Source organism: Rhizobium sophoriradicis (assembly GCF_025200795.1).
In the GTDB taxonomy this organism is placed as follows: domain Bacteria; phylum Pseudomonadota; class Alphaproteobacteria; order Rhizobiales; family Rhizobiaceae; genus Rhizobium; species Rhizobium sophoriradicis.
Window position 1 is genome coordinate 2429164 of sequence record NZ_CP104152.1, and the last position, 855837, is coordinate 3285000.

The window sequence follows — 855837 nt, forward strand, 5'->3', positions numbered from 1 at the left end:
CCGGCGCCCGGCTGCGGATCAGGCGCGCCTGCGGGAAAAGCCGGGTCAGGATGACGCTCGACAGCAGTTCGTCGGCATGGAAACCACCGGAATGGGTGACGAGAAAATCGGGGATCATGGGAGCTATGCGCCTTGTCGTTCGCGGCCGGTCCGCTTGCGGGTCGGAACCAGATAGCCGTTGCCGACCATGATCTCAACCCATCTTCGCGCATTGCTGAGGGCGCCGGCCCGTTGCGGAAGGCGCGCAGCAGTTTTGGACCGACGACAAGTGTGGAGACGAAGACCTAAAGCAGTGCCCGTGCCGGCTGTGCCGCGACAAGCGCGCGGCTAGCCGCCGCGCCGGCATGCAGGCAGATGAGTCCGACCGCAGCCAGAGAATTGATCAAAAGAACCTCGGCCACAACAGCTGCCGAAAACGCCCCGTCGCCGGACGGAAGCACCGCCGTTGCGGCAAAAAGCACGCCCTCATAGGCGATGAAGCCGGCAAGGAAGGCGCCCGACATCGTGACGGTGAGACCGGCCGCAAGGCGCAGCACGAAAAGCGCTGCTGTAAGTGATGCGAAAGCCGCAATCCCGATCGCAAGCCCCCAGGCGTAGCTTTCCCAGGTCTCGGGATAATCGAGCACGAGATACCCGACCATCTGGTTGGCGAGCCAAGCAAGCAGCACCGCCGCCACCGCCATCCGCCGCGGCAGCACAACCGCCGAAACCGCCGAAAGCGCCACGAAGGGTGTGACGCAGGCAAAAAACAGGCTGAGAACCACGCTCGCACCGGCAATGACGACAACCCAGGCGACCGCCAAACCAGGCACGGCAGGGCGCAGGGGAAGCTGATTTCGTTCGAGCATCGTAGACTCCCTTCAACCACTGGGAATAATAGCCGAACTGCGCGAAAAGACTAGCGAGGCCGGGATCGCGACGAGATTAATATGTAAGGCACGGACTGTAAGGCACGGACGTCGCCGGAGGAAGCACGAGGCCGCCGCGGGATATCGGAACAATCCCCGCCTCCAATGCCCGGCGCCGACGCCGGCAATACCTGGGGGCACCACCTGCACCATATCAGTACAGCGCCTCGCAACCCGGCATCCCTCCTGAGAAGGCGCGCAGAACCACGGCAGCGATTTGAGAACCATTCATATCGAAAATGAAACACGTTATGGTATTATATTTTGAAGACACCTGCGATGGCTGTAGGCTCCTCACCGTGAAGAATTGTAAGATCTCACCGTTTCGGAGGCCATCATGACCAGTTGGTATTTCATCCAGACCGCCTCCGGCACGGACGGCGTCAGCTATGGTCTCAACGTCCAGGGCGCCGGCAGCGCACCCGGAACGCCGATCATAACTTGGGGCTGGCAGGGCGGGGCCGATAACGAGCTCTGGGCGATCGGCGACGACGGCTCGGTGGTGAGCGCGCTCGGTTCCGGCCTATATCTCGCTCCGTCGCCGGAGGGAAGCGGCCTCGTCATCTCGACGACGCCCGCCTACTGGTCATTCACCGCGCAGGGCACCATCGCCGCCGAGGACGGGTCCGTAATAACGGCAGCCTCGGCCGAGCCGCTCCAGGGAGCGCTGGTCCAGCTTTCGCCGGCCGAGGACGGTCCGCCGGCGACGCAATCCTGGTGGACGGCCCCGAACATGCAGGCGATCCAGCAGCAATTCAGCGCCTGGCGCTACATCGTCAGCAATCTTACCGACGGTGACGGCACGACCTTCGTGCTGAATGTCAAGGGCGCCGACGAAAGCCCAGGCACGGATGTTATCGTCTGGCAGCTCGAGGCGGATTCGAGCAATTCGATGTGGCAGATCACCAGCGACGGCCGCATTCTCAGCGCCATGAACCGGTCGCTGCTGCTCGGAGCGGCGGAAAGCGACGGCGGCCCCGTCGTCATTCAGTCGGCGCTCAGCCCTGAGAGCGGCCAGACCTGGAACTTCGGCCCTTCCGGCGTGATCGGCAATCCGGACACCGGCCTTTCCCTCGGCATTGATGGCCAGCCGGATTCGCTGCAGCCGGGAACGGGGCCGTTGGCTGTCATCGGTGCGGCCGGGGGCTCCGATCCGCCGGCGAGTTTCCAATGGCAACTGGCGCCGGACAATCCGCTGAACACGATCGTGATGCAGAGCCCGCAGCCGTTCCCGGCTTTCTTGGATGAGGAGGCCTCGGTCTATGCCTATATCATGAACGCCCTCGGCATCGCCGACATCCGCAGCGAATATGCCAACCTCACCATCTCACTTTCGGATTTGCACACGACGATCAGTACCATGCCCTGCCCGCCGGAGCTGGACCAGACCGCCTGGAATGCCGTGGTGGCCGAGCTGGGAGACGAGATCACCCGGGCCGACAGCGTACGCCAGTTCTTCGACGAATTCCGCGCCTACCAGACAAGCCTTCAGACGAGCTGCACCGATCGTGGGCTCGCCATCGGCACACTTGCCGGGTTGGAGGAGGGCAGCAGCATGAGCATCGGCGGCCTGATCCTGTCGGTTTTCGAAGGCATCCTCTATACCGTGCTGGAAGCGGTTCCGGGCGGAGAAGAGGCCGTATCGACGGCATCGATCATCGGCAATGTGATGGAGGGATGCATTAACGTCGCCACCAACGCCGCCAACGTCAGCACCACGATTTCGGCGGACCCGTTCCAAGTGGCATACGCCAAATTGTGGGACGACATTGGGACGGCCTTCCAATCGACGACGGACGCCGCCGGCCTGATGGAAACCATCATCCTCTCCGACTGGGGCAAGATGCAGGCCTTCTATGCCGCGTCGATGGCGACCGGGCCGAACACGCTGAGCTGGCCTTCCGGACAGACCGCAACGCTGGTCGACAATTCACTTCCCGGTTTCGAGATCTCCGCCTTGCAGATGCTGCTGCCGGCCAAGTTCCAGATCTATTTCTACTACCAGAACGACGACAGCCCCGTGAACGGCGTACCGAGCGAAGCGCAGTGGGTCACGCCGGGCGGCGGCGGTACCTGGGTGAAATACTGGATCGCGGGGCAGGATAGTTGGGAGGCCTATCCCGACAGCGATTTGATGCAACAACATGTATGGGGCAACGGCGTTGCTCGGTCCGACTTCTTCCAGTCCTGCAACGGTTGGGGCTTTGCCACCTCCTATTGGGAAGGCACGCACAATGTCGTCCTGACGATCTGCAACCAGACGCCCAATGTGCTGACAGTCGGCTATGAAGTCATCGACGGGAGCGGCGCTTTTCTTCGGCCGAGCCTGCTGCCTGGAGTGAGCACGGCGCCCTTGCCGCCCTACGGCTCGGATACGCTGCTAGCCACGTCGCGCATGTATCTGGATGCGCCGATATGGGTCAAGGATCAGTCCGGCAACTTGATCGCGGAACTGGTCGTCAATCGCGATCCGAACGGCTTCCAGGCCGGCGATGTCTGGATATCGAACCAGGCGACCAGCGGCGGCTACAGCCTTTCCTCCCCGATCTGCAACAGTGGCGACATCATCGACAAATGTAGCGGTGCGGCCCAGATCACGATCTTCTGGTCCGGATCGTGAGATAATGCCTGCGCATTCCCGTGCCCTCAGGCTTCGCCCTAGGGATGCCGCAGGAACCTAGCGTGCCCCAGTCCTTGGACACGGGGAACTCCTTTCTCAAAGTGTCTCTCGACCGTCAACCCTACAACGCATCCAGCGGTATCTTCAGATATCGCCGCCCGTTCCCCTCCGGCTCCGGCAGCCGCCCGCCGCGGAGATTGACCTGCAGCGCGTGCAGCATCAGCTTCGGTTTCGGCAGTGTGCGGTCGCGCGCCTGCCTGAGTGCCACGTAGGCGGCTTCGTCCTTGCCTGCTATGTGGGGATTGTCGCGTTTCTGGGCTGCGACCGTGCTCTCCCAGCGCGGGTGACGCCCGTTAGGCTGGTAGTCGTGACCGGAAAAGAGGCGGGTCTCGTCTGGCAGCGACAGGATCGCCTGGATCGAACTCCACAGAGCGGCCGCGCTGCCGCCGGGGAAATCCGTGCGCGCCGTGCCGGAATCCGGCATGAACACCGTGTCGTGCACGAATGCGGCGTCGCCGACCAGATAGGTGACGGAAGCGAGCGTGTGGCCGGGCGAAAACATAACGCGAGCTTCAAGCCCGCCGATCTCGAACCTGTCGCCATCGGCAAACAGCCGGTCCCATTGCGAGCCGTCTGTTGCGAGAGCCGGCCAGTTATAGATCTCCTTCCAGAGCCTCTGCACCTCGGTGACCTGGGCACCGATGGCTATCGGCGCGCCGGTCTTTCCCTTGATGTAATGGGCGGCGGAAAAATGGTCGGCATGCGGATGCGTGTCGAGGATCCACGCGACCGCCAGCCCCCGGCTTTCGATGTCGGCAAGGATGGCATCGGCGCTTGACGTGCCCGTCGCCCCCGAGGTCTCGTCGAAGTCGAGCACAGGGTCGATGATGGCGCAGCGTCCCATGGCGGCATCGGCAACGACATATTGCACGCTCCATGTGGCGGGATGGAAGAAGGCCTTCACATCCGCCGTCTGCGCCGCTCGCCTCTCCAGCCAGCGGCGCGCGCCGGCAAGATCGAAACCGAGGCTTTGGCCGAAGAGCTCGACATCGCCGGGCTCCATGCGCCCGTCGAGCACCTCACCCAGCGTATAAAGTGTCAGCGCCCGTATGCCGCTCTTGCAATGGGCGACGACAGGCCCCTTCGCCTCGGCCATCGCCGCCTGAAAGGCGCGTATATCTGCCTCGGTGATCTCGCTCCCCTTCACCGGCACGAAGCTATAGGAAAGCCCAGCGGCGGTGGCGGCAGCCTTTTCCGCCAAATTGCCCGGCTGCCCCGGCTCCTCGCCATCTGGCCGGGCATTGATGACGGCGGCAAAACCTTCGGCCGCGAAAGCGGCAAGGCCGGCGGCATCGGGCTGCCCCGCCACCGATATCAGCTCATTGACCCTCACGGATGTCATTGAAGCCTCCGCACCGCCCTCATCACGCTTCATCACATGTATAAGTGTACAATCTCACGAGTATATTGCCGAATGCAAGAATAGTGCTGGCATATGCTCCCACCCGGTCTGACTGATCAAAACGACAGCGTCGCGGCACCTTGCCTGATCTCGGCATGCATGGCGCTGGCGCCGACGATGACGACGCCATCGAGCAGGTCCTCCTGCGTATAGCCGCGCGAAGCCACACAGGGCGGGCATGCCCAGATTGAGCCGCCGCGCTGCTGGAAATTCTCAATCAATGTCGAGAGCGGATCGAGCGGCGGCACATGCGTCATCCGCTGGCCGCTCTTGCGCACCAGGTCGATCCCGGTACTGGTGAGGAACACCGAAACCTTGAGCCCGGCGGTAATCCCGCCATTGGCTATGGTGAAGGCGACGGAGGAAAGTTCGGATTCGATGCCCTTGGTGACGAGCACGACCAGTTTATCGCTTTGGCTTTGCATAGTATTCTCCCAGTTGAATTCAAGATTGCTTGGACTGAACGCGACCATGATAGGAGGGTGCGCCGCGCGCGTATTTGGCCGGAATGCGTGAAGCCTTGTCCGAAAATCCAGGTACTGAGGGCGGCGTCACCCGTGATGACGTGCTGTCGGCGCTGCTTTCGACGATCCGTCTTTCGGGATCACTGCAGTTCTGCTTCATGCCGACTGGCGATTGGCAGACCGATGCCGCGCCGTCGCTTGCAGGCCTCTCGGCAAGGGCTACGGGCACCATGCCGTTCCATATCGTCGTGGCGGGCAGTTGCTGGTTGAAAGCGGAAGACGAAGAGACCGATCTGGAAGCCGGCGACGTCCTAGTCTTTCCCTTCGGCACCGGACATCAGCTGGGTGTGGGAAAAAATGGCACGCTGGTGCTGCCGACCCGCGACTTGCCGCAGAAGCCGTGGCGGGAGATTCCGGTGCTGCGCTATGGCGAGGCGGCGCAAAGCGTGCGGCTGCTCTGCGGCTATCTGCAATGGGATGGGCTGAGCTTTGCGCCGCTGCGCCAGGCGCTGCCGAAAATGATCCATGTCAGGACGCGGGCGGCCAATGATCGCGACTGGCTGCGCGCCACTATCCGCCAGATGGTCGAGGAGGTCGATAGCCCGCGCGCCGGCGGCATCTCGATGCTGCCGCGGTTGACCGAAATCATCTTCATCGAGATCCTGCGCCATCAGATCATGATGGCCAAACCTCACGCGATTGGCTTGCTGGCAGCGCTGGCCGACCCTGCGCTCTCGCGCTGCCTCTCCCTGATCCACGACGATCCCAGGCGTGACTGGTCGCTGGAGCTGCTGGCCGCAGCATCGGGATCGTCGCGCAGCGCGCTCGCCGAACGCTTTCAAACGATGCTTGCGACATCGCCGATCCGCTATATCAGAGACTGGCGGCTCTATCTGGCAAGCGTGGCACTGGCCACGACAAGCCAGCCGATTGCAGCGATCGCCTATGACGCCGGCTACGCCACCGAAGCTGCCTTCAACCGCGCCTTCTCCCGCGCCTTCGCTCAGCCACCGGCCGCTTGGCGGGCGGCGCACTGCTGAACACGGATCCAGTCGACGCATCCCGCATCTCACCCTCGCCCTCTGACAAGAAACCGAAGCTGGCGCGACGCTTGGGCGGTCAATGCTTTCAACCACGCGGCAACGTCCGCTGCATCGAGTTCGAGCAGTAGCGATCAGTTGCCTTCGCCGGTCGGCAAACGCGACTGCCGAAAAAGGCTAGTTCTGGCCCTGCAGGCGATCAATCACCTCCAGCAGCAGGTCGGAACAGGCTTTCATCGGTTCGTCCTCGGCGCATTTCAGATCGATCCGTGTGTTTCCGTCCTCAATCTGGAAATGGGCGGCCTTCGACGGCCGCGGCATGCGATGGCCGCGGAAATCTCGGAAACCCATGTCGCCCTTCGAACCGTGCCACCGGTAGTCCGGGCGATCTCCGGACCGTGCATTCGGGCTGCCCATCATCCGCTCGTCATCATCGGGAGCGGGCTGAGCCGGCGGGGCTGGCGGCGGCGGAGGCGAGCTAGGCTCGGTCGCGGTGGGTGGCGTTGCGGCGGAAGGTGGAGGTGGCGATTGTTGTGCGAAGGTGGAGCCGGTAAGCGCGGCAAGGACAATGCCTGATAGGAGAACTCTTTGCATCGGTCGGTCCTTTCGGAGAAGTGAGGCATGTCTGTAAACACCGAGGCAGGCCTTTGGTTCACACTCTCTCGAAGCTTCTGATCGAAATCCGCAAGAGCGTGGTGGCAATCTCCATCAGGGCAACAATCACAGGTGTGTCGCCGCCCCGGACGTCTTTCGCCTCGCCTCCGCCTTGTTGCGCGTTTATCCTCACTGTCGATTCGCTGTCCGCGACGAGGGCGCGGCGCAAGATTGCATCATTAAGGAGAGTGCGATGACGGACGCCAAGAGCGGCATTTCGGGACTACGGCCGCATATTACGGTTATCGGCGTCGGCGGGGGCGGCGGCAACGCCATCAATAACATGATTGCGGAAAAGCTGGCGGGCGTCGAGTTCGTCGCCGCAAATACGGACGCCCAGGTTCTCGCCACCTCAAAGGCGTCGCGCCGGATTCAGCTCGGCGCGAATGTGACGGAGGGCTTGGGTGCCGGTTCGCTGCCTGAGGTTGGTCATGCAGCCGCCGAGGAGTCGATCGACGAGATCATGGATCACCTGGCCGGCTCGCATATGTGTTTCGTCACCGCCGGCATGGGCGGCGGTACGGGCACCGGCGCAGCCCCCGTCATCGCGCGTGCGGCACGCGCGGCCGGGATCCTGACGGTCGGCGTCGTCACCAAGCCCTTCACGTTCGAGGGCAATCGCCGCATGCGGACGGCGGAAGTCGGCATCGAGGCGCTTCGGCAGGCCGCCGATACCGTCATCGTCATCCCCAATCAAAACCTCTTCCGCATCGCGGACGCAAAAACCACCTTCGCCGATGCCTTCATGACGGCCGACCGCGTGCTCTTTGCCGGCGTCGGCTGCATCACCGATCTCATCGTCAAGGAAGGCCTGATCAACCTCGATTTTGCCGACGTGAAGTCGGTCATGCAAGGCATGGGCCGCGCCATGATGGGCACCGGCGAAGCCGCCGGCGAAAGCCGGGCGATGAAGGCGGCGGAAGCGGCAATCGCCAACCCGCTTCTCGACGATATCTCGATGAAGGGCGCCAGGGGCGTGCTGATCTCGATCTCCGGCGGGTCTGATATGACGCTGTTCGAGGTCGACGAGGCGGCAAGCCGCATTCGCGACGAAGTACAGGACGATGCCGATATCGTCGTCGGCGCGATCTTCGACCGCAGCCTGGACGGCAGGTTCCGCGTCTCGGTCGTGGCGACCGGCCTGGAAGCCAGCGCTTCCCCCATATCCCCGAGCAACCACCCGACCGAGCAGGTCCAGACGCGCACGCTGCAATAACTGGGCCGCTTTGTCGTGGCTTGTTCACGGCGGCTCCGGCCGGACAAACGTCGCTCCGCCGTATAACGGGACGGGGCGACGTCACCATCAGACGAACAATACCTCCGAGATGTTGTGCACCACGGAGATCGTCGGTCATGCTCCTCATCTATGAGCCCGGATGGCAGACGATGAAGGATGCCCGGGCCTAAGCTCGAGAGAGCCTCCCTGAGTAGCGGAAGTTCGAAGGCTGGACCTCGAAGGGCGAGGCGGATGCGCCTCCCGTCAGGCCCTCAGTTCAATTGACACAATGAAGAAATCAAATATTCCTTCAAGCCAAAGTTGAGGATTTGAAGTGAACGCATTTGTATATTTGATATTAGCAGCTACGGTGATTCCGCTTTCGAGCTGCACGACGACGCCCGAAAGCTCCCGCCGGCAGTCGCTGTCGATCACGGCGCAAAGCGGCGTCAGAACGCTGGTGGCCAAGAACTGGCACATAGACGACGACTGCCGCCATATCGACTACCCCGCCATCAATATCGTCGAACGGCCCAAACACGGGCGTCTCGAAATCGTCCACGAACCGCTCTTCCCCAAGCTCGACGGAAAAGCGTCGAAATGCGAAACGATCAAGGTCAACGGCGTCGTCGGCTACTACACATCCGATCCCGGCTACACCGGCAGCGACCGACTCGTCATCCGCTCGCCCTATGAAGAGGGAAAGACCGAAGAAGGCGTGTTGAGCGTGAAAGTAGTCAAGTAGAATCCCTCGTCGAATAGCTTCGGCGCCACCTGGCGGTCGCCGAAGAAGGCATTCCCTTTCGTGAGATCGCCGCGCTCATCAGCCGTCGGCTTTGACGCGCCCGCCGTCTCGCTGTCACGGGAAGAGGCGGCGGAGCATTCCGGCTTCGATGTGCCCAGCTCCAGCGCGCATACCCGAGCACTTCTGGGATCCCACCGAGCCTGGCCTCCTAGCGCATGCGGCCCTCATTCATATCGGCGGGATCATAGTTGATGTCCCAATCCTTCTCCGGCTTTTTCTTGCCCGGCGGGTTTCGGTTGACCGTGGCATCCTCCGAGCCGGTAATGACGGTCGGCTTGGCGCTCGTAACACCGGTGGCCTTTCGGTCGGCCCGGGATTTGGCGAATTGGCCGGCTGCGTCTTTTTCGGGATTGCCCATCTCATTCGCCTTTCTGCTTCATCGCGTCGCTGAAATCCTTCATTTCAGGGTCGCGGTTGTTTTCGTCGTTGGCGTCGCGGTTCTTGTCCGGATCGTCCTTGGCCTTCAGGTAGCCACGCGGCCTATTGCCCTTCGGTCCTTCCCATCGGGGGGATTGATCGGTGGTGCCGGGGGCGCCGTCCTTGGGTGTCGTCATGCCCATTGTCGTTTCTCCTTGGTTGAATAGGGAAAACCGCAAAAAGCCTGAACAGTTCCAGCCATTCATGAGGTCGCGGCGAGGAGGGTCGGCGCAGAAAATTTGGAACAGTGTCGCCGCGCATCGGTTGGTAAGAGGTCGCAACCTGAAACATGGAGCCGAAAATGAGCAAGACCAACGCTCGTGAACTTCAGAACCGCGCCGAACAACAGGTCAGGAACACCAGCGCCGGCGGCCACCTTGGCGGCAGCTATTTCGGCCAGCAACCCGACGGCAAAACCGCCTCGGACAGCAGCAACGACAGCGCCAAGGCCCGCCCCAACGATGGGAGCAATTGAGGGCTATGCCCGCTACAAGGCTTTGCACGCAATGTACCATTCACCGCGCATCCGCGCGGTGAATGGCTTCCTTCAGCGTCTCAGAAGAGTCTGCGTCTTAACATAATCAAAGTTGACGGATCGGCGGACGCATGCGGAAATCGCAGGCGTTAGGCGAACCAACCGCACGGTCCATACATACTCCACCCCGCCCTTATCTCGCCTGTCATTGAACGGCAACGCCTCTGCCCTAGCCTATGCTCGCGGCCGACCGGCCGCAGCGGGGCATCATCCGACAGCGGAAGGGGCGACGTGGCATCTATTCGATTGACGATGCAATTCGGGAGCTCGTCCCGGTTCTCTCCAAGGCGCCGGCGGCCGCCGTCAGCGGTGAATGGGCCGCCACCACCATGCAGGCCGGGCATTCCTCAAGCACGGGCGGCTACCGCGATGCGACCGGAAAGCCCGTGTCGGACGCTTCGCGCGATCCGCTGCGCGTCATCGGCGATGTCGTCGAAAGATTGGATGAGGCGACGACCGAGCGCTTCAACCGGGTGGTCGTCCGCTGGAAGAAGCCGGCCCTTCCCTTCATGCGGGCGCAGGTCACGATCGAAACCAGTTTCGACCAGACGATCGTGCCGCGCGGCCCCGACGACCCGATCTACGAGCGCGCCGCAAGTGCCCGCCGTGCCTTCTGGCAGAGCCGTGGCACCGTGCGCGAGGGCTTTGCCGCCGAGCGCGCCGCGGCCAATGTCTGTGCCCAGACCAAGTGGTTCGGCCCGCACCGCCGGATCCTGGCGATCGATGCGCCGGGAAAAATGATCCTTGCCACCGACGGTCTCTCCACACCCTGGGCCGGCATCTCCGAACCCGAGAACGGCGTCGAATGCGAACTCTTCATGGAATTCGGCGCCGCCACGCTGGATGCGGCGACCATCGCCGACTGGGGAACCCTTTTGATCAACCTCGGCGATCTCGTGGCCGACGGCTACCGCGTCGCACGCGATGTCGAAAACCATGGCGCCATCCTGTTCTGCCGGCTGTCGGAGGATTACCACCCCCTGACCCGCATCATCCTCAGCCGTGATCCTCGCCGGATCGACGGCATGCCCTTCGGCTCCGTACCGCTGATCCGGGCAACGGCAATCGCCGCAACCGAGATCGAGGGCCGCGATCCCGACGAGGACTGGGGCGCATCGGCGGCGCGCCAGGCGCTGGCGAAACGCGGCATTGAGCTTTAGAAGACAAGCTCAAGGCGCCTAGCGTGTGAAAACCTAGTCGCGGTCTTTCACGTTGCCGATATGACAGGAAAGACAGGTTTCGCGCTGGGCGACGTCACCGGCTCGCCATTGAACCTTCCCCGCCGTATTCGCACCGGCTGCGTCGCGCCGACCATTTCATTGAGATGTCATGAAGCTTCTTGTCCCGGACAGGCTTTCTACAGCGGAAGCAAAACAAGGAGCTCCAAATGTCCGGCGAAGCCGAAAACCACGTTAAAACTGCCATCGTTCCAGTTCAGAACCCCTCATTGGCCGAGCAAGCCGCCACCACGGCGGTGCTCGAAGACATGCAAAGGACAGGCCTCGAGCCCCTTCATACCGCGCCGGCGCCGACAGCGGCGCCATTTTCCTGGGACCTCGATCCGCACGAAATGGCCAAGCTGATGTCCGCGGTGATGACACTGCCGATGGTCTTCTGGTCGACGGGCCTATCCCTGGCCTATTCCCTCTGGCTCTCCTCGCTGCCTCCTGCACCCGGAACGATAGATCCGATCGGTCAACGCGCGGCTTAGCAGCGATAGATCGCCGGTCGGCCGTGACCCGGACCTCTATGGAAACCCACCTTTCCGCTCTCATTCCAGGGATATTTGCCGGATGAGGGCGGAGAGGCAAAGCGCGGCGCCAGAAAGCAGGCGCAGCTGGGTGGCCGCTTTCAAGGCTGGCGCAGCCGCTTTATTCGTTGATATCCGGCTCGACGACCTTGGCAAGATTGCGCAGCGATTCCTGCCAGCCGAGGTAGCAGGCCTCGGGCGGGATGACGTCGGGCACGCCAGCCTGGGTGATGTTCACTTCGGTGCCGACCGAGACTTTTTTCAGCGTCACGGTGACATCCATTTCGCCCGGCAGGTTGGGGTCTTCGAACTTGTCGGTGTAGCGGACCCTTTCGCCCGGGACGAGCTCGAGGAATTCGCCGCCGAAGGCGTGGCTGTTGCCGGTGGTGAAATTGCGGAAGGACATTCTGAAGGTGCCGCCGACGGCCGGTTCCAGATGATGCACAGTGCAGAGAAAACCGTTCGGCGGAAGCCATTTGGCAAGCGCGTCTGCCTCGATGAAGGCGCGATAGACCTTTTCCGGGCTGGTCGCGAAAACGCGGTGCAGGCGTATGGTGTTCGGCATGGTGGTGTTCCTTCTGGTGGACGGGATGAACGGGCTAAGGACGGACAAGCCTTTGCCGATCCGACATGGGATCGATCTTTTCTTCAAGAAAAATCGCTCGGAGCTGTGCGGGTGTCAGCTCGGCATGCTTTGGAACTGTGGAAGATGGCGGCCCGCATCTGGGTTGCAAGCTTGCCGCGCCTTGCGCCGCCGCTGCCTTCAGGCCGCTGCCTGCTCGCCCAGCGCATTGAGCAGCAGACGAGCGGCCTGCTTCGAAGAAGCCGGGTTCTGTCCGGTGATCAGCTGATCGTCCTGGACTACATGCACGGCCCAGTCTTCCGCCGCCGAAAACTTTGCCCCCTGCTCTCTCAGCACGTCTTCGAGCAAATAGGGCACGACCTCGACGAGCTGCACGGCGGCCTCCTCGGAATTGGTAAAGCCGGTGACAGTCCGCCCCTTGGCGATCGGCCCGCCATCGGGTGCCTTGACCTTCGTCAGTATCCCCGGCGCGTGGCAGACGAGCGCCAGCGGTTTTCCGGCCGCAAGCGTCTCCTCGATCACGGCGTGGGCATTGCTGTCGTTGGTCAGATCCCAGAGCGGGCCATGGCCGCCGGGAAAGAACACGGTGTCATAATCCGCCTGGTCGACGTCGGACAGTTTCAGCGTATTGGCGAGCGCCGCCGTGGCCGCCGGGTCCCGTTCAAAGCGTCGCGTGTCTTCCGTCTGAAAGGCCGGCTCGTTGCTCTTCGGATCGAGCGGAGGCTGACCTCCTTTGGGCGAAGCGAGCGCCACCTCGGCTCCGAAGTCGCGGAAGACGAAATAAGGGGCGGCGAGCTCCTCGAGCCAGAAGCCCGTTTTCTTCCCGGTATTTCCCAGCTGATCATGTGATGTGAGAACCATGAGAATTTTCATTGCCAGCTCCTTCGGCCCGGCCGGCGGACAAAGCCTTCGCGTCCGGTTTAACGGTGAAATACTGCCTGCAATCTCATGCTGAATGCCGAAATCATAGATCGGCCGCCCCCGCGACACAAGCCTCCTGGGCTCGCCTGGATCCGCCCGAATACCGCTGTGGGTTTTGAGGCTGAGGTGTATGAAGAAGGACAGCTTGCGCATACGATCGCCGACGTCACGCGAGCGTCCGGGGACGTTGGAAATGAGCAAGCCGAATTATCGGGATATCGCCCGCCACGCCGGCGTCGGAACCGCCACGGTCGAGCGGGTCCTGAACGGGCGCGGCGGTGTGCGCTCGGAGCTGGTCGAGAAGGTGATATCCGCCGCGCGCAGCCTGGATTACCCGCGCAAGCTTCCCGACGCCCATCGCGGCCTTCTCCGGATAGAAGTGCTGATGGTGCGTCCGGAAACGAGCTTCTATCGCCGCCTTTCCCTCGCCTTCGAAAGAATTGCCGCGACCCTTGATCCATTGGTCGTCGTGCACCGCAGTTTCACCGACGAGATGAATGCCGAGGCGATCGCGCGGCGTATCCTGTCCACCGACCTTCCCCGCGCCGGCTTGATCCTCGCCGTGCCGAGCAGCCCCTTGATCGGCGCGGCGGTGGAGAAGGTAGATTCGCAAGGCCTGCCCGTCGTCCACGTCGTCACCCGCGCTTCCGAGCGCGTCGGCGAATTTATCGGCATCGACAATGAGGCCGTCGGCCGGACGGCCGCGCTCTACATCTGCCGAATGGCGCGTCGGACCGGACCTGTCGTTGCCATCTGCCATCCGATCTATCAGGTGCACCGCGATCGGATCCGCGGCTTTTCGGAGTATTTTCGCGATCATCCCGGCGCCTCCAGCTTCCAGTGGCTGGGATTTGGTGGCGACGAGGAGCGCGCCAGCGCCGATCGGCTGTGGTCGGCATTGGAGATGTATCCCGACCTTGCCGGCCTCTATAATGCCGGCGGCGCCAATTCCGCCCTGATCGAGGTGCTGCGCCGGCATCCTGGCGGTCGCGACGTGTTTTTCGTCGGCCACGAATTGACCGACTATACGCGCGCAGCCTTGCTGGACGGCGTCATGGACGTGGTGCTGGACCAGGCGCCGGAGGCGCAGGCGCGCCGCGCGCTCGATCTCGTTCTGCACCGCATCGGCCTGACCGAGATCAAACCGGACCAGGCACCGATCCGTTTCATCACCATCACCAAGGAAGGGCTTTGATCTAATTAGATCAAAGAAGGCTTCGCCGTTCGGAGCTCCCGCTGCTAGTTTCGCATCGGGGAGGCGATCCGGCGCGGCGAGGACCCGGCGGATCGAGGCGCAAGTGGCGCTCTCCTCTAGCAAAACATGTGCGGGCCCGGAGACGTCCGGCGCTTCGGAGGAGATGCGAATGGATGATCTGAAATTCGGCAAGCGCAACAAGCGCGGCGATTGGGCGCCGGACCGGCCGGTCGAGACCGCGCCGCTTTTCGCCTTCCCGCCGCAGCTGACGGCGGTCCTGAAATGGCTGCCGCACTATTTCCTGCCCTGGAACCTGATCTTTGCCATCTCCGCGCTCGCCTACTGGGCCTGGATCATCCCCCCTGTTGAAACGATGCGGACGCTGAGTCTCGGCTGGATCGCCTGGCTTTACGCGGTCAACGCCGTCGCGGTCTTGCTGTTCTACGGCGCCTTCGAACTGCATCTCTACGTGCTGAAGCGGCAGGAAAACCGCTTCAAGTACAATGGCAAGTTCCCGGCCGAGCAAAAAAACAGCGCCTTCTGGTTCCAGCGCCAGAACCTCGACAATATGCTACGCACCTTCCTGTCGGGCGTGGTGATCTGGACCGCCGTCGAGGTCGGCATGCTCTGGGCCTATGCCAACGGCTATGCGCCCTGGCTCGGCTTCGCCGAAAATCCCTGTACACTGGCGCTCGTCGCGCTCGTGGTTCCGATCATTCACGAGTTCCACTTCTTCTGCATCCACCGGCTCATCCACACGCCCTTCCTCTACAAATGGGTGCATTCGGTCCACCACAATTCGGTCAACCCCTCACCCTGGTCGTCGCTGTCGATGCATCCGGTGGAGCATCTGCTCTATTTCGGAACGGCCTTCTACCATCTGCTCCTGCCCTCCAACCCGATCATCATGCTCTACCAGCTGCATTATGCCGGCTTCGGGGCAATTCCCGGCCATGTCGGCTTCGACAAGGTCGAGATCGGCAAGGATGGGCTGGTCGACAGCCACGCCTATGCGCATTACCTCCACCACAAATATTTCGAGGTGAATTACGGCGACGCGCTGATCCCGCTCGATAAGTGGTTCGGCACCTGGCACGACGGCTCCCCCGAAGGCGAGGCGCAGATGCAGGAGCGCTACCGCAGGCGCAAGGAAAAACTCGCCGCCCGCAAGGCGCGCCTGGAAGTCGAAGGAGCCGCCGAATGACCTGGGTCACAGCTGGCAAACTCGACGACATCGAACAGGAAGGCGCCATCCGCTTCGACCATGGCGGACGCACCTACGCGATCTACCGCGGCCCCGACGACAGCGTCTACTGCACCGCCGGGCTCTGCACCCACGAGGCGATCCATCTCGCCGACGGATTGGTCATGGATTTCGAGGTGGAATGTCCGAAACATTCCGGCGCCTTCGACTATCGCACCGGCGAGGCCCTGCGGCTGCCGGCCTGCGAGAACCTGAAAACCTATCCGGCGGAGGTGATCGACGGAGAGGTTCGCGTGGCTCTGATCTGAGCCCGCGACATCAGCAGGCCTGAACAGCCTCCGGAACGGATCGGGCGGCCCGGCGCCCCTTGGGAGGATAAGATGAAATCAATCTGTGTGGCGGCCGTCCTGGCCGCCCTGACGACGACTGCTGCCTCGGCCGAGACGATCGGCGTCTCGATGCAGAGTTTCGACAATAATTTCCAGACCCTGCTGCGCGAAGGCTTGCAGGCAAGGGCATCCAAGCTCACCGGCGTCAGCCTGCAGATCGAGGATGCCCAGACCGACGTTTCCAAACAGCGCAGCCAGGTCGACAACTTCATCGCATCGGGGGTCGATGCGATCATCATGACGCTCGCCGACACCTCGGCCGCCACCGGCATCAGCGAGGCGGCCCGAAAAGCCGGCATTCCGCTCGTCTACCTCAATCTCGAGCCGGAAAATATCGACAAGCTTCCGGAAAAGCAGGCCTATGTCGGCTCGAAGGAAACCGATTCCGGAAGGCTCGGCGCCGAGGCCGCCTGTGAATTGCTGAAGAAGAAGGGATATTGATGGGCGATCTCGCGCATCAGGCCTCGCGCGACCGCACCTCGTCGGTCAAGGAAACGCTGGCGACAGGCGATTGCAAGGGCGTGACCATCGCCGACGAGCAGACCGCCGCCTGGACCCGTACTAACGGCATGGATCTGACCACGAACTGGCTCACGGCAGGCCGTCCGATCGACGCGATCTTCGCCAATAATGACGAGATGGCGCTAGGCGCCATTCAGGCGCTCAAGGCATCCGGCGTGTCGATGGACGACGTCATCGTCGTAGGCATCGATGCGACGCAGGACGCACTGGCTGCGATGGCGGCGGGCGATCTTGACGTGACCGTCTTCCAGAACGCCAAACAACAGGCGGCAAGCGCCGTCGACGCAGCCGTCGCGCTTGCCCACGGCAACAGCGTCGACAAGGAAGTCTGGGTGCCTTTCGAACTGGTCACGCCCCAGAACATGACCGAATACGCCAAGAAGAACTGATCCTCCCCGGCCGGCGTCTCCTCCTCACGAGCGCCGGCCGCTCTTTTCAGGAGAACAGCATGGACGGTATCGTCATTATCGGTGCGGGCGAGTCCGGGACCCGGGCGGCCTTTGCACTGCGCGAAGCAGGCTATCGCGGATCCGTCACGCTGGTCGGCGCCGAACCCCATCTGCCCTATGAACGGCCGCCCCTGTCGAAAACTGTCGACGGTGCGGTGCAGATGAAGCTGATCTGCGCGCCAGATGCGCTTGATGCAGCAGGCATCACCTATCTCAAGGGTATGTCGGCCACCAGGCTGGATGCCGACGCCGCGACCGTGACGGTAAGCGACGGTCGGATATTGCGTTACGAAAAGCTGCTTCTGACCACCGGCGCACGGCCGAGACGGCTTGCCTGCCCCGGCGCCGAGCGTGCACTCGACTTCCGCACCCACGCCGACGCCGAAGCGATCTTCTCCAACATCACCCCCGGCCGGAGCGTCGCGATCATCGGCGCGGGTCTGATCGGGATGGAGCTCGCATCGGTGCTTCGCAGCAGAAACGTTGCGGTCAGCGTGATCGAAGCCGCGCCCAAGCCCTTGGGCCGCGCAGTCCCTGCCCGCTTTGCCGACAAGCTGCACATCAGACATGCCGCCGAAGGCGTGCGTTTTCATTTCGATCGGGCTGTGGCGGCAATCGGCGACGATGGCGTCACCTTGACCGACGGCAGCGTGGTGCCCGCCGATCTCGTCGTCAGCGCGATCGGGGTCCTGCCTGACATCGCCCTGGCGGAAGCGGCTGGACTGGCCACCGGCAATGGCATTCTGACGGATGCCTATCTTCGCACCGGCGCGCCGAACATCTATGCGGCAGGCGATTGCGCGGCGGTCGCCCAACCGGCCGGAGGACATATCCGCTATGAAAGCTGGCGCAACGCCAGAACGCAGGCCGAGACCGCGGCGCGCAACATGGCCGGCACCGCCGAGGCGTTTGCCGCCATTCCCTGGTTCTGGTCCGACCAGTACGATCTGGGCCTGCAGGTGGCGGGGCAGCCGCAGCCCGCCCATCAGACTGTCCGGCGCTTGATACCGGCGGGCGAGCTCGAATTCTATCTCGACGATGGCCGCCTCGTGGCGGCCGCCGGCCTTGGTATCGGCAATGGCCTGGCCAAGGATATCAAGCTTGCCGAACTGCTGATTGCCGCAGGTGTCAGTCCCTCGCCCGCGGCGCTGGCAGACCCGAGCGTCAACCTCAAGATGCTTCTGAAAAGCGCGCGGGCCGCATGACGCAGAAGCTGCTCATCTTCCAGTCGCTCTGGGCCATGGAGCGCCGGCACACGGACGGATTCGAGCGCACACTTGACGAGAACATCGCGATGATTCGCCAGGCGGGCTTCGACGGCATCAGCGCGCATTACACCAACCGCCGGGATGTCGTTTTGCTGAACGAGACGCTCCGAGGCAGCGGGCTGAAGATCGAGGCGGTCTGCTTTCCCCGCTCAGTCGAGGATCTGCGGCTGCCGCTGGAGCTTGCCGCGGCCTTTCCCGTCAGCCACGTCAACCTGCAGCCCGATATCCGCCTCCGCCGCGTCGAGGCTTGCCTGCCGCTCCTCGACGGTTGGATGCGGCTCGCCGAAGATGCCGGCATTCCGGTCTTCATCGAAACCCATCGCGACCGGATGACGACGGACCTGTTCTTCACATTGGATCTGCTCGACCGGCGTCCCGAACTGCCGCTGTTGGCCGATCTGTCGCATTTCCTGGTCGGCCGCGAATTCGCCTTTCCGGTCGATGAGGAAAACCACGCCCATGTCAGGCGCGTCCTGCAGAATGCCCATGCATTTCATGGTCGCGTCGCCTCACGCGAACAGGTACAGATCGAAATCGCCTTTCCGCACCACCGGCCCTGGGTCGATCTCTTCCTGCAATGGTGGGACTATGGTTTTCGCCATTGGCGATCCCGTGCCGCCGATGACGCCGAGCTGGTTTTTACCTGCGAGCTAGGTCCCAAACCCTATGCGATCACCGGCAGAGACGGCAACGATTCGACAGACAGATGGGCCGAGGCTCTGGCGCTGCGCCAGATGGTGCGTGAATTGTGGGATGCCTTTGGCTGAGCCGGATTGAACGAATATCGCACGGTAATTCCTTCTCTCGCGCCCCCCGCGGCGGCTCTCTCAATGGCCGCCATCAACCTCGTCGCATCAGTTGCGGGCGTCCACAGCGGCGAACACGCCGGGCGGAGGTTTGGGGATTGTTAATCAGAAATGCCTAATGTAAATCTTGACGAGCACAAGTTGTGCAGGAGTAGAGTTGCTATAATATCTGGTAGGATATTCGATAGGGAGAGCCTCCTACATGCGGAAAATTCCTGCTGCCCGTTTAGCCCTCGGAAAGCCGGAGGCAGAAGCTTCGAGCTTGATGGACCGGCTTTTGTTCTTTGACCGCGATTTCAATCCCATCGAGGATCTGCTCGGCAATGCGCTGCCCTCATACGTCAAACCAGCCGCCTCCTTCTGGGAGCATTTTCCTGAGCTGGACAAATCAGCCATTACGCGTGCTTTCCATTCACTGGATGATAATGCCCAGCCTTTGCGAATATCGGGCGAGCTCGGCGCCCCCGGCTCACCCGGCCTGACGATCTACCGGATCGGCGACCTGTTTGCCGTGGTCCGATCCGAGGAACGGGCCGATGATGAGCGCGCAACACTTTTGCATCTCGCAACCCATGATCCGCTGACCGGACTGCCGAACCGGCGCCAGTTCAGCGAAGACCTGACCGCCCTGTTGCAGGAAACCGCAGGCGCGAGCGAGACACTGTCGCTGATGCAACTTGACCTCGACGATTTTAAACCCGTCAACGACACGCTCGGCCATGCCGCCGGCGACAAGCTTCTTCAATCGGCGGCAAGGCGTATCCTAGCCTGCCTTTCCAGCGATGACAGAGCCTATCGGCTGGCCGGTGACGAATTCACGGTGATATCGGTGGGCTCGGGACATCCGGCCAGAGCCCATCGTTTGGCGGACGATCTGGTTGCTGCGTTCAAAAAACCATTCACGATCAACGGCATCGCAGTCTTTGTCGGCACCAGCATCGGCATATCCACGGCTCCATCGGACGGTACAACTCCGGAGGAGCTTATGAAGGCGTCCGACCTCGCACTCTACACCGCCAAGAAAGATGGGCGCGGTCGGGCAAAAGCCTTTGACCCGGCAATGCTTGAACTGCTGGAGCAGCGGGAACTGCTGCGCCGCAGCCTGCGCATGGCCCTGGTGCAACAGCAATTTTATGTCGAATACCAGCCCATCGCCGAGGGCGGCAGCATCGTCGGCTTCGAAGCATTGCTGAGATGGCACCATCCCCTGCTCGGAAAGATTCCGCCAGCGTCGTTCATTCCGATGGCCGAAGCGGATGGAATGATGCCCGAGATCGGCGCGTGGGTCTTGGAGCAGGCATGCCTTGAGGCGATGAAGTGGCCCGAGAACTACATCGTCGCCGTCAACCTGTCCGCGGCTGAATTCCTGACAAGCGGCCTCACCGACCGGATTTCCCAGACGCTGGATCTTGTCGGACTTCCGCCCGAACGTCTGGAGCTCGAAATAACCGAAAGCGTGCTGCTCGAGCGCACCGTCAACAACATCGACACCCTGAACACTCTCAATGTGCTGGGCATCCGAATTTCTCTTGATGATTTCGGGACGGAATATTCGTCCCTGAGCTATCTGAAAACATTTCCTTTCGATACGATCAAAATCGACAAATACTTTATCACCGATCTCGAAACCGATCTGAAAAGCCAGGCAATCGTCCGATGCATCGTCAACCTTGCACATGACCTCGACATGCAGGTTACAGCCGAGGGGGTCGAGACGCGAGGTCAGGCGGCATGGTTGCACAGCGTCGGCTGCGACAGGCTGCAGGGCTATCTGGTGAGCAGGCCGCTTCCCGTGGAGGCAATTGACGAATTCATTACCCGCGCGGACGCATCCAAGATCCACGCTCGACAATAGTGCTTTAACGACTTTTCGCCATGCTCCTAGATCGCATGCGAATCTGACGCTCCAGACAGACGAAAGGAGGGTGCATTGGAAGAGGAAGCATCCCGCTTCGACGACCACGCATTTGTGCCGATGGTATCGCTGGAAATGAACGTTGCGGTGTTCAAATCTCAATGGCAGTTTTGCGACGAGATTACCGAATATCTCTCCGACATTCTCGGCCAGGGTCACAGCGATCCCGCGCGGTACGCCAACTTTCTTTCAGTCGCGGCAAACGAACTCATCGAACTCGCTTTCCGCGCGACGAACGGACGGGGCAAGATCAGTTTCAGCCTCGCGCGCAGCGCGACCTACAATCGGCTGCGAATTGCGTTTCCCTGCGATGAGGAGTTTCGCCGCAAACACATGGAGGCAGGGGCAGGTGAAATCCAGCCTGGCCTCGACGACGGGTCCGGTCGCCTGGTCACGAAGTCCGATGGGGCTTTGCTCAGCAATTTGGCGACAATATTCGGCGCCGCCATCCACATCGAGAAAGACGGCGCGGACGGGATCGGCATCATTGCCGATTTCCCCTCGGCCGAGGATTTTCAATGAACCTGCTGTCCCTGCCCTTCACCGTGCGGTTTGATCCGACAAATCAGGAGGTCGTGCTGTCCGGCAAGATGCGGCCCCAAAGTGCCGCTGAGATTGCCGATGCGCTCGAGCTGGTGCGGCAGAGTTTGGAAAAATACAGCGGCATCGTTTACCTGAACGTCAAACGCCTGACGCACATCAACATGACGGCCTTCACCGCTCTGTGCGATATCCTCGCGGCCGGCTGCCGAACGAGGCCGGAACGGAACATCAAGATCATTACCTCGAGCGTGATGGCATGGTCTGCTTCGCTATTCGAGATGCTGGCGGCATCGCTGCCGAACCTGTCGGTCGAGGTCTATGATTCGGCGTTTTATCCCGGACAGAGCTTTGTCGAGGACGAGTCGTTCATTCCCATCCTGCGCACGCAGACGAAAATGACCTGGAGGCATGAGCGCGAACTCTTGCCGCGCCACGGTCTGCGCAGCGGTGTTGCTGCCATGGCGGATATCTGCTGCGGCATCGGTGATTTCGCGACCTTGGTTCAGCGGGAATTCAAACCGGCCCGCCTTGTCGCGCTGGATCACTCCGTGCGCAGTCTCGACTATGCCCGCAGGGTCGCTGCCGACTTCGATCTGCGAGGCATCGAATACACTTATGGCGACGCCTCCCAGATGCTGCTTCGAGACGATCAGTTCGACTTTGTCACCTGCCGGCACTCGCTGCAGATTTTCGACCGCCCCGAGATGCTGCTGCGGGAGCTTTATCGCATCTGCAAGCCAGGCGGCCGTGTCTACATCACCAACGAAAAGAATTCGCATTGCCTTGGCGAGCCGCACGCCGAATCGATAAAATGGACTTACGAGGAAGTCGCCAAGCTGTTCAGCCACTTCGACATGGATGTCGAGATGGGACCGAAAAGCCGGCATCTTCTCCTCAACGCCGGCTTCGATGACATCAAGGTCGACTGCTTCATGGTGACCAATCTCGACGGCGATCCGCAGGACTTCGCAGACATGATCGAAGCCTGGGAAAGCGTCTATGCCGGCGAGATGGCGGTGCGCCGCGGCGACTCACCAGATTTCATTCGCAGGTTCCGGCAGGGATTCAAGGATCACGTCTTTGCCGCTCTTCACCCCAAAGGTTATGCAGGCTGGCCGATCTGGGCAGCCTCTGGTCGAAAGCCGCTATGATGGATGGTCAAGCATCGAAGAGACCGATCGGACTGCGCTCGTTTCGAGCAAAGTTCATCCTGGTCGTCGGTGGCGCCGTCCTTTTCGACCTGCTGGTCAGCGGCGGCCTGGCACTTTGGAACGTTCAGAGGCTCTCGCGCGACGCGACGCTCGAAGTCGGCCAGGGCCTGGAAGCCGCGAGCCAGGAATACATCCGCACCTATGCCGATTCGACCGCAGCCCAGGTGAGCCTGCTCCTGCGGCAGGTTCACAACGACGTCGACACTCTGGCAGGCGTGCTCCAGGCGCAGATCGACAATCCCACCCGCAATTCCGACGTCGGCACAGCGATCGCCCGCACATCTCCCGGCAGCGTCAAGCTGTCTTACGACGAGAAGGGGAAATGGTCTCAGAACGCGCCCGGCTCCGCTTCGGTCGTCAGCGTCTGGGGCTATCTGCTCGGTCAGGACCATCAGCCAAGGCCCGACGTTGAGCGCGACATAGAGACAAGCGCAGTTCTCGATCTGGTTGCCCCGAGCCTCCTGCAGCACGGCGCTTCAAAGCTGCAGATGTACTACATCGGACCGAAGGCACGACCGATCTTCAGGACGGCGCCCTACACCGACCAGGCCCAGACTTTCGATCGCCTCTACCCCGGGCACAACGAGGCCGATTTCTGGGACTTCTTTTTCCCCGGCCTCTATGAGTCCTGGCAAAGCTGGGCCAGGGACGCGAAAACGCGGCCCGTCGGTGACGACATCACCCAGACGGCGCCCTATACCGATGCCATTACCGGCAAGCTGATCGTCAGTTTCTTTCATCCGCTCTGGACCGCCGACAGGAAGGATGTCGCCGGGACGGCCGGCGCCGATATTACGCTCGACCAGCTCGCCCAGACGGTGGAAAATGTGAAAGTCGCCCAGTCCGGCTTCGGATTCCTGGCAATGTCCGACGGCAACGTTGTCGCAATCAACAGTACAGGCGAAAAGACGCTCGGCTTGGTTTCGGCGAGCGGTGCGAGCGGAACCGGCGTGACCGGGCTGGAGCGTTCGCTGAAAGGAAGCTCACAGCCGGCGATCGCGAAACTGGCGCTCGACCGCGAACAGGGCATCCAGCACCTGCTGTTGCAGCGGGACGGCAACGAAGTTCCCTATATCGTCATCGTCAAGAAGCTGCCTGCGACCAATCTCTGGTCCAGCGGCCCGGTTCGGCAAGAGGCGATGCTGCTTGGGGTGGTTGTGCCGGAACGGGAAATCGACGCTTCCCTCTATGCCGCCCAGGCCAAGATATCCGAGGCCACCAACCGGATCGTGATCTACCAGATCCTCGCAATCCTGATGTCGCTGCTGATCGTGGCGATCGCCGTGTTTGCGGCTTCGAAACGCATAACGAGCGGCATCCGGGCCCTTGCGGGTGCCGCCAAACGAATTGAGGCGCAAGACTATTCGGTTCGGGTGGCGATATCGAGCAAGGATGAGGTTGGTGTTGCCGGCGAAGCCTTCAACCGGATGGCCGAACGGATCAGCTATCACACCGAAAATCTCGAGCAGCTGGTCGAGGAACGAACGGCCCAGATCGAAGATGCGAAGGAAGAGATCTCGGCGCTGAACGCCCAGCTCCAGCGGGAAAATCGCCGTCTCGGAACGGAGCTCGCCGTCGCCGAGAGAATCCAGATGATGGTTCTTCCGCTGCAACAGGAGCTCGAAGAATTCCAGGACATCGAGATTGCAGCCTATATGCGGCCTGCCGAAGAAGTCGGCGGCGATTATTACGACGTCCTGAAGAACGGCAAGCGGTTGAAGATCGGCATTGGCGACGTCACCGGCCATGGGCTCGAAAGCGGCGTGCTGATGTTGATGGTCCAATCCGTCGCCCGCGCTCTGCAGGAAGCAGGAAATACCGACGCCGTCGAGTTTCTGGCCAATTTGAACAGCGCCCTGTTCAAGAACATCGTCAGGACCAAAATCGACAAGCATCTCACGCTCGCCTTTCTCGACTATGACGGCAAAGAGATGATCCTGTCGGGCCAGCACGAGGAAGTCGTCATCGTGCGGGCAAACGGCGAGATTCAACGGATCGACACGATGGAACTCGGCATACCGATCGGGTTGGAAGCCGATATTTCCGCCTTCATCAAAACCCGTGAAATAGCCTTCGAGAAAGGCGACCTGATCCTCCTGCATACCGACGGGGTGACGGAAGCCGAAAACGATGCGGGAGAACTGTTCGGCATGGAGCGCCTGTGCAGGGAAGCGCTCCGCTTGAAGGATCAGAGCGCTGAGAAAGTCGTTTCGGAAATTGTCGCGACATTAATGCTCTTCATCGGATCCCAGAAGATTTACGACGACATCACGCTTCTCGCAGTGCGACATAGGTGAGACATGACGGCCAAAATATACGGTCTCGAATCTCTGGTGGACATCAGCCTGGATTCCGGCGCTCGCCTCACGTTGAGCGACGGGCCACTTCAGCTTGGATGGAGGCACTCGGGAATGACGTCGGACTTCATCGCCGAGATCATGGCCCTGCCCTATTCCCGTTCGAAGAAGGATTACCTGCAGGCGCATCATGACATCGGATATCTCAGCAACGAGCTGATCGAAAATGCCGTGAAATTTCGACAGCCCGGCGAGATCCTGATCGAAGCCGGCATGGTCAAGGGAAGCTTTTTGATCAGAGTCCGGAACGCCATCGACCGCGCGACATCATCTCGCTTTCAGCAGCTCCTGCAACGCCTGCAATCCAAGGAGCCCGGCGTACTGCTTCTTGAGCAAATCGAAACCAACGCCATATCGTCAGCAGGCGGTTCCGGCCTGGGTTTGCTCACCCTTCTGAGTGATTACGATGCAAGAATGGCATGGACATTCGAAGAGAATAACGACGAGCAGATCATACTGACGACTACGGCAGCTGTAGCGATGCCACCCTCCTCCAATTTGTGAGCAAAGAATGGAAATCAGCGACGAGAACTTCCGCGTATGGGCGGAGAAAAATGAAGTCTTCTTCGATGGCGTCTTCCGCCTGGCGGGACCCGATGCCTATGCACCGATTTATTCATTGATAACAACCCTCCTGCACGAAGGGCACAAACAGGTGACCTTCGACCTGACCGGTCTCGAATTCCTCAATTCGTCGGGCATCAATCTCCTGGCGAAATTGACGATCGAAGCCAGAAAAATGGGCGACCTCCTGCTCATTGTGAAGGGTACCAACCAACATCCCTGGCAAGCGAAATCGCTCCCGAATCTGAAGAAGCTGCACCCGCTGCTCGATTTGCGCCTGGCGTGAACTGGGGCGAGGAACCTCTCCGTCCTCAATCCCGCGCCTGTCACAGGAACGTCGTTCATTCGCGGCGCAGACGCGCCGTGGCTGGATTCATGTGATAGGCACAGAAACGAGGATGAGGATTTTGGCGCAGCGAGGGGCCTGCGGCAATGCCCCAGCACAGCGCCTCCTGACTCGCCGATATGCCCACCCCACCCTCCGTCATGTTCGGCCTTGCGCCGAGCATTCACACGGCGGCCGCCAACGCCTGCGGCATGGGTCCTCGGGCCAAGCCCTGGGATGACGGCGATTGGGGTTGGCGTCTCGCCAAACTCAGCCGACTTACGAAGCGCACCGCCTCGCGGAGCTACATCATGCGGCTACCACCACGCTCATCTTATCCTCGCGTCCTGTCCCTGGGAATGCCGGAGTGTGGGTGACGCTTCCCACTACCTCCGTCATGCTCAGCCTTGAGCCGAGCATCCACACACGGCCCACGCCAGCGGCACGGGTCCTAGGTTCAACCCCTGGGATGACGGAGATTGGGGTGGCGTCTCGCCAAACTCGGCAGCCTCACAAGGCATGCCGCATCTCGGATGGAAACGGGTGCGCCGCTACCGGTTGTCTCGCCGCCCTAATCTGCGGCCGCGGTTCCATGAACGAGCAACGGGGTATCTCCATGGTACTGCATGCTGCATAGCAGGCACGATCTCTCACCCAACCGGATGATTGCAATCACTGGTTCGGACTATAGTTTAGAGCAGGTTTCCGGCGACTCAATGCGAGATGTCGTCGATTGGGCTTCGATCTTCGCGACGAACTCTTTTTTAAGAGCATGCCCGAGCAAGCAGATGTGGCTGGTTTAAAGGAACCTTCACGGCTCGAGCAGCTTTGACGGGTCCGTAGACCCATCGGGATGTTGCAAAGGGAACGACATGCGCAAAACAATAGCAATAGGCTTGGCCGCCTTGATCGCCATCTACTTTGTCGGCGGCATGAGCGCGAGACATGAGATTTTTCCTTGGCCGCAACTTTCCGCGCTGACGAAAATGGTTGGCGGCGAGAAGCCGGCGGCTCCAAGCCGTTATACTTTCGACGACAAGGAACGGCTCATCGGGGATGAATCAAAAACCGCTGTGACCTGCCCGACTCAAACCGATCGAACTGCTGTCTTACTCATTCTTGGCCAATCGAACGCTGCCAACTACGGTGGACAACGGCACCGGTCAGATTATGGCGCGCGTGTTGTAAACGCCTTTGACAAACGGTGCTTCATCGCGGCGTCGCCACTTCTTGGATCGACCAACACCAAGGGAGAGTACTGGACGCTTCTCGCCAACAAATTGATCGCATCGGGACAAAACGACAACGTCATCCTCGCACCTCTCGCATATGGCGGATCAGAGGTCGCACGATGGGCGGTAGGCGGTGACTTCAATCCTCTGCTGGTCGATACAGTGAAACAGCTTCAGGATTCCGGATATCGGATAACGAGCGTCCTCTGGGTGCAAGGAGAGGCAGATCTCGTTTTTGGCACCACTGCGGAGGCCTATCAGGAACGTTTCATGTCGATGGTTGGCACATTGCGTCAGCACGGCGTCGAAGCACCCGTTTACATTTCGATTGCATCGAAATGCCTCGAACCGAGCAACGGCGGTTTCAAGGAGCATATTCCAGACAATGTGATAGTACAGGCGCAACTGGCCCTGTCGAAAAGCGGCCACGGCATCCGCGAAGGCGTAAATTCTGACGCGTTACTCGATGGAGACGACCGCTACGACGATTGTCATTTCGGGGGCTCAGCCGAAGAGAAAGTGTCGCAGGCCTGGCTGAACCTTTTGCGTGGCGATGGCCGCCTTGAAAGCTCCCGATAGTCTTGTCAGCAATTTCCCCCATATCTGCGTAACCGCTGTTCTGGCCACGACAGCAGGATGCATCTTCCCCCTTTGTTGACGCGATGCAGGTGGCCGATCATGATAGCCGAGGGCGATCGACGAGCGAGTTCAGGGGAGTCTTGAATCAGCTGCGGCAGTACCGGCGTCCTGATAAGCGAAATGCCCCGCCAGGACGGGGCATTTCGTACTAGCTGATACCGCCTTAATCAGCGATGCCGCACGAAGGGGAGCGGCAGGTTGAAGGATGACATAGTTCGGAAAATCGTCAATTTACCTGAATTTGCTAATCCTGCTGCGGAAGCTGTTTTGCGTTGAGACCAACTCGACTTAAGACCTCAGCTCCAAACTTTCTGACATTGTTTATGCGGCGCGCAATTCGGATATTCCGATCGTCAATGTCAAGGTGACTGCGCGGCGATCGCCGCCTGGAAACCTCGCGGTAGTCTTCCCGGAACCGGTTTTTGCGCCTTCGCGAGCTTCGGCCATGACCGCCGGCACATCGTGTCGCGGACGCTTGCTCTAAGACCATAGCCGCTCCCCTGAACAGGACCTCAGTCCGATGTGCAGCGCGCGAGAGCGATCTATCTTTCGAGTCAGCCCACGTCGTGCAGTTGCACGGTCTCATTCGGAGGAAACCATGCGGATACCAACCTTAGCGTCCTTGGCCGTGCTTTCGCTGGCGATTGCGGCAAGCCCGGCAACGATTGTCGGCCTCGACATGGGTGCACTTGCAAAAGACGGCGGCAATGGTGGCGGAGGTGGCAACGGCGGCGGTCATGGCGGCGGCAACGGCAATGGCGGCGGCCACAACAGCGGTTCCGATCATGGCAGCTCCAAATCACAATCCGTGAGAGGCAAATCGTCAGAGGCACAGGGCAAGTCGAAGTCCGGCAAGACAGACACCGCAGCAAAAAGCACGAAAGAGAAGAATCTGTCGGCGCAGCTTAAGGGCCTGAATTCCTTGAAACGGAATTACCGGGCGCTGATGAACACATCGGATCCACGCATGGCTGCCATTTCGGCCTACGCCGTGGCCTACGCACAGTATGAGCTCGACAACGGGGTAGAGCCCGCGGCCGACGACCCTGTGCTGGGCGATGCGGCGCTGGAGGATGCGTTGGCCTCCGCAACGAAAACCGGCGAGGTCAGCCCGGCGGTTCTGGACGAAGCCAAGACCATTCTCGGGGTTGGCGACGCCGACGGCAAGATTGATCAAATCCGCAGCTCGCTCGAGAACGCCGCGTCGACGACGTCAGATGAATAGCCACGAGTGAGTTGCGAGCGGTGCGAAGCTACCGGAATAGCTTCGCACGAACTATAAGAGCATTTTCGATTCTGTTTGAGTTCGAAAATGCTCTTTTTTTGCCCGCAATTCCGCTGCCCGTCCGCAGCTGAACTTTGGTGACAAAGTTCCGTCCGTCCGCCATGCTTTTGGGGACGCCGCTCGCTTCGGGATTGAGGCCAACAGGTTCCAATGGAAGCGTGCGTGAACGATCCGCGCAGCAAGGAAAGCGTCTTAGCGCGACCAAGGCAAAGGCAAGAAGCAACATGCGGCGTGCTTCGAGGCTCCGCCCGGCGGGCTGCGCACCTCAGCATGAGGCGCGTCGGAGCGTGCCGCGCCGACCTCGGCAGCGAGGTTGAAAATCATCCCCCGGTCCATCGATACCCTGAAGGAAGGGTGATGGGACCTTTTGCAGCGAGATTTTCGCCGAAGTGGCCGGCGGGCGGCCGCCGTTGCGATCTTGGCGTTCTCTCGTCCGCCTACGGCTGCGTCCTGGCGCCGATCGCAGCCGTCATCTCCTGTCGCAGATCTTCGACGGAAAAAGGTTTGGAAACCACCGGACAGCCGGCATATTCCTCCGGCAAGCCGCCTCTTCCGTAACCCGTGCTGAACATGAAGGGTATTCCCCGTTCGCGCAGGATCTCGGCAACAGGGAAACTCGGCTGGCCGGCCAGGTTGACATCGAGCACAGCCAGATCGATCTCGCTGCCTGCGGCGGCCGCGCATGCTTCGGGCAGTCGCGCGACGGATGCCGCAACGCTGCAGCCGAGGTCCTCGAGCATGTCTTCGATCAGCAGCGCCACGACGCCTTCATCTTCGACGACAAGAACCTTGAGTTCGAAAAATTCAGTCATTGGCTGATCCGTGCAGGGGGATGGAGATGCGGCAGGTCACTCCCGCAGGTTCGAAGGCGACGTCAATTGCACCGCCGAGATCCCGTTCGATGCAGCGCTCCATCAGGCGGCTGCCGACGCCGCGTCGTATCGGTGTTTCCACCCTTGGGCCGCCGTGCTCCTGCCAGTCGAGGTTCAACCTCGGTGCAGACCCGGTTTCGTAAATGAGGTGCCAGTTCAGCGAAAGCGTGCCTGAATTCGATGACAGGGCGCCGTGTCTGATCGCGTTCGTCGCGAGTTCGTTGAGAACCACCGTCAGGCTGAGAGCCGTGCGAGGATCGAGATCTGCCGCAGGGCCGGCGATCGTCACCCGGCTTGCCGCCCCTTCCATGAGCGGCATCAGCACCTCGCCGGCAAGTCCATCCAGCGGCGTGTCCTTCCAATAGCGCTTCGTCAGCAAATCATGCGCCCGCGAAAGGGCGAGCACACGCGCTTCGAAGCGTTGCAGAAAATCACCAAGATCACTCGCGTGCCTCGCGGTTTGCCCCGCCAGCGACTGCACGGTGACGAGCGTGTTTTTAACTCGGTGATTGAGCTCGTCGATCAGCAGCCTCTGCCGGCCCTCGGCATGCTTGCGCTCGGTAATGTCGACAAGCATGTTTATCGCCCCGATCAGCTTCCCGTCGGCATCGTGGAGCGGTGTCGGGTAGGGAATGAACGGAACCCGGCTGCCGTCGGGCCTTTCAGCGATGGCCTCGGCGCCGCGAACCGGGCGGTCTTCCTTGAGGGCGACCGCCATCGGGCACTGGTCATGCGGCAGCGGCGTTCCGTCCGGATTGTACAGTCGCCAGGTGACGCACCACATGTCACCGGGTTGAGGCACACGGCCGGACATCTCTGTGGCCGCTTTGTTGTAAAAGGTGATGCGGCCCGCGGCGTCGGTCGTATAGACGGCCGCCGGCAGAGCTTCCAAAAGGTCGCGCATGCGCTGTTCGCTTGCACGGATCTGGTCTTCCATCTGCTTTGCGGCGGTGACGTCCTGGATCACGCGCACGCCATAGCGAAAAAGACCGGACTCGTCGCGCACCGACGAACTATGAATATCAAGGTAGAGCGTCTGTCCATCCGGCGTCGTCGAGCGTTTGCGAAAGGCATAGCTGTCCAGCTCGCCCCGCACCTGGCGCTGGTAAAGCGCCCCATCCTCGGTCCGATCACCTTCATGCGTGTAGTCGAAGAAGGTCATATTGAGCAGTTCCTCGCGAGACCGCTTCAACATCTCGCACAGCGCATCGTTCACCCGCAAAAGCCGGCCGTTGACATCGGCTTCCGCGATCCCGATCGTGGCTGCATTATAGGTCGCCGCCAGGCGTTCCTCACTTTCGCGTCGTGCGCTTTCGGACTCGTATAGGTCGGTCACATCGGTCATGAAGCAGCGGGTACTGACGAATTTGCCGTCCTGGAAGCGGCCGTTCGATGTCAGCAGCACATGCTTGATGGAACCATCCTTTGCCCGCAGCCGTGCCGGATAGCGGTCCAACTTCTCGCCGCTCGACAGCCTTTGAAGGATGTCTCCGATAACAGGCGCATCGACATGAAATTCGGCAACATGGCGGCCGACATATTCGTCGGCACTATAGCCGAGCAAAGCGAGCTCGGCCTTGTTGGCGCGGCGAATAATCCCGTCACTGCTGACGATATGGAGGCCAATCGCACTGTTTTCGAAAAAATCCTCAAGCTCGGCGATCTTGCGGCGAACCTGATCTTCGGCGGCCTTATGCGCCGAGATATCCTGGAAGCAATTTATGGCGCCCTGGATTTCGCCGTCGTGGCCTGTGAGGGCGCGAATGTTCACCAGTGCCGGGAAACGCAAGCCATCCGGCCGCTCGACGATGACTTCGGCATTGTTGGCCGGAGTTCCTTGCCAAATGGCTGTTGCCATGGGGCAATCGCCATGGAGCAAGGGTGTGCCGTCGGGCAGAAAAAGACGGTGAGATCCGCAGAAGCGGTCATGTTTGCCATCAAGCGCAGGCGCGCGCCCCCAGAGCTCCGCAGCTTCGGAATTATAGCGCACCAGCCAACCTTCGTGGTCGCAGATGCAGACCGCCCCAGGCATGGCATCAAGGACGCTCGGCGCCAGACTGAGAAGGGCCTCGAATTCGCTCAGCTTTCGTGAGGCGGCTGCAGGGAATTCCTCAACATTCGACATCAGGCGTCCTAACTCATTGCCTTCGCCAGCGCTCAGCTGTCGCAGACAGGATCAGCAGCGGGATATGAGTGTCCGCCCTGCGTCACTCCACAATGGAGTTAACTGCCCCCAACGCCTCAGATTGGGATTGGTTTCACCTTTCGACGAAGATTTCACCGAAGCGCATGTTTTGCCTCGTTTTTTCACCGCATCGCGAGGCGCAGGGGAGATAGCATCCGCTCGTGCTTTCTTCGCCGATTGCAGCTTCTGTTCGTCAAACAGATCACATGAGAGCGTTCATCTCCGCAAATATGTCGAAAACTTGTTCTGTTATGCTGTCCAAGGAGGACGGCAAAAAACATCGTCCCCAACCCTTGCTTCAAGACGATCGTGTCGGCGTGTTTTTCGACATCAATCCGAACGCCATACATATGTTTTCGCAGCGCAATGTCCTCGCCGGCACGACGCCTCTCTGCTTCGGCGGAGCGGATGGGACGGCTTGAGCAAGATGGAGCAATTCATTCAAGCATGGTAGCAAATTAGGGATGAGGGGAATCTGAAATGTCGACCTTGCTAAGAAGTTTACTGCTACTGGTCGAAATAACTTCAGCGGTGCCAGCCTTCGGCAATTGCCTGACCGCCAACGAGACCAAACAGGGCGTGCTGCTGACAAGAGAAGTGCCTTTCTTTTCCGTATTCTACAAGCCGGACGGTCCGGGTCTCACCGAACAAAAGCTGGTGGAGCGTAACCGCTCACTGCAGCCGGTGTCGGCTGTCTATTTGCACCCCTTGCTCGTCGAAAGGAGAGTTGGTCCCAACGGGACGCATGAGCTGAAATACGCGAATGCGATTGCGTTGGACGATCTGCCACAGAAGAAGACCTGGCAATCCGACACTACGCTTTTCATCAATGGCAAAAAATCCGTTTCGGGCACTACTTTTATTCGGTTCGACGGCCTGGGAGAGGAAACGATCGCATCTTGTTCCTACAAAGTCTGGGCCATCAACAGCCGCCTGGAACTGACGGAATTGCCTCCGATTATTTTTGAACAATATTATTCACCCGAGCTTCGTCTCGTCCTTCGTTCGGTAAGGCTAGGCCCCTCCGGCCAACCGATCGACGAGGTTCGATTTGATCGGTTCCAAATTGGCTGGGGCAACTAGGAGACATTGTGTCCCCTCTATCATCCCAGAAAGCCCACTGGGCGCTCCCTCCCTGCCTACCACTCAGTCGTCACGATTTGATAGCGACCATCTGGTTGAGCTTGGCCGTGTTAGCTTCCTTCCCAGACTCCGATGGCCTTTCCACCCTACCGGGCTCAATCCGCTAGCCATTTCGAGACGATCTTGGCCGCCGCCCGCCTGCGTCCGACGCGGATATCGGACGCCTCGATATCGAAATCAATGCCGCACTTCTCGCGCACCTGTCTGAGCCAATCCGGAAAGGCATGGAGATTCCCTCGGCCCAGAGTTGGAAATCCAAGGTCGTTTCGGTAGCTCTTCTTATCGCTTTCGGAAAACTCGCCGCGGTCCGCGATGCGGGAGGTCAGCTCCCACTGCCAGTCGGGGTCGGGGCGGATATGCAGCCGCACGACGTTTTTGGCGATCAGGGGATGGTCCTTCGTGCCTCGCAGCGGGATGGCGATATGGATATCCCAATCTTCATCCGCTTCGAAAGGAAGACCAAGCTTGAAGCCTGTATTGGCCCCGTCCCTCCCCGTCCTGTCACTATCTGCCCCAAGGGTCGATGATCGCGCAGCCGTAACCTCCGGGCCGACAGGCACCCTCGGCCGCAACACACCAGGAGCCCTGGACGATCTTTTCTGCGCGTGGCAGTGATACCGCATGGACGATGTTCTAATTCAAGCGCACAAGCATTCTGCCAGACATCGGCAGGATATCGAAACGAGTGGACGTTGCGGCTGCTTCTACTGCTGCGCGGTTTTCGAACCATCTGAAATTGAGGAATGGGTTGACGCCGATACGACGGCGCTCTGCCCCCGGTGTGGCATTGATGCTGTGCTAGGCGACGCCTCTGGCTTGCCGGTGACGGCAAAAGACTTCCTTACTCGAATGAAAAGTCGTTGGTTCTAACGGAGCGGTTCGTCCGCTTAGGGCCGCGAGCTGCCATTTCCCAAACCAGAGATAGCGGCGCCAACGCTTTATTTTGGGCGGGCCGAGCGTAAGCTGGCGGTCCTCTACCCGCAAGAGGCGCCCATGCCCCGTTTTTTAGCCGTTTACACGATGAAGCCCGAAGACCTTGCCTCCTTTCGCGGCCTGCCCAAGGCCGAGCAGGACGCGATCGATGCCGTCGGCCTTCAACAGTGGACGGCGTGGGAAAACAGGATTGCCAAATTCATCCGCGATCGCGGCGGCATGGGGGGCAAAACGACTCGTGTGACCAAAGACGGCATCTCGAAAGCCGTGAACCCCTTCTGTGGATATCTTGTAGTCGAGGCAGAGACCGCCCGAGGAAGCCGCGAGGCTGTTCGAGGACCACCCGCATATTACAGTCTTTCCGGGGGACGGCGTCGATATCATGCCCTTCCTAAGCTGAACGGCATCGTGGGTCAGAAGCCGCGGCATTTAAGCCAACGGCCGTTTTGCACCAAAAGCAGCTATAACGCGTCAGGGATTTATCTCTCGAAGCGCATCCGCAATGACTGAAATGCCGGCAGGTTCCGGCGCGTTTCTACTAACGAGGACCAATGACATTTCGGAACGTTTGGACAGACGCAGATTTTGCTGAGATGGGTTGGCATGACGCGGTTGTCTATTCGATGACCTTCCCGCAAGCAGATTTCGTCATCCGCTTCGATGTCGACTACATTTTCCAATGGCACTGGACCGACAAGAACATTCGAGGCTGGGACGTGGCTCCCTGCACCTTAGAGTTTCTGAACGTGTCAAACTTGCAGGTTGCACTAGATTGGCAAATGCAAGGTGATACTTCGATCCAAGACATCACCCGGCAAAACAGTCGTCCATCGCCCAATGGGAAATTCACCCTGTGGGACTATCGGGTCGAACTTGATGTGGGGAACATTGGCTTTAGCGCCACCGGTTTCACCCAGACCGCTCGTACTCCACCCACGTTCTCAACGTCTCGGTCTCTGGGGCGGAGGTTGATTGTGAAATAGCCGCTTACGCAGCGTCCGTCTGACTGCGGCGATCAAGTTGACAATCGGTCATATCCGGCATCACGATACTTATCTGCTTTTGGGATACTGCTCGGCGAATGCAAGAAGCGGCGTTGCGGCGTGCTTCGAGGCTCCGCCCGGTCGGGCTGCGCACCTCAGCATGAGGGAGGTTAGAGGATGCCGCACTTGTGATCGCGAGCACAGTAGGATGCGCTCGGCTTCCAAGAGAGCCTCATCCTGAGGTGCCCCACAGGGCCTCCAGGGACGGGCTGGCGCCTAAAGTGCATTGTCCGCTGTTTGATGGCCGGAGGCAGGTGCTATATCGGTCGGACTTATGTAAGCGCCGGCGCGCCGTGTGGCCCCCTCATCCGACCCTACGGGCCACCTTCTCCCCGCTGGGGAGAAGAGGGAGGAAGGCGCGCCGAAACTGCCCAAATGAACCGGCCTGCCAAGGACACTCCGTTTATAGGATCGATGGCGAAGCTGCATTCTCCCCTCTTCTCCCCAGCGGGGAGAAGGTGGCCCGAAGGGTCGGATGAGCGACTATCTGGATTGTCAAGTTGCATATTCGAATTCTCTTCGCGCGTCTCGTGCTTTTGCATTGAGAATAACCAGGAGTTTTCGGGCGAGTGCGATGCGGATGACCATTTTGGGTTTGCCGGCGCTTTGCAACCTTTGCTGGAAGGCGGCCAGGTGCGGATCGTGTCGGGCTGCGATGGCGCCGACCAGGAACAGAATGGCGCGTGGTCCGGAGCGCCCGCCGCGCACCGGCCGGTGTCCGCTGCGTTTGCCGCTGTCGTTGGCAATCGGCGCCAGGCCGGCCAGCTTGGCGATCGCCTTATTGGAGATCTGGCCGATCTCAGGCAGTTGGGCCATCAACCGGGCAACTGTACGGTTGGCCACGCCCTTGATTGATCGAAAGGCCTGGTTGAGACAGGCCCAGAGCGGATCGTCGTCTATCATCGAGGCAATCTCGCCTTCGAGGGTGCGGCTCTGGCGCACCAAAAGTGCGATCACCTCGTTGAGGCTTGCCTCGCACTGCTGATCGCGGGCTGCACTGCGGCGCTGCATCTGGATGGTCAGATCACTCGTGACCTGGGACAGCCGCGCCATCAGCGCCGACAGCCGCATCTGCGCGGCTTTCGGCGGCGGCAGGGCAGCCAGCCGCCTGGTTTCGGCATAATGGGCGATCATCGCTGCATCGATGCGGTCGGTCTTTTCCAGAAAGCCCATGGATTCGGCAAAGCGGCGCACATGGCGCGGATTGGCAAGCGCGCAGGCGATGCCCAATTCCCACAACAGCAGGAAGGCCGTCCGCTCATAACCGCCGGAAGCCTCCATGACGAGGAGCTCGACATTCTCGGCCCGGCAAAGATCGGCCAGCGCGCCAATGCCGGTGGCGTCATTGCTGAACCGTTCAAACGTCCCGGACGGGCGGATGAACGCATCCAGCCAGTCTTTCGAAACATCCACTCCACATATAATTCTGTTCACGGTAACCTGCCTTGTGCGTGCGATTGGAGCCAAGCGACTATTCGGTCGTACGTGACGATGACGAAGATCCCAGGCTCATCCACGGTTGTAACCGGAGGGGGGACGGGCGACTTCGTCAAGCCTCTGGCCGGGTGGCCACCCGGCCAGAGGCTCAATCGCTTCCATCGCACGAAATTACTAACGTGCAGATACAAGGGGGCTACACGGCACAGCCTACATCATCATCGTTCTACGCCCTCACCCCTCCAATTCCACAATCGCACAGCCATAGCCGCCAAGCTCGAGCGTCCCCCTCACCGCCTTCTCCCCATCCAGCAGATCCCGCCCGGCCGGCACACCGCTCACCGTCACAGCCTGATCCGTATAATTCTGCACGAAGAGCAGCCGCCGCTTGTCATTCATCCGCATCGTCACCTCCACGCCCTCCGGCAATCCACCCACCAGCGGTTCCACGCCGGCCTGGGGGAAGAGGCGCTCGGTCAGCGCGTCGGTCAGCTCCGGCGTGAGGTAAGTGCCGAGATAGACCACCTGGCCCTTGCCGACCTTGCGGGCGGTCGCCATCGGCTGGCCCTCGGCGTAGCGGTTGGACCAGGCGGCGATGACCTCGACATCGGGCTCGATGGTAAGATTTTCGTAGAAGTGGCCGGCGGTCAGTTCGCGGTTGCCGATCTTGAAGCGGCGCTGGCGGCGGTGGCTTTCGGCCGGTTTGTTCGGCGGGATGACGAGGCCGCCGGAGCGTTCCATGACGTCGAACAGGCCGTTGGCGCCGGGGGCGGCCAAGCGGCCGAAATCCTCGACGCGCACGCCGGTCAGCTTGGAGAGCGCGGTGCCCGGCGCGGTCTCGCGGATGACGTGGTTGTCTTGCGTGCGGGTGCCGGTGCGGGCGCCGATGACGACGGTGCCGCCGGAGGCGGCGAAGGCTTCGAGCCTGGTCGTCCACTCGTCCTTCCACATCACCCAGTGGGGGACATAGAATAGCTTCAGCCTGGAAAGATCGTCCTCGGGGTGGATGAAGCCGCAGGCGATGCCGCGGTCGTAGCAGTACTGGTGCATGAGGATCGCGTCGTCCTGCGGGCTCGGCAGGCCGATCGGATAGGTCTTGTGGGCTTCCTGATTGTCGAAATCGGAGCCGGCGATGCCGACATCCATGCGCACATAGGTGCCGAGGATCTTGGGCTGCAGCGCTGTCATCTCGGTGGCGAAGCGCTTGGCCTCCTCATAGCGGTGGCGGCCGATATCGTCATGGTCGATGATGCCCATCCAGTAAATCTCGGCGCCGAAATGAGCCGGGCGCCAGCGGAAGAACATCAGGCCGTCGGCGCCGTGCGCGACCGAGGAGAGCGCCATGCGACGCAGCTCCCCCGGCTCCGGCGTCAGCGTGCAGAAACCCGGCTGGCTGCCGAAGCCCGACTGCTGCTCGGGCACGATGTAATTGCCGGAAAAGCCGCGGCAGATATCGAGATGCAGCGCCTGCACCTTGGCGTGGTTGCCGAGCCGCATGAACTCGTCATAGAGCATCGGATAGATGTCGTAGCCGACGAAATCGAGATCCTTGCTGAACTGGCCGCGGAAATCGATGTCCCGCAAGCCGCCGAGATTGTGGAAGACGAACCAGGAGGATTTGACCGCGCGCAAAATCTCCACCTGGTCGTGCTGGAAGCGCGCCGTCGAGAAGGCGAGGAAGCGGTGGTAATCCTGCAGGTGGCCGGGGCTCGGGAAGGTCGGGCCGAATTCGATCGGCAGCACCACCTGATCGAAGCTGTCATAGGCCGTCGCCCAGAAATCGCCGCCCCAGGCGCGGTTGAGCTCGGCGATCTCACTGTATTTGTCGGCGAGGAACAGCTGGAACTCGCTGAGCGTCGCCTTGGAAAAGCTCTCCGGCATGCTGGTGTTGAGCTCATTGTCGGTCTGCCAGCCGACAACGAAAGGGTTGTCGCGATAGTGCTCGGCCATCGCCCTGGTGATGCGCTTGCTGTGCTCGCGGAAGACCGGGCTTGCCGTGTCGCAATGCTGGCGCGAGCCGTGGCTCATCGGCCGGCCCTTGCCGTCGACCCTTAAAATTTCAGGGTGGGCCGCCGTCAGCCAGCGCGGCGGGGTGGCGGTCGGCGTGCACATGATCGTATCGATGCCGTGGCGGCCGAGGATTGCTATGGCGCGGTCGAAGAGATCGAAATTGTAGGCGCCGAGCTTCGGCTCGAGAATGTGCCAGGCGAATTCGGCCATGCGCACGACGTTGAAGCCGGCTTTCGCCATGCGTTCGGCATCGCGCTCCCAATAGCTTTCGTCGACATGCTCGGGATAATGCGGAGCGCCGACGAGAAAGCGGTCGGTCTTGACGGTGTTCCATACGGAGAGGGTCTTGTCGGACACGGGGCTGGTCTTTCCTATTTGTCGAGAATGGTCTTGCGGGCGCTGATCGTACGGCCGCCGTCGGGAGAGAAGAGATAGAGCTCGCCGGCATCGAGCTTCAGCGCCACCTTCTGGCCGGCGGCAAAGGGCGCGACGTAGCTGAGCTGCGCGGTGATGTTGCCGGTGCCGCTTTCCGACGCGATGGTTCGGAGACTGCCGGCATCGACATAGAGAATGGTCTCGCGGCCCAGATGCTCGACGAGGCACACTTCGCCATGCACCGCCCCGCTCTCACTGCCCTCGGCCACCACCGAGATCGCTTCGGGTCGCACGCCGAGCGTCAGGCCCGCGCCTTTGGCGAGCGCTGCGGGCTGTGAAAACTCCACCGTCAGCGGCGACAGGCCGGGCGCGGAGACGGTCACGCTGCGGCCGGAGACGGCATCGACGGTGACGCCGAGGAAATTCATGCGCGGCGCGCCGAGGAAGCCGGCGACGAAGAGATTGTCGGGGTTGCGGTAAAGCTCCAGGGGCGAGCCGACCTGCTCGATGATGCCCTGATTGAGCACGACGATGCGGCTTGCCATGGTCATCGCCTCCACCTGGTCGTGGGTGACATAGACCATGGTGGCACCGAGCTCGGCATGCAGGCTGCTCAATTCGACGCGCATCTGGGTTCGGAGCGCCGCATCGAGGTTCGACAGCGGCTCGTCGAACAGGAAAACCTCGGGCGAGCGGGTGATCGCCCGGCCGATCGCCACGCGCTGCCGCTGGCCGCCTGATAATTGCTTCGGCCGCTTGTCGAGCTGGTCGCTGATCCGGAGGATCTTGGCGGCGCGGGCGACGGCCGCATCGATCTCGGCCTTCGGGCGCTTCGCCATGCGGAGGCCAAAGCCCATATTCTCGGCCACCGTCATATGCGGATAAAGCGCATAGGACTGGAAGACCATGGCGATGCCGCGATCGCCCGGCTCCTGCCGCGTCACATCGCGGCCGTTGATCACGATCCGGCCCGATGAGATCGTCTCCAGGCCGGCGATGGATTTCAGCAGCGTGGACTTGCCGCAGCCGGAGGGGCCGACCATGACGATGAACTCGCCTTGCGCGACCGAAAGATCGATGCCGCGCAGCGCATGATAGGCGCCGTAATTCTTGTTGATCTCTCGGAGTTCGAGACTGGTCATATCCTGGCCCTCTCTTGTTGAAACGGAAGACGCCGGCTCATCCCTTCACCGCGCCCATAGTGAGGCCGGCGATGAAGTGCCGCTGCATCAGGAAGAACATGATGACGGGCGGCACGGCGACGATGATCGTGCCTGCCGAAACCAGGTTCCAGGCCGAAACCCATTCGCCGCGCAGATTGGCAAGGCCGGCGGTGACGGGCTTGACGCTGTCGCTAACGGTCAGCACCACGGCCCAGAAATAATCGTTCCAGACGAAGGTGAAGATCAGGATGGCGAGTGCCGCAAGCGCCGGGCGCACTAGCGGGATTACCACATGGATGAGCGTCTGGAACGGCGAGGCGCCTTCGGCGCGGGCCGCCTGGAACAGCTCGTCCGGCAGTGCCGCGATAAAATTGCGCATGAAGAGCGTCGCAAACCCGGTCTGGAAGGCAACGTGGAAGATGATCAGCGCCACCGTGGTATCGATGAGGTCGAGGCGCACCATCAGGTCGCGCACCGGGATCATCATGATCTGGTGAGGCAGGAAATTGCCGCCGACGAAGAGCGCGAAGATCAGCATGTTGCCGGGAAAGCGGTAGCGCGACAGCACGAAGCCCGCGAGTGTCGACAGCACCAGCACGCCGATCACCGAGGGAATGGTGATGATCAGGCTGTTCAGGAAATAACGCGCCATCGGCGTGTCGGTGAAGACGGCCCGGTAATTGTCGATGAGGCCGATCTCGGTCGGCCAGCCCCAGAGATTGCCGCCCATCACGTCCGCCGTCGAGCGGAAGGAGGTGAGGATGATCGCAAAGAGCGGGCAGAGCCAGAGGATCAGCACGAGGACGACGGCCGAGACATAAAAGCGGCGCTGCCAGGTCGCGCTTTCGGGAATGGGACGAGGATACATCAGCCTCCCCTCTCTTCGCTGCGGATGATGTGGGTGAGATACCAGGCGATGAAGACGGCCATGATCACGAAGAGCACCGAGGCGATCGCCGCGCCGTAGCCGAAGCGGTAGGAGAAGATCGACTGCTCGTACATCTGATAGGCGAGCACCGAGGAGGATCCGAACGGTCCGCCCGACGTCATCACCGAGATCATGTCGAAGGAGCGCAGCGCGCCGACGACGGTCACGGCGATGGCGATGAAGGTGACCTGCGTCAGCTGCGGCAGCACGATGTGGCGCAGCATGTTCCAGCCCCTCGCCCCATCGACGCGCCCTGCCCCGATCAGCTCTTCGCTCAGATTGTTGAGGCCGGCGAGATAGAGCACCATGCAGAAGGTGATCTGCGGCCAGAGTGCGGCGATGACGATCGCGAAAGTGACGAAATGTTCGTCCGACAGCACCGCCGGCGCCACCGCCCCGAAGGCCCGGAAGATCAGCGCCAGCAGCCCGAACTCAGGCGTATAGACCCAGGTGAAGACGACGCCGACGGTAACCGACGCCAGCACCAGCGGAATGAAGAACAGCGACTTCAGGAAGCGCATGCCCGCGATCTTCTGGTTGACCAAGAGCGCAATCGCGAGCCCGATCGGCGGTGCGGCCATGAACATGACGAGCCAGATCAGATTGTTCTTCAGCGACACGTAGAATTGCGGATCGCTGTAAAGCTCGACGTAATTGCCGAGGCCGATCCACACCATCGGCCCGAACCCGTCCCACTCGTGAAAACTGATCCAGACGCTACGGACCGCCGACAGCAGGATGACGGTGAAGAACAGCGCGATCGCAGGCGCGATAAGCAAAGTCGGGGTAAGCCACCAACGCTGGCGGCGCCATAATGTCTGCATTTCGAGAACCTTGTTTAAGGATAAGAGCGAGCGGCCCTCGTGGGGCAGCCCCTCATCCGGCTGCCCCCACCTTCTCCCCGTAAACGGGGCGAAGGGAACAAGCCGCAACCTCTCGGTCCCCCGCTCAACTCTCGCAGGGCACGTCCCCTCTCCCCGTCAGAACGGGGAGAGGGTTAGGGTGAGGGGCAACATAACGCGCTTGCGGCTCAAATCTTATAAATCCGCTTCCGCGTCCCCTCGAGGCGCGTCAAGATCGCCTTGCGCCGGTCCGGCTTGGCCATGAACTCCTGGAAGCCGACGAGCCCGGCCTGGGCCATGTCGGGGTCGCTGTCGCGGTCGTAATATTGCGAGGCGCCCTGAACCGTCTTCATCGTCTCGACGGCGACGTTGACGAGCGGATCCTTGCTCGGCGGCAGGTCGTGGCGCGGCGGCACGTTGCCGCCCGGCTCGAGATAGGCGGCGAGGTTTTCCGGCTTGTAGAAATAGGCGAGGAAATCGCGCGCGCCCTGCTTGTTCTTGGCCTTGGCGGGAATATGGACAGAGTTGACCGAGAATTCCTCGAAATGGCCGACCTTGGGATCGAGAACCGGGAAGGTCGCGTAGGCGAGCTGCGGCAGGTCGGCTTCGGTGAAGGCCGAGCGCAGGAAGGCGCCGAGGTTCATCATGCCGGCCTTCTTCTGCGCCAGCAGCGCTGCGGCCTCCTGCCAGCCGAAGGAGGTGTGGTTGGGGGTGAAGAAGCCCTTTCCGATCATCGCCTCCCACTGGTCGAAGACCGGGGTCAGCGCCGGATCGAGATAGCTCATCTCGCCGTTCATCAGCGCCATGTGCTTATCGAGCCCGTTGATGCGCAGGTTCATCTGGTCGAACCAGCCGGCCGCCGGCCACAATTCCTTGGTGCCGATCGCGATCGGCGTAATGCCGGCCGCCTTGCACTTGTCGCCATAGGCCATGAAGTCCTCGGCGGTCTTCGGCACCGTCAAGCCGTATTGCTCGAACACATCCTTGCGGTAGAACATGCCCCAGAGCGTGCCGCCGGTGGGAAGGCCGTATTGCTTACCGTCCTCGGTGACGGCGCCGGCCGTCGCACCGAGCACGTCGTTGTATTTTTCCTTCTCGAACAGGTCGGAAATATCGTCGAACAGGCCGCGCTTGACGAAGGCGCGCATGCGGTTGCCGGAGAACCAGAAGCAGATATCCGGCGCGCCGGCGACGAGATAATTGCGGATCGCCGTCTTGTGCGCCTCGTGGTCCATATTGTTGACGACGACGTTGACGCCGGCTTCCTTGCTGAAGCCCGCAGCGATCGACTTCAGCGCATCGAGCGCCGCACCGTTGTTTTCCGACGAGATGATCGTCACTTCCTGCGCCTGCGCGATCGCAGGCATCGGAAAGCTGCCGGTGACGGCCGCCGCGGAGACGAGGCCCGCCCCCTTGAGAAAGGTTCTGCGCGTGGCTGCAGGAAATTGCTTCGAATATGCCATTGAATTCCTCCCGGTGATCGATCAACACCGCCCGCGTCCAGCGACCTCCTCCTTGAAGCCCGCCCGATCAGGCGCTCGACATGCCGACCTCCACGATGCACGCCCCTAATCCGTTTGGCTCGTTCTGTTGATCGGCGGGCAGACTTATGCATAAATTAACTCGACCCGCAATGATTAATTTACAAAATTAAGGAATGAAAAGTGAAGCTCAAAGGCGACCAGACCACGGCAAGAGCCATGAACCGACGCCTCATCCTCAACCTTCTCCGGCGCGAAGGGCCGAGGAGCCGCGCCGATATTGCCACGGTGATCGGCCTCTCCCCGGCCGCCGTCACCTTCGTCGTCGCCGATCTGCTGGAGGAAGGCATCGTCGTAGAGGGACAGGCGGTGCCGGGGCCAGCCGGCCGCAGGCCGATCCCGGTCGAGATCAATTACCAGCATGCGCTCGCCGTCGGCTTCAAGCTGATGGTGGATTCGGTGGAATGCGTGGCGACCGACCTTGCCACCAACCCCGTTGCCGCCATGCGCGTCGGCCTTGCCGGCCATGATCCCGACGATGTCGCCGATCTCCTGGCGGGCACCGTGCCCGAGCTGGTCAAGCTCGCCGGCCGGCCGAAGGCCAAGCTCGCCGGCATCGGCATCTCCATGCCCGGCGTCATCAACCACGAGCAGACCGCCTGCGTGCGAAGCCACCGCTTCAAATGGGACAACGTTCCGCTGGCCTCGCTGGTCGCCGCCCGCGTCCACGTGCCGGTCTGGCTGGAGGACGATACCAACGCCTATGCCATCGCCCAGCAGCTCTTCGGCCTCGGCCGCCAGCACCGCAACATGGCGGTTCTCGCCGTCGGTGTCGGCATCAGCTGCGCGCTTGTCATCGACGGCAAGCTCTATCGCGGCGCCAATGGCGCGGCCGGCAAATTCGGCCACACACTGTTCGAGGAAGGCGGCCGGCTCTGCGAATGCGGCAAACGCGGCTGCCTGATGGCCTACCACTCGGAACTGTCGATGCTGCGCCGCTGGCGCGAGGCGACCGGCCGCGAGGACCTCGGCCTGGCCGAACTGCGCACCGCCCTCGCCTCCGGTGATGCCGCCGCCACCGACCTCGTCGCCCATTCCGGCCGCAGCATCGGCACCGCCCTTGCCAACCTCGTCAACATCACCGACCCCGAAGTCATCGTCGCCGGCGGCGAAGCCGTCTCCCTCGGCGACCATTTCCTCATTCCTCTGCGCGAGGCACTCGCCGCCCGCACCTTCCGCACCGCCCCGCCGCTTTTGCCCGACTGGGAAGACAATTCCTGGGCCCGGGGTGCCGCGGCGCTGGTGACGCAAAAGATCTTCGACTTCGAGTCCTCCGGCGGGGTGACGGATATTGCGACGCTGGGTGTGAGAAGCTCGACGTCGGCGGCTTGAGGTGCGGGAGAACGGCGGATCGATCCATCGGACGGAGCGTGTTCGCACCCCCCTCTGCCCTGCCGGGCATCACCCCCACAAGGGCAGAGATCGGCTGGGCGCGATGGCTTCCCCCAACAACGAGCGTCACAGGCTGAGGAAACGGTAGAAAGCGCAAAGTTAAGGCCCCTTGCCAATCTCCCCACCTGTGGGGGAGATGGCCGGCAGGCCAGAGGGGGGCTTGCACGGCACGACAGAGGATAAAATCCTCCCAACACCCGGAGCCACCCGCCGCAGCCAGAGATACACGCGCTTACAAAAATGGGGGGTTCCCGACACATCCCTGGTTCAATCATCGACTGAAATGCCGGTGCGGCCGAATGGGCCGAGAAACGTCAATTCAGGAAGGATGACAACATGAAAATGATCCAGGCTATCGCACTCGCCTTTGTTCTCGGCGCCGCGGCGACCGCGCATGCGGAACAGCCGGTGCAGCGCACCGATCTCATCAAGAACGATATCGACGTGCCCGGTCACGAGGTCGTTCAGGTGCGCGTCGATCTGGCTCCGGGCGTTCTCGCCCCCAATCACTCGCATCCCGGCGAGGAGGTCGCCTTCGTGCTTGAGGGAACACTGGAATACCAGCTCGAAGGCAGGCAACCGGTTACCCTCAAAGCCGGCCAATCCCTGTTCATTCCATCAGGCGTCGTCCATTCGGCGAAGAACGTCGGCAGCGGCAAGGCATCGGAGCTGGCAACCTACATCGTGCGCAAGGGCGAGGCACTGGTCGTGCCCGCCAAGTGAGGCCGTGTCGGGATCGGGGCGGGCGCAGGAAGCGCTCGCCGCGTGGACTTCCAGCCCGACCGCCCCTCACCCGACTTTAAGGATGATGCAGGAGCGGGCTGTCTATTGCTGCTGCTGCGACTGTCCCGGCGGCGGTGTGCCGATCTTTTCCAGAACCTTCTTGGCCAAAGCCGGATCGCTCTGCGCCGCCGTCAGGATAGAGGAATATTCCTCGACCGAGATATCGTTGGAGGCTTCGACGGTATCGACCATCTGCTTCTTGGCCTCTTCCTGCAGCTTTTGCTTTCCGGCCTCATCCTTCGTCGCGTCGATCTTGGCCGAATATTCCTGCCTGACCTTATCGACCTGCAGGTAGGCAACGGCAAAGGCCTCGAGTTTCTGATCGCTGACGGGGGCCGTCGCAGCCGTACCGCCGCTCTGGCCCTGCATCGGCGCCTGGCCCTGCGCGGCAGGCTGCTGTTGCGCTTGGGCCATTTCCACGGCGGAAGCCGGGCTGAACGCCAGCAGGCTGAAAACCGCAGCGGTCATCGTTGCGACAGGTGTGTAACGAGTGATCATATTCGTTCCTTTTTCACGTGCGTTTTTGACGGCAGCAAGACCGCCTCGGTCGATCGCTCAGCCGCTGAAAGGCCGGCGAGGTCGCGACGATGAAGCCTGAAATGGGCACGATGCGGCGGTAACGGGGCCATTTGCTGACGATTGAGCGGCAGCTTTGTGACCGGTGGAGGCCGGCGCACGCCCTACCGCGCAAACCTTCTGGCCGCCGCCACGCAGAGAATAACCGCGACCGTCACCCCAAGCATTGCCCACGTCACCGGCTCGTGCAGCAGGGTGGCGGCGAGCGCCAGGCCGAAGAAGGGCTGGAGCAGCTGCAGCTGGCCGACGGCGGCGATGCCGCCCTGCGAAAGGCCCCGATACCAGAAGATGAAGCCGATCAGCATGGAAAACAGCGAGACATAGGCAAGGCCGAGAAGCGCCGGTGTTTCGATGCCGGCAAAATTCGCCGGTCGGTATAGAAACGCGACCGTCACCATCAGCGGCAGCGACAGCACCAGCGCCCAGGAAATCACCTGCCAGCCGCCAAGTGTGCGCGACAGCCTGCCGCCTTCGGCATAGCCGAGGCCACAGACGAGGACGGCCGCCAGCATCAGGAGGTCACCGAGCGGTGACGCGCTCAGGCCCTGCGTCAGGGCAAAGCCCGCCACCAGCGCACTGCCGAGAATGGAAAAGAGCCAGAAGGCCGGCCTTGGCCGTTCGCCGCCGCGGATGACGCCGAAGGTCGCCGTGGCCAGCGGCAGGAGGCCGATGAAGACGATGGAATGAGCCGAGGTGACATGCTGCAGCGCCAGCGCCGTCAGCAGCGGAAAGCCCACCACGACGCCGAGCGCGACGACGACAAGCGAGACGATATCGCGCCCTGACGGCCGCTTTTCACGAAAGACGATCAGCAGGCAGAGCGCCAATACCCCGGCGATCGCCGCGCGCGCGACGGTCAGGAACAAGGGATCGAACTGCGCCACCGCGACACGCGTCGCCGGCAGCGAGCCGCTGAAGATCACCACGCCGACCAAGCCGTTGATCCATCCTGCCGTCATGCGTTCCATCATGCACTCTTCCTACCGGACCCTGCCGTTCAATCCCTGCTCGGGCCTTGGACGGCGGGCATGAAAACAATGACTTGAGGCGGCCAATTGAATCAAATTCGAAGGCCGCGCGCTGCCGCCTTTATCGCTCAGCACGGATGGCCAGAACAGTGACAGTCTGATACGATTTAGACAAACTGTTATGGTGCGGAAAGCAATACAGATGAACGAAGAACTGGCAGGGCGCACACGCGTGGAGATGGTGGTCGCCACGATCCGCCAACGCATTGCCGGCCGCAGCCTGGCGCCCGGCGCAAGGCTGCCCTCGGTCCGCGGCTTGGCGGCGACGTTGAAGCTGTCGACATCGACCGTGGTCGATGCCTATGAGCGCCTGGTCGCCGAAGGCGCGATCCTGGCGAGACCAGGCTCCGGCTTCTATGTCGCCAACCAGGCAGCACCCTTTGCGCTTGCCGAGGCCGGGCCGAAACTCGACCGCGCCGTCGATCCGTTCTGGATATCGCGGCAATCGCTGGAGGCCGGCGAGAGTGACCTGAAGCCCGGATGCGGCTGGCTGCCGCCTGCCTGGCTGCCCGGCGAAGCCATGCGCCGCGGGCTCAGAACGCTTTCCCGCGCCGACGGACCGGCGCTCGCCGACTACGGCTCGCCGCTCGGCCTGCCGCCACTGCGCCAGCTGATTTCGCGGCGCATGGGCGAACGCGGCATCGAGGCCTCTCCGGATCAGATCATGCTGGTCGAATCCGGCACCCAGGCCATCGATCTGCTCTGCCGTTTCCTGCTGGAACCGGGCGACACGGTGCTGGTCGACGACCCCTGCTACTTCAACTTCCATGCGCTGCTGCGCGCCCATCGGGCGAAGATCGTCGGCGTGCCCTACACCCCGTCCGGCCCCGATATCGACCAGTTTGCCCAGGTCGTCGCCCATGAGCGGCCGCGGCTCTACATTACCAATTCCGCCATCCACAACCCCACCGGCGCGGTTCTTTCCCCGGTGACGGCCCATAGGCTCCTGAAACTCGCCGATCAGTTCGATCTCACCATCATCGAGGACGATATCTTTGCCGATTTCGAATACACGCCGGCGCCTCGTCTGGCTGCTTTCGACGGGCTCGAGCGGGTCATCCACATCGGCAGCTTTTCGAAGACGCTGTCGGCCTCGGCCCGCTGCGGCTTCCTCGCCGCAAAACCGGAATGGATCGACGGCCTGACCGACCTCAAGATCGCCACCTCCTTCGGCGGCGGCCGCCTGACGGCGGAACTGGTGCTGAACGTCTTGAGCGACGGCAGCTATCGCAAACACATGGAGACGCTCAGAAACCGGCTTTCCCGGGCGATGGGCGAGGTCTCGGCCCAGCTGAAAGGCTTGGGGATAACGCCCTGGCTGGAGCCGCCGGCCGGGATGTTCCTCTGGTGCCGGCTGCCCGACGGCAACGATGCGGCCGACGTGGCGCGGGCCGCGTTGGAAAGAGGGATCGTGCTCGCTCCGGGCAATGCCTTCAGCCTGTCGCAGACTGCAACGGATTTCATGCGGTTCAATGTGTCGCAGACGCTGGATGCGCGGGTGTTCGAGGTGTTGGAGGAGGTATTGGGGAGGCAGAGGAAGTGAGAATGAATACGTTCGCCGTTGGCCCTCGCTCACGCTCCGGGCATTCGCTCCTATCGTCGCTCACCCCCTCATCTGCCTGCCGGCATCTTCTCCCCGCTGGGGAGAAGGGGTGTGCGGCAGCGTCTCGCCTTCCTCAAAAAGCGCGGTCGGAAACACGGACGTGGCCGCGCGCTCCCCTCTTCTCCACATCGGGGAGAAGGTGGCCCACAGGGTCGGATGAGGCGGCTGCACGGCACGCCCTTCATCCTCATCTCGTTCAACGCCACCCCTCAAAACGACCGATTGACCGCCTTGTCGTTCTCCAGCCGCGTCACGCAGCCCTCCAGCTTGGCGAGCAGCAGGTCGAAGTCGAGCGGCTTGGTTAGATAGTCCGCCGCACCGGCCCGCAGGCCGGCAAGCGTGTTTTCACGGTCGGTCAGCGCCGTCAGCAGGATGAAGGGAATGTTGGAGAGCTCCGGGTGATTGATCTGGATTTCCGCCAGAAGCTGGTGCCCGTCCATAACAGGCATGGAAATATCGCTGATGACGATGTCGGGCCATTTCGACAGGATCACTTCCAGTCCTTCGGCGCCGTTGGAGGCCTGGAGCGTCCTGTACCCGGCTTCGTTCAACTCTTCGACGAGGAGATTCCGGATCTCGACTTCGTCTTCTATGCACAGGACTGTAACCATGATCTTTTCCTTAAGCTGCGACTTGTTGATCCGACAATAGAACCTCTATTGGCAGACGAATGGTAAATGTTGTGCCCTTGCCAAGCTCGCTCGTCACCTCGACGCTGCCGCCATGCAGTTCGACGACCTGCTTGACGAGGTTGAGTCCGATGCCGGTCCCGGCAATGCCCGTGGCGCTGCGGGCCCGGTAATAGGGTTGGAACAGTTTCGGCAGATCATCCGCATCGATGCCGATGCCACTGTCGGCAATGGCGATTTCCACCGTTTTTTCGTCAACCCAAGCGCGAGCATAAATGTCAGACGCATCGGGCGAATATTTGACGGCATTCGAAATCAGGTTGGTGAAGACCTGTTCCATCGCAATGCGATCGAAGGTCAAGAGGTCAGGTATCTCGAGATCGAGATGGACGACATGCGAGCGGCTGAGCTCGCGCTGTCTGTCGCAGCAGGCGACGAGCAGGGCTTTCAGATCGCCTTCGCTCCGCTTCAGTGTGATCTGTCCGGTTTCCAGCCGGCCGCTGGCGAGAATGCTCTCCATCAGATCGACCATGCGCACGACCGCGCTGCGGATCACCCCGGCTTTTTCGTGAACGTAATCGCCGCTGACATTGGTCGTCGAGCGGCAAAGCCGCTGGGCGGCGGCGTCGATGATCGCAAGCGGCGTTCGAAATTCGTGCGAGGCCATGGCGACGAACTGGCGCTGGAGCGCATTCACCTGGCGTTCGTGTGCCAGAAGCCGGTCCAGCTCCGCCCTTTGCCTTTCGATTTCGGCCGTCCGATCGGCCACCATCTCTTCCAGATGGTTGCGGTGGTGGGTGAGCTCGGCCTGGCTGTCGAGCAGGGTCATCGACGTCCGGTGCAGGCCGCGTCCGAGCCAGAACACGGCGGCGATCAGCAGCGCCAGGCAGCCGAGCCCTGCCGGCGCGATCTGCTGAAGCAACATGAAGCCCGGCCGGATCGGCTGCCATACGAGATAACCGATCGTGCCCCCATCGTGGGACGATACGGGCACATGCGCCCGCTCGTCCGGGCCTTGCGAAAGCGTAAAACGCAGGCCTTCGAGCCTGGCATAATGGGCGATGTCTTCGGCGACCTTTACGTCGATGAACTTGATCGAGACGGCGATGAATTCCTGGCCTGCCTGGATCTGCATCCGCGTCGAACTGGGCAGCATGGGGCGCGCGCTTGCGATCGCCGGCCTGTCGCCGATCATGATCGTGCGGACGCTAGCCAACTGGCCAAGCGGTTCGGCTCCAGGCTTCGCAGCCCCCTCGACGAGCGCGGCCCGCATCTCGCTGGCCAGTGCATCCACCTGCTCGCCGTCGTCGCTGCCAAGCCGCGGCGGCATCGCATCCACGCCATCGCGGAAGGCAAACATCAGCCGGCTGGTATCATCGAAAATATAAGTCCTGTCGTGCCCGAAATACCGGCTCGTCCATTTGCCAATATTCTCCAGCAGCCATTCATGGTTCCGCTGCTTGGCGTAAAGGAAAGCGTCGTCCCATTTGGTAACGCTTTCCTGCTCGCGCGGAAGCGCGTGGATTCGTTCTTCCAGCCCCTGGCCGACGAAATCCGCCTGCCGACGCAAGTAGAAATCATCGACTTTCACGGAGGCAAGCCAGGCAAAGCCGCAAAACAGCACCGCCGCCGCTGAGGTGAGCACCACCAGGACGAGTGTGATGTGCGATGTGAGCCGGACCTTCAATTACCGCAACCTTTTGACAGCTTTCGCTACTAGAGAAATTGACACGCAAAAGTTGACGGACGATGAATTGCTCCCCGGAGAGGGGTTGTAACCCGCCCTGGACCAGAAGATCGCAAGAAGCAGCGCCGAGCGCGTGCTTCGAGGCATCAGCCCTGCGGGCTGCGCACCTCAGCATGAGGGAAGGTTGGAGATCGCCGCTCGCCGTGCCCACGAGAGCCTCATCCTGAAGGTGCCCCGGAGGGGACTCGAAGGACAAGGCGGGTGTGCTGAAGGAAATTCGACCAATCTCTTCAGCACATGCATGAATTTAGCTACAGATCAGTACCGCCAGTCGCCGTGAAAGGAGAAAATATGGACGCAGTCACCTTGCCCGATACATCTGGCATCAGGATCGACCCAATCGCCGCCGCCCATATCGACAGCTTTCACCGCGCCCTCGACACCGTCGCACGCGAGAAAAAGTTTTTGAGCATGTTCGAGGCGCCGCCGCTGCCGCAAACGCGTGATTTCGTCATGGACATGATCGCGAAGGGCAATCCGCAATTCGTCGCCGCCATTGGAGACGAGGTGGTCGGCTGGTGTGACATCCGCCGGCATGCCTACCCCTCGCACGCTCATCGCGGCAGCCTCGGAATGGGCATTCTTCCCACCTATCGCGGCAAGGGTCTCGGTCGGCGGATCATCGAGACGACGCTGAAGGGAGCGCAGGAAGCCGGTCTCTTGCGGGTCGAGCTCGATGTCCATGAAGACAATAGCCGCGCCATTGCTCTTTATGAGAAAGTGGGCTTCACACGCGAAGGCATAGCCCGGCGCGCCGTACGCATCGACGGCCGGTTCATCGATGCGATCAGCATGGCTCTGTTATTCGACGAGGGCAGCGCATGAGCGACATGTCGAGAATGGAATTCGAGCAGGCAGTGGGCGAAGAACTCGGCAGCGCGGTCTGCCCGCCAGTGCCGTTCGAGGATGCCTCGGCGCATGAGTGTTACGAGGTGATCCTCGATGTTCTCGGGGATCGGGTGACGCCGGAGGTGCTGTCCGCAATTCCGGACGATCGGATAACCACCTTGGCGGCGCGGTTCGGCAGCTATTTCGAAGTCGATCCCCCGTCCGAGGAACAGGTCAGGTCTGCCATCCGGGGGATCTTGTACAGGTGGCCGGCCGGCTCGCTCTGATGCCGCAGCCTCACCCCGGCCGGCGCACCGCGCGGATCTTGCCGCTGCCGCCGCCGCCACAGAAAAAGCAGTCGCGCCCGTCGGATTCGAGGCCGGAGACACCGGCGCCTTCCGGCATCTCCAGCCGTTCCAGCACCTCTCCGGTATCAGGATCGATGCGCCTGACGTCGCTGTCGTCGCCTTCCCAGGTGCCGTGCCAGAGCTGGCCGTCGACCCAGGTGACGCCGGTTACGACGCGGTTGGATTCGATGGTGCGCAGGATTTTGCCGGTTTCGGGATCGATCTGGTGGATCCTGCGGCCGCGATGCTGGCCGACCCAGAGCGTGCCCTCGGCCCAGGCAAGGCCGGAATCGCCGCCATTGCCGGGCGCCGGTATGGTGGTCAGGATCTGGCCGGTCTTCGGGTCGATCTTGTGGATGACATCCTCGGCGATCTGATAGAGGAATTCGCCATCGAAGGCCGTTCCGGCATGGGAGGCGACCTCGATCGAACGCACCACCTCACCGCTGTCGGGATCGAGCGCGTTCAGCCTGTCGCCCGAGGCGAACCAGACGTGCCGGCCGTCAAAGGTGACGCCGTTGACTCGGTCAGCGCCGGGAAAAGGCCCATATTCACGCAGGATCGTTGCAGCCGATTTCTTCATCTCTTCCTCCTGATGGATTTACCCCACCTTAGTCGCTCGGCAGCGGCCCGGGGAGTAACAAGATCGTCGGGAAAGTTGCGAGCGGCGGGCTCAGCCAGCGGCGCGCCCGCCCGCGCCCGAGCGATTGCGCCTTGCCCTCCCCGGCCAGCACGTCCAGAGCCCGCTGCACGGTGCGGGAGCTCGCGCCGAGCGCAATCGACAGCGCCGAAGTCGACCAGGCCTCGCCATCGGCCAGAAAGGCGAGCACCGCCGCATGCGGTCCTTCGACGAGCGGCGCAATCACGGCGAACTCGCCACCGCCGCGCGGCGAGAGGCGAAAGCCGCGTTTCGTCGCCGAAATCTCCGCAAGACTTTTCAGGGCGCCGCGCAGCCGGCCGATCTCGACGCGCAACCGGGCGCGATGCGATTCATCGGCATGCTTGCCGCGGAAGGCGCGCGCGATGAGCGCGCCGCGCGCGACATCGCCCGGCCAGGCCTCGGCAAGCGCGCGGGCAAGGGCGAAAAGCACCGGCCGCGTCGCCAGCGACAAAACGGTATCGCCGTTGCGCACGACATGGCGGCAGGCATCGACGACCAGCGTCTCCCCGGAAAACAGCGCCTCCACCTCTTGAAGCAGCAGCGGGCGCTCGCCGCCATGGGAAATCAGCCGCGCAGCCGGCATGTCGAGCACACGGGTGGCGGCTTCGACCTCCGCCGTCAGCGCCGGGATATCGGCTTCGCGCGACGAAATCCTTGCCCGCTCGAGCGCCGCGCGCGCCGCCTCGGTCCGGAGTCGGCGCACGGCGATGCCTGATGCCACCAGCTCATGGGCGGTCCGCAAGGCCGGCGGCAGCGGCGTCGGGTCGAGCGCGCCAAGCGCCTGCTCTGCCTCGTCGAGCCGACCGATCAGCACCAGCCGGCGAATAGCGATATTGCCGGCATGGGCGGCGTTGACCCGGTCGCCGCGGGCCTGAAGCGTTGCCCGCGCCACCTCCAGCGCCTTGACCGGCCGGGTAAGGTCGCGAGAGGCGAGTGCGATCTCGGCCTCGGCGACGACGCAGCGGGCGCGGGCAACCGCCTCGCGCGGGCCGAAGGCGCGCGCCGCACTCTTCAACAGCGCCTTGGCGCGGACGAGGTCGCCGAGCTGCGCCATGGCAATGCCGCGCAGCGCCAGCGCCGGCGCATCGTCGCGCAGCGCCACCCGCTTCAGAGCGCCGAGCGCATCCCCCGATGCCAGTGCCCGCGCGGCGGCGGTGATCAGCGAGTCCATTCAAATCCCGTCATACTTGTCACTCCCGCCATTTGCCTGACCGGCGGTAATCTTCTCGCAAGCGGCCGGCAAAGCCGCCGGATGCTACGACAATTTGCAAGCAAAGGAGAAGACCCCATGACCGGTGAACTGAACGCAACGCGCGAGCGCTGGCTGGCGGCGAGACTCGATCTGCTCGAAGAGGAGAAGGAACTGACGCGGCGTAGCGACGCGCTGGCCCTCAAGCGCCAGCAATTGCCGCGGGTAAGGATCGACAAGCAATATCGCTTCGACACCGAAAGCGGCGATGCCTCGCTGCAGGACCTCTTCGGTGGACGCTCGCAGCTGCTCGTCTATCACTTCATGTTCGGCCCGGATTACAGCGCCGGATGCCCCTCCTGCTCCTCGATCGCCGACGGCTTCAACGGCTACTTCATCCATCTCGAAAATCACGACGTCGCCTTCTGGGCGGTCTCGCGCGCACCGCTTGCAAAGCTTCAGGCCTTCAAGCGGCGCATGGACTGGAGTTTTCCCTGGGCCTCCTCCGCTGGCAGCGATTTCAACGGCGATTTCAGCGTCTGGTTCAGCGCCGAAGAGCAGCGCTCGGGCGGCATCGAATACAACTACCGCCGCGAGCCGCCCGCCCCCGAACCCGCGCCCGGCGCCGCCGTCCAGGAATGGCAGCTGCGCGGCAGCGAAGCGCCGATCGTCCAGATCGCGTCGATGACCGGCACCGACGTCGCCACCTACACCCGCGACCGCCCCGGCGTCAGCGCTTTCGAGCTGATCGACGGCGCCGTCTACCACAGCTATTCCAGCTATGCGCGCGGGCTGGACGGGCTCTGGGGCGTATACCAATGGCTCGACCGCGCGCCGAAGGGTCGCAACGAAACCGGCATCTGGTGGCGCCACCACGACCGCTACGGCAAGGAGTGACGCCGATGCCGCTCGCCGCCGCCGATTACCTGTCGCTCGCCGCCGCCCCGACCTTCGCGATCATGGCCCTGCTGACGGCCGCAACCGGAAGTCACGACATGATCTGCATGACGACGCCGGATGCCTTCCCGATCGGCGGAATGGCGCCGATGTACCTGCTGATGAGCGGCTTTCATCTGGCTCCTTGGCTGAGGCTTGCTGGCGGGCGAGGTGTGGGCCGGCAGTGATTTCTTCCGCCAACTCGGCTTGAGTGCCGCGCACCGTACAGAAATCCAGCACACCACGCAGCCGCCTACCAAAACCGATGCCGGCTGCCGAGAGCCAGCCGCCGGCGCGGCGGCGTTCTCGCCGCGGCACCGAATGCCAGCACGGCAACCGCGGCAAGGCCGAGGAGCAGCGGCGCCGAAAATCGGTGCGGCGATCGGAGCCCGCCGTCGATGTGAGCAGCGTCCGTGGAGGGCCGGTAGAGATTGCCGTCGCTTTCGACGGCGCGCGGCGCCCGTTTGAAATAGCCGGCCATCAGCCGGGCGAGCGTTCTGGCGGCGAGATTGGGCGCCAGCAGATGGGCGAGTCTCGTCGCACTGGTGACCACGCCAACCGTTGTGGTGGCACGCGGCGATCTGGCGACGCTGACGATCGCCTCGGCCACACGGCGCGCATCGAGGACCGGCGGCGGCGCGGAAACCTGCCGCCCGACGAAATTCGCTCCGTGCCGAAGGCCCGGGGTATCGGCAAAGGCAGGATAGACGTCGCAGATGTGGATGCGGGGCTTGTCGGCGAGCTCCGCCCTCAGCGCCTCGGAGAAGCCGCGAAGGCCGAACTTGCTGGCGCTGTAGGCGGTCGCAAACGGCGCCGCCGCAAAGCCGCCGAGCGAGATCATGTTGATGAAGACGCCCCTGCCCTGCTCCAGGAAGATCGGCACGGCCGCATGGGCATCGTTGATGTGGCCGATCAGATTGGTGCGGATAACCTGCTCATGAGCCTCGATCGGAGTTTCCTCGAACCGGCCGACCGCGCCGACGCCGACATTGCTGACCCAGACATCGATCCCGCCGAGGTCCTTCGCCTTGTCGGCAAGCGCCTTGACGGCGGTAGGCTCGGTCACGTCGGTCACGACGGAGATCGCCTCCGCCCCGAGCCCTCTGCACGTCTCAGCAACCTTTTCCAGCGCCTCGCCGTTGCGCGCCGCCAGCACCAGCCTGCTGCCGCGCCGGGCGAAAGCCTCGGCAGCGGCCTGGCCAATGCCGCTCGATGCTCCCGTGATAACCACGACTGCATTTTCGAGGTTGATAGACATCGTTGATCCCTTCTGTCCGACTTGGGAATGCACCCGCCTACACGGGCACAGGGACCGAACACATCCGCGCAACCGGAGTTCCCGGTTCTATCGGCGCGACGTTCGTGCGGCCGCGCGGGCGGCGTCCCGCCTCCCGCACGGCAAGCCGGCTCGCCGGTCGCTATCCCTCCGACAACACCCGGCGGATCGCTTCCCAGCTTTCCGCGTCCGGCGCCAGCAGGAGGCGCCCGACGGACATGGCCGGCCGGTAGACTTCGCCGGTGAGGAGTGCGCCGTAGCCGCCGGCCTCCCGGTGAATGAGGACGCCGGCGGCGTGGTCCCACGGTTTGAGTTCGGCATTGAGCGAGAAGCTCATCGCGCCTGTCGCCACCATCCGGTATTCATGCGCCGAGCAGCGCCATGTGGTGGTGCGGGCAAAGCGCAGCAGGCGCTGCGCATAGACCGGCTGATCCTCGGCGGGGAACATCTGCAGCGGCACGAAGCCATGCATCTCGCCGAGCGGCGATGGCGGCGCGACGGAAAGCCGGGTCTCTATGCCGTTGCGGGCGATGTGCCATGCGCCCTCGCCCTGCCGGGCGGCAAGAAAATCGCCCGTGACGGGATAGTGGATCAGCCCGGCCACCGTTTGCCCGCCGGAGGCGATCGCGACGATCATGCCGAAGAGCGGCACGCCATGAGCGAAATTCCAGGTGCCGTCGACGGGATCGATGATGACGGCGAGATCGGCATCGGCGAGCCGCGAAAGGATTGAAGGGTCGGCCGACACCGCCTCTTCGCGGACGAGCAGCGCCTTGGGAAAGCGCGCCGAAAACGCCTCGGTGAGCCGCCGCTCGGCGCCGATATCCGCATCGGTCACCAGATCGTCCGGGGCCGTCTTGGTACGGATGCCCTCGGCGGTGACGCCGAGGAAGCGGGGCAGGATTTCCGCCTCCGCCGCCTCACGCATATCCTGCATCAGCGCAGCGAAAAGGCTGTCGGAAATTCCGCTGAAGCCTCGTGCCGGCTCGGCGGCCTTGAATGCTCCCATCATGCCCGGCGCGCCTCGATGTAGGCCTTCAGCGCTGCCGGCTGGTCGGTCTGGATGACGCTGATGCCCGATGCCATCATCCGGCCCCAGACCGCATCGGGATCGGCAAGGGCTGCGCTGTCGGTCAGGCCGCAGCAGGAGACCGGATCGAGCGTATTGACCCAGAGCGAGATGCCGGCCTCGCGCAGGCGCGGATGCTGGCCGGCGAGCGTTTCCAGCCGGTCGAACTTGGCTTCGCACATGAAGGGCTTGATCGAGAGGATGGTTTCTGCCGTCCGCTCGGCGGTTCCCTCCTTGAAGAAGGCCTGGCCCATGAAAGGTATGCCGTCGATCCCGCTCCGTCCGGAAAGCCAGGCGAGCGCTTCCGGCGTGCCGGCCGGCGCTTTGAGGTCGACCTGGTCGGCCATGCCCATTTCCTTGACCTTGGCTGCCACGACTTCCATCATTTCGAGATGCTTTATGTCGAGATCGACGAAGATGCGGCCGCGCACGGTTTCGAGCACCTGTTCGAGCGTCGGAACGGTTTCGGTCGTGAAGGGCTGGCCGGGGCCGCCATCGGCCATGCGCAGCCTGAGGCTGGTGATTTCGGCAATCGTCATTTCCTCGGGAATGCGGTCGACGCCCGCCATGCGCATCAGCGTATCGTCATGAAGGATGAACAGCACGCCGTCGGCGCTCTGGCGGATATCCAGTTCGACGATGTCGTAGCCGCCGGCAATGGCGGCCTCGATCGCCGCCAGGCTGTTTTCGGGCGCATGGAGCCAGGCGCCGCGATGGGCGACGATGGCGCAGGGACGCGACGGATCGGCAATATAATCGATATATTTCATGGGGCTTCCTTCAATGGGCGGCGAATGCGCCGGGTATGGCCCTGCCGCTCTCCGCATCGAAGAGATGCAGGCGGGAGGCAGGGATAGTGAGAGAGAGCTCGCCGCGGTCCAGAACCTCCGCGCCGAAAGGTGTCGCAATCCGGACGACCGAGCCGCCGAGCTCGGCCGCCAGGATCGCGTGCGAGCCGAGATCCTCGCGAAAACGCAGCGCGGCGGTGACGGCGCGGCCGTCGGCCTTGCTGTCGAGAAGAATATCCTCCGGCCGGATGCCGAGCTGGTAGCTGCCGGTCAGCGGCGCTTGCACCGCAACCTGCCCGTCGGCGAGCCTCAGCACCGTGCCGTCGCCGGTGACCGGCAGGATGTTCATCGGCGGTGCGCCGATGAATTTTGCCACGAAGACTGAGGCCGGATGGTGATAGATCGCCTTCGGCGTGTCGAACTGTTCGATGCGCCCCTTGTTCAGGATCAGGATGCGGTCGGCGAGCGTCATCGCCTCCACCTGATCGTGGGTGACGAAGACGGTGGTGGCACCGATGCGCCGGTGGAGCTCAGCGAGTTCGACGCGCATGTCGTGACGCAGCTGCGCATCGAGGTTGGACAGCGGCTCGTCGAAGAGCAGCACGCCGGGTTCGCGCACGATGGCCCGGCCGATCGCCACGCGAGCAAGGCATTTACCGGCGAAAACACGTTCGACGCCACCTGATAGGTGGTGATGACGCGGATCTCGATCGGCAGCATGATGGTCGCGAGGATCAGCGCAAACACCACGCCCGCCCAGCGGACACGAAAATAGACGATGGCATAGGCCGACAGGAACGACAGCACGCAGGTGGCGATCGCATCGCCGAGGGCGACCGCCAGGCTGTTGAGCATCTGGATCGGGATGTGCGTTTCGGAAAAAACCCGCGCCATGTTGGAGAACAGCTGGTCGCCCGGGATCCACGCCAGCCCGTTGCGCAGCATATATTCATGGGATTGCGAGGCCGTGACGAGCGTCAGGTAGAGCGGCCCGAGAATATAGAGGATGCCGACGACGAGGATGAGGCTGGCGGCGATGTTGAGGGAACGCGCGTTTTCGATCATGGGTCACCGCTCGTAGTTGATGCGCCGGCCGAGGAAGAGGAACTGGGCGGCGGTGAGGAGAACGACGAAGACCATCAGGATCGCCGTCTGCGTCGAGGCGCCGGACAGGTCGTAGCCGGAAAAGCCGTCGGTATAGATCTTGTAGACGAGCAGCGTCGTCGAGCCGCCCGGCCCGCCCTTGGTGATCGTGTCGATCAGGGCGAAGGCCGAGGTAACCCTTTCGGTGAATTCCAGCACCAGCGTCAGGAAGAGCTGCGGCGCGATCAGCGGCAGCTGCACGTCGAGGATGCGCCGCCACGGCCCTGCCCCATCCATGGCGGCCGCCTGGTGCATGGTGCGCGGGATCGATTGCAGCCCGGCGAGCAGGATGACGAAATTGAACGGAATGCCGCCCCAGACATGGGCTGCTATCAGCGTGATGAAGGCGTCCGTGCCATCGATGCCAGGCGCCCAGATGCCGGGAACGATGGAATTGAGCGGCGCAAGCACGCCGACGAACGGATTGAAAAGGAAGGCGAAGACGACGCCGATCGAGGCGCCCGCCACGCCCTTCGGCCAGACGAGAACGTTGCGGGCCGGCAGCGAGAGGCGGATCTTGCGATCGGCCGCGACTGCCAGGATCAGCGGGATCAGCACCGCCAGCGAGGAGCCGGTGATCATGAAGACGATGGTGCGCCAGCCGGCCTCCCAGGTTTCCGGATCGGAGAGCACACGGACGAAATTCTCTGATCCGACGAACATCGAGCCGCCGCCGAAGGGGCGTTCGAGAAAGAACGACCAGTAGAAGGCCTGGAAGATCGGCGCATAGAAGAACAAGACGATCAGCAGCATGAACGGCGCCACCAGAAAAAGCGGCAGCCAGCGATGGCTGAAAAGCGAAGATTCCGACGTCATGGGAGGAGGCCCTGCATGGAAAGAACCGTGCGGGGCGCGCGGCTCCGCGCGTCCGTACGGGGGAGTGTCCGGTCAGTGCAGCTTTGCGCCCTTGTAGGTCTGCCCGAAGCGGCGCAGCAGTTCGTCGCCGCGCTTCTTGCCGCTGTCGAGTGCTGCCTGCATGGTCTTCTCCCCAGCAAAGGCCTTCTGGGTCTCCTCCATGAAGATCTGTCGGAACTGGACATAGAAACCGAGGCGGATGCCGCGCGTATCCGGCGTGCGCGGCTCGTTCATCGAACCGATGCCGAGGGCCGCGGTGGCATATTTCGGCGAACTGGCCTCGCCGCTCTTTTCGATCGCCTCCATCACATCATTGGTGACGGGCACGTAGCCGGTGGCCGCGGTAAAGGCCATCTGCTGCTCGGGACGGCGCAGGAAATCGAGAAAAGCCTTGGCGCCTTCGATTTCGGCCTTCTCATGACCCTTAGATCGAGGCGCCGCCGACGAACGTGTTGTGACGCTCGTGGCCCTGATACATCGGCGCCAGGGAGACGGTCAGTTCATACTTGCCTTTGAAGGCCTTGGCGGAGGCCCTATAGGAGCCCGAGGAATTTTCCATCATGGCGCATTCGCCGGCATTGAAGGCGGCGGTGAAATTGCCGGCCTTGGTATCGCTTCCGAGCTTCACCAGGCCTTCCTTGCGCCAGTCCACCAGGTTCTGCAGATGCTTGGCGGCGAAGGTGGTGTTGAAGACATATTCGGCGTCGAGGCCATCATAGCCGTTGTGCTTCGAGGCGATCGGCAGACCGTGGCGGGCCGAGAACTGTTCGAGCACACGCCAGGTGTCGCCATCGGTCGTGAAGGGGCAGGCATGGCCCGCGGCCTTCAGCTTGCGGGCGGCCTCGATGATCTCCTCCCACGTCTCAGGCGTCTTGGTGATGCCGGCTTTCTCCAGCTCGGTTCTGTTGGTGTAGAAGAGCAGCGTCGAGGCATTGTAGGGCTGGGCAAACAGCTTGCCGCCGGAGGTTTCGTAATAGGCGCGGGCGCCGGTTATGTAATTGTCCCATTTGACGTCGGGCAGTTCGTCCTGGACCGGCACGACGGCGTCCGACAGCATTAGGTCGAGCGTACCGGCGTCGAAGAACTGGATGAGGACGGGATGGTTCTTGGCGCGGAAGGCGGCAATCGCCTTCTGCATCGACACCTCGTAGCTGCCCTGCCCGACGCAGGTGATGTGATGCTCGGACTGCGCTGCATTGAAAGCAGCGCACTGATCCTGAATCGCCGTTTCGACGACACCGGTATTGCCGTACCAGAATTCGATATTGGCGGCCTGCGCAGAACATGCGCCCGCCGTCAGCGCGGCCGCAGCCGCCAGAATGGAAATCTTCATCTTGCCCTCGCCTGTTTGATCGGCCGGCTCACTGCCCGCCTTCGGTGATGGCGCATTACTACACACAGTGTGTAACAATTTGGTGACGGATCCTGGCTTGCGGCGACAACAGGCTGTTGCTATAGGCTCAAAGCACGAAATCACCGCTGGAGACGGGCCTGATTACTACACGCATATGGTAATTATCGACGACCGAGGTGTTGGATATGACCTATTTCCCGGAGCCGCTGATCGCCCCGCACTTCCTGCGCGAAGGCGGTGGAGTCGTTTCTCCCAACGAACGCGATCTCCTGAGGCTGATCTGGCGCAATCCCGGCCTCTCCCGCTCCGAAGTCACCGGCCACACCGACCTCACCCAGCAATCGGTCTATCGCATCATCGACCAACTGGAGGAACGCGGCATAGTCTCCTTCGGCTCGCCGAAGCCGGGCGCCGGCCGCGGCCAGCCGAGCCCGACGCTGCGGCTGGACGGCCGTTACGCCTACTCCTGCGGCATCTCGGTCAATACTGACGTGATCGGCATCTGCCTGATGGATCTGTCGGGCAAAGTGCTCGCCGAAAGCAGCATCACCCTGCGCGAGCGCTCGATGGCCCAGTCGCTCGATCTCGTGCTTGAGCAGATGACAGAGCACCAGAGGCAGAACGGGCTCTCCGACGAGGCATTCTTCGGCATCGGCTTCGGCATTGCCGGCTTCCACGTCAGCGGCACCCGCTACAACGCGCCCCTGCCGCTGCACGAATGGTCGCTGATCGAGCTCGGGCCGCTGCTGACGGACTTCTTCAAGAAGCCCGTCTGGGTCCATAATGGCGGAAAGGCGGGCACGGTCGCCGAATCCATGTTCGGCGCCGGCCGCTACATCAGGCACTTTGCCTATCTCAGCTTCAATTACGGCTTCGGCGGCGGCCTCGTCAGCAATGGCGAACTGCTGCATAGCGGCGTCGGCAATGCCGGCGAATTCTCCGGCATCTACGATGCCGAGGAAAGCAAGCGCCGGCCGGCCCTGCAATACCTGATCGAAAATCTCAACCGCAACGGCCTCGATATTCCGTCGATCACCTACATGCGCAAGCATTTCGACACAAAATGGCCGGGTGTTGCGGAATGGGTGGACAAGGTGACGCCGGCCTACAACCGCCTCATTAACGCGATCTGGGCCATCTTCGATCCGCAGGGAATCGTCTTCGGCGGGCAGATCCCGCCGGCGCTCGCGCAAATGCTGATCGATCGCACCGAGATCTTCGATCGCCCCCGCTACGGCGTCGGACGCCGCCACCCTAAGCTGATCATCTCCGAGATCGCAAGCGACGCCTCCGCCATGGGCGCCGCCATCGCGCCGTTCAAATCGGCGTTTTATTGATTCCGGCGGCTTATCAACGCGAGCGGAGACCGACTCCGGTAATTTCCTCCGTTTCCGCCTGGCGGCGTTACAGATTTTTTGCTCCGAGGCGGCGCAGGCAATTTTCGGCCGAATGGACCTGCGCTATGATCTGATTCCGGCGCAGCCCACGCCTCCCCCCTCCATCGGGAAAGCAGACGTCATGCGGGGCTACCTGACACCGAACCGACTGTTCGAGCACCTGGCATAAGGAGGGATTGCGAAAGCCGCTCGCAATAGGAGGTTTATGCATGAAGACGACTCAGCCCATTTATCACCTTAAGCGTAAGGCCAAGGCGCTGTCGCGCGCCGAGGATATACCGCTGCATCAGGCGCTCGACCGCGTAGCCAAGGACGAGGGTTATAGCCGCTGGAGCCTGCTCGCAGCAAAGGCATTGGAGACCTTGCCCGCCAGCGAGCTGTTTGCACACTTGCGGCCCGGCGACCTCCTGCTCGTCGGCGCCCGGCCCGGCCACGGCAAGACCCTGATGGGGCTTAAACTCGCGGTCGAGGCGATGAAATCAGGCCATCCCGGAGTGTTCTTCTCGCTGGAGTACACACGAGAGAATGTGGATGATCGCTTTCGCGCTATTGGTATCGACCGGGTCCAGTTCGATCACCTGTTTGAATTCGACGGCTCCGACGCTATCAGCGCCGACTACATAACCGCGAGACTGGCCTCCGCCCCGCGTGGCACTCTTGTGGTCGTCGATTACCTCCAGCTGCTCGACCAGAAGCGGGAAAACCCGGAACTCTCGGCCCAGGTCGGCACTCTGAAGGTCTTCGCGCGCCGACACGGCATGATCATGGTCTTCATCGCTCAGATCGACCGATCCTTCGAGGTGGCGCGAAAGCCCCTGCCCGACATAGGCGACATTAGGCTGCCAAACCCGCTTGACCTGCAGCTGTTTGACAAGGCGTGCTTTCTGAACAACGGAAAGATGGTCTTCGGCGCGGCGGTTTAGGGCACTGCGCTGCCCCGGTCGCAGGTCTCACGCCTGACCCGCGACCGGTTTTTGCGAGCGGACCAATTTGCGCATCTGGCGTGAGCGCCAGAGACGGACCTTGCTCCGCTGCACCCGTTTAACTTAGGGCAGGCATGAGCGGACACGATAACCCTTTCGAGTATTGTGGTCGATGTCGGCCAGCCGTAGCGCTTCCGCCGGGCGACGCCCCGACGATGAACCGGAGCGACCGAGGGAAAGGCTCGGAAACGGGCAGACGACAGCACCGATGCGCCGAGACTATCCGGTTCCGATTGTCTTCCCGCCTAAAACTGTGCCATGACCTGTCAACCCTAGACGCAACAGATCAAGGTGCGGCATCGACATGAAGAAGATCGGTTTCCTCTCGTTCGGGCACTGGACGCCCTTGCCGCAATCGCAGACGCGCTCGGCCGGAGATGCGCTGCTGCAGTCGATCGACCTTGCGGTTGCGGCCGAGGAGCTCGGCGCCGACGGGGCGTATTTTCGCGTGCACCACTTCGCCCGGCAGCTGGCTTCGCCCTTCCCGCTGCTGGCCGCCGTTGGTGCCAAGACCAACCGGATCGAGATCGGCACCGCCGTCATCGACATGCGCTACGAGAACCCGCTCTATATGGCCGAGGATGCCGGCGCCGCCGACCTCATCGCCGGCGGCCGGCTGCAGCTCGGCATCAGCCGCGGCTCGCCCGAGCAGGTGATCGATGGCTGGCGCCATTTCGGCTATGCGCCGCCGGAAGGCCAGGACGAGACCGAGATGGCGCGGCGCCACGCGGAAGTCTTTCTTGAAGTGCTGCGCGGTGAAGGTTTTGCCAAGCCGAACCCGCGGCCGATGTTTCCGAACCCGCCCGGTCTTTTGCGTCTCGAGCCGCATTCGGAGGGCCTTCGCGAGCGGATCTGGTGGGGCGCAAGCTCAAACGCCACCGCCGTCTGGGCCGCCAAGCTCGGCATGAACCTGCAGAGCTCGACGCTGAAGGACGATGAAACGGGAGAGCCCTTCCATGTTCAGCAAGCCGATCAGATCCGCGCCTATCGCGAGGCCTGGAAGGCAGCCGGCCATACGCGCCAGCCGCGCGTCTCCGTCAGCCGCAGCATCTTCGCGCTGGTGGATGAGCGCGACCGCGCCTATTTCGGCTATGGCGGTGACGAAGGCGACAAGATTGGCTTCATCGACGAGAAGACCCGGGCAATCTTCGGCCGCAGCTACGCCGCCGAACCAGACGTCCTGATCAAGCAGCTCGCCGAAGACGAGGCGATCGCCGAGGCCGACACGCTGCTGCTCACCGTGCCCAACCAGCTCGGCGTCGAATATAATGCCCATGTCATCGAAGCGATCCTGACCCACGTCGCACCGGCGCTCGGCTGGCGGTGAGGTTACGGTTGCTGTGATAGTGGCTTGGTGGACATGAGCAGCGAAGATGAGAGGGTGTGCAACCCGGCACACCCTCTCCTCGTCGCCTATGCACGATGATCCGGCCCAGCAACGCACATCTCCCATCCGCCCCATAAACCAAGCCTCGGGACCTTACTGCCGCTATAGGCGTTGATGGTGCAAACCTTGAATCGGCCGCAGGACTGACCGAATTAAGGCCTTAGCCCGAACCGGTCGAGTTGCCTCATGCCGCGCACGAACCTGAACGACATCCTGATCTTCATGGCCGTCGTCGATGCCGGGAGCTTCGTCGGCGGGGGGCAGACGATGGGGCTGTCGCGCTCGGCGGCGGGAAAGGCCGTTATTCGTCTGGAAGACCGGCTCGGCGCGCGCCTGCTCAATCGCACGACGAGAAGCCTGAGCCTGACCGAGGAAGGACGGCTGTTCTACGAGCGCGGGCTGCAGATCCTCGCCTCGGTCGACGAGGCCGAAGCGAGTGTCTCGGGCAAGAGCGGCGCGCCGCGCGGCGTGCTCCGCCTCACCGCTCCCGATGCCTTCGGCCGCCTCGTCGTGCTGCCGCTGCTCGAAAAATATCTCCGGGCCTGGCCGGACCTGCAGGCGGAAGTGAGCTTCACCGACCGCCTTGCCGACATCGTCGAGGAAGGCTTCGACCTGGCGATCCGGATCGGCGCGATCCCCTCGGCGTCAGACAGCCGGCTGGCTTCACGCGTGATCGCCAGCGAAACGGCGCGGCTCTGCGCCTCTCCCGCCTATCTCGCCGAGCACAGCGAACCGCATGATCTCGACGATCTCGCCGTCCATGACTGCCTGTTCTTTGCGAGCCGCAATCAAAGGCAGGGCTGGCGCTTTCGCGGCGAAGGCGGCGCCTGGGTCAAGGCGCAGGGCCGCAGCCGCCTGAGGCTCGACAGCGGCGAGGCGATCCGCGACGCGGCTCTCGCCGGCCTCGGCATCGCCCTCCTCCCCGACTTCCTCATCGCCGACGACCTCACCGCCGGCCGCCTCCGCCACATCCTGCCCCAACTCGAAACCGACGACGCCAGGATCGTGGCGCTCTATCCCGACAAGCGCCTGCTCGAACCCCGCGTGCGCGGCTTCATCGACCTGATGGTTGAGGAGCTCGGCCGCGGCTAGGAACTCCTTCAGGCAAGGTCCTGTCAAAGCCGCGAAAACTCTTCAGCGCCAGCGGCGCAAGCGTTGTCGCGAAATAGCCAACCCCCATCAGGAACAGTGCGGCGGCAAGGCCGAGCGTGCTGATCAGCGCACCGCCGGCGAGGCCGCCGAAGGGGATGAGGGCGAAGCAGAGGGCGGTGTTCAATGCGGTGACGCGGCCGGTCAGCGGCTTGGGGATGCGCTCGAAGATGACCGCCGACAGGATCGGGTTGAGGAAGCCCGACGCGAAGCCTGCGATGGCGAGCGTCGCAAAGACGAGGCCGATGGGCGCATCCAGCGCCGGAACGAGGAAGCGCGGAAAGCCGGTTAGGAGGAAGGCCACCGTATAGACCGTCAGGCGCGGCATGCGCTCGCCGATCGCCGCGGCAATCGCAGCACCTGCGATCGAGGCGCCGGCGAAGGCGGCAAACATCGCCCCGAGCAGTTCCGGACCATGGCCGGCATCCCGTGTCCAGACCGGCAGCAGCACGGCATGATAGGCCTGGTCGAAGAGATTAGTGACCGCCACCATGGCGACAATGCTGACGAGCACGGCATCGCCCCGCAGAAATCGCCAGCCCTCGCGGAGATCGTCGAAATAGGAGGCCGGTTCGGCCGGTGGAGTTTCAAGCGCGGGCGCGCGGCGCGTTCCGGGTATGCCCACAGCAACGATTAGTGCTGCGGCGGCGAAGGTGGCGGCATTAACGAGCAGCGGCTGGCCCGGGCCGATCAGCCCGATCAAAGCGCCGGCGCCGGCCGCGCCCGCCGTCGAGGCCAGCCGCTCGATGGCGCTTGCGACGCCGGTCACCCTTTCGAGCGGCACGCCGGCGAGCGTGGCGATATCGGGAACCATTGCCTGCTTGGCCGCATCGGAGGGTCCGCGCAGCACGCCCATGGCAAAGACGAGCGGTAGCAGCACCGGCATGGCGAGCAGGCCGAAGATATCCAGAAGCGGCACCAGAGCGACCACGAGCACCGAAGCGGTGTCTGAGATGATGGCGATGCGCTTGGCGCCGGCGCGGTCGATCAGCGGTCCGCCGAGCGCCTTGGCGACGACATAGGGCAGCATTTCCATCATCGCCGTCAGCCCCGTCAGCACGGGGCTGCCCGTCGTGCTCAGCACCAGCCAGGGAATGGCGATGGTCGAAAGCCGCGTGCCGGAGAGCGAGAATGTCTCGGCAGCCGCGAGCGCCAGGAACGGCCGGCCCGGTCTCACGGCTCGCCCTCGCCTTCACGATGCGGCAAGCCGCCGGGGTAGGGAAAGGCGTGCAGCATGACATAGAAGGGAACCATGCCGGCTTCCTGCGACGCCGCCTCCCCCAGCCGTGGGGCCGCCTGCATCGCTTCCAGGATGACATCCCTCAGCCGTTTCGTCAGAGCCTCGGCCTGTGCCGCCGTCATCGGGATGATGATGTCGTCGGCAGCCGTCGCCTTGCGCCATTCGGGCGGCAGCTCGGCATATTCCTCCAGCGCCTGTTGCATCTGGCCGACTTGCAGCGAGAGTGCGGCCTGATTGAAGGCGATGTCGAGATCGAGCGCCTCCCCTTCGGATTCGCTCGCCGGCACCGAGGTCAGCTCGTGGCTGGCGCGCCACCAGCGGTCGCGCCGCGAGGCATGCGGCGCCTCCTCGATGAAGTTGTATTGGGCGAGCTGGCGCAGATGATAGCTCGTCGCGCCGCTGTTCAGGCCGAGCCGCGCGGCAAGCTGCGTCGCCGTGGCGGGACCATCGATCCGGAGCATGCCGAGCATGCGCAGCCGCACAGGATGCGCCAGCGCCTTCAGCGCGGTGGGCTCGGGCACGACCCGGCTGACGGTGCGGGCATCTGCGGCAGGTTTAGGGTGCGGATGTTTCATCCCCAAAGCATACAATCGCAAACATATCTTTGCAAAGTTTTCTTTGCAAAATACCTGACGGCTGTGGAAGGCGCTCGAAAACCGCCTTCCGATCTAGCCAAGCATGACAACGCATCCTAAGACCATCACCGTGATCGGCATGATGCGAGGCGCAAGAGGATGGCTGAGGAAGCGCAGAAAAACATCGGCACGTGGTATATCGATCCAGATGCCGAAGACAGGATGGCCGATGGACATGCGCCCATCTGGCGCCACCTGATCGACCTCATCCTCGAGCGGGACCTGACCGACAAGAGCGTGCTCGATTTCGGCTGCAATCAGGGCGGCCTGCTGCGCCATCTCTATGCGATCCGCCCCTTCCGCAAGGCGCTCGGCATCGACATCGCCGAAACCTCAATCGCCAAGGCCGAGACGCTGAAGGGCAATCTGCCGATCCAGCATCAGGTCGGCGGCAGGCTCGACGGCTGGAGCGAAGAATTCGATCTGGCCCTCAGCCATGAGGTCATCTATCTCGTTCCCGATATCGACGCACACGCCGCCGACATCTGGCGGGCGCTGAAGTCCGGCGGCGTCTATTATGCGGTGACAGGATGCCATACGGATAACCCGCTCTGGCCCAAATGGCGCGAACTCGTCGCCAACCGCACCAACACCGTCGTCCAGGACCGGTCGATCACTGATTACGGCCGCGCCTTCGAAAGGGCGGGCTTCGACGTCTCCGCCCGCAAGCTCGAATATGACGGCTTCATTCCCTTCGTCGCCGACGGCTGGACGCCTGATTTCGCCGATGCGCTGAATTATTACACCCAGACGAAGATCGTCTTCAGGCTGGTGAAGCGCTAGGTCGTGTCGGCTCGCTGAAGTTTCATCAGCTCGACATCGAAATGCGGCGGACTGTCGGGCGCGACCTGGACGAAGCGGCCCCTGACGCGGAAAATTTCCTGGATCAGCCCGCGTTCGGCAAGCTCGCGTGGGGCGCCGTCGAATCTGAGCTCGCCTTTTTCAAGCAGCGAGATGCGGTCGCTGACGGCGACGGCCTGGTTGATGTCGTGGATCGCCATGACGACGGCCACGCCCTTTTCCCGGCTCAGCCGATGCACGAGGTCGAGCACCTCGACCTGGTAGCCGATATCGAGGAAGGAGGTGGGCTCGTCGAGCAGCAGGATCTCCGCCTCCTGGGCGAGAGCGGCCGATATCCAGGCCCTTTGCCGCTCGCCGCCGGACAATTCCCGGAGGCTGCGGTCGGCGAGCCCGGACAGGCCGGTGCTTTCAAGCGCCCATTCGATCGCGTCTTCGTCACGGCTGTCATAGGAGCGGAACAGGCCGACATGCGGATAGCGGCCCTGGCGCACGAGCTGGGCGACGGTCATTTCGTCGGGCGCGGTCGGCTGCTGCGGCAGGAAGGCGAGCCTCTTCGCCAACATGCGGCGCGACATGGAGGCGACGGCAACGCCGCCGAGCGACGCTCGGCCCCCGGCCGGCCGGATCAGCCCGGCCAGCGCATGCAGCGCCGTGCTCTTGCCCGAGCCGTTCGGGCCGATCAGCGCGCGGATCTCGCCTTTCTCAAGCGAAAGACTGAAGCCGTTAAGGGCCTTTCGCTGGCCGTACATTACCGAGAGGTCGGAACAGGACAATGGCATTTCGGCCTCACATGGTTTTGCGCAGCAGCGCGAGCAGGAACGGAACGCCGAAGACGGCCGTGACCACGCCGATCGGGATTTCCTCGGCTTGGCCCAGCAGCCGGCCGATGAGATCGCCGAGCGTGACGATGACGGCGCCGAGCACGATCGTCAGAACAAGCGACAACATGAAATTCCGGCCCGCCAGGAAACGGGCGAGATGCGGCACGACGAGACCGATGAAAACAACAGGGCCGACCGCGCCGACCGCACTCGCCGCAAGCGCAGAAGATACGATCAGCACGATTGAGAACTGTCTCTTATAGCCGAGCCCGAAAGAGCGGGCGACGGATGCATCGAACTGCAGCAGCGTCAAGGGGCGGTAGATGACCGGCAGCATGGCGAGCCCGGCGATGGTGAAGGGCAGCAGGAAGAGTGCATGATCCCAGCTGCGGGCGTAAAGGCTGCCCGACAGCCATTCGAGAATGATCTCGATGCGGGCCGATCCCCAACCGGCGATGAGGCCGATCGCCACCGCATGCAGAACCGCCCCGACCGCCACGCCGCAGAGCGTGATGCGCAGCGCGCTGAGGCCGAGGCGGAAGGCCAGGAGATAGATGACGCCGCCGGCCAGCAGACCGCCGGCAAGCCCGGCCGCCGGCAGCCAGGCGACCGGCAGTTCGGCCAGCGTGTTCGAGCCGGGCTCGAAGATATAGACGGTGAAAAGCAGGAAGATCGTCACCGACAGCGTCGCACCCTGCGAAACGCCCATCAGCGACGGATCGGCCAGCGGATTGCGGGTGATGGTCTGCAGCAGATATCCTGCCAGCGAAAAATGGATGCCAGCCAAAATGCCGGTGGCGATGCGCGGCAGCCGGATATCGAGAATGATCAGCCGTGCTTCAGCCGAGCCGCCGCCGGTCAAGACGGCCGCGACATCGGCCATCGGAATATCGGCAACGCCGAGGAAGATCGCCGCCGCCAGCGACAGGACCGTCAGGATGGCCAGTGCGGCGGACATGCCGAGGCCTGGCGAAGCAGCCGTCGTCGATGCCGGGGCGCTCATCGTGCTTCACCTGCTAGGCTCAGCCGCCCGCGCTGGACGAGATAGATGAAGACAGGCCCGCCAAGCAGCGCGGTCACGATGCCGACCGGCAGTTCGCGCGGGATGGCGATGCTGCGCGCCAAAACGTCGGCGACGGTGACGATCAGCGCGCCGAGGGCAGCGCTGAGCCCGATCTCCCACCCCGTGCCGCGCGGCTTGAGCAGCCGGGCGATGTGAGGAGCGGCCAGCCCCACGAAGGCGACCGGTCCCGCGACCGGCGCGACGCCCGCAACCGGAAGGACGGCGAGAATGAGGATGAGCGGCTTCCACAGCCCTAGCTGCAAGCCCATGCCGGCCGCGGCATGATCGCTCAGCATGAACATGGCGATGACGCGCCGCAGCAGCAGCGCGCCGGCGACGCCGGCGATCGTCCAGGGCAGCATGTAGAGGAGATGCGACCAGGTGCGCCCCTGGAAGCCGCCGGCAAGCCAGAAGAGCAGCGATGCCGATTGCGGCCCGGTCAAAAGCAGCACGTAGGTGGTGATCGCACCCAGGAAGAGCGAGACGCTGACACCGCCGAGCGCCAGCTGCAGCGGCCGCCCCTGCCCGCCATGCGACACCCAGAACGTCACTGAAGCTGCCGCAAGCCCGCCGGCAAGGCCGATGAAGGGATAATAGGCGGGCGAAAGCCAAGGCAGGAAGACGAAACAGCAGACGATCGGCGCGACCGCCCCGGATGTGACACCGGTGATGCCGGGATCGGCCAGCGGATTGCGGGTCAGCGTCTGCAGCACATAGCCGGAAACGGCAAGACCCGCGCCGCCGGCAGCCGCGGTCAGGCTGCGCGGCAGCCGCAGCGTCCAGACGAGGATGGATTCGATCTTGCCATCGGGCGCCAACAGCACGCGGATGGCGGTCTCAGCCGACAGCGTCTTGGCGCCGATCAGCAAGCCAAACATCGCCGCCAGGATGGCGGCGATGACGATGAGCCCGATGGCCAGGAATGATTGCCGGGGGCTCATCGCCGGTCTTGTCCCTGGCTTAGTTCTGCAGTTCGGCCGGGATCAGCTTGGCGGCTTCCGCCTTGACGTCGACGGCCGGGAACGTGTCGGGATAGAGGTAGTGCGCGGCCTCGCGCAGCACGATTTCGCGGGCGATCGGACCGTTGGTCTCGACCCACTGGTCGCCGACATAGAAGACCCGGTTGTTCTTGACCGCCGACAGCTGCGACCAGATCGGATTGCTCTCATGCGGACGATCCGGGCCGGAATCGTAGACGAAGATCACTTCCGGGTCCTTCTCCAGCATGGTCTCCAGGCTGAGATCGATGCCGAACTCGCCGCCCGGGGTCTTCGGGCCGGGAACATTGTCGCCGCCGATCGCAGCGACGATAGAGGCCGAGGTGTTTTCCGTGTGGAAGGCGAAAGGTGTCGCGCCGCCCCACATGATCAGGAAGCGCGGATGCTTGTCCTTCGGCGCTTTGGCGGCGAACTCCGCCAGATGCTTGCGGAAATCGGCGTTCAGCTGCTCGCCGCGCTCGGGCTTGCCGAGCAGCTTGGAAAGTGCTGCGGTCTCGCTGTAGCTCTCTTCGAGCAGTTCCATATTATAGGCAACGTAAGGCGCGATGTTCTGCAGCTGCGCTGCATTGCCGACCGTATAGCGGCGGATCGCAATGATCAGATCCGGCTTGGCTTCGGAAAGAAGCTCGAGATTGGGCTTGGCGCGCTGGCCGATCTGCTTCATCCCTGAGGTCAGGCCGAGCAGGAAAGCGGGCTCGCGGCCAGCCGTCATATAGGTGCTGGCGACCGGCTTGATGCCGAGCGCGAGCGCAACGTCATCGGCGAAATAAGAAATCGAGGCAATACGTTTCGGCTGCGCCGGGACTTCGACAGTCACGCCGCGATCATCGACGATCGAGACTTTCTTGCCGTCTTCGGCCTGAGCGCCACCGGCCATCAGCATTGCTGACAGTCCCAGGACGGAGAAAAATTTGCGTGCGTATTGATCCATGTTTGAACCCCCTCATTCGATGTGCGGACAGGCTTTAGCCAAAAAAGATGAGCTTCACAATCATGATTCTTGTCTGCGCTTCGCGAACGATAAAAGTCGCGGTCGGAAGCCCCGCGTCTGCGGCGCCTTCTGGCAGCACCGCCCTCGGGCTCAATCCTCCGGCAGGGTGAAGACCGCACAAGGATCGGCGATCCCGCGCAAGGCGTGCTCTCCGAGGGGCACGAGCGGCGCCGACGTATTCGCCGCCACCGCGCCCGAGATCAGCACGCTGCGGCCGAGCGGCTTGCAGAGCCCTTCGAGCCGGCTGACAAGATTGACGGCGGGGCCGATGGCGGTGAAATCCAGCCGGTCCGCCGCGCCGATATTACCCCACAGGATTTCGCCGAAATGCAGCGCGGCCCCGAAGGGCAGCGGCGCTAGGCCCTGCGCCCGGCGTACCTGGTCGAGATGGGCCATGCCGGCGCGGCTGGCGGCGATCGCCCTCAGCGCCGCCTCGCAGGCGTCACGGTCTCCCTGGGCCTTGCCTGGCGCAGCCGCGACCGGGAAGATCGCCAGCACGCTGTCGCCGATGAATTTCAGCACCTCGCCGCCGAAGGCGTGTACGGCGCCGGCGACGCGGTCGAACCAGGCATCGAGCGTCGCGATCATCGCGTGCGGCTCCGTCACCTCCGAGAGTGCGGTGAAGTCGCGCAGGTCGGCGCAGAGAAGCGCCGCGCGAATGGTCTCCCCGGTGCCCCGGGCAAGCGCCCCGGCCTGCACCCGCGCGGCACTGCGCCGGCCGAGATAGGCTTCGAGCAGAGCAGCCCGCGCCTCCCGCGCCGCGAGTGCCGCAAGCGGCGCAGCGGCAAAGCGCGCCACCTCGCGCAGACGATCCGCCCCGGCCGGGTCAAAGGCGTCCCTCCCGGCCCCATTGGCGATACCCGCCCAGCCGAGCACCGGGCTCTCCGGCGAGGCTCCGATCCCTTCCTCCCATACCGGCCCGAGCCCGGCCAGCCACTCGCGCCCGGCCTCGACCGGCGGGGCCGCCGCGAAGGCCAGCGCCTCGATAACGGCCCCGCTCTCCGCCCGCCAGAGCCAGGTGCGCCGCGCGATGATCGGATGCGGCACTGAAAGTGTCAGCGCGCCGCCGGCAAGCGGCAGACCGTCGCAAAGCAGCCGGCGCCCGAGTTCGGCGAGGAACCGTTCGGGACCGGGCGAGGCAGCGGCCTCGTCAACCAGCCAGGCAAGGGAGGAAGGCAGATCCATGACTTAGGATGACATCGCCGGCAGACCTCCGCAAGCCGACGCTTCCGCGCCCGCTCTCCCCTCGGGCTTCAGGCAACAACAACACTGTCAAACATCACACCGGTGGAAAACAGAAAAATAACACTTTAAACTTGCGCGGCTCCGATTCCATTGTAATGTCGGGTCATCCGCGATTGAGGGGTTGCGATGGGCACGACATTCTGGCCGAAAGATCCGCTGGACGGAAACGACATGACGTTGTTGACGTCGATCCTGCGGCGCTGGTGCGCGCGCTATGGAATCGACTTTACGGCGGACGAAAGCCGGCTGAAGGCGAAGGAACTCGTCGAATGGTTTGAGTTCGGCGTCAAGGATCCAGCCGAACTCGAAGAGCTGATCGACGGCAAGTACTGGCTCGTCAGCCGGATCTGACCTGAGCGCAATGACAGTTTCCAAAAGAAAAGGCCGGGCGAAACATCGCGCCGGCCTCGTCCGTCAGCCTCATGCCGAGACCTTTAGTAGTCGTCCCGCCAGCGGCGTTCGCGATCCCAGCGGCGTTCATGGCGCCACCGCGGGCCATCCCAGTCGCGGTGGCGGCGCTCCCAACCCCAGCGAGGTGGACCACCATAGAAAGCCACCGGCGGCGGGCGTCGCCAGTTGCGGCGGCATTCGCCCCAGCGGGTCAGGTGCCAGCCGCGGCCGCAGGCGTAGTCGACCTTGGTGACGTCGCTTGTGACCTTGCTCTCGACATTGATTGTCCCCATCGGCATCGCCTGCGCAGAGCCGATCGAAAGGCTGCCAGCGAGCAAGGCAGCCGCGATAGATAGTGCCTTCATCGAAAACTCCATTTCATCCAGCCGTACCCACCTTAGGGCCGCCAAATTGAACTGGAGATGAACCGGGCATTCATGTTTGCAGGTGAAAAAACCTTGTTTTTTGACGGCCGGTCGGAGCGCCGGCCGGGCGTTTTTCCCGCAGCGGCAAGCGCTTGAGAAGCGCCTCACGCCCACGAAAATCGTTCATGTCCTGCCGTAAAAAGGATCCGGCCCCGGATCGCCCCCGGCGGCGACCGCGGTGAGCCGCCCCAGATAATGCTCCCACCCCTCGGCATGGCCGGCGCACTGCTCCTCGCTCGGCAGGCCGCTATGGGTGAGTCGCAGTAACGTCCCATCCGGCTGCTCGATCAGGTCGATCTCGACCAGGCTGGAGCCCGGCGGCACGACCTCGCTGCCATCCCATCCGAAGCTATAGGCAAGCCGATGCACCGGCACGACCTCGCGAAACGAGCCTCGCGCAAAGCGGGCGCCGGTGACGTTGACGAGATAAAGACCGCCCGGCTCAGGCTCGATCTCGGCCTCCGTTCCCATCCAGCGCAAAATCTTCTCCGGATCCGTCATCAGCGCAAACACCGCAGCCGGCGGCGCCGCTATATGCGCCTCACGGCGCACGACAAAAGACTCTGGCATGCCTCCCTCCCATGATGGTCACGGCCTGCCCCGCCTCATGCGGGACGGCGCGTCATGCTGCTTCGGCGGAATGTGCTCCGGAGGGATGTAGGCGCGAGTGCACGCACAGCAAGGGCGATGGAAGCCGCTCCTCGCATCGTCGGCACCGCTGCCGCTACTAAACCGTTGCAACGCCACTCGTCATGGTGCCCTTCGCTTCCGCTCCGTGCATTCGCGGCTCAGCCGCTCACCCCCTCATCTGCCTGCCGGCAACTTCTCCCCGCCGGGGAGAAGCGGAATCGCCGCAGCGTCTCGCTCCCTTTGACGTTCGCTATGGGAATGACGACCCGTGCAGCTTGCTCCCCCTTCGCCCCAGCGGGGAGAAGATGCCCGTTAGGGCAGATGAGGGGGGCGAGGAGCGAAAGCGACGAACGCCTTGAGCGGCAAGCGAAAGGCAAGTGGCTTCCATCACGGCTGTGGATAGGTTGGTGGAGGACGATCAGCCGAAGCATGACGCCCCTTGAGATTGCGGCCTACCACCAAACCAATCCCCTATTGCCAGCCCCTCGCCTTGCCCCTATTGTCCGCGCCGTTCTCAGGGCGGGGTGAAAGTCCCTACCGGCGGTATGCAGTTTCGATTGCGAGCCCGCGAGCGCCTTCTTAACGAAGGGTCAGCAGATCAGGTGAGATGCCTGAGCCGACGGTCATAGTCCGGATGAAAGAGAACGCGCGTTCCTGCTGCCCTCGCCGGCAGCCGGTCAACGTTCGTGATCGCCTTGGGTGACGTGTCTGTACGCCAAAGGAGATCACCATGACACCCACCCGTTATGCCTTCGTCAAAGCCGGCTGGCACGCCGATATCGTCGACCGTGCGCTTGAAGGTTTCCAGCAGCTGATACCGGCTGAGCAGATCGATGTTTTCGACGTTCCCGGCGCATTCGAAATGCCGCTGCTGTCGCGCGATCTTGCGGCGACCGGGCGCTATGCCGCCGTCATCGCCGCCGCCTTCGTCGTCGATGGCGGAATCTATCGTCACGAATTCGTCGCCCAGGCCGTCGTCGACGGGCTGATGCGCGCCGGCATGGACACCGGCGTGCCGGTGCTGTCGGTTTCGCTGACGCCGCATCAGTATCAGGAAACCGAGCACCACACGCAGATCTACCGCGCGCACTTCGTCGAGAAGGGCCGCGAGGCGGCCCGCGCCGCCCTGATGATCGGCAAGACGCGCGCCGCTCTTGCGGCGTAGGAGACTAGGCAACTGACGGCGGGGCTGGCCCGCCGTCTTCTCCTTGCCGACAGAAGAATTGATTCGACGCCCTGCCTGCGCTGTGGTCCACTCGCGCACGACATGTATCGCCATTCTTAATGCGTCCAAACGTCGAGGAGCTGAAGATGAGCAATGCAATGCGCAGTGAAACCCCCACAGAATCCATCAGAACACGGCCCGCCGACACCAAACTCGAAGTGGTGGTCATCCCCGTGTCCGACGTCGACCGCGCCAAACGCTTTTATGACGGCCTCGGCTGGCGGCTCGATGCCGATTTCGCCAATGATGCCGATTTCCGCGTGATCCAGTTCACCCCGCCCGGCTCCGGCTGCGCCATCATCTTCGGCAGGAACGTGACCGCCGCCGCGCCCGGCTCCGCTCAAGGCCTCTACCTCATCGTCTCCGACATCGAGGCCGCCCGCCGCGATCTCATCGCCCGCGGCGTCGAGGTGAGCGAGGTCTTCCACGACGCATCGGGCGTCTATGCCGGCAAGGACGAACCCTATCTCTTCGGGCGCCTGCGCATCGCCGGCCGCGATCCCGAGCACCGCAGCTACCGCTCCTTCGCCTCCTTCAAGGATCCTGACGGCAACGGCTGGCTGTTCCAGGAAGTCACCACCCGCCTGCCCGGCCGCATCGACGCCGACGAGACCGTCTTCTCCACCTCGAGCGACCTGGCCTCCGCGCTCCGCCGCGCTGCCGCCGCCCACGGCGAACACGAGAAACGCAACGGCGGCAAATACGACGAGAACTGGCCGGACTGGTACGCCAAATATATGGTCAGCGAACAAGCCGGCAGAGAGCTGCCGCTATAGGCAGTGAAGAGCCCCATCCCGAGGCGCGAGACGGGTGCTCCGAACAGCAATAAATGCAGGGAACACCGTTGCAGCGCGTCCTTCGGGCTTCCGGCCGTTAGGCTGCGCCTCGAAGGACGCGCTTCAGCATCGCTCTCGCGGGGCTCACCGCCTGGCTGCCTTCGCTGCCGCCACCATGCCGTCGAGCCAGTCCCGATAGCCATTGATCATCGGGTTGGGCCAGCAGCCCTCTCACCGGTCAAACATATCCCGCCACTGCTTCTCCCCGATCAAGCAGTCCGTTGCCGGCTCCGCGCCGGCGATCGGCTGCACCGTCGCCGGAAGAGACAGGCCGCTGATCTCCATCACCAGCTTGCGGCGCACGGCGACGGCGAAGTCCTCGATCTTGCGGACCGGCAGCACGAAGGCGCCGGGGCCGCCGATGACGCAGTCGGCATAATATTTGTCGAGCCCGTCAGGCGCATCGGAAGGCCGCAGCATGAGGGCGAGGCCGTTGATGACCATGCCTGATGCCACCGCCTTGTCGCGGACGGGCGTGACGGGATTGCCGGAATTGTTCGGGCCGTCGCCGGAGACATCGATCACCTCCCGCCTGCCCCGGAAGGGGCTGGCGATGATCATGCTGACGCCCTGGGCAATCGCGGTGGAGATCGAGGTGCGCCGCTGCGTGCCGATCGGCCGGGCGTCGAGTTTGTCGGCAAAGGCAATCGCATCCTGCTCCGTCTCGATCACCTGCCAGTCGATCACCGAACCCTGGACGACATAGCCCGCCCATTCGAAATAACTGATGGCGATGCGACCGGTAAGCCCGCCCTTCACCGCGTCGATAAATTCCTTGTGTTTCAGCGCCGCGACATAACCGTCGCGCTGGATGCCGATCTCTTCGAAATCCATCGAGCGCGAGGTGTCGACGGCAAGCACCAGCGTCACGTCGACATCGTTTGCCGCAGCCTGCGCCGTCGGCACGACACCGGAAAGCCCCATGAGCACCGCAAGTGACGTCAGCATCGGCAGATCCCCGCGCCATTCCCAAAGCCGGGCGACTCTAGCACAGCTTCGCCTGGGAAGAACGCACCGCCACGCGCACGGCTTCAATTTTCGGTGATGGCACCCCTCAATGCAACGGCAGCCACAAAGGACTTTTCCATGCCTTCAGCGCGTCGAGGAAGACCTGCAGGCGCAGGGGCAGGAAGCGGCGCGTGGGATAGACGGCGTGCACGAAGATTTCCGGCGACGACCAGTCCGGCAGCAGGCGGATGAGCGCGCCTCTTCGGATCTGCTCGTCGCAATAGGTCGAAGGCAGGAGCCCAATGCCGTGGCCACGATAGGTGAAGGCGCTGACCGCATCGAAATCGCGGCTCGATGCCGGCCCCGACACGCGCACGTCGGCCGATTTGCGGCCGCTGACGAGATGCCATTCCGCTTCGCCGTTGCGCCCGTTCAGGAGCACGCACCGATGGTCCTTGAGATCTTCGGGCTTTGCGGGAAGAGCCTTCTCCTTCAGATAATCCGGGGCGGCGACCAGATAACGCACGCTCTTGCCGAGCCGCTGCGCGACGATGGTGGAATCCTTGAGTTCGCCGAAGCGGATGCCGAGATCGATATTCTCCGCGACCAGATCAAGGAACAGGTTAGTGACGAAAAGATCGACTTGGATCTCGGGATAGGCCTTCAGGAAATCGGAGATGAATTCGTAAAAGACCTCTTGGCCCAAGATGACCGGCACCGAGATCTTCAGCAGGCCTTCCGGCTTTCTCTGCGTTTCAGTCAGCGCCTGCTCGGCGTCGATGAGATGAGCAAGCGGCTCGCTGCATCTGTCGTAATAGGCCCGGCCCTGCGCGGTGAGGCTGAGCTTGCGGGTCGTGCGCTGGATCAGCATCACGCCGAGCTGCTCTTCGAGCGACGTCACCTTCCGACTGACGGTCGAGACAGGCATGCCGAGCGAATGGGCGGCGCGGCTGAAGCTGCCATATTGCGCCACCTTCACGAAGACGGCGATGTCGTTGAGATCGGCCATGCCGGCACTTTTGCACTGATGCAAAAGAGAATCCAGATATTTCCATCTAATCGAGCAATGACGTTTTCGCCATATTCACCTTGCGAAAACAAACCAACAACCCGATGGCGGCGCGATCGCAGCGGCCCCATCTCGAGCGACCCACCTAGCCAGGCCCGCGTTGCCCGAACCAGATTATGGAGTTCAACATGACCAAGCAAAGGACTGTCATCGTCACGGGCGCCTCCCAGGGCATCGGAGCGGGGCTCGTTAACGCCTTCGTCGAGCGCGGCTACAACGTTGTTGCCACCTCGCGTCAGGTCAGCGCTTCGGATGCCTTCCAGGCTTCCGACAGGCTGGCGCTGGTCGACGGCGACATCGGCGATCCCGAAACAGCGGCCCGCGTCGCCAAAACCTCAATCGACCGGTTCGGTTCGATCGACGCGCTCGTCAACAATGCCGGCATCTTCTTCACCAAGCCGTTCGTCGATTACACGATGACCGACTTCCGTAAGCTCTCGTCGACCAATCTCGAAGGTTTCCTGCACCTGACGCAGCGGGTCATCAGGCAGATGCTCGCCCAGAAGACGGGCGGCAGCGTCGTCAGCATCACCACGCCGCTGATCGATCATCCGATCGCCGGCATGCCCGCTTCCGTGGCAATGATGACCAAGGGCGGCATCGACGCGATTTCGAAGAACCTTGCGATGGAGTATGCAAGCGAGGGAATTCGCGTCAACACGGTCGCCCCCGGCGTCGTCGACACGCCCCTTCACAAAGACAATCCGAAGGAGTTCCTGAGGACGCTGTCGCCGATGACAGGCATTTCGAATGTCGCTGAAATCGTCGACGCGGTGGTCTTCCTCACTGAAGCTCCGCGCGTCACCGGGGAGGTGCTGCACGTCGATGGCGGCGCACATCTGGGCAAATGGTAAACCATGAGAAAGCGCAGGCAGCCGGCGCGGAACGGCGGCTGCAGGAACTCGGCATCACCCTTCCCCCGCCGCCGACACCCTTTGGCGCCTATGTCGAGGCGACGAGAACAGGCAATCTGGTCTTCTTCAGCGGCATGCTGCCGGTTGTCGGCCATGAGCCCCGCTATATCGGCCGTGTCGGCGGCGCGCTGACATCGGAAGACGGCCGCAAGGCAGCCGAGACGGCGACGCTGAGCGCGCTCTCCGCCGCCAGGGATTATCTCGGCTCGCTGGATAGCGTCGTGAGGGTCGTGAAGCTCGGCGTCTATATCGCCACCGAAGGCGATTTCCGCGACCACCCCAGGGTCGCCGACGGCGCGTCCGAATTGCTGTTTGCGGTCTTCGGCGAGGAAAAGCTCTCCGGCCGCGTCGTCCTCGGCGTCGCCAGCCTGCCCCTCGGCATGCCGGTCGAGATCGAGCTCGTTATCGAAGTCGAGGATTGAATGAGCGGGGCGCGCGCGTCTCAGCGCGCCCTGCATTCTTGCCTTCGCTTGCGCTCAGCCTGCCGCCAACAGCAGCACATAGGCAATGACGCTCACCATCAACCCGCGAAAGGCGAATGTGACGCAGCGATATTTGCTGCGGGCGATGCAGGAAAGAATTTCGGCGTTTTCGAGATATTGATCGAAAAGGTAGCGCGCATCGCGCCGCAGCGCCGCCTCGAAGAACAGGTCGCGGTGCTTGGGCCAGGCGCCCCAGAAGAGCGACGTCGAGGTGCCCAGACGTCGAGGCAGAACGACCAGGATCGCCGAGAGAATGGAGAAGACCGAGGCTGCGGCAAGCAAGCCGGAGAACAGAATGCTGCCCGGCGCACCGCTGACATAACGCGTCGGGCTGAAGACTGCCCTCACCTCACTGGAGCTCACCAGAAAGGCGAGCATAAAAGTAAAGATATAGGCGGCCTTCTGATCGGATATCTTGATCTGATCGTAGAATATGTCATTGATTTTCTTGATGTGGTCGAAATACTCGGAACCGACATCGCCGCTCGACGGACTGCTCAGCATAACCTCCGTGGCACTTTCGAATTCGCTCACCTGAATACTCCATCCCCTAAAGTGTTTCCCTGATATTACACTTTGGAACGAAAGCAAGAACACGTGTGCAACATGCTTGACTTTTCCACTCTACACGGACAAAGGGGAAGACGGGGATGGGGTCGAGATCATGCGGGGTTATTCCAATAACATCTGTCGCATCGGCATGGCGCTGGCGTTTGCCGTGCCCGGTTTCGGGCTGCCTGTCATGGCCGATCCCGTGCCGCGTGCAACCCCGGTCGCCGGCTCCGTCATCGCCCGCAAGACCGGCGAAGAGGTCCGCTTCATAGACGTATCGGACTGGCGCGTCGTCGACATCAACCAGGATCTTCTGACCGGCGACGTGCTGCGCACCAATGCCAACGGCCAGCTCGCCATCGTCTTTTCCGATCACACCCAGGTCCGCCTCGGCCGCAATTCCTCGCTGCAGGTCAAGAAGATGGCCGCGAGCGGCGATACGGTGCTCGAGCTTCAGGCCGGCACCATCTGGGCCCGCGCCCAGCGCGGCGGCCAGGGCCTGACGGTCGAAACCCCGGCCGCCGCGGCCGCGATCCGCGGCACCGACTGGACGATGACCGTCGAGGGCGCCAAGACCTCGATGATCGTGCTCGAAGGCCGCGTCGCGCTCAGCAATCCGCAGGGCAGTGTCGAGGTGAGCGAGGGCGAAGGTGCGGTCGCCACCATCGGCCAGGCGCCGCACAAGATCATCAGCGTCAATCCCGATGACCGGGAACAGATGCTGTTCTATCTCGACCTGCGCGACGGCTTCGATCTGATGCCGACGTCGCCGCTGCGGGCCGACCTTATGGCCACCGAGCGCCGCCGTCTGCTGGCGCTGCCGCCGGAGCGGCGCACGACCGAGGACTGGTTGGAACTTGCCGAAGTGCAGAGCGCCTTCGATGGCCGCCAGGCCGCGGCCGCAACCTTGCAGAAGATCCGCGGCCGCAAGCTGACGGCGGCCCAGCAGGCCCGCGTCGACCTGATCGACGCCACCATCGCCGGCTCGGAGAAGCGCTACGGCGATGCCGCCAGGCTCTTCCACAAGGCTTTGCCGCATCTCGACCCGACGCGTCGCAACATGGCGCAATTCGGCGGCTATTTTGCCCGCTCGCTCGCCGATCCCGCCCATGCCGAACAGCCCCCGGCCGATACGACCGGCCCCTATGGCGCGATCATGCAGGCCTATACGACGGGCTTCTTGAAGGACCCGCGCGCGGCAATCGAGATCATCAAGAAAGCCGAGCAGCGCTATCCCGACGATCCGACCCTGCCGGCAGTCCGCGCAGAGCTGGCAGAACTCACTGATAACCGCGAGCAGATGAAGGAAGCGATAGAGCGCTCGCTGGCGCTCGATCCAGATCATCCGATGGCGCTCTCCGCCCGGGCGAGCTACAAGGCGGTGTATGAGAGCGACATCAACGGCGCGCTTGCCGACCTGAATCGCGCGATCGAGCTTGCCCCCGGTGGGTCAAGCACGCTGAATTCGCTCGGCCTGCTGCAAAGCTCGCGCGATGCCAATGGCGAAGCGGAAAAGGCCTTCAAGAAAGCGATCGAGCTCGATCCGCAGGATCCGCTGCTCCACGCCAACCTGGCAATCCTCTATCTCGATCAGGCGCGCATGAAGGAAGCCAAACGCGAGATCGACACGGCAATCGCACTCGATCCCTCGTTCGACATCGCCCTTCTCGCACGGGGCCGCTATTACCTGCAAACCGGCGAACGCGACAAGGCGCTGCAAGACCTGCTTGCCGCCAGCACCGCCAACCCGGCGCATTCGCAATCCCAGCTGATGCTCGCCGCCGCCCATTATGAAAAAGGCGACCGCATTCCTTCGCAGCAGGCGCTCGACAATGCCGACCGGCTCGATAAGAACGATCCCGTCATTTCCGCCTTCCGCACCGCTGTCGATATCGACGATTACGACGCCGACGGCGCGATCCGCAACGCGCAGGAATACCTGCGCCGCTCGCGCGCTCGCGGCGGCGATTACAGCGGCCTCGGCGCCAATGCGAGCGCCGGTTCGACGCTCAACAACGCCTTCCGCCTGCAGGGCCTCGATGCCTGGGGCCGTTATTACGGCGATGCCGCCTTCGACCCCTTCAAAGGCACCGGTTATATCGACCAGTCGATCAAGGGCAGCATCTTTCCCTTCGTCAACGCGACGAGCTTCAGCGACGACAATATCATCCAGAACCGTGGCAACGCGTCGAGCTACTCATCCTTCATCCAGGGCCTGCTGCTTTCTCCGCACATGCTGTCGGGCCGTTCGCGCTCGGCTACGCTGTTCGACGTACCCTTCATCGAAGGCTCGCTCGGCGGCGGCATCAACAGCGTCGACGGCCATACCAGACGCATCGGCGAAGCCGATATCCAGGGCTATTCCAACGAGACGATCCCGATCAGCTTCTATGCCAACCTCAACTGGGAGGAGATTGCCCACGACGGCAACTATACGGATTTCGGAGGCTTCTCCACCGACAACAAAATCCTTGGCGGCAACGGCTATCTCACCGCGACGATCACGCCGGACGATCGCGTCGTCGCTTATGTCAACAGCGGCCGACGCGACTATAACCTCGATACTTTGAGCGAGAACTCTCAGCTGTCGACTTTTTTGAACGACGGGTTGTTCCGACCCATTTTCGGCCCCGGCGGTCTCGCGGCACCTGACGAATTGCCGCTCTACCTGAACCGGCGCGATATCAGTACGACAACCAATGCCGGCATCGGCTGGAGCCACACATTCGGCTACGAAAACGTAATGAACGCCGCACTGCTCTATTCCGCGGCAAGGACGAAGACGACGACAGACCTGCAATTCGACTGGGAGAGGGTGCCGATCCTCGGTGGTCCAGGCACCGACATTCGCCCCTTCGGCCAAACCATCGAGGATCTGAATTCTAAGACCTATGTCGCAGCCCTCAACCACAACATCGGCACCGGGCCGTTGACCTTCCGATACGGCATCGAGGGCGGCTGGATCGACGCCCGCAACAGCAGCTACTTCAATCTCGAAGAAATCTTTCCCGTTCTCCTGCCGGGGGTTACTCTCGGCCCGACTGAAGCCGAAAATCGTGTTGACATCGCCCGCGCCTACATCGACGTGCTGCACGAGATCACGCCTGATCTGAAGGCCGAATATGCGCTGTTCGGCACGCAGATGAGCGGTGGCAGCATCGATGTCAACCGGCTCGAGCCGCGCGTCGGCCTTGCCTGGTCGCCCGTCGAGAACCACTGGCTGCGCGCCGCTTTCATGCGCCAGGGCGTCGATACCGGCGTTCCCACCCTCGCCCCGATCGGCATTCTCGGCCTGCAGCCGAACCAGCTCGCGGTCGGCATCGATGGCTATACTGATACTGTCGCGTTGCAATGGGATGCCGAATGGACCGACCGCTTCTTCACCTCGGTCGAATATCAGCACCAGGACTTGCATGATTTCTCGATCGACCTGCCGCTGATCTCGCTGCCCTCTTCGGATAGTCTGCCGCTGTCGCGCGGCAGCCTCGATCGCGCCGCCATCACCGCCAACGTCGTGCTCGGTCATGGTTTCGGCCTTTCCGCCACCTATGCTTATATGGAATCCGAGAACAAGGATCCGCTGGAGCCGAATTACGGCGGCTCGCTCCCCTATATCCCGAGGAATTCCGGCCAGATTGCGCTGACCTGGGTCAACGAGGCCAAGGTCAAGGCGACAGTGGCGGCCAATTACATCGGTGAGCGCGACGGCGATGATTTCGGCACCAAGCTCGACGATTACTGGAGCCTCGACGCCCACTTGGTCTGGGAGCCGTTCGACAAGCGCATCGAGCTGGAGGCGGCCGCCTATAACCTGCTCGACGAGGACTTCGAGATCACGCCCGGCGTGCCCGGCTGGGGCCGCGCCTTCAAGGGCACGCTCAAAGTCCGCTTCTGATGCGGGCGGAGCACAAGCCGCGGCAGGCCGGACTGGACGGCGGCCAGGCCGGAAGCCGCCGCCTCCGGCTGCTGGTGCTGTCGCTCACCGTATTGATCGCCATATCGTTGCTGTCGCGCCTGCCCGCCTGGTCGCTGCTGGAGCTTAGAAGCTTCGACTACCTCTCGACGTTCGACGATCCGCGTCCGCCGCCGGGCGGGCCTGTCATCGTCGCGATCGACGAGCCCTCACTCGCCGATATTAACGCGCAATGGCCCTGGCCGCGCAGCCTGCATGCCGAGCTCGTCACCCAGCTGCGTGCAGCCGGCGCCCGCGTGATCGGCCTCGATATCATCATGGCGGAGCCCTCCACTCCCGGCAACGACGCGGCAATCGCCAAGGCGGTTGGTCCCGATGTCGTGCTTGCCGGCGACGAAACGCTGATCGAGACGCCGCAGGCCTCGCAGCTGATCCGCGCCACGCCGCTGCCGGCGTTGACCGACGCAGGTGCGGTGACCGGGATTGCCTCCGTCGATCTCAGCGGCGACGGCATCTTCCGCCGCATTCCCGGCTATGAGGACGGCTTTGCCGCCATGCTGGCCAAGGCCTCGGGCGCGGGGGCGGAGATCCTGCCGGCCGGCCAACTGATCCAGTCCTTCGGCCCGGCCCGCAGCTACCCCACAGTCTCCTATTACCAGGCGCTCGACCCTGAGAACCTGCTGCCGCCGGGTTATTTCAAGGACCGCGTCGTCCTCGTCGGGCTCAGCCTGCAGAATGCGCCTGAAATCGACAAGGGCGGCGTCGACGCCTTCGCCACGCCTTACACGGTTCACACCGGCAAGCTCGTCCCCGGCGTTGAAATCCAGGCGACGATTTACGACAATATCCGCTACGGCCTGTCGATCGCGGAAGCGCGCCTGCCAACCGTCGCCGCCTGCATCCTGATCTCGGTGCTGCTTGCGGCGCTCACCGTCTGGCGCTCGACGGGATGGCTGACGATCGTCACCAGCGCTGCCGCCCTCCTCGCCTTCGTGGCCATCAGCTTCGCCGGCATCCGGCTTGGCCATGTCTTCGTTTCGCCGCTCGGGCCAACGGTCGCCTATATCGCGGTCGCCTTCGGCCAGGCCGCCTTCGACTATGCCGAGGAGCGCCGCAACAAGCGTCAGATCATCCGCGCCTTCGCCCAATATATTTCGCCCGATCTCGTCCGCCGCCTGTCGAGCGACCCGTCGCAGCTGAAGCTCGGCGGCGATCGGCGCACGCTTTCGGTGCTGTTTTCTGACGTGCGGGGCTTCACCACCATCGCCGAGACGCTGAAGGACGATCCGGAACAGCTGACCGGCCTGATCAACCGGCTGCTGACGCCACTCTCCGACGTGGTGATGGATCACGGCGGTACGATCGACAAATATATGGGCGACTGCATCATGGCCTTCTGGAATGCACCGCTCGACGATCCCGATCATGCGTTGCACGCCGTGCGCGCCTCGCTCGCCATGCAGGCGGCGATCTCGCGGCTGAATAGCCAGCTGGAGCGGGAAGCGGCCGCAATCGGCCGCAAGCCGCACGTACTGAAGATGGGTGTCGGCATCAACACCGGCGAATGCATCGTCGGCAATATGGGCTCGACCCGCCGCTTCGATTATTCCTGCCTCGGCGACAGCGTCAATCTGGCCTCGCGCCTGGAAGGCGCCTCGAAGAATTACGGCGTGGCGCTGCTGCTCGGCGAGGAAACCGCACGGCTGATCGCCGCCAATTACACGGTGATCGAACTCGACCGCATCATCGTCAAGGGCCGCACCGTGCCCTCGCCGATCTATACCGTCGTGCATAAGACCGATGCCGAAGCGCTGGTCGCGCATGAGGGTTTTATCGAGGCGAAGTATGCCGGCACGCTTGCGCCGTCCGACTCGGTCTTCGACACGCTGGCCGCTGATATCCCCGAGCTTTCCGCCTATTACGCGATCGTGCGGGATGGACTGACAGAAGGCGGGGAATGACGGCGCAGCATTTCTGGCCACATGAGTTGGGCGCGGCACCCTCCAACGCTTCTCATCCTGATGAGGCGCGCAGGCCAAAGGCCGGAGCCTCGAAGGACACGCCGCAGCGCTGCTCCTTGCAGCCATCAACCGACAGCGCACCCGCCTCGTCCTTCGAGGCCCCTGCGGGCACCTCAGGATGAGGCTCTCTTGAGCGCTGGGGCGGCATCCGCCAACGCCCGTTGCCATCGGCGCGGCACACCTCCAACCTCCCTCATCCTGAGGCGCGCAAGGCCAAAGGCCCGGAGCCTCGAAGGACACGCCTCAACGCTGCTCCTTGCAGCCATTAACCGACAGCGCACCCGCCTCGTCCTTCGAGGCCCCTGCGGGGCGCCTCAGGATGAGGCTCTCTTGGGCCTCGGCGCGGCATCCGATTGGGAAGAGGAGATCGTTATGCTGTCCGCAGCCTCGCGATCTCAGGTCCAACCACCGCGATGAACAATCCAGGATCGCTAAGAGCCCTCGCCGAAAGCATCGCCCCATGGACCGATGCCATCAGCATCTGGGCCTGCTCTTCCGGCCGCCTGTCCAACTGGAACAGGCCCTGCTCGAAGCCGGCCTGCAACACCGAGGTCAGCCATGCCGCAAGATTTCGGAAATGGGTGCGAACGCGTGATGCGACCTCATCGGGCAGCATCTGCATTTCGCTGGCAAGCATGGCGCAGATGCAGAAGGGCTGCGAAGCGTTCTCGATGCAGGAACGCCAGTAGTCGATGTAGAACTGCAGCTGATCGGCAGGGCTTGCGGCCTGCTCGCGCAGCGACTGCAATCCTGCAGCCGCCTGCTTGGTGTAGCGATCCACCAACACCGCGACCAGCTCGGCCTTCGCAGGAAAATGGTGGTGGATGCTCGCCTTGCGGATGCCGATCGCGGCCGAGATGTCGGCGTAGCTGAAGCCGTTATATCCGCCCGCCACGATGAGCGACTGGGCTACGCCGAGAATTTTATCCGAGGTGGAAGCCATTGATTTCATGATGTCGCCTACCTTCTGGTAGGCAGATTGTCAAGGCCGTTCGGCATTCCTTTACTCACAATGAGGTGTTCGGGCGACGCATTGACTCAGGGCTTTCATCTTCCTACTAGTAGGTAGGCTAGCAAACCAGGAAGGACCTGCCGATGCAAAACAATTCCTCTCCCCAGCCCAACTGGCTGAGATCCTATTATTTCACGCGCGCCGCATTCTCTCTGACCTGGATTGCCGCGGCCATTCTCTCGGGCGGGCAATCCGGCCCTGCCGCCTTTCTGCTGGTGATCTATCCCCTGTGGGATGCCGCCGCCAACCTGGTCGACGCCCGCGTCAATGGCGGCCTCAAGGCCAACCCTTCGCAGGCATTGAATGTCGTCGTCAGCACCATCACCACGCTCGCCGTCGTCATCGCACTCGGCAAAAACAGCTATGCCGTTCTCGCCGTCTTCGGGGCATGGGCGATCCTTTCCGGGCTCTTGCAGCTCTCTACCGGCGTCAGGCGCTGGCGCCTCTACGGCGCCCAATGGGTGATGATCCTCAGCGGCGCGCAATCGGCGCTCGCCGGTGCCTTCATGATCAGCCGGTCTCTCGGCACCGCTTCGCCGACGATTCTTGACATCGTTCCCTATGCAGGCTTTGGCGCGTTCTATTTCCTGCTTTCCTCGCTCTGGCTTGTCGCCGCAGCCTACCGCAAGGCACAGGCATAAGCGCGGCGTGCCATGACGGCGGCAAGTTCTATCTCATTTGCCGCCGCCGCAAGGACGACCATCGCGATGAACGCTTTTGTCGGTACGATCGCGAGGGTGTGGCGGCATCGCTAGGGGGGCAAATTCCCGATTGCATACAAGTTGGTCGGCGCACCGTGCAGCATGACCTCGCATTCGAACTGGAATCCACATTTTTCAAGGATGCGTGTCGATGCGGCGTTGACTGGGCGAACCAACCCGATCACGCGGAAAGCATTGAGATCGCCAAAGGCAAAGGCTAACGTATCCAGAACCAACTCGATGGCATATCCCTTCCCCCAGCTTTCCGGCTGCAGGTGATAGGAAAGATTGAGGCCACCGAATTCTTTCGAAACGGTCACGCCGCCGAAACCGATCAGCGCGCCATTCGCCTCGACCGCCCAACGCCCGAAGCCATGATCTTTCCAGTGCGCAATATCACGCGCGAGCCGCGCCGCACTTTCTTCCGGCGTATCCGGCCGCGGCACCGGTCGATGCGCGACCACTTCCGGTCGTAAAAAGAGTTCCGTCAGGAAATGAATATCCGCAGCCGCGGGGATTCTCAGCCGCATCCTCGCAGTGTGCCGGATTGCCTGCGGCGCGTCATTGAGCTGTTTCTCGACCATCTTCTACCTTTTCAACCCCGCCCCGCCGCTCAAGGCCCTTACGGAGCGCCTCGGGGTAAGGCCTTTGTGTGGCGCTGCCATTCTCAGTTGGCGAGATTTCAGCGAGACGGCCATATTCTTTCACGCTATGAAGGGTCATACAGATCCCGCCCATCAGACACTAAGGCCGCTCATATGACTTTGAAAGTTCTCTTCACTGGCGGCACCGGCCAGATTTCCTACCCTTGTGTCGAACGCGCCGTCGCCGCGGGCCACCATGTCAGCGTCTTCAATCGCGGCTTGAGAGACGCCGCCCTACCCGCCGGTGTCACCTCGATCGTCGGCGAATTGGGGTCGAGCGCTTACGCCGATCTCGCCAAGGCCGGATATGACGTCGTCTGCCAGTTCATCGCCTTCACGCCCGATCAGGTCGCCCGCGACATCGAGGTCTTCTCGGGCAATTGCGGCCAGTACATCTTCATTTCCTCAGCTTCCGTCTATGAAAAGCCGCCGCGTCACTACGTGATCACAGAGGAGACGCCGGCGATCAATCCTTACTGGCCCTATAGCCAGGCCAAGATCGCCTGCGAGGAGCTGCTGAAGACGTCCGCCAACCTCGCCTGGACGATCGTCCGCCCTAGCCACACGGTCCGCACCGGCCTGCCGATCATGATGGGCGACAGCGACATCATGGCAAGGCGCATGCTGGACGGCGAGCCCATCATCGTGGCGGGCGACGGCCACACGCCCTGGACGCTGACCCGCTCGGTCGATTTCGCCGTGCCTTTCGTCGGCCTGTTCGGCAAGCAGGCGGCGCTGAAGGAGATTTTCCACATCACCTCCGACCGCGCGCATATCTGGGACGACATCCAGAAGACGATCGCGAGGCTGCTCGGCGTCGAGGCGAAGATCGTCCACGTGCCGACGGACACGCTTATCCGCTACAATGCGGAATGGATCGGCCCGCTGCTCGGCGACAAGGCCTGGACTGCCATCTTCGACAATTCCAAGGTCAAACGTGTGGCGGGCGACTTCACCTGCGCCGAAAGCCTCGACGAAATCCTCGCCGACTCGATCATGCACCTGAAGCAGCGCCTGGCCAAAAGCCGGCCGCCAAGGGGTGAGCTTGATGCTCTGATCGACAGGATTTGCGCCGAGCAAGGCGCTTTAAGCTAAGATATTCCGCGGGCGTGAACAGATGGCGCCAACGCGCCGCGGGAGGCGCCACCGCCTCGTCTGTCGATGAGGAACGGCCCTGCTCTATTTCTTTCTGACATTGATATTGACCGTCACGTCCTTGATGGTCCCTTCGCCGTAGGAGACCCTCACTTTATACATATCCTTTCCGGAATATCCGCTGTTGGAAGTATAATATTCGGACACGCCAGGAGATTTCCTGGAATTGCACCTGATCTGGGGGGCGCCTGTCGAATAATGTGAGAAAATCTTTTCGCTGACAAATTCTACCGATCCATGCGCGGGGGGCTGCACCAGCTTTATGCTCGGCATTGTCGCAGCGGTGCAGTTTGCATTCAGATTATAAGATTGGCCCATTTTTGTCCGCTCTCCACTCACGGCGCGGCTATGATCGGTGGAGACTTGAACACCATCCTTATTGGTAACGCATCCGGACAGACCCAAAGTTACGGAAAATATAGGAATTAGATTATGGTGTGCCCTGAACAGTCGCCCCGACATTCTTCTTTCATCCTCTGTTTTAATAATATTACAATTAACCTTATCCAACTGGCCGGTCATTGCAATGGCACGGGTCCACCTCGCGGGGCTGATCCTGCTGCAGATGCCCTCTTTGCTCAGATGCGAGGTCTTGTCCGTGCGCCGAAGGTAAAGCGGCGTTCTCCGACACCTCTCGTCGGGCGGCATCCTCCAATGCTCCTTATCCTGAGGTGCGCAGGCCAAGGGCCGGAGCCTCGAAGGACACGCGCCGACGCTGCTCCTTGCATCCATTAACCGCCAGCACACCCGCCTCGCCCTTCAAGATCCGTGCGGGGCATCTCAGGATAAGGCTCTCGTGGACGCCAGCGCCTTGGCAATGCCGGCGGACGAAAACAATGCCGCGGCTTCCCCGTATCTATTCCGGCCGCCGCGCCTCCGGCGGAGCCTCCTGCCTGAAGCCGTCGAAACAGCGGCCGCCGTGCAAAGCGAGCTCGCGGTTAGCCAATGCGAGTAACCGGCTGCCGTCACCCTGCGCCGCCAGCCTGAACGCAGCGTCGAACTCGGCTGCGACCTGCACATCGAGCCTCCTGATGAGACGCGGCGCCCATTTGCCGCGGCCGGTCCACGCGCCGCGCCCGAGCAGGATCAGATCGGCGAGCTTCTGGTAGAGAGCCGCGGCGATGGCGGCGATTTCATCCGGCGGGCGGTCGCCGCGCAGGTCATCGGCGTAATCGGTGACCTGATAGCGCAACATGTCGTAGCTTGCGCCGGCAAGCGGTTTTGGCCCCGCTTCCAGCACACCCACCGCCTTTGCCTGGACCAGGCGCGCACGCTCGATATCCGGCCCCGCGATGCTGCCGGTTGCGACCATGTTGACCATGATGGGACAGCCGCTCTCGGCATCGGCATGGAGATAATGCGCCAGCGTCTCTTCGTCGTGGACGAAGGACTCGACAGGAAAATCCCCTTCGGTGAAGGATTCCCGCCAGGCTCTTTCCAGCGACGGAAACACCACGACTAGGTCGATATCCGAAAATGCGGTCCCCTCGCCGCGCATGATGGAGCCGGAGACATAGGCGAAGGCCGCCCCGGCATAGCGCATGGCAAGGGCGCGACGGGCGGCAGCAAGCGCCCGCTCGGCAACTATCTGTTTCTGGATATCCATGATCTCGTCCTCGAATGCGGGAGGCGAGCGGGCAAACAAAAACCCGCTCGTTTCCGGCGGGTTGGGCCTCGGCAGCAATGAACGGAATTCAGTCCACGCGTCCGCCACCCACCGCCGAGGCGGTGGTCGTAGACGTCGAAACTGCAAACATCCTGTTCATCGCGGCGAGGATATCGCCGGGCGGCAACAGCGTCAATGCGAGTACAATGCTTCCCCGCCCCGCCGTTTTCCGTCTAAGATGCGGGAAAGACTCGTTGAACAGGAAGAGCCCGCCCATGTCCGATTCCGCCACCGTCATCCCGCTTCCCGCACCTGTTCTGCTGCCGGTGAACGGCAGCGACGAGCGCTTTCCGGTGCGCCGCGTCTATTGCGTCGGGCGCAATTATGCCGACCATGCGATAGAGATGGGCCATGACCCCAGCCGCGAGGCGCCCTTCTTCTTCCAGAAGAATGCCGAGAACCTGCTGCCGCCGGGCAGCGCCTTTCCTTATCCGCCGCTGTCGAACGACGTGCATTACGAGGTCGAATGCGTGCTGGCGCTGAAATCGGGCGGCGCAAACATTGAAGCCCGCCAAGCGCTTGACTGCATCTACGGCTATGCCGTCGGCATCGATTTCACCCGCCGAGATCTTCAGAGTGAGGCCAAGAAGCTCGGCCGCCCTTGGGAAGTGGCCAAGGCCTTCGAACATTCCGCGCCCGTCTCGGCGATCGTGCCGGCCGGTCGCATCGGCCATCCCGGCGAAGGCCGGATCTGGCTGGAGCAGAACGGCAAGCGCGTCCAGGACGGCAATCTCAACCAGATGATCTGGAAGGTGCCGGAGATCATCGCCGAACTCTCGAAACTCTTCGTGCTGGCGCCCGGCGATGTCATCATGACCGGCACGCCAGCCGGCGTCGGCGCAGTCGCAAAGGGCGACCGCATCACCTGCGGCATCGACGGCGTTGCGACGCTGTCGGTCGAGGTCATCTGAGAGGAGCTTTCCATGCCCGTCTACGCGCTTGGCGGACTGACGCCGAAACTGCCGCCGGCCGGCCTTCACTGGATCGCCCCGGACGCCCATGTCATCGGCGATATCGAGATGGGCGAGAATGTCGGCATCTGGTTCGGCTCGGTGCTGCGCGGCGACAACGAGAAGATCACCATCGGCGCCGGCACCAACATCCAGGAAGGCGTGATGGCCCATACCGACATGGGCTTTCCGCTGACGACGGGAGAGAACTGCACCATCGGACACCACGCCATCCTGCACGGCTGCACGCTCTGCGACAACGTGCTGATCGGCATGGGCGCGACCATCCTGAACGGCGCCAAGATCGGCAATAACTGCCTGGTCGGCGCCAATGCGCTGGTGACCGAAGGCAAGGAGTTTCCCGATAATTCGCTGATCGTCGGGGCTCCGGCGCGTGTCGTGCGGGTGCTCGATGAAGCGGCGGTGGAAGGCATCCGCCGCTCGGCGGAGAATTATGTGAAGAATTGGCAGCGTTTTGCGCGGGATCTGAAGCAGATCGGGTGATCGGCGGAAGGGCGGCAGGGCCATATTTTACCCTTCGCTTACGCGCCGTGCAGTCGCGGCGTGCCGTGAGGCCCCCTCATCCCACCCTTCGGGCCACCAACCGGGGTCGAGCCACAGGTCTCGACCCGTCCTTCGGACCCCCGCTGGTGAGAAGGGGGAGGAAGACGCGCTAACCTCATTCTCACATAAGTCTCAAGTGAAGCGAGACGCTGCCGCGATTCCGCTTCTCCCCGGCGGGGAGAAGATGCCGGCAGATGAGGGGCTGAGTGGCAGCGACACCTCTGCAGTCAACAGCGACGTTAGCTGCGGTGGCGGCAATGGGGAATATCGCTGAAAAACTGCCTTATTCGGCCGCTTCCATGAACTGGCTTGCTCCAGACGAGGCGGCGAGCGCCCGAACCCTGGCTTCCGTCTTGGCGATCAACTGATAGAATTCGTCCTGCGCTTCGACATCCAGCTGTATGACGGCATTGACATCATCGGGCGTATCGCAAACACAGGCGACCGCCGAAATCGGACAGATGCCGCCGGGGTAACGCTTGCCTGTCCCCGTATAGGCGCGACGGCCCCAACGCTCGGAATAGACCGTTTCCTCTCGATCGAGGTGGAGGATCGTTCCCTTGCAGGCGGTCACAATGGCCGCCTTGCCGTAAGCGAACCAGTGATAGTTCAGCTTGCGGAGAATATATTTGCCAGTGATGTCTTCGCCAGCCAGTTCGGCAGGGTCTTCTATCATTCTGATCATGACGGCGTCCTCAACGTCTGGGCAATATCCTTCAAGTCCTCTTGCGCAGCAAGACAAAAAACGCTGCTTTTGGAGGCACTTAGTCACAAAGTGTTTCCGATTCTTACATCATCCGCGTTTTTGGCAGCCTTTCGGATGCACAATTCTTCGTCGAATTTGCCGCGACCTGCACCCGCATCGCCTTCTCGCGCACGCAGTGATGTTATTGCGCTTCTCTACTCAGGCTTGATATGCACCGATAACGGCCTGAAAACTGCACCGATCTCCGCCAATCGGAAGCATCGAAGAGACCGCAGGGACGGTGCGGGAGACTTTCTGCTAGATCGGATGGCCAGGCGAGCGGGCCGACCGCGCCAGGCATCTTGGCGTTTGGACGACGCGTCGGGTTCAGGAGAATTCGCCGGCGCGGGGACCGGCAAGCGTCACCCGCCAGCCGGTTCGCGATTGAAAATCCTGAGTGGCCAAAAACGTATAGCCCGTCGTGCGCCAGAGTCTGACGGCGCTTGTGAGATTGTCGAGCACGTAATCGCCACCGTCTGTGCGGGCAATAAGAACGACGTGATTTTGATCATGCGGGCCGATGACCACGGAAAGCGCCAGCCTGTTTGACGGAAAACCAGCGTCGATCAGGTCCTTCATCTTCTGGAGGGCGTAGTCCTCACAGTCGCCCCGGCCGGCAACCGGCAGAGACCAGGCATCCCCGTGGGAAGACGGACGATCTTCCGCGGGGATGATGCGTCCATTGACCGCCCGATTGACCTTTTGAAGCAGCGTTATGCCTGCCGCGTCGTGCAGCTGTTGAGCCGCCACCCTGCCGCACAGCCACTTATACTTGGCGCAGGCCGCCGCGAATCCCACGGGCGCGCCGATACTTCTCGTCACAGGCAAGGAGGATCCGGCAACAGCCTGAAAAGGCACAAGAAAGGACAAAATGGCAGCGAGAGAAAAGAGACGCTTCATAGCCGATTCCCCATATTTACGCCTCAACAATAACACGGTCGAGATAAAAATTTATTAAAATTTTATACTTGCGAATTTAACCGTAATATCTAATGAGAACAGATTAACTATCGTTTATTCTTCCGATTAATAGACTGTTAGTATAAAAACTCTCCCAATTAACATTCGGTTAACCTTGGGAGACGATTGAAATGAGCAGCAGAGCATCGAAATTCAGCGTGGCCGTTGCTTTCCTTATGGCAAGCAGCAGCTTGACCGTGGCAGCCCCGACAGTCGTTAATTGCAATACCGCCGTGCGCGGCACGCTCGAATACCGGCTGTGCATGCCGACCAGATCAATATCCCCAGGCAATCCGAACGACAGCGAGCGCAGCAGCAATGGCATCGGCGGCAAGAAGACGTCGAGCAGCAGCTCGACTGCGCAGACCGGCGGCAAGAGTGGCGGCGGCAGTCAGGTTCCGAACGACGGCGGAAAGAACACCGACGAGGGCGAGGGCAATGATGACCCCGGAAAGGACGACAATGACGGCCCTGGCACGGGTGACAATGACGGCCCCGGAAAGGGCGACAATGACCACCATGGTAAGGGTGGCAAAGACCACCACGGCAAGGGTGGCAAAGACCACCACGGTAAGGATGGTAAAGACCACCACGGCAAGGACGGTAAAGACCACCACGGCAAGGATGGCAAAGACCACCATGGTAAGGATGGCAAAGACCACCACGGCAAAGATGGCCACGGGAAAGACAACCATGGTGGCAAGGACCGCGATCATCACGGCAACGACAAAGGCGACAAAGGCGGTACCGATAAGAGCGACAACGGCGGCTCTGGCAAGAACGACAATGGCAGTTCCGGCAAGAGCGATAACGGCGGTTCCGGCAAGAGCGACAATGGCGGCTCCGACAAGAGCGACAATGGCGGTTCCGGCAAGAGCGACACTGGCGGTTCCGGCAAGAGCGACAACGGCGGTTCCGACAAGAGCGACAATGGTGGTTCCGGCAAGAACGACAATGGTGGTTCCGACAAGAGCGACAATGGTGGTTCCGGCAAGAGCGACAATGGTGGTTCCGGCAAGAGCGACAATGGCGGTTCCGACACGAGCGACAATGGCGGTTCCGACAAGAGCGATAACGGCGGTTCCGACAAGAGCGGCAATGGTGGCTCAGACAAAAGCGACAATGGTGGTTCCGACAAGAGCGACAATGGCGGCTCCGGCAAAGGCGGTTCCGGCAAGGGCGGACCGAACTGAGCTTGTCATTGCAGAACCGCTCGAGGTGAGGCCGGTCTCCGGCCCCACCTTTCTTAGGTCATCGCTTGAAGCTAAGCAGGTAAGTCATTCACCGCGCGGACGCGCGGTGGCTGGATTCCTGTGAGGAGCACAGGAATGAGGCTGGAGAGGCGGGCGCTTCCCCACAAATTTTCGGTCAGCGCAATGGGATAACATGCCAAGAATACCTTGGAACAAGTCACTTACGCCGCGCAGGTCTCGCAAAGGCCGCGGATCTCGATCGTCGTCTTCTCCGGCTTGAACTTCTGCCCGCGCACCCAGGCCATCAGCCGGTGGTCGACCTCATGGTCGTGGAACTCCATCACCTGGCCGCAGCTTTCGCAGATGGCGAAGGCGACGATGCCGTGGCTGTGGCAATTCTCGCCGGGATGGGCGCAGGCGACGAAGGAATTGATGCTTTCCAGCCGATGCACGACGCCGTATTCGAGCAGCTTCTCCAACGCCCGGTAGACCTGCAGCGGCGCGCGAAAACCGTGATCGCGCAGCTTGTCGAGGATGGTATAGGCGCTGAGCGGCCCTTCGGCCTTTTCGAGCACGTCGAAGACCAGCGACTGGTTCTTGGTCAATTGCGGTGTCGTCATGAGCCTTGTCCTTGCATGACCGCGCGATGGCGCCTGACGGGAAGCAGGCTGAGAATGAAGAGAATGAGCGCCGTAACCACGATCGAAGGCCCCGACGGCGTGTCATAGGTGAGCGAACCGAACAGCCCGCCGACGACGGCCGCCGCGCCGATCAGCGAGGCTAACACTGCCATGATCTCCGGCGTAAGCGAGAAACGTCGCGCCGCAGCCGCCGGAATGATCAGCAGCGAAGTGATCAGCATGATACCGACGATCTTCATGGCGATGGCAATGACGACGGCCATCAGTAGCATGAAGAGCAGCCGCGCCCGCTCGGGTCTCAGCCCCTCGGCTTCGGCAAGCTCGGCATTGACGGTTGCCGCCAGCAGCGGCCGCCAGAGCCAGGCGAGCGCCGCGAGCACGAACAAGCCGCCGCCCCAGATCAGCGCGATGTCGGTCCTGGAAACGGCGAGGATATCGCCGAACAGAAAGGCGATAAGATCGATCCTGACCCAGCTCATGAAGGCGACCATGACCAGGCCGATCGCCAGCGTTGCATGCGAGAGGATGCCGAGCAGCGCATCGGCCGACAGCGCCTGACGCTTCTGCAGGAAGAGCAGCAGCACCGAAACGAGAGCTGCGACCGCGAAGACGGCGAGCGTCAGGTTGAGTTCGAAGAGCAGCGACAGCGCCACGCCGAGCAACGCCGAATGAGCGATCGTATCGCCAAAATAGGCCATCCGCCGCCAGATGATGAAGCAGCCGAGCGGTCCCGTCGTCAGCGCCAGCCCGACACCGGCAAGGATGGCGCGCACGAAGAAATCGTCAAGCATGGCGGCCCTCCCCGCTGCGGGAATGGGCGTGTTCATGCGCATGATCGTGTGCGTGATGACCATCGCGAGCATGAGCATGCGCGTGCTCATGCCCATCATGTGCGTGATGGCCGTCCTCGGGATGGCAATGATCCGTCACGGAACCATCGGCATGGCGCACGCGACCGTCCGGCAGATGCGTGTGATCGTGGTGATGGCTGTAGACGGCAAGCGTCTGGGCAGCACGGCTGCCGAACAGGCGGACATATTCCGGGCTGCGGCTGACGGCCTCCGGCGTGCCGCGGCAGCAGACGTGACCGTTGAGGCAGATCACCGTGTCGGTCTCCGCCATGACCACGTGCAGATCGTGCGAGATCAGCAGGATGCCGCAGCCGCTGGCGTTGCGGATCGATTTGATCAGGTCGTAAAGCGCGATTTCGCCGGAGAAATCCACGCCCTGCACCGGCTCGTCGAGCACCAGCAAATCGGGCTTGCGGGCGATCGCCCGCGCCATCAGCGCCCTTTGGAACTCGCCGCCGGAGAGATGCTGCACCTCCGCATCGATCATATGGGCGATGCCGGCAGCTTCGAGGGCTGCCTGCATGTCGCCCTGCGGCAGCGGGCCGGTCAGCGTCATCAGTCGGCGCACCGACAGCGGCAGCGTCCAGTCGATCGAAAGCTTCTGCGGGACATAGCCGACCTTGAGGCCGGCCAGCCGCTCCACCCTGCCCTCGTCAGGCTTCAACACGCCGATCGCTGCCTTGGCGCTCGTCGATTTGCCCGAGCCGTTCGGCCCGATCAGCGTGACGATTTCGCCGCGTGACACGGAAAACTCGACGCCGCGCACCAGCCAGCGGCCGCCGCGCAGGACGCCGACATTCTCGAGCGAGACCAGCGGTTCGCCCTTCTTGTTTGCGGGAGAGAGCATCAAATTTTCCGACAGCGCTGTTGCATCCTGCTATTGCACACGTTATAGCATAACGCAATTGATGTAATAACATAACACTTGCAATTCAAGCGGAGCACCTGATGAAACGCGCCCTGAGGCCTCTGAAAACGTGGGCCTTCAATGTCCCGGCAGTCCTCTCCATTTCGGCTTTGGCGATCCCCGCTTTGCTCTTTGCCGGCACGATGCGGGCGGCCGACGCGCCGGTCGTCGTCACCTCGATCAAGCCAATCCATTCGCTCGTTTCGGCGATCATGCAGGGTGTGGGCGAACCGGAGCTGATCGTCGATGGCAGCGCTTCCCCGCACACCTACAGCCTGAAGCCGTCGAATGCTCGCGCGCTGCAGGAGGCCAAGGTCGTCTTCTGGGTCGGGCCGAACCTGGAAGCATTCCTGGAAAAGCCGCTCGAAGCGCTGGGCTCGAACGCCAGCGTCGTCGAGCTGGAGAATGCGCCGGGGCTGACCAAGCTGCCCTTCCGCGAAGGCGGCGCCTTCGAGGCGCATGATGACGGCGACCATGAAACCGCCGCGGCTGATGACCACGGACATGAAGCCGCCGGCACCGGCCATGACGGTGGCCACGGACATGAGGAAAACCACGCCCATCACGACGATCACGAAGAGCACGAACACGGGCATGGCGCCTTCGATACGCATCTCTGGCTAGACCCGATGAATGCGAAGGCGATGGCCGCCGTGATCACCACGACGCTGGTCGCCGCCGATCCCGCCAATGCCCTGACCTATCAGGCCAATGCCAAGGCACTGGATGACAGGTTGATGGCGCTGGACAAGGAGATTGCTGCGACGGTCGCCCCGGTCAAGGACAAGCCCTTCGTCGTCTTCCATGATGCCTACCAATATTTCGAGCATCGCTACGGCATCCGCGTCGCCGGCTCGATCACCGTCAGCCCGGAAACCATTCCCGGCGCCGAGCGCGTCTCGGAAATCCACCGCAAGGTCGGCGAACTCGGCGCAACCTGCGTCTTTGCCGAACCGCAATTCGAGCCGCGCCTCGTCAATGTCGTCATCGAGGGCACCAGCGCCAGATCCGGCGTGCTCGACCCCGAAGCGGCGACGCTGGAGGCCGGCCCCGATCTCTACTTCACCCTCATGCGCGGCATCGCCGAGAGCATGAAGGCCTGCCTCTCCAGCGCATGATTGCCGTGCAATCTCCTGGAGAGAGCTGAGGCGGAAAGAGGCGGATGACCCCGTTCCGCCTTTTTTCGGCACGATCGGTGTTATGATATAACATTTATCAAAATGAGGTTCCGATGGACGACAGACTTCCGGTCACGGTGCTTTCCGGCTTTCTCGGCGCCGGCAAGACGACGCTGCTCAACCACGTGCTCGCCAATCGCGAGGGCCTGCGCGTCGCCGTCATCGTCAACGACATGAGCGAGGTGAATATCGACGCCGCCCTCGTGCGCGACGGCGGCGCCAATCTCTCGCGCACCGAGGAGCAGCTGGTCGAGATGACCAATGGCTGCATCTGCTGCACGCTGCGCGACGACCTTCTGAAGGAGGTTCGCGACCTCGCCAACCAGGACCGCTTCGATTACCTGCTGATCGAATCGACCGGCATTGCCGAACCGCTGCCCGTCGCCACCACCTTCGAGTTCCGCGACGAGAACGGAGAAAGCCTTTCGGATGTCGCGAGGCTCGACACGATGGTAACGGTGGTCGACGCCGCCAATCTGCTCGCCGACTATGCCTCCGCCGATTTCCTCGCCGATCGCGGCGAAACCGCAGGTGACGGCGACAACAGGACCCTCGTCGACCTGCTGGTCGAGCAGATCGAATTCGCCGATGTCGTGGTGTTGAACAAGATCGGCACGGCAAGCGAGGATGAGCGCGACGCCGCGCGCAAGATCATCATCGGCCTGAACCCCGATGCGACGCTGATCGAGACGGATTTCGCCAAGGTGGCGCTGACGGACGTGCTCGGCACCGGCCGCTTCGATATCGACAGGGCCGAGACCCATCCGCTGTGGTACAAGGAGCTGCACGGCTTCAAGGACCATGTGCCGGAGACCGAGGAATACGGCATCCGCTCCTTCGTCTATCGCGAGAAGCGGCCGTTCCATCCGGCCAAGCTCCAGGCCTTTCTCGACAAGACCTGGCACGGCGTGGTGCGCGCCAAAGGCTTCTTCTGGCTGGCGACCCGCCCGCACCATGTCGGCGAGATCAGCCAAGCGGGCGCGATCGTGCGCACCGGCAAGATGGGCCTCTGGTGGGCAGCTGTCCCCCGCCAACAATGGCCGCAGGAGCCAAGCTTCCTCAACGCCCTCGGCCCCCATCTCGATCCGGTTTGGGGCGACCGCCGCCAGGAAATCGTCTTTATCGGCGCCGACCCTATGGACGAAGCCTGGATCAGGAGAGAACTCGACGCCTGCCTTGTCGAAGGCGATGCCTTCACGCCGGAGCGCTGGCGCAACCTGACCGATCCTTTCGCCAGCTGGAACCGGCAGGCCGCATGAAGGCGACGGCGATCAACCGTTACCGCTGCGTCTGCGAGGAATGCGAGCCCTTGCCGCCGGTCGACGGGCTGCATCCGCTGACCTATGAGCGGGAGGCTGAGGTTGCGGCAGAAAGGCCGAAGAGATTGCTCGGGATCATTGCCGAGCGGGTGAAACGCGCATGAATTTGCGCAATTCGCGTACTTCTCTCCTTCTCGCGTCGGCGTTCTGTGGCACCCCCCTCTGCCCTGCCGGGCATCTCCCCCACAGGTGGGAGATCGGCAAAGGGTTGGCTCGCCAATCCCTCTCCACCGTCATGCGGAACACAGGTTCGTCAATGTTTGGGGAATCCATCGCGCCCAGCCGATCTCCCCCCTTGTGGGGGAGATGCCCGGCAGGGCAGCGGGGGGTGCCACACGGCATTCCTTCCCTCTCAGAATCTAGGAAAGTCGGCCGAAGCCGCCCCCTCACTGCCGATCAACGGCCGACGATGACATTCGAAATGACACCGTTGGTGATGCCGATCAGCAGGAAATCGCGATCGGCGCGAACCCAGCGATAACCGCGCGGCGGAGGGGCGAGCCGATAGCGGCGGTAGTCGTTGATGTTGGAGAAGCGGCGGCGCTCGCTGGCGTTGACGCGGTATCCTTTCTTCCAATGGGGCCGGACGACCGTTCTTTCAACGATCACCCTCTTCTGCACGACCACGGGCGGGCGGCGGAAATCGTCCGCGCTGGCCTGTGAGACGGCCATCGGCGTGAGAAGGAAGGAAGCGGAAAGAAGAGCTGCAAAGATCTTTTTCATGTGTGGTTCCTCGTGTTGGGCACGGGAGGAAACTAGGGCCGAAAAGATGAACCGAAACTGAAATTTAAATTAAACTTTCGTAATGGAATCCGTTACTTGCGAGGCGAATATTACATTTTAGATAAAGATTATACATTGACATTCGTGGCCGCCTTCGCCCTTCGAGGCCCAGGCCAAAGGCCGGAGCCTCAAGGACGGGGCGGTTGACAAGACAAAGGCCAACCACCCCCAACGTTAGAATACCGTCTGCGCCTTGCCGCTCGCGCGGGAGCGTGTAGTTTCGGTCGCGCGTCAATTCAGAGGTAAGCAAGACATGTCCCCTTCCCGGCGGAGGCAACAATGAGCGCTCACAACGATGCCCTCCCCATGGCCGGGCCTGCCGACAGCTCGCCGCTCGAGGTTTTCCGCGTCTTCCTCAAGCTCGGCCTCACCTCCTTCGGCGGGCCGATTGCCCATCTCGGCTATTTCAGGGACGAGTTGGTGGTGCGGCGCAAATGGATCGACGAGGCTGCATACGCCGATCTGGTGGCGCTCTGCCAGTTTCTGCCGGGGCCCGCCTCCAGCCAGGTCGGCTTTTCCCTCGGCGTCCTCAGGGGCAACGGCCTTGTCGGCGGGCTTGCGGCCTGGTGCGCCTTCACGCTGCCGTCGGCAATCATGCTCTTTGCCTTTGCGCTCGGCGCCGCCGCCTTCACCGGCCCGCTCGCCGAAGGCCTTCTCCACGGGCTGAAGCTCGTTGCCGTCGCCGTCGTCGCGCAGGCGATCTGGGGCATGGCGAAGAGCCTGACGCCGGACCGCGAGCGCGCCGGCATTGCGCTGGCGGCGATCGCCATCGTCGTCTTCGTCGGCGGATCATTCGGCCAGATCGGCGCGATCGCGCTTGGCGCGGCGGCGGGGCTGATTCTCTGTCGCGCCGATGCGCCCGCACTTGCCGGCCGTCTCGGCTTTCCCGTATCGCGCCGTGCCGGCGCGATCGCGCTTGTCCTCTTTGCCGCCTTCTTCCTCGTCCCGCCGCTTCTCGCCAATGCGACCGGCCATCAGGGGATCGCGCTCTTCGATGCCTTCTACCGCTCGGGTGCGCTGGTGTTCGGCGGCGGCCATGTCGTGCTGCCGCTGCTGCAGGCGGAAGTCGTCGCCCCCGGCTGGGTGACGAACGAATCCTTCCTCGCCGGTTACGGCCTGACGCAGGCCGTGCCGGGCCCGCTCTTCACCTTCGCGGCCTATCTCGGCACCGTCATGGCGCCGGCGCCGAACGGATGGGCGGGCGCAGTCATCGCGCTTGTCGCCACCTTCCTGCCGGGCCTGCTCCTCGCCTACGGCATGCTGCCCTTCTGGGATGGCTTGCGCACCCGCCCGGCGATGCAGGCGGCCATGCGCGGCGCCAACGCCGCCGTCGTCGGCATTCTGGGCGCTGCGCTTTACAGCCCGGTCTGGACGAGCGCCGTGCTTTCGCCGCGGGATTTCGCATTGGCGCTCACCGGCTTTCTGCTGCTCACCGTCTGGAAGGCGCCGCCCTGGATTATCGTCCTGCTGCTGGCGGCAGGTTCGGTCTCCCTCGCCGCGGCCGGCGCATAGCGCCACGATCGGATTCGATTTTCGGAACGATTGGGCGCAGATTTAAAACAGGAGCGTCCGCCGCGCGTCCCGTCGGGCCGCCGCGTGCAGCGCTCCGCGACAGTGGAAACACCATGGAGGAAACCATGCCCGGCATCAGCATGCGTTATATCGTCGACGACGTCGACGCCGCGGTGGAATTCTACACCAGACATCTCGGCTTCTCCGTCGCGCTTCACCCGGCGCCAAGCTTCGCCATCCTCACCAGGGACGGCTTTCGGCTGCTCGTCAGCGGCACGACGGGTCCGGGCGGAGCCTCCCAGACAATGCCGGACGGACGGAAGCCGGAACCCGGCGGATGGAACCGCATCCAAATCGAAGTCGCCGACCTAGAGGCGGAGGTCACGGCACTGCGCCAGGCCGGCGCGCGTTTTCGCAATGAGATCGTGCAGGGCATGGGCGGCAAGCAGATCCTGCTCGATGACCCCGCGGGAAACCCGATCGAGCTGTTCGAAGCGCCGAAAAGATGAGCATAGCGGCATCGCAAGAACGACGGCTGCGCCTTGCCAGCCGTCCCCGAGCGTGTAGTTTCGGACTCGCGTCAATTCAGAGGTAGGCAAAATATGTCCGAATCCGCCGGCGGGCTCTTCGACTATGTCGGGATACTAGCGGTGTTCTTTCTCGTCGCCGCCAACGGCTTCTTCGTGGCTGCCGAATTCGCGCTTGTGTCGGTCAGGCGCAGCCGTGTCGCCGAGCTTGTCGCGGCAGGCCGCATGAACGCCTCCGCCCTCCAGCGCGCCGTCGACAATCTCGACGCCAATCTCGCCGCCACCCAGCTCGGCATCACCATCTCGTCGCTGGCGCTCGGCTGGGTCGGCGAACCGGCGCTCGCCCATCTGATCGAGCCCCTGCTCTCCTGGCTGCCCGAACCATGGGCAGCAACCGGCGCCCATACGGTCGCGATCGTCGTCGCCTTCGTGATCATCACGGCGCTGCATATCGTGCTCGGCGAGCTCGCGCCCAAAAGCCTGGCGCTGCAGCGCAGCGAGGCCACATCGCTGGCCGTCGTGCGTCCGCTCGAGCTCTTCCTTGTATTGTTCAAGCCGGCGATCTTCACCCTCAACGGCATGGGCAACCTCGTGTTGCGGGCCGTCGGCCTTCGCGCCGGAACCGGAGAATCCTCGTTCCACTCGCCGCAGGAATTGAAATTGCTGGTCGCCGAAAGCCAGGAGGCCGGGCTTCTGAACCCGGTGCAGCAGCAATTGGTCGAGCGGGTATTCAACATCGGCGAGAGACCGGTCTCCGACATCATGACCCCACGTCTCGACATCGAATGGTTCGATGCCGACGACAGCGAGGCGGAGATCCTGAAGACGATCCGCGAATGCAGCCACGAGCAGCTGCTGGTGGCCCGCGGCTCGATCGACGAGCCGATCGGCATGGTGTTGAAGAAGGATCTTCTCGATCAGGTCCTCGACGGCGGCAAGGTCCGGCCGCTGGAGGTGATCAAGCAACCCCTGGTGCTGCACGAGGGCACCAAGGTCGTGCGCGTTATCGACAGCTTCAAGGCGTCGCCCGTGCGCCTCGCCATCGTCATCGACGAATATGGCAGCCTCGAGGGCATCGTCACCCAGACAGACCTGCTGGAAGCTATCGCCGGCGATCTGCCCGGCGCCGACGAGGAACCCGACATCGTCGTTCGGGAGGACGGCTCGCTGCTGATCGACGCGATGATGCCGGCCTTCGACGCCTTCGAACGCCTGGGTCTCAAGGATCGCCCCGACGCGGATTTCCATACGCTCGCCGGCTTCGCGCTGCATCAGCTTCAGCACATCCCCGAAGCCGGCGAGATCTTCCTCTTCGACGGCTGGCGCTTCGAGGTGATCGACATGGACGGCATGCGCATCGACAAGATGCTGGCGACGCGTGTTGCCGCCGAGGGGGCAGAGGGGTGATCAGTTCATCGCCAGCGTCCAGACCATTCCGGCGGCGGCGCAGCTGAGCAGTGTCGCGATGACGGAAGCCTTGAACCGGAAGAGCGCGATCGCGGCGGCGGCAGACAGCGCCATTGCCGCCGGCACGGCCGATTGCAGCACGGGGATATCGAGCCGCAGGCCGCCAAGACTGACGACGGCAACCTCGGCAAACAGCGTGTGCAGGCCAAACCAGATGGCGAGGTTGAGAATGACCCCGACCACCGCCGCCGTGATGGCCGACATTGCCGCTGCCAGCGCGATATTGCCGCGCAGTTTTTCGATGAACGGCGCCCCCAGGAAGATCCAGAGAAAGCAGGGCACGAAGGTCACCCATGTCGTCAGAATCGCTGCAAGCGTGGCAGCCAGCATAGGATCCAGCGATCCCGGATCGCGGTAGGCGCCCATGAAGCCGACGAACTGGACCACCATGATCAGCGGTCCCGGCGTCGTTTCGGCCATGCCGAGGCCATCGAGCATTTCGCCCGGCTTCAGCCAGCCGAAGTGCTGCACGGCTTCCTGCGCGACATAGGCAAGGACGGCATAGGCCCCGCCGAAGGTGACGACAGCCATCTTGCTGAAGAACAGGCCGATCTCGGCAAAGACACTGTCCGCCCCGAAGACCGCGTAGACGGCGGCGACCGGAATGAGCCACAGGGCAAGCAGCACCGTCGACATGCGTAAGGACCAGGCGGGATTCGGGCGCGCATGCGCCGGTATGTCCTCGCCCAGCATTGAATCGGCATCCGACAGGACCGGCCCGCTGCCCGCCTTGTGCCCGCCGCCGGTCTTGAAGGCGGCAAGCCCGGCCCGGCCGCCGAAAAAGCCGATGATGCCGGCTGCGAGCACGATCAGCGGGAACGGCACATGAAGAAAGAAGATGGCGACGAAGGCCACTGCCGCGATCGCGATCATGACCTTATTCCTCAAGGCCCTTCCGCCGATACGAATGACGGCCTGCACGACGACGGCGAGCACGGCCGCCTTCAGGCCGAAAAACAGGCCGGCAACGATGCCGACGTTGCCATAGGCGGCATAGATGTAGCTGAGACCGAGGATCGACAGAAACCCCGGCAGCACGAACAATATTCCGGCAACGAGGCCGCCCAGGGTCCGGTGCATCAGCCAGCCGATATAGATGGCGAGCTGCTGTGCCTCGGGGCCGGGAAGCAGCATGCAATAGTTGAGCGCATGCAGGAAACGGTGCTCGCCGATCCATCGCTTCTCGTCGACGATGATCCGGTGCATGACGGCGATCTGACCGGCGGGGCCGCCGAAGCTCAGGGCCGCGACCCGGAGCCAGACCTTGAAGGCTTCGCCGAACGAAACGCCGTGATGACGCTCCTCGCCCGCGTCGTTCTCCGCCATTTTGCCGGCCAACGCATTTCCTGTCATCTCGACCATCTCATGCCCGCTTCTTCGAAGCGGGCCAATTGTGGGTCTCATCGGTCGCATCGCGGCACCAGCGGAAGAAGGCGTCATAGAGAAGCATGCCGGCCTCGAGCTGCTCCAGATCGTCGGCGTACATCCTGGAGAGGCCGAGCGACGCGGCAAGCAGGCCGGGCGCCTCGGGTGCAAGATCGAGCCTTGCAGTATCGGCGGCCCGGATGATCCGCGCCAGGCGCAGCAGCGGTTCCGACCCCAACCCGAACTCCTCGACCATCACGTCGAATGTGCAGAGCTCACCGCGATGGCTCCAAAACACCTCTTCGATATCGAAGGGTGTTGCCCCGAAGCGCGCGCCGACCTCCAGAACCTCGGTCGTCGGCACGAACAGGAACAAGGCGTTCGGATCGACGAAACGCCGGATCAGCCATGGACAGGCGATGCGGTCGATCTTCGGCCGCGCCCGCGTCACCCAGACCGTGCGTCCCTCGAGGTCGCGGCGCGGCAGCTTTTCCTCCGGTACCGCCAACCCCTCAGCGATCCAGGATTCGAAACCGCCTTGAAGGCTCTCTGCGTTGATCCCGGCATGGCGAAGATAAGCGGCGACGCCATGGCTGAGCTTGCCGCCTCTCTGACAGACGACGACGACAGCATCGGCTTCGACGCTGCCGGCCCAGGAGGCGACATCGGCATGGCTGCGCCGGATCGAGCCCGGCACCAGCCGCGGATCGAGCGCAAAGTCCTCTTCAGTGCGGACATCGATGATACAAGGCGCAGCCGGGGTTCCGATGAGCCGGCTGAGTTTGTCGGGAGAAATTTCGAGCAATGACGGCATGACGCGTCCTCCGTTAATCGGCTTGCTGGACGCGATTCTTCAGCATGGCGCCTCGTGGGGTGATCGCGACCCCATGACAAAATCATGCGCAAAGAGACCCACCCATGTCAAGCGCTCGGCCCGCCAGGCGGCGGTGCGCTGGCAGCGCCCACCGACCGCGCCGCAGATTTGAGCGCCGATTCTGGCAGGCTGCAGGCGGAAATCCCTGATATTGCTCGCCTCGCGGCCCCAGAATGGAACAAAATGCTCTTTGCTCCATTTCTTTGTCACCGCAAGAGGAGAAAGTACCATGACGTACGACCCCAATAATGCCAACGACCCGAACCGCCCGCTGAATCCGAATCCGAATCCGAATCTGGATCTGCGCACGACCCCGACCGCGCGCACCAGCAATACGTGGGTTGTCTGGGTTGCTGCATTGGCCGTGATCGCTGTTGCTGCATTCGCCTATTCGCAGTGGAGCAGCACACCCGGCACCTCCCCGGACACGACAGCCTCCACGACCCAATCCGAGCCAGCGCCGGCCACGCCGATCGCTCCGACCGACAACAGCGCAACGCCCGCACCGGCACCAGCCCCGGCCACGCCGCCGGCTGCCCCTGCCCAGCAGTAAGCGCAGCGTCGCAGAAAGAAGCCGGCCCAATGCCGGCTTCTTTCCGCGGCGTGGCCTTGAACGTCGCCACGCAAGTCCTATCTAAGGACCATAGAGTTTGTCTCTGACGGTTGACCACGGATGTACTGGCAGCCGTTGTCGAGACAGATCGAGAAGGTCGGTGCGAGTTTCGCCCGGCCTTTTTTCTTGCCCTATCGGTCGGCGCGCAACGCATACCTTCTGGTGCCCGCATTCCGATCTTATTTGGGGATCCTGTTGTAGAAGGATTGGGGATCGTACACGCACTCATAGTCGAGAAGGCACATTTTGCCGTCCGCATCCCTGACCGCTGCCGTGTCGTATTTGTCACCCAGATTGCACCTGGCCGGCGGATAACGGAAGCTGCGACCGCCGATCCCCATGCGCACGAAGACCTTCTTGTTCTGACGGATGATCTGCGCGAGCTCGCGGCAGCTGTGATCACCCGCTCTGACCTCCATTGCACCTGCGGCAAAGGCCGGCAGCGGCAACGATAGAGCGACGGCAAAAACGACGATTCTCATGACCCCTCCGCTTGGTAAAGAAAGATAAGGCGCGCGTAACCCGCCGCTGCCAGTCCTAAGCATGCGGCCCGCTTCGGCGCAAGACCCCGCCCTGGCCTCTAATATGTCAATCTTATCAAGAGATTTGGTGGGTGATGTAGGGCTCGAACCTACGACCCGCTGATTAAGAGTCAGCTGCTCTACCAACTGAGCTAATCACCCGTTCGCGCTTGGCTGCGCGGTGTGACGGGGCGTATAAACAGGATCGGCAGGCTTGTCCAGCGCATCGACGAAAATTCTTTGGTTAATCTCAAAGATTTTTCCGCATGGCCGAAATGCAGCGCATAATCTGAAAGCCGGCGCCGATCTTCGGAAAGGATTATGCGCAGATTCAAAGTGATAAAGCCTCCGCAGAGCGTCCTGCCGGACGCAGCGGCGCTCTCATGAAATCAAAGGTCGAGGGTGCCGCTGGCCAGCCGCACCGCCTGACCGCCGATCCGCGCGTTGGAAATCGCCCCGCCGTCGACATCGATATGCAGGTGGATGAAAGAGGGGCGGCCCATCTCGACGCCCTGCTCGATCATGATCGGGTGGTGCCCATCCGTCAGCCGATCGAAATGGCGGATGGCGCCGGAGAGTGCGGCTGCCGCCGCGCCGGTGGCCGGGTCTTCGACAATGCCCATGCCGCTGGCGAACATGCGTGCATGGAACTTCGCCACGTGGTTGACGCCGCCGCGACAATAGACATAGGCCGAGGCCAGCGCGCCATCGACGAAGGGCACGATCTTTTCCCAGAGCTGCGGATCGAATTCCACCCGTTGCGCCGTGCCGACATCGTGCACCGGAATGAGCAGGAACGGAACCCCGGCGCTCCAGAGCGAAGGAACGTGGTTTTCAAAGCCGATCTCGGTGACCTTCAACGATAAAGCGTCGGCGATGCCGAGCTTGTCGAGCGGCATGACGGCCTGCTGCGATTTGCGCGGCAGGTCGAATTCGGCAAAGCTCGCCTCGCCCTCCCTCAGCCGCACGGCGCAACGCACCGGCCCGACATTTTCCTCGAGCACGGTAACGAGATCGACCGCCGCGGCACCATGTGCCCGTTCGGCCAGCGCGATCGCCGTGCCGACCGTCGGATGGCCGGCAAAGGGCAGTTCGCGGCCAGGCGTGAAGATCCGGAGCTTCGCCGCATAGGCTGGATTGGTCGAAGGCTGCACGAAAACCGTCTCCGAGAGATTGATCTCCCGGGTGATCGCCTGCATCGCCTCGTCGCTGAGATCGTCTCCGTCGAAGACCACCGCCAGCGGATTACCGGCAAGTTTTCGATCGGTGAACACGTCATAGACGCTGTAGCTTCGCGCCACATCGGCCTCCCTGAATCGTCATCGCGCCGTCAACCTGCCCGACCAAACGGTCGAGTGCAAGGCGCTAACGCCGGTTACCCTTTCCGAAATACCAGTCGATGACGGGCAGCATGGCGACGTTATAGGGATGGGCGGCGGGATCGGCCGAACGGATCGCCGCCGCACCTGCGATTTCCTTGTCCTCGGCGACCAGCATGTGGGCCTCGATCCGCTTCACCATCTCGTCGCCGTCAGGGTCGAAGCGGAAGAGCCTGAGCAGCGTCACCGTGCGCCTGGCATGGCTGGCAAAGAGCCCTTCCCCCGCGACCGCGTCGGCCAGGTCCAGTCCGGTCTCCTCGTGAACTTCGCGGCGCATATTGGCCTCGACGTCGCAGCGCCCATCGACGACATCCTCCGGTTCCAGCGAGCCGGCCGCGAAATAGACCTGGCCGGGATTGGCGGTATGCGCGCCCATGCGGATCGCCACGAGCGCGCCGTCCGAGCTTTCGAGCACCGGATAGGCGAAGATGTGCAGGCCGCCCTGGCGCTGCGGCTGCCGGCGCCACCACATGAAGGCGGAAAATGGAGTGACGTAGCCCTCGCCCGCAATCCCCTCTTGGCTGAATGACAGCCGCTGTTGGAACACCAGGCGGCCGTCGAACAGCGCCGGGTTGGCGGCGGTTTCCTTCGCCCAGTTTTCACGGATCGCCGCTTCCTCGGCGGTGACGAAGGGATGGGTGCCGGGCAGCACACGCAGGTCGACGCCGGCGATCGGGAAAACCGTCGCTTCCGGCGGCCAGCCCGCGAAATCATCGGAAATATCGCCGGTCGGAAATTTCATATTCAAATTCGTTTTCATGGGAGATCCAGTGTCATGACGACGGGGCAGTGATCGGATGCTTTCGGCCGATCCCAGCCGGTGCGTGGATATCGCTCCACCTCCTGGCCTGGCGGAAAGACCGTGCGGTAGGGTTGGCCGTTGCGGATGATATCAGGCAGGCGGCCGCTATTATGGGCGGCAAGTGCCGGCGAAAGCCAGATATAATCGAGCTGGCAAAGGTGCTGCTCCTGCGGTCCGCGCGTGTGATAGAGCGTCCAGCGGTCAAGCGGCTGGCGGCGGCGCACGACGTTTTCGGCGAAGCCGTCATGACTGAACACGTCGAGCGCGCTTTCGGCCTCCGTCTGATGCTCGAAACGATAACCGGCGCCGCGCCGGCCGACAACGTCGACGCGCTCCTGATAGTCGTTCATATCACCGCAGATGGCGAAGCTCTTCTTGGCGGTGCGGCCGGCGCCGAACCTGTTCTCGATGATGCGGCGCACGGCGCGCGCCTCGGCGCGACGGACCGGCAGTGTCGATTGCCGCCCGTCCAACCCGTCGCGAGGATTGCCCATCGATTTGAAATGCACGACATAAAACGAGAGCGGCCGGCCGCCGATCAGAAGATCGAGCTCCAGGCAATCGCGCTTGAAGATCTTGTCGTCGATGCGATTAGTGAGCGCCAGGTCCTCATCGAAGAGATCGAAGTCGCGATAGGTCGTCATCGCATGACTTCTGATATCCTTGACTTCGATCTTCTGGCCGTCGCGCGTTTCCTCGCGCATCAGCACGGCCACGTCGATGCCGCGGCTGTCATTGCCCTCGACCAGGAATTTCTGTCTGTAGCCGTTTCCGACCATGCGAAAGAGATAGCCGTATTCGAAGGCCTGCAGGGCGGCCATATTGTCGATTTCCTGCAGGCAGAGAATATCGGCATCCGCATCGGCGATGGCGAGCGCCGTCATCTGCCTGGTGTCATCGGTGGCGGCAATCACCCGGGCCTGCTCGAGCTGCTGGTAGACGCCCTCGCTGTTCACCTCGAAAAGCTTGATGACGCGGTCCTGTCGCAGCTGGTTGCGGAAGCCGGTGAAATCGAACCGGGTCATCAGGTTTTCGACGTTGAAGGTGGCGAGACGAAGCGACATGGCAAGGGTCCGGTTGCGGGCAGTACCTTAACCAGCAATTGCCACAGGGAAAGTGGCGGTGCCAAGAAAGTTGCGAATAACCGCCCGCTTGCAGCCCGGACGCAGCGAGCTGTGGCACCAGTTAGAGCAGTCATGTAATGTCTTCTATATTGTTTATGAATTTCTGGATGTTCTGGATCCGCGAAAATCATGACCCACAAACAGAAAGAGATCCTGGAAGCGCTGGCGTGGATGTGCGAGCAATACCTCAGCCGAGGCAATGGCCTTCTAGACCACGAGGCGATGCATGCCGACGAGCTAGCGATCGAAGTCCCTGCCTCCTGCGGCTTCGTTGAATCGGATATTCAAGGTGACAGGTGGACTGAAAAAGGATTGCTTCTTCTTGAAGGTTCGTAAGGCTTTCAACTCCTAGCTCATCAAAGCCGCCAGCCCGCACGGATGACGGCGCGCACGGTCTCGCCGGCCTCGACGGCCACGCGGCTGTAGGCGCGCAATATCTGGCCGTTGCCGAGGGTGAGCTTCACGGCGTAACGCTCGCCCTCGAACAGCACGGATTCGACGATTGCCGGAGCCCCCTCGCCGCCGATGATCACATCCTCCGACCGAACAAGGATATCGGCGCCATCGGTGTTGGCCGCCTGGAGCGCATCCTGCAGTTCATCCCATTCCAGATGGCGTTCGCCGCCCATGACAGGCAGTGTCAGGATCGCGCCGCGTCCGATCAGGCCGCCGACGATGCGGCCCTCCGGCCGGGCATAGATCTCGGCCGGCGGCGCCACCTGCAGCAGGCGGCCTTCCGACATCACGGCGACGTCGGTCGCGAGCGCCATCGCCTCACTCTGGTCGTGGGTCACGTAGATCATCGTCGCGCCCGAGCGCTGGTGAAACTCGCGGAAGGTTTCTTCCATCTCCTGTTTCAGGTGCCGGTCGAGATTGGCGAGCGGCTCGTCGAGGAGGACGACGTCGGGCGATGTCACCAGGCAGCGGGCGAGCGCCACGCGCTGGCGCTGGCCGCCGGAGAGATCGGCTGGCCGCCGGCCGGCATAATCGGCAAGCCGGACGGTGGAAAGCGCCTCGCCGACCTTCGCCCGATACGCCTTGCCGGAGACGCCGCGCACCTTCAGGGGATAGCCGACATTGTCGGCGACGCTCATATGCGGCCAGAGCGCATAGGACTGGAAGACCATCGCCATGTTCCGCTTCTCGGGCGGCAGCGATTGCGCTGCATCGGCAAGCAGCCGTTCGCCGAGATGGATCGAGCCGTCGGAGGGCGTCTCGAAACCGGCGATCATCCGCAGAACCGTGGTCTTGCCGCAGCCGGAAGGCCCGAGCAGCGCCAGGAAGCCGCCCTCGCGCACATCGAGCGAGAAATCGCTGACGGCCGCGCGCCCGGTGCCGAAATCCTTGGCCACCCGGTTGAGGATCAGTTTCGCCATGGGACCACCCCTTTCGGCAGGTGTTTCGCCAGGAGTTCCAAAAGCAGCATCATGACGACGACCATCAGGACGACGAGCACCGACAGTGCCGAGGCAAGGTCGGAGCTGCCGCTGTCGTCGAGATTATAGATGGCGACGCCGAGCGTCTGGGTGCCGGCCGACCAGAGCAGCGCGGAAATCGTCAGCTCGTTGCAGGCGATCAGGAAGACGAGGATGACGGAAGCGCCGGCGGCGGGCGCAATCAGCGGCACGATGATATCGGAAAGCCGCCGAAAGAAACCGGCGCCGGAAAGACGTGCTGCCTCCTCCAGCGCCGGATCGAGCTGGTGGAAAGCGCTGACCACCGGCTTCAGGCTAACGGCGAAGAAGGAGGAGAAATAGGCGATGAGAATGATCCAGATCGTGCCGTAGAGCGAGATGTGGAGGAAGGGGATGGGCGCGGCGAAGACCAGGATGAAGGCGACCGCCATGACGATGCCGGGCAGCGAATAAGGTATCTCGATCAGGCTGGCGACGAGGCGGGACGCCGCATCCTTGCGCCGCGTCAGCATATAGGCCGCAAGCACGGTCACCACCAGGAGACACATGGCGGTGGCGCCGGCAAGCGAGATCGAGTTGACGAAAGCCGTGCGCGTCACCGCCTGCCGGAAGAGGATCTCCTCAAAGGCATGCAGCGACATGGTCTTGAAGGTGAGAGGCACGCCGTAGGCGGGAACCAGCGCGCCGGCGACGAGCGCGAAGAAGGGGGCGGCGAGCATGAAGAACAGGATCGCCCAGAGGAGCGGCGTGAAGGCGAACCGCCAGGCGCCGAGCTCGAAGGCCGCACTCGCCCCGGACAGGCCGATGACGCGGTAATCGCGGCCTCTGAGCGCCCTATCCTGGATCATCAGCCCGGCGACCGAGATCATCGCGATGATCGCCGAGAGCACGGCGACATCGCCGAAGGTGCGGCTGGTGAAGGCGGAAAACTTGGTGAAGATCAGTGTCGGCAGCGTGAAGATCGAGGCGGGAATGCCGAGAATGGCGGGAATGCCGAAATTTCCGGTGCAGGAGACGAAGGAGATCGCAGCACCTGCGATAATGCCGGGCAGCGACAGAGGCAGGATGATGTCGCGGAAGACTCGAAAGCTGGAGGCGCCGGAAAGCCGTGCGGCCTCGACGCCGTCACGCGGCAGCGTCATCAGCCCGGCCCTGAGCGCGAGATAGACGAGCGGCGCATGCTGGACGCCATAGAGCAGCGCGATGCCGCCGACCGAATAGAGCGGCTGCGGCGAGCCGAGCGGCGGAGCGATGGCGAGCGCCGTCAGCAGCGGGCTCGACGGCCCCGACATCTGCACCCAGGCAAGGGCCGTCACCTGCGGCGGGATCATCATCGGAAGCACGAAGAAGAAGCTGAGCAGCCCTTTGCAGCGGATGTCGGTCAGCGTCAGCAGGAAGGCGAAAAGGCAGCCGATGAGAAGTGAGAGGATCGTGCCGAGAACGGAGGTGACGACGGTGTAATAGGTGGCCTGCCAGAGCGCCGGGTCGGCGAGCACATCGGTGACACCGCCGCTGGCGAAGCCCGCGATCCCTGCTATGGCAAGGCGGGCGAGCGGCAGCACGCTAAGGATGAGCACGGTAATGACGATAAAGGGAAACAGCCAGGCGGGCTGGCTGTTTCCTGCTCTGACATAGCCTGGCATGAAGAGATCAGTTCGAGCCGTAGATGCCCGAGAAGGTCTTCAGATCCTGATCGGTATTCTTCAGGGCTTCTGCGGCATTGACCGGCAGGACCTTGATGGTCTCGCGCGCCGGGAAGCCTTCCGGCACCTTCATGCCGTTGCGTGCCGGGATGTAGCCGAGCTTGAGGAAGCCTTCCTGGCCCTTTTCGGAGAGCACGTAATCAACGAACTTCTTGGCGGCCTCGGCATTCTTGCTGCTGGCGAGGATGCCGACCGGCTCGGTGACGGCAGAAACGCCTTCGCTCGGGAAGACGAATTCGACCGGAGCACCCTTGGCCTTCTCGCGGATCGGCAGGTAGTCGACGACCACGCCGTAAGCCTTCTCGCCCGAGGCGACCGACTTCAGCACGGCGCCATTGCCGCCGGCGGCGATCGCGCCGTTCGCCTGAAGCGACTTGTAGAAGTCCCAGCCGAGGCCGGGAACGGCGGCAAGCGTCTGGGCATGGATGAGGGCCGCACCCGAAGCAAGCGGGCTCGGCATGGTGACGAGACCCTTGGCTTCCGGCTTGGTCAGATCCTTCAGCTCGCCGGCTTCATGCCGGCCGAGGTGTTGTACATGATGCCCGTGGTGATCAGCTTGGTCGAGTAATAGTAGCCGTCGGCGTCATAAAGCGTGGCGTCGTATTGGGCGGCTTCCGGCGACTTGTAGGCGAGCAGCTTGCCCTCTTCCTTCAGGCGCTCCAGCGTCACCATGTCGGCGATCAGGAGAAGGTCGGCGACCGGGTTGCCGGCCTGAATCTCGGCCTGCAGCTTGGCGATGATCTTCGGCGTGCCGTCGCGCACCCAGTCGACCTTGATATCGGGATTGGCGGCCATGAAGCCATCGACCGTCGCCTGCGCGTCTTCGTTCGGCTGGCTGGTGTAGAGAACGAGGTTTGCGGCCGAAGCCGGAATGGCAAAGAGGCTCGCGGCGAGAAGGGCTGCGGCGGAAACGATTGTTTTCATAGGGAGGGGTCCTCGGAATTGCGTCACCCCTCCCTTATTAGGGGTCGTTGACAGAGATGTGACAGGCCATCGCAGGTCAAAAATCGCCGCCTTGCCGCCGGTGCAGCAAGGCCACGGCGCTTGCGCGCCATGGCCCTTTGAACGAACTCTACTTCGCCGCTTCCTCGATGAGTTCTGCCACCTTCTGCGGTTGCGACACCATCACGACGTGGGAGGCGCCATCGACGACGACGGTTCGCTTGGACCCTGCCCGCTCGGCCATGAAGCCAAGGGCTGCAGCCGGGATATTCTTGTCGCCGGTGCCGTAGACGAACCACGACGGCAGCTTCTTCCAGGCCGGCTCACCGGATTTGTCAGTCAGCGCGGTCTCGGTGACCGGGCGTTGGCCAGCCGCCATCAGGGCCGCTTGTTCGGCCGGCACGTCGCTGGCGAACTGATCATGGAACTTCGCCTGGTCGATATAGAGATCGACACCGCCGCCGCTGAGTTTCACCGGCGCCGCCAGCGCCCCGCTCAGCGTGCCGCCCGGAAACTTGCCGGCGAGATCGGCAACTGATTCCCCGGCCTCCGGCGCGAAGGCCGCGACATAGACCAGCGACTTGACGTTGTCGTGGCCGTTGGCCGCGGTCGAAATGACCTGGCCGCCATAGGAATGGCCGACGAGAACCACGGGGCCGGCGATGCTGCCGACGACGTCGGAGACATAGGCAGCATCATTGGCAACGCTGCGCAGCGGATTGGCGGCCGCCACGACCGGGAAGCCGTCCTTGCGCAAGATTTCGACGACACCGTTCCAGCTGGACGAATCGGCAAAGGCGCCATGGACGAGAACGACGGTTGGCTTGGCCGGCTGCGCAACGGCAGCACCGGAGAAGAGAGCGCCCGCCAGGGCGACGGCAGCAGCAAACTTGAACATTGGTCATTTCCTTTCGTCGGTTGGAAGTCACAGGAGCCGAAGCGGGGTTGCCGTGCTTTTCGGCTCTTAAGTTCGTTATTTTATTTGTAAGCGATTTCTTTGTACACGATTTATTTAGATCATCCGTTCCACCGCGTCAATAGCTTGCAAACAGATCGCGCACAAATTATATTGAAATCAGAGGAGAGCGTGATGAAAAACACCACATCGAATGATCTCGCCGACGTGCCCAAGATCGATGAAATGCTTTGCTTTTCGATCTATTCAGCCGGCCACGCCTTCAACCAGCTTTACCGCCCGCTGCTCGACGAATTGGATCTAACCTATCCGCAGTTCCTCGTCATGACCGCCTTATGGGCGCGTGACGACCGCACGGTGAAGGATCTCGGCGAGACGCTTTTCCTCGATTCCAGCACCCTCACCCCGCTGCTGAAGCGGCTGGAAAATGTCGGTCTCGTCACCCGCAACCGAAATCCTGCCGACGAACGCCAGGTGCTCTTGCGCCTGACGAGAGAGGGACAGGCCCTGAAAAGCCGCGCCACCCACGTGTACGACTGCATCGGCAAAGCCGTCGGCCTCGATGCCGAGACCGTCGGCAAGATTCGGGACACGGTCGCTTCGATCCGCGACACCATTCACAACAGGGATAAGGACGAGGCCTGACCCTGGCAGGCACACTGCGTCACTGGCGAACGATTTTCTTCGACAAGCCGTTGGCATGTTGTACGATCCGTCAGCTGCCGCCACCTGCGATCGGCCATGGCCGCTACGCGGCGCGAAGATGCCGGCACCCGCTATCTTGCCTGAGCCTCACGCAGGCGTGAACGCGCCGCCATTGCCATTCGGCCATGCTGAGGTACGTCAATCCTGTTTTGATGAAGGAGGAGTTTCAATGGAATATCGTCTGCTCGGCCGCTCCGGCCTGAAAATTTCGACATTGACCATGGGCACGATGACCTTCGGCGGCGTCGGCTGGGCGAAGATGGTTGGCGATCTCGGCGTCTCCGAGGCGAAGAAGATGATCGATATGTGCATTGATGCCGGCATCAATCTGATCGACACCGCCAACGTCTATTCATCAGGCGAATGCGAAAACATCATCGGCAAGGCGCTCGCCGGCAAGCGGCCGCAGGGCGTGCTGCTCGCCACCAAGGCCCGCTTCGGCATGGGCGACGGCCCGAACGACCGCGGCCTGTCGCGCTACCACCTGATCCGCGAATGCGAGGCGAGCCTGAAGCGCCTGAAGACCGATGTCATCGACCTCTATCAGGTGCATGAATGGGACGGCCAGACGCCGCTCGAAGAGACGATGGAAGCGCTCGACACCCTCATCAAGCAGGGCAAGGTGCGCTATGTCGGCTGCTCGAACTATTCCGGCTGGCACATCATGAAGGCGCTTGGGCTCGCCAACGAGCACCGCTACCAGCGCTTCGTCAGCCAGCAGATCCACTATACGCTCGAATCCCGCGACGCCGAATACGAGCTGCTGCCGATCTCGATCGACCAGGGCCTCGGCGTCTTGGTCTGGAGCCCGCTCGCCGGCGGCCTTCTCTCCGGCAAGCACCGCCGCAACCAGGCTGCCCCCGAGGGGACCCGCCAGTTCGCGGGCTGGACCGAGCCGCCGATCCGCGATGAAAACCGTCTCTGGAACATCGTCGAGACGCTGGTGGCGATTGGTGAAGAGCGCGGCGTCTCGGCCGCACAAGTGGCGCTCGCCTGGCTGATCGGCCGCAAGGCGGTCACCTCGGTCATCATCGGCGGGCGCACCGAAGCCCAGTTCCGCGACAACATCGCCGCTGCCGAGCTGAAGCTCACCGATGACGAGCGCAAACGCCTGGACGCCGTCAGCCTGCCGCCGGTCCTCTACCCCTATTGGCACCAGCTCAACACAGCAAGCGACCGGTTGAGCGAAGCCGATCTCGAACTCTTCGGCCCGCACCTAAACTAAAGGGTTAGAGCATGATGTCGTCCGAAAACCGCTCACACTTTTCGGCATCATGCTCTGGCAATAGCGCCGGCGTATTGCACGGCGGAGGAGACTCGTCACAAAAGATGCACTTTATCAGTGCTAGCATGAGATCCCGCCACCGCAGCGAGGTTCTCATGCTGAAGAATTACACGGTCCTGAAGGGTACTGCGAGCGCGCTCGCCCTCGATGACGACAACGACCCCCATATCGAGATTCGCATCGAGGCGGACGGCGTCAGCTACCGCATCGCGCTCAACGTCCGCTCGAAGATGTCGCCCCACGACCTGCTCTACGCCAATATCGTCGATTTCAAGCACGCGGCGCTGACGGAGGCGCTCGAAGCCCTGCCGATGGGCCTGACCGACATTCGCAAGGATCGCCCGGAGCTTGCGATCGACTATGTCCGCGGCGGCCTGATCGAGCGCGAGGACATGGATGTCGCGCCCTTCCAGCTCTCCGGCCCGAAGAACGATCTCAGGGAATTCATCGAGCCGATCGTCGAGGAAGGCATCGCCGATCCCGACATCCATTTCTATGCCTTCGGCGAAGCCTGGGGACCAGAGCACAACAAGCCCGACCAATATTTCGATTTCGAGCCGGGCAACGGCATCCACGATATCCACATGAACCAGGGTGACAGCGGCAGCTTCAAGGCCACCAACGGCCCGAACCAGGATGGGGCGCTGCTCGTCCATTTCACCGATACCGACGAATGGGCGGCGATCTTCCTCTGCTTCCAGTCGCAGAACTGGAACACCGATGCCGAGACCGGTCACCCCGTCTCCGAGAACCGCGGCGGCCAGGGCCGCGGCGAAGGCACGCGCCGGCCGCAGCCGGTCGTCGCCTCGTCGCTGCGCATCATCGCCGCCTTGATCAACCCGGTGAATGGCGAAGGCGGCACCGAGGCCGAAACGGTGACGCTGATCAACCGCTCCGACATGTCGGTGTCGCTCGACGGCTGGAAGCTGGAGGACGAAAACGGCCGGACGCAGACGCTATCGGGAACGCTTGCGGCGGGCGAGATCCGCACCATCGCGCTCGACGCCGCAGCCGGCGGCCCGCAGCTCGCCAACCGCGGCGGCGATATCATCCTGCGCAACACCGACGGAGCGGTGGCCGACCGGGTCGGCTACGGCAAGAGCGAGACCGCCAACGAGGGCTGGACGACGATTTTTTGATTTGGCGCTCTGGTCAGCTGTTTTGCTAAAAGCATGGCAATGGAAGGATAAACTGCTTACCCCTTCCCTCTGAGAGAAGAGGGCGGAAGCACTTCCCTCTCCTCCCTTGTATCTGCACGTTAGTAATTTCGTGCGACGGAAGCGATTGAGCCTCTGGCCGGGTGGCCACCCGGCCAGAGGCTTGACGAAGTAGCCCGTCCCCCCTCCGGTTACAACCGTGGATGAGCCTGGGATCTTCGTCATCGTCACGTACGACCGAATAGTCGCTTGGCTCCAATCGCACGCACAAGGCAGGTTACCGTGAACAGAATTATATGTGGAGTGGATGTTTCGAAAGACTGGCTGGATGCGTTCATCCGCCCGTCCGGGACGTTTGAACGGTTCAGCAATGACGCCACCGGCATTGGCGCGCTGGCCGATCTTTGCCGGGCCGAGAATGTCGAGCTCCTCGTCATGGAGGCTTCCGGCGGTTATGAGCGGACGGCCTTCCTGCTGTTGTGGGAATTGGGCATCGCCTGCGCGCTTGCCAATCCGCGCCATGTGCGCCGCTTTGCCGAATCCATGGGCTTTCTGGAAAAGACCGACCGCATCGATGCAGCGATGATCGCCCATTATGCCGAAACCAGGCGGCTGGCTGCCCTGCCGCCGCCGAAAGCCGCGCAGATGCGGCTGTCGGCGCTGATGGCGCGGCTGTCCCAGGTCACGAGTGATCTGACCATCCAGATGCAGCGCCGCAGTGCAGCCCGCGATCAGCAGTGCGAGGCAAGCCTCAACGAGGTGATCGCACTTTTGGTGCGCCAGAGCCGCACCCTCGAAGGCGAGATTGCCTCGATGATAGACGACGATCCGCTCTGGGCCTGTCTCAACCAGGCCTTTCGATCAATCAAGGGCGTGGCCAACCGTACAGTTGCCCGGTTGATGGCCCAACTGCCTGAGATCGGCCAGATCTCCAATAAGGCGATCGCCAAGCTGGCCGGCCTGGCGCCGATTGCCAACGACAGCGGCAAACGCAGCGGACACCGGCCGGTGCGCGGCGGGCGCTCCGGACCACGCGCCATTCTGTTCCTGGTCGGCGCCATCGCAGCCCGACACGATCCGCACCTGGCCGCCTTCCAGCAAAGGTTGCAAAGCGCCGGCAAACCCAAAATGGTCATCCGCATCGCACTCGCCCGAAAACTCCTGGTTATTCTCAATGCAAAAGCACGAGACGCGCGAAGAGAATTCGAATATGCAACTTGACAATCCAGATAGTCGCTCATTCCTGTGCTCGTCACAGGAATCCAGCGTGCCCAAGTCCTTGGGCACGAGAGAAGCCTTCACGCGTAAGAGTCAATCACGACGCGGCCGCGCCGTGGCTGGATTCCTGTGACGAGCACAGGAATGAGGGACGGTGGTGAATGCCGCTGCGTGACACATCCCTCCTGGCGGAGAAGTGATATCGATAGAGCGTATCTGGATTTAGTTGAATCGGAAGGGATTCCGTTTTTGGCTGTTTTGTGATTCAAGATGCTGGCTGGAGTGGAGGCCAGCATCGGATGACTCGACCTCTTTCAAATGATCTTCGCAAGCGTGTTGTTGATGCAATCGAAGCCGGCGAGAGCTGCCGGTCGGTGGCGGTGCGGTTCGGTATTGCCGTGTCTTCAGCGGTGAAGTGGTCTCAGCGCTACCGTTCGAGCGGATCTGTCGCGCCTGGGAAGATGGGCGGCCACCGCAAGCGGGTTCTTGAGCCGTACCGAGCGTTTATCGCCGAGCGGATCAACCAGACGCCGCATGTGTCACTGAACAGGTTGAAGGAAGAACTGGCCGCGCGAGGGGTGAAGGTATCCCACGACACCGTATGGCAGTTTCTGCGGCGCGAGGGACTACGGTTCAAAAAAAACACTGTTCGCCCTTGAGCAGGCGCGCGCTGACGTCGCGCGACGGCGACAGCGCTGGCGATCCTGGCAGGCTGGCCTTGATCCAAGCCGGCTGGTCTTCATCGATGAAACCTGGATCAAGACCAACATGGCGCCGCTTCGAGGCTGGGGGCCGAAGGGCAAACGGCTGCGCAGCTTCGCCCCGCACGGACATTGGCGCACCCTGACTTTCCTCGGCGCGTTGCGCTGCGATCGGCTCACCGCGCCTTGTGTCTTCGATGGACCGATCAACGGTGAGTGCTTTCGTGCTTATGTCGAACAGCAACTCGTACCGGTGCTCAAACCCGGCGATATCGTCGTGATGGATAATCTCGGCTCCCACAAGTCGGTCGCCATCCGTCAGATGATCCGCAACGCTGGTGCTCGGCTCTGGTACCTGCCGCCATACTCCCCCGACCTTAACCCGATCGAACAGGCTTTCGCCAAAATCAAGCACTGGATGCGCCTGGCTCAGAAGCGAACCATCGATGACACCTGGCGCCACATCGGACACCTCGTCACAACCATCGAGCCCAGCGAATGCAGCAACTACTTCGCCAATGCCGGATATGCTTCCGTGAAAACCTGAAACGCTCTAGAAGCGGCGCGCTCCTTCTCTCCTCCCCGGCGGGGAGAAGGGACTCGTGGCAGCGTCTCGCCCTGCCCGCAGCAATCACCCGCCAATCTCATCGGCGATCAGCTTGCCCAACCGGCCAATGCCATCCTCGATCATCTGCTCGTTGGCGCAGGAGAAGCTGAGGCGGAAGGTGTTGGCGCCGGAGCCGTCGGCGAAGAAGGCCTTGCCGGGTACGAAGGCGACCTTGGCGGTTTCGAGCGATTTCGCCAAGAGCTTGGCGCCATCCATGCCATCCGGCAGCGTGATCCAGATGAACATGCCGCCTTCCGGCTTCGTCCAGCTGGTCCCCTCGGGCATATATTTCTCAAGCGCCGCCAGCATGCAGTTGCGCCGATGGCTGTAGGCGGCCTTGATCTTGCCGACCTGCGCATCGAAGCCACGTTCGGCGACATGGCTGATCGCCATCTGGTTTATCGTCGAGGAATGCAGGTCGGCCGCCTGCTTCATCAGCACCAGTTTGCGGATGACCGGCGCATTGGCGACGATGAAGCCGACGCGAAGACCGGGCGCCAGCGTTTTGGAGAAGCTGCCGCAATAGATCGTGCGCGTGTCGTTGATATGGCCCTTCTCGGCAATCTCCAGCGCCAGGATCGGCGGGATCGGCTCACCGTCATAGCGCAGCGACTGATAGGCCGCGTCTTCGATGACGGCGACGTCGAGTTCTTCGGCAAGCGCCAGCACCTGCTTGCGGCCGGCGAGATCGACCGTTTCACCGGTCGGATTGGAGAAATCGGCCGAGAGATAGGCAAACTTCACCTTGCCGCCGGCGGTGGCTGCCGCCGCGCGATAAGATTCCGGCGTCCGGTTGCCGCCTGGCGTCAGCTGGTCATAGGCCGGCTCATAGGCGTTGAAGGCCTGCAGCGCGCCGAGATAGGTCGGCCATGTCACCAGCGCGGTATCACCAGGCGACAGGAACAGCTTGCCGAGATAATCGAGCCCCTGCTGCGAACCGGAGACGATGAAGATGTTGTCGAGTTCGCAGGGAATGCCGAGGGCCGCCATCTGCTTGGCCAGCCATTCGCGCAGCGGCTTGTAGCCTTCGCTGACCGAATATTGCAGCGCCGAATTGACGGCAGGACCGGCGAAGATATCGGCGTAGGCCTGCTTGAATTCTTGATCCGGAAACAGCGCCGGATCGGGAATGCCGCCGGCAAAGGAGATGATGTCGGGCCGGTCGAGAAGCTTCAGGAGCTCGCGGATTTCGGATGCGCGCATGCGCGACGAGCGCGATGCAAACATGGTGTCCCAGTTCAGCATGGGGTTTCCTCGTATTTTCTATAATACGGCCGACAAACCATGCGGCGGAAATTATGTCAATAATACTGACCTATTTTCTTGTCATGGTGACATGTTGGAGATCTCATATTCCAAAGCGTTGGATGTTCCGGATCTCGCTTGATATTGACCCCATCCGATATCGAAGGCGCTCGGTCCCGGATTTGCTGCTCGACGCCAGCCACATCGAGTGATTATTCCTCTGATCAAAGCCGAAACCGGCTGATTCAGACCTTTCCAAGACCGGCTCGGCGGCGGTAGTGTCGCCGCCACTCTTCAATTTACTATCAAGGTGCAGCAATGACCGTGACGTCGGCCTCTCCGGAAATCAAAATCGAACTCCACAATTCTCCCGTCTCGGACGCCGAACGCATCCAGGCACTGGAGACGCCCGGCTTCGGCAAGCTCTTCACGGATCACATGGTCCTGGCACGATGGACGGCCGAGAAGGGCTGGCACGATGCAAAGGTTACGCCGAGGCGGCCCCTGGAACTCGATCCTGCGAGCGCCGTGCTGCACTACGCGCAGGAGATCTTCGAGGGCATGAAGGCCTACAAGGCGGACGATGGCCGAATTCTGCTCTTTCGGCCTGAAGAGAATGCACGCCGCTTCGCACAGTCGGCAAACCGCATGGCCATGCCTCCCGTGCCCGAAGAACTCTTCCTGAAGGCGGTCGAAGAACTGGTCCGCGTCGACAGGGCCTGGATACCGTCCGGCGATGCCAGCCTGTACCTCCGCCCCTTCATGTTCGCCAACGAGGCGTTTCTCGGCGTTCGTCCGGCTCAGGAATATGTCTTCTGCATCATCGCCTCTCCGGTCGGCGCCTACTTCAAGGGCGGCGCCAAGGCCGTCTCCCTTTGGGTCGAGACCGAATACACCCGCGCGGCCGCCGGCGGCACTGGTGCCGCGAAATGCGGCGGCAACTACGCAGCCAGCCTTGTGGCGCAATCCGAGGCGACGAAGAAGGGTTGCGATCAGGTCGTCTTCCTCGACGCCGCAGAGCATCGCTGGGTCGAAGAACTCGGCGGCATGAACGTCTTCTTCGTGATGAACGATGGATCGGTGGTGACCCCGCCCTTGGGCGGCACGATCCTGCCGGGCATCACCCGCGCCTCCGTGATCGTGCTCGCCGAAGAGCGGGGCTTGCGCGTCGAGCAGCGCCCCTACTCGTTTACCGAATGGCAAGACGACGCTGCCAGCGGCAGGCTCGTCGAAGCCTTCGCTTGCGGCACCGCCGCAGTCCTGGCGGGAATCGGCCTGGTTCGACATGCCGGCGGCGAGTTTCTGATCGGCGACGGACAGACCGGCAAGTTGACCAGCGAACTGCGCCAGCAGCTCGTCAGTCTGCAGAAGGGCGTAACGAACGATGAGCATGGCTGGACGCGCCTCATCGCGACCTGAACTCGCCCGTTCACGCGAACGGCGGCGTCAGCACCGATATGCGGGGCGCCGCTCCAACCAAGATCCCCGAGCGGCCGACCCACATGCCTCCTGACCGTACCTCAGCCTTTTACGAGGAAAACGCCGAGACATACGCCAACCGGGCACGCAGCCTACCAAAACGGCAGCTCGATGCCTTCCTCGCGCGTCTCGCACCGGGTGCGGCAATCCTCGAACTCGGCTGCGGCGGCGGGCAGGACAGCGCCTACATGCTGTCGCGGGGTTTCGACGTGACACCGACCGACGGCTCGGCCGAGCTTGCAAGACAGGCGGAAATGCTGATCGGCAGGCCGGTCAGGGTCATGCTGTTCCAGCAGCTCGACGCCGACAGCGCCTACGACGGCGTCTGGGCGCATGCGAGCCTGCTCCATGTTCCAAGATCCGAGCTCGCCAACGTTTTCGCCCGTGTCCGCCGTGCGCTCAGAACCGACGGCATCCTCCATGCAAGCTTCAAGGCGGGAGAAGCCGAAGGTCATGACGGCTTCGGGCGCTACTACAACTATCCCTCCGTCGATTGGCAGTCGGCGCTTTTGACGGCGAGCGGCTGGCGCAACATCGCCGTCGAGGAAAGCGACGGCGGCGGATATGACGGAAAGCCAACACGCTGGCTGACGGTGAGTGCGCAACGATAGCGGTGAGCCCCAAGTTCGGCCGTTAGCCTGTCAAATGCCGACGTGCTCGTCGTCCGGTCCCGCGGACCGACTTCGCGAAGGGTTTTCGTCCACCGCGGCAAGGGCGTTCCGGATTTTTCTTCTTCAGCGGGAACCGAAAACCATCAAGAGGGTTCGATCACAATCTGACGAACCCGGCTAAAGCTGAACATGCCGCAGGTATCTCAAAAGCGGACGAAGATTGGTGGGAGAGATACCGAAGATCTCTTATTGACCACCTGTCTCCCTGGATGGATCGCCCGTTCCCTCGCCAGAAGTGGAATTCACCGGATGAGCCAACTGGCAGACATGAAGAACGCCGAACTCCTCCAGCTACCGGGGATTGGCCCTCGATCCGTCGAGCAAATACGGTCGGCGATTAGAAGATTCAAACGTAGCCGAACACACGTCTCGGCGAGGCAGTCGAAAGAATAACCGACGCTTACGGATTGGAGCAGGGAATGAACGAGAAGGCTCGACTGGAAAGCGACATCGCAGCCCTGGGCCCATGGTTTCACAATCTGCGAATTAACGGCGTTCAGACCGCGCCCGATCATTTCCTTGGCGACTACCCGTCTTTCAAATGGGCCCACTTTCAGCAGGTTGTGCCTGAAGATCTCCGCGGGTGCAGCGTTCTGGACATCGGCTGCAACGCCGGGTTCTACTCACTTGAAATGAAGAGAAGGAATGCCGGGCGTGTCGTCGGAATCGATTCCGACCCCCGTTATCTCAAGCAAGCCGAGTTCGCTGCCAGACAGATAGGTGAAGATATCGAATTCAAGCTGATGTCGGTCTACGAGGTTCAAAAACTAAAGGAGAGATTCGACCTGGTCCTTTTCATGGGTGTTCTTTATCACCTGCGGCATCCGCTACTGGCGCTCGACCTACTGCATGAGCATGTCGTCGGCGGAAAGATGCTGTTTCAATGCATGCAGCGGGGCGAAGAGGACGTCGCGGCACTCAGCGAAAATTACGACTTCTTCGACACGACGATATTTGAGCAGCGCGGCTTTCCGAAGCTCTATTTTGTGGAAGAACGTTACGCTGGCGATCCCACCAACTGGTTCATTCCGAACAAGGCGGCGGTCGAAGCGATGCTGAGAAGCGCCGGGTTTGTCATTCGTGCCAATCCGGAACGGGAAGTTTATCTGGTGGAACATGGAACCCGCCACCCGATGGCGGAACCGCCTCCGTCGCTTTGCTGACAAAACTCACTCCAAACCACGTCCGCAGTCAGGGTCCAACCAATTCCGACAAGCGGTCTAGGTAACGTTTGATGGTGCTTTCGATGCGCTCCATCTCAGCGCCGTCGACGCTGGCTTTCGCCTGCGACCACAGACCTATCTGGAAACCGAGATAACATGCCTCGAAAAACCTCAGTACATCGTCGCACAAATCGCAGTCCGCTTCCCGACCGACGAGATCGGCAAGATGATTGCGTTCCTTGCTCGAGAGTTGAAATTCCACGCAGGCACCCGCGACGTCCCAGGCAATATCCTGGCAGCCAACCAGATCATGGGCCGCATTGTGGTCGAGCGCATCCGTCTTCATGATGCGCCCGGTCGCGGTGGTCAGCCACTCCCATGGGTGAAGCCGGTTGTCCGTATCGACGCGTCGCAATCGTCCGGATAGCCGCTCGGGCGTGCCGATCACGCGCCTCAATTTTTCGGCGGTGTCCGGTCCTGCCGCTTCCCCAACATTGAAAACAGCCATTTCGCGAAGTTTCTGGATCGAGGCGCCGCCGTTTCGTGCCGGGAGATGACGGGCGCGAAAACCGAGGTAACGTCCAAGGTGATCCACGATTCGGCGCCTTCTCGGACCGCTGGTTTCGAGGGCTGTTCCATCCAGCCATTCGTCGACGATAAATCCGTAACAGGTGCCGGCAATCTTCGGAATAAAGCCGGCTTCGCTCAGCAAAGAGCCTCTTCTTGCCTTGTCCACGTCGCTCCCGCAGAGCCCGGCGAACTTGACATGCCAGGCCCCTCCTTCGGCTTCCATCAGGAATTTGCGCTTTTCCATCTGCATATAGCTCGGCGGCCAAAGTGACGGATCGCGATAACGCGCAGCGCGCCATGCGCCGCCTGACAGGTCCCGCCACGACGATCCCGAAACACCGACAACATCGGCCGCCCATGTGTGCAGACGATGTTCTGGGTGTTGGGCCTCGACGAAAAGATCGTCGAAGCTGACGACGTGGCGCGGCCGATCTCGCCAACGGGTCCGATGCGGCGCGCTTGCATGCGGGCCTGGTTCACCTGCGTGGCTCGGGAAAAAATGAAGCCGACCAGATGCCACACCGTTAGCCTGCAGCCAGTCCCCGACGCAGCCGAACGAACTCCCCGACAGCCCCGGCCCTTCATCGACGATGGCAAAATCAGTTTCAGGCTCCGCAAGAATGCGCTTGGAAAGAGCCGGTGTGACGTGCAGGTGCCGCTCGAAGGGGTGGCCAGTTGGCCGCAGCGAATAGGCAGGCTTGGCACCCAAGGCTGCGGAAACCAGGGCCGCGAGCCCGGTCCCGATGCTGCGTATCCCTATGACGACTGTTTTTGGCGTCAGATTTGAGATCGAACCCGCCTCGATATAGCTCTCGGGATACAAGGCATAAAAGGCGTAGCCCTCTGCGCGCTTCATCCGCACCGGCTCGGCGCTGTCTAGAGACTCAAGTTCGGCTGCCCAATCCTCCGGAAAGGACAAAATGCCGGCAAACCCGTTTCGCCATGATTGCATGATCGCGCGTGCTTGCATGAGCAGAAGTTTCGCGCCTGCTTCCTGAAGCTCGGACAGGTCGTCGGCGCCTTTGCTTGCGAATTCCTGATCGGCCAATCCCTGGACCAGTTCTCCAGTCAGGATGAAGGTTCGAACCAGGGTTTCGTGGCGCTGGCGGCTTGGCTGCATTTCGATGCACGCCATCATCAGGCTTGAGATCGATGCGCGTACTGCTGCCGCGCTTTCGATGTGCTCGACATCACCATAGACGAGCATCCGCTCCTTCCTCCTTGCCGCGATGCCTGCCAGAACTGATTGCAGATCGTCAGTCTGAAAAAATCGGAAAGTCCGGGAACCGCTGCGGTTCCCGCTTGTTAGCTTTGTAGATGCCGCAGCAAGCAGCCCCTGGAGGGAGCCATGCGTTCAAAATCCATTCGCGTTGGATTGGTGGGAGTTGGCAATTGCGCCTCGTCATTGGTTCAAGGACTTACCTACTATGATAACGCCCGGGAAAACGAGCCGGTTCCAGGCCTCATGCACATTGATCTCGGTGGATATCACGTGCACGACATTGCGATATCCTCCGCCTTCGATGTCGCGGCTTCAAAGGTTGGGCGTGACGTCGCCGAAGCGATCTACGCCGAGCCAAACAACACCCAACGTTTCGCAGATGTCGCTCCGATTGGGGTCGAGGTGAAACGCGGCAGGACGTTGGATGGGATAGGCAAGTATCTTCAAGATCGGATCGAGGAATCGACCGAGCCTTCAGCGGATGTGGCGGAAATCCTTAGGCAAACCCGGACGGAAGTGCTGGTTTCCTATCTTCCTGTCGGCTCGGAACAGGCGACGAAATGGTACGCCGAACAAGCGCTGGCGGCCGGTTGCGCCTTTATCAATTGCATTCCGGTATTCATAGCCTCCAAACCGGAATGGCAGCAGAAGTTTGCTGCCCGCAAGCTGCCGCTCATCGGCGACGATATCAAAAGCCAGGTTGGCGCCACGATCGTCCACAGAATGCTCGTCAATCTCTTCCGCGAACGGGGCGTCCGTGTGGATCGCACCTATCAGCTCAATTTTGGCGGAAACACCGATTTTCTCAATATGCTAGAGCGCGAGCGGCTGGAATCGAAGAAAATCTCCAAGACCCAGTCGGTCACCAGCCAATTGGATATTCCGCTTCCTGATGACGATATCCATGTCGGGCCAAGTGACCACGTCCCATGGCTCACCGATCGGAAATGGGCCTATATTCGTCTCGAGGGTACGACTTTCGGAGGCGTGCCGCTCAATGCGGAGCTCAAGCTCGAGGTGTGGGACTCCCCCAATTCCGCCGGCGTGGTCATCGATGCAATACGCTGCGCGAAACTGGCCCTCGACAGAGGTCTGGGCGGAGCCCTGACAGGACCGTCGAGCTATTTCATGAAATCGCCGCCGCAACAGTTCACCGATCACGAGGCCCGCCGCCGAACGCAGGATTTCATCGATGACCAGGAGGATGTTCTGCGCGGAGCCGCGGAATGACCTCAACGTTTTTCCTGGTACGTCACGCCGCGCACGACAGTGTCGGGAATTTCCTGGCGGGGCGTACAGCTGGTATTGCGCTTGGCGAAGCCGGCCGCGCGCAAGTTCAGCGTCTCGGGCAGAGGCTGAGTCATGGGGACATCGATGAGATCTACACCAGCCCGCGCGAACGAACACGGGAGACGGCAGAAGGTATAGCATCAGCCTGTGGTCTGGCTCTGCCGCAAATAGACGCGGCTTTGGACGAGGTAGACTTTGGCAGCTGGTCCGGCAAGACGTTCGAAGTTCTCAATGACGATCCCCAGTGGCGCCGCTGGAACACCACACGCAGCCTCACCCGCACGCCAGGAGGCGAGACGATGCTGGACGTCCAAACTCGGATTTTCGACCTGATCGAGACTCTGGTCAGCGGCGGTAACGATCGGCGAATAGCCCTGGTGTCCCATGCCGATGTCATCAAGGCGGCTGTCAGTCATGTGCTGGGACTACCGATCGATGCTTGGCCCAGATTCGATATTGCGCCCGCCTCCGTCACGACGGTTGTGATCGGCGACTGGGGTGCAAAAGTGATGACGCTCAACGAAGTGACCTTGTAACCCGTCCGTTAAATCCTGCCACGGGGAAGCCAAATGATCGAAGCTGCAATGATCTGGAACGAGCCGAACAACAAATCGCACTGGGATCCTGAGATCGATCCTGAATGGAGCCTGTTTGCGCAAATGGCAATCCTCGCGGCCGACGCCATCGCAGCCAAAAATCCGGAATTGACGAAGGTGCTCGGCGGAATATCGCCAATCGACCCCTTCTTCATCAGCCGCATGCAAAATTACGGCGTGCTCGATCACCTCGATGCGGTCGCGCTGCATGGTTTCCCCCTCGACTGGAACCTTTGGCAGATTCATGAGTGGCCGGAGAAAATCAACGAAATCCGCGCTGTCACCGATCTGCCGATCTGGGTCAGCGAAGTGGGTGTCTCGACCTTCGGTGCGGAGGAAGTGCAGTTGTGGGGTCTGCAACGAACGGCGGAGTTGCTCAAGGGTAAAGTCGAGCGCTGCCAATGGTACAGCCTCTACGACCTCCCCCGGTCATGGGAGGCAACAACGCGTCATCGCGAAGCCGAAGGCTCCTCCTACTATCGGCATTATTATATGGGCCTTCTGCGCGAAGACGGAACGCCCAAAGCGGCGCTGGAGGAGTTTGCCAAACACACGCCGGATTTCGGGCTGGTGCAGTGGTTCCACTTCGAAGACCCGCGGCTGGATGAGGCCGCTGCCTGGATGAGCCGGTTGGGCGTGAAATCCGTCCGCACCGGGCTTTCCTGGGCGGACCGGTTCCGGCCCAATGCCCTCGATTGGTTCGACCGCCAGATGCGGGCCCTCGAAGACTTCGACGTAACGGTGACATTCTGCTTCACGCCGGAGCATAAAGGTATCGCGCCGCACCATACGAGTGCGCCCCTGGTGCCGGAAGAATTCGCCATGTTCTGCGAGGAAATGGTCGAGCGTTATGCACCGCGCAGGGATAGCGGATATGTGTCACGCGTTGCCAAGTCAGCCGCCCGATTGCTGGGGTTTGAATCACGATCGTCCCTCGGAGCCGGATAAACCCAAGCTCTGGGCTATCCTGCCAATCGGCCCCCGGGAATAAGCCACTCCCTGATAGCAAGCCAGGGCTGCCCGCGCCCACAGCATGTAAAGTCTGGGGCAATGCAGGAGATTGGCGACTGAAAAGACGCGATGACTCCAAAAGCTGATCCCATAGCGCATGATGTACACCGCCATGCGCTGCCGAGACAGGCCGTGGCTGCCGGCACGGAGGCGTTTGCGCGGGCGCATACCCATACGAGGCCAGCTCAACCGGAATGAGAGACCCTCGCGGCGCTGGCGGAATCCGGCGGCTTGAGTGGCGACAACAAAGTCGGAATCGACGTAAGACAGCGCGATCCTCTTCTCATCGATCCCCGCTTGGACCGCATCTAGAAGTACTTTCGAGCGGACGATCACCACGTTCGTTCCTCTTCCATCAGAGGAGTAGGGCTCCTTCCAAGCATCCCCGAAAGCGATATCGGCCGTTTCTGCAACGACGTCGTCGCAAAAATTGCAGGCGGGATTCTGAAAAAAGCCGGCGCCCCAGTCCCCATCGACCAGATGCCACCAGTCCCGCGCACGCGTCTCTCCGTTTTCGAGGGTCAGTTCGGCCCGATACCAATTCGCCGGACGATCCGGGGCCTTCTTCCTGTAGTCGAGCCGTTTAACCTGCCTGATGTCCTGACCCATCTGCCACGCAAAGCTCTCGGCCATGCGCGCGCTTTTCATATGGCCGCAAAACAGCCCCAGCGTGAAGGCAATTCGCTCCTTCAATATCGGGTCACCGGCGCAGGCCAGTCGCACCGCCTTGATGAAACAGGGAATACCTACCACGGCATACCGCCCGGGCGCCTCGCGAATAGACTGAAGCGCGCCGGAAAGCTCGACGGGATAATATCGAGATTTGGCGCCCGCCTGAAGTTCCTGCAGATTACGTGACAGCGAATAATGAAACAGGCGTCCTTCCGATTGCGGATCATCGCTCTCCTTGACGTGAGCGACACAGTCGACAAGTCCCTGGCGCAGCAATTCAGCCGCCACCCAGGTGACCATGCCCCCGGAGCTGCCGTTCGAACGGTATTCCCCTTCCTCGACATGGCCGACAAAGGCAGCCTCGAAACGACCCAGCAGAGGGTGTCGGTTTTTCGCGCGGAAAAAATATTGGGCCGCCAATTCGTCCTCGTCCCGAGCCTCCGGGGAAAACGGGCAAATTCGGGCAAACTCTTCATCGCGGCCCTGCAACCAAGTCCTGGGGGCCGTGGGCTTCATCTGGCCGTACCGGTCGAGTTCCATCCGCACATCAGGCCGCGCTGACTTGGCAACGCAGGAGCCGCAGCCGATGCAGAGGCCGGAGCCTGTAATATCCTTGGGGGCGATGCCCGGCGTCAGCCGCTTCTGTTGACCGGAGCTATTGCAAGGCATGGCTGAGATAGGCGTTGGACGTATCACGCAAGAAAGATATTCGTCGCGCAATGTCCATAGGAAGTGGGTTGCCGAGGATAGCTTCCACCTGCGACGGGGTCGTATCTTCGGTCAAAACATGATGCTCGGCTCCGACAAGCTGCGTTAGATCGCGAATCTTGTTGGAGCGGTAATCGGAAAGGACACATGCAAACGGCTTCTCGTTGACAAGCGAGAACACGCATCCGTGAAAGAAGTTCGTCACGACGGCCTTCGCTTCGGAAATGAACCTGGCGAAGTCCTCCGGCCCGGCATCAATCCATTGCTCGTTGGCCCATTCGTTCCGATAGCCGATGCTGACAAGCGGATAGCCCCGGTCTTCTGCCCATCGGCGCACCGCATCCTGGAGCCACGTTGGAAAACTGTGCCCGTAGACGGCAATATAGGATGCCGCCTCCCCATCACCTCTGCTCGCGGTCACCATCTGCGGAAATTGCAGACACGGGTCCAGAACGAGTTCTGGCTCCAGCCCCAACCTCTCGCGGATGATCCGCTCCGAATGCAGGTCCCGGACCGAAATGTGGGAAAACTTTCGCAGCTTCTCCGCCCACCCCTGCAACCGCTCCGACGATGTCAGACTTCCAAACGTCGCGGCATAGGAGACAATGCGCCCGCATCGCAGGCCCTCTCCATAGAACACCGGATAGCCGCCATACCAGGGATGACGCAGGTTCCACACCTCGTCGCTGCCGACGACGATCAGCGAATAGTCACCCATTGCGGCTGGATTCTCCAAGGGAAAAGGCGATGAAAGAGGCAAGCTAGCAAAGGAGCGAAAGAATTTTCGGATCTTCGCTTTATAGAGCGGGTAATCTTCCATCGGCGTTGCCGCAGGAAGCAGCGGTTGCAGCGCGCAGCGCCATTCCGCACGGTTCACGCGACTGGACATGTGTTCCAGAAGGACGGCTTCTACTCCCATCGACGCGAGGCCTTCGGCCAGACACCGTGCCTGCCAGTAGGAACCGTAATTTATGCAGCGATGAAAGGTTAGAATTCCGACCTTAGGCATTTGGTCCCTGAAGTGATCGAATGAGGTCCCCTAACCGATCAACTCCAGTTACGTTCCCAACAAACCGAAGGGCACCTCCTGGTTCGAAATCAGATGTCTTCCTGCGCGACAATTCGCATAGAACCGGCAGCGCGACAGTCGCAAAATGATGTGACCACCACCAGCCGGTGTTCGATTGTCGGCCAGACGGCCTCCTCGCAGCCCCTCCAGCGTGCCCCGCCAAACCTTACCAATCGGTATGTTGTGGCCAGGGCATGCCGTCGACTAGGTTTTAGCCTCCACAGTTGCGGGAACGATCAGGCTGATGAAGATCCTGCTTATCGAAGACGACGCCAAGACGTCGGACTATGTCTCCAAGGGCTTTTTCGAGGCGGGCCATGTCTGCGACGTGTTCGCCGATGGGCGCGACAGCCTCTTTCAGGCGCAGCGGGAAGCCTATGACGTCATCGTCGTCGATCGCATGCTGCCGGGTCTCGATGGTCTTGCGATCGTCCGCTCGTTGCGAGCCGCCAAGGTCGGCGCGCCGGCGCTGTTTCTGACCTCGATCGGCGGCGTGGACGATCGCGTCGAGGGGCTGGAAGCGGGCGGCGACGACTATTTGGTCAAGCCCTTCGCCTTCTCCGAGCTTCTCGCCCGCGTCAACGCCCTCGGCCGTCGGCCGCCGGTGCAGGAGCAGAAGACCGTCCTGAAGGTCGCCGATCTCGAGCTCGATCTCATCCGGCGCGAGGCCCGCCGCGCCGGGCAGATCATCGAGCTGCAGCCGCGGGAATTCACCCTGCTCGAAGTGCTGATGCGCGGTGAAGGCCGGGTCATCACCAAGACGATGCTGCTGGAGCGGGTCTGGGACTTTCACTTCGACCCGAAGACAAGCGTCGTCGAGACCCATATCAGCCGGCTGAGGGCGAAGGTCGACAAGCCCTTCGAAACGCAGCTTCTGCACACCGTCCGCAACACCGGATACAGCCTGCATGCGCCTCGCTAAGCTGCGCAGGAGCACGCCGTTCCGGCTTGCCGTCACCTTCGGCGTCCTCTTCGTCGCCACCTTCATCTTCAGCGGTACGATCATGTACCACATGCTGCGCGCCGGCCTCGAGCGCGACCTGGAACAATCGCTTCACGAGATGAATTCGCTGATCGCCTCGGCCTACCAGCCGCATGATACCGAAGATCTGATCAACACGCTCAATAACTATGCGAGCTTCCAATCGACCTCCGACGGGCTCTACTCGCTGATGGATGCAGGCGGGCGCAAACTTGCCGGCAATTTCGCCGCGCCCCGCATCCCGAACGGAGTCTATACCGTCACGTCGCGAGACGTCGGGCTGAAGGGGCACGAACGTTACCGTATGCAGGTCTCGGCGATCGGTTCCTATACGCTGGTGGTCGCCGAAAATTTCAACGATGTCGACGAAATGCTGAGGATCGTTCTAATCAGCTTCGAATGGGCTGCCGCGGTCGCGGTGGCGACTGCCATCGGCGGCGGCGTCTTCCTGGCATTCCGCGCTCAGGCGAGACTGGACCGGGTTACCAACACCATGAACGACGTCGCCCACGGCGCCCTGCAGGCTCGCATTCCGATCACCGGAAACGGCGACGATCTCGATACGGTGGCAATCCAGATCAATGCGGCCCTCGAAAGGCTCCAGACATTGGTCGAGAGCATGCGGCAGGTGAGCGCCGATATCGCCCACGATCTCAAGACGCCTCTCAACCGGCTGCGCCTGACGCTCGATGCTGCCGTGACGCTCAACGACCGGCAACTGGATGTTTCGGCTCTCCTCGACGAGGCGAGAAGCGAGAGCGACCGGATCAACGCGACCTTCGCAGCACTTCTGCGCATTTCCCAGATCGAGGCCGGCGCCCGCAAGGAGCGTTTCCAGACGACCAACGTCGACGATGTGCTCGCCGTCATTTCCGAGGTCTATGCCGATGTCGCTGAAGACGCCGGCCAGTCTCTCGCAATCGCTGAGCGCTGCTCCGCGCTCATCTGGGGTGATCGCGATCTGCTGACGCAGATGATCGCCAATCTGGTGGAGAACGCCATCAACCACTGCCCCGGCGGAACGGTCATCACGCTGTCCCTTCGCCGGCATGCCGATCGCGCCATATTGTCGGTCGTCGACAGCGGACCGGGCATTCCCGCCGAGGAGCGGGACAAGGTGTTCCGGCGTCTCTACCGCCTCGACAAGAGCCGCACGACGGAAGGCAGCGGCCTCGGCCTCAGCCTGGTCAAGGCGGTCGCCGACCTGCACTCGGCGGAGATCGCCATGGGCGACAACCATCCCGGCCTCACCGTTTCGATAGGCTTCCCGCTGCTGCCGTATCATCTTTCCAGCCCCGCATCCGCAGCGCCGCAAGCCTGACGAAGCGCACCGAGAACCGGCGCACTTCCGCCGCCGCGCGATACGGCAGGACGCTCCATGGCCGGCGGCGGCCAAGGCGGTAGCTCGAGAGCCCTGCCTGTATCTGGGAATGCGGATCTGCCCGCTGGCTAACCGGAACCGGATCGACGAAACAGGCCCGCAGCCCCTCGTCGAATTCGAGATCGAGCGCGAGATCATAGGGCAGCCGCATGGGAACGAGCACATCGGCGATCCAGCCGGCCGCCTTACGATTGATCAAATAAGCGCCCGAGCCCTTCTCGCGGGTGAGCGCGATCGCCAGCGAGCGCGATGCTGTGAGCGGCTCCACCCTATGCTTGCGCCCTGAGTTCACGGTCGAAAGCCGTAAAATATCCCAGGATGCGTGTTGCTCGAGTGCGGCGGCGAGCACCTCGGCGAAATCGTCATCGAAATCGAGATCGTCTTCGAGAATAAGAGCAAATTCGCCGTTGCCGGCAAGAAACCTTCTCGCGCACTCGACATGGCTGAGATAGCAGCCGATCTCGAAAGGATTCGGCGTACGGCCATGCCGGCGCAGATAGGATTGCCCGTCGAAATCGCGGCGCGGCAGGGATATGCCGACCCCGTCGACGGCCGCCACCCGCTCGAAGCTTATGCCGATCTCGGACAGCAGGCGCTCCATGCGAAATCGGCGAAGCTCTGCCCGGTCGAGGTTGATGAGGTAGGTATTGATCCGCAGGCTGACCGGCTGGACTGGCGAAACGATGGTGGCGGCTAGGGTGGCGCGCATATTCATGAGAGCTGGCCTCGACTTGGTGGCTATGATGGCACCAAGCCTGCGCCCGAAAACTCACGGGGACTTCTCGCGAATTATACAATTCCGTAAGGCGTGCCGGCCTCTTGAGGAAGCATGCCGCGGGGGGCCTGATGTGCGAATGAGGGTTCGAGATGGCGGCCGGCCACCGCAAGGCCGAGGATGACGCCGAGTTGAGAATGAGGCCTGTCAAAACAAGAAAGGCCGGAGCTTTCACCCCGGCCTCCCGTTTAATATCAGCGCATCGCTTAGTTCACGCTCTTGTCGACCAGCTTGTTCTTGCCGATCCAGGGCATCATGCCGCGCAGCTTGGCGCCGACTTCCTCGATCTGGTGGCTGTCGTTGTTGCGGCGGATGCCCTTGAAGCGGGCAGCGCCCGAGCGGTATTCCTGCATCCACTCGGAGGTGAATTTGCCGGTCTGGATGTCCTTGAGGACGCGCTTCATTTCGGCCTTGGTTTCTTCGGTGATGATGCGCGGGCCCGTGACATATTCGCCCCACTCGGCCGTGTTGGAGATCGAGTAGTTCATGTTGGCGATGCCGCCTTCATAGATCAGGTCCACGATCAGCTTCACTTCGTGCAGGCATTCGAAATAGGCCATTTCAGGCGCGTAGCCTGCTTCTGTGAGCGTTTCGAAGCCGGCGCGGATGAGCTCGACGAGGCCGCCGCAGAGGACGACCTGTTCGCCGAAGAGGTCGGTTTCGCACTCTTCGCGGAAGTTGGTTTCGATGATGCCGGAACGGCCGCCGCCAACGCCGCAGGCATAGGAGAGAGCGAGCTCAAGCGCATTGCCGGAAGCGTTCTGGTGAACGGCAACGAGGCAGGGAACGCCGCCACCCTTCTGGTATTCGCCGCGAACGGTATGACCGGGGCCCTTCGGCGCGATCATGACGACGTCGACCGAGGCCTTCGGCTCGATCAGGCCGAAATGGACGTTGAGGCCGTGAGCGAAGGCGATGGCAGCGCCGTCGCGGATATTGGGCGCGATATCGGCCTTGTAGATGTCGGCCTGCAATTCGTCCGGCGTCGCCATCATCATCAGGTCGGCCCAGCCGGCGGCTTCGGCAACCGTCATGACCTTGAAGCCGTCGGCTTCAGCCTTCTTGACTGTGGGCGAACCGGCCTTGAGAGCGATGACGAGGTTCTGGGCGCCGCTGTCCTTCAGGTTCAGCGCATGGGCGCGGCCCTGCGAGCCGTAGCCGATGACGGCGACCTTCTTGGCCTTGATGAGGTTGAGATCGGCATCACGATCGTAATAGACGCGCATTTGAAGTTCCTTCCCTTGTGCTTGTCCTGTTGACTGTCTTTAAGGCGAAATCAGCCGAGAGCCGGCATCTCCGCCAGTACCTTTTCCGTGCCGTAAAGCCGGAGGAAGGCGGTCACCGCCTTCTCCGCCTGGCGCGCGGTATCCTTGAGGCCGGGCTCCCCGAGCAGCATGCGCACATGCAGGTCGGAGACCACAAGGCCGTAAAGCGTATGATAGGCCTCGTCGGCATCGGCAAAGCGCAGGAGCCCTGCCCTCTTGCCGGTATCGATCAGCGCCATGGCGCGCCGGTCGATCTGGCGGCGGCCGCGCTCTAGCAGCAGCTTACCGAGCTTCGAGCCGTCGCGATGGGACTGGCCGATGGCGAGCCGGTTCAGTGCCAGCGAGACATCACCGGCCAGCACCTCCAGCAGGTCACGGGCGAAGATCACGACATGATCGTGCAGGCTCGCCGCCGTCAGCCGCTCGCCGTTGCGCTCGAAGGTGCGCACCTTGCTCGCCTGATAGGCGATCATCGCCGAGAGCAGACCATCACGGTCGCCGAACCACTTGTAGAGGCTTTCCTTGGAGCAATTGGCGGCACGCGCGACACCAGAGGTCGTCAGCGCCTTCTCGCCGCCATCGACGAGCAACCGCAGCGCCTGCTCCAAAACGGCGTTCTGGCGCGGCGAAAATTCGCTCGGCTCTGCGGTATCGACAGACACGGTCGCGGCTCCCATATACGTACCGTACGGTACGGTTCGTGAGCTTTATGCGGCAAACCGATCGGGCCGTCAAGCAGGCCCGGCAAATATTTTAGTTGGGAAATCTGATTGGCCGAATTGCGGGGCGCATCAGGCGTAGCGCGCCGGGTGTTCAAAAGCTTCCACAAGCATTGGGAGCGGAACGCCGAGCACTCTATTGCTTCCGCTCATTCTCCCTTGATGGATGGGCTCAATATCTGCTGACCAGTAGTGCGAGGCAATGTTCTGGCAGTTGCGGATCACGGCATAGGCGATGTCAGGATCGCCTCCTTCGAAGGTGTCCGAGTCCGCACCACACATCAGGCAATACATTGGCTGATGAGACGACGGCTGCAATGTTTTACACGGCTCGCGCCAGCTGAAGTAGTCGAGGCGGGGCCATTTGTTGCTCATTTCGTATGTCCAAATTTTTCGAATCCCACTATGGCGCCCGGACGTTCGGGAAGCACACGCTCGCGCCCCTCGCGAGAGAGGTATCCTCCATCAATCCGGCAGTGGGATATGCTCATCCCGGTCATCAATCGGAAGGTCGAAGCGTCCTTCGCCCCAATTCTGTGCTCGCCATTCAGCCTTAGCGTCTTCGATGCGGTCCTTCGACGAGGCGACGAAATTCCACCAGATGTATCTGGGTCCCGAGAGGGTCGCGCCACCAAGGATCATAATCCTCGCCCCTCCGCCACCGGCCGCTACAGTAATCCTGTCTCCGGGGCGGAACACCATCATTTGCGGCGCGCTGAACTCTTGGCCGGCGATCGAGATTGAACCTTCGACGATGTAAATGCCCCGGTCCTCATGATTGTCCGGCATCGGCAGAAGGGCGGCTGCTTCCAGCTTCACATCAGCGTAGAAGGTTTCCGAGAACATCGTCGCAGGCGCCTGTTTTCCGTAGGCGCTTCCCAGGATCAGTCGTACTGAAACGCCCCCATCCTCGATCATCGGCAACGCAGCTTCGCCGTGATGCTCGAACGTGGGCGCCATCTCCTCATGACTTTCTGGCAGAGCCAGCCAAGTCTGAATTCCAAACAAGCTGTTCGGGCCGGTTCGAGCCGCCGCACTGGTACGCTCCGAATGGGATACGCCGCGGCCCGCAACCATCCAGTTCAACTCCCCCGGCCTTATAATCTGGTCGGCTCCGGTGCTATCACGGTGGTGGAAGTCGCCGCGATAGAGATACGTGACGGTGCCAAGACCGATATGCGGGTGCGGCCGAACATCGATCCCCTGACCGGTCAACAATTCGGCTGGCCCGGCCTGATCGAAGAAGATGAACGGTCCGACCATCTGCCGCTTCGGCGCCGGCAAAGCGCGCCGGACCTCGAAACCGCCGAGATCGCGAGCTCGGGGAACGATTAGCGTTTCGATTGCATCAACACTGATCTGATCAGGGCATCCTGGTTCAATGCCGGGGTTCCAACTCATGCACATCGTCCTTTTCTGTTGGCGTTCATGAAACCGATGAGTCAAGGCGAAGCCAGCCTGTGCCCGAATTGGACTTCACACGAGCCGCACGAAGCCTTTTTTCGGCACCTTTTCAAACTGCGTCACCACTGGCGCCTGGGAAGACTTACGGTTTTCGTCCTGAGGCCCTGACGACGGGGGCAACTTCAGTCCCCAGCAGTTCAATTGAACGCTTCATCGCTGCCGGTTCAAGGGAGGCGGTGCTCATCTGGAACGTGATGCGGGAAATGCCGCCAAGTTCCTCGCTGGCGCGGAGCATCTTGGCAGATACGGTTGCTGGATCACCGACAAGAAAAGCACCGTCAGGACCGGCCATGGCTTCGAACTGCTGACGCGTTGGCCGCGACCAGCCGCGCTCGCGACCTATCTTCGCTGTGAGATGCGCCCAGCCAGGAAAGAAGGCTTCCTTAGCTGCAGCGTTCGTCTCGCCAACGAAGCCCATTGCGTGTATGCCGACCCTGAGCATCTCGGGGCCATGTCCTGCACGCCTGCCCGCGTCGCGATAGAGATCGATCAGTGGACGGAAGCGGTCGAAGCTGCCACCGATGATGGCGACCATCAGCGGCAGGCCGAGTGCACCGGCCCGCACGAATGACTCCGGAGTGCCGCCTACACCGATCCACACCGGCATTTGCGGCTGATGAGGACGGGGGAACACGCCCTGCCCTCTGAGTGCCGGACGAAACCGGCCCTCCCATGTGACGCTCGTTGCTTCCCCTAGCTTGAGAAACAGGTCGAGCTTTTCGGCGAAGAGGTCGTCGTAGTCTCGTGTATCAAGACCAAATAGCGGGTAGGCCTCAACAAATGATCCACGGCCGACGACCACTTCCGCACGGCCTCGCGAAATCAGATCAAGAGTCGCAAATTCCTGAAAGACCCGCACTGGATCTGCGGCGCTCAGGACTGTCACGGCGCTTGTCAGTCTGATTTGTTCAGTGCGGGCTGCTGCTGCGGCCAGTATGACTGTTGGCGCAGAATCGAGAAATTCACCTCGATGATGCTCTCCAATGCCGAAGACGTCGAGGCCGACACGGTCAGCGGCGACAACCTCCTCGATAAGTTCGGCCATGCGATCCGTAGGAGACGGAAGCTGACCTGTCGCCGGATCCGGGAGGATGGCTGCAAAACTATCGATACCAATTTCCATGAGACGTCTTTGCAATCCGTTTAGCTATGGGCGGCCAGTGTTGAGAGTTTCGCGATGGCGGGTACGGCCGCCCTCAATCAACCGGCCGCGCCCCATGATTGGAATACTCCGGCGACATCAACCCTAGGGGCAAAATGTCGATCACGGTCGACTGGCTGGGATGACGAGCTAAACCTGAGGCGAGATCCTCGCTCCGCTTGATTCTCGTCATCCCTGGCGGTTAAACCCCCACGGAGGCGGTTGGCACAGGGGTATTTAGCAACTGCTGCTCCCACAAATAGGCGATGCCGCTACCGCCGACATGTTGCACGATGACGTCGGTCACCTTTGCGGCCTGATCCGCACGAGCCCAGTCGCGTTGCCATTCAGCCGCAAGGGCCAGCCAGGTCATTATGTTCACGCCGGCGGCAATCATGCGTTGAATCGCGACCTGATGCGCTTCGACTGAAACAGCGCCGGATGCATCGGTGATGACCGTGACATCCCACCCCTCGCCTGCAGCTTGAATTGCCGGCATTGCAACGCATACCTCGGTCCAGAGTCCGGCGATGATCAGCTGCTTGCGGCCGGTCACCTTGACTGCATCTACGACCTTCTGATCCTGCCAAGTGTTGATGAATGTCCGATCGATGATTTCCTGGCCAGGGAACACCTCGGCGATTTGGGGGAACAATTTGCCACCCCGCTCGGCGATCACCGTCGTCAGAATCGTGGGCACGCCAAAAGCCTTTGCTGCTTTTGCCAAACCCACCGTGTTGTTGACCACCATCGTGGGCTCGTGACTGTTGACGTTAGCCAACTGGTAAGGTTGGTGGTCAATCAGGACAAGCACCGAATCTTCGGGACGAAGGAGTGAATTGAGGCCGTTACGAAAGGTCATGGAATATCCTAAGTTGGCGGTTCGTTGGCACAATTTGGACGCTCCTCTTCGGGAACAATCCGCGGCAAACTTGTCATTCCCTCATTCGATGCGGTAGTCCTCGATGTTGCTGAACTGTGTCGCAAGAAGAGGAACGCAGAGTGGAAATCGAAGACCTCAGGACATTTGTCGAAGTCGCTGATGCGGGTGGAGTGACGTCCGCTGCGCAGCGGCTTGGCATCTCCAAGTCGATGGTCAGCAGGCGTATCGCGCGGCTTGAAACCGATCTTGGTGCACAGCTTCTTGCCAGGACGACCCGTGGCATCGCGCTCACCGAAGCAGGCGCCACTTTCCGGGACTACGCTGCAAGAATCTCTGCGGAGATGGACGCGGCGCGAGAGACCATCCTGCCGGCTGGTGAGCTTTGCGGTCGCCTGAGGGTTGCTGCGCCCCTGTCCTTCGGTCCGACACATTTCGCTCCCGTACTCTCTCAAATGGCGCGCCAGCACCCGCAATTGCACATTTACTCTTGCTATACGGACCGCTTCGTCGACCTTGTCACAGAAGGTTTCGACTGCGCCATACGCGTGGGCTATCTGCAGGACTCGAATCTCGTCGCCAGACGTGTCGGCCCGCTTTACGGAAAGTTCGTCGCTAGCCCGGAATATATTGCTGCGAACGGCTCACCCGAGACGCCAGACGAACTTGTCGATCATCAGGCTCTGATGCAAGGAACGGAAGCGTGGCAGGTCACCGATGGGGATAAGGTTCTGACTGTTCGTCCACAAGGTCGCTTCAAGGCCGATAATGGCGTGGCTCTCTTGGCAGCCGCATTGGCGGGAATCGGTGTCGCCAGGCTTCCGGATGGCCTTACCGATGAACATATAGCCTCGGGAGCCCTCGTTCAGGTGATGTCTCGCCACCCGCCGCCTCCCGCAGGGATATTCGTCGTCAGGCCGCCGGGACAACATCCCTCCAGGAAAGTCCGTGTGTTGACTGAGATGTTGATCCAGTGCTTCGATGGCGGCGCCTAGAAGCAAAGAGCGAGTTTCCCAAGCTCTACGCGAACAGACGTTCCGCTTGCATTCCTTGACCTGCTCCAGTCCTGACCGATCTGGCGAAGCGTGTCATCCAGGCCGATCCCGACGTGACGATGAAAGTTCCCCTGACGTCGATGTCAACAACGGCAGCGGCTCAAATTACTGACGAGTGGATGCGGATTATGGTGCAGATCAAACCCGGCCTGGTCACACCCGCGCCGCCCTGGAGCAAACGGCCTACCTGACACGCCGGAGCTAGCATCGCCTCAAGCAAAGGCAGCCGAGCCCTCTGGCTCGAGACATGTCGGCCGACGTTCCTCTTTCCGCAACACAGTTAAGCATTTCTCATCACTACGAGGTGCCTACCGCGCACACCAGATTGGCGGAGCAAACCGACGAGCGCGTTCGCGGCGTCCGCGGTTAGCCTGAATGCTTGAGGCGACCAACTGGAAAGGACAACATATGATTGATCTCAAAGGAAAGCGTGCATTGGTAACCGGCGGATCGCGGGGTATCGGCGCCGCTATAGCGCTGGCGCTGGCGGAGAATGGCGCCGACGTAGCTTTCACATATCAACGCTCGGTCGAAAAGGCCGAAGCGGTGGCTAAATCCATCGAAAGCAAGGGGCACCGAGCAGTCGCTATTCAAGCCGATAGCTCCGACCCGGACGCCATCACACGCGCAGTAAGGGAAGCGGTATCCGCACTTGGTGGACTCGAAATCCTCGTAAACAGTGCAGCCATTGGGCACACCGGGACAATCGCTGACCTCAACGTCGACGACTTTCAGGCTGTAATGGACGTCAATGTGCGAGCGCCAGTCCTGTTCGCCAAGGCTGTTATCCCCCATCTTCAAAAAGGGGGACGGATCATCACCATCGGTTCGGCTTTGGGAGAGCGGGTGCCGTTTCCGGGCATAACGCCCTATGCGATGTCTAAGGCGGCACTTACATCCTTCACTCGCGGCCTTTCGCGCGAACTCGGTCCGAGCGGAATCACCGTTAATCTTGTGCAGCCCGGGGCGACTGATACGGATGCCAACCCGGCGGACGGCGCGGCTGCCGATTTCCAGCGAAGCCTGACCTCTTTGGGACGCTATGGCGAACCGCGTGAAATCGCGAACGCTGTTGTCTTTCTGGCAAGTCCAGCCGCAAGCGTGATCACGGGCGCTACCCTGACCGCCGACGGCGGCGCGATCGCCTGACCGGTATGTGAGCAGTACAGCACCGGCTCTGTCCTGCATAAGGACAGCGCCGGATGAGGCTGCATGCGGCGGGGCCGTTATGCCTCGCACGCTAAAGCCCGGCCCTTCTCAGGACCGGGCCGGCGCCATACTCCTCTCAACGCATCGGTCAAGAGTAGCCTCAATGCCAGTGGCTTCACTGAGCGTGGAACTCGGGCTGTTGTTGGAAATCGAACGATAAACTCTACTGCGCTGTACGTTGTCTCAATTCCATAACAAGACCAAGTTCCAAAGGCGGGCCTCTGTCATGCCAACATATCAGCCATCGCTGCGAAGCTTGCGCGCCAGCGTCTGAAGCTCCTTGAACGCTTCGTAACGCTTGCGGTGGAGCTCCGAAATCTCGCCCTCGGATGGCTGAAGGCGTGTTTCCACCCTGGTGAGCTCACTCATCGCCACGCGCACATCGGCAAATTGGCGGCCGGCGACGGCGCCGAGGATGGCTGCGCCGAGCAGCACCGGCTCCTCGGCCTTCGTGGCGACCACCGGCTTGCCGCTCGCATCGGCGAGCACCTGGCGGACGAAATCATGCTGGCCGGCACCGCCGCTGATGACGATGTTCTCGACGGTGACGCCCGCCTCGGCCTGCGTCTCGATGATCTGCCTGAGGCCGTAGCCGATGCCGCAAAGCCCAGCGACGTAGAGCGAGACGAGGCTGTCGACATCCCGCTCCATGCCAAGACCGGCGATAACAGCCCGGGCATGCGGATCGGCAAAGGGCGCGCGGTTGCCGAGGAATTCGGGAACGACATGCAGCCCGGCCGCCAACCTGACGGCATCGGAGGCACGGCCCGCCTTGCCGGCGGCCATGTCGGCAAGCAGGACCGGCAGTGCAGTGCCCGCGCTCGTCGCAAGCTCCATCGCCTCGCCGGCGGCTGGATGGAAGGAGAGGAGCTGGTCGATCGCCGCGCCGGCGGCACTCTGACCGCCCTCGTTCAGCCAGAGGCCCGGCACCATCGCCGAATAGTAGGGTCCCCAGACGCCGGATACGAAAGACGGTTCTGCCGTCGATGTCATCGTGCACGAGGAAGTCCCGAAGACATAGGCAAGATTGGCCTGCGGATCGGCGCCGACGGTTCCGACACCGCCGGCATGTGCATCGATCAGCCCGGCCGCGACGGCCGTGCCCGGCACCAGGCCGAGCTCTTCGGCCGCTGCAGCGGTCAGTCCCTCACCAAGCGTCGAACCGGGCTCGACGATGGAAGTGCCGATGCGGGCAAAACCTTCATCTGCCAGCACGCCGAGGCCGATCTGATGGAAATAGCTGCTGTCCCAGCGCTTCTCATGGGCGAGATAGGTCCACTTGCAAGTGACGGTGCAGGTCGAACGCGAGAGATCGCCGGTGGCCCGCCAGGTGAGGAAATCCGCAAGGTCGAAGAATTGCCAGGCGGCATCGAACACGTGGGGGCGGTTTTCCCTCAGCCAGAGAAGCTTGGGAGTCTCCATCTCGGGCGAGATTCGGCCGCCGACATAGCGCAGCACGTCATGTCCGAAGGCGTTGATGCGCTCCGCCTGCGGGACCGCGCGGTGGTCCATCCACACGATGATGTCCCGGTCCGGATCTTCCGAAGGTCCGACGGCCAGCGATCTGCCGCCTTCGCCGAGGACGACGAGCGAGCAGGTGGCGTCGAAGCCGAGCCCGACCACCGAAGCCGGATCGACGCCGGCTGCGGCAACCACCTCCCGCACGGCCGCGCACACCGCGCGCCAAATTTCGCTGCTCGATTGCTCGACGATGGAACCGGCTTCATGAAACAGGCTGATATTGCGCTTGGCGGAAGCAAGCATGCTGCCGGCCATATCGAACAGGCCTGCCCGGGCGCTGCCGGTGCCGACATCGACGCCGATGACATATTTGGCGCCGGCTTCCGTGGTGTGGGATGTGTCGCTCATGGTCTCTCGCTTCAATTCGCCTGGGATCGGCTTGATGGGCAGCCGCGGCCGGATGTCAATCCATGTCTGGAAAGATCGCCGCGTCCGGGGACGCTGACATTACGCGGTCGCGGCGCCATGGCAAGGACGTGCTCCGGAGATCCATTTCGCCGAGGCGATTGAGAAGTCACTGCCTGGTGTTGGCTCGATCTCCGGGAGGCATCGGTTCATAGATCCGTCGGGCAACCGGCGGGAACCGAAAGAGGTTCTGCCGGCGCCGCCTTGTCGATCCCGTAGAGCTTGGCGAAACCGGCATCCTCGACCAGCGTCAGACCGGCCGGCATCAAGGTGCCGACATAGCGGTCGGAGGTATCCGCATTGACGACGAGGATGAAATCGAAACGTCCGCGCCAGTCTGACAGATAGGGTGTGAAGTTTTCATAGACCTGCATCATTGCCGGGCACAGCAGCACGCCGATCGACAGCAGATTGCCTTCGGGGACCGCGATCTCAGACCATGGCGTCAGAACCGATAGGGGCTGCTTGCCTTTCGCGGTGAAGAGAGTCGGCACGAACGCATGCGCGAAAGGCGTGGCAAGCGTCGGCAGGTGCCAGAAAGTCTCTTCTCTAAAGAAAAAATACCGGCTGGAGTGCGCAAGGCCGCTCACCGTCTTGGGATCATGCTCGAGAGGCAGAACGGCCGCGCCGACTGGCACCTTTTTGAGGACGGTCTCGACGGCAGCAACGTCCTTTTGTGCAAGCCACCAGTTCCAACCGATCCAGCCCGTCCGGCCGAAAACCGCGAGATTGACGACGAGCGCCAGCAACAGCGCTTGGCGGCGCGTCAGATTGGCGAAAGGACACACCATCGCCATGGCGACGAGCGCCGTCATGATCGGAAAGCGCCAACTGATCCATCCGGTTCCGAGCATATGGCGAGGCGAAACACAAGAGAGCAGCAGCAGTCCGCTGGCCGCCACGGCAAGCCCCGCATGCACGCGGATATCGCCCGCGCGTGCGGCACGTGTGCAGATGAGGATCAACGGCAGAACCATCACCACGTCTACCACCGGAATGTATGTGGTAATCGCGGAGAGCAAATTCATGACAATCAGGACGACGCCGTCATTCCAGGCCAGGGCAAGGCCGTTATCACCGGCGTTGGGCAAAGCTGGCGAACGGAGATAGAGTGCGAACGGCGGCAGAACGCATGCGCCCAGCGCCAGCGTTAACCGGCTGACGAGCCTCACCAGGCGGGACTTCGATCGCAAGACGTCGAAACGCCAGGAAAATTCGAGGCCGCAGATGATCGCCATATAGAAGCCGAGCGAGAAGATGTGCATCACCGTCAGCAGCAGCGCGGCGGCAAGCCGCCAGGCAAACAGCAGGGCAAAATTTCGGCGCTGTAACCGCAGGTCGGCGCAGGTGAAGAACAAGGCCATGCCGAGGCCGATCTGGAAGTTGATGAAGCCGCCGATCATCGTGGCGCACCAGCCAAGCGACAGCATTGCAATCTGCCAATAGGACCGGCTGCCGAAAAGCGTCCGATGCAGCGCGATCGCGCCAAGCGGCGGCAGCACGATCGCCAGGAAAAGCAAAGCCCGCGCCAGCCTGTCGGCTCCGACAAGCGGCCCTATCCGGGCCGCCAGAAGATCGATCCCGACATTGGTGAAGGTGCGGTTCCAATCGACCGCATAGACCTCCGGAAACGGCTGCTCGCGGATGCCCCCGGATAGAAGCCAGATACGAGCGTAGTGATTGGCGTAATCAAGAATGGGCGGAAAGCGGAACAACAGGAGCAGGATGGCGACAAACGCCACGAAAACGGCGATCGCAATGGTGGAATCCTGCCGGGCCGCCAATTCATCAGACCCGGCTGCGGCTACAGCAGGCGTGGAAATCTGGTCCATTATCCGATCCGATTATTCTTTTGCGACGATGTCGACTCTTCGAATCCGAAGGCCGCATCCAGCGCGGCAAGCTTGTCGCCGGCGCCCATCTCCGAAAAAGCAGCCGGCAGTTCCGCACGGTCGTTGCCGCGCAGGATCGCCTCGATCATGAACATCGGCCGCTTCTTGCTCTCCTGCACGAGACGGCCGAGATATTCGCCGATGATGCCGATGCAGATCAGCTGGATGGCGCTGAAGGCGCTGACGGCGGCCATGATCGACGACCAGCCGGTGACCGTCTCGCCTTGCAGCCAGCGAATGAAGGTATAGACGAGCAGCGCCATCGCGATGCCGGCGCTGATCATGCCGAGCCATGTGGCGATGCGCAGCGGCGTCGTCGAAAAGCTGGTGATCGCATCGAGCGCGAAATTGATCATCTTGCGCAGCGGATATTTCGTCGTGCCGGCAAAACGGGCGTCGCGCTCATAGGGCAGCGCCACCTGCCTGCCGCCGATCCAGCTGACCATGCCGCGGATGAAGCGGTCGCGTTCCGGCATCGCCAGCAGAATATCGACGACGCGCCGGCGCATCAGCCGGAAATCGCCGGTATCGCGCGGAATGGTCACGGAAGCGAGCCTGGAGAGGGTGCGGTAGAACAGCGAAGCGGTGGCGAGCTTGAACCAGGTTTCACCCTCGCGAAGTGTGCGCTGGCCATAGACGACGTCGGCGCCACGCTCCATGATCGGCATCATCATCAAAAGCAGTTCGGGCGGATCCTGAAGATCGGCGTCGATCAGAAGGATGCGCTCGCCCCGCGAGGCGGAAAGTCCCGCCGTCGACGCCAGCTGGTGGCCGTGATTGCGCAACAGACGAACACCGAGCACCTGCGGCACTTTTGCCGCCAGTTCCGAAATGATCTCCCAGGTGCCGTCGGAGGAACCATCATCGACGAGAATGAGCTCGAAGGCATCGCCGGCAACGCTCTGCGCGGCAGCAGAGGCACGGCGGCAGAATTCGCGCAGGCCCTCTTCCTCGTTGTGACAAGGCGCGACGATGGAAAGAAACGGTGCTTGCGTCATGCGGACGGCGGTGCCTGCTTGATTGATGGCGCCAGCCTAGCCGGGAAACGTCAAGCATCCTTTAATACCGCATTTTGGCCGGAACCGCCGGCGTCTATTCCGCCGCCATCATCTCGCGCACGCCGTCGATGTCGCGGGCCGGCGACGCGCCATAGAGGCGGCTGTATTCGCGGCTGAACTGCGACGGGCTCTGATAGCCGACGCGGTGACCGGCGGTGCCCGCATCGAGCCGCTCGACCAGCATCAGCCGGCGCGCCTCGTGCAGGCGCAGCTGCTTCTGGTATTGCACCGGCGTCATTGCCGTCACCGACTTGAAGTGGTGATGGAAGGACGACACGCTCATATTGACGCGCTCGGCGAGGTCCTCGATGCGCAGCGGCCGGGCGAAATTCTCCTTCAGCCAGGCGACGGCCCGCGCGATCCTGTTGCTGTGGCTGTCTGATGTGGCGATGTTGATCAGGCGCGCGCCGTGCGGCCCGGTCAGCACGCGGTAGAGGATCTCCTGCTCGATCAGCGGCGCCATGGCGGGAATGTCGCCTGGACGATCGAGCAAACGCAGCAGCCGGACGGCCGCATCCATCAGCTCCGGCGGCGCGACGTTCACCACCATGCCGCGCTGCCCGTCCGTATCGGCGGCCGGTCGCGGAATATCGATGCGGCTGAGCAGTTCCAGCAGCTTTTCCGAATCGATCGCCAGCCCCAGGCAGAGATGCGGAACCTCGGGGCTTGCCTCCGTGACGCGCCAGGCGACCGGCAGATCGAGCGAGGTCAAAAGATAATCCCCGGTCCCGTAGCTGATGCGTTCCGTGCCGAGCTGCAGGCTCTTGGCCCCCTGTAGCACGAAAGCAAAACAGGGCCGGTAGCTGCTGTGGAACGGATCGCTGGGCTTGGAGCGGCGGCTGACATGAAGATTGGCGATCGCAGTCGAGAACTCGCCGTCGCCAGGCGCGAAGCGCATCACGATGTCGACGATTTCCTGGTAGGGGCTGAAAGGCAAAGTCATGCGGCAACTCTTTCTGTCTGAGGCCTGCTGAACGGCTCATATCCGAAGCGGCTTCTATCTAGGTTCGCCCGGGCATTTCGAAAACGGGCCGTCCGTCCATTTTTGCAGGATCGTGCAAGAAGCTTGGAGGATCACTCTACCTCCCTTGCCGCGATCGGGGCAATAGTGCGTCATCCCGCTCAACCCCACCTCAAAAATCGAAAAAGGAAGGTTCCCATGCCTATCGCAAGAGGCTATGCCGCCACCGACGCTTCCAAGCCGCTGACCCCTTTCACCTTCGAACGCCGCGAACCGAACGCCGACGACGTAGTCATTGACATCAAGTTTGCCGGCATCTGCCATTCCGACATCCACACCGTCCGCAACGAGTGGAAGAACGCGGTCTACCCGATCGTCCCCGGCCATGAGATCGCTGGCATCGTCTCCGCGGTCGGCTCCGCCGTGACCAAGTTCAAGGTCGGCGACCGCGTCGGCGTCGGCTGCTTCGTCGATTCCTGCGTCGGCTGCGCCGAGCGCGATCTCGACCGCGAGCAGTATATGCCGGGTCTCAGCGGCACCTACAACGACTTCGAAGCCGACGGCAAGACGCGGACCCAGGGCGGCTATTCCGACTCGATTGTCGTCAAAGAGGGCTACGTCATGTCCATCCCTGACAATCTGCCGCTCGATGCCTCGGCGCCGCTGCTCTGCGCCGGCATCACGCTCTATTCGCCGCTGCGCCACTGGAATGCCGGCCCCGGCAAGAAGGTCGCGATCGTCGGCATGGGCGGCCTCGGCCACATGGGCGTCAAGCTGGGTTCGGCGATGGGCGCCGATATCACGGTTCTCTCCCAGACCCTTTCCAAGAAGGAAGACGGCCTAAAGCTCGGCGCCAAGGAATATTACGCCACCAACGATCCCGAGACCTTCACGAAGCTCGCCGGCACCTTCGATCTCATCATCTGCACCGTCAGCGCCGAGATCGACTGGAACGCCTATCTCGGCCTGCTGAAGGTGGACGGTTCCTTCGTGGTCGTCGGCGCGCCGGAGAATCCGATCCCCGTTCATGCCTTCTCGGTCATCCCCGGCCGCAAGAGCATTTCGGGCTCGATGATCGGCTCGATCAAGGAAACCCAGGAAATGCTGGATTTCTGCGGCAAGCACAACATCGTCTCCGAGATCGAGAAGATCAACATCCAGCAAGTCAACGAAGCCTATGAACGCGTCCTGAAGAGCGACGTCCGCTACCGCTTCGTCATCGACATCGCCTCGCTGGCGGCTTGAGGAACAAGAGCGGCTCCTTCGGGAGCCGCATTTTTTATAACGGGACACTCAAGCTCCCTCATGCTCAGGTGGGTAGCCCGCAGGGCGGAGCCTCGAAGCATCCCCCGCAAGCGCCGCTCCAATCCGCCCATCGGAGCGCCCGCCCCCCCCGTGCTTCGAGGCTCCGGCCTTCGGCCTGCGCACCTCAGCATGAGGCTCTCTTTGTACGGGAAACTCTGTTACACGTATCTAAGAGTCATTCACGGCGCGGACGCGCCGTGCTGGATTCCTGTGACAGGCGCAGGAATGACGGAGGAGAGGTTGCGCAGTGTGGCACCCCCCTCTGCCCTGCCGGGCATCTCCCCCACAATCCACAAGGGGGAGATTGGCAAGTGGGCAAACCTGCCCGTCTCTCTACCGTTTCGTCGAACTGCAAGGCCAATTGTTTGGGGAAGACGTCGCGCCCAGCCAATCTCCCACCTGTGGGGGAGATGTCCGGCAGGACAGAGGGGGTGTCACACGGAACCCCTCTCCCACTTCTTCCAACTTGGGCCTACCCCTCCTCCCGCATCGTCTCCCGCTGCGTGATCAGCCGGGCGCTGTGCTGGCCGCTCAGATAGATCCACAACCAGTTCCAGGCGACGGCAAAGCGCGAGCGGGTGCCGATCAGGAAGTAGATATGGGCGATGCCCCAGATCCACCAGGCGATCCAGCCCTTGAGCTTGATCCGGCCGAAATCGATGATCGCCGCACTCTGGCCGATCGTTGCCAGGCTCCCCTGATGCCAATATTTGAAAGGTGCAGGCGCCGGATTGCCGGACAGGCGGGCGCGGATAACTTTTGCCACATAGCCGCCCTGCTGCTTGGCGGCGGGCGCTATGCCAGGCACGGGCTTGCCATCCTCCCGCATGACAGAGGCCGTATCACCGATAATGAAGACATAAGGCAGGCCCGGCGCGCTCAAATCCTTCTCGACGATGGCACGCCCTGCACGGTCAGCCGGAATATCGAGCCACCGCGCCGCCGGTGAGGCGGTGACGCCGGCCGCCCAGACGATCGTGCGGCTGGGCGTGAAAGTCTCGCCGATTCCGACACCGTCGGCGCTGCACTCGGTGACCGGCTTGCCTAGAAGCACCTCAACCCCCAGTTTCTCCAGCGCCTTTTGCGCATAGGCCGAAAGCTCCTCCGCAAAGGTAGGCAGCACCCGCGGGCCGGCCTCGACGAGCACCACACGGGTCTTGCGCGTATCGATATTGCGGAATTCCTTCGGCAGGGTGAAATGCGCGAGCTCGGCGATGATGCCGGCGAGCTCGACCCCGGTCGGCCCGGCGCCGACAATGGTGAAGGTCAGAAGCGCGTCACGTACGGCTGGATCGGCCTCCATCTCCGCCTTCTCGAAAGCGAGCAGCACGCGGCGGCGGATCGTCGTTGCATCCTCCAGCGTCTTCAGACCCGGCGCCACCGGCTCCCATTCGTCACGGCCGAAATAGGCATGCGTTGCCCCGGTCGCCAACACCAGCGTGTCATAACCGAGAGTCATGCCGTTGCGTAACGAAACGGTCTTGGCGCCGCTATCGACACCGGTGACCTCGCCGAGCAGCACCGTCACGTCGGGCCGGTCGGCATAGAGGCGGCGGATCGGCCAGGCGATCTCCGAAGTGGAGAGAATGGTCGTCGCCACCTGATAGAGCAGCGGCTGGAAGAGATGATGATTGCGCCGGTCGACGAGCGTGATCTTCACGCCTGCACCTTTCAACCCGTTGACCAGCTGCAGCCCGCCGAAACCGCCGCCGACAACGACGACATGGTGATCACTCATGCCCTGCCCCTTTGCGCCATCTTGCTGAAGTCAAATGTGGTCTTCGCCGCAAAGGATGCAACCGCCGTTTCGGAATGGCTCCCCTGCGCCGATCGCAGTCGACAGAGCGTGTCGCGCAAAATACGCTGCGATTTTCGGGCGAGCAGCGTATGTCGGAAATTAAAGATTTAATGCACGAGGTGCGCATCTGCGCCGCGCCGTAAAGGCGAGATTATCACACATGCCTGCACTCCCAGCCAGCAAAGCTGGCCGAGCGGCAGTCACGCGTAGTGATCGCTGTCCGACCTCATCTCTGCAAGCCGACATTGGTCGGCTTGCAAGTTCCAAGCGCCGATGCGCAAGCGCCAATCAATAAGGACTGATGCACTGGCGACGGGGTCCATAATAGGGCTGGAAGGTGTTATCGAAAGCCCTGTACGAACGATAACGCGCGTAGCACCAGCTCACATGGCTGCCCCGCCCATAATAGACGGTCGAAGCATAGTTCCGATAGGGCGGGGCATAATACCGTCCATAGTAGCGGTAGGGCGGGCCATAGTAGCGGTAGGGCGAGCCATAGTAGCGGTAGGGTGAGCCATAGTAGCGGTAGGGTGGGTCGTAATACCGGTAGGGCGAGCCGTAAGAGGGCTGTGACAATGCGCTGCCAATGATGGTGCCGACGGCTAGACCACCCAAGGCCCAGCCCCAATTATCCCGCCGATGATGCCCGCCTCGGCCACGCCACCGTACCTGCTCTATCTGTTGCTGCTGCGCCTCGATCTTGGGTGGGGTGATAGCGGGAAACGCCTGAGCCGGCGTGATCCCAGGGGCACCTATGATCAAGCATAACGCGGCGACGGTTAGCTTTCTCATGACTGTTCTCCTCTGTCCTCCAACTGGAAGAAATATCCTCCCCTCATCCTGAACCAAAGGTGAACGCAATATGTCGAAAACCGTTCCATAAAGAGACGAAATTAGTCGTGATCGATGGGCGGGGTGATCGGCTTTTCAGGCAATCGAGCCTAGCTTTTCCAAGGAAATGATAGACTTGCCTTACGCTGTGCGGGACGCCCGGACCAGAGCAGTTTTTCTCCTGGCTGGAAACAGCTATGAATATCGCTGTTGCGCATAATATCGCAGCCCTCAAAATACCGGCTTACAGCGCGTAGCCCACGGGTATCGCCATTCCATGTTTCAATTCTTCCATCGAGATCGACGCTGAAACGTCGAAGAGTTCCAGCTTGCGCACGATCTGCTTATAAATTACGTCGTAATGCTCGACGCGCGGCAGCACGATCTTCAGGATGTAATCGTGGTTTCCGGTCAGCCGGTGCGCCTCGACGATCTCGGGGATGTCGCTGATGATCCGGCGGAAGGCTTCCGTCCATTCGTCGGAATGGTGGGCCGTCTTGACGAGGGCGAAGACCGTCGTCGGCACGCCCATGCGTTCGCGGTCGAGCACGATGATGCGCCGGGCGATATGGCCGCTTTCTTCCAGCCGCTGAATGCGCCGCGAGCAGGCCGAGACCGACAGCGCCACGCGCTCGGCAAGATCGGTCACGGATATGCCGGCATTCTTCTGCAGCATGTCGAGAATGCGTCTGTCACGATCATCAAGCATGGTGTGAAATGAACCTTGCGCTCTCAATTTGCGTCATTTGGCCAATCGATGCAAAATAATAGCACGTCTTCCTCATAAAGGACAAACAATGCAAACCCGCCGCGCGACCATTGCGGCATCATTTTCGAAATTCGAAGCATGGGAGCACGAAGAGATGAAAACGATCGGCCTGATCGGCGGCATGAGTTTCGAAAGTTCGGCGGTTTACTATCGCCTAGTCAACGAGATGGTGCGCGCGCGCCGCGGCGGCCTCGCCTCGGCCGAACTCATTCTGCATTCGGTCAATTTCGAGGAGATCGTCGCGCTTCAGAAGGCCGGCGACTGGGCTGGAGCGTCCCGCCGTCTCGGCGAGGTGGCCGAGCGCCTGCAGGCTGCCGGCGCCGGCTGCATCCTGATCTGCACCAACACCATGCATCTGATCGCCGATAAGGTCGCGGCAAAAATCTCCGTGCCGCTGATCCATATCATCGACGAGACGGCGAAGTCGCTGCATGCCGCTGGCCGCAAGCGGCCGCTGCTGCTTGCAACCCGCTACACGATGGAGCACGGCTTTTATACCGACCGCATGAAAAGCCTCGGCCTCGACGTCATGGTGCCCGATGCCACCGACCGCACCACCGTGCACGATATCATCTTCAACGAACTCTGCGCCGGCAGGGTGCACGACAGCTCGCGCGAAAAACTGATCGATATCATTGACCGCGCCGCGGAGCGCGGCGCCGACAGCATCATCCTCGGCTGCACCGAGATCTGCCTGATCCTCGATCCCCACCGCCTGCCGCTGCCGGGCTTCGACACCACCGCGATCCACGCAAGGGCGGCGGTGGATTTCGCCCTTGGCACGGAGGACGCGGAGGCGGAAGAGGCTGCGTGAGGCCAATAATTTAGTTGACTCGGTCAACTAAATTATTGACAAGTGTCTTCATGCGGAGATCTTTTGTCAGTTTGTTGGCACGTCGGCCACCCCTCCTTCCATCATGCTCGGGCTCGTCCCAAGCATCTGCCTCCGTTCGATAGGACAGCAGATCCTCGGGACAAGGCCGAGGATGACGAGCGAGAAGCGGGCTTGTCAACAATCTGGCGAGGTCTCCCCCTGGAGATCACCATGTCCGATACCGCCCTCATCGAAACCGCCCGCGATTTCAACCGCTTCTATACGAATTTCCTCGGCCTGCTGAACAAGGCCTATCTCGACTCGCCCTACACGCTGACGGACGCCCGCATTCTCTTCGAGATCGGCTCGCATGAGGGCGTCAGTGCCGTGGCGCTTGTCCGCGACCTGCATCTCGACCCGGCCTATCTCAGCCGCATCCTCAAGCGTTTCCGCGCCGAGGGACTGATCGAAACCAACCCCGATCCGGCCGATCTGCGCAGCCAGATCATCACTGTCACCGAGCAGGGACATGTGCAATTCGAGGAACTCGGCCGGCGCGCCAATGCGCAGATCGCCGCCCGGTTCGAAACTCTCGCGACCGGCGAGCCGCAGGCGGTCGTTTCCGCCATGGACAGGATCCGCGCCCTCCTCGACCCCGCGGCCAAACCCGCCCCCGCCGTCATCCGCCCCCACCGCGCCGGCGATATCGGCTGGATGGTGCAGAGCCAGGGGCGCTTCTATGCCGAGGAATATGGCTGGGACCTGCGCTTCGAGGCGCTGGTCGCCGAGGTCGCCGGCAAATTCCTCGCCAACTTCGACCCCGCCATGGAATATTGCTGGATCGCCGAACGCGGCGGCGTCAATGTCGGCTCGGTCCTCGTCACCAATGGCGGCGACGGTATCGCCAAGCTGCGGCTGCTCTATGTCGACAAGGCGGCCCGCGGCCTCGGGCTCGGCAAGCTGTTGGTCGACGAATGCATCCGCTTCTGCAGGCAGAAGGGTTACCGCGAGCTTTCGCTCTGGACCAACGACATGCTGGAGACAGCTCGCGCGATCTACATCAAATCAGGCTTCCGACTTGTCTCCGAGGAGAGACATCGTATGTTCGGCCCTGAAGCGAACGGCCAGAACTGGGTCCTCGCCCTCTGAATTTGCTGCGCACAAAAGTTTCGCTTGATTTGGAAGCGATCATTTCCTAATTAGGTGGACATGACCGACGCCAGCCTCACACCAAATGAAACAACCCGCAGCCGTGGCCGGCCGCGCGAGTTCGATATGGACGCAGCGCTGGATTCGGCCCTGCGGGTGTTTTCAGAACGCGGCTACCACGCCACCTCGATCAGCGATCTGACCGAGGCAATGAGCCTCGCCTCCGGCAGCATCTACAAGGCGTTCAAGGACAAGCGCGGCGTCTTCCTCGCCGCTTTTGGTCGTTATCGTCAACTCGGTCGGCGGCGTCTGGAAGCGATGATTGCGCCCGCGGCGACCGGTCGCGAAAAAGTCTTCCAGATGGTGATGTATTATACGGAACTTTCCTATGGCGATGCCGGCCGCAAAGGCTGCCTCGTCGTCGGCGGCGCCAATGACTTCGCCCTGTTGGATGAGGAAACCGCCGCCCATGTCGCGACCGCCTTTGCCGCGGACGAGAGGCTGATGGCCGATCTCATCCGCATCGGCCAGGCCGATGGCACCATCCCGCAAACGGTGGATGCGGATGCCGCCGCCCTCGCCTTCCTCTGCCTGACCAAGGGCCTGCGCGTCATCGGCAAGACGGGACGCAGCCGACAGGAAATGATTTCAGCGGCCGAAGCCGCGATGAAGCTCGTGAGCTGAAAACAGACGAGCGAATACCGGCACCCGGTCAAGGATCGGGTGGCTGCAGCCAGCATTCTTGCATTCAATCTTCCCGATCTTCGAATAATACCGGAGTTTCTAATGAGCATTTCAGCCACTACGCCCGATAATGCCATTCCACGAGCGCTATCCCCCTGGCTCACCTTCCTTTTCGCCGCTGCTTGCGGGCTGGTGGCCGCCAATCTCTATTATGGCCAGCCGCTTGCCGGGCCGATCAGCGCCGATCTCGGCTTCACGCCGGCCGCGACTGGGCTGATCGTCACGCTGACGCAGATCGGCTACGGCCTCGGCCTGCTGCTGATCGTGCCGCTCGGCGACCTCACCGAAAACCGCCGGCTGGTGCTGGCGCTGGTCGCCGTCTCCGCCGTCGCCCTGATCGGCGCCGCGCTGTCTTCGACACCGGCCATGTTCCTCACCGCCTCACTGTCGATCGGCCTCGCCTCGGTCGCCGTTCAGGTGCTCGTGCCCTTCGCCGCGAACATGGCGCCGGATGCGACGCGTGGCCAGGTCGTCGGCAATGTCATGAGCGGCCTGCTCTGCGGCATCATGCTGGCCCGCCCCTTCGCAAGCTTCGTCGCCGAGGCCTCCTCCTGGCACATGGTCTATTACGTCACCGCGGCGCTGATGCTCATGCTCGCCATCATCCTGCGCGTCAACCTGCCGGTCCGTGTGCCGAAGACCAAACTCGGCTATGGCGAACTGCTTGCCTCCATGGCGCATCTGGCGCTGACCTCGCGGGTGCTGCAGCGCCGCGCCCTCTATCAGGCCGGCATGTTCGGCGCCTTCAGCCTGTTCTGGACGACGACGCCGCTGCTGCTTGCAAGCCCGACCTTTGGCCTGACACAGAACGGCATCGCCCTCTTCGCGCTTGCGGGTGCGGCCGGCGCCGTCGCCTCGCCGATTGCCGGCCGGCTCGCCGATCGCGGCATGACGAAGGTCGCCTCGGCCATCGCCATGCTGCTCGGCATGGCGTCCTTCCTGATCAGCCATTTCGCCGCCGACGGCTCGCTGACCGCCCTGATCTTGCTGACGGTGGCGGCGATCACACTCGATTTCGGCGTGACCACCAACCTCGTCTGCGGCCAGCGCGCCATCTATGGGCTGAACCCGGAACATCGCAGCCGGCTGAACGGCCTCTTCATGGCCACCTTCTTTGCCGGCGGCGCGCTCGGCTCGGCGCTCGGCGGTTGGGCCTACGCCACCGGCGGCTGGACGATGACCGCCTGGATCGGCTTCGCCTTTCCGGCGCTCGCCTTCATGCTGTTCCTGACGGAAGGGCGCGGGAAGTAAATTACCTGACACACAGTCTTGAAAATCGGAGTCGATCTCGGAGTCACACGTGAGTTAAAGTGAGCGGACGACAGGGTTTCTCATTTTTGCAGGGATGCTTCCGGCATGGAAATGGATGAAGAAAAGATCGACGATGCCGTTCTCGCTTTGCTCTGGCTGACGCTGCATGACGGCGATCGGGCCTGGAAAGGCTTCGACTGGGACGCGATGGATCGCTTGTACAAGAAGGGTCTGATTGCCAATCCCGCGGGCAAGGCCAAATCGGTTGTTCTGAGCGACGAAGGGTTGCAGCGTTCGGAGGAATTGTTCCGCGCTCTGTTTACGCGATCGACGTAAAAGAGGCCCTACCCCTTAACCATCGGCGGAATCGAAATGTGAGCGGGCGGCTCGCACCGCATCATGGTTCGCTTCCGCCCAGTTCAACAGTTGCGACAGCGGCTGGTAGAGCGAGCGGCCGAGATCGGTCATCGAATATTCGACGCTCGGCGGCTTCGTCGGGAAGACCTCGCGGGCGATATAGCCGTCCCTCTGCAGATCACGCAGCGTCTGCGTCAGCATGCGCTGCGAAATATCGGGAAGCATCCGCCTGAGTTCACCGAAGCGGCGTGGCTCGGCCGCCAGCACTTCGAGCAGCAGCGTCGACCACTTGCCGCCGATCTGCTGCATCATGTCTCGGACCGGACAATTGGAAAAATCGAGCCCGGCGAGATCGATCTCGCGCCGCGCCCCCGGCATCCTGTTCTTCAGACTGAGGACTGCGCCGCTCATCTGCTGGTTCCCTTTTAGTAACTTACAGCCGAAAAGCTGCCTCCTTTACACGGTGAAGTCAATTCCTATTCTAGCGTTAGTCTCTTTTTGAGACCAACGACCAACGCAGAAGGAAACGACCTCATGAGCGAAACCATCCTGGTCACCGGTGCTGCCGGACAGCTCGGCCAGCGCGTCATCCACCATCTCCTCGAGACCTATAAGGTCGCCCCCGGCGCGATCGTCGCTGCCACCCGCAACCCGGAAAAGCTCGCCGAACTCGCCAACAAGGGCGTTCTCAGCCGCAAGGCCGATTTCGATGACGCGGCCGGCCTGAAACAGGCCTTCGCCGGCATCGACCGGCTGCTGATCATCAGCACCGATGCGCTCGACACCCCCGGCAAGCGCCTCGCCCAGCACAAGGCCGCCGTTGCCGCCGCCGTCAAGGCGGGCGTCAAGCACATAGCCTATACCTCGATGCCGGCGCCTGACAATTCGCTCGTCACCTTCGCGCCCGATCATCTCGGCACCGAAAACGCCATCAAGGCAAGCGGCATCGCCTACACGATCTTCCGCAATGCCTGGTATCACGACAATTACATGCACAGCATGCCGCACAACCTGCAGGGCGGCAAATGGTACAGCGCCACGGGCGACGGCAAGGTCTCGAACATCTCGCGCGACGATTGCGCGCTGGCGATCGCCGCAGCCCTTGCCTCCGCCACCTCGGAAAGCACCGCCTACACGCTGACCGGCGCGGTGTCGCTCGCCAACCGGCAGATCGCCGCCATTGTCTCCGAAGCCGCTGGCAAGCCGCTCGAAGTGGTCGACGTCAATGACGAACAGCTCGGCCAGGGCATGCGCGGCGCCGGCCTCCCCGGCTTCATCGCCGACATGCTGGTCTCCGCAGACGCCAACATCCGCGCCGGCAATTTCGACATCGTCACCGGCGATTTCACCAAGCTGACCGGCAGACAGCCGCAATCGCTGAAGGACTTCTTCGTGGCGCACAAGGCCACGCTGACGGCGGCTGGCAGCGCCGAAGGCCATTGAGCTTTCCGCTCATCCCTGCGCTCGCCGCAGGGATGAGCGGACACCGATTCTGAATCGTGAATCCCCTGATCACACCAAGATGTGTCACTCCCGGCGCCGACGCGCCGGAGGGGCGCCCTTCAGAATTGCGAAACGAAGCCAGGCGGCTTGTCTCTGAGGTCAAGGCCGTATTCAAGCTCCGCCCGCATCCAGAGCACACCGCTTTCATAGGGATCGTCGGACATTGTCTCAGTTCGCGCGTCGGCGGTAGTGCTGTCAGTCCAGTTCTTGACGCACGCGGCGCTCTCGCGTTTCCGCTCATTCCGATCGATTGCACACCATTCTCGTCGTCCGTCGAACGGAACCCATGCGAGACCATCCCGGAAACAAGTGATGGCCCGATATTTCGGCTCTACGACGATGTTCCCCGCAACATCTTCAATGCCCCAAAGCAAGGTTCCGTTCGAATTCCTCGCGACGAGCTGTCCGCCGTCAGGTCCGCAGCGCAACTTTGATCGCCGATCCTCCAGGCGGCGCGGCTCAGAGACTTCGCGTCCGGATGCATCGACCCAAAACGTCCGCCCATCCTTCGATACCGCATAGGCGTCGGAATCGGGCCGCATCTCATCGAACTGCGGAGCGAGCGCCATCACACCATTGCTATTCAGTATTCCCCATTTACCCTCAACCTTGACGACGGCATAGCCACCGCTGAAATGAAATTGACCCTGAAATGAAGGCGGATCGACAAGCAGTTTGCCGTCCTGCTTCAGAAACCCCCATTTTCCATTGTACCGAACCGATACAGGGAAATCGCAAGTCATGTACGTGTTGTCAAAGTACGAAACCGTCGGCTTTCCGTCCGCTCCGACGACCTGAATACGATCGCCGCGGTGGATGAATTTGATACCCGAAGGACATGCCGCCCACGCCTTCCCGTCCTCCGGGTCGGGCACCAGATCGCCGGCCCGGTTGAGCCCGATCCACTGGCCGTCGACCAATATCCTGGCCGCCTCGCCGGAATAATCCGGCAAGCTTGCATCGTCAAACAGACGCCCACCAAGCAACCGTCCCGCATCGTCAAGGATGCCCACTTTCTGGTCTTTAGTCCCACGGTAAAAACCGTTTCGATAATCCTGGATCCAAAATGGCCGTGGGGCGAAAATAAATTGGCCGTCCCGGGCGATCACGCCGCATTGGGTGGCGTCGGTCCGGTCACGTTGGTTGGACTGGCCTTTATGTCCAGCCAACCCGCCATAACAGGCAATTGCTCTTCCTCCACTAAATTTACCGGCTGTTTCGAAGCGAGGTTCGATCTTCCAGCTTCCGTTGGGAGCAAGTAATCCATATCGTTTATCTCCCGGTTGAGCGGCCCAAGCAAAAGTGCCGAATTCGAATTCTTTGATGGTCAGCTCGTCCTTCAGGATCTTTCCTGAAGGCAGATCGATGAGCAGATAGGGGTGATCGATCCTCTCAAAAAACAGTTCGTCGAACATGAAACGCGGGAAACCAATTGAATCCGGCGCGACCGCTTTGCCGGGACGAACGAGCGCTGCCCCGGCCCCGAATGGAATGGCGCGCGCATAGTTCGGCGACAGCAGAAACTTTCCCGTTCTATCGATAATTCCTGCCTTGCCACCGACCACCACTTCGGCATGGCCCTGGCGAAATTTGCGGGCAAGGTCGAATGCAGGCGCGATCACCATCTCGCCACTCGAATTGATATAGCCGAATTTCCCCTCGGAACGCACGGCAGCCAGCCCCTGCGAGAAAGGCAGCGCAACTTCGAACTTGCGATCGATCCGCGGTTCTAACGTCGCTCTGTCGATATAGCCGCAAAGAGCGTAGACGCCGCCGCACCTTTCCACCCATCTTTCCGGCCGGGGATCCGCAACGCCGGTTCCAACGGAGCAGAGAAAATACGCCCACGTCGCCGCGACAAGCATATATAGACGTGTAACCACTCGCACCCCATCCCCTCCGGTTGAAAGAACTAGGAGATGCGCATGTGTTGGAAATATGGCCGCTCCACAGGTCCGATTTCGAGCACAGGTACCCTGCGCCCTCACTCGTTGGGCACGAGAAGCACTTGAAGGGCACCAAGCCAATACGCAAGAAGGAAACGACTTTTCTCAACCCGCCTGCCCGCAAGCCCGGCAGAACCGTCGCACCGTCTCGGCCATGCCATACTCCAGCGCATCGGCAGTCAGCCCGTGGCCGATCGAGACTTCGGCAAGATCGGGGATCCGCTTAACCAACGCCGGCAGGTTTGCGACCGTCAGATCATGGCCGGCATTGACGGCAAGGCCGATGGCGAGTGCGGCGTCCGCCGTCTTCCCGAGCGCTTCGAGGATCGGCGCTGCTCGTTCCGGCGCGTCGTAGCAGCCGCCATAGGGGCCGGTATAGAGTTCGATCCGGTCTGCGCCCGTCGCTTTTGCCAGCTTCACCGCTTCCGCATCCCCGTCGCCGTCGGCAAAGAGCGAGACGCGACATCCCATCGTCTTCAGCCGTGCGACGACATCGGTGAGGAACGCCTGGTGCTTGCGGAAATCCCAGCCGTGATCGGAAGTCGCCTGCGCGGGGTCGTCGGGCACCAGCGTCACCTGCTCGGGCGCAGCACCGGCGCAGAGTTCGAGGAATTCCTCCGTCGGATAACCCTCGATGTTGAACTCGGCCCCGGGAAATTCGTCGTCGATCAGGTTGCGGATGACCGGCAGATCGGAAAAGCGGATGTGGCGCTGGTCGGGACGCGGATGCACGGTCAGGCCGCTGGCGCCTGCGGCAAGGGCGATTCGCCCGAGCGCTTCGACGCTCGGCCAGGGCAGGTCGCGCCGGTTGCGCAGCATGGCGACGGCATTGAGGTTCACGGAGAGCTTGGCGGGCATGGCTGGCATCCATCGGTCACGGAAACGAGAGGCCCTGCTTTTAAGCCAACTGCCCGGCGATGGCCAACGAGATTCGCAGATGGATGCGATGTCGATCGCTGATGAAACCCCAGCATTTCCAACGAGCATCGGCCGGGTGCGTACCACAACAGTATTTACCATCGCCTTTCGAGGCGACTGGCTGATGCGGCGGCGCAATACATGTTTTGCGGCAGCACACACGAAATCACGCCGTCACGTTGCTATCCCATTTAAAAGAGATTATTTTTAGCACTTATAAAAATAATCGTTCACGCATAACGTGGACATTGTATCGCGTAATCGTAAGCCGCGTACTGCTTCTTCCCACCGACAAGACCGCCCAGAGGAAACCCCACTCGCCCCGCCCGGGAAGCAACTGGCAAATTGCATGAGGTGCAACAAGATGCCCTAGGAGGGTTCATGCCAGACGGTTCCAAGCGCCTGTTTGCTGCCGCCGGTTTCGCTTCGGAGGCCCGGTCGAAATACCGGTTCCTGCCTTCGGCCGCGCTGCCGCCGGATCTACCGGAAGGTCCGGTGCCGATTGCCGATATGGCCAACGCATTCGGCGTTACGCACAGGACGCTGCATTTCTACGAAGAGAAGGGACTGATTTCGGCCAATCGCATCGGCCTGATGCGGGTCTACGGCCAGGACGACGTGATGCGCATGGCCGTCATCACCGTCTGCCGCGAGACGGGCATGCCGATTGCCGTGATACAGGAATTGATGGACGAGCTTCGCAAAGCCGATTCGCAGGAAGGGGCCGAGGCAATGTTCCGCGAGGCCTTGCAGGTGCGCCGGCGCGAACTGACGGCGGAGATGTCGACGCTTCACCGCCAGCTCCAGCAGGTCGGCGACCTCCTTGATTACGACGGCAGCAGCGAGACGCAGCCGCTCAATGACAATCAGGACAGTTCCAGCCTGACCCCGCAGGAAAAGCGCTGCCTGGAATTGATGGCGGAAGGCTATTCCACCCAGCGCATCGCCCGGGCGCTCGACCTGAAACACGACGAGACGAGGGATCTCGAAGCAGGAATCATCTTGAAATTCCGCGCCAACAACCGCTTCCAGGCCATCGCCAAGGCCGTCCTGCTCGGCATCGTGCAGGCCTGACGCCTGCAGCCGCCCGACCGCCGCCACCGTCGCCTTACCGGCTGAAACCGGGTTCAGCGCACGATTGTCAGCGTCTCCGCCGCACGTGTGATCGCGGTATAGAGCCAGCGTTCGCGGGTGTCGCGAAAGGCCCAGCTCTCGTCGAACAGCACGACGTGGTTCCATTGCGAGCCCTGCGCCTTGTGAACGGTCAGCGCATAGCCGTAGTCGAACTCGTCGTAGCGCTTGCGGGTGTTCCAGGGAATCTCGCCTTCGACATCCTCGAAGGCCTGTTTCAGAAGCTTGATCTTGGCCGCACCCCGATCCATGTCGTCGTCCTCGGGGCGGACGAGCAGATTGATGCCGGGTTTCGTCGTTTCCTTCGACGAGGTCATGACCTGCCACAGCGAGCCGTTGAGCAGGCCCTTGGCCGGATCGTTTCGGAGGCAGACGAGCTTGTCGCCGGTCTGCGGATAATCGGCGTTAAAACCTTTCAGCTCGCGCAGGCGCTGATTGTAGCGCCGCCGGGTGCGGTTGGTGCCGACGAGCACCTGGTCGGCGTCAAGCACCAGCTGCTGTGTCACCTCGTTCTTCGAGATCACCTTGGCCGTACCATAGTCGCCATACATCACCTCGTTGCCCTCGCGCACCTGCATGGCGAGCTTGATGATCGGATTGTCGCGCGCCTGGCGGTGAATATCGGTCAGGAGGTAATCCGGTTCCTGATTGGTGAAGTAACCGCCGCCTGACACCGGCGGCAACTGGCCGGGATCGCCGAGCACCAGGATCGGCGTGCCGAAGCTCATTAGATCCTTGCCGAGCGCCTCGTCCACCATCGAGCATTCGTCGACGATGATCAGCGCCGCTTTCGCGACCGGGCTCTGCCGGTTGATCGAAAACATCGGCGCGATCGAGGTCTTTCCGGTTTCCTCGTCCTCCACCGCCTCCTCGCCGCGCGGCCGGTAGATCAGCGAATGGATCGTCTTGGCATTGGAGGCGCCACGCGAGCGCAGCACCTGCGCGGCCTTACCAGTGAAGGCGGCAAACAGCACATCGCCGTCGACATTCTCGGCGAAATGCCTGGCAAGCGTCGTCTTGCCCGTCCCGGCATAGCCGAACAGGCGAAAGAGCGGCGAGCGCCCCTCGTTCAGCCATTTCGAAACTGCCTTCAGGGCTTCATCTTGTTGCGGCGCAAATTGCATGATCGCAGGACTTGGCAGGATTCGCCTGATTTAGGCAAGGCGGAAAACGCCGACAGATCATCCATCCCACGGCCGGTCCGCGCCGCTCGCGCACATGGACGGGTCCTGCGCCATGGCGCCGATGAGAAAATCCAGAACCGTTTTGACGCGCAGCGGCATGTTGCGCCGCGAGGGATAGACGACGGTGACCGGAAGCCGGCTCGGCTGGTAGTTCTCCATCACCGGGATCAGCCGCCCAGCGGCGATATCGGGATTCGCGATGATGTGCGAAAGCACTGCAAGACCCGCCCCGGCAAGGGCCGCCCGGTGAATGGCCACCGCATTGCAAGCGGTCAGCCGCGGCGAAATCCGGACCGATATGTCTTCCGAGCCATTCGAGAAGGACCAGCTATTGGCCTCGCCTGCCCTGTTGTAACACAGGCATTCATGGTCCTTGATATCCCGAGGTGCGCGCGGGGCGGCCTTGCGCGCGAGATAGGCGGGAGATGCGACGAGGAAGGCGGTCGTCCAGCCGATCCGCCGGCAGACGAGGCTGCTGTCGGCGACCGGGCCTAGGCGCACTTCGAGATCCAATCGTTCCTCGATCATATCCGAGCCCTCCTCTCTGAAGAGTAGCTCGACCGAGAGTTTCGGATGGGCGGCGAGAAGATCCCCGAGCCGTTCGCTGAGATAGAGGCCGAGCGGCGCCGGAACGCTGAGCCTGACCTTGCCGGAAGCCATGGCGCCGTCGGAGCCGGCCGCATCGCCGAGCTCCTCCACAGCTTCGAGAATCCGGAGCGCCATCGGCAGCATCCGCTCTCCCTCCGCCGTCAGCGACAGGCCGCTCGTCGTGCGATGCAGCAGTCGGGTGTTGAAGTGACCTTCGAGGGCTGCGACCTGGCGCGAAACCGCCGGCTGCGTCACGTCGAGATCGTGCGCCGCCGCCGAGAAGGACCCAGTCTCCACGACGCGCTGGAAGGTCCGCAATGCCGAAACGATATCCATCCCTGCCCCCTCATACTTTTGCGCATAGGCTTTATGCAGGCAGACTAAGCGAGAATAGCTTTACAGTCCAGCAATTACGGATATCTTTTATCCATAAGGATACATAATATCCTTAATTGAAGGAGAAAGACATGACTCAGCGATTGAACTATGCCCAGCAGTCCCCCGAGCTTTTCAAGAAATTCATGGATTTCAGCATGGCGCTGAGAAGCAGCGTCATCGATGAGAAGCTTCAGGCCCTTATCGAGATCCGCGCCTCGCAGCTCAACGGATGCGGCTTCTGCCTCGACATGCATGTGAAGCAGGCAAAGATCCACGGCGAGACGGAGCTGCGGCTTCACCACGTCGCCATCTGGCGCGAGTCGAACCTGTTCGTTCCCCGCGAGCGCGCGGCCCTTGCCTGGACCGAGGCGCTGACGAGGCTTCCCGAAGGCGGCGTATCTGATGAAATCTACGAGCGGGTGCGCGGCCAGCTTTCGGAGAAGGAAATCTCCGACCTGACTTTCGTCGTCATGGCCATCAATGCCTGGAACCGCGTCAATGTCGGCTTCAAGACCGTGCCCGGCACGGCCGACAAGGCCTACGGCCTCGATAAAGCTGGCCTGAACTAAACCCCGAAATGCATTGAAAAGATTCAACTTTGACGCCGTCGGCATCCCGGCGGCGAAAGGAGATCCGTATGAAAATCGTTGTCATCGGCGGAACCGGCCTCATAGGTTCGAAGACTGTCGAACGCCTGCGCAAGCGCGGGCATGAGGTGATCGCCGCCTCACCGAACTCCGGCGTCAATACGATCACCGGAGAAGGACTGGCCGAAGCGCTCGCCGGTGCCGAAGTCGTGCTCGACCTCGCCAACTCACCCTCCTTCGAGGACAAGGCCGTGCTCGAATTCTTCGAGACCTCGGGGCGCAATCTTCTCGCCGCCGAAAAGGCTGCCGGCGTGAGGCACCATATCGCGCTTTCCGTGGTCGGCACCGAACGGCTGCAGGAAAGCGGCTATTTCCGCGGCAAGCTCGCCCAGGAACAACTGATCAGGGCATCGGGCATTCCCTATACTATCGTGCATTCGACGCAGTTCATGGAATTCCTGAGTGGCATCGCCCAGTCGGGCACGGTCGGCCAGACGGTTCGTCTATCGCCCGCCTATGTGCAGCCGATCGCTGCCGACGACGTGGCCGACGCCATGGCCGACGTGGCGCTCTCCGCCCCGGCTAACAAGACGATCGAAATATCCGGCCCGGAAAGGGTCCGGCTCAGCGAGCTCGTCGCCCGGTATCTCAAGGCGATGAAGGATCCGCGGATCGTCGAGGCCGACGCAGAGGCGAAATATTTCGGCGCCAGGCTAAACGACCAGTCCCTCGTTTCCGACGACGACCCGCGCCTCGGCTCGATCACCTTAGAACAGTGGTTCGCCACATCTGCCCGGCCGAGGTGATCGGCCTCTTCACCCCAGGCAATAAGGAGATTCCCATGATCAAGTCATCATTCCTCGCCGCCGCCCTCGCCCTTCTGGCAACGACCGGCGCTTCCGCCCACGACAGCAGCAAGTCCGCCAAGGTAACGCTCGTCTATGAGCACGAACTGCCGAACGTGCCGGGCAAAAGCATCAAGGGCGTGCTGGTCGAATACGGGCCCGGCGGCTTCTCCGAAGGCCACACCCATCCGGACTCGGCTTTCATCTACGCCACCGTTCTGGAAGGATCGATCCGCAGCCAGGTCAATGACGGTCCGGTCAAGACCTATCAGGCCGGCGAGAGCTTCTCGGAAATGCCGGGCGACCGCCATGGCGTCAGCGCCAATGGCAGCGAAACGCAGCCCGCCCGCCTGCTCGCCGTTTTCGTCGTCGACACCGACCAGAAAGAACTGACGTTCCCGCTGCAGAACTGACGATCCGCTAAAGGCCATCCGCGCAAGGCCCCATGCTTGCGCGGCTGGCCGACATGCTCAATCATGTGCCGCCCGCCCCTCCCGGAGAAAGAGTGAGATGATCTACGACGCGCTCTTCGGCAAGCCTCTGATATCGCTCATAACGGTCGGCTTCGCCGGCATCGTCGTCTGGTACTTCCTCTCCAGCCAGCGGCCGACGACGCGGCTGGTGGTGCAGATCCTCTTCTTTGCCGTCATGACGCTGATCCTTGTCGGCAGTGGCATCGAACCCCACCGCTTCCAGGGATATGAGACGCAGGACCCGCAAGCTCTACTCGTTATTCTCGCCAAATCGCTCTGGTGGCTTCACCTGGCATGGGCCGTCATCGGTTTCATCAGGCTCTATCTGGTGCTGGAGGGCAGCCCGCGTGAGGCCCGTCTGCTCCAGGATCTCGTCATCGGCGTCGTCTATATCGGCATGGTGCTTTCGATCCTCGCCTTCGTCTTCGGCGTGCCGATCGGAACCCTCGTTGCGACCTCGGGCGTCGTCGCCATCATCCTTGGTCTCGCGCTGCAGAACACGCTCGCCGATGTCTTCTCCGGCATCGCGCTAACCCTCGGCCGGCCCTATGTCATCGGCGACTGGATTCTTCTGAGCGACGGCACGGAGGGGCGCGTCGTCGAGAGCAACTGGCGCGCGACGCATATCCTGACGCCCGGCAACAATATCGTCGTGCTGCCGAACAGCTTTCTCGCCAAGCTCGGCCTGACCAATGTCAGCCGGCCGGACGAGGCCCATCTCCTGATCCTTACCATCCGCATCGCCCCGACGCGCATGCCGGCATCGATCCGCCAGATGATGCTGACGGCGCTCACCAGCTGCAATTCCATCGTGCGCGATCCGCCGCCGGTCGTCGCCCTGAAGGGGCTCGATGCTACGTCGCTCGAAGTCGAGCTGCAGTTTCGCGTGACGAGCCCCAGCCAGCGCGTGCCGGCGCGAAACGAGGTGCTCGATCTCGTCTATCGCCATTGCAAATCCGCCGGGCTGCTGCTGGCCATTCCGCCGTCGGCCACGGTGTTGACGGCCAACCTGCCGACCGAGGAAAACGCCCAGCCGCCGAGCGTGACGCCGCTTGCGCTGATCGACGCCATTCCGGTCTTTGCGACGCTGACATCAGATGAAAAGGCAAAGCTCGCCGAGACCACCGCGGTCCGGCAGTTCCGCAAGGGCGACGTCATCGTGCGGGAGGGCGAAATGCTGCCCTCGTTGATGATGGTGCGCGCCGGCATCATCGCCGCCCGGCATGCGGACGAGGAGCGCGGACGGCTGGCGCCCGGCGATTTCTTCGGCGAGACCGGCCTGCTCGCCGGCATGCAGGAAGTCTGCACCCTGGAGGCGCTAACGCCGGTAACGGCCTATGAAATCGATCAGGAGGCCTTCGCGCCGCTGCTCGCCGAACGCCCGGCCCTGGCCGAAGAAATCGCCGAACAGCTTGCCGGCCGCGCCGAGCGCTTCCGCGACGGCGCCGCCCTGCCCCCGGAACAGGTGCGCAGCGCCCATGCCATCCTGAAGACCATCAGGACCATTTTCAGGGCGTAGAGCATGTCGCGCAAAAGTGTGCAGCGGTTTTGCGGCAACGACATGGGTAAAAGCAAAGAGCTAAAGCGTAAGGAGCGAATCTGAAAGATCGCGACGCGCTTTAGGGGTTTCGCACGACCCTCAGCCGGCGCGCTTCAGCACCCACTCGAACGTATCCCGCCAGATATCCGGCGGAACCTCTTCGGATAAGGTGCCGACGAGATCGGAAAGGCGGACACGTCGCAGCGTGTCGCGCCAGGCCTCGTCGGCTTCCCACATGACGCGGGCGACCGCGCAGGGCTTGCTGTCGCAATAGCCGGCCGGCCGGCAGGGATTGTTCTCGCGGATATTGGTGCAGGTGAAGCTGCGCGCCTTGCCCTCGACCGCCTCGACGATGTCGAGGAAATTGATCTCCGACGAGGGTCTGGCAAGCCTGTAGCCGCCGCTCGGGCCGAGCGTGGTATCAACGAGGGAAGCCTGCGAAAGGCTCTGCAGCGCCTTGGAGAGATATTCCTTCGGCAGGCCATGAAGCTCGGCGAGCGCCTTGGTGGAGAGGTACCGGCCCTCGGGCAGGCCCGCGAGAATGGCACAGCAGTGTAGCGCCCACTCGACCTGGCTTTTCAGGATCATTCAACTACTCATCATGCTGGCTCTGCGAGCGGAATTAAGGATATATGCTATCCGCAAATATCCATGATGTAAATGACCCGTAAAAGCAGGGTATCGCATCGCGAATGAACGTCCGCCCGCATAAAACTTTCTCCACATGGGAATAAAACCGCCTCGCCCGGTGTCTCATCTCAGGTAGCGCGAAATCGCGTGCCCAACCCGAGGAGAAACATCATGAAGTCCGTGAAATTCCTGTCCGTCGTAGCGGCTGGCGCCTTTGCCGCGACCGCTGCTTTCGCCGCCGCTCCCGTCAAGGAAGTCGATTCCGCCAAGGGCAAGGTTCTGGCCGGCGAAAACGGAATGACCCTCTACACCTTTAAGAAGGACGCCAAGGGCGTTTCCAACTGCTACGACGATTGCGCCAAGAACTGGCCACCGCTGATGGCCGCTTCCGATGCAAAGGCCGATGGTGCATATTCGATCATCGAACGGAAGGATGGCACGAAGCAATGGGCCAAGGACGGCATGCCGCTCTATTACTGGGTCAAGGACACGAAGGCCGGCGACATCACCGGCGACGGCGTCGGCGGCAACTGGGATCTCGCCAAGCCTTGACCCTGAGGGCCCAGATACCACGAGAGCCGGCGTGAAGACACCCGCACCCGAAAGTTTCGAGGGCCAGATCCTGGCCCTCCTCCCCTCGCTCAGGCGCTATTCGCGCAGCCTGACGCGCTCGGATGCCGATGGCGAGGACCTGCTCCAGGACTGTGTCGAGAAGATATTGACGCGCCGCAGCCAATGGCGCGGTCTCAACCTGCGCGGCTGGGTCCTGACGATCATGACCAATCTCTACCGCAACGGCCGGCGCGGCAAGCCGCGCGGCGATCTGGTCGAGCTCGATGCCGCCGAGGATATGGCCGCCCCCGAACCGGCCGCCGATCCGCTGGAGCGCGCCCGGCTCAACGATGCGCTGAACAGCCTTTCGGAGGAACACCGCGCCGTGCTGATGCTCGTAGTCATCGAAGGATATAGCTACAGCGAGGTCGCCGCCGCGCTCGATATCCCGATCGGCACGGTCATGTCCCGCCTGTCGCGCGCCCGCCAACGCGTCGCCGAACATCTGAAGGCCGACAACATCGTTACGCTTCGGAGACCGAAATGAACGAGACCAACCCGATCGTCACCGAAGCCGATCTCCACGCCTATGCCGACGGCCAGGTGCCCGAAACCTCACGGGCCCGTATCGAGGCCTACCTTGCCGACAATCCCGAGGAGGCGGCGATGGTCGCCGAATGGCAGACCCAGAATGCAGGCATCCGCTCGCTCTTTGCCGGATATGAAAGGGCCAGGGATAGTGATCCCCTGCTCGTATCCCCGCCGCGCACCGCCTCGCCGGCGGCGAAGCGCTTCGCGATCGCCGGGGCCGCCGTCCTCGTCTTCGCGCTCGGCGCCCTCACCGGCCATTATGGCCCGGCCCTTGTTCAAAAGCCGGACTTGCAGCTTGCCGGCTCCGAGACCCTGCCGAAGCAGGCCGAGACCGCCTTCACCGTCTATGCCGCCGAAGTCCGTCATCCCGTCGAAGTCTTCGCCGACGAGGAGGCCCATCTCGCCACTTGGCTCGGCAAGCGACTGGCGATCGAAAACCTCAAGATCCCCAACCTGCAGCCGCTCGGCTTCAAGCTGGTCGGCGGCCGCCTGCTGCCGGTCGACGGCAGGCCGGGCGCCATGTTCATGTATGAGAACCAAGCCGGCGAGCGCCTGACCGTCATGGTCGGCCGCAACACGGAAAACCGCACGACGAGCTTCCGCTTCGCCTCGTCGGGCAATCTCGAAACCTTCTACTGGATCGACGGCGAACTTGGTTATGCCGTCACCGGCGAAATCTCGCGTGAGACGCTGCGCGCGGTGGCCGAGGAATGTTACAGGCAGTTTCCGTCGTGAGAATCAGCGCAGGGGATCGTTGGCGAGCTCGATCGGGTGGCCATGCGGCGTCGCCTCGGCCGCCCGCTGCCAGCTCTGCTGCAGCTCGAGGATGGCGGATGCGTCGGCCACGCCGCGGCTGACCAACAGCTCCGAAAGCGCCGCCACCCAGCAGTCGAAATAATCGCTGCCGTCTTCAACCCGTCCGGGCTGGTGCAATTGCCGCGAAAGCGTTTCCGCCCACTCGCTCCAGGAAAACAGCCCCTTCTCATGCAGATGCACGGTCATGGCGAAAGCCTCGGCCGCCCAGGGTTCGGGAAAGACCGGCTCGCCCTCGGCAGATTTGGGCAGCCCCGGCGATTGGCTGAGCTCGGAGGGCATCTCACACACGCTCAAGATAGCTCTCCCATGCGTCGATCGAGACCGTCAGCGAGGGGTCCGCGCCTTGGCCCCAGATCTCGCCGCCGTCGAAAACGACAGTATAGAGCCATTGCGGGTTCTCGCCCTTGCCGTGGGCATTATCATCGGGAAAGACGAAGGAGCCCTGCACCGCTTCGACGATACCGGCCTTGGCGCGGGCATAACGCGGCAATCGCGTATGGGTCGCCGGATTGAAATTCTTCGTTTTCACCCGCTCGCCGACCGCAAAGCGTGGCTCGCCATCCACCGGCCGGTCGCAAGGCCCACCCTTGGCAAGCACGGCAGGCACCATCTCCGCCTTCAGCACCCGTTTCGGCGCCTTGCCATCCTGCAGCTTGTGGCCGGACAGCAACTCCTCGCGCGTCGCAAAGCCGTGCCGTTCCAGCAGCATCTCGAGGCCGCGGATCCAGATCTCGTAATAGCTCGCCGAGAGGTAGTCGGCCGGCCGGATATTCTCGCGCGCATGCCGGCTTTCGTCGATCGTCCATGCGCCGAAAGCCCCGCAGGAAAGCGTGATGCCGAGCGCGCGCTTTTCCCATTCGGCATGGAAATAGGGCTCGTCCTTCTCAGGCGCGACAGGGCCGAAGCCCATCTGCCCGCCGAGATCGTGCGGTCCGTTCATGACAGTGTCTCCGGGCTGGCGGCCACGGCCGTGCCGATCATCGCATCGCGGCTGACAAGGCCGGCAAGCGTTGCCTCATCCATTCCCTCCGTGCCTTCGGGGCGCACGGGGATCACCAGATAACGCAGCTCCGCTGTCGAATCCCAGACGCGGATCTGCTTGCCCGACGGCAGCGTCAACCCGAATTCGGCGAGCACGCCGCGCGGATCGATCACCGCCCGCGATCGATAGGCCGGCGCCTTGTACCAGACCGGAGGCAGGCCAAGCACAGACCAGGGATAACAGGAGCAGAGTGTGCAGACGACGAGGTTATGGGTCTCAGCCGTATTGAAGACGGCGCGCATATGCTCGCCTTGCCGGCCGGTGTAACCGAGACTCGCAATCGCCGCCGTCGCATCGTGCCTCAGCCAGTCGGCGAAATCAGGATCGCTCCAGGCCTTGGCGACGACATGCGCGCCATGCCTCGGTCCGATCTTGGTTTCGTAAGTCTCGACGATCGCATCGATCGCATCAGGATCAATCAAACCCTTCTCCGTCAGCAGCGTTTCCAGCGCCTTCACGCGGGCCTGCATGTCGGAATAGTGGTTGTCGTGATCGTGGTTATGGTCGTGGTCGTCACTGTGGTCGTCGTGCAACGCAATATCCTCCCGGAAACGGCGATCGGCGCCCTGTTTCCTCAACGCGCACGGCACGCTCCTCCTCTTCTCCCCAGCGGGGGTCCGAAGGACGGGTTGAGACCCGTGGCGCAACCCCGGGCGGTGGCCCGAAGGGTCGGATGAGGGGGGCCACACGGCACACCCGTCATCGTTGCCCTTCGCTTACGCTCCGTGCATTAGCGGCCTGCGCCGCTCACCCCCTCATCTGCCTGCCGGCATCTTCTCCACGCTGGGGAGAAGGGGAATAAGCAACGGTCTGCCCCAAAGCATCCACCTTCCTTCTACCATACACCACAACCCCGCCAAGCCCTCCTATCCCACGCAAACTTTTCCGCTAATCTCCCGCCATGAACATCCTGATTCTCGGCGCAACAGGCTTCATAGGCTCGGTCGTCGCGGCCCGACTCGCTGCGGACGGCCATGCCGTGACCGGGCTCGGCCGCAATCCCGCGCGAGCCCGCCTGAAGCAGCCGGCAATCGACTGGCGGCGCGCCGATCTCTCGCGCATGACAAAGCCCGAGGACTGGGAGAACCTCCTGAAAGACCGGCACGCCGTCGTCAATTGCGCCGGCGCCCTGCAGGACGGACTCTCGGACGATCTCGCGGCGACCCAGGCGGATGCGATGCTGGCGCTCTATGCCGCGGCGAAGCGCTCCCGTCCTTTGATCGTGCAGATATCGGCAAGGACCGCCGGCGCGGCAGGCGCGCTGCCCTTCCTCGCCACCAAACGGCGGGCCGATGAGGCGCTGGCGGCAAGCGGCCTGCCTCATCTCATCCTGCGCCCTGCCCTTGTTCTCGGCCGCAATGCCCATGGCGGCTCGTCATTGCTGCGAGCGCTCGCAGCCTTTCCGCTGGCGCTGCCGCTCGTCCATGCGGAAAGCCCGGTCGAAACGCTTTCGGTGGATGATGTGGCGGAAGCGGTGTCGCGGGCGGTCGCAGGCGACCTTCGCGGCGATATCGATCTCGCCGCCGGCGAGGTGCTGACGCTCGCCGAACTCGTCGGCCTTCACCGGCAATGGTTGGGCCTGCCGCCCGCCCGCGTCTTTTCGCTTGCTCCCTGGCTTACGCGACCAGTCACCTGGCTTGCCGCTATGGCGGGCCTTCTCGGCTGGCGTTCGCCGCTGCGCTCGACGGCGATGAGAGTCATGTCCGAGGGCATACGGAGCGCAAAGAGGGAGAGCGGCCTTGGCGCGACATCGGCGGCAGCCACGCTAGCAGCTAATCCCTCCGGCGTGCAGGATCTCTGGTTTGCCTGGCTCTATCTCCTGAAGCCCCTCATCATATCGGGCCTGTCGGCCTTCTGGCTGCTCTCTGGCCTGATCCCACTGCTTTCGATGGAAAGGGCCTCGACGCACTTCCTGCCCTTCATGCCGGAAGCGGCGGCAACGGCGCTGACGTTTGCGACCTGCCTTATCGACGTAGCACTCGGCGCCGCCGTGCTTGTTCGCCCGCTCGCCAAACGCGCCCTTCTCGGCATGCTCGCCGTCTCATTGGCCTATCTCGCCGGTGGCAGCCTGCTCGAACCCGCGCTCTGGCTCGATCCGCTCGGTCCACTCGTCAAGGTGCTGCCGTCGGTCCTGCTGACGCTGACGGCGCTTGCCACCCTGGATGAACGCTGATGCTTGAGGAATGGCTGCTGCTCACGAAACCGTCGATTGCTCTATTTTAGCATCGGCCAGAGGCTCGCCACGAGAAGCACGGCCATGGTGATGTTGAACCACTTCAGCCGCATGGGATCGGAAAGCCAATCACTGAGCGCCGAGCCGAAGCCCGCCCAGGTCGAGACGCTCGGCACGTTGACCACTGCGAAAGCCAGGCCGACGATCAGCACGCTGGCAAGGTAGAGTTCTGGATTGGTGTAGGTCGCCATCGCCGTGACCGCCATCACCCAGGCTTTCGGGTTGACCCACTGGAAGGCCGCCGCCGAAAAAAAGGACATTGGCGCAGCACTGTCCCTGCCTTCGCTCAGCGAACGCGAGGAGGCGATCTTCCAGGCGATCCAGACAAGATAGGCGCCGCCGGCGAACTTCAGCACCGTATAGACCAGGGGCATCGTGTGCAGCAGCGCCCCGAGCCCGAGGCCGACGCCGATCAGCAGCGAGAAGAAACCCGTGCCGATGCCGAACATATGCGGGATCGTCCTGCGGAAGCCGAAATTCACGCCCGAGGCAAAGAGCATCATATTGTTCGGCCCCGGCGTGATCGACGTCGTGAAGGCGAAGAGAACGAGGGCGAGAAACGTATCCAGCGGCATGCGACCTCCCAAAGCCGGCTCTTTCCGCGGCCTGCTTTATTTAGGTCAGCATAACTGCCCTAAACTCTTGACGCCGTTACATCATTGTCATGGTGACAGGATTAGTTGAAAGATAAGAACGCTGCGCAATCTCCTGAAAAATGGAAAAAATCATGCAGGACGACCCCATCCCCTCCGTCAAATTCCCGAACGGCACGGAAGTGCCGGCGCTCGGCCAGGGAACATGGGCCATGGGCGAGGATGCCGGCCATGCCAGGATCGAGATTGAAAGCCTCAAGGCAGGCATCGATCTCGGCATGACGCTGATCGACACTGCCGAAATGTATGGCGACGGCGGCGCCGAGGAGATCGTCGGCCAGGCGATCAGGGGACGGCGCGACGATGTCTTTCTCGTCAGCAAGGTCTATCCCTGGAACGCCAGCCTGAAAGGCACGGTCGAGGCCTGCGAGCACAGCCTGGAACGGCTCGGCACCGACCGGATCGATCTCTACCTCCTGCACTGGCGCGGCAATCATCCGCTCGCCGAGACTGTCGCCGCCTTCGAAATGCTGAAAGCATCAGGCAAGATCGGCGCCTGGGGCGTCTCCAACTTCGACACCGACGACATGGAGGAACTGCTCTCCGTGCCCGACGGCGCCAATGTCGCCGCCAACCAGGTGCTCTACAATCTCTCCCGCCGCGGCATCGAATACGATCTCCTGCCCTGGTGCCAGAGCCGCGGCATTCCCATCATGGCCTATTCGCCGATCGAGCAGGGACACATCATTCACCATCCCGAACTGATCCGCATCGCCAAAGCCTATCAGGCGACGCCCGCTCAGCTGGCGCTCGCCTTCCTGCTCGAACGCGACGGCGTCATTGTCATCCCGAAGACCTCGAATGCCGAACGCGTGGCTGAGAACCGCGACTGCGTCTCGCTCGACATCACCGACGACGACTGGCAGGCGCTGGACGCCGCCTTCCCGCCGCCGGCAAAGAAGAAGCCGCTGGAGATGCTTTGATCTCCAGCGGCCCGAACTGCTCCACGCCTATCCGTTTTATACGCCCCTACTTCGCGATTCCACCTTCTCCCCAGCGGGGAGAAGGTGCCTGAAGGGCGGATGAGGGGGCCGGTGACGCCGGTCTTTCAACTGATCGTCGTACGAGCATAGACCACATTGGGGCGCTACGTTGCGCTGGCGGGAATAGACTATCACGGAAAGGATGTTCCGTGCGGCCCCCTCATCCGCCTGCCGGCACCTTCTCCCCGAGGGGAGAAGAGATTCGCCGCGCCGTCTCCGTCCCTTGCCTAGTAAGCACAGCTGAGGATGACGCCTAGGGAAGTAGGAAGCTCGTGCCTCACATCCCCTGCGCGCCGCGGTTCATCGCCGCGATGCCGGTGCGGCAGACCTCGATCAGGCCGAGCGGCTTCATGATCGCGACGAACTGGTCGATCTTCGACGACTTGCCGGTGATCTCCAGGATGAAGTGATCAATTGTTGCATCCACGACCTTGGCATGGAAGGCATCTGCAAGGCGTAGCGTCTCGGCGCGGGTTTCGCCCTCGCCGATCACCTTGACCAGCGCCACTTCACGCTCGATCGGCCGTTCCTGGCCGAGTTCGCGGGCGCGCACGGTCAGATCGACGACGCGATGGACCGGCACGATGCGATCGAGCTGCGCCTTGATCTGCTCCAGAACATGCGGCGTGCCGCGGGTGACGATGGTGATGCGGGAAAGATGCGCCTGATGCTCGGTCTCCGAAACCGTGAGGCTTTCGATATTGTAGCCGCGGCCCGAGAACAGGCCGATGACGCGGGCAAGGACGCCCGGCTCGTTGTCGACGAGGACCGAAAGCGTATGGCTCTCGATTGCCGTGGTTTCCGGCGAGATGAAGTAGGCAGAGCCGGTGGGCTGAAGATGTGCGTTCATGGTCCTGGGTTCCTACCTTATCATTATACGAGCTGACGGCCTTTGGCGTCGATCGCGTTGGCGACCGCTTCATCGGTGGCTTCGTCGGGCAGCAGCATTTCGTTATGGGCCTTGCCCGAGGGGATCATCGGGAAGCAGTTGGCGAGATTGGCGACGCGGCAATCGAAGATGACGGGCTTCTTGACCTCGATCATCTCGACGATGGCGTCGTCGAGCTCATCCGGCTTTTCGCAGCGCAGGCCCACCGCGCCATAGGCTTCCGCCAGCTTGACGAAATCAGGCATCGCCTCGGTATAGGAGTGCGACAGGCGATTGCCGTGCAGCAGCTGCTGCCACTGGCGCACCATGCCCATGTACTGGTTGTTCATGATGAAGATCTTGATCGGCGCATCATACTGGATCGCCGTCGACATTTCCTGAATGCACATCTGGATCGAGGCGTCGCCGGCAATGTCGATGACGAGGCTTTCGGGATGGGCGATCTGGACGCCGAGGGCGGCCGGCAAGCCATAACCCATCGTGCCCAAGCCGCCCGAGGTCATCCAACGGTTCGGCTGTTCGAAGCCGAAGAACTGCGCTGCCCACATCTGATGCTGGCCGACTTCGGTCGTGATGTAGGTGTCACGGTCCCTGGTATGCGCATAGAGACGCTCCAGCGCATATTGCGGCATGATCACGTCGTTGTTCTTCGTATAAGCGAAGGAGTTGCGCCCCCGCCAGCGGGCGATATCGCTCCACCAATCCTCAAGGCGGTTCTTCTCCGGCTTCTTCGGCAGCGCCCGCCACAGGCGAACCATGTCTTCCAAGACATGTCCGACATCGCCGCGGATGCCGATATCGACGCGGACATTCTTGTTGATCGAGGACGGATCGATATCGATGTGGATCTTCTTCGAGTTCGGCGAGAAGGCATTGAGACGTCCGGTGATGCGGTCGTCGAAGCGGGCGCCGATGCAGACCATGACGTCGCAGTCATGCATCGCCATATTGGCCTCGTAGGAGCCGTGCATGCCGAGCATCTTCAGCCAGTTCTTGCCCGAAGCCGGATAGGCGCCGAGACCCATCAGCGTCGAAGTGATCGGGAAATCGGTGAGCTCGACCAGCTCGCGCAGCAGCTTGGAAGCCTCGGGACCAGAATTGATGACGCCGCCGCCGGAATAGATGATCGGACGGCGCGCATTCGCCATCAGCTCGATTGCCGCATGGATCTGGTTGAGGTCGCCCTGGATCTTCGGCTGGTAGCTCTTCTGGATCGGATAATCGGCCGGCGGCGTATAGGTGCCGGTCGCAAACTGCACGTCCTTCGGAATATCGACGACGACGGGACCCGGACGGCCTGACTGGGCGATGCGGAAGGCCTCATGAATGATGGCGGCGAGTTCGTTGACGTCCTTGACCAGCCAGTTGTGCTTGGTGCAGGGCCGGGTAATGCCGACCGTATCGCATTCCTGGAAGGCATCCGAGCCGATCAGCGAGGTCGGGACCTGGCCGGTCAGGCAGACGAGCGGGATCGAATCCATCAGCGCGTCCTGCAGCGGCGTGACCGCATTGGTGGCGCCGGGACCCGAGGTGACGAGCATGACGCCGACCTTGCCGGTGGAGCGGGCATAACCTTCGGCCGCATGGCCTGCCCCCTGCTCGTGGCGCACGAGGATGTGCTTGACCTCGTCCTGCTGGAAGATCTCGTCATAGATCGGCAGAACCGCGCCGCCGGGATAGCCGAAGATATGTTCGACGCCGTTGTCCTTCAGCGCCTTGAGAACGATCTCCGCTCCCGTCATCCGATTGCCTGCCGCCTGATTGTCCGTGCTCATCTGTCTGTTCCGTTTGATGCTGGGATTTGCGTTTGTGGCCGGAAGCCCGAAATTCGGGCATAAAAAAAGGCCCCGGAGGAGCCTGTCATCTAGCGCATGGGTGGCTGTCGCCGGATGGTTACACCATCCTGCCCATGCGCCTTCCCACCACGATAAGAGCCGTTGCCATTTTCATGGCGGGAAGTGATAGACAGAAAATTTCGCAGCGTCAACGCATGCCGCGATAAAAAACTACCCCGCGCCTTCGGCCCTGAAAATCGATAGGATGAAGGATTTGTTAAAGGATCAACTTTATCCTTTAACGCTACCGCAGGGAGTAGCCTTTGCTCAACAACGACTTGCGCATGTCTGGCAAGGCAGGCGAGCACGATAGACGCGACGGCCATGCGCCGGGAAATCGCTTTCTCGGCCGCGTCGTTGCATGCAGTGGATCGAGAGCCACGATTGCCGCCGTCGCCGTCGAGGGCAACACCGATCTCACCGAACTCTGGTCCGTCGGCCGGCTGATCTCCATCAGCGTCGGCCGCAACCGCGTCGTTGCCCTCGTCTATCAGATGAACACCGGCAGCCATGCCTGGGGCGAAGGCGAGGACAATACTTTCAAGATCGAGACCGAGCTTCTCGGCGAAGTCCGCGTCGACGAGGACGGGCGCGAGGAATTCTCGACCGGTATTTCGCGTTATCCCTATCTCGGCGCCATCGCCCACCGCATTCGTTCTGCCGACCTGATGCGCATCTACGATGCCGGAACGGGCACGACCGCCGTCATCGGCAAGCTTACGCAGGACGAAAGCATCGATGCGGCGATCCACATCCCCTCGATGCTCTCCAAGCATTTCGCCGTCGTCGGCTCGACCGGCGTCGGCAAATCGACGGCCGTCTCTCTGCTGCTGCATAAGGCGATTGCGGCCGACCCGAAGCTGCGCGTGCTGATCCTCGATCCGCACAACGAATTTGCCGCCGCCTTTCCTAAGCACGCTGTCACCATCGATACAGATACGCTCGACCTGCCCTTCTGGCTGATGCGGCTCGAGGAGTTCGCCGAAGTCGTCTTCCGCGGCCGCCCGCCGGTGCCTGAAGAACTGGATATGCTGCGCGACATCATGCCCGAGGCCAAGCGCGCCTTCCGCGGCAGCGATAACTCACTGGTGCGCCGGACGACGGAAAAGAGCTCGATTACCGCCGATACGCCGGTTCCCTATCGCATGGCCGATCTCCTGGCCCTGATCGACGAGCGCATCGGCCGCCTCGAGGGCCGCGCCGAAAAACCCTCCCTGCGTTCGCTGAAGATGCGACTGATCGCTGCAATCAACGATCCACGCTATCACTTCATGTTTTCCAACAACACAATCAGCGACACGATCACCGACACCATCGCGCAGATATTCCGCATTCCCGGAGACAGCAGGCCCATCTGCACCTTCCAGCTTGCCGGCATTCCTTCCGAAGTGGTCAATTCGGTCGCCTCCGTGCTCTGCCGCATGGCCTTCGAGGTGGCACTCTGGAGTGACGGCGCCATCCACATGCTCGTCGTCTGCGAGGAGGCCCACCGCTATATCCCCTCCGATCCAAGCCTCGGCTTCGTGCCGACGCGCCAGGCAATCGCCCGCATCGCCAAGGAAGGCCGAAAATACGGCGTCTCGCTTGGGATCATCACCCAGCGGCCGGGCGAGCTCGACCAGACGATCCTGTCGCAGTGCTCGACGCTGTTTGCCATGCGCCTTGCCAATGACCGCGACCAGGAAATCATCCGCTCGGCCATCCCGAATTCATCGATCTCGACGACGAGCTTCATCTCCTCGATCGGCAATGGCGAGGCGATCGCCTTCGGCGAGGCGATCAGCGTGCCAATGCGCATGCGCTTTTCGCGCGTCGACGAAAACCTGCTGCCGAAGGCTGCCAGCGCCAACAGCAAGCATAGCGAGGAAGATCCGGATACGGTCGATCTGCGCAAGATCGTCACCCGCATGCGGGCGGTGACGGTCGGACCCGATATTTCGAATTTCCAGCAGAGCTTCGGCGCATCGACGGCACCTTCCGACGAGGCGGATGACGCCGACGAGGTTCTCGAGGCCAAGCCCTACGCACCGCCTCCACCGGCCTCGCCACCACCGGTTTCGGCGCCTCTCGAATCCTACCGGCGCGAACTGCTGCCGCAGACGCCGGGGCTGGACCCGGCCGCACCTCCACCCGTCGATCCACGGCTCGATGCGTTGCGCCGCGAGATGCGCCGCGAGGAACCGATCTTTCCGCGACCTGCGCCGCCGACCGACCAGCCAGCCATCACCCGCCGGGAACCCGGCTCGTCGCTGCGCGAAAGCATTCTGAAAAAGCCGCTGAGCAGCCTTTACAACAAGGACTAAAGCGCGTCGCAGCAAATTTGATTCACGCAACGCGCTTTAGCTCTTTGTTTTTATGCATGTCGTTGTCCCGGAACCGCTGCACACGTCCGGGCGACATGCATTAAGACTTCCGCCCGCCCTCCAGAGCGATCAGCGGCTCGACGATCTCGAGCACACGCTGGCGATCCGCTGATTTCAGCGGCAGGAGCGGTCGCGGAAGCTCCGCCCTGGCGAGTGAGAGATGCTCGAGCAGCATATAGACCACGCGGATGCTTCCGAATGCCTTGAAGGTTTGCCATAGCGGCGCGAAGAGCTTATCGAGCCGGCGTGCCCCATCGACGTCGCCGGCCATGGCGGCCTTGGCCAGGCCGAGAGTCGTGCGCGGCAGCAAACCGCCGACGACGCTGTACCAGGCGTCCGCGCCGGAAAGCAGCGCATCGGCCGCGCCCCAATCGCCACTGTAACCGATCGCGAGATCGGTCTTTTCCCGCAGGGCCGCAAGTTCCCCTGGCAAATCGCCGTCAACCGGCAGCGGCATCTTCACCGCCCTGATCGTTTCGATATCGGAGAGGCGCTGGAGAAGCTCGCGGCTGAAGGTGAAATGGGTCGTGCCGGGATTGTTGTAGATGCAGACCGGCAGCTTCGTTGCCTTCGCGACCGCCAGGAAATGCTCATAGGCTTCTTCCTGCGTCAGCGGCGTGTAGGAGACCGGCGCCAGCAGAAGAGCATCCGCACCGGCCGCCTCGGCATCCCGGGCAAGACCCACGGCGTGGTCCGTTCTGAGAGCCCCGGCCCCGACGATGAGAGGAATACGGCCGGCGACGCATTCGACTGCGGCCTTGACGGCGCGCAACCGCTCCTCGCGCGTGAGGTAAGCATAGATCCCGGTGCTGCCGAGTAGCCCGACAGAGGCGACGCCCGCTTCGCACAAGCGTTCCAGAAGGCGGCCGAGGGCTTCGGTGTCGACGCGGCCATCGATATTCGCGGGCGTTGCCGGAAAGGCCGAAAGGCCGTGAAAGGGAGAAGCCGAAGACACGATGTGATCCTGCAGAACCGTCAGTTTGAGAACAGCAGGCGCGATCCGGCGCCCGCGAAGAACACGGCAAGGCTTGCCTCGATCCAGCGGCGCGCCCTGGCATAGCCGCGCACCATCGGCGCCGTCGAGAACAGCAGGGCATAACCGGCGAATATCGATATCCCGAGCAGCACACAGCCGCCGAAAGCCGTGACCGCCATCTCGGGCGAAGCGCCCGGTTTGAGGCCAAGCGACATGATCGCGACCCAGGCCAGAACCGCTTTGGGGTTTCCGAGATGCATCAGTATGCCACGGCGATAGAGCACGCCGAAGTCCGTCGACGGTCGGGCTGGCTCGCCTGCCGGCGAATCCGTGGCAGCGGCCGAGCGAGCCGCCCTCCAGGCGAGCCAGAGGAGGTAAAGCCCGCCCGCGATCTTGAGGAATAACAGGGCATGAGCATAGCGTACGAGCAGTGTCGAAATGCCGGTGACGGCAATCAGACCCCAGCATGTCGACATCGTTATCACGCCGGCGGCAAGCGCCAGGGCCGGTCGGCGCCCTTGGCTCATCGCGACATTCATGATCGCCATGTTGCTTGGCCCCGGGCTTCCTGCTGCGATGACATAGGCGATATAGACGACGAGAAGATCCTGCATTTTCGCTTTCCAGAAGTCGCTGAGGCCTTCCTTCTCTTCTAAAATTGGTTCACCATGAAGCGCCATTTTCAAGAATCTTCATGGACCATTTTGCAATGTCGAAGCGACGGGCCACCATCGAAATTCCGTCTCTCCACGGGATCGACCGAACGGCCCATGTCGGCCGCCGGCTTGCACAGGCCCTGCGGCACGCCATTGCCTGCGGCGAACTGAGGCCGGGCGAGCGCCTTCCTTCGACGCGTAGCCTTGCCGCCTCTTTGAAGATTGCCCGCGGCACCGTCGTCGAAGCCTTCGACCAGTTGACAGCCGAAGGTTATCTCGAGGCGAGAGTGGGCGCGGGAACTCGTGTTGCCACCGCCCTGACGGACATGGCGCCGGCACTTCCGCCGCCACCGCCCGCGCCGGCGTCCGCAGAGGCGGTGGATCTGCCTGCCCCGGCTGCCCGGCTGATATCGATCGCCCGTGCGCTGACCCCTCACCCGCCCGTTCCCTTCGCCATCGCCGTGCCCGCTTCCGGCATTGCGCCCGACGACAATTGGCGCCGTCTCGGCAATCGAATGCGCGCCTCAAGACAGGCCGCACCCTCGGGCTACCACGATCCGATGGGTGTGCTCGAACTGCGCATCGCCATCGCCGACCACGTCCGCCGCGCACGGGCCGTTCATTGCGAACCCGTGCAGGTCATCGTTACGTCAGGCACCCAGCAAGGCCTCTACATGGCTGGCCGGGTTCTTCTGTCGCATGACGACCCGGTATGGGCCGAGGATCCCGCTTATCCCGGCCTGACGGCTGTGCTCGACGATCTCGGCGTTCGGACGCATCGAATCCCGGTCGACGCACAAGGAATGAATGTGGAACGCGGCCTCGAACTCTGCCCGGAAGCGCGCGCCGCATTCGTCACGCCTTCGCACCAATATCCGGTCGGCATGCCGCTCAGCATGGCACGGCGCAACGCTTTGATCGCCTGGGCCGACCAGAACCGAGCCTGGATCGTCGAGGACGACTACGACAGCGAACTGCGTTATGCCGGCCACCCTTTTCCCTCCATGCAGGGGCTGCGTCCGTCGCGCGTCATTTATCTCGGCACCTTCAGCAAGGTGCTCTTTCCGTCGTTGCGTCTGGGTTACGTCATCGCCCCGGCGCCGCTCGCAGAAGCCTTCGCCGGCGCACGCGCCATTCTTGATCGGCATTCGCCGATATCAGAACAGCACGTTCTCGCCGCCTATATCAGGGAAGGCTATTTCGAGGCGCATATCAGGCGCATTCGGGGTCTTTATGCCGAGCGCCGCGCTGTTCTGCTCGCGGCGCTCGAGCGGGTTCTGCCGGAAGGGTGCCATGTTCAGCCGAGCGATCAGGGCATGCACATCGTTCTATGGCTGCCCGAGGAAGCCGACGACGTGCGGCTGGCGGCGCGCGCCCTTTCGGCCGGCCTCGCGGTGCGGGCGATCTCCCCCATGTATGGCGCGCAGCCGGCACGCCCCGGCTTGATGCTGGGTTTCGGCGGTTTTCCGCGGGAGCAACTGCAGGCGGCGGCGGGTGAACTCGCCAAACTGCTGAAGATGCGCAGCGCGTAACCGCAACTGAAGGGGCAGGCTACGCACTATAGGGCCAGCCGCTCCCAGCTCTCGTCCATCTGATTGCGGAACCAGGTCATCTGCCGCTTGGCGTACTGCCGTGTCGCCGCAGCCCCCTTCTCCAGCACCTCCTCGCGCGTCATCTCACCCTTCAGCATCGCCGCGATCTGCGAAACCCCGATCGCCTTCATGACAGGCGCCTCCGCCCGCAAGCCGAGGCCAAGCAGCGTCCTCACCTCGTCTTCGGCGCCCTGCTGCAGCATTTTTTCGAAACGGCCATTGATGCGCTGATGCAGCACCGCCCGGTCCGGCAGAACGACGATCTTTCGTGCCTTCTCGGCGTCGATCAGAACTGGTCCGGACCGCCCCTGAAAATCGGCGATCGACCGTCCCGTCACCTTGATCACCTCCAGCGCCCGGACGATGCGCTGCCCGTCCTGCCGGTTGAGGTTTGCCGACATGGCAGGGTCGATTGCATCAAGCTCGGCATAGAGCTTATCCGGCCCCTCCTCCAGCAGCCGCGTCCTGAGTTCCTCCCGAAGCGCCTCGGGTATCGTGGGCATGTCGGAGAGACCGCCGGTCAATGCCTTGAAATAGAGCCCGGTGCCGCCAACGAAGACCGGCAGTTGCCCGGCGGCTTTCAATGCCGGCAGCAGCGCCGAAACATCGCGCAGCCAGGCGCCAGTGGAATAGGCCGCACCTGCCGGCACGTGGCCGTAGAGATGATGCGGCACGCCTTGCATCTCCTCTTCCGACGGGCGCGCGGTCAGCACCCGCAAAGTGTCGTAAACCTGCATGCTGTCGGCATTGACGACCGCGCCGCCATGGCGCTTTGCCAATTCGATGGCGAGCGCGGACTTGCCGCTGGCGGTCGGCCCGGTTATCAGGATCGCGTTCTCTACGCTCAGAAGGTTTTCCATCATGGCCCTCGTTGCCACGCTTGTTGCCAATCCGTCAAATCCTGTTCTGACCCCTGGTATCGCCGAACAGGCGGCCGAGGCGGTGGAAGCCTCCGGTCTCTACTGGCTAGCCGACGGCGTCGCCTGCGACATCGCGCTTCGTGACGGTACGGATGCGCAGGCGGCCGAAGCCAATATCCTCGCCGTCATCGCCAGCGCGCCGATCGACCTCGTCATCCAGGAGCAGGAGACCCGCCGCAAGAAGCTGCTGATCGCCGACATGGATTCGACGATGATCGGCCAGGAATGCATCGACGAACTTGCTGCCGAAGTCGGCCTGAAGGAGAAGGTCGCCGCCATCACCGCACGCGCCATGAACGGCGAAATCGCCTTCGAGCCCGCTTTGCGTGAGCGTGTCGCTCTGCTGAAAGGCCTGCCGATCTCGGTCGTCGACGAGGTCATCGCCAAGCGTATCACGCTCACCCCGGGCGGCCCGAAGCTGATCGCCACCATGAAGTCGAAAGGCCACTACACCGCCCTCGTCTCCGGCGGCTTCACCGTCTTTACTGGCCCCATCGCCGCCACTCTCGGCTTCGACGAGAACCGCGCCAACACCTTGCTGGAAGATGGCGGCATTCTCTCCGGCTTCGTTGCCGAACCGATCCTCGGCAAGCAGGCGAAAGTCGATGCGCTGAACGAAATATCGGCACGCCTCGGCATTTCGCCGAAGGAGGCGATCGCCGTCGGCGATGGCGCCAACGATCTCGGCATGCTGCAGCTCGCCGGCTCCGGCGTCGCCCTCCACGCCAAACCCACGGTCGCCGCCCAGGCGCAGATGCGCATCAACCACGCTGACCTGACGGCGCTGCTCTATATCCAGGGTTATCGGAAGACGGATTTTGCGACGGGTTGAATGCTCAACTCACCATCACTGGCCGGGTTACCAAATAAAAACCGGTCGATCACAGGCCATTCAGCACTGTCGCATGCGTCGGCATGAGATTTGGCGCGCCGCTTACCCCACTCTCCCTCATCCCTGTGCTCGTCACAGGGATCCAGCGCGCCCAAGTCCTTGGGCGCGGGTGACTCTCTTACCTCTATGAGACTCATTCACCGCGCAGACGCGCGGTGGCTGGATTCCTGTGACAAGCACAGGAATGACGGAGGAGAGGTTGAGCGAGAACAGGAAGGCGCCGCTAGGCGCCGTAGCTCCCCTACTCCATCGGCACCGCCACGAACCGCAGATCCCCATTCGCCGATGCGATCATCAGCTGGGCGTTGCGGCGGCCCTCCTGTTTCAGCGATTTCACCTTGTCGGCGACCGCGCCCGGCGACTTCATGAATTCCTGCGCCACCTCGACGATCACGTCCCCTGGCTTCAACCCCTTTTCGGCCGAGGCGGAGCCGGGCGCCACCTCCGTCACGACGACGCCGTCGACGCTCTCGGCAATGCCGAAAGCCTTGCGTGTCTCGGGGCTCAATAGCGACAGCGACAATCCGAGCACCTCCTTGGGTGTTGCCGCATCCGGCGACACCTGGCCCTGGTGCTGGTCGGGCGCCGGTGCGCCCGGTACGGGCTGCATCTGATCGCCGGTATCCGGCTGGTCCAGGTCGTTGTTCTCGTCCGGATCAGGGGTGATCACGCCGTCCTGCGAGCCATCGGGCGCTGCATCACCGGATGCAGCCTGATCGCTGTCCTCGAGGCGGCCAAGCTTCACCTTGACGGTCTGCTCCTTGCCGTCGCGCAGCACTACGACGTCGACTTCCTTGCCGACCGTGCTTTCCGCCACGACACGCGGCAGATCGCGCATTTCATTGACCGTCTTGCCGTCGAATTTCAAAATCACGTCGCCCGCCTTGATGGAGCCGTCGTCGACGGGGCCGCCCTTGATGACGCCGGCGACCAATGCACCCTTGGCCGTGTCGAGCCCTAGGCTGTCGGCGATATCGTCGGTCACCGGCTGAATGCGAACGCCGAGCCAGCCGCGCCGCGTCTCGCCATATTCGCGCAGCTGCGCGACGACGCCGGAGGCGAGCTCCGACGGCACCGAGAAGCCGATGCCGATCGAGCCGCCGCTCGGCGAAATGATCGCCGTATTGATGCCGATGACTTCACCTTTCATGTTGAAGAGCGGGCCGCCGGAATTGCCCTTGTTGATCGCCGCATCCGTCTGGATGAAATTGTCATAGGGGCCGGCATTGATGTTGCGGCCACGCCCGGAAATGATGCCGACCGTCACCGAGCCGCCGAAGCCGAAGGGATTGCCGATCGCCATCACCCAGTCGCCGATGCGCATCTCGCTGGAATCGCCGAATTTGACCGCTTTCAGCGGCGCCTTCGGCTCGACCTTCAGCACCGAAAGATCGGTCTTCGTATCCGTGCCGATCAGCTTCGCCTTGAGCTTCGAGCCATTGGCGAAATTGACTTCGATGTCGTCAGCGCCCTCGATCACGTGGTTGTTGGTGACGATATAACCGGTCGGGTCGATGACGAAGCCGGAGCCGAGCGAGCTGACATTGTGGTTGGGGCCTCTGCCGTCCTGCTTCTTGTTGAAGAAGTCGTTGAAGAATTCCTGGAATGGCGATCCATCGGGCGCGCGCGGCGCCGGACCGACCCCTTCGTCATCCTTCACATTCTGAGAGGTCGATATGTTGACCACGGCATCGAGCAACCCCTCGGCGAGATCGGCGACGGAAGCCGGTCCGTTGTTTGGCACGACGCCCTGAAGCGGCGGGACCTGCTGCGGTGCCGCGGGTGCGGGTGGTGTCGGCGCCGGAGCAGCCGGAACAGGCGCCGCAACCCCGGGTGCTGCTTTTTCAGGCGTGGTTTGCGCAAAAGCAATCCCGCTCATGCCGGCTTGCGCCAGAATTGCGGCGCTCGCCATAAGCGCGAGCGTTCGTCTGAAGGGCGAGCCAATCGTGGGGGCCATCAAGCTTCCTCATAAGCGGTAAATGCGCACATTGAGCATCAGCATAAGGCGGAATGATGGAGGGCGAAATCACCTTTTCGCGAAATCCCCGTGCAATCTGACGCCTCCTCGCAAAAGCCGGATTGTCTCAATCTGCGCATGCAAAAAGGGCCGGCGCAGGCCGGCCCTTTCAGTGTGCGGACAGCGCGCGGCGTCAGTTCGCCGGCTGGGCGGGGGCTGCGGGCGCAGCCGCGCCGGGAACGGCCGCAGCCGGCGCTCCGGAATTTGCCGGCGGCGTCTGCAGAGCGCCGGCGGCATTGTCGAAATAACGGAAGAATTCCGAATTCGGCGACAGCACCAGCGTCGTGTCCTGCGATGAAAGCGCCGAGGAATAGGCCGCCATCGAACGATAGAATTCGAAGAAGGCGGGGTTCCTGGAAAAGGCGTCGGCGAACACGCGGTTGCGTTCGGCATCGCCCTGACCGCGCAGGATTTCTGCATCGCGCTGGGCATCCGCGGTGATCTCCACCACCTGGCGGTCGGCAATCGCCCGGCGGCGCAGGCCGTCTTCCGTGCCCTGGGCGCGCAAGAGTTCGGCTTCGGCCAGACGCTCGGAGCGCATGCGGTTATAGGTGTTCGGCGCAACATCGGCCGTCAGATCGGTGCGGCGGATGCGCACGTCCTCGATGTTGAGGCCGAGCAGTTCAGCGTCCGGACGCAGATCGTCGCGCACTTCAAGCATCATCGACACGCGCTCGTCGGACAGTGCGGCATCGAATTCCCGCAGACCGTAGACGCGGCGCAATGCCGAATCGAGACGGGTGCGCAACCGTGCTTCGGCCGCGTCGCGGTCACCGGAGACGGTTTCGCGGAAGCGCCGGGCATCGTTGATCGAATAGATCACGAAGGCGTCGACGTCGAAGGTCGCGCCGCCCTTGACCTGCACCTGGATATTGTCGAGGTCGAGGCGCAGCTTCTGCTTTTCGACGAGCTGAACGCGGTCGGCATCCATGAAGCTGAACGGCAGCTTGAAGTAGATGCCGGGCTCGGTCTTGACCGACTGGATTTCGCCGAAGCGCACGACGATCGCCTGTTCGCGGGCGTTGACCACGTAGACCGAGGAATAAAGCCCGACCAGCACGACGGCGAAGATGATGAGAATGACGGGAAGCCTGTTCGAAGTCATGGCTCAACCTCCCTGCTGCGACGGTCTGGAGATCTCGTTGAGCGGCAGATAGGGCACGACCCCCTGCTTCTCCTCGATGATGACCTTCTTGGAATTCTTCAGCACCTGTTCCATCGTTTCCAGGAACAGCCGCTTGCGGGTGACGTCGGGCGCCTTCGAATATTGTTCGTCGATGGCGATGAAGCGCTGCGCCTCGCCCTCCGCTTCCTTGACGACGCGGTCCTTGTAGGCGGCGGCATCTTCGCGGATACGGGCGCCGTCACCGCGTGCCTGACCGAGTTTCTGGTTGGCGTACTGGTTGGCTTCTTCCACCAGGCGCTGCTTGTCCTGATCGGCGCGCTGCACTTCCTGGAAGGCGTCGGCCACTTCACGCGGCGGCGCCACGTCTTCGATCGTCACCTTATTGATCGAAATGCCGGAATTGTAGCGCGACATCGTATCCTGAATGATATTGGCGACCTCGCTGGCGATCTCCAGGCGCCGGTCGCGGAACGCGTCCTGCGCCGGGCGCCGGCCGACCACTTCGCGCATCGCGCTTTCGGAAACCTGTTGCAGCGTCTGCGCCGGGCTTTCGACGTTGAAGAGATAGGCGCGCGCATCGCTGATTTGGTAGAGCACGTTGAAGCGGACGTTGAGGATGTTCTGGTCGCCCGACAGCATCAGCCCGCCGGCCGTATTGCTGCTGCCCTGCGTGCCGCCGACATTCAGCAGTTGCTCGGTGACCTTGACGATCTCGACCGTATCCATCGGCCAGAAATGGAAATGCAGACCCGGCATCGACACCGTTTCCCGCGGCTTGCCGAAGCGCAGCTCGACGCCGCGTTCGTCCGGCTGGACGGTGTAGACGCATTGGATCAGCCAGAAGACGGCGACGATCGCCAAAACAATCACCGCCACGCCGCCGTTGAAACCGCCGGGAACGATGTTGCGCAGCTGGTCCTGGCCGCGCCGGATAATATCTTCCAGATCGGGCGGTCCGCCCTTGCCGCCGCTGCCGCGCGGCCGGTTCGGCCCCTGACCCCATGGTCCCTGATTGTTACCGCCGCCGCCCCAAGGGCCGCCGCCGCCATTCTGATTGCTCCAGGGCATCAAAACCTCGTTGTTCGTTAAGTCTTCCCCGCATCCGGGACCGTGGGGGCTGACCGGCGGATGCGTTGGTGACCGTTATAGGTATCACCGCACCGGCTTTCAACGCAGCGTGAGAAACTTGGTCAATTTAATTGGAAAATAGTTCGTTTTCAGGCGTGACGGCGCTCATAGACGACATAGCGGGTGGGATAGTTGTCCCTTTCGCCGGCCGGCACCGCGATCGTCTCTCCCGCCTGCCAGAGATCGGGATCGATCTCAGGAAACGACGCATCGCCATCGAGATCGGCCTCGACATGGGTGATGCAGAGCCGGTCGGCGAGATTGATCGCCTGGGCGTAGATCTGGCCGCCGCCGATGATGCAGATCTCGTCGGCGGCGGTTTCGCGCGCCAGCCTGTCAGCCGCGTCCATCGCCTCGGGCAGCGAATGCGCCATATTGACATCGGGATGATCGATCGCCGTTTGCCGCGAAATCACCACGTTCGGCCGTCCCGGCAGCGGCTTGCCGATCGAATCATAGGTCTTGCGGCCCATCACGACAGGCTTGCCCAGCGTCAACGCCCTGAAGCGCTTGAGATCGCTCGACAGCCGCCACGGCATGTCGCCGTCGCGGCCGATGGTGCCGTTGCGGGCAACGGCGGCGATGATGGTCCTGCGGATATCGGCCATGAAATGTCCCGGATCAGACGGCGATCGGCGCCTTGATGCTGGCATCGGCCTCGTAGCCGATCAGCTCGAAATCATCGAAGGTGAAGCCGAAAATGTCCTTCACCTCAGGATTGATGCGCATGAAGGGCAGCGGCTTCGGCCGGCGCGTCAGCTGCAGCTTCGCCTGGTCGAAATGGTTGTGGTAGAGATGGGCGTCGCCGAGCGTGTGGACGAAATCGCCGGGTTTGAGCCCGGTCACCTCAGCCACCATCATCGTCAAAAGCGCATAGGAAGCGATATTGAAGGGCACGCCGAGGAAAATGTCGGCCGAGCGCTGGTAGAGCTGGCAGGAGAGCCTGCCGTCGGCCACATAGAACTGGAACAGGCAATGGCAGGGCGGCAGCGCCATGTTGTCGACTTCGGCCGGATTCCAGGCCGAGACGATGTGGCGGCGCGAATTCGGATTGTTGACAATGCCTTTGACCAGATTGGCGATCTGGTCGATATGGCCGCCGTCCGGTGACGGCCAGGAGCGCCATTGGGCACCATAGACCGGGCCGAGGTCGCCGTTCTCATCGGCCCACTCATCCCAGATCGAGACGCCGTTCTCCTTGAGATAGCGGATATTCGTCTCGCCCTTCAGGAACCACAAAAGCTCGTGGATGATCGAGCGCAGATGCAGCTTTTTCGTGGTCAGCACGGGAAAGCCTTCTTCGAGATCGAAGCGCATCTGGTAGCCGAAAACCGAGCGGGTGCCGGTGCCGGTACGGTCACCCCGGTCGGAGCCATTTTCAATCACATGCTTCAGGAGATCGAGATATTGCTGCATGGCGCGCTGATTCCGTTTTCTCCAATTTAAGCCTTCGCTTTCAGGAAACCAATCGCCGGCAGGCATTTTCCAGTCCTTTCTGCCGCCGGAGGTAAAGCTTTTATGACGTTTGCCCTTTCCTTGGGCGAAGGAAATCACTATATCAACCCTGCCGGCTTTCGGGCCGGCTATGGCAATAAATGAGCGGTGTAATAAACCTATTGGACCCGGGGGCGGTACCCGGCGCCTCCACCAAAAACCGGCGGCATTGAAGGCCGGCTTTTGATGGGGGCGAAACAGGATCGACAAGGGTGTAAAGATCGACTTTTTGCTCGGCATTGTACCGCCGTTATCGGGCTAAAATTGTAGTTGCAAACGACAACTATGCGGAAGCTCGTCTCGCTGCTTAATCGCGGTGTGACACTTCAATCAAAGTCCTAGTGGTTCGCACCTCTAGGCGGGGTCCGAAGGCACCTGGCAACAGAAGCCTTCACCTTCTCCCTGCTGACGAAATCATGTATGCTGCGAAAAAACGTGACTCGGCTCCGGTCTTTCCCAAGGCGCCCGGACGTGGCATATAACCTTGTGAAAAGACTTCCGAACCGACGAAAGACAGGAAAAGCATGGGGCAGGATCATATCCGCTACGACATTCTGGCGCAGGATGCACTTCGCGGCGTCATCCGCAAGGTTTTGGCGGAAGTCGCAACAACGGGCCGTCTGCCCGGCGACCATCACTTCTTCATCACCTTCCTGACGGGTGCGGCCGGCGTCCGCATTTCCCAGCACCTGAAGTCGAAATATCCAGAGCAGATGACCATCGTCATCCAGCACCAGTTCTGGGACCTGAAGATCACCGAGACGCATTTCGAAATAGGCCTTTCCTTCTCCGACGTTCCGGAAAAGCTGGTCATTCCGTTCAATGCGATCCGCGGCTTCTACGATCCCTCCGTCAATTTCGAGCTCGAATTCGATGTGCCGCTCGCCGATGGCGAGGAGCTGCCGTCCGGCGAGATCACCGCCTATCCGGTCGATGCCGCAGGAAAGCCTGAGGAAACCGCCGGCGCAAAACCGGCCGACGGCGAAGAGAAGAAACCCGGCTCCGTCGTCTCGCTCGACTCCTTCCGCAAGAAGCAGTGATTTCAAAGGGAGGTTCAGCCTCCCTTTTTTCATAGGGATTCAGCCACACGCATGAGCGCCGAAATCATCAATCTGCGCCAGTTCCGCAAGAAGCAGCTCCGCTCCGAGAAAGAGAAGCAGGCCGAGCAGAACCGCATTTCCTTCGGACGCACCAAGGCCGAAAAGCAGCTCACTCGCAGCCTGAACGAAAAGGCCGACAAGGCTCACAGTGATGGCCGGATCGAGACGGACGATGACGGCGCATGAGGCTTCACGCAAAGCTTGAAAAGCCGAAAACGAATCTGCGATCAGCCACTTGCACGATTTTCTTGAATCGACCTTCGAAGCCGGTTGCGATGTGAACGTCCTTCATGATTCGCAAGCACTCGGCAACACTGCATGGCCATCGCACCAGTTTTTCGCTGGAAGATGAATTCTGGGCCGAACTGAAGACGATCGCGGCTGGCCGCTCGATGTCGCTGGCCGCGCTGATTTCCGAGATCGACGACCACCGCCAGCCAGACAGCAACCTGTCGTCGGCGCTGCGGCTCCATGTGCTTTCCTGGGCGAAGGCCGGCGGTAGCCGCCAGCCATGATGCCGCGATTGCCCATCAAAATCTGCGTCGATTTCCGATAAGACCCACGGACCTTCCAAGCGCCTTCATTGCGCCTGAACGTCCGGCAGCTGATCGAAGTTGAGCTGACCGGGCTGCACCTGCCCGCTGCGCCGCGCCGCTTCCGCGGCCGCCCTCGCCTGCGCATCGGCCTTGTCCCTGGCTTCCGCCGCGCGCGCAGCCTCCGCCTCGGCGGCCGCCTGCTGCGCCGCCGCTGCCTGTGCCAGCGCGCGCAGCCGCTCTTCCTCCGCCTGCCGCTGCCGCTCGATCTCGGCGGCCCTGACGCGCTCGGCGGCATTGAAGCGGTAGAGCGCGGTCTCGCGACGCAGCCGCTGCTTTTCGAGCACGATCGCCTGCAGCCGCTCGACGCGCCGCCGTTCGCGCTCGAAGGCGCGCAGCGAGAGGTAGCTAGTGATATCGGTCACATCCATCGTCTTGCCGGGAGACGGCAGCATGCCGGAGAAATTTAGCCTCAGCGCCGGTTCTGCGCCGGGAAGCGCCTCCGTGCCCGGATTGAGACCGATGCCGACCGTTGCGCTGATGCGCTCTTCCGGCAACGCGATCTGTGCGTCGGCGGTGACGCGGGCCAGATCATTGGCGACGGTGACATTCTGTACCCTCAGCGTCCCGTCGGTAATGTTGAAGGGAACTCCAAGCGGCGGCAGCTTCGCTTCGCCGTTGTTAAGCAGCGTCTCGACGATCGGATGTACCTTGCCGGCATTGATCTGTTCCTGCATCGTGTCGGTCGCGGCAAGCAGCGGCGGAAGGATGGCAAGGTTCAACCCGCGTATGCTGGTATCGCCGAGCCTCAGCTCCCCCGAACCATTGAGCGAGCTGGCAATCTCACCGATCGTCTTGCCCGAGGCCTCCATCGACAGCGACAGGTCGAACTTGCCATTGGCGATCGGCGCACCGTCACGCAGCCAGACGACGCCGGCAAGATCGGAATCGGCAAGCGCAAGCTTCGTCTGCAGGAAGCCGGTGCCGTCGGCATTGGTGAAGAGCAGGTTGCCGGAGAGCTTGCCGCCGTCCCAGTTGCCGGCCATGTCGTTGAGCTGCAGTTCGTCGCCCTTATAGGCGACGTTGCTGGTAAAATCGGACACCGCCGTTTCCGGCAGGCCCGGCCAGAACTGCTTGGCCGAAAGCTTCACCTTGACGTCGACATCCTTGAAGACGGGCAGGCCGAGCGGGGCCTTCGTCAAAGCGCCATTGGCGGGATCGACGATCTGGCCGAACACTGCCTCGCCAAGCCAGCCGGCGTCGGCTTTGGAGATCGTCAGCGCGCCGCTCGCCGTCGGCTTCGCAGCCTTCCGGTCGAAGCTCAGCGCTCCTGAAAACTCGTTGTCGGCCGCATGCCCCTTTATATCGGATAAGGCGATCTTGTCGCTGTCGACGGCGGCATTGACCTGCAGGCCGAACGGCAATCCCGTCCCGGTCTGCGGTAGGGCGATGCCGTTCATGATGAGATAGGGGTCGATATCGGCGCTATCGAGCGAAATCGCGATCTGACCATTCATGAAACTCTCCGGCCGGACATCGACCTTGCCGTTGGCGGTAAACGAAGTCCGGTCGGTGGCAAAGGTCAGCGCCGCATCGGCGGGATCATTGCCCGATGCCTTCACCTTGAGCGTCAGGCGGCCGTTGGCACCGACTTCGACCGGCAGCGGGTCGAGCCCGGCCTGGCCGAAGAGGATCGACGGCACGGCGTTTTCGAGCGTCGCCTCGAGGCTCGTCGTGCCGTTGCCGGTCAGCGCCAGCAGATCGGACATGCGATAGTCGAGATTGACACGGCTGCCGTTCGCCACACCGGCCAATGTCACCGTCAGCGCATCGCCTTCGTCGCCGCCGAGCGTCAGCGCTCCGCGCAATGCCGTATTGCCGTACCAGCCGGCATTGCGCACCAGCCGGTCGAGCACCGGGTGGTGCGGCAGATGCTCGCGCAGCATGGTGAAGAAGCCGCCGGGATCGGCCGATTTGAAGGTGATCTCACCCGCACCCTTGTAGTCGAGCAGCGAGCCTTCCGCCCGGCCCGTCGCCGTCAGCTCGGCGCCCGCGAGGTTCTTGACCGACAACCGGTCGACCGCAAGCGCCCCGTCAGCGATCGTGAAGGTGGTCTCGACATTCTCGGCGTCGACGCCGAAAGCGGTGAACTTGTCGGCCTTGAGCTGGGCGGCGATCTTGTGATCGAGGACATTGTCGCCGGCGTCCTGCCCGGTCGCGAGGCCGGCCAGCGCCTGCAGCGCGTCGAGATCAAGCGTGTCGCCATTCAACGCCACAGACAGGGTCGGCGTCTGGCCGGAAACCGCCTGCCGCTCCAGCCGGCCTTTCAGCGTCGCCGATCCCATGGCGATTTCGAGGTTTTCGAAACGCTGCAATTCATGGGTGAGGCTGACATTGGCGGAAAAACCCGCCTGCCGCAATTGCCGGATGGCCGGGTCGACCGAGCCGGCAAGCCAGGAGGCAAGCCCTGTTGGCTGGTTCGAGGCCACCACGATCTGACCGTTGAACGAGGGCTCGCCCTGAAGCAGGAGCTTGCCCTTGCCTTCCACCTGGGTGCGTCCCGGCAGCGTGCCGATGGCGCTGTTGATCATCCAGCCCGTTCCGGCCGGCTCCAGCTCCAGTTGCACATCGCGCAATGTCGTGTCGCCGGCGACGATCGCCGGCAACTTGACGCTTGCCTTGCCCGGCACTTGCGGGATCGGCACCTGTGCGACGATATCAATCAGCGAATTCAATCGCTGCCGCGCCGAAACCGCAGGATCCCGCGTCGTCTTGCCGGCCGCGCCTTCATTGCCGATGCGGTTGACATCGATTTGCTGGCCGTCAGCGGTCAGCAGGAATTCCGGCGCGTTGCCGGTGTCGAGCGTCGCCTCGCCTGTTATGACATAGGGGTCGTCGGTCGGGCCGATCTCCATCCGGTATTCAGGGATGCGGATGCGTTCGTTGGTGAGTTCGAAGCGACCCTTGACCCGCGGCGGCTGCTCATTCTTGTTGGCCGACTTGGCGCTGTTGCGGTTTTCGATCGCTGCTGAAAGCTGGCCCTGGTAATTCGGCTTGCGATCGACGAGCTTCAGCTCGCCATCGAGATCGACGCTGACCGGCTGCTTGTCCGGGGAAAGTTTCGTGCGCATGCGCAGCACGCCTTTCTCGTCCGGCTGGCTGCTCGAGATCGAGAAATTCCCGTGTTCGCCGTCGAGCGCCGCATCGCCCTCGATGCGCCAGGGGCCGGCGAGCGACTTGGCCGACATCTCCGCATTCAGGCCGGTGATGCGGCGGCCCCGGCCCGACTGGTCGTCGATGAACTCGACCTCGCCGCCGCTGACATGCACATTTTCAAGGACGACCGTCTTTGCCGGAATTTCGGCGCGGCTGCCGCGCATCCAATCGAGTGTGCCGTCCTTGAGCAATCTCAGACGCACCTTCGGATTGACGACCCGCATATCGAAGATCAGCGCCTCGCCCGACAGGAAAGGCGCGAGCTCCGCATCCATGGAGAACTGCTCGACCCTGACGATCGGCGTGCCGTCGGCTTCCTGGCCGACGCGCACGTCATGCAGCGTGACCGACGGAAACGGCAACAGGCGGGCATCCACCGTGCCGTGGACGGTAACTTTCTTGCCGATGATGCGGCTTGCCTGATCCTCAAAGTTCTTGCGGAAATCCGTCCAGTCGATGAACAGCGGCGCAAGCAGCGCCACAAACAGCGCTACGACGATCACTCCCCCCAGAAAGACGAGGAACCGGCCTAACAATGCAAGGATTCTCCATTCGGGATTCTGTTGCCGACACTAGCGCTATTCATGCCGGGGGCAAGGCCCAAGTTCATGAGAATATTCCGTTTTCAGCCATGGTGGAAAATCTTGCCGGGATTGAAGATGCCGTCCGGATCGAGCGCCTGCTTCACCTGTCGCATCAGATCCACCGTTCCTCCGAGCTCCTGCTCCAGAAAGGCCATCTTGCCTTGGCCGATCCCGTGTTCGCCGGTGCATGTCCCGTCCATGTCGAGCGCCCGCCGGTTGAGCCGTTGCACGAAGCTTTCGGCGACGGCGATGTCTTCGGCGCTCTTGTCGTCGAACAGCAGGAGCACGTGGAAGTTCCCGTCGCCGGCATGGCCGACGATCGGACCGAGCAAGCCATGCGCCTCGATATCCGCCTGCGTCTGCGAAACGCAATCGGCAAGCCGCGATATCGGAACACAAACATCGGTCGAAAGTGCGGCAAGCCCTGGAGCCAGCGCCCTGGCCGACCAATAGGCGTCGTGGCGCGCCTTCCAAAGCTTGGTCCGCTCCTCGGCATTGGCAGTCCACAGGAACTCGCCGCCGCCGCATTCGGCGGCGATCTCTGCGAAAGCTGCCGATTGCAGCGGCACCGTTTCGTCGGTGCCGTGGAACTCGAGAAACAGCGTCGGGCTTTCGGCATAGGAAAGTCCGGAATAAGCGTTGCACGCCCGCATCTGCACAGCGTCGAGCAGTTCGATACGCGCCACCGGAATGCCCATCTGGATCGTCATGATGACGGCATCGCAGGCCGCCTTGATGCTCGGAAAGGCGCAGACGCCGCCGGCAATCTTCTGCGGGATCGCCTGCAGGCGCAGCGTCACCGAGGTCAGGATACCGAGCGTGCCTTCCGCGCCCACGAAAAGCCGCGTCAGGTCGTAGCCGGCCGAAGATTTGCGGGCGCGCCGGGCGGTGCGGATTTCCTCGCCATTGGCGGTGACCGCCGTGACGGCGAGCACATTGTCCTTCATTGTTCCGTAGCGCACGGCATTGGTGCCCGACGCCCGTGTCGACGCCATGCCGCCGATCGAAGCATTGGCACCGGGATCGATCGGGAAGAACAGGCCGGTATCGCGCAGGTGGATATTCAGAGCCTCGCGGGTGATCCCCGGCTCGACCGTGCAGTCGAGATCCTCGGGATTGACCTCGAGCACGCGGTTCATGCGGCTGAAATCGATCGAAATACCGCCATTGGCGGCATTGACCTGTCCCTCCAGCGAGGAGCCGGCACCGAAGCCGATCACCGGCACCTTGTGGGTCGCGCAGACCCTGACCGCCATCTTCACATCCTCGGCGCTCTCGGCAAAGAGCACGCCGTCTGGCAGCTGCGACGGAATATAGCTGGTCGTGTGCGCATGCTGTTCGCGGAAGGATTGGCCGGTCTGGAAGCGCTCGCCGAAGCTCTGCTTGAGAATGCCGAGCACAGCGGCAATGCCCGCCTCGTTGCGTGTGCCGGCCTTTGCGTCCTTCAGCGCCATCTCTTTGATCTCCCTGCCATTCCAAGAAACCACGTCGTGTTTCGTGGGACCAGGCAGGGTATGCGGCAAGTCAAAGCGGCTGTCCAGTTAAGAATGGGAGAAGATTTCATTCCCCTTTTGTGATAGGACGGTCCGCTTTGCCCGAGACCTCAGACGATCGGCGGATTGAGCCGGGCGAAGCCCTCCTGCCGTCGATAGGGGAAATAGGGATAGGGCGCCGTTGTGGCGCTGACTGCGTCGAGCCTTTCGATCTGCTCCTTCGACAGGCTCCAGCCGACAGCGCCGAGGTTCTGCCTGAGTTGCTCTTCGTTGCGGGCGCCGATAATGACGCTCGACACCGTCGGCCGGCCGAGCAGCCAGTTGATGGCGATCTGCGGCACCGTCTTGCCGGTCTCCGTTGCGACGGCGTCCAGCACCTCGACAATGTCGTAGAGCTGCTCGTCGTCAACAGGCGGGCCGTATTGCGCCGTCTCGTGCAGGCGGCTTGCCGCGGGCAGCGGCTCACCGCGGCGGATCTTGCCGGTCAGCCGCCCCCAGGCGAGCGGGCTCCAGACGAGAGCGCCGACGCCCTGGTCGGCGCCGAGCGGCATCAGCTCCCATTCGTAATCCCGCCCCGCCAGAGAATAATAGACCTGATGGGCGACATAACGCGGATGGCCGTGCCGATCGGCGGTCGCGAGCGACTTCATCAGTTCCCAGCCGGCAAAATTGGAAACGCCGACATAGCGGATCTTGCCGGAGGCGATGAGCCCGTCGAGTGTCGCCAGCACCTCTTCGACCGGCGTCGAGGCGTCGAAGGCGTGAAGCTGCAGAAGATCGATATAGTCGGTCCCAAGCCGCCGCAGCGCCTCCTCGGTCGCGCGGATCAGCCGCGCCCGCGACGTTCCCCAGTCCTGCGGCCCCTCGCCCGTCGGCAACGCCGTCTTCGTCGAGATCAGCACGGCATCGCGCTGACCGCGAATCGCCTGGCCGAGCACTTCCTCGGAGGCGCCGGCCGAATAGACGTCCGCCGTGTCAAAAAGATTGACGCCGGCTTCGAGACAGATGTCGACGAGCCGTCGCGCCTCCTCGGCATCGGTATTGCCCCATGCGCCAAACAGCGGCCCGCTGCCGCCGAAAGTGCCGGCGCCGAAGCTCAAGACCGGCACCCTGAGGCCGGATGCACCGAGATTTCTATATTCCATGGCTCTGTCTCCTGTGTTTCTCGTGAGATAGACCCGGCCCCTGTGGTGATATAGATTGCCTTTCAGCAAAGCATTTGTGATTTGAATTCATCATGGGCCACCAGGACATCAACCGCTCCGGCGAGATGGAAGTCTTCGTCAGCGTCGTCGAGCGCGGTGGCTTTTCCGCGGCCGCCGCGGTGCGGCGGATGACGCCCTCCGCCGTCAGCAAGCTCGTCGCCCGGTTGGAGGCACGCCTCGGCGTCCGCCTCGTCAACCGCTCCACCCGCAGACTGCAGCTGACGCCGGAGGGCTGTGCCTTCTACGAGCGCAGCATCGCCATCCTTGCCGATATCGCCGAGGCCGAACGCCAGGCCTCATCCGGCGAGGAAGCGGCAGGCCGCATCCGCATCAACACCAGCGGCTCCTTCGGCAATCATGTACTGGCGCCGCTCCTGCCCGCCTTCATGGCGCTTCATCCCGCTGTGACGCTGGATATTGCCCATACCGACAAGGTGATCGACCTGATGGAGGAGCGCGCCGACGTCGCGATCCGCGCCGGGCCCTTGAAGAGCTCCAGGCTGATCGCCCGCAAGCTCGGCGCCACCGGCAAGATCATCGTTGCCTCGCCTGAATACCTCCGCCGTCATGGCGAACCGCGCACGCTCGCCGATCTCCGTCGCCATTGCCGCATCGGCTTTTCCTATGCCCGCGCCATCGAGGGCTGGCCGATGCGGGAGAGCGGTGAGACGGTGACGATCCCGATCACTCCGGGCATTCAGGTCGGAGACGGCGAAGCCATGCGGCATCTCGCTCTATCCGGCGCCGGCCTTGCCCGACTGGCCGCCTTCACTGTGCGCGCCGATATAGAAGCAGGTCGCCTCGTGCCGGTGCTCGAAGAGGCAAACCCCGGCGATCTCGAGGAGTTCTACGCCCTCTATATGGGCCAGGGCGGCCCACTGCCGGCGCGGGTACGCGCCTTGCTCGATTTTCTCGCCAGCCATGTGCGGCTCTGAGGCATCGGACAAGGCGACTCCATGAAAACAGCGACTTAAGCCGATTACTTGAATCAAACTCGCATCAAATGGCACCGAGAAGCCAGATTTCGCAATTGACCGCGTCCGAGCCACCCCTCTATACCGGGGCCTGCGCCAGCCGGCCGTTGCTGCCGGCCTCTCTTCGTCACGCCGGAGCTTCCTCCCTCCTTCAGCCTCAGGGCTTGGCCCCGGCTATGAAAGATACGGGACACATGCCATCCAGCCGCCTGCTGCGCGAATCCGGCCTGCCGAAATGGGCGCTGTTGCTGGCGCTCTCGACCGCCTTCACTGTCTTCCTCGAGCTCTTCGGGCTGCCCGCCTCGCTGTTGATCGGACCGATGGTCGCCGCCATCGTGCTGGCACTGACCGTCGGCAAGGGAAAGCTTCGCGTGCCGGCCTGGCCGCTGCAATTCGGCCAGGTCCTCGTCGGCCTGATGATGGCCCGCACCATCACCCCCGACATTCTCGGCACCATGGCGAAGGATGCGCCGCTCTTCCTGCTGTTCATCTTCTCGGTCATTGCTATTGCCACCGGCCTCGGCTGGCTGCTGACGCGCTGGCAGGTGCTGCCCGGAACGACCGCCGTCTGGGGCTCCTCGCCGGGCGGCGCCTCGGCCATGGTCATCATGTCGGAAGCCTATGGCGCCGATGCCCGGCTCGTCGCCTTCATGCAATATCTGCGAGTCGTCTTCGTCGCCGTTGGCGCCTCGGTGATTTCACGCCTGTGGGTGGCCGCCGACGGCGCCGAACCGCCGCCGCTTATCCTCTTTCCCGAAGTCGACTGGCCTGCCCTCGCAACGACGGTCGCCTTCGCCGCCCTCTGCGCCTATACGGTGCGGCGCCTGCGCATCCAGGGCGGGATGATCATCGTGCCGCTCTTTCTCGGCGCCTTCCTGCAAGGCATCGGTCTCTTGAAGATCGAGCTGCCGATGTGGCTGCTCGCCCTCGCCTATGCGCTCGTCGGCTGGAGCATCGGCCTGCGCTTCACCCGTTCGATCCTTTCGCATGTGGCGCGCGCCCTGCCAAGGGTATCGGCCTGCATCGTGCTGCTGATGGCGCTCTGCGGCTGCATGGCCGTTGCGCTCCATGTCTTCGCCGGCATCGACCCGCTGACGGCCTATCTCGCCACCAGCCCCGGCGGCGCCGATTCCGTCGCCATCATCGCCGCCTCCAGCAATGTCGACGTACCCTTCGTGATGGCGATGCAAACCGGCCGTTTCCTCGTCATCCTGCTGATCGGCCCGACCCTCGCCCGCTTCATCGCCCGCCGCTCAGGGCTCGCGGAAAATCCCGTATAGGGCGCACGCCTGTCCTATAGCCGGGCCGGCGACACTTTCCGATTTTCGGAATTATGCGCCAGCGCCGCCCACTGCCCGGGCGTCATGCCGTAGGCCTTCTTGAAGTGGCGGTTGAGATGGCTCTGGTCGGCAAAGCCCGTTGCCGCCGCCGTGTCCGAAATGCCCTCACCGGCACCGATCATGGCGCGAGCCTGCTGCAGCCGCCGCATCAGGAGGTAGCGATGCGGGCTCGTGGCGAAGGCCGCCCGGAAGTGCCGCGACAGTGCAAAACGATCGAGCCCAGTGACCGCTTCCAGTTCGCCGGAATGAACCGGCCGTGTGGCATGCGCTTCAAGATAATCGCGCGCCGCCCGTGTCTGCCGCCAGGCGATGGCCCCGAGCGGCCGGCGCGGCAACCGCGCGTGCCGTGACAAGCCGCCCGTCACCCGCGACACGAAATCGTCGACGAAGAGCTCGTCCAGCTCGCGGTCGAGTTCGCCGAGCGCGGCAAGTAGCACGCCGGCCAGCGCCGGATCGCCGATGACCGGTTCATCGACGAACGGCAGGCCAAGGCCCTCCGCCTCCAGGCATTCGAGCAGCAGCGCCGGCTCCAAATAAAGCATGCGGTATTGCAGCCCGTCCTCCGTTCCCGCCCCGCCGTCGTGTTCCTCGTCGGGGTGCAGCACGATCACCTGCCCCGGCAGGCTGAAGCGCCGCTCTCCGCGATAGCGAAAGGTCTGCACGCCTTTCACGGTGACGCCGAGTGCATAGGTGTCGTGCCGGTGCGGCTCGAACGCATTGCCGGAGAATTGCGCGCCGATGCGCTCGATGCCGGGAAAGGCGGGTGCGGTCAGAATGCCGTTGCCGGATGGTCCCGTGCACAAACGTTCAAGACCTTCGAAGATCTGCGGCTGTAGAAGCTGGCTCAACGCCCTAGACACCCCGTATTCCATGCATAGGTGAAAGACTGTCCAATGTTTGATACCAAAATTGCCGTCGTCCTGCGAAACAATCTTGCCGGCTGGCAGAAGCTGAACGTCACCGCGTTCCTGATGACCGGCATCGCCGGCAGGCATCCCGAGATTATCGGCGAGGCTTACGAGGACCGCGTCGGCAATCTCTACAACCCGCTGTCCATCCAGCCGATCATCGTGCTATCGGCCGACGAGGCGACGATGTCGGCAATCCACCGCCGCGCGCTGGAACGCGATGTCACCGCCTCGCTGTTTATCGAGGAGATGTTCGCGACCGGTCACGACGCCGCCAATCGCGCCGTCTTCGCCGAATATGCGCCCGACGATGCCAAGGTCGTCGGCATCGCGCTACGCGCCGACAAGAAGATCGTCGACAAGGTCACCAAGGGCGCGACGATGCAGCATTGAACACATGTCAGCGGGCCCGGCACAAGATGCGAAGCACGTTGACGCTTTAAAAGAAAAGGCCGGGAGCGACCCGGCCTTTCGTACACTCTGTCGGCACAGGCTCAGCCCTGGGTGATCGGCGCGATCTGGATTTCGACGCGGCGGTTCTGGGCGCGGCCCGCCTCGCTTGCATTGGAGGCGACCGGCTGGGACGGGCCGAAGCCGACGGCGGAGACGCGGCGCTGGTCGATGCCCTGGCCGCCGAGATAATCGGCAACCGAAAGCGCACGGCGCTGCGACAGATCCTGGTTGTGTTGCAGGCTGCCGGTCGAATCCGTATGGCCGTTGACGTCGATCAGCGTCCGGTTGAACTTGCGCAGCACGATCGCCACCGAATTCAGCGTCGGATAGAAGCCAGGCTTCACCGCATCCTGGTCGACGTCGAAGGTGATGTTCGAGGGCATGTTGAGGATGATGTTATCGCCGTTGCGGGTCACCGAAATGCCGGTGCCTTCGAGCTGGGCGCGAAGTTCGGCTTCCTGCTGGTCCATATAGTTGCCGATCGCACCGCCGGCGAGCGCGCCGATGCCGGCGCCGATCAGCGCCGCATTGCGCTTGCCGTGCCCGCCGCCGCCGACGGCGACACCGACGAGAGCGCCGCCAAGCGCACCGAGCGCCGCGCCCCCCGCCGTATTGGAAACCTTCTGTTCACCGGTATAGGGATCGGTCGTCGTGCAGGCGCTGAGATAGCTTGCTGCGACAGCCAGAAGTATGAATTTCTTGATCATGGACAGGACGGTCTCCGTTCAAAGCTGATGCGAGCAAATGGCAAGGATTACGGCAAGAAAATGAAGAGGTTCCCTTGATAGGAGAATTTCAGGCGCCGAAATAGCAGCCATGTTGCTTGAATGCGCGGATATCACCAGTTTTAGCAACTCGATCAGGATGACGGGCAGCAGTCGCAACGATCAGCCCTCATGGTAAGGAAGCTCGGGGCGTCTCGAACCACGAGGGCGGGTAGCTGGGTGATCTCACCTCTTAGAAGTTCTGGAACAGCTGCCGCACCGTATCGTAGGTCGCGTTGGCGATGTTCAGCGACTGCAAGCCGAGCTGCTGCTGCGTCTGTAGTGCCTTGAGCTTGCTGGCCTCCTCCTCCATGTCGGCATCGACCAGCCGGCCGATGCCGGCGGTGATGTTGTCGTGCAGTTTGGCGGCGAAGTCGTTTTGCAGCTCGATGCGTTTTTCCAGCGCGCCGAAGGCCGAGCCAACCGTCGTCAGCTGCGTCAGCGCCGCATCGACGACACTGATCATCTCGCCGATCTGCCCTTGCGTCGTCGCGGCCGATAGCGAAATGACGACCTGGCCGGCGGTGGTGCCGTTCTTGCTGGTCATCAGCACGTAATTCTGCGAGGTCCCGAGTTCGCTAGCGAAATGGGCCGAGGTCAGGACGCCGTATTCGCCGGAGCCGGTCGCCCGGTCATCGATCAGATAGCGCGCATCCTTGGAGCTCGTGGCTCCAACCGGCGTATTGTCGATATGGTAGCTCAGCATGCCGACTGAAACCGTGCCGTCGGCATTGCGGATAAAGGAGGCCGGAATTTGCCGCGGTTGCGTCGGCGTGGCGTCGTTGTTGAGGACGACCCAGTTGTCGCTGTTGAAGGTCGCCGATTCAGAGACGCTACGCAGCTGCTCCTGCAGTTGCTTGAGCTCTTCGTTGATTTTCGTCTTGTCGACCCCATCCTCGGTCGCGGCGACTAGCTTTGCTTTGATCTCTGAGACAACGTCGACGACGTTCTGGACGCCGGTATAGGCGGTACCCATCGTCGCCGCCGCCATGCCGAGCGCATCCTGAATTGCCGAGACCGCCTTGTTGTCGGTCCGTGCGGTGGTGGCGATCGACCAGTAAACCGCATTGTCGGCCGCTTTCGCCACACGCATGCCCGTCGTGATGTGGTTCTGCGTGACGGTCATATTGCGGTTGATATCGCGCAGCACATGGAGCGCCGCATCGATGGAGACGCGCTGATAAATACTCACGGGAACTAAACTCCAAAAACACAACAGAACGCAACTGAACCAGGAATGAACCATCCGCGCGGACACTCATGTCCGGGGTCGCTGAATCCAGCGCGTTGCGGCCTTCGAGAAACGGAGAAGACCAGTTGGTTCCTGGTCACGATCATTGCCGCTTATGCTTAACAAACGGCTAATCTTCAGACGAAATTTATCTTATTTGGCAAGGCTTGATATACCATAACAAACCCCGCCGAATGGGAAATCCGGCGGGGGATTCAGTCTGATGCAAGCCTCATTCTGCGGCTTGCAGCTGCTCTTCGTCTGGTGCGGCGCGAGGCCGGGTGGCGACCGCCATCTCCTCGTGCAAGCGCGCTTCCTCATGGGCGTGCGGCTTGGCGAAGCGGGCAAGCAGCAGATAGGCGACCGGCGTGATGAACAGCGTCACCAGAGTCGCGAAACCGAGACCGCCGACGATCACCCAGCCGAGCGCCACGCGCGCTTCCGCACCTGCGCCATGGGCGAAGACCAACGGCACGCCACCGAGAATGGTGGCAATCATCGTCATCATCACAGGGCGCAGGCGCAGCGCGCAGGCTTTCTCGATCGACGAGCGCACGTCCTCGCCTCGATCGCGCAACTGATTGGCGAATTCGACGATCAGGATGCCGTTCTTCGCCATGACGCCGACGAGCAGGACGAGGCCAATCTGGCTGTAGATGTTCAGGCTGGAGCCGGTGATTACGAGCGCGAAGACGGCGCAGGCAAGGCCGAGCGGCACCGTCGACATGATGATCAGCGACGACAACACGCTTTCGAACTGCGCCGCCAGAACCAGGAAGATGATGACGATGGCGAAGCCGAAGGTCAGCGCCATGCCGTTTGAGTTCTCTTCCAGCGTCGCAGCTTCGGCGAGCGGCAGCAGGCGCGCGCCCGGCGGCAGCAGCGGCTCGGCGAGCTCGGTCACTTGGCTGACGGCATCGCCGAGCGACATGCTGTTCTTGAGCCCGGCGGTGATCGCGACGGAGGCGAGCTGCTGCTCGCGGTTCAGCTGCGGCGCGACCGAGCCCTCCTTCATCGTGGCGATGACGGACATCGGCACGATCTTGCCGTCGCCGGTCTTCAGGAAGACGTTTTCGAGATCTGTGGGATCATCGATCGGCCGTGTCGTCGAGGTCAGAAGCACTGGATAGGATTCGCCATCGACGAAGACATCGACCACCGATCGCCCTTCGAGCAGCGACTGGATCGCCGTCGAAAGCCCGGTAATGTCGATGCCGAGGTCCGAGGCGCGCTCGCGATCGATCGCCACCGACACCTGCGCCTGGCTCGGTTCGTTGGTCAGGCGCGGCGTGTCATATTGGCCGGTGGCCTCGAGCGCCTGCACCAGCTTGGCTGCAGCCGCCGTCAGCGCCTCATGATCGTTGCCGACCAGCGCCATCTGCACGCCGCTGCCGGCGCCGCGAATACGCAGGCTGTTGGAGGAGATTGCATTGCCGCGCAGCGCCGGCACCTTCGCCGCCGCCTGGTTGATGTCCGCCACGATCTCCGCCTGCGTCCTGTCACGTTCGCCCCAGGGAGCGAGCGTCAGCACCATGAAGCCGCTGTTCAGCGAACCGCCCTGGCCGGAGATCGAAAAGACGTTGCGAATGTCGCCGCTGTCGACCAGCGGCTGCAGAGATTCCTCGACGAGCTGCATCTTGTCGCGGGTATATTCGAGGCTCGATCCCTGTGGCGTCGTCAGCCGCATCATCACCAGCGATCGGTCTTCCTCGGGCGTCAGCTCGCTTTTGACTGTGGAGAAGGCAATGAGGGCGGCGCCGGCGAAGATCACCGAAAACAGGATGACAACGAAGGGCGCGTTCAGACAGCCGTGCAGCGCCCATTTGTAGAGACGGGCAAGCGCGCCGCCGAAGCGGCCAAGCACGCCGTGATCCTCGATCATCGGCTTCGTCAGCATGCGCGAGGCGAGCATCGGACACAGCGTCAGCGCCACGATCGATGACAGCCCGACCGAGAAGGCGAGCACGAAGCCGAATTCGCGGAACAGGCCGCCGACCTGTCCCGGCAGGAAGGAGAGCGGGATGAACACAGCAGCCAGCGTCGCGGTCGTGGCGACGACGGCGAAGAACACCTCGCGCGTGCCGAGCACGGCTGCCGCCCGCGGCCCCATGCCCTCGGCGCGGCGGCGCACGATGTTTTCGAGCACAACGATCGCGTCGTCGACGACGAGGCCGGTCGCCAGCACGATGGCGAGCAGCGTCAGGATGTTGATCGAGAAGCCGACCATGTAGATTGCCGCCAGCGTGCCGATCAGCGCCACCGGCATGCTGACCGCCGGGATCAGCGTCGCCCGCCAGTCGCGCAGGAAGAGATAGATGACGGCGGTGACGATGACGGCGGCGAGCACCAGCGCCAGCACCACCTCATGGATCGCGCCCTGGATGAAGACGGCGTCGTCGCTGGTGATCGCGATCGTCGTTCCCTCCGGCAGCGTCTTCGATAATTGCTCGACGGCGGCCTTGATGCCGGTCGAGATGTTCAGCGTATTCGACTGCGCCTGGCGGATGATGCCGAGGCCGATGCCGGGCTTGCCGTTGGAGCGCAGCGTCGTGTCGCCGTCGCGCGGCCCAAGCGTCACCGTCGCGACGTCGCCCAGCCGGACGCGGTCCTGCAGCATGACGTTGGAAAAATCCGCCGGCGTCTGCAGGTTGGCGGTGGCGCGCACGACGATATCCTGCGTCGCACTCTTCAGCGAACCGGCCGGCACATCGAGCGCGGCATTGTCGAGCGCCTTCGTCAGGTCGCCGATGGTGAGCCCGCGGCTCGCCAGCGCGCCCTGATCGACATCGACGCGGAAGACCTTCTCCTGGTCGCCATATTCCTCGACGTCGGCCACGCCGTCGACGGAGGCCAGCCGATCGATCACCTCATTCTCGACGAGCTGCGTCAGGTCGTCCATGTTGAGGTTGGTGGAGGTGACGGCAAGGCGCATGATCGCCGAGGAGTCCGAATCCGCCTTGACGATCTGCGGCGCATCCGCCTCGTCGGGCAGGTTCTGGGTGATGCGGCCGATCGCATCGCGCACATCGTTGGCGGCGACTGCGAGATCGATCGCATCGGAAAATTCGAGCGTCACCCGGCTCTGGCCGAAGGAAGAGGTGGACGAGATCGATTTCAGGCCGCTGACGCGGGCGACCGCACCCTCGATCACCTTGGTCAATTCCTGGTCGATCGTCTGCGGCGATGCACCGTCAAAAGTGGTGCGCACGGTGACGACGGGACGGTCGACATCCGGCAGCTCGCGCACCTCGACGCCGACATAGGCCGCGAGGCCGGCAACGACCATCAGCGTGTTGAATACCAGCGCCAGGATAGGCCGGCGAACGAAAAGCGCGGTGAAGCTCTGCTTGCCCGACGATCCGCCCTGATAAATCTCGGTCACGCTCATTGGGTCGCGACCTCCCCGTTCGACGCGACATCGGCGGAAACGCGCACCGCTCCGCCCTCACGCACGCGCTGCAGGCCCTGCGTTACGATCTTGTCGCCGTCCTTGAGATCGCCGTTGACGAGAATGAAGTCGGGATTGCGCTGCACAACGCTGACCCGCACCTTATGCGACTTGTCGTCAGTCACCTGCCAGACGAAGGAGCCTTGCGCATCCCACTGCACGGACTGCGGATCGACCGCCGGATATTTGTCGCCGGGGAATTTCATGCTGACGCTGAAGGACATGCCGGCGCGCAGCTCGTCCGACGAATTGTCGATCCGGGCGCGCAGGCGCAGCGTGCGGCTCGCTGCATCGATGCGGTTATCGACGGCCTCGATCACGCCCGAGAACATCTGCCCCGGCTTTGCGACCGACATCGCCTCGACCGGCTGGCCGACCGCCACCGTATTGGCAAAGCGCTCCGGCACCCAGAAATCGACAAGGATTTCCGAACGGTCGTCGAGGGTGACGATCGGCGTCGTCGTCGTGACGTTGTCGCCAATATTGACCGGCACGATGCCGACGATGCCGTCGATCGGCGCCACGATATTGCGCCGGGCGAGATTGAGCTCGGCCGCCTGCAGCTGCAGGCGGGCGCCCTGCTCGGCAATCTCGGAATCGAAGACGTCCATGCGCGACACGCTGGACTTGATGTTGTGATAGAGATTGGATTTTTCGACGGCGGCCCTAACCGCCACATCCGCCTGGCCGCGGGCGATTACCTGCTCCTCGCTGTCGAGCTTGGCCAGCACCTGGCCGGCCTTCACCCTGTCGCCCGACTTGATGAGAATCTCGCGAATCGTCCCGGCTGCCTGCGGCGTCACGGCAACCGAGCGGATCGCGTCACCTGTGCCGATGGCGTTCAGCCGATCGTTGACGACACCCTGGACGACAGCCTCGGTCGCGACGAGAATCGCGCTGTTGCGCCCGCCGCCACTGCGGCGGTTCTGCCCCTGGCCCTCGCCCTGGCTACGCCGCTGGCCCTGCGCCCCAGCATCTGCTGTCTCTTCAGCCTTCGGTGCGATCTTGGAAACGAGGCTCTCTGGAATGCCGGCATCGCGCATCATATCGCCGGCACCCGGCACAAAGAAAACCCATGCGGCAAAGCCGGCAATAATGACGATGAGCGAAAGTACGAACTGCTTCCAAAAGGCCATTCACGTCTCCGGAGGGACTCGAGGTTGGACCAGGGTCGGTCGAAAGAGGCGCTGTGGGGTCGAAGTCCCCCAGGGATCAAGAACCCTGTTGATGCGACAATATCGCGCGTTTACAGCTTAACGGCAAGCATAAGCACCCGGCATTACCGATTTGTAATATCAGCAAAGAATGGAAGTCGCCGCGTCGCTCACTTTTGCTTGAACAAGCTTGCAAACGTCTTGACGAAGCCGGGTTCCAGGCAAGATTGCTCAGCGCAACCAGTGCCGGTGAATGTCTACCGACGCATTGACCACCGCAGGCCGAGCACCGCCGCCAGCCCCAGCACAGGCCACACCGCCCAGAAGCGTCCTTCCCAGGTGAAGAGGTTGATGCCGATGATGCCGAGCGCCACGATCACCAGCGCCGCGAGCTTACGATCGAAGAGGGTCTGGCCACGGTTCCAGGCCAGCGCAGCAACGACGGCGAGCGCGAGGACAGGAAAGCGCGCCCAGAAAACGCCCTGCCACGACAAAAGATTGATACCGATCAGCACGGCGGCGATGACGCCGAGCACGGCATACAGTCTTCGTCCGCCCGGAGCCGGACTTGTCTCCGCCGTGACCGCGGCCGCCGGCAATGGCCGGGCAGCGGCAGGCCGCTCGGCAGACGGCGCCTCGTCACTGCCGTCGCCGATCCTCACCGCATAGCTCGGCACGCCTTCCTCGACATTTTTGACCATCAGCGGCCCGAGAAATTCGAAACCGACGGCCACCTTGTTGCGAACCTGGTCGTACACCGTACTCGATATAACGATTCCGCCCGGCGCCGCCGAGGCCTGCAGCCGCGCGGCGATGTTGACGCCGTCGCCATAGATGTCGTCGCCCTCGACGATCACATCGCCGAGATTGAGGCCGATACGGAACAGCATGCGCCCGTCGTCCGGGCGGCGGGCGTTGAAGCCGGCAAGTTCGTTCTGCGTGTCGACGGCTGCACGCACGGCCTCAACCACGCTCGGGAAATCGGCGATCAGCCCATCGCCCCAGGTGTTGACGACACGGCCGCCATGGCTTTCGATCAGCCGCCCCATCGCCTCCCGGCAGTGCTTCAGCGTTGCAAGCGTCCCCTCCTCGTCGGCTCCCATCAGCCGCGTATAGTCCTGCACGTCAGCACAGAAGATCGTCGTCAGCTTGCGCCGCGTTTCACCCATGGTCCTTCGTCTCCGCGCTGTCCGACCCGGAGGGATCGCAACGACAGCAGATTACGAAGGCTTTGCCTTTGTTGCCACCGGTAATTGCTGATCGATCATCCATCATTCCTGATGTAAGCGGTTCAGCTTCTTCCGCCCGACCAGTCATCGACCTTTAAAGGCTCAGAAATGCGAGCGAAAGCCTTGTCACGCGTGACGAGGGTTGCCGCGGTCGCGACGGCATGAGCGGCAATCATCATGTCCAGGGGCGCCAGAATCGTGCCTTTGGCTTCACAGGCGGCGCGCAGGTCACCATAGGTTCGCGTGACGTCGTGATCCCAGGGGAGAACATCGACCCTGAGAAGGAATTGCCTTACCCGCTCGGATAGCGCCTTCGGATAGCCTCGCTTGGCAAGACCGTGGAGCAATTCCCCTTCCGTGATCGATGAGATGACGATCTCGTCCATTGGAAGCGTCGCCAGTCTTTTAAGTATCTCCGGCCGATCGCCTTTGATGACATGACTGGCGATATTGGTGTCGAGCATCCATGCCGTCATTCCTTCCAACCTTCGAACGGATCACGATCTTGCGAAGGTTGGCGACGATCGGCCGGTCCAAGGAAATCGTCCGGAATCGGATCCTTCCGATGGAGTTCGAAAAGGCCATCCCATGAATCCGGCTTGCGCGATAATATGACATCACCGGTCTTCGGATCACGACGAACGAACACTTCGCTCTCCTCAAAGCGAAACTCCGCAGGGAGCCTCACCGCCTGGCTGCGGCCGGTCGTAAAAATCTTAGCCGTTTTCGTTGCCATGACAGCCTCTCCATTGCGATAGCTATCATGATATATATCATCGACTAGCAACAGACAAGCATGCCACCGGTGCCGCGATTATTGAACGATCTTACGCGGGCTCGCCGTGTGCTCCCTCGCCACTGTACTGGAACCGTCGATTTCCTGGAGCAAGACGTCGTAGCCCCAGAGATCGGCGAGATGCTGCAGGACAAGCTTCGTGTCGTTTTCCTGAAGATAGCAGCCGTTCATGACGATATGCTGCAGCAGCAGCCGGCGATCGCCGGCGAGGTCGACATCGACGATATCGATTGCCGGATCGGTCCAGCCGATATCATATTCGCGGGAGAGCTGGCGGCGGATGCGCAGGTAGCCCCGCTCATTGTGGATCGCCGAAACCAGCACACCCTCGGCCTGTTCCGGATCGTCGTAGAGATGGAAGAGCCGCAATTGCCGGATGAGGTTCGGGCTCAGGAACTGGCTGATGAAACTCTCGTCGCGGTAATTGGCCCAGATGTCGCGCAGGACCGCCATCGCATCGCCGCGGCCGGCGATGTCAGGGAACCACGTGCGATCCTCTTCCGTCGGCTTCGTGACGATCCTCTCGATATCCTGCATCATCGCAAAACCAAGCGCATAGGGATTAAATCCCGAGAACCGTCGATCGTCATAGCTTGGCTGGAAGACGACATTGGCATGCGACTTCAGAAATTCGAGGAAGTTCCCGTCGCTGATCTGCCCCCGCTCGTGAAGCCGGTTCATGATCTGGTAGTGGACGAAGGTTGCGGTTCCCTCATTCATGACCTTCGTCTGCCGCTGGGGATGGAAGTATTGCGCGACATGGCGGACGATGCGAAGAATCTCGCGCTGCCAGGGCTGCAGTCGCGGTGCAGATTTCTCAAGAAAATACAGTATATTATCCTGAGGCAGGCCGAGCGCGGCGCGACGCTTCTCCAAGCCGATGTCACCGGCCTTTTTCGCCTTGCCGACGGGAACCGTGCGCCACAGGTCGTTGAACATCTGCTCTTCGTGGGCGCGGCGCTCCTGCTGCCGCTTCTCCTCCTGACGAAGATCGATGGCGGTTTTGCCCGCGTACCGATGCACCCCGTGCGACATCAGCGCATGCGCTGCATCAAGCGTCCGTTCGACTGCCGTCTCGCCGTAACGTTCCTCACAACGCGTGATATAACCCTTTGCGAAGTCGAGGTAATCGAGAATACCCTCGGCATCGGTCCAAAGCTTGAAGAGATAATTGTTCTTAAAGAAGTGATTATGACCGAAGGCGGCATGGGCGGTGACAAGAGTCTGCATCGTCGCCGTGTTCTCCTCCATCAGATAGGAGATGCAAGGGGAGCTGTTGATGACGATCTCGTAAGCGAGATCGCGCATACCGCGACGGTAGAAGGTCTCATGATGCGCGAAGTGTTTACCGAACGACCAGTGCCGGTAAAAGAGCGGCATGCCGGTTGAGGAATAGGCATCCAGCATCTGCTCCGACGTGATGACTTCGATCTGGTTCGGATAGACGTCGAGGCCGAGTTCGCCGAGGGCGATCTCCTCGCAGGCATCGTGAATGCGCTGCAGTGTTGCGAAGTCCCAGTCGGCCCCCTCGAACAAGAGCCGGTCTCTCGGCCTCACCGTCATGGTCATGGCGTCACCTTTGACTGTGCGTCACGTTTCTGGAACAGATCGTGGAAAACAGGGAATATCTCGCCTCGCCGGCAGACTTTCCGCATCGACAGCGGCAGCGGCTCGGAACGGATCCCGTCATAGAGCATCCACAGCGGTGACCGGGATATGGATGAATCCCCGCCTTCCTCACCGACTTCGATATAGGCGAAATACTGGCACAGCGGCAGAATTTCGCGCAACAACTGCCCGGTCAGGTTTCCGTCCGAATGGGCGTTATCGCCGTCCGAAGCCTGGGCGCCGTAGATGTTCCACTCGGCCGGATCGAAGCGCGCCGCGATGATTGCCCGCATCGCCGCAAGGGCGCTGGAAACAAGCGTGCCGCCCGTCGCTGGACCGTAGAAGAAGGTTTCCTCGTCGACCTCTTCGGCCCTGTCGGTATGACGGATGAAGACGATTTCCACTTTCTTGTAGCGTTTCGACAGGAAAAGATAGAGCAGCAGATAAAACCGCTTGGCCAGGTCTTTCATGTGCTCCGACATGGAGCCCGAGACGTCCATCAGGCAGAACATCACTGCCTTCGCCACAGGCTTCGGCTCGTTTTCGAAGCGGCGATACCGAACGTCGAGCGGATCGATATAGGGAATGCGCCGGCTTTTCTCCGTCAGCGATTTTAGCTTTGCCTCAAGCGCCAGACGGCTCTCGTCGTCCTCGCATTCCTCGATCTGCCGCTGCAGCGCTTCGATTTCCTCGCGGCGCGGACGGCCAAGCGCGACACGGCGCATCATCGCAAGCTTCGTCGTGCGGCCGACGGCGATGTTGGAGGGCGATCCCGAAACCGAATAGCCGGCCCGGAACGGCGTTTCCTCCTCAGTTTCGGCTAGACGCCGCTTGGCGAGATCGGGCAGTTCAAGATCGTCGAGGAACACATCGAGGAATTCCTCCCGCGTCAGGACGAAACGGAAGCCGTCCTCACCATCGCCTTCGCCCGCATCCTTTGGTTTTCCACCCCTCCCGCTCGGCGGCCGCGGAATGATGTCGCCTTCGACGAAGGCCCGGTTTCCGGGCAGGATGTGATCGGCAATACCGCCCTCACCCCTGCGCAGGCTCGGTTCGGCCATCCCATCGATCGGCAGGCTGATCTCCCCGCCGTCGAGCACGTCTCGAATGTTTCGGTTTTGCAGCGAACGTTTCACCGCCTGCTGCACGGCTCCCTTCATGCGTCGAAGGAACCGCTGACGATTTTCCAGACTTTTACCGCGCGGATTTAGCCGCCGGTCGACAATGTGCATAATGGCTCCGCATTAACTTGCCTGTTTGACGCGCATGTACCATTCGACAAGGCGCCGAACCTGCCGCTCCGTGTAACCTCGCGCGGCCATGCGCGAGACGAATTCGCTATGCTTCTTTTCGGTTTCCGAATCCTTCTTCGATCCGAAGGAAATGACCGGCAAAAGATCCTCGACCTGAGAGAACATACGCTTCTCGATGACTTCCCGGATCTTCTCGTAGCTCGTCCACGACGGATTTTTTCCGCCGTTGGCTGCCCGCGATCGCAACGAGAACTTGACGATCTCGTTGCGGAAGTCCTTCGGATTGGCGATTCCAGCCGGCTTTTCGATTTTCGTCAGTTCCTGATTGAGGAGCTCGCGGTCGAGAAGCTGGCCGGTATCGGGATCCTTGAAGTCGACATCTTCGATCCAGGCATCGGCATAGTCTACGTAGCGGTCGAACAGGTTCTGTCCGTAGTCCGCATAGGATTCAAGATAGGCCTTCTGGATCTCATTGCCAATGAACTCTGCATAACGCGGCGCAAGATCGGCCTTGATGAATTCCAGATAACGCTTCTCGACATCGTCGGGAAACTGCTCGCGACGGATCGCCTGTTCCAGCACATACATCAGATGGACGGGATCAGCGCCGATATCCGTGGTGTCGTGATTGAAGGTGGAGGCGAGCACCTTGAAGGCGAAGCGGGTCGATATCCCGTCCATGCCTTCGTCTATGCCGGCAGCATCCCGGTATTCCTGAACGCTGCGGGCACGCGGATCGCTTTCCTTCAGGCTTTCGCCGTCATAGGTGCGCATCTTCGAGAAGAAGGTCGAGTTCTCATGCTTGCGCAGGCGAGAAAGCACGGAGAAACGCGCCAGCATTTCGAGCGTTGCCGGTGCGCATGGTGCATCCGCCAGTTCGGATCCCTCGATCAGTTTCTCGTAGATTTTCTGTTCCTCCGTCACCCGGAGGCAATAGGGCACCTTGATCACGCAGATACGGTCGATGAAGGCCTCGTTGTTCTTGTTGGCCTTGAAGGTCTGCCATTCCGCCTCGTTCGAATGCGCGAGGACGATGCCGGAGAAGGGTATGGCACCGATATTTTCGGAGCCGATATAGTTGCCCTCCTGCGTTGCCGTCAGCAGTGGATGCAGCATCTTGATCGGCGCCTTGAACATTTCGACGAATTCGAGAATGCCCTGGTTGGCGCGGTTGAGCCCGCCGGAATAGCTGTAGGCGTCGGGATCGTTCTGCGAGTAGGTTTCCAGCTTGCGAATATCGACCTTACCGACCAGCGAGGAAATGTCCTGGTTGTTCTCGTCGCCGGGCTCGGTCTTGGCGATCGCAATCTGGCGCAGCCGCGAAGGTTGTATCCTGACCACGCGGAATCGGGAAATATCGCCGCCGAAATCGTCAAGCCGCTTCAGGCACCAAGGGCTCATCAGCCCGTTCAGGCGCCGCAGCGGGATGCCATACTGCTCCTGGAGGAGCGAGCCCATCGTCTCAGGATCGAAGAGGTTGAGCGGGCTCTCGAACACGGGACTGATCTCGTCGCCCGCTTTCAGCACGTAGATCGGATGGACCTCCATCAACTGCTTCAGCCGCTCCGCCAGCGATGACTTGCCGCCGCCGACCGGGCCGAGCAGATAGAGAATCTGCTTGCGCTCCTCGAGTCCTTGCGCCGCGTGCCGGAAGAACGAAACAATGCGTTCGATGGTCTCTTCCATGCCGTGAAAGCCGGCAAACGCTGGATAGACCCTTATAGTCCGGTTCATGAAGATCCGGCCGAGGCGCGCATCCCTGGCGGTGTCGACCATCTGCGGCTCGCCTATGGCAGCGAGCAGGCGCTCCGTCGCATTCGCATAGGCAATCGGTTCTTTTTTACAGAGGTCGAGATATTCCGAAACCGAGATGTCGGTCTCGCGGCGCGCTTCATAACTGCGCGTGAACGCATCGAATACGGATTCACTCAGCATGGGACCTCCATTAAGGTTATGCCGCAGGCTCTAAGCCGTATAACCATCGAGATGGCCACGGCGTTCCTAAGAATCAATAGTTTCGTAGGTATATTCGACGCTCACCGGCTGTTTGTGGCAATGCACAAAAAATTGCATGCACCGGTATTTTTTTACTCTACGAAACTGTTTCATATTGTAGTTGAGAAAAGGCCCATCGCGATATCAGCACATTTAGCGACGTGACATGACTGTCAAAAAGGTGTGCAATGGCGCCGGTGATTCGAGCTGCGGGAAATCGGCGGCCGACAAGCCCGGTCGGTACGGGTGGCGAATCGCGCTCTCTTCCTCCGACAGAATAGAACGGGCGCATCGTGACCACGCGCCCGCCCGCGCCGTCAGCCGTTGAACGCCTTTTCCAGCGCGGCGATATCGATCTTGACCATGCCGAGCATCACCTCGGTCACCCGCCTCGCCCGCTCGCGATCGCTGTCAGCGACCATTTCCGAAAGCACCCGCGGCACAATCTGCCAGGAAAGACCCCAGCGATCCTTCAGCCAGCCGCAAGCCTCAGGCGTGCCGCCATTGGCGAGAAAAGCATCCCAGACCCGATCGATCTCGGCTTGGCTTTCCAGCAAAACCGCGATCGAGAAGGAGTGATTGAAGCTGTCGAGCGGGCCGGCCTTCATCGCCAGGAAAGCCTGGTCGCCGAGGGTGAACTCGATCAGCTCGACGCTGCCGGGAGGACCGCTCGGCGTTTCCGCCGGCAATATAGTCGTGCGGCCGATCCTGGAATCGGGGATGATGGATATGTAGAATTCGACAGCTTCGCGCGCTTGCTCCGCGAACCAGAGATTTGAGATGACCTTCGGCATGAAACTTCCTCCTGATGGCTTGTCGGCGGGATGATCCGGATCGTTGTTCGATGATCCAAGGACGTCGATCCGGCGCCGGCGCCGACAGCTGCCGCAGAAATTTTTCGGCAGTCGCCGCGGTCCCAGCCGCCACATTCCGATCCGTTGCCGCAGTGCCGTGGCGGCGAACCGCCTGGGATCGCGGCAGTCCGGGAATGAAAGCAGAACATCTTTTCTGGTCTTTCCCTCCCGAATCACTACATTACGCGCCATGAGCAATAGTTTCGACGACATCCCCTTCTTCGACGAAGAGCCGGGCGAAATGGCGCGCAAGCCGCAGCCGCCTGCCGCACCCGCCGGAAGGGCGCCCGCTGCCGGCGGCGGTATCGCCGCCCGCGCCATGGCGGCGCGAGACGGCGGCAAGCGACCGGATTACCTCGCGGGCCTCAATCCCGAACAGACGGAAGCCGTGGAAACCTTGGAAGGTCCGGTTCTCGTCCTCGCTGGCGCCGGCACCGGCAAGACACGAGTACTGACCACGCGCATCGCCCACATCCTCAATACCGGCCGCGCCTTCCCATCGCAGATTCTCGCCGTCACCTTCACCAACAAGGCCGCCCGCGAGATGAAGGAGCGCATCGCGCTCCTCGTCGGCGGCGCCGTCGAGGGCATGCCCTGGCTCGGCACCTTCCATTCGATCGGCGTCAAGCTTCTGCGCCGTCACGCCGAACTCGTCGGCCTCAGCTCCGATTTCACCATTCTCGACACCGACGACGTCGTCCGCCTGATCAAGCAGCTGATCCAGGCCGAAGGTCTTGACGACAAGCGCTGGCCGGCCAAGCAGTTCGCCGGCATGATCGACACCTGGAAGAACAAGGGTCTCGGCCCGGCCGATATTCCCGAAGGCGACGCGCGTGCCTTCGCCAATGGCCGCGGCCGTGATCTCTATTTCGCCTATCAGGCGCGCCTGTCGACGCTCAACGCCTGCGATTTCGGCGATCTGCTGATGCATCCGATCGCGATCTTCCGCAAGAACCCGGATCTCCTCAAGGAATATCACGGCCGCTTCCGTTATATCCTCGTCGACGAGTATCAGGACACCAATACCGCACAATATATGTGGCTGAGGCTACTTGCCCAGCGCAGCAAGGGCGAGCCCCAGAATGTCTGCTGCGTCGGCGACGATGACCAGTCCATCTACGGCTGGCGCGGCGCCGAGGTCGACAATATCCTGCGCTTCGAGAAGGATTTCCCCGGCGCCAAGGTGATCAAGCTCGAGCGCAATTATCGCTCGACCGAACATATCCTCGGTGCGGCCGCCCATCTGATCGCCCATAATGAAGGCCGCCTGGGCAAGACGCTGTTCACCGACCGCGCCGATCCCGACGACGTCAAGGTGCAGGTCCACGCCTCCTGGGATTCGGAGGAGGAAGCCCGCGCCATCGGCGAAGAGATCGAGCAGCTCCAGCGGGGCAAGCATCTGCTGAACGACATGGCGATCCTCGTGCGCGCCTCCTTCCAGATGCGCGAGTTCGAAGACCGCTTCGTCACCCTCGGCCTCAATTACCGGGTCATCGGCGGCCCGCGCTTCTACGAGCGCTTGGAAATCCGCGATGCCATGGCCTATTTCCGCCTGGTCGCCCAACCGGCCGACGACTTGGCTTTCGAGCGCATCATCAACACGCCGAAGCGCGGCCTCGGCGATACGACGGTGCGCGCCCTGCATGATTATGCGCGTGCCCGCGATATCCCGATGCTGGCGGCGGCCGCCGACATGATCGAGACCGACGAACTGAAGCCGAAGGCACGCAAGGCTCTCTTCGACGTGATTCAATCTTTCCGCCGATGGCAGGAACTGCTTGAAAACACGCCGCATACCGAACTTGCCGAGCAGATCCTCGAAGAGTCCGGCTATACCGACATGTGGAAGAACGACAAGAGCGCCGAAGCGCCCGGCCGCCTCGAAAACCTGAAGGAACTGATCCGCTCGATGGAGAGCTTCGAGTCGATGCGCGGTTTCCTCGAGCACGTCTCCCTCGTCATGGATGCAGAGACCAACGAGAACCTCGACGCCGTTTCGATCATGACGCTGCATTCGGCCAAGGGCCTGGAATTCGATACCGTCTTCCTGCCCGGCTGGGAGGAAGGCCTGTTCCCGCACCAGCGCTCGCTGGATGAAAGCGGCCGCGCCGGCCTGGAGGAGGAACGCCGGCTGGCCTATGTCGGCATCACCCGCGCCAAGCGCCGCTGCCACATCTGGTTCGTCTCCAACCGCCGCATCCACGGCCTCTGGCAATCGACGCTGCCCTCGCGTTTCCTTGACGAGCTGCCGGAAACCCATGTCGAGGTCGCCGAGATGGAGCAGAGCTACGGCGGTTACGGCCGCGGCGGCTACGGCCAGTCCCGCTTCGACAAGGCCGAACCTTTCGCCAACTCCTATTCCACGCCCGGCTGGAAACGTGCCCAGGCCAACAAGACCGATGCCACGCGCGACAACTGGGGTACCCGCTCCGGCCACGCCGTCGAACGCATCGGCTATGGCGAAAGCGGCCCGAAGGGACGCACGATCGATGGCGAGCTGGTGGCGAAGTCGACCTCGTCGGAGCCGTCGCGCTTCACCCTTGGCGATCGCGTATTCCACATGAAATTCGGCAATGGCAACATTACCGGCATCGAAGGCAACAAGCTGACGATCGACTTCGACCGTGCGGGGCAGAAGCGGGTGCTGGACGGTTTCGTTGAGCGCGTCTGACCGCGCGACGAACCGCAGGAACAGTCACCCGAACATCCGCATACTGCTGAGCCCTAGGATATCGTTCAGCAGAGCGATCCCCATTCCGAGGGCGACGATCGACAATCCGATCAGGAACAGCCGGCGCGCCCGGTCGTATTTGACGGCGAGCAGCGAGTCTCGCGCCAAAAGATCGGCAAACACCTTCACCTGAATGGCGATGCCGACGGTCAGGAATGCCATCGGCAGCAGATCGACACGGCTCCAGTCATTCGGGTTGGAAACCCACAGACTGATGAAGTTGAGCGAGAAACCAAGAATGATTCCGGTTGCCGTTAACGATCCGTTGCGGAAGGTTGCATCGATCTTTTCATCTGTCTGGGGTTCGGACATGGGTCTCGGTCTCGGCTTGCTGCTCGGGCAAGAAAGGCAGAAATCGGGGCGGCCGGCAAGGCCGCCCTCTTTGCCGGACGCAACCGACACCTATCGCATTGGTTGAATTAGCAAATTCTTTTCCGCCGACTGCTACCAACAGTGACAGAATTAACGCTTGCATGCGGGCTTCCGGGAATTCACTAGTTGATGCATTCGGTGCATTTGGCATTTGCATTGCCATAACGCGAAGGGATTGGCCTTGATGAAAGCGCTGCTGCTCGTCGATATCCAGAACGGCTTCTGTCCGGGAGGAAACCTGCCGGTGCCGGACGGCGACAAGGTCGTTCCCGTCGCAAACAGGCTGATCGACAGCGGCAAATACGATCTGATCGTCGCTTCGCAAGACTGGCACCCGCCCGGCCACGGCAGCTTCGCCTCCGCCCATCCGGGTGCCGCCCCCTTCGAGATGGGGGAATTGTCCGGCAAGCCGCAGATGATGTGGCCCGACCACTGCATCCAGGGCACGCTTGACGCCGAACTGCATCCGGAGCTCAAATCCGAAGAAATCGACCTCATCCAGCAGAAGGGCGAGGATCCCGGGATCGACAGCTATTCGGCCTTCCGCGACAATGACCGCGACGCTTCGACCGGCCTTTCCGATTTCCTTGAAGATCAGGGTGTGACCGACCTCGACGTCTGCGGGCTGGCGACCGATTACTGCGTCAAATTCTCCGCCCTCGACGCGCTGGAGATGATGCCGGGCTTGCGCGTGCGCTTCATCGAGGACGCCAGCCGCGGCATCACGCCTGAAGGCGTCGCCGCCGCCATCGATGAGATGCGGGCGCACGGCATTGCCGTGATCAACAGTGCGGATGCCTTGCGCGAATGAACCGCCGATCTCCTATTTCAACAGATAGGCATCGAATGTCTCATCGCTGCCGGCAACGGGGCCGAAACGCCTGACGAGGGTCGTCTCGCTCCGGAATGCGGAAATCTCCTCCGGCGTCAGAGACAGCAGCCAACTGTAACTTTCGCGCAATGAGACGGGCGCGGCAATCCGGTCAAGCCGCTGTGAGAGAAGAATGACGATGGGCGCATCCTCGCTCTGCTGCAGTTGCCGCGCCGTCTGCAGTATATCGGCAAGGCTGAGCGAAAGCCGCGCATGGCGGGTATACCGCACGATCGCGCCGAACCGCTGCTCCCGTAGAAGATAGGTGCGATTGGGGATGTAATAGGGCAAGGGTTCCACGAGATAATCGGGATCCGCCATGATGATCGCATCCTTGAGGTCCGGGCGCGATTGAATGAACGACCCGAGGTCCCGGGCTCGGCTCAGCGGAATGTCGGTGAAGAGGAACTGATGGACCTTTTCGATACCGGAGGCGACCTGCAGCGCCAGCAATATCATGAAGCACAGACGCCCGATCTTGACGACGCCACCGGCTGCCTCGACACCGGCTATGCCCGCGGAGCCGGGCCGAGGCGACGTGGTCAAAGCAGTGATGCCGATCATGAAGACCAGCCATAAGGCTTGATGTCTGTAGTTGCCTGGGTAGACAAGCGTAAAAAGCAGCGAAAGCCCGAAGAGAACCGATGCGGCCGCGAACATCGCCGGCGGCCGGTTGGCCAGCCTAAGCAGACTGCCATAGATGAGCACCGCCATCAGCGAGGCGAAAACCCGAGCAAGCAATGGATCGGCCAAGACCAGTCGAAGGATCCTGTCGGGGTAGAACTCCATGAAATAGGAAGGCGCCCCGACAAAGGCATAAAGGACTAGGGGAGCGAAATTCTTGCCTGCGAGATCGTTCTGCCCGGCATCGTTGAAGGTCGGATAGACTGTCATGACACACAGAAGAACGCCGACCGCGGCAAAGGCTGCGGCTGTCGCAAAGGCGCGATATGCCGACAGAAAAGGTCTTGGACGCGCCAGGATCAGATCGAAAAACCAATAGGCAAGAAAGCCGCCGACCAGCACGACCGAGTGGACGTTGGTATTTGCCAGCAAGGCAAACAACAGGCCGAGCACCATGCCGTTGCGCATTCCCCTCTCCCAGCTCAGGACGATAAGGAAGACCAAAAGCATGCTGATGCCGTAATTTCGCGACATCGCGGCGTAGTCGAAAACCGAAAAGCTGCTGAACAACGACAGCAGCATAATCGAGCGCGGCAGTTCAAGCCTGAAAACAAGAAGGTAGGCCGAGGCGGCCGCGATCGTCAGTGCGACAATTTTCAGGACGACCGGTGAGCCGATGACAAGATAAGCGGCGCGCAACAGGATATACCAGAGAGCCGGATGACCTTCGCCCTGCATCTGACGAAGCATGTCGACGAAATTCTCTCCCTGAAGGGCCAGCGACAAGGCGCGAACCTCATCGCGCCACACGGTTTCTGACCAACAAAGCGCGGATGTCAGCGCAAACCACACCACAAAGATCAACGTCTTGCAGAGCGTTGTTGATCGAGGTTCATCGATTTTAGAGACAATAACAGCCAACGGAAGCAATCCGGTCATCGAAAATGCCGTGACCATAGCGGCGCCCCGATAATTTGACGTTAAGGTGAAATATACTCGCCGGATTGATGCGTCCGGTGTCGGTTCGGCTTATATCGATCCGTCCTTGCTTCTGAACGAACCAAACATGGGAGTTGAGAGATGAGAAAGCTTGTGACTGCGGCCTTCGTGAGCCTGGACGGCGTTATGCAGGCGCCCGGCGCGCCCGAGGAAGATCCGACCGGCGGCTTCAAACTTGGCGGCTGGACCGTCAATTACTGGGACGAGCCGATGGGGGAGTTCATGGACGGGATCTTTACCGATCCCTTCGCTCTGCTGCTCGGCCGCAAGACCTACGAGATCTTCGCCGCGCACTGGCCCTTTGTCGGGCAAGACGACCCCATCGGAAAGGTCTTCAATGTCGCGACCAAATATGTCGCGACGACATCGCAAGGGCCGCTCACCTGGGAAAATTCCGTTCCGCTGCGCGGCGATGCCGCCGCCGAAATCGCCCGGCTGAAGCAGGAGGACGGCCCCGACCTGCTGACGCAGGGCAGCAGCGGCCTGTTGCAAACGCTGCTGGCGCACGACTTGATCGACGAACTCCGGCTCCTGACCTTCCCGCTCATCCTCGGCCCCGGGAAGCGCCTGTTCGGCACGGGCGCCGCACCGGCAGCGCTGAAGCTCACCGCCAGCTCGGTATCGACGACGGGCGTCATCATGAGCGTCTATCAGCGCGCCGGCGAGGTCAAGCCCGGCAGCTTCGCGATACAGGATCCCTCGCAGGCCGAACTGGCGCGTCGGGAGCGGATGAAGCGCGAGGGGTGAAGCGGGCCGCTCAGGCGCCCGCGGCCTTGTTCTTCTCGTCACGCTCGAGCAGATAGATGTCCTCGGCAAGGTCCTCCATCTTCTTCGAAAGGGCGGCGTGCGCATCGCGAAGACCCTGATTATAATAGTGAGCGCCGATCTCCTCGGCGAAGAAGTCGAGCAGGAACTCCGCCGGCAGCGCGCCGATCGGCTGGTCGAGTTCCGTCTCGAAATAGCGGCGGATGCGCGAGACGATCGCCGCTTTCGCTTCCTTGGTAAATTCGATCTTCTTCATTGGCACCTCTCCGCCGGTTGCGATCAGTAGGTTGATGCTTCAGCGAAATCGATTGATCAATCAACGAAATTCAATTGCCGTGGCAATCCGCAGACCATAAGGGAAAGCTGAATTTCCAATAGGATCACCCAGATGAATCGCGCCGACTTTGTTGAAGGTTTGCGGGGCGGCTCCGCCGTTGCGCTGGCGTCGGCGCCCTTCGGCGCGCTGTTCGGAGCGCTCGCGGTCGAAAACGGCATGTCGCTTTCCGAAGCCGCCTTCATGAGCGCCACCGTCTATGCCGGCGCCAGCCAGATGGTCGGCATCGAACTCTTCGGCCACAATGTCCACGCCTGGCTGATCGTGCTGTCAATCCTCGCCGTCAATTTTCGCCACGTGCTCTACTCCGCGGCGCTCGCGCGCTATATCGGCCATTTCACGCCGGTGCAGAAATTCTTCACCTTCTTCCTGCTCGTCGATCCGCAATTTGCCGAAGCGGTGAAGCGCAGCGAGGCCGGAAAACCGCTGACCTTCGCCTGGTATTTCGGCTTCGGCATCATCATCTACATTCCCTGGGTGCTGATCAGTGTCGCCGGCGGCATGCTCGGCGGCTTCATCGGCGACCCCAAGGCGATCGGCCTCGACATCCTGCTGCCGGCCTATTTCCTCGGCATCGTCCTCGGTTTCCGCAAGCGCGACAATTTCCTGCCCGTGGCGCTCGTCAGCGCGGTGGCTTCCGTCCTCGCCTATCGTTATGTCGGCTCGCCCTGGCATGTGAGCCTCGGCGCGGCTGCCGGTATCGTGCTCGCCGCCCTGCTGCCATTGCCCCGGCAGGAGCCGGATCTGGAAGCCGATGCCCTGCAATCCGAAGTGCATGAGGTCTGAGCCATGGAATTCGATCTTCACATGGCGCTCGTCATCCTCGCCGCCGCTGCCGCCACCTTCGCCACCCGCATCGGCGGCTATGTCCTTATCACCCGGATGAAGAGCATTCCGCCGCGCATGGAGGCGGCGCTGAATGCCGTCCCGGCGGCCGTGCTGACGACGCTGGTGGCTCCCGCCTTCTTCATCGGCGGCTGGGAGGCGAAGCTGGCGCTGATCGTCGCCCTCTTCGTCGGCCTGCGCGTCTCCCATAGCTGGATGCTGGTCGCCGCCTGGGTCGTCGTGATGATCTGGCGCCATGCCGGCGTTTAGCGCCGCCGGCATGGCCCCCTAATATTCCAGCGGCAGCGTCGCGTTTTCGAGCCACGCCCTGACGTCGTGATCGTGGATCAGCGGCATCAGCGCCTCGCGCGTGCGGCGGTGATAGTCGTTGAACCAGTGCAGCTCGTCATGGGTCAGCAGCTCGGGGATGACGAGGCTGCGGTCGATCGGGCAGAAGGTCAGCGTTTCGAAGCCGAGCATGGCCATATCGCCGCCCTCGATCTCCTCGGCCCCGCGCACATAGATCAGGTTTTCGATGCGGATGCCGAAGCTGCCGGGCCGGTAATAACCCGGTTCGTTCGAAAGGATCATGCCGGGCAGCAGCTCCTGCGTCGAAAGCCTGGAGATGCGCTGCGGCCCCTCATGCACCGAGAGATAGGAGCCGACGCCGTGGCCCGTACCATGGGCGAAATCGGCCCCCGCCCGCCACAGCGCGATACGGGCCAGCGGATCGAGGTCGCAGCCGCGCGTACCCCTAGGAAAACGCGCCGTGCTGATCTGGATCATGCCCTTCAGCACCAGCGTGAAGAAGCGGCGATGCTCCTCCGAAACCGCGCCTATGCCGACGGTGCGGGTGATGTCGGTTGTGCCGTTGATATATTGCGCGCCGGAATCGATCAGGAAGAGTTCGCCGGCCTCGATCATCCGGTCGGTCTCGGTCGTCACGCGGTAATGCATGATCGCCGCATGTTCGCCGGCGCCCGATATCGTATCGAAGGAAATGTCCTTCAGCGGGTTCTGCATGTTCTGGCCGACGCGGGCACGCGCCGCTTCGAGCCGTTCGGCAGCGGCGATCTCGCTGACCGTGCCGGGTTTTTCCTGCGACAGCCAGTAGAGGAATTCCACCATTGCCGCCCCATCCTGCAGATGCGCGGCGGCCGAGCCGTTGATTTCGACGTCGTTCTTTACCGCCCGCGGCAGCTTGGCGGGATCGGCCCCTTCCACCGCCTCGCCGCCCGCCTTGCGGATGATCTCGGCGAGGGCATAGGAAGCGATATCGGGATCGATCAGCACGCGGCCGCCATCCCTCGAAACAGCGACAAGCCGCTCTTCCAGCGCCAAAGGCGGCAGCTGGGTGCAGATCTGCCCAAGATAGGCCTCCGGTTCGATGCCGGTCTTGCGCTTGTCAAGGAAGAGCTCGGCCCGCCCGTCGGCAAGGATGATGGCGCGCGCCAGCGGATGCGGCGTGTGCGGCACGTCGGCGCCACGGATGTTGAAGATCCAGGCGACCGACGAGGGATCGGCAATCAGCACCGCAGCGAGGTTCTTCTTCGTAAGATTGGCGGCGATCGTCGCGATCTTGTCGCTCGCCAGCACGCCGGCCTGGGCGACATTCTGGATGGTCACGGCGCCGAGCGGCTCGGCCGGCCGGTCGTTCCAGAGCCTGTCGAGCGGGTTGTGCGGCAGGAAGGTGAGTGTGCCGCCGATCTCCGCAAGCGCCTTTTCCAGACGGCGAACCTCGGCGCCGGAATGCAGCCAGGGATCGATGCCGAGTTTGAGACCCTTGGCGCCATTTGCGGCAAGCCAGACATGCGGCGGCTCGTTGACCAGATCGCCGCCTGAAAACACCGTGCGGTCGACCTGTTCGGCAAGCTGCGTCACATAGCGCCCGTCGACGAAGACGATCGCCTGCGCACGCAGGATGAGCGCAACGCCCGCCGAACCGGTAAAGCCCGTCAGCCATGCCAGCCGCTCCGAGCATGCTGGAACATATTCGCCGTTGAATTCATCGGCGCGCGGCACGAGGAAGGCGTCGATGCCCAGCGAATCGAAAGTCGCGCGCAGTGCCGATACCCGTTCCCTGCCGAAATGCGGCGTGGAGGTGACGTCGAAGGACTGAAACATGCTGAAAACCCGAATGTTTGAGACGAATCCGGTTAATGGGATGGCGGCCATGTTAGCGAAATTTCAATCGATGGGGAGAAAAAGCGACGAAACGAGTCGAAAGCGTCGAGCCCGCTCAGCATTTTGACAGAACTGTGACGACAAAAGTCAATTTGGCACGCGCATTGCATTGGCCGCATGGCTCCCATGAGCAAAACCCTCTGCCTCCGCATTTCAGAATAGCTATATAGACGCCATCGAACGGTTCGGACGAACCAGCAAACAAAGGATTTTTTGAAATGACCGCCTCTCTCTCGCGCTTCGCATACAGCAGCCCGGTGCAGGCTGGCGAACGCCAGACCGTGCGTCACGTGATCGGCGCCCGCCGCCCGCAGAACGAGGATAGCCTCAAGCTGCTCGGTGCCGGCCAGCGCGTCACGCGCCACCAGGGCGCCACAAGCTACGCGTTCTGAACCTGAAAGCCGTCGTCTCCTCCCCGGACCGGCCTATTGGAATGCAGTAGAGCCCGCTCGAGCGCTCCTCCTCCTTCGAGCTCGCGGGCATTGACCGGATAGACCGGTCCAAGGCGGTGCCACTGGCGCCGCCTTTTTTGTTGTGCTGGGCAAGTTCTGCTATTTTCGGGGTAGCGCAGAGCGGTTTCGCATCGGCGAGATGCACAACCTCTCCTCCCTCATCCCTGTGCTCGTCACAGGGATCCAGCGCGCCCAAGTCCTTGGGCGCAGGAGACTCTTCAAGGTCTGATGGAGTCTTTCACGGCGCGGACGCGCCGTGGCTGGATTCCTGTGACGAGCACAGGAATGAGGGTGGGGAGAAGACGCCGCGCCTCAACAAGCGGACTGCAGACCCAGCCCAAAAACTCACGGCCGGTCTAAATGGATCGTCACCCAGCCGTTCCGCCAGATCGTCCTGACGTGCCGGAGCCTCGCGCCGCTATAGGCGGCAATCACCTTCCATCGCTGCGCAGCCAAAATCCCCGAAAGAATCACCGAACCGCCCGGCGCAAGATGGGCGGCAAGCTGCGGCGCCATGCGGATCAGCGGCCGGGCGAGGATGTTGGCGATGATGAGATCGAACGGACCATGCTCGGAAAAGGCCGTGGAATGAAAACCCGGCGCGGTTCTGGTGACGATGCCCGAGGCGATGCCGTTGCGGCGAACGTTTTCGGCCGCCACCCGCGTTGCAATTGGGTCGATGTCGGTGGCCAGTACCGGTATGTTCTTGAGCTTACGCACCGCAATCGCCAGCACACCGCTGCCGGTGCCGAGATCGAGCGCGTTGCGGACGCGGCGGGATCGCACCACACGATCGATCACTTCGAGGCAGCCGGCCGTCGTGCCGTGATGGCCGGTGCCGAAGGCCTGGCCGGCATCGATCTCGATGGCGATGTCGCCGGGGCGGACCTTGTCGCGGTCATGCGAGCCATGCACTAGAAAACGCCCTGCCCTGACCGGCTTCAGTCCTTCCAGCGATCTCACCACCCAATCAACGTCGGGGATGACCTCCCGCAGCAGCTGAGCATCGGGAAAGGCGCTTTGCAGCGCCGCTTCGATGCGAGAGCGCACGTCCGCCTCGTCCTCGGTCATCATGTAGACCGAGGCCTCCCAAATATCCTTCTTCTCATCGATTTCAGTGGTGCCGATGGCAAAGTCTTCTTCGCCGAAGACTTCGCTCAGGAGGTCGAGGATCGATTCGGCCTGGCTTTCGGTCGTCGACACGTAGAGGCGGATTTCACTCACGTTAGGCGGTCTTTCCCGTTTCCGTTGCCCGCCACCGGTCGAGCCAGCGCCCTATCACGCTGAAGCTGTCACCCTTTGCTGACGAGATTCTCCAGCTTCTTTACCGCCGTGTCCGGGTTTTCGCCATAGGCGATCGTCCCCGCAAATCGTCCAGCCGAATCAAGAAGGAAAACCGAGGCATAATGATCCATCGTATAGTCGCCGTTCGGATCCTTATCGTCGACAGGCACCTTCTTGGCGTAAATGCGGAAACCTTTGATGACCTCGGTGACCTTATCCGGCGGACCGGAAATGCCGATGATGCGCTTGGAAACATTGGAGACATATTGATTGATAACTTCGGGCGTGTCGCGCTCGGGATCGACGGTCACGAAATAGGCCTGCAGCTTGGTTCCGTCCGGATCGACCTTCTCCATCCAGCCGTTCAACTCGTACAGCGTCGTCGGGCAAACTTCGGGGCAATGGGTGAAGCCGAAGAACAGCGCCGTCGGCTTGCCGCGCAGCGCCTGCTCGGTGATCGGCTGTCCGCTTTGGGAGACGAGCGTGAAAGGCACGCCATAGGGAGCTTCCGCCACCACGTCTTTCGATGTGTCGAGATTGAGTGTGACCCAACCGAGAATCCCGGCCAGTATCAGGACGCCGACCCAGATGGCGATGCGGAATGTCTTCATTGGCACTGTCCTCGTCCGGGCCGAATATGTCCGGCTGCTCTTGCCCGCTGATATAGTCCCGACCAGACGGGCGCAATTCAACATTATGTTTTCTGACCCGTGATGAATTGTCTCACCGACCAAGCCCGCCGGCAACGGGCTATCCATCGATCAGTCCCGGAGATGGAGCAAAAAATCACATGCTTTTAATGGCTTGCCGCGGAGGCCTATCAGCGATCTCAAGATAAACATCGTTAGGAAAGACTTAAGCCGTCCTATCTATATTTAACATTGCGTGCGGCCCCATCGAGCCGTTCTGACATGAAGTCTGCCGCGTGGCGAAAACCCCGGACATCCGCATGAGGGTAGAAAAGCATAAACCCGAGCGGTTTGTGGAAGGGTCTTTTCATGACGAATTCAGCAGTGCGCAAGAGCCTGTCGGTCAGCCAGCGGCTCTGGACGCTCGGCGGCGCCGCTTTTGTGGGTTTCGGAACGATGCTCGCCGTCGGCTGGTACGAAAACACGCGCATCGACGCCGGCCTGCGCCGCGCCACCGAGATCCAGGCGAGTGTCGACCGTATCAACGACATGCGGCTTGCCAACCTGACGATGGTGCTGGCCGCCATGGACATCATCGTCGACAAGGATGACAAGGCGGTAGCGCCGGAGCGTATCAAGCTGATTGCCGATTCTCTGGCCGTCCTATCCAACGGCTCGAAAGACATACGTCTGCTGGCCGACGAGATAAATGCCGGCGCCCTGCTGAAGAACTACGACGCCGACGTCGCCGAGATGGACAAGGCGATCCAGACCGATCTCGTCGCGCTGGTCCAGCAAGGTGCGCCCGACGCGGCGTTCGACAAGATCGACGACACGATCGACGGCGCCGGCGAGGAGCTGACGAAGACGCTCGACAAGCTTGCCGCCGATGGTGCCGTATTTGCCCATCAGCATGTCCAGGCCGCCAATGCCATATCGCAACGTGCCCTCTTCCTGCAGATCGGACTCGGCATCCTCGCCATCCTCACCATGAGCGTCCTGCAATATATCCATGGCGGATCGATCCGCCGCGGCATCACAGCCGTGAGCGAAAGCATGCGGCGCATCATAGGCGGCGATCTCACCAGCAACGTTGCGGAAAAGGCCCGCGGCGACGAGATCGGCGACATGGCCCGCGCCGCCGACGCCTTCCGCCTTGCCGCCATCGAAAAGCGCGACCTCGAAGCGCAGAGCCAGAACGACAGGCAGCGCAGCGACGCCGAGCACCGCGCCCGCGAAGCCGCCAAGCTTGCCGACGCCGAGGCCCTGAACGCCGCCGTCGCCGCGCTCGGCGCCGGCCTCACCCGTCTGTCGGGCGGCGACGTTACCGTTACGATCGACCAGCCGTTCCGCGAGGAGCTGGAGCGTCTGCGCCTGGATTTCAATCAGACGACGGCGACGCTGCGCAAGGCGATGAGCGACATTGCCCTCAACAGCAGCTCGATCGAAGCCAACAGCCGTCAGATGCGCGCCGCAGCCGACGATCTTGCCAAGCGCACCGAGCAGCAGGCCGCTTCGCTGGAAGAGACCTCGGCCGCCCTCGACCAGATCACCGCCACCGTCCGCAATGCGACCAACCGCGCCGAGGAAGTCGGCCACATGGTCTCGCATACCCGTCAGAACACGGCGAAATCGGACATCGTCGTCGGCGATGCGATGGCCGCGATGGAACGGATAGAAGGTGCTTCCCGTGAGATCGGCAAGATCATCAACGTCATCGACGAAATCGCTTTCCAGACGAACCTGCTGGCGCTCAACGCCGGCGTCGAGGCGGCGCGTGCCGGTGAGGCCGGCAAGGGCTTCGCCGTCGTTGCCCAGGAAGTGCGCGAACTCGCCGGCCGCGCCGCGGGTGCTGCCAAGGATATCAAGGCCTTGATCGGAAAATCCGGCGAGGAAGTGAAGATCGGCGGCGAACTGGTAACAGCCGCCGGTGAAGCGCTTCGCCAGATCGGCGAAGATGTTCTGCGCATCGACGAACATGTTAAATCAATCGTAACCTCTGCGCGCGAACAATCGGTCGGACTGAACGAGATCAACACATCGATCAGCCAGATGGATCAGGTCACGCAGAAGAACGCGGCCATGGTGGAAGAGACGAACGCCGCAAGCCATACGCTCGCCATCGACGCGGAAAACCTGACGCAGCTGATCAAGCAGTTCAAAACCGGCGAGGGCATGAGCGCCCGGCAAACGCCGCGAGAGGCAACCGCCGCCTCGCATTCGAGACCTTCTCCCGCGCGCAGCCTGATCGGCAAGGTCGCGGGCGCATTCAACGGCGGCTCTGCTGCCAAAGTCATCGCCTCACCCGCCGGGGACAACTGGGAAGAATTCTGACCATGAACAACAACGCCATCAAACAGTCGGGCGCTTATCTCGAAATCGTTTCGTTCCATCTGGGCGACCAGGAATTCTGCATCGACATCATGGCCATCCGCGAAATCCGCGGCTGGGCACCGGTGACGCCGATGCCGCATACTCCGCCTTACGTGCTGGGCCTCATCAACCTGCGCGGCGCGGTGATCCCGGTCATCGACATGGCCTGCCGCCTTGGCATGAAGATGACCGAACCTTCGGAGCGCTCGGCAATCATCGTCACCGACATCGCCGGCAAGCTGGTGGGGCTGCTGGTCGAGCAGGTTTCCGACATGATGACCATCAAGAGCGAAGACCTGCAGCCGCCGCCGGAAATCATCCCGGAAGCCCAGCGCGCCTTCTGCCGCGGCATCGTCGCGCTTGAGAAGACCATGGTCTGCTTCCTCAACCTCGATACCGTGATTGCCGACGAGCTGAATCAGGCGGCTTGAAATTTATCGCTGAACGGAATGCGAAGGCCCGGCTCGTCCGGGCCTTTTTGTTTGAAAAGACCGACTTGCCACCAATCTCTTCAGAGCCATGGCACGGCCCATCCTCCCTCATCTCTGTGCTCGTCACAGAGATCCAGCCACCGCGCGTCCGCGCGGTGAATGACCTCACTTGCAGCAGATAGAAGAGTCTCTTGCGCCCAAGGACTTGGGCGCGCTGGATTCCTGTGACAGGCACAGGAATGAGGGCGAGGAGGAAGCAATGCACTGCCCCGAAATCGAACGCTACCCTCGCCTTATTGCGGCTTCCCATTCTTCCAGGTGACGTTCTGCCCGTAGAGCGGAATCGTCGAAATCGACATCTTCGCCGAGCCATCCGTCAGCTCCCTGGAATGGGCGAGGTAGATCAGCGTGTCGTTCGCCTTGTCATAGATGCGGTTGACGACCAGCGTCTTCCAGATCAGCGACATGCCTTGGCGGAACACTTCGCTGCCGTCTTTGGACACGTCGATATTGCCGACCTCGATCGGTCCGGTCTGCCGGCAGGCAATGGAATTGTTAGACGGATCTTCGAACCAGTTGCCTTTCTTGAACCTGTCGATCAGGCTGCGGTCGAAATACGTGACATGGCAGGTGACCCCCTTGACCTCGGGATCGGAGACTGCCTCGACGATGATGTCGTTGCCGATCCAGTCAACCCCGACCTTACCGACTACTTCGGCCGAGACGGCGCCCGCTGAAAGCGCGAAAAGAGAGAGGGCAGCAAAGAAAAGGTTGCGCGGCTTGGACATGGCAGCTCCCTGGAGCGCCGCGCGTCCGACGGGACGCGCCAAAGGCGCTCTATCGCTTGATCGGCGCCTTCTAGATAAGCACGCGCCCCTGCTTTGCAAGAAACCGCTCAGGCCTTTCGGCAAGTGCAGGGGGCATAGCCGCGCGCCATCAGCCGCCCCGGCGTCATGCCGATCAGTGCCGGGATCGCCTCGACGGCTTTCGCCTTGACTGCCTTGGCCATCTCGATCGCCGCTGCCGCGCAGACCGCGGCATCCTCGGCGGCGTTGTGGTGCATGAAGCGCAGGCCGAGATGCTCGGCAATCAGGTTCAGCCGGTGCGAGAGAAAATGCGGCCAGATCCGCTGCGCCATCTTCAGGCTGCAGAGGTAGGTCAGTTCGGGATAGGACTGCCGGTAGAGATCGAGGCTCGCCCGCCAGACGCTGAAATCGAAGGCGGCATTATGCGCAATCATCGTCGCGCCCCTGAAATCGTCATGGAACTCATCCATCACCTCGGGAAACTCCGGCGCATCCTCGACATCTTCCGGCCGGATGCCGTGAATGGCGATGTTCATCCCGGAAAAGCGCATCTCCCGCGGCCGGATCAGCCGTTCCTCGACGCGCGTCACCCTGCCCTCTTCGATCCAGGCAAGGCCGACGGAACAGGCGCTGCCGCGCTGCTCGTTCGCCGTCTCGAAATCAATCGCAATGGTCTTCAATGCCGCGTCCGAATCGTTTCACCTGCCACAGGAATAGCGTCCGGCTTGCGGCCGCGCAAATTGCCCACGCGCGCCGGTTGACATTTCGCGACAGATATCCAAAATTGCTACTCATGATCGGTTCCGTGACCATGGCAGCGCTTATCCATCACACCACGACCCTTGAAGGGTATGCGGGAGCAATGGCGCGTTAACAGCGATCCGATCACCCCGAAACCCTGCCGAGGCGAGCAGGGTTTTCGGAAACCGGCTCTCCTCTTGAACCCCAAGGAGAGCATCCAATGTCCGAAAATGAAGAGAATGGACCGAGCCGCCGAGCGCGCTTGCCGGAGGGCATCCTGGTGCGTTCAGTCCGCCTTTCCGATGCGGAAGAACTCACCGATCTCATGAATTTGCCGGGCTACCGCGCCGGCACGTTGCGGCCGCCCTACCAAAGGGTCGAAGAGGTTCGCAAGCGCATGGAAAATCCCTCGCCGGGCGCGCTCAATCTCGTCGTCACGCTGAACGGCAAGATCGTCGGCAATTGCGGCCTCAACCGTCTCGGCGGCCGCCGGCAGCACGTCGCCAGCGTCGGCATGGGCGTGCATGACGATTTCACCGGCCGCGGCTTCGGACGCATCCTGCTCGGTGCGATGGTCGAGGCCGCCGACGACTGGCTTGACGTCAAGCGGCTGGAACTGACCGTCTATACCGACAACGACGCCGCGATCAGCCTCTATGAGAAATTCGGCTTCGAACGGGAAGGCCTGCTGAAGGCCTTCGGCTTTCGATCGGGAGAGTATGTCGACGCCTATACAATGGCGCGGTTGAGACCTTGAACGGACGAGGCTGACGGCCCGCCGTCAGCCTCTCACCCGCTGATCAGCGCCAGCCATTCGTCCTCGTCCATCGTCTGCACGCCGAGTTCGCGCGCCTTGTCGAGCTTGGAGCCGGCGCCGGGGCCGGCGACGACGATGTCGGTCTTCTTCGACACCGATCCCGCCACCTTGGCGCCGAGGCTTTCCGCCCTCGCCTTCGCCTCGTCACGCGTGAATTTTTCCAGCGAACCGGTAAAGACTACCGTTTTGCCGGCGACCGGACTTCCCGCCGTCACCGGCTGTTCGGCCTCCTGTGGCGTCACCTCATCAAGCAGGCGGGTAATCACCTCGATATTGAGCGGCTCCTTGTAGAACTCGACCATGGCGCGCGCCACGACCTCGCCGATGCCCTCGATGGCGTTGAGATCGTTCCAGGCGTCGCCGGACAGCGGTGCTGCTTCCCTCATCGCCGTGGCAAATGCTTCATAGGTGCCGTAGGAGCGCGCCAGCAGCTTCGCCGTGGTCTCGCCGACATGACGGATGCCGAGCGCATAGATGAAGCGGTGAAGCGCGATGCTGCGCCGTTCGTTGATCGCGGCATAGAGCTTGCCGACGCTGACCTTGCCGAAGCCGTCGATATTCTCCAGCTTGGTCAGCGATTGCTGCTGGCGCTTCTCCAGCGTGAAGATCTCGGGCGCGGTGCGGATCTGCAGCGACGCGTCCTCGTGTTCGAAGAAGAAGTCGATCTGCTTCGACCCGAGCCCCTCGATATCGAAGGCGTTACGGGAGACGAAGTGCTTCAGATGTTCCGTCGCCTGCGCCCGGCAGATGAAGCCGCCGGTGCAGCGGCGCACCGAATCCATCTTGCCGGTCTTCTCGTTGACCTCGCGCACGGCATGCGAGCCGCAGACCGGGCAGGTCTTCGGAAACTCGTATGAGCGGGCGTCGGCCGCGCGTTTTTCCATCACCACGTCGAGGATCTGCGGAATGACGTCGCCGGCACGCTGGACGATCACCGTATCGCCCTCGCGAATATCGTGCTCCTCCGGCCGGATACGCTCGCCGCTATTGCCGATGCCCTTGATGTAATCCTCATTGTGCAGCGTCGCATTGGTGACGACGACGCCGCCGACCGTGATCGGCTTCAGCCGCGCCACCGGCGTCAGCGCGCCGGTGCGGCCGACCTGGATCTCGATCTTCTCGACCTCGGTGAAGGCCTGCTCGGCCGGAAACTTGTGCGCCGTTGCCCAGCGCGGCGACCGCGAGCGGAAGCCGAGGCGCCGCTGTAATTCGAGGCTGTCGACTTTATAGACGACGCCGTCGATGTCGTAGTCGAGATCCGGGCGCTCAAGGCCGATCTCGTCATAATGTGCCAGAATGTCGGCGACCGAATTCAGCCGCTTCATCAGCGGATTGACAGGAAAGCCCCAGTCCTTGAAGGTCTGCACCATGCCGAACTGCGTATCTTCAGGCATCTCCGACATCTCGCCCCAGGCATAGGCAAAAAATTTCAGCTTGCGGCTCGCCGTCACCTTGGCGTCGAGCTGGCGGAGCGATCCGGCGGCCGTATTGCGCGGATTGACGTAGGTCTGCTTACCCTCCGCCTCCATCTGCCGGTTCAGCGCCAGGAAGTCGCTCTTGGCCATGTAGACCTCGCCACGGATTTCGACCACGGCGGGAACGCCCTTCGGCAGCTCGTTGGGGATCTCGGCGATCGTCCGGATGTTGGCGGTGACGTTCTCCCCCGTCGTGCCGTCGCCGCGCGTGGCGGCGGTTACCAGCCTGCCGTTCTCGTAGCGAATCGACATCGACAGACCATCGATCTTCGGTTCGGCGGTAAAGGCGATCGACTGGTCCGGCAGCCGGCCGAGGAAGCGATAGACGCCGGCGACGAAATCCTGCACGTCCTCCTGCGAAAACGTGTTGTCGAGCGACAGCATCGGCCGCGCGTGAGTGACCGGCGAGAAGGTGACGGAAGGAGCGGCACCGACATGCCGCGACGGGCTGTCCTCGCGGATCAGCTCGGGAAACCGCGCCTCCAGCGCATCGTTGCGGCGCTTCAGCGCGTCGTAATCGGCATCCGATATCTCCGGCTGGTCCTTGCCGTGGTAGAGCGCATCATGATGCGCGATCTCCTTGGCCAGCCGCTCGAGCTCGGCGGCAGCCTCTTCGATCGTCAACGTGTCGACGGCGGAACCTTCGGTGGACATCGGACATCACTCCAGGGAATCTGGCCAGAAAATCTGGATTGTTTTTAGAGCAAAATTTCCGGATGAAAAGAGAGACCGAATAGGCTGCATGCCGGATGGCCCGCTATCGGACAGGGCCGCCCACCACTCCGCCCTCATCCCAGTGCTCGTCACAGGGATCCAGCCACGGCGCGTCTGCGCCGTGAATGACTCTCACACAGGTAAGAAGTCTCTCGCGCCCAACGACTTGGGCGCTCTGGATCCCTGTGACGAGCACAGGGATGAGGGCGATCGGGTCAGCGTTCGCGCCAAATTCATACCTCTGGGACGCTTGTCACGGCCTTCAGCGCCAGCAGGAAACACAACAGCTCGCCGCCTCGCCGGCCTATTCCCAGTCTCTCGCATTGCGCAGTCGAATGCCGCTGACATGCAGGCCGGTGTTCCAGAGGTCTTTCAACGGCCGCAGGCTATCGACTGCCCGGAGATCCACCTTGCGTGGCGCAAACTCCTGGTCGAGCCGAGACATGGCGGTCCGCTTGACGGGAACGACGCGTCTGCTGGACACCCACATGCCTGCATCCTTAAGCTCTTCGAAGCCGTCGGACGTCATTTCATAGCGGTGGATCGTCTCCGCCTCGAGCCTGTCCAACCAACGACGCTCGACGAAGGCGACGGCGCGCCAATCACCGAGCCAGCGCCGCCGTTCGGCCTCCGGCGTATCCGGCGTCCCCCACAGTAGGATACGCGGGCAGTCTCGCGGAAAGAGATACATGAAAGCATGATCATCATCGATCGCCCAGACGAGCGGGCCGTTCAGCCATTCCCGGCCAACCGGGCGAACCGAGGGAATGAGAACAGGGCGCGGCTCGAACACCGCGATATCGGGATCATCGCTGAAATGGAAAAGGCGCATGGAAAACGGATCGCGTCTGATCGGGAAGATGCGCATAGCGTGAAGCGCCGTGCTTGTCACGCTACGGCCTTAAATCGGGTTAGGCAATCAGCCGTTGCCGGCCAGCAGCCGCTTGGCGGCCGCCCTCGCCTCTTCGGTTACCGAAGCGCCGGCCAGCATGCGGGCGATCTCCTCGGTGCGGTCCGTCTGAGCCATCGTCGCCACGCGCGTGGCGATCTTTTCCGAACCGTCGTTGGTCGGCCCCTTGGAGATCAGCAGATGAGTCGCCGCCCGCGCCGCAACCTGCGGCGCATGCGTTACCGACAGCACCTGCACCCGATCGGAAAGGCGCTTCAGACGCTGGCCGATCGCATCGGCCACGGCGCCGCCCACACCGGTATCGATTTCGTCGAAGACGAGCGTCGGCGCCGACCCACGATCGGCGAGCGCCACCTTCAGCGCCAGCAGGAAACGCGACAGCTCGCCCCCGGAAGCGACCTTCATGATTGAGCCCGGCCGCGTGCCCGGATTGGTCTGCACATGGAACTCGACGACATCGATACCTTCGGCCAGCGCCTCCTGCGCATCGGTGGTGATCTCGACCATGAAACGGGCGCGTTCGAGCTTCAGTGCCGGCAGCTCGGCCATCACGGCCGCGGCCAGCGCCGTGCCGGCATGATGGCGCTTGTCGGAGAGTGCGCGTGCGGCGGTATCGTAGTTCTCCCGCGCTAGGCCGACCTCGGCTTCGAGGCGCGCGAGCTTCTCCTCGCCCGCGTCGAGATCGGCAAGATCGGCGATCATGCGAACGGCAAGCGCCGGCAGCTCGGTGACCGGCACGGAATATTTGCGCGAAGCGGCTCGCAGCGCGAAAAGCCGTTCCTCTACCCGCTCCAGCTCCCGCGGATCATATTCGGTCTTGCGCAGCGCCGCCTCGACCTCCATCTGGGCATTGGAGAGCTGATCGAGGGCGGCATCGAGCAGCGTCACCGTGTCTTCAAGCAGTCCCGGCGCCTCATGGCTCTTGCGCTCCAGCCGGCGCACCAGCGAGGCGATATGGGGCACCGGTGAGGCGTTGCCGTTCAGGAATTCGGAGGCTTCGGCGATATCGCCGGCGATCCGCTCGGCCTTCATCATCTTCTGCCTGCTATCGGCGAGTTCCTCCTCTTCGCCGTCCTGCGGCGACAGCTTCTCAAGCTCCTCGACGGAAGAACGCAGATAGTCGGCTTCACGCGCCGCACTTTCCACCTTCTCGCGATGTTTCTTCAGCGTTCGCTCGCTGTCGCGCCACAGGCGATAGAGCCGGGCGACCTCGGCAACCTCGTCGGTCAAGCCGGCGAAGGCATCGAGCAGGGTGCGGTGGGCATTGGTGTCGACAAGGGCGCGGTCGTCGTGCTGGCCATGGATCTCGACCAGCATCTGGCCGGCCTGGCGCATCAGCTGCACGCTGACCGGCTGGTCGTTGACATAGGCCTTGGTGCGCCCGTCCGCCGATTGCTGGCGGCGGAAGATCAGGTCGCCCTCGTCGTCGATGCCGTTTTCTCTGAGCAGCGCGCGAGCGCCGTGGTCCATGCCGACGTCGAACACCGCCGTCACCTGGCCCTTGTCCTCCCCATGGCGCACCAGACCACCGTCGCCGCGCCCGCCGAGCGCCAGCGAAAGACTGTCGAGCAGAATGGATTTGCCCGCCCCGGTCTCGCCCGTCAGCACGGAAAGGCCGGTCTCAAAGGCAAGATCCAGCCGCTCGATCAGGACGATATCGCGGATCGAAAGCTGGATCAGCATTGGACTTATGAACCAAGCAGGAGTTTCTTGCCTGCCGCAGCGATCCACGAGCCCTTGTTTTCACGCGGCTCGGCGCCACCGGTCTGCAGCAGCTTGTAGGAATCGGCGTACCACTGGCTGTCGGGGTAGTTGTGACCAAGAACGGCTGCCGCGGTCTGCGCCTCGTCGACGATGCCCATCGCGTAATAGGCCTCGACGAGACGGGCGAGCGCCTCTTCGATCTGGTTCGTATTCGGATATTTCTCGACGACGATGCGGAAGCGCGAAATCGCGGCGAGATATTCCTTCCGCTCCATATAATAGCGGCCGATCTGCATTTCCTTGCCGGCCAGCTGGTCGCGCGCATAGCGGATTTTCGCCTGCGCATCGTCGACATATTCGGAGTTCGGGTAATTGTCGACGACGGCCTGCATCGCTTCGATCGTCTTGGCGGAGGCGCGCTGGTCCTGCGTCACGTCGACGATCTGCTTGGAATAGGTGAGGCCGACGAGATACTGTACGTAAGCGGCATCCTGGGACTTCGGATATTGCGCCATGTAACGGTTGCCCGACGCGAGCGCATCATCGAACTTGCCCTGGCGGTATTTGACGAAGGTGCTCATCACAAGCGCCTTGCGCGCCCATTCGGAGAATGGGTTCTCGCGGTCGATGGCGTCGAACTTGCGCGCCGCTTCCGCCATGTTGCCGGCCTTCATGTTGGCAAGGCCCTGGGTGTAGAGCACATCAGGCGGATCTGTTTCCAGGCCGAGCTTGGTGATGTCGATATCGGGGTCCGACTGGCAACCAGATATAGAGGCGCCTGCGCTGAGCACCAGAAGCGATGCGAACAAAGCGCGCGCTGTCTTCATCATACCTTCAGATCCTGCATAAGCCATTCGAAAGAACCCCACTGCCGCCGCTCGCTCCACGGCAGCTACGCCTCGCTGGCGTTTCTAGCCACAAATGTGCATCGAGAGCAACGCAATGATAAGGCATTAACGCATTTTTGTGGCAGCCGCGGCCGGAAATGCCGGCTTTTCACCTTCTTGCCGACCTGTTGCAGCTAAGCACCTGCCGTAAAATGCCTATCGCCGCAAACTCGGGCGACATAAAAAAACCGCCTCCGGGAAAGAGGCGGCCTGGTCTTTGAGAATAGGCTGGAGGTCATGCCGACCAGGGAGCGAATTCCGCAGCGCTGACGGCAATCAATTCCCGAGCAGCGACGCGCTGGCGCGGCGTCGAGGTCTCGACCACTTCGTAAGCGGAGGGATCGGCGAGCAGCGCCTTCAGCGCATTGGCGTTCATCTTGTGGCCGCCACGGTAGGAGCGGTAGCAACCGATAAACTGGACGCCAGCGAGCGACAGGTCGCCAACGGCATCGAGCGTCTTGTGACGGACGAACTCGTCCTTGGCGTAACGCAGCCCTTCGACGTTGATGACGGTGTTGTCATCCGAGATGACGACGGAATTTTCGAGCGACGAGCCGAGCGCATGGCCCGAAGCCCAGAGCCGCTCGACATCGCGCATGAAGCCGAAGGTGCGGGCGCGGGAAAGCTCGGTCTTGAAGACCGCGGCGCTCATGTCGCCGGCCCATTTCTGCCGGCCGATCAGCGGGCAGTCGAAATCGATTTCCACTTCGAAGCGTGTGCCGTCATAGGGACGGAATTCGCTCCAGGAACCGCCATGCTCAATTCGCACCGGCTTGGTGATGCGGATATAGCGGCGCTTGACGCCGAGCGAGACGAGACCGACCTGCTCGATCGCCTCGACAAAAGGCAGCGAACTGCCGTCCATGATCGGCATTTCGGCGCCCTGCACTTCGATCACCACATTGTCGAGGCCGAGCGCATAGATGGCGGCCATGACATGTTCGATCGTCGCAACCGAATGCGTCGGTGAAAAGCCGAGCACGGTGCAGAGGTCGGTATTGCCGACCTGCGAAGAGACGGCCTTCAGTTCGGTGATGTCGCCATTGTCGTGCAGGCGCTGGAAAACGACGCCGGTGTCCGATTCGGCCGGGTTCAGCGTGATCGAGACATTAGCACCCGAATGGACCCCAATGCCCGAGAGCGTCACGGGACGCGATACCGTCGTTTGAAAACCCAGCAAGCCAATTGCCATAAAATCTGCCTTTATTCTTCCGCTCCAGTGATCTGACCCACGGCGCGGTTATCATTCATTCTGCAGAAGGAGCCTCGTTGAGGAGTCTCCTAGGGCAGTTTCCTTGCACCATACTTACGTGCGCCGGCCCCCCAATCCAAATCACTGTTTCTTTCGCATTGTTACGAAGTCACGCAATTGAAATCGCTGGAGAATCCGAAGCCGAAAAACAGCAATGCCCGGGACCTGGATCCCGGGCATGAACGGTGCCGAAGCCCCGATCTCAGTTCGACTGGCGGCGCAGGAATGCCGGGATTTCCAGCTGGTCGTCTTCCTGCATCATCCGGGCCTGCGGAACCGCGCGACCCTGATCGTCGAGATTGCCGCGGCGCGGCGCGTAGAGGCTTGCCTCCGGCGACAGCGGACGGCGCTGCTGCGAAGCAGCCGGCGGTGCGGCAGTCATGTCGGCTGCAACCGCGTCATCGTCGCGGCGTCCCAGCGAATTGGTGATTCGCTTGAGCAGACCCATTGGGCCGCGCTCTTCCTGGCCATGCGCGGAAGCCGCCTGCGTGCGGTGGTCGAGCTCGGCCTGGACGACCGGCGGGAAGTCTTCGACCTTCGGCATGCGCATCGGCTCGGGCGCCTGACGAATGACAGGCTCCTGCCGGACCGGCTGCGGCTGGATGGGCTGCTGCTGGATGGGCTGGCTCATCACCGGCTGGCTCATCACCGGCGCCGGAGCCTGCTGCGGCACCTGAGGACGCATGGCCGGAGCCTCCGGTGCAGGCGCGAAGATCTTGCTCTGCGGACGGAAGACTTCCTGCTGCGCAGCAGGCTGCTGAAGCGGTGCGGCGGCACGCGGGGCCGGGATTTCGAGCTCGCGTTCCATCTCGGCTTCGCGGATGGTCTGCGCGATCGGATCAATGGCCTTTGGTGCCTGCATCACCGGCGCAGGCTGAACTGCGGCCGCTGCCGGAGCAACAGCCGCGGAGGGACGGATAGCGGGCTTGGCAGCCGGCTGGAAGTTGCGCTCGGCGGCTTCGCTGATCGCCCGGTCGATACCGGTCGCGACGACCGAGACGCGGATGATGCCCTCGAGCGATTCGTCGAAGGTGGCGCCGAGGATGATGTTGGCGTCCGGATCGACTTCCTCGCGGATACGGGTCGCGGCTTCATCGACTTCGAAGAGCGTAAGGTCGCGACCGCCGGTGATCGAGATCAGCAGGCCCTGAGCGCCCTTCATCGAGGTTTCGTCGAGCAGCGGGTTGGCGATCGCCGCTTCGGCGGCCTGCAGTGCGCGGCCGGCGCCGGAGGCTTCGCCGGTGCCCATCATCGCGCGGCCCATTTCGCGCATGACCGAGCGGACGTCGGCGAAGTCGAGGTTGATGAGACCTTCCTTCACCATCAGGTCGGTGATGCAGGCAACGCCCGAATAGAGAACCTGGTCGGCCATGGCGAACGCGTCGGCGAAGGTCGTCTTGTCGTTGGCAATGCGGAAGAGGTTCTGGTTCGGAATGACGATCAGCGTGTCGACAGACTTCTGCAGTTCCTGGATGCCCATCTCAGCGAGACGCATGCGGCGGCCGCCTTCGAAATGGAACGGCTTGGTGACGACGCCGACTGTCAGGATACCCTTGTTACGGGCGGCCTGCGCGACAACAGGAGCAGCACCGGTACCGGTACCGCCGCCCATGCCGGCGGTGACGAAGCACATATGCGTGCCGTTCAGGTGATCGACGATTTCGTCGATGCACTCTTCCGCAGCCGCGCGGCCGACTTCCGGCTGCGAACCGGCGCCGAGGCCTTCGGTGACGTTGACGCCGAGCTGGATGATACGCTCGGCCTTCGTCATCGTCAGCGCCTGCGCATCCGTGTTGGCAACGACGAAGTCGACGCCCTGGAGGCCGGCGGTGATCATGTTGTTGACGGCGTTGCCGCCACCGCCGCCGACGCCGAACACGGTGATGCGCGGCTTCAGCTCTGTGATGTCAGGCTTTTGCAGCTTGATTGTCATGGTACCTGTTCCTTCTCTCTCTGGCCGCATCGCCACGCCGGCCAATTACTCAAATTTCAGAAGCTTTCCTTCAGCCACTGGCCCATCCGGGCTATGCGGCTGTTATTTCCCCCAAGCGACATGAGCAGACCGCTCTGTGACGCATGTGTCTCCATGTCCGCGACCTGCGGATAGATCATCAGGCCGACGGCCGTCGAAAAGGCCGGACCCTTGGCCGCCGTCGGCAATCCCGAAACGCCCATCGGACGGCCGATGCGGACATTGCGGGCAAGGATGCGCCGCGCCACTTCGGCGAGGCCGGTCAGCTGGCTTGCACCGCCGGTCAAGACGACGCGCTTGCCGACGATCGGGCTGAAGCCGGAGCGCTGGATCCGGTCGCGGATCAGTTCCATCGTCTCTTCAATTCGCGCCGACACGATTCGCGAAACCAGCGCCCGCGGCACCTGCGACGGCTGGTCGCGATCATCCTCGCCGATCGGCGGGATCGAGATCAGCTCGCGCTCGTCGGAGGAGTTCGAAAGTGCCGAGGCGTGCACGACCTTCAGCCGCTCCGCATCCTCGATGCGAGTCGAAAGGCCGCGCGCCAGGTCTGTGGTGACGTGATGGCCGCCGAGGCCGACGGCATCCGTATGTACGAGCTTGCCTTCGGCAAAGACCGAAATGGTCGTCGTGCCGCCGCCCATGTCGATCGCCGCGCAGCCGAGCTCGACCTCGTCATCGACGAGAGCGGCAAGGCCGGATGCATAGGGCGTCGCGACAATGCCCTCGACCGAAAGATGCGCGCGGTTGACGCTGAGCTCGAGGTTCTTCAGCGCCGAGCGCTCTGCCGTCACCACATGCATGTCGACGCCGAGCGCATCGCCATACATCGCCAGCGGATCGCGGATACCGCGCTCGCCGTCGAGCGAGAAGCCCGTCGCCAGCGAATGCAGCACCGAACGGTCCTGGCGCAGCGATTGCTGGCAGGCGGCCGACAGTACCTTCTTCAAATCGTTGGGCTCGACTTCCTGGCCGCCGAGATCGATCGTCGCCGTGTAGATGTCGCTGCCAAGGCGGCCGGCCGTCAGGTTGACGATCAGGCTCTCGACGGTCAGCCCCGCCATGCGCTCGGCCGCATCGACGGCGAGGCGGATGACGCCTTCCAGCGCGTCGAGGTCGGCGATAACGCCGGTCTTGATGCCGCGGGAGCGCTGGTGGCCGATGCCGATGATCTCGATATTGTGCGTGCGGCCCGGCAGGATCTGGCTTTCCTCGCGCGGCGTCAGCCGGCCGATCATGCAGACGACCTTGGTCGAGCCGATGTCCAGCACCGAAACGATATGAGACCGCTTCGACGAGAGCGGCTTCAGGCGCGGCAGTCCGAAATGGGATGAACCGAACAAGCTCATATATTCTGCCCCGACTTCTTCAATTCCTTCGTACGCTCCGTTACCGCCGCCTGCCGGCGGACCGCCGCTTCCGGCGTCAGCTGGATCGCGGTCCTGTCCGGCAATCTCAGATCGACCGCAGCGATGTCGCGCTCCAGCAGCTGGTGCTGCTCATCGAACTTCGAAAGTGTGGCCAGCGCCTGATCGATGCCGTCTTCCGGCAGCTTGACGATGACGCCGTTATCCATGTGCAGGTCCCAGCGACGTCCCGATATCCAGACATAGGCCTTCACGCGGGCCTTCACGTCGGGCCACTTCGAGAAGGCCTCGTCGAGCGAAGCCGCAGCCGTTTCCGCATCGCGGCCGACGACGAGCGGCAGCGACGAAAACTTGTTGTCGCGCAGCGGCGCGATGACGCTGCCGTTCTTTTCGATCAGCGAAAGCTCCTGCCCGTGCTGCCAGATCGCATAGGCTTGGCGCTCCTTGAGCTTCACCTCGATCGTCTTCGGATAGACCTTGCGGACCTCGACGCTTTCGACCCAGGGAAGATGGGCGATCTTCCGGCGAGCGGCATCGACGTCGAGCGCGACCAGCGAGGTCGTGCCGTCGAGGCCGATCAGCTGCAGGATTTCGATTTCGGAAGTTTCTGAATTGCCGGAGACCTTGACGTCCTCGATCGCAAAACCGGCGGCCGTCGTCGTCGCCTGGGCTACCGCTTCCGTGTGACCGCCGAGCGACATGCCGTAAAGCCCGGTCGCGCCTAAGAAAGCCAGCGCCGAAACCGTGCCCGTATGGGCCGGGATATAGATGCGGCCGCCGCCGAGGCTAATCAGGAAACGAGTGACGCGACGCAGTGGACGCGGCAGGACGAATCGCTCCTCGGCCTCCACGGTCGGAAGCACAGCATGATGGCTGGGACGCCCTATCCTCTTGACCGTCAACGCAAACAAGACGCGTCCTCCACCATCCACCGGAGAAATTCACCAAAGGAATAACCGGCATGACCGGCCATTTCGGGCACGAGCGAGGTTGGAGTCATGCCAGGCTGGGTATTGACCTCCAGCCAGATGATTTCGCCGTCTTCGGAGAAACGATCGTCGTAACGAAAGTCGGACCGACTGACGCCGCGACAACCGATTGCCTGATGCGCCCTTAGGGCCAATGTTTGTATTTTTTGGTAAATATTCGGTGAAATTTTCGCCGGGATGACGTGTTTTGAACCGCCCACCGCATACTTGGAATCGTAATCATAGAAATTGTGTCCCAGCGGCACCACCTCGGTGACGCCAAGCGCAGTCTCGCCCATGACCCCGCAGGTCAGTTCGCGGCCGTAGACATAGCGCTCGACAAGAACGTCCTCGCCATAGCGCCACTCGGGCGAGCTGACGACCTGCGGCGGATGCGCCTGATCTTCCGTGACGATGACGACGCCGAAGCTCGACCCTTCGCGCACCGGCTTCACCACATAGGGCGGCCTCATCGGATGCACTGAAGGAAAGGCGAAACGGTTGACGACCTGTGATTCGGCAACCGGAATGCCGGCAGCGGCAGCGACAAGCTTTGCCTTGTCCTTGTCCATCGCCAACGCCGAGGCGAGCACGCCCGAATGCGTATAGGGAATTTCCAGATATTCGAGGATGCCCTGGATGGTGCCATCCTCGCCAAAGGGCCCATGAAGCGCGTTGAAGACGACATCGGGCTTCAGCGCCGCAAGCTTCTCGGAAACGTCGCGGGCGACATCGATGCACGTCACCTTGAAGCCTTCGGCTTCGAGGGCTGCTGCGCAAGCCTTTCCCGAGGAAAGGCTGACGGGCCGTTCCGAGGAAAATCCGCCCATCAGGACAGCGACATGCTTGCGACTCATCAACACCCCCAAAAATAACTTTCACTTTTGAAAACGACGCTTGCGCGAAGCTGTCTGCGCCGTTCCGGGCCTTTGTCCGATCTGCATGCATTAGAGCATCATTATGGTTAATGAAGTGTTTACTTTCGTTAACTTCCATCTCGGAAATTGGCGATCTTTTACCTTTTGCTCATTTCGCCACCATTCCGACGCAAGCGGGGGGTGGACCGGAGCGGAGGCGAAAAATCCTGTGTCTTCAACAAGATATGGTGCCGCGCCGACCCGCGATGGCTCAGTCGAAGGACCGAGATGTCATCCCTTAACGGCCGCCGCCCGCAGGATTGATTAATGCGGAGAGCCGCAGCATGCGGTCCGCCCTGCTTTTTTATTGATGCGGGTCTGACTTCCGGTTAGCCAAGGCCGATGGATGAGCAGGGAGAAGATCATGCGATGCCTCGTCACCGGCGCTGCCGGCTTCGTCGGTAGTCCACTTGTCAAACGGCTGCACGCAGAGAAGATTTGTGATCTGGTGGTCACCACCAGATCCCAAACGTCTGCCTTTCCTGATGATGTCAGGCATTTTCCGATAGACATAACCGACAGGACCGACTGGGCGGCGGCACTTGCAGGTGTCGACGTCATCCTCCATCTTGCCGCCCGCGTTCACATCATGAACGACCGCGCAGCCGATCCGCTGGCGGAATTCCGCCGGACCAACACCGCCGCCACACTCAACCTTGCCGAACAGGCGGCCCGCGCCGGCGTGAAGAGATTCGTCTTCGTCAGCACCATCAAGGTCAATGGCGAAGAGAACGATCGGCCGTTCCGGCATAACGACACGCCGAAGCCGATCGATCCTTACGGCATTTCGAAGCTTGAAAGCGAAATCGGTCTGCGCGAAATCGCCGCCCGCACCGGTATGGAAATCGTCGTCATCCGCCCGCCGCTGGTCTATGGGCCTGGCGCAAGAGGTAACTTCGCCCTTCTTGTCGGCCTCGTCCGCAAGCGGATACCGCTCCCCTTCGCTTCACTGAAGAACCGCCGCACATTGGTGGCTGTGCAAAATCTCGTCGATCTGATCATCACCTGCGCGGCGCATCCGGCCGCCGACGGCGGGATTTTCCTCGCTGGAGATGGTGAGGACCTGTCGACTCCGGAGCTCATCCGGGGAATCGCGGCGGGGCTCGGCGTCAAGCCGATGCTGGTCCCCTTCCCGTCTGCATTGCTGCACATGGCGGCGAAGGCTGTCGGGAAGGAGGCCGTCTATCAACGCCTTTGCGGTTCGCTGCAGGTCGACATATCCGAGGCACGCAAGGTTCTCGGCTGGACGCCGGTCGTCACGCCGCGCCAAGGCCTGAAACTGGCGGTGAAGTAGCCGTTATTCGCTAGTGACGCCCTGGAACGGACGCACTTCGCGGCCGGGCATGAAGACACCGAGGCGCTTGATTTCCCATTCGAGCTTGATGCCATCTTTCTCGAAGACCTCGCGGCGCACCTGCTCGCCAAGATATTCGAGATCGTAGCCGGTCGCCTGCCCCATATTGATCATGAAGTTGCAGTGAAGCGACGACATCTGCGCGCCACCGATGACGAGGCCGCGGCAGCCCGCCTCGTCGATCAGCTTCCAAGCCGAGTGGCCGGGCGGGTTCTTGAAGGTCGAGCCGCCGGTCTTCTCGCGCACCGGCTGCACCGTCTCGCGATGATTGCGCACGGCATCCATCTCGGCGCGGATCTGGGCGCGATCCTCTGGATAGCCCTCGAACAGCACCGAGGTGAAGATAAGGTCGGCAGGGGCTGCGGAATGCCGGTAGGAATAGCCCATCTCGGCATTGGAAAGCACATGCTTGTTGCCCTTGCGGTCGACCGCGTTGACCTCGATCAGCCGCTCGCGCGTCTCCACCCCGTTGGCGCCGGCATTCATGCGCGCCGCGCCGCCGATGGCGCCGGGAATGCCGTAGTAGAAATGGAAGCCGCCGATGCCGTTGTCCATCGCCATCGCCGCGACATGCTTGTCCGGGCAGATGGCGCCGGCAAGGATGCGGTTTTCACCGGCCAGCTCGACGAAGCCGAAGCCCTTGGCGGACAGGCGCAGCACGACGCCGGGAATGCCGCCGTCGCGCACCAGGATATTGGAGCCGACGCCGATCACCGTCAGCGGCACCTCTTCCGGCAGGATCTTCAGGAAGGCGATGAGATCGTCGACATCATGCGGCTGGAACATCAGCTCGGCGAGCCCGCCGGCCCTGAACCAGGTGACGCGGTCCATGGGGGCATCCGGCGTGATGCGACCGCGGATATCCTTTACACCGTCTCCGAGAGACGCGAGAAGCTTTTCCCCATTCACCTGTTTCATGCGGACTTTCCCGATAGGCCTTCCAGTTGTCTGGGCAGTGCCGCTGCCCAGGATGTGATGCTCCCAGCCCCCAACAGAACCACGAAATCACCAGGCTTTGCAACCTCTGCAACCATCTCAGGCAGAAGCTCGGCCGAAGACAGGAAGCGGGCGTCGCGATGGCCGCCGGATTTGATGCGGGAGACGAGCGACGTGGAGTCGACGCCTTCGATCGCATCCTCGCCCGCAGCATAGACGGGCGCCAGCAAAATGCTGTCGGCATCGTTGAAGCAGGCAGCGAATTCCTCGAACAGGCTTGCGAGGCGGCTGTAGCGGTGCGGCTGGTGAACGGCGATGATGCGGCCCTTACAGGCTTCGCGGGCGGCGCGCAGCACCGCCTTGATCTCCACCGGATGGTGGCCGTAATCGTCGAAGATCTGCACCCCGTTCCATTCGCCCGTCAAGGTGAAGCGGCGCTTGACGCCGCCGAAGGAGGCAAGCCCCTTGGCAATGTCGGCGCTCGATATGCCGAGCCGGTTGGCAACGGCGATCGCCGCGGTCGCGTTGGAAATATTGTGCCGCCCAGGCATCGGCATGACCAGCCCCTTGAGCTCGGTCACCTGGCCGGTGCGGCGGCGGCGGATCTCGACATCGAAAATCGAGCGCGTACCGTCGATGCGCACATTCTTGAAGCGCACGTCGGCCTGTGGGTTCTCGCCATAGGTGATGATCTTGCGGTCCTCGATGCGGCCGACCAGCGACTGCACCTCGGGATGGTCGAGGCACATGACGCCAAAACCGTAAAACGGCACGTTCTCGACGAACTGCCGGAAGGCGGCGCGCACGGCATCGAAATTGCCGTAATGATCAAGATGTTCGGGATCGATATTGGTGATGACGGCGACATCTGCCGGAAGCTTCAGGAAGGTGCCGTCCGATTCGTCGGCCTCGACCACCATCCACTCGCCCTCGCCCATGCGGGCATTGGTGCCGTAGGCGTTGATGATGCCGCCGTTGATGACGGTCGGGTCGAGCCCGCCGGCCTCGAGCAGGGTCGCCACCAGCGAGGTCGTCGTCGTCTTGCCGTGGGTGCCGCCGATGGCAATCGCATTGCGGAAGCGCATCAGCTCGGCAAGCATTTCGGCGCGGCGCACCACCGGCAGCAGCTTTTCACGGGCGGCGATAAGTTCCGGATTGCTCTTCTTGATCGCCGTCGAGACGACGACGACTTCGGCATCACCCAGATTTTCAGCCCGATGGCCGACGAAGACTTCGATGCCCTTGTCGCGCAGGCGCTGGACATTGGCGCTGTCGGCCTGGTCCGATCCCTGCACCTTATGGCCGAGATTGTGCAGCACCTCGGCAATGCCGCTCATCCCGATGCCGCCAATGCCGATGAAATGGACGAGACCGATCGCCTTCGGCAGTTTCATGCGCGTGTCCTCTTGAATTCTGAGACTGTCTTGCCGGCGGCAATAGCCTCAACCATGTCGGCAAGCAAGTTCGCCGCATCCGGTTTCCCGGCAAGCTTCGCAGCCGCCGCCATGTGCGACAGCTTTTCCGGATCGTTCATCACATGGCTCAGTATAGAGGCGATGCGTTCAGGCGAAAGCTCGGACTGAGCGATCACCTTGGCGCCGCCGGTCGCAGCCAGTGCGGCGGCGTTCGCCGCCTGATCATGATCGAGCGCATGCGGATAGGGCACCAGGATGGCCGGACGGCCGATGACGGAGATTTCCGAAACCGTGGAAGCGCCGGAGCGGCAGATTACCAGATGCGCTTTGGCAAGACGCTCAGCCATGTCGTTGAAAAACGGCGCGATATCCGCACCCATCTGCAGCTGCGCCACACAGCCGCGAACCATCTCCATGTCCTCCGGCCGAACCTGCTGGGTCACCCTGAGCCGCGCCCGCAGCCCGTCGTCGAGCAGGCTGATTGCCGTTGGCATGGCCTTGGAGAAATACTGCGCGCCCTGGCTGCCGCCGAAGACGACGAGATTGAACGGCTCGCCGGGCTGGGAAGGCTGATACGGCTGTTCGGCCGCGGCAAGGATCGCAGGACGCACCGGATTGCCGGTCGCAACCGTCTTGTCGGAAATAACATCGCCGCTTTCCTGCAGAAAGCCGCCGGCAATCGCCTTGACGCGTGGGGCCAGCGCCTTGTTGGCGCGCCCCATGACGGCATTCTGCTCATGCAGCATCGAGGCAATACCGAGCCGCGTGGCGGCCAGCAGCGGCGGCACGGTGGGGTAACCGCCGAAACCGACCACGATAACGGGCTTTAGCCGCTGGATCAGCTTCTTGGCCGCCCGCATGCCGCTCCAGAGGGTCCACAGCGAGCGGGCGACGGCGACAGGGTTCTTCGAACCGATCGTCGCCGACGGTACAACGTGGATCTCCTCGGCGGGGAACTTGCCGGCATAACGCTCGGCCCGGCTGTCGGTGACGAGATGCACCGAATAGCCGCGCTCCTTCAGCTTGAAGGCCAGCGCCTCCGCCGGGAACACATGGCCGCCGGTTCCCCCGGCGGCAAGCAGCACGATGCCTTTGCTCATACGCTTACTCCGCCGGCATGCCGTGCGGGACGCGGAAAAGGCTCCGCTCCTGCGCACGTTTTTCCGGACGATGGCGCGTCAGCGCCAGAATGAAACCGGCGGTGACGCAGATCGCCACCATGGACGAGCCGCCGTAGGAAATCAGCGGCAGCGTCATGCCTTTTGCCGGCAGCAGCTCGAGGTTGACGCCTATGTTGATGATCGACTGGATCCCAAGCTGCAATACCAGGCCGGCGACGGCAAAACGGTTGAAATCATTGCGTTCGCGATATGCATGCGACAAGCCGCGCAGCACCAGCACGGTAAACAGGGCGACGAGCGCAATGCAGAAGACGATACCGAATTCTTCGGCCGCGACCGAAAAGATGAAGTCGGTATGAGCGTCGGGGATGATGCGCTTGACGATGCCTTCGCCCGGCCCCTGGCCGAACCAGCTGCCGCGGATGATCGCCTCACGCGCTGTGTCGATCTGGAAGGTGTCGCCCTCGCCGGTCATGAACTTGTCTATTCGGCCGGCAACGTGCGGAAAGACGTAATAGGCGCTGAGCAGGCCTCCGGCGCCGCCGATACCGAGTAGCACGATCCAGATCCAGGGCATGCCGGCCATGAAGAACATCCCGCCCCAGACGGCCGTCGTCAGGATGGTCTGGCCGAGGTCCGGCTGTGCGACGAGAAGTGCCGCGACGATGCCGAACAGAATGATAGCGAAGAGATTGCCGGGAATTTCAGGCTGGCGCGCATGTTCGGCAAACAGCCAGGCGCAAACGACGACGAAGGCAGGCTTCATGAATTCCGAGGGCTGGATGGATAGGCCGGCGATCCAGATCCAGCGCCTGCCGCCCTTGACCTCCTGCCCGACGAACAGCACCAGCACCATCATGGCGAGCGAAATGATCAGCAGCAGGATCGCGGTTCGCCGCACCTGGCGCGGCGTCAGGAACGATAGGCCCAGCATGACGGCGATCGAAGGGATCATGAAGGCCGCGTGGCGCTTGACGAAGTGGAAAGGCTCGAGCCCGATGCGCTCGGCGACCGCGGGAGATGCCGCGAAGGACAGCATGAAGCCGATGCCCATCAGGAAGATGAACATCGCCAGGAAGAAGCGGTCGATGGTCCAGAACCAATCGGCCAGAGGCCCACGTTCCGCGCGGCTTACCATGTCATTTCTCTCCTGCTACAGGACCGATCAGCATCGTCATTCCGTCAAGTGCCGCCACGTGGCTGACGAAGGCATCGCCCCTGACTTCGAAGTTCTTATACTGGTCGAAGCTTGCGCAAGCCGGGGATAACATCACGGCCGAAGCAGCCGCCTCGTCGCGATCCGCGTCGGCTGCGGCATGCGCGACTGCGCGCTCCAGCGTTCCCGAAATTTCGTAGGGAACGGCCTCGCCGAGTGTGGCGGCGAATTCCGCCGCCGCCTCGCCGATCAGATAGGCCTTGGCGATGCGCGGGAAATAGGGAGCGAGCGTCGTGATGCCGCCAGATTTCGGCAGGCCGCCGGCGATCCAGTAGATGCGATCATAGCTCGAAAGCGCCGGCGCCGCTGCATCGGCATTGGTGGCCTTGGAATCGTTGACGAAGACGACACGGCCGCGTCTGCCGACCGGCTGCATGCGATGTTTGAGACCGGGGAACGAAGCAAGGCCGACGCGGATGTCGTCGGCGGAAACCCCGACGGCAAGGCAGGCGGCGACCGCAGCCGCGGCGTTTTGCGCATTGTGGCTGCCGCGCAGCGTCTGAATACCGTCGAGATCGACGAAGGGCAACATGGTGCCGCCGGCGGCCTGAATGAGTTTCGTGCCCTCGGCATAGATGCCCTCGGCCACCACGTTGCGGCGCGAGATGCGGACCACCTTGACACCTGCCCGCTCGATACGGTCTGCAATCACCGCCGAATGGCTGTCGTCGACGCCGACGACCGCGACATCGCTGCCGGCGACCAGCCGTTCCTTGACGTCAGCATAGTGCTGCATCGTGCCGTGACGGTCGAGGTGGTCGGGCGTCAGGTTGAGCAGAATGCCGGCCGAGGGGTTCAGCGTCGGCGCCAGATCGATCTGGTAGGACGAGCATTCGACGACGAAATAACGCCCCGCCTTCGGCGGGTCGAGCGTCAGCACCGCCGTGCCGATATTGCCGCCGAGCTGCGTGTCGTAGCCTGATGATTTCAGGATGTGGGCAATCAGCGCCGTCGTCGTCGACTTGCCGTTGGTGCCTGTGATGGCGATGAACGGGCAGTCCGGTGCATGGGCGCGACGCTCGCGCACGAAGAGCTCGACGTCGCCCACGATGTCGACGCCGGCGCCGCGCGCCAGATCGACCGTCCAGTGCGGCTTCGGATGGGTGAGCGGCACGCCGGGCGAAAGCACGAAGAGCGCCTGCTGGCTCCACTCGATCGTATGCAGATCCTCGGTGCGGATGCCTTCTGCCGCGGCCTTGGCGACGCTGTCAGGGTTGTCGTCCCAGGCGGTCACATGGGCGCCGCCCAAGATCAGCGCGCGCGCGGTAGCAAAACCGGAGCCGCCGAGCCCGAAAAGCGCGACCTTCCTGTCTTTCAGCGTCGTGACCGGGATCATCGCCGCCTCACCGGAGCTTCAGCGTCGAGAGGCCGAGCATGGCAAGGCCGACCGCGATGATCCAGAAGCGGATCACCACCTGGCTCTCGGTCCAGCCCTTCTTCTCGAAGTGATGGTGGATCGGCGCCATCAGGAAGACGCGCCGGCCGGTCATCTTGAAGAAGCCGACCTGGATGATGACCGAGAGCGTCTCCATGACGAAGAGGCCGCCGATGATCGCCATGACGATCTCGTGTTTGGTGGCGACGGCGACGGTGCCGATCGTGCCGCCGAGCGCCAGCGACCCGGTGTCGCCCATGAAGATGGCGGCCGGCGGCGCATTGAACCAGAGGAAGCCGAGGCCCGCCCCGATGACGGCGCCGAGCACGACGGCAAGCTCGCCGGTGCCGGGCACGAAATTGATCTGCAGGTAGTTCGCAAACACGACGTTGCCGGCGAGATAGGCGATGACGCCGAAGGAGGCGGCGGCGATCATCACAGGCACGATGGCGAGCCCATCCAGGCCGTCGGTCAGGTTAACGGCATTGCCGGCGCCGACGATGACGAAGCCGCCGAACACCACGAACATGATGCCGAGATTGATCAGGAAGTCCTTGAAGAAGGGAAAGGCGATCGAGGAGCCGAAGGTCGAGCCGGCGCTCCCCGAGGCAAGGGCGGTGCGCATCATGAAGTAGACGGCGATGCCGGCGATGATGAACTCGATGCCGAGACGGGCCTTGCCGGAAAAGCCCATGTGGCTCTGCTTCGTCACCTTGAGATAATCGTCATAGAAGCCGATGGCGCCGAAGCCGAGCGTCACCAGCAGCGTGGCAACGACATAGACGTTGGAAAGATCGGCCCAGAGCAGCGACGCGCCGACAATGCCGGCCAGGATCATCAGCCCGCCCATGGTCGGCGTGCCAGCCTTCTTGAAATGCGTCTGCGGCCCGTCTGCGCGGATCGGCTGACCCTTGCCCTGCCGGATGCGCAGCGAATTGATGATGGTCGGCCCAAACAGGAACACGATCAATGCGGAGGTGAAGAGAGCGGCGCCCGTGCGGAAGGTAATATATCTGAACAGGTTCAGAAATTTGAAATATTCCGACAGTTCGACAAGCCAGATCAGCATTCAGGGCCCCTTGTTACCCGGTCAACGTTCGCGTTGCGTGTCGGAAAATGCCGGGAACTTGTCAAGAAGCGCGGCGACGATCTTGCCGAAACCGATGCCCAGAGACGATTTCACCATCAACACGTCGCCTGGCGCGACCGAGTTCAGTACATAATCCGTCAATTCGCTGGTCTTTTCGCGATACTCGACATGGACGCTTTCCGGCAATGATTCCTTCAGCGCGGCCATGTCGGCGCCTGCGAGCCAGACATGTTCGATGCCGGCCGCAAGCAGCGGCCCGGCGAGATCGGTGTGAACCTTCTCGGCATACTCGCCCATTTCGAGCATGTCGCCGAGCACGGCGATGCGGCGGCCGCGGCCGGTCGGCTCGGCAGCCGCCAGCAGCGCGATCGCCGCGCGCATTGAGGCCGGGTTGGCGTTGTAGCTCTCGTCGATCAGCGTAAAGCTGCCGTTGCCGCCGCCAATCGAGAGCCGGTGGCGCTTGCCCCTGCCCTTTTCCGGCTTCAGCGTCGCAAGCGCTGCGATTGCCTTCTCGATGTCGGCGCCGACAATCCTGACGACACCGAGTGCGGCAAGTGCATTTTCGGCGATGTGCCGGCCCGGCGCGCCGAGCGCCACCTCGAGCGTCTCGCCGCCGATCGTCAGCCACAGAGTCGAATTCTCGTCCGAGCCGTTGAACTCCGCGAGCCGGAATTCGGCTTTCGCATGCTGGCCGAAGGAATGGATATGCTCGATGCCGAGCGACTGCGCCGTGCGGTCGAGGAAATTGAACTGGTCGTTGTCGCGGTTGAGCACGACATGACCGCCGGATTCGAGCCCTTCGAAGATCTCGGCCTTGGCGGCGGCGATCTCCTTGATGTTCTTGAAATTGCCGAGATGAGCCGGCGCGATTGTCGTGATGACGGCGACGTCGGGGCGGATCATCGACACCAGCGGCCGGATCTCGCCCGGATGATTCATGCCGACTTCGAAGACACCATAATCCGTGTCGCCAGGCATGCGCGCCAGCGTCAGAGGAACGCCCCAATGATTGTTGAAGGAAGCAACAGACGCGTGCACCTTGCCGGAAGGCGACAGCACCTGCCGCAGCATTTCCTTGGTGGTGGTCTTGCCGACCGATCCCGTCACCGCGATGATCCGGGCCCGCGAGCGCTCGCGCGAGGCAAGGCCAAGCTTGCCAAGAGCCGCGAGCACGTCTTCCACGACGATCATCGGCACCGTCAAGCGGCCCATGGCCGGAAGCCTCGCCTCACTGACGACAAGCAGGGAGGCGCCGTTCGCCATCGCCATTGACGCGTAGTCGTGACCGTCGACGCGGTCACCCTTGATCGCGAAGAAGGCTTCGCCCGGGCTGATCGAGCGGCTGTCGATGGAAATGCCGGTGATGCCTTCGGGCAGCGTGCCGAAAGGGCGCCCCGCCATCGCTGCGATCATGTCTTCGGTGGTCCAGAGCCAGCTCAAGATTTCAGTTCCTCCAACGCCTTGCGCACCTCCGCATGATCGGAGAACGGCAGTGTGACGCTCCCGATCGTCTGCCCTTCCTCATGCCCCTTGCCGGCGACGATCAGCGTATCGCCCGATGTCAGCATGGCGACCGCCTCGCGGATGGCGATGGCGCGATCGGCGATTTCCGCGGCGCAAGGCGCGGCTGCCATGATCTCCGCCCGGATTGAGGCCGGCTCTTCCGAGCGCGGATTGTCGTCGGTGACGATGACCACATCGGCAAGCCGGCAGGCGATTTCGCCCATGATCGGCCGCTTGCCGCGGTCGCGGTCGCCGCCGCAGCCGAACACGACGACGACGCGGCCCGTGGTGAAGGGTCGGACCGAGCTCAGCACATTTTCCAGCGCATCCGGCTTATGGGCATAATCGACATAGGCGAGCGCGCCATCTTTCGTATGGCCGACGAGCTCGAGACGGCCGGAGGCGCCGACGAGTTTTTCGAGCGCAGCCATCGCAACTTTCGGCTCGACGCCGGTCGACATGGCAAGCCCCGCCGCGACTAGTGCGTTGGCGACCTGGAAATCGCCGGCCAGCGGAATATCCACCTCGAAGATCTCGTCGCCGATATGGATCTCCGCCATCTGTTTGTGGCGGAAATGCTCGACGCGTTTGAGCGTGAGGTAATCGCCCTTGCGCCCGACGGTACGGACATCATGTCCGGCATCGGCCGCAGCCTTGATCGCTTGGGCCGACCAGGGGTCGTCGGCAAAGATCACCGCCGGCGCACCCTTCGGCAGCAGCGTGTCGAACAGCCGCATCTTGGCGGCCATATAGGCCTCGACGGTCGGATGATAGTCCATGTGGTCGCGGCCGAGATTGGTGAAGGCGGCGGCGGCGAGCTTGACGCCGTCAAGCCGGCACTGGTCGAGACCGTGGCTGGAAGCCTCCATCGACGCATGCGTGACGCCTTCGTCGGCAAGTTCAGCCAGAAGCTTGTGCAACGACACCGGATCGGGCGTCGTCAATGCGCCATATTCGTTGCGCGTCGGCGAAACCACGCCCGTTGTGCCGATCATCGCGGCCGCATGGCCTGCATGCGCCCAGATCTGACGGGTGAACGAGGCGACGGAGGTCTTGCCCGCCGTGCCGGTGACGGCGACCATGGTCTCGGGCTGCCTGCCGTAGAACCGCGCGGCGGCGATCGAAAGGAAGCGACGCGGCTCCTTGACCGCAAGCACCGGAATGGAAGCATCGACCGGCTGGGAGGCGATCGCGACGGCAGCGCCTCGGCCGGCGGCATCGACGATGAAGCCCGCGCCGTCCGCCTTTGTGCCGGCGACCGCGACGAAGGCGTTGCCCGGCGCCACATGACGGCTGTCCGAAGACAGGCCTGAAATATTAAGCAGGCCTGCTGGGCCTTCGAGCTGTGCTTCAAGTTCCGGAAACTGATCTCCGGCCAGGTCTCGCAATTTCATCGAATGCACTTTTCTCTCTTGAAGCCGGTTCACCCCTCGCGAATCGGCGCCGATATTCATTCACGCTCAATAAGACACCAGCAAGGCCGATCCGCCCTCCCCAAATTTCGGCTCGATGCCGAGAATGGGGGCGGCGCGACGGATGATATCACGGGCGATGGGACCGGCCGTACCGGCGGAGAGCGTTCCGCCATATTGCTTTTCGCCTGTCTTCGGCTCGTCGCAGAAGGTGATCACGGCATATCGGGGATTGTCGATCGGGAAGGCGGCAATGAAGGAATTGAAGTTCAGCGACGAGGAATACCGACCGTTCACCACCTTGTCGGCCGTACCCGTCTTGCTGCCGACGCCGAAGCCGGGTACGCGGGCCACGCGCCCGGAACCCTTGTAGCCGTTGAAATCGAGGAGATAGCGGACGGCGTCGCTGGTCGACTTCTTGAGGACCTGCGTGGCGATCTGGTCGGCTTGTTCGCGCGTGCGCGGCAGGAATGTCGGCTCGATTAGCTTGCCGCCGTTGACGAGGGCGGCGGCCGCCACGCCGGTCTGCAGCGCCGTCGTCGAGACGCCGTGGCCGAAGGAAATCGTGATCGAATTGATCTTCTTCCAGACGCGCGGCTGGCTCGGCATCTTCACTTCCGGAAGCTCGGTCTGCATTTTCGTCAGCAGGCCGAGCTTGGTCAGATAATCCTTCTGCGAATCGATGCCGACGATGTCGATGACGCGCGCCGTGCCGATGTTCGACGAATACTGGAAAATCTCAGGCACGGTCAGCCAGCGGCGCTGCCCGTGAAAGTCATGGATGGTGAAGCCACCGATATAGATCGACTTGCTGGCATCGAATGTGTCGGTCATCTTCACCTTGCCGCTGTCGAGCGCCATCGCCAGCGAAAAGGTCTTGAAGGTCGATCCCATTTCGAAGGTGCCGTTGGTCATTCGGTTGAGCCAGCCTTCCTTGGCGCCCTCCTGCGGATTGTTCGGATCGAAGTCCGGCGCCGATGCCATGCCGAGCACTTCCCCGGTATGGACGTCGATGACGGCAGCGCCTGCGCCCTTGGACTGGAAATTGTTGACGGCGTTGATGACCGCATCGCGAACGATGTTCTGCACGCGCAGATCGATCGAAAGCCGCACCGGCTCCAGCGGCTGGTCGCTGGTCATACCGACCGAGGCGAGATCGGCAAGCCCCTGGTCGTCGATATATTTCTCCATGCCGGCGACACCGCGGTTGTCGATGTTGACGTAGCCGAGAATGTGCGCGGCGGTCGGTCCGCCGGGATAGAAGCGGCGCTTCTCCGGCCGGAAGCCGATGCCGGGAATGCCGAGCGCCAGGATCTGGCTCTGCTGCTTCGGCGTCAGCTGCCGGCGCAGCCAGGCGAAATGCGAGGTCTTGACCGAGAGCTTCTTATAGGTGTCCCTGACGTCGAGTTCGGGCAGGACGCTCGAAAGCTTCTCCACAGCCTCGTCGACGTCGACGATCTTGTTCGGCTCGGCAAACAGCGAGACGGTGCGGATATCGGTCGCCAGCACCTCGCCGTTGCGGTCGAGGATATCGGGGCGCGAAGCCATCAGCCGGTCGGGCGGCAGGATGCTGGAGACGACCTCCTGATCCTTCATCGCATATTCGACGAGGCGGCCACCGATGACGGCGTAGACGCCCATGAAACCCAAGATCAGCAGACCGACGCGGCTTTTCGCCTGCCCGGATTTTTTCTTGCGCGACCCCTCGATCGCCAGACCGGCGGAGGGGCCGCCGAAACGGTTATAGACGCCGGCGGAGAAATGCGCCTGGCTCTTCAGGACCATGATGCGGGAAAGAAACGACATTATTCCACCGACCCCGTTTCGATCTCGTCTGCCTCATCCTCAACGACACCGTGCTGCTCGACGCCGCCGCGCGGGGCGGGCGTCGGAACGGGCTGCGCTTTGGCAGCACCGCCGGCACCCTTGGCGCTGGCTACGGTCGCGCCCTTGGCGCTGGCCTCGGTCGCGCCCTTAGCGCTGGCCCCGGTCGCGCCTTTGGCGCTGGCCTTGGCCTCCGTCACATCAGGTACGGGAACCTCCGATTTCAGCATCGGCAACTCCTTGGCATGCACGAGCGCCGTCGATTCCGTCGGCTGCAGCTGCAGCTCGGCATTATAGGCATTGACCAGCCGCTCCAGCCGGTTCGGCTGCGATTGCAGTGCCCAGTCGGCCTTGAGAAGGTCGATCGTATCCTTCTCGAGCTTGATCTCGGCTTCGAGGCGGTGAACCTCATCGAGCTTCAATTCGGCGCGATGCTTGATCGTGTAGGTGACGGCGGCAGCTGCCGTCATGAAGCCGATGAGCACGAGATCGAACGTCTTCAGCATATCAACCTCCAAGCTTTCCAAGAGTGGCAAGATTGGGAAACCCGAAAAGCGACATATCCGCTGGCTCCGCGGCGGCATCTGTCCGGAGGCCGGCGCGCAGCTTGGCAGAGCGGGCGCGCGGATTGGCCTCGGCCTCCGCCTCGCTCGCTGAAACCATCGGCTTGCCGATCGCCGTGAAAGTCGCTGCCCGCTCCTGCGCTGCCGGCAGGTGTCGCGATCCCGTCGCCTTGCCGGCGCGGTCGGAGAAGAATTTCTTGACGATGCGGTCTTCGAGCGAATGAAAGGTGACGACGACGAGCCGCCCGCCGGGCTTCAGCACCGTTTCCGCCGCAAACAACGCCTGCGCCAGTTCGCCGAGTTCATCATTGACGAAGATGCGCAGCGCCTGGAAGACGCGCGTCGCCGGATGGATCTTGTCCTTCATCTTGCGTGGAGTGACCAGCTCGATGAGGCCGGCAAGATCGCGCGTTGTCTCGAATGGTTTTTCGGCACGGTGCTTCTCGATCGCATGCGCGATACGCGGCGCTTGGCTTTCCTCGCCGAGAAAATGAAAGATGCGAATGAGATCGGCGACCTTGGCGCGGTTGACGACGTCGGCTGCCGAAACGCCTTCGGCCGACATGCGCATGTCGAGCGGCCCGTTCTTCTGGAAGGAGAAGCCACGCTCGGCCTCATCGAGCTGCATGGAGGAAACGCCGATGTCGAGAACGACGCCATCGAGCCCGCCCTGCGGCGCATGATCGGCCAGATGCGAGAATTGCGAATGAACGAGCCTGAGACGGCCGCCATGGGCGGCGACCATCGCCTGCCCCGCCGCTATTGCCGTCGGATCGCGATCGAGCGCGATCACCTCGGCGCCGGCGGCAAGAATGGCCGAGGTGTAGCCACCTGCACCGAAAGTACCGTCGAGGATGAGTTTGCCGGGCGCGGGCGCCAGCGCCGCGAGGACCTCTTCGAGAAGAACAGGAATGTGACGAACCGGTCCGCCACCGGCATCAGTTGAACCTCCGCCAGGATTCGCCACCATTCCGTTCCCTCGTCCTTTCAGGAACGCTTGCCCGCCAGCTTGCGCTCCCCACGTGCCTGCGCCTGCGCCGCCAGAAATTCCTGCGGCTGCCAGAGCTGAAAATGATCCGCCCGACCGACGAAGGTCACTTCGTCCGAGATACCGGTAAAGCCGCGGATGAAATCCGTGACCATCAGCCGCCCCTCGGCGTCGAGCTTCATGAAAACCCCGCCTCCATGAATGAGAAGCGACATCTCGTTCGCATCCGGCGAAAACGGATCCTCCGCAGCAATCTGCCGTTCGAATCTTTCGAGAAGATCCGGACCGCCGACGCTGACCGCCGGAAACACAAAGTCCTGGAAGCAATAGAGCTCCTGGACATTGCGCTGCGCCAGCACGGAACGGAACGCCGACGGCACGGAAACCCTGCCCTTGGCGTCGATCCTGTTGGTCGCATTCGAAAGGAAGCGGCTCATCACTCGAAACATCCGTTCCCGCAGGGATCCGGACCAAAAGACGCCCGAAACTCCCGATATCAGGCACAGCTTCGCAAGCCGGATGAGCGAAAACCCCTCCGACGCTCCCAGAGAGGAAGACGCCTTTGCTTTGCGATGAATGGGCAGGTGATTGCCCTGGTGCAGTGCGAGTTTGGGATAGCATGGGACCATATGGGCGTCAATGGGATGCGCCTGCTTTGCAACAGACGCATGATCAAAAATTTATAAGCCGTTAAGTTTAACAAAGGGTTAGGATCACCCTCCCGGAAGGGACGCGCGACGATGCTTTCGCAAAAACGATTTTCGCGCAGCGGATTGTATGAGCATCCGCTTGAAAACTGTCGATTTCAGCGGCTTACACGGAGGTGATTCGTCGAATCGGAGATTTTCGCGCCACGAAAGTTAATCGCCAGTTGGCCTGTAAGCCGGGTTCTGTATGGCTCCGGCGTGAACCGGAACGTGGCAGCCATTCCTCTGGGACAGCGTTCGCACGCTGCCTCGCGCAACCCACCCGGATGACTGGCCTGGAAACCGGCCGGAAGGCCCTTCGGCCCGCCGCGTCATCCCTATTCGGTCTTGCTCCCGGTGGGGTTTACCGTGCCATATCCGTTGCCGGAAATGCGGTGGGCTCTTACCCCACCCTTTCACCCTTACCTGTCATGACAGGCGGTTTGCTTTCTGTGGCACTTTCCCTGAGGTCGCCCTCGCCGGACGTTATCCGGCACCGTGTCTCCGTGGAGCCCGGACTTTCCTCACTCTACCGCCTTTCGGCATTGGTAAAGCGCGGCTGCCCGGCCAACTGGCAGGGCTCCCATAAACGAGAGTGCGCACAATTGCCACCAAAAACGATAGTCTTAGCGAAATTGCGGTGTGAAATCCGTGGAGTAGCCCTGTTGACTGATGCCGCCTGATAAAAGCAGCTCGGCCCCGAGCCTGCCGATTTCGTCCGAACTCTTGGCCGACGTGCCGGCGCAGCCTGTCAGCACTGCGATGGCAGGCGAAGCCGTATAGCCGATCATCGGATAGCCGCTTTGCGTCTGGGAAACGACACAGGCGGCCGTCGAGATCGAAAGCGGCGTCAGATCGGGCGCAAGATCGGCGACGATGCGTTGAAGATGCGTCCGCACGCTCTCCCGCCCCTCGGTCCTGAACCAGGCACGCATCTCCGCCTCGTTGCCGAGCGCCAGATCGTCGGGGTCGCCGCCGATCTTCAGATAGAATTTACCGTCGGGATAACGGATCGGCGGCAGTAGGTAAATATGGATGCCGGGCACATCGACAATAAGCGACGGCATGGCGGCGAGGTGGATGGCATCGGCTTCGCTCACTTCGAAAAGCGTTACCGTCCGGCCATAAACCGTCATCTCAATCGGACGCGGCAACAGATTCTCCGCAATGGAAAATCCTCCAGCAGCCAGCAGTACCTTTTCAGCACGATAGGCCAAGCCGCCGGCGGTCCTGACGACCGCCGAACCACCCTCCTCGCGGATTGAGACAACATTGTCGCGGATGACGGCGGCGCCGGCTTTTTCCGCCAGCAGCGACTGTGCCTTGACCAGCTTGCGCGGGCTGATATGCCCGGCCCCCTTCGCCTCGAAGACGCCGGCGCAGCCATCAGCAAAGGCGAAGAAGGGAAAGGCGTCTTTCAATCCTCCTTCGTCTAGAAGGCTGGTTTCGACACCCAGCGAAACGGCGGCCTGCCTGGTTCTGCCGAGATAATCGCTTCCATCGGGCGCGACGACGACGCAGCCGACCTCCCGATAGAAATCGATGCCGCTGTCGCGAGCGATCTCGCCGTAGCGTCCGATCGAGCGATTGGCGAGCAGCGCCCAGTTGCGGTCGGGATCGATGGTGCGGGTGATGCGCCCCTCATCATAGTGGCTGGCAAACACGCCCTGATGCGTCTTGCGATCGGCCGGCTCGTCCGGCCCGATCACCGCCACGCCGTCCGTCTGCCGGGCCAGATGCCGCGCAGCTGCCGCCCCCATCAATCCGCGGCCGACGATGATATATTTGAATTCGACTGCCATGATGCTCCCTTTCAGGCAAAAACCGGCGTCAGCTCGCCGCCGAAATCCGCTTCACTGAGCACGCCTTCCATCAGCAGTACGGCGCCCAGCCGCCCAAGTTCGTCGGAGGATTTGGCGGCGACGAAATTGCCGCCGGTCAGCACCGCGATGCGCGGCGACTGCGTAAACCCGGCATAGGGATAACCGGTCGGCGTGAAATTCGCCACGCACGGCCCTGATGTGACCGGGCAGCCGGCAAGCGCCGGCATCAGTTGCAGGGCGATGCGGCAGAGATGGTCGCGCTCGGCAGCGCTGCCGTCGGAACGGAACCACGCGCCGGCATCCTCCAGCCGATTGATCGAAAGCGTCTCGGTATCGCCGCCGAGTTTAAGATACATCTTGCCGTCGGGATAACGCACCGGCGGCAGAATATAAATGTGATCCTCTTCCCGGTCCCCGAGAACGATCGTCGACGGCATGTCGCCGAAGACCGCCATCTCGCGCTCACCGATTTCATAGAAGACAACAGTGCGTGCCATCACCCTGGTGTCGACGGGACGCGGCAGCAGCGCGTGGAAATTGCTGAAGCCGCCAGCCGCCACCAGTACCCTCTCGGCGCTGTAGCGCCTTCCGTCGACCTTCACCTCGACATGGGCACCGGCGTCGCGCACGGATGTCGCGGTTGCCTCGATCAGCGTAACGCCACCCTGTTCCGCCAGCCTTGCCTGGGCGCGCACCAGCGCCCGCGGATTGATATAGCCGGCGCGTTTGCGTTCAAAATAGCCGCTGAAATCGGCATCGACGGCAAGATAGGGAAAGCGCCGCGAAAGGTCCGACGATGCGATGGTCTCGATGTCGCTGCCGAGCGTCCGGCTGACGGTCAACGCCCGGTCGATATAGTCCTGCTCGCTCTTGTCAGGCGCTGCAAAGAGGCAGCCGACTTCCGAGAAGAAGGAAATGCCGCTCCTTGCCTCGATCTCACGGTAGCGGTCGAGCGCGCGGGCGGCGAAGGTTCCCCAGGCCAGATTGCCATCGAACGTCCGTGTAATACGCGCCTCGTCGTAGTGGCTGGCGAAGACGCCCTCATGCGATTTGCGCTCAGCCGGCTCGCGCGGGCCGATCAGCGCGATGCCGTCGGCCATCGCAGAGAGATGCCGGGCGGCCGCGGCACCCATCATGCCGCGTCCGATGATGATGAACCTGAAATCGACTGCCATATCCCACCTCGCTAAATTCCAGCGATACCATGGCAATCATCTTGAATCATCCAGCTCTTGTCAGGGATAAGCGCTTCAGGCTCAGAGCATTGCGAGAACCTTGCCGCAATAGGACTTGGACACCGGGTTCATGCGCGTGGCGCCATGACCGGCATTGTATTTGAGGATGGTGTTGCAGGTCTCGCCACCACCGAGATCATGGGCGGCAGCCAGATATTTCATGCCGTACTTGATGTTGGTTTCCGGATCGAACAGGCCCTTGGCGCTGCCGGAATAGCCCATCATGCGGGCAGTTGCAGGCTTTATCTGCATCAGGCCGATTTCACCGTGGCTGCCGCGCGCATTCGGATTGAAATTGCTTTCGATACGGATGACAGCGGTCGCAAGCGCAACCGGTACATTATATTGGTTCGCATATTTGCTGATCAGTGCGGAATAGGAATTGTCGGAAACATTGGCGACGGGATAACCGCTCTGGCGCTCGACCGTCTTCAGTGTGCGTTCCGCCGTCTTGAGCGGACGCTTCGCCGGCTTGACCGCACGCTCCGCTTTCTTCAACGGACGCTCTGTCTTCTTCGCAGGACGCTCGACTTTCTTCACCGGCGCATCAGCTCGCACACCCCAATCATTTGCAAAGGCAAAGCTATTTCCGGCCAGCACCATGCCAACGCATGTTGCAGCAACAACAATCAGTTTTCTCATGTAGTCTTGAACACTCCGACCCAAAGAATTCCAGACGGCGCGCCTCGCTGTCATAATGAATACCAGATCAATTACCGATCTGTATTCGTGGCAATTCTTATCGTTTCACATAGCGCCCGCGGTTTAACTCGAAAACAACCCCGAGTACCGCTTGGCGGAGGTTCTTAGACCATCGCAATGAGGAGATAATAGGGAAATGATGTGGCAGGCCGAATTTCGCGTTGCAGTGCGAAATTCGGCGTGTCAGTAATTGTCGAGGAATCAGGAATAACGCGGCAAAGCCGACAGGAGCCGGTGCAACGTGTCGATCGTCGAAAAATCGGCGATGCCATCTATCCGTTCGGGCCGAAAATGCCGCTGGAAAGCTTCCACGTCGCCTGCCGTTTTTTCTGAAAAATGCGCCGTGATTTCAGTGCCATAACCATAGAGCGACAGCATCGACTGCAGTGCTTCGACGGGTTGGCCGCTATCGCCGCGCTGGAAGAAGCGTCCGCCGGTGATCGTTGCCGGCTCGACCCAGTGCCCGATGCCCGCCCGGTGGAGCTCCGCCCAGGGGAACTTTTCACCCGGATCGACCTTGCGAATCGGGGCGACATCTGAATGCCCAAGCACACGTTCCGGCGCGATCGACCAACGTTTGACACAGTCCCGACACAATTCGATCACCGCCGCGATCTGCTCTTTCGGATAGTCGGGAAGGCCGCCGGGATGGCCGGCATTAGCGATCTCGATGCCGATCGACAGCGAATTGATGTCGCTCTCGCCATGCCAACTGCTCTTCCCGGCATGCCACGCCCGCCTGCCCTCCGGCACCAGTTGGATGACCTCGCCATTCTCATGCACGAAATAATGGCTGGAAACCTGGCTTTCGGCGCTGCAGAGCCAGTCGAGCGCGCCATCCGGGGTCGGCATGCCGGTATAGTGCAGCAGGATCATATCCGGGCGACGCCCGTCCGCCCGCTCCCCGTGATTGGGCGAGGGCCGGACACAAGCTCCCGCGTAATCCGCCTCGAAGGAGATCATGCGGCGCGGCGTTCCTTCTCGATTGCCGCATAGGCTGCGTTGAGCGCGGCCATGCGCTCATTGGCAATCACGTGGAATTCCTTCGGCACGCCGCGCGAAATCAGTCGATCGGGATGATGTTCGCTGACGAGGCCGCGGTAACGGCGGCGGATCGTCGGAAAATCGTCGGAAGGCGACACGCCGAGCACCTTATAGGGATCGCCGCCGGCCGAGGCATGGCGAGCGGCAATCTGCTCGAAGCGGGTCTCGCTCATCTGGAAGATCTCGCCGATGTGACTGAGGAAATTCAACTCGTTCTCATGAATCAGCCCGTCGGCCTTGGCGATATGGAAGAGACCGTCGAGCACATCTTCCAGCACGGTGCAATTGGCCGCACAGGTAATGCAGAGCGTCGAGAGCCGCTCGGCATAGGCCTCATAACCGGCGACATCCTGACGCGCGAGATTATAAAGTCTGGCGACGTTCTTCGCTTGATCCTGCGGAAACTCGAAGATTTCGCGGAAAGCCTCGACCTCCTTCTCGCTGACGATGCCGTCGGCCTTGGCCATCTTCGCCGAAAGCGCGATGATGGCCACAGAGAAAGCGACCTTCCGCCGTGTTTCCGGATCGCCTTCGAAAACCGTGCGGATGGCCTCGACCACCGCGGACAGCGCATTGCCCGCAGTATTGCCAATGGCATTCACCAGTTTTTCCCAGAAGGACATCGAAAATCTCGCGCGCTTGTCAACCTCAAACAGCTTGACCAAAGAATCGTAGCCTTTGCAAGGCGACGATTGGTCCTAGGGGCGAACACAGTTTTCACGATTTGGTAATTGTCGCACCGCAGCAAACGATTCACCCCTTGGATTGAGGGAATGGCGCGCCCCTGCCATACCGGCCTCACCTGTCCCTCGACGCCGCAATTTCCACAACAGTTGTCGGTCGGCGTCTCCGGGTTGAAACGATTATATCAGCTCTTCCGGCCACAAAGCGTGAAAAGGCGGCGTTTTTCGTAAATTCTTTACTTTACAGGCCCCTTTCCCTGCCGCATCCATGCGCTGATGCATGTCGCTCGGAACTCTACGGCGGCACCGGGACACGGCATGCACAATCAATGGGCAAACGCATCGCATAAACGAAGGTCGATGCGATCCGCCTTAGCCAGCGCCGCCGCATCGAAACGCCATAGGAGGAATCATGGCCAAGCAGAAAGTTGCAATGCTGACCGCCGGAGGCCTCGCACCCTGTCTTTCCTCCGCCGTCGGCGGCCTCATCGAACGCTACAGCGACGTTGCGCCTGAGCTCGATATCGTCGCCTATAAGTCCGGCTACCAGGGCGTACTGCTCGGCGACAGCATCGAGATCACCCGTCAGATACGTGAAAAGGCGCCGCTGCTGCACCGCTATGGCGGCTCGCCGATCGGGAACAGCCGTGTCAAGCTCACCAACGCCGCCGACTGCGTCAAGCGCGGCCTCGTCAAGGAAGGCGACAACCCGCTGAGGGTCGCCGCCGAACGCCTTGCGGATGACGGCATCACCATTCTCCACACGATCGGCGGCGACGACACCAACACCACAGCCGCCGACCTTGCTGCCTACCTCGCCGCCAACGGCTACGATCTGACCGTCGTCGGCTTGCCGAAGACGGTCGACAACGACGTCGTGCCGATCCGCCAGTCGCTGGGCGCCTGGACGGCCGCCGAAGTCGGCGCCCATTTCTTCGACAATGTCGGCAACGAGCAGACCGCCGCCCCCCGCACCCTCGTCATCCATGAGGTCATGGGACGCCATTGCGGTTGGCTGACGGCCGCCACTGCCCGCGCCTATCTCCAGCGCACCAGCCGCAATCAATATGTCGACGGCCTGATGATGGATGCGCAACTGAAGGGTATCGACGCCGTCTATCTGCCCGAAATGGCGTTCGATCTCGATGCCGAGGCCGCCCGGCTGAAGGAAGTCATGGATCGCACCGGCCATGCCACCGTCTTCGTGTCGGAAGGCGCTTGCCTCGACGCCATCGTCGCCGAGCGCGAAGCCGCCGGCGAGACCGTTAAACGTGATGCCTTCGGCCATGTGAAGATCGACACGATCAACGTCGGTGCATGGTTCCAGAAGCAGTTCGCCAGCCTCCTGAACGCCGAGCGTTCCCTGGTGCAGAAATCGGGCTATTTCGCCCGCTCGGCGCCGGCGAACGGCGACGACCTGAGGCTGATCCAGAGCATGGTCGACCTCGCCGTCGAAAGCGCACTCAATAAAGTGTCCGGCGTCACCGGCCACGATGAAGCGCAGAATGGTAAATTGCGCACTATAGAATTCCCGCGCATCAAGGGCGGAAAGGCTTTTGACCTTTCGACGGGATGGTTTGCGGAAGTCATGGACAATATAGGCCAGAAATACAAAGAAGCATGATTGACGGATGGTTAATAAGGTGTCTTTGCTTGTTCCTGAGGAATGGGAGGAGACACCATGTCGTTTGAAGCCTGGCTCGCTTTTGCGGCCGCATCCGCCATTATGCTGGCCATACCGGGACCGACGATACTGCTCGTCGTCTCATACGCGCTTGGCCATGGACGCAGGACGGCGTTTGCGACGGTGAGCGGCGTGGCGCTAGGCGACTTCACCGCGATGACGGCTTCACTCTTCGGTCTCGGCGCCGTCCTCGCCGCCTCAGCCGGTCTTTTCACCGTCCTCAAGTGGATCGGCGGCGCCTACCTGATATGGCTCGGAATCAAGCTCTGGCGGGCTCCCGTCATCGGCGAGCCGGTTGCCGACAACGACAATCTTCCGGAGGAAAAATCGCTCAGGATTTTCCTCCACGCCTACCTCGTTACCGCCCTCAATCCGAAGAGCATCATCTTCTTTGTCGCCTTCGTGCCGCAGTTTCTCAACCCGGCTCTTCCCTTCTTCGGGCAGATGGCGATCATGGAAGCGACCTTCCTCGTGCTGGCGATTCTCAACGCTTCCACCTACGCATTTCTCGCTCATAGCGCGCGCGGACTGATTCGCAAGGCGAGCGTCCAGCGCGCCGTAAACCGCACCGGCGGCACGCTGCTGATCGCTGCAGGCGCCGTAACGGCCGGCTATCGCCGTATTGCAGCGTAGAAACATTCCGTGGTTGCCGGAATGCAACGAATAGGTTAATGGGGTCATCGGATTTAAGCTTTTTAGTAACTTTTATAACGCTGCCGGGGCGGCGCGATTTCACGAAAGTGACGGAATGGTAGCGATCGGATTGTCCGGCCTGAAACGCAGTCTTGTCGTTTCTACGGTGCTCTGCTGCGGCGTGATGACCGGCTGCACCAGCGTCGAATACACCTCTCAGGCCGAATTGACAGCCGCTCAGATAGTGGTGCCGACACCCAAGCCCGGCGAAGAGGCAACGCTGGCCGCGATCCCGACGGCCGAGGGCGCAGCTGGCCAGGCGGTCGCCGGCGCCATGCTTCCGCAAACGCAGACATCCCCCGCGCTGACCGCAACGGCGATGCCGACGGTTACGGCGTCTCAGACCGCTGATCTCACCATGCAGGCAGGCATACAGCCGGCAGCCTATGCGCAGATCCCGCTGACGCCCGAGATGACGGCGATCCAATCCGTCGTGCCGACGCCGCGTCCGGTGACCCCGGCACAGCCGGCGACGCAGCTTGCCTTTGCCGCGACGCCGCAGAACAATGCGCTTGCAGCACTCGCGGCAGTCGACACAACCCCGCGTTCCAGCATGGATTACGGCTTCGACGAATCCGGGCCGATCGATCCGCCGACGGCTCCGCCAATGTTCAGCGACGACGACAAGGACGATGCGCCGACTGTCGAAAAGAGCTTCGTCACCAAGCTCATCCAGAAATATTCGAAAGTCTACGAAATTCCCGAGACGCTGCTCCACCGCATCGTCCATCGCGAGAGCCGCTATAATCCGAAGGCTTACAACAAGCGCGGCTATTTCGGTCTCATGCAGATCAAATACAACACTGCCAAATCGATGGGCTATGACGGCGCGCCGGGCGGTCTCTTCGATGCCGAGACCAATATCAAATATGCCGCGAAATATCTGCGTGGCGCGTGGCTCGTCTCCGACAACAAGGAAGATGATGCCGTCCGCCTCTATGCGCGAGGCTATTATTATGACGCCAAGCGCAAGGGCATGAACGACATCGCCCAAGGCAATTACTGACCACCACCACAACAGAAACGGCTTCGATGCTACCGCCTATGGCTGCGTCTGGACCTGCCGCTCTGATCCGGCCTGCTGTTGCGGCACTCCCGATTGCGGCGACGCCGCCAGGACTGCCTTGAGAAGCGTCTGCGGCTGATAACCGAGCCAGCTAGGCGTCAGGCCGAGCCGGACGACGACGAGATTGGCGGACGGCACGATCGCCATGCTCTGCCCATCATGCCCCGTCAGCCAGAACGTATCCTCCGGCAGCCCGAATGCAGCGCTGCGGCCACTGGGGGCGAGCCACGCCTGGCCCTGCGTATACCGGCCGTTCGACGCTGCCGTCGGCGTGCGCATGGCGCCAACGAACCCCTCCGGCAACAGCCGCCGGCCGTTCCACACGCCATCCTGCAGCAGGAACTGTCCGAAACGCGCCCAGTCATGCGCAGTCGCATAGAGGTAGGAGCTTCCGGTAAAGGTGCCGCGCGCGTCGAGCTCGAAGACGGCGCTGGTCATGCCGAGGGGCGAGAAGAGCGCGTCATGCGGATAGGAAAAAGCTGCCTGCGCATTGCCGACCCTGTCCATCCAGATGCGTGACAAGAGCACAGCCGTGCCGCTCGAATAGCGGAAGCGCTGGCCGGGTGCCGCCTCCATCGGCGCATTGGCCGGCAGCGATACCATGTCGGGATCGAGATAGAGCATGCGCGTCACATCGGCGACGCTGCCATAATCCTCATTGAAGGCAAGGCCGCTCTCCATTCCGAGCAGGTCGGAAACCTTGATCCTGGCACGCTGATCGTCCTTCCACTGCGCCATCAGGTGATCGTCGTCGAAGGAGATCTTGCCGTCGAGCATCAGCCGGCCGAGGATGGCCGCGTTCACCGTCTTCGTCATCGACCAGCCGATCAGCGGCGCCCTCGACGAAAATCCGGGACCATAGGCCTCGGCGACGATACGGCCGTCGCGCACCACCACGATCGCCCGCATGGCCGGGCCGGCAAGTCGGGCATCGGCCAGCACCGCGGCGATCTTCGCGTCCGCATGGCCGACGCTCTCTCCCTGCGGCCATAACGCATCGCTCGTCTCCATCTTGGCAGGCGGACCGAAGGGCGCGGCATTCGCCGCCGCCTCGAAATCGCCGTCCGGCACGCTGGTGCAGCCGAGCCCGCCGCGATAGAGCGCATAACTTGATGCAAAGAGCCCCATGAAGCGCGCCGTTACCCGGCCGTTGTCGCGGTCGACGCTAACGCGCACCAGCCGCAGCAGCGGGTTTCCCGGCGCCTGCACGTCGTCCTCCAGCACGTCTTCGGCGTTGCGGCCGGCAATGAAGACATTGGAGCAGACGATCTTGGCGGCATAGCCGTCGCCGACGCGCAAAAGCTCCGGCGGCCAAGCAAAGAGCCAGGCGGCGCCGGCAACGACGATGAGAACGAGAAGGAGAGCAAGCGCCTTAAGGGCACGCAGGACAAATCGCATGGCATTCCTCCGAATGCGCGGAGAGAAGCAGGAATTGCGTGCGGCGGAAAGGGGGCGGCGCGAAGAAGATCCGTCGCCTTGATCACTTTCCCAGGAGGATGAGAACATTTTGCGCGGCGCCGGCCCACAGTCCACGTCATCAAACTGTAGCAGTGGCGCGCTACACGCCCTGAACGCTAAAAAGGTGACAGACTCATGTCAGAATTTGCACCGGATGCCGGCTTCCGCAAGAACCGGAAACTCAAGGACGCCCTTCTCCGCCACAAGGCTTTTTCGAAGGAAGGTTTTTCCGAGCGTCTCTTCGGCCTTCTCTTCTCCGGCCTCGTCTACCCGCAGATCTGGGAAGATCCGGATCTCGACATGCAGGCGATGGAGCTGAAGCCCAACCACCGCATCGTCACCATCGGCTCCGGCGGCTGTAACATGCTCGCCTATCTCTCCAAGGCGCCGGCATCGATCGACGTCGTCGATCTCAACCCGCACCACATCGCGCTGAACCGCCTGAAGCTTGCCGCCTTCAAGCACCTGCCCGGTCACGCCGATCTCGTCCGCTTCCTGGCGATGCCGAACGAGAAGTCGAACAGCCGCGCCTACGACCGGCATCTTGCCGCCAGGCTCGACGAGGCGACCCGCAGCTACTGGAACGGCCGCAAGTTCGGCCGCCGCCGCGTCACCGTCTTCGACCGCAACATCTATGAAACCGGCCTGCTCGGCCGCTTCATCGGTGCAGCTCACCTTCTTGCCCGCCTGCATGGCGTCAAGCTGCGCGAAATGACCAAGACCCGCTCGGTCCGCGAACAGCGCCAGTTCTTCGACGAGCAGATCGCGCCGCTTTTCGAAAAGCCGGTTGTTCGCTGGATCACCGGCCGCAAGAGCTCGCTCTTCGGCCTCGGCATTCCGCCGCAGCAATATGACGAGCTCGCAAGCCTTGCTGCCGATCATTCGATCGCGCCGGTGCTGAAGCACCGCCTGGAAAAGCTCGCCTGTCATTTCCCGATGCGCGACAACTATTTCGCCTGGCAGGCCTTCGGCCGCCGCTACGGCACTGAAGAGGAAGGTCCGCTGCCGACCTATCTGAAGCCCGAGCACTATGAGGTGATCCGCGCCAATGTCGACCGCGTCAACGTCCACCACGCGAGCTTCACCGAGCTTCTGGCCCGCGAGCCCGCCGCCTCGCGCGACCGCTACATCCTGCTCGACGCGCAGGACTGGATGACGGATGAACAGCTGAACGACGTTTGGCGGGAAATCACCCGCACGGCGCGCGACGGCGCCCGCGTGATCTTCCGCACCGCCGCCGAAAAGAGCATCATCGAAGGCCGCCTGTCTTCGTCGATCCGCGACCAGTGGGACTATTTCGAAGACAAGTCGCGGGAGCTGACGGCGCTCGATCGCTCGGCGATCTATGGCGGTTTCCACATCTACGGGAAGAAGGCGTGAGCAAGGTCCGCACCGAGACGGCGGGAATGAGCGAGGAACATGCCAGCCTGATGGATGGCATGTACCGTTACCAGCGCCATATCTACGACCTGACGCGCAAATATTACCTTCTCGGCCGCGACAGCACCATCCGCAATCTCGACGTGCCCGAGGGTGGCACCCTGCTTGAAGTCGGCTGCGGCACCGGTCGCAACATGGCCTTCGCCCACAGGCATTTCCCGACCGCCAAGCTCTTCGGCCTAGACATTTCCCAGGAAATGCTGATTTCAGCCCGTAAGACCTTCGCCACCAAGGCGACGATCCCGGAATTCCGCGTCGCCGACGCCACCGCCTTTACGCCGCGAGAATTCGGCGTCGGCGGTTTTGACCGCATCCTGATCTCCTATGCCCTGTCGATGATCCCGGACTGGGAGCGCGCCGTCGACGCATCGATAGCAGCGCTCAATCCAGGCGGCCAGCTGCACATCGTCGATTTCGGCCAGCAGGAAGGCCTGCCGCGCTGGTTCCGCAGCATGCTGCAGGCCTGGCTTGCGAAGTTCCATGTCACGCCGCGGCCGGATCTTCGCGAGGTTCTTGAGGCGCAGGCACAGGAGCACAATGCGCGATTGTCTTTCGAAACAGTCGGCGGCGGTTATGCCTGGCGGGCGGCTATTATCAGCAAGCGCACATAATTCGCTTGAAACTAACCGATTTTTTACGTTGATATGGTGAAAAGAGGGTTATTCCTCTGCTGGGCTCGTCATTCTCGAAGGTCAGGCTGTGGGGCAAAGAGATCATTCGGTTCACGACGGGATACCCATGCGCCGGCTTTTGTTTTGCGTTCTGCCTCTGGCCATCATGCTCGCCGGCTGTTCTTCCTCCGGTTATGACTACCTCGAAACGGCATCGATCAAGCCCAAAACGCGCTTCAAGGACACCGATCCGCAGAATTTTGGCGAAAAGCACCCGCATCGGAACGATGTGCACGGTATCGACATCTCCAAATGGCAGGGCGATATCGACTGGGCGAGCGTGAAGAATTCCGGCGTTGCCTTCGCATTCATCAAGGCGACGGAAGGCAAGGACAGACTCGATCCCCGCTTCGACGAATATTGGCGCGAAGCCCGCGCCGCCGGCATCCCGCACGCTCCCTATCATTTTTATTATTTCTGTTCCTCGGCTGACCAGCAGGCAGATTGGTTCATCAGCAACGTGCCCAAGGACGCCATGCGCCTGCCGCCGGTGCTCGACGTCGAATGGAACGGCGAATCGAAGACCTGCCGCTATCGCCCCGATCCGGCAACCGTGCGCGCCGAAATGCAGCGCTTCATGGACCGGCTGGAGGCCTATTACGGCAAACGCCCGATCATCTACACCTCAGTCGATTTCCACCGCGAGAACCTCGCCGGCTACTTCCAGGATTATCATTTCTGGGTGCGCTCCGTGGCAAAACACCCGGAAGTGACGTATTCCGACCGCCGCTGGGCCTTCTGGCAATATACTTCGACCGGCGTTGTTCCCGGCATCAAGGGGCCGACCGATATCAACGTCTTTGCCGGCAGCGCGAAGAACTGGAACAACTGGGTCGCGACCGTTTCCAAGGACAGAAATTCTTAGTAACGTCCTTCAATCTTTCTTGCTTCCGTCACATTCCTCTGTGAAAGCGACGGACATCCATTTGCTATTTTGCTATAAGGACCGCATTCATGCACCGCTCGCTCACAAGCCGCTCTGCACTCGCCCTCCTATTTGCCCTGACCTTTGCCGGCGGCGCCGCGGCCCAGCAGGCGCCTGCCGCCTCCGCCCCCTCGACAGCGCCCTGCGGCGGCGATCTGTCCGCCTTTCTTGACGGCGTCAAGGCCGATGCGATTGCCGCTGGCGCCAGTGCCGCGGCCGCCGACGAGGCGCTTGCCGGCGCCGAGATCGATCCGAAGGTGCTGAGCCGGGATCGCGCCCAGGGCGTCTTCAAGCAGACCTTCCTCGAATTCTCCCAGCGCACCGTCAGCCAAGCCCGCCTAGACATCGGCCGCCAGAAGATGAAGCAATATGCCGACGTCTTCGCCCGAGCCGAGCAGGAATTCGGCGTTCCCGCCGGCGTCATCACTGCCTTCTGGGCGATGGAGACCGATTTCGGCGCCGTCCAGGGTGATTTCAACACCCGCAACGCGCTGGTGACGCTGTCGCATGACTGCCGCCGGCCCGAGCTCTTCCGTCCGCAGCTGATCTCCCTCATCGAGATGGTCCAGCACGGCGACCTCGATCCCGCCACCAACACCGGCGCCTGGGCCGGCGAGATCGGCCAGGTGCAGATGCTGCCGCGCGACATCATCGCCTACGGCATGGACGGCGACGGCGACGGCCATGTCCGCCTGAAGCAGAGCAGCCCTGACGCCATCCTGACGGCGGCGAAATTCATCCAGCACCTCGGCTTCGAGCGCGGCCAGCCCTGGCTGCAGGAAGTCACCCTGCCCGACAATCTGCCTTTCGAGAAATCGGGCCTTGGCGGCACGATGAAGGCGAGCGAGTGGTTCGCGCTCGGCGTCAAGCCGCGCGACGGCAACACCGCTTTCGGCGATCTCGAGGGCGACCTTGTGCTGCCGCAGGGTCGCATGGGACCGGCTTTCATCGCCTACCCGAATTTCAAGATCTATCTCGAATGGAACAAGTCCTTCATCTACACGACGTCGGCCGCCTATTTCGCCACCCGGCTTTCCGGCGCCCCGACCTATCTCAAAGGCACGCCTGAACAAGGCCTCGCCAACGACCAGATGAAGACGCTGCAGACCAAGCTTCAGTCGCTCGGCCACGATGTCGGCGAGATCGACGGCATCCTCGGCTCCGGCACGCGTATCGCCATCCAAAAGGAACAGCAGCGCCTCGGCATACCGGCCGACGGCTGGGCGACGCCTGCCCTTCTCAACGCTCTCTGATCGCCTGACAATTTACCGCCACCCGCTTCGCAAGAAACGGGTGGCGCCGTTCTCCGCCTGCGCTAAGCCTGTACGAGATTTTGGAGCAAATCCAGCAAAAGCGTGCAGCGGTTTTGCGTCCGGAATTGCGTGGAAACAAAGAGCTGGAACATTTTCGTATTCGAAGAAAAACGAAAATGCTCTAGCTGGAGGACGCGGCGTGGACAGCAGAATGAATGCCTGGACGTGGGGGCTGCTGGTCCTGCTCGGCTTGATCTGGGGCGGCTCCTTCTTCTTTGCCCGCATTGCCGTCCAGCATGTGCCGCCGCTGACCCTCGTCTTCCTGAGACTGCTGCTCGCAGCGCTCGCGCTGCATGTCTATATCGCCGGCCGTCTCGACATGTATCCGATCCTCAAGGCCCGCTGGCGGGAATTCCTCATCCTCGGCATCATCAACAATGTCCTGCCGCATGCCCTGATCTTCTTCGGCCAGACCCGGATCGGCGCCGGCCTTGCGGCGATCCTCAACGCGACGACGCCGATCTGGACCGTGCTCATCGCCAATTACCTCACCTCGGACGAGAAACTCTCCTCAGCAAAGATCGCCGGCTGCCTTGTCGGCCTCGCCGGCACCATCGTGCTGATCGGCCCCAGCATCTCCACCGGCAGCGAAGCGCCGCTCTGGGCGCTGCTGCTTCCGGTGCTTGCCGCCGTCTCCTACGGCTTCGCCGCCACCTACGGCAAGCGTTTCAAGGGCGTGCCCTCCCCCGTCACCGCCGCCGGCCAGTTGACCGCCTCCTCGCTGATTGCCTTGCCTCTCTCGCTGCGCGCTGATCGCCCCTGGGAGCTTGCCGCGCCGCCGCTCGATGCGCTGCTTGCCATCCTGGCGCTGGCGCTGCTTTCGACGGCCTTCGCTTACATTCTCTATTTCAGGATCATGGCAATGGCAGGCGCCACGAACGCCTCGCTCGTCACTCTGCTGGTGCCGCCGAGCGCCATCGTCCTTGGCGTGCTCTTCCTCGGCGAGAGGCTGAGCCTTGCCGAACTCGCCGGCATGGCGCTGATCGGTTTTGGCCTCGTCATCCTCGATGGTCGCGCCTATCGCCTGCTGACGAAACCCGCCTAAAAACAGTTGCATATTCTCTATGTTTTCAACCGTTTGCGCAGCCGCCATGTTTTGGGCGCATAGGTGAATCCGAAATCGCCTGATTTAACGCCTCGTTAAAATCTGTGAACAAAATTAGGGTTACATTATCGTTTTATCTCAATGACTTGACAAAACGATCTTCGACTTATCCACCGACCGCTTCGGCAGCGCAGCATAAAATCCGCTTTTCAACCGACATATTTCAGACATAATATCAGCCAGTTAACGCGAGGAGACAGACATGGGACTCACGCAATCCTTGAATGTTCTGTTGGTCAGTGCAGCGTTCGCTTTCGTCTTATCCATGCTCTTCATCTGAGCCTGGATGACGGACGCGTAACGTTGATAGTGCCTAAACTCCCCTGATCAATCCGCCAATGAAAAAGCGCATGTCCCGCCCGACATGCGCTTTTTCACTTTTGAGCGGAGACCAAAGATCAGGCAGCGGCGCCGGCGCTCTTTGCCGGGCGGCGGGAGAAGCCGAGATTGTCGAGCACGGCGGAGACCAGCGGCGCGCGGTTCATCGTATAGAGATGGAACTCATCGATGCCGCGCCGGACGAGATCCTCGATCTGCTCGGCCGCGACTTCGGCAGCAACCTTCGCCCGCTCCTCGGGCCTATCGTCGTAGCCCGCGAAACGCTCATCTAGGAAAGCGGGAATGATCGTGCCGCAAGCGCCGGCGAAGCGCTTCAGCTGCGTCAGGTTCTGGATCGGCATAATGCCCGGCACAACAGGGATAGAGATGCCGGCAGCACGCACCCGCTCCAGATAACGCTCGAAATTGTCATTGTCGAAGAAGAACTGCGTCAGCGCCCGGTCGGCGCCGTTATCGGCCTTGCGCTTCAGCATCTCGATGTCAGCGGCCGTATCGCGGCTTTCCGGATGCTTTTCCGGATAGGCGGAGACCGAGATCTCGAAATCGCCGATCTCCTTGAGGCCGGCCACCAGTTCGGCTGCATTGGCGTAGCCGCCGGGATGCGGCTGGTACGGAGCGCCCGCACCGCCGGGAGCGTCGCCGCGCAACGCCACGAAATGCGTCACGCCGGCGTTGCGGAACGTGTCGATCACCTGATGCGTCTCGTCCTTCGTCGCGCCGACGCAGGTCAGATGCGAAGCCGTGGCAAGCGGCGTCTGCCCCAGGAAACGCGTGACGGTCGACAGCGTCGGCGCCTTGGTGGTGCCGCCGGCGCCGTAGGTCACCGAGACGAAATCCGGGTCCCAGTCCTGCAGCTTGCTGACGGTTTCCCAGAGCTGGCCTTCCATCTCCTCCGATTTCGGCGGGAAGAATTCGAAGGAGATCCCGATGTTGCGCCCGCGTGCTTGGTTTTTCAAAGCCATGTCATACTCTCCCGGCAAATGTAGGTTCGGCGCCTTCGCTTAGTTGCGAAGCCATGAGGCGCCTCGGATCACGCGCGAGCCAGACGGTGACCGTCAGCTCCTGCCCGCTCTGCTGACCCGGATGAAGATCGACGACCTGCTCGACATCGAGCCCGGCCTTGCGCAGCCAGTCGGACATCGCCTGGTGCGAAAAGCCGAGACGGACATGCGCATGCTCGTCGCGGAGATATTCGAGCGTGTGCGGCGCAAGGTCGATGACAACGAGCCGGCCGCCCGGCCGCAGCATGCGCGCCGCTTCCGCGATGGCAATCTCCGGCTGGTCGAAGAAATGCAGCACCTGATGGATCGTCACCAGATCGAAATCCTGTCCCTCGAACGGCAGGTTCAGAATATCGGCGTGGCGCACGGTGGCCTTGGTGATGCGGGACTTGTCGAGATTGGCGCGAGCCACACTCAGCATGTCGCGGCTGGCATCGACACCGATGGCGCGGCGGTAGAGCCCGGCCAGGAGTTCGAGGATACGGCCGGTGCCGGTGCCGAGATCGAGTAATGAATCGATCGGCTGGTTGCCAAGCAGTCGGATGACGGCGGCATCGACTTCCTCATCGGCCGCATGCAGGCGGCGAAGTTCGTCCCATTCCGCGGCGTTGCGGCTGAAATAGGCCTGCGCCCGCTCGGCCCGTTGTCGTTTGACCCCCGACAGCCGCTCGCCGTCACGAAGAACGGTCGGATCGTTTTCGGAGACATGTTTCAGCAAGGCCCGCACCAGCATTGCCGCCTTGCCCTCCTGCTTGAGGCGGAAATAGGCCCAGGCGCCTTCCTGGTAGCGCTCTATCAGTTCCGCCTCACCGAGCAGCTTCAGGTGGCGGGAGATGCGAGGCTGAGATTGCCCGAGAATTTCGGTCAGATCGGTCACCGTCAGGTCGCCGGCGTCGAGAAGCGCCAGAAGACGCAGACGCGTCGGCTCGCCGGCCGCCTTCAAGACGTCCACCAGCCCATCCAGTCCAAGCTTCAAAGGTTCGCTCATCATCGGCCCAATCAAGATATAAAGATATCTTTATGTGATTTGAAAAGCGGTGGCAAGCGGCAATTCGCACTCTCCGCGAAATTGCCTGCTCAAATTGCGACAGGGCCAGATACGAAAAAGCCCCGGCCGAACCGGGGCTTTCTCAATCGAAAAGAGAGACGATCAGCGCGTCAGACGCTTATGGGCCTGGCTCCCCGGGTTGAGGGCATCGGGGCCGAGGCGGCGGACCTTGTCCTCTTCATAATCCTCGAAGTTGCCTTCGAACCATTCGACATGGCCCTCGCCTTCGAAGGCGAGAATGTGCGTCGCCAGACGGTCGAGGAACATGCGATCGTGGCTGATGATGATGGCGCAGCCGGCGAAGTTCTCCAGTGCGTTTTCCAGCGCGCCCAGCGTTTCAGTGTCGAGGTCGTTGGTCGGTTCGTCGAGCAGCAAAACGTTGCCGCCGGCCTTCAGCATCTTGGCGAGGTGAACGCGGTTGCGCTGGCCGCCGGAGAGATTGCCGACCTTCTGCTGCTGATCGCCGCCCTTGAAGTTGAAGGCGCCGCAATAGGCGCGCGAGTTCATGTCGAACTTGCCGAGCTTGATGATTTCGGCGCCGCCGGAGATTTCCTCCCAGACCGTTTTGTCGCCGGCAAGCGCATCACGGCTCTGGTCGACATAACCGAGATGCACGGTCTCACCGATGCGGATCGAACCGCTGTCAGGCTTTTCCTGGCCGGTAATCATCTTGAACAGCGTCGTCTTGCCGGCGCCGTTCGGGCCGATGACCCCGACGATGCCGCCCGGCGGCAGCTTGATCGACAGGTCGTTGATCAGCGTGCGGCCCTCGAAGCCCTTGGTGATGCCCTCCATCTCGATGACCACCTGGCCGAGCCGTTCGCTGACCGGGATGATGATCTGCGCGTCGCCGGGACGCTGCTTTTCGGCGGCATCCACCAGCTGCTCATAGGACTTGATGCGGGCTTTGGACTTGGCCTGGCGGGCCTTCGGGCTGGAGGCGATCCATTCTCGTTCGCGGCTGATCGCCTTTTGGCGCGAGGCCTCCTCGCGACCTTCCTGCTCCATGCGCTTGGCCTTCGCCAGCAGATAGGCCGAATAATTGCCTTCGTAAGGGATGCCGCGGCCGCGGTCGAGTTCGAGGATCCATCCGGTGACGTTGTCGAGGAAGTAGCGATCGTGGGTAATCATCATCACCGCGCCTGGATAGTCGCGCAGATGCTTTTCGAGCCAGGCGATGGTTTCGGCGTCGAGATGGTTGGTCGGTTCGTCGAGCAACAGCAGATCCGGCTGCGACAGCAGCAGGCGGCAGAGCGCGATACGGCGGCGTTCACCGCCGGACAGGCTGGTGACATCGGCGTCGCGCGGCGGGCAGCGCAGGGCTTCCATCGCCATCTCGACCCGGCTTTCCAGATCCCAGAGGTTCTGGCTGTCGATGATGTCCTGCAGCTTGGCGCCCTCTTCCGCGGTCTCGTCGGAATAGTTCATCATCAATTCGTTGTAACGATCGAGGATCGCCGTCTTCGAGGCAACACCTTCCATGACGTTTTCGAACACCGTCTTGTTCGCGTCGAGACGCGGTTCCTGCTCGAGATAGCCGACCGTGGCACCCTCGGCCAGCCAAGCTTCGCCGGTATACTCCTTGTCCTGGCCGGCAATGATGCGCAGCACAGTGGATTTACCGGCGCCGTTCGGCCCGAGGATGCCGATCTTGGCATCCGGGTAGAAGGAAAGGTGGATGTTCTCCAGGATCTTCTTGTTGCCATAGGCCTTGTTGAGGCCGGACATATGATAGATGAATTGACGTGCCATGCTGCGCTGCTCCGGGCGGGAAACTTCGTTTCGTGCCGCTATGTAGGCGAAACAGCGCCTGTGGGCAACGCCGAAACCCGGTTTAGGCAGGATTCCGGTCAGAAGCCCGCCGCATCCACGACACCTTCATCGCAGCCGAAAGAGGTCTTTCCCGCCCCCTGGATCAGATCGGCAAGGCCGGCGCTTTTCGCCGACGCCGATCCGGCAGCCTCCGAAAGCCCGATCGTCAGGCCGCTGATCATCTTGACATTGCCGGCCCGCCGGCAGCTCATCTTGACGCGGTCGCCGGCGCCCGGCCCGAAGCTCTTGTCGAAAGCCGCCTTGATCGCCTCGGCCTTGACCGGTTTGCCGATATTGGCAGCGAAAAGCTCGCGCACCGCCGACGCGTTGAGCCCACCCAAGAGATGCACGCCGACGCCAAAATAATCCTCGGCGCTCATTTTCGTGCAGGTGCCGTGCTTCGTCCATTCATGCCGTTCCAGGCCGGACTGCGTGCCGGGCATCGCCTTTACCAGCGCCGCCTGCGTCTCGGCGGAAAGCGTGACCTGAGGCAAGCTAGCCCATTTGCCATCCTTGTCAGCGGCCTTCTGATCGTCGCTGACGCCGCAATAATTCTGCCGCATCGGCCAAAGCCCGTGCAGCGAGAAGTTCGTCGCGTCATGGCGTTCGCCGGTCTGGCTTGCGCATTCAGCCTTCTTCTGGTTCGTCTGGCAGAAGGCGGGCTGCCAGCTCGCCGCAAGAATGAAACGGGTGCGCCCGTCGGCCTGCTGCGCCATGGCGGCGCCGGCAAGGGCCATCGATACGGCGAATGTCAAGGTACGCAACTGCATGCTGCTCATTTCAGCCCCCATAGAAGAACAATGCAGGAACAGATAAGCACAAAGAGTAAACGTCAGCAACCCTGAATCGCAATATTCCTGTAATTTGTTATCAATTGCGTCAAACGATTTAAAGTCACACCAAGGACGCTTTGTCACTTTGAGTTGAAGCATAATTGCTCAAATCGATTTCGCTTTGCGGAATTATGCGCTAGCGATCTGCTCTGCGGCTGGAAGGATCCGAATGTTTTCTGAAACGCAATGGCTCTCCGTGCCGGGAGCATCGCTGGCCTATCACCATGCCGAGGCCAGCGGCCCCGCATGCGGCATTCTGTTGATATCGCATGGCCTGGCGGAGCACTCGAAGCGGTATCGCCGCTTTGCCGAGGCGATGGCGGCGCGCGGCTATCACGCCTATGCCCATGATCACCGCGGCCACGGTGAGACGACGGCGCCGGATGCCCCGATCGGCCGCTTCGCACGACGCGATGGCGTCGAACGGGTGATCGGCGACATCATTGCCATGCGCGCTCACGCGGCCTCGCGCCATCCCGGCCTGAAGGTCATCCTCTTCGGCCATTCGATGGGCGGTCTCATCGCGCTCAATACCGCCGTCACCGCTCCGGCCGACTTCGACGCTGTCGCCGTGTGGAATTCCAATTTCGCCGTCGGCCTTGCCGGCCGCGCGGCCCAGGCGATCCTCACCGCCGAGCGCATGCTGAAAGGCTCGGACGTGCCGAGCGGCCTCCTCCCGAAACTCACTTTCGCCGCCTGGGGCCGGTCCATCGCCGACCGCCGCACGGAATTCGACTGGCTTTCGCATATTCCCGAGGAAGTCGACAAATATGTCGCCGACCCTCTTTGCGGCTTCGACGCCTCGGTTTCGCTCTGGCTCGATGTCTTCGAACTAACCTTTCGCGCACCGCAAAGGATCCATCTCGACCGGCTGCGGCGCGACTTGCCGATCCATCTGGTCGGCGGCGCAGAAGATCCGGCGACCGAGCGTGGAAAAGCCGTAGCCTGGCTGTCAAACCATTTGAAAGGCCAGGGCTTCTCCCGTATCAGCACTGAGATATATCAGGACATGCGGCACGAAACGCTGAATGACACCGGCGCAGATGCAGCCATTGCCGCCTTCGCCGACTGGTGTGACGGCGCGGTCGGCAAGAGCCGGAACGGCCAAAATCCCGGATAACGAGAACCCCATCATGAGTAGCACCTCCGCCCGGCCCGTTTCATCCCCCTCCGACGTGACGATGGGGCTTGCTCTGATGTTTCTTTCGGTAATGTTCTCGCCGCTCATCGATATCTTCGCCAAACTTGCCGTCGTCACCATCCCCTCCGCCGAGATCACCGCCGGCCGCTTCGCGGTGCAGGCGCTTTGCATGCTGCCGATCGTGATATGGCGGCGCAGCTTTGCCGATTTCTCATGGCGCCAGAGCCTGTTCCATGCCATCCGCGGCGCGATCATCACTATCTCGATGATTTCCTTCGTTACCACGCTGAAATACATGGCGGTCGCCGATGCGATCGCGATCTTCTTCGTCGAGCCGATCATCGTGACGATCCTCGGCGGCATTTTCCTGAAGGAAACGATCGGCTGGCGGCGCTACACCGCCTGCGGCGTCGGCTTTTTCGGGGCGATGCTGATCATCCAGCCGAGTTTCAACGAAGTCGGCTACATTGCGCTCCTGCCCGTCCTCAGCGCTCTCTGCATCGCCATTTTCGTATTGATGACCCGCGTCCTGTCGCACAAGGAAGATCCCTGGGCCATGCAGTTCCAGATGGGCATCTGGGGCCTGATCTTCTGCGCCATCCTGCTTCTTGCCGGCGAAGGAAGCGGCTCCGACATCTTCGATCCCGTCATGCCGGCAGGCAGCGCCTGGTTCTATGTCACCGGCGTCGGCGCCATGGCCGCGATAGCGGGCATCTTCGGCGTCTACGCCTATCGCGCCGCACCGGCTTCGACGCTGGCGCCGCTGCAATATTTCGAGATCGTCTCGGCGACGATCTTCGCATGGCTTGTTTTCGGCGACTTTCCGGATGCGATAAAATGGCTCGGCATCATGATCATCATCGCCTCCGGCATCTACATCCTTTGGCGCGAGCGCCGCTTTGCTTCCAAACCCGTATCCGATACATCTGAGGTGACGCTGGCGCCGTAGATTGCCCGGGAGGACCATGACCGAGAGCCTGACGAAAAAGCCGCCGCTTGCCGGCATCCGGGTGATCGAGCTCGCCCGCGTGCTGGCCGGCCCTTGGGCGGGACAGATGCTCGCCGATCTCGGCGCCGATGTCATCAAGGTCGAAAATCCCGACGGCGGCGACGATACGCGCCAATGGGGCCCGCCCTTCGTCGAAGGTGCCGACGGCGAAAACCTCTCAGCCGCCTATTACCACGCCGCCAATCGCGGCAAACGCTCCATTGCCGCCGACCTGAAAAGCCCAGAAGGCCGGGATCTCGTCCGCCGCCTGGTCGCCACAGCTGACGTGGTGATCGAGAACTTCAAGCTCGGCGGGCTCGCCAAATACGGGCTCGATTACCAGAGCCTGCGCAGACTGAACCCGAAGCTCGTCTATTGCTCGATCACCGGCTTCGGCCAGACCGGCCCCTATGCCAGCCTCGCCGGCTACGATTACATCGTTCAGGGCATGTCCGGCTTCATGTCGATCACCGGCGAGCCGGACGGCCAGCCGATGAAGGCGGGTGTGGCGATCGCCGATATCTTCACCGGCATCTATGCCGTTTCGGCGATCGAGGCGGCCCTGATCCATGCCTTGAAAACCGGCGAAGGTCAGCTCGTCGACATGGCGCTGCTCGATGTGCAATCGGCCGTGCTCGCCAATCAGAACATGAACTACCTCGTCTCCGGCGCCGCACCGACCCGGCTTGGCAACGCCCATCCGAATATCTCGCCCTATGAGGTCGTGCCGGCGGCCGACGGCTACCTCATTCTTGCGGTCGGCAATGACGGCCAGTTTCGCCGCCTCTGCACCATACTCGGCCTCGAGACGATCGCCGACGACGAACGTTTCGCCACCAATAGGGCGCGGGTCGGCAATCGGGCCGAGCTGCGCCGGCTCGTTTCGACCGAAACGCTAAAATGGCAGAAGGCGGATCTGTTGAGGGCCTGCGAAGAGAATAGTGTCCCTGCCGGCGCGATCAATACGATCGAGGAGATGTTCGCCGATCCGCAGGTGCGCGCCCGCGGTCTGCGCATCGACCTTGCGGATGCCGCCGGCACGCTCATCCCGGGGGTCAGGACGCCGGTGGTGCTGTCCGAGACGCCGCTGCATTATGTCAGGCCGAGCCCCCGCCTCGACGAACACAGGGAAGACATACTGGCGGAGCTCGCCGAGCGTGAGAGAAAGGCATCGTCATGAAGAAGACCGGTGGGGAACTGATCGTCGAGGCGCTGAAGGCCAATGGCGTCAAACGCCTCTCCTGCGTACCCGGCGAGAGCTTTCTTGCCGTTCTCGACGCCCTGCGCGACAGCGATATCGATGTCCTCGTCTGCCGCCAGGAGGGCGGAGCGGCGATGATGGCGGATTGCTGGGGCAGGCTAACCGGCGAACCCGGCATCTGCATGGTCACCCGCGGCCCCGGCGCCACCAATGCGTCTGCCGGCCTGCATATATCAAGACAGGATTCGATCCCGATGATCCTCTTCATCGGTCAGGTGCAGCGCGAAGCCCGCGAGCGCGAGGCGTTCCAGGAGGTCGAGTTCCGCCGCGCTTTCACCGAATTCGCCAAATGGGTGGGCGAGATCGACGATGCCGCCCGCATTCCCGAGTTCGTCACCCGCGCCTTTGCGATCGCAACCTCCGGCCGCCCCGGTCCCGTGGTGCTGACGCTGCCGGAGGATATGCTGCGCGACGAAGTCGAGGCGCCCCGCGCCAAGCGTTACACGAGCATCGAGGCGCATCCCGGCCGCAGGCAGGTCGACGATTTCTATATAAGACTGCTGAAGGCCGAGCGGCCGATGGTAATCCTCGGCGGCACGCGCTGGGACGCCGATGCCGTCGCCGATTTCGCAGGCTTCGCCGAGCGTTTCCAATTGCCGGTCGGCTGCTCCTTCCGCCGGCAGATGCTCTTCGATCATCTCCATCCCTGTTACGCCGGCGATGTCGGCATCGGCATCAATCCTGTCCTCGCCAAGGAGATAAAGGAAAGCGACCTGCTGATCCTTCTGGGCGGCCGCATGTCGGAAATGCCGTCCTCGTCCTATACGCTGATCGATATCCCCTACCCCCAGCAATCGCTGGTGCATGTCTATCCCGATCCTTCCGAACTGGGACGCGTCTACCGCCCGGATCTCGCCATCTGCGCCACTCCTTCCGATTTCGTCGCCGCACTCGCCGATCTCGAAGCACCGGCCGAGCCGCACTGGGCGGAGCGCACACAGCGCATGCACCAGGCCTATCTTTCCTGGTCGAAGCCGCCGGCAACCGGCCCGGGCGCGGTTCACATGGGCCCGATCATGGAGTGGCTGGAAGCCAACACCGGGCCGGAGGCGATTTTCACCAATGGCGCCGGCAACTATGCCACCTGGCTGCACCGCTTCCATCGTTTCCGTCGCTTCAACACCCAGGCCGCCCCCACCTCCGGCTCGATGGGCTACGGCCTGCCGGCGGCGGTAGCCGCCAAGCGGCTCTTTCCCGAGCGCGAGGTCATCTGCTTTGCCGGCGACGGCTGTTTCCTGATGCACGGTCAGGAATTCGCCACCGCCATCCGCTACGGCCTGCCGATCATCGCAATCGTCGTCAACAACGGCATCTACGGCACGATCCGCATGCATCAGGAGCGCGAATATCCCGGCCGCGTCAGCAGCACCGATCTCACCAATCCCGATTTCGCCGCCCTTGCCCGCGCCTATGGTGGTCACGGCGAGACGGTGGAGCGGACGGAGGAATTCGCCGCAGCCTTCGAGCGGGCGCGCGACAGTGGCAAGCCGGCGATCATCGAAGTCAAACTCGATCCTGAGGCGATCACGCCGACACGCACGCTCTCGGAAATCGCGCAAACAAAAAGCCGGTAGGCCCGTGACCGGCCCCCATTCGGGTTGGTCACGCACCTACCGGCTTTCATACAATCCTGCGGCGATCTCAGTCGATCGCGGCCGTGACGATGAACTCGACCTTGTATTTCGGCGCAGCGAGCTTGGCTTCGCTGGTGGCGCGGGCCGGCGGGTTGGCCGGATCGATCCAGGCTTCCCAGGCGGCGTTCATCTCGGCGAAATAAGCGATGTCGGAGAGATAGACGAGGGTCTGCAGGATCTTCGACTTGTTGCTGCCAGCCGCGGCCAGCAGGCGGTCGACTTCGGCAAGCGAGGAGTTGCACTGATCGGTGACGCTTTCGCCCTCGCCGACCTGGCCTGCGAGATAAACCGTGTTGCCGTGAATGACGGCGCCGCTCATGCGCGCGCCGACGTCGATACGCTTAATGCTCATCATAGTCTCCTGAGTGAATGGAAGGTGACGGCGCTGCGGTTCAGCGCCGGAAAATCGGCAGCCGGACCGGAACCTAGCTGCGGATATGGTGGGTCTTCTGGTAGATCGCCGTCGAGCGGGCGCCGGAGCGGCAATAGCCGAGCATCGGCCGCGGGAATTCGTCGAGTGCATCGACCATGCCCTGCACCGCCTCCTCGGTCACGCCCATCGGCCCAACCGGCACATGAGTGATCTCGAGGCCGAGTTCCCGCGCGCGCGCCTCGATGACCGAGAATGAGGTCTGATCGGGGCTCTCATGGTCGGGGCGGTGGCAGACGATCGATTTGAACCCCAGCGCCTTGATCTCGTCGAGGTCCTCGAGCGTGATCTGGCCCGAAACCGAATATTCATCGTCGATCTGGCGAATATCCATCGTCCTGTCTCCTCATAAATCCTGGGCTGAAGGTCTACGACGGAGGCTGGCGAGCGTCAACAACACTTCACTCACAGGAAGGCAAAGCTCAGCAAGTAGCTGCGGCTTTCGCCGGGCGCCAGCATATTGAATTCGCCGGCCGCCTCGAGCTCGTCACGCAACACCCAGCGATGCGAGACCGGCTCGATTCCAATAATCTGGGCCGGCGCCTTCTGGTTCCGCCAGACCTGCAGATAGGGCAGCGTGTCGGCGCCAAAGCGCACACTGAGCGTCCTGCCGCCGATCGCGGCGATCGGTCCGAGGCGAACCTCCGCCAAGCCCGCCTCCGTCGCCGGCGCCGGCACGCAGAAGATGCCGCCCGGCTCCTCGCCGAATGCCCAGGGGAAACCGCCATTCTCTAGCATCCGCCCTTCGAGCCGCGTGCCCGCGTCGAGCCATTTGCCGCCGGTGTTGATGTGATACATCAGGAAGGTCGGCACCGTTCGGTCGCTGATATTGACGACCCGGTCCTCCAGCCGCACTTCGCCGGTGGCCCCGTCGATCCGCCATAACCGCTCGATGCGCTGCGGCAGTCCCTCGACGGTTACAATGTCGATATCGGCGCGGCATTCGGCATTGCCGTTTTCGTATTTCGTCCACAGCACCTTGGCCGCATGGCCGGAGGCCGATCCGTGCAGCGGATAGACCTTGCCGTCGGCCCGGCCGGCAATCGGCTGGCGATGGCGGATATGATCCGGCCCGCAAGTGAAGAGGAAGCCTTCGAGCGAGTGATCGATTCGCGGATCGCCGTCATCGGGAATGGCGCGCTTCGGGGCGATGTCGACGCCTTCGACGATGCATCCTGCGATATCCAGAACCGAAGTTTCATCGAGCATCAGGCGCGGCCCGCTTGCGGCGGCAAATTCGATCATTCGGGTCTCCTCAGGGATTTATCGGCCGCCGTAGGGTTAGGTTTCGCACCGCCATTCGTCAATCCGCGCCGTTTCCATCTTGTGTTTTTGCCGCAACCATGGATTTTGCGGAACTGACGCAGAGACGCAAACGTTTATGAGTAAAAGGAAATCTTAGGGATTTTCATATTTTGTTCAGCACGGTTTCAGAAATTCCACACTAGCGTCAAAATTCGCGCGTGTGTGTCGGCCCAGTCACTGTTCGAGGTGTGAGACGTGAATCGCTTTTTGAAGTCGGCATTTTCGCTTGCGGCCCTGCTGGCAGCCGTTGCCGTTGCAGCGCCGCAAGCCGGCGCGCAGCAGTTTCGTGACCGCCGGCAGAGCGACGTCGTCCTGGTCACGCCAACCGGCGAAATCCTCGACTATGTCCCGCGCGGCTATATCTATGCCCGCGACCGCAGCGGCAATCGCGTGCTGATCGACGACTACGGCAATGTCGTCGCCACCGAGATGCGCGCCCGCGGCTACTACCCGCCGCGCCCCGGCCCGAGCGAGGTCTATCCCGACCAGAACGGCAACGATCCCTATTATGCCGACGACAATTCCTATGGCGATACGCGTTATTCCGAACGCGGAGCCGTCACCGGCGGTATTCCGCGAGACGCTGCGATCGAACGCCTGCCGCTCGGCGAGGAGCCCTATCCAGACGACAACAGCATCGGCAATCCGCAATCGGGCGACGATTACGCCTCGATCGATCCCGACCAGCAGATTCCGCCTGCCGACGCGCCCACGACCGCACCCGACGAACCCGTGATCACGCTGAAGAACAAGTCGAAGCCAGAGATCGTCGCGCTGCAGGTCTTCCTTGATCGCGCCGGCATCTCGCCCGGCGTCATCGACGGCCATATGGGCTCGAACGTCACCAAGTCGATCTATGCCTATGACCAGATGACCGGCTCGAAGCTCGACCCGAACGACACCGACGCCATCCTCGAAGAACTGCGCATGAACGGCGGTCTGCCGGTCGTCAGCTACACGATCACGCCGGCCGATGCCGCCGGTCCCTTCGTCGCGGAGATCCCGGAAGACTATTCGCACAAGGCTCTGCTGCCGTCGCTGGCCTATACATCGACCACCGAGATGCTGGCCGAGCGCTTCCACATGGACGAGGCCTTCCTCAAAGAGATGAACCCCGGCGCCGATTTCAGCGTCCCCGGCACGGTCATCAAGGTCGTCAATCCGGGCGAGCCGAAGAGCGGCGAGGTTGCCCGCATCATCGCCGACAAGGGCCGCAAGCAGGTCTTCGCCTATGACGGCGCCGGCAATCTCATTGCCGCCTATCCGGCATCGATCGGCTCCACCGACACGCCCTCCCCGTCGGGCACCGTGACTGTCGAACGCGTCGCGTTCAATCCCGGCTATACCTATAATCCGAAGATCAATTTCCAGCAGGGTGCCAACGATAAGATCCTCAACATTCCGCCCGGCCCGAACGGCCCCGTCGGCACCGTCTGGATGGCGCTTTCCAAGCCGACCTACGGCATCCACGGCACGCCCGAGCCCTCGAAGATCGGCCGCACCCAGAGCCACGGCTGCATCCGCCTGACCAACTGGGATGCGACCGAGCTTGCCAAGATGGTCAAGCCGGGCGTGACAGTCGAATTCGTCGACTGAACCATTCCGACAATAACGCGACAAGGCCGCCGGATCGCTCCGGCGGCCTTGTCGTTTCATGTGGGAGATTTCAGGCGGCCGAGCGGACCATGGGGCTCGTTGCGGAGGCGGATGCCGTCAGCCGGACCGGCAGCTTGCTCATCATCTCCTCGGCGAAACAGATGGCGTTTTCGCGGGCCTTGTCCAGATTGCTGACGCGCGAGGGGTCAATCGTGTGCAGCGTGCCGCCGCAGTCGAAGATGTCCCGGAAGGCGGAGCGCTCAACGATCGCTGTGTCGAGCACCGGCACATGGCGTTCGCTGAGCAGCGACTTGACGAGCTGCAGCGCCCGGGTCGTCACCATCGAATTGACGCGGGTCAGCACCACCGAATGGCCGATCTTGATGCCCGCTTTCTCGTCCAGATACTGCAGCAGTTCGAGCACCTGGGCGCCACCGCGCGCATCCATCGCACAGCCCTGGATCGGGATCAGCACATGGTCGGAAAGGCCGATGGCGGTGGCAAGCAGCGGGTTGCGCGCACCCGGCAGGTCGACGATGAAATAATCGGTATTGTGCTTATTCTCGCTGATATGCTGCGGCAGCGAAGCGGTGGTCACGAAATCGATCACCGAAATATTCGGCACGTGACCTGATATTTCGTGCCAGCGCGAGATCCAATGCTGCGGGTCGGCATCGAGAATGGTGATGCGGAAACCCTTGCGGGCAAGCTCGGTCGCGAGCAGCAGAACAGCGGTCGTCTTGCCGGCGCCGCCCTTGGTGTTTGCGAATGTGATGACGGGCATGTTCGGTCCTCGGAAGGAAATGGTGCGAGCCGGAATTGCTCTTTTACGCACCATCGGAGAGCATTGTGCGGTTAATCCATCCTTTCTAATCATGGTTAACAAATTCTAAACACGCGCGGCAAAATTGCAGCTGGTATTTTTCACATCCCTAAAATTCAGAATGTCCCCGAGATTGACAAAGCCCGGAAAGCTAAAGCATGTCGCGCAAAAGTGTGCAGCGGTTTTGCGGCAACGACATGCGCAAAAACAAAGAACTAAAGCGCGAGAGGCGATCTGAAAGATTGCGACGCGCGCTTTAAGCTCTCCGGGCTAATCTGCGGGATAGCTACTCTGATCTCAGAAGCAGTCCCTAAACAGCGTCTTGGTATTTTCGAGCGTCATGGCAACCGGGTTGCCGCCGGCACTCGGATCCTCGATCGCCATGGCCGACAATTCGTCGATGCGGTCGGAGGCGATTCCCATTGCCGTCAGCGTTTCCGGCACGCCGAGATCGGAGCGAAGCTTCAGCACATAATCGTAGAAGCCGTCGAAACCGCCCGAAATGCCGAGGTAGGCGGCGGCCCGGCCGATCTTCTCCTCGATCGCCTTGCGGTTGAAGCGCAGCACCGCCGGCATGACAACCGCATTGGTCATGCCGTGATGAGTGTTGTAAACGGCGCCGATCGGGTGCGACAGCGCATGGATGGCGCCGAGCCCCTTCTGGAAGGCGACCGCGCCCATGGCGGCGGCGGCCATCATGTTGGCGCGGGCTTCAAGATCGGTGCCTTCCCTGTAAGCGCGCGGCAGGAATTCCTTGACGAGCCGCATGCCTTCGAGCGCGATGCCAGCCGACATCGGATGATAGAAGGGCGAGGAATAAGCCTCCAGGCAATGGGCGAAGGCGTCCATGCCGGTGCCGGCCGTGATGATTTTCGGCATGCCGACCGTCAGTTCCGGATCGGAGATGACGACTCCAGGGAGGAACTTTGGATGGAAGATGATCTTCTTCACATGCGTGACGGAGTTGGTGATGACGCTGGCGCGGCCGACTTCCGAGCCGGTGCCCGCCGTCGTCGGCACCGCGACGATCGGAGCAATGCCCTCGAGGTTGGCGCGCGTCCACCAGTCGCCAATATCTTCGAAGTCCCAGACCGGCCGGGTCTGGCCGGCCATGAAGGCGACGCACTTGCCGAGGTCGAGGCCGGAGCCGCCGCCGAAGGCGACGACGCCGTCATGGCCGCCGTCCTTGAAAGCCCTGACGCCGGCCTCGAGATTCTTCTCGTTCGGGTTCGGATCGACATCGGCAAAGATCGCCCGGCCGAGGCCGGCATCTTCGAGGATATCGAGCGCGTTCTTGGTGATCGCCATCGAGGCGAGGCCGCGATCGGTGATCAGCAGCGGCTTTTTGATGCCGAGGCTCTTGCAGGCGCCGGCCAATTCCTTGATGCGGCCCCGGCCGAGCTTGACCGATGTCGGATAGCTCCAGTTTGCGGTGATGTTGCTGCTGCTCATGCTGTGACTTTCTTCAGGTGGAAGGATTTCGGACGGGTCAGATTCTGGAAGCCGATGATCGACAGCGAGCCGCCACGGCCGGTCTCCTTGACGCCGGTCCAGCAGAGCGCCGGATCGAGATAATCCGCGCGATTCATGAAAACGGTGCCGGTTTCGATTTCGCGGCCGAGCCGCGATGCCCGCTCGGCATCCCTCGTCCACAGTGAAGCCGTCAGCCCGTACTGGCTGTCGTTCATCAAAGCGAGCGCCTCCTCGTCACTCTTCACCTTCATGATGCCGACCGCCGGGCCGAAGGTCTCCTCGCGCATGAAGGCCATGGAATGATCGACATCGACGAGGACCTGCGGCGCGAGGTAGGCGCCGCCGTCATCCTGTGGGAAGAGCTTCGGATCGACCAGCGCCTTGGCGCCCTTGGAAACCGCGTCGGCGATTTGCTCGCGCACCACCTTGGCGAAGCGCTTGTTGGCCATCGGCCCGAGCGACGTTTCGGGATCTAGCGGATTGCCGAGCTTGTAATTCGATACCCAGGCAACCGATTTCTCGACGAAGGCGTCGTACAGAGACTCGTGCACATAGACGCGTTCGATGCCGCAGCAGCACTGGCCTGAATTGTAGGTGGCGCCATCCATCAGCGTATCGACGGCCGCCTCGAGATCGGCATCTTCCATGACGTAGCCCGGATCCTTGCCGCCGAGTTCGAGGCCGAGACCGGTGAAGGTGCCGGCAGCCGCTCGCTCCATCGACCGCCCGCCTTCCACCGATCCGGTGAAATTGACGAAATTGAAGCTGCCGGCGGCAATCAGCGCCGAGGTCGTTTCGTGATCGAGGAAGACGTTCTGGAACACGTCCTCAGGCACACCTGCTTCGATAAAGGCCTGCACCAGCCTCTCGCCGACCAGCAGCGTCTGCGAGGCATGTTTCAGCACCACCGTATTGCCGGCCATCAGCGCCGGCGCGATCGTGTTGATCGCCGTCATATAGGGGTAGTTCCAGGGCGCGACGACGAAGACAACGCCATGTGGTTCACGCTCGATACGCCGTTCGAACCGCTCGCTTTCCTCGACGACGAGGGGCGCCAACGCATCGGCCGCAATCGAAGCGACATAGTTGGAGCGCTCGTTGAAGCCCTTATATTCACCGCCATACTTGATCGGCCGGCCCATCTGCCAGGCTAGCTCCGGCACGACGGTGTCGGACATCTCGTTCAGCCGCGCGGCACCCTTCAGCACGAGTTGCACGCGCTCTTCGAGCGGCCGTTTCGCCCACGCCTTCTGCGCCTTGCGGGCGCGCAAGACAACTTCCTTGGCGGCGTCGAGCGAAAGTGCCTGACGCTCCGCGTAAACCGATCCGTCGACCGGTGAAATGCATTGGATCATTGCCATGATCGATTTCCGTCCTCGTATTGTTCAAAAATTTCGTCGAGGCCCATAGCCCCTCATCCGCCTGCCGGCACCTTCTCCCCGCTCGCGGGGAGAAGGGGGATAGCAGCTGCCTCTCTGTCCCCATCGACCTCTCGTGTGGCAAGTCCCCTCTCCCCCTATTACGGGGGTCCGAAGGACGGGTCGAGACCCGCGGCTCGACCCCGGTCGGTTAGGGTGAGGGGCAGACAATCCGCAATCCCGTACTAAGCTCTTTCGAACCCGCGCGCCACTTCCCAATCGGTGATGCGGCGGTCGTATTCTTCCTGCTCCCATTCGGCAGCGCGGGTGTAATGGTCGATCACCTCGTCGCCGAAAGCTTTGCGCAGCATTGCCGATTCCGTCATCGCTGTCGTCGCCGCCCGCAGCGTGCGCGGGATTTCGCGAATGTCCTTGCCGCCATAGGCGTCGCCGACGAAGGGAGCCTCGAGCTCCAGCTTGTTCTCGATCCCGTCGATGCCGGCGGCAAGAAGCGCGGCGAAGGCGAGGTAAGGATTGAGATCGGAGCCGCCGACGCGGCATTCGATGCGGATGCCTTTGGTCTCCTCGCCGCAGAGGCGGTAGCCGGCGGTGCGGTTGTCCTTGCTCCAGATCGCCTTCGTCGGTGCGAAAGTGCCGGCCATGAAGCGCTTGTACGAATTGATGTAAGGCGCCAGGAAATAGGTGATCTCGCTCGCATGGGCGAGAAGCCCGGCAACGTAATTATGCATCAGCGGCGACATGCCGTATTTGCCAGCATGGTCGAAGAACAGCGGTTTTTCCTCAAGGCTCCAGAGCGACTGGTGGATATGCGAGGAACTGCCGGCGGCATTGTAGTTCCACTTGGCAAGGAAGGTGATGGCCTTGCCCTTCGACCAGGCGATCTCCTTGCAGCCGTTCTTGATGATCGCGTGGCGGTCGGCCATGGCGAGTGCGTCGGCATAGCGCACATTGATCTCCTCCTGGCCGGCCGAGGCCTCGCCCTTGGAGTTCTCGACCGGAATGCCGGCCCCCTGCAGCCCGGTGCGGATCGCCCGCATCACCTCCTCTTCCTTGGTGGTCTGGAAGATGTGGTAGTCCTCGTTATAGGCGCTGGCGAGCTTGAGGTTGCGGTAGCCGGAGGCATGCGCCGCCTCATAGCTCTGGTCGAACAGGAAGAATTCGAGCTCGGAAGCCATGTAGGCCTTCATGCCCATGTCCTCGAGGCGTTTCACCTGCTTCTTCAGGATCGCCCGCGGCGAATGGGCGACCTCCTCATGTGTGTGATGGTCGAGCACGTCGCAGAGCACCAGCGCCGTGCCCTCAAGCCAGGGGATGCGGCGCAGCGTCGCCAGATCCGGCTTCATCGTATAATCGCCGTAACCCTTTTCCCAGCTCGTCGCCTTGTAGCCGGAGACGGTCTCCATCTCCATGTCGGTGGCAATCAGATAGTTGCAGCTGTGCGTTTCCTTCCAGGCGCTCTCGACGAAATATTCCGCCTGGAACCGCTTGCCCATCAGCCGGCCCTGCATGTCCACCTGGCAGGCCAGAACCGTATCGATGCGCCCTTCGGCAACATCCTTCCTGAGATCGTCGATTGTGTAGCTGCTCATGATTGATCCGCCTGAAACTGGGATTGAGAAAATCGGGCAACGAAATCGCATGCGCTCGACCGGACACTGCGGCCCGATGCCATTTCGTTGCCCGGTGGCTGGGCCGCCGAGGCGGCCCAGCCATTCAGAGGGAAGCTTCGATGCTTAGCGTTCGCCGCTTTCGCCGACGGCCGCTTCGGCCGCAGCTATTTCGGCCTGGCGCTTTGCCACTTCGGCGCCGATCGGCGGCCCCTTGAAGCGGCGGCTCTCGAAGCCGAACCAGACGATCCCGGTGACCACGAGGAAGCCGACGGTGATATAGAGCGCCCATTCGTTCGGCGGCTGAATGCCGAGAATGAAGATCAGGATCATCGCGATGATCGTCAGCACCGCAAACAACTTGAAGACGCCCTCGCCGAGGTTCCACGGGCCCATCTTGTCCCATTTCGACGTACCCCAGGCGAATAGGCCGAGTGTGATCGGAATCGCGAAGGAGAAGAACAGGAAGATGACCGTGCACGAGACGACGATCGTATAGACCGGCGTTTCACCGATCGTGACGAGCGAAGAGCCCCAGACGAACAGCACCGACAGGATCGAGCCGGTCCAAATCGCAGCAACCGGCGTGCGGTACTGCGGGCTGACCTTCGACAGCGCCTTAGACGCCGGCAGGCCGCCGTCACGCGAGAAGGCGAAGATCATGCGGGAGACCGAAGTGACGGTGGCAAGGCCGCACAGCCACTGGCTGATGAAGATCGCGAGATAGAGGAGGTCCTTGACAACAGGGTTGACCTGGCTGTCCATCGCCCAGAAGAACACGTTCCAGCCCTGTTTTGCCGCGTCGTCCATGTTCGGCAGCATCAGCACGAAGGCGCACAGCATGATGTAGCCGAAAAGCGCCGACCAGAGCACCGAGGCGACCATGCCGCGCGGCACCGACTCGGCGGCCTTGACCGTCTCTTCCGACGTATGTGCCGAAGCGTCGTAACCGGTGATGGTGTAGATCGGCAGCAGCAGGCCGAGAAGGAAGACCCAGGCGCCCGAATTGGAGGGCCAGACGTTGCCGCCGGCTTCACCGGAATAGTTGGCGAAGGTGAAGAGACGGCTGATCTCGTAGGAGGGCGCCGCGATGAGGCAGACGGCCGCCAGAGCGATCGACGTCGCGAAGATGAGATAACCCGAAAAGTCGGTCAGCTTCGCGGTCAATCCGATGCCCATATGGTTCACCAGCGCCTGCGCGCCGGTGATGATCACCAGGAAGATGATGCGCACCGTCGTCGAATCGGTCAGCCCGAGATAGCTGGTGCCGAACGACCCCATGAAGAAATAATAGGTGCCGACATTGATGGCGCCGAGCACGGTGACGAGGCCGAGCAGGTTGAACCATGCGGTCAGCCAGCCGGTGAAGCGGTTGCCGAGGATCGAGCCCCAGTGATAGAGGCCGCCGGCCGTCGGATAGGCCGAGCTGATCTGCGCCATGGCGACGGCGAAGACGAGCGAGATGAAGCATCCCACTGGCCAGCCGATGCCGATGGCCGCTCCGCCGGCACCGGAGGTCGCCTGCGCCAGCGAATTGATGCCGCCGGAGAGAATGCAGATGATGGAAAATGAGACGGCGAAGTTCGAGAACGAGCTCATGCGTCGTTCGAGTTCCTGGGCATAGCCCATGGAATGCAGGATGTGCACATCCTGCTTCTTGTCCAGTTCGGAATAATCCGACATGACTTCCCCCTGTTCACGATCGGCCGCGGGATTGCGGCCCGGTTCAGTGCCAATTGCCCGCGGCATTTGCGCCGTGCGGACGTTCGCAGTTAGACTGCTCCCTCGGGTCTTCTTTTTTATCAGGCATCCAGGCTTTGCTGGAGCAGCCCTTTTAGATAGTCGGCCATGACCCCTTGGCCGACATCGTCTGCGATGAGGTCGTTGCGGACCTCGATCATTACATTGCGCAAGCCGTTCGAAAGCCCGTGCAGGATCAGCGTGTGGGTCACGCCATCCTCGGGTCCGTAAGGCTGGTTGCGTTCCGTCCTGTAAAGCGGCGCCTCGGCCGCAGTCTTCAGCATCAGGTCAGCAAGGCGGCTGTCCTCATCGTGCAATATGCCGAGCTCGACCGCGCGATCGCGACCGTGATAGACCGGTGTGAAGCTGTGGATCGTCACGATGACGCTGTCCTGCCCCCTCGCCCGCCGATCGCGGATCAGCCCGCGAACGGCGTCGTGAAAGGGCACGTAGAGCGCGTCGGTGCGCGCAAGCCGTTCTTCGGCAGTCAGATCCTTGTTGCCGGGAATGGCATAGATCTCGCTTCTCTCAGGCATAGCCCCAGGCGAGTTCGGCGGCCGGTTGCAATCGTAGATGAGCCGGGAGAAACGCTGGTAGACGAGCGTCGCATCGAGCCCCTGCGATATGCCGCGGGCGACTGAAAGCGCCCCTGGATCCCAGGCAATATGGCTCGCGAGTGCTTCGCCTGGCAGGCCAAGATCGCCGAAATGGACGGGAAGCGTGTTCGAAGCATGCTCACAGACGAGCAGCACCGGGCTCCGGCCGCCGGCGCGTTCGATCCCGACGCAATCGCCGTCGGCTTCACTGAGGATTTTCGGCCGGGCCAGCACCAAAGGCACCACTCCTTAACAAATTCCTTATAGAAAAGAATTCTTCAGGTTCCGACGAGTGTCAAGCATTCCCTGAAAATTTCTTTTCATGACAGTAGTTGACATGGATTGTGACAGCGTTGTTAACTTCGATTGGGAAAATGGCGCCAGACCATCCCGGGGAGCAATCAAGTGACAGTTGCGTCGAAGACGGTTTCGGACGTCATACACTCGCATTTCGGGCTGTTGACGCGTGCTGAAAAGCAATTGGCCGAAAGCCTTCTCGACAATTATCCGGTTTCCGGCCTCGGCAGCATCACCACGATCGCCGAGAATGCCGGGGTCTCGACGCCGACCGTCGTGCGCATGGTGCAGAAGCTCGGTTTCAAGGGCTATCCGGACTTTCAGGCGCATCTGCATCTGGAGGTCGAGGCGACAATATCGAACCCGATCGCCAAGCACGATCGCTGGGCGCAGAACGCGCCGGGCACCCATATTCTCAACCGTTTCGCCGATGCCATCATGGGCAATCTGCGACAGACGCTGACCGATCTCGACACTGCGACCTTCGACAGCGTCGCTTCGCTGCTTTCCGACCGCAAGCGCGGCCTCTATTTCGTCGGCGGCCGCATCACCGGTGCGCTTGCCGAATATTTCTTCACCCATATGCAGGTCATCCGGCCGGCGACGACGCTGCTGTCAGCGAATTCCAGCAGTTGGCCGCAATATGTCCTCAACATGAACGCCGGCGACATTCTGATCATCTTCGACATCCGCCGCTACGAGCAGGAGATGGTGAGCCTCGCCACCGCCGCCCGAAAACGTGGCGCCGAAATCGTCGTCTTCACCGATCAATGGGGTTCACCCGCCGCCAAACTTGCCCGCCACGCCTTCCGCGTCCGGATCGAAGCGCCCTCGGCCTGGGATTCCTCCGTCGTCACTCTTTTCATCGTCGAGGCGCTGATCGAGGCCGTTCAGAACTCCACCTGGGATGAGACGAAGGAACGCATGAAGACACTGGAGGGCTTGTTCGAGCAGAGCAAACTCTTCCGCAAACCGGGCTAGGAGGACAAGACCAAGGGAGGAAAAACAATGGCGGATTTTGCGGAAACAGACCGCGCTGTCGCAAATGAAACATCTGTCACAAGCGCCTGCTATTCATGCAAAACCACCGTCATGCAGCCGTCACACAAGCTTCATGTAAGCTCATTAACAGCATCGCCAGACACTGAAAACCCGAAGGAGAACAACAGTGATCTCTAACATTTCTCGACTGCTGTCGCTTTCTACTGCGATCATCGTGGCTTCGACCGCGATTGCCGCAGCTGAACCGAGCGCAGAACTTATCGCCGCTGCCAAGAAGGAAGGCACGCTGACCACGATCGCTCTTCCGCACAGCTGGTGCGGCTATGGCGACGTTATCGCCGGCTTCAAGGCCAAGTACGGTATCGAAGTCAACGAGTTGAATCCGGACGCAAGCTCGGGCGACGAAATCGAAGCTATCAAGGCCAATAAGGGCAACACCGGCCCGCAGGCCCCCGATGTCATCGACGTCGGCCTCTCCTTCGGCCCGTCCGCCAAAAAAGACGGCCTGATCCAGCCTTACAAGGTTTCTACCTGGGATTCGATCCCGGATAGTGCCAAGGATGCCGAAGGCTACTGGTACGGCGACTATTACGGCGTTCTCGCGTTCCTTGTGAACAAGGACCTCGTCAAGGAATCGCCGGCCGACTGGCCAGATCTGAAGAAGAGCGATTATGCAAACAGCGTCGCGCTCGCAGGCGATCCGCGCAGCGCCAACCAGGCTGTTCAGGGCGTTTATGCAGCTGGTCTCTCCGCATCCGGCGGTGACGCGGCCAAGGCGGGCGAAGAGGGTCTGAAGTTCTTCGCCGAGCTCAACAAGAACGGCAATTTCGTACCTGTCGTCGGCAAGGCTGCGCCCTTCGCACAGGGCTCCACGCCGATCATCATCGCCTGGGACTACAATGCGATGTCCTGGGGTGAAAGCCTGAAGGGCAATCCTCCGTTCGAAGTCGTCGTTCCGAAGACGGGCGTCGTCGCCGGCGTTTACGTCCAGGCAATCTCCGCCTTCGCTCCGCACCCGAATGCTGCCAAGCTCTGGATGGAATATCTCTATTCCGACGAAGGTCAGCTCGGTTGGCTGAAGGGCTATTGCCACCCGATCCGCTTCAACGATCTTGCCAAGAATAACAAGATCCCGAAGGAACTGCTCGACAAGCTGCCGCCGGCAGCAGCCTATGAAAAGGCTGTCTTCCCGACGCTCGAAGAGCAGGCCGCCGGCAAGGAAACCATCACCAAGAACTGGGATAGCGTCGTCGGCGCCAACGTTAAGTAAAATCCGATCCGGCCTCCCCGCCCTTAAAGGCGGGGAGGTTTTCTCACTCCGATGCCCAGGATGAGCTTTTCATGAGTACCGTTTCAACGCCGATGGTGAGCAGCGCCCCCTTGATCAACAAAGACCGCGTGATCGACTGGCTGGGCATTACACCCTTCATCATTTTTTCTCTGCTGTTCCTGATCATCCCCACGCTCTATCTCGTGGTGGGCGCATTCCTGACGCCCGAGGGCGATTTCACGCTGAAGAATATCGGCGATCTTTTTACTCCATCGATCATGAGCGCCTACTGGATCAGCATCAAGGTCTCGGTGGCGTCCGCTCTCGGCGGCGCGCTGATCGGCTTCTTCCTCGCCTGGGCCGTCGTGCTCGGCGGCCTGCCCGCCTCGGTGCGCTCGACGCTGCTGACCTTTTCCGGCGTCGCCTCGAATTTCGCCGGCGTGCCGCTCGCCTTCGCCTTCCTGGCAACGCTCGGCCGCACCGGCCTCGTGACGGTGTTCCTCAGAGAATGGTTCGGCTTCAACCTCTACGGCACCGGCTTCAACCTGCTGTCCTTCTTCGGCCTCACCCTCACTTATATGTATTTCCAGATCCCGTTGATGGTGCTGATCCTGACGCCCGCGCTCGACGGCATGAAGAAGGAATGGCGCGAAGCCTCTGAGATTCTCGGCGCCACCAACCGCCAATATTGGACGATGGTTGCCCTCCCGATCCTCTGGCCGAGCCTGCTCGGCACGACGTTGCTGCTCTTTGCCAATGCTTTCGGCGCCATCGCCACCGCCTTTGCGCTGACCGGCAGCTCGCTGAACATCGTGCCGATCCTGCTCTACGCGCAGATCCGCGGCGATGTTCTGCACAATGCCAATCTTGGTTACGCTATCGCGCTCGGCATGATCGTCATAACAGGCGTCTCCAACGTCCTTTACCTCATGCTGCGCATGCGCGCCGAACGGTGGCAGAAATGAAAGCTCAACGGTTCGGCGCCTGGATCGCCATCATTCTCGGCGCTTCCTATTTCATCATTCCGCTGATCGGCACGATCGAGTTTTCGCTGCGCATGCGCCGCGGCGAATACAGCTTAGATGCCTATCAGTCGGTCTTTTCGGACGCTCAGTTCCGCGAAACCTTCGGCTACTCCATGCTGATGGCGCTGCTGACCATCATCTTCGGCATGCTGCTCGTCGTGCCGACGGCCTATTGGGTGCGGCTGCGGCTGCCGCAGATGCGCCCGGTCGTCGAATTCATCACGCTGCTGCCGCTGGTCATTCCCGCGATCGTCATCGTGTTCGGCTACCTCAGAATGTACAACTCGTCGTCCTACCTGCCCTTGACGGGTTCGACGACCGGCACCAACGCCCTGCTGGTCTTCTCCTATATCACTCTGTCGCTGCCCTACATGTACCGCGCCGTCGATACCGCCATGCGCGCCATCGACGTCCGCACGCTGACGGAGGCGGCCGAAAGCCTCGGCGCCCGCTGGACGACGATCATGTTCCGCTGCATCTTCCCTAATGTCATGAGCGGCGTGCTCTCCGGCGCCTTCATCACGCTGGCGATCGTCATGGGCGAGTTCACCTTCGCCGCCCTGCTCAACCGCCCGGCCTTCGGCCCTTACCTGCAGCTTGTCGGCGCCAACAAGGCCTATGAGCCTTCGGCGCTCGCCGTCATCGCCTTCTCGATCACCTGGCTCAGCATGGGCCTGCTCAATCTCGTTTCCCGTTTCGGCAAAGCCCGCCCGGCAAAGGCTTAAGGTATCCGGCTCATGTCTTTTCTCACACTGAACAACCTCCAGAAATCCTTCGGCCCGGTCCAGGTGGTCAAGAATTTCAACATGAACATTGAGAAGGGCGAATTCATCTCCTTCCTCGGGCCGTCGGGCTGCGGCAAGACGACCGTGCTGCGCATGATCGCCGGCTTCGAAACGCCGACCGGCGGCACGCTGACTATCAACGGCAAGGACCAGAGTGCGCTGAAGCCGAACCAGCGCAATATCGGCATGGTCTTCCAGGCCTATGCGCTATTCCCCAACATGTCCGTACGCGACAACGTCGCCTTCGGCCTCAAGGTCGCTGGCGCCCCGAAGCCGGAAATCGACGCCCGCGTCAAGGAAATGCTCGGCCTGATCAAGCTTGATCACCTGGCCGACCGCTATCCCTACCAGCTGTCGGGCGGCCAGCAGCAGCGCGTCGCACTTGCTCGCGCGCTCGCTGTCAAGCCGCAGGTGCTGCTGCTCGACGAGCCGCTGTCGGCCCTCGATGCCAAGATCCGCGTGTCGCTGCGCGAGGAAATCCGCCAGATCCAGCAGCAGCTCGGCATCACCACCGTTTTCGTCACCCACGATCAGGAAGAAGCCTTGTCGATCTCCGATCGCATCGTGGTGATGAATGCCGGCAAGGCCGACCAGATCGGATCGCCCTTCGAGATCTACAACAAGCCGGCAACGCGCTTCGTCGCCTCTTTCGTCGGCACGCTGAACCTTATCGAGGCCCAGGTCGTTGATCCCGACGCTAACCTCATCCAGATCGGCGATCAGAAGATCACACTGAAGCAGTCGGTCGCAGCCCACAAGGCCGGCGAAACCATCTCGCTGGCGCTGCGCCCGGAAGCGGGCTCGCTCTCCGACACCGCCAGAAGCGATACGGCGCTGACTGGCCAGGTCGTCTCGGCCCACTTCCTCGGCTCGGTCATCCGCACCCGCATGAATGTCGGCGGCAACGTCATCTCCTTCGACATGTTCAACAGCCCCGGCGTCACCCCGCCGCAGGCCGGCGAAACGGTGACGCTGCGCTTCATGGCGGCTGATCTGCTGGTCATCCGCGACTGAGTTCACCGATCCCGTTCATGCAAAAGGCGCCTCGAAAGGGGCGCCTTTTTATCAGGGCGACACGGCAAACGGCAACCGTCCACTCATTTGATCCGACCGTGGAAAAGGGAGACCACGGCGCTGCCACACGTCTGTTCTCCCCGGCGGGGAGAAGGTGCCGGCAGGCGGTTGAGGGGGAGAGCGGCGAAGCCGCGAATGCACGGAGCGTGAGCGAAGGGCAATGAATGGTGTGCCGTCCGGCCCCCTCATCTGACCCTTCGGGCCACTGACCGGGGTTGAGCCACGGGTCTCAACCCGTCCTTCGGACCCCCACTGGGGAGAAGAAGAAGAAACTCAGCGGATCGCCCGATCGTCCGCATCGAAACGATGCACGCGCGCTTGGTCCGGTGTGGCATAGACGATTTCGTCGGGCTCGTACTGGTGCTCGCCGAAGAGGCGCGCCGTCAGCAGGCCGCACTGGTCGGATTCCAGATAGATGATCGTGTCGGCGCCGAGATGCTCGACATGCACGACCTTCGCCGCCCAGGTCCCCTGCTCGCGTGACAGCGTCATGTGTTCGGGACGCACGCCGATCGTCTTGGCGCTGTGGTCGCCGACCTTCTCGCCCGCGATGAAATTCATCTGCGGCGAGCCGATAAATCCGGCGACGAAGACGTTGGCCGGCCGGTTGTAAAGCTCCATCGGCGAACCGATCTGCTCGATCGTGCCGGCGTTCAACACCACGATCTTGTCGGCCAGCGTCATCGCCTCGACCTGGTCGTGGGTGACGTAGATCATCGTCGCCTTCAGGCTGCGGTGCAGCCGGGCGATTTCGAGGCGGGTCTGGACGCGCAACGCGGCGTCGAGGTTCGACAACGGCTCGTCGAACAGGAAGAGTTCCGGCTCGCGCACGATGGCGCGGCCGATCGCAACGCGCTGGCGCTGGCCGCCGGAGAGTTCCGCCGGCCGGCGCGCCAGATAGGGCGCCAGCGACAGCATGCCGGAGGCCTTGCTGACGCGCTTGTCGATCTCGCCCTTGGCCGTACCGGCCTGCTTGAGGCCGAGGCCCATATTGTCCTTGACCGTCAGATGCGGATAGAGGGCATAGGACTGGAACACCATGGCGATGCCGCGCTTGGCCGGCGGCGTCAGCGTCTCGTCGCGGCCGTTGATGACGACGGCGCCCGAGGTGACGTCCTCCAGACCCGCAATGCTGCGGAGAAGTGTCGACTTCCCGCAGCCCGACGGGCCAACGAAGATGACGAATTCGCCGTCCTTGACCTCGAGGTCGATGCCCTTCAGCACCTCATGCGTGCCATAGGTCTTGCGGATGGATTTGAGTTGAAGCGATCCCACTGGTTTTCCCTTATAATCTGACCGGCTGACCGGTGCGCACGCTCTCGTCGGCGGCAAGGCAGATGCGCAGCGACGCCACCGCATCCGCCATATGGCGATCGAGGTTCAGATCCTCGCGGATCGCCCTCAGCATGAAGGCCTGTTCCAGGTCGCAGAGCGCCTGATGATCGGGCTCGCCCGTCATCCTCATGTCCTGGTCGGGGCGGATGAATTTGCCGTCCGGACCGGTCTCGGCCGTATGCAGACGGATCACCGAAGTCTTGGTGTGCGTGTCGATATCGTCGGACTTGGCGTTCGGATCCATGACGATCGACACCGCCCCCTTCGGCGACATCACGTCCTTCACGAAGAAGGCCGTCTCCGAAATCATCGGCCCCCAACCGGCCTCGTACCAGCCGACAGAACCGTCCTCGAAGAGCACCTGCAGCTGACCGTAATTGTACATGTCGGCGGCGATCTCATCGGAGAGGCGCAGCCCCATGCCGCGCACCTCGACCGCCCTGGCATCGGTGATCTGGCACATGACATCGACATAATGCACGCCGCAATCGACGATCGGCGAGGTCGTCTGCATCAGCGACTTGTGCGTCGCCCAGGTCGGGCCGCTGGACTGCTGGTTAAGGTTCATGCGGAAAACGTAAGGTGGGCCAAGCTTGCGGGCTTCCTCGATCAGCTTCATCCAGGACGGATGATGGCGGAGGATGTAGCCGATCACCAGCTTGCGCCCTGCCTTGGTCGCCGCAGCCACGACACGCTCGGCGTCGGCGACGGTGGTCGCCAGCGGCTTCTCGACGAAGACGTGACAGCCGGCCTCGAAGGCGGCGACGGCATAATCGGCATGGCTGTCGGAATAGGTATTGATGGAGCAGAGGTCCGGCTTCAGCGCGGCGAGCGCCGTCGTGAGGTCGGGATGGATCGTATAGGCCTGCAGCTCCGGCTCCAGCTTCGGCGTCGAGCGGTTGACGAGACCGACGATCTCAAAACCTGGATTGTTGTGATAGGCGAGCGCATGGCTGCGGCCCATATTGCCGAGGCCGGCAACGACGACACGGATCGGTTTTTCGGTCACTTGACGGCTCCCGAGGTGATGCCGCGGATCAGCTGCCGCGAGAAGATGACGTAGAGGATCAGGATCGGCAGGATCGCCAGGGACAGCGCCGCCAGCACCGCATTCCAGTTGGTGACGAACTGGCCGATGAAGATCTGCGAGCCGAGCGTTACCGTCTTGGTGGCCTCGGAGGGTGCGAGAATCAGCGGGAACCAGAGGTCGTTCCAGATCGGGATCATCGTGAAGACTGCGACCGTCGCCATGGCAGGGCGCACCAGCGGCAGCACCAGGCGGAAGAAGATCGCGTATTCGGAAAGCCCGTCGATGCGACCGGCATTCTTCAGATCGTCCGAAACCGTGCGCATGAATTCCGACAGGATGAAGATCGCCAGCGGTATGCCCTGCGCGGTATAGACGAGGATCAGCGCCGTCAGCGTATTGACGAGGCCGGCCGCCACCATGCCCTGCAGGATTGCCACCGTACCGAGGCGGATCGGGATCATGATGCCAATCGCCATATAGAGCCCGAGCAGCGCATTGCCGCGGAAACGGTATTCCGACAGCGCGAAGGCCGCCATGGCGCCGAACAGCAGCACCAGCAGGATCGAGATAATGGTCACGATGAAGCTGTTCTGAAAATAGGTGGCAAAATCGCCCTGCCCCAGCACCGTCTGGTAGCCGACGAGGCTGAAGGTCGACGGCGTCGGGATCATCAGCGGCGCGCGGAAGATCGAGGCGCGATCCTTGAACGAGTTGACGATCGTCAGGAACACCGGAAACAGCGCGACCAGCGTATAGGCGCCGAGCGCCAGATGCACGAGGCCGGTGCGGATGGGAGATGTGCGTGCCGTGGACATGCGCGCTCCTCAGAACTGGTAGCGACGCATGCGCCGCTGGATGACGAAGAGATAAAGCGAGACGCCGGCGAGGATGATAAGGAACATCACGGTCGCGATCGTCGCGCCCATCGATCGGTCGCCGAGCTGCAGCTGGAAACCGAAGAAGGTGCGGTAGAGCAGCGTGCCGAGAATATCGGTCGACATGTCGGGCCCGGCGAGCGCCCCCTGCACGGTGTAGATCAGATCGAAGGCATTGAAATTGCCGACGAAGGTGAGGATCGAGATGATGCCGATCGCCGGCAGGATCAGCGGCAGTTTGATTTTCCAGAACTGCGCCCAGCCGGTGATGCCGTCGCATTCGGCCGCCTCGATCACCTCTTCGGGGATGCTCAGAAGCGCGGCATAGATCAGCATCATTGGAATGCCGATATACTGCCAGTTCGAGATCAGCGACACGGCGATCAGCGCCGAGCCGGGCTTGCCGAGCCAGGGCGCGAACAGGAATTTCAGCCCGACGAGATCGAGCATCCAGGGCGCCACGCCCCAGATCGGCGACAGGATCAGCTTCCAGATGAAGCCGACGATGACGAAGGAAAGCAGTGTCGGCAGGAATATCGCCGTGCGGTAGAAGGCGACGCCGCGCAGCTTCGGCACCGAAAGCAGGGCAGCAAGCGCAATGCCGATCGGGTTCTGCACGCACATATGGATGGCGAAGAAGATTAGGTTGTTGACGAGCGCATTCCAGAAATCACGCGCCCAGCGCGGATCTCCGAACAGCACCTTGAAATTCGCGAGCCCGACGAAGGCAGGCTGACCGTCGACCGTATTGTAGAGCGAAAGCCTGAGGGTTTCGATCAGCGGCAGCACCATGACGGCGGAATAAACGATCACCGCCGGCAGCATGAAGACGAAAATATGCCAGCGCACCGGGCGCTTGATCGGGACGATATCGATCGCGTTGTCGGTTTTGCTCATGGCTCTTGCCTGTTCTTGTCGACTGGCCGCAATCGTGCGGACGCAGATGGAAAATCTTGCGCCTCACCTGAACTCTCTTCCAACTGGGAAGAGAGGCAACGCCCTGCTGGGGATGCTATATCGGGCTGAGAGGTCGCTGCGAGTCTCCTTCTCCCCGCAAGCGGGGAGAAGGTGGCCGGCAGGCCGGATGAGGGGCCGCAGACGCCGCCCCTGATCAGATCACTTGGCCGGCTTGTACCAGCTGTCGAGGCCCTTCTGAAGCTTTTCGGCAGCAACCTGTGGCGTATCGGTGCCGTTGATCACGTTGGCCGATTCGACCCAGGTCTCGTTTTCGAGGTTCGGCGTGCCGCGCGACAGGATCTGATAAGTCGAGCGCACGGTCGACTTGTACGGGCCGCGCCAGGAAACGAATTCCTGAGCAAGCGGATCGGACATCTTGACCGGGTTGGAGTTCAGGCTGAAGAAGCCCGGCAGCGCGTTGGCGTAGATATCGGCGAATTCGGGCGAAGCGACCCAGCTGAGGAATTTCTTGGCTTCCTCGGCATGCGTGCTCTTCGCGTTCAAGGCAACGCCGATGTCAGGATGATCGGAGATGTAGCCCTGGTCGCCGGCCTTCGGAACCGGGGGCGGGAAAGCGCCCATCTTGAACTGGGCCTGCGTGTTGAACAGCGCGATTTCCCACGAGCCGGCCGGATAGATCGCGGCCCGGCCGAGCGTGAAGAGGTTCTGGCTGTCCGAGTAGGTCTGGGCTTCGAAGCCGTCGCCTAGATAGGGCTTCCACTTGGCAAGCTCCTCATAGGGCTTGACCCATTCCGGATCGGTCAGCTTCTGCTTACCGGCAATCAGGGCTTGGCGGCCCTCTTCACCCTTCCAGTAGTTCGGACCGATGTTCTGGTAGCCCATGGTCGCAGCTTCCCAGAGGTCCTTCGTGCCCATGGCGAGCGGGATGTATGTGCCATCGGCCTTGATCTTGTCGAGTGCTGCGTAGAACTCGTCCTGGGTCTTCGGCACGGAGATGCCGAGCTTGTCGAAGGCATCCTTGTTGTAGATGAAGCCATGGATGACCGATGCCATCGGTACGCAGAAGGTCGACTTGCCGTCGTCGGTCGTCCAGGCGGCCTTGGCGACTGGAGAGAAGTTCTCCATACCGGGCAGGCTGGTGATGTCGGCGAGCTGCTTCTTGTTGAAGAGTTCGAGCGAGGCGTCGAACGGACGGCAGGTGATGATGTCGCCTGCGGAGCCGGCATCGAGCTTGGCGTTCAGCGAGGCGTTGTATTCGGTCGGCGCGGTCGGCGAGAAGACGATCTTGATGCCCGGGTTCTTCGCTTCGAAGGCCGGAATGATCTTCTCCTGCCAGATCTGCAGGTCGTCATTGCGCCAGCTTTCGACTGTCAGCGTAACGTCGGCGGCATGCACGAGACCGGCCGACGTCAGCAGGCTGGAGGCAAGCAGCAGGCTTTTCAGAGCAGTGTTTTTCATTTCCCTCTCCTGTGTTTTGAGCGCCGCAAGGCGCTGTTTTCGATCTGAAACAAGCAGTTGGCGTGCTTGAGGAAACACCCAACGCCTCTTGGAGGGCCGCCAGCACCTGCCGGCCCCGAAAGCTCGACGGACGCAAAGGCGGATCGCTTGCGGCCGGACTGTGCGCTGCCCCATCACCTGCATCGGGCGCGGCAAAATCGATCGGGAAAGCCGATGGATGCTGAACTTCGCCACCAGCCTGTCAGGCGGCGGATCGTTCTCGATCATCTTCGAAGCGGTGCCGGCTTGGCTTTGCTGCCGGTTTTCGTTGGCTTCGATGTGCTGTTCCCTTTTACCGAATTAAGGCCAAAAAAATACCAATTGTCCAGTCGATTTTAACTTTTCGCCCTCCAAAAATTCATTAAAAAATTTTAGTCAATAAAATCAACATGATAAAAAGACGAATTTTCTCCATCTTTCCTACTTGGTAAATGGTATTTTTTTGGTATTGTATGAAAAAACACGGGGAACGGCATAATCGGAGGCCCGATGACGGAGCTTGCAATCGGCATAGACGGCGGCGGAACGAGTTGCCGGGCCGCGGTCGCAGACAGAAACGGCAACATCATCGGCCGCGGCAAAGCAGGCCCGGCTAACATCCTGTCCGACCTGGAAAACTCTCTTCTCAACATCGTCGAATCCGCTCGGCAGGCGTTGCGCGACGCCGGGCTTGCCGATGAAACGATCTCGTCGGTTGCCTCAGTCGTTGGCGTCGCCGGCGCCAATGTCACGGATTACGGCGAGCGAATCGAAAAGGCCCTGCCCTTTGCCGAAGGCCGCGTCGTCACGGATGCGCTGATCGCCCTGCAGGGCGCGCTCGGCAACTCCGACGGCATCGTCGGCGCCTTCGGCACCGGCTCGGTCTACAATGCCCGTAGGAATGGCCGGCTGAACGGCATCGGCGGTTGGGGCTTCGTCGTCGGCGACCAGGCGAGCGGCGCCCGCCTCGGCCGCGATCTCATGGAACGATCACTGCTCGCCCATGACGGCGTGCGCCCGGCTTCTGCGATCACCGAAGCGCTGATGAGCGAATACGGCAACGATCCGGAACGCATCGTCGAATTCGCGCATTCGGCAAGACCGACGGATTTTGCTCGCTATGCGCCTGTTATCTTCGACCATGCGGCTAAGGGCGATACCGTCGCGGTTGGCATCGTCACGGATGCCGCAACGGCGATCGGCGAAAGCCTTGACGCACTGCTCTGGCCCGAATGTCCGTCGATCTGCCTGCTCGGCGGCCTTGCCGGAGCCTATGAGCCGTGGCTTTCCGAACGTTACAGATCGCGGCTTGCCAGCCCCAAGGGCGATGCCCTGCAGGGTGCGGTGGAACTTGCCGTCAAGCTTTTGAACGACCGGCAGAGAGGGGCGGCATGACCGACGACCTCGCTACCCTCCTGTCCCTGCAGCGCCTGCAGGCCGCCGGGACCGGCCCGCTCTACGTCAAACTCCGCCGCACCCTCGAAGAGGCCGTACGCTCCGGCACGCTTGGTCACGGCGATGCGCTGCCGCCGGAACGCGATATCGCCGAATTTGCCGCCGTCAGCCGTGTTACTGTGCGCAAGGCGATCGACGAACTCGTCGCCGACGGCCTTTTGGTGCGCCGCCACGGCTCCGGCACCTTCGTCGCCAAACCGGTTTCAAAGGTCGAGCAGCGCCTGTCGCAGCTCACGTCCTTCACCGAGGACATGGCGCGCCGCGGCATGACCTCCCGCTCCGAATGGCTGCACAAGGGTGTCCATACCCCCTCGCCCGACGAGATGATGATTCTCGGTCTCGGCACCGACGTGAAGGTGTCGCGCCTGTCGCGCCTGCGCATCGCCGACGACCAGCCGCTGGCGATCGAGAATGCCAGTGTCTCCGGCGAATTCCTGCCCGATCCGTCCGTCGTCACCAATTCGCTCTACGCCGAGCTCGAACGCCTCCAGGTCCGCCCGGTGCGCGCCGTGCAGCGCATTTCGGCAACCAACATGAAGGAAGCCGACGCCCAGCTTCTCGGCGTCCCCGTCGGCGCCGCCGGCCTGTCGATCGAGCGCATTTCCTATCTCGGCTCCGGCCGCGCCGTGGAATTCACCCGCTCGCTCTATCGTGGCGACGCCTATGATTTTGTTGCCGAGCTAACGATCGGAGTGACGTAGGCCCTACCAGAAGCGGGCGATCCAAAACTGGTTTCCGGCGAGTTCGTCGAAGACCGTATCGGCGGAGATAATCGGTATCCCATTCTGCATGGCGGTCGCAGCAAGAAGTCGGTCGAACGGATCGCGATGCGTCCAGTCCATCATGGCTGCAGCCAGACAGATTTCCGGTGTCAGGCCCGCGGTAATGCCACCCTGCTCCTGCAACAGTTCCGGCAGCCGGCCGATGAAAGGCTCCATGTCTGGCCATTTGCCGAGACGGACCTTCTGCCCGATTTCAAAAAGGGATATCGCGCTGACGAGAATAGTCTCCGCCTTTTCGATCAGAGCGACCGCCTTGGCCGAGAGCCGCTCGTCGCCGGTCAGCGACCATGCCCAGGCATGGGTGTCGAGCAGAAGCGAATTCACTCGACCCCTTCCCAGGCAGCAAGATCGCTTTCATCCATGGGCTCGAAAAACTCCGGCCCATTTCCAGCAACCTGTCCCTTGAGCAGACCGATCTTGAAGGAAGATTGCGCAATCGGAATGATCTTCACCACGGGCTTGTGCCCTTTGGCGATCACCACTTCCTCACCGGAAAGAGCGGCGTCGATCAACTTCGACAGATTGGTCTTCGCGGCATGAATGGTAACCTGCATCGCAGCCCTCATTAGCTAACTTAGCTAATCATATCATCTCACCATGAATTCCGCCACCGAATTCGAAAACCCCAAAGGCGGATGACTATTGAACCATATCAAAATAATAAAGCCGGAAAGTGAATCACTTCCCGGCTTTCATTCATTAAATCAGTTCCTCAGCGCGCCGCCTCAAGCGGCTGCGAAGACTCGCCACTCAGGCCGCGTCCTCGATGTCCTCGTCCGCCTTGCGCGGCACGTAGTTCAGCACCGGTCCGAGCCAGCGCTCGACTTCGGAAACTTCCATACCCTTGCGCTTGGCATAGTCTTCCACCTGATCGCGCTCCACCTTGGCGACGCCGAAATAATAGGAGTCGGGGTGGCCGATATAGAGACCGGAGACGGAGGAGCCCGGCCACATCGCATAGCTTTCCGTCAGCTTCACGCCTGCGGTATGTTCCGCATCGAGCAGCTTGAACAGCGTCTTCTTCTCGGTGTGGTCGGGCTGAGCGGGATAGCCTGGCGCCGGACGGATGCCGGCATAGGCCTCGCCGATGAGATCCTCGTTGCTGAGGTGCTCATCCCTGGCATAGCCCCAATATTCGCGCCGCACCTGCTCGTGCATGCGCTCGGCGAAGGCTTCGGCAAAACGGTCGGCCAGCGCCTTGACCAGGATCGAGGAATAGTCGTCGTTCGCACGTTCGAAGCGTTCGGCGATGGCGATCTCCTCGATGCCCGCCGTCACCACGAAGCCGCCGACATAGTCCTCGACGCCGCTTGTGACAGGCGCGACAAAATCGGAGAGCGCCACATTCGCCCGTCCGTCCCGCTTCGAAAGCTGCTGGCGCAAGGTGTAGAAAGTCGCAAGTTCCTTGCTGCGGCTTTCATCGGTGAACAGGCGAATGTCGTCGCCGACGGCGCCGGCCGGCCAGAAGCCGATGACGGCGCGCGGCCGGAACCATTTCTCGTCGATGATCTTCTTCAGCATCGCCTGCGCATCGGCCCAAAGCGCCCGCGCTGCCTCGCCCTGCTTCTCGTCTTCGAGAATGGCGGGATAGCGGCCGCGCAGCTCCCAGGTCTGAAAGAACGGTGTCCAGTCGATATATCGCGCAAGTTCGGCCAGATCGTAATCCTCGAACACTCGCGTGCCGAAGAATTGCGGCTTCGTCGGCTGGTAGGCCGACCAGTCGATCTTATGGGCATTCTCACGCGCCCGCGGCAATGGCAGCCGCACCTTCTCGGCTTCGCTGCGCGCATGCGCGGCCGCCACCTTGGCATATTCGGCTCTTGTATCGTCGACATAGCCCTGGCGCGTCTCCGGCGACAGCAGCGCCGAGACGACACCGACGGCGCGGCTCGCGTCGGTGACGTAGATCGCCTGGCCTTTGTTGTAGCCTGGGTGGATCTTCACCGCCGTATGCACGCGGCTGGTGGTCGCGCCGCCGATCAGCAGCGGGATCTCGAAACCCTGCCGCTCCATCTCGGCCGCGACATGCACCATCTCGTCGAGCGACGGCGTGATCAGGCCGGAAAGGCCGATGACATCGACCTTTTCGGCGATCGCCGTTTCGAGGATCTTCGTCGCCGGCACCATGACACCGAGGTCGACGATTTCGTAATTGTTGCAGGCGAGCACGACGCCGACGATATTCTTGCCGATATCGTGCACGTCGCCCTTGACCGTCGCCATCAGGATCTTGCCCGCCGATTTCCGGTCGTCACCACCATTGAGGCGCTTTTCCTCTTCCATGTAAGGAAGCAGCACGGCGACAGCCTGTTTCATCACGCGCGCCGACTTGACCACCTGCGGCAGGAACATCTTACCCGAGCCGAAGAGGTCGCCGACGACATTCATGCCGCCCATCAGCGGCCCTTCGATGACGTGCAGCGGCCGCGCCGCCTGCTGGCGGGCCTCCTCGGTATCGGCTTCGATATATTCGGTGATGCCATTGACTAGCGCGTGTTCGAGGCGCTTCTCGACACTCCATTCGCGCCAGGAGAGATCCTGCACCCGGCCTTCCCTTGCACCAGCGCCACGGAAGCGCTCGGCCACTTCGAGCAGCCGCTCGGTGCCGTCGGGCCGGCGGTTCAGCACCACGTCCTCGCAGGCCTCGCGCAGTTCCGGATCGATATTGTCGTAGACGGCAAGCTGGCCGGCATTGACGATGCCCATGTCCATGCCCGCCTGGATGGCGTGGTAGAGGAACACGGCGTGCATCGCCTCGCGCACCGGCTCATTGCCGCGGAACGAGAAGGACAGATTGGAGACGCCGCCGGAAATATGCACGAGCGGCATGCGCTCGCGGATCGTCCGCGTCGCCTCGATGAAATCGACGCCGTAATTATTGTGCTCTTCGATGCCGGTCGCCACCGCGAAGATGTTCGGGTCGAAGATGATATCCTCGGGCGGGAAGCCGATCTTTTCGGTCAGCAGCTTGTAGGCGCGCGTGCAGATCTCGACCTTGCGCTCGTAATTGTCCGCCTGCCCCGTCTCATCGAAGGCCATGACAACGACGGCGGCGCCGTAATTGTGCAGCAGCCGCGCCTGGGCGAGGAAATTCTCCTCGCCTTCCTTCAGCGAGATCGAGTTGACGATCGCCTTGCCCTGGACGCGCTTCAGGCCGGCTTCGATGATCGAGAATTTCGAGCTGTCGATCATCACGGGCACGCGGGCGATGTCGGGCTCGGCGGCGATCAGGTTCAAGAACTCGACCATCGCCTTTTCGGAATCGATCAGGCCCTCGTCCATGTTGATGTCGATCACCTGGGCGCCGTTCTCGACCTGGTCGCGGGCGACATCGAGCGCTGCCGTGTAATCGGCATTGGTGATCAGCTTGCGGAACTTCGCCGAACCGGTGACGTTGGTGCGCTCGCCGACGTTCACGAAAGGGATGTCCTTGGTGAGCTCGAAGGGCTCGAGACCGGACAGCGACATGAAGGGGCGGTGCGCCGGAATCGGCCGCGGCTTGTACTTGGCAACGGTCTCGGCGATCGCCCGGATATGTTCCGGCGTCGAGCCGCAGCAGCCGCCGACGATATTGACCAGGCCTTCGCGGGCGAAGCTGTCGATCTGCGCCGCCATCAGCTCCGGCGTCTCGTCATATTGGCCGAATTCGTTCGGCAGGCCGGCGTTCGGATAGGCGCAGATGAAGGTGTCGGCGACACCCGAAAGCTCCTGCAGATGCGGGCGCATCGCATTGGCGCCGAGTGCGCAGTTGAGCCCGATCGTGAAGGGATTGGCGTGGCGCACCGAGTTCCAGAAGGCCGACGGCGTCTGGCCGGAGAGCGTGCGGCCGGAAAGGTCGGTGATCGTGCCGGAGATCATCACAGGCAGGCGCACGCCCTTGGCTTCGAAGCGCTCTTCGCACGCAAAGATCGCCGCCTTGGCGTTCAGCGTGTCGAAGATCGTTTCAATGAGGATAATGTCGGCGCCGCCGTCGATCAGACCGTCGATCTGCTCGCCATAAGCTTCCCTGAGATCGTCGAAGGTGACGGCCCGGAAACCGGGATTGTTGACATCGGGCGAGATCGAGGCGGTGCGGTTGGTTGGACCGATGGCGCCGGCGACGAAACGGCGGCGGCCGTCCTCGCGCTCGGCGCGCAGAGCCGCGCGGCGGACGATCTCGGCGCCCTCCTTGTTGAGGTCGTAGACCGCATTTTCCATCGCGTAATCGGCCTGGGCGATGCGGGTCGAGGAGAAGGTGTTGGTCTCGAGAATATCGGCGCCGGCCTTGGCGTAGCGGTAATGGATCTCTTCGATCGCATCCGGCTGGGTCAGGATCAGAAGGTCGTTATTGCCTTTCTGATGGCAGGCGCAGCCGATGAAGCGGGTGCCGCGGAACTGGTCTTCGTCATAGCCGAGCCCCTGGATCTGCGTGCCCATGGCGCCGTCGAGGACGAGGATGCGCTCGCTGGCGGCTTTGCGCAGCGCTGCGAAAACTTCATTGCCGTCACGCTTGCCCGTTTCCGGACCAAAGAGGTTGTCAAACACGGGAGGCTCCTTGACGTCGTAAGACCAGACAGTCCAAATCACATAAAGATATCTTTATGTCAATATATGCCTGTCGATTTCGTGCTTTGCAAGCCTCGCCAGATGACAGGCTTGAACGGCCTCTATATAGGCAATTGATACGCATTGCCCACCAAATCGGAGGAGTATCATGGCACCCGCAACCGGCAACGCCGCGCTTGGAAACTGGACGAGCCGCGCCTATCATCGCGCCTGGCTGCTCGACCAGGCAAACGGCCTCTTCGATTTCTTCCAGCACAATTCGGTCAATCCCAAGGGCGGCTTCTACGACCTCGACGATAGCGGCAAGCCGCTCGACGCCGAGGGTCAGGTCCGCAGCATCCATATTGCGGCGCGCGCCGTGCATTGTTTTGCCATCGGCGCGCTGCTCGGCCGTCCGGGTGCTGCCGACCTCGTCGACCACGGCATGGACTATCTCTGGAACCATCACCGCGACCTAGAGGATGGCGGCTATTTCTGGTCGCTCGACAATAATGGTCCGGTCGACAGCAACAAGCAGGGCTACGGCCACGCCTTCGTGCTGCTCGCCGCCTCATCCGCCAAGACGATCGGCCATCCGCTGGCCGACGGCATGCTGGCCGACATCACCGAGATCCTCAACACCAGGTTCTGGGAACCGCGCCATGGGGCGATCGCCGAGGAATTCACCGCCGACTGGCAGCCGCTCGACGGCGGCACCTATCGCGGCCAGAATTCCAACATGCACCTGACCGAAGCACTGATGGCCGCCTTCGAAGCCACCGGCGACAAGGAATACCTCACCAAGGCCGAAAGCATCGCCGATCTCGTCATCCGCCGAGCGGCTGGATCGGTCGACTGGCGCGTCGCCGAACATTTCGATGCCGAGTGGAAGCTCGACAAGCAATATTATCATCCGAACGAAATGTTCCGCCCGGCCGGCACGACGCCCGGCCACTGGCTGGAATGGACCCGCCTCATCCTGCAGCTCTGGGCGCTCGGCGGCAAACGCATCGAATGGATGCCGGATGCGGCCAAGGCCCTGTTCGAGCAGTCGATGGCGCTCGGCTGGGACAGTGACAAGGGCGGCTTCTTCTATACGCTCGACTGGGACGACAAGCCTGCCAAGCGCAACAAGCTCTGGTGGCCGGCCTGCGAGGGCGCTGCCGCGGCGCACTTCCTCAACGAGCACCTGCCGAGCGACTACCACGAGGAATGCTACCGCAAGATCTGGAACGTCATCGAGCGCGCCTTCATCGACCACCGGAACGGCGGCTGGCACGAGGAACTGACGGAAGACCTCGTTCCCTCGCATTCGCTCTTCCCCGGCAAGGGCGATATCTACCACGCCCTGCAGGCCTGCCTAATCCCGCTCTTCCCGGCAACCGGCAGCCTGACGAAGGGCATTGCCGAGGCCGGCGGCAGGCTCTGACGGCTGTTTCAGTAGCGATTGCCGGCAGGCCGGCGCTCGGATTGTTCAGCCAGATTCGGCCGCGTTACAGTGGAGCGAGCCGCAGCGTGTCCAGGTCCTTCGCCAGCATCAACGCCAAGGCTTCGACCACGAGATTGTGGTCGTCGCGCTGCGGCAGGCCGGAGACGGTGACGGCGCCGATGCAGCCGGTGCCCTTGACGTTGATCGGGAAGCTGCCGCCATGCGGCGCGTAATCGTCACCGGAAAGCCCGTTATCCTCGACGGTCTTGCCGTCCTTTCTGAGCTTCAGGCCGGAGGCATAGCTGCTGCGGAAATAGCGCAGCACCATGTTGCGCTTGCGCCTGATCCAGTTGACGTTGTCGGGCGTGACACCGGGCAGCGCGGCATAGAAGACCGGCATCGAATGCAAGGTCACATCAATTGCGACCCCGAGGCCGCGCTCGGTGGCGAGTTCCTGCAGGAGTTTGCCGAGCTGCCATGCCGTCGTCAGGTCGAAGGCATCGAAGCTCAGCGCTTTTTCCTGCTCCGCGATCCGGTTGAGATCGTCGTCGAGTGTCATGATAAGGCGCTCCTCTGCCGCAATGATCCGTGCAGACCATTCTCGCCGGAGGCGAAAATGTAAAGCAAAACTTGGACCTGCCCTGATGTCAGAGCTTCGGCGTCAGCATCTCAAAACGGTCGCGTGTTGTGGCGCAAGTATCGCCGCCGAGCCGCGCAATGGCGTCGATCGCGGCCGGATCGACATGCAGCCTTTGCGGATCGACAACGCCGTCGCGGTAATGCGCATAGACGATCTCGCCCATGATGATCTGCCTGGAGCGGCCGAGCTCCAGCGTCACATGCCGCCGGCATTCGAAGGCGGCCGGCGCCTCGGCGATATAGGGTGACGCCACCCTCTCGCCCGGCATCGCCGTCAATCCGGCTTGCTTCAGTTCGTCGACGCCGCGCGGATAGCGGGCGCCGCAGACATGCATCGCCTCGGCGATGGCGAAGGAGACGATGTTGACCGTAAAAACCTCGGTCATGCGGATATTGTGGCCGGTGTCCTTGAACGACATATCGGCATTGTTCTCGACGCCGATCGCCAGAATCGGCGGATCGGCCGAAAGGCAATTGAAAAAGCTGAAGGGGGCGGCGTTGATCCGACCGTGCTCGTCGACCGTCGTCACCAGCGCGATCGGCCGCGGAATGATCGTGCCGATCATCAGCTTGTAGCGCTCGCGCTCGGATAGCTCTTTGAAGTCGAAGGAAACGGCCATGGCTCAGCCGAGCTTGCCGGCCGGCGAAAAGCCGCTCATCGCGCCGGTGAAGGGTTTCGGCAGCGGCGAGGCGTAGGAGCCGCGCTTGCTGGTGGAAAGCCCGAGCGAGACCAGCGCCTCGGCCTGCTTGACGGCGGCCGAGACACCATCGACAACGGGCACGCCGTAACTCTCCTGCAGTTGATGCGCCAGATCGGTCATGCCGGCGCAACCGAGCACGATCGCCTCGGCGCCGTCTTCTTCAAGCGCCCGCTCGATCTCCGCCCGGAGCTTGCCGATCGCGCCCGAGGCCGCGTTCTCCAACTCCAGCACCGGAATGTCGGAGGCGCGCACCTTGGCGCGCTCGCCCATGCCGTAGCGTCGAACCAGATTGTCGATCAGCACCCGCGAGCGTTCCAGCGTCGTCACCACGGTGAAACGCTGGGCGAGGAAGCCCGCCGTCACCACGGCGGATTCGCAAAGCCCGAGGATCGGGACATCGGCGAAACTCCGCGCCGCTTCGAGCCCGGTATCGTCGAAGCAGGCGATGACAGCCGCGTCGTAGCCGGCCGACTGCCGCTCCTTCAGTTCGGAAAGCAGGCCTGGGATCGCCAACGCGCCGTCATAATGGCCCTCGATGGAAACCGGCCCCATGCGCGAAGTGGCGGCGATGATTTCCGTGCCGGACGCGGCCACCGCACGCGCCGCGGTCGCCGCCTTCTCGGTCATGGAAGCGGTGGTATTCGGATTAACGATGAGAATGCGCATGTCAGTTGATCTTTGCCTGCCGCCGGCTGAGCATGGTCATGATGCCGAGCGCGATGAGAATGATGGTGAAGGAAAATAGCGTCGTCACGGTGCCCAGCGCATAGAGCACCGGCGTCGTGACATTGGTCGTCATGCCGTAGATTTCGAGCGGCAGCGTATTGTAGCTGCCCGACGTCATCAACGTGCGGGCGAATTCGTCATAGGAGAGTGTGAAACCGAACAGGCCGACGCCGATCAGGCTCGGCGCGATCATCGGCAGCACGACATGGCGGAACGTCTGCCAGGAGCTGGCGCCGAGATCGCGCGCCGCCTCTTCATAGGCCGGCGAGAAGCGGTTGAAGACGGCAAACATGATCAGCACGCCGAAGGGCAGCGTCCAGGTGAGATGCGCGCCGAAGGCCGAGGAATACCAGGCAGGCTTCAGCCCGCCCTGCTGGAAGACGACGCCAATGCCGAGCGAGACGATGATCGACGGCACGACGAGACTGGCGACGGTGGCGTAGAACAGCACGGTCGAGCCGCGGAAGCGGCGGCGGAAGGCAAGGCCCGCAAGCAGCGACACGGTGACGGTCACGACCATCACCATCAGCCCCAGCGAGAAGGAGCGCCGGAAGGAGGCACCGAAATCGCCGACCGCCTGCTTCTCGAACAGGTTGAAGAACCAGTGGGTGGAAACGCCGTTCAACGGGAAGGTCAGGCCACCGTCCGGCCCCTGGAAGGAGAGGATGAGGATCGCCGAGAGCGGGCCGTAGAGGAACAGTACGAAGATGATGAAGAAGATCGCCAGCAGATAGAATTCGAGGCCGCGTTTTTCGTGGTTCATCTCAAAGCTCCTTGCGGATATCGACGACGCGCAGGATGGCCGCGACCATCAGCAAAACGACGGCAAGCAGCACGACCGCGTTGGCGGCAGCGGCCGGATATTGCAGCAGCGACATCTGGTTCTTCATCATCAGCGCCACCGAGGCGCTCTGGCCACCGGACATTACCTGCACCGTCGAGAAATCGGCCATGACGAGGGTGACGACGAAGATCGTGCCGATCGCCATGCCGGGTTTGGCGAGCGGAATGACGACGTTCCACAGCACCTGCCAGCCGGAGGCGCCGGCATCACGGGCCGCCTCGAACAGCGATCGGTCGATGCGCATCAGCGTGTTGAAGATCGGCGTCACCATGAACAGCGTGTAGAGGTGCACCATGGCGAGCACGACGGCGAAATCGGAATAGAGCAGCCATTCGATCGGCTGCGGGATGACGCCCATTTCGATCAGCGTCGAATTGACAAGACCGTTGCGCCCGAGCACCGGGATCCACGAGATCATTCGGATGATGTTCGACGTCATGAACGGCACGGTGCAGACGAGGAAGAGGATCATCTGCGTCGAGGTCATGCGTATGTGGAAGGCCAGGAAATAGGCGACCCAGAACCCGATAACGAGCGTCAGCGTCCAGACGATGGCGGTGAATTTCAGCGTGTTGAGATAGGTCTTCCATGTGACCCACGAACCGAGCGTATCGGTGTAGTTCATGGTGAGGAAATCGGGATAGAGGCCGGCGAAATCATAATCCCAGAAGCTGACGACCGCGATCATCGCGATCGGCAGCAGGAAGAAGAAACCGAGAATGGCGATCAGCGGCGTGGCCTGTAGATAGGAGATGGCGGAGGGGGAGAGACTCAGTCTGCGCTCGGCCTGCCGTCCTTCCTCCGTTTCAGCTGCGATGGTCGCCATGATCCGATTCTCCGTTTTCATTACCTCAGATTGAACGAGAGCGCATGCCGCCCCCTCATCCGCCTGCCGGCACCTTTACCTGGGTCGAGCCACTGGTCTCGACCCGTCCTTCGGCCCCCCTAGGGGAGAAGAGAAACGCGGCAGCGCCTCGGCCACCGCGAAGCATGTTTTTGAAGAGGGGTTTCAAAAAGACCCCTCCCCAACCCTCCCCACAAGGGGGAGGGAGTTTTTTGCCGCGCCCTCGCCGGACTCCCTCCCCCTTGTGGGGAGGGTTGGGGAGGGGAAAACGGCAATCGCCTTACGCCGCGATGAACTCGTTCCAGCGGCGGACCATGTAGCGGTCTTCGTCCATGACGGAGTTCCAGCAGGCGACCGCGCCCATGCGGGCTTCGAAGGCGCCGCCGTCGCGGACGGCTCCGGCCTTTTCCATGACCTTGCCCTCGGGTGAGAGGATGTCGCCCTGCGCCGGCTTGCCTTCGATCCAGTAACCCCATTCGTCTGCGGTCATGAAGTTCTTGGCAGTCTCCATGCAGGCCGAATAATAGCCCTGGCGGTTGAGGTAGCCGCCGACCCAGCCCGACGTGTACCAGTTGATATATTCATAGGCCGCATCGAGTTCGGCGCCCTTCAGGTGCGAGGCAAGGCCGAGGCCGCCGCCCCAGGCGCGGTAGCCTTCCTTCAGCGGCTGATACTTGCAGGCGATGCCCTTGGAGCGGACAGCGGCGACGGCCGGCGACCACATCGACTGGATGACGACTTCGCCCGAAGCCATCAGGTTGACCGACTCGTCGAAGCTCTTCCAGAAGGCGCGGAACTGGCCGTCGCCCTTGGCCTTGATCAGGAATTCGATCGTCTTGTCGATCTCTTCCTTGGTCATGTTGCCCTTGTCGGCATATTTGATGTTGCCCATGGCCTCCATGATCATCGCCGCATCCATGATGCCAATCGAGGGGATGTTGAGGATCGAGGTCTTACCCTTGAACTTCGGGTCCATGATATCGGCCCAGCTGGTGATGTCGCGGCCGACGAGATCCGGGCGGATACCGAGCGTATCGGCGTTGTAGATTGTCGGAACCATCGTCATCCACTGCGTCGGTTCCTTGGCGAACTTCTTGGCGCCCTGCGCCTCGACGAAGCCGACCGTGTGCGGCGCCGTGCCCTGGGCGATGACGCTGTCCGGCTTCATCTTGCCGTTGATGAAGAGCGGCACGATCTTGTCGTAATATTTGAGCTTCTTGACGTCCATCGGCTGCAGCACGCCTGTCGGGAATACCTTCTTGGCGATCCAGTATTCGATGTCGGCGATATCGTAGCTGTCGGGCTGGGTGACGGCGCGCTGTGCGGCGGCGTCGGAATCGGTTGCCGTCATCTCCAGCGTGATGCCGAGATCGGCTTTGCACTTCTCGGCGATGGCATTGATGTTCGAAACACCGGTGCCGAACTGGCGAAGCGTGATGTTCGTCTTCGCCCAGATGGTGGGAAAGCCTGTGATGGCGCCGGAGCCGGCGATGGCGCCGACTGCGGCAGCGCCCGTCTTCAGGAGCGTGCGGCGGGACAGGCCCTTCACAGCCTTCGTCGGTGTGGTTTCAGTCGTCATGTCAGTTCCCCTTTTTGTTGATGCGGAAGGTTGGTTGATGTTGGTTCATGCGGAAGAGCGTCCGAGAAGCACGGCATCCTCGAGCGCCCAGCTGAGCGCTACGGTGTCGCCGACGGCGACCGGCCGGGCGAAATAATCGCTGTCGTCTGATATGACCGTGAAGTCGTCGCTGCCGGCGCCGAGCACGGTGACCTTCACGGAGGAGCCGCGATATTCGACATTGGAGACGATGCCGTTGAAGCCGAGCGTCCACTCGGTCGCCACCTGCAGGCGCACGCGGTCGGTTCGGATGCCGATATCGACCGGTTCCCCGACCGCCCGGCCCGCCCCGCGCACGGCAAAACTCTGCCCCTCCGGCACGGTCATGACGAGCACGCCGTTGTCGCTCGATGTCACCCGGCCGCTGAGCACATTGTGATCGCCCATGAAGCGGGCGACGAAGGCGGTCGCCGGCTTCTCGAAAACCTCGCGTGGGACGGCCGCCTGCTCGATCCGGCCGTCATTCATGATGACCATGATATCGGCGAGCGCCATCGCCTCTTCCTGGCTATGGGTGACGTGCACGAAGGTGATGCCGAGCGACTTCTGCAGTTTCTTCAGTTCGGCCCGCATGCGGATCTTCAGGAACGGGTCGAGCGCTGACAGCGGCTCGTCGAGCAGCAGCGCCTCCGGATCGGTGATAAGTGCACGCGCCAGCGCCACACGCTGCTGCTGGCCGCCGGAAAGCTGGGCCGGACGCCTGGAGGCATAGGACTCCATCTGCATCAGCTTCAGCATGTCGAGGGCCTTGGCGCGTCGCTCGGCCTTATCGACACCCTTCATCTTCAGGCTGAAGGCGACATTGTCGACGAGATCGAGATGCGGAAACAGCGCATAGGATTGGAACATCATCGCCGTGCCGCGTCTGGCCGGCGGAAAATCGGTGACAACAGTATTGCCGAGCCGGATATCGCCGGAGGAAATGCTCTCATGGCCGGCGATCATGCGCAGCGTCGAGGTCTTGCCGCAGCCCGACGGACCGAGGAAGCAGCAATAGGAGCCGGCCGGAATTTTAAGGCTGATCCCATGGACGGCGGTTGTCGCCCCATAGACCTTCGAAACGGATATTATATCGATCTCTGCCGCTTTCGACATCATGCCTTCCCCTGTTCGGAGAAGGTGATGCATCTGCCGTGCCAACCCGTTTTCAGCAGGACAAGGTATTGTAAATACATACCTTTGGCAAAAACGAGCCCGCAAGAGCGAATTATGAGCATGGCATCGTCTGCACATGATTTAGGCTATTGTCCGCAATTTACGCAAACAATCGTATGCAATTTAGCTACTGCTTCGGCTACAAATACCGTTTAACTTTTGCCGCGAAGCCGGATATGGTTTGCCCGTCATCAGGGAACCAGAATTTCATGAAATCCGTCGTCAAGGCTCAACAGGCCGAAGACTCCGCCGAAACCGGCGCGCAGCAGATCCGCGACGCCATTCGCGAGGCGATCGTCGAGCGCAGGCTTTCCCCCGGCACCAAGCTTTCCGAAAGCGATGTCGGCAATCTCTTCAACGTCAGCCGCACGCTTGCCCGCGCTGCGCTGCAGGCGCTCTCCTATGAAGGCCTCGTCAGCGTCGAGAAGAACCGCGGCGCCTTCGTCGCCTATCCTTCGCCGGATGAAGCGCGCCAGATCTTTGCCGCCCGCCGCCTTGTGGAGCCCGGCATATTGCGCGAGGCGGCGGCGCGCATCACGCCCGGCGACATCACCCAGCTGAGACAGCTTCTGCTGGAGGAAGGCCGGCTGATGAGCGAGCGCGGCCAGACGGCGCGCCGCGCCGAGATCAAAGCGTCAGGCGATTTCCATTTGATGCTGGCGGAAATCTCCGGCAATGCGATCATGCAGCGCTTCATGGAGGAACTCGTCGCCCGCTCGTCGCTGGTGATTGCGCTTTACGGCCAGTCGACGGCCTCAAGCTGCGGCCATTCCGAACACGGCGATATCATCGCGGCGATCGAAAACGACGATCTCGACCGCGCCTGCCAGCTGATGCTGCATCACATCGCCCATATCGAGGCCGATCTCGACCTGCGCGAGCGCAAAAGCCTCGGCCTCAAGGAGGCCTTCGAACTCTGACGGAAGCGCCCGCGCCGCTGCATTCAGCCACGCCGCGCGGCAGTTACCAGGGCGTCGTCTTCGGCAGGCTGTCCAGGGCCTCGAGAATCTCCTCGGCCGTGCGCGGTTCGCTGGAGCGCAGCTTCACCGTTCCGTCGCGCCCGATCAGGATCAGTCCGAACTCGCCGGACGGCGGCCCCTGCAGCCGCTCTCTCACATCGTCGGCATCAAGCTCCCATGCATCGTCGAACAGCGAGAAGGCGCCGCCGCCGGCGATGATGAACACTTCGACGTCTTCCTCGATGAGACGCATATGGGCATTGCGCAACCACTCGTCTTGGATGACCGCGCGATCGTCCTGCGCATCAGCGAAGATGATCAGCACCCGCTTGCTGTCGCGAAACTGTTCGAGCGATTGCGGAAGTTCCGGCTCACGCCGCGGTGTGCCGATGATTTCTTGAACGATGGATTTCAGCATGATGGCATTCCTCGCCCGTCATCTTGCTACGGGCTGTGTCTGTCGCATTCCAGCGCCGGCGCACAAAGGCGCAGAGAATGCTGGAACGCGCTGAATGACTGAATAATTCCCAACCCTGTGCGAATTGGGATCACGGAAATAAACGGCTGGGAATAAGGGAGGTTCCGCCGAAACAGAAGAGGATCGCAGTCCTAAAGCGTGTCGCGATCTTTCAGATTCGCGTGCCACGCTTTAGGTCCTCGATTCCAGCATGTCCTAACCGCAAAACCGTCGCACAGTTTGCGCGGGCATGCTTGAGCTGCGATCCTTTTCCTGTCAGTCGCGGCTTTGGTCTTCGGCCGCATGCGCCGAAACGGCGACGAGATCCGCCGTGCCGTTGGCGAGAAGACGTTTGCGCACCAGCACGCGCATGACGCGTGCCGCCGTCGAGAAGGTCATCTGGTCGAGCGGACCTTCGCCTTCCCACGGCTTGGTCAGACGTTCGGTGACGGCGCCGACGATATTCATCGGCACGATGTCGGTGCATTCGCGCATGGCTTCGAAAACGAAGCTGATCGGGATGACCCGTCCTTCGTGGGTCACGATCGGTTCGGTCAATTCACTGTCCCATTCCTCGAAGGCGTAAAGTGCTTCGCGAAACAGCTGCTGGAGGGTAAACGGCGCGTGGCCGTTATGAAGTGGCGGCAGGGCATTCATCATGTCTGTCTCCTCTTGAGGGATTGAAGCCAAAGTCCTCCTGGATCGGTCGGCATCGACGCGGGGAACGCAGCTTTTTGCCCCTCGCAGACCGATTAACACGATTGATTCTATAGAGTAACACGCCACGGATAAAGCCCATTTCTCCGCCGAAACGGAAGCCATTTGCTTAAAGGCATGAAATTATTGCATGTTTTAGGCGAAATTTTCTCGCCATGCAGCCTTCCTGGAATTCCATGCCAGTTGCCCCGCAACGGTGTAAACGGCCGAAAAAACGGGGAAAAATCACGGAACTTTTGCGGCTGTAATCTGTTTTGTTCTCACTTTGCAAAAAGCAGATGGGGTTACCACCAATGACGCAAATCCGTGAACCGGAGCGGCGGACCAGGGTTCTGCGCGGCCGCCCGTATAGTCTTGACGAATTCGCCGCCAAATATGGCCTGCGCAACGAGCAGGCCGAAAGCCTGTTCACCCGTTTCGGACCCTCCTCGATCGAACTCGATTTGCTGATGGCAGCCAAGCGCCGCGCGCCTGTTCAGCCGGACAGAATTGCCGAATAACGCCTTTCACCAACGGATAGGATCGATGAGCGACAGTCGCCAAGAATGGATCAGCAAGCGGGCCTACGCGATCTGGGAACAACAGGGCCGCCCGGACGGCCGGGACGACGAACATTGGCGCCAGGCGGTTGCCGAGCGCGACGCGCTGGAACGCACGCAGGCATCGGTGGATGGCCGCGAGGTGCTGGTGAAATTCCGCCCGAAGCCGCCGCGGCCGGAACTGCCGAGCCAGGAATGGATCAATCCGTCGACGAAGGTCGGTTGAGCCGGCCATACGATTTAATAATCAGCCCAGCCACACAGCACCATGACCAGCGCGTGGCTGGGCGCTTCAACCCACATTTATTGCCGGAGCAGACGCCGGAGCCGACTCTCGCCCTTTGAGGCCCCTGCGGGGCACCTCAGGATGAGGTCGGCCACCCGCAGCCCGAAAACGTAGTCTCGAAGGACGGGGCGGTGGCTGGCCGACCCAGCGCTGCCCGATTGCTGCCCAATCACCCCCCATGCTAGCCTGCCGTCATGGAAGTCACCGTCTACATCCTCCGCTGCAGCGACGGCTCATACTATACCGGCCTCACCAAGCAGGAGATCGAGGCGCGTGCCTGGGAGCACAATGCCGGAACCTATGACGGCTACACCGCCAAGCGCCTCCCCGTCGAACTCGTCTTTACCGAAACCTATGACCGCATCATCGACGTCATCGCCCGCGAGCGGCAGGTCAAGGGCTGGTCGCGCCGCAAGAAGGAGGCGTTGATTGCCCTGGACTACGAGGCCTTGCCGGAACTGTCGAAACGCGGACCGGTCAGGGCTGAGTGAGCGGGTGGCCTGGGGTGGCCGACCCTCGTCCTTCGAGGCCCCCGCGGGGCACCTCAGGATCAGGGCGGAAGGAGGGACGGCGCAGGAGCAATGCTTTCCAGGCTGACCCATGGAAATTTCGTCCTTTAGCGAGGAAGTGTCAGCAATGGCACAGTGCAGCCGCTTGCGGGAATGCCGACTGTTCCCGCTCGAAACGTTTCGTCAAGCATATTGGCACAAAGACAGGGGATAAGGGCGATCCCCCTCCCCGCCGGCGACATTGCCGCTCGACACCCTCTTTGCAAAATCGGAAACGGGAGGCATGAACCCTGCTCATGGGCGGAGCGCGGGTTTCATCTCGCCGGGGGGCCGGTTTCGATGCGCAACCGATGCTGTTGATATCGGGGAAAAGACTGAAATCGGCAGCCGGGGCAGACCTGTCAGAAAGCCTTGTGTTCCTGGCAAAGCGCCCGATGGACCTCGGTCCAGAACAGCGCCAGCGGGCTGTCGCCGTTGCGTTCGGCAACCAGGGCGCGGATCAACGCTTCGGACCCTGCCATGTCCTGCCAGCTGGATTTCAGGCCCTTGGCGGCCTGTTGGCATTCGGCAATCTCGAACGGTCTGTTGCTGTCCATATGAGGCCTCCTCATGAAGGCGCTAACAGTTGGTGCCCGAATTGTCATTCCCCGCATATGTGGGGATGCCTTGTATTTTAGATGGTCCTCACGGTAGGATTGAGGGAATTGGGACAATGGAAATGATCGAGAATACCTATAGCGACAAGTTCGAACCCGCCTTCGAACAGATCAAGGCTGCGCCCCATGTGGATGCCGCCATCCGTATTCTCCAGGCAGGATATGGCCTCGATTTCGTCACCTATCATCTCGCCCAGACGATCGCGAGCAAGATCGATTCCCCCTTCGTGCGCACCACCTATCCCGATGCCTGGGTCTCCCGCTATCTCCTGAACAGCTATGTGAAGGTCGATCCGATCGTCAAGCAAGGCTTCGAACGCCAGCTGCCCTTCGACTGGAGCGAAGTCGAGCCGACGCCGGAGGCCTATGCCATGCTGGTCGATGCCCAGAAGCACGGCATCGGCGGCAACGGCTATTCCATTCCCGTTGCCGACAAGGCGCAACGGCGTGCGCTGCTGTCGATGAACGCCCGCATTCCGGCCGAGGAATGGGCCGAACTCGTGCGCCGCTGCCGCAACGAATGGATCGAGATCGCCCATCTGATCCATCGCAAGGCCGTCTATGAGCTGCATGGCGAGAATGATCCGGTGCCGGCCCTGTCGCCGCGCGAGATCGAGTGCCTGCACTGGACCGCACTCGGCAAGGATTACAAGGATATCTCGGTAATATTGGGCATTTCAGAGCACACCACCCGCGACTACCTGAAGACCGCCCGCTTCAAGCTCGGCTGCGCCACGATTTCGGCCGCCGCCTCGCGGGCGGTGCAGCTGCGCATCATCAATCCCTGATGCATGTCGCCCGGAGTGTGCAGCGGTTCCGGGATAACGACATGTATAAAAACAAAGGGTTAAGCGCGGCGTGTGAATCAAATTTGACGCCGACGCGCTTCAGAGAATTTCCGTTTTCTCCGATCCACCCACCTGTTTTCGCAAGCTAGGTTCAAGACGTTGAAGCGTTGCCGCGCTTCAGCGCCTTGCTGTGCGGCATCATCCCCATCCTCATACTTTTGGGCTAATCCCCCCATCTGGGGGGCCTATCTGTGGGAATTTCCGATGCGGCCCGTCTGAACCATTCTGCTCTCCACGGACTGCAAACGCTGGAGGGCAAAATGTTCGTTATCATTCAGGCACATGAGTATCAGAAATACGCTGCCGTACTCGACCAGATGTTCCGCCTGCGCAAGAAGGTCTTCGCCGACACGCTCGGCTGGGACGTTCCCGTCATCGGCCCATACGAGCGCGACAGCTATGACGCGCTCGCCCCGGCCTATCTCGTCTGGTGCAACGACAGCCGCACCCGCCTTTATGGCGGCATGCGCCTGATGCCGACGACCGGCCCGACCCTTCTCTACGACGTCTTTCGCGAGACGTTTCCTGAAGCCGCCGATCTCGTCGCCCCCGGCATCTGGGAGGGCACGCGCATGTGCATCGATGAAGAGGCGATCGCCGGGGACTTCCCGAATATCGATGCCGGTCGCGCCTTCTCGATGATGCTGCTCGCACTGTGCGAATGCGCGCTCGACCACGGTATCCATACAATGATTTCCAACTACGAACCCTATCTCAAGCGCGTCTACAAACGCGCAGGCGCCGAAGTGGAAGAACTCGGCCGCGCAGACGGCTACGGCAAGTACCCCGTCTGCTGCGGCGCCTTCGAAGTGTCGGATCGCGTGCTGCGCAAGATGCGCGCCGCCCTCGGCCTGACCCTACCCCTTTATGTCAGACATGTTCCGGCCCGATCGGTCGTGACGCAATTCCTGGAGATGGCAGCATGAACCGCCTCGCTGAAACCGCAATACAGAAAGATATCAGCGCCCTGGAGCGCCACGTGCTCGCATCCCGCGACATCGCCACGCAGATAGGAGATCCCTTCCTCTCTTACCTGCTCTCGATGGCGCTGTTTACGATCTACGAGAAGAAGGCCCAACACGAGAACGAGGCGCTGAAGAGCAGCTTCAGCTGAGGGTGCGGTTCCCTCCGCCCCGCCTGAAGAGGAGCATGGCTCCCGGCGCCTCGCGCGCAGCCGCAAAACCTGTCCCCGTTTTGCGGCTGCGCGAATTACCTCATCAGGGAATCGATCGTCGAGATCAGCGCATCGTGCATATAGGGTTTCGGCAGGAAGGCCGTATTGGCGGGCAGCGCCATCGGATCGAGCCGCACCATGCCCGAGGTGATGATGATGCCGATATTCGGCCGCATCGCCCTCACCCGCTTGGCAAGCTGGATGCCGTCCATCGACCCGGCCATGTTGACGTCTGTGAACAGGATATCGACATCCTGCCGGCCCTTCAGCACCACCATCGCCTCATCGGCATTCGCCGCCTCCAGCGCCACGTGTCCGACATCCTCCAGCACATCGAGGATGTTGAACCGGATCAGCGGCTCATCCTCCACGATGAGCACCACGGCACTGTTCGAAGCCACCATCTGCAAACGCCCTTTTCATGCGGAATATGATTCGAATAAGTGTATTCCGCGCCGCAAGGTTCCAGTGCTTTTGCCCGTGAATTATGCATCATCCACAGATGTTGCCCTGCCCGCTTGTGGCTCCCTGCAATTTGGGCTAGAGCGAACCGATGCTGCGGGAACCATTGCCCCGGCATCGCGGTGCCGACCTTCGGCACCGCGGCGCTCACCACGGCGTCAGGGCCTGTAGCTCAATGGTTAGAGCCGGCGGCTCATAACCGCTTGGTTGGGGGTTCGAGTCCCTCCGGGCCCACCATTTTCTTGTTTAAAGGGACTTGAATAGTGATTCGCCCTTGACTCGGCCTGTAGTCAATTTGGCGGCAGTTTCATCATCGCCTGGCGAGCGAGTTTGCTCTGCTCGGGGAAGGCCTTCACTCTCACTTAATCCCTAACTCCACGCCTTTGGTCGCCTTAGGCCGACCGATCGTGTCCTTGAGCCAGCACTCTGACTTTTTGCGAACATAGGAAAACGCCTTGCAAGCGTTGTCGCCGATACAGGCGGTGAAACACTGCAAGTAGTCGCTGCCTCTTAAGCGCTTGTAGTCACCACCGGGAAGATCGATGCCCGAATAGCTCGCAAAGTCAGACACGATCACATCGGCTGCTTTTGACGATGCATAGGCGGCAACCGCGTCCGAATTCCGTATCAAAGCGACAACATTATCCTTCAGGAAGCAAACGCTGTGCTTCGTGTTGTAGGTAATCGCCTTACACTGGCTGTCGCCTTCGCAAATCTCGCGGCACCCGGAATAAGTGACATCCTTAACAGCTCGGTAGTCGAAGCCGATCGCGTCGTAGCCGCGAGCATCAATAAGTGAAGCGGCGGGCTGTGCAGGCAGATTAGTAGTGGTGCCCGGCGCCTGGGTCGACATCTGTTCCTGCTCCTCGCCGTAGCAGAGAATTTGGAACACCGAGGGTGTGATTTTGTCCGCCAGGTCAGCTGTCGAGACAGTCTGCTGGTCTCCCGCCCTGTCGCCGGATTGCCCCGTGATGCTCTGAGACTGCAGGAAAAGCTCGGCAACGGAAGCGCGGATTGCGAAGTTCACGTTCTGCGCTGTGATGCCGATCTCGTCCGCGATGCCTTTCGCCAGCGTCGCGCTGGTAATGCCAACAAGAAAACCATCGCGGTCAACAACCGGGCCGCCCGAATTTCCGGGCTGGATTGGTGTCGAAATCTGGATATACCGGGTGTCGTTTCGAAGTCCCGCAAGCGCATTGACGTTGCCTGTGGTGACCTTGACCGAATCCGACAGCAACGTCGCCAGCGGGAAGCCTATGGCCAGGATGTCCTCGCCGAGACGCGTTGACGCGTGCCGGAAGACCAGCGGCTTTAACGGCTCCGCAGAGTTGATCTTGACCAAAGCCAGATCGTTCGTCGCATCGATGCGGGGATCGGTGGCGTCGCCCCTGCCTTTCACCTCGACGCGCTTGCAAGCCTGGACGACGTGCGCGTTCGTCAGGAGCCATCCATCAGCGGTTACAACAAACCCAGTTCCCGATGATGTAGGACTTTCCGCAAGGGATGTTGAAGCCAGAACAGCGAAAAAGAAAGCGCTCCAAAAAACGCGAAACAAGGTTGCCATCTAAATATCCCCAGCCAACTGGAGAATAAAACTTCTGGCGGTTGCTTTTCAACCGCCTCTTGTGGTCAGGATTAATGGAGTTGCAGTTAGACAATTTCCACTTCCTTTCGGCACTCAAGGATGGCCACGGCGGTGCAGATGAATTGGCTGTCAATCCCACGAGTTTCACTTGCGGCGGGAGTGGTCCAATACGGCGCTTAGCTAAGCCGCCGCACGACCTCTCTGACCGGCGCTGCCGGACGGCGTGCAGGCCGAAATGACCGTGGGCGATAGGACTAGCAGATCAAATCGGCCGACCGCGCCGATCGGCGCTCGCGACCGTCTATTTCGAACCTTGCATCGAAGGTTTGAGCTTGATCACCATGCTGATCTGGCCACGGACAGAAATGAAACCGTCGCGGTTGTTGCCGCGTTGCATGTCGACGTTGTTGGTGATCCCGGTGATTTTGCAGTCATCCGCGATTGTCTCCACGACGACTGAGCAGTTCCTCGACGCAATGTCGTATAGCGCCTTCTGGGCTTTTTGGACCTGCTCGTCCACCGGAGCGCTCTGATCAAAGGGCAGCGACAGCGCGATGCTCGACTGAACCGTGATATACCCCTCGGGTATCGCCCCATTTCGTGGGAGTGCGGTTTGGGCAAACGCGCCGGTTACGGCGAAGGTAAAGACGGTAGCGGCAGCACAAAAACGGGTAGCGATCATCAAATCCTCCATGATCCACTACGCATCGCATGAGGCGATCAAATCTGGCTGATACATTTACCTAAAATTGCACTCGTCGTTACCAATCACCCTTGAAACGGTACGGCCATGCGACGGGTCGCCGTTCGATTCCCATGTTGAATGCGTGGTCCGCCAAGGCCGTCGCAGGCAGAGCCATCCTAATAACTGCAGGACCGCCCATCGCTCGGCCTGAACCCATCCGTGCAAGCGGGATTAAGCGGGCGACTTTCCTGATAGTAACCGCCGTTGATCGACGACGTCTGATCGAGGTCAGGGGACGAAGTGCAGGCCGAAGTGATCGTGGCAAGGCTGATCAGCGTTCCGGTCGCGACAAGTGCGAAAAAGCGGTTCATCTGAGCTTCTCCTTCGGAGGGCTTGGCTGTAGCCAAGTGCCCAATCTACCACGCCACGGCGGCAGCCGCCGAGGATTTATGGCGACGGATTGCCCCGATGGGCTCTTCTAACGCCAATGTGATCATCCGCCGTCACATAACTGTCATGCAAAATTGCCCATTGCGACGGCAGCTTGGGCAAAATATATGCTGCCGGCTAACAAAAAAAAGAATGAGTGAAATGCCATGAGTGCCATACAGAAACTTTTCAACCGCAATCTCCTGTCGCGTTTCGTGACTGGTCTCGGTGCGGTTCCCCAGCGTTTTCGCGAAGCCCGCGAAGAGCGCAAGCCTGCCATCCATCCCTCTTTCATGGATGATTTCGGCGCTTAATTCGCCGCTGCATCCTTCGGCGTCACGGCGAATCCGGTTCCGGATGATGTAAGGCTTTCCGCCAAGGGATAGCGAACCGCAGGAACGAATGCGTTCACCACGCAGTTGCGGTCCTAGCCACACAAGCTCCGCACCCTCCGTCGTCCTCGGGCTTGACCCGAGGACCCATAGCCCCAAGCACTGCGTTGGCGTTCGCACTGACAATGGCGACCGCAGCCCAGTAGCTCGAGCGAGGCGCGTGCGGCATGGATACTCGGGTCAAGCCCGAGTATGACGGAGGGGGAGACGCGATTGGCAGGAAGCGGGACGTCCGGAGGAATTCCAGCAAATGCGCGAGCTGTTTTGGACGAGAATCGCGTAAAAGGGCGGCAATTCCTAAAACCAGCACGCACTTGCGATCCTTGCAGCAGACTCCCCCTCCGTGGGTCTCAGGGCTTGACCGGAGGAACCACGGAGCGCGTGCTCAGTTTACCGCGGGCGCTGCCGGTTCGCCCCAGCTCGACATCGGTTGGCCGGCCTTGATCGCTACACGCATATCGTAGAGCGCGAGCGAAGCCTGCAGCTGGCGCATGTCGTTGCAGCGGTTGATGATGCGGCCGATATATTGCACGCAGTCGCTGGCGCTGCCCTGCACCGAGCCCGTCGCCCAATCCTTGACGAGGCCGTCGGCTCCCACCAGGAAATAGGACAGCCGGTTGTTTTGCGACACGGTCGAGCTGCCGACCAGGCCGGCGAAATTCGTGCCGGTCTCGGTTTTGGCGGCAGGCGCCATATGCCGGTAGACCGTCATGCCGTTTTTCAGTGGCGTCGCGCCGATCATCGGGCCGTAGGTGGCGGCAGAGCCGGAAAGTTGCGCCATCGGGGACTGGCCGAGATTGGCGATGTCAGTATAGGGTTTGCCGAGCGCATAGCTGGTGTAGGAGCGGTTGGCGGCGTTCTCCGCCTTTTCGGCCACCTGAGTGCAGCCCGCCAGGCCGATGACGAGGCCGATTGATAGAATTGTTATGAAGCGCATATTGTCCCCCTTGCCGGGCACAGCGTGTCCGGAAGCCCCTGTTTCTTAACCCGCCGTATTTGTTATCAGCTTTGAGGGAATTGGGAAGCTGGTGCGCCTTTGACGAACCCGCAGGAATGGAGAGGCTGTGCCGTGGCTGCCCCCCTCTGCCCTGCCGGGCATCTCCCCCACAGGTGGGGAGATCACAAGAGGCCAAACCTTCGCACCCCTCTACCGCTTCGTCGGGCTGTGACCTTAGCTGTTAAAATGGACATCGCGCCCAGCCAATCTCCCCACCTGTGGGGGAGATGCCCGGCAGGGCAGAGGGGGGCTCACACGGCACACCCTCCCTGTAACCTACACCCCACATATTTTTCTCTCACCACACACGCACCCTTCCCTTCCGCCGCAATAGCTTCACAATCAACCGACAGAACGTTCATCCGGGAAACGACAACTAGGGAATGAAACATGGCGCCGAACCTGTCCAAGACTGTTCTGATGACTGCCCTTCTGGCCCTGCCGCTGGCGGCGGCAGCGCCTGTATTGGCGCAGGAGGCGAAGCCGCGCGAGGCGGTGATTTCGGTGACGGGGGATGGCGAATCGTCCATGGCGCCCGACATGGCCGTCGTCACGCTTTCCGTCGTCAAGCAGGCGAAAACCGCCCGCGAAGCGCTCGACGACAACAACAAGGCGATGAAAGACGTGCTCGACGCGCTGAAGAGCGGCGGCATTGCCGAGCGCGATCTGCAGACCTCCGGCTTTTCCATCCAGCCGCAATATAATTATCCGCAGCCGGTCGACGGCCAGCAGCAGCAGCCGCAGCTGATCGGCTACCAGACCATCAATGCGGTCACCGTCAGGCTGCGCGATCTCGCCAAGCTCGGCCAGGTGATCGACCAGTCCGTCACCCTCGGCATCAACCAGGGTGGCGACATCCAGTTCACCAACGACAAGCCGGAAGCAGCGCTCGAAGAGGCGCGCAAAAACGCCGTCGCGGAGGCGGTCAAGAAGGCGAAGACGCTGAGTGAAGCAGCCGGCGTCAAGCTCGGCCGCATCATCGAGATCAACGAGAACGAGCCGCGGCCGCTGCCGCAGCCGGCCTATCGCGCCACGATGATGAAGGAAGCCGACGCCGCCGTTCCCGTGCAGGGCGGCGAGACCACCTACCATGTCAGCGTCACGGTGACGTTTGCGATCGAGCCGTGAAATGAAGGCGTCTCGCGTCTGCCCCTCATCCGCCTGCCGGGACCGACCGGGGTCGAGCCACGGGTCTCGACCCGTCCTTCGGACCCCCGTTCTGACGGGGAGAAGGGGATATGCCGCGACCTCTCCGTCCCCCGCGAACCTCTAGCATGGCACGTCCCCTCGCCCCGTTTACGGGGAGAGGGTTAGGGTGAGGGGCAGCCTTTGGGTCCAAACCCGAGGAAAGAGCGCAGCTGCCATCAAACAAGCTCACAAAAGAAAACCGCCCTTGCCGATCGGGGAGACTGGCAAAGGCGGTTCTGGCCCGCATCGGAGACGAGGCGGTATGCCTAATATCAGCGGCGGCGCAGTGCCGGGCAGCCGCGGACGTTGCCGAAGCTCATTTCGTCGGGGCCGCGGCGGGTCCAGCCCTGGACGATGACGCGGCGCGGGGTGATGTCGACGACGCGCGCGCGGCGGAGGCCGTAATCGCGGGCGAGATCTTCGGCGAGCCTGGGATCACAGCCGCGCGGCCGGCGATCGAAGCCCGGAGGCGGACGGCGGTAATCGCGCGGCGGCTCACGCTCCGGATCGCCGATAATGATACTGAACTGCGCAGCGGCCGGGGCGGCCGTGCTGGCAAGGGTGCCTGTTATCAGCATGGCGGCAAGACCCGCCTTTGCCAGAAACTGCATCATCGAAAAACCTTTCGTTTTCAAAGTCGGTGCGGCCAAGCCGCCGTCCCCCCATCACGCCGAAGCGCTACCGGGAATCACTTATACAAATCAGAGAAGAGACGGCGGAAAGTGGCGCCGTCAAGGCAAAACGGCCGGCAAGCGTCGCATCGGCGCTTGCCGGCCCGGTCCCTCCGGCGCCGCGTGGCTTTTTGAGACACGCAAACAACGCTGCAGGCCTTCAGGTCCAGACCTTAGCGCCGGATCAGCGGGCAGCCGCGGACATTGGCGAAGACCATCCTGTCCCAGCCGCGGCGGTCACGCCCGGAAACGACCACGACGCGCGGCGACATACGGGTGATATGGGCTCGGCGCAGGCCGAAGTCGCGGGCCTTGCGCACCGCATGCATCGGCGAGCAGCCGCGGATCGGGCGATGATATTGCGCCTCGACGATGAAGTTCGTCTGCGGCCCGGCGGCAGCGGCCGTGGAGGTCGTGGCCGGAATGGAGCAGAGGGCGAGCACTGCGGCAAAGCAAGCCTTGGTGAGGAAATGCGTCATCAGGTGTCTCCGTCGATTGGTCTTTGTTTTCTTAATCTCTCCCCTGAGGGGATTGTGTCGACAATAGACGCGGCAAACTGAACGGCGTTCGAACCGGCCATTCAGTTTGCATTCACAAGAAGATGAGCAGTTTTCTCGCCCGATCGGATTTGCGCGATCATTTGGGTCTGGCGCCGCTTTCTCTCAGGAACCGAGATGCAGCACGATCTCGCGCCGGTGCGGCCGGTCGCGGTGTTCGAAGAGGTAGATGCCCTGCCAGGTGCCGAGCATCAGCCGGCCGCGTGCGACGGGAATGCCGATCGACACCTGCGTCAGCGCCGCCTTGATATGGGCCGGCATATCGTCAGGCCCTTCGGCCCTGTGCACGACCCAGCCCATCGACGGATCGGAGGCCGGCGGCACGAGGCGGCGGAAGAAGGAAAGAAGGTCGCTGCGCACATCGGGATCGGCATTTTCCTGGATCAGCAGCGAACAGGAGGTGTGGCGCACGAAGACGGTGAGAAGCCCCTCCTCCTGCCCGGCGGCATCGACGAAGGCCTCCGCCTGGTTGGTGAATTCGTAAAGGCCCTGGCCACGCGTGGCCAAGGTGAGGATTGTCTGGGGCACGGGCGCTCTCCGTCTCGCAATGTTCCCTCGCGAGTTGGCGCGCCATGACGGGCGAGTCAATGCTTTCTCGTTCAAAGCTTGAGCAGTGTCTCGAAACCGCCATAGATCATCCGCTTGCCGTCGAACGGCATCTGCCATTGGTCGCCCTTGAGCCGCGGATCGGCCATCACCTTGGCATTGATATCGTCGCGTTCCTGGCGCGATCGATAGGTGATCCAGGAGAAAACCACCACCTCGTCCTCCCTCGCCTGGACGGCGCGGGGAAAGGAGGTGAGCTCGCCATAGGGCACGTCGTCGCCGATGCATTCGACATATTCGAGCGCGCCATATTCCTTCCACAGCGAGCCGGCGAAGGTCGAAAACTTTTTATAGGCCTCGATATTTTGCCTCGGCACCGCCACGATGAAACCATCGACATAGGACATCGCATGTCTCCTCCATCTCTCCGTTAGCGAGAGAAATAGGAGGTCAGCGGGGCTGGTCCAGGGATGCAGCGGCAGGCAAGCCCTCTCAGGCAATCACGGCCCGTTCACCAGCTTGAGGATGAGCTGCTGGATATTGCCGCCGTCGCCCATTTCGACCTTGTCGAAGTCGCGGCCGCGCTGGCGCTGTCTTGCGGAGATCTCGCCGAGGCGCCGCGTCAGTTCGACCCTGATCTTCTTGCAGTCGGGATCGTCGGCAGCAGTCAGGCCGACGCTCGTCGCCTCGATTTCCCTGACCATCTCCTTGATGGTCTCGCCATGCACGCGCTCATGTGCGGCAACACCCGATATGAAACCGTCCCAGCTGCTCCTGACGGCCGGCGGCAGCGCGGCCGAGGGCTTGGGCAGCGTATAGGTGATGATGAGCTTCGGCCGGTTGGTCGTGATCACGCAGGCATTGCCCTGCGGTTCATATTTGCGGGTCCAGGTGAGTTTGAACGTCGTATGCGCGATCACCCGGCCGGTGACCCCGGCCTTCGGCCCGTGCTCGCCGATCGATTCGTAGAGTGCCGCACCCGACATGCCCGAGATCGCATAGGGCCGCACCTCTTCCACCGCCTGCCATCCCTCCGCCAGTGCCACGGCCGGCAGCAAGGCGACAACCGCCGCCAACATCCAAGATACGAATTCTGCCCTCACGCGCGCCCTCGCCGAACAATGTTTTGGCGCGACCCTAACGGCAGCGGTCGAAGCTTTCAACGCATCATCGGCAGGCATCGTTACAAGGGTCAGCAGCAGCTGCCGGAACTATGTCGATCCGGCCAGTATTTTCGATGGGAATCAACGGCGAGCGACGGGAACAATTGTCTTCATCGGTAATTTCCCCTGTGACGCGCAGGAAAGAACATGGCTCGCTACTATTTCGATCTGCACAACGGGGAAGGTCCAACGCGCGACGAGCACGGCACCGAGCTCAAATCTCGTGAAGACATTCCCAAAGAAGTGACCCGCATTCTGCTGGATGTGGCCCGCGACGAGCTGCCGGCAAGTGATCGCACGACGATCGCCGTCACCGTCCGCAACGAAAGCGGCGAACCTGTCACGGTTGCCAGCCTCGTCTTCAGCAACGAGTGGCTCGACGTCATCCGATGACGGCCTTCATCGGGGCTGCCGCCGCGTCACACCTGCGCATCAATCCACACTCGCTTGAACCGGCGACGCGAAGACCCGCTTTCATAGGCGGCAACCGAATTTGACATCGTTCGCAATCCGGGCAGCGATCAGGCCGGCGGCTGTTTCGCGATCTCTTCGAGGATCAGCCGGATTTCCGCCAGCGGCCGCCGGCTTTCATCGAAGAGCTCCACCGAGAGCATATTCAAGGGCGCAGCCGGAAGGCCCTCGGCGGCCATCTCCGCAAGCACGCGCCGCGCCTCCGCTTTGGCGGCCTCGACCGTTTCGAACTCATATCCGGTTTCGGTCGCCCCGGCGCCATCGCGATCGAACAGTTGAAAATAGAATTTCGGCACGACACATCCTCGCTAGATGGCGCTCAAACGATTCCGCGTGCGACATGTTCCCGCATCGATGCCGGGCCTGCCGTCAGAAGCTGCCGGCTTCCGGGGAGGCCATTTCCTCGATGCTGTCGACGCGGTCGGGATAGAAGGCGAGATGGTCCTTGATGTTGCTGACGGCGGCGTGCGGCGTCTCATAGGTCCAGACGGCATTCTCGCCGCGTTCGCCGCCGGGAATGATGCTGTAATAGGCGGCGTCGCCCTTATAGGGGCAATGCGTGCTGTGGTCGGTGCGCTGCAGCAGCGACATGTCGACGTCCTTGCGCGGAATATATTGCACCGGCGGATAGGATGCTTCGCGCAGCGTCAGCGCGTCGCGGCTGTCGGCGATCGTCCTGCCGCCGAGCGTGACGACGACGCCGCAGGGATTGTGCTCGACGGTGATCGGATGGTCCGGCCCCGGGATCCTGATCGATTTATCGGACATGCGGTTCGTCTCCAGAAGCGATCGATCCCGGGAAGATAGGGCGTGCATGGTGCCGGCCCAAGGTGCGAACGCCCCTTCCCAAGCGTCCGCTTCAGAATTCGAAACCCGGCGATGCTGCGCTGAGCAGCGCCGCTTTCGGCGCCGGCGGCCAGGCCTTCGCCAGATGATCCGCGAGCGTCGCCACCAGCCTGGCGATATCCGCCTCGGCCGAGGCATGCAGCGCCTCGGCAACGATCAGCACCGACCGCGTCGTCGGCCGTACCGCCGAAAGCCCGCTCTGCCGGTTCGTCCAGCGCCGCGCATGCGCCCTTCCCTCGCCGTCGGCGAAGATCACCTCGTTCGGCTCGGGATGTTCGATGTCGCCGCCGAAGGTCAGATAGGTCTCGTCGCCCGTTGCCGGCCGGACCTCGAGATCGCCGGCGATCTTTTCGACGTCAAAGACGGCAATGGGAATGGCGAAGGCGAGCGAGACCGCATTGCAGAGATCGACGAGCGGATGCAGGCGCGGCAGCGCGTGCTCCTGGCGGAAGCGCCGCAGCAGCGCTTCGGAAGCCGAGCGATATTGCGTCGGCTTCAGCCCCATGCGGGAAAAGCCGCGCCGCCAGGCCTGGATCTCCGGAAATTCACTTTCCTGGGCGCCGGCAAGCCTGGCCTCGGCGATCGCCCCGAAGCTTGTTATCGCCGCTTCGACGTCGGCACCGGCATCGATGCCGGTGGCATGGAGCGCGCCGGCGCGAAGCTCGGGAAAGGTCTGCCACATGGCGGCGGCATGGTTGAAACGCATGGCCTATCTCCCCTCGGTCGGTTGGGTTGCGATGCGGTTTCCAGCCAGGCCGAGCCCGAGCACCGCCGTAAGCACGCAGGTTATGCCGACAAGCTGGCCGAAGCCGACCGGCTCGCCGAGGGTGACGAAGGCGAGCAGGACGGCGGACACCGGCGCGAGTGCGGTAAAGAGCGAGGCTTCCGTGCCGCTTACCCTTTCGGCCCCGGCATACCAGAGCAGGAAGCCGGCGACGGTCGGCACCAGCGCATAATAGACGACGGCCGCCGCAGCGCTTGCGGAAAAGCCGTGGGCGGAAGGCCCCTCGAAGACGGCCGGAATGACGGCGACGGCAAAGCCGATGCCGCTCATCAGCGTCGATTGGGCAAGCGGCGGAATATCGGCGGTCAGCCGCTTGTTCAACAGGATGAACAGCCCTTCGCAGACGACCGCCAGCAGGATCAGCGCATTGCCGGCCAGCGACCCGCCGGCCGCCTCCGGCGTGAAGGCGATCGAAAACACTCCGGCGGTCGCCAGCGCCACGGCGAGAAGCAGGGCGGGCTGCGGCCGCTCGCCGAGCAGCAGAATGGAAATTGCCGCCGAGACCACCGGCAGCGTGCCGATGATGACGCCGGCATCGGCCGCCGATGTCAGGCTGAGACCGGTGATCAGCAGCGTCGTATAGCCGACGCTGCCGGCGCCCGCCTGGATGACGAGGATCAGGCGGTCCCGGCGGGAGAGCTTCGGCAGTCGCACGCCGGTCATCCGCATCAGCACGAGAAAGACGGGAAAGGCGAGCGCGAAGCGCAAGGCGGTGGCGATAAATGGCGGCAGTCCGGCGGCGATGAGTTTGCTCGCAATGACGGTGCTGCCAACCGTCAGCATCGCCAGCGTCAGATAGACATAACCTTGAACCTGTCTCGACATTCCTGCCTCCTGTTGGATGCGCCGAGGAAACAGCAGGGGCTGCCTGAGGTCTTGAACGAAATTGCAGGGCGGTGCCTCGGCCAGCCCCGTCCTTCGAGGCCCCTTGCGGGGCGCCTCAAGATGAGCCTGGAGACAGGGCGAGGCCTGCGGCACGGCTCAGAGAAAGGCGCCGGCGTAGAGCCGCGGCGACAGGCCGTATTTGCGCACGAAGACGCGCGTCATGTGGCTCTGGTCGGCAAAGCCGCTGGCAAAGGCGGCTTCCGCAAGCGGCATGCCCCGAGCGATCAGCCGGCGGGCGCGATGGATGCGGGCCTGGAGGAGATAGGCATGTGGCGTCAGCCCCGTCGCCTTGGCGAAGCCGCGCAGCACCTGGAAGCGGCTGAGGCCGCTTTCCCGGGCGAGATCGGCAAGCGAGACGGCGGCGAGCGGATCGTCGTCGATCAGATCCTGCGCCGCGCGGATGGAGGGCGGCACCGGCGGCCGCTCCTCGCGATCGCCGTCTTCCCGGATGACATCGGCGACAAGCTGCAGCAGCAATTCCTCCAGGAGCAGCCCGTCCGCTCCGCCATCGGTCACCGCCCCAAACAGGCTTTCGAAGCGGGCGGCGATCGCGCCATTGCGGATGACCGGATGGGGGATTTCCTGCCGCCCTGCCCCGCCGCCGATCTCACGCGACAGATGAGTGACGATCTCGGGATCGAAATAGAGGATGCGCCATGAGCGCGCCGCGCCGATCGGCGCGCCGTCATGCACCTCGTTCGGATTGACGGTGATGACATCGCCGGCCGCAGCCTCGACCATGCCGCGCCCGCTGAGCGACGTCTGCGCGCCTGATAAAACGAGGCCGATGCCGAACTGCTCATGCGTGTGTCTGCTGAAGCTGTGATGCGTTTGCGCCTCCACCGCTTCGACCCCGGCCAGCGCCGAGCGCAGCATCCTGAACTGGTTTTTCGCCATTATCCGTCCGCAGATCCGATCGCCGGCCACTCTGCCAGCCCGGCGGGAATGGCGCAATGCTCAGAAGAACTCGTCGAGCAGCTGGAAATAATGGAGCTTTTCCGGATCCGGAGCCGGCAGCCCGTAGCGATCGAGGAAGGGCTGGATCAGCGCCACGCCGAAATTAGAAGCGATGCTGCGGCAGGCGAGCGCGAGATCCTGATGGCGGTCGGCGACGCCGAGACGGCTGCAATCGATATAGCCGGAGAATTGCCCATCGGAAGCAACGAAGTTCGGCAGGCAGGCGTCGCCATGGGTGACGACGAGATCCTCGTTGCCGGGCCGCAGGCGCATGAGGTCGGCAAAGAGTGCCGCAGCGCTTTTTCCAAGCCGCGCCGCATCGAAATCCTCTTCATCGACAATCCCCGCCTGCATGCGCGCCTTGGCGACGGATAAGCGTTTTTCCAGCCGGTGATCGAAGGGGCAGGAGGCAATCGGCAGGTCATGGAGAGCGGAGAGCGCTGCCGCCAGCAGTTCGACGCGCGTAAGCGGCGTCAACGCCGATGCGCTGGCAAGATCGGTCCCCGGCAGCGCGCCGATCAGCAGCCAGTTGCGCTTGCCGTCGCTTTCCCGAGCGATCACATCGGGACACGGCAGGCCGGCGGCCTTAAGCCAGGACAGCCGGGCGGCTTCATCGGCAAGCTCGCCGAACGGCCCGGCCGCCTCGACCTTCAGATAGAGCGCCGGCAGGCCCTCGCCCTCCAGCCGGAAGACGCTTGCCGCGGAACGGCCGAGCGCATCGCGTTCGAACCGATAGCCGGTGAGCCGCTCGCCAAGCGCTGCCGGCAATGTTTTGGGAAATGTCAATGCAGCGTTTCGGCGGGCGCTGCTTCGAGCAGGATCTCGAACGCCTCTTCGAGCGCCGCCACCAGAATATCGGTCAGCTCATCGCCCTTGTTTTCCAGGAACAGCGCACTGACGGCTTCATCCTGACGCTCCAGAAAACGCTCGATCTCGTTCGACATATCATTATCCCTTCTTCACCGTACCATCACGGCCATAGGGAGAGGCTAGATGCGGTTGCTTGCGTGTGGCTGGTTGCGGGCGGGAAAGATCACCGCGCGCTTTAGTCATCAATATCATACTTCGAATACTGGCTGCGGGGGATCGGCCCACCAACCTGGTGGGCAAAGGACATCACTTTGGTAGCTCCCTCATCCACCTCGCAGCGGAAACGAACTTGGAACCAGCCGTTGTCTGTGCCAAAGGCTGCATCCTTGACATCGAGAATGGTACCGGCTCGCAAGCCAAAACTCGGCAATGCGAGCGGATAATAAGCCGGCGAACCGTGAATAAGCTGGCCCTGAAGCTCGGTGGTGCAGAGCGTGGCCACTCGCTGTTTGCGTGAAAGCCCATCCATCGCGGTTTGCGCAAACACATTGCCATCTGCAGCCCGTGAAAAAAGCGTTTTTGCCTCGAGCAGATCGTTGGTGTCGGACAGGTTTTTCGGCTTCTCAGCGCTCTTCTGCTCAGGCGGATTCGCCTGCTCGAAGGTGGTATTGGCTTCGCCGGACGCTTCTGCTGGCGGTCCGTTACGCTCCGGAGAAACGTCCGTCACTGCCACTTCCGGAAGCTTCACATCATCCGGTACGGGTCTTGATGGAGGCGCCTCAGTTTTTGGCTCTTCCGCAACAGCCTTCGGCAGCACCCGCCCTGATGTGCGCTGCGGCGAAGTTCTCGCCGGTTTTCTTTCACCCTCGGAAGAATTTCCCGCCAGGAATTTGTCAGGGCCGCTATTTTTGCCCCCGAACTCGGTGACAGGGTTGAGAGTCGGCATTGGCCTTGGTTTAGCTTGCTCGGAAGCCTTTTTTGCCGGCGGCGGAGGAGGTGGTGGTGGCGGTTGCTTGTTCGCCTGTTCCGGCGGCTTCGGCTCCGGTGGTTTTTCCTCGGGCTTTTTCTCTTCCGGCTTCTTCTCCTCCGGCGGCGGAACGAGTTCCACCTTCACACTCTCGTCCTCGGCGGGCTTCGGCTCGATCTTCGGCAGGCCGAAAATGAGAAGGGCGACGATGGGCACGTGCAGAAGCACGGACGCGCCGACTCCCCAGCGGATTTCAGGCCGCTGTTTTGGCGCTTCATGCGCTTCTGCCGGTTCGACGTCTTCTTCTGTCACAGCAGCGATGTGGCCTTTAAAGCCGGCAGCATCAAGCCACAAATGCAAAAAACCGCGTGATCGCTGCCGCAACTATTGGTCGGCAGGCCCATCATCATTCAGTGCCGCGCAGCCTCCGGAGCCGTGCCTTGGAATCCGAACTGACTTGAACAGTAGTCAGCCGAGCGAACCGATGAGATCCCGATAGGCAGCCTCCGGGAAGGCCTTCAGCGTCTCGGTGCGGACATTACCCGCCATGGCGAGCGACAGCGTAAAATGCGCCATCACCGCGTCATCGGGCGCCTCGCAGACGGCGACCATGTCGTGTCCGCCCATCGTCAGATAGAACTGGTTGATGGAGCCGCCGACGCCGGCGAGCAGTTTTTTCGCCGCGTCGAGCCGTTTTGTCGAGTCGCGAACGGTACGGATGCCTTGGTCCGTCCAATCGATCAAAAGAATATAAGTGGTCATGTCGCACCTCCTAACGGAGGGCTAGCCTACGCAAGGATACGTCGACCTCGCTCGCGCCTCGCGATCGATCCTTCCCCCGTGGGCCGGGATTATAGGCCTGTCACCACGCAGGGACAAGAAAGCCGCCGCTATCATTGGTGTTAATCATGAAAAGCAAAAGCCGGGCGTGGAGCCCGGCTTTTCAAATCAGAACGACCTTGTCGAAATCTCAGCTGTCGAGGAACGAGCGCAGCTTGCGCGAACGGCTCGGATGCTTCAGCTTGCGCAACGCCTTCGCCTCGATCTGGCGAATACGTTCGCGGGTGACCGAGAACTGCTGGCCTACTTCTTCGAGCGTATGGTCGGTGTTCATGCCGATGCCGAAGCGCATGCGCAGCACGCGTTCCTCGCGCGGCGTCAGCGAGGCGAGAACGCGGGTCGTCGTTTCGCGCAGGTTCGCCTGGATAGCGGCGTCGATCGGCAGCAGCGCGTTCTTGTCCTCGATGAAATCGCCGAGATGCGAATCTTCTTCGTCACCGACCGGGGTTTCGAGCGAGATCGGCTCCTTGGCGATCTTCAGGACCTTGCGGACCTTTTCGAGCGGCATGGCGAGCTTTTCGGCCAGTTCTTCCGGCGTCGGCTCGCGGCCGATCTCGTGCAGCATCTGGCGCGAGGTGCGGACGATCTTGTTGATCGTCTCGATCATGTGCACCGGAATGCGGATCGTGCGGGCCTGGTCGGCGATCGAACGGGTGATCGCCTGACGGATCCACCAGGTCGCATAGGTCGAGAACTTGTAGCCGCGGCGGTATTCGAACTTGTCGACCGCCTTCATCAGGCCGATATTGCCTTCCTGAATGAGGTCGAGGAACTGCAGGCCGCGGTTCGTGTACTTCTTGGCGATTGATATGACGAGGCGAAGGTTCGCTTCGACCATTTCCTTTTTGGCGATGCGCGCTTCGCGCTCGCCCTTCTGCACCATATGGACGATGCGGCGGAATTCCGAGATCGAAATGCCGGTCTCGGTCGCCAGATTCTGGATCTCCTGGCGGATGTCGCGGATCGTCGTGTTCTCGCCCTTGGCGAATTCCTTCCAGCCGCGGGCAGCCAGATTGCCGATCGACTTCATCCAGTTCGGATCGAGCTCGGCGCCCTGGTACTGTTCCAGGAAGCTATCGCGCTTGACGCCGTAGGATTCGGCCAGACGCAGCAGGCGGCCTTCGTTGGAGACGAGGCGCTTGTTGATGTCGTAGAGCTGCTCGACCAGCGCATCGATGCGGTTCTGGTTGAGCGACAGCGACTTGACGGCCTTGATGAGTTCGTCCTTGAGCTCCTTGTAGCGGCGCTCCTGGGCGGAAGAAAGCGTGCCTGAGGCCGACAGGCGCTGCTCGACCTGCTGGTCCTGCAGCTTGCGCAGCTTCTTGTAGGTCTCGGCGATCGTATCGAGCGTCTCCATCACCTGCGGGCGAAGCTCGGCTTCCATCGCCGCCAGCGAGAGGTTGGATTCGTCCTCGTCCTCTTCCTCCTCCTCGGGAGGCAGGCCTTCGCCGCCGACATCGGTGATATCGTCGTCGCCGGAGCGGGCGCGGCGGGTCTTTTCCTTCTCCTCGGCCGCCTTGCGGTCGGCCTCGATCTTCTCGGGGCTTTGGAACTGCGGCGCAGCCTTGGCTTCAGGACCGGAATAGGTCGTTTCGAGATCGATGATCTCGCGCAGCAGCGTCGTGCCTTCGTTGAGTTCGTCGCGCCAGATGATCAGCGCCTGGAAGGTCAGCGGGCTCTCACAGAGGCCGGCGATCATCGTCTCACGGCCGGCTTCGATGCGCTTGGCGATGGCGATTTCGCCCTCGCGCGACAGAAGCTCCACCGAGCCCATTTCGCGCAGATACATGCGCACCGGATCGTCGGTACGGTCGGTCGGTTCTTTCTTCTTGGCGGTCGCAAGCGCGGTGCCGCCGGAAGGCGCGAGTTCGCCGCCTTCGCTGTCCTCGTCGCCGCCGGCATCATCGTCATCGCCGCCGCCGGAAGCGCCGGCTTCCTCGGCTTCTTCGTCCTCGATGACGTTGATGCCCATGTCCGAAAGCATCGACATCGTGTCTTCGATCTGCTCGGACGTCACTTCCTCGGACGGCAGAACGGCATTGAGCTCATCCATCGTCACGTAGCCGCGCTTCTTGGCGGCCTTGATCATCTTCTTGACCGCGTCGTCGGAAAGATCGAGAAGAGGGCCGTCGCTTGCGCCGTCGCGTTCGACTTCCGCGTCTTCGTTCTCTTTGACCTTGGTTGCCATTTATATCGTCGCCTTCCTGACGCTATCCAATCTCGCTACGGTGAATGGGCCGTCTCAGGGCCTGACGCGCCGCACGCGCCGCCCTAGAATCACCTATGCCCACCTAACGGGATGACATTTAAAGCCTGATTAACCACGATCGCCGGCACCGGACAGCAAAGCTTTTTTGCTTTTGGATTTCCGGCCATGGTTGCGCGATCCGCCTTGACCCAGTTCACCGTTTCAACAAGTCGAACGGTGATTCCCACATTTTTTGTTCTCGTCAAGCTTTTCCATAAAAAAAGCTCACGAATCATCGGAAAAAGCCTTATCCACAGGCTTTGAACCGCGGCTGCGATTGCGAACCTTATTTAAGAAGCGCCGAACAAAAGACAAGGGCAGCATGGATTTTGCCCGGCGCAGCGGTTGTTTCCGCTGTTTTTACAGTTTTGACGGCAGTCTATTCGCCGGCTCCGGGCGGGCACTCTGTTTCTAATGCGCGGCACCGTCATAGGCCGTAACCTTCAGCGCGCCGAGGTCGATCGCGGGAATGCAGCGCAGATTGATCGACGCCATGGCAGCGCCGTTCGGGCCTACCGCCTCACCGAAGGGCGCAATACCGCAATTGGCGCAGAAGTGATGGCGGATGACATGCCTGTTGAAGTATAGGTCGAGATATTCTCGTCCTGCGTCTTGAGAACCAGCTTGTCGCGCGGCACGAAGGCCAGAAGCCCGCCGCGCCGGCGGCAGAGCGAACAGTTGCAGTCGAGCGCCTCGCTGAACTCGCCTTCGATCTCGAAAGCAACATTGCCGCAATGGCAGCTTCCTTGATAAATCATCCCGTCCTCCTCACATCCAATCCATGACGACCTTGCCGGAGTTGCCCGACCGCATCGCCTCGAAGCCGTCGCGGAAATCGTCGATCTTGATCCGGTGGGTGATGATGGGCGAAAGATCGAGGCCGCCCTGGACGAAGGCAATCATCTTGTACCAGGTCTCAAACATCTCACGACCGTAAATGCCCTTGAGATTGAGCATCTTGAAGATCACCTTGTTCCAGTCGATTTCGAAGCCCGCCGGCGCAATGCCGAGAATGGCGATCTTGCCGCCATTGTTCATCTTATCGATCATGTCGCGGAAGGCGGGTGCAGCGCCCGACATTTCGAGCCCGACGTCGAAGCCCTCGGTCATGCCGATCGCCTTCATCACGTCGGCGAGATTTTCCTTCGACGCATCGACGACGTGGTCGATGCCGAGATTGCGCGCCAGATCCAGCCGATGCGGATTGATATCGGTGATGACGACTTTGCGGGCGCCGGATCGTTTGGCGACCAGCGCCCCCATGATGCCGATCGGCCCGGCGCCGGTAACAAGCACGTCCTCGCCGACGAGATCGAAGGAAAGCGCCGTATGCACCGCATTGCCGAACGGATCAAAGATCGCGGCGATCTCGTCGGAAATATCATCGGGGATCGGCACGACATTGCTTTCTGGAATGCACACGAACTCGCCGAAGGAGCCAGGCCGGTTGACGCCGACACCGAGCGTGTTGCGGCAGAGATGCCCCCTGCCCGCCCGGCAGTTGCGGCACTTGCCGCAGACGATATGGCCTTCGCCGGAAACCCGCTCGCCGACATGATAGCGGGTGACCGCCGAGCCGATCTCGGCGATCTCGCCGGAAAATTCATGGCCGACGACCATCGGCACCGGAATGGTCTTCTGCGCCCACTGGTCCCAGTTCCAGATATGGACGTCGGTGCCACAGATCGCCGATTTCTTCACCCGGATCAGCACATCGTTCGGCCCGACCTCCGGCACCGGCACATTCTCCATCCAGAGCCCGACCTCCGGCTTCGATTTGACCAGCGCCTTCATCATGTTCGACATATCTGTATCCCTTGGTCAGTGCCTGTTTCGGCCCCTCATCCGCCTGCCGGCACCTTCTCCCCGCCAGCGGGGCGAAGGAAATATGCCGCACCGGCTTCGTCAATCCTCGACGCTGCGTTTGGCACGTCCCCTCGCCCCGTTTACGGGGAGAGGGTTAGGGTGAGGGGCAATCCCCCATCCTCAAATCACACCCAATTCCCGCCCTGCCTCGGCAAAGGCTGCAATCGCCCGCTCGACATCCTGCCTCGAATGCGCTGCCGACATCTGCGTGCGGATGCGCGCCTGGCCCTTCGGCACCACCGGGAACGAAAAGCCGATCACATAGATGCCCTTCTTCAGCATCAAAGCCGCCATATCCTGGGCAAGCTTGGCATCGCCGAGCATGACCGGGATGATCGGATGGCCTTCGCCGGCGAGTGTGAAGCCGAGCTTGGTCATCTCGGTGCGGAAGAGATCAGCATTGTCGGAAATGCGCTTGCGCAAGGCGTCGCCATTTTCGATCAGATCGAACACTTTCAGCGAGGCAGCGGCAATAACCGGCGCCAGCGTATTCGAGAACAGATAGGGCCGCGAGCGCTGCCGCAGCCATTTGACGATCTCTGATTTCGCCGAGATATAACCGCCCGAGGCGCCGCCGAGCGCCTTGCCGAGTGTGCCGGTGATGATGTCGATCCGGCCCTCGACGCCGCAATGTTCGGGCGAGCCGCGGCCGTGCCTGCCGACGAAACCAACGGCATGGCTGTCATCAACCATGACCATGGCGCCGTATTTCTCGGCGAGATCGCAGACTCCGCCCAAATTGGCGATGATGCCGTCCATCGAGAAAACGCCATCGGTGGCGATCAGTTTGAAGCGGCTGCCCTCGGCCTTCTTCAATTCCTCTTCGAGTGCCGCCATGTCGTTGTTGGCATAGCGGAAGCGCTTGGCCTTCGAAAGCCTGACGCCGTCGATGATCGAGGCGTGGTTCAGCGCATCCGAAATGATCGCGTCCTCCTCGGAAAGCAGCGTCTCGAACAGGCCGCCATTGGCGTCGAAGCAGGAGGAATAGAGGATCGTGTCTTCCATGCCGAGGAAAGAGGAAATCCGCGCCTCGAGCTGCTTATGCTCCTCCTGCGTGCCGCATATGAAACGCACCGAGGCCATGCCGTAGCCGTAACGGTCGAGCGCCTTTTTGCCGGCCTCAGCCAATTCCTCGTTATCGGCGAGGCCGAGATAGTTGTTGGCGCAGAAATTCAGCACCCGCTCGCCGGTGGAAATCGCAATTTCGCCGCCCTGTTTCGACGTGATGACGCGTTCGGACTTGTAGAGACCGGCATCCTTCAGCGCAGCCAGTTCGCTGCGCAGGTGCGAGAGGAAATTCGAGGTCATTGAGGGCCCTTCTCTTGATGTTTCCCGTCTGAGCGTCGGTTAGCATATCGCCGCTGGCTTGTCTTGCTCAACGCTTGACCGAAACAAGCAGAAAGGTCGGCCGGTCGAGCTCTTCGGCCCATTCGTTAGCCGATCAGATCCTGCTCGCTCGGCGCCCATTCCTCGACATGACGATGGGAAAGCCCGAAGCCATCAGCGTGTTGATGGTCTTGCCGAGGCGGCGATGCTGCTTGACGTCTTAGGGGTCAGGACCGTCGCCGATCTCCACGAGGCCGAACCTATGCTGGATCGGCAAGATCGCTTCCGGGGTCACCGCACCAGACCGTTCGAGCTCAACGAAGAAATGCTCGAAACCGCCTGGCGTGACGAAGCCCATCATTCGTCCCATGCCATCGCTGACATTACGCCAATGATGCGGAACATTCGGCGGCAGCACAACCACGGAGCCGACCGGCGCCTCGATCATCTCGTTTCCGCACCAGAAACGGTAATGGCCCTCGATGACGCGAAAGACCTCGGTCTCGCGGGTATGCATGTGCCGCGACGGGCCGGTGCCGGGTGCCGAGAAGGTTTCCCATATGCCGTAAGCGCCGGCCGTTTCTTCCGCCGTTGCGTGAATGAAAACCTGCCCGCCGTGCGGATGCTTGGCAATCCGCTCGCGTCCGGGCAGTGATGCGACTGCTCTGTTGAATTGTGCCATTGAAGCTCCCCCAAACTCTGGCGGGAACCCTAGCAGAAATCTGCGCCGATTGCAGCGGATAGCACGTGCAACCGCATTATTCGTCATGCGCCAGGATGATCTCCAGAAACGCGTCGCCATAACGTTCGAGCTTCGCCTGACCGACGCCGGATATGGCGAGCAGCTCCTGGCGGCTGCGCGGCCGTTCGGTGGCGAAGGCAATCAGCGTCGTATCGGGAAAGACGACATAGGGCGGCACGCCGAGCGATTTGGCGATCGCCATGCGCTCGGCCCGCAGCGCCTCGAAGAGGCTGCCGTCGGCGCCCGACAGGTCCGATTTGCGCTCGCTGCGCTCCGCCTTCTTCGTGCGCCGTTCCGAGGCAGGCCGGTCCTTGCGGAAGAATACCTGTCGCTCGTGCTTGAAGACGGCGCGCGCTTCCGGCTCCAATTTAAGCGCCCCATAGGCCTCGTGATCAACCCGGATCAGCCCCATGGCGAGCAGCTGCCGGCAAACCGATTGCCAGGTCCGCGCCGGAATGTCCTTGCCGGCGCCGAAGACGGGCATGTCGACATGGCCGAAACGCTCGGTCTTTTCGTTGACATTGCCGACGAGCACGTCGATGACGTGGCCGGCGCCGAAACGCTCGCCGGTGCGATAGATGGCGGCCAGCGCCTTGATCGCCGCTTCGGTGCCTTCCCAGGTCTCGACCGGCTTCAGGCAGGTGTCGCAATTGCCGCACTGACCGGCATGGGCTTCCCCGAAATGAGCCAGGATCGCCTGCCGGCGGCAGGAGGCGGTCTCGCAGATCGCCAGCAAGGCATTGAGCTTGGCGCGTTCGACCCGCTTGATCTCCGCGGCGGCATTGCCCTCGTCGATCATCCGGCGGCGCTGGATGACATCGGCCATGCCATAGGCCATCCAGACCTCCGACGGCAGGCCGTCGCGGCCGGCGCGCCCGGTCTCCTGGTAATAGGCTTCCACCGAACCCGGCAGGTCGAGATGGGCGACGTAACGCACATTCGGTTTGTCTATGCCCATGCCGAAGGCGACAGTGGCAACCAGGCAGAGGTTCTCTTCCTTCAGGAAAGCATCCTGATTGGCGTCACGAAGCGCCCGGTCCATGCCGGCATGATAAGGCAGCGCGCGAACCCCCTGCCCGTTCAGCCAGTCGGCCGTGTCCTCGACTTTGGCGCGCGACAGGCAATAGACGATGCCGCTGTCGCCCTTATGGTCGGAGAGGAAGCGCAGAAGCTGCTGGCGCGGCTGATCGCGCTCGACGATCTCATAGCTGATATTGGGTCGGTCGAAGCTGGTGGTGAAGATCTCGGCAGCGTCGAGCCCCAGCCGCTCGACAATATCGTCGCGGGTATGCGGATCGGCCGTTGCCGTCAGCGCTATTCTGGGAACACCGGGATATTGCTCGCCGAGCCGGCCGAGCCCGCGATATTCCGGCCGGAAATCATGGCCCCACTGCGAGACGCAATGGGCCTCGTCAATGGCGAACAGCGCAATCTTGTCGTTGGCGATCAGCTCGCGGAAGCCGTCGGTCAGGATGCGCTCCGGCGTCACATAGAGAAGATCGAGCTTGCCGGCAGAAAGCGCACGGCGGACCTCGACGAACTCTTCGCGCGACAGCGACGAATTGAGTGCGGCAGCACGGATGCCAAGCTGCTTCATCGCCTCCACCTGATCGCGCATCAGCGCAATCAACGGCGAAACGACGATGCCGACGCCCTCGCGGCAGAGCGCCGGGATCTGGAAGCACAGCGATTTGCCCGCACCTGTCGGAAAGAGCACCACCGCGTCGCCGCCTGACACGACGTGCTCGACCACCTGCTGCTGCTTGCCGCGGAAGGAGGAGTAGCCGTAGACCTGCTTCAACACCTCGAGCGGCGAGCAGGGCGCGGAAAACGGCGCATCGGAGGCGGAAAAGCCAGCTTCGTTGCCTTCGGTCAGCGACATCAGTGGTTCGCCGCCCCTTTGACGCGGCCGGAAAGCACGCCGAAGCCGTCGATGATCGCCTCCTGGTTCTCAAGGCGCACGCCTTCCAGATGCACTTCCTGCTGGGCCCGTATCAGCTGAACGATCGCCTCGCCGTCGCCGGCTTCCGTTGCCAGCGCAATCTCGCGTTCGAGCTCCATCTTCTGCCGGCGCAGCGCCTTCGCCCTTTTGTGGAAGGCGAGCGCCTGGCGGTAACCCTCACGCGCATCCTCCATCGCCGCCTCCTCGGTCGCCGTCCAGAGCCGGGCGTTGCGCACCTGCTGGTCGAGGCTCTTGATCAGCGGGCCGAAGCCCTCGAATTCCAGCCGTTCGGTCAGATAGTCACGCGTCAGATGCGGGCCGGCAACGGCGGCTGCTGCGCCAAGCACCGCCGACCAGAGCCGTTGCAGCTCGCGGCTGTCATACTCGATCGCGGCGATCTCGTCATAATCGTCGATCATCAGCGCGGGATGATTGACGATGGTCAGCGCCAGCACGCTTTCGCGCAGCGCCGTATTGTCCCGGTGGCCGCGCACGGGGCCCGAGCGGGCAAGCCGGTCGGAAATAAGGCTCGGGCTTTTCGGCCCTGCCTTAGCGGCATTGTCGCGGCCAGCCCGGGAGTTGCCGCCGAAACCGCGCCGCTCGCCACTATTGCGGTTCTGGAACTGCGGCTGGAAGAAGGCGTTCAGGCGGTCGCGAATATCCTGCTGGTAATGGCGGCGCACATTCTCGTCGGCGATGACGGCCACAAGCTGCTTCAGCCGCGCCTCGAGCTCGGCGCGCGCCTCGGGCGTGTCGAACTTGCCGGTGTTGATCTCCCGGCTCCACAGCATCTCCGAAAGCGGCTTTGCCTGGCTCATTACCTTGTCGAAAGGCGCGCGGCCCTCGTCGCGCACGAGATCATCAGGATCCTTGCCGTCGGGCAGAAGCGCAAAGCGGACGGAGCGGCCGGGCTTCAGATGCGGCAGCGCCAGTTCGGCGGCGCGATTGGCGGCGCGGATGCCGGCGCCGTCGCCATCGAAGCAGAGCACCGGCTGCGGCACCATCTTCCAGAGCAGCTCGAGCTGGTTTTCGGTCAGTGCGGTGCCGAGCGGCGCAACGGCGTTCTCGACGCCGGCCTGATGGAGCGCGATCACGTCCATATAGCCTTCGACGGCAATGATCGTGCCGCTCGCATTGTCGTCCTGCTGATCGCGGCCCGATCCCTGGATCGCGCGGCGGGCGCGGGCGAAATTGTAGAGCACATTGCCCTTGTGGAAGAGCTCCGTCTCGTTCGAATTCAGATATTTCGCCGGCGCGTCTGATGACATGGCGCGGCCGCCGAAGGCGATCACCTTTTCCCGCGACGAGAGGATCGGGAACATGATGCGGTCGCGGAAGCGATCGTAGGAAACCGGCACGTTCTCATGGACAACGAGGCCGCAGGCCTCGATCTGCTCCTTGGTGACGCCCTTGCCTGCGAGGAATTCCTTGAGCGCATTGCGGCTGTCGGGCGCATAGCCGAGGCGGAAGGTCTCGATGGTGCGCCCCGTCAGCCCGCGGTCGCGCAGATAGGCGCGCGCCTTCGCACCATTGGCCGTCTGCAGCTGGTCCTGGAAGAAGGCCGTCGCCATTTCCATGACGTCGATCAGCGAGCCGCGCTCCTTCTCGCGCTTCTCCATGACAGCATCGGCAAGCGGCATCGGCATGCCGGCCATATCGGCGATCTGCTGTACCGCCTCCGGAAAACTCAGGCCCTCCAGCTCGGTGAGGAAGCGGAAATGGTCACCGGTTACGCCACAGCCGAAGCAGTGATAGCGCCCCTTCCGGTCCTCACAGTGGAAGCTCGGTGATTTCTCGCCGTGGAACGGGCAGCAGGCCCAATAATCGCCGCGCGATACATTGGTCTTGCGCTTGTCCCAGCTCACACGGCGCGCGATCACGTTCGAAATCGGAACGCGGTCACGAATCTCATCGAGAAAGGTGTTGGAAAAGCGCATCTATACCTCTTGGCCAGCCTCCATATAAGCTGCTTTGCCGCGCCGTGCCACGAAACTTGTCACGAAAACCCGCTATTCACAGGCAAGTGCACCGGTCAGCGATTGCGTCGGTTTTCCAATCAACAACGCGTTACCGCCCCTGCGACAGGGGTGCGACATTATTGTCCTCGCGAGGCGGAATTCGGTCGATGCGAAAGCTCCAGTAAAGTTACGGGTCTTTCATGTGCCCTGAATAAATTCGTTTTAAACCAATCCATTAACTCCCGCTGCAATCACAGGCTCTCATCCTCGCGCCGCCTGTCGAGCCTCCGCTTCGGCCCTCCAGAACCGCCGTTTCCGACAATCATTATTTTTTTGTAATTTGAACAGGCTGCCGCCCCGCAATAAGTTCGATCTCAACAAAGCGATCCCCGAGCGAAGCACCATCCCTACCCCCGGCGCCGCTTCGCAAGGGTGCCTTTGCAAATACCCTCCGGCTTGGGCTTCGCCCTGCGTGCCGGCGGAAGCAAAGTGCAAGAAGGCAGGAGCGCCCCCAGTTCCTGCCTTCTTAATTTTTTTGGCTTCCCCTGATGCAAATTCCCTTTTGAAATTAGCCGATTATTGACAAAACCGTTGACACCAGGCGCTTGCGTGAAGGAAGTATGCGCGGAATTTCCTGGACCCTTCCCATGGCCTTTACCGCTGAAACTCTTGCGGCCGACGATCGCTTTCTCGCTGCGATCCTCCACTGCGCCGATCAGATGCTCGCGATTTATCGTGAGAGCCCGCGCATTGCTTCGATTTTCGCCGCACAGCAGCGCTGGCTGATGGCCCATGCCGGCTTTGCGCTTCATTATGGCCACCCCGACCATGAAAGGAGTGGCCTCTATTCCGGCCGCTTCATCGATTTCGCGGTTAAGAACGACATCGCCAGCCGCAACACGGCCGCGGCCTTCATGCAGGAAATGCTGGCCTATCGCTTTCTGCGCCAGGCTCCTGGTCCCGACAAGCGCACACGCTATCTGGAACCCACCGAAATCGCCGAGCAGCATTTCACCCGATGGCTCGTCACCCATATGATGATCCTCGACAGCCTCGACGGCGGTCAACGCGCCGAGAAGATCGCCGCCGATCCCGCGGCCATGATGGCAGCGATCCAGCCGCGCATCGCCAAAGCGATCATCGGAAGCCAGGCGGTGCGCAGTCCTGGCCCCACCTTCAATCTCTTCAACTGGGCAAACTCCGGCGGGCTGGTGATGGACTACCTGATCTCGCGCCTTCCGGAATTTCCCCGGACGGCCGAGCGCGTCGCGATCGGACCCCTGTCGCTCAGGGAGCTCCGCGAACAGTTCATGATATCGAACACGCACCTGAAGCGGCTTCTGACACAGGCCGCGGCCATGGAAAGCGTCGGCTGGACCGAACCGTCCCGCAAGGGCGAGTTCTGGCTGTCGCGCCGCTTCATCCTTGAATACTGGAATTATCAGGCTGCGAAATTCGCCATCGTCGATGCCGCAGCCGAAGCGGTGCTCAGGCCCGCGGTTCTCTACGAACCGCAGGCGCGACGGGTGGTCTAGACTAAATTAGTTCAGCAGTTCCTTGACGGTCGCCGAGGCCTTGGCGAAATCCATCTGGCCGGCATAACGCTCCTTGAGCGCGGCCATCACCTTGCCCATGTCCTTGGCGCCGACGGCACCGGTCTCGGCGATGATCGCCGAAACGTTGGCGCGCACTTCGCTCTCCGAAAGCTGCTTCGGCATGAAATCCTGGATGACGGTGATTTCGGCGCGCTCCTTGGCGGCGAGTTCCGGCCGGGAATTCTCCTCGTAGATCTTTGCCGATTCGTCGCGCTGCTTCACCATCTTGGCGAGAATCTGCAGGATCTCGTCGTCGCTCGCCTGCTCCTTGCCGGCGCCACGATTGGCGATATCGCGATCCTTGATCGCGGCCTGAATCAGCCGGACGGTGGAAAGCCGCTCCGAATCCTTGGCCTTCATCGCCTCTTTCAGCTGGGTGGCGAGTTGATCGCGCAGCATGGTCTTTTCTCCTGATTTGATGCCGCTTCATAAACCACGCTGATGCGGGGGATCAAATAAATTGCGCGATCGGCGCGATAAAGCGCAGGAAAACGGCCGCAATCCCGGTTACAAAGATTGACGCTCAGCGATTGCGTGGCTATCTACCGCCACCTGCACCAAAATTCGTGATCAGGCCTGAAGCGCGCGGCATTGCCGCGTCCACACGCCTGCGAGATCAAATGGCAGCGAGCGCGGCAACGCGCATCGGCCGCCGGAAACGGGATGAAGATGACCGCGACAGCACCCTGGACAATCGAAAAGCCGACCGCCCTGCTCGTTCTTGCCGACGGCACGGTGATCGAAGGCAAGGGCATCGGCGCCACGGGCAAGGTCCAGGCCGAGGTCGTCTTCAACACGGCGCTGACCGGCTATGAAGAGATCATGACCGACCCTTCCTATCTCGGCCAGATCGTCACCTTCACTTTTCCCCATATCGGCAATATCGGCACCAATGATGAAGACATCGAAGATCTGACGCCTGCCGCCCGCCACGGCGCCGTCGGCGTCATCTTCAAGGCCGACATCACCGAACCGTCGAACTACCGGGCCGCCAAACATCTCGACCAGTGGCTGAAGGCGCGCGGCATCATCGGTCTCTGCGGCATCGACACCCGCGCCCTGACCGCCTGGATCCGCGAGAACGGCGCTCCGAACGCAGTGATCGCCCACGATCCGAACGGCGTCTTCGACATCGAGACGCTGAAGGCCGAAGCCAAGGCCTGGAGCGGGCTGGAAGGCCTCGACCTCGCCAAGATCGCCACGTCGGGCCAATCCTCGCAATGGACCCAGACGCCGTGGATCTGGAATGAAGGTTACGGCGAGCTCGGTGCGGCCGATGCCAAGTATCATGTCGTCTGCCTCGACTACGGCGTCAAGCGCAACATTCTGCGCCTGTTTGCCGGCCTCGACTGCAAGGTGACCGTCGTGCCGGCGACAACGAGCGCCGAAGACGTGCTCGCCATGCAGCCGGACGGTATCTTCCTGTCGAACGGCCCGGGCGATCCGGCGGCAACAGGCGAATATGCCGTGCCCGTGATCAAGACGCTTGTTAAGACCGATATCCCGGTCTTCGGCATCTGCCTCGGCCATCAGATGCTTGGCCTCGCCCTCGGCGCCAAGACCGAGAAGATGCACCAGGGCCATCATGGCGCCAACCATCCCGTCAAGGATCACACGACCGGCAAGGTCGAAATCGTCTCGATGAACCATGGCTTCGCGCTCGACTCGAAGTCGCTGCCCGATGGCGTTGAAGAGACTCATATATCGCTTTTCGACGGCACCAATTGCGGCCTGCGAGTCCTCGGCAAGCAGGTCTTCTCCGTCCAGCACCATCCGGAAGCCTCCCCCGGCCCGCAGGACAGCCACTATCTCTTCCGCCGCTTCATCAACATGGTGCGCGAGAAGAAGGGCGAACCGGCGCTCGCCGAGCGCTGATTTCAAGAACTGCCGATTTTCGCAAAGGCCCGCGAAACCGGCAGCCACCAACGTGATGTGGATTGCTTGCGGCGACGTCACATCGCCTGTGAGCGTAACGGTCTTGGCAGGGCATCTTTCGATCCTGACATGACCTAGCCTCGCGGCGGATCGCACAGGCCCAGAAGAAAACAGTTCTAGGCAACCTGCTGCGATGTCCTAGACAAGCAGGAACAGAAAGAATGCGCGGTTTGGGGCGTGATCTTTCGTCGAGAACGACTGGGAGCGCCTTCCGCGCCACGCTTAGCCTCCAACCTCCCGCTATGTCATTGCCCTATTTACAACCCGTCCTATCTCTTGCGCGGGACGGTCAGCGAGAGAGGACGCGCATGCCGATAGACAATGCGAGATTGGCGCCGATGCAGCCGGGTGTATCCGTGGAGGAGCTGAAGGCGGCTTTGGGGACGAGCTGGCAGGAGCCGGGCGTTCAGGCGGAAGGCTATTTGCATATCGAGGAGTTCGGCACGCGCATTACCGCCGATGGCAGGCTTGGCGAAGTTCATTTCCGTGCCCCCTTCGAACTTCCGCCTATCCATGGCGTCAGGATGGGAATGCCGGCCGAAGAGCTGCATCGGCTTTATCCCGTCGCCGAGCGCATCTCTGACGAGAGAGAGAAATACGGTTGGACCATGCTGAAGATGAACCTGTCGGATACGCTCATGCTCGGGGTAGGCATCAGAGAGGAAGTCGTCAGGATCATCAGCCTCACGGATCCGACAGCGGTCTATCCAGAGCGGCCCTATAAATATGCCGATCCCAACCTCACCGAGGCTTACGATCTGACGATGACCGATCCTGTCGACCTCGCCCGCCGTCCCGAAAGCGGCTGGTGCTACGGCGGTCCGCCCGGCATCGATGCCAGGATATGGCCAGTCAGCACCACAAACGGTCTGCCGCTTCGCCACGCCTTCACGGTGAAACTGCCGCCGCAATATCGAACACTTGGCGATAATTACGTGGCGATCTCGCTCTTCGTCGACGAACAATGGGAGACGCTGCCGGCAAGGGAAAACGTGGCCGGAGGCGCGCGCCACGCCGATCCGCGCCGCTTCGACATCAAATACATGGACAACGAATACGTTCTCTTCTGGCTGACGGAAGAGGAGTTCGCTGCACCGCTTGGTGTGCCACCCACAATCGAGGGCGCCCCCGTCCCCGGCTGGCTCTCGAAATCGCCGCTTGAATATTTTGGAGAATTCAATCTGCCTAGAACTGTGGCCGAACAGCAGGCAAAGAACGTCTTTTCGCCCGGTGGACTTGCCGTCAACGAGCTTCTAGCGGCGACCCGGCCCCAAGACGGATGGAAAAACCTGCCGGGCCGCGAGGCGCTGGATTACGGCTGGCCGATCGAGATCACGCTGCGCGAAGGCGATCCGAATATTGGCAAGCCGGCGCGCGAATTCAGGCACCAAAACGAGCTCAGCGGCATATCGTCGCATATTCGGAGGAAGGCCAGGAACAAGGACTGGAGCGCTTTCTGGACTGGCAAGCCCACCTTGGCGGCACGATGTTTCCGATGCAGGGGTATCCCGATTTCTCACCTTACTACATCGAGATCTCGGAAATCTTCGGCGGCTTCAATTTCGGCAACGGGGTCGCCCAGATCGATCTCAAGGAGATGAAGCTCGAATGGGCCTGCTGACGCTGGAGGGATGGGAAAACGGGAATGCCAAATTCATCCGCGATCGCGGCGGCATGGTGGGCAAAGCGACTCGTGTGGCCAAAGACAGCATCTCGAAAGCCGTGAACCCCTTTTGTGGATATCTTGTAGTCGAGGCAGAGACCGCCGAGGAAGTGGCGAGGCTGTTCGAGAACCACCCGCACATTACAGTCTTTCCGGGGGACGGCGTAGATATCTTCCTAAGCTGAACGGCATCGTGGTCAGAAGCTGCGGCATCTAAGCTAACGGCTGTTTTGCGCCGAAAGCCGCCATTCCGCCCCATGCGGGTGATTAGATCACGAATTCCTCCTCGTACGTCTGTGGCTCGGGAACGACCGTAACCTCCACCGGTACGATCCAATTGGCCGCGTAGCTCTCGCAGTCGGAACGCTGGAGGTCGGGCTGCACGCACCCCGCACCATCGATCGCGCGACATCGCAGTATGTATCGCCCCGCTTCTTCAGGGGTCCACATGTACTCCCACAAGCGCCATGCGAAGGGACGTTCTGTTTCGAGGAGCCTTCCCTCGCGCCAGCCCCTGCCATCTCCGGTGCAGACCTGCACCTGCCGGATAGGAGCCTCTCCGCTCCAGGCGGCTCCGAAAATCCGATACGGTTGGCCGGCGACGAGACGCGCGCCCTGCACGGGACGCGCGATCTGCGCTTTGACCTCCATCTCCGCAAGCGGGACCAGCCTGGGTTCCCCGAGGCTGCGCTCCCAACGGAAATAGTCGCGCGCCTGCCAGTAGCCAAGGAACGGTTGCTCCACAACCGTGATATGTGTGATCCACTTGACCCAAGCCATGCCGAACCAGCCACCCACGACCGCGCGTAGCGGGTAGCCGTGATCGCGCGTCAACGGCTCCTCGTTCATCGAATAGGCAAGGATCGTGCTGTCAGCGATGGCCTTCTCAAGCGGTAAGCTGCGCGCAAAAGCGATGGGGCCTGGAGAAGCCGTTTTCTTGTTCGTGTCGACGACGCCGCTGTCTGCGCCTACGAGCAGAACCTCACATGCGGTTCGCTTAACGCCCGCCATTTCTAAAATCTCGCGGAGAGGAACACCTGTCCACGCGGCATTGCCGACGGCTCCGTTCTGCCACTGCAACCCCTCCTTCAGCGGCACATAGTAGACGCGCCCGTTGCCTGCGCACTCGACGACGGCAGTGAAACTCGTGCTCCGCATCGCCTTGATGCTGTCGAGGTCAAGTTCGATCGGCCGCTCCACCGCCCCGCCAACGTGCAATCTCCAGTCTCGCGCATCGAGGTCCGGCGACGGGAAATGGTTTCGCACGAAGAACAGCTCGGTTGGGATCAGCCAATCGGAGAGTGATGCAAACGGAAACTCGATATTCTCAGGGGATTTCTGTCGAACTATTAGACTGGGTTGCTCTGGTGTCGGCATCGTCCTCGTTTCCCCTTTCAAGAGTACAACGTTGGCACTCGGTCGCGCGAATTCCGGTTTGATCACACCGCCCCTCGCAATGCGTCTCTCGCGTTCCGTCCCCACTCTAGCACATACCGCAGGTTCCTCGGATCGACCTCGAACGGCAGCAAAGGGCCGGAATGCTGCTATGGGCCTCACGTCTCTTTCGCGCCCCCATAATGGTCATCGAGCCAGCGGTCGCTATTGCTGCAAAGCGGACATAGTGCAGCGACAACATGGGTCGGTGTTGCGCCAACAGCAGTCCCTCGTCCGGATTCGCACAATGACCGCGCGCCATTTCATGGGCCGAGCCAGCGTTGCAGGAAGGTCGAGTTGCGACGCTGGCCCGAGGGCTGGTCGACGAGTTTGGTGCCTGTGGAGGCGACAACCCGCGCGAACGGATCCTACGATCCAGGCTTGTGACAAAGTCGATCGAGCGTGTCTCGAAGTGCGGCGGCGGCCTGATCGCGCTCATCGGTAGACATAAGCTCGGGCTCGGCTTCCAATCTCAGGTGCGGCAGTTCGGTCCGGACAGTACGACGGCTGCGGACCAGATTTTCCTTCAGATCGACCACGCGATAGGTGGCGACCGGATAGGCTATTCCCTTTACGTGGACATGCCCCAGTTCCTCGCACTCGATCGTGTCCTTCACTTGCGCAAACGTCTCATAAGAAATGAGCACGGTGCCCGGCGACGCTTCCTGCTCAAGACGCGAGGCGAGATTCACGGCGCCGCCGATTATCGTGTAGTCCATCCGGTCCTCGCTGCCGAAGTTTCCCACAGTGCAGTAGTCTGTGTGAATGCCAATGCGGCAGCGCAGCGGTGTTTCAATTCCGATATCGCGCCAGATTTCGCCAAGCTCCCTCATTCGCTTTTGCATGGCGAGTGCCATCTGCACGCAGGCGAGCGCGTCATCCTTGACGCCGCGGGTTTCCGGATCGCCAAAAAACATCAGGATGGCGTCTCCGACATACTTGTCGATCGTCGCGCCGTGATCCGAAGCAATCTTCGACATTTCCGTCAGATAGTGATTGAGGAGCTGTGTGAGATCCTCGGATTCCATTTTGTCCGTGGTTTCGGTGAAGCCGGCGATATCGGAGAAGCATATCGTCAGCTTCTTCCGCTGGCTGGCGATCCTGACGTCCTGGCGGCCGGTGAATATGGAGTTATACACTTGCGGCGCCAGGTATTTCGCCAGCTTGCTGGAAAGCGCCTCGAGAGCTGCGGATTTCTCGGCGAGGTTTTCCTCCCGTTGCTTCAGCTCGGTGATGTCCGAGTAGACGGCCACCGTGCCACCAGCCGTGATCCGCCGCTCGCTGATCATGATCCATCGTCCGTCGCGACGCCGCTGCACCGACGTTTCACCAGGGTTGCGATGCCGCGAAAGCCGCTCGGCAACCCACTCCTCGACTCGCCCCTCAGCATCCTTGATGTAGCCGCCTTCAGCGGACCGGCGCACAATCTGCTCGAATGTCGTGCCGGGTGTCATTTCCTCCAGACCGGCGTACAACAGCTCGCGGTAGCGGCTATTGCTCAGCACGAGCCTGTCCTCGCCATCGTAAAGAGCGAATCCTTCGGAGATGCTCTCGATGGCATCCACAAGCCGCTGGCGCGCCTCCGCAACTTCGCGCAGGCTGTTTTCCTCCACCTCGACCGCAGTGTCCCGGAACAGCCTGAGCGCCCCGGCCATGCGGCCGATTTCGTCGCCGCCGCCGGCGGGCATCTGCACATGCAGATTGCCGCCCGCGATGGCCAGCATGCTTTGGCTTACCTCTCCCAGACGGGCGAGAAGGCTGCGGTCGACATAGAGCCAGACAACTAGAACCGAACTCAGCAGGCTTAGAAGGGCGGAGCCAAGGACAATGCCGGTGCCGTAGCGCTGGACGACCGAGGCTTCGAGGGCGGACGCGGCGATCTCATGGTTTGCCTTTGCAACCAGGCGATCGACGGCCGCGGTAAGGTCGCGCGACAGTCGGCTGTTTTCAGCCAGAAGCTTTTCGCCCTGCGCAAGGACAGCAAACTCGTCCTGTCGTACCTTCGGGATCCCGTTCTCACCGTCGGTCAGCGACTTCAACTCGTCCAGCCGTTGTTGGAAGCGGGTCCGCAACTTTTCGTCGATCTCGGTGGAGACCGTTTCGAGTGCGGCGAGCGACCGGCGCAGCGGAAACAGGATCAGCTTCAGATCTCCCGGCGTCGGCGCGTTGGCAGTTTTGACCAGCGCGTCGTTGACTGCCGAGATCTCCTGTTGCGCCCTCTGCTGGGGGATGTAGGCCGCGATTGCCTTGACCAGGTCGCTCGTCGCCGCAGCACGCGTATCTGGTGGTGCGGCGGGATCAGCCACCGCTGCGCGCCATTGGGGAACCTTGGAGTTCATCACGACGATGCCGGGCGCGAGGAGACGCTGACTTGCATTTGACGTGTCCGACAAGCGGCGCAGCAACTCCTCCTTGCGCTGAACCATGGTAAGGCGAACGGCCACAACATAGTCGAGAGCATCGAGGTTTCGTCGCAGACCAATCACGGCGTCTTCGATTTCCGTCACCGCCGTCGCGCTGAATGCGGTGCCTTTAAGTGCGGCGAGCAACTCTTCGAGACGCCGCATCTCGACTCCGATTGCAGCCGAGACCTGGTTGTGCTGAACCGTGCTGGTCGCCGCCAGAACTGACGGCGCGGTGGAGGCGACCCTCTCAGCCTGGCGCGACAATTGGAGAGAGGCGAGCGCCGTCGGCACCCGTTCCTTGGTGATGCGATCGACCACGTCGCCGACCTGAAGGAAGGCATAGAGAGCTGCGGCGGTCGCGAGCACCGCGAAGGTGCTGATGCCGAAGAAAGCGAGCAACAAGCGCCCGCGTATGCCGACGCGTTCAAACATGGCGGCAACCGCGAGGTCTGGCTTGCGCAGCCACCAAAGTCTGCACAGATTGGTCTAAAGCGATCCACCCGGCCGGCGGTTGACTATTCCAGCGGCACGTATTCGCCACCCTTCCAGACATACCATATCCAGCTTTGAACGGTGAGGTCGCCCTTGTCGTCGAAATCGACCCGGCCCATTGCCGTTTCGAATTGATTACCTTGCATTGAGGCGATCACCTCTTGCGGCCCTAGAGAACCGGCCTTCTTCACCGCCTGCGACCAGACCTGGACGGCGGAGTAACTGAGCAGTGTGTAGCCTGCGGGCTCGAAATTCTCGGCACGGAAACGCTCGACGACTTGAGCCGCCTGAGGGACGCGCCGTGGGTCCGCGCTAAACGTGAAGAGCGTACCCTCGGCGGCAGATCCGGCGATCAGTGCAAAGTCCTCGCTCGCCATGCCATCGCCTGAGACGAGTTGAAGTGCGTAGGCGCGGTCTCGTGCAGCGCGAACCATAAGCGCGACCTCGGGCAAATATCCACCAACATACAACACGGCGATGCCGGCGCCCTGTAACGCCGAGATCTCGGCCGTATAGTCGTTCTTCCCAGGGGTGAAGGCCTCGTAGATCGCTTCGGTGACACCCCGCTTATTCAACTGCTTTCTGGTCTCGTCGGCGAGCCCCTTCCCATAGGTAGTGTTGTCGTGAAGGATCGCTATTTTCTTGTCACCCCAGCGATCGGCCAAATAGTTGCCGGCGACCACCCCCTGCGCGTCGTCGCGACCAATGACGCGGAAAACATTGGCACGACCTTGTTCGGTCAGCAGCGGATTGGTCGAACCCGGTGAAATCTGTAGAATTCCCGCGGCCTCGTACACCTTGGATGCCGGGATCGAGGCCTGGGAACAGTAATGCCCGACGACGAGCACCACACCGTCGGCCACCAGTTTCTGGGCGGCCGCCACAGCCTGCTCGGGATCGCAAAAGTCGTCGACCGTGATGAGTTGCACCTGCTGCCCGAGCACGCCGCCAGTCGCATTGATGTCGGCCACCGCCATCTCTGTGCCGCGCTGCATCTGCTCCCCAATCCAGGCGAGCGGTCCTGTGACCGGGCCCGCCGCTCCGATCAGGATCTCCGCCCGCGCCAGACTGCCAAGCGAAACGACGAGCGCGACGATAGCTGCAGTAATGCTGCTGCGCATGGTGTACCTCCTTCACAGCTTACGCCAATTTAGTCCCCGCCGACAGCCCCCGCGCAGGCGCAGATCTCTCCGCCTTTCTGCAGCGCACTTGCCTCTTATACAGTCACGGTGGAACGCGACGGCTTCAGGAAGCGGTCGCCCCGAAATTCCACTGACCGGACGTCTTCGCTTCCGTATTGACCTCAACCACACTTGAGGAATTACAAACGCCCGCAGACATCCGATGTAGGACAAAAGGGATGAGCGGAGCTTTCTATCGTGTCGATAAATTCGTCGTGCCGGCTGCGGCGCGCGAGGAATTTCTCGTCAAGGTGATGATGACCCACAAGCTGCTGGAGGCACAGGAGGGTTTCATCGATCACAGGGTACTGGAGCAGGTCGCCGGTCCCGGTGAATTCAATTTCGTCACCATTGCCGAATGGGAAAATACCGAGGTCGTCGAGCGTGCGCGGGCAGCCGTCGCCGCCGCCCACAAGGCCGCCAATTTCGATCCGCAGGAAATGTTTGCCCGTCTCGGCATTCGCGCCGATATCGCCGGCTACAAACCTGTCGCCGCTTAAGGCCGGACGGCTGGCTCAGGCGCCAGCCGGCGCGCCTTCCCGGCGAAGGAGAAGATAGAAGCGTGCGCAGAGCATGACGGCGGCAGCCGCCAGTCCGACGAGGAAGCCGAACCAGATGCCGATGCCGCCGAAGCCGAGCGGGAAGGCAAAGGCCCAGGCGAGGAGGAAGCCGATCGGCCAATAGGCTATCAGCGCCATGATCATCGGCACGCGCGCATCTTTCAGGCCGCGCAGCAATCCGTTAGCGATCACCTGCAGCCCGTCGACGAGCTGGAAAAGCCCGGCAACGACGATCAACGGCCCGGCATAGGCCAGCACTTGCGGCGCCTCCGGCGAGTTGACGTCGAGGAACCAGCTGCCTAGGAATTGCGGCATGGTGGCAAAGATCACCGAACCCACCGCCGAGATCGCGCAGGCAATGACAACAACCATGATCGAAGCGCGCACCAGCCCGTCATAATCGCCCTGCCCGTGCGCCACGCCGATGCGTACCGTCGCCGCCTGGCTGAGACCGAGCGGGATCATGAAGGCGATTGAAGCCCATTGCAGGGCGATGCCATGCGCGGCGAGTTCGATGGTGCCGATATAACCCATCAGAAGCGACGCGACCGTAAACAGACTGACCTCGGCAAGCACGGTGACGCTGATCGGGAAACCGAGGCGCAGGACCTCCAGCAGTGCGTGCCAGTCCGGCTTCCAAAACCGCACAAAGATCTCGTAGCGCCGCGTCTCTTCCCGCCGCTGGACAAAGACGAGGATGAAGAGGAAGCCCGCCGTCTGTACGACCACAGAGACGATCGCCGCACCCTCGAGCCCCATTGCTGGAAAGCCGAAATGGCCGAGCACGAGGGCGTAGGCGAAGATCGCATTCATCACCAGCGTGACGATGGTGACGTTGAGGATGATGCCCGCCTTGCCGATGGCGCTGACGAGGGCCCGCATCACGTTGAAGAGAAGGGCCGGCAGCACGCCGAATTGGCCAATCATGATATAGCCGTGGGCGAGCTTGGCCACCTCCGGCTTCTGCTGTGCAAAAAGCAGGATCTGTTCCGCATTGAAAAAGGCCGGTTGCGCGATGATCCAGAATCCGATCACCACCCAGAGCCCCATGCGCAGCGATCGGCGCACCGAGACGACGTCGCCGCGGCCATAGGCCTGCGCCACCATCGGAATGACGGCAATGGAAAAGCCCGAGCCGAAGATGAGGATCGTGAACAGGAACTGGGCCGACAGCACCATGGCCGCCAGTTGCTCGGCGCCAAGGCGGCCGATGATCATCACATCGGTGGTGTGGATGCCCAGCTGGGCGAGCTGGGCGCCGATCAGCGGAATGCCGAGCGCCAGCGTCGCACGGAAATGTGCGCCCCAACGGTTATCGTTTGTCGGCGCAAGGCTGCGCGCGTCGATCGACGTGTCCATGACACCAGTCCTGTGATTGAAATATGTGGTCGTCGCAACTTGCTGCGAAATATCATTCGGACTTAGATCAAAGCCCGGGCAAGAACCACCCCAAAACAAGCAGATGATGAAAAATTCATCATCGCATCACCATTTCTGATCAATCAGCCAGTGGCTTCCAGCGCGTCGACCGGCTCCCTCGCCCGAACCCGTGTGAGGAATACCCCGGCGGCCAGAAGGATGAGCACGGCGGCCGTGAGGTAAGGCGCGCCGGCAAAAGTGACGGGCGCCTCGGGCCTTGTGAAATAACCGAACATCTGCGTGAAGATCAGCGGGCCGACTATGGTGGTGATGCTGCTGAGGCTGGTCAGCGCACCCTGCAGCTCGCCCTGCGCCGACGGCGGCACCATGCCGGCGGCAATGCTGCGCAGCGGCGGATCGGCGACATTTTCGATGACGGTCGCGACGATAACGACGTAAACCACCCAGCCCTCCCAAGCGAAGGCATAGCCGGTCAGTCCTGCGGCGGAGAAGCAGAGGCCGAGAAGCGCCGTCTTCCATTCGCCGAGCAGAGGCACGACACGCGGCAGGACCAAGCCCATAACGAGCGCCGCACCGATGCCGTAAATGCCGAGCGACAGGCCGATCTGCCCCTCGCTCCAGCCATAGCGGTAGGTCGATACGAACGACCAGACGGAGGGATAGACGGCATGCGCCAGGAAAAACAGGAACATCACGAGGCTGACCCAGCCGATGCCGGGGTGATGGCGCATCTGGCGCAGCGCGCCGAGCGGATTGGCACGTTTCCACTCGAAGCGGCGGCGGTTCTTCGCTTCCAGCGTTTCCGGCAGCAGGAAGCAGGCGGCGATAAAATTGAGAAGCGACAAAGCGGCTGCGCCGAGGAACGGCACGCGCGGACCGAATTCCCCGAGGAAACCGCCGATGACGGGGCCGATGGTGAAGCCGACGCCGAAGGCGATGCCGATCAGCCCGAAATTCTTCGCCCGATCCTCCTCGGTGCTGATATCGGCGATATAGGCCGAGCATGTGGCGAAGCTGCCGCCGCTGATGCCTGCAAGCACGCGGCCGACGAACAGCATCCAGAAGCTGGTGGCGATGCCGCAGATGAAATTGTCGATCGCAAAGGTCAGCACCGACAATAAAAGGATCGGCCGGCGGCCGAAACGGTCGGACAGGTTACCGAGCAGCGGTGCGAACAGAAACTGCATGCCGGCATAGACGAGCATCAGCCAGCCGCCGTCGATTGCCGCATCGCTGACGCTGCCGCCGGTCAGCTGTTCCAGATAGGCCGGCAGCACCGGCATGATGATGGCGATGCCGATAATGTCGAGAAAGAGGATGATGAAGACCAGGAAAAGGCCGCGGCGAACGAATTTCGGGTCAAGCATGAGGCATCTCTACAGCGATTGTTTCTGAAAAGACGATCTCGTCGCCGCCCAAGTGACATAACTCAGAAAGGAAAACGAAACAATCCGTGAACATTTCAAAGTTTTTGATGAGCTGTACGGGAAATTTATGAAACCCCTCAACCGTCAGGCGCGGCGGGGTGGTCGGCAACCACCTGGCGGGGACGGCGTCCTTGCGCATCCCCACGCTCAGCCCGAAGGGCCCGAAGCGAAGGTCCTGCCGTGGGCCCTCTCATCCGACCCTTCGGGCCATCGACCGGGGGGTCGAGCCGCGGGTCTCAACCCCGTCCTTGAGACCCCCGCTGGGGAGAAGAGGGGATCGAGACGTTGCGGCAAGTCCCCTTCGCCCCAGCGGCGAGAAGGTGCTGGCAGGCGGATGAGGGGGCGACGCTCGCAAACCTTGGCTAAGCAACCTCAAACCGGCCCCGAGAACGTATCGCAGGCCGACAATTGCCCGCTGTCGAAGCCGCGCTTGAACCATCTGACGCGTTGTTGCGAGGTGCCGTGGTTAAAACTCTCGGGCACGACGTAACCTTGCGACCGCTTCTGCATCGTATCGTCACCGATCTGCTGGGCGGCATTCAGCGCCTCCTCGAGGTCGCCGGCCTCCAGAATGCCCTTCTGCTGGGTATATTTGCCCCAGATGCCGGCGAAGCAATCGGCCTGCAGCTCGACGCGCACCGACATCTCATTGGCCTGCTCCTCGCTCATGCGCCGGCGGGCCTCGTTGAACTTCGGCAGGATGCCGAGGAGGTTCTGCACGTGGTGGCCGACCTCGTGGGCGACGACATAGGCTTCGGCGAAATCGCCCGAAGCGCCGAACCGGTCGGAGAGTTCCTGGAAGAAATCCGTGTCGAGATAGACCTTGTGATCACCTGGGCAGTAGAACGGCCCGGTCGCGGCTGAGGCGAAGCCGCAGCCCGATTGCGTTTGTCCCGAGAAGAGCACAAGGCGCGGCTCCTCGTAATTCTGGCCCTGTGCCTGGAAGATGCCGTTCCATGTATCCTCGGTCTCTGCCAGAACGGTGCGCATAAAAGCGGTCATCTCGTCGTTGGCCGGCGTGCGTGTTCCTTCTGACTGGCTCTGTTCGTAGCCGGGGCCGCTCGATATGCCGCCGGTTTCGAGCACCTGCAGCAGGTCGACGCCCATCAGCTTGAAGATGAAATAGATCACGACGAGAAAGATGATCGTTCCGATGCTCAAGCCGCCGCCGGCGCGGCGAACGCCGCCACCGGAAGGAAAGTTGAAGCCGCCGCCGCGGCCGAACCCGCCGCTCCTCGGATTGCCGCGGCGATCTTCGATATTGTCGGACTGACGCCGGCCTCTCCATTCCATTTTCGTTCTCCCCGGCAATGCCCGTGCTTGCACTCAAGGAATTTATATAACCGCAGGCGGGAGGAATTCCAGCGGCTTCATCCGCATGCAAAACAAGCGGTTGAATGGCTCACTTTTTGCTCGAGCCGGGTTGCGCCGGTCCCTTTTGTCCGCCACTTCTGCCGGCACTGCCACGCGATTTGCCTACCCCCTGACGTGCCAGCTCCTTATCCACGGTCTCCCGCGAGCCTTCCGCCGGTTCCTTGTCTTTTGGATCTACCATCACAGCCTCCAGCTTCTCGACCGCAAACCTGAAGCACAGGATATTGTTCCCTGACGGAGCAAACGCAGTCGGCAGGCGTCTTCTGATCGTGACAGCCAGCAAACCCTGGTCGGCCGCAGCTATGCCCTGCGTCCCGTCACGAAAAGGAGATGCGTCAACCGCTTGACGCGGCTCCTGCTTTCGCTCTTCCTGAAGCAAGGGAGAACACGGGAGGAACTGCGAATGAAGGCCGTGCGTCTGCAAGCAATTGGACAGTTGCAACTCTGCGAAGTCGAAAAGCCAGCACCCGGCCCCGGCGAATTGCTGGTCCGCGTCGAAGCCTGCGGCATTTGCGGCACCGACCGCCATATCTTTCACGGCGAATTCCCATCGAAGGCGCCGGTGACGCTCGGACATGAATTCGCCGGGATCATCGAGACGATCGGGCCAGGCGTGACTGGTTTCCGCCCCGGCATGCGCGTGACCGGCGATCCGAACATATCTTGCGGCGGCTGCGAGGAATGCCGGCGCGGCCGCGTCAATCTCTGCCGGAACTTGCGGGCGATCGGCATTCACCGCGACGGCGGCTTCGCCGAATATGTCTGCATGCCTGAAAGCCAGGCCTTCGCTCTGCCGGCCGATCTCGATCCGCTCCACGGCGCCTTCTGCGAGCCGATTGCCTGCTGCATTCACGGCGTCGATCTCGCCGGGCTGAAAACCGGCTCGTCGGCCATCGTGCTCGGCGGTGGCGTCATCGGCCTGCTCACGCTTCAACTGGCGCGGCTTGCCGGTGCGACCCGTATCTTGCTGGTGACCCGCAGCGCCGAAAAGCGGCGGCTGGCCGAAAGCCTCGGCGCCACTACCACAGTCGATCCCGGGGATGGCGATCTCATTGCCCGCATCACCGCTGAGAACGGGCTGCTGCCCGGTGGCGCCGATGTCGTCTTCGAATGCGCCGGCGTGGCAGAGACCATGCAGCAGGCGCCTCGGCTTGCCCGGCGCGGCGGCACCGCCGTCATTCTCGGCGTCATGCCGCAGGGTGCCACGATCGAGATCGAGCCCTTCGACCTGCTGTTTCGCGAAGTCGCGCTGATAAGCTCCTTCGTCAACCCCTTCACCCATGCCCGCGCCGCCGATCTCGTCGCCTCTGGCAGGATCAAGGTCGAGCCGTTGATATCCAGGCGGATCGGGCTCGAGGAGGCCCCGGAAGCGATCACCAATCCGGCGCGCGGCGGCGAAATCCGCGTCCTTGTCGTACCCGGCGGTAAATAGGCTTTCGCGCGATCTCGGATTCCTGTCGATTCCGCGATTTATGGGGTTCCGTTTGCAAATACATTTGCCTATAAGCCGCTTCTAGCCTGAAAAGACCTCAATGCGCGACCCGACCCGGTGATCTCCCACCCTGGCCGGCTTTTTGCGCAGCCAGACAATGGATATCGCCCATGCCGAAGCGCCAAGACATCAAATCGATCCTCATCATCGGCGCGGGACCGATCGTCATTGGCCAGGCTTGCGAATTCGACTATTCCGGCACCCAGGCCTGCAAGGCGCTGAAGGAGGAAGGCTACCGCGTCATCCTCGTCAACTCCAACCCGGCGACGATCATGACCGATCCGGGCCTGGCCGACGCCACTTACGTCGAACCGATCACCCCCGAGGTCGTTGCCAAGATCATCGCCAAGGAGCGCCCGGACGCATTGCTGCCGACCATGGGCGGCCAGACGGCGCTGAATACCGCGCTGTCGCTGAAGCGCATGGGCGTGCTCGACCGCTATAATGTCGAGATGATCGGCGCCAAGCCGGCCGCCATCGACATGGCCGAGGACCGCGCGCTGTTTCGCGAGGCGATGGCCCGCATCGGCCTGGAAACGCCGCGCTCGATGCTGGCGAACGCCACCGACATCAAGGACCTCGACCGCAAGACGCATGAGGCCGAACGTAGCAAGCTGCGCGAGAGCCTCTCGGGCTCCGACCTCGACAAGGGGCTGGACGAGCTGGAAAACCAGTGGAACCTTGGCGAAAGCGACCGCAAGCAGCGTTACATGAACCATGCCATGGCGATCGCCGCCCAGGCGCTCGACCATGTCGGCCTGCCCGCCATCATCCGTCCGTCCTTCACGCTCGGCGGCACCGGCGGCGGCATCGCCTATAATCGTTCGGAATTCTTCGAGATCGTCGGCGGCGGCCTCGACGCCTCGCCGACCACCGAGGTGCTGATCGAAGAATCGGTGCTCGGCTGGAAGGAGTATGAGATGGAGGTCGTCCGCGACAAGGCGGACAACTGCATCATCATCTGCTCGATCGAGAATATCGATCCGATGGGCGTCCATACCGGCGATTCGATCACCGTCGCTCCGGCGCTGACGCTCACCGACAAGGAATACCAGATCATGCGCAACGCCTCGATCGCGGTGCTGCGCGAGATCGGGGTCGAGACCGGCGGCTCGAACGTCCAGTTCGCCGTCAACCCGAAAGACGGCCGCCTCGTCGTCATCGAAATGAACCCGCGTGTGTCGCGCTCTTCGGCGCTGGCCTCCAAGGCCACCGGCTTCCCGATCGCCAAGGTCGCTGCCAAGCTCGCCATCGGTTACACGCTCGACGAACTGGAAAACGACATCACCGGCGGCGCCACACCCGCCTCCTTCGAACCGTCGATCGATTATGTCGTCACCAAGATCCCGCGCTTCGCCTTCGAGAAATTCCCCGGCGCCTCGCCGGTGCTCACCACCGCGATGAAATCGGTCGGCGAAGTCATGGCGATCGGCCGCACCTTTGCCGAATCGCTGCAGAAGGCGCTGCGCGGCCTTGAGACCGGCCTGACCGGCCTCGACGAAATCGAAATCCCGGATTTCGAGGAAGGCGAATCCAGCCAGAACGCCATCCGCGCCGCCATCGGCACGCCGACGCCCGATCGCCTGCGCATGGTCGCCCAGGCGCTGCGCCAGGGTCTCAGCATCGAAGAGGTGCACGAGGGCTGCAAGATCGACCCCTGGTTCATCGCCGAGCTCAAGAACATCGTCGACATGGAGGCCCGCATCCGCGAGCACGGCCTGCCCGGCGATGCCGACAACCTGCGCATGCTGAAGGCGATGGGCTTCTCCGACGCGCGCCTGGCGACGCTGACCGGCAAGCGCCCGAAGGAAGTTGCCGAACTGCGCAACGGCCTGAACGTCCGCCCCGTTTTCAAGCGCATCGACACTTGCGCCGCCGAATTCGCTTCGCCGACCGCCTATATGTACTCGACCTATGAGACGCCCTTCGTCGGCGCCGCCCGCTCGGAAGCCCAAGTCTCCGACCGCAAGAAGGTCGTCATTCTCGGCGGCGGGCCGAACCGCATCGGCCAGGGCATCGAGTTCGACTATTGCTGCTGCCATGCCGCCTTCGCGCTGAAGGATGCAGGCTATGAAGCGATCATGATCAACTGCAACCCGGAAACCGTCTCGACCGACTACGACACGTCCGACCGTCTCTATTTCGAGCCGCTGACGGCGGAAGACGTGATCGAGATCCTGCGCGCCGAGCAGGAAAAGGGCGAAGTCGTCGGCGTCATCGTCCAGTTCGGCGGCCAGACGCCCCTGAAGCTTGCCGAGGCGCTGGAGAAGAACGGCATCCCGATCCTCGGCACCGCGCCCGATGCGATCGATCTCGCCGAAGACCGCGACCGCTTCCAGAAGCTGCTGATGAAGCTCGACCTCAACCAGCCGAACAACGGCATCGCCTATTCGGTCGAGCAGGCCCGCCTGGTCGCCGCCGAAATCGGCTTCCCGCTGGTCGTGCGCCCGTCCTACGTGCTCGGCGGCCGCGCCATGCAGATCCTGCATTCGGAAGGCCAGCTGCAGACCTACCTACTCGACACGGTTCCGGAACTGGTGCCCGAAGACATCAAGCAGCGTTATCCCAACGATAAGACCGGCCAGATCAACACCCTGCTCGGCAAGAACCCGCTGCTCTTCGACAGCTATCTCACCCACGCCATCGAAGTCGACGTCGACTGCCTCTCTGATGGTACCGACGTCTATGTCGCCGGCATCATGGAGCATATCGAGGAGGCCGGCATCCATTCCGGCGACAGCGCCTGCTCGCTGCCGCCGCGCTCGCTGCCCGTCGAACTGCTCGACGAGCTGGAGCGCCAGGCGAAAGCCATGGCGAAAGCGCTCAATGTCGGCGGACTGATGAACGTCCAGTTCGCCATCAAGGACGGCACCGTCTACGTGCTCGAAGTCAATCCCCGCGCCTCGCGCACCGTGCCCTTCGTCGCCAAGACGATCGGCGCGCCGATCGCCAAGATCGCCGCCCGCGTCATGGCCGGCGAGAAGCTCGATGCGACCTTCGCCGCCTACGGCACGAAGCCCGATCCGCGCAAGCTGACGCATATCGCCGTCAAGGAAGCCGTCTTCCCCTTCGCCCGTTTCCCCGGCGTCGACACGCTGCTTGGGCCCGAAATGCGCTCGACCGGTGAAGTCATCGGCCTCGACACCGATTTTGCGCTGGCCTTCGCCAAATCGCAGCTCGGCGCCGGCGTCGAACTGCCGCGTGACGGCACGGTCTTCGTCTCAGTGCGCGACGAGGACAAGCCGCGCGTGCTGTCGGCGATCCGCATTCTCGTCGAACAGGGCTTCAAGGTTTTGGCGACCGGCGGCACCGCCCGCTTCCTCGGCGAAAACGGCATCACCGCCACCAAGATCAACAAGGTTCTGGAAGGCCGCCCGCACATCGAGGACGCAATCCGCAACCGCCAGGTCCAGCTCGTCATCAACACCACCGACGGCAACAAGGCGATCTCGGACTCCAAGTCGCTGCGCCGCGCGACGCTGATGCAAAAGGTGCCCTATTACACGACGATGGCCGGCGCCGAAGCCGCCGCCCAGGCGATCAAGGCGCTGAAGGCCGGCAATCTCGAAGTCCGGCCGCTGCAGAGCTACTTCGGCTGAGATCAGAGCAATTCCAGCAAACCCGTGCCGCGGTTTTGCGTCCGGAATTGCGTAAAAGCAAAAGACAGAGTCACCGCTCGATGAGCGGTGACTTCATGCAGAATCCATATGTTTGGCTGACGTCATAAGCCGCTGAATTTCCAACATGTCCTCGCGAAAGCGCGCCATCTCCTCCGCCTTCAACCGCTCGTCGGGAATGCGCAGCAGATAGGACGGATGCACCGTCACGAAGAGCGTGCGTCCTCCCGCAATCGCCACTGCCTTTCCTCTGACGTCCTGCAGGCGGCCTTTCACATCAGTCAGCGCCGCAAGCGCCGTCGCCCCCATGGCGACGATCAGCTTCGGCTTGACGAGCGTTAGTTCCAGATCGAGCCACCAGCGGCAATGCTTCACCTCACCCATAGTGGGCTTCTGGTGGATGCGCCGCTTGCCGCGCGGCTCGTATTTGAAATGCTTGACGGCATTGGTGACGTAGAGCGTCGATCGGTCGATGCCCGCCTCCGCAATCACCTGATCGAAAAGCCTGCCCGCAGGGCCGACAAAAGGGCGCCCTGCAATATCCTCCTGATCGCCCGGCTGCTCGCCGACGAACATGACATCCGCATCGCGTGGCCCCTCCCCGAAGACCGTCTGCGTCGCATTGGCGTGAAGCGGACAGCGGGTGCAGACGGCAGCCTCGGCGCGCAGTGCTTCCAGTGTGCCTGCCGGAAGCTCGGGCTCGGCGGAAAGATTGCGCGCAGCCTGCTGCAGCCGGTCGTGAAAAGGCAAAGATTGTGTTGCCTCCCTTGCCGCCATCTCCCGCACCTTGCTTTCGGCCGATGCAATCAAGCCGGGAATAAGATCGGCCTCCGGCAGGTTCTTCCAGTATTTCTTCGGCATTTCCGCCTGCATCGCCTTTACCTTCAACCGGGCCGGATTGAAGATGTTGGTGTAATAGGTGCGCCAGAGCTCATCGGTTACGTCGGTAAGGTTGGGCTTCTCGCAGGCTTCGTCGCTAATCGTCAGCCGCTCGCCGTCCCAGGCGGCCGACCCCTTGGGCGTGGCGATCAACCAGTCCATGTCGGTGAAACGCCGTTGGAAGAAGGGTGCCGTGCGCCGGACGATGTGGTGGTCCGGCTCGAACCAGGCGATGAATTTCCGGCGGCCTGCCGATACCGCGCCGACCTCCTTGAAGCGGACGAAGGCCGTCATCTTGTGCGCATCGCGATGCACGTTTTTCGCCATCAGCCTGGCGCGTACGACATCTTCGTCGGAGGTCACCTCGAGCAGCTGCCGGTCCAGCTGCAGCCGCCAGAGCAGGCGGTAAAGCAGCGAGAAGCGCGCTGGATCGGAGTGACAGAGAACTGTTTCTGCAAGCTCGATGAAGGCGGGCGGCACCGTCATCGGCTTGCGTGATGCTGCTGGCGCCGGCGGCATGGCGTCGCGTTGGAACGAAAGATCCGCCTCCGCGCTTCTTTCGCGCCAGTCGATCTCCTCAGGCACTATGCCGGCCGCCGCCAAGGCACGTGCGGCATCGCGCCATTCGCCAAGCTCACCTCGTCCTGCAAGCACGACCCGGCGCATCACAGCAACGACAATTGTTGAGGCTGCGGCTCGAACATGGCGCGAAGGTCCGGCCTATCGATCAGCCGGCGGGGCGACCAACCTTCCGCCGAGATGAAGGATCGGACCTTCTTGATCGAAACGCCGAGCCGAGAGAGATCGTCGAGCCGCAGGCGGCGAAAGCGGCGCGCCGAAACGATCGCCTTGACGGTCTTGGTGCCGAGACCGGGCACGCGCAGCAACCGTTCACGCTCGGCCTTGTTGATATCGACCGGAAATTCGCCTCGGTTGGCAAGCGCCCAGGCAAGTTTGGGGTCGAGGTTGAGATCGAGCATGCCGCCCGCCTGATTGGCGGTGATCTCGTCGATGCCGAAACCGTAGAAGCGGTAAAGCCAGTCTGCCTGGTAGAGCCGGTGCTCGCGCATCAGCGGCGGCTTGATCAGAGGCAGGTTTTTCGACGAATCCGGGATCGGGCTGAAGGCGGAATAATAGACGCGCTTGAGGCCGTAGCTGCTGTAAAGCCGGCCGCTGGTCGCAAGGATGGTCGCGTCACTCGCGCCGTCGGCGCCGACGATCATCTGCGTGCTCTGGCCGGCCGGGACGAAACGCTGGCGTTTCTTGCTTTTCAGCGTAGGTTCGCCGGCGGCCTCGATCTTCAGCCTGAGGTCAGCCATCGATCGCCGGATATTGGCGGGCTTCTTATCCGGCGCGAAGCGGCTGATGCCGTTATCCGTCGGCAGCTCGATATTGAGCGACAGCCTGTCGGCATAAAGCCCCGCCTCCTCGATCAGCCGCGGCGACGCCTCGGGGATCGACTTCAGATGGATGTAGCCACGAAAATTATGGGTCACCCGCAATTCGCGGACGATGCGGACCATTTGTTCCATCGTGTAATCGGACGAACGAATGATGCCGGAGGAAAGGAAGAGGCCTTCGATATAGTTACGGCGATAGAATTCCAGCGTCAGCCAGATTACCTCTTCGGGTGTAAAACGCGCCCGTTCGACATTGCTCGACGAACGATTGACGCAATAGGCGCAGTCGTAGATGCAGAAATTGGTCAGCAGGATCTTCAGGAGCGAAATGCATCGACCATCCGGCGCATAGGCATGGCAGATTCCGGATCCCTCGGTTGAGCCGAGCCCGCCGCTTGTGCTCGAATCGCGTTTCACCGTGCCGCTGGAGGCGCAGGAAGCGTCATATTTCGCGGCATCGGACAGGATGGCCAAACGTTCGGCAAGCGACTTCTTCATCCCGATGTTCACTATATGTTCTAATATAAGAAGTCAATCCGGGGCCATCCCATCACTGCCCGATTTTCGGGCGCATCAGCTCATATCGCGGGGGTTGCGTTGCGTTTATGCGAATTTTCTGGAAATCGGCCTTGGCGATCTGCTATAAGCGCTTAACTAGGATTGTGGCACGGTTCCGAAGCTCCCCTTCGGGACCTGTTTTCTTTTGTGTTTGCGCCTGACGTGCCGATACAAGGAGTGAAGGACAGAAAAATGGTTGAAAAGGTACCGATGACACAGGGTGGTTTCGTCAAGCTGCAGGAAGAACTGCGCTGGCGTCAGCAGGAGGAGCGCCCGCGAATCATCGAGGCGATCGCCGAAGCCCGTGCCCATGGCGACCTTTCCGAAAACGCCGAATATCACGCTGCCAAGGAAGCCCAGAGCCACAATGAAGGCCGCATCAGCGAGCTTGAAGACCTGACGGCGCGCGCCGAGGTCATCGACCTCACGAAGATGTCGGGCGACAAGATCAAGTTCGGCGCCAAGGTGAAGCTCGTCGACGAGGACACCGAGGAAGAAAAGACCTACCAGATCGTCGGCGACCAGGAAGCCGACGTCAAGGCCGGCCGCATCTCCATCTCCTCCCCGATCGCCCGTGCGCTGATCGGCAAGGAAGTCGGCGATTCCATCGAGGTCAACGCGCCCGGTGGCTCCAAGGCCTACGAAATCCTCCAGGTTTCCTGGGGCTGATCGCCCGCCGCAGACGAGACCCATCCCTTGCCTGATATGCGTGACGTCGAGATCATCGCGCCCAATTTCAAGCGCCGCCTCTCCGGCGTCACGTCGACCATCGTCCAGCTGATTCCATGCCAGATCCGGCTCGGTACCAGGATCGCGACCCTCGGCCCCGGTCTGCCGGAAGGCCTGCCGAAACTGAAATGGTCACAGCTCCCTAATCTGTGGCGCAGGCCGGCGCGCCGGCGCCAGCGCGTCTGGCACGCCCGCCGCAACAATGAGATGGCCGTCGGCATCCTGCTTCGCCATCTCCTGCGCATGCCGCTGAAGCTCATCTTCACCTCCGCCGCGCAGCGTCGCCACACCGCCTACACGAAATGGCTGATCCGCCGCATGGATGCGGTGATCGCAACCAGCGATCGCTCCGGCTCCTTTCTCGAGGTGCCGCATACGGTCATCCAGCACGGCGTCGATCTGTCCCTGTTCCACCCGCCGGAAACAGCGGAGGACGCCATTGCCGCGACCGGTCTGCCCGGCCGCTACCTTGTCGGCTGCTTCGGTCGTGTGCGCCATCAGAAGGGCACCGATCTCTTCGTCAAGGCGATGATCGAACTCTTGCCGCAGCACCCCGAATGGACGGCCGTCGTCTCCGGCCGGGTGACGGCGGAGCACGTGGGCTTCGGCGACAAGCTCAAGGCCGATGTCGCTGCCGCCGGGCTCGCCGATCGCATCCTCTTCCTCGGCGAAGTGCCCGATATCAAGGTCTGGTATCGCCGCCTGACGCTCTATGTCGCCCCCTCCCGCAACGAGGGCTTCGGCCTGACGCCGCTCGAAGCCATGGCTTCGCGAACGGCGGTGGTGGCATCGAATGCCGGCGCTTATGCCGAACTCATCGTCAATGGCGAGACCGGCTCGGTCGTTGCCGCCGGCGACGGTGAGGCGCTGACGCGGGCAATCGCTCCCTATATCGCAGATCCGGCGCTGGCGATCGCCCATGGCGAGAATGCGCTGCGCCATGTCCGGGAAAATTTTGCGCTGGAGAAGGAAGCAACCGCGATCGGCGCCCTTTACGACCGCCTTCTCGGCGGCAATCGCGGCTGACGCGGAACGGGAAACGGTCCGCTGAAGCATGCTGCATCTGGTTATCAGACGTTTCTCAGCAAGCAGTCTAAAATCGTCGCCCTAAGAGATCGCCGCCTGCGCCTCATCCGGCTGCCGCCCCTTCTCCCCGTAATACGGGGCGAAGGGGGATAGATGCGACCTCGCCGTCCCTCTCCACCTCTCGCAGGGCACGTCCCCTCGCCCCGTTTTACGGGGAGAGGGCTATGGTGAGGGGCAACCATTCGCGGCAACCGAACAGGCGTGGCACAAGGCCGAGGATGACGATGAGTAGAGAACGAGCTTAATCAATAAGCAAACGACCCGTTGGATCACGGGCCGCTGCAAGATTATCGACGATCGGGCGGGTTTATTCGGCCGGCTGAAGTCCGCCTGCAGGAGCGCCCTCTTCTGTCTGGCCGCCGAGCGCTGCGGCAAGCTGCACCGTATCCAGCTCATTTTCCCAGCGCGCCACGACGATCGTCGCCACCGCATTGCCGACGAGGTTGGTCAGCGCCCGGCATTCCGACATGAAGCGGTCGATGCCGAGGATGAGCGCCATGCCGGCGACCGGCACGGAAGGCACGACGGAAAGCGTGGCGGCAAGGGTGATGAAGCCGGCGCCGGTGATACCTGCGGCACCCTTGGAGCTCAGCATCGCCACCAGCAGCAGCAGGATCTGGTCGCCCCAGGAGAGCTGGATGCCGGTTGCCTGGGCGATGAAAAGCGCCGCCAGCGTCATGTAGATGTTGGTGCCGTCGAGATTGAAGGAATAGCCTGTGGGGATGACGAGGCCGACGACCGAGCGCTTGCAGCCGGCCTTTTCCATCTTGTTCATCAGGCCCGGAAGCGCGGCCTCAGAAGACGAGGTTCCGAGCACCAGCAGCAGCTCTTCCTTGATGTAACGCAGCAGCGCCAGGATCGAGAAGCCGTTATAGCGGGCGACGGCGCCGAGCACGACGAGAACGAAGAGCAGCGAGGTGATGTAGAAGGTGCCGATCAGCATGGCGAGATTGGCGATCGAACCGATGCCGTACTTGCCGATGGTGAAGGCCATGGCGCCGAAGGCGCCGATCGGGGCGGCCTTCATCAGGATGGCGACCAGCTTGAAGATCGGAGCCGTCAGGGCGTTGAGGATGTTGATGACCGGTTCGCCCTTTTCGCCGACCATGGCGAGCGCGATGCCGAAGAGCACCGAGAAGAACAGCACCTGCAGGATGTCGCCGTCGGCAAAGGCGCCGACGATCGTCGTCGGGATGATATTCGTGAGGAAGCCGACAACGCTCTGCTCATGCGCCTTCGTGGCAAAGGTGGCGACGGCGGCGGGATCCAGCGAAGCCGGATCGATGTTCATGCCGGCGCCTGGCTGGACGACATTGGCGACGACCATGCCGATGACGAGCGCCAGCGTCGAGAAGGTCAGGAAGTACAGCATCGCCTTGCCGGCAACGCGGCCGACCTTCTTCAGGTCGCTCATGCCGGCAATGCCGGTCGCCACCGTCAGGAAGATGACCGGAGCGATCACCATCTTCACGAGCTTGATGAAGGCATCGCCGAGCGGCTTCAGCTGGGTGCCGAGTTCGGGATAGAAATGGCCGAGCAGGATGCCTGCGGCGATAGCCGCGAGAACCTGCACGTAGAGATGGGAGTAGAAGGGCTTCTTGCCCTTGCTGTCGGCGACTGCATCGAGTGGTGCTGCGATCATGATGTCCTCCTAAAGGCTCGTCCGGAACGAACTCCGGCCTCCCGAGCCGTTCGCTTCAATCCAACAGCTCAGCCGTTGTTGCGCTGTTCTTCGCAATCGCCGTGCCAGTTTCGCGCCATCCGCCTAAATCATTGTATTTATGGCAATAAATTTCCTGGCGGGCCAGCCGCCTAACCCGCCAATGCGAAAACCCACACAAATCCATTTGCGTCTCGTGCGGAAAAATGCACAAATCCGCCATGTCCTTGTCAGTCTCGCAAAGGCTTTGGCCCTCTCTGCCCTTGCACCACCGCATTCGCCGGATGTGGTGGGCCTATGCGGTACTCGCTCTCTCAGCCGTCGCCGCAAGTCTCTTGGTGAGCGGCGAGGTCGGCCGGCGCCGGGCGGAAGCGGCCCTGGAGGAACAGGCCCGCACCGATGCGAGGATGAACGTGGCGCTGCTGCGCACCGTCCTCGAAAAATACCGGGCGCTGCCCTTCGTGCTGTCGCAAGATACCGCGCTCGCCGCGGCCCTGGCGGGACGCGACGCCGGCACGTTCGAGCAGTTGAGCCGGAAGCTTGAGACACTGGCCGCCGGTACGAAGGCTGCCGTCATCTATGTCATCGACAAGGATGGCATCGCGGTTTCGGCCAGCAACTGGCGCGAACCGACGAGCTTCGTCGGCAGCAACTATCGCTTCCGCGAGTATTTTCAGGGCGCCGTCGCTCAAGGGCAGGCCGAGCATTTCGCGCTCGGCACCGTCAGCAAGAAGCCCGGTCTTTATATTTCCGAGCGGATATCAGGCAGCGACGGTCTCCTGGGCGTCGTCGTCGTCAAGGTCGAATTCGACGATGTCGAGGCGGATTGGAATGCCTCGGGCGCCCCGTCCTACGTCATCGACGATCGCGGCATCGTCCTCATCACCAGCATTCCCTCCTGGCGGTTCATGACGATCGGCCGCATTGCCGAGGATCGGCTGACCGCGATCCGCGAGAGCCTTCAATTCGGTGACGCGCCGCTTCAGCCGTTGCCGCTCGATATCATCAGGCACCTTGGCGACGGGCTTGCTGTCGTTGAGATCGTCACGCCCGGCGGCGCCGGTAAGACCAGCTTTCTCAATGTCGGGATGCCTATCCCTGCGACCGGCTGGCACCTGCAGCATCTTGTTGCATTGGGACCGTCCGTCGATGCGGCGGTCCGCGAAACGCGCATGCTGGCGCTGCTCTTGCTTTTGCCGCTCCTGGCGGGCGCAGCCTTCCTCTTGCGCCGTCGCCAGACGATCACGCTGAGGATTTTCAGGGAGCAGCAGGCGCGCGAAGAACTGGAACAACGCGTGGCTGAGCGGACGCTGGATCTCAGCCAGGCGCGGGATCGGCTGCAGGCCGAGATCGCCGGTCATCGCAGCACCGAGCAGAAGCTCCAGGCGGTGCAGCAGGACCTGGTGCAGGCAAACCGGCTGGCGATCCTCGGCCAGGTTGCCGCCGGCGTCGCCCATGAGATCAACCAGCCGGTGGCGACCATCCGCGCCTATGCGGACAATGCCCGCACCTTCCTCGACCGCGGCCAGACGGCACCCGCCGGTGAAAATCTTCAGAACATCGCCGCACTGACGGAACGCATCGGCTCGATCACCGAGGAGCTGAAGACCTTCGCCCGCAAGGGCCGCGGCAGCGCCGAGCCGACAGGCTTGAAGGACGTCATCGAGGGGGCGGTGATGCTGTTGCGCAGCCGCTTTGCCGGCCGCATGGATACGCTCGACATCGCGCTGCCGCCGGCCGAGCTGCAGGTCATGGGCAGCAGGATCCGCCTCGAGCAGGTGCTGATCAACCTGCTTCAGAACGCGCTGGAGGCCGTAGCGCCGAAGGCCGAAGAGGGGCGCGTCGAGGTCAGGACATCGGCCGATGCGGAGACGGTGACGCTGACGGTTGCCGACAACGGCCCCGGCATTTCGCCCGAAATCCGCAAAGGCCTGTTCACGCCGTTCAACACCTCGAAGGAAAAAGGTCTCGGTCTCGGGCTCGTCATCTCCAAGGACATCGTCGGCGATTACGGCGGCCGGATGGAAGTTGAGAGCGATGGCGAGGGAAGCCGGTTCATCGTTCATCTGAGGAAGGCTTGAGATCATGGACATGGCCATACCCGTTGCTTTGATCGACGATGACGGCGATCTGCGCCGCGCCACGGCCCAGACGCTGGAGCTCGCCGGCTTCTTCGTTTCCGCCTATGACGGTGCCAAAGCAGCGCTGGCCGACCTGCCGGCCGACTTCGCCGGCCCCGTCGTCACCGATATCCGCATGCCCGAGATCGACGGGCTGCAGCTGTTCGCCACGCTCAAAGACCTGGATGCCGACCTGCCCGTCATCCTGATGACTGGCCACGGCGATATCCCGATGGCCGTCCAGGCCATCCAGGACGGCGCCTATGATTTCATCGCCAAACCCTTCCCGGCCAACCGGCTCGTCCAGAGCGTGCGCCGCGCCAGCGAAAAACGTCGGCTCGTTCTGGAAAACCGCATGCTGCGCAAGGCTGCCGACGACGCGCAGGAGACTTTGCCGCTGATCGGCCAGACGCCCGTCATGGACAATCTCAGGAAGATCCTTCGCCACATCGCCGATACCGATGTCGACGTGCTGGTCGCCGGCGAAACCGGCAGCGGCAAGGAAGTGGTCGCCCAGATCCTGCATCAGTGGAGCCATCGCCGGAAGGGCAATTTCGTGGCGCTGAACTGCGGGGCGCTGCCCGAAACCGTCATCGAAAGCGAGCTGTTCGGTCACGAGGCCGGCGCCTTTACCGGCGCCCAGAAGCGCCGCACCGGCCGCATCGAACATGCAAGCGGCGGCACGCTTTTCCTCGACGAGATCGAGAGCATGCCTGTCGCCACGCAGGTCAAGATGCTGAGGGTGCTGGAGATGCGCGAAATCACCCCGCTCGGCACCAACGAGGTGCGCCCGGTCGACCTGCGCGTCGTCGCGGCCGCCAAGATCGATCTCGGAGATCCCGAGGTGCGGGGCGATTTTCGCGAGGACCTCTATTACAGGCTGAATGTCGTGACGATCTCCATTCCGCCGCTCAGAGAGCGCCGTGAGGATATTCCGCTGCTGTTCTCCCATTTCGCCGCGCGCGCCGCCGAGCGCTTCCGCCGCGACGTGCCGGAACTTTCAGAGAATGTCCGCCATCATCTTGCCACCCATGTATGGCCGGGCAATGTCCGCGAGCTCTCCCATTATGCCGAACGCGTGGTGCTGGGCGTCGAAGGCGGCGCAGCAGCGCCCCTTCCCCCGCAGCCGGCGGGCGGCACGCTGCCCGAGCGGCTGGAACGCTACGAGGCCGAGATCATCCGCGATGCGCTCGCGAGCAATGACGGCGACGTGCGCCGCACCATCGAGGCGCTCGGCATCCCGAGAAAGACGTTTTACGACAAGCTCCAGCGGCACGGCATCAACCGCGGCGGCTATGCCTCGCGTAAATAAGCTTTTCAGACTTCTACCAGTCCGAGTTTCTTCACCTGGCGGATCGTCAGCATGGTGCGCACGGTATCTACATGTTCGTTCGCCGTCAGAACTTCGATGACGAAGTCCTGGAAGTGGGTGAGGTTCTCCGCCACGCAATGCAGCAGGAAATCGCTGTCGCCCGAGACCATCCAGGCCTGCCGCACCAGCGGCCATTCGGTGGTGGCGGCGGCAAAGGCCTTGAGATTGCCTTCCGACTGATGCTTGAGCCCAACCATGCAGAAAGCGACCAGGTCGAAGCCGAGCTTCGGGCTGTTCAGCATGGCGTGATAGCCTTCGATGATGCCGGCTTCCTCGAGCTTGCGCACCCGGCGCAGGCAGGGCGGCGCCGAAATACCGACGCGATCGGCGAGCTCGACATTGGTCATGCGGCCGTCGGCCTGCAGCTCCCGGAGGATCTTTATGTCGATGACGTCGAGTTCCGTGCGACCCACTTCGCGGCCTTTCTTTAATTCTGCGCGGCGAGCTTCTATATAAAGCCGCGGAATACGCAAGAAAGTTTCAAGCCGATGACGGATTCTTGCACATCAAGGCGATTTGCCTTGTTGGTAATGCAAGGCTGCCCTTGAATAATAGCATTGGACGTTCATAAATGGCGCATGGACCGCGAAACGGCCGTAATCGCTATTTAGCCGCCGCCCTCCTGCCAGTCGAAAGGAAATGACATGCCCGCCCGCCACACGAAGGTGCTCATCATCGGTTCCGGACCCGCCGGCTATACGGCCGCGGTCTATGCCGCGCGCGCCATGCTGAAGCCGGTCTTGATCGCCGGTCTCGAACAGGGCGGTCAGCTGATGATCACCACCGATGTCGAGAACTATCCGGGCTTTGCCGATCCGATCCAGGGCCCCTGGCTGATGGAGCAGATGCTGCAGCAGGCAAAACATGTCGGCGCCGAGATCGTCAACGACCTCGTGACCGAGGTCGACATGAACCAGCGGCCCTTCGTCGCTCGCACCGACAGCGGCCAGGTATGGACCGCCGATACGCTGATCATCGCCACCGGCGCCAAGGCCAAGTGGCTCGGCATCGAAAGCGAACAGCATTTCCAGGGCTTCGGTGTTTCGGCCTGCGCCACCTGCGACGGCTTCTTCTATCGCAACAAGGATGTGATCGTCGTCGGCGGCGGCAACAGCGCCGTCGAAGAGGCACTCTATCTCTCCAACATCGCCAAGTCGGTAACGGTCGTCCACCGTCGCGACTCGTTCCGCGCCGAGAAGATCCTGCAGGAACGCCTGTTCGCCAAGGAAAACGTCAAGGTGCTGTGGAACTCGGAAGTGGCCGAAATAACAGGCACGCCGGCCAAGCCCCCGATGCCGCAATCCGTCACCGGCGCGCGCCTGCGCGATGTCAGAACCGGCGCGATCACGGAAATGCCGGTCGACGGCGTCTTCGTCGCGATCGGCCATGCGCCGGCAACCGAACTTTTCAAGGACAAGCTGAAGCTGAAAGACAACGGCTATCTCTGGACCGCGCCGGATTCGACCGCGACCAGCCTCGAGGGTGTCTATGCCGCCGGCGACGTGACCGACGACACCTTCCGCCAGGCCGTCACCGCCGCCGGGATGGGCTGCATGGCAGCGCTCGAAGCCGAGCGATATCTGACGGGCCACATGCCCGTCGCCGTGGCCGCGGAGTAAGATCGGCATGAGAGGCGGGGGAATGCCACTGGATTGGGACAAGCTGCGTATTTTCCACGCAGCTGCCGAGGCGGGCTCGTTTACGCACGCAGCCGATAAGCTGCATCTGTCCCAATCCGCCATCAGCCGCCAGGTGAGCGCGCTGGAGCAGGATGTAGGCACCAAGCTGTTTCACCGCCATGCGCGCGGCCTGATCCTGACGGAACAGGGGGAACTGCTGTACCGCACCGCCCATGACGTGCTGCTGAAGCTCGAAACCGTGAAGATGCAGCTCACCGAGACGACCGAGACGCCGTCCGGCAAGCTGCGTGTGACGACGACGGTCGGCCTCGGCCAGGGCTGGCTGACCGACAAGATCCAGGAATTCCTGCAGCTTTATCCCGATGTGCAGATCCAGCTGATCCTCGACAATGAGGAAGTGGATGTGAACATGCGCCATGCCGACTGCGCAATCCGCCTGCGTCAGCCGCAGCAGTCCGACCTCATCCAACGCAAACTCTTCACCGTGCACATGCACGTCTATGCCGCTCCCTCCTACATCAACCGCCATGGCGAGCCGCAGAAGATCGAGGATCTCGACAACCACCGCATCATCACCTTCGGCGAGCCGGCGCCGAGCTACCTGCTCGATGTCAACTGGCTCGAGGTCGCCGGCCGCTCGTCCGACAACAAGCGGATCCCGCATCTGCAGATCAACAGCCAGACCTCGATCAAGCGCGCCTGTCTCCTCGGCATCGGCGTCGCCTGCCTTCCGGATTACATCGTCGGACGCGATCCTGGCCTGATTCAGCTGGCGATCAACGCCGATGTTCCCTCCTTCGACACCTATTTCTGCTATCCCGACGAAATCAAGAACGCCGCCAAGCTGAAGGCTTTCCGCGATTTCATTGTCAGCAAGGCCAGAAACTGGAATTTTTAATCAAATTTATGGATTGTTTTCCATACTATGCATGGGACGCATGACTGGCATGCACAAATGTGGGTTGCCGTTTGCCCATTAAACCACCATATCGCACATAGCTGATGCACATGGTGGCTTTTCCTCCCAGTTCCACCGCATTAGCTGTTCCCCTCTGGAGGTTTTTGACCTTCACAATTATAAGGGCCCTGGTTTTCCAGCGGCCCTCTTTTTTTGCCTTAGCTTACCCAGGCATGCCGCACCGCAAAAAAATTGTGCGGTGCATAGCAGGCATGCACAAAAAAGCATTGAAACCTGCCTAAGGAAGCACCATATCCCTTTCAGCTGATGCATTTCGTGGTTTCTCTCCCAGTACCACCGCATTAGCTGTTCCCCTCTGGAGGTTATTGACCTTCACAACTTATAAGGGCCCTGGTTTCCGGTGGCCCTCTTTTTTTGCTCAAAATTTGCGCACACGCGGGAGGCTGCCGCCTCACGCCTCCGTGATTTGCATATCGACGAGCATCGATCCATATATCGAGAAAATACGATTTATGGATCGACAAACGGCGATGGACAGAGACGAGATCATCAAGGCGCTCGCGCATCCCACCCGGATGGCCATTCTGAACTGGCTGAAAAATCCGGAGGAACATTTCCTCACGCAGCAGCATCCTTTCGAAATGGGGGTCTGCGCCAGCCAATTCGAACGATGCGGCCTGTCGCAGTCGACGGTTTCGGCCCATCTCGGGACACTGCACCGCGCCGGTCTCGTCACCACCAAACGCGTGGGACAATGGATCTTCTACAAGCGCAACGAAGACACGATCGCAGCCTTCCTCAAGCAGCTCACGCAGGACCTTTAAAATCTCCGCCGCAGCCTGATGGCCCCGATCGGCCTTGCCGCAGCGGCGCTCGACCATCTCTCCGCCTGGGGCCGGGCCGCCCTTGCCCCCGCCGAGTGATCCCTCCCGCAAAAGAAAGGACCATCATGGCCAAGCTTTTCGAACCCACCAAGGTTGGCGACATCACCGTCAAGAACCGCATCGTCATGGCGCCGCTCACTCGCAACCGCTCGCCGGGCGCGATCCCAAACGACCTCAACGTCGAATATTACCGCCAGCGCGCCACGGCAGGACTGATCATCACCGAAGCGACTGCGATCACCCATCAAGGCCAGGGTTATGCCGACGTGCCCGGTCTTTATAGCAAGGCAGCGCTCGAAGGCTGGAAGCGTGTGACCGACGCCGTTCACGCCGCCGGCGGCAAGATCGTCGTACAGATGTGGCATGTCGGCCGCATTTCGCACACGACGCTGCAGCCGAATGGCGGCAAGCCGGTCTCTTCGACCAATCGCGTCGCCAAGGCCAAGACCTATCTGGTCAACGCCGACGGCAGCGGCAGCTTCGCCGACACCTCCGAGCCGCGCGCGCTCGAAACCTCCGAAATCCCTGGCATCGTCGAGGATTACCGCAAGGCTGCCCGCGCCGCCATGGACGCCGGCTTTGACGGTGTCGAAATCCATGGCGCCAACGGCTATCTGCTCGACCAGTTCATTCGTGACGGCGTCAACGACCGCACCGACCAATATGGCGGCTCGATCGAGAACCGCACGCGCCTCGCCTTCGAAGTCGTGGATGCCGTCGTCAGCGAAGTCGGTGCCGGCCGCACCGCGATCCGCATTTCACCGGTGACGCCGTCGGGCGAAAGCTACGATTCCAATCCGCAGGCCACCTTCGCCCATGTCGTCGAGGGACTGGCCAAATACGACCTCGCTTATATCCACGTCATCGAAGGCCAGACGGGCGGCGACCGTGATTACAAGCAGGGCGACAATCCTCCCTTCGATTACAAGGCACTGCGCCGTACCTATGAAAAGGCCGGTGGCAAGGCCAACTGGATGGTCAATAACGGCTATGACCGCGACCTGGCGGTCGATGCCGTCGAAAGCGGCCGCGCCGATCTCGTCGCCTTCGGCAAGCCCTTCATCGCCAATCCCGACCTCGTCGAACGGCTGGCGAATAATCTGCCGCTCAACACGCCCGACCAGTCGACCTTCTATGGCGGCACTGCCAAGGGCTATGTCGACTACCCCACTCTCGAAAAGGTCGCGTGAGTCTTCACGCTACGAGTTGCAAAATCTCGCCGGAAGGCGGGATTTCCTTTTGCAACGCATCTTTCTAGGGTGTCGCCATGTTCGCTCCCTATCTCGAACGCTGGTCGCTGATATCAGACGGCGAGCCCATCATCACCCATTCGAGCCGTCTGCTGCCGGTCCTCTGGCAGGACAGGCCCGCCATGCTGAAAGTGGCTGCCGATATCGACGAACGATACGGCGCACTGCTGATGCAATGGTGGGACGGCGACGGCGCGGCCTATGTCTATGCCCATGAGGGCGACGCGGTGCTACTGGAAAGAGCAATGGGAAAACGCTCGCTGCTTTCCATGGCGATGAACGGCGAGGACGACGAGGCGAGCCGCATCCTCTGTGCGACCGCCGCGCGGCTGCATGCGCCGCGCGAAAAACCGCTTCCTGATCCCATTCCCCTCACCCGCTGGTTCCGCGATCTGGAACCAGCCGCCGGCAAATACGGCGGCACGCTCGCCGATTGCTCGGCAATCGCCAATGCTCTCCTTGCCGATCCGCGTGAACCCGTGGTTCTCCATGGCGACATCCATCACCAGAACATTCTCGATTTCGAAGCGCGCGGATGGCTGGCAATCGATCCAAAGCGTCTCCACGGCGAGCGCGGCTACGATTTTGCCAATATCCTCGCCAATGAAGAACTGCCTGTTATCACCGATCCGGTCCGTTTCCGCCGCCAGCTCGCCATCGTCTCGGCGGAGGCCCGGCTGGAGCCGAAACGGCTGCTGCAATGGATCGCCGCCTATTGCGGCCTTTCCGCTGCGTGGTTCCTCGGCGATCCAAATATCGAGCAGGCCGAGACAGCCTTGACGGTTGCCCGCATCGCCCTGTCCGAACTCGCAGCCTAATGCGCCTTCTGCAGCCAATGGCCGATGAAGACCGTCGTTGTGTCATGATGCGGTTCGGGCAGGCAGCCAGGCGCCACCAGTGATGCCCTCACCGCCTCATCAATCGGCGTCTGCGGCTCTTGGCCGAGCTCGGCAACAAGCTTGGCGTCGCTCATTCTGAGCGGCACCTTCCAGAGATAGCGCAGCTCCTTGATCTCGCGCATGATCGGAACGAAGGGCGGCGAGCGGCACAATCCACCAGGGAAACCGTCCGATCTTGGCCTTGCCGCTGGCCACGCGCTTGATCGCCTCCGCAATCTGCATGCCGTCGGCATCCCAGAAACCCTCCATCTGGTAGACGGCAAAAGGCGGCAGCCGGTCGGCTCGCTCGACGAACTGGCGATAGTTTCCGCCATGTCGGGCAGATAGGCCCACTGATGGCTGACGCCGCGCCGTCCTGGGTTTTTGATCGTGCCGACCGGCTTGCCCGGTGTCACGAGACCCGATGAGAACCAACTGTTCGCGGTCGTACCAGGGCCGAAGAAATCTCCGGCCCGGACGAGGATGGCGCCGGCGCCGGTTTGCGACGCCGCCTCGAGCCGCTTCTCGGTCTCCTGACCGTGCTTCAGCGGGGCTCGCTATCGGGCGCCGCGCTGCTGCGCCATGTACGACGCGCTGGTCAAGGGTCTCCACGACTACCGTCGCTATTCTACCGGCGCATGATCCCAAATCCAGATCGATTTTCGGCAAGAATCATGGGCACATCTATTAGCAATCACGTGGAGATGAACATGCACAAGCCGATTGAACTCGTGAGCTATGACAGGCGATGGCCAGGCGCTTTCCAGCACATCCGCGGCAAGCTCTTGGCCTTGCTGCCGCAAGCTCTCGCCATCGATCATGTCGGCAGCACCGCCATTCCTGATATGGCCGCCAAACCGCTCATCGATATCGACATCGTTCTTCCCGGTCTCGAACATATAGAGGATGCCACCAGCGTGCTTCTCTCGGAAAATTACGAGCCGCGCGGCAACCGCCATGACGACGAGATGTGGGCATTCTTATCGAGAGGTTTGGCACCGGCGCAGCGCGTTTACCTATGTCCGGTCGGCAATCGCACGCATAAAAACAGGTTGGCTTTTCGGGATTATCTCATCGCGCATCCCGAGGCAGCGGCAGATTATGCCGCACTCAAATTGAGGCTAGCAACCGAATTCAGGATGGATGGCAATTGCTATACCGCGGAGAAGCGCGAATTCGTCCATATGATCGTCACACGGGCTTTGAGAGGTGACGATTAGCGTTCGGCGCTCTGCGAGGCGCCAGCCGCACGCTCCTGCCAGAAGCCGTCGACAACCTCGGTTTCAGGCCGGTCGCCACCCTCGGCATATTCCTCATGCCACTTGCCGTTTTCGTCCTGCCAGCTGATCTCGGCGGAATCGCCGCCGACCTGCTGTTCGGCCGCGACGATACGCGCAGCTTCGAGCGCCTCGGCATGGCTCGGAAATGCTTCGGAATAGACGCCTCCCAGTCTGTAGGCCCAGCCGCCGTCATGCGGCACGACTTCGTAGACCACCTTGACCATGCATCCGTCTCCTCATCTTTATGTTGCGCATTCGCACGCCTCCGGACAGGATCCGGATCATCGCGGCCGCTTGACGAGAATACGAGGACGCCGCGATCTGCTTTCCGGCCCCGATGGCGTTCAGTATTCCATTAAACGCCGAAGACTGCAAATAGCAGAGTGCGGTGGCGCGCTTCCCATCCTGAATCAGTGACTTAGTTAAGAGGCATGAATCGCAACGGGAGCTTTGATTTGGGCATCGCTTCACGCTTTAGAGCGGAAAAATATCTCGTCGCCGCGCTTGCCGCCGCGATGATCGCGTATCTCCTTGAACACGCAGTGATCGAAATGGGACGCGGTGTCGCGCTGCTCGCCGCCGCGGCCTTGGTCGGCACCATCGTGCTTGCCTCGATCCGCGTCGCCCATCACGCCGAACTGCTCGCCGTCAAGGTCGGCGATCCCTACGGCACGATGATCCTGACACTTTCGGCCCTCGCCGTCGAAGTCCTCATCCTCGCCATCATGATGACCGGCGAGAGTTCTCCGACGCTGGTGCGCGACACGATCTATTCGGCCCTGATGCTCGACATCAACGGCATTCTCGGCCTCGCCGCCCTGCTCGGCGGCCTCAAACACGGCGAGCAGCCCTATAACGACAATTCGGGGAAAACCTACGGCGTGATGATCCTCACCGCCATGGGCATTTCCATGATCGTGCCGGAATTCGTGCCGAGCGATAAGTGGCACTATTATTCCGCCTTCACCATCGTCGCGATGATCGCGCTTTACGGCCTCTTCCTGCGCATGCAGGTCGGGCAGCACAGCTATTTCTTCAGTTACAGCTATCCGCGCTCCGAGCGGAAGAAGGAAAGTCACGACGAACGCGACACCGAGGGACCGGCGGCGGCCTCGATCGTGAGCATCCTCGCAGGCATAGTCATCATCGGCCTGCTGGCGGAGTTCATGTCGGCTTTTATGGCTGAGGGCCTGCGCGATAGCGGCGCCCCGATCGCCGTCACGGCCGTCGTCGTCGCGGCGATTTCGGCCACCCCCGAGATCCTGACCGCCTTGAGGGCGGCGTTGCGGAACCGGATGCAGGCGACGGTCAATATCGCCATGGGCGCCTCGCTGTCGACGGTGATCCTGACGGTGCCCGCCATGGAGGCGATCGCGCTCTATACCGGCCAGCCCCTCATCATGGCGATGACCCCGGTGCAGACGGTGATGGTCGCGATCACGCTGATTGCCGCGGCAATCAATCTCAACGACGGCGAGACCAACGCCATCGAGGGCATGACGCATTTCATCCTGTTTTCCACCTTCGTCATGCTGACGGCGCTGGGGCTTTGAAGACAGAACACTGCGGTGAAGCAGCTTATCCCTTCGACTTTTCGAGGAAGCGCTCTTTACGGGTTTTCGGCTTGAAGCGCCGGAAGAAATTTTCGATGGCGCGAATGGATTTGGTGACTGACATCAGCCTGTCGATCTGGCCGTTCGCATTATGGAGCCGCTCGGACAAGACTTCGGCCGCCGTCATCGCGATCTCGATCGGCGGCACCTGTGGAAACCGCTTGGCGAGCGCCGAATAGGGGCTGGCATCGACCCCGCCCAACATCGAGATCGAACCCATTCTGGCAAAGAGGCGCAGGAAGATCTGCTCGAACGTCCAATCGTGCACGTCGAAGACCTTCCACTTCTCGCTTCTCTTGGCCGAAAAGCCGGCAAGCAGGATCTTGCCCGGCAGTTGCAGGTCGGCGAGCCAGAGCGCCATCGCGAAGCCGCTCGTGGCGATTTTGCCCTGGGGATAGAGATCGCCAAGCATTTGCGTCAGATCGAGGTGGCGGGCCTTGGCGCCGTTGAAGCGGCTTTCCTCGCTGAAGTTTTCCTCCGGGGAGACGCGAATATTGATGACACCCAGGAAGTCATCGCCGGCAAAGAAGCGCAGGACATCGCCCACCTCGCGCCGGTGGACGATATTGGCGCCCATCACGCCGCTGCGGGCAACCAGCACCGCATGACCGGCGAAGGGCTCGTCGAGCACCTTGTAGACATTGTTGAAGAAGACGTAGAGCGCCGTCTCCGGCAGCTCGCTTCTGAGCCGTTCGAAATCGACCGCTTCGCTATTCGCCACAAGCACGATGTGGGAATAGCGCGACAGCAGCGCCTTCCACGCTTCCGGTGTCACGAGATTCACTCCGCCATCTTCGGCGGCCGTAGTCCTGATATCGCTCGGAATTGATTCCATCGGCTCACATGCACTTTCCAAGGACGATCTAGCTGTTGCTGAAATAGGCGCGCATCCGTGCAAGCCGCGTCAGCCCGCCGATCTGCTTTCCCACATGCGAGAAGAAGCCGGCAACCCGGCCCGCTGCCGACGGCTGCCTGCAGAAGGAGGCCCACGGCGTGTTGCGGAGATCCTCGGCATAACGCACGGCCATCCGACGGTGCACCCAGGGAACGGTCGCCTGCCACGGTTTCTTGCGGCCGGTGAAATGGAGGATCGCCGGCCGGGCGACAAAAGGCAGCAGTCCCGTCTGCGTGTTCCAGCGCGGATCGAGGACCAGCCAGTCGCCGTCGAATGTGACGTTCAGCGCATCCTGATCGTTGTTTTCGAACAGATGCGAGCGCTCCTCGAAGATCTCCCGGGTCCTGGCAAAAAGCCCCTTCGCCCGGCAGACCGACCAGTCGAACAGCAAGACGCCGGCATTGAAATAGCGTCCGCCCTCGCCCATGCCGATCTTGCGCTGCCGCGCGCCCGCCTTCTCGGGAAAGGCCATGACATAGTCATCGACGGCGGCAAGCGCCTTGCCCTGGAGATCCCTGGTGAAGAGTTCGTCGACGGGCGCTACCGCCAGCACATCGGCGTCGAGGTAAAGCAGGCGCTCGATATTCCCCGGAATTTGCAGGTCCATATAGAGCCGCGCCAGCGTGGCGGCGGACCAACGGCCCCGCGCCTGGCGCGCCGTATCCGGCGTCGCATAGGGCAGCACCTTGATCGTCATGCCATGCAGGCGCGCGAAGCTTTCGACCTCGGCGACCTCGTTCGGCTTCAGGTCGATGCCGAGAAGCAGGAATTCAACACCGGCCTTCGCCAGATTGCGCTTGACGGAAAGCAGGGTGCAGCAGGCAGCCGGCAGCATGTTGACGTCGGAACAGACGATGACGGCACTCTGCTGCAAAATCCGGCCTCCCAAAGCGGCAACTTGAACTTGATGGCGGATATCTAGTTGGTTTGGCGGCCGCCCGCAACCTGAGATCACCCGCGCCGACGGCGCTCCCCCTCACGATTTGAATCGGAATTCAACGACTTGCGAGGCAAAGCGGAATCGATGCCGCAAGGTCTTCAATCAGGATGGAAGCCTAAAGCATGTCGCGCAAAAGTGTGCAGCGGTTTTGCGATGACGACATGCGAGAAATCAAAAACCCGGAGCGCTGGGAGCGAAGATGAAAGATTGCGACGCGCTTCAGAGGCGCAGCGCCAGCGGATGGTCGACAAGCAATCGGTCGACCGTCGCAAGCTGCAAGCCCTCGACCTTGCACTGCGCCAGCAGCAGGCGGTCGAAGGGATCGCGCGTCTCCGGCTCGGGATCGGCAGCGGTGATGACGTGCGGGACCTCGACGGGCAGGATCGTCAGCCCGGCCTCCCGGAGATAGACGGGAATGGTCTCTAACGGCAATCCCGGCTGCAATTTGCCCAGCCTCGTCTTGATGGCAATTTCCCAGAGACTGGCGACGCTGACGAAGCCGCTGGCGGCATGGTCCGAAAGCAGCTGCTCGACACGCGGGAAACGTTCCGTCAGTTGCTTCTGCGCAATCGCGATCACCATGTGGGTGTCAAGCAGGACCCGCATGGTCACGGCAGCGGCTTCAGAAGGAAATCTTCCGGCAGAGGATCGTCGAAGTCGTCGGCGATATACATCTCCGTCCTCGTGATGCCCTTGGAACGAAGATAGGCCTCTCCAGCCTCCAGGTTCAAACCGCCGCGCTTCTGATGCGGGACGAGATCGAAGACCGGCTTGCCGTTGCGGGTCACGACAATGGTCTCGCCTTTCTCGACCTCGCGGGCAAGCTCGGTCAGGCGGTTCTTCGCGTCACGGATCGAAACGGTCTTCATGACGTCAAATGTAGCTACATGCAGCCACATCGTCAACGCCGCAAACAAAAAGCCCGCCGTCGCCGGCGGGCCTTCGATCGATGTTATCGCAACCGGCTTACTTGCAGGCAGCGCAGAAGCGCTGGATGCGGCGGCAGGCTTCCTCGAGCAAATCCTCCGAGGTTGCGTAGGAGATGCGGAAGTTCGGGCCGAGGCCGAAGGCCGAGCCGTGAACGACGGCCACACCTTCCGATTCCAGAAGCTCGGAAACGAAATCCTCGTCGGTCTCGATAACCTTGCCGGACGGCGCCGTCTTGCCGATCAAGCCGGCGCAGGACGGGTATACATAGAAGGCGCCTTCCGGAACCGGGCAGACGATACCCTTGGCCTGGTTCAGCATGGACACGACGAGATCGCGGCGGCCTTCGAAGATCTTCTTGTTCTCGGGGATGAAGTCCTGCGTGCCGTTCAGCGCTTCGACGGCCGCCCACTGGGCGATCGAGGTCGCGCCGGAGGTCTGCTGACCCTGGATCATGTCCATCGCCTTGATGAGCTGGATCGGGCCGGCCGCATAGCCGATACGCCAGCCGGTCATCGCATAGGCCTTGGAGACGCCGTTCATCGTCAGCGTGCGGTCGTAGAGCTTGGGCTCGACTTCGACAGGCGTGACGAACTTGAAGTCGCCATACGTCAGGTGCTCGTACATATCGTCGGTCAGCACCCAGACATGCGGATGCTTCATCAGCACGTCGGTCAGCGCCTTCAATTCGGCATGCGTATAGGCAGCACCCGTCGGGTTGGACGGCGAGTTGAAGATGAACCACTTGGTCTTCGGCGTGATCGCCTTTTCGAGATCGGCGGCCTGGAGCTTGAAATTGTGTTCCTGGGTCGCAGAAACGAAAACCGGCGTGCCGCCGCACAGCGCCACCATCTCGGGATAGGAAACCCAGTAGGGCGCAGGGACGACGACCTCGTCGCCGGGGTTCAGCGTCGCCATGAAGGCGTTGAACAGGATCTGTTTGCCGCCGGTGCCGACGATCGTCTGCTCCCAGGAATATTCCAGGCCGTTCTCGCGCTTGAACTTGGCGGCGATCGCCTTGCGCAATTCGGGAATACCGGAAACCGGCGTGTACTTCGTCTCGCCGCGGTTGATCGCGTCGATGGCGGCCTTCTTGATATTCTCGGGCGTATCGAAATCCGGCTCGCCGGCGCCCAGCCCGATGACGTCGCGTCCTTTTGCTTTCAGCTCGCGCGCTTTCTGGGAGACGGCGATGGTGGCTGAAGGCTTCACACGGGAAAGAGCATCGGCAAGGAAGGCCATGATATCGGTCCTAATGGTTGAAACGGGCAGAAAGCCGGGACCGGAGTTCTGCGGTTAGCTCTATGTCCAATGTATGACGGCATTTCAAGCGCAAAGGCGTGATGGTAGCAATGATTCTTATTGGATCCTTTCGCCAAACAGGCCGAGCCGGCGCTCGTGCCATCTTAGCACGAGGACGAGGGTCAATACTCAATTTGGATGAATTGCTTTTTAAGCCGCTGCTGATGAACTGCCGGCATGACAAAGCCGCCCCGCAAGCCCTCCACGCCACTGCGTCTCGCGCCCAACGACCTGGAATTGAACCAGCCCGAAAGTCGGCAGTACCCGCAGGAGACGATCGACCGGGAAACGGCTGCTCGCGGCTACCTTAACCTTGACACGGCAATCCTGCTGGGAATTCTGCTGATTGCGGTCGTCTTCAGGTTCCACAAGATCACCTTGCCGCTGGTCGACGGCTTCAGCTGGCGCGAGATAAGCACGGCCATGATGGCCGACAATTTCCAGCAGCGCAGCTGGAACATCTTCTTTCCAGAGGTCAGCTGGACCGGGCCCGGGCCAAGCTATCAGGGCCGCGAGTTCCAGATCGTCAGCTATCTCACCGCCCTGCTCTACCAACTCTTCGGCTGGCATGACTGGTTCGGCCGCGTGGTTGCAGCCTGCTTCGGGCTGGTAACGGTGTTTTCGCTGCACAGGCTGACGGCGCTGTGCTGGGGTGAGAGGCACGCCCACGCGGCGGCGCTGGCCTACGCGTTGATGCCGGCGGCGATCATGATCGACAGCTCGTTCCTTCCCGATCCGGCGATGCTGGCTCTGGTGACCCTTGGCGTCTGGCTGTTTGTCAAATACTGGGCCGGCGGCAGCGGCTGGCTCTTGCCGCTCGCCACGCTCAGCTTCTCGCTCGGCGCGCTGTCAAAGCCGCCGGGCATCGCTGCCGGCGCCGTCATCTTCTATCTGATGGTCTGCTGGATCCTGGAGAAGAAGTGGAAGCAGGCGCGCTTAGTCTTCCTGTCGGGGCTTTTGAGCCTGGTCGTTATTGGCGCTTATTTCAGCTGGGCGATCTATCTCGCCCGCAGCTATCCGCCGTTCCATTTCGCCGGCAGCGGCGGCTATATCTGGGATTACGGCGTCTGGACATATGTCAGGGACAGGTTCTACTTCCAATCCGCATGGAACACCTCCGTCTTGTGGTTCTACGGCTATCCGTTCATGGTGCTGTTTGCGGTCGGCTTGTGGATGCCGCTTACCCGCGCCGAAGATCCGAAGCAACGCGCCCTTTCGGCCATTCCCTATATATGGCTGGCGGCAGCTGTGATCCTCTATCTGGCCGCGGCGGGCGAGATCACCAGCAATGTGTGGAACCTCCACATCTTCCATGTGCCGGTCGCGATATTCTGCGGCCATGGCGCGCTTCTTCTGGCAACGCTTGCATCGAGAACCTTTCCAACGCCGGCGGTGGCGCTTCGCTTGATCTGTATCGTCGCCATCGCGCTCGGCTGGTCGACCCTTCCCCTCGTCAGGACGATGAAGAAGCCAATCGCGATAAAGGGCAAGCTGCTGGGCGAGGAACTGGCGCGGCTGGCGCAACCGGGCGATCTCGTCGTTGCCATCGCGCCCGAAGTCGGCGATCCCGTCGCAGTCTACTACAGCAGGGCGCGCGGCTGGGTGTTCCCGCCTGGCGGAGGCGATACCGAGTGGTCGAAATTCGTCGCGGATGACGCCACTGCGATCGCACAGCTCGAGGAGCTGCGCGCGCAAGGCGCGGATCTGTTCGGCGTGGCCAAGAACGCCACAGACAAGCAGGACCTGCTGTTCGTGGAGCATCATAAGGGCCTGATCGACTATCTCGACAGGACCTCAACCAAGCTTACTGATTCAGATGATTTGCTGGTCTACAGGATCACCCGTCCCTGAGACCGCCACAGTCTTTAGCGGCACGCCTTCGACCACATCACATCAGGCACACTCGCGATCGCAACGGTCGCATTTTTTGTCACCTAAGCCCTTAGAAATCAGGGGGTTTGGGGATTCGTCCTTCGCCACGAATAAGCCGCAACAAATGCCGCACGCCGCCGCAATTCGGTCGCGAGCGCGCCGAGATCGAAGCCGCATCATTGCGCTATCCAAAATTGGTCATTGAGGGTACGCCAATGTTTCTGGAAGATGAGTTCGCCATCGGGCGCATGCGCATGCGCCGGATTTCCATTTCATTTCTAGTCGCCGCCACCGCCTTTGTCGCCTGCCTTGCAGCAATGCTGGGACTTGCCTCCGCCGCGCGGGCCGAGGCACAGCAGACATCCGGTCAGCTAGCGGCCCTTGTCCGCCCGAACGACGTCAATAGCGGCTCGCTGCTCTTCCCGTCGAAGGAGCCGGGCTTTTTTGTCGAGGCGCCGCGGTTGAAGACCGACGTCATCATCGATGTCTCCGGCCCGATCGCCAGGGTGAAGGTGACACAGCGCTTCCAGAACCCGAGCCAGGGCTGGGTCGAGGGCACCTATGTCTTCCCGCTGCCGGACAATTCCGCCGTCGACGCGCTGAAGATGCAGATCGGCGAACGCTTCATCGAAGGCCAGATCAAGCCGCGCCAGGAAGCCCGCGAGATCTACGAGCAGGCCAAGGCCGAGGGCAAGAAGACGGCATTGCTCGAACAGCAGCGGCCGAACATCTTCACCAACCAGGTCGCCAATATCGGCCCCGGCGAAGAGATCGTCGTGCAGATCGAGTATCAGCAGGCGGTCCGCCAGTCGGGCGGCGAGTTCTCGCTGCGCTTCCCGATGGTCGTCGCGCCGCGCTACAATCCGGCGCCGATCGTCCAGACGGTCGAATTCAACAATGGCGCCGGCTTTGCCACGCCGAGCGACCCGGTGGAAAACCGTGAGAAGATCGAAGCGCCGGTGCTTGATCCGCGCGAGAATGCCAAAATCAACCCGGTCTCGCTGACCGTCAACCTCAAGGCAGGTTTTCCGCTCGGTGACGTCACATCGTCCTTTCACGCGGTCGATATCGGACAGGACGGCGACCAAGCGAGGACGATCAGCCTGAAGGGAGATGCCGTCCCGGCGGACAAGGATTTCGAGCTCACCTGGAAGGCTTCTCCAGGCAAGATGCCGAGCGCCGGTCTCTTTCGCGAAGTCAAGGACGGCAAGACCTATCTGCTCGCTTTCGTCACTCCGCCGACGGCGCTAGACGCGGCAGCACCGCCGGCCAAACGTGAAGTGGTCTTCGTCATCGACAATTCCGGCTCCATGTCCGGCCCGTCGATCGAGCAGGCAAGGCAGAGCCTGGCCCTTGCCATCTCGAGGCTGAACCCGGACGACCGCTTCAACGTCATCCGTTTCGACGACACGATGACTGATTATTTCAAGGGCCTCGTCTCTGCCACCCCAGACAACCGTGAAAGAGCCATTGCCTATGTCAGGGGCCTGACCGCCGACGGCGGTACGGAAATGCTGCCCGCGCTTGAAGATGCGTTGCGCAACCAGGGTCCGGTCGCAAGCGGGGCGCTGCGCCAGGTCGTGTTCCTGACGGATGGCGCGATCGGCAATGAGCAGCAACTCTTCCAGGAAATCACCGCAAACCGCGGCGATGCCCGCGTCTTCACCGTCGGCATCGGCTCGGCGCCGAACACTTATTTCATGACCAAGGCCGCCGAGATCGGCCGCGGCACTTTCACCCAGATCGGCTCGGCCGATCAGGTGGCAAGCCGCATGGGCGAACTCTTCGCCAAGCTGCAGAACCCCGCCATGACCGATATCGCCGCCACCTTCGAAGGCGTGGAAGCCGAGGACATCACGCCGAACCCGATGCCGGATCTTTATAGCGGCGAGCCCGTCGTGCTGACCGCGGAGCTGCAGCAGGACAAGCCCGCCGGCAAGCTGCAGATCGTCGGCAAGACGGGCGACCAGCCCTGGCGCGTGGAGATGCATATCGCTCACGCCGCCGACGGCAACGGCATCTCCAAGCTCTGGGCGCGGCGCAAGATCGACGATTTCGAGGCCCGCGCCTATCAACGCCAGGATCCTGCCGGGCTCGACAAGGATATCGAGGCGGTGGCGCTTGCCCACCATCTCGTCTCCCGCGTCACCAGCCTCGTCGCCGTCGACGTCACGCCGTCGCGGCCGGTAAACGAGCCGCTCGGCTCGGCAAAGCTGCCAATCAACCTGCCCGAAGGCTGGGACTTCGGAAAGATCTTCGGCGAAACAGACGGCGCGACACGCCGGGCCGCCGCGGATCCGGCAGGAAATGCAGCACCGGAACAAGCCGTAGCCGTCACGCAGGAGCCTGCCGCATCGCCAGAGATCGCAAACATGATGGCCGCAGCGCCGACGGCGAAAGCCGCCACGCTGATCGCTCAGAAGAGTTCGACCGTGAACCTGCCGCAGACGGCGACCCGGGCCGACGAGCAGATCATGCGCGGGCTTACCATGCTGTTGCTGGCGCTGACGGCGGCGAGCGGGCTCGCCATCTGGCGCCGCCGCATCAAGGGCCTCGTCAAGGCCGGAGCCAAGCGCGATGGCCTCTAGCGGCAACGAGGAAGCGGCCGAATTCGAGCCACTTCCGACCTATCTGGAACTCGCCATGGCCGCGGCCACGGCCCATGACAGACCGAAGGCGCGCCAGAAGAAGGGTTTCTTCCTCTGGCGCCTTTCGCCGATCGAAAAGACGATCGCCTTCGCCATTTCAGGTCTTGCCCTTTACGGCCTGGCGCTGATCGGCGACGGTGTCCTGCTGAAGGCGAAGGCGGAGCTCTCGCAGGTCCTGCTGAAGCGCGCTTTCGCCGCCGAACTGCACGGCGAAGAGATGAAGCCCTGGCCCTGGGCCGATTTTACCACGGAAGCCAAGGTGCGCGCGCCGCGCCTCGGCAAGGAGGCCATCGTGCTCTCCGGCGCCTCCGGCGAGGCCCTCGCCTTCGGTCCCGCCTGGCTCGCCAACACGCCGCAGCCGGGCGAGCAAGGCACCTCCGTCATCGCCGCCCATCGCGACACGCATTTCCGCTGGCTCCAATATGTAAGGCCCGGCGATACCATCGAAATCACCCGCCGCGACGGCAAGCTGTTGACCTTCAAGGCGGGCGAAGGTCGCATCGCCCCGTGGGATGCGAGCGGCATCGATCCCGCCTCCGACGGTCGCCGCCTGGCGCTGACGACCTGCTGGCCCTTCGATGCGACCGAACCGGGGTCGCTGCGCTACATCGTCGAAGCGGAATTGGTCGACGGCGAGGCGACCGGCTCCATTCAACCGGCAAACACAAAGCCGTTATTGCAGGGCGAATGAGGTTGAAGCCGTCCCCTGCCCGCTCCACGTTCAGCATGAGGAGACGACGGGGAGCAAGATGAAGAGAGTATCCGCCTTCCATTTCGCTGCAGCGCTGGTGTGCGCGGGCTCCATACCGGCCAACGCGGCCGATACCGTCAATACACAGGGTCCCGCTGTTCGTGTCGAAAAACTCGCCGATGGTCTCGACCATCCCTGGGCGGTCGAGGTCTTGCCCGACGGCGGCTATATCGTTACCGAGCGGCCCGGCCGCATGCGCATTATCCGCGACGGCAAACTGTCAGATCCGATCGGCAACGTGCCCAAGGTCAGCGCCCGTGGCCAGGGCGGCCTTCTGGACATCGCGCTCGCCCCGGATTTTGCCACCAGCAGAAAGCTCTATTTCACCGCCGCCATGGCGAATAGCCAGGGCTCCGGCACCGAAGCCTTCAGCGCCATGCTTTCTGCTGACGAGAAGAAGCTCGAGGCTGTGACGCCGCTGTTCGGCATGCGGCGCTTCACATCCACCAACATTCATTATGGCTCGCGGATCGCGATTGCCCGCGATGGCACACTGTTCATCAGCGTCGGGGATCGCGGCGACCGCGACCGTTCCCAGGATTGGCAGGACAATGCCGGCGCGATCATCCACATCAATGCCGACGGCAGCATCCCCGCCGACAATCCCTTCAAGGACGGCGGCAAGGCCCTACCGGAACTCTGGTCAAAAGGCCACCGCAACCCGCAGGGCATCACTTTCGACGCCAAGGACGGCAAGCTCTATACGGTCGAGCACGGCGCGCGCGGCGGCGACGAAATCAACCAGCCCGAAGCCGGCAAGAATTACGGTTGGCCGATCATCACCTACGGCCGCGACTATTCCGGCGCCGAGATCGGCGAAGGTACCGCCAAGGAAGGGCTGGAGCAGCCGCTGCAGTACTGGGATCCGTCAATTGCGCCCGGCGCGCTCGCCGTCTATCGCGGCGCCATGTTCCCGGAATGGGATGGCGACTTCCTCGTAGCGGCGCTGAAATTCCAGCTGCTTTCGCGCATGCAGCGGGATAAGAGCGGCGCCTTCGTTGCCGAGGAGCGTTTGTTCGAGGGTAATTACGGCCGCATCCGCGACGTCGTCGTCGCGCCCGACGGCGCGTTGCTAATGGTGACGGACGAGGACGACGGCGCGCTGCTCAGGGTTTCCAGGGCGCAGGCGAGCAACGACTGAGTTCCCGGTCAGCCTCGAGGCGGCTATTTACAGCGATATTCCCAGATGAAGTATTGAGGGTGCCTAGCCTCAGGGTCCTCATCCTGTTCCGGATCCTTGCTCACTCAAATATTTCCGAGCGAGGAGACACCGTCCTGGCAGGTGGTTTTGATCAGCCTGGCCACCATCTCGAAAACCTGCAAATGGCGGTCACGAAACGACATCTCAGCCAGCGGGCCTATATATTTCTTCCCGCTGTGAGTGACTTCAATTCTGCGATTTTTCGAAGTTAGGACGATAACCCGGTAACTGAATTTCGAACCGTTCCGCTCTATTGTTCCACTTTTTACAGCATCGCGGGCATTTGCCGGTTCAGTAGCAACGACCAGAAGACCGAACGGCGCAATAAAGCTTAAATATTTCCCGCCCATAAAAAAGCGCTCCATTACATTCACTTGATATGCTCTAACCATCTACGCAATCAGGAGGCATTGCCATCGCAACCATCTTTTGTTCCACAGGAACATGATCTCAGGGCGGTTGGAGAACAGAGCGGATCACCAACTGGTAGAAGTTTCAGAGCAAAGTGGAGTTCGCGCAAGACGCTACCGATCGTCATCGGTCAGCCGCCAAAACCTCACCCTTGCCGAACGGAAACACAACTGCTAACCGCTGGGGCACATCCCCTTCCCCCTTCGAGGACGACATGACGCGCGTTCAGGCGAATCTCCTCCTATTGCTTGCAGCCGCCATCTGGGGCGGCGGCTTCGTCGCGCAGTCGACGGCGATGAAGGCGATCGGACCCTTCTGGTTCATCGGCCTGCGTTTTGCCGTCGCCACATTTGCCGTCCTGCCTTTCGTCCTTTTCGAAGCGCGCAAGGCCAAGGCGAAGACAAGCAAGCGGCATGCGGGACTCTACATGCTGACCGGCCTTGCCCTTTTCGGCGGCGCCGCCACGCAACAGGTAGGACTGCAGACGACGACGGTGACGAATTCCAGCTTCATCACCGGTCTCTATGTCGTCTTCGTGCCGCTGATCGCCGTGCTCTTCCTGCGCCGTGCCCCGCATTGGATCATCTGGCCGGGCGCCCTGATGGCTGTCGCGGGCATTTATCTCCTGTCCGGCGGTCATCTCTCGGCGCTGACTTCAGGCGATTTGCTGACCGTCGTCTGCGCCGTCTTCTGGTCGATCCAGATCACTCTTGCCGGCACGACGGTTTCCGAGACCGCAAGGCCGCTCGCGCTTTCCGCCACGCAATTCGCCGTCACCGCGGTCTGCGCGCTCATCATTGCCGCAGCCGTCGAACCGATCAGCCTTCCCGCCATATGGGCCGCAGCCCCGCAGATCCTCTATGTCGGCATCTTCTCCTCCGGCCTGGCCTTCGTGCTGCAGGTGATCGGCCAGCGCTACACGACGCCCTCGCAGGCGGCGATCTTTCTCTCCTCCGAAGCTCTCTTCGGCGCATCGCTGGCAGCGCTGCTGCTCGGCGAGTCGATGTCGGCGACCGGCTATACAGGTTGCGCGCTAATGTTTATCGCTATGCTTGTGGTCGAACTCGTGCCGAGCTTCACCCGCCGGAGCCTGCGGGCCGCTTGAACACGCGTCCAAATATGGGAGCATAAGCAATCCGAAAAAAATTTCGCCTAACCGGAAAGACGCGTTCACGTTGCATTTTCGGCAAAATCTGCTCGAAATTTATATTGCGGACGATATAAAGCGTTAATCATCCCCCTCCGGCGAAGGAAATTTTGCGTTTTGTGCAAACAGGCTGTTGGCGGGAGTGTGCCCTGAACGACACGTTAAAAAACTTTTGCTTGCCAAAATCCCGGAAACGCCGCACTCTTGCCTCGTTCGGGCATTTTGCGAGCATGGGAAGTCCTTAAGTATTTGCGCGCCGGAAACGCTAATATTCCGGTCAGCCGGTTCCAAAAAGGCAGGCGAAAGTCCTGTCTGGGGCAGGCCGAGGTAGAGGGGACCTTTTTCTCACATTTCAAGAATTGCCTGCCAACACCTCCCGCAAGGAGGCAATGCTATGATGCTGCCCGTGTGGATGGCGGGCAGAGAGAAAAGGACCTGACGCATGGCCGAGACTGGCACTGTAAAATTCTTCAATACCGACAAAGGCTTCGGCTTCATAAAGCCGGACCGGGGCGGCGCCGATATCTTCGTTCACATTTCTGCCGTCCAGGCCTCCGGGCTGGCCGGTCTGACGGAAAACCAGAAGGTAAGCTTCGACACGGAGCCGGATCGCCGCGGCAAGGGCCCCAAGGCCGTCAATCTGCAGATTGCGGGCTGAAACCCTTAACAAGGCTGTCGAATTTCGAGTTGAAGCCCGGCAGCAATGCCGGGTTTTGTCATTCAGCCTTCGTTCAGCTAGCCAACGGTAGGACTAGCATTATCGAGAAAGGAACCGGTTCGGTTCCCGGGATTAGGACACTCTGCTGATGAACAGGCTCGCAAAAACTCTCCTGCTGACGGCAACGGCCGCCGCACTTACCCTCTCCGCCATCGGCGAGGCATCTGCTCGCGATCGCCATTGGCGCCGCCACGGCGGCAACGATGCGCTTGTCGGCGGTGCGGTCGGTCTTGCGACCGGCCTGATCGTCGGTTCCGCCATCGCCAATGCCAATAACGGCCCGGTGTACGAAGAGCGCCGTTATATCGACCCGGCCTACGAACCGGATTATTATGAGCCGGCACCGGTCTATCGCGCCCCCCGCCGCGTATATGTCGAAGAGCCGCGATATGTCGAGCAGCCGCGATACTATGCGCCGGCCCGCACGGCGGTGGAGCCCTGGTCGCCGCAATGGCAGCGTTACTGCTCCTATCGCTACCGCTCGTTCGATCCGCGCACGGGCACCTATATCGGTTATGACGGCCGCAGCCACTTCTGCACCGCCGGCTGAACGCTCGACTTCTCTGGTACAAAGCGCCGCTTCTCAGCGGCGCTTTTGCTTTTGGACCCCCTTCACCCGGCCTTCTTCTCCCAAGGCATCGCTCCCACCTCGGCATCAGGCTCGAAATCGGTCGAGACGCTGACGGCGCGCCATTCCCGGTCGGCTGCGATGCGCGCGGCATCCGCCTTCTCGACGTTGCGTACCGCATCGCTGCCGAGCAACAGCCGGAACGGCGGCTCTTCGAGACCGGCAATGTGGATAATGACCGCAGCCGCTTTGGCAGGATCGCCGGGCTGACGACCGTCATACTCGCGCTGAAAGCGCACCGTGGCGCCGACCGTTTCCGCATATTCCGCCCGACCCTCGGCAAGCACCGTCGAAGCGCCGGCGAAATCCGTCCTGAAGCCGCCGGGCTCGACCACCGTCACCCTGACGCCGAATGGCGAAACCTCCTTCGCCAGCACTTCGGAGAAACCCTCGACGCCGAATTTTGCCGCTGAATAAGCGCCGCGGCCGGCAGGCCCGATACGCCCGCCGACGGAGGAGAACTGAATGATATGGCCCGCCCCCTGCCCCCGCATCAAGGCGATCACCGCCTTGCTCATGATGATCGTGCCGAACAGGTTGGTCTCGATCTGGGCGCGGAAATCGGTAAGGCTGGTATCCTCGATCGAGCCGACGTTGCCATAGCCGGCATTGTTGACGAGCACGTCGATACGGCCGAACCTCTTGACGGCTGCCTCGACGGTTGCAGCCGCTGCGGCCTCGTTCGTCACGTCAAGCGCCAGCGTCAACACCTGCCCGCCATAGCGCTCGGAAAGATCGGCAAGTTGGGCGGGATTGCGTGCCGTCGCCACCAGATTGTCGCCGGCGGCCAGGACTGCCTCCGCCAGCGCCCGGCCGAGACCGCGCGAACTCCCCGTAATCAACCAAACCTTCGACATCGGAAACCTCTTCTTCATTGGTTCCTTGCCCATGTATGTTCTATCGTTTCCAATCGAAAGAAGGCACCAACACGATCCATACGCACCTCGAGGTAACAAAGGTGGCTTGCGACACATTCGATTTCTGCAGTGACATGACGGATGAACAGGATGCGCGAGCACGCGCCTTGATCGAGCGGGCGGCGGCGAAATGGCCGCTGCGCATCCTGCACGTGCTCTCCGATGCCGGCGCGCCATTACGTTTCTCGCGTCTGCTGGAGCGAGTCGAGGGCATCAGTCAGAAAGTGCTGACGCAGACGCTGCGCACCCTCGAAAGCGACGGCCTCATCATTCGTACCCTCTATCCCGAGGTACCACCGCGCGTCGAATACGAATTGACGCCGCTCGGCCGTGACCTCCTCATGCAGGTCGCAACGCTCTGGCGATGGATCGTCGAGCGCCTCGGCGATTTCGATGCGCGCAACGCCGTTAAGCTCACTGCAACCACCGTTTAAGCGGGAATGCGGATGGTCGCCCTCAAGCCGCCGAGCGGGCTGTCGCCGAGCGTGACGTTGCCGCCGTGGCTGCGGGCAATGTCACGGGCGATGGCCAGACCGAGTCCGGTCCCTGACGCATCGAGATTGCGCGCCGCATCCAGCCGGAAGAACGGTTTGAACACGTCCTCGCGGTTCTTCTCCGGAATGCCCGGTCCGTCATCGTCGAAGATAACAGTCAGCCATTTGGCGTTGTGTTTGGCTTCGATGTCGAGCCTGTTGGCATAACGGCGCGCGTTCGAGGCCAGGTTGGTGACAAGGCGCATGAAGGCGTTCGGCCTGACCGATATCTCGTCGTCGCCTTCGATCGAATAGGCGAATGTCTTGCCGTGCAGGGCGAAATCGGATTCGAGTTTGGCGAAGATCTCGCTGAGCTTCAGTTCGCCGACATCCTCTTCGACCTCGCCGCGCGCGAAGGCCATATAAGCCTCCAGCATCGTCTGCATATCATTGACGTCATCGTTCAGACCATGCAGATCGGGATTGTCGCCGGCGAGCGCCAGTTGCAGTTTGAAGCGGGTGAGGATGGTGCGCAAATCGTGGCTGACGCCGGAGAGCATCGCCGTGCGCTGCTCGATCTGCCGCTCGATGCGCTCGCGCATCAGAATGAAGGCAAGGCCGGCGCGGCGGACCTCGTCGGCGCCGCGCGGATAGAAATTATCGGGCTTCTGCCCCTTGCCGAAGCTTTCGGCCGCCCGCGCCAACATCAGGATCGGGCGTATCTGTCCCCTGAGGAACAGGATCGAGATGCCGATCAGCACCAGCGACGTGCCGACCATCCAGACGATGAAGATATGGGTGTTCGAGGCATAGGTCTGACTGCGTTTCGCCAGCACCCTGAGGATCTTGTTTTCCAGCTTGATGCGGATCTCGACCAGATTCGAGTTGCCGACCGTATCGATCCAGAAGGGCCGGCGAATCTCGTCGGTGATTTCGTCGCTGAGGATGCCGTCAAGGATCGAGAAGAACGGCTTGTTCCGCGGCGGCGGCAGGTCACCGTCGGGCTCGATCGATATCTGCAGGTTGAGCTGGTCACGCGCAATCCGGATAATCTCGCCATAGTCCGAATTCTGCGGATAGGTCTCGACGATCTCGATGATCGCGGCGATGTCGCGGGTGACGGCGAGCGACAGCCGCTCCGTCACCATCTGCCAGTGGCGCTCCATGAACACGGCGGCGACGACGGATTGCAGGAGCACCATCGGGATGATGATGATCAGCAGCGAGCGTGCGTAAAGTCCGGTCGGCAATCGGCGCCGCAGCCAGCGGCCGATCCAGCGCCAGCCCGCAGCAGGAGCGCGGTCTTCCCGCCGCAAGCTGTCGATTGTCGCCATCAGCGTCGGTCCTGGTCTTTCAGAGCATGGTGCCGGAAAGTGTATACCATTATCGGCATCATGTTCCGCTTCCTCAAACTAAAGCATGTCGCGCAAAACTGTGCAGCGGTTTTGCGATACGCGCAAAAACAAAGATCTAAAGCGCGACAAGCGAATCTGAAAGGTCGCGACGCTTTAGTCGATGCTCAGCCTGTATCCTATCCCTCGCACGGTCTGCAGCCAGACGGGGTTGGCCGGATCCTCCTCGATCTTGCGCCTGAGCCGGTTGATCTGCACGTCGATCGTTCGCTCGCCGACCTCGGTGTCGTTGCCGATCAGTTCGTGGCGGGGGATCGTGTCACCGGCACGCCGCGCAAAGAGCAGCATGATTTCCTGCTCGCGATCGGTGAGCCGGATCACCTCGCTGGACTTCTTCAGCTCCTTGCGGGTCAAGGAGAAAGTATAGGGCCCGAACATGACCTGTTCGATTTTCAGCCCCTCGCCCCCGGCGTTGCGGCGCAGGATGTTGTTGATGCGCAGCACCAGCTCGCGCGGATCGAAGGGCTTGGAGAGATAGTCGTCAGCGCCGGCCTCAAGGCCCTCGATGCGGTTGCCCGATTCCGCCAGCGCAGTCAGCATGATGATCGGCACGTTCTTGATGGCGCGAAGCCCACGGGTGACGTCGATGCCGGATTCACCAGGCATCATCACGTCCATGATGATGAGATCGAAATCGAGACCCGCAAGCTTGCGCTGCGCCTCGGCGCCGTCGGCCGCGACGGTGACGCGAAAACCGTTCTCCGCAAGATAACGATTGAGCAGCGCGCGGATGCGGGAGTCGTCGTCGACCACCAGCAGATGCGCCGCATCATCGGAAATACCTGTTTTGACCGCCATTCAATCCGCCTTCTTTCTGTCCCGCATGCCCCCGAGGAAGGCCTTCACGCCCTCCCGCACCTGCGCAGAGGCTCCTTCGAATGCCCGCTCAATGCGGCGCGATTGCGGCTCTGCAAGCGCAAGCGCCAGCTCGCGCCCCGATTTCGTTGGATAAAGCTTGCGCTGTCGCCGGTCCTCAGGTCCGGCCACCTGGCGAATATAGCCCGAATCGATCAGCTGTTTCAGCACCCTTGCAAGACTCTGCTTGGTGATCTTCAGCGTGTCGAGAAGATCGGCCACCGTCATGCCGGGATTGCGGTTGACGAAATGCACGACACGATGATGCGCTCGGCCGAAACCGCTCTTTTCGAGGATGGCGTCGGGATCGGAAACGAAGTCGCGATAAGCGAAGAAGAACAGCTCGATGATCTCGAAATCGATCGTCTCGGTATCTTCCATCGGCGTGGCCAGCGGCTCCGGTTTGCCCGCTTTCGGACCGGTCTGTCGTGACACTCGGCATTCCTTTCTCTTCCACGCACTGCGGGAAGTCTTCGCGGGGTCAATTTTTGTTGACTATTTGCGTCGCTGCCAGCTTCTGCGGGAACCGAGCCCCGCACGGATTTTTTATTTCCTTGGCATTTCATTGAAACCAAGGCCCATCGGCACTCCGGCGCACCGCGCAATTTCCCCCTGCGTCTTTGGATAAAACGTAATGAGGACAACAATCAACAGGCATGGCGCTTGAAGTGCCGGAGGAGGTTCAAAGACGGCTTCAGTTCCCGTCGACCAGCTGGATGGTGAAATATGGTTCAACGGCGTTCGCCGCCTGGAAGACGCCAATATCGACGTCTTTTCCATGACCCGCCGAGGTTCTCGGCTGAAGGTGCCGGATAAGAGACAGCGAACCGCCGGGGGTCGCGAAGTATCCATCAAACGAAAGGCGGCCCGCGGGCCGCCTCGCTTCAGCTTTGATCGATCATATCATTGATAGACATAGACGATCCGGCGCGTGCCGGGATCGACCAGCACGGGACGGTCGTTGATCCTGGTATAGCGGTATTCATAGTCGGGGATGGTCTGGAAGGTGACATCAGCCGGCACCTCCGCACCGACGACGACATCGCCGCCGAGCCGCACCGTGTCAGTCGGATTGGTTTCGATATAGGTGCGCACCGTCTCCGGCGGAGTGATGGTCTCGACAGCCCCGACCGGGCCGATCAGTTCGTCGCCCGGCGCCGGCTGCGGGTCAGCCGGGACGACGCTGGCGGTCGACTCGTAAGTGACGACGGGAACGCCGATTTCGGCGCGATGCTGCTCGACGATCACCTGGTTGCCGCCATACTCCATCTGCAGATAATCGGCATAGACCCAGCCGCGTATGCCGTTGACATCGACACGGCACCAGCGGCTGCCTTCGATGCAGCCATCGAGCACTGCGGTCGAGCCGCGGGTGGCAAGGCCGACTGCCGGATATTGCGGACCCGGACCTGCGCGGACGTTGAGGTCGTTGACCGTGGTCGCCACCATCTCCGCTTGCGCCAGACCGCCGGTCGCCAGGAGCACGGCTCCAGCCAGTAGGATGTTTCTCTTCAAGGTCATGTGAGCGTCTCCTTGGTTTCGATGGCCGGACAACGCGCGGCGTTCCACGATGTTCCCCCGCCTTGCCTCCGGCAAATCGGCGGCTCCAGAGAGCCACGCGCAAATATTTGAAAAACAGGGCAAAGATTGATTCTGCCGCTGCATTTGGATGGCCGAAAGCCGAATAAATTTGTGTTGCAGTCGGTGTTTTTGCCGTGAAACAGGTCGTGGCAGCGACAGATTCCGGCTGTCCTTACCACCGTTTCGAACTATACCTGAGAACCCGAGACACCAAGCGAGGCACTTATGGGCATGCTCCAGGTCGGCATCATTCCGGTGACACCTTTTCAACAGAACTGCACGGTCTTCTTCGATCCCGACACCCAGGAAGGCGTCGTCGTCGATCCGGGTGGCGACGTGCCGCTCATTCTCCAGGCGATCGAGAAAAACGGCCTGACCATCAAGGAAATCTGGCTGACGCATGGCCACCTCGACCATGCCGGCGGCGCCAAGGAGTTGAAAGAGGCCCTCGGCGTCGACATCGTCGGCCCGCACCAGGACGACCTGCCGCTTTTGCAGCGCATCGAAACCCAGGCGGCCAACTACGGCATTTCAGGTTTGCGCAACGTCTTGCCGGACCGCTGGCTGAAGGATGGCGACAGGGTCTCCTTCGGCGCCCACGAGTTCGAGGTCTATCATGCGCCCGGCCATGCGCCCGGCCACGTCATCTATTTCAACCGCGCGCAGAATTTCGCACATCTCGGCGACGTGCTCTTCAACGGCTCGATCGGCCGCACCGACCTGCCGGGCGGCAATCATCAGCAACTGTTGGATTCGATCCGCGACAAGGTCCTGCCGCTCGGCGACGAGGTCGGCTTCATCTGCGGCCACGGCCCTGGCAGCCGCATCGGCGATGAACGGCGCAGCAATCCGTTCCTGCAGGAGATCAGAGCGCGTGACGGCTCGGATGCGGGAAAATCAAGCGAAATGCCCGATGAAAGGATGTGAGCTCAGGCTCACATCATCTTCTGGCCGTTCGGCACCGGCTGTTCGACCGCGGCGAGCACGATCGCGCCGTTCTCATCCTCGAAGCCCAGCGTCAGCACTTCCGAGCGGAACGGCCCGATCTGGCGTGGCGGGAAGTTGACAACGCCAAGCACCTGCCGGCCGACCAGGCTTTCCGGCGTATAATGCACGGTGATCTGCGCCGATGATTTTTTTATGCCGATGTCAGGGCCGAAGTCGATGGCCAGCTTGAACGCCGGCTTGCGCGCTTCCGGAAAGGGACTGGCCTCGACGATCGTGCCGACACGGATGTCGACACGATCGAAATCGGCGTAGGTGATCTCTTCGGCCATGGGTGTCTCTCAGCCGGCCAGTTCCTCGGCCCGCTTGCGCGCTGCCGCGAGTGCCGCGTCGAACAAAGGCTGCATGCCGTTTTCGGCCATCAGCACCGCGAGTGCTGCCGCCGTCGTTCCGCCGGGAGAAGTCACATTCTGCCGCAGCCGCGAGGCATCGTCGGGGGACTGGTGCAAAAGTTCACCAGCCCCCGCGACAGTTTCCCGCGCAAGACGCATGGCGAGGTCCGCCTGCAGGCCGAGCTTCCGGCCCGCTTCCGCCATACATTCGACGAGATAGAAGACATAGGCCGGCCCACTGCCGGAAAGCGCCGTCACGGCATCGATATCGGCTTCCCCAGGCACCCATTCGACCGGGCCGGAGACGCGCAGAAGGGAATGGACGCGCTCACGCTGCTGATCGCTGACCGCTGAATTGGCATAGGCCCCGGTGACGCCGCGGCCAACCATGGCCGGCGTGTTCGGCATGGCCCGCACCATGGCGGCTTTCCCGAGATGCTTTTCGAGAAAACCGAGCGTCTTGCCGGCAGCGACCGAGACGACGACCGTCTCCGGCCCGACAGCGCTTTTCACCGCCGGCAACACCGCCTCCATCACTTGCGGCTTCACCGCAAGGAACAATACGCCTGCCTTCAACGCTGCCGGAACGGCCGCGAGATGGGTCGCTCCCGCCTCGCCGATCGTCGCCAGCATCGCCGGTGACGGGCCGGGATCGACGACGATGACGGCCGAGCCCGGAACGCCGCTCTTCAACCAGCCGGAGAGCATCGCTCCGCCCATGTTGCCGGCCCCGATCAGAACGACGGGATGTTTCGCGGAGAAAGCCTTGGCTGGCATCTTATGCCTCGCCGACCGTTTCGAACAGCACCGCTTCCATTGCCTTGGCCGCATCCATGCCGGACCAAACGACGAACTGGAAGGCCTGGAAATAGGCCTCGCAGGTGTCGAGCGCGCTGGAAAGCAGCACTTCCACTTGGCGGTTGGTGGGCTCGGCGCCGCCGGCAAGCAGCAGCGACTGCCTGAAGATGACGACGTCTTCCTGGCGCCAGAGGTCGAAATGCCCCATCAGCACCTGCCCATTGATCGCCGAGAGCAGCTTGACCACCTCGTTGACCCTGATGTCGGGGACTTTGATATCGAATGCGCAGCCAAGATGCAGCGCCTCGAATTCCTCCATCCAGGAGAAGGAGACATGATAGTCCGCCCAGCGCCCCTCGACCGTCATCGCGATCTCGTCCTCGCCGGACCGTTCGAACGACCAGTCATTGTTGGAGGCCACGTACTCGATCATATCGACCGGGTTCGACTGACGCTCGACTTCCAATTCCATCAGGTTCATGCAGCACCTTCTTGACCGGAATGAATGCGACCTAACTTCGTGTACGAACACAAGAAAGACACACGCAAATACCGGAAACTACCACTGGATGATCGTTGAACCGCTGCCAGACTTAACGCAGATAACCTGCCCGGAGCTTACCAAGTCGCTTCGAATCATCATTTAAAATCAGTCTATAATGACCCTTGCCACCTGCCAGCCCCCTCAGAGGAAAATACGGACGGGCCGTTGTGGAAAGCTCTTCGAAACTCAATTCAGAAGGGAGAATAAGCGACTCTGCGAATTGGCTTTTTTGGCAGTGTCCACAGGTGGAAAACTCACCTGGAATTTTTTGTGACAGACGCGACGTGTGACATGAAGGCAACGCCGCGTCTGCACCGTACCGGGATATCAGTGACCCTCGCCGGCAAGCTTCGCTTCCAAAGCCGCGATGCGGGCGGCAAGCGCCTCGTTTTCGTCGCGTGCCTTGATCGCCATCTCGCGCACGGCCTCGAATTCCTCGCGCTTGACGACGTCCATGCTGTTCAGCCAACGCTCGGCCTGGGCGTTGAAAGCCGTCTCGATCTCCTTGCGGACTCCCTGGGCAGCACCTGCCGCGTCGGTCATCAGCTTGGCGAACTCATCCATGATGCGGTTCGTTCCGGTCGTCATGGCGTTTTTCTCCCTTCGGATGCGGTGAATTCGGCCCTTCAGGGCCTCGAAGATTGAGGTAGGGCTTCGCCACCAGGGATGCAAGCGCTTTGCATGGCATAGTCGTCGCCGGGCCGGGTTGCGGAAGCGAGATCACGAACAATGGACTTGACCGTCCGGGATCGCAGCGGCATGTTCCGCCGACTTCAACGGATGGGAAAACCTTGCCGATAGCCGCCGATCTCCTTGCCATCATGCCTTTCCCGGACATCGATCCGATCGCCTTTTCGATCGGTCCGCTGGCGATTCACTGGTACGGTCTCGCCTATGTAGCCGGCATTCTGCTCGGCTGGGCCTATGCGCGCCGGATCGCCGCCAATGACAGTCTCTGGCCCGGCAACGCGTCGCCGATATCGAGAGTGCAGCTCGACGATTTTATCGTCTGGGCAGCCATCGGCGTCGTCCTCGGCGGTCGCCTCGGCTATATCTTCTTCTATGATCTCACAGCCGTCCTGCATGATCCCGTTCGTGCGGTTCAGATCTGGAACGGCGGCATGTCGTTCCATGGCGGCCTGGCCGGCACGACGATTGCCATGATCCTCTTTGCCCGCCGCCACGCAATTCCGGTCTGGAGCCTGTTCGACATCGTCGCCACGGTCGTTCCCTTCGGCCTGTTCTTCGGCCGCATCGCCAATTTCATCAATGGCGAGCTCTGGGGCCGCTTGACCGACGTGCCTTGGGCCGTGGTTTTCCCGACCGGCGGTCCTTTCGCCCGCCACCCGAGCCAGCTCTACGAGGCCGGCCTCGAAGGTATCGTCCTGCTTCTGGTGCTCGCCGCCCTCGTCTACGGCATGCGCGCACTGAAAAACCCGGGCTTCATCTCCGGCGTCTTCGTCTGCGGCTATGCGCTTTCGCGCATCTTCGTTGAATTCTTCCGCGAGCCCGACGCCCAGCTCGGCTACCTCCTCGGCACCAACTGGCTGACCATGGGCATGGTACTCTCCTCGCCGATGATTCTGCTCGGCCTCTGGGCGATGCTGCGCGCCCGCCGCCAGGCTGCGCTGCAGCTCTGACACGGCGGATAAACGAGATGAGCACCGCCCTCGGCGAAAAAATCAAGGCGATCATCCAGACCAACGGTCCGATCAGCGTCACCGATTATTTCTCGCTCTGCCTGGCCGATCCCGAACATGGCTATTACCGCACCCGCGAGCCCTTCGGCCGCTCCGGCGACTTCGTCACCGCTCCGGAGATCAGCCAGATCTTCGGCGAAATGATCGGCGTCTTCATCGTCCATGCCTGGCAGCGCCACGGCACGCCGGCGGATGTGCGCCTCGTCGAGATCGGGCCTGGCCGCGGCACGATGATATCGGACATGCTGCGCGTCATCTCGCGCATCGCCCCACCGCTTTTCGACACCATGACCGTGCATCTTGTCGAAACCAGCGAGCGCCTGCGCGACGTCCAGAAGCAGACGCTCGAAGACTACGGCGAAAAAATCGCCTGGCACGACGGCTTCGACGAAGTCCCGGCCGGCTTCACCCTGATCGCCGCCAATGAATTGTTCGACGCGATCCCGATCCGCCAGTTCATCCGCACGCAGACAGGTTTTCGCGAGCGCATGGTCGGGCTCGACGCCGACGGTGAGTTGACCTTCGCCGCCGGCGTCGCCGGCCTCGATCCGGCCCTGCTGCCCGAACCGGTGCAGAACCTGCCGCTCGGCACGCTTTTCGAGATCTCGCCCGCCCGGCAGGCCGTGATGATGGCGATCTGCGAGCGGCTGCGCGCCTTCGGCGGCACGGCGCTGGTCATCGACTACGGCCATCTCGTCACCGGGTTCGGCGATACGCTGCAGGCAGTGCGCATGCATGAATTCGACCCGCCGCTTGCCCATCCCGGCGAAGCCGATCTGACGAGCCATGTCGATTTCCAGCAGCTCGCCGAAACGGCGCTGGCAGCCGGCCTGCATCTGAACGGCGCCCTGCACCAGGGCGACTTTCTGACCGGCCTCGGCATTCTCGAGCGCGCCGCCGCTCTCGGGCGCAACCGCGAACCGCAGACCCAGCAGGTCATCCAGACGGCCGTCGACAGGCTTGTCGGCGCCGGTGAAGGCCGGATGGGAGAACTGTTCAAGGCGATGGCCGTCTCGCATCCGGCCGTAGATCTCATGCCCTTTCGTCCGGTGGATTGACAGGGCGCACGCGGCTGAGCCAACATCCGCGCGAAACAGCAACTTGAAGCGCGCCGCAGATGCGATGCGCTCGGGACAATAACAAACCTCTCGAAAAAGCCCGGAATCACAGATGCAGGACGCGGCCTCTCCAGCACCGATCGAAAGCGCGCTGCTGAACGATGCGACGGGCGGCGCCATCCGCCATGGTTATTTCACCCGGAGCGGCGGCGTTTCCGAAGGGATCTATCGCGGCCTCAATGTCGGCCTCGGCTCCAGCGACGAACGGCAAAAAGTCATGGAGAACCGCCGTCGCGTCGCCGCCTGGTTCGACCTGCCGATCGAGCGGCTGGCAACCGTGCACCAGGTGCATTCCCCCGATGTCGTCACGGTTGGCGCTGACTATGACGGCTCCCGTCCCGACGCTGATGCGCTGGTGACGGCAGCCCGCGGCATTCTGCTCGGTGTGCTCGCCGCCGATTGCGGCCCGATCCTCTTCGCCGACCCCGAAAATCGCGTCATCGGCGCCGCCCATGCCGGCTGGAAGGGTGCGCTGACCGGCGTGCTCGAAAATACCATCGCCGCCATGGAGGCGCTGGGAGCGAACCGCGACAGCATCGTCGCCTGCCTCGGTCCCTCGATCAGTCAGGCAAGTTATGAGGTCGGCCCGGAATTCGTCGACCGCTTCATCACCGAAAATCCGGACTACGAACGCTTCTTCATACCCTCCGCGACGCCCCGCCACGCCATGTTCGACCTGCCGGCACTGACCATCGAACGGTTGACCCAGGCCGGCGTGCGAGCCGAAAGCCTCGGCCTCTGCACCTATCCGGACAGCGAGCGCTTCTTTTCCTATCGCCGGACGACACATCGCAAGGAGCCGGACTACGGCCGCCAGATTTCAGCGATATCAATCAGGGAGACTTGAGCAGAATGGCACTGCACTTCGAAAAGGCCGAGTTCGCAAGCCGACTTGCACGCCTCACCGAGAAGATGAAGGAAGAAAAGCTCGACGCCCTGCTGCTCTTCGCCCAGGAAAGCATGTACTGGCTGACCGGCTACGACACTTTCGGCTACTGCTTCTTCCAGACGCTGATCGTCAAGAGCGACGGCACCATGGCGCTAATCACCCGTTCGGCCGATCTTCGCCAGGCCAAGCATACCTCGGTCCTCGACGACATCCATATCTGGGTCGACCGGGTCAATGCCGATCCGACGCTCGACCTGAAGAACCTGCTGATCGAGATGGATCTGCTCGGCACCCGCATCGGCGTCGAATATGATACGCACGGCATGACCGGCCGCGTCGCCCGCCTGCTCGACGCGCAGCTGACCACTTTCGGCCAGATCGTCGATGCCTCCTATCTCGTCAGCCGTCTTCGCCTGATCAAGAGCCCGACCGAGATCGCCTATGTCGAACGGGCCGCCGCGCTCGCCGACGACGCGCTCGACGCCGCAATCCGGCTGACGAAACCGGGCGCTGACGAAGCCGACATCCTCGCCGCCATGCAGGGAGCGGTTTTTTCCGGCGGCGGCGACTATCCCGCCAACGAGTTCATCATCGGTTCGGCGGCCGACGCGCTGCTCTGCCGCTACAAGGCCGGCCGCCGCAAGCTCGACGCCAATGACCAGCTGACGCTCGAATGGGCCGGCACCTACGCGCATTATCATGCCGCCATGATGCGCACGATCGTCATCGGCGAGCCGATGCAACGCCATCGCGAAATCTACAATGCCTGCCGAGAAACCATCGAAGCGATCGAGACCGTGCTGAAGCCCGGCTACACCTTCGGCGACGTCTTCGATATGCATGCCAGGATCATGGACGAGCGCGGCCTCACCCGCCACCGGCTGAATGCCTGCGGTTATTCGCTCGGAGCCCGCTTCTCTCCGTCCTGGATGGAGCATCAGATGTTCCATGTCGGCAATCCGCAGCCGATCGAGCCAAACATGTCGCTCTTCGTGCACATGATCATCGCCGATTCCGATACCGGGACCGCGATGACGCTCGGACAGACCTATCTGACGACAGCGGATGCGCCGCGCGCACTGTCTCGTCATCCGCTCGATTTTATCGGCCTTTGAAGCCCGGGATTGACGGATGAGAATCCGGAATTGACAGAGGACCATCCCCGCCCGCATAAATTCGGGCGGGCTGATGCGATTGTGGGAAGGACGGATCACCGGATGACGCGAGCTGCGACTGTGCCCACGCTCCTGTTCGTCATGGCCCTGCTCACCGCCTGCAATACCACCGACGCGCTGACGCCGCAGGTCGGCATCGGCGATTCCTCCGGAGCCCCGCCGTCAAGCCCCGTGAGCCAGCGTGAGGCCGAAGGTTTGGCGGGCACGCGTCAACCGGTTTTCGCCGCGGGCTCGCAGCCGAATGGCTATCATCCGGCCTATAATCAATCGCAGGGAGCCTATCGGTCCGGCAGCGGCGCCCCGCCGACAACGATGCAGGAGCAGGCAGACGCCCTGTCGAAGAGCGGAGCCTCGCCCGCCGCCTCCGCCCCGATCGAAGGACAAGCGCTGGCACCGGCCGCCACCGGTGCCAGGTCTCAGGCGCAGACCAGCCAGACTCTTGACGCGCAGCCGCAGCAGACCGCCGCCCTCACGCCCGGCGCCTCTTCCGCCCGCGGCAATACCGTGCGTTTCCTGCCGATCATCGGCGCGCCGGTGCAGGCTGTAACGCCGCTCTCGCGCCAGCTCGGCGCCGAGGCGCGGGCGCATGGCCTTTCCATCAAGAGTTCGAACGATACGAGCAGCGACTATATCCTCAAAGGCTATCTCTCCGCCTTCAGCGACGACGGCAAGGTCACCGTGGTCTATGTCTGGGACATTCTCGACGGCGGCGGCGCCCGCCTGCACCGCATCCAGGGGCAGGAAAGCGTGCCGACAGCCGCGGCCGACCCCTGGGCGGGCGTTCCGGCTTCGGTAATGCAGCAGATCGCCTCGAAAACCATCGCGGAATTCACCTCCTGGCGGCAGGCGCGGGGCGGTTAGTCACAAACTTTTTGCAAATATCAAAGCCTGTGGCGCCTTTGCCCTTGCATTCACGGGGAAGCTGACTAAAAAGCGCGGCTATCAGCGCATAACAGGCGGACCAACATGAAGGTTTTCGCAGGCAATTCGAACCGGCAACTCGCCGAAGCGATCTGCAACTATCTCAACGTTCCCTTGGGGAAAGCCAGCGTCCGAAGGTTTGCCGATCAGGAAATCTTCGTCGAAATTCAGGAAAACGTCCGCGGCGAGGACGTTTTCCTCGTACAGCCGACGTCCTACCCTGCCAACGACCATCTGATGGAACTGCTGATCATGATCGACGCCATGCGTCGTTCGTCAGCCCGCCGCATCACGGCCGTGCTCCCCTATTTCGGCTATGCCCGCCAGGACCGCCGCGCCTCCGGCCGCACCCCGATCTCAGCCAAGCTCGTCTCGAACCTGATCACCGAAGCCGGCGCCGACCGCGTCATGACGCTCGATCTCCACGCCGGTCAGATCCAGGGCTTTTTCGACATTCCGACGGACAATCTATATGCGCTGCCGGTCCTGACGCGCGACATCAAGAGCCACTATGACCTGAGCAACGTCATGGTCGTCTCGCCTGACGTCGGCGGCGTCGTTCGCGCCCGTGCGCTTGCCAAGCGACTGGACTGTCTTCTGTCGATCGTCGACAAGCGTCGCGACCGGCCGGGTGAATCCGAAGTCATGAACATCATCGGCGACGTCACCGGCAAGGACTGCCTGCTGATCGACGATATCGTCGATTCCGGCGGCACGCTCTGCAATGCGGCCGATGCGCTGCTTGCCCAGGGCGCCTCTAGCGTCACGGCCTATATCACCCACGGCGTGCTGTCCGGCGGCGCCGTCACCCGCGTCACCTCGTCCAAGCTGCGTGAACTTGTCATCACCGACTCGATCCAGCCAACGACGGCCGTGCAGTCTGCCCATAATATCCGCGTTGTGACGACTGCTCCGCTAATCGGCGAAGCCATCAGCCGGACGAGCCAGGAAGAATCCGTCTCCAGCCTCTTCGATTAAAAAGAGCCGGCGTTCACAGAGCAGTAGAAAAGTGTCGTTCTGAGTGAGCGCCGCCCGCCCCGTAGGCGGGGCGAAGGGATATGCCGCACCGGCTTTCCTTACCCTCGACACTGCATTCGGCACCTCCCCTCGCCCCGTTTACGGGGGTCCGCAGGACGGGTCGAGAACCGTGACTCCACCCCGGCAAGGGCTAGGGTGGGGCAGCCCGTCGAGATAACCGGACAGCCGTGGCTCAACGCCGAGTCAGAACGGAGTTGGTCAAAACGCTGAAGCCGGCGCAAGGCCGGCCTCTTTCTTATCCCTATTGACGACGCTCAAGGCTGCTGCGGCGGCGCAGGCACCGCGTCCTGGCCCTGCTCCTGCTCCTGGTCTGGCTCCAGCCCCTGGTCTTGATCCGAAGCGTCCGGCCCCTTGACCATCTGGCCGTTGACCGTGACCGCGCCGTCGCGGCTGACGCTGATGTCCCAACGCGAACGACCGTCGGGATCGGTCTTGGCAAAGCCCTTCACCATCATGATGCCGAAGGAGACCTGGTTGAGATCGGGATCGGTCTTGGCAAGTTCCTGAACTGCCGCGATCGTCTTGTCGAGATCGCGCGCCAGGATCGTCGCCTCCATAGAATAGTCCTTTTCGGTGTCGACCCGGCCTTCGATCTTGCCCGTCATATCGACGTCATAAACATCCGACTTGGCGCTGATCTTCGGGAACTCCACCTTGAGAAGGCCGTCGCGGAAGAGCTTCTTCGCCATCTCCTCGCCGGTCTTCTCGGGTGCCTTGTCATTGAAATCCACCGCCATCAGGTCGTTGCCGAAGCTTGCGAAATCCAGGTTCGGAACAGCGACCTGAAAATCGAAATTGGTCGGCATGAATGTCGCGTAGTTTGCCGGCATTAGCGGCGTGTCGAGGCTGATCTCCTGCGCGTTCATGCCGAAGCCGAAACGCATGGCGTCGCTCGGGCCCTCAATGGCGAGGTTGTAGTTGAATGCCTTGGCGCCGCCCTTGCCCATCTCGTTCGTGACGGACAGGTCGTTGACCCCGATCGTCTCGCTGAACAAGGTCAGAAGCGGAAATGCTTCCTTCGCTATTGTCTTTATCTTGTCGGTATTTTCCGAGCTCAATTCCTTCTCATCGAGATGGTCGAGCATGAAGAAGACCATCTCGCGAATCTGCTTCGCCGGCAGGCCGTTCACCTTGGCATCGACATTGATTGAGCCGGCACGAATTTCGATGGGCGGCATTTGCAGGCCGGAAACCTGCTCGACAAAACCAGACATCGACGCGCTGCCGACAAAATCGATGCGTCCGTTGCCGCCTGCACTGTCCGTCGAACTCAGCTTCTGGTCCATGCTGGCGATGGCGGCATGAACTTCCTCGGTTTCAGACTTGCTGGCGACCTTGACGTCCTTGACCGCGAAGGTGCCTGAGCGCAGATAGCTGATTGCTGGGTCGAAAACACCGCTATAGACGATCGAAGCGATGGAATAGGTGAAATTCGTAGTTTTCTGATCCGGGTCTTTAAAATGGCCGGAGACGTTGAAACTGTCGTCACCTTCGATATTCCAAAGCCCATTGTCGAGCGGCGTGGCGAATGTCGAGAACGGGGTAAGACCGTTGATGGTGAAGGTCGCCGGATCGACTTTTGCAAGCAGCTTCGCCAGATCATAGATGATCTCGTAGCGCGTGCCCGCCGGATTGACGGTGATGAAGCCGCTCTTCGCCAGATCATCTGGAAGCAACTTTGTCAGAGTGTCCCTGACGGTGTTGGCGCCATCCTGATTGATCTCCACGGCCTCGGCCGTGGTAAAAACGCAAAGGGCAAGCAAGCTCGTTGCCGTGACAAGTTTGAGACGCATAGTCTGGTTTCTCCTCAGCCGCTTTTTGAGCGGCCATCCAAAGATGCGAAGCCCGGCGATGTCAAGCCAAGTGGCCCTGGACGGACGCGGTTTTGAAGTGATTTCATGAGGTTCGTATCTTTGAGCCGAAGCCCGGCCTACGCTTGTTGATGTCGCCGGGGCTCATTCCCAGCCATGGCCGGTGACGCCTGCGAGGGCGGCAGCCTCGCCGCAATCAGCAACTTGCGTTTCCGAGCGACTTATAATATAGGCCACCGGTCCGTGTAGACACCCTTGGAGGCAACGCGGATGAGGATGGGGAAACCCGCCTCTGGTTCGACGGAACAAGGCTTTTGCCCGCCGACGAACTCTCCAAATAACCTCGAAAGGAATAGCCATGAGCCAGGAAACTTACGAGCTCAAGGCCGAGGCGCGCGAACGGGTTGGTAAGGGGTCCGCCCGTGAACTTCGCCGCAACGGTTTCATTCCCGCTGTCATCTATGGTGACAAGCAGGCCCCCATTGCCATCGCTCTCAACACCAATGAGGTGACGAAGCGCATCCACGCCGGCGGTTTCATGACGACCGTCGCGACCATCGAAGTCGACGGCAAGAAGTACAAGGTTCTGCCGAAGGACTACCAGCTCGATCCGGTCCGCGATTTCACGATGCATGTCGATTTCCTCCGCGTCTCCGGCAACACTCAGGTGACCGTCGAAATCCCCGTTCACTTCATCAACGAAGAGAAGTCCCAGGGCCTCAAGGTCGGTGGCGTTCTGAACATCGTCCGCCACTCGGTCGAAGTTCATTGCCCGGCCGATGCGATCCCGGAATTCTTCGACATTGACCTCAGCGGCAAGAAGATCGGCGATAGTATCCACATTTCGGAAGTCACCCTGCCGAAGGGCGTGACCACGGTCATCGACCGCGACTTCACGATCGCGACCATCGTCGCTCCGGCTGCCGGTGTCGACGAAAGCGCCGAAGAAGGCGAAACCGAAGCCTGATCGCTTCACTCCATTTATAATACATATGGCCCGCCTCCCCCAGGAAGGCGGGCTTTTCGTTGCCCGCAGACCCCCGTTTCAGCAACATTTAACATATTCGTGAAAGCATGCCTCGTCAGCTGCGAAGAAGCCGGCCCGAACGCGCGACAGCAAATATGGCTGGCCTGGGGGAGTAAACGGAACCATGAACAATTCCGTTGAGAACAGGTTTTTTGGGATTGTTTGCGGAGCGCTGCTTGTTTTTGTCGCTCCTCTCTTTGTTCTCTTTCTTTTTCTTTCTTCGGAGCGGGCCGACAAGGAAATACGCGACCATATCTCGGTTCTTCTTGTCGCCAACGCCCAGGCGCTGGCAAAGCCCCTCTGGGACCTCGATGAAGAAAGCGTCACTCAGATCAGCGCGACGGTCGTTTCCCAGGGCGCCATCGTCAAGGTCGAAGTGCGCGACCAGTCAGGCCAGCTCGACGTCAGCCAGTCCACCATTCCCCGCTCCTTCGACGGCAAGCTCGTGCAGGTGTCGCGTGCCATCATCTACAACACCGTCGATGGCCCGAAGAATCTCGGCAGTATCAGCGTCTACTATCCCACTATCGGCCTGTTTTCCGGTCTGAAGCAGGAAGAGGTCGTCTTCATTTCGATCTTCATCTTCGCAGTTCTGACCGTTTTCGGCACCGCGTTGATCGGCAACCGCTTCTTCGTCATCCAGCCGCTGATGCGGCTGACGGCAGCGATCGAGGCCACCCGCCAGCTCGGCTCCCGCCATCACGTCGACTGGCAGTCGAACGACGAGATGGGACGGCTCGCCCGCAGCTTCAACGAGATGCAGACCAAGCTCGAAAGCGAGGAGAAGGAGCTGAAGCTCGCCCATCGCCGCGCCACCGATATCTACAATCTGACCCCCGCCATGCTCTTCTCGCTCGACGAGGAAGACCGCATTACCGCCGTCAGCGATTATTGGCTGCTTGCCACCGGCTATAATCGCGCCGCCGTCATCGGCCGCAACTTCGCCGATCTCGTCACGGCAAACACCCGCGACAAGTTCGTCAAGCGCCGCCGGGCCGAGAGCGGCATGGCGGTTACCGTCAAGTTCGTCTGCCTGGACGGCCGCACCATGGACGTCCTTATCATGGAATCGGAAGCCGGCGCCGGCGCTCACGATCGCCTCTCCCTGTCGGTCATGACCGATGTGACCGAGCTCAAGGCGTCCGAGGACCGCAACCATCGCCAGGCAATCACTGATCACCTGACCGGGCTTCTCAACCGCCAGGGTTTTGAAGCCGTGCTCGACAGCAAGATCGCTGCGGCAGACGCCGCTGGTCAGGAGCTCGCCTGCCTCTTCGTCGATCTAGACCGCTTCAAGTGGATCAACGACAATATGGGCCATGCCGCTGGCGACAGGGCATTGATCGAGCTGGTTGCGCGCCTGAAGACCCATCTTGCTCCCTTCGACGAGGCGGCTCGTCTCGGCGGCGACGAATTCGCCATCCTGCTGCCGGCGAAGGACGCCGAAAGGCGCGCCAAGGGGATGTGCGAGCAAATCGCCTCGGTCTTCGAAACGCCATTTGCCCCGGACATGCATCTGAGCGCTTCGATCGGCATCGCCATCTATCCGCATCATGCCGCGACCGCAGCCGAGCTGCTGCAGAAATCCGACATGGCGATGTATGCCAAGAAACGCGACGGCAAGAATGGTGCGCAGCTCTTCGACAATGCCATGCTCGACCGCGCCCGCAGCCGCGCCGAAATCGAGGCCAATATCGAAGCCGGCCTCGTCGACAACTGGTTCGACGCTTTCCTGCAGCCGATCGTCAATCTGAACGGCCGCGGCATTGCCGGTTTCGAGGCGCTGATGCGCCTCAACCATCCGCAGAAGGGCCTGATGCCGCCGGCCGAGATCATCAGCGTCGCCGAAGAAACGGGAAAGATCGTCCGCGTCGGCAACGTCATCATGGAGAAGGCGATCGCCAACCTCGCGAAAATTTCCCGCATATCGGGCATGCAGGACACCTATATCGCCATCAACTTCTCGCCGCTGCAGTTCGAACCGGCGCTGCCGGCCCGGCTTGCCGCGATTGTCGGCCGCCACGGCATCCGCCCCGAACGCATCGTCGTCGAGATCACCGAAGCAGTGCTGATGCATGACAACCCTGAGATCCGCATGATCGTCACGGAGCTTCGCCGCTTCGGCTGCCGCATCGCGCTCGACGATTTCGGCACCGGCTATTCGTCGCTGAGCTACCTCAACCGCTTCCCTGTCGACATCATCAAGATCGACCAGTCCTTTACTCGCGCGATCAATGACGGCGACGATGACGTGCGCCAGAAGAGCCGCATGCTGATCGAAGGCATTACCACCCTCTCCCACAAGATGAACTGCACCGTCATCGCCGAGGGCATCGAGACCGAAGAGGAATGCCGCACGCTCCACCAGATGGGACTGGACTATGGCCAGGGCTACCTCTTCCATCGCCCGCAGCACGCAGCCAAGCTCATCGAGGAACTGATGATGCCGCAATCGGCCGTCGCGCGCGCCTCATAAATGAAGAACGAAGGAGATGATCCGATGAAAAAGCTCCTGCTTCTTGCATGCCTGGCGCTGCCCTGCGCCGCCCATGCGCAGACGATCAATTTCACGACCGAGGATTACGCCCCCTTCAACTATCGCGAAGGCAAGGAGATCAAGGGTGCGACGGTCGAGCAGGTCGAAAAGGTGATGGCCGCGATCGGCGTCGACTATACGATCGAGGTCTTGCCCTGGGCGCGCGCTTTCGGTCTCGCCCGCACGGCGCCGATGACCTGCGTTTTCGCCACCGCCCACAACAGCGCCCGCGACCCGCTGTTCAAATGGATCGAGCCGCTGCTGATCGATCGCAATATCCTGATCACCCGCAAGGGCTCGGGCGTCACCGCCGGCAATCTAGACGAGGCGAAGAAATATACGATCGGCACACAGCGGGAGGACTACACCGAGGCGACCCTGAAGGAGAAGGGCTTCACCAAGCTCGACGTCGCCAGCGACTTCAACGCCACGCTGCGCAAGCTGCTGAGCGGCCGCATCGACATGATGCCGATCTCCGAACTCTATTTCGACAAGCTGAAGGCCGACCAGCCAGTGGAGATGGTGACCGTGCTCTCGGCCCAGCCGATGGGCATTGCCTGCGAAAAAGGCTTTCCGGACGATCTGCGCGCCAAGATGCAATCAGCGCTCGACAAGCTGATCGCCGATGGCGAACAGAAAAAGATCTTCCTGAAATACGGCATGAACCTGTCCGACTGACGCAGCCAGACGGGCCGATGCCCTTTCCGCTTGACTTTGCTCCCATTTCCGGGTGGTGAACGCAGAACAACAAGCAAGGAATGACAGGCCATGCTGATCATCGCGGGTCTCGGCAATCCCGGCGCCAAATACGCCGGCAACCGTCACAATATCGGCTTCATGGCCGTTGACGCCATCCATCGGCGCCACAGCTTTTCGCCCTGGTCGAAGAAGTTCAAGGCGGAGATTTCCGAGGGTGAACTGGGCGGCGAAAAGGTGCTGCTGATCAAGCCGCAGACCTATATGAACCTCTCCGGCGAGGCCGTCGGCGAGGCCATGCGCTTCTACAAGCTCCAGCCGGCCGACCTTATCGCGATTTACGACGAGCTGGATCTTCCGGCCGGCAAGGCGCGGCTGAAGACCGGCGGCGGCCATGGCGGCCACAACGGCATTAAGTCGCTGGACGCCCATTGCGGCAAGGAATACCGGCGGCTGCGCCTCGGCATCGGCCATCCCGGCCTCAAGGAAATGGTGCAGAACCATGTGCTCGGTGATTTCGCCAAGGCCGACAAGGTCTGGCTCGAACCACTTCTCGACACGCTGGCCGACAATGCCGACATGCTGGTGCGAAACGAGGATTCGCAGCTGATGAACAAGATCGCGCTGGCGCTCGGCGGCAAGGCCGAGGAAGAAAAGCCGCGCAAGGAAGGCAAGGACAGCGAGAAGAAGCCGGCAGGCCAGTCGCATATCCGCCAGGCCCGCAGCAGCAATCAGCCGAAACTCCCCGCCACCGGTCCCATGGCCGAGATGCTGAAGAAGATGTTCGGCAATAAGGGGGAATGAGGCCGATGCCGAACCAGGATTTCGCCATCCGTCCCGCAACTGCCGGCGACCTTCCGGGATTGACCGTCCTCTACCGGCATTTGAACCCGACGGATCCGGTTCTCGACAAGGGCCACGGCCGAGGAACGCCTCTGCACCATACTCGCCCAGCCCGGCATGACCCTATTCATCGGCTTTGCCGGCAATCTCGCAGCCGCCACTGTGACGATGATCGTCGTGCCGAACCTGACGCGAGGCGGCGCCTCTTATGCGCTGATCGAAAACGTCGTCACCCATGCCGACCATCGCCGGCGCGGCTATGCCGGTGCCGTCATCGGCCATGCGGTGGAACAGGCCTGGAGGGCCGGCTGCTATAAGGTGATGCTGCTCACCGGCTCGAAGAACCCCGCCACGCTGCGCTTCTACGAGAATTGTGGCTTCGTGCAGGACAAGACCGGCTATCAAATCCGCCGACTCTGAGCCCCGGCTATTCCTCGGGCTCCGTCGTGAACATCAACGGAAAGCCCATCTCCTTGGCAAGGTCGATGCCTTCCTTGGCCTTGGTTTCGGCGATATCCTTGGCGCAGACCACGACCACGCAGGAACCGAGCTTGTGCGCCGTCATCATCACCCGGTAGCCGGTCTCCTCGCTCATGCGGAAGACAACCTTCAGGATGACGATGACGAATTCGCGCGGCGTATAATCGTCATTGACGAGGATGACCTTGTAGAGCTTCGGCTTGTCCAGCTTCGGCTTCACCTTGGTCTTCGGTTTTAGGGCAACGTCGTTGTCACTCATCGGAAAATCCACCCGTTGATGACATGGTCAGGAATCTTCAAAACAACTAATCATTGTCGATGACGAATTTTCGACGGTGCGCCGTGGCTGCCCTCCTCGATCAGGAGGAAATTGGCCGCCGGGTTGAGGCCGGATGTGCGGCCGGCAGGAGCGACCGTGCATCTGACGAAATCCGCAATGCATCGAAACCGCGATCGGCCTCAAAATAGGCCGGCGCCGTTCCTTGGGCAAGTGAGCAAGGTTAAAAGCTCGCTAAGACTTGACCATATTGCTCCTTTATCCCATAGGCACCAGCAAGAAATTCAAGAACAGCAGGTTTTAGCCATGGGCTTCAAATGCGGCATCGTCGGACTGCCGAACGTCGGCAAATCGACCCTCTTCAACGCGCTCACCAAGACGGCGGCGGCACAGGCGGCGAATTATCCCTTTTGCACGATCGAGCCGAATACCGGCGAAGTAGCCGTACCCGATCCGCGCATGCGCAAGCTTGCCGATATCGCCAAGTCAAAGGAACTTATCCCGACCCGCATCTCCTTCGTCGACATCGCCGGCCTGGTGCGCGGCGCCTCGAAGGGTGAGGGCCTTGGCAACCAGTTCCTCGCTAATATCCGCGAGGTCGACGCCATCGTGCATGTGCTGCGCTGCTTCGAAGACAGCGATATCACCCATGTCGAGGGCCGCATCAATCCCGTTGCCGATGCCGAGACGATCGAGACCGAGTTGATGCTCGCCGATCTCGAAAGCCTGGAACGCCGCACCGAGCAGACGCGCAAGCGTGCCACCGGCAAGGACAAGGAATCGATGGCGATGCTGCCGATCATGGAAGCGTCGCTGAAGCTGCTCAACGAGGGCAAGCCGGTGCGCACGCTGCTGCCGACGCTCGATGCCGAGGAGATCGCCATCCTCAAGGGCCTCAACTTGCTGACCTCGCATCCGGTGCTCTATGTCTGCAACGTCGCCGAAAGCGACGCCTCGACCGGCAACGAATTCACCGAGGCCGTCGCCGCCATGGCCAGGGAACAAGGCGCCGAAACCGTCGTCATCTCGGCGGCGATCGAGGCTGAGGTCGCTCAGCTTCCCGAGGATGAGGCCAAGGAATTCCTCTCCGCCCTCGACCTTGACGAGGCCGGCCTCGACCGGCTGATCCGCGCCGGCTACAAGCTGCTCCACCTCATCACCTATTTCACCGTCGGCCCGAAGGAAACGCGAGCCTGGACGATCGAGCGCGGCACCAAGGCGCCGCAGGCCGCCGGCGTCATCCATTCGGATTTCGAGCGCGGCTTCATCCGCGCCAACACCATCGCCTATGACGATTACATCAAATATAACGGCGAAGTCGGCGCCAAGGATGCCGGCAAGGCGCGCGACGAAGGCAAGGAATACGTCGTCCAGGACGGCGACGTCATCCATTTCCGTTTCAATACCTAAATAAAAGAGCGCTGCCGCCTTAACCCGGCGGCAGCCTGTTTGCGATGGCCGGCGGCAGTGTCCTGAGCACCAGCCGCCGAAGCGGCATCCAGCCGGTGCCGATGATTAATACGATTGCGCCGACAATGATCAGCGTGGTGAAGATTAGGTGTCGACCGTGGCGCTTCCCTGCCGGAAGACGCCGAAGATCGCAACACCGAGCGACAGCAGTCCCGAAGTGACGAAGGCGCGGCGATCGATGATGAGACCGAGCAGCATCAGCGCCGCCACCGTCGCAACGACGACGGGTGTCCGCGACGACATGTTCGCGACGTCGACAATACGAGTATCTGCTCCGAACGACAGCAGGGAAACGGTGCTATAGAGCAGCGCCGGCGCCGCGCCGAGATGCAGCCAGAAAGCGATATCCGAACGCGTCGTCCGCCGCAGCCGGTCGCCGAGATCGAAATAGAGCGCCAGCGCAAACAATCCGACCGCGCAGATCAGGGCAACCAGCGCCAGCACGGCGGGATGATCGAGGAAAAACGCCGGATTGCCGCTTGCCCACTGTGCCAGGCGCAAAAGCAGGGTGAGGACGAAGGCAAGCACCGACATGATGCAGAGCGCCAGCGAAAGCGGTACGCGGTAGCGAGCATAATAGGCGCCGAGAATGATCGGGAAACCTGCGACGAACTGCGTCGCCTCCGCTCCGAAGGATGTTGCGGTCGGCGTCCACGGCGGGAAAAATCGCGACATCAGCAGGCAAGTCCAGCAGAACAGGGCGATCGTCAGGCTGACGGCCGGCAAAGCGAGCCGCTGGCGGCGCACCAGGATTTCCGAAAGGACGATGATCGCGGGCAGCACGGCATAAAGTGCAGAAAGCCCCCAGAGGCCTGCGAGCGCCACAACGACGCCGATGGTGATCAGCATGTCGTGAAAACCGCGCACGAAGCGCGGCGTCTCCGTGTCCGACCATGCCGGTCCGTCGGCGGCTGCCGGCTGCGGCTCGACAACCGCCACGCCGCGCTCGGTCAGGAAGGGCAGAAGCCGTCCGCCTGCCTCCGGCGAAATCAGCCCCTGGCGCGCAGCCTCGTCGAGTATAGACTTCAGTCCCGTCATGCCGGTTTATCTCCCCGGAATCATTGAGCTCACGCGGATGCTATTGTAAGCACTCGAGCATGATGCCGAAAAGTGTGAGCGGTTTTCGGGCGACACCATGCTCTAACTCTTTAATGTAGAACAGGATTCAGATTTCTAGGCCGATTCGGCCTAAAATCATTCTGTTCTAGGCCCTGCATATGGTGGAGGAGCGAATGTCGGCAGAAAAGTTTTTCTTCGAAGATTTCCCACCCGGCCAGCGCTTCGCCCTAGGTCCGAAGCCGGTGCTTGCCGAGGAGATCATCGAATTTGCCAGGGAATTCGATCCGCAGCCGATGCATCTCGACGAGGCCGCCGGCCGCGCCAGCATCCTCGGCGGGCTCGCCGCCTCCGGCTGGCATACGTCATCGATGCTGATGCGCATGATGGCCGACAGCTACATTCTGAACGCGCACTGCGAGGGCGCTCCGGGCATCGATCTGATGGAATGGCGAAAACCGGTGCTGGCCGGCGACACGCTGGACGGCCACTCGACCGTCCTCGAAGCCCGGCTGATGCGCTCGCGCCTTGGCATTGGCATCGTCAAGTTCCGTCATGTGGTGGAAAATCAGCGCGGCGAACTCGTCTGCCTTTCGGAGAATTCGGTCATGATCCGCACGCGCCCTGAAGACGGTATGGGTCCGGAGGTGTCGCGATGAGAATGTCCGAGCTTTACGCCGTCGGCGAGAAGGCCGAGATCGGCAGATACACTTTTACCGAGGAAAACATCATCCGCTTCGCGACACGTTATGATCCTCAGCGTTTTCATGTCGACAAGGAGGCCGCGAAAAATACCCTCTTCGGCGGCCTCTGCGCCTCCGGCTGGCACACCACCGCCGCTTGGATGCGAACCTTCCTCGCCTTCTGGCAAAGGCAAAGCGTCATGCTCGCCGAAAAGGGCCAGACGTCACCCAAGCTCGGCCCCTCACCCGGCTTTCAGAAACTACAATGGCTGCGGCCCGTCTTTGCGGGCGATGTCGTAACCTATTCCGTCGCCTTCCTCTCCAGCCGGCCGCTCGCGTCGCGGCCGGGCTGGCACCTCAACACGATCCTCTGCGAAGGCGTCAATCAGAATGGCGAGGCTGTGATGCGCTTCGAGAGCGGCGTCCTCGATTTCGACTGACGCCGCTGGTGCCGGGGTGAAGAAGGATCAATGCCCGGAGAATTCGACCAACGTGTGCACGACGACTCCGAGCTCTTCGAGCTTCCTGCGGCCACCGAGATCGGGGAGATCGATGACGAAGCAGGCGCCGACCACCTCCGCGCCGATCTGGCGCAGCAACTTCGTAGCCCCCACCGCCGTGCCGCCTGTGGCGATCAGGTCATCGACCAGGATCACCTTCTCGCCGGGCTGCACCGCATCGCGGTGCATCTCCATCTCGTCGACGCCATATTCGAGGCTGTAGGCGATGCGCACGGTATCGTGCGGCAGCTTGCCCTTCTTGCGGATCGGAACAAAGCCTGAGGAAAGCTGATGCGCCACCGCACCGCCGAGGATGAAGCCGCGCGCCTCCATGCCGGCGATCTTATCGATCTTCGTGCCTGCATAGGGCTGAACAAGTTCGTCGACCGCCCGGCGGAAAGCGCGGGGGTTGCCGAGCAGCGTGGTGATGTCGCGGAAAATGATGCCGGGCTTGGGGTAATCGGGAATGGAGCGAATGCTGGCTGCAAGCTCCGAAGTCGTATTTTTGTCCATCGAAAGTCCATATCTGCGAGGCATGAAACCAAAGCGCGCCGCGTCAAACCTGATTCAAGCGACGCGCTTTAGCGCATTTTTTTTGCGTGCTGTCCCGAAAGCGTGGCACACCTCCGGGCGACATGCATTAGAGCATGACGCCGAAAAGTGTGAGCGAGTTCGACGACATCGTGCTCTAACTCATTCGTGTTTCACCCGCACCCTATCAATTGGCGGGAGCGGAACAAACAAAAAAGGCGGCTCGCAAGCCGCCCTTCGAATTCAGAATGGAACGCTCAGTGTTCCTTGTTGGCGTAGATCGAGCGCTTCGTCAGATAGATCAGCACCGTAAAGATCGCCAGGAAGACCATGACCATGAAGCCGGTGCGCTTGCGCTCTTCGAGATGCGGCTCGGCAGCCCACATCAGGAAGGCGGTGACATCCCTCGAATACTGTTCGACAGTCGCCGGCGCGCCATCGTCATAGGTCACCTGGCCATCGGAGAGCGGCTTCGGCATGGCGAGAACGGCAGCAGCATTGAAGTAAGGGTTATAATGTCCACCCTGCGGCACCTGGAAACCCGCCGGCGGCTCTTCATAGCCGGTCAGCAGTGCGTGGATGTAATCCGGGCCGCTTTCCTGATACTGGGTGAAGATGTCGAAGACGAATTGCGGGAAGCCACGCTCGACTGAGCGGGCCTTGGCGATCAGCGAAAAATCAGGCGGAGCCGCGCCATTGTTGGAAGCAGCCGCGGCTTCAGCATTGGGGAAAGGCGACGGGAAGTAATCGGAAGGAACCGCCTTGCGGGTAAACATCTCGCCGCTGGCGTTGGGACCATCCTGGACTTCATAATTCGCGGCGAAGGCCTTCACCTGCGCCTCGGAATAGCCGAGTTCGCCGAGCGTGCGGAAAGGCACGAGCTTCATCGAATGACAGGCTGCACAGACTTCCGTGTAGACCTTGAGGCCGCGCTGGAGCTGGCCCTTGTCGTAGTGGCCGAACGGACCGGCGAAAGACCAATCCTCCTCCTTCGGATGCTTCAGCGGATAATGCGGCGTCTCACCTTCGGCGTGATGGGCCGGAGCCGCACCGTTGGCGGGCGCCTCCTCTGCCAGAGCCGCGCCGCTGAGACCGGCAACGACAGCGAGCGAGAGAATGCTTGCAACAAGCGTTTTCATGTATCTGTTCCCTTCCGTCGCGCGCTTACGCATTGGCCGCTGCGCCGGCGGCAGCTGTCTTGTTGCGCTTCTCGAGCACCGCTTCGGTGATCGAGTTCGGGATGCGGCGCGGCGTCTCGATCAGGCCGAGCACCGGCATGGCAACCAGGAAAAAGGCGAAGTAGAGGAGCGTGCAGACCTGAGAGATCCAGACGAAGTCACCTTCCGCCGGCTGCGATCCGAGCCAGCCGAGGATGATCGCGTTGATCACGAACAGCCAGAAGCAAAGCTTGTACCAGGGACGGTAGACCGCCGAGCGAACCTTGGACGTGTCGAGCCAGGGCAGGAAGAACAGCACGATGATCGCACCGAACATCACCAGCACGCCGCCGAGCTTGGAGTCGATCGGGCCGATGTTGAAGGTGATCGAACGCAGCATCGCGTAGAACGGCAGGAAGTACCATTCCGGAACGATGTGGGCCGGCGTCTTCAACGGGTCGGCCGGGATGTAGTTGTCGGCATGGCCGAGGAAGTTCGGCATGTAGAAGACGAAATAGGCATAGACCAGCAGGAAGACCGATACGCCGAGCGCATCCTTCATCGTCGCATAGGGCGTGAAGCGCACCGTGTCCGTCTTCGTCTTGACCTCGACGCCCGTCGGGTTGGTCTGGCCGGTGACGTGCAGCGCCCAGATGTGCAGGACGACGACGCCGGCGATCATGAAGGGCAGCAGGTAGTGCAGCGAGAAGAAGCGGTTCAGCGTCGGCTGTTCGACGGCAAAGCCGCCGAGCAGGAACTGCTGGAGCGATTCACCGATCATCGGGAAGGCCGAGAAGAAGCCGGTGATGACGGTCGCGCCCCAAAAGGACATCTGGCCCCAGGGCAGGACGTAGCCCATGAAGCCGGTCGCCATCATCAGGAGGTAGATGACGACGCCGAGGATCCAGAGGATTTCACGCGGCGCTTTGTAGGAACCGTAATAGAGGCCGCGGGCGATATGCAGGTAGACGGCGACGAAGAAGAAGGATGCGCCGTTGGCATGCATGTAGCGCAGCAGCCAGCCGTGGTTGACGTCGCGCATGATCTTTTCGACGGAGTTGAATGCAATCATCGTGTCGGCGGCGTAATGCATGGCGAGCACGATGCCCGTCAGGATCTGCACGACCAGCATGACGGAGAGCATGGCTCCGAAGGTATAGGCATAGTTCAGGTTTCGCGGAACCGGATATGCCACGAAGCTGTCATAGACCATGCGCGGCAGCGGCAGGCGCGCATCGACCCATTTCTCGAAGCCGGTTGATGGTTCGTAGCTGGAATGGCCACTCATGAATCAGTCTCCCCTCAACCGATCTTGATTTTGGTATCGGACACGAATGAAAAGGTCGGGATCGCCAGGTTCTCAGGCGCAGGACCCTTCCGGATGCGGCCGGCCGTGTCGTAGACCGAGCCATGGCAGGGACAGAACCAACCATTGTATTCGCCGGCCTGGCCGAGCGGAACGCAGCCGAGATGGGTGCAAGTGCCGATCATGACGATCCAGTTTTCCTTGCCCGCGCCGCCCGAACGGTCGACACCCGTCGCCTGAGCTTCGGCGGGAAGGTTTGCATTGCGGGCAACAGGATCCTTGAGGTCGGCCAGCGGAACATCGGCTGCGGCCTTCACTTCCTCAGGTGTGCGATTGCGGATGAAGATCGGCTTGCCGCGCCATTTCACGGTCAAGGACATGCCGGGCTCGAGGCTTGCGACATCGACCTCAATAGAAGCCAGCGCCAGCGTCGACGCATCCGGGCGCATCTGATCGATGAACGGCCACGCAACCGCAGCGGCGCCCACAGCACCCGCCATACCGGTGGTGAGATAAAGGAAATCACGGCGAGTGGGCTCTGTCGAAGCCTCGCTTGTCGTTTCGTGTTCGCTCACGGCTTAACCATCCTCTGCGCAATTATCGCGGAATTCCGCCCTGCCCCCTCTGCCGACGAATCGATCCAGACACAATTCGGCCATAGATTCCCCGGCAATCCGGCGCGTTCTAAGCTTGATCGCAAATTATGTCCAGCCTTGACAAGGGCACGAGGGCACAATGTCGCGGGAAATTTCCGATCAATTTTCTAAGGCAAACACCAGCTCGCGATTATGCTGCATTGCAACAAAAAAGCCGGCGTGATAGGCGCATCGGCAGCCAAGCCAGCGAGCCGGACCAAAGCGAATGAGAGACACGATTTTCTGCGTATTCAGCGTCCTCACCACGTTCGTCCTCGCCATTGTCTCGCTGCGCTACGTCACGAATTTCTATCTGCTTTCCCTCTTTTACAGCTTCCAGGTCCATCTGGCTGTGGCGGCAGCGGCCGCTTCCCTCGCAGCCCTCCTGGTCAAGCGGCACTGGTATGCGCTGCTGACGCTCGCCGTGTCGCTGGTCCTTGCCGTCCATGGCGTGGTGATGGCGCGCGAATTCGTCGAGGCCGCCGTCGAGGAGAGCCGCCCGGCTATCTTCCGGCTGATGTCCTTCAACATCGAGAACGATAATTTCGCAAACGGTCCTGCAATTGCCGACATGGTCATCGCCTCGGGCGCTGACGTCGTCAATATCCTCGAGGCCGAGCCGCTGCTGTCCGAACTGCCGCGGCTCCTGAAGACCTACCCCTATTACGTCGGCTGCGGCATCGGCATGGAGCAATGCGATACGCTCGTCCTGTCGAAGCGCCCACTCATCGAGCCCCGCATCCGTAACCTCGGCCTCCTCTGGCGCAACCGGCTGACGATTTCGACCATCGATTTCGACGGCCGGAAGGTCAATTTCCTCGCCGCGCACCTGACCAAGCCCTATTACGACGAATTCCACGGCCTGGAAATTGCAGATCTTGCGGAGGTTATTCCCTCCCTGCCGGGACCGCTCGTGCTCGCCGGTGATTTTAACACTTCGATCCTGGCGCCTGACGTGCAGTCTCTTATGCGCAGCCAGGGCCTGGGCACGGTGTCGCTGGAACCCGCGACATGGCCGATCGCAGCAGGCCCCTTCGGCATTCCGATCGACCACATCTTCAGCAAAGCGCCCCTGCGGCTGAAATCGGTCCGCCGCATCGCCGACAGCTATGGATCAAACCATTTTGGCCTCATGGCGGAATTCGCCATCGACCCCTGAGCCGAGATCCTCGTCCGCCGCGAGGAAGCCGCCGGACTGCCGCGCCCAAAGTTCGGCATAGAGCCCGCCCTGGCGAAGCAGTTCGTCGTGGCTGCCCTCCTCGATGATCCGGCCGAGATCGACGACGATCAGCCGGTCGAGCGCAGCGATCGTCGACAGCCGGTGGGCGATCGCAAGCACGGTCTTGCCCTCCATGATCCGATGGAGATTGGACTGGATCGCTTCTTCCACTTCCGAATCGAGCGCCGACGTCGCTTCGTCGAGAACCAGGATCGGCGCGTCCTTCAGCATCACCCGGGCAATGGCGATGCGCTGCCGCTGGCCGCCCGACAATTTGACGCCGCGCTCGCCGACATGTGCATCGAAGCCTCTGCGGCCCTGCTGGTCCTGCAGGCGGGCGATGAAATCGATGGCTTCGGCGCGCCGCGCCGCCTCGATCAGCCGCTCCTCGCCGGCGTCCGGCCGTCCGAACAAGATATTGTCGCGCACTGAACGATGCAGCAGCGAAGTATCCTGGCTGACAACGCCGATCTGCATCCGCAGCGTTTCCTGGGTTACGGCCGATATGTCCTGGCCATCGACGAGGATGCGGCCCTCCTGGAGGTCGTAGAGCCGTAGCAGCAGGTTCATCAACGTCGATTTTCCCGCGCCCGAACGGCCGACAATCCCGACTTTTTCGCCCGGGCGGATGGTCAGGGAGAAGTTCTCGACGACCGGCTGCTGATCCTTGCCATAGCGGAAGGAGACATTCTCGAACCGAATGCCGGGCTGGCGGATCACCAAGCTTTTCGCATCGGCGCGGTCGACGAGCCCGGGTGGCTGGGAGATCAACTCGGCGGCATTCTGGATGGTGCCGAGATTGCGCATGATGCCGTTGAACTGCGTCATCAGCCGTCCGAGCAGGAAATTCAGCCTCAGCACCAGTGCCAGCGAGAATGCCACCGCACCGGAACTGACCATGCCGCGCAGCCAGAGATCTACGCTCAAGCCTGCCATCGTCACGATCATCAGGCCGGAGAGCAGCGCCATCGAGGCCCTGACCCCGGTGATGAACCGCGTGAAGCGCAGCACCGTATCCTGATAGATATCGAAGCCCTGGCGCATGTAGCGGTCGCTCTCTTCGTCGCGGGCAAACAGCTTCAGCGTCTGCATATTGCTGTAGGAATCGACCATCCTGCCGTTCAGCATCGATCCGGCTTCCGCCGTCTCGCGGGAATGATGGCGAATCCGCGGGACGAAGTGGCGGGCAAGCAGGCTGAAGGCGCATAGCCAGAACAGCACGACGGCGGCAAGGGAAAAGTCCAGCCGGGCGACCAGCACCAGCGTCGTGACCGCATATATTCCGACAAACCAGACGCTTTCCATCAGCGAGGTGACGAGATCGCCGGTTGCCTGGCCGGCCGACCAGACCTTGGTGACGATGCGCCCGGAAAAATCGCTCTGAAAGAACGACAATGATTGCCTTGAGACGTGGAGATAAGATTGCCAACGTGCTAGATTGTAGAAGCCCGGGGTGATCACCTGCTGATCGACGAGGGCAATCAGAAAGGCGACGACGAAGCGCACCAGCCCGATCAGGGCGAGCATGCCGAACAGTTCGCCGCCATGGGCCGCGAGAAGACCGCTCCAGCCGGCACCGGGCGTAATACTGGCGAGAATATCGACGAGGCGTCCGACGAACCAGAAAAGTGCGGCTTCGATTGCCGCCGATGCGCCGCCAAGTATGAGCATGGCGATGAACGGCATCCTCGTCTGGCCGATATAGAACCAGATGAAGCCGAGCGTTGCCTGCGGCGGCTGAAGATTGGCGCGCGGGCGGAACGGATCGATCCAGGTCTCGAACAGGCGGAAGATGGGTCGCAGAAACATGGAAGCGATATAGGCGGAATGGGCAGAGCGGCAAAGGGAATGATAAGGGGTCGCAATCTTATATTTTTGTAATGATCGGTAACATCGGCGGCATCGCCATTGATTGCTCGCCAACCGGTCACAATCTGACGATAGGATCGCGCTTCAACGGAGGGAAGGCCATGGAAACGAAAATGCTCGATGCGCATATTCCGCTTCCGCTCGCAGCAAGGTTGGATGCCCTGGCCGCCGACCTGGCGCTGCCGCGCGATCTGATCGTCGCCGAGGCCATCGCCGCCTGGCTCGACACCGAGGAACGCCGCCGCATCAGCACGCTGCGCACGCTCGCGGCCGCCAACACCATTGTGGTCGTCGAACATGACCGGGTGATTGACTGGGCTGACAGTCTTTGAACAGGGGAAACGGCGCCCTGTTCCCTATTGGCAAGTAGAAAACAGTTTAACAACTCAAAAGGCCCTCCCTGCTCTCCCAGGGAGGGCCTTTTGATCATTCCGCCGCCTCTTCCGCCTCTTCCGCATGATCGGAGAGGAAGCCGCCGGACTGACGGTTCCAGAGATCGGCGTAGATGCCGCCATTTTCGATCAGTTCGGTATGCGAGCCGGCTTCGATGATCCGGCCCTTGTCGAGCACGATCAACCGGTCCATCTCGGTCAGCGTCGACAGCCGGTGGGCGATCGCAATCACCGTCTTGCCTTCCATCAGCGCGAAGAGGTTTTCCTGGATCGCTGCCTCGACTTCAGAATCGAGCGCCGAGGTCGCCTCGTCGAGCACCAGGATCGGCGCATCCTTCAGGAAGACGCGAGCGATCGCGATGCGCTGCCGTTGGCCCCCGGACAGCTTGACGCCACGTTCGCCGACCTGCGCGTCGAGCCCTTGGCGCCCCTGCATGTCGACGAGCCCTTCGATGAACTCCCAAGCATTGGCGCGCTTGGCGGCCTCGATCACTTCGGCGTCCGTCGCCTCCGGTCGGCCGTAGGCGATGTTGTCGCGGATCGAGCGATGCAGTAGCGAGGTATCCTGCGTTACTACCCCGATCAGCGAGCGCAGGCTTTCCTGTGAGACGCCGGATATATCCTGGCCATCGATGGTGATGCGGCCGCCCTCCAGGTCGTAGAAGCGCAGCAGCAGGTTCATCAGCGTCGTCTTGCCGGCACCGGAGCGCCCGACGAGACCAACCTTCTCGCCCGCCTTGATGTCGAGCGACAGGTTGTCGATGATGCCCTTGCTCTTGCCGTAGTGGAAGCGGATGCGTTCGTAGTGGATTGCGCCCTTCTTCGCCGTCATGGCAGGCGCACCCGGCTTGTCGACGATGTCGTGCTGCTTGCTCATCATCTCCATGCCGTCGTAGACCGTGCCGATATTCTCGAACAGGGCCGAGACTTCCCACATGATCCATTGCGACATGCCATTGACGCGCATGGCAAGACCGATGGAGATGGCGATCGCACCGACCGAAATCGCACCGTTCAGCCAGAACCAGATCGACAGGCCCGAGACGACAAAGAGCGCGACGCAGTTGTTCACGTAGACGCTGATGTGGAAGAGCGTCACCTTGCGCATCTGCCTGTGCACGGTCTGCAGGAACTCGTTCATGCCCTGCTTGGCATAAACCTCCTCGCGGCCCGCATGCGAAAACAGCTTGACGGTGGCGATGTTCGTGTAGCTGTCGACCACGCGTCCCGTCATCATCGAACGTGCATCCGCCTGCTGCGCCGAGATCTTGCGAAGCTGCGGCACGAAATAAGAGACGATGCTGATATAGATGGCGAGCCAAACGAGGATCGGGATCATCAGTCGCCAGTCGGCGGCCGCAATGACGATGATCATCGTCAGGAAATAGCTGACGACGTAAACGAAGACGTCGAGGACCTTCATCACCGTTTCGCGCACGGCAAGCGAGGTCTGCATCACCTTTGTCGCGACACGCCCGGCAAACTCATTGGCGAAGAACGTCATGCTGTGGCGCAGCAGGAAGCGGTGCATCTGCCAGCGCGCCATCATCGGGTAATTGCCGAGCAGCATCTGGTGCATGATGAGGGAATCCAGGCCGGCCGCCAGCGGCAGGCCGACCAGCACCAGCACCGCCATCCAGAACAACTTGTGGCCTTCCGTCTGCAGGAAGGTGGCGCGGTCGGCATTGGTCAGCCAGTCGACGATGTCGCCAAGAAATTGAAAGAGCGCCACTTCGCCGACGGCGATCGACGCCGTCAGCAACGCCATCAGGCCGAGCCAGGGTGCTGCCGGCTTGCTGTAGTGCCAGCAAAAGGCAAAAAGACCTTTGGGCGGAGCGACAGGCTCCTCGCTCGGAAAGGGATTGAGTCGCTGTTCGAACCAGCCAAACATGAAATTGCTCCGAAACATCAGCGTCTCGGCTCCCGGCTTCGCGCCACCTGAGCGCACTGCAAGCACATATGGGAACCGAACGTTCAAGAGGCGAGGCTGAAACAGCCGCACAATGGATCAAAAGGGGATTTCAGGAAGAAACGCGCACTAGCGGCGCCATGTCGCCTTGATCGGCATCACGGCGGGAAAGCGCATAATGAGCAAAATATTCATGTCGGCCCTCCCTGCTGGTGATTGAAGACGTGCATCGATAACGCGAAAATCGCGAAATTTCCAGCCCCTTAATGGCGTAAATTGAACGTTTCTGGGCCAAAATGCGCCCTGTTGCAGCAGAATGCCGGTTGCTTTAGGTGTCTCGCATCCCGACGAAACAAACGGCGCATCATGACCGACCTCAGACTGGCACTCTACCAGCCGGATATAGCAGGCAATACCGGCACGATCCTGCGTCTTGCCGCCTGCCTCGGCTTCGCGATCGATCTGATCGAGCCCGCCGGCTTCGACGTTTCCGATCGCAACCTGAAACGATCGGGAATGGATTATATCGCCGCCGCCGCGCTGACCCGCCATGTCAGTTGGGATCGCTTCGAAGCATGGCGCGCCACGACCGGCCGCCGCCTGATCCTCGCTTCGACCAAGGCGGCGGATCGCTACACCGATTTCACCTTCCGTTCAGACGACATCCTGCTTCTCGGCCGGGAAAGCGCCGGCGTCCCGGACCATGTGCATGAAAGGGCCGATGCCCGTATCCTGATCCCTATGGTCGAAGGCCAGCGCTCCATAAACGTCGCCGTCTCGGCCGCGATGATCGTCGGCGAAGCGATGCGCCAGACCGTCTGGACTTGAGCGCGGCCAGCGCGGAATGGGCCCAAGCCCCGGAATGCGTCGGAAATTGACATTGCCAATCCGCCGGATCGGCCTATATTTATTAGCCGGGCAATCAAAAAATATCGCAGGACGGCTGCGATTTCAGCGGCTTGGAGAGGCGTCACTCAAGCCTGGTCTCGCCAACAGATGAAGGAAGAATAAAAACTAAAAATGGATTCCACGGTCATCATGATCAACCTGCTCGGCGCCGTCGCTTTGCTGCTGTTCGGCCTTGCGCAGGTCAAGGAAGGCGTAACCAGGGCCTTCGGCGCCCGGCTCAGAACAGGACTTGCGACCGGCACGCGCGGTGGTTTTCGGTCCTTTATATCAGGCCTAGTCGCAACCGTCGCTCTACAGAGCTCGACGGCAACAGCATTGATGACTGCCTCTTTCGTAGAGCGTGATCTGATCAGGCCGCGCATGGCGCAGATCGTCCTGCTCGGCGCCAATGTCGGCACCGCCATCACTGCCTGGATTGTCGCCACGGGGATTGAATGGCTCTCTCCTCTGCTAATCCTTGTAGGCATTGTTCTTTGCCGCAGCCGTTCCGGCACGAGCAGCGGCGGCGGTATCGCGCTTGTCGGGATCGGGCTGATGTTATTGTCGTTGCATCTGCTCGGCCTTGCGACGGAGCCGATGCGCACCTCTCCGGCTCTTGCCGCTTTCATCGGCCTGTTGGACGGCGCACTGCCCGTCGCGCTGCTGTTTTCGGCGGCACTTGCGTTCGTGTCGTCGTCGAGCCTCGCGGTCGTGGTCCTCATCCTGTCGCTCGCCTCCGCCGGCCTCATCTCCGCCGAGCTCGTCATCGTGCTGGTGCTCGGCGCCAATCTCGGCGGCGCAATCCCGCCCGTCGTCGCGACCTTGGGCGGCCCGGTTTCGGCCCGGCGCGTGACACTCGGCAATCTCGCCGTCCGCACGCTCGGCTGCCTGATCGCCTTGCCGCTGGCCGGCTATGGCGCCGACCTCATCCAGATGCTGCCCTTCGGCCCGGCTAAGCTGCCGGTCGACGCGCATCTCGCCTTCAATCTTCTGCTGGCCGCTCTCGCCTGGCCCTTCTCGAGACCGCTCTCCACTCTGATGACCCGGCTGGTGCCGGATCAGGCCGAGCCGGACACCGCCCCAAAATATCTGGATGCCCATGAACTTTCGACGCCTGTCATTGCTCTGACCAGCGCCACCCGCGAGGTGCTCGGCATCGGGGACCTCATTGAACGCATGCTGATGCGGGTCTCCGAGGCGTTTGAAGACAACGATTCATCCAAGCTTTCGGAAATTGCGGCCCTCGAAGAGCGTGTCGACAAGCTGCAGCAGGCGGTGAAGGTGTATCTCTCCAAGCTCGGTCGCGACGGCCTCAGCGACGAAAACGCCCGCCGCTCGATCGTCGTCATCGATTATGCGATCAATCTCGAACATATGGGCGACATCATCGAGAAGGGCCTGGCGGAACAGGTGGCGAAGAAGATTTCGCTCGCCCTGAAATTTTCCGAGGACGGCCACCAGGAACTAAGGAAGCTGTTCGATCTGACAATCGACAATCTGCGTGTCGCCCAGACCATCTTCGTCACCCGCGACTTCAATCTCGCGCGTCGGATGATGGAGACGAAGGTCGAGGTGCGCCGGATGGAAAAGCAGTCGGCCGAACATCATCTCGAACGCCTGCGCGACGGCCGTGCCGACAGCCTGCAGACGAGCTCGCTGCATCTCGACATGCTGCGCGACTTGAAGCGGATCAACGCCCATATCGTTTCGGTAGCGCATCCGATCATGGATGAAAGCGGCCTACTGATCGAAAGCCGCGTGCGGCCGGCAGCCGAGTGAGGGTCAATCGGCCGAAGGCAGGCGGCGCATCGTGAACTCGATCCGGTCGCCGTCGAGCTGGCGCCAGCTCTCCACCTCGGTCCAATAGGCCGCTTTCGGATATTCGTCGAACCATTCGCGCGCTTTGGCGCGTGCGTCGATCAAGCCGAGGCAATATGTCTGACGCACGAAATGGTCTTTCTTGCGGGTCGGATTTTCCGCCCGGTGTTTCGCCATTCTGCGCTTCAGGCCGTCGAAGGACGGAGGTCCTGGAATTTTCGCCATCAAACCTACCTCTGCAGAGGAAAGGTAGTATCGAAATCGCTGATTTGCGAGTCGAATCTTGGCTGCCATGCCCGTGCCCGCCGGCTTGGCGAGATGCGCCACCACCTGCTAAACCGGAGGTGCAATCAAGAATGAGCGAGTCGTTTCCCTAGCGGAGGTCGGCCGCTGGAGGCGCAAATGGAAAGACCGGAACTGCCGATCGGCTTGCCCGACGATATCGAGGAGAAGAAGGAGGCCGCCCGCAAGTGGTTCGAAGGGCTGCGCGATACGATCTGCGCCTCCTTCGAGGCTCTTGAAGACGCATTGGAAGGTCCGCTCTCCGATCAGGAGCCCGGCCGCTTCGTCGCCAAGGATTGGTCGCGCGAAAACGGCGCCGGCGGCGGCGGCCGGATGTCGATGATGGAAGGGCGCGTCTTCGAGAAGGTCGGCGTCCACACCTCCACGGTGTACGGCGAATTCTCGCCGGAATTCCGTGCGCAGATACCCGGCGCCAAGGACGATCCGCGTTTCTGGGCCTCCGGCATCTCGCTGATCGCCCATCCCGTCAACCCCAATGTCCCCGCCGTGCATATGAACACCCGCATGGTGGTCACCACAAGCCGCTGGTTCGGCGGCGGCGCCGACCTGACGCCGGTGCTGTCGCGCCGCCGCACCCAGGAGGACGAGGACAGCCAGCTCTTCCACAAGGCGATGGAGATCGCCTGCCGCAATCACGCCGTCGCCGACTACGATGCCTACAAGGCCTGGTGCGACGACTATTTCTTCCTGAAGCACCGCAACGAGCCCCGCGGCATCGGCGGCATCTTCTATGACTGGCTGCATTCGAGCGAGGAAATCGGCGGCTGGGACGCTGATTTCGCCTTCACCCGCGATGTCGGCCGGGCCTTCGCCATGGTCTATCCGAAGATCGTTCGTTCCAACTTCAACAAGCTGTGGACGGAAGCCGATCGTGACGAACAATTGATCCGTCGCGGCCGATACGTCGAATTCAATTTGCTGTATGATCGCGGCACGATCTTCGGCCTGAAGACCGGCGGCAACGTCGAGTCCATTCTCTCCTCGCTGCCACCCGTCGTACGCTGGCCGTGAGACTGTGAGATCTCATCGATAAATTCGAACCGAGGGACCTTCATAAAAATTCAGTGAGTCCTAACTTTATATGTACGTGCGTAACAATCGGAGGAGGATTGTCATGACGACACAAAGCGGCTCGCCTGCGTCGACGGATGTCCAGGAAACATTCCGTGCCATCGACACACCCGAGTTCCTGATACGCATCGCCGAGAAACTGCGGGCCAAGAGCGGCTCGGATCTGCCCCTGTCCTGCTTCATCGAGCAGGTCAAGTTACAGCTGGCCGGCGGAAAGTCGCCAGAGGAACTGCAGAACGACGCGGCCAACAGCAACACGCCCAGCCATCTCTCGGATTGCTACAAAGCCTGGGCGATGCCCGACTGAAAGACCTTCTCCGGTCGTCACCATCGCGCCGGCCGGAACCTTCCCTTCCTCCGTACATTTCATCAATCGCGCGCAAACGCGATGGCCGTTGTGTTTCAGACAGAGGAGAAGACCATGCGACTTTTCGAATGCGGAACGCTTGTTCCCGGCTGCGCTTGGCACACCCGGGCGGATAATGACGCGGAAGTGGTCCGCCGCGCCGTCGAGCACCTGAAGACCGCTCACGGCGAAACCACGATACGCGAAAACATGGTTGACAACATCAAGGCCCGCATCCGCGACGAAGCCACCGCCGCCTGACGGCCGGTGGCCGAGTCCTGGCATCAACGACGATAGCAGCGCCGCGTCCGCCGGACGCGACGACGGGTCATCTATTGCAAGCGTTCCCGCAACCTCGCGAGCAGTGCTGCTCGATCGGAAGCGAAATTCTCATCCACCCACTGATTTTCCAAGCTGCCAAGCAGTTCGCCAACGCGCGGGCCCGATGGGATGCCCGCCGCGATCACGTCTGCGCCATTCACCGGAAACTGCGGCTTTTTCCATTTCATGGCCCGATCCAGGAGCTTGCCGAGCCGCGCCGAGCGCGCCATCTCGCCGAGATCGCCCTCGGCCTTCCCCCGTGCGGCGCCAAGCGCCAGCTTCAGGCGCGTCATGATGCCGTCCGCACCGTTGCGGTAAAGCAGCTGCTCGAAGGCGGCCGACGACATTTCGTCGTTGACCGGTGCCGTCATCGCCCAGGCCTTGAGAGTGGCAGCTTCAGCATTCGAGAGCTTCAGCCGGGCCGCAAGCGCCTCCAGCCGCGCCGCGTCGGGCGGCACGATCGCGGCAAGCCGCAGCAGCGGATCGGGCGCCCAGCCGAGCGCCTTTTCGGTGGCGACCAGCGAAGGGATTGCATCGATACCCCATCGTTCCGATTCCGGCAGGATCTCCGTCAGCACCGCCACCTGCCGCATCCAGAGCAGCGCTCGGCCGGGATCGGCGGCGCCAAGCAGTTTTCTGAGCTCCGACCAGACGCGTTCGGCCGACAGCGTCTTCAGTTTCGAACGCGCCGCCGCGCAGGCCCTCAGACCTTCGGCATCCGGGCGCCCGGAACCGTAATAGGCAAAGAAACGGAAGAAGCGCAGGATGCGCAGATGGTCCTCGGCGATACGCTTTGCCGCATCGCCGATGAAGCGGATGTTGCGCGTTTCTATATCTGCAAGCCCGCCGACGAGATCGACCACCTCGCCTCTCGCATCGGCATAGAGCGCGTTGATCGTCAGATCCCGCCGCTCGGCATCGGCCTTCCAGTCGGTGCTGAAAGCGACTTTGGCATGGCGCCCATCGGTCTCGACGTCGGTTCGAAGCGTCGTCACCTCGAAGGGCTTGCCGTCGATGACAAGCGTCACCGTGCCGTGTTGCAGGCCGGTCGGCACCGCCTTGATACCGGCCGCCATTGCCCGCTCGATCACGATCTCGGGCGTCAGCGTCGTGGCGATATCGATATCGCTGACCGGCAGGCCCATCAGGCTGTTGCGCACCGCGCCGCCCACAACCCGAGCTTCCCCGTTCTCGGCCCCATCATCGTCGTTGAGAAGCGCAAGGATCCGGCCGAGCGCCGGGTCGCGGAACCATGCTTGGTCGGCAAGGCCGGTCATGCATAAAGCCTTTCATAGAGCGTGCGGACGATGCCGGCGGTGATGCCCCAGATCATCCTGGTTTCATAGGGCATGCGGTAGAAATGCCGGTCGATGCCGTCGATGACCCGCTTGTCGCGGCTGTGATTGGCCGGGTTCATCAGAAAGGAAAGCGGCACTTCGAACACATCGTCCACCTCCGCTGGATTCAGCGTCAAATCGAAGCCCGGTGTCACGACACCGAGCACCGGCGTGATGCGGAAGCCCGTCGAGGCTAAGTAGTTCGGCAGCCGCCCGACGGTTTCCACGAAGGAGCCGGCAAGGCCGATCTCCTCCTCCGTCTCGCGGACTGCCGCCATTTCGGGCGAGATATCTGCCGGATCGATCGAGCCGCCGGGAAAGGCGATCTGTCCGGAATGTTTGCGCAGTGTCGCCGTGCGTTTGGTGAAGATCACCTGCGCCTCCTCGCCGTCGTCGACGACGGGCACGAGCACTGCAGCATCGCGCAGCTTGAAGGTCTCGACCTCGGCGACAATATCGGGGTTGAGGACATGGTCTCCATGATCGCGCCAGGCATGGTCGACCGGTCCGCCATTCTGATTGAGCGCACGGCGGCGGAATTCAGCTGCGGAAAACAGCGGATAACGGTGGGTGATCGCATCGTTCATCGGGAAAGCGCATCCAGTTCGTCGGCCGGCATCACCGGGAAGACCTCGCCGGCGGAGCGGATCGCAAACATCGCCCGCCCCCTCACGTCGAGGATCTCACCGAGTGCGACCAGTTCATACATCACTGCACGCGACACAAGCGCCTCCAGCCGCCCGCGCACATGCAGATAGGGTTTCAGTTCGGCATTGCCGCCTGCAATGGCGAAACGCAGCCGATGCTCTCCTCCCGCCTCCACGACATCGCCGACATTGGTGCGAAATGTCAGCACCTGTTTGCCTTGCCCCTCCGTCACGCTCATCTCCACAGCGATGAACGGCGCGTCGACGACCCTTATCCCGACCTTTTCCACAGGAGTTACGAGATAGGTCTTCTGGTCCTCGTCCTTCCTCAAGACCGTCGAAAACAGCCGCACCAAGGCTGGCCGGCCGATCGGCGTGCCCATGTAGAACCAAGTGCCGTCGGCCCTGATCTCCATGTCGATATCGCCGCAGAAAGGCGGATTCCACCGGTCGACCGGCGCAAGTCCACGTTTTTTACCGCTGTGTTCCTCGGACGCGCGCGAAATCAGTGCGGCAAGTCCCGCCGCATCCGTCTGTCCGCTGATTTCCTCGGCTGCCATTCTTCCGTCCCGGTTTGTCCTTAACGAAGTGAAGTCACGAGATAGTCATTCGCAACGAACTTGTCAGCCCGTCGCATCTCCATAACTCTATCGAGTATGAGGCAGATGTATAAGTCCGCCGATTCGCTGCCGAATGAATTCAGCCGTTGGAGATGCCCGTGGGTATGATGAAGACCGAAGCCAGCCTCGATGAAAAGGCGATCGTCGCCGCCGCCGAGAAGGCGCTCTCTGATATCGCCGCCATCCGCACAGAAGTCTCTAAGGTGATCTTCGGTCAGGAAAGCGTCGTCGAGAACACCATTCTCGCCGTGCTCTCCGGCGGTCATGCCCTGCTCGTCGGGGTGCCCGGCCTTGCCAAGACGAGGCTGGTGACGACGCTCGGCGAAGTGCTCGGCCTTGCCGCCAACCGCATCCAGTTCACGCCCGATCTTATGCCTTCCGATATTCTCGGCTCCGAAGTCATGGACCAGGACGACAGCGGCCGCCGCTCCTTTCGTTTCGTCAAGGGCCCGGTCTTCGCCCAGCTCCTGATGGCCGACGAGATCAACCGCGCATCGCCGCGTACCCAGTCGGCGCTTCTGCAAGCGATGCAGGAATATCATATCACGATTGCCGGCCAGCGCTATGACCTGCCGGCGCCCTTCCATGTGCTCGCCACCCAGAACCCGCTGGAGCAGGAAGGCACCTATCCCCTGCCCGAAGCCCAGCTCGACCGTTTCCTGCTGCAGGTCGACGTCAACTATCCCGAGCTCGCCGCCGAGCGCCAGATCCTGCTCGAGACGACAGGCCTCGGCGAAACCCGGCCGCAGGCGATCATCGATGCGCAGCGGCTGATCGAAATCCAGACCCTGGTGCGCCAGATGCCGGTGGGCGAGACGGTCGTCGACGCCATCCTTTCGCTGGTCCGCTCCGCTCGCCCCGGACAGGGCAATGCGTCGACCGACAAGAACGTCGCCTGGGGTCCGGGCCCTCGCGCCGGCCAGGCGATGATGCTCTGCGCGCGCGCCCGCGCGCTTTACGAAGGCCGTCTCGCCCCATCTCTCGACGATGTCTTGGCGCTGGCCGAACCCATTCTCCAGCACCGCATGGCGCTGACTTTCGCCGCCCGCGCCGAAGGCATGTCGGTGCGCGACGTCATCGCCGGACTGGTGAAGCAGGCAAAGGGATAAGGAAGCCGGACGCGTGGCATCTATCGGACAGATCGTCAACCCGACGTCAGGCAGCGATGCCCTTTCCCGCGCCAGGCAGCGGGCCGCGCTGATGCCGGACTGCCTGGTGGAAGCCAAGCGCATCGCCAACACGGTGATCGCCGGCTGGCATGGCCGCCGCAAGCGCGGTATCGGCGAGAATTTCTGGCAGTTCCGTCCCTATGCCGAGGGTGAGAGCCTGTCGCGCATCGACTGGCGCCGCTCCGCCCGCGACGACCATACCTATGTGCGCGAGCGCGAATGGGAGGCAGCGCATACGATCTGGCTCTGGTGCGACATGTCGCCTTCGATGATGTACAAGTCGAGCTACGGCAGCGCCTCCAAGGAAAGCCGGGCGCTGGTCGTCATGCTGGCGCTGGCCGAAATCCTTTCTCGCTCCGGCGAACGCATCGGCTGCCCCGGCATCATGGAACCCGCCTCCACCCGCAATGCAGCAGAACGCCTCGCCTCCGCGCTGATGCACGCGCCGCTGACCGGCGGCCTGCCGGAAACGGGGATGATCCGCGGCTGGAGCGACCTCGTCCTCATCGGCGATTTCCTCGACGACGCGCCGGCGATCATGGAGCGGCTCGGCCCGCTTGCCCGCCGCGGCCTGCGCGGCCACGTGGTCGAGATATCGGACCCCGCCGAGGAAATCTTTCCCTATAGCGGCCGCACCGAATTCACCGATCCCGAGACCGGCGCCAAGCTGATCTCCGGTCGCGCCGAACATATCCGCGAGGCCTATCGCAACGCCTACCTCGCCCGCAGGGAGAGCCTCGGCCAGTCGCTGCGCCATCTCGGCTGGACCTTCACGACCCATCGCACAGATCACCTCGCCTCCGAAGCGCTGGTCGCGGTGCACATGTATTTGTCCGGCATGCCGGCCAAGGCGACGCATGGAGGGCAGCTATGAACGCCCTTCCCTTTGCTTTCGCCTATCCCGCCATTCTCGGCGCCCTCATCGCCCTGCCGGTGATCTGGTGGCTGCTCAGGCTGACGCCGCCACATCCGAAGAGCGAGATCTTTCCGCCGCTGAAGATCCTTGCATCGGTGCTGAAGCGCGAAGAGACGCCGGCCCAGAGCCCCTGGTGGCTGACGCTGCTGCGCATGCTGCTAGCCGCCACCATCATCTTCGCGATCGCCGATCCGGTCTTCAATCCGCGCACCGGTTCGCTCGCATCGGGCGGCCCGCTCGTCCTCTTCGTCGACAACAGCTGGGCCGCCGCACCCGATTGGGAGCGCCGCGTCCAGACCGCCGACGCGCTGATAGACGATGCCGAATCCGCCGGCATGCCGGTGTTGATCGCATTTACCGCCGATCCGACCAACGACGCTGTGCCCGGCACCGCCGCGGCCGCCCGCGACAAGCTGCGCGCCGCCGAGCCGCGGCCGCTGGTGCCGGACCGCGAGCGCGCCTTCCAGGCGCTGCGCTCCGCCCTGAACGGCATCAAGCCTGGCACCCTCGCCTTTCTGACCGACGGCGCCGCCGCCAAGGCCGACGACGCCACGGTACGTCAGCTAGCCGAACTCCAGCCCACTGATCTTCGCCTGATCGAGGGGGACGCCGCGCGGACGATTGCGATCACCGCGGCCAACAATACGGCCGATGCCATGACCGTCAAAGTCACGCGCCTCAACCCTTCGCATGCTGCATCCGTAGCGCTGAACGCCGTCGACAGCCAGGGCCGCTCAATCGCCAACGGCAGGGTGGACTTCCGTCCCGGCCAAAGCGTGGCAACGAGTTCGATCACCGCCCCCTTCGAGATGCGCAACGATTTCGCGCGCATCAGCGTCGACAATGGCGCGACGTCAGGCGCGGTCCATCTTCTCGACGACGCATTCAAGCGCCGCCGTGTGGTGCTGCTGTCGGGAGCAAGCGGGGATGAGTTCCAGCCGCTGCTGTCGCCGCTCTATTATATCCAGCGGGCGCTGCAGCCCTATGCGGATCTGATCCAGCCCGGCGATTCCGATCTTTCGGTCGCCATCCCGAAACTTCTCGCCAGCAATCCCTCGATCATCATCATGGCCGATATCGGTCGGCTGCCGGAGGACATCTACGAACCTCTGACGCGCTGGATATCGAATGGCGGCATGCTCTTGCGCTTCGCCGGTCCGCGCATGGCGGCAGCACCTGCCGACGACCCGCTCATTCCCGTCATTCTGCGGCAGGGAGAACGGGCGCTCGGCGGCACATTGTCCTGGAGCGAGCCGCAGTCGCTGGCCGAATTTCCAAATTTCGGGCCTTTCTCGGGCATAGCGCGTCCTGCCGACGTCGTCGTCAAGCGGCAGGTGCTTGCCGAACCCACGCCCGATCTTGCCGAACGCACCTGGGCGAGCCTCGCCGACGGCACCCCGCTCGTGACGATGAAGCAGCTCGCATCCGGCCAGATCGTTCTGTTTCACGTCACTGCCGAAGCGACATGGTCGGATCTGCCGATTTCGGGTACTTTTGTCGACATGTTGCGTCATCTCCTCCAGATATCGCGCTCGGGCGGCGTGACCCCGGAGGCCCGCGGCAATGCGCGTGTGGCCGAGACTCTGCCACCGTTCCGCATGCTGACGGCCAAGGGCACCCTCGTCTCCGAGACAGGTTCAGCGCGGCCGCTCACTCCAAAGGCCGGAACGGTGCCGACGGCAAATTTCGACAATCCGCCCGGGCTTTATGGTTCAGAAGAAGGTTTCACCTCGTTGAACGTGCTGCCGGAGGAGGCCGAACTGAAGCCGCTCGACACGGCAGGGACGACTGCCGTGCGCGAAGGCTTGATCGGCGGCGAAAGCTGGTCGGCAAAACCCGCGCTCTTTCTCGCCGCCTTTCTGCTGCTGCTGGCCGACAGCCTGATCGTCCTCTTCATGAACGGCGCCTTCTCGCGCTTGCGCCCGGCTGTCCGCACCATGAGCGTGATCGCAATCGCGCTCGGCGCTGGCTTCCTGCTGCAGCCCGGCACGCTGCACGCCAACGACTCTCAACCCGGCGACGACCTCATCTTGCAGCGGCTCGACAACACCCACCTCGCCTATGTCGTCACCGGCGAACAGGAGGTGGACAATATATCCGAGCGCGGCCTCGAGGGCCTCACCCAGTTCCTGACCTTCCGCACGACGCTGGAGCCGGCGCCGCCCGTAGGCATCGACCTCACCAAGGACGAACTCGCCTTCTATCCGATCATCTACTGGCCGGTTTCGGCAACGGCGCCAATGCCGTCATCGGCGGCGATCAGCCGCATCGACGCCTATATGCGCAACGGCGGCACCGTGCTTTTCGATACGCGCGATCAGATCAGCGCATTGGACAATGGCGGCAACGTCAGCGCCAACGGCCAGCGGCTGCAGGCGATCCTCGCCAATCTCGACATTCCGCCACTCGAGCCGGTGCCATCAGATCACGTGCTGACGAAATCCTTCTACCTCCTGTCGAGCTTTCCCGGCCGTTACGCCGGCAGCCCTCTATGGATCGAGGCCCGGCAGGGCGGCGGCCGTGAAGCGACCGAAAAATCGGCAGCGACGGCCGACGGCGTTTCGCCGATCCTGATCACCGGCAATGATTTTGCCGGTGCCTGGGCGGTCGACGACAACGGCGTGCCGATGCTGCCGACCGTGCCTTCCGACGAAGGGCAGCGCGAATATGCCTATCGTTCCGGCGTCAACATCATGATGTATATGCTGACCGGCAACTACAAGACCGACCAGGTTCATGTTCCCGACCTCCTTGAACGGTTAGGACAATGAGATGACCTTCGACTTTTCACCTTTTCTGCCCTGGCCGGTTCTGGCCGCGCTGGCCGCCATCGGCGCGATCATCGCCGTCTTCGCGATCTGGCGTGGCATCCGCGGCGCCTGGATCAGGACGCTGGCGGCACTCGCCCTGCTAACCGCGCTCGCCAATCCGGTGCTGCTGCAGGAGGACCGGGATCAGTTGTCGACGATTGTCCCCGTTCTCGTCGACCGGAGCCAGAGCCAGCAGACGCCTGACCGGGTCAAGATGACCGACGATGCGCTGGCAGCCCTGAAGGGCCAGCTCGCCCGCTTTCCTCAGATTGAGCCTCGCTTCATCGATGTCGAAGGCGACGTGAATTCCGACGTGCCGTCGACGCGCCTGTTCGAGGCGATGGCGGCCAACATCGCCGATGTCCCGCCGTCGCGCATCGGCGGCGCCATCATGTTGACCGACGGCGAAGTCCATGATGTTCCGGCCGCCAATCAGGCGCTGGGATTCGACGCGCCAATCCATGGCCTCATCACCGGCAAGGCCAACGAATTCGATCGCCGCATCGAAGTCATCAAGGGGCCACGCTTCGGCATCGTCAATGAGGAGCAGCAGGTCGTGCTGCGCGTCTTCGACGACGGCCCGAGCCCCGGCGGCACCGCCGACGTCACGGTGAAGCTCAACGGTGATGAAATCGCCACCCTGCAGGCGACACCCGGCCAGGATACGCCCTTCTCCTTCAAGGTGCCGGGCGGCGGCAGCAATGTGCTCGAATTCTCGGTCGCAGCACTACCCGGCGAAGTCACCACCGCCAACAACCGCGCCGTCCACGTCATCGACGGCATCCGCCAAAATCTGCGCGTCCTGCTGGTCTCCGGCGAGCCGCATGCCGGCGAACGCGCCTGGCGGAACCTCTTGAAATCCGACGCCTCGGTCGATCTCGTCCATTTCACCATTCTGCGCCCGCCGGAAAAGCAGGATGGCACGCCGATCAACGAGCTGTCGCTGATCGCTTTCCCGACACGCGAGCTCTTCATCGATAAGATCAAGGATTTCGACCTGATCATCTTCGACCGCTATCAGGACCGGGCGAATGTGCTGCCGATGCTCTACTACGACAACATCGCCCAATATGTGGAGAACGGCGGAGCGCTGCTGATCGCCGCCGGTCCGGAACATGCAAGCCCGGAATCGATTGCGATGACGCCGCTCGCCTCCGTGCTGCCTGCAGAGCCGACGGGCCGGATGATCGAGAAAGCTTTTTACCCCCGCCTCTCCGAGGAAGGCCGCAAGCATCCCGTCACCCGCGGCCTGGACGGCTCGGGTGAGGACCCGCCGCATTGGGGGCGCTGGTTCCGCAGCGTCGACGTCGAGCGGCCGCAGGGCGAGACGATCATGCTCGGCGCCGACAACCACCCGCTATTGGTGCTGAACCGCGCCGGCCAGGGCCGCGTCGCCATGCTGCTCTCGGATCAGGGCTGGCTCTGGGCCCGCGGCTTCGAAGGTGGCGGTCCGAACGTCTCGCTCTATCGCCGCGTTGCCCATTGGCTGATGAAGGAGCCGGCGCTCGAGGAAGAAGCGCTGACAGCGCGCGCCTCCGGCCGGACCCTTGAAATCACGCGCCAGACGATCGGCGACAATCCGGGCAACGCCACCGTTCGCTATCCCTCCGGCAAGACCGAAACCTTGCCGCTGACCCAATCCGAACCGGGCCTCTATAAGGCAGAGAAGCGGATGGACGAGATCGGCCTCTTCGAAATCCACAATGGCAAACTGTCGACCCTTGTCCATATCGGCGCCGTCGACGCGCCGGAATTCAAGGCGATGATCTCGACGACCGATGTGCTGAAGCCGGTCGTCGACAGGAGCAAGGGCCTGGTGACCCGCGTAGCCAGTGGAAAGGGCGCGATCAGCGTGCCGCCGATCCTACCGGTGCGCGGCCAGGTTCGCGTCTCCGACAATGATCGCATGATGATCCGCATGACCAGCGAGACGGTCTTGAAGGGCATCAATACGCTGCCGCTCTTTGCCGGTTTTGCCGGCGTCGGCATACTGCTGCTCGCCTTTGGCGCCATGTGGTGGCGCGAGGGGCGCTAATCGCATGCCGGAATTCGAGCTCGCCGCTGCGCCTTCGCCGGAGGAGCTTGCGGCGATCACAGATGCGCTTTCGGCCTTCAACAAGGCCGATGTCGGTCCCGCGGACCGGCGGCCGCTTGCCATCCTGATCCGCGATACGGACGGCAAGGTCACGGGCGGCCTATCCGGCTTTACCGCCTGGGGCTGGCTTTTCACCCAGATGCTCTACATCCCCGACACGTTGCGCGGCACTGGCATTGCGGGCAGGATCCTTGCACAAGCGGAGCAGGAGGCGAGAGCCCGGGGGTGCCGCGGCGCCTGGATCGACACGTTCAGCCCGCAGGCGCTGCGCGCCTATCTGCGCCAGGGTTATGAAGTCTTCGGGGAACTCGAGAATTTTCCCGAAGGCCGCACGCGCAGCTTTCTCCGGAAGATGCTCTGATCACGGGCGCCAGGCGATCACGCCCTTCAGCCGTTCATGCGCGCCCTCGGCGATCGGAACGACGAGCACACGACCGGGATCGACGGGACCCGGGAAGGTAAGCGCATTATAGGCGACCTTCTCGAAGCCGAGCGGGCCATAATAGGGCGGATCGCCGACAAGGATGACGGCTTCCGAACCGTTGCGCCGCGCCGCTTCCACCGCAATCCGCACCAGTTCCCGGCCGATTCCCATATTCTTGTGCGAGGGGCGCACGGCAAGCGGGCCGAGAAGATGGCCTTTCACCGCGCCGGCCAGAACCGGCGTCATCCGCACGGAGGCGATCGTTTCACCGTCGTCAGCGCAGATGAAGGAAAGCGAAAGGTCATGCGGTCCCTGCTCGCGAATGCGTGCGGCCGCCCGCGTGAAGCGGCCGGGGCCGAAGGCTTCTTCGTTGATGTGTTCGATGGCAGCGTCATGTGACGCGTCTTCAGTGAGGTAGACGAGATCGTGCTTGTACATGATGACAGAAACCGGATGGACAGATTGATGGGTCTCGAAAACGCCTTCGGCGTTCGGGAGCATCAGCGTCGTCGCGGGTTTCTGGAAATGAACATCAGTCAGAGATCCTAAAATCGTGAAAAGGCCGATAGCAGGAAAAATTTCCGTCGTCCAACGCAAAATGCACACCTGCAGCGCTCTGAATGATGCTGCGCGCGAACGGCGTGACGCACTGTTCAACCTTTATCACCTGCAAAGCCGCGCTATCTCAGGTAACTTCGGCTCCGACACGCAATCAAAGGAATGAAAATCATGGGAATGCTGGTGGACGGCGTCTGGCATGATGTCTGGTACGACATGAAGGAGAGCAATGGCCAATTCAAACGCCAGCCCTCACAGTTCCGCAATTGGGTGACGGCAGACGGCGCGGCCGGCCCCACCGGCAGCGGCGGCTTCCAGGCCGAGCCCGGCCGTTATCATCTCTACGTTTCGCTTGCCTGCCCCTGGGCGCACCGCACGCTGATCTTCCGCAAGCTGAAGAAGCTGGAGGAGCTGATTTCGGTTTCGGTCGTCGATCCGCTGATGGTCGAAAACGGCTGGGAGTTCAAGATCGGCGACGGCGCCACCGGCGATCACCTCTTCGGCGCGGCGACACTATGGCAGATCTACGTCAAGGCGAATCCACACTATTCCGGCCGCGCGACGGTGCCCGTCCTCTGGGACAAAAAAACCGGCACAATCGTCAACAACGAATCCGCCGAGATCATCCGCATGTTCAACAACGCCTTCAACGGATTGACCGGCTCGGAGGTAGATTTCTATCCGGAGGATCTGCGCGCCGACATCGATGCGATGAATGCCATGATCTACGACACCGTCAACAACGGCGTCTACAAGGCGGGCTTTGCCACCGCCCAGGAAGCCTATGCAGAGAATGTCGGTGAGCTGTTCGAAACACTCGACAGCCTCGACGAGCGCCTCGGCAAGGGCCGCTACCTCTTCGGCGACAGGCAGACCGAAGCGGACTGGCGTCTGTTCACGACGCTGGTACGTTTCGACGCTGTCTATGTCGGCCATTTCAAGTGCAATATCCGTCGGATCGCCGACTACCGGCACCTGCCAGGCTACATGAGAGATCTCTACCAGACGGCAGGCGTCGCCGAGACGGTGAACCTGAATCACATCAAGCAGCACTATTACCGCAGCCACAAGACGATCAACCCGACCGGCATCGTCCCCGTCGGCCCGGCGCTCGATCTCGACAGCCCGCATGGTCGTGCAAAGCCTTATGCGGCCTGAAGCCTTTCACCAGCGATGGTCGGGCTGCTGCTCGCCGCGAAGTTCGGCGAGGCGGCGATGTGTCGCCTCGGTCGTACCCTCGGGCAGGCTGTCGAGAGAAAAGAAGCCGCTGTCGGAAATCTCCCAGTCTGGGGGGCGCGGTGCCGTCTGCTCGACGGTTGCCCGGTAGAACACGACATGGTCGCGCCGGGTGGTTGTCGTGTTGAAATAGACCTGGATCAGCTGCGGCTTGCCGATGATCCTGAGGTTACCCTCCTCGCGCAACTCCTTGGTCAGCGCTTCCTCGACCGTCTCGTTGCGTTCCAGCCCGCCGCCCGGCATATGCCAGCCGCCGACATAGCTGTGGCGGACGAGAAAAATCCGCCCCTCCGCATCGAAGCAGGCGGCTCTGACACCCATCGTCATGCCCCGGGCGAAGGAGAAATAGACATGCAGGAGGCGCAGGGCCGTCCTGATATGAAGGGGCCGGTTTTCTTTATCCACCATTGCTCCGTTTCAGCTCTTCATCGCGCCGGATGTGTTTGATTTGTCAATAAGCTGGTCTATGTCTCGTAGCATGTTCAAGCTCGCGCATATTTCCGACGTCCATCTTGGGCCGTTGCCCCGTCTTTCCATTCAAGAGCTGTTTTCAAAACGCATAACGGGCTTTGTGAACTGGCATCGAAATCGGCGCAAGCACCTTTTCGGCAGCACGCTCGATCTGCTGCTCGATGACATCCGTGCCCATCAGGCCGATCATCTGGCCGTCACCGGCGACCTTGTCAATCTGGCGAGCGGCATCGAAATCCGCGCCGCGGCCGCCTGGCTGCGCGCGCTCGGCGATCCCGCCGAAACATCGGTCGTTCCCGGAAATCACGACGCCTATGTGCCGGGCGCCTATGAGAAATCGATGCGGGCCTGGTACGACTATGTCCGTGGCGATCTCGCCCCGGCGCAATGGCAGGAAGACCGGCATATCTTTCCCTATCTGCGCGTCCGCGGCAAAGTCGCGATCGTCGGCTGCTCGACGGCGGTCGCCACCCCTCCCTTTGCCGCCTCCGGCTTCTTCGGCGCCCGCCAAGCCCGCGATACGGTGAACATGCTGCGCGCGGCCGGCGAAGCTGGTCTCTTCCGCGTCGTCATGATCCATCATCCGCCGATCCGCGGCGCCACGACCTTCTACAAGCGGATGATTGGCATCCGCCGCTTCGCCGCGGTGATTTCCACCGGCGGCGCCGAACTTGTATTGCATGGCCACACACACCTGAACACGCTGCACTGGCTGCGCGGCCAGGTGCAGCCGGTGCCCGTCGTCGGCATCGCATCGGCCTCGCAGGGACCCGGCAGCATCAAGCCCGCCGCCGCTTACAACCTCTTCTCGATCGACGGCTCTCCCGGTGCCTGGGAGCTAAGCGGCGAGCGCTTCAGCCTGAACCGGGCCGGCGACGCGGTGATTCCGGAAAGCGTTGATATTTTCGCGCCTTAGCGACTGATCCGGACTCCTTTGATTCAGTACTTGAATCGATCTGCGAAGACATCGGATCATCGTCGCAACATTTGCCATAGAGGTTTCTTACCCTCTTGGTATTTTCGGCGGTAAGCGTACAATCCGCGCAACTGCATCGCCAAACGGAGCCCGCTCATGATCTCCTCCTTCCATCGCCTTGGCAGAATCTCGCTGGCCGCCGGCTTCGCTTTCGGCATCGCCACGGCCGCCTTCGCGGTCGGCGGCGGCAACGACGACACCAACCCGCCGCCGAAGACCGAGACGACCAAGACCTGCACCGGCGGCAAGGTCTGGGACAAGACCAAGAAGGAATGCGTCACGCCGAAAAAGAACAGCTTCAACGACGACGATCTCTACAAGTTCGCTCGCGAATTTGCCTATGCCGGCCAGTATGAGAACGCCATCACCGTGCTCAATCTCGCCCGCAACCAAAACGACCCGCGCATCCTGAACTATCTCGGCTATTCCAACCGCAAAGCCGGCCGCATGGAGCTAGGCATGTCCTATTACCGCAAGGCGCTTCAGGCCGATGAGAACTACATCCTCGCCCGCTCCTACATGGGCATGGCGCTGGCCGAGCAGGGAGACATCCAGGGCGCCCGCGTCCAGCTCGTCGAAATCCGCGATCGCGGCGGCGAAGACACCTGGGCCTATCGCGCTCTGCTGCAAAGCTTGAACGGCTACAAGACATATTGACGCAAGCTTTGCGGGCTAGATTACGAAAATTCCCTGGGAAAGGGGACTGCAAACGGCCGGTTGCTTGCGAAGTGGAGGAGAGTTGTTCCATAAAGCGCATGCATTACCGGCGACAATAAAGCCGGATTCGCGTCCGATCGCGGAAGCGTCGCCCGAGAAAACACTGTGAGTGCTCCTGGATAGACAATGCGTCAGCCCGCAACGACCATCGACCTCCGCCGCGATCTAGTCGGCCTTCTGCCGCGCCTTCGCCGCTTCGCAATCACGCTCGCGGGCGAGGCGACTGCGGCCGACGAACTTGTCCAGGCCGTCTGTCAGCGGGCTATCTCAAAGGGTCATCAGTGGAGCGGCGAAGGCCGGCTGGAAAGCTGGATGTATACGCTTGCCCGTCAGCAATGGGGCGACGACAGCCGCAAACGCAAGCCTAAGGCTTCCGTCCGCGGCAACGTCACAGATATTAGAGAGGCCGCGCGCGAACGCTCGGCCTCGGTCGATCCCGACGCCATTCATCGCATGATCGCCGATATGCCGGACGGCGTCTCCTCGATCTTCCTGCTCGTCGACGTTGAAGGCCATAGCTACCAGCAGGCGGCCGACATCATGGGCATTCCGGCGGCAACCGTCGCCTCGCAGCTCGCCACCGCAAGGCTGCATTTCGCAGGCCTTGCCGGCACCCACCCGATCCACAGGTACTGAATTGCTCGATCTCAGGAAAATGTCGCTCGAAGCCCAGCTCACCGCCCTCCTCGATGGCGAAGTCTCGCCCGAACAGCGCCACGAACTGGAGCAGCGCCTGGCAAATGACGAGAATGCGCGCCGGCTGCATGAAAAACTGCGCCACGGCGCCGACTTCGGACGCCGCCGCCTTGACGACGTCCTGAAGGAGCCGGTGCCGCTCGCTCTCGTCCGCTCGATCAAGAGCACGCAGCCGCCGAAGACGCCGATCGCCCAGCGCGCCACGCGCCCGCAGGTGAAGCTGGCGCCGAGCGGCCCGCAGGCGCTGGCCGCCGCCCTCATCCTCTTCGTCCTCGGCTGCGGCATCGGCTACTTTGCAGGCACCACCCCGGACGCGGACGAAATCGCAACCACGACCTCAACCTCAGCGCCGGCCAATACCAGCGACTGGCTCGGCGATGTCACCGCCTATCAACGCCTGCTGATCCGCCAGCCCCGTCACCTCGTCGAAGTGCCTGCCTCGCAGGCCGAGGAAATTTCCAGCTGGCTGACGACGGCGATCGGCGTGCCCTTCCGCGTGCCGGATCTCAGCGCCAAGGCATGGACCTTCCAGGGCGCCCGCGTCATTCTCGTCGACAACCGCCCTGTCGGCCAGCTCGTCTACTCCAATACCGACGGCGACATCATCGCCATCTGCTTCCGCAAGGACGCGCAGCCGCCGGAAACCGATGACTTCAAGGAAACGATCAGGGACGAGATCGGCCTGGTAACCTGGCACAATGCCGGCACTTCCTACGTACTCGCGGGCCCCTCCTCGGAAGCGACACTCGGCCAGCTCGCCATGGAAATCGCCACGGCGATCTGATGCGAGCTGTCTTCTGTGGCGAATGGTTACCGCTGGCGGAGATGAGGTGACACCATGGCAAAGTCGACCATCGGCACCAGCTGCCCCCCCGAGGGGAGAAGAGATACGCCGCAACGTATCGATTCCCTCTTCTCCCCTCGGGGAGAAGGTGCCCGATAGGGCGGATGAGGGGGTGAGCGGCCGCGAATGCACCGAGCCCAAGCGAAGGGCATCCTTGACCGGAGCGCCACGCTGAGGCGCGGAACGACGCTAGCGATATTGGACTGCATCCTTAGGCCGCGCCGCAGGAAGCGATCGCGGCCTGAAGCCTATCTGATCAGGCCTTGCCGGCCTTCACCTCGAGCACCCGGTTGGCGGCCGAGACGATCGCCTCCAGCGAGGCCGCGACGATGTTGGTATTGATGCCGGCACCGAAGAGCTTGCCTCCTGGATACGAGCTCTCGACGTAAGAAATCGCCGCCGCGTTCGACCCGTGCTGCAGCGAGTGCTCGGAATAGTCCTCGACCGACATTTCGATACCGAGATAATGCGACAATGCATTGATGAAGCCGTCGATCGGACCGTTGCCGCGCCCTTCGATGCGCTTGATCTCGCCATTGTCCGATATCTCGGCGGCGACGATCCGCTGACCCTTGCGCTCCGTATCGGGATAAGTGTGGTGATCGACGAATTTGAGGCGCGCTTCGGGCTGCGTCACGTATCGTTCGATGAAGCGGTCATAGATGCGCTTCGAGGGAAGCTCCTTGCCCTCCACGTCGGTGATGCGCTGGATGTCCTCTCGGAACTCGACCTGGAGATTGCGCGGCAGGTTGAGCCCATAATCCTGCTGCAAGATATAGGCGATGCCGCCCTTGCCGGACTGCGAGTTGATGCGGATGATCGCCTCGTAGGAGCGACCGACATCGCGCGGATCGATCGGCAGATACGGCACTTCCCAGACCGGATCGTTGGCGACCTGTGCCGCCTTCATGCCCTTGTTGATTGCATCCTGGTGCGAACCGGAGAAGGCCGTATAGACCAGCTCGCCGACATAAGGGTGACGCTCGGAAATCGCCATCTGGTTCGAATATTCGAACACCTCCTTGATGCGCTCGATGTTCGAGCAGTCGATGCCGGGATCGATGCCTTGCGTGAACATGTTGAGCGCCATGGTCACCACGTCGACATTGCCGGTGCGCTCACCATTGCCGAACAGCGTACCCTCGACGCGGTCGGCACCCGCCAGCAAGGCGAGTTCGGCGGCGGCGATGCCGGTGCCGCGATCGTTATGCGGATGCAGTGAGACGATCAGGTTCTCGCGGTTGTCGAGGTTGCGGCACATCCATTCGATCTGGTCGGCATAGACGTTCGGCGTCGCCATCTCGACGGTCGACGGCAGGTTGATGATGAGCTTGTTGTCGGGCGTCGGCTTCACCACCTCGATGACGGCATTGCAGATCTCCAAAGCCACTTCGAGCTCAGTGCCGGTAAAGCTCTCGGGAGAATATTCGAACCGGTAGCCGCCGCCCGCCTTGGCGGCCATATCGGTGATCATCTTGGCGGCGTCGACGGCGATCTGCTTGATGCCCTGGACATCCTTGGCGAAAACGACGCGGCGCTGCAACTCGCTGGTCGAATTATAGAAATGCACGATCGGCTGGTTTGCCCCTTCCAGCGCTTCGAAGGTGCGGGTGATGAGTTCAGGCCGGCACTGCACCAGCACCTGCAACGAAACGTCTGCGGGAACATTGCCCTCCTCGACGCACCAACGGGCGAAGTCGAAATCGGTCTGCGAAGCCGAGGGGAAACCGATCTCGATTTCCTTGAAACCCATCTCCAGCAGCAGATGGAACATGCGCGCCTTGCGGTCATGGCCCATCGGATCGACGAGCGCCTGATTGCCGTCGCGCAGGTCGACCGAGCACCAGACAGGCGCCTTGGTGATTGTTTTCGTCGGCCAGGTGCGGTCGGGAATGCTTACCTGCGGATAGGGCCGGTATTTCAGCGCGGCCTCGGGCATGCCCTTGGCACCTGCGGAGGATCGGCTGGTGGTGTTGTCCATTGTCTTGTCTCCTCGTCCCGGCATTTGTCCCGCCTCTTAGCCGATCGCATCGGGCTTGGCGATAAACAAATGCGGACCTTCGTCGGTCGTTAGGTCAATTGTGAAAGTGAGTCGCGAGGAGCGATGGCCGGGCGGGCTTTCGGCCGCCGGGCGCTCCTCAAAGGACCCGGCAACCGCGCGTAAGGCCGAGGAGAAGAAGCGAGGTCAGGGCGCGCGATACGTCACGCAGGGCGATGCGGCCGCGTGCAATCGTGTCGGAAATCTTGGCGCCAGAGCTCTTCATGGCCGCGCTTATAACCTCGGCCAGCAAAGCTGGCAAGCCCTCGCCCCGGCTTTTGGTCGCTCCCGAACCGGGGTTGTTTGTCCGGCAATGCGACGCCTTGCCTTATCCTGGCTGGGTTCGGTCTCTCCAGGCCTTCACCAGCTGTGACAGCGCGAGCATCAGTCCGCCCGCGACCAGGCCCCAGAAGGCGCCGGAAATGCCGCCGAAGGAAACGCCGGATGCGGTGACGAGAAAGGTGATCGCTGCCGCCTCGCGCGATTCCGGCGCCTGGAAGGCCGACATTGCCGAGGACGAGAAGGCGCCGACCAGCGCCAGCCCCGCCACCGCCTCGATTAGAACGGGAGGCGCCAGGGCGACGAAGGCCGTCACCGCGCCGGCAAGCAGCCCGAGGACGATGTAACCAACGCCGGCGATCAGCGACGCCCAATAGCGCCGCTTCGGATCCGCATGGGCGTCTTGCCCGGCGCACATGGCAGCTGTGATCGCAGCCAGATTAACGGCGTGGCCGCCGAACGGCGCCGAAAGCAACGAGAAGAAGCCGGTGACGGCAAAGAGCGGACCGGGCTTCGGATCGTAATGATTGACCTTCAGCACCGCGATGCCGGGAATATTCTGCGAGGCCATTGTGACGATGAAGAGCGGCAGCGCGATCGAGATGAAAGCGGCGAGACTGAACACCGGCCGGACGAATTCCCCAGCCGGAACCAATGACTGTTGCAGCGAACTGAATGCACTGTCGGGAATATCGACACCGAAGGCCAGCACCAGCACGAATGCTGCGAGTGCCGCCGGCACTGCCCAGAGCCGCTTGAAGGCGCCGACGACGATCCAGGCGAGAACGATCGGCAGGCCGAACAGCGGATTGAAGCCGATTGCCTTCACCGGCGCAAAGCAGAGGCCGATCAGCACGCCTGATAGCATCGCGTTGGCAAGCGGCGCAGGAATGGCGGCGACTGCCCGGCCAAGCGGCTTGAACAGCCCGGCGATGACGATCAGCACGGCGCAGATCAGGAATGCTCCGACCGCGGCATTGAAGCCGCCCTCAACCGGCCCGGTACTTGCCAGCAACGCCGCACCCGGCGTTGACCAGGCGATGCTGATCGGCAAACGCGTCGCGGCGCTCAGCACGATCGCACAGACGCCCATGGAGATCGACAGTGCCATCAGTCCCGAGGCCGCCTGAACCTCTGTCGCGCCGACGGCCTGCAAACCATGCAGCACGACGGCGAAGGAGCTGGCGGAACCGACAAAAGCGGTGAGCAGGCCCATGAAAAGGGCCTGGACAGAAAAATCTTTGAGCATGGCGGACTCGCGAGCTGCGGGAATGGCGCATGGAGCATGATGGTTGCGCCACGCGCAAGTCCGGATTCGGGCCTTTCCGTCCAGCGGCTAGTCTTCGAGGGCCATCAGTCTTGCCTTGCCCGAAAAACAAACCGCCCTCGCCTGCGATCACAGGCAAGGGCGGCTCTCAATAGCTTCGACTCGGAAAACTTAGATATCGGCCTGCGACGTCACGATCCGCGAAACGAGGCCATAGTCCTTCGCCTCTTCGGCCGACAGCCAATAGTCGCGGTCGGTATCCTTGGCGATCTTGTCGAGCGGCTGGCCGGTGGCTTCAGCCATGATCTTGTTCAGACGCTCGTTCATCTTGATGATCTCGCGTGCCTGGATCTCGATGTCGGACGCCATGCCGCGCGTCCCGCCCGACGGTTGGTGCAGCAGGAAGCGCGTGTTCGGCAGGCAGAGGCGCTGCTGCTTCGGAGCGGCGACATAGATTAGCGCGCCGGCGGAGGCGACCCAGCCCGTGCCGATCATCCATACCTTCGGCTTGATGAACTTGACCATGTCATGGATGGAATCGCCGGATTCGACATGGCCGCCGGGCGAATTGACATAGATGCGGATGTCGTCTTCGCTGGCTGCGGCAAGCGCCACGAGCTGCGAGCAGACTTTCTGCGCCAGTTCCTGATTGATCGGTCCATAGATGAAGATCGAACGCGACTTGAAAAGATTCGCCTCCGTTTCCTTGCCGAGCGGCAGTTCCTTCGTCTTGTCGTCCTGTTCTTCGTCGTTCATTCGAACCTCTCGGAGATGAATTCGGGTTCCTCGCACATAGTGCGACTCAATGCCTAAAACAATGCGGGAAAAACACAAGGCACCGAAGCGGTGGAGATATCCTTAAGAAGCCGCGCGCCGTTCCGCAAGCCTTACTGAAATGTAACGGTGGAAGGCTTTGAAAAGCCTGAATCGCTTCCTACCTCACCCCTCACGCGGCAGAGCCGTACGAAATAACAGGAGACAAGACATGTCACCCGAAGAACGTCAACTGCTGACCGCCCTGTTCGACCGCGTGCGCACCGCTGCGGCCACGCCGCGCGACAGCGAGGCCGAGGCCCTGATCGACCAGGCGACGCGGCAACAGCCCTCCGCCACCTATTATCTGGCTCAGGCCGTGATCGTTCAGGAAAAAGGGCTGGAGGCGGCCGCCAACCATATCAAGGAACTCGAGGAACACGTCCGCCAGCTGGAAGCCGCCAGCAGTGAACACCGCCAGGCCGAACAGGGCGGCGGTTTCCTGAGCTCGATCTTCGGCAACACCCAGACGCAGCAGCCCGCCCCGGTTCCGTCCAGTCCTGCCAATCCCGGTCCCTGGGGCCAGCCCTCCCGCGGCCATGACGAACCCCGCGGTTATGACAGCAGCGCTCGCCAGCAGCAGCCGACCGGCCCCTGGAGCCAGCAGGCCTATGCGCCGTCGGCCGGCGGCAGCTTCCTGCGCGGCGCGCTCGGCACGGCAGCGGGCGTTGCCGGCGGCATGCTGCTCGCCAACTCGCTGAGCGGCATCTTCGGCAACCACATGTCCTCGCTCGGCTGGGGCTCGCCCTTCGGCGCCAATCCTTTCGGCAACGCCAGCGCGCCCACTGAGGAAACCGTCATCAACAATTATTTCGGCAATGACGACACCCGCCAGGCATCCGACAATGCCGGCAATAACAACGACGACGACAATCTGCAGCAGGCGGATTACGACAATGGCGACGACTACAGCGATGACTCGTCCGGGGATGATGTCACCGATGTTTGAGAACGAGCGCTGAAGCGTTAACGGCCAGCGGTCAGACAAGGACAGCGGCTGCCGCACCCTCGCCCGGCCCTTCGCTTGGGCTCAGGGCGTTCGTCGCTGCAATCGATTCACTGGATCGATTGCTCGGGCTTTGCCCGACCGCAGCTCACCCACGGCCACGATAGGTGGCAACACCCTGTTCCGGTAGCCACACGCCTTCCGGCGGCTGGCCCGTCTGCCAGAAGACGTCGATCGGGATGCCGCCGCGCGGATACCAGTAGGCACCGATCCTCAGCCACTTGGGATCGAGCAGCTCGACGATGCGCTTGGCGATATAGATCGAGCAGTCCTCGTGGAAGGCGCCGTGGTTGCGGAAGGAATGCAGGAACAGCTTCAGCGACTTCGATTCCACCAGCCATTCGCCCGGGATATAATCGATGACGATATGGGCGAAATCCGGCTGACCGGTCATCGGGCAGAGCGAGGTGAACTCAGGCGCCGTGAAGCGCACCACGTAGTCGGTGCCTGCATGGTTGGACGGTACTTTTTCAAGCACTGCCTCTTCCGGCGATTTCGCGGTTTCGGTCTGCTGGCCCAGCATCGACAGGCTGGAAACATCTGTATTCGGCATCATGCCTCCTTGACGACTTTGACGCGGATGCCATGGGCCTTTTCGCCCTCCGGCTCCACATGAATGGCTATTTTGGCGCCCTCATGCACTCTCCTAATGGCATCCTCAAGGCGGTCGCATATATCATGCGCCTGCCGCACGGACATTCCCTCGGGCACCACCATGTGAAAATCGATAAAAGTAACGGTGCCCGCCCGCCTGGTTTTCAGATCATGCACGCCGATCGAGCCCGCTGCATGGGTGGCGATCGCCTGCTTGATCGCCTCCTCCTCCTGCGGCTCGACCGCCTGGTCCATAAGCCCGCCGATCGATTGCGAGATCACCTTCCAGCCCTGATAGAGAATGTTGACGGCAACAAGGATGGCAAGCACCGGGTCGAAAATCGCATAGCCGGTCGCCAGCGCCAGCAGCAGGCCGACGAGCACGCCGACGGAAGTGACCACATCGGACATGATATGCTGCCCGTCCGCGGCGAGTGCCGCCGAGCGATGTTTGCGGCCCGCCCGGATCAGCAGCCGCGCCCAGACAGCGTTGATAAGGCCGGCTGCCAGATTGATCGCCAGACCGAGCACCGGCGCGTCGAGCATGCGCGGCTCGGAGAGATAGCCAATCGCCTCGTTGACGATCAGCAGGGCGGCGACGACGATCAGCACGCCCTCCGTGACGGCAGACAGATACTCGGCCTTGTGATGGCCGAAGGGATGGTCGTGATCGGCCGGCTTCTGCGCATAGCGGATGACGAAGAAGGCGAGGAAGGCCGCGACGACGTTGACCGTCGATTCGAGCCCGTCCGACAGCAGCGCCACCGAGCCCGTCACCCACCAGGCCGCCATCTTCAGCCCCATGACGCCGAGCGACAGCGGGATCCCCCACATCGCCAGCTTCCGAACCGTAAGATTGCCGTCGTCGCTCATAACGTCCTCCTGCGGTTGCGAATGAATTGCAGGGTCTAAGCCATTGAAACGCAAAACCGCCCACGCGATGTCGCGCAGGCGGCCCAGTTGAGGGTGATATGGGCGATGATGAAGGATTTGTCAAAGAGAATGACGCATCCTTCACAGCTGTTACCGCCCGGCCTAGAACGCAGCTACAGCAAACTATACGGGATCAGAAGCGGGATCGGCGACAGGCTGCGGCCAGCGCAAGAGGGCGGCCTGGCCTGCCGGCGTCAGGGTGTAGATGCCCTTTTCGATGCGCTCGAACCATCCGTAGACGTTGTCGCGCAGGATTGAGCCGGCATTGGCCGCAAGCGCCTTCATCTCCCGCGGCCGCTGGAGCCCCTGCTCGAGAGCCGAGGCGCAGAGCAACGCTTGCTGGCGATAGGCGGTCATGATCGGTGCGCGCGAACCGCCGCCGACGGCCGGATCGCCACGGCGGCGTTGGTGCTCCCTGACAAGGCGCGAGCGCCGCTTCGGATTGGTGCGTGGCATCGGCGAGACCGAACTGACGATGATGCTGACCTCACCGCCATCGGAGACGCCGAGCATGCCGATGCCGAGGCGCCGGCAGAGGTCGCGGTAGCGCCGGTCGGTCTCCCGCCCTCGGCCTTTGGCGGAGACGCGGGCCGCGATCCAGACTTCGTCGCTCATCGACGCCCGGTCGACCACCTGAAGCAGCAGTTCGAGATTGAAGGAGAGCTTGAGTTCGCACACGACCACGACCGGCGGCTCGCTGTCGCTTAAACCCACGAGATCGCATCCGCCGACCTCACCCTTGACCACGTAACCGGCCGCCTCCAGGAAGGCTTTGACCGGCAGGTAGAGCGAGGTTTCCATCAGAAAATCACGCCTCAGGCGGCGTTGAGGTCGGCAATTTCGCCATGGCGTGCAAGCAATCGCGGCGAGGTCATGTCGCCGGTCTCCTCATCCACGATCACGGCATAGGCCGCGACGCCGACGAAACGCTCGGCCATCGCCGAGGCGATCTTTTCCGCGCTGACGGCATTCGATGCCTGGCGCATTTCGCCGGGCACGAGATTGCCGCGGTTCTTGCGGTAAGGGAGCACGATAAACTTCTCGGCATTGGCCACAGCGATAATTCCTGGTTGATCGTTCCGGAAATGTTCTGATTTGCCCGATAAAGTCAACCGCCCTTCCCGCTGGCGGGAAGGGCGGACAGAATGGCCGTCAGGCAGCCTTGGTCTTCACCTTGCGCGCCAGATGCGCCACGACATTCTCGATCATCCGCATGCCGGCATCGCCGCCGAGCGTCATGATCGACTCCGGATGGAACTGCACCGCGGCGATTGGCTCCTTGGCATGCTCGATGCCCATGATCGTGCCGTCCTCGCTCTCTGCCGTGATGATGAACTCGGCCGGCAGCGTCGAGGGATCGGCGAAGATCGAGTGATAGCGGCCGACCGTCACCTCCCTGGCAAGGCCGGAGAAGACGATGCCCGGCTCCAGCACACGGATGCGCGAGGGCTTGCCGTGCATCGGCAGTGCCAGATGACGCAGTTCCCCGCCATAGGCTTCGGCGAGCGCCTGCAAACCTAGGCAGACGCCGAAGATCGGCAGATTGCGCGCCCGCGCCTTCTTGATCGTCGCTTTGCAGTCGAAATCCTTGGGCGTCCCAGGTCCGGGCGACAACACGACCAGATCCGGGTTCAGCCGGTCGAAAATCTCCTCCGGCACCGGCGTGCGCACGGTCGAAACCGTTGCCCCGGTTTGGCGGAAATAATTGGCGAGCGTGTGGACGAAACTGTCCTCATGGTCGACGAGCAGGATGCTGACGCCCTTGCCGACGCTTGCGACGTCGCGTTGGATCTTGCCGGAATTGCCGGTCTTGGCGTCTCGGATGGCGGAAAGCATGGCAGAGGCCTTCAGTTCGGTTTCGGCTTCCTCTTCCTCGGGAATGGAATCGTTGAGCAGCGTCGCGCCGGCCCGCACTTCGGCGATGCCGTCCTTGATGCGCACAGTGCGCAGCGTCAGGCCGGTGTTCATGTCGCCATTGAAGCCGACCATGCCGATCGCTCCACCATACCATGCGCGCGGGCTCTTTTCATGGCTCTCGATGAAGCGCATCGCCCAGAGCTTTGGCGCGCCGGTGACGGTCACCGCCCAGGCGTGGCTCAGGAAACCGTCAAAGGCGTCCATGTCGTCGCGCAGCCGCCCCTCGATATGGTCGACCGTATGGATGAGGCGCGAATACATCTCGATCTGCCGGCGGCCGATCACCTTGACGGAACCCGGTTCGCACACACGGCTCTTGTCGTTGCGGTCGACGTCCGAGCACATGGTCAGCTCGGACTCGTCCTTCTTGGAATTCAAAAGCTTCAGAATCTGCTCGCTGTCGGCGATCGGATCGTCGCCGCGCTTGATCGTGCCAGAGATCGGGCAGGTCTCGATGCGACGGCCGGAGACGCGCACGAACATTTCGGGCGAGGCACCGACCAGATATTCCTGATTGCCGAGATTGATGAAGAAGGAATAGGGCGACGGATTGATCGCCTTCAGCCGCTTCGAAATGTCGGAAGGCTTGCTTTCGCAGCGCTCCATGAACTTTTGCCCCGGCACGACCTCGAACAGATCGCCGTTGCGGAAACTCTCCTTGGCCTTGGTGACGAGTTCGGCATATTCGCCGGGCCGATGGTCGCTCTTCGGCGGAATGGCAACCGTATGCTGGAAAGGCTCCGGCGCGATCTGCTCGGCCTTGCCCTCGGTTGTCACGCCGCCTTTCTCGAAATCATAGCGGTCGATCCAGGCTTTCGCGGCATAGTTATCGACGACCAGGATCTCGTCCGGCAGGTAGAGCACCATGTCGCGCTGGTCGGAGGGCCGCGTCAGCTTCAGATCGATCGCGTCGAACTGGAAGGCGATGTCGTAGCCGAAGGCGCCGTAGAGCCCGAGGCTCGCATCCGCCTGCGAATAGAAGAGGTCGGTGACGGCACGCAGCACCGTGAAGACCGTCGGCATCTTCGAGCGCTCCTCCTCGGTAAACACCCGGTCCGGCGTCTTGACGGAAAGGTCGAGGCGGCGGGCGGAGGAAGCGCCGAGCACGAGGTCGGGTACCGCCTTCAGCCGCTCGGTCACGAAGCCAAGAAGCACCTCGCCGCGTTCGTTGTAGGCTTCGATCCAGACGTCACGCCCGAAGGAAGAGATGCCGAGCGGCGGATCGACGACGGCGGTATCCCAGCGCGTATAGCGGCCCGGATATTCGTAGTTCGACGAAAACACCGCGCCGCGACGCTCATCGAGCTTGTCGACATAGGACGAGACCGCGTCACTGTAGGGGATCGCCCGCCGCTGCCGCGTGACTGTTATCCCGCCCTTGGTCTCGTAGATTTCCGCACCATCATCCCGCAGGATCGTTACCATAGTTCCACTCCGTTATCGGGCCCGGACGACAGGCGGCGATAAAACAAAAAAGCCGCCTCGAAGTTTCGGGCGGCTCGCTCGTCGTCGTCTTTGGACACGATTGGTCGAGGCCGCCTCAGCGAGCCCACCACCAAACAGCAATGTTCAAAGACTTGATCATGGAAAATTGTTAGCCTGAGATCAGCCGCCGCGCAAGAGGCGATCGCACGAATGAAAAGGGCGGCCCGAAAGCCGCCCCTCCCCCAGCCTTGAAGGACATAACTGACTCAAAAGGTCTTGGTGAGCGAGACCTTGAATGTGCGGCCCGGCTCGGAATACCACTCCCGCGGCTGCGACGCCGTCGCCGAGCTGAGATTGACGTCGCGCACGGCGAGCGCGTTATAGTGCTCCTGGTCGAAGATGTTGTAGACACCCGCTTGAACGCGCAGGCCCGGCAGCTGTTCCGGCGTCCACCAGCCGGTCAGGTCCACGATCGCATAGCCGGGCGCATCGAAGGTCGAGTCGGCGGTGTTGCTGACGGGTGTATTGAGGTGGTCGGTCAGCATGCCGGCCGAAAGCGTCGAGGAAAGGTCGAAGCCGAAGGTCTCATTGCTCCAGCCGCCGCCGACGATCGCCTTGAACGGCGTCACCGAGCGCAGACGCTGCGTGGTCTCCTCGTTCCTGCCATAGGCATAGGAAAGCGACGCATGCAGATTGATGCCGTTGTTGAACGTCTTGGCGGCGCTGGCTTCGATACCCGAGATCGTCGCCGCTGCCACGTTCGTGTAATTGAACTCCGTGAAGCCGGTCGCGTCGACGCTCGTCACCGTCTCGATAAAATTCTGGTAGCGTGTGTGGAAAAGCGCGACCCTTCCGGTAACATCGCCCGTGTCAAAATTGGCGCCGACCTCGATGCCGCGGCCGATCTCCGGCTCCAGATCAGGGTTGCCGAGCTGGGCGTACCGGCCAGTGGGGTTGTAGAAGCGGCTGTAGAGTTCGTCGACGGTGGGCGCACGGAAGCCGACCGCCAATTGCATGTAGAGCTCTACATCAGGCGTCAGGTCATATGTCGCAAGGATCTTCGGTGACAGGGCGGCTTCCGTTCGGTCGCGAAGATCGCCGAAACGAGTAAGGCCGGTATTGTTGGAAAAGCCGCCGCCGGTCGAGGGATCGTAGTTGAACCAGTCGAAGCGGAAGCCGGGTGTCAGCGCAAAGCCGGTATTGCCGAATTCGATCTGGTCTTCGACAACTAGCCCAAGGTTCCGGCTGTCCACATTGGGCACTTCCGCCTGATTGTTCAGCAACGGGCAAGTCGTCGACGTGGGGCACAGAGCCCAGCTATATTGGCTCCAGCTGGAGACGCCGACATCGAGGCCAACACGAACGGAGTGGCTGAGGCCGGAATATTCGAAATCCTTCGTCGCCGTGCCGCTGAAGCCCCAGGTTTCGTTTTCGACCTCGTTGTTGCGGCCATAGGCAACATTGGCGGTCGAACGGCCCCCGCTGCCCGCCTCCTTCTTCAAATCCTGCCAATAAAGCGTGGCGCGCGCACTGCTGAAGAACGCGTCGGAAGACTGCGCTTCATAATCGTAGTCGAGCGATACGCGATCGCGGTCACGCTGTTCGCGACCGTCGTAATTGTCGATCATGAAATTGCGAGGGCTGGTTCCTCCCTGAAGGTGGCGCAGGTCGGTTTCCAGGTCGCGGCGGAAGCGTTCCGCCGTCAAGCCGATGCGATGACCGCCTTCCAGCTCCTGACGCAGCTTGAAGAGCAGATTGTTCTGATCGAAATCGGCAGGATTCGCCTCGGTGCGAAGAGCACCGTAAACGTCATTGTTGCCCATGTTCGCCCGCTCATGGCCCTTGCGGTAGCCGCCCTGAAACAGGATCGAGGTGCCGCCGATCTTCTTGGCAGCGGCAGCCGAGCCGGAAAAACTCCTGTCTTCGCTATCATAGGTCGACTTGACGATCGCACCCCAGTCGCGGCCCTCAGGGATCAGATCCTCCGGTTCCAGCGTATTGAGCACTATTGCGCCGCCGAGCATGCCCGAACCGCCCTTGCTCGAATCCGCGCCGCGCACGATATCGAGCGAAGAAAGCGAATCGAAATCGAAAGTGTCGCCGCCGCCATTGGCGTTGGCAGGCGCAAAAGCACCCTGACGCGAGCTGTTCGAAATATAAGGGATTGGAATACCGTCGACCGTGGTCAGGATGCGAGCACCGGAAAGTCCGCGCAAGTTGAAGCCCGCATCAGCGCGCGAATAGTTCACGCCCGCATCGACGCTGCGGCCGATATCGTCGAAATTGGTGACCTGCTTCTCTTCCAGCTGCTTGGCAGTGACCTCGGTCGCGAGCGGCGTATCGGCAACGCTGCCCGGCGCCACGCGTTTGCCCTTGACGACGATCTTCTGCAGCACGGTGCTGTCATCCGACGTGGCTTCCGGCGTCGTGACCGGAGCGCTTTGCGCGAAAGACTGCGAAACAGGAAGAACAGCTGCAACTGCCGTGCAGACCAATAGAACCGAGCGCCAATGCCGGACGATCATAACCTACCCTCTAAAAATGATTACCGGGCTGGCTGGTCGTGGCGCGTCGAACGCTCGATGGGCTGGCTGGGCTATTGCGGATAAGACGGAGCAGAAATCCGCCTTCTTTTTGCCGCATAAAAAACATGAGAAACATTGTCAACATAATCGACCAATTTATGTTGAAGATTATTTTCAAGTTTTAATGATCTTCCAGGACGTTGCGCAATTGCAACGAAACCCGCCATAATGCGTTATCCCTTCCGCTATCGACACCAGGGAATCGGATGCGTTGAGAAAACTTTCGATACTGGCGATCCTTCTCGCCGCTACCGCCTTTCTTGCTGGCGCCCGCCTGCCCCCGCATGGTCCCTTACCCCAACCTCGACCCGACACCGGGGCTGCAACCAGTCCTACTCCGCTTCCCGACAACACTGAACCACCCGCGCCGGCGGATGTGCCCGCGCCGCAGCCGAAGCCCGATGTGAAGGAGCCGGAGACACCGGCGGCTGACCAGCCATCGGCGCCCCAAACCGAACCAGGAAAGTCGGAACCGGCAAAGCCGGAGCCGGCAGAACCGATGCAAGGCCCGCCGCTGCCGCCGGGCGGGCTTAAAAGCCCGCAGACGCCGGCGGAGGAGAACAAGCCGCCTGCCGAGCAGACGCTCGAAGAGCAGCATCTGACGATCGAACCCGAAAGCGACACCGAACACGCAGTATGCACGGCCGAACTCCGAGCCTTGGGCGTCGTCTTCAAGGACACGCCGCGCATCGACGACGGCAACGGCTGTGGCATCGACAAACCGATCATCGTCTCCGAAGTCCTGCCCGGCATTGCGCTCAAGCCGGAGGCGACGATCCGCTGCCCGGCGGCACTCGCTCTCGCCCGCTGGCTGAAAGATAGCGTCATCCCGGCCGCCTCCGCCGCCCTGCCGGAACAGAGGCGCCTCACGACCGTCAACCAGGCAACGTCCTATATGTGCCGTCTGCGCAACGGCGCTGAAACCGGCAAGATCTCCGAGCATGCCCGCGGCAATGCCATCGATATTGCAAGCTTCCATTTCGAGAAAGGCGAAGACGTCGCCGTCCGCTCCCGCCGGGAGGACCCGACGCTGACCGGCGCCTTCCAGCGCACCGTCAGCGCCGCCGGCTGCATCTATTTCACCACCGTGCTGGACCCCGAAAGCGACGCCGCCCACGAGACCCATTTCCATCTCGATGTGATGGAAAGGAAGGGCGGCTATCGCTACTGCCATTGATCATTCAAGCGTCTGCGATTCCGCTTGAATCAGGTCGTCCAGTCACTAAACTTCAGCATGAAGAACCGGCGGAGTGCCTATCATGACCTTGTTGAGCTTCCAGATGAACGATTCAACGGTTTCCCGTCTGGATCGCCTTGCCGAGAAGCGAAAGCTTTCGCCGGCCCAGGTGGCGGCCATGGCGATCGAGGAATTCATCGAGCGCGAGGAGTGGCAGCTTGCGGAAATCGAAGCCGCAGTTCGCGAAGCCGATCAAGGTGACTTCGCCTCCGATGAGGAGGTCGCCGCCGTTCTGTCCAAATATGCTAGCAACCCTTCCAGAAAATGAGCCTGCGCATCAAATGGACCCACAGGGCGCTCGCCCGGCTTGATCATATCGGCGCGTACATCGCCCGTCACGATCCTGGCGCAGCGAGCAGGGTGATCATCCGTATCCGATCCATCGTGGAAAGCCTGCCGGATCATCCATTGATGGGAAAAGCTGGCCGCGTGCGGGCACACGGGAGATGGTGCTAAGCGATATCCCTATATTGTCGCTTATCGGGCGACAAAAAAAGAAATCGAAATTCTGACAATCCTGCACACATCTCAGCGATGGCCGAAGAGCTTCTGAACGCTATTTCACATATTGGGCCAAGCTCCGAACGAGCCCTCCACGGATCAGAACAACCCCTCGATATAGCCCTGGTCGTTCAGGAAAATCCGCTCCGCCGATGGTGATTTCGGCAGGCCGGGCATCGTCATGATTTCGCCGGTAATGGCGACGACGAAACCGGCGCCGGCCGAAAGCCGCACCTCGCGCACTGGAACGATATGTCCTTCCGGCGCGCCGCGCAGGTTTGGATCGGTGGAGAAGGAATATTGCGTCTTCGCCATGCAGACCGGCAGCTTGCCGTAGCCCTGTTCCTCCCATGTCTGCAGCTGATCGCGCACCGCCTTGTCGGCGGTCACCTCGCCGGCATGGTAGATCTTCGAGGCGACGATCTCGATCTTCTCGAACAGCGAAATGTCGTCGCCATAGAGCGGCTGGAATTTCGCCTGTCCGGATTCGGCGAGTTCCACTACCTTATGCGCCAGTTCCTCGATGCCGGCCGAACCTTTCGCCCAGTGCTGGCAGAGGATCGCCTCGGCGCCGAGCCGTGAGACAAATTCCTTCAGCGCCGCGATCTCGGCATCGGTGTCCGAGACGAAATGGTTGATCGCGACGACTACGGGCACGCCGAAACGGCGCACATTGGCGACGTGCCGGCCGAGATTGGCGCAGCCCTTCTTCAGCGCCGCGACATCTTCCGTGGCGAGCTCCTCTTTTTTCACCCCGCCATTCATCTTCAGCGCCCTGACGGTGGCGACGATGACCGCCGCATCCGGCTTCAGCCCGGCCTTGCGGCATTTGATGTCGAAGAATTTCTCGGCGCCGAGATCCGCCCCGAAACCTGCTTCCGTCACGACGTAGTCGGCAAGCTTCAGCGCCGTCATCGTCGCCGTCACCGAATTGCAGCCATGGGCAATATTGGCGAAAGGGCCACCATGCACGAAGGCGGGATTGTTCTCCAGCGTCTGCACCAGGTTCGGCTGCATCGCATCCTTGAGCAGCACCGCCATGGCGCCGTCGGCCTTCAGGTCGCGCGCATGCACCGGCGTCCTGTCGAAGCGATAGCCGATGATGATATCGCCGAGCCGCCGCTCCAGATCTTTCAGGTCGGTGGCGAGACAGAGGATCGCCATCACCTCGGAGGCGACGGTGATGTCGAACCCGCCTTGGCGCGGGAAGCCGTTGGCGACGCCGCCGAGCGAGGAGACCATGCTTCTCAGCGCCCTGTCGTTCATGTCCATGACTCGCCGCCAGGCGATGCGGCGGATGTCGATATTCTCTTCGTTACCCCAATAGATGTGATTGTCGATCATCGCCGCCAGCAGATTGTGCGCCGAGGTGATCGCATGGAAATCGCCGGTGAAATGCAGATTGATGTCCTCCATCGGCACGACCTGCGCATAACCGCCGCCGGCCGCTCCGCCCTTGACGCCGAAGCAGGGACCGAGCGAAGCCTCGCGTATGCAGATGATGGCCTTCTTGCCGATCCGGTTCAGCCCGTCGCCGAGCCCGACGGTCGTGGTCGTCTTACCCTCGCCTGCCGGCGTCGGGTTGATCGCCGTGACGAGGATCAGCTTGCCATCTTTCTTGCCCGCCTGCGCCGCGATGAACTCGGCGCTGACCTTGGCCTTGTCGTGACCGTAAGGCGCGAGTTGCTCGACCGGTATGCCGAGTTTCGCCCCGATCTCGAAGATCGGCTTCTTGGCCGCCGCACGCGCGATTTCGATATCGGATTTGATTGACGGCATGGATGCTCCCCTCCCGAGCTCCGCGGCAGCGGAGCCGACATTTCCTCTTCATCGGGATAGCGAAATATCGGCAGGGTGTGAATAGCGCCGCGCCTTGCGGCTGCCACGCTCGGTGTTTATCTCGCGCATAACGATTGCCGTTCACAGGGTGAAAATATGAAGTCACTGGAACTCATCATCGAGCGCGTCATCCTGTCGAGCCGTTGGCTCCTCGTCGTCTTCTATATCGGTTTGGTGCTGGCTCTCGCCGTCTATGCCGTTTCCTTCGGCTATAAGTTCCTGAAGATCGCCTCCGGCGTCTTCGACCTCGACGAGGCCGAGATGATTCTTGCCATGCTCGGACTGATCGATGCAGCCCTCGTCGCCAGCCTGATCGTCATGGTGATGATCTCGGGCTACGAGAATTTCGTAAGCCGCTTCGATGAAGCAGGCGAGGCCGACAACGAGGTCTCCTTTCTCGGCAAGCTCGATTCCGGCAGCCTGAAGATCAAGGTCGCCTCCTCGATCGTCGCCATCTCCTCGATCCACCTGCTGCAGGTCTTCCTCAACGCCGACAAATATGCCGACGGCAAGATCATGTGGCTGACCCTGATGCACCTCGCCTTCGTCGCCTCCGCCGTCATGCTCGGTTTCCTCGAGAAGCTGATGAGCGTGACGTCGAAGAATGACCTGAAGGACAAGGGTTAGCCGCCCGAGGGGGCCGCCGCGGGCGCCTGGGCTGGCGGATGGCCATGGCAGACAGCCTCGGCCGGTGCATCCGGCGCGCAAAGCGGCATGCCGGGCCATTCGTTGTAAGCCAGCATGTCCGTCATCAGCCTCATGCGCAGTGCTTCCGCAGGCGGTACGATCTTGATGCTGTCGGGTGTGGCGCTCATCATTTGATCAATCACGTCGTCGTCAACGCCCATTTCCTTCAAATAGGCCGTCAACGCAGCGCTGCTCTTCTTTCCGAGCTTGGTGGAACTGGTCTGCCCCGCCACCTTGCGTCCCACCTCTTTGCGAGAGATTTCCTTCTTCTTGCCGTTCACGATCTTGTATTCGATGCGGTAGGAAATGCGCATCCTGTTATAGATCGTCGTAATCTGGTGAACGCCGATCAAAGCCCATTGCGATGAGACGCGCGAGGTGCCACCGGCAAAGGCCAGCGGACAGGCGGAAAAGCAGTATGCACCGGCCGAATAGGTGTAACCGATCGAGCTGCCGTCCTTTGCGATAGCAGCGTCGCAGCGCGGATCAGCAGTTGGGCAACCTTTCAGCCGCGTGCCGCCGACCGCCGTTTCCAATCCGGCCTTGCGGATCATTCGGCCCATTGCATAGGCGGCATCGACATCGCCGCCCTCCGAACGGAAGACGACCGGCAGTTTTCGTCCGCTCGCCGCCTTGAGAATCTTCTTCAGTCGAGCCGGCGTATCGGAGGTTATTCGTCCCTCCGCCGATATCCATTCCGGACAGTTTTCCTGGCAAAGAAGACTGCGCACAATGACGAAGCGCATGGGCGGCTGCACAGCCTGCTTCTGTTGCTCGGCGGCCTGCGACGTTGCGGCCGCAGCCGGCAAGATCACAAGAAGAAAAGCAAGTAACGGCAGGAAAGACAGATATTTCAGACAAAAGCTATTCGCAAAGCGCACGATTAAACCGTCCCGGCTATACATGGTAATAGACTTAGCAACTGCATTGATCGGCAGCAAGGCGGATTTCGGCGCCCCTCACCGCCCAGGCCTTTCGGCATGATTCTCTACCTGTCCGGCGTCGCAGATATCTACAGCAGTCCCGCATCAGTAGAAGTCAAAAATACCACAGCGCTACTAGCACAAGCGGCAGCTCAACCGACGCGCGCGGGATTGTGACTATTTCTTCACAATTTGAGTTAATCGGCCTGCGCAAGCGCGATAAGGACTAGCATCCGCCGGCATTTTTGTATTTGATAGCGTTAACATTGCGGCTGCCGGAGGCGTACAAATGTCTTACATGACCATCTCTGAAAGACAGTCGTTGCTTTCGGCGGAGCTTACGGTAGCAGGAACGCGTGGCCTTTTTGCCCAGGCGCTCGGCAGGGTAGCTACGGCCTTCGGATTGTCTCATGCGACGCTGATGCACGCCCCCTCCCCGGAAGACCTCCTGCTGAAGCCGCTGTTGATCGAGAGTTCGCTTCCCGCCGCCTATGTCCGCGATTTCGACCGCGCCAATATGATGCGTGGTTGCCCTTTCGGCTTGCGGCTGAGGGAATCGGCCGTGCCGCTGGCCTGGCACCTCAACGATGCCGTCAATGGTCAGGCCTTTCCCGCCGAACTGCGCGCCCTGATGCTGCACCATGCGATACCGGCGGGCGTTGCCATGCCGACCATTGCAGTCGACGGCCGCCGCCTGGTCTTCTGGTTTTGCGGCGAACGCGCCGCACTCGGCCAGAGCGAGGTCAACGAGCTGGCGATCATCATCCTCCACGCCCTCGACGCATATAACACCGTCAGACGCAACGAGGAAAGCGCCCATAATGCGCTGTCGGCGCGTGAACTCGAAGTCGTGCGCTGGACCGCACAGGGCAAGACCTCAATCGAAATCGGCCAGATCCTGGCGCTGTCGGACCATACGGTGAATGCCTACATGACGAATGCGATCAAGAAACTCGATTGCGTCAACCGCACCCAATTGGTAGCAAAAGCAATTCGATTGAAGCTGATCAACTGAGGATCAAACGAGAGTCAGCACGTCGTCCGCCCATATCGGCGTCACCGATGCGGATTCGTTCGGATGCTCGGTGCCTATCGCCTTTCAGTTTCCGGCCGCCTAACGATCGAGCACCGAACGGATTTCCACCAGGTTCGAGCGCACCCTCAAGATGTAGAAGCCCATGGTGGCGAGATGGCTCGGCATGATCCACCCATCCTCGCGCCCGTTCGAGATGATCGCCGGCTGGACGCGCAGCGCCGCCTGGAACTGCCGCATCGTGCCGCCCCAGACTGCGCCGAGATTGCGCTCCTGCACCACCTGCGAGAAATCCGACTGTGCGGCGGCAAGAATGGCGTAATAGGCGTAGAGCTGACCGTAGGCGAACCAGAACCGGTCGTCGGCGCGCGTATCGAACCAGCCGCGATTATGGTTCTCCGAGCGCTCGGCTAGCATATCTGAGGTGCCGCCGAGATCGTTGGCGACACGGTCGATGAACTGCATGAGATTGTCGGCGCGACCGTCGAAAATGACGTTGCAGGCGGAAAGATCGGTGTTGAATTTGCGCAGGCTGCCGATTGCCGAGCGGTAATAAGAGGGCGTCGGAGTCTTTGGCCCGAAAGGATTGAACCCGAAATACCAGCTATGTTCGTCGAACTGCAGATTGCCGCGCGCGCTCTGCAGATCATTGTTGATGCCCGACGTCCCACGCACGCGCCCGAGCGTATCGACGAGTTCCGCCGAGGTTCGCCGGACTGCCTGGTTGATGCCGCGCTGGAACGACGCCTTGTTGTCGAGGAAGGGCGTGTGATCCCAGTCGATCCCGAAGAAGCCCATCTTGTAGAGCAGCATGGAGGAGATCCATGCATTCTGATTGACGTTGAAATCGGTAAGATCCGCTGTGACGTCGACGATGGCAGAGCGCTGGCAGGTCTTGGCGGCGACCGCCACACTGCCCTCGGCGGACGGCAGTTCCTGCCCGGCGGCAACCTTGCGTTCGGAAAGCCGGTACTGATCGACGAAAGCGGTGTTGAAATTCGACCAGACCTGCGTCTGCCAGAAGAAATAGCCGTAGAGCACGACGAAGAGCGCGACGAACGCGATGATCGGCAACCGGATCAACCAACTCCGGCGCTGATACCAGCCATGCGCGGCGAGGAAGGGCCAGAAGGCCCAGGCAAAAAACAGGCGGGCCCAACGGCCAATCGTCTGGCCGATCAGCCTGAAAAAACCGGCTATCCGGTCAAGCATCGTCGTCTCCTGTCAGGCGAGGCGAACACTACAGCGCCGCGCGTCTTTTCAGACGCGCTAAGGACGCTGTAGCACTTTGAGTTGCTGCATAATTCCTTAAATCGATCCCGATTTAAGGAATTATGCAGTAGGACATCGCCGCCCCGTTGCATCCACATATGCGCTCGATGGGCCGAGCACAACACGAGCCCGTCGATTTTTACGAATGAAAGCAGCGCGAACCCCGCGCTTCACGGCTCAGGAGCGCAGAAAAGGCAGGCTGAAGCGAAAGGGCCGGCGGACCGTATCGATCAATGGCGCCCCTGGTGCTTCGGGCGATGGTTCGGCATAGGCGGGAAGCCGTCTCGCGACTTCGAGAGCGGCGCGGCCCTTGCGCCGCTCCAGATCCTGGGCGACCAGCATGCCCTTCTCGAACAAGCGGATCGGCGCGGCGATATCCGGAAAGAACTCCGGCTTGATCCTGGCCTTCATGCCCGGCCTGTCGGTATCGACCTGCGCCTGATAGATGATCAGCCGCTCTTCGACATCGATCATCAGCTTGTACAAAAGCACGTTGCAGACGGCGATCTGGCTGTTCATCGCATCGACGAAGGCCTGAAACAGGCTGATAAAGCGCTCCCGCCGCTGGCTGTCGTCGCGCATCTCGTGCTCCTCGGTGGAGATACGCTCGGCCTCCGCCTTCAGCGCCCGCCGCTCCGCCTCCATCTGCTCCCAATGCGCTCTGTTGCCGTAGACGCCGATGCGACCCTGCGTCGTCAGCGCCTTGGCGTTGAGCTCTTTCATCCTGAGACGGGCGATATCGATGGAATCGACCAGCCGGCGGCGGTGCTCAACGACGCTGACGAGATTATGTTCGGCCGCCTTGTGGCGTTCGACGAGCGCGGAGCGCTGTGTGGTGATCAGCCTTGCAAGCGCGTCCGATTTCACCAAAAGATCGAGCAGCCGCTCGATGACGGGCGCCTCGCGCACACGTTCGGTATACATCCGCCACATCCGCTGGCGCGACGTCCAGCCGGCCATTTTCTCGCGCATCGTCAATCCCCGGAAACTGTCGAGGTCTGCCGACACTTCCGCCGTCAGCCGGTCGAGGGAGAAGACGAGCTCGGCCAGCAGAGCGTCCAGCGCGGCGCCATCTGCGATATGCTCTTGAAAGCGCACATTCTGTTCGAGGAAGACCTCATCGGCCGAATGTTTTTCGTCGCTGTCAAAGGCACGGATGCAGGCTGCGCAATAGGCTCCATCGGCCGCGATCTTTTCGGCGAAGCCGCCCGCGGTTTCATAACGGCTGTCGAATGACGGGGCTTTGCGCACCTGATTTCTCCAGGGAATCTGCTGTCTGCAGGCTAGAGCATTTCCTGGCTAGATTGAAGCATTCTGCCGGAGCAGGTTTTCGTCAGGGCAGAGGCGATTGGCGATGGGCATACCCCAAGGTACGTCCGAGCCGATCGCCTCTGATCCTGGCGGAAAGATGCCCGGCCTTTCAGGTTGGCTGAAACGGGCCGGCTGATCGACCGGCCGGCTTGGCCGTAGAGCTGGGCTACGACGCGCGCCGGCCGGTCGACCATCCGACTCCGTGTGAGCCAACAGACTGCTTCAATCTAACCAGGAAATGCTCTAGTCGCTTACGGCGACAAAGAAAACAGGCTCCCCCTCAGACCGGCTCCGCGATCCAGGCGCCGTTCATTTCGTCGTCCCAGTGCCTGCGGCAGAGCGAGACATATTTCTCGTTACCGCCGACATCGATCTGCGCGCCCTCGTGCAGCACCTTGCCGTGGGCGTCGAGCCGCACAACCATCGTCGCCTTACGGCCGCAATGGCAGATCGTGCGCACTTCGCGCATCTCGTCAGCGATCGCCAGCAACTCCTGCGAAGCCGGAAACAGTTTGCCCTGGAAGTCGGTCCGGAGCCCATAGACCATGACAGGGATGCCGAGCCGATCGACGACACGGGCAAGCTGCCAGACATGGACGGCCGTCATGAAATGCGCCTCGTCGACGAAGACGCAGGAAATCGGCGCCCCGTCGCCGCACAGTCCGGCGATGAGCTTGAACAGATCTTCGTGCGGCTCGAAGGGGATGGCGCTCGCTTCCAGCCCGATCCTCGAGCCGATGACGCCCCGGCCGGCGCGCTCGTCGAAGGCCGCAATCAGCTGCACCGTACGCATGCCGCGCTCCTGATAATTGTAGGAGGCCTGCAGCAGCAGCGTCGACTTGCCGGCGTTCATCGTCGAATAGTTGAAATAGAGTTTTGCCATCCGATGTCTCCTTGCTCAGCTTATTGAAAGCTCACAACGGCAAAGAAAAGCCCCGTGACGGCGCTAATCACAGGAATCCATGCAAAAACACCCCTGAAAGTCACCAAAACGCGGCGCTGCGAAAAAATCGCCGACGTCGCAATCACATAGGTCGATACGCCGCAAACGCACTGAGGTCGCTTGTCAAACTGGGTTATTGGTGATTGGCTTGGGGACCTAAAGACTGGGAGTCTAAAATGAAAACAACAAGCACATTCAAACTCGTCACCGCGACCGCCGTCGCCGCCCTCTCCGTTGCGACCGCCGCCTTCGCCGCCGACCCTGACAGTTGCTCCACCGTCCGCTTCTCGGACGTCGGCTGGACTGACATCACCGCCACCACCGCCACCGCATCCGTCGTCCTGAAGAGCATCGGCTACCAGACCGACGTCAAGGTTCTCTCGGTGCCGGTCACCTATACCTCGCTGAAGAACAAGGACATCGACGTCTTCCTCGGCAACTGGATGGAAACCCAGGAAAAGGACGTCCGTCCCTATCTCGACGACAAGTCGGTCGAATCCTTCGGCCCGAACCTCGTCGGCGCCAAGTATACGCTCGCCACCAACGCCAAGGGTGCGGAACTCGGCATCAAGGACTTCAAGGATATTGCCGCCCATAAAGAAGATCTCGACGGCAAGATCTATGGCATCGAGCCGGGCAATGACGGCAACCGCCTGATCATGGACATGATCGAAAAGGACACTTTCGGCATGAAGGGTATGGAGGTGGTCGAATCCTCCGAACAGGGCATGCTCGCCCAGGTCGCCCGCGCCGACAAGGCAGGCAAGCCCGTGGTTTTCCTCGGCTGGGAACCCCACCCGATGAACACCAACTTCAAGCTGACCTACCTGAGCGGCGGTGACGACATCTTTGGCCCCGACTTCGGCGGCGCCAAGGTCTTCACCAACGTTCGCGCTGGCTATCTCGAAGAATGCCCGAATGTCGGCACCATGCTGAAGAACCTGAAGTTCTCCCTCGACATGGAGAACCAGATCATGGGCAAGATCCTGAACGATGGCGAAGAGCCTGAAGCAGCCGCTTCCGCATGGCTGAAGGCCAATCCCTCCGCGCTCGAGCCCTGGCTCGCGGGCGTCAAGACCCGCGACGGCCAAGGCGATGCGCTCGCAGCCGCCAAGGCCGGTCTCGGCCTTTGATGATATGAATGGGGCGGCTTTCCGCCCCGTTTCATTTTGTCCGATTGTTGATTTTTTCTGGATAGGCGCGAACCTTGAATTGGATCACCGACTTTAAGATTCCCATCGGCCCCGGGGCCAAATCCTTCGTGGACTGGTTGACCTCGAATGGCGAGTGGTTCTTCAACCAGCTGGCATTCCTGCTGTCGAGCGCCATAGACGGCCTGCTCTTCCTGCTGCAGAAGCCTCACCCGCTGATCGTCATCGCTGCCATCACCGGCATAGCCTTCTGGCTGCGCCGGTCGATCGCGGTTGCGGTCTTCACCTGTTTTGGGCTGCTGCTCATCGTGAACCAGGACTATTGGAAGGAGACGACGGAGACGCTCGCCCTGGTGCTCGCCGCCACCTTCGTCTGTATGGTGATCGGTATCCCGCTCGGCATTGCCGCCGCCCGCCGCCCCTGGGTCTATGCCGCCATGCGCCCGGTGCTCGATCTCATGCAGACGATCCCGACATTCGTCTATCTGATCCCGGCGCTGATCCTCTTCGGCCTCGGCATGGTGCCGGGCCTGATCGCAACCGTCATTTTCGCAATTCCCGCCCCCATCCGGCTGACGCGCCTCGGCATCATCTCGACGCCGCCATCCCTCGTTGAAGCCGCTGTCGCCTTCGGTGCGCGGCCGATGCAGGTGCTGCGCAAGGTCGAGCTTCCCTTTGCCGCGCCGCAGATTATGGCGGGCCTCACCCAGACCATCATGCTGTCGCTGTCGATGGTGGTCATTGCCGCGCTTGTCGGCGCTCCCGGACTTGGCGTGCCTGTCGTGCGTGCGCTGAACACCGTCAATATCGCGAAAGGCTTCGACGCCGGCTTCTGCATCGTCATCCTGGCGATCATTCTCGACCGCATATTCCGCGCAGGGGACGAAGGAGACGGCGCATGACGGCGATAGACTTTAAGAATGTCAGCATCATCTTCGGCGACCGGCCGGAAACGGCGCTTGCCATGGCCGACCAGGGCAAAACGCGCGATGAGATCGGCGCCGCAACCGGCCTCGTGCTCGGCGTCGCCAATGCCTCACTGACTATCGAGGAAGGCGAGATCCTCGTGCTGATGGGCCTCTCCGGCTCCGGCAAGTCGACGCTGCTGCGCGCCGTCAACGGACTTGCGCCCGTGGTGCGCGGCGATGTTTCGGTCTCGACCTCCACCGGCCCCGTCAACCCTTACCGATGCAATGCCAAGGCGCTGCGTGGCCTGCGCACCCACACCGTCTCCATGGTGTTCCAGCAGTTTGCCCTTCTGCCCTGGCGCACCGTCGCCGAAAATGTCGGCTTCGGCCTTGAACTTGCCGGCATGCCGGAGGCCGAACGCAAGCAGCGTGTCGGCGAGCAGCTCGAACTCGTCAACCTGACGAAATGGGCCGACCGTAAGGTCAACGAACTCTCAGGCGGCATGCAGCAGCGTGTCGGTCTTGCCCGCGCCTTTGCCACCGGCGCGCCGATCCTGCTCATGGACGAGCCTTTCTCGGCGCTCGACCCATTGATCCGCACTCGACTGCAGGATGAGCTCCTGGAGTTCCAGCGGCGGCTGAAGAAGACAATCCTGTTCGTCAGCCACGATCTCGACGAGGCCTTCCGCATCGGCAACCGCATCGCCATCATGGAGGGCGGCCGCATCATCCAGTGCGGAACGCCGCATGACATCGTCAGGAACCCCGCCGACCAGTATGTCGCCGATTTCGTACAGAACCTCAATCCGATCAACATGCTAACTGCCGCCGACGTCATGCAGCCTGGCCTCGGCCAGACGGCCGCCGGCATGAGCGTCAGCGCCACGGCCCGCGCAGCGACCCCGCTCGTCGATGTTCTTGATGCGCTTGCCCGCCAACCGGGCAGTATCGGCATCGTCGAGAACGGCGCCATCGTCGGCACCGTCTCGGCTCAGGATATCGTCGCCGGCCTCACCCGCCATCGCCGCAAGCAGGACGCTTGATGTTTTCAATCCGCTTTGCCACATAGCGGATATGAAAGATCAGCCCTCGCCCATACGCGAAACCGACGATGAAGCCCGCAAGCTTGCCCGCGTGCTGTTGCGCTCCGCACGGCACGCGGCCATCGCCGTTCTCGATCCCGAGACCGGTTTTCCCTTCGCCAGCCGCGTCTTGCTCGCCACCGATATCGACGGAGTCCCGGTCATCCTCGTTTCGAGGCTTTCGGCACATACGAAGGCGCTGGCAAAGGACCCACGCGCCTCGTTGCTCACCGGCGAGCCGGGCAAGGGCGACCCCCTCGCCTATGGTCGGCTGACGACCCAATGCATGGCGGAGCCGGTCGAGAATGGTCATCCGTTCCACGAGCGCATCCGCACGCGCTTTCTCAATCGCCATCCCAAGGCAAAACTTTATATCGATTTTCCCGACTTCCTCTTCTTCCGTCTCAAACCGGAGCGGGCGAGCCTCAACGGCGGCTTCGGCCGCGCCTACCATCTCGACGGACGAGACCTCATCATCCAATCGCCGGCAAACGAGGAGATCGCCGCCAAAGCGGCCGAAACAGTGCGAGATTTAGTAGAGCGCCATCCCGACGTGGCAGCGATGCTTGCAGTGCGCCTAAATGCCCCGGAATCGGCTTCTTGGCGCATCTGCGGCATCGATCCGGCGGGTTTCGAGATCATTTCCGGGGACTTATTGGTGCGATACGAATTCGAAACTCTCGCTGTGGATTCCGATCACATTTGTTCAAACATATCTAAAATAGCATACTCGATACCTTAAATTTAGGTATATACAATCTTCGAGCCCAATTGCTAGTTTTGGCCGCCAGCTCGGCAGACGGCCTGTCCCCGACAGATGATGTACGTTTTGCATTAGGAAGATAACAATATGGAAACCCTTGATTTGGCTGACCACACGAATGTGGCGGCAGCGCTATTGTCAGCTATGGCCAACCCTAAAAGATTGCTGATCCTGTGCAGCCTGGTAAAGGGCGAAGTCGCGGTCGGCGTGCTTGCCGCACAAGTCGGCCTCAGCCAGTCGGCTCTTTCACAGCACCTTTCGAAACTCCGCGCGCAGAAGCTGGTCAAGACCCGCCGCGACGCCCAGACTATCTATTACTCAAGCACATCTGAGCCGGTTATGAAGATCCTGGCGACGCTGGAAGACATCTACCTCGTTCCGAGCAGAAGCAGATCCGCGGCCTGATGATAGCGCTGACATGACCATCGGCTACGCCGGTGGCGCACGGGAAGCCTCCCGGAAGCCACGGCAACGATATTTCAGCACGTGAACCTTAACGGCACGACCGGCAAATCTCGCGATTTGCCGGTCGTTCCTTTTGGCGAGTTCTTTCTGAGCTGAAGCATGTGAGGTGTTGACGCGTTGAGATGCCCTGATAATTTGACCGGGCAGTAAAAATTCGGGCGACAAGCCCCTTCGGGAACGGCCGACGACGGCCAGGAGAACAGCATGTCCAACCGCCTCAATGCACCGAACGATCTTCGCGCCTTCTGGATGCCGTTTACGGCAAATCGCCAGTTCAAGAAGGAGCCGCGGCTGTTCGTCGGCGCCAAGGACATGTATTATACCACCCATGACGGCCGCCAGGTATTGGACGGCACCGCCGGCCTCTGGTGCGTCAACGCCGGCCACTGCCGTCCGAAGATCACCGAGGCGATCCGCGAGCAGGCGGGCGAACTCGATTACGCCCCTGCCTTCCAGCTCGGCCATCCCAAGGCCTTCGAATTGGCGAACCGTCTGGTCGACATCGCCCCGGAAGGCATGAACCATGTCCTCTACACCAATTCCGGCTCCGAATCCGTCGAGACCGCGCTCAAGGTGGCCCTTGCCTATCACCGCGTAAAGGGCAACGGTTCGCGCTTCCGCCTGATCGGCCGCGAGCGCGGCTATCACGGCGTCAATTTCGGCGGCATTTCCGTCGGCGGCATTGTCGCCAACCGCAAGATGTTCGGCACGCTGCTCACCGGTGTCGATCACATGCCGCACACCCACCAGCCCGGCAAAAACAACTTCACTCGTGGCGAGCCCGAGCATGGCGGCGATATCGCCACCGAGCTGGAGCGTATCGTCACACTGCATGACGCCTCGACGGTCGCCGCCGTCATCGTCGAGCCGGTGGCCGGCTCCACCGGCGTCCTCATCCCGCCGAAGGGTTACCTGCAGAAGCTGCGCGAGATCTGCACCAAGCACGGCATCCTGCTGATCTTCGACGAAGTCATCACCGGTTTTGGCCGCCTCGGCGCCCCCTTCGCCGCGCAATACTACGACGTCAAGCCCGACATGATCACCACCGCCAAAGGACTGACCAATGGGGTCATCCCGATGGGCGCCGTGTTCGTCACCTCCGAGATTCATGACGCCTTCATGAATGGCCCCGAGCACATGATCGAGTTCTTCCACGGCTACACCTATTCCGGCAACCCGATCGCGTCTGCCGCAGCCCTCGCCACGCTCGACACCTACAAGGAAGAGGGCTTGCTCACGCGTGCCGCCGAACTTTCCGACTATTGGGCAGACGCGCTGCATTCGCTGAAGAACTGCCCCAACGTCATCGATATCAGGAACACCGGCCTGATCGGCGCAATTGAACTCGACCCGATCGGCGGCGAGCCCACCAAGCGCGCCTTCACGGCTTTCCTGAAGGCCTATGAGAGCGGACTGCTGATCCGCACCACCGGCGACATTATCGCGCTCTCCCCGCCGCTGATTATCGAAAAGCACCATATCGACGAGCTGTTCGGTAAGCTCAGGACGATCCTTCAGAACAACATCTGAAGACCCGCCGGAAGGTCCGCCCAAGGCCCGCGGACAATGCTCTCGCGGGTCTTTTCGCCTGAAGATGCAAAGCCTCAGCTTACAGAGGCGACGGAAAGGCAGATCGCGAATTTTTTCAAGAGCTGGCGATCGAAATGCCCTTCAGCGCCGAGCATCCATTTCAGTGCCTCGCTGGCGCTCCATGGCGCCTTATACGGCCGCACCGAAGTGATGGCGTCATAGACATCGCAGATCGTGGCAATCCGCGAATGAAGGCTCACCTCGCTGCCGGACAAGCTGCGCGGATAACCTTTGCCATCGATGCGCTCGTGATGATTGAGGCAAACGTCGAGAACGATCTCCGACATGCCCTCCTGCCGCGACAGGATCGCATGCCCTTTCTCCGGATGGCCCCGGAGCAAGCTGATCTCATCCCTTTCCAGCGGCCCTGCCTTGTTGAGGACTTCAAGCGGAATTTCAAGCTTTCCGACGTCGTGCAGCAAACCCGCGGTGCCGAGCATCTGGATTGTATGTTCATCGAGCGCGAGATGGCGGCTGAAAAGGATCATCAGCGCGCTCACCGAAATGGAATGCAGGAAGGTCACTTCGTCTTTTGATTTCAGGCGGGTGACGCTGAGGAAAACCGAAGGGTTCTCATCCATCGACTTGGAGACCGAAGAAATCACCGGCGTCAGGTGATCGACGCTCACTCCGTCGCCGTTGCGCAGCCGCCCGAAAGCCTCTTCCAGCAACTGGACGGATTTCTGGACGGTCTCGCGCGCCGCCTGGATGTCGATCTCGATGTCACGGGCCGGCAGCCCGTTGGTGTCGAGCCCCTTGCTCGTATTGATGACGACGCTGACGGTGCCGCATTTACGAATTTTTGCGGCATCGACTTCGCGCCGCAGGGAAAATCTGCGCTTGGACAAAAGCGGATCCTGCCACAGGCCCTCGACAGCCTCTACAAACATTCCGATACGCACCTGACCGGCATCGATACGCTTGAGCATCCAGATCTCTATTTCCCGATATATCTATGTAATTTATGCAGTCTCTTTTATGCGCCGTATTTGAGTATCGTGCGATCCTACTGTCATTGGCCAAACTAACGGTTAATGGGAAAGCTAAAGACAACCTTATGGAGGTGGTTTCGTTCGGCGAAGGCCCTGGCCTTTGGCGACCTCGACTCTGAAAAATCCCTGAAAATGTTGGAAATGATCCGATCAAGCCGCGTTTTCGGTCGGATAGACCGTATTTTCCGTCCATATTGTTATGAACTTGCGCAATCTCATCAAAATTCCTAGAAATCTCGCTATGAGCTTCCTCGAGTCAAACATGGCCGGCGGGCTCGCTGATCGCGCCGTTACCGTTCGTCCTTGGCACGGCCCCGAAGGGCCGTTGAATGATCGGGTAAACCGGCGCGGCGCCTCATCGTGGGTCGAAGACCCCATCCAAGGAGACAGACAATGACTCTCAAGACATTGACGGCGACCCTCGTCGCGTCACTCGCCTTTGCACCGCTTGCGCATGCCGATATCACGATCGGGCTGATCGCGCCGCTGACCGGTCCGGTCGCCGCCTATGGCGATCAGGTGAAGAACGGCGCTCAGACCGCCGTCGACGAGATCAACAAGAAGGGCGGGATTCTCGGCGAGAAGGTCGTCCTCGAACTGGCCGACGATGCCGGCGAACCGAAGCAGGGCGTTTCCGCCGCCAACAAGGTCGTCGGCGACGGCATCCGCTTCGTCGTCGGCCCGGTGACATCCGGTGTCGCTATCCCGGTATCGGACGTCTTGGCTGAAAATGGCGTCTTGATGGTCACCCCGACGGCAACCGCCCCCGACCTGACCAAGCGGGGCCTCACCAATGTGCTGCGCACTTGCGGTCGCGACGACCAGCAGGCGGAAGTCGCCGCCAAATACGTGCTGCAGAACTTCAAGGACAAGCGCATCGCCATCGTCAACGACAAGGGCGCCTATGGCAAAGGCCTCGCCGATGCCTTCAAGGCGACGCTGAACGCCGGCGGCGTTACCGAAGTCGTCAATGACGCGATCACGCCCGGCGACAAGGATTTCAGCGCGCTCACCACCCGGATCAAGTCCGAGAAGGTCGATATCGTCTATTTCGGCGGCTATCACCCGGAAGGCGGCCTGCTGGCCCGCCAGCTGCATGATCTCTCCGCCAACGCGATGATCATCGGCGGCGACGGCCTCTCCAACACCGAATTCTGGGCGATCGGCACGGATGCGGCGGGGGGCACGCTGTTCACCAATGCGTCGGACGCCACGAAGAGTCCAGACTCCAAGACGGCTGCCGATGCGCTCGCCGCCAAGAACATTCCGGCCGAGGCCTTCACGCTGAACGCCTACGCTGCCGTCGAAGTGCTGAAGGCCGGAATCGAGAAGGCCGGCAGCGCCGAGGATGCCGCAGCCGTCGCCGCCGCCCTGAAAGACGGCAAGGAGATCCCGACCGCCATCGGCAAGGTCACCTACGGCGAAGCCGGCGACCTGACCTCGCAGAGCTTCTCGCTCTACAAGTGGGAAAGCGGCAAGATCGTCGCGGCCGAATAAGCCACGACATGAAAGACTGCGATCGGGCGCCATTCGGCGCCCGGTTTCGTTTGTAGGCATCGCATGTCGCGGCAGATCGGTTATAAGTTTCGGAATCGGTTGCAATGTGAGCGGTGCCATGACCAGCAGACTCGAACGTCTCATCGACCAGGGTGTAGGCCGCGTGCCCGCCGACATCGTGCTGAAGGGCGGCAGCTTCTTCGATCTCGTCACCGGCGAAGTCGTCCGCTCCGACATCGCCATCGGCGCCGACCGCATTGTCGGCACATCAGGCACTTATGTGGGTGAAACCGAGATCGACATATCCGGCCGAACGGTCGTTCCCGGCTTCATCGACACGCATCTGCACATCGAATCCTCGCTCGTCACACCGCATGAATTCGACCGCTGCGTCCTGCCTTATGGCGTTACCACGGCGATCTGCGATCCGCACGAGATCGCCAATGTGCTCGGCACCGCCGGCATCGAATTCTTTCTGCAATCCGCGCTCGAGACGATCATGGACATCCGCGTCCAGCTCTCTTCCTGCGTGCCGGCGACCCATCTCGAAACGGCAGGCGCCGACCTGCCGATCGAACGCCTCCTGCCCTTCCGCCATCACCCGAAGGTCATCGGCCTTGCGGAATTCATGAATTTCCCCGGGGTGATCCACAAGGATCCGGTTTGCATGGCCAAGCTCGATGCCTTCCAAGGCGGCCATATCGACGGTCATGCACCGCTTCTTTCCGGCAACGACCTCAACGGTTATCTCGCAGCCGGCATCCGCACCGAGCACGAATGCACGACCGCCACTGAGGCGCTGGAAAAGATCCGCAAGGGCATGCATATCCTCGTGCGCGAGGGCTCCGTGTCGAAGGATCTCGCCGCACTGATTCCCATCATCACCGAGCGGCTTTCACCCTATCTCGCGCTCTGCACCGACGACCGCAATCCGCTCGACATCGCCGAACAAGGCCATCTCGACCACATGATCCGCACGGCGATCGCCAACGGCGTCGAACCCCTGGCGATCTATCGCGCCGCCTCGATCTCCGCCGCCCGCGCCTTCGGCCTGCGGGATCGCGGCTTGGTGGCGCCGGGCTGGCGCGCTGATCTCGTGGTTCTCGACAGTCTGGAAGGTTGCCGCGCCGACATGGTCTTCTCGGCCGGCCGCCGCGTCAGCGACGCGCTCTTTTCCACGCGCAAGCCGGTCGCCCCGATCGGCCTCGACAGCGTCAAGGCCCGCCCGGTCAACGCCGCCCATTTCGGTGTACCGGTCGCCGAAGGCGAGACGCCGGTGATCGGCGTCACGCCTGGCAAGATCATCACCGAGCATCGCCGCTACCGGCTGCCCGTCAAAGGCAACGAGACGGCGGTCGACCTTGCCAACGACATCATCAAGGTCGCCGTCATCGAACGCCACGGCAAGAACGGCAACCACGCCAATGGCTTCGTCCAGGGCTTCGGCCTGAAGAAGGGCGCGATCGCCTCTACTGTCGGCCATGACAGCCACAATATCTGCGTCGTCGGCGTCAGCGAGGATGACATGGCGCGCGCCGCAAACCGCCTCGGCGAAATCCAGGGCGGCTTTGTCGTCGTGGAGGATGGCAAGGTCACCGGCGAAATCGCCCTGCCCATTGCCGGCCTGATGAGCCTCGAGCCTTACGAAAAGGTCCGCGATACGCTGCATGATCTGCGCAAGGCCGCCTTCGCACTCGGCGCAACGCTGGAAGAACCTTTCCTCCAGTTGGCCTTCCTGCCGCTGCCCGTCATTCCGCATCTGAAGATATCCGACCGCGGCATGGTCGATGTGGACAAATTCGCGCTGATCGGGTGAGAGTATTATTGGCAAATTCCGCAGCAGCGCCTATTTTTCGGTATTTCTGGAGCTGATCATGACAAAGCTGGAACAGATTGAAAAATCCGTGACCGAACTCGACAAGCATGAGCTCGAGGCCTTTTCCGCTTGGTTTGAAGCCCTTCAGGCTGAACGCTGGGATCGGCAGATGGAAACAGACGCAGCAAGCGGCAAGCTCGATCATTTCGCGGAGAAGGCCTTGGCCGATTTTCGTGCCGGAAAGACAAGACCGCTTTGAAACACCAGGCAACTCCCTCCTTCTGGGAGGCCTATGACGGCTTGCCTGAGCAGGTGCGGCAGTTGGCCGACGAAAATTTCGATCTGCTCAAACAAGATCCCAGACATCCATCCCTGCATTTCAAGCGCGTCGGCCGCTTCTGGTGGGCACGCGTCGGCACGTCCTGGAGAGCTTTAGCCGTCAGGGATGGCGACCACGTCGTCTGGTTTTGGATCGGCTCTCATGCCGATTACGACAAGCTTCTGAAGTAACCCGTCAAACCCGCGCACAGAACCCGTCCAGCGCCACAAGCTTCACCGTGCCCGCGCCTCCCATCGCTTCAAAGCCCGGCATCTCGAGCGATTGCCTGACCAGCATACCCTCAGGCAGGCGAAATTCCGCCGGTTCGCGCGTCAGGTTGTAAACGAACAGCAGTTTTTCCCCGCCCTTTTCGCGGGTGAAGGCGAGCAGGTCCTGGTTGGTGCCGACAAAAGTCATTTCGCCGTCGATCAGCGCTGGGTGGCTCTTCCGGAAGGCGAGCGTCCTGCGGTAGTGGTGCAGCACCGAGTCGTAGCTGTCCTCCTGCGTATCCACGGAAAGCGCAGCCTGCTCATAAGGCACCGGCAACCAGCTCTTTTCCGCCGAGGTGAAGCCCGCATGCGCCTTGCCGGCTTCCCAGGGCATCGGCGTGCGGCATCCGTCGCGGCCCTTGAACGCCGGCCAGAAGCGGATGCCGTAGGGGTCGCGCAGATCCTCGAAGGCGAGCTCCGCCTCCGGCAGGCCGAGCTCCTCACCCTGGTAGAGGCAGATCGAACCGCGCAGCGCCGCAAGCACCGAGATGGCCAATTTGGCGATGACGGGCCGCTCATCCGCCGTCAGCGCAAAACGGCTGACATGACGCATGACGTCGTGGTTTGAAAAAGCCCAGCAGACCCAGCCATCGGTCACCACCTCCTGGAACGCTTCGACGCAACCGCGAATATGCTCGGCCGTGAACTCCGGTCCGAGCAGGTCGAATGTGTAGCACATGTGCAGCTTGTCGCCGCCGCTCGTATAGGCGCCAACCGTCTTTAGCGAACGCGCCCCATCGCCGACCTCGCCGACAGTCGTGCGATCCTCGTACTGGTCGAGCAGCGCCCGCAAGCGCTTGAGGAAATCGACATTTTCCGGCTGGGTCTTGTCGTAAAGGTGGTTCTGCATGCCGTAAGGATTGCTGTCTGGGGCATCGAGGCCAGCGTCATCCTCGTCGGGCTCATGCGGTGGATTGCTTCTGAGCTGCTTGTCGCAGAAATAGTAATTCACCGTATCCAGCCGGAAGCCGTCGACGCCGCGGTCGAGCCAGAACTTCACCGTCTCCAGCACCGCATCCTGCACTTCTTCGCTGTGGAAGTTGAGGTCCGGCTGCGAGGTCAGGAAGTTATGCTGGTAATATTGCCGGCGCACGCCATCCCATTCCCAGCCCGGCCCGCCGAAGATCGACAGCCAATTGTTCGGCGCCGTCCCATCCGGCTTCGGATCGGCCCAGACATACCAGTCCCCCTTGGGATTGGTCCGGCTCGACCGGCTCTCGACGAACCAGGGATGCCGGTCCGAAGTGTGCGAGATCACCTGGTCGATGACGACCTTGATGCCGAGCCTGTGCGCCTCCGCCATCATCTCGTCGAAATCGGCGAGCGTCCCGAAGATCGGGTCGACGTCGCAATAATCTGACACGTCATAGCCCATGTCGGCCATCGGCGACTTGAAGAAGGGCGAGAGCCAGATCGCATCGACACCGAGACTGGCGATATGCGGCAGCCGGCGGGTAATGCCCTTGAGGTCGCCGAGGCCATCGCTGTTGGTGTCTTGAAACGAGCGCGGGTAGACCTGATAGATCACCGCGCCGCGCCACCAATCTCCATTCCCGCCTGCCTGCAATGCCATCGGCTACATCTCCTGCTTCGTTTGCGCTCGCAACACTAAAGCGGACGGGGCAAAAGACAACCACGTGAAGCCTGGAGCAGCGGCCCAAAACGGTCCGCGACAGTTCGTCGCGATCCGGCAAGAGGAGGGCGCATATAGGCTTGTCCACAACCGGAATCCGGCCTCCGGATTTGGGGTTGCAACGCAAAGCCTTTGCGATAAGGTGCGCACTGACCTGCACGTAAGAGGTCAAATGTCGGGAACAGATGTCTAATAAAGGCGCAAAGCCTAGAAAGGTGGACCCACGATGAACCAGTTCACGAAAAAAATTCTCGCCTCCGCAATGCTTGGCACATTGCTGGCGTTTTCGGCGCATGCGGCCACGCTCAACATTCACAATGGTGGGGATCCGCAGTCGCTCGATCCGCAGAAGCTTTCCGGCGATTGGGAGAATCGTATTGCCGGCGACATTTTCGAAGGCCTCGTCACCGAAGACGCCAAGGACAATCCGATTCCCGGGCAAGCCGAAAGCTGGACCATTTCGCCGGACGGCAAGGTCTACACCTTCAAGCTTCGCGACGGAATCAAGTGGTCCGATGGCCAGCCGGTAACGGCAGGAGACTTCGTCTTCGCCTTCCAGCGCCTCGTCGACCCGAAGAACGCCGCCGATTATGCCTATCTGCAGTTCACCATCAAGAACGCCGAAAAGATCAACAAGGGCGAAATCACCGACCTCAACCAGCTCGGCGTCAAGGCGATCGACGACAAGACGCTCGAAATCACACTGGAAAATCCGACCCCCTATTTCATCAATGCGCTGATGCATTACACGGCTTACCCGTTGCCCAAACACGTCGTCGAGGCCAAGGGCCAGGATTGGGTCAAGATCGGCAACATTGTGACCAACGGCCCCTATAAGCCGACCGAATGGGTTCCTGGTTCGCATGTTACCACCGTCAAGAACGACCAGTGGTACGGCACCAAGGACCTGAAGATCGACGGCGCCAAGTTCTTCGTTCTGGAGGATCAGGAAGCCGCGCTGAAACGTTACCGTGCCGGCGAATTCGATATCCTCACCGATTTCCCGACCGACCAGTACGAATGGATGAAGAAGAACCTGCCGGGCCAGGCGCATGTCGCCCCCTTCTCCGGCCTCTATTATTATGTCGTCAATTCGCAGAAGCCGCCCTTCAGCGACAAGCGCGTCCGCCAGGCGCTGTCGATGGCGATCAACCGTGAAGTGATCGGCCCGCAGATCCTCGGCACCGGCGAACTGCCGGCCTATTCCTGGGTTCCGCCGGGCACCGCCAATTACGGCGAGCCGGCCTATGTCAGCTGGAAGGACCTGCCTTATAAGGACAAGGTCGCCGAAGCCAAGAAGCTGCTCACTGAGGCCGGCTTCGGTCCGGACAAGCCGCTTCGCGCCGTCCTCAGCTACAACACCAACGACAACCACAAGCGCATCGCCGTGGCGATCGCCTCCATGTGGAAGCCGCTGGGCGTCGATGTCGAGCTCGTCAATGCCGAAACCAAGGTGCATTACGACCAGATGCAGCGTGGCCAGGTCGAAATCGGCCGTGCCGGCTGGCTCGCCGATTACAACGATCCGGACAACTTCCTGAACCTCTTGGTAACAGGCGTGCAGATGAATTACGGCCGCTGGAGCAATCCCGACTACGACAAGCTGATCAAGGACGGCAACGCCGAAACCGATCTGAAGAAGCGCGCCGAGATCTTCAAGAAGGCCGAGCAGCTGGCGCTTGATGAGTCCGCCGCCCTGCCGATCTACTACTATGTCTCGAAGAATGTCGTGTCGCCGAAGGTCGAAGGCTTCGTCGACAACATCCAGGACATCCACCGCACCCGCTGGCTGTCGATGAAAGAGTAAGGGAAAACGGTCCTTCCCGCCCCGCGCGGGAAGGACCGGCCCACGACCATGATCAAATACGCCCTCCGTCGCCTGCTATCGACGATCCCCGTCCTGTGGATCGCCGTCACAGCCTGCTTTTTTGTTTTGCGCCTTGCCCCCGGCGGCCCCTTCGATGGCGAAAGGCCATTGCCGCCGGTGATCCTCAAGAACCTTGCCGTTCACTACAATCTCGACAAGCCACTGATCCAGCAGTACCTGATCTATGTCGGCGACCTGCTGCGAGGCGATCTCGGTCCCTCCTTCGCCAGCGAGGATTTCACCGTCGCCCAGCAGATCATGATCGGCCTGCCCTACACCTTCACCATCGGCACCGCCGCCTTTCTGATCGCCATCATCGTCGGTGTGGCCGTCGGCTGTCTTGGCGCGCTCTACCAGAACAAGGCGCCGGATTACATTCTCGGCGCGCTGATCCTGGTTGGCGTCGTGCTGCCGAACTTCCTGATCGCGCCGATCCTGCAATTGATATTCGGCATTCACCTTGCCTGGTTCCCGGTCGGCGGCTGGGGTGACGGCTCGATCAAATACCTGATCCTGCCGATCGTCGTCCTGGCTTTGCCGCATGCCGGCCGCATCTCGCGCATCACCCGCGGCTCGATGATCGAGGTGATGAACCAGAACTTCATCCGCACCGCCAAGGCCAAGGGCATCGGCCCGCGGCTGACCGTCATGCGCCACGCGCTGAAACCCGCCATGATGCCCGTCGTTTCCTATCTGGGCCCGGCGGCAAGCTACCTTCTCACCGGCTCGCTGGTTGTCGAAAGCATCTTCGGATTGCCCGGCATCGGCCGCTATTTCGTGAACGCAGCCCTGAACCGCGATTACGGCATGGTTCTCGGGACGGTCATCTTCTACATGGTGCTGATCGTGTTCCTGAACCTTCTCGTCGACATCGCCTATGCCTGGCTCGATCCGAAAGTGAGAAACCGATGATCCTCAACCCCGCAAAACGCGAGCTGCTCGCCCAGGAGCTTCTCGAAGCAGAAGGGCTGGCGCCCGAAGGCCGCTCTCTCACCAGGGATGCGCTGCGCCGCCTCGGACGCAACAAGGCGGCCGTTCTGTCGATCGCTGTGCTGGCGCTCTTGATCCTCGCGGCCTTCCTCGGCCCCTGGTTCATACCCTTCAATTACGAGGATCCCGACTGGGCCGCCTTTCGCATCCCGCCCTCAATCGAGACCGGCCATTATTTCGGCACCGACCCGAACGGCCGCGACCTTCTGGCCCGCGTCCTTTACGGCACCCGTGTCTCCCTTGCGGTCGCACTGACGGCAACCGTCGTCTCGGTCGTCATCGGCGTGCTTTACGGGGCGATTTCCGGCTATATCGGGGGAAGGCTGGATGCGATCATGATGCGCTTCGTCGATATCATGTATGCGCTTCCCTATATCCTCTTCGTCATCCTGCTGATGGTGATCTTCGGCCGCAACGTCTATCTGCTTTTTGCCGCAATCGGTGCGCTGGAGTGGCTGACAATGGCCCGCATCGTGCGCGGCCAGACGCTGTCGATCAAGCATCGAGAGTTCATCGAGGCGGCCCGTGCCTCGGGACAGCGGCCGTTCAAGATCATCGTCAAGCACATCATTCCGAACCTGGTCGGCCCGGTGGTCATTTTCGCGGCGCTGACCGTGCCTGAAATCATCGCCACCGAAAGCTTCCTTTCCTATCTCGGCTTCGGCGTGCAGGAGCCGCTGACCTCGCTCGGCACGCTGATCGCCGAGGGAACCGACGCCATGGAAAGCATGCCCTGGCTGCTGATTTTCCCCGCCAGCTTCCTCGTGGCCCTGCTGCTCAGCCTGCTCTTCATCGGCGACGGCCTGCGCGACGCGTTCGACCCGAAGGATCGCTAAGCATGCCCCACGAAACACAAAAAGACATCCTGCTCGAACTCAACGACTATTCGATCACCTTCGCGACGCCTGACGGCGAGGTGAAGGCGGTTTCGAATATGAACCTCACCGTCCGGCGCGGCGAGCGCGTCGCGATTGTCGGCGAGTCCGGCTCCGGCAAGAGCCAGACCTTCCTCGGCATCATGGGTCTGCTGGCCAAGAACGGCGCCACGACGGGACAGGCACTGCTCGAAGGCAAGGACGTCCTGTCGCTAAAACCGCGCGAGCTCGACCAGATCCGCGGCAAAGACATGGCCATGGTCTTCCAGGATCCGATGACCGCGCTCAATCCGGCGCTGAAGATTTCGAGACAGCTGACGGAACAGCTGGAGGTTCACCGCGGCCTGACGGCACGCGCCGCATCGGACGCAGCGCTGGACATGCTGAAACGCGTCGGCATTCCCGACCCGACCCGGCGCTTCCACCTCTATCCGCACGAACTGTCAGGCGGCATGCGCCAGCGCATCGTCATTGCCATGGCACTGCTCACCAAACCGAAGCTGCTCATCGCCGATGAGCCGACGACGGCGCTCGACGTCACCATCCAGGCGCAGATCCTCGATCTCTTCAACGATCTGACCGCAGAAATGAACACGGCGCTGATCATGATCACCCACGATCTCGGCGTCGTCGCCGGCCTCGCCGACCGCGTCGCCGTCATGTATGCCGGCCGCATCGTCGAGGAGGCGCCGGTCGACGAGCTCTTCGACAACCCGGCCCATCCCTATACGGCGGCGCTGCATGCCTCCATCCCGCGACCGGATCAGGATGTCGACGACCTCGTCGTCATTCCCGGCCGCCCGCCGAACCTGCAGCACCTGCCGAAGGGCTGCAATTTCTCGCCGCGCTGTTCGCAGGTCCAGAACGATTGCATCGACCGTCCACCGCCGCTCGAGACGCTGGCACCGCGCCACTGCGCCGCCTGTTACCACCCGTTCCCGCGTCGTGAGGAGTTGCTGAACCATGGCTGAGCGATCGCTGCTGAGGGTCGAGAACCTGACGACCCAATTCGAACTGCCGGTAAAAGGCCTGTTCAAGCCGCCGGTCTTCCTCACGGCCGTCAACAATGTCAGCTTCGATCTCGCCGAAGGTCGCACGCTCGGCATCGTCGGCGAATCCGGCTGCGGCAAGTCGACGCTCGGCCGCTCCATCTTGCGGTTGTTGAAATCGCAGAAGGGCCGCATTCTCTGGCAGGGCCGCAATCTTCTCGACCTCAGTGAAGAGGAGATGCGCGCCGCGCGCCGCGACATGCAGATCATCTTCCAGGATCCGATCGCCTCGCTCGATCCGCGCATGACCGTCGGCGACATCATCGCCGAGCCGCTCACCGTCTTCGAGCCGAAGCTTTCGAAGGCCGAGCGCACCGAACGGGTCCGCCAGATCATGAGCGCTGTCGGCCTGGTGCCGGAAATGATCAACCGCTATCCGCATGAATTTTCCGGCGGCCAGGCGCAGCGCATCGGCATCGCCCGCGCCGTTGTCACCAAGCCGAAGCTGATCGTCTGCGACGAGCCGGTTTCGGCCCTCGACGTCTCGATCCAGGGCCAGGTGATCACGCTTCTGCGCAAGCTGCGCAAGGAGTTCGGCTTGACGCTGATCTTCATCAGCCACGACCTGTCAGTCGTGCGGCTGATCTCCGACGATGTGCTGGTTCTCTACCTCGGCCGTGTGGTGGAGGCGGGCGACTGCGCCACCGTCTTCGACCATCCGGCCCATCCCTATACGCAGGCGCTCTTTTCGGCCGCGCCGATCCCGGATCCGAAGCTCGCGCGCCTGCGCACCCGCATCCGCCTGCAGGGCGATCCGCCCTCGCCGCTCAACCCGCCGAAAGGCTGCGTCTTCTCGCCGCGCTGCTGGAAGGCGACCGACATCTGCCGCACTGAAATGCCTGCGATCGAGGAGGTTCGCCCCGGCCAGAAGGCCGCCTGCTACCATATGGACAGGCCATGAATGGAACGATGACCGCATGAAGCGGTCTTCGCTTCGATGACAGATCTCGCCCCTAATACGTCATCTTTTTGGGAGTGAACTGTTCCGAAAACGGACTTATTTCGGAATCTATAGTCTCCGATAACAAAGATTTAGATGCGGATATGCTATCCCTTCTTCGCCCAATCATGGGCGGGGGAACGCATACATGAAATCGAAAGTCTCTGGATTGATCGCGCTTGCCGCCGCGATCATCGCCGCCTCAGCCGTGCCGTCGCGTGCCGAAGATCTGAAGTTCCAGCTCACCAACGGGACCAGTTCCGTCCTGACGCGCTTCTACAGTTCGCCGACCGGCGTCAATAGCTGGGAAGAAGATGTCTTCGGCGAGAATGTCCTCAATCCGGGCGAGACCGTCAACATCACCATCGCCGACGGCCGCACCGTCTGCAAATACGACATGCGCTTCGAGTTCGACGAAAACTCGGACCTCGACACGACCGAGGATACGCAGGACCTTTGCGCGCTCGGCAGCTACACCATCCACGAATAATCAACCTTCGCCGGTACCCGCCTTCGCCTTGTCCGCGAAGGCGGGCTTTTCATTTCCGGCGATACCGGCGCCCACAACATCAATGCTTGTCACTCCGCCCGGCTCCGCGTATCAGCGGATGAAGCGTCAATTCAAAGCGATAGAGCGGCCTGTCGGATCAGGTGGCGCTCATGCCGGGAGGACAAGGTGAGCGGAAGACGGTTTCTATCGATCGGTGAATGCATGGTGGAGCTCTCGCAGGCCGGTGACGGACTGTTGCGCAAGGGCTTTGCCGGCGATACTTTCAACACCGCCTGGTATGCCCGCGCCTGCCTTGGCCCCGACTGGTCGGTCGATTATTTCACCGCCCTCGGCGACGACACCATGTCGGACGAGATGGTCGCTTTCATCGACAAATCAGGCATCGGCACGAGCCTGATCCGGCGCATCAGGGGCAGGACGCCCGGCCTCTATATGATCAGTCTGAAGAACGGCGAGCGCTCCTTCAGCTACTGGCGCGACAGCTCGGCCGCCCGCAGCCTTGCCGCCGATCCCGACCGCCTGCGCGAAGCGGTGGAAGGCGCCGACCTCGTCTATTTCTCCGGCATCACCCTAGCCATTCTGCCGCAAGAGGATGCCACGACACTGCTCGCCGAAATCCGCCGCGCCAAGGCGGCCGGCAAGCTTGTGGTCTTCGACCCGAACATCCGTCCTCGCCTCTGGTCGAGTTACGACGTGATGCATGCGACGATCAGCGAAGGCGCCCGCTCTTCCGTGCTGGTCATGCCGAGTTTCGACGACGAAGCCGCGCATTTCGGCGACGATTCCATCGAGGCGACGATTCAACGCTATCGCGCCCTAGGCGCTGCCAATGTCGTCGTCAAGAACGGCGCGGACGGCGTTCGCTTGAATTTCGCCGGCGACGAGACCTTCGTTCCGGCCGAGAAAGTGGAGACAGTGGTCGATACGACCAGCGCCGGCGACAGTTTCAACGGCGCCTTTCTCGCCCGCTATCTGGAAACCCGGGACGCGCCGACCGCCGCCAGCTTCGCCGCGAAAGTGGCGGCCCGCGTCGTCAGTGAGCATGGCGCCTTGGTCGCCAAGGAAAAGCTCGGATTGAGCGGGCGCTAAGCCCGCGCATGACGACCACCATAGGAACGCCATGCGCGGGCGCTCCCCGCGGTATCGGCGTTACCGCCGCAGGTATCAAGCAATCAGGACTTCGTCGGCCGATCGGACTCGCGAACCGCCTCGTCATGATACCAGCAGCTGTCGAGCGCCGCGTCGCAGACATCGGCTGCCTCGCGCTCCATCAGCCGGGCGCGTTCGAACCGGCTGGGGGTCCGCGCCGGCTTGACGGGGAACTGGTAGATCGTTGCGGATTCACGATGGAAACCGGTGGGCATAAGATCGCCTCCATTCCGTTCGGCGCATCAACATTCGACGTCGCGACCTTAGCACGATGCACATAGTTTACGCAAATTGCACAAAATATATGCATGCATATATTGTGATTGATCGACATGCCGTCCCCGCGGCGAGCGTCCGCCTATTTGTTCAACACTTCATCACCTCGGGCTAACGCCGGAATTTTCATCCGGTTCCAAAGCCGAAAATCCGTTTTCGCGCCGAAAGCGGGCATTTCGGTCACAGAGAATGCGTGTCGGGCGGCTGATGTGCATATTTTCTTGTCAAGACAGCCGAACTGGCACGCTACGTGCTTTTAAAGGTGCATCCCCTGGCGGTTGGATGCGCTCATGCGCCGAGATCGTCTCCGGATTTGCTCACCTTCGTAGCATTTGAGAGAGTCACGATGACAAAATATAAGCTCGAGTATATTTGGCTCGATGGGTACACTCCGGTACCGAACCTGCGTGGCAAGACGCAGATCAAGGAATTCGACGCATTCCCGACGCTGGAACAGCTTCCGCTCTGGGGCTTCGACGGTTCGTCGACCATGCAGGCCGAAGGCCGCAGCTCCGATTGTGTGCTGAAGCCCGTCGCCATCTATCCCGACCCCGCCCGCACCAACGGCGTTCTGGTCATGTGCGAAGTCATGATGCCCGATGGCGTCACACCGCACCCGAGCAACGCCCGCGCCACCATCCTTGACGATGAAGATGCGTGGTTCGGCTTTGAGCAGGAATATTTCTTCTACCAGAACGGCCGTCCGCTCGGCTTCCCCGAGCAGGGCTACCCGGCTCCGCAGGGCCCCTACTACACCGGCGTCGGCTATTCGAACGTCGGCGACGTCGCCCGCGAAATCGTCGAAGAACATCTCGACCTGTGCCTGGCTGCCGGCATCAACCACGAAGGCATCAATGCCGAAGTGGCCAAGGGCCAGTGGGAATTCCAGATTTTCGGCAAGGGCTCCAAGAAGGCCGCCGACCAGATCTGGATGGCGCGCTACCTGCTGCAGCGCCTGACGGAAAAATACGGCATTGACATTGAGTATCATTGCAAGCCGCTCGGCGACACCGACTGGAACGGTTCGGGCATGCATTGCAATTTCTCGACCAAGTACATGCGCGAAGTCGGCGGCAAGGCCTATTTCGAAGCGCTGATGGCGCAGTTCGAAAAGAACCTGATGGACCACATCAACGTCTACGGCCCGGACAATGACAAGCGCCTGACCGGCAAACACGAAACGGCGCCGTGGAACAAGTTCTCCTACGGCGTTGCCGACCGCGGCGCTTCCATCCGCGTGCCGCACTCCTTCATCAAGAACGACTACAAGGGCTATCTGGAAGATCGCCGCCCGAACTCGCAGGGCTGCCCCTACCAGATCGCTTCCCAGGTTCTGAAGACGATCTCGGAAGTTCCTCTCTCCGGCTCGGCTTCCGCTGCAGCTTAACCTCCCAAGCGGCGCCGGTCCCGGACCGGCGCCGTCATTCTTTCTGCCTGAGAAACACGATCGGCCGCTGACATATTCGCGGCGAACGCGCCGCTAAACGCCTGCAAATGCTGGGATGCGGCTGTAATATTTCCATCATGGTCATGCCTCAAAATAGGCAGGCGGGAATCGCCGTTCCGGAACCCCGCTATGGGGCTGAGCGTTGTCATATCACTGCGACGCGGATGGAAATCACGACATGCTGCAACGTCCGGCAAACACTTATAGCGGCGAGAGCTGGGCCAATGCCGCGGCCGCCGGAAATCTGCCGGAACGGCTGGTGATCGTCACCGACGCCTGGCACCCCCAGGTCAACGGCGTCGTTCGCTCGATCGAGAACACCAATCGCGAACTGGCGAAGATGGGCGTCGAGGTGTCGATGGTCACGCCGGAGCGCTTCAACAGCATCCCCTGCCCGACCTATCCCGAGATCCGCCTGTCGATCGCCAGTTACCGCCGCGTCGCGCGCGAGATCGAAAAGCATCATCCCACCTATGTGCACATCGCCACCGAAGGTCCGCTGGGGCTGACCGCCCGCCGCTGGTGCCTGCGCAAGGGCATGCCCTTCTCCACCAGCTATCACACCCGCTTTCCGGAATATGTTTCCGCCCGCCTGCCGATCCCGCAGAGCTGGCTCTATGCCTTCGTGCGCTGGTTCCACAATGGCGGCGCCGGCTGCATGGTCGCGACACCGAGCCTTGCCCGCGATCTGTCGGCCCGCGGCATCAAGAACCTGATGCCCTGGACCCGCGGCATCGACGCCACGCAATTCCATCCTATGCCGCTCGAACAGGAGCCATTCGGCCTCCCTCGCCCGATCTTCATGACGGTTGGCCGTGTCGCGCTAGAAAAGAACCTGCCGGCCTTTCTCGATCTCGACCTGCCCGGCTCGAAGGTTGTCGTCGGCGATGGCCCGGCACGCGCCGAACTGGAGCAGCGCTATCCGAATGTGCATTTTACCGGCGTGAAATTCGGCGAGGACCTGGCCAAAATCTATGCCCAGGCCGACGTCTTCGTCTTTCCCTCGCTCACCGACACCTTCGGCAACACCATCCTCGAGGCGCTGGCATCGGGCGTACCGGTCGCCGCTTACCCCGTCACCGGTCCGCTCGACATCATCGGCGAAGACAGCGAGGTTGGCGCGCTGGATGCGGACTTGCGCACTGCCTGTCTGGCCGCCCTCTCCGCCTCGCGTGAAAAGGCGCGCGCGCTTGCCATGCAATATTCCTGGGAAGCGGCGACGACGCAGTTCATCAACAATATCCGCGCCGCCAATGGCGTCATCACGCCGAAATGGAAGAAGGCCTGGCAGTTTGCCAAGTCGCTTCCGAGAAGCCGAAAGCCCGGCGAAACCGCCGGGCCACTGCCGTCTGCAGACTGAAGCAATTCCAGCAAATTTGAAGCGGTTTGCTGAAATCGCGTGGAAAGAACGCTGATCGATTTACTTGTGCAAGGCGTTATGCAGCGTGTCGTTCGCGACCTTGATTGCACTGCGGACCGCTGGCGTTTCGGTGATCGCATTCAGCAGTACAAAATCGTGGATCGTACCGTTGTAGCGGATCGAGGTGACCTTCACGCCGGCCTGGCTAAGCTTGCGGCCATAGGCCTCGCCTTCGTCGCGCAACACATCGTTTTCATCGGTGATGATAAGGGCCGGCGGCAGGCCATTGAGCTGCTCGAGCGATGCCTGCAGCGGTGAAGCCGTCGGTTCTTTGCGCTTGGCCTCATCAGGCAGATAGGCGTTCCAGAACCACTTCATTGCTCCCTTGGTCAGCCACGGGCCATTGGCGAACTCATTATAGGAACCATTGTCGAAATTGGCGTCGGTGACGGGATAGAACAGCACCTGCTGGTCGATGCCGGGGCCGCCGCGCTCCTTGGCAAGCAGCGTCACCACGGCCGCCATATTGCCGCCGACGCTGTCGCCTGCGACCGCAAGCCTGCCGGCGTCTACATTGAATTCCTTGGCATGTTCGGCGACATATTTGGTCGCGGCATAGGCCTGTTCGATCGCCACGGGATAGCGGGCCTCCGGCGAGCGATCGTAATCAACGACGACGACCGCGGCATCGGCGCCATTGGCAATCTCGCGCACCAGCCGGTCATGCGTGCCGGCATCACCCAACACCCAGCCGCCGCCATGGAAGTAGAGAATAACCGGCAGCGTACCCTTGGCATGTTCCGGGCGGACAATGCGCAGCTTGATGCTGCCGGTCGGGCCTGATTTGATCACCTTGTCTTCTTCCTTGGCCGCCAGCTTCTTGACATCGCCCTTCTGTGCACCCGCCAGTACATTGCGGGCATCGGCCGGTGTCAGGGTGTAGATCGGCTGGCCGCCTGCCAGGCTATCGATGAACTTCTGCGTTGTCGGCTCGAGCACCGGGTCGGCCAGTGCGCCGACGGCGGAAGCTGCCAGGAGTGCCGCTGCGGAAACTGCGGTCTTGATGGTCGACATTGGGTCTTGTCCTCTCGGTTTTTGAATGTTCGTCCTGAACACAGCTTTTATATCTCGCACGATCATTTATTGCACAACTTAAATTTTGGCATGCCTGCCATGCATAAAAATCGTTTCCGATTATTTGCCGCACGATATAATACCAGCTGCTTTTGGAGATGCCCCATGCAGGATCCGCTGAAGCTCGATGTTTTCATCTGCTTTGCCGTCTATACAGCGAGCCACGCGCTGAACCGCGTCTACAAGCCGCTTCTTGACACGCTCGGCCTCACCTATCCGCAATATCTGGCCATGGTCGCGCTGTGGGAACAGGACGACCAAACGGTCAGCGGCCTCGGTGAAAAGCTATACCTGGAATCGAGCACGCTGACGCCGCTTCTCAAACGCCTGGAAAGCGCCGGCTATATCAGGCGCGAACGCAGCCGCGAGGACGAACGCGTCGTCGTCATTCGTCTGAGCGAAGCCGGCATTCGCCTTAAGGAAAAAGCGATCGGCATTCCTGGCTGCATCGCGGAAGCGAGCGGCCGTGACGCGGCGGATCTCACCCGGCTCCGGGCCGAGATCGTGGCGCTGCGCGAGGCGCTGAATGGAAGCGTGAATCTAGACGCTAGATAGCTGGAGCAGCTAGCGTGGCGCTTGGGATACCCCCATCTGCCCTGCCGGGCATCTCCCCCACAAGGAGGGAGGTCGGCAAGAGGTTGGACCGTCGATCCTTATCTTGCGCTCGGAGTAACTATCCGCCAGTTGTTGGGGAAACCCTAACGCCCATCCGATCTCCCCCCTTGTGGGACTGTTGCATAACCGGCGTTGCAGCTTGGGTCAGGCGATTGCCGTCATCTGTGCTTGCCCCGCTTCGGTGTGTGGCGGGGTGATGGTGGCTGAATTTGATGATTTGGCAGGCAGCTGGACGGAGTCCGCCCCTTGGGTCAGCTGGTCAGCGTCACCCAGCGGCGCATATTGAAGGCGATCGCGGTCATCAACACCTGGGCTTCGGCCTTGGCCAGGCCGCGATAGCGGATGAGCGACAGGCCCATGCGCCGTTTCCATGTAGCAAAGGTCGTCTCGACGGCCGCCCGCCGCCTGGCGATCAGCGTGTTCAGGCGCTGCAGCCGGGGCGGCAATGTCTTATGGTGTTTGTTGGGCCGGCGCATCAGTCGGGCCTTGATGCCTCTGGCCTTTAACTCTTTGGCCCGAGCATGGGTATGATAGGCGCTGTCGGCCAAAACCGCCCGTTCGTCGCCGCAGATCAGCGCCTCGGCGCAGACCGTGTCGTTGACATTGGCCGGCGTCGTCTTCACCCGGCGGATCAGGCCGGAGTCCTGATCGACGCCGACATGGGCCTTGTAGCCATAAGACGAGCCCTGCCGGCCCTTGCGGCGCGTGAAGCGGGCATCGGGATCGCTCAGCCTGAGCGGCGAGGCCCCATCCCTATCGGCCGGCTGGTCGTCCACTGACTGTTCCGGCACCTGCTGCCCGGGCAGTCGCTCGCGGGGTGGGCGCGCCGCGCCGGTCTCGATGATCGTCGCATCCAGCATCGTGCCGCGCCGCAGGATGAGCCCGGCCGCGTCCAATTGCCGGTCGAGTTCGCCAAACAGCTTCTCCAAGACACCGGCTTCGGTCAAAAGGTTGCGGAACCGACACAGCGTCGTGTGGTCGGGAACGGCCGCCTCCAGGCTCAGCCCGGCAAAACGGCGAAACGACAGCCGGTCATACAGGGCCTCTTCCAATTCCGCATCCGAAAGACCGTACAGCGACTGCAGCAGCAGCGCCTTGAACATCACCAGCGGTGGATAGGCCGGCCGACCGGCCGACGCCTCGGCCCGCAGCCCCCGCAACAGCTTCTCGAATCGATACCACTTCACCAGACCAGATAGGCGGTCCAGACGCCCGCTGCCGCCTGCCTGCGGCAACAACGCATCAACAAAGCTGAATTGACCCGTCTGCTTCACCGCCATCCAAATCATCTCCGTTCAAAAACAACGGAATCATATTCTCAGCATTTTGCAACAGTCCCCTTGTGGGGGAGATGCCCGGCAGGGCAGAGGGGGTGTCCCAAACACCAACGCCAAAAACCTAGGTCCGCTTTTTCTTCGATTCGAACGGATTCTCAGCCGAACGGAAATGGATGCGGATCGGCACGCTCGGCATGTCGAAATCGGCGCGCAGCCCATTGATCAGATAGCGCGTATAGGATTCCGGCAGCGCGTCGGAACGGGTGCAGGAGATCATGAAGGCCGGCGGGCGGGCCTTGACCTGGGTCATGTATTTCAGCTTGATGCGCCGGCCGGACACGGCCGGTGGCGGATGCTGGATCTGCTGCGTTTCCAGCCAGCGGTTGAGCCGTGCCGTCGAGATGCGCTTGTTCCAAACCTTGTCCGTGTCGATGATCGACTGCATCAGCTTGTCCAGTCCCCAGCCGGTCTGGCCGGAGATCGGCACCGCGCGAATGCCGCGCGCCTGCGGCAGCAGACGGTCGGTCTTTTCGCGCAGGTCGGCAAGCACCGCCTGCCGGTCCTCGATCATGTCCCACTTGTTGAAGGCGAGAACGGCGGCGCGCCCCTCGCGCAGCACGAGATCGACGATCTGCAGGTCCTGTTTCTCGAAAGGGATCGTCGCGTCGAAGACGATAACCACCGTCTCGGCAAAACGGATGGCGCGCAGAGCATCGGCGACTGAAAGCTTCTCCAGCTTCTCGGTTACCCGGGCCTTACGGCGCATGCCTGCGGTGTCGAACATCTTGATGGTGCGGCCGCGCCAATCCCATTCAACCGAGATGGAGTCACGGGTGATGCCGGCCTCCGGCCCGGTCAACAGCCGGTCCTCGCCGAGGAAACGGTTGATCAGCGTCGACTTGCCCGCATTCGGCCGGCCGACGATCGCCACCCTAAGCGGCTTGGTGTCGTCATAGATCGGCTCTTCGTCCTCGCCGTCGTTCTCGTTTTCACCCGCCGGAATATCGACATCGGTAACCGCGACATCCTCCTTGGCATAGGCGCGGTCCTTGCCGATCGCCTCGACGATCGCGTCGCGCAGGTCGAGCATGCCCTCTCCGTGCTCGGCCGAAATCGGCGTCGGCTCGCCAAGCCCCAGTGTATAGGCGTCGTAGAAGCCGCTGTCGGAGCCGCGCGCTTCGGATTTATTGGCGACGAGCACCACCGGCTTGCCGCGCCGGCGCAACATTTCGGCAAGAGCGGTATCAACAGGCGTCAGCCCGTTCTTGGCATCGACGACGAAAAGTGAAAGATCGGCCTCATCGATCGCCGCCTCCGTCTGGGCGCGCATCCGGCCCTGCAGACTTTCCTCGTCGGCCTCTTCGAGGCCGGCCGTATCGATGATGGTGAAGTTCAGGCCCATCAGCCGCGCTTCGCCCGGCCGGCGGTCACGGGTCACGCCGGGCGTATCATCGACGAGCGCAAGCTTCTTGCCCACCAGGCGGTTGAAAAGCGTCGACTTGCCGACATTCGGACGACCGACGATGGCGACCGTGAAACTCATTCTTTTTCCTTAAACTCAGCCCTGCGCGGCGGGCGCCTTGCCGGATGCGGTAATGAGATCAAGCATCATCTGGGCGCGATTGGCAACAGGACGCGGGCTTTCGGCGTCGTCGACAATCGACTGGAACCATTGCCGCGCCTGCGCCATGTTGCCGGCCTTATAGGAGGCCAGACCAAGCGCTTCACGCGCCGAATGGCGGAAGGCATTGCCCGGCACCGTCATTTCCTCAACCGCGGCCGAAACCTGCTCATAGGAGCCGTTCTCGATCAGCAGCCAGCCGGCACGCATCCTGGCGGCGTCGCGCACGGCGGCCGGCACACTATTGTCCTTGCCGATCTCGTTGAAGGCGGTGATCGCCGCGCCGGCGTCGCCCTTCTGCGCCTGAACGGTTGCGGCCCGCATGCGCGCCAGCACCGGATAGGCGCCATGGCCTTCCTTCTCCAGCTTGCCGAGCGCGGCCAGCGCCTCATCGTTCTTGTTCTCGTCGGCAAGCTTCATCGCCGCCAGGAACTGATCGCCGGCGCCGGAGGAGCGGGTATCGTCCCAATATTCAAAGAGAACCTTGCCGGCGGTGCCGACGACGATCAGGACGGCAGCGACGATGATATAGCGGCCGAACCGGCGCCAGACGCCCTTCATCTGGTCGGACCGCAATTCCTCATTGACTTCACGGATGAAGCTGTCGTCGTTGAATGCCATTCTTATCTCCGGCCGCGGCAATACCCATAGGCTGTGCGCTACGCACATTGCCGGGCCTTCTACCCCATTTTGCCGCGGTTGTAAGGGGGATATGAAAGATTCGTTACATCACGAGCGGCGAAACGCCGATCAGCCATTCGTGCAGCTTCCAGATGATCAGCGCCCAGGCAACGACGCCGATGAAAACACCATAGAGATCGTATTTGGCCGAGACGAAGGGGCGCAGCGTGATCTCGCCTGCGCGCTCGCGCCGCTTCAGGGAGATGCGCAGGATGACGCCCCAGGCGAGAAACGCGGCAAACAGCAGGACGGACGATGTCTCGCCATTGGCGAGCAGATGCGCCAGCGCCCAGATCTTGACCGACAGAACCATCGGATGTTTCGTTTTGGTGGCAATATGCCCCGCCGGCAGCAGCGAGGCGACGAGACAGATCATCGCGATCAGCATCAGCGTGATCGCGATATGAGCCGTCCAAACCGGCGGATTATAGAGCATGCCCGTCACCTGACGGGCCTGCCCGAATCCGTAGATCAAGAGGATCAGCGTGAGGATGCTTGCGATCGAGTAGCCGGCCCGCCAGCCCCTTTCGCCGAAGCTGGCGATCATCGACTGGCGAAAGCCGGGAGCCACCACCCTCACCAGATGCACGCCGAGGAAAAGTATGATGCCGATGATAAGCAATGTCATTGCGGGTCCCTTCCGTGCAGTTTGTCATGGCTTAGCGGCTGACGGGAAAAAATACCAGTTGAGACCGCAGCTTCGCCGCAATTCTATCCGAGGGAAACCGCGATCAAATTGTCGCGGTGTCCATGTCCCGTCTTCTCCTCTCCACCTGCCTGACGGCTTCGTTCCTCCTCCCTGTTATCGCCGAGGCGGCTGACCGGCCGAAACAGCTCGTCATCATTTCCTTCGATGGCGCCCACGACAATGCGCTCTGGCTGAAAAGCCGCGAGATGGCGGCGAGAAATGGCGCCCATTTCACCTATTTCCTCTCCTGCACCTTCCTGATGAACGAGGCGGCGAAGAAGGCCTACCAGGCGCCCCACCAGAAACGCGGCAAATCGAATGTCGGCTTCGCCCAGAGCGACGACGAGATCCGCGAGCGCCTCGGCAATATCTGGCACGCCCATCTCGAGGGTCACGACATATCCAGCCATGCCTGCGGTCATTTCGACGGCCGCCTCTGGAGCGAGTCCGACTGGTCGGCCGAATATGCGACCTTTCATGCAACTCTGAAGAACGCCTGGAAGAGCGTCGACCTCGACGAGCCGGCCGGCTGGCAGGACCTTGTCGATCACGGCATCAAAGGCTTTCGCGCCCCCTATCTCTCGGCAACGGCAGGCGCAGACATGATCGCCGCCGAAAAGAAGGCCGGCTTCACTTACGATGCAAGCCTCGTCACCAAAGGTCCGGCCATGCCAGTCGAAGAAGACGGCATCATCCGCTTCGGCCTGCCGCTGATCCCCGAAGGCCCGAGCGAGAAGCCGATCATCGGCATGGACTACAATCTCTTCGTCCGCCACTCCAAGGGCGAGGAGGACAGGACGGATTCGAAGGAGTTCGAGGACCGCGCCTACGCCGCCTTCTCCCAGGCCTTCGACCGCCAGTACAACGGCAGCCGCATCCCCCTCCAGCTCGGCTTCCACTTCGTCGAAATGAACGGCGGCGCCTACTGGCGGGCGCTGGACCGGCTCGTCAGCGACGTCTGCCATCGAGCCGATGTGGCCTGCGTCAGCTATTCCGAAGCGATCCCGATGATCGAGGCGCGCGGGAAACTGCAGCAGACATCGGGTTTGTGACGGGCGCGTTTATATTGCCGGGACGACGTGCCGTGCCGCCCCTTCATCCGACCCTTCGGGCCACCTTCTCCCCGCCGGGGAGAAGAAGGAGCAAGTGGCAAGGCCGCGATTCCCCCTTCTCCCCAGCGGGGAGAAGGTGCCCGTTAGGGCGGATGAGGGGGCCTGGCGGCACAGCAGGCATTAAAGCCCCGCTCATCGGTCCAAGCCTTATCCCTCAACCATCAGCATGCACAACACCGGCTTCACGCTCGAGGTAACGCTGATCGATATCCGGCAGCGGTTCGTCGTCGATCGCCGCTTCGAAGGCCTTGAGGCGCTTATGGATGGAGAGCAGTTCGATGATCGTCGTCCAGGAATTGACCAGATATTGGAAGGAGTTGCTGACTTGGCCGAAAGCGGTCGAGATCTGCTGGTAGATACCATAGGTGATGGCACCGGCCACGATCGTCGGCACCAGCATGAAGACCACGAATAGCGCGTCCGCCTGGATATAGAAATAACGGGCGACGTTGAAATACATGTAGTGGAAATACATTCGGTAGTAGTTGCGCCGAACGTTGTTGAAGAGCTCTCGGACCGTCAGCGGCTGGGCTCTGTCCGCATAGTCCTCACCATAAACCAGTTCCTTACGATAGGCCGCTTCGACGCGCTGATTGCGGAAGTTCAGCCCCGGCAGCTTGATACCCGCCACCGCAAGAAGCAGCGTGCCAAACGCCGACCAGAACAGCGCCAGCCAGAAGAGCGAATTCGCCACAGGGCCGATGACCGGCAGTTCGGTCACGTAGTGCGAGAGCGCCAGGAGGATCGGAAGGAACACCACGAGCGTCATCACCGAATTGATAAGGCTGATGCCAAGGCTTTCGAGCGTGCTCGAAAAGCGCATCGTATCTTCCTGAACGCGCTGCGACGCGCCTTCGATGTGGCGCAGCTTTTCCCACTTCGACATATAGAAATTATTCATCGCCGTTCGCCAACGGAAGATGTAGTGGCTGGTGAAGAAGTCGGTCATGATCGACACGAACATGCTGAGGAATGCGATCTGGCAGAATATCAACATCAGGCTGTAAAAATTGTCGACCGTAATACCCGGCTTCTTCGCCATCGCATCCACTAAAAGATCGCCGAAGGGCCGGCGCCAGTTGTTGATCACGACCGAGATCTGGACGCCGAAATAGGTGACGAAAATGATGAGCGCCGAACCCCAGATCGACCACAGCTTCCAGGGATGGTGCAGCGCCCTCAGATGCCATGCGCCGCAGAAGATCACCGCCGACAGGAGGAAGTAGCTGTAGAACCAGATATTCTCGGGCAGCAGGAAGAAAGAAAGGTCGATCGGCTGCTGCTCTTCCGCAACCGGCACAAAGCCGAGCGACGCACCGAGACCCTCAGCGAAAAAATACCAGCCGAATATTGAAATCAGTGTCCACACGACAAGCGAAATGAAAAACAGCTTCGGCTGGGGAAAAAACGAGTGAAACACGGGGGGCTTTGCTTTCCTGAACTGTGAGTCTCGGGAGTGTCATCGAACACTGATTGTGCCGGAAACTAAGGCAGTTCGAAGGAAGCAGCAATGGCTTCGGCCCATTGTTACGCAGATGTAATGGGTTAAGCGATTTTCCTGATGATCGGCATCACCAGCGCCGCACAGACCAGAAGCGCGATTGCGGCGATCACCGTCGGGACGGTGAAACTGCCTGAGCGTTCAGCGATCCAGCCGGCAACAACAGGCCCGACGATCTGGCCGAGACCGAAGGCGGCCGTCATCATCGCCAGAATTCGCCTCGGGCTCTCGGGTGAAAGCTTGCGGCCGATCTGCAGCCCATAAGCCGTGATCGCGAGGAACGTCGCGCCGAACAGTGCGCCGCCGATCAGCGGTGCGACTGAAGGGGGCAGCGCCACGGTCGCCAGCACGCCGGCCGCCTCGACCAGAAGCGCCGCGATATAGACACCGCCGAGCCCGAGTGGCCTCACCAGCGGCCTCCAGGCAAACAGCGCCACCGCCGCCGTCAGACCGGCGATGAACCAGCAGAGGAATTCAACGAAAGCTCCCGTTGCCGACAGGCGGGCGATGGTGACGAGGAAGGTCGCGGTGATGACATAGCCGAATCCGAACAGGCCGTAGGACATGGTTATCAGCACCATCGGCCGGCTCCAGTTGAGCGCCGGCTCCTTGCCCGCCTGCGCCGTTTGCGCCGGCGCCGACGGCAGCAGAAGGTAGACGGCAACCAGGCTTATCGCACAATAGATTGCGCCGCCGATCCAATCGGCGCGCCAGCCGCCCGGCCCGTCGTGAAAGCCGAGACCAACGAACAGCACCATCACCGAGGACAGCGCGATCCCCGCCCCGGGCCCACCGAAATGCGCCGCCTGCACATGGTCATTGCCGGCCGCAGCCCCGTGGCTGAGCACGATCGAAGAGGTGAAGACCATCGCAAAGGCGCTGGCGAGGCCGGCCAGGAAGCGGATGACGGCGAAGACCGCGACGGAATCGGTGGTGGCCATGGCGGCAAGCAGGATTGCGGTGGCAAGCAGCGCCGAGAGCGCCACCAGCCGCTCGCGCCCCGCCGCCCAACCATAGGCCGCAAGCACGGCGCCGACGAGATAACCGACGAAATTCGCCGAAGCGATGAAGCCTGCATCCGCTGCCGAAAGCGGCACGCCGCTCATCATCCCGGGCAAGATCGGCGTGTAGGAGAAGCGCCCGAAGCCCATGGCCGCCGCCATCGCAACAGCGCCGGCAACGGCGGTGGCAACGAGGTTCGGCTGGGAGCGAGGCGGGCGGGAGAGCATGCAGCGCTTATCGCGCCGCAGTCGCTGCACCGCAAACGACTATTTCTGATCGATCGATCAATTTCCGGAAAGCTAAATAAATCGACCGCTTCCCTAGCTCACCGCACTCAGTCGATCTCGGCCAGGGGCGAAACTGCTGGTGCATTCAGGACCGTTCCATCCACCGCGAAGTGCGATCCGTGGCATGGACAGTCCCAGCACCGTTCCAGGGAGTTCCAGTGCACGTGGCAGCCGACATGCGTGCATGCGGCAGATCGCCTGTGCAGCGTGCCATCGTCGCTGCGGAACGCCGCGATCTTGGTCATTCCTTTGCGGACGATAGCACCTTCTCCCGGTCGCAGCCGATCGACGGACTCGACTTCGCCGGGCGCGACATACTCAGCGAAATTCTTGATCATTGTCGCGTTCTCGGCAAGGTAATTGCCGACGGCGCTCACCGTCTTCCGGGACGGCTCGTAAAGTTCCCGCCAGGGACTGTCGCCGCCGAGAATGGCCTCGGAGATCAGGAGTGAGGCCACCACGCCGTGGGTCATGCCCTCGCCGGAATCTCCGGTGACCACAAATAGCCGTTCGTTGCCGGGATTGCGGCCGATGAAGGCGGCATAGTCGATTGTCTCCATAACCTGCCCGGACCATCGGTGGGTTTCGGCCCCGAGATCGGGCACCAGTCCTCTGATCCAGGATGTCAAAGCGGCGAAGCGATCGTCAGCGTTGTCGGCGGTGCCCGTCTTGTGGTCCTCGCCGCCGACGATAAGGAAATCGCTCTCGTCATCGCCGGGATGAAGGCGGACATAGTGGTAGGGGTCCTCGGTGTCCCAGTAGAGACCATCCGGTACGATGCCGCGCGCAATCTCGAACGCCATTGCGTAGGTTCGATAGGGCGCCTGCTTGGTATGGAGTGCGACCCTATCGTTGATTGGCGAGTTGGTCGCCACGATGGCCCACCTGGCGGTCACGGTGAGGCCGGAGTTCGTTCCCACGCGCACCCCGCTGTCGGATTCCTCGACCTTATCGACGATCGTCTCGCTGTAGAGGGTGCCGCCGCGCGCCCGAATTCCGGCCGCCAGACCGCCAAGATATTTGAGCGGATGGAATGTCGCCTGATCCGGATAACGCAGGGCGGGCGTGTCCCCATGCCCGGAAAGCGGCAACCCCGCGACTTCCTCGACCGCGATGCCTATCTTCAGGCCCGCCTCGAGCTCACGCCGGAGATCGGCTTCCTCCCCTCCAGCGGCGGGAAAGAGAAAGCCGTCGAGCCGACGGAAGTCGCAGGCTATGTGTTCCGCGGCCTGGATCGCCTCGATGCGGGCGATCGCCGCCGAGTGGCTCTGAAAATAGAGCCGCGCCAGCTCCTCGCCGCGCAAGCCGATGAGTTCCGAAAAGTAGTCGTCGCATACCGACGCAAGGTGTGCAGTTGTGCGGGCCGTCATGCCGCCGCCGATCCGGCCTCGGTCGAGGACTGCAACCTTTTGCCCCGCGGCAGCCAGCTCGTACGCGATCGACATGCCTGCAATTCCAGATCCGACTATGACGACGTCGAAGTCTTCGTTGCGGGCGAGAGGCGCTGCGTCGGGCGCGACCTCGATGCCTGACCAGAGAGACACGGTCCGTTCGTCGCTCGCATTCATGGCGGAGTTTCTCCTAGTCCTATCCGCGGTAAATGGGCGGATGAACCGAATGTTCCGGGCGGAGCCTCAGACCCGGCAGGAGCCAGGGACTCCACGATTATTTTAGCATTCTATAATATACCGTTGAGAGTTGTTGTCATTGACGCAAATCGAGTGCTCATGCCGAATACGTCGGCTGCTATGCTCTCAGGGCACCGCAGTTCTTTTCCGAAAAAGGCGACCTCACCAAGTATTTGAAGTCGCTCCAACCAACTCCATGCGTGACGGCAGTGTGGTTTCCTACGCCCGCCCGTCCGGCAAGGTCAAAATCACCGGTCCGTTCCGCGTCGCTACCACCGTGTGCTCATATTGCACGGTCGGCGCCTTCGGATCGGCATAGAGCGTCCATGCATCGTCGCCGCCCTCGGCCCATGTCGCGCCGAGCGAAAGGAACGGCTCGACCGTAAAGACGAGACCGTCCGTCATGACGCGCTTTTCCGAAGGGTCCGGCCAGGTGGAGAGCTCGGCCGGCTCCTCGTGCAGCGAACGGCCGACGCCGTGGCTCGCCAGATTGGCAACCAGCGTATAGCGGTTCCTCTGGGCGAAAGCGCCGACGGCGGTGCCGATCTTTCCCAGCGGCTCACCCGATTTCACCTGGTTGAGCCCGACCCAGAGCGCCCGCCTGCCGTCGCGGCACAGCCGTTCGATCTTCGGCTTGACCGGCGGCATCGCAAAGGAAGCGCCGGTATCGGCGAAGAAGCCATCCTTCTCAGCCGAGACGTCGATATTGATCAGGTCGCCGGCCTGGATGACGCGTGGCCCTGGAATACCGTGGGCGATTTCTTCGTTGATGCTGATGCAGGTGGCGCCAGGAAACTGGTAGCAGAATTCCGGCGCCGAGCGCGCGCCGGCATCCTCAAGCACCTTGCGGCCGATCCGGTCGAGCTCCAGCGTCGTCATGCCTGGTTCCATCGCTGCCGCCATCACCTGGATGGCGTTGGCGCAGATCCGGCCGATCTCCTTGAGCTTTGTCAGTTCATCGTCGTTTGCGATAACCATTCGTCTCTTCCGGCCTTGCGCGGGCGCGGCGCGGCCGCCTCAAGCCGTGGCTTTCGCCCCTTCGCCCCTTTCAGTCAATGCCTTTCTGACGATCGGGGCGACTTTCGTCCCGTAGAGCTCGATGCCGCGCATGATCTCAGCATGCGGCATCAGGCCGATCGCCATCTGCAGCAGGAAGCGGTCGTTCCTGAAAAGCCTGTGATGAGCGATGATCTTTTCCGCGACCGCCTCGGGATCGCCGACAAAAAGCGCGCCGTTCGGCCCACGCGACAGATCGAACTGCGCCCGGCTGGTCGGTCCCCAGCCGCGCTCGCGGCCGATGCGGTTCATCACTTCCGCCTGCGGCCCGTAAAACTGCTCGGCGGCGGCCGCGGTCGTATCGGCGATGAAGCCGTGAACATTGATGCTGGTCTTCAGCTTCGCCTGATCCTGGCCTGCGCGCCGCGCCGCCTCGCGGTAGAGATCGAAAAGCGGCGCAAAACGGCGCGGCTCGCCGCCGATGATGGCGAGCGCCACCGGCAGTCCGAGCGCGCCGGCACGCGCCACCGACTGCGGTGTGCCACCGACCGCGACCCACAACGGCAGCGGGTCCTGCAGCGGCCTCGGATAGACGCCGCGCCCGCGGATCGGCGCGCGAAGCTCGCCCTCCCACTCCACCGTCTCGCCGTCGCGCAGCGCCAGGAGCAGATCGAGCTTCTCTTCGAAAAGCTGGTCGTAATCCTCAAGGTTATAGCCGAACAGCGGGAAGGACTCGATGAAAGAGCCACGCCCGGCCATGATCTCGGCCCGGCCATTGGAAATGAGATCGAGCGTTGAAAACTGCTGGAAGACGCGCACCGGATCATCCGAGGAAAGCACCGTGACAGCGCTGGTCAACCGGATGTTTTTGGTCTTGACGGCCGCGGCCGCCAACGCCACCGCAGGGGCTGACGCCGCATAATCCGGCCGGTGATGTTCGCCGAGCCCGAAGACATCGAGCCCGACCTGATCGGCGAGCTCGATCTCCTCGATAAGATGCTTCAGCCGCTCGGCCCCCTCCGCTCCCTTGCTGCGGGAGGGATTGGGATTGACGTCGGCGAATGTGTAAAGGCCAAGTTCCATGGTCGCATCCCGTTGTGTTCTGCCTGGAAATAGGGATCGTGGAGAGCAAGCGCAAATACAAACTCTGGAACGGAATGTTCGAGAGTTTCGATAGTGCGGCGTCCGATAGCCGCGTAGGAAAGAGTCTTTGCGCCGTGGACACGGCGCTGCTGGATTCCTGTGACAGGCACAGGAATGAGGGAGCAAGGGGATCAACCTGCGCTCCATATCCTCTATCATTCAAAGCGTAATATGCAGAGCCAGATCAGGGCGAAGAGGGTCGTTTTGGAGCACTGCGGACACCAAGAACTCCCTCATTCCTGTGCCTGTCACAGGAATCCAGCAGTCGCGCGTCCGCGCGACGAGAGAATCTTCACAGACCCAGCAGGTGAAACGAAATCTCCTCCCATTCAGGATTCTCCCGCTCGATCAAATTGAGCTTCCACTGCCGCGGCCATTTCTTGATCGTCTTCTCTCGCGTGATCGCGGTCGTCAACAAATCATGCTCCTCGAACCACACCAATGTCTTTACGCCATACTTCGACGTAAAGCCTGGCGTCAGTTCGTTCTGATGCTCGTATAGCCGACCTGCAAGGTCACGCGTCACGCCGGTATAGAGCGTGCCATTGCGGGCAGATGCGAGGATGTAGACGTAACCCTTCATGCCGGTAGATTGGCACAGGTAACATCCCGCGTCGACAGCAACACCTGCCCACCTGAATCCCTATTCCAATCTGAAATTCAACGACTTCCAAGCCTCAACGGAATCATCTTCCAAGCTGCTTCACATCGCACGCGAAGCATGAGGGCGGCGCGGCCTCCACCACGCAGCCCTCGCCGCTTCACATCCTCGCCAGCAGTTCCGCCAGCTGATCGGCAGCCTTGCCCCATCCCTCGTGGAATCCCATCTTCTCGTGCTCTTCCTTGTCCTCGGCGCGCCAATGCAGCGCCTTGGCCGTATACTTCGTTCTGCCATTGCCGAGATCTTCGAGCAGGATGACGCCGGTGAAGAAAGGTTTTTCGGAAGGCACCCAGGCCTCGCTATAGGCGTCGGTGAAGACGATCTTCTCGTTCTCGACGATCTCGAGATAAACGCCGCGGTTCGGATACTGATTGCCCTCGGGGTCCTGCATGACGACGACACTGGAGCCGCCGGGGCGGACGTCGAGCGTCGCTTCCGCGACACCCCAGGGGCGCGGTACGAACCACTGCTTCAGCAGGTCGGGATCGGTCCACGCCTTGTAGATCTTTTCGCGCGGGGCGTCGAATTCGCGAACCAGGGTGAGTTCATGTTGCGTGCTTGCGGTCATTTCGACATCTCTCCATTTGAGTGAAACCTGTTTCCTGTCAGGTTGTTACAAGGACGTGCCGAACTTCGCCGTTCCGACAGCGCGCCAATTTTTCCTGATTTAATTTGCGATCGGCTGCGTGGGCTCTTCCTGCATCTTGTCGATCTGCCGGCGAATATGAGCCGCCTCGGCCGCCGAATGGGCAAGCGCGATGGCATGGTCGAAGGCCTCGCGCGCCTGGCGGGACAAGCCAAGCTGCTTCAGCAGGCCACCCCGCAAACCGTGATAGTAGAAATAGCCGCCGAGCTTCTCGCCAAGCGGATCGATGAGATCGAGCGCCTGCTGCGGCCCGTGCAGCTTGGAAACAACGACCGCGCGGTTAAGCGTCACGACAGGCGAAGGCTGCACCCGCTCCAGCGCGCGGTAGAGCAGATCGATCTCGACCCAGTCAGTATCCTCGGCACGTTTCGCGCGGGAATGGATGGCGGCAATGGCTGCCTGAAGCTGATACGGGCCGGGCCGGCGGTGCCGCAGCGCCTTGTCGAGCAGCGCCAGGGCCTCGTTGATGAAGGGCTGGTTCCAAAGTGAGCGGTCCTGATCTTCAAGCAGCACGATTTCCCCCTCGGCGCTGAAGCGCGCCGGCCGGCGCGAAATCTGCAGGAGCATGAGCGCAAGCAGCCCCATCAGTTCCGGTTCCGCCGGGAAAATGTGCAGCATCAAGCGCGCCAGTCGGATCGCCTCGTCACTGAAGGTTGCGGCCTCCTGCTTCGGGTCGGCCTGACTGTAACCCTCGTTGAAGATGAGGTAGATCATCGTGCTGACGATCGAAAGTCGCTCGGCCCTTTCCTCAGGGCTCGGCGTTTCGAACGGCACCCCTGCCTTGGCGACACGCGCCTTCGCCCGGGTGATGCGCTGCTCCATCGCGCTTTCCGATACCAGGAAAGCGCGCGCGATCTGCTGCACGGAAAGGCCGGACACGATGCGCAGCGCCAGCGCGATCTGCTGAGTGGCCGGCAGATCCGGATGGCAGCAGATGAAGAGAAGCCGCAGGATATCGTCGCGATAATTGGAATCGTCTAGCCGCTCGGCAATATCGCTTTCGGCATCCTCGGTATCGGAAATGACATCCTCGTCCGGCAGCGCCTGGAGCTTCGTCCGCTTGCGCACCGCATCGATACCGCTGTTGCGGCCGACGAAGATGAGCCAGGCTGTCGGATCGCGTGGCGGTCCTTTCTCCGGCCATGTCCGGATCGCCCTCAGGCATGCCTCCTGGAACGCCTCTTCCGCGGTATCGAGATCGCGGAAATAGCGCAGCAGCGCGCCAAGCGCCTTCGGGCGCGCCGAGGCAAGCGCAAGGTCGATCCAGGCAATATCGGTCATGACGCAGCATCTCCCGGCCTGAAGACGTAGAACGGCCGAATTTCGTAAGAGGTGGAACCGGGATTGACGGATGAAAGCTGCTTCGAGAAGGCGACGGCCTCGTCGAGGCTTTCGAAGTCAACCACATAGAAGCCGAGAAGCGCCTCCTTCGTTTCCGCAAAAGGCCCGTCGATGACCAAGGGCTCGTCCTTGCCTTTGCGCACGGTAGTCGCCGCCGTCGTCGGCATCAGCCGGCCCACAGGGCCGAGCTTGCCGGCTTTCGCCAGCGGCTCCTGCACGGCGTAAAGTCTCTCCATGACGGCAGCCTCTTCCTCCTCGGTCCAGGCGAAGACGGTTTCCTCGTGAGCGTAACAAAGGATTGCATAAAGCATCGGGTCACTCCTCTTTCCGAATGACGAAGGAGTAACCGCTTAGCCGACAGGTCGCATCAAAAAATTATCAAGAAAGAAGCGCTGAGAGCCAGGCCGACCCGCGCACACAAGGCAGCGCTATCGCGCGGTTCCGATTGCCTCACCCGTCGCTCAGGGTCCGCCGGACCGCATTCTTCCAACCCTTGAGCTTGGCCGCCCGCACCTTCTCATCCATATCGGGCTCGAACCGCCGGTCGCGTTTCCACGTCGCAGAAAAGCCGTCCCTGTCCGGCCAGACCCCTGCCCGGCTGCCGGCGAGCCAGGCGGCACCGAGCGCCGTCGTCTCGAGAATAACCGGGCGGTCGACGGGGGCATCGAGCAGGTCGGCGAGGCGCTGCATCGTCCAATCCGAGGCAACCATGCCGCCATCGACGCGCAGTACGGTATCGTCGCCGCTGTTCTTCCAATCCTTCTGCATGGCCTCGAGCAGATCGCGGGTCTGGTAGCAGACGGCTTCGAGCGCGGCCCGCGAAAGCTCCGCCGGGCCGCTGTTGCGCGTCAGCCCGAAGATGGCACCGCGCGCCTTGGCGTCCCAATGCGGCGCGCCCAGCCCGGTAAAGGCAGGCACGAGATAGACTTCTTGCGTCGGATCAGCCTTCTCGGCAAGCGCATTTGTCTCGGCGGCGCTGCCGATGATCCCGAGCCCGTCCCGCAGCCATTGCACCGCTGCACCGGCGATGAAGATCGATCCCTCGAGCGCGTAGGTCGTCTCACCGTTCAGCCGATAGGCGATGGTGGTCAGCAGCCGGTTTTTCGAGCGGACCATATCGGCGCCGGTATTGAGCAGCGCGAAACAGCCGGTGCCATAGGTCGATTTCAGCATGCCCGGTGCAAAACAGGCCTGACCGATGGTCGCGGCCTGCTGATCGCCGGCAACCCCGAGAATCGGGATCGCGGCGCCGAAGATATCGGCGTCGACCGTTCCGAAATCGGCGGCGCAATCCTTGACTTCAGGCAGCATGGCGGCCGGCACCCTGAGAATATCGAGCAGATCCTCGTCCCAGCTATTTTCGGCAATATTGAACATCAGCGTGCGTGAGGCGTTGGTCGCGTCGGTGACGAAGCTCTTGCCGCCGGTCAGGCGCCAGATCAGGAAGGTGTCGATCGTGCCGAAGCAGAGATCGCCTCTGGCGGCGCGCGCCCTGGCGCCCTTGACGTTGGCGAGCATCCACGACAGCTTCGTGCCGGAAAAATAGGGGTCGAGAATAAGACCGGTCTTTTTCGTGAACAGCCGCTCCAGATCCTGCCGTTTCAGATTGTCGCAATAGCTCGCCGTGCGCCGGTCCTGCCAGACGATCGCGTTGTGGATCGGCCGGCCGGTCTGGCGCTCCCAGACGACCACCGTTTCGCGCTGGTTGGTGATGCCGAGCGCTGCAACATCCCTCGCCGTAATCCCTGCGTCGCGCAATGCCATGTTGACGGTGGAGACGACCGAATCCCAGATCTCCTCGGGATCGTGCTCCACCCAGCCGGAGCGCGGATAGAGTTGGGTGAATTCCTTCTGGCTCTTGCCGGCAACATGCATGTCGCCATCGAAGACGATCGCCCGCGTCGATGTCGTTCCCTGATCGATCGCCAGAACATATCCACTCATCAAACCCCTCCTCAAACATATCATTATCGTTGCAAATCAATAAGACACGGATACGGATGAGAAAAGCCAATAAAGCGGAATTGCCAGCCTGCCGGCTTTGGGCATAACCTCGCCGGCAACGCTGCAACGCAGCATCCGCCCCAGGGAGAAAAACATGAGCAGATCAGTCGTCGTCACCGGTTCCACCAGCGGCATCGGTCTTGCGATCGCCACCGCCTTCGCCGAAGCGGGCGACAACATCGTCATCAATGGCTTCGGAAATGCCGATGAAATCAAGGCGATCGTCGAACGGCTTGAATCAGTATCCAAGGGACGGGCGATCTACCATCCGGCCGACATGACCAAGCCCGCTGAGATCGCCGACCTGATCAAAACGGCGGCGAAGAGCTTCGGCACCGTCGATATCCTCGTCAACAATGCCGGAATCCAGCATGTCGAGAAGATCGAGGATTTCCCGATCGAAAAATGGGACCAGATCATCGCCATCAACCTGTCGAGCTCCTTCCACACCATGCGCGCCGCGATCCCGCTGATGAAGGCCAAGAAGCATGGCCGCATCATCAACATCGCCTCGGCGCACGGGCTGGTCGCCTCCCCCTTCAAATCCGCCTATGTCGCGGCAAAACATGGTATATTAGGCCTGACGAAGACGGCGGCGCTGGAGCTTGCCGAATTCGGAGTGACGGTCAACGCCATCTGCCCCGGCTACGTGCTGACGCCGCTGGTCGAAAAGCAGATACCCGATACCGCCCGGGCCCGCGGCATGACCGAGGAGCAGGTGAAGAGCGAGGTCATCCTCAAGGCGCAGCCGACGCGCGAATTCGTCAAGGCCGAAGAGATCGGCGCATTGTCGCTCTACCTCGCCAGCGATGCCGCCCGGCAGGTGACCGGAACGCACATCTCGATTGACGGTGGCTGGACGGCGGCATAACCATTTGGAAAAACAACCGGGAATATCATGAACGACAGCATCCGCTTCATCCTGAACGGCGAGGATATCGCGCTCACCGATGTCGGGCCGACCGAGACGCTTCTCGATTTTCTGCGGTTGAAGCGGCGCCTGACCGGCACCAAGGAAGGATGCGCCGAGGGCGATTGCGGCGCCTGCACCGTGCTCGTCGGGCGGCTCGCCGACGGCAAGCTCGCCTATGAAACCGTCAACGCCTGCATCCGATTCATGGGCTCGCTGCACGCCACCCATGTGGTGACGGTCGAACATCTCGCCGGCCGGGACGGCGCGCTGCATCCGGTGCAGCAGGCGCTCGTCGACTGTCATGGCTCGCAATGCGGCTTCTGCACCCCGGGCTTTGTCATGTCGCTCTATGGACTGTGGCTGACGAAGGAAAATCCCGGCCGCCGCGAGATCGAAAAGGCGCTGCAAGGCAATCTCTGTCGTTGCACGGGTTATGAGCCGATCGTCAAGGCCGCCGAGCAGGTGAGCCTGACGCGGCCGAGCGCGCTCTTCGATCCGCTGCAGCGGACACGATCGGAAATCATCGCGCGGCTCTGGGCTCTGCAGGCGAGCGGCACCATCCGGATTGCCAGTGGCGAAGGCCGGTTGATCGTTCCGGCGTCTGTTCAGGCTCTGGCGGAAGTCCTCTCTGAGGAACCCGAGGCGGCCGTCGTTGCCGGCGCGACCGATGTCGGCCTCTGGGTGACGAAGCAGATGCGCCGGCTGAGCCCGGTCGTTTTCGTCAATCATCTGAGCGAGCTGCAGTCGGTCACGGAAAGCGAAGACGGCGTCACCATCGGCGCCGGTGTCAGCTATACCAGGGCCTTCGAAGCGATTGCCCGGAAAATTCCGGCGCTCGGACGGCTGATCGACCGTATCGGCGGCGAGCAGGTCCGCAACATGGGCACGATCGGCGGCAATATCGCCAACGGTTCGCCAATCGGCGACAGCCCGCCGCCCTTGATCGCACTCGGCGCGACGCTGACGCTGCGCTCGCTGGAAGGCCGGCGCAAGATGCCGCTCGAAGACTTCTTCATCGCCTATGGCAAGCAGGACCGCAGGCCCGGCGAATTCGTCGAGAGCGTATTCGTGCCCTATCCCAAGCCCACCAGCCACTTTGCCGCCTACAAGATCACCAAGCGGCGCGACGAAGACATCACCGCCGTGCTCGGCGCCTTCCTGCTGACGCTCGATGAGGCCGACGTGGTCACCGACATCCGCATCGCCTTCGGCGGCATGGCGGCAACGCCGAAACGCGCCCGAACCGTCGAGGCTGAACTGATCGGCAAGCCATGGACGGAAGCGACGATCGACGCCGCCCGCCCCGCCTTCGACAGCGACTACCAGCCGCTGACCGACTGGCGCGCTACGGCCGAATACCGGCAACTGACGGCGAAGAACCTGCTGACGCGGTTCTATCTGGAAACCGTGGGCGCGCCGGCGGAGCTGAAGCGGTTCGAGGAGGTGGCGTGATGGATTGTTTCGCTAGCCAGCCTCCGGCAGTCACCACTTTGCCCCTCACCCTAACCCTCTCCCCGCCTGCGGGGAGAGGGGACGTGCCCTGCGAGAAGTGGCGAGAAACGGAGACGGCGCGGCATGTCCCTTCTCCCCGCAAGCGGGGAGAAGGTGGCGGCAGCCGTATGAGGGGCCACCGTCAAAACGGTGCCGGCAACCAAGGACGCCGCTAATGGACAAGTCCACCTTCGAAGACCCCAAAGTCGTCATCTCCGGCCCCATGCACGGCTCGCTGCGCCATGATTCAGCGCATAAACATGTCACCGGAACCGCCGATTATATCGACGATATTCCCGAACCCGCCGGCCTACTGCACGGCGCGCTCGGCCTTGCCGACCGGGCGCATGCCGAAATCATAAGCATCGATCTTTCCGCTGTCGCGGCCTATCCCGGCGTCGTCTGGGTTTTCACCGGCAAGGACGTTCCCGGCATCAACGACACCAGTTCCAACGGCAGCCATGACGAGCCGCTGCTCGCTGAAACCTTGGTTCAATTTCACGGCCAGCCGATCTTTGCCGTCATCGCCGAAACGCGCGACGCCGCGCGCCGCGCCGCGCAGCTGGCGAAGATCGACTATCGCGACCTCACGCACTGGCACGATATCGACGGCGCCCTTGCCAACGGCGGCCCCCTGGTGATCACCCCGATGACGCTCCAGCGCGGCGAGCCGGAGACGGAAATGCCGAATGCCGCCATGCGGCTGAAGGGCCAGATGCGCATCGGCGGACAGGAGCATTTCTATCTCGAAGGCCATATCGCCGTGGCGATTCCCGGCGAGGACGACGAGGTCACCGTCTGGTCCTCGACGCAGCATCCGAGCGAGATCCAGCATATTGTCGGCCACGTGCTCGATATCCCGTCGAACGCGGTCACCGTCAACGTGCGCCGTATGGGCGGCGGCTTCGGCGGCAAGGAAACGCAGGGTAATCAGTTCGCAGCCCTTGCCGCGATCGCCGCCAAGAAGCTCGGCCGTGCGATTAAATTCCGCCCGGACCGCGACGAGGATATGAGCGCCACCGGCAAGCGTCACGATTTTCTGGTCGATTACGAAGTGGGCTTCGATGCCGAAGGCCGCATCCACGCCGTCGACGCCACTTACGCGGCCCGCTGCGGCTTCTCCTCGGATCTGTCGGGACCGGTAACCGACCGCGCCCTCTTCCATGCCGATTCCAGCTATTTCTATCCGCATGTGCATCTCCAGTCGAAGCCGCTGAAAACGCACACGGTCTCCAACACCGCCTTTCGCGGCTTCGGCGGCCCGCAGGGCATGCTCGGCGCCGAGCGCCTCATCGAGGAGATCGCTTATGCCCTCGGCAAGGATCCGTTGGATATCCGCAAGCTGAATTTCTACGGCCAGCCAGGCTCCGGGCGGACACTGACGCCCTACCATCAGGAGGTCGAGGACAATATCATTGCCCGCGTCGTCGAAGAGTTGGAGAACACGTCAGACTACCGGGCGCGACGCAACGCCATCATCGGCTTCAACCGCGACAGCCGCTATATCAAGAAGGGCATTGCCCTGACGCCGGTGAAATTCGGCATTTCCTTCACCATGACCGCCTTCAATCAGGCCGGTGCGCTCGTCCATATCTACCAGGACGGCTCGATCCACCTGAACCATGGCGGCACCGAAATGGGCCAGGGCCTCTATACCAAGGTCGCGCAGGTGCTGGCCGACAGCTTCCAGGTCGATATCGACCGGGTGAAGATCACCGCGACGACAACCGCCAAGGTGCCGAACACCTCGGCCACCGCCGCCTCCTCCGGCTCGGATCTGAATGGCATGGCGGCCTTCGATGCCGCCCGCCAGATCAAGGAACGTCTGGTCGCCTTTGCCGCCGAGAAATGGGAAGTGGCGCCTTCCGACATTGTCTTCCTGCCCAACCGGGTGCGGGTCGGTGAAATCGAGATCCCCTTCCCCGATTTCATCAAGCAGGCCTATTTCGCCCGCGTCCAGCTGTCTGCCGCCGGCTTCTACAAGACGCCGAAGATCCACTGGGACCGCAAGGCCGGCCGCGGCACGCCTTTCTTTTATTTCGCCTATGGCGCCGCCTGCACCGAAGTCTCGATCGACACGCTGACCGGCGAATATCTGATTGACCGCACCGACATCCTTCACGATGTCGGCCGCTCGCTGAACCCAGCAATCGACCTCGGCCAGGTCGAGGGCGCCTTCGTGCAGGGCCTGGGCTGGCTGACGACGGAAGAACTCTGGTGGGATGACAAGGGACGGCTGCGCACCCATGCGCCGTCCACCTACAAGATCCCGCTCGCCTCCGACCGCCCGAAGATCTTCAACGTGCGCCTCGCCGAATGGTCAGAGAACGCCGAGGCCACCATCGGCCGCTCCAAGGCCGTCGGCGAACCGCCCTTCATGCTGGCGATCTCGGTGCTGGAGGCGCTGTCGATGGCGGTCGCCAGCGTGGCGGATTACAAGGTCTGCCCCAGGCTCGACGCCCCGGCGACGCCGGAACGGGTGCTGATGGCGGTGGAGCGGATGAAGCGGGTGTAGGATGGCGGCGAAACATGTCCGATCCCGAAGACATTAGGAAAAGACGTCCCGGCAAAACTCTGCAAGCTCGCAAATTACGTCAAACCGAAAGTGAAGAGGAATATCGGCTTTGGGGCGATCTGCGAAATCGACAGTTGAATGGCTATAAGTTTATGCGACAAGCCCCACTTGGGGCCTACATCGCCGACTTTCTATGCCGCGAAGAGCGACTGATTATCGAAATCGATGGATTTCAACACGCCGACAATATGTCCGACATGACTCGGACCTTGTGGCTAAACCAGGCTGGATATTCAATCCTCCGATTTTGGAATCATGAAATAACCCAGGAGCGAAGAGCAGCCCTCGACACGATCCTTGCCGCACTTGAAAGGCGAATAGTCCAGCGCGATGATATCCTCCGCTTCTATCCTGCGATCATTCGTACGGGAAATTGAGAACGTAATGCGCTTGAACCAAGGCCCCTCATCCGACCCTTCGGGCCACCTTCTCCCCGCTGGGGAGAAGAGGGAGAATGCCGCGCTTTTGTTGATCCCATCTACGCTTTTACATGTAGTTTCTGCAGGTTCATCGGTTTGCTTGAGCGATGCGCGAAAGCCTTGTTCCCTCTTCTCCCCAGCGGGGAGAAGGTGGCCCGAAGGGTCGGATGAGGGGGTCTTCGCGGCATACTCCATAGGTCACGGAGCGATCCCATGACCGACCTCCCCGTCTTCCTCGCCGCCCACCCCGATGCAATCCTCATCGACATCACCAGCACGCAAGGCTCCACCCCGCGGGAGGCCGGCACCTTCATGCTCGCCTCGCCATCCGCGCTGTGGGGCACGATCGGCGGCGGACAGTTCGAATTCATGGCGATCGCGAATGCCCGGCAGATGCTGGCGGGAACCGGCGGCGCGGCGACCATGGACATCCCGCTCGGCCCCGAGATCGGCCAGTGCTGCGGTGGGCGTACACAGTTGCGGTTCCGCCATCTCACGCCGACGTTGAAGGTCGAACTCGGAGCGAGGCTTGCCGGCGAGATCGAGCGCCTGCCCGAGGTGCTTCTCTTCGGCGCCGGCCATGTCGGCCGCGCGCTGGCCGCAGCTCTTGAGCCGCTGCCGCTGTCGGTAACGGTCGTCGAAACCAGGCAGGAAGAGCTCGCCAACCTACCGGCTACGACGAAGACCCGGCTGGTGCCGATGCCGGAGGCGCTGGTGAAGGATATACCGGCCGGCGGCGCAGTCGTCATCCTGACGCACGACCATGCGCTGGACTTTCTCATCGCCCGTGAAGCGCTGGCGAGGGAGGATCTCGCTTATACCGGCATGATCGGTTCAGCGACCAAACGCGCCACCTTGGCAAGCTGGCTTTCCCGCGAAGGCGGCGAACGCGGCTGGATGGAACGATTGACGCTGCCGATAGGCGGCTCGGCGGTCAGGGACAAACGCCCCGAGGTGATCGCCGCAATGACCGCCGCCGAAATCCTGACGGCGCTGGCGGCCTATCGCTTGCAGACGTCCTCGTAGAACGGATCGCGGCCGTCGAGGAAACCAAGATCACGCTTGATGCGATCAGGCGCAGCATCGAGGTCGAGGCGGGGCAGCCGGCCGAAACGGCCGACCAGCAGTCCGGCAACACGCTTGAACACACCAATGCTCGGCTGCGAGCGCTTCTCTTCGATAGCAAAGCAATCCATGAAATCACCTCGTCAGATTGATGGTATGAGTTGCAGTTTGCCGCCGAAAATGCTGCAATTCCAATCGAACAACCGACTGCCTGCATCAAGAGAACTTATCCATGAAGCTTTCGAAACAGTTTCCGCTGAATGCGCTGCGCGTCTTCGAAGCAACCGCTCGGCTCGGCAGCTTCACCAAGGCTGGGGACGAGCTCGGCATGACGCAGACGGCGGTCAGCTATCAGATCAAGCTCTTGGAAGAGAATGTCGGCGAGCCGCTCTTCCTGCGCCGTCCCCGTCAGATAGCGCTGACCGAGACCGGTGAGCGGCTGGCGCCGAAGGTGACCGAAGCCTTCGCCATGCTGCATGACGCGATGGCAACCGCGCGCGACAGTGTCGAAGGCACGCTCGCCATCAGCTCGACCCATACGTTCGCGTCGAAATGGCTGGCGCCGCGCCTCGGCTCCTTCCATTTGAAGCATCCGGCGATCGCCGTGCGCTTTCAGGCGAGCTCTGATATCATCGACTTTTCTCGCGAGCAGATCGATGTCGCCATCCGCTGGGGCGACGGCAATTGGCCGGGTCTGACCCTGCACCGGCTGATGGGGCTGGAGTTCACACCGATGCTGAGCCCGAAGCTGGCGGAAGCGGCCGGCGGCATCAGGGAGCCGCGTGATCTCCTGAAATTCGATCTCTTCGATGCCGGTGACATCTGGTGGAAACAATGGTTCGAGGCAGCCGGCGTCACCGAGACGGATCTTGATCGCCGCCCGCGCAATCAACTCGGCTCCCAGGCGGTGGAAGCCGACGCGGCAATGTCGGGACATGGCGTCGCCATCCTCAACCCGGCCTTCTATGCGGCCGAAATCGCGCTCGGCCGGCTCTATCAGCCCTTCGAGTTGACCCGCAGCGACGGCAAGGCTTACTGGCTTGCCTATCCCGAAAACCGCCATAACCTACCGAAGATCAAGGCCTTCCGCAACTGGATTCTCGAAGAGATGAAGGCGGCCGGCCATTAGATCATCACGGTTTGGACCCGGTTCACCAGCCGGGTCCACTGTAGTGATACTCATCTCAAAATCCCATCTCCGGCGCATAAAAACAGCGCGGCGTATCCTCGTTCGGAAACAGACAGAGATGATAGTCGTTGTCGCCGGATTGCATCGCCTTCGTCATCGGCAGCAGGAAGACATGCGCGTGCGTGACCAGCCGGTGGTCGCCCGGCAGCAACGTTACGCGATATCCGCCCGGCGTCACCGCCACGCTTTTCGAAGGGATCATCTGGCAGTCGCCATTATGACTGTCGCCGTTGCAACAATAGGGGTCATAACTCCACCCCGAGGGTGCGTCGTGAGCCGTCGCCAGCGACGCATATGCAATCATCACACACGTCAAAATGCTGCGCATGGCATCTTCTCCGTCGATGAATGCGCCGCCGCTGATCCACTGTTCTTATTTCATTCCGGCGGCCTTAAACATAACTGTAACCGAATTGTCATGGTTTCAAGACCTGCTGCATGAGCAGACCGAGTATAAGCCGGAGATAATGCACAGCCTTCTCGGCATCTTTTAGGCATCTTTTAGGCACAGGACAGCATATCGGGGATGCGGACACGATCGATAGTTTCGACAGAACCGCCAATGAGCCGATCGCTGTAGAGCGCGGTGATCATACCATTACTGCGCGGGTTCACCACCGTTGCCGAATTGCGTCCTGTGCGGCTCTTCAATCTCCTCTTCCCTCCCCGTCAAAATTTCCGCAAAGTCGCGAGTCGGAGGAAGTTAGGGGAATTCGATGTATGAATATGCCATAGCATGGGAATGGCTGGCCTTCGCGGCACGCTGGTTCCATGTCATCACTGCGATCGCCTGGATCGGATCGTCTTTCTATTTCATCGCGCTCGATCTCGGACTGGTGAAACGCCCGCATCTGCCGCCCGGCGCCTATGGCGAGGAATGGCAGGTCCATGGTGGCGGCTTCTATCATATTCAGAAATATCTGGTAGCGCCGGCGCAAATGCCCGAGCACCTGACCTGGTTCAAATACGAAAGCTATTTCACCTGGATCTCCGGCTTTCTGATGCTCTGCATCGTCTATTACGGCGGCGCCGACCTCTTCCTCATCGACCGGCATGTGCTCGACATCAGCCCGCCGGTCGCCATCGCGATCTCGCTGGCATCGCTGGCGTTCGGCTGGCTCGTTTATGACCTCCTCTGCAAATCCCCGCTCGGGCGCAACACCTGGGGGCTGATGGCGGTGCTCTATGTCGTGCTCGTCTTCATGGCCTGGGGCTATACGCAGCTTTTCACCGGCCGCGCCGCCTTTCTGCATCTCGGCGCCTTCACCGCGACGATCATGTCGGCCAACGTCTTCATGATCATCATCCCGAACCAGAAGATCGTCGTCGCCGACCTCATCGCCGGCCGCACACCCGATCCGAAATACGGACAGGTCGCCAAGCAGCGTTCGCTGCACAACAACTACCTGACCCTGCCCGTCATCTTCTTCATGCTGTCGAACCACTATCCGCTCTCCTTCGGAACACAGTTCAACTGGGTGATCGCCGCGCTGGTCTTCCTGATGGGCGTCACCATCCGCCACTGGTTCAACACCACCCATGCCAGGAAAGGCCGGCCGACCTGGACCTGGATCGTCACCGTCATCCTTTTCATCCTGATCATGTGGCTTTCGACGGTGCCGAAGCTGCTGACCGGCGAAAGGGATACGGCGGCGGTGGCGCCCGCCTTCCAGCAATTCGCCGGCGATCCGCATTTTCCCGCCGTCAAGCAACTGGTCTCGACGCGCTGTTTAATGTGCCACGCCGCCGAGCCCGCCTATGAGGGCATCGTGCGAGCACCGAACGGTGTCGAGTTCGAAAACGACGCTGATATCGCCGCCCATGCCCGTGAAATCTATATACAGGCAGGCCGCAGCCATGCCATGCCGCCCGGCAACATCACCGATATGACGCCGGACGAACGCAAGCTGCTCGTCGCCTGGTTCGAAAGCGCAGTCGAAGGCAAAAAACAATGACGACGACACTCCTGCGCGGCCGCCTGCTGTCCTTTCATCGCGCGCCGCTCACTCTGGCCGATAGCCAGAGCTATTTCTACGAGGAAGATGGTGGCCTGCTGATCGAAGGGGGGTTGATCGCTTCGGTCGGCGCCTATGCCGACGTCAAGGCGAAGGCAGCCGCTGACGTGGTGGAGATCGACCACCGCCCGCATCTGATCCTGCCCGGCTTCATCGACATGCACCTGCATTTTCCGCAGATGCAGGTGATCGCCTCATATGCCGCCAACCTGCTCGAATGGCTGAACACCTATACCTTTCCCGAGGAATGCCGTTTCGTCGAAAGCGCGCATGCTGAGAGGATCGCCACGCATTTCTACGATGAACTGATCAGCCACGGCACGACGACGGCGGTCGCCTATTGCTCCGTGCACAAGACCTCCGCTGACGCCTTCTTCGCCGAGGCGATGAAGCGCAACATGCGCATGGTCGGCGGCAAGGTGATGATGGACCGCAACGCGCCGCAGGGCCTGCTTGACACGCCCGAGATGGGTTATGACGAGACCCGCCAGGTCATAGCGGACTGGCACGGCAAAGGCCGCAACCACGTCGCCATCACCCCGCGCTTCGCCATCACCTCGACGCCTGCGCAGATGGAAGCGACGTCAGCGCTTGCCCGCGAATTTCCCGATCTGCACGTCCAGACGCATCTCTCGGAAAACCACGACGAGATCAAATTCACCTGCGAGCTCTATCCCGAAGCGATCGACTACACCGACATCTACGCCCGCTACGGCCTGCTCGGGCCGAAAAGCCTCTTCGGCCATGCCATCCACCTCTCCGAGCGTGAAGCCGATGTCATGAGTGAGACGGGTTCGGTTGCCGTCCATTGCCCGACTTCGAACCTCTTCCTCGGCTCCGGCCTGTTCCCGCTGAAGGCGCTGGCGCGGCGCGACAAGCCGGTGCGCATCGGTGTGGCGACCGATATCGGCGGCGGCTCCAGCTATTCGATGCTGAAAACCATGGACGAGGCCTATAAGATCCAGCAATTGCTCGGAGAACGGCTGAACCCGCTGGAAAGCTATTACCTGATGACGCGCGGCAATGCCGAGGCGCTGTCGCTGGCCGACCGGATCGGCACGCTGGACCCCGGCAGCGACGCCGATCTCGTCGTCCTCAATGCGGCCGCGACCCCGGCCATGGCGCTGAAGCTGGAAGCGGTGAAGACCCTGCCCGAGGAACTCTTCCTCTTGCAGACGATGGGCGACGACCGGGCCGTCGCCGAAACCTATGTGGCGGGTCTACCTATGAAAGCGGGGCTTCGATGACACCCGCTTGCTCCCAAATAGAAGCCTTCCGACGACTGTATGAACATCTTTCATTCCATCCGCGGCCCAAAGCAGCCTAATGCCGGGATTTCCCCTAACGCTCCTTGAAATGTCGTGTTAGGTCCGCTGATTGCATTCAGATGTGAAGGTTCAATTCATGGCCACTCCGCTCACGATCGCCGATCTGAAAGAACTCGCACGCCGTCGTGTGCCGAAAATGTTTTTCGATTACGCGGATTCGGGCGCCTGGACGGAATCCACCTATCAGGCGAATGAGTGCGATTTCAGCCTGATCAAGCTGCGCCAGCGGGTTTTGGTCGACATGACCGATCGCACATTGGAAACGACGATGATCGGCCAGAAGGTGTCGATGCCGGTGGCCTTGGCGCCGACCGGCCTGACCGGCATGCAGCATGCCGATGGCGAGATGCTCGCGGCGCGCGCCGCCGAGGAGTTCGGCGTTCCCTTCACGCTGTCGACGATGAGCATCTGCTCGATCGAGGACGTCGCATCGGTGACGACGCGCCCCTTCTGGTTCCAACTCTACGTGATGAGGGACAAGGATTTCGTCCTCGGCCTCATCAACCGAGCCAAGGTCGCCAAATGCTCGGCACTGGTGCTGACGGCCGACCTGCAGATCCTCGGCCAGCGTCACAAGGACCTGCGCAACGGCCTTTCAGCGCCGCCGAGATTCACGCCGAAACATGTCTGGCAGATGGCGACCCGGCCCTTCTGGTGCCTGGATATGCTGCAGACCAAGCGCCGGACCTTCGGCAACATCATTGGCCATGCCAAGAACGTCTCCAACATCACCTCGCTCGCCGCTTGGACGCATGAGCAGTTCGATCCGCGGCTCTCCTGGGCCGACGTCGCCTGGATCAAGGAACAATGGGGCGGGCCGCTGATCATCAAGGGCGTGCTCGACCCGGAGGACGCCCGGGCAGCCGCAGACACCGGCGCCGATGCGATCGTTGTCTCCAATCATGGCGGCCGCCAGCTCGACGGCGCCCCCTCCTCGATCAGCATACTGCCTTCAATCGTCGATGCCGTCGGCGACCGTATCGAAATCCATCTCGACGGCGGCATCCGCTCCGGCCAGGATGCGCTGAAGGCCGTAGCACTCGGCGCCAAGGGCACCTATATCGGCCGCTCCTTCCTCTACGGCCTCGGCGCCATGGGCAAGGAGGGCGTCACGCTGGCGCTCGGCATCATCCGCAAGGAGATGGACATCACCATGGCGCTCTGCGGCAAACGCGACATCAACGACGTGAACACGTCGATCATATCGAGGCAAGGCTGAAGCAGAGGTATCGGCGAAAACCCGCCACACACCCAATATGCAATTCAGGCTGGCGGCGGGGCATGGTTCGCATTGACCTGAAGGATCGCGAAAATCACGAGATAGAGGGCGAGCGCCAAACGCTGCTGCCAGACGATGCGGCGCGATCCGGCAATCCGCTTCTCCAGGCCAGGCGGCGTCGGGTCAGGCTTGCGAAGCTGCATCCGGAACAGCAGGTCGTCGACGGCGGCAAGACCGGCGGCCTCTGTCTCGTGGCTCGCCGCGAGGCGAAACAACAGCGCATCGAAGAGGAGATGGATCGCCAGCGCAAGCACAATCCCGCAGCAAACCAGCATCAGGAGCCAGCTGAGCGTTGGGGCGAAACCTCCATATCCCCCGGTGATCGGGCCGGCGATCAGCGGCAACAGTGCTGTCAGCCCGCAGAACAGTGAATTGCGGCGGAGATCTCGCGCCGCCGCGGAGGCCGCGATTTTCCACGGCGTCATTGCACGCCCTCCTTCGCAGCATGGATACTTTCCACCGGCAGATAAATACGCCGCCCGGCGCGTTCGATCAGTTGCAATGCTTCGGCTGGGTTTTCGCAACGGCGGCTGGTAACCAGCCAACCTACGATGACGCAGGCGCTCCGCTGAAAACCCAGCGCGCAGCAGACGAGGACCGGTCCCTGGTGCCGCGCAGTCTCGATGACATCAGCCGCGGCTCGCGCCTGGATCTTGTCGAGAGCTGTGAGATCGAGGGCGGGAAAGCTGCACCAGCGCGCAAGCGTCCCGCTCGGGCGCTGAAGTTCGCCGGTAATGTCGATCACCGTGGCAAAGCGGTCGGCCTCGTGGCGACGCGGAAAACGACCGAGATGAACGCCATCAGCAATCACCACCGATGCCGGCATTTTGCGTGTCCAGAGCCAAACGTTGATGATGGCGGCGAGCCGATAGGGTGCCAGCAGCCATCGGCTGGCAAGCGCGGCTCGGCCATCGGCACGTTTCAGGAATATCTGCGGGCCGGCGCCGAAATATCCGACGGCGACGATCGCCAGCGCAACGGCGGGCCAGAGCAACAGAAGTGCCGCGGGCGATAGAGGAGTACAGAGCGCTGCAAGGCCGAGAAATGCGGCGGCACCGCAGAGATAGCAGATGCCAAGACGGCGCGACTTCGGATCGCCGCTCCAACTGAAATTCGCAAGAGGGGAATCCGCATCGCGCGGAAAAAGCCAGGCGGCAAACAGGCCGAGCAGCATGCCGGTCGGTATGTCCATGACGTGATGCTGCCACGTCGTCAGCACGGAGGCGCCGATCAGGAAGCACCAGACGTGCCAGAGAAGTCGTGCCCGGCGCGGCAACCGGCCGCGCAGATGATCCCAGATCACCACCAGCAGCGCGACATGCAGCGATGGCGCCTGGTTGAACGGTTTATCGAAGCCACCGAGGACGGCGAACATGAAACCGGGCAGGCCGCTGGTGGCCGGCCGTACGAAGGTTGCTTCGAGGGGAAAGGCGATAAAGCAGGCGACCGCTATTATCTGGATCGTCAGATAGCGCCTCGCGAGCACATCCACATCCCGCGGCGTCTTATTGATGAACAGGCAGAGTGCGTAGAACAGGTTGATCGACCAGTATGGAATGATTGTCCATGCCAGGAACGGAATGGCGCTTTCCCATGCAAAGGCGATGTTCGGCACATCAGCGCGTTGCGATGCCAGCCAGTTGGCGCCGCCATACGTCAGATAGAAGAACGGCGCCAGGAAGACGAGCCAGAGTGCCGCCCGCTTCAGGACCGGCGCTGCCTGGGAAAGAGTAGAACGTGCCTGCCCCAACGGCTTTGCCCTCAAATTCTCTCCGCCAGCGAGACGGTGAAAATGCCCCACTGGTCGATGCGCTGTTCGATCTTGCGGAAACCGGCCGCGGCGACCAGCTGGTCCATTTCTTCTTGCGTCCGCCGCCGCATCACCCACGCTTGGCCGCCGCGGTGGGAGGTCAGGGCGCGGGCGATCATCTCCAGTTGAGGATGCCATGGCTGGTTGGTGTAGACGAGCAGACCACCCGGCTGCATCGCGCGGGCGATCCCGCCCAGCGAAGCGGCAACCATCGCATTGTCGGAAAACAACTCGTAAAGGCCGGAGACGATGGCGAGATCCGGAGCCGGCGTGATTGCAGCCAGCCCCTCGCCGTCAAAGGCATCCTGCTGGCGAAAGCTGACGAAATCACTGAGGCCGCGCGCGGCAATGCTGGTGCGGCCGGCGTCGACGTTGATCGGGGAATAATCCTGCAATCGCACACTATCGGGACGCACGGCAGCCGCCTCGATCGCATCAAGGACATAACGACCGTGGCCGGCAGCTATGTCGAGCATATGCGTGCCGCGGCCGGCTGCTTTCAGGCGCTTGAGCCCGTATTCGATCAGCTCCTGCAAATGCAGCTTGCGCTGCCTGATGCCGCGCCAGCCGATCGCCTCGAGAAACACCTTGTCGATCAACCGCCCGCCGGGACCGAGCCCCCGCGGCTGGTTCTCATAGACATAATCGAGCGTCGAACCGGAATCGAAACCGGTCTTGACTCCCGCCTTTATGCCGTCCGACACCAGCGCACCGAGCCTGATGTTGAGACGGCTGAGCGCCCAGTAGATGCCGCGTGGGGACGTGGCGTCGAGAGGGCTCGCGAGCCGGTCAGCCTCATCCTTGGTATAACCCTGGATATGAGCGGTAGTAAGGTCGGCAGGCGCCCGGGGCTCGGAAAACCGCGCATCGATAAAACGGCGGACCTCGGCGAGCGCAATCGCGCGATCCTTCTCACCGAGTGTGTCATGGTAGAAACCAGGAAGCACATGCCGCTCCTTGATGCGGCTGCCGAGATTTTCGTAGAACCGGTGCTGCGGCGCGTGTCGCACCACCCAGTCACTGCCGGAGATCAGCAGCTGGGTCGGAACGGTGATGGCGCGGGCGTCGGCGACGACGCGGGCTGCCGCGTCGTAAAGCTGCAATAGAATGTTGGAGGCGATCGGACGGGTGATCAACGGGTCGGCTTCAAAGGAGGCGATGCGCTCGGGATCGTGGGTCAGAAACCTCGCCTTGACGTAGGAATTGACGAAGAACGTCCCCTTGAGCTTTTCCCAGAGCGCAATGCCTTGCCTGGCGAAAGGCACATAAAGCTTGACGCTGAAGGCCGGTGAAGCGAGCACGAGCGCACGGATCGGCGGCGCATAGTCGTGCACCCAGGTGGTGGCGAGGACCGCGCCGACACTCTGCGCAATGACGGCAACGTCTGTAACGGCAGTCCCGCTTGTCTCGCTGACATGGCGGACGAAGCAATCGAGATCACGCACCGACGCAGCGAAGGATGGCGAATAGCCGCGTTCTCCCGGTGAACGCCCGTGGCCGCGTGCGTCCCAGGCGTAGAAGGCAAAATCATCGAGACCGAGCTCGGTGGCGAGATGCGCGACCCGGCCGCTGTGCTCGTGGCCGCGATGGAGAAGAATAATTGCGCCCTTCGGCGCAGCACCGGTCGCAGGCCACGTCCGATAAAACAGTCGCGTGCCATCGTGCGACACGAATTCGGATTCACGCATCGGCCTGGCCGTCAAGGACGGTTGCCAACTGTCGGCAGCTTGCAGCACGGTCTACTCCAATTCTGATCGCTTGATGGGTTGCAACTACTGGCGGAACAATGATTTGCATTCATTGCAAAAGTCTAGTCGCAAATGTAAGCCCTATACGAGAACCGACATGAAGTATCGGCTGCCCACACTTACGACGATCTGCACCACCAGAGCCGCGATAGATCTTCTGATGCCACGAAACTCCACCGAGGTAGCATGTCTGTTTATCAATTGAAGTCTCGCTTTCAGAATATCCTTCGTCCTCTGGTGTGTTTCCTCGCGGCGCGAGGCGTCACCGCCAATCAGGTGACATCAGTTGCCGCGGCCGTCTCGGTTGCACTTGGCCTGTTTCTGAGCATCATTCCGCTTCCGCAGCTGTTCCTGCTGGTGCCCGTCTGGTTTCTCCTGCGTATGGGCCTCAATGCCATTGACGGCATGCTCGCGCGCGAACATGGGCAAAAGAGCATTTTGGGCGCCTATCTCAACGAGATCGGCGATGTCGTGTCCGATATTGCCCTGTATTTGCCGTTTTCGCTGATCGATCCGTACGGCCTGATGCCGGTCATGGCAGTCATTTTCCTCTCGGTGCTGACGGAATTTGCCGGCGTATTGGGTCAAACGGTCGGCGCCAGCCGGCGTTACGACGGACCACTCGGCAAGAGTGACCGTGCGGTGCTTTTCGGCGCACTCGGAATCTTTGTCGCCGTTGGCGGCACGTTTGCGGCATGGACTGTGTGGCTTTGGGCGGTGGTGGCTCTGCTTCTCGTATGGACCATCATCAACCGTATCAGCGCCGGCATTCGCGAGGCGCGCACCGCCGCCCGATAGGAAGCGGAGCCGATCTGCCGCCTGTTTCCTCTGACAACGCTATGCGGGAACTGCGTCGAACGCAGCCCTCTTGCGAGTTGCTTGGCAAGCACATCTTCTGGTCCCTACCGCCTGTTAACCGCACCTTAAATAAAGGTTGTATTTTTCTGGGCCCCCTATTGAAAGCACAAAAGCGGTGCTTTATGTTTTTGTCCATGGCATCCACGAGCAAAACATCGCGTCCCTCACTTTTGCGCTACATGCTGGCGCCTGACGATCAGGCCCGGCAGGCGCTCGACGACACCATTATCGCCTATCGCAGGATGAACGACATCCTGACCGATCTCATCGACGACAAAGCCGGCGCCAATCTCGTCGTCCTGCATGATCTCGCCTATGAAACCGTTCGCGAGCAGACGGGCCTGCCAGCCCGGCTGGTGACGCTCGGCCTTCGTGATTTCGCCGCCAACAGGGGCGTCATCCCGGAACCGCTGCAGCTGCCGCTCGACGACAAGCTCTTCGCCATCAAAGGCCCCTCGGACCTGACCATCGCCACGGTGCACGGACGCGTTGCCGTGCCCTTCGATGTTGCCGGTTATTCCAGGGGATGGGAGAGTATTTTTCCCGCATACCTTGTAGCGAACCACGATCGCTACGAGATTAACATCGGCGTCACGCCGAATTCCGCTCGGATGGAGGAAAACATGACGAATGAAGGCATTCTTTCACGCATGGGTCGCCTGATAGCGGGTATCGCGAACGCAGCGATCGATAAAGCGGAAGGCGTCAACAAGATCGCGGTGATCGAACAGGCGATCCGCGAAATCGATGCGGCTGCGGAGGAAGCCCGCACCGACCTCGGCAAGGCACGCGCCGAGGAATACCGCATCCAGAGCCGCAAGGACGAAATCGTCGAAGACATGAATGCGCTCGATGAGAAGATCCGCCTCGCGGTCTCCTCCGGGCGCGACGATCTGGCAAAGGCCGGCGTCGCCCGTCAGATCGATCTCGAATCCCAGATCGCCGCGCTCGACAAGGCGCTGGCCGATGCGAGCGAGCAGGTGGACGAGGGCCAGAAAGCCCTGCAGGCCGTGCTCGCCACGCGCCGCGAGGCCGACGCCCGCCTGGCCGATTTCAAGCGCAGCATCGCCAAGCATCCCGAAGAGGCTCTCGCCGGCCACGGCAGACCGACGCCAGGCGCGGATGCCGCCCGCGCCGCCGCGGCGGTCTCGCGGCTGACCGGCGTTCCATCAGCCGAAAACGCCCATAGTTCCGAACTGGACGAACTCGACCGATTGCACCGCGAGCAGGCGATCGAAGCCCGCCTTGCGCGTTTCAAGGCGGATAACCGGTAAATCAGATGGGACTTTTTCTCGCTCCTGAATGCCTTCCTTTTGCGATCGCCGCCGCCGTGCTTGCCGGCCTGACCGTGATCGAGATGCTCGCGACCGTCATGGGTTTTTCGATCACGGAGCTTCTCGGAAAACCGGATCTCCACGGCCATGACGGCATTGCCGGCTACCTCTCCTGGCTTAATGTCGGCGGCGTCCCCCTGCTCATTCTCGTGATGATGGCGCTCGGCTTCTTCGCCATTGCCGGTTTTGCGGTACAGGCGGTCGCCGGCGCTTTCTGGGCCCCGTTGCCCGCTACTGTCGCCGTCGTTCCCGCCTTGGCGGTCACCTTCCCCATGGTCAGGGCATCGAGCCGGACGGTGGCGCGGATCGTCCCGCACGACGAGACTTATGCCGTCGATCTCGATACGCTCATCGGCCGCACCGCAGAAGTGTCGCTCGGCCCGCTCGATCAGGGACTGCCCGGTCGCATCCGGATCAAGGACCAACACGGGAACTGGCATGTTCTGAGAGCCAAGGCTGCCAAGGGCCAGGACCCGCTGAAGATCGGCACGCACGTTCTCCTCGTCGATCGCAAGGCTGATGTGTTTATCGCCATTCCCGCACTCGCCGATCCGGCCGGAGCGGACAATCAATCTTTCAGGGAGCAGCCATGATGTACGACATTCTTCTACCGGCCGGCATTAGCATCGTTCTGATCTTCGGCATCGGCTTTGTCCTCGCCTCTCTCTACACGCGCTCCAGCCGTGACGAGGCCTATGTCCGCACCGGTCTCGGCGGTCAGAAAGTCGTGCTCGACGGCGGCTCCGTCGTCCTGCCGATCTTCCACTCGATCGCCAGGGTGAACCTGAAGACGCTGCGCCTCGAAGTCCGCCGCGGCGAAGGTGATGCGCTGATCACCAAGGACCGCATGCGCGTCGATATCGGCGCTGAATTCTATGTGCGCGTGAAACCCGACGGCTCCTCGATCGCGCTTGCCGCGCAGACGCTCGGCAGCCGCACCAACGATGCCGAGGCGCTGCGCATCCTGATCGAAGCTAAATTCGTCGACGGCCTGCGCTCGGTGGCGGCGACAATGAACCTCGACGCGTTGCAGGAGCAGCGCATGGACTTCGTCAAGGCGGTGCAGGAAGCCGTCGGCGCCGATCTCCAGTCGAACGGTCTCGAGCTCGAATCCGTGTCGCTGACCCGCCTCGACCAGACCGATATCAAGCATTTCAACGCCAACAACTTCTTCGACGCGCAGGGTCTGGCGGCACTGACGCGCATCACCGAGAGCCGCAAGAAGGAGCGCAACGAGATCGTCCGCGACACCGAAGTCGCCATTGCCCAGAAGGACCTCGAGGCTCGCCAGCAGTCGCTCGCCATCGAACGGACGAAACGCGAGGCCGAACTCAGCCAGGAACGCGACATCGCCAACAAATCCGCCGCGACGCGCGCCGAAACCGCCCAGCAGGAGCAGGCGGCAAAACGCGCCGAAGAGGAAGCCCGTATCGCCTCCGAACAGGCGATCGCCGAACGCGAGGCAGCCGCCAAGCAGGCGCGCGAAAGCGCGAACATCGATGCGGCCCGCGCCGTCCAGCAGCGCGATACCGAAGCCAAGCGCGACCTTCAGATCGTCGCCCAGGAGAGCGCCATCGCCGTTGCCAACAAGAGCCGGGAAGAATCCGAGGCGAAGGCGGCGGCCGAAACGGCCCGCGCCACCGCGATCGCTGCAGAGGAAAAGGTCGGTACCGCCAAGGCAATCGAGATCGCCGAGCGCGAAAAGCAGATTGCCGTGATCGACGCACGCAAGAAAGCCGAAACCGAAGCGACCGCCGTGACCGTCGGCGCCGAGGCCGAGAAGCAGGCCGCGATCGACCAGGCGGAAGCCATCAAGACGCTCGCGACCGCAGAAGCGGACGCGGCGATCATCAAGGCCAAGGGCATTCTCGAAACCGGCCGGGCTCAGGCCGAAAGCGAGGCCTTGCTCAACGAGGCCCGCAACAAGCTCAGCCAGACCATCATCGAGTTCGAAATCACCCGCGAGCGCATCCGCATCATTCCCGAAGCGCTGGCCGAGGCGGTCAAGCCGATCGAGAAGATCTCCGACATCAGGATCTTCGACACCGGCGGCATGCTCGGCCGCGGCGGCGCGAACGGCGACAGCGGTATCGGCATGGGTGACGGCCTGGCGGGTCAGTTGCTCGCCTACCAGGCCAACAAGCCGATCCTCGACAAGCTGTTGAAGGAGGCGGGCTTCGAAGGCGATAATGCGATCTCATCCCTGCTTGGCAATCTCGACAGCGCCAAGCCCGCGGCCCCACACGTCGTTCCGGCCGCACCCGCCGCCCCCGCGCAGGCGGCTATCGCCGCTGCACCTCCGAAGGAGTAATCCGCTATCGCGCGCGAAGGCGGCCGGCTACCGCAGCCAGCCGGTCGCCAGCGCACTCGCCCAGTCTGGCCGGCGGTTTTGAGCCGCCAGTCTCGACATCGCAAGATTGTCATAGGCGACGTTGCGGAACTGCCAGGTCCATCCCGCAGGCGTCTTTTCCAGAATCGCATAACCGGCCAGCGGATGGCCGGCTTCGACCCTGTGGTAGCAGGGCTGATCGTCGTCATAGGCAGGGCAGCCGACGCTGCCGGGGTTGACGATCAGCCGGCCGTCGGAGAGACGGACGGCGCGAGGAATGTGCGTGTGCCCGCAAAGGATCAGCGGCAGGTCTATGCCCTCAGCCAACGCCTCGATCGCTTCGATCGGCTTTGGGAAAACGATACCGTCCGGCGAGACTGACTCCAGCCAGTAGAAGTTGTCGTCTTTCGGCGTTGCATGGCAGAGATACGCCTCGCCGCGATAGACGGCATCGAATGGCAGGCTGCGCAGCCAGTCGAGCTGGGGTGGCGACAACTGCCGATAGGCGGCGGCATCCGAGGCATGCATGGAAGCCGGATCCTGCTCAATGAGATAGCGGTCGTGGTTGCCGCGCACCGACGTCAGGTCGAGCGGCATCAGCAGATCCGCCGTCCGGCCGGCCTCCAGCGGCCCGCTGAAGACATCGCCGAGATTGACGACCTCCTCGATGCCTTCGGCGCGAATATCCGCAAGCACCGCCTCGAGCGCCAGATGGTTGCCGTGGATATCGGCGATCGCGGCAAATCTCATCTTTAGAGCCTTTCCTGGTTAGATTGAATCATTCTGTTGGCTCAAACGGAGTCGGATGGTCGACCGGCCGGCGCGCGTCGTAGCCCAGCTCTACGGCCAAGCCGGCCGGTCGATCAGCCGGCCCGTTTCAGCCAACCTGAAAGGCCGGGCATCTTTCCGCCAGGATCAGAGGCGATCGGCTCGGACGTACCTTGGGGTATGCCCGTCGCCAATCGCCTCTGATCCTGACGAAAACCTGCTCCGGCAGAATGCTTCAATCTAACCAGGAAAGGCTCTAACTGTGAGCTTTCGGGAGGTTGTCCATTCAAAGCGGATTTAGGAGACTGGAGCTATCACACCTCGAGTCGGAAGGATCGCCGCGAATGAACATTCATAAGAATGCCCGACTGACGCCGTTGCGCCGGGAACAAATGGCGCTTGCTGTTATCGAAGGGCATCTGACCCAGGCTCAGGCAGCACAGGCCTATGGCGTCGCGGCCAAGATCGTCGCCCGTTGGGTCGAGCGTTTCAAGGCCGGTGGTCGAGAGGCGATGCTCGATCGTTCCTCCCGACCTCATGCCATGCCCCGGCAGACCAGTCAGGCGCTGGCGGAGCGCATCATCACGCTTCGCCGCCAGCGCCTGACTGGCAAGCACATCGCGATCGAAACCGGTGTATCTGCAGCGACGGTGAGCCGGGTTCTCAAGCGCGCAGGCCACTCCCGCCTCAAGGATATCGAGCCGGCCGAGCCTGTGCGTCGTTATGAACGCCAGGCTCCCGGCGAGATGATTCATATCGACATCAAGAAGCTCGGCCGGTTTCATGAGGTCGGCCACCGCATCACCGGCGATCGCACTCGCCAGAGTTCGCGCAGAGGCAAGAGTTGGGGCGCCGGTTGGGAATGCGTTCATGTGGCCATCGACGATGCCTCTCGCATCGCTTTCTCACAGATATTGCCGGACGAGACGAAAGAAAGCGCCGTGGCCTTCTTGAAGGCGGCATTGGCCTATTATGCCAGCCTCGGGATCGCGGTCGAGCGCGTCATGACCGACAATGGTCCCTGCTACACATCAAAGCCATTCGGCCAAGCTTGTCGCGACAACGGCCTCAAGCACGTTCGCACCAGACCATATACGCCTAAAACCAACGGAAAGGCCGAACGCTTCATCCAGACCGCCCTCAGAGAGTGGGCCTACGCCGTCGCCTATCCCAACTCGGACATGCGCGCCGCCGAACTGCCACGATGGCTTCATCGCTACAATTGGCACAGGCCTCACGGAAGTCTAAACTCAAAACCACCAATCACTAGGCTCGCTCTTACCCAGGACAACCTGTTGAGGCTCCACATCTAACTACCTCGATAGGTGGAGTAACCATAGGGTGAGATTAGCAGCGGCACGTGATAATGCGCCGTGACGTCGGCAATGCCGAAACGGATCGGCACGAGATCGAGGAAGGCAGGATGCGGCAGGGGCGTGCCGCAGGCTCTGAGATAATCGCCGGCGTGAAAGACCAGTTCGTAGGTTCCCACGTGGAAATTTTCGCCTGATAGAATCGGGCCGCCATCGATCCGGCCGTCGGCATTGGTGGCGACCGTCTTCAGATGCCTGCGGATCTCGCCCTCGAGCTGGAAAAGGTCGATCCTGAGGCCTGCTGCCGGCTTGCCGAGGGCGGTGTCGAGAACATGCGTGGTCAGTCCGGTCATGGGGCTGGCTCTTTGATGACAAAGGGGGTTTCGAAGAAGAATTCTTCCAGATTGTTGCCTGGTCCGTCGCGATCGACGACCAGGAAATCGGAGGGCTGGCCAAGCGCCATCAGCGGATGATGCCAGACATTGCGGCGGTAATTCACCCCCTGGTCCCCGCGCGCGCGAAAGACCTGCGGCCGGCAGGGGCGCCCGCCTTCATCCTCTGAAACGACGACGAGGAAGGGCCGGCCGGAAAGCGGCGAGAAGCTCTGGCTGCCGAAAGGATGACGCTCCATCATATCGACATCATAGGGAAAGCTGCGCGGCTGGCCGCGAAACAGATTTATGATGACGCGCGCGCCCTCGCCCGCCGCCTCGGCTGCGGCCAGCGCATGAAAACGCTCGGTCGTGCCGCCATTGATGAGCCGCATCGAGGCTGGATCGGCTTCGATCACCTCGCCGAACGGGGCGAAGGTCGATCTGGTCAATGGACGGATGTCGAGAAATTCGGGCAACGGCTTCACTCGCCTTCGGCATGCCAGTGACGAATGGCATCGATCTCGACAAGAAGTTCCGGCAGCGTGCGATAGGTTGCCTCCCAGATGTCGGAGGGATCGAGGGCGAAGACGTCTTCGAGGATACGGTTGCCGGTGCCGCAGATTTTCGTCCACGGCAAAGTGGGATGCTCGGTGGCAAATTCCGGATGGGCTACAAGCAGGCGGGATGCAGCCGCGCCGATGGTGAAGTGGCAGAAGGCAACGGCCTTGAAAGTGAGATTGTCCTCGGCGAAGGCCGCCTCATCCATTCCGCCGACAAAATACAATGCTTCGGCGGCCGCCTTCTGCATTTCATTGAGATAGTCGATAGCACGCGGCTCGCTCATTCACCCTCCGGCAACATCGATGTCAGGCGCAGCAGTGCGATCCGTTCGACCTGCGCCGTTGCGGTCGCGAATTCTTCATCCGGGCCATTGCCGATCCGGGTCTCGAAGGCCGAAAGGATGTCGTCCTTGCCGAGCCCTTTGACGGCGATGATGAAGGGAAAACCGAATTTTTCGACATAGGCCGCATTGAGTTCGCTGAAGCGGGCATGCTCGGCCGGGCTCAGCCGGTCGAGACCGGCTCCCGACTGCTCCTTGCGGCTGTCCTCGGTGAGTTCGCCTGCGACCGCCAGGCGCCCGGCGAGATCCGGATGGGCTCGGAGCACGCCGAGACGCTCTTCCTTGCTTGCAGCGCGGAAGACGGCGGCAAGCGCCGCATGCACACCTGATGCCGTCAGCGGCTCTACCACGCTGCCGTTGTCATAAGCACGCTCGGCGATGAAAGGCGAATGCTCGAAGACGCCGCCGAAGCGGGAAACGAAATCGTCGCGCGACAGCATCAGAGCGCGTCCGGCTGATGGTGCTTGTGCCAATGTTCGGCAATCTCGATGCGGCGCGGAATCCAGACCTTGTCGTGCTTCAGCACATATTCGATGAAGCGCTTCAGCGCCGCCGCCCGACCGGGTCGTCCGACGAGGCGGCAATGCAGGCCGACCGACATCATCTTCGGGCTGCCCGCCTTGCCTTCCTCGTAAAGCGTGTCGAAGGCATCCTTCAGATAGGTGAAGAACTGATCGCCGGCGTTGAAACCCTGCGGCGTGGCAAAACGCATGTCGTTGGTTTCGAGCGTATAGGGAACGATCAGGAAAGGTTTGCCGTCGACGCCCTTAACCCAGTACGGCAGGTCGTCGGCATAGGAATCAGAGGAATAGAGGAAACCGCCCTCCTCCTGCACCAGCCGAAGCGTATTGTCGGAGGGCTTGCCCTGATACATGCCGTAGGGCCGCTCGCCGGTCAGTTCGGTGTGCAGACGCACGGCTTCGAGAATATGCTTGCGCTCGAGATCCTCGGGGAAATCCTTGTATTCCAGCCAGCGATAGCCATGGCTGGCGATCTCCCAGCCGGCCTCCTTCATCGCCGCGACGGCTTCCGGGTTGCGGGCCATCGCCAGCGTCACGCCGTAGACGGTCGCCTGCACCTTGAGATCGGTAAACATCCGCCAGAGCCGCCAGAAGCCGGCCCGCGAGCCATATTCGTAGATCGATTCCATGTTGAGATTACGCTGTCCCGGCCAGGCAGCCGCGCCGACGATCTCCGACAGCAGGTTTTCGGACGCGGGATCGCCGTCGAGGATCGAGCTCTCGCCGCCCTCCTCGTAATTGATGACAAACTGTACGGCGACGCATGCCTCTTCGGGCCACTTCGGGTCGGGCGTCTGGCGCCCATAACCGACGAGATTGCGCGGATAAGTCTCGGATACCATCAAATCACCTTCTGAAAGGACGGGGAACGGTATCATCCGCAGCCGGAATGTCGAGACGGAAACTGCGCGGCAGAATTTATCTTTTCTCCACAATCACTTAGATCGAAGCATCGTCAGGCGATCCTGCGCGCACTGACCTTGCCCATGGGGTGCAGCGAGTGGACGCGGAACGGACCGCCAGTGCCCTCTTCGATCATCAATGCCACGTTCGAAACCATCACCGGCACCTTCAGGACGGGCTCGAAGATGGTTCGCAGCGCCGCTTCGATGCGGGGCATGTCGATCGCGTTGATCGAGCCTGTCACCGGCATATGGAAGCGGAACTCGTTCATGACATAAGGATTGCCCCAACGATGCAGATTGGCGAACTGCGCCGCCGATAATCCATCCGGATCGCTGCGCTCGATGTCGGCTTCGCTCAGCGGCGCGCGGTAGCGATCGAACTCCTGGACGATTGCCGAAGCCAGATACTGGATCTGCTCACAAGGAGCGCTCGGCATCAGGCTATAGAAACTGCCGAGCCGGGCAATTTCCAGACGTGAAATCTGGAAGGGAGCGAATGTCCCGGCAAAACGCATGAGATCGCGCAGGAGTTGCGATTCGGACATATCTGCGGACAGATGGAACGGCGCTTTCAGAACGCCGTGGAAACCATAACGCCGCGGCACCGCGGTATGAAAGGCGATCTCGTGAATGCCGAGGCCGCGGACGGCCGGAGGCTCCAGCATATCGCCCGAATATACGTTTCGACCAAGCCAATTGGCGGCTACGAGCGACAGCGGGTCGCTCGCCGGAGGCGTGAAGCAAATGGCATAGCGCATGCAATTCCCTCCATCAAGGAAGTGAGCGCCGATGAAATTGGGCGCTGCCGATGCGCAAGCAGATAGGTGATTTGCATGACAGAATAACGAAACGCAGCTGTATCCAATTCGCGTCTAACGTGAAGCCACAGCGATATGACTTGAAATCGCAAAGCTTTCCGGCAGCAAAAAACCGCAATCTGTATCGTCTGCGATACAAACTGCCGCCTCCGCCAGCCGGTGGGCAAGGCCGAAGCTGACCTTGAAACCACCGGTCAATGCAATGAGCCGCGGGTGGTCGGGATGGCGGCCGATCATCGGATCGCGATCGATGGCCTTGGGCCGAAGCCCGGTCCAGCGTTCGACAACCGGCGCGTTGCGAAGCGCCGGCGCAATGCCGCGCGCCATCTCGATCAGCCCGTCGAGCAGAGCGTCGGTCGACGCGGGGTCATCGAAACGGTTCTCGCTGGTGCTGCCGATCGCCGCATATCCGCCCTCATGCGCGACGATGTAAAGCCCGTCGAGGAAGATCGTCGGCAAGGCCGGATCGATATCGGCTTTCAGCAGCGCCGCCTGCCCCTTGACCGGCTGGCCGAGCGGCCGTTTCAGCCCTGGCGTCAGCGCATCGAGCAATGGGAAAGACTGGTGGCCGGCAGCCAGCATGCAGCGATCGAAAACGACGCTTTCGCCGCCGATCGCGGCCGTGCCGCGATCGGGATCGAGGCCGGCAACCGTTCCATGTTCGACGATGCGCACATGTTTTGCCCGCCGCAGGAAAGCGGCGAGCGCCGCGATCAGCAAGCGGGGTGCGACGCGGCCGGCGAGCGTATCGTGCACGAAGCCGCTGCCGCCCGCAGAGTCCTCTACCCAGCCGCTGACCGGCGGACTGTCGACCACATGCCAATGAAAGCAGCGTGCACCGGCCTGCCAATGGCGCTCGGCGTCCTCGCAATGGCCCTGTGCTATCTTGTTAAGATGCGGCTTCGGCAACGGAATCAGCCGTCCCGACCTGATGTAACCGGCCGAGAGCCCGGTTGCCGCTTCAAGCGCCGCGATCTCGGCTTCGAGCGACACCAGCGCATCGAACTGGAACTGCTTCTTCGCGGACCACCGGTCCGGCATATGCGGCATCAGCGCGCCGAGCAGGCCGCCGCTCGCGCCTCCGCCCAATCTGCCGGCATCGGCAATGACCGTGCCGATGCCGCGACGCTCGGCATGGACGGCCGCCCAAAGGCCCATGATGCCGCCGCCGACGATCAGCAATTCGCAGGATGATTGACCTGAGACCGGCTGAGGACTATCGGCTTTTCCCATGACAGACGTGAACCCTGATCAGATTGGCGCGGGCGCGCCGCAGCCGCTCGAATGGCGCGACGGCGATATGCCTTATTCCATCGCCTTTGGCGATCATTTTTATTGCCAGACCGATGGCCGGCTGGAATGCGGCCATGTCTTCCTCGCCGGCAACGGCCTGCCGGAGCGCTGGAACGGGCGGCAGACATTCGTGATCGGCGAACTCGGCTTCGGCACCGGCCTGAACTTCGCCGAGACCTGGCGGCAATGGAAGCAGCATCGCGCGGCCGGCCAGCATCTGCATTTCATCTCCTTCGAACTCCATCCGATGCGCGGCGAAGAAATCGCCCGGGCGCTGTCGCACTGGCCGGAGATCGATGCCGAGCGCCAGGCGCTCACGGCCGCCTGGCCGCAAACGCCTGATGGGACCGTCTCGTTAGATCTCGACGACCAGACGCGCCTCAGCGTCGTCTGCGGCCCGGCCCTCGACGGTGTCATTGCGGCGAAGCCGGGCTTCGACGCCTGGTATCTCGACGGCTTCGCCCCATCGCGCAATGGCGACATGTGGTCGGAGGAGCTGATGCGTAGGGTCAACGAAAAGACCATCGCCGGCGGCACCTTCGCCACCTATGCTGCGGCCGGCTTCGTACGCCGCAATCTCATCGCCGCCGGCTTTGCTGTGGAACGCCGTAAAGGTTTTTCCGGCAAGCGCGAAATGCTCTGCGGTGTGAAGGCGGCCCGGTAGGACCTGCTGGACTACATTGCGTATTGCTAACAGTTATCAGCTCATGCGATAATGCTCAAAAAGGAAAAGATATGGCAAGCAGCGCGAACCTTGGACAGCAGCTCGAAACCTATGTAAACGAACTTGTAAAATCGGGACGTTATAATTCTCGCAGCGAAGTTCTGCGCGAAGGCATTCGACTTGTCGAGGAACGGGAAAAACGGCTGATGGCGCTCGATCTAGCAATCGGCCAGGGAATCGCCGACGCGGAGGCTGGCCGCCTCAAGCCCATTGGTGATGTCGCCGCCCGCCTTGCTGCAAAATATGATAGCCGTTCGTGATCGTCTTCATTACCGCTCGGGCGGAGACGGATCTTGAGCGTATCGCCGATTATATCGCGATGGATAATCCGCAGCGGGCAGTGAGTTTCATCCATGAACTAGTGGACCGATGTGAACGTCTGGCGGACACGCCGAACGGTTTTTCGTTAGTTCCACGCTACGAACACACCGGCATCCGCCGCCGTCCTTACGGCAACTATCTGATCTTCTATCGAGTCGGCGAGGATCGGATCGAAATTTTGCATATCCTGAACGGTGCTCAGGATTTCGAGAGCATCCTGTTTCCTCGAAAGGATCAGTAGCTCGTACGCCCAGGCTGCTGGTCGTCCTTGTCGAGCCATTGCCGAATCTTCTCTTCCAGTAGTTCGGGGCTGATCGGCTTCGACATATAATCGTCCATGCCGGCGTCGAGGCAGAGTTCCCGGTCGCTTTCCAGCGCATGGGCGGTGACGCCGATGATCGGTACCCGGTGCCCCTGCCCCTTTTCCTTTTCGCGGATCGTCCGGGTCGCCTCATGGCCGTTCATGACGGGCATCGAGACATCCATCATGATGATGCGCGGCACGTGGCTTTCCCAGGCAGCAACTGCCTCCTGCCCGTTATTCACGACAAGGAAGGAAAGCCCCGTTCCCTGCAGGATTTGGGTGAAGACGATCTGGTTGACCTCGTTGTCTTCGGCGACGAGCACGTCGACGAATGCAGCCGCGCGCTTCTGCGGCGCAGGCACAGGCACAGACACAGGTGCCGACGGGGCCGTTTCGGCCTGCAGCCGGGTGATTTCGGCCTGCGAAGCCTCTTTCACGCGCCGAGCGCGAACCACCTCGACGACGGTGTTGCGCAGCACGTTGGCGCGTGCCGGCTTCATCAGATGCGCCTGGCCGTTCAGCGCCGCGAATTCCTTTTCCGTGCCCGAAATATCCATCGACGTCAGGAAGATGATCGGCAGCTCGGCGAAGCGGGGATCGGCGCGCAGCCGGCGGGCGAGATCGGCTCCGTTCATGTCGGGCATGTGATAGTCGAGTATCACGGCATCGACGGTGACGCCGAGATCGGCCGCCGCCTCCAGGATCGCAAGGCCGGTGCTGCCGCCTTCGGCAGCGACGCCGTCGAAGCCCCAGAGCGAAAGCTGCTCGGTGAGGATGCGCCGGTTCACCTCATTGTCGTCGACGACGAGGATACGCGCACCCTGCACGTTGATCGGCAGCGGCTTCGGTTCCAGGCGGGCGGCGGCCACCGCGAAGGGCAGGTTGACGGTGAAGACCGAGCCCTTGCCCCATTCGCTATCGACATTGATATAGCCGCCGAAGAGATCGACGAGCCCGGCAGTGATCGCAAGTCCGAGCCCCGTTCCCTCATGCCGGCGGGTCGAGGAGGCGTCGACCTGCGAGAACTTGTCGAAGACCGTTTCGAGCTTTTCGGCCGGGATGCCGATACCGGTATCCTCGATGCGGATGCTCGCCATGATCTCGCCGCCAGCGGCCGCTTCGAAGCCGACATCGACGAAGACATGGCCGCGCTCGGTGAACTTGACGGCATTGCCGACGAGATTGGTGACGATCTGGCGGAAGCGGCCGGCATCGCCGATCACGGCGGCGGGCAGATCGGGTGCGGCCCGCACGAGCAGTTCGATGTTCTTTTCGGCGGCATGCGAGGAGAGAAGCGTCGCCACATCCTCTACCGCTTCGGTGATATCGAAAGCCGCCTTGCGCAGCGTCATCTGTCCGGCATCGATCTTCGAGAAATCGAGAATGTCGTTGATGATCGTCAGCAGCGCATTGCCCGACTTGACGATGATATCGATGAAGGTTTTCTGGCGCGTATCGAGATTGGTCTTGGCCAGCAGCTCCGCCATGCCGAGCACGCCGTTCATCGGCGTGCGGATCTCATGGCTCATATTGGCGAGGAATTCGGATTTGGCGCGGTCGGCGGCTTCGGCGCGCGACAGCAGCTCACGCAATTCGCTCTCACGACTCTTGAGCTCGGTGACATCGGTAAACAGCGCCACCCAATGCTGCCCGGTGCTGACCGTCGCATCCATATTCACCCAGCGCTCGCCGGCGACATGGAAGACGGTGGAGATCGGTTGCCTTGCCGCGATATGGGCGCGCCAACCCTCCAGGATTTCGGCCGCCGCGTCATAAAAATCGCCGCGGGCCGCGCAGAATTCGAACATGCCGAGCCAGCCCTGGCCGGCCGCGATGTAATGGGGCGGGATCTGCAGGATATCGGCCATTGCCTCGTTGGACATCTTGATGATGCCGTCCTGAACGATGGCAAGTCCCTGCGACATGGCGTGCGTTGCATCGCGCATCATTTCGCCGACCCGCTCGAGCGCGGCGCGGGTCTCGTGAATTTCCTTTTCCCGCTCGCGCACCGCCGAAATATCGGCATAGGTCAGCAGGATGCGGTCGTTGGAGATGCGCCGGCTGTCGAAGATGACGGATTTGCCGCCCGCCCAGCCGACCTCGATTGGCTCCGGCTCCTCGGCTTCGAACAAATGCTGCCGGAATGCGTAGATCTCGTCGGGCGTCTGCGTTCCGTCGTAGCGCCCGAGTTCGTAGTTCCGGCGGATGACATCGATGAAGGGGCGCCCGTCGAAACGATCCTCGCGCGGCAGCTCCCAGATGCTGTAGAATTCGTCGTTGACGTAGAGGATCCGGTGGTCGTTATCGAGGATCAGCACGCCGATCGGCAGCGAACGCAGGATGCTCTCGATATCCCGATGCAGCACTTCTTCCTGCTTGCGCGAGGCGATCAGCGCCTTCTCGCGCTCCTTGAGCGGCGAGATGTCGGAAAAGGAGCCGACGACGTAGGTTCGCCCATCTGCGGTAATGACGCGGTTGACGCGCGAGATGACGGGATAGACGTGGCCGCCTTCGCTCGGCATCTCGCTCTCGATCTCCACCGAAATGCCATCCCTGAGTGCCAACAGGTTTTCCTGGTAGATCGGCTCAGCACCTTCGGGGCCGAACATCTCGTGTTCGGTCATTCCCAGATACTCGGAGCGGGCGCGGCCGCTGAAGGTCTCGTAATATTTGTTGGCATAGATCAGGCGATGCTTGTCGTCGCGTACGAAGACGGCAACCGGCAGATCTTCCAGCACGGTGCGCAGCGCGTCGAGTTCGCTGACGCTTTCACCCCAGGCCGAATCGCCGGCAGGTGGCTCGGGACGTGCGCCCTCGCGATAGGCGTCGTTGACAACCAGCGGACGGCCGTCCGCGGCGAAGATGCCGATCGGATGATCGAGCTTTTCCAATGCCTCACGCACCTGGGCAAGATCGGCGGCTGAGCCAGGGTCGCCGGCGATCCCGGAATCGTTTACAGTCTGAGGGCTGCCGCCGATCCCCTTGTTGCCGACGGCGCGGCGCTCGTGGGCTTCGAAGATGCCGAGCACATAGATCCGCTCCGGCGACGGCGAGAAACTTTCGATCTGGATGCGCTCATGGTTGAGGCTCGCCGCGTCGAAGCAGATGGCGTTTTCCTCGGTGCCGAATACCAGCGCGCGACGTTCCTTGTCCTCACGTTCCTCCTCTTCGGGACGGTCGAAGAGTTCGCGGCTGCGCCTGCCGATGAAATCGGAAATCTCGCGGCCGAAGAAACGGGCATAGGGCTCGTTGACGGCGACATAGCGCAACTCGCTATTCTTGACATAGGCCGGGGTGTCCAGATCGGCGATCCGGCGGCAAGCCAATTCCAGTATGTCCCCGGTTGATTTCAAGAAATTGTCGCTCCCGCAATGAATGAAATATCAACGAGAAAAACTATAACGCCAAGGCGTTTAACAAGGTTTTAACCATAAATTTGCGCGGTGGAATTTTACACGCGGCTCAAGTGGGCTGAAATACCTGCGATCGGCAGTCCGGGCTCAATGGAAACCATAAGGACGTACCATCGGGACGCTCCGACAAGGTCCGATCAGTGCCTTGTCACGTCGGCAGCCGTTGAAATCATGACGAAAATTTAATGCGGCAAGCGCTTGCGCGGCCATCGCTCCGCCGCGATCAGGGCAGAGTCTGGAGATGGCTTATAGAAGCCAGTCCAAATCAAGGAAAATACCATGTCCGTTCTTCATAAGACCATGGCGACGGGCCTGATTGCGCTGACCTTTGCCGGCGCCTCGCTCGCCACTGCCACCACCGCCGATGCCCGTCCGCGCGATGCCTTCTGGGGCGGCCTTGCCGCCGGCGTCGTCGGCGGCGCTCTGCTGTCGGAAGCCGCTCGCCCCGCCTACCCCGTTTATCCGGCTTATCCTGTTTATCGTCCCTATCCCGTCTACCGGACCTATTACCGGCCGCACTATTGCCATATCGAATGGCGGCACGATCGCTGGGGCGAGCCCTATCGCGTCAAGGTTTGCCCCGAATAGAGAAAACCGCATTCCGGAGCTGTCTGACCTCCCCGGCGGCGCCGGTTTGCTAGTTACGACGAGCTGATCTGGCGGGCTTTCACCCGCCAGATTGATCGTTTGCACCGGAGTTGTATTCGTTACGGAGAAAGCTCCTCCAGAACGCGCCCCTTGGTTTCTACGGCAAACAGCATCGTGACGATCGCCCCGACAATCAGGATGGCTGCGAAACTCGCGAAGACATATTGGATGCCCAGGGAAGACATCAGCGTGCCGACGATGATCGGGCCGGTCGACGAACCAAGGCGAAGCCAGGCGCTGCCGGTTCCTGTTCCGAGCGCCCTGAGGCGCGTCGGGTAGATTTCCGCCGAATAGAGATAGAGCGAGAAAGTGACGGTCTGGACGATGGCATAGGCAAGTCCGCCAAGCACCAGAACCTGAATGGCGGAGGTTGCGCCGAGCCATGCGAGCACCAGAAGCGGCAGCGGAGCCAGAAGCAGCGCGCCGGTGTACCAGCGCTTGCGCCCCACCTTGTCGATGAGCAGCGCGCAGATGACGGCGGCGATCACGCCTCCGATCGACGTCAGGAATCCATAGAAGATGCTCGTTTGCAGCGGAAGGTTGAAGACCTGCCGGTAGAGCGTCGGCAGCCATGTAATCGTGCCGTTGGCGACCGTATAGGCAGTAAACCACATGGCCCAGATGGAGAGCGTCCGCTTCAGGTAAATGCCCTGGAAGAGCTCCCGCCAGTCGGATGTGCGACGGACGGGCGCCTGGACTCGCTTCGGTTCAGGCAGCTCCTTGCCGGCTGCGCGAGCACTCTCTTCCATACGGGTGACGATGGCGTCGGTTTCTTCGTAGCGACCGTTTGCGGCTAGCCAGCGCGGCGACTCCTTCAGGAACCAGCGCAACGGGATCATCAGGACCGCGGGAACGAGGCCGACGACGAACATCGCCTTCCAGCCGTAGACCGGCACCATGAAGTAGCCGATCAGCCCGGCGCCGACCAGGCCGAGCAGGAACATGACCTCGTAGAGAAGGAAGAACTTGCCGCGCCCCTTCGATCCGATCAGCTCATTGATATAGGCGCTGGCGACAGGCACCTCACCGCCCGTGCCGATCCCCTGGACGAACCGGAAGGCCATCATCATGCCGGCGCCGGCGGCAAACAGGCAGGCGACATCCATGCTGACGAAGAGCAGGATCGTGAACAGAAGAACTTTCAGCCGGCCGATCTTTTCGGCGAGCCAGCCGAACAGGACGGCGCCGATCAATTGGCCGAGATAGCCCATCGACAGGATCATGCCGGTCTGTGAGGGGCTGAGCCCCCACTCGCGCACGAGCACGGGCATGGCATAAGCAATGGCGATCACTGTATAGCCGTCGAAAAAAGTGGCTGCGCCGATGATATTGCGCGCCCAGAAGACCTCGCGGGTGATGGGAAGACGCTCCAGGCGAGCGCTGATTTCGGCATGTTGATCAGCGGCATCCGCCGCCTCTGCCGGCATAGGCTTCATGATATTCATTGGTTCCTCCTTCTCGCCCCGTGGCTACCACTCTCCCGGCCAGGGGCGCTCCTGTTCAATGTTTATTGCTGCGTGTCAGCTTGTCCTGTCAGTGCAATGGGCTTCAAAAGGAAATGCCATCTTCGGCAAAGGCTGCTTTCCACCGGCCTCCCATCGGAATGACGCTCCTGCGGCATGCGCAGGAGCGTCGACTGCATCACTCGGCAGCCAGGAGCTGGTCGACGCGGCCGATGCCGGCGGCGTCGAAGGCGGCAAAGATTTCCGCTTCGGCCTTTTCGCCAAGGTCTTTCAGCGGCTCGCGGATCGTCGCATGATCGAGCATACCGCGATGCACGAGGCCGAGTTTGAGCGCCACGGTGCCTTCCATGTGGGAGCCGCGGTGATAGACGGCCCGCGTCACCGGCAGAAGGCGTTCGAAAATCTTCCGGGCCTCCGGATAGTTCTGCGCCTTGCCCGCCTTGATCAAGTCGATCAGTAGTTCCGGCGCGATATTGCCGTAGCCGACCAGCAGGCCGTCGACGTCGAACATGGTCGGCAGCAGCCATTCGTCGTGGCAGCTCAGAACCTGAAGATTGGGGTTGGCCTTCTTCAGTTCCGGAATCTCGACGTACCAGCGCTTCATATTGCGCACGCCGTTCTTGGTAGCGACGACGCCTTCCTGCGTGGCGATCGCCAGCTGCGTCTCGAGATCATAGGATGCCTTGGTGGCGTCAGGATATTGGAACAGGATGCACTGCAGGCCGGATTCCTGCCAGATCGCCTTGTAGCGATCCTGGGGAGCGCCCTTCTGAAAGCCGAAGCGCAGCCAGCCATGGTTGGGATAGACCAGCGCACCGGTGGCGCCGGCGGCCTTGCACTTTTTCGCCTCTTCGGCAGCAACCCTGGTACCTTCACCGGTAATCCCGGCAATGATCGGCACGGCGCCGTCGACCGCCTCGACATAGGTGCGGATAAGAGCAAGGCGCTCTTCCTCGGTAAGGAAAGTGCCTTCGCCGGCATGGCCGAGAATGACGAGGCTTTTGACGCCTTCCATCGAAACCAGCCATTTGGCGATCTTTGTGTTGGCCTCGTGATCGACTTCGCCGTCGCGAGTGAAGGCGGTAACGGGCGCCGGGCTCAGCCCGCGCAGATCCATCGGTTGCATCTTGATCTCCTCCTTTGCGATCGCTACTCATTCACGATTAGCGACGGGATCGTTAGTGGGAACGTTCCCACTATCGTTCTCGAATTCTCTGGAGTCAATTCTTTTTTTGGTGCATGTTCGCAAACGGCGCCCGACTACCGCGACTCGAACGGAAAAGCTTTAATGAATCTAAAGGCGGACGAAATCCCCGGTCAAAGCCGCGTCACCATTCTTGACGTGGCTGCCGCAGCCGGCGTTTCCAAATCCACCGTATCCCGCATCCTGGACGAGCGGCTTCCCCGCTCCGACAGCGAGACCGCCCGGCGCGTTCGCAAGGTGGCTGAAGAGCTTGGCTATGTCAGGGACGTTTCGGCAGCGAGCCTCAGACGCGGCAACACCATGACGGTCGGCGTGATCGTGCCGAGGCTGACGGATACGGTCATGGCCATGCTTTACGAAGCGCTCGCGAAAGCCTGCGGCCGTACCGGCCGCTTCGCTATTGTCGCCACCACCGACGACAAGCCGAAGGCCGACCGGCTTGCCGCCGAGTCTCTGCTGAGACGCGGCGTCGATGGACTGATCCTTTCCACGGCGCGGGAAGACGACGACTTTCCTGACGAGCTGGCGAGACGCGGTGTTCCCTATGTGCTGGCGCTGCGAACCGACGGCCACAGCCTCTCCTCGGTCGGCGATGACAGGCTGGGCGGCTACCTCGCCGCGCGCCACCTGCTCGACCTCGGCCATCGCAGGATCGGCGTCATTGCCGGCCCGTCCTATGCCTCCAGTTCGCGAGGCCGCGTGGAGGGTTTCAGCCAAGCATTCAAAGAAGCGGGACTGGCTGTGGATCCCTCGTGCATCATCCCCTCGACATTCGGCATCGAGTCCGGCGCCGCAGCCGTCGAGACGCTGATGAACCTCAGCCCACGCCCGACCGCTATTTTTGCCGTCAACGACAATACCGCCATCGGCGCCTTGTCGGGGTTGACCAAACTTGGCCTTTCCGTACCGCAGGATATTTCGATCGTCGGTTACAACGACATCCCGATCGTCAGCCATCTCCCCACACCGCTCACCACGTTGCGTGTGCCGTTCGAGCAGATCGCTGCAAATGCCCTTGATCTCCTTGCGGGTGATGGCGGTTCCGTCGACGACCGCATCCGGATTTCGGCTCCGACACTCATTCCCAGGAAATCGACAGCGCCGCTGCGCTGAAAGATCGCGAGAGGATCAGCATGCCGGAACCACTCAAGAACCTGCTGCATGCGGCGCTGGTCGGCGATATGGCAGACCGCATCGCCGCCAATGCGCCGGCCTTCGACGAGGAGCGTTTCATGCGGTTGGCGACCGATGGGCTCGATTCGCTGGAGCTGATGGAACGTTCGACGCTGATCCGCGACGCGCTGTTTGCCACCCTTCCCGACGATTTTATCGAAGCAGCCGCCATCCTGAAGGCAAGCCTGCCTGCATCAGGCAGACACGGGCTGACAGGCTGGATGCTGCTGCCGGTCAACCAGTTCATCGCTGCGCGCGGCCCCGATCATTTCGAGCTTGGCCTCGATCTCCTCAAGGCGCTGACGCCGCATTTCACCGCCGAATTCGGTATCCGTCCTTTCATCCATTGCGACCAGCAGCGCGCGCTCGCGGTCATCTCCGGCTGGGTCGATGATCCCGACCAGCATGTGCGCCGGCTGGCTAGCGAGGGAACGCGGCCGCGTCTGCCCTGGGCCATGCGCCTGCCGCAGCTCGTCAAGGATCCCGCGCCAATCCTGCCGATCCTGACCGCGCTGATGGACGATCCGGAAGATTATGTGCGCCGCTCCGTTGCCAATAGCCTGAACGATATCGCCAAGGATCATCCGGATCTGGTCGCCGCCTTCATAGCCGGCCATATCCAGGGGGCCTCCACCGAACGCCGCCGGCTGCTGAAACATGCCTCGCGCACGCTCCTGAAGAAGGGCCATGCTCAGGCGCTCGCCAATTTCGGCTTCAGCGCATCCGCGTCGCTCGAATGTGAACTGCGCCTCATCAACGGCGAGGTAATGTTCGGTGAAGGGCTGGATTTCGCAATCCGGGTGACCAATGCCGGTAAGGCCGCGCAAACGGTCATGATCGACTACGCTATCCACCATGTGAAGGCTGACGGCTCGCTGGCACCGAAAGTCTTCAAGTGCAAGACGATCCTGCTTGCGCCCGGGCAGAGCCAGGCGATCGAGCGCCGCCACGCCATGCGGCCGATCACGACACGGCGCTATTATCCCGGGCAACACCGCATCGCCATCCTCGTCAATGGCGCGGAAAGCGCGTCGCAAAGCTTTGTGCTTGTAATGCCCGACTAAGTTCCACCAGAGGCTTTCTTGTGCACTGCACTTGACTTTCCACGCGAACTAGCCCAAATGCAGCTCAGCTTTCACCCTTCCGGCCGCCGCGTGAGCGTGCCCCTGTTCAAAAATACGGACGCAGGAAGAAGGGACAAAAGCGCATTTCGATAGAGGCCGCGCTCCCATTAGCGGCCAGAAGCGCTGGAAAGCTTTTTCCAACTCACAAGTTCCCACTTCACGCGGGGTTCTTGACGCCAGAATGAAACCGGATCGCATGGTGCGTTCCGGCCATAGTCGTTGTGGCGCCCCGAAAGGTTATACCTTGACTAATTTTGAATCGCTTGGTGTCTCCAAGCCGATCGTCGCCACCTTGTTCCAGCTCGGCATCGAAACGCCGACCCCGATCCAGGAAGAGGCCATCCCCCTCCTCCTGCAGGGCCGAGACCTGATTGGTCTTGCCCAGACCGGCACCGGCAAAACCGCCGCCTTCGGCCTGCCGCTTATCGAAAAGCTGCTTGCCGATGAGCGTCGACCCGACAACCGCACGACGCGGACGCTGATCCTGGCGCCGACCCGCGAACTGGTGAACCAGATCGCCGACAATCTGAAGAAATTCATCCGCAAATCGCCGCTGCGCATCAATGTCGTCGTTGGCGGCGTCTCCATCAACAAGCAGCAGCTTCAGCTGGAAAAAGGCACCGATGTCCTGGTCGCCACCCCCGGCCGCCTGCTCGATCTCGTCAATCGCCGCGCCATCACCCTGACGACCGTGCGCTACCTGGTGCTCGATGAAGCCGACCAGATGCTGGACCTCGGTTTCGTGCATGATCTGCGCAAGATCGCCAAGCTGGTCCCGAAGAAGCGCCAGACCATGCTGTTTTCGGCCACCATGCCGAAGGCGATCGCCGATCTCGCCGGCGAATATCTTGTCGATCCAGTCAAGGTCGAAGTCACACCTCCGGGCAAGGCTGCCGACAAGGTCGAGCAGTATGTGCATTTCGTCGCCGGCAAGAACGACAAGACCGAACTGCTGCGCAAGTCGCTGACCGAAAACCCCGACGGCCGCGCCATCGTCTTCCTGCGCACCAAGCACGGTGCCGAGAAGCTGATGAAGCATCTCGACAATATCGGCTATTCCGTCGCCTCGATCCACGGCAACAAGAGCCAGGGCCAGCGCGAGCGGGCGCTGAAGGCCTTTCGTGACGGCAGCATCAAGACGCTGATCGCCACCGACGTTGCCGCCCGCGGCATCGACATTCCTGCCGTCAGCCACGTCTACAACTACGACCTGCCCGAAGTGCCCGACGCCTATGTCCATCGCATTGGCCGCACCGCGCGCGCCGGCCGCGACGGCATCGCCATTGCCTTCTGCGCCCCCGACGAAGCCAAGCTGCTGCGTGATATCGAGCGGCTGATGGGCATCGACATCGCAGTCGCAAGCGGCGAACCGCCGGCCAATATCGGCAATAGCGGCCCCCGCCGCGGCAACGGCAATGGCAACAACCGCAACCGCGGTGGCGGCCATGGTCGCGAAGGTCAAGGTCGCGAAGGCCAGGGTCGCGGCGAAGGCCGTGGCGATGCGAACCGCTCGGAACATCGCGGCAGCCGCCAGGAACGCCGCCCGCGTCCCGAACGCACAGGCCGCAACGAGGACTTCCGCGGCCAGCGCCGCGGCGAAGCGGCCCCGGACCTTGGCCCCGACAATGATCTGGTCTCGACCTCCGACTTCCGCCCCTCGGCAAAGCCGCAGCGTCCCGCACATCACAGCGCTCACGCCAATGGCGAGCCGAGTGGACATCACCGCGGCAATAACCGTCACGCCCACGGCCGCCCGGCCCGAAAGCACGGCGAAGACCGCGGCCAGCATCAGGCCCAGGGCGGCGAACCGCGCCGTGAGGGCAATGGCGGCAATCGCCGCGGCGGCTCCGGCTCCCGCAATGGTGGCCAGCGCCGCGAACGCGCCTGATCATCGATCGATTGAAAAGTGGAAAGGCCGGGTTTTCTCCGGCCTTTTGCTATTTATGCTTCCACAGGTTTGCGGCGTTCGACCGCCTTGCGGTTGGTCATATAGACGCCGACGACCACGATCACCGTACCCAGAATCAACGGCACGGTCAGCGGTTCCCCGAAGGCGATGAAGGCTTCGAAAGCGACGGCTGGCGGCATCAGATAGATCAGCGAGGCGGCGCGGGAGACCTGCCCCCGGCGGATCAGATAAAGCAGCAGCCCGACACCACCCATCGACAGTCCGAAGACCGACCAGATCAGCGCGGCAAAGGCCTGCGCGGTGCCGTCGAATTGCTGATGCTCGAAGATCAGCGAAAGCGGCAGACTGAGAATCAATGCCCCGACATATTGCAGCGTCGCGATCGACCTGAGATCGCCGGATTGCAGGTGCTTCTTCTGGTAGAGCGTGCCGTAGGTGACGGCCCCCATGGCGATAAGGTTGATCGCCAGCGGCAGCGCCGCATGCGTGAGATCGGCGGTCGCCGGATCGAGGAGTTTCGGCGAAATGGCAATGGCAATGCCGATGAAGCCGAAGACAAGGCCGAGTTTCTGCGTCTGCTGCAACCGCTCGCCGACGAGAAACGGAGCCGCCATCGCCGTTAATAACGGCTGCAGCGCCGCGATGATACCCGATATGCCGGCCGGCACGCCATTGGCAATCGCCCACCAGAGGCCGGCGAGATAAAAGCCGTGCAGGAAGAAACCGGAATAAACGGCCCGCAGCGCCGTCACCCGGCTTTTCGGCCATTCCGCCCCGGTCGCCAGGCAAAAGGCGAGGAACGCCAAGGCCGACAGCGCGTAACGTATCGAAAGGAAGGTGAAAGGCTCGGAATGCAGCGCCGCATATTTCGCCACCACCCAGCCCGTGGACCAGAGCAGGACGAAAACGGCGGGGGCGAAGCGGTCGAGGGACATGGGGCTGCTCAGCGGAAAAGAGTTCGCCGTGCTGATAGCTGCAGCCGACGGTCGCAGTCAAAGGCGAAGCGTTGATGCTTATTTGAAATTTCGCTGATGGTGAGGACGCCGACCGGCCGGAAGATGATACTTTCAACATGACGAACAAGCCTGTCGGAAGCTCGCCAGCATGCTGCAGCAGTGAGGATTCGCCGGCGCTCCCCCACACTCCACCTCATCCTGTGCTCGTCACAGGAATCCAGTGCGCCCAAGTCCTTGGGCGCGGGAGACTCCCTTCACGCGGACGCGCGGTGAATGGATTCCAGGCTCAAGGCCTGGAATGACGGAGGTTGGCGGTGTTGCCGCCAAACGAGCCGTTGACGTTTCGGACCGCAGGCAGTGATCCCGCCCGTTATAGCGCCGCCTTCGACCAGCGACCGGCCTCGTACGCTGCGCCGACGGCGAGTTTGGCGCAAGTGCAACCCTCACCCTCCGTCATTCCAGGCCTTGAGCCTGGAATCCACGTCTCCACCCTCCGTCCTGCTCGGCCTTGAGCTGAGCATCCACACCGCATCCTCCAGCGACAATAGACAGGTCGCATCTTCTCTTGCTCCCTCCTGTGCTCGCCACGGGAATGAGCGTGTGGTGAGGCCATGCTCCCTTCTCTGTCGAACTAAAAACAACCACATGCTCACTTTTTACGCAGGTCTCAACGGCAAGACCATCGGCCACTCCACGCCCCACCCTCGAACACCCGATTTCCCACCCCTTTTCCCGCAGCGCAAAATCCTTTCCCCGAACTGCGCATGGTTCTTGCATTGCAATTTGCGTTGTATTCAAATGAACAAAAAAGGGGAGCCGCACCTTTGGCATTTGACGAAATGATTACCGGGGACGAAAGTCCTCGCCCGCCTTATGAAAAATATTTCGAGTGGTACAATAGCCAAGACCGGTCGCATCTGATTGCCAAGTCCCGCGATGCGGAAAACATCTTCCGGAAGACCGGCATCACCTTCGCGGTCTACGGCCACGCGGACAGTTCCGAAAAGCTCATCCCCTTCGACATCATTCCCCGCATCATCTCCGCCCGCGAATGGCGCAAGCTTGCCCAGGGAATCGAGCAGCGGGTGATCGCCCTCAACGCCTTCCTCGACGATATCTACCATAAGCAGGAGATCATCCGTGCCGGCCGCGTTCCGCGCGAGCTGATCGAACACAATGTCGCCTTTCTGTCCGAGATGATCGGCTTCCGCCCGCCCGGCGGCGTCTATACCCATATCGTCGGCACCGACATCGTGCGCACCGGCGAGGATCAGTTCTACGTGCTGGAAGACAATGCCCGCACGCCTTCCGGGGTCAGCTACATGCTGGAAAACCGGGAAACCATGATGCAGATGTTCCCGGAACTCTTCCATGAGAACAAGGTGCAGCGAGTCGAAGACTATCCCTATCTGCTGCGCCAGAGCCTTGCGTCGCTCGCACCTCCCGGCTGCACCGGCAAGCCGCGCGTCGCGGTGCTGACCCCCGGCATCTATAATTCGGCCTATTACGAGCATTCCTTCCTCGCCGACATGATGGGTGTCGAACTGGTCGAGGGCTCGGATCTGCGCGTCATCGACGGCAAGGTGAAAATGCGCACGACCCGCGGCTACGAGGCCATCGACGTGCTCTACCGCCGCGTCGACGACGACTTCCTCGATCCCCTGACCTTCCGAGCCGATTCCGCGCTCGGCATCCCCGGCATCATGGACGTCTACCGCTCCGGCAATATCACCATTGCCAACGCGCCCGGCACCGGCATTTGCGACGACAAGGCGATCTATTCCTACATGCCGGAGATCGTCGAATTCTACACCGGCAGCAAGGCGCTGCTCGAAAACGTGCCGACCTGGCGCTGCTCGGAAGCATCAAGCCTGAAATACGTGCTCGAGCACCTGGAGGAGCTGGTCGTCAAGGAAGTGCACGGCTCCGGCGGCTACGGCATGCTTGTGGGACCGACGGCGTCGAAGAAAGAGCGCGCCGATTTCGCCGAAAAACTGAAAGCCAAGCCGAACAACTACATCGCCCAGCCGACGCTGTCGCTCTCCACCGTACCGATCCTCGTCAACAAGGGCATTGCGCCGCGCCACGTCGATCTGCGCCCCTATGTGCTCGTCTCCGACAAAGTTCAGATCATTCCGGGCGGGCTCACCCGCGTGGCGCTGAAACAAGGCTCTCTGGTGGTCAATTCCAGCCAGGGCGGCGGCACCAAAGACACCTGGGTATTGGAGGACTGATGCTCGGAAGAACTGCAAACGGCCTCTACTGGATGTTCCGATACATCGAGCGCGCCGAAAATATCGCCCGCCTGGTCGACGCCGGACTGCGCATGTCACTGACCCGCAGCAGCGCCGGCGACGACAACTGGGATGGCGTGCTGCAAAGTGCTGGCGTGCGCGAGGCTTATGACGAGGGCCACGCGAAGCTGACGAATGCCGATGCGATCGATTATCTCCTGCGCGATCGCGCCAATCCGTCGAGCGTCATGTCCTGTATCGAGTCCGGCCGCAACAATGCCCGCATGGTGCGCACCGCGCTGACGCGCGAGACCTGGGAAGCGACCAACGAATGCTGGATCGACCTGAAGTCGCTGCTCGAAAAGCGCGTCAAGCCGGCCGAGATGCCCGAGGTGATCGACGCCATCAAGCGCCGCGCCGGCCTGATCCGCGGTGCCTTCCACGGTTCGACGCTGCGCAATGAGCTCTATAACTTTGCCCGCATCGGCACCTTCATTGAGCGGGCCGATAATACCAGCCGCATCCTCGACGTGAAATATTACGTGCTGCTGCCCTCGGTCTCGGCGGTCGGCTCCTCGCTCGACAATGTGCAGTGGGAATCGATCCTGCGCTCGGTCTCCGCCCACCGCGCCTATAGCTGGGCCTATGACGGCGAATACCGGGCGATGAACATTGCCGACTTCCTGACGCTGAACGTCCAGATGCCGCGTTCGCTCGCCTATTGCTACGAAAAGATCGTCAGCAATCTCGGCTATCTCGCCCAGGATTACGAGGCACGCCTGCCTGCCCACGATACCGCCGATGCGATTCGCACCACGCTGCAGACGCGGGCGATCCGCGACATCATGGATCAGGGCCTGCACGAATTCCTGGAGGATTTCGTCTCGCGCAACAACCAGCTCGGCGCGGAAATTTCCGACGGCTACCGGTTCTATGTTTAAGCGGATCAGACCATGAGACTGAAGATCAGCCACCTCACCGAATACCGCTACGACGAACCGGCGCAGTTCTCGCTGCAGCGCCTCAGGCTGACGCCGCCGACATCAGCTGCTCAGAAGGTGCTCGGATGGTCGTTGAACGTCGAGGGCGCCACACCCGAGGTGGAGTATGACGACCAGTACGGCAACCACGTCAATCTGGTCTCGCTGGAAGGCGCGCAGCACGTGACGCGCATCTTGGCCGAGGGCGAGATCGAGACGGCGGACAATAATGGTGTCACCGGCCCGCACACCGGCTTCTGCCCGCTTTGGCTCTTCCTGCGCGAGACGCCGCTGACCAAGGGCGGCAAGCTGGTCAAGGAACTCGTCAAGAGCGTCGGTGGCGACAACGAGCTTGCCCGCATGCATGCGCTGATGGCGGCAATCCATGAGACTGTCGACTATAAGCCAGGCACCAGCAACGCCGCGACGACGGCCGAACAGGCGCTCGAGAAGAAGAGTGGCGTCTGCCAGGACCATGCGCACATCTTCGTTTCCGCCGCCCGCGCCCTGCACGTCCCGGCCCGTTACGTCTCCGGCTATCTGATGATGGAGGAAAAGATCGAACAGGCGGCGACCCATGCCTGGGCCGAGGCCCATATTCCCGGCCTCGGCTGGGTCGGCTTCGATCCCGCCAACGAGATCTGCCCGGACGCCCGCTACGTCAGGATCGCCTCCGGCCTCTGCTACCGCGACGCCGCGCCGATCTCCGGCATGCGCATCGGCACGCCGGGCGAAACCCTGTCGGTCACCGTGAAGGTGGAAGATAGTGGGCAGATGCAAAGCCAGAGCCAGAGCTGAGGGCTCCGCGAAGGCTGCAAACCAGCTTCGGCTCGTCCGGAAACTTGACCGCTGCGCTCAAGCGGCGGGCGTTCCTGGCCCATCGAACGTGTTTATGAAGGAAAGCAGGCTGCAGCGGGTCGCATTTCGACCCGCCTGCGTCGCGCCTTCCGCCGCAAACGGCCTGCGATCTGCACGTCTTTCGAATAAGGATGAACACCGCATGGCGCCTAAGTCCCGATCAGCTAGCCCGCAGCAAGAGCCTGCAGGTGGCCGCGCGCACCGTAGCTGAGGATCGCCTGATCGGCTGTAAGCAGCGGGACACGATGGAAACGGGCCGTGGCGACGATGATGCGGTCGGCGGGGTCGGCATGAAACTCGCCGGGCAGCCTGACGCTGTCTACCGCGATGGACGGCTCGATCGGCGCAAGCTGGAGTCCGGGCAGAGACAGCGCGCTGTCGACCCATCGCCCGACTTCGTCGCCAAGCGCCAGGCGCCCCTTCTGCACCAGCATCGCGATTTCCCAGGGTGTGATCGCCGACACCAGGATCCGGCTTTTCCCAATCATCTCGTCGATGATGCGTCGGGCTTGCGCGCCAAGACGGGCATCGTCCTGCATTGTCCAGACGAGAACATGCGTATCGATGACGATCAACGGAGGGAGTCCCAATCTTCCGGTTCAACGACCGGAGACAGCGGATCGTCATAGCGCACAACGCTGCCCTTCATCGCCCCGATGATGCTCTTGCGGCTGCCGGTGTCAGGTGCCGGCGAAAGCACCGCCACCGGTTTGCCCCGCTTGGTGATGACGATGGATTCATCATCGTCCCGCATCTGATCGATCAGATTCAGGCACTTCGCCTTAAATTCAGCCGCACCGACGACCTTGGACATGACCATATCTCCTGTACACTTGTACAAGATATAATACCATATCGGTATTGAACAAGGGCAAAGGAAAAGGCGGGGCTCTCACCCGCCTTTTCAACGATCCAATTTCGGATGCGTCCCTACTCAGTGGCTGTCCTTGCCGACCGCGTTTCCGCGACATCCCTTGAGGAAGTCGAGGTCGGCGCCGGTATCAGCGCCTTCGACATGCTGCTGGTGAAGGTAGGCATAGCCCGATGTCGGCAGGTCATGGTTCGGCTGCCATTCGGCAAGCCGCCACGCCAGTTCCTCGTCTGATATGTCGAGATGCAGGCGACGGTTCGGCACGTCGAGTTCGATCATGTCGCCGTTTTTCACGACCGCGAGCGGTCCGCCGACGGCGGCTTCCGGCGAGGTGTGCAGCACGACGGTGCCATAGGCCGTTCCGGACATGCGGGCGTCGGAAATGCGCACCATGTCGAGGATGCCCTTCTTCAGCACCTTCGGCGGCAGTCCCATATTGCCGACTTCGGCCATGCCCGGATAGCCCTTCGGCCCGCAGTTTTTCATGACCATGACGCAGGTCTCGTCGATGTCGAGATTGTCGTCATTGATCTTGGCCTTGTAGTCGTCGATATCCTCGAACACGACTGCCCTGCCCTTGTGCACCAGGAGATGCGGCGAGGCAGCCGAAGGCTTCAGCACCGCGCCCTTCGGTGCGAGATTGCCGCGCAGCACGACGATGCCGCCCGACGAGGTCAGCGCCTTTTCGGCAGGCAGAATGACGTCTTCGTTCCAGTTGACGACGTCCTTGACCTCGTCCCAGACGGTTTCGCCGGAGACCGTCAGCGCCTCCTTGTGCAGCAGCCCGGCTTCGCCGAGCCGCTTCAGCACGACAGGCAGGCCGCCGGCATAGAAGAACTCTTCCATCAGGTATTTGCCCGACGGCATCAGGTTGACGATGGTCGGCACGTCGCGGCCGCAGCGGTCCCAGTCGTCGAGCGAAAGATCGATGCCAACGCGGCCGGCGATGGCGAGCAGGTGGATAACGGCATTGGTCGATCCGCCGATCGCCGCATTGGTGCGGATGGCGTTTTCGAAAGCCTGCTTCGTCATGATCTCGGACGGCTTCAGGTCGTCCTTGACCATCTGCACGATGCGGCGGCCGGTGAGCTGCGCCATCACCTTGCGGCGGGAATCGACGCCGGGGATCGCGGCATTGCCTGATAGCGCCATGCCGAGCGCTTCGGCCATCGACGCCATCGTCGAGGCGGTGCCCATGGTGTTGCAGGTGCCCGACGAGCGGCTCATCGAAGCTTCGGCTTCGAGGAACTCGGCCTGCGTCATCTCGCCCGCCTTCACCATCTCGGAGAACTTCCACAGATGGGTGCCGGAGCCGACGCGCTCGCCGCGGAAATAGCCGTTCAGCATCGGTCCGCCGGTGACGACGATCGACGGCAGGTCGCAGGAGGCCGCACCCATCAGCAGCGACGGCGTGGTCTTGTCGCAGCCGACGAGGAGCACGCAGCCATCCATCGGCTGGCCGCGGATCGCTTCTTCCACCGCGAGCGCGGCAAGGTTGCGGTACATCATCGCGGTCGGGCGGAAGGTGTTTTCGGAGGCCGAGAATACCGGCACCTCAAGCGGGAAACCGCCGGCTTCCCAGACGCCCGCCTTCACCTTCTCGGCGAGCTCTCTCAGATGACCGTTGCACGGGGTCATATCCGACCAGGTGTTGAGGATGCCGATCACCGGCCGTCCATCGAACAGGTCGTGCGGATAACCCTGGTTCTTAAGCCAGCCGCGATGATAAATCACGTCGCGGCTCGTGCCGCCGTACCATTCCTGCGACCTCAGCCGGCGCGGCCATTCCGCTTTCTTTTTCATTTTCTCTGTCCTTCAGGTGAATTGCCGGGCCGCCTCGTACGGCCCGGGTCATCGGATATGTCTCAAGCCAGCGTGTAGGCGGTCTTGACCACGGTAAAGAATTCGCTCGCATACTTGCCCTGCTCGCGCGGACCATAGGACGAACCCTTGCGGCCGCCGAACGGCACGTGGAAGTCGACGCCCGCCGTCGGCAGGTTGACCATGACCATGCCGGCCTCGGCGTTGCGCTTGAAATGCGTCGCATGTTTCAAGCTGGTCGTGGCGATGCCGGCCGAAAGCCCGAACGGCGTGTCGTTGGCCGTCGCCAGCGCCTCGTCGTAGTCCTTGACCCTGATTACCGAGACAACGGGCCCGAAGATCTCCTCGCGTGAAATCCGCATCTGGTTGGTGGCTTCAGTAAACAGCGTCGGCTGCAGGTAGAAGCCGGGCGTCTCGCGGGAAATGACCTCGCCGCCGAAGGCGAGCTTGGCGCCTTCCTTCTTGCCGATCTCGATATAGTCGGTATCGGTCTTCAGCTGCCGCTCGTCGACAACAGGGCCGATATGGGTGCCGGCCTTCAAAGCGTTGTCGACGACCAGCGTCTTCAGCTTGTCGGTCAATGCGGCGACGAACTTGTCGTGAATGCCTACGGTAACGATCAGGCGCGAGGACGCGGTGCAGCGTTGGCCTGTGGAGAAAAAGCCGGAATTGGCGGCGGCTTCGACGGCGACCGAGAGGTCGGCGTCGTCGAGCACGACCATCGGGTTCTTGCCGCCCATCTCGAGCTGGAACTTGCGGTTATGCTCGATCGAGGCGGCGGCAACGCGGCGGCCGGTGCCGGTGGAACCGGTGAAGGTGATGCCGGCAACATCAGGGCTTTCCAGCATCGCCTGGCCGACGACCGAGCCCTTGCCCATGACGAGGTTCAGAACGCCCTTTGGCAGGCCGGCACGGTTGAGGATGTCGACGATCGCCCAGGAACAGGCCGGCACCAATTCGGCCGGCTTGAAGACGATGGTGTTGCCGTAGCAGAGCGCCGGCGCGATCTTCCAGGCCGGAATAGCGATCGGGAAATTCCATGGCGTGATGATGCCGATGACGCCGAGCGCTTCGCGGGTGATCTCGACGCCAATGTTCGGACGCACCGACGGGATGACCTCGCCGGCGAGCCGCAGGGCTTCGCCTGCGAAGAATTCGAAGATCTGCGAGGCACGGATGACTTCGCCGGTGGCTTCCGGCAGGGTCTTGCCTTCTTCGCGAGCGAGCAGCGCGCCGAGCTCGTCCTTGCGCGCCATGATCTCGTCGCCCGTCTTCTTCAGGATGACATGACGTTCCCAGATGCCCGAGCGCGACCAGGCCGGAAAGGCGGCCTTGGCGGCGGCGATGGCGTTCTTGGTATCTTCGGCGCTGCCGTCGGCATAGAGACCGACGACTTCGTTGGTGTCGGACGGATTGATGTTCTTCGTCGCATTCGTGCCGACCCATTCGCCGGCGATCAGGTTTTGATAAATGGTCATGGGCTCAACAAGCCTCCTTTACCGTTTACAAACACGGCCCGGCCGCGGACGCGGACCCGGCCTCGAAAAATCAGAGTTGCTTGACGAAAATCTCTTCCTCGGCCGCCACCTTCAGCGGATTGCGCAGCGGCAGGCCGAATTCGTCGACTTCGATCTCGAAGACGTCGCCCTCTTCCGTCTTGATGCCGTCGGCGAAGGATAGCGTCGCCGTGCCGAACATATGGACATGGACATCGCCCGGAACCCGGAAGAGGCCATATTTGAAATGGTGATATTCGAGGTTGGCGAAGGTGTGCGACATGTTCGCTTCGCCCGACAGGAAGGGCTTTTCGAAGATCACCTTGTCGCCGCGCTTGATGCGTGAGGTGCCACGGATGTCGTCGGGGGCCGCACCGATACGGATTTCCGGACCATAGGCGGCCGGGCGCAGCTTCGAGTGGGCGAGGAAGAGATAGTTGATCCGCTCGGTGACATGATCGGAAAACTCGTTCGAAAGGGCAAAGCCGATGCGGAACGGTGTTCCGTCTGTGGCGATGACGTAGATGCCGGCCATTTCAGGCTCTTCGCCGCCGTCGAGCGCGAAGGAGGGTGAGACGAGCGGGGCGCCGGGGGCAGCCGCGCCATAGCCGTTGCCCTTGTAGAACCATTCCGGCTGCACGCCCTTTTCGCCGGATTTCGGCTTGCCGTTCTCGAGACCCATCTTGAACATCTTCATCGAGTCGGTCAGCGTTTCCTCGGCCGCCTCGGTGGTTTTCTTGTGCATGGAATCGCGGGTGGCGGCGGAGCCGAGATGCGTGAGGCCCGTGCCGGTCAGATGCAGATGGGCGGCGTCCGGATGGGTGATCGGCGGCAGGAAGCGGCCTTCCGCATAGGCTTTCTCAAGATCGACGGCATCGCCGTAGCCATGCGCCTCGATGACCGCGGCCAGCGACTTGCCGCCGTCGGCGGCGTCCATTGCCAGCGCATAGACGCTGCCGGCGTTGTTGACCGATCTCGCAGCGCCGCCCTGCTCGCGCACGGCGACGACGATCTCTCCGTTGGCACCCTTGATCTGGGAAATAAGCACGACTTTGATCCTTCTCGTTTCCGCGAAGACAGAAAAGCTCCGCCTGTCCGGCTCCCTCAGGAGCCGGAATCCATCATTCATATGACTGCGAATGCCGGGGCTGGCGCCTTTTGAGCGCTCAGCCCTTGTTCTTGTTGTAGACGTCGAAGAACACGGCGGCGAGAAGCACCGCACCCTTGACCATCTGCTGGAAGTCGATGCCGAGGCCGACGATCGACATGCCGTTGTTCATGACGCCCATGATGAACGCACCGATGACCGCGCCGGTGATCTTGCCGACGCCGCCGGATGCCGAGGCGCCGCCGATGAAGCAGGCCGCGATCACGTCAAGCTCGAAGCCGACGCCAGCCTTCGGCGTTGCCGAGTTCAGGCGGAGAGCGACGATCATGCCGGCAAGGCCCGCAAGTACGCCCATGTTGACGAAGGTGTAGAAGCTGAGGCGCTGCGTGTTGATGCCCGAAAGCTTGGTCGCCTTTTCATTGCCGCCCATGGCATAGATGCGGCGGCCGATCGTCGTGCGCTTGGTGACGAAAGCATAGATCGCGATTAGCACCAGCATGACGACGAGAACGTTCGGCAGGCCCCTGTAGCTGGACAGGAGATAGCCGAGCCACAGAATGGCGACAGAAACGACCAAGTTCTGGGCGATGAAGAAGCCCATCGGCTCGACGTCGATCCCGTGGCTCTCGTTCACCCTGCGGCGGCGCCATGCGAGATAGAAGAGGATGACCGGCAGGATCACCGTCAGGATCAGTGAGGTCGACTGGACGGGTGTGCCGAAGACGTCGATCATGTCGCCCGGCAGGAAGCCGGTGCTGATGACCTGAAATTCCTTCGGGAACGGGCCGATGTTCTTGCCGTTCAGCACCGTCAGCGTCAGGCCGCGGAAGACGAGCATGCCGGCCAGCGTCACGATGAAGGACGGAATGCGGTGATAGGCGATGAAATAGCCCTGCGCCGCGCCGATGATGCCGCCGACGATGAGACAAATCAAACCGGCGACCCAGAAATTCATGCCCCATGTCACGGTGAAGATTGCCGCGAGCGCGCCGACGAAGGCGACGATCGAACCGACCGACAGGTCGATATGCCCAGCCACGATGACGAGCAGCATGCCGAGCGCCATGATGACGATGAACGAATTCTGCAGGACGAGGTTCGTCAGGTTGACCGGCTTGAAGAGGATGCCGCCGGTGTAGAACTGGAAGAATACCATGATCGCGACGAGCGCGATGAGCATGCCGTATTCACGAATGTTGCCGCGGATGTAATCGGCAACGGAAACGACGTTGCTTTCCTCGGTTGCTGGGTTGACCGGAGTCATTGTCTCTTCTCCCCTGAGCGCATGATAGCGCGCATGATGGTTTCCTGGCTTGCTTCTCCCTTCGGCAGTTCGGCGACAATGCGTCCTTCGTTCATCACGTAGATGCGGTCACAAGTGCCAAGCAGTTCGGGCATTTCCGATGAGATCATCAGAACGCCCTTCCCATCGGCGGCAAGCTGGTTGATGATAGTATAAATTTCGTACTTTGCGCCAACGTCGATGCCTCGGGTAGGCTCGTCGAGGATCAAAATCTCGGGATCGGAGAACAGCCACTTCGACAGCACCACTTTTTGCTGGTTGCCGCCGGAAAGATTGACCGTTTCCTGGAAGATGCCGTGCGAGCGAATGCGCAGCTTCGACCGGTAATCGGTCGCGACCTTCATCTCCTTGATGTCGTCGATGACGCTGTTGTTCGAAATTCCGTCGAGATTGGCAAGCGTGGTATTGTGCAGGATCGTGTCGTTGAGCACGAGGCCGAGCTGTTTGCGGTCCTCGGTGACATAGGCAAGGCCTGCATCGATCGCCTTGCGCACGGTGCTGACATCGACGGCCTTGCCGTCGACGAAGACCTCGCCGCTGATCTTGTGCCCGTAGGATTTGCCGAAGACGCTCATGGCGAATTCGGTGCGGCCCGCGCCCATCAGGCCGGCAATGCCGACAACCTCGCCCTTGCGAACATTGACGTTGATGTTGTGCAGCACCTGGCGGTCGCGGTGATGCTGGTGGTAGGCGTTCCAGTTCTTAACTTCGAAGATCGTCTCGCCGATCGGCACCGAGCGCGGCGGATAACGGTCGGCGAGGTCGCGGCCCACCATGTTCTTGATGATGATGTCTTCGCTGATCTCGTCGGCGTGACAGTCGAGCGTCTTGACGGTCATGCCGTCGCGCAGGACCGTGATCTGGTCGGCGACCTTGCGGATCTCGTTCAGCTTGTGGGAAATGATGATCGAGGTGATGCCCTGGTTGCGGAACTCGATCAGCAGATTGAGCAGCGCGTCGGAATCCTTCTCGTTCAGCGAGGCTGTGGGCTCGTCGAGGATGAGCAGCTTCACGCTCTTCGACAGCGCCTTGGCGATCTCTACGAGCTGCTGCTTGCCGACGCCGATATCGGTGACCAGCGTATTCGGGGATTCGCGCAGGCCGACCTTCTGCAGCAGCTGTTTCGTGCGGTTATACGTCTCTTCCCAGCTGATCACGCCCTTCTTGGCGTTCTCGTTGCCGAGGAAGATATTTTCGCCGATCGACAGCAATGGCACGAGCGCCAGTTCCTGGTGAATGATGACGATGCCGATTTCTTCGGAATCCTTCAGGACCTTGAAGTGGCGCGTCTCGCCTTCATAGACGATGTCGCCTTCATAGCTTCCTGTCGGATAGACGCCTGAGAGCACTTTCATCAGGGTCGATTTGCCGGCCCCGTTTTCGCCCACCAATGCGTGGATCTCACCCTGGCGAACCTTGAGGTTCACGTTCTCCAGCGCCTTGACGCCCGGGAACGTCTTGGTGATGCTCCGCATTTCGAGGATGGTATTGTCCATAGTCAAAGTTCCAGCGCCTTGAGCCGCCGAGCGGCTTGGCGATCATAAAATCGAAGGCCGGAACCCGCAAGCACGCGGGCTCCGGCCTCGTGTTTAACTTACTTCAGCTTGTCTTCGGTGTAGTAACCGCTGTCGATGAGGACCTGCTTGTAGTTGGTCTTGTCGACCGAAACCGGCTTCAGCAGATAGGACGGAACGACCTTGACGCCGTTGTCGTAGGTCTTCGTGTCGTTGACCTCGGGCTCCTTGCCGGACATGACGGCGTCGACCATGGCAACCGTGACCTTGGCGAGTTCGCGGGTGTCCTTGAAGACCGTCGAGTGCTGCTCGCCAGCGATAATCGACTTGACCGACGGGATTTCAGCGTCCTGACCGGAAACGATCGGGAGCGGCTGGTCAGCCGAACCGTAGCCGACGCCCTTCAGCGAGGAGATGATGCCGATCGAGAGACCGTCATAGGGAGACAGGACGGCATCGACCTTGGCGTCGGTGTAGTTGGCCGAGAGCAGGTTGTCCATGCGGGCCTGGGCCGTAGCCGCATCCCAACGCAGGGTGCCGACCTTGTCCATGCCGGTCTGGCCGGACTTCACGACGAGCTTGCCGGAGTCGATGTAGGGCTGCAGGACCGACATTGCGCCATCATAGAAGAAGAAGGCGTTGTTGTCGTCCGGCGAACCGCCGAAGAGTTCGATGTTGAACGGGCCCTTGCCCTCCTTGAGGCCGAGGGCGTCAACGATGGAGGTTGCCTGCAGAACGCCGACCTGGAAGTTGTCGAAGGTGGCGTAGTAGTCGACGTTGGCCGAGTCGCGGATCAGGCGGTCATAAGCGATGACCTTGATGCCGGCATCGTGAGCCTTCTGGAGAACGTCGGAAAGCGTCGTGCCGTCGATCGAAGCGATGACGAGAACCTTGGCACCCTTGGTGACCATGTTTTCGATCTGCGACAGCTGGTTCGGAATATCGTCGTCAGCATACTGCAGGTCGGTCTTGTAGCCGGCGGCCTCGAGCTGCTTGACGATGTTGTTGCCGTCGTCGATCCAGCGAGCGGAGGACTTGGTCGGCATTGCGATGCCCACGAGCCCCTTGTCCTGCGCCATGGCAGGCATAACGAACGAAGCGACGCCGAAGGCAGCCGCAGCCATCAATGAGATAATGGATTTCATTTCTCTCTCCCTTGTTAATAGATCAGCGGACGAAAAATCGCCCGCCCGAAACTGTGGCAGGTTCCGTATTGGATAGTTACTTCAGATGGTGAGAAACGAAGTAGGTCTCCTCCACGATCTCACACGTGTTGAGTGCCAACCAGCACACGGCGGCAAACTGGTATGGATTCCTATAACTGTCAAATAGAATAAGTGGTAATGTGCATAACAATTTTGGTATATCGTTAAAAAGTATTACTTTTGATGGAGCGCAGTGGGGAGGCTGCAACCATGACGATCGTTTCAGAGCCCATTTCCATGGATCACGTCGATATCCACAGCGACAATTTCGGTGATGACGGCCTTTTACGGGCAGGACTTAAGCTTAATCACCTGCGCATGATCGTCGCAATCGAAGATAGCGGACAGATTTCCGCAGCTGCGGAAGTCCTCAACATTTCGCAGCCCGCCGCATCGCGCATGCTGTCCGAAATGGAGGCGATCACTAAGACTCAGCTCTATGAGCGGGTGGCCCGCGGCGTGGTGCTGACGACCTTCGGCGCGGCCCTTGCCAGGCGGGCAAGAAAGATCCTGCTGGAGCTGCGCGAAGCGAGCCGCGAGATCGGCGAATTGAAGAGCGGCAAGGGCGGTTCGGTCTTCATCGGCGCGGTAACGGCGCCGGCCATGAGCCTGGTGGTGCCGGCGATCAACAGGGTGCGCAAGGCCTATCCCGGCATCGAGATCAACATCCAGGTGGAAACCAGCAACGTGCTCGCCCGCGAGCTGCTCGCCGCCCGCCATGACTTCATCATCGGCCGCATCCCCGACGACCTCAACCCGCGCCTGTTCGAGGTGACGGAGATCGGCATCGAGCGGGCCTGCCTGATCGTGCGCAAGAGCCATCCGCTCTTAAAGCACAAGGTGAGCAGCCTCGCCGACGTCAGGGATTACGACTGGGTATTCCAGCCGCCGGGCACGCTGCTGCGCCGTACGATCGAGGATTTCTTTCTGTCGCAAGGCGTGGCGCTGCCTGAAAATATCGTCAACACCTCCTCGCTCTTGCTCACCTGCGCCATCGTCTGCGAGACCGACGCGATCGCCCCCGTCGCCGTTGACGTTGCCCACTTCCTGGCGAGCCAGGGCGCCAAGGCCTCCGACGTGCGTGTCCTGCCGATCGATTTCGACATCAACGTCAAGCCGTACAGCCTGATCGCGGCAAGCGAACGGGCGCTGCCGCCGAGCGCAAGGCTGCTCTACGACATCATCCTCGAGGAAAGCCGGAAGCAGGCGGGATAAGCCCGCAAGCCCTGCGCCATCTTCTGCGCTTTTAATGCGGGGCGGAACAATACCGGCAAAGTGCCCAGCAGTTTTTGCCTCCGGAAATTGCGTGAAAAAATTAGAGCACGTCCGTCGCTCGAAGACGGAAATGCTCTTGAGGAAGCGGGATGCTGTTCGGACAGTCGATATTTCAATCAGTTCTCGAGCGGCTGAAGGCAGAGGACGAGACGGCCGAAGATGAGGCCGAAACGCCAGCCGCCCATCGCGTCTCCGGCCTCGGCACCGGGCTTGCCTTCGATGTGATGCAGGGTGTCTCCGCCGCTTCGCACCGGGTCGGGGAGGCCTATTTCGACAATCTCGATCTAGCTGCGGCCGCCGGGCTCACGGAGAAACCGGAGCCTGTGCCGGACCCCGAGCCCGTCATGCCGGAGCATCTGACCCGCACGACGCCGCAGGAGGTTGCTGCCGAACTGGGGATCTCGGCAACCGATACGCCGCTGACGCTTAGTGAAAAGCGCCGCGCCTTCGCCCGGGCCAATCACCCCGACGGCGTCGCCCTGCCCTTTCGCGACAATGCGACAAAGCGGATGATGCTGGCCAATCTTCTGATCGACGAGGCGCTGCGGCGAATCCGCCGCTGACCAATCTTAGTCTACTTGCCCGTCCTTCGACGGCTTGTCCGCGGCTGGCACCGCGGGCTCTTCGTCGTCATCAGCGTCAGGCACGGCTGCAGGCTCGGCGACCTCGGGCTGCGGATTGAAGCTCCAGAACAGCATATAATAGGCATAGGCACCCGCCCCGGCCGAGATGACGGCCCAGAAGGGGTCGCCGCCGATGATCTCGACCGTGGCCCAGCCGAAGCAGACGGCAACGATGGCAATCCGCACCCAGAGGCGCCGGTATGCAGGATGGTTCGGATCGATCAGTTGCATCTGTGCCCCGCGGTCGGATATGTCACGCATGCCCCCGGCATGCGTCGCACGGCCTAGGCCTGTGCCGCGCTTTGTTTAGTTCGAATCTTGCAAATGTGAAAGAGCCGCGGGCTTGACGCGACGCAGAGAAGATGGAATGAAAATTCCAGTTTTTCGATAATTCGGTTTATTTGTTCCGAATTCAAGGGAGGTTGAAATGACAGTGAGATTCGGTCTTCTCGGCGCCGGCCGCATCGGCAAGGTTCACGCCAAGGCCGTCAGCGGCGACGCCAATGCGACGCTGGTTGCGGTGGCGGACGCCTTTCCGCAGGCCGCCGAAGCCATCGCTTCGGCCTATGGCTGCGAGGTCCGCACCATCGAGGCGATCGAGGCCGCTAAAGATATCGACGCAGTCGTCATCTGCACACCGACGGACACCCATGCCGACCTGATCGAGCGTTTCGCCCGCGCCGGCAAGGCGATTTTCTGCGAAAAGCCGATCGACCTCGATGTAGACCGCGTCAAGGCCTGCATCAAGGTGGTGGAAGAAACCGGCGCCAAGCTGATGGTCGGCTTCAACCGCCGCTTCGATCCGCATTTCATGGCGGTGCGCAAGGTCATCGACGACGGCAAGATCGGCGATGTCGAGATGGTGACGATCACCTCGCGCGATCCCGGCGCCCCGCCGGTCGATTACATCAAGCGCTCGGGCGGCATCTTCCGCGACATGACGATTCACGATTTCGACATGGCCCGCTTCCTGCTCGGCGAAGAGCCGGTCTCGGTGCTGGCGACCGCCGCCGTGTTGGTCGACAAGGCGATCGGCGAAGCCGGCGACTATGACAGCGTCTCGGTGATCCTGCAGACCGCCTCCGGCAAGCAGGCCGTCATCTCCAACTCCCGCCGCGCCACCTATGGCTACGACCAGCGCATCGAAGTGCATGGCGCCAAGGGCATGGCGGCCGCCGAAAACCAGCGCCCGGTCTCGATCGAAGTCGCCAACGGCGACGGCTACACCCGCCCGCCGCTGCATGATTTCTTCATGACCCGCTACACCGAAGCCTACGCCAACGAGATCGCCGCCTTCATCGCCGCGATCGAGAAGGGCACTGAGATTTCGCCCTCCGGCGCCGATGGTCTCGCTGCGCTGGCGCTCGCCGATGCGGCGGTGCAGTCGGTCAAGGAAGGCAAGCTCATCAAGGTTGGCTGACGGCCCTCTCCCGACCGCCAGTCATGCATGAGATGGCCGGGCACATGCCCGGCCGTTTTGCGTTTGATGGTAGCGACGGCGGTGTGGATGCTCGGCTCGAGGCCTAAAGGGGCGGAGGGTGCAGCCATGGATTCCAGGCTCAAGGCCTGGAATGACGGAGAGTGAGGGTTGCGGTCGCGCCAAATTTGCCGTCGGCACAGCGGATGAGGTGTCGCGGTTCCGGGTCGAAGAGGGCGCTATACCGGGCACCGGGACACGACCCGCCGTCCGAAACCTCGACGGCTCGTTTGGCGCCTACACACCCCCAACCTCCGTCATTCCAGGCCTTGAGCCTGGATCCAGCCACCGCGCGTCGGCGCGGTGAATGAACCTATGCGCCTTGAAGGGAGTCTCCCGCGCCGAAGGACTTGGGCGCGCTGGATCCCTGTGACGAGCACAGGGATGAGAGAGCAAGAGGAGATGCGACCTGTCTATTGTCGCTGGGGGATACGGCGTGGATGCTCGACTCGAGGCCAGCAGGACGGAGGGTGGGGCCGTGGATTCCAGGCTCAAGGCATGGAATGACGGAGGGTGAGGGTTGCGTCTGCGCCGAACTCGGCGTCGGCGCAGCGGATAATGCTTCCCAGTTCCGGGTCGAAGGCGGCGCTTACCGGGCACCGGATCACCGCCCGCCGTCCGAAACGTCGACGGCTCGTTTTGCCGTAACCCCCCAACCTCCGTCATTCCAGGCCTTGAGCCTGGAATCCAGCCACCGCGCGTCTGCGCGGTGAGTGAACCGATAGGGCCTCGAAGGGAGTCTCCCGCGCCCAAGGACTTGGGCGCGCTGGATCCCTGTGACGAGCACAGGGATGAGGGAGCAAGAGGAGATGCGACCTGTCTATTGTCGCTGGGGATACGGCATGGATGCTCGGCTCAAGGCCGAGCAGGACGGAGGGTGTGGCCATGGATTCCAGGCTCAAGGCCTGGAATGACGGAGGGTGAGGGTTGCGTTAGTGCCAAACTCAGCGTCGGCGCAGCGGACGAAGCGTCGCAGTTGCTGGTCGAAGGCGGCACTATAACAGGCACCGGAAGCACGACCCGCCGTCCGAAACCTCGACGGCGCGTTTGGCGGCAACACCGCGAACCTCCGTCATTCCAGGCCTTGAGCCTGGAATCCAGCCACCGCGCGGTCCTGCTCGGCCTTGGCCGAGCATCCACACCGTATTCTCGCGGGACTTGGGCAGGTCGCATCTCCACTTGCTCCCTCATCCCTGTGCTCGTCACAGGGATCCAGTGCGCCCAGGTCCTTGGGCGCGGGCGACTCCCTTCAAGGCCTTATGGGCTCAAGGCCTGGAATGACGGAGGTCAGGGAGAGGCGCGATCATAACGATGAAACTGACACCAAAGCTCCAGCGGGATCACTCCCTACTCTCCGCCCTGAACACCCGAAACGACGATATCCTGGTCGATCACTGACAGTGCCCGGTTGAGATGGCCTTCGAAGACGAGCATGGGCTCTTCGGCGACGATGCGGATTTCCGGCATGCCTTCCATGCGCACGATGTGCGAATGGCCGAGGCCCTCTTCGATACCCTGGCGCAGCAGGTCGTAATAGCGGGTGCCGGGGCCGGTGATGGCGATGGGCATGCGTTCGGTGAGGCTGAGCATGCGCGACAGGCCGTTGCCGAGCGCCAGGCCTGCCTGGCGGAAGGCGAAGGCGGAGGTGCGGTGGCCCTGGCGGGCCTTGGCGGCGATCTTGTCGAGCTCGGCGACTGGGACGAATTTGGCGGGGATCGTATCGAGCGGTACTTCGAAGGCGCTGCGCAGGATGGCGTAGAAGCCGGCATAGGCCTCGATGCAGCCGCGCGTGCCGCAGCGACAGAGGCCGCCACCCGCCATGTGCAGCATGTGGCCGAAATTCGGCGCCGAGACCTCTTGGCCCGTCTGCCCTCCCCGCCGGACGATGCCGAGGCCGATGCTGTGGCCGAGCGAGAGCGCCGCGAGCGAGCGGAAATCGGCGCCCTTGACGATCTCCTCGCGCGCGCCAAGTGCGGCGGCGACCAGCAGTGTCTCGTTGTCGAGGATGACCTTGGCCTGCCAATCCGGCCGGAGCGCCGATTCGAAATCGATCTGGTCGCTGCCGAAGATCGGCGACCAGACGAGCACCGGCTCGGTGGAAGCGACCAGGCCCTTGCTGCTGATCGAGATCAGCAGGACTTTTTCTCGGGTAATGCGGGAGCGATCGAGAATGCGCGAAAGGCCGGCGCGCACGCCTTCCATGAAGCGGGCAGCGCCTGAGGGATCATGCGAGCGCTCCTCGCTGAAGCGGTCGATAAGCTTGCCGGCATAATCGACCAGCGAATATTGCACGACATCCGAGGAGATGATGACGACGATGAGATAGCCGCAATCGCGCCGTTGCCGGAGCAGCACGCGCGGCCGGCCGCGGCCGCTTGCCGCCTGCTGCTCGGATTTTTCGATGATTTGGGCGCGTTCCAGATCGGCCGTGATCGCCGAGATGGTGGCCGAGGAAAGGCCGGTATGATCGGATATCTCGGTATGGGCGAGCGCGCCGTGACGGCGCAGCACGGACAGCACGAGCACGCTGTTTCTCTGCCTGACCAGCTCCGTGCTCGACTTGGTCAGCATGAATGCCGCCCTCTCCTCCTGCTTGCTCCGCCCGTGATTTCCACTGCATCTCCGGCCGCCGTTGCGCAAGCGAATTAAGCCGGTAGTGCAGTGTTGACAGTTGAAAAAATCTCTGACATCAAATTTCTCGACTGTCGAGAAAATAATCCGAACTTTCCTCGACAGGCGTATCGCGGTGGCCGGAGGAAGCATGGGCTGGGCCGGCCGCAACTCACTCGGGAGGACATTATGAAGTCTATTTTGAAATTGATGGCAGGCGCCGCCATCTTCGTTTCCGTGCACACCGCCGCCATGGCTGCCGATCTCGTCGTCGGCGTTTCCTGGTCGAATTTCCAGGAAGAGCGCTGGAAGACGGATGAAGCCGCCATCAAGAAGGCTCTCGAAGCCAAGGGCGCCAAATATATTTCCGCTGACGCGCAGTCTTCGGCCGCCAAGCAACTGACCGACGTCGAATCGCTGATTTCGCAGGGCGCCAACGCGCTGATCATTCTCGCCCAGGATTCCGACGCCATCGGCCCGGCCATCGAAAAGGCCGCCGCTGAAGGCATCCCGGTTGTCGGCTATGACCGCCTGATCGAAAATCCGGCCGCCTTCTACATCACCTTCGACAACAAGGAAGTCGGCCGCCTGCAGGCCGAAGGCGTCTTCAAGGCGAAGCCGGAAGGCAACTACGTCTTCATCAAGGGCTCGTCCTCCGACCCGAACGCCGACTTCCTGTTCTCGGGCCAGCAGGAAGTGCTGAAGGCCGCGATCGACGCCGGCAAGATCAAGAATGTCGGCGAGGCCTATACCGACGGCTGGCTGCCGGAGAACGCCCAGCGCAACATGGAGCAGTTCCTGACCGCCAACAACAACAAGGTTGACGCCGTCGTAGCCTCCAACGATGGCACGGCCGGCGGCGCAATTGCAGCGCTCGACGCCCAGGGCCTCGCCGGCTCCGTTCCGGTTTCCGGCCAGGACGGCGACAAGGCGGCGCTGAACCGCATCGCTCTCGGCACGCAGACGGTTTCCGTCTGGAAGGACAGCCGCGAACTCGGCAAGCGCGCCGCCGAAATCGCTCTCGAGCTTGCCGGCGGCAAGGACATGAGCAAGATCGAAGGCGCACAGGCCTTCAAGGGCGGCCCGAAGGGTGTGGAAATGCAGTCGGTCTTCCTGAAGCCGCTGGCCATCACCAAGGACAATCTGAACGTCGTCATCGACGCCGGCTGGATTTCCAAGGCTGAAGCCTGCCAGGGCGTCAAGGCCGGCACGGTCGCCGCCTGCAAGTAAGCAAGCTTCGAACGAAATGCCGGCGCCGCAGCGGAGAGACCGTTGCGGCGCCGGATGCGGATGCGAACTCCAAGGATGCAGTTCCTCCGCCCCGCCGCACCATCGCGGATTTGCATTCCCTGCCGGAAGGGTGTCGCGACGCCAGGCGACCGGTTTCCGGAAGCATCACGATGGTCAGTTGAAGAACAGACGATGACGCCGCCCACAACTCGGGCACGCTGGCGCAGCCGTCCAAACACAATGGGGGAACGGCAAACCCATGGCCGAAATGGTAAAATCCACCACATCAAGCGGGCCGCGAACGGCAGAAGCCAATCCGGTGACCCGCTTCTTCCGCGCCACCGAGATCGACACACGCTTGCTCGGCATGATCGGCGCGCTCGTCATCATCTGGATCGGTTTCCACATCATCACCGGCGGCCTGTTCCTGACGCCGCGCAACCTCTGGAACCTCTCGGTCCAGACGACCGACATCGCGATCATGACGACGGGCATGGTGCTGATCATCGTCACCCGCAACATCGACCTTTCGGTCGGATCCGTGCTCGGCCTCTGCGGCATGATCATGGGCGTCACCCAGGCGAAGATCCTGCCTGAGTATATCGGCTTCGACAGTCCCTTCACCTGGGTGATCACGCTGCTGGTCGGCCTGATTGCCGGCGGCCTGATCGGCACCTTCCAGGGCATGATCATCGCCTTCCTCAACGTGCCCTCCTTCATCGTCACCCTCGGCGGCCTGCTGGTCTGGCGCGGCGCGACCTGGCTCGTCACCAGCGGCCAGACGGTTGCCCCGATGGACCAGACCTTCCGCATCATGGGCGGCGGCGCCGAGGGCTCGATCGGCGCCACCTGGAGCTGGATCGTCGGCATCGTTGCCTGCCTCTTCGTCATCGCCAGCATCGTCGGCTCCCGCCGCCAGCGCCGCCGCTTCGGCTTTCCGCGCCGGCCGATCTGGGCCGAGTATTTCCTCGCGACGCTGAGCTGCGTGCTGATCCTCGGCGCCGTCTCGATCGCCAACAGCTATTACTGGCCGATCAACATCGCCAAGAAATATGCCGAGACCAACAATATTCCCTGGCCCGAGACCGGCCTGGATATCCCCTACGGCATCGCCGTGCCGGTGCTGATCGCCATCGTCGTCGGCATCATCATGACCTTCATCGCCACCCGGCTGCGCTTCGGCCGCTATGTCTTCGCGATCGGCGGTAACCCGGAGGCGGCCGAGCTTGCCGGCATCAAGACCCGCTGGGTGACCGTGCGCATCTTCGCGCTAATGGGGGTTTTGGCCGCTATCGCCGCGGCGATTTCCACCGCCCGCCTCAACGCGGCGACCAACTCGCAGGGCACGCTCGACGAGCTCTACACCATCGCCGCCGCCGTCATCGGCGGGACGTCGCTGGCGGGCGGCACCGGCACGATCGCCGGCGCCATGCTCGGCGCGCTCGTCATGCAATCACTGCAATCCGGCATGGTTCTCGCCCATGTCGACACGCCGCTGCAGAGCGTCGTCGTCGGCACCGTCCTCGTCGTCGCGGTCTGGCTCGACACCGTCTATCGCGCCCGTGCCAAGTGAGAGGAGCCTCAAAATGACTGATCACCGCACTCCCCTCGTGGAACTGAAAAACATCTCGATCTCCTTCGGCGGCATCCACGCCGTGGACAATGCCTCGGTCGATCTCTACCCGGGCGAAGTCGTCGCCCTGCTCGGCCATAACGGCGCCGGCAAATCGACGCTGATCAAGATCCTCTCCGGCGCCTATAAGCGCGACTCCGGCGAGATCCTGATCAATGGCGAGCCGGCCGACATCCGCAACCCGCGCGATGCCAAGAAATACGGGATCGAGACGATCTACCAGACGCTTGCCGTCGCCGACAATGTCGACGCCGCCGCCAACCTCTATCTCGGCCGCGAGCTGAAGACCCGCTGGGGGACTCTCGATGACGTGGCGATGGAGGCTTCGGCCCGCGAAGTGATGGGACGGCTCAACCCCAACTTCAAGCGCTTCAAGGAGCCGGTGAAGGCGCTTTCCGGCGGCCAGCGGCAATCGGTGGCGATCGCCCGCGCCATCCTCTTCAACGCCCGCATCCTGATCATGGACGAGCCGACGGCCGCCCTCGGGCCGCAGGAGACGGCGCAGGTGGGCGAACTGATCAAGCAGTTGAAGAAGGAAGGCATCGGCATCTTCCTCATCAGCCACGACATCCACGACGTCTTCGACCTCGCCGACCGCGTCTCGGTGATGAAGAACGGCCAGTTGGTGGGCCACGCCCGCACCGAGGACGTGACCAAGGACGAGGTGCTGGGGATGATCATCCTCGGCAAGGTGCCGCCCAAGGCCATCCCCGGCCCCGGCGCCATGCAGATCTGACCGCCGTAAGGCTCCTGCCCCGGACAACCGCTCCGCCGCCCGCAAGGCCGGCGGAGTTTTTCATCCGCTTCCATAGCGCGACCAATAAAAATACCCTGCAAATCGCAAGCACCGGTATTTCTGAGAAATTCGCGATTGAAGCCGGCGGCAAGCTAGGCTAAGAACCACCCATCGGACAGGCGATTCAAGCCGCCTTCGGCATGCACCCGTAGCTCAGCTGGATAGAGTGTTGGATTCCGATTCCAAAGGTCACAGGTTCGAATCCTGTCGGGTGCGCCATATTTCCAATTGGTCTTCTCTCGTCCTCGCGCATGCTGCAAAAAGCTAACCCAGTCTTAGCCCAGTAGCGCACGCCCCCCATGCGCAAGTCCTGCCACTAGAGCGTTTCAGGTTTTCACGGAAGCATATCCGGCATTGGCGAAGTAGTTGCTGCATTCGCTGGGCTCGATGGTTGTGACGAGGTGTCCGATGTGGCGCCAGGTGTCATCGATGGTTCGCTTCTGAGCCAGGCGCATCCAGTGCTTGATTTTGGCGAAAGCCTGTTCGATCGGGTTAAGGTCGGGGGAGTATGGCGGCAGGTACCAGAGCCGAGCACCAGCGTTGCGGATCATCTGACGGATGGCGACCGACTTGTGGGAGCCGAGATTATCCATCACGACGATATCGCCGGGTTTGAGCACCGGTACGAGTTGCTGTTCGACATAAGCACGAAAGCACTCACCGTTGATCGGTCCATCGAAGACACAAGGCGCGGTGAGCCGATCGCAGCGCAACGCGCCGAGGAAAGTCAGGGTGCGCCAATGTCCGTGCGGGGCGAAGCTGCGCAGCCGTTTGCCCTTCGGCCCCCAGCCTCGAAGCGGCGCCATGTTGGTCTTGATCCAGGTTTCATCGATGAAGACCAGCCGGCTTGGATCAAGGCCAGCCTGCCAGGATCGCCAGCGCTGTCGCCGTCGCGCGACGTCAGCGCGCGCCTGCTCAAGGGCGAACAGTGTTTTTTTTGAACCGTAGTCCCTCGCGCCGCAGAAACTGCCATACGGTGTCGTGGGATACCTTCACCCCTCGCGCGGCCAGTTCTTCCTTCAACCTGTTCAGTGACACATGCGGCGTCTGGTTGATCCGCTCGGCGATAAACGCTCGGTACGGCTCAAGAACCCGCTTGCGGTGGCCGCCCATCTTCCCAGGCGCGACAGATCCGCTCGAACGGTAGCGCTGAGACCACTTCACCGCTGAAGACACGGCAATACCGAACCGCACCGCCACCGACCGGCAGCTCTCGCCGGCTTCGATTGCATCAACAACACGCTTGCGAAGATCATTTGAAAGAGGTCGAGTCATCCGATGCTGGCCTCCACTCCAGCCAGCATCTTGAATCACAAAACAGCCAAAAACGGAATCCCTTCCGATTCAACTAAATCCAGATACGCTCTAGGTCGCCAAAGCTCGCATCAACCTAGCTTTGATAGATAGCCACGTAGACTTGGCCTGTTTGGTCTGACGCTTCTGATTGCAGGCGAAACAAACAAGATGAAGATTTTCGAGGCGACTAGTTCCGCCCTGGCTTGCCGGCTTGATGTGATCCCATGTGGCCAGGTTTGGAACCGTCGCGAGCCTGTTGCGTTTGCGATCCTTGTTATGCCATCCAGGCAAAATCATAGCGGCCTCGTAAATACCGCATTGCCCACCCTGAATCTCGAATGCTTTCCGCTTGCGACCGTGTCTGTACTTCGTGATTTTGCTCAAGATAGTTGCCCGACTGCAATGCCTGGTTGATTTAGCAAAGTCGCAATTCGGATCGCTGTCAATTCTCCTTAAGTGGATACCTCCCGGCTGACGAATGTCGCAGGGGGCTAAGCCCGGCTAGGCAACGAGTCTCGAGGGGAGGTTCTAGGCATGCATTGGACCCGGGGAGGCAGCGCGGGGGAACTCGCCGCCGCGGCCACGCGGGATGGTCTCTAAGATATCTGCCCCCATCGATACTTGCTTACACTCCAAGCAAACAAGTTGCCACCCCATAGGCTTCGATCCGCGCATTGCTTCTTCAAAATATCGCGCTGGCTACTTCAAGTCGGAGAGGGAATCCAATTGTCCATCGAAGGCTCCGCAATGCTGATTTACAACAGCGCAAAAAATAAAAATTGAAATAGGCCCCGCCCGCCAATTTTTTATCAGGCCATACTGTTTCTCCTCCAACATCTCTGTGTTAGGCAGCCCAAAGCGCCACTTTAGGGCGCGACAACCTTACGCTCTCGATATCGGAGGCAGGCGCTGGCATTGAAGGTTTACCGACCAGAGATCGATGGCTTAAGAGCCATATCGGTGATCGCGGTTATTCTTTATCACGCCGAGTTCACGATTGCCGGCCACACCTTGCTGCAGGGCGGATACATCGGCGTCGATGTGTTCTTTGTGATCAGCGGCTTCCTGATTTCCCAAATTCTGCTGACGGAAATCGAGGCAACCGGGCGTGTTGATTTCCTAAAATTCTATACGCGGCGCGCGCGAAGAATTCTGCCTGCCTTGTTCGCGGTCGTCTTCGCGACAATGCCCTTCGCCTATTACCTTTTATTACCATCGGAACTCCTGGATTACGCGAATTCCATAGGTTCCTCGCTCCTGTTTGGATCGAATATCTATTTCTATTTCACTGCGGCCCAGTACGGCGAGCCGGATACGCTTCTCAAGCCTTTTCTTCACACCTGGTCGTTGAGCGTCGAAGAGCAGTTTTATATCGGCTTTCCGCTCTTATTGCTGATCACGCGCCGGTATTTGAAATCAAGATTTTTGCCGTGCGTATTGCTCATGGCAGCCTTAAGCTTCGTATTCTGTGTCCTCACGGTGCGGTATGATCAGCAACAGGCCTTCTACTCGCCGCTCACCCGGGCCTGGGAACTCCTGGCCGGAACACTTCTCGCCTATTACGAGGTGAGGCGCGGACGCGCGCGCCCTCGGCCGTTGCTCGCGGCGGTCGGGCTTGTGCTCGTGCTTGGTTCCCTCATCTTGTTCAGGAAGGACACGGTTCATCCTGGCCTGTTCACTGTCATCCCCGTCATTGGGACCTGTCTGGTGCTTGCATTCGCCAGTCATAAGCATGCCGTCGGGCGCCTGTTGGCGTCTCGGCCGGCGGCGCTCACCGGGATCGTCTCCTACTCTTTATACCTGTGGCATTACCCGGTCTTCGCCTTCGCTCGGCTGACAAGCCTGGATTTCGACAACGGCGATAAGCTCGTTGCCGTTGCGGCGACCGCCGTGATCGCGGTCGTCAGCTTCGTCGTCATTGAAAAGCCCATTCGCTACACCAGAAGAAACCGCGCTTTCTGGATCTCCCTCGGCACATCCGTTGCAACCATCATGGCTGCTGTTGTGTCGGCGATCACTATGGCCGGTTTTCCTCACAGATTGGATCAGGTCTATCCATCTATCGCGCGGACGAACGAAGACCGACTCGAAAGCACATTTCTCGGCTTGAACAACAGCATCCAGGCCGGCAAACCGGTTATCTTCATCATCGGGGATTCGTACGCGAGGAACTGGTCAGTCGCGCTGAAAAATTACATCGATACCGACCGATATGAAGTCGTGGCGCTCAGCTACTTGAACTGCATGGCGGAGATCAAGGACGATAGTGTTAAGGCCCCCTCACGCGCCAGCATTTACGACAAATACTGCATTCCCTTTGAAAAATATATCAACGACAAGTCATTGCTCAGCCGAACGAAAGCGATTTTCCTCGCGAGTCACCGGCCTTTTGAATACACCGTCAACCCGTTCAGGTTTGAGCTTCTTTCCTGGATGAAAAGCCATTCAGACGACGCTAAAATTTTCGTTTTCGGAAATTATTTCCAGCTGGACCGATCGCACACCTGCCTGGGGCTGATGTTTCGGACAAAATCTGACGCCTCTACCTGCATGCGATTGGCATCTTATCCGGCCGCCAACCAGCCGGTAGAGCAGATGCCGTTTTTCCCGTCCGGTCTTGCATTCAACTACATCGATATCATCAAGCTTCACTGCGGTTACGACAAGCGGGGGTGCCTGACCAGCAGCGGCGGTGTTCCGTTCATGACAGACTGGGGCCATCTGACAGCGGAATTTCTGATAACCTTGCTTGGTGACATTCTGGAAAAAAGAGCCGACGACCTGCGGGGCAGCGGGCTCCTGGATTTCCTGGTATTGCCGCAGGCCATGCAAGCCGGACGAACTGCAAGTTCTCAGCCGAACGGCGGCCTCACGTCTTTTGCTTCTCCATCACCCTGAGCGGCCGGCACCGGATCCGTTTCGATCACATCAGATGGTTCGCAATCCTCAACTCGCAGAGTTTCCGCATCGCTCGTTAGCAATTTGTTGACCATAAGCTGGCTTTACTGAGCCTGATGGATGCGGAGTTTCCCGCCCGTCGTCGAGTGTTTGGTGTAAGACGGGATTGTTGGTGTTGAAGTACCCAGTGCAAGAATTGTGGAGCGGAATCGCCGCACTCCTGTCGCGTGCAAAACGTGTTGCAGCGCAGACCATTCTGCCGGCCCTGTTTGCGCTCCCCGCGCTTGTCGGCTCCGCATCATTCGCCTCAGCAGAAGATCGCGCCCTGAAGCTGTTCTTTACCCATACGGGCGAGAAGGCGACGATTACCTATAAGCGGGATGGAAAGTTCGATCCCAAAGGCCTTGCCCAGATCAATCGGTTTCTGCGCGACTGGCGGAGGAACGAGCCGACCCGGATGGATCCCCGGCTGCTCGACCTGGTCTGGGAGGTGTATAAGCGCAGCGGCGGCAGGGACTACATCCACGTCGTTTCGGCCTATCGCTCGCCTGCCACCAACAACATGCTCCGCAACCGTTCGCGCAGCACCGGTGTCGCCAAGAAGAGCCAGCACATGCTGGGCAAGGCGATGGACTTCTACGTTCCCGGCGTCAAGCTTGCGACGTTGCGTGCAGTTGCCATGCAGATGCAGGTCGGCGGTGTCGGCTATTATCCGACCTCGGGATCGCCCTTCGTCCATCTCGACGTCGGCAATGTCAGGGCCTGGCCCCGCATGTCGCGGCAGGAACTCGCGCGAATATTCCCAAATGGGCGGACGATGCATCTTCCGGCCGATGGCCGGCCTCTGCCGGGATATAATCAGGCGGTTGCCAACCACAGGAAACGCGTCAGCTCCACCTCGATAGAGATCGCCAGCACCGCTGGAGAAGACGAAGATGCGGGAGCATCGCCGAGCGGCGGCGGCACGAACAGCAAGCTCGTGACGGCGCTTCTGCCGACGCCGAAAAGCCGGGCATTAAATGCGCTGGCGCTGCAGACCGGCGCGGGCGAGCCGGATGACAAAGGCGCCACTCCGGATGTAGCACCTTTCCGCATCCCAGTCCCGGCGATGCGTCCGACTGCCCTTGCGCATGACGCGGACGCGGACGACGAACTCAAGACTGCCTCGATCGGCCCGATCGCCGCACTTCCGGAGAAACAGACCTCGGCATTGCCTGTTCACGCCCGCTTCCATCCCCGCCTTGTTGCATCGGAGACCGGCAGGCCGGGCGCTGCTCTGATCGCCTCGCTGCCGATGACCGCCTCCTGGGAAGAAGCAGATTTCCTCGGATCGACCTCCGAGGCGGCGCTGATGAAATGGGCGCTGCATTCTCCCGGCGAGGCGATGGGATTGAGCATGCCTCGTATCTCGCCCCGCACGGTTCATCGTGAGGCTGATGTCGCGATGTCGAGCGAGGATGTCACCCCGGTCGCAGCCAGAGGCCCGTTCGATGCCAGCCGGTTTACATCGCCCCCGGAGGGCTGACCTCATTCATCGGGTTGATGCGCTGCACCTGTGACAAAACCTTCAAGTGTCGCCTGCCGTCGGTAGAAGCGTTCGAGGGAGATGGCGGCGGGCTGCAAGTTTAGTTCGGTGAGGTCGTATGGGCCGCAGGATGCCCTCGCTTCGTCCGATAGCGTACGGGAACCTGGCGGATCGCTCCTCGTTATGATCGCGGGATCGCACAGGTGGCCCCAGTTTTGGGTCCGTCCGCTCTTCCTTCCTGAGCGATCCCGTCCTTTCCCCTCAATTGCCCCGCTTCGGCGGGGCATTCTTTTGCCTGGTCCAGCCGGCTTGCGGTCAGTCGCAGACAATCCCGTAGACTTCGCGATATTGCTCCAACTGTTCTTTCGGACCTGATAACAACAGCGGGCAAGCGGTGTAGTTGCCCTTTATTTTCCCATTCTCGACATAGAGCCAGTCGAAGATATCCGCCTTCTCGAACGCGACGCGATCCCCTTGTTTGATGTTGTGGATGTATTCCGGCCTGTCGCCGAGGAGAGCGGTGAAACGATCACCTGAGGCCTCGATCTGGTAGACCCACATGAATTCCACATCCGGCGCCATCTGATCGGTGGTCAGGACCACGCTCTTGTCCTTGTCCTTGAAACCAAGCTTGAGGCTGTAATTTTCGGTTCCCGCCGGTGGATTTTGCAGTTTCTGGAGGAAGCCGTCCAACTCCCCTATCGATTTCTCATGGGCTTTGGCCATGGCCGGATCGCCGGGCTTAATCAGCTGGATGTTTGGATTATCCTGGGCCAGCGCGCGTTCGGCGGGAATGGAGGGAATGGAGGGAATGGAGAGTACAAGCACGGAGAGGAGTGAAATGACACTGCGCAACATTCGAGATGCCTTAATTCGTCGTGACTATACGACGCAACATAGCTATCTCTGGTTGATCTTCAATAGCGACTTGATGCGACGGTGGCGCCGCTGTTAAAGCGCGTCGGATCAAAAATTTGGTTCATGCGAGGCGCTGTAGGCCGTTGATTTTATGCATGTCGTTGTCCCGGAACCGCTGCACACTTCCGGGCGACATGCATCGGCTTCGGATGGTGGGGAGAAGGCATTGGTTAACGACGAGTGGGTTGAACTGTGGGTCATGTTCTGCGCGGCCGGCGGCTTTTGCGCCTACAGCTGGTATTGGTGCATCCGGTCGATCATCTTCTACCGGAAAAACGGTTATGATTTCAGCCAGGATTTCGGCCCCAGAATTTATTGGTCCGCTCGTGGGGGTGATGATCGCCTGTTGGCGGGGCCGAGAGCGAAGTTCCTGATCGCGATGCCTTTTTCCGTGCTGGCAAGCTCTTTCATGCTGCTCTTCACGGTTCTGGGCCTGCTGGGGACTATCAAACCTTGTCTCGATTGCCGTCCATAACGCTTGGCTGACCATTAAGCCCTATACCCCCATCGAATGACTGGCGTTCCCTTCGGCTTGAGCGTTTACTGGATCAATCCGCCGGAGGAGGCAAACCATGGCCATGTATCTCACGCGCTTCAGCTACACGCCCGAGACCTGGGCGCGCATGATCGAAAACCCCGAGGATCGCCGGGAGGCGGCGCGGAGCTACATTGAATCCGTCGGCGGAAAGCTCCACGGGTTCTGGTACGCCTTCGGCGAGCATGACGGATGGAATTTGTGGGAGGCGCCCGACAATGTGTCGATGGCGGCTGTCACGCTCGCGATCGGTGCGGGAGGCGCGCTCAGCTCTATCGAGACGACTGTCCTCCTCGACGTCGAGGACACGATCCGGGCCTTGGAAAAGGCGAGGTCGATCCGGTATCGCCCGCCGGCAGCCTAGGATTGCACGCTGCCTTGGCGTGCTCGCCAGGCGACAGGGCACGTCACTAGCTGGTTTCGCCGAAAGCGTTCTGTGGCTGCCTCGGCAGGCAGCCTGGGAAAATCTCAATGAACAACTGAAATCACCGAAACTCCAGCTTCCTCCGCAGCGCGAATGAGTGCGGCACGGGCGACCTTGGACGGGATATTGCCCTGAATGGCCTCCAGGCATGTTTTCACCGCCGCGATATATTGCTCGCCATCGTCCGACGGCCAGGCGTCAATAAGCGCGTCTGCAACGTCGCTGAGCGACCGGACCAGTCTGTGTTTTTCCCGCCCTCCCATCACAAGCATCAGAGGAACGAAGTCTTCGCTTCGATGCCAATCCACGATACCAGCCGTTTGCATTTGCAAATACTCTCCTTGCCTCCCGGAAGCCTTCTCGATCGCCATGCGCCTCAACCGCCCGAGATGGATCAACAGCTCGGGCACTTTATCAGGAAGGGTCTGAGCGGAGCTCAGCAACAACGACGAATCCTCCCTGATGCCCTTTCAACAAGGACTGGGCAGAATTTAACTCAGATGCCCGCGAGGGGAAGCGGGACCTAAGTCGGACTGGTCGTCCTCGGGACCCGCTCTCATATCTATGTGAGGCAATGTGAATATCCGCGGGAGGGGCGGAACAGGAGGAGGTTATGAAATTCGGTCCCGCCAATCACGAAGAGCGCTGTTCGGAAGGCCACAGTTCGGCATCGACCATCGCAACGATCGAAGCCGCGCTTTCGGCCGATCCTGATATCGACAGCTCTGCCATCGAGATCAGGATGCTCGGGCCGGTAGTGCTGCTCGAAGGCTTTATATCCAAGATCGAAGACCGCGAAAAAGCGATCTCCATCGCAGCAATGATCGTCGGCTGGGAAAATGTCCACGATCGGATGCTGAGCCGCTTTCCCATGCAGGGGTGAACGGCTGTCGGGCCGGGTAGGACCAAGGTCCCGGGTGCCCCCGTCTGAAGTCCCAGCGCAGGAACACTTCCTCCGTCCGACGGTTTGGCCCACCAGCGGTGCAAGCCGTATCAACAGGAGGAAACTGATGAATATCAAAGTAGTAGGAATTGCCGCCGGCCTTCTCTTGGCGTCGACATCTGCCTTTGCTCAATCGTCGACGGTCACAGGTGCGGCCGGTGGCGCTGCAACAGGGGCGATTGTCGGCGGCCCGGTCGGCGCTGCCGTCGGTGGCATCGTCGGCGGTGTCGCAGGCAGCGTCATCGATCCGCCGCCGCAGCAGGTGGTGACCTATGTTCAGCAGGCTCCTGCCCCAGCCGAACGCGTCGTGGTGGAAAAGGTTGTCGTCGGAGAGCCTTTGCCGGAAACGGTCGTCGTGACGCCAGTGCCTGATGATCCGAAATATGCATACGCGATCGTCAACGATCAGCGTGTGATCGTCGAACCCTCCTCCCGGAAGGTTATCCAAGTCATCGAGTGACCAACGGCGGCCAGAGCCGCCATCCCAACAATCAGGGCACGCATGCGACGCATGAGAATGCGCGCGGGATCGCGTGTCGAACCGAACCTCGGAGATTGATGATGAAGAGCAACCGTCTCACCATGCTCGTGGCAGCGCTGTCACTTGGCGTATCGCCGCTTGCGACATTGCCGGTCGCTGCCCAGCAGGGCACCAACACCGGCAGCCAGGCCCAGCCCAGTTCGCCAGCTGGAACGGATGCCGGAGCGCAATCCGGCTCCGGCGCTACCGGGGCGCAATCCGGCACCGGCGCTGCCGGCGCCGACTGCGTCCCCGACGCCTCGGGAGCCTGCCCGGGCCAGTCAACGCAGCAGCAATCCGGCCAAGGCTCCGATACGCAGAAGAGCGCTGAGCAGCCTGCGACCGACAAGTCTTCGACGAGCGGAAGTGCCTCCGGCAGGGCCTCTACAGAAACCAAGCCCGGATCACAGGACGCCAGCGGCGGTGCCACGACCGAACAGAAGCCCGCAGCCCAGTCCGGCAGCACCGACAGCACGAAGAGCAGCACGCAGAACGCCACGCCTGCAGAGGGCACCGGCAGCGGCACCACCACACAAAGCGGCGATGCGGCCAAGGGTTCGACCGACCAGAACGCGACGACGACAAACAAGAGCTCTTCCGCAACCACCGTCAACATCTCCGTCGAGCAGCAGACCGAAATTCGAACGGTGGTGAAGGAGGTCAATGTTGCGCCGGTGAAGGACGTGGATTTCACCGTCTCCATCGGAACGACGATCCCGAAGAAGGTCCGGCTTGAACGGCTGCCGCCCCGCATCGTGAAGATTGTTCCGCAGTATGAAGGCTACCAGTTCTTCATTCTTGCAGACGGCCGGATCGTCATCGTCGATCCTGATGCTCTGACGATCGTCTACATCATCGAAGCGTAAGCGTTCAGGCTCGCTTGCCTGCCTGTCCGGCGTCCCTGTTCGCCGCCGGACGGGCAAAGGCTTGTCGAGATGCGCCTACTCGCTCTGCCTGAAATTGCGGATCCGGTCGAACAGCACCGCCAGCACGATCGCCCCGCCGATAAACGTGCCCTGCCAGAAGGCGTTGATGCCGAGCAGGCCGAGGCTGTTGCGGATCACCTCGATCAGCGCGGCGCCCACCAGCGCGCCGAAGGCGGTACCGATGCCGCCGGCCAAATTGGCGCCGCCGATGACGGCGGCGGCGATGACCTGCAGCTCCATGCCGGCGCCGATATTGGTAGTGACGGCGCCGAGCCAGCCGGTCTGGACGATGCCGGCAATGCCGGCCGAAAGCGCCGAGATCATATAGACGGCGACCTTGATGCTGCGCACGGGCACGCCGGTGAGTGTGGCGGCATGCTCATTGCCGCCGATGGCGAAGACATAGCGGCCGAAGCGCGTCCAGCGCAGCACGAAGCCGGTCAAGAGCGCCAGGATGACCATATAGAGGACCGGGTTGGCGATGCCGAGAAACCAGGCGCCGCCGCCGAGCGCCAAGAGCTTGTCGTGGTCGGGGCCGAACTGGAAGACGACGGTGTTGTTGGAGGCGACCATGGCGAGGCTGCGCGCCACCGACAGCATGCCGAGCGTCACCACGAAAGGCGGAAAATCAAGATAGGCGATCATCACGCCGTTGAAGGCGCCGACGAGAAGCGCCGTGCCGATCGCCGCCGCGATGCCGATCTCGATGCCGTAGCCGGCATGCATGGTGACCGCCAGCACCATGCTGCAGAGGCAGAGGACGGAGCCGACCGACAGATCGATGCCGCCGGTGATGATGACGAGCGTCATGCCGAGCGCGATGATGGCGACGAAGGTGACATTACGGGTGATATTGTAGAGGTTCTTCGCCGTCGCGAAGGAATCGGTGGCCACCGAGAGGAAGAGGCAGGCGAGAATGACGGCGATCAGCACCCAGAAGGTCTGACTGCCGACGAACTCCGACAGCCGGCTTCGCTCTCTCTGTGCAATTGTCTGGTCGAGGGTGACTGCCATCGTTGACCTTCTTTTCTGCCGTGAACCAAGCCGCGCCGATCAGACTTGTTCGATGGCGCCTGTTATAAGTCCCGTCACTTCCTCCGGCGAACTTGCCGCGATCGCTTTGTCGGCGACCTTGCGGCCGCGGCGCATGACGATCACCCGGTCGGCGACGGTGAAAACGTCGGGCATGCGGTGGCTGATGAGGACGACAGCGATGCCGCGGCCGCGCAGCTCGCGGATCAGGTTGAGGACTTCGGCCACCTGGCGCACCGAAATGGCCGCGGTCGGCTCGTCCATCAGCACGATCTTCGCCTCCGACAGCATGGTGCGGGCGATCGCCACCGCCTGCCGCTGGCCGCCCGACATCTGCTTGACGAGATCGCGCGGGCGGGTTTCCGATTTCAGCTCCTTGAAGATCTCGCCGGCGCGGCGGTACATCGTCTTGTAATCGAGGACCTTCAGGGGGCCGATGCCGCGCCGGAGCTCGCGCCCGAGGAACACGTTGGCGGCCGCCGTCAGATTGTTGCAGAGCGCCAGATCCTGATGGACGATCTCGATGCCGTGCTGGCGCGCCTCGACCGGGCGGTGCATGACGATCTCCTTGCCCTCGAGGCGCATCGTGCCTTCGCTCGGGCGGAAATTGCCGGCGATCATCTTGACTAGCGTGCTTTTTCCGGCGCCGTTATCGCCCATCAGGCCGACGACCTGGCCGGCTTCGAGCGCAAACGACACGTCGTTGACCGCCTGGATGGCGCCGAAATGTTTCGAGATATTGGTGAGTTCGAGAACCGCTGCCAGCCGACCATCCTCCCCGCAAGCTGCAGGCTCGCCATCACCGCGGTTGCCCGCCTGGCGCCTGCGATCCCGCTTTGCCGATCTCCTCCCCGGCAGAGCGATTATGTTCATTTACGCAAATGCTTGGAGAGCCGTCAATCAATTGTCCGTGTGAACGGCCCGCCGCTGCAAAAATCTACTTCGCCGCGCAAATACTGATTGACGCCGGAAACGGGTGGATATTAGCTGTTGCTGGGAGAGAGAGCATGCTGATCCTTGTCACCGGGGCTACGGGCAAGGTCGGGCGGCGCTTCATAACTGGGCTGCTTGACGAGCCGAGATTTTCCAAAGCACAGATCCGCGCGCTTTGTCACAATCGCGCGCTCGAAGAGACCGACCGTTTGTCTGTGGTCAAGGGCTCGATCGCCGACAGCGCTGTCGTGGCGGCGGCGATGGAGGGCGTCACCCATGTGCTGCATCTTGCCACCTGCAAGGAAACGCCGGACGAGGTGATCGACGTGACGGTCAAGGGGCTGTTCTGGCTACTCGAGGCCTTCCGCTCCAGCCCGACGGCGCAGCAGTTCATCCTGATCGGCGGCGATGCCGGCATCGGCCATTTCTTCTACCGCCATGACGGGCCGGTGACCGAAAAGACGGCGCATCGCGCTTATCCCGGCTGCTACGCGCTCTCCAAGGTGCTCGAAGAGGTGATGCTCGAGCAGTTCGCCATCCAATACGGCATCAACAGCTGCTGCTTGCGCGCGCCCTGGATCATGGAGAAAGACGATTTCAAATATACGCTCTCCTTCGGCGACGACGTTTTCGGCGGGCCCGACTGGAAGAGGCTGGTGCCGCCGGCCGATGCCGAACGCTATGCCCGCGAAGGCACGGTGCCGCTGCTGCGCGATGCCGACGGGCGGCCGCTGAAGCGCAATTTCGTCCATGTCGACGATCTCGTCTCGGCGATCCTGGCGGCGCTCGACAATCCGCGCGCCCGGGGAGAGCTCTTCAATATCGCGATGGATCCGCCGGTCGATTACGGCGAAGTGGCCGCCTATCTCGCCCGCACGCGCGGGCTCGGATCCGTCGACATCGCCAGTGAATTTCACTCGAACTGGATGGACAACAGCAAGGCGAAGTTCCTGCTGGACTGGCGCCCCGTCTACGATTTGGAAAAGCTCATCGATTCAGCCTGGGAATACCGGCGTTCAAGGGAGGAGCCTCGGATCGTCTGGTATCCCGGTTGATAACAGGGCGGGCGATGTGCCCGTCTTTTCAAAAGGGAGGAAGTTATGAGGAAGGCATTATTGCTGGCTGCTGCTGCAGTCCTGGCGCTCACGGCCGGGCAGGCCATGGCCGCCAAGAAGCAACTCGTCATCGTCGTCAAGGGCCTCGACAACCCGTTCTTCGAGGCGATCAACCAGGGTTGCCAGAAGTGGAACAAGGAAAACGCCTCGGCCGAATATGAATGCTTCTATACCGGCCCGGCATCGACCTCGGACGAGGCCGGCGAGGCGCAGATCGTTCAGGATATGCTCGGCAAGGCCGATACGGCGGCCATCGCCATCTCGCCCTCCAACGCCAAGCTGATCGCCCAGACGCTGAAGACGGCCAATCCGAGCGTGCCTGTGATGACGCTCGATGCCGATCTTGCGGCGGAAGATTCGGCTCTGCGCAAGACCTATCTCGGCACCGACAATTACCTGATGGGGGCGCGGATCGGCGAATATATCAAGAAGGCCAAGCCGAACGGCGGCAAGATCTGCACCATCCAGGGCAATCCCGGCGCCGACAACATCCTGCGGCGCGCTCAGGGCATGCGCGATACGCTGAGCGGCCAGAAGGGGCTCGCCGCCCTGAAGGGCGAAGGCGGCTGGACTGAGGTGGCCGGCTGCCCGGTCTTCACCAATGACGACGGCGCCAAGGGCGTGCAGGCGATGACCGACATCCTCGCCGCCAATCCCGATCTCGACGCTTTCGGCATCATGGGCGGCTGGCCGCTATTCGGCGCCCCGCAGCCCTATCGCGACCTGTTCAAGCCGATGGCTGACAAGATCGCCAAGAACGAGTTCGTCATCGGCGCCGCCGACACGATCGGCGAGGAAGTGGCGATCGCCAAGGAGGGCCTGGTGACCGCCCTGGTCGGCCAGCGGCCGTTCGAAATGGGCTACAAGGCGCCGACGGTGATGATGGACCTGATCGCCGGAAAGCCGGTCGAGGATCCTGTTTTCACCGGGCTTGACGAATGCACCAAGGACACGGTCGACACCTGCATTCAGAAATGATGCCGGTTAGCGTCAACCGCTGCCCTCACCCTAACCCTCTCCCCGTTCTGACGGGGAGAGGGGACGTGCCCTGCGCGGAGTGGGTGGGAACCAAGAGGGCGCGGCATATCCCCTTCGCCCCGTTTACGGGAGAAGGTGCCGGCAGGCGGATGCGGGGCTGCGGCGAGCTCTGCACGGGCACCCCGGACATCACGCTTGCGCAAAGATCCAATCGGAAAAGGCGCGCATGGCTGACGTGACCGGCCGTGACTGCAGGCGCGTCAGCCAGTAGCTGCCGAGCGAGATTGCGGTGGCGAAAGGCTGCACGATCGCACCCGAGCAGAGGTGTCGTGAAAACATCGTTGGCGGCGCCAGCGCCACGCCAAGCCCCTGGAGCGCGGCCTCCATCATGCCGACCGAGGAATCGAAGACGATGCCGGCATTGACCTGGGCGGCCGGCGGCACGCCGGCGGCGGCAAACCAGGTGCTCCATTCATCCGTGCGGTAGCTGCGCAGCAAAGTTGCGCCGGCAAGGTCTGCCGGCGACCGCAGATCCTCTGCCAGTTTGGGGATGCAGAGCGCCGAGAGCGGCGCCTCGAACAGGCGCTGCGCCTCGGTGCCGTGCCACGAGCCGCTGCCGAAGCGGATGGCAAAATCGAGCCCTTCGGCGGCGGGATCGACGCGGTTGTTGTTGGTCGAAACCCGAACATCGATGAAGGGATGCCGGCGCTGGAAATCCGCAAGCCGCGGCAGCAACCAGCCGACGGCGAAGGTGCCGACGACGCCGAGGAACAAGAGTTCGCGCACCTGGCCGGCCTCGATCCGGTCGAGCGTCGTCGCCATCTGGTCGAAGGAGGCGGTCACCGTCGGCAGCAGCGCTTCGCCCTCCGCGGTGATCTTCAAGCCGCGGGGCAGGCGCTGGAACAGCGCCACGCCCAACCGCTTCTCCAAGCCCTTGACCTGCTGGCTGACGGCCGCCTGGGTGACGCAGAGCTCGATTGCGGCGCGGGTGAAGCTCAGATGCCGTGCCGAGGCTTCGAAGGCCCTGAGGCCGTTCAGCGGGAGGAATGGGCGAACCATTGGATTGTCTATCAAGCCCTAGAAATTCTTGCAGCTGCTGCGAGATATCATCGTTTGTCGTTGGAAAACAGCGCCGCTAGACGCCTATTCGGGCGCGTTTGCGCTCGCATGCGACCCCCTGGCGATTTGGAGGATGACTGTGAGAAACCTTGGCATAAAAATTTGCTCGGCCGCTGTGATCTCGGTATGCGGCTGCGGAGGCGGCTTTGCCGCCGACGAGGCTGATGTGAGAGCGATCGCGGATGCGGCGATCAAGCCGATCATGGAAAAATACGCCATCCCTGGAGTGGCCGTCGGCATCACCGTCGATGGCCAGGATCTCGTCTTCACCTATGGCGTCGAATCGAAGGAGACGGATAGACCGGTGGCGCCGACCACGCTCTTCGAACTCGGCTCGATCAGCAAGACCTTCACCGCGACGCTCGCCTCCTACGCCGAAGCGACGGGAGACCTCTCTTTGTCCGACCCGGTGGCCAAACATCTTCCCGCCATGCAGGGAAGACCGTTCGGCGATATCGCCCTGATCGATCTCGCCACCCATACGGCCGGCGGTTTTCCGCTGCAGGTGCCCGACGAGATCAAAAGCGAAGGCGAGCTGATGGAGTTTCTGGCCGCCTGGCGCCCCTCCTACCCGGCGGGAACCCAGCGCAGCTATGCCAATCCGAGCATCGGCATGCTCGGCTCCATCACCGCCAAAGCCATGCGTGGCGATTTCGCCGATCTGATGGAGAGCAGGCTGTTTCCCACGCTCGGCCTGACCAGCACCTATCTGACAGTGCCGAAGTCGCGGCAGGGCGATTACGCCCAGGGCTATAAGCGCAGCGGCGAGCCGGCCCGGCTGACGCCGGGGCTGCTGTCCGTCGAGGCGTATGGCGTACGGTCGACCGCCGGCGACATGATCCGCTTCGTCGGCGCCAATATGGGCCTGGCCAAGCTCGACGGGAAACTGCAGCAGGCGATCGACAAGACCCACACCGGCTATTTCAGTGTCGGGGCGATGACCCAGGATCTGATCTGGGAGCAATATGCCTATCCCGCCACCCTGCAGAGCCTGGTTGAGGGCAATTCGGCGGCGATGCTGAAGACCATCCCTGTCGCTGCGTTGCAACCGCCGATGAAACCGCGTGGCGATGTCTGGATCAACAAGACCGGCTCGACCAACGGCTTCGGCGCCTATGTCGCCTTCATCCCCAGCGAGCGGCTCGGTATCGTCATCCTGGCCAACAAAAACTATCCCAATGAGGACCGGGTTGCCGCGGCCTATCGGGTATTGACGGCGCTTGCGGCCGATTGACCGAAAACAGCGTCACGGACGCGGGAGCAGGTTGGCTACCGGATCCTGCGTCCATTCGAACCCGATCCGCTATCCGATTGAGGGTCGGACTTTAGCCCGATGCGCGCCTTCGACGGTGTGATAGAGATTTGCCGTGAAGATATGCTGCGGTGCAACAGGGCCATAATCTCGCCAAATACACTGCGAAAATCGAGGGGCGGCAACACGTATATACCCAGGGTCGCTGCCCTGTCTCCCAACAGGGATAATACTACCCAGGGTAATGGTAGTTAGCAATTAAGATTAATAGGCGAGTATTTTTTAGAATTCTTCGAGGTAATTGCCAGTTCTTGAAGGTGATGCTAATGAATACTCACCTTTTCTTAAGTCAAGAGGCCCAATCCAGTGAAAAACGTATTGATATCTGGCGGAGCAGGGTTCATCGGTTCGCATCTATGCGATCGGCTTTTGCTTCGAAATGACGTTCAGAAGCTCGTCGTTGTTGATAATCTCTGGACAGGACTTTTCGAGAATATTTCGCACATCAGGGATCCCCGCTTTCACTTCGTGAAATCGGACGTCGAGACGCTGCAGACCTCGGAGAAATTCGACGAGATCTACCATCTCGCCTCCCCGGCCTCGCCGCCCTGGTACATGAAGGAACCGAAGCGGACGATTTCGGCCAACCTGCTCGGCGCCTTCCGGCTTCTCGACCTTTTGAAGAAGGGCGGGCGTTTCGGTTACACCTCCTCCTCGGAAATCTACGGAGACCCTCTGGTGTCGCCGCAGCCGGAATCCTACAAGGGTCAGGTCGACTGTACCGGGCCGCGCTCGTCCTATGACGAGAGCAAGAGATGCACGGAAGCGCTGCTGTTCGAGATGCAGCGCACCAAGGGGCTGAACGTCAAGGTCATCCGCCCCTTCAATATTTATGGTCCCCGCACCCGGCCCGACGACGGCCGCGCCGTCTCCAACTTCGTCACCCAGGCGCTTTCGGGCCGCCCGATCACCGTGTTCGGCGACGGCAAGCAGTCGCGCAGCTGGGGCTATGTCGATGACATCGTCGACGGTTTCGCCCGTTATTTCTGGATCAACGAAACCGACTACAAGGGGCCGCTGAATATCGGCAACGACCGCGAGATTACCGTTCTCGAAGTCGCGAAATATGTTTCCAAGCTGGTCGGCGGCGTGCCGATCGTCTTCGAGCCATCGCCGCCGCAGGATCCCACCAACAGGCGGCCGGACCTGACGAGAGCCTACGCCGTCATGCCCGAGTGGTCCTGCAAGGTCAGCTACGAACAGGGCGTGGCGATGACGCTCGACTGGTTCAGAGAAAAGATAAAAGTGGGGGCGGCGTAATAGCCACCCGGATTTCAAGCCCCTTCCCGCATTCCGGGCGCGGCTTTGCGCCGGCCTGTGCTCGTGATGCGTTGAGAGAGTAACGATGCAGGAAATCATTCCGTCCGATCTGGCGACTGTCAATTTTCCCGTACCGATTCACTATCTCGATCTCGCCTCGCATCAGCCGGATGCCGACGCGGCGCCGATCTCGGCCGGGCTCGTGGTTTTTCTCGCCGACGGCCTGCCCGTCGGACAGGCCTATGTCGACAGGCCCGAGGCCGCGGCCGAGCTTGCCGGGCGTGTCGTGCGGCCGGATACGCTCGCGCATGCGCGTCAGGTCGCGCAGACGGCTCTTCAAAATCGCGACGTCAGCATTCTGATCTGCACCAAGGACCGGCCGGAAGAGCTGCGCCGGTGCCTCGCCTCGATCCCCGAGCAGTCGCTGACGCCGGCCGAGATCATCGTGGTCGACAATGCCTCTTCAGGCGACGCGACCCGCCGGGTGGTTGAAGAAGCAGGCGCCACCTATGTGCGCGAAGACCGGGTCGGGCTGGATTTTGCCCGCAATGCCGCCATCCGCGCGGCGAAAACCGAATTCGTCGCCTTTACCGATGACGACGTCGTTCTCCACCAGCGATGGCTGGAGAACCTGATGAAGGCGTTCGACCGGCCGGAAATCGGCTGCGTCACCGGGCTGATCCTGCCCGGAGAACTCGCAACGCCGGCGCAGTTCATCTTCGAAAAACACTGGGGTTTCGGCCGCGGTTACATCAGGCAGGATTTCGGCCGGGATTTCTACGACAGTCACAGGCGATACGGCGCGCCGGTCTGGACGATCGGCGCCGGCGCGAGCCAGGCTTTCCGCCGCAATGTGTTCGACGAGATCGGCCTGTTCGACGTCCGCCTCGATATGGGGGCGGCCGGCTGTTCGGGCGACTCCGAATATTGGAACCGGCTGCTGCATCACGGCCATGTCTGCCGCTACGAGCCGACCGCGGTTTCCTGGCACTTTCATCGTAAGGATATGCAGGGGCTGGCCAGGCAGATCCGGCAATATATGAGCGGCCATATCGCCGCGCTGCTGGTGCAGTATCAGAACACCGGCAACGGCGGCAACCTTCGGCGCATCCTCATCTCCTTCCCGAAATACTTCGCCGGCAGGTTGCGCAAACGCCTGCGCAAGGGTGCCACCTCGCATGATTTCTTCCTGAAGCAGGAGATGCTCGGCAGCGTCAGCGGCGCGCTCTACGTCCTGCGCCGCTGGAAGATGCGCACATGGTGACAGTTGTGGCGCCCGAAATTTCCTTCCTCATTCCTGCTTATAACGCCGAGGACACGCTTGCCGAAGCGCTGGCCAGCCTGCAGCGGCAGACGAAATCGAACTGGCAGGCGGTGGTGGTCGACGACGGTTCGAGCGATCGCACCTGGGAGCTGCTCGAGGTAATTGCCGCAGCCGACAGCCGCATTGTCGCCGCCCGCCAGGCCAATGCCGGCGCCGCGGCGGCCAGAAACCATGCCGCCCGCCTGGCCGCAGCCCCCCTGCTCTGCATGCTCGATGCCGACGACTGGCTGGATCCGGCCTTCATCGAAACCATGCTGCCGCTGGCGGAGGATAGATCGCTACCCGCCATTGCCTATTGCTCCTACCGCCGGGTCGCCCCGGACGGCCGGCTGATGCCGGTGGAACAGGCGCCGGCGCTCGCCGGCGATGCCGCCAGGCGCGAATTCTCGTCCTTCTGTGCGCTCGCCATTCATACGGTGGTCTTTTCCAAAAGCCTCTTCGAGCGGCTCGGCGGCATGGATGAGCGCCTGCAGACCTGCGAGGAATGGGATCTCTGGCTGCGCATGGCCTTTGCAGGCGCAGAATTTCGCCGTGTCGACGCCTGCCTGGCCTTCTATCGCATGAAACCGGGCTCGCTTTCCGGCGATCCGGTGAAATTGGTGCGTGACGCCATTTGCGTGACGATGAAGGCCGAGGCGCTGCGCCTGCAGCACGGCTTGCCCGCCGAGGGTCCGGAGAGCGGCTGGATCACGCCGGCCGTCAGCCGATTGCGCATGCTCGTCTGGGTCGTCGCGGCCAAGCATGATCCGAGCCTGGACATAGCAGCCCTTGCCGCACTGCTGCCGGACATCCCGGATGCCGCAGGCTATGAAAGCTTTTTTGCCGGCGTGATCCTGCACGGCCTGCAGACCGGCCTCCTGCCCGACCGGGCAGACGATCTCATCGATGCGCCCGAGCAATGGTGGCCGACTTTCCGTCTGCTCGTCCAACTGATCCAGCGGCATTCCCTGCCCGGCACCGGCCGCAAGATCCTCGAAGCCGCCGCCTGGCAGTTATCCGCCGGCAACCTGCGGCGATCCTTCACGCTCGGCACGATCCAGGTGGTGAGCGTCGAACTCGGCGCGCTTTCCAGGGTCGCCAGGGCCGAACAGGCCGATACGCTGATCATGCACGGCTTTTCCGGCGACGAGCACGTCGGCACCTTCGTCGGGCCGCTCTGGGGCGATCTGTCGATCCGGGCGCAGATCCGGCTGATCCTGCAGGAGATGCAAGCCGGAGAACATCTCGAGCGGCAGCCCGCCCTTGCTTATGCCGCCGCCTGGACAAGGGAGGCGCTGCGCGGCTACCGAGCCTTCGGCGGCCTCATCATCCGCAGCGGCCGGCGGCGCGGGCGGCTCGAACGGCTGCTGGCGCGGACCGGCCGCAATGCCGTCCTGGCCCGGGCGCCGGGCGACGGACAGGATAATGACGCCCGCCTGTCCAATATCCTGCGCGATCTCGAAGGCGACCTGCCGCCGGCGCGACGTGCTGCGGCCGCGGCCCCGGCGAAGGAAGAGCGGCCTCCCCAGGCTCAGTCGCCAGAAGACTATTGGGAGCAGATTTTCGAACGCCCGGATCCGTGGAATTACCTGTCGGTCTACGAGCAGGTCAAATATGCGCAGACATTGAGCCTGATCCCGCAGGGGACCGAATCGGCCCTGGAACTTGCCTGCGCCGAGGGGATCTTCACCGAGAAGCTGGCGCGCGCAGTCGGCCGGGTGACGGCCACGGATATTTCGCAGCGGGCGGTCGACAGGGCGGCAATGCGCTGCCGCGATCTCTCCAATGTCGAGCTCCGGGTTCTCGACTTCGTCGGACAAGAGCTTCCACCCGATCAGGATCTCATCCTCTGCTCGGAAGTGCTTTATTACATGAAGGATGAGGAAATGCTTGCCGGTGTCTGCCGCAAGATGGCGGCAGCGCTGAAGCCGGGGGGCTGTCTGATCACCGCCCATGCGCATCTGCGCCAGGACGAGCCCGGACGAACCGGCTTCGATTGGGGCCATCCCTTCGGGGTCGGGACGATCAAACGGGTTCTGGCCGAACAGGCCGGGCTTGCCCTCGAAGAGACGATCGACACTGAGCTTTATGCCATCCACCGCTTCCGCAAGGCGGCCGCGGCCGATCCCATCCTGCGGCTCGAGCCGCACGGAACGCCGATGGAAGTCGATGTGTCAAAGCACATCATCTCAGGACCGGCGGGCGTCGCGCGCGAGGCCGCATGGGCAACCGAGGTGACGACCTCCATCCCCATCCTGATGTATCACCGCATCGCCGAGGACGGCCCGGCCGCGCTGCGGCGCTTCCGCACGCCGCCGGAAATGTTCCGCAAGCAGATGCAATTCCTGCGCCGGCACGGCTATTACGCCGTGACAGCGCCGACGCTTGTCAATCTTTGGCGCAGCGGCAAGCCGATCCAGGGCCGGCCGGTCATGCTGACCTTCGACGACGCCTATCTCGATTTCCGCACCAACGCCTTCCCGATCCTGGCCGAGAATGATTTCAGCGCCGACGTCTTCGTCGTCACCGATAAAGTCGGCGGCCGCTCGGACTGGGACTGTGCCCACGGCGAGTCGGCGCCGCTGATGGCGTGGCCGGATATTCAGGAACTGCAAGAGAAAGGCATCAGCTTCGGCTCCCATCTCGCCTCGCACACGCCGGCGAGCGCGATGGAAAACGATGCCTTGCTCGCCGAAGCACTGCGGTCGCGCCATGCGCTGGAAAGCCGGCTGGGCGGCCCCGTGGCCTCGATCGCGCTGCCTTACGGCGCCACCGACTTCAGGGTGCCGGGCATTCTTTCCCTTGCCGGTTACACGATGGGCCTCACCACACGCGCCGCAACAGCCGGCTTTTCCGACAATGTCTTCGGCCTGCCGCGCCTCGAAGTCCGCGGCGACCGACCGCTTGAAGCCTTCCCCGCACTGATGGGCCTGCCCGGAGCCATTATCGGATGACAATCATCACCACCGCAGCGACCCCTCTGATCACCGTCGTCATTCCGGCCTACAACGCCGAAAAGACGCTTCTCGAAACCTTGCAAAGCGTCTCGAACCAATCCTACGGCAAACTCGAAATTCTTGTGGTCGACGACGGATCGCGGGACGGCACCTTCGCGCTTGCGAGCGACTATAGCCTCACCGATCGCCGTGTCCGGGTTCTCCGGCAGGCCAATGGCGGCGTTGCCCGCGCCCGCAACCACGGCATCGGCGAGGCGCGGGGCGCCTATGTGGCGCCTATCGATGCCGACGACGTATGGCATCCCGAGAAGATCGAACGGCAGCTGCAGTCGCTGCAAAAATTTCCCGGCGGCCACGGCGTCGCCTACAACTGGTATGCGGCGATCGACGAAGACGGCGTCATTTTCGGTCATTCACGCCCGGTCCTGCATGAAGGTAACATCTTCGAACCGCTGCTGCGGGAAAACTTCATCGGCAATGGCAGCACGCCGCTGATGCCGCGCGCCGAGGTTCTGGGCTGCGGCGGCTACGACGCCGGGCTGCGCGACAGCGGCGCCGAGGGCTGCGAGGATCTGAAGCTATATCTCGCCTTGGCCGAGCGCCTGCCCTTTGCGCTGGTTCCCGATTTCCTCACCGGTTATCGCTTCACCCGGGGAAACATGTCGAGCAACGCCTATCGAATGCTGAAATCCCACGCCCTGGTGATGGCGCCGATCATCGAGCGCTACCCGCATCTGAGGCGCGATATCGAGACCGCCAAATTCAACACGACGCACTGGTATTTCAACAAGGCCCTTGCGAACCGCGACTATCTCCAGATCAAGAAGCTGGCGCCGATGATGATGCAATATGGCCCGCAGCTGATCGTCCATGGCCTGCGGCAGAGCTTTCGTCTGGCGAAACGCCACGGCCTGCGCATTGCAAGACAGATCCTGCGAAAGCCTTCGGCCCGATCGAAAACCCACTTTGCGGGTGCCGCCGTTCCTGAGGCCGGCACGCGGTTCAGCGATCGTTTCATGCCGTTTGGGCGGCGTGCTCAGCGCGATATCGTCGCGGATGGCCGACAATGAATAGGTTCCGGACATCCGCCTCCCGGCCGGGCGGCGCCTACAACATGGTCATCGCGGCCCGCTACCGCGAGCTTCTGCAGCTCGTGCCGGCGCTGCGGCTGAAGATGACGGTAATGATCATCCTCGGCATTCTCACCGGATTTTCGGAGATGGTCGGCATCACCTTTCTGGTGAGCCTCGTCTTTGTTCTCGGCCAGCAGGGCGCAGCTTCCGGCTCCGCCGCTGCCGGGCTTCCGGCGTTTTTCGGCGGCGTCGATCTCAGTCTTTCCAAACCCGTGCTGATCGGCATCCTTATCGCCTCCATTCTGCTGCGCATTCTTCTCGGATTCGTCAATTCGCTGATCACAAGCGCGATCAACCACAAGATCAGCGATCGCATGCGCGACCGTCTCTACGCCAAGATCCTGACCATCCCGTTCCAGCGCTTTCAGCACTATGAGCGCAGCGATCTGATCAATGTAATCGCCACCGAAGCCTATGCGGTATCCTCGGCACATGCGAGCCTGGTGCGTCTGGGTGTCAATTTCGGCACGATCGTCATCTTCGGAATCGGCATGCTTGTCATGGCCTGGCCGATCGCCTTGCTTGGGCTAGCCTTCGGCTTCATCCATAACTTCGCCTTGGGGTTCTTTGCCGGCGCCTATCGACGCCTCGGCGCTTCGGCGCTGGCCGCCGTCGAAGCCTTGACGCAGCTGAGCTGGACCACGCTGCAGACCTTGAAGGCGGTCAAAAGCTTCGGCCTCGAACAGCGCCACCAGCAGCTCTTCGCGACACTTTCCAGCGAAGTCGGCCGGACCTGGCGCCACTCGGACTGGATGGGAGCGGTGACCTCCCTGCTAAGCGAAATCCTGACCTTCGGCGTCATCCTGACGATCATCCTGTTCTCGGAATTCCTGCCGGTGGATTTCAAGGCAGCGCTTTCGGCCACCATCCTTCTTTACAGGCTTCAGCCGCATATCAAGGGATTCGACTCCCAGATCCTGCGCCTTTACGAGATGGAAGCGTCGCTGCAGAACGTGCTGGCGCTGCTTTCCGAAAAGGACGACGCCAAGCAGGCCGCGCAAGGGGCACCGGTCCCCCGCCTGTCGGAAGCCATCGTCTTTCACGATGTCTCTTTCACCTATGAGCAGGCGAACGCGCCGGCCGTTCAAAACCTCAACTTCTCCATCAAGGCAGGCGAAACGACGGCTCTGACCGGGCCGAGCGGCTCCGGCAAAACGACAATCCTGAATATGATCCTCGATCTTACCCGGCCGACGCGAGGCAGGATCACGATCGACGGCAGAGACCTGGCCGATGTCGACCGCGCGAGTTGGCTGCACCTGCTCTCGGTCTCGGGCCAGGATGTCGAACTGATGGAAGGCACGGTCTTCGACAACATCCGCTTCCGCCGCGATATCTCCGATGAGGACGTCAGGTGGGCCGCCGATGTCGCCTGCGCCACGGAATTCATCGAAAATCTGCCGGAAGGCTTCGACGAATGGCTGGGCGACGAGGCGGTGCGGCTTTCAGGCGGACAGCGCCAGCGCATCGGCCTGGCGCGCGCGCTGGCCGGCCGGCCGCAGATCCTGCTCCTGGACGAGGCCACCAGCGCGCTTGATGAAAATACCGAGATGCGGGTGTTTTCGGCAATCAAGGAAGATGCCGGCCGAACGCTGATCGTCGTCAGCCATCGCCCTGCGGTCGCCAGGATGATGAAGAACCAGATCGATCTTCGCCCGCCAACACTCGCATCGAAGCTCGGGTGACCGCGATGGAGATGTCGACCACGGCAGAAATTTTAGTGGCGGTCGTGATCCCCGCTTTCAATGCCGGGGACTACATTGCCCAGACGCTGCAATCCGTCATCGATCAGACCCACAAGGCGCTGGAGATCATTGTCATCGACGACGGCTCGACCGACGAGACCGCCTCCATTTGCCGCCGCTTCGCCGCCACCGATCCGAGGATCCAGCTTCTGTCGACGGAAAACCACGGCGTCGCCGCGGCGCGCAATACCGGAATCGTAGCATCGAAGGCCGGCTATCTTGCCTTCCTGGATGCGGACGATCTCTGGCATCCGACCTATGTCGAAAGAATGCTGTCGGCGCTCCATCCGCTGCCCGAGGCCTGGGGTGCGGTCTATGCCCTGCACCGTTTCGTCGATTCCGAGGGATATTGCACGCGGTCCGGCTCGTCGCTCAGCGCCCGGGAATCCATTCTCATGCGCCATCTCGTCTTCCGCTTTGTCGGCAATGGCAGCGGCTTCATGGTGCGCCGCGCCGTCATAGACAAGATCGGCGGCTACGATCCGAGCTATGCCAATCAGGGAATCGGCGGATGCGAAGACTTCGATTTCGAACTCCGCACCGCCGAGCATTTCAAGATCGAGGCGGTGCCACTCGGCCTGGTGGGCTACCGCGTTCACGCCGCGGCCATGTCTGCCGACAGATCCCGAATGGCGCAATCGCTTCTGGCCGTCTATGAGCGATGCGTCGCCCGCAATCCGCAGCTTCCCGCTTTCGTCGTCAGCTGCGCCCGCGCCTCGGCCCACCTTTATGCATTCTCTAAATTTGCGGCTTTGAAAGATTGGCACAGCGCCGCGACCTCGCTCAAGCACGTCTATCGTCATAGCCCAATGCTTGCTGCCAGCGTCATCATTAAGCTGATCTTTTCAAAAGCGACGAGAGCCGCAAACAGGGTGCTGTCCAAAGCCCGGCCGCCCAAGCGGCAAAAGCAGCCTGATTTCAAGAAATTCGAGGAAATAGATCCTGTTATGCCGCTGGTTGGCGGATGGTCTCGTTTCCGGACGAAGGCCTTGTTCCGGCGCTTGTCGGAGATCGACCGTTGTGGCGGAGATTGCGCTGCGATCTCGAAGAGATAGCCGGTTGTAAAGGCCGGCACCTCCGCTCCGTTGGCAACTATTCTTGCTTTTTCAGTACAGATCGAACACCGCGACAAATGTTGGTCGAAGCGGAAATGAAAAAACTGTGGGAAACCGAGGTCAACCAATAATAAGCTGCGACAATATCAAGCTAAACTGCAATGTTAGCTTCGCACAGTGCAAGAAGTCTTACGAGAGGACCCGTCATCCACCCCGGCGGGTCCTCGACTTCGTTTGACGGCAGAGCAACGGTCATGATCGCTGCATCACTCCCGCGCCGACGACGATATGCGATGGGTCTTCGGAGACGACCCGGATGATCGGCAAGCAAGGACCGGCCTCGCGGTGCCGCCGAATGTTTCCGCTTCGCGACGAAATTGCCGACAGCAAGCCGCTGTCATAAGGATGATATTGACACTATATAGAGATATATAAAGCTCATCTTTATTGAGAACAGCAAACACTTCTTGCCGTCATTAACCATAAATAACTTAATATCTCAAAATCTACACTTATATACAACCTTTGTCTGAAATATATATTTTTACCTTTTGATAAAATTTTAATTTAATCGTATTTCCCGATTAACGTTATTTAATAAATTCCTCCACGGCATTGGCTTACATTGCTGTCGAAAACATGAAAAATAATCAGCTTCTTTCCCGCCTTGCCTTCGCCGCAGCGCCGCGGCCGGACAACACTCCGGGAGAAGCCGCTGCAACGAGACCCAACAATCCCCGGCATCGGCCGCCATCGCAGAATGGGCAGCGCAATTCACCCGTCGACAATGGCGATCGTGAAGCCGAACCAAGCTTTAATAACCCAATAAATCAAAGGATTATAATTGGTGATCACGCTGCGGACAGAACCGACATTGGCGCGCCTTCGACCGTCTATTTCAACCGCGCCAGTTGGTCCGAGACCGTCCAAAGTGAAGACCAGCAGCGCAAGAAATACCACGTTCGATCGACTGAATCCTGACAGGAAATAGTCAATCCGTCCGCACGAAAGACTTCGCTCAATTCAACACGGCGCAATGTTCTCTAACAGACCAAATCTGTGTCGAAATGGTCGCACCTCGTCATTGAATTAACCTTTCATAAAGCATTTGCTTGCTCAACTTATAATTTGTGTCATGGTCACTGCAAGTAGTGAGGAGCCGACCTGATGAGTGATATGGCATCGCAGATTCCGGAATTTGGTTATGATGAACGCGTGATGATCTGCCGGAAGCAGATCGAGAAGGCGGTTTATCAGTTCATTGCAAACACGAAGGTCGAGGGGTGCGATCCGGCGGAAGTCGCAATGGCCATCGCGGACATTGCCGACGATTACATTTTACTGCTGGCCCAGAAGCGCAATTTGACCCATTGAGATAGGGATCGGCCGGCCCGGCCGATCATCAGACGAGCGCTGAAATCAAACTCGCCGCCGTCTCCCCGCCCGGAGACAACGTCAACGAAATCGCTTACCATTCGTTTCGACCATCTATTTGCGCCTCGAATACCATTCGAATAAGCGACAGCCCAAAGACCCCCGGATTTACCGAACCACGATCCAAATCGATATCTGAACAGATCGATGGCGGGGGCCGCGCCTCTCCCAGCAACACGCATCCATTGCCGCAGAGACACCAGTGCCCTTGATCGCCCTTTCCTGCCGGGCGCCTCAAGACGAGCGCGGAGAGAGGGCGGCCTTTTTTGCCGATGTTGCCGCCCCGGTCAATCGGCCGGGTCCAGCGCGCAAAGCAGGCCATGGACGGGTATCGCGGCCAGTCTTTCGCGCTTGATGTCAACCCGCCAGGCCTTAACCACGTTCTCCGATCGAAAGTTGCCATCCGGCTGTTCCACCATCCTGCCGAGCGCAAAGACGGAGTCCTGAGGAAACCGGCTCGACGATCAAAAGCTTGGCTGCAGAAGTTCGTGGCGAGGGCTGGGCTTGGCAATCGTCACCTGATCGATCGTGCTCCAGACGGGAAGGTTTCCATCCCTGCCGGTCTGGCGCTGCAGCACCAGCAAGAGCTTTGCGCCGCATTTGAGCTCGGCTGCCGAATAGGCCGGGCCTCCCGCCATTCCGGCCAAGGCCGTTCCACTGACTTCCACACAGCCCTTCGCAGCGGGAGGCGTCGATTTCCCCCGCGCCTCGCTGGCATGGCTGGCGGGCGGGATCATAGCGAGAAGAGCGGCGATCGCAGCAAGATATCGTGACATGTTCTTACCGCATCGCACAAAGCAGCTGAATTTCACGCGGCTCCCTCTCAATCCCGAAGCGAAGACCGTAGCCTTGCTCGGAGATGAGTCAATATCCTGCGATTTGCGCAACTTCTGTGGTTGGCGGCCGGCCTCGTCCTTCGTGAGCTCCGAAAGCTAAAGCGCGTCGCATCAAATTGATTGACGCAACGCGCTTTAGCTCTTTGTCTTTCTGTATGTCGTTGTCCCGGAACCGCTGCACACTTCCGCGCGACATGCATTGGACTAATGTCTCTTTACGCTCACTTGCGGAACCGGGGAGCTCAATTCAGCCAGATCCCTGGTCAGTCCCTCCCCGACTTCCTGCTTCACCGCCTCGAGAGCAAGATCGAGGCAATTCGTCGCGAATGGCAGTTTGACATCCTGAGCAACCTGTCGCGCATAGGCGATCATTCGCGCCAGAGCGAGCAGTTCCTCCAGACCCTCTTCCGTCCTGAGGTCTGTATTTATGTTAGCAGCCGATGTCACGCCCATGCCCATTTCTCCAACGTATTGAAGGAACAATACGCGGGCTGGCGTGGCCAAGCCCGTGAAAAAAGCGTGACACAACTCCCGGTGACGATTATCGATTTCGATTCACAATGCGGGCCGTGTAGGAAAGGCGGTCTCGTGCAATTTCCAGGACAGGTCGGCATTCACCCGAATATCGGCGGCTGCCTGCACTGCTTTTAACAACTCCAGCGCATCGATGCGTTTTTGATCGACGGAATGGGCGACAAGGGCCGTCAATAGTTTCGCACGTTCCGGCGCGGCTATGCCGGCGCATTGCTCGACGATCGCCCGCCACGTTCGCCTCTTGAAGAAAACCGCGCTCGCGGCATTTTCAAGCTCCCGGCGCACCCCTCCTGGGAGCAGTTCATTCCTTTCCATGGCATCGAGCGTGGCGCTGACATTGACCAGCGGCACCGTCAACGGTTTGCTGCCGAGCGCGCTCGGCGCGTGCACGAGCGCCACGGCGGCATCATCGACCAGCCTGCCCGAGCGGTAGTCTTCGAAAATGCGGCCGATCCCGATCATGCCGAACGAATGGCATTCTGCAGCCCGCAGCGCGCCCAACTGGCCGCCCCCAGCACTGTCACGCCAAGCGACAGAGCGCGGAGAATCTCCTTATGCCAGACCGGCGCGGCATATTCGAAGCCGCCGTCGATCAGCCCGATGACATTGGCACCCTGGTCCGCCGCGGTCAGAACATCCCCCTGCGTCGCAGGCGGCAGGACGCGTATCGCCTCGCCGGCAAGTGCGGCTGCGTCAGGAAGACTGGGACCTGCGAAAATGATCTTCAAAAGCCGATCGCCCTCGCCAGCGCCCTTGTTCCCAACCGCCGAGCACGCTCTCCTTCCGGATTTTCGAGCCCGGGAATAACGAGCTTCACGACGCTGAAGGGAAGCGTGTCCTCGCTGAGGCGTACGGCTATGATCGAACCGATCCCTTTTGTTCGCAAAGCCTCCAGCACATGCTGCAGCATCTGCTTGAGATTCCGTGGCCGATGTTCCGGCGCCGGGCCCGGCAATCCAGGGACTGCTTCGAAGGCTCGCCGCATCAACGGCGGCAAGGATCGTGTAAAGGTGGCCGGCGAAATATCGTCCCTAGCTCCGCTGATGTAGGTGAGCCGCGATTGCACGGCTTCCGTCACCGCCCGAATGGCCGCGCGCACCGGAGAGGGATGGGCCCCGGTGCCGCCCGTCACCTCGACAAGGCGGATGTCCCTGCTGGCGTGGCGATGCCGCGGGGAAACGCAATCCCCCGGACCAAGCATGGCGGTGAAGCACGGAATGGCGATGTCGCTGGTGATATCGAAGAGCCTGAGCGCCAATCCCGACGCGTCGATCTTGTCGATCAACCCGTCCAGGGCGCCATCCTGGAAACCGCGGGGATCGACGCAGCCGGCATAACGATCCGCTTCCGTGCTGACTTGCCACAGCACATGCGCGTCCCGCTCGATCCGCTCGAGCACACCGTGAAAGATCGCTTCCTGGATGTTGTTTCCCGAGGCCAGGCCGTCCGATGACATCCAGTACCGGGCATCGCGCGTACGGTCGAGCACCACCGCTTCAAAGGGGATATAAATCTGCCCGCCGCTGAGCATATCGATGCCGGCCACCCAATCCGTCTCCTCGTCTGGCCCGAGGTCGGGTTTATGGATGGCGATCAGGCAGTCCAGCCTATCGATCTTGTGTCCCATCGCCCGCAGGCTGGACGCGCTGCCGCGGAACCGATCTACGAAAGGTTCGCCGGCAACGGCCCGTTCCAGGGCTTCCATGACGGTGGACACTTTGGCATCGACATCGGTCAGGCCCTTTCCCTGAGCAATGACGATCGATCGCGAATTCGGGGTATATGCGCACCAGACGGGGATTCCAATATCGTCGAGCCCGGTATGTCGCGCCACCCTTGTAATGCCGAATCTGGCCAACAAGGGCTCGACGCGGGAAAGGGTTTCCCGCGGCGATATGATCCTGTCGGAATATGTCGATTGATCCGTCAGATGCCGGCTCAGCCGTCGAAGTGACCGGAAAGGGCAACCTGCGCCGACGAAACGGCGACAGCCAGATCGATGCCCTTCACTATAATGCCGCCGGCTTTGCGCAGGTTGCTCGCAGTCGCCAAGTCCCCCGTCGGATTGAGCGGCGTAACCGTGCCCGCGTCGAGATCGGCGAGCCAAAGACCAGTCTCGCCCGGTATTCCTATGATAACAACTTTCGTCATGTAAATGCCCCTCAGCTATTGTTAAAAACCGGCCCTCAACAGGCCCTCTCGATAGAGCTCTTTTTGCCACTGTTCCTTCATGGGAACAATGGCGAGCCACTTCTCGACGTCGAACACCGGGTTGATGCTTTCGGCGCGTTGCCGATGGAAGAGTGCCCGTTTCCGATCGCCGATCATTGCGCAACTGGCCGCGGCAATACGATGGGCCGGCGCTTTGTCTTTCATCGCCTCGACATAGGCGATGGCTTCCTCATACTGTTCCAGAAAGAAACTGGCTCCGGCGGCACACCAGAGATAGGCGTCAGGCGCGATCGGATTGAGCGACATCGCTTTTCTGATCTTGGCGAGCGCGTCACCGGGCCGGGATGCATGCACGAGCGTGTCGGCATGGCTGTAGATGACGTCGGCAAAATGCGGGCTGAGCTGTTCCGCCAGGTGAAGGGCTGCGACGCTGGCATCGACATCGCCGAGATAAAGCTTGGTGACGCCAAGCTCACGATGGCCTGCCGCCGATTCCGGATCCCGCTCGATTGCACGAAGCGCATGCTGTTCCGCCAGATGCAGCAGCTCGTCATTTCCCTGCGCCGTGACAAGCCATTCGCTGGTGAAGGTTCTTGCCAGCCCGGTAAAGGAGGCGGAGAAATCCGCCTTATACGACAGCGACTGCTTGAACGCCTTCCTCGCCCGGCGGATATGCGGCAATGTAAGCTTGCTCATCAGGCTCGAACCGACGAGGTAGGCGTGGTAGGCCCCGGGATCGGCCTCGAAACGTAACCGCTCCTCCTCGTTTTCAGCCAGCTCTCGGGCCACCGACTCGGTCAACTGCTGGGCGATCACCCGCCTGTGGCGCGGCAATGTAGCACGCGTCATCGCAAAGCGGTTGGCCCAGATAATCTCATCCGTAGGAAAATAGATCAGCTGCGCGAACAACCCCTCTTCCGAAAGTCGAGTGTCCAGAAGATAGGCGATCGAGTGCCGTGCGACCACCGCAGCCTTCTCGGAGTCGCGGCGGATCTGGCCGGCCGTATGCGGCGCGACGATGGAAATGTTTCGAAGTGCGCACAATTCTATGGTGACGTCTTCGATCAGGGCGTTGGCAAGGGCAAGTCCGGCATCGGCATGCTTGGCTGTCGGGGGAAGCAACACCAGACGAGGCAGGATCAGCGGCGCCGCCGATATGCGTTCGATGTTGGCCGGCTGGCTGCCAGGCTCGGAGCGCTTCACCTCCACCCTTGGATGGCCGTCGTCATTTGCCGATCTCTCGGAAAACGATGAGCCGCGGGATATCTGGTGCAGCAGCGCCCTCACCTGCTCGTCATTCGGATCCTGCTCGAGGACTTGCAGGGCGGCGCTCGAAACGATGCGCGCCGCGCCGGGCTTCTGCACTTCGGGCAGCGCCTCCAGCAATGCCTGCCGCAATTGCAGCGCCTGGGCGTCTCGCTGCGCCCTGATCCACGCATCGATCGGCTTTGTCGCAGGCTTGATATTTCCGATGAAGCCGCGCTGGGTCAATTCGGCGATCGCCTGCAGCCGATCCAGCGGCGTACCGCCTGCCCGAAAGACATCCAGATCGCTGCAAACCACCTGCGTGTTGAGGCGAACCGTCGTGGCGGTGAAATCGAAGGCTATTTCGGCGCGGCCACCGTCCATTTCGCGGATGCGCGACAGCATTTTGCGCAGATTGAGCCGCGCCAATTCCGGCTCGACGTCGCTCCAGAGAAACTGTGCCAGTTCATAGCGGCTGAGCTCATGGCTCGCCCCGACATAGAGATGGGCCATCATCAACAGACCTTTGATCGGATAGCGAACCAGCTCGCCATTCGTCTCGGTCAACCGCAGATCGCCAAATGTCTGCAGATGAAGCACGATCCATCCTCAGTAGTGCGCCACCGGATCCTGCAGCTCGCTGTCGATGTCGGGCAAGCCCGTAACCGCCAGGCTTTTGGCCAGTGCCACCAGTTTTTGCCTGATATTCGGATCCTCAATGGCGATAAACGCCTTGTTGAGCGCCAGTCCTTCCTTCGACGACAGGAATTTGTTCAACTCGCTCGTCTCACCTTCGATCGGTCCGGCACCGCCGTTCTCGAAGAAAAAGCCGACGGGCACGCGAAGGATCTCGGAAATGCGCTGAAGACGGCTGGCGCCGATACGATTGGTTCCTTTTTCGTATTTCTGAATCTGTTGAAAGGTAATGCCCAGAAGTTCAGCCAAACCATGCTGGGTCATCCCGAGCGTCTTTCGCCGAACTCTCACGCGGTTGCCAACATAGACGTCGATCGAATTCGGCGATTTGGCCTTCATGAAAACAAGTCTCCCGCTTTATCAGCACGCCCGCTGTATAATGGAGAATTTGCGCAAGAATGCAACTAAAAGTAAATATTTTGTAAGGATTTTTTTCAGCGCCGCACACAGTACAAACAACCTGTGGATTATCGCAGGCGCGTACAATGACAGCATATAAGGAGTACATTATCGCGCAAGTCAGAGCGGCGGCGGATCGTCAAAATCTGCCTGCCGCCCTGTCTTCCTAAAGAGGCTTTTCAGCCACGGCGATCATCGACTTGGCAAGAGCAGGTATCCTTCCGACATATTCGAAACGAATACTGTGGAATCCGGCATCAAGCAGCAGCGTGCCCAGGGTGTTTCTCGACCAGAACTTGATATGTCCATGATCCTTCAGCGGCATGAAGTGATCATCCATTTTCCCAAGCGCTGCCAGGGCGACATTCTTCAGATAGCCATGATAGGGCGTCGATACCACGGCGATGCCGCCAGGCTTGACCAGATCATACATCGTCGAGGTGAAGGCCTTGGGATCATAGACATGCTCGACCACCTCCAGGCTGATCACAGCGTCGAAGGTGCCGTATTCCCCGGAAAGCTCGTCATAGGCCGAACCAACCTTCAACGGCAGCCCGGGGTATTTGACATTGGCCTTGGCGATGCCATCGCTTGAAGGATCGACGCCGACGACGCAATATCCCTCTTTCGCAAGAGCTGCGGCCGCCCCGCCCGTGCCGCATCCCAGATCGAAGACATCGGCCTTCGCCGAGCCCGCAAAATGGCCTTCCAGCACCCCAAGTACAGTTGGCAGGATGTAGGAATGCGCGGTTGTCGGTTTAGCGTGGATATAGGTGGTCGCGTCCAGTTCGACGGACATATCCTCTCCTTTCTGCAAGTTCGCGGCAGACCCTATGGAAGAATACGTCGAAAATTGGGTAAAACCCGGCAAAACTGGATGTCTATCAAGAATATAACCTGTAGTTTTTAAATAAAAATCTTAACCTTTGCGCGAAAGATGAAACAAAGATGGCAGCAGCAACAGATGGCTGCACGCACTGATATTGGATCGGAACCGGTCACTCTGAAATCTCGTCGACATAAGAAAGAAAAACGAAAGAGGCCGACAAGCATAGGAGACTGCATTGACCGTTTTGCCTGTCACGGCCGCGGATCATCCGCGATCTTGGCTGCGGCCATAGCGGCCGGTGCATTTGAGAGTATCAAGATCGGGAAACTCAAGCCGCTTCCGGCAGATCTGAAGCGCGCGCTTCTTGCAGATGACACGCCCGACGCGGCAGAATGCCGAACAGCAAGCCAAAGATATTTAACGGATGGATGTATACTGCTGGATCAAGACAGCCCGATCGAAACCCTTCTCGCGTATTCGGAGAAGATAAGCTTGCCCGACAATCCGTCGCCCGTATATGCGAAACAGCCGGTGGGAAAACCGCGGATTCCCGTGGTCTTCTGGTTGCTGCTGACGATTTCCCTGTCGCTCATCATCGGAACCGTGCTTCTTTCCAACGACATGAAGCACTTGAGGACGATCGATCGCTATTTCGGCCTCAATCTCTTTTCATATGAGGTCAAGCCGCCGCCACCGAAGGAGCTTCCCCGCCCGGCACCACCGGCCTCCGCCAGGCTTCCCTTACATGCCCTCGAACCGCCTATGGCGCAGACCGCATCAACCTTTCTGCGGACGTGGCGCATCTCAGGAGCGGCAATGTGCGCGGCCCTGCGCGACGCCGGCATCCAAACCAGCGATTGGGCGGCGGCGAGCTTCAACGCCGCTACCTTCGAATGTTTTTTCGAACACAGCGGCAAACGTGAAAATGATCAACTTCCCAGTTCCATCTTCGTCATTGTTCGCGGCGACGCCGCCGGCACGATCAACAACATGCGCGTGAAGATCGTCAATCCAGAGACCGACCAGAACGGCCAGCTCGACCCGAGTATCCTGCGGATTTTCGAGGTCATGCTCAGCCAGCCGCAATGGCTGGATTTTCATGAGGCGCTGAACGCAATCAAGAATCTGAGGGACATCAAGGAAGACGGTTTCGGCGCCAGCATCACCTTCAGCCGCGAAGTGCTCAACCCGGAACGCTACAATTTTACGCTCTCGCTGGATGCGGCCTCGGAACCCCAAAAGAGAACGAGAAATTATTTTTCCGACAGAACCTGGCTTCCATCGCCGGAGCCGACGGCTGAGATCGACCCCGCGCAATCGGCGCCGGCATCAGCGCAATAAAACGGGAATGAGCAGCTGCGGACGCTGGTCGAGGCCGCCCGCATGACCTGTCTGTCAGGTATGCGACCTGCATCGTCGTGACGCCGGGCCAGAATTTGGTAAAGCTCTTTTCAAAACTGTCCCCGCGCGGACGTTCGCTGCCGTCAAAAACCAAGGCTGCGCACTGTAGGTCATCGAGACGAGAGAAATCGTTTCGAAGGGTCGCCATAAAAAAACGGCATTTTGAAATGCCATATGAAAAACGCTCATTACGCAGCTGAACCAATCTTCCATCACGAGCGTCCTCCGGGAAGATCTATCTCTTGGCACAGACTGAAAAGCCTAGCGGATACAGTATTCGCTCCAGGGAAAGTAAGAGGTTGCATCACTCCGCCAAAGCAAACGCAACTCGGTACGGAACCGCCGCAAACCGACCCGGCTGCCGCAAGTTCGGTCCCGGACATGAGAAAAGCCCACAGCGAGGATTAGAATGAACAGAAGACGTTTCCTCGCTTCGCTTCCGCTCGCGCTGTCTTTTGTTCAGGCGGGCGCGGTCCTGGCCAAGGCGCCGGCGGAACCAGGGCTGCGCGCCCTTGCCGACAGCAAATCGTTACGGTTCGGATCGGCAATCGACCTGCAAAATATTGGCGATCCAGCCGCCTGTGAGCTCTATGTCGACAATGTCAATTCCATAACGCCGCGCAACGAATTGAAGTGGAAAGCGACGGAAAAAAGTCCCGGCGTTTTTTCCTTCGGTGGCGCCGACAGGATGGTTGCATTCGCACGAAAAAACAACATGAGGGTTTATGGGCATACGCTGATCTGGTATCGCGCCCCGGATTGGGTGTCTGAGATCTCCGACGCGCGAGCCCTCCGGACGGTCATGAACCGTCATATAAAACAGGTTGTCGCTCGCTATAAGGGCTCCGTCGATGCCTGGGATGTGGTGAACGAGCCGTTGGAATATGATGCGCCCGACCTCAGAAATTGTGTTTTCCGACGCCTTCTCGGCGACGATTACATTCGCATGAGTTTCGATATGGCGCATGAGGCCGATCCGGCTGCGACGCTGGTACTCAACGAAACGCATCTTGAGAAAAAATCCGACATTTTCGAACAAAAGCGCGTGCACATTCTCAAAATCGTCGAGAAGCTCGTCGCCAGCGAGACTCCGATCAACGCGGTTGGGCTGCAGGCGCATTTCCGCCCGGGTCTCGACCGGATCGATCCGGAGGGAATGGGGCGTTTTTGCGCGGCTCTGAAGGATATGGGTATCGGTGTCTATATCACCGAACTCGATGCTTCCTGCCACTTCCTGAAGCACGACCAAGGCTTCACGCCGGCCGCCTACGCCGATATTTTTCGTGACGTGATCACCGTGGCGGCCGAACGCGGCGACTTGAAAGGCGTCACCGTATGGGGCATGTCGGAAAAATACGGCGAGCCCGATGAAACGGAGACCGATGCCGATGCAGCCTGCACAAAGCGCATTAATCTCTACGATGAAAACAACGCGCCGCGCAGTTCAGCTGATGGCATCCGGCGGGCAATAGAGGCGATGTGATGCGCAAGACAACGGAGACGTCGACAGATTCATGAAAAAGGCAGTTATTTATGTGGAAAAATTTCTGCCTGCCAGCCAGGCATTTGTCCTCAATCAAGCGGTAGCGTTTCGTTCGTTCGAGGCGGAAATTCTTGCCGGTACGCGAATTTCCTCGGCCCACACAAAAAAATCCACTGTTAAGGTTCACGACATCCGCCGGTCCCCGATCGCGCGGGCCGGTGAACTGCTGTTGAAAATTCCACAGGTCGGCCTGCCTTCGCTCTTTCCCGCGATCGGCCGGGCCGATCTGGTTCACGCGCATTTCGGCAAGAACGGCTACGTCATCGGTCCCTTGGCGCGGGCCGCCGGCAAGCCGCTCGTCACAACGTTTCACGGCTTCGACGCCACCTATCGCGGCGATCCGAAAAAACCGGGCGGCTTCAATCAGGTGCGCTTCTTCGCCAAGGGCCGGAGCGAGATGGCCGGTTGGAACAGCTGGAACATCGCCGTTTCCGATTTCATCCGCGACCGGCTGCTGGCGCTCGGTTTCCGTGCCGACCGCGTCTATCGCCACCACATCGGCATCGATCTCGATCTCTTCAAAATGGAACCTCGCCCCCGAAAAAAGGGACTGGTGGTTTCCATCGCCCGTTTCGTCGACTATAAGGGCCACCGCTTCATGATCGACGCGCTGTCGCGTGTGGCGGCGACCGGCACGCCGGTCGAATTCGTCATGGTGGGTCAGGGACCGCTGAAAGAGGAAATCGAGGCGCTAGCGCGTCGTTCCTTGCCAAGCGTCACGATCCATGAAAATCTGTCGCAGACTGAGATAAGGGATCTGCTGGCCAGTGCAGAGCTTTATCTCCACGGCAGCGTGACCCTCGACAATGGTCACGCAGAAGCGTTCGGCCTCGCCAATCTTGAGGCCGAGGCCGTCGGCACTCCGGTCGTCGCATTTCGCTCGGGAGGCGTGGGCGAAGCGATCGAGGAGGGGAAAACTGGCTATCTCGTGGAGGAGCGGGATGTCGCGGGAATGGCGGAAGCGGTTGGAAAGCTGCTCAACGACCAGGCCCTGTGGACAACCTTCAGCGCGCGGGCACCGCTTCTGGTGGCCGAGCGCTTCGACATACGTCGACAAACGGGGATGCTCGAGGACTATTACAGTTCCGTGCTAGACGAATTTTCCAGCCGGGGTCGGACTTGATGGTGCAGATAGGAAAGAAGCCGAAGTGGGGACTGAACGTATTTCGGCCGCTGCGGAACGGAATCGTCAGGGCCAAGTGGCTCTACTATACGAAATTCTGGGGAATGGACATCGATCCGACGGCAAGCTTTTCCTTAAGCGTGCGCTTCGATAAGACCAACCCGAAAGGCTTGCATATCGGCGCTGAGACCTATGTCGCCTTCGAAGCCGCGATCCTGACCCACGACCTCACGCGCGGCCTCTATCTGCACACGAGGATCGGCAAACGCTGCTTCATCGGCGCCCGCAGCATCATTCTGCCCGGCGTCGAAATCGGCGATGAGTGCGTCATCGGCTCGGGCTCGGTGGTGACCAAGAGCGTGCCGCCGCGCTCGCTCGTCGCCGGCAACCCGGCAAAGATAATCCGCAGCGACATCAAGATCATTTCGCGTTACGGCCGCATGGCGACGAATGAGTCATCGGATGCATTTAAGGCAGCAGGCGAATAATTGAAGCTTTCCAGATTAGGCGCAGTGTCTCCGAGGAATGATATGACAGGTATTAAAATCACCGTGTTGTTTTCTACCTACAATGGTGCAAGGACGCTTCCGCGCATGCTGGATGCACTCTGCGCCTGTACACTTCCGCCAGGTCGTTGGAAGATCGTCGCGGTCGACAACAACAGCACGGACGATACGGCCAAGATTCTGGACTCTTACAAGGACCGTCTCCCGCTCGAGGTGTATTTTGAGCAGAAGCAGGGGAAGGAAAGCGCGTTGGCGCTGGGGTTTCGCCACTTGGAGGGCGACCTCGTCGTTTTAACGGACGACGACGTCATTCCGGATCCGGATTGGCTCGACCAATTCATCCGCCTCTCTGAAGAACAGCCGGAATTCAGCATATTCGGAGGACTTATTTTACCCGAGTGGGAAAGCCCGCCAAGATTTCCGTGGCTTCTGAAGGATAATCGCGCAGCCATCCTCTATGCCCTGAACGAGAGCCTCGAGGAAGGCCCCACCTTAGCCGGATATATTTTTGGTCCAAATTCAGCGTTCCGCCGCGCCATTATCGGATCAGGCTATGTGGTGCACGATAATCTAGGGCCAAATGCATCGGTTAAACAGTATCCAATGGGGCAGGATACCGCCTTCGCAATGCGGCTGGAGGGCGCCGGGGCAAAAGCCTACCATTCCCGCCGCCCAAAAGTCCGTCACATCATTAAGTCAACCTATGTCGAGGAAGACTGGGCAATAGCGCGCGCCGAGCGCTATGGAATGGGTATGGTGGTGCTCCGCTCGGCGCTCTTCGATAGAAAACGAAAAATCGCTGGCGTTCCAGCAAGCACTGCCCTTCTCTGGCTCGCAATGGCACCTGTCTGTTCGCTGTTTCGCAGACTGCCTTCTGGTGAAACACGCTTCAGGTTGCTTTGGAAACAGTCCCTACGACAAGGCATCTTACATCAATTTATAAAGCAGCGCGGTGCTCGCGCCCATGCGTCTGAACTGGGGGTTCGCGCCGGTGGCTAAGCATTTTGAAGAGGATGGCTTTAGTACCGCTAGCCACGTCGAAGCCGACAACTAGGCTGAAGGGCCTGGCTCACAACCACGCCGCAGAACCAATATCATAGACGAGGAATAACTTGAAAGTTACGTACTTCTCTCTGTCTTTTCCCGAGCTGACACAAACCTTCGTCTTTAACGAGATGAAAGCTCTCGGGAATCTAGGCGCCGATATTGACGTTGTCGCTTTGAGCCGACCGATCGACAATATATCGACTTTGCCAGAAAATTATGGATTTGCCGATCGCATTCGATATGTGACAGCGGTTAAGAGACGCTCAGTCCGGATAGCAATCATGGCAAAGGGGGCGGCTGAGCTTCTCTCACGCGGAAAAATACGCGCGCTTTGGCGCCTCCTCACTTCTCGTGACGGTGAGATCAATTTGCCGATCTCATTGAAATTCAGTATCGCCGCCAAACTTCGATCAGACGGCGCAACGGCGAAAGTCATCCATTGCCACTTCGGACCGGCGGGACGCGTCGTCGCGCATCTGAAAAGGCTCGGGCTCATTGACGCTCCAATAACGACTGTTTTTCATGGGTATGACCTCACACAATATATGGACGGTCGATCCCCGCGGGTCTATCGCGAGCTTTTTGAACAATCTGACCTCTTGATTCCGATCAGCGATCTGTGGCGCAGCCGCTTGATCGACCTTGGCGCCCCCCCGGAGAAAGTGAAGACGATCCGCCTTGGGATCGATTGCGAGGCGTTTGGCTGCAAGGCCAGAAGCATCGTCCCGGGTGAGAAAATACGCCTTATAACAATCGGGCGAATGACAGAGAAGAAAGGACATCGTTTCACTATTGAGGCTTTTTCTCAGCTTGTGTCTCGACGGCCAGATCTGGATCTATCGCTCGACGTCATTGGCAGCGGACCGCTGCTCGACGACATGCGCAACCTCGCTCAGGATTTGGGGTGTGCAGACCGGATTCATTTTCACGGCGGCATGGCTCACCAAGAGATCAGACGACTTTTAGGTCAAGCACATATCTTTGTACTGCCAAGCGTTACGGCTGCCGATGGGGATATGGAAGGCATACCCGTGTCAATCATGGAAGCTATGGCAATGGGAATTGCCGTTATCAGTACCCAACACAGCGGTATTCCAGAACTAGTCAGTCACAAGCAATCAGGTCTGCTCGTACCAGAAAGCGACACGAAGGCTCTATCGCGCGCGATGGAGCAATTGATCATCAGTCCTCACCTAATCCAAGCGATGGGATTGCAGGGGCGTCGGATTGTCGAAGAAGAATTCAACGAAGAAAAGCAGACACGCGCACTGCTTCAATCATTCAACCGCATCACTGAGCAACCGGGGTCTCGTTCCATGGACCGACTGACGGTGCAAGAATGACGACGTCAGATGATTGTGTAGAAGTTTCTGTCATCATAGCTGCCTTCAATTGCGCCAGCTTTATTCGGCGTGCGATTATGTCAGCTTTGACTCAGGATCACCCCGCCCTTGAAGTCATTGTTGCGGACGATTGTTCCACCGATGATACAGTCGACGTTGTCCGCCAAATGATGGCTTCTGACAACCGCATTAGGATTACTCGTCTCCAAAAAAACAGCGGCCCCTCGGCCGCCCGCAACGAGGCTATTAGAGTTGCTAGCGGAAAATGGATAGCGGTTCTTGATGCCGATGATGCTTATGCGCCTGGACGGATAAGCCGACTGGTTGAAGCTGCCGAAAGGCACTCTGTGGATTTCGCAGCCGACAACTTCCTTTATTTTGATGCCCAATCCGGAGAGATGGGGAAGCCCGCCCTGTCCACGACTCCAAAAGAGGAACTGGTCGATCTTCATGCTTTCCTACGTCAAGCGCGCCCTTACGCAACAGAAGCTGACTATGGGCTTTTGAAACCACTCTATCGGCGTTCATTCCTCATCGAACACGATATAGCTTACCCAACAGAGCGGCGGCACGGAGAAGATTTTCTTATTTACGTCAACATTCTTCTGCACACGGGCCGCATGCTGCTCTTGAGGGAACCTGGCTATATCTATACGACCAGATCCTCAGGATGGAGCCGCACGGTAGTCGACTATCGGGATCAGGTTGAAGCGACAGCCCGCCTGATGAAAGACCAAAGGGTCGCAACCGACAAATCGGCAAGGCACCTTCTTTTAGCGAGGAAAAAGGCACTCCTCCGCTTATCCACAGAGCGAGCATGTCACCACCATATGGTATCAGGAAACCATGTCACTCTAGTTCGCGCTATATTTGGCGATTTTTCGAACGCGGATATTCCCCTGAGAATTCTAACCCGCGCGATCACCAAGAAAATCGCAAACAAATTCAAGAACGCATAGGACCCTCTCCATGGACGTATTCTATTTCAAAGATCCGAAGTTCAATTTTGGAGACGATCTGAATGCTTATATCTGGAAGGAGGTTTTGCCGAAAAATGTCTTGGAATCACCAGATCTAACCGTCGTTGGCATTGGAAGCATTCTCACCTCAGAGCGCCTGGAGAAGTTTGTCGGCGGCGACAGGAAAATAGCGGTTTTAGGTACCGGAGTATCTTACGGAACGCCCCCGTCCGATATGTCCGCCTGGTGCCTGGCGGCGGTCAGAGGCCCCCTATCGGCTGCGGTCTTGGGTCAGCCGAATCTCTCGGTCACTGACGGGGCAATCCTGCTGGCCCTGACCCAGAATCTCTACACAAAACAGGACAAGCCTGAAAAAATCATATTCATGCCGCATAGATCGTCACTTCAAAGAGGTTCGTGGGAACCGATCGCGACGGAACTGGGCATGGAATATGTCAGCCCCCAAACAGATACACTCGAGATTTTGAGGAAGTTCGGCGAGGCAAAGCTGGTCATAACTGAAGCCATGCATGGCGCTATCGTCGCAGACACAATGAGAATCCCGTGGATTCCCGTTACGATTCATCCTCACATTGATGAATTCAAATGGAAAGACTGGACGTATTCAATGGGCCTTGATTACAGACCGATATCACTGCCGTCGATAAGCGCAGATGATTTTATTTACTACCAAGGCCTTCGCGGGAACATGAAGAAATTCGGCATCCACGGCACAGATACAATTCGGCCGGGGCAAGATAGGAAAATGTACTTAGATTACCTAAGCCGCCGATTTTCGCCGAGCTATGAACAACTACACCATCTTACGAAGAGCATACAGCATACTAGAAAGGCAGTTTCAAAATTTGCTCGAATTACTAAACCCTTATGCAAAGCTAACGCGAGGCGGGCGTTGGGACAGGCTATGAAATCTCCTCAATACTTAAGTGGACAGGCTTTGTTCGACGAGAAGCTTCTAAGGATGCAAGAGGCGATCAGGACAGTCGAAAAATTTGTGTCTTGAGCAAGGGCTCGTTGTTCAATTGGAGAATGCAAACTTGGCTGGCCAGAAGAACGAAAAAATCGGGGCAAAAGCGCTAAATGCGTCGGCGATCTTGCTCTTTGGTGTGATTTATAATCGCACTGTTTTCCTCGCGACGACCGTCGTCCTTGCTCGCCTTCTATCCCCGGAGGACTTCGGGCTGGTTGCATTGGGAACGAGCCTTTTAACGATTCTGCTTGCAATAACGGAATTATCCCTCGGCAGCGCACTAATTCATCAAAAGGAAATCACGGACGATGATTTCCACACAGCCTTTACCTTAGGGGCGATCAGAGGCGTCTTGCTTGCAGCTGTTATGGTGGTAAGCGGCTACATAATGGCCGAAGCTTACGGTGATGAGCGGCTAATCGGTGTATGTGCGGGTTTGGCAGTTCGACCGTTGCTAACGGGCCTCGGAAGCCCGAAGTACATCATTTACTCTAAAGAATTGAGCTTCGGGACAGTCGCCTTCCAAGAGGGGCTCAATTTCACGATACAATTCATCGTATCCGTCGCATGGGCCTATCTAACCGACAGCTACTGGGCAATCGTCGCGGGAGCGGTAGCAGCGAGCGTTGTCGGAACGGCCATGACGTTTATGGCGTCACCTTACGTCCCAAAAATTTCCTTCCGATCGCTATCCAAGCTTCTACACTTTTCCATATGGCTGACGCTGAACCAAGCCGTCTCAGCTGTAGGCAACCGATTTGATAACTTCCTGGCCGGCGGGTGGCTCGGAATCGCCACCTTTGGCGCCTATAACGTTGGAAACAATACTGCAGGCTTGATAACTCAATCAGCAATTTTGCCCCTACAGCGCGTTCTATTCCCGAGTTTTGCGAAAATATCCGATGACAAGCAACGCGTTCAGAGCGCGTTTCAACGGAGCCAGTCCTCACTTTTCGCGATCGGCATGGCTGTCGGCGCTGGCCAAGCTTTGGTTGCCGAGCCCTTTGTCTATCTTGCTCTGGGACCGCATTGGCCCGTAGCGGTACTCGTAATTCAGGTTATCGCTCCGATCTTGGGCTGGCAGATTGTCTTTGGCCCGGCAAATGCGCTCGCTTCCGCCCTTGGCGAGACAAAGATGCTCTTCAACAGGACGCTCCTTCTCCTGATGTTCAGAGTGCCAATTGTGTTTATCGGCTTATATTTCTATGGGCTGCCCGGCTTGCTCATATCCAGGGCAATATCTGGTGGGGTCGTTGTTTCCATCGTCAATATCTATGTAGTTAAGAAACTCACCGGATTGACATTGTGGGATCAACTTAGCGTCACCTGGCGTTCGTGGGTCAGTGGCCTTGCGATGACAGCGGTCGTTCTGGGATTGGGCGCGAACTCCGCACCGATTTCCAGTCACCTTGATGCGGCCTATGCGTTGGCGTGGATGATTTCTGTTGGTGGAATTGTCTATTGCGGCGTTCACGTATTGCTATGGGTAGTTGGGGGTCGTTCAGAGATCGGCATTGAAGCCGAGATCGCGAAGGTTCTTACGAAAATATACCAACGCTATCGGAAAATACCTCAAAGATTGCCGCTTTGATGTGGGCAGCAGAGCGTTTCGGCGGGCAAAACATGCGGCTTTTCTCTTTCGACCTCACCACAAGGATTGGTAAATGATGTCGGATCTCTTCGTCAGCGTACTCTTTTCATCCTACAACGGCGCCAGCCGCCGGTTGCGCCACACTTTGGATTCCTTATTGAGGCAGGAGCTTCCTCATGATCAATGGGAACTAATTGCCGTTGACAACAACAGCAATGACGACACGTTTGATCTTTTGAAATCTTATAGCGACAAGCTGCCCATCATCATCCTGCAGCACCCCACGCCGGGTAAGTCGGGGGCGCTGAACCTGGCTCTGGACCGGGTGAAGGGCGATCTCATCGTCTTTACGGATGACGATGTTCGCGCCGAACCCAACTGGCTGAAGGCGATCGTCGATTGCGCCCTCGCCCATCCGGGTTATGGCGTCTTCGGCGGCAGAATCGTCCCCGATTGGGAAAAAGAGCCTAAAGACCCTTTTATCGAATGGATTCCGATGGGATCCACCTTTGCGATTGTCGATGAAACACAAAGCGGACCGTGTGATCCGACAAAAGTCTGGGGTCCGAATACGATCATCCGGCGGGAGCTGCTTGGAACGAGCGTACGCTATCGCGAAGATATCGGTCCTCTTCCGGGAAAGATTTTTGCCATGGGCGAGGATGCCGAAATCATCATTCGCCTCGCGGCAAATGGCGTCAAATCCTATAGATGCGCCGAAGCCGTGGTTCATCACTGGATACCGGCATCCAGCGTCACTGAGGATTGGGTGCAGAAAAGAGGTGAGCGGCTTGGCTACGGCATGCCGGCGCTCTTTCCCGACGAGGTGCCCGGAGGTGTCAGATTAAGCGGAGTTCCGCTTCCAACCTGGATCGAAAGCGCGCAATGGGCCTTCCGTGCAGCCCTGCTTTATCTCCTGCCGCGATCGAAGACGCGTTTTTGGGCGATCTGGAAATATTACTATATGCGCGGCTACCGCGCCGGAATTCGCCGATACGCGCCTGGGACCCTGGCGCGGTAATCGATTGGCCAGCTGCATGCTTCCTTAAATCAGAAACAATTAGAGGATAAGTCATGCGGCACCTCAAAGCATTACAGCGTCCTTTGCGCGTTTCAAAAGACGCGGCGCTGTCGGAGACGGTAATTTGAAACTCTCGGTGCTGATCAACAATTTCAATTATGTGCAATTCCTGCGCCCATGCATCGACAGCGTTCTGTCGCAGAACTATCCGGACTTCGAGGTCATCGTGGTCGACGACGGCTCCACGGATGATTCCAGGGAGATCCTCGCTTCCTACGGCGCGCGCATTCGGTCCGTGCTGAAGGAAAACGGCGGCCAGGCCTCGAGCTTCAATGCCGGTTTTGACGCGGCGAGCGGGGATATCCTCTTTCTCCTCGACGCCGACGACGCATTCCTTCCCGGCAAACTGGCGCGCATTGCCGAAATCTATGACCGCAACGAGATCGACTGGTGCTTCGACCGTGTGACGACCAAAGAAGACGACCAGCCTCCCGTGGAGCTGCAGGTGACGCTGTTCGACAAGCGGGAGACGTTGCGCAAAGGCGGTTTTCCTTCGCTTCCGGTGCCGACATCCGGCTTGAGTTTCCGCCGCGCCCTGCTGTCTCAGATATTGCCGATGTCCGTGGCGACGGATGTCGTTCTCAGCGACAATTATATCAAGTTCGCGGCAGCATATCTCGGCCGCGGCGCCATCGTCGAGACGCCGCTGACATTCCAACGCATTCATGCGTCGAACCGCTACACGGGCACGAGCAGGGCAAAGACGCTTCGCCCGCGGATCATGATCGCCACCGGGCTGGAACTGGCGCGCCGTTATGACGGGCTGCAGGCGCTCGGCAAGAGTCTGGTGGCCGGCGGTATTGCGCAAACGACATCGCTGCTCAAGCTCCGCAGCGAAGCCCGAAACACCGTCGCCGGCGGTCCCTTCGGTCAGGATGCCGCAACCGAAGTGGCCTTGATGGCCGTGCGCAAGCGACTGGGAAATATGTTGCGCGGAGGACAGTCATGAACCGGCAAGACACCTTCCCGCATTCATCGGCTAAAGCCGATCAGCCAGGCATGTCGGCGTTGAACATCGCCGTCGGTGTGCTGACCTACCGGCGGCTGGACGGGATCGCCAAGCTGCTAGATGTGATGACACGCCAGACCAGGCATCCGGCTCGCCCCTATCATTTGACCATGGTAATCGTCGACAATGATGCGGCCGGCAGTGCAAGAGCCACGGTCGAAGGCTTTGGCCAGACGGGCGCCTATGATCTGATCTATGTCGTCGAGCCGAACCAGGGCATACCCTTTGCGCGCAACCGCGCCATGGATTCAGCTCCTGCCGGCACCGACCTCTTCTGCTTTCTCGATGATGACGAATGGCCGGTCGATGGCTGGCTCGATGCGATGCTGGAGACCCGGGAGAAAAACCGCGCCGACTGCGTCTACGGCCCCGTCCAGCCTGTCTATCCCGACAACCCGCCGGAATATTTCATCAAGGCGAAGGTTTTCGAGCGCAAGAAGAACAAGGACGGTCAACGCATTTCCTATGCGGCCTCGAACAACGTCATGTTCGATTATCCGCTGATCCGCTCGTGGAATCTGCGTTTCGAAGAGAAGATGCGCTTCACCGGGGGCACCGATTATCTCTTCTTCAATCAGGCCATTCGCCGCGGTATGCAGGTTTTCTGGGCTGACAAGGCGCTCGTCTATGATATCGTTCCTGCCAGCCGTATGACCTGGAAGTGGGTATTGCAGCGGCAATACCGGCTCGGCAACACTTTCGCCGTCAGTGAGGTCCTGCACGGCAATCTCAAGCGCCGGCTCTATCGCGCCGCCTATGGCGCCTCGAGAGTGATGCTCGGGCTGGCCATGCTGCCGGCAATCGTGATTTCACCCTATTGGGGCATGCGGGCGCTCACCCACGTGCTGCGCGGCGCCGGCATGGTCAACGGCATCCTCGGACATGCATACCAGGAATATAAGCCCAATGCCGTCCTCTGATACTGTTTGCAGGAGCGTCCTCGGATGAGTGTCAGCCCTACCTATGTTCGAGACGGAGATATCGGCCTGCGGCCGGCCACCCGCGCACGGCCGCGCCACGGCATAAAAAAGGAGACGCTCGTCCGTCTGCTCCTGACGGGCATATTCTACCTCGCACTGCTCCGGGCCACCGGCATGTGGTATGGTTATCCTGCGAATTTCGACGAAGGCGTGTCTGTTGATCCGCTTCCTCAGAAGCTGATGCTTTATTCGCTGATCCCGTTGATCGGCCTTTATTGTCTTCTTGAACCGAACCGCTTCCTCGCCTTTTTCCGCGGCATTTCACCCCTTGTCTGTGCCGTGATCTTTGCGATCGTAGTGTCATTCGCCGGTTCGCTCGATTTCGGCGCCTCCGTTCGCGGCGCCGCGGCCGTCGGTCTGCTGGCGCTCGGTCCCCTGCTCTTTCGACTGCGCTACGGCAACGAGGAAACCCTACGTCTCCTTGCCAATTTTGCCGTTTTCTCCGCCTTCGCAAATGTCCTCTATACGGCCGCCTTCCCGCGTTTCGGGATCATGGGCGGCTCGCTGGCTGGCGCCGTGAAGGGGCTGTTTTATCACAAGAATACAATGGGACAGTTCTGCGCGATCTGCTTTATCGTGCTTATTTCCCATCGCCTGCCCTCCCCCAGGCTGCGCTACAGCGGCTTGCTGAGAAGCTTCGCCATCCTGCTGACCCTGCTCCTTGTCGTGGTCTCCTTGTCGTCGACGGCCGTCGTCATGGTGGCGATCGGTCTCGCGACGATTTTCGGCCTGAAGATGATGGAAAGCGTCAGGCACAGCATGGCCCGCGCTTTCATCGTGCTCTTCCTCTGCCTCCTCATCGGCGTCGCCGGATCGATCGCCTATCTCGGCGTCGCCCAAGCCGTCGCGGAAGCTTTCGGCAAGGACCTGACGCTGTCGGGCCGCTCCGATATCTGGGAACAGGTGATCCCGCTGATCTACGACAGGCCGATCTTCGGCTATGGCTTCGCCACGTTCCGGCAGGCCGACATTGTCGAGGAATATGTCCGTCTCGGCCACACCGTCCGCTCGCTGCACAACACCTACCTTGAGATTTGTCTCAACATCGGTATTCCGGGCTTTCTCTGCTGGATCGCTTTCCTGTTGACGCGGATCTTCAAGAAGATTGCCGCGGTCTACAAGAGCCATCAGCTTCAGACCGTCCAGGCGAAAGAGGTCGCCCTGATCCTTCTTGTCATGATCGGCGCGATGACCGAAGCGGGAATGATGCTCGCGCCGATCGGTCTATGGCCGGTCCTCGTCTCCGTCTTGCCCATGACGACGGAACCCATTGTCCCGCCGCGTCGGCGGCGGCTTCTCTCGAGAAGATCGGCCGGGCGGCGGAGCTTCGACCATTCACAACCCGTTTCAGGAGAGTAGGCAATGACCAGCGCCCCAATGGCCGTGCCGGAATCGAAGAGAGCCACGGTCAGCGTCGAACGCGAAAAGTTGCTGGATATCGAGCGCGGCAAAGGCCTCGGCATCCTGCTGGTCGTCTACGGCCACCTCGTCATGCAGGGCACGCTTGGCGAACAGGCATGGTACCAGGCGACGAAAGCGGCGATCTACACGTTCCACATGCCCTTCTTCATGTATCTCAGCGGCTTCGTGTTCTTTTTCACCGGCGCGCACAACGCGCTTGACCGGAACTTCGGCGCGTTCTTCGCCAAGCGGTTTGACCGGCTGCTGATCCCGTTTATCCTGATGTGCCTGATCAACGTCTTCGGCAAGCAGTTCGCCGAGATGTTCATTCACGTCGACGATGGCGTCAGCGGCTTCTGGCAGGGGCCATGGGCGGTAATTTCGAACAGCCCGAACAACCCGACCATTTCGATCTGGTACCTTCTGGTGCTTTTCGTCTATTCGGTGCTGACACCCATCCTGTGGCGGCTGAGCGGCCGGCAGATCGGCATCCTTTTCCTGTTCTCGCTGGCGATCTACTTCATCCCCGCTTCGGAGAGGTTTTATGTCGCGCGAATTCTAAGCTATTTCGTATTCTTCGCCGCCGGCATGCTGAGCTGCAAATACTCCGCCTACGCGCTCAATATATTCTCCAAATATATCGTCGTCTGGCTGATCGTTTTCGCGGCCGCGCTTTATATCGGCCGGAGCTTCCCCTATTGGCTTCTTCTATGTGGGGCGGCGTCGATCCCGTTCCTGCATGCTCTGGTCAGATTGCCGATTTTCGAAAACGACAAGATCCTTCTCTGGTTCGGCCAGAATTCGATGGTGATCTATCTGCTCAATACGATCTTCATTGGAATAGCCAAGGGTGTCTATGTGAAGATCCTGCCCTATCACGGGCCATGGTTTGCATTCATGATCGCTATATTGATGATATCAGGAACATTATTGCCGATTTTGGCCAAGATGGCGCTTCAGGCAGTGCCGATGGCGGGATCCGTTTATAAGTATGTCAGGTGAGCCACTGCCCCGAATTGAGATTTTCCCGACCCATGCGCTCGACCTGCCGGCCAATGATGTTAGAATTCGATTAAACTGCCGTGCTACAGCCACGGTTTCGGTGGAATGGTCTTGCCTCTAATCATCGCTCAAACATAGGAGAAGCCTGTCTATGGCTGAGAAAAAATTGAAGGTTCTCGCTGCGTCGTCAGGGGGCGGCCATTGGGAACAGCTGATGACCATGCGCAGCGCCTTCGAGGGCTGCGACATCATTTTTGCAACCACCATACCGGGACTGCTTTCCAAATACGACATTCGGGACGGACTGGTCCTTCCCGATTGCAGCCGCGATTCGATCACCATGTCGATCCGGTGTTTTTTCAGCGCTTTCGCCATCGTCATCAAGCACAGGCCTGACGTCATCATCTCCACCGGTGCCGCGCCTGGGCTTTTTTGCCTGCTTGCCGGCAAATTGACAGGCAAGCGCACGATCTGGATCGATAGTGTGGCCAATGTCGAGAAACTGTCCCTTTCGGGGAAACTGGCCGGCCATATTGCCACGCTCTGGCTCACGCAATGGCAACATCTGTCGCGGCCGGACGGGCCGCATTACGCAGGAGCTGTCCTTTGATCCTGGTCACCGTCGGAACCCAGCTGCCGTTCGACCGCCTCGTCAAGGCGGTCGATGCCTTCGCCAAAGAGTTGCCCAGGCCGGTTCTGGCGCAGATCGGCAAAGGCACCTACACGCCTGAGAACATGAAATGGATCAAGAATATCGAACCTGCCGACTTCGACAGGATGTTTCGCGAGGCGAGCGTCATCGTCTCTCACGCGGGCATCGGCACCGTGCTCACGGCGAAACGTTTCGGCAAACCGATTATCCTCGTTCCCCGCAAGGCCGCCCTTGGTGAACACCGAAACGATCATCAGCTGGCGACCGTCAGCCAGCTCGTCGACCGGCCGGGCATCTATGTCGCGCATGACGATGACGAACTGAAAGATTATCTCCTGCAGGACCTCAGCAGTCCCTCTCATGAAGATCCGTCCGATGTCGGCCGGACGTCGCTGGTCAACTATTTGAAGGGTTATCTCGCGGCAGGCTGAGCCCGCGACCGGCCGCAGACGCCGTTGAGAAGGCGGAGATTCATTCTCCGCAATCGCGGCCGGCAATGTGTCCGACGAGTGCGGGCACGATGATCCTCGTAGCAGCTTCCGGCCGCGGATGCGCGCCGTCGGGAATTGCGGCGGCCCGATCGTCCGCGCTTAGGCGCTCCCAGCCCGGCCGGTGGTCGACGAACTCCAAACCGCGCTTCTGTGCCTCCGCCTGATGGGCCGAGATATAACTGCCGACGAAGGGACGGATCAGTCCCCGCAGCCCCGAAAACGGGTTCATCGCCATGAGGATGATCCGCGCGCGCGGCAGGCGCCGATGAAGCTGATCGAGAATGTCGCCGATATTCTTCCGGCTTTGCGCCAGCGACACGAGCCGGTGCAATGTTGCGTCATTGGCGTAGAGCTCGATCAGAATGATATCCGGCTCTTCGGCAACGACGCGGTCCAGCTGGCTCAAAGCCCAGGCCGACGTCTCGCCGCTCTTGGCGACGCTGTCGACCCTGACCGGTCTCTGCAGGCAGGCGGCAAGCTTTGCCTCCAGTCCGGCCTGCCATCCCCCGCGCGCCGTCAGCGATGTTCCGAAAGCCACGATTTTCACCGGCGGAAGGTCCTCGGCATCACTCTCCCCGGTCGATGAAACCATGACGAGGCAGGCCAAAAGCAGAACCCACGCCCATGCCAGTCGCCTCTCCGTCGGCACCGCTCGCCAAAGCCGCAAACATATCATGAAGAGACCCTATCGCGGCGGGAGCTATCCGTCACGCGCCGGGATGGCGCCAAGGCAAGCTTTGCCCCAGCCGAATGGGCAAAGCTGACCTCAGCGGCTGCGTTATGCAGCAGCGGCGCGCGGAAGCCGCCGATCATTCCTCACGGAAGACGTGCTGCATCTGATCGGTCAGCGGCTTGGTGAGATAGGAGATGACGGTCCGGTCGGCAATCTTGATAAAGACCTCGGCCGGCATGCCGGGATAGAGCTTGATCGACTTCAGCTTCGCGATACTTTGCGCCTCCGGCTTGACGCGCAGGGGATAGTAGCTGATCCCGGTTCGCTCATCCTTAACGGTATCGGGCGCAATCGAGGTGATCACCGCCCGCACGTCCGGCGTCGTGCGCTGATCAAAGGCGCTGAAACGCACATCGACGGACTGGCCGACATGGAGCTGGTCGATATCGCGGGTAGCGACCTTCGCCTGGACGGTCAGATCGTCGTTTTCGGGAACGACGAGCATCAGCGTTTGGCCCGGCTCAATGACGCCGTTGATCGTATGAACGGCAAGTTCGTGGACCCTGCCGCTCAATGGCGCGGTGATATCGAGGCGGCGGAGCTGATCGAGCGCGGTTTCACGGCGCTCTTCATTTTCGGCGATCTTCGCCTCGACATCGGTCAGTTCCTTGGCAATCTCCGAACGGCGATCCTCGTCCAGCTGGATCGACTGGCGATCGATTTCGATCGCCTTGCCTTCGGCCTCCGCCTTTGCGGCGATTTCCTGGCCGCTATTGCCCTGAAGGTCGGCGCGTGCACGCTTGAGCGCGTTCAAGCGCTGCAGTGTGACCAGTCCCTTCTTGTAGAGCGCATCGACGCCTTCCAGTTCCTGTTCGATCAGGCTGAGGGAATCATTGGTGGCGTTGATCTGAACGACCAGACCCTTGATCTGCTCGGCCAGCTGATCCTTGCGCGACGCCAACTGGCTCTTCATTCCGACGAGCGCCGACCTGCGGCTGTCAAACAATTTCTGTTCGCCGTCGAGAAGGTCCTGTGCGGCATTTCTGGACGCCGCCTTGTTGGATGCGGCAGCGCTGGATGTCATCAGATCGCTGATGTTTTCCTCGACCTTGAACGAATCGGCGCCGATCCGTTCAGCCTTGAGACGGGCACGACGCGCATAAAGCTGCGCCAGCGTGCTTTCGACGATCGAGAGCTGCGCTTTCGTCGTCGTTCCATCGAGCCGTATCAACACCTGTCCAGCCGACACATGGTCGTTTTCGGCGACCAGGAGTTTCGACACAATGCCACCGGTCGGGTGTTGGATCTTCTTGACGTCGCCGTCGACGATGACCACGCCTTCGCCGATGACGGCGCTGGAAAGCTCGGTCGTCGCCGCCCAACCGCCTATGCCGCACACCAGCGCGAGAGACAGTGCGCCGACAACGGCGACGTGACGGTTGAGGGACCGCTTTGATTCATTGGTGATTTTGCTCATCATCGTCCTTCCGGCCTATTCGGCCGCATTACCTTCGACCACGACCTTGAGCTGAGCCACGCGTTCCGAAATCGAAGTGCGCGTCGCCTCAGGCCGGCTGACCCGCGCCAGAACTTCTTCCTTGGGGCCGAATGCGATCATTCTGCCCTCCTGCATCATCAGCACGAAGTCGCATACGGCGAGAACGCCGGAGCGATGCGCGATGACGACGACGATGCCGCCGCGTGCCCGCACGCTCATGATCGCAGCGCTCAGCGCCCGCTCGCCTTCCTCATCGAGATTGGAATTCGGCTCGTCGAGCACGACCAGGAACGGCTCGCCGTAAAGCGCTCTCGCAAGGGCGATACGCTGTCTCTGACCGGCCGAAAGCGCCGCACCGCCCTCGCCGATTTCGGTCTCGTAACCGTTCGGCAGACGCAGGATGAGATCATGAACGCGCGCAGCCCTCGCCGCCGCAACCACGGCCTCCGGCGACATCTCCTTGGCGAAGCGGCAGATATTCTGCGCGACGGTGCCGGAGAAAAGCTCCACGTCCTGCGGGAGGTAACCGATATGGCGGCCAAGGGCGTCGCCGTCCCACTGGTCGAGTGCCGCGCCATCCAGGCGAATGGAGCCCCTCACCGTCGGCCAGATGCCCATCATCGCCCGCGCCAGCGACGACTTGCCCGAGGCGCTGTAGCCGATGACGCCGAGCGCGCTGCCTGCGCGCAGACCGAAGCTGACATCGGAAATGACCAGCCGCTGGCCGGACGGCGGTCCGCTGGCCACACCCTCGACCGTGACCTGCTTGGAAGGCGCCGCAAGCGTCAGCGGAGCCGGGATCTCCGGAATTGTCTTCAGCAAATTCGACAGCCGGCCCCAGCTCTGCTGGGCGGACACGAAACCGCGCCAATTTCCGATCGCCGCTTCCACAGGCGCCAGAGCCCGAGATGTCAGGATCGAGCCGGCGATGATGATGCCCGAAGAGGCCTGCCCCTGAATGACGAGGATGGCGCCGGTCGCCAGCGTTCCCGATTGCAGAGCGATACGGAAAATCTTCGAAAGCGTCGCATATCCGTTCCCGACATCCGATGCCTGCCGGGTGATTTGCCGGTACTCGCCGTTCCTGCGATCCCAGATCTCGGCCATGGTACCTGCCATGCCCATGGCGTGGATGACCTCGGAGTTGCGGATCGAGCTCTGCGCAAAAGCGTTGCGCATATTGGCGGCTTCCGACTGCTGCTTAGAGAGTGTACGCGTACCCTGGTTGGTCAGGAAAGTCAGGATGGCGAGCACCAGCGATCCGCCGATGGCGATATATCCGATCGCCGGATGGAACAGGAAACAGATGACGATATAGAAGGGAAGCCAGGGCAGATCGAACATCGCCGTCGGACCCATGCCGGACAGGAAGGTTCTGATCTGATCGAAATCGCGAAGGGGCTGCAGCCCGTCGCCGCCGATCTTGACCTTCAGCGGCGCCTTGATGAGCGCCCGAAACACCCGCCCGTTCATCATCTCGTCGAGCGCACCGGCAACACGAACGAGCATTCTGCTCCTGAGAACCTCAAAGGCTCCCTGAAAGGCGTAAAGCGTTAACGCAAGAATCGCCAGCGCGGCGAGCGTCGGTATGCTTTTGCTGGGAATAACCCTGTCATACACCTCAAGCATAAAAAATGAACTTGTAAGGTAGAGGATATTGATAAGCGCGCTGGCTATGCCAATGAAGATCAGCCCGCTTTTGCATTTCCGCAAGGCTTTGGACGGTTCATTGACGTCAGCTGTTGAACTCTGAAACACGAAGCAATCCTCTCCTGCCGCACGCGGACGCAGCGAATACGCCGGTCCGCACTGCAGTTGCAGGCCCCTCAGGCCCGATCATTGACATGGCTGCCCTCGGACCCGGCACCCTCGCCGAACCCGTTGGCACGCTCCTACACTACTACATGAATCCCACCGAAACGTGACCGAAAATACAAATTTATCACGAACAATTTCAGAGGCCCTAACTTTAACGGTACGATAAACATGCCGTCGCAAGCAAGTGAAAAGCGCAAGTCGCCCAATAAGGGTCCAAAGCGGCGAAAGCGTGGCGCGTTAGCTTCGGTATCTACTACCATGTTAACTATAAATGCAATCTATAGTTCGATTTATCTGGCCATGGCGGAACATTTTGCCGCTCTCATCGGTCCGGCAGACGGAACCCGCCCCAACTTGGACGGCAATCGAGCGGCCTCGGCGGGACATGCCGGGGCCGCCTCAACCTCAGGAAAGCAAGTGCGAGCTCTGGCTGCTGTGGAATGTGTCGACATTGATGGAGACGCTCAAGCTGTCGGCGTCAATATGGGAGGCGCCATCGGAGATCTTGTATAGGAAGGATTCGCTGACCTTGCCGCTGAGGCCGGCGAGTTTGGCGGCATCGACCGTGTAACTGTAATCGCCATCCTTCTCCACGTGAATGACGCCGTATTTCCCGGTCAGCGTCAGCCCGTGCTTGTCGACCGCGCTGTCGCCGAACCGGCGAAGCAGTATCGTGCCGTTGCTCGCACGGTCGTTCTCAAGCAGGTTGCCGTGAAAGGCGCTGCCGGTATCTTCCGTGATCTTCAGGCTGTCATGGACGGCGACAATCTTTTGGATGGCGGCTGGCGGGGTGGCGACCAGCGGTTCCGTGACAGGCGCAGGAGAGCTGACCTGCGTATCGCCGGTCGTGCTGCCGGCGGCGCTGTCGATTTCGGCCTGCGCTTGCTCGAGCGTCTTGCTTTCGCCGATGGTGAACGTGTTCTGGGCGGCGATTGTGGCGGGCATCGTCAGCGTCTGCACGGCGCTGTCGATGATATTGTCGTAGAAGGAGCCCGATGCCGGCTTGTCGACCTTCAGCGCCGACGACGACAGATCGTCGAAAACATTGTCATGGATGACGATATTCTCGCGGATATAGGCGGGATTACCGATCGCACTGATCAGCACGCCGTAAACGCCCCCGTGCAGATAATTGCCGCTGATATCGTAGTTTATCGCGTTGCCCTGATCGCCGAGGCCGATGCCGTAGGACCAGCTGTAGCCGCCATATCCCGAGATGTCATTGTCGTGGATGGCGATGTTCGTGCCCGCCTGCGCACTTAGCCCGAAGCCGCCGCCCACCAGCGTATTGCCCTCGACCACGGCGTTCTGCGCCCGGATCAGCACCAGCACACCCTTGGCGCTGTTGGTTTCGGTCTGCTCCAGATGGTTGTCCTTGACCAGGATATTGCTGCTGTCGTTGAGCTGGATGGCGTCGGCAGCGCTGCCCTGGCTGTTAGTGACCGTATTGTTGACGAGGGTCACGCCCTTGACCTTGTCCATCCAAATTCCGTCGGAATGCACGCCGGTCAATGTGCTGTTCTCGATGGTGATGTTCTGGCTGCTCTGGAAGCTGACCGACCCCGGCTTTCCGGAAAGGCCGGTATTCGACACTTCGACATTGCGCACGGTCCAGTTCGAGACATTGCCGGCATAGATCGCGTTGGCGCCGGTATCGGCGATCTTGATGTTCTCGATGATGATATTCGACGCCTTGGAGCCGTGGATCCCGTCATTGCTGCTGCGAATGACCGGCGCCTCACCAATGCCATAGCTGCCGATGGTGATCGGAGCGCTGACGCTGCCGGAATATTTCAGGTCGAACTGTTCGTTAAACACGCTTCCGGCGGCAAGCAGCACGCTATCGCCCGGGTTTAACCTCAGGGCTTCAACAGCAGCCAAAGTCGCGAGGGCTGAACTCTCACCGGTTCCGTTGTTACTGTCGGATCCTGTTAGTGAATTCACGTAATAGACGGTCATGCTGCGATCTCCCAAGGTAATGGAAAATCTTCTAACCGCCGTCCTCTCTCCGGCTGCTAAAATGAAACACTAAAATGCGTGATATCTGGCAATAATTCTTGCGCCATCAATATAAACAGCTTGGTGTACTAATTATACTTCATCGCGACAAGGTTGCAGCCTCACGGCGGCGAGCCGGCTTACTGGGCCGGATGCAGTTGCCAAGCTACGATCCCGAGCAAGCAGGATTTCGGCTGACCTACGCCGCGCGAGGACAACGCTCACGGAAAATCCCTGTATGATGGTAATATCATAGGCGTTGCCTCCAGGAATCTCCGCCGCAACTTGCAGAAACAATTCATAATCCAAAGTGATTACACGCTAGCTACACGACAGAATACAGCATCAGCCATTTTAATTATCTTTCATTATGAATAAATATTATTTCAGCGAGAAGAAAGAGCCATCACAATATGACAATTCGAGACAATCACTTATTGTTAAAGCAACATTATCTAGGTCTTTCATGGCGTTATGCGCATTATAAGTGTGTCATTATTGATAAAATACACCTATGAAGGTCAATTTGTTGTTAACCATGCGCTTGACTCCCTGTATTAAGATATACTTAATCGGGCCGCCCGCTGAAGTCAAAGATGACCGGCGGAGATCAATTTCAAGGAGAGAGGCACATGGCTATTCACGCAACCGACGATACTGCAACATTTCTGGAAACCGATGTTATTTCGGGTAACCTGCTCAGCAACGACACATCTGACGGCAACCTTTTTCTGCGCGCCTTCGACCAACAGAGCGTCGGCGCCAAACAGCCAGGCCAGGTCACCACCATCCAGGGTGATTACGGCACCTTCTACGTCAAGGCCGACGGCAGCTACACCTATGTGCTGAGCGATGCCGCCAAGATCGGCTTCGCCAACGGCGAACTGCTTCAGGAGAAGGTTTCCTACAAGATCTCAGACGGCGCCGGCCACACCGATATGGGCCTGTTCACCCTCAACATTCAGGGCGTAACCCAGGTCAAGCCGGTTGCGGTCGACGACCATTATAGCTTCAGCGAAGGCGATCTGATCAGCGGCAACGCGCTGGCCAACGACATTCCGGGCGACAATGGTCAGCTTTTCCTCCGCCAGTTCGACGGCACGAACGTCAACGGCAATAGCGGCGCCATTACCGATATTCTCGGCACCTATGGCACGTTCCACGTCAAGGCGAATGGCGAGTTCACCTATGAGCTGACGCAGGATATTGCGCCCGGCGATCACGTCACCGAAACCGTCCAGTACTACAAGATCTCCGATGGCCAAGGCCACACGGACGCCGGAATTCTGACGCTCAACATTACCGGCACCGACGTCGTTTCCGGCGGCGTCGAAGTCTGATCATCGACAACCATCAAGAAACAACGCCCGCGGCACAAGCAGCGGGCGTTGTCGCCTCGATGGCGACGAAAGCTGATACCGTGTCACCCAGCTTCTTCAGTCATGGGCCACAGACCGCTTCAAGGCGCCGACTTTGATTGCCGAAGCTTTGCAGCCGTAATCACCGGCTGCAGCGCTGCCGAAACCGCGCCGTCGCCCCTTCCCCGACACTTGCCCAGATCCGATCGAAGACCGGACGGAGCTGCGGGCTGATGGCTTTCATGGTGGCATTGACCCTGCAGCGGTCGCCGAGTTTCAACATCGTCGTCAGATCGCCGTCAACGGCGCTGCTGGCCGCCGAAAGTGTTGCATCGGTGAAATCGTTCCAGAAATAAAACCGGGTCAAAACGATCGACTCATCATAGGGCGCGAGAGCGACCGAACGTTTCATCATTTCTGCAATCGCAAGCGGCTCTTCGGCAATTGTCGACTGAACGGCGGCGAGACGAAGCCAGAAATTGCTGTTGGTCGGCATGCAGGAGAGCGCATATTGGAGGTAGCGGCGGGCATTCGAGGCCGCGGCAACCCAGGCGTCGTAGTTGATATTGACATTCTGCCGATCGAGCTGCGCCAGAACCAGCGTGACCCCGGCGGCGACAATGTCCGATCGGCAATAATGTCCGTCAACCACGGCGATGGCGCGCGCCGCATATCTGGCCGCGATGTCATCCGTGACGGTGTCGCCGCGCTCGATCCTTTCGGCAACGATCGAGATGCTGGCGGTTCTGATCGAAGCATACAGTTCTCGGCCGGCCAGCACCGCGAAGACCGCGGTGACGATAAGGAAAACGATCCTTGCAGGTGAAAGAAGCCGACCCGCGAGCATCACTCGGTATAGTATCGCGAATAACGCTTATAGTAATATTCGCTGGAGCCGAATGTCCGGTAGAGCTTCATCTGCGACGGATCGACCTTGGTCAATATCGCGCCGACGCATTTGGTGTAGAGATCCGGCTCGGACAACAGGGTCGATTGAACCACCTTGCGCGAGGTTTTGCCCCACTCGATCACGAATACGACGGCATCGAGCTTCGGGTTAATGGCGCGCGCGTCGACGACAGGAGCGAGCGGCGGCAAGTCGACGATAATGTAATCGAAGCTCTGGCGCGCCATTTCAAGCAGCTGATCCATGCCACGCGAGGCCAGCAACTCCGAAGAGTGCGGAACGCGATATCGCGCCACCGTTGGCAGGAATGCAAGCTTCGTTTTGGGATCGAGAAGAATAAGATCCTTGAGCGGGCGGTTGTCGACGATTGCTTCAAGCAAACCGGCTTCGGCATGGCGGCCGATCGCCCGGGTCGCTCCGGGATTTCGCATATCGCCGTCGATCAGCAGGCAACGCGCGCCCTGCATTGCCAAGAGCTTGGCAAAGTTGATGGCTGTCGTCGACTTGCCCTCGCCCGGCAGGCTCGACACGACGCCGATGACCTTGCAGCGCTGATCGGCCGCGCTGATATCGATGGCGATCTTCGCGCTTCGAAGCGTCTCGGCGAATGCCGAAAGCGGATGCTCCTCGACATAGGTCGTCGTCTTGCCGCCCCTGGCGATGCTGCGCGGATTGCCCGGATCGACGAGGGTCGGATCCTCGACGTTGTTCTCGATCAGCGGCATGACACCGAGAGACTCGACGTCGAGCATGTCCTTGACATCGTCACCGGTGCGGAAGAAGCGATCGCGGAATTCGCGGAAAGCGCCGATGCCGCTACCGAATGCACATCCCAGGAACATGGCAAAAGCGACAACGAGGCTTCTCTTCGGCGCGCTCGGCTTCGTCGGCGTCTCCGCGATTGTGATGATACGTGCGGCGGTAATTGGGAAGCTCTGCTGCTGGATTGCCTCCTGATATCGCGTCAGGAAGTTCTGATAGAGATTCTTATAGGTATCGCGCGTCCGCTCGAGCTCACGAAGCTGAACCTGCGTCTCGCCCGCCGTTGCGGCCACCCCCGTTGCCTGGTCAACGCTGTCGCGCAGCGATTTCTCGCGCGATTGCGCAACCTGCAGCTCGCTCTGGTAGCTCTCGGCGATACGATTGAGTTCGTCGAACATCAGCCGTTCATATTCGGCCATTTCGGCGCGCAGCCGGACGGCCTGGACGTGGTCCGGACCCAGCCGTGCCTCGATCTCGGCCTCCAGCTTCGACGCTTCCAGATATTTCTTGCGAAGATCGTTCGAAATCGAGCTGTCGAGCACGTCGGTCACGATCGCATCGGTCTGCTTGGCCTGGATGATCGACTTGATGCGGGCGTATTTCGCCTCGGCCTGGGCCGTCGCGGCCTGGGCGGTGATCAACTGGCTGTTGAGCTCGGAGAGCTGCTGTTCGCTGAGCAGCGTGCCGGATCCTGACTCGACAAGCCCATGCTCGCTGCGGAATTTCTGCACCGCGAGGTCGGTGTCCAGCGCCTGTTGCCGAAGCTCTTCGATACGCTCCTGCAGCCACTCGCCGGCCCGGCGTGTCGCCTCATATTTGGAATTGAGCTTGTCGACCATGTAAACGTCGGCGATCGCGGCTGCGATTTCACGCGCTAGGTCCGGCGATTGCGAGGTGTAGCTGACATCGAGAACGTAGGATTTGCCCACGCGTTCGACATCGATATTGCCCGCGACCGTTTCTGCGGCCGCTCTCCGTTTCGCTTGCGGGTCGGGCGCGACAGCCGCGTCATCGGCAAACCAGGAACGAAAATTCATCAGGGATTTCAGCGTCGCGACAGAAAAAAGCGAGTTCTTCGGTGCGTTGAATACCGGGTCATCGACCAATTTCAGCTTGTCGACGACCGCGTAGGCGATCGTGTCCGACTTCAACAGCTCGACCTGGCTGAGAACGGTGCCTTCGTCGTCGTCCAGCTGGCCGAACGCGGCGAGCTGATTGATGACCTGATTGTCGCTGCGGTCGATCAGCACGCTCGTGTCGGCCGTGTAAACCGGAACGGACGTGAGAACATAGACGATGCCGAGAATTGCAAAGGCGAAAGCACAAGCCGCAACGATCCGCCACTGCCGGCGAGCAATGGCAATGAGCTTGTCGAAATCGATGAAATCAGCTTCGTTTCCCGTATCGCGGGAGGGGTCGATACGCGGCGTAAGTTTATCTGGCGACAGCAATTTCGATCTCCAACAAAGGCGTCAAGCGCTAAGATCTACAGGCAAATCCAGCTATTGTGTGACGGGCACACTCTGACTCGTCGATTGCGTCGGGTCGGTTGACGACTGCCCTGCCCCGCCCGTGCTGATCAGTGTCGTCGTTGAGGTCGACGAACTATCGCCGTCCCCCGCAGTCGAAACCTGCAGCGTGCCGGCAGTTGTGGCGCTGCCCTCAAACGGCGTACCGTCATCCGCCCCGGGACCGGTGCGGCCGATCGATCCGTCATTGCCGATACCCGATGCTGCCGCAGCCGCGCTTGCGCCCGGGCCGAGTGCCGCTGTACCGCCTTCAGCGAGAACCTTCGCAAAGGCTGCCAGCAGCGGCGCAAGGTTAGGATCGGCAGTGGCCGCCTCGGCGACCGCTTTTTCGATCGCGAGCTTGAATTGCGGGTCCGAGACCTGGCAGCTGTTGGCCGCCCGTCCAAGGCCGGCGCCGATCGCCGCCATCTGGGCGGCATTGGCCTTCTTGGCCTGCTCGATCACCGGCGACAGGGCGTCGTCGCTGCTTCCGACCAATGCGCGTACACGCGATGACAAAACCAATGGATCGGACATGTCGAGCAGCACGGCGGGATTGGCCGTAAATCCGCTGATGTCGACCGGCGTCAGATTTGCCGGCCCCAGGCAAGCAGCCGCAAGAGCGCTTGAAGTCATGCCGGCAAAAGCCGCGACGATAATTCCGCTATAAGCAAGCCGACGATAAACAGCTGACCTTGCCATACCCACAATTTCCTTCATCAAATCCGCTAGCCGATAGGCCGCCAGCCTCGATCACTAACGATCGACGCCGGCCCGCCCATTTCAATCAACGTCCGAGATTGCGCACTGCGTTGCGAGTATCGTTCACGTCATCCGACACGCCGGCGACAGTGGACGATACCGAGTTTACGATGTCAAGGAACTTGACCAATTCAACAGAGTCCGAATTGGAGATATAGATAACGTCCTTGTCTTCCATCTTGAATTGCTGAACAGCAAACAAGGTCGCCGGATCGCGAAGATTGGCGCGAACGATCACCGGAACCGTATCGCCCGCAAACCTGGTCGTATCGACATGCATCGCGGCAACCGTCTTCTTGGGGACAAGGCGATAAAGCAGGATCTGAGCCGGATCCGCGCGGTCGTCGCGCAGGCCACCCGCCTTGGCGATAGCCTCTCCAAGGGTGAGGTCTGACTCCTCGAAATCGAAGCGGCCGCTGACGCCGGCGGCGCCGAGCGCAAGATAGGTACGGCGCTCATGATCGACCGAGATCGTATCATCCGGCGCGACATAGATATTCTCCGCCGGGTTTTTCAACAGCGTGTTGTAAGCGACGGTTGCTGTCTTGCCGCGGCGCTGCAGCGTCACATTCGTTTCGATATTGTTGGTCGTCAAACCGCCTGCAGCGGAAATGACATCGAGAACGCGCTCACCGGCCGGGCTGATCGTGACGCGCTGAGGACTGTTAACGTCACCGAGCACGGCCACCTGACTGGAGCGGCTGGTCGTTGTCGTGATAACCACCTGCGGCTCGATCGCGCGGCTGGCCAGCCGATCTTCGACGTCCTGCTCCACGGTCTCCTTGAGGCGACCTGCGGCCGGAACGCGACCAGCATAGGGGATCGTGATCGTTCCGTTTCTATCGATGGTCTGCTCCGGCAGAGAGATGTAATTGCCGGGTCGGCTGCCGGCATCCGACGGAATGAACAACCCGCCGGACTGAGCTTCGAAGATAGCAACCTGGACGACGTCGCCATAACCAAGCGGAATTTCAGGCGCCCCGCCGCGACCACCGCCAAATCCCTTGAAGGAGGTCGGCTGCGGAGAGGAGAAATATGGCAGGACGTTCTTGCTGAGATCAACCAAGGCGTAGTCGATACCGACGCGACGCTCCTTCGTTGTGACCTTCACTGCCGCGCCTCGATCAACATCTTTGTGATCGGGACCGGATCTTGGCAACGACGTGCAGCTTGCCAATATAGTCGTTAGCGCTACAACAATGGCGACGCGTGTACTACCGATAGGAAAACAACCCATAGAATAACCTGTGTTGACGCCCCTGAAGCTACTGCCTCGCAATCTTACAAAATACAAGACAATCCCTGACCAATAATCACTGTAGGCGGATTAACATTTCTCTAACTGTGGCAGGCTGGCAACGCCAAGCCCTTCACCAAGCGAATACGCTGCAATCCGGCTTCTCTTTTGCCGGCAACGCCCTGAAGGCTGCCCCCGCTATAAAATCTCTTGCGTTTCAGAGTCAACAGCGCGTTACCCCACAATCGGCATTTTCGAAAAACCTTCACGAAACCATCTGTTCAATCATCGACCGCTGGCCGGCCGCACATATTGCCGTTCCGCTTCGCCGCCGTTACGTCCAAGGCTGATGGTGACAACGGCACTGAGGAAAGCGGCGAAAAATACCGCAAAGCCTGGAATCTGCAGCGAAAAATCCACCGCGGCATGAAGGGCGACCAAAACCGTCGCCGCCAGTCCAAGAAGAACATAATGTCTCAAGCGGCGCCGTTGAGCGATCCCCCGCCAGAACACCCTGGCAAGCACCGCGAAGGCAATGATCGCCGCGATCGGAAATAAAATCCCGAGGCCTAGAAATCCTTCCAGGTAGAAATTATGGGCGCGATCGAAGATCCCGAAAATGCCGCAGGCCGGATCGCGATAGGCTGAAAACACGGTGCGGAAAGTGCCAAGACCCGTTCCCGTCAGCCAGTGATCCGAAATGGCACGCCAGATGCCCGGCAGGATGCAAAAGCGATCGTCATCCTCAAGACGCCGTTGTTGCGCGCGCAAAATCGCCTGGCCGGCAAACATGCTCAGCAACAGGAGGACGAAGGTCATCGCCGAAAGAAGCTTCACTATCGACCGCCATCTTGGCGTCGGTCTCATATGGCGCCTGGAGTTGTTCCAGGAGATGACGAGCCAGGGAAAGTAGATGAGAGCGGCAACACAGGTCGCGAATATCCCAGCGCGTGATCGGCTCAGCATCAACGCGGTGAAACATGCGCACAAGAGCAGAATGTAGATCCACACTCTCAAGAGAAGAACGTTTCGGCCGGGCTCGCCGGGCGGATGGTTCAAATAGGAACGGGCAAGGTCCCTGACCAGGGTCAGCATGAGCAGCGTCCCTAGCCCGAGAAAAGTCGCGGCGGTATTGCGGTTGACGAACACGGCCGTCAGGCTGTCGAGGTAGGCGTGTTTTTCGATGACAATCAGGACGTTGGGAAACATCGAAAATTGCATAAGACTGAAGACCGCGATAGCGCCCGCCGTGAGCCCCAGGCTGGCCAGAACTCTCCGCGCCCGTTGATCGGTGTCGCACAACACCAGTCCGGTCAGGAAGGTCACGAAAGGCAGAGCCACCCAGAGAATCGAGGCGAGCGTGTCGGCCGGCTCAACGGAGATCGCCGCGTATTGAACGCCCGCCAAGTCACGCGCGGCGCTCCAGGCAGGGTTTGCCAGCCAATTGGCTGGCAGTTCGATTGTCTGGACGAACGTCCACCCCGTCAGCACGACCAGCAGAAACAGCGCGATGCTGAACACCCATCCGGCCTGCCTCGGCTCTCCAAACAGCAGTCCCGCAATAATGGCCAGGGCAAACATCCCGATCGCCGCGAAGGCGAAAGGAAACGGCGTGACGCTTCCGAACGGAATGAGCGTCAATATTACCAGGCCAATGAAGGCAAAGAGGATCGTCTCCCGTAAGACCTGCGCGTTGATGAGTTTGGATAACATTTGGTTCGCTCACCAGCAGCGCAACGAGAGAGATACAACCATTACGGTTAATATACTCGTACTAACATAAGTTGCATATCAAACGCTTGCGTGTTAAAGTGCAACAGAATTCCACATCGTTTAAAATTGTCGCGAAAGGCTTAAGCCAATCGCGACCAGCCCCGATTATGCTCCGTCAAGCAGCAGAAACGGGACAGACGTTCTGTGCCCAATACTTGGCAGATCACTAATCCGCCATGCCATTGACTGAGAAAAAAGGCAAGCCTGATCTCAATCGGTTGCCCTGAAAGGGGATTAAGAGATGAAGAAGACGTTCGTTACACTTCTGGCGCTGGCTTTTACAGCAGCGAATGCCTGCTCTGCATTTGCCGCCGGCCCCGCAGGTTTCGCTCGCGGCCTGACCAGCACTTCGGCAGTGAGCTTTATCTCTGAAAAAGGAACGATCATCCCGCCTTTCGCCCAGGTGCTGTTCTGCGCCCAGAACCCTGCCGAATGCCGCGACAACAATGGTTTGTCGGTCCTCGCGCTGACCGACAAGGATATGCTGCAGTTGAAGGATGTGAACAACTCCGTCAACCGTACGATGATCGGCAGGAACGATCCCCGCAACGAACTTAACGGTGATGTCTGGAAGGTGAATGTCCGCAGCGGCGACTGTGAGGATTTTGCGCTGACCAAGCGCAGCCGGCTGATGGCAATGGGCTGGTCGTCGCGCGCTTTGCGGATTGCGACGGCGTACACGCCCTCCGGCGAAGGGCACGCCGTTCTTGTCGTCAGAACCGACAAGGGCGACCTGGTGCTCGACAACAGGAAAAGCAGCATCAAGAACTGGCGCGATACCGATTTGCGCTGGGACAAAATCCAATCGGATACCGACCCCTACGTCTGGTATCGCCTGTAAAAACGGGCGCGGCTGGAGCAAGTCCGGCAAGGCTGTGAAGTGCCTGAGCCGCCGCAATGCCTACATCTAAATAATAAAATCCACCCGTTCCGGGTTGAAGTCGAGCCGCTCCGATGCGCGGCTCGACTTGTCATATCTTCCACACAAACCTATGTTTTTGCTGTCGACAGGGCAGCCGGCGCGGGTCGCAGCGCCCTGAGTTGGAATTCCGATTTGGGCCACCAGGCGATCTTCGATGTTGTCTTTTCGGCCAGATTCAGTATGACGGGGCCCATGCTGCGACGCAGCATGACGTTCTACTCTAATGATTTGAGGGAAATATGCGCATCACGATGATTGGATCAGGCTATGTCGGCCTCGTTTCAGGCGTTTGCTTTGCGGATTTCGGCCACGACGTCATCTGCGTCGACAAGGATCTGAGTAAGATCGAGGCCCTTCGCGAAGGCCGCATTCCGATTTACGAGCCAGGTCTCGATCAACTGGTCGCCGAAAACACCAGCACCGGCCGCCTGTCCTTTTCGACGGATGTCGGCGAAAGCGTTCGTGGCGCCGACGTCGTGTTCATCGCGGTCGGCACGCCCTCCCGCCGGGGCGACGGCCATGCCGATCTCTCCTACGTCTATGCGGCTGCACGCGAGATCGCCACCTATGTGGAAGGCTTCACCGTCGTCGTCACCAAGTCGACGGTGCCGGTTGGCACCGGGGATGAGGTCGAGCGCATAATCCGCGAAACCAATCCAACAGCCGATGTCGCTGTCGTTTCCAATCCCGAGTTCCTCCGCGAGGGCGCGGCGATCGAAGATTTCAAGCGCCCCGACCGCATCGTCGTCGGCCTGAACGACGACCGGGCCCGCGAAGCCATGACCGAAGTCTATCGTCCGCTTTATCTCAATCAGGCGCCGCTGGTCTTCACCTCCCGCCGCACCTCCGAACTGATCAAATATGCTGCCAACGCCTTCCTCGCGATGAAGATTACCTTCATCAACGAGATCGCCGATCTCTGCGAGCGGGTTGATGCAAATGTCCAGGACGTTTCGCGCGGCATCGGTCTCGACGGCCGTATCGGCGCCAAGTTCCTGCACGCCGGTCCGGGTTACGGCGGCTCGTGCTTCCCCAAGGACACGCTGGCTCTGGCCAAGACCGCGCAGGATTTCGACGCGCCGGTCCGTCTCATCGAGACGACGATCTCGATCAACGACAACCGCAAGCGGGCGATGGGACGCAAGGTGATTTCGGCGGTCGGCGGCGACATTCGCGGCAAGAAGATCGCGATTCTCGGCCTGACCTTCAAGCCGAACACCGACGACATGCGCGACAGCCCGGCAATCGCCATCATCCAGACCCTGCAGGACAATGGAGCCCAGGTGGTCGGCTACGATCCCGAAGGCATGGATAACGCCCGCAAGGTCATCGAGAACATCGAGTATGCGAGCGGCCCCTATGAAGCAGCCGCTGGCGCGGACGCGCTGGTCATCGTCACCGAATGGAACCAATTCCGTGCGCTCGATTTCAATCGCCTGAAGCAGTCGATGCGGGCTCCGGTCCTGGTCGACCTGCGCAATATCTACCGCAGCGACGAGATCCACAAACACGGTTTCACCTATACCGGCATCGGCACCAATCTCTTCCAGGAAACGACCAACTCCTGATAAGGTCTGCAGAGATCCAACATCCTGACGCCGCGGAACATAAAGTCCGCGGCGTTTTTTATGCATGGCGTGCGGAAGTCTGCAGCGGCTCCGGGACAATGACATGGGTGTAAACCAGCAAAGCGCATCGTCGGACACCGCCGATTATCGGACGACACCTCGCCCTCCTCTTCTACAGGATTCCGACGCGCGTCCCTTTGATCGTCAGCACTGTCAGGCGGCCCGTCGCCGAAACCGCGGTGTCGATTCCGATGCGTTGCGGACCGAATGTCGGGATTCGCGCCGGAGTGTGTCCGTGGATCACCAGCACAGGAAGCTGCGGCCCTTCGTCGAGAAAGGGCTGCCGGATCCACATAAGGTCGCTGTCCTTTTGTTTCTTGAGATCGACGCCGGGTCTGACGCCCGCATGGACAAAGACGACCCTTCCCATCTGCAGCAAGATCGGCAGCGACTCCAGGAATTGGATATGCCGCTCCGGTATCATGTTGTGGATGACGCGGGCGATCATTTCGTTTCCAGCCGCCGATTGCAGCAAATGCTCGATGTCGATGCCATATGAATTCAGCGTCTCCGTCCCGGCAAAACCAAGCCATTCCAGAAGGCGCGTCGGCTTGCGATAGAGCTTCACCAGCTCCGAATCGTGATTGCCGCACAGGGCGATACGCTGAAATCCCGGCGGCGGCGGCTTGCTCAGGAATTCCAGCACTGCGCTCGAATCCGGCCCGCGATCGACATAATCGCCGAGCAGGAGAATGAGTTTCGGCCCCGGAATGCGTTCGGCATCCGCTTCGATGCGGCGATGCGCCTCGACGAGTTCGCTATAACATCCGTGGACATCGCTCATTGCATAGACCGCGGCGAAATCGCCTTCGGCATATGTCAGCCGAGCGCGCTTTTTATGGCTGCCAGTCAATATCGGTATCTGTTGTCGCCACGGGACGAGATAGTTAAACATGTAACCCATTTGTGAAACCCGGCCGTGTGGCGGGCTGTCGGATCTGATCCATTTCTCACCCATTGCCGCAACGGCACGAAGTTTAGTGATCATAAGAAGTTGGCCTGAACGCGGCCCCGTCGACATTGTAGCTGGAACCTATTGCCACATTCAAAACGACGGACCCATCGCCCTTTTGCTGAACCGCCTGCGCCAGGCTCGCCTGGCTGGTCGCGGCTGCGCGTCCGGCACATCGGGCAATGACCATCGTCCATCCTCGTCGCGCCCGGTGGAAAGCGCAAGCGTCTCCTGCGCGGTCGCCATCCGGGCGCCAAGCGCTTGAACGATTTTCGCATCGTGATGACCGACGAGAATGCGAGGAATCTCGCCTGCCGATCGGTTGTCGACGGCACGTGGTCAGGGTTCCTCACGCCGCTCGACGGGCATAGCAAAACGGCTGCCACGAACAAAGCACGTCGTATGATCCATAATAGAGAAGATGTTTCGATTAATATTTCCAAGTCCCTTATTTAGGCTGGTTAACGGTTGATTAATCCTGTGTTTCTTTACCAGATTCTTCAAAATTTAGCTGCATTACCCAATATTTCTTCACTTGGAAGAACCGGAGACTGTTAATTTTCCACAGGCGGGGCCTTCGAAAAAGCTGCATCAATCAACTAAAACGAGAGGTGCCAGGAAAAAATGAACGTTAAAGCAGATCACTCTTGACGACCTTGCGACACCGCATAAAGATGGCGCGTTGCGAGCGCGAATGACATTGTTGATCCAGAATCTCAGATCCAAAACTGCGGGGTGCAAAGTGGAAACTGCGGTTGATTCGAAACTTATCGAGGCGATTACTTACGACGAAGACAGCCGGCATCTACGGGTCTATCTGACCAACGGTCAGAGGAGAGAATATGAAGGGGTTCCCAAAGGTGTCGTCGTCGGCTTGACGATGGCGGAGTCACCGGGGAATTTTTATATGAAGGCAATCAGGGGCAAATATCCTCCTCGTCCCTAGAACAGGATGATATTTGTCCCGGTCGGCCTCAATTAAAGAGTTAGAGCACTTTTGGTGGCATGCCTATTGTCGATGCCAGATCGTCGTTTGAGCCGAGATGCGGGACCGGTTTTCGCCGGCCCCGCAATTCGGCTGTCGCCGTTGGCGGCGCAATCGATCAATAACTGATGAAGAAATCGCGAATTGCATCGATTTCGAGCGGCGCGATCTCATGGCCACCGGGATGCCAGACTGTGCCGACCTCGGCGCCGCGGCCTTTCAAGTACTGCGACAATGCTTCGGTCACGGCCATCGGAGCGATCGGATCCCGCCGTCCGGCCGTCACCAGCACCTTTCTTCCCGCAAGCGTCGAGCGAGCTTCCGGTTGAAACGGAATGAGCGGGTGCATCAACACCGCCAGGTCGAAGATACCCTTCTCGATCAGCACATTGGCAAGAATATTGGCGCCGTTCGAAAAGCCCAGGCCAACAATACGGGAAGCCTGGTACTCGTCAGCGGCTGCCTTGACATAGGCGGCCATCTTCTCCGTCGCCCGTGAAAGGTCGGCCATGTCGTAGACCCCCTCACCGCTGCGCCGGAAGAACCGCGCAGCACCATGTTCGGAAACGTCGCCGCGAGGAGCAAGAACCGTTGCTTCCGGCAGCAGCTGTCGGCCGAAATCAAAGAGCTGGTTTTCGTCGCCGCCGGTGCCGTGCAACACGATCAGAAGCGGTTTGCCGGGTGCGCCGGCATGCAGCCGGTGCACATATCCAGTTTCGGTCATATCGCCTCTCCTTACGCCTCGAGCGGCTGCAGGTGCTGCTCGAGCAGCGCGCGGAGATGGGCGTGCTGCTGCGGCAGCTTCAGGGCCTCGCCGAGATGGGCCGTATCCTCGTCCCGGTTGAAGCCGGGTTCATTGGTCGCGACCTCGAACAGAACGCCACCCGGCGTACGGAAATAGATCGCCCAGAAATAATCTCGGTCGATCACCGGGGTCACCTGATAGCCGGTGTCCATCAGCGCCTTGCGCACTTCGAGCTGCTTTTCACGGTTTTCGACTGCGAAAGCGACATGGTGGACGGAGCCGGCGCCGGGAAGCGCCCGGGCAATGCTCGGCATGGTCTCAAGGTCGATCAGATGCGCGCCGTTGCCGTCAGGCTTGATCAGCCGTTTGACCCCGTCCCTTTCCTCGGCGATCTCATAGCCCATGAACCTCAGCAGTTCGGCCGTGGCGCCTTCATCCCTCAGCCGCATGGCGACGGAGTGGAAGCCGCGGATCGCATGATCCTCACTGATGCCGCCATGCGTCCAAGGCTGTCGGCCATCGTCCTTGACCTCGACGAGCGCGAAGCCGTCGCCATCCGGGCCGGAGAAGTTCAGACGCTTTTCGCCGAAGCTCTCCTCAGCCTTCAGGCCGCCGACGCCGAGCGCGGCAAAGCGATCGCTCCAGAAGCCGAGCGAACCTTGCGGAACGGAAAACACCGTCGTACCGACCTCACCGGTGCCGGGCCGCCCCTGCGCCATCTTCGGAAACGGGAAATATGTCATGATCGTGCCTGGCGCACCGGTCTCGTCACCATAATAGAGATGATAGACATCGGGGGCGTCGAAATTCACCGTCTTCTTGACGCGGCGAAGGCCGAGCGCATGGGTAAAGAACCGATTGTTGGTGCGGGCGTCCTCCGCCATCGACGTGACGTGGTGCAGACCCTTGATCTGATCGAGCATGTGAGACCCCTTTCTTGCCCGCCGCTTGCGGGCTTTCGATGGATCATAAATGCGCTCGGTCAGGCCTCCGGAATAGACCTGCAGACCAAAACGCATTGTCTCCTTTTTGTGAACGCCGATCCATGCGCGTTCACTTTAAGAACCATGAGGATCGACCGGCAGCTGCCACTCGATCGGCGCGCGCCCGCGCGACTTCAGGAAGGCATTCGCCTTGGAAAAATGCTTGCAGCCGAAAAAGCCATTATGGGCTGAAAGCGGCGACGGATGCGGCGCTTTGAGCACCATATGCCGCGCGGTATCAACAAAGGCAGCCTTGCGCTGGGCATAAGAACCCCAGAGCATGAAGACGACGGCTTCGCATTCGTCGTTGACCTTGCCGATGACGGCGTCGGTGAATCGCTCCCAACCCTTGCCCTGATGGGCAGCCGCCTGCCCTTCCTCGACCGTCAGTACGCTGTTCAGCAGGAGCACGCCCTGCCGCGCCCAATGCTCGAGAAAACCGTGACGCGCTGGCGCTATACCGAGATCCGTCTCCATCTCCTTGTAGATATTGACGAGCGAGGGCGGTATGCGCACACCGGGCCGGACACTGAAACATAATCCATGCGCCTGCCCTAGCCCGTGATAGGGATCCTGACCGAGGATGACGGCCTTAACGTTGGCGATCGGTGTCAGATCAAGCGCTCGGAAATATTCGCTGCCTTTGGGAAATATCCGTTTTCCGACCTGCTTCTGCGCGACCAAAAAAGATTTGAGCTGCTGCATGTACGGGCTTGAGAACTCCCCCTCGAGGACAGACTTCCAGCTCTCCTCGAGACTGACGGATGTATCGCTCATCAGCAAACCTTCGACATGGGACAAAACGACGGACATACGGTTCTAACAAAATAGGCTGAAGCCGCAATGCCTGTCGGCCTCGCGGCCCCTTCGAAACCTGGCGAGTGGGCGCAAACCTTATTGGTGACTCCATCGTCCGTGTTTAACTATAAGCCTGCTTCGGTATTTACGCCGGCTGGTGGGCTGAGTAGAACTTTGATCGTGACAATCGGAGCTTGTCTTCAAAATGAAATTCGGCACGAGCGGCCTTCGCGGACTTTCAGTCGATCTCAAGGGACGGGCATCCGCCCTCTACGCTACCGCGTTCGGCAAATATCTGCTGGAGACCGGCAAGGCACGGGCCGGCGACATCATTCTAATCGGACGTGACTTTCGCGATTCGAGCCCTGAAATCTCGGCGAATTGTGCCGGTGCGCTGACGGCACTCGGATTCCGTGTGTTCGACTGCGGCAATGTGCCGACGCCGGCCCTCGCGCTTTATGGCCTCGAAAGCAAGGCCGCCTGCCTGATGGTCACGGGCTCGCATATCCCAGCGGACCGCAACGGCATCAAATTCTATCGCCCGGACGGCGAGATCGACAAATCGGACGAGGCCGCGATCACCGCACAGGCAGCCGAGATCGAACGAAGCGGCAAAGCACTGGTCGAGGCGCCGGCCAAGATGGAAGATCATGAGGCGATCTGCCGGCAGCTGTTTTTCGAACGCAATACGGCCCTGCTTCCGCAAGGTGCGCTATCCGGGCTGAAGATCGGCGTCTACCAGCACAGTACGGTGGCTCGCGACCTGCTGATCGAAGTTCTCGCCCACTACGGTGCCGAGATCACCGCCCTCGGGCGTTCGGAGAGTTTCATACCGGTCGACACCGAAGCCGTTTCCGACGAGACGATCGCGCTGATGAGGCGCTGGGTCTCCGAGCATAAATTCGATGCAATCGTTTCGACCGACGGCGACGGCGACCGCCCCCTGGTCGCGGACGAAACCGGCACGCCCCTGCGCGGCGACCTTCTCGGCCTTGTCGCAGCCAACTTCTTGCGAGCCCGCACTGTGGTGACACCCGTGACCTCCAATTCCGGCATCGAGGCCGCCGGCACTTTCACCGTCAGGCGCACGCGTGTCGGCTCGCCCTTCGTCATATCAGGCATGGAAGAGGCGGTGGCAGCCGGCGAGGATAACGTCATGGGCTTTGAAGCCAATGGCGGCTTGCTGACCGCAACCACGTTCGACGTCAATGGCCGGAAACTGCGCCCGCTGCCGACGCGTGACTGTTTTATTCCCATGCTCGCAATCCTGTCGCTCGCGGCCGCTCGCAGGCAGCCGCTTTCTGCCGTTGCCGCCTCTTACAAGCTGCCGTTCGCCGCCGCCGATCGTCTGGAGAATTTCCCCGTCGAGACGAGCGCGGCTTTGATGGAACATCTGCGCGCCTCGGATGAAAATCTTGCCTCTTTCCTGCAGCCGATCGGCGCGGTAGCGACAAAATCCGACATCGATGGGCTTCGGGTGACATTGAGGGATGGCCGGATCATCCACTTCCGCCCGTCCGGCAATGCTCCCGAAATGCGCTGCTACGTGGAGGCAGGGAGTGAATCCGCGGCCCTCGACCTGCTGCACAGCGGCCTCGACAGGATAAGAGGCTGGGCAGCCGCCCGCTAACATGCAACGAATAAGCCGTTTATTTCAAGGAACCCGCCTATGACGCAGAAAATCGTTCCCGTGATCATGGCCGGCGGCAAAGGCACGCGCCTCTGGCCGCTTTCCCGCGCCACCGCGCCGAAACAATTCATCCAGTTCGTAGGCGACAAGACGCTGTTTCAGGATACGCTCGAACGCGTTTCCGATCCCGAGCTCTATGAAGCCCCGATCATCGTCACAAATGAAGACTTCCGCTTTCTGGTCGCCGAGCAGGCACGCGAGCTCGCCCGTCCGCTCGCCGCCGTCCTGCTCGAACCGGTTGCCCGCAATACTGCCGCGGCGGTCGCGGCCGCAGCAACGCTGGCCGCCGACCTTTTCGGCAAGAATGCCATCATCCAGATGCTCGCTTCCGATCACGAGATTCTTGCCGATAAGAGCTATTTCGACTGTATCCGCATCGCCCGCGAGGCGGCTGCCGACGGCAGGCTTGTCACCTTCGGGATCAACCCGACCGAACCGGCGACGGGTTACGGCTATATCGAGATCGGCGACGCGCTGGAGAACGGCGCTCACAAGGTGAGCCGCTTCGTCGAGAAACCGGCGCTGGAAGAAGCCCAGCGGATGCTCGCCGACGGCGGCTTTTACTGGAATTCGGGGATCTTCATGTTCCCGGTAACGGAACTTCTTGCCGAACTTCAGGAATATGCACCGGAGGTGCTCAAAGCCGCAAGCAAGGCTGTTTCCAAGGCAAGCCGCGACCTCGACTTCACCCGACTCGATGCCGACCATTTCGCCAAGAGCCCTGACATATCGATCGATTATGCGATCATGGAAAAGACCTCGAAGGCCGCCGTCGTTCCCTCGCCGTTCCGGTGGTCCGATATGGGCAGCTGGGATGCCGTGTGGAAATCGGGAAAACGCGACGATAACGGCAATGTCGCGGCGGCGAATACGACTGTGGTCAATACCCGCAATTCACTGGTCATGACCCATGGCGTGCATCTTGCCGTCCAGGGCATGGAGGATGTCGCCGTCATCGCCAGCGAGGACGCCGTCTATGTCGGACGGCTCAAGGACAGCCAGAATGTCGGACAATTGGTCAAGATGCTGGCTTCCTCTTCGGCGACAGCGAAGTTCACCGAAACGCATCCGACGTCCTACCGCCCCTGGGGCGGCTATACCTCCATCTTCAACGGCGACCGCTTTCAGGTGAAGCGCATCTTCGTCACGCCCGGCAAGAAGCTTTCGCTGCAAAAACACCACCACCGCTCCGAACACTGGGTCGTCGTCAAAGGAACGGCCGAAGTGACGGTTGGTGAGAATGTGCGCATGCTGCGCGAGAACGAAAGCGTCTACATTCCGCTCGGCGAAGTCCATCGTCTCGCCAATCCCGGCAAAATCCTCCTCGAACTCATCGAGGTACAGACGGGCTCCTATCTCGGCGAGGATGACATCATCCGCATCGTCGACGAGTTCGGAAGAACGTGAGGCAGGCTTCGGAACGGCCGGCGGGCTCAAGACAACTCGCCGCCGGTTCCGTCCCGATCAGCATTGCTGTTGAATTTCCTCTCGGGATTCTCGTAGAATGAGGGCGCCGACAGACATGACCGGAGATATCCCCTGATGCGTATACTGCCCGCCCTCGCAGGATTTCTGTCACTCATGTTGCCGGCCATGGCGTCCGCCCAGACAGCGAATATGCGCGTTGCAAGCGAGGCCGAAATTCGCCAGCACCTGCCCGGCACGGCGGAGCTAAAAGAAAGCAGCAACGGCTACGAATATCGCGAGGGCAACGAGAATGGCTACAAGATAGAAAACGGCCAGGTCTGCGTTCTGTTTCCCAATAAGTCGAAGGATTGCGTCAGCGTGAAAACCGATGGCAAGACCTTCCAGATGATCGACCGGAAAGGCGGCCGAACGCGATTCTGACTTGCCGCATGCGTCACCTCACCGGTGACGTTTCCTGGTCGAGAGCGAATTCGGCGATCAGACCGGAATGGTTCGAGCCGAGATTGTCGTCGAGACGTTTGAGCGAGATCAGGCGAAGCGGCGCCCGCGCGAATATGTGGTCGATGGCGATCCCGAAGGCACCTGCTGCGATCGGCCATGTTGCCGGTTCAGGTGCAAGCGTCTTCAGTTTCTGTTCGCGGAGAAGACCCTGGATGCTGGGCGCGATGGCCGACGAATTGAAGTCGCCGGACAGCACCAGAGGGCCGGAAATCCAACCGAGCGCCTTGCCGAGGTCATCCAGTTCGCCCATCTGGTAGTCGTCGTAATAGGGTTTCGACAGATGCGCCGACACGAGATTGATGGCTTGGCCGCCGAAGTCGACGCTTGAAACGACCAACCTGTCTTTCCTGAGACTGCCAATACTTGCGACCTGCCGCATCACGAACGGCCGTTTGGACAGGACCAGCGTATCACAGCTATCTTTGCCGTTGTCGCAGCCGATATGGTAGGGATAGGCCTTGAACAATCGCTGCAGATGAAATGTCAGCGGCTTGGCTTCCAGCAAATTGACGACATCGGCGTTCGAAGCGATCACCATGTCGGCAAGGGCCGTCGAGTTTTTCCAATTGTCGATGGCGATGTTGAACGACATCAGACGGAAAAGCGGCGCGGCACCCGGCCGCTGGTCATCCTGTGCAAATTCGCGCAGCATGACGAAACCGTGAGCGGTGAGAAAAAGCGAGGCGAGCAGAAGAACCAGGCCGTAAATCTGCCTCTTGACTGCCAGAATGACGAGACCGGCGGCAACAAAGATGACCCCGAGATGAATCTGAAAGCTGTAGACAAAGGACAACAGCCAGAAGTTCGTGACATAGCGCAGCGACACGATGGCAATGGCAAGGGTCAGAAATGCGCAGAGAATCCAATAGATTATATCTCGCATCGATCCTGATTCCGCTTGCCGACGACTGGGCGGGCATAACATGCAGGCCGGCATGTTGCAACGCAGTATGACAATCGGACGCTCATCCCGGCAGATGAGCAGTATCGATGGCATCCGCCAAGTAGGCCGCGCCGACGCCCGTGAAACCCGCATGGGCGCCGCAGTCTTCTCCCTCAAAGACCTATCGACTCGGCCTCTTTTTATCTTGTAAGGGGGGTCACGTGATACGGAATCGGCTCTTTGCCGTCGGCAGGGGGCCAAGAAAAGGTGGGAATGCGCTACTTCATTACAGGGACGGCCGGTTTCATCGGTTTTCATCTGGCCAGGCGCCTGCTGCAGGAGGGGCATGAGGTAACGGGCTTCGACGGCCTCACTCCCTATTACAACGTCAAGCTCAAGGAGATGCGCCATGCGGCCCTCTCCCAGTTCCCGGCCTTCAAACCGGTCATCGCGATGCTCGAGGACCGGCCGGCGCTAGAGGCGGCTGTCCTCGCGGCCAAGCCCGACATCCTGATCCACCTCGCCGCACAGGCCGGCGTCCGCTACAGCCTGGAAAATCCCGAAGCATATCTACATTCGAACGTCGAAGGCTCGTGGAACATCATGGAAATCGCCCGGCGGGTCGAAGTCCGCCATCTGATGCTGGCCTCGACATCATCGATCTATGGCGCCAACGCGACCGTCCCCTTCCGCGAGACCGATCGCGCCGACGAGCCGCTGACCATTTACGCCGCGACGAAAAAATCGATGGAGCTGATGGCGCACAGCTATGCCCATCTTCACAAGATTCCGACGACGGCCTTCCGCTTCTTCACCGTCTACGGCCCATGGGGCCGGCCCGATATGGCACTGTTCAAATTCGCCAAGAACATGCTCGAGGGCCAGCCGATCGAGATCTACGGCGAAGGCAATATGAGCCGTGATTTCACCTATATCGATGATCTCGTCGAAGCGATCGTCAGATTGTCGGCAATTGCGCCCGGCGAGGAAAATCGCCTCGACGACGCGGCGGTTGAAACGCTTTCGCGCCAGGCGCCCTTCCGCGTCGTCAATATCGGCGGTGGCCAGCCGGTCAGCCTGATGGATTTCGTCGAGACGGTAGAAAAGGCACTCGGCCAGCCTGCCATTCGCCAGATGCTGGCGATGCAGAAGGGCGATGTGCCGCGCACCTTCGCCGCCCCCGATCTGCTTGTCGCGCTGACGGGCTACAAACCGGCAACGACCTTGGACGTCGGCGTCAAGGCTTTCGTCGAATGGTATCTCGATGTGCGCGGGCAACTCGACGGCTGACTTAGGTCGCTCTGGAAGATGCGACGCGCTTAACGGAGAAGCGCAGCCGCCTGCACCGCCTCTAAAGCCTTCGAAACCATATAGTCGACGACGACCGTCAGGTTCTGTGCATAGGTTTTGAGTTGGTAACCTTCGCCTTCGATCGTCGCCGGACTGCGCAGAACGAAGGGTACACCCGGCCGTACGAATCCGGCGCGCGTCGTCAGCGGAACCTCGGGCGCGTGGCCGATGGCGGAGGTGTACATCAAGTCGCGTGCGAGGCTGGCGGGGCCGACGGCGAAGGCCGGCCCGGCAGCGGCACTGACGGTCAAAGTCAAGGCGATGGCGGCAAGTGTTCTATGCATGTCGAGTCCCCATTTGTGGATCGGCGGGCTTTCGCTCCGTTCGGTTCCAAACGATCGACGCGTCTGTCCACGCCTCGGCCGCTTTCATGAGACCACTCTACACGCCAGGATTTGCAGTGCTTTTAAGCGGATCGGTCAAATTTTACGAAATTTGACTTTCTCCGGCTTTCCGGGATTTGAGGACCGCACAGCGCCCCGCACCCATGGCAAACGCCTCCGCCGGCCGATACGCCGCGACCAACACGCAATGCCAATGATGTGAACGCTGGCCCGCAGTCTACAGAATGCGATCCAGCTTCTTGTTGATGTGCAAATTGGGCATCAATCCCGCACTCTGGGCAGCATGATAGGACTCTCGCGCCGCGTCGAACGAGATCGACCACATAATGGCGCTCAGCAGGAGCGCGATAATATAGATTTGGATACGCATCGCATTTGGCGATACGGAAGGAGCAAGGCAGTTTTGTGTCAAAAAATGAGCGTATAACGAGAAAAACGGCGGGATAGTCATTCCGCGGCGGACGACCCCAGACATACTAGTGTCGAAATTAGCGATGCCAGCGCTACTGTTAGCAGCCACCCCAAGCTCCCTGAGAGGTCCGGTTGCACGGGCTTCATTGCTTTTCCCTGCCGGCACATCTTGCCGATCTGAAAATCTCGACTGCCTCGAGCAGGAAAGCTCGGTCTGCCCCGCAACCTCCCCGTCCTTTACCACCGCCTCGCAGGATCCGTTCCCCTCCTGTCAAAACGCATACCGATATATATCATTCGATTGACTGATTTTTATGTTGGTGCTATATATCCGTCATGACCCCGAACAACGATACCCAAAACCCACCAACCTCCGCCCGCGCCGAGATCGCGCGCCAGAAGATGCTGACGGCCGCTCTCGACGTATTCGGGCGCTACGGTTTCGATGGTGCTTCGACCCGCCAGCTGACAGAAGCGGCCGGCGTCAACCTGCAGGCAATCCCCTATTATTTCGGCAGCAAGGAAGGCCTCTACATCGCCACGGCGGAATATCTGATGACGCGGATCGACGCCCATGTCAGCGGCATGAGGACCCGCATCGGCGCGCATCTGATGGCGCTCGACGCAGCCGGCGAGCCGCTCGGAGAAGCCCAGGCGCGCGCCTTCCTCACTGAAGTCCTACAGACCATGGTGACGCTCTTCGTTGCAAAGGAATCCGAACCCTGGGCCCGCTTTCTGATCCGCGAGCAGATGGAGCCGACCGAGGCTTTCAGGCGGGTCTATCAGGGCATCATGCGGCCGATGATTGAGATGGGCCGCCGACTCGTCGGCGCCATTCTGCGCGAGGATCCGGCGTCCGAACATGTGCGCCTGCGCACCTTCAATCTCGTCGGCAGTATCCTCATCTTCCGCTTCGCCCATGCTTCCGTGCTGGCCCAAATGGAATGGGAGACCTTCGGCCCCGAGCAGGTGGAGATCCTGCGGCGCCTGGCTGCCGAACTGGCCGAAGTCATCGGCCAGCCGAAAGGCGGTGCAGCATGAAACGCATCCTTCCCCTCGCCATCCTTATCCTTGTCGCCGGCGGCGCTGGCGCATGGTGGTACGGCCTGCCCGAGAAGCTCGGCTGGCTGCCCGAGGCCCGCCGCGAATTCGTCCTTTACGGCAATGTCGACATCCGCCAGGTCTCGCTCGGCTTTCGCGTCAGCGGCCGCCTCTCCGAGCTCCGCGTCGACGAGGGCGATGTCGTCAAAAGGGATGCGGTCCTGGCGAAGCTCGACGCCGCGCCCTATGAGTTCGCCGTCCGCTCGGGCGAGGCCAATGCCGCAGCCCTTCGCGCAACGCTCGACAAGCTGAAGGCCGGCCCGCGGCCGACCGAAATCGCCCAGGCGCGTGCCGCCTATGACGAGAGCCTCGCCGATCTTGAAAACGCCAACCTCGCCTATGAGCGCGCCCGCCAGCTTCGCCCGCAGGGCACGATTTCCGAGGCGAGCCTCGATCAGGCGACCGCCGCAAAGGCAATGGCCGCCGCCCGCTCCCAGTCCGCCAATGAGGCGTTGAAACTGCTTGAGGAAGGCTCGCGCGTCGAGGATATAGCCGCCGCCGACGCCCAACTGAAGGCCGCCGAGGCAACGCTCGCCTCGGCCCGCACCTCTCTCGCCGACACCGAGCTGCGTGCGCCGAACGATGGCATCATCCTCTCCCGGGTGCGCGAGAACGGCGCGATCGTATCGCCGGCCGATACCGTCTTCGTGCTCTCCCTGACCGAGCCCGTCTGGGTGCGCAGCTATGTCGCCGAGCCCGAACTCGGCCGCATCCATCCCGGCATGAAGGTTTCCGTCGCCTCCGATACGGCGCCGGACAAGCCCTATGAGGGAACGATCGGCTTCATCTCGCCGGTTGCCGAATTCACCCCGAAATCGGTGGAGACGCCGGAGCTCAGGACCGATCTTGTCTATCGCCTGAGGATCGTCATCGACAAGCCTGGCCCGGATCTGCGCCAGGGCATGCCGGTCACGGTGCGGCTTTCCCAGCCTGCGGCGCGCGGACAATGAGCGCCGCAGGGCCCAGGGACGACGACAGGCCATTCGTCCGGATCGATGGCGTCACCAAGCGGTTCGGCGATGCGCCTCCGGCCCTCGACGCCATCTCCGGTGTGATCGGCGGCGGTGCGATCACCGGCCTCGTCGGCCCCGATGGTGCCGGCAAGACGACATTGATCCGCCTGATGACCGGCCTGATGCTGCCGGACACAGGCAGCGTGGAAGTTCTCGGCTTCGACACCAGGAAGAATGCCGCCGGTATCCAAGCGGCGATCGGCTACATGCCGCAGCGCTTCGGCCTCTATGAGGACCTCTCGGTGCTGGAAAACCTCAATCTCTACGCCGATCTGCGCGGCTTGCCGAGGAGCGAACGCGCCGGCGTCTTCGACGAGCTGCTGACGTTCACCGACCTCAAGCGCTTCACCGGCCGGCTCGCCGGCAAGCTTTCCGGCGGCATGAAGCAGAAGCTCGGCCTTGCCTGCGCGCTGCTGAAAAAGCCGCGCCTGCTGCTGCTCGACGAGCCAGGCGTGGGCGTCGATCCGATCTCGCGCCGCGACCTCTGGAAGATGGTCGAGAACCTGACGAAGGAAGGCATCGGCGTGCTCTGGTCGACCGCCTACCTTGATGAGGCGGAGGCCTGCGACCATGTGCTGCTCCTGAACCAGGGAAAGCTGCTCTTCTCGGGAAAACCTCTGGACCTGACCGAACGCGTCGGCGACCGGGTCTTCAGGGTTTCCGGCGTCACGGGACGCCGGCGGCAGGTGCTTGCCGAACTATTACAGGCTGATGGCGTCATCGACGGCGTGATCCAGGGCGAGGCGATCCGCCTGGTGGCAGCCAAGGACAAGAGGCCCGATATCGGCAAGGCCGGTGACGGCGCATCGCTTGCCCCTGCCCCGCCCCGCTTCGAGGATGCCTTCGTCGACATGCTGGGCGGCGGTCCCGGAGGCCGCTCCCGGCTTGCCGAGGCGCAAGAACCGCTGAAGGTCGAGGGCGACCGCCCGGTGATCGAGGCCAGGAGCCTCACCAAACGCTTCGGTGATTTCACCGCCGCCGACGACATCAGCTTCGATATCCGCCGCGGCGAGATCTTCGGCCTGCTCGGCCCGAACGGCGCCGGCAAATCCACCACCTTCAAGATGCTCTGCGGCCTGTTGAAACCGACCGGCGGCGAAGGCCGCGTCGCCGGTTTCGATCTTCGCCGTGATGCCGCGGAGGCCCGCAACCAACTCGGCTACATGGCGCAGAAGTTCTCGCTCTATGGCGATCTCACCGTCATGCAGAACCTCGAATTCTTCGCCGGCGTCTACGGCCTTCGCGGCCAGCGCAGACGCGAACGCATCGCGCTGATGGCTGATATTTTCGATTTCGGCCGCCATGACCGCGAGGCAGCCAAGGATCTGCCGCTCGGCCTCAAGCAGCGGCTGGCGCTCGCCTGCGCCGTCATGCACGAGCCGCGCGCACTCTTCCTCGACGAACCGACCTCCGGCGTCGATCCGATCACCCGGCGCGAATTCTGGACCCATATCAATGCGCTCGTCGAAAAAGGCGTCACCGTCCTCGTCACCACCCATTTCATGGACGAGGCGGAATATTGCGACCGTATTTCGCTGATCTATCGCGGCCGCTCGATCGCGCTCGGCTCGCCCGATGAATTGAAGGCCCGTGTCGCGACAAAGGATGAGCCGGACCCGACGATGGAGGATGCCTTCATTGCGCTGGTGCAGCAGTCGGAAGCGGAGGACACCGCATGAGCGCCTCGTCAGGCCGGCTCCGGCGTCTTTCAGCCCTGGTGCGCAAGGAAAGCCTTCAGGCGATCCGCGATCCGAGCAGCATCCTCATCGCCTTCGTGCTGCCGCTGATCCTGCTCTTTCTCTTCGGCTACGGCGTCTCGCTCGATACCAGCCGCACCCGCATCGGCCTGGCGACCGAGGAGATGACGCCGCTGACGCAGGATCTTGCGGCCAGCTTCCGCGCCTCGCGTTATTTCGATGTGGCGATCGGCCGAGACCGGCGCCTGTTCGAGGAAGATCTCGTGATCGGCAAGGTCCGCGGCATCGTCGTCATTCCGGCCGATTTCACCACACGCTATACCGCCGGCAACCACCCCTCCATCCAGGTGATCGTCGACGGTTCCGATCCGAACACGGCCAATTTCGTGCAGAATTATGCGCAGGGTGCCGTTGCCAACTGGGAGCAGCAGCGCCAGGCGGACGTCGCCACCTCCGAAGCCACCATCGCGGTCGAGCAGCGCTTCTGGTTCAATCCGGAGCTGACCAGCCGCAATTTCCTCGTGCCGGGCTCGATCGCCATCGTCATGACGCTGGTCGGCACGCTTCTGACCTCGCTGGTCGTCGCCCGCGAATGGGAGCGCGGCACGATGGAGGCGATGATGGCGACGCCGGTAACCGCCGTCGAGCTGCTCGCCGGCAAGATCCTGCCCTATTTCCTGCTCGGCCTCACCTCGATGACGCTCTGCGTGCTGCTTGCGGTCTTTCTCTTCGGTGTGCCGTTCCGCGGTTCGGTCGCGGCCCTTTACGCCCTTTCGGCCGCCTTTCTGATACCGGCGCTCGGGCAGGGCTTGCTGATCTCGACGGCCACTAAGAACCAGTTCCTCGCCTCGCAGCTGGCGCTGATATCAGCCTTCCTGCCTGCCTTCCTGCTGTCGGGCTTCCTGTTCGAGATCAACTCCATGCCTGAGATCATCCAGTGGATCACCTTCATCGTGCCGGCGCGCTACCTTATCCCCAGCCTGCAGACCGTGTTCCTTGCCGGCGACATCTGGCCGATGTTCACCAAGGCAATCTCCGTCATGCTGACGATCGGCGCCATCATGTTCATGCTCGCCGCGCGTAGCACCCGAAAGAGGATCGGCTGAGATGGGATGGACAAGGCTTTACGCCCTCATCGTCAAGGAACTGCTCGCCGTGCTGCGCGATCCCAAGGGCCGCGCCATCCTCATTGGCCCGCCGATTGTCCAGCTTCTCGTCTTTTCCTATGCCGCCACGCTGGAAGTGCGCAATGTCGACCTCATGATCCTCAACCGCGACAGCGGCCATTGGGGCCAGGAACTGATCGAGCGCATCGACGGGTCGCCGACCTTTCGCAACATCGAATTCGCCGCCGATCAGGGCGAAGTCCGGGTGGCGATCGATAACCAGACGGTGATCGCCGCCGTCGAGATCGGCCCGGATTTTTCGCGCAATATCGAGGCGGGAACACCCGCCGATCTGCAGGTCGTGCTCGACGGCCGCCGCTCCAATGCCTCGCAGATCGTCGCGGGCTACCTCGCGCAGATCGGCGCGACCCTCGCCGCCGAGACGCCGGCGGGCAAGCGCGCCGGCACTGAGATGGTGTCGACGGTGCCCCGCAACTGGTTCAACCCGAACCTCACCTTCCAATGGTTCATGGTGCCGAACCTGATCGCCAGCATCGCGCTGCTGATCGGTCTGATCGTCACGGCCCTGTCGATCGCCCGCGAGCGCGAGCTCGGCACCTTCGACCAGCTGATGGTTTCGCCGCTGCGCATGCACGAGATCCTGATCGGCAAGCTGATCCCGCCGATGATGATCGGCCTGTTCCACATCACCGTCTATATCCTCGCCGCCGTCTTCCTGTTCGAGGTGCCGCTGCGCGGTTCGCTCTTGCTGCTTTACGGCAGCGCGATCTTCTATCTCGGCTCGGTCGCCGGCCTCGGCCTCTTCATTTCGGCACTGTCGATGACGCAGCAGCAGGCAATTCTCGGCGCCTTTCTGTTCATGGTGCCGGCCATGCTGCTTTCCGGCTTCGCAACCCCGATCGAGAACATGCCGGGCTGGCTGCAGCCGATAACCTTCATCAATCCGCTGCGCTATTTCCTGGTGATCGTCAAAGGCGTCTTCCTCAAGGATATCCCCTTGAGCGAGGTGATAAACCAGACGATCCCGCTGGCGCTGATCGCCGCCGTCACGCTCAGCGCCGCCGCGTGGCTCTTTCGCCGGCGGCTGGAATGAGGCGATTTCAGCCACCTCACAGAATGTGAACCGGGCTTCCAAAGCGTGAATCTCCTGCCGGAACATCGGCCAGGCGGCGTCGTTACCCAGACGCAACCCCAGCAAAGGAGAAGCAAAATGTACAAGATTCTACTTGTCTCCGGCGCCCTTGCGCTTTCGTCTTTCGCTACCAACGCTCTTGCTGACGGCGCTGTCACCGGTGCGGCCGGCGGCGCCATCACCGGCGCGATTGTCGGCGGCCCCGTGGGTGCTGCCGTTGGCGGCATAGCCGGCGGTGTCGCCGGCGCTGTCGTCGATCCGCCGCCGCGCGAGGTCGTCACCTACGTCCAGCAGCAGCCTGCCCCGACTGCCCGCGTGGTGGTTGAGGAGCCGATCGTCGTCGGCAAGCCGCTCCCGGCCGATGTCGTCGTCACTCCGGTGCCTGATAACCCGAAATACGCCTACACGGTCATCAACAATCAGCGCGTGATCGTCGAACCCCGCACGCACCGCGTCGTGCAGGTCATCGAATAACCAAGCGGCCGATGCCCCCTGCGGCTCGGCAACCTCCGGCCCCGCTTCGGCGGGGCTTTTTCGCGCGATGCACTTCACCGCCGAAGCTTCCTTTGCGTCAGATCGTCGATGCTTCAAGCCCTGTAGGCGATGAGCACCGCGCCCCCGGCAATCATGATGACGCCGAGCCAGTTCGGCAACGTCAGGCGCTCTCCGAGGAAAAGCACTGCAAAGACGGACACGAAGACGACGGACAGCTTGTCGATCGGCGCAACACGGGCAGCATCGCCGAGCTTCAGAGCCCGGAAATAGCAAATCCAGGATGCGCCGGTGGCAAGGCCCGAAAGCACCAGGAAGAACCAGCTCCTGCTCGACACCGAGGATGGCTCCTGCCAATTGCCGGTCACATAGATCATCACGCCCGCCGCCAGCAGGATGACGATGGTGCGAATGAAGGTCGCGAAGTCGGAATTCACGTTCTCGACGCCGACCTTGGCGAAAATCGCGGTGAGCGCCGCAAAGCCGGCGGAAAGAAGCGCCCAAAGCGGCCAGCTTGGGAGAAGGTTTTTCATGCAGCTTGTCCCCGCCCCTCAGGCTCTTTCTCCAGCAGGATCAGACCTTCAGCTCGCGCCGCTCGCGCTCGCTCACCATGGCGAGGTCGAGAACCTTCTGGAGGTTGGCGGCGTGGCGGAAATTGGGATCAGGCTGAATGCCGCTTGCCACCGCCTCGGCGAACCGCTGGTAGTTGGTCGGCACCGGAGTCACCTCGATTTCCCGCCAGGTGGCGGTCTCGGCATCCTCGCCGAGGCAGCCGCGCAATTCGGAACCGCCGGGGCGATGAATGACCTCGAGGCTGCCCTTTTCGCCATAGATGCGCAGCTTCAGCTCGTTCAGATGGCCCGTCGCCCAGCGGCTGGCATGGATGACGCCGAGCGCGCCGTTGGCGAAATCGACCGACATGGTGAAGCTGTCATTGGCGTCGAGCATATATTCGCCGATCTGGCCGCCGGGCGCCTTGTTGAAGGTCTTCAGCCGCGCAAAGACATGGTCGATGTCGGTCGCGGCGCCATAGGCGGCGAAATCGAGGATGTGGATGCCGACATCGCCGAGCACGCCATTCGAGCCGTGGCCGGTGGAAAGCCGCCACAGCCAGGTCGATTCCGTGCGCCAGTCGCCCCAGGCACGCGAGACCAGCCAGCTCTGCAGGTAGGAGGCCTCGACATGCTTGATCGTGCCGAGTTCGCCGGCGAGCACCATCTCGCGGGCGCGCTGCAGCGGCGCGACATTGCGATAGGTGAGGTTAACCATGTTGATGACGCCGGCTTTTTCGGCCGCTTCCGTCATCTCCAGCGCCTTCGGATAGTTTTCCGCCAGCGGTTTCTCGCAGAACACATGTTTGCCGGAAGCGATCAGCGCCAGCGTGGTCGGGTGATGGATGCGATCGGGCGTAATGTTCGTCGCCGCATCGAATTCGCCCCAGTCGATCGCCTCGTCCAGCGACAGAAACCGCCTTTCGATGCCGAACTTGTCGGCGAAGGCGGAAAGCCGGTCGGGATCGGTGTCGACGGCGCCGACAACAGTCACGCCGTCGATTTTGCTGAAGTGGGTGAGCTGGTTTTTCGCCATCACGCCGGTGCCAAGAACGAGTAGTCGCATGGATGCTCCTCAGCGGTAACCGGCTTCGCCGGCCTGGTGCAATTTCGGGCCGCGTTCGACGATCGGCTCCAGCGCCTTTTCTACAGGCACATTTGGAGCGTCGGTAATACCAGTTAACGCAGCTTGCGGGTTATACGCCCACTTGACGCCGTTGATCAGCACCTTCTGGACGGTGGCGTCGTGATAGGTCGGATAGGTCTCGTGGCCGGGGCGGAAATAGAAGATGTTGCCGGCGCCGCGCCGCCAGGTGAGGCCGGAGCGGAACACTTCCCCACCCTGGAACCAGGAGATGAACACCGTTTCCAACGGCTCCGGCACCGAGAACTGCTCGCCGTACATTTCCTCGTTCTCGAGCTCGAAATGCTCGCCGATACCGGCGGCGATCGGATGGCGTGGATTGATCGTCCACAGCCGCTCGCGTTCGCCCGCCTCGCGCCACTTCAGCGCGCAGGGCGTACCCATCAGCCGCTTGAAGATCTTGGAGAAATGGCCGGAATGCAGCACGAGCAGGCCCATGCCTTCCCAGACGCGCTTGGCGACACGCTCAACAACGATGTCGGAGACCGCACCGTGATCCTTGTGCCCCCACCAGGTCAGCACATCGGTTTCGGCAAGCCGGGCTTCGCTCAACCCATGTTCCGGCTCCTGCAGCGTCGCCGTGGTCGCGGAGATCGCGGGATCGGCATTCAGCGCATTGGCGATTGTCGTGTGCATGCCCTCGGGATAGATGCCGCGGACGATCTCATTGGTATTCTCGTGGATGTTTTCACCCCAGACGACGGTGCGAATGGCCATGGTGTGCTCCTGTAGAGTGGAAGTCTCGATAGGCGGGAAGGCATTGATCCAAAGCGCTTTGGAGAACTGCGCTGTGTTCGCCTCGCTCTCCACCACGTCCAAGCAACACATAGCCCTTTGTCAGGAATTTGACAAAGGGGAAAATTTCTCTCGTGAAGCGGGAGGCAGTTTCATAAAATATCGAAGCAATATCAATGGGAAACGGACTTCGAAAACAGGTTGACGACGACGACGCCGGATATGATCAGCCCGAGGCCGATGACTGCCGGCAGGTCGAGCCGCTGCTTGAAAAAAACAAGGCCGACGGAGGAAATCAGCACGATTCCCAAAGCGCTCCAAATTGCATAGGCGATGCCGACGGGGATGCTTTTCAGGGTCAGCGACAGGCAGTAGAAGGCGGCCGCATAACAGGCGACGACGAGCGCCGTCGGCCCGATGCGGGTGAACTGCTGCGACAGTTGCAGTGCGGTCGTGCCGATGACTTCAAGCACGACGGCTGCAAAAAGCAGCCCGTAAACGGCGGCCTGGCTCATGACGAATTCCTTATCGGATTACTTGCCCGTCAGTTCCACCAGGCGGCCGATGAGATCGCGCCTCAGGGCACCGTCGATATCGTGGCTTTCCAGCGTGTCCGCGAACCAAAGCCCGTCGGCGGCAAACCGCACGATCTGGGCGTCGAGCGAGGAATCGGTGCCGACATATTCCTCCGCCCGCGTCTGCACCCACTGGCGCCAGCGCAGACGCAGCCGGGGTTCGGCAAGCAGCGCGATCGTCACCTGCTTCCAGTTCCTGGAATCATCAGGACGATCCTTGAGGCCGGATACCGCCTTGACATAGGCCCGGGTGAAACGGCCCTGCGGTAGCGGATCACCTCGCATCAGTTCCTCTATATCGGCGTCGAACTTTTCAAGCAGGCTCTCGAACAGGGCGTCGAGCAGCGCATTCTTCGTCGGGAAGTGATGCAGCAGCCCGCCCTTGCTGACGCTGGAGGCGGCGGACACCGCATCGAGTGTGACCGCGGCCATGCCTTCGCTCGCGGCAAGGCGCGCGGCGACATCCAGCAATTGCTGGCGCACGAGGGCCGGTTGTTTCTTGCGGTGATGAGCGTTGGACATATGGGATTAAAGATACCGCCTGGACGGTTTTGTCAAGCAGAATCTGTGGAAACCCTATGGAGCCGGCATTATGCGCGAAATGCCGCGGCAGCTTGATGACGGTTGCGATCATTTTCCGCCCGGTGCATGAAGGTCGGAAGACGGGGAATGCATCTGGGATGGTTTCGTGACGGAGAAGGTCACCACTCTATATCAAGCGATCGGCGGCGATCCCGCCGTGCGGGCGCTGACGCGCCGTTTCTATGAGCTGATGGACAGGCTGCCGGAGGCAAGCAACGTGCGCGCCGTGCACCCGCCGAGCCTTCAGGAGAGCGAAGAGAAATTCTACGAATATATGAGCGGTTATCTCGGCGGGCCGCCGCTCTATACCGACAAGCGCGGCCATCCGCGGCTGCGCAGCCGCCACTTCGTCGCCGAGATCGGCCCTGTCGAGCGCGACGAATGGTTGCTCTGCTTCCGCCGCGCCCTGGACGAGACGATTGCGACCCAGGCACTGCGCGATCTCATCTGGGCGCCGGTCGAGCGCCTCGCCTACCATATGCAGAACAAGGAACAGCCATGAGCCTGAATGCGCGTCTGGAACCAGTGCTCTATCTCTTTGCCGGCCTGTTCGGCGTGGCCGGCGTGGCACTCGCCGCCGTTGCCGCCCATGGCGGCGGGCAAGCCAGTCTCGCGGCATCCGCATCCGCCATGTGCCTGGCGCACGCCCCTGCCCTATTGGCACTGGCTTTCGGCACCACGAGACTCAAAACCGCCTGGCTGGCCGGTTTTCTGATGATCGTCGGCACGCTGCTCTTTGCGGGCGACCTGGTCTCGCTGCGTTTTGCCGGTTCAGGCCTCTTCCCCTATGCCGCCCCGACCGGCGGCTGGGCGATGATGCTTGGCTGGCTGGCGGTTGCGGCAGGTGCGGTGTTGCGCGTTCGGGCGTAGAGTTTGGCAATCGCTGCCGGTTGCTCAAGAGCAAACTAGGAGTCGCATGAAGGTGTGCGTGCAGCCCCCTCATCCGCCCCTTCGGGCACCTTCTCCCCGAGGGGAGAGGGGAAAACGAGCGCTGCGGCACGTCCTTCTACCCTCGGGGAGAAGGTGCCCGAAGGGGCGGATGAGGGGGCTACGAACGCCGAGCTAACTGTCAGCAGCTATATCCCATCGACCACATTGAAGCCCTCAAACACCGGCGGCCCCTTGTACATCGCCTTGCGGTCGCCGGCATTGCGGTGGGCGGCGCGAAAATTCTCAGACTTCGTCCAGTTCTGAAAATCCGCTTCGCTCTTCCAGAGCGTGTGCGAGGAATAGAGCGTATAGCCCTCCTCTTCGTTGGCCTTGCCGCGCAGCAGGCGGAATTCGACGAAGCCGGGCACCTCGGTCAGGCTGGAATCGCGATTGCGCCAGACCGTCTCGAAATCACTCTCGCTCCCGGTTGCGACCTTGAAGCGGTTCATTGCGATATACATGAAATCTCCCTACGCCTTCCGCTTATCCGCCCTTGCCGCAAGCGCGGGAAAGGCGAGAATATTATTGCCGTTTGCCGCCGCCGGGCCAAGTGCTCTCGTCGTCGCTTCTCCGGGCATGCGCGTCTCCCAGGTCGGGAACAGCGTCACATTCTGATAGATCCGCTGGCGTTCGGCATGCTGCTGAAAAAGTTCGTAGAGTTCCGGCACGAGGCCGTCGCCGCTGTACGCGGCGAGCTTGTGCAGGCCGATCATGGTGAAGCGGTCGGGATGCTGGTCGTTCATCGGGAATTGTCTCGTTCGTTCATCGTCTGCAGCGCACGCTCCAGGCTGGACTTGCTGCCGTTGCGCAGCGGGATGAAGGCCTTGCCGAACTTCTTGCAGCCGGTCTTCACCCGAAGGCAGGCATCGTGGCTGATACAGTCGATCGGGCAGAACACGCAGTCGACCGAGGGAAGCACGGTATCGATGCGGGACACCGCTTCGCGCAGGCCGCCGTCGTGATGAATGAGCTCGGCGCCGAAATTGCTGCAGATTTGGCGAAGATGCGCCACCTGGCAGTCACGCCCGCCGACATAGAGGAAACTGCGGCCATCCAGTTTGGACCGTCCGGGGGATGCCTGACTTGCGTCCTCGCCCGCGCTGTCGCGGACCTCCCGGTTCGAACCCTTCTTGCCCTTGCGAGCCATTTACCACCCGTTCGCTCGTTGATCGTCACACGATTCCTGCGTGTGCGAACGGACCTTATTAAACTTGATTTTTGGAGTAAAGTATAAAGTTGAATGTGTTTATCATATTTATTCGACCTCAATCGTCACCGCCGTAAAGTTCCTTCCGTTTCCACCTGGCGTTGGACCGAATGGTGCTGCGCGCCTGACGGCATCGACAGCAAGCCTATCGATTTCCGGAATGCCGGATCCGTTGACCACGCGGACGGAAGTCAAACCGCCGCTGCTATTGACGGAAAACGAGACGACGACAGTTCCTTCGACACTGCGAGGTGTCCTCATCGCACGACGAATACGGCTACGGACCTTACCGTCATAATTGGCAAAGGCTGCAGTTCCGATTCCATTGTTATTCCCGGCTGTGCGCGAGTTTTGATCTGACTGTGTTGAAGGATTACCTTCGGCAACACCACGCATAGAATCCTGCTGCGCCTCGCCCTTCGACCCGTCAGTCTTTTTCGGCGGGCGCTTTTTCTCGACCGGTTTCGGCTTTTCCTCAGTCACTGCTTTAGGTTTCGGCTTCGGCGTCACGACCTCCTGCGGCACGTCCGCCTCCGGCTGCACCTCGGCCGTTTCGACGGACTTGACCCCCTCAGGCTCGACTGCGGCGACAGAAGGCGTCTCGGATGGCTGAACGACCGGGGGTATTTCGTCAGCAGGCTTCTGCTCCTCGGGAACCACCGTCGACATTGGTTGTGCGACGGCAGTTTCCGCCGGAACTTCGGAAACGAGGATTTCGGGCTCGACCGCCGTCGCAGTCTCCGGCGAAACGCGCGTTACCTCTGGAGAAGGAGCTAGCTGGATTGGATCCTGAGCTACGGGGGAGACTTCGGTCGGCTGGATTGTCTCCGGCTCGACCGCCTCTGGAATGATTTCTTCCTGTACGGTCACATCGGTCTCGCCTGCTGCGGTCTGGTCGACGTCGGAATTACCATACATGACGACGCTGACAGCTTCGCCGGCTCCCTCGATTGCTTCTTCCGGGATGTGGGGGAAGGCGACGATCAGCACTGCGGCCAACGTCGCATGGAAGATCAGCGAACAAAAGCAACTCAGCGCCACCCGCCGCCGCACTGGTGTCTTCTCGTCTTCCTGCTTTTCCACCGCCGCGTCCATCGGCGGCGCGGAAACGGGAGTTGCCGGCGCGGCTACCGGATGATCGGGAAAGGAGGATATCTGCGCAAAACGCGTGTAGTGGATCACCGTTTCGCCGGCCGGCTGCCGCTGCGCGTTGCGCAGTTCGGAAAGCTCGTGGCCGGGATGCATGCCGGGCGTATTATCATTCAGGCTGCCGCCGGCGTCCGCCTCCCCGATGAGCACCTGTCTCGATCTGGTTTTCGCTGAAATCGCCATTGTCTACGCCTCGGACAGCCTGAAACATGCCCGCCAGGGTTCATCCCCGGCGTATTTTAGCCCTCGAAGGGGACGGGAATCTGCGAGCGGGCGACGAGGCCCTTCATGCATTCGCCGGCAGCCGGCCCATCGCAGACCGGCGTGTCGTTGATCAGGATGCGGGTCACGCTCTCGCATTTGACATTCGGCATGTCGAACTGGCGCACGCGCTTCTTGCCTTGCGGCAGATCGCGGAAATCGAGCACGGTGATCCGGTCGACGGCGTTCTTGTCGTTGAAGAAGGCGAGTTCGAAGGAGACCTTGTTGATGACGGCGGGCAGCTGGTTGAGCGCGACGAAGGTCATCATGCAGCCCTTCTGCGAGGGCGCCAGCGCGTTGAGCTCGACATTGAGAGAGGCTGCCGGCGCCGTCTCCTGTGCCTGGCATACGCTCGCAACCGCCATTACCCAGCCGGCCGCAACGGCCGCAAACCTATCCGTCATAATCTTCTCCGCCATTGTCGCCGGCCGCCGGCAGGCAGCCGCAAATCAGCAATCTCAAAAACTTGACTACGTTAGTCTCCTATTGCGTCTTTAAAAAACTATGAGTAAGAAAGTCAAGTTAATTGTCACCACACCGGGGACCACCGATCCCCGGCTTCACGGAATTGCCAACCGACATGATGGTTGAAAAGCCAGATAGCTTTAAGCATGCGCCGCTGCCCAGCGAGCCGGCGGCGCAACAGCGGATCGTCGACAGCGCGGATCTTTTCCGCGGCACGAACGAGATCGTGATCAGACACGACGGGCTGGTTTACCGCCTGAAGATCACCCGCCAGGGCAAGCTCATTCTTAATAAATAGGGCCAATAAGTAGGTAAGACATGACTGAACAGAAAAGACCGGCGCCGGCCGAAATCCGTGCGTTTCGCGCCGAAAATTCGAAGATGCGCGAGCGCGATATCGCCGCCCGGCTGAAGATTTCCGAGGCAGCCCTCGTCGCCGCCGAAACCGGTATCAGCGTCACCCGCATCGACGGCAGCGCGCTGAAGCTTCTGGAACGCGTCGCAGGCCTCGGCGAAGTGATGGCGCTGTCGCGCAACGAAAGCGCCGTGCACGAGAAGATCGGCGTCTTCGAAAACATCAAGATGGGCATGCAGAGCGCCATCGTGCTCGGCGAGAACATCGACCTGCGCATTTTCCCCAACCGCTGGGAGCATGGCTTCGCCGTCTCCAAGTGGGATGGCGACCAGGAGCGTCTCAGCCTGCAATATTTCGACAAGGCGGGCAACGCCGTGCACAAGGTGCATCTGCGACCGAATTCGAATGTCGAGGCCTATCACGCGATCGTCGCCGAATTGAAGCTCGAAGACCAGTCGCAGGAATTCGTCGAGGCGGAGATTTCGAATGCCGCCGATGAGACCGCCGATGTCGACCGCGACGAGTTGCGCGACAACTGGAGCAGGCTCACCGACACGCATGAGTTCTTCGGCATGCTGAAGCGCCTGAAGATCGGCCGCCAGGCGGCCATCCGCAGCGTCGGCGACGACTATGCCTGGAAGCTCGACAACGGCGCGACGGCGGAGATGATGCATGCCTCGGTGAAATCAGGCCTGCCGATCATGTGCTTCGTCGCCAACAACGGCATCGTCCAGATTCATTCCGGCCCGATCGTTAATGTGCAGACCATGGGCCCATGGATCAATATCATGGACCCGACCTTCCACCTGCATCTGCGCCAGGATCACATCGCCGAGACCTGGGCCGTGCGCAAGCCGACCAAGGACGGCCACGTCACTTCGCTCGAGGCTTACAATGCCGACGGCGAGATGATCATCCAGTTCTTCGGCAAGCGCAAGGAAGGCTCCGACGAACGCGTGGAATGGCGCGAGATCATCGAAAACCTGCCGCGGGCAGCCAGTGTCGCCGCATAAGGATCGCAATGATGACGATGCGTAACAATCTGCGCCGAATCCGCCCCTGGCAACTGGCGCTGACGGCGGCCGTCATGGCGCTGCCGCTGATCCCTTCGGCACCGGCGGTCAAAGGCATCGCCTTTGTCCGCGCCGCTCGCGCCGAGGACAGGAAGCTCGACACGTCGCGCCTGGTTGCGGTCGGCGGCGATATCACCGAGATCGTCTATGCGCTCGGCGAGGAAAGCCGGCTGATCGCCCGCGACACGACGAGCACCTATCCGGAAGCGGCGCTGAAACTGCCCAATGTCGGTTATATGCGCGCGCTCTCGCCCGAAGGCATCCTCGCCATGAACCCGACGGCGATCATCGCCGTCGAGGGTTCGGGCCCGAAGGAGGCGCTGGCCGTGCTGAAGAATGCCAGCGTGCCCTTCGAGACCGTGCCGAGCCCGTTCACGCGCGACGGCATCATCGCCAAGATCGATCGCGTCGGCGCGCTGCTCGGCGTGCCCGACAAGGCGAAGGCGCTTGAAGGAAAGGTCGCGGCCGATCTCGACGCGGCGATCGCCGACGCCGAAAAACGCCCGGAGGCCGAACGCAAGCGCGTTCTCTTCATCCTCAGCGCCCAGAACGGCCGAATCATGGCCTCGGGCACCGGCACGGCGGCCGACGGCATCATCCAGCTTGCCGGCGCCGTCAATGCCGTCGGCGCATTCCCCGGTTATAAGCCGCTGACCGACGAGGCGATCATCGAAGCCAAGCCCGACATCATCCTGATGATGAACCGTGGCGACGGCGCCGGCACCAAGAACGAGGATCTGCTGGCCCAGCCGGCGATCGCGCTGACGCCGGCCGGCGAGAAGAAGGCGATCGTGCGGATGGACGGCATCTACCTGCTCGGCTTCGGCCCGCGCACGGCAGCCGCCGCGCGCGAGCTCAACGCGGCGATCTACGGGGGCTGATCATGGCCCTGCCACAAGCCATGACGCAACGAGAGCGACGCTTTGCGATGGCAGAGATCGGCGAAACCAGGCGGGCGGGCGACAGAACGCGGCTCGCCGTGATGGCGATCGCGCTGCTTGTCGCCGGCTCCGCCTTCGCGATGTTGTTTTCGGTGACGACAGGCGCCTCGGATGCCTCGATCCTCGACGTCATCGGCAACATCACCGGCTCGGAGGCGTCGCTGAGCGCCCGTGACCGGATCATCATCTTCGATATCCGCCTTCCCCGCACGATCCTCGGCTTTCTGATCGGCGCCTCGCTGGCCGTCTCCGGCACGGTGATGCAGGGCCTGTTCCGCAATCCGCTCGCCGATCCGGGCCTTGTCGGCGTCTCCTCCGGCGCAAGCCTCGGCGCGGTCGCCATGATCGTGCTCGGCAGCGGCCTCTCGGCACCGTTCCAGGCGTTCTTCGGCATCTATGCTTTGCCGGTGGCCGCCTTCGGCGGCGGTCTGGTCACGACGCTGCTGCTCTACAGGATCGCCACCCGTCACGGCCAGACCTCGGTGGCGACGATGCTGCTTGCCGGCATCGCGCTCGGCGCGCTCACCCTCGCCCTGACCGGCCTGCTGATCTACGTGGCCAACGACCAGCAGCTGCGCGACCTGACCTTCTGGAGCATGGGCTCGCTTGCCGGCGCCACATGGACGAAGATCGCCGCCGCCGGCCCGATCATCCTGCTGTCCTTCATGGCGCTGCCCTTCATGGCCCGCGGCCTCAATGCCATCACGCTCGGCGAGGCAGCCGCCTTTCATATGGGCGTGCCGGTGCAGCGGCTGAAGAATGTCGCGATCGTCGGCGTCGCCGCGGCGACCGGCGCGTCCGTCGCCGTCAGCGGCGGCATCGGTTTCGTCGGCATCGTCGTGCCGCATATCCTGCGCATGGCGATCGGCCCGGATCACCGTTTCCTGCTGCCGGCCGCAGCCCTTCTCGGCGGATCGCTGCTGATCTTCGCGGACGTGCTGGCGCGCACCCTGGTCGCCCCTGCCGAACTGCCGATCGGCATCATCACCGCGGCGGTCGGCGGCCCCTTCTTCCTGTGGATCCTGCTGAAGCAGCGTTCGCGCCTTGCCCTGTGAGCGATCTTGTGAGTGACGTGCAGATGATCGAAGTGTCCGGCCTCTCCGTGCGCCTTTCCGGCAAATTAATCATCAGCGACGTCGCCTTCACCGCCAAGGCCGGCGAGCTGATGGCGATTGCCGGGCCGAACGGCTCCGGCAAGACGACGACGATGAAAGCGATCTCCGGCGAGCTTGCTTATGGCGGCTCGGTGCGCATCGGCGGCGGCGAGGTGCGAGGACTGAAACCCTGGCAGCTTGCCGCCATTCGCGGCGTGCTGCCGCAGGCAAGTAACATCTCCTTTCCCTTCACCGTGCGCGAGATCGTCCGCATGGGCTTGACCTCGGGCATCAATCTCAGTCCCGACAAGGCCGAGGAGACGGCGGCTGCAGCTCTTGCTTCCGTCGACCTGACTGGCTTCGAAGGCCGTTTCTATCAGGAACTCTCAGGCGGCGAGCAACAGCGTGTGCAGCTTGCCCGCGTGCTTTGCCAGATCGCCGAGCCCGTCGTCGACGGCAAGTCCCGCTGGCTGCTGCTCGACGAGCCGGTCTCCAGCCTCGACATCAGCCATCAGCTGACCATCATGTCGCTCGCCCGCGATTTCTGCGAACGCGGCGGCGGAGTCATCGCCGTCATGCACGACCTCAACCTGACGGCGCTCTTTGCCGACCGCGTCGTGCTGATGAAATCCGGCCGCCTCGCCGCCGCCGGCGGCATCAATGAGGTGTTGACCGATGAGGCCATGCTCTCGGTCTTCGGCTGCGCGCTGCGCATCAATCAGGTGCCCGCCGACGGCACGCCCTTCGTGCTCGCCCACAGCGCCGCTTCCCAGCGCTAACCACCGCGTACGGCGGAACTTTTGAGCCCCCAGCACGTTGTCGGCAGTGATTTGAGTCAATGCCGGGCGGCCTCATCTATGCAACGAACGGTCGTGACCCCGTGCAAAACAGGCGGGCTTGCGCGCGCCCCAGCCAAATGGAGACAGCCATGACCTATTCCATTTTTCACTCCGGCCGCAGCCGCCGCAACGGCACCTTCCACAATTTCGAATCCGGCATCGAGGAACAGATCGAGGCACTACGCGACGAACTCGCGGAACTGACGCGCCTCGTCGGCAAGAGTTCCCGCCTTCACGGCAATAAAATCCGCGGCCAGGCAAGCGCCGGCTATGACGAACTACTCGCCCGCAGCGAAGATCTCTTACGCGAATTGCAGCACGGCTACGAGCGCGGCGCGACCGAGATGCGCGAGACCGTGCGCAAACATCCACTGGCAACGATCGGCGCCGCAGCCGCCTTCGGCCTGGCCATCGCCTTCCTCGCCCGGCGCTGAGGAAGCGCGATGCTCTCGATCCTCAGCCTGCTGACGGGCGCAAGCGTGCACCGGACCGTCGCGCGCGCCAAGCGCACCAGCATCTTCCTTGCGCTCGCCCTGCTCTTCATTCTCACCGCCTATGCGCTGGCCGTCACTGCCGGCGCCATCTGGCTCGCCGGCATCTACGGCCCGGTCGGCGCCGCCCTCTTCCTGGCCGCCTGCGCGCTGCTGATCGCCGTCATCCTGGTGGTGGTGATGGTGATGATCAACGCCCAGGACAAACGCCGCGCCCGCGAGCGCCGCGCAGCGCTGGAATCGCTGGCAGCCGTTGGGCTCGGCCTCGTCCGGGCCCAGCCGCTCCTGACCGCCGGCGTGCTGGCGGCCATTGTCGCGGCCAATCTGGTGGGGTCGAAGCGGGAGGGTTGAGGAGAAGGAGATGTCCCCGATTCCGAAGAGGTGAAGCATTCACCTCTCCTCCTCATTCCTGTGCCTGTCACAGGAATCCAGCCACGGCGCGTCCGCGCCGTGATTGAATCATATCGGAATGGCATGAGTCTTTCGCGCCCAAGGACTTGGGCGCGCTGGATTCCTGTGACAAGCACAGGAATGAGGGTGGAGAGGTAATGCCCGAATGACGATCGCTCTCTAAAACGATGCAAAAAGCCGGCGCCGCAACAGGCAGCCGGCCTCTCGATCTCTCCTCAAAACGCAAACGCCTTCGACGTCAGCGGCGCCGATGTGGCATCCGGGCCGAAATCTGCTTCGCCCGAGATCTGCAGCAACTCCTGCAGCCGCTGGCGGGCGCGGTTGACGCGGCTCTTGATGGTGCCGACGGCGCAGCCGCAGATTTCGGCGGCCTCCTCGTAGGAAAAACCCGAGGCGCCGACGAGGATAATCGCTTCGCGCTGGTCAGGCGGCAGCTGGTCGAGGGCCTTCTTGAAATCCTGCAGATCGAGCGCACCATATTGCGAGGGGTGCATCGCCATCGATTCGGTGAACAGGCCGTCGCTATCCTGCACTTCGCGGCCGCTTTTACGCATCTGGCTGTAGAGTTCGTTGCGCAGGATCGTGAAGAGCCAGGCCTTCATATTGGTGCCCATCTCGAAATGATCCTGTTTGGCCCAGGCCTTCATGATGGTGTCTTGAACGAGATCGTCGGCACGATCATGCCTGCCGATCAGAGAAATAGCGAATGCGCGAAGGCTTGGGAGGGCCGCCAGCAGTTCCCGCTTGAAGCTGGGTTGCACTTTATCTTCCATGCGGGCGGTCCTATTCGGCCATCTTGGCGGAAGCCATCATCTCGGCATGGTCGAGCTTTTCGAGAAGATCGAGAAAACGATCCGGGATCGCTTCACCCTGTGCGGCCGCATAAAGCGAGCGCAATTTGACGCCGATCTGATTGTTCGGGTCCAGGATATCGCTTGCCCGCAGCTCCAGCTGTCGCTGATCGGCTGCTTCTTTCTTGCGTGTGGTCATCAATTCGTCTTCTCGCCGGTTGTCTGTTCCAGAGGCGTGCACGGCATAATCACAACTTGAACCCGCGACACCGAGGCTTTCGACTGTCGATGTCGCCGAGTTTGCCGCGGCGTGGGTCAAAATGCTACGCCCTTTCTTTGTCGGCTGGAATAATGCGGCGCGCCCAAAAAAGTTCCTGCTTTTCCGGAACTTTTTTATCAAGATGACGTTAACCGCTCATTGAAGCCAATGCCGGCCTGTATACAGGAGCCATTTATGACACTTTCTACTCGAATTGCGCCGCACCTGCCTTACCTGCGTCGCTATTCCCGCGCGCTGACCGGTACCCAGACTTCAGGTGACGCCTATGTCGCCGCCGTTCTTGAAGCAATCATCGCCGATCTGTCGATTTTCCCGGATACGGCGAATGACCGGGTCGCCCTCTACAAACTGTTTACGCAACTGTTTGGTTCCACTGCAGTCCAGATTCCAGAGCCGACCTCGCCATATGCGTGGGAACAGCGCGCCACCCTCAATCTGTCCAAAGTTTCGCCCGGCGCCCGTCAGGCCTTTTTGCTCGCTTCCGTGGAGAATTTCCGCGTCGCTGAAATCGCAGAAATTCTCGAGCTTGACGAACAGGATGTCATGCAGCTGCTCGACAAGGCTTCGCAGGAGATTTCCCGCCAGGTGGCAACCGATATCATGATCATCGAGGACGAGCCGTTGATCGCCATGGATATCGAACAGATGGTCGAAAGCCTCGGCCACCGCGTCACCGGCATCGCCCGCACCCATGCCGAAGCCGTCGCGCTCTACAACAAGACGAAGCCAAGCATGGTGCTCGCAGACATCCAGCTTGCCGACGGCAGCTCCGGCATCGATGCGGTCAACGACATTCTCAAGACGTCGAGCGTGCCGGTGATCTTCATCACCGCTTTCCCGGAACGGCTTCTGACGGGCGAGCGCCCCGAACCCACTTTCCTCGTCACCAAACCTTTCAACCCCGACATGGTCAAGGCACTGATCAGCCAAGCGCTTTTCTTCAATGAATCGACCAAAGTAGCCGCCTGAGACGCAATTTTCCGGCCTTCGGAACCAAACCGTCGAAACAGGCGTTCCGGTGCTGCCGGGACGCGCTGACGGCCTTAACGGTTTTTGCAGCGCTTTGTTCTAGAGTTGGCAGGCGGTTTCTGGAAGGCGTTCCCTTCAGCGACGTTCAAGATGTCACAAGGAAAGGCGGCCGAGTGAATACGACTGAACCATTGTCGGGCACGCCTTTCACCTTCGAAGGCAAAGCCGCAATGATGGAACGGGCGCTCGGGAGCGCCGGTATTTCAATTCTCTGCCAGGACGCCCGGCTTTCGATTTTCTACGCTGAAAATCTGCCGCCGCATTTCGCAGCGCTTTTCATGCCCGGCGGCACTGATGCCGGCCTTTTCGGTGACATCCATGGGCAGTATCTGACAGCGCTGAAACACAAGGTTCTGGAGACCGGCATCCCCAACAATGCCGAGGTCGAGATCGACGTCGACGGCGAAATGCGCACCTATGAACTGAAAATCCAGCGCACCGGTGACCGTGGCAGGCACGGGCTTCTGTCCGTCATGACTGAGGTCACCGAAAGCCGGCATCGTGAAAAAGTACTGAAATCGCTGCTGCGCGAACTCTCGCACCGTTCGAAGAACCTTCTCGCCATCATCCAGGGCATCGCTACGCAGACGGCGCGCAACACACTCTCTCTCGACAGCTTCCTCCTGAAATTCCGCGGGCGGCTGCAATCGCTTTCCAATTCCCAGGACCTGATCACGGATTCGAGCTGGCGCGGCGCCTATCTCTTCGAACTCGCCGAAAAACAATTCGCCCCCTACTGGCCGGAGACAGCCGGCTCCATGCCGATCTACGGCATCAACGCGCATCTGACGCCGAATGCCGCCGTACATCTCGGGCTCGCCCTCCACGAACTCATCGTCAACTCCGCCTCCTATGGCGCAATTGCCGGCGGCGCTGCCTCCATCACGCTCAACTGCCGGGAGGCTGCGATTGGCGACAGAAGGGCGATCGAAATCGCCTGGGCTGAAGTGCTGCAGGATCAGTCGGAAGTCCACGAATTCAGCGACAACAGCTTCGGCCGCACCGTGCTGGAGCGTGTCGTGCCCTCGTCGGTCAACGGCAAAGCGGAACTGAACCTTGTGCCCGGTCGCATCGAATATCGGCTGTGCATTCCGGAAACAGAATTCGAAATCTTCAGGCGTGTGTGAAAGCCTCAATGATAAACGGCAAACGGAAAAACAGCCGGTGCGAGGGCGGCGCACCGGCTGTCTTCACTCACCGGGAGGGGACCGTGAGTACGTCCGGATAGTGGGTTGGGGGCGCGCATGTTGGGTCGATGCGATCACCATCCGGATATCGCATTAACGAGGACGTCCAAGTTTGGTTCCCTGGGATCGTAAAAAAAATCCACTTTTTGAATCTTTTTTCGGACGCCCTGCCTGAGCCGAACCCGCAAATATTTCACTTACCCAAAGTGGGAGAATTTCTCCTGTGAAAACAGAAGCTTGCGCGGACGCTCGCAAGAGCGGATCGTGGAAATTTTACCGTTTGATAAATTTTTAAACCTGAGTTAGGCTTTCCCTCACAGGCCGTTTACCAATAATGAGGGAACTTCAATGGAACGACTGGAAACTGGGATTCATGCCGGCCGGCTTTCGCCCGCCGAGTATGAGGCTAACTTTTCCGATCTTCATCCACGCCTCGACAATCACGAGGCGCTGGTCGCCGCCGATCGCTGTTATTTCTGTTATGACGCGCCGTGCATGACGGCCTGTCCCACCTCGATCGACATTCCGCTGTTCATCCGGCAGATCTCAACCGGCAACCCGATCGGCTCGGCGAAGACGATTTTCGATCAGAACATCCTTGGCGGCATGTGCGCCCGCGTCTGTCCCACCGAAGAGCTCTGCGAACAGGCCTGCGTGCGCAACACCGCCGAAGAGCGTCCGGTCGAGATCGGCAGGCTGCAGCGTTATGCGACCGATGCCGCCATGCAGGCAGGCCGACAGTTCTATATCAGGGCCGACGCCACGGGAAAGAACATCGCCGTCGTCGGCGCCGGCCCGGCAGGCCTTGCCGCCGCCCATCGCCTGGCGGTGAAAGGCCACTCCGTCACCATCTACGATGGCAGGGAAAAATCTGGCGGCCTCAACGAATACGGCATCGCCACCTATAAGACGGTCGACGATTTCGCCCAGAAGGAAGTCGATTACGTCCTTTCGATCGGCGGCATCGAAGTCCGCCACGGCACCCTTCTCGGCCGCGATTTCTCGCTTGCCGACCTGCAGGCGCAATATGATGCCGTCTTCCTCGGCATCGGCCTTGCCGGCGTGAACGCCTTGCGCATCGAGGGCGAGAACCTTGCCGGGGTCGACGACGCCGTCGATTTCATCGCCGCACTGCGCCAGGCCGAAGACAAGGGCGACATCGCCATCGGCCGCCGTGTCGTCGTGCTCGGCGGCGGTATGACGGCGATCGACGCTGCCGTGCAGGCAAAGCTGCTCGGCGCCGAAGAGGTGACGATCTGTTACCGCCGCGGCAAGGAGCATATGAACGCCTCGGAATTCGAGCAGGATCTGGCCAGCTCCAGGGGGGTCATTATCCGCCATTGGCTGGCGCCAAAATCGATCCTGGCGCAGGACGGCAAGGTCGCCGCCATCGAAGTGGAATACACCAAGCTCGTCGAAGGTCGCCTGGTCGGTACCGGCGAGACCGGCGTGATCGCCGCCGACCAGATCTTCAAGGCGATCGGCCAGAGCTTCGACGCCTCCGGCCTCGGTTCGCTGCGCATGGAATCCGGCCGCATCGCCGTCGATGTCGAAGGCCGCACCTCCCTCGACGGCGTCTGGGCCGGCGGCGACTGCGTCTTCGGCGGCGAGGACCTCACGGTTTCCGCTGTTGCCCATGGCCGCGACGCGGCTGAATCCATCCATCGCGCCCTCTCCGCAGCAGCCGCTCCGGCTGTCGCGGTTGCTTGAAGGGGAGAATGAACCATGGCTGATCTGCGCAATAATTTCGTCGGCATCAAATCCCCGAATCCGTTCTGGCTGGCGTCTGCGCCGCCGACCGACAAGGCCTATAATGTCGAGCGCGCCTTCAAGGCCGGCTGGGGCGGCGTGGTATGGAAGACGCTCGGCGAAGAAGGCCCGCCCGTCGTCAACGTCAACGGCCCCCGCTACGGCGCCATCTGGGGCGCCGACCGCCGCCTGCTTGGCCTCAACAATATCGAGCTCATCACCGACCGCGACCTCTACACCAACCTGCGGGAGATGAAGCAGGTCAAGATGAACTGGCCGGACCGGGCGCTGATCGCCTCGATCATGGTGCCCTGCGAAGAGCAGGCCTGGAAATCGATCCTGCCGCTCGTCGAAGAGACCGGCGCCGATGGCATCGAGCTCAATTTCGGCTGTCCGCACGGCATGTCGGAGCGCGGCATGGGCTCGGCAGTCGGCCAGGTGCCGGAATATATCGAAATGGTCGTGCGCTGGTGCAAGCAGTACACCCGCATGCCCGTCATCACCAAACTGACGCCGAACATCACCGATATCCGCCGCCCAGCCCGCGCCGCCAAGGCCGGCGGCACCGACGCCGTCTCGCTGATCAACACGATCAATTCGATCGTCTCCGTCGACCTCGACAACTTCGCCCCCAACCCAACGGTCGGCGGCAAGGGCAGCCATGGCGGTTACTGCGGCCCGGCGGTCAAGCCGATCGCCCTCAACATGGTGGCCGAGATCGCCCGCGATCCTGAAACCTACGGCCTGCCGATCTCGGGCATCGGCGGCATCACCACCTGGCGCGACGCCGCCGAATTCCTCGTTCTCGGCGCCGGCAACGTCCAGGTCTGCACCGCGGCGATGACCTACGGCTTCAAGATCGTCGACGAGATGATCTCGGGCCTTTCCGACTGGATGGACGAAAAGGGTCATCGCACTCTCGACGACATCACCGGCCGCGCCGTGCCAAACGTCACCGACTGGCAGTATCTGAACCTCAACTATATCGCCAAGGCGAAGATCGACCAGGATGCCTGCATCAAATGCGGCCGCTGCCATATCGCTTGCGAGGACACCTCGCACCAGGCGATCACCAATGTCGTCAATGGCCTGCGCCATTTCGAGGTGATCGAAGAGGAATGCGTCGGCTGCAATCTCTGCGTCAACGTCTGCCCGGTCGAGAACTGCATCACCATGGAACCGCTGGCCGCCGGGACCCTCGACAAACGCACCGGCCGCGTCGTCGATCCGAACTATGCCAACTGGACGACCCACCCGAACAATCCGATGGCCCGCCAGGCGGCGGAGTGACGGCTTTGCAACGCTGCGGACATGCCTAGTCCGCGGCGTTGTGCTGCCGCGAATGCCAATCCGAGCTTGATTGGCAGCTCGGAGGTGACGAGGGCGCTTCTGGGAACATCATGACGCTGCCGAAGTTAGCGCAGGCGATCTCCACGAGAGACCTATGCGCGACAACCCTAGCAGCGAAAACTTGAAATCGATGCCCCCTGGTTCAGGCCGACGTCTCCCGATTGGAGCGGAGGTTGATGCTGAAGGTGTTTCATTCCGCATATGGGCTCCTGCGCGGAAGCGCTGTTTCCTCGTGATTGACGACGTCGAGTATGAGATGACGGCGGAGGATGGCGGATATTTTCACCTTTATCTCGTTGGTCACGCTGCAGGCACGAGATACCGGTTCCACTTCGGTGACGCGACCGATCTTCTTGCCGATCCTGCTTCGCGCTTTCAGCCCGATGGCCCATCGGGGCCTTCTGTTGTCGTGGATCCGGGGCGTTATCAGTGGAATGATCGTGATTGGCGAGGCATCCGCCCAATCGGAGTTGTTCTCTACGAGATGCACATCGGCACCTTCACTAGGGAAGGTACGTTTGTCGCGGCCAAGGAGAAGCTGGCGAAACTGCGCGCAATCGGCATCAACTGCCTTGAAATAATGCCGATCAATGAATTCGAAGGCGAATTCGGCTGGGGATATGACGGCACACTGCTATATGCTCCGACGCGCCTCTATGGAACTCCGGATGACGTGCGCGCCTTCATCGACGAGGCGCACCGGATCGGCATCGGGGTGATCCTCGACGTGGTCTACAACCACTTCGGTCACGGCGAGCGTTTCTGCGAGTTAACGCCCGATTATTTCACCGAGCGCTACTCGAACGAGTGGTGTAAGTCGATCAACTTCGATGGCCCGAACAGCCACGGCGTTCGGGAATATGTCGCAAAAAACGCGGCCTATTGGATCGACGAATACCATTTCGATGGTCTGCGTATCGATGCAACCCAGGCCTTGTTCGACGCGAGCCTGGAACACATTGTCACGGTCATCGCCAGGGAAGCGCAGGCCGCGGCAGGACAACGGCAGATCTATCTCGTGAGCGAAAATGAGCCGCAACAAACCGACATGGTGCGGCCGGCAGCGACGGGAGGGCATGGGCTGGACGCCTTGTGGAATGATGATTTCCATCGTTCCGCCACCGTCGCTCTGACCGGGCGCAACGAAGGGTACTACCATGATCATCGCGGTACAGCGCAGGAATTCGTGTCCGCCGCCAAATATGGCTGTCTGTTTCAGGGGCAGCGATATGACTGGCAAGACCGACCGAGGGGAACCGCCGGGCTCGACCTCAAACCGTGGAATTTCGTGCACTTCCTCCAAAATCACGACCAGATCGCCAATTCCGGCACCGGCGCCAGGATCGGCCAGATAACGTCGCCAGCCCGCCTTCGGGCCCTGACAGCTCTCCAGTTGCTGGGCCCGCAGACACCCATGCTCTTTCAAGGGCAGGAGTTTGGCGCCTCATCTCCCTTCTGTTATTTCGCAGATCATGACGGAGAATTCGCCGACACTGTACGGCAAGGTCGGCGTGAATTCATCAGCCAATTCCCCAATCTGAGGGACAAACGGCTCATCATCCAGATGGCGGACCCATGTGCCCGCGAGACGTTCGACAGCGCGAAGCTTGATTGGGCTGAATGTGAAAACAACGCGGCTGTCGTTCTTCTTCATCGCGACCTGCTCAAACTGCGTCAAACACACAAGGCCTTTTCTCGCCAAGCCTGCGCTCGTGATGGCCAGATAGACGGCAGCGTCCTATCGAGCTCCGCCTTTCTCCTGAGGTTTTTCGCTGAGCAACAGTCTGACGAGAGGCTGCTGCTAATCAACTTCGGCAAGGACCTCGTCATCGATAGTCTGCCGGATCCGCTTTTTGCTCCACCACAAGGCCAGCAATGGCGTCTTTGCTGGTCGAGCGAGGACGCTTCTTACGGCGGCAGCGGACGCCGACCTTATGACTTTCAGAAGCGTTGGGTGTTGAATGGGGATATTGCTTTGGTTCTCGCCTCCGTAAAGGTGAGCAACGGTCGACCGGCCTCACCCGGCCCCACGAACGACCGTTAAGCCGGAATCTCGCGAGACGAAAACTCCGGCCCCTAACCGAAAACATCGCTCGCTCTGTAGAGGCCGGTTTGTGCAGCATCCTCTCAGGGCAAAGAAAACCGACATGCGGTCGATAAGGCGGGTCCAGACGACAAGCCGACGCTCATCGATAGTCCGGCGCAACGAACGGGTTGCCCAGCTCAACCGTGATCGAGCCGATATGCGATGCGGGCGCCATCCTCCTGAGCGGTTCAGGTGGCGTCACCGATCCTTTCACGTCCCCGGCGCGTCTCCAGTTCGTGAGCGTATGGGCCGGCATGCCCGCCCGTTCTCATGAAGTGCCTATCTATCTCAGCGATGATCGCTTCAGCCTTCTCTCCACCATTCAATCTGATGAGAGCGTCCAATTTTGCTTCCGTACGATCGTCGTTTTCTTTCGAAGAGGGGGAGCCGATATAGAGGAAGTAGGCAAGACCAACGACCTGCCAGAGCAATTGCAGGAATTCGGACTGCCAGTTTTCAAAAGTGTCTCTGCTCATTTCCATGAGGTAGGCGTTGATCTCAGGCGTTTGCCCGTGGCTCTGCTGCTCGCCGACAAAGGCGAACCAGCCAAACAGCCAATGGCCGGCGAGCGAAAATAGGAAGAAGCCAACGGTGATCCAGGCATAGGCGTACTTTTTGAACATGATACCTCCTTAGACAGGTCTATTCTCGAGTGCGGTTATGTGAGAGACCAGCCGCATTTGCCGACATGCTCATCAGCTGATCCCTGACCTGCCTTCCAAGTCATCCCGCGCAGAGCGATCGAAGGAAGCAACCGACGCTCCAGCCTGGAAGTTCGGCAGTACCTCGCGTCCGAAGATTTCGATGAACTCGCGCTGATTGCGACCGACATTGTGAATATAGATCTGCTCGAATCCCATCGCGACATCGGCTTCCAGCCATTCGACATGCCGATGCGGCTCGGCCGAGATGCGAACGTGCTCATCCATATCCTCCGGCCGCACCTTGAGGCAGGCCTCGTCGAACTCCTCCGGCAATCGAAGCGTCTCGGAGATAGCGGCGGAAATCGCGTTGCTGCGCCACTGGTCGTAGGCGTTTGTCCTGGCTTCGTCTTCGGACCCGGCATAGGAAATGTGCGTCTGTAAGTAGAGTGGCTTTCCTGCCCCGCCCCCACGCCGGAAGGCATCGACGATCTCGCCAAGCTTGTCCCGCGGCTGATTGATGGTGATGAGCGCATCCGCCCAACTGCCTGCCCACTCTGCCGTGTTTGGCGACAGCGCGCCGGCGACAATCCGTGGAAGGTCGTCGGGAAGTGTATGAACGCGTGCCTGATCGACTTTGATGGGCTCTGCGCGACTGACAAGCTTCCCCGACCATAAATCCCGCATGATTTCCACCGCCGCCCTCAGCCGTTCATTTCTTTCGGGTTTCGAGGGCCAGCGGTCGCCGGTGACATGCTCATTCATCGCCTGCCCGCTGCCGACGGCAATCCACGGCAAGCGCCCTGGAAACATCTGCGCGACCGTCGCGCCCGCCTGTGCGGTCAGTGCCGGATGATAACGCCAGCCCATCGGAACGGTAATGATACCGAACGGAATAGAGTGCGTGGCCTGGAGCGCCGCCCCTAGCCAAGCCCATGCAAAGCCAGACTGACCTTGCCTCTCGCTCCATGGCGTCAGGTGGTCCGACGACATCACCGCCTGGAAACCTGCGGCCTCTGCGGCTTGCACATGTCCGAGGAGCTCGCTTGGCGAAAATTGTTCGTGGGACGCGTGATAACCGATCAGCGTCATGATCCGTTCCCTTCCGAAATAAACCAGTGATAGGCGTAGGGCTCAAGCTCAGGGCGCGGATGGGCGACCCCCTCGTACTCCATGTTGCCTATGAGATCTCGAAAGCGTTTGGGTTGCATGCCGCCGAAGTTGATTTCTGTTCTGATTTGCCGATCCGCAAGATTATGGACGAGCAACAGGAGCGCGCCGGCCGCTTCAAAACCGTGGACCAAAACAGCCGGATCGCCGGCGCTCAGCCTCACCAGCCGGCCCTTGGTGAAAAGCGGCTGGTTCCTGCGTAGGAAAATAAAGCGCTTAACCCTGTTCAATAGAGAATTCGGGTCCTCACACTGGTCGGCCACGTTCACCTTTCTATAGGAAAACGGCCCCTCGGCGACGAGCGGCTGGCATAGCTTTCCGCTGCTGGCGTTGGAGAACCCCGCGTTCCTCTCCCCTGACCACTGCATCGGTACCCGCACGGTGCTGCGTCCGGGCTGAGAAAGGTCCTCCCCAATGCCAATCTCGTCCCCGTAGACGATAAGCGGCGGCCCGCTCAGAGAAAAGATGATGCTGAAGGCAAGTTCGATCCGCTGCTGATTGCCACCTAGCATGGGCGCGACGCGGCGGCGGATGCCGCGGCCGAAGGCCTGCATCTCTTCCTTCGGCGCAAAGGCGTCGAAGACATTCTTCTTCAAATCCGCCGGAACCTGTGAAAAATCGAGCTCATCGAGGTTGCGCAAGAAATTTACCCAGCCGCAGCCCGCTGGCGGCTCCGGAAGCAGGCTCAGTCTTTGGTTGATGGAGGCCGCGTCCTCTCTGGCGAAACCTGCGAAGAGGTAGCAGGCGAGCATGAAATTCAGCAGAAGATGAAGTTGGTCCCCCTCTCCAAAGAAGGCGTCGGAAGCCTCCGGCCGAAGATTGACTTCTCCGAGAAGCACACCGCCCGGTCGCCTGCTGTGCAGATAGCTTCCAATCTGCCTCAATACGCCATGTGGATCGCGGGGGTTGGCGTGTTCGAACCCTTTGTCGGCAATAATAAGTGGAGCCGCGTCCAGCCTGAACCCGCTGACGCCGAATGCAATCCAGTAATCGACGATACGCAATATCTCTTCACGCACCTGCGGATTTGCAATATTCAGTTCAGGCTGAAAGTCGTAGAAGTTATGGAAATAATAGGCTCTCGCCACCTCATCGTAGGTCCAGAGGCTGTTCACTTCGCCCGGAAAAATCGACTTCGCCCCGGAAGCGACGGGTGGAGGGTCGGCGCTCCAGACATAGTAATCGCGGTAGCGCGTCTCGTCGTCGTGTCTGGCGGCTTGGAACCAGGGGGGCTGATCAGAGGTGTGATTGACGACGAGGTCGATAATGACGCGAATGCCGTGCTCACCAGCGCTGTGCAGAAAAGCCAGGAAATCTTCAAGCGTCCCCACCTTCGGGTTGATCGAGTAAAAATCACTGACGTCATAACCGTTGTCGCGGTCAGGACTGCGATAAAACGGAAGGAGCCAGATGCAGGTGATGCCAAGCTCCGAAAGATATGTCAGCTTTTCCGCAAGACCGATGAAGTCACCAATGCCGTCGCCATTGCCATCCGCAAATTTCTCAACATCTATACTGTAGATCACGGCCTCCTTATACCAGCTACTGCTTCGGTGCGGCTCCACGACGGTCTCCTGTTAGTCCTTGCTGGAAACATCTAACGGTTCCGGAGGGGCTGAGTTCCTTGGATCCTCTCAGGTTCACTGGCGTCGCAGGATGATGGAGGGTGTTTTTCCTGTCGGAACCTGCCGGCACCGGAGGAGTTCATCCGCGGAGCAAACGAGAACGGCCGCGATAACGCTCGCACTCCAATGCATTGGAGCACCGCCCCCTATGGCGGCTTTTCGACCGGTGTGCCTTGGATCGAAGTCAATCCCAACTATTCGAAAGTCAATGCCGAAGCGGCCACTAGGGACGAGAAGTCGACCTGGAACCACTATCGCAAGCTGATCGCCCTCCGGAAGACGCACCCGCTCATCGTCTACGGCGAATACCGATCCTGGACACCCCAATGTCTTCGTCTATACCCGTACGATCGATAGCGACGATCAGCGAAACCATTGAGCTCAAGCCATACGAGGCGTTCGCCATAAGCGTCTGAGTGAAGCTCCGAAACGAACATGGCAGGTCTCGCCGCGACCAGAGTGACGGCTTTGCAACGCCGTTGACAAAGGTCGATCCGCAGCGTTGCATTGAACCGGCAATAGATTTATGTCGAACTCGCTGCACGATCGCAGCGTGTACCGCAGAGGAGGCAGCCATGGCTCGCAAACACCTCACCGACTTCAGCTTTTGAGGTCACGTCGAAACGACGTAAATCCTTCCCGTCCGAAGCCCGGGTCAAGACCGGTTCGCAGATCGTTCATGGCGATGTCGAATTGATCGAAAAACTCGGCCGCAACGATCCCTGCCCCTGCGGTTCCAGGAGGCGGTTTCAAGAATTGCTGCCTGCATTCCGGCCGCTATGACGGCATTCAACGGGATTACTATTTTTAGAAACCGTGACTGAAGGTGGCGGCGCCCTTTACAGAAGGGCGCCGCTCATCATGCGGGCAGAGCGACATGCCGGATCACAGCTGGAAAGTCCTGATCTCGTTGCCCCGTTCGATGGTCCGGTTGGCGACAAAGCGTCCGGATTTGGTCGCCGCCTGCTTCTCAGCCTCAATTTGGTGCAACATTGCTTGGAGGCGCTGAAGCGCCAGGGCTTTGTTGCGGTGCTGGGAATTGCAAGCATGAGGCGCGCTAACCGCAGAATGATTTCCGATAGGCGCCTGGGCTCGTCCCCAGCCTCCGACGAAAATGATGCCGCATGGTCGCCAGCGTGCCAAAGCCGCTTGATATGGCGATGTCGTCGAGCGATACCGCAAGCTCTTTCTCGAGAAGATCGCGCGCATGCCGCAGCCGCTCCTTCAGCAGCCACTCGCCGACACTCTCACCCGTTGCGGCTTCGAAGCGACGTTGAAAGGTGCGCATGCTCATGCCCGCTCTTTTGGCGAGCAGATTGATCGGCTGTTCCTCGGACAGCTTTTCCCGCATCCATTCGATCAGCGGTCCGAGACGCATACCCTCGCGCTCCTCCGGCACGGGAGCCGCGATGAACTGCGCCTGCCCGCCCTCACGATGCGGCGGAACGACGAGACGTCGCGCCACGCTGTTTGCGGCATCCGGGCCGAAATCACCGCGCACCACATGCAAGCTGAGATCGATGCCGGCCGCGCTTCCCGCCGCCGTCAGGATGCTGCCCTCGTCCACGTAGAGAACATTGGCGTCAAGAGTGATGTCGGGATAACGCGCTGCGACGGAGGCGACGTAGCGCCAATGCGTGGTCGCCCGCCGTCCGGCCAGCAGACCGGCCCCGGCAAGCACGGCAACGCCGGAGCAGAGCGACATGACACGCGCGCCGCGCTGGTGAGCTGCCCTAAGCGCTGCGGCGAGCGGCGCAGGCACCGGCGCATCGATCGCCCGCCAGCCCGGCACGACGATCAGGTCCGCCTCCTCAAGCACCTCCAATCCCTTGTCGACGGCGACCGTCAACCCGCCGGCGGCGCGCAGCGGCCCCGACTCGATGCCGCAGACGGAGAAGCGATACCAGCCTTCGCCCATCTCCGGGCGCGGCAGGCCGAAGACCTCATAGGCGATGCCGAATTCGAAGGTGCAGAGCCCATCATAGGCAAGGGCTGCGACCAGCGGTCCTTTTGTTCGATGCGGCGATGTGTTTGGCATGATTTTTACGGTGTCAGTCATGATGGCCAATTTCGCAAAGCTCTAGCATCGGCGATACCAGGCTGCAATTCCAACACGGGAAGGAAGACATATGCCAAGCCCTGTCGCCGAAATACCCGCCGCCGAGCCCGATCTCGCCGCCGCCCATTATGCCGCCAAGCTCGCCTTCGAAACCGATTGCTCGGATGTCCATGCTGCCTTTGCCGGCGCCAAGGTCGATTTCGTTCTCCTCGACGTGCGCTCGGCGGCCCTGTTTGCGCAATCCCATGTACCTGGCGCGATCAATCTTCCGCACGGCAAGATGACCGCGCACCGCATGTCGGAATGGGCAAGGGACACGCTGTTCGTCGTCTATTGCGCCGGTCCCCACTGCAACGGCGCCGATAAGGCCGCTTTCCGCCTCGCCAAGCTCGGCCTGAGGACGAAGTTGATGATCGGCGGCATGACCGGCTGGGCCGACGAGGGCTTTGCCTTCGAAAGCGCGGCCATGGCTGCCGAATAAGACGGACAATGCCCTCATCATGCGGTCACATGGAGTTGAGGGAAGCCCATGTTTTTCTATGGGCTTCCCTGGAAATACGGGAATGCTGCAATATATCGCTAGTTCATCCTCAGATGAACGGCACCCTATGCCATAATCCGTAGACCGGTCCGCATGTCACTTCGCAGCGTGCTTCGCGCACAAACAGCAGATTGCCACGCCGAGGTCGATATGCTTTTCGGCACTTTCGATCTTTCCAATAGAGAGCGGTATAGGACATTCCTGCGCGCGCATGCCCGGATCGTGCCGGCCGCCGAAAATGCGATCGAGAATGCCGGAATCCTCCGCCTGCTGCCCGACTGGTCGGAACGCAGACGCGCGCCGCTTCTCTTTGCCGATATCCGCGCGCTCGGCGATCAAATGCCGGCGCTCCTTTCGCCGCCGGCGCTCGGCTGCGAAGCGGCACTCTGGGGAGCGCTCTATGTGCTCGAAGGCTCCAAGCTCGGCGGCGCTCTGCTCGCCAAATCCGTGCCGGATCACCTGCCGAGCAGCTATCTCGCGCCGCAAGGGTCGAAGGGCGCCATGCGTCTCTTCATGGAGCGCCTCGACGCGAGCGATGTCGACGATCCCGCGGCGGCCGTCTCCGCGGCCCGCACTGTCTTCGATCTCTTCCTCAAAGCCGGTCAGCTTGAACTGGAAGCCGTCCCATGAGCGGCACACGCGAACCCGTCGACCTCACCAATTGCGACCGCGAGCCGATCCATCAGCTCGGCGCAATCCAGCCCTTCGGCTTTCTGCTGGCAGTATCTTCGGATTGGATCGTCACACGCGCCTCCGTAAACCTTGCAGACTTTCTGGGCGTGACACAGGCCGATGCTCTCGGCCGTCCCGCTTCCACGCTGATCATGCCCGAAGCGCTCCATGCGATCCGCAATAAGCTCACCACCTTGCGCGGTGCCGATGTCGTCGAGCGCATTTTCGCGATCGCCCTGACGCCCGATCAATCCAAGTTTGACGTTGCCGTGCACTTCAATGAAGATCAGGTCATCATCGAAGGCGAGCGCTGCCAGGAAGATAGGCGCAACGCCCCATCCCTCTCCATGCGCAGCATGATGTCCCGCCTCGACCAGTCGGAAACGCTGGATGCCTTCTTCCGCGAGGGGGCAAGACAGGCGCGCGCCCTGACCGGCTTCGACCGGGTCATGGTCTATCGTTTCGACGAAGGCGGTTCCGGCGAGGTTGTAGCCGAAGCCGCCCGCAGCGGCATCGGCTCGTTCCTGGGACTGCATTATCCCGCTTCCGACATCCCGGTGCAGGCGCGAGCGCTTTACCTGCGCAACCTGTTCCGCATCATTGCCGATGTCGATGCCGTTCCGGTCCCGGTCCTTCCGGAACGCGACGAACGCGGCCAGCCGCTCGATCTCTCCATGTCGGTGCTGCGCTCGGTTTCGCCGATCCACATCGAATATCTGAAGAATATGGGCGTCGGCGCTTCGCTCTCCATATCGATCGTGGTGGATGGCAAGCTCTGGGGCCTCTTTGCCTGCCACCATTACGGCCCGCGCCTGCCGTCGGCTCAAAGCCGCTCCACCGCCGAACTCTTCGGTCAGATGTTCGCGTCGCGTCTGGAAAGCCGGGAACGGCGGTTGGCGCTCGACTATGAGACCAAGGCGCGTCGCATCGCCGACCGGCTTCTCACCTCCGTCGCCGACAATGCCAGTCTGCTCGACGACCCGGCCTGGCTGATCGAGGCGCTCGCCGACGCCATTCCTGCCGACGGGATCGGTGTGTGGATCAACGGCCGGCTGGCGCTTGCCGGCATCGGGCCGGATGAGAAAAATTTTGCGGCCCTCGTCCGCCATCTCAATCGCAACGCCGCCGGCCGCATCTATGCCGTCGACAGGCTTGCCGAAACCTATCCGGAGCTCGGGATCGACGGTGCGGTGGCGGGCATGCTGGCGATCCCGATCTCGCGCTCGCCGCGCGATTATGTCGTGCTCTTCCGCCAGGAGCTGGTGCGGACCGTCCGTTGGGGCGGCGACCCGCACAAGCCGGTGGAATATGGACCCAACGGCCCGAGGCTGACGCCGCGCAAGAGTTTCGAGGCCTGGTCGGAACTGGTGCGCGGCCGCTCACTTCCGTTCACGGAAGCGGAGCGCCGCGTCGCCGAAACGATCCGCGCCACGCTGATTGAGGTGGTTTTGCGCCTGACGGACGAGGCCAGCATGGCGCGCCAGATGGCAAATGAGCGACACGAGCTGCTGATCGCCGAACTCAACCACCGCGTCCGCAACATACTGAGCCTGATCACCGGCATCATCCGCCAGTCGCAGACAACGTCCGTGAGCCTCAGCGACTACATCCGCCAGATCGAGGGCCGCGTCCAGTCACTCGCCCGTGCTCATGACCAGATTACCCGCGATCACTGGGCGCCTGCTTCGCTTCGGCAATTGCTGCTGGCCGAGACCGCCGCCTATCTTGGCAAATATGCGCAACGCATTCAGATGCGCGGCGAGGACGTGCTGCTGGAGCCGCAGGCCTTTTCCACCGCTGCCCTTGTTTTCCACGAGCTGATGACCAACAGCGCCAAATATGGCAGCCTTTCCGGCACTGGCAGCGGCATCGTCGAACTCGGCTGGTCCCGCGATGACGAAGGCAATCTGCGCATTGGCTGGCGCGAAAAGGATGGCCCCTCCGTCACCGAACCCACGCATCACGGCTTCGGCTCGACGATCATTCGGCGCTCAATTCCCTATGACCTCGGCGGCAAGGCCGAAGTGCGCTACAACAGGAACGGGCTCGAAGCGGATTTCTTCATTCCGGGGCGGTATGTTGTCCGCCCGACGAGTGAGCGATCAGATTCAACGCCGTTCGGCGCAGCTGCACCCAAGCTGATTGCAGGCGGTCGACAGCCGCTTTCCGGCCTGAGCGTGCTGCTGGTGGAAAACAACCTGATCATTGCCATGGACGGCGAAGATATATTGCGCCGGCTGGGCGCCGAAGTAGCAACCGTACCAAGCGTTGCCGAGGCCATGAAAATCCTGGACCACCGGTCCTTCGACCTGGCGCTTCTCGATGTCGATCTCGGTGATGAGACCAGCTTCGGGATTGCCGACCGACTGGCAGCCGGAGGTGTGCCCTTCATTTTTGCCACAGGCTATGGGGAGGGCATCGCCCAGGCGAACAGTCATTCGGATGCGCCCGTCTTACAAAAGCCCTATACGATGGAAGCTGTGACGGACAGTCTCGCCCGTCTGCCGCTTCCTAAACGTAAGTAGACATCAGCTTTCGGAGCGATCCGGCCGCAGGCCGCCGATGAAGAGCTGTTCCAGAAACCGCGCCGCATCCTCGAAGCGGCCCTCACCGGCATGCTCCTGTCCGAGCACAGCGCGCACTTGTACGTCGAAATCCGCATAATGCTGGGTCGTCGACCAGATCGAGAAGATCAGGTGGTATGGATCGCATTCGGTGATCTTGCCTGATTTCGCCCAGGCGCGGATGACCTCGGCTTTCTCGTCGACCAGTTCCTTCAGCGGACCCTTTAGCTCGTCCTCGATATGCGGCGCGCCCTGCAGCACCTCATTGGCGAAGAGCCGGCTTTCCCGTGGAAAATCGCGGGCCATCTCCAGCTTGCGTCTGATATAGCTGCGGATTTCCTCTTCCGGATTGCCTTCGGCGTCGAAGGCGCGCAACGGCTCCAGCCAGGTGTAAAGCACCCGGTCGATCAGCGCCCGGTGCATGGCTTCCTTGGTGCGAAAGTAATAAAGCAGGTTGGGTTTCGACATGCCGGCCACTTCGGCGATCTGGTCGATGGTCGAGCCGCGGAAGCCGCTTGCCGAAAACACGTCGAGCGCCGCTTCCAGGATCTGCTCTTCCTTCTCCTCCTGGATTCGCGTCCGCCTCAGGGTTTTCGCTGCTCTCGGTATGGTCACAGGCTGTCGTTTCCCCTTGAAATTCAACCTCTTCGCTCAAGTTTTCGACTGGCGGCGACCCTGCCGCTTGCTTGAGCAACTGCCCGTATTTTTATCGGCAATTTTCGTGATTTTCGTCTTGAGCCCGGCGATGGAAGTTGTAATGTTTACCAATCGGTCAAATTATCCGCCAGATGAAAAACAAAGGCAACTGGCGATTTTCCGGCGCTCGACAAAACCAATAAGAGGCGCAGGAATAGACCACGGGAACAGGCAGGCATGCCACTTCGCATGACTGCCGCAAACAGGTGAGGGCTTGAAAAATGGTGGCAGCACCAAGCGAGAACATGCGCGTCAATGGCGACCGTCTCTGGGACAGTCTCATGGACATGGCGAAGATCGGACCGGGCATCGCCGGCGGCAACAATCGCCAGACGCTGACGGATTCGGATGCCGAAGGCCGCAGCCTGTTCAAGACATGGTGTGACGACGCGGGCCTCACCATGGGCATCGACCAGATGGGCACGATGTTCGCCACCCGCCCCGGCACCGATCCCGATGCTTTGCCCGTCTATGTCGGCTCGCATCTCGACACCCAGCCCACCGGCGGCAAATATGATGGCGTTCTCGGCGTGCTCGCGGCTCTCGAGGTCGTGCGCACCATGAACGACCTCGGCATCAGAACCAAACACCCGATCGTTGTGACCAACTGGACGAACGAGGAAGGCGCCCGTTTCGCCCCGGCCATGCTGGCCTCGGGCGTCTTCGCCGGAGTGCACAGCCTCGACTTTGCCTATAATCGCAAGGATCCCGAGGGCAATCTGTTCGGCGACGAGTTGAAGCGCATTGGCTGGGTCGGCGACGAAGAGGTGGGCGCCCGCAAGATGCACGCCTATTTCGAATATCACATCGAACAGGGCCCGATCCTCGAAGCCGAGAACAAGCAGATCGGCGTCGTCACCCATTGTCAGGGCCTGTGGTGGCTGGAATTCACCCTGACCGGCAAGGAGGCCCATACCGGCTCGACGCCGATGAACATGCGCGTCAATGCCGGCCTTGCCATGTCGCGCATCCTGGAAATGGTTCAGGGTGTGGCGATGGACGAGCAGCCGGGCGCCGTCGGCGGCGTCGGCCAGGTCTTCTTCTCGCCGAATTCCCGCAACGTGCTGCCGGGCAAGGTGGTCTTCACCGTCGATATCCGCTCGCCCGACAAGGCCAAGCTCGACCGCATGCGGGCAAAGATCGAGGCGGAAGCGCCTGGCATCTGCGATGCCCTGGGTGTCGGCTGCTCCATCGAGGCGATCGGCCATTTCGCCCCCGTCACCTTTGACGAAAAGCTCGTCACCGCGGTTCGCTCCGCCGCCGAACGCCTCGGCTACACCCACATGAACCTCATCTCCGGCGCCGGCCACGACGCCTGCTGGGCCGCCAAGGTCGCGCCCGCGACGATGGTCATGTGCCCCTGCGTCGGCGGCCTCTCGCACAACGAAGCGGAAGAGATTTCCAAGGAATGGGCGACAGCGGGCGCCGATGTGCTGTTCCACGCGGTGGTCGAGACGGCGGAGATCGTGGTGTGATGTCTGATGTCTCGCCCGGAGCCCCCTCATCCGACCCTTCGGCCCACCTTCTCCCCGCTGGGGAGAAGGGAGCGGCTAACGTTGCGTCTTCCCCCTTCTCCCAAAGTCGACGGCTTCCAGCACGCCGAAAGCACGACGGATCAACGCCGAACCGAATGGCTCAATGCCAATGGCTATTCGGTCTTGCGCTTCTGGAATCAGGAAATCTCGCGCGAGCGGCGCTCCGGACTCGAAACGATCCTTGCGGCCTTGCAGGGCCGACTCGAATTCAGTCCCGAACTGCCCGGCTTCTATTCGCCAGCCGCATTCACAAATAAGGATAGGCAACGATCATGACCACAGTCATCAAAAACGGTACCATCGTCACGGCCGACCTCACCTATAAGGCTGACGTCAAGATCGGCGGCGGCAAGATCGTCGAGATCGGTCCGAACCTCTCCGGCGACGAGACGCTCGACGCCTCCGGCTGCTATGCCATGCCGGGTGGTATCGACCCGCACACCCATCTGGAAATGCCCTTTATGGGCACCTATTCCTCCGACGATTTCGAAAGCGGTACGCGCGCGGCCCTTTCCGGCGGCACGACCATGGTGGTCGATTTCGCCCTGCCTGCCCCGGGCCAGTCGCTGCTTGAAGCGCTGACCATGTGGGACAACAAGTCGACCCGCGCCAATTGCGACTATTCCTTCCACATGGCGGTCACCTGGTGGAGCGAGCAGGTTTTCAAGGAGATGGAGACCATCGTTCGCGGCAAGGGCATCAACACCTTCAAGCATTTCATGGCCTACAAAGGCGCGCTGATGGTCGACGACGACGAGATGTTCGCCTCCTTCCAGCGCTGCGCCGAGCTCGGCGCGCTGCCGCTCGTGCATGCCGAAAACGGCGACGTCGTCGCCTCGATGTCGGCAAAGCTGCTCGCCGAAGGCAATAACGGCCCCGAGGCGCATGCCTATTCCCGTCCGGCTGAAGTCGAGGGCGAGGCCACCAACCGCGCCATCATGATCGCCGACATGGCCGGCTGCCCAGTCTATATCGTCCATACCTCCTGCGAACAGGCGCATGAAGCGATCCGCCGCGCCCGCGCCAAGGGCATGCGCGTCTATGGCGAGCCGCTGATCCAGCATCTGACGCTGGACGAAAGCGAATATTCCAATCCCGACTGGGATCACGCCGCCCGCCGCGTCATGTCGCCGCCCTTCCGCAGCAAGCAGCATCAGGACAGCCTCTGGGCCGGGCTTGCCTCCGGCTCGCTGCAGGTGGTCGCCACCGACCATTGCGCCTTCACCACGGCACAGAAGCGGTTCGGCGTCGGCGACTTCACCAAGATCCCGAACGGCACCGGCGGTCTCGAAGACCGCATGCCGATGCTCTGGACCCACGGCGTCAACACCGGCAGGCTGACGATGAACGAATTCGTCGCCGTCACCTCGACCAATATCGCCAAGATTCTCAACATCTATCCGAAGAAGGGCGCGATCCTCGTCGGCGCCGATGCGGACATAGTTGTCTGGGACCCAAACCGTTCGAAGGTCATCTCGTCCAAGGCCCAGCAGTCCGCGATTGATTACAACGTCTTCGAGGGCAAGGAAGTGACGGGCCTGCCACGCTTCACGCTGACGCGCGGCGTGGTCGCCATCGAGGAAAGCACGATCAAAACCCGCGAGGGCCACGGCGAATTCGTGAGGCGCGAACCGGTCACTGCCGTCAGCAAGGCACTATCCACCTGGAAGGAGATCACCTCTCCGCGCAAGGTGGAACGAAGCGGCATTCCGGCAACCGGCGTATGACGATGGAGCATAATGATACCGCCATCAACCGGGGAACGACGCCTTCATGCGGATGACCTCACGCCGGCACCAGCGCGTCCAGCTCCGGGAGAAGCACGACGCTTTCCTGCTCGTGTGGATCGGTGCGGGCAATAACTGCCGTGCATGGCGTGCTGCTGAGGTTCGCCGGCATATGCGGCACGCCGGCCGGGATGTAGAAGAGCTCGCCGGCATGGGTGATGGCGTGATGCTCCAGCCGGTCCCCGTACCAGGTATGGGCCTCGCCGGAGAGCACGTAGATCGCCGTCTCGTGCGCCTCGTGCAGATGCGCCTTGGCGCGTACGCCGGGCGGGATCGTCAGGAGGTGCATGCAGATGCCCTTGGCGCCGACCGTCTCGGCCGCTATCCCTTCGAAGTAGCTGAGCCCCTGCTTGCCGTCATAGGCATGCTTGGGGCGAACGATGTGGCAGGTAGGTTGTGATGTCGCGTCCATTCTCTTCCTCCATGAAATGTGCCGCCGGCAGTGCCTGTGGCGATGGTAACATGCAAACCGCCTCCCCGCGGCGAAAACAAGAACGGTCGCATTGATGCAAGCACCCTCCGTCGTATCCGCCAAGGATCTCTGTCTCACCTACCAGGCGAATGACGGCCCGGTGCAGGCCCTCAGCGATGTCAATCTCGATGTCCGCAAGGGCGACTTCGTCTCTTTCATCGGCCCGTCGGGCTGCGGCAAGACGACCTTCCTGCGCGTCATCGCCGATCTCGAAAAGAGCACGTCGGGCGAGATTTCGATCAACGGCATGACGCCGGAAGAAGCCCGCAAGGCTCGCGCCTACGGCTATGTCTTCCAGGCGCCGGCGCTCTATCCCTGGCGCACCATCGAAAACAACATCGCCCTGCCATTGGAGATCATGGGTTATTCCGGCGCCGACCGGGCGAGGCGCATCGCCGAAGCGCTCGATCTCGTCAGCCTTTCCGGTTTCGAGAAGAAATTCCCCTGGCAGCTTTCCGGCGGCATGCAGCAGCGCGCCTCGATCGCCCGCGCGCTCGCCTTCGACGCCGATCTGTTGTTGATGGACGAGCCTTTCGGCGCGCTGGATGAAATCGTCCGCGACCATCTGAACGAAGAGCTGCTGAAACTCTGGGCGCGCACCAACAAGACGATCTGTTTCGTCACCCACTCCATTCCCGAGGCGGTCTATCTCTCCACCAAGATCGTGGTGATGTCGCCGCGCCCGGGCCGCGTCACCGACGTGATCGACTCGCCCCTGCCGGCCGAACGCCCGCTCGACATCCGCGACACCCCCGAATTCCTGGAGATCGCCCATCGCGTCCGCGAGGGGCTGAGGACGGGGCATAGCCATGAGGTTTAGGCGCGTGTTGTCGGAAAAGACCCCTCCCCAACCCCTCCCCACAAGGGGGAGGGGCTTGAGCGCCGAACCCGCCGCCAGCCTTGATTCTATTTCGCGACCGTCGCTGGAGGACTCGGCGAGCGCGGCAGGTTTGCCCCTCCCCCTTTTGGGGAGGGGTTGGGGAGGGGTTTAAATGCCACATTCAAACATCACCCCCAAAACCCGCGACACGGCAAAGCGCCTTCGTCGTGAACTCACGAAAGCCGAGGCCGCGATGGGGGACATGCTGCGCGATCTCAGGCCCTATGGCGCGAGATTCAGGCGTGAGACGCCATTTGGTCCCTATATCGCGGATTTCGCTTGGCTTTCAGCAAGACTGATTGTCGAAGTCGACGGCGACAGTCACGAGACGGTCGAGGGTCGGCGACATGATCTCGCCCGCGATGCATTCCTGCGCAGTCAAGGTTTCACAGTGCTGCGCTTCGACAACGCCCTGGTGCTCGACGGACCCGACTACGTGTTTATCACCATCGAAAAACACGCCGCTCCATTTTTGAAGGAGCGCGTCGCGTGAAACCCGATACTTTCAAAAACAAGGTCGTCCCCGTCACCACCATCCTGCTCGTCCTCGTCGCCATCTGGTATGTCGCCGCGGTCCTGATGAACGCGCCGTTCCAGCGCGACATGGACAGCCGTGCCGGCGCCACACCGACGACGTTCGAATTCATCGGCAAGACGCTGGCGCAGCCGAAACCGATCCTGCCGGCGCCGCATCAGGTGGCGCAGAATGTCTACGAGAACACCGTGCTGCGCAGCCTGTCGAGCAATCGCAGTCTCGTCTATCACAGCTGGGTCACGCTCTCCTCCACCCTGCTCGGCTTCGGCTTCGGCATGCTGCTCGGCATTCTCCTTGCCGTGCTGATCGTGCACAACCGCGCCATGGACCGCTCGCTGATGCCGTGGCTTGTGGCGAGCCAGACCATACCGATCCTCGCCATCGCGCCGATGATCGTTATCATTTCCTACAATGTGCTGACCGGCGACAATGCGCTCGCCCATCTCCTGAACCTCGATTCCGACGCCTCCCGCCTCGTCTCCAAGGCGCTGATCTCCACCTACCTCTCTTTCTTTCCCGTCGCCGTCGGTATGGTGAAGGGATTGCGGTCGCCTGAGATCATGCATCTCGACCTGATGCGCACCTATTATGCCAGCCCGATGCAGACTTTCTGGAAGCTGCGCGTTCCGGCATCGATCCCCTTCCTCTTCACCTCGATGAAGGTCGCAATCGCCGCAAGCCTGGTCGGCGCCATCGTCGGCGAGCTACCGACGGGGGCCACCGCCGGCATCGGTTCGAAGCTGCTTGCCGGCTCCTATTACAGCCAGACGGTCGACATCTGGGCGGCCCTCGTCGCCGGATCGCTGCTGGCCGGCATCCTGGTTGCAATCGTCGGCCTTGCTGCGAAGATGGTCGACCGCGCCATGGGCGGGAGGCCGGCATGAGACATCTGTCCTTCTCCTGGCAGGGCGTGACCGCTCTCCTTCTCTGTATGGCTGCACTGATCAACTTGCCGCTTTTGGCCGAGGGCGCACCCCGGCCCTTGACGGACGGCGCGGCCAGCCTCGTTTTCATCATCGTTATCGCCGCCGCCCTGCTGTCCTTTGCGCCGCAGCCGCCGGCCTATCGTGCCACCGTGCTGTTCATCGGCGCCCATGGCGCCGCCTGGATGCTGCTTTCCGCTCTCTCCGGCAACGAGGGCATGGCCAGTCGGGCGTTCTTCCTGCTGCTCTTCGCCTGCTGGCTGCTGGCTTGGCGATGCGTCACCGAGCTTTCGAAACAGCAGCCCGTAACCGCCTTCGGCAAATCGACGCTTCAACTGCTGATCCCGGCAATCTTCGGCGCCTGGATCCTGATCCTCTGGGAAGCCGCCACGCGCGGCGCCGGCATTCCCTTCATCATCCTGCCGCCGCCGAGCGCCATCGGCGCCCGTATCATCGCCTCCCTGCCGATCCTCGGTGCCGACGTCAGGCAGACGATCTTCAAGGCAGTGCTGATCGGTTATATCGTCGGCTGCCTCAGCGGCTTTGTCGTCGCCGTGCTGGCCGACCGCATCACCTTCCTGCGCCGCGGTCTGCTGCCGATCGGCAACATGGTCTCGGCCCTGCCCATCATCGGCGTCGCCCCCATTATGGTCATGTGGTTCGGCTTCGACTGGCCGTCGAAAGCGGCCGTCGTCATTATCATGACCTTCTTCCCGATGCTGGTGAATACCGTCGCCGGGCTTGCAGCCTCCGGCAGCATGGAACGCGACCTGATGCGCACCTATGCCTCGAGCGACTGGCAGACGCTGCTCAAGCTCAAGCTTCCGGCGGCCATGCCGTTCATTTTTAACGCACTGAAGATCAACTCGACGCTGGCGCTGATTGGTGCCATCGTTGCCGAATTCTTCGGGACGCCGATCGTCGGCATGGGCTTCCGCATCTCCACCGAGATCGGCCGCATGAATGTCGACATGGTCTGGGCGGAAATCGCCGTCGCGGCGCTGGCCGGCTCGATCTTCTATGGCGTCATCGCCCTGACCGAACGGGCGATGACATTCTGGCATCCGTCTATCCGTGGTGGCTAGACGCGCGCGGGCTCGCAAACGGGTCCGGGCATAACTTCAGAGGGTAAGGATAAGAAAATGAGAAAGTTGATGGTTGCAATGATGGCGAGCGCGATGACGCTTGCCGCCGCGCACGCGATGGCCGCCGACAAGGTGGTGCTGCAGCTGAAATGGGTCACGCAGGCCCAGTTCGGCGGCTATTACGTCGCCAAGGACAAGGGCTTCTACAAGGAGGAAGGTCTCGAAGTCGACATCAAGCCGGGCGGTCCTGATATCGCCCCCGAACAGGTGATCGCCGGCGGCGGCGCCGATGTGATCGTCGACTGGATGGGCGGCGCTCTGGTTGCCCGCGAAAAGGGCGTTCCGCTCGTCAACATCGCTCAGCCTTTCCAGAAGTCGGGCCTGCAAATGATCTGCCGGAAGGACGGCCCTGTTAAGACCGAGGCCGACTTCAAGGGTCATACGCTCGGCGTCTGGTTCTTCGGCAACGAGTACCCCTTCTTCGCCTGGATGAACAAGCTCGGCCTGTCGACGGAAGGCGGCCCAAACGGCGTCACCGTGCTGAAACAGAGCTTCGATGTGCAGCCACTCGTCCAGAAGCAGGCCGACTGCATCTCGGTCATGACCTATAACGAATACTGGCAGGCGATCGATGCCGGCTTCAAGCCGGAGGAACTGACGGTCTTCAACTATACCGAGATGGGCAACGACCTCTTGGAAGACGGCCTCTATGCGATGGAGGACAAGCTGAAGGACCCGGCCTTCAAGGAGAAGATGGTCAAGTTCGTGCGCGCCTCGATGAAGGGCTGGAAATATGCGACCGATAATCCTGACGAGGCTGCCGAGATCGTCATGGACAATGGCGGCCAGGACGAAAACCACCAGAAGCGCATGATGGGCGAAGTAGCCAAGCTCGTCGGGGACGGCTCCGGCAAGCTGGATGAAGCTCTCTATGCCCGCACGGCAAAGGCGCTGCTCGACCAGAAGATCATTAGCAAGGAGCCATCTGGCGCCTGGACGCACGACATCACCGACGCCGCCTCCAAGTAAATCCGCTGCAATGCAACGGGAAACGCGCGGGGAGATTTCCGCGCGTTTTGTCATTTTTCCGCGCCCAGAAGAAATGGCCCCGCGCCTGTCGCATTTGTCGGACGTCAAACGTCATTGGGTAGAGGCGCGATCAATCATCGTCATGTTCACATAACCTTCCGATGATTGATTCAGGTTAGCATGGTAATTATTATGAGCTCGTGGGGAATTGTTTTCTGCCGGACTTGCATATCGAGCAAATCGATACCAATTAGAGACCGATTTGCCGGTGAGGGACGAAGACGGCAAATGAAGTGCGGATACCCTTGAGAATACAGGAAGGCAGTGGCCTGATCGCGAGCTGATCTGCAGACGCGCGAATTCGGCCAACCTTGTTACAAGATTGGACGAAGACGAATGGCACGCAAGCCGATTGGAATTCTAGGCGCATCCACCCTCTTTGCAGCCGCACTTGCTGCATCCTCCGCCTTTTCGCAGGAAACGCCGGTCGCAAAACCGCAGCAGAACCTGCCGGCGATCGTCGTCACCACGGCTGTAAATCGCACCCTCGTCGACCGTGTCATCGGCACGGGAACGGTCAAGCCAGTCGAAGAAGTCTATATCCAGCCGCAGGTCGAGGGCCTGTCGATCCGCACGCTGAGAGCCGATATCGGCGACAAGGTTCAGGCCGACAGCACATTGGCGACGCTCAACGATGACGCGCTGGTCCTGGAGAAGAGCCAGATGATGGCGACGAAGGCCAAGGGCGAGGCAAGCCTCGCCCAGCTGCGCGCCCAGCTCATCGAGGCGCAGGCCAATGCCGAACAGGCTAGGCAGCAGCAGGCCCGCGCCCAGGAAATGGTCAAGAAGGGCACGGTTTCCACCGCCCAGGTCGAGCAGGCCGATGCGACCGCCGCCGCCGCCAATGCCCGCGTCGTCTCCGCCGAGCAGGCGATCGAGGTCGCTGAAGCTGACCTCAAGGTCTTCGACAGCCAGATCGCCGATGCCGATCTGAAGCTGGCGCGCACCGATGTGAAGACGCCGGTCGCCGGCACGATCTCGGCAAAGAACGCCAAGGTCGGCGCCATTGCCGCCGGTAACGGCGACCCGCTGTTCACACTCATCCGCGACGGCGATATCGAGCTCGTCGCCGAGGTCGCCGAAAGCGACATCGTCAGGATCATGGCCGGCCAGAAGGCGACGATTTCGCTTTCCGGCAGCCGCGAGAAGCTTTCCGGCGCCGTGCGCCTCGTGTCGCCGACCGTCGATCCGGCCACCCGCCTCGGCCTTGTCCATATCTCCATCGACGATGACAGCAAGGCGCGCTCCGGCATGTATGGCAGTGCCGAGATCATCGTGCGCGAGACCCAAGGCGTATCGCTTCCCTTGACCGCGGTCTTGACCGGCAATGAAGGCTCGTCGGCCCGGAAGGTCGAGGATGGTGTGGTAAAATTCGCCAAGATCGAGACCGGCATCCAGGACGGGGCCTATGTCGAGATCGTCAATGGATTGAAGAGCGGCGATGAGGTCGTGGCCAAGGCGGGCGCCTATGTCCGCGACGGCGACCGCATCACGCCGGTGCGTGAACAGCCCTCGGCTTCCAACTAAAGAGACCATCCGATGAATTTTTCAGCCTGGTCCATTCGAAACCCGATCGCGCCGCTGCTGGCCTTCTGCCTGTTGATATTCATCGGCATCCAGTCCTTCAACACGCTGCCGATCACACGCTTCCCGAACATCGACGTGCCGCTGGTTTCGATCAGCGTGACGCAGAGCGGCGCTTCGCCGGCCGAACTGGAAATGCAGGTGACGAAGGAGATCGAAGACGCGATCGCATCGATCACCGGCATCGACGAGATCCAGTCGACGGTGACTGACGGCAGCTCGCAAACCAACGTCATGTTCCGCATGGAAGTGCCGACGGAACAGGCCGTGCAGGACGTCAAGGACGCAATTGATCGCATCCGCAGCGACCTGCCGGCGACGGCCGAAACGCCGATCGTCACCAAGGTCGACGTCGAGGGCCAAGCGATCCAGACCTTCGCCGTTTCCTCGCCCGCCATGTCGCTCGAGGAACTCTCCTGGTTCGTCGACGATACGGTCAAGCGCGCCCTGCAGGGCCAGGCCGGTATCGGCCGCGTCGACCGCTACGGCGGCGCGGAGCGCGAAGTGCGCATCGAACTCACCCCCGCCAAGCTCGATGCCCATGGTATCACCGCCGCAAGCGTCAACCAGCAGCTGCGCGGCACCAACGTCGACCTCGGCTCCGGCCGCGGCCAGGTGGCGGGCAGCGAACAGGCGATCCGCGTACTCGGCGATGCCCGCAATGTTGCCGAACTCGCAGACACGACGATCGCGCTGCCGAACGGCCGTTTCGTCAAGCTGTCCGACCTCGGCGTCATCAAGGACACTTATGAGGAGCCGAAATCCTTCTCGCGCTTCAACGATACGCCTGTTGTCACCTTCGGCGTCTTTCGTTCGAAGGGCGCCAGCGAGGTCAGCGTCGCCGAAACCGTAGCGCAGAGCCTCGACAAGGTCAGAAGCGAAAACCCGAATGTGAAGATCGAGATGATCGACGATTCGGTGTATTTCACCTACGGCAACTACGAAGCGGCCATTCATACGCTGCTCGAAGGCGCGCTGCTTGCCGTCATCGTCGTCCTGCTCTTTCTCCGGAACTGGCGCGCGACCCTGATCTCGGCGATCGCGCTGCCGCTGTCTGCGATCCCGACTTTCTGGGTCATGGACATGATGGGCTTCTCGCTGAACCTCGTCAGCTTCCTGGCCCTGACGCTGGCAACCGGTATCCTGGTCGACGACGCGATCGTCGAAATCGAAAACATCGCCCGCCATATCAAGATGGGCAAGACGCCCTATCGGGCGGCGATCGAGGCGGCTGATGAAATCGGCCTCGCCGTGATTGCCACCACCTTCACCATCATCGCCGTCTTCGTGCCGGTTTCCTTCATGCCGGGCATTCCCGGCCAGTACTTCATTCAGTTCGGCCTGACCGTCGCCTTCTCCGTCTTCTTCTCGCTGATGGTGGCGCGCCTCATCACCCCGATGATGGCCGCCTATCTCATGCGCGCCGAAGACGGTGTCGACGACCATCACGACAATGACGGTCTGCTGATGAAGGGCTACACGCGCCTGATCCGCGCGACGACCGGGCATAAATATTCCCGGTATCTGACACTATTGGCGGCGGTCGGCTTCCTCGTTGGTTCGGTTATGCTGCTGATGAAGGTTCCGGGTAGCTTCCTGCCGCCCGAAGACGCCTCGCGCATCGTTCTCTCCGTCGAACTGCCGCCCAACGCACGGCTCGACGACACCGAGACGACGACAAAAGCAATCTATGACAGGGTCAAGGACATCAACGGCGTCGAAAGTGTCTTCGTCCTCGGCGGCGCGTCGCCGAAGGGCGATCTCGAACTACGCCGTGCAACCATCACGCTGGCACTCCACAAGCTCGACCAGTCGCTGGTCAAGAAGGTGGTCAACGATGTGCTCGGTGACATCCCGGTCATCGGCCCGATGCTGCCGAAGGTGGAAGTCCACGGCCGTGAACGCCCACAATCGGATATTGAAAAGGAAGTCTTCGCGAAGGTGCGCGACATTCCCGACGTCCATATCCTGAAGCTCAACGACCGCGGCGAACGCGACCTCTCCTTCAACTTCCTCTCCAAGAACGAGAAGGATCTGAACGACGCCGTCGGCATTCTGGAATCCAAGCTCCGCGCCGACCCGCTGCTCGCCAATGTCAGCGCCGACGGCGCCCTGCCTCGTCCGGAACTGCAGGTCTACCCGCGCAAGGACGAGGCCGCCCGCCTCGGCATCACCCCGCAGCAGATCTCTGAAACGATCCGTGTTGCCACCATCGGCGATGTCGATGCCGCGCTTGCCAAGATCTCGCTCGACGATCGCCAGATCCCGATCAGGGTTCAGGCAGCACTCGACATGCGCCGCGATCTTGCGGCCATCCGAGCACTGAAGATCCAGACCGCCAGCGGAGGCACCGTTCCGCTTTCGAGCGTCGCCAATATCGACTATTCGGAAGGCGTAAGCTCGATCAAGCGCAACAACCGCAACCGTGTCGTCTCGATCGGCTCCGACCTGCCGCAGGGCGTGGCGCTCGATACGGCTTCGGCCCGCTTCCGCGAGATCGTCGAGGCGGCCAACATCCCGGCCTCCGTACGCCTTGCCGAAAGCGGCGATACCAAGGTGCAGACAGAGATGCAACAGAGCTTCGTCAACGCCATGTTGATGGGCCTGTTGCTGGTGCTGACGGTGCTGATCCTGCTCTTCAAGGATGTGATCCAGCCCTTCACCATCCTGTTCTCGCTGCCGCTTGCCATCGGCGGCGTCGCGGCGGCTCTAATTATCACCAGCAATCCGCTGTCCATGCCCGTCATGATCGGCATTCTGATGCTGATGGGTATCGTCACCAAGAACGCCATCCTGCTCGTCGATTTCGCGATCGAGATGCGCCATCAGGGCATGGCCCGTGTCGAGGCCATGGTCGAAGCCGGCCGCAAGCGCGCCCGGCCGATCATCATGACCTCGATCGCCATGTCGGCAGGCATGCTGCCTTCGGCGCTCGGCGTCGGCGAAGGCGGCTCGTTCCGCGCGCCGATGGCAATCGCGGTGATCGGCGGCATCATCGTCTCGACGGTGCTTTCGCTTGTCGTCGTGCCCTCCTTCTTCTTGATCATGGACGATCTGTCCCGCCTGCTCGGTTGGATGTTCGGCCGCATGGTCGGCAGGAAAGACGAAGAGGAGCTGCCGCTGTCGCCCGAGGATCTCACCCGCGTGACCCGCGAGAACCGCAGCGATATCGATGCGCTGGACGAGCGCCTGACGGCGATCGAAAAGCCGGAAGGCAAGCGCAAGACCGCCAAAGGCAACGACACCAACGTGCTCCGGCTACCGCCGTTTGCGGCGGAGTGAGCAAAGCCCAAGAAAAAACAAACGGGCCGGGAGCGATCTCCCGGCCCGTTTTGTTTTGTCAATCATGCCACCGGCGGTTTCGACCGGCGGCGGTTTGACTCAGAGCCCGCCCTGCTCCCTGAGGAAATTGACGATCGAACTGATGCCGTCGCCGCGCTTCATGTCCGAGAAGACAAACGGGCGGCTCGCGCGCATGCGCGTCGCATCCCGGTCCATCACCTCGAGATCGGCACCGACATAGGGCGCCAGATCCTTTTTGTTGATGACGAGCAGATCTGAGCGGGTGATGCCGGGCCCGCCCTTGCGCGGGATTTCCTCGCCCTGGCAGACGGAGATGACATAGATGGTGATATCGGCAAGATCGGGCGAAAAGGTCGCCGCCAGATTGTCGCCGCCGGATTCGATGAAGACGACGTCGAGATCAGGTATGCGCTCATTGAGGCCGGCGATCGCCTGCAGATTGATCGTCGCGTCCTCGCGGATGGCTGTATGCGGGCAGCCGCCGGTTTCGACGCCTACGATCCGCTCCGAAGGCAAGGCCTGCATGCGCACCAGCGCCTCGGCATCCTCGGTCGTGTAGATGTCGTTGGTGACGACGGCGACGGAATAGTCGTCGCGCATCGCCTTGCATAGCTTTTCCGTCAGCGCCGTCTTGCCCGAGCCGACCGGTCCGCCGATGCCGACGCGCAGGGGTCCGTTCCTTGATTTCATGTGTTTCACTCCAATCGCACCGAATGATAGCGACGGCGGCAGCGGGCGCCACCGTCAAATGACGCAGTCTTTGCGGATAATTGACTTCCTCACGAGCGGAACAACCGCGTCGCCTGCGTCTCGTGGCGCAGGCTGGCGATATCGGCCTGCACGGTGGCCGAGCCGAGGTCGTCGAGCGACGACGCTGCCGCCCGCCGGGCAACCTCCGCAATGTGCCCTTCAAGGCCGGCCAACAGGGCAACACCGTCCCTCTGCCCGGCGACGCCGAGGCGGATACCGGTCGAAACCGCTTGCGAGGCATAGGCGTGCAGGAAGACTGCGAGCACCTGCTCGGACCCTATACCATGCGCACCGGCAACCGCGCCCACCGCGACGGGATAAGCGGTCTTGCCGGTCAGCCTCTCGAACACTTCGTCCGGCCAAGCCCGGGCCGCCGCTAGGAAGGCGTCTCCGAGCAGCGTGGTTTCCTGATGGCGCTCGCGTGATCCGGCAAGCGCCTCTGCGAGTGCGGCAACCTCGGCGAGGCGCGCGGCTTCTGCCTGGCACCGGTGGCTTTCGGCAAGCAGTACCGCATCGTTCCAGATCGCGCCATGGCCGATCAGCGTGCCGATCCACGCCGCAAGCGAGGCCGCATCCGTGACGAGCCCGTCAGCCACCGCCCGCTCCAGCCCTCCCGAATAGGCAAAGCTACCGATCGGAAAGGCCGGCGAGAGCCATGCCGTCAAGCGCAGCATTGCCTGCAGCTCGAAATCCCCAGTCATCGAGCCTCAGTCGTGCTTGTGGCCGTGATGCCCGTGGTGGTGATCATGATCATGGTCATGGTCACATCCCGGCCCATGCACATGGTCGTGGCCGTGTTCATGTTTGTGCTCATGCCTATGGTCATGAGACGCATGACCGTGATCGTGCGAATGGGCGGCATGGGAATGATAAGCACCGCGTGCCGGCTGGAAGGGCTCGTCGATGTCGAGGACGGTGGCGCCGAGGCCCTGCAGCATCGAGCGAATGACATGGTCGCGCAGGATGACGATGCGGTCCTCCTCGATCTGCGCGGCAAGATGCCGGTTGCCGAGATGCCAGGCGAGCTCGACGAGATGCGTGCGGTCGCGTCCGCGAATTTCGAAGAGTTTCTCGTCGGCAGCCAGAATTTCGATCAGTTCGCCGTCCTCGCGCACCAGCAGGTCGCCGTTGGCAAAAAGCACCGGGTCCTTGAGATCGAGCATGACCATCTCGCCATTTTCCAGATGCAGCAGCTTGCGGCGCAGATGGCGCAGATCGTGCGGCAGCTTGACCTGGGCGGTCGGATGGGAGGATGGGGTACCGGCGGGAAGATAGGAAGTGACGCGCTGCATGATATGTCCGTATTGCTAAGACGACCATGCAAAATAGCCTTTCCCGATGCAAGCACCAATGGCCTTTTTCTCAGGTCAGGACTTTTATGTCCCGTAAGCCTGCATCACGTTGTCGCCCCTGCCCTTGGCATCGAGCCCATTATCGGCGAGTCCGTGCCAGGCATGATGGAGACCCTCTCGTTCGTGCACGACGGCGCGCCGGTCCACAGCTACGTCAATTGTAGACACCAACAGAAAGTCGCAATGATTGTGGAAGCGGGTTCCATAAGCCGGTTCGAAGTCCGGCCGAGCGGAGCGCGGCAGCCGTCCAGGTGTTGCAGCCGAAGAGGGCGTTGAAATATCCCTCCGCCTCGAAGAACCGGTCGATCTCGCCGTAACCTGCGTTTGAGATCGGCTTCACCTCGCCCGCGTCGCGGACAAAAGTATCCGAGATGAAATTGCGCAGCCGCGCCAATTGTTCGTCACCGATATCGAAGGCCATAATGGCCGGCTGCGGCTCGGTGATATGACCGGCGAGATCCACGTGCAGCACCGAACGGTCGATCGTCAGGGCCCGCAACACCGGCATCGGCTTTAGCTCCGACCATGTCGGCGTTTCCAGATAGAAGGCGCGGCCGCCCCAGCCGACGACGAGCCATTCCGCGTTCGGATGGCCGAGCGGAAAGCCGGGATCGTCGAGAAAGGAAAAAGCCGCCCGCGTCTCCTCGTCGAGTGGAATCGCAATATCCGTATGGATCGCTCCCGACAGAAGCAGAATCCGGTGGGTTGCCACCGCGGACGATGCTTCGACCGGTGCGATCAGCGGCCGCGGAATGAAGGTTCCGGCCGTCGCCAGAGCGACGACCAGCAATATGATCCGCAACAGCCAGCGGATGCCTGTTTTCATCGGAACCGTCCGGCGCACGGAACGAGCGGGCCTAGAACAGGAAATAGCGCTGCGCCATCGGCAGCACCGTCGCCGGCTCGCATGTCAGCAATTCGCCGTTCGCCCTGACCTCATAGGTCTCCGGATCGACCTCGATCTCCGGCGTCAGGTCGTTGTGGATCATCGATGCCTTGGAGATGCCGCCGCGGGTATTCTTCACCGCCAACAGGTCCTTCGCAACTCCGAGCTTGCCCTTCAGGCCAGCGTCGAGCGAGGCCTGGCTGACGAAGGTGACGGAGGAATTGGTAAGGCTCCTGCCGTAAGAAGCAAACATCGGCCGGTAGTGCACCGGCTGCGGCGTCGGGATCGAGGCGTTCGGATCGCCCATCGGCGCTGCTGCGATCGAGCCGCCGAGCAGCACCATATCGGGCTTCACGGCGAAGAAGGCCGGGTTCCACAGCACCAGGTCGGCGCGCTTGCCGACCTCGACGGAACCGATCTCATGGCTGAGACCGTGCGCGATTGCCGGGTTGATCGTGTATTTGGCGATATAGCGGCGAACGCGGAAATTGTCGTTGTCGCCTTTCTCTTCCTTCAGCCGGCCGCGCTGGCGCTTCATCTTGTCGGCCGTCTGCCAGGTGCGGATCGCCACTTCGCCGACGCGGCCCATGGCCTGACTGTCGGACGAGATGATCGAGAAGGCGCCGATGTCGTGCAGAATGTCTTCGGCGGCAATCGTCTCCTTGCGGATGCGGCTTTCGGCAAAGGCGATATCCTCGGGGATCGACGGCGACAAATGATGGCAGACCATCAGCATGTCGAGATGCTCGGCGATGGTATTGACGGTATAGGGCCGCGTCGGATTGGTCGACGACGGGATGACGTTGGGCTGGCCGCAGATCTTGATGATATCCGGCGCGTGTCCGCCGCCTGCCCCTTCCGTGTGGAAGGCATGGATGGTGCGGCCCTTGATGGCGCCGATCGTATCCTCGACGAAGCCGCTTTCGTTCAGTGTATCGGTGTGGATCATCACCTGCACGTCATAGTCGTCGGCGACCGACAGGCAGCAGTCGATGGCGCCGGGCGTCGTTCCCCAATCCTCATGCAGCTTCAGCGAGGTGGCGCCGGCCAGCACCATCTCGGTCAGCGCGCCCGGCAGCGAAGCATTGCCCTTGCCGGCAAAGGCGAGGTTCATCGGGAATGCGTCGGCCGCTTCGATCATCCGCGCGATATGCCAGGGGCCGGGTGTGCAGGTCGTGGCGAGCGTGCCGTGCGCCGGTCCCGTGCCGCCGCCGAGCATGCAGGTCATGCCCGACATCAGCGCTTCCTCGATCTGCTGCGGAGCGATGAAGTGGATATGGCTGTCCATGCCGCCGGCGGTGACGATCTTGCCTTCGCCGGCAATCGCCTCGGTGCCAGGGCCAACGATGATATTGACGCCGGGCTGCGTATCGGGATTGCCCGCCTTGCCGATCGCAGCGATGCGCCCGTTCTTGAGGCCGATATCGGCCTTGTAGATTCCGGAATGATCGACGATCACCGCGTTGGTGATGACGGTATCGACCGCGCCGTCTGCCCGCGTCACCTGGCTCTGGCCCATGCCGTCACGGATCACCTTGCCGCCGCCGAACTTCACCTCCTCGCCATAGGTGGTGAAATCCTTCTCGATCTCGATGAAGAGCTCCGTATCGGCGAGGCGCACCTTGTCGCCGGTGGTCGGTCCGAACATGCCGGCATAGGCGGCGCGCGAGATCTTATAGGGCATCCATCAGACTCCGTAGGAGGAAGAGACAAGCATTTTTCCGCCGAGCCGCCTGAGGCGGCCCGCGGCAATATAACCATCGACAAGCTGCCGTTCGGCGGCAAAGGGGTGCCATTCCCAGCCGGCATGACCGAAGCCGGCCAGCGCCACCTCGGACTCGGCAAATTTGCTCAGTACCTGGGCGATGACGATCATGCCACTGCTCGGCACGACATAGGGGGTGGGCGCAAAGGCCGAAAGAGAGGCATCGACGGCGTCGTGGACCGATTGATCGATCACCACATGCTTCTTGCCGACCTCCGCGCAGAAGGCGCCGAACGCCTCCGTATAGTCGTCGCAGAAATCGTCGAGATCGGGATGCGAGATGGCAAGCGGCGCTCGCATCGCGGCGAATTTTTCCGGGTCACGCACGCTCCAGATTTCGCGGGCCGAGACGACGCCGGGATGAGCGCGCCACTCAGGCGAACTGAGCATCGCCTTGGCCGGCCGGCCGGTGTTGCAGACCGCAACGGCATCCGTGCGACCACCGCCGGCGCCATAGGAGCGGCAATCGTTGAAGCGGATGACGAAATCGGCGGCATCGATTACGCGTGCTTCCGCCTCTGCGACCTCGCCATTGCCGACGATCACGATCTTCTTGATCACCTCAGTTGCCCATCGTCTCTTCGAGCTCTTTCAGCTCTTTGGTGCGCTTGTCCGTTTCTTCTGCCAGGCATCCCGCAACCAGCATCGGCTCCATCGTGCCACCGCGAGCCTGAAAGCCGAAGGCGTCGCATTGGGCGTCGCGATAGTCGATCCAGGCACGTTGCGCTTTCACCAGCGCCTTTTCCGCGCCCTTCATGTCGCCGTCGAGATCCTTGTCGATCGCCACCATGGCGGCGCGGGTTTTCTTGTATTGCTCGTTCAGCGCCTTGTCCGCGGTCTCGTGGCGCGCCGCCTCGCAGGATGTCATATCCGATTGCGTCTTGGGGTTCTGGCAATCGATGTCCTGAGCAAAGGAACTACCCGCCGCCAGCAGCATCGCCGCCCCGATGAGGCAGATGTTCAAACGCATGCATCCCTCCCGTTAAAGCTTGCCCATCACCAGCTGACGGAAGCCGTAGACCTCGCGCTTGCCGGCAAGCGGGATCAGCGTCACCGAGCGCGTCTGCCCCGGCTCGAAACGCACCGCCGTTCCCGCCGGAATGTCGAGCCGCTTGCCGTGCGCCGCCGCGCGGTCAAAGGAGAGGCCGGCATTGGTCTCGGCGAAATGATAGTGGCTGCCGACCTGCACCGGCCGGTCGCCGGTATTGGAAACTTCCAGCGTTACCGTCGGTGCGCCGGCATTGAGTTCGATGTCGCCGGTTGCGGCAATGATTTCGCCTGGAATCATGTTGTTCCCCTCAAGCTGCCCTGGGCGCGCAGCCCTCGGCCTTCAGCACACGTTTCGTCGACGCCGGATGTTTGGCGAGCATATCAGTCGGCCGGATGGGCCTGGCAACAAGATTGCCGCCGCAATTCGGGCAGGTGCCCTTCAGCACATCGTCTGCACAATCGGCGCAGAAGGTGCATTCGTAGGTGCAGATCCGCGCCTCGGTGCTCTCCGGCGGCAAATCCTTGTCGCAGCATTCGCAATTGGGTCTGAGCTCCAGCATTCTATTTCCTCACCGGATCGGCTCGTGCACGGTGACGAGCTTGGTGCCATCGGGGAATGTCGCCTCGACCTGCACATCGTGGATCATCTCGGCAATTCCCTCCATCACCTGATCACGGCCGATCACATGGGCGCCGGCCTCCATCAGCTCGGCGACCGGACGGCCGTCTCGGGCGCCTTCGACGACGAAATCGCTGATCAGCGCGATCGCTTCGGGATAGTTCAGCTTGACGCCGCGCTCGAGCCGCCGCCGCGCCACCATCGCCGCCATTGAAATCAGCAGCTTGTCTTTTTCTCTCGGAGTGAGGTTCATTGCTTGCCCATCTGCTTGATGCTTAGCTTTAGAGATTCCAGACTTTCGGCACACGCGCGCCATTGCGCAAGACGGAAATGACAGGGATCAGGATTTTTCTCAGCGTGAAACCGTCGGCCGCCGCAAGGCGTACGATCAGTTTGTCGCTCCAGGCGCTTGCACCGCCCATCATTCCCTCGACGAGCGGACGGACCCTGCCGAGATAGGCCTCGGCCAGCGGCCCGGCATAAAGCAGCGTCGCAAAGGCAACCTGCCCGCCGAGCACGGCCGGGCGTGCCGAGAGCGCCGCAACACCTTCGGAAAGCCTGAGCTCCTCGGCATGGATCAGCCGGCCCGCGCGGCGGATGCGCCAGCGGTCGCGAAAGAGACCCGTGTCCACCGTCTCGCCCATCGCCTTGCGGCCGAGCAGCACGGCTTCGACGGCCAGGAATTCGGCGCTCTCGTCCAGATCCACATCGAGCCGGCGGAAGAGTGCTGCCCGGTCGAACAGGATCGTTTCCTGCGGCAGCCAGTCGAGGCGCGCCCCCGCCCCCACCTCGATGCGGGTCGCCACCTCTGCGACGCCGGCCGATGCCTTGTAGATCTTTTCACAGGCCTGGGTGGTGACGTCGATCTTCGTGCCGGCGCCGGCAACGACGCTCCAGTCCATCCGGTCACCGCCGGTCAGCCCGCCTGCGGTGTTGATGATGACGGCTTCCATCGAGGCGTCGAACGTATCCGGCAAGCGGATCTTCGCCGCCCCCTCCTGATAGAGCTCACGGAGACGCGTACGGCCATCGAGCAGTTTTGCTGCCAGATGCCCGCGTCCTTCTGCTCTTTGCGGTCGCGTGGCTGTCGCCACAATCGTCATATCGTTCCTTTCAGTCGCGCCGCCGCTTCCATTCAATCGCGCAGATGACGGAAAGGAAGCAATTCCCATGCCGCCTGGCAAGAACCGTCAGCCCGCGCGGGTGATTGGCAAAGCATTGCGCTGTCTGCCGTAAAAAGCGGCAGCTGCCGGTCAGACGGTCAGATGACGGCGAGCCTCCGGCGTATCCAGCGTCTCGGCAAGTCCTTCATGCACGATCTCGCCACGATCCATGATGTAGACGTAGTCGGCAAGCTCGCGGCAGAAATCTAGGTACTGTTCGACGAGCAGGATCGCCATGCCGGTGGAATCGCGCAGGTAGCGGATTGCCCGGCCGATATCCTTGATGATCGACGGCTGAATGCCCTCGGTCGGCTCGTCGAGCACGAGGATCCTCGGCCGCGTCACCATCGCCCGGCCGATCGCCAGCTGCTGCTGCTGGCCGCCGGAAAGATCGCCGCCGCGCCGCGACAGCATCGACTTCAGCACCGGGAAAAGACTGAAGATATCGTCGGGAATGTTGCGGTCGCGGCGGCCAAGCGGAGCAAAACCTGTTTCGAGATTTTCCTTGACCGTCAGCAGCGGGAAGATTTCCCGCCCCTGCGGCACGTAGCCAATGCCCTGCTTGGCGCGGGCGAAGGGTGGCAGGCCGTTCAGCCTGGTGTCGTTGAAGGTGACGGTGCCGGCCGACAGCGGATGCTGGCCGGTGACCGCGCGCAGAAGCGAACTCTTGCCGACACCGTTGCGCCCGAGCACGCAGGTGATCTTGCCCATCTCCGCCTTGATCGAGATGCCGCGCAGCGCCTGCGCCGCGCCATAATGCAGATTTGCGTTTTCGACTGTCAGCATTCGTTCACCCATTCCCCATCAGTTCATCAGCGTGCGCCTCAGCGTCTGCAAGGCGTACTCCTGTTCTTTTGTTCTTTCGCCGCCGGCCGCGGCCACGTCCTCGGCAATACCGATCAGCTGCTGGCGTTCCTGCATGTCGAGCGCCTTTATCCAGAGATCCCGGAACCGGCGGATCGGATCTTCGGGACTGGTGACATTCTTGGACGCCCACTCGCCGAAAACCAACACCTCTTCCATGTCGCCCGGCCTAATGACACCTTTCATGCGGTTGCGGACGACATCCTTCGCAGCGTCGAGATGGATCGGCTTTTCCTTGGCAAGGCAGAAGAAGAAGGCCACCGCCGCAATTGCCGGATCGGCAATCGATGCCAGCGGCGCTGCCTCCGCCTGCTTGCGAAGCTTTCCGCGCTTATAGGCACCCCGCATACGCTCGACGGAATCGATGATCTCGTTTCCCGCCTCACGCATCATTTTAAAACGCCAATACCAGATGACCGCGCCGCTGATCGCCGCGACCAGAATGCCGAGAAAAGCCATGATGAAACCCCACAATAAACCCGCTCTTTTAGAGCGTCTTCTCTTGTCAGGTTCAAGACTCGAAGTTGCATTCTTCACCGCCCCAGATAGTTCTCAATCACCTTCGGATCCGAACTCACGAAATCGATCGATCCTTCCGCCAGCACCGAGCCTTCCGCAAGGCACGTCACCTTGACGCCGAGGTCGCGGATGAAGCCCATATCGTGTTCGACGACGACGACCGAACGGGTCTTGGCAATATCCTTGAGCAGGATCGCCGTCTCCGCCGTCTCAGCATCGGTCATGCCGGCCACCGGCTCGTCGACGAGCAGCAGCTTTGGCTCCTGCGCCAGCAGCATGCCTATCTCCAGCCACTGCTTCTGCCCATGCGAGAGGTTGGCGGCCAGTTCGTCGCGGCGATGCGTGAGCCGCACTGTCTCCAGGATCTCCTCGATACGCGTCTTGTCTTCGCCGGACAGCCGGTAGAACAGGGTCGAGAACACCCCGCGGCGGCGGTTCAGCGCCAGCTCCAGATTGTCCCAGACCGTATGGCTTTCGAAGACCGTCGGCTTCTGGAATTTGCGGCCGATGCCGAGCTCAGCGATATCGGCTTCGTCCTTCTTGGTGAGGTCGATCGTGCCGTTGAAGAACACCTCGCCTTCGTCAGGCCTGGTCTTGCCGGTGATGATGTCCATCATCGTCGTCTTGCCGGCGCCGTTCGGGCCGATGATGGCGCGAAGTTCGCCCGGTTCGATGACGATCGACAGCGAATTCAGCGCCTTGAAGCCGTCGAAGGAAACCGAGACGCCGCTGAGATAAAGCACGCTGGTGGGTTTGACGTCGGGGATCATGACCTTCACTCCGCTGCCTGAATTTTCGGCTCGATGCCGTCTTCCTGCACCGCCGGCGGCACAGGCTCGGTGACGATTTTCCGCTTGGCGAAATAATGCGAGACCGTGCCGACGACGCCCTTCGGCAGGAACAGCGTGACGGCGACAAAAAGACCGCCGAGCGCAAATAGCCAGAACTCCGGAAAGAGGCCGGTGAAGATCGTCTTGCCGCCATTGACGAGGATCGCGCCGATAATCGGCCCGATCAGCGTCCCTCGTCCGCCGACCGCCGTCCAGATCACGACTTCGATGGAATTGGCCGGCGCGAATTCGCCGGGATTGATGATGCCGACCTGCGGCACGTAGAGCGCGCCGGCTATCCCCGCCATCATCGCCGATATAACGAAGGTGAAGAGTTTGAAATGCTCGACGCGGTAGCCGAGGAAGCGTGTGCGGCTTTCAGCATCACGCACGCCGACCAGCACCTTGCCGAACTTCGAACGCACGATCGCCGAGGCGATTGTAAGCGACAGCGCCAGGAAGATCGCGGTCGCGGCAAAGAGGCTGGCACGCGTGCCGTCGGCCTGGATGTTGTAACCGAGGATATCCTTGAAGTCGGTCATGCCGTTATTGCCGCCGAACCCCATGTCGTTGCGGAAGAAGGCAAGCAGCAGCGCATAGGTCATCGCCTGGGTGATGATCGAGAGGTAGACGCCGTTGACGCGCGAGCGGAAGGCGAACCAGCCGAAGACAAAGGCGAGCAGACCGGGCACGGCGAGCACCATCAACGCCGCGAACCAGAACTGGTCGAAGCCGTACCAGAACCAGGGCAATTCCTTCCAGTTCAAGAACACCATGAAGTCGGGCAGCACGGGATCGCCATAGACGCCGCGCGAGCCGATCTGACGCATCAGATACATGCCCATCGCATAACCGCCGAGCGCGAAGAAAGCGCCGTGGCCTAGTGAGAGGATACCGCAGAAACCCCAGACGAGATCGAGCGCCAGCGCCAGTAGCGCATAGGTCAGATATTTGCCGAACAGCGCCATGATATAGGTCGGAATGTGCAGCGGATGACTCGGGCCAGTCGCAAGGTTCAGAACCGGCACCAGGATGGCGACCACCAGCAACAAGGCGACGGCGATAGAGATCCTGCGATCGAGAGACCGGAGAAGGAAGGCCGTTATCATGCTTCCACCGCCCTTCCTTTGAGTGCGAAGAGCCCGCGCGGACGCTTCTGGATGAAGAGAATGATGAGGACGAGCACCAGGATCTTGCCGAGCACGGCGCCGGCGAAGGGCTCGAGGAACTTGTTGACGACACCGAGCGACAAGGCGCCGACCAGCGTGCCCCAAAGATTGCCGACGCCGCCGAAGACGACGACCATGAAGCTGTCGATGATATAGTTCTGGCCGAGGTTCGGCGAGACGTTGTCGATCTGCGAGAGCGCCACGCCCGCCATGCCGGCGATGCCCGAGCCGAGTGCGAAGGTGAAGGCGTCGACCCAGCCGGTGCGGATGCCCATGGAGGAGGCCATGCGCCGGTTCTGCGTTACCGCCCGCATCTGCAGGCCGAAGGCGGACCGCTTGAGCAGCATCAGCAATGTCAGGAACACCACCATCGAGAAGACGATGATCCAGAGCCGGTTCCAGGTGATGACCAGCCCGCCGAAATCAAAGGCGCCGGACATCCAGCTCGGATTGCGAACCTCGCGGTTGGTCGGGCCGAAATAGCTGCGGATTGCCTGCTGCAGGATCAGCGAAACGCCCCAGGTGGCAAGCAGCGTCTCCAGCGGCCGGCCATAGAGATAGCGGATCACCGAACGTTCTATGACGAGGCCGACGAGGCCGGTGAAGAGGAAGGCGGCCGGCACCGCGAAGGCCAGCGAATAATCGGCGAGCGAAGGAAAGGCCGAGGCGATCGTTTCCTGCACCACATAGGTCGTGTAGGCGCCGATCATCACCATTTCGCCATGCGCCATGTTGATGACGCCCATGACGCCGAAGGTGATGGCCAGGCCGATTGCAGCAAGCAGTAGCACCGAGCCGAGCGACAGGCCGTACCAGACGTTCTGGACGACATCCCAAAGCGCCACGTCGCGCTTGATCGAGTCGATCTCGGCCTGGATTGCCGGCTTCAGATCGTCGGGCGCGGTCGCCATCGCCATCGACAGGATCGTCAGCGCATTGCGGCCGCCGCGCGCCGCGACCGTTTCAATCGCGGCCTTCTTCTCCTCGATGCCGGCGTCGCTCTTCAGCACCATCACGGCGCGCGCCGCTTCCATCGTGTTTTTGATCTCGCCGTCCTTCTCGGCCGAGAGGGCCGAATTCAGGAGATCGAGATTGGCGGGATCGGCGTCCTTGAGCATGCCCTCGGCCGCTGCGAGCCGCGCGGAGCGATCCGGGCTCAGCAGCGTCAACTGACTCATTATGGTCGTGATCGTGGTGCGCAGCGCATTGTTGATCTTGACCTTCGACATCATGTCGGGATCGATGTCGGCGACCGCCTCGCCGGTGATCGGGTCGGAATAAGTCGGCTCGTCCTCCGTGCCGCCCTGCACGAGAACGGGGCCGCCTTCCGAATTGACATAGAGCTGGCCGTCGCTCAAGCGCTGCAGGATCTGGCTCACATGCGGATCCCCGGAAGCGACGAGCGCCCGGATGGCCGCATCGCGCTCGGGAAAGCCGCCGACGCCGAGTGCATCGACAAGGGCATGCACATCGTCCTGGGCGCGAAGGCCGGCCACCGGCAGCGTCAGCCCCGAGAGCAGGCACAATGTCAGAAGAAAAATCTTGATGGCGCGAAACATCTTCTCTCTCGCCGTGATTGTCGCCGACCTGGAGGCGCAGCGGTAAGGACGGAGCTTCCGTCCGGATCGGCTCCGGACGGAAGTCTTCAGGCTGTCAACGGATCGGATCCTTCCTCAGGAGCCCTTGCCGCCGCACTTGCCGGTGGCGACATTGAAGTTGCCGCAGTTGAGGGGCTTGCGCCAATCGGAGATCAGGTCCTTGGAGTCGGGCAGGTAATCCGACCATTCGTCGCCGACGACGGCAGGCGTCTGCTGGACGATTTCGAACTGGCCGTCGGCCTGGATTTCACCGATCAGCACCGGCTTGGTGATGTGGTGGTTCGGCATGACGGTGGCATAACCGCCGGAGAGGTTCGGCACGGTGACGCCGATGATGTTGTCGAGGACGGCATCGGTATTGGTGGTGCCGGCGGCCTGAACGGCCTTTACCCAGGCGTTGAAGCCGATATAGGCGGCTTCCATTGGGTCGTTGGTCACGCGCTTGTCGTTCTTGGTGAACGCGTGCCATTCCTTGATGAACTTCTTGTTGGCCGGGCTTTCAACCGACTCGAAGTAGTTCCAGGCGGCGAGGTGGCCGACGAGCGGCTTGGTGTCGAGACCGGCAAGCTCTTCTTCGCCGACCGAGAAGGCGACGACGGGAATGTCGGTTGCCTTGATGCCCTGGTTGCCGAGTTCCTTGTAGAAGGGCACGTTGGCGTCCCCATTGATGGTGGAGACGACGGCGGTCTTCTTGCCGGCCGAGCCGAATTCCTTGATCTTGGCGACCTCCGTCTGCCAGTCGGAGAAACCGAACGGCGTGTAGTTGACGAGAATGTCTTCCTTCGGAATGCCCTTGGATTCGAGATAGGCCGCAAGGATCTTGTTGGTTGTGCGGGGATAGACGTAGTCGGTGCCTTCAAGCACGAAGCGCTTCACGCCCTCGGTGTTCATCAGGTAGTCGACCGCCGGAATCGCCTGCTGGTTCGGAGCAGCACCGGTGTAGAAGATGTTGCGCGAGGATTCCTCGCCTTCATACTGCACGGGGTAGAAGAGCAGCGAGTTCAGCTCTTCGAAAACCGGCAGCACCGACTTGCGCGAGGACGATGTCCAGCAGCCGAAGACGGCGGCAACCTTGTCCTTTTCGATCAGCTCGCGGGCCTTTTCGGCAAACAGCGGCCAGTCGGAAGCCGGATCGACGACGACGGCTTCGAGCTTCTTGCCGAGAAGACCGCCCTTCTTGTTCTGCTCGTCGATGAGCATCAGCATGGCGTCTTTCAGCGTGGTTTCGGAAATCGCCATCGTGCCGGAAAGCGAATGCAGCACGCCGACCTTGATGGTGTCATCGGCCGCGACCGCGCCATTTAGGGCGGCCGACGCCGCCATGACGGCGCCGAGTGCAGCACCCGTGATAGTGGATTTGAGATTCATATGGTTGATCCCCTCTCTTGTTCCGCAACAGGCCGGAAACGGAGTTAACTGTTGCCGAGGCGACTATCGGGTGCCGCATCGCAAAAACACATACGCAAAATGACGTAGGCGCAGGAGGTAAACGGGCAGGCCGAAAAGCAAAGGGCATCCCGCGACCGGGATGCCCTCCAGCTATGACACGGAAATCAGTCGCCGATCGTCAAAGTGACCGATGTCGGACCATAGGAGAGGCTCGCCCTGTGGCCGGAGATGGTGAACTTGCCGAAGCTGCCGGTGACGTTGGATGCCTTCAGAATCTCGATCGTGGTTCCGGGCGCCGGGGTGAAGCCGTCGGCAAGCGTGACGTCGAGGTCGCCGGCGAGCTCCGCCTTGCCCTCGACAACGAGTGTGCCGGCACCGTCCGCGCCAATCGCCAGCTTCACGACAGCATTGGAGGTCTGCTGATAGTCGCCACCCACGGTCAACGGCTTGTCGGCGGCGAGAACCAGCGAGCCACCATTGACAGTCAGCCCGCCGTTGCCGAAGGCCGAAGACGAGCCGGCGACCAACACGCCCTCTTCCAGAACCGTGCCGCCCGCATAGCTGTTGGCGCCTGACAGGCCGAGGATGCCGCTGCCGCTCTTCACCAGCCTGCCCTTGCCGGCGATGTCGTTGCGCCAGGTGTCGATTGCACTGAAGCCACCCTTGGCCGCATCCATCGTCACGCTTACATCCTGGTCGAAGGCGCCGTAACCGTCGGCTGCGGCGAACAGGTTGAGGCGGCCGTACCCTTCGGCGTCGTCGATGAGCGGATAGCCAGAGGCGATCGCCGTCGTCTTCAAAACCTCGCGGCGCTGTTCGCCGTCGAGATAAGGCAGACGGGTCTCGAGCAGCGCTTCGGCGCCCTGCGGCACGCGGGCCGGCTGATCGGTCGCATGGATCGTCGGCAGGCCGTAGCTCAGACGCTGCAGCACGTAAGCGCGATTGGCGTCATGATCGGCAAAACGGTCTGCGGCAAGCGGCGCGGCATGGGCGGCGACTTGAAGCGCCCCCGCATCGGCAACGCCCGACTTGGCGATCAGCCACGATTGTGCCTGGGCGTAAGCGTCGCTCTTCAGCGCTGAATTGTCGGCCTTGTTCAGATTGTAGAGACCGTCGCGGTGCCGAGCATGCGGCCGCCCATCACGTCGAGCGGAGAATGCATGCCGGAAAGGATGCGATCCTCGCCCAGTTCGCTGGCGCGCGTAATCATTTCCTGAAAGCGTTGCGGCACGAGATAGGCCATGGCGAGCGCATCCCGCCACGCTTCCGCCGTATGCCCGCTCGGGAAACCGCCGTCCTCGACCGGCTTGCCGCTCTTGGCGGGCACCAGGGTCGGGACAACCGACACGTCCTGGCTCCAGCGATACGGACGGCCATATTTAAAATAGCGCTTGGCGGGTTCCGTCGAGCCGTCAGCGCTTGCGGCGTTGATGAAGTCGATCGCAAGCCCCATGTCCGGGTTGGCATCGGTCTTGTTTTCCGGATCCGGCTTGCTGCCGGCGCCGCGATTATTGCCCTTGTCGTCATATTTGACCGTCGTCGCGTCGGCCGCCACCTCGGTGATCGTGGTGGTCTGCTTGGAGCCGGCCTTCCAGGCATCCGTCAGCGGGCCGAGGCCGTCGACGATGCTGGCATTCTTGCCGCGCCGGTCGTCGAGATAGGCGGCGACCGCCTGCTCGGCCGTCCGCGCCCGCGTCGCCTTGACGACATAAGCGATGTTCGCATCATGAACGAGCTTGTTGACGATCTGGCCGTCGGTTTTGCTGAAAGGAATGCCGTCCCAATCCGTCTTGGCGACCGCCGGGCAATTGTCCTTGGCCGGCGCTTCGACGCCCGCGTCGACAAAAGGCGTGCGCGGGGTCCAGACTTCGAGGAAGCCGGAGAGAAGGTGAACGGCGGCATTGGTGTCGGCAGTCGAAAAACAGGCGTCACCGCGTTTGTTGGTGTTTCCGGCCTCGACGTAAGGTGCTTTCGCCGCCGTGGCCTGCTCGGCGCCAGCAAGCGACGGCACGATCGAAACGAGGCAGACGAGAGCAGTGCTCAGGCGGAAAAGGCTTGAAACAGACATGGATGATACCTGAAATGGTTGAAGGAACGGCGGGAGAGTTAGAGGGCGAGTGTGACAGAGCGGCTTCAAAAATATGGCAGTTCAGTGAATCTGCCAGTGCTCCGCCCTTGCCTTTCTCACCCATACCGCCAAAACTGTTCCGAGACGATTAGGCCAACCGGAATGTCGAAAGGAAGACATGGCAGCGCGCCAACGCATCATTCCGGTAAGACGCGAATATAATCGCTGGGTCGCCAACCAGACGCTGGAAGATTACGCGCTGCGTTTCACCGCAAAGAGCGCCCGCCACTTCTCCTCGCAGCGCATCGCGCAGACGGCGATCGGCGCGATCTCCTTCCTGGCGCTCGAGGCGATCGGCGGCGCCATCACACTCTCCTACGGCACCACCAACGCCTTCTACGCCATCATCGTCGCAAGCATCGCCATGCTGGCGATCGGCCTGCCGATCAGCCGCTACGCCATCCGCCACGGCGTCGATATCGATCTGCTGACGCGCGGCGCCGGTTTCGGCTATATCGGCTCGACCATCACCTCGCTGATCTATGCGAGCTTCACCTTCATGCTGTTTGCCATCGAGGCCTCGATCATGTCCGGCGCGTTGGAACTGACGCTCGGCATTCCGCTCTGGATCGGCTATATCGTCAGCGCCGTCATGGTGATCCCGCTGGTGACGCACGGCGTGCGGCTGATCAGCAAGTTCCAGCTGATGACCCAGCCCTTCTGGATCGTGCTGAATATCCTGCCCTTCCTCTTCATCGCCTTCATGGACTGGGAAAAATTCGATCTCTGGCGTGCCTTTGCCGGCATCCGCCAAACCTCCGGCCCGCCAGGCACGGTCGCCGCGTTCGATCTGGTGCAATTCGGGGCAGCCTCGGCCGTCATCCTGGCGCTGATGTCGCAGATCGGCGAACAGGCCGATTTCCTCCGCTTCCTGCCGCCGGAGCCGCGGCGCAAGTGGCGCCATCGTCTGGCCGTCTTCCTTGCCGGACCCGGCTGGGTCGTCATCGGTGCGCCGAAGCTGCTTGCCGGTTCCTTCCTGGTCGTGCTGACCCTGGCCTCCGGCGTGCCGGTCGATCGCGCCGCCGACCCGGCGCAGATGTATCTGACCGCCTTCGGCTACATGGTCCCCTGGCACAATGCCGCGCTGCTGCTGATGGCCGCCTTCGTCGTCGTCTCGCAGCTGAAGATCAACGTGATGAATGCCTATGCCGGCTCGCTCGCCTGGTCAAACTTCTTCTCGCGGCTGACGCACAGCCATCCCGGCCGCGTCATCTGGCTGGTCTTCAACGTCGCGATCGCCCTGCTCTTGATGGAACTCGGGATCTACCGGCTGCTGGAGGAGACGCTTGGCATCTTTTCAATCATCGCCATGGCCTGGCTGTGCACGATCTTCGCCGATCTCTTCATCAACAAGCCGCTTGGGCTCGCTCCCCCCGGTATCGAGTTCAAGCGCGCCCATCTCTACGACATCAATCCGGTCGGCCTCGGCGCCATGACGCTGTCGGCAACAATATCGCTGATCGCTCATTTCGGCGCCTTCGGCGCTATCGCCGCCTCGCTCGCCCCCTATATCACCCTCATCATAGCGCTTATCGCCTCGCCGGCGCTCGCCTTAGCGACAAAAGGAAAATACTACCTCGCCCGCAAGCCGCGCCAGAGCTGGAAGAACCTGACGAGCATCACCTGCTCCGTCTGCGAACATCCTTTCGAGCCGGAGGATATGGCGTGGTGTCCGGCCTATGCCGCCCCGATCTGCTCGCTCTGCTGCTCGCTCGACAGCCGCTGCCACGACATGTGCAAACCGGCCGCCCGTTTCAACGCGCAGGTCGGCACCGTCGACAAGGTGCTGCTGCCGGAAACCATTCTGGGCAAGCTGACGACGCGCCTCGGCCGCTACGGCATCGCCGTCGTCCTGGCCTTGACCGCCATCGGCGCGATCCTGGCAATGATCGCCCATCAGGTCGCCGCCGCCTCCCCCGAGACGGCTGAAGTCGTCAACCGCACCATCCTCATCGTCTTCTTCGTCTTCTCGGTGATCGCAGGCGTCGTCTGCTGGTTCTATGTGCTCGCCCATGACAGCCGCGTCGTCGCCGAGGAAGAATCCTCGCGCCAGAACACGCTGCTGCTCAAGGAAATCGCCGCCCACAAGAAGACCGACGCCGCCCTGCAGAATGCCAAGGAGACGGCTGAGGCCGCCAACCGCGCCAAGAGCCGCTATGTCGTCGGCCTCAGCCATGAACTGCGCACGCCGTTGAATGCCGTGCTCGGTTACGCCCAGATCCTCGAGCGCGACGAAACCATTCCTCCGCCGCGCCAATCCTCGATCAAGGTCATCCGCCGCAGCGCCGAACACCTCTCCGGGCTGATCGACGGACTGCTCGACATCTCCAAGATCGAGGCCGGCCGCCTGCAGGTCTATTCCAACGAGATCAACATCCAGGATTTCCTCGACCAGATCGTCGAGATGTTCCGGCCGCAGGCGCAGGCAAAGGGGCTTGACTTCGTTCACGATCGCTCGCCGGCCCTGCCGCAATTCGTCCGCACGGACGAAAAACGGCTGCGCCAGATCCTCGTCAACCTGCTCTCCAATGCCATCAAGTTCACCGACGAAGGCAGAATCACCTTCGATGTCGGCTATCGCAGCCAGGTGGCGACCTTCACCGTTGCCGATACCGGCCGCGGCATCACAGAGAAGGACCTGCCCCGCATCTACGAACCCTTCCAGCGCGGCGAGGCCGAAAGCGTGCGGCCGATGCCGGGTCTCGGGCTCGGCCTCACCATCACCCGGCTTCTGACCAACACTCTCGGCGGCGAGATTTCAGTCTCGAGCGTGAGGGACGAGGGTTCGACATTCCGCGTGCGGCTGATGCTGTCGGCCGTCATGCGCGCTGCCGCCCCGCCGCAGGAAAAGCGCATCGTCGGTTATGACGGTTCGCGCCGCACTTTGGTTGTCGTCGACGATAATGAAGATCACCGCGAAATGATGCGCGAAATCCTGGCACCGCTCGATTTCATCGTTCTGACGGCGGCAGGCGGCGCCGAATGCCTGACGCTGATCGACGGCATCATGCCGGATCTCTTCCTCGTCGATATCCTGATGCCCGGCATGACCGGCTGGCAGCTCGTCTCGCGCCTGCGCGAGGTCGGCCAGACGGCGCCGATGGTGATGCTTTCGGCCAATATCGGCGATGCGGCCGTTCTGAGCGACAGTGACGACAGCCACAATGATGCGATCGGCAAGCCGGTCGATATCCGCCAGCTGCGCGACAAACTCGCCCTCCATCTCGGCCTGAAATGGATCTATGCCGACGACGCCCCCGCCATTGTGGAAAAGACCGAAGCGTCGATGCTCAGTCCTGGCCCGGCTCATGTGCAGGAATTGCTGCGGCTCGGGGAGATCGGCTATATCAGAGGCATCGAAGCCAAGCTTTCGGACCTTGCCAAGCTGGAGGCAAATCGGCCATTCACGGAAGAGCTTCGCGCCTACGTCGCCGCCTTCGACATGGGCGGCTTCATGACCTTCCTGCACGACTTCGACGAAAAGGTGGAATCCATTGGCTGAGCCGGCCCTGCCCCGTGACATCGTTCTGCTTGTCGACGACTCACCCGAAGCGCTCGGCTTCCTGACCGATGCGCTCGAGCAATCCGGCTTTTCCGTGCTTATCGCCACATCGGGCACGGCAGCGCTCGGTATCGTCGAGCGCATCACACCCGATCTCATCCTGCTCGACGCCGTCATGCCCGCCATGGATGGCTTCGAGACTTGCCGCAGGCTGAAGGCGAATGTCGCTGCGGCGCAGGTGCCTGTCATCTTCATGACCGGCCTGACCGAGACCGAGCATGTCGTGCATGCGCTGGAATCCGGCGGTGTCGATTACCTCAGCAAACCGATCAATATCGACGAGCTGCGCGCCCGCATTCGCGTCCATCTCAGAAATGCCCGCTCGACCCAGAGCGCCCGCGTCGCCCTCGACGCCGCCGGGCGCCATCTGCTGGCGGTCAAGGGCGACGGCGCGATCCATTGGTCGACGCCGCAGGCAACGCGCCTTGTCAATGCCGCCATGGGCAGCGACGACGGCATGGAAATCGTCGTCCGCCACATCGCCGGCTGGATGCGCGACCGCGTCGCCACAGCACGCGACGGCATCATCTCGATCGCCCATGCCGGCCAGGCGGCGCTGCAGCTCGCCTTCCTCGGCGCGATCGGCCCTGACGAATATCTTTTTCGCCTCACTGCCGCCAATCCGCGCAGCGACGACGAGATGCTGCGCCAGCGCTTCTCGCTCACCCAGCGCGAATCCGAAGTGCTGCTCTGGATCGCCAAGGGCAAGGCCAACCGCGACATCGGCGAAATACTGGGATTGTCGGCGCGCACGGTGAACAAGCATCTCGAACAGATCTACGTGAAGCTCGGCGTCGAAAACCGCGCATCGGCCGCCGTGAAGGCGACCCATGTGCTGCACGAGATGTGAGCGATCTCGGGCGGCACGGCATCGCCGCTGCCGCCGCCGAAACTGCCGAGGATCTTCGCGCCAGCAGGAATCGGCGGGACCGTTTGCAGCGATGACACTGCGGCGAACGGAAAACGAAACCTTCGTCAAACAAAGAAGCCCGGTCGGAACCGGGCTTCAATCTCATATCCCAAAATGGAAGTTATGCTTACATGCCCTGCGGGACGTAGGTGTACTTGCCGTCCGCGCCCTTCTTCCATTCGTACATGATGTAACCAGGAATCTTCGGGTCGCCCTTTTCGTCGAACGAGATATCGCCGAGAACCGTCGGGAACGGACCCTTTTCCTTCATCGCCGTGGCAACGGCCTCAGGATCCACCGAACCGGCAGCCTTGGCGGCACCGGCGATCGCCTGCATCGCAGCATAGGAGTAGAGCGTGTAGGCTTCCGGGTTGAAACCGGCGGCCTTGAACTTTTCGACGAGTTCCTTGTTTGCCGGGTTCAGCGTCGGGTCGGGACCGAAGGTGTTGAGGGTACCGGCAACAGCGTCACCAGCGATCGAAGCCAGCTCGTTCGAAACGATGCCAGGGCCCGAAACCAGCGTTGCCTTCAGGCCCTGGTCGGCGGCCTGACGGATGATGAGACCGGCTTCGGTGTGCAGGCCGCCCCAATAGATGATCGAGACGCCGGCTTCCTTCATCTTGGCGATGAGGGCCGAGAAGTCCTTGTCGCCGACGTTGATGCCTTCGTACATTACTTCGGTCACGCCGGCGGCATTCATCGCCTTCTTGGTTTCGTCGGCAAGACCTTGACCGTAGGGGGTCTTGTCGTGAACGACGGCGATCTTTGCATCCTTGAAGTGGTCGGCAAGATACTTGCCGGCGATGGCGCCCTGCTGGTCGTCACGGCCGCAGGTACGGAACGTGTTCCAGAGACCGCGCTCGGTGAACTTCGGGTTGGTAGCGGCCGGGGTGATTTCGAGAATGCCGTTTTCGGCATAGACTTCCGAAGCCGGGATGGAAACGCCCGAGTTGAAGTGACCGATAACGAACTTGACGCCGTCAGCAACGAATTTGTTGGCGACCGAAATGCCCTGCTTCGGGTCGGAGACGTCGTCGCCGAGCTCGATCTTGATCTGCTCGCCGTTGATGCCGCCGGCAGCGTTGATATCGGCCGCCGCCTGCTCGGCACCCTTCTGAAGCTGCGCGCCGAAAGCGGCGTTCGGGCCGGTCAGCGGACCAGCGACAGCGATGAGAACGTCGGCCCAGGCGTTGCCGCTGAAGGCGACCATCGCCGTCAGAGCCACTGCCGACAGAAGAGACTTCTTCATATTGTTACTCCCAATTTTTGGGCGGGTTCCGGTCCAAGGCCCGGCGCATTACCCACCATTGACTGCGCCAGGAAAGCTGTTCCACTCTGAAGGCAATTCATGCCTAGTTTCAACGGACTGTCAATGTTTGTCCTTCCACGAAAACGCGGAAGTTTTTTCGTACAGCCAGTAATAGTTGTTGACCATCTGATTGGTGCGGCGATAGCGGAAGCCGGCCGTCGAGAAGACGAGCAGCGTCACGAAATCGATGCCGTAATAGAGGGCGCTGAGCATCGGTCCGTTGAACAGGGCGTGGTGCAGGAACTGCATCGCCCAGGCAAGCAGGAAGGTATAGACGACGACCAGCGGATAATTGTTCCAGCCGTCGGCAACCGCCTTGCCGGCCCGCCAGGCCGTCCAGAAGCCGATCAGCACGACGAGCGTACGGATGACGATCCGAACGCCGATATCGCTTTCGAAGAAAAGACCCTGCATATCAAACTCTCCCTTCGACTAATGTCTTCCGCCTTCGAGATAGGCGGCGCGAACCTCGGGATTGGCGAGCAGTTCCTTGCCGGAGCCGCTCATCGTCACCTTGCCGTTCACCATCACGTAAGCGCGATGGGAAAGCCTCAGCGCAGCGAATGCATTCTGCTCGACGAGGAATACGGTTAGCCCTTCCTGTTCGTTGAGCTTGCGGATCGCCTCGAAAATGCCCTTGACGATCAGCGGCGCAAGGCCGAGCGAGGGTTCGTCGAGCAGCAGGAGCTTCGGGCGCGCCATCAGCGCGCGGCCGATCGACAGCATCTGCTGCTCGCCGCCCGAAAGCGTGCCGCCGCGCTGGGCGTGGCGTTCCTTGAGACGCGGGAAGAGCGTGAAGATCTTCTCGACGTCCTCGGCGAAATATTTGAGATTGTCGAGGCCGGCGCCCATCTGGAGGTTTTCCAGGACCGTCATGCGCGGAAAGATGCGGCGTCCCTCAGGCGACTGCGCGATCCGCAGGCGCGCAATCTCGTGTGTCGGCAGCTTGGTGATATCGCGGCCCTCGAAGACGACCACGCCCTTGCGGGCCTGTGGACTGCCGCAAATCGTCATCATCAGCGTCGACTTGCCGGCGCCGTTGGCGCCGATGAGGCTGACGATCTCGCCCTTGTTGACCTGAACATCGATGCCGGCCAGCGCACGGATATTGCCGTAATAGGTTTCGACGCCATTCACCTGAAGGAGCGGTTGGCCCGTCATTACTTCGCCCATCAGTTTGCGCCTCCTTCGAGCTGCTCGACGGCTGCGATCACCTCTTCCACTTCTTCATCCTCGACGCCGAGATAGGCCGCGATGACCTTCGGATCGTTCTTGACGTGATCCGGCGTGCCATCGGAAATCTTCTGGCCGTATTCGAGGACGACGACATGGTCGGAGATTTCCATCACCACCGACATGTCGTGCTCGATGAGCAGGATCGACGTTCCGGTTTCAGCCCGGATGCTCTGCAGCAGCGCATTGAGCGTTGCCGATTCCCGCGGGTTGAGGCCGGCGGCCGGTTCGTCCAGGCAAAGCAGCTCCGGGCCGGTGCACATGGCACGGGCAATCTCGAGACGCCGCTGGGCGCCGTAAGGCAGATCGCCTGCCGGATCGTCGGCACGATCGATCAGATCGGCCTTTACCAGCCAATGACGCGCGAGCTCGATCGCCGCGGCGGCCTCTCGCCTGTAGGGGCCGACGCCGATGAGGCCGAGGATGGTATAACCCGATGCCTGCATCAGCTTGTTGTGCTGGGCGACCAGCAGGTTTTCGAGAACCGTCAGGCCGGAGAACAGCCGGATGTTCTGGAAGGTGCGCGCTACCTTCGCTTCTTTGGTGATACGAAAGTCCGGCAGACGCTCCAGCAGATATTGCTTGCCGCTCTTCTGATTAAGCGTGATCATGCCCATCGTCGGCTTGTAGAAGCCGGTGATGCAGTTGAAGACGGTGGTCTTGCCGGCGCCGTTCGGGCCGATCAGCGCGGTGATATCGCCGCGCTTGGCTTCGAAGGAGAAGTCGTTGATGGCCATCAGGCCGCCGAACTTCATCGACAGGTGCTCGACCTTGAGCAGCGTATCGCTCGATATCGTGTTGGTAACGGGGCTCATCAACCGTGGCCCTCCTTGGTAAAGCTTCCGGATATTGCCTTGCGCTCCTTGAGGAAGGCCGTCGGTTCACGCGAGCCTACGAAACCGCGCGGCTTGAACAGCATGACGACGACCATGGCGAGGCCGAAGAGCAGCATGCGGTAGAGTTCCGGCGTGAAGTCTGGCCCGAAGACCACTTTCAGGAAGTCCATTTCGCGCAGCGCCTCGGTGCCGCCGACCATGACGATCGCAGCGATCGCGATGCCGGTCAGCGAGCCCATGCCGCCGAGAACGACGATGGCGAGAACGACCGCCGATTCCAGGAAGATGAAGGATTCCGGCGAGACGAAGCCCTGCCGCGCTGCGAAGAACGAGCCGGCGAAGCCGCCGAACATCGCACCCGTCGCGAAGGCCGTGAGCTTGGTCGTCACCGTGTTGATGCCGAGCGAACGGCAGGCGATCTCGTCTTCGCGCAGCGCTTCCCAGGCACGCCCGATCGGCATGCGGCGCAGCCGGATGGTGACGTAGGCCGTCAGCATGCAAAGCGCCAGGATGAGATAGAAGAGGAAGATCTTGTAGTAGGCGGACGACATCGGCAGCTGGAAGAGCTTGGCAAAGCCGCCGGCCGTCGCATCGAAGGGGATGCCGAACAGCGTCGCCTTCGGAATGCTCGAGATGCCGAACGTCCCCTTGGTCACATCGGTCCAGTTGATGAGGACGAGACGAATGATTTCTCCGAAGGCAAGCGTGACGATGGCGAGATAGTCACCGCGCAGGCGCAGCACCGGGAAGCCGAGGATGACGCCCCAGAGTGCGGCCAAGATGCCGGAAAGCGGCAGCAGCACCCAGAAGGACAGGCCGAAATAGCTTGACAGCAGCGCGTAGGAATAGGCGCCGACCGCGTAAAAGGCGACATATCCGAGATCGAGCAGACCGGCGAGACCGACAACGATGTTCAGCCCCCAGGCGAGCATCACGTAGATCAGGATCTGGATGCCGAAGTTGTCGATCCACTTCAGCGAGCCCTGGGCACCGACCAGCGCCACGATCACGACAGGATAGAGCACGAGCGCAAGCAGCGCGATCTTCAGGAAGTGCCGATGGAAGAAGTTCTTCTCGGTCGAAATATCGAGATCGCCCTCCCGCGCCTTTCTAAGCTTGCGGCGGTCGATGTTCGGCTTGATGAAAACGACCATCAGGAAACGGCCGATGGCAGCGACAGCGACGAAGATCGCAAGCAATCCCCAGCGCTGGACGATGATCAGCTCGTTGTTGATGTTCTGATCGGTCTTCAGACCGACATAGAGAACGAACATGCCGAGTGACAGGACGGCGGCGAAAAGGGCTTCGGTAAGGCCTTTGCGGACAAGTCCGGCATCGGGCTTGCCTGCAGTATTCTCGATGTTTGCCATGACGTTATACCTTCTCGACTTCCGGCCGCCCGAGGATACCCGTCGGCTTGAAGATCAGCACGAAAGCGAGGATGGCGAAGGTCGCCACATCCTTGTACGCGATGGTGAAATAGGCCGACCACAGCGATTCGATCAGGCCGATCATCAGCCCGCCGAGAACGGCGCCCGGCAATGAGCCGATGCCGCCGAGAACGGCTGCGGTGAATGCCTTCACACCCGGCGTAAAGCCGTCGGCGAATGACGCGACACCATAATACATCAGATACATCGTGCCGGCGACGGCAGCGAGTGCCGCACCCATCACGAAGGTGATCGAGATCGTCTGGTCGACGTTGACGCCGAGAAGCGCCGCCATCTTGCGATCCTGCTCGGTGGCGCGCTGGGCGCGGCCAAGCGCGGTACGATTGACGATGTACCAGAAGGCAGCGAGCAGCACCGCGGTGATCACGATGATGATGATCTGCTTCAGCGACACCGAGATGTTGCCGAACTGATAGACCGAGCTCACCATCGGCGGGATCGGCTTGTTGCGCGGACCCTGCGTCACCTGGATGAAGTTGGACAGCACGATCGACATGCCGATCGCGGTAATCAGCGGCGCCAGGCGGAACGAGCCGCGCAAAGGACGGTATGCGACACGCTCGATCGTCCAATTCCACAAACTCGTCATCAGCATCGCGACGACAAGCATCGCCAGCAGCAGAATTGCCACGGGGAGACCTGCGAAGATGGATGTGAGGACGAGGAAGACGATAAGAGCGGCGAAACCACCGAGCATGAAAATGTCGCCATGGGCGAAGTTGATCATGCCGATAATGCCATAAACCATCGTATAGCCGATAGCCACAAGGCCATAGATGGATCCGAGCGTCAGCCCGTTGAAGAGCTGCTGGACGAAATACTCCATATGTCGTTTTCCCCTGGATGCGAGCCGAATATGCTGCATCTCTTTTTGGTTCTTCGGTCACCCGTTTCAGGCAACCTCATGACCGCATGTATAGCGGTTTCGTTGCAAATGTGAAGACAAAAAGGATTTACTCCGGCAGATTCTTGTTCGAACAGGGCTAAATGGCGCATTTTGCACCAAAATCCACAGAAAATCGGCGAAGCACGTCCTGTTGTTAGCCAAAAACCGGCGTCGAATTAACCATCCGGCGATTTCACTCTCAATTTCATGAAGCTCTTGCGCCGTAGGCTATTCCACAGAATTGGAAGATGGAGCAAAATCAGACCCGCAACGCGCCGCTTTGGCGAATCCCATTCCAGCGAATAACTGCCATCTTCGTCTGACAAGACCGAAAGCTTATGGTAGCATCGCAGACTGCGTTATCGGGGTGCGGAGCGCGGGGCAAAACACCATATAAGATTGACTATGGTGGCAGGGATGGCTTGCGGACGAGCGACAACGGGGTGCTCACCGCGCGGCGAACGGCAAAGGACAATGCTGAGGACATTCGAAAAGGCGGCGCTCGAAGCCGGCAGGGCCATCATAACGGTCTTGCGCGAAGGCTTTCCCGTCGCCATGAAGGCGGACGCAAGTCCGGTCACGGTCGCCGACGAGGAGGCCGAACGCATCATCCTCGCGCATCTTGCCCGGGACTATCCCGAAATACCCGTCGTGGCGGAAGAGTCGGTCGCGGCCGGCAGCGTGCCCGACATCAGCGGTCGGGGCTTCTTCCTGGTCGACCCTCTCGACGGCACGCGTGAATTCGTCGACGGGCGGCAGGAATTCACCGTCAACATCGCCTATATCGAGAACGGCGCTCCGGTGGCCGGGATCGTCTACGCTCCGGCGCTCGGACTTGCCTTCTCGGGAGAACGCGGCCACGCCGAAAGGCTCGTGGTGACGGAGGATTTCACTGTCGGCGCACGCAGTGCAATCACCGTGCGCGAACAGCCGGCCGACCGGTTGGCGCTGGCGAGCCTTCGCCACAACAGCCCGGAGACCGGAACCTTCCTTGCCGACCATGCGATTTCGAAGTGCACCAATATCGGTTCGTCGCTGAAATTCTGCCTGCTGGCCGAAGGCAAGGCCGACGTCTACCCTCGTTTCACCCGCACGATGGAATGGGACACGGCGGCCGGCGACGCAGTGCTTCGCGCCGCCGGCGGTTCGACCGTGACGCTCGACGGAGCGCCGCTGACCTACGGCAAGACCGGAACGGCAGCCGATTTCGATTTCGCCAACCCGAACTTCATTTCCTGGGGCGGCAGGAAACGCGTTCTCGAACCCGCCTGACCTCCGCGGGGATCGCTGAAAGGCCGCAGGCACGTTTCTTCGCCGCTCCGCGCCTTCCACAGGCCCCTTCCCCGTGCCGATTATCTCAGCTCGTCCGGTCATGGACCGATTCGCAGAGCCGGGTGACAGACGTGATTCTGCGGGATAGCCCCGTGTCTCCACAGCTTCTGCCTGCAAAAGCTCGTCGATCCCGCCTTGGTTTTGTCACATTTTGGCACTGTTAGATAACAGGCCGACCGTTCTCGCGAAAAAATTTCGCTCCGGTTTCTGTTAAGAAATGGCGCTTGTGGGCAATGCGGTACGTACCGAAAAGGCACGTCCGGAGCACCCCAGAAGCCCCTGCCAAAGGCCTAAAAACCTTGACGAAATTCCAATTCTTAACAAAATATCATGAGTTTGCCTCAACTTAACGCAAGTGCGAAAGATTTATTGCGATGCGATATTTCTCTGGACACCATTACACAATTGTCGCATTTTTCCGTTTTAGTAGGGTTACCAACACCTGAGTGCAGCCCTGGTGACAGGGTAAACCATTGATCGCCTATTGCCGCCGCGCCCCTCGAAGACCACAGAGTACGATCCTTGAGCATCACGGAACTAAACAACACCATTTCGACAGAGTCCTTCCGGCCGAGCCGCCGCCAGCAGCCGAGCCTGAAGATCCAGACCCCGGTTATCCACAGCGATGCGTCGCAGGCGCCGTGGGTGGATCTCGTCCTGAAGCGGGCGTTCGACATTGTTTCGTCGTTGAGCGCCCTCCTCGTCCTCGCGCCCTTACTTCTCCTTGTCGCCCTCTTGATCAAGCTGGACAGCCCCGGACCGGTGCTGTTCAAGCAGACCCGTTGGGGTAAGAACTGCAAGGCCATCAAGGTCTACAAGTTCCGCTCCATGCGCACCGATCTCTGCGATGTCTCGGGCGTTGCCCAGACGGTGAAGAACGACCCGCGCGTCACCCGCATCGGCGCCATCCTGCGCCGCACGAACATCGACGAGTTGCCGCAGCTGTTGAACGTGCTGTTGGGCGACATGTCGGTCGTCGGTCCGCGCTGCCACGCGATCGGCATGCGCGCCGGCGGCATGCTCTACGAAGAGCTGGTGCCCGAATACCACCAGCGCCACGCAATGCGTCCGGGTATGACCGGTCTCGCCCAGATGCGCGGCCTGCGCGGCCCGACCGATCGTCCGGCCAAAGCCCGCGCCCGCATCGCCAGCGATCTCTATTACGTCGGGAATTTCTCGATCTGGATGGATATGCGCATCATCGTCGGAACTGTCGCATCGGAACTGGCCGGCGGAAAAGGCTTCTAAGCTTTTTGTGAGAACGGGCCGGCTGCTCGGAGCAGCCGGTACCGGAATGCTCGGGCGACCGCCCGCATGCGGTTGAGCGGATCGCGATTGCCATCTCACTCCTCAGCTACCCCCACGATCATATAGGACGAGAGATCGAGAAGAATCGCGTCTCGTCCCTGCTCCTGTCGTCAGCCGACCCAGCGCCGCTTCTGAGGCGCATAGGACGCTGCAGCACTTTGAATAGGTTCAGGCATCCGATCTGGCGCGGGGTGAGCGCCTTCCAGACTGAGCTGGCCCGAGAAGCGCCTGAGGCGGTGGAGCGATTGCCAAGCCAGCTTTCTGCCGGCATGGGCGCCATTGCCTAACAAAGGCGAAAATGTATTGTTTCAGGTCAGCGCCACGCAATGCGAAGGCGACGGTATTTCTCACCGCATCCTGGAAGAGCGTGTCCAGATGACGATTTCCTGGTTGGCCGCCCTCCTCGCAAACGCCCCTTCCGCTCAGAAGATCGTCAGGGATCGTCCGCTCCATTGCCGTCACCTGGTCTGCAGCAATAAATGAGTTCGGCGGCCTGGTAGAAGCTGACGAGGCTTTGCTGCCGATTGCTGATCAACGGTTTTCGCTGCCGGCGATGAAAGGCTCAAGCCGGAATGTCGACGAAGACCGTTTGGCTGTGCAAGCGAGGGCAGCAAGCATCAAATCGTATGAACTGGGCCGGTACAAGGGAGGTCGGAGACGAAGTCTTGCGAGGCAGACAGGCATTCATCGGCCACTCCGGGGCGTCTAAATTTGTTATCAAAGTCTTACGTTGGGCTTAGGCAATTTTTAAATGTGGCAGGCTAGAGTGGCGCTCGTGGTCTTGCGTTGTGTAGAGAGTCCAATGACCGAAATGATACGTCCCCGAGTGAAATATGTCATCGGCCCCGATGGCAGCCCCCTGACCATCGCGGACCTTCCGCCGCCCAATACGCGGCGCTGGGTCATCCGCCGGAAGGCAGAGGTTGTCGCGGCTGTTCGCGGTGGCCTGTTGAGCTTGGAAGAGGCCTGCGAGCGTTATACGCTCACGGTCGAAGAGTTCCTGTCCTGGCAGTCGTCGATCAACAGCCATGGCCTCGCCGGCCTGCGCACCACGCGCATTCAGCAGTATCGCCACTGATCGCACGCCAACATCGACGAGTTATTTCGGGCCGGACGCATCTCCCGTCAGGGAGTGCAGAAGGCCCGAAATCATTGACGAGGCCGCATAGCACCACAGGCCAGGCTGGGTGAATGCATCTGCCAACCCCGTCGTCTTTGCCGCCGCAATGACGATCGCGACCAGCAGCACGTCCATCATTGACCACTTGGACAGATGCGGCACGACGCGACGATAAAACAGACTGCCGGCCCCGCCGCCGGCACCTGTCGCTTCCGCAGCGATCCCGACCATCTTCAGAATCGGAAGCACGATCGACACCAGTGCGACGATCGCCGCCAGCAGCCCATCCCCGCCCTGCCAGAGCGAGGCTACGATCGCGACAAGCGATGGGGTCTGATCGAAGAAATACAATGTCTCGAAACGGACCAGCGGCAAGATGAGGCCGAGCGCCAAGAGGAACGGCGCCGCCACGAGCAGAACCGGGCGGATCATCGAAAGCGCCCTCATCCGCGCGAACCTCGCACCGAACCGATCTTTTTCATGAACACTCCGTCTCCTCGAGCAATTGCCTCGCCGACTTGGCATGATCGCGAGGTCGTGTCACCGTCGCCGGCGACAATATCCCCATCCCTCTGCGAGGAAAGACAATGGACATTCGAAACGACGAAGGCGCCTCCGGCGGCCGTTATGCGGCCGAGGTAGAAGGGCATCAGGCGGAAATGACCTATTCGCGCACATCGCCGAAGCTCGTCATCATCGATCATACCACCGTTCCCGATGCCCTGCGCGGCAAAGGTGTCGGCCAGGCACTGGCGCTGCACGCGGTGGAGGCTGCCCGCACCGGCGGCTGGAAGATCATTCCGCTCTGCCCTTTTTTCAAGGCGCAGGCGCAGCGCCACCCGGAATGGCGCGACGTCGTGAACTGACAAACACCAAAAGCCATGTATGACGGACCAGCACGCCCGTCATACATGGCTTCTCTGTGGCGATTCCCGGGGCGCCGAAGCCGGCGCCCGTCGTTTTCTCTTACGCCCTTGCTCGGGCGCCGCTGTCACGTTCTTCCAGCGCCGACGCCCTTGCATATTCCGCCTGCATCTCCTCAAGCGCCAATTCCAGCGCCTCTTCCTGCATCTTCAATTCCTTGATCGAAACCTGCAGGTTGTCGGCCCGCTGACGCGCGGCCTTGGCGAAGGTCGGATAAGCAAAGTGATTCGGGTCTGATATACCGGACTTCTTTTCCTCGACGACGATCTGGCTCTCCAGATCCTTCGTCATCCGTTCGAATTCGGACATCATCATCTGCAACTGCTGCAATTGACGTCGTTTTTCGTTCACCTGAAACTCTTTCAGGCGAACGAGACTTTCTCGCGACTTCATACGCATTACTCCCGTGATGCGAGACCCCGGCTCAACTTGAAACCGCCCTGCGCGCCGCTTTGACACGGTTTGCTAAAAAATTTCCTGCGATATTAACAAAAACCTACCGCTGGTAACCTTTCGTTTACGGGCATCGTTAATGATAGGCCCGATGATTTAAGGGTCGGTAAATGCCGCGGCATGAAGTTCGAACCTTTTCATTGGCGAGTCGGATGAATCACTTAGCGCTGTTTCCTAATGTTAAAATTGAGGAAAGCCTTTTTGAGATTCCTATTGGAAAACAGAGAAATGGAAAAAATATTTAATAAATTCGATACTCCTTGCCAGAGTGAATCAGAATTTGTTAACCATTTCGTGGCAGCTTCCAAATCACGTAGCTTGTTCGGTAGCGTGTAGGGGGCCAGACCACCTTTCGGCGGCGGTAAAGGGGATAATTATGCGGGTACTTCTCATCGAGGACGACAGCGCTACGGCGCAGAGCATCGAGTTGATGCTGAAATCAGAGAGTTTTAATGTTTATACCACCGATCTCGGTGAAGAAGGCGTCGATCTGGGCAAGCTGTATGATTACGATATCATCCTGCTCGATCTGAACCTGCCCGACATGTCCGGATATGAAGTGCTTCGCACTCTCCGGTTGTCGAAGGTCAAGACACCGATCCTCATTCTGTCGGGCATGGCCGGCATCGAAGACAAGGTTCGCGGCCTCGGCTTCGGAGCCGACGACTACATGACCAAGCCGTTCCACAAGGACGAACTCGTCGCCCGCATCCACGCCATCGTCCGCCGCTCCAAGGGCCACGCCCAGTCGGTGATCATGACCGGCGAACTGATCGTCAATCTCGATGCCAAGACCGTTGAAGTCGGCGGCCAGCGCGTCCATCTGACGGGCAAGGAATACCAGATGCTGGAGCTGCTTTCGCTCCGCAAGGGCACCACGCTCACCAAGGAAATGTTCCTCAACCACCTTTACGGGGGCATGGACGAGCCGGAACTGAAGATCATCGACGTCTTCATCTGCAAGCTTCGCAAGAAACTCGCCAATGCCGCCGGCGGCGCCAACTATATCGAGACAGTCTGGGGCCGTGGTTACGTTCTTCGCGAGCCGGATGGCACCGAATACGCGGAAACCGCCTGAGCTTCCAATCTTCCGATCCCCCTTATCGGAATGACGAAATCCCGCCCTTCCGGCGGGATTTTTCGTTTCCGCCGCACAGGGCCGCCGCCCGAATAAGCGATCAAGACTCGGTCGATCGGCGGGATAGGCGTAAAGAGCGCCGCATCAAACTTGGCGCATGCGACGCACCTTGTTCATTGTTTTATGCATGTCGATCAACGGAGGAGCGCAGCCTCAGCCGGCGTCCGGCTACGCTTCCGCGTTTATGTTCACGGGCGGCCGATTCCGCCGGCAAGAAGCCTGCCGTCAGGCAGCGATCGCGCGGTTCCCGAAAACGGCGGTCAGGATCTTGCGATCGAAGGGTTTGAGCAAGAAATCCGTGGCGCCGGCGCGTTTGCCGGCCATCAGTTTCTTGAGGTCCGCTTCGATGACGCAGTAATAGATCTTGACGTCCTTGCCCCCATCCATCGCGCGGATGGCGGCAATCAGGTCGAGCGCGCCTTCCATGCCGGAATCGACGATCAGATATTCCGGCAGTTCCGCCTGGCAGCGCTGCAGCGCCTCGCTGGCATTGGAAGCCTCGCTGACGAGAAAATCGAGTTCGGAGAGAATGCGCTTGCCGACTTTGCGGACGATGTCCGAATTATCGGTGATCATGAACCTTTGCATGACTGCTCCTTTGCCCCCGCATTCGTCGCAACAAGAGGCCTCTTACAACCCTGGAGGATAGGTCCATCAGGCTAAGGAATCGTTACCGGATGGGCGCCGACGCCCGCCCGGGCTCCGCAATCAAGCAGCAGCGACTACCGCCGTGAACACCAATTCGTCGGCGCTGGCGCTATGATCGAGCGTCATTCCGCACTCTTCAGCCAGCAGCACGGTGTAATAGGGCTGTATCGAATGGGCGTCGATTGCCTCCTCGATCGTGCCGGTCGATATTTCAACGAATTTCGGCGGCAAGCGCATCATCTTGCCCTTGGCGGTGAGCGTGAATTTGGCGTCGAATTCGGGATTTTCCAGCGTCACCTCAAGCACGCCGCCGCGTGGAATGGAGGAATAGGCGACGAGGAAGAGGTTAAGCAGCAGCTTGACCCGGTTCTTGGCAACGATGGCGCGCGGTCCGTTCCAGATAACCTCGGTCTTTTTTTCCGCCACCGCAAAATCCTTGGCGGCCCGCTCGGCCTCGCCGGTGTCGATCGAGGCACCGACGGAACCGGACGCGCCGAAGGCGAGACGCGCGAATTTCAGCCGAACGGAAGCATTGAGGGCGCTGGTGCGGATCAGGTCCATCGCATCGGCATCGGCGCCGCCTTCATCGAGAAGTTCCAGACCGTTGTTGATCGCGCCGACGGGCGAGATGACGTCGTGGCAAACGCGGCTGCAGAGGAGCGCGGCCAGATCCGGGCCGGACAGGGTAAGGTTCGGGTTCTTGGACATCATCGTCTCCTGAGGGGCGGCAATTTCATCGCGCCCGGTAATATGCGTCATCTAAATTGCGCGAAGTTTGCGATCGCATTGGGTGCCATAATGACACCATATTTGGTAAACCGATTGTTAAGATGATCGGCGCAAAATGCAGCAATTGACGCGAGCGGTTGTCCGCTCCCGACCAACGACGAACGGATGACACCATGCGCCCTCGATTTCCGCACCGATTCATCGGCTTCTGCAGGTTGCTCTCGGCCCTCGTCTTCTCCTCGATGATAGTGGCCGGGCCGGCCGCCGCTCAGAACAACGGTCAGTATACGATGCAGGAAATCATCGATACCGGCCACTCCTTCTTTGGCTCCGCCAGCGGCGGTCTTGGCAAGGTGGTGGAAAGCGCCTTCCAGAAATACGGCCTGCCGAACGGTTATATTCTCGGACAGGAAGGCGGCGGCGCCTTCATCGCCGGTCTCACCTATGGCGAAGGCCAGCTGAACACCAAGAATGCCGGCGAGCATCCGCTCTACTGGCAAGGCCCCTCCCTAGGTATCGATTATGGCGGACAGGGCTCGCGCGTCATGATGCTGGTCTACGATCTGCCTTCCATCGACGGCATCTATGCCCGCTTCGGCGGCGTCAGTGGCTCGGCCTATGTGATTGCGGGCTTCGGCATGACGGTGCTGAAGAACAACGACGTGCTGGTCGTGCCGATCCGCACCGGCGTCGGCGCCCGACTCGGCGTCAATGTCGGCTATCTCAAGATCACCCAGGCGCCGACCTGGAACCCCTTCTGAAGCCACAGGAGCGTCGGAAACCGTCGCCACCCGCATCGGCGGCCTTGCCCCGATGCGCCATGCGTGCTTAATCATCACGGATGACCCGGAATAGGACGCCGAACGCGTAATCGGTTTTCGGATGTCAAGTTCCGCCCAACGAAGAACGGGATTGGCCCCGCCGTGATCGAATACGCTCTCTTGTTCGGATTGGGCTTCCTGACCGCGGCCTTCCTCGTCTTTCTGGTTTCGCCGGCCGTACACCGCCGCATCGTCTGGTATACCGAAAACCGGCTGAAAGCGACGATGCCGCTGAGCCCGCAAGAGGTCCGCGCCCAGAAAGATATGGTGCGCGCCCTTTATGCCGCCGAAAACGCGCGCACCACCCAGGACCTTTTGCGTGAACGCGAAAAATCCCTCTCGCTCCAGCTGCGGCACGATGCCCTTGCCGTCGATGCCGGCAGGCTTGCCGCCGATATCGGTGAATTGCAGGCCCAGATCGGCGAGATGCATGTCGAGGCGGCCGAGCAGCGCTCGCACCTGCGCAAGGATGAGAACTATATCAGCCAGTTGAAGACCAATCTGCATATTGCCGAGCAATCCGCTGCCAACAAGGAGAGCGAACTGGCGGCAATGCGGACGCGGCTGAGCAAGCTCAGCGAACAAACCGATGGGCTGAGAATTGATCTGGCCGCGCGTGAAACAGAGGCCGAAAGCCTGAAATTCCGCGCAAACGCTCTGCGAGACGAACGCGACACATTGCGCCAGGACGTCACCCTGCTGCAGAAGCGGGCCAAGGATGCCGAGCAGAAACTGACACAGCAACAGCATATGGTGATCCGCCTGGAAGATAAGGCCGCGCGTGAGAGCGCTTCCGCCGCCGAGAAGGAAACCCTGCTCGCCCGCCGTCAGCAGGAAATCGCCAAGCTGAAGGAGCAGTTGAAAGCCGCCAATGCCGAGATCCGCAAGATCAACCGGGTGCTGCGCGACGCAGGCCTTGCCAAAATGGCGGCTGACCTGCCGGCGGAACTGACGGCCGAAGAGACAGCCGCGTCCATGCTCGATACCGCCGCAATGGCGGCTGAGATGGGCGAGGATGTCCGCAAGCGCAGCGCCGCGCTTGCCGAGCGCCTGCAGAAAGCAAAGTCCGTCGCCGGACGTGATGGTGCGATCCGCGAGGAGATCGCCTCGATCGCCGCCAACATGGTGGCGCTGACCGCACTCAACGAAGGCCCTTCCTCGCCGATCCGCACGCTGCTGCCGGATGCCGGGACCAAGAACCCGAACGACCGCGTCAGCCTTGCCGACAGGGCGGCCGCCATCATCGCCAATCCGATGCGTTAAAGCATGTCGCGCAAAACTGTGCAGCCGTTTGCGACAACGACATGCGAGACAATAAAGACCCAAAGCGGGGAGCGAATCTGAAGATCGCGACTGCTTTAGGGGTCAGATCCGACCCATGGCCGAGGCCATGGAAAACAACGCGATCCCCGTCGCCGTCGCCGCATTGAGGCTATCGAGCTCGTCCGATTGCGGGATGCGCGCGCTCTGAAAGCGGGCCAGCAGCGCTGCCGGCAAGCCCTCCCCCTCGGTGCCGACGACGAGCGCCATGCGTGCCGCCGCCGGAATGGCGCGAATGTCCGTTTTCCCATGCGGCGAAAGCGTCCAGATGGCAAAACCCCGTTCGGCGAGTGCAAGGAGCAGATCCAGCGCCTTGCCGCCGCGCCGGTGCGGAACGCTCAGCACCGATCCGACCGAGACACGCAGCGCTTTGCGATAAAGAGGATCACAGGAGGTTTCGTCGAGCAGCACGGCATCTGCCCGGAAGGCGGCGGCGTTGCGGAACATCGAGCCGGCATTGTCGTGATTGGAAATGCCGCAGCCGACGAGGACTAGCGCCCGTTCCGGCAGGGCGTCAAGAAGCGCTGCCTCGTCACGCTCCTCCCGCCGGCCAAGTGCGAGCACGCCGCGATGCAGATGGAAACCGACAATGCCCTCGAGCGCGTCGGCCTCGGCGACATAGACAGGCACGTCGGCGGGAAACCGGTCCAGGATCGGCAGGATGCCCTCGACACGGTTGCGCAGCAGCAGGATCTTTTCGGCGCGAAAGCCGCGGCCTTGCGCATGCGCCTCGGCGAGCATTCTAAGCACGACGGTACCCTCGGCGATGAAGCGGTTTTCCCGCCCGGTCAGATCGCGCTCGCGGATGTCGCGGAATTCCGCGACGCGCGGATCGTCGGCTTTGGCGATGGCGATCGGGGGAGCGGCCATGCCGGGCTCAATTGCCCGTGACGGTCAGGTCAGCGACGGAGCGGCCGCTCCGGAGATCGAAGATCAGCGCCTTGGCCTTGCCCTCGACGGTCTCGCCGTAAAACAGGATCTGCCCCGCCGAGAACGAGGTCGACTGCACCTTGAAACCCAGCGGCAGCGAAACGGTCGCCGCAAGCGGCGCCTCCGCGGGCACACCGGAGGCAGCGGCAGCCGGAGCCGTGTCGTTCGGCTCGCGCATCGTCTTGTAGACAACCGCACCGAAGACCGCCATAAGGCTCACGAACATGATGGCGCCGGAAACGATCTGCAGGCGGACCATCTTGCGCCGGACACTTTCCATCGCCGGATCAAGGGGCTTCTCTTCCTGGTCGTCTGGCTCGATTGCTGTCATCTGTGCGTCCCGTTCTAAGAATACGTCGGAGAAGAAGCGTCTTGAGCGACCCCTTTAAACAAGCAGTTGGCATTAGAAAAGTCCTGACCGCCGATGAAACCGCCGAAGGCCGGCTCGACGCCTGGCTGACGGCGCAGGTCGGCGAGGATTTTTCCCGCAGCCGTATCAAGGCACTGATCAAGGACGGCCTGGTTTCCATGCGGGGCGTACCCGTCACCGATCCGCAGCGCAAGGTGCGCGTCGGCGACAGTTTCGAGATCACCCTGCCCGAACCGGAAGACCCGACGCCTCAGGGCGAGGATATCCCGCTCGATATCCTTCATGAGGACGACGACATCATCGTCATATCGAAACCTGCCGGCCTGGTCGTCCATCCCGGCCCCGGCAATTGGACCGGAACGCTGGTCAATGCGCTGATCTATCATTGCGGCGATACGCTCTCCGGCATCGGCGGCGTTCGCCGCCCCGGCATCGTCCACCGTCTCGACAAGGACACGACAGGCGTCATGGTGGTCGCCAAGAACGACGTTGCCCATCGCCACCTCTCGCTTCAGTTTGCCGACCATGGCCGCACTATGCCGCTGGAGCGTGCCTATCAGGCGATCGTCTGGGGCCGGCCCCGGTCGCTGACAGGCACGGTCGACGCGCCGCTTGGCCGCGCCACCGGCGATCGTACCCGCCGCGCCGTCAAGCGCCCCGACAGCCATGATGCCGACGAGGCGATCACCCATTACGAGGTGATCGAGCGCTTTCATGAATCCCCGGACGCGACGGCGCTCGCCTCGCTGGTCGAATGCCGCCTCGAAACCGGCCGCACCCATCAGATCCGTGTGCACATGGCCCATATCGGCCACCCGCTGCTCGGCGACACGGTCTACGGCGCCGGCTTCAGGACCAAGGCCAATCTGCTGCCCGAAGAGATCCGCAAGGTGGTCAACGGGTTCGACCGCCAGGCGCTGCATGCCTTCATGTTGCAATTCGAGCATCCCCGCAGCGGCGAACTCATGCATTTCGAGGTACCGCTGCCGGAGGACATGGTGGAACTTGTCGAGGCCTTGCGGAGTTAGAGGGGACCGCGGAATTCCGCCTCCCCCGTCTCACACCTGCGTGAGCGGCGCCTTGAACCGCCGTTTCGCCATACTTATCTGTATATCGACTTAGTGCGGGCTTGGGTAGAAAGCCGCACGTCCCGGTTTGCCTTTTCGACGCGGGGACGCGTTTTCATCGGGAACCGGAATTCACTTTAGGAGGGTGCACTATGGCCCGAAATACCTTGCCGTCCATTACCGCCGGCGAAGCCGGCCTCAATCGTTATCTCGACGAAATCCGCAAATTTCCGATGCTCGAGCCGCAGCAGGAATATATGCTGGCCAAGCGTTATGCCGAGCACGGCGACCGCGACGCCGCCCACAAGCTCGTCACCAGCCATCTGCGCCTCGTCGCGAAGATCGCCATGGGTTATCGCGGCTACGGCCTGCCGATCGGGGAAGTAGTCTCCGAAGGCAATGTCGGCCTGATGCAGGCTGTCAAGAAATTCGATCCGGAGCGCGGCTTCCGCCTCGCCACCTATGCCATGTGGTGGATCAAGGCCTCGATACAGGAATATATCCTGCGCTCGTGGTCGCTGGTGAAGATGGGTACGACCGCAAACCAGAAGCGGCTGTTCTTCAACCTCCGCCGGCTGAAGGGCCGCATTCAGGCGATCGACGACGGCGACCTGAAGCCGGAGCACGTATCGGAAATCGCCACCAAGCTGAACGTCTCGGAGGAGGAGGTCATTTCGATGAACCGCCGCCTCTCCGGCGACGCCTCGCTGAACGCGCCTATCAAGGCGGCAGAAGGCGACAGCGGTCAATGGCAGGACTGGCTTGTGGACGATCACGACAGCCAGGAAGACGTTCTGATCGAACAGGACGAACTCGAAACCCGCCGGCGTATGCTGAGCAAAGCAATGAGCGTGCTGAACGAACGCGAGCGCCGCATCTTCGAGGCTCGCCGCCTCGCCGAGGAGCCGGTGACCCTGGAAGACCTGTCGGCCGAATTCGACATCAGCCGCGAACGCGTCCGCCAGATCGAGGTTCGCGCCTTCGAGAAGGTGCAGGATGCTGTCCGCAAGGAAGCCCTGGAACGCGCCAAAGCCGTCCGCGTCGTCGAAGCCACGGCCTGATAAGGCTGATTTGAGAACTGCAGCGCCACCTCCCGATCGGAGGTGGCGTTTTTTGTTTCTACGGAGAGTGCTTGGGGAAGGACGTTGCAGCACGTCCTCTTCTCCCCAGCGGGGAGAAGATGCCAGCAGGCAGATGAGTGGGGATGAGCGGCAAAGCCGCGAATGCACGTAGCGGAAGCGGAGGGCAACATGAAGGGCGTGCCATGCGGCCCCCTCATCCGACCCTTCGGGCCACCTTCTCCCGCTGGGGAGAAGAGAGGGAGCCAAGCCGCTTTCCTTGATTTCCGAAAATGATGCTTTCAACAAGGACGAGACGCCGCCACGGCCAGTGGCAGCTGCGAACCACCTCACTGGCTCGTCGAGACATCCCCGAGCGCGGTCCATTCCTTGATGGCGGTATTGAAGGCATCCGTTCCCGTGCCGCCCTTCTCCATCGTCAGCAGCGCGCGGCGGCCGTTGCGGTAGGTGATCGGGATATCGATCCAGTTGCGGGTCGACATCAGGTCGAGATTGGCCTTGCGCGCATCGGGATAATCGTTGAGCGCAATCATGTGGAAATCATCGGTGATCTTGGCCGGAACCGCAATCAGTGCGTCGCCGCGATCCTGTTCCGTGCGTTTCATCGAGATGCGCTGGACGCTTTCGATGCTGCCGCCCTCGAAGTTCGGCGGCACCGAGAAGACGATCTCGACGAGGTGGCTCGCCGGCAGCGACGGATCGGAATTGCGCTTGAAGGTGACGAGGGCCGAGAGATTGCGCTCGGGAACAGTAACATTGCCCTGCACCGTCGCTTCCTGCCGGCCACCCTGGCCGGCCTCGTGCTGCACGCTCCAGACGACCGTTCCTTCGATCGCCGTCGGCGAACTCTGGCCGATACGCTCCTCGTAGAGGAACATCTTTTCCGACGACCCAACCGGGGCGACCTGCTGCGGCGATGCCGCAGGACTATTCGGCGTCAGCGTTCCCGGCCGGGCGGCATCACCTTGCGCGCTGGCAGCCGGCGTATCCGCAGCCGCGACATTCTGCTCGGCCACCGATTTCCCCTCGGCGGTCGGCGTTCCCGGCACGGCCGCCGGGCCGCTGTCGACTTCGGTCCCATCGGAAAGCAGTCGCTGGGTGAATTTGGAATTGGCCGCAGCGCCGTCATTGTTCAATGACGCCACTTGCTGGTTCGGCTGTGCCGGTGCCGCTGGCGCTGGCGCGTTCTGCGCTTCCGGCGTGGCTGGCTGGCCTGGCGTCGGCGTGCTCGGCTGAGCCGGCGTTTCGGAGCCCGCCGGCGTCATTGCCGCCTCGTTCCTCGTGGACTGCGACGGCGCCGAGCTGACAAGCCCATCGACCATCGCCACCAGCGCCTCTCTGTTCATCCAGCCGGCATAGGCGCCGCCGCCGATCAGAATAAGCGCGAAGATGAGGGTGATCACCGTGCCGATGCCGAAGCGACGCCGCTTCGGCTCCATGCGGAAATTCTTGCCCTGCAACTTGGCGGCGACGATCTGATCGATATCCATTGCTGGATTGGCATCGTCATCGTCGGCGGCGACCGAGCCGCGCCGGTCATAACCGCGTAGTGCCTTAGCTTCGCGCCATGCCTCGTTCGGCGCGCCGGCAGCCGGCGCGGCCTTGCCATCGTGCACTTCGGCAAAGATATCGACATCGTCGAAATGCGAGGCAACCGGCGTCTTCTTGTTGCTGCCGGCTTCGATCGGCGGCAGATCGTCGAAGGCGGCCGTTTCCCAGGAGAAGCTTTCCTTGGCAGCCGGCATGACGGCCGCGGGCGCTATCTTTTCGAGGCTTGATATCACCTCTTCGAAGGCGCGCGCCGAAGTGTCGGCGGCGACAGGAGCCGTTTCCGAATATTGCCGGAGTTCCTCTTCGGCCCATTCGGTCTCGGCATCCTTCGGCGCTGGAGCCGGTGTTTCGGCAGCCGGCTCTCTCCAGACCGGGTCGAAATGCGCAGCCGCATCCGCCTGCAGCGGCTCCTCGCGGCTGTGCTCCACGAATTCCTGCGCACGATTGAAATCGGCGACCGGCTCGACCAGCCGGTTGGACGCGTGCTCAATGCCGCGCGTGGCCGGCTGGAAAGATTCGATGGGCTCGTAAGCGGCCTCGCCATTCGGTTCGGGGCTTTCCAGCGTCGCCGGTTCGGCCGCAACCTCCTCGACATCCGCGGGGTTCTGCTCGTCGGCGCGATCGTCACCAGCCTCCGCATAGCCATGTCCGGCAGGCTGCGGTTCGAAGCCGTCATGTTCAGACGCCACTTCCTCGGCAGCGACATCACGCGCCTCACCGGCACGCCATTCCTCGGCCGGCGCCTCCTCCTCATGGGAGGGATGCCAGTATGACTGGACGGGCGCATCCGTCTCGGCGGAGACTGCTGTTGGCACGGAATTGGGTGCTGCGGGCTCGGGTTCTACAAGCTCTGCTTCCGCAGGCTGCGGCTCCTCGGCCACGCCCTCTTCCGGAGCTTGCTCGTGTGCACCGGCTTCAACGGGCTCGGTTTGCTCGACGACCTCTTCTGCCGGCGGCTCTGCCTCGACTGCATCAACCGGCTCGTCGACGGCTGGCTGAGACACAGGCGCCGGTTCGCTTTCACCGTGAGCCGCGTGTTCCTCGACGGGCTCCGGCGCGGCGACGGCCTCACTCGCCTCACCGACCGACAGCGCCTCGGAGTGTTCACCCTCCACTTCGCGGATGGCGGCCTCGAGCTTTTCGAGCTGGCGTTGCAGCATGGCTTCCGGCGGACGCGGCTTCATGTTCTCGAGCTGCCGCTGCACTGCGCCGCGAGCACGTTCGTAGACCTTTACCCGCATCTCGGGGGTATTTTCGGCCAGGCCGTCGACGGCCCGCCGAATGACTGCAATAAAATCCGCCATCAGTACTTTCTCAAGAAGTCCGGTATTCTCCCGAACCTAGCCTCCGCAGTGACCGGTGACCTTAATCCTCAAACGGATCGGTCACAAGTATCGTGTCGTCCCGCTCCGGGCTGGTGGACAGGAGCGCGACAGGTGCCCCGATCAGCTCTTCGACTTGGCGAACATACTTGATCGCCTGCGCCGGAAGATCCGCCCAACTGCGGGCGCCGACGGTCGATTCCTTCCACCCCTCGAGCGTGATATAGATCGGTTCGACCCTAGCTTGCGCTCCCTGGCTTGCGGGAAGATGATCAATCTGTTCGCCGTCGAGCATATAGCCGACGCAGATCTTCAGTTCCTCGAGGCCGTCGAGCACATCGAGCTTGGTGAGCGCAATGCCGGTGATGCCGTTGGTGGCGACCGACTGGCGAACCAGCGCGGCGTCGAACCAGCCGCAGCGGCGCTTGCGCCCTGTCACGGTACCGAACTCATGCCCCTTCTCGCCGAGGAACTGGCCGATTTCATCAGTGAGCTCGGTTGGGAACGGGCCTTCGCCGACACGTGTCGTGTAGGCCTTGGTGATGCCGAGGATATAGCCCAGCGATCCCGGTCCCATGCCGGAACCGGCCGCGGCCTGGCCGGCCACCGTGTTCGAGGAGGTCACAAAAGGATAGGTGCCGTGATCGATGTCGAGCAGGCTGCCCTGTGCGCCTTCGAAGAGGATGCGGGCGCCCTTGCGGCGCTCCTTGTCGAGGAAAAGCCAGACGGTATCGCGGAACGGCAGCACACGGTCGGCGATAGAGGTGAGCTCCTCCATGATCGCCTCGTGGCTGACTTCGGCAACTCCGAGGCCGCGGCGAAGTGCGTTGTGATGTGTGAGGATCCGGTCGACCTTGCCAGAAAGGCTGTCGAGATCGGCAAGATCCATGACACGGATGGCGCGGCGGCCGACTTTGTCTTCATAGGCCGGGCCAATGCCGCGGCGCGTCGTTCCGATCTTGGTGCCGCTGTTGGAGGCCGCATCTTCGCGCATCGCGTCGAGTTCGCGGTGCAGCGACAGGATGAGCGTCGCATTGTCGGCGATGCGCAGATTGTCAGGCGTCACGCTCACACCCTGGGCCTCCAGCCGACCAATCTCGGCGATCAGCGCGTGCGGGTCGACGACGACGCCGTTGCCGATCACCGCCATCTTGCCCGGACGCACGACGCCGGACGGCAGCAGCGAGAGCTTGTAGCTCGTGCCGTCGATGACGAGCGTATGGCCGGCATTGTGGCCGCCCTGATAGCGCACGACGATATCCGCGCGTTCCGAAAGCCAATCGACAATCTTGCCTTTGCCTTCGTCACCCCATTGCGAACCGACCACGACTACGTTCGTCATCTAACTCTTCCTGTTACCGGCGCGGAACCGCGCACCTGCTCAAACCCGCGCATCTATAAAGCTTTGTTTTTGGGAAAGCGACCCTGTTGTCACAGGCGATTGGGCTTTTTACGTGACAAAACAGCAGTCGGCAGGCTATTTCCCCTGGGAAAACGCCGCTTGTTGATCACCAAAAGACGAGAAAGAACGCTCTTGCAAGCCACGGCCTATATTTGCCTCGTCATCGCCACCCTCTGCTGGGGCGGCAACTCCGTCGCCGGCAAGCTCGCGGTCGGCCATGTCAGCCCGATGATGCTGACCTTCCTGCGCTGGTTCCTTGCCGTTGCGATGATCGCCCTGATCTCGGTGCCGCAACTCAAGAAGGACTGGCCGGTCGCCAGGAAAAACCTGCCGCTGCTGCTTTGCTACGGCGCCATCGGCTACACCCTCTTCAATGCCATGCTTTACTCGGCGGTACAGTATACGACGGCAATCAATGTCGCCATCGAGCAGGCCGGCATTCCCATGCTGATCTTCCTGCTGAATTTCGTTTTCTTCCGCACGGGCATTTCGTTGGCGCAATGCTTCGGCTTCGCAATGACTTTGGTGGGCGTGGCTCTGACAGCAGCGCATGGCGACCTCGCCACGCTGCTGCAGCTGCAGCTCAACCGGGGCGACGGGTTGATGCTCATCGCCATCGTCGCCTATTCGCTCTACACGATCTTCCTGCGCTGGAAACCGCCGGTCGACTGGCGAACGCTGATGGCCTTCCCGGCCGTTGCCGCCATGCTGACATCGCTGCCGCTGCTCCTCTGGGAGGCAGGCCGGGGCGCGGCGCAATGGCCCGATCAGGCCGGCTGGGGCATCACTCTCTACACGGCGATCTTCCCCTCGCTGCTGGCGCAGATTCTTTACATCAAGGGCGTCGAGGCGATCGGCGCCAACCGGGCCAGCCTGTTCATCAATCTCGTGCCGGTATTCGGAACCCTGCTCTCGGTCGCCTTGGTCGGCGAGACGCTGCAGTCCTTCCATATGGTCGCGCTGGCCTTGACGCTCGGCGGTATCGCCATCGCCGAAAAAGGCCGTCCGAAAGCTTCGGCTCCAACGGCGCCCGCCTCACCGGTGGATTAGCCAAGCTCCAGGGTCGTCACGCCGAAGACGTGTTTCAGCGGGGTGGCGGGGGCCGGCCCGCGATACATGCGCATGGTCTCGAACACCGGCTGAAGGCCCATGCCTTCAGCAAGGGCGATCGCCTCGCGGTTTTCTGCGGGAATATCGATGAAGACTGTTGCCCCTTTCGCCTCCGGGACCAGTTCGGCAAGCAGCGCCGCGGCGCTATCGGCATCATTGGCAAAGAGCGGGCCGATCTTGTAGCCCTCATAGCAGCGGCGGATCGTGCCGTAGCCACGGATTTTATGGCTCTTCCGTACGACGGCGGTACGCCGTCCCTTGCGGCCGGTACACCAGGCGGCAAGGAAGGTTTCCCGCGGCTGCGGGAAGATCGCCGAATCATAACGCAGCAGCCCTTCCAGGCGCGAATCCAGCACCGGCTGCGCAACGAGCGTCGAGGCCGGCAGGGCGCTGGCGACGCCGCCATATCGAATGGTGAGATAAGCGGGTTCGAAGCCGGCCCTGCGGTAGTTCTGCTGCTGCGCGGCGACGCCGTCGAGACCGATCGTCCGGCCCTCCGCCGTAGCGATCCCCGTTTGCCAGATCGCTTTGCCGTAACCCTTGCCACGGAAATCGGGGTGGACGATGTAGAGGCCGAGAAAGGCAAAGCTGTCGCCGTATTTGACGACCGAGATCGAGCCGACAGGGACTTCGCCGATGGAGCCGACGAAAAACCCGGACGGATCAGCCTCGAGGAATGCAAGCGAATCGTCGAGGCCGGGATTCCATCCCTCCTGACGCGCCCATTCGAGCACGAGCTCCAATTCGCCGGGCCGCATCGAACGAACGGCAAATTCCGAATTCATGCGATCTTCCCAGATTGATGTCCCGCAAGTCCATCCCGCCAACAGCAAAGCAATTGTCAGATCACGGCTTCCCGTTCGCGCTTGCGAATGATGGAGGAACAGCGCCGATGGTCTTGACGCTGCGTATAATCATTTCCGATGCAATGCAGTAAGCTTCGTTTCCGCATTACCATGAAACAATGCCGTTGCAAGCTCAAGAAAATTACTTGGCGCCTGATTATCTTCCTGCCGGCGCGAATAAAATCCCGCGCCGAAATCTGCTCGTTCACCTCGTCTTGAAGACGAGGAGCGGTTCGGCTGGATATCAGCCGCCTATCGCTGCCTTCTGCTTTTCGGCTCCACTCGTGAGCGGCGAGAACAGCCGTTCTGTCTCGGCCGCCGGCGCCGGGTAACCAAAAGCATAACCCTGCAAACCGTCGCAGCCAAGCTGCGCCAGCACGGTGGCATGCGACTCGGTTTCAATGCCCTCGGCGATCACCTCGACATCGAGCGCCTTGGCGATTTCGACGATCGAACCGATCACCCGCCGCTGCTCCTGCGAGCTGACGACCTCGGCAACGAGTTGCCGGTCGATCTTCAGTCGCTTCGGCCGCAGCTTGACGAGACCGATAAGCGAGGCGTGGCCCGATCCGAAATCGTCGATTTCGATGTCGATGCCCAGCCGTTTGATATCATCGACATGATCGAGCAGCGTCTCTTCACTGTCGTCGAGGAAAATCGTCTCGACCAGCTCGAAGACGATTGCGCCGGGCGGAATGTCGAGTGTTTTTAGCTTGCGGAGCAGCGCCGGGTCGGCAAGGCGCGACGCCGAAATGTTGACGGCAATGCGCGGAACCGCAAGGCCGCGTAACTGCCAGAACTGCCGGTCCTCGAGAACACGTTTCAAGATCGCCGCATCGATCTCAGCCGCAAGCCCGTGCTCGTCGGCGATCTTCAGAAATACGCCCGGGGCGAGCACGCCCTTGTCCGGATGTTTCCAGCGCGCCAACGCCTCGAAGCCGATAACCTGCCGTGTTCTGGCAGAGAGTTGCACCTGATAATAAGGAATGATCTCGCCGCGCTCCAGCCCGAGCTTCAGCTCTTCGACCAAGCGACGCTTGGATCGCAGATCCTCCTGCAGTTGCCGCGTGAAGAATTCGATGCGGTTTCGCCCGAGCTGCTTGGCGTGGTAAAGCGCCACGTCGGATTCGGCCAGCAGGTTGCGCACCCGCCGATCGGCGCTCCACGATACGCCGATCGAAGCCCCGGATTGCAGCATCTCCTGGCCGTAGCGGATCTTTTTCCGCAGCCGCCGCTGAACATCTTCGGTGATCAGTTTCAGCTCGGCGAGATCGGTGAAATTGACCAGCACGACGACGAAGTCGTCGCCGCCAACGCGGGCAACCATGCCGTTTGCGGGTATTGCGGCGGCGAGGCGAAGGGCTGCGGCCTTGAGCACGGCGTCGCCGGCCGCATGGCCGTGGCTGTCGTTGATCTGCTTGAATTGATCGATATCGAGATGCAGCACGCCAAGCGTCGCGACGCTCCTGTCGGCCGGCAGCTCCGCCAGCCGCTTGTCGAGAAGGCGCCGGTTCGGCAAGCCGGTGAGATAATCGTGATCGGCGACATGCTCGATACGCGCATTGCTTTCCTCGAGCGCCAGCGCTCTCGCCTCGGCCATCATCTTCTGCCGTGCAAGCTCGGCGTTGAGCTGTACGTCGGCTGTCACATCCCACTCGGCGCCGATGAAGGAGGGCGCCCCCTCCGCATCCACATAAAAATGCGCTCGCGAGCGAAGATGCCGGATTTCGCCGCTCGGCAGCACGATTCGGAATTGCGAGTCATAGGCGCCGCGCGCAGCGATGGCCTGCTCGAAATCACGTTCGGCCCGCTCTCGATCGTCGGGATGGATCGCGTTCGCGCAGAACCATACCGGCACTTGCCGACATGTCTCGCCGGTCTCGTAGAGCCGGTGCATCTGTGCGTCCCATAAGATCCCGTCCTTTGCGATGCTATGCTCCCAGACACCGATCCGGGATGCGTCGAGAGCGAGTTCGAGCCGGCGCAGAAGATCCTGAAACTCTTGTTCGGATCGTGTGGCTTCATTTTCTGGCAACACGGCCTCGGCCTTAGAAGACTTGCGTCATTGCAATATGGTCTTCGGCCGGCATTAAGGAAGCCTTGCCCTATGGACCGAACAAATGACGAGGTGAAATCTTCGTTACGGCTTTCCCCTTTTGGATCAACGGACTTGCGATCTGCCGCAGCTTCGGGATCAGTGATTATGCCTCGGTGGTCTTTTCGCGATCTGGCGGAAGTCCGCTGCCCCTTCCAGAACAGCGCCATCGACCAGCTGCGTGACGGAACGGCGGTAGATTTGCTGCCACGGCGTCGCATCCGCCGGCACCGGTGGAATGCCCTCGCCCTTGCGCCGTTCGATCTCGGCGCCGTCCACCAGCATGTCGCAGCGCCCGTGGTTGAAGTCGATGCGGATCGTGTCGCCGCTGCGAAGCCAGGCCAGGCCGCCGCCGGCAGCGCTCTCCGGCGAAGCGTTGAGGATCGAGGGGCTGTCCGCCGTGCCCGACTGACGGCCGTCGCCGATCGTCGGCAGGCTACGGATGCCGCGCTTCAGAAGATGATCCGGCGGCTGCATGTTCACAACCTCGGCCGACCCCGGCCAGCCGAGCGGCCCGGCGCCGCGGATCACCAAGATCGTATTCTCGTCGATGCCGAGGGCGGGATCGTTGATGCGACGGTGATAATCTTCCGAGCCGTCGAAGACGACCGCCTTACCCTCAAAGACGCCTTCTCGCCCGGGCTCCTGGAGATAGCGCCGACGGAAATCCTCTGAAACCACACTCATCTTCATGATGGCGAAGTCGAAGAGATTGCCCTTGAGAACGAGGAAACCGGCGCGCTCCTTCAGCGGGTCGTCGAACCGCCGGATGACCTCGCGGTCGCTGGCCTCCCGCCCCTTCAGGTTCTCGGCCATCGTCCTACCCGTCACCGTGCGACAGTCGCCGTCGAGTTTTCCGGCCTGCAGCAGCTCCCACATGATCGCCGGGGTGCCGCCGGCGCGGTGATATCGCTCGCCGAGATAGGCGCCGGCCGGTTGGACATTGGCCAGCAGCGGGATATCGAAGCCATGCACCTGCCAGTCGTCGGGATAAAGTTCAACACCGGCATGCTTGGCCATGGCCGCCAGATGCGGCTGTGCATTGGTCGAGCCGCCGATCGCCGAATTGGTACGGATGGCATTGAGGAACGCCGCCCGCGTCAGGATATCCGACGGCTTCAGGTCCTCGAACACGATCTCGACGGCCCGCCGCCCGGTGCGGTAGGCCATCTGGCCGCGCTCGCGATAAGCAGCCGGAATGGCGCCGCACCCGGTCAGCGACAGGCCGAGCGCTTCGGCCAGCGCATTCATCGTCGAAGCGGTGCCCATCGTGTTGCAGTGGCCGACGGAAGGAGCCGAATCGAGCGCCGCCTGCAGAAACTCCTCCCGGTCGATTTCGCCTGCCGCATATTTCCGCCGCATCCGCCAGATCACCGTGCCGGAGCCCGCCAGTTCCCCCTCGTGCCAGCCGTCGAGCATCGGCCCGCCGGAGAGCACGATCGCCGGAATATCGACCGTCGACGCAGCCATGATCGCCGAAGGCGTGGTCTTGTCGCAGCCGGTGGTCAGCACCACACCATCGAGCGGGTAGCCGTAGAGGATTTCGACGAGACCGAGATAGGCGAGATTGCGGTCGAGTCCGGCCGTCGGGCGCTTGCAGTTCTCGAAGATCGGATGTGTCGGAAATTCGATCGGAATGCCGCCGGCATCTCGAATGCCGTCGCGCACGCGCTTGGCGAGTTCGATATGCACGCGATTGCAGGGCGTAAGATCGCTGCCGCTCTGGGCAATCCCGATGACCGGCTTGCCGGAGCGTAGCTCTTCCGGCGTGATGCCGTAATTCATGAAACGCTCGAGGTAGAGCGCTGCCATATCGATATGATCGGGATTGTCGAACCAATCCTGCGAACGCAGGCGGCGTGTCTTCGTTTGGCTGTCCGTCATTACCATCCTCCCGATCGGCCACACTTCTCTTCGAAGTCGAGAAGCGGGGGCCTTCCGCCCGTACCACCATCTTCCGCAAGCGCTCCGGCCTTCGGCGTTGCGTATCCAGATGGCGGAGGTAAGGCCGCGCCGCTCCTCCCAGCTGCTATCCGTCTTTGATAGTCTCCTCGGCCATGGTTGCAACCGTTTTGATGCACGTAAAGCATTTTTGTCGGATGGCCGAAAAACGATACGGGCGAGAACCGAAGTTCCCGCCCGATTTACTCGACAAAGGAAGGTTGAATTGCGTTATTCGGCAGCGAGCCGGATGACTTCGGCCTCTTCCTCCTTGTGCTCGTCCGGCTTGTGCTGGACGAGCGGACGGTTGCCCGTCATCCGGCGCAACAGCACGTAGAAGACAGGCGTCATGAAGATGCCGAACAACGTCACGCCGATCATGCCGGAGAAGACCGCGACACCCATGGCTGCACGCATTTCCGCACCGGCGCCTGTGGAGACGACGAGCGGCACGACGCCCATGATGAAGGCCATGGAGGTCATGAGGATCGGGCGAAGGCGCAGACGGCTGGCCTCGACCGCTGCCTCGCGCGGCGTTCTGCCTTCGAACTCCAGTTCGCGGGCGAATTCGACGATGAGGATCGCGTTCTTCGCCGAGAGGCCGACAAGGACGACTAGGCCGATCTGAGTGAAGATGTTGTTGTCTCCACCGGTGAGCCAGACGCCCGTCAAGGCCGCCAGCACGCCCATCGGCACGATCATGATGATCGCAAGCGGCAGCGTCAAGCTTTCATACTGGGCGGCGAGCACCAGGAAGACGAGCAGCAGCGCCAGCGGGAAGACCACCACGCTCGAATTGCCGGCCAGGATCTGCTGATAGGTCAAATCCGTCCATTCGAAGTCGATGCCGGCAGGCAGGGTCTCGCGAAGGATCTTCTCGATTGCCGCCTGGGCCTGGCCGGAGGAGAAGCCCGGCGCCGGACCGCCGTTGATATCGGCGGCAAGGAAGCCGTTGTAACGGTTGGCGCGTTCCGGACCGGTGCTTGGCTCGACCTTCAACAGGGCAGAAAGCGGGATCATCTCACCCGATGCCGAACGGACCTTCAACTGGCCGATATCTTCCGGCTGGGCGCGGAATTTCGCATCGGCCTGCACACGGACGCTGTAGGTGCGGCCGAAGGCGTTGAAGTCGTTCACATAGAGCGAACCGAGATAGATCTGCAGCGTCTGGAAGACGTCGGTGACGGAAACTCCGAGCTGCTCGGCCTTGGCGCGGTCGAGATCGGCATAGAGCTGCGGCACGTTGATCTGGAAGCTGGAGAACAGCCCGGCAAGTTCGGGCGTCTGATAGGCCTTGGCAAGCACCGCCTTGGTCGCCTCGTCGAGCGCCTGGTTGCCGAGACCGGCGCGATCCTCGATCTGCAGCTTGAAACCGCCCGTCGTGCCGAGACCGTTGACCGGCGGCGGCGGGAACATGGCGATGAAGGCGTCCTGGATGGCGCCGAACTTTTGGTTCAGCGTCATGGCGATGGCGCCGCCCGAGAGATCGGGCGTCTTGCGCTCCTCGAAGTCCTTCAGCGTCACGAAGACGATGCCGGCATTCGAAGAATTGGTGAAGCCGTTGATCGACAGGCCCGGAAAGGCGATCGCATTGGCAACGCCCGGCTGGGCGAGAGCAATGTCGGTCATCCGTTTGATCACATCTTCGGTGCGGTCGAGGCTGGCGGCATCCGGCAGCTGGGCAAAGCCGATCAGATACTGCTTGTCCTGCGACGGCACGAAGCCGCCCGGGACAGTGGTGAACATGCTGTAGGTCGCGCCGACCAGCGCCAGATAGACCACCATGACGATGCTCTTGCGCGACACCAGCCCGCCCACACCCTTGCCGTAGGCATTCGAACCGGCGCCGAAGACACGGTTGAAGCCGCGGAAGAACCAGCCGAAAATGGCGTCCATGAACCGCGTCAGCCAATCCTTCGGCGCATGGTGACCCTTCAAGAGAAGGGCTGCGAGCGCCGGAGAAAGGGTGAGCGAGTTGAAGGCGGAGATGACGGTCGAGATCGCGATCGTCAGCGCGAACTGGCGATAGAACTGACCCGACAGGCCGGAGATGAAGGCGAGCGGCACGAAGACCGCGACAAGGACCAGCGCGATCGCCACTATCGGGCCGGAGACCTCCTTCATCGCCTTGTAGGTGGCCGCCCGCGGCGACAGCCCATGCTCGATATTGCGTTCGACGTTTTCGACCACGACGATCGCGTCGTCGACGACGATGCCGATCGCCAGCACCAGACCAAACAGACTAAGCGCGTTGATCGAGAAGCCGAAGACATACATGACCGCGAAGGTGCCGATGATCGAGACCGGAACCGCGATCAGCGGAATGATCGAGGCGCGCCATGTCTGCAGGAACAGGATGACGACAAGGACGACGAGCGCGACAGCTTCGAGCAGCGTATCGATGACCTTCTCGATCGAGGCGCGCACGAATTTCGTCGTATCGTAGACGATCTCGTATTTGACGCCGTCAGGCATGGCCAGCTGCAGCTGGTCCATGGTCGCGCGCACATTGTCGGCGATCTCGATCGCGTTCGAACCGGGCGCCTGAAGAACGGCGACGGCAACAGCCGGCTTGCCGTCGAGCAGCGAGCGCAGCGTATAGTCGGCGGCGCCGAGCTCGATGCGGGCGATATCGCGAAGGCGGGTGATCTCGCCGTTGGCGCCCGTCTTCACGATGATGTTGCCGAACTCTTCGGGCGTGCGCAGACGGCCCTGAGCATTGACGTTGAGCTGAAGATCGACGCCCGGCTGGCTGGGCGACGCGCCGATGATGCCGGCGGCGGCCTGGACGTTCTGCGAGCTGATGGCGTTGCTGATATCGCTGGCGGCGAGATCATGCTCGGCGGCCTTCTGCGGATCGATCCAGACGCGCATCGAATAGTCGCCGGCCCCGAAAACCTGCACCTGGCCGACGCCCGGAATGCGGGCGAGCCGGTCCTTGACGTTGAGGGTCGCGTAGTTGCGCAGATAGGTGATGTCGTGACTGTTTCCGTCGGAGACGAGGTTGACGACCATGATGAAGTCGGGCGAGCTCTTGACCGTGGTGATGCCCAGCGCGCGGACTTCCGCCGGCAGGCGCGGCTCGGCTTGCGAAACGCGGTTCTGTACGAGCTGCTGCGCCTTGTCGGGATCGGTGCCGAGCTTGAAGGTGACGGTCACGTTGAGCACGCCGTCCGACGTCGCCTGGCTCGACATGTAGAGCATGTCCTCGACGCCATTGATCTGCTCTTCGAGCGGTGTCGCCACCGTTTCGGCAATGACGCTCGGATTGGCGCCGGGATAGGTGGCGCGCACGACGACCGACGGCGGCACGACGTTGGGATATTCGGAAATCGGCAGCGCCCTCAGGCCGATCAGACCGGCGACCACGATGAGGACCGAAAGGACGCCGGCAAAAACCGGGCGGTCGACAAAGAATCTGGAGATGTTCATATCAAAGCCCTCTCCGGGGTGAACATGGATGCGAAGTCCCTCTCCGGCGGCTGGGAGCCGCCGGCGGGTGAAATCAATTCGGCTATTGACCTTCCCCCACAGGGAAAGGCGCAAATTACTGAGCGGTCGCGACCTTCTCTTCCATCTGCGGAATGACGACGGCGCCAGGACGAATGCGCTGCAGACCGTTGACGACGATCTTCTCGCCGGCGCTCAGGCCGCTTTCGACCACCCGCTGACCGTCAGACAGCGTGCCGAGCTGGACCTGCCGGTAGGCGACCTTGTTCTCGCCGTCGACGATGAAGACGAACTTCTTGTCCTGGTCGGTGCCGACAGCACGGTCGCTGATGACGATCTTGTTCTCAGCCTTCGGCTGGCCCATGCGCACCCGCACGAACTGGCCGGGGATCAGACGCCCGCCCGGATTGTCGAAGACGGCGCGCACGCTGATCGTGCCGCTTGATGCATCGACCTCATTGTCGATCAGTTGCAGCTTGCCCTTGATCGGGGTGCCATCATCCGCGAGCGTGCCGATTTCGACCGGGATCTGTTCGACCGGCGGCAGGGCGCCGTCCGTCTGCGGCAGCTGGGCAAGGGCGCGCGTCACCATTTCCTCGCTGGCATTGAAGCTCGCATAGATCGGATCGACCGAAACCAGCGTCGTCAGTTCAGGCGAAGCCGAGCCGGCCGCAACCAGGTTGCCCGTGGTCACCTCGATCTTGCCGATGCGGCCCGAAACCGGCGCCCGCACCTCAGTGTAATCGAGATCGAGCTGAGCCGACTGCAGAGCGGCCTGCGCCGAACGCAGCCCCGCCTGCGCCTCGGCCAGCGCGCTTTGACGCTGATCGAGATCGCTCTGGGAGATGGTGCGGTTGTCGGAAAGCCTGCGGCCGCGATCGAGCTCGGTCTGCGCCAGGCTGACCTTGGCTTCAGCCGAAGCGACCTGGCCCTGCGCCTGCGCCACGCTCGCCTGGTAAGGAGCCGGGTCGATGGTGAACAGCAGGTCGCCCTGCTTGACCAGCGCACCTTCACGGAAGGCCACCGACAGGATGGCGCCGGCGACGCGGGAACGAACCTGGACACGGTCGACGGCTTCGAGGCGGCCGGAGAAATTTTCCCATGCCGTTACGTCGCGCGCCGCGACGACGGCAACCGTCACCGGCACGGCGGGAGGCTGCGCCGGCGCGGAAGCGGCCGTGGCGGTCGTGCTCATCGGCAGTTCGAAAAACAATGCAGCGCCGGAAACCGACGCAATAAGACCCATGCCGGCGCCCACCAGGGCCCAGCGCTTGCTTCTGGACGTCATCAGTACTCTCCTTACGGCCCCAAGCCGCTCAAATATCAGATCTTCTTCAATGCAATTGCGGTTGGACGCTTACGTCCTGAAGGAAACTTCCGAAGTGGCGGCTGACGTGTTCCTGCCAATCGGGCGCTTCCCCGGATTTCCCACCATAAATCGAGGGCCAGCCCGTCCCGGCGGGAAGGACATGCTGGCGCACACCGACGCCGGCCTTCTTCAGGCGGGCACCGTAACCAATTGTTTCGTCGTGCAGAGGATCGTCCTCGGCGGTGAAGATCAGCGCAGGGGCGACGCCTGAAAGACGCGAACAGAGGCAAGGTGCCGCGTAAGGGTGGCAACCGCCGCCGCTTAAGTAATGGCTCCAGCCCTCAGTCCAGCGTTGCCGCATGCCGATGGCTTCCGCTTTGCGGATAGAGGAGGTGCCCATGAAGGGATCAAGCAATGGCGAAATCAGCACCTGGCCGTCGAGCGCGTCGGGCAGCTGGTCGCGCGCTTTCAGCGCCACACCGGCGGCGACATTGCCGCCTGCCTCCTCACCGGCAACGAATAACAGCGACTTGCGGTCGCCAAGACCGGCAGCGCGCTTGTTGGCGAGATAGGTAAAAACGGAAAAGGAAACTTCCAACACTTGCGGAAACAGGTTGCCGGACAGGCTGCTGTAATCGACGGCGGCGACGATGGCGCCTGATTTGGCGAGGCTGATCGCCACCGGCCGGTCGACATTTGTCTCCCGATCTAGAAACGCGCCGCCATGCAGGTAAAGCACGATCGGCGGCCCTTTGCCGTAATCGGCGCCCTGGTAGATGCGTGCGGAAACGGGGCCGATGGCCACCTTGTCCAGCATCATATCTTTCCATTCCACCGTCATGGTTCCGGCCTTTGTACGCATCGCCACTGACAGACAACGCTGTCGCTTGCATTTTGTACAAAAAAGATATTGTTATTCAGAACAGGGAATAAGAAGTGATATCGCGATTACACTGTTCCAATTCTCGAATAATGGTGCAACGCAAACTGCGGACTTGAAACCGATGGATCAGCTTTCGGCAATGCGTGTCTTCATCCGCGTGGTGGAGACGGGCAATTTCACCCGCGCCGCCGACATGCTCGCCATGCCCAAGGCGACGGTGACCAATCTTATCCAGGGCCTGGAGGCGCATCTGCGCACCAAGCTTCTGAACCGTACCACGCGCCGGGTGATGGTGACCACGGACGGCGCGCTTTATTACGAACGCGCCGCGCAGCTTATCTCCGAACTGGAGGAACTCGACGGCAGCCTCTCCAATTCGCAGAGCCTGCCGAGCGGGCGGCTGCGCGTCGAGATGAGCGGCGCCTTTGCTGATGCGATCGTCGTCCCGGCGCTGTGCGACTTTTATCAGCGCTATCCCGATATCCGTCTGGACCTCGGCGTCAGCGACCGCACGGTGGATTATCTGGTCGAAAATGTCGATTGCGCGCTGCGGGCGGGCACGCCCACCGACCAGTCGCTGATCGCCCGGCGCGTCTCGGAGATGGAGCTCATCACCTGCGCTTCGCCAAGTTACATCCAGAAATTCGGCATGCCCGAACGCCCTGAGGATCTGGAGGCCGCACACTACTCGGTCAATTATTTCCGCGCTCAGAACAACCGGACCCTGCCCTTCGAATTTCGCAGGGACAACGAGACGATCGAGACCAACCCGCGCTACATCGCCTCCGTCAACGACAGCCGCACCTATCTGACCGCGGCACTGACGGGGCTTGGCGTCGCGCAGGTGCCGACCTTCATGGTGCGCGAACCGATGCGGCGGGGCGAACTCGTCCGCGTGCTGCCGGAATGGCGCCGCGATCCGATCCCGCTCTATGTCGTCTATCCGCCGAACCGCCACCTCAGCAACAAGGTCCGCGTCTTCGTCGACTGGCTGGTGAAGCTTCTGGTCGAGGCGAGGCTGAACGACTATTGAGCGGCAAAACAGATACGGCCCGGAAGGCAGGGGAACCTTCGACGGGCCGCAATATTTTGAACATCGGGCCTGTCGCGCCGCAGAGCGGCGCGGCAGGCTCTGGAGGTTCGTAAGAGAGCGTCAGGGAACTCCACTCTCTCGCGATAAATCCGTTATAAGCACTCTCCATAAAATTGTAAGAGGAAAAACTCACAAGCGCCGTTCACATAATCGCGATGAGGTCGGCCTGGTCAGACCATGCCGCCATTGGCGCGCAGCGTCTGGCCATTGATCCAGCCGCCGTCCGGGCCGGCGAGGAAGGCGACTGACGAGGCGATGTCCTCGGGCGTGGCGAGGCGCTCCAGCGGGTTCATCTTCGCCATGCGGACGACGAGTTCTTCCGATTTGCCGTTGAGGAAAAGATCGGTGGCGACAGGACCGGGCGCAATCGCATTGACGGTAATATTGCGGCCGCGCATTTCCTTGGCCATGATCGCCGTTAGCGTTTCGACGGCCGCCTTGGTCGCGGCGTAGACGCCGTAGGTTTCAAGCTTCAGCCCGACGACCGAAGTCGAGAAATTGATGACCCGGCCGCCGTCGCGCAAACGCTTGGCCGCTTCCCTCAGCGTGTTGAAGGTGCCCTTGAGATTGACATCGATCTGCCGGTCGAAGTTCTCATCGTCAGCCTCGGCGAGCGACGAGAGCATCATGATGCCGGCATTGTTGACGAGCACGTCGATGCCACCGAAAGCGGCTTCCGCGGCATCGAACATGCGGCGCACGGCGTCCGCATCGCTGACATCGGCTTTCGCGGTCAGCGCCTCGCCGCCGGCCAGCTCGATCTCCCGGGCCAGTTCTTCGGCCGGCACGGCATTGCCTGAATAGTTGATGACGACGATGAAACCGTCTCTGGCGAGGCGCCTGGCAACCGCCGCGCCGATACCGCGCGAAGCGCCGGTAACCAGTGCGACCTTGCTGCTTTGGTTGGAAGCCATTGTTCTTCTCCTTCGTCTGCGCCGCAGCGCGTTTTCGATGGAAAGAAGATGCGCCTTTTGCCAGTGCGGATAATCGTGCATTCTTCGGCTTCATTATCCGTGAAAGGCGAACAAACAGATGGACAGGTTCGATGCCATGCGTGTGTTCTGCCGCGTCGTTGAGCGCCGCAGCTTCACCCTTGCCGCGGAAGACACCGGCCTTCCGCGCTCGACCGTAACCGATGCGGTCAAGCAGCTCGAGGCCCGCCTCGGAGTGCGCCTGCTCCAGCGCACCACGCGCCATGTCAGACCGACGCTCGACGGCGAGGCCTATTACCAACGCTGCCTGTCGATCCTCGCCGACATCGAGGACGCCGAAGGCGCTTTTGCCGGCGCCAGACCGAAGGGACTGCTGCGCGTCGATGTGCACGGCACGCTGGCTCGGCATTTCGTGCTGCCGAGCCTGCCTTCCTTTCTCGAGACCTATCCGGAGATCGAGTTCTATATGAGCGAGGGCGATCGGCTGGTCGATTTGGTGCGCGAAGGCATCGATTGCGTGCTGCGCGTCGGTACGCCCGGGGATAGCGATATGGTCGCCCGGCGCGTCGCCATGCTCGACGAGATCACCCTCGCCTCTCCGGCCTATATCGCCGCACATGGCCTGCCGCAGCATCCGGACCGGCTAACCGGCCACCGCATGGTCGGCTTCCGCTCCAGCAGCACCGGCACTCTGCTGCCGCTCGAATTCATCGTCGACGGCGCAGTGCGCAACGTCACCATTCCCGCGACCGTCGCCGTCAACGCCGCCGAAAGCTATGTTTCCGCGGCAAGGATGGGCCTCGGCCTGATCCAGATCCCGCGCTATCACGCTGAAAGAGATCTCACTGAGGGAAGGCTGGTTCGTGTGCTCGAGGATTTTCCGCTGACCCCGACGCCGGTATCCCTGCTCTATCCCCGCAACCGCCAGCTTTCACCGCGCGTGCGCGTCTTCATCGACTGGCTGGTGAAGGTCTTCGCTCGACAAAATTCGGAAAGCGGGCATAACTAAAACACGCCTTGCTAATGTAGGCGCTTTTGGGGGAGCCATGGCACTCAGCGACATCACTGTCTACCAGACGGAAGACGGCTTCGTCGTCGAATTCGGTGGCGAGGGCGAAGACAGCATTGCCGTGACGCTGCGCAGCACGCCCGAGCTGACCTCGGAAAATGCCGTTTCGCGCGCCAAGGCCCTGGTTGCGACAGCGATTGAACCCGTCCATGGCGACGGCCCGCGCAGCAAGGATGCCAACGTGCTCGAAGAGGAACTGGAGGAAGGCCTCGAGGATTCTTTTCCGGCAAGCGACCCGGTTTCGGTCACCGTCACATCGATCCCGATGCGCGATCCGAAACCCGGCCGGTAACACCCGCTTGCCACGTCAAGCCCTTTGGGGGTGACGCCAAGCGCGCCGAATGGTATCTGCCTCGGCCATGACCGATGGTGGAATGACAAGCGGCGCGATCGGCGCCGGCGCGCTTGCCGGCGAAAGTCTCAGGGTGTTTTTCGAGCGCGACGCAATCGCCGTTGCCCGGGATCTGCTCGGCTGCCATCTCTCAGTCGACGGCGTAGGCGGCCGCATCACCGAGACGGAAGCCTATTTCCCCGATGACGAGGCCTCGCACAGTTTTCGCGGGCCGACCAAGCGCAACGGCGCCATGTATGGCCGCCCCGGCAATGCCTACATCTACCGCATTTACGGCATGTATTGGTGCCTGAACTTCGTCTGCCATCCGGGTTCGGCCGTGCTGATCCGGGCGCTCGAGCCGGAAACGGGAATTCCTTTGATGATGGAGCGGCGCGGCACCGATATGCTGACGGCGCTCTGCAGCGGCCCCGGCAAGCTCTGCTTGGCGCTCGGCATCGACATTCAGATCAACGACAGGCTGCTCGACCGCCCACCCTATGCACTGACGCCCTCCGCGCCGGTGCCGATCGTTTCGGGAAAGCGCATCGGTATCACCAAAAATGCCGACGTGCCATGGCGCTTCGGCATCCAGGGGTCGCGTTATCTCAGCAAACCGTTTCGCTGACTATTCCATCACGGCACTGTGGTCGACGGCGGCCGCGGCCTTCGGCTTACGCAGCAGCAGCACGAGCGGAATGACCGCGAGCGACATCAGCATCAACAGCTTGAAATCGTCCATATAGGCGATGATCGTCGATTGCAGCGTGATGATCTCGTTGAGCGAGGCGCGTCCGGCTGCCGTCACGGGACTGAGCCCCTGTGCCGCCACCGCGTTGAAGGCGTGGTTGAACGGCGTCACATAGGCAGCGAGTGATTCATGATTGCTCTGCGTATTCTCGACGATCAGCGCCGAGACGATCGAGATGCCCACAGACGAGCCGATATTGCGCGACAGATTGTAGAGGCCGGTGCCGTCGCCGCGCATATGGGCGGGCAGCGTGGCGAAAGCGATCGTCGTCAGCGGCACGAACAGGAAGCCGAGACCGGCGCCCTGGATAAAGCCGACCGAGATGATCGTCCATTGCGAGACGTCGGGCGTCCAGCCGGTCATATCGTACATCGCCCAGGCGGTCAGGCCGAGGCCGAGCACCAGCAGCCAGCGTGTATCGACCTTGCCGATCAGCCGCCCGACGATGAACATGCAGAGCATGGTGCCGAGCCCGCGCGGCCCCATGACGATGCCGGCGGTAATGACGGGATAGCCCATCAGCGTCTGCAGATAGGGTGTCATCAACGCCAGCGAGGCGAGATAAGTGATGCCGATAACGAAGATGAAGATCATGCTGATCGAAAAATTCTGATCGAGGAACAGCTTCGGATTGACGAAGGATTTCTCCGCCGTCAGCGTGTGCACCAGAAGCAGATAGAAGGCCGAAGCGCAGATAATCGCTTCGAGCATGATCTCGCCTGAGGAGAACCAGTCGAGCTGCTCACCGCGGTCGAGGAAGAGCTGCAGCGAGGCAATGAACAGGCTCATCATCCCGAAGCCGAACCAGTCAAGCTTCGCGAGCGCATCCCTCTTCGTTTCCGAAACGAATACGACGATCCCGGCAAAGGCGAGCGCGCCGATCGGCACGTTGATGTAGAACACCCAGCGCCAGCTGATATTCTCGGTCAGCCAGCCGCCAATGACAGGCCCCAGCACCGGCCCGACCATGACCGAGACGCCAAAGAGCGCCATGGCCGAACCGCGCTCCTCGACCGTGTAGATGTCGAGCAGGATGCCCTGGGATAGCGGCACCAGCGATGCGCCGAACAGACCCTGCAGCAGGCGAAAGGCGACGATCTGGTTCAGCGATTGCGCCAGGCCGCAGAGCACCGAGGCGCCGACGAAGCCGGATATGGCGACGAGCAGCACGCGCTTGCGGCCGAACTTGGCGGCAAGGAAACCGGAGGGCGGCGTCATGATTGCCGCCGCGACGATGTAGGACGTCAGCACCCAGTTGATCTGGTCGGCCGACGCCGACACGCTGCCCTGAATATAGGGCAGCGCCACATTGGCAATCGTCGTATCCAGCGCCTGCATGATGACGGCGAGGATGACGCAGGCGGTGATCGCACCGCGATTGGCAACAGGGGTCGCCGAAGACGCGGGAGAGCTACTCATCATCCTTGCCCTGAGACCGGCCCAGAAGCTTGTTGACGAAGTCGGGCAGGCCGCGGGCATGACCGGTTTCGACGTCGACGACCGTGCTCATGCCGACGCGAAGCGGCGGCTTGCCTTGCGTATCCTCGATGCTGACGCGCATCGGAATGCGCTGGACGACCTTCACCCAGTTGCCGGTGGTGTTCTGGGCCGGCAGCAGCGCGAAGCTGGAGCCGGAGGCCGGGCTGATGCTCTCGACCTTGCCCTTCCACGTCACGCCGGGATAGGTGTCGACGTAGATCTCCGCCGTCTGGCCGGGTTTGACGTAGGTCAGCTCGGTTTCCTTCGGGCTGGCGGCGATCCACAGATGGTCGGTCGCGACAAGCGAGAAGGCCTGCTGCGGAAGCCTGCAGGTAGGAGCCGACCTGCAAGGCGTTGACATTGGTGACGATGCCGTCGAACGGCGCCTTGACGACGCTGTGGTCGAGTTCGCGCTGGGCATTGTCGACATTCGACTTGGCCTGCAGGTAGAGCGGGTTCTCCTCGATCGGCTGGTCGGCCGATCCGCCGAGCTGGGCAAGCGTCGTTGCGGCCTCCGCCTTGGCGACGGTCACCTTCTGTTGCGCGGCCTCGAGATTGTGCTTGGCCTCGTCATAGGCCGATTGCGTCGCGCTGCCGTTGTTGACGAGGTTCTGCTGCCGGTCGAACTGCTCCTGATAATAAGGCAGGTCGGCCTGCGCCTGGGTGATCTCAGCCAGCGACTGCTGATAGCTGGCTTTGAGGTTCATGATCTGGTTGCGCTGCACGCCGAGCTGCGCCTTGGCGCCGTCGAGCGCGATCTTGAAGGAATCGGCCCTCAGGCTGAAGAGCACCTGCCCCGCCTTGACCGCCTCGTTCTCGCGCACGTTGATCTCGTTGACGATGCCCGAGACATCGGTGGTGACGCCGACCATATCGGCCTGGATATAGGCGTTGTCGGTCGACATCACCTGGCCGCCATTGACGTAATAATAACCGCCGGCGACGAGCGCCGCCGGCAGCAGCGCGAACAGGATAGGCCGCGTGAGACTGCGCCGGCGGCGGACCTTGTTGCCGCCAGGCGCAGCCACGGCGGCAGCCGGCGCTGAACTGGATGAAGGCGCTTCGGCTACCGTTTCCTGCTGTTTGATTTGGTTTTCTTCAGATGTCTTGGCATCGGCGTCGGCGACGACGCGGAAGTTGGATTGATCAGCCATCGTTCATCTCATTCTCTTCAACCGGTGTTCGGCAAGCCTGCACCAGGTTCGTCTTCATAACGGATAGTATCTGGTAGAGCTGCTCGCGTTGCTCGGCGGAAACGCCTTCCAGCGCCTCGGCTCGGGTTACATCGCCGAGTTCGCGCATTTCGGCGAGCAACGGATGCGCCTCCTCGCGCATGTAGAGCAGCCAGATGCGCCGGTCGGTCGGATGCTGGCGGCGCTCGATCAGCCCGCGTTCGGCAAGCTTGTCGAGGATGCGCACCAAAGTGATCGGCTCGACCTCGAGGATTTCGGCAAGGCCGCTCTGATGGATACCTTCATTGTTCGAGAGATAGGCAAGTGTCTGCCACTGCGAACGCGTCAGCCCGAGGCACTTCGCGCGTTGCTCGAACCGCTTGCGCAGCAGCCGTGCGACGTCGTGGAGAAGGAAACCGAGAGTGGGCGTGGTGTTCATTGGAACCTTTGCCGGCTATTTATAAGCATACTTATGATATGGGTATTTATATTCCGGGCGAGTGCACTGCACAAGAGCAGCGTCGACAGATTCAGGGCCGCGGTCGAAATGCCGCAGCCGCGGAGGGCAAGCCATACCTTCTTTGCCGGTTGCAGCGCACGTACGGTGGCCGCAGGGCAGTTTCGGCCCTAGTTCCTGAAGAACTTCGCCTCCATGAGGTGCGCAGGAGGGCTCGATGGCGTTCTTCGAAAGCATGCTGACGCTGCTCCTTGTGGCGATCGTCTTCCTGCAATTCTCCAGGAGATTCCGGATCCCCTATCCCACAATGCTCTCGCTCGCCGGCGTCATCGTCGCCGCCGTGCCCTGGGCACCCGAGATTGCAATCGATCCCGACCTTGCACTGGCGCTGCTGGTCGCGCCCGTGCTTTTCGACGCCGCCTACGATCTGCCGCCGCGGACATTGCGCCGCAACTGGATGCCGCTCCTCTCGCTCGCCGCGATCGCCGTGGTGCTGACAGCTGCCGCCGTCGCCGTCGTCGGGGTGACGATGGCCGGGCTGCCGATTGCCGCGGCTGTCGCGCTCGGCGCTATCGTCGCGCCGCCGGATGCGGCCGCCGCGACCGCCATGCTCGACCGCTTCGCGCTGCCGCGCCAGACCTATGTCGTCCTGAAGGGCGAGAGCCTTCTCAACGATGCCGTGGCACTCCTGATCTTCAGCGCCGCCGTCACCGCTGCCGCAAGCCCGACCTTCTTCACCGGCGCTCTGGCGGAACTGGCTCTGGCTGTGCCGGGCGGCCTCATCCTCGGTTATCTCCTCGGCCGGCTCTACATGGTCGTCGGGTTGAAGCTCGCCGGCACTCTCGGCGGCACTCTGCTGGAGTTCGTCGCCACCTTCGGCACCTGGATCATCGCCGAGCGGCTGCACCTGTCGGCGATTCTGGCGATCGTCGTATACGCGATGGTGATCGCCCGCTACATGCCGGAACGGCAGACGGCCCGCCACCGCATCCACTCCTACTCCGTCTGGGAGGCTGCCGTCTTTCTGCTCAATGTGCTCGCGTTTCTGCTGATGGGCCTGCAGGCCCGGCAGATCGTGCTTGATCTTGATCCCGGCCGCCTGAATTTCGCGGTCACCTTCGCTGCCGCAGTCTTTGCCACCGTCATCGCGGTGCGCCTGACCTGGGTGCTCTTCTATAACCGGGCGATCAATTTTCTCGCGGCGCGCGGACGCGCGAAACAGGCGGCCCCGACGTTCGCGACCAGCCTGCTTGCCGGCTGGTGCGGCATGCGCGGCCTCGTCACACTGGCGACCGCCCTCGCCCTGCCTATCGATTTTCCCGATCGCGACATCATCCTGCTCAGCGCGCTCGCCGTCGTCCTCGGCACCCTGATTGTCCAGGGTCTGACGCTCGGATCGCTGATCCGTTTCCTAAATTTCGAACCGGATACGTCTCTTGACCGCGATCTCGCCAGAGCCCGCGTGGCGTTGATTGATGCAGCACTTGCCGAGCTTGCTGGCGGCGAGGACGAATCCACCCGCATCCTGCGTGACGTCTACACCTCGGAGCGCAAGATCGCCGCGGATGGGAAACATCCACGCGAGGTCAGCAAGCTCGACAAACAGCGCCGCAACGTCATCGTCGCAAAACGCGCCAAGCTTGCGGCGATGCGCCGCGCCGGCGAGATCGACGACGATGTCTTTCACATGCTTGAACAGGAGCTTGACTGGGCCGAACTCGGCGCGCTGCCGCCCGGTAGGGACGAGATCGTCGAGAGCTGACACTGCCTATGAAGCTTTCATGGATTCAAAAACGCAGCCAATTGGCATTTGCAATTTTTCACCCCTGCCGCTTATAGTCCGCTTCCAAAGGGTTACGATTTTTCTCATCTGCATTGCCTGCCGGCCTTCCTTGCGAGGGGATTAAACGCCGGAGAATTCCCGGGGGCGTACGCCCCCGTTCAAGCAGCAAGACATGAACAGCATCACTTCATCTTAGGTTTGGCGGCAATAAACGGCCGCCGAGATTGGAGGACCGGCATGACTTTCGCGCTTCGACAGATGATGCTGTTTGGCAGCATGGCCGTGCTCATGCCGCTAGCGGCGCTTGCCCAGAACGCCCCACCGGCCCCACCCGTCACCGTTGCCAAGCCGGTCGTTCGCGACGTTGTCGACAGCGACGAGTTCATCGGTCGCTTCCAACCGGTCGACGAAGTCTCCGTTCGCTCGCGCGTCGGCGGTTACCTGCAGGAAATCCATTTCCAGGACGGCGCGCTGGTCAAGCAGGGCGACTTGCTCTTCGTCATCGACCAGAGACCGTTCATAACGGCGCTCAACCAGGCAAAGGCGACGCTTGAGGCCTCCCAATCCACCCTGGTCTTTGCCGATGCGCAGTACAAGCGTGCGCAGTCGCTTGCCTCGAGCGGCAGCCAGTCGGCCCAGACGCTGGACGATCGTCGCCGCGAATTCGATTCGGCCGAAGCCAATGTCCGCGGCGCCCAGGCCGCAGCCGACCGTGCGTCGCTCGACATGGAATACACGGAAATCAAGGCGCCGCTCAGCGGCCGCATCGACCGCCGGCTGATTTCGGCCGGCAATCTCGTGCAGACCGACCAGACCGTGCTGACGACGATCGTTTCTCTCGACCCGATCGATTTCTATTTCGACGTCGATGAGCGCCGCCTGCTGAATTTTGCCGACACGGCCCGCAAGCTGGGCAAGGATCTCCAGCAGGGCGGCGGCGGACTGGATGTGTCCGTCACGATATCGGATCCCAATGCCAAACCGTTCAAGGGAAAGCTCGATTTCGCCGAAAACCGGGTCGACAACCAGAGTGGCACGATTCGCCTGCGGGCCCGTTTCCCCAACCCCGATCTTGTCCTGCAGCCCGGCCTCTTCGGCCGCATACAGGTGGAAGCCTCCAACACCTACCAGGCCGTTCTTGTCCCCGACGAGGCAATCGGCTCGGATCAGAACGAGCGCGTCGTCTATGTCGTCGCCGACGACGGCACGGTTTCGAGCAAGCCCATAAGGCCTGGACCGCGGCTCTACGGCTACCGTGTGATACGCGAGGGTCTCGACGGCACCGAGACGATCATCGTCAACGGCGTCATCCGCGCCCGTCCCGGCTCGAAGATCACGCCTCAGATGACCGAACTGCCGAAGGAGCGGCAGGACACGGCGCCCGAAACCGCTGGCGCGGAGAGCGGACAATGAGATTCGCTCATTTTTTCGTGGACCGGCCGATCTTTGCGGCCGTGATTTCCATCGTTCTTCTCGTCGTCGGCAGCATCGCCTATACACAGTTGCCGGTATCGCAATATCCGGAGATCGCGCCGCCGACCATCGTCGTGCGCACCTCCTATCCGGGCGCCGATCCGCAGACGATCGCCGATACGGTTTCGACACCGCTCGAGCAGCAGATCAACGGCGTCGAAGACATGCTCTACATGTCTTCCTACTCCAGCGCCGACGGCGCCATGTCGCTGACGATCACCTTCAAGCTCGGCACGGATCTCGACAAGGTCCAGGTGCTTGTCCAGAACCGCGTCTCCATCGCCCTGCCCCGTCTTCCCGAGGAAGTCCAGCGACTTGGCGTGACAACCGACAAGAGTTCGCCGGATCTGATGATGGTCGTACACCTGTTGTCGCCGACCCATCGTTATGACCAGCTTTACGTCTCGAACTACGCCCGCAACCGCATCCGCGACGTTCTCGTTCGCCTCGATGGCGTCGGCGACGTGCAGCTTTTCGGCGAGCGCCAGTATTCGATGCGAATCTGGCTGGACCCGGAAAAGCTGTCTGCCTACGGCATGACATCCGATGACGTCGTCGCCGCCCTTAGAGACCAGAACGTCCAGGTGTCGGGCGGCAAGATCGGCGCGCCGCCGGTCACCGGCAAGAACGCGTTCGAATACACGGTGCGGACGGACGGACGTTTCTCCGACGTGCGCGAGTTCCGCTATGTCATTGTGAAATCGACGGAGAGCGGCCGGCTCGTGCAATTGCAGGACGTAGCGCGCATCGAGCTCGGCGCACAGGACTACGTCACCAACAGCTATCTCAATAACGACCCTGCGGTCGCACTCGGCATCTTCGCCCGACCGGGGACCAATGCCCTCGACACCGCTCATCAGGTCCAGGCGATCATGAAGGACCTGTCGCAGAATTTCCCGCAGGGCCTGGAATATCGCATCGTCTACGACACCACCGAATTCATCTCGGATTCGATCTCCGAAGTTTATCGAACCATCGCCGAGGCGGCGATCCTGGTGGCGATCGTCGTTCTCGTCTTCCTGCAATCCTGGCGCACCGCGATCATTCCGATCATTGCCATCCCGGTCTCGCTGATCGGCACCTTCGCCGTCCTGCTGGCGTTCGGCTTCTCGCTCAACATGCTCACCTTGTTCGGCTTGGTGTTGGCAATCGGCATCGTCGTCGACGACGCGATCGTCGTGGTGGAAAACGTCGAGCGCAATCTCGCCCGCGGCATGACGCCGAAACAGGCTTCCCATGTCACGATGGACGAGGTCGGAACCGCGGTCGTCGCCATCTCGCTGGTGTTGATCGCCGTCTTCGTGCCGACAGCCTTCATTCCAGGCATCTCCGGACAGTTCTACCGGCAGTTCGCGGTCACCATCGCCGTCACGACCGCGATATCAGCCTTGAACTCGCTGACGCTTTCGCCCGCCCTGGCAGCCATATTGCTCAAGCCCCATGATCACGAGACCAGGCGCGCCAACGTGGCCACACGCCTGGGCCGCAGCCTTGCGAATGGCTTCAATCGCGGATTTGACCGGATGAGTTCCGGTTATTCCTGGACCGTTCGGCATCTGGTCAGCAGTTGGGTAGGCTTGAGCGCCGCAATGGTCGCCTTCGTTTGCCTGCTGGGAGCAACCTGGTACATGGGTACGCGCGTTCCCTCGGGCTTTATCCCGACCATGGACCAGGGTTACGCGATCATCGTCATACAGCTTCCTGACGGCGCCTCGCTCGCGCGTACCGACGCCGTCGTCAAGCAGGTGGGCGATATCGCCCGTACCGTGCCGGGTGTCGGCAATGCGGTGCAATTTGCCGGCTTCAGCGGGGCGACATTCACCAACGCCTCGAATGCCGGCGTCGTTTTCGTCCCGTTCAAATCCTTCGCCGAACGCGAAGAAGGCGGAGATAACGCCAACAAGATCATCGGCGAGCTTTTCGGCAAGCTGCAAAGCATCCAGGAAGCCTTCATCATCGCCATACCGCCGCCGTCCGTGCGCGGTGTCGGCAATTCCGGCGGCTTCAAGATGCAGATTTCCGATCTTGAAAATGCCGATATGACGCGGGTGCTCGGCCTCGCCCGCCAGATGATGGGTGCGGCGGCGACGACGGAGGGGCTGACCGGCGTCTTTACGACATTCTCCGATGCAAGCCCGCAATATTTCCTGGCGATCGACCGCGACAAGGCGCGCTTCCTCAATGTGCCGATCCCCAACATCTTCAACGCGCTTTCGATCAACCTAGGCGTCGCTTATGTAAACGATTTCAATGCGTTCGGCCGCGTCTACCAGGTGCGCGCCCAGGCCGACCGGCAGTACCGCATGGATAGGGAAGATATCCTCGCCCTGAAGGTTCGATCGGCGACCGGCGCGCTGGTCCCGCTTGGAACCTTGATGGATATTCAGGATGCCAGCGGCCCGGCGCTCGTCCAACGCTACAATATGTATGTCTCGGTGCCGCTTCAGGGTAATCCGACGCCAGGCACGTCGACGGGCGACGCCATCAAGAAGATGGAAGCGCTGGCGGCGCAAATCCTGCCGCAGGGAACGACGTTCGAATGGACGGAACTCGCCTATCAGGAAACCCATACCGGCAACACCGCCATCTACATCTTCGCCCTGTCGGTGATCTTCGTCTTCCTGGCGCTGGCGGCGCAATATGAAAGCTGGGTCCTGCCGCTCGCGATCATCCTCATCGTACCGCTCGCGGTGCTCGCGGCGCTGATCGGGGTTTCGCTCCGAGGTATGGACAACAATGTCCTGACGCAGATCGGCCTGATCGTTCTGATCGGCCTTGCGGCCAAGAACGCCATTCTGATCGTCGAGTTCGCGAGACAAGCGGAAGAGGAAGGCAAGTCGCCGGTGGAGGCGGCCATCGAGGCCAGCCATCTCCGCCTGCGCCCGATCCTGATGACGGCATTCGCCTTCATCTTCGGTGTTCTGCCGCTTGTCATCGCCACCGGCCCCGGCGCCGAAATGCGGCAATCGCTCGGCACCGCGGTCTTCTCGGGCATGCTGGGCGTGACGATCTTCGGTCTGTTCCTGACGCCGGTTTTCTACGTCGTGCTGCGCGGCCGGCGTCGCAACCGCTCAGTCGAAAGGCCAGTCGAGGCCGTCCGGACCGAAAGGGAGACGGTCTGATCGACGTGATGGCGGAGCCTTCCCGGTGGCGTGATGTCAGGTAGAAAACAGATGCACTTGGCCCTGCCACAGGCGAGCGACGGTCAGCCTGCCGCTGCGAAAGGCGCGTGTGTCGAGATTGAGCCGTCTCGCGCGAATCTCCGGCTCGTCGTTCGGCGTATGACCGTGGACGACGAGCTTCGGCAGTGGAATCCTGCTGTCGAGAAAACGGTGGCGGATGAGGACCAGATCCTCGTCGGTCTGCGCCTCGAGCGGCTGCGCCGGATCGATACCGGCATGGACGAACAATACGCTCGGCGTGTCCAGCATGATCGGCATAGCCCGCATGAAATCGATATGCGTGTGCGGCAGCGAATGACGGAGGAAGGCGTCGAGCTGTGCGCCGGAGGGGAAGACCAGCGGCAGATGCTCCGGATCGAGCCCATAGGATTTCAGCGAGTGCGCCGCCCCGATCCGCATCCAGTCGTCATAGGAAAGCCAGCCGTCGATATAGTCGAGCATTGCGATCTCGTGGTTGCCTGCAAGGCAGATCCGATCGAAACCCTCCGGCGCCGGCTCCATGAGGTGAGCGATGACCTGTGCCGATTCCGGGCCGCGGTCGATATAGTCGCCGAGCGTCACGATCAGCTTGCGCCCCGGCAGCCGTGCCGCATCGCTTAAGATTGCCTGCTCTGCCTTCACGAGCAGATCGCGCCGGCCGTGAATGTCGCCAATGGCATAGGTTGGGATATCGGCAATATCCAGCGTCAGACGCGGTCTCGGCTGGCGTGCCATTTTCGAAACCTCGCTGCGGCGAGCAAGAGAGTCGCTCATCATGTTTCTCAATCAAGGAAGCCCCGGTTAACCATAAGTAGCGTCGAGGGCGAGGTGATCAAGTTGGTGAGAAAATTCGAAGCGTCGGTTTTTTCTAGAAAAACCGTTCTTATCATCCGGAGCGAAATCCCTCACTCCTGTTATCCCTCAGAGGAAAGAGTGATCGATGGGAACCGTATCGCAGTTTCATCACCGCCTGAGACCGCCAGCGCAGCGCATCGAAAGCGAAGAGGCGGCAATATCCACGGCCCGTGACCTCGCCGCCGCATTCCGGCGCGAGGCGAGCGAACGCGATATCAACCGCATTCTGCCGTTTGCCGAGCTCGACGCCCTGTCGATATCAGGACTGACCGCAATCACTGTTCCGCCCGACCATGAAGGGCTCGACGTGCCGAACGCCCTGCTGGCAGAAATCGTTGCGATCGTTGCAGAGGCCGATGCCTCGATCGGCGAGACCCTAGAAAATCATTTTTCCACGCTGGAAACACTCCGCGTTCAGACCGCCGAAGATCTGAAGGCATCACTCTTTGCCCGTGTGCTGCTCGGCGACCGCTTCGCGGCGGCCACGTTCGTTGACGGATCCGAACTGGTCGGCGAAGGCCTTGGCTATCGCCTGAGCGGCCGCACTCGGCAGGCGGCCGGAATTCTCTATGCCGACTGGATTGTCGCTGCGCACACACTTGCGCCCAACCGCCCGGTGACGCTGTACCTCACCCGTAGCGACGACGACCTGCAGGTGATCGATGATTGGGACGGCTTCGGCCAGCGTACCAATGGGTCGGCAACGGCGATCGCCGGCGCACTCCATGTTAATGCCGATGCCATCGCGCCGGCGCCTTCGTTTCGATATTCGACCGGCGTCTCGCTTGGCCTTTTGCTCAAGGCCGGGGTAAGCCTCGGTATCGCGCGTGCCGCCTGGGCCGACCTGATGACAGCGGTCGGCGATCACGCCGCCGTCCTCGCTCACATCGGCAAACACGCCGTCAGCATCGAAGCGACGGCGGCGGCCTTGGAACGGGCTGGCCGAAAACTCGACTTTGCCCAGGTCAATCCCGTGGAGGCGGCGATGGCGGATGCGCATTTTTCCGCTTCGGCGGCCGCGATCATAGCCGGCGAAGCGGCGCTCAGCACCGCCAACGCGCTGTTCGAACTCGCAGGCCAGACATCGGCCGCCATCGGGCTCAATCTCGATCGCCATTGGCGCAACGCCCGCATTCACGGCTTGTCGCTGCCGCTGGACCGATTGCTGCGTAGCGCAGGCGAATATGTGTCGCAGAAGATCGAAACCTGAACGATTGCAGCAGAGCGCCGCCGTTGTGCGGGGACGATATGAAAGGGAAGAGATCTCAGCTGGCGGCAGAGATCGGTAATTCCTCCGTCGCGCCCTCGACCTGTCCGCCCGCCGCAACGAATTGTTCGAGGGTCATATTGTCGAGAATGGCGGCGATCGCGTCCCGAACATCGGTCATCGAACGCCGCACCTGACAGGTTTCCGGATCGGCGCAGTCGTCGCAGGCCTCATAGGCCGTACGGCTGGCGCAGCGGATCGGCGCCAAGGGCCCGTCGAGCGTGCGGATGACATGGCCGATGCGGATTTCGGAGGCCGGCCGCGAGAGGGAATAACCGCCGCCGGGCCCCTTTTTCGAACGCAGAATGCCGACATTGCGCAGTTCCAAGAGGATCGTATCGAGGAATTTCTTCGGGATATTGTTGCGGGCGGCAACGTCATTGATGAAGGCGGTCTCGCCCGGCGGCAGCCGCGCCAGATCGACCAGCGCCTTCAGGCCATATTTTCCCTTTTTCGTCAGCATTTGTCTTTGCCCTGTCGAAAACGCAGTATTCACCCCGCCAATAGCAGGCAAATAGCGTCGAAAGCGTGAAGATACAACAAAATAGCTATTATTTATAGCTTATCTCGGCAACGTCCACAGAAGGCGCCGCCAATCTTCGGCCTGATGATCCGTCAGATCGTTTTCAACATGCCGCCGTCAACGAAATAGGTCGATCCGATGCAGTAGCTTGCTCGTTCCGAACTGAGGAAGACGAAGACATTCGCCAGTTCCTCCGGCGTGCCGAACCGTTTGGAGGCGGCATGCTCATTGGCGACGCTCTGCAGGTAGCCTTCCCAGTTGCCGCCGCTTTCGGCCGTCAGCTGCTTGGCGGTCTTGATCCAGTCCGGCGTCAGGATCAGGCCGGCATTGACGCAGTTGACGCGGACATTGTCCGGGATGAGCTCGGTCGAGAGCGTCTTCGAAAACATCATCAGCGCTGATTTACTGACATTGTAGATCGGCTCGTACCAGAGCGGCTGGACGGCGCAGATCGAGGCATTGTGCAGGATGACACCGCCGCCGCGCCTCTTCATCTGCGGCGCGATCCCGCGTGCAAGGCGCACGGCAGCCATCACATGCAGATCCCAATAAGCCTGCCACTTCTCGTCAGGCGCCTCCATCACCGTCTCGTTCGATCCGGTGCCGGCATTGTTGATGAGGATATCGGCGCCGCCCTTCTCTGCGGCCGCAGCAATGATCGCCTCCGTTCCCGCAACCGTCGCAACGTCGGCGGCAACCGCGGTGGCGCTGACACCGTATTTTCCGGCGATACGGGCAGCCTCCGCCTCCAACCGCTCACCGCCGCGCGCGGCGAGCACGAGGTTGGAGCCCTCGGCCGCCAGCCCTTCGGCGATCGCCAGCCCGATGCCGACCGACGCGCCTGTTATCACGGCGATCTTTCCCTTCAATCCCAGATCCATATCTTCCTCCACAAGCGCCGGCGAGCCCCGTCCGATATGGCGAGTGTTCCGCCAATGAATCCGGGCGTCAAGCCTTGCGACAGACTCCGATCTGTCGCAGCCTGAGCTCCCACCTAGGAGGAGTTTTCATGCGACGTTATTCAGCCTGCATAGAATGGCTGTTTGCCGAAGGAGACGGCAGCTTTGCCGATCGCATCCGCCGCGCACGTGCCGGCGGCCTGACGGCGGTCGAATTCTGGCGCTGGAGCGACAAGGACCTGGATGCGATTGAGGCGGCGCTTGATGAAACCGGCCTTGCCCTCACCAGCCTTGTCGCCGAACCGATGATCGCGCTGACCGATGCGGCCAACCGGCAGTCCTGGCTGAAAGGCCTTGCCGAATCCGTCGCCGTTTCGAGACGCCTCGGCGCGCCGGTGCTGATCGCTCAGGCAGGCGACGATCTTCCGGGCGTCAGCCGCGAAGAACAGCGCCGGGCGCTCACCGAAACGCTGAAGGCCGGCGCCGATATCCTCAAGGGCAGCGGCGTGCGCCTCGGCGTCGAGCCGCTCAACATCCGCATCGACCATATAGGCTATTTCCTCGATTCCACCCACGAAGGCCTCGACATCGTCTCCGATGTCAGCCGTCCCGAGATCGGCATCGTCTACGACATCTACCATTCCGCCGTGATGGACGAACGCACCGAAGAGGTGCTCGACGGCCGCCTCGACCGCGTCTTCCACGTCCATGTCGCCGATCATCCCGGCCGCAACGAACCGGGTTCCGGCGGCATCGACCTCGCCCACCGCCTCAACTGGATCTTCGCCAACGGCTATGATGGCGCCGTCGGCCTCGAATACCGGCCGAGCAGGCCCGGCGCCGAAGCGGTCGAGGCCGCGATCGCGTCGCTTGGCGGCTAGACCGAGTCCGCGTCTTCGGCAAAGGGTTCAAGCTCCGGATCGAAATCGACGCCGACGACATTGTTAAAGATGGCTGTCGCCAGCATTATGCCGGCGAAGGCGACGAGATCGATGAGCACCTTGGTCTCGTAGCGCTCTTTCAGTCTCGTCCAGAGCTCGGCCGGAACGGCGTTGGAATCGACGACGATCGCCCTGCCGAATGCCTCGAGCAGTGCTTCCGTTTCCGAAAGCTCCAGCGCATTGGGGTCGAAACCCTTGTTGATCAGCGCCCGGCGAAAGAAGGTGATGGCGATCGTCGAACTCGCCGCTTTCGAGATCGCATGGGAGAAGATCCAGATTTCCCGGTCGCCGATCACAGGATCGAGTTCGGCCCGCAGCGTGAACCACTCGGCATAGATGCGATGGGCGACCGGCGAATGCAGGAGCGTCCGCTTCATGTTGGTCATGCGCCCGCGCATCCTTATTTCTTCATCATGCGCCGCGCGAACCTCTGGCGAAGCGGTGTCGTAATCGATCTGCGGGAGGTGGCTCATCAAGTGAACGCTTTCCTAGAAGATAAATCCGCTTGGCCGCCGGGCGGCGCCCACCTAGATTGTTTATATCGAAGGCGGAGGCAAGGCATGAGCGGCGACCACGAGCATTCTCACATCGACTGGCGGGAACATGGCGTCAAGGTCATTCCCGGCAATTCGCTCGATCCTAACACGGCGCAGACGCCGGGCATGAACCGCGCAACGGCGATCAACAATGCGCGCGCCGGCGCCGAGAAGATCTGGGCCGGCACGGTGACGATCCATGCCAATGCCAAGACCGGCGCCCACCACCACGGCGATCTCGAAAGCATCATCTATGTCGTCAAGGGCAAGGCCCGCATGCGCTGGGGCGAGCATCTGGAATTTACCGCCGAGGCGGGCCCCGGCGATTTCATCTATGTCCCGCCCTACGTGCCCCATCAGGAGATCAACGCCAGCCGAGACGAGACGCTGGAATGCGTGCTCGTCCGCTCAGGCCAGGAGCCCGTCGTCGTCAATCTCGATATCGAGCCTGTGGAAAAACCGGAAGACGTTCCCTGGATCGATCCGATCCATCGCTGACGCCGACCGTCGATGAATTCGTCAGGCGTGGACGGGGCCGGCACTGCTCATGGCAGGGGTCTCGATGATCCGGCCGGTATCGGCGGCATAGAGGTGGATCGCATTGTGATCAATCGCGATGCCGATCGGATCGCCCGATTTCACGCTCACGGCATCCGTCAGCGCCACGGCAAAAGGCAGTCCGTCGAAATCGGCATGCACGACGCGGCTCGCGCCGAGCTCTTCGATGAAATCGGCCGTCGCGATCAAGGCGCCGGGTGCATCCGGCGCCACCAGCCGGGCGGCCTCTGCGCGCATGCCGAGCACGACGCGTTTGCCTTTCAGCGGCGCGGCGCGTTCGCGCGGCAGCGCAATCTTGCGGCTCTGGTCATAGACGAAGACACCTTCATCGTTGATCGTGCCTTCGAGCAGGTTCATCGCCGGCGTGCCGACGAATCCTGCGACGAAGCGCGAGACCGGATGATGATAGACCTCTTCCGGCGTGCCGACCTGCTCGACCCTGCCGCCATTCATCACCACCAGCCGGTCGGCCAGCGTCATCGCCTCCGTCTGGTCATGGGTGACGAAGATCGAGGTGGCGCCGAGGCGGCGGTGGAGCCGACGGATTTCGGCGCGCATGGCGATGCGCAGCTTGGCGTCGAGGTTGGACAGCGGCTCGTCGAAGAGGAACACTTTCGGCTCGCGGATCATCGCGCGGCCCATGGCGACGCGCTGGCGCTGGCCGCCGGAAAGAGCGGCCGGGCGGCGGTCGAGGAAGGGTTCGAGGCTGAGCGCCTTGGCGACCTCGGTAATGCGTCGCTGACGCTCAGCCTTCGCGATGCCGGCCACCTTCAGCGCATAACCGATATTCTCGGCAACGGTCATATGCGGGTAGAGCGCATAGTTCTGGAACACCATCGCGCAGCCGCGCTCGCGCGGCTCCAGCTGGTTGACAACGCGGCCGTCAATGGCGATTTCGCCGCCGCTGATTTCCTCCAGACCGGCGATCATGCGCAAGAGCGTAGACTTGCCGCAGCCGGACGGGCCGAGGATGACAACGAATTCACCGGATTTAATCTCCAGGTCGACGCCGTGAACCACGGGATGCTTGCCGTAGCTCTTCTTCACATCACGGATTGAGATCGGTGCCACAGGTCTGTTCCTTCACTTCTCGGTGGAGATAAGGCCGCGCACGAACCAGCGCTGCATCAGGATGACGAGCACCAGCGGCGGCGACATGATGATCAGGGTACCGGCCATCGCGACGTTCCAATCGGGCAGGCCGAATTCGGACGGGATCAGGGTCTTGAGCTGCGTCACCGCAATGCCGAAATTCGGATCGGTAGTGATCAGCAGCGGCCAGAGATACTGGTTCCATGCCCAGACGAACATGATGGTGAACAGCGCGATCATGTTCGGCCGCGACAGCGGCACCAGAATGTCCCAGAAGAACCGAACCGGGCCCGACCCATCCATCTTCGAGGCCTCGGCAAGTTCATCCGGAACCGTCAGATAGAACTGCCGGTAAAGGAACGTCCCGGTCGCGGTTGCGACCAGCGGCAGAACCAGGCCGGGGTAGGAATTCAGCAGACCCCATGCGAGCTTGATCTGGATGCCGCTGATCTGCGCCACGAGCCAGCTGATGCCCGTGATATCGAGGATCGTCTGGAACGGCTGCAGCGCGTTGGCCGCGATCGAATAGGTCGGTACAATGCGCACTTCCAGCGGCAGCATCAGCGTGATGAAGATGATCCAGAAAATCACATAGCGGCCGCGGAAGCGGAAATAGACGATCGAGAAGCCTGCCATGGCGGAAAGGATGACCTTGCCGGCGGCGACCGACGTCGCGAAGATGATGCTGTGCAGCAGTTTGGTGCCGAGATCGGCGCGAACCCAGGCTTCCCGGGCGTTTTCCCAAAAATGCGAGCCCGGCGTCAGCGGCAGCGGCACGCGGTTGACCGTCTCCAGATCGAGCGTCGATGCGATGATGACGATGACGAAAGGCAGGAGCGCGATCACCATGCCGAGCGGCAGAAGCGTGTAGCAGATGAAGTTGAATATCGGCGTGCGTTCGATCATGTCCGCGACCTCACTTGTAGTGCACGCGCCGCTCGATGAAGCGGAACTGGAAGATGGTGAGCATGACGACGAGCAGCATCAGGATGATCGATTGCGCCGCAGCGCCCGAATAATCGAGGCCCCGGAAGCCGTCGAAATAGATCTTGTAGACCATCAGCTCCGTCGCGCGTGCCGGGCCGCCCTGCGTCATGACGTCGACGATGCCGAAGGAATCCTGAAAGCTTTCGGTGATGTTGATGACGAGCAGGAAGAACAGCGTCGGCGTCAGCAAGGGCAGCTGAATATCCCAGATACGGCGCATCGGCCCTGAACCGTCCATGGCCGCCGCTTCGATCAGCGAGCGTGGAATGCCTTGCAGAGCCGAGAGGAAGAAAATGAAGTTGTAGCCGATATATTTCCAGGAGAAGGCGACGATGACGGCGATCATCGCGTCCTTGCCGTCGAGCGCGGGGTTCCAGAGGCCCGGCCAGACATGGTTGATGACCGAGAGAAGGCCGGCCTCCGGCGCCAGGATGAAGCGGAAAGCAAGCCCGAGAGCGGGCGCGGCGATCGCGTAAGGCCAGATGAAGACTGACCGGTAGACCTTGTGGCCGCGCAGTTCACGATCGGTCAAAAGCGCCAGGATGAGCGCCAGGCCCATGGCAATAATCGTCGAGCTGAAGCCGAAGACCATGCTGCGGGTGATCGATTCCCAATAGATCGGATCGCTGAGCAGCAGTTTGAAATTGTCGAAGCCGACCCAGGCATTGCCGCCGCCCCATGGCTGCTCGAGCGTGAACGCCCAATAAAGCGCCTGCGCGCTTGGCCAGTAGAAGAAGACGAAGATCAGCAGCAGCATCGGGAATGCGAAGAGAAGGCCGATCGTCGTCGAGGAGAAAGTGACGCGCTTTTCCATGGGTGGTCGTTTTCGCCCTGGTTTGACTTCAGGCGCGGGCGGCAGCGCATCCGCGACTGGTTGGGAGAACTTACAAAGACGCACCCGGCACGCGCAAGGCGGGCCGGGTGCGGCTCAATTAGGCGATCAGGGGAGCTGAACGTTCTTGTAGGTCTGCTGGAAGCGGCGCAGGAGCTGGTTGCCGCGTTCGGCAGCAGAGTCGAGCGAGGCCTGGACGTCGGCATTGTTGACGAAGATCGCCTGCAGGCCGTTGGCGATCTCGGTGCGGACCTGCAGCAGGCCGCCGAGACGGATGCCCTTGGCGGCTGCGTCGCCGGCCGGGGAAGCGGTCAGGCTCTGGATGGCGAGTTCACGGCCGGCGTAAGGCGCCTTATCGTAGAAGCCCTGCTTCTTCAGATATTCGAAGCCGGAGTTGCGAACCGGGATGTAGCCGGTAACGGTCGACCAGGTCAGAGCTTCTTCGGGCTTCGCGATGAAGTTGAAGAAGGCAGCGGCTGCCTTGTACTCGGCGTCCGAATGGCCCTTCAGAACCCAGAGCGAAGCGCCGCCGACATATGAGCTGTGACGGGTTGCGTCACCATAGGTCGGGAGCATGGCAACGCCCCAGTTCATGCCCTGCTTGGCGGTGCGGCCGATATTCCCGTGGTCGCCGACCGAGGTCAGGATGACCTGGCAGTCGCCGGCGGCGAAGGCTTCGACGAAGGTCTGGCCGACGGCCTTGTTCTTGATGACGGCGAGCTTGTTGTCGTACCAGGACTTGAGATCCTTGATGTAGCTGACGAGAAGCGGGTTCTTGTTGAAGACCAGCTCGGCGTCGAGGCCTTCGAAGCCGTTCTTCTTCGTGGCGATCGGCTCACCGTTGACGGCTTCGAACTGCTCGACGTACTGCCAGACTTCGTTGCTGGAGATGTCGAAGGCGAGCGGGCATGCATAGCCGGCGTCCTTCAGAGCCTTGAAGTCCTCACCGGCTTCCTTCCAGGTCGCCGGAGCATGATCCTTGCCGATCTTGGCGAAGGCGTCCTTGTTCCAGTAGAGCAAAGCGGTCGAGGAGTTGAAGGGGAAGGAATACATCTCGCCCTTCGACGTGGCGTAGTAGCCTGCGATACCCGAGAAGTAATCGTTCCAGTCGACGGTGTAGCCCATGTCGGTCATCAGCTGGTTTGCCGGATAGAAGGCGCCGGAGAGCATGATGTCGAGGGTGCCGGCGTCGGAGACCTGAGCGATCGTCGGCTGCTTGCCGGCGCGGAAAGCGGCAATCGTATTCTGCAGGGAAGCATCGTAGCTGCCCTGGCTGGTGCAGACGACTTCGTAGTCGCCCTGCGACTGGTTGAAGCGATCGCACTGTTCCTGGACACGCTTTGCGATGTCACCGGAATTGCCGAACCAGAAGTCGATCTTGGTCTTATCGGCGGCGGCAGCGGGATCAGCAAGAAACGCTGTAGCGAGAAGGGCGCCGACGGCGCCGAGAAGCTTGGCTTGCATGAGAACCTCGAACGTAAAAGAGACGCGCACTTTCAGCGCACGCCCTATTAGCTGGTCCAAATTGCCGCGGCCAATGAATATTCCATGACATGAAACAAACGAAATCGCGCCGTCACGAAACTTTCATGCGGATGTTATATGCCACGGCTGAAGGCTATATTGAGATAAGCCTCGCCAGCCACCCCAGCGCACTGCCGAATAATTATATCTATACCAGATTTCATATAATTTTCAATGATTTTCAATACTTTACTATACTTCGATAAAGCCTCTTCATTCGCTTGCATTGGTCGCTTGAAACTTACAAAGAGGGCCATTTTTCTGCCGTTGCACTGCTGCGCAACGCCCGGTATCAGGCTCGAAATCAGCGAGAATCCTTCAAAATTGCAGCAAAATGCGGATCGAATGCCCGGCTGATCGGTCCGGCGGCGGCGCCGACCGCGACCGACCAGGGATCGGCCATGCCGGGCTGCAGGCGTGGCAGCGTCCGGCCACGCCTTTCAGCGACCGAGGGCAGCAGCGGCCCGATCGCCGCAATCAACCTGCTTACCAGCGCCTCCGGTGCACTGCCGCAGAGGATCACCGTCTGCGGATCGAAGACCGTTTCGATGAGATGGATGCTCCAGCGCAGGTCCGCCGCCGCCGCCTCGATCCAGTCTTCGATGCTTGGGGCCCCGTTGGAGGCGAGCTCATTGATGCGCGCATGGAGATCGGGATCGGCCGGATCGGCCGACAGATGCTGGTAGAGCGAGGCGAGCGAGGCGCGGTGTTCGAGCGGCGTCGCTTTACCATCGGCAAACAGTAGCGCCATGCCGATCTCGCCGGCATTGCCGTTGGCGCCGCGATAGAGCTCGCCGTTGAGGATCAGGCCGGCACCGATGCCGTAGCCGACAAACAGGCAGACGGCATGATCAACGCCGTGGGCGGCTCCCACCATGCGCTCGGCGGTCGCAGCCGCTGCCGCGTCATTCTGAAGGCTGACATCGAGGCCGGTGCCATCGCTCAGCGTTTCCAGGAGCGGAAACTTCTGCCACGCCTCCATCATCCAAGGATCATCGCCGCTGCCGTCCATCCCAAAGGGGCCGGGCATTGCGGCGCCGAGGCCGACCAGCCGTTTTTCCGATTGCTGGACGATCCCGGCAAGCCCCGATCGCACGCCTGCGACGAGATCGAGAATGGCCTTGGTTCCCGTCGAAGGACCTCCCGGCGGCAAAACGGCTTCTGCGCGTACGAGAACGGTGCCGACGAGATCGACGGCGACCGCCCGCGTCACATGCCGGTCGATCTGCAGACCGATCGCGAAAGCCCCTTCGGGCACGAGGCGATAGGGTGTCGAGGGTTGCCCCCTGCCCTTGCGCACCACCTCCTGCGAACTGACGAGACCATCGCGCTCGAGTTCCTCGATAATATTCGACACCGTCTGCTTGGTCAGCCGCGTCGCCCGCGCCAGATCGGCGCGCGAAAGCGCGCCATTGATCCTCAAGGCATCGATCATCACGCGCCGGTTATGGGCGCTGGTGCCTTCGTGATTGGTGCCGCTCTTGGCCCGGATCGGCCTGACGTCGTTCATGTGTCAATTGCCTCTTGACTCCAGTAGAATGTTGGCGAAGTAATAAGTCAAGACATTTGACTTAATCAGGGACCGAAGAGTTCCAGGGAACGCTGGAAGCCGAATAGGGCCTCCAACGACGCTCCGAGATGATGAATCGGCACGTTCTTTTTCACGCGTGCCTTCTCGAAAACCGATGGCGGCAGAACCGCCATCGGCCATGCGTAAACTTTAAAAACTGGAGGCTGCAATGCTGAAATCTCTCAACAAGACGCTTCTGGGTGCGGCCTTGATCGGCGCATCCTTTGCTCCACATGCTTTCGCCGAAACGACGCTGAACGCGCTTTTCATGGCGCAGGCCGCCTATAGCGAAGCCGATGTGCGCGCCATGACCGACGCCTTCGTCAAGGCGAACCCCGATATCAAGATCAATCTCGAATTCGTCCCCTATGAAGGCCTGCACGATAAGACGGTGCTGGCACAGGGTTCCGGCGGCGGTTACGACGTCGTTCTCTTCGACGTCATCTGGCCGGCCGAATATGCCACCAACAAGGTTCTGGTCGACGTCTCCTCCCGCATCACTGACGAGATGAAGAAGGGCGTGCTGCCGGGCGCCTGGACCACCGTGCAGTATGAAGGCAAATATTACGGCATGCCGTGGATCCTCGACACCAAATATCTCTTCTACAACAAGGAGCTTCTGGAGAAGGCCGGCATCAAGGCCCCGCCGAAGACCTGGGACGAGCTGGCCGAACAGGCAAAGACGATCAAGGACAAGGGCCTGCTTGCCACGCCGATCGCTTGGAGCTGGTCGCAGGCCGAAGCCGCCATCTGCGACTACACCACGCTCGTCAGCGCCTATGGCGGAGATTTCCTGAAGGACGGCAAACCTGCCTTCCAGAGTGGCGGCGGCCTTGACGCTCTGAAATATATGGTGGCCAGCTATACGTCCGGCCTGACCAATCCGAACTCCAAGGAGTTCCTGGAAGAGGACGTCCGCAAGGTCTTCGAAAATGGCGATGCCGCCTTCGCGCTCAACTGGACCTACATGTACAACATGGCCAACGACCCGAAGGACAGCAAGGTCGCGGGCAAGGTCGGCGTCGTGCCGGCCCCGGGGGTAGCCGGCAAGAGCGAGGCTTCGGCCGTCAACGGCTCGATGGGCCTCGGCATCACCTCCGCCAGCCAGCATCCCGACGAGGCCTGGAAATACATCACCTTCATGACCTCGCAGGCGACACAGAACGCTTACGCCAAGCTCAGCCTGCCGATCTGGGCCTCCTCCTACGCGGACCCGGCCGTTACCAAGGGCCAGGAAGAACTGATCTCGGCCGCGAAGGTCGGCCTCGCCGCCATGTATCCGCGCCCGACGACGCCGAAATATCAGGAGCTTTCGACGGCGTTGCAGCAGGCAATCCAGGAATCACTGCTCGGCCAGTCCACGCCCGAGGACGCGCTGAAGTCGGCCGCGGAAAACAGCGGCCTCTGAGCCCGGCATGAACTCCGGGCGGCGCCTGTCGCCGCCCGCCTCCCAAACCTGTGAATGAAGAAGGGTCGCCTCGATGTCGGGCACATGGCTGACAACCCGCGCGTGGCTTTTGATGCTGCCGCTTCTCGTGGTCATGATCTCAGTCATCGGCTGGCCACTGGTCGATACCGTCGGCCTCTCCTTCACCGATGCCAAGCTCGTCGGCACCGGGGGCAATTTCGTCGGCATCGATAATTACGTGAAGATGCTCTCCGGCTCGAATTTCCAGCGCACCTTGGTCACGACCGCATGGTTCGCGATCGTCTCGGTCGCCGCCGAAATGGTGATCGGCGTGCTTGCAGCACTCCTGCTGAACCAGCAGTTCCGCGGCCGCACCGCGCTGCGCGCCCTGATGATCCTGCCCTGGGCGCTGCCGACGGTGGTCAACGCCACGCTCTGGCGGCTGATCTACAATCCGGAATACGGTGCGCTCAACGCTGCGCTGACGCAGCTCGGCCTGCTCGATGCCTATCGCTCCTGGCTCGGCGAGCCCGGCACGGCGCTCGCCTCCCTCATCGTCGCCGACTGCTGGAAGAATTTTCCGCTGGTGGCGCTGATCGCGCTTGCCGCACTCCAGGCCGTGCCGCGCGATATCACCGCGGCCTCGCTCGTCGACGGCGCCGGCGCGCTTGGCCGTTTCCGCTTCGTCATCCTGCCCTATCTCGCCGGCCCGCTAATGGTGGCGCTCGTGCTGCGCACGATCGAAGCCTTCAAGGTATTCGACATCATCTGGGTAATGACCCGCGGCGGCCCGGCCAACAGCACCCGCACGCTGTCAATCCTCGTCTACCAGGAAGCCTTCTCCTTCCAGCGGGCAGGTTCGGGCGCGTCGCTGGCCTTGATCGTCACACTTCTGGTGACGCTGCTCGCCGTCGGCTACGCCGCCCTGGTGCGCAGGACCGCGGGGAGTGCCGCCTGATGGAACGTCAAAGCCCCCTCTTTTCCGCTTTCATTCATCTTTGCGCGCTGCTGCTTGCCGCCGTCATCCTGGCGCCGATCCTCTGGCTCTTCATCATGAGCATCTCGCCGGCCGCCGACCTTGCGGCAAAGCCGCTGCGCTGGTGGCCGCAGACGGCGGATTTCTCGCGATACCAGCTCCTGCTGTCGACATTGGAAAACAGCGCCGGCGCCGCTTTCACGTCGTCGCTGCGCAACAGCATCGAGGTGGCCGGCATGGCGACCATCGCCGCCATCGCGCTCGCCATTCCGGCCGGCTGGGCGGTGTCGCGCACGCCTTCGGTCGGCTGGTCGCTGTCGATGGTGATCGCCACCTACATGCTGCCGCCGGTGGCGCTCGCCGTACCGCTCTATATGGGTCTCTCCCATCTCGGCATGCTGAACAACGTCTTCGGCCTCGCCCTCGTTTATCTCACCATCCTGGCGCCCTTCACCACCTGGCTGATGAAATCGGGCTTCGATTCCATCCCGCGCGAGATCGAATCCGCCGCGATGATCGACGGCGCCGGCCTGTTCCAGACGCTGAGGATCATCACGCTGCCGCTCGCCGCCCCCGTGGTCGCGACGTCGAGCCTCTTTGCCTTCCTGCTGGCTTGGGATGAATTCTTCTATGCGCTGCTCTTCACCTCCGACCAGCGCGCCAAAACACTGACGGTCGCCATTGCCGATCTCGCGGGCGGGCGCGTTTCCGATTACGGACTGATCGCCACGGCAGGCGTGCTCGCCGCCCTGCCCCCGGTGCTGATCGGTCTCGTCATGCAACGCGCCCTGATTTCAGGGCTCACCAGCGGCGGCGTCAAGGGGTGAACATGACAACAGAAACAAACCGGCCCGCCGGACTTGCGGCGATCGACCGCGAAATGGCGCGCCAGCACGCCGATGCCATCGCCTCTTATGAAGCCGCGGCACCGATGGCGGCAAGAGCCGCCGCCTCGCTGAAGAAGACCGGCCGGCTGCTTTTGATCGGCATGGGCGGCTCGCATGCGGTCAACCGCGCCGTCGAGCCGCTCTACCGTGCGCTCGGCATCGATGCCGTCGCCCTGCCGCTTTCCGAACAGCTCGGCCAGCCGCTGCCGATCGCCGGCAGGACCATCTTTGTCACCTCACAATCCGGCGAAAGCGCCGAGGTCCTGCGCTGGTTCGACGAGACCGGCGGCACGGAGGAAACCTTCGGCCTGACGCTCGAAGCCAGCTCCTTCCTTGCCAGAACCGCCCCATCGCTGGTCGGCAGCGGCGGCACCGAGCTTGCCTTTGCCGCCACCCGCAGCCTGACCGTGACCTTCGCCCTGCATCTGGCGATTCTTGCTGCCCTCGGCGAAGATCCGGCGGCCGCATTTGCCGTCCTCCAGGCGCCCGAAAACCATGACATCTCAGCGGCCCTTTCCGCCCTCGAAAACGTCGTGACCGTCGTTACCTCGGGCCGCCGCCTGCAGGGTGTCGCCGAGGCATTGGCCCTCGGGTTGACCGAGCTTTCGCGACGGCCCTGTTTTTCCCTCGAAGGCGGCCAGCTGCGCCATGGCCCGATGGAGATGCTGGGACCGGAGATCGGCGTCGTGCTGTTCCGCGGCCTCGACGAGACGGCCGGCCTCGTCACCGCCATGGCGGTGTCCGCCGTCGAGACCGGCGCGCCCGTCATCCTGTTCGACGCCTCGAACGAAGCCCCGGTCACAGGGGCGGTGACGATCGGTTTTGCCCCGGCGACAGGCCTTGCCGCGATCTTCGCCATGCTGCCTGTCGCCCAGCGGCTGATGATCGCTTTTGCCGAAACCCGCGTGGAGAATGCCGGAACGCCGATCCGCTCCACCAAGATTACCCGGAGTGAATGAATGCGGCCGCTTGCAGTCATCGGCAACGTCAATGTCGATCTCATCCTCGGACCGGCCGCCCCCTGGCCGAAGGCCGGCACGGAAATCATCGTCGATCACGACGAGCTCCGCGTCGGCGGCTCCGCTGGCAACAGCGCTCTCGCCTGGCAGGCGCTCGGCATCGAATTCGAGATCGCCGCCAATATCGGCAGCGACCAGTTCGGCCGCTGGCTGGCGGAAGCCTTCGGCCATCGCTCCAAAAATTGGCCGGTACGCCCCGAGAAAACGACGCTTTCCGTCGGCATCACCCATCCGGACGGCGAGCGCACCTTCTTCACGACGACCGGCCATCTGCCGCGCTTCAGCCTCGCCGACGTGTTCGCAGTCATCGACGGCGAAAGACTGCGCGGCGGTTACGCGCTTCTCTGCGGCGGCTTTCTGACCGACGATCTGGCGAGCGAATATGACGCCTTCTTCGACTGGGCCGACGGCCACGACATCATTGTCGCACTCGATACCGGCTGGCCGCTCGACGGCTGGACCGAAAAAAATTGCGCGGCCGCCCGTGCCTGGCTTTCGCGCAGCGGCATTGCACTGCTGAATGAGGTCGAGACGACGACGCTTGCCGGCATCGCCGATCCGGTCGAAGCCGCCCGTGAGGTCAGGTCGCATATGCCGGAGGGCGCGATCATCGTCGTCAAGCGCGGCCCGGATGGCGCCATCGCCATCGGGCCGGATGGCCTGCCGGCATCCGCAACTGCACCCGTCGTCAAGGTCGTCGATACGATCGGCGCCGGCGATGTCTTCAATGCCGGCTTCCTGGCAGCATTGGCAGACGGCAAGCCGCTGGCTTCCTGCCTGGCGGCAGGGACACAGGTCGCCTCGCGCGCCATTTCCACCCTTCCCCGCAGCTATGGCGAGCCATCGGCTCCTCAGGAGCCCATGTCATGAGCGCGCTCGACATTGAAAACATCCGCAAGACCTATGGCGAAGTGGAAACGCTGAAAGGCATCGACATCTCGCTGGAAAGCGGCGAATTCCTCGTGCTGCTCGGCTCCTCCGGCTGCGGCAAGTCCACGCTCCTCAACATCATTGCCGGCCTTGCCGAGGCGACGAGCGGCGACGTCAGGATCGGTGGGCGGTCGGTTCTCGGAGTACATCCGAAGGACCGCGACATCGCCATGGTCTTTCAATCCTATGCGCTCTATCCCAATCTGACGGTGCACCGGAACATCGGCTTCGGCCTGGAAATGCGCAAGGTGCCGGCGCCCGAGCGCGACAAGGCCGTGCGCGATGCCGCGAAACTCCTGCAGATCGAAAACCTTCTCGACCGCAAACCGAGCCAGCTCTCCGGCGGCCAGCGCCAGCGCGTCGCGATCGGCCGGGCGCTGGTGCGTAAGCCGGAAGTGTTTCTCTTCGACGAGCCGCTCTCCAATCTCGACGCCAAGCTGCGCATGGAGATGCGCACTGAGATCAAGCGGCTGCATCAGATGCTGAAGACCACGGTCGTCTATGTAACCCATGATCAAATCGAGGCGATGACCCTTGCAAGCCGCATCGCCGTCATGCGCGACGGCCGTATCGAGCAGCTGGGCACGCCTGAGGAAATCTACAACCATCCGGCAACACTCTATGTTGCCACCTTCGTCGGCGCTCCGCCGATGAACCTGCTGAAGGCGACAGTGCGCGATGGCCGGCTGGCGATTGCAGGTTCTGATGCCAGCCTGCCCCTACCGACCCGCTTCGCCCAAGCCGCCGTCAATGGCCGCGAACTCGTCCTCGGCATCCGCCCCGAGGTCCTTCGCACGGACGGCGCCGGCCCGTCGCTCAAGGCAACCCTGGAGGTCGCCGAGCTGACCGGCCCAGAACTCGTCGTCACCGCCCTTGCCGGAAATCAGCGGCTGATGGCTTGCCTACCGCCGCGCACGCCGATCCGCGACGACGAAACGCTCACCCTCTTCTTCGACGAGGAGGCGATGCATCTCTTCGACCTGGAAACCGGTCTCAGCTGCCTCAAGGAGCAATAGGCCGACCATGGCACCCTGAGCTCCTCGTTCAATTCGCCGCGTCGGCGGGCTTTCGCTTGTAAACATGGATATAGTCGACGAGCAGAATGGAAGGATTCGGCGTTTCATCGATCGGCCATCCCGAGCCGAGCGCCAGATTGACCAGCGGATAGAACGGCATGTGGAACTCCTTCGGGGTTTCGAAGCTCCAAAGGTATTGCCGATCCAAATAGAAGGTCGTCCTGTCGGCTTGGATATCGACGCCGTAGGTATGATACTCGCTGTTTAGAATTCCGTCCTCGACCGTTTTCCAATAGCCGCCGGTCGAGTTCTGGCCGCCTTGGCTCTGACGCCAGATATGAAAACCCATGCTGAATTCGTAAGGCGCGCGGCCGTAATATTCCAGCACGTCGATCTCGGCTGTGTATTTCGACCGGTCGAGCCCGATGAGCCAGAAGGCCGGCCAGACGCCCTTGCCCGGCGGCAGCTTCATCCGTGCTTCGAAATAGCCGAACTGCTGCGAGAAACCTTCGCCCTTCGGGTTCACTGACGACAGCAAGCCTGAACGCCAGGTGCCATCGGCCTCCTTGCGTGCTTCGATCTTCAGAATTCCCTGATCGGTGGTAAACGGAAAGCCGGGAGCCGGATCAGTGAAACGGGCATCACCGAAATCGCCGTTCCAGGGCGTATGAGCGATCCAGCGGGAGCTTTTCTCTCCCCAGGGCGAAACGTCGAGGCTGTCGAAACTCTCGTCGAATGTCAGCTGGTATGCATCAATATTGAGCGGTTCCTGGGCCACGCTGGGCTGGCCGGGCAGCGCGCCTAGACCGAGTACGACGAGCAGACCGAGCCACTTGGCAGATATCCCGTAACGCATTGTTATTCCCTTGAAAACGCTTCAACCAAATCGTCGGGGGCATTTGCCCCGATCATGAGGTGAGAACCTCGTTCCGTCGCGGCATCAGCCTTTGAACGACGATGGCCTCAATGCCGTCGGGCCTTCCGACCATGTGCCACAGCAGTAGCGCGCCAACCCAGAAAATGCCCGCTGCCACCCCGCCGCAAAGCGCGACGCAGACGACAAGAGTGACGCCGACAGGCATGGCGACGAGCATCGGCCCCACCCAGAGCAGGAAGGCGATCATCGGCAGGCTCGCGGCCAGCGGACGGATAAAGGAATTCAGTTGCGTGGCAAAACTTGCGCCGATCAGCCGCCGTGTGATGACAAGCGATGCGCCATAGGCGACGAGGACTGCCACGATCCGCGCGCCGAGTGCCCCCGCCACCTGAAAATAGCCGATGCCCAGAATGGTGACCGGTACCCTGACGGCGAACTCGACAAACATCCTGAGAGCGACATAACGGGTATTGTTCATGACCATCGCCAATGGCGGCATCATGTTTGTCGGAAGACCAAGCAGGCTGACAAGGCACAGCCACTGCAGAATTGGCGCGGCCGATGCCCATTTCTCGCCGACGAGGATGCGCACGGTCGGCTCGGCGAGAAGGGCAAGTGCAATGAGAATGGGTGCTGCGACGAAGGTGATCGCATTCGTCGCCTTCAGATAGGCGGCGATCAGGTTGCGGCGATATTCGACCGTGGAGAAGGCCGCCATCAGCGGGCGCAGCAACGGTCCGACGAAGGTTTGATACGGAATACCGGCGATATTGTCGGCGACGCTGAAGGCGCCGAACGTCGACAGGCCGGTAAAACGCGGCAGAAGCAGCCGGTCCAGTTGCCAGTTGATCGAACTCAACACCTGCGACACCGTATTCCAGCTGATCATGTCCTGAAAATGCTTCCATTCGGAAAGGCTGAACGTCGGTCGCATCGGCGCAAGAACATAGGAGGTGATCATCGCCGCGGTCGGGCCGGCGACCGCTCCGATCACCAGCCCCCAATAGCTGCCTGTTGCCACAGCTACCCCCACTCCGAACAGCAACGTCGATCCCTTGGCGATGAGGTCGAGCGCGAACTCACGTTTGAAATCGAACCGCTGCATGAAAAGAACCATGCGCGGGCTGACCACGCTGCGCATCGCAGGCGCGATCGCGAGAACGGCGACAAGGGCGAAAAGCCGAGGATCGTTGTAGACCAGCGCCATTGGCCAGGAGATGATCATCATCAGCAGGCTGATGGCCAGCCCTCTCAGCAGGCTGAGGGTGAAGGCCGTGGCGAACATCTCGTCCGAAGGCGACGATTGACGCATCAGCGCCTGGGTCAACGGCAGGTCCAGGATTGCCTCGACGATAACCAGGACCGACGTCGCGATGGCGACCAGGCCGAAATCGGCAGGACTCAGCAGCCTTGCCAGGACAAGGAGGCTGACGAAATCGAGCATCCGCGCGAGGAATTTTCCACTGATCGTCCAGATGCTCGCGGTCGCCGTCCTCTGAGATACGCTTGACATGATCGGTTTATCTATTTCTCGTCGAGGGGTTGAGACGGCGGTCGGGGCTGCAAGGCGGGCTGCTGCGTTCTTTCCCCCTCAACCCGGCCGTCTTCTGAAGACGCCGGCTGCTCCGTCTCTGTGGCTGGACAGTTGTTGCTCAATGAGACCGGACAGGCGATCGCGGAATACGGCCGAGGAGAATTTCAGCGAATGCGCGCGGATTGCATGCGGATCGATATCGTCCTCGACCTCTTCGAATGCTGCCATCGTTTCCAAAAGGGCTTCCGTCGTCTGCTCAGCGAAGCGAAAGCCGACCTGCGGCGCGGATACGGTTTCCCGGGCGCCGCCCGCATCGAAGGCCAAAACCGGCCGCCCTGATGCCATCGCTTCAACCGGCAGGATGCCGAAATCCTCCGTGCCCGGAAACAACAAGGCCCTGCATCGCGACAGGTGATCGCGCAGCACGTTGAAAGGCTGATGGCCGAGAAACTGAACGGTCGGCCCGGCGATCGACTTCAGGTAAGGGAGTTGTTCGCCCTCGCCGATCACCACCAGTTTCCGGCCGGCCTCGGTGCAGGCGCGCACGGCGATATCCGGCCGCTTGTAGGTGGTTAGCTGTCCCGCATAGAGGTAGAATTCGCCTTTCCCCTTGCCCACGGCAAAATCGTCGGTCGCAACCGGCGGATGGATAACGACGGCGTCCCGATCGTAGAACCGTCGGATGCGGCTTGCGACATATTCGGAGTTGGCGACGAACACATCGACGCGTGAGGACGTCGTCACGTCCCAGGCGCGCAGCACGGGCGCGGTAATTGACATCAGGGCACGTCCCACCCAGGGCAGGCCATGGCGATAGACATGGAACTGATCCCAGATGTAGCGCATCGGCGAATGGCAGTAGCAGACATGGAGGGCGTCGGCGCGTGTGATGATGCCTTTGGCGGGGCCGGATTCGCTCGACAGCACAAGGTCGTAATCCTGCAGATCGAACTGCTCAAGCGCAAAGGGCATCAGCGGCAGCATCTTGGTGTAGTGTCGCTGAGCGCCGGGGATCTTCTGCAGGAAGGACGTGCGAATGTTGCGCGTCTTCAGAAAATCGCTGATGCGATCCCGGTTGCAGACGAGGGTGAAGATGTCGGCCTGCGGGAACATCCGGCACAGCTCTTCCAGAACCTTCTCGCCGCCGCGCATCGAAACGAGCCAGTAATGTACGATGGCGACACGAAGTTGCCCGCTCTCTTTTGAGGTTCCGGCCTCGGTGACGCGTCTTTTCGCCATAACAGGCGCATCGGTCAAAAACAGCCTCGCGTCGGGAAGGGAGGTCGCTGCTTTAAGGGTCAACTGAATACTCCTTGTATCGCCACACCGTCTGCCGGCTCGGAAACCGCATTCGTCGAAATCAGGCTGTAATATTCGGCAAGAAGCGCATCGCGCCATTCCTCGTGTGTCGTGGCGAGATCCGGCGACAGCCGGAAGGCCAGCTCGCTCATGGCGCGGACCTCTTGCGCGGGCATTTGACTGAACCGCGTCAAAGTATCGGCAAAGGCACTTTCATCGGCGGTGTCGCAGGCAAGTGCCATGCCGGCTCTTTCCATTTCTTCGGCGAGAAAGGCGCTCCGCGACATGATGACGGGCAGACCGCTTCTTGCCGCTTCGATAGCGACGAGACCGAACGGCTCGGGATAGCGCGAGGGCATCAACAGCGCACGCGCCTTGCGGATGATCGGCCCTATCTCCGCATGCGACTGCCAGCCGACTGCCCTGACATGATCTCCCGACGCTGCGACCCGCGGCATCAGCGGCCCGTCGCCGATCACGCAGAGCCTGACACCGGCTCGGCGCGTGGCGGCGACGGCATCCTCAACGCCTTTCTCCTCGTCCAGCCGTCCGATGAACACGAACTCGTCGTTGGCTTCCGCTTCGATGCGGTTGATGGAGAGTGGAGCGACGGGATTGCGGATCGTCGTCAGCCGTTCTGGCCGATAGCCGGCGCCGACCAGAAAACTCGCCATCTTCTCATGCAGCAGGATGATCCGGCCGAATTCAGCCTGACCCTTCAGCAGCCGAAGGATATTCGAGCCGCGGGCAACCCGCCACAATTTGTGCGAATAACTTCTCTTGTCGCAAGCCGTCGCAATGCAGCCTCCGCCAAGCGGGCGTCGTAGGCAGATTTCCTGCGACTGATAGTCGAAGAAGGCGCCATTGGGGCAGGCCGTGAAGAAATCATGAGCGTGAACCACGCACCGTCCGGCGACCGGCGCCAGTGCCTTGAAAATCGCGGGAGACAGGATCTGGTGCCAGCCATGCACATGGTAGACGGTGTTGACGGTATCTTTTTCGGCAATCCAGTTCGCCGCCATGCGGACGGCAGCGCCGTTGTGAATGCCGGTGACGAATGCCTTCGCACGCTCGGCGCTGAGCAGGTCGCGGCTGTTCAGCCCGAACATCGAGATCCCGAGCGCGACAAGCTCCGCATTGGCCGCATCATCCCCGCTGATATAGGTCACCGGGATGTCGAGCCCGCGAAAAAGCTTGGCAGACAGTACCGCCAGGGCTGTCGCACCGCCTTTGGCCACCGAATAGTCGTCAATCACGACCACGCGATCGATCTTTGCCGTGCGTGGGCCGGGAAGGCGGCCAATGCTTGCGGTGGATCGAAGGCCCTCGGAAAGCGACGGGCGCATTACTTCACCAAAACCGCGCCGTTGGCACAGGCTTCAAGCGCCTTGCGGTTGAGAATGCGGATCTTGCCCTGCCCCCCGTCGATGATCTTGCCTTCCCGCAGGCGCCGAAGGGATTGATTGACCTTCTCGCGCGACGCCGGCAGCGTCGCGGCCAGGTCATTTTGGGAGATGATCAGTTCGTCCCCGCTGTTTACAACGTCTTTTCCATAAACAGCCGAAAGCCTCAGCAGTGTGCTGGCTAGCCTCGACTGCAGGCTCGACGCCGCATTCGAAATGATCCGGAGTTCAAGCTCCGAAATACGCGCCAGCGCCCTGGAAAAAACCTTTTCGCGGAAGGAGGCATCACTGGCGTATTTGTTGCGCAACAGGCGACCTTCGAAGAAATGCAGCTCGCAGTTGGAGCCGGCTCGGTATTCGAGGCTTACCGTCTGCCTGCGCAGAACCTCGAGCTCGCCGATCAGGCCTGATTTCGGAATGATCTCGACAATGAATTCCCTGCCGTCGGGCAGCATCGTACTTGCGTTAACCACCCCGGAATGCACGCGCGCGAACATATCGATAAGGACGCCGGCCCCGGCAATGACCTCGCCGCGCCGGAAACGCCGGACGCTCGACCGGCAGGAAAGAAATTCATCGTCAAGCACGATGCGGCTGCCGAGATGACTGCCGCCGCTGGCCGATATCGTCGGCTTACCGATGCCGGCCCTGCGATCTGATGCGTGTGTCACCCCGTCCATGCGCATAACTCCAATACTCGAATAACGACAAAAATGCTGCACCGCACCATTTATATTACCTTAATATCCAAGTCAAATTACATCTCCAATAATCAACGTACATATTGAGATTACAATTAGTCGAAAAAACAAAAATACATCAATATATCGCGTTAAGAACCTCGAGAAGATCAAATAAAGCGCATCTGATTGAAATTTACGCTCATCGACAAGTCTTGATGATTAAAAAATACCATTAATCCGAATGACGATATCACAAATATAGATGTATCTACGCGCCATAACCACGATTTGGTAGTCTATATCCTGATTTAGAATCAAAATAGTTTGCCAGATGCCACGATCGGGTCTCTCTTCTGCGGTTTCCTAGCATAAAGTATTTATTAAGGATTATGACTTTGGTAACAGACAACAAGAGTGCGGCGCAGCAAATTTCGAACGGTTGTTAATCGGAAGTTTTTGGAGACCCCCAATGGCATGGGATGCACATAGTTTCGAGGCATGGTCGCGTGTCGAACGGTCTGCGAAAGACGGCGACCTCTATGCGTCCCGGCCTCGTACAGCGGGCAGATCGGTCAAGCGCGCACTCGACCTTCAGTTGGCGATCACCGCCCTGGTCCTGCTTTCCCCGCTTCTGCTGCTCGTCGCAATGATCGTGAAATTCTCCGACCGCGGCCCAGTCTTCTATTCCCATACGCGCATCGGCTTCGGCGGAGCGCCGTTCGGATGCCTCAAGTTTCGCACGATGAAGACCGATGCGAGCGCGCAGCTGTCCGAATTGCTGCAAAACAGCGCGGCTGCGCGCAGCGAATGGGAAGCGACGCGCAAGCTGAAGGATGATCCGAGGATCACCGCCGTCGGCGACATTCTGCGACGGTCGAGCCTCGACGAGCTCCCCCAGTTGTTCAATGTGCTGCGTGGCGAAATGAGCCTGGTCGGACCGCGGCCGATCACCGCCGAAGAATTGCCGCGCTACGGCGAGCACATCTGGGCCTACATGGCCGTCCGTCCTGGACTGACCGGTCACTGGCAGACCAGCGGGCGCAACGATGTCAGCTATGAACACCGGGTTTCCCTCGACGTTCACTACCTCAATAACTGGTCGCTCGGCCGGGACTTGATCATCATCGCCAAGACGATCCCAGCTCTGTTTTCGCAGCGTGGCTCGTACTGAGTATCGAAGGAGAAAGCTGCCGAACATGTCCGTCGGAAGACACGCCCCCTTCGTCCCCTCCAGGCTGCCAGTATCTCGTAACTCCGTAATCTCGCCAGTTTGGATTAGGACGACATGACCTCAAGCACAATCTTCAGCGGTGTTTCCCCGATATCCCTGCCTGCCGCCGCAGCCGCTGGCGGGAACTCGCCGCTGACCCTGCGGGACATGCTGTTTTTTCTTAAAATGCGCTGGCTATGGATCCTGGCCACGACCTTTGCCTTCCTTGTTATCGCCGGCAGCTACCTTCTCACCGCCGCGCCGACTTATGTTGCCAGCACGCAACTTGTCATCTTCCCCCAGGTGAACAGCTCCGAAGCTCAAAGAGCCTTCGCGGAAGATGCATTCATCGAAGGGCAGCTGGAGATTGCCAGATCAAGCGATGTCGTCGACGGAACGGTAAGAGCGCTCGACCTTGATAGCGATCCCGACTTTGTCGATTGGAAACCTTCGCTTCTGGACAAGTCGAAGGACTGGCTTCTGAGAATTTCTGCTCAAATGGATACGGGGCAGGAAGCGGCAGGCATGAGAGCGAGTGATACCCCATCCAGACCGCGGACGGAGCAGGAACAGCTCCACGACCTGGCAATCGCCACCCTACAGAACATGATGGCCTTACGCCGGATCGGGAATTCCACGATCATCGAGATATCAGCTGCAGCGTCGACCCCTCAGAAGGCCGTCGCCATCGCTGATACGCTCGCCAGGCAATATATCCAGAAGAATATCGCAATGAAGGCCGATTCCTCCCGCCAATACAGCGACTGGCTGGAGAAATTCGTGAGGGAGCAACAGCGTGGGCTCGCCGATGCCTCCAGCGCCCTGAACACATTCAACAGCAACCCGCGCGACCAGTTCAAGCTTGCGGAGCTGCAGAGCGCGACCGATGCCCGCCGCGCCCTTTATGAAAGCACGCTGACCCAGCTTACCGAAGCCAAGCAGCGCATAACCTACCCCGTATCCGACGCCACGATCGTCTCACGGGCCACGCTACCTCTTTCAAAGGCGAGGCCGCGCAGCACGCTCATCTTTGCCTTTGCCGGGGCGGTCGGCCTTGGCGTCGGCCTGGCGCTCGCCATGGTAAGGCACGCCAGCGACCGCCGGATCGTCCGTCCTCAGCAGATCGCGGATGCCGGCGGAGTGTCCATCGTCACCGTGCTGGCAAGATCGAAGCAGAACCGGAATGGGCACTCAGCCGGCGTCCTCGCCGCCGACGCGGGCAGCATGAATACGGCCGCCTATCCAGTTATTCCCGGCATGGCGGAATTGAGCGCAACCGTCGTCGGCCTTCGGCGCAAACGCCGCGTCGTCATCGGAATCGTCGCCGTCGATACGGGCAGCGGGACATCGACCATTGCATGCCAACTGGCGGTGCTGTCGTCGAAGTCAGGGGCGCAGACGCTGCTCATCGATGCGGCAGCGCAGAATTCCTCACTCAGCAAATTGATCGCGCCTCATAGTTCCAAAGGTCTCGTCGATGTTCTCGACAATGGCGAACTGATCCAGACGGCGGCGTTGCCCCTCACCCCGACCCTGAAATTCCTTCCACTCGGGAAGGTAGAAGCCGTGACGCCGGCCGTTCGTCTAAGTTCCCGCCGCACGCAGTTGAGCTTCGCCGACCTGAAAAAGGAATTCGACGCCATATTCGTCGATATTTCCGCCTTCTCGACTTCCCCCGACGCCAATGCGATCGCGCCGGAGCTGGATGGCGTCCTCGTCGTCACCTCGCATGGGCGTACTTCGATCGACGATACCGTGCGCGTTATCGAGACCATGCGCAATGTCGGCGCCGAGATCCTCGGCGCGGTCATCAACCATGCACCGAAGAGAATAGAGTCATGATCTCCCCTTCGACAGGAACAGCAGGACAGGGCCGTCCATTGCGAATTGCCTTGGGGATCGCCTCGGCGGGTCGCCCTTCGATATTGCGGGAGACCATCGATTATCTCACCGGCCTGCCGGACCAGGCGGAACGGCTCATCGTCTGCGTGCCCGTCATCGAGGATGCGGCCGGGCTTGCCGACCGCCGCGACGTGGACGTCATCGTCGGCAGCCGCGGCCTGACCGCCCAGCGCAATAGGATCATCCAGGCCGCCGCGGCTGATACGGACGTTCTGATCTTCCTCGATGACGACTTCATTCCCGCCGCGACTTTCCTATCGCGCATGGCGGCCGTCTTTGCAACAAAGCCGGACGTGGCAATCGCCACCGGCGAGGTGCTTGCCGACGGCGTGCTCGACGGGGGCCTCAGCATGGCGAAGGCCTTGGAGGTTCTCTATACGGCAAGCCAAGGCGCCGAGCACGTGGCGGATGTCTATAACGCCTATGGATGCAACATGGCGGTTCGCCTTGCGCCCGTCGTCGAGCACGCCCTGACCTTCGACGAGCAGTTGCCGCTTTACGGCTGGCTCGAAGATGTCGATTTCAGCAGGTCCGTCGCCCGCCACGGCCGGTCCGTCTATGTCGAAGGCGCCCGCGGCGTGCATCTCGGCGTCAGATCCGGACGCCAGCCCGGCCGAAGGCTCGGCTATTCGCAGGTCGCCAATCCTGTCTACCTGATCCGCAAGGGCACGATGTCGAAAGGCCGTGCAATCGCGCAGATCGGCCGCAATATCCTGGCTAATATGTTGGGCGTCCTGTTGAAGGACCGGCTGATCGATCGGTGGGGACGTTTGAACGGCAATTTGCTGGCGCTGACCGATCTTGTCGTCGGTCGTGCCTCTCCGTCCCGCATTCTCGAATTCGGCACTTCCTCGCCGCACGAAATGCCCTCACCGTCGATCGCAACGGAGCGGAGATAGACCAATGCAGCCAGCATCCCTGTTCCATCGACTCGTTTCCGCGACACTCGCCTTGCTGCCATTCGCCTGCCTGACCGGCTGGAGCGTCGCCCATGCGCAAACATTCACTCTCGTGCCGGAAGACAAGGTCAGGCTGCGCGTCGTCGAATGGCGGTCGTCGGATTCCCGCTATGCCAGCTGGGAGGCCCTCGATGGCGTCTATACCATCGACGATGCCGGCAACCTGTCGATCCCGATCGCTGGCCACCTGCAGGCGAATGGAAAGACGACCGAGCAGCTTGCCGATGCCATTGCCAGCGCGCTGGCCGAAAAATCCGCACTTCCGGGCAAGCCGTATATCGCCCTGGAGATTGCCGAGCACGCACCGATTTTCGTGACCGGAACCGTGCAAACCCCCGGCCGCTATCCGTTTGAACCCAACATGACGGTGATGAAGGCCGTCAGCATCGCCGGCGGCTTCCTCAGAGAACGCGAGGACAACACCTATTTCGAGCGCGACCGGATCCAGGCTGCCGGCGCCTACCGGACGGCCGTTATCAACCGGCGCGATCTCCTGATGCGACAGGCGCGGCTGCGCGCCGAGATCGCCGGCCAACAGAGTTTCGAGATCCCCGACGAACTGGTGGGAACGCCCGACGTCGACAAGTTGAAGGCACAGGAATTGAACCTAATGCGGTTGCGGCGCGTCGATATCGACAGCCGGATCGAAGCGGCGAATGACCTGACCCGCCTCTATGGCCAACAGGTCGAATCGCTCACGGCCAAGATCAGTTCGCAAAAACGGCAGATCGACCTTGCCCAGAAGGAACTGGACAATGTCAACAGCCTGGTGAGCAAAGGCCTCGTCAGCAATTCCCGCCAGGTCTCTGTCGACCGCTGGGTGGCGGATGCGCAAGGCACCTTGATCGATCTCGAAGTCGCCCTGACCACGGCTCGCCAAGGCCTCAGCGAAGCCGACCGTTCCAAGATCAACATCGTCAACAGGCAGAACAGCGAAAACCAAGACCTGCTGAACCAGGTCAATCTCGCGATCGGCAGGGCGGCGATCGATATCCAGGTAGCCCAGCTCCTCGGCGAACAGGCCGGCTACGACGCTCAGCTCGCCCAGATCAACACGGACGCGCCGGGGCTCGGCCGGGCAAAAAAGAACTACAGGATCGTGCGTCGCAATGATGACGGAACCTCCCACGACATCGTGGCGGACGAGCAAACCGCATTGCTACCGCATGACCTCGTCGAGGTCGGTCTGGACACGGCCCCTCAAGCGCCATCCTCATCGCCGCAGACAGCACCGCAGAAACAGAGCTTGACGGTCCCGTCATCCGATGTGGCCCGAGACAATCGCTCCGCTCCCGGCTGGATATCCCAGACCGGATCGAATTAGGAGGCGATTGTGATCATCGACGACAGCCGGCGGGCTTTCGCCTCGCACATCCTGCCGAAAGCTGGATGCGACTTTTCGGCAAATGCCAGGCCTCGGCCGCTCATTCTTCTGCTTGGGATCTGAAGCATGTCGATAGATCCGATCGGTTTCGTGGTTCTGCTGCTTGGCGCGCTCAGCATGCTGAACGGCGCGCGTTTTGCCGTCACCGCCCTTTGCCTTTCGACGCTGCTCGGTGCCGCAGCGGCTCTGCAGTTGCCGGCGCTCGGCGGCAGCAGCATCCAGCCGAGCCATCTTCTGGTGCTCTTTCTGGTCATGACGGTCTTGCTGCGCCCGGTTCAGATGCAAGCGACGCTCGCCAGCATCGCCTATCCCGGCCCCGGCTTCTGGTTTGCCTGCTACATCCTGTTCTCCGTGGTGTCGTCCTTCTTCCTGCCCCGTATTTTTGCCGGCGCGACCCTCGTTTACTCCTCCGCCAGAGACCCCTCGGGGATGATGTCGACGGTAGCGGCTCCACTGGCTCCGGGTTCATCCAATATCAGCCAGTCCGTCTATCTTCTCGGCGACCTCGCCTGCTTCGCCGTCGTCGCCGGACTTGCCCGGTTGGGATATGGCCGGTTCATCGCGCGGCAGCTGATCGTCGCATCGATAGCGTGTTTTGCCTTCGCGCTGATCGACCTCGCAACGTTCCAGATCGGCCAGGCCCAGCTGCTCGATATCATCAGGAATGCGAATTATACGATGCACACGGCCGAGACTATCCACGGTTTCAAGCGCATCGTCGGCCCCTTTCCCGAAGCAAGTGCTTATGGCGCCGTTGCATTGGCCTATTTCGCCTTCACACTCATGTTATGGCTGGAGCGCGTCCAAAGCCGCATGGCTGGGTTGGCAACTCTTCTGATCGGCCCGACCATCGTGCTTTGCACCTCGACAACCGCCTATGTCGCGGGCGTCTTTCTTGTCTGCATGTTCGTGTTGTTCTGCCTGAAACGACTGATCGGCGGTTCCGCCACGACCCCGCACGTGACTTTCCTTGCGATCACGCTGTTTTTCATCCCCTGCGCCATCACCGCGCTCAGCCTTGTCCCCGATGCGTGGAATTCCATCGCCGGTCTCCTGACCACCACCGTATCGGACAAACTGCAATCGCAGTCCGGCGAAGAGCGCACCGCCTGGAACACCCTGGCATTGATCGCATTTGTCGATACCGCCACTTTCGGCGCCGGACTGGGCACGGTTCGAGCTTCCAGCTTCATCGCGGCGTTGCTGTCCAATGTCGGATTGACCGGCACCGCGCTGTTCGCCGTCTTCGTGTACAGTCTGATGAGGGCAGCCGGCCGGCACAAATCCGGCGACCGGCAAACCCACGCGATCGGAACCGCCGCCGTAATGGCATCCATCGCACAGATCGGCTCCGCAGCGATATCAGGAAGCGGCACGGATCTCGGCTTACTGTTCAGCACTTCGGCGGGGCTGGCCGCGGGCTGCCTGGCCGAAGCTTATGTGCCGCGGCATCGGGCGCCCTCATCGCCTGCGAACCGGCGTCCTATAGAGGCTTCGGCATCTCCTTTGAGAGCGCCGATGTTTTCAACGCCATGACGCCCGCTCGGGACTTTCGCGATTGCGCCGAATGGCGGCCTGGCGCAGCCGGACACGGGCGAACACAGGTTCGGGGCCGCTCGGCGACGCCGCACCCTCCAGGGATTCCCGGTGAAATCAGGCTGCCGTTCGCAAGCGATCCCAAACCACGATCCAGGGAGGGATATGCCGCTGCTTCCGTCCCAATATCAGCTCTGCTGACGCTCGCTGGCGGCAGAGACACTGTCGGGGGAATTGCTCTGCCGCAGTCTGGCATTGCGCCGCAGGACACCCGACAGGAAGACGCCCGACAGATAGCCAATCTCCATCAGCACGAGGATCGCGATACCGGATCCGATCGCCGCTACACTGGAGGACTCATCCACGAAGGCCACGCCGCCGAAGCCGATTGCCACAAGCAATGCGAAGATTGCGAAAGCCCAAGCGCGGATGCAAGCACCGGCAGCTATCGAAGTCACGGCGGCGATGAGCGCGGTAATCAGCATTCAAATACCTTTTCTCGCTGCGGCCCGACATGCGCCCCGGCCCCCATTGTCGTGCCGGGGGAGAAGATATCCAAACGCAGCGTCGTCGCAGGCAGGGCATTCTTCATGGTGAATATCTCAACAATGAAACACACGAAAACCGCCAGCAGCCGGACGCCGACCAGCCAACGACCGAGGCTGTGTCGCGGCAATATATACCGGACCGGGCTTTCATACGACAGCCCCTTCCGCTCAATCAACAACTGTTCCCTCGACTTGGAGGGCGACAGCGATTCTGTGCTGTTAAAAACGATCGGAAAGGTGAAGACATGAACAATCAGTGCGTCGTCTACGTCACGGATGTCGAATATTCATTTCCGACAATTCTCTCAGCGCTGCAGGCTCGCAAATTCGCGAGCCCCGCGACCGATGTCTGTGTCCTCATGTCGGAACATCTCGATAATTTCGACGAACTCAAAGCCCTACTGGCTACGAGCGGGGTCGACTTGATCGATGCGACCGAAGCGCTGCAGGACTCGCTCGGCAAGCTCGATGGATCGCACTTCCAGGGACGTATCAGCGTCAGCACCATGGCCAAGCTGGTCCTGTGCGAGATCCTGCCTGCCAACTATACCCAGATCATCTACCTCGATGGCGACACGCAGATAGTCAGCGATCTCGGCGGGCTCGAAAATGCGGTTGTGCCCGAGGGCAGGTTTTTTGCGGCGCGCGATTACACGGCGATCCATGACTTCCTCGACACCGGAAAGAACAGCCACTATTTCAACGCGGGGGTCTTGAAATTCCACCGCAAAGGCTGGATCGGGCAGGAGGCGCTTGAGCTTTTTGCTAGAAATCCCGAGGCCTGCGAGGGCAAACATGATCAGGGCGCATTGAATTATGTCTGCGGGTCATCGCTCATCCTCGTATCGAACCGCTGGAACTTTCCTAAACAGTTCCTTCATCTGGTCAACATGTCCGCCCTGTCGATCGTCCATTATATGGCGCATCCGAAGCCTTGGCATGGCACCTTCTTTCCCTGGACCGATCGGGAAAGCCAAGTCTATGTCGACTTGCGCAAAGCACATCCGATTTATAACTCGCTGTATCGCGGGATAAGCTTCGATCGTAAGGCCCTGTATAAGTACCGGTCGATGCGGGCGCGCATCAAACACGCAATCGAGGCGAACGGACCCAATCCGCGGGTCCAGAGCCTGCTGGTTGGCGATTACGCCGTGTGATGCATTGAGGTCCGCCTGGGGGTGAATAGCCGCGGGACTGATCTCGGCATCGCGGTCGACCCTTGGGTTGCAGGCGGACGCGCAACTATTCATCTATTCATTGCAGGATGGATAATGGTCAGGACAGAATATGAGTTATAGGGCTTCCGCCACCAGTATCTCGCATTACGCAAAAGCCCGCCTGCGCCGCTCGCTCAAGGCTCGGCAGGTTCGCTACGACCTGCTGCGCAACGGGCTCAAGCAGGCGCGTCACGTCGTCATTTGCGTCATGCGCGACGAAGGGCACCGGCTGGCATTTTTCCTCCAGTATTATCGCGATCTCGGCTTCGAGCACTTCATCTGCATCGACAACGGCTCGACAGACGGCACAGCCGAATTGCTGTCCGGCTTCGACGATGTCTCCCTTCTTTCTGCTCACGGATCCTACAAGGCGGCGAGATTTGGAAACGACTGGATCAACGAAGTCATCAACCGGCACTGCCAGCAGAAATGGGTCCTCTATGTCGACGCCGATGAGTTCCTGGTTTATCCGCATTGCGACACACGACCGATCGATCAACTGACCGCCTATATCGATTCCACCGGCGGTCATTCGCTGCGCTCGGTGATGATCGACATGTACAGCCGGCATCCCGTTCTCGAAAACATATGCGAACCCGGCCGCAATCCGCTCGAGGTCTGCAATCTCTTCGACCGGTCCGGCTATGTCGCGCATTTCGACGAACGCAACTGGACGATATGGATCAAGGGCGGCGTCCGCGGCCGGGTCTATTTCCATGACCGGCTCTGGGATGGTCCCGCGCTCAACAAGATCCCTCTCGTCTATATCGAAGGTGAACGTCTTTTTCTCAAATCATCGCACCAGGTCTGGCCGCTCTCCCTGAATTTGGGCGACATGCGCGGAGCGCTCGGCGTATCCGGCGCCCTTCTGCATTTCAAATTCCTGTCGACCTTCGTTCACAAGGTTGCCGATGCCGCGCACCGCTCCCAGCACACGGAGGAATATGCGGTATATTCCTCGAGCAAGGACAAGGATGATTTCGTCTACGACGATACGGGCACCTACCGCAGCTGGAAGGATCTCTCCGATCACGGGCTTATTCAGGGTGAAGGATGGAAATACTGGAAGAATGCCTCCGAAAGCGACGTCTAACCACTATTATCGGGAAGCCGCTTCAACCGCCGTCAAACACAAGCCCCGCCGAGGCGGGTTTTGTCGAGGCTTTCGCTGCCGCATTCGTCGAGGCGCCCTCAAGCAATGGACGCCACACCATCGGCGTAGGCTTCCAGCGCCTTCCGATTGAGAATACGGACTTTGCCCTGCATGCCGTCGACCACTTTGCTTTCGCGCAAACGCCGCAGGCATTGATTGACCTTTTCGCGCGACGCCGGCAGCGTCGCCGCCAGGTCATGTTGGGAGATGATCAGCTCATCGCCGCTATGTTGTGCATCCACTTTGTACACGGCAGAAAGGCGCAGCAGCGTCCGGGCCAATCTCTGCCTCAGGTTCGATCCAGCGTTGCAAATGATCCGCAGTTCGAGTTCGGAAACACGCGCCAGCGCCTTCGACAGGAGCTTCACCTGAAATTGCGGATCGTTCGCACACAAATCCCGCAGCAAACGACCATCGAAGTAATGCAGTTCGCAGTCCGATGAGGCGCGATATTCCAGGCTGAGGGATTGCTTGAGCAACACCTTCAATTCGCCGATCAAGCCGCCTTTTGGGATCATCTCCACGATGAACTCCTGTCCATCGGCAAGCGGCGTGCTTGCGCTCACCATTCCGCGCTGGACGCAGGCGAACATGTCGATGGCGTCCCCGGCGCAGCCAATCACCTCACCCCGTCGAAACTATCGAACACTCGAACGGCAAAACGGGAACTCGTGATCCAGATCACCACGGCCGCCGTATATGATATCTGCAGGCCCTGAAGTAACCGCTTCGCCTATTCGCGCCGCGCATGCACCAGTCTCGTTATCTCTTATAGTCAAATTATAATAATATAAAGTCTTCATCTTGATTTATATACAACTAGTGACTAATGCTCACATAAATATACAATATAATGCAAATTTAATTCTAACTCATCGATTATTTTAAGCCACGACCGGATTTTTATACGATTTATGACAATCACTTAACGAAAGATTGGGTCTATAGAATAATATCGTCCACTTTAATTAATTAATAATATTTCGTTTATATACCCAAAAGCAAACAGTATCGTAAAGCTTTAAAAGAAGAACTTTGGGAAATAAAGAATTTATTCACCATTATGACCTCGGTCACAGACGTCAAACTTGTATTGAATCAAGCTTCGGATGGTATTTCTGGGATTCGCCCAACGGAGACGCGGATGGCGGGAAAAAATCAGGGCATCAACCCAGCTGACCTTTGGCGGCGTAGCACCGGGGTGCGGAAGGAAGGGCGTCCCTTCAATTCGTCAAAATCCCATGCAATCAGCAGAATTTTGAAGCGCGCGTTAGACTTTGTCATTGCGGCATCTCTTTTATTTCTTCTGTCGCCGCTCCTTCTGTCGGGAGCAGTCATTATAATGCTCAGCGATCGGGGTGCCGTTTTCAAATCCCATCGGCTTATCGGCTATAGGGGAAAAGAGTTCGGTTGCCTCAAGTTTCGGACGACACGATCAGACGCAACGCCCAGCCTGCATGCGGCTATCGTCGGTGACATCCTGACGCGATCGAGCCTCTACAAGCTTCCGCAACTGATCAACGTGCTGCTTGGGCAGATGAGCCTCGTCGGGCCTCGCGCCATTGCCAAAGAGGAACTGCCCCATTACGGCGAACACGCCTATGCCTACGTCGCAGTCCGTCCTGGCCTGACCGGTCATTGGCAGATCAGCGAACACGCCAGTTATCAGAATAGAGTTTTCCTCGACGTCGAGTATCTGCGCAATTGGACACTCACGTTGGATTTCATGATAATGGCAAAGACTATGGCGGCCCTGCTTTCCAGGCACGCTTTACTGCCCAAGACGGACCTGTAGGGTCGTTCGGTTTTCCCTCATACTCGTAGCATTATCCGTGGGGGCGCTTGCCGGTCATAGGATCGCGCTCGGCAACAGAGTTCCTTTTCCGGCGCTTTCGCATATGCTCCCACAACGAGTAGGCGAATAGACCCGCCAGATAGCTCACTTCCATCAAGACAAGCGCTTGGAGGCAGTAGGCGATCGCATCCGAGAAGGAGGAACCTTTCAGCAGGATCACAGCACCCAAGGCAACGACCAGCAGAAATGCAAAGGTTGCAAAGGCCCAGGCGCGAATGGTCGCTCCAGCAGCGATGGAGATGGCAACCACGACAAGCGCGCTCTTCAGCATTAACCCGCTCCTCTCTTCACATCTCCTTTAAACCGCCGGCTGCCTCAATGACATGGCAAAAGCTCAAAGTCGAAGCGAAGTTCGATTAAAGTATTTTATCTATTATTGTTAAAAATATTCCTAAAACACGCTCAGTAAGCCGACCGAACCAAGCGCAGAATATTCGGCTATTCATCCGACAGGGCCGCTCTATCGTCCGAAACCAAGAGATGTTTACGGCATGCAGCAAGATTAATGCACGTCATCATGTGCAGTAAGCCTCCTCCTTACCACGACAGAGTGATGAGCCCCCCCGACAATCGACCACGGTTCAACGAAACAGGGCTCGCCGGTGAATGGCGAGCCCTGCTGATGTCCTGCATCGATAAGGCTATTTCGAGACTGCGGCGGCCAATTGCCGTTTTGCGCCGCGCTGGAGGCTGAAATTTTCAAGCCAAGTAACTTGTTTCCTCAATTTCAACGCCGGCTTTTCGATGAATCTCCACGAGAAGGCGGCAAAGCAGGTCGCAAGGATGCTACAGACAATGCCGTTCAACCACCAGTTATGCGCCCAAGATCCGAGCGCTACGAACGCCTGTTGAATGGGATAGCCGTAGAGAAAAACGCCATAGGAATAGTCGGCCCCACTGAGAATGCCAAGCTTGCGGGGCGAGGTCAGGCCGAGGAAGACCGTGACATATCCGATTGCCGGAATGGCAATGAAATCTCCAAAGGAAGTGAACCAATAGGCCCATAATATGATTGTGGCCGAAGCAAGGAAAATTCTCACATCCCAGAGAACCTTGTCCTTGTAGAGATAGAAGGTCACCCCCATGAGAAACGCGCAGATGAGCAGATTGCCCGACGCGGTCGTGGGCATGGTTGCCCAATCGCTCTCATGTTTCCAATACCTTGCGATACCGAAGCTGATGATCAAAGCCGGCGTTGCGATAAGGGCGATCACCCGCCGCCTGACCACGCCGAGCAGAAACAGGGCGGCGATCGCGGCATAGCACTCAAGCTCGAAGGGCACCGTCCAGAGCTGCCCATTGACCATTGCGGCGTCGGGATTATCCAGGAATACACCGGGGAGATTGAAGTGGATGTGGCCTGTGACATTCAGCAGATAAGTAAAGAACTGAGGATCGGTGAAATAGTCACTTAGGTCATACTCTGTATAGATCGCTCCGAGTATAAAGGCTGCCAGCAATACCTCCACCGCAAGGGCAGGGTAGATCCGGATAAATCGGTTGCCGAGAAAGGAGATCAATGTCTTCGACCGTTCAAGACTGCCAGCCACTAGGAATCCGCTCAAGACGAAGAACATCGGCAGCACTGATTTGATGACAGGACGGAAAGGCGACTCCCAGAGAAACAGGTCATCGCCGTATGTGACGCGGGCCGTATGTATCCAAAGTACTGAAAAAGCTAACAGTAATCGCATATAATCGAATCCTGTCGGTCGCCCTTTCGCTAGATCAAGCTTTTCGCCGAGAAACATCTGTGGCCCTTTCAGAAGTATTGACTCGATTTGGATTGGCAAGCTGTCGCCGCAGCGCAGCGGCGGCATGATTGCCGGGTCGGGACCGCGTGTCAGTGACCAGAGCTACATTAGGAAAAATTGAAGGAGAGAGCGCCCCTCTCCCGAAGACGAGGCAACTGACCACAACCCAATCGCCCTGCACTTTCCGCGGCGTCATGCGACGGTTGGAGTTGGACCAGGCGATCGGGCAGCGAATTCAAATGAGGAAACCATGAAATTTCTGGCCAGGCTGTTTTTGATTGTTCTCGCCTTTATCGGATTGGGCCTGATAGGAGGCGGCGCCCTGCTGCTCAGCCTCGGTGGCTCGCCCTATTACGCGATCGGCGGGGTTGCCTATCTGGCTGCCGCGCTTCTGCTGTGGCGCCGGCAGATGTCTGGCGCCCTCATTGTCCTGCTTGTCGCAGCTCTCACCCTTCCCTGGGCACTATGGGAGTCGGGTTTCAATTTTTGGGCGCTCTTTGCGCGTTTGATGTCCCCCATCGCACTGGCGGGCTTTGCACTTCTCTTTGCGCCGTCGCTGTCGCCAACCGCCAACCGGAAGCTCTTTTACGGCGGCACTTTGCTTGCGGCGATCCTGCTCGCGGCGGGGTTCAGCCTTGCTTTCACGCCGCATGGGCTGATCCGCCCTTCCGCCGATATCCCCGCCTATAAGACTGCCAAGGGCAACAACTCCCCCTCCGACTGGACATCCTATGGCCGCAGCACGGCCGGGGATCGCTACTCCCCATTCGATCAGATCAACCGCGGCAATGTTGCCAAGCTCGATCTTGCCTGGACATATCGCACCGGGAAAAGCGATGGCGCCGACCAGAACACGCCGCTGCAGATCGGCGACACGATCTACACCTGCACGCCGACGGACGTGATCGCAGCGCTTGACGCAGATACGGGCAAACCGCGCTGGACCTTCGATCCGAAGGCGGCGGCGCCGTACTGGCAGCGCTGCCGCGGCCTCGGTTACTACAAGATGCCATCGGAGGCCCAATCAGCCGACGGTCTTTGCAATGAGCGTCTGGTGCAGACGACGATCGATGCCCGCCTCCTGGAGATCGACAGCAAGACCGGCGCGTTCTGCAAGGGCTTCGGAGACAATGGCACCGTGCGGCTTTCCCAGGGCATGGGTGAAGTCAAGTCAGGTTACTATTTCCAGACATCGGCCCCGCTGATTGCCCGTAATCTGATCGTCGTCGGAGGCTGGGTCATCGACAATCAGGAGGTTGGAGAACCCTCGGGCGTCATCCGCGCCTTCAATGTCGTCACCGGCGAACTCGAATGGGCATGGGATCTCGGCAATCCCGAGATCACCAAACTCCCGCCGGAGGGCCAGACCTATACGCGGGCCACGCCGAACATGTGGACGACTGCGGCATTCGACGACAAGCTCGGCCTCATCTATGCACCGCTCGGCAATACCACCCCGGATTATTACGGCGTCAATCGCCCGGCTTTCGCCGATCAATACAATGCCACTTTGGTGGCGCTCGATGTCACGACGGGACGGGAGAGATGGAAGTTCCAGACCGTGCATCACGATATCTGGGACTATGACCTGCCGGCCCAGCCGGTTCTGCTCGACCTGCCCGATGGCAATGGCGCCACCGTGCCGGCTCTCCTACAGACCACCAAACGCGGGCAGCTTTTCCTGCTCAACCGTCAGAGCGGTGTACCCCTTGCCGAGGTTCAGGAGAGACCAGTGCCGCAGGAAGGCGGCGCACCGGAAGAGAAGCTGTCTCCGACGCAGCCCTATTCCGTCGGCATGCCGACGATCGGTGCGGAACGGGTGACGGAGCAGACGGCTTGGGGACTGACGATGTTCGATCAGTTAGCATGCCGCATCGCCTTTCGAAAAATGCGCTACGACGGCGATTTCACCCCGATCGGCCCGCAATATGCGATCCAGCAGCCGGGAAATCTTGGCGGCCTCAATTGGGGGAGCGTGTCGGTCGACCTGCCCAACAACCGGGTCTTCCTGAACGATATCCGCGTGCCCAGCCTCTTCGCACTCATTCCCCGCGGGGAGTATGTCGATTTTGCCCTAACCACGACCGCTCACGGCCCCTCCGCCCCGCAGCGCGGCACGCCTTACGGCATGGCCACCGAAATGTGGACCTCGAGACTCCGCGTTCCCTGCACGCAGCCGCCCTTCGGCACCGTCACAGCCGTGGATCTGAACACACGCAAGATCGCATGGCAGGTCCCGGCCGGGACCGCCGAACAGCTCGGGCCGTTTAAGATCAAAACCAATCTGCCGATGCCAATGGGCCTGCCGAGTTATGCCGGCACGTCGGCGACCGCCGGCGGCGTCGTCTTCTTTGCCGGCTTCCAGGATTATTACATCCGCGCCTACGACGCCGAGAACGGCGATGAGCTCTGGAAATATCCCCTACCGGTCGGCTCGAGCGCCACGCCCATGACCTACGTCTCGCCGAAAACCGGCAAGCAATATGTGGTGATCTCGGTTGGCGGAGCGCCATATTCCAAGGACAACGGCGATTACGTGTTCGCCTTTTCTCTAAAAGACGAAGATTAGCGCCGCTGCCGGTCACACTGTGCTATTTTGGTCCGATGAGGAACTGAGGCTACGAGCGTGACGCGAAAACTGGCGGCGATCCTGGTCGCGGATGTAGTCGGCTAAAGCCGTCTCGCCGGTGCGGACGAGGATCGCATCCTGGCGCGGCTGAGAACCCTGCGCAGCGACCTGGTCGATCCGACAATCGCCGTGCACAATGGCCGTATCGTCAAGCCCACCGGCGATCGAAGCCTCATCGAGTTTCGCAGCGCCGTCGACGCCGTGCGCTGCGCGATCGAGGTGCCGACGGCGATGGTCGAGCGCAATATCGGCGTGCCTCCGGAGCATCGCATCGAGTTCCGGGTCGGGATCCTTTGCGATGTCACCGGAATTGCCGAACCAGAAGTCAATCTTGGTCTTATCGGCGGCAGCGGGACCAGCAAGAATCGCTGTAGCGAGAAGGGCGCCGGCGGCGCGGCGCTCCGCCGATGAACCTGCTGAAGGCGACAGTGCGCGATGGCCGGCTGGCGATTGCAGGTTCTGATGCCAGCCTGCCCCTGCCGGCCCGCTTCGCCCAAGCCGCCGTCAATGGCCGCGAAGGCTGGCCTGGTATCGCTCCGCCGATGACAATAACCTTGTGAAAAAGCTCATACTAGGGCACAATTTATGAACGCATCTGAAGTTGCGGCACGATCTCATAGCCGGCCGTCTCGCGCCGAGTGACAGTTCGCGCCGGAGGGGCGGCGTCGATGGATCAGGGGTTCTTTCTTCTGTTCGCTACGGTGTCCGTGGTCACCGCTCTGACGGTGGTCCTGGCGCGGAATCCGGTTCACAGCGCATTGGCGTTGATGGCGTGTTTCCTCAATATCTCGGCCATCTTCGTCTTGCTCGAGGCGCCGTTCCTCGCGGTTATCCAGATCTTTGTCTATGTCGGCGCGATCATGGTCCTGTTCCTGTTCGTGATCATGATGATCGATGTGCGCGAAGCGGTGTTGCAGCGGTTCTTGCCGGGCGGCAACCTGTTGGCTCTGGTGCTGGTCGTCGTGCTTGGGCTCGAGATGCTGGTGCTGGTGCTCTGGAGCGACCGCTTTTCGGTCATCGAACCTGTCGCCATGCGCGGCGGCGATCAGATCAGGCAGCTCAGCACGACACTTTTCGCAGACTATCTCCTGCCGTTTGAAATCGCCTCCGTGATCCTTTTGGCGGCCCTGGTCGGCGCCATCGTGCTGGCGCGGAAGGAGCACGAGTGATGGTTCCGCTCTCGTGGTATATTGTGCTTGGAGTGGTCCTGTTCGTGATCGGAGCAGCGGGCGTACTGATCAGGCGCAACATTCTGGTGGTGCTCATGTCGCTGGAGCTTTTGCTCAACTCCGTCAACATCAACTTCATCGCTTTCGGGCATTACTACGACGATTTCCGCGGGCAGATCTTCGCGATCTTCGTCATCGCAATCACCGCGGCGGAGGTTGCCGTCGCCCTCGGTATCCTGGTCGCCCTCGTGAGGAACAAGTCCACCCTCAAGGTCGACGACGTGACCATGATGAAAGGATAGCGGTTTGGACCCGGTGATATCGATCCGGCCGCTGCTTGCCGTTGCCGTCGCAGGCATGGCGGCCCTTGCGATTCTCCTTCTGAACAACCGCGAGAAACTCCGCGATATCGTCTCGCCCTTGGCCGCAATCGTCATGTTCGCGATTGTCGCCTCGATGGCACCCACCGTGCTGGCTGGCGGGACGATCGATTTGCGCCTGTTCGAGATCCTGCCGGGGATTGACTTCGCTTTCCGGGTCGATGCGCTCGGCATGGTGTTTGCCACCGTCTCGTCGCTGCTGTGGATCGTGGCCGCGATCTATTCCATCGGCTACATGCGGCACTTGAACGAGCACGCGCAGACCCGGTTCTTCGCCTGCTTCGCCAGCAGTCTGGCCGCCGCCGCCGGGGGTGCCTTCGCCGCCAATCTGTTTACGCTGGTGATCTTCTACGAGGTGCTCAGTCTCGTTACCTATCCCCTCGTCTACCACCACGAGGACGAGCAAGGATGGACGGGCAGCCGCAAGTACCTCGTCTATCTGATGGGCGCGTCGAAAAGCGTGCTGCTCGCCGCGCTGGCGCTGACCTACCACATTGCGGGGTCGCTCGACTTTGTGAGGGGCGGGCTGCTGGCGGGAGCTGATGCCTCGGCGCTGCTGCTGACGGTCGTTTATTTCTGCTATCTCTTTGGCTTCGCCAAGGCCGCGGTGATGCCGATGCACGCCTGGCTGCCTGCCGCGATGGTGGCTCCGACACCGGTCAGCGCGCTCCTGCATGCGGTGGCCGTGGTCAAGATGGGCGTGTTCTGCGTGCTGCGCGTGGTCTTCCATGTCTTCGGCGTCGAGCTGGTGGGGAAGCTGGGCCTCGGCATCGCCACGGCCTATCTGGTTTCATTCACGATCCTCACGGCATCGATCTACGCCCTCACGCGGGACGACCTGAAGGCGAGGCTCGCCTATTCGACCGTCAGCCAACTCTCCTACATCGTGCTGGGCGCGGTTCTGTTGTCGCCGGTCGCGATGGTCGGCGGGATCGTTCACATCGCGGCGCATGCGTTCTCCAAGATCACACTGTTTTTCTGCGCGGGTTCAATCTATTGCGCGTCTGGCAAGCGCAACATCAGCGATATGGCTGGGATCGGCCGCAGGCTGCCCTGGACGATGGGGGCGTTCCTCATCGGTTCGCTCAGCATGATCGGGATGCCGCTGACCGCGGGCTTCGTCAGCAAGTGGTATCTGGCACGGGGTTCGGTGGAGGCGGGGGAAATCCCCTTCCTGATCGTGCTCCTCATAAGTTCGGTCCTGAACGCCGCCTATTTCCTGCCAATCAGCTATCTCGCCTTTTTCGGGACTGAGGCACAGGAGGGCCCCGCGACGGTTCGGGAAATTCCGATGGTCACCATCCCGCTGGTCGCGACCGCCATCCTGTCGGTGCTGATGGGCATCTTCCCCGGCTATTTCCTCACCTTGGCGGACGGAGTGGTCAGATGATCAAGCGCGTGGTCGATTTCTTTGGTGCCGAAATATATGCGCATCAGCGGCGCCGGCTGTTTTATCTGGCGCTCGTTGTTATCGTGATCGCCGACTTTCTCGTTCCCCGCGAACACGCCGAATACCTGTGGGACCGCCTGCCGGGCTGGTCGGCCGTCTACGGCTTCGGCTCCTGCGTGCTGCTCATCTTCGTTTCCAAGTTTCTCGGCCATCGGGCTGGGCTGATGCGGCGCGAGGATTACTATGACTGACTTCATCCATCCGGCCCTGCTCTTCATTCTCGGCGCTCTGCCGATCCCATTCCTCAGAGGATCGATCCGCAAGGCTTATCTGCTGCTGATCCCGGCGTTGGCGATCCTCGCCGTGGTTACGATGCAGCCGGGCAACTACGGCGCGGCGTCGTTCCTCGGGCAGCAAATCCAAGTCGCGAAGGTCGACAAGCTGAGCAGCGTCTTCGCCACGGTTTTCACCATCATGGCCCTGATTGGAACGGTCTACGCGCTGCACTTGCCTCGCCCCGGCCAGCACGTCGCTGCGTTCGTCTACGTCGGGAGCGCGCTCGGCGTGGTATTCGCCGGCGACTACCTGACGCTGTACCTGTTCTGGGAAGGCATGGCGTTTGCCTCTGCCTATCTGGTCTTCGCACAGGGCGGCCGGCAAGCGATCAGCGCCGGGTTCCGGTATCTCATGGTCCATATCACCGGCGGCGTCGTCCTGCTTGGCGGCATCATTCTCTACGGGCTTTCAACAGGCTCGCTACTCCTAGACCCGATCGGCGGGGGGATGGGCGCCGGCGCCTACTTGATCCTTGCCGGGTTCCTTCTGAACGCCGCCGTGCCGCCGCTCAACGCCTGGCTGACCGACGCTTACCCTGAGGCAACCGTCACCGGGGCGGTATTCATGAGCGCCTTCACCACCAAGACCGCCGTTTATGTGCTGGCGCGCGCGTTTCCGGGAACCGAGCTTCTCGTTTGGCTCGGCATCGCGATGGCGCTTTACGGCGTCATCTATGCAGTACTGGAGAACGACTGCCGGCGCCTGTTGGCCTATCACATCGTCAGCCAGGTGGGTTATATGGTGGCGGGCGTCGGTATCGGGACCGAGATGGCTGTCAACGGCGCCACCAGCCATGCCTTTGCGCATATCCTATACAAGGCGCTTCTGTTCATGGGTGCCGGGGCGGTGATCTACGTCACCGGCCGGCGCAAGCTGACCGAGCTTGGCGGGCTCTACAAGACCATGCCGCTGACGGTGGCGCTCTACATGGTCGGCGCCTTCGCGATCTCGGCATTTCCCTTCTTCTCGGGCTTCGTCACCAAATCGATGGTGATCGCCGCCGCCGGACAGGATCATCGTGCGCTGGTGGTGCTGGCGCTGACAATGGCATCGTCGGGGACCTTCCTGCACACGGGCTTGAAGCTGCCGTTTTACATGTTTTTCGGCACGGACCGGAAACTGGAGGCGCGGGAGCCGCCGCGCAACATGCTGGCCGCCATGGGAATGGCGGCGGTGCTTTGCATTGCGATCGGAGTGTTCCCGCAGCCGCTTTATGCGCTTCTGCCCTATCCGGTCGACTTCGAACCTTACACTGGCCTCCATGTCACGGAGAGCCTCGGCTTGCTGATGTTCACTGCCTTCGGGTTCGTGCTGTTCCTGCGGGCGCTCGACCCGGAAAACACCATTAGCATCGACACCGACTGGTTCTATCGCAAGGGCGGACGGGTCTTCATGTGGTTCGCCGAACGACCGCTGGCGCGCTACGAGAAGGCGGTGAGCGGGGTGTCCGAAACCGCGGCGCTACCCCTGCTGTATGGGGCGGCACGGGCGGGACTGCGGATCGATCTCACCGTGGTAGACGCCATCGTGAACGGCGTTGCCCGCTCGATCCTGCGCGGCGGCGGGCGGCTCCGGCAACTCCAGACCGGCGTCGTGACCCATTACGTGCTGGCGATGATCGTCGGTGTGATCGCGGCCACCGCCATCTTCGCCGTGGCGTGGCGGTAGGGGGTCCCATGGGGTTACCGCTACTCAGCCTCATCATATTCACACCCGCCGCCGGGGCAGCGGTTCTGATGTTTCTGCGCAGCGACGCTGCTGTGCGGTGGATGGCGCTGGGTGTCACCGTCCTCGACCTTGCTCTCTGCATCGCTATGTTGGTCGGTTTTGACACCACGACCCACGCGATGCAGTTTACCGAGACGCGCCCGTGGGTTCCTGCGCTCGGGATCACCTATGCGCTTGGCATCGACGGAATCAGTGCGCTCTTCGTTTTCTTGACCGCGCTGCTGGGCTCGACCTGCGTGCTCGCCTCGTGGGTCGCGATCGACCGCAAGGTGAAGGAATTCATGGTCAGTCTGCTGGCCATGGAGGCGCTGATGCTGGGGGTTTTCTGCGCACTCGACCTGTTCTTGTTTTACGTCTTCTGGGAAGCGATGTTGATCCCGATGTACCTGATCATCGGCGTCTGGGGCGGCGACGGCCGGGTCTATGCGGCTTTCAAGTTCTTCCTTTACACGCTGGCAGGCAGCGTCCTGTTCCTGGTCGGCGTCATCGTGCTCTATTTCAGCGGCGGCGAGACCTTCGACATTCTCGCTCTGACAGCACAGGATTTGCCGTTCCGGGTCCAGTCGTGGCTGTTCTTCGCTTTCCTGGTTGCCTTCGCGGTCAAGGTGCCGATGGTCCCGGTCCACACCTGGCTACCGGACGCCCATGTGCAGGCGCCGACAGCGGGCAGCATCATCCTCGCCGGAGTACTGCTGAAGATGGGCGCCTACGGCTTCCTGCGATTCTCGCTGCCGATGCTGCCGGAGGCGTCAGTGTATTATTCCACCCTGATGCTTTCGCTTTCGGCACTTGCGATCGTCTATGGCGGGTTGCTTGCGCTGGCGCAGGACGACCTCAAGAAGCTGGTGGCCTATTCCAGCATCAGCCACATGGGCTTCGTGACGATGGGGATTTTCGCGCTGAACCTCCGCGGGCTCGAGGGCGGTATCCTGCAAATGTTCAATCATGGCGTGACAACGGGCGCGTTGTTCCTGTTCGTCGGCCTGATCTACGAGCGGACCCACACCCGCAGCATCGCCGATTATGGCGGGCTGATGAAGGCAGCACCGGTCTATACCGCCTTTCTTGCCTTGTTCATCCTGTCGTCGATGGCGCTGCCGGGAACGAATTCGTTCGTGGGCGAGTTGCTCGTGCTGTCCGGCGGGTTTGCAGCCAACCCGGCCGTCGGCGCGGCCGCCGTTCTGGGCGCATTGCTGGGCGCGGCCTATCTGCTTGGCATGTATGGTAAAGTCGCGCTTGGTCCGGCGAGCGTCAGCGCCCGGTTCAAGATGCGTGACGTAAACGCCCGCGAGCTCGCTGCGATCCTGTCGCTGAGCGTCTTCGTGCTCTGGGTCGGGCTCTATCCAAAACCTTTCCTCAACATCATCGATGCCTCGGCGAAACATCTGCTGGCGCAGGTGCACGGTGAGGAGAGCGGCCAATGACCGCCGCTGCGCTTCTCCAGTCGGTCCTTGCGAGCCTGCCCGAGATCATCGTGATCACAGGGGCCTGTATCCTGCTGATCCTCGGACAGTTTGTGCCAAAGAGACAGGAATATTTCCTTGTCTCGGCGTCCGTTGCCATCGTGCTGTTTGCCGCCTTGGCAACACTGATGCTGGCGGGCGAGGTGCGGCCGGCCTACACGGGCATGTTCGTCGCCGACCGCTTCGCGGTCTTCTTCAAGTTCGTGTTCTATTTGGCCACGGTTCTGACATTCCTCCTCTCGCGAAAATATGCGGATGTCGAAGGGATCGGCAGCAGCGAATACTATGTCCTGCTGCTCTTCGCGCTTTCGGGAATGATGATCATGGCGTCGGCCACCGATCTCCTGTCGATCTATGTGGGCCTCGAACTGGTGGTGCTCTGTACCTATGTGCTGACCGGCTTCCTGCGGCGAGAGCGGCGATCGAACGAAGCGGCGCTGAAATATGTGATCCTTGGCGCGGTCTCGACCGGGATTTTCCTTTACGGCGTTTCGCTGGTCTACGGGCTGACCGGCACCACGCAACTGGACGCGATGGCTGCAGCGGTGACCGGCGATCCGCTCGATCCCGGATTGCTGCTGGCGGTCGTCTTCATTGTCGCGGGGCTGGTCTTCAAGGTCGGCGCGGTGCCGTTCCATATGTGGGTTCCGGACGTCTACGAAGGCGCGCCGACGACGATCACCGCCTTCATGTCGGTCGGCCCGAAAGCGGCAGGGTTCGCGGTTATCCTGCGGGTGTTCCTCAACCCTCTGGTCGCAGCCTCGGACGTCTGGATCATCGTCGCCGTCATTGCGGTGGCGACGATGGCGCTCGGCAGTTTCGTCGCGCTGGTCCAGGATAATTTCAAGCGCCTCCTGGCCTATTCCAGCATCGCTCATGCCGGCTTCGCCATTTTCGGCGTGGCCGCCGGCGGCGCCGATGGGATCGCCAGCGTGATGCTCTATCTGCTGATCTACGCGTTCATGAATCTCGGCATTTTCGGCACCGTCATCATGATGCGGAACGGCGATTTCTCGGGCGAGGTCATCGACGACTATGCGGGTTTCGCCAAGTCGCATCCGGGGCTGGCGCTTCTGATGCTGCTCTATCTCTTCTCGCTGGCCGGCATTCCGCCGACGGCCGGGTTCTTCGCCAAGTTTTACGTGCTGGTCGCCCTTGTCGAGCGTGGTTTCGTCATGCTTGCGGTTATCGCAGTACTGCTCAGCGCCGTCGCCGCCTATTTCTACATCCGCATCGTGATGGTGATCTACATGCGCGAGCCTAAGAGGGCGTTCGCCCCGGCACTGACGCCTCTGGTCGGCGCGACACTCGCCGTCACCGCTGCCGGCACGATCGGCATCGGCCTGTTTCCGTCGTGGTTTCTGAAGCTTGCCCAAGATTCGGTATTTGGCGGGTGAGCGATTGGATTTGCAATGATCACACCGACGGAATAGACTTGAAAGCAGAGGAAGGATTGCCCAAGTCGCGCCGCGGCGTGACCGATTTACCCGATCGGGATGAGGTCGATGGGCGACCGGTGCAGTGACATGACTGCAATGGAATTCTTGCCGGTTCTTTTCATGGTCGCCGGAGTCGTTCTGGTGACGGGGGTGACGTTGTTCGTCTCCTCGCTGCTGCGCCCATCCAATCCTTATCCCGCCAAGAACATGCCCTATGAATGCGGCATGGACGCCGCGGGCGAGGCGTCGGCGGGCCGCTTCAGGGTACCGTTCTTTATTCTCGCGATCCTGCTGGTCGTTTTCGATGTCGAAGCGATGTTCCTCTTTCCCTGGGCTGTCGTCCTGAAAGAGATCGGGCTGGTCGGCTATATCGAAATGATCGTCTTCATGGTGCTGCTTCTCGTGGGCTTCGCCTACGCCTGGCTGAAAGGAGCGCTGGAATGGGAGGCGTAAACAACGCGATCCGCGACAGCGTGCTGTTCACCACGGCTGACAGCATCATCAGTTGGAGCCGCAGATCGGCGCTGTGGCCGGAGACCTTCGGCATTGCCTGCTGCGCCATCGAGATGATCTCCGCCGGTTGCGCCCGCTACGATCTCGACCGGTTCGGTGTCGTGTTCCGCCCTTCGCCGAGACAATCCGACGTCATGATCATCGCCGGCACCGTGACACGGAAATTCGCGCCCGTCGTGCGGCGGCTCTATGACCAGATGCCGGAACCACGCTGGGTGATCGCAATGGGCACCTGCGCTATTTCGGGCGGGGTCTACAACACCTACGCCGTGGTGCAGGGATCGGAAACCTTCGTGCCCGTCGATGTACATGTGCCTGGCTGTCCGCCCCGGCCTGAGGCGCTGATGCACGGCTTCCTTCTGCTTCAAGAAAAGATCAAGAGGTCGCGGGCACTCGCCGGCACGCCTCTGGATCGGGTTATAGCATCATGAGTGCGGAGCCGTCCCTCAATCGCGCTCCGATCATGGAGCGCTTCGGAGAAACAATCGAGGACCTCGGCACTGCGCACGGCATCGAGGCCTTTGCCGTTCCGCCGGAGAGGATCGTCGAGTTCTGCCGGTTCCTGAAAGAGCATCCGGCGCTGCAATTCAATTTCCTCTCGGACGTTTGCGGGGTCGATCATTATCCCGAAATGCCGCGGTTCGAGGCGGTCTACCATCTCTATTCGCTGCCCAACAGGCGGCGGGTCCGCATCAAGTGCCGCCTTGGCGATCCCCCTGAAGTGCCTTCGGTCACGGGAGTCTGGCGCACCGCCAACTGGCATGAGCGTGAGGCCTGGGACATGTATGGCATCCGGTTCACGGGACATCCCGATCTGCGCCGGATCTATATGTGGGAAGGCTTCGAGGGCTTTCCTCAGCGCAAGGATTTCCCCCTCAGGGGCTTTAGGGACAAGTTGAACCCCTTCGGTGCCGAAGGTCCGCCGCCAACGCAGCCCGACCTTGCCACCAGGGACATTCCGTAGGGGAGGCCGTTCGACGCCGGACCGTTGAGATGACTGAAGTCACCGAACTCAGCAGGCCTGAGGGCGAAGCGCTCAATACCAGGGAAGTGCTTCTCAACCTCGGTCCGCAGCACCCCAGCACCCATGGGGTTCTTCGGCTCGTCCTCGAACTGGACGGCGAATTCGTCGAGCGCGTCGATCCGCATATCGGCTACCTCCATCGCGGCACCGAAAAACTGGCGGAGAGCTTCACCTATACCCAGATTTTCCCGCTGACGGACCGGCTCGACTATCTCTGCCCGCCCTCGAACAACCTTGCGTTCGCGCTGGCAGTGGAGAAACTCCTCGGCATAGAAGCACCGATCCGGGCGCAATATATCCGCGTGATGATGGCCGAGCTGTCACGGATCTCCGGTCACCTCCTGATCACGGGCGCTTTGCCGATGGATCTCGGCGCCATGACCGCGCTGCTTTACGTCATGCGCGAACGTGAAATGATCATGGACCTCCTGGAAATGATCACCGGTGCGCGCATGCACACCTCGTTCTGCCGGGTCGGCGGAGTGCGCGAGGACCTGCCTGACGAATTCTTCCCGAAGATCCGGGAGTTTTGCGACATCTTCCCGAACCGGATCCGCGACTATGAGCGACTGCTCGAAGATAACCGGGTGTTTCTCAATCGCACGAAGGGGATCGGCGTGATCTCCGCCGAGGATGCTGTCGATCTCGGCCTCAGCGGCCCGAACCTGCGTGCGTCCGGTGTCGACTGGGACATCCGGCGCGATGAGCCCTACGAGATCTACGACCGGCTGGATTTCAACGTCATCACCCGTGACGAGGGCGATTGCTATGCACGCTGGCGATGCCGCGTCGACGAGATGCGCGAAAGCATAGGGATCATCGAACAATGCATCGACCAGATGCCTGAGGGGCGGTTCCAGATCGATATGCCGACAATCGCCTTCCCGCTGGACAAGGATCGGGTGCACTGCTCGATGGAGGCGCTGATCCAGCATTTCGACCTGTCGGCCTACGGCTTCAAGGTGCCGAAGGGCGAGGTCTATTCGGCAATCGAGGCGCCAAAGGGCGAGCTTGGCTTCTACATCATCAGTGACGGCTCGCCAAAACCGTTCCGCATGAAGGTGCGGGCACCCTCGTTCGTCAATCTTCAGGCCCTCTTCGGGGTCACCAACGCCCGCTATCTGGCGGACATGATCGCCGTGCTCGGCAGCCTCGACCCCGTGATGGCCGAGGTGGACAAGTAGCAGAGGATTTGGAACGTGATGGCCATGCGCGAAAAGATCGAAGAGGCGGCGGCGCGGTATCCCGACCAGCGCTCGGCGATCATGCCCGCGCTTCGGATCGCGCAGCGGGAGCATGGCCATCTGCCTGGTCCGGTGCTGGAGGAGGTCGCCAACATTCTCGGGGTCGAGCGGATCTGGGTCTACGAGCTGGCAACCTTCTACACGCTCTTCCATACCGAACCGGTGGGCATGTTTCACCTGCAGCTTTGCGACAACGTCTCCTGCATGCTGTGCAGATCCGAGGACCTGCTGAGGCATCTGGAGGAGGTCCTCGGGATCAAGAAGGGCGAGACCACCCCGGACCTGCTGTTCACGCTTTCGACCGTCGAATGCCTCGGCGCCTGCGAGATGGCTCCAGTGATGCAGGTCGGCGACGACTATCACGGCGACCTCGACATCGCGCGAATCGACGCGCTTCTCGACAGGTTGCGAACGGAGGCGGGGCAAGCGACTGGTGCCGATCTCGCCTCAGCAGCACCGCCGGGAGAATAGCCTCATGTTCGAACCGATCCTCCTCAAGAATGTCGATGTTCGGGATGGCCATCTGCTCTCCACCTTCGAGGCCGGCGGAGGCTACCAGGCTCTGGCCACGGTACTTCGCGAATACACGCCCGACGAGGTTATTGATCTCGTCAAACGGTCCAACCTGCGCGGTCGCGGCGGTGCCGGATTCCCAACGGGCATGAAATGGGGTTTCGTACCGAAGCGGACCGGCAAGCCGACATATCTGTGCTGCAACGCCGATGAGGGCGAGCCGGGCACGTTCAAGGACCGGATCATCATGGAGCGCGACCCGCATCAGCTGATCGAGGGGTTGGCGGTAAGTGCATACGCGATTGGGGCCGAAACCGCTTATGTCTACATTCGCGGAGAATATGTGACGGCGATCCGTCGGTTGGAGCAGGCGATCGCCGAGGCCCACGCAAAGGGTTATCTCGGAAAACGCATTCTGGGCTCGGATTTCAATTTCGCCGTACACATCCACTGCGGCGCCGGCGCCTATATCTGCGGCGAAGAGACTGCGATGCTCGAGTCGCTCGAGGGCAAACGGGCGCAGCCGCGATTGAAGCCGCCATTTCCGGCCGTGGCGGGGCTCTACGCCAGCCCGACAGTGATCAACAATGTCGAGACGCTCGCTTGCGTGCCGCATATCGTTATGCGGGGGGCGGACTGGTTTCGGGGCATCGGCCCGGACAAGAGCCCCGGCCCGAAGCTCTACTGCCTCAGTGGGCAGGTGCACAAACCCGGCCTCTATGAATTGCCGATGGGCATACCGCTGCGCGAACTGGTCGAGAACCACGCCGGCGGCGTGCTGCCGGGACGCAGAATCAAGGCGGTGATCCCGGGCGGGGTCTCAGCGCCGGTCATACCGGAGCACGGGCTGGAAGTGAGGATGGATTTCGACTCGCTGGCTGCCGCCGGTTCGATGCTCGGTTCGGCTGGCGTTATCGTGATCGACGACTCGACCTGCATGGTCAAGGTCGCGACCCGGATCATCGAATTTTTCCATCATGAGTCCTGCGGCAAGTGCACGCCGTGCCGGGAAGGATTGAACTGGACCGTAAAAGTATTGCGCCGGATTGAGACCGGGGAAGGTGCTGCCGGCGATCTGGAGCAGCTGGAGATGCTCTGCAAGGGCATTTTCGGCAATACGTTTTGTGCCTTGGGTGACGGCGCAGCGATGGGATTGCGGGCGGCACTCGCGCATTTCCGCGATGAGTTCGTCGCCCATATCGAGGAGCACAGGTGCCCCTTTCACTGAAGCCTGCACCGCGACAGGACTGCGAGGAAGTATGGTTAGCATTACGATCGATGGACGAACGCTGGAAGTTGAGGCTGGCTCGACAGTGCTACAGGCCGCCCGGCGTTTGGGCATCGATATCCCAACCTTCTGCTATCTGAAGCGCCTGCCGCCGCTGGCCTCCTGCCGCATGTGCCTGGTGGAGATCGAGGGGCAGCGGCGGCTGCAGCCGTCCTGCGCCACCGCCGTCACCGAGGGTATGGTGGTGCGGGCGAAGACAGCTCTGATCGAGGAAACGCGCGCTTCCATGCTCGATATGCTGCTCGCCAACCACCCCCTCGACTGTCCGATCTGCGACAAGGGCGGCGAATGCGAGCTTCAGAACATGGTGATGGCCTACGGGCCTCGCAAAAGCGAGTTTCACGATCCCAAACGTGTCTTCCATTCCGAGGACATCCGTCTCAGCCCGGTCATCATCATGAACGTCAACCGCTGCATCCAGTGCCAGCGCTGTGTCCGGATGTGTGAGGAGGTCGTCGGCGCGGTCGCCCTGGGTACCGTCGAAAAAGGCATGGATACCGCCGTCACCGGCTTCGAGGGTAGTCTCGCAAGCTGCGACCAGTGCGGCAATTGCGTCGAGGTCTGCCCGGTCGGCGCGCTGATGAGCTTTCCCTATCGCTACAAGGCGCGGCCCTGGGATCTGGTCGAGACCGACACGGTCTGCCCGCATTGTGGCACCGGTTGTCAGTTGACGGTGGGCACGCGCAAGGGCGAGTTCATGCGGGTGCGTTCGAAGTGGGACGAGGGGCTTAACCGCGAAGTGCTCTGCGTACGGGGACGCTTCGGCCTCGATTTCGTCGAGAGCCGGGACCGGATCAAGCGACCGATGATCCGTCGTGATGGTACCCTGGTTTCGGTTTCCTGGGACGAAGCGGGGGACTATCTGCGCCAGCGGCTGTCGGCCGTCGAGGGCAAGGCTGCCGGCGGGCTGGCCTCGCCTCGCCTACCCAACGAGATACTCTATCAGTTTCAGAAGCTGATGCGGACGGCATTCCAGACCAACAGCATTGATTGTTCGTCACGCTGGTCCACGCCCTTCGATACGCTCGGCCCGCTAATGGCAGCCTTCAACAGCCGCGCACCGCTGGACGAAGTGATCGGCAACGACTGTGTGCTCGTGGTCGGCGGCAACGTCACCGAGGAGAACCCGGTCACCGAATACCTGCTGCGGGATGGCGTGCGGCGGCGGCAGACCGGATTGCTCATGCTCTCGGCGCGGCCATCCCGTCTGGATGCCGATGCCAGGGTGGTGGTTCGCGTGCCGCCGGGCGGAGAAGCGGCGTGCCTTGCGGCGGTGGTGACCGGTCTCGTAGCGGCAGTTGGTGAGGCCTTGCCGGGCACCGTTCTTGCGGGCATCGGCGCGGCAATCGGCAAGTCAGCGGTGGAAACCGGCATTGACGGGCCCGATCGTCTGGCCGCGGCGCTCAAGGACGGCCGCAGCGTCACCGTGCTTGTCAGCGTCGACCTCCTGAGATCACCCGAAGCGAGCGCGACGCTGCAGCAGATCAATAATCTGCTGCAGGCTCTGCGCCTGCTCGGCAAGGACCTGGCGATGCAGTTCCTCTTCGACCGTGCCAACCAGATGGGCGCCTGGGACATGGGAGTTCTGCCGGCGGCTCTGCCGGGGCTGCGGGCGGTAACCGACGAGGTAGCGCGCACAACTCTTGCGCGGAACTGGGGCGCCGAAATCCCGTCTGAACCCGGCGCGGATCTCGACGCCATTCTGGAGCTCTGCGTCGGCGGGCGAATGGGCGCTCTCTACATCGTCGCAACCGACCCCCTGATTGCCTATCCCGACAGGGATTTCGTGTCGCGGGCGCTTGGCGCCGCCGATCTCCTGATCGTGCAGGACGCCTTCCTCACGGATACGGCGGGCCTTGCCGAGGTCGTCCTACCCGCGGCAGGTTACGGCGAGGAAACCGGCACGTTCACCAACAACGAGGGCCGAATCCAGAAGGTCCGCAAATTCCGCGAACCCGCCTTCGAGGCGCGGAGCAATCTGGCGATCTTCGACTTCGTCGCGGCGCTTCGCAACCAGGCACTGCGGCCGTCGACGCAAGGCGAAATTTTCGACGAGATTGCGCGGTTTGTTCCCGCCTACCAGGGATTGACGCAGGACGGACTTGGCGCCGACGGCGCATTCACCAAGGCGGTGCCGACGGCACCTGCGGCCAGGTTCTTTGCGCCGCCGCCCGTCCCGCCAGCGGCCGACCGGCTCATGCTGATCACCGGGGACTGCCTGTTCCACAACGGCTATCTTTCCGAACGGTCGGACATCCTGAACACGGTCGCCAATGATCCCTATGTCGCGATGAGCGCGCAGGATACCGCACAGCTTGGCCTTGCGGATGGCGATCAGGTCATTGTGCGTTCCGCCCAGGGCGAACTGACGGCCCAGCTCAAGGTCGACGGGCGGTTTCCCAAGGGCCTCGTCTTCGTTCCGGAAAACTATAGAGCCTTGCGTCTCAACGGCCTGATGCGGCGGGGTGAATACCCATGCCCGGTGGAGGTCCGGAAGGTGCAGGCCACGCTTGAGGTCGACCGCACGAGCCGGATCTGGCGTGGGGTCTGAAGATTTGGGGTCGGGGCGCCGCGCCGCCCGCAAGCTGCCCTGCCCCAATGCGTGTCGCCCGGAAGTGTGCAGCGGTTCCGGGATAACGACATGCAAAAAAACAAAGGGCTAGAGCGTATCTGGATTTAGTTGAATCGGAAGGGATTCCGTTTTTGGCTGTTTTGTGATTCAAGATGCTGGCTGGAGTGGAGGCCAGCATCGGATGACTCGACCTCTTTCAAATGATCTTCGCAAGCGTGTTGTTGATGCAATCGAAGCCGGCGAGAGCTGCCGGTCGGTGGCGGTGCGGTTCGGTATTGCCGTGTCTTCAGCGGTGAAGTGGTCTCAGCGCTACCGTTCGAGCGGATCTGTCGCGCCTGGGAAGATGGGCGGCCACCGCAAGCGGGTTCTTGAGCCGTACCGAGCGTTTATCGCCGAGCGGATCAACCAGACGCCGCATGTGTCACTGAACAGGTTGAAGGAAGAACTGGCCGCGCGAGGGGTGAAGGTATCCCACGACACCGTATGGCAGTTTCTGCGGCGCGAGGGACTACGGTTCAAAAAAAACACTGTTCGCCCTTGAGCAGGCGCGCGCTGACGTCGCGCGACGGCGACAGCGCTGGCGATCCTGGCAGGCTGGCCTTGATCCAAGCCGGCTGGTCTTCATCGATGAAACCTGGATCAAGACCAACATGGCGCCGCTTCGAGGCTGGGGGCCGAAGGGCAAACGGCTGCGCAGCTTCGCCCCGCACGGACATTGGCGCACCCTGACTTTCCTCGGCGCGTTGCGCTGCGATCGGCTCACCGCGCCTTGTGTCTTCGATGGACCGATCAACGGTGAGTGCTTTCGTGCTTATGTCGAACAGCAACTCGTACCGGTGCTCAAACCCGGCGATATCGTCGTGATGGATAATCTCGGCTCCCACAAGTCGGTCGCCATCCGTCAGATGATCCGCAACGCTGGTGCTCGGCTCTGGTACCTGCCGCCATACTCCCCCGACCTTAACCCGATCGAACAGGCTTTCGCCAAAATCAAGCACTGGATGCGCCTGGCTCAGAAGCGAACCATCGATGACACCTGGCGCCACATCGGACACCTCGTCACAACCATCGAGCCCAGCGAATGCAGCAACTACTTCGCCAATGCCGGATATGCTTCCGTGAAAACCTGAAACGCTCTAAAGCGCGTCGCATGGATCAAATTTGATGCGACGCGCTTTAGCCTCCTCACATCAAGCTGGCGGCATCAGTGATACCTGGTTCCGCAGATGTAATCCTGCAGTTCCTGCTCTGTGCGCTGCGCTTCCTCGAGCCTATGTTTAACCACGTCGCCGATACTGAGCACGCCGACAACGTCGCCTCCATCCAGAACCAGCACATGACGCGTACGCCGCTGGGTCATGATCCCCATCACGACGGGTAGCAAATCTCGTGTCGAACAGGTCGCCACACTGCGGTTCATGACATCCGCGACGCGCATCAACGCCGCCTCGGACCCGTATTCCGCCACCGCATTGCAGCAATCCCGCTCCGATAGCGAACCCAGGTATTCGTCGTTCGATTGGCCGACGACGACGAAGCCGATATTGCTGTCGCGAAACAGCCTCAAGACTTCCAATATCGTCTGATCGGGAGCAACCGCGATGACACCGACACCCTTGTTCTTCATGATTTCGCCGACAAGCATCTGAGCCTCCTGTCTGCGCGCTCCGGATTGACGGATGGCGCGCGTTCACGTTCGCCGGATATTCCGCCACCAATTGTAGCCCTGCTTCTCTTTCGTCTCGACGAGCACGTCCTTCTTTGTGTTCAGGCGTGCGGTAACCACGCCGCCGCCGGTTGCCGCCTTGCCCGGCTTGGCGAGCAGGTCGTCGCGCCCGATCACCAGGTCACGCGAGGAAAAACTCGAAAATTCGTACTGCTGGCCGAGCGCGATTGCATCGGCTGGGCAGGCGTCCTCGCACAGCCCGCAGAACAGGCAGCGAGCCGTGTCGATCTCGAATTTGGCCGGGTGCCGGTTGCCCTTCTCGTCCTCGTAGGGGACGACTTCGATACAGTCGCAGGGACAGATCCGCGCGCAGAGTTCGCAGGCCACGCATTTGATCTCGCCTGCTTCATCACGCTTCAGGAAGTGATGCCCGCGATAGCGGGAATAGGGCAACCACTTTTCCTTGTCCGGATATTGCATGGTGACCGGCTTGGAGAACATGTAGCCGAAGGTCAGAGCCAAGCCGTTCGCCAGATCGGCGAAGAACGCCCAGCCGATCCATCTTCCAGCTTTGTCCTGCGCGCGCGACATCGCCGCCTCGCTACGGAGCCGCCATGGCCCCTAAAAGTACACCGGTTACAATTATGTTCGCCATCGACAGAGGAAGCAAGACTTTCCATCCGATCGCCATCAGTTGGTCGTAGCGGTAGCGGGGGAAAGTGAAGCGGAACCAGATAAACACATAGACGAAGAATGCCACCTTGACCACAAACCAGAGCAGTGGTGGCAAGGGGATTAGGATACCGTTCCAGCCGCCGAAAAACAGGATCACCACCAGGACCGACACCAGCAACACGATGGCATATTCGCTGACCATGAAGAACGCAAAGCGGATACCGCTGTATTCCGTATGGAAGCCGGCGCCCAGATCGCCTTCCGCTTCCGAAAGATCGAAAGGAATACGCTGCGCTTCGGCCAGTCCGGCGACGAAGAACACGAGGAAGCCGACCGGCTGGTAGACGATGTTCCAGACATCGGTTTGGGCCCGCACGATGTCGAGCAGGCTCATGGATTGCGCCAACATGACCACCCCGACCACCGCGAACCCCATCGGAATCTCGTAGCTGATCATCTGCGCGCAGGTCCTGAGGCTGCCGAGAACCGCGTATTTGCTGTTAGCGGCCCAGCCACCGAAGATGACGCCATAGACCTCGATCCCGATCACCGCAAAGACGAAGAGCAATGCCACATTCATGTTGGAGACGTAGAGCGTGATCTCGGAGCCGAGGACCGAGATGCTTTCGCCGAAGGGGATCGCGACGAACACCACAAAGGGAGGGGCGAGCGCCAGTATTGGCGCCAGTTTGAACAGGAATCGATCGGCCTCGGCCGGGATGTGGTCCTCTTTGGTCAAGAGCTTGATTCCGTCCGCCACCGGCTGCAGAAGCCCATGCCACCCCACGCGCATCGGTCCCATCCGCTGCTGAATGTGCCCTGCGATCTTGCGTTCCAGCCAGGTCAGCGGCAAGGGCAGCAGCAGCAAGATCGCAATCAGAAACGCGACCTTGAAAACGATCAGGCCAAGGGCGACGATAAGCTCCATGATCCGCGGCTACTTATACATCGGGTTGAAACGCGCAACCGGACTTTGGCTCCGGCTATACGCTGAGCACTTGAGCACTTTGTCAGGCTACATAGTATAACGGCGACGCAGCTCTTACAATGCCACTACAGTTATGTGGTCGCTGCGATGATGTGTCTGGGTTCAGGACGGTTCGAGCCGACTGGTTCGATGCGCACGTGTGTGTATTGCGCTACTTGCGGATAAAACGATGGTTGTTTGTGAACCATCTGAAACCTGGCCATTGCCGGCATCTATCTGGCTTTCCTTGAGAAGATGAAGTCTTCGTCCCAACGATTCTCAGATGTGTTTTGGAATCAAAAAGCCCGCACGAGGCGGGCTTTTGTTTATTTGGTTGCGGGGGCAGGATTTGAACCTGCGGCCTTCAGGTTATGAGCCTGACGAGCTACCGGGCTGCTCCACCCCGCGGTGTTATATTAACACGAAAGGCCGCTTGATGGGCGGCCTTTTGATCGGCTTTGGGCCGTTGGATGTGATGAGAAGATTATAGTTGCGTTTTGCAGACCTGGCAGCGACCTACTCTCCCGCGTCTTAAGACGAAGTACCATGGGCGCAGGGGCGTTTCACGGCCGTGTTCGGAAAGGGAACGGGTGCAGCCACCCCGCCATAACCACCAGGTCGGCAAAGCGCAACTTTGTTTTGAGAAGCTGGATTTGGTTTTGAGCGAATAGGGAGTAGCGAATAGCGAATAGGACTATTTGTTTCTCTTTCGCTGGTTTTGAACACGTCTTTGGAGCGATTTGGGAGCAACTATTCGCTACCCCCTATTCGCTTTTCGCTCACCGGACGAACACTTCGTGTTCGCCGGGAGATGAGCACAGTCAATGAGAACGATCAAGCCGATCGAGCTATTAGTACCGGTAAGCTTCATGCGTTGCCGCACTTCCACACCCGGCCTATCAACGTGGTCGTCTTCCACGGCTCTGATAGGGAACACTCGTTTTCAGGTGGGTTTCCCGCTTAGATGCCTTCAGCGGTTATCCCGTCCATATATAGCTACCCTGCTATGCCCTTGGCAGGACAACAGGTCCACCAGAGATATGTCCATCCCGGTCCTCTCGTACTAGGGACAGATCCTGTCAATATTCCTACACCCACGGCAGATAGGGACCGAACTGTCTCACGACGTTCTGAACCCAGCTCACGTACCGCTTTAATTGGCGAACAGCCAAACCCTTGGGACCTGCTCCAGCCCCAGGATGCGATGAGCCGACATCGAGGTGCCAAACAACCCCGTCGATATGGACTCTTGGGGGTCATCAGCCTGTTATCCCCGGCGTACCTTTTATCCGTTGAGCGATGGCCCTTCCACGCGGGACCACCGGATCACTATGACCGACTTTCGTCTCTGCTCGACTTGTCAGTCTCGCAGTCAGGCGGGCTTATGCCATTGCACTCGACGACCGATTTCCGACCGGTCTGAGCCCACCATCGCGCGCCTCCGTTACTCTTTCGGAGGCGACCGCCCCAGTCAAACTACCCACCATACACTGTCCCGGACCCGGATGACGGGCCGCGGTTAGACATCCATGACGATAAGGGTGGTATTTCAAGGATGGCTCCACGGAAACTGGCGTCCCCGCTTCAAAGCCTACCACCTATCCTACACATGCCGACACGAATGCCAGTGTAAAGCTATAGTAAAGGTGCACGGGGTCTTTCCGTCTGACCGCAGGAACCCCGCATCTTCACGGGGAATTCAATTTCACTGAGTCTATGTTGGAGACAGCGGGGAAGTCGTTACGCCATTCGTGCAGGTCGGAACTTACCCGACAAGGAATTTCGCTACCTTAGGACCGTTATAGTTACGGCCGCCGTTTACTGGGGCTTCGATTCAAAGCTTGCACCTCTCCTCTTAACCTTCCAGCACCGGGCAGGCGTCAGACCCTATACGTCGTCTTGCGACTTCGCAGAGCCCTGTGTTTTTGATAAACAGTCGCTACCCCCTGGTCTGTGCCACCCCATCATACTTGCGTAAAATGGGGTCACGCTTCTTCCGAAGTTACGCGTGCAATTTGCCGAGTTCCTTCAACATAGTTCTCTCAAGCGCCTTGGTATACTCTACCTGACCACCTGTGTCGGTTTCGGGTACGGTCTATACGGTGGAGCTATTTCCTGGAACCGCTCCGCTGCCCTGATAATCCAATAAACCAGAACAACTTGTGCAATCCGTCACTACCACCAGGCCCACGAATATTAACGTGGTTCCCATCGACTACGCGTGTCCGCCTCGTCTTAGGGGC

791 protein-coding genes, 4 tRNA genes, 2 rRNA genes, 2 other RNA genes, 24 pseudogenes and 1 riboswitch (2 of these 824 cut by a window edge) are annotated in these 855837 nt (G+C 61.5%); of the genes and pseudogenes, 391 read left to right on the forward strand and 432 right to left on the reverse strand.

Annotated elements, in window-relative coordinates:
* A protein-coding gene (locus N2597_RS12150) for an MYG1 family protein (protein ID WP_009997011.1) crosses the window boundary here: on the reverse strand, positions 1–118 show its start. Its footprint begins 806 nt before the window's first position; 118 of the gene's 924 nt are visible here — the first part of the coding sequence; its start codon is at positions 116–118; the stop codon falls past the left edge of the window.
* A 166-nt stretch (positions 119–284) separates the two neighbouring features.
* On the reverse strand, positions 285–848 hold the full coding sequence (locus tag N2597_RS12155; RefSeq protein WP_009997009.1) for a hypothetical protein: 564 nt from the start codon (positions 846–848) through the stop codon (positions 285–287).
* Positions 849–1245: 397 nt separating this feature from the next.
* On the opposite strand from N2597_RS12155, the gene N2597_RS12160 reads away from it, so the two are divergent.
* On the forward strand, positions 1246–3528 hold the full coding sequence (locus tag N2597_RS12160; RefSeq protein ID WP_183599206.1) for a hypothetical protein: 2283 nt from the start codon (positions 1246–1248) through the stop codon (positions 3526–3528).
* Positions 3529–3649: 121 nt separating this feature from the next.
* Here N2597_RS12160 and blh read toward each other — a convergent pair whose 3' ends face one another.
* Both blh and N2597_RS12170 read right to left on the reverse strand, forming a co-directional pair.
* Entirely contained in the window at positions 3650–4930 is a 1281-nt protein-coding gene (gene blh, locus N2597_RS12165) for a bifunctional sulfur transferase/dioxygenase Blh (protein WP_009994892.1), read from the reverse strand.
* 116 nt (positions 4931–5046) lie between these two features.
* Positions 5047–5415 carry a DsrE family protein gene (locus tag N2597_RS12170; protein ID WP_009994894.1) on the reverse strand — a complete coding sequence of 123 codons (369 nt, stop codon included), beginning with the start codon at positions 5413–5415 and terminating at the stop codon, positions 5047–5049.
* Positions 5416–5498: 83 nt separating this feature from the next.
* Between N2597_RS12170 and N2597_RS12175 the strand changes: the two genes are divergently transcribed.
* Entirely contained in the window at positions 5499–6494 is a 996-nt protein-coding gene (locus N2597_RS12175) for an AraC family transcriptional regulator (protein WP_183599204.1), read from the forward strand.
* Between the two features lie 177 nt (positions 6495–6671).
* Here the strand turns inward: N2597_RS12175 and N2597_RS12180 are convergent, their stop codons facing one another.
* Positions 6672–7088, reverse strand: coding sequence for a hypothetical protein (locus N2597_RS12180; protein WP_077989404.1), 417 nt, complete (start codon positions 7086–7088; stop codon positions 6672–6674).
* Positions 7089–7341: 253 nt separating this feature from the next.
* Between N2597_RS12180 and ftsZ (N2597_RS12185) the strand changes: the two genes are divergently transcribed.
* From ftsZ (N2597_RS12185) to N2597_RS12195, 3 genes and pseudogenes are all read left to right on the forward strand, one after another.
* The gene (gene ftsZ / locus N2597_RS12185; protein ID WP_183599201.1) at positions 7342–8364 is read left to right on the forward strand and encodes a cell division protein FtsZ; all 1023 of its coding nucleotides are present in this window, start codon (positions 7342–7344) and stop codon (positions 8362–8364) included.
* Positions 8365–8698: 334 nt separating this feature from the next.
* Entirely contained in the window at positions 8699–9109 is a 411-nt protein-coding gene (locus N2597_RS12190) for a hypothetical protein (protein WP_039620602.1), read from the forward strand.
* Between the two features lie 29 nt (positions 9110–9138).
* Positions 9139–9361: pseudogene (locus tag N2597_RS12195) on the forward strand (hypothetical protein); the annotation flags it as partial.
* Here the strand turns inward: N2597_RS12195 and N2597_RS12200 are convergent.
* Both N2597_RS12200 and N2597_RS12205 read right to left on the reverse strand, forming a co-directional pair.
* On the reverse strand, positions 9318–9527 hold the full coding sequence (locus tag N2597_RS12200; RefSeq protein WP_183599199.1) for a hypothetical protein: 210 nt from the start codon (positions 9525–9527) through the stop codon (positions 9318–9320). The pseudogene N2597_RS12195 and the gene N2597_RS12200 overlap by 44 nt on opposite strands.
* A 1-nt stretch (position 9528) precedes the next feature.
* Positions 9529–9729 carry a hypothetical protein gene (locus N2597_RS12205; RefSeq protein WP_009992991.1) on the reverse strand — a complete coding sequence of 67 codons (201 nt, stop codon included), beginning with the start codon at positions 9727–9729 and terminating at the stop codon, positions 9529–9531.
* Positions 9730–9887: 158 nt separating this feature from the next.
* Here N2597_RS12205 and N2597_RS12210 point away from each other — a divergent pair, with 158 nt between their 5' ends.
* The 3 genes from N2597_RS12210 to N2597_RS12225 all read left to right on the forward strand — a co-directional run bounded on the left by N2597_RS12210 (position 9888) and on the right by N2597_RS12225 (position 11832).
* Complete coding sequence (locus tag N2597_RS12210; protein ID WP_183599197.1) at positions 9888–10061, forward strand: hypothetical protein; 174 nt, start codon at positions 9888–9890, stop codon at positions 10059–10061.
* Between the two features lie 236 nt (positions 10062–10297).
* The gene (locus tag N2597_RS12215) at positions 10298–11281 is read left to right on the forward strand and encodes a hypothetical protein (RefSeq protein WP_225881457.1); all 984 of its coding nucleotides are present in this window, start codon (positions 10298–10300) and stop codon (positions 11279–11281) included.
* Positions 11282–11508: 227 nt separating this feature from the next.
* A complete protein-coding gene (locus N2597_RS12225) occupies positions 11509–11832 on the forward strand; it encodes a hypothetical protein (protein WP_183599196.1) in 324 nt (107 codons plus the stop codon).
* A 160-nt stretch (positions 11833–11992) separates the two neighbouring features.
* Here the strand turns inward: N2597_RS12225 and N2597_RS12230 are convergent, their stop codons facing one another.
* Positions 11993–12436, reverse strand: coding sequence for an SRPBCC family protein (locus N2597_RS12230; RefSeq protein ID WP_096770933.1), 444 nt, complete (start codon positions 12434–12436; stop codon positions 11993–11995).
* Between the two features lie 198 nt (positions 12437–12634).
* Complete coding sequence (locus N2597_RS12235; RefSeq protein WP_183599194.1) at positions 12635–13327, reverse strand: type 1 glutamine amidotransferase domain-containing protein; 693 nt, start codon at positions 13325–13327, stop codon at positions 12635–12637.
* A 241-nt stretch (positions 13328–13568) separates the two neighbouring features.
* On the opposite strand from N2597_RS12235, the gene N2597_RS12240 reads away from it, so the two are divergent.
* The 14 genes and pseudogenes from N2597_RS12240 (at position 13569) to N2597_RS12305 (ending at position 29219) form a co-directional block, all read left to right on the forward strand.
* The gene (locus tag N2597_RS12240) at positions 13569–14570 is read left to right on the forward strand and encodes a LacI family DNA-binding transcriptional regulator (protein ID WP_183599192.1); all 1002 of its coding nucleotides are present in this window, start codon (positions 13569–13571) and stop codon (positions 14568–14570) included.
* A gap of 169 nt (positions 14571–14739) precedes the next feature.
* Positions 14740–15774 (forward strand): sterol desaturase family protein, encoded by a 1035-nt coding sequence (locus N2597_RS12245; protein ID WP_077989407.1) that lies wholly within the window; start codon positions 14740–14742, stop codon positions 15772–15774.
* Positions 15771–16082 carry a MocE family 2Fe-2S type ferredoxin gene (locus N2597_RS12250; RefSeq protein WP_096761957.1) on the forward strand — a complete coding sequence of 104 codons (312 nt, stop codon included), beginning with the start codon at positions 15771–15773 and terminating at the stop codon, positions 16080–16082. Before N2597_RS12245 ends, N2597_RS12250 begins: the two co-directional genes overlap by 4 nt.
* A gap of 72 nt (positions 16083–16154) precedes the next feature.
* Positions 16155–17074: pseudogene (locus N2597_RS12255) on the forward strand (substrate-binding domain-containing protein).
* Positions 17075–17133: 59 nt separating this feature from the next.
* Positions 17134–18339 carry an NAD(P)/FAD-dependent oxidoreductase gene (locus N2597_RS12260; RefSeq protein ID WP_096761958.1) on the forward strand — a complete coding sequence of 402 codons (1206 nt, stop codon included), beginning with the start codon at positions 17134–17136 and terminating at the stop codon, positions 18337–18339.
* A complete protein-coding gene (locus N2597_RS12265; RefSeq protein ID WP_183599190.1) occupies positions 18336–19169 on the forward strand; it encodes a sugar phosphate isomerase/epimerase family protein in 834 nt (277 codons plus the stop codon). The genes N2597_RS12260 and N2597_RS12265 overlap by 4 nt, the downstream gene beginning before the upstream one ends.
* Positions 19170–19410: 241 nt before the next feature.
* Positions 19411–21063, forward strand: coding sequence for a putative bifunctional diguanylate cyclase/phosphodiesterase (locus N2597_RS12270; protein ID WP_096761959.1), 1653 nt, complete (start codon positions 19411–19413; stop codon positions 21061–21063).
* A gap of 75 nt (positions 21064–21138) precedes the next feature.
* Positions 21139–21645, forward strand: coding sequence for a hypothetical protein (locus tag N2597_RS12275; RefSeq protein ID WP_096761960.1), 507 nt, complete (start codon positions 21139–21141; stop codon positions 21643–21645).
* The gene (locus N2597_RS12280; RefSeq protein ID WP_096761961.1) at positions 21642–22817 is read left to right on the forward strand and encodes a class I SAM-dependent methyltransferase; all 1176 of its coding nucleotides are present in this window, start codon (positions 21642–21644) and stop codon (positions 22815–22817) included. Before N2597_RS12275 ends, N2597_RS12280 begins: the two co-directional genes overlap by 4 nt.
* Positions 22814–25174, forward strand: coding sequence for a SpoIIE family protein phosphatase (locus tag N2597_RS12285; protein ID WP_183599188.1), 2361 nt, complete (start codon positions 22814–22816; stop codon positions 25172–25174). Before N2597_RS12280 ends, N2597_RS12285 begins: the two co-directional genes overlap by 4 nt.
* Before the next feature lie 3 nt (positions 25175–25177).
* On the forward strand, positions 25178–25738 hold the full coding sequence (locus tag N2597_RS12290; protein ID WP_038689727.1) for a slr1658 superfamily regulator: 561 nt from the start codon (positions 25178–25180) through the stop codon (positions 25736–25738).
* Between the two features lie 7 nt (positions 25739–25745).
* Positions 25746–26084 (forward strand): slr1659 superfamily regulator, encoded by a 339-nt coding sequence (locus N2597_RS12295; protein ID WP_010030401.1) that lies wholly within the window; start codon positions 25746–25748, stop codon positions 26082–26084.
* A 911-nt stretch (positions 26085–26995) separates the two neighbouring features.
* Positions 26996–27934, forward strand: a complete 939-nt coding sequence (locus tag N2597_RS12300) for a sialate O-acetylesterase (protein WP_096761963.1) — start codon at positions 26996–26998, stop codon at positions 27932–27934.
* 658 nt (positions 27935–28592) lie between these two features.
* Positions 28593–29219: a hypothetical protein gene (locus tag N2597_RS12305; protein ID WP_183599186.1), complete on the forward strand. Its 627-nt coding sequence runs from the start codon at positions 28593–28595 to the stop codon at positions 29217–29219.
* A gap of 497 nt (positions 29220–29716) precedes the next feature.
* Here the strand turns inward: N2597_RS12305 and N2597_RS12310 are convergent, their stop codons facing one another.
* Both N2597_RS12310 and N2597_RS12315 read right to left on the reverse strand, forming a co-directional pair.
* The gene (locus tag N2597_RS12310) at positions 29717–30091 is read right to left on the reverse strand and encodes a response regulator (RefSeq protein ID WP_038689732.1); all 375 of its coding nucleotides are present in this window, start codon (positions 30089–30091) and stop codon (positions 29717–29719) included.
* Positions 30084–32276, reverse strand: a complete 2193-nt coding sequence (locus tag N2597_RS12315; protein WP_183599184.1) for a PAS domain-containing sensor histidine kinase — start codon at positions 32274–32276, stop codon at positions 30084–30086. Before N2597_RS12315 ends, N2597_RS12310 begins: the two co-directional genes overlap by 8 nt.
* A 221-nt stretch (positions 32277–32497) precedes the next feature.
* On the opposite strand from N2597_RS12315, the gene N2597_RS12320 reads away from it, so the two are divergent.
* Both N2597_RS12320 and N2597_RS12325 read left to right on the forward strand, forming a co-directional pair.
* Positions 32498–32758 carry a hypothetical protein gene (locus N2597_RS12320; RefSeq protein ID WP_183599182.1) on the forward strand — a complete coding sequence of 87 codons (261 nt, stop codon included), beginning with the start codon at positions 32498–32500 and terminating at the stop codon, positions 32756–32758.
* Positions 32759–32816: 58 nt separating this feature from the next.
* Positions 32817–33419, forward strand: a complete 603-nt coding sequence (locus tag N2597_RS12325; RefSeq protein WP_183599180.1) for a hypothetical protein — start codon at positions 32817–32819, stop codon at positions 33417–33419.
* Between the two features lie 155 nt (positions 33420–33574).
* Here the strand turns inward: N2597_RS12325 and N2597_RS12330 are convergent, their stop codons facing one another.
* Positions 33575–34054: a hypothetical protein gene (locus N2597_RS12330; RefSeq protein ID WP_225881456.1), complete on the reverse strand. Its 480-nt coding sequence runs from the start codon at positions 34052–34054 to the stop codon at positions 33575–33577.
* Between the two features lie 418 nt (positions 34055–34472).
* On the opposite strand from N2597_RS12330, the pseudogene N2597_RS12335 reads away from it, so the two are divergent.
* Positions 34473–34812: pseudogene (locus N2597_RS12335) on the forward strand (hypothetical protein).
* A gap of 151 nt (positions 34813–34963) precedes the next feature.
* Positions 34964–35395 (forward strand): hypothetical protein, encoded by a 432-nt coding sequence (locus tag N2597_RS12340; RefSeq protein WP_183599178.1) that lies wholly within the window; start codon positions 34964–34966, stop codon positions 35393–35395.
* A 555-nt stretch (positions 35396–35950) separates the two neighbouring features.
* On the opposite strand, the gene N2597_RS12345 is transcribed toward N2597_RS12340, so the two are convergent.
* The 6 genes from N2597_RS12345 to N2597_RS12370 form a co-directional block, all read right to left on the reverse strand.
* On the reverse strand, positions 35951–36889 hold the full coding sequence (locus N2597_RS12345) for an IS110 family RNA-guided transposase (RefSeq protein WP_077992921.1): 939 nt from the start codon (positions 36887–36889) through the stop codon (positions 35951–35953).
* A gap of 237 nt (positions 36890–37126) precedes the next feature.
* Entirely contained in the window at positions 37127–39259 is a 2133-nt protein-coding gene (locus N2597_RS12350; protein WP_183599566.1) for a beta-galactosidase, read from the reverse strand.
* 14 nt (positions 39260–39273) lie between these two features.
* The gene (locus N2597_RS12355; protein WP_183599568.1) at positions 39274–40419 is read right to left on the reverse strand and encodes an ABC transporter ATP-binding protein; all 1146 of its coding nucleotides are present in this window, start codon (positions 40417–40419) and stop codon (positions 39274–39276) included.
* A 37-nt stretch (positions 40420–40456) separates the two neighbouring features.
* Complete coding sequence (locus tag N2597_RS12360) at positions 40457–41308, reverse strand: carbohydrate ABC transporter permease (RefSeq protein WP_183599571.1); 852 nt, start codon at positions 41306–41308, stop codon at positions 40457–40459.
* A complete protein-coding gene (locus tag N2597_RS12365; protein WP_183599573.1) occupies positions 41308–42192 on the reverse strand; it encodes a carbohydrate ABC transporter permease in 885 nt (294 codons plus the stop codon). The genes N2597_RS12360 and N2597_RS12365 overlap by 1 nt, the downstream gene beginning before the upstream one ends.
* 206 nt (positions 42193–42398) lie before the next feature.
* The gene (locus tag N2597_RS12370) at positions 42399–43673 is read right to left on the reverse strand and encodes an ABC transporter substrate-binding protein (RefSeq protein WP_077992849.1); all 1275 of its coding nucleotides are present in this window, start codon (positions 43671–43673) and stop codon (positions 42399–42401) included.
* Positions 43674–43874: 201 nt separating this feature from the next.
* On the opposite strand from N2597_RS12370, the gene N2597_RS12375 reads away from it, so the two are divergent.
* Both N2597_RS12375 and N2597_RS12380 read left to right on the forward strand, forming a co-directional pair.
* Complete coding sequence (locus N2597_RS12375) at positions 43875–45083, forward strand: ROK family protein (RefSeq protein ID WP_183599575.1); 1209 nt, start codon at positions 43875–43877, stop codon at positions 45081–45083.
* Between the two features lie 396 nt (positions 45084–45479).
* Complete coding sequence (locus N2597_RS12380; protein ID WP_010055119.1) at positions 45480–45866, forward strand: cupin domain-containing protein; 387 nt, start codon at positions 45480–45482, stop codon at positions 45864–45866.
* 102 nt (positions 45867–45968) lie between these two features.
* Here N2597_RS12380 and N2597_RS12385 read toward each other — a convergent pair whose 3' ends face one another.
* Both N2597_RS12385 and N2597_RS12390 read right to left on the reverse strand, forming a co-directional pair.
* Positions 45969–46424 (reverse strand): DUF4168 domain-containing protein, encoded by a 456-nt coding sequence (locus N2597_RS12385; RefSeq protein ID WP_183599577.1) that lies wholly within the window; start codon positions 46422–46424, stop codon positions 45969–45971.
* Between the two features lie 182 nt (positions 46425–46606).
* Positions 46607–47470 carry a DMT family transporter gene (locus N2597_RS12390; RefSeq protein ID WP_183599642.1) on the reverse strand — a complete coding sequence of 288 codons (864 nt, stop codon included), beginning with the start codon at positions 47468–47470 and terminating at the stop codon, positions 46607–46609.
* Positions 47471–47651: 181 nt separating this feature from the next.
* Between N2597_RS12390 and N2597_RS12395 the strand changes: the two genes are divergently transcribed.
* Positions 47652–49073: an aminotransferase-like domain-containing protein gene (locus tag N2597_RS12395; RefSeq protein WP_183599579.1), complete on the forward strand. Its 1422-nt coding sequence runs from the start codon at positions 47652–47654 to the stop codon at positions 49071–49073.
* A gap of 269 nt (positions 49074–49342) precedes the next feature.
* Here the strand turns inward: N2597_RS12395 and N2597_RS12400 are convergent, their stop codons facing one another.
* Together N2597_RS12400 and N2597_RS12405 are read right to left on the reverse strand one after the other, a co-directional pair.
* Complete coding sequence (locus N2597_RS12400; protein ID WP_183599581.1) at positions 49343–49744, reverse strand: response regulator; 402 nt, start codon at positions 49742–49744, stop codon at positions 49343–49345.
* Between the two features lie 10 nt (positions 49745–49754).
* Positions 49755–51449 carry a sensor histidine kinase gene (locus N2597_RS12405; RefSeq protein ID WP_183599583.1) on the reverse strand — a complete coding sequence of 565 codons (1695 nt, stop codon included), beginning with the start codon at positions 51447–51449 and terminating at the stop codon, positions 49755–49757.
* Between the two features lie 351 nt (positions 51450–51800).
* Between N2597_RS12405 and N2597_RS12410 the strand changes: the two genes are divergently transcribed.
* Entirely contained in the window at positions 51801–52334 is a 534-nt protein-coding gene (locus tag N2597_RS12410) for a GNAT family N-acetyltransferase (RefSeq protein ID WP_183599585.1), read from the forward strand.
* Positions 52331–52624: a hypothetical protein gene (locus N2597_RS12415; protein ID WP_096764585.1), complete on the forward strand. Its 294-nt coding sequence runs from the start codon at positions 52331–52333 to the stop codon at positions 52622–52624. The genes N2597_RS12410 and N2597_RS12415 overlap by 4 nt, the downstream gene beginning before the upstream one ends.
* Before the next feature lie 10 nt (positions 52625–52634).
* Here the strand turns inward: N2597_RS12415 and N2597_RS12420 are convergent, their stop codons facing one another.
* Both N2597_RS12420 and N2597_RS12425 read right to left on the reverse strand, forming a co-directional pair.
* Positions 52635–53267 (reverse strand): Vgb family protein, encoded by a 633-nt coding sequence (locus N2597_RS12420; RefSeq protein ID WP_096764584.1) that lies wholly within the window; start codon positions 53265–53267, stop codon positions 52635–52637.
* Positions 53268–53295: 28 nt separating this feature from the next.
* A complete protein-coding gene (locus N2597_RS12425; RefSeq protein ID WP_096764583.1) occupies positions 53296–54516 on the reverse strand; it encodes a helix-turn-helix domain-containing protein in 1221 nt (406 codons plus the stop codon).
* 117 nt (positions 54517–54633) lie between these two features.
* On the opposite strand from N2597_RS12425, the gene N2597_RS12430 reads away from it, so the two are divergent.
* Complete coding sequence (locus N2597_RS12430; RefSeq protein WP_183599587.1) at positions 54634–55431, forward strand: DUF899 domain-containing protein; 798 nt, start codon at positions 54634–54636, stop codon at positions 55429–55431.
* Positions 55353–55658 (forward strand): hypothetical protein, encoded by a 306-nt coding sequence (locus N2597_RS12435; RefSeq protein ID WP_406549686.1) that lies wholly within the window; start codon positions 55353–55355, stop codon positions 55656–55658. The genes N2597_RS12430 and N2597_RS12435 overlap by 79 nt, the downstream gene beginning before the upstream one ends.
* Before the next feature lie 65 nt (positions 55659–55723).
* On the opposite strand, the gene N2597_RS12440 is transcribed toward N2597_RS12435, so the two are convergent.
* The 7 genes and pseudogenes from N2597_RS12440 to N2597_RS12470 all read right to left on the reverse strand — a co-directional run bounded on the left by N2597_RS12440 (position 55724) and on the right by N2597_RS12470 (position 61934).
* A complete protein-coding gene (locus N2597_RS12440; RefSeq protein WP_183599589.1) occupies positions 55724–56728 on the reverse strand; it encodes an SDR family oxidoreductase in 1005 nt (334 codons plus the stop codon).
* A gap of 160 nt (positions 56729–56888) precedes the next feature.
* Positions 56889–57755 (reverse strand): inositol monophosphatase family protein, encoded by an 867-nt coding sequence (locus N2597_RS12445; RefSeq protein ID WP_183599644.1) that lies wholly within the window; start codon positions 57753–57755, stop codon positions 56889–56891.
* A complete protein-coding gene (locus tag N2597_RS12450; RefSeq protein ID WP_183599591.1) occupies positions 57755–58585 on the reverse strand; it encodes a glycerophosphodiester phosphodiesterase family protein in 831 nt (276 codons plus the stop codon). Before N2597_RS12450 ends, N2597_RS12445 begins: the two co-directional genes overlap by 1 nt.
* Before the next feature lie 10 nt (positions 58586–58595).
* Positions 58596–59246: pseudogene (locus tag N2597_RS12455) on the reverse strand (ABC transporter ATP-binding protein); the annotation flags it as partial.
* A pseudogene (locus N2597_RS12460) lies at positions 59246–59668 on the reverse strand (ABC transporter permease); the annotation flags it as partial. The pseudogenes N2597_RS12455 and N2597_RS12460, both read right to left, overlap by 1 nt.
* Before the next feature lie 3 nt (positions 59669–59671).
* On the reverse strand, positions 59672–60562 hold the full coding sequence (locus N2597_RS12465) for a carbohydrate ABC transporter permease (protein ID WP_183599593.1): 891 nt from the start codon (positions 60560–60562) through the stop codon (positions 59672–59674).
* A gap of 72 nt (positions 60563–60634) precedes the next feature.
* A pseudogene (locus N2597_RS12470) lies at positions 60635–61934 on the reverse strand (extracellular solute-binding protein).
* A 206-nt stretch (positions 61935–62140) separates the two neighbouring features.
* Between N2597_RS12470 and N2597_RS12475 the strand changes: the two are divergent.
* The 4 genes from N2597_RS12475 (at position 62141) to N2597_RS12490 (ending at position 66814) form a co-directional block, all read left to right on the forward strand.
* Entirely contained in the window at positions 62141–63292 is a 1152-nt protein-coding gene (locus tag N2597_RS12475; protein ID WP_106797532.1) for an ROK family transcriptional regulator, read from the forward strand.
* A gap of 269 nt (positions 63293–63561) precedes the next feature.
* Positions 63562–64275 (forward strand): DNA helicase, encoded by a 714-nt coding sequence (locus N2597_RS12480; RefSeq protein ID WP_106797533.1) that lies wholly within the window; start codon positions 63562–63564, stop codon positions 64273–64275.
* A gap of 364 nt (positions 64276–64639) precedes the next feature.
* Entirely contained in the window at positions 64640–65662 is a 1023-nt protein-coding gene (locus N2597_RS12485) for an LLM class flavin-dependent oxidoreductase (RefSeq protein ID WP_183599595.1), read from the forward strand.
* Positions 65663–65908: 246 nt separating this feature from the next.
* Positions 65909–66814 carry a LysR family transcriptional regulator gene (locus N2597_RS12490; RefSeq protein ID WP_077992868.1) on the forward strand — a complete coding sequence of 302 codons (906 nt, stop codon included), beginning with the start codon at positions 65909–65911 and terminating at the stop codon, positions 66812–66814.
* Here N2597_RS12490 and N2597_RS12495 read toward each other — a convergent pair.
* Positions 66777–68048 carry an MFS transporter gene (locus tag N2597_RS12495; RefSeq protein ID WP_183599597.1) on the reverse strand — a complete coding sequence of 424 codons (1272 nt, stop codon included), beginning with the start codon at positions 68046–68048 and terminating at the stop codon, positions 66777–66779. The two genes, N2597_RS12490 and N2597_RS12495, sit on opposite strands and share 38 nt — an antisense overlap.
* Complete coding sequence (locus N2597_RS12500; RefSeq protein WP_183599599.1) at positions 68045–68686, reverse strand: ArsR/SmtB family transcription factor; 642 nt, start codon at positions 68684–68686, stop codon at positions 68045–68047. The genes N2597_RS12495 and N2597_RS12500 overlap by 4 nt, the downstream gene beginning before the upstream one ends.
* A gap of 159 nt (positions 68687–68845) precedes the next feature.
* On the opposite strand from N2597_RS12500, the gene N2597_RS12505 reads away from it, so the two are divergent.
* Positions 68846–69529, forward strand: a complete 684-nt coding sequence (locus N2597_RS12505; RefSeq protein ID WP_183599601.1) for a class I SAM-dependent methyltransferase — start codon at positions 68846–68848, stop codon at positions 69527–69529.
* Here N2597_RS12505 and N2597_RS12510 read toward each other — a convergent pair.
* From N2597_RS12510 to N2597_RS12530, 5 genes are all read right to left on the reverse strand, one after another.
* On the reverse strand, positions 69526–70326 hold the full coding sequence (locus tag N2597_RS12510) for an ABC transporter ATP-binding protein (protein WP_183599603.1): 801 nt from the start codon (positions 70324–70326) through the stop codon (positions 69526–69528). The genes N2597_RS12505 and N2597_RS12510 overlap by 4 nt on opposite strands.
* 7 nt (positions 70327–70333) lie before the next feature.
* On the reverse strand, positions 70334–71371 hold the full coding sequence (locus N2597_RS12515) for a FecCD family ABC transporter permease (RefSeq protein WP_077992879.1): 1038 nt from the start codon (positions 71369–71371) through the stop codon (positions 70334–70336).
* Positions 71368–72372, reverse strand: a complete 1005-nt coding sequence (locus tag N2597_RS12520) for a FecCD family ABC transporter permease (RefSeq protein ID WP_077992882.1) — start codon at positions 72370–72372, stop codon at positions 71368–71370. The genes N2597_RS12515 and N2597_RS12520 overlap by 4 nt, the downstream gene beginning before the upstream one ends.
* 19 nt (positions 72373–72391) lie before the next feature.
* The gene (locus N2597_RS12525) at positions 72392–73360 is read right to left on the reverse strand and encodes an ABC transporter substrate-binding protein (RefSeq protein WP_038689793.1); all 969 of its coding nucleotides are present in this window, start codon (positions 73358–73360) and stop codon (positions 72392–72394) included.
* A 150-nt stretch (positions 73361–73510) separates the two neighbouring features.
* Entirely contained in the window at positions 73511–74605 is a 1095-nt protein-coding gene (locus N2597_RS12530; protein WP_183599605.1) for an adenylate/guanylate cyclase domain-containing protein, read from the reverse strand.
* Positions 74606–74791: 186 nt separating this feature from the next.
* Between N2597_RS12530 and N2597_RS12535 the strand changes: the two genes are divergently transcribed.
* Positions 74792–75016, forward strand: a complete 225-nt coding sequence (locus tag N2597_RS12535) for a hypothetical protein (protein ID WP_077992886.1) — start codon at positions 74792–74794, stop codon at positions 75014–75016.
* Between the two features lie 83 nt (positions 75017–75099).
* Here the strand turns inward: N2597_RS12535 and N2597_RS12540 are convergent, their stop codons facing one another.
* On the reverse strand, positions 75100–75420 hold the full coding sequence (locus N2597_RS12540; RefSeq protein WP_064682750.1) for a GCG_CRPN prefix-to-repeats domain-containing protein: 321 nt from the start codon (positions 75418–75420) through the stop codon (positions 75100–75102).
* Positions 75421–75603: 183 nt separating this feature from the next.
* Positions 75604–76050: an SRPBCC family protein gene (locus N2597_RS12545; RefSeq protein WP_009996549.1), complete on the reverse strand. Its 447-nt coding sequence runs from the start codon at positions 76048–76050 to the stop codon at positions 75604–75606.
* A gap of 566 nt (positions 76051–76616) precedes the next feature.
* Positions 76617–76760, forward strand: a riboswitch (FMN riboswitch).
* 80 nt (positions 76761–76840) lie between these two features.
* Between N2597_RS12545 and N2597_RS12550 the strand changes: the two genes are divergently transcribed.
* Both N2597_RS12550 and N2597_RS12555 read left to right on the forward strand, forming a co-directional pair.
* Positions 76841–77275, forward strand: coding sequence for a 6,7-dimethyl-8-ribityllumazine synthase (locus tag N2597_RS12550; protein ID WP_009996551.1), 435 nt, complete (start codon positions 76841–76843; stop codon positions 77273–77275).
* Between the two features lie 146 nt (positions 77276–77421).
* Positions 77422–78111, forward strand: a complete 690-nt coding sequence (locus tag N2597_RS12555; protein ID WP_077992890.1) for a VOC family protein — start codon at positions 77422–77424, stop codon at positions 78109–78111.
* Positions 78112–78342: 231 nt separating this feature from the next.
* Here the strand turns inward: N2597_RS12555 and N2597_RS12560 are convergent, their stop codons facing one another.
* Together N2597_RS12560 and N2597_RS12565 are read right to left on the reverse strand one after the other, a co-directional pair.
* Positions 78343–79119 (reverse strand): DUF1194 domain-containing protein, encoded by a 777-nt coding sequence (locus tag N2597_RS12560; RefSeq protein WP_096764569.1) that lies wholly within the window; start codon positions 79117–79119, stop codon positions 78343–78345.
* A 106-nt stretch (positions 79120–79225) separates the two neighbouring features.
* Positions 79226–80128, reverse strand: coding sequence for a LysR family transcriptional regulator (locus N2597_RS12565; protein ID WP_038689805.1), 903 nt, complete (start codon positions 80126–80128; stop codon positions 79226–79228).
* Between the two features lie 188 nt (positions 80129–80316).
* Between N2597_RS12565 and N2597_RS12570 the strand changes: the two genes are divergently transcribed.
* Together N2597_RS12570 and N2597_RS12575 are read left to right on the forward strand one after the other, a co-directional pair.
* Positions 80317–81042 (forward strand): SDR family NAD(P)-dependent oxidoreductase, encoded by a 726-nt coding sequence (locus tag N2597_RS12570; protein ID WP_038692636.1) that lies wholly within the window; start codon positions 80317–80319, stop codon positions 81040–81042.
* A complete protein-coding gene (locus N2597_RS12575; protein ID WP_009995796.1) occupies positions 81036–81524 on the forward strand; it encodes a RidA family protein in 489 nt (162 codons plus the stop codon). Before N2597_RS12570 ends, N2597_RS12575 begins: the two co-directional genes overlap by 7 nt.
* A gap of 54 nt (positions 81525–81578) precedes the next feature.
* On the opposite strand, the gene N2597_RS12580 is transcribed toward N2597_RS12575, so the two are convergent.
* Positions 81579–82118 (reverse strand): Pycsar system effector family protein, encoded by a 540-nt coding sequence (locus N2597_RS12580; protein ID WP_183599607.1) that lies wholly within the window; start codon positions 82116–82118, stop codon positions 81579–81581.
* Positions 82119–82248: 130 nt separating this feature from the next.
* On the opposite strand from N2597_RS12580, the gene N2597_RS12585 reads away from it, so the two are divergent.
* Positions 82249–86031 carry a FecR domain-containing protein gene (locus N2597_RS12585; protein WP_183599609.1) on the forward strand — a complete coding sequence of 1261 codons (3783 nt, stop codon included), beginning with the start codon at positions 82249–82251 and terminating at the stop codon, positions 86029–86031.
* The gene (locus N2597_RS12590) at positions 86031–88010 is read left to right on the forward strand and encodes a CHASE2 domain-containing protein (protein WP_183599611.1); all 1980 of its coding nucleotides are present in this window, start codon (positions 86031–86033) and stop codon (positions 88008–88010) included. Before N2597_RS12585 ends, N2597_RS12590 begins: the two co-directional genes overlap by 1 nt.
* Positions 88011–88440: 430 nt before the next feature.
* Here the strand turns inward: N2597_RS12590 and N2597_RS12595 are convergent, their stop codons facing one another.
* Positions 88441–89022: a TetR/AcrR family transcriptional regulator gene (locus N2597_RS12595; protein ID WP_077992898.1), complete on the reverse strand. Its 582-nt coding sequence runs from the start codon at positions 89020–89022 to the stop codon at positions 88441–88443.
* 143 nt (positions 89023–89165) lie between these two features.
* Between N2597_RS12595 and N2597_RS12600 the strand changes: the two genes are divergently transcribed.
* A complete protein-coding gene (locus N2597_RS12600) occupies positions 89166–89723 on the forward strand; it encodes a DUF308 domain-containing protein (RefSeq protein ID WP_009997024.1) in 558 nt (185 codons plus the stop codon).
* A 110-nt stretch (positions 89724–89833) separates the two neighbouring features.
* Here the strand turns inward: N2597_RS12600 and N2597_RS12605 are convergent, their stop codons facing one another.
* Complete coding sequence (locus N2597_RS12605; RefSeq protein WP_096764565.1) at positions 89834–90367, reverse strand: GNAT family N-acetyltransferase; 534 nt, start codon at positions 90365–90367, stop codon at positions 89834–89836.
* 174 nt (positions 90368–90541) lie between these two features.
* On the opposite strand from N2597_RS12605, the gene N2597_RS12610 reads away from it, so the two are divergent.
* Positions 90542–91522 carry an SDR family oxidoreductase gene (locus N2597_RS12610; protein WP_183599613.1) on the forward strand — a complete coding sequence of 327 codons (981 nt, stop codon included), beginning with the start codon at positions 90542–90544 and terminating at the stop codon, positions 91520–91522.
* A gap of 916 nt (positions 91523–92438) precedes the next feature.
* Here the strand turns inward: N2597_RS12610 and N2597_RS12620 are convergent.
* Positions 92439–93191: a nucleotidyltransferase domain-containing protein gene (locus N2597_RS12620; RefSeq protein WP_077993083.1), complete on the reverse strand. Its 753-nt coding sequence runs from the start codon at positions 93189–93191 to the stop codon at positions 92439–92441.
* A 272-nt stretch (positions 93192–93463) separates the two neighbouring features.
* On the opposite strand from N2597_RS12620, the gene N2597_RS12625 reads away from it, so the two are divergent.
* On the forward strand, positions 93464–94159 hold the full coding sequence (locus tag N2597_RS12625) for a fumarylacetoacetate hydrolase family protein (RefSeq protein WP_183599615.1): 696 nt from the start codon (positions 93464–93466) through the stop codon (positions 94157–94159).
* Between the two features lie 12 nt (positions 94160–94171).
* Positions 94172–94702: a gamma carbonic anhydrase family protein gene (locus N2597_RS12630; protein ID WP_183599617.1), complete on the forward strand. Its 531-nt coding sequence runs from the start codon at positions 94172–94174 to the stop codon at positions 94700–94702.
* A 343-nt stretch (positions 94703–95045) separates the two neighbouring features.
* Here N2597_RS12630 and N2597_RS12635 read toward each other — a convergent pair whose 3' ends face one another.
* Positions 95046–95447, reverse strand: a complete 402-nt coding sequence (locus tag N2597_RS12635) for a hypothetical protein (RefSeq protein ID WP_010055797.1) — start codon at positions 95445–95447, stop codon at positions 95046–95048.
* A gap of 387 nt (positions 95448–95834) precedes the next feature.
* Positions 95835–96407, reverse strand: a complete 573-nt coding sequence (locus N2597_RS12640; protein ID WP_009993373.1) for a transglutaminase-like cysteine peptidase — start codon at positions 96405–96407, stop codon at positions 95835–95837.
* Between the two features lie 191 nt (positions 96408–96598).
* Here N2597_RS12640 and N2597_RS12645 point away from each other — a divergent pair, with 191 nt between their 5' ends.
* Entirely contained in the window at positions 96599–97660 is a 1062-nt protein-coding gene (locus N2597_RS12645) for a hypothetical protein (RefSeq protein WP_183599619.1), read from the forward strand.
* A 221-nt stretch (positions 97661–97881) separates the two neighbouring features.
* On the opposite strand, the gene N2597_RS12650 is transcribed toward N2597_RS12645, so the two are convergent.
* The 3 genes from N2597_RS12650 to N2597_RS12660 are packed head-to-tail and all read right to left on the reverse strand — an operon-like array spanning position 97882 to position 99999.
* Positions 97882–98280 (reverse strand): Fur family transcriptional regulator, encoded by a 399-nt coding sequence (locus N2597_RS12650; RefSeq protein WP_010054217.1) that lies wholly within the window; start codon positions 98278–98280, stop codon positions 97882–97884.
* Entirely contained in the window at positions 98277–99092 is an 816-nt protein-coding gene (gene znuB / locus N2597_RS12655; RefSeq protein ID WP_077992903.1) for a zinc ABC transporter permease subunit ZnuB, read from the reverse strand. Before znuB ends, N2597_RS12650 begins: the two co-directional genes overlap by 4 nt.
* Positions 99085–99999 carry an ATP-binding cassette domain-containing protein gene (locus N2597_RS12660; RefSeq protein WP_183599621.1) on the reverse strand — a complete coding sequence of 305 codons (915 nt, stop codon included), beginning with the start codon at positions 99997–99999 and terminating at the stop codon, positions 99085–99087. The genes znuB and N2597_RS12660 overlap by 8 nt, the downstream gene beginning before the upstream one ends.
* A gap of 101 nt (positions 100000–100100) precedes the next feature.
* Here N2597_RS12660 and znuA point away from each other — a divergent pair, with 101 nt between their 5' ends.
* From znuA to N2597_RS12675, 3 genes are all read left to right on the forward strand, one after another.
* Positions 100101–101177 carry a zinc ABC transporter substrate-binding protein ZnuA gene (gene znuA / locus N2597_RS12665; protein WP_183599622.1) on the forward strand — a complete coding sequence of 359 codons (1077 nt, stop codon included), beginning with the start codon at positions 100101–100103 and terminating at the stop codon, positions 101175–101177.
* A 113-nt stretch (positions 101178–101290) separates the two neighbouring features.
* Positions 101291–102496, forward strand: a complete 1206-nt coding sequence (zigA, locus tag N2597_RS12670) for a zinc metallochaperone GTPase ZigA (protein WP_183599624.1) — start codon at positions 101291–101293, stop codon at positions 102494–102496.
* Complete coding sequence (locus N2597_RS12675) at positions 102493–102660, forward strand: hypothetical protein (protein ID WP_164519039.1); 168 nt, start codon at positions 102493–102495, stop codon at positions 102658–102660. Before zigA ends, N2597_RS12675 begins: the two co-directional genes overlap by 4 nt.
* A gap of 292 nt (positions 102661–102952) precedes the next feature.
* Here the strand turns inward: N2597_RS12675 and N2597_RS12680 are convergent, their stop codons facing one another.
* Positions 102953–103279 (reverse strand): RcnB family protein, encoded by a 327-nt coding sequence (locus tag N2597_RS12680; RefSeq protein ID WP_077992909.1) that lies wholly within the window; start codon positions 103277–103279, stop codon positions 102953–102955.
* A 339-nt stretch (positions 103280–103618) separates the two neighbouring features.
* On the opposite strand from N2597_RS12680, the gene chrA (N2597_RS12685) reads away from it, so the two are divergent.
* From chrA (N2597_RS12685) to N2597_RS12695, 3 genes are all read left to right on the forward strand, one after another.
* Positions 103619–104851, forward strand: coding sequence for a chromate efflux transporter (gene chrA / locus N2597_RS12685; protein WP_183599626.1), 1233 nt, complete (start codon positions 103619–103621; stop codon positions 104849–104851).
* A gap of 125 nt (positions 104852–104976) precedes the next feature.
* Positions 104977–105360, forward strand: a complete 384-nt coding sequence (locus N2597_RS12690) for a VOC family protein (protein WP_038692638.1) — start codon at positions 104977–104979, stop codon at positions 105358–105360.
* A 93-nt stretch (positions 105361–105453) separates the two neighbouring features.
* The gene (locus tag N2597_RS12695) at positions 105454–106785 is read left to right on the forward strand and encodes a hemolysin family protein (protein ID WP_038689835.1); all 1332 of its coding nucleotides are present in this window, start codon (positions 105454–105456) and stop codon (positions 106783–106785) included.
* On the opposite strand, the gene chrA (N2597_RS12700) is transcribed toward N2597_RS12695, so the two are convergent.
* The 3 genes from chrA (N2597_RS12700) to N2597_RS12710 are packed head-to-tail and all read right to left on the reverse strand — an operon-like array spanning position 106786 to position 109315.
* The gene (gene chrA, locus N2597_RS12700; RefSeq protein ID WP_183599628.1) at positions 106786–108207 is read right to left on the reverse strand and encodes a chromate efflux transporter; all 1422 of its coding nucleotides are present in this window, start codon (positions 108205–108207) and stop codon (positions 106786–106788) included.
* Position 108208: 1 nt separating this feature from the next.
* Positions 108209–109024 (reverse strand): chromate resistance protein ChrB domain-containing protein, encoded by an 816-nt coding sequence (locus N2597_RS12705; protein WP_183599630.1) that lies wholly within the window; start codon positions 109022–109024, stop codon positions 108209–108211.
* Between the two features lie 39 nt (positions 109025–109063).
* The gene (locus tag N2597_RS12710; protein WP_141399571.1) at positions 109064–109315 is read right to left on the reverse strand and encodes a hypothetical protein; all 252 of its coding nucleotides are present in this window, start codon (positions 109313–109315) and stop codon (positions 109064–109066) included.
* Between N2597_RS12710 and N2597_RS12715 the strand changes: the two genes are divergently transcribed.
* Positions 109314–109637 carry a hypothetical protein gene (locus tag N2597_RS12715; protein WP_038689841.1) on the forward strand — a complete coding sequence of 108 codons (324 nt, stop codon included), beginning with the start codon at positions 109314–109316 and terminating at the stop codon, positions 109635–109637. The genes N2597_RS12710 and N2597_RS12715 overlap by 2 nt on opposite strands.
* 239 nt (positions 109638–109876) lie before the next feature.
* On the opposite strand, the gene N2597_RS12720 is transcribed toward N2597_RS12715, so the two are convergent.
* The 5 genes from N2597_RS12720 to N2597_RS12740 all read right to left on the reverse strand — a co-directional run bounded on the left by N2597_RS12720 (position 109877) and on the right by N2597_RS12740 (position 113463).
* Complete coding sequence (locus N2597_RS12720; RefSeq protein ID WP_077992915.1) at positions 109877–110179, reverse strand: hypothetical protein; 303 nt, start codon at positions 110177–110179, stop codon at positions 109877–109879.
* A gap of 125 nt (positions 110180–110304) precedes the next feature.
* Positions 110305–110380: transfer RNA gene (locus N2597_RS12725), tRNA-Lys, on the reverse strand.
* Between the two features lie 227 nt (positions 110381–110607).
* Positions 110608–111519, reverse strand: a complete 912-nt coding sequence (locus N2597_RS12730; RefSeq protein WP_039620743.1) for a PhzF family protein — start codon at positions 111517–111519, stop codon at positions 110608–110610.
* 64 nt (positions 111520–111583) lie between these two features.
* Positions 111584–112357: an NUDIX hydrolase gene (locus N2597_RS12735; RefSeq protein ID WP_341356179.1), complete on the reverse strand. Its 774-nt coding sequence runs from the start codon at positions 112355–112357 to the stop codon at positions 111584–111586.
* Positions 112354–113463, reverse strand: coding sequence for an endonuclease/exonuclease/phosphatase family protein (locus tag N2597_RS12740; protein ID WP_183599632.1), 1110 nt, complete (start codon positions 113461–113463; stop codon positions 112354–112356). Before N2597_RS12740 ends, N2597_RS12735 begins: the two co-directional genes overlap by 4 nt.
* A 189-nt stretch (positions 113464–113652) precedes the next feature.
* Here N2597_RS12740 and N2597_RS12745 point away from each other — a divergent pair, with 189 nt between their 5' ends.
* On the forward strand, positions 113653–113859 hold the full coding sequence (locus tag N2597_RS12745) for a hypothetical protein (protein WP_164519041.1): 207 nt from the start codon (positions 113653–113655) through the stop codon (positions 113857–113859).
* 20 nt (positions 113860–113879) lie between these two features.
* Here the strand turns inward: N2597_RS12745 and N2597_RS12750 are convergent, their stop codons facing one another.
* The 4 genes and pseudogenes from N2597_RS12750 to N2597_RS12765 all read right to left on the reverse strand — a co-directional run bounded on the left by N2597_RS12750 (position 113880) and on the right by N2597_RS12765 (position 118481).
* Entirely contained in the window at positions 113880–114899 is a 1020-nt protein-coding gene (locus N2597_RS12750) for an ABC transporter ATP-binding protein (protein WP_009995099.1), read from the reverse strand.
* Positions 114887–116581: an ABC transporter permease gene (locus N2597_RS12755; RefSeq protein ID WP_183599634.1), complete on the reverse strand. Its 1695-nt coding sequence runs from the start codon at positions 116579–116581 to the stop codon at positions 114887–114889. Before N2597_RS12755 ends, N2597_RS12750 begins: the two co-directional genes overlap by 13 nt.
* Before the next feature lie 7 nt (positions 116582–116588).
* A pseudogene (locus tag N2597_RS12760) lies at positions 116589–117565 on the reverse strand (ABC transporter substrate-binding protein).
* 148 nt (positions 117566–117713) lie between these two features.
* Complete coding sequence (locus tag N2597_RS12765; protein ID WP_038689856.1) at positions 117714–118481, reverse strand: alpha/beta fold hydrolase; 768 nt, start codon at positions 118479–118481, stop codon at positions 117714–117716.
* Between the two features lie 192 nt (positions 118482–118673).
* Between N2597_RS12765 and N2597_RS12770 the strand changes: the two genes are divergently transcribed.
* The 5 genes from N2597_RS12770 to N2597_RS12790 all read left to right on the forward strand — a co-directional run bounded on the left by N2597_RS12770 (position 118674) and on the right by N2597_RS12790 (position 124112).
* Entirely contained in the window at positions 118674–119144 is a 471-nt protein-coding gene (locus tag N2597_RS12770; protein ID WP_183599636.1) for a MarR family winged helix-turn-helix transcriptional regulator, read from the forward strand.
* Positions 119145–119373: 229 nt separating this feature from the next.
* Positions 119374–120429: an aldo/keto reductase gene (locus N2597_RS12775; RefSeq protein WP_183599638.1), complete on the forward strand. Its 1056-nt coding sequence runs from the start codon at positions 119374–119376 to the stop codon at positions 120427–120429.
* 155 nt (positions 120430–120584) lie between these two features.
* Positions 120585–121628 (forward strand): DUF2278 family protein, encoded by a 1044-nt coding sequence (locus tag N2597_RS12780; RefSeq protein WP_183599640.1) that lies wholly within the window; start codon positions 120585–120587, stop codon positions 121626–121628.
* Between the two features lie 300 nt (positions 121629–121928).
* Positions 121929–122867 carry an IS110 family RNA-guided transposase gene (locus N2597_RS12785; protein ID WP_077992921.1) on the forward strand — a complete coding sequence of 313 codons (939 nt, stop codon included), beginning with the start codon at positions 121929–121931 and terminating at the stop codon, positions 122865–122867.
* A gap of 296 nt (positions 122868–123163) precedes the next feature.
* Positions 123164–124112 (forward strand): IS630 family transposase gene (locus N2597_RS12790; RefSeq protein ID WP_097622115.1). Its coding sequence is split into 2 segments (ribosomal slippage): positions 123164–123499 and positions 123501–124112, totalling 948 coding nucleotides; the frame shifts between segments, so codons are not numbered across the junction.
* A gap of 84 nt (positions 124113–124196) precedes the next feature.
* Here the strand turns inward: N2597_RS12790 and N2597_RS12795 are convergent.
* On the reverse strand, positions 124197–125417 hold the full coding sequence (locus N2597_RS12795; RefSeq protein WP_077992923.1) for an aminotransferase-like domain-containing protein: 1221 nt from the start codon (positions 125415–125417) through the stop codon (positions 124197–124199).
* Between the two features lie 318 nt (positions 125418–125735).
* Here N2597_RS12795 and N2597_RS12800 point away from each other — a divergent pair, with 318 nt between their 5' ends.
* The 4 genes from N2597_RS12800 to N2597_RS12810 all read left to right on the forward strand — a co-directional run bounded on the left by N2597_RS12800 (position 125736) and on the right by N2597_RS12810 (position 128730).
* The gene (locus N2597_RS12800; RefSeq protein ID WP_183597311.1) at positions 125736–126836 is read left to right on the forward strand and encodes a branched-chain amino acid aminotransferase; all 1101 of its coding nucleotides are present in this window, start codon (positions 125736–125738) and stop codon (positions 126834–126836) included.
* Between the two features lie 83 nt (positions 126837–126919).
* Positions 126920–127507 carry a class I SAM-dependent methyltransferase gene (locus N2597_RS12805; protein WP_077993087.1) on the forward strand — a complete coding sequence of 196 codons (588 nt, stop codon included), beginning with the start codon at positions 126920–126922 and terminating at the stop codon, positions 127505–127507.
* A gap of 327 nt (positions 127508–127834) precedes the next feature.
* Entirely contained in the window at positions 127835–127960 is a 126-nt protein-coding gene (locus N2597_RS33715) for a hypothetical protein (protein WP_423228308.1), read from the forward strand.
* Positions 127961–127986: 26 nt separating this feature from the next.
* On the forward strand, positions 127987–128730 hold the full coding sequence (locus tag N2597_RS12810; RefSeq protein ID WP_009997064.1) for a TIGR04290 family methyltransferase: 744 nt from the start codon (positions 127987–127989) through the stop codon (positions 128728–128730).
* Between the two features lie 28 nt (positions 128731–128758).
* Here N2597_RS12810 and N2597_RS12815 read toward each other — a convergent pair whose 3' ends face one another.
* Positions 128759–130507 (reverse strand): hypothetical protein, encoded by a 1749-nt coding sequence (locus N2597_RS12815; protein ID WP_086156293.1) that lies wholly within the window; start codon positions 130505–130507, stop codon positions 128759–128761.
* 141 nt (positions 130508–130648) lie between these two features.
* Here N2597_RS12815 and N2597_RS12820 point away from each other — a divergent pair, with 141 nt between their 5' ends.
* The 3 genes from N2597_RS12820 to N2597_RS12830 are packed head-to-tail and all read left to right on the forward strand — an operon-like array spanning position 130649 to position 133356.
* Positions 130649–131752: an inositol-3-phosphate synthase gene (locus N2597_RS12820; RefSeq protein ID WP_183597309.1), complete on the forward strand. Its 1104-nt coding sequence runs from the start codon at positions 130649–130651 to the stop codon at positions 131750–131752.
* Positions 131749–132348, forward strand: coding sequence for a histidine phosphatase family protein (locus N2597_RS12825; protein WP_077992936.1), 600 nt, complete (start codon positions 131749–131751; stop codon positions 132346–132348). Before N2597_RS12820 ends, N2597_RS12825 begins: the two co-directional genes overlap by 4 nt.
* 33 nt (positions 132349–132381) lie before the next feature.
* Positions 132382–133356 (forward strand): beta-xylosidase, encoded by a 975-nt coding sequence (locus N2597_RS12830; protein WP_077992938.1) that lies wholly within the window; start codon positions 132382–132384, stop codon positions 133354–133356.
* Here N2597_RS12830 and N2597_RS12835 read toward each other — a convergent pair.
* Both N2597_RS12835 and N2597_RS12840 read right to left on the reverse strand, forming a co-directional pair.
* Positions 133330–134631 carry a Coenzyme F420 hydrogenase/dehydrogenase, beta subunit C-terminal domain gene (locus tag N2597_RS12835; protein WP_183597307.1) on the reverse strand — a complete coding sequence of 434 codons (1302 nt, stop codon included), beginning with the start codon at positions 134629–134631 and terminating at the stop codon, positions 133330–133332. The genes N2597_RS12830 and N2597_RS12835 overlap by 27 nt on opposite strands.
* A gap of 115 nt (positions 134632–134746) precedes the next feature.
* Positions 134747–135808 (reverse strand): polysaccharide pyruvyl transferase family protein, encoded by a 1062-nt coding sequence (locus N2597_RS12840; RefSeq protein WP_077992942.1) that lies wholly within the window; start codon positions 135806–135808, stop codon positions 134747–134749.
* A 304-nt stretch (positions 135809–136112) separates the two neighbouring features.
* On the opposite strand from N2597_RS12840, the gene N2597_RS12845 reads away from it, so the two are divergent.
* Together N2597_RS12845 and N2597_RS12850 are read left to right on the forward strand one after the other, a co-directional pair.
* Positions 136113–136790, forward strand: coding sequence for a winged helix-turn-helix domain-containing protein (locus N2597_RS12845; protein WP_183597305.1), 678 nt, complete (start codon positions 136113–136115; stop codon positions 136788–136790).
* On the forward strand, positions 136777–138171 hold the full coding sequence (locus tag N2597_RS12850) for a sensor histidine kinase (RefSeq protein ID WP_077992943.1): 1395 nt from the start codon (positions 136777–136779) through the stop codon (positions 138169–138171). The genes N2597_RS12845 and N2597_RS12850 overlap by 14 nt, the downstream gene beginning before the upstream one ends.
* On the opposite strand, the gene N2597_RS12855 is transcribed toward N2597_RS12850, so the two are convergent.
* The 7 genes from N2597_RS12855 to N2597_RS12885 form a co-directional block, all read right to left on the reverse strand.
* Positions 138098–138946: a glycosyltransferase family 25 protein gene (locus tag N2597_RS12855; RefSeq protein ID WP_077992944.1), complete on the reverse strand. Its 849-nt coding sequence runs from the start codon at positions 138944–138946 to the stop codon at positions 138098–138100. The two genes, N2597_RS12850 and N2597_RS12855, sit on opposite strands and share 74 nt — an antisense overlap.
* Positions 138947–139212: 266 nt before the next feature.
* Entirely contained in the window at positions 139213–140232 is a 1020-nt protein-coding gene (gene ilvC, locus N2597_RS12860) for a ketol-acid reductoisomerase (RefSeq protein ID WP_004668557.1), read from the reverse strand.
* 50 nt (positions 140233–140282) lie between these two features.
* A complete protein-coding gene (locus N2597_RS12865; protein ID WP_179363927.1) occupies positions 140283–140948 on the reverse strand; it encodes a TetR/AcrR family transcriptional regulator in 666 nt (221 codons plus the stop codon).
* A 114-nt stretch (positions 140949–141062) separates the two neighbouring features.
* On the reverse strand, positions 141063–141365 hold the full coding sequence (locus tag N2597_RS12870) for a hypothetical protein (protein ID WP_183597319.1): 303 nt from the start codon (positions 141363–141365) through the stop codon (positions 141063–141065).
* Between the two features lie 90 nt (positions 141366–141455).
* A complete protein-coding gene (locus N2597_RS12875; protein WP_077993092.1) occupies positions 141456–142391 on the reverse strand; it encodes a pirin family protein in 936 nt (311 codons plus the stop codon).
* A 145-nt stretch (positions 142392–142536) separates the two neighbouring features.
* Positions 142537–143577 (reverse strand): LLM class flavin-dependent oxidoreductase, encoded by a 1041-nt coding sequence (locus N2597_RS12880; protein WP_038689893.1) that lies wholly within the window; start codon positions 143575–143577, stop codon positions 142537–142539.
* A 220-nt stretch (positions 143578–143797) separates the two neighbouring features.
* Positions 143798–144457, reverse strand: a complete 660-nt coding sequence (locus N2597_RS12885; RefSeq protein WP_010045003.1) for a hydrolase — start codon at positions 144455–144457, stop codon at positions 143798–143800.
* A 140-nt stretch (positions 144458–144597) separates the two neighbouring features.
* Here N2597_RS12885 and N2597_RS12890 point away from each other — a divergent pair, with 140 nt between their 5' ends.
* Both N2597_RS12890 and N2597_RS12895 read left to right on the forward strand, forming a co-directional pair.
* Positions 144598–145470: a LysR family transcriptional regulator gene (locus N2597_RS12890; protein ID WP_038689896.1), complete on the forward strand. Its 873-nt coding sequence runs from the start codon at positions 144598–144600 to the stop codon at positions 145468–145470.
* A gap of 468 nt (positions 145471–145938) precedes the next feature.
* A complete protein-coding gene (locus N2597_RS12895) occupies positions 145939–146679 on the forward strand; it encodes an SDR family NAD(P)-dependent oxidoreductase (RefSeq protein WP_038689898.1) in 741 nt (246 codons plus the stop codon).
* 297 nt (positions 146680–146976) lie between these two features.
* On the opposite strand, the gene N2597_RS12900 is transcribed toward N2597_RS12895, so the two are convergent.
* The 4 genes from N2597_RS12900 to N2597_RS12915 all read right to left on the reverse strand — a co-directional run bounded on the left by N2597_RS12900 (position 146977) and on the right by N2597_RS12915 (position 152558).
* The gene (locus tag N2597_RS12900) at positions 146977–148608 is read right to left on the reverse strand and encodes an FGGY-family carbohydrate kinase (protein ID WP_038689900.1); all 1632 of its coding nucleotides are present in this window, start codon (positions 148606–148608) and stop codon (positions 146977–146979) included.
* Positions 148609–148814: 206 nt separating this feature from the next.
* Complete coding sequence (locus N2597_RS12905; RefSeq protein WP_183597302.1) at positions 148815–150497, reverse strand: hypothetical protein; 1683 nt, start codon at positions 150495–150497, stop codon at positions 148815–148817.
* Positions 150497–151555, reverse strand: coding sequence for a glycosyltransferase family 2 protein (locus N2597_RS12910; RefSeq protein ID WP_183597300.1), 1059 nt, complete (start codon positions 151553–151555; stop codon positions 150497–150499). The genes N2597_RS12905 and N2597_RS12910 overlap by 1 nt, the downstream gene beginning before the upstream one ends.
* A 94-nt stretch (positions 151556–151649) precedes the next feature.
* Positions 151650–152558, reverse strand: a complete 909-nt coding sequence (locus tag N2597_RS12915) for an AraC family transcriptional regulator (protein WP_183597298.1) — start codon at positions 152556–152558, stop codon at positions 151650–151652.
* 216 nt (positions 152559–152774) lie between these two features.
* On the opposite strand from N2597_RS12915, the gene N2597_RS12920 reads away from it, so the two are divergent.
* Positions 152775–153821: an NAD(P)-dependent alcohol dehydrogenase gene (locus N2597_RS12920; protein WP_009994926.1), complete on the forward strand. Its 1047-nt coding sequence runs from the start codon at positions 152775–152777 to the stop codon at positions 153819–153821.
* Positions 153822–154353: 532 nt separating this feature from the next.
* Here the strand turns inward: N2597_RS12920 and N2597_RS12925 are convergent.
* The 3 genes from N2597_RS12925 to N2597_RS12935 form a co-directional block, all read right to left on the reverse strand.
* A complete protein-coding gene (locus tag N2597_RS12925) occupies positions 154354–155619 on the reverse strand; it encodes an NAD(P)/FAD-dependent oxidoreductase (protein ID WP_077992951.1) in 1266 nt (421 codons plus the stop codon).
* Positions 155620–155967: 348 nt separating this feature from the next.
* Positions 155968–156471 carry a BA14K family protein gene (locus N2597_RS12930; protein WP_009996254.1) on the reverse strand — a complete coding sequence of 168 codons (504 nt, stop codon included), beginning with the start codon at positions 156469–156471 and terminating at the stop codon, positions 155968–155970.
* A 283-nt stretch (positions 156472–156754) separates the two neighbouring features.
* Positions 156755–157219, reverse strand: coding sequence for an Lrp/AsnC family transcriptional regulator (locus tag N2597_RS12935; protein ID WP_039620807.1), 465 nt, complete (start codon positions 157217–157219; stop codon positions 156755–156757).
* 154 nt (positions 157220–157373) lie between these two features.
* Between N2597_RS12935 and N2597_RS12940 the strand changes: the two genes are divergently transcribed.
* The 5 genes from N2597_RS12940 (at position 157374) to N2597_RS12960 (ending at position 161573) form a co-directional block, all read left to right on the forward strand.
* The gene (locus N2597_RS12940; protein ID WP_077993093.1) at positions 157374–158093 is read left to right on the forward strand and encodes an aspartate/glutamate racemase family protein; all 720 of its coding nucleotides are present in this window, start codon (positions 157374–157376) and stop codon (positions 158091–158093) included.
* A gap of 231 nt (positions 158094–158324) precedes the next feature.
* A complete protein-coding gene (locus N2597_RS12945; RefSeq protein WP_009996459.1) occupies positions 158325–159242 on the forward strand; it encodes a bifunctional helix-turn-helix transcriptional regulator/GNAT family N-acetyltransferase in 918 nt (305 codons plus the stop codon).
* Between the two features lie 60 nt (positions 159243–159302).
* Positions 159303–159926, forward strand: a complete 624-nt coding sequence (locus N2597_RS12950) for a TetR/AcrR family transcriptional regulator (RefSeq protein ID WP_039620812.1) — start codon at positions 159303–159305, stop codon at positions 159924–159926.
* A 102-nt stretch (positions 159927–160028) separates the two neighbouring features.
* A complete protein-coding gene (locus N2597_RS12955) occupies positions 160029–161237 on the forward strand; it encodes an MFS transporter (protein WP_077992953.1) in 1209 nt (402 codons plus the stop codon).
* Between the two features lie 105 nt (positions 161238–161342).
* Positions 161343–161573: a DUF6429 family protein gene (locus tag N2597_RS12960; protein ID WP_183597296.1), complete on the forward strand. Its 231-nt coding sequence runs from the start codon at positions 161343–161345 to the stop codon at positions 161571–161573.
* A gap of 15 nt (positions 161574–161588) precedes the next feature.
* On the opposite strand, the gene N2597_RS12965 is transcribed toward N2597_RS12960, so the two are convergent.
* Complete coding sequence (locus tag N2597_RS12965) at positions 161589–162005, reverse strand: winged helix-turn-helix transcriptional regulator (protein WP_097578868.1); 417 nt, start codon at positions 162003–162005, stop codon at positions 161589–161591.
* A 123-nt stretch (positions 162006–162128) separates the two neighbouring features.
* Here N2597_RS12965 and N2597_RS12970 point away from each other — a divergent pair, with 123 nt between their 5' ends.
* Entirely contained in the window at positions 162129–163037 is a 909-nt protein-coding gene (locus tag N2597_RS12970; RefSeq protein WP_183597295.1) for an SDR family oxidoreductase, read from the forward strand.
* A gap of 119 nt (positions 163038–163156) precedes the next feature.
* Here the strand turns inward: N2597_RS12970 and N2597_RS12975 are convergent, their stop codons facing one another.
* Positions 163157–164884 carry a WG repeat-containing protein gene (locus N2597_RS12975; protein WP_183597293.1) on the reverse strand — a complete coding sequence of 576 codons (1728 nt, stop codon included), beginning with the start codon at positions 164882–164884 and terminating at the stop codon, positions 163157–163159.
* 264 nt (positions 164885–165148) lie between these two features.
* Entirely contained in the window at positions 165149–165901 is a 753-nt protein-coding gene (locus N2597_RS12980) for a pyridoxine 5'-phosphate synthase (RefSeq protein WP_096764774.1), read from the reverse strand.
* Between N2597_RS12980 and N2597_RS12985 the strand changes: the two genes are divergently transcribed.
* Together N2597_RS12985 and N2597_RS12990 are read left to right on the forward strand one after the other, a co-directional pair.
* Entirely contained in the window at positions 165900–166172 is a 273-nt protein-coding gene (locus tag N2597_RS12985; protein WP_183597292.1) for a hypothetical protein, read from the forward strand. The two genes, N2597_RS12980 and N2597_RS12985, sit on opposite strands and share 2 nt — an antisense overlap.
* A 170-nt stretch (positions 166173–166342) precedes the next feature.
* Positions 166343–167035 carry a MerR family transcriptional regulator gene (locus tag N2597_RS12990; RefSeq protein WP_096764773.1) on the forward strand — a complete coding sequence of 231 codons (693 nt, stop codon included), beginning with the start codon at positions 166343–166345 and terminating at the stop codon, positions 167033–167035.
* Between the two features lie 53 nt (positions 167036–167088).
* Here N2597_RS12990 and N2597_RS12995 read toward each other — a convergent pair whose 3' ends face one another.
* Both N2597_RS12995 and N2597_RS13000 read right to left on the reverse strand, forming a co-directional pair.
* Entirely contained in the window at positions 167089–168216 is a 1128-nt protein-coding gene (locus tag N2597_RS12995; protein ID WP_183597289.1) for an ATP-dependent DNA helicase, read from the reverse strand.
* Positions 168217–168273: 57 nt separating this feature from the next.
* Complete coding sequence (locus N2597_RS13000) at positions 168274–169200, reverse strand: LysR family transcriptional regulator (protein WP_038689927.1); 927 nt, start codon at positions 169198–169200, stop codon at positions 168274–168276.
* Positions 169201–169331: 131 nt separating this feature from the next.
* Here N2597_RS13000 and N2597_RS13005 point away from each other — a divergent pair, with 131 nt between their 5' ends.
* The 4 genes from N2597_RS13005 (at position 169332) to N2597_RS13020 (ending at position 172666) form a co-directional block, all read left to right on the forward strand.
* Positions 169332–169811: a carboxymuconolactone decarboxylase family protein gene (locus tag N2597_RS13005; protein WP_096764772.1), complete on the forward strand. Its 480-nt coding sequence runs from the start codon at positions 169332–169334 to the stop codon at positions 169809–169811.
* Positions 169812–169879: 68 nt separating this feature from the next.
* Positions 169880–170635, forward strand: coding sequence for an SDR family oxidoreductase (locus N2597_RS13010; protein WP_183597287.1), 756 nt, complete (start codon positions 169880–169882; stop codon positions 170633–170635).
* A 35-nt stretch (positions 170636–170670) separates the two neighbouring features.
* Positions 170671–171087 carry a cupin domain-containing protein gene (locus N2597_RS13015; protein ID WP_010038193.1) on the forward strand — a complete coding sequence of 139 codons (417 nt, stop codon included), beginning with the start codon at positions 170671–170673 and terminating at the stop codon, positions 171085–171087.
* 97 nt (positions 171088–171184) lie between these two features.
* Complete coding sequence (locus tag N2597_RS13020) at positions 171185–172666, forward strand: cyclic nucleotide-binding domain-containing protein (protein WP_183597285.1); 1482 nt, start codon at positions 171185–171187, stop codon at positions 172664–172666.
* A 120-nt stretch (positions 172667–172786) separates the two neighbouring features.
* On the opposite strand, the gene N2597_RS13025 is transcribed toward N2597_RS13020, so the two are convergent.
* On the reverse strand, positions 172787–173275 hold the full coding sequence (locus N2597_RS13025) for an RrF2 family transcriptional regulator (RefSeq protein WP_038689936.1): 489 nt from the start codon (positions 173273–173275) through the stop codon (positions 172787–172789).
* A 213-nt stretch (positions 173276–173488) separates the two neighbouring features.
* Here N2597_RS13025 and N2597_RS13030 point away from each other — a divergent pair, with 213 nt between their 5' ends.
* The 3 genes from N2597_RS13030 to N2597_RS13040 are packed head-to-tail and all read left to right on the forward strand — an operon-like array spanning position 173489 to position 175195.
* Positions 173489–173869 carry a COG4315 family predicted lipoprotein gene (locus N2597_RS13030; protein ID WP_183597283.1) on the forward strand — a complete coding sequence of 127 codons (381 nt, stop codon included), beginning with the start codon at positions 173489–173491 and terminating at the stop codon, positions 173867–173869.
* A gap of 31 nt (positions 173870–173900) precedes the next feature.
* On the forward strand, positions 173901–174416 hold the full coding sequence (locus N2597_RS13035) for an RNA polymerase sigma factor (protein ID WP_183597281.1): 516 nt from the start codon (positions 173901–173903) through the stop codon (positions 174414–174416).
* On the forward strand, positions 174413–175195 hold the full coding sequence (locus tag N2597_RS13040; RefSeq protein WP_183597279.1) for an anti-sigma factor family protein: 783 nt from the start codon (positions 174413–174415) through the stop codon (positions 175193–175195). Before N2597_RS13035 ends, N2597_RS13040 begins: the two co-directional genes overlap by 4 nt.
* A 3-nt stretch (positions 175196–175198) precedes the next feature.
* Here the strand turns inward: N2597_RS13040 and N2597_RS13045 are convergent, their stop codons facing one another.
* The 3 genes from N2597_RS13045 to nthA are packed head-to-tail and all read right to left on the reverse strand — an operon-like array spanning position 175199 to position 176851.
* Positions 175199–175570, reverse strand: coding sequence for a nitrile hydratase accessory protein (locus N2597_RS13045; protein ID WP_183597277.1), 372 nt, complete (start codon positions 175568–175570; stop codon positions 175199–175201).
* Positions 175557–176216 (reverse strand): nitrile hydratase subunit beta, encoded by a 660-nt coding sequence (gene nthB / locus N2597_RS13050; RefSeq protein WP_096771794.1) that lies wholly within the window; start codon positions 176214–176216, stop codon positions 175557–175559. The genes N2597_RS13045 and nthB overlap by 14 nt, the downstream gene beginning before the upstream one ends.
* A complete protein-coding gene (gene nthA / locus N2597_RS13055) occupies positions 176213–176851 on the reverse strand; it encodes a nitrile hydratase subunit alpha (RefSeq protein ID WP_183597275.1) in 639 nt (212 codons plus the stop codon). The genes nthB and nthA overlap by 4 nt, the downstream gene beginning before the upstream one ends.
* 368 nt (positions 176852–177219) lie before the next feature.
* On the opposite strand from nthA, the gene N2597_RS13060 reads away from it, so the two are divergent.
* Complete coding sequence (locus N2597_RS13060; RefSeq protein WP_183597273.1) at positions 177220–178491, forward strand: SDR family oxidoreductase; 1272 nt, start codon at positions 177220–177222, stop codon at positions 178489–178491.
* A 41-nt stretch (positions 178492–178532) separates the two neighbouring features.
* On the opposite strand, the gene N2597_RS13065 is transcribed toward N2597_RS13060, so the two are convergent.
* Entirely contained in the window at positions 178533–179126 is a 594-nt protein-coding gene (locus N2597_RS13065; RefSeq protein ID WP_183597271.1) for a LysE family translocator, read from the reverse strand.
* Positions 179127–179278: 152 nt separating this feature from the next.
* Between N2597_RS13065 and N2597_RS13070 the strand changes: the two genes are divergently transcribed.
* On the forward strand, positions 179279–180127 hold the full coding sequence (locus tag N2597_RS13070) for an aldo/keto reductase (RefSeq protein ID WP_183597269.1): 849 nt from the start codon (positions 179279–179281) through the stop codon (positions 180125–180127).
* A 337-nt stretch (positions 180128–180464) separates the two neighbouring features.
* On the opposite strand, the gene ilvN is transcribed toward N2597_RS13070, so the two are convergent.
* Together ilvN and N2597_RS13080 are read right to left on the reverse strand one after the other, a co-directional pair.
* On the reverse strand, positions 180465–181037 hold the full coding sequence (ilvN, locus tag N2597_RS13075) for an acetolactate synthase small subunit (RefSeq protein WP_009994120.1): 573 nt from the start codon (positions 181035–181037) through the stop codon (positions 180465–180467).
* 23 nt (positions 181038–181060) lie between these two features.
* Complete coding sequence (locus N2597_RS13080; protein WP_183597267.1) at positions 181061–182851, reverse strand: acetolactate synthase 3 large subunit; 1791 nt, start codon at positions 182849–182851, stop codon at positions 181061–181063.
* Between the two features lie 323 nt (positions 182852–183174).
* Here N2597_RS13080 and N2597_RS13085 point away from each other — a divergent pair, with 323 nt between their 5' ends.
* A complete protein-coding gene (locus tag N2597_RS13085) occupies positions 183175–185214 on the forward strand; it encodes an ATP-binding protein (protein ID WP_183597265.1) in 2040 nt (679 codons plus the stop codon).
* A 100-nt stretch (positions 185215–185314) separates the two neighbouring features.
* On the opposite strand, the gene N2597_RS13090 is transcribed toward N2597_RS13085, so the two are convergent.
* Entirely contained in the window at positions 185315–186229 is a 915-nt protein-coding gene (locus N2597_RS13090; RefSeq protein WP_183597263.1) for a dihydrodipicolinate synthase family protein, read from the reverse strand.
* Positions 186230–186249: 20 nt separating this feature from the next.
* A complete protein-coding gene (locus N2597_RS13095) occupies positions 186250–186864 on the reverse strand; it encodes a LysE family translocator (protein WP_183597261.1) in 615 nt (204 codons plus the stop codon).
* 95 nt (positions 186865–186959) lie between these two features.
* Between N2597_RS13095 and pdxR the strand changes: the two genes are divergently transcribed.
* Positions 186960–188438, forward strand: coding sequence for a MocR-like pyridoxine biosynthesis transcription factor PdxR (pdxR, locus tag N2597_RS13100; protein WP_183597259.1), 1479 nt, complete (start codon positions 186960–186962; stop codon positions 188436–188438).
* A 26-nt stretch (positions 188439–188464) separates the two neighbouring features.
* Here pdxR and miaA read toward each other — a convergent pair whose 3' ends face one another.
* Positions 188465–189361, reverse strand: coding sequence for a tRNA (adenosine(37)-N6)-dimethylallyltransferase MiaA (gene miaA, locus N2597_RS13105; RefSeq protein ID WP_183597257.1), 897 nt, complete (start codon positions 189359–189361; stop codon positions 188465–188467).
* Here miaA and serB point away from each other — a divergent pair.
* The gene (gene serB / locus N2597_RS13110; RefSeq protein ID WP_183597255.1) at positions 189360–190250 is read left to right on the forward strand and encodes a phosphoserine phosphatase SerB; all 891 of its coding nucleotides are present in this window, start codon (positions 189360–189362) and stop codon (positions 190248–190250) included. The two genes, miaA and serB, sit on opposite strands and share 2 nt — an antisense overlap.
* A 301-nt stretch (positions 190251–190551) precedes the next feature.
* Here the strand turns inward: serB and N2597_RS13115 are convergent, their stop codons facing one another.
* The 5 genes from N2597_RS13115 to N2597_RS13135 form a co-directional block, all read right to left on the reverse strand.
* Complete coding sequence (locus N2597_RS13115) at positions 190552–192267, reverse strand: DegQ family serine endoprotease (protein ID WP_077992982.1); 1716 nt, start codon at positions 192265–192267, stop codon at positions 190552–190554.
* A gap of 193 nt (positions 192268–192460) precedes the next feature.
* Positions 192461–193432 carry a protease modulator HflC gene (hflC, locus tag N2597_RS13120; protein ID WP_183597253.1) on the reverse strand — a complete coding sequence of 324 codons (972 nt, stop codon included), beginning with the start codon at positions 193430–193432 and terminating at the stop codon, positions 192461–192463.
* 3 nt (positions 193433–193435) lie between these two features.
* Positions 193436–194521 (reverse strand): FtsH protease activity modulator HflK, encoded by a 1086-nt coding sequence (gene hflK, locus N2597_RS13125; RefSeq protein ID WP_183597251.1) that lies wholly within the window; start codon positions 194519–194521, stop codon positions 193436–193438.
* Positions 194522–194670: 149 nt separating this feature from the next.
* A complete protein-coding gene (locus tag N2597_RS13130; RefSeq protein ID WP_183597249.1) occupies positions 194671–195189 on the reverse strand; it encodes a dihydrofolate reductase in 519 nt (172 codons plus the stop codon).
* A gap of 13 nt (positions 195190–195202) precedes the next feature.
* Entirely contained in the window at positions 195203–195997 is a 795-nt protein-coding gene (locus N2597_RS13135) for a thymidylate synthase (RefSeq protein ID WP_183597247.1), read from the reverse strand.
* 111 nt (positions 195998–196108) lie between these two features.
* Between N2597_RS13135 and ssrA the strand changes: the two genes are divergently transcribed.
* The 4 genes from ssrA to N2597_RS13155 all read left to right on the forward strand — a co-directional run bounded on the left by ssrA (position 196109) and on the right by N2597_RS13155 (position 197690).
* Positions 196109–196471: a transfer-messenger RNA gene (gene ssrA, locus N2597_RS13140) on the forward strand.
* Between the two features lie 128 nt (positions 196472–196599).
* Positions 196600–197115 (forward strand): SspB family protein, encoded by a 516-nt coding sequence (locus N2597_RS13145; protein ID WP_183597245.1) that lies wholly within the window; start codon positions 196600–196602, stop codon positions 197113–197115.
* A 51-nt stretch (positions 197116–197166) separates the two neighbouring features.
* Entirely contained in the window at positions 197167–197361 is a 195-nt protein-coding gene (locus tag N2597_RS13150) for a DUF4169 family protein (protein ID WP_183597243.1), read from the forward strand.
* A 104-nt stretch (positions 197362–197465) separates the two neighbouring features.
* A complete protein-coding gene (locus tag N2597_RS13155) occupies positions 197466–197690 on the forward strand; it encodes a ribbon-helix-helix domain-containing protein (RefSeq protein ID WP_009996656.1) in 225 nt (74 codons plus the stop codon).
* A gap of 65 nt (positions 197691–197755) precedes the next feature.
* Here the strand turns inward: N2597_RS13155 and N2597_RS13160 are convergent, their stop codons facing one another.
* From N2597_RS13160 to N2597_RS13170, 3 genes are all read right to left on the reverse strand, one after another.
* On the reverse strand, positions 197756–201460 hold the full coding sequence (locus N2597_RS13160) for an AsmA family protein (RefSeq protein ID WP_077992985.1): 3705 nt from the start codon (positions 201458–201460) through the stop codon (positions 197756–197758).
* Positions 201461–201549: 89 nt separating this feature from the next.
* Positions 201550–202962, reverse strand: a complete 1413-nt coding sequence (locus tag N2597_RS13165; RefSeq protein ID WP_183597241.1) for an FAD-binding oxidoreductase — start codon at positions 202960–202962, stop codon at positions 201550–201552.
* A 149-nt stretch (positions 202963–203111) separates the two neighbouring features.
* Complete coding sequence (locus tag N2597_RS13170) at positions 203112–204146, reverse strand: aldo/keto reductase (protein WP_183597239.1); 1035 nt, start codon at positions 204144–204146, stop codon at positions 203112–203114.
* Between the two features lie 92 nt (positions 204147–204238).
* Here N2597_RS13170 and N2597_RS13175 point away from each other — a divergent pair, with 92 nt between their 5' ends.
* The gene (locus tag N2597_RS13175; protein WP_183597237.1) at positions 204239–205141 is read left to right on the forward strand and encodes a LysR family transcriptional regulator; all 903 of its coding nucleotides are present in this window, start codon (positions 204239–204241) and stop codon (positions 205139–205141) included.
* 233 nt (positions 205142–205374) lie between these two features.
* A complete protein-coding gene (locus tag N2597_RS13180; RefSeq protein ID WP_106795399.1) occupies positions 205375–206460 on the forward strand; it encodes an AbrB family protein in 1086 nt (361 codons plus the stop codon).
* Between the two features lie 14 nt (positions 206461–206474).
* On the opposite strand, the gene N2597_RS13185 is transcribed toward N2597_RS13180, so the two are convergent.
* Positions 206475–207368: an AraC family transcriptional regulator gene (locus N2597_RS13185; protein WP_077992990.1), complete on the reverse strand. Its 894-nt coding sequence runs from the start codon at positions 207366–207368 to the stop codon at positions 206475–206477.
* 45 nt (positions 207369–207413) lie between these two features.
* On the opposite strand from N2597_RS13185, the gene N2597_RS13190 reads away from it, so the two are divergent.
* On the forward strand, positions 207414–207821 hold the full coding sequence (locus N2597_RS13190; protein ID WP_077992991.1) for a PTH2-like family protein: 408 nt from the start codon (positions 207414–207416) through the stop codon (positions 207819–207821).
* A 101-nt stretch (positions 207822–207922) separates the two neighbouring features.
* On the opposite strand, the gene N2597_RS13195 is transcribed toward N2597_RS13190, so the two are convergent.
* The 11 genes from N2597_RS13195 to N2597_RS13245 all read right to left on the reverse strand — a co-directional run bounded on the left by N2597_RS13195 (position 207923) and on the right by N2597_RS13245 (position 222153).
* Positions 207923–208588: a YiaD family glycine zipper/OmpA-like lipoprotein gene (locus N2597_RS13195; protein WP_004673336.1), complete on the reverse strand. Its 666-nt coding sequence runs from the start codon at positions 208586–208588 to the stop codon at positions 207923–207925.
* A gap of 250 nt (positions 208589–208838) precedes the next feature.
* Positions 208839–209837 carry a flagellin N-terminal helical domain-containing protein gene (locus tag N2597_RS13200; protein ID WP_077992992.1) on the reverse strand — a complete coding sequence of 333 codons (999 nt, stop codon included), beginning with the start codon at positions 209835–209837 and terminating at the stop codon, positions 208839–208841.
* 271 nt (positions 209838–210108) lie between these two features.
* Positions 210109–213264 carry an efflux RND transporter permease subunit gene (locus N2597_RS13205; protein ID WP_183597235.1) on the reverse strand — a complete coding sequence of 1052 codons (3156 nt, stop codon included), beginning with the start codon at positions 213262–213264 and terminating at the stop codon, positions 210109–210111.
* Positions 213261–214460: an efflux RND transporter periplasmic adaptor subunit gene (locus N2597_RS13210; RefSeq protein WP_096763402.1), complete on the reverse strand. Its 1200-nt coding sequence runs from the start codon at positions 214458–214460 to the stop codon at positions 213261–213263. The genes N2597_RS13205 and N2597_RS13210 overlap by 4 nt, the downstream gene beginning before the upstream one ends.
* A gap of 275 nt (positions 214461–214735) precedes the next feature.
* Entirely contained in the window at positions 214736–215647 is a 912-nt protein-coding gene (locus tag N2597_RS13215) for an adenylate/guanylate cyclase domain-containing protein (RefSeq protein ID WP_183597233.1), read from the reverse strand.
* 122 nt (positions 215648–215769) lie between these two features.
* On the reverse strand, positions 215770–216183 hold the full coding sequence (locus tag N2597_RS13220; protein WP_096770448.1) for a type II toxin-antitoxin system VapC family toxin: 414 nt from the start codon (positions 216181–216183) through the stop codon (positions 215770–215772).
* Entirely contained in the window at positions 216180–216443 is a 264-nt protein-coding gene (locus tag N2597_RS13225; protein ID WP_010061195.1) for an antitoxin, read from the reverse strand. Before N2597_RS13225 ends, N2597_RS13220 begins: the two co-directional genes overlap by 4 nt.
* Before the next feature lie 78 nt (positions 216444–216521).
* Positions 216522–218072: a SpoVR family protein gene (locus tag N2597_RS13230; RefSeq protein ID WP_039620973.1), complete on the reverse strand. Its 1551-nt coding sequence runs from the start codon at positions 218070–218072 to the stop codon at positions 216522–216524.
* On the reverse strand, positions 218069–219343 hold the full coding sequence (locus N2597_RS13235; protein WP_038690084.1) for a YeaH/YhbH family protein: 1275 nt from the start codon (positions 219341–219343) through the stop codon (positions 218069–218071). The genes N2597_RS13230 and N2597_RS13235 overlap by 4 nt, the downstream gene beginning before the upstream one ends.
* 12 nt (positions 219344–219355) lie before the next feature.
* Positions 219356–221299: a PrkA family serine protein kinase gene (locus N2597_RS13240; protein ID WP_038690085.1), complete on the reverse strand. Its 1944-nt coding sequence runs from the start codon at positions 221297–221299 to the stop codon at positions 219356–219358.
* A 377-nt stretch (positions 221300–221676) separates the two neighbouring features.
* A complete protein-coding gene (locus N2597_RS13245) occupies positions 221677–222153 on the reverse strand; it encodes a VOC family protein (protein WP_038690088.1) in 477 nt (158 codons plus the stop codon).
* A 250-nt stretch (positions 222154–222403) separates the two neighbouring features.
* Here N2597_RS13245 and N2597_RS13250 point away from each other — a divergent pair, with 250 nt between their 5' ends.
* Entirely contained in the window at positions 222404–224884 is a 2481-nt protein-coding gene (locus tag N2597_RS13250; RefSeq protein WP_096770445.1) for an ATP-dependent helicase, read from the forward strand.
* Positions 224885–224908: 24 nt separating this feature from the next.
* Here the strand turns inward: N2597_RS13250 and N2597_RS13255 are convergent, their stop codons facing one another.
* Positions 224909–225256 (reverse strand): hypothetical protein, encoded by a 348-nt coding sequence (locus N2597_RS13255; protein WP_038692701.1) that lies wholly within the window; start codon positions 225254–225256, stop codon positions 224909–224911.
* Positions 225257–225500: 244 nt separating this feature from the next.
* Here N2597_RS13255 and pncA point away from each other — a divergent pair, with 244 nt between their 5' ends.
* Positions 225501–226127: a bifunctional nicotinamidase/pyrazinamidase gene (gene pncA / locus N2597_RS13260; RefSeq protein ID WP_051649896.1), complete on the forward strand. Its 627-nt coding sequence runs from the start codon at positions 225501–225503 to the stop codon at positions 226125–226127.
* A gap of 12 nt (positions 226128–226139) precedes the next feature.
* Here pncA and N2597_RS13265 read toward each other — a convergent pair whose 3' ends face one another.
* Positions 226140–227732 carry a hypothetical protein gene (locus N2597_RS13265; RefSeq protein ID WP_183597317.1) on the reverse strand — a complete coding sequence of 531 codons (1593 nt, stop codon included), beginning with the start codon at positions 227730–227732 and terminating at the stop codon, positions 226140–226142.
* Positions 227733–227891: 159 nt separating this feature from the next.
* Here N2597_RS13265 and N2597_RS13270 point away from each other — a divergent pair, with 159 nt between their 5' ends.
* Positions 227892–228557 (forward strand): dihydrofolate reductase family protein, encoded by a 666-nt coding sequence (locus N2597_RS13270; protein ID WP_183597231.1) that lies wholly within the window; start codon positions 227892–227894, stop codon positions 228555–228557.
* A gap of 10 nt (positions 228558–228567) precedes the next feature.
* Here N2597_RS13270 and N2597_RS13275 read toward each other — a convergent pair whose 3' ends face one another.
* Entirely contained in the window at positions 228568–228831 is a 264-nt protein-coding gene (locus tag N2597_RS13275) for a DUF2164 domain-containing protein (RefSeq protein WP_064682700.1), read from the reverse strand.
* A gap of 132 nt (positions 228832–228963) precedes the next feature.
* Here N2597_RS13275 and N2597_RS13280 point away from each other — a divergent pair, with 132 nt between their 5' ends.
* Entirely contained in the window at positions 228964–229695 is a 732-nt protein-coding gene (locus N2597_RS13280) for an AzlC family ABC transporter permease (RefSeq protein WP_183597228.1), read from the forward strand.
* A gap of 3 nt (positions 229696–229698) precedes the next feature.
* Positions 229699–230004, forward strand: coding sequence for a branched-chain amino acid transport AzlD family protein (locus tag N2597_RS13285; protein WP_183597226.1), 306 nt, complete (start codon positions 229699–229701; stop codon positions 230002–230004).
* Between the two features lie 18 nt (positions 230005–230022).
* Here N2597_RS13285 and N2597_RS13290 read toward each other — a convergent pair whose 3' ends face one another.
* Entirely contained in the window at positions 230023–231858 is a 1836-nt protein-coding gene (locus tag N2597_RS13290) for an aminopeptidase P family protein (protein ID WP_183597224.1), read from the reverse strand.
* Between the two features lie 278 nt (positions 231859–232136).
* Between N2597_RS13290 and N2597_RS13295 the strand changes: the two genes are divergently transcribed.
* Positions 232137–232310, forward strand: coding sequence for a hypothetical protein (locus tag N2597_RS13295; RefSeq protein ID WP_009996123.1), 174 nt, complete (start codon positions 232137–232139; stop codon positions 232308–232310).
* Between the two features lie 405 nt (positions 232311–232715).
* Here the strand turns inward: N2597_RS13295 and N2597_RS13300 are convergent, their stop codons facing one another.
* A complete protein-coding gene (locus N2597_RS13300; protein WP_009996126.1) occupies positions 232716–233594 on the reverse strand; it encodes a 50S ribosomal protein L11 methyltransferase in 879 nt (292 codons plus the stop codon).
* Positions 233595–233662: 68 nt separating this feature from the next.
* Positions 233663–234265: an SCO family protein gene (locus tag N2597_RS13305; RefSeq protein WP_077993009.1), complete on the reverse strand. Its 603-nt coding sequence runs from the start codon at positions 234263–234265 to the stop codon at positions 233663–233665.
* 387 nt (positions 234266–234652) lie between these two features.
* Here N2597_RS13305 and N2597_RS13310 point away from each other — a divergent pair, with 387 nt between their 5' ends.
* Together N2597_RS13310 and N2597_RS13315 are read left to right on the forward strand one after the other, a co-directional pair.
* Entirely contained in the window at positions 234653–236617 is a 1965-nt protein-coding gene (locus N2597_RS13310; protein ID WP_183597222.1) for a methyl-accepting chemotaxis protein, read from the forward strand.
* A 2-nt stretch (positions 236618–236619) separates the two neighbouring features.
* The gene (locus N2597_RS13315) at positions 236620–237087 is read left to right on the forward strand and encodes a chemotaxis protein CheW (protein WP_004668786.1); all 468 of its coding nucleotides are present in this window, start codon (positions 236620–236622) and stop codon (positions 237085–237087) included.
* 293 nt (positions 237088–237380) lie between these two features.
* Here the strand turns inward: N2597_RS13315 and N2597_RS13320 are convergent, their stop codons facing one another.
* Together N2597_RS13320 and N2597_RS13325 are read right to left on the reverse strand one after the other, a co-directional pair.
* Positions 237381–237875, reverse strand: coding sequence for a CreA family protein (locus N2597_RS13320; RefSeq protein WP_077993011.1), 495 nt, complete (start codon positions 237873–237875; stop codon positions 237381–237383).
* A 107-nt stretch (positions 237876–237982) separates the two neighbouring features.
* Positions 237983–238573 carry a 3'-5' exonuclease gene (locus N2597_RS13325; RefSeq protein WP_183597221.1) on the reverse strand — a complete coding sequence of 197 codons (591 nt, stop codon included), beginning with the start codon at positions 238571–238573 and terminating at the stop codon, positions 237983–237985.
* Positions 238574–238854: 281 nt separating this feature from the next.
* Here N2597_RS13325 and N2597_RS13330 point away from each other — a divergent pair, with 281 nt between their 5' ends.
* Positions 238855–239391, forward strand: coding sequence for a GNAT family N-acetyltransferase (locus tag N2597_RS13330; protein ID WP_077993015.1), 537 nt, complete (start codon positions 238855–238857; stop codon positions 239389–239391).
* Between the two features lie 32 nt (positions 239392–239423).
* Here the strand turns inward: N2597_RS13330 and ligA are convergent, their stop codons facing one another.
* The 9 genes from ligA to N2597_RS13375 form a co-directional block, all read right to left on the reverse strand.
* The gene (ligA, locus tag N2597_RS13335) at positions 239424–241580 is read right to left on the reverse strand and encodes an NAD-dependent DNA ligase LigA (protein WP_077993018.1); all 2157 of its coding nucleotides are present in this window, start codon (positions 241578–241580) and stop codon (positions 239424–239426) included.
* Positions 241581–241944: 364 nt separating this feature from the next.
* The gene (locus tag N2597_RS13340) at positions 241945–242472 is read right to left on the reverse strand and encodes a DUF6886 family protein (RefSeq protein ID WP_038692705.1); all 528 of its coding nucleotides are present in this window, start codon (positions 242470–242472) and stop codon (positions 241945–241947) included.
* Positions 242473–242559: 87 nt separating this feature from the next.
* Entirely contained in the window at positions 242560–244233 is a 1674-nt protein-coding gene (gene recN / locus N2597_RS13345) for a DNA repair protein RecN (RefSeq protein ID WP_183597219.1), read from the reverse strand.
* 5 nt (positions 244234–244238) lie between these two features.
* Positions 244239–245108, reverse strand: a complete 870-nt coding sequence (locus N2597_RS13350) for an outer membrane protein assembly factor BamD (protein WP_170961440.1) — start codon at positions 245106–245108, stop codon at positions 244239–244241.
* A 268-nt stretch (positions 245109–245376) separates the two neighbouring features.
* Positions 245377–246333 (reverse strand): UDP-3-O-acyl-N-acetylglucosamine deacetylase, encoded by a 957-nt coding sequence (gene lpxC / locus N2597_RS13355; RefSeq protein ID WP_038690115.1) that lies wholly within the window; start codon positions 246331–246333, stop codon positions 245377–245379.
* 262 nt (positions 246334–246595) lie between these two features.
* On the reverse strand, positions 246596–248326 hold the full coding sequence (gene ftsZ, locus N2597_RS13360) for a cell division protein FtsZ (RefSeq protein ID WP_038690117.1): 1731 nt from the start codon (positions 248324–248326) through the stop codon (positions 246596–246598).
* 56 nt (positions 248327–248382) lie between these two features.
* Positions 248383–249714, reverse strand: coding sequence for a cell division protein FtsA (gene ftsA, locus N2597_RS13365; RefSeq protein ID WP_183597217.1), 1332 nt, complete (start codon positions 249712–249714; stop codon positions 248383–248385).
* On the reverse strand, positions 249711–250643 hold the full coding sequence (locus tag N2597_RS13370; protein ID WP_106795407.1) for a cell division protein FtsQ/DivIB: 933 nt from the start codon (positions 250641–250643) through the stop codon (positions 249711–249713). Before N2597_RS13370 ends, ftsA begins: the two co-directional genes overlap by 4 nt.
* Entirely contained in the window at positions 250631–251557 is a 927-nt protein-coding gene (locus N2597_RS13375) for a D-alanine--D-alanine ligase (RefSeq protein ID WP_183597215.1), read from the reverse strand. Before N2597_RS13375 ends, N2597_RS13370 begins: the two co-directional genes overlap by 13 nt.
* Before the next feature lie 424 nt (positions 251558–251981).
* On the opposite strand from N2597_RS13375, the gene N2597_RS13380 reads away from it, so the two are divergent.
* Positions 251982–252911, forward strand: a complete 930-nt coding sequence (locus tag N2597_RS13380) for a UDP-glucose 4-epimerase family protein (protein WP_183597213.1) — start codon at positions 251982–251984, stop codon at positions 252909–252911.
* 3 nt (positions 252912–252914) lie between these two features.
* Here the strand turns inward: N2597_RS13380 and murB are convergent, their stop codons facing one another.
* The 18 genes from murB to N2597_RS13470 form a co-directional block, all read right to left on the reverse strand.
* A complete protein-coding gene (murB, locus tag N2597_RS13385) occupies positions 252915–253889 on the reverse strand; it encodes a UDP-N-acetylmuramate dehydrogenase (protein ID WP_038690123.1) in 975 nt (324 codons plus the stop codon).
* Positions 253886–255301, reverse strand: a complete 1416-nt coding sequence (murC, locus tag N2597_RS13390) for a UDP-N-acetylmuramate--L-alanine ligase (protein WP_038690125.1) — start codon at positions 255299–255301, stop codon at positions 253886–253888. Before murC ends, murB begins: the two co-directional genes overlap by 4 nt.
* Complete coding sequence (gene murG, locus N2597_RS13395; protein WP_038690127.1) at positions 255298–256422, reverse strand: undecaprenyldiphospho-muramoylpentapeptide beta-N-acetylglucosaminyltransferase; 1125 nt, start codon at positions 256420–256422, stop codon at positions 255298–255300. The genes murC and murG overlap by 4 nt, the downstream gene beginning before the upstream one ends.
* Positions 256423–256426: 4 nt before the next feature.
* Positions 256427–257581 carry a putative lipid II flippase FtsW gene (ftsW, locus tag N2597_RS13400; RefSeq protein ID WP_038690129.1) on the reverse strand — a complete coding sequence of 385 codons (1155 nt, stop codon included), beginning with the start codon at positions 257579–257581 and terminating at the stop codon, positions 256427–256429.
* A 1-nt stretch (position 257582) separates the two neighbouring features.
* Positions 257583–258995 carry a UDP-N-acetylmuramoyl-L-alanine--D-glutamate ligase gene (gene murD, locus N2597_RS13405; RefSeq protein WP_183597211.1) on the reverse strand — a complete coding sequence of 471 codons (1413 nt, stop codon included), beginning with the start codon at positions 258993–258995 and terminating at the stop codon, positions 257583–257585.
* Between the two features lie 7 nt (positions 258996–259002).
* Complete coding sequence (gene mraY / locus N2597_RS13410) at positions 259003–260103, reverse strand: phospho-N-acetylmuramoyl-pentapeptide-transferase (protein ID WP_038690133.1); 1101 nt, start codon at positions 260101–260103, stop codon at positions 259003–259005.
* Positions 260104–260124: 21 nt separating this feature from the next.
* The gene (locus N2597_RS13415; RefSeq protein WP_077993029.1) at positions 260125–261564 is read right to left on the reverse strand and encodes a UDP-N-acetylmuramoylalanyl-D-glutamyl-2,6-diaminopimelate--D-alanyl-D-alanine ligase; all 1440 of its coding nucleotides are present in this window, start codon (positions 261562–261564) and stop codon (positions 260125–260127) included.
* Entirely contained in the window at positions 261561–263081 is a 1521-nt protein-coding gene (locus N2597_RS13420) for a UDP-N-acetylmuramoyl-L-alanyl-D-glutamate--2,6-diaminopimelate ligase (protein WP_170961439.1), read from the reverse strand. The genes N2597_RS13415 and N2597_RS13420 overlap by 4 nt, the downstream gene beginning before the upstream one ends.
* A gap of 6 nt (positions 263082–263087) precedes the next feature.
* On the reverse strand, positions 263088–264845 hold the full coding sequence (locus N2597_RS13425; protein ID WP_077993030.1) for a peptidoglycan D,D-transpeptidase FtsI family protein: 1758 nt from the start codon (positions 264843–264845) through the stop codon (positions 263088–263090).
* Positions 264845–265369, reverse strand: coding sequence for a cell division protein FtsL (ftsL, locus tag N2597_RS13430; RefSeq protein WP_096763383.1), 525 nt, complete (start codon positions 265367–265369; stop codon positions 264845–264847). The genes N2597_RS13425 and ftsL overlap by 1 nt, the downstream gene beginning before the upstream one ends.
* Before the next feature lies 1 nt (position 265370).
* Positions 265371–266396, reverse strand: a complete 1026-nt coding sequence (rsmH, locus tag N2597_RS13435) for a 16S rRNA (cytosine(1402)-N(4))-methyltransferase RsmH (protein ID WP_038690142.1) — start codon at positions 266394–266396, stop codon at positions 265371–265373.
* A gap of 17 nt (positions 266397–266413) precedes the next feature.
* On the reverse strand, positions 266414–266851 hold the full coding sequence (gene mraZ / locus N2597_RS13440) for a division/cell wall cluster transcriptional repressor MraZ (protein WP_038690144.1): 438 nt from the start codon (positions 266849–266851) through the stop codon (positions 266414–266416).
* Between the two features lie 426 nt (positions 266852–267277).
* An RNA gene (rnpB, locus tag N2597_RS13445) (RNase P RNA component class A) lies at positions 267278–267675 on the reverse strand.
* A gap of 51 nt (positions 267676–267726) precedes the next feature.
* A complete protein-coding gene (locus N2597_RS13450) occupies positions 267727–268902 on the reverse strand; it encodes an NAD(P)/FAD-dependent oxidoreductase (RefSeq protein WP_096763382.1) in 1176 nt (391 codons plus the stop codon).
* Positions 268903–268913: 11 nt separating this feature from the next.
* Complete coding sequence (locus N2597_RS13455) at positions 268914–270098, reverse strand: NAD(P)/FAD-dependent oxidoreductase (RefSeq protein WP_086156303.1); 1185 nt, start codon at positions 270096–270098, stop codon at positions 268914–268916.
* 81 nt (positions 270099–270179) lie between these two features.
* Positions 270180–270800 (reverse strand): lytic transglycosylase domain-containing protein, encoded by a 621-nt coding sequence (locus N2597_RS13460; RefSeq protein WP_096763380.1) that lies wholly within the window; start codon positions 270798–270800, stop codon positions 270180–270182.
* A gap of 261 nt (positions 270801–271061) precedes the next feature.
* Positions 271062–271823 (reverse strand): N-acetylmuramoyl-L-alanine amidase, encoded by a 762-nt coding sequence (locus N2597_RS13465; RefSeq protein ID WP_096763379.1) that lies wholly within the window; start codon positions 271821–271823, stop codon positions 271062–271064.
* Entirely contained in the window at positions 271820–272527 is a 708-nt protein-coding gene (locus N2597_RS13470; protein WP_183597209.1) for a J domain-containing protein, read from the reverse strand. Before N2597_RS13470 ends, N2597_RS13465 begins: the two co-directional genes overlap by 4 nt.
* A 472-nt stretch (positions 272528–272999) precedes the next feature.
* Between N2597_RS13470 and N2597_RS13475 the strand changes: the two genes are divergently transcribed.
* The 3 genes from N2597_RS13475 (at position 273000) to N2597_RS13485 (ending at position 275970) form a co-directional block, all read left to right on the forward strand.
* A complete protein-coding gene (locus N2597_RS13475) occupies positions 273000–274211 on the forward strand; it encodes a pyrophosphate--fructose-6-phosphate 1-phosphotransferase (protein ID WP_183597206.1) in 1212 nt (403 codons plus the stop codon).
* Between the two features lie 57 nt (positions 274212–274268).
* Positions 274269–274904, forward strand: coding sequence for a LysE family translocator (locus N2597_RS13480; RefSeq protein ID WP_096763378.1), 636 nt, complete (start codon positions 274269–274271; stop codon positions 274902–274904).
* Positions 274905–275019: 115 nt separating this feature from the next.
* Positions 275020–275970, forward strand: coding sequence for a transglycosylase SLT domain-containing protein (locus N2597_RS13485; RefSeq protein ID WP_183597204.1), 951 nt, complete (start codon positions 275020–275022; stop codon positions 275968–275970).
* A gap of 36 nt (positions 275971–276006) precedes the next feature.
* Here the strand turns inward: N2597_RS13485 and N2597_RS13490 are convergent, their stop codons facing one another.
* Complete coding sequence (locus tag N2597_RS13490) at positions 276007–277428, reverse strand: serine hydrolase domain-containing protein (RefSeq protein ID WP_096763376.1); 1422 nt, start codon at positions 277426–277428, stop codon at positions 276007–276009.
* Between the two features lie 195 nt (positions 277429–277623).
* Here N2597_RS13490 and N2597_RS13495 point away from each other — a divergent pair, with 195 nt between their 5' ends.
* From N2597_RS13495 to N2597_RS13515, 5 genes are all read left to right on the forward strand, one after another.
* Positions 277624–278868 carry a BtaA family protein gene (locus N2597_RS13495; protein WP_183597202.1) on the forward strand — a complete coding sequence of 415 codons (1245 nt, stop codon included), beginning with the start codon at positions 277624–277626 and terminating at the stop codon, positions 278866–278868.
* Entirely contained in the window at positions 278865–279539 is a 675-nt protein-coding gene (locus N2597_RS13500; RefSeq protein WP_183597200.1) for a class I SAM-dependent methyltransferase, read from the forward strand. Before N2597_RS13495 ends, N2597_RS13500 begins: the two co-directional genes overlap by 4 nt.
* A gap of 127 nt (positions 279540–279666) precedes the next feature.
* Positions 279667–280464 carry a glycoside hydrolase family 25 protein gene (locus N2597_RS13505; protein ID WP_038690157.1) on the forward strand — a complete coding sequence of 266 codons (798 nt, stop codon included), beginning with the start codon at positions 279667–279669 and terminating at the stop codon, positions 280462–280464.
* 89 nt (positions 280465–280553) lie between these two features.
* Complete coding sequence (locus N2597_RS13510) at positions 280554–281777, forward strand: lytic murein transglycosylase (RefSeq protein WP_038690159.1); 1224 nt, start codon at positions 280554–280556, stop codon at positions 281775–281777.
* A gap of 199 nt (positions 281778–281976) precedes the next feature.
* The gene (locus tag N2597_RS13515) at positions 281977–282882 is read left to right on the forward strand and encodes a DMT family transporter (RefSeq protein WP_183597198.1); all 906 of its coding nucleotides are present in this window, start codon (positions 281977–281979) and stop codon (positions 282880–282882) included.
* Between the two features lie 458 nt (positions 282883–283340).
* Here N2597_RS13515 and metF read toward each other — a convergent pair whose 3' ends face one another.
* The 4 genes from metF to N2597_RS13535 all read right to left on the reverse strand — a co-directional run bounded on the left by metF (position 283341) and on the right by N2597_RS13535 (position 287921).
* On the reverse strand, positions 283341–284243 hold the full coding sequence (gene metF, locus N2597_RS13520; protein ID WP_096770422.1) for a methylenetetrahydrofolate reductase [NAD(P)H]: 903 nt from the start codon (positions 284241–284243) through the stop codon (positions 283341–283343).
* A gap of 1 nt (position 284244) precedes the next feature.
* Positions 284245–285270 carry an ArsR/SmtB family transcription factor gene (locus N2597_RS13525; protein ID WP_183597196.1) on the reverse strand — a complete coding sequence of 342 codons (1026 nt, stop codon included), beginning with the start codon at positions 285268–285270 and terminating at the stop codon, positions 284245–284247.
* Between the two features lie 162 nt (positions 285271–285432).
* Positions 285433–287082 (reverse strand): energy-dependent translational throttle protein EttA, encoded by a 1650-nt coding sequence (gene ettA / locus N2597_RS13530; RefSeq protein WP_077993048.1) that lies wholly within the window; start codon positions 287080–287082, stop codon positions 285433–285435.
* A gap of 98 nt (positions 287083–287180) precedes the next feature.
* Positions 287181–287921, reverse strand: coding sequence for a ribonuclease T2 family protein (locus tag N2597_RS13535; protein ID WP_009989543.1), 741 nt, complete (start codon positions 287919–287921; stop codon positions 287181–287183).
* A gap of 223 nt (positions 287922–288144) precedes the next feature.
* On the opposite strand from N2597_RS13535, the gene N2597_RS13540 reads away from it, so the two are divergent.
* From N2597_RS13540 to N2597_RS13555, 4 genes are read left to right on the forward strand one after another with little or no spacing between them, the layout of a single operon-like run.
* Entirely contained in the window at positions 288145–289095 is a 951-nt protein-coding gene (locus N2597_RS13540) for an alpha/beta fold hydrolase (RefSeq protein ID WP_077993053.1), read from the forward strand.
* 13 nt (positions 289096–289108) lie between these two features.
* Complete coding sequence (locus N2597_RS13545; protein WP_077993055.1) at positions 289109–290065, forward strand: DMT family transporter; 957 nt, start codon at positions 289109–289111, stop codon at positions 290063–290065.
* Positions 290066–290081: 16 nt separating this feature from the next.
* A complete protein-coding gene (caiB, locus tag N2597_RS13550; RefSeq protein ID WP_077993057.1) occupies positions 290082–291284 on the forward strand; it encodes a succinate--glutarate CoA-transferase in 1203 nt (400 codons plus the stop codon).
* Entirely contained in the window at positions 291281–292939 is a 1659-nt protein-coding gene (locus N2597_RS13555; protein WP_077993059.1) for a thiamine pyrophosphate-binding protein, read from the forward strand. Before caiB ends, N2597_RS13555 begins: the two co-directional genes overlap by 4 nt.
* Positions 292940–293006: 67 nt before the next feature.
* Here the strand turns inward: N2597_RS13555 and N2597_RS13560 are convergent, their stop codons facing one another.
* From N2597_RS13560 to N2597_RS13570, 3 genes are all read right to left on the reverse strand, one after another.
* Positions 293007–293351 (reverse strand): RidA family protein, encoded by a 345-nt coding sequence (locus tag N2597_RS13560; RefSeq protein ID WP_009982628.1) that lies wholly within the window; start codon positions 293349–293351, stop codon positions 293007–293009.
* A gap of 73 nt (positions 293352–293424) precedes the next feature.
* Complete coding sequence (locus N2597_RS13565) at positions 293425–293763, reverse strand: protein tyrosine phosphatase family protein (protein ID WP_012484529.1); 339 nt, start codon at positions 293761–293763, stop codon at positions 293425–293427.
* A gap of 71 nt (positions 293764–293834) precedes the next feature.
* A complete protein-coding gene (locus N2597_RS13570) occupies positions 293835–294674 on the reverse strand; it encodes a DUF4432 family protein (protein ID WP_183597194.1) in 840 nt (279 codons plus the stop codon).
* Between the two features lie 255 nt (positions 294675–294929).
* On the opposite strand from N2597_RS13570, the gene N2597_RS13575 reads away from it, so the two are divergent.
* Positions 294930–296330, forward strand: coding sequence for a L,D-transpeptidase (locus N2597_RS13575; RefSeq protein ID WP_096770414.1), 1401 nt, complete (start codon positions 294930–294932; stop codon positions 296328–296330).
* A gap of 70 nt (positions 296331–296400) precedes the next feature.
* Here the strand turns inward: N2597_RS13575 and N2597_RS13580 are convergent, their stop codons facing one another.
* From N2597_RS13580 to N2597_RS13605, 6 genes are all read right to left on the reverse strand, one after another.
* Entirely contained in the window at positions 296401–297114 is a 714-nt protein-coding gene (locus tag N2597_RS13580; RefSeq protein ID WP_038690185.1) for an AAA family ATPase, read from the reverse strand.
* A 336-nt stretch (positions 297115–297450) separates the two neighbouring features.
* Positions 297451–298605 (reverse strand): iron-containing alcohol dehydrogenase, encoded by a 1155-nt coding sequence (locus N2597_RS13585; protein ID WP_077993065.1) that lies wholly within the window; start codon positions 298603–298605, stop codon positions 297451–297453.
* Entirely contained in the window at positions 298602–299987 is a 1386-nt protein-coding gene (locus N2597_RS13590; protein ID WP_039621060.1) for an aldehyde dehydrogenase family protein, read from the reverse strand. The genes N2597_RS13585 and N2597_RS13590 overlap by 4 nt, the downstream gene beginning before the upstream one ends.
* Before the next feature lie 242 nt (positions 299988–300229).
* Positions 300230–301594, reverse strand: a complete 1365-nt coding sequence (locus N2597_RS13595; RefSeq protein ID WP_183597192.1) for a glutamine synthetase family protein — start codon at positions 301592–301594, stop codon at positions 300230–300232.
* A gap of 144 nt (positions 301595–301738) precedes the next feature.
* Positions 301739–303295, reverse strand: coding sequence for an amino acid permease (locus N2597_RS13600; RefSeq protein WP_077993109.1), 1557 nt, complete (start codon positions 303293–303295; stop codon positions 301739–301741).
* 119 nt (positions 303296–303414) lie between these two features.
* Entirely contained in the window at positions 303415–304185 is a 771-nt protein-coding gene (locus N2597_RS13605) for an N-formylglutamate amidohydrolase (RefSeq protein WP_077993070.1), read from the reverse strand.
* Positions 304186–304353: 168 nt separating this feature from the next.
* Between N2597_RS13605 and N2597_RS13610 the strand changes: the two genes are divergently transcribed.
* The 5 genes from N2597_RS13610 to N2597_RS13630 all read left to right on the forward strand — a co-directional run bounded on the left by N2597_RS13610 (position 304354) and on the right by N2597_RS13630 (position 309341).
* Entirely contained in the window at positions 304354–305226 is an 873-nt protein-coding gene (locus tag N2597_RS13610) for a MurR/RpiR family transcriptional regulator (RefSeq protein ID WP_077993073.1), read from the forward strand.
* Between the two features lie 187 nt (positions 305227–305413).
* Positions 305414–306517: an ABC transporter substrate-binding protein gene (locus tag N2597_RS13615; RefSeq protein WP_009995026.1), complete on the forward strand. Its 1104-nt coding sequence runs from the start codon at positions 305414–305416 to the stop codon at positions 306515–306517.
* Between the two features lie 71 nt (positions 306518–306588).
* Entirely contained in the window at positions 306589–307482 is an 894-nt protein-coding gene (locus tag N2597_RS13620; RefSeq protein ID WP_038690195.1) for an ABC transporter permease, read from the forward strand.
* Positions 307479–308267, forward strand: coding sequence for an ABC transporter permease (locus tag N2597_RS13625; protein WP_077993076.1), 789 nt, complete (start codon positions 307479–307481; stop codon positions 308265–308267). Before N2597_RS13620 ends, N2597_RS13625 begins: the two co-directional genes overlap by 4 nt.
* A gap of 12 nt (positions 308268–308279) precedes the next feature.
* The gene (locus N2597_RS13630; protein ID WP_038690199.1) at positions 308280–309341 is read left to right on the forward strand and encodes an ABC transporter ATP-binding protein; all 1062 of its coding nucleotides are present in this window, start codon (positions 308280–308282) and stop codon (positions 309339–309341) included.
* 333 nt (positions 309342–309674) lie between these two features.
* Here the strand turns inward: N2597_RS13630 and N2597_RS13635 are convergent, their stop codons facing one another.
* From N2597_RS13635 to N2597_RS13655, 5 genes are all read right to left on the reverse strand, one after another.
* A complete protein-coding gene (locus N2597_RS13635; RefSeq protein WP_183597190.1) occupies positions 309675–310676 on the reverse strand; it encodes an ABC transporter ATP-binding protein in 1002 nt (333 codons plus the stop codon).
* Positions 310677–310686: 10 nt separating this feature from the next.
* Positions 310687–311700, reverse strand: coding sequence for a Gfo/Idh/MocA family protein (locus N2597_RS13640; protein ID WP_210281867.1), 1014 nt, complete (start codon positions 311698–311700; stop codon positions 310687–310689).
* Positions 311701–311741: 41 nt separating this feature from the next.
* On the reverse strand, positions 311742–312581 hold the full coding sequence (locus tag N2597_RS13645; protein ID WP_096770409.1) for a carbohydrate ABC transporter permease: 840 nt from the start codon (positions 312579–312581) through the stop codon (positions 311742–311744).
* Between the two features lie 9 nt (positions 312582–312590).
* Positions 312591–313538, reverse strand: coding sequence for a carbohydrate ABC transporter permease (locus tag N2597_RS13650; protein ID WP_096770408.1), 948 nt, complete (start codon positions 313536–313538; stop codon positions 312591–312593).
* 219 nt (positions 313539–313757) lie between these two features.
* Positions 313758–315017, reverse strand: coding sequence for an ABC transporter substrate-binding protein (locus N2597_RS13655; protein WP_077991921.1), 1260 nt, complete (start codon positions 315015–315017; stop codon positions 313758–313760).
* 213 nt (positions 315018–315230) lie between these two features.
* On the opposite strand from N2597_RS13655, the gene N2597_RS13660 reads away from it, so the two are divergent.
* From N2597_RS13660 to N2597_RS13670, 3 genes are all read left to right on the forward strand, one after another.
* Entirely contained in the window at positions 315231–315395 is a 165-nt protein-coding gene (locus tag N2597_RS13660; RefSeq protein ID WP_164519043.1) for a hypothetical protein, read from the forward strand.
* Between the two features lie 150 nt (positions 315396–315545).
* Complete coding sequence (locus tag N2597_RS13665; protein ID WP_106795422.1) at positions 315546–316430, forward strand: glucosamine kinase nucleotide-binding domain-containing protein; 885 nt, start codon at positions 315546–315548, stop codon at positions 316428–316430.
* Positions 316427–317191, forward strand: coding sequence for a GntR family transcriptional regulator (locus tag N2597_RS13670; protein ID WP_038690214.1), 765 nt, complete (start codon positions 316427–316429; stop codon positions 317189–317191). The genes N2597_RS13665 and N2597_RS13670 overlap by 4 nt, the downstream gene beginning before the upstream one ends.
* 3 nt (positions 317192–317194) lie before the next feature.
* Here N2597_RS13670 and N2597_RS13675 read toward each other — a convergent pair whose 3' ends face one another.
* The 3 genes from N2597_RS13675 to metH all read right to left on the reverse strand — a co-directional run bounded on the left by N2597_RS13675 (position 317195) and on the right by metH (position 321796).
* Positions 317195–317596, reverse strand: a complete 402-nt coding sequence (locus N2597_RS13675) for a type II toxin-antitoxin system VapC family toxin (protein WP_183597188.1) — start codon at positions 317594–317596, stop codon at positions 317195–317197.
* Complete coding sequence (locus tag N2597_RS13680; RefSeq protein WP_077991917.1) at positions 317593–317826, reverse strand: type II toxin-antitoxin system Phd/YefM family antitoxin; 234 nt, start codon at positions 317824–317826, stop codon at positions 317593–317595. The genes N2597_RS13675 and N2597_RS13680 overlap by 4 nt, the downstream gene beginning before the upstream one ends.
* Positions 317827–318022: 196 nt before the next feature.
* Positions 318023–321796 carry a methionine synthase gene (gene metH / locus N2597_RS13685; RefSeq protein ID WP_183597185.1) on the reverse strand — a complete coding sequence of 1258 codons (3774 nt, stop codon included), beginning with the start codon at positions 321794–321796 and terminating at the stop codon, positions 318023–318025.
* Positions 321797–321965: 169 nt separating this feature from the next.
* Here metH and N2597_RS13690 point away from each other — a divergent pair, with 169 nt between their 5' ends.
* Positions 321966–323225 (forward strand): AGE family epimerase/isomerase, encoded by a 1260-nt coding sequence (locus N2597_RS13690; RefSeq protein WP_183597183.1) that lies wholly within the window; start codon positions 321966–321968, stop codon positions 323223–323225.
* Positions 323226–323289: 64 nt separating this feature from the next.
* On the opposite strand, the gene N2597_RS13695 is transcribed toward N2597_RS13690, so the two are convergent.
* From N2597_RS13695 to N2597_RS13725, 7 genes are all read right to left on the reverse strand, one after another.
* Entirely contained in the window at positions 323290–323784 is a 495-nt protein-coding gene (locus tag N2597_RS13695; protein WP_096763362.1) for a heme-degrading domain-containing protein, read from the reverse strand.
* Positions 323785–323872: 88 nt separating this feature from the next.
* Positions 323873–324484 (reverse strand): flavin reductase family protein, encoded by a 612-nt coding sequence (locus N2597_RS13700; RefSeq protein ID WP_183597181.1) that lies wholly within the window; start codon positions 324482–324484, stop codon positions 323873–323875.
* A 3-nt stretch (positions 324485–324487) separates the two neighbouring features.
* On the reverse strand, positions 324488–325231 hold the full coding sequence (locus tag N2597_RS13705) for an aspartate/glutamate racemase family protein (protein WP_183597179.1): 744 nt from the start codon (positions 325229–325231) through the stop codon (positions 324488–324490).
* A 1-nt stretch (position 325232) separates the two neighbouring features.
* Positions 325233–326054: an ABC transporter permease gene (locus tag N2597_RS13710; RefSeq protein ID WP_039621091.1), complete on the reverse strand. Its 822-nt coding sequence runs from the start codon at positions 326052–326054 to the stop codon at positions 325233–325235.
* Position 326055: 1 nt separating this feature from the next.
* A complete protein-coding gene (locus N2597_RS13715; protein WP_183597177.1) occupies positions 326056–326961 on the reverse strand; it encodes an ABC transporter permease in 906 nt (301 codons plus the stop codon).
* Between the two features lie 298 nt (positions 326962–327259).
* Entirely contained in the window at positions 327260–328558 is a 1299-nt protein-coding gene (locus tag N2597_RS13720) for an ABC transporter substrate-binding protein (RefSeq protein WP_096763357.1), read from the reverse strand.
* 45 nt (positions 328559–328603) lie between these two features.
* Positions 328604–329692 (reverse strand): ABC transporter ATP-binding protein, encoded by a 1089-nt coding sequence (locus tag N2597_RS13725; protein WP_183597175.1) that lies wholly within the window; start codon positions 329690–329692, stop codon positions 328604–328606.
* A gap of 269 nt (positions 329693–329961) precedes the next feature.
* On the opposite strand from N2597_RS13725, the gene N2597_RS13730 reads away from it, so the two are divergent.
* The gene (locus N2597_RS13730) at positions 329962–330672 is read left to right on the forward strand and encodes a GntR family transcriptional regulator (RefSeq protein WP_096763355.1); all 711 of its coding nucleotides are present in this window, start codon (positions 329962–329964) and stop codon (positions 330670–330672) included.
* 43 nt (positions 330673–330715) lie between these two features.
* Here N2597_RS13730 and N2597_RS13735 read toward each other — a convergent pair whose 3' ends face one another.
* Entirely contained in the window at positions 330716–331129 is a 414-nt protein-coding gene (locus N2597_RS13735; protein ID WP_096763354.1) for a DUF4174 domain-containing protein, read from the reverse strand.
* A 315-nt stretch (positions 331130–331444) separates the two neighbouring features.
* Entirely contained in the window at positions 331445–331828 is a 384-nt protein-coding gene (locus N2597_RS13740) for a BRA0787 family protein (RefSeq protein WP_038690240.1), read from the reverse strand.
* Between the two features lie 350 nt (positions 331829–332178).
* Here N2597_RS13740 and N2597_RS13745 point away from each other — a divergent pair, with 350 nt between their 5' ends.
* The 3 genes from N2597_RS13745 (at position 332179) to N2597_RS13755 (ending at position 333201) form a co-directional block, all read left to right on the forward strand.
* Positions 332179–332385, forward strand: a complete 207-nt coding sequence (locus N2597_RS13745) for a hypothetical protein (RefSeq protein ID WP_009994593.1) — start codon at positions 332179–332181, stop codon at positions 332383–332385.
* A 25-nt stretch (positions 332386–332410) separates the two neighbouring features.
* Positions 332411–332650, forward strand: coding sequence for a DUF2934 domain-containing protein (locus N2597_RS13750; protein WP_096763353.1), 240 nt, complete (start codon positions 332411–332413; stop codon positions 332648–332650).
* Between the two features lie 254 nt (positions 332651–332904).
* The gene (locus N2597_RS13755; protein WP_096763352.1) at positions 332905–333201 is read left to right on the forward strand and encodes a GIY-YIG nuclease family protein; all 297 of its coding nucleotides are present in this window, start codon (positions 332905–332907) and stop codon (positions 333199–333201) included.
* Positions 333202–333620: 419 nt separating this feature from the next.
* Here the strand turns inward: N2597_RS13755 and N2597_RS13760 are convergent, their stop codons facing one another.
* Positions 333621–333815, reverse strand: a complete 195-nt coding sequence (locus N2597_RS13760) for a hypothetical protein (protein ID WP_009992445.1) — start codon at positions 333813–333815, stop codon at positions 333621–333623.
* A gap of 122 nt (positions 333816–333937) precedes the next feature.
* Between N2597_RS13760 and N2597_RS13765 the strand changes: the two genes are divergently transcribed.
* From N2597_RS13765 to N2597_RS13775, 3 genes are all read left to right on the forward strand, one after another.
* Positions 333938–334663, forward strand: coding sequence for a LuxR family transcriptional regulator (locus N2597_RS13765; RefSeq protein WP_038692719.1), 726 nt, complete (start codon positions 333938–333940; stop codon positions 334661–334663).
* Positions 334664–334983: 320 nt separating this feature from the next.
* On the forward strand, positions 334984–335649 hold the full coding sequence (locus N2597_RS13770; RefSeq protein ID WP_183597173.1) for an acyl-homoserine-lactone synthase: 666 nt from the start codon (positions 334984–334986) through the stop codon (positions 335647–335649).
* Positions 335646–335837: a hypothetical protein gene (locus N2597_RS13775; protein ID WP_009986038.1), complete on the forward strand. Its 192-nt coding sequence runs from the start codon at positions 335646–335648 to the stop codon at positions 335835–335837. The genes N2597_RS13770 and N2597_RS13775 overlap by 4 nt, the downstream gene beginning before the upstream one ends.
* 95 nt (positions 335838–335932) lie before the next feature.
* Here N2597_RS13775 and N2597_RS13780 read toward each other — a convergent pair whose 3' ends face one another.
* Positions 335933–336301, reverse strand: a complete 369-nt coding sequence (locus tag N2597_RS13780; protein ID WP_038690248.1) for a response regulator — start codon at positions 336299–336301, stop codon at positions 335933–335935.
* A gap of 219 nt (positions 336302–336520) precedes the next feature.
* Here N2597_RS13780 and N2597_RS13785 point away from each other — a divergent pair.
* Positions 336521–336596: transfer RNA gene (locus N2597_RS13785), tRNA-Ile, on the forward strand.
* A gap of 121 nt (positions 336597–336717) precedes the next feature.
* Here N2597_RS13785 and N2597_RS13790 read toward each other — a convergent pair.
* The 3 genes from N2597_RS13790 to N2597_RS13800 form a co-directional block, all read right to left on the reverse strand.
* Positions 336718–337923, reverse strand: coding sequence for a trypsin-like peptidase domain-containing protein (locus tag N2597_RS13790; RefSeq protein ID WP_183597171.1), 1206 nt, complete (start codon positions 337921–337923; stop codon positions 336718–336720).
* A 322-nt stretch (positions 337924–338245) separates the two neighbouring features.
* Positions 338246–338626, reverse strand: a complete 381-nt coding sequence (locus N2597_RS13795) for a hypothetical protein (protein ID WP_183597169.1) — start codon at positions 338624–338626, stop codon at positions 338246–338248.
* 179 nt (positions 338627–338805) lie between these two features.
* Positions 338806–339000: a hypothetical protein gene (locus tag N2597_RS13800; protein WP_096763347.1), complete on the reverse strand. Its 195-nt coding sequence runs from the start codon at positions 338998–339000 to the stop codon at positions 338806–338808.
* A 225-nt stretch (positions 339001–339225) separates the two neighbouring features.
* Between N2597_RS13800 and N2597_RS13805 the strand changes: the two genes are divergently transcribed.
* Positions 339226–339372: a hypothetical protein gene (locus tag N2597_RS13805; RefSeq protein ID WP_004677729.1), complete on the forward strand. Its 147-nt coding sequence runs from the start codon at positions 339226–339228 to the stop codon at positions 339370–339372.
* 463 nt (positions 339373–339835) lie between these two features.
* On the opposite strand, the gene N2597_RS13810 is transcribed toward N2597_RS13805, so the two are convergent.
* Positions 339836–340387, reverse strand: a complete 552-nt coding sequence (locus N2597_RS13810) for a hypothetical protein (RefSeq protein WP_096763346.1) — start codon at positions 340385–340387, stop codon at positions 339836–339838.
* Positions 340388–340837: 450 nt separating this feature from the next.
* Between N2597_RS13810 and N2597_RS13815 the strand changes: the two genes are divergently transcribed.
* On the forward strand, positions 340838–341575 hold the full coding sequence (locus N2597_RS13815; protein WP_096763345.1) for an SIMPL domain-containing protein: 738 nt from the start codon (positions 340838–340840) through the stop codon (positions 341573–341575).
* Between the two features lie 332 nt (positions 341576–341907).
* Here the strand turns inward: N2597_RS13815 and N2597_RS13820 are convergent, their stop codons facing one another.
* The 5 genes from N2597_RS13820 to N2597_RS13840 all read right to left on the reverse strand — a co-directional run bounded on the left by N2597_RS13820 (position 341908) and on the right by N2597_RS13840 (position 344488).
* A complete protein-coding gene (locus N2597_RS13820; protein WP_039621117.1) occupies positions 341908–342249 on the reverse strand; it encodes a hypothetical protein in 342 nt (113 codons plus the stop codon).
* Between the two features lie 230 nt (positions 342250–342479).
* A complete protein-coding gene (locus N2597_RS13825) occupies positions 342480–342785 on the reverse strand; it encodes a hypothetical protein (RefSeq protein WP_039621119.1) in 306 nt (101 codons plus the stop codon).
* 183 nt (positions 342786–342968) lie between these two features.
* Complete coding sequence (locus N2597_RS13830) at positions 342969–343391, reverse strand: secondary thiamine-phosphate synthase enzyme YjbQ (protein ID WP_077991816.1); 423 nt, start codon at positions 343389–343391, stop codon at positions 342969–342971.
* Between the two features lie 71 nt (positions 343392–343462).
* A complete protein-coding gene (locus tag N2597_RS13835) occupies positions 343463–343816 on the reverse strand; it encodes a DUF1428 domain-containing protein (protein WP_096763344.1) in 354 nt (117 codons plus the stop codon).
* Positions 343817–343909: 93 nt separating this feature from the next.
* Positions 343910–344488 (reverse strand): DUF922 domain-containing Zn-dependent protease, encoded by a 579-nt coding sequence (locus tag N2597_RS13840; protein ID WP_225880930.1) that lies wholly within the window; start codon positions 344486–344488, stop codon positions 343910–343912.
* Between the two features lie 231 nt (positions 344489–344719).
* On the opposite strand from N2597_RS13840, the gene N2597_RS13845 reads away from it, so the two are divergent.
* Complete coding sequence (locus tag N2597_RS13845) at positions 344720–344965, forward strand: DUF6894 family protein (protein ID WP_010055759.1); 246 nt, start codon at positions 344720–344722, stop codon at positions 344963–344965.
* Between the two features lie 128 nt (positions 344966–345093).
* Here the strand turns inward: N2597_RS13845 and N2597_RS13850 are convergent, their stop codons facing one another.
* From N2597_RS13850 to dnaG, 17 genes and pseudogenes are all read right to left on the reverse strand, one after another.
* Positions 345094–345339 (reverse strand): DUF6894 family protein, encoded by a 246-nt coding sequence (locus N2597_RS13850; RefSeq protein WP_038690270.1) that lies wholly within the window; start codon positions 345337–345339, stop codon positions 345094–345096.
* Positions 345340–345412: 73 nt separating this feature from the next.
* Positions 345413–345811 (reverse strand): DUF427 domain-containing protein, encoded by a 399-nt coding sequence (locus tag N2597_RS13855; RefSeq protein WP_096763342.1) that lies wholly within the window; start codon positions 345809–345811, stop codon positions 345413–345415.
* A gap of 91 nt (positions 345812–345902) precedes the next feature.
* On the reverse strand, positions 345903–346595 hold the full coding sequence (locus N2597_RS13860) for a B3/B4 domain-containing protein (RefSeq protein ID WP_096763341.1): 693 nt from the start codon (positions 346593–346595) through the stop codon (positions 345903–345905).
* A gap of 3 nt (positions 346596–346598) precedes the next feature.
* Positions 346599–347498: a DMT family transporter gene (locus N2597_RS13865; protein ID WP_096763340.1), complete on the reverse strand. Its 900-nt coding sequence runs from the start codon at positions 347496–347498 to the stop codon at positions 346599–346601.
* Positions 347499–347654: 156 nt separating this feature from the next.
* Positions 347655–348455 (reverse strand): AraC family transcriptional regulator, encoded by an 801-nt coding sequence (locus N2597_RS13870; RefSeq protein ID WP_183597167.1) that lies wholly within the window; start codon positions 348453–348455, stop codon positions 347655–347657.
* A gap of 60 nt (positions 348456–348515) precedes the next feature.
* A complete protein-coding gene (locus tag N2597_RS13875; RefSeq protein WP_096763339.1) occupies positions 348516–349301 on the reverse strand; it encodes an APH(3')-II family aminoglycoside O-phosphotransferase in 786 nt (261 codons plus the stop codon).
* On the reverse strand, positions 349298–349459 hold the full coding sequence (locus tag N2597_RS13880) for a hypothetical protein (protein ID WP_004677707.1): 162 nt from the start codon (positions 349457–349459) through the stop codon (positions 349298–349300). Before N2597_RS13880 ends, N2597_RS13875 begins: the two co-directional genes overlap by 4 nt.
* Before the next feature lie 101 nt (positions 349460–349560).
* Positions 349561–350646 carry a DUF930 domain-containing protein gene (locus N2597_RS13885; protein WP_096763338.1) on the reverse strand — a complete coding sequence of 362 codons (1086 nt, stop codon included), beginning with the start codon at positions 350644–350646 and terminating at the stop codon, positions 349561–349563.
* Positions 350647–350760: 114 nt separating this feature from the next.
* Positions 350761–351054, reverse strand: a complete 294-nt coding sequence (locus N2597_RS13890; protein WP_010033023.1) for a GYD domain-containing protein — start codon at positions 351052–351054, stop codon at positions 350761–350763.
* A 208-nt stretch (positions 351055–351262) separates the two neighbouring features.
* Positions 351263–353320: an RNA polymerase sigma factor RpoD gene (rpoD, locus tag N2597_RS13895; RefSeq protein ID WP_004677699.1), complete on the reverse strand. Its 2058-nt coding sequence runs from the start codon at positions 353318–353320 to the stop codon at positions 351263–351265.
* An 89-nt stretch (positions 353321–353409) separates the two neighbouring features.
* The gene (locus tag N2597_RS13900) at positions 353410–353616 is read right to left on the reverse strand and encodes a hypothetical protein (protein ID WP_125461986.1); all 207 of its coding nucleotides are present in this window, start codon (positions 353614–353616) and stop codon (positions 353410–353412) included.
* A gap of 175 nt (positions 353617–353791) precedes the next feature.
* Positions 353792–354138 (reverse strand): annotated as a pseudogene (locus N2597_RS13905) (GFA family protein).
* A 10-nt stretch (positions 354139–354148) separates the two neighbouring features.
* Positions 354149–355186: an L-threonine 3-dehydrogenase gene (tdh, locus tag N2597_RS13910; RefSeq protein ID WP_077991798.1), complete on the reverse strand. Its 1038-nt coding sequence runs from the start codon at positions 355184–355186 to the stop codon at positions 354149–354151.
* A gap of 180 nt (positions 355187–355366) precedes the next feature.
* Entirely contained in the window at positions 355367–356554 is a 1188-nt protein-coding gene (locus N2597_RS13915) for a glycine C-acetyltransferase (RefSeq protein ID WP_096763337.1), read from the reverse strand.
* A gap of 238 nt (positions 356555–356792) precedes the next feature.
* Complete coding sequence (locus tag N2597_RS13920) at positions 356793–357254, reverse strand: cupin domain-containing protein (RefSeq protein WP_096763336.1); 462 nt, start codon at positions 357252–357254, stop codon at positions 356793–356795.
* Positions 357255–357330: 76 nt separating this feature from the next.
* A complete protein-coding gene (recQ, locus tag N2597_RS13925) occupies positions 357331–359196 on the reverse strand; it encodes a DNA helicase RecQ (RefSeq protein WP_183597164.1) in 1866 nt (621 codons plus the stop codon).
* Positions 359196–361193, reverse strand: coding sequence for a DNA primase (gene dnaG / locus N2597_RS13930; RefSeq protein ID WP_096763334.1), 1998 nt, complete (start codon positions 361191–361193; stop codon positions 359196–359198). The genes recQ and dnaG overlap by 1 nt, the downstream gene beginning before the upstream one ends.
* A gap of 668 nt (positions 361194–361861) precedes the next feature.
* Here dnaG and N2597_RS13935 point away from each other — a divergent pair.
* On the forward strand, positions 361862–362749 hold the full coding sequence (locus N2597_RS13935) for a hypothetical protein (RefSeq protein ID WP_183597163.1): 888 nt from the start codon (positions 361862–361864) through the stop codon (positions 362747–362749).
* A 6-nt stretch (positions 362750–362755) separates the two neighbouring features.
* On the opposite strand, the gene N2597_RS13940 is transcribed toward N2597_RS13935, so the two are convergent.
* On the reverse strand, positions 362756–363208 hold the full coding sequence (locus tag N2597_RS13940; RefSeq protein WP_077991780.1) for a GatB/YqeY domain-containing protein: 453 nt from the start codon (positions 363206–363208) through the stop codon (positions 362756–362758).
* Positions 363209–363478: 270 nt separating this feature from the next.
* Here N2597_RS13940 and carA point away from each other — a divergent pair, with 270 nt between their 5' ends.
* The 3 genes and pseudogenes from carA (at position 363479) to N2597_RS33725 (ending at position 366592) form a co-directional block, all read left to right on the forward strand.
* Positions 363479–364684: a glutamine-hydrolyzing carbamoyl-phosphate synthase small subunit gene (carA, locus tag N2597_RS13945; RefSeq protein ID WP_077991945.1), complete on the forward strand. Its 1206-nt coding sequence runs from the start codon at positions 363479–363481 to the stop codon at positions 364682–364684.
* Between the two features lie 398 nt (positions 364685–365082).
* Positions 365083–365397 (forward strand): annotated as a pseudogene (locus tag N2597_RS33720) (DUF7256 domain-containing protein); the annotation flags it as partial.
* An 808-nt stretch (positions 365398–366205) separates the two neighbouring features.
* Entirely contained in the window at positions 366206–366592 is a 387-nt protein-coding gene (locus N2597_RS33725) for a hypothetical protein (RefSeq protein WP_406549646.1), read from the forward strand.
* An 82-nt stretch (positions 366593–366674) separates the two neighbouring features.
* Here N2597_RS33725 and N2597_RS13960 read toward each other — a convergent pair whose 3' ends face one another.
* The 3 genes from N2597_RS13960 to N2597_RS13970 form a co-directional block, all read right to left on the reverse strand.
* Positions 366675–367784 carry a sulfite oxidase gene (locus N2597_RS13960; protein WP_210281855.1) on the reverse strand — a complete coding sequence of 370 codons (1110 nt, stop codon included), beginning with the start codon at positions 367782–367784 and terminating at the stop codon, positions 366675–366677.
* A gap of 425 nt (positions 367785–368209) precedes the next feature.
* On the reverse strand, positions 368210–370678 hold the full coding sequence (locus N2597_RS13965; protein ID WP_183597159.1) for an adenylate/guanylate cyclase domain-containing protein: 2469 nt from the start codon (positions 370676–370678) through the stop codon (positions 368210–368212).
* 83 nt (positions 370679–370761) lie between these two features.
* A complete protein-coding gene (locus tag N2597_RS13970; RefSeq protein ID WP_077991774.1) occupies positions 370762–371859 on the reverse strand; it encodes a branched-chain amino acid ABC transporter substrate-binding protein in 1098 nt (365 codons plus the stop codon).
* Between the two features lie 239 nt (positions 371860–372098).
* On the opposite strand from N2597_RS13970, the gene N2597_RS13975 reads away from it, so the two are divergent.
* Positions 372099–372419 (forward strand): antibiotic biosynthesis monooxygenase family protein, encoded by a 321-nt coding sequence (locus N2597_RS13975; RefSeq protein WP_009995004.1) that lies wholly within the window; start codon positions 372099–372101, stop codon positions 372417–372419.
* 15 nt (positions 372420–372434) lie between these two features.
* Here the strand turns inward: N2597_RS13975 and N2597_RS13980 are convergent, their stop codons facing one another.
* The 4 genes from N2597_RS13980 to ypfJ all read right to left on the reverse strand — a co-directional run bounded on the left by N2597_RS13980 (position 372435) and on the right by ypfJ (position 376579).
* Complete coding sequence (locus N2597_RS13980) at positions 372435–373838, reverse strand: MATE family efflux transporter (RefSeq protein WP_077991773.1); 1404 nt, start codon at positions 373836–373838, stop codon at positions 372435–372437.
* 143 nt (positions 373839–373981) lie between these two features.
* Positions 373982–375226 carry a TCR/Tet family MFS transporter gene (locus N2597_RS13985; protein WP_183597157.1) on the reverse strand — a complete coding sequence of 415 codons (1245 nt, stop codon included), beginning with the start codon at positions 375224–375226 and terminating at the stop codon, positions 373982–373984.
* A complete protein-coding gene (locus N2597_RS13990) occupies positions 375219–375425 on the reverse strand; it encodes a hypothetical protein (protein ID WP_183597155.1) in 207 nt (68 codons plus the stop codon). Before N2597_RS13990 ends, N2597_RS13985 begins: the two co-directional genes overlap by 8 nt.
* Before the next feature lie 233 nt (positions 375426–375658).
* Complete coding sequence (gene ypfJ, locus N2597_RS13995; protein ID WP_039621158.1) at positions 375659–376579, reverse strand: KPN_02809 family neutral zinc metallopeptidase; 921 nt, start codon at positions 376577–376579, stop codon at positions 375659–375661.
* 484 nt (positions 376580–377063) lie between these two features.
* On the opposite strand from ypfJ, the gene N2597_RS14000 reads away from it, so the two are divergent.
* Together N2597_RS14000 and carB are read left to right on the forward strand one after the other, a co-directional pair.
* The gene (locus N2597_RS14000; protein WP_183597153.1) at positions 377064–378092 is read left to right on the forward strand and encodes a zinc-dependent alcohol dehydrogenase family protein; all 1029 of its coding nucleotides are present in this window, start codon (positions 377064–377066) and stop codon (positions 378090–378092) included.
* 170 nt (positions 378093–378262) lie between these two features.
* Positions 378263–381751 (forward strand): carbamoyl-phosphate synthase large subunit, encoded by a 3489-nt coding sequence (gene carB, locus N2597_RS14005; RefSeq protein WP_183597151.1) that lies wholly within the window; start codon positions 378263–378265, stop codon positions 381749–381751.
* Between the two features lie 93 nt (positions 381752–381844).
* On the opposite strand, the gene N2597_RS14010 is transcribed toward carB, so the two are convergent.
* On the reverse strand, positions 381845–383314 hold the full coding sequence (locus tag N2597_RS14010; RefSeq protein ID WP_183597149.1) for a UdgX family uracil-DNA binding protein: 1470 nt from the start codon (positions 383312–383314) through the stop codon (positions 381845–381847).
* Entirely contained in the window at positions 383314–384546 is a 1233-nt protein-coding gene (locus N2597_RS14015) for a putative DNA modification/repair radical SAM protein (protein ID WP_183597147.1), read from the reverse strand. Before N2597_RS14015 ends, N2597_RS14010 begins: the two co-directional genes overlap by 1 nt.
* Positions 384547–384798: 252 nt before the next feature.
* Here N2597_RS14015 and greA point away from each other — a divergent pair, with 252 nt between their 5' ends.
* Positions 384799–385275, forward strand: a complete 477-nt coding sequence (gene greA / locus N2597_RS14020) for a transcription elongation factor GreA (protein WP_017965278.1) — start codon at positions 384799–384801, stop codon at positions 385273–385275.
* Positions 385276–385302: 27 nt separating this feature from the next.
* Positions 385303–386361, forward strand: a complete 1059-nt coding sequence (locus tag N2597_RS14025) for a glycosyltransferase family 4 protein (protein WP_096762361.1) — start codon at positions 385303–385305, stop codon at positions 386359–386361.
* A 367-nt stretch (positions 386362–386728) separates the two neighbouring features.
* Here N2597_RS14025 and N2597_RS14030 read toward each other — a convergent pair whose 3' ends face one another.
* Entirely contained in the window at positions 386729–388063 is a 1335-nt protein-coding gene (locus N2597_RS14030; protein ID WP_183597145.1) for a dicarboxylate/amino acid:cation symporter, read from the reverse strand.
* 224 nt (positions 388064–388287) lie between these two features.
* Between N2597_RS14030 and N2597_RS14035 the strand changes: the two genes are divergently transcribed.
* Both N2597_RS14035 and N2597_RS14040 read left to right on the forward strand, forming a co-directional pair.
* Positions 388288–390162, forward strand: a complete 1875-nt coding sequence (locus N2597_RS14035; RefSeq protein ID WP_077991760.1) for a sensor histidine kinase — start codon at positions 388288–388290, stop codon at positions 390160–390162.
* Positions 390163–390166: 4 nt separating this feature from the next.
* Positions 390167–391513, forward strand: a complete 1347-nt coding sequence (locus N2597_RS14040) for a sigma-54-dependent transcriptional regulator (RefSeq protein ID WP_183597143.1) — start codon at positions 390167–390169, stop codon at positions 391511–391513.
* Between the two features lie 5 nt (positions 391514–391518).
* Here N2597_RS14040 and N2597_RS14045 read toward each other — a convergent pair whose 3' ends face one another.
* The gene (locus N2597_RS14045; RefSeq protein ID WP_009992419.1) at positions 391519–391986 is read right to left on the reverse strand and encodes an Lrp/AsnC family transcriptional regulator; all 468 of its coding nucleotides are present in this window, start codon (positions 391984–391986) and stop codon (positions 391519–391521) included.
* A 231-nt stretch (positions 391987–392217) separates the two neighbouring features.
* Between N2597_RS14045 and trxB the strand changes: the two genes are divergently transcribed.
* The 5 genes from trxB (at position 392218) to N2597_RS14070 (ending at position 397084) form a co-directional block, all read left to right on the forward strand.
* Positions 392218–393192 carry a thioredoxin-disulfide reductase gene (trxB, locus tag N2597_RS14050; protein ID WP_077991756.1) on the forward strand — a complete coding sequence of 325 codons (975 nt, stop codon included), beginning with the start codon at positions 392218–392220 and terminating at the stop codon, positions 393190–393192.
* Between the two features lie 22 nt (positions 393193–393214).
* On the forward strand, positions 393215–394111 hold the full coding sequence (locus N2597_RS14055) for a LysR family transcriptional regulator VtlR (protein ID WP_004671024.1): 897 nt from the start codon (positions 393215–393217) through the stop codon (positions 394109–394111).
* Positions 394112–394662: 551 nt separating this feature from the next.
* Positions 394663–394956 (forward strand): ArsR/SmtB family transcription factor, encoded by a 294-nt coding sequence (locus N2597_RS14060; RefSeq protein ID WP_077991754.1) that lies wholly within the window; start codon positions 394663–394665, stop codon positions 394954–394956.
* A gap of 125 nt (positions 394957–395081) precedes the next feature.
* Positions 395082–396206 carry an alkene reductase gene (locus tag N2597_RS14065; RefSeq protein WP_183597141.1) on the forward strand — a complete coding sequence of 375 codons (1125 nt, stop codon included), beginning with the start codon at positions 395082–395084 and terminating at the stop codon, positions 396204–396206.
* A 77-nt stretch (positions 396207–396283) separates the two neighbouring features.
* Entirely contained in the window at positions 396284–397084 is an 801-nt protein-coding gene (locus N2597_RS14070; protein WP_183597139.1) for an aminoglycoside phosphotransferase family protein, read from the forward strand.
* Here N2597_RS14070 and N2597_RS14075 read toward each other — a convergent pair.
* Positions 397081–397677 (reverse strand): annotated as a pseudogene (locus N2597_RS14075) (Rossmann-fold NAD(P)-binding domain-containing protein); the annotation flags it as partial. The gene N2597_RS14070 and the pseudogene N2597_RS14075 overlap by 4 nt on opposite strands.
* Positions 397678–397848: 171 nt before the next feature.
* Here N2597_RS14075 and N2597_RS14080 point away from each other — a divergent pair.
* Positions 397849–398364 carry a GrpB family protein gene (locus N2597_RS14080; protein WP_183597313.1) on the forward strand — a complete coding sequence of 172 codons (516 nt, stop codon included), beginning with the start codon at positions 397849–397851 and terminating at the stop codon, positions 398362–398364.
* On the opposite strand, the gene N2597_RS14085 is transcribed toward N2597_RS14080, so the two are convergent.
* Positions 398361–398648, reverse strand: a complete 288-nt coding sequence (locus tag N2597_RS14085; RefSeq protein ID WP_183597137.1) for a DUF2188 domain-containing protein — start codon at positions 398646–398648, stop codon at positions 398361–398363. The two genes, N2597_RS14080 and N2597_RS14085, sit on opposite strands and share 4 nt — an antisense overlap.
* A 231-nt stretch (positions 398649–398879) precedes the next feature.
* Here N2597_RS14085 and N2597_RS14090 point away from each other — a divergent pair, with 231 nt between their 5' ends.
* The gene (locus N2597_RS14090; protein ID WP_183597135.1) at positions 398880–399977 is read left to right on the forward strand and encodes a calcium:cation antiporter; all 1098 of its coding nucleotides are present in this window, start codon (positions 398880–398882) and stop codon (positions 399975–399977) included.
* Positions 399978–400002: 25 nt separating this feature from the next.
* Here N2597_RS14090 and N2597_RS14095 read toward each other — a convergent pair whose 3' ends face one another.
* The 5 genes from N2597_RS14095 to N2597_RS14115 all read right to left on the reverse strand — a co-directional run bounded on the left by N2597_RS14095 (position 400003) and on the right by N2597_RS14115 (position 404041).
* The gene (locus N2597_RS14095; protein WP_183597133.1) at positions 400003–400872 is read right to left on the reverse strand and encodes a 3-deoxy-manno-octulosonate cytidylyltransferase; all 870 of its coding nucleotides are present in this window, start codon (positions 400870–400872) and stop codon (positions 400003–400005) included.
* Between the two features lie 28 nt (positions 400873–400900).
* Positions 400901–401806, reverse strand: coding sequence for a glycosyltransferase family 8 protein (locus tag N2597_RS14100; RefSeq protein WP_097604660.1), 906 nt, complete (start codon positions 401804–401806; stop codon positions 400901–400903).
* A 285-nt stretch (positions 401807–402091) separates the two neighbouring features.
* Positions 402092–402478 carry a type II toxin-antitoxin system VapC family toxin gene (locus N2597_RS14105; RefSeq protein WP_097604657.1) on the reverse strand — a complete coding sequence of 129 codons (387 nt, stop codon included), beginning with the start codon at positions 402476–402478 and terminating at the stop codon, positions 402092–402094.
* Positions 402479–402480: 2 nt separating this feature from the next.
* Complete coding sequence (locus N2597_RS14110) at positions 402481–402741, reverse strand: type II toxin-antitoxin system Phd/YefM family antitoxin (RefSeq protein ID WP_097604655.1); 261 nt, start codon at positions 402739–402741, stop codon at positions 402481–402483.
* Between the two features lie 97 nt (positions 402742–402838).
* Positions 402839–404041, reverse strand: a complete 1203-nt coding sequence (locus N2597_RS14115) for a pyridoxal phosphate-dependent aminotransferase (protein WP_038690321.1) — start codon at positions 404039–404041, stop codon at positions 402839–402841.
* Between the two features lie 237 nt (positions 404042–404278).
* On the opposite strand from N2597_RS14115, the gene N2597_RS14120 reads away from it, so the two are divergent.
* The 4 genes from N2597_RS14120 (at position 404279) to N2597_RS14135 (ending at position 410513) form a co-directional block, all read left to right on the forward strand.
* Positions 404279–405952: an ArnT family glycosyltransferase gene (locus N2597_RS14120; RefSeq protein WP_183597131.1), complete on the forward strand. Its 1674-nt coding sequence runs from the start codon at positions 404279–404281 to the stop codon at positions 405950–405952.
* Between the two features lie 236 nt (positions 405953–406188).
* Complete coding sequence (locus tag N2597_RS14125; RefSeq protein WP_183597129.1) at positions 406189–408561, forward strand: marine proteobacterial sortase target protein; 2373 nt, start codon at positions 406189–406191, stop codon at positions 408559–408561.
* Positions 408551–409312, forward strand: coding sequence for a class GN sortase (locus tag N2597_RS14130; protein ID WP_183597127.1), 762 nt, complete (start codon positions 408551–408553; stop codon positions 409310–409312). Before N2597_RS14125 ends, N2597_RS14130 begins: the two co-directional genes overlap by 11 nt.
* Before the next feature lie 58 nt (positions 409313–409370).
* Positions 409371–410513 (forward strand): PQQ-dependent sugar dehydrogenase, encoded by a 1143-nt coding sequence (locus N2597_RS14135; protein WP_096769031.1) that lies wholly within the window; start codon positions 409371–409373, stop codon positions 410511–410513.
* A 104-nt stretch (positions 410514–410617) separates the two neighbouring features.
* Here the strand turns inward: N2597_RS14135 and N2597_RS14140 are convergent, their stop codons facing one another.
* Complete coding sequence (locus N2597_RS14140) at positions 410618–410938, reverse strand: hypothetical protein (protein WP_225881385.1); 321 nt, start codon at positions 410936–410938, stop codon at positions 410618–410620.
* 260 nt (positions 410939–411198) lie between these two features.
* Here N2597_RS14140 and N2597_RS14145 point away from each other — a divergent pair, with 260 nt between their 5' ends.
* The 3 genes from N2597_RS14145 (at position 411199) to N2597_RS14155 (ending at position 413399) form a co-directional block, all read left to right on the forward strand.
* Positions 411199–412089 (forward strand): DMT family transporter, encoded by an 891-nt coding sequence (locus N2597_RS14145; RefSeq protein ID WP_106795468.1) that lies wholly within the window; start codon positions 411199–411201, stop codon positions 412087–412089.
* Positions 412090–412573: 484 nt separating this feature from the next.
* Entirely contained in the window at positions 412574–412789 is a 216-nt protein-coding gene (locus tag N2597_RS14150) for a cold-shock protein (protein ID WP_003561293.1), read from the forward strand.
* Positions 412790–412937: 148 nt separating this feature from the next.
* Positions 412938–413399, forward strand: a complete 462-nt coding sequence (locus N2597_RS14155; protein WP_009997151.1) for a BA14K family protein — start codon at positions 412938–412940, stop codon at positions 413397–413399.
* 62 nt (positions 413400–413461) lie between these two features.
* On the opposite strand, the gene N2597_RS14160 is transcribed toward N2597_RS14155, so the two are convergent.
* On the reverse strand, positions 413462–414334 hold the full coding sequence (locus N2597_RS14160; RefSeq protein ID WP_183597125.1) for an oxidoreductase: 873 nt from the start codon (positions 414332–414334) through the stop codon (positions 413462–413464).
* A 35-nt stretch (positions 414335–414369) separates the two neighbouring features.
* Here N2597_RS14160 and N2597_RS14165 point away from each other — a divergent pair, with 35 nt between their 5' ends.
* Positions 414370–414828 carry a winged helix-turn-helix transcriptional regulator gene (locus N2597_RS14165; protein WP_106795469.1) on the forward strand — a complete coding sequence of 153 codons (459 nt, stop codon included), beginning with the start codon at positions 414370–414372 and terminating at the stop codon, positions 414826–414828.
* On the opposite strand, the gene N2597_RS14170 is transcribed toward N2597_RS14165, so the two are convergent.
* The 4 genes from N2597_RS14170 to N2597_RS14185 form a co-directional block, all read right to left on the reverse strand.
* Entirely contained in the window at positions 414825–416201 is a 1377-nt protein-coding gene (locus N2597_RS14170; protein WP_009993233.1) for an ATP-binding protein, read from the reverse strand. The two genes, N2597_RS14165 and N2597_RS14170, sit on opposite strands and share 4 nt — an antisense overlap.
* A gap of 174 nt (positions 416202–416375) precedes the next feature.
* A complete protein-coding gene (locus N2597_RS14175) occupies positions 416376–417077 on the reverse strand; it encodes a response regulator (RefSeq protein WP_038690340.1) in 702 nt (233 codons plus the stop codon).
* Positions 417078–417569: a MarR family winged helix-turn-helix transcriptional regulator gene (locus tag N2597_RS14180; RefSeq protein WP_009989765.1), complete on the reverse strand. Its 492-nt coding sequence runs from the start codon at positions 417567–417569 to the stop codon at positions 417078–417080.
* A 468-nt stretch (positions 417570–418037) separates the two neighbouring features.
* Positions 418038–418655 (reverse strand): DUF1236 domain-containing protein, encoded by a 618-nt coding sequence (locus N2597_RS14185; protein WP_038690342.1) that lies wholly within the window; start codon positions 418653–418655, stop codon positions 418038–418040.
* Positions 418656–418940: 285 nt separating this feature from the next.
* On the opposite strand from N2597_RS14185, the gene N2597_RS14190 reads away from it, so the two are divergent.
* On the forward strand, positions 418941–419642 hold the full coding sequence (locus N2597_RS14190) for an MBL fold metallo-hydrolase (protein WP_183597123.1): 702 nt from the start codon (positions 418941–418943) through the stop codon (positions 419640–419642).
* Between the two features lie 8 nt (positions 419643–419650).
* Here the strand turns inward: N2597_RS14190 and N2597_RS14195 are convergent, their stop codons facing one another.
* The 4 genes from N2597_RS14195 to N2597_RS14210 form a co-directional block, all read right to left on the reverse strand.
* Entirely contained in the window at positions 419651–419992 is a 342-nt protein-coding gene (locus N2597_RS14195) for a tRNA-binding protein (RefSeq protein ID WP_009997183.1), read from the reverse strand.
* A gap of 9 nt (positions 419993–420001) precedes the next feature.
* Positions 420002–420829, reverse strand: coding sequence for a pyrroline-5-carboxylate reductase (gene proC / locus N2597_RS14200; protein ID WP_096769028.1), 828 nt, complete (start codon positions 420827–420829; stop codon positions 420002–420004).
* A gap of 1 nt (position 420830) precedes the next feature.
* The gene (locus N2597_RS14205; protein ID WP_004680153.1) at positions 420831–421331 is read right to left on the reverse strand and encodes a type III secretion system chaperone family protein; all 501 of its coding nucleotides are present in this window, start codon (positions 421329–421331) and stop codon (positions 420831–420833) included.
* A gap of 390 nt (positions 421332–421721) precedes the next feature.
* On the reverse strand, positions 421722–421982 hold the full coding sequence (locus N2597_RS14210; RefSeq protein ID WP_009997186.1) for an accessory factor UbiK family protein: 261 nt from the start codon (positions 421980–421982) through the stop codon (positions 421722–421724).
* Positions 421983–422185: 203 nt separating this feature from the next.
* On the opposite strand from N2597_RS14210, the gene lgt reads away from it, so the two are divergent.
* The 6 genes from lgt (at position 422186) to N2597_RS14240 (ending at position 428175) form a co-directional block, all read left to right on the forward strand.
* Positions 422186–423034, forward strand: coding sequence for a prolipoprotein diacylglyceryl transferase (lgt, locus tag N2597_RS14215; RefSeq protein WP_183597121.1), 849 nt, complete (start codon positions 422186–422188; stop codon positions 423032–423034).
* Between the two features lie 17 nt (positions 423035–423051).
* A complete protein-coding gene (locus N2597_RS14220) occupies positions 423052–424152 on the forward strand; it encodes a class I SAM-dependent methyltransferase (RefSeq protein WP_183597119.1) in 1101 nt (366 codons plus the stop codon).
* A gap of 112 nt (positions 424153–424264) precedes the next feature.
* Positions 424265–425059 carry a peptidoglycan editing factor PgeF gene (gene pgeF / locus N2597_RS14225; protein ID WP_183597117.1) on the forward strand — a complete coding sequence of 265 codons (795 nt, stop codon included), beginning with the start codon at positions 424265–424267 and terminating at the stop codon, positions 425057–425059.
* A gap of 5 nt (positions 425060–425064) precedes the next feature.
* Entirely contained in the window at positions 425065–426216 is a 1152-nt protein-coding gene (locus tag N2597_RS14230) for a M24 family metallopeptidase (RefSeq protein WP_009997190.1), read from the forward strand.
* Between the two features lie 102 nt (positions 426217–426318).
* Entirely contained in the window at positions 426319–427137 is an 819-nt protein-coding gene (locus N2597_RS14235) for a hypothetical protein (RefSeq protein WP_009997191.1), read from the forward strand.
* 105 nt (positions 427138–427242) lie between these two features.
* Positions 427243–428175, forward strand: coding sequence for a ribose-phosphate pyrophosphokinase (locus N2597_RS14240; protein WP_010058894.1), 933 nt, complete (start codon positions 427243–427245; stop codon positions 428173–428175).
* 314 nt (positions 428176–428489) lie between these two features.
* Here the strand turns inward: N2597_RS14240 and N2597_RS14245 are convergent, their stop codons facing one another.
* On the reverse strand, positions 428490–430028 hold the full coding sequence (locus N2597_RS14245) for a hypothetical protein (RefSeq protein ID WP_183597115.1): 1539 nt from the start codon (positions 430026–430028) through the stop codon (positions 428490–428492).
* Between the two features lie 376 nt (positions 430029–430404).
* On the opposite strand from N2597_RS14245, the gene N2597_RS14250 reads away from it, so the two are divergent.
* The 5 genes and pseudogenes from N2597_RS14250 (at position 430405) to N2597_RS14270 (ending at position 435568) form a co-directional block, all read left to right on the forward strand.
* Entirely contained in the window at positions 430405–431013 is a 609-nt protein-coding gene (locus N2597_RS14250) for a 50S ribosomal protein L25/general stress protein Ctc (RefSeq protein ID WP_009996000.1), read from the forward strand.
* Between the two features lie 184 nt (positions 431014–431197).
* A complete protein-coding gene (locus N2597_RS14255; protein WP_183597113.1) occupies positions 431198–433549 on the forward strand; it encodes an EAL domain-containing protein in 2352 nt (783 codons plus the stop codon).
* Between the two features lie 24 nt (positions 433550–433573).
* On the forward strand, positions 433574–434287 hold the full coding sequence (locus tag N2597_RS14260; protein ID WP_183597111.1) for a substrate-binding periplasmic protein: 714 nt from the start codon (positions 433574–433576) through the stop codon (positions 434285–434287).
* 90 nt (positions 434288–434377) lie between these two features.
* The gene (pth, locus tag N2597_RS14265) at positions 434378–435109 is read left to right on the forward strand and encodes an aminoacyl-tRNA hydrolase (RefSeq protein WP_183597109.1); all 732 of its coding nucleotides are present in this window, start codon (positions 434378–434380) and stop codon (positions 435107–435109) included.
* Positions 435106–435568, forward strand: a pseudogene (locus N2597_RS14270) (N-acetyltransferase family protein). The gene pth and the pseudogene N2597_RS14270 overlap by 4 nt, the downstream one beginning before the upstream one ends.
* A 7-nt stretch (positions 435569–435575) precedes the next feature.
* On the opposite strand, the gene clpS reads toward N2597_RS14270, so the two are convergent.
* On the reverse strand, positions 435576–435887 hold the full coding sequence (clpS, locus tag N2597_RS14275; RefSeq protein WP_004680128.1) for an ATP-dependent Clp protease adapter ClpS: 312 nt from the start codon (positions 435885–435887) through the stop codon (positions 435576–435578).
* A 324-nt stretch (positions 435888–436211) separates the two neighbouring features.
* On the opposite strand from clpS, the gene ychF reads away from it, so the two are divergent.
* Positions 436212–437315, forward strand: a complete 1104-nt coding sequence (ychF, locus tag N2597_RS14280; RefSeq protein ID WP_077990030.1) for a redox-regulated ATPase YchF — start codon at positions 436212–436214, stop codon at positions 437313–437315.
* 19 nt (positions 437316–437334) lie between these two features.
* Here ychF and N2597_RS14285 read toward each other — a convergent pair.
* Positions 437335–438413: pseudogene (locus N2597_RS14285) on the reverse strand (hypothetical protein).
* A gap of 194 nt (positions 438414–438607) precedes the next feature.
* On the opposite strand from N2597_RS14285, the gene N2597_RS14290 reads away from it, so the two are divergent.
* Both N2597_RS14290 and N2597_RS14295 read left to right on the forward strand, forming a co-directional pair.
* Positions 438608–439090: a MaoC family dehydratase gene (locus N2597_RS14290; RefSeq protein ID WP_077990028.1), complete on the forward strand. Its 483-nt coding sequence runs from the start codon at positions 438608–438610 to the stop codon at positions 439088–439090.
* Entirely contained in the window at positions 439087–439554 is a 468-nt protein-coding gene (locus N2597_RS14295; protein ID WP_077990027.1) for a MaoC family dehydratase, read from the forward strand. Before N2597_RS14290 ends, N2597_RS14295 begins: the two co-directional genes overlap by 4 nt.
* A 27-nt stretch (positions 439555–439581) precedes the next feature.
* Here N2597_RS14295 and N2597_RS14300 read toward each other — a convergent pair whose 3' ends face one another.
* From N2597_RS14300 to petA, 4 genes are all read right to left on the reverse strand, one after another.
* The gene (locus N2597_RS14300) at positions 439582–440127 is read right to left on the reverse strand and encodes an adenine phosphoribosyltransferase (protein WP_010058411.1); all 546 of its coding nucleotides are present in this window, start codon (positions 440125–440127) and stop codon (positions 439582–439584) included.
* 275 nt (positions 440128–440402) lie between these two features.
* Positions 440403–441284 carry a cytochrome c1 gene (locus N2597_RS14305; protein ID WP_038690380.1) on the reverse strand — a complete coding sequence of 294 codons (882 nt, stop codon included), beginning with the start codon at positions 441282–441284 and terminating at the stop codon, positions 440403–440405.
* A 25-nt stretch (positions 441285–441309) separates the two neighbouring features.
* Positions 441310–442590, reverse strand: a complete 1281-nt coding sequence (locus tag N2597_RS14310; protein ID WP_038690382.1) for a cytochrome b — start codon at positions 442588–442590, stop codon at positions 441310–441312.
* Positions 442591–442604: 14 nt separating this feature from the next.
* On the reverse strand, positions 442605–443183 hold the full coding sequence (gene petA, locus N2597_RS14315) for a ubiquinol-cytochrome c reductase iron-sulfur subunit (protein WP_009982651.1): 579 nt from the start codon (positions 443181–443183) through the stop codon (positions 442605–442607).
* Positions 443184–443469: 286 nt separating this feature from the next.
* Here petA and N2597_RS14320 point away from each other — a divergent pair, with 286 nt between their 5' ends.
* Positions 443470–444402 (forward strand): endonuclease/exonuclease/phosphatase family protein, encoded by a 933-nt coding sequence (locus tag N2597_RS14320; RefSeq protein ID WP_077990025.1) that lies wholly within the window; start codon positions 443470–443472, stop codon positions 444400–444402.
* On the opposite strand, the gene N2597_RS14325 is transcribed toward N2597_RS14320, so the two are convergent.
* Complete coding sequence (locus N2597_RS14325; protein WP_183597108.1) at positions 444358–446271, reverse strand: ABC transporter ATP-binding protein; 1914 nt, start codon at positions 446269–446271, stop codon at positions 444358–444360. The two genes, N2597_RS14320 and N2597_RS14325, sit on opposite strands and share 45 nt — an antisense overlap.
* A gap of 161 nt (positions 446272–446432) precedes the next feature.
* On the opposite strand from N2597_RS14325, the gene N2597_RS14330 reads away from it, so the two are divergent.
* A complete protein-coding gene (locus N2597_RS14330) occupies positions 446433–446663 on the forward strand; it encodes a CopG family transcriptional regulator (RefSeq protein ID WP_077990045.1) in 231 nt (76 codons plus the stop codon).
* 94 nt (positions 446664–446757) lie between these two features.
* On the opposite strand, the gene N2597_RS14335 is transcribed toward N2597_RS14330, so the two are convergent.
* Positions 446758–448614 carry an ABC transporter ATP-binding protein gene (locus N2597_RS14335; protein WP_183597106.1) on the reverse strand — a complete coding sequence of 619 codons (1857 nt, stop codon included), beginning with the start codon at positions 448612–448614 and terminating at the stop codon, positions 446758–446760.
* Between the two features lie 384 nt (positions 448615–448998).
* Here N2597_RS14335 and N2597_RS14340 point away from each other — a divergent pair, with 384 nt between their 5' ends.
* Positions 448999–449460 carry a tRNA (cytidine(34)-2'-O)-methyltransferase gene (locus N2597_RS14340; RefSeq protein ID WP_038690390.1) on the forward strand — a complete coding sequence of 154 codons (462 nt, stop codon included), beginning with the start codon at positions 448999–449001 and terminating at the stop codon, positions 449458–449460.
* Positions 449461–449652: 192 nt separating this feature from the next.
* On the forward strand, positions 449653–451299 hold the full coding sequence (locus tag N2597_RS14345) for a Na/Pi cotransporter family protein (protein ID WP_077990023.1): 1647 nt from the start codon (positions 449653–449655) through the stop codon (positions 451297–451299).
* Positions 451300–451302: 3 nt separating this feature from the next.
* Here the strand turns inward: N2597_RS14345 and N2597_RS14350 are convergent, their stop codons facing one another.
* The gene (locus N2597_RS14350) at positions 451303–451563 is read right to left on the reverse strand and encodes a hypothetical protein (RefSeq protein WP_038690394.1); all 261 of its coding nucleotides are present in this window, start codon (positions 451561–451563) and stop codon (positions 451303–451305) included.
* Between the two features lie 177 nt (positions 451564–451740).
* Between N2597_RS14350 and hemF the strand changes: the two genes are divergently transcribed.
* The 3 genes from hemF (at position 451741) to N2597_RS14365 (ending at position 453319) form a co-directional block, all read left to right on the forward strand.
* Positions 451741–452652: an oxygen-dependent coproporphyrinogen oxidase gene (gene hemF / locus N2597_RS14355; RefSeq protein ID WP_183597104.1), complete on the forward strand. Its 912-nt coding sequence runs from the start codon at positions 451741–451743 to the stop codon at positions 452650–452652.
* 103 nt (positions 452653–452755) lie between these two features.
* Positions 452756–453019 (forward strand): hypothetical protein, encoded by a 264-nt coding sequence (locus N2597_RS14360; RefSeq protein ID WP_038690398.1) that lies wholly within the window; start codon positions 452756–452758, stop codon positions 453017–453019.
* A gap of 114 nt (positions 453020–453133) precedes the next feature.
* The gene (locus N2597_RS14365) at positions 453134–453319 is read left to right on the forward strand and encodes a DUF1059 domain-containing protein (protein ID WP_010029983.1); all 186 of its coding nucleotides are present in this window, start codon (positions 453134–453136) and stop codon (positions 453317–453319) included.
* A gap of 71 nt (positions 453320–453390) precedes the next feature.
* Here the strand turns inward: N2597_RS14365 and N2597_RS14370 are convergent, their stop codons facing one another.
* Genes N2597_RS14370 through N2597_RS14380 form a run of 3 tightly spaced genes read right to left on the reverse strand, consistent with a single transcriptional unit; the run spans position 453391 to position 455923 of the window.
* Positions 453391–454656 (reverse strand): CCA tRNA nucleotidyltransferase, encoded by a 1266-nt coding sequence (locus N2597_RS14370; protein WP_183597102.1) that lies wholly within the window; start codon positions 454654–454656, stop codon positions 453391–453393.
* On the reverse strand, positions 454653–455303 hold the full coding sequence (locus tag N2597_RS14375; protein ID WP_038690402.1) for a CoA pyrophosphatase: 651 nt from the start codon (positions 455301–455303) through the stop codon (positions 454653–454655). Before N2597_RS14375 ends, N2597_RS14370 begins: the two co-directional genes overlap by 4 nt.
* Positions 455300–455923 (reverse strand): DUF1285 domain-containing protein, encoded by a 624-nt coding sequence (locus tag N2597_RS14380; RefSeq protein WP_038690404.1) that lies wholly within the window; start codon positions 455921–455923, stop codon positions 455300–455302. The genes N2597_RS14375 and N2597_RS14380 overlap by 4 nt, the downstream gene beginning before the upstream one ends.
* A gap of 158 nt (positions 455924–456081) precedes the next feature.
* Between N2597_RS14380 and N2597_RS14385 the strand changes: the two genes are divergently transcribed.
* From N2597_RS14385 to N2597_RS14405, 5 genes are read left to right on the forward strand one after another with little or no spacing between them, the layout of a single operon-like run.
* Entirely contained in the window at positions 456082–457092 is a 1011-nt protein-coding gene (locus N2597_RS14385; RefSeq protein ID WP_038690406.1) for an AAA family ATPase, read from the forward strand.
* A 13-nt stretch (positions 457093–457105) separates the two neighbouring features.
* Positions 457106–458026: a DUF58 domain-containing protein gene (locus tag N2597_RS14390; RefSeq protein WP_009992953.1), complete on the forward strand. Its 921-nt coding sequence runs from the start codon at positions 457106–457108 to the stop codon at positions 458024–458026.
* Entirely contained in the window at positions 458023–460839 is a 2817-nt protein-coding gene (locus tag N2597_RS14395) for a DUF4159 domain-containing protein (protein WP_183597100.1), read from the forward strand. The genes N2597_RS14390 and N2597_RS14395 overlap by 4 nt, the downstream gene beginning before the upstream one ends.
* A 1-nt stretch (position 460840) precedes the next feature.
* Complete coding sequence (locus N2597_RS14400; RefSeq protein WP_086156326.1) at positions 460841–462913, forward strand: hypothetical protein; 2073 nt, start codon at positions 460841–460843, stop codon at positions 462911–462913.
* 4 nt (positions 462914–462917) lie between these two features.
* Entirely contained in the window at positions 462918–463334 is a 417-nt protein-coding gene (locus N2597_RS14405) for a GNAT family N-acetyltransferase (RefSeq protein ID WP_183597098.1), read from the forward strand.
* Here the strand turns inward: N2597_RS14405 and N2597_RS14410 are convergent, their stop codons facing one another.
* Positions 463335–463898, reverse strand: coding sequence for a GNAT family N-acetyltransferase (locus N2597_RS14410; protein WP_183597096.1), 564 nt, complete (start codon positions 463896–463898; stop codon positions 463335–463337).
* 228 nt (positions 463899–464126) lie between these two features.
* Here N2597_RS14410 and N2597_RS14415 point away from each other — a divergent pair, with 228 nt between their 5' ends.
* Entirely contained in the window at positions 464127–465113 is a 987-nt protein-coding gene (locus N2597_RS14415) for a glutathione S-transferase family protein (RefSeq protein WP_183597094.1), read from the forward strand.
* A gap of 6 nt (positions 465114–465119) precedes the next feature.
* Here the strand turns inward: N2597_RS14415 and N2597_RS14420 are convergent, their stop codons facing one another.
* Positions 465120–465599, reverse strand: a complete 480-nt coding sequence (locus tag N2597_RS14420) for an NUDIX domain-containing protein (protein WP_096762332.1) — start codon at positions 465597–465599, stop codon at positions 465120–465122.
* A 70-nt stretch (positions 465600–465669) separates the two neighbouring features.
* Between N2597_RS14420 and N2597_RS14425 the strand changes: the two genes are divergently transcribed.
* The 4 genes from N2597_RS14425 (at position 465670) to N2597_RS14440 (ending at position 468835) form a co-directional block, all read left to right on the forward strand.
* Complete coding sequence (locus tag N2597_RS14425) at positions 465670–466578, forward strand: metallophosphoesterase family protein (RefSeq protein WP_038690418.1); 909 nt, start codon at positions 465670–465672, stop codon at positions 466576–466578.
* A 156-nt stretch (positions 466579–466734) separates the two neighbouring features.
* Positions 466735–467295, forward strand: coding sequence for a tetratricopeptide repeat protein (locus N2597_RS14430; protein WP_183597092.1), 561 nt, complete (start codon positions 466735–466737; stop codon positions 467293–467295).
* A 186-nt stretch (positions 467296–467481) separates the two neighbouring features.
* Entirely contained in the window at positions 467482–467991 is a 510-nt protein-coding gene (locus N2597_RS14435; protein ID WP_039621278.1) for an RNA polymerase sigma factor, read from the forward strand.
* Between the two features lies 1 nt (position 467992).
* Positions 467993–468835 (forward strand): anti-sigma factor family protein, encoded by an 843-nt coding sequence (locus N2597_RS14440; protein WP_183597090.1) that lies wholly within the window; start codon positions 467993–467995, stop codon positions 468833–468835.
* Positions 468836–469151: 316 nt separating this feature from the next.
* Here N2597_RS14440 and leuA read toward each other — a convergent pair whose 3' ends face one another.
* From leuA to N2597_RS14455, 3 genes are all read right to left on the reverse strand, one after another.
* On the reverse strand, positions 469152–470876 hold the full coding sequence (leuA, locus tag N2597_RS14445; RefSeq protein WP_183597088.1) for a 2-isopropylmalate synthase: 1725 nt from the start codon (positions 470874–470876) through the stop codon (positions 469152–469154).
* Positions 470877–471261: 385 nt separating this feature from the next.
* Entirely contained in the window at positions 471262–472461 is a 1200-nt protein-coding gene (locus N2597_RS14450; RefSeq protein ID WP_183597086.1) for a benzoate/H(+) symporter BenE family transporter, read from the reverse strand.
* A gap of 189 nt (positions 472462–472650) precedes the next feature.
* On the reverse strand, positions 472651–473235 hold the full coding sequence (locus N2597_RS14455) for an ATP-dependent Clp protease proteolytic subunit (protein WP_183597084.1): 585 nt from the start codon (positions 473233–473235) through the stop codon (positions 472651–472653).
* Positions 473236–473464: 229 nt separating this feature from the next.
* Between N2597_RS14455 and N2597_RS14460 the strand changes: the two genes are divergently transcribed.
* Positions 473465–474241 (forward strand): DUF2076 domain-containing protein, encoded by a 777-nt coding sequence (locus N2597_RS14460; RefSeq protein ID WP_183597082.1) that lies wholly within the window; start codon positions 473465–473467, stop codon positions 474239–474241.
* Positions 474242–474386: 145 nt separating this feature from the next.
* On the opposite strand, the gene queF is transcribed toward N2597_RS14460, so the two are convergent.
* The 7 genes from queF to N2597_RS14495 all read right to left on the reverse strand — a co-directional run bounded on the left by queF (position 474387) and on the right by N2597_RS14495 (position 481919).
* Positions 474387–474851, reverse strand: coding sequence for a preQ(1) synthase (gene queF, locus N2597_RS14465; RefSeq protein ID WP_039621288.1), 465 nt, complete (start codon positions 474849–474851; stop codon positions 474387–474389).
* Positions 474851–475765 (reverse strand): CDF family cation efflux transporter EmfA, encoded by a 915-nt coding sequence (gene emfA, locus N2597_RS14470; RefSeq protein WP_077990008.1) that lies wholly within the window; start codon positions 475763–475765, stop codon positions 474851–474853. The genes queF and emfA overlap by 1 nt, the downstream gene beginning before the upstream one ends.
* Positions 475766–475948: 183 nt before the next feature.
* Positions 475949–476626 carry a DUF2161 domain-containing phosphodiesterase gene (locus N2597_RS14475; protein WP_009992877.1) on the reverse strand — a complete coding sequence of 226 codons (678 nt, stop codon included), beginning with the start codon at positions 476624–476626 and terminating at the stop codon, positions 475949–475951.
* Between the two features lie 14 nt (positions 476627–476640).
* The gene (locus N2597_RS14480; protein ID WP_009992875.1) at positions 476641–476880 is read right to left on the reverse strand and encodes a hypothetical protein; all 240 of its coding nucleotides are present in this window, start codon (positions 476878–476880) and stop codon (positions 476641–476643) included.
* A 97-nt stretch (positions 476881–476977) separates the two neighbouring features.
* Complete coding sequence (locus tag N2597_RS14485) at positions 476978–479167, reverse strand: anthranilate synthase (protein ID WP_183597080.1); 2190 nt, start codon at positions 479165–479167, stop codon at positions 476978–476980.
* A 266-nt stretch (positions 479168–479433) separates the two neighbouring features.
* A complete protein-coding gene (locus N2597_RS14490) occupies positions 479434–481662 on the reverse strand; it encodes a TonB-dependent hemoglobin/transferrin/lactoferrin family receptor (RefSeq protein ID WP_341356240.1) in 2229 nt (742 codons plus the stop codon).
* A 101-nt stretch (positions 481663–481763) separates the two neighbouring features.
* On the reverse strand, positions 481764–481919 hold the full coding sequence (locus N2597_RS14495) for a hypothetical protein (protein ID WP_183597076.1): 156 nt from the start codon (positions 481917–481919) through the stop codon (positions 481764–481766).
* Positions 481920–481927: 8 nt separating this feature from the next.
* On the opposite strand from N2597_RS14495, the gene N2597_RS14500 reads away from it, so the two are divergent.
* The 3 genes from N2597_RS14500 to N2597_RS14510 all read left to right on the forward strand — a co-directional run bounded on the left by N2597_RS14500 (position 481928) and on the right by N2597_RS14510 (position 483445).
* The gene (locus N2597_RS14500) at positions 481928–482929 is read left to right on the forward strand and encodes an extensin family protein (protein ID WP_341356241.1); all 1002 of its coding nucleotides are present in this window, start codon (positions 481928–481930) and stop codon (positions 482927–482929) included.
* An 82-nt stretch (positions 482930–483011) separates the two neighbouring features.
* Positions 483012–483257, forward strand: a complete 246-nt coding sequence (locus N2597_RS14505; protein ID WP_096762319.1) for a CopG family ribbon-helix-helix protein — start codon at positions 483012–483014, stop codon at positions 483255–483257.
* Positions 483254–483445, forward strand: coding sequence for a type II toxin-antitoxin system RelE/ParE family toxin (locus tag N2597_RS14510; RefSeq protein WP_010055438.1), 192 nt, complete (start codon positions 483254–483256; stop codon positions 483443–483445). The genes N2597_RS14505 and N2597_RS14510 overlap by 4 nt, the downstream gene beginning before the upstream one ends.
* A 144-nt stretch (positions 483446–483589) precedes the next feature.
* On the opposite strand, the gene N2597_RS14515 is transcribed toward N2597_RS14510, so the two are convergent.
* The gene (locus N2597_RS14515) at positions 483590–485269 is read right to left on the reverse strand and encodes a formate--tetrahydrofolate ligase (protein WP_038690449.1); all 1680 of its coding nucleotides are present in this window, start codon (positions 485267–485269) and stop codon (positions 483590–483592) included.
* 156 nt (positions 485270–485425) lie between these two features.
* On the opposite strand from N2597_RS14515, the gene N2597_RS14520 reads away from it, so the two are divergent.
* Complete coding sequence (locus N2597_RS14520) at positions 485426–485956, forward strand: TIGR00645 family protein (protein WP_096762317.1); 531 nt, start codon at positions 485426–485428, stop codon at positions 485954–485956.
* 11 nt (positions 485957–485967) lie between these two features.
* Here N2597_RS14520 and N2597_RS14525 read toward each other — a convergent pair.
* Positions 485968–486897 (reverse strand): annotated as a pseudogene (locus N2597_RS14525) (COG3904 family protein); the annotation flags it as partial.
* Between the two features lie 331 nt (positions 486898–487228).
* Here N2597_RS14525 and N2597_RS14530 point away from each other — a divergent pair.
* Positions 487229–487954, forward strand: a complete 726-nt coding sequence (locus tag N2597_RS14530) for a helix-turn-helix transcriptional regulator (RefSeq protein ID WP_077990000.1) — start codon at positions 487229–487231, stop codon at positions 487952–487954.
* A 99-nt stretch (positions 487955–488053) separates the two neighbouring features.
* Here N2597_RS14530 and N2597_RS14535 read toward each other — a convergent pair whose 3' ends face one another.
* From N2597_RS14535 to N2597_RS14545, 3 genes are all read right to left on the reverse strand, one after another.
* Positions 488054–489184, reverse strand: coding sequence for a DUF2333 family protein (locus tag N2597_RS14535; protein WP_077989999.1), 1131 nt, complete (start codon positions 489182–489184; stop codon positions 488054–488056).
* 237 nt (positions 489185–489421) lie between these two features.
* Positions 489422–490495: a hypothetical protein gene (locus tag N2597_RS14540; protein WP_077989998.1), complete on the reverse strand. Its 1074-nt coding sequence runs from the start codon at positions 490493–490495 to the stop codon at positions 489422–489424.
* A gap of 340 nt (positions 490496–490835) precedes the next feature.
* Positions 490836–491438, reverse strand: coding sequence for a thymidine kinase (locus N2597_RS14545; RefSeq protein WP_009996176.1), 603 nt, complete (start codon positions 491436–491438; stop codon positions 490836–490838).
* 236 nt (positions 491439–491674) lie between these two features.
* Between N2597_RS14545 and N2597_RS14550 the strand changes: the two genes are divergently transcribed.
* The 6 genes from N2597_RS14550 (at position 491675) to aptA (ending at position 497397) form a co-directional block, all read left to right on the forward strand.
* Positions 491675–492631 carry a choline ABC transporter substrate-binding protein gene (locus N2597_RS14550; protein ID WP_010057129.1) on the forward strand — a complete coding sequence of 319 codons (957 nt, stop codon included), beginning with the start codon at positions 491675–491677 and terminating at the stop codon, positions 492629–492631.
* Between the two features lie 74 nt (positions 492632–492705).
* A complete protein-coding gene (gene choW, locus N2597_RS14555) occupies positions 492706–493551 on the forward strand; it encodes a choline ABC transporter permease subunit (RefSeq protein WP_039621311.1) in 846 nt (281 codons plus the stop codon).
* A complete protein-coding gene (gene choV / locus N2597_RS14560) occupies positions 493548–494600 on the forward strand; it encodes a choline ABC transporter ATP-binding protein (RefSeq protein ID WP_106795489.1) in 1053 nt (350 codons plus the stop codon). Before choW ends, choV begins: the two co-directional genes overlap by 4 nt.
* Before the next feature lie 31 nt (positions 494601–494631).
* On the forward strand, positions 494632–495381 hold the full coding sequence (locus N2597_RS14565; protein WP_183597071.1) for a HugZ family pyridoxamine 5'-phosphate oxidase: 750 nt from the start codon (positions 494632–494634) through the stop codon (positions 495379–495381).
* Between the two features lie 108 nt (positions 495382–495489).
* Positions 495490–495807, forward strand: coding sequence for an ArsR/SmtB family transcription factor (locus N2597_RS14570; RefSeq protein WP_038690464.1), 318 nt, complete (start codon positions 495490–495492; stop codon positions 495805–495807).
* 264 nt (positions 495808–496071) lie between these two features.
* Complete coding sequence (gene aptA, locus N2597_RS14575; protein ID WP_183597069.1) at positions 496072–497397, forward strand: omega-aminotransferase AptA; 1326 nt, start codon at positions 496072–496074, stop codon at positions 497395–497397.
* 74 nt (positions 497398–497471) lie between these two features.
* Here aptA and N2597_RS14580 read toward each other — a convergent pair whose 3' ends face one another.
* Positions 497472–498386, reverse strand: a complete 915-nt coding sequence (locus tag N2597_RS14580; RefSeq protein WP_077989995.1) for an HD-GYP domain-containing protein — start codon at positions 498384–498386, stop codon at positions 497472–497474.
* A gap of 456 nt (positions 498387–498842) precedes the next feature.
* On the opposite strand from N2597_RS14580, the gene N2597_RS14585 reads away from it, so the two are divergent.
* From N2597_RS14585 to N2597_RS14600, 4 genes are all read left to right on the forward strand, one after another.
* The gene (locus N2597_RS14585; RefSeq protein ID WP_039621320.1) at positions 498843–499946 is read left to right on the forward strand and encodes a branched-chain amino acid ABC transporter substrate-binding protein; all 1104 of its coding nucleotides are present in this window, start codon (positions 498843–498845) and stop codon (positions 499944–499946) included.
* A 118-nt stretch (positions 499947–500064) separates the two neighbouring features.
* Positions 500065–501762 (forward strand): adenine deaminase, encoded by a 1698-nt coding sequence (gene ade / locus N2597_RS14590; protein ID WP_106795490.1) that lies wholly within the window; start codon positions 500065–500067, stop codon positions 501760–501762.
* Between the two features lie 58 nt (positions 501763–501820).
* The gene (locus N2597_RS14595) at positions 501821–502021 is read left to right on the forward strand and encodes a hypothetical protein (RefSeq protein WP_096762312.1); all 201 of its coding nucleotides are present in this window, start codon (positions 501821–501823) and stop codon (positions 502019–502021) included.
* Positions 502018–502272: a ParE family toxin-like protein gene (locus tag N2597_RS14600; RefSeq protein WP_096762311.1), complete on the forward strand. Its 255-nt coding sequence runs from the start codon at positions 502018–502020 to the stop codon at positions 502270–502272. The genes N2597_RS14595 and N2597_RS14600 overlap by 4 nt, the downstream gene beginning before the upstream one ends.
* A gap of 4 nt (positions 502273–502276) precedes the next feature.
* Here the strand turns inward: N2597_RS14600 and bglA are convergent, their stop codons facing one another.
* The gene (bglA, locus tag N2597_RS14605; RefSeq protein ID WP_183597067.1) at positions 502277–503923 is read right to left on the reverse strand and encodes a beta-galactosidase BglA; all 1647 of its coding nucleotides are present in this window, start codon (positions 503921–503923) and stop codon (positions 502277–502279) included.
* Positions 503924–504209: 286 nt separating this feature from the next.
* On the opposite strand from bglA, the gene N2597_RS14610 reads away from it, so the two are divergent.
* The 7 genes from N2597_RS14610 to N2597_RS14640 all read left to right on the forward strand — a co-directional run bounded on the left by N2597_RS14610 (position 504210) and on the right by N2597_RS14640 (position 511304).
* On the forward strand, positions 504210–505790 hold the full coding sequence (locus N2597_RS14610; RefSeq protein WP_038690475.1) for a peptide ABC transporter substrate-binding protein: 1581 nt from the start codon (positions 504210–504212) through the stop codon (positions 505788–505790).
* Between the two features lie 48 nt (positions 505791–505838).
* The gene (locus N2597_RS14615) at positions 505839–506762 is read left to right on the forward strand and encodes an ABC transporter permease subunit (RefSeq protein WP_038690477.1); all 924 of its coding nucleotides are present in this window, start codon (positions 505839–505841) and stop codon (positions 506760–506762) included.
* Entirely contained in the window at positions 506759–507676 is a 918-nt protein-coding gene (locus N2597_RS14620; protein ID WP_038690479.1) for an ABC transporter permease, read from the forward strand. The genes N2597_RS14615 and N2597_RS14620 overlap by 4 nt, the downstream gene beginning before the upstream one ends.
* Positions 507677–507678: 2 nt before the next feature.
* Positions 507679–508686, forward strand: a complete 1008-nt coding sequence (locus tag N2597_RS14625; protein ID WP_077989989.1) for an ABC transporter ATP-binding protein — start codon at positions 507679–507681, stop codon at positions 508684–508686.
* The gene (locus tag N2597_RS14630) at positions 508679–509665 is read left to right on the forward strand and encodes an ABC transporter ATP-binding protein (RefSeq protein ID WP_183597065.1); all 987 of its coding nucleotides are present in this window, start codon (positions 508679–508681) and stop codon (positions 509663–509665) included. Before N2597_RS14625 ends, N2597_RS14630 begins: the two co-directional genes overlap by 8 nt.
* A gap of 187 nt (positions 509666–509852) precedes the next feature.
* Positions 509853–510194: a hypothetical protein gene (locus N2597_RS14635; RefSeq protein ID WP_038690483.1), complete on the forward strand. Its 342-nt coding sequence runs from the start codon at positions 509853–509855 to the stop codon at positions 510192–510194.
* 222 nt (positions 510195–510416) lie between these two features.
* A complete protein-coding gene (locus tag N2597_RS14640; protein WP_210281860.1) occupies positions 510417–511304 on the forward strand; it encodes a sugar kinase in 888 nt (295 codons plus the stop codon).
* 83 nt (positions 511305–511387) lie between these two features.
* Here N2597_RS14640 and gstI read toward each other — a convergent pair whose 3' ends face one another.
* Positions 511388–511579, reverse strand: coding sequence for a glutamine synthetase translation inhibitor GstI (gene gstI / locus N2597_RS14645; RefSeq protein ID WP_010057423.1), 192 nt, complete (start codon positions 511577–511579; stop codon positions 511388–511390).
* 407 nt (positions 511580–511986) lie between these two features.
* Here gstI and N2597_RS14650 point away from each other — a divergent pair, with 407 nt between their 5' ends.
* Positions 511987–513027 carry a glutamine synthetase beta-grasp domain-containing protein gene (locus tag N2597_RS14650; RefSeq protein WP_038690487.1) on the forward strand — a complete coding sequence of 347 codons (1041 nt, stop codon included), beginning with the start codon at positions 511987–511989 and terminating at the stop codon, positions 513025–513027.
* Between the two features lie 238 nt (positions 513028–513265).
* On the forward strand, positions 513266–514447 hold the full coding sequence (locus N2597_RS14655; protein WP_038690489.1) for a glycosyltransferase family 4 protein: 1182 nt from the start codon (positions 513266–513268) through the stop codon (positions 514445–514447).
* A gap of 60 nt (positions 514448–514507) precedes the next feature.
* Here the strand turns inward: N2597_RS14655 and N2597_RS14660 are convergent, their stop codons facing one another.
* Positions 514508–515521 carry an alpha/beta hydrolase gene (locus tag N2597_RS14660; RefSeq protein WP_183597061.1) on the reverse strand — a complete coding sequence of 338 codons (1014 nt, stop codon included), beginning with the start codon at positions 515519–515521 and terminating at the stop codon, positions 514508–514510.
* A gap of 165 nt (positions 515522–515686) precedes the next feature.
* Here N2597_RS14660 and N2597_RS14665 point away from each other — a divergent pair, with 165 nt between their 5' ends.
* Positions 515687–516136 carry a MarR family winged helix-turn-helix transcriptional regulator gene (locus tag N2597_RS14665; protein WP_038690494.1) on the forward strand — a complete coding sequence of 150 codons (450 nt, stop codon included), beginning with the start codon at positions 515687–515689 and terminating at the stop codon, positions 516134–516136.
* A 311-nt stretch (positions 516137–516447) separates the two neighbouring features.
* Here N2597_RS14665 and N2597_RS14670 read toward each other — a convergent pair whose 3' ends face one another.
* From N2597_RS14670 to N2597_RS14685, 4 genes are all read right to left on the reverse strand, one after another.
* Positions 516448–517476: an IS5 family transposase gene (locus N2597_RS14670; protein ID WP_010060521.1), complete on the reverse strand. Its 1029-nt coding sequence runs from the start codon at positions 517474–517476 to the stop codon at positions 516448–516450.
* 118 nt (positions 517477–517594) lie between these two features.
* Positions 517595–519016, reverse strand: a complete 1422-nt coding sequence (gene der, locus N2597_RS14675; RefSeq protein WP_183599981.1) for a ribosome biogenesis GTPase Der — start codon at positions 519014–519016, stop codon at positions 517595–517597.
* 15 nt (positions 519017–519031) lie between these two features.
* Positions 519032–519715: a tetratricopeptide repeat protein gene (locus tag N2597_RS14680; protein ID WP_183599983.1), complete on the reverse strand. Its 684-nt coding sequence runs from the start codon at positions 519713–519715 to the stop codon at positions 519032–519034.
* A gap of 103 nt (positions 519716–519818) precedes the next feature.
* Positions 519819–520403 (reverse strand): NnrU family protein, encoded by a 585-nt coding sequence (locus N2597_RS14685; RefSeq protein ID WP_096768974.1) that lies wholly within the window; start codon positions 520401–520403, stop codon positions 519819–519821.
* Positions 520404–520525: 122 nt separating this feature from the next.
* On the opposite strand from N2597_RS14685, the gene N2597_RS14690 reads away from it, so the two are divergent.
* Complete coding sequence (locus tag N2597_RS14690; RefSeq protein ID WP_183599985.1) at positions 520526–521515, forward strand: polysaccharide deacetylase family protein; 990 nt, start codon at positions 520526–520528, stop codon at positions 521513–521515.
* A gap of 214 nt (positions 521516–521729) precedes the next feature.
* On the opposite strand, the gene sbmA is transcribed toward N2597_RS14690, so the two are convergent.
* The 10 genes from sbmA to glpK all read right to left on the reverse strand — a co-directional run bounded on the left by sbmA (position 521730) and on the right by glpK (position 532724).
* A complete protein-coding gene (gene sbmA, locus N2597_RS14695) occupies positions 521730–522995 on the reverse strand; it encodes a peptide antibiotic transporter SbmA (protein ID WP_183599987.1) in 1266 nt (421 codons plus the stop codon).
* 125 nt (positions 522996–523120) lie between these two features.
* A complete protein-coding gene (locus N2597_RS14700; RefSeq protein WP_183599989.1) occupies positions 523121–524305 on the reverse strand; it encodes a YbfB/YjiJ family MFS transporter in 1185 nt (394 codons plus the stop codon).
* Positions 524306–524412: 107 nt separating this feature from the next.
* Positions 524413–525933, reverse strand: a complete 1521-nt coding sequence (locus N2597_RS14705; protein WP_183599991.1) for an FAD-dependent oxidoreductase — start codon at positions 525931–525933, stop codon at positions 524413–524415.
* A 279-nt stretch (positions 525934–526212) separates the two neighbouring features.
* Positions 526213–526971: a type I methionyl aminopeptidase gene (gene map / locus N2597_RS14710; RefSeq protein WP_009994976.1), complete on the reverse strand. Its 759-nt coding sequence runs from the start codon at positions 526969–526971 to the stop codon at positions 526213–526215.
* 39 nt (positions 526972–527010) lie between these two features.
* Positions 527011–528072, reverse strand: coding sequence for an LLM class flavin-dependent oxidoreductase (locus tag N2597_RS14715; RefSeq protein WP_183599993.1), 1062 nt, complete (start codon positions 528070–528072; stop codon positions 527011–527013).
* Between the two features lie 352 nt (positions 528073–528424).
* Entirely contained in the window at positions 528425–528715 is a 291-nt protein-coding gene (locus tag N2597_RS14720; RefSeq protein WP_096768971.1) for a GIY-YIG nuclease family protein, read from the reverse strand.
* 178 nt (positions 528716–528893) lie between these two features.
* Positions 528894–529361, reverse strand: coding sequence for an SRPBCC family protein (locus tag N2597_RS14725; RefSeq protein WP_183599995.1), 468 nt, complete (start codon positions 529359–529361; stop codon positions 528894–528896).
* A gap of 99 nt (positions 529362–529460) precedes the next feature.
* Positions 529461–530720, reverse strand: coding sequence for an RNA polymerase sigma factor (locus N2597_RS14730; RefSeq protein ID WP_183599997.1), 1260 nt, complete (start codon positions 530718–530720; stop codon positions 529461–529463).
* Positions 530717–531091, reverse strand: coding sequence for a YciI family protein (locus N2597_RS14735; RefSeq protein ID WP_077989977.1), 375 nt, complete (start codon positions 531089–531091; stop codon positions 530717–530719). Before N2597_RS14735 ends, N2597_RS14730 begins: the two co-directional genes overlap by 4 nt.
* A 139-nt stretch (positions 531092–531230) precedes the next feature.
* Positions 531231–532724: a glycerol kinase GlpK gene (gene glpK, locus N2597_RS14740; RefSeq protein WP_183599999.1), complete on the reverse strand. Its 1494-nt coding sequence runs from the start codon at positions 532722–532724 to the stop codon at positions 531231–531233.
* A 154-nt stretch (positions 532725–532878) separates the two neighbouring features.
* On the opposite strand from glpK, the gene N2597_RS14745 reads away from it, so the two are divergent.
* The 5 genes from N2597_RS14745 (at position 532879) to xdhC (ending at position 539208) form a co-directional block, all read left to right on the forward strand.
* The gene (locus N2597_RS14745) at positions 532879–533655 is read left to right on the forward strand and encodes a 3-hydroxybutyrate dehydrogenase (RefSeq protein ID WP_183600001.1); all 777 of its coding nucleotides are present in this window, start codon (positions 532879–532881) and stop codon (positions 533653–533655) included.
* Between the two features lie 27 nt (positions 533656–533682).
* On the forward strand, positions 533683–535149 hold the full coding sequence (gene xdhA / locus N2597_RS14750; protein WP_183600003.1) for a xanthine dehydrogenase small subunit: 1467 nt from the start codon (positions 533683–533685) through the stop codon (positions 535147–535149).
* Between the two features lie 214 nt (positions 535150–535363).
* Positions 535364–537703 carry a xanthine dehydrogenase molybdopterin binding subunit gene (gene xdhB, locus N2597_RS14755; protein WP_183600005.1) on the forward strand — a complete coding sequence of 780 codons (2340 nt, stop codon included), beginning with the start codon at positions 535364–535366 and terminating at the stop codon, positions 537701–537703.
* Positions 537704–537717: 14 nt separating this feature from the next.
* Entirely contained in the window at positions 537718–538140 is a 423-nt protein-coding gene (locus N2597_RS14760; protein ID WP_183600007.1) for an endonuclease domain-containing protein, read from the forward strand.
* A 255-nt stretch (positions 538141–538395) separates the two neighbouring features.
* Positions 538396–539208, forward strand: a complete 813-nt coding sequence (xdhC, locus tag N2597_RS14765; protein ID WP_183600009.1) for a xanthine dehydrogenase accessory protein XdhC — start codon at positions 538396–538398, stop codon at positions 539206–539208.
* On the opposite strand, the gene N2597_RS14770 is transcribed toward xdhC, so the two are convergent.
* On the reverse strand, positions 539184–539378 hold the full coding sequence (locus N2597_RS14770; protein WP_096768963.1) for a hypothetical protein: 195 nt from the start codon (positions 539376–539378) through the stop codon (positions 539184–539186). The genes xdhC and N2597_RS14770 overlap by 25 nt on opposite strands.
* Before the next feature lie 101 nt (positions 539379–539479).
* Between N2597_RS14770 and N2597_RS14775 the strand changes: the two genes are divergently transcribed.
* A complete protein-coding gene (locus N2597_RS14775) occupies positions 539480–540376 on the forward strand; it encodes a LysR substrate-binding domain-containing protein (protein WP_183600011.1) in 897 nt (298 codons plus the stop codon).
* A 55-nt stretch (positions 540377–540431) separates the two neighbouring features.
* Here N2597_RS14775 and N2597_RS14780 read toward each other — a convergent pair whose 3' ends face one another.
* A complete protein-coding gene (locus N2597_RS14780; protein ID WP_038690579.1) occupies positions 540432–540764 on the reverse strand; it encodes a hypothetical protein in 333 nt (110 codons plus the stop codon).
* Between the two features lie 388 nt (positions 540765–541152).
* Between N2597_RS14780 and N2597_RS14785 the strand changes: the two genes are divergently transcribed.
* From N2597_RS14785 to N2597_RS14795, 3 genes are all read left to right on the forward strand, one after another.
* Positions 541153–542391, forward strand: coding sequence for a urate hydroxylase PuuD (locus tag N2597_RS14785; RefSeq protein WP_039621387.1), 1239 nt, complete (start codon positions 541153–541155; stop codon positions 542389–542391).
* The gene (guaD, locus tag N2597_RS14790) at positions 542388–543698 is read left to right on the forward strand and encodes a guanine deaminase (protein ID WP_183600012.1); all 1311 of its coding nucleotides are present in this window, start codon (positions 542388–542390) and stop codon (positions 543696–543698) included. The genes N2597_RS14785 and guaD overlap by 4 nt, the downstream gene beginning before the upstream one ends.
* A 157-nt stretch (positions 543699–543855) precedes the next feature.
* Positions 543856–544998: an alpha-hydroxy acid oxidase gene (locus N2597_RS14795; protein WP_183600015.1), complete on the forward strand. Its 1143-nt coding sequence runs from the start codon at positions 543856–543858 to the stop codon at positions 544996–544998.
* 44 nt (positions 544999–545042) lie between these two features.
* On the opposite strand, the gene N2597_RS14800 is transcribed toward N2597_RS14795, so the two are convergent.
* From N2597_RS14800 to N2597_RS14810, 3 genes are read right to left on the reverse strand one after another with little or no spacing between them, the layout of a single operon-like run.
* Positions 545043–545483 (reverse strand): hypothetical protein, encoded by a 441-nt coding sequence (locus tag N2597_RS14800; RefSeq protein WP_183600017.1) that lies wholly within the window; start codon positions 545481–545483, stop codon positions 545043–545045.
* A complete protein-coding gene (locus tag N2597_RS14805) occupies positions 545480–546808 on the reverse strand; it encodes a phosphatase PAP2/dual specificity phosphatase family protein (protein ID WP_183600019.1) in 1329 nt (442 codons plus the stop codon). The genes N2597_RS14800 and N2597_RS14805 overlap by 4 nt, the downstream gene beginning before the upstream one ends.
* Before the next feature lie 11 nt (positions 546809–546819).
* Positions 546820–548604 carry a bifunctional alpha/beta hydrolase/class I SAM-dependent methyltransferase gene (locus tag N2597_RS14810; RefSeq protein ID WP_183600021.1) on the reverse strand — a complete coding sequence of 595 codons (1785 nt, stop codon included), beginning with the start codon at positions 548602–548604 and terminating at the stop codon, positions 546820–546822.
* Positions 548605–548802: 198 nt separating this feature from the next.
* Here N2597_RS14810 and N2597_RS14815 point away from each other — a divergent pair, with 198 nt between their 5' ends.
* The 4 genes from N2597_RS14815 (at position 548803) to N2597_RS14830 (ending at position 553119) form a co-directional block, all read left to right on the forward strand.
* A complete protein-coding gene (locus tag N2597_RS14815; protein ID WP_183600023.1) occupies positions 548803–549414 on the forward strand; it encodes a CDP-alcohol phosphatidyltransferase family protein in 612 nt (203 codons plus the stop codon).
* 194 nt (positions 549415–549608) lie between these two features.
* Positions 549609–550748: a PspA/IM30 family protein gene (locus N2597_RS14820; RefSeq protein WP_183600025.1), complete on the forward strand. Its 1140-nt coding sequence runs from the start codon at positions 549609–549611 to the stop codon at positions 550746–550748.
* A 5-nt stretch (positions 550749–550753) separates the two neighbouring features.
* Positions 550754–551401 (forward strand): OB-fold-containig protein, encoded by a 648-nt coding sequence (locus N2597_RS14825; RefSeq protein WP_183600027.1) that lies wholly within the window; start codon positions 550754–550756, stop codon positions 551399–551401.
* On the forward strand, positions 551398–553119 hold the full coding sequence (locus tag N2597_RS14830) for a flotillin family protein (RefSeq protein ID WP_096768952.1): 1722 nt from the start codon (positions 551398–551400) through the stop codon (positions 553117–553119). The genes N2597_RS14825 and N2597_RS14830 overlap by 4 nt, the downstream gene beginning before the upstream one ends.
* Before the next feature lie 27 nt (positions 553120–553146).
* Here the strand turns inward: N2597_RS14830 and N2597_RS14835 are convergent, their stop codons facing one another.
* A complete protein-coding gene (locus N2597_RS14835) occupies positions 553147–553887 on the reverse strand; it encodes a metallophosphoesterase family protein (protein ID WP_096768951.1) in 741 nt (246 codons plus the stop codon).
* A 362-nt stretch (positions 553888–554249) separates the two neighbouring features.
* On the opposite strand from N2597_RS14835, the gene N2597_RS14840 reads away from it, so the two are divergent.
* A complete protein-coding gene (locus N2597_RS14840) occupies positions 554250–555218 on the forward strand; it encodes an IS481-like element ISRel2 family transposase (RefSeq protein ID WP_004673777.1) in 969 nt (322 codons plus the stop codon).
* On the opposite strand, the gene uraH is transcribed toward N2597_RS14840, so the two are convergent.
* From uraH to N2597_RS14875, 7 genes are all read right to left on the reverse strand, one after another.
* Positions 555215–555571: a hydroxyisourate hydrolase gene (gene uraH, locus N2597_RS14845; RefSeq protein WP_183599911.1), complete on the reverse strand. Its 357-nt coding sequence runs from the start codon at positions 555569–555571 to the stop codon at positions 555215–555217. The two genes, N2597_RS14840 and uraH, sit on opposite strands and share 4 nt — an antisense overlap.
* Positions 555568–556068, reverse strand: a complete 501-nt coding sequence (locus N2597_RS14850; RefSeq protein ID WP_183599909.1) for an ureidoglycolate lyase — start codon at positions 556066–556068, stop codon at positions 555568–555570. The genes uraH and N2597_RS14850 overlap by 4 nt, the downstream gene beginning before the upstream one ends.
* A 5-nt stretch (positions 556069–556073) precedes the next feature.
* Positions 556074–556436 (reverse strand): HepT-like ribonuclease domain-containing protein, encoded by a 363-nt coding sequence (locus N2597_RS14855; protein ID WP_009988784.1) that lies wholly within the window; start codon positions 556434–556436, stop codon positions 556074–556076.
* A complete protein-coding gene (gene uraD / locus N2597_RS14860) occupies positions 556433–556933 on the reverse strand; it encodes a 2-oxo-4-hydroxy-4-carboxy-5-ureidoimidazoline decarboxylase (protein WP_106795512.1) in 501 nt (166 codons plus the stop codon). The genes N2597_RS14855 and uraD overlap by 4 nt, the downstream gene beginning before the upstream one ends.
* Positions 556933–557856 (reverse strand): allantoinase PuuE, encoded by a 924-nt coding sequence (gene puuE / locus N2597_RS14865; RefSeq protein WP_038690600.1) that lies wholly within the window; start codon positions 557854–557856, stop codon positions 556933–556935. The genes uraD and puuE overlap by 1 nt, the downstream gene beginning before the upstream one ends.
* 113 nt (positions 557857–557969) lie before the next feature.
* Positions 557970–558677 carry a DUF1045 domain-containing protein gene (locus N2597_RS14870; RefSeq protein WP_183599907.1) on the reverse strand — a complete coding sequence of 236 codons (708 nt, stop codon included), beginning with the start codon at positions 558675–558677 and terminating at the stop codon, positions 557970–557972.
* Between the two features lie 114 nt (positions 558678–558791).
* Positions 558792–559970 (reverse strand): NAD(P)/FAD-dependent oxidoreductase, encoded by a 1179-nt coding sequence (locus N2597_RS14875; protein WP_183599905.1) that lies wholly within the window; start codon positions 559968–559970, stop codon positions 558792–558794.
* Between N2597_RS14875 and mnmC2 the strand changes: the two genes are divergently transcribed.
* The 3 genes from mnmC2 (at position 559969) to N2597_RS14890 (ending at position 561316) form a co-directional block, all read left to right on the forward strand.
* Positions 559969–560694, forward strand: coding sequence for a tRNA (5-methylaminomethyl-2-thiouridine)(34)-methyltransferase MnmC2 (gene mnmC2 / locus N2597_RS14880; protein ID WP_183599903.1), 726 nt, complete (start codon positions 559969–559971; stop codon positions 560692–560694). The two genes, N2597_RS14875 and mnmC2, sit on opposite strands and share 2 nt — an antisense overlap.
* Before the next feature lie 71 nt (positions 560695–560765).
* The gene (locus N2597_RS14885; RefSeq protein WP_096768945.1) at positions 560766–561014 is read left to right on the forward strand and encodes a type II toxin-antitoxin system ParD family antitoxin; all 249 of its coding nucleotides are present in this window, start codon (positions 560766–560768) and stop codon (positions 561012–561014) included.
* The gene (locus N2597_RS14890) at positions 561011–561316 is read left to right on the forward strand and encodes a type II toxin-antitoxin system RelE/ParE family toxin (protein WP_096768944.1); all 306 of its coding nucleotides are present in this window, start codon (positions 561011–561013) and stop codon (positions 561314–561316) included. The genes N2597_RS14885 and N2597_RS14890 overlap by 4 nt, the downstream gene beginning before the upstream one ends.
* Here the strand turns inward: N2597_RS14890 and N2597_RS14895 are convergent.
* Positions 561310–564732, reverse strand: coding sequence for a PAS domain-containing hybrid sensor histidine kinase/response regulator (locus N2597_RS14895; RefSeq protein WP_183599901.1), 3423 nt, complete (start codon positions 564730–564732; stop codon positions 561310–561312). The genes N2597_RS14890 and N2597_RS14895 overlap by 7 nt on opposite strands.
* A gap of 339 nt (positions 564733–565071) precedes the next feature.
* Here N2597_RS14895 and N2597_RS14900 point away from each other — a divergent pair, with 339 nt between their 5' ends.
* Positions 565072–565380 carry a hypothetical protein gene (locus tag N2597_RS14900; protein WP_106795518.1) on the forward strand — a complete coding sequence of 103 codons (309 nt, stop codon included), beginning with the start codon at positions 565072–565074 and terminating at the stop codon, positions 565378–565380.
* 119 nt (positions 565381–565499) lie between these two features.
* On the opposite strand, the gene N2597_RS14905 is transcribed toward N2597_RS14900, so the two are convergent.
* Both N2597_RS14905 and N2597_RS14910 read right to left on the reverse strand, forming a co-directional pair.
* On the reverse strand, positions 565500–566885 hold the full coding sequence (locus N2597_RS14905) for an MFS transporter (protein WP_183599899.1): 1386 nt from the start codon (positions 566883–566885) through the stop codon (positions 565500–565502).
* A gap of 196 nt (positions 566886–567081) precedes the next feature.
* Positions 567082–568029, reverse strand: a complete 948-nt coding sequence (locus N2597_RS14910; RefSeq protein WP_183599897.1) for a dihydrodipicolinate synthase family protein — start codon at positions 568027–568029, stop codon at positions 567082–567084.
* Positions 568030–568191: 162 nt separating this feature from the next.
* Here N2597_RS14910 and N2597_RS14915 point away from each other — a divergent pair, with 162 nt between their 5' ends.
* From N2597_RS14915 to N2597_RS14925, 3 genes are all read left to right on the forward strand, one after another.
* Positions 568192–569220: a LacI family DNA-binding transcriptional regulator gene (locus N2597_RS14915; RefSeq protein WP_183599895.1), complete on the forward strand. Its 1029-nt coding sequence runs from the start codon at positions 568192–568194 to the stop codon at positions 569218–569220.
* A 20-nt stretch (positions 569221–569240) separates the two neighbouring features.
* Complete coding sequence (locus tag N2597_RS14920; RefSeq protein WP_183599893.1) at positions 569241–570344, forward strand: DNA alkylation repair protein; 1104 nt, start codon at positions 569241–569243, stop codon at positions 570342–570344.
* A gap of 256 nt (positions 570345–570600) precedes the next feature.
* A complete protein-coding gene (locus tag N2597_RS14925) occupies positions 570601–572292 on the forward strand; it encodes a DEAD/DEAH box helicase (RefSeq protein WP_183599913.1) in 1692 nt (563 codons plus the stop codon).
* A 53-nt stretch (positions 572293–572345) separates the two neighbouring features.
* On the opposite strand, the gene N2597_RS14930 is transcribed toward N2597_RS14925, so the two are convergent.
* Positions 572346–573248, reverse strand: coding sequence for a DMT family transporter (locus tag N2597_RS14930; protein WP_183599891.1), 903 nt, complete (start codon positions 573246–573248; stop codon positions 572346–572348).
* 845 nt (positions 573249–574093) lie between these two features.
* Here N2597_RS14930 and N2597_RS14935 point away from each other — a divergent pair.
* From N2597_RS14935 to N2597_RS14945, 3 genes are read left to right on the forward strand one after another with little or no spacing between them, the layout of a single operon-like run.
* Entirely contained in the window at positions 574094–575503 is a 1410-nt protein-coding gene (locus tag N2597_RS14935) for a circularly permuted type 2 ATP-grasp protein (protein ID WP_038690624.1), read from the forward strand.
* Positions 575503–576444, forward strand: coding sequence for an alpha-E domain-containing protein (locus N2597_RS14940; RefSeq protein ID WP_038690626.1), 942 nt, complete (start codon positions 575503–575505; stop codon positions 576442–576444). The genes N2597_RS14935 and N2597_RS14940 overlap by 1 nt, the downstream gene beginning before the upstream one ends.
* 12 nt (positions 576445–576456) lie before the next feature.
* A complete protein-coding gene (locus N2597_RS14945; protein ID WP_077989947.1) occupies positions 576457–577281 on the forward strand; it encodes a transglutaminase family protein in 825 nt (274 codons plus the stop codon).
* A gap of 224 nt (positions 577282–577505) precedes the next feature.
* Here N2597_RS14945 and N2597_RS14950 read toward each other — a convergent pair whose 3' ends face one another.
* The 8 genes from N2597_RS14950 to chvE all read right to left on the reverse strand — a co-directional run bounded on the left by N2597_RS14950 (position 577506) and on the right by chvE (position 586599).
* Positions 577506–577916, reverse strand: coding sequence for a type II toxin-antitoxin system VapC family toxin (locus N2597_RS14950; RefSeq protein ID WP_077989946.1), 411 nt, complete (start codon positions 577914–577916; stop codon positions 577506–577508).
* A complete protein-coding gene (locus tag N2597_RS14955; protein WP_183599889.1) occupies positions 577913–578155 on the reverse strand; it encodes a type II toxin-antitoxin system Phd/YefM family antitoxin in 243 nt (80 codons plus the stop codon). Before N2597_RS14955 ends, N2597_RS14950 begins: the two co-directional genes overlap by 4 nt.
* A gap of 120 nt (positions 578156–578275) precedes the next feature.
* Positions 578276–580015: an L-arabinonate dehydratase gene (gene araD, locus N2597_RS14960; RefSeq protein WP_183599887.1), complete on the reverse strand. Its 1740-nt coding sequence runs from the start codon at positions 580013–580015 to the stop codon at positions 578276–578278.
* Positions 580016–580077: 62 nt separating this feature from the next.
* On the reverse strand, positions 580078–581511 hold the full coding sequence (locus N2597_RS14965; protein ID WP_183599885.1) for an aldehyde dehydrogenase family protein: 1434 nt from the start codon (positions 581509–581511) through the stop codon (positions 580078–580080).
* A 70-nt stretch (positions 581512–581581) separates the two neighbouring features.
* Entirely contained in the window at positions 581582–582577 is a 996-nt protein-coding gene (gene araD1, locus N2597_RS14970; RefSeq protein ID WP_183599884.1) for an AraD1 family protein, read from the reverse strand.
* A 118-nt stretch (positions 582578–582695) separates the two neighbouring features.
* A complete protein-coding gene (gene mmsB, locus N2597_RS14975; protein WP_038690640.1) occupies positions 582696–583901 on the reverse strand; it encodes a multiple monosaccharide ABC transporter permease in 1206 nt (401 codons plus the stop codon).
* Positions 583898–585436, reverse strand: coding sequence for a multiple monosaccharide ABC transporter ATP-binding protein (mmsA, locus tag N2597_RS14980; protein WP_077989943.1), 1539 nt, complete (start codon positions 585434–585436; stop codon positions 583898–583900). The genes mmsB and mmsA overlap by 4 nt, the downstream gene beginning before the upstream one ends.
* 98 nt (positions 585437–585534) lie before the next feature.
* On the reverse strand, positions 585535–586599 hold the full coding sequence (gene chvE / locus N2597_RS14985; protein WP_010055420.1) for a multiple monosaccharide ABC transporter substrate-binding protein: 1065 nt from the start codon (positions 586597–586599) through the stop codon (positions 585535–585537).
* A gap of 270 nt (positions 586600–586869) precedes the next feature.
* Between chvE and N2597_RS14990 the strand changes: the two genes are divergently transcribed.
* On the forward strand, positions 586870–587874 hold the full coding sequence (locus N2597_RS14990) for a LysR family transcriptional regulator (protein ID WP_096762273.1): 1005 nt from the start codon (positions 586870–586872) through the stop codon (positions 587872–587874).
* 149 nt (positions 587875–588023) lie between these two features.
* A complete protein-coding gene (locus tag N2597_RS14995; protein WP_096762272.1) occupies positions 588024–588497 on the forward strand; it encodes a hypothetical protein in 474 nt (157 codons plus the stop codon).
* 6 nt (positions 588498–588503) lie between these two features.
* Here the strand turns inward: N2597_RS14995 and N2597_RS15000 are convergent, their stop codons facing one another.
* A complete protein-coding gene (locus N2597_RS15000) occupies positions 588504–588788 on the reverse strand; it encodes a hypothetical protein (RefSeq protein WP_096762373.1) in 285 nt (94 codons plus the stop codon).
* Positions 588789–588984: 196 nt separating this feature from the next.
* Between N2597_RS15000 and iolG the strand changes: the two genes are divergently transcribed.
* Positions 588985–589977, forward strand: coding sequence for an inositol 2-dehydrogenase (gene iolG, locus N2597_RS15005; RefSeq protein ID WP_096762271.1), 993 nt, complete (start codon positions 588985–588987; stop codon positions 589975–589977).
* 1404 nt (positions 589978–591381) lie between these two features.
* Here iolG and N2597_RS15010 read toward each other — a convergent pair.
* Positions 591382–592605, reverse strand: a complete 1224-nt coding sequence (locus N2597_RS15010; protein ID WP_183599882.1) for an ROK family transcriptional regulator — start codon at positions 592603–592605, stop codon at positions 591382–591384.
* Between the two features lie 228 nt (positions 592606–592833).
* On the opposite strand from N2597_RS15010, the gene xylF reads away from it, so the two are divergent.
* The 4 genes from xylF to N2597_RS15030 all read left to right on the forward strand — a co-directional run bounded on the left by xylF (position 592834) and on the right by N2597_RS15030 (position 596522).
* Complete coding sequence (gene xylF, locus N2597_RS15015; RefSeq protein ID WP_183599880.1) at positions 592834–593874, forward strand: D-xylose ABC transporter substrate-binding protein; 1041 nt, start codon at positions 592834–592836, stop codon at positions 593872–593874.
* Between the two features lie 259 nt (positions 593875–594133).
* Entirely contained in the window at positions 594134–595447 is a 1314-nt protein-coding gene (locus tag N2597_RS15020) for a sugar ABC transporter permease (protein WP_039621458.1), read from the forward strand.
* Between the two features lie 13 nt (positions 595448–595460).
* Positions 595461–596243 carry an ATP-binding cassette domain-containing protein gene (locus tag N2597_RS15025; protein ID WP_038690657.1) on the forward strand — a complete coding sequence of 261 codons (783 nt, stop codon included), beginning with the start codon at positions 595461–595463 and terminating at the stop codon, positions 596241–596243.
* Between the two features lie 202 nt (positions 596244–596445).
* Positions 596446–596522, forward strand: a tRNA-Arg gene (locus N2597_RS15030).
* Between the two features lie 107 nt (positions 596523–596629).
* Here the strand turns inward: N2597_RS15030 and N2597_RS15035 are convergent.
* Positions 596630–597578, reverse strand: a protein-coding gene (locus tag N2597_RS15035; RefSeq protein WP_097622115.1) for an IS630 family transposase whose coding sequence is annotated in 2 segments (ribosomal slippage) — positions 596630–597241 and positions 597243–597578 — 948 coding nt in all. Because the reading frame shifts where the segments join, the coding sequence is not laid out codon by codon here.
* A gap of 90 nt (positions 597579–597668) precedes the next feature.
* On the reverse strand, positions 597669–597896 hold the full coding sequence (locus N2597_RS33730; RefSeq protein WP_225881417.1) for an HNH endonuclease: 228 nt from the start codon (positions 597894–597896) through the stop codon (positions 597669–597671).
* A gap of 618 nt (positions 597897–598514) precedes the next feature.
* Here N2597_RS33730 and N2597_RS15040 point away from each other — a divergent pair.
* The gene (locus N2597_RS15040; protein ID WP_096762267.1) at positions 598515–600497 is read left to right on the forward strand and encodes an acyltransferase family protein; all 1983 of its coding nucleotides are present in this window, start codon (positions 598515–598517) and stop codon (positions 600495–600497) included.
* A 172-nt stretch (positions 600498–600669) separates the two neighbouring features.
* Positions 600670–602022, forward strand: a complete 1353-nt coding sequence (locus N2597_RS15045; RefSeq protein ID WP_183598362.1) for a peptidoglycan L,D-endopeptidase MepK — start codon at positions 600670–600672, stop codon at positions 602020–602022.
* A gap of 315 nt (positions 602023–602337) precedes the next feature.
* Here the strand turns inward: N2597_RS15045 and N2597_RS15050 are convergent, their stop codons facing one another.
* Positions 602338–602880 (reverse strand): YegJ family protein, encoded by a 543-nt coding sequence (locus tag N2597_RS15050; RefSeq protein WP_183598364.1) that lies wholly within the window; start codon positions 602878–602880, stop codon positions 602338–602340.
* Positions 602881–603106: 226 nt separating this feature from the next.
* On the opposite strand from N2597_RS15050, the gene N2597_RS15055 reads away from it, so the two are divergent.
* Positions 603107–603415: a hypothetical protein gene (locus N2597_RS15055; RefSeq protein ID WP_096762266.1), complete on the forward strand. Its 309-nt coding sequence runs from the start codon at positions 603107–603109 to the stop codon at positions 603413–603415.
* 97 nt (positions 603416–603512) lie between these two features.
* Positions 603513–603839: a GYD domain-containing protein gene (locus N2597_RS15060; protein ID WP_183598366.1), complete on the forward strand. Its 327-nt coding sequence runs from the start codon at positions 603513–603515 to the stop codon at positions 603837–603839.
* Between the two features lie 104 nt (positions 603840–603943).
* On the opposite strand, the gene N2597_RS15065 is transcribed toward N2597_RS15060, so the two are convergent.
* Positions 603944–604225 (reverse strand): DUF982 domain-containing protein, encoded by a 282-nt coding sequence (locus N2597_RS15065; RefSeq protein ID WP_183598505.1) that lies wholly within the window; start codon positions 604223–604225, stop codon positions 603944–603946.
* A 287-nt stretch (positions 604226–604512) separates the two neighbouring features.
* On the opposite strand from N2597_RS15065, the gene N2597_RS15070 reads away from it, so the two are divergent.
* The 3 genes from N2597_RS15070 to N2597_RS15080 all read left to right on the forward strand — a co-directional run bounded on the left by N2597_RS15070 (position 604513) and on the right by N2597_RS15080 (position 606228).
* Entirely contained in the window at positions 604513–604782 is a 270-nt protein-coding gene (locus N2597_RS15070; protein WP_077989931.1) for a BON domain-containing protein, read from the forward strand.
* A gap of 127 nt (positions 604783–604909) precedes the next feature.
* The gene (locus N2597_RS15075) at positions 604910–605302 is read left to right on the forward strand and encodes a DUF1236 domain-containing protein (protein WP_039621471.1); all 393 of its coding nucleotides are present in this window, start codon (positions 604910–604912) and stop codon (positions 605300–605302) included.
* A gap of 101 nt (positions 605303–605403) precedes the next feature.
* Positions 605404–606228: a DUF1236 domain-containing protein gene (locus tag N2597_RS15080; protein ID WP_183598368.1), complete on the forward strand. Its 825-nt coding sequence runs from the start codon at positions 605404–605406 to the stop codon at positions 606226–606228.
* Between the two features lie 75 nt (positions 606229–606303).
* Here the strand turns inward: N2597_RS15080 and N2597_RS15085 are convergent, their stop codons facing one another.
* Together N2597_RS15085 and N2597_RS15090 are read right to left on the reverse strand one after the other, a co-directional pair.
* On the reverse strand, positions 606304–607302 hold the full coding sequence (locus N2597_RS15085) for an ABC transporter permease (protein WP_010049335.1): 999 nt from the start codon (positions 607300–607302) through the stop codon (positions 606304–606306).
* A 39-nt stretch (positions 607303–607341) separates the two neighbouring features.
* Positions 607342–608193, reverse strand: a complete 852-nt coding sequence (locus N2597_RS15090; protein WP_225881415.1) for an ATP-binding cassette domain-containing protein — start codon at positions 608191–608193, stop codon at positions 607342–607344.
* A 134-nt stretch (positions 608194–608327) separates the two neighbouring features.
* On the opposite strand from N2597_RS15090, the gene N2597_RS15095 reads away from it, so the two are divergent.
* Positions 608328–609308: an NAD-dependent epimerase/dehydratase family protein gene (locus N2597_RS15095; protein ID WP_183598370.1), complete on the forward strand. Its 981-nt coding sequence runs from the start codon at positions 608328–608330 to the stop codon at positions 609306–609308.
* A gap of 45 nt (positions 609309–609353) precedes the next feature.
* On the forward strand, positions 609354–610346 hold the full coding sequence (locus N2597_RS15100) for a sugar-binding protein (RefSeq protein WP_038690672.1): 993 nt from the start codon (positions 609354–609356) through the stop codon (positions 610344–610346).
* A gap of 189 nt (positions 610347–610535) precedes the next feature.
* Here the strand turns inward: N2597_RS15100 and N2597_RS15105 are convergent, their stop codons facing one another.
* The gene (locus tag N2597_RS15105) at positions 610536–611405 is read right to left on the reverse strand and encodes a LysR family transcriptional regulator (protein WP_096762261.1); all 870 of its coding nucleotides are present in this window, start codon (positions 611403–611405) and stop codon (positions 610536–610538) included.
* A 133-nt stretch (positions 611406–611538) separates the two neighbouring features.
* On the opposite strand from N2597_RS15105, the gene ampC reads away from it, so the two are divergent.
* The 7 genes and pseudogenes from ampC (at position 611539) to N2597_RS15140 (ending at position 622230) form a co-directional block, all read left to right on the forward strand.
* Positions 611539–612699, forward strand: a complete 1161-nt coding sequence (gene ampC / locus N2597_RS15110) for a class C beta-lactamase (RefSeq protein WP_183598372.1) — start codon at positions 611539–611541, stop codon at positions 612697–612699.
* A 384-nt stretch (positions 612700–613083) separates the two neighbouring features.
* A complete protein-coding gene (locus N2597_RS15115; protein WP_038690677.1) occupies positions 613084–614037 on the forward strand; it encodes an NAD-dependent epimerase/dehydratase family protein in 954 nt (317 codons plus the stop codon).
* 85 nt (positions 614038–614122) lie between these two features.
* Positions 614123–615301, forward strand: coding sequence for a glycosyltransferase family 2 protein (locus N2597_RS15120; protein ID WP_077989927.1), 1179 nt, complete (start codon positions 614123–614125; stop codon positions 615299–615301).
* Positions 615295–618294: a trifunctional glycosyltransferase/class I SAM-dependent methyltransferase/polysaccharide deacetylase gene (locus tag N2597_RS15125; RefSeq protein WP_183598374.1), complete on the forward strand. Its 3000-nt coding sequence runs from the start codon at positions 615295–615297 to the stop codon at positions 618292–618294. The genes N2597_RS15120 and N2597_RS15125 overlap by 7 nt, the downstream gene beginning before the upstream one ends.
* A pseudogene (locus N2597_RS15130) lies at positions 618291–619371 on the forward strand (glycosyltransferase family 2 protein). Before N2597_RS15125 ends, N2597_RS15130 begins: the two are co-directional and overlap by 4 nt.
* Positions 619364–621115, forward strand: a complete 1752-nt coding sequence (locus N2597_RS15135; protein WP_096762258.1) for an ABC transporter ATP-binding protein — start codon at positions 619364–619366, stop codon at positions 621113–621115. Before N2597_RS15130 ends, N2597_RS15135 begins: the two are co-directional and overlap by 8 nt.
* Entirely contained in the window at positions 621112–622230 is a 1119-nt protein-coding gene (locus tag N2597_RS15140) for a glycosyltransferase family 2 protein (RefSeq protein WP_406549665.1), read from the forward strand. Before N2597_RS15135 ends, N2597_RS15140 begins: the two co-directional genes overlap by 4 nt.
* A gap of 774 nt (positions 622231–623004) precedes the next feature.
* On the opposite strand, the gene N2597_RS15145 is transcribed toward N2597_RS15140, so the two are convergent.
* Entirely contained in the window at positions 623005–623190 is a 186-nt protein-coding gene (locus N2597_RS15145) for a hypothetical protein (RefSeq protein ID WP_179363795.1), read from the reverse strand.
* A gap of 207 nt (positions 623191–623397) precedes the next feature.
* Here N2597_RS15145 and N2597_RS15150 point away from each other — a divergent pair, with 207 nt between their 5' ends.
* Positions 623398–623604, forward strand: coding sequence for a hypothetical protein (locus N2597_RS15150; protein ID WP_004676311.1), 207 nt, complete (start codon positions 623398–623400; stop codon positions 623602–623604).
* 524 nt (positions 623605–624128) lie between these two features.
* Here N2597_RS15150 and N2597_RS15155 read toward each other — a convergent pair.
* From N2597_RS15155 to N2597_RS15190, 8 genes and pseudogenes are all read right to left on the reverse strand, one after another.
* The gene (locus tag N2597_RS15155; RefSeq protein ID WP_225881414.1) at positions 624129–624440 is read right to left on the reverse strand and encodes a hypothetical protein; all 312 of its coding nucleotides are present in this window, start codon (positions 624438–624440) and stop codon (positions 624129–624131) included.
* Between the two features lie 264 nt (positions 624441–624704).
* Entirely contained in the window at positions 624705–624953 is a 249-nt protein-coding gene (locus N2597_RS15160) for a hypothetical protein (RefSeq protein WP_077989924.1), read from the reverse strand.
* 102 nt (positions 624954–625055) lie between these two features.
* Positions 625056–625762: pseudogene (locus N2597_RS15165) on the reverse strand (TfuA-like protein).
* A complete protein-coding gene (locus tag N2597_RS15170; protein ID WP_096762366.1) occupies positions 625759–626931 on the reverse strand; it encodes a YcaO-like family protein in 1173 nt (390 codons plus the stop codon). The pseudogene N2597_RS15165 and the gene N2597_RS15170 overlap by 4 nt, the downstream one beginning before the upstream one ends.
* A 41-nt stretch (positions 626932–626972) precedes the next feature.
* Entirely contained in the window at positions 626973–627185 is a 213-nt protein-coding gene (locus tag N2597_RS15175) for a hypothetical protein (RefSeq protein ID WP_096762256.1), read from the reverse strand.
* 21 nt (positions 627186–627206) lie between these two features.
* The gene (locus N2597_RS15180; RefSeq protein WP_183598378.1) at positions 627207–629051 is read right to left on the reverse strand and encodes an AfsR/SARP family transcriptional regulator; all 1845 of its coding nucleotides are present in this window, start codon (positions 629049–629051) and stop codon (positions 627207–627209) included.
* 9 nt (positions 629052–629060) lie between these two features.
* Positions 629061–629486: a helix-turn-helix domain-containing protein gene (locus N2597_RS15185; protein ID WP_096762254.1), complete on the reverse strand. Its 426-nt coding sequence runs from the start codon at positions 629484–629486 to the stop codon at positions 629061–629063.
* Between the two features lie 226 nt (positions 629487–629712).
* On the reverse strand, positions 629713–630345 hold the full coding sequence (locus N2597_RS15190; protein WP_038690699.1) for a class I SAM-dependent methyltransferase: 633 nt from the start codon (positions 630343–630345) through the stop codon (positions 629713–629715).
* A 522-nt stretch (positions 630346–630867) separates the two neighbouring features.
* Between N2597_RS15190 and N2597_RS15195 the strand changes: the two genes are divergently transcribed.
* The 16 genes from N2597_RS15195 (at position 630868) to N2597_RS15270 (ending at position 647435) form a co-directional block, all read left to right on the forward strand.
* Positions 630868–631716 (forward strand): DUF6030 family protein, encoded by an 849-nt coding sequence (locus N2597_RS15195; RefSeq protein ID WP_183598508.1) that lies wholly within the window; start codon positions 630868–630870, stop codon positions 631714–631716.
* Positions 631717–632185: 469 nt separating this feature from the next.
* On the forward strand, positions 632186–633259 hold the full coding sequence (locus tag N2597_RS15200; protein WP_096762253.1) for an endo-1,4-beta-xylanase: 1074 nt from the start codon (positions 632186–632188) through the stop codon (positions 633257–633259).
* A gap of 31 nt (positions 633260–633290) precedes the next feature.
* Positions 633291–634442, forward strand: coding sequence for a glycosyltransferase (locus N2597_RS15205; RefSeq protein WP_039621504.1), 1152 nt, complete (start codon positions 633291–633293; stop codon positions 634440–634442).
* Positions 634442–634930, forward strand: coding sequence for an acyltransferase (locus N2597_RS15210; RefSeq protein WP_106796611.1), 489 nt, complete (start codon positions 634442–634444; stop codon positions 634928–634930). The genes N2597_RS15205 and N2597_RS15210 overlap by 1 nt, the downstream gene beginning before the upstream one ends.
* Before the next feature lie 42 nt (positions 634931–634972).
* The gene (locus N2597_RS15215; protein WP_077989918.1) at positions 634973–635947 is read left to right on the forward strand and encodes a glycosyltransferase; all 975 of its coding nucleotides are present in this window, start codon (positions 634973–634975) and stop codon (positions 635945–635947) included.
* 113 nt (positions 635948–636060) lie between these two features.
* The gene (locus N2597_RS15220) at positions 636061–637338 is read left to right on the forward strand and encodes a glycosyltransferase (protein WP_183598379.1); all 1278 of its coding nucleotides are present in this window, start codon (positions 636061–636063) and stop codon (positions 637336–637338) included.
* The gene (locus tag N2597_RS15225) at positions 637335–638297 is read left to right on the forward strand and encodes a glycosyltransferase family 2 protein (RefSeq protein ID WP_096762251.1); all 963 of its coding nucleotides are present in this window, start codon (positions 637335–637337) and stop codon (positions 638295–638297) included. The genes N2597_RS15220 and N2597_RS15225 overlap by 4 nt, the downstream gene beginning before the upstream one ends.
* A 10-nt stretch (positions 638298–638307) precedes the next feature.
* Positions 638308–639321 carry a polysaccharide pyruvyl transferase family protein gene (locus N2597_RS15230; RefSeq protein WP_009996572.1) on the forward strand — a complete coding sequence of 338 codons (1014 nt, stop codon included), beginning with the start codon at positions 638308–638310 and terminating at the stop codon, positions 639319–639321.
* A gap of 34 nt (positions 639322–639355) precedes the next feature.
* Positions 639356–640879 carry a lipopolysaccharide biosynthesis protein gene (locus tag N2597_RS15235; protein ID WP_225881412.1) on the forward strand — a complete coding sequence of 508 codons (1524 nt, stop codon included), beginning with the start codon at positions 639356–639358 and terminating at the stop codon, positions 640877–640879.
* A 76-nt stretch (positions 640880–640955) separates the two neighbouring features.
* Positions 640956–641900, forward strand: coding sequence for a glycosyltransferase family 2 protein (locus N2597_RS15240; RefSeq protein WP_077990035.1), 945 nt, complete (start codon positions 640956–640958; stop codon positions 641898–641900).
* Positions 641901–642024: 124 nt separating this feature from the next.
* Positions 642025–642909, forward strand: a complete 885-nt coding sequence (locus tag N2597_RS15245; protein ID WP_183598381.1) for a glycosyltransferase family 2 protein — start codon at positions 642025–642027, stop codon at positions 642907–642909.
* The gene (locus N2597_RS15250) at positions 642906–643889 is read left to right on the forward strand and encodes a glycosyltransferase family A protein (RefSeq protein ID WP_183598383.1); all 984 of its coding nucleotides are present in this window, start codon (positions 642906–642908) and stop codon (positions 643887–643889) included. Before N2597_RS15245 ends, N2597_RS15250 begins: the two co-directional genes overlap by 4 nt.
* 24 nt (positions 643890–643913) lie before the next feature.
* Positions 643914–645308 (forward strand): O-antigen ligase family protein, encoded by a 1395-nt coding sequence (locus N2597_RS15255; RefSeq protein WP_096768908.1) that lies wholly within the window; start codon positions 643914–643916, stop codon positions 645306–645308.
* 3 nt (positions 645309–645311) lie between these two features.
* Entirely contained in the window at positions 645312–646352 is a 1041-nt protein-coding gene (locus tag N2597_RS15260; protein ID WP_183598385.1) for an acyltransferase family protein, read from the forward strand.
* 151 nt (positions 646353–646503) lie between these two features.
* Positions 646504–646962, forward strand: coding sequence for a glycosyltransferase family protein (locus N2597_RS15265; RefSeq protein ID WP_016733851.1), 459 nt, complete (start codon positions 646504–646506; stop codon positions 646960–646962).
* Positions 646959–647435 carry a glycosyltransferase gene (locus N2597_RS15270; RefSeq protein WP_009994997.1) on the forward strand — a complete coding sequence of 159 codons (477 nt, stop codon included), beginning with the start codon at positions 646959–646961 and terminating at the stop codon, positions 647433–647435. Before N2597_RS15265 ends, N2597_RS15270 begins: the two co-directional genes overlap by 4 nt.
* A 40-nt stretch (positions 647436–647475) precedes the next feature.
* Here N2597_RS15270 and N2597_RS15275 read toward each other — a convergent pair whose 3' ends face one another.
* The 4 genes from N2597_RS15275 to N2597_RS15290 form a co-directional block, all read right to left on the reverse strand.
* A complete protein-coding gene (locus N2597_RS15275; RefSeq protein ID WP_183598387.1) occupies positions 647476–648171 on the reverse strand; it encodes an SGNH/GDSL hydrolase family protein in 696 nt (231 codons plus the stop codon).
* 133 nt (positions 648172–648304) lie between these two features.
* Positions 648305–649645, reverse strand: a complete 1341-nt coding sequence (locus N2597_RS15280) for an HlyD family type I secretion periplasmic adaptor subunit (RefSeq protein WP_077990034.1) — start codon at positions 649643–649645, stop codon at positions 648305–648307.
* A 15-nt stretch (positions 649646–649660) separates the two neighbouring features.
* Complete coding sequence (locus N2597_RS15285) at positions 649661–651424, reverse strand: type I secretion system permease/ATPase (RefSeq protein ID WP_077989912.1); 1764 nt, start codon at positions 651422–651424, stop codon at positions 649661–649663.
* A gap of 465 nt (positions 651425–651889) precedes the next feature.
* A complete protein-coding gene (locus tag N2597_RS15290) occupies positions 651890–653443 on the reverse strand; it encodes a right-handed parallel beta-helix repeat-containing protein (protein ID WP_183598389.1) in 1554 nt (517 codons plus the stop codon).
* 671 nt (positions 653444–654114) lie between these two features.
* Here N2597_RS15290 and rapA2 point away from each other — a divergent pair.
* Positions 654115–654822, forward strand: a complete 708-nt coding sequence (gene rapA2 / locus N2597_RS15295) for a calcium-binding lectin RapA2 (RefSeq protein WP_077989910.1) — start codon at positions 654115–654117, stop codon at positions 654820–654822.
* A gap of 160 nt (positions 654823–654982) precedes the next feature.
* Here rapA2 and N2597_RS15300 read toward each other — a convergent pair whose 3' ends face one another.
* The 5 genes from N2597_RS15300 to N2597_RS15320 all read right to left on the reverse strand — a co-directional run bounded on the left by N2597_RS15300 (position 654983) and on the right by N2597_RS15320 (position 661729).
* A complete protein-coding gene (locus N2597_RS15300) occupies positions 654983–655687 on the reverse strand; it encodes a hypothetical protein (RefSeq protein WP_077989909.1) in 705 nt (234 codons plus the stop codon).
* On the reverse strand, positions 655687–657960 hold the full coding sequence (locus N2597_RS15305; RefSeq protein WP_077989908.1) for a succinoglycan biosynthesis protein ExoP: 2274 nt from the start codon (positions 657958–657960) through the stop codon (positions 655687–655689). Before N2597_RS15305 ends, N2597_RS15300 begins: the two co-directional genes overlap by 1 nt.
* Positions 657961–658011: 51 nt before the next feature.
* A complete protein-coding gene (locus tag N2597_RS15310; RefSeq protein ID WP_096762242.1) occupies positions 658012–658719 on the reverse strand; it encodes a sugar transporter in 708 nt (235 codons plus the stop codon).
* Between the two features lie 85 nt (positions 658720–658804).
* Entirely contained in the window at positions 658805–660016 is a 1212-nt protein-coding gene (locus tag N2597_RS15315; protein ID WP_038690743.1) for a polysaccharide biosynthesis/export family protein, read from the reverse strand.
* 285 nt (positions 660017–660301) lie between these two features.
* Entirely contained in the window at positions 660302–661729 is a 1428-nt protein-coding gene (locus N2597_RS15320) for an O-antigen ligase family protein (RefSeq protein ID WP_077989906.1), read from the reverse strand.
* A gap of 301 nt (positions 661730–662030) precedes the next feature.
* On the opposite strand from N2597_RS15320, the gene N2597_RS15325 reads away from it, so the two are divergent.
* Together N2597_RS15325 and N2597_RS15330 are read left to right on the forward strand one after the other, a co-directional pair.
* On the forward strand, positions 662031–662630 hold the full coding sequence (locus N2597_RS15325) for a transglutaminase-like cysteine peptidase (RefSeq protein ID WP_009982573.1): 600 nt from the start codon (positions 662031–662033) through the stop codon (positions 662628–662630).
* Between the two features lie 320 nt (positions 662631–662950).
* On the forward strand, positions 662951–664279 hold the full coding sequence (locus N2597_RS15330) for a UDP-glucose dehydrogenase family protein (protein ID WP_039621541.1): 1329 nt from the start codon (positions 662951–662953) through the stop codon (positions 664277–664279).
* A gap of 172 nt (positions 664280–664451) precedes the next feature.
* Here the strand turns inward: N2597_RS15330 and N2597_RS15335 are convergent, their stop codons facing one another.
* Complete coding sequence (locus N2597_RS15335; protein ID WP_077989905.1) at positions 664452–665243, reverse strand: metallophosphoesterase; 792 nt, start codon at positions 665241–665243, stop codon at positions 664452–664454.
* A 742-nt stretch (positions 665244–665985) separates the two neighbouring features.
* On the opposite strand from N2597_RS15335, the gene N2597_RS15340 reads away from it, so the two are divergent.
* A complete protein-coding gene (locus tag N2597_RS15340) occupies positions 665986–666237 on the forward strand; it encodes a KTSC domain-containing protein (RefSeq protein WP_077989904.1) in 252 nt (83 codons plus the stop codon).
* 157 nt (positions 666238–666394) lie between these two features.
* Here the strand turns inward: N2597_RS15340 and N2597_RS15345 are convergent, their stop codons facing one another.
* The 3 genes from N2597_RS15345 to ung all read right to left on the reverse strand — a co-directional run bounded on the left by N2597_RS15345 (position 666395) and on the right by ung (position 668781).
* Entirely contained in the window at positions 666395–667000 is a 606-nt protein-coding gene (locus tag N2597_RS15345; RefSeq protein ID WP_009991865.1) for an alpha/beta hydrolase, read from the reverse strand.
* 11 nt (positions 667001–667011) lie between these two features.
* A complete protein-coding gene (locus tag N2597_RS15350; protein ID WP_183598510.1) occupies positions 667012–667944 on the reverse strand; it encodes a VOC family protein in 933 nt (310 codons plus the stop codon).
* A 135-nt stretch (positions 667945–668079) separates the two neighbouring features.
* Positions 668080–668781 carry a uracil-DNA glycosylase gene (gene ung, locus N2597_RS15355; protein ID WP_183598391.1) on the reverse strand — a complete coding sequence of 234 codons (702 nt, stop codon included), beginning with the start codon at positions 668779–668781 and terminating at the stop codon, positions 668080–668082.
* Positions 668782–669007: 226 nt separating this feature from the next.
* On the opposite strand from ung, the gene N2597_RS15360 reads away from it, so the two are divergent.
* The 3 genes from N2597_RS15360 to N2597_RS15370 all read left to right on the forward strand — a co-directional run bounded on the left by N2597_RS15360 (position 669008) and on the right by N2597_RS15370 (position 672340).
* Positions 669008–670432, forward strand: a complete 1425-nt coding sequence (locus tag N2597_RS15360) for a phosphomannomutase (RefSeq protein ID WP_086156342.1) — start codon at positions 669008–669010, stop codon at positions 670430–670432.
* 39 nt (positions 670433–670471) lie between these two features.
* Complete coding sequence (locus tag N2597_RS15365) at positions 670472–671899, forward strand: mannose-1-phosphate guanylyltransferase/mannose-6-phosphate isomerase (RefSeq protein WP_010059780.1); 1428 nt, start codon at positions 670472–670474, stop codon at positions 671897–671899.
* Positions 671900–672034: 135 nt separating this feature from the next.
* Positions 672035–672340, forward strand: a complete 306-nt coding sequence (locus N2597_RS15370) for a hypothetical protein (RefSeq protein ID WP_010059782.1) — start codon at positions 672035–672037, stop codon at positions 672338–672340.
* A 13-nt stretch (positions 672341–672353) separates the two neighbouring features.
* Here N2597_RS15370 and N2597_RS15375 read toward each other — a convergent pair whose 3' ends face one another.
* Positions 672354–673304 (reverse strand): endonuclease/exonuclease/phosphatase family protein, encoded by a 951-nt coding sequence (locus N2597_RS15375; protein ID WP_183598393.1) that lies wholly within the window; start codon positions 673302–673304, stop codon positions 672354–672356.
* Between the two features lie 273 nt (positions 673305–673577).
* On the opposite strand from N2597_RS15375, the gene N2597_RS15380 reads away from it, so the two are divergent.
* Entirely contained in the window at positions 673578–674594 is a 1017-nt protein-coding gene (locus tag N2597_RS15380; protein ID WP_183598395.1) for an NAD-dependent epimerase, read from the forward strand.
* A 29-nt stretch (positions 674595–674623) separates the two neighbouring features.
* Here N2597_RS15380 and N2597_RS15385 read toward each other — a convergent pair whose 3' ends face one another.
* Positions 674624–674938, reverse strand: coding sequence for a hypothetical protein (locus N2597_RS15385; RefSeq protein ID WP_183598397.1), 315 nt, complete (start codon positions 674936–674938; stop codon positions 674624–674626).
* An 807-nt stretch (positions 674939–675745) separates the two neighbouring features.
* On the opposite strand from N2597_RS15385, the gene N2597_RS15390 reads away from it, so the two are divergent.
* From N2597_RS15390 to N2597_RS15415, 6 genes are all read left to right on the forward strand, one after another.
* The gene (locus N2597_RS15390; protein ID WP_183598399.1) at positions 675746–676450 is read left to right on the forward strand and encodes a CerR family C-terminal domain-containing protein; all 705 of its coding nucleotides are present in this window, start codon (positions 675746–675748) and stop codon (positions 676448–676450) included.
* On the forward strand, positions 676447–677460 hold the full coding sequence (gene hlyD / locus N2597_RS15395) for a secretion protein HlyD (RefSeq protein ID WP_183598401.1): 1014 nt from the start codon (positions 676447–676449) through the stop codon (positions 677458–677460). Before N2597_RS15390 ends, hlyD begins: the two co-directional genes overlap by 4 nt.
* The gene (locus N2597_RS15400; protein ID WP_183598403.1) at positions 677457–679202 is read left to right on the forward strand and encodes an ATP-binding cassette domain-containing protein; all 1746 of its coding nucleotides are present in this window, start codon (positions 677457–677459) and stop codon (positions 679200–679202) included. Before hlyD ends, N2597_RS15400 begins: the two co-directional genes overlap by 4 nt.
* The gene (locus N2597_RS15405; RefSeq protein ID WP_077990092.1) at positions 679199–680326 is read left to right on the forward strand and encodes an ABC transporter permease; all 1128 of its coding nucleotides are present in this window, start codon (positions 679199–679201) and stop codon (positions 680324–680326) included. Before N2597_RS15400 ends, N2597_RS15405 begins: the two co-directional genes overlap by 4 nt.
* A gap of 1 nt (position 680327) precedes the next feature.
* Positions 680328–681440, forward strand: coding sequence for an ABC transporter permease (locus N2597_RS15410; protein WP_077990091.1), 1113 nt, complete (start codon positions 680328–680330; stop codon positions 681438–681440).
* 117 nt (positions 681441–681557) lie between these two features.
* A complete protein-coding gene (locus tag N2597_RS15415; protein ID WP_009984915.1) occupies positions 681558–681953 on the forward strand; it encodes a DUF1236 domain-containing protein in 396 nt (131 codons plus the stop codon).
* Positions 681954–682066: 113 nt separating this feature from the next.
* On the opposite strand, the gene N2597_RS15420 is transcribed toward N2597_RS15415, so the two are convergent.
* The 5 genes from N2597_RS15420 to N2597_RS15440 all read right to left on the reverse strand — a co-directional run bounded on the left by N2597_RS15420 (position 682067) and on the right by N2597_RS15440 (position 685498).
* Positions 682067–682504: an EamA family transporter gene (locus N2597_RS15420; protein WP_183598405.1), complete on the reverse strand. Its 438-nt coding sequence runs from the start codon at positions 682502–682504 to the stop codon at positions 682067–682069.
* A 40-nt stretch (positions 682505–682544) separates the two neighbouring features.
* A complete protein-coding gene (locus N2597_RS15425) occupies positions 682545–683588 on the reverse strand; it encodes a Gfo/Idh/MocA family protein (RefSeq protein WP_183598407.1) in 1044 nt (347 codons plus the stop codon).
* Between the two features lie 9 nt (positions 683589–683597).
* The gene (locus N2597_RS15430; protein WP_183598409.1) at positions 683598–684383 is read right to left on the reverse strand and encodes a ThuA domain-containing protein; all 786 of its coding nucleotides are present in this window, start codon (positions 684381–684383) and stop codon (positions 683598–683600) included.
* Positions 684384–684574: 191 nt separating this feature from the next.
* Positions 684575–684916, reverse strand: a complete 342-nt coding sequence (locus N2597_RS15435) for an SMR family transporter (RefSeq protein ID WP_183598411.1) — start codon at positions 684914–684916, stop codon at positions 684575–684577.
* Positions 684917–684934: 18 nt separating this feature from the next.
* On the reverse strand, positions 684935–685498 hold the full coding sequence (locus N2597_RS15440; RefSeq protein ID WP_183598413.1) for a TetR/AcrR family transcriptional regulator: 564 nt from the start codon (positions 685496–685498) through the stop codon (positions 684935–684937).
* 166 nt (positions 685499–685664) lie between these two features.
* On the opposite strand from N2597_RS15440, the gene N2597_RS15445 reads away from it, so the two are divergent.
* The gene (locus N2597_RS15445) at positions 685665–686060 is read left to right on the forward strand and encodes a group II truncated hemoglobin (protein WP_096765157.1); all 396 of its coding nucleotides are present in this window, start codon (positions 685665–685667) and stop codon (positions 686058–686060) included.
* On the forward strand, positions 686057–686428 hold the full coding sequence (locus N2597_RS15450; protein WP_009994468.1) for a DUF423 domain-containing protein: 372 nt from the start codon (positions 686057–686059) through the stop codon (positions 686426–686428). Before N2597_RS15445 ends, N2597_RS15450 begins: the two co-directional genes overlap by 4 nt.
* A 206-nt stretch (positions 686429–686634) precedes the next feature.
* On the opposite strand, the gene hmuQ is transcribed toward N2597_RS15450, so the two are convergent.
* From hmuQ to N2597_RS15475, 5 genes are all read right to left on the reverse strand, one after another.
* Positions 686635–686949 carry a heme-degrading protein HmuQ gene (gene hmuQ / locus N2597_RS15455; protein WP_009990335.1) on the reverse strand — a complete coding sequence of 105 codons (315 nt, stop codon included), beginning with the start codon at positions 686947–686949 and terminating at the stop codon, positions 686635–686637.
* 9 nt (positions 686950–686958) lie between these two features.
* Entirely contained in the window at positions 686959–687231 is a 273-nt protein-coding gene (locus N2597_RS15460) for a hypothetical protein (RefSeq protein WP_183598415.1), read from the reverse strand.
* Entirely contained in the window at positions 687228–687635 is a 408-nt protein-coding gene (locus tag N2597_RS15465; RefSeq protein ID WP_039621588.1) for a DUF2325 domain-containing protein, read from the reverse strand. The genes N2597_RS15460 and N2597_RS15465 overlap by 4 nt, the downstream gene beginning before the upstream one ends.
* Positions 687636–687743: 108 nt before the next feature.
* The gene (locus N2597_RS15470) at positions 687744–689027 is read right to left on the reverse strand and encodes an energy transducer TonB family protein (RefSeq protein ID WP_183598417.1); all 1284 of its coding nucleotides are present in this window, start codon (positions 689025–689027) and stop codon (positions 687744–687746) included.
* 56 nt (positions 689028–689083) lie between these two features.
* Positions 689084–689509, reverse strand: coding sequence for a hypothetical protein (locus tag N2597_RS15475; RefSeq protein ID WP_183598419.1), 426 nt, complete (start codon positions 689507–689509; stop codon positions 689084–689086).
* A 176-nt stretch (positions 689510–689685) separates the two neighbouring features.
* On the opposite strand from N2597_RS15475, the gene hemP reads away from it, so the two are divergent.
* The 7 genes from hemP (at position 689686) to N2597_RS15510 (ending at position 694714) form a co-directional block, all read left to right on the forward strand.
* Entirely contained in the window at positions 689686–689868 is a 183-nt protein-coding gene (gene hemP, locus N2597_RS15480; protein ID WP_010023267.1) for a hemin uptake protein HemP, read from the forward strand.
* A 20-nt stretch (positions 689869–689888) separates the two neighbouring features.
* On the forward strand, positions 689889–690938 hold the full coding sequence (locus N2597_RS15485; RefSeq protein ID WP_183598421.1) for a hemin-degrading factor: 1050 nt from the start codon (positions 689889–689891) through the stop codon (positions 690936–690938).
* An 11-nt stretch (positions 690939–690949) separates the two neighbouring features.
* Positions 690950–691879, forward strand: a complete 930-nt coding sequence (locus tag N2597_RS15490) for a heme/hemin ABC transporter substrate-binding protein (RefSeq protein WP_106796622.1) — start codon at positions 690950–690952, stop codon at positions 691877–691879.
* 2 nt (positions 691880–691881) lie between these two features.
* Positions 691882–692994: a FecCD family ABC transporter permease gene (locus N2597_RS15495; RefSeq protein ID WP_183598423.1), complete on the forward strand. Its 1113-nt coding sequence runs from the start codon at positions 691882–691884 to the stop codon at positions 692992–692994.
* 23 nt (positions 692995–693017) lie between these two features.
* Complete coding sequence (locus tag N2597_RS15500; protein WP_077990098.1) at positions 693018–693812, forward strand: heme ABC transporter ATP-binding protein; 795 nt, start codon at positions 693018–693020, stop codon at positions 693810–693812.
* Positions 693813–693961: 149 nt separating this feature from the next.
* Complete coding sequence (locus tag N2597_RS15505; RefSeq protein WP_009991145.1) at positions 693962–694306, forward strand: DUF883 family protein; 345 nt, start codon at positions 693962–693964, stop codon at positions 694304–694306.
* A gap of 9 nt (positions 694307–694315) precedes the next feature.
* Positions 694316–694714 carry a hypothetical protein gene (locus N2597_RS15510; protein WP_096763764.1) on the forward strand — a complete coding sequence of 133 codons (399 nt, stop codon included), beginning with the start codon at positions 694316–694318 and terminating at the stop codon, positions 694712–694714.
* Positions 694715–694989: 275 nt separating this feature from the next.
* Here the strand turns inward: N2597_RS15510 and N2597_RS15515 are convergent, their stop codons facing one another.
* Both N2597_RS15515 and N2597_RS15520 read right to left on the reverse strand, forming a co-directional pair.
* Positions 694990–695547 carry an RNA polymerase sigma factor gene (locus N2597_RS15515; protein ID WP_004677121.1) on the reverse strand — a complete coding sequence of 186 codons (558 nt, stop codon included), beginning with the start codon at positions 695545–695547 and terminating at the stop codon, positions 694990–694992.
* A gap of 10 nt (positions 695548–695557) precedes the next feature.
* Complete coding sequence (locus tag N2597_RS15520; RefSeq protein WP_038690788.1) at positions 695558–695764, reverse strand: NepR family anti-sigma factor; 207 nt, start codon at positions 695762–695764, stop codon at positions 695558–695560.
* A 255-nt stretch (positions 695765–696019) separates the two neighbouring features.
* On the opposite strand from N2597_RS15520, the gene N2597_RS15525 reads away from it, so the two are divergent.
* From N2597_RS15525 to treZ, 5 genes are all read left to right on the forward strand, one after another.
* A complete protein-coding gene (locus tag N2597_RS15525) occupies positions 696020–696814 on the forward strand; it encodes a response regulator (RefSeq protein WP_020922074.1) in 795 nt (264 codons plus the stop codon).
* Positions 696815–697005: 191 nt separating this feature from the next.
* Entirely contained in the window at positions 697006–698001 is a 996-nt protein-coding gene (locus tag N2597_RS15530; RefSeq protein WP_038690792.1) for a sensor histidine kinase, read from the forward strand.
* A 408-nt stretch (positions 698002–698409) separates the two neighbouring features.
* Positions 698410–699771: an NAD(P)-dependent oxidoreductase gene (locus tag N2597_RS15535; protein ID WP_183598425.1), complete on the forward strand. Its 1362-nt coding sequence runs from the start codon at positions 698410–698412 to the stop codon at positions 699769–699771.
* A gap of 15 nt (positions 699772–699786) precedes the next feature.
* A complete protein-coding gene (gene preA, locus N2597_RS15540) occupies positions 699787–701100 on the forward strand; it encodes an NAD-dependent dihydropyrimidine dehydrogenase subunit PreA (RefSeq protein ID WP_038690796.1) in 1314 nt (437 codons plus the stop codon).
* A gap of 154 nt (positions 701101–701254) precedes the next feature.
* On the forward strand, positions 701255–703204 hold the full coding sequence (gene treZ / locus N2597_RS15545) for a malto-oligosyltrehalose trehalohydrolase (RefSeq protein WP_183598427.1): 1950 nt from the start codon (positions 701255–701257) through the stop codon (positions 703202–703204).
* Positions 703205–703434: 230 nt separating this feature from the next.
* On the opposite strand, the gene N2597_RS15550 is transcribed toward treZ, so the two are convergent.
* The 3 genes from N2597_RS15550 to N2597_RS15560 form a co-directional block, all read right to left on the reverse strand.
* Entirely contained in the window at positions 703435–703869 is a 435-nt protein-coding gene (locus N2597_RS15550) for a DUF6766 family protein (RefSeq protein ID WP_009990469.1), read from the reverse strand.
* Positions 703870–703941: 72 nt separating this feature from the next.
* A complete protein-coding gene (locus N2597_RS15555; protein ID WP_183598429.1) occupies positions 703942–704979 on the reverse strand; it encodes a TIGR03885 family FMN-dependent LLM class oxidoreductase in 1038 nt (345 codons plus the stop codon).
* Complete coding sequence (locus tag N2597_RS15560) at positions 704976–706622, reverse strand: alpha-amylase family protein (RefSeq protein ID WP_183598431.1); 1647 nt, start codon at positions 706620–706622, stop codon at positions 704976–704978. The genes N2597_RS15555 and N2597_RS15560 overlap by 4 nt, the downstream gene beginning before the upstream one ends.
* 186 nt (positions 706623–706808) lie before the next feature.
* Here N2597_RS15560 and N2597_RS15565 point away from each other — a divergent pair, with 186 nt between their 5' ends.
* Entirely contained in the window at positions 706809–707039 is a 231-nt protein-coding gene (locus N2597_RS15565; RefSeq protein ID WP_225881411.1) for an alpha-amylase family glycosyl hydrolase, read from the forward strand.
* 336 nt (positions 707040–707375) lie between these two features.
* Positions 707376–707465: an SEC-C metal-binding domain-containing protein gene (locus N2597_RS15570; protein WP_225880876.1), complete on the forward strand. Its 90-nt coding sequence runs from the start codon at positions 707376–707378 to the stop codon at positions 707463–707465.
* 274 nt (positions 707466–707739) lie between these two features.
* Here the strand turns inward: N2597_RS15570 and ftrA are convergent, their stop codons facing one another.
* Positions 707740–708741: a transcriptional regulator FtrA gene (gene ftrA / locus N2597_RS15575; RefSeq protein WP_183598433.1), complete on the reverse strand. Its 1002-nt coding sequence runs from the start codon at positions 708739–708741 to the stop codon at positions 707740–707742.
* A 70-nt stretch (positions 708742–708811) separates the two neighbouring features.
* On the opposite strand from ftrA, the gene N2597_RS15580 reads away from it, so the two are divergent.
* From N2597_RS15580 to N2597_RS15590, 3 genes are all read left to right on the forward strand, one after another.
* Entirely contained in the window at positions 708812–709222 is a 411-nt protein-coding gene (locus N2597_RS15580; protein WP_009993328.1) for a rhodanese-like domain-containing protein, read from the forward strand.
* A gap of 153 nt (positions 709223–709375) precedes the next feature.
* The gene (locus N2597_RS15585; protein WP_183598435.1) at positions 709376–709912 is read left to right on the forward strand and encodes a biliverdin-producing heme oxygenase; all 537 of its coding nucleotides are present in this window, start codon (positions 709376–709378) and stop codon (positions 709910–709912) included.
* Complete coding sequence (locus N2597_RS15590) at positions 709909–712479, forward strand: HWE histidine kinase domain-containing protein (protein WP_183598437.1); 2571 nt, start codon at positions 709909–709911, stop codon at positions 712477–712479. Before N2597_RS15585 ends, N2597_RS15590 begins: the two co-directional genes overlap by 4 nt.
* A gap of 3 nt (positions 712480–712482) precedes the next feature.
* Here the strand turns inward: N2597_RS15590 and N2597_RS15595 are convergent, their stop codons facing one another.
* Complete coding sequence (locus tag N2597_RS15595) at positions 712483–713160, reverse strand: TetR family transcriptional regulator C-terminal domain-containing protein (protein WP_038690808.1); 678 nt, start codon at positions 713158–713160, stop codon at positions 712483–712485.
* A 275-nt stretch (positions 713161–713435) separates the two neighbouring features.
* Between N2597_RS15595 and N2597_RS15600 the strand changes: the two genes are divergently transcribed.
* The 3 genes and pseudogenes from N2597_RS15600 (at position 713436) to hydA (ending at position 716476) form a co-directional block, all read left to right on the forward strand.
* Positions 713436–714689, forward strand: coding sequence for a Zn-dependent hydrolase (locus N2597_RS15600; RefSeq protein WP_183598439.1), 1254 nt, complete (start codon positions 713436–713438; stop codon positions 714687–714689).
* A pseudogene (locus N2597_RS15605) lies at positions 714689–715025 on the forward strand (endonuclease domain-containing protein). Before N2597_RS15600 ends, N2597_RS15605 begins: the two are co-directional and overlap by 1 nt.
* Entirely contained in the window at positions 715022–716476 is a 1455-nt protein-coding gene (gene hydA / locus N2597_RS15610) for a dihydropyrimidinase (RefSeq protein WP_183598441.1), read from the forward strand. The pseudogene N2597_RS15605 and the gene hydA overlap by 4 nt, the downstream one beginning before the upstream one ends.
* A gap of 58 nt (positions 716477–716534) precedes the next feature.
* On the opposite strand, the gene N2597_RS15615 is transcribed toward hydA, so the two are convergent.
* Positions 716535–716948 (reverse strand): cupin domain-containing protein, encoded by a 414-nt coding sequence (locus N2597_RS15615; protein ID WP_183598443.1) that lies wholly within the window; start codon positions 716946–716948, stop codon positions 716535–716537.
* Between the two features lie 94 nt (positions 716949–717042).
* On the opposite strand from N2597_RS15615, the gene N2597_RS15620 reads away from it, so the two are divergent.
* From N2597_RS15620 to N2597_RS15650, 7 genes are all read left to right on the forward strand, one after another.
* On the forward strand, positions 717043–717828 hold the full coding sequence (locus N2597_RS15620; RefSeq protein ID WP_096771460.1) for an ABC transporter ATP-binding protein: 786 nt from the start codon (positions 717043–717045) through the stop codon (positions 717826–717828).
* 172 nt (positions 717829–718000) lie between these two features.
* Positions 718001–718381: an endonuclease domain-containing protein gene (locus N2597_RS15625; protein ID WP_183598445.1), complete on the forward strand. Its 381-nt coding sequence runs from the start codon at positions 718001–718003 to the stop codon at positions 718379–718381.
* A complete protein-coding gene (locus N2597_RS15630) occupies positions 718378–719307 on the forward strand; it encodes an ABC transporter permease (protein ID WP_096771462.1) in 930 nt (309 codons plus the stop codon). Before N2597_RS15625 ends, N2597_RS15630 begins: the two co-directional genes overlap by 4 nt.
* Positions 719304–720431, forward strand: a complete 1128-nt coding sequence (locus N2597_RS15635) for an ABC transporter permease (protein WP_096771463.1) — start codon at positions 719304–719306, stop codon at positions 720429–720431. The genes N2597_RS15630 and N2597_RS15635 overlap by 4 nt, the downstream gene beginning before the upstream one ends.
* A gap of 57 nt (positions 720432–720488) precedes the next feature.
* The gene (locus N2597_RS15640) at positions 720489–721460 is read left to right on the forward strand and encodes an ABC transporter substrate-binding protein (protein WP_183598447.1); all 972 of its coding nucleotides are present in this window, start codon (positions 720489–720491) and stop codon (positions 721458–721460) included.
* A gap of 396 nt (positions 721461–721856) precedes the next feature.
* Complete coding sequence (locus tag N2597_RS15645) at positions 721857–723047, forward strand: efflux RND transporter periplasmic adaptor subunit (RefSeq protein WP_077990068.1); 1191 nt, start codon at positions 721857–721859, stop codon at positions 723045–723047.
* 12 nt (positions 723048–723059) lie between these two features.
* The gene (locus N2597_RS15650) at positions 723060–726386 is read left to right on the forward strand and encodes an efflux RND transporter permease subunit (RefSeq protein ID WP_183598449.1); all 3327 of its coding nucleotides are present in this window, start codon (positions 723060–723062) and stop codon (positions 726384–726386) included.
* 99 nt (positions 726387–726485) lie between these two features.
* Here N2597_RS15650 and ureG read toward each other — a convergent pair whose 3' ends face one another.
* The 19 genes and pseudogenes from ureG to N2597_RS15745 all read right to left on the reverse strand — a co-directional run bounded on the left by ureG (position 726486) and on the right by N2597_RS15745 (position 742369).
* Positions 726486–727097: an urease accessory protein UreG gene (gene ureG / locus N2597_RS15655; protein ID WP_038690830.1), complete on the reverse strand. Its 612-nt coding sequence runs from the start codon at positions 727095–727097 to the stop codon at positions 726486–726488.
* A gap of 89 nt (positions 727098–727186) precedes the next feature.
* Entirely contained in the window at positions 727187–727858 is a 672-nt protein-coding gene (locus tag N2597_RS15660; RefSeq protein ID WP_183598451.1) for an urease accessory protein UreF, read from the reverse strand.
* Positions 727859–727864: 6 nt separating this feature from the next.
* Positions 727865–728449: an urease accessory protein UreE gene (gene ureE, locus N2597_RS15665; protein ID WP_096763776.1), complete on the reverse strand. Its 585-nt coding sequence runs from the start codon at positions 728447–728449 to the stop codon at positions 727865–727867.
* An 84-nt stretch (positions 728450–728533) separates the two neighbouring features.
* Positions 728534–728659, reverse strand: a pseudogene (locus N2597_RS15670) (GGDEF domain-containing protein); the annotation flags it as partial.
* Positions 728660–728663: 4 nt separating this feature from the next.
* The gene (locus tag N2597_RS15675; RefSeq protein WP_096771465.1) at positions 728664–729335 is read right to left on the reverse strand and encodes a TIGR02117 family protein; all 672 of its coding nucleotides are present in this window, start codon (positions 729333–729335) and stop codon (positions 728664–728666) included.
* A gap of 31 nt (positions 729336–729366) precedes the next feature.
* Positions 729367–731079 (reverse strand): urease subunit alpha, encoded by a 1713-nt coding sequence (gene ureC, locus N2597_RS15680; RefSeq protein ID WP_183598453.1) that lies wholly within the window; start codon positions 731077–731079, stop codon positions 729367–729369.
* Positions 731080–731082: 3 nt separating this feature from the next.
* Positions 731083–731706: a Urease operon accessory protein gene (locus N2597_RS15685; protein ID WP_179363868.1), complete on the reverse strand. Its 624-nt coding sequence runs from the start codon at positions 731704–731706 to the stop codon at positions 731083–731085.
* Positions 731707–731722: 16 nt separating this feature from the next.
* The gene (locus N2597_RS15690) at positions 731723–732130 is read right to left on the reverse strand and encodes a lysozyme inhibitor LprI family protein (RefSeq protein ID WP_039621643.1); all 408 of its coding nucleotides are present in this window, start codon (positions 732128–732130) and stop codon (positions 731723–731725) included.
* Between the two features lie 12 nt (positions 732131–732142).
* On the reverse strand, positions 732143–732448 hold the full coding sequence (locus N2597_RS15695; RefSeq protein ID WP_038690840.1) for an urease subunit beta: 306 nt from the start codon (positions 732446–732448) through the stop codon (positions 732143–732145).
* A 10-nt stretch (positions 732449–732458) separates the two neighbouring features.
* Positions 732459–732710, reverse strand: coding sequence for a DUF1272 domain-containing protein (locus N2597_RS15700; protein ID WP_077990061.1), 252 nt, complete (start codon positions 732708–732710; stop codon positions 732459–732461).
* A gap of 9 nt (positions 732711–732719) precedes the next feature.
* Positions 732720–733022 (reverse strand): urease subunit gamma, encoded by a 303-nt coding sequence (locus N2597_RS15705; protein WP_003561955.1) that lies wholly within the window; start codon positions 733020–733022, stop codon positions 732720–732722.
* Between the two features lie 28 nt (positions 733023–733050).
* Complete coding sequence (locus N2597_RS15710) at positions 733051–733872, reverse strand: urease accessory protein UreD (RefSeq protein WP_183598455.1); 822 nt, start codon at positions 733870–733872, stop codon at positions 733051–733053.
* Positions 733873–734022: 150 nt separating this feature from the next.
* The gene (urtE, locus tag N2597_RS15715; RefSeq protein WP_003581844.1) at positions 734023–734718 is read right to left on the reverse strand and encodes an urea ABC transporter ATP-binding subunit UrtE; all 696 of its coding nucleotides are present in this window, start codon (positions 734716–734718) and stop codon (positions 734023–734025) included.
* 18 nt (positions 734719–734736) lie between these two features.
* Positions 734737–735255, reverse strand: coding sequence for a hypothetical protein (locus N2597_RS15720; RefSeq protein ID WP_039623453.1), 519 nt, complete (start codon positions 735253–735255; stop codon positions 734737–734739).
* A 74-nt stretch (positions 735256–735329) separates the two neighbouring features.
* Complete coding sequence (gene urtD / locus N2597_RS15725; protein WP_077990059.1) at positions 735330–736085, reverse strand: urea ABC transporter ATP-binding protein UrtD; 756 nt, start codon at positions 736083–736085, stop codon at positions 735330–735332.
* A 77-nt stretch (positions 736086–736162) separates the two neighbouring features.
* Positions 736163–737254, reverse strand: a pseudogene (gene urtC, locus N2597_RS15730) (urea ABC transporter permease subunit UrtC); the annotation flags it as partial.
* Positions 737251–738873 (reverse strand): urea ABC transporter permease subunit UrtB, encoded by a 1623-nt coding sequence (gene urtB / locus N2597_RS15735; RefSeq protein WP_077990057.1) that lies wholly within the window; start codon positions 738871–738873, stop codon positions 737251–737253. The pseudogene urtC and the gene urtB, both read right to left, overlap by 4 nt.
* A 114-nt stretch (positions 738874–738987) precedes the next feature.
* Positions 738988–740280 carry an urea ABC transporter substrate-binding protein gene (gene urtA, locus N2597_RS15740; RefSeq protein WP_039621657.1) on the reverse strand — a complete coding sequence of 431 codons (1293 nt, stop codon included), beginning with the start codon at positions 740278–740280 and terminating at the stop codon, positions 738988–738990.
* A 185-nt stretch (positions 740281–740465) separates the two neighbouring features.
* Positions 740466–742369: pseudogene (locus tag N2597_RS15745) on the reverse strand (acid phosphatase).
* Between the two features lie 178 nt (positions 742370–742547).
* Here N2597_RS15745 and N2597_RS15750 point away from each other — a divergent pair.
* Entirely contained in the window at positions 742548–745931 is a 3384-nt protein-coding gene (locus N2597_RS15750) for a hybrid sensor histidine kinase/response regulator (protein WP_183598458.1), read from the forward strand.
* Positions 745924–746841 (forward strand): response regulator transcription factor, encoded by a 918-nt coding sequence (locus N2597_RS15755; RefSeq protein ID WP_038690863.1) that lies wholly within the window; start codon positions 745924–745926, stop codon positions 746839–746841. Before N2597_RS15750 ends, N2597_RS15755 begins: the two co-directional genes overlap by 8 nt.
* A gap of 187 nt (positions 746842–747028) precedes the next feature.
* On the opposite strand, the gene N2597_RS15760 is transcribed toward N2597_RS15755, so the two are convergent.
* From N2597_RS15760 to N2597_RS15785, 6 genes are all read right to left on the reverse strand, one after another.
* Positions 747029–748150, reverse strand: a complete 1122-nt coding sequence (locus N2597_RS15760) for a branched-chain amino acid ABC transporter substrate-binding protein (RefSeq protein ID WP_183736550.1) — start codon at positions 748148–748150, stop codon at positions 747029–747031.
* 120 nt (positions 748151–748270) lie between these two features.
* Complete coding sequence (locus N2597_RS15765; protein ID WP_038690867.1) at positions 748271–748624, reverse strand: DUF6867 family protein; 354 nt, start codon at positions 748622–748624, stop codon at positions 748271–748273.
* Positions 748625–748642: 18 nt separating this feature from the next.
* Positions 748643–749371 (reverse strand): ABC transporter ATP-binding protein, encoded by a 729-nt coding sequence (locus N2597_RS15770; protein ID WP_038692754.1) that lies wholly within the window; start codon positions 749369–749371, stop codon positions 748643–748645.
* An 11-nt stretch (positions 749372–749382) separates the two neighbouring features.
* Positions 749383–750258, reverse strand: a complete 876-nt coding sequence (locus tag N2597_RS15775; protein WP_038690869.1) for an ABC transporter ATP-binding protein — start codon at positions 750256–750258, stop codon at positions 749383–749385.
* Positions 750258–751649, reverse strand: coding sequence for a high-affinity branched-chain amino acid ABC transporter permease LivM (gene livM / locus N2597_RS15780; protein WP_106796573.1), 1392 nt, complete (start codon positions 751647–751649; stop codon positions 750258–750260). The genes N2597_RS15775 and livM overlap by 1 nt, the downstream gene beginning before the upstream one ends.
* Before the next feature lie 4 nt (positions 751650–751653).
* Positions 751654–752556: a branched-chain amino acid ABC transporter permease gene (locus tag N2597_RS15785; RefSeq protein ID WP_010051810.1), complete on the reverse strand. Its 903-nt coding sequence runs from the start codon at positions 752554–752556 to the stop codon at positions 751654–751656.
* Between the two features lie 534 nt (positions 752557–753090).
* Here N2597_RS15785 and cysQ point away from each other — a divergent pair.
* From cysQ to sciP, 3 genes are all read left to right on the forward strand, one after another.
* Positions 753091–753888, forward strand: coding sequence for a 3'(2'),5'-bisphosphate nucleotidase CysQ (cysQ, locus tag N2597_RS15790; RefSeq protein WP_038690873.1), 798 nt, complete (start codon positions 753091–753093; stop codon positions 753886–753888).
* A 582-nt stretch (positions 753889–754470) separates the two neighbouring features.
* Complete coding sequence (locus N2597_RS15795) at positions 754471–755196, forward strand: sugar transferase (protein ID WP_038690874.1); 726 nt, start codon at positions 754471–754473, stop codon at positions 755194–755196.
* A gap of 862 nt (positions 755197–756058) precedes the next feature.
* Entirely contained in the window at positions 756059–756334 is a 276-nt protein-coding gene (gene sciP / locus N2597_RS15800) for a CtrA inhibitor SciP (protein ID WP_007533628.1), read from the forward strand.
* A 21-nt stretch (positions 756335–756355) separates the two neighbouring features.
* Here sciP and N2597_RS15805 read toward each other — a convergent pair whose 3' ends face one another.
* On the reverse strand, positions 756356–756901 hold the full coding sequence (locus tag N2597_RS15805) for a paraquat-inducible protein A (RefSeq protein ID WP_183598460.1): 546 nt from the start codon (positions 756899–756901) through the stop codon (positions 756356–756358).
* Between the two features lie 62 nt (positions 756902–756963).
* Between N2597_RS15805 and N2597_RS15810 the strand changes: the two genes are divergently transcribed.
* Positions 756964–757242, forward strand: a complete 279-nt coding sequence (locus N2597_RS15810) for a GNAT family N-acetyltransferase (RefSeq protein ID WP_183598462.1) — start codon at positions 756964–756966, stop codon at positions 757240–757242.
* Positions 757243–757342: 100 nt separating this feature from the next.
* Here N2597_RS15810 and N2597_RS15815 read toward each other — a convergent pair whose 3' ends face one another.
* Positions 757343–757693, reverse strand: coding sequence for a hypothetical protein (locus tag N2597_RS15815; protein WP_009991379.1), 351 nt, complete (start codon positions 757691–757693; stop codon positions 757343–757345).
* Positions 757694–758129: 436 nt separating this feature from the next.
* Here N2597_RS15815 and ctrA point away from each other — a divergent pair, with 436 nt between their 5' ends.
* Positions 758130–758831 (forward strand): response regulator transcription factor CtrA, encoded by a 702-nt coding sequence (gene ctrA / locus N2597_RS15820; RefSeq protein ID WP_007533606.1) that lies wholly within the window; start codon positions 758130–758132, stop codon positions 758829–758831.
* A gap of 285 nt (positions 758832–759116) precedes the next feature.
* On the opposite strand, the gene N2597_RS15825 is transcribed toward ctrA, so the two are convergent.
* Complete coding sequence (locus tag N2597_RS15825; protein ID WP_004675721.1) at positions 759117–759479, reverse strand: response regulator; 363 nt, start codon at positions 759477–759479, stop codon at positions 759117–759119.
* A 120-nt stretch (positions 759480–759599) separates the two neighbouring features.
* Positions 759600–760247: a histidine phosphotransferase ChpT gene (gene chpT / locus N2597_RS15830; protein ID WP_038692755.1), complete on the reverse strand. Its 648-nt coding sequence runs from the start codon at positions 760245–760247 to the stop codon at positions 759600–759602.
* 194 nt (positions 760248–760441) lie between these two features.
* On the opposite strand from chpT, the gene N2597_RS15835 reads away from it, so the two are divergent.
* Together N2597_RS15835 and N2597_RS15840 are read left to right on the forward strand one after the other, a co-directional pair.
* A complete protein-coding gene (locus tag N2597_RS15835) occupies positions 760442–761029 on the forward strand; it encodes a DUF1134 domain-containing protein (protein WP_009992762.1) in 588 nt (195 codons plus the stop codon).
* Positions 761030–761191: 162 nt separating this feature from the next.
* Positions 761192–762352 (forward strand): coiled-coil domain-containing protein, encoded by a 1161-nt coding sequence (locus N2597_RS15840; protein ID WP_096771476.1) that lies wholly within the window; start codon positions 761192–761194, stop codon positions 762350–762352.
* A gap of 102 nt (positions 762353–762454) precedes the next feature.
* Here the strand turns inward: N2597_RS15840 and N2597_RS15845 are convergent, their stop codons facing one another.
* Complete coding sequence (locus N2597_RS15845) at positions 762455–763279, reverse strand: TrmH family RNA methyltransferase (RefSeq protein WP_077990048.1); 825 nt, start codon at positions 763277–763279, stop codon at positions 762455–762457.
* A 7-nt stretch (positions 763280–763286) separates the two neighbouring features.
* A complete protein-coding gene (locus N2597_RS15850; RefSeq protein WP_183598464.1) occupies positions 763287–763670 on the reverse strand; it encodes a hypothetical protein in 384 nt (127 codons plus the stop codon).
* Positions 763671–763711: 41 nt separating this feature from the next.
* Here N2597_RS15850 and N2597_RS15855 point away from each other — a divergent pair, with 41 nt between their 5' ends.
* Together N2597_RS15855 and rpoH are read left to right on the forward strand one after the other, a co-directional pair.
* Positions 763712–764737 (forward strand): RluA family pseudouridine synthase, encoded by a 1026-nt coding sequence (locus N2597_RS15855; protein ID WP_077990046.1) that lies wholly within the window; start codon positions 763712–763714, stop codon positions 764735–764737.
* 191 nt (positions 764738–764928) lie between these two features.
* Complete coding sequence (gene rpoH / locus N2597_RS15860; RefSeq protein ID WP_012484996.1) at positions 764929–765837, forward strand: RNA polymerase sigma factor RpoH; 909 nt, start codon at positions 764929–764931, stop codon at positions 765835–765837.
* A gap of 347 nt (positions 765838–766184) precedes the next feature.
* On the opposite strand, the gene N2597_RS15865 is transcribed toward rpoH, so the two are convergent.
* Entirely contained in the window at positions 766185–768710 is a 2526-nt protein-coding gene (locus N2597_RS15865; protein WP_183598466.1) for a hypothetical protein, read from the reverse strand.
* Between the two features lie 61 nt (positions 768711–768771).
* A complete protein-coding gene (locus N2597_RS15870) occupies positions 768772–770070 on the reverse strand; it encodes an adenylosuccinate synthase (protein WP_064684793.1) in 1299 nt (432 codons plus the stop codon).
* A gap of 192 nt (positions 770071–770262) precedes the next feature.
* On the opposite strand from N2597_RS15870, the gene N2597_RS15875 reads away from it, so the two are divergent.
* Positions 770263–771180: a DMT family transporter gene (locus tag N2597_RS15875; protein ID WP_077994906.1), complete on the forward strand. Its 918-nt coding sequence runs from the start codon at positions 770263–770265 to the stop codon at positions 771178–771180.
* On the opposite strand, the gene N2597_RS15880 is transcribed toward N2597_RS15875, so the two are convergent.
* The 6 genes from N2597_RS15880 to N2597_RS15905 all read right to left on the reverse strand — a co-directional run bounded on the left by N2597_RS15880 (position 771177) and on the right by N2597_RS15905 (position 781721).
* The gene (locus N2597_RS15880) at positions 771177–772025 is read right to left on the reverse strand and encodes a GNAT family N-acetyltransferase (RefSeq protein ID WP_077994859.1); all 849 of its coding nucleotides are present in this window, start codon (positions 772023–772025) and stop codon (positions 771177–771179) included. The genes N2597_RS15875 and N2597_RS15880 overlap by 4 nt on opposite strands.
* A 304-nt stretch (positions 772026–772329) precedes the next feature.
* The gene (locus N2597_RS15885; RefSeq protein ID WP_183598468.1) at positions 772330–774120 is read right to left on the reverse strand and encodes a putative bifunctional diguanylate cyclase/phosphodiesterase; all 1791 of its coding nucleotides are present in this window, start codon (positions 774118–774120) and stop codon (positions 772330–772332) included.
* Between the two features lie 159 nt (positions 774121–774279).
* The gene (locus N2597_RS15890) at positions 774280–776064 is read right to left on the reverse strand and encodes an IlvD/Edd family dehydratase (RefSeq protein ID WP_096763788.1); all 1785 of its coding nucleotides are present in this window, start codon (positions 776062–776064) and stop codon (positions 774280–774282) included.
* Between the two features lie 288 nt (positions 776065–776352).
* Positions 776353–779553: an efflux RND transporter permease subunit gene (locus tag N2597_RS15895; RefSeq protein ID WP_096763789.1), complete on the reverse strand. Its 3201-nt coding sequence runs from the start codon at positions 779551–779553 to the stop codon at positions 776353–776355.
* Between the two features lie 115 nt (positions 779554–779668).
* A complete protein-coding gene (locus tag N2597_RS15900) occupies positions 779669–780859 on the reverse strand; it encodes an efflux RND transporter periplasmic adaptor subunit (RefSeq protein WP_038690899.1) in 1191 nt (396 codons plus the stop codon).
* A gap of 46 nt (positions 780860–780905) precedes the next feature.
* Positions 780906–781721, reverse strand: coding sequence for an alpha/beta hydrolase fold domain-containing protein (locus N2597_RS15905; protein WP_038690900.1), 816 nt, complete (start codon positions 781719–781721; stop codon positions 780906–780908).
* Between the two features lie 163 nt (positions 781722–781884).
* Here N2597_RS15905 and N2597_RS15910 point away from each other — a divergent pair, with 163 nt between their 5' ends.
* Complete coding sequence (locus N2597_RS15910; protein WP_038690901.1) at positions 781885–782796, forward strand: LysR family transcriptional regulator; 912 nt, start codon at positions 781885–781887, stop codon at positions 782794–782796.
* Between the two features lie 230 nt (positions 782797–783026).
* On the opposite strand, the gene N2597_RS15915 is transcribed toward N2597_RS15910, so the two are convergent.
* Positions 783027–783770, reverse strand: a complete 744-nt coding sequence (locus N2597_RS15915) for an SDR family oxidoreductase (RefSeq protein WP_183598470.1) — start codon at positions 783768–783770, stop codon at positions 783027–783029.
* 118 nt (positions 783771–783888) lie between these two features.
* On the opposite strand from N2597_RS15915, the gene N2597_RS15920 reads away from it, so the two are divergent.
* The 3 genes from N2597_RS15920 to N2597_RS15930 are packed head-to-tail and all read left to right on the forward strand — an operon-like array spanning position 783889 to position 785816.
* Positions 783889–784797, forward strand: a complete 909-nt coding sequence (locus N2597_RS15920) for a LysR family transcriptional regulator (protein WP_106796571.1) — start codon at positions 783889–783891, stop codon at positions 784795–784797.
* 37 nt (positions 784798–784834) lie between these two features.
* On the forward strand, positions 784835–785149 hold the full coding sequence (locus N2597_RS15925; protein ID WP_106796570.1) for a hypothetical protein: 315 nt from the start codon (positions 784835–784837) through the stop codon (positions 785147–785149).
* A 49-nt stretch (positions 785150–785198) separates the two neighbouring features.
* The gene (locus N2597_RS15930) at positions 785199–785816 is read left to right on the forward strand and encodes a DNA-3-methyladenine glycosylase (RefSeq protein WP_038690905.1); all 618 of its coding nucleotides are present in this window, start codon (positions 785199–785201) and stop codon (positions 785814–785816) included.
* Here N2597_RS15930 and N2597_RS15935 read toward each other — a convergent pair whose 3' ends face one another.
* The 3 genes and pseudogenes from N2597_RS15935 to N2597_RS15945 form a co-directional block, all read right to left on the reverse strand.
* Positions 785817–787358 carry a DHA2 family efflux MFS transporter permease subunit gene (locus tag N2597_RS15935; protein WP_183598472.1) on the reverse strand — a complete coding sequence of 514 codons (1542 nt, stop codon included), beginning with the start codon at positions 787356–787358 and terminating at the stop codon, positions 785817–785819.
* Positions 787351–788572, reverse strand: a pseudogene (locus tag N2597_RS15940) (HlyD family secretion protein). The gene N2597_RS15935 and the pseudogene N2597_RS15940 overlap by 8 nt, the downstream one beginning before the upstream one ends.
* Positions 788565–789029, reverse strand: coding sequence for a MarR family winged helix-turn-helix transcriptional regulator (locus N2597_RS15945; protein WP_038690911.1), 465 nt, complete (start codon positions 789027–789029; stop codon positions 788565–788567). The pseudogene N2597_RS15940 and the gene N2597_RS15945 overlap by 8 nt, the downstream one beginning before the upstream one ends.
* Positions 789030–789264: 235 nt before the next feature.
* Between N2597_RS15945 and N2597_RS15950 the strand changes: the two genes are divergently transcribed.
* The 3 genes from N2597_RS15950 to N2597_RS15960 all read left to right on the forward strand — a co-directional run bounded on the left by N2597_RS15950 (position 789265) and on the right by N2597_RS15960 (position 795425).
* Positions 789265–790809, forward strand: a complete 1545-nt coding sequence (locus N2597_RS15950) for a cation:proton antiporter (protein WP_183598474.1) — start codon at positions 789265–789267, stop codon at positions 790807–790809.
* A 258-nt stretch (positions 790810–791067) separates the two neighbouring features.
* Positions 791068–792243, forward strand: a complete 1176-nt coding sequence (locus N2597_RS15955) for an efflux RND transporter periplasmic adaptor subunit (protein WP_183598476.1) — start codon at positions 791068–791070, stop codon at positions 792241–792243.
* On the forward strand, positions 792240–795425 hold the full coding sequence (locus N2597_RS15960) for an efflux RND transporter permease subunit (RefSeq protein WP_183736551.1): 3186 nt from the start codon (positions 792240–792242) through the stop codon (positions 795423–795425). The genes N2597_RS15955 and N2597_RS15960 overlap by 4 nt, the downstream gene beginning before the upstream one ends.
* Before the next feature lie 36 nt (positions 795426–795461).
* On the opposite strand, the gene N2597_RS15965 is transcribed toward N2597_RS15960, so the two are convergent.
* Positions 795462–796238: a metallophosphoesterase family protein gene (locus tag N2597_RS15965; protein WP_170961505.1), complete on the reverse strand. Its 777-nt coding sequence runs from the start codon at positions 796236–796238 to the stop codon at positions 795462–795464.
* Positions 796239–796404: 166 nt separating this feature from the next.
* Here N2597_RS15965 and N2597_RS15970 point away from each other — a divergent pair, with 166 nt between their 5' ends.
* Entirely contained in the window at positions 796405–797529 is a 1125-nt protein-coding gene (locus tag N2597_RS15970; RefSeq protein ID WP_106796566.1) for an acyl-CoA dehydrogenase, read from the forward strand.
* Between the two features lie 55 nt (positions 797530–797584).
* Here the strand turns inward: N2597_RS15970 and N2597_RS15975 are convergent, their stop codons facing one another.
* Complete coding sequence (locus tag N2597_RS15975; protein ID WP_009996604.1) at positions 797585–798049, reverse strand: RrF2 family transcriptional regulator; 465 nt, start codon at positions 798047–798049, stop codon at positions 797585–797587.
* Between the two features lie 152 nt (positions 798050–798201).
* Positions 798202–798990, reverse strand: a complete 789-nt coding sequence (locus N2597_RS15980) for an SDR family NAD(P)-dependent oxidoreductase (protein WP_183598480.1) — start codon at positions 798988–798990, stop codon at positions 798202–798204.
* Between the two features lie 128 nt (positions 798991–799118).
* Between N2597_RS15980 and N2597_RS15985 the strand changes: the two genes are divergently transcribed.
* Entirely contained in the window at positions 799119–799889 is a 771-nt protein-coding gene (locus tag N2597_RS15985) for a TIM barrel protein (protein WP_096763798.1), read from the forward strand.
* On the opposite strand, the gene N2597_RS15990 is transcribed toward N2597_RS15985, so the two are convergent.
* Positions 799886–800422 (reverse strand): carboxymuconolactone decarboxylase family protein, encoded by a 537-nt coding sequence (locus tag N2597_RS15990; RefSeq protein ID WP_183598482.1) that lies wholly within the window; start codon positions 800420–800422, stop codon positions 799886–799888. The two genes, N2597_RS15985 and N2597_RS15990, sit on opposite strands and share 4 nt — an antisense overlap.
* A gap of 87 nt (positions 800423–800509) precedes the next feature.
* Between N2597_RS15990 and N2597_RS15995 the strand changes: the two genes are divergently transcribed.
* Complete coding sequence (locus tag N2597_RS15995; protein WP_009994847.1) at positions 800510–800983, forward strand: cupin domain-containing protein; 474 nt, start codon at positions 800510–800512, stop codon at positions 800981–800983.
* A gap of 21 nt (positions 800984–801004) precedes the next feature.
* Here the strand turns inward: N2597_RS15995 and N2597_RS16000 are convergent, their stop codons facing one another.
* The 5 genes from N2597_RS16000 to N2597_RS16020 all read right to left on the reverse strand — a co-directional run bounded on the left by N2597_RS16000 (position 801005) and on the right by N2597_RS16020 (position 806988).
* Positions 801005–802114 carry a sn-glycerol-3-phosphate import ATP-binding protein UgpC gene (locus N2597_RS16000; RefSeq protein WP_096763799.1) on the reverse strand — a complete coding sequence of 370 codons (1110 nt, stop codon included), beginning with the start codon at positions 802112–802114 and terminating at the stop codon, positions 801005–801007.
* Between the two features lie 12 nt (positions 802115–802126).
* Positions 802127–803041 carry an ABC transporter permease subunit gene (locus tag N2597_RS16005; protein ID WP_183598484.1) on the reverse strand — a complete coding sequence of 305 codons (915 nt, stop codon included), beginning with the start codon at positions 803039–803041 and terminating at the stop codon, positions 802127–802129.
* Positions 803042–803051: 10 nt separating this feature from the next.
* Positions 803052–803936 carry a carbohydrate ABC transporter permease gene (locus N2597_RS16010; protein WP_038690923.1) on the reverse strand — a complete coding sequence of 295 codons (885 nt, stop codon included), beginning with the start codon at positions 803934–803936 and terminating at the stop codon, positions 803052–803054.
* Between the two features lie 126 nt (positions 803937–804062).
* A complete protein-coding gene (locus tag N2597_RS16015; protein ID WP_183598485.1) occupies positions 804063–805418 on the reverse strand; it encodes an extracellular solute-binding protein in 1356 nt (451 codons plus the stop codon).
* A gap of 364 nt (positions 805419–805782) precedes the next feature.
* Positions 805783–806988 (reverse strand): ROK family transcriptional regulator, encoded by a 1206-nt coding sequence (locus N2597_RS16020; protein ID WP_096763802.1) that lies wholly within the window; start codon positions 806986–806988, stop codon positions 805783–805785.
* Between the two features lie 229 nt (positions 806989–807217).
* Between N2597_RS16020 and N2597_RS16025 the strand changes: the two genes are divergently transcribed.
* The 6 genes from N2597_RS16025 to N2597_RS16050 all read left to right on the forward strand — a co-directional run bounded on the left by N2597_RS16025 (position 807218) and on the right by N2597_RS16050 (position 813284).
* Positions 807218–808456 carry an extracellular solute-binding protein gene (locus tag N2597_RS16025; RefSeq protein WP_183598487.1) on the forward strand — a complete coding sequence of 413 codons (1239 nt, stop codon included), beginning with the start codon at positions 807218–807220 and terminating at the stop codon, positions 808454–808456.
* 73 nt (positions 808457–808529) lie between these two features.
* Complete coding sequence (locus tag N2597_RS16030) at positions 808530–809414, forward strand: carbohydrate ABC transporter permease (protein WP_106796563.1); 885 nt, start codon at positions 808530–808532, stop codon at positions 809412–809414.
* Positions 809414–810259: a carbohydrate ABC transporter permease gene (locus N2597_RS16035; RefSeq protein WP_038690932.1), complete on the forward strand. Its 846-nt coding sequence runs from the start codon at positions 809414–809416 to the stop codon at positions 810257–810259. The genes N2597_RS16030 and N2597_RS16035 overlap by 1 nt, the downstream gene beginning before the upstream one ends.
* A complete protein-coding gene (locus N2597_RS16040; RefSeq protein WP_183598489.1) occupies positions 810256–811278 on the forward strand; it encodes an SIS domain-containing protein in 1023 nt (340 codons plus the stop codon). Before N2597_RS16035 ends, N2597_RS16040 begins: the two co-directional genes overlap by 4 nt.
* Entirely contained in the window at positions 811279–812208 is a 930-nt protein-coding gene (locus N2597_RS16045) for a PfkB family carbohydrate kinase (RefSeq protein ID WP_096763807.1), read from the forward strand.
* Positions 812205–813284 (forward strand): ABC transporter ATP-binding protein, encoded by a 1080-nt coding sequence (locus tag N2597_RS16050; RefSeq protein WP_183598491.1) that lies wholly within the window; start codon positions 812205–812207, stop codon positions 813282–813284. Before N2597_RS16045 ends, N2597_RS16050 begins: the two co-directional genes overlap by 4 nt.
* A 28-nt stretch (positions 813285–813312) precedes the next feature.
* On the opposite strand, the gene N2597_RS16055 is transcribed toward N2597_RS16050, so the two are convergent.
* The 5 genes from N2597_RS16055 to N2597_RS16075 all read right to left on the reverse strand — a co-directional run bounded on the left by N2597_RS16055 (position 813313) and on the right by N2597_RS16075 (position 819083).
* Positions 813313–814140: a glycoside hydrolase family 16 protein gene (locus tag N2597_RS16055; RefSeq protein WP_077994883.1), complete on the reverse strand. Its 828-nt coding sequence runs from the start codon at positions 814138–814140 to the stop codon at positions 813313–813315.
* Between the two features lie 52 nt (positions 814141–814192).
* Positions 814193–815674 (reverse strand): lipopolysaccharide biosynthesis protein, encoded by a 1482-nt coding sequence (locus tag N2597_RS16060; protein ID WP_183598493.1) that lies wholly within the window; start codon positions 815672–815674, stop codon positions 814193–814195.
* 78 nt (positions 815675–815752) lie between these two features.
* The gene (locus N2597_RS16065) at positions 815753–816997 is read right to left on the reverse strand and encodes a glycosyltransferase family 4 protein (RefSeq protein WP_077994885.1); all 1245 of its coding nucleotides are present in this window, start codon (positions 816995–816997) and stop codon (positions 815753–815755) included.
* Positions 816994–818340, reverse strand: coding sequence for a glycosyltransferase family 4 protein (locus N2597_RS16070; protein ID WP_077994886.1), 1347 nt, complete (start codon positions 818338–818340; stop codon positions 816994–816996). Before N2597_RS16070 ends, N2597_RS16065 begins: the two co-directional genes overlap by 4 nt.
* Positions 818340–819083, reverse strand: a complete 744-nt coding sequence (locus N2597_RS16075; RefSeq protein WP_406549671.1) for a Crp/Fnr family transcriptional regulator — start codon at positions 819081–819083, stop codon at positions 818340–818342. The genes N2597_RS16070 and N2597_RS16075 overlap by 1 nt, the downstream gene beginning before the upstream one ends.
* Before the next feature lie 466 nt (positions 819084–819549).
* On the opposite strand from N2597_RS16075, the gene N2597_RS16080 reads away from it, so the two are divergent.
* The 5 genes from N2597_RS16080 to N2597_RS16100 all read left to right on the forward strand — a co-directional run bounded on the left by N2597_RS16080 (position 819550) and on the right by N2597_RS16100 (position 826071).
* A complete protein-coding gene (locus tag N2597_RS16080) occupies positions 819550–820251 on the forward strand; it encodes a sugar transferase (RefSeq protein WP_009995030.1) in 702 nt (233 codons plus the stop codon).
* Between the two features lie 114 nt (positions 820252–820365).
* The gene (locus N2597_RS16085; protein WP_096763810.1) at positions 820366–822132 is read left to right on the forward strand and encodes a GumC family protein; all 1767 of its coding nucleotides are present in this window, start codon (positions 820366–820368) and stop codon (positions 822130–822132) included.
* Positions 822129–823091, forward strand: coding sequence for a glycosyltransferase family 2 protein (locus N2597_RS16090; RefSeq protein WP_183598497.1), 963 nt, complete (start codon positions 822129–822131; stop codon positions 823089–823091). The genes N2597_RS16085 and N2597_RS16090 overlap by 4 nt, the downstream gene beginning before the upstream one ends.
* Positions 823092–823095: 4 nt before the next feature.
* A complete protein-coding gene (locus N2597_RS16095; protein WP_096763812.1) occupies positions 823096–824475 on the forward strand; it encodes a polysaccharide biosynthesis/export family protein in 1380 nt (459 codons plus the stop codon).
* Positions 824476–824601: 126 nt separating this feature from the next.
* Positions 824602–826071 carry a hypothetical protein gene (locus N2597_RS16100; RefSeq protein WP_096763813.1) on the forward strand — a complete coding sequence of 490 codons (1470 nt, stop codon included), beginning with the start codon at positions 824602–824604 and terminating at the stop codon, positions 826069–826071.
* Positions 826072–826259: 188 nt separating this feature from the next.
* Here the strand turns inward: N2597_RS16100 and N2597_RS16105 are convergent, their stop codons facing one another.
* Positions 826260–826556, reverse strand: a complete 297-nt coding sequence (locus N2597_RS16105; RefSeq protein ID WP_183598499.1) for a hypothetical protein — start codon at positions 826554–826556, stop codon at positions 826260–826262.
* Positions 826557–826864: 308 nt separating this feature from the next.
* Here N2597_RS16105 and N2597_RS16110 point away from each other — a divergent pair, with 308 nt between their 5' ends.
* Together N2597_RS16110 and N2597_RS16115 are read left to right on the forward strand one after the other, a co-directional pair.
* Positions 826865–827776, forward strand: coding sequence for a glycosyltransferase family 8 protein (locus N2597_RS16110; protein ID WP_077994893.1), 912 nt, complete (start codon positions 826865–826867; stop codon positions 827774–827776).
* Between the two features lie 130 nt (positions 827777–827906).
* Positions 827907–828929 (forward strand): glycosyltransferase family 2 protein, encoded by a 1023-nt coding sequence (locus tag N2597_RS16115; protein WP_077994894.1) that lies wholly within the window; start codon positions 827907–827909, stop codon positions 828927–828929.
* Between the two features lie 98 nt (positions 828930–829027).
* Here N2597_RS16115 and N2597_RS16120 read toward each other — a convergent pair.
* Positions 829028–829792, reverse strand: a pseudogene (locus tag N2597_RS16120) (Crp/Fnr family transcriptional regulator).
* 341 nt (positions 829793–830133) lie between these two features.
* On the opposite strand from N2597_RS16120, the gene N2597_RS16125 reads away from it, so the two are divergent.
* Positions 830134–830784, forward strand: a complete 651-nt coding sequence (locus N2597_RS16125) for a sugar transferase (RefSeq protein WP_183598501.1) — start codon at positions 830134–830136, stop codon at positions 830782–830784.
* A gap of 31 nt (positions 830785–830815) precedes the next feature.
* Here N2597_RS16125 and N2597_RS16130 read toward each other — a convergent pair whose 3' ends face one another.
* Together N2597_RS16130 and N2597_RS16135 are read right to left on the reverse strand one after the other, a co-directional pair.
* A complete protein-coding gene (locus N2597_RS16130; RefSeq protein ID WP_009996210.1) occupies positions 830816–831115 on the reverse strand; it encodes a hypothetical protein in 300 nt (99 codons plus the stop codon).
* Between the two features lie 370 nt (positions 831116–831485).
* Positions 831486–832595 carry an acyltransferase family protein gene (locus tag N2597_RS16135; RefSeq protein WP_077994907.1) on the reverse strand — a complete coding sequence of 370 codons (1110 nt, stop codon included), beginning with the start codon at positions 832593–832595 and terminating at the stop codon, positions 831486–831488.
* A 253-nt stretch (positions 832596–832848) separates the two neighbouring features.
* Between N2597_RS16135 and N2597_RS16140 the strand changes: the two genes are divergently transcribed.
* Positions 832849–835167 carry a membrane-bound PQQ-dependent dehydrogenase, glucose/quinate/shikimate family gene (locus N2597_RS16140; RefSeq protein WP_077994895.1) on the forward strand — a complete coding sequence of 773 codons (2319 nt, stop codon included), beginning with the start codon at positions 832849–832851 and terminating at the stop codon, positions 835165–835167.
* A gap of 57 nt (positions 835168–835224) precedes the next feature.
* A pseudogene (locus tag N2597_RS16145) lies at positions 835225–835531 on the forward strand (nucleotidyl cyclase domain-containing protein); the annotation flags it as partial.
* Here N2597_RS16145 and N2597_RS33735 read toward each other — a convergent pair.
* Positions 835474–835656: pseudogene (locus tag N2597_RS33735) on the reverse strand (hypothetical protein); the annotation flags it as partial. The pseudogenes N2597_RS16145 and N2597_RS33735 overlap by 58 nt on opposite strands.
* On the opposite strand from N2597_RS33735, the pseudogene N2597_RS16150 reads away from it, so the two are divergent.
* From N2597_RS16150 to N2597_RS16225, 16 genes and pseudogenes are all read left to right on the forward strand, one after another.
* A pseudogene (locus tag N2597_RS16150) lies at positions 835623–835766 on the forward strand (sugar ABC transporter ATP-binding protein); the annotation flags it as partial. The pseudogenes N2597_RS33735 and N2597_RS16150 overlap by 34 nt on opposite strands.
* A 129-nt stretch (positions 835767–835895) precedes the next feature.
* A complete protein-coding gene (locus N2597_RS16155) occupies positions 835896–836396 on the forward strand; it encodes an NADH-quinone oxidoreductase subunit J (RefSeq protein WP_096763816.1) in 501 nt (166 codons plus the stop codon).
* Positions 836396–836698 (forward strand): NADH-quinone oxidoreductase subunit NuoK, encoded by a 303-nt coding sequence (nuoK, locus tag N2597_RS16160; RefSeq protein WP_038690941.1) that lies wholly within the window; start codon positions 836396–836398, stop codon positions 836696–836698. Before N2597_RS16155 ends, nuoK begins: the two co-directional genes overlap by 1 nt.
* Before the next feature lie 4 nt (positions 836699–836702).
* Positions 836703–838166 (forward strand): monovalent cation/H+ antiporter subunit D family protein, encoded by a 1464-nt coding sequence (locus N2597_RS16165; RefSeq protein WP_077994896.1) that lies wholly within the window; start codon positions 836703–836705, stop codon positions 838164–838166.
* The gene (locus N2597_RS16170) at positions 838163–838417 is read left to right on the forward strand and encodes a hypothetical protein (RefSeq protein WP_077994897.1); all 255 of its coding nucleotides are present in this window, start codon (positions 838163–838165) and stop codon (positions 838415–838417) included. The genes N2597_RS16165 and N2597_RS16170 overlap by 4 nt, the downstream gene beginning before the upstream one ends.
* Positions 838410–840170 (forward strand): Na(+)/H(+) antiporter subunit D, encoded by a 1761-nt coding sequence (locus N2597_RS16175; protein WP_106796556.1) that lies wholly within the window; start codon positions 838410–838412, stop codon positions 840168–840170. Before N2597_RS16170 ends, N2597_RS16175 begins: the two co-directional genes overlap by 8 nt.
* A gap of 8 nt (positions 840171–840178) precedes the next feature.
* Positions 840179–841654 (forward strand): NADH-quinone oxidoreductase subunit M, encoded by a 1476-nt coding sequence (locus N2597_RS16180; protein WP_077994899.1) that lies wholly within the window; start codon positions 840179–840181, stop codon positions 841652–841654.
* Entirely contained in the window at positions 841651–843090 is a 1440-nt protein-coding gene (locus tag N2597_RS16185) for an NADH-quinone oxidoreductase subunit N (RefSeq protein ID WP_077994900.1), read from the forward strand. The genes N2597_RS16180 and N2597_RS16185 overlap by 4 nt, the downstream gene beginning before the upstream one ends.
* A gap of 129 nt (positions 843091–843219) precedes the next feature.
* A complete protein-coding gene (locus N2597_RS16190; RefSeq protein ID WP_038692760.1) occupies positions 843220–843585 on the forward strand; it encodes an NADH-quinone oxidoreductase subunit A in 366 nt (121 codons plus the stop codon).
* On the forward strand, positions 843573–844076 hold the full coding sequence (locus N2597_RS16195) for a NuoB/complex I 20 kDa subunit family protein (protein ID WP_003582024.1): 504 nt from the start codon (positions 843573–843575) through the stop codon (positions 844074–844076). Before N2597_RS16190 ends, N2597_RS16195 begins: the two co-directional genes overlap by 13 nt.
* Positions 844073–844609 carry an NADH-quinone oxidoreductase subunit C gene (locus N2597_RS16200; protein ID WP_009989232.1) on the forward strand — a complete coding sequence of 179 codons (537 nt, stop codon included), beginning with the start codon at positions 844073–844075 and terminating at the stop codon, positions 844607–844609. The genes N2597_RS16195 and N2597_RS16200 overlap by 4 nt, the downstream gene beginning before the upstream one ends.
* A gap of 29 nt (positions 844610–844638) precedes the next feature.
* Positions 844639–845853: an NADH dehydrogenase (quinone) subunit D gene (nuoD, locus tag N2597_RS16205; RefSeq protein WP_077994901.1), complete on the forward strand. Its 1215-nt coding sequence runs from the start codon at positions 844639–844641 to the stop codon at positions 845851–845853.
* 18 nt (positions 845854–845871) lie between these two features.
* Positions 845872–846384 (forward strand): NADH-quinone oxidoreductase subunit NuoE, encoded by a 513-nt coding sequence (gene nuoE, locus N2597_RS16210; RefSeq protein ID WP_010056746.1) that lies wholly within the window; start codon positions 845872–845874, stop codon positions 846382–846384.
* 4 nt (positions 846385–846388) lie between these two features.
* Positions 846389–847654 carry an NADH-quinone oxidoreductase subunit NuoF gene (nuoF, locus tag N2597_RS16215; RefSeq protein WP_077994902.1) on the forward strand — a complete coding sequence of 422 codons (1266 nt, stop codon included), beginning with the start codon at positions 846389–846391 and terminating at the stop codon, positions 847652–847654.
* 31 nt (positions 847655–847685) lie between these two features.
* A complete protein-coding gene (gene nuoG, locus N2597_RS16220; protein WP_183598503.1) occupies positions 847686–850265 on the forward strand; it encodes an NADH-quinone oxidoreductase subunit NuoG in 2580 nt (859 codons plus the stop codon).
* A gap of 202 nt (positions 850266–850467) precedes the next feature.
* Positions 850468–851416, forward strand: a protein-coding gene (locus N2597_RS16225) for an IS630 family transposase (RefSeq protein ID WP_097622115.1) whose coding sequence is annotated in 2 segments (ribosomal slippage) — positions 850468–850803 and positions 850805–851416 — 948 coding nt in all. Because the reading frame shifts where the segments join, the coding sequence is not laid out codon by codon here.
* A 74-nt stretch (positions 851417–851490) separates the two neighbouring features.
* On the opposite strand, the gene N2597_RS16230 is transcribed toward N2597_RS16225, so the two are convergent.
* The 6 genes from N2597_RS16230 to N2597_RS16255 form a co-directional block, all read right to left on the reverse strand.
* Positions 851491–851931, reverse strand: a complete 441-nt coding sequence (locus N2597_RS16230; RefSeq protein WP_009987535.1) for a CBS domain-containing protein — start codon at positions 851929–851931, stop codon at positions 851491–851493.
* 45 nt (positions 851932–851976) lie between these two features.
* Positions 851977–852543: an NADH-quinone oxidoreductase subunit I gene (locus tag N2597_RS16235; protein ID WP_077994904.1), complete on the reverse strand. Its 567-nt coding sequence runs from the start codon at positions 852541–852543 to the stop codon at positions 851977–851979.
* 10 nt (positions 852544–852553) lie between these two features.
* A complete protein-coding gene (nuoH, locus tag N2597_RS16240; protein ID WP_077994905.1) occupies positions 852554–853555 on the reverse strand; it encodes an NADH-quinone oxidoreductase subunit NuoH in 1002 nt (333 codons plus the stop codon).
* A 370-nt stretch (positions 853556–853925) separates the two neighbouring features.
* A tRNA-Met gene (locus N2597_RS16245) sits at positions 853926–854002 on the reverse strand.
* A 95-nt stretch (positions 854003–854097) separates the two neighbouring features.
* A 5S ribosomal RNA gene (gene rrf / locus N2597_RS16250) occupies positions 854098–854212 on the reverse strand.
* 212 nt (positions 854213–854424) lie between these two features.
* Positions 854425–855837: ribosomal RNA gene (locus N2597_RS16255) — 23S ribosomal RNA — on the reverse strand; it runs 1528 nt beyond the window's last position.

Bases quoted from the DNA above. Each gene is read 5' to 3' on its own strand.
- N2597_RS12155 (WP_009997009.1), bottom strand. From the start codon at position 848: ATGCTCGAACGAAATCAGCTTCCCCTGCGCCCTGCCGTGCCTGGTTTG.
- N2597_RS12160 (WP_183599206.1), top strand. From the start codon at position 1,246: ATGACCAGTTGGTATTTCATCCAGACCGCCTCCGGCACGGACGGCGTC.
- blh (WP_009994892.1), bottom strand. From the start codon at position 4,930: ATGACATCCGTGAGGGTCAATGAGCTGATATCGGTGGCGGGGCAGCCC.
- N2597_RS12170 (WP_009994894.1), bottom strand. From the start codon at position 5,415: ATGCAAAGCCAAAGCGATAAACTGGTCGTGCTCGTCACCAAGGGCATC.
- N2597_RS12175 (WP_183599204.1), top strand. From the start codon at position 5,499: ATGCGTGAAGCCTTGTCCGAAAATCCAGGTACTGAGGGCGGCGTCACC.
- N2597_RS12180 (WP_077989404.1), bottom strand. From the start codon at position 7,088: ATGCAAAGAGTTCTCCTATCAGGCATTGTCCTTGCCGCGCTTACCGGC.
- ftsZ (WP_183599201.1), top strand. From the start codon at position 7,342: ATGACGGACGCCAAGAGCGGCATTTCGGGACTACGGCCGCATATTACG.
- N2597_RS12200 (WP_183599199.1), bottom strand. From the start codon at position 9,527: ATGGGCAATCCCGAAAAAGACGCAGCCGGCCAATTCGCCAAATCCCGG.
- N2597_RS12205 (WP_009992991.1), bottom strand. From the start codon at position 9,729: ATGGGCATGACGACACCCAAGGACGGCGCCCCCGGCACCACCGATCAA.
- N2597_RS12210 (WP_183599197.1), top strand. From the start codon at position 9,888: ATGAGCAAGACCAACGCTCGTGAACTTCAGAACCGCGCCGAACAACAG.
- N2597_RS12215 (WP_225881457.1), top strand. From the start codon at position 10,298: ATGCTCGCGGCCGACCGGCCGCAGCGGGGCATCATCCGACAGCGGAAG.
- N2597_RS12225 (WP_183599196.1), top strand. From the start codon at position 11,509: ATGTCCGGCGAAGCCGAAAACCACGTTAAAACTGCCATCGTTCCAGTT.
- N2597_RS12230 (WP_096770933.1), bottom strand. From the start codon at position 12,436: ATGCCGAACACCATACGCCTGCACCGCGTTTTCGCGACCAGCCCGGAA.
- N2597_RS12235 (WP_183599194.1), bottom strand. From the start codon at position 13,327: ATGAAAATTCTCATGGTTCTCACATCACATGATCAGCTGGGAAATACC.
- N2597_RS12240 (WP_183599192.1), top strand. From the start codon at position 13,569: ATGAGCAAGCCGAATTATCGGGATATCGCCCGCCACGCCGGCGTCGGA.
- N2597_RS12245 (WP_077989407.1), top strand. From the start codon at position 14,740: ATGGATGATCTGAAATTCGGCAAGCGCAACAAGCGCGGCGATTGGGCG.
- N2597_RS12250 (WP_096761957.1), top strand. From the start codon at position 15,771: ATGACCTGGGTCACAGCTGGCAAACTCGACGACATCGAACAGGAAGGC.
- N2597_RS12260 (WP_096761958.1), top strand. From the start codon at position 17,134: ATGGACGGTATCGTCATTATCGGTGCGGGCGAGTCCGGGACCCGGGCG.
- N2597_RS12265 (WP_183599190.1), top strand. From the start codon at position 18,336: ATGACGCAGAAGCTGCTCATCTTCCAGTCGCTCTGGGCCATGGAGCGC.
- N2597_RS12270 (WP_096761959.1), top strand. From the start codon at position 19,411: ATGCGGAAAATTCCTGCTGCCCGTTTAGCCCTCGGAAAGCCGGAGGCA.
- N2597_RS12280 (WP_096761961.1), top strand. From the start codon at position 21,642: ATGAACCTGCTGTCCCTGCCCTTCACCGTGCGGTTTGATCCGACAAAT.
- N2597_RS12285 (WP_183599188.1), top strand. From the start codon at position 22,814: ATGATGGATGGTCAAGCATCGAAGAGACCGATCGGACTGCGCTCGTTT.
- N2597_RS12290 (WP_038689727.1), top strand. From the start codon at position 25,178: ATGACGGCCAAAATATACGGTCTCGAATCTCTGGTGGACATCAGCCTG.
- N2597_RS12295 (WP_010030401.1), top strand. From the start codon at position 25,746: ATGGAAATCAGCGACGAGAACTTCCGCGTATGGGCGGAGAAAAATGAA.
- N2597_RS12300 (WP_096761963.1), top strand. From the start codon at position 26,996: ATGCGCAAAACAATAGCAATAGGCTTGGCCGCCTTGATCGCCATCTAC.
- N2597_RS12305 (WP_183599186.1), top strand. From the start codon at position 28,593: ATGCGGATACCAACCTTAGCGTCCTTGGCCGTGCTTTCGCTGGCGATT.
- N2597_RS12310 (WP_038689732.1), bottom strand. From the start codon at position 30,091: ATGACTGAATTTTTCGAACTCAAGGTTCTTGTCGTCGAAGATGAAGGC.
- N2597_RS12315 (WP_183599184.1), bottom strand. From the start codon at position 32,276: ATGTCGAATGTTGAGGAATTCCCTGCAGCCGCCTCACGAAAGCTGAGC.
- N2597_RS12325 (WP_183599180.1), top strand. From the start codon at position 32,817: ATGTCGACCTTGCTAAGAAGTTTACTGCTACTGGTCGAAATAACTTCA.
- N2597_RS12340 (WP_183599178.1), top strand. From the start codon at position 34,964: ATGACATTTCGGAACGTTTGGACAGACGCAGATTTTGCTGAGATGGGT.
- N2597_RS12355 (WP_183599568.1), bottom strand. From the start codon at position 40,419: ATGACCAGTCTCGAACTCCGAGAGATCAACAAGAATTACGGCGCCTAT.
- N2597_RS12360 (WP_183599571.1), bottom strand. From the start codon at position 41,308: ATGTATCCTCGTCCCATTCCCGAAAGCGCGACCTGGCAGCGCCGCTTT.
- N2597_RS12365 (WP_183599573.1), bottom strand. From the start codon at position 42,192: ATGCAGACATTATGGCGCCGCCAGCGTTGGTGGCTTACCCCGACTTTG.
- N2597_RS12370 (WP_077992849.1), bottom strand. From the start codon at position 43,673: ATGGCATATTCGAAGCAATTTCCTGCAGCCACGCGCAGAACCTTTCTC.
- N2597_RS12380 (WP_010055119.1), top strand. From the start codon at position 45,480: ATGAAAATGATCCAGGCTATCGCACTCGCCTTTGTTCTCGGCGCCGCG.
- N2597_RS12385 (WP_183599577.1), bottom strand. From the start codon at position 46,424: ATGATCACTCGTTACACACCTGTCGCAACGATGACCGCTGCGGTTTTC.
- N2597_RS12390 (WP_183599642.1), bottom strand. From the start codon at position 47,470: ATGGAACGCATGACGGCAGGATGGATCAACGGCTTGGTCGGCGTGGTG.
- N2597_RS12395 (WP_183599579.1), top strand. From the start codon at position 47,652: ATGGTGCGGAAAGCAATACAGATGAACGAAGAACTGGCAGGGCGCACA.
- N2597_RS12400 (WP_183599581.1), bottom strand. From the start codon at position 49,744: ATGGTTACAGTCCTGTGCATAGAAGACGAAGTCGAGATCCGGAATCTC.
- N2597_RS12410 (WP_183599585.1), top strand. From the start codon at position 51,801: ATGGACGCAGTCACCTTGCCCGATACATCTGGCATCAGGATCGACCCA.
- N2597_RS12415 (WP_096764585.1), top strand. From the start codon at position 52,331: ATGAGCGACATGTCGAGAATGGAATTCGAGCAGGCAGTGGGCGAAGAA.
- N2597_RS12420 (WP_096764584.1), bottom strand. From the start codon at position 53,267: ATGAAGAAATCGGCTGCAACGATCCTGCGTGAATATGGGCCTTTTCCC.
- N2597_RS12425 (WP_096764583.1), bottom strand. From the start codon at position 54,516: ATGGACTCGCTGATCACCGCCGCCGCGCGGGCACTGGCATCGGGGGAT.
- N2597_RS12430 (WP_183599587.1), top strand. From the start codon at position 54,634: ATGACCGGTGAACTGAACGCAACGCGCGAGCGCTGGCTGGCGGCGAGA.
- N2597_RS12435 (WP_406549686.1), top strand. From the start codon at position 55,353: ATGGCTCGACCGCGCGCCGAAGGGTCGCAACGAAACCGGCATCTGGTG.
- N2597_RS12440 (WP_183599589.1), bottom strand. From the start codon at position 56,728: ATGTCTATCAACCTCGAAAATGCAGTCGTGGTTATCACGGGAGCATCG.
- N2597_RS12445 (WP_183599644.1), bottom strand. From the start codon at position 57,755: ATGGGAGCATTCAAGGCCGCCGAGCCGGCACGAGGCTTCAGCGGAATT.
- N2597_RS12450 (WP_183599591.1), bottom strand. From the start codon at position 58,585: ATGAAATATATCGATTATATTGCCGATCCGTCGCGTCCCTGCGCCATC.
- N2597_RS12465 (WP_183599593.1), bottom strand. From the start codon at position 60,562: ATGACGTCGGAATCTTCGCTTTTCAGCCATCGCTGGCTGCCGCTTTTT.
- N2597_RS12475 (WP_106797532.1), top strand. From the start codon at position 62,141: ATGACCTATTTCCCGGAGCCGCTGATCGCCCCGCACTTCCTGCGCGAA.
- N2597_RS12480 (WP_106797533.1), top strand. From the start codon at position 63,562: ATGAAGACGACTCAGCCCATTTATCACCTTAAGCGTAAGGCCAAGGCG.
- N2597_RS12485 (WP_183599595.1), top strand. From the start codon at position 64,640: ATGAAGAAGATCGGTTTCCTCTCGTTCGGGCACTGGACGCCCTTGCCG.
- N2597_RS12490 (WP_077992868.1), top strand. From the start codon at position 65,909: ATGCCGCGCACGAACCTGAACGACATCCTGATCTTCATGGCCGTCGTC.
- N2597_RS12500 (WP_183599599.1), bottom strand. From the start codon at position 68,686: ATGAAACATCCGCACCCTAAACCTGCCGCAGATGCCCGCACCGTCAGC.
- N2597_RS12505 (WP_183599601.1), top strand. From the start codon at position 68,846: ATGGCTGAGGAAGCGCAGAAAAACATCGGCACGTGGTATATCGATCCA.
- N2597_RS12510 (WP_183599603.1), bottom strand. From the start codon at position 70,326: ATGCCATTGTCCTGTTCCGACCTCTCGGTAATGTACGGCCAGCGAAAG.
- N2597_RS12515 (WP_077992879.1), bottom strand. From the start codon at position 71,371: ATGAGCGCCCCGGCATCGACGACGGCTGCTTCGCCAGGCCTCGGCATG.
- N2597_RS12520 (WP_077992882.1), bottom strand. From the start codon at position 72,372: ATGAGCCCCCGGCAATCATTCCTGGCCATCGGGCTCATCGTCATCGCC.
- N2597_RS12525 (WP_038689793.1), bottom strand. From the start codon at position 73,360: ATGGATCAATACGCACGCAAATTTTTCTCCGTCCTGGGACTGTCAGCA.
- N2597_RS12530 (WP_183599605.1), bottom strand. From the start codon at position 74,605: ATGGATCTGCCTTCCTCCCTTGCCTGGCTGGTTGACGAGGCCGCTGCC.
- N2597_RS12535 (WP_077992886.1), top strand. From the start codon at position 74,792: ATGGGCACGACATTCTGGCCGAAAGATCCGCTGGACGGAAACGACATG.
- N2597_RS12540 (WP_064682750.1), bottom strand. From the start codon at position 75,420: ATGAAGGCACTATCTATCGCGGCTGCCTTGCTCGCTGGCAGCCTTTCG.
- N2597_RS12545 (WP_009996549.1), bottom strand. From the start codon at position 76,050: ATGCCAGAGTCTTTTGTCGTGCGCCGTGAGGCGCATATAGCGGCGCCG.
- N2597_RS12550 (WP_009996551.1), top strand. From the start codon at position 76,841: ATGACACCCACCCGTTATGCCTTCGTCAAAGCCGGCTGGCACGCCGAT.
- N2597_RS12555 (WP_077992890.1), top strand. From the start codon at position 77,422: ATGAGCAATGCAATGCGCAGTGAAACCCCCACAGAATCCATCAGAACA.
- N2597_RS12560 (WP_096764569.1), bottom strand. From the start codon at position 79,119: ATGCTGACGTCACTTGCGGTGCTCATGGGGCTTTCCGGTGTCGTGCCG.
- N2597_RS12565 (WP_038689805.1), bottom strand. From the start codon at position 80,128: ATGGCCGATCTCAACGACATCGCCGTCTTCGTGAAGGTGGCGCAATAT.
- N2597_RS12570 (WP_038692636.1), top strand. From the start codon at position 80,317: ATGACCAAGCAAAGGACTGTCATCGTCACGGGCGCCTCCCAGGGCATC.
- N2597_RS12575 (WP_009995796.1), top strand. From the start codon at position 81,036: ATGGTAAACCATGAGAAAGCGCAGGCAGCCGGCGCGGAACGGCGGCTG.
- N2597_RS12585 (WP_183599609.1), top strand. From the start codon at position 82,249: ATGCGGGGTTATTCCAATAACATCTGTCGCATCGGCATGGCGCTGGCG.
- N2597_RS12590 (WP_183599611.1), top strand. From the start codon at position 86,031: ATGCGGGCGGAGCACAAGCCGCGGCAGGCCGGACTGGACGGCGGCCAG.
- N2597_RS12595 (WP_077992898.1), bottom strand. From the start codon at position 89,022: ATGAAATCAATGGCTTCCACCTCGGATAAAATTCTCGGCGTAGCCCAG.
- N2597_RS12600 (WP_009997024.1), top strand. From the start codon at position 89,166: ATGCAAAACAATTCCTCTCCCCAGCCCAACTGGCTGAGATCCTATTAT.
- N2597_RS12605 (WP_096764565.1), bottom strand. From the start codon at position 90,367: ATGGTCGAGAAACAGCTCAATGACGCGCCGCAGGCAATCCGGCACACT.
- N2597_RS12610 (WP_183599613.1), top strand. From the start codon at position 90,542: ATGACTTTGAAAGTTCTCTTCACTGGCGGCACCGGCCAGATTTCCTAC.
- N2597_RS12625 (WP_183599615.1), top strand. From the start codon at position 93,464: ATGTCCGATTCCGCCACCGTCATCCCGCTTCCCGCACCTGTTCTGCTG.
- N2597_RS12630 (WP_183599617.1), top strand. From the start codon at position 94,172: ATGCCCGTCTACGCGCTTGGCGGACTGACGCCGAAACTGCCGCCGGCC.
- N2597_RS12635 (WP_010055797.1), bottom strand. From the start codon at position 95,447: ATGATCAGAATGATAGAAGACCCTGCCGAACTGGCTGGCGAAGACATC.
- N2597_RS12640 (WP_009993373.1), bottom strand. From the start codon at position 96,407: ATGAAGCGTCTCTTTTCTCTCGCTGCCATTTTGTCCTTTCTTGTGCCT.
- N2597_RS12645 (WP_183599619.1), top strand. From the start codon at position 96,599: ATGAGCAGCAGAGCATCGAAATTCAGCGTGGCCGTTGCTTTCCTTATG.
- N2597_RS12650 (WP_010054217.1), bottom strand. From the start codon at position 98,280: ATGACGACACCGCAATTGACCAAGAACCAGTCGCTGGTCTTCGACGTG.
- znuB (WP_077992903.1), bottom strand. From the start codon at position 99,092: ATGCTTGACGATTTCTTCGTGCGCGCCATCCTTGCCGGTGTCGGGCTG.
- N2597_RS12660 (WP_183599621.1), bottom strand. From the start codon at position 99,999: ATGCTCTCTCCCGCAAACAAGAAGGGCGAACCGCTGGTCTCGCTCGAG.
- znuA (WP_183599622.1), top strand. From the start codon at position 100,101: ATGAAACGCGCCCTGAGGCCTCTGAAAACGTGGGCCTTCAATGTCCCG.
- zigA (WP_183599624.1), top strand. From the start codon at position 101,291: ATGGACGACAGACTTCCGGTCACGGTGCTTTCCGGCTTTCTCGGCGCC.
- N2597_RS12675 (WP_164519039.1), top strand. From the start codon at position 102,493: ATGAAGGCGACGGCGATCAACCGTTACCGCTGCGTCTGCGAGGAATGC.
- N2597_RS12680 (WP_077992909.1), bottom strand. From the start codon at position 103,279: ATGAAAAAGATCTTTGCAGCTCTTCTTTCCGCTTCCTTCCTTCTCACG.
- chrA (WP_183599626.1), top strand. From the start codon at position 103,619: ATGAGCGCTCACAACGATGCCCTCCCCATGGCCGGGCCTGCCGACAGC.
- N2597_RS12690 (WP_038692638.1), top strand. From the start codon at position 104,977: ATGCCCGGCATCAGCATGCGTTATATCGTCGACGACGTCGACGCCGCG.
- N2597_RS12695 (WP_038689835.1), top strand. From the start codon at position 105,454: ATGTCCGAATCCGCCGGCGGGCTCTTCGACTATGTCGGGATACTAGCG.
- chrA (WP_183599628.1), bottom strand. From the start codon at position 108,207: ATGGTCGAGATGACAGGAAATGCGTTGGCCGGCAAAATGGCGGAGAAC.
- N2597_RS12705 (WP_183599630.1), bottom strand. From the start codon at position 109,024: ATGCCGTCATTGCTCGAAATTTCTCCCGACAAACTCAGCCGGCTCATC.
- N2597_RS12715 (WP_038689841.1), top strand. From the start codon at position 109,314: ATGACGTACGACCCCAATAATGCCAACGACCCGAACCGCCCGCTGAAT.
- N2597_RS12710 (WP_141399571.1), bottom strand. From the start codon at position 109,315: ATGGTACTTTCTCCTCTTGCGGTGACAAAGAAATGGAGCAAAGAGCAT.
- N2597_RS12720 (WP_077992915.1), bottom strand. From the start codon at position 110,179: ATGAGAATCGTCGTTTTTGCCGTCGCTCTATCGTTGCCGCTGCCGGCC.
- N2597_RS12735 (WP_341356179.1), bottom strand. From the start codon at position 112,357: ATGAAAACGAATTTGAATATGAAATTTCCGACCGGCGATATTTCCGAT.
- N2597_RS12740 (WP_183599632.1), bottom strand. From the start codon at position 113,463: ATGTCGCTTCGTCTCGCCACCTTCAACGTCGAAAACCTGATGACCCGG.
- N2597_RS12745 (WP_164519041.1), top strand. From the start codon at position 113,653: ATGACCCACAAACAGAAAGAGATCCTGGAAGCGCTGGCGTGGATGTGC.
- N2597_RS12750 (WP_009995099.1), bottom strand. From the start codon at position 114,899: ATGGCGAAACTGATCCTCAACCGGGTGGCCAAGGATTTCGGCACCGGG.
- N2597_RS12755 (WP_183599634.1), bottom strand. From the start codon at position 116,581: ATGCCAGGCTATGTCAGAGCAGGAAACAGCCAGCCCGCCTGGCTGTTT.
- N2597_RS12765 (WP_038689856.1), bottom strand. From the start codon at position 118,481: ATGTTCAAGTTTGCTGCTGCCGTCGCCCTGGCGGGCGCTCTCTTCTCC.
- N2597_RS12770 (WP_183599636.1), top strand. From the start codon at position 118,674: ATGAAAAACACCACATCGAATGATCTCGCCGACGTGCCCAAGATCGAT.
- N2597_RS12775 (WP_183599638.1), top strand. From the start codon at position 119,374: ATGGAATATCGTCTGCTCGGCCGCTCCGGCCTGAAAATTTCGACATTG.
- N2597_RS12780 (WP_183599640.1), top strand. From the start codon at position 120,585: ATGCTGAAGAATTACACGGTCCTGAAGGGTACTGCGAGCGCGCTCGCC.
- N2597_RS12795 (WP_077992923.1), bottom strand. From the start codon at position 125,417: ATGCTGAACTGGGACACCATGTTTGCATCGCGCTCGTCGCGCATGCGC.
- N2597_RS12800 (WP_183597311.1), top strand. From the start codon at position 125,736: ATGACCGTGACGTCGGCCTCTCCGGAAATCAAAATCGAACTCCACAAT.
- N2597_RS12805 (WP_077993087.1), top strand. From the start codon at position 126,920: ATGCCTCCTGACCGTACCTCAGCCTTTTACGAGGAAAACGCCGAGACA.
- N2597_RS33715 (WP_423228308.1), top strand. From the start codon at position 127,835: ATGAAGAACGCCGAACTCCTCCAGCTACCGGGGATTGGCCCTCGATCC.
- N2597_RS12810 (WP_009997064.1), top strand. From the start codon at position 127,987: ATGAACGAGAAGGCTCGACTGGAAAGCGACATCGCAGCCCTGGGCCCA.
- N2597_RS12815 (WP_086156293.1), bottom strand. From the start codon at position 130,507: ATGCTCGTCTATGGTGATGTCGAGCACATCGAAAGCGCGGCAGCAGTA.
- N2597_RS12820 (WP_183597309.1), top strand. From the start codon at position 130,649: ATGCGTTCAAAATCCATTCGCGTTGGATTGGTGGGAGTTGGCAATTGC.
- N2597_RS12825 (WP_077992936.1), top strand. From the start codon at position 131,749: ATGACCTCAACGTTTTTCCTGGTACGTCACGCCGCGCACGACAGTGTC.
- N2597_RS12830 (WP_077992938.1), top strand. From the start codon at position 132,382: ATGATCGAAGCTGCAATGATCTGGAACGAGCCGAACAACAAATCGCAC.
- N2597_RS12835 (WP_183597307.1), bottom strand. From the start codon at position 134,631: ATGGAACTCGACCGGTACGGCCAGATGAAGCCCACGGCCCCCAGGACT.
- N2597_RS12840 (WP_077992942.1), bottom strand. From the start codon at position 135,808: ATGCCTAAGGTCGGAATTCTAACCTTTCATCGCTGCATAAATTACGGT.
- N2597_RS12845 (WP_183597305.1), top strand. From the start codon at position 136,113: ATGAAGATCCTGCTTATCGAAGACGACGCCAAGACGTCGGACTATGTC.
- N2597_RS12850 (WP_077992943.1), top strand. From the start codon at position 136,777: ATGCGCCTCGCTAAGCTGCGCAGGAGCACGCCGTTCCGGCTTGCCGTC.
- N2597_RS12855 (WP_077992944.1), bottom strand. From the start codon at position 138,946: ATGAATATGCGCGCCACCCTAGCCGCCACCATCGTTTCGCCAGTCCAG.
- ilvC (WP_004668557.1), bottom strand. From the start codon at position 140,232: ATGCGCGTCTATTACGATCGTGATGCCGATCTCAACCTCATCAAGGCC.
- N2597_RS12865 (WP_179363927.1), bottom strand. From the start codon at position 140,948: ATGGGAGCCGCGACCGTGTCTGTCGATACCGCAGAGCCGAGCGAATTT.
- N2597_RS12870 (WP_183597319.1), bottom strand. From the start codon at position 141,365: ATGAGCAACAAATGGCCCCGCCTCGACTACTTCAGCTGGCGCGAGCCG.
- N2597_RS12875 (WP_077993092.1), bottom strand. From the start codon at position 142,391: ATGAGTTGGAACCCCGGCATTGAACCAGGATGCCCTGATCAGATCAGT.
- N2597_RS12880 (WP_038689893.1), bottom strand. From the start codon at position 143,577: ATGGAAATTGGTATCGATAGTTTTGCAGCCATCCTCCCGGATCCGGCG.
- N2597_RS12885 (WP_010045003.1), bottom strand. From the start codon at position 144,457: ATGACCTTTCGTAACGGCCTCAATTCACTCCTTCGTCCCGAAGATTCG.
- N2597_RS12895 (WP_038689898.1), top strand. From the start codon at position 145,939: ATGATTGATCTCAAAGGAAAGCGTGCATTGGTAACCGGCGGATCGCGG.
- N2597_RS12900 (WP_038689900.1), bottom strand. From the start codon at position 148,608: ATGAGCGACACATCCCACACCACGGAAGCCGGCGCCAAATATGTCATC.
- N2597_RS12905 (WP_183597302.1), bottom strand. From the start codon at position 150,497: ATGGACCAGATTTCCACGCCTGCTGTAGCCGCAGCCGGGTCTGATGAA.
- N2597_RS12910 (WP_183597300.1), bottom strand. From the start codon at position 151,555: ATGACGCAAGCACCGTTTCTTTCCATCGTCGCGCCTTGTCACAACGAG.
- N2597_RS12915 (WP_183597298.1), bottom strand. From the start codon at position 152,558: ATGACTTTGCCTTTCAGCCCCTACCAGGAAATCGTCGACATCGTGATG.
- N2597_RS12920 (WP_009994926.1), top strand. From the start codon at position 152,775: ATGCCTATCGCAAGAGGCTATGCCGCCACCGACGCTTCCAAGCCGCTG.
- N2597_RS12925 (WP_077992951.1), bottom strand. From the start codon at position 155,619: ATGAGTGATCACCATGTCGTCGTTGTCGGCGGCGGTTTCGGCGGGCTG.
- N2597_RS12930 (WP_009996254.1), bottom strand. From the start codon at position 156,471: ATGAGAAAGCTAACCGTCGCCGCGTTATGCTTGATCATAGGTGCCCCT.
- N2597_RS12935 (WP_039620807.1), bottom strand. From the start codon at position 157,219: ATGCTTGATGATCGTGACAGACGCATTCTCGACATGCTGCAGAAGAAT.
- N2597_RS12940 (WP_077993093.1), top strand. From the start codon at position 157,374: ATGAAAACGATCGGCCTGATCGGCGGCATGAGTTTCGAAAGTTCGGCG.
- N2597_RS12945 (WP_009996459.1), top strand. From the start codon at position 158,325: ATGTCCGATACCGCCCTCATCGAAACCGCCCGCGATTTCAACCGCTTC.
- N2597_RS12950 (WP_039620812.1), top strand. From the start codon at position 159,303: ATGACCGACGCCAGCCTCACACCAAATGAAACAACCCGCAGCCGTGGC.
- N2597_RS12955 (WP_077992953.1), top strand. From the start codon at position 160,029: ATGAGCATTTCAGCCACTACGCCCGATAATGCCATTCCACGAGCGCTA.
- N2597_RS12960 (WP_183597296.1), top strand. From the start codon at position 161,343: ATGGAAATGGATGAAGAAAAGATCGACGATGCCGTTCTCGCTTTGCTC.
- N2597_RS12965 (WP_097578868.1), bottom strand. From the start codon at position 162,005: ATGAGCGGCGCAGTCCTCAGTCTGAAGAACAGGATGCCGGGGGCGCGG.
- N2597_RS12970 (WP_183597295.1), top strand. From the start codon at position 162,129: ATGAGCGAAACCATCCTGGTCACCGGTGCTGCCGGACAGCTCGGCCAG.
- N2597_RS12985 (WP_183597292.1), top strand. From the start codon at position 165,900: ATGGCTGGCATCCATCGGTCACGGAAACGAGAGGCCCTGCTTTTAAGC.
- N2597_RS12980 (WP_096764774.1), bottom strand. From the start codon at position 165,901: ATGCCCGCCAAGCTCTCCGTGAACCTCAATGCCGTCGCCATGCTGCGC.
- N2597_RS12990 (WP_096764773.1), top strand. From the start codon at position 166,343: ATGCCAGACGGTTCCAAGCGCCTGTTTGCTGCCGCCGGTTTCGCTTCG.
- N2597_RS12995 (WP_183597289.1), bottom strand. From the start codon at position 168,216: ATGCAATTTGCGCCGCAACAAGATGAAGCCCTGAAGGCAGTTTCGAAA.
- N2597_RS13000 (WP_038689927.1), bottom strand. From the start codon at position 169,200: ATGGATATCGTTTCGGCATTGCGGACCTTCCAGCGCGTCGTGGAGACT.
- N2597_RS13005 (WP_096764772.1), top strand. From the start codon at position 169,332: ATGACTCAGCGATTGAACTATGCCCAGCAGTCCCCCGAGCTTTTCAAG.
- N2597_RS13010 (WP_183597287.1), top strand. From the start codon at position 169,880: ATGAAAATCGTTGTCATCGGCGGAACCGGCCTCATAGGTTCGAAGACT.
- N2597_RS13015 (WP_010038193.1), top strand. From the start codon at position 170,671: ATGATCAAGTCATCATTCCTCGCCGCCGCCCTCGCCCTTCTGGCAACG.
- N2597_RS13020 (WP_183597285.1), top strand. From the start codon at position 171,185: ATGATCTACGACGCGCTCTTCGGCAAGCCTCTGATATCGCTCATAACG.
- N2597_RS13025 (WP_038689936.1), bottom strand. From the start codon at position 173,275: ATGATCCTGAAAAGCCAGGTCGAGTGGGCGCTACACTGCTGTGCCATT.
- N2597_RS13030 (WP_183597283.1), top strand. From the start codon at position 173,489: ATGAAGTCCGTGAAATTCCTGTCCGTCGTAGCGGCTGGCGCCTTTGCC.
- N2597_RS13040 (WP_183597279.1), top strand. From the start codon at position 174,413: ATGAACGAGACCAACCCGATCGTCACCGAAGCCGATCTCCACGCCTAT.
- nthB (WP_096771794.1), bottom strand. From the start codon at position 176,216: ATGAACGGACCGCACGATCTCGGCGGGCAGATGGGCTTCGGCCCTGTC.
- N2597_RS13060 (WP_183597273.1), top strand. From the start codon at position 177,220: ATGAACATCCTGATTCTCGGCGCAACAGGCTTCATAGGCTCGGTCGTC.
- N2597_RS13065 (WP_183597271.1), bottom strand. From the start codon at position 179,126: ATGCCGCTGGATACGTTTCTCGCCCTCGTTCTCTTCGCCTTCACGACG.
- N2597_RS13070 (WP_183597269.1), top strand. From the start codon at position 179,279: ATGCAGGACGACCCCATCCCCTCCGTCAAATTCCCGAACGGCACGGAA.
- ilvN (WP_009994120.1), bottom strand. From the start codon at position 181,037: ATGAACGCACATCTTCAGCCCACCGGCTCTGCCTACTTCATCTCGCCG.
- N2597_RS13080 (WP_183597267.1), bottom strand. From the start codon at position 182,851: ATGAGCACGGACAATCAGGCGGCAGGCAATCGGATGACGGGAGCGGAG.
- N2597_RS13095 (WP_183597261.1), bottom strand. From the start codon at position 186,864: ATGCAGGATCTTCTCGTCGTCTATATCGCCTATGTCATCGCAGCAGGA.
- pdxR (WP_183597259.1), top strand. From the start codon at position 186,960: ATGTCGAAGCGACGGGCCACCATCGAAATTCCGTCTCTCCACGGGATC.
- serB (WP_183597255.1), top strand. From the start codon at position 189,360: ATGGCCCTCGTTGCCACGCTTGTTGCCAATCCGTCAAATCCTGTTCTG.
- miaA (WP_183597257.1), bottom strand. From the start codon at position 189,361: ATGATGGAAAACCTTCTGAGCGTAGAGAACGCGATCCTGATAACCGGG.
- N2597_RS13115 (WP_077992982.1), bottom strand. From the start codon at position 192,267: ATGGCCCCCACGATTGGCTCGCCCTTCAGACGAACGCTCGCGCTTATG.
- hflC (WP_183597253.1), bottom strand. From the start codon at position 193,432: ATGACTTCGAACAGGCTTCCCGTCATTCTCATCATCTTCGCCGTCGTG.
- hflK (WP_183597251.1), bottom strand. From the start codon at position 194,521: ATGCCCTGGAGCAATCAGAATGGCGGCGGCGGCCCTTGGGGCGGCGGC.
- N2597_RS13130 (WP_183597249.1), bottom strand. From the start codon at position 195,189: ATGGCCGATATCCGCAGGACCATCATCGCCGCCGTTGCCCGCAACGGC.
- N2597_RS13135 (WP_183597247.1), bottom strand. From the start codon at position 195,997: ATGCAGCAATATCTCGATCTCCTGAAGCATGTGATTGAAAATGGCTCC.
- N2597_RS13145 (WP_183597245.1), top strand. From the start codon at position 196,600: ATGGGGCAGGATCATATCCGCTACGACATTCTGGCGCAGGATGCACTT.
- N2597_RS13150 (WP_183597243.1), top strand. From the start codon at position 197,167: ATGAGCGCCGAAATCATCAATCTGCGCCAGTTCCGCAAGAAGCAGCTC.
- N2597_RS13155 (WP_009996656.1), top strand. From the start codon at position 197,466: ATGATTCGCAAGCACTCGGCAACACTGCATGGCCATCGCACCAGTTTT.
- N2597_RS13165 (WP_183597241.1), bottom strand. From the start codon at position 202,962: ATGGCGCTGAAGGACGCAAAGGCCGGCACACGCAACGAGGCGGGCATT.
- N2597_RS13170 (WP_183597239.1), bottom strand. From the start codon at position 204,146: ATGGAATATAGAAATCTCGGTGCATCCGGCCTCAGGGTGCCGGTCTTG.
- N2597_RS13175 (WP_183597237.1), top strand. From the start codon at position 204,239: ATGGGCCACCAGGACATCAACCGCTCCGGCGAGATGGAAGTCTTCGTC.
- N2597_RS13180 (WP_106795399.1), top strand. From the start codon at position 205,375: ATGCCATCCAGCCGCCTGCTGCGCGAATCCGGCCTGCCGAAATGGGCG.
- N2597_RS13190 (WP_077992991.1), top strand. From the start codon at position 207,414: ATGTTTGATACCAAAATTGCCGTCGTCCTGCGAAACAATCTTGCCGGC.
- N2597_RS13195 (WP_004673336.1), bottom strand. From the start codon at position 208,588: ATGATCAAGAAATTCATACTTCTGGCTGTCGCAGCAAGCTATCTCAGC.
- N2597_RS13205 (WP_183597235.1), bottom strand. From the start codon at position 213,264: ATGAGCGTGACCGAGATTTATCAGGGCGGATCGTCGGGCAAGCAGAGC.
- N2597_RS13210 (WP_096763402.1), bottom strand. From the start codon at position 214,460: ATGGCCTTTTGGAAGCAGTTCGTACTTTCGCTCATCGTCATTATTGCC.
- N2597_RS13215 (WP_183597233.1), bottom strand. From the start codon at position 215,647: ATGGGTGAAACGCGGCGCAAGCTGACGACGATCTTCTGTGCTGACGTG.
- N2597_RS13220 (WP_096770448.1), bottom strand. From the start codon at position 216,183: ATGACGGCATGGATGCTCGACACCAATATCGCCAGTCATGTCATCAAA.
- N2597_RS13225 (WP_010061195.1), bottom strand. From the start codon at position 216,443: ATGGCAACGAAAACGGCTAAGATTTTTACGACCGGCCGCAGCCAGGCG.
- N2597_RS13230 (WP_039620973.1), bottom strand. From the start codon at position 218,072: ATGACCATGACGGTGAGGCCGAGAGACCGGCTCTTGTTCGAGGGGGCC.
- N2597_RS13235 (WP_038690084.1), bottom strand. From the start codon at position 219,343: ATGCACATTGTCGACCGGCGGCTAAATCCGCGCGGTAAAAGTCTGGAA.
- N2597_RS13240 (WP_038690085.1), bottom strand. From the start codon at position 221,299: ATGCTGAGTGAATCCGTATTCGATGCGTTCACGCGCAGTTATGAAGCG.
- N2597_RS13245 (WP_038690088.1), bottom strand. From the start codon at position 222,153: ATGCCGAAGGTCATCTCAAATCTCTGGTTCGCGGAGCAAGCGCGCGAA.
- N2597_RS13250 (WP_096770445.1), top strand. From the start codon at position 222,404: ATGAGCAATAGTTTCGACGACATCCCCTTCTTCGACGAAGAGCCGGGC.
- N2597_RS13255 (WP_038692701.1), bottom strand. From the start codon at position 225,256: ATGTCCGAACCCCAGACAGATGAAAAGATCGATGCAACCTTCCGCAAC.
- pncA (WP_051649896.1), top strand. From the start codon at position 225,501: ATGAAAGCGCTGCTGCTCGTCGATATCCAGAACGGCTTCTGTCCGGGA.
- N2597_RS13270 (WP_183597231.1), top strand. From the start codon at position 227,892: ATGAGAAAGCTTGTGACTGCGGCCTTCGTGAGCCTGGACGGCGTTATG.
- N2597_RS13275 (WP_064682700.1), bottom strand. From the start codon at position 228,831: ATGAAGAAGATCGAATTTACCAAGGAAGCGAAAGCGGCGATCGTCTCG.
- N2597_RS13280 (WP_183597228.1), top strand. From the start codon at position 228,964: ATGAATCGCGCCGACTTTGTTGAAGGTTTGCGGGGCGGCTCCGCCGTT.
- N2597_RS13285 (WP_183597226.1), top strand. From the start codon at position 229,699: ATGGAATTCGATCTTCACATGGCGCTCGTCATCCTCGCCGCCGCTGCC.
- N2597_RS13290 (WP_183597224.1), bottom strand. From the start codon at position 231,858: ATGTTTCAGTCCTTCGACGTCACCTCCACGCCGCATTTCGGCAGGGAA.
- N2597_RS13295 (WP_009996123.1), top strand. From the start codon at position 232,137: ATGACCGCCTCTCTCTCGCGCTTCGCATACAGCAGCCCGGTGCAGGCT.
- N2597_RS13305 (WP_077993009.1), bottom strand. From the start codon at position 234,265: ATGAAGACATTCCGCATCGCCATCTGGGTCGGCGTCCTGATACTGGCC.
- N2597_RS13310 (WP_183597222.1), top strand. From the start codon at position 234,653: ATGACGAATTCAGCAGTGCGCAAGAGCCTGTCGGTCAGCCAGCGGCTC.
- N2597_RS13315 (WP_004668786.1), top strand. From the start codon at position 236,620: ATGAACAACAACGCCATCAAACAGTCGGGCGCTTATCTCGAAATCGTT.
- N2597_RS13320 (WP_077993011.1), bottom strand. From the start codon at position 237,875: ATGTCCAAGCCGCGCAACCTTTTCTTTGCTGCCCTCTCTCTTTTCGCG.
- N2597_RS13330 (WP_077993015.1), top strand. From the start codon at position 238,855: ATGTCCGAAAATGAAGAGAATGGACCGAGCCGCCGAGCGCGCTTGCCG.
- ligA (WP_077993018.1), bottom strand. From the start codon at position 241,580: ATGTCCACCGAAGGTTCCGCCGTCGACACGTTGACGATCGAAGAGGCT.
- N2597_RS13340 (WP_038692705.1), bottom strand. From the start codon at position 242,472: ATGCGCCTTTTCCATTTCAGCGATGATCCCGATATCGCGGTGTTCGAG.
- recN (WP_183597219.1), bottom strand. From the start codon at position 244,233: ATGCTGATCCAGCTTTCGATCCGCGATATCGTCCTGATCGAGCGGCTG.
- N2597_RS13350 (WP_170961440.1), bottom strand. From the start codon at position 245,108: ATGGCTTATGCAGGATCTGAAGGTATGATGAAGACAGCGCGCGCTTTG.
- lpxC (WP_038690115.1), bottom strand. From the start codon at position 246,333: ATGGCAATTGGCTTGCTGGGTTTTCAAACGACGGTATCGCGTCCCGTG.
- ftsZ (WP_038690117.1), bottom strand. From the start codon at position 248,326: ATGACAATCAAGCTGCAAAAGCCTGACATCACAGAGCTGAAGCCGCGC.
- ftsA (WP_183597217.1), bottom strand. From the start codon at position 249,714: ATGAGCTTGTTCGGTTCATCCCATTTCGGACTGCCGCGCCTGAAGCCG.
- N2597_RS13375 (WP_183597215.1), bottom strand. From the start codon at position 251,557: ATGAGTCGCAAGCATGTCGCTGTCCTGATGGGCGGATTTTCCTCGGAA.
- N2597_RS13380 (WP_183597213.1), top strand. From the start codon at position 251,982: ATGCGATGCCTCGTCACCGGCGCTGCCGGCTTCGTCGGTAGTCCACTT.
- murB (WP_038690123.1), bottom strand. From the start codon at position 253,889: ATGAAACAGGTGAATGGGGAAAAGCTTCTCGCGTCTCTCGGAGACGGT.
- murC (WP_038690125.1), bottom strand. From the start codon at position 255,301: ATGAAACTGCCGAAGGCGATCGGTCTCGTCCATTTCATCGGCATTGGC.
- murG (WP_038690127.1), bottom strand. From the start codon at position 256,422: ATGAGCAAAGGCATCGTGCTGCTTGCCGCCGGGGGAACCGGCGGCCAT.
- ftsW (WP_038690129.1), bottom strand. From the start codon at position 257,581: ATGGTAAGCCGCGCGGAACGTGGGCCTCTGGCCGATTGGTTCTGGACC.
- murD (WP_183597211.1), bottom strand. From the start codon at position 258,995: ATGATCCCGGTCACGACGCTGAAAGACAGGAAGGTCGCGCTTTTCGGG.
- mraY (WP_038690133.1), bottom strand. From the start codon at position 260,103: ATGCTGATCTGGCTTGTCGAACTGTCGGAATATTTCAAATTTCTGAAC.
- N2597_RS13420 (WP_170961439.1), bottom strand. From the start codon at position 263,081: ATGAATATCGGCGCCGATTCGCGAGGGGTGAACCGGCTTCAAGAGAGA.
- N2597_RS13425 (WP_077993030.1), bottom strand. From the start codon at position 264,845: ATGTCGTTTCTTTCCCGCATCATGGTCCTGAAGAGCCAGGCGCATTTC.
- ftsL (WP_096763383.1), bottom strand. From the start codon at position 265,369: ATGCTGAAGACGTTCGATCTCGTGCTCATCGGCTTCATGACGGCAGCT.
- rsmH (WP_038690142.1), bottom strand. From the start codon at position 266,396: ATGGTGGCGAATCCTGGCGGAGGTTCAACTGATGCCGGTGGCGGACCG.
- mraZ (WP_038690144.1), bottom strand. From the start codon at position 266,851: ATGAGCCGCTTCCTTTCGAATGCGACCAACAGGATCGACGCCAAGGGC.
- N2597_RS13450 (WP_096763382.1), bottom strand. From the start codon at position 268,902: ATGGCAGTCGAATTCAAATATATCATCGTCGGCCGCGGATTGATGGGG.
- N2597_RS13455 (WP_086156303.1), bottom strand. From the start codon at position 270,098: ATGGCAGTCGATTTCAGGTTCATCATCATCGGACGCGGCATGATGGGT.
- N2597_RS13460 (WP_096763380.1), bottom strand. From the start codon at position 270,800: ATGAGAAAACTGATTGTTGTTGCTGCAACATGCGTTGGCATGGTGCTG.
- N2597_RS13465 (WP_096763379.1), bottom strand. From the start codon at position 271,823: ATGATCTCCTTCGAGGCGGATTACGCGGGAGCTTGTGTCCGGCCCTCG.
- N2597_RS13470 (WP_183597209.1), bottom strand. From the start codon at position 272,527: ATGTCCTTCTGGGAAAAACTGGTGAATGCCATTGGCAATACTGCGGGC.
- N2597_RS13475 (WP_183597206.1), top strand. From the start codon at position 273,000: ATGGCCAAGCAGAAAGTTGCAATGCTGACCGCCGGAGGCCTCGCACCC.
- N2597_RS13480 (WP_096763378.1), top strand. From the start codon at position 274,269: ATGTCGTTTGAAGCCTGGCTCGCTTTTGCGGCCGCATCCGCCATTATG.
- N2597_RS13485 (WP_183597204.1), top strand. From the start codon at position 275,020: ATGGTAGCGATCGGATTGTCCGGCCTGAAACGCAGTCTTGTCGTTTCT.
- N2597_RS13490 (WP_096763376.1), bottom strand. From the start codon at position 277,428: ATGCGATTTGTCCTGCGTGCCCTTAAGGCGCTTGCTCTCCTTCTCGTT.
- N2597_RS13495 (WP_183597202.1), top strand. From the start codon at position 277,624: ATGTCAGAATTTGCACCGGATGCCGGCTTCCGCAAGAACCGGAAACTC.
- N2597_RS13505 (WP_038690157.1), top strand. From the start codon at position 279,667: ATGCGCCGGCTTTTGTTTTGCGTTCTGCCTCTGGCCATCATGCTCGCC.
- N2597_RS13510 (WP_038690159.1), top strand. From the start codon at position 280,554: ATGCACCGCTCGCTCACAAGCCGCTCTGCACTCGCCCTCCTATTTGCC.
- metF (WP_096770422.1), bottom strand. From the start codon at position 284,243: ATGGCTTTGAAAAACCAAGCACGCGGGCGCAACATCGGGATCTCCTTC.
- N2597_RS13525 (WP_183597196.1), bottom strand. From the start codon at position 285,270: ATGAGCGAACCTTTGAAGCTTGGACTGGATGGGCTGGTGGACGTCTTG.
- ettA (WP_077993048.1), bottom strand. From the start codon at position 287,082: ATGGCACGTCAATTCATCTATCATATGTCCGGCCTCAACAAGGCCTAT.
- N2597_RS13535 (WP_009989543.1), bottom strand. From the start codon at position 287,921: ATGAGCAGCATGCAGTTGCGTACCTTGACATTCGCCGTATCGATGGCC.
- N2597_RS13540 (WP_077993053.1), top strand. From the start codon at position 288,145: ATGTTTTCTGAAACGCAATGGCTCTCCGTGCCGGGAGCATCGCTGGCC.
- N2597_RS13545 (WP_077993055.1), top strand. From the start codon at position 289,109: ATGAGTAGCACCTCCGCCCGGCCCGTTTCATCCCCCTCCGACGTGACG.
- caiB (WP_077993057.1), top strand. From the start codon at position 290,082: ATGACCGAGAGCCTGACGAAAAAGCCGCCGCTTGCCGGCATCCGGGTG.
- N2597_RS13555 (WP_077993059.1), top strand. From the start codon at position 291,281: ATGAAGAAGACCGGTGGGGAACTGATCGTCGAGGCGCTGAAGGCCAAT.
- N2597_RS13560 (WP_009982628.1), bottom strand. From the start codon at position 293,351: ATGAGCATTAAGCGTATCGACGTCGGCGCGCGCATGAGCGGCGCCGTC.
- N2597_RS13565 (WP_012484529.1), bottom strand. From the start codon at position 293,763: ATGGATATTCGCCAGATCGACGATGAATATTCGGTTTCGGGCCAGATC.
- N2597_RS13570 (WP_183597194.1), bottom strand. From the start codon at position 294,674: ATGATCGAATTTGCCGCCGCAAGCGGGCCGCGCCTGATGCTCGATGAA.
- N2597_RS13580 (WP_038690185.1), bottom strand. From the start codon at position 297,114: ATGCCCGTCATCACATTCGCAAACACCAAGGGCGGCGCCGGCAAGACG.
- N2597_RS13585 (WP_077993065.1), bottom strand. From the start codon at position 298,605: ATGAGCAGCAGCAACATCACCGCAAACTGGAGCTATCCGACATCGGTC.
- N2597_RS13590 (WP_039621060.1), bottom strand. From the start codon at position 299,987: ATGGCAATGATCCAATGCATTTCACCGGTCGACGGATCGGTTTACGCG.
- N2597_RS13595 (WP_183597192.1), bottom strand. From the start codon at position 301,594: ATGAGCAGCTACACAATCGACGATCTCAGGAAGGATGTTGCCGAAGGG.
- N2597_RS13600 (WP_077993109.1), bottom strand. From the start codon at position 303,295: ATGTCGGATTATTCCGAACTGGACAAGAAGCAGGATGTGCACATCCTG.
- N2597_RS13620 (WP_038690195.1), top strand. From the start codon at position 306,589: ATGAGTACCGTTTCAACGCCGATGGTGAGCAGCGCCCCCTTGATCAAC.
- N2597_RS13625 (WP_077993076.1), top strand. From the start codon at position 307,479: ATGAAAGCTCAACGGTTCGGCGCCTGGATCGCCATCATTCTCGGCGCT.
- N2597_RS13630 (WP_038690199.1), top strand. From the start codon at position 308,280: ATGTCTTTTCTCACACTGAACAACCTCCAGAAATCCTTCGGCCCGGTC.
- N2597_RS13640 (WP_210281867.1), bottom strand. From the start codon at position 311,700: ATGGGCCGCAGCCATGCGCTCGCCTATCACAACAATCCAGGTTTTGAG.
- N2597_RS13645 (WP_096770409.1), bottom strand. From the start codon at position 312,581: ATGTCCACGGCACGCACATCTCCCATCCGCACCGGCCTCGTGCATCTG.
- N2597_RS13650 (WP_096770408.1), bottom strand. From the start codon at position 313,538: ATGAGCAAAACCGACAACGCGATCGATATCGTCCCGATCAAGCGCCCG.
- N2597_RS13655 (WP_077991921.1), bottom strand. From the start codon at position 315,017: ATGAAAAACACTGCTCTGAAAAGCCTGCTGCTTGCCTCCAGCCTGCTG.
- N2597_RS13660 (WP_164519043.1), top strand. From the start codon at position 315,231: ATGGATGCTGAACTTCGCCACCAGCCTGTCAGGCGGCGGATCGTTCTC.
- N2597_RS13665 (WP_106795422.1), top strand. From the start codon at position 315,546: ATGACGGAGCTTGCAATCGGCATAGACGGCGGCGGAACGAGTTGCCGG.
- N2597_RS13670 (WP_038690214.1), top strand. From the start codon at position 316,427: ATGACCGACGACCTCGCTACCCTCCTGTCCCTGCAGCGCCTGCAGGCC.
- N2597_RS13680 (WP_077991917.1), bottom strand. From the start codon at position 317,826: ATGCAGGTTACCATTCATGCCGCGAAGACCAATCTGTCGAAGTTGATC.
- N2597_RS13690 (WP_183597183.1), top strand. From the start codon at position 321,966: ATGGCACCCGCAACCGGCAACGCCGCGCTTGGAAACTGGACGAGCCGC.
- N2597_RS13695 (WP_096763362.1), bottom strand. From the start codon at position 323,784: ATGACACTCGACGACGATCTCAACCGGATCGCGGAGCAGGAAAAAGCG.
- N2597_RS13700 (WP_183597181.1), bottom strand. From the start codon at position 324,484: ATGGCCGTTTCCTTCGACTTCAAAGAGCTATCCGAGCGCGAGCGCTAC.
- N2597_RS13705 (WP_183597179.1), bottom strand. From the start codon at position 325,231: ATGCGCATTCTCATCGTTAATCCGAATACCACCGCTTCCATGACCGAG.
- N2597_RS13710 (WP_039621091.1), bottom strand. From the start codon at position 326,054: ATGAACCACGAAAAACGCGGCCTCGAATTCTATCTGCTGGCGATCTTC.
- N2597_RS13715 (WP_183597177.1), bottom strand. From the start codon at position 326,961: ATGGCGACCATCGCAGCTGAAACGGAGGAAGGACGGCAGGCCGAGCGC.
- N2597_RS13720 (WP_096763357.1), bottom strand. From the start codon at position 328,558: ATGACGACTGAAACCACACCGACGAAGGCTGTGAAGGGCCTGTCCCGC.
- N2597_RS13725 (WP_183597175.1), bottom strand. From the start codon at position 329,692: ATGTCGAAAGCGGCAGAGATCGATATAATATCCGTTTCGAAGGTCTAT.
- N2597_RS13730 (WP_096763355.1), top strand. From the start codon at position 329,962: ATGAAATCCGTCGTCAAGGCTCAACAGGCCGAAGACTCCGCCGAAACC.
- N2597_RS13735 (WP_096763354.1), bottom strand. From the start codon at position 331,129: ATGCTGAAATCCATCGTTCAAGAAATCATCGGCACACCGCGGCGTGAG.
- N2597_RS13740 (WP_038690240.1), bottom strand. From the start codon at position 331,828: ATGATGAATGCCCTGCCGCCACTTCATAACGGCCACGCGCCGTTTACC.
- N2597_RS13745 (WP_009994593.1), top strand. From the start codon at position 332,179: ATGACGCAAATCCGTGAACCGGAGCGGCGGACCAGGGTTCTGCGCGGC.
- N2597_RS13750 (WP_096763353.1), top strand. From the start codon at position 332,411: ATGAGCGACAGTCGCCAAGAATGGATCAGCAAGCGGGCCTACGCGATC.
- N2597_RS13755 (WP_096763352.1), top strand. From the start codon at position 332,905: ATGGAAGTCACCGTCTACATCCTCCGCTGCAGCGACGGCTCATACTAT.
- N2597_RS13760 (WP_009992445.1), bottom strand. From the start codon at position 333,815: ATGGACAGCAACAGACCGTTCGAGATTGCCGAATGCCAACAGGCCGCC.
- N2597_RS13765 (WP_038692719.1), top strand. From the start codon at position 333,938: ATGATCGAGAATACCTATAGCGACAAGTTCGAACCCGCCTTCGAACAG.
- N2597_RS13770 (WP_183597173.1), top strand. From the start codon at position 334,984: ATGTTCGTTATCATTCAGGCACATGAGTATCAGAAATACGCTGCCGTA.
- N2597_RS13775 (WP_009986038.1), top strand. From the start codon at position 335,646: ATGAACCGCCTCGCTGAAACCGCAATACAGAAAGATATCAGCGCCCTG.
- N2597_RS13780 (WP_038690248.1), bottom strand. From the start codon at position 336,301: ATGGTGGCTTCGAACAGTGCCGTGGTGCTCATCGTGGAGGATGAGCCG.
- N2597_RS13790 (WP_183597171.1), bottom strand. From the start codon at position 337,923: ATGGCAACCTTGTTTCGCGTTTTTTGGAGCGCTTTCTTTTTCGCTGTT.
- N2597_RS13795 (WP_183597169.1), bottom strand. From the start codon at position 338,626: ATGATCGCTACCCGTTTTTGTGCTGCCGCTACCGTCTTTACCTTCGCC.
- N2597_RS13800 (WP_096763347.1), bottom strand. From the start codon at position 339,000: ATGAACCGCTTTTTCGCACTTGTCGCGACCGGAACGCTGATCAGCCTT.
- N2597_RS13805 (WP_004677729.1), top strand. From the start codon at position 339,226: ATGAGTGCCATACAGAAACTTTTCAACCGCAATCTCCTGTCGCGTTTC.
- N2597_RS13810 (WP_096763346.1), bottom strand. From the start codon at position 340,387: ATGCGCTTCATAACAATTCTATCAATCGGCCTCGTCATCGGCCTGGCG.
- N2597_RS13815 (WP_096763345.1), top strand. From the start codon at position 340,838: ATGGCGCCGAACCTGTCCAAGACTGTTCTGATGACTGCCCTTCTGGCC.
- N2597_RS13820 (WP_039621117.1), bottom strand. From the start codon at position 342,249: ATGATGCAGTTTCTGGCAAAGGCGGGTCTTGCCGCCATGCTGATAACA.
- N2597_RS13825 (WP_039621119.1), bottom strand. From the start codon at position 342,785: ATGACGCATTTCCTCACCAAGGCTTGCTTTGCCGCAGTGCTCGCCCTC.
- N2597_RS13835 (WP_096763344.1), bottom strand. From the start codon at position 343,816: ATGTCCTATGTCGATGGTTTCATCGTGGCGGTGCCGAGGCAAAATATC.
- N2597_RS13840 (WP_225880930.1), bottom strand. From the start codon at position 344,488: ATGTTGGCGGCGGTTGTCGCCTTGCTGCCGGCCGTGGCACTGGCGGAG.
- N2597_RS13845 (WP_010055759.1), top strand. From the start codon at position 344,720: ATGGCTCGCTACTATTTCGATCTGCACAACGGGGAAGGTCCAACGCGC.
- N2597_RS13855 (WP_096763342.1), bottom strand. From the start codon at position 345,811: ATGTCCGATAAATCGATCAGGATCCCGGGGCCGGACCATCCGATCACC.
- N2597_RS13860 (WP_096763341.1), bottom strand. From the start codon at position 346,595: ATGCGTTTCAACCATGCCGCCGCCATGTGGCAGACCTTTCCCGAGCTT.
- N2597_RS13865 (WP_096763340.1), bottom strand. From the start codon at position 347,498: ATGTCGAGACAGGTTCAAGGTTATGTCTATCTGACGCTGGCGATGCTG.
- N2597_RS13870 (WP_183597167.1), bottom strand. From the start codon at position 348,455: ATGGCGAAAAACCAGTTCAGGATGCTGCGCTCGGCGCTGGCCGGGGTC.
- N2597_RS13880 (WP_004677707.1), bottom strand. From the start codon at position 349,459: ATGTCGAACGAGATCGAGCGTTTTCTGGAGCGTCAGGATGAAGCCGTC.
- N2597_RS13890 (WP_010033023.1), bottom strand. From the start codon at position 351,054: ATGACCACTTATATTCTTTTGATCGATTGGACGGACCAAGGCATCCGT.
- rpoD (WP_004677699.1), bottom strand. From the start codon at position 353,320: ATGGCAACCAAGGTCAAAGAGAACGAAGACGCGGAAGTCGAACGCGAC.
- N2597_RS13900 (WP_125461986.1), bottom strand. From the start codon at position 353,616: ATGATTCGTGAGCTTTTTTTATGGAAAAGCTTGACGAGAACAAAAAAT.
- tdh (WP_077991798.1), bottom strand. From the start codon at position 355,186: ATGTCGAACATGATGAAGGCGCTGGTCAAATCGAAGCCGGAGGTCGGG.
- N2597_RS13915 (WP_096763337.1), bottom strand. From the start codon at position 356,554: ATGACCTCGAATTTCCTCTCGCACCTGCGCAGCGAACTGGCTGCGCTG.
- N2597_RS13920 (WP_096763336.1), bottom strand. From the start codon at position 357,254: ATGGCACAATTCAACAGAGCAGTCGCATCACTGCCCGGACGCGAGCGG.
- recQ (WP_183597164.1), bottom strand. From the start codon at position 359,196: ATGTCGCTGACCGAAGGCAACGAAGCTGGCTTTTCCGCCTCCGATGCG.
- dnaG (WP_096763334.1), bottom strand. From the start codon at position 361,193: ATGCGCTTTTCCAACACCTTTCTCGATGAGATTCGTGACCGCGTTCCG.
- N2597_RS13935 (WP_183597163.1), top strand. From the start codon at position 361,862: ATGGCCTTTACCGCTGAAACTCTTGCGGCCGACGATCGCTTTCTCGCT.
- N2597_RS13940 (WP_077991780.1), bottom strand. From the start codon at position 363,208: ATGCTGCGCGATCAACTCGCCACCCAGCTGAAAGAGGCGATGAAGGCC.
- carA (WP_077991945.1), top strand. From the start codon at position 363,479: ATGACCGCGACAGCACCCTGGACAATCGAAAAGCCGACCGCCCTGCTC.
- N2597_RS13960 (WP_210281855.1), bottom strand. From the start codon at position 367,784: ATGCCGACACCAGAGCAACCCAGTCTAATAGTTCGACAGAAATCCCCT.
- N2597_RS13965 (WP_183597159.1), bottom strand. From the start codon at position 370,678: ATGTTTGAACGCGTCGGCATACGCGGGCGCTTGTTGCTCGCTTTCTTC.
- N2597_RS13970 (WP_077991774.1), bottom strand. From the start codon at position 371,859: ATGCGCAGCAGCATTACTGCAGCTATCGTCGCGCTCGTCGTTTCGCTT.
- N2597_RS13975 (WP_009995004.1), top strand. From the start codon at position 372,099: ATGAGCGGAGCTTTCTATCGTGTCGATAAATTCGTCGTGCCGGCTGCG.
- N2597_RS13980 (WP_077991773.1), bottom strand. From the start codon at position 373,838: ATGGACACGTCGATCGACGCGCGCAGCCTTGCGCCGACAAACGATAAC.
- N2597_RS13985 (WP_183597157.1), bottom strand. From the start codon at position 375,226: ATGCTTGACCCGAAATTCGTTCGCCGCGGCCTTTTCCTGGTCTTCATC.
- N2597_RS13990 (WP_183597155.1), bottom strand. From the start codon at position 375,425: ATGCGCAAGGACGCCGTCCCCGCCAGGTGGTTGCCGACCACCCCGCCG.
- ypfJ (WP_039621158.1), bottom strand. From the start codon at position 376,579: ATGGAATGGAGAGGCCGGCGTCAGTCCGACAATATCGAAGATCGCCGC.
- N2597_RS14000 (WP_183597153.1), top strand. From the start codon at position 377,064: ATGAAGGCCGTGCGTCTGCAAGCAATTGGACAGTTGCAACTCTGCGAA.
- carB (WP_183597151.1), top strand. From the start codon at position 378,263: ATGCCGAAGCGCCAAGACATCAAATCGATCCTCATCATCGGCGCGGGA.
- N2597_RS14010 (WP_183597149.1), bottom strand. From the start codon at position 383,314: ATGCGCCGGGTCGTGCTTGCAGGACGAGGTGAGCTTGGCGAATGGCGC.
- N2597_RS14015 (WP_183597147.1), bottom strand. From the start codon at position 384,546: ATGAAGAAGTCGCTTGCCGAACGTTTGGCCATCCTGTCCGATGCCGCG.
- greA (WP_017965278.1), top strand. From the start codon at position 384,799: ATGGTTGAAAAGGTACCGATGACACAGGGTGGTTTCGTCAAGCTGCAG.
- N2597_RS14030 (WP_183597145.1), bottom strand. From the start codon at position 388,063: ATGATCGCAGCACCACTCGATGCAGTCGCCGACAGCAAGGGCAAGAAG.
- N2597_RS14035 (WP_077991760.1), top strand. From the start codon at position 388,288: ATGCACAAATCCGCCATGTCCTTGTCAGTCTCGCAAAGGCTTTGGCCC.
- N2597_RS14040 (WP_183597143.1), top strand. From the start codon at position 390,167: ATGGACATGGCCATACCCGTTGCTTTGATCGACGATGACGGCGATCTG.
- trxB (WP_077991756.1), top strand. From the start codon at position 392,218: ATGCCCGCCCGCCACACGAAGGTGCTCATCATCGGTTCCGGACCCGCC.
- N2597_RS14055 (WP_004671024.1), top strand. From the start codon at position 393,215: ATGCCACTGGATTGGGACAAGCTGCGTATTTTCCACGCAGCTGCCGAG.
- N2597_RS14060 (WP_077991754.1), top strand. From the start codon at position 394,663: ATGGACAGAGACGAGATCATCAAGGCGCTCGCGCATCCCACCCGGATG.
- N2597_RS14065 (WP_183597141.1), top strand. From the start codon at position 395,082: ATGGCCAAGCTTTTCGAACCCACCAAGGTTGGCGACATCACCGTCAAG.
- N2597_RS14070 (WP_183597139.1), top strand. From the start codon at position 396,284: ATGTTCGCTCCCTATCTCGAACGCTGGTCGCTGATATCAGACGGCGAG.
- N2597_RS14080 (WP_183597313.1), top strand. From the start codon at position 397,849: ATGAACATGCACAAGCCGATTGAACTCGTGAGCTATGACAGGCGATGG.
- N2597_RS14085 (WP_183597137.1), bottom strand. From the start codon at position 398,648: ATGGTCAAGGTGGTCTACGAAGTCGTGCCGCATGACGGCGGCTGGGCC.
- N2597_RS14095 (WP_183597133.1), bottom strand. From the start codon at position 400,872: ATGGAATCAATTCCGAGCGATATCAGGACTACGGCCGCCGAAGATGGC.
- N2597_RS14105 (WP_097604657.1), bottom strand. From the start codon at position 402,478: ATGCGGGTCCTGCTTGACACCCACATGGTGATCGCGATTGCGCAGAAG.
- N2597_RS14110 (WP_097604655.1), bottom strand. From the start codon at position 402,741: ATGAAGACCGTTTCGATCCGTGACGCGAAGAACCGCCTGACCGAGCTT.
- N2597_RS14115 (WP_038690321.1), bottom strand. From the start codon at position 404,041: ATGGCCTTCCTTGCCGATGCTCTTTCCCGTGTGAAGCCTTCAGCCACC.
- N2597_RS14120 (WP_183597131.1), top strand. From the start codon at position 404,279: ATGACAAAGCCGCCCCGCAAGCCCTCCACGCCACTGCGTCTCGCGCCC.
- N2597_RS14125 (WP_183597129.1), top strand. From the start codon at position 406,189: ATGTTTCTGGAAGATGAGTTCGCCATCGGGCGCATGCGCATGCGCCGG.
- N2597_RS14130 (WP_183597127.1), top strand. From the start codon at position 408,551: ATGGCCTCTAGCGGCAACGAGGAAGCGGCCGAATTCGAGCCACTTCCG.
- N2597_RS14135 (WP_096769031.1), top strand. From the start codon at position 409,371: ATGAAGAGAGTATCCGCCTTCCATTTCGCTGCAGCGCTGGTGTGCGCG.
- N2597_RS14140 (WP_225881385.1), bottom strand. From the start codon at position 410,938: ATGGAGCGCTTTTTTATGGGCGGGAAATATTTAAGCTTTATTGCGCCG.
- N2597_RS14145 (WP_106795468.1), top strand. From the start codon at position 411,199: ATGACGCGCGTTCAGGCGAATCTCCTCCTATTGCTTGCAGCCGCCATC.
- N2597_RS14150 (WP_003561293.1), top strand. From the start codon at position 412,574: ATGGCCGAGACTGGCACTGTAAAATTCTTCAATACCGACAAAGGCTTC.
- N2597_RS14155 (WP_009997151.1), top strand. From the start codon at position 412,938: ATGAACAGGCTCGCAAAAACTCTCCTGCTGACGGCAACGGCCGCCGCA.
- N2597_RS14160 (WP_183597125.1), bottom strand. From the start codon at position 414,334: ATGTCGAAGGTTTGGTTGATTACGGGGAGTTCGCGCGGTCTCGGCCGG.
- N2597_RS14165 (WP_106795469.1), top strand. From the start codon at position 414,370: ATGTTCTATCGTTTCCAATCGAAAGAAGGCACCAACACGATCCATACG.
- N2597_RS14170 (WP_009993233.1), bottom strand. From the start codon at position 416,201: ATGGCGACAATCGACAGCTTGCGGCGGGAAGACCGCGCTCCTGCTGCG.
- N2597_RS14175 (WP_038690340.1), bottom strand. From the start codon at position 417,077: ATGGCGGTCAAAACAGGTATTTCCGATGATGCGGCGCATCTGCTGGTG.
- N2597_RS14185 (WP_038690342.1), bottom strand. From the start codon at position 418,655: ATGACCTTGAAGAGAAACATCCTACTGGCTGGAGCCGTGCTCCTGGCG.
- N2597_RS14190 (WP_183597123.1), top strand. From the start codon at position 418,941: ATGGGCATGCTCCAGGTCGGCATCATTCCGGTGACACCTTTTCAACAG.
- N2597_RS14195 (WP_009997183.1), bottom strand. From the start codon at position 419,992: ATGGCCGAAGAGATCACCTACGCCGATTTCGATCGTGTCGACATCCGT.
- proC (WP_096769028.1), bottom strand. From the start codon at position 420,829: ATGCCAGCCAAGGCTTTCTCCGCGAAACATCCCGTCGTTCTGATCGGG.
- N2597_RS14205 (WP_004680153.1), bottom strand. From the start codon at position 421,331: ATGAACCTGATGGAATTGGAAGTCGAGCGTCAGTCGAACCCGGTCGAT.
- N2597_RS14210 (WP_009997186.1), bottom strand. From the start codon at position 421,982: ATGACGACCGGAACGAACCGCATCATGGATGAGTTCGCCAAGCTGATG.
- N2597_RS14220 (WP_183597119.1), top strand. From the start codon at position 423,052: ATGAGCACCGCCCTCGGCGAAAAAATCAAGGCGATCATCCAGACCAAC.
- pgeF (WP_183597117.1), top strand. From the start codon at position 424,265: ATGCAGGACGCGGCCTCTCCAGCACCGATCGAAAGCGCGCTGCTGAAC.
- N2597_RS14230 (WP_009997190.1), top strand. From the start codon at position 425,065: ATGGCACTGCACTTCGAAAAGGCCGAGTTCGCAAGCCGACTTGCACGC.
- N2597_RS14235 (WP_009997191.1), top strand. From the start codon at position 426,319: ATGACGCGAGCTGCGACTGTGCCCACGCTCCTGTTCGTCATGGCCCTG.
- N2597_RS14240 (WP_010058894.1), top strand. From the start codon at position 427,243: ATGAAGGTTTTCGCAGGCAATTCGAACCGGCAACTCGCCGAAGCGATC.
- N2597_RS14245 (WP_183597115.1), bottom strand. From the start codon at position 430,028: ATGCGTCTCAAACTTGTCACGGCAACGAGCTTGCTTGCCCTTTGCGTT.
- N2597_RS14250 (WP_009996000.1), top strand. From the start codon at position 430,405: ATGAGCCAGGAAACTTACGAGCTCAAGGCCGAGGCGCGCGAACGGGTT.
- N2597_RS14255 (WP_183597113.1), top strand. From the start codon at position 431,198: ATGAACAATTCCGTTGAGAACAGGTTTTTTGGGATTGTTTGCGGAGCG.
- N2597_RS14260 (WP_183597111.1), top strand. From the start codon at position 433,574: ATGAAAAAGCTCCTGCTTCTTGCATGCCTGGCGCTGCCCTGCGCCGCC.
- pth (WP_183597109.1), top strand. From the start codon at position 434,378: ATGCTGATCATCGCGGGTCTCGGCAATCCCGGCGCCAAATACGCCGGC.
- clpS (WP_004680128.1), bottom strand. From the start codon at position 435,887: ATGAGTGACAACGACGTTGCCCTAAAACCGAAGACCAAGGTGAAGCCG.
- ychF (WP_077990030.1), top strand. From the start codon at position 436,212: ATGGGCTTCAAATGCGGCATCGTCGGACTGCCGAACGTCGGCAAATCG.
- N2597_RS14290 (WP_077990028.1), top strand. From the start codon at position 438,608: ATGTCGGCAGAAAAGTTTTTCTTCGAAGATTTCCCACCCGGCCAGCGC.
- N2597_RS14295 (WP_077990027.1), top strand. From the start codon at position 439,087: ATGAGAATGTCCGAGCTTTACGCCGTCGGCGAGAAGGCCGAGATCGGC.
- N2597_RS14300 (WP_010058411.1), bottom strand. From the start codon at position 440,127: ATGGACAAAAATACGACTTCGGAGCTTGCAGCCAGCATTCGCTCCATT.
- N2597_RS14305 (WP_038690380.1), bottom strand. From the start codon at position 441,284: ATGAAAACGCTTGTTGCAAGCATTCTCTCGCTCGCTGTCGTTGCCGGT.
- N2597_RS14310 (WP_038690382.1), bottom strand. From the start codon at position 442,590: ATGAGTGGCCATTCCAGCTACGAACCATCAACCGGCTTCGAGAAATGG.
- N2597_RS14320 (WP_077990025.1), top strand. From the start codon at position 443,470: ATGAGAGACACGATTTTCTGCGTATTCAGCGTCCTCACCACGTTCGTC.
- N2597_RS14325 (WP_183597108.1), bottom strand. From the start codon at position 446,271: ATGTTTCTGCGACCCATCTTCCGCCTGTTCGAGACCTGGATCGATCCG.
- N2597_RS14330 (WP_077990045.1), top strand. From the start codon at position 446,433: ATGGAAACGAAAATGCTCGATGCGCATATTCCGCTTCCGCTCGCAGCA.
- N2597_RS14335 (WP_183597106.1), bottom strand. From the start codon at position 448,614: ATGTTTGGCTGGTTCGAACAGCGACTCAATCCCTTTCCGAGCGAGGAG.
- N2597_RS14340 (WP_038690390.1), top strand. From the start codon at position 448,999: ATGACCGACCTCAGACTGGCACTCTACCAGCCGGATATAGCAGGCAAT.
- N2597_RS14345 (WP_077990023.1), top strand. From the start codon at position 449,653: ATGGATTCCACGGTCATCATGATCAACCTGCTCGGCGCCGTCGCTTTG.
- N2597_RS14350 (WP_038690394.1), bottom strand. From the start codon at position 451,563: ATGGCGAAAATTCCAGGACCTCCGTCCTTCGACGGCCTGAAGCGCAGA.
- hemF (WP_183597104.1), top strand. From the start codon at position 451,741: ATGGAAAGACCGGAACTGCCGATCGGCTTGCCCGACGATATCGAGGAG.
- N2597_RS14360 (WP_038690398.1), top strand. From the start codon at position 452,756: ATGACGACACAAAGCGGCTCGCCTGCGTCGACGGATGTCCAGGAAACA.
- N2597_RS14365 (WP_010029983.1), top strand. From the start codon at position 453,134: ATGCGACTTTTCGAATGCGGAACGCTTGTTCCCGGCTGCGCTTGGCAC.
- N2597_RS14370 (WP_183597102.1), bottom strand. From the start codon at position 454,656: ATGACCGGCCTTGCCGACCAAGCATGGTTCCGCGACCCGGCGCTCGGC.
- N2597_RS14375 (WP_038690402.1), bottom strand. From the start codon at position 455,303: ATGAACGATGCGATCACCCACCGTTATCCGCTGTTTTCCGCAGCTGAA.
- N2597_RS14380 (WP_038690404.1), bottom strand. From the start codon at position 455,923: ATGGCAGCCGAGGAAATCAGCGGACAGACGGATGCGGCGGGACTTGCC.
- N2597_RS14395 (WP_183597100.1), top strand. From the start codon at position 458,023: ATGAACGCCCTTCCCTTTGCTTTCGCCTATCCCGCCATTCTCGGCGCC.
- N2597_RS14400 (WP_086156326.1), top strand. From the start codon at position 460,841: ATGACCTTCGACTTTTCACCTTTTCTGCCCTGGCCGGTTCTGGCCGCG.
- N2597_RS14405 (WP_183597098.1), top strand. From the start codon at position 462,918: ATGCCGGAATTCGAGCTCGCCGCTGCGCCTTCGCCGGAGGAGCTTGCG.
- N2597_RS14410 (WP_183597096.1), bottom strand. From the start codon at position 463,898: ATGCTCCCGAACGCCGAAGGCGTTTTCGAGACCCATCAATCTGTCCAT.
- N2597_RS14415 (WP_183597094.1), top strand. From the start codon at position 464,127: ATGGGAATGCTGGTGGACGGCGTCTGGCATGATGTCTGGTACGACATG.
- N2597_RS14420 (WP_096762332.1), bottom strand. From the start codon at position 465,599: ATGGTGGATAAAGAAAACCGGCCCCTTCATATCAGGACGGCCCTGCGC.
- N2597_RS14425 (WP_038690418.1), top strand. From the start codon at position 465,670: ATGTTCAAGCTCGCGCATATTTCCGACGTCCATCTTGGGCCGTTGCCC.
- N2597_RS14430 (WP_183597092.1), top strand. From the start codon at position 466,735: ATGATCTCCTCCTTCCATCGCCTTGGCAGAATCTCGCTGGCCGCCGGC.
- N2597_RS14435 (WP_039621278.1), top strand. From the start codon at position 467,482: ATGCGTCAGCCCGCAACGACCATCGACCTCCGCCGCGATCTAGTCGGC.
- leuA (WP_183597088.1), bottom strand. From the start codon at position 470,876: ATGGACAACACCACCAGCCGATCCTCCGCAGGTGCCAAGGGCATGCCC.
- N2597_RS14450 (WP_183597086.1), bottom strand. From the start codon at position 472,461: ATGCTCAAAGATTTTTCTGTCCAGGCCCTTTTCATGGGCCTGCTCACC.
- N2597_RS14455 (WP_183597084.1), bottom strand. From the start codon at position 473,235: ATGAACGACGAAGAACAGGACGACAAGACGAAGGAACTGCCGCTCGGC.
- N2597_RS14460 (WP_183597082.1), top strand. From the start codon at position 473,465: ATGTCACCCGAAGAACGTCAACTGCTGACCGCCCTGTTCGACCGCGTG.
- queF (WP_039621288.1), bottom strand. From the start codon at position 474,851: ATGCCGAATACAGATGTTTCCAGCCTGTCGATGCTGGGCCAGCAGACC.
- emfA (WP_077990008.1), bottom strand. From the start codon at position 475,765: ATGAGCGACGACGGCAATCTTACGGTTCGGAAGCTGGCGATGTGGGGG.
- N2597_RS14475 (WP_009992877.1), bottom strand. From the start codon at position 476,626: ATGGAAACCTCGCTCTACCTGCCGGTCAAAGCCTTCCTGGAGGCGGCC.
- N2597_RS14485 (WP_183597080.1), bottom strand. From the start codon at position 479,167: ATGGTAACGATCCTGCGGGATGATGGTGCGGAAATCTACGAGACCAAG.
- N2597_RS14495 (WP_183597076.1), bottom strand. From the start codon at position 481,919: ATGGCGGGTTTCGTTGCAATTGCGCAACGTCCTGGAAGATCATTAAAA.
- N2597_RS14505 (WP_096762319.1), top strand. From the start codon at position 483,012: ATGACCTTGTTGAGCTTCCAGATGAACGATTCAACGGTTTCCCGTCTG.
- N2597_RS14510 (WP_010055438.1), top strand. From the start codon at position 483,254: ATGAGCCTGCGCATCAAATGGACCCACAGGGCGCTCGCCCGGCTTGAT.
- N2597_RS14515 (WP_038690449.1), bottom strand. From the start codon at position 485,269: ATGCCGTCAATCAAATCCGATATCGAAATCGCGCGTGCGGCGGCCAAG.
- N2597_RS14520 (WP_096762317.1), top strand. From the start codon at position 485,426: ATGAAGTCACTGGAACTCATCATCGAGCGCGTCATCCTGTCGAGCCGT.
- N2597_RS14530 (WP_077990000.1), top strand. From the start codon at position 487,229: ATGTCTTACATGACCATCTCTGAAAGACAGTCGTTGCTTTCGGCGGAG.
- N2597_RS14535 (WP_077989999.1), bottom strand. From the start codon at position 489,184: ATGCTTGACCGGATAGCCGGTTTTTTCAGGCTGATCGGCCAGACGATT.
- N2597_RS14545 (WP_009996176.1), bottom strand. From the start codon at position 491,438: ATGGCAAAACTCTATTTCAACTATTCGACGATGAACGCCGGCAAGTCG.
- N2597_RS14550 (WP_010057129.1), top strand. From the start codon at position 491,675: ATGAAAACAACAAGCACATTCAAACTCGTCACCGCGACCGCCGTCGCC.
- choV (WP_106795489.1), top strand. From the start codon at position 493,548: ATGACGGCGATAGACTTTAAGAATGTCAGCATCATCTTCGGCGACCGG.
- N2597_RS14565 (WP_183597071.1), top strand. From the start codon at position 494,632: ATGAAAGATCAGCCCTCGCCCATACGCGAAACCGACGATGAAGCCCGC.
- N2597_RS14570 (WP_038690464.1), top strand. From the start codon at position 495,490: ATGGAAACCCTTGATTTGGCTGACCACACGAATGTGGCGGCAGCGCTA.
- aptA (WP_183597069.1), top strand. From the start codon at position 496,072: ATGTCCAACCGCCTCAATGCACCGAACGATCTTCGCGCCTTCTGGATG.
- N2597_RS14580 (WP_077989995.1), bottom strand. From the start codon at position 498,386: ATGCTCAAGCGTATCGATGCCGGTCAGGTGCGTATCGGAATGTTTGTA.
- N2597_RS14585 (WP_039621320.1), top strand. From the start codon at position 498,843: ATGACTCTCAAGACATTGACGGCGACCCTCGTCGCGTCACTCGCCTTT.
- ade (WP_106795490.1), top strand. From the start codon at position 500,065: ATGACCAGCAGACTCGAACGTCTCATCGACCAGGGTGTAGGCCGCGTG.
- N2597_RS14595 (WP_096762312.1), top strand. From the start codon at position 501,821: ATGACAAAGCTGGAACAGATTGAAAAATCCGTGACCGAACTCGACAAG.
- bglA (WP_183597067.1), bottom strand. From the start codon at position 503,923: ATGGCATTGCAGGCAGGCGGGAATGGAGATTGGTGGCGCGGCGCGGTG.
- N2597_RS14610 (WP_038690475.1), top strand. From the start codon at position 504,210: ATGAACCAGTTCACGAAAAAAATTCTCGCCTCCGCAATGCTTGGCACA.
- N2597_RS14615 (WP_038690477.1), top strand. From the start codon at position 505,839: ATGATCAAATACGCCCTCCGTCGCCTGCTATCGACGATCCCCGTCCTG.
- N2597_RS14620 (WP_038690479.1), top strand. From the start codon at position 506,759: ATGATCCTCAACCCCGCAAAACGCGAGCTGCTCGCCCAGGAGCTTCTC.
- N2597_RS14625 (WP_077989989.1), top strand. From the start codon at position 507,679: ATGCCCCACGAAACACAAAAAGACATCCTGCTCGAACTCAACGACTAT.
- N2597_RS14630 (WP_183597065.1), top strand. From the start codon at position 508,679: ATGGCTGAGCGATCGCTGCTGAGGGTCGAGAACCTGACGACCCAATTC.
- N2597_RS14635 (WP_038690483.1), top strand. From the start codon at position 509,853: ATGAAATCGAAAGTCTCTGGATTGATCGCGCTTGCCGCCGCGATCATC.
- N2597_RS14640 (WP_210281860.1), top strand. From the start codon at position 510,417: ATGGTGGAGCTCTCGCAGGCCGGTGACGGACTGTTGCGCAAGGGCTTT.
- gstI (WP_010057423.1), bottom strand. From the start codon at position 511,579: ATGCCCACCGGTTTCCATCGTGAATCCGCAACGATCTACCAGTTCCCC.
- N2597_RS14650 (WP_038690487.1), top strand. From the start codon at position 511,987: ATGACAAAATATAAGCTCGAGTATATTTGGCTCGATGGGTACACTCCG.
- N2597_RS14655 (WP_038690489.1), top strand. From the start codon at position 513,266: ATGCTGCAACGTCCGGCAAACACTTATAGCGGCGAGAGCTGGGCCAAT.
- N2597_RS14660 (WP_183597061.1), bottom strand. From the start codon at position 515,521: ATGTCGACCATCAAGACCGCAGTTTCCGCAGCGGCACTCCTGGCAGCT.
- N2597_RS14665 (WP_038690494.1), top strand. From the start codon at position 515,687: ATGCAGGATCCGCTGAAGCTCGATGTTTTCATCTGCTTTGCCGTCTAT.
- N2597_RS14670 (WP_010060521.1), bottom strand. From the start codon at position 517,476: ATGGCGGTGAAGCAGACGGGTCAATTCAGCTTTGTTGATGCGTTGTTG.
- der (WP_183599981.1), bottom strand. From the start codon at position 519,016: ATGAGTTTCACGGTCGCCATCGTCGGTCGTCCGAATGTCGGCAAGTCG.
- N2597_RS14680 (WP_183599983.1), bottom strand. From the start codon at position 519,715: ATGGCATTCAACGACGACAGCTTCATCCGTGAAGTCAATGAGGAATTG.
- N2597_RS14685 (WP_096768974.1), bottom strand. From the start codon at position 520,403: ATGACATTGCTTATCATCGGCATCATACTTTTCCTCGGCGTGCATCTG.
- N2597_RS14690 (WP_183599985.1), top strand. From the start codon at position 520,526: ATGTCCCGTCTTCTCCTCTCCACCTGCCTGACGGCTTCGTTCCTCCTC.
- N2597_RS14700 (WP_183599989.1), bottom strand. From the start codon at position 524,305: ATGCTCTCCCGCCCGCCTCGCTCCCAGCCGAACCTCGTTGCCACCGCC.
- N2597_RS14705 (WP_183599991.1), bottom strand. From the start codon at position 525,933: ATGAATGCGAGCGACGAACGGACCGTGTCTCTCTGGTCAGGCATCGAG.
- map (WP_009994976.1), bottom strand. From the start codon at position 526,971: ATGGTTATCGCAAACGACGATGAACTGACAAAGCTCAAGGAGATCGGC.
- N2597_RS14715 (WP_183599993.1), bottom strand. From the start codon at position 528,072: ATGGAACTTGGCCTTTACACATTCGCCGACGTCAATCCCAATCCCTCC.
- N2597_RS14720 (WP_096768971.1), bottom strand. From the start codon at position 528,715: ATGAAGGGTTACGTCTACATCCTCGCATCTGCCCGCAATGGCACGCTC.
- N2597_RS14725 (WP_183599995.1), bottom strand. From the start codon at position 529,361: ATGACCGCAAGCACGCAACATGAACTCACCCTGGTTCGCGAATTCGAC.
- N2597_RS14730 (WP_183599997.1), bottom strand. From the start codon at position 530,720: ATGACCGATATTGCCTGGATCGACCTTGCGCTTGCCTCGGCGCGCCCG.
- N2597_RS14735 (WP_077989977.1), bottom strand. From the start codon at position 531,091: ATGCTTTATGCAATCCTTTGTTACGCTCACGAGGAAACCGTCTTCGCC.
- glpK (WP_183599999.1), bottom strand. From the start codon at position 532,724: ATGAGTGGATATGTTCTGGCGATCGATCAGGGAACGACATCGACGCGG.
- N2597_RS14745 (WP_183600001.1), top strand. From the start codon at position 532,879: ATGAGCAGATCAGTCGTCGTCACCGGTTCCACCAGCGGCATCGGTCTT.
- xdhA (WP_183600003.1), top strand. From the start codon at position 533,683: ATGAACGACAGCATCCGCTTCATCCTGAACGGCGAGGATATCGCGCTC.
- xdhB (WP_183600005.1), top strand. From the start codon at position 535,364: ATGGACAAGTCCACCTTCGAAGACCCCAAAGTCGTCATCTCCGGCCCC.
- N2597_RS14760 (WP_183600007.1), top strand. From the start codon at position 537,718: ATGTCCGATCCCGAAGACATTAGGAAAAGACGTCCCGGCAAAACTCTG.
- xdhC (WP_183600009.1), top strand. From the start codon at position 538,396: ATGACCGACCTCCCCGTCTTCCTCGCCGCCCACCCCGATGCAATCCTC.
- N2597_RS14770 (WP_096768963.1), bottom strand. From the start codon at position 539,378: ATGGATTGCTTTGCTATCGAAGAGAAGCGCTCGCAGCCGAGCATTGGT.
- N2597_RS14775 (WP_183600011.1), top strand. From the start codon at position 539,480: ATGAAGCTTTCGAAACAGTTTCCGCTGAATGCGCTGCGCGTCTTCGAA.
- N2597_RS14780 (WP_038690579.1), bottom strand. From the start codon at position 540,764: ATGCGCAGCATTTTGACGTGTGTGATGATTGCATATGCGTCGCTGGCG.
- N2597_RS14785 (WP_039621387.1), top strand. From the start codon at position 541,153: ATGTATGAATATGCCATAGCATGGGAATGGCTGGCCTTCGCGGCACGC.
- guaD (WP_183600012.1), top strand. From the start codon at position 542,388: ATGACGACGACACTCCTGCGCGGCCGCCTGCTGTCCTTTCATCGCGCG.
- N2597_RS14795 (WP_183600015.1), top strand. From the start codon at position 543,856: ATGGCCACTCCGCTCACGATCGCCGATCTGAAAGAACTCGCACGCCGT.
- N2597_RS14800 (WP_183600017.1), bottom strand. From the start codon at position 545,483: ATGACGCCGTGGAAAATCGCGGCCTCCGCGGCGGCGCGAGATCTCCGC.
- N2597_RS14815 (WP_183600023.1), top strand. From the start codon at position 548,803: ATGTCTGTTTATCAATTGAAGTCTCGCTTTCAGAATATCCTTCGTCCT.
- N2597_RS14820 (WP_183600025.1), top strand. From the start codon at position 549,609: ATGGCATCCACGAGCAAAACATCGCGTCCCTCACTTTTGCGCTACATG.
- N2597_RS14825 (WP_183600027.1), top strand. From the start codon at position 550,754: ATGGGACTTTTTCTCGCTCCTGAATGCCTTCCTTTTGCGATCGCCGCC.
- N2597_RS14830 (WP_096768952.1), top strand. From the start codon at position 551,398: ATGATGTACGACATTCTTCTACCGGCCGGCATTAGCATCGTTCTGATC.
- N2597_RS14835 (WP_096768951.1), bottom strand. From the start codon at position 553,887: ATGAGATTTGCCGCGATCGCCGATATCCACGGCAACCATCTGGCGCTC.
- N2597_RS14840 (WP_004673777.1), top strand. From the start codon at position 554,250: ATGAACATTCATAAGAATGCCCGACTGACGCCGTTGCGCCGGGAACAA.
- uraH (WP_183599911.1), bottom strand. From the start codon at position 555,571: ATGACCGGACTGACCACGCATGTTCTCGACACCGCCCTCGGCAAGCCG.
- N2597_RS14855 (WP_009988784.1), bottom strand. From the start codon at position 556,436: ATGAGCGAGCCGCGTGCTATCGACTATCTCAATGAAATGCAGAAGGCG.
- uraD (WP_106795512.1), bottom strand. From the start codon at position 556,933: ATGCTGTCGCGCGACGATTTCGTTTCCCGCTTCGGCGGCGTCTTCGAG.
- puuE (WP_038690600.1), bottom strand. From the start codon at position 557,856: ATGGTATCCGAGACTTATCCGCGCAATCTCGTCGGTTATGGGCGCCAG.
- N2597_RS14870 (WP_183599907.1), bottom strand. From the start codon at position 558,677: ATGCGCTATGCCATTTGCTTCACGCCTCCGGCGAGCGACCCGCTGTCG.
- mnmC2 (WP_183599903.1), top strand. From the start codon at position 559,969: ATGACAGACGTGAACCCTGATCAGATTGGCGCGGGCGCGCCGCAGCCG.
- N2597_RS14875 (WP_183599905.1), bottom strand. From the start codon at position 559,970: ATGGGAAAAGCCGATAGTCCTCAGCCGGTCTCAGGTCAATCATCCTGC.
- N2597_RS14885 (WP_096768945.1), top strand. From the start codon at position 560,766: ATGGCAAGCAGCGCGAACCTTGGACAGCAGCTCGAAACCTATGTAAAC.
- N2597_RS14900 (WP_106795518.1), top strand. From the start codon at position 565,072: ATGTCCGTTCTTCATAAGACCATGGCGACGGGCCTGATTGCGCTGACC.
- N2597_RS14905 (WP_183599899.1), bottom strand. From the start codon at position 566,885: ATGAATATCATGAAGCCTATGCCGGCAGAGGCGGCGGATGCCGCTGAT.
- N2597_RS14910 (WP_183599897.1), bottom strand. From the start codon at position 568,029: ATGCAACCGATGGATCTGCGCGGGCTGAGCCCGGCGCCCGTTACCGCC.
- N2597_RS14915 (WP_183599895.1), top strand. From the start codon at position 568,192: ATGAATCTAAAGGCGGACGAAATCCCCGGTCAAAGCCGCGTCACCATT.
- N2597_RS14920 (WP_183599893.1), top strand. From the start codon at position 569,241: ATGCCGGAACCACTCAAGAACCTGCTGCATGCGGCGCTGGTCGGCGAT.
- N2597_RS14925 (WP_183599913.1), top strand. From the start codon at position 570,601: ATGGTGCGTTCCGGCCATAGTCGTTGTGGCGCCCCGAAAGGTTATACC.
- N2597_RS14930 (WP_183599891.1), bottom strand. From the start codon at position 573,248: ATGTCCCTCGACCGCTTCGCCCCCGCCGTTTTCGTCCTGCTCTGGTCC.
- N2597_RS14940 (WP_038690626.1), top strand. From the start codon at position 575,503: ATGCTCGGAAGAACTGCAAACGGCCTCTACTGGATGTTCCGATACATC.
- N2597_RS14945 (WP_077989947.1), top strand. From the start codon at position 576,457: ATGAGACTGAAGATCAGCCACCTCACCGAATACCGCTACGACGAACCG.
- N2597_RS14955 (WP_183599889.1), bottom strand. From the start codon at position 578,155: ATGTCCAAGGTCGTCGGTGCGGCTGAATTTAAGGCGAAGTGCCTGAAT.
- araD (WP_183599887.1), bottom strand. From the start codon at position 580,015: ATGAAAAAGAAAGCGGAATGGCCGCGCCGGCTGAGGTCGCAGGAATGG.
- N2597_RS14965 (WP_183599885.1), bottom strand. From the start codon at position 581,511: ATGACCATTTATCAAAACCTGATCGCCGGCGAATGGGTCGGCACGAAT.
- mmsB (WP_038690640.1), bottom strand. From the start codon at position 583,901: ATGACTCCGGTCAACCCAGCAACCGAGGAAAGCAACGTCGTTTCCGTT.
- mmsA (WP_077989943.1), bottom strand. From the start codon at position 585,436: ATGGACAATACCATCCTCGAAATGCGGAGCATCACCAAGACGTTCCCG.
- chvE (WP_010055420.1), bottom strand. From the start codon at position 586,599: ATGAAATCCATTATCTCATTGATGGCTGCGGCTGCCTTCGGCGTCGCT.
- N2597_RS14990 (WP_096762273.1), top strand. From the start codon at position 586,870: ATGACGATCGTTTCAGAGCCCATTTCCATGGATCACGTCGATATCCAC.
- N2597_RS14995 (WP_096762272.1), top strand. From the start codon at position 588,024: ATGCTGTTCGGACAGTCGATATTTCAATCAGTTCTCGAGCGGCTGAAG.
- N2597_RS15000 (WP_096762373.1), bottom strand. From the start codon at position 588,788: ATGCAACTGATCGATCCGAACCATCCTGCATACCGGCGCCTCTGGGTG.
- iolG (WP_096762271.1), top strand. From the start codon at position 588,985: ATGACAGTGAGATTCGGTCTTCTCGGCGCCGGCCGCATCGGCAAGGTT.
- N2597_RS15010 (WP_183599882.1), bottom strand. From the start codon at position 592,605: ATGCTGACCAAGTCGAGCACGGAGCTGGTCAGGCAGAGAAACAGCGTG.
- xylF (WP_183599880.1), top strand. From the start codon at position 592,834: ATGAAGTCTATTTTGAAATTGATGGCAGGCGCCGCCATCTTCGTTTCC.
- N2597_RS15020 (WP_039621458.1), top strand. From the start codon at position 594,134: ATGGCCGAAATGGTAAAATCCACCACATCAAGCGGGCCGCGAACGGCA.
- N2597_RS15025 (WP_038690657.1), top strand. From the start codon at position 595,461: ATGACTGATCACCGCACTCCCCTCGTGGAACTGAAAAACATCTCGATC.
- N2597_RS33730 (WP_225881417.1), bottom strand. From the start codon at position 597,896: ATGATTTTGCCTGGATGGCATAACAAGGATCGCAAACGCAACAGGCTC.
- N2597_RS15050 (WP_183598364.1), bottom strand. From the start codon at position 602,880: ATGTTGCGCAGTGTCATTTCACTCCTCTCCGTGCTTGTACTCTCCATT.
- N2597_RS15060 (WP_183598366.1), top strand. From the start codon at position 603,513: ATGGCCATGTATCTCACGCGCTTCAGCTACACGCCCGAGACCTGGGCG.
- N2597_RS15065 (WP_183598505.1), bottom strand. From the start codon at position 604,225: ATGCAAACGGCTGGTATCGTGGATTGGCATCGAAGCGAAGACTTCGTT.
- N2597_RS15070 (WP_077989931.1), top strand. From the start codon at position 604,513: ATGAAATTCGGTCCCGCCAATCACGAAGAGCGCTGTTCGGAAGGCCAC.
- N2597_RS15075 (WP_039621471.1), top strand. From the start codon at position 604,910: ATGAATATCAAAGTAGTAGGAATTGCCGCCGGCCTTCTCTTGGCGTCG.
- N2597_RS15080 (WP_183598368.1), top strand. From the start codon at position 605,404: ATGAAGAGCAACCGTCTCACCATGCTCGTGGCAGCGCTGTCACTTGGC.
- N2597_RS15085 (WP_010049335.1), bottom strand. From the start codon at position 607,302: ATGGCAGTCACCCTCGACCAGACAATTGCACAGAGAGAGCGAAGCCGG.
- N2597_RS15090 (WP_225881415.1), bottom strand. From the start codon at position 608,193: ATGAACATAATCGCTCTGCCGGGGAGGAGATCGGCAAAGCGGGATCGC.
- N2597_RS15095 (WP_183598370.1), top strand. From the start codon at position 608,328: ATGCTGATCCTTGTCACCGGGGCTACGGGCAAGGTCGGGCGGCGCTTC.
- N2597_RS15100 (WP_038690672.1), top strand. From the start codon at position 609,354: ATGAGGAAGGCATTATTGCTGGCTGCTGCTGCAGTCCTGGCGCTCACG.
- N2597_RS15105 (WP_096762261.1), bottom strand. From the start codon at position 611,405: ATGGTTCGCCCATTCCTCCCGCTGAACGGCCTCAGGGCCTTCGAAGCC.
- ampC (WP_183598372.1), top strand. From the start codon at position 611,539: ATGACTGTGAGAAACCTTGGCATAAAAATTTGCTCGGCCGCTGTGATC.
- N2597_RS15120 (WP_077989927.1), top strand. From the start codon at position 614,123: ATGCAGGAAATCATTCCGTCCGATCTGGCGACTGTCAATTTTCCCGTA.
- N2597_RS15125 (WP_183598374.1), top strand. From the start codon at position 615,295: ATGGTGACAGTTGTGGCGCCCGAAATTTCCTTCCTCATTCCTGCTTAT.
- N2597_RS15135 (WP_096762258.1), top strand. From the start codon at position 619,364: ATGAATAGGTTCCGGACATCCGCCTCCCGGCCGGGCGGCGCCTACAAC.
- N2597_RS15150 (WP_004676311.1), top strand. From the start codon at position 623,398: ATGAGTGATATGGCATCGCAGATTCCGGAATTTGGTTATGATGAACGC.
- N2597_RS15155 (WP_225881414.1), bottom strand. From the start codon at position 624,440: ATGTCACGATATCTTGCTGCGATCGCCGCTCTTCTCGCTATGATCCCG.
- N2597_RS15160 (WP_077989924.1), bottom strand. From the start codon at position 624,953: ATGGGCGTGACATCGGCTGCTAACATAAATACAGACCTCAGGACGGAA.
- N2597_RS15175 (WP_096762256.1), bottom strand. From the start codon at position 627,185: ATGACGAAAGTTGTTATCATAGGAATACCGGGCGAGACTGGTCTTTGG.
- N2597_RS15185 (WP_096762254.1), bottom strand. From the start codon at position 629,486: ATGAAGGCCAAATCGCCGAATTCGATCGACGTCTATGTTGGCAACCGC.
- N2597_RS15190 (WP_038690699.1), bottom strand. From the start codon at position 630,345: ATGTCCGTCGAACTGGACGCGACCACCTATATCCACGCTAAACCGACA.
- N2597_RS15200 (WP_096762253.1), top strand. From the start codon at position 632,186: ATGAACAGAAGACGTTTCCTCGCTTCGCTTCCGCTCGCGCTGTCTTTT.
- N2597_RS15205 (WP_039621504.1), top strand. From the start codon at position 633,291: ATGAAAAAGGCAGTTATTTATGTGGAAAAATTTCTGCCTGCCAGCCAG.
- N2597_RS15210 (WP_106796611.1), top strand. From the start codon at position 634,442: ATGGTGCAGATAGGAAAGAAGCCGAAGTGGGGACTGAACGTATTTCGG.
- N2597_RS15215 (WP_077989918.1), top strand. From the start codon at position 634,973: ATGACAGGTATTAAAATCACCGTGTTGTTTTCTACCTACAATGGTGCA.
- N2597_RS15225 (WP_096762251.1), top strand. From the start codon at position 637,335: ATGACGACGTCAGATGATTGTGTAGAAGTTTCTGTCATCATAGCTGCC.
- N2597_RS15230 (WP_009996572.1), top strand. From the start codon at position 638,308: ATGGACGTATTCTATTTCAAAGATCCGAAGTTCAATTTTGGAGACGAT.
- N2597_RS15240 (WP_077990035.1), top strand. From the start codon at position 640,956: ATGTCGGATCTCTTCGTCAGCGTACTCTTTTCATCCTACAACGGCGCC.
- N2597_RS15250 (WP_183598383.1), top strand. From the start codon at position 642,906: ATGAACCGGCAAGACACCTTCCCGCATTCATCGGCTAAAGCCGATCAG.
- N2597_RS15255 (WP_096768908.1), top strand. From the start codon at position 643,914: ATGAGTGTCAGCCCTACCTATGTTCGAGACGGAGATATCGGCCTGCGG.
- N2597_RS15260 (WP_183598385.1), top strand. From the start codon at position 645,312: ATGACCAGCGCCCCAATGGCCGTGCCGGAATCGAAGAGAGCCACGGTC.
- N2597_RS15265 (WP_016733851.1), top strand. From the start codon at position 646,504: ATGGCTGAGAAAAAATTGAAGGTTCTCGCTGCGTCGTCAGGGGGCGGC.
- N2597_RS15275 (WP_183598387.1), bottom strand. From the start codon at position 648,171: ATGATATGTTTGCGGCTTTGGCGAGCGGTGCCGACGGAGAGGCGACTG.
- N2597_RS15280 (WP_077990034.1), bottom strand. From the start codon at position 649,645: ATGAGCAAAATCACCAATGAATCAAAGCGGTCCCTCAACCGTCACGTC.
- N2597_RS15290 (WP_183598389.1), bottom strand. From the start codon at position 653,443: ATGACCGTCTATTACGTGAATTCACTAACAGGATCCGACAGTAACAAC.
- rapA2 (WP_077989910.1), top strand. From the start codon at position 654,115: ATGGCTATTCACGCAACCGACGATACTGCAACATTTCTGGAAACCGAT.
- N2597_RS15300 (WP_077989909.1), bottom strand. From the start codon at position 655,687: ATGCTCGCGGGTCGGCTTCTTTCACCTGCAAGGATCGTTTTCCTTATC.
- N2597_RS15310 (WP_096762242.1), bottom strand. From the start codon at position 658,719: ATGGCAAGGTCAGCTGTTTATCGTCGGCTTGCTTATAGCGGAATTATC.
- N2597_RS15315 (WP_038690743.1), bottom strand. From the start codon at position 660,016: ATGGGTTGTTTTCCTATCGGTAGTACACGCGTCGCCATTGTTGTAGCG.
- N2597_RS15320 (WP_077989906.1), bottom strand. From the start codon at position 661,729: ATGTTATCCAAACTCATCAACGCGCAGGTCTTACGGGAGACGATCCTC.
- N2597_RS15325 (WP_009982573.1), top strand. From the start codon at position 662,031: ATGAAGAAGACGTTCGTTACACTTCTGGCGCTGGCTTTTACAGCAGCG.
- N2597_RS15330 (WP_039621541.1), top strand. From the start codon at position 662,951: ATGCGCATCACGATGATTGGATCAGGCTATGTCGGCCTCGTTTCAGGC.
- N2597_RS15335 (WP_077989905.1), bottom strand. From the start codon at position 665,243: ATGGGTTACATGTTTAACTATCTCGTCCCGTGGCGACAACAGATACCG.
- N2597_RS15340 (WP_077989904.1), top strand. From the start codon at position 665,986: ATGACATTGTTGATCCAGAATCTCAGATCCAAAACTGCGGGGTGCAAA.
- N2597_RS15345 (WP_009991865.1), bottom strand. From the start codon at position 667,000: ATGACCGAAACTGGATATGTGCACCGGCTGCATGCCGGCGCACCCGGC.
- N2597_RS15350 (WP_183598510.1), bottom strand. From the start codon at position 667,944: ATGCTCGATCAGATCAAGGGTCTGCACCACGTCACGTCGATGGCGGAG.
- ung (WP_183598391.1), bottom strand. From the start codon at position 668,781: ATGAGCGATACATCCGTCAGTCTCGAGGAGAGCTGGAAGTCTGTCCTC.
- N2597_RS15360 (WP_086156342.1), top strand. From the start codon at position 669,008: ATGAAATTCGGCACGAGCGGCCTTCGCGGACTTTCAGTCGATCTCAAG.
- N2597_RS15365 (WP_010059780.1), top strand. From the start codon at position 670,472: ATGACGCAGAAAATCGTTCCCGTGATCATGGCCGGCGGCAAAGGCACG.
- N2597_RS15370 (WP_010059782.1), top strand. From the start codon at position 672,035: ATGCGTATACTGCCCGCCCTCGCAGGATTTCTGTCACTCATGTTGCCG.
- N2597_RS15375 (WP_183598393.1), bottom strand. From the start codon at position 673,304: ATGCGAGATATAATCTATTGGATTCTCTGCGCATTTCTGACCCTTGCC.
- N2597_RS15380 (WP_183598395.1), top strand. From the start codon at position 673,578: ATGCGCTACTTCATTACAGGGACGGCCGGTTTCATCGGTTTTCATCTG.
- N2597_RS15385 (WP_183598397.1), bottom strand. From the start codon at position 674,938: ATGCATAGAACACTTGCCGCCATCGCCTTGACTTTGACCGTCAGTGCC.
- N2597_RS15390 (WP_183598399.1), top strand. From the start codon at position 675,746: ATGACCCCGAACAACGATACCCAAAACCCACCAACCTCCGCCCGCGCC.
- hlyD (WP_183598401.1), top strand. From the start codon at position 676,447: ATGAAACGCATCCTTCCCCTCGCCATCCTTATCCTTGTCGCCGGCGGC.
- N2597_RS15400 (WP_183598403.1), top strand. From the start codon at position 677,457: ATGAGCGCCGCAGGGCCCAGGGACGACGACAGGCCATTCGTCCGGATC.
- N2597_RS15405 (WP_077990092.1), top strand. From the start codon at position 679,199: ATGAGCGCCTCGTCAGGCCGGCTCCGGCGTCTTTCAGCCCTGGTGCGC.
- N2597_RS15410 (WP_077990091.1), top strand. From the start codon at position 680,328: ATGGGATGGACAAGGCTTTACGCCCTCATCGTCAAGGAACTGCTCGCC.
- N2597_RS15415 (WP_009984915.1), top strand. From the start codon at position 681,558: ATGTACAAGATTCTACTTGTCTCCGGCGCCCTTGCGCTTTCGTCTTTC.
- N2597_RS15420 (WP_183598405.1), bottom strand. From the start codon at position 682,504: ATGAAAAACCTTCTCCCAAGCTGGCCGCTTTGGGCGCTTCTTTCCGCC.
- N2597_RS15425 (WP_183598407.1), bottom strand. From the start codon at position 683,588: ATGCGACTACTCGTTCTTGGCACCGGCGTGATGGCGAAAAACCAGCTC.
- N2597_RS15430 (WP_183598409.1), bottom strand. From the start codon at position 684,383: ATGGCCATTCGCACCGTCGTCTGGGGTGAAAACATCCACGAGAATACC.
- N2597_RS15435 (WP_183598411.1), bottom strand. From the start codon at position 684,916: ATGAGCCAGGCCGCCGTTTACGGGCTGCTTTTTGCAGCCGTCGTGCTT.
- N2597_RS15440 (WP_183598413.1), bottom strand. From the start codon at position 685,498: ATGTCCAACGCTCATCACCGCAAGAAACAACCGGCCCTCGTGCGCCAG.
- N2597_RS15450 (WP_009994468.1), top strand. From the start codon at position 686,057: ATGAGCCTGAATGCGCGTCTGGAACCAGTGCTCTATCTCTTTGCCGGC.
- hmuQ (WP_009990335.1), bottom strand. From the start codon at position 686,949: ATGTATATCGCAATGAACCGCTTCAAGGTCGCAACCGGGAGCGAGAGT.
- N2597_RS15460 (WP_183598415.1), bottom strand. From the start codon at position 687,231: ATGAACGACCAGCATCCCGACCGCTTCACCATGATCGGCCTGCACAAG.
- N2597_RS15465 (WP_039621588.1), bottom strand. From the start codon at position 687,635: ATGGCTCGCAAGGGCAAGAAGGGTTCGAACCGGGAGGTCCGCGACAGC.
- N2597_RS15470 (WP_183598417.1), bottom strand. From the start codon at position 689,027: ATGGCGATTTCAGCGAAAACCAGATCGAGACAGGTGCTCATCGGGGAG.
- N2597_RS15475 (WP_183598419.1), bottom strand. From the start codon at position 689,509: ATGACGGATAGGTTTGCGGCCGTTGCGGCCGGCTGGGTAATGGCGGTT.
- hemP (WP_010023267.1), top strand. From the start codon at position 689,686: ATGATGGTTGAAAAGCCAGATAGCTTTAAGCATGCGCCGCTGCCCAGC.
- N2597_RS15485 (WP_183598421.1), top strand. From the start codon at position 689,889: ATGACTGAACAGAAAAGACCGGCGCCGGCCGAAATCCGTGCGTTTCGC.
- N2597_RS15490 (WP_106796622.1), top strand. From the start codon at position 690,950: ATGACGATGCGTAACAATCTGCGCCGAATCCGCCCCTGGCAACTGGCG.
- N2597_RS15495 (WP_183598423.1), top strand. From the start codon at position 691,882: ATGGCCCTGCCACAAGCCATGACGCAACGAGAGCGACGCTTTGCGATG.
- N2597_RS15500 (WP_077990098.1), top strand. From the start codon at position 693,018: ATGATCGAAGTGTCCGGCCTCTCCGTGCGCCTTTCCGGCAAATTAATC.
- N2597_RS15505 (WP_009991145.1), top strand. From the start codon at position 693,962: ATGACCTATTCCATTTTTCACTCCGGCCGCAGCCGCCGCAACGGCACC.
- N2597_RS15510 (WP_096763764.1), top strand. From the start codon at position 694,316: ATGCTCTCGATCCTCAGCCTGCTGACGGGCGCAAGCGTGCACCGGACC.
- N2597_RS15515 (WP_004677121.1), bottom strand. From the start codon at position 695,547: ATGGAAGATAAAGTGCAACCCAGCTTCAAGCGGGAACTGCTGGCGGCC.
- N2597_RS15520 (WP_038690788.1), bottom strand. From the start codon at position 695,764: ATGACCACACGCAAGAAAGAAGCAGCCGATCAGCGACAGCTGGAGCTG.
- N2597_RS15525 (WP_020922074.1), top strand. From the start codon at position 696,020: ATGACACTTTCTACTCGAATTGCGCCGCACCTGCCTTACCTGCGTCGC.
- N2597_RS15535 (WP_183598425.1), top strand. From the start codon at position 698,410: ATGGAACGACTGGAAACTGGGATTCATGCCGGCCGGCTTTCGCCCGCC.
- preA (WP_038690796.1), top strand. From the start codon at position 699,787: ATGGCTGATCTGCGCAATAATTTCGTCGGCATCAAATCCCCGAATCCG.
- treZ (WP_183598427.1), top strand. From the start codon at position 701,255: ATGCGCGACAACCCTAGCAGCGAAAACTTGAAATCGATGCCCCCTGGT.
- N2597_RS15550 (WP_009990469.1), bottom strand. From the start codon at position 703,869: ATGTTCAAAAAGTACGCCTATGCCTGGATCACCGTTGGCTTCTTCCTA.
- N2597_RS15555 (WP_183598429.1), bottom strand. From the start codon at position 704,979: ATGACGCTGATCGGTTATCACGCGTCCCACGAACAATTTTCGCCAAGC.
- N2597_RS15565 (WP_225881411.1), top strand. From the start codon at position 706,809: ATGCATTGGAGCACCGCCCCCTATGGCGGCTTTTCGACCGGTGTGCCT.
- ftrA (WP_183598433.1), bottom strand. From the start codon at position 708,741: ATGACTGACACCGTAAAAATCATGCCAAACACATCGCCGCATCGAACA.
- N2597_RS15580 (WP_009993328.1), top strand. From the start codon at position 708,812: ATGCCAAGCCCTGTCGCCGAAATACCCGCCGCCGAGCCCGATCTCGCC.
- N2597_RS15585 (WP_183598435.1), top strand. From the start codon at position 709,376: ATGTCACTTCGCAGCGTGCTTCGCGCACAAACAGCAGATTGCCACGCC.
- N2597_RS15590 (WP_183598437.1), top strand. From the start codon at position 709,909: ATGAGCGGCACACGCGAACCCGTCGACCTCACCAATTGCGACCGCGAG.
- N2597_RS15600 (WP_183598439.1), top strand. From the start codon at position 713,436: ATGGTGGCAGCACCAAGCGAGAACATGCGCGTCAATGGCGACCGTCTC.
- hydA (WP_183598441.1), top strand. From the start codon at position 715,022: ATGACCACAGTCATCAAAAACGGTACCATCGTCACGGCCGACCTCACC.
- N2597_RS15615 (WP_183598443.1), bottom strand. From the start codon at position 716,948: ATGGACGCGACATCACAACCTACCTGCCACATCGTTCGCCCCAAGCAT.
- N2597_RS15620 (WP_096771460.1), top strand. From the start codon at position 717,043: ATGCAAGCACCCTCCGTCGTATCCGCCAAGGATCTCTGTCTCACCTAC.
- N2597_RS15625 (WP_183598445.1), top strand. From the start codon at position 718,001: ATGCCACATTCAAACATCACCCCCAAAACCCGCGACACGGCAAAGCGC.
- N2597_RS15635 (WP_096771463.1), top strand. From the start codon at position 719,304: ATGAGACATCTGTCCTTCTCCTGGCAGGGCGTGACCGCTCTCCTTCTC.
- N2597_RS15640 (WP_183598447.1), top strand. From the start codon at position 720,489: ATGAGAAAGTTGATGGTTGCAATGATGGCGAGCGCGATGACGCTTGCC.
- N2597_RS15645 (WP_077990068.1), top strand. From the start codon at position 721,857: ATGGCACGCAAGCCGATTGGAATTCTAGGCGCATCCACCCTCTTTGCA.
- N2597_RS15650 (WP_183598449.1), top strand. From the start codon at position 723,060: ATGAATTTTTCAGCCTGGTCCATTCGAAACCCGATCGCGCCGCTGCTG.
- ureG (WP_038690830.1), bottom strand. From the start codon at position 727,097: ATGAAATCAAGGAACGGACCCCTGCGCGTCGGCATCGGCGGACCGGTC.
- N2597_RS15660 (WP_183598451.1), bottom strand. From the start codon at position 727,858: ATGACTGGGGATTTCGAGCTGCAGGCAATGCTGCGCTTGACGGCATGG.
- ureE (WP_096763776.1), bottom strand. From the start codon at position 728,449: ATGCAGCGCGTCACTTCCTATCTTCCCGCCGGTACCCCATCCTCCCAT.
- N2597_RS15675 (WP_096771465.1), bottom strand. From the start codon at position 729,335: ATGAAAACAGGCATCCGCTGGCTGTTGCGGATCATATTGCTGGTCGTC.
- ureC (WP_183598453.1), bottom strand. From the start codon at position 731,079: ATGCCCTATAAGATCTCGCGCGCCGCCTATGCCGGCATGTTCGGACCG.
- N2597_RS15690 (WP_039621643.1), bottom strand. From the start codon at position 732,130: ATGCGTTTGAACATCTGCCTCATCGGGGCGGCGATGCTGCTGGCGGCG.
- N2597_RS15695 (WP_038690840.1), bottom strand. From the start codon at position 732,448: ATGATTCCAGGCGAAATCATTGCCGCAACCGGCGACATCGAACTCAAT.
- N2597_RS15700 (WP_077990061.1), bottom strand. From the start codon at position 732,710: ATGCTGGAGCTCAGACCCAATTGCGAATGCTGCGACAAGGATTTGCCG.
- N2597_RS15705 (WP_003561955.1), bottom strand. From the start codon at position 733,022: ATGAACCTCACTCCGAGAGAAAAAGACAAGCTGCTGATTTCAATGGCG.
- N2597_RS15710 (WP_183598455.1), bottom strand. From the start codon at position 733,872: ATGACGATTGTGGCGACAGCCACGCGACCGCAAAGAGCAGAAGGACGC.
- urtE (WP_003581844.1), bottom strand. From the start codon at position 734,718: ATGCTGACAGTCGAAAACGCAAATCTGCATTATGGCGCGGCGCAGGCG.
- N2597_RS15720 (WP_039623453.1), bottom strand. From the start codon at position 735,255: ATGGCTTTTCTCGGCATTCTGGTCGCGGCGATCAGCGGCGCGGTCATC.
- urtD (WP_077990059.1), bottom strand. From the start codon at position 736,085: ATGATCCCCGACGTCAAACCCACCAGCGTGCTTTATCTCAGCGGCGTC.
- urtB (WP_077990057.1), bottom strand. From the start codon at position 738,873: ATGTTTCGCGCCATCAAGATTTTTCTTCTGACATTGTGCCTGCTCTCG.
- urtA (WP_039621657.1), bottom strand. From the start codon at position 740,280: ATGAATCTCAAATCCACTATCACGGGTGCTGCACTCGGCGCCGTCATG.
- N2597_RS15750 (WP_183598458.1), top strand. From the start codon at position 742,548: ATGGCAGCGCGCCAACGCATCATTCCGGTAAGACGCGAATATAATCGC.
- N2597_RS15760 (WP_183736550.1), bottom strand. From the start codon at position 748,150: ATGAAGAAGTCTCTTCTGTCGGCAGTGGCTCTGACGGCGATGGTCGCC.
- N2597_RS15765 (WP_038690867.1), bottom strand. From the start codon at position 748,624: ATGCAGGGTCTTTTCTTCGAAAGCGATATCGGCGTTCGGATCGTCATC.
- N2597_RS15770 (WP_038692754.1), bottom strand. From the start codon at position 749,371: ATGACGGGCCAACCGCTCCTTCAGGTGAATGGCGTCGAAACCTATTAC.
- N2597_RS15775 (WP_038690869.1), bottom strand. From the start codon at position 750,258: ATGAGCCCCGTTACCAACACGATATCGAGCGATACGCTGCTCAAGGTC.
- livM (WP_106796573.1), bottom strand. From the start codon at position 751,649: ATGGCAAACATCGAGAATACTGCAGGCAAGCCCGATGCCGGACTTGTC.
- N2597_RS15785 (WP_010051810.1), bottom strand. From the start codon at position 752,556: ATGGAGTATTTCGTCCAGCAGCTCTTCAACGGGCTGACGCTCGGATCC.
- cysQ (WP_038690873.1), top strand. From the start codon at position 753,091: ATGCTGAGGACATTCGAAAAGGCGGCGCTCGAAGCCGGCAGGGCCATC.
- sciP (WP_007533628.1), top strand. From the start codon at position 756,059: ATGACCGAAATGATACGTCCCCGAGTGAAATATGTCATCGGCCCCGAT.
- N2597_RS15805 (WP_183598460.1), bottom strand. From the start codon at position 756,901: ATGCCAAGTCGGCGAGGCAATTGCTCGAGGAGACGGAGTGTTCATGAA.
- N2597_RS15810 (WP_183598462.1), top strand. From the start codon at position 756,964: ATGGACATTCGAAACGACGAAGGCGCCTCCGGCGGCCGTTATGCGGCC.
- N2597_RS15815 (WP_009991379.1), bottom strand. From the start codon at position 757,693: ATGAAGTCGCGAGAAAGTCTCGTTCGCCTGAAAGAGTTTCAGGTGAAC.
- ctrA (WP_007533606.1), top strand. From the start codon at position 758,130: ATGCGGGTACTTCTCATCGAGGACGACAGCGCTACGGCGCAGAGCATC.
- N2597_RS15825 (WP_004675721.1), bottom strand. From the start codon at position 759,479: ATGCAAAGGTTCATGATCACCGATAATTCGGACATCGTCCGCAAAGTC.
- chpT (WP_038692755.1), bottom strand. From the start codon at position 760,247: ATGTCCAAGAACCCGAACCTTACCCTGTCCGGCCCGGATCTGGCCGCG.
- N2597_RS15835 (WP_009992762.1), top strand. From the start codon at position 760,442: ATGCGCCCTCGATTTCCGCACCGATTCATCGGCTTCTGCAGGTTGCTC.
- N2597_RS15845 (WP_077990048.1), bottom strand. From the start codon at position 763,279: ATGGCCGCTCCCCCGATCGCCATCGCCAAAGCCGACGATCCGCGCGTC.
- N2597_RS15850 (WP_183598464.1), bottom strand. From the start codon at position 763,670: ATGACAGCAATCGAGCCAGACGACCAGGAAGAGAAGCCCCTTGATCCG.
- rpoH (WP_012484996.1), top strand. From the start codon at position 764,929: ATGGCCCGAAATACCTTGCCGTCCATTACCGCCGGCGAAGCCGGCCTC.
- N2597_RS15865 (WP_183598466.1), bottom strand. From the start codon at position 768,710: ATGGCGGATTTTATTGCAGTCATTCGGCGGGCCGTCGACGGCCTGGCC.
- N2597_RS15870 (WP_064684793.1), bottom strand. From the start codon at position 770,070: ATGACGAACGTAGTCGTGGTCGGTTCGCAATGGGGTGACGAAGGCAAA.
- N2597_RS15880 (WP_077994859.1), bottom strand. From the start codon at position 772,025: ATGAATTCGGAATTTGCCGTTCGTTCGATGCGGCCCGGCGAATTGGAG.
- N2597_RS15890 (WP_096763788.1), bottom strand. From the start codon at position 776,064: ATGACGGACAGCCAAACGAAGACACGCCGCCTGCGTTCGCAGGATTGG.
- N2597_RS15895 (WP_096763789.1), bottom strand. From the start codon at position 779,553: ATGAACATCTCCAGATTCTTTGTCGACCGCCCGGTTTTTGCCGGCGTC.
- N2597_RS15900 (WP_038690899.1), bottom strand. From the start codon at position 780,859: ATGACGTCCAGAAGCAAGCGCTGGGCCCTGGTGGGCGCCGGCATGGGT.
- N2597_RS15905 (WP_038690900.1), bottom strand. From the start codon at position 781,721: ATGACGGTGGAATGGAAAGATATGATGCTGGACAAGGTGGCCATCGGC.
- N2597_RS15910 (WP_038690901.1), top strand. From the start codon at position 781,885: ATGGATCAGCTTTCGGCAATGCGTGTCTTCATCCGCGTGGTGGAGACG.
- N2597_RS15915 (WP_183598470.1), bottom strand. From the start codon at position 783,770: ATGGCTTCCAACCAAAGCAGCAAGGTCGCACTGGTTACCGGCGCTTCG.
- N2597_RS15920 (WP_106796571.1), top strand. From the start codon at position 783,889: ATGGACAGGTTCGATGCCATGCGTGTGTTCTGCCGCGTCGTTGAGCGC.
- N2597_RS15925 (WP_106796570.1), top strand. From the start codon at position 784,835: ATGGCACTCAGCGACATCACTGTCTACCAGACGGAAGACGGCTTCGTC.
- N2597_RS15930 (WP_038690905.1), top strand. From the start codon at position 785,199: ATGGTATCTGCCTCGGCCATGACCGATGGTGGAATGACAAGCGGCGCG.
- N2597_RS15935 (WP_183598472.1), bottom strand. From the start codon at position 787,358: ATGAGTAGCTCTCCCGCGTCTTCGGCGACCCCTGTTGCCAATCGCGGT.
- N2597_RS15945 (WP_038690911.1), bottom strand. From the start codon at position 789,029: ATGAACACCACGCCCACTCTCGGTTTCCTTCTCCACGACGTCGCACGG.
- N2597_RS15950 (WP_183598474.1), top strand. From the start codon at position 789,265: ATGGCGTTCTTCGAAAGCATGCTGACGCTGCTCCTTGTGGCGATCGTC.
- N2597_RS15955 (WP_183598476.1), top strand. From the start codon at position 791,068: ATGACTTTCGCGCTTCGACAGATGATGCTGTTTGGCAGCATGGCCGTG.
- N2597_RS15960 (WP_183736551.1), top strand. From the start codon at position 792,240: ATGAGATTCGCTCATTTTTTCGTGGACCGGCCGATCTTTGCGGCCGTG.
- N2597_RS15965 (WP_170961505.1), bottom strand. From the start codon at position 796,238: ATGAGCGACTCTCTTGCTCGCCGCAGCGAGGTTTCGAAAATGGCACGC.
- N2597_RS15970 (WP_106796566.1), top strand. From the start codon at position 796,405: ATGGGAACCGTATCGCAGTTTCATCACCGCCTGAGACCGCCAGCGCAG.
- N2597_RS15975 (WP_009996604.1), bottom strand. From the start codon at position 798,049: ATGCTGACGAAAAAGGGAAAATATGGCCTGAAGGCGCTGGTCGATCTG.
- N2597_RS15980 (WP_183598480.1), bottom strand. From the start codon at position 798,990: ATGGATCTGGGATTGAAGGGAAAGATCGCCGTGATAACAGGCGCGTCG.
- N2597_RS15985 (WP_096763798.1), top strand. From the start codon at position 799,119: ATGCGACGTTATTCAGCCTGCATAGAATGGCTGTTTGCCGAAGGAGAC.
- N2597_RS15990 (WP_183598482.1), bottom strand. From the start codon at position 800,422: ATGAGCCACCTCCCGCAGATCGATTACGACACCGCTTCGCCAGAGGTT.
- N2597_RS15995 (WP_009994847.1), top strand. From the start codon at position 800,510: ATGAGCGGCGACCACGAGCATTCTCACATCGACTGGCGGGAACATGGC.
- N2597_RS16005 (WP_183598484.1), bottom strand. From the start codon at position 803,041: ATGATCGAACGCACGCCGATATTCAACTTCATCTGCTACACGCTTCTG.
- N2597_RS16010 (WP_038690923.1), bottom strand. From the start codon at position 803,936: ATGGAAAAGCGCGTCACTTTCTCCTCGACGACGATCGGCCTTCTCTTC.
- N2597_RS16015 (WP_183598485.1), bottom strand. From the start codon at position 805,418: ATGCAAGCCAAGCTTCTCGGCGCCGTCGGCGCCCTTCTCGCTACAGCG.
- N2597_RS16020 (WP_096763802.1), bottom strand. From the start codon at position 806,988: ATGAACGACGTCAGGCCGATCCGGGCCAAGAGCGGCACCAATCACGAA.
- N2597_RS16025 (WP_183598487.1), top strand. From the start codon at position 807,218: ATGCTGAAATCTCTCAACAAGACGCTTCTGGGTGCGGCCTTGATCGGC.
- N2597_RS16030 (WP_106796563.1), top strand. From the start codon at position 808,530: ATGTCGGGCACATGGCTGACAACCCGCGCGTGGCTTTTGATGCTGCCG.
- N2597_RS16035 (WP_038690932.1), top strand. From the start codon at position 809,414: ATGGAACGTCAAAGCCCCCTCTTTTCCGCTTTCATTCATCTTTGCGCG.
- N2597_RS16045 (WP_096763807.1), top strand. From the start codon at position 811,279: ATGCGGCCGCTTGCAGTCATCGGCAACGTCAATGTCGATCTCATCCTC.
- N2597_RS16050 (WP_183598491.1), top strand. From the start codon at position 812,205: ATGAGCGCGCTCGACATTGAAAACATCCGCAAGACCTATGGCGAAGTG.
- N2597_RS16055 (WP_077994883.1), bottom strand. From the start codon at position 814,140: ATGCGTTACGGGATATCTGCCAAGTGGCTCGGTCTGCTCGTCGTACTC.
- N2597_RS16060 (WP_183598493.1), bottom strand. From the start codon at position 815,674: ATGTCAAGCGTATCTCAGAGGACGGCGACCGCGAGCATCTGGACGATC.
- N2597_RS16070 (WP_077994886.1), bottom strand. From the start codon at position 818,340: ATGCGCCCGTCGCTTTCCGAGGGCCTTCGATCCACCGCAAGCATTGGC.
- N2597_RS16075 (WP_406549671.1), bottom strand. From the start codon at position 819,083: ATGCGCATGGACGGGGTGACACACGCATCAGATCGCAGGGCCGGCATC.
- N2597_RS16080 (WP_009995030.1), top strand. From the start codon at position 819,550: ATGGCATGGGATGCACATAGTTTCGAGGCATGGTCGCGTGTCGAACGG.
- N2597_RS16085 (WP_096763810.1), top strand. From the start codon at position 820,366: ATGACCTCAAGCACAATCTTCAGCGGTGTTTCCCCGATATCCCTGCCT.
- N2597_RS16090 (WP_183598497.1), top strand. From the start codon at position 822,129: ATGATCTCCCCTTCGACAGGAACAGCAGGACAGGGCCGTCCATTGCGA.
- N2597_RS16095 (WP_096763812.1), top strand. From the start codon at position 823,096: ATGCAGCCAGCATCCCTGTTCCATCGACTCGTTTCCGCGACACTCGCC.
- N2597_RS16100 (WP_096763813.1), top strand. From the start codon at position 824,602: ATGTCGATAGATCCGATCGGTTTCGTGGTTCTGCTGCTTGGCGCGCTC.
- N2597_RS16105 (WP_183598499.1), bottom strand. From the start codon at position 826,556: ATGCTGATTACCGCGCTCATCGCCGCCGTGACTTCGATAGCTGCCGGT.
- N2597_RS16110 (WP_077994893.1), top strand. From the start codon at position 826,865: ATGAACAATCAGTGCGTCGTCTACGTCACGGATGTCGAATATTCATTT.
- N2597_RS16115 (WP_077994894.1), top strand. From the start codon at position 827,907: ATGAGTTATAGGGCTTCCGCCACCAGTATCTCGCATTACGCAAAAGCC.
- N2597_RS16125 (WP_183598501.1), top strand. From the start codon at position 830,134: ATGGCGGGAAAAAATCAGGGCATCAACCCAGCTGACCTTTGGCGGCGT.
- N2597_RS16130 (WP_009996210.1), bottom strand. From the start codon at position 831,115: ATGCTGAAGAGCGCGCTTGTCGTGGTTGCCATCTCCATCGCTGCTGGA.
- N2597_RS16135 (WP_077994907.1), bottom strand. From the start codon at position 832,595: ATGTTTCTCGGCGAAAAGCTTGATCTAGCGAAAGGGCGACCGACAGGA.
- N2597_RS16140 (WP_077994895.1), top strand. From the start codon at position 832,849: ATGAAATTTCTGGCCAGGCTGTTTTTGATTGTTCTCGCCTTTATCGGA.
- N2597_RS16155 (WP_096763816.1), top strand. From the start codon at position 835,896: ATGGATCAGGGGTTCTTTCTTCTGTTCGCTACGGTGTCCGTGGTCACC.
- nuoK (WP_038690941.1), top strand. From the start codon at position 836,396: ATGGTTCCGCTCTCGTGGTATATTGTGCTTGGAGTGGTCCTGTTCGTG.
- N2597_RS16170 (WP_077994897.1), top strand. From the start codon at position 838,163: ATGATCAAGCGCGTGGTCGATTTCTTTGGTGCCGAAATATATGCGCAT.
- N2597_RS16175 (WP_106796556.1), top strand. From the start codon at position 838,410: ATGACTGACTTCATCCATCCGGCCCTGCTCTTCATTCTCGGCGCTCTG.
- N2597_RS16180 (WP_077994899.1), top strand. From the start codon at position 840,179: ATGGGGTTACCGCTACTCAGCCTCATCATATTCACACCCGCCGCCGGG.
- N2597_RS16185 (WP_077994900.1), top strand. From the start codon at position 841,651: ATGACCGCCGCTGCGCTTCTCCAGTCGGTCCTTGCGAGCCTGCCCGAG.
- N2597_RS16190 (WP_038692760.1), top strand. From the start codon at position 843,220: ATGACTGCAATGGAATTCTTGCCGGTTCTTTTCATGGTCGCCGGAGTC.
- N2597_RS16195 (WP_003582024.1), top strand. From the start codon at position 843,573: ATGGGAGGCGTAAACAACGCGATCCGCGACAGCGTGCTGTTCACCACG.
- N2597_RS16200 (WP_009989232.1), top strand. From the start codon at position 844,073: ATGAGTGCGGAGCCGTCCCTCAATCGCGCTCCGATCATGGAGCGCTTC.
- nuoD (WP_077994901.1), top strand. From the start codon at position 844,639: ATGACTGAAGTCACCGAACTCAGCAGGCCTGAGGGCGAAGCGCTCAAT.
- nuoE (WP_010056746.1), top strand. From the start codon at position 845,872: ATGGCCATGCGCGAAAAGATCGAAGAGGCGGCGGCGCGGTATCCCGAC.
- nuoF (WP_077994902.1), top strand. From the start codon at position 846,389: ATGTTCGAACCGATCCTCCTCAAGAATGTCGATGTTCGGGATGGCCAT.
- nuoG (WP_183598503.1), top strand. From the start codon at position 847,686: ATGGTTAGCATTACGATCGATGGACGAACGCTGGAAGTTGAGGCTGGC.
- N2597_RS16230 (WP_009987535.1), bottom strand. From the start codon at position 851,931: ATGCTTGTCGGCGAAATCATGAAGAACAAGGGTGTCGGTGTCATCGCG.
- N2597_RS16235 (WP_077994904.1), bottom strand. From the start codon at position 852,543: ATGTCGCGCGCGCAGGACAAAGCTGGAAGATGGATCGGCTGGGCGTTC.
- nuoH (WP_077994905.1), bottom strand. From the start codon at position 853,555: ATGGAGCTTATCGTCGCCCTTGGCCTGATCGTTTTCAAGGTCGCGTTT.